Raw genomic sequence first — 922,746 nt, 5'->3', positions numbered from 1 at the left:
ACGCCGTCCTCACCCGGAAACAGCATACGTCCCAGGAAGCCACGCACATAAGTTGCGTCCTTGATCTCGGAATACTGTGTCAGCCAGTCCGCGATCGTCAGGTCATTGTCGAATTCAGCGGTATTGTCTTTTGGGAAATAGGACTGAGATGTGGTAACTCCCCATTTATAGGTACCCTCATCCGGTTCCAGTTCACCTGCAAGGATTCTGAAAAGCACGGTTTTCGCCTGCTCATTGCCGCCTACAAAGGCAACCTTGTCATCATGTCCAAGGGTAAAAGAAATGTTGTCCAATACTTTTACGCCGTCAATTGTCTTGGACAGACCCTCTACCATCAACACTTCGTTTCCAATGTCCCGGTTAGGACGGAAATCAATATAGGGGTATTTACGGCTGGAAGGACGCATTTCATCCAACTGGATCTTTTCCAGAGCACGTTTTCTGGAAGTGGCCTGTTTGGATTTGGAGGCGTTGGCAGAGAATCTTGAAATAAACTCCTGCAATTCTTTGATCTTCTCCTCTTTTTTCCGGTTGGCCTCTTTCATCTGTTTGATGAGAAGCTGGCTGGACTCGTACCAGAAGTCGTAGTTTCCGGCATAGAGCTGGATCTTGCCGTAGTCAATATCTGCGGTATGTGTACAGACCTTATTTAAGAAATAACGGTCATGGGACACAACAATAACGGTATTTTCAAAGTTGATCAGGAATTCCTCCAGCCATTCAATAGCATCCAGATCCAGGTGGTTGGTAGGCTCATCCAGAAGAAGAATATCAGGATTGCCAAACAGAGCCTGTGCAAGAAGAATTTTCACTTTCTGGCTTCCTGTCAGGTCACCCATGATGGAATAGTGCAGTTCTGTCTCGATGCCCAGACCGTTTAAGAGCTGCGCCGCATCGGATTCTGCTTCCCAGCCGTTCATCTCGGCAAACTCACCCTCCAGCTCACTGGCACGGATTCCGTCTTCGTCAGTAAAATCCTCTTTGGCGTAAATGGCTTCTTTTTCTTTCATAATATCATATAGACGTTTATTGCCCATGATAACGGTGTCAAACACCGAATAAGCATCATATTTGAAATGGTCCTGCTGAAGGAAGGAGAGACGCTGTCCGGGTGTGATAGTGATATCACCGCTGGTGGTCTCCAGCTGACCGGAAAGTATCTTTAAAAATGTAGATTTACCGGCGCCGTTAGCACCGATCAGACCATAACAGTTTCCTTCTGTAAACTTAATGTTGACATCTTCAAACAGTGCTTTTTTACCGATTCGTAAAGTAACATTATTTGCTGCGATCATGTTAATCCCTCACTTTATAAAAAACTTACAATTTTCTTTGCGTAATCTCTTCCTATTTTACAGTAAAATGTGGAATTTGCAAGCATTTCTTTTAAAATACTTGATAAATTAAGTATACAAAGGTATAATGGACAGCATTAAGGAAAAAAGAAGTGAGTGATCCCGGCATCTGCCGAGAGGATCCCACATAACATAGAGTACAGGAAAGGAGCACAGGAAAAATGCTGATTACAAGAGAATGCGACTATGCGGTGCGGATTGTCCGGGCCCTTGCCCAGGGAGAAAAACTCTGCGTGAACCAGATATGTGAGAAGGAGGAACTGACTCCTGCGTTTGTATATAAAATACTTAAAAAACTGGAAAAGAGTGAGCTGGTAAAAAGCTTCAGGGGAAGCAATGGAGGGTATGCTCTGAAAAAGGATATCGGCCAGATTACACTGCTGGATATCTACCTTGCAGTCGAGCCAGAATTTTACATGATCGAGTGTATGAATCCCGAAAAACCCTGTGTACGGAACCAGGATGAAGAGGGCTGCAAGGTCCATAAAGAGCTGTGTAGAATACAGAAAAACCTGCTGAAAGAGCTTGGCGCAAAGACAATCCGTGAAATAATGGAAGAAGAGTAGTGAGGGTTTGTTTTTTTGGAAAAACATTCGACTTATTTTCGTTAAAAAATGGACATGCTTCGCGAATCGTGATATAATTTTGTTAGACTTCGGGGAGCGAAGTGGAACATTGTTTATAACAATTTTCAAGGAGGAAAATAACAAATGGCTAGAAAGATGAAAACCATGGATGGTAATCATGCAGCAGCTCATGCGTCTTACGCATTTTCCGATGTTGCAGCGATTTACCCGATTACCCCGTCATCTGTAATGGCAGAGGCTACAGACGAATGGGCAACACAGGGAAGAAAGAACATTTTCGGACAAGAAGTACAGGTTACTGAGATGCAGTCTGAGGCAGGTGCAGCTGGTGCTGTGCATGGATCCCTGGCAGCAGGTGCCCTGACTACTACATATACCGCATCACAGGGTCTTCTGTTAATGATCCCTAATCTTTATAAAATCGCTGGTGAGCAGTTACCGGGTGTATTCAACGTATCTGCCCGTGCACTGGCAAGCCACGCACTGTCAATCTTCGGTGACCATTCCGACGTATACGCATGTCGTCAGACAGGATGCGCTATGCTCTGTGAATCTTCCGTACAGGAAGTTATGGACCTGACACCGGTTGCTCATATGGCATCTATCAAAGGCAAAGTTCCGTTTATCAACTTCTTTGACGGTTTCCGTACTTCTCATGAGATCCAGAAGATCGAGACATGGGATTACGAAGATTTAAAAGAGATGGTAGACATGGACGCTGTGGATGAATTCCGCGCTCGCGCACTGAATCCAAACCATCCGTGCCAGAGAGGTTCAGCTCAGAACCCTGACATCTTCTTCCAGGCAAGAGAAGCATGTAATCCGTACTACGATGCTTTACCGGCAATCGTTCAGGAATACATGGACAAAGTAAACGCTAAGATCGGTACAGATTACAAACTGTTCAACTATTACGGTGCAGCAGACGCTGAGCATGTGATCGTTTCTATGGGATCTGTAAATGATACAATTGAAGAGACTATCGATTATCTGATGGCAGCAGGCAAGAAGGTAGGCGTTGTAAAAGTTCGTCTGTACAGACCATTCTGCGCTGACGCACTGATCGAAGCGATTCCTGAGACTGTAAAACAGATCACTGTTTTAGACAGAACAAAAGAACCTGGTTCTCTGGGTGAGCCGTTATACTTAGATGTTGTGGCTGCATTAAAGGGAAGCAAGTTCGATGCAGTTCCGATCCTGACAGGACGTTACGGCTTAGGTTCCAAAGATACAACACCGGCTCAGATCGTTGCTGTATATGAGAACACAGAGAAGAAAAAATTCACAGTTGGTATCGTGGATGACGTTACAAATCTGTCTCTGGAAGTTGGTACTCCTATCGTTACAACACCGGAAGGAACCATCAACTGTAAATTCTGGGGTCTGGGCGCTGATGGTACTGTAGGTGCCAACAAGAACTCCATTAAGATCATCGGTGACAACACAGACATGTACGCACAGGCTTACTTTGACTATGATTCAAAGAAATCCGGCGGTGTTACAATGTCTCACCTGCGTTTTGGTAAAAAACCGATCAAATCCACATACCTGATCAAGAAAGCAAACTTCGTTGCATGCCATAATCCTTCCTATGTGAGAAAATACAACATGGTTCAGGAACTGGTAGACGGAGGTACATTCCTGCTGAACTGTCCTTGGGATATGGAAGGTCTGGAAAAACATTTACCGGGACAGGTAAAAGCATTCATCGCAGATCACAACATCAAATTCTATGTGATCGACGGCGTTAAGATCGGTATTGAGACAGGCATGGGCCCGACTCGTATCAACACGATCCTGCAGTCCGCATTCTTTAAACTGGCTGATATCATTCCGGAAGCTCAGGCTATCGATTTAATGAAAGCAGCAGCAAAAGCAACATACGGACGTAAAGGTGATGATGTAGTTGCTAAGAACTGGGCAGCTATCGATGAAGGTGCAAAACAGATCGTAGAAATACAGGTTCCGGAAAGCTGGAAAACAGCAGCAGACGAAGGTCTTGACCTGACTCATGCTGAGAACGGAAGAAAAGAAGTTGTAGACTTCGTAAATAACGTTCAGGCTAAAGTTACAGCTCAGGAAGGTAACTCCCTGCCGGTATCTGCATTTACAGAATATGTTGATGGTACAACTCCATCCGGAACATCTGCTTACGAGAAACGTGGTATTGCAGTAAATATCCCGGTATGGCAGCCGGAAAACTGTATCCAGTGTAACCGCTGTGCATACGTTTGTCCGCATGCGTCCATCCGTCCGGTTGCTATGACAGAGGCTGAGGCAGCAAATGCTCCGGCAGCTCTTGACATGACCGGCATGAAAGAATATAAATTTGCTATCACAGTATCCGCTCTTGACTGTACCGGATGTGGTTCCTGTGCAAATGTCTGCCCAGGCAAGAAAGGTGCAAAAGCCCTTGTTATGGAGAACATGGAAGCAAATGTAGAATCTCAGAAATTCTTTGATTACGCAGTATCTCTTCCGATCAAAGAAGATGTTGTTGCAAAATTCAAAGAGACAACTGTTAAAGGCTCTCAGTTCAAACAGCCTCTGCTTGAGTTCTCAGGAGCTTGTGCAGGTTGTGGTGAGACACCATATGCGAAGCTGATCACTCAGTTGTTCGGCGACAGAATGTACATTGCAAACGCAACAGGATGTTCCTCTATCTGGGGTAACTCCTCACCGTCTACACCGTACACTGTAAACGCAAAAGGACAGGGTCCTGCATGGGATAACTCTCTGTTCGAGGATAACGCAGAGTTCGGTTACGGTATGTTACTGGCTCAGAACGCGATCCGCGGCGGCTTAAAAGAGAAAGTGGAATCCGTAATGGCAAGCGCTGAAGCTTCTGAAGAAGTAAAAGCAGCATGCAAAGAATGGTTAGATACCTACAATTGCGGTGCTACCAACGGTGCAGCAACTGACAAACTGGTTGCAGCTCTGGAAGGAATCGAATGCGATACCTGCAAAGATATTGTTAAGAAAAAAGACTTCCTGGCTAAAAAATCCCAGTGGGTATTTGGTGGTGACGGATGGGCTTACGATATCGGATTCGGTGGTGTTGACCATGTATTAGCAAGTGGAAAAGATATCAACATTATGGTATTCGATACAGAGGTTTACTCCAACACAGGCGGACAGTCTTCAAAGGCTACTCCGACAGGTGCTATTGCGCAGTTCGCTGCAGGCGGTAAAGAAGTTAAGAAGAAAGACCTTGCTTCCATCGCTATGAGCTATGGTTATGTATATGTTGCACAGATTTCCATGGGTGCAGACTTTAACCAGACTGTAAAAGCAATTGCTGAGGCTGAGGCATATCCGGGACCGTCCCTGATCATCGCTTACGCTCCGTGTATCAATCACGGTATCAAGAAAGGTATGAGCAAAGCTCAGACAGAGGAAGAACTGGCTGTTAAATCCGGATATTGGCATAACTTCCGCTTCAATCCGGAAGCAGAAAGCAAATTTACTCTGGATTCCAAAGAGCCAACAGAAGATTATCAGGCATTCCTGGATGGAGAAGTTCGTTACAATTCTCTGAAACGTTCTAATCCTGAAAAAGCTGCTAAGCTTTTCGCTCTGAATGAGAAACAGGCTAAGGAAAGATATGAATATCTGAAGAAACTGGTTACTCTGTACGGAGATGCAGAAAACTAATTTAGTAACAGTTCAGCTTTCCACATTTACAGTTTCCCAGGTAAATAAACGGCAGGCATCACGATCGTGATGCCTGCTTTTTGTATACTTGCTATTCCTTTCTATTCATATTATACTGAGACGTATAGTAACTTTTCGGCAGATCTGCGCATTTACTGCGCTGACTGTAAGAAAAGCTTCTGAAACTGGGCAAAACCCATTGGTAAAGGCAATGTATATGGATTTTTCTTCGTAGCTGTGAGAGTCCTGATCAGTTACGGCGTATAAACAATAAGGAGGTTATAAAAATGAGTGATAATTTAATATGGGAAGACAGGAAGCATTTTATGTGGTTTCCTTGGTCATTTACGAAATATTATATAGAGAATGAGAGACTGATGATAGAAGCCGGACTTCTGAAAACAACCCTGGATGAGACTCTTTTATATAGGATCGTGGATGTGACTATGGTTCAGACTCTGGCCGGTAAAATCTTCGGCACCGGGGATTTGATCGTAAAGACAAAGGTGGACAGCAATCCGGAGATCACATTGAAAAATATTTCTGAGCCAAAGAAGGTCCGCGCTATGCTCTCAGAGATGGTGGAGGACTGCAGGCAGAGGAAAAACGTAGTGGGCAGAGAATTTTACGGGGAACATTCGCATACAGATGAGAATGAAGAAGATGAATATTAACTGCGGTGGTGAGGGCACAGGAGAGTTACATTAATTCTGAAATAAGGGGAAGACTATGAAAAAAATGAAGATCTGGGCTCACAGAGGTGCATCGGGGTATGCGCCGGAAAATACAATGGAGGCTTTTTCCGAAGCTGTGCGGCGTAAGGCAGATGGTATTGAACTGGATGTACAACTGACGAAAGACGGTGAAATCGTGGTGATCCATGACGAGAAGCTGAACCGGGTCAGCGATGGTTCGGGATGGGTGAAGGACCATACGCTGAAAGAACTGAGAAAATTGAATTTTAATAAAACTTTTCCGGAACAGGGAGCTGCCAGGATTCCTACACTGAAGGAAGTGTATGAGCTTATGAGAAAAGAAGATATGCTTGTGAACGTGGAGCTGAAAACCAGCATTGTATTTTATGAAGGTCTGGCGGATAAAGTGCTGGAGCTTACCGCGCGTATGGGCATGGAGGACAAGGTGCTGTACTCTTCTTTTAATCATTATACACTGATGGAGATAAAGCAGAAGGCGCCCGGGATGCCCACAGGTATGCTTTTTGAGGATGGGATCGTGGATGCGCCTGCCTATGGGAAACGTCTGGGTGTAGATGCGCTCCATCCGATTTATACACATTTACAGCATCCTGATTTTCTGAGACAGTGCAGGGAGGAGGGGCTTCCTCTGCATGTATGGACTGTAAATACAAAAGAAGGTTTCCGGAAGATGCAGAAGGCGGGCGCAGATGCAGTGATCACCAATTATCCGGATATACAATACTGGTGATCGTGTGATATGATAAATCTTCTCTTTTTTCCTTAAAAGGAGTATGGTATAATAAGCATATAAAAAAGTAATTGGGGATAAAAAAGAGGAGGTATGATTTATGGAAATGGAAGAAAGAATGTTTAAGGTATACGCATCCGGTGATGAGAAGATTCAGTTAAAGGTGATCCCGGGACACTTTGCAACGCCGCAGTCCCATATCAGTCATTATTTGGAAATGACCACCATGAAGACACGCTGTGCGGAGGCTTCCAGGATTGCAAGATATCTTTCTACCAAATATGAGACATCCACGCCTGTGGATTCCATTATCTGTCTGGATGGATTGGAGGTTGTGGGAGCGTTTCTGGCAGAGGAGCTGGCAAAGGCCGGTGTACTGTCTATGAATGCGCATAAGACCATTTACATTGTCACTCCAGAATTCAACGGCAATGGACAGCTCATGTTCAGGGACAACATTCAGCACATGGTCAGAAACAGAAATGTGGTCATTCTGATGGGATCGATCACAACCGGTGAGACACTTCGGAAATGTATGGAGAGCATTCTCTATTATGGTGGTACCATTCAGGGTGTATCTTCAATCTTCAGTGCTGTGAATAAAGTGGCAGGCCTGGATATCAATGCTGTGTTTTATAAAAAGGATGTACCGGATTACCAGACACACAAAGCCAGTGAATGCCCAATGTGCAGAAACGGCCAGAGACTGGATGCCATTGTAAATGGATATGGATATTCTAAATTGTAAAGGGGGAAGGATTTGAAAGGGAAAATCAGAAGACTATGTCTGACTTTACTGATACCGCTATTACTCCTGATGGGTTGTGGACAAGGCAGGGAGCAGGCAAAGGAACCGTCTGCGGAAGAACTGCTGAAAGAAGTGCTTTCCAACCAGAAACAGCTCAAATCAGGAAAAATGCAGATGACTATGAATTTCAAGGCTGCAATGCCTCTGGAAGAGGCACAGGATCTGCTGGGAGATGTCCAGGATTCTGCCATCCAAATGGATATGGATGCAGAGCTGCAGTTCCAGGAGGAACGGATGCGCATGGATGGAGAGCTGAATATGCAGATCATGTCAATGAAGATTCCGGTTCCCATTGAGAGTTATACAGTAAAGAGCAGCGATAAATATGTCACCTATACGAAAAACGGAGAGGAATGGCAGAAATCTGAGACAGACGTCTCCGGCGGCGATATGGGAGCTTTGGTATTTGCCGGACAGGAGCTTTATCAGGGAATTCAGGAAGAATCCCTGACCATGACTGAAGAGACCCTTGAACTGGATAATGAAACTTCCACAGAATGTTATGTGATCCACTCTTCTATAGGCGGAGAGGTATTGAACAGTTTGTTCAGTATGGCCGGTCAGGTTCCGGGACAGGAAAATGTTTTAGGCGATTTCCGTATAGAGGATGAAAAGGTGGATTTGGATCTGTATGTGGACAAGAAAGAAAAAGAGATAATCCGAACCAGAATTGATATGAGACAGCTTATGGAAAAGATGATGTCAGATCTTACTGCCCAGTCAGGAACGGATCAGACGATGAAGGTAGATAAATTCCAGATAGCTGTGACTATAAAAGAGCGCGGTGAGACAGTAGAAGTAGAAGTGCCTCAGGAAGCGCTGGATGCAGAAGAACTATGAAATAAGACAGAAGCTGCTGTCAGAATGCGGAGGCATAGACAGCGGCTTTTTTCTGTTTTGATTGAATTGGAAGAATCTTTGTCCTTTTTCCGTTTTATAATTCCATGAAATGTGGTAATATAAACAATAGAATATACACTGCCAAAAGACGGGCAGTAAATATGACCATCAAGGAGGTTGACCATGAAGAAAGAAAACGTGCCGGCATACGAACTGGTTTCCTGCCAGGATATACCGGATATTCACTCCAAAGGTTTTCTGTGGAGACATAAAAAAAGCGGTGCCAGAGTCATGGTGCTGGAAAATGATGATGAAAATAAGGTGTTCAATATAGCATTCCGCACACCGCCTGCAGACAGCACCGGCGTGGCCCATATTCTGGAACACAGTGTCTTGTGCGGCTCTCAGAAATTCCCATTAAAAGACCCGTTTGTGGAATTGGTGAAAGGCTCTCTGAACACTTTTTTAAATGCCATGACCTACCCGGACAAGACCATGTATCCGGTGGCGAGCTGCAATGATGCGGACTTTAAGAATCTGATGCATGTATATCTGGATGCTGTCTTTTTCCCTAACATCTATGAACGGGAGGAGATCTTCCGCCAGGAGGGATGGCATTATGAACTGGAGGACGTGAGCGGGCCGCTGAAATTAAACGGCGTTGTCTACAATGAAATGAAGGGGGCTTTCTCCTCACCTGAGGAAGTGCTGGACCGGGAGATTTTTAATTCCCTGTTTCCGGATACACCCTATGGGGTGGAGTCAGGCGGAGATCCTTCTGTGATCCCGGAACTGAAATACTCTGAATTCCTTTCTTTCCACAGCCGCTATTATCATCCTGCCAACAGCTATATTTATCTGTATGGAAATATGGATATGGAGGAGCGGATGAATTGGATGGACAGGGAATATCTGTCAAAATATGATGAGATCCCCGTTGATTCAGCCATTCCCAGACAGGAGCCGTTTGACAAGGTAAAAGAGATCATCATGGATTATCCCATCTCTGAAAATGAGCCTTTGGAGGAAAATTCCTATCTCTCATACAATGTGGTAGTGGGTGACAGCCTGGATGTGGAGCAGTGCACTGCCTTTGAAATTCTGGATTACACCCTGCTTTCCGCGCCGGGAGCACCGCTGAAACAGGCACTTTTGGATGCCGGTATGGGAAAGGATATCCTTGGCTCTTATGACGATGGTATTTTTCAGCCATTTTTCTCCATTGTAGCTAAGAATGCGAAGCAGGAGAATAAAGACGCCTTTGTGCGTCTGATCCAGGATACACTCAGTAAGATCGCAAAAGAGGGAATCGATAAGAAAGCCATAGCTGCGGGAATCAATTTTCTGGAGTTCCGTTTCAGAGAAGCAGACTTTTCATCCTTCCCCAAAGGACTTATGTATGGCATTGATGTGTTTGACAGCTGGTTGTATGATGACAGCAAGCCCTTTAACCACCTGAGAAAACTGGACATCTTTGAGAGTTTGAAGCAAAAGGCTAAAGAGGGATATTTTGAAAAGCTGATAGAACAATATCTGCTGAACAATTCTCACGCATCCGTCGTGGTAGTCAATCCAAAACGCGGCCTTGCTGCACAGAGAGACAAAGAACTGGAAGAAAAGCTTGCTGCCTATAAGGCATCTCTGCCTGCTGAGGCGGTAGAGAAGATAGCAGCAGACACAAAACATCTGAAAGAGTACCAGGATGAACCGGAGAGAGAGGAAGCTCTTCAGAGTATCCCTATGCTGAAACGCTCTGATATCGGAACAGAGACAGTTAAGATATACAATAAACCCGGATATATAGATGATACGCTGGTTCTGCATCATGATCTGTATACCAATGGGATCGGTTATCTGACGCTGCTCTTTGATGTGAAGAAGGTACCGGAGGAACTGATCCCCTACATGGGAATCTTAAAATCCGTACTGGGATATGTGGATACGGAGAAATACAGCTATGCAGATCTGTTCAATGAGATCAACGCCAACAGCGGTGGTATCTTATTTGGCCTTCAGGTATTCGGAGACTCTAAAGACAATCAGAATACCAGACAGATGCTGGGCATCAAAGCGAAGACGTTGTACAGCGGACTGCCGTTTGTATTTTCTATGATCAAAGAGATCCTCTGTACGTCTAAAATGGATGACACAAAACGTCTCTACGAGATCATTGCCAAGATGAAATCCAGACTTCAGATGAGTATGGCAAGCGCAGGTCACAGCACGGCAGTAATGCGGGCTACATCCTATTTCTCGGGAAATGCATATTTCCAGGAGAAGATTGCAGGGATTGAGTTTTACCAGTTCATTGACAGGATCGAAAGTCATTTTGAGGAGGAGAAGGGCAGGGTAATTGATAATCTGAAGCTTCTTATGAAGATGATCTTCCGTCCCGAGAATCTGACAGTCAGTTATACTGCGGACCAGGAAGGGTATAAAGGCCTGGAGTCAGAGGTGCGCAGTTTAAAAAGCGTACTTTGCACAGAGCAGGTCAGACAGGCTGAGGTAAAGCCGGACTATAAGGTGAAAAACGAAGGGTTTAAAACATCAGGACAGGTGCAGTATGTGGCAGCAGCAGGCAATTTCCGGGAGGGCGGCTTTGAATATACGGGCTGCCTGCGCATTTTAAAGGTGATCTTAAGCTATGAGTATCTCTGGATGAATGTGCGTGTAAAAGGCGGTGCCTATGGCTGTATGAGCAATTTCAAGAGAAGCGGTGACGGATACCTGGTTTCCTACAGGGACCCCAACCTTTCCAAAACGCTGGAAGTGTTCCGCAATACCCCGGAGTTTATCCGCAGTTTTGAAGCAGACGAGAGAGAGATGACAAAATATATTATCGGCACGATCAGTGAACTGGATACACCAATGACACCGTCCTCAAAAGGAATATTATCACTGGAGGCATGGTTCAGCCACATTACAGAGGAAGAGCTGAAAAAAGAGCGGATGCAGATTTTGAATGCCCAGCCTGAGGATATCCGGGCGCTGGGCGATGTGGTAGCGTGTATGCTGGACCAGAACCGTATCTGTGTCATCGGAAGTGAAGAGAAAATCGAGCAGGAAAAAGAACTGTTTCTGGAAGTGAAACACCTGCTGTAACAGAGGAGAATATATGAGAACAGACTACAAATCAGGATTTGCAGCAATTATCGGACGGCCAAACGTGGGAAAATCCACACTGATGAACCATTTGATCGGACAGAAGATCGCCATCACATCCAGGAAGCCACAGACAACCAGAAATAAGATCCAGACAGTCTATTCCTGCGAGGAGGGACAGATTGTATTTTTAGATACACCTGGTATCCACAAAGCCAAAAACAAGCTGGGAGAATATATGGTAAATGTGGCGGAGCGCACGTTCAAGGATGCGGATGTGATCCTCTGGCTGGTGGAGCCCACCACCTTTATCGGTGCCGGAGAACGCCACATTGCCGAACAGCTCAAATCTTGTGATCTGCCGGTGATCCTGGTCATCAATAAGGTGGACACAGTGAAAAAGGAAGAGGTGCTGAGTTTTATCGATGCGTACCGGAAGATCATGGATTTTGCTGAGATCATTCCCGCCTCTGCCCTGAAAGGACAGAATCTGGAGACAGTGATCTCCAGTATTTTCAAGTATCTGCCCTATGGACCGCAGTTCTATGATGAGGATACGGTAACCGACCAGCCGCAGCGCCAGATCGTAGCGGAGATGATCCGGGAGAAGGCACTCAGGACTCTGGAGGAGGAGATCCCACATGGGATAGCTGTGACCATTGATACCATGAAGGAACGTCCGGGAGGAAAGCTTGTGGATATTGAGGCCACGATCATCTGTGAGCGGGAATCCCACAAGGGGATTATCATCGGCAAGCAGGGGGTTATGCTGAAGAAGATCGGAAGTGCCGCCCGCTTTGAGATCGAACGGATGCTGGAGCAGAAAGTGAATCTGAAGCTCTGGGTGAAAGTAAAAAAAGACTGGAGAGACAGTGACTATCTGATTAAAAATTTCGGATATGACAGAAAAGAGATATGACAGATACAGTACAGATGACCGGCATGGTGTTATCCTCCATGCCGGTGGGGGATTTTGATAAGAGACTGGTGCTTCTCACAAGAGAGCGGGGGAAAATAACGGTATTTGCAAAGGGAGCGAGACGGCAGAACAGCTCCCTTCTTGCCGTGGCAAATCCCTTTGTGTTCGGCACGTTTTCCATCTATGAGGGAAGGACCAGCTATCAGATGAAATCAGCCTCTGTACTCAATTATTTTACGGAACTGGCTTCCAGGCAGCCGGGCGTCTACTATGGATTCTATTTTTTGGAATTTGCGGATTACTACTCCAGGGAGTACACGGATGAGAAGGAAATGCTGAACCTGCTCTATGTCACCTTAAAAGCGCTGGTCAGCGAGAAAGTTGATAATAAGCTGATACGCTGTATCTTTGAGCTGAAGGCAATGGTGATCAATGGGGAATACCCCAATCTGTTCGAGTGTATGAACTGTGGGAAGAAAGAGGAGCTTTACTGGTTTTCGGCAGAGAGATCAGGGGTCTTCTGTGAAGACTGTATAGACAAAAAGGACAGATATAAGAGCATCCGTCTGGACGCCTCCTCCCTGTATGCCCTTCAGTTTATTGCGGCATCTGAGATTTCCAGGCTATACACCTTTACCGTAAGGCCGGAGGTGCTGAAGACCATGCAGAAGGTCATGCGGGAATACACAGGAAAATACATAGACAAAAAGATGAAAAGTCTGCAGGTGCTGGAAATGATGGAGTAAACATGAGAAAAATCCTGTTTTTAGCATATTTTCAGGCAGATAGTGGTTGAAAAGAAGGAATATTACGGTTATAATGTTACTATTCGCAGGCTGTATCAGACAGTCTGCGGACTGTAATGCCATCATACAGTTTATATGACTGTGACAGGCAGCTTGCCTTGAAAAATAAAGAAATAGATGAAAGTCGAGGAGATAACACGATGGAAAAGACCATGGAAAAGATCGTAGCACTTGCCAAATCCAGAGGATTCGTATATCCGGGTTCAGAAATTTACGGAGGACTTGCCAACACCTGGGATTACGGCAACCTTGGCGTGGAGCTGAAAAACAATGTGAAAAAAGCCTGGTGGAAAAAATTCATCATGGAAAGCCCATACAATGTAGGGGTAGACTGTGCTATATTGATGAATCCGCAGACATGGGTGGCTTCCGGTCATCTGGGCGGTTTTTCTGACCCGCTGATGGACTGTAAAGAGTGCCATGAGCGTTTCCGCGCGGATAAGATCATTGAAGATTTCTGCGCAGAAAAAGGAATTGCCATTGAGGGCAGTGTGGATGCCTGGAGCCAGGAGAAGATGATGGAGTTTATTGAGGAACATCAGATCCCATGTCCCACCTGCGGCAAACACAACTTTACAGATATCCGTCAGTTCAACCTGATGTTCAAGACATTCCAGGGAGTTACAGAAGACGCAAAGAATACCGTTTATTTAAGACCTGAGACTGCTCAGGGTATTTTCGTAAACTTTAAGAATGTACAGAGGACATCCAGGAAGAAACTGCCTTTCGGTATCGGACAGGTGGGAAAATCCTTCCGTAATGAGATCACACCTGGTAACTTCACATTCCGTACCCGTGAGTTTGAGCAGATGGAGCTGGAATTCTTCTGCAAGCCCGACACAGATCTGGAGTGGTTTGCTTACTGGAAACAGTTCTGCCTTGACTGGCTGCACAGCCTGGGTCTGAAAGATGAGGAAGTTCGCTACCGTGACCACGATAAAGAGGAGCTGAGCTTCTACAGCAAAGCAACCACAGATGTGGAATTTTTATTCCCGTTCGGATGGGGCGAGCTTTGGGGTATCGCAGACAGAACCGACTATGACCTCACACAGCATCAGAATGTATCCGGACAGGATATGACATATTTTGATGATGAGACCAATGAAAAATATATTCCTTATGTCATCGAACCGTCACTGGGAGCTGATCGTATGGTACTGGCATTCTTGTGCAGTGCATATGACGAGGAAGTTCTGGACGCAGAGAGAAATGACGTGCGTACCGTGCTGCATTTCCATCCGGCTCTGGCACCTGTAAAGATCGGTATCCTGCCTCTGTCCAAAAAGCTGAACGAGGGCGCAGAAAAGATTTACCAGGAGCTTTCCAAGCTGTATAACTGTGAATATGATGACAGAGGAAATATCGGAAAACGTTACCGCCGTCAGGACGAGATCGGTACTCCGTTCTGTGTGACATATGATTTTGAATCTGAGACAGACGGAGCGGTTACTGTCCGTGACCGTGACACCATGGAGCAGGAGAGAGTTAAAATTGAAGACCTGAAGGCCTACTTTGAGGAAAAGATGGCTTTCTAGACAATTGCTGAGAGAATAGACATGCTGCTGTATCCCGCCGGAGACGGAGGGTACGGCAGCTTCTGTTATATGTATGGAAGAGGTGCAGTGGAATGGCCAGCATCAGAGATGTGGCAAAACAGGCCGGAGTGGGAGTGGGAACGGTTTCCCGGGCCTTAAATGGAACCGGTTACGTATCGCCGGATACAAAAAAGAAGATTGAAAAAGCGGCTGAGAAGCTGGGGTATACGCCAAACGAACTTGCGAGGAATCTATACAGGAACCGGACCGGTATCGTGGGAGTTATGGTTCCGGATCTGGATCATCCTTTTTTTTCCTGCCTGGCAAAGCATATAGAGATGGAGCTTTACCGTCAGGGATATAAAACCATGATCTGCAATACCATAGGGATCAGTGACAGGGAGAGGGATTATCTGGATATGCTGGATCGGAATATTGTGGATGGCATTATCACAGCGGCCCACTCCCTGGATGAGGAGGAATACCTGAAACAGAAAAAGCCCATTGTCTCCGTAGACAGGGAATTCGGTCCCGGAATCCCCCTCATAGGAAGTGACCATGCTATGGGAGGACGCATGGCTGCGGAGCTGCTTTTAAAGAATGGCTGTAAAAAGGTACTGCAGGTATCCGGTGTTGCCCCCGGTATTGCCGCCCAGGAGCGTCACAGTGTCTTTAAAGAAGTCATGCAGAGACAGGGGGTGGAGATACTGGACATGGTTATGGACTGGAACGTATTTGACTGGAATGCCCACTATGAGGGAATGGAAAGGTTTCTCTGCCAGCATCCGGATATAGATGGTGTGTTTGGAGGAGATATGGCTGCCATTGCCTGTATGAATGCTGTACTGCAGAAAGAGATACGCGTGCCGGAGGATGTGAAGATCATAGGATTTGACGGAATGGATGTGACACGTATGGTTTATCCCAGGCTGACTGCAGTTCGGCAGAATGTACAATTATTGGCAGAGCTTTGTGTAAACACCCTTCTGGATCTGGTGGAGGAGAGGAAAGGTGTGCCCCACAGACAGATTTTGGACGTGGAAATGCAGTTTGGCGGCACAACACTGTGAGAAATAAAAAGGGTAGTGTTGCGGATAACTTATAAAAATGAAGCAATGGTTTTGGCTAAAATTTATATGAAAAAGATCAAGAGACCTGTGTTTGTGCAAAGTGCACAAGAAAAACGCGGGTCTCTTTTGTGTCTTGGGAATTCATACGGAAAAGTGCTTGACAAACCCGTCAGAGAGTCCTATACTTACATACATGGAACGGGTTCCATAAAATAATCCGATATAACTTGTAAAAATGAAAACAAACCCATGTATTTAAAGGATAATAATTATAGAACCGGTTTTACAACGTGCGAAGCAGGAGGCGAAAATATGATACAAACAGGTGAGTACACATGTCTGGAGATACTGGCCAGATCAGTGGAAGGAAAAGAAGGATATGTGGTTTTGAAAAATGCAGAAGGCAGGGAGAGCACATATGCGGCGGGCCGGAAGTATTATAAGTGGCTGAAAATACCTGTGGACAGGCAGACCGGTTACGAGCTTGCCGTCCAAAATGCGGAAATATCACTGGCATATTTAAGCGGCTGTGAAAAGATTCTGGAGAGAGGGATCTGTTATATAGACCCTGAGGAAGGCGGTCAATGTCTGAGCGGCAGTGAAACGGCAGCATATTATGACACACCTTACAGAGAGCAATATCATTTTGCACCCTGGAAGAACTGGATGAACGACCCCAATGGCCTATGCTGGTATCAGGGATATTACCACATGTATTATCAGTATAACCCCCACGGCCAGGAATGGTCCAATATGTACTGGGGACATGCAGCCAGCCCGGATCTGGTACACTGGACCCATCTTCCCATTGTCCTTGAACCGCAGAAAGAGGTACTGGAACAGGCTGATGTACAAAAGGGAGGCGCATTTTCCGGAAGCGCAGTGGTGCTGGAAGATGAGGTGGTCTTTTATCTGACCAGACATCTGGGACCCATGGAAGACGGTGAGGAGACCGTACAGCAGCAATGGATGACCAGAAGCCGGGATATGCTGGAATTTGGACCGGAGAAGCTGGTGATAGGAGAAGGACCAAAGGGAGCGTCCTTTGATTTCAGGGACCCGAAAGTTTTGAAGATAGGGGATATGTGGTACATGGTCCTGGCAAGCGCCATGAACGGACAGGCAGCTATCCTGCTGTATAAATCCGGTGATATGGAGCATTGGAGCTATGTAAAACCTCTGCTCACAGAAAAAGAAGAGGGGATACGCTGCTTTGAATGTCCTGACTTTTTTTCTCTGGACGGCTGCTATGTGGCGTGGGGAGCGTTGATGTGCCACAAGGACCCGGGCGGAAGATTTCAGATGTCGCGCTATTACACAGGGGAATTCAAGGATGAAAATTTTTCCGTGGAAAGCACAGGCTGGTATGATTTTGGAAGCAACTGTTACGCTATGCAGAGCTTTGAACATGAGGGAAGGAGGATTGCCATTGGGTGGATCTCCGATTTTTACGGCGAACATATAAAGGCAGAGGACAGCGCTTACGGCAGCGCAACCATTCCCAGAGTTCTGCATGTGAAGGAACATAAGCTTTATATGACTCCTGTGGAGGAAATCTATACGCTGAAAGGTGAAAAACTCTACACGGGTGAAAAGGAAAACATCTGTCTGCAGCAGATAACGGGAAACAGTTTTTATGCAGGCATATCCTTTGCCGGAGATACAGACTTTAACCTTCTGCTGGGAAGAGACGGGAAGAAGGAGATACGTTTTGTAAAGGAGAACGGTTTTGCGGGTATTCGCACATCAGGTGTAAAAAGTGAAACAGTTAAGTTTCCAGCAGATGTGGATGGGATCAGGAATATGGAGATATTTGTGGACAGAAGAGTTGTGGAAATTTATCTGAACGGCGGAGAAGCCGCAGGTACCAAACTGTTCTATAATTCCAACACAGACGGCTGCTTTATTCTGGAGGCAGAAGAGCCGGAGAAGATAGAACGGGCAGAGGTTTCCATGATGAGGTCTGTCTGGCAGTAACAGCAGTGAGAAGGGAGAGAGGGAAATGAAAAAACGGGCAGTTGCCATACTTCTTGCGGCAGCGGTGGTGTCTTCCATGGCATCCGGCTGCGGAAGTGAGAAAGAACGGGTGAACAAAGACGGAGAGTCTGTCATAACAATCTGGAGTCCAAGCGATGAACCGGCCATTGAGGAGTGGTGGGAAGAAAAAATTGATGCTTTTAATGAGGAACACAGAGGAGAGATTCATCTCAAAAGAGAAGCCATCGTGCGTGCGGATTCTTATGCTTACGAGGACAAGGTAAACGCAGCCATCACTTCCAAGGATCTGCCGGATATCCTTTTTGTGGACGGACCTACGGTTTCCGTATATGCGGCAAATGACATTATCGTGCCTCTGGATGATATGTTCCCGGAGGAGGACTGGGAGGACTTTTTGGATTCCACCAAGAACCAGGGGACTTACGACGGAAAAATTTATGCCATCGGCGCTACAGAAAGTTCGGTTGCCCTTTATTACAACCGGGATATGCTGGATGCGGCAGGGATAAAAGCACCTGATAAGCTGGTGGATGCCTGGACCTGGTCTGAATTTGCAGATGTGGCAGAGAAACTGACAAAAGACGGCGTGATGGGAACCAACATCATCATGGATAAAGGGGAAGGACTTCCCTATGTTCTGGAGCAGTTCTGGATCTCCAACGGTACGGATTTTGTGAGTGAAGACGGCAGCAAAGCAGACGGATATATCAACAGTGAAGCCGGGGTGGAGGCAGCCACATTCCTGAATGGACTGATCCAAAACGGATATGCCAATCTGGACCCCATCCAGAAGGAATTCCATAACGAAAGGGCAGCTACAATGCTGGGAGGCTCCTGGGAGGTGGCTACACTGGAAAAGGATTATCCGGATCTGAACTGGGGTGTTACCTATTTTCCTGTTGCGGACAACGGACAAATCCCCACTTCCCCCACAGGAGACTGGGCAGCAGCCGTCACCAGGGATACACAGGATAAGGATGCTGTGAAAGAGGTGATGAACTATCTCTTTTCAAAGGATAATGTGACCACTTACGCTAAGGCAATTTCAAAGCCGCCCACAAGACAGTCCAGTTATGAGGTGCTCACAGAGTATAATGAGTATCCACGCTCCCTGTTCAAGGAACAGCTTATGGAGACAGGACATCCGAGACCGCGGACACCCTCCTACAGTGTGCTCTCCGCAGGTTTTTCAGAGGCTATGGTGAACATCTTCACAGGTGTGGATCCAAAAGAGGCACTTGACAAAGTGGCAGAAGACACGGACAAGGATTACAACAAGTATTACGCGGATGAAGATTGATTCCGGGGAGGAGGAGAAAGATGGAAAAAGCCATAAACAAACCAAGTGAAAAGAAAGCGGCATACCTGTTTGTCATACCGGCAGTGATCCTGCTGGCAGCATTTTTGATATATCCTGCGCTGCAGACCGTCAGATATGCATTTACCGATTACAATATCATGAGGCCGGACCGCATTAAGTTCTGCGGGTTCAACAATTTTGCGGAATTGTTCCGGGACGGGGATTTTTGGAAGGCAGTTGCCAATACACTTCATTTTACCGTGCTGGTGGTACCTTTTCAGACAGTTCTGGCATTGGCACTGGCAATGCTCATATCATCCAAGAGAAAAGGTGTCTCTATTTTCAGAGCGGCATATTTCAGCCCTCAGGTTACCTCCATGGTCGTAGTGGCGATCCTCTGGACTGTGCTCTACAATTCCAATCCGGACAGCGGGCTTTTAAATGCACTGCTGGTTAAAATGGGAATGGAACCCTGCGGATTCTTAAATGACCCGAAGACTTCTATGAACTCCATCATTTTCATGTCCGCATGGCAGGGGGCGGGCTACCAGATGATGATCTTTCTGGCAGGCCTTCAGGGGATTCCCAAGGAACAGTATGAAGCCGCGTCCATAGACGGTGCCGGAAAATTAAAAAGCTTTCTCTATGTCACTTTGCCGGGACTGAAAAATGTAATAAAATATGTGATCATGATCACGGTAATCCAGGCAATGAAACTTTTTACGCAGCCGTATGTCATGACAAAAGGCGGCCCTCAGAATTCCACCAGAACCATGGTGTACTATGTGTATGAACAGGGCTTCCAAAAACGGAATTTCGGATATGCCTGTGCAGTGGCTGCAGTCTTCTTCGTCATAGTGGTGATACTGTCCCTGGGGATGAAGAAACTGATCAAAGCGGATTAGAAAGGAGAGGAGAACTATGACACAGAAGCAGAGGACCCGTCTGGGAAATGCGGCATTTTACATAGGGAATACGCTGGTTGCGCTGATTTTCGTATCCCCTCTTATCTGGATGATATCCTCATCCCTGAAACCGGAGGCCGGTATTTTTAAAGGTTTGAATTCCCTGGGTACATTTATTCCAAAAGGGGCGTCCCTCAGTAATTATCTGGAAGTGTTCCAGAGGATTGACATGTGGAAATTTATCGGAAACAGTTTGTTTTACGTCTTTGTCATCGTGGTGCTGGATCTGTTTATCAACTCCATCTGCGGTTATGCGCTGGCAAAGTTTGAATTCAAAGGCAAAAATCTTCTTCTCACACTGGTTATCAGTCTTATGGTATTTCCCCCGGAAGCCATTATGCTTCCCATGTACAGGGAGATGGCTGATCTGGGGTGGATCAATCAGTGGGCAGCGCTTGTTGTGCCCTTTGTGGCGAAATGCTTCAGCATCTATATGTTCCGTCAGTTTTTCCTGGATGTGCCAAATGACCTTTTGGAGGCAGCGGCCATTGACGGGTGCGGTCCGGTGAAGACATTTTTCAGGATCGTCATGCCAATTTCGGGAACGGTATATGCCACTGTGCTGATCCTTGATTTTGTGGCTCACTGGAATGACTTTATGTGGCCTCTGCTGGTGGTGACAGGGGAGGAAAAGAGAACCATTCAGCTTGCCATACAGACATTCTTTGGTTCTAAACCCATCAATTACGGTCCTATCATGGCGTCACTGACGATCTCAGCTATCCCTATGCTGATCATGTTTATTGTACTGCAGAAATATTATGTGGAGGGAATTGCTTCCACTGGTATCAAAGGATAAGAGGAGGGGCAGAACATGGAGGGTATTTTTCGCTTTGACAGCAGGCTGTACAGAACAGTGGAAAAGCTGGTGAATCTGGTAAAACTGAATTTTTTGTGGATATTGTTCAGTCTTCCGGTTGTGACCGTGGGAGCTGCCAATTGTGCCCTCCATGAGACCGCAGACAGATTAGCGTCAGGTGTGGAGGGGTACATAACCAGTACCTTTTGGGAGGCTTTCCGTAAGAATTTGAAAAGAGCAGTGCTTCAGACACTGCCTATGCTGGCGGCTGGGATGGCCATATGCGCGGACTTTCTCTTCTGGAAACAGATGACAGGTACATTTGCTGAGGTGATGAAAGGGCTTGTGATAGCAGTTGGGGCTGTGTATCTCTTCTTGTCAGTATATTTTTATCCACTTCTGGACAGGATGGATACAGGATTTTTGGTGACACTCAGAAATGCCGGACTTTTGGCATTTAAGTATCTTCCCCGGACTCTTTACATGGTATTGTGGATCGGCATTGTCTGGATAGCGGGAAAGATATGGGCAGCCGGGCTTTTGCTGACACTGCTTCTGGGCGGTTCAGGACTTGCGTTTTTGCATTCCATGGTGCTTCGGAAAATTTTTGTCAAAGAGGGGATCTGTGAGGAGTAACGCAAGCCTTACGCATAGGTTTTTCAGACGGCAGTTTTATTTGCTATTTTTCTGTTGTCCGTATATAATATGGGAATAACTACACCCCGAACGGATAAGAGGAGGCAGAAATGGAATTCAATGAGAAACTGCAGCATCTCAGAAAAGAAAATAATATGACGCAGGAACAACTGGCTGAGAGACTATATGTGTCAAGGGCGGCTGTTTCTAAATGGGAGAGCGGAAAAGGGTATCCGAATATTGAATCCCTGAAAGCCATATCAAAATTATTTTCTGTTTCTATTGATGATCTGCTGTCCGGCGATGAATTATTAACCTTGGCGGAAACGGAAAACAGGACAAATATCAACACTATTTATGGGTTAATATTTGGTATATTAGATCTGAGCGCGGTGATTTTTTTCATCCTTCCCCTTTTCGGTGAGCGTGAAGAGGAATATATCCGTCTGGTGACACTGCTTTCCAATACCACGATTCCCACAGCCATCAGAACCGTTTATTATATTGTGCTCATATCTATGGCAGTGTTTGGTGTTTTCGAGATATGGATACAGCATTTTAAAGATGAGAGGAAAATGCATATCTGCAGTATCTGTTCCATTGGTCTTCACGCACTGACCATACCGGTGTTTGCTGCCTCACAGGAGCCGTATGTAACGGTACTCTTATTTATGCTGTTTATGGTAAAGGTTGTTTTGCTGATCAAAAAAAGTAGTATGAAATAGACTGTAATACAGAGAAAAAGCCCGTGATACGAAAAGTATCAAGGGCTTTTTCCCATTGTGACGACTGGTTTCTTGCCCTTTTCGATGAAAGCTGACAATAATACAACTGCAGTCTGCAAAAACAATACACAGAGAAAAGAGGATAAACCATGAGTACAAAAAGCAGAAAAAAATTTATTTTAACAGGAGCCTTATTCTTACTGTTTGCGGCTTTTACTGTTGTTGCTGCAAAAGTAGATGTAAAACCTATTGGGCCAAAGGGATCAGAAGTCGGTATGGCATCACTGAACCTGTTCATGTTCCGATTGTTTGGAGTAAACCTTTTTTGGTACCATATTACGGATTGGTTAGGTGTCATTGCCATATTATTTGCGGTTGGGTTTGCCCTTTTAGGGGGGTATCAATTTGTTAGAAGAAAGAGCCTGTTGAAGGTTGACTATTACATTTTGTTGTTGGGCGTTTATTATATTCTTGTGATGGCGGTTTATTTTTTGTTTGAATGTTTCATTATCAATTACAGACCGGTTATTCTCCATGAAAGCTTGGAGGCATCTTATCCCTCTTCACACACAATGATAGTGATCTGTATTATGGGAACAGCTATTCTGGTATTTCATCATCTGCTTGCCGGAAAGAAAAGGTGGATTCTGTTCACGGACAGTATTTCCGTATTACTGATAGGAGTGACTGTGGCTGGAAGAATGGTATCAGGGGTCCACTGGTTTACAGATATTATAGGAGGTGCCATACTTTCCGGCGCGTTGATCATGCTGTACTGTTCACTGGTCTCCTATGCGGGAGACACAATTCAGCCTTTTACTGTCCCGTGAGGCGGCGCCTTGCAAATGCAAGACAATCCCGAGGCAGCCGTGCGCCAGACTGCGGTTTTTGCAGTCTGTGTACATGCTTTTGCTGCTATGAAGCCGAGAGACTGAATAGTAATGATAATTTGGTGCTATATGCTGTAAAATATAGACAATTTCTGTCGAACACAGTATAATAAAGATATATTTTATTCCATGGAGTGAAATAGCCTGCCGAATACGGTATGGTATTTGCAGAAAAGCACGGTACCGGTTCCGGCAGAGAATAAGGGGAATCGAGGGGAGATACACATGGATGAATTGGAAGAAGCACGCAAAAAAGAGAGGGAAAAGGACAGGAAGCGGGAAGCGCTCAGACTGAAACGAGAGGAGGAACTGAAGAAAAAGTTTATACGCACAGGGATCATAGCTGCGGCTGTGCTCGTGTGTGTGGTCCTGGGAGTGGTATCTGCAGTCAGATATTCAAAGGCAAAAGAAGCCGCCGCCGCTGCGGAGAAAAAGAAGCAGCAGGAAGCAGCCCTGGCGAAAGAGCAGGAAGAAAATATCATTGATTTTCTGGCAGTTGGTGACAATATCGCCCATCTGGGCATGAGGGAATCCGGCATGAAGGAGTCGGGAGACTGGAACTATGATGCCATTTACCAGCCAGTGAAAGCAGATGTGGAGGCGGCAGACTTAGCGCTGGTGACACAGGAGACAGTATTTGTGGAGAACCGTGATGATATATCCGGCTACCCCTCCTTTGGAACGCCCCCGGAATTCGGTGACGCGCTGGTGGACACAGGATTTGATGTGGTGGCCCATGCTACCAATCATATTTTGGATAAGGGGACAGATTCCATCGAATATACCATGAAATGGTGGAAGGAGAAGCATCCGGAGATTCCTATACTGGGCATCCACCAGGATCAGGAGGACGCGGAGCATACTACGGTTGTGCAGTGCAAAGCCCTGAAGCTTGCCATGCTTGACTATACTTACGGGCTGAATGATATTCCTCTTGCCGAGGATAAGTCCTACATGGTGGATGTCTTTGATCAGGAAAAAGCCAGGGCGGATATAAGAAAAGCAAGAGAAGAGGCAGATGTGGTCATTGTGGTCATGCATGTGGGAGAGGAATATGTGCAGGATGTGGATGAGCAGACAAGGCAGTGGGTGGATCTGTTTTTGGAGGAGGATGTGGATATTGTCATCGGTTCCCATCCCCACGTGATCAGGACCATGGAAACCCTGACCGGGGAGGATGGGCACAAAATGCTTGTCTACTATTCCCTGGGGAATTTCACCTCCACCCAGAATGATCTGCCAAGCCTTTTGGGAGCCATGGCAAAGATCACCATCAAAAAAGATGTAAAAACCGGGGCCATACAGATTCCGGAACATGAATTTATTCCTCTGCTCATGCACTACAATCATGACAGCCGTACCTATGGCATTTATAAACTGAATGACTATACTCAGGAATTGGCGGATCAGCATACTGCCAATGAGCGTAACCCCGGTGAGTTTTCCATTTCGTACTATAAGGAGCTTTTTGAACAGATCAAAGTAAAAGGGAATGATGACGAAATTTAAGGAGTTGTGCAAAAAGTACAAAAAAACAAGAACATAATGTAAATTAATATGCAAAAAATCCAGAATGGCCTTGCCACTTCTGGATTTTTTTGCTATAATAGTCGTCAGTGGTAATGAAATACAAGGAGGACGAGGCAAAATGGCAAAAAAAAGAAATATCATTGTAGGACAATCAGGTGGACCCACATCCGTTATCAACTCCAGTCTTGCAGGCGTATATAAAAACGCAATTGAAAGAGGCTTCGACAAGGTATACGGTATGCTTCACGGAATTCAGGGACTTTTAGACGAGCAGTACGTAGACCTTTCCACACAGATCCATTCCGAGTTGGATATTGAGCTGTTGAAAAGAACGCCGTCCGCATTTTTAGGCTCCTGCCGTTTTAAAATGCCGGAGATACATGAAGATAAGGCAATTTATGAAAAAATATTCGGAATCCTCAACAAGCTGGATATTGATGCATTTATTTATATCGGCGGCAATGATTCCATGGATACGATCAAAAAATTATCTGATTACGCGATTTTAACGGGACAGTCCCAGAAGTTTTTAGGTGTGCCGAAGACCATTGATAATGATCTGGCACTGACAGACCATACACCTGGCTTCGGAAGTGCTGCCAAATATATCGGGGCCTCCACAAAAGAGGTGATCCGTGATGCACAGGGTCTGACCTATAAGAAAAATATGATCACCATTATGGAGATCATGGGACGTAATGCCGGATGGCTGACCGGTGCCACAGCTCTTGCCAAGACAGAAGACTGTGACGGTCCGGATTTGATCTATCTGCCGGAGGTTTCCTTTGATATTGAGAGATTTTTACATAAAGTAAAGGAACTGCTGAAGAAGAAATCTTCTATTGTCATCGCTGTCTCAGAGGGCATTAAGCTGGCTGACGGCCGCTATGTATGTGAGCTTGGCAGCGTGGGAGATTATGTGGATGCCTTTGGCCACAAACAGCTTCAGGGAACAGCCACCTATCTGGCCAATTTCCTGGCAGCAGAGTGTGGATGCAAGACAAGGGCCGTGGAACTCTCCACACTTCAGAGAAGTGCTTCCCATATGGCATCCCGTGTGGATATTGACGAGGCGTTTATGGTAGGCGGTGCTGCTGTCAAAGCGGCAGACGAAGGAGATACAGGCAAGATGGTTGTGATCGACCGTGTGTCTGATGACCCGTACATGAGTGCCACAGGAATCTATGACGTGCACAGGATCGCCAACGAGGAGAAGCTGGTTCCGAGAACCTGGATGAACAAAGACGCCACATATGTGACAAAAGATTTCGTGGACTATGTAAAACCGTTGATCCAGGGAGATTATCAGCCTATCATGGTAAACGGCCTGCCAAGACACCTGGTATTAAAAGTAAAACGGAAATAAACTGGCTGGCAATTGATTTTGGGGAAAAGAGAAGGTATATCAATATAGAAACCGGATGCATCAATGCTTGGGGAAGCGTTGATGCATCCGGTGTTTTATTCTGTATTTTTTTGATTTACACAGGGTATCACAGGTTTCTTCCCATAGGGAAGGGCAATGTCGATCAATGTACCCTGTCCGGGAAAGCTTTCAATGGTGAGTCCGTATTCCCTTCCGTAATAGCTTTGGATCCGCTGCTGTACGTTCCGTATGCCTATTGAATGATGTGAGGCAGTGTCAGCAGGAAAATCAATCTCTTTATTCAGAGAATCCACCAGTTCTGTCAGTTCCTTTTCTTCCATTCCCTGCCCATTGTCTGCAATGAGGAAATGCAGGGTGTTTCCTTCCAGGTTGGCGCTTATGCTGATATAACAGTTTTCTTCCTTTTCAGAAAAACCATGGCTGACAGCATTTTCCACGAAAGGCTGAAGAATAAATGCAGGGATCTCAAGCCCCAGAAATTCATCGGGAACGTCATAATCAAAAGAAAATTTCCCCGGAAACCGTATGTTTTAAATGGTCATATAGCGCTGGATCTGTAATAATTCCTCTTTTAACAGCACAATAGGGACCTTCTTCAGATTGTAGCGCAGCAGCTCAGACATACACATGGCAATGGTCTTGATCTCAGGCACGTTATGAATATCAGCCAGTGATTTTATAACATTCAGGGTATTATAGAGAAAGTGATGGTTGATCTGTGCCTGAAGAACCTGAATGTGCATCTGCTGTTCATTCAGACAGCTTTGATAATTCTGCTGTATGCTCTGGGTCAGACGGCTGTTCAAACGGTTAAAGCTGTGTACCACCTTCTGCAGTTCCTGATTGGAAATCCTCCCCTCCACAGTAATATCACTATAGTTGGTGGTATCCCTGGAATCAATCTTTTCACAGAGCTGCCGAATGGAGCGGGTCAGCCCCCTGGAGAGAAGTACAGCCAGTATCAGACCCAGGAAGATCGCCAGGAGAAAGATACCTGCATAGTGATATAAGTTATTCCGGTAAGCCTGAGTGATCAGGGAATTATTCATAAAATGTACGATATGCCAGCCGGTGGTCTTGTTATAGCAGCCGTTGATCAGATAGGAATCAGAGCCTACGGTTAATTTTTCTGTCCGCACAGAGCTTTCCTTAGTGATCCTTTGATTGAAATTTCGTATAGCTTTTTTCAGATCGCCAGAGGCATCCTTTGTTATAAAGTCCTCATCAGAAGAGTAGGCAAGTCCGCCGTCGGCGTTGTATATGAGCATAACATTGCTCTGTGTCTGTGCGGAATTGGCGATATTTTCCACTGCGGAAAAATTGATGCCCACATAACAGGAACCAATCTCTTTAAAGGTAAAGCTGTCATACAGGACCTTCACCATAGGGAGAATACTTTTTTTGACAGTGGAGGACTGCTGTACCGGAGCAAAATACGTGTAATAATCAGAATCCCTGGCAATCTCTGCCCACTCATCCATGTGATCCAGAATGGCATACTGGTCCTTCACATTGGGAATGTTGTATTCAAAGGTGTAGCCGTACCGGTTTTTGAACATACAGGTAGTCACATTGGAATTCAGCCGGTTGGCCTGTATTAGCTGAGAGGAAAAGAGATAACTGTTCTGGGAATAGCTGAGCAGATCATCCTTATAATTGGTGATCATTGCCTTTCGGATATCCTTATTCAAGATGTGCAGATCCGCAACCTTGGTGGCGTCCTGAAGGAGGGTGTCCAGTGTCAGGTTTGCCTGTGTGGTGATGGTGTCCATGGAGCGGCTGAAATCTTCCTGCACCTCATTGGAAGTCCTGTTAGCTGTGGCAATGCCCAGAATAATAGTCGGCAGGATGACCAGCAGCAGCGAGGAAAAGAATATCTGGGTTCTGTAAGAAAAATTTTGTAGTTTCATTCTGCATCTCCTGTGATTCAATCTGTTGAAATTATAGAATGAAAACCTCATAAATTCAAGAAGAGAGGAAGAAATAGATAAAAAACCTGCCAAAAACTAAAAATGATTATATATTTTATCTAAGAAAATTTCTATTTTACAGACTTTTACTTAGGTATAATGAGGGCATAAAATACAACAGGGGGAAATGAAAATGAACAAGGCACAGCGTGTAAAAGCAGTTATGAAACAGGAGGAAACAGACTTCGTACCAGCAGGTTTCTGGTTCCACTATAAACCTGACTTTTCAGTGGAGGAGATGATCCAGGAGCATTTAAAGCTCTATGAGGAAACCGATATGGATATCATAAAAATCATGCAGGACTATCCATATCCGGTTACAGGTGAAATACACTGCGCTGAGGACTGGTATCACATTGGCATCAGGGGAACAGACAGTGATGAACTGAAAAAGATGACAGATGTTATCCGGGGCATAAGACAGAGGGCAGGTGATGATGTACTGATCTTCCAGACAATGTTCGGGCCTTTCAAAGCGGCTTCCATCGCATTTGGAGATGAGGTTCTCATGAAGTACAGCAAGGAGGCACCGGAGGCAGTCAGGGCAGGTATTCAGAATCTGGCAGACTCTCTTGAGGCTTGGGCGGCAGCTTATCTGGAAGCCGGTGCGGACGGTATCTATTACTCTGCGCAGTTCGGAGAAGAAGGGAGATTTTCTAAAGAAGAGTGGGAATATCTGGTGCGCCCCTTTGATCTTCAGATTTTACAGGTAGCTGAGAACATAGAGGAAAAATATAATATCCTTCACATCTGCGGGGAACCTGAATATGCGTTCCGTACACATGTAGATTGGTTTTATGACTATCCCGCAGACCTGGCAAACTGGTCGGTCAAGGACAATGGCTATAGCCTGGAAAAGGGAAGAGAGCATTTTTCCTGCGCCATTCTCGGCGGTCTGAACAACAAGGGAAATATTCTGCATGGACCAAAAGAAGAGATACGAAAAGAGGTACACGAAGTGCTGGAATGTTTTGGTACCAGAGGGATCATGATCGGAGCAGACTGCACCATACAGGGTGAGGGAATCCGCCTTGATCACATCCGGGAGGCAGTTGAAGCAGCACATACATACAAAAAAGGAGAAGAATGATCATGAAGAAGAAATTAGCGGTTTTATTGTGCGCAGCCATGGCAGTTTCCAGTCTGGCAGGCTGCAGCAGCGGTGTGAAAGAGCCAAAGGATACTCAGGAAGAAAATAAAAAAGAAGATTCACAGGATAAGACAGAAGGGAAAGAGGACAGCGGAAAAGATGTTTTGACACTGGAGTTTTTCCAGCAGAAATCAGAGGAAGCTGCCCAGGTAGGCTACCAGAATATTATTGACAAATTCAATGAGCAGAATCCGGATATCAAGATCGAGATGAATACGGTGCCTGACGCCCCCACTGTCCTTACATCACGTGTGGCATCCGGTGATATACCGGTGGTCTTTACAGATTTTCCCACACAGCTCCAGTTCCATCAGAAGGTGGCAAACGGCTATGTGCAGGATCTGTCTGAGCAGGAATTTTTGGGAAATGTGGAGCAGTCAGCTCTTGATATGACAAAACAGGAAGACGGAAAATACTATGCGCTTCCTTTCAGCCGCAATTATATGGGTGTATGGTATAACATGAAAATTTTTGAGGAGAACAATCTGGAGGTGCCCAAGACCTGGGAAGAATTTACCGGTGTATGTGATGCCCTGAAGGAAAAAGGAGTCACTCCTCTTGGTCTTCACGGAAAGGATCCGGGCCGTGTAGGACATACCTTCCAGTGCTGTACGGTTGCCTTTGATCCAAAGGGTGTGGAGACTATTGAGAAGACCGTTGCAGGAGAAAGCAGCATTGAAGGAGACGAAGGCTTTAAGCTGGTTGCAGAGAAAATGCTTACCCTGCTGGACTACAGCAATGAGGATGCTCTTGCCCTTTCCGACATGCAGTGTTATGAAAATTTTGCCAATGGGCAGTACGCAATGTGCATAACAGGCTCCTATGCCCGCGGTACGATCATGATCGCAAATCCTGATTTGAAACTGGGAGTTTTCCCTCTACCCAATGACACAAGAGAGACAACCAACACCTTATCCGGTATTGATGCGGCTGTCTGCATTTCAGCTAAGGCATCTGAGGAGGAAAAAGCAGGCGCTTACAGGTTCCTGGAATTTTTGGCACAGCCGGAAAACGCACAGCTTTTCTGTGACGCAGAGGGCGCGCCCTCCTGTATCACAGGCGTGGTCCACAAAGATGAAGGGGTACAGCCAATGCTGGAGCTTATTTCCGACGGGCAGGTACATGACTGGATGGCTTCCACCATTGACAACAATGTGGTGACTGACCTCTATAATGTGACCCAGGGTTTCTGGAGTGAGAAAAATGTGGATAATTATCTGAAACAGATGGATGAATCCATCGCCATCACATCAGCGGAATAAGAAAGAACGTACAGAGAAACGGCAGTGCCGGCATCGGCCTGCCGTTTGTTACATAATAGAAAGGGGTTGGTCAAAATGAATACAGAATGGAAGAAAAAAGGCTCCGGAAAATGGATATATTTCAGCTTCACATTGATACCGGTGGTACTTTACAGCTTCTTTTATGTGTATTCTGTGGTAAATGGTATCCGCTACAGCTTCACAGACTGGGACGGCATGTCCACAACATTTAATCTTGTAGGTTTTAAAAACTATATATCCCTGTTTAAAAATCCGAACTTTTGGGGTTCTCTGAAAACTACCGTGTGCTACAGCATCCTTTTAGTGGCGGGGGTTGTGACACTGTCCCTGGCACTATCCCTGTCGCTGAATTCACTGAAAAGGTTTAAGACATTTACGAAATCTGTGTTTTTTGTTCCGGCAATGATCGGAGGAATCACCATTGCCCTTATCTGGGACCAGCTTTTTTACAGAGTGGTTCCTCTGGTGGGACAGGCTCTTGGCATTGGGTGGCTGTCACAGAGCCTTCTCATGACAGGAAAAACAGCTCTTCCCGCAGTGGTGTTTGTACATATCTGGCAGGCTGTGGCACTTCCAACGGTAATCTTTGTGGCTGGTCTGCAGCAGATCCCTGATGAGCAGTATGAGTCGGCTAAGATGGACGGCGCTACACCTTTTCAGCGATTCCGGTTCGTGACCTTCCCGTATCTGGTGCCGACACTGACTGTGAATCTGGTGCTTATGATCAAACAGGGATTTACGTCCTTTGATTTCCCATTTGCGCTGACAGGCGGAGGTCCTGTGCGGTCTACGGAAGTGATCGGAATCTTGATCTACAATGACGCGTTTAAGAACATGAGGTTTTCCATGGCCAATGCAGAGGCGTGTGTACTCTTTTTGGTTGTAGCGGTCTTTTCTCTGACCCAGTTAAAGCTTACCAGTAAAGGAGGGGTCCACGAATGAAAGCAAAAAAGGAAGGCATGGGATGGATCATTCTGAGAAATCTTTTGATCCTTATGGGACTTTTCCTGATTCTGTTTCCGCTGTATTTGGTTGTCATCAACTCTTTTAAAACATTGGAGGAAGCGGGAAAAGATTTTTTTGCCCTTCCCTCAGGGCTGAATCTGCACAATTTTAAGGAGCTGTTCCAGAATAATAATTACTGGATATTTGCTAAAAATTCCCTGATTATTTCAGCCGTATCCGTGGGGCTTATCCTGATGCTGGTTCCCTCGGTATCCTATGCCATAGCCAGAAATTTTAATAAAAAGTATTATAAAGGCGTGTATTATTATCTGCTTATGGGGCTTTTTATCCCATCCCAGGTGATCATGCTCCCGGTGACAAAACTAATGACAAATCTCAATATGCTGAACCGTCAGGGACTGATCTTGCTCTATGCGGCATACAGCCTGACTCAGGGAGTATTCCTTTTTGTAAATTATATCAGAGGGCTGCCGTTTGAGATTGAAGAGTCGGCTTATATGGATGGCTGTAATGTGTTCCAGACCTATCTTAAGATCGTACTTCCGCTTGTTAAGCCTATGCTGGCTACGCTGCTTATTATGGATCTTCTTTGGATCTGGAATGACTTTATGCTGCCGCTGCTTATTCTGAACCGTTCCAAAGATATCTGGACACTTCCCCTGTTCCAGTACAATTTTAAGACGGAATATTCCTTTAATTACACCATGGCATTTACGGCCTACCTTATGTCTATGCTGCCCATGCTCATTGTCTATTGTATGGGACAAAAACATATAATAAAAGGTTTGACAGCCGGCTCTGTCAAAGGGTAAACTTCTTTTAAACAGCCGCATTTAGGCGTACAGATCCGGCAGACCGGACTCTGAGTTTATGACAGCGGGAAGTTCGCCTTGCGCGCCTCCTGCCGCTGGAGAGAGGGTATACGCAGATGATGAAAATACTGATTGCAGAGGATGAAATTTATGCCAGGAAATCCATGAAAAAGCAGATTATGGAACTGGATTTCGGACGGGAATTCCATATCCTGGAGGCCCAGAACGGGGAGCAGGGACTTGCTCTTTTCAGACAGGAGGAGCCTGACCTGGTATTTACAGATATCCGTATGCCTAAAATGGACGGTCTGGAACTGCTCCGGGAGATCAAAAGGGAAGACCCGGAAGCAAAAGTTATCATGGTTAGCGCGTATGCTGATTTTGAGTACGCAAAATCAGCTATAAAATTCGGGGCAGAGGGATATCTCCTGAAGCCCATAGAGGATGCGGAACTGGAAGAATTTCTGATGAAATTCAGGCAGCAGAGCACCAGAAAAAAGGAACATGCCATGTTCTCGGGAAAGGATATTGTGACCAGATTTATCGCCCAGAGTGTACAGGAGGAGGATGCAGGAAAGGACTTGCTGGCAGAGCGCATGTTTGGCAAAGTTTTCTGGAAATACCAGGTGCTGGTGCTTTGGTTTGCGGGGAGAAAGTATCCGGACCGGGAGGAATTCATGCTGTGGCTGCACAATATATACGGGCAGGAGGTCTGGACTGCTTTTCGACTGATAGAGCTTGAGAAAGACATCTGGATGATGGTTATGGGGGCAGACGGACAGAGCCGTTTTCGGCAGAAGCGCATTGTCCAGAAGCTTCCCAAAGAGGGATATGAATGCTATCTGGGCATAAGCGCAGAATGTCAGGAGCCGGGAGAACTGAAGTCCGCTCTTGCCCAGGCAACTGCGGCGGCGGAGAACAGGATTTACAGTGATGAGCATCTGCTGGAATACCGTGAGCTTGCCAAAATAAAAGCAGTGAAATATGAAATGACAGAAGAACAGAAAAATTTCCTGCAGATAGCTCTGGAGAGAAAGAGCAGGGACAGGATACAGTCTGCATTTAGCGAGATTTTTCGTGATATGGGGGAAAAAGGAAGGATCCATGTGGACAGTTTGGAGATATTTCTGGCACAGGCCGCTCTGATGATCCATCAGGCAGCTGGCAGGCCCATACCCAGACTTCGTCTGATAGATTTTGCCAACATGGAGGAGATGAAATCAAGGCTTCTGGAGACTGCTTTGGAATACTGTGCCTGCGGTCCGGAAGTCCGGTCTTCTAAAGGGGAAGATATTATCCGGGGCATGAAGGAGTATGCACAGAAAAATTATCACATGGATATCTCGGTCAGAATGCTGGCGGAAAAAGTTTTTTTTATGAATGCGGCCTATCTGAGCCATCTCTTTACAGAGAAAACAGGTATCAGCTATTCCGCATATATCCGCCGTTTAAGGGTGGAAAAAGCGAGAGAACTACTGGAGAGGGACGCTTACTCCATCACGGATATTGCGTCTATGGTGGGGTATAACGATACCTCCCAGTTTATACGGATATTTAAACAGGAGACAGGGATGACACCCAGAAAATTCAGGTGTCAGAGCCTAAAGGAAAATTGAGAGAGGACAGAACATGGAGGAGAGCAGAAGGAGATTTTATCAGAGCCTGCTGCACAGGGAGATCGCTCCGGCGCTGGGATGTACAGAGCCTGCGGCGGCAGCGCTGACAGCAGCCTGTGCTGCAAAATGCCTGGGATGTATACCGGAGGAGATCCTTGTCAGGACAAGCCAGTATATTCTGAAAAATGCCATGAATGTGGGAATTCCGGGCATCGGTATGACGGGTCTTGATATTGCGGTGGCACTGGGCGCATTGTCTGCCAGCCCCGAGAAGGAATTGATGATACTAAGCGGTATCAGTCCTGAAAAAAAGAGACAGGCAAAGACAATGACAGAGGAGGGGAAAGTCAGGATAGAGCTGGCTTCCACAGAGGAAAAAATCTATATTGAGGTACAGGTGCGGGCAGGCGCTGAGACGGCAAAGGCAATCACGGCAGAGGCACATAAAAATATTACATATGTAGAAAAAAACGGCAGGGTCTGTTACCGGAAGGAGCGGAAAATAAGAAAAGCGGAAGAGACTGCAGAGGAACCATATACGGTTACTCTTGAAGAAATCCTGGATTTTTCAGAACACACGGCTCTAGAGAATCTGGGATTTTTAAGAGAGGTCATACAGATCAACAGAGAGATCGCTCTGGAAGGGATCAGCCACAAATATGGTCTGCAGGTGGGAAAGAATCTCATGGACGGTACAGAAAACGGGCTTGTGGGACAGGATGCCGCCAACTATGCGGCGGCCATGACAGCGGCTGCCGCAGATGCACGGATGGCGGGATGTGAAAAACCTGTGATGAGTGCAGCCGGAAGCGGGAATCAGGGCCTGACAGCCACAATTCCCATCGCGGCTGTTGGTGAGAAGCTGGAACTGGGGGAGGAGAAGATCCTGCGTGCTCTGGCTCTCAGCATTTTGCTCACGGTACATACTAAACACTATCTGGGCAGACTTTCCGTTCTCTGCGGCTGCTCCATTTCCTCTGCCATGGGTGTGGCCTGCGGGATCGTTTTTATGCTGGGCGGGACATACGCACAGATGACCTGGGCGATCAACAGTATGGTGGCGGATATTTCAGGGGTTGTCTGTGACGGGGCAAAGCCCGGATGTGCCCTGAAAATAGCCACTGCGGTCCAGTCTGCTGTCCGGGCAGCCAATATGGCGCTGAACGGAAGCGGAGCAGACAGCCATGACGGAATTGTGCATGTCAATGCGGAGAAGACACTGGAGAATCTGGGAATCCTGGGAAACTGGGGTATGATGGATACGAACAGGATCATTCTAGAACTGATGCTGGAGAAACAGAAGATATAAAGGGGGAATATTATGGAGACTTCGGCAGTGGACCGCGAACTGGATGTGTGGCTTTCAGAAAAAGAAAATGACATGGTGGAGGATATAGCCTCCCTGGTGGAGATACCCAGTATTTCCGGGGGACGAAAGGGCAGTGCGCCCTATGGGAAAGCGTGCCGGGAGGTCCTTTTAAAGATACTGGAAATAGGCCAAAGATATGGCTTTCCCTGTCGTTCTTTTCAGGATAAATGTGCGGTCATCCAGTATGGGACTGGCAGAAAAACCGTAGGGATCTGGGGACATCTGGATGTGGTGCCTGAGGGAAACGGCTGGCTGTATCCCCCCTTTGCCTGTACCAGAAAAGGTGATATACTGATAGGCAGAGGTGTACAGGATAACAAAGGGCCGGTGATAGCCTTCCTGTACGCCATGCGGTATTTGAAAGAAAAAGGTTTTGTCCCGGTTGTGACATTTCAGCAGATATTGGGATGCAGGGAAGAACTGGATATGGAAGATGTGACTTCATATTTAAAAGAAAACCCGGCCCCGGATCTCTCTTTTGTGACAGACTGCGCTTTTCCTGTATGTTATGGGGAAAAAGGCATCTGCAGGGTGGAATTAATATCTGAAAGACTTGACGGAAACATGATCCTTGCGGGAGGAAGCGCTTCAAACAGCATCCCGGCATATGCGTCTGCCGAGATCCGGCTTGCAGACGGGGGGCAAAAAACCATACAGACGAAGGGGATTTCCGGACATGCGGCATTTCCCCTGGGAGCGAAAAATGCTCTGGGAATACTGGCAGAGAAAATAGCGGATGAATGCACAGAGGCCTGCATTCTCTCCGAAAGAGAAAAGGCAGTGCTGGAGTTTTTGAAAAAGGCCTGTGGAGAAGGATTTGGCAGGGAACTTAACATAGACTGTGAGGATCATATTTCCGGTGTGCTCACCGCATCGGGCACGGTTGTGAAGGCGGAGGGGGAAAGGATTGTTCTTGGGATGGATATCCGATATCCGGTTACAGCAAAAGTAGGAGAGATCCTGGAGAAGCTGGGAAATGAAGCCGGAAAATACGGGTTTTCCATCCGCAGATATGAGGATGATCCACCTTCTTACGTGGATAAGGATACACCGCTTGTCACCTGTCTTACAGAGGCCTATGAGGAAGTGATGAAAGACGGGAAAAAACCGTATGTGATGGGCGGAGGGACATATGCCAGAAAGATTCCAAATGCGGTGGGTTTCGGCCCCGGACTGGATTTTAATAGGAAGGAGGCCGAACTGCCGAAAGGACACGGGGACTGCCACAGCGCGGATGAGGTACAGTCGGTGAGCAGTCTGAAAATGGCAGTGCGCATTTATGTGAAAGCCTTGCAAAAACTTGATAAGCTGTAAAAAAACGAGATGCCGGCACAGTTTTCCCGGCATAGATTGAGACAGAGAAAGGGGAACAGCAAAATGAAAAAAATTGAAATTGGAAAAGGGAAGATCAGTGGGTCAGAGATAGGACTGGGGTGTATGAGAATCACAGGCCTTCCATCTGTAAAGGAAGTCAGAAACCTGGTGGATACAGCTATGGATTGCGGGATTGATTTTTTTGACCATGCGGATATCTATGCAGGAGGCGAGGCAGAGCAGGTTTTCGGACAGGCCATAGACCCAGGCATCAGAGAAAAGATGATCATTCAGACTAAATGTGCCATTCGCCCGGGCATCTGTTATGATTTTTCTAAAAAGCATATTCTGGAGTCTGTGGACAAAAGTCTGGCACGCCTTCAGACAGATTATATTGATATCTTGCTGCTGCACCGGCCGGATACTCTGATGGAACCGGAAGAAGTGGCAGAGGCTTTTGAAGAATTGGAAAGATCAGGGAAGGTGCGCTGTTTTGGCGTCAGCAACCAGAATGCCATGCAGATGGAACTTCTGAACCAATACTGCGGCGGAAAGATACTGATAGACCAGCTTCAGTTCAGCATTGCCCACTGCGATATCATCGATTCCGGGATCAATGTGAATGTACACAATGACGCAGGTGCCAACAGGGACGGAAGCGTTCTGGAATACTGCCGGCTGAAAGGCATCACTATTCAGGCCTGGTCACCGTTCCAGTACGGGATGTTTGAGGGAGTATTCCTCAACTGCGATAAATTTCCGGAGCTGAACCGCCTGATAGATGAACTTGCGGAAAAATATCAGGTCACAAACAACGCAGTTGCAGTCGCCTGGATCCTCCGCCATCCTGCCAGGATACAGACCATCGTGGGCAGTACCAGTCAGGAAAGAATACGCGGGATCTGTCAGGCATCTGATGTAAAACTCACCAGAGAAGAGTGGTATGCTTTATACATGGCAGCAGGAAAACAGCTTCCGTAAGCACAGGCAGTCCGAAATGACGAATTTCGGACTGCTTTTTCTATAAAATCATGGGAAACCCCCAATTTTCATGATTTTTACCATTCTTACTTGACTAATATTCCCAAAATGATTAAAATAGGTTGTGTGCGGGCTTTGCCCGCCGGCGTGATACGGCAGAGGGGGATACGCTTCTCTGTACAAGTCATACAACTACTTTTAGGAGGAATGTTCAAAATGGCAAAATGGGTTTACTTATTTAGTGAAGGAAACGCCAACATGAGAAACCTGCTCGGTGGTAAGGGTGCCAACCTGGCAGAAATGACCAACTTAGGTATGCCGATTCCGCAGGGCTTCACTGTTACAACTGAAGCTTGTACAAACTATTACGACAATGGCAAAAAAATCTCTGAAGAAATCCAGGGTCAGATCTTCGAGGCTCTGACAGAACTGGAAAAGATTCAGGGAAAGAAATTTGGAGATAATGAAGATCCGTTACTGGTATCTGTTCGTTCTGGTGCGAGAGCATCCATGCCTGGTATGATGGATACTATCCTGAACCTGGGTCTGAACGACATTGCAGTGGAAGGTTTTGCTAAGAAAACCGGAAACGCTAGATTCGCATATGATTCCTACAGACGTTTCATCCAGATGTATTCTGACGTAGTTATGGAAGTGCCGAAGTCTTTCTTTGAAAAGATCATTGATGAAGTAAAAGAAGCAAAAGGCGTTCAGTACGATACAGAATTGACAGTTGACGATTTAAAAGAGCTGGTTCAGAGATTCAAAGCTATCTACTCTGAGGAGATGAATGGCGAAGAATTCCCGCAGGATCCCAAAGAGCAGTTACTGGGAGCAGTAAAAGCTGTATTCCGTTCCTGGGACAACCCGCGTGCTATTGTATACCGCCGTATGAACGACATCCCGGGAGACTGGGGAACAGCCGTTAACGTACAGGCAATGGTATTCGGCAACATGGGTGAGACATCCGGTACAGGTGTTGCATTTACACGTAACCCATCCACAGGTGAAAAAGGTATCTATGGTGAGTACCTGATCAACGCACAGGGTGAGGACGTTGTTGCCGGTGTTCGTACACCGCAGCCGATCAGCAAACTGGCAGAAGATCTGCCGAAATGCTACAGACAGTTCATGGAGCTGGCTATGAAACTGGAAAACCATTACCGCGATATGCAGGATATGGAATTCACCATTCAGGAAGGAAAACTGTACTTCCTGCAGACACGTAACGGTAAGAGAACTGCTCCGGCAGCTATCCAGATCGCCTGCGACCTGGTAGACGAAGGCATGATCACACCGGAAGAGGCAGTTTGCCGTATCGAAGCTAAATCCTTAGACCAGTTACTGCATCCTACCTTTAATGCAGAGGCGTTAAAAGCAGGCGAAGTAATCGGTTCCGCTCTGCCGGCATCTCCGGGTGCAGCAGCAGGTAAAGTTTACTTCACAGCTGACGAAGCAAAAGCTGCTCACGAAGCAGGCGAGAGAGTTATCCTGGTTCGTCTGGAGACATCTCCGGAAGATATCGAGGGTATGCACGCTGCTCAGGGTATCCTGACTGTTCGTGGCGGTATGACTTCTCATGCAGCCGTAGTTGCACGTGGTATGGGAACATGCTGTGTATCCGGATGCGGAGAGATCAAGATCAACGAAGAAGAGAAATGGTTCACATTAGGCGGATATACATTCAAAGAAGGCGATTACATCTCTCTGGATGGAACATCCGGTAAGATCTATAAAGGCGACATTCTGACAGAAGAAGCTTCTGTAGGCGGAAACTTCGGCCGTATCATGAGATGGGCTGACCAGTTCCGTAAACTGCAGGTTCGTACCAATGCGGATACACCGGTTGATACAGAAAACGCAGTAAAACTGGGTGCAGAAGGTATCGGTCTCTGCCGTACAGAGCATATGTTCTTTGAGCCGGAACGTATTCCGAAGATCCGTAAGATGATCCTGTCCGACAATGTAGAAGCAAGAGAAGCAGCACTGAATGAGCTGATCCCTTACCAGAAAGCAGACTTCAAGGCTATGTACAAAGCCCTGAGAGGACGCCCGATGACTGTTCGTTATTTAGATCCGCCGCTTCATGAGTTCGTTCCTACAGATCCGGAAGATATCAAGGCTCTGGCTGAAGATATGGGACTGACTGTAGAAGAAGTACAGGCGAAATGTGATGACCTGCACGAGTTCAACCCAATGATGGGACATCGTGGATGCCGTCTGGCAGTGACCTATCCGGAAATCGCTAAGATGCAGACAAGAGCCGTGATCGAAGCTGCGATCGAAGTAAAAGAAGAGATGGGATACGACATCGTTCCGGAGATCATGATCCCGTTAGTAGGCGAGAAGAAAGAGCTGAAATTCGTTAAAGATGTTGTTGTTGCAACAGCAGAGGAAGTTATGAAAGAGAAAGGCGAATACATCAACTACCATGTAGGAACCATGATCGAGATTCCTCGTGCGGCCCTGACAGCAGATGAGATCGCTGAAGAAGCAGAATTCTTCTCCTTCGGTACCAATGACTTAACTCAGATGACATTCGGCTTCTCCCGTGATGACGCTGGTAAGTTCTTAGGTTCCTACTACAGCAACAAGATTTATGAATCTGACCCATTTGCAAAACTGGATCAGACAGGCGTAGGCCAGTTAGTACAGATGGCTGCAGAAAAAGGACGTAAGACTAACCCGACTCTGAAAATGGGTATCTGCGGCGAGCACGGCGGAGATCCGTCTTCTGTAGAATTCTGCCACAAAGTTGGTCTGAACTACGTTTCCTGCTCACCGTTCCGTGTGCCGATCGCAAGACTTGCAGCAGCACAGGCAGCGCTGAATAATAAATAATCTATTTTGCCAATAGAATAAATGTACGCGAAAGCGTATTGTGTCCAAGCAGAGGCTCCCTCGTATGAAAATACGGGGGAGTTGTTTTTAAATACAGGCAGTAAGACTGCAGGAATCAGGAAAGGCAGGACCTAAAATGCGGCAGCCATTCTTTTTAGAACATATGGTAAATTTGATCCATGCGCCTTTTTATGTCTTTGACGACCGGAAACAAATGATACAAAAATTTGGCGGCAGAGAGATAGAAACAATTCTATTTGAAAAAAATCCGGAATTGCTGCAGAAAGCGTATTCCAAGAAAAACGAAGAACATCCTGTTATCTTTACAGACAAAGTTCTGGTATTCGCAGTGTTTGACAGGGGTCTGGCAGAGAAAAGCATAATGATCGCCGGGCCTGTCACCATAGGACGTCTGAGTCAGGAAACCCTGATACAGCTTCGCAGGGAATATAAACTGGGAAGGAAGAGTGGATATACCCCTCCTGTGTGTCCCCTGGATAAGTTTGTCTCAGGAGTCCTGTTGCTGCACTGGCATCTGACAGGACAGGAACTGACATCGGCTGAACTTTGGCAGAAGAATCAGCAATATTATACGGCGACCTTGAATATCCAGAACCGCATCTCCCAGGATATTTTTATGAGGCAGGAGAATGCAGGGCTTCACAATCCCTACGAACAGGAACTCAGAGAACTGGACAGTATTGAAAAGGGAGATACAGAGGCTTTGACCCGAAGTATCTCGGAGACATATGAGGGAGAGATCGGAATTCTTGCAAAGGATCCCCTCCGCTCCCATAAAAATGTAGCGGTGGGTAATATTACATTGGCCTCAAGGGCTGCCATCCGGGGAGGGATCAGTGTAGAGAAATCGTTTTCCATGGCTGACAGCTTTATACAGCAAGTGGAAGAAATTGATAATGTGCCGGAGGTGGAGGCATTTAAGAGGGAATCCCAGTATTTTTATGCCAGGCTTGTAAATGAGGAAAATACCCGGGGAGGAGAAAAGCAGAATGTCAGAGCCAATCCTCTGATCGGACAGGTTAAGGATTATATTTTCAACCATCTGCACGATACCATTCAGGTGTCGGATATTGCCGCGTACATACAGGTGAATCCGGATTATCTCTCCCATCTGTTCAGCTCCCAGGAAAAAATGACCATTACCAATTATATCCGTCAGGAGAAGGTGAGAAGAGGGGAGAATCTTTTGAAATATTCTGATTACAGGGTCCAGGAAATTGCGTTTTATCTGGGATTTTGTTCCCAGAGCCATTTTGCCAGAGTATTTCAGCAGATTGTGGGCATGAATCCGAATGAATACCGTAAGAAATTCGGAAATAGGAAAAAATGGAAAATGAAATAAGATTTGTGACTAACAGCTAAGATATGTGATATATCTTAGCTGTTTTTTTCTTTATAATCATAAAAGGTAAAGGCATGGCTGTGAGCAGGACATGCGTCCCAACAGTGATTGGGAAAGTACCGAAAAGGAGATTAGGAGGAAAGAAAATGAAAGGTTTTAAGAGAGGAATTGCTGCAGCGACTACGGCGGCACTCTGCCTGACATCCATACCGATGAATGGGCTTTGCCTGGTTTCTGCGGCAGAACCGGACAGGACAGTTAAGCTTCAGCCCGGTCTGGCATCCACCTTCCATGACACCAATGAAGACGGTCTCGGTGAATTTGAAGGATGGGGAACATCACTTTGCTGGTGGGCCAACCGCATTGGCTACAGTGACGCAATGACAGAAAAAGCGGCAGAGGTGTTCTTCAGCGATAAGGGGCTGGATATGAATATCGGCCGTTATAATGTGGGCGGCGGTGATCATGTGGGAGTACCTACAGAAGTGCCGGTTAATGAAAAGGCACTGTTTTACGATCTTGAAACAGAGGGGTATAAACCGCAGTATTCGGGATCTAAAATGGCAGTGAGTGAGAATTCTGCCATGAAGGACCTGCAGTATACAGTATCTGACGCTGATTTTGGCATCACAAAGGGAAATAAGGTTGGGACTTTTAAGTCGATTGGCTGGATCAATAAGTTGGGGGATACACCAGGTGACGGAGATAATCTTCGCTACACAGTCAATGCAAAAGAGGAAGGCAAATATACTGTAAAACTGTTATTGACCCTTACAGGCAGCAATAAAAGGGATGTGGCTGTCCGGGTGAATGACAGTGAGGATCATATTGTAGACGCAGACACCATCAACAAGAATCTGATCGCGTCAGGCAATAATAATCTGCTGTTTTTAGTAACAATTCCGGATGTGAATTTGAACGCCGGAGAGAACACGCTTAACATTGCAGGGAAAAATGACTGGACACTGGATTTTGTGAAGATGGCAGTCATCAAATCCGGTGAGGAAGGGACACTGCCGGAGGGTGAAGAATATCTTCACAGTCCCCATATTACACGTTCCGATTCCGCAGTTCCCGGATATGCAGTGGATGTTACCAAAATTGATACTAGTAAACATGAGTTGTCATGGTATGAGGATAATTTTGACAGAGCTGACGAGGAATGCGGATACGCATGGAATTATAACTGGGATGCAGATGTGAACCAGCTTAATATTTTAAAAGCGGCAGCAGAAGCCAGCGGCGAGGATTTCATAGCGGAGGCCTTCTCCAACTCTCCGCCGTACTTTATGACAAACAGCGGATGCAGTTCAGGAGCTGTAGATGCCAACAAGGACAATCTGCGGTCTGACTCCTATCATGCCTTTGCTGCGTATATGGCGGATGTGATCGAGCATTGGAATGATGAAGATGTCATCACATTCCAGAGTACCACCCCGATGAATGAGCCGTATACAAGTTATTGGGGCGCATACAGCAACAAGCAGGAGGGGTGCCATTTTGACCAGGGGGAATCCCAGTCAAAGATTATAGAGGCATTGAATGAAGAGCTGAAGAAAAAAGAGATTGACATTATAATCTCAGGAACAGATGAGACAAGCATTGATACAGCCATTACTTCCTACAATGCCCTCTCTGATGAAGCAAAGAATATTATCCAAAGAATCGATACCCATACATACGGCGGCTCCAAACGCTCCGAACTGAAAGCTCTGGCTGAAGACCAGGAGAAGAATCTGTGGATGTCAGAGGTGGACGGTGCCTACACAGCAGGGACCAATGCGGGAGAAATGAGCGCGGCTCTCGGCATGGCAAAAGCCATGATGCAGGATGTAAACGGACTGAACGCTAGTGCCTGGATCCTCTGGAATGCCATTGATATGCATGTGGATAAGGAGATTACAACCAGCAGTGACGCTGACTATGCAAGCCTGGATGAGCTGTACAGGAGAGTGGATATGAACAGTGGTTACTGGGGCATTGCCATAGGTGATCATGACAATGAAGACATCCTGCTTACAAAGAAATATTATGCGTACGGACAGCTTTCCAGATATATCCGTCCCGGCTATACGATCATCGGTTCCAGTGATGATACACTGGCAGCATATGACCCGGAAGGCGGAAAAGTTGTAGTCGCAGCAGTGAATACTTCAGGTGAGGACAAAACCTGGAAATTTGATCTATCCAGCTTCAGTACCATGGGTGACAACGTGACTGCCATTCGTACCAGCGGTTCTCTTAAAGATGGAGAAAACTGGGCAGATGTTTCCTCAGATGGTGATATTATTGCAGATACAGTTAAAAAAAGTATTACTGCCACACTGAAAGCAAATTCTATTACCACTTATACTGTGGATGGTGTTACTTATGACAGCACGGCAGAAGAGATTACTAAAATAGAGGATGTAAACGTATATACCATAGAAGACATTCCGGCTGTACTGCCCGAAACAGTGCAGACAGTTACCAATAAAAACAATACCATGGAAAAGAAAGTGACATGGAATCTTGAGGGAGTGGATCTGACCCAGAGCGGAGATGTCACAGGTAGCGTGGAAGGCACAACATTGACAGCTACAGCCAAAATACAGGTTGTGGCACCCAATATGATTTATTTTATTGACTGCAACAGCCCGGAATCACCTAAATACGCGGCTATGGATCAGTATGCGGACCTTCTTAATGAAAAGGCGGATCAGGCATATACAGAAGGTTCATGGGGCTATCTGGATGCTTACGGGAAGTATAATGGTGATGTAAAGGATGAATACGATACAGGCTGGTATGCGAATTCCGGCCAGACGATCAAGTATACAGTACCCCTTGATGTCGGAAAGTATAATGTCACCTTTGGTTTTAAAGAATGGTGGAGAGATAGCAATAAATCCCGTAAGATGACAATATCTGCAACACAAGAAAGCGGTACAAAGGAGCTTGGATCCTCCAATACATGGAACGGCGGTAATTGGTGGAATTCCGATACTTTTGAACTGGTTTGTGAGGAGACGGGAGATGTAACATTTAGTATTGAGAAGCAATCCGGACAGCCGGATCCGGTGCTTTCTTTTATCCAGATTCAAAAAGTTCTGGATTTAGATGAATTAAAAGCAGCTCTGAAAGCAGCTTCCGAAGTGGAAAGAGGCCTTTATCCGGCAGCGAAACTGGCAGTTCTGGATGCGGCAGTAGAAGCAGGTAAAGCTCTTGCTCTGAAAGCATCCACAACACAGGAAGAGCTTACAGATAGCGCCAAAGCCATCACAGATGCTATTGAAGCACTGGGCACAGGATACACGGAGGAGGAAATCGCAGCAAATGATCATGTTCTGTATCTGGTAAACTGCGGTACTTCTGATGCATCAGTGATTCCGGAAAATTATATTCTCGGCTTATATCAGTCTAATGTGGATCAGGAGTATGCAGCAGATGCAGACACCGGCTTAAGCTGGGGGTATGAGCCGAATGATGAGAATACAAAGATTGTAAACGGCGGCAAAAACGCAACGGATATAACGGAAAGTTATATTTATATGGCAGATACAGGTATCACATTTGTCAAAGATGTCAGCGGCTTCAAATATAAATTTGAACTTCCTGACAGAGCAAACAGCGATTATGCTGTGACATTAGGATTTAAAAATCCATGGGATACAAGAGATGTAGATATCAAACTGGAAGGGGAAACTGTTGAAAGTGATTTGACCCTGACAAAATCACAGTTGATCGAAAAGACTTATAAAACAGAGGTTACGGACGGAGAGCTGAACGTGATGGTCCACAGTCCGAAACGTACAAACCAGTACGGAGACCCTGTACTCAGCTATATTATTGTCAAGGCAGTTGCCGCATATACAACGGACAGGATCACAGAAGTGATCGCATCTTACCAGTCAGCCATGGAGGGGCACAGCTATTCCGAATCAACAAAAGGAGCTTTTGATGAAGCGGTACAGGAAGCTCAGGCATTGGTTGATAACGGATCCACCGATCAGAAGGCTATCAAAAATGCGCTGAATAAATTGGAAGAAACGTACAATGCTTTGAAAGAGATCTATACCTATTCTTCTATCACAGGCACAAACGGGGCACAGTTGTTTGATAACAACGGCAATAAGATCCAGGCGCACGGCGGACAGATCCAGCAGTTTACCATCGACGGGGAAACCAAATATTATTGGTATGGTGAAGATAAAACAAATGGTTACCGCCCGGTTGTAGGGGTTCATTTGTATACTTCTTCAGATTTATATAACTGGACAGATGAGGGTGTCGTGCTGAGAAGTATTCCGGTATCTGAGGAAGACTATGGAAAAGACCAGACAGATGGTTACAAAGCAGATCTTACTATCTTTGAAACAGATGAATATTTTAAAAATCTGTATGGCGAATATGCAGACCAGGACCCGGATGATACGGACAACTACAGCAGTAAGCTGGAAGAGGTTTACTGGAATCTGGCTGAGGACAGAACCGTTATTGAGCGGCCAAAAGTTTTATACAATGATGCAACCGGAAAATATGTAATGTGGTTCCACGCAGATGGGCGTACACCTACAAGCAGTGCTGATTATGGAAAAGCAAGAGCCGGAATTGCCATCAGTGACAGCCCAACCGGACCGTTTAAGCTGCTGGGAACTTATAAGCTTCATGACAGTAAAGATGCTAATCACAGTTGGGATAACGTTGGCGGGGCAGTACGTGATATGAACCTGTTTAAAGATGAGGACGGACAGGGATATGTCATCTATTCATCAGATGGAAACCTGACAACTTATATTGCAAAATTAAATGATTCTTATACAGGCCTGATCGCAGACCCGAAAGAGGCTGTGGAGGGTACAGGCAAAGATGCAGAAGAACTGAGAGAATCCGACTATACAAGAAACTTTATTGATGCGTCAAGAGAAGCACCGGCGATGTTTAAGTACAAAGGAAAATACTATATTGTCAACTCAGGATGTACGGGATGGGCACCAAATAAAGCCCAGTATGCCGTAGCAGACCATCCTTTGGGACCATGGACTGTGATGGGGGATCCCTGTGTAGGCGATTCGAAAGGGACAACCTTTGACACTCAGAGCACTTGTGTATTCCCTGTAGATGCGGAGAAGGGCAAATTTATTTACATGGGTGACCGCTGGTATGATCCGGACACAGGAGGAGATTTAAGTGATTCCAGATATGTATGGCTTCCAGTTGAATTCCTTCCAGGTGATCAGATCCAGTTAAAAGACTATGCGGATTGGACGCTGGAAGAACTGGAAAACAAAGCCAGCTTTGAAATTGTCAGCGGCCTTCCAACGGTTGTGAGTTCTGTATCTGAAATCCAAGAAGTTCTTCCGAGTACAGTTGTGGTTGATTTTGGAAGTACAACTGCTGAGATGGATGTGACATGGGATCTGGGTACTCTGGCTGAGGATAAGCTGGGTATTGCGGCAGTGACAGGAATCCTGACTGACGGAAACCGGAAATTTACACATAATATAAGCATTGTAAATCCAAAATTAATCTATTTCTTTGACAGCGGTGCAGATACTTCTGAGTATTATGATACAGTAAATGCAAATCTGTTAGGCAGATTAAGGAACGGGGCACCGGACGGAGCTTATACAGAGGAGAACGGCGCTGGATATACTGGTGTGACACAGTCCCAGGATAAGGATAACTATGATTTAGGACACCGTTCCGGTGATAATTACCTCTCAAATGGATGGTGGGCGGCATCCGGTAAGAACATTGAATATGCATTTGACCTGGAGCCAGGTACCTATACAGTGTCTGCAGGATTCCAGGAATGGTGGAATACCAGCAGGCCGTCAAAAATGACCATTAAATCAGGGGACAAGATCTTAAAAGAAAAAGCATTCACAGTTTATAACACAAGTACAGACCTCCAGGTAAATCAGACATTTGAAGTGACGGAGGAAAATGCTGGAAGGATTACCGTGACAATCAGTAAAACCGGAAATCCGGACCCTGTGCTTAGTTGGATTGCAGTGACACACGATGACGCTTCAGTAAACAAAGATAAACTGGAAACATTGATCACAGCGGCAGGCGCTTTAAAGAAAGAGAATTATTCAGAAGCAACCTGGGCAGTTCTTTCCTCAGCACTGGATGAAGCGATAAAAGCTGCTGAAAATGAAGAGGACCAGAAAGCAGTAGATGAGGTGGTCAGAGCACTGCTGGCAGCCATGGAAGGTTTGGAAAGCACTGCTGATAAAGATGAGCTTCAGAAATTAGTGGATGAAGTGAATGGATTTGATCATTCCATTTATACTGCTGCATCCTGGAGTGAATATGAGGCTGTTGTAGGACAGGCAAAAACAGATGCGCAGAGAGTTCTTGACGATCATACGGCAATAAAAGAAGATGTGGATGCAGCAATCAAAGCCCTGCATACAGCATTTGAAGACGGAAAAGAAAAATTAGTCACCATTCAGTCTGTACTGGAATCCGGAATTGCGGAAAACAGAATTTCGGAGAGCAGCAAGGACAGCTATACAGAAGAAAGCTGGGCAGATTATCAGACAGCATTAGAAGCTGCTGAAAAGTTAATGGGGTCTAATGATGAAGCTGCTGTAAATGCAGCCATTGAAATTCTTGCGGAGGCAAGAAAAGCACTGGTTCAAAAGCCGGAGCATGTGGTGGATAAGACAGAACTGATCGAGGCAATTGCTGAAGCACCCGCAGAGGAGGAGGCCGGTCTGTACACGGCAGCTTCCTGGACACCTTACGCAGCAGCACTTACAGAGGCTTTAAATGTGCGTGATAATGAACAGGCAGGGCAGCTTGATGTCGACAGTGCTTTGGCAGTATTGATACAGGCTCAGGAAAAGCTGGTGACATTAGAAGATAAACTGGCAGGCATCATTAAAAAATACAGTGCCGGTATTTCTTCTGAAGAAACCTACACAGCAGAAAGCTGGTCGGCATATGCAAAGGCGCTTGCAGCGGCAGCAGAGCTTCAGGGCAAGGACGGCCTCACAGAAGAGGAAATAGATACGGCAGAGGCAATACTGGCAGAGGCGTATCGTGGACTTGTTCCGGCAGAAATAATTACAGTACACAATGAAGCGTTAAAAGCAGTGATCGAGCAGACAGAACAGTTGAAAAAAGAGGATTACACAGAAGAGGCCTGGACTGTATTTACAGAAGCACTCAGCAAAGCCCAGGGTGTTTATGACAATGAAGAGTCATCTCAGGAGGAAGTAAATACAGCGGTTTCTGCACTTACGGATGCAATCGCGGAATTGAAAAAGCATCCGGCAGTAACAGAAGAAAAGACTGATAAATCTGCATTGCGTGCACTTTTAGAACAGGCTTCACAATTGAAAAAAGACGATTATACAGGGACAACCTGGGAGAAATTCCAGAAAGCCTTCGATGATGCGTCAAACATCAATGAAAGTGACAAGGCTACACAGGAGCAGATTGATACAGCCACAGCAGCTTTGAAAGCAGCAATGGATCAATTGGAAAAAGTTAACGCAGGACCAAATGAAAAGCCGAAAGCGCCGTCTGATAATAAAAATAACGGTACCGGCGGCAAAAAGACAAACACTCCAACCAGCGGAGGAAGCCAGAAAGGAACTTCTTCCGCAAAAACCGGAGATGAAACGCCTATCGGTATGTTTGCAGGCTTTGGAGCTGTGGCACTGATCGCTATCTTCGCTTGTACACTCAGCATTTTGAGGAAAAGAAAAAAATATAATTAATTTTAACAATTTACAGCAAATAGCTTCACTTATTATTTTACATACTCCCGGCAGAAGATTTTTTTCTGCCGGGAGTATGAGACAGAGATAAAAGACTCTGTTGAATTGGTAAATATTTTTGATATTTGGAATAAAAATATCAGCAAGCAAAAGAATACTCCGCACATTTGTGCAGGGTATTCTTTTTTTGCAGTGCGAATGTCAAGTGAACATGAAATACCAGGGGGATTCGCACCTATATTTTATTGGAAAAAATATGATATATGTGTTAGAATAAAAAATAGATATATAGAATATGTGATAAGTGTGCAAAATTCCTATGAGTAATATGGAACATTTGGGAGATTTTGCTGTCACTCTCTGCGAGGAGAGTGTGGATTGAAATGTTCCGCCGGTCGCTCATAATCAACTACGTAACCGTCACTCTCTGCGAGGAGAGTGTGGATTGAAATTTCTCTTTCTATAATGTATTTACAGCCACCGCCAGGTCACTCTCTGCGAGGAGAGTGTGGATTGAAATACTGCCGATAATGGAGAAACGCCAGGCAAATGGGTCACTCTCTGCGAGGAGAGTGTGGATTGAAATAGTGTCTCAAAAAATGGTGGAAAACAGCCCCTGGGTCACTCTCTGCGAGGAGAGTGTGGATTGAAATCCTAAAATCCTGGTCCTGGATGAGCCGACTTCCGGGTCACTCTCTGCGAGGAGAGTGTGGATTGAAATTTGTTTTACATTTATCGAACGGATCTGCAGCCGGTCACTCTCTGCGAGGAGAGTGTGGATTGAAATATATTATCCGTCTTTCTCCCGGCTTTCCCGGCCGGGTCACTCTCTGCGAGGAGAGTGTGGATTGAAATTTTGCGGCTTTCTGGTCTTTATCAAATTTTAGGCGGTCACTCTCTGCGAGGAGAGTGTGGATTGAAATCTCATATCATAGTCAACATTGGATTTGGCTCTCTGGTCACTCTCTGCGAGGAGAGTGTGGATTGAAATTGCAAGTACAGGTAAATTTAAATATTGTACTTATGTCACTCTCTGCGAGGAGAGTGTGGATTGAAATACATACTGACCTGCGTTGATATGATATCCTCTTTCGTCACTCTCTGCGAGGAGAGTGTGGATTGAAATCCCTCAGTGCGTCAGGGAGCACATCCGCCGTGGGTCACTCTCTGCGAGGAGAGTGTGGATTGAAATTGTTAAATACCAGTTTTTCTCATTTGTAGTAAGTGGTCACTCTCTGCGAGGAGAGTGTGGATTGAAATGTTGTATGTATCCCGGATTTTCTGGCATTTCTCAGTCACTCTCTGCGAGGAGAGTGTGGATTGAAATTAAAGCCGCATCGACCAATGGTTCGAGTGCATTTTGTCACTCTCTGCGAGGAGAGTGTGGATTGAAATAAAATCAGTGGACCTTCAGATGTCACCCTACAGGGTCACTCTCTGCGAGGAGAGTGTGGATTGAAATTCTTTTTAACTTATCATAATCAGACTCTATCTGAGTCACTCTCTGCGAGGAGAGTGTGGATTGAAATCATTTTCCGGTCACAGAACCAGATCGTGAAGGTGTGTCACTCTCTGCGAGGAGAGTGTGGATTGAAATTTTTTGAAGTGATCGGAATCTGAATTTTTGAACCGTCACTCTCTGCGAGGAGAGTGTGGATTGAAATTTACTTATTGGTGGTGGTCGGCGTGCTGGCCTTGTCACTCTCTGCGAGGAGAGTGTGGATTGAAATTTCCATGAAATTAAAGATCCCTTTTTCAGTTCTGTCACTCTCTGCGAGGAGAGTGTGGATTGAAATAAATTAGGTTATGTATGTCCGTCAGAAAATGGTTGTCACTCTCTGCGAGGAGAGTGTGGATTGAAATTGGAGGTTCCGGAAGGCGGAGAATTAAAGCATGGTCACTCTCTGCGAGGAGAGTGTGGATTGAAATAGTCCGGATACCCTCTTTACGAATCCGAAAAATCCGTCACTCTCTGCGAGGAGAGTGTGGATTGAAATTATCCCGTCTACTCGCTGCGCCTCACCCCCTGAGCGTCACTCTCTGCGAGGAGAGTGTGGATTGAAATGTCTGTTGATGAATTGAAAACATGGCTTGCAAACGTCACTCTCTGCGAGGAGAGTGTGGATTGAAATGAAACTTCTCATATTTATCCCCCTTATAATCGTATTGTCACTCTCTGCGAGGAGAGTGTGGATTGAAATGCAATGATAAGTTTCTTTCATATAATCAAAAAAGGTCACTCTCTGCGAGGAGAGTGTGGATTGAAATCCTACTGACAGAACACGTCTGGCAACAGCCTCCCGTCACTCTCTGCGAGGAGAGTGTGGATTGAAATTTTTGCAAAGTGCTAAACCTCACGGCAGACCGAAAGTCACTCTCTGCGAGGAGAGTGTGGATTGAAATCGGTCTGACCGTTTCATTTACAGAGATTGCTTTGGTCACTCTCTGCGAGGAGAGTATGGATTGAAATTTTAGACTGGTATGTCAAAACATACCCCGAGAGGTCACTCTCTGCGAGGAGAGTGTGGATTGAAATAAGGAAACAGAATGGTAAAAAGGTGGTGAAGGGGAAGTCACTCTCTGCGAGGAGAGTGTGGATTGAAATGGTGAATGGCTGTTTGCGGGACTACTCGAAGACAGTCACTCTCTGCGAGGAGAGTGTGGATTGAAATGGGTTGTAGCCTTTGAGCATAAGCAGGATCTCGAGTCACTCTCTGCGAGGAGAGTGTGGATTGAAATGACTGTATCTTAGGGAAGGTGTCGGCACAGATAGTCACTCTCTGCGAGGAGAGTGTGGATTGAAATCGGTGTTTAAGATGATAATAGAGCTCTTGGCTCCGTCACTCTCTGCGAGGAGAGTGTGGATTGAAATTCAAAAGGATGGTTGTCAGGTGGCAGAGATAAAAGTCACTCTCTGCGAGGAGAGTGTGGATCGAAATTCCCGAAGTGAGAGGATTTAAGCATAAGTTCCCAGACAATTCTCATATAGTCATATGCGCCAATCTTCACAATCAGGGGCAAAATGTATATATACTACTTCAGTCCATTCCTTTTAACATCAAGCAATATTTTCAACAATATTTTACACTCAAAATTTCTTATACTGAAAAATGCAAATTTACATATTGCTTTATAACAAATTCATTGACACAAATAGAAAATCTAACTATAATAATGGCACAGTAACCCAATAATTTATATACAGCGTTAGTCCATGGCTGACGCTGTTTTCTATACAGGTACCTTGTTAAGGATATGACCAGCTCTGCATCTGCTGCTGTTTTTTAGTCATAAACAGTCTCAGTTGAACTGCTGACATGCTGCGTGCTGCTGCATCAAACTGTGAAAAATAGTAAAATCAGCGCAGTATAGTTGAGCATTCCACATCGTACCTGACACAGGTTTTGCGTCTGGGCGCGGACAAATAAAACTGTTGGAGGATACATATGGCAACGATCAAGGAAATTGCAAAGGCATGTAATGTCTCAATCTCAACGGTTTCCAATATTCTGAACGGCAAGGAAAAGGCCAGGCAGGAGACAAAGGAATTAGTTCTGCAGAAGGCAAAAGAGATGAATTATGTGCCAAACTACATGGCAAAAAATTTAAAACAGAAAAATACCAAAACGATTGGAATCATAGCAGAAGATCTGACTATATTTCATACGCCCACTATTGTGGATGGGATCAGCGCCTGTCTGGAGAAAAAAGGATATACTCTGCTCATGGGCAACATGAGGATGTATCAGAAATATGGCAATGCATTTTATACATTTAAAGAGTACAGCGGTCTGGTCCAGGAAGAAATACAGGAGATGCTTGCAAAACGGGTGGAAGGCATCATTTATGTGGAGGGGCATTATCACGTGATGGACCATATCCCGGAATTATTTGCAGTTCCCACCGTCGCGGTATATGGAAAAGTGGACAGCCGGGAGGTGCCATCCGTTATATATGATGATGAACAGGGAGGGTATGAAGCTGCCAAAGCACTGATTTCTATGGGACATAGAAAAATAGGAGTCATTACTGGCAGCCGTCAAAGTTTCCATACCATAGAACGTATGCGGGGATTTATGAAAGCACTTTTTGATCATGAAATTCCTTTTAACCCCTGCTGGGAAATAAATGGAGAGTGGAACCGGGAAGATGGGTATGCGGGTGCGGAACAATTAGTGCGGCAGGGGGTCACTGCGATTTTTTCCATGAATGATATTATGGCAGGCGGCATTTACGACTATATAAATGAAAAAGGCATGAGGATAGGGAAAGATTTATCTGTGATTGGCTTTGATGACAGAGAAATCAGCGAAGCGTTTTACCCAACACTTTCCACAGTGGCCCTTCCACTGAATCATATGGGGAGTATCGCTGCAGAACTTTTAACTGAGCGTCTGGAAGGAAAGAAGGGCAGTGGGGAAAAGAAAGAATACAAGATTCCCTGTCAAGTCATTAACCGTAATTCAATTTGTAAAATCAAGTAAATGAAATATCTGTTTCATAGAAATGGAATATCTGCTTCATAAAATTCAGTAGAAGCAAAATATCATATCTTTCTCAGCATATCTCATACATCAGGATCGTTCAAACTGACATCAGCCGATACCTCTCACAGAAACAACAGGATTCAAAGGCGTTAGTGGTATGAACAGATGAGAAAGGTAAAACGTTACACTTAAAATACAAAATATTTTCTAGGTAAAATATGTTAATGCGATAGAATTGTTAGAAAATAAACCGTATAATAAAGAAGATATAAAGCAAAAGGGTACAAGTCCTCTGAAAATTGTAGACTTGTACCCTTTTTGCACTGCAAAATATTAAAGTAAAACGAATTAATTTGTAATTGTTGCACAAAAAATACTGTGCAAAATCTTGTATTTATTACAAAAAAACAGTGATAAATGAGAAAAATATTGTATATCACCTGATTGTAAAGTATAATTCTCCCATAGTTAGTAAAACGTTTTAAAAGAAGGGAGATCAAGATGAAAAAGAAACAGAATGCACTCTCAGGTCTATCTTTTGTCCTGACAGCAGCCATGGCTCTTGGAACCTGCCTGCCTTATCTGGGTTCTATAGAGATAAAAGCGGCAGCAAAAGAGTTCATTGCGGAGAAGACAGATAAGGGATATCATCTGCGCAATGAATATTTTGATGTAGAAACCGGCGAGTACGGGGAAATCACATCTCTGAAAATTGTAGGAGATGAATACGATACCAATTATGTTATGAATGTCAGTGATAATCCTAAACAGGACACATCTGCCCATGAATGGATGGGGGATTTGATGTTCAAAACGAAGAAGAGCGGAGAGGAAAACTGGACAGAAGCGCTGACCAATTCCTCCGATGCCGGAAGAAGTGTGGAACTCAAAGACAATAAGATCGTGGTGACATACGACAACACAAAAACAGAAGGGGAGAGAGCCATCAGAGACTTTAAGCTGGTGGAAACCTATTCCCTGACAGATGACCAGCTTCGGTGGGAGATCACTGTGGAAAATACCACAGATACAGATTTGATCTTTGGTGACTTCGGTGTTCCCCTTGCTTTTCATGAAATTTGGGTAAATCAGGGGGAAGCATATGAAGCCTGCACAGTGGACCACAGCTTTGTGGGGAAAGATTCCTCCTATGTGTATGCCACAAGACCAAGCGGGGACGGACATTTTCTGCTCATGACACCGGATACAGAGACTGGTGCAGGGTTTGAATATCAGGACCACTGGCAGATAGGACAGAGAAGAGCAGAGGAAAAAGAATGGTGCATGGATCAGGCAGACTGGGCAAACGGCCTGAATGTGTTTTATATCCATTCAGATGCCATAAGTGCTGATGAAAAGTCCGGAAACAAAGGATATATGGAAAGTTCCAGTATGACATTGGAGTCAGGAAAAAGCAAAACATACGCCTTTGAATTCACCGGTGTAGCAGATGAGGCAGAGATGAAGGATACTCTGTATGAAGAAGGTATTATGGATGCTGTGGCTGTTCCGGGAATGACATTTTCAAGAGATATGCCGGCGAAAATGTATCTGCATACCAAGGCTGCAGCAGAGGACATCTCTTTTGAATTCCGCTGTCCTCATACAAACAACCTTCATCAGGGCGCCAACACGGTTTCCAATAACCTGTCCTGCGAGAGAACAGAGGACAATACCTATGCTGAATTTGTAGAGACAAAGATCATAGATGGGGAACAGTACCACATTTACAACATTGCATTCGGGGATCTGGGACAGAATGACATTATTGTGAACTACAGACAGAATGGGGAAGATAAGACAACCATGCTGCAGTTTTACATGATGGATGATCTGCAGTCCGCTCTGGATCTGCATTCCGATTTTCTACTGAAAACCCAGTGAGATGCGCCGGGAGCTATCCAGGACAAAGTATTTGATGACTGGATGATGGACAGTAAGTCAAAAAGAGGTTCCTTTGATGGTTATTGGGGCTGGGGCGATGACTGGGGATATGTCCACGGAGAATATCTGGCGGAGATGAATTCTTATAATCCAGTGGAGGAGCAGGTACAGGCTCTGGACGAATATCTGGACACAGCCATCTGGCAGAATCTGATGCAGGAACATCAGGAGGATTTCCTGATCCACGACTTCCTGATGCCGGAGCCGAACAGCACTCCTACATACAGAGGATTTGCATATCCGCATATTTATAACACGTATTTTTCCATGTATAAGATTGCAGAGCAGTATCCTGATCTGATCGCGTATAAAGAGGATGCGGATACTTATCTGCTTCGATGCTATCATATTATGGATGCCCTTTACAATGAGGGAAGTGTAGGGTACAACTGGAATACAGGACTCATGGGAGAGTCCACCACACCCTCGATCATCCAGTCTCTGAAAGAGAGAGGATATGAGGAAGAAGCAGAAAATCTGGAATCCGTTATGGAGGAAAAATTCAATAATTTCGCAAATGACAAATATCCGTACATTTCAGAATATCCATATGACAACACCAGTGAGGAAGCTGTCTATACCATGGCAAAAATGTTCGGAAACGAAGAGGTCATGGCAAAGGTAAATGAAAAGACAAGGGCATGCCGCGGTGTACAGCCCATTTGGTATCATTACGGAAATCCAACTACCATCTGCGGTGAGAACTGGTTCAATTTCCAGTACACAGCATCCCTGGCGGGCTACTGCATGGATGACTGGCTGCGCAAACAGGACAATGGCATGTCCTCCGAGGAAGCGGGCCTTGCACAGAGGATCAATTATGCCGGAAAGCTTGCCAACTTTACGGTTATAAACTCCGGTCAAATAGATGCGGATCCTGAAAATGTGGGAACAGCAGCCTGGACATATCAGTCTGAAATGGGCAATGACGAGGCACTGGGAACCGGCGGAGGTAAACTCCACAATGGCTGGAGACAGATGTCGGGAGAGGCAGATCTGGCTTTGTTTGGTGCCATCAGAATAGCATCCGCAGACGTGGCCACAGATCCGGTATTCGGACTTTTTGGATATGGATGTGAGGTCTCTGAAAAAGGAAGCAGTTATGAAGTGACTCCACTGGACGGTGTATACCACAGACTGAACTTGATCAATGAACAGATTTCCCTGGAACTTTACAGAGACCAGTACAGCAGTGCAGTGGTTTCCAAAGACGGAAGCAGCATTTCCATGGACGTTGTCAATGTGACAGGACAGGAACACGAATCGAATCTGGATATTACAGGTATCCCTTCAGGGAATTATCAGGTTCTGGTAGACGGCCGGACAGCAGGAAGCTTTGAAGCTCAGGGTAAGACCACAACCGTGGCACTGCCTCTTCCGGAATGTGAGAGCGCACACATTGAGATCCGCCCCGGTGCGCTTCTGGACAACACAACACCTGTTGTGGACGCAGGCGAAGATGCGGAAGTTTCCATGGATGATGAGACTGTGCTGCACGGAACCGCAAGAGATGCCGCATGGCTGCACAGGATTCCTGATGTGAAATGGACAGCAGAGGAGTCACCGGCCGGAGCAAAAGTCACCTTTGCCAATGAGGAAGCAGTTTCCACAAAAGTGGAATTTGACAAAGCAGGGGAATATATCCTGAAGCTTACGGCAAAAGGAAGAAGCAGTACAGCCAGTGATACGGTGAAGATAACAGTGGAGGGAACACCGCAGCTTCCGGAAACCCTTGCCCTTTATGATTTTGAAGAAGAAAATGTAGATATAGAGAATAAGACGGTAAAAGATGTCAGCGGTTCCGGGATTGACGCAGAACTGAAATCCAATGCAGAGTTTTCAGAGGGAAAAGAAGGCAGAGGCATTTCTATGGATGGTGAGGTCGGCGGATATGTGAAGCTGAAAAACGGTCTTACAAAATACACCAAAGAAGCTACTATCTCAATGGATGTAAAATTAAACGGCAAACAGACAAATGGAACAAGACTGTTCGAGTTCGGTGATATGGATGAGAATCTTTTCTATGTTGCCTGTGAAAGCGCCAACGAGCTTTCCCTAAACATAACGAACCAGAAGACAAAAGAGACCGTGACAGCAAAATCCGGTGTACTTCTCAATCCGGATACATGGCAGAACGCAGAAGTTACCCTGAAGGATAATAAGGCAGTGCTGTATATCAACGGGGAAGCATATGCGGAGATAGAAAATGCGGAATTTGATTTCAGCAGACTTGGCACTACCCAGCGCAGCTTTCTGGGACGGTCTCACTCTGAGAGCACCCCATGGTTAAACGGCAGCTATGACAATTTCAAAATGCTGTCAAAGGCCATGACAGCAGAGGAGATCAGGGAAGCATACGGTTCTGATGAGGAGACTGCCGTAACGGGGGTTGTGGTATCACCTGTCATCACATCCGTAGGCGTGGCACCGGAAATGCCGAAAACAGCCAAAGTGGAATATTCCAGTGGTCTGTGTCAATATGAGACGGTAACATGGGATGAAATCGACAAATCTTCCTACGCAAAGAAGGGGGAATTTGAGGCGGTAGGAAAAATTGAGGCGCTGGAACTGGAAGTTTCCACAAAGGTTCAGGTTGTGGAAGGAAAAGAGCAGAATATCGCTCTGATCGCCACACCAACAGCGATTTTCAACAACCCGGAAGATTTGGGCGGTGTGGCCGGACTGAATGATGGATTTGACCCTGCAAACTCCAATGACAAGTCGCATGGTGTATGGCATAACTGGCAGGGAGACCAGAAAGGGGAAGCCTGGGTACAGTATACCTGGAACTCAGAGGTTACCATTACAGGCACGGACGCTTATTATTTTACAGACGGCAACTTTGCGCCGGCATCCGTCAATTTCCAATATCTTGACCGTGAAGGGAACTGGAGAGACGTAGAGAACGGAGATGGCTATGGCACAAAACTAAACCAGTACAATAAGACCAGCTTTTCACCTGTGATGACCACAGCATTCCGTATGATCATGAACCCGAAGACTTTGGGATGCGGCGTGATCGAATGGAAAGTATACGGCTATTCTGATGAATCTGCAGCAGATAAAAAACTTCTGCAGGCAGCTCTTGATAAGGCAAAAGTCCTGAATACGGATCTGTTTGAAGAAGGTGCAGAGGAAATCCTGAATGCGGCCATAACGGAGGCACAGGCAGTCTATGACAATACAGAGGCGGCACAGGATGAGGTGGATGCTGCTGCAGCCAGACTGGAGAGAGTCATGATCACCCTTCCTTCAAAGGACGGAAACCTGGCATACAGTGCAGCGCCGTCAACCAGCTATGTATCTGACTGGGAAAAGCTTTCCGCCGTAAATGACGCAGTGATACCTGATAACTCACAAAATCCGGACAAAACACTGTTCCCAAGATATGGCACATGGGGCAATACAAGCGAATACGAGACTGTGACTTACACCTGGAACACAGATGTGACATTAAAAGGAAGTGATATCTATTTCTGGTATGATGGAAGTGAGACGACAAACGGAGGCATCAATATTCCGAAATCATACCAATATGAATATCTGGACAGTGAAGGAAACTGGTGTGAAGTGACAAATCCGTCCGCCTATGAAACAGAAATTGACGGTTTTAATACCACAGAATTTGACGCTGTGACAACCACAGCCATCCGTGTGACTATGGCAAAACAGGCAAATGACAACAATGGCATTGGGCTGATGGAATGGAAAGTCTACGGTACTATGGCAAAAGCAGATAAAAATGCCCTCACAGAAGCGGTGGAAGAGGCCTCCGGCATTGATACGGAAATTTATACACAGGAGACAAGAACCGCATTTGAAAAGGCTCTGGCGGATGCAAAAGCTCTCCTTGCCGACCCCGACGTAAGCAGTGAAGAAGTGAAGATTGCCCTGTCCAGACTGGTAAAAGCACAGAATAACCTGGAGGAAAAAGGGGAAGAGGGTGTCCGTAACCTGGCCCTTGGAGCGAAAGCAGACGGACTTTGCAATTATGACGGACTGGATGGAAGGATCAATGACCTGGGCGGCCTTGCGGCCCTGAACGACGGAGTGCTTCCTGAAAATTCTGCAGATCAGAGCGGCCCGGTTTGGCACAACTGGCATGACCGCTACGGCAGTGAAAATGAGATTTTGAACGGCTGGGTTTCCTATGTCTGGGACGAGCCGGTAGTTCTTGACAGCACCAGTGTTTATTATTTCCAGAACGGAAATGGAGATTTCCTTCCGAAAGCGGCAGAGTTTGAATATCTGGATGAAGACGGCAATTGGAAACCGGTGACGGGCGCTGAAGGTCTTGGATGTGAGGCGGACCGGTTCAATACCACCAATTTTGACAGGATCACAACCACAGCCATCCGCATGACAATGGAACCTGCATGCAGAGAGGACAATCAGGAAGATCCATCCAGAGGAACCGGTGTTCTCGAGTGGCAGGTGATGGGGATTTATGCGAGCGAACTTCCAAGCAAAGATGTACTTGAAGCGGCTGTAAAGGCGGCAGAGGGAAAACAGGAGGCAGACTACACAGAAGATTCCTGGAAAGCATTTGCGCAGGCACTTGAAAAGGCAAAAAAAGTATTAGACGAAGCATATGCGGATCAGGAACAGATAAGCGCTGCCCTGGACAGCCTTATGGAGGCTATGGAAAATCTGACAGAGGCAGGAAGTGAAGCCGGAGTCAGGAATATGGCAGCTTATGCAGCGGCAGACGGACTTTGCAATTATGACGGACAGGACGGAAGGCCATATGATCTGGGAGGCCTTGCAGCTCTTAATGATGGTGTTGTCCCCGCAAATTCCGGGGATACATCAAACGGTGTATGGCATAACTGGTTAAACCGCTATGACGATAACGGCAGTATCTTGGACGGCTGGGTCTCCTATACTTGGGACAAACCGGTGGTGCTGGATGAGATCAGCGCCTACTTCTTCCAAAATGAAAGCGGAGATTTCCTTCCGTCTTCTGCAGAGATGGAATATCTCCAGGAGGACGGCACGTGGGTCCCTGTTTCTGAGAACGGGATCGGATGCAGCGCAGATACATTTAATACCATAACATTTGAAAAGATCACTACAACATCCATCCGCATGACCATGAAAGCGGCCCTGAGGGAAGGTAGCGAGGAAGACCCGTCCAGAGGAACCGGTGTCATCGAATGGCAGGCAATGGGTCAATACGCAGAGGAGATAAAGGATACTGCAGAGAAGACATTGCTGGGGGAAGCACTGACCGAAGCAGCAGAAAAGCAGGAGGAAGAGTACACAAAAACTAGCTGGGAAGACTTCCAGAAAGCATATAAAAAGGCAAAAGAGATTTATACGGATACCCGTGCAGACCAGTTACAGGTGGATGAGGCACTGGCAGAACTGAAGGAAGCCATGTCAAACCTGACTAAGAGAGCAGATTTGACACAGCTTAATAGTTTGATCGCGCAGGCAGAGAAAAAAGAGGAGTCAGCTTATACAGAAGAGTCCTGGAAACCATTTGCAGAGGCGCTGACCGCGGCAAGAGAAGCGGCGGAAAAGGATGATATCACGCAGGAAAGTGCTGACAGCGCAAAAAATGCCCTGGAGTCCGCTTTGAAAAATCTGGTGAGAAAAGACGCTGTTCAGGTCAAGAAAGAAGCACTGAAAGCTGCCATAGAGGAGGCAGAGAAGAGAGAAGAGTCAAAATATACAAAAGAGAGCTGGGAAGGATTTGCCCGTGCACTGAAAGCGGCAAGAGAAGTATTTGAAAATGAATCGGCAGCCGCTGAACAGGTGGAGGAGCAGACAGCCCTTCTGAATGCAGCTATGGCAGCTCTGGTACCTCGGGAAAAAGATCCGGAAAGCCCGGACAGCGAAGCAGATAAAGCGGCTCTTTCCAAACTTGTAGAGAAGGCAAATACCTTTACCAGAGCAGATTATACCCAGGATACATGGGCAGTTTTTGATCAGGCTTTGGTAAATGCCCAGAAAGTTCTTGCTGATGGTTCAGCAGACCAGGAAACCGTGGATACCGCCCAAAAAGATCTGCAGGCGGCAATGGAACAGCTTGTTAAAGTCAGCAGTGAGAACGGTTTGGATCTGGATAAGATCAAGACACTGATCGAAAAGGGGGAAAAACTTGAAAAAGGAGATTATACAGCAGCGAGCTGGAAGACCTTCAGCCAGGCTTTGAAAGAGGCAAAAGCAATCCTGGATGCAGAGGGTGCATCACAGAGTGATGTGGATAAAAAAGCCCAGGCTCTTGAAAAAGCCATGGAGAATCTGAAAAAGAAGTCAGGTTCCGGCAGTTCGGGAAAGACTTCAGGGGACGGAAGCTCAGGCAAGGGAGGCAGTTCAGGCTCCGGCAGCAGTGCAAAAAGTGTGAAGACAGGAGATGAGACACCGATTCTTCCCTTTGCCGGTATGGCTGTACTTTCCTTTGCGGGAATCGTGATCCTTCGGAAAAAAAGACGGATAGAATAAAAAATAACAAAAGAAAACAGAGGTTTTAAAGGAGCAGCTGCCGCGGATCAACCCGGTAGCTGCTCCTTTGTCCGTAACGGTATGATACAGTAAAATGCGTATTTACAGTGACAAGCCGGTAAAAAGAAACATTGTAGTTTGAAGGTGTCAAATTATCACAAATATTGTTATTAAGATAATTTTATTAGACTATTTGCAGAAATCTGTTATAATACAATTTAGATGTATTAAGGAGACAGACTATGCAGAACAAGCAAAAAAAGAATGCATGGATTCCCTCATATGCTGTATTTCCGCTGCTTTCCTGTGTGACGGTGAACTGTATTGTATATTTTGGGATTTCTAAGATTGCCAATGAATGGAAACATTACGACTTGACGCTGCCTTTTGACAGGGCAGTGCCTCTGATTCCCGGATTTGTATCCATCTATCTGGGATGTTATCTGTTCTGGATCATAAATTATATACTGATCGCAAGACAGGGAGAGGAACATTGTATCCGTTTCGCTGCGGCAGACATCATGTCAAGACTGGTCTGCTGTGCGTTTTTTTTATTGCTTCCGACTACCAATGTCAGACCCGTGCTGAGCGGGGATGGTATCTGGGTAACACTGCTCCAGGCTGTATATAAGGCAGATGCGCCGGTAAATCTTTTTCCGTCTATTCACTGCCTTGTGAGCTGGTTTTGCTTTATCGGCATTCGGGGAAGAAAGTCAGTTCCAAAAGCCTACCGGATCTTTTCCTGTCTGTTTGCCCTACTCGTATGCGTGTCCACGCAGGTGACAAAGCAGCATTACATTGTGGATGTATTCGGCGGTATTGCCATAGCGGAACTTACCTATTATATAGCTTTCCATACGAGTATATATAAGCTCTTTAAAAGGCTGTTTGACAGATTATATGAAATATTTTTTAGCAGGAGAAAAAGCACCTGCGGGAAAGAGAGTGAAGTTTGACAAGTAAAAAGAAAAAAATAGGAAATGGTATATTTCTCGCTGCTGTTTTCATTTTAACTATATACAGTGTCTTCCACGGGGAGGACCTGGGGGCTGTGCTGAAAGCCATCGTGAGGGTGAATCCCTGGTATCTTCTCCCGGCTGTGCTGGGGGTGATCATTTTTATCTGGGGAGAGTCCATCATTATCCATTACATGCTGGGTACTTTGAACATCAGGACTAAGAAGAGGACTTGTTTCCAGTATTCCTGCATCGGATTCTTTTTCAGCTGTATCACACCGTCCGCAAGCGGGGGGCAGCCCATGCAGATCTATTATATGAGAAAAAATAAAATATCAGTCCCGGTGGCTACACTGGTGCTGATGATCGTCACGATCACATACAAATCAGTGCTGGTGTTCATCGGCCTTTTCGTAGCATTTTTTCAGAGAGGATTTGTGCATAAATACCTGGAAGGTATTCTTCCGGTCTTTTATCTGGGTGTAGCTTTGAATGTATTCTGCTGCATTGCCATGTCTGTTCTGGTGCTGTGCCCATCCCTGGCAAAATTCATTATGATGAAGGGATTGTCAGTTCTGGAACATGTGCGTATCTTCAGAAAAAAAGAGGAGAGGACCAGAAAACTGGAAGAGTCCATGAATCACTATACAGCCACCTCTGATTATCTGAAAGGTCATGGGAAAGTCATTGTCAATGTGCTGCTGATCACATTTCTGCAGAGGTTTGCCCTGTTCTTTGTGACATGGTTTGTATACCGCGCATTTGGACTTCACGGAGCAAGTGTCTATGATGTGGTCATGCTTCAGGCTGTAGTATCAGTTTCTGTGGATATGCTGCCTCTTCCGGGAGGAATGGGGATCAGTGAAAACCTGTTTTTGATCATATTTAAGACTATTTTTGCAGGCAGCCTGCTGCTGCCGGCTATGGTTTTGAGCAGGGGGATAGCTTTTTACGTGCAGCTGCTTTTCAGTGCAGGCATGACTGCAGTCGCGCATTTTACCATTGGACGCAAAGCTCAGGACAGCACTGCATGAGTTCCTATAAACAGAGAACCGGCTGTACAAGAGAGGATAAAGAAAAGAGGAACAGAAAAAGATGATAGGATTTTATAATTACTCAGTGATATTGACTTATATAAGTCTGCTTTCTTCCGTATTCGGAATGACACAGGCAATACACGGCAGATTTAAAGCGGCAGTGTTCTGCCTGGCTTTGTCGGGGCTTTGCGATATGTTTGACGGAAAAATTGCCCGTTCTATGAAAAACAGGACAGAGGATGAGAAGTCTTTTGGAATTCAGATCGATTCTCTTTGCGATGTGGTATGTTTCGGAGTGTTTCCGGCTATGATATGTTATCTTTTGGGTGTGAGGGGGCCTCTGGGCCTTGCTGTCATTGCCCTGTATTGTGTAAACTCTGTCATACGGCTTGCTTACTTTAATGTGATGGAGATGAAAGGGGCATTGGTCAGTGAGGAGGGGGAGAAATATTACAAGGGGCTTCCCATTACCTCCATGGCGGTGGTATTGCCTTTGGTTTTTATGATTCAATTTTTCGTGTCGGATTTTGTGTTCGTCATATGTCTGCACCTGGCGCTGCTGGTGGTGGGAATTCTTTTTGTGGTGAACTTCCGGTTCAGGAAACCGAAGAATTCTACATTGGCAGTTCTTGTGGCAGTGGTGGCTGTGGCTCTTTGCATCATGCTTCTCAGAACAAGATACCGCATAGAATTCAGACATGGCTGGCCATGGCTCCCGTGGCTGCGGAAGCTGTAAGATACAGGAGGATAAGGGAATGAAATATATAGACAGAGAGGGAAATATAACAACAGAGGATTCAGGGCAGGACAGGTTCCTTCGATGGATGTATAACCACAGGACAGGCCGTATGGCTTTGAAAATACTGGTTCAGCCTGTGGTCTCCAAAGCAGGGGGATGGCTGCTGGACAGCAGATGCTCCAGAGTGCTCATAAAACCCTTTGTGAAGCGCCAGGGCATATCTCTTGACCTGTATGAGAGGAAGGAATACGCTTCCTACAATGATTTTTTTACAAGACAGATAAAGAAAGAATATCGGCCGGCAGAGGGGGATGCGGACACCCTGATCAGCCCCTGCGACGGGAAGCTGAGCGTCTATCCCATTGATGGGAAGAGGCGCTTTTCTATTAAGGGGACGGAGTATACCGTAGATTCCCTGCTGCGCTCCGGACATATGGCAAGGCGGTATCAGGGGGGATACGCTTGCATTTTCCGTCTGACCGTGGATGACTATCACCGTTACTGTTATGTGGACAACGGCAGAAAATCCATGAATATCAGAATACCCGGGGTTTTTCACACTGTGAATCCGGCAGCCAATGAAGTCTGCCCTATCTACAAGGAAAATACCAGAGAATTTTCCCTGCTGCAAAGTGAGCATTTTAAAGTGGTGCTCATGATGGAGGTGGGAGCGCTGTTAGTGGGTCGGATCACCAACTATCACGAAGAGGAGACTGTGAAAAAGGGGGAGGAAAAGGGACGCTTTGAATTCGGCGGTTCCACGGTCATTCTGCTGTTTCAGAAAGACGCGGTAAAATTTGACCAGCGGTTTTTGTACAACACGGAGAATGGATATGAGACTATTGTGAAAATGGGTGAAAGACTGGGGGAGGCAGCGGACGAGGAATGACAAAGAGAAAAATAGCAGACCTGGATCTGGGGCAGATCGCAGTGTCCGGACAATCTTTCCGAATGGTTCAGAAAAGGGAAAATGTGTATGCTCTTACGGCATTTGGAAAGTATCTGGAAATTGAGCAGAAGGGGGATGTATTTTCCTTTTCCTGCACAGAGAAAGAGTTTGGGGAAATCTGGGAGGATTATCTGGATCTGCACACAGACTATGGCGCCATCAAGAGATCAGTGGATGAAGAGGATGCTTATCTTACGGAGGCTGTACAGAAAGGATGGGGTATACGGATTCTGCGCCAGGATTTATGGGAAATGATCGTAACTTTTTTAGTATCCCAGAACAATAATATATCCCGGATCAGAAAAAGCATTGAACTGCTTTGCAGTACCATAGGAGAAGAAAAGCATACCGGTGAGGGCGTGAGGTATCATACATTTCCGGAACCGGAAGCGATTGTGAATGCGGGAATGGAGGTGCTTTCCGGTCTGGGACTTGGATACAGAGACAAGTACATATTCCGCACTGCCCAGTCTGTACTGGACGGCAGCCTGGATTTGAACATGCTGCGGGCAGCGGACTATGAGACGGCTCACAGGGAATTGGTCAGACAGTACGGAATCGGAAAAAAGGTGGCAGACTGTATCTGTCTCTTCGGACTTTACCATATAGATGCGTTTCCTGTGGATACACATGTGAAAAAGATCCTGGAGGCCCACTATCCGCAAGGATTTCCCTATGACAGATATAAGGGCTGTGCGGGAATCCTGCAGCAGTATATGTTTTATCACGATTTGAATGCTGCTGCATAGACATAATAGAATCCCCTTGTGGGCCAGCGGCTATAGATCAATGGAGGTGATCTTCGGATTTTTCCTGAGCAGGTCCAGAGTATGAAAGATGTCATAGCTGTCCGGAAATTTGACAAAGAGCTTCACTTCCACCTGATTATCTTTCAGGCGTTTTACCTTCATGCTGGTGATCTTGATCTCATCCAGATGAAAGGTGTTTTCAAGGATACTGCGCAGATCATCCTCCTGTTCCATGATAAGAGTTACCTGTTCAATACTGGAGGATTTCAGCCAGCGGAAATTCCGATGGAAGAAAAACTGCAGAAGCAGTATCAGAACCGTGGCGCTGATGCCGGGAACATACATGCCCGCACCCAGTGCCATGCCAACGCCGACGGTTGCCCACAGTCCCGCAGATGTGGTCAGGCCGCTGATATTCATCTTGTGGGTGAAGATAACTCCTGCCCCGAGAAAACCGATGGCAGTCACCACCCCTGCGGCTATACGGGACGGGTCCAGGTTTACATGGGATGACAGAACATCGAAAAATCCGTATTTTGATACGATCATCATAAGCGCGGAGGCAAGGGACACAATGGAGTGTGTGCGGATGCCGGCCATTTTCATCTGATTTTCCCGCTCATATCCAATGAGGGCGCCGCAGAAGATGGCACCCAGCATGCGCAGCGGATATTCCAAATAAAGAAAAACAAGATCCATAAAAATCCCTCCGTTTCTATTTTCCATCTATTATAGCAGAATATTATTTCAATAGCCAGTAAAGGCTGATTAAGAAAAAATAAGGTAATTTTATTAAATGCAGCTTTTAAATTTGCATAGGAACAGTAATATTAGGAGGTGTTTTCCATGGCAGTTATCAATCAGGAGATTTGTGTGGGATGCGGCGCATGTGTGAAGGATTGTCCGGGCAGCGCGATCCGTCAAAAAGAGGGGAAAGCGGAGGTTATCCGCTCCTGCATCCAATGTGGTCACTGCGTTGCAGTATGTCCGGTCAATGCGGCGTCCATACCGGAATTTGATATGGAGGATGTGGAAGAATACCGTGAGGAGGACTTTTCCGTCTCTCCGGAACATTTTCTGAGAGCCGTAAAATACAGAAGAAGTATCCGTGATTTTAAAGAGGAAATTCCCGGCAGGGAAGTGATAGAAAGAATCCTGGAGGCAGGGCGTTATACAGCTACAGCAAAAAATATGCAGGACTGCACCTTTGTGGTAGTCCGGGAGCGGCTTTCGGAGTTCAAAAATCTTGTCTGGCAGGAAATGCCTGATATCATCCGGTCTCTGAAAGAGACAGGACCGGACTACGCCGGGGCGTTTTCCTATTTTTATAAGCTGTGGCAGGGGGATAAGGAGAGAGATACCTTCTTTTTTAACACCCCTGTCTTTCTGGTCATTGCCTCAAACAATCAGTTGGACGGAGGACTGGCGGCAGCAAATATTGAAAATATGGCAGCAGCAGAAGGACTGGGGGCGCTCTACAGCGGCTATATGATGCGTGTCATCAGGGAAAGTCCAGTTCTGCATGAATGGCTGGGAATAGGAGAGAAGGCGGTATCCTGCTGTATGCTTCTGGGATATCCCAATGTGGTGTACAGGCGCACCGCGCCCAGGAAAAAGGCGGATGTTTTGTGGAAATAAATACGGGCGGTGAGGGAAAGAAATGAAGATAGACAGGCTGATTGGCATACTTTCTATTCTGCTTCAGCAGGATAAGGTGACAGCGCCCTATCTGGCAGAAAAATTTGAGGTTTCCAGGCGGACGATCAACCGGGATATAGAGGATATCTGTAAAGCGGGGATCCCTATTGTCACAACCCAGGGGCAGAATGGCGGCATTTCCATTATGGAGGGATACCGGCTGGATAAGACACTTCTCACCTCCAGGGATATGCATTCCATCCTTGCAGGACTTAGAAGCCTGGACAGTGTAGCGGGAACCAATAGGTATCAGCTTCTTATGGAGAAGCTGTCTGTGGGGAGTCAGGAGGTGCTCACCAGCAATGACCATATCAGGATCGATCTGTCCTCCTGGTATAAATCCGCCCTGGCACCTAAGATAGAACTGATACAAAATGCAATTGAGGACTGCAGATTGATAGCGTTCAGATATTATTCCCCAAAAGGGGAGGGTGAGCGGGAGATAGAGCCGTATCTTCTCGTGTTTCAGTGGGCCTCCTGGTATGTGTGGGGATACTGCAGAGAGAGGCAGGACTACCGAATGTTCAAATTAAACCGTATGGACAGCTTGAAGGATACAGGGGTTTTGTTTGAAAAGAGGCAGCTTCCGGACTGCGACTGTTCTCCAAGACGTATCTATCCCGCGTCTATCCATGTGAAAGTCCGGTGTGCTCCGCAGATGAAATGGCGTCTTATTGAAGAGTACGGAGTTGAATGCTTTGAGGAACAGGAAGACGGATATCTGTTGTTTGTCTCAGATTTTGCGGACAGGAACAGCCTGTTTGGATGGCTTCTGAGCTTTGGGGAACAGATGGAGCTTTTAGAGCCGGTCAAGCTGAGGGAGGAACTGTGGGAACTGCTGGGCAGGATGCAGAGATGTTATACAAAAGAAACAGACTTTCCCCGCAATGATGACAGGCAGTTGTCATGATTCATTTGATATAGTAGCCTTATTCCGCTGCCATGTGGTTTTGAGATAACTGCGTTGGTTTTGGAAAATAAGAAGAGATGAGGCTGTAACAAATGGAATATGAAATAGTGGAATTAAAGGAAAAAACTGTCTTCGGACTGAGTGCCCGTACCAATAATCAGGCGCCTGATATGGGAGCTGTGATCGGAGGCGTGTGGGAGCGGTTTTTTACCCAGGGGATTTACGAGGCTATACCGGATAAGTGCAGCGGGATGCCAATAGGGATTTACTCCGGATATGCGGGAGGGATTCTGGATGACTATGATTTTACGGCGGGATGCCAGACGTTGGCAGAAGGCAATGTACCGGAAGGCATGGCTGTGATTCGTATACCTGCCGGAAAATATGCAAGATTTGTGGTAAAAGGCCATATGCACCGTGCAGTGGCCAAATTCTGGCAGGAGCTGTGGAAGATGGATCTGGACAGAGCTTTCAAGGCGGATTTTGAAGAATACAGGAATCAGGATGTGGAAAACGCGGAAATACACATCTATGTGGGCCTGAAATAAAAATACCGGGACACAGCCTTTTTCCTGTACAGAAAATATGGTATACTGACAACGCGACCGGAGGGCATAGATCTGTCTTCCGGTCAGAAAAGAGAAGAACAGGAAGGGCATGAGATATGAAGAAATGGAATTGTTTATTTGCGGCAGTGATCTTGACGCTGTCTTTTTTGCTGACCGGCTGCGGAGGACAGGAGAAGGAACCGGTCCGTCAGGCATCCTCTGAGGAACTGCATCATGTGAAGATCAATGTGAAGGACTACGGGACTATTGCTGTGGAACTGGACAGTTCAGCGGCACCCATAACAGTGGAAAATTTTATCGGTCTTGCAAAGGAAGGGTTTTACGACGGGCTGACCTTTCACAGGATCATAAAAGGTTTCATGATCCAGGGCGGAGACCCCAAAGGAGACGGTACCGGAGGCGCTGATAAGACCATTAAAGGTGAGTTTTCCAAAAACGGGGTGGATAATCCCCTGAAACACACAAGAGGGACTATCTCCATGGCCCGCTCCAGTGACATGGACAGTGCCAGCTCACAATTTTTTATCGTGCAGGAGACCTCTTCTCATCTGGATAACGAATATGCTGCATTTGGTCATGTGACAGAGGGGATGGATATTGTAGATCAGATCTGCGACGATGTGAAAACAGAGGACAGTAACGGAAGTGTTGCGCCGGAAAACCAGCCGGTGATAGAAAGTGTGGAAGTAGTAGATTAAGAGGAATGATTATTATTTAAAGCTGCTGTACCGGCCGTCGGAAAAATATTTCCGGCAGAGCAGGTACAGCAGCTTTTTGATGTATTCCCGGGCTTACATTTACTGCAGGATATTGGAACGGAACAGATAGGTATCACCGCTTTGTTCCAGGGTCAGCGCGGTGCGCAGGGCGCCGTCATTGGACTGACAGTCAAGATAATACATACCGTCCTCAGTCCATCCGCTTGAACAGGTAAAGGACACCCGGTTGGTGTCTCCGTGTTCCCTGTAATAGCTGTCGAACTGTTCCAGATAGATCCAGTTGAAGCTGCTGACTTCGCCCAGGCTGATCCCCATTTTTCGCTGGAGAAAATCCTCGATCTGCTGTGAAGTCAAATGTGTCACATCTGTAAGGATAGGTTCCCCGCTTGCGGCCTGAAGAGCAGCGCTCTCCTCAAAGGTGAGCGGTTCTGAAGGCATGCCTGCACCGGTATATAATACCTGGTCCAAATCAACTTTCTGGGGAACGCTGTAGGAGGAGCGCAGAAAACCATAATTTTCAGAGTCACTCACAAAAGCTGAGAAATAGTCCAGTTCCTCAGTGGTCAGATCACGGCGTTCTTCCGTGCCTGTCAAAGGGTCCGGAATCTCGGAGGGGCTTGTCTGCGTACTGCCCTGAACTTCTGTTTCAGGTGTTCCGGAAGCGTCTGCTTCTTCCGAAGATGAAGATCCGGATAAGGGCGGCTGTTTGGATGGAGTACCCCCGTTATTCAGTGAAATGCCGTTCCCCTTCAGTATCTTTACCGTGCTTTTTTTTGTGTCGGAATTATCTTTCTTCGTATCCTCATCGGAGACGGAAGCTTTTTCGGAAGTTTTTTCGGAAGTGCTTTTTGTCTGACCGCTGCTGCAGCCGCTTACAGAAAATAGCGTGGCTGAGGTGAGAAGCGCCAAGAGTGTCAGAGTTACAATTCTTTTCTTCATTGGTATCCCCCTTCTGTACAGCACAAGAATGCTGTATTTCGGCAAAAAAATAATGTCTGTATCCTTTTGTTTGATCAGGATACAGACATTTTATCATACACACGAAGGATTGTACACCCTTAAGGGAGTCACGCAAACCATAGCAGGAGCTTTGAACTACCTCTGGTTGGCTGGTTCAATGGCTATGGTGTTTCCTTTTATTTTGGCAGTTTTCATGGCATTCAGCACATCTTTGGCGTATTCTCTGGGGACTTCCACAAAGGTGTATTTGTCAAACATGTCAATGCTTCCGATGAGCTTGCCCGGCATTCCACTTTCCCCTGCAATGGCACCCAGGATATCGCCGGGGCGGACACGCTGCTTTTTACCTATATTGATGAAGAGACGTACCATACCGGGTTCCTCTGCGCCGGTATCACCGAAATCAACGGCTTCTTCCTCCGGCTCCTCCTGTACCATGCCCATATACAGCTTCAGCAGAGCAGCAGCCAGGTCTAAGGTGGTGTAGTCAGAGTTGTTGACTTTCTCATCAATGGCGTCGATCATAAGGGAGAGATTTTCTCTTTCAATGACAGAATCCACATTTTCCAAAATGTTTTCCATCTTGGTGTTGGCCACGTCGTTTAAAGAGGGAACCTTCTGCGCGTAGATCTTAGTCTTGCAGTAGCGCTGGATCTCTTTTAATTTGTAAAGCTCTCTTCCGCTGGCAAATGTGAAGGCACGGCCGCCTCTTCCCGCACGTCCTGTACGCCCGATCCGGTGTACATAGTATTCGTCGTCCTGGGGAAGATCATAATTAAATACAGCTTCAATGTCATCCACATCAATACCGCGGGCAGCTACATCTGTGGCAACCAGAATGTCGGTTCTTCCTTTTCTGAAGCTCTGCATAACACGGTCACGCTGAGCCTGCTTCATATCCCCGTGCAGGCCTGCGGCAAAGTATCCTCTGCCGATCAGGGCATTGACTAAAAGGTCTACCTGTTTTTTGGTGTTGCAGAACACGACAGAGAGTCTTGGAGAGTAGAGGTCCAGAAGGCGGGAGAGCACTTCCTCTTTGTTTTTAGGCTTTACGTCATAGTAGAACTGTTCGATATTGGGGACAGTCAGCTCTTTTTTTGTCACCTTGATGACTTCGGCATCCTTCTGGAATTTTTTAGTGATCTCCAGGATCGGCTTTGGCATGGTGGCTGAAAAGAGAACGGTCTGGCGTTCTTCCGGAACACCGCTTAAGATCGTTTCAATGTCTTCGCGGAATCCCATGTTGAGCATTTCATCAGCCTCATCCAGAACAACTGTGTGCACATCATCCATTTTCAGGGTTTTTCTGCGCATGTGGTCCATGACACGGCCCGGAGTTCCGATGATAAGCTGTGTTCCATTTTTCAGGGAACGGATCTGCTTTACAATGTCCTGACCGCCGTAGATGGGGAGGACTTTGATGCCGTGCAGGTACTTTGCCAGGTTACGGATCTCGTCAGCTACCTGAATTGCAAGCTCTCTTGTGGGGCAGAGCACGATCGCCTGAAGTTTTTTGTTCTTAATATCTATCTTCTGCAAAAGAGGGATACCAAAGGCTGCGGTTTTTCCTGTTCCGGTCTGTGCCTGGCCGATAATATCACGGCCGCTTATCATAGCAGGAATTGCTTTGGCCTGAATAGGGGAGGCCTCCTCAAAACCCATGTATCTCACTGCTTTTTCAATTTCCGGGAATAAATCCAATTCTTCAAATTTCGTTGTTTCCATATAAAATAAATAGTCCTTTCTATCGGGGGATAGCCCCGAATCCTTTATGCTATAAAGGTCCGTTACATCAAAATGTGACCGCTGCATGAAAAACGGGTGTCGCATAAGCGTAGTAAATGCTTATCGCGGCACCCTCTTATACACAATCAGCAACTTACATCATACCAGAATCAGAAACTAATGTCAATTAGAAGATATGGACAGGATAAGCAGAAGAAAGTGACAATATTGCATAAAAATATCAGGTTTTCTTAAAAAACCTTTGCAGGTATTATACAAAACAATTACAATAAAGGAAAACAGAGGCAAAGCCCCGTAAGAAAAAAGGTATGCATAGGAGAGGAGCAGACATGAGTGGAGTAAATGAGAAGCTTAAAGTAAGGCCAATAGCCAGAAGAGAAAGTATGATCCAGGGGGAAAACTACAGGATCACAGTTCTGACAGAATCCCTTCTGCGTCTGGAATACAGCAGAGACGGAATTTTTGAGGACAGGGCGACCCAGACGGTTATCAACCGGGATTTTCCGGTACCTGTATTCAAGGTATCAGAGACCAAGGAGGAGCTGAAGATTTTTACCAGTGCCCTGGAGCTGACCTACAACAAAAAGGAATTCGCCCCAAACGGCCTTTTTATCAAGGTAACAGGCGGAAGATCCAATGAGACAAATTGGCATTACAAAGATCCGGTTAGGGATCTGGGAGGAACGGCCCGCACTCTGGATGAAGCGGACGGCGCGATTCCCCTGGAAAGCGGTGTGGTGTCAAGGAACGGATTTTCTATTGTGGATGACAGCCGCAGTATGGCAATCACGGAGGACGGATGGGTGGAAGTGCGTCCGAAGGACAGCATAGATTTCTATTTCTTCGGTTATGGGCACAGGTATCAGGAGGCAGTTAAGGATTTGTATTATCTCTGCGGCCAGACCCCCCTTCTGCCCCGCTGGGTGTTTGGAAACTGGTGGAGCCGTTATCATAAATATACGGAGCAGGAATACAAAGAGCTGATGGAACGCTTTGAGCGGGAGCAGATCCCTTTTTCTGTAGCTGTAATAGATATGGACTGGCATCTGGTGGATATTGATCCTAAGTATGGAAGCGGTTGGACCGGATATACCTGGAACCGGGAGTTTTTCCCGGATCCCAAGGAGTTTATGGACTGGCTTCACAAAAGAAATATGAAAATCACTTTGAATGTGCATCCTGCAGACGGTGTCCGTGCCTATGAGCAGGCCTACGAGAGAGTGGCAAAACGTATGGGCATAGACCCGGACAGCCAGGAACCGGTGCAGTTTGATGTGACAGACAGGCATTTTCTGGAGGTGTATTTTGAAGAGCTTCATCATCCCCTTGAGGAGGAGGGGGTGGATTTCTGGTGGCTGGACTGGCAGCAGGGAACGGTCACGAAGATACCGGGATTAGACCCGCTTTGGATGCTGAATCATTTTCACTATCTGGACAGTGCCAGGAGGGGAAAACGCCGTCTGACCTTTTCCAGGTATGCAGGAATCGGAAGTCACAGATATCCTATTGGATTTTCCGGTGACACGGTCATCTCCTGGGACAGCCTGAAATTCCAGCCCTATTTTACCGCGACTGCCAGCAATGCGGGATACGGGTGGTGGAGCCATGATATCGGAGGCCATATGCACGGAGTCCGTGATGATGAGTTGACTGCCAGATGGGTACAGTTAGGCGTATTTTCACCGTTGAATCGTCTGCACAGCACAGATAATCCTTTTAACGGCAAGGAGCCGTGGAAATATAATAAGATCACACAGAGCATCATGGAGGAATTCCTTCGCCTGCGTCATAAACTGGTGCCGTATCTGTACACCATGAACCGTTATGCCAGTAGGGACGGACAGCCGCTGGTGCGCCCTATGTACTGGATGGAGCCGGAGCGTGAGGAGACTTATGATGTGCCAAATGAATATTATTTTGGAACAGAGCTTATAGCAGCGCCTGTCACAGACCCGGCGGATGCCTGCATCTGTATGGGATGTGCAAAAGCATGGCTTCCCAAAGGCGTATGGTTTGATTTCTTTACAGGACGCAGATATGAAGGCGGACGTCTGTTTTCTGTATGGAGAAGTGTGGAGGAGATACCGGTATTTGCCCGTGCCGGCGGCATTGTCCCCATGCAGGAGCTGCCGGAGCAGATGAATGACCTGAGCAATCCTGAAAACATGGAGATCCTCATTTTCCCGGGAGCTGACAACTGCTTCCAGCTCTGGGAGGATGATGGGGATTCACCGGAAGATATGGATGAAAACTGGGTATGCACAGATCTGATTCAAAAAAACGGAGAAGGTTTTTCAATCTCAGCCGCAAGAGGAAATACTGCGGTCCTGCCAGAGAAAAGAACATGGACACTGCGTTTCAGAGGGGTGAGGGATACTGCGGCAGAGGTGACTGCAGATGGACAGACAATAAAAACAGAGCAGTCTTATGATGCCCGTACATGTACCCTCACAGTCAAAGCGGAAGAAATTTTGGTGACAAGTGAGATCAAAGTGAAGTTTGGGAACGGACTTTTCATTGCAGAAAAAGATATGACTGACAGCGTATATGAAATTCTGGAGCGGGCACAGATCTCCTATGATCTGAAGGAAGCTGTGTTGAAAACAGTGGAGGAACTTGGTGACAAGGCAGTTCCGGCACTTTTTGCCATGGAACTGGGAGATGCACTGTTGAGTGCTCTTACAGAAGTGTTGTCTGCCTGCTAAAAATCTGGTTAAAAAATCTCCCAGGAATAGATAAAGAGCTGCGGCACAGTAAAAGTTTACACTGTGCCGCAGCTCTGTTTTTAAATGATATATTTATCCAGGAATTGGTCAATGGTGCGAAAATACAGTTTTGGGTCAGTGGCACAGGAAAGTGCGTGGCCTGCGCCGTCAATGACCAGTTTTTCTTTTTCACATTTGGCTGCATGGTACAGCTTGTTCAGCATGTAGAAGGGAACAAACGCGTCCTTTGAGCCGTGAATGAAAAGAATAGGGCGGTTGCATTTTGCCACCTGCCGTATGGCGCTGGCTTCCTTGAAGGAAAAACCGTAACGGATCCTGGAAGCAAGGGAGGACAGGTACAGAAACGGGAAGGGCGGCAGATGGAAATAATTATGGATCTGCACGCTGAATTCTTCCCAGACGCTGGTATATCCGCAGTCCTCAATAATAGCCTTCACATTAGACGGAAGATTTTCGCCGGAAGCCATCATAACGGTAGCCGCACCCATGGAAATGCCCATCAGGACAATCTGGGATTTGGGGTCTTTCTGGCGGAGAAAATCAACCCATTCCAGTATATCTTTTCTCTCCTGCCATCCCATGCCGATGTATTTGCCTTCACTGTCCCCGTGTCCTCTGGCATCCGGCAGAAGGACAGAGTATCCCCTGTGCCAAAAATGTCTGGCATATACGCCCAGTTCGCAGCAGTTGTTGCGGTATCCGTGACAGAGGATCACATAGCGGGTGCTTCCCGCCTGTATGGATGGGAGAAACAGCCCGTTCAGCTTCATGCTGTCCCGGTTGATCAGTGTCACCGGGGAGGCTTCCTTTTTGATCCATTCCTTGCCGGGACGGAGAAAGTCGCCTAAGGGATCTGGCTTGTCTGTGCTTTTCCGCTCCGTCCGGTACATGGGAAATGTACGGGAGAGGGCAAATCGGCGCAGAAAGCTGGTGAGCACATAGGAGGCACCCACGCAGATACCTGCTCCTGCGATGGCAGCATGCTTTAAAGTTTTGGAAGATAATTTTTCCTTCATGTATCTATGCTCCTTTATACCTTTCCGGTGTGCAGCAGTTCTGTATTTTGCGGTCACTCCGGCGTTTACAGTATATGGAAATCAGGGGAACAATATACGAAAAATCAAAGATTCTCCATGGTTTCTTTTACACGTTCCAGATCATCCCGGATGGACATGGCCTGGGGACAGACTTCCTCGCATTTGCCGCATTTCTGGCAATGGTCAGCGCGGGCATCCTCTTCCAGATCATTAAAGTAGGCGCGTTTAGCCTGCTCTTTATTTTCATACATGGACAGATCGTTCCAGATGCGGAAATTCTGCGGTATGTTGACGCCGAAGGGACATGGCATACAGTACGCGCATCCGGTACAGCCGTTTTTCGTCCTCTGTTTGATGGCAGTGGCCACATCAGCTACGATTTCCTTCTCTTTCAGATTGAGAGGTGTAAAGTTTTCAAAGGTGTTCAGATTGTCTTCCACCTGCTCCATTGTAGTCATGCCGCTCAAAACCACTTTTACATTGGATTTGCTGGCCACCCAGCGAAGTGCCCAGGAGGAAATGCTGGAGTTTGGCTTGTAATCTTTGAAGGGTTCTGTCACTGCATCCGGCAGAGTGGCAAGAGAACCGCCTTTGACCGGCTCCATGATCACCAGCGGAATGCCCAGTTCCTTTGTCAGCTCATAGCCTTTATCTCCGGCCTGGATATCAGTGTCCACATAGTTGTACTGGATCTGACAGAAATCCCATTTGCGGTAAGTGGCAATGGTCTTAAAGGTTTCAAAATCATCGTGGAAGGAAAAGCCGAAGAATTTGATTTTTCCTTCTTTTTTCATTTCTTCCATATAAGGAATGATTCCCAGATCCAGAACCGTCTGCCATTTTTCTTTGTCCAGACAGTGAAGCAGATAGAAATCTACATAGTCAACTTCCAGGCGGTCAAGTTGTTCCTGGAAAATGCGCTTTGCGTCATCAATTGTTTTTACATTCCATACAGGCAGTTTGGTCGCCAGATAGAAACTGCTGCGGTCATATTTTTTCAGTACCTTTCCCACAAATGGTTCACTGTCTCCGTTGTGGTATGGATAGGCTGTATCTATGTATGTGACTCCCGCCTGAAGTGCGCGGTCCAGCATTCTCTCTGCTTCTGCCTCGTCAATATTTCCGTCTGGTGTCTGTGGAAGGCGCATACAGCCAAAGCCCAGAAGGGACGGTGATACGCCCAGATTTTCAAATTTACGGTATTCCATAGTGTAAAAACCTCCTCATTTCAGTCAAAATGGTTTTAATAGTAGCTGTTACGGTAACTATTCCAGCAGGCCTTTGCATTTGCTGCATTGGTCGTAAGCAAACATTCAGCAGCCGGATAAAAAGATATTGCCAGAGACGGTTCTGCATGGATTTTGCCCGTAACTGTGAAGAAACTGGACAAAGTTACCTGATATCTATTTTATCATTCTATGCAGGAGGATTACAAGGGATTTCCTGAATTATTAGGTTTTTTTTCATAGAAATCAATGAGAAAATAAAGTATACTGGATATAAAGGCTTAGTCATAAGCTGTCCGGTAGTGATGATTAACGTAACGATCCGGCAGCCGGACAAAAATCTCATGGATAAAGTCATTTGGCATGGATTTTTGTCTGTGGCTGCAAGGATACGGAGCGGCTGCAGGGCAGGCTGATATCCGTCTGTTATTGATGAAAAAAGGAGAGATATTATATGCAGGAATTTATTTATTACGCACCTACAGAAGTGGTATTCGGAAAAGACGCAGAGAAGAAAACAGCAGAGGAGGTTAAAAAGTGGGGCGGAAGCAGGGTGTTTCTTGTCTATGGTGGAGGCAGTGTAAAAAGAAGCGGACTGCTGGACAGGATCGAAGCAGAACTTGAAGACGCAGGGATCGTGTTCAAGGAATGGGGTGGAGTTAAGCCAAACCCGCTCCTCTCCTTTGCAGAAGCGGGCGTGAAAGCGGCTGCCTCTTTTGGGGCAGACTTTATCCTGGCTGTGGGCGGAGGAAGTTCTATTGATACGGCAAAAGGCATTGCCCATGGAACCGCAAACCCGGAAACTTCACTTTGGGATATTTGGACGCAGAAGGTGCCGCTTACTAAGAGTCTTCCGGTGGGCGTAGTCCTGACCATTGCGGCTGCAGGGAGTGAGATGAGCGATTCCGCGGTGTTGACGAATGAAGAGATTGGAAGAAAACAGGGACTGAGTACGGATCTAAACCGGGTGAAATTTGCCATTATGAATCCGGAGCTTACCTACACTCTGCCAAAATATCAGGTGACATGCGGAATTGTGGATATTATGATGCACACTTTGGACAGGTATTTTACCCATACAAAGGGGAATCAGATGACAGATGAAATTGCGGAGGCGCTTCTTAGAACCGTGATCGAAAACGGCAGAAAGGCCTTGGAGGATCATACGGATTATGAGGCCATGAGTGAGCTGATGTGGTGCAGCAGTCTTTCCCACAATGGAATTACAGGACTTGGGGCAGAGAAGGATTTTGCTCCTCATAAAATAGGACATGAGTTAAGCGCCAAATATGATGTGGCACACGGGGCCAGCCTGTCTGCTGTCTGGGAGGCCTGGGCTTTGTATGTATATATGGAGGAGTCGGCACGGTTTGCGCAGTACGGAAGAAAGGTGTGGGGTGTGCAGGCGGAGGATGATGTGACCGCTGCCAGAGAAGGAATCCGGAAAACAGTGGAATATTTCAGGAGCCTGGAGATGCCCGTTTGCCTGGGAGAACTGGAGGCCGGAGTGCTGACAGAGGAGGAATTAATGGATATGGCTGAGAGGGCTACGGGAAAGGATACGTTTTCGGTGGCGAATTTTAAGGTGCTGTGGCAGAAGGATGTGTATGAGATATTCAGAATGGCGAATCATAATTAAATGAATGAATAAATGAACGGGATGGGGAACGGGATGAGGTCCGCACCTAAGTTTTGGTAAGAGATGAAAAGCAGATTTATAATATAGTTGACATATGCTAACAATATGGTATAATGGGCATATGTCAATAAAGAACGCATGAGTAAGCGGCGTGCTGTTGGGAGGTGGAGGGATGTCAAGGCCCAATAAGGAGAAAAAGATTTGCAGACTGCCGGGATGCAGTTTTTTTGTGCCGGGTGAGGGCAGCGAGCCTACCCATCGGATCCGGATGACAGTTGAGGAGTATGAGACGATCCGGCTGATCGATTACATGGGCTATACCCAGGAAGAGTGCGCGGTGCAGATGGAAGTGGGAAGAGCTACTGTGCAGGCAGTCTATACAGAGGCCAGAAAGAAATTGGCCCGTTTTCTGGTGGAGGCATCATCTCTGGAGATCAGCGGCGGAAGCTACAGGCTCTGCGGACAGGAAGGACACCGGCGAAATGCGTGCGTTCAATCATTCAGGAGAGGAGATTCAAACATGAAAATTGCAGTGACATATGACAATGGAGAGGTATTTCAGCATTTTGGACACACAGAACAGTTCAAGGTATATGAGGTGGAGGACGGAAAGATCGTGTCCTCTGAGGTGATCGATACTAACGGCAGCGGACATGGTGCCCTGGCCGGATTCTTGAATCAGTGCGGAGCACAGGTGCTTATCTGCGGAGGGATCGGCGGCGGAGCGAGAAATGCTCTGGCAGAGGCTGGAATCCAGCTTTATCCCGGAGCATGCGGAGACGCGGATGCCCAGGTGGAGGCATTTTTGGCAGGAAGCCTGAATTACGATCCGGATACAGTTTGTGCGCATCATGAGCATGAGCACGGAAACGGCGGCTGTGGGGAACATACCCATGAATGCGGCCACCACTGTGGAAATTAAAATTTATATTTTCAATAGAAAAAGGCATTGGCAGGTGAAGAAGCATCTGCCAATGCCTTTATTCATGGAATGAAATGCTGTTCTTTAATCTTCCAGACTGCTTTTTATTTCCCCGCACGCGATCTTGCTGCCGGCATCCCCTGAAGGCTGTGTTTTGAAGTCATCAGGGTTTTCATGGATGATCACCGTCCGGCCTATGATTTCCTCCGGCACGAACCGGTTGGTATAGAACATAGAAAGGGCATAACCGTCATTTTCAAAGAGCGGAGGCAGATCCCCGGCGTGTTCCGGGTGCGGACAATCCTTAGGATTTAAATGGCTGCCGGTGAGGAGGAAATCCCCTTCTGCGTTTTCCTCACAAGAGGAGCCTTCATGGATATGAAAGGCGAAGATCTTTTCCTGACAGGCAGCTTTCGATGTGGGAAGTCCGGCAATGTCGGCAAGGACAACCGTACCGCCCCACAACGGGAAGAAGTATACGAATCCTTTGATATCGGGATATTTCTTTCCTCCGTATACAAAGGAGTAGGCTTCCGGTGCAGTGGCAATTACCTTTTGCATGGCTTCTAATAATTCCCGGCGCATGAATGTCATTTGCTGCAGCCCGGATCGCAGCTGCATTTGGCGGGCATGTCAAAGCTTGGGTTAAAGGCATAGAAGTTCTTGAAGTCCAGTTCTTCCTGTACGGAACGGAGTGTCTCTCCGAAACGCTGGAAATGCACAACTTCCCTTTCACGTAAGAAACGGATGGGGTCCACAATATCCGGGTCTTTGATAACGCGGAGAATGTTGTCATAGGTGGTACGCGCTTTCTGCTCTGGTGCGACCTCGTAAGAACAACATAGCTGGAAACCCTTGAAAATACGCCATTTTGCGTAGGACAAGCCTTTTCCTGCTACGATTGCATAAGAACAAAAACATAGAAAAATGAAGATGAAGCAAGCTATCCTACATAGTTCCAATGGTTTCAGCAACTAAGACGTTCAACAATGAGCGTCTATTTTTTTACCCAAAATGAAAGGAGAATCAAACATTATGAAAAAGATTATGAAGCGATTGCTTACAGGTGTACTTACCCTTGCAACCGTATTTACTGCATTACCTGTCACACAGGTTCATGCTGCGGATTCCGTCTATACTACTACGGACGGTAAAGCAGGAACAATCGTCAAGATTGACAATGGCGGTTCAGAGGTTTCCAGCTTTGAAGAAAGCATAATGAACGCTGACGGGCAGATTGCCTACTGTATTGATATAAACACAAATTTCCAATCGGGATATAAGAATCGTATCAATGCAACGGAGCGAATGAGCGACGACCAAATATCTGATGTGGCGTTGAATCTGGAATACGTCAAACAGTATGCAGAAAAGCACAGTCTTTCCAGCAAACAAGTCTATCTGTTGGAACAATGTGTTGTCTGGCGAAGATTGAGCGTTCACTTAGGCTGGGGGTACAACAATGTACGAGCTGCCTATGATGAAGTGTCAGAGAAAATCCAGTCAGAAGTCTATGAGAACGCAAAGGCTTTCGCTAAAGAAAATAAAGACCGTTACGATTGCGGTGGTTACATCTATGTTGGTGAAGGACAGGACTTAGGACAGTTCTGGGCGAAGTTAGCTGTCGGTGATGGCAAGATTCAGAAATCGTCCAGTAATACAGCGATTACAAAATCTAATGACTGCTATTCTTTATCTGGTGCGACTTATGGTGTCTATTCTGATAAAGGCTGCACGAAATCAGTTGCCACACTTATGACAGATGGCAACGGGAATACGGATACGGTGGAGTTGAGAGCTTCTACATACTATGTAAAAGAAATCGAAGCTCCAAAAGGATTCCAGTTAGATAACAACGTCTATACCCTTACGGTAAAGGCTGGTGAAACTTCCACATTGAAAGTCAGCGATACACCAAAAGTCACAGACACTTTGGTTGAGCTTTTCAAAATTGATATGGAAACAGGAAAAGCAACCGCACAGGGTAACGCTTCTTTAGAGGGTGCGGAGTTCGTCTGGAAGTATTATGACGGTTATTACACAAAAGATAATCTTCCATCAGAACCAACACGCACATGGACGACAAAGACAAAAGCGGAAAAAGGCAGCGATAACACTATCCACTATATCACAAGATTGGCAGATTCCTATAAGGTATCTGGTGACAGCTTCTATACACAAAACGGTACTATCTGTTTACCGCTTGGTACTATCACTGTAGAAGAAAAAGCTGCTCCAAACGGTTACTTGTTAGATGGTGCTTATATGCAAGCCGCTGGAAGTTCTGAACAGATAAAAGGCGTGTATGTGGCACAGATTACAGAAGATGGCGAACTTGCAGCATTAAGCGGCAGCAACCAGTATTCCGTATCGGACAATATTATCCGTGGAGGTGTGAGAATCCAAAAGCGTGACCTTGAAACAAAAGACACAAAACCACAAGGCGGTGCAACATTGAAAGATACTGCCTTTGAAATCATTTCCTTAAATGATAATGCGGTATTGGTAGATGGCAAATTATACAACAAAAATGAAACAGTCAAGACAATCCATACAGGCGTTGACGGTATCGCTACGACTGACGCTGATACACTTCCTTACGGTCACTATAAAATTTCAGAATCCAAAAGTCCGACAGGGTATTTGACAACTGGTGCGGTTGACCGTGAGTTTGACATTGTGAATGACGGTGAAATCGTGGATTTAACAGATGAAGCACATTCCATCTACAACCAGATTATCCGTGGGGATATTGAGGGTGTGAAAATTGGTGACGGTACTCACAAGCGACTTGCGAATGTTCCCTTTAGGATCACAAGTAAGACGACTGGTGAGAGCCATATTATTGTTACGGACGCAAACGGTCAATTCTCCACTTTCTCTGATTGGGTATCTCATAAACAAAATACCAACGCTGGAAAAAACAGTGAGGACGGTATCTGGTTCGGTACTTCCACAGCAGACGATAGCAAAGGTGCTTTGCTCTATGATACTTACATAATCGAAGAATTACGCTGCGATTCCAACAAGGGAATGACGTTGATTCCGGCGTTTGATGTCGTGGTATCAAGAAACAAAGTTGTTGTTGATTTAGGTACACTCACAGATGATTATGAGCCGGAAATCGCTATCCATACAACTGCTACCGACAAAGTGACAGGTGAAAAATCCATCGTTGCTGGTAAAAATGTAACTATCGTTGATACGGTCACTTTAGATGGTTTGAAGAAAGGCACAAAATATCAGCTAAAAGGCTGGCAGATGGTGAAGTCTGAAAATGCACAGCTTTTGATTGACGGTAAGCCTGTAGAAAGTGATTACACATTCACAGCGAAAAAATCAGAAATGGAAGTTGAGGTTTCCTATACATTCAACGCTTCTACTCTTGGCGGCAAAGAACTTGTGACCTTTGAAGAATTGTACGATTTATCCAATCCAGACGAGCCTATCAAGGTGGCAGAACACAAAGACATAGAGAACGAGGGGCAAACGGTGACGATTACGGAACGTATTATCACTATGCACACAACCGCCACAGACAAGGTAACAGGTGAAAAGACGATTAAAGCAGACAACAAAGTAACGATTGTCGATACGGTTACTTTAGACGGTTTGGAAAAAGGCGTGAAATATACTCTTAAAGGTTGGGAAATGGTGAAGTCTGAAAATGCAGAACTTCTGGTGAATGGTAAACGTGTGGAAAATGACCTTACTTTCACCGCCACAGACAGTCAGATGGAAGTTCAGATTGAATTTACGTTCAATGCTTCGGAACTTGGCAGTAAAGAGCTTGTGACGTTTGAAGAATTGTACGATACGTCCAATCCAGACGAGCCTACCAAGGTAGAAGAACATAAAGATATCAAGGACGAGGGGCAGACTGTGACGGTCAAAGAAAAACCAGAATTCCCTACGACACCAGAAGAACCTAGTACACCAACAAAAACAAGCAATTCACCAAAAACAGGTGACAATACGCCATTTGTCGCATTATTCGCTATGATGGGAGTTTCTGCTGCTGGTCTTATCTTTGCCGGATATAAGAGATTCCGCAGAGTAAAGAAATCTAACTGACACGGGAGGTAACAGCTTATGAAAGCAATGCCCCGTTCACCGCCTATCATGGAAACGTCAGTCTGTAGCTGACACTATATCTAACTTCTGCTTGATTAGGATTTATCTTTCTGAATGGGGATTGTCAAGGGTGCTTTCAGCACAACGCTTGCCCTTGATAATTCACAGGCAGACAGATATTATCCCGACAGCAGAATGACAAAATTAACACTAAAAATATAGAAAGAAAAGAGGTAAATAATTTATGGAATTAAAACACGTTATCCCGAATATGGAAAAGACGTTCGGAAATTTGGAATTTGCAGGTGAGAATAAGGTGGAACAGCGTAGGATCAACGGACGTATGACGGTAGTTTCCCGTAGCTTCAACCTTTATTCGGACGTACAGAGAGCAGATGATATTATCGTGTTGCTGCCTGCTTCTGCTGGTGAGAAGAACTTTGAATCAGAGGAAAAGGTAAAACTTATCAATCCCAAAATCACCGCAGAGGGTTACAAAATCGGCACTAGAGGATTCACAAACTATATCCTGTCAGCAGACGATATGGTGAAAGCGTAAGGAGGTAGAAACATTATGAGATTAGCAAATGGAATCATTATTGATAAGGAAAAAACATTCGGAGTATTGAAATTCTCGGCGTTGCGTCGCGAGATACATATGCAGAATGAGGACGGTACGGTTTCTGAAGAAATCAAGGAACGTACCTACGATTTGAAATGTAAAGAACAGGGGCGCATGATACAGGTAAGTATTCCGGCTTCTGTTCCGTTAAAGGAATTTGACTACAACGCAGAGGTGGAAATCATCAATCCTGTGGCTGATACGGTGGCAACTGCTACATTTCAAGGTGCAGACGTTGACTGGTATATCAAGGCAGATGATATTGTGTTAAAGGGTAAAATAAATCAAATGGCAACTAATAATATACTACCAAAAAATAAATAGTATAGATAAAAATTATCTGATATAATCATTTATAGAAAGTGGGTGATTGTATGAGTAAAAAAGCAAAAAGTTTTGAAGAATTTTATTCTAAAAATAAAGATGATATTTTGGATATTGATATTGTAGCTGATTATGCAGAGTCCCATGATGGGGATACTACACCATTTGATAAAGATATGTTTTGTCCAGAATGTAAACAAGCAGAATTGAGTTTTGTTCATAAAACTTCTAAACGTCGTGCTCATTTAAGAAGAATTAAAAGCTCAAATCATAAAGATGGCTGTTCATATAACTATGAATATGCTTCCAAAAAGACAGTCAAAAAATATGTAGATTCTTTAAATTATGAGGAAATACAAGATAAGTTAAATTCAATTATGAATATGTTATGCCGAAAACATAATACGAAAAAGACAACCAGTAATGATAATGAGGATTTAACGAAAAAAAGAAAGAATCCTATGCTTATCCCAGAACGAAAAGATTGCGAAACTGTTTTAAGAGCATTGCAACGAAAAAGACTTAATGGCTGGATTGACGAATCAGATGGTGAAGATTTTTGCGTATTCTATGGCAAAGTAAAATTAAAAGTTATAGAAAAAGAAAAAAATAGCGATGACCCAAAAAAGACTTATAAATATTACCTGCTACAAATATATACCCAAAATAAAAAAGGCGAATGGAAATTCAGAACAAGTTTATATCGAGGTAATATGCGAGATTTAGTAAATGAAGAAGTAATGTATAATATTGTAATGATTGGACACTTGGATTTTCAATTTAAGCCATTTACAATCAAATTAGCAAATAAAAACGCTATCAAATATCGTGAAGCATAGTTATAGAGCAGTAGATTCTACAGAATTTACTGCTTTTTCTATATCCAAAGGAATGTTTATGAATTTACTAAAATATAAAGGAAAACATATTCGAGTCAGTGACAAATCATTGGTTTTTCGTTTCTCGGCTGGTTCACTGTTCCTGCTGTTCCTTGCGGTGATTATGCTGCTGAACCTAAAGTCAATCCTCACTACGGACTGGAAATCGGTCAGCTTTCTACAAGATGGCAACGTCCATTTAGTAGTCACACCATATAGGATAGTGACTATTGTTGTGGCGGCTCTGGTCTGTGTGCTGGCTGCCCTTTTCTATCGCAGATTCCAGTATGACAGAGTGAAGCAGCTCTTTCACCGTCAAAAGCTGGCTCGTATGCTGCTGGAAAATGGCTGGTATGAATCAGAATCCACACAGGACAGCGGCTTTTTCAAGGATTTGCCAGCCACTACCAAAAAAGAGAAAATCACCTATTTTCCTAAAGTGTATTACCGTATGGAGCATGGACTTTTATATATCCGTACAGAAATCACATTGGGGAAATATCAAGAGCAGCTTTTACACTTGGAAAAGAAACTGGAAACAGGCTTGTACTGTGAGCTGGTTTCCAAAGAGCTGAAAGACAGCTATGTGGAATATGTGCTGCTCTATGATACGATTGCGAACAGAATCACTATCAATGAGGTACAGGCTGAACATGGCAGCTTGCGTCTAATGAAAAATGTCTGGTGGGAGTATGACAAGCTCCCCCATATGCTGATTGCTGGCGGCACTGGCGGCGGTAAAACTTACTTTATCCTTACTATCATTGAAGCTCTGCTCCGCAGCAATGCGGTCATGTATATTTTAGACCCAAAGAACGCCGACCTTGCGGATTTGTCCGTTGTCATGCCGGAAGTCTGGTACAAGAAAGAAGATATAACCGCCTGTATTGATAGATTTTATGATGGTATGATGGCAAGAAGTGAAGCTATGAAGCTCATGGAAAGCTACAGGACAGGTGAAAACTATGCCTATCTCGGTCTTGCTCCGTATTTTCTTATCTTTGATGAATATGTGGCGTTCATGGAAATGCTGACAACAAAGGAAAATGCCGCTGTGCTGAATAAGCTCAAACAGATAGTTATGCTTGGACGACAGGCAGGATATTTTCTGATTCTCGCCTGTCAGCGACCAGACGCAAAGTATCTCGGTGATGGAATCCGTGACCAGTTCAATTTCCGTGTGGCATTGGGGCGTATGTCGGAACTTGGTTACAGTATGATGTTCGGTGAAGTAGACAAGGACTTTTTTCTGAAACAGATCAAAGGGCGTGGCTACGTTGATACAGGAAACAGTGTCATATCTGAGTTTTACACTCCCCTTGTACCCAAAGGACACGACTTCCTAAAAGAGATAGGGAGATTATCACAAAACAGGCAGGACGGACAGGCGGCGTGCAGCGCGAAAGCCGCAGGTACGGACTAGCCTGTGTTGGGGTGGCGTGAGCCGCCCCAACCATCTGCCCCCGTTATCTAACAGGGGGGCACAAATTATCTGGAAACAGTCAATTACATATCGAAAAGTCCTTGAAAACAGAGGACTTTTCAAACATTCAAGGGAGTGTGACAAAATCGGTAACTGTCACATTCCTTTTTCGATTGGAGGGATTGAAACTGAATGATACCGACTGGATAAATGATTTTAAGGAAAAACGGACGGAGTACGGCGTTTCCCAGAATCGTCTTGCGGTCATGGCTGGTGTCAGTCGTGAGTATGTCAGCAGGATTGAATCTGGAAAAGTAGCCTTGACAGAAGAAATCAAGGGGAAATTCACGGACGCTCTGGAAAAGCTGAATCCAGAAAATCCGCTGGAAATGGTCTTCGATTACGTTAGAATCCGATTCCCCACACAGGACGTTCGGCACGTTGTTAAGGACATTCTTAGGCTTAAACTGGACGTAATGATACATGAGGACTACGGATTCTACTCTTATGCGGAACATTATGTCTTGGGTGATGTGTTCGTGCTGGCTTCACCCGATAAGGAAAAAGGCACATTGCTGGAGCTGAAAGGCAAAGGCTGTCGGCAGATGGAAAGCTATCTGCTGGCACAGCATAGGAGCTGGTATGACTTTCTCATGGATGCTCTGGTGGAGGGAGGTGTGATGAAACGTCTTGACCTTGCTATCAACGATATGGCAGGAATCTTGGATATTCCAGAGCTGACAGAGAAATGCAACCATGAAGAATGTGTTTCCGTATTCCGCAGCTTCAAGAGCTACCGCAGCGGTGAGCTGGTGAGAAGCAATGAGCAGGACAGATACGGAATGGGAAATACGCTTTATATCGGTTCGCTCAAATCAGAGGTTTATTTCTGTATCTATGAAAAGGACTATGAGCAGTATGTGAAATACGATATTCCGATTGAAGATACGAAAATCAAGAACCGTTTTGAAATCCGGCTGAAAAATGAGCGAGCCTATTATGCGGTGCGTGACCTGCTGACCTACCATGACGCAGAACGTACCGCTTTTGACATTATCAACCGTTATATGCGGTTCGCTGACAAGGAGGTGGAGAAAAGACGCAGCGAATGGCAGACCAATGAAAAATGGGCGTACTTTATCGGCTCTGATCGTGGGCGTTTGAAACTGACGACCAAACCAGAGCCTTATACGCTCACAAGGACGCTCAACTGGATAAGCAGACAGGTAGCTCCCACTTGGAAAGTCTTACAGAAGATTGACAGTACCAATGGCACGACTTATCTCAAAGACATTTTAGACCATGCGAAGCTCACGGAGCGTCACAAAAAGCTGATTGAACAGCAAACAACTTCCACAGAGGAAATGATTACAGAAACGGAGGAATGATAACATGAAGCATATCTTATTTGATTTATTCCTGTTCTCTCTTGGAGCAGGATTCGGCGTAATTATGATGTGTCTTATGCAGGCAGGAGCAGCCGCAGACAGAGAAATTGAAATGATGGAAAGGAGCAGGAAATAATGAATTTCGGACAGAACTTATACAACTGGTTTTTATCTAACGCACAGAGCCTTGTACTCATGGCAATCGTGGTTATCGGCGTGTATCTCGGATTCAAGCGTGAATTTTCCAAACTGATTGGATTCTTGGTGATTGCCTTAATTGCTGTCGGCTTGGTATTCAATGCCGCTGGTGTAAAAGATGTACTGTTGCAGCTATTCAATAAGATTATTGGAGCGTAAGTAAGATTGTTATATACTCCATAAAATGTTATAATTTATTATAATTTAGCAATTGTGGAGGATTAAATATGAGTGATACAATTATTGCTGCTATGATAGCTCTTGCAGGTGCAGGCGTTGGTTGTGTTTTCACTTTAGTAGCTGATTTTGTTAAAAACAAAAGCGAAAACAAACGATTAAAAATATCTTTAGAAGCAGCTCAGATAAGTAGTCAAAAGAATATGTCTGTTCAGTATATAACAAATAAAAGAGTTGATTGGATTTATGAAGTTAGAAATACATTGGCTGAATATATTGCTCTAGCTCAAGAATGTGCCAATAAAAAGGTTCTCGATAAAAGTATAACAATTCCAGAAAAAATTTATAGGGAACTAAATGTATATTTAGCAAAATTAAGATTACTATTTAATTTTGACGGGGATGATGATAAAAAAATATTGGATTTGTTAGATAATATTAAAAATAATATTTCTGCAGGAGAAGATTTTAACGCATTGAATTTTCAAAATGATATTATTTTACTGACAAAGTATTCTCAAGTATATTTAAAGTTAGAATGGGAACGTGTCAAATATGAAATTCGAGGTGAAAAAGACCTAACAGCGGAGCAAATGCAAGCAAATGAAATATCCCTATTAAAAGAAAAATATTATCATGAATATTTAAAACAAGAAAGGAATAATTAAAATGGATGATAGAAGTTTTAAAGTAACATTGATTAAAGCACTTGAGCATAGAGCTAATGCGGATTGGAAGTTTGGGACAGATAAAATGTGGGAAGTAATTATGACACTTCCACGTTGTAATGTTTATATTGAAGAAACGGGTTTATTTACAAGACGTGAGTGGAATACATATTGTTCAATTCTTCATATACAAGCACCAATAGATAAACAAGATTCTTTTATTGCAGAACGGGAAAACATTTTAGATATAGCAGAAAGTATTTATGGACGACAAGGTGACAATTACTTAACACATGTTGATATTGGTATTTTAGTTGAACATTATGAGGTTATAGACTTTTCTTCTATTTCATTAACAGAAGTAATTAGTAAAGCTATTGCTGATGCCGAATTACTAATGGAGCAAGGAAAATATGACTCTGCATTTGACCGAATACATACAGCTTTTCATGGGTATTTGAGAAAAGTATTGGATAACAAACAAGTTGGTTATGAAGAATCTGATACGTTGAGCCAGTTATATACTAAATTGCATACGGAAGTTAGTGCGAATATTGGTTCTACCGAAATTGCAGAGTTAGTAAGAAAATCGTTACGTAGTGCTTCTGGTGTAATTGCAGCAATCAATGAAATGCGAAATAGACATTCATTATCACATCCTAATGACGATTTATTGCAGAAAAGAGAAGCTGAATTTGCAATAAAACTTGTAAAGGATATGTCAGATTATATCAATAGCATTATTTAAAGTAATAAGCAGTAAATCTTAACAGTTTGCTGCTTTTTTCATGCAAATTTTTAAGATTGGAGGACAACATGAAAATAGATATATTTGAGGATGTGAAAGAGCGTGTCGGCTGTGACAACATTTCCGATTTGCCTTACCGTAAACGTGCGGTGTGGGAAGAAATTAAACAACTTCCACCGACAGCATATCCAAAAGAACAGTTAGAAAAGTTTTCCCATTATGTATTTGGCGTAGATTATGCTGTTATAATGGGAATACTGGAAATGAAGAAAGGAAGTGACACATCTTGCAGGAAATGCGAATCTACCTGTTAAACAATACAAAACCTTACCATGACGAGGACGACGGTTACTCTGGCGACTGGTTCAACTGCCCTGTGGATTTTGAAGAAGTCAGAGAAAAACTCGGCGTTGAGCATGAGGAACAGATTGAGATTGCAGACTATGAGTTGCCCTTTGACTTACACAGCGATATGCCGCTTTGGGAAATCAATGCCAACTGCCGCATGGTGCTTGAATTGGAGGGTACACCTATCGGCAATGAAATGAAAGCCATTCAGCAGAAATGGTTTTCCAGCTTTGATGAATTTATCGACCATAAGGACGAGATACGCTACTATGATGTGGGTGACGGTGCGGCACTGGCAGAATACCTTATCCGTGAGGAAAATGTGTTCGGTGAGATTCCCCACGAACTGTTGAAACATATCGACTATCACTCCTATGGTAGTGAGCTGGAAATGGACGACAGATACTTATTTACCACAAGCGGCGTATTCCGTTACCAGTAAAGGGGTGATGTGGTATCGAAGAAATGCGAATCTATATCGCCAATCTTGGGAAATACAACGAGGGTGAGCTTGTGGGTGCGTGGTTTACGCCGCCCGTTGATTATGATGAGATGGCAGAGCGTATCGGCTTGAATGAGCAATACGAAGAATACGCTATCCATGATTATGAGCTGCCCTTTGAGATTGACGAATACACGCCCATTGAGGAAGTCAACCGCCTGTGTGAAATGGTGGAGGACTTACCAGAGGACATACAGGACGAATTATCGGAGCTGCTAGGCTATTACAGCAGCTTGGAAGATTTGTGCGAACACGCAGACGATATTATCCATTATCCCGATTGTAGTGATATGACAGACGTTGCCTATTACTTCATAGATGAATGTCAAAGTCTGGGTGAGATACCAGACAGGATAAGAAGCTACATAGACTATGAAGCCTACGGGCGTGACCTTGACTTGGAGGGGCGTTTTGTCGTCACCAATCATGGGGTGTTTGAATGTCCATAACAACTGAATATTTTATCATCAGCCAGTGAAATGACACTGGTATTTTTTATGCAGCAGCTTGTGAAATACAGGCTGCTGTTTCCATTTTAGAAAAGAAAGGAGCTGTGAAAATTGAAGAAAATCAAAAGCTATACAAGCATATGGAGCGTGGAAAAAGTCATTTATGCAATCAACGACTTTCAGCTCCCGTTCCCTGTCACGTTCAGTCAGATGGCTTGGTTTGTGGTATCGCTGTTCGTGGTGATTCTCTTTGGGGAGCTGCCGCCCTTTAACATGATTGACGGGGCATTCCTCAAATACTTTGGAATCCCCGTCGCTTTTACTTGGTTCGTATCGCAAAAGACCTTTGACGGGAAAAAGCCATTTGGATTTTTAAAATCCTGTGTGAGTTTTTTACTCCGACCAAAAGTGACCTATGCAGGAAAAGCCATTAAGCTGAAACATGAAAAATTCAATCCCGTTATTACAGCAGTTAGGAGTGTGATGTATGTTCCCGATTAAATATATTGAAAACAATCTGGTGTTCAACCATGACGGTGAGTGTTTCGCTTACTATGAGCTGACACCTTACAATTATTCGTTCCTGTCACCAGATGAAAAGTACATGGTGCATGACAACTTCCGCCAGCTTATCGCCCAGAACCGTGACGGGAAAATCCATGCCTTACAGATTGCCACAGAGGACAGTTTACGTGCAGTACAGGAGCGTTCTAAAAAAGGAATCACAGGCAGATTGAAAGAAATAGCCTGTAAAAAGGTAGACGAACAGACAGAAGCGTTGGTTGAGATGATTGGGGAAAATCAGATTGACTACCGTTTTTTTCTTGGCTTCAAGCTGCTAGTGAATGAGGAAGAAATCAACCTAAAAAGTATGAAAAAGTCGGCAGCCATGACCTTTACGGATTTTATCTATGAAGTCAATCACAAGCTCATGGGTGACTTTGTTTCCATGAGCAATGATGAAGTGGGGCGTTTTATGAAGATGGAGAAATTACTGGAAAGTAAAATCTCACGCCGCTTTCAGTTCCGCAGGCTGGATAAGAATGATTTCGGTTATCTCTTGGAGCATATCTACGGGAATACGGGAGTTGCTTACAGTGATTACAGTTATGATTTGCCAGTAAAGAAGTTAAAGCGTGAAACGCTGGTGAAGCGATATGACCTTATCCGACCTACACGCTGCATGATAGAGGAAAACCAGCGATACCTAAAGATTGAGCGTGAAGATCAGACAACGTATGTTGCCTACTTCACGATTAACAATATCGTGGGTGAGCTTGATTTTCCGTCCAGTGAAATCTTCTACTATCAACAGCAGCAATTCACGTTCCCTGTTTCCACTTCTATGAATGTGGAAATCGTCACTAATAAAAAGGCTCTGACAACGGTTAGAAATAAAAAGAAAGAATTGAAAGACTTGGATAACCACGCTTGGGAAGCAGGCAACGAAACAGGAAATAACGTCATTGAAGCTCTGGATTCAGTCAATGAGCTGGAAACGAACTTAGACCAGTCCAAAGAATCCATGTATAAGCTGTCCTACGTTATCCGTGTGGCGGCTAATACTCTGGAAGAACTGAAACGCCGCTGTGATGAAGTCAAGGACTTCTACGACGATTTGAATGTGAAGCTGGTACGCCCATTCGGGGATATGTTGGGATTGCATGGTGAGTTTATCCCAGCAAGTAAAAGATATATCAACGATTATATCCAGTATGTCACTTCTGACTTTCTGGCTGGACTTGGATTCGGTGCGACACAGCAGCTTGGGGAAACGGACGGTATCTATATCGGCTATAACCTTGATACAGGAAAAAATGTATATCTGAAACCCAGCCTTGCGGCACAGGGCGTTAAGGGTTCCGTCACCAATGCGTTAGCTGCCGCTTTTCTTGGTTCTCTTGGCGGTGGCAAGTCATTTTGTAACAACCTTATCATCTATTATGCGGTGCTGTTTGGAGGAAAAGCGGTCATTGTAGACCCTAAATCAGAGCGTGGCAACTGGCAGGAAACACTACCCGATATTGCACATGAAATCAAAATCGTCAACCTTACCAGCGAGAATAAGAACAAAGGACTTCTTGACCCTTATGTGATTATGAAGCGTACAAAAGACGCTGAAAGCCTTGCGATTGATATTTTAACATTCCTTACAGGTATTTCTTCCCGTGACGGTGAGAAGTTCCCTGTATTAAGGCGTGCAATCCGTTCTGTTACCCAGAGCAAAAAAAGAGGACTGCTCCGTGTCATTGATGAACTCCGCAAAGATGGTTCACTCGTGGCAGAGAATATCGCAGACCATATTGAGAGCATGACGGACTATGATTTTGCACACCTGTTATTCTCGGACGGTGATGTGGAACAATCCATCAGTTTAGACCGACAGCTTAACATCATACAGGTGGCTGACCTTGTATTGCCAGACAAGGACACAAAATTTGAAGAATATACCACAATGGAGCTGCTTTCCGTGGCAATGCTTATCGTTATCAGTACCTTTGCCTTAGATTTTATCCATTCGGACAGGAGCATTTTCAAGATGGTGGATTTGGACGAAGCGTGGACGTTCTTGCAGGTAGCACAGGGAAAAGCACTCTCTAACAAGCTGATTCGTGCTGGTCGTTCCATGAATGCCGCTGTGTACTTTGTGACACAAAACTCTGGTGATGTGGACGACGAAAAGATGAAGAACAATATCGGCTTGAAGTTTGCCTTTCGTAGCACAGATATAAAAGAAATCAAAAATACCCTTGAATTTTTCGGTGTGGATAAGGAGGACGAGGGCAACCAGAAGCGATTAAGGGATTTGGAAAACGGGCAATGCCTGTTTCAAGATTTATACGGGCGTGTGGGCGTTATCCAGATTCACCCTGTATTCGCTGACCTGTTCCATGCCTTTGATACCAGACCGCCAGTGCAGACGGAAGAAATGAGGTGAAGCCTATGGACAAGAGAAAAATAGTCCGTTATCTGCTTATCACGCTTTCGGTGATTCTCGGTGTGCTGGTATTTTTATCTATCACGGGTACGGTAGCTCATGCGGCTGGTCTGGTAGACAATACGGTGAGTGACGATAACACCTATTCTAAATATCCGCTGGAAAACTACCAGCTTGATTTCTATGTGGATTCAAGTTGGGATTGGTTACCGTGGAACTGGCTTGACGGTATCGGCAAAAGTATTCAGTACGGACTATATGCCATCACAAACTTTGTCTGGACGGTGAGCTTATACATTTCCAATGCGACGGGATATGTGGTACAGGAAGCCTACAAGCTGGACTTTATCTCTGATACCGCAAGCTCTATCGGAAAGAACATTCAGACGTTGGCTGGTGTCACTTCCAGCGGTTTTTCCAGCGAGGGGTTCTATGTGGGATTCCTGCTTATCCTTATTCTGGTAATGGGTATCTATGTGGCATACACAGGACTTATCAAGAGGGAAACCACAAAAGCAGTTCATGCGGTGATTAACTTTCTTGTGGTATTCCTGTTATCCGCTTCTTTTATTGCCTATGCCCCAAATTATATCAGTAAAATCAATGACTTTTCCGCTGATATAAGCAGCTCGGCGTTATCGCTTGGCACAAAGATTGTGCTGCCCGATTCCAACAGTAAAGGAAAAGACAGTGTGGATTTGATAAGGGACAGTCTGTTTTCCATACAGGTGAAACAACCGTGGCTGCTCTTACAGTATGGGGAATCGGATATAGAAACACTCGGCTCTGACCGTGTGGAAAGCCTGTTATCGGCAAGTCCAGATACGGACGATAGAGAAGATATAGTGATTGAGGAAATCGAAAATAAGGACAATGACAATCTAAGTGTCACAAAGACCATGACACGTTTAGGTATGGTGGTGTTCCTGTTCATCTTCAATATCGGTATCTCAGTTTTTGTATTCCTGCTTACGGGCATGATGATTTTCTCGCAGGTGCTATTTATCATTTACGTTATGTTCCTGCCAATCAGTTTTATCCTGTCTATGATTCCGACCTATGAGGGCATGGCAAAAAAGGCTCTTACGAAGCTGTTCAATACCATTATGATGAGGGCAGGAATCACGCTGATTATTACGACAGCTTTCAGCATATCCACTATGTTTTATTCCATTTCTTCTGGCTATCCGTTCTTTATGATTGCTTTTTTACAGATAGTCACCTTTGCAGGAATCTACTTTAAACTGGGTGATTTGATGACAATGTTCAGTCTGCAATCTTCCGACACACAGCAGGTCAGCAGACGAATCATGCGACGACCTTATATGTTCCTTAACCGTAGGGCAAGACGCTTGGAGCGTAAAATCGGAAGGACGGTTGCGGCTGGTGCTGCTGGCGGTGTCGCTGGTGCGGCGGCTGCTTCTGCTTCTACGAAAAAAGCAGATAATACAAAATCAGCAGGCAGCGGTCATACCAGACCAAACAATACGCCATCTTCCCATAGTGGAGGTAACGGAAAGCCGCCAGCTCTGCCAATGAATCAGAAGCCGCTTGCATTACCCGATAAGCAGAACAACGATTCTTCGCAATCGACAGTACATAGCAGCTCTGCAAGCCAGACGCAGGAAACGAAGTCCGCTTCTAAGCGTGGTATCGTGGATAAAAAAGCGGTATCGAAACAACCGCAATCAGAAAAACAGAATCCGCAGCGTCCGATAGTGGATAAGACACAGAAGAAACAGGAAACACAGGATAAGGAGCGACAGGACAATGGATCAGCGACAAAAGCTGGTACAGCGAAAGGAACTGCCCCATTGCATGAGCGACCAGTGACAACGCCTGTATCTGCGAAAGCAGCTTCACAGTCGGCAGGTTCTAAAGAAGAACAGAATATCAAAGAACGCCCTACTACTGTTAAGAGGGAGCAATCACAATCTGCCAGAGCAAAAGAGCCTGTCACAAAGCAACAGGAAGTAAGGACGCAGGTTGCCAGAGAATCTTCTTCTCCAGCAGCTACACCAAAACATTCGGGAACTGTGACAGATATGCCCCGTCAGACAGTCAAACATCAAAAGCAGACAAAGACAGTTAAGAAAAAGACCACAAATCAATCAACCGTGAATAAAACGTCCAGCAGGAAAGGCGGCAAGAAATGAAGCTGAAACACTTCGCTGTGTTCGGTGGGATTTTTACGGTGATTATCTGTCTGCTTTTGTTTCTGTTTATCGTGACCGCAGATGATGAAGAAAGCGGCACTTCCCACTATGATTTTTCTGGACTGAATCTGTCGGAAGAAGTGCTGAAACATCAGTCAACGGTAGAAAAATATGCAAAGGAATACGGGGTTTCTGAATATGTGAATTATCTGCTTGCGATTATGCAGGTGGAATCTGGCGGTACTGGCACGACAGACGTTATGCAGGCAAGTGAATCTCTTGGTCTGCCGCTTAATTCCCTGTCTACGGAGGAATCCATCAGACAGGGGTGTAAATATTTTTCGGAACTGCTAAAATCCGCAGAATCAAAAGGCTGTGACATCAACACGGTGGTACAAGCCTATAACTATGGCGGTGGGTTCATAGATTACGTTGCCAGTCATGGAAAGAAATACACCTTTGAGCTGGCGGTCAGCTTTGCAAAGGAGAAATCTGGCGGTGTCAAAATCACTTATAAAAATGAGATTTCCATTAAAGAAAATGGCGGCTGGCGTTACAAGTACGGAAATATGTTCTATGTAAAACTGGTGGCTCAATATCTTGCAGTCGCCCACTTTGACGACGCTACGGTACAGGCAATCTTTAATGAAGCTCTGAAATATCAAGGATGGAAATATGTATATGGCGGCAGCAATCCCAACACTTCTTTTGACTGTTCGGGTCTGGTGCAGTGGTGCTATGGAAAGGCTGGTATCAGTCTGCCACGAACCGCACAGGCACAGTATGATGTTACCCAGCACATACCGCTTTCACAGGCAAAAGCTGGTGACTTGATATTTTTCCATTCGACCTATAACGCTGGAACGTATGTAACCCACGTCGGGATATACGCAGGAAACAACAGAATGTATCACGCTGGCGACCCTATCGGATATACCGATTTAACAAGTTCATACTGGCAGCAACATCTGATAGGTGCTGGACGAGTGAAAACCAACTAAGAAAGGAATGGTGCTATGCTATTTAAGAAAAAAGAGAAAGAATCGAAACCGAAGAAAGAAAAGAAAGTCCCTGTGATGAAAGTCGGCACGCATAAGAAAACCGTGATTGCCTTGTGGCTGCTTCTCATTGTAAGTGTCAGCTTTGGCGTATATAAGAATTTCACCGCCATTGATATGCACACCGTACATGAAAAGGAAGTCATTGAACAACGGATTGTTGATACCAACAAGATAGAGAATTTCGTCAAGGCATTTGCAAAGTGCTATTATTCATGGAGCAATTCACAGGAAGCCATTGACGCAAGGACAAATAAAATCAGTCAGTATCTTACCAAAGAATTACAGGATTTGAATGTAGATACGGTGCGTGCGGATATACCGACCAGCTCCACCGCTACAGATGTGAAGATATGGGATATTGAACAGATGAATGAGAACGACTTTACCGTTACCTACTCTGTAGATCAAACGGTAACGGAGGGCGAAAAGTCCACGCAATATACTTCTGCTTATACCGTTGTGGTCTATGTGGATGATAACGGGGATATGGTGATTACACAGAATCCGACCATCAGCAGTATACCTATAAAATCCAGCTACGAACCGACTATGAAGCAGTCTGACGGAACGGTGGACGCTGCCACAATATCGGAAGTGAACGAGTTCTTGGAAACATTCTTCAAGCTCTATCCAACTGCAACGGAAAAGGAACTGGCATACTATGTATCTGGAAATGTGCTTGAGCCAGTGAATCGAGAATACACATTTTCAGAACTGGTAAACCCTGTATTTACGTCAGACGGGGAACAGGTAAAGGTGTCGGTGGCTGTGAAATACCTCGACCAGAGAACAAAAGCCACACAAATTTCACAGTTTGATTTGGTACTGAAAAAGACAGGCGGTAACTGGAAGGTTGTGGGATAGCATGAAGAAAGGCTTACAAATCATACCGAGGTATGGTTTGTAAGCTGATTATTGGAGTTGTTACAATTAATTTAAGGGATTATAATAATTGCAGCAGGTAAAATGCGTTATTGTTTGAATGGATATATGGATATGAAAATGTAACATTGTAATTGATGTAAAAATGTCAAATTGATAGTCACACGCATGTAATAGATAGAAGTTGTTAAAAAATTGTTTTTTCCATGATAAGATATACTGACTAAGGAGGAACGAATTATGGCACAGAGTATTTTGATTGTAGACGACGAAAAAGATATTGTATCAATGTTAAATCAATATTTTTACAAGATTGGTTATGTAGTGTATACAGCAATTAACGGAAAAGAAGCACTAAATGCAATCACTAAAAACCCCGATATTATTCTGTTGGATATAAATATGCCAGATATGAATGGCTTTACAGTTTGTGAGGCGATTAGAAATTATGTTTCCTGTCCTATTATTTTTTTAACAGCTCGTGTTGAGGACTGTGATAAAATCAAGGGGTTTGCTATCGGTGCTGACGACTATGTTGTAAAGCCTTTCTCTATTGATGAATTAGAAGCTAGAGTTGCTGCCCATTTGCGGAGAGAGAAAAGGCATAGTTCGTCTGCAATAGTACAGTTCGATAAAAATATAGTAATTGATTATTCATCACGAACGGTTTTTTATAAAAATGCTGAAATAAACTTTACGAAGAAAGAATTTGATATAATTGAATTTCTTTCACAAAACAAAGGTATTGTTTTCGACCGTGAAACAATCTATGAAAAAGTATGGGGGCTAGATGGTTGCGGTGACAATTCTGTTGTTACGGAACATATACGACGGATAAGAACAAAATTTCTTTCTATGAGTGATAATCCTTATATAGAAACTGTTTGGGGGTGCGGATATAAGTGGAAAAAATAAGGGAAAAAAAATTAGTATACTATATTGAGAACAGGAGTATTAAAATTTCATTTATTCTTTACGCACTTATTTCTTTAGTAGTTGGTATTACTATAAGTGTTACTGCCATTGCTCTTGTTGATAATTATAGAATGAATCTTAACTATAAATATGAGGACATGACAACAAGATATGATATACCTGAAAATGGTTCATTTATAGCAAAATACAATAATGACCAGACAGAGTATACAATATATAATGCAAGCCAAAAGAAAGTATGTAGTTTTGTTGTAGACTATCAAAAAGAACGCCCGGTACAAGAATACGTTTATCCAAATCATGTTTCTTATATTGAGGTCTCACCAAACTTTACCAAACAAGATAGGATTGTAGATACTACTTTAGGAATGATAAATATTGCCACTATTCCTGTTGTTCTTTCATTCAGTATGATACTTTGCGTAACTATTTTTATAAAACGAAAATTGGCGAGACCGATAAAGTTACTAACTAATGCTTATAGCAAAATTGAAAACAACGAATTGGACTTTACTCTGTATTACCCCTATAAAGACGAAATGGGTAAGCTGTGTCTTGCATTTGAAAAAATGAAAAATTGTTTATATCAAAACAATCAAAAAATGATACGACAGTTTGCTGAACAAAGACGATTAAATGCTGCTTTTTCGCATGATTTGCGTACTCCCTTAACACTACTTAAAGGGCATACTACAATGTTGTTATCATTTATTCCAAAAGGATTAGTTTCCCAACAAGAGGTAATTGATGAATTATCAACAATGCGTAAGAATGTGGAACGACTTGAAAAACACGTTAATGCCATGACGAATCTATACCGATTAGAAGATATAGAAATCAAAAAAGAGACTATAAACTTTAACTTACTATTAAAATCTTTATCAGATACAACAGAACTGCTTTGTACGGACATAAAATACTCTATTAAGACAAGCTGTAATAATATCGAAAACCTATTTATCAATCTTGATATTGTTGTACAGATTTATGAAAATTTATTATCTAATAGTATTAGATATGCTAATTCAATGATAGATATTGACATTAGTATGAAAAAACAATATTTATTGATTTCCGTCTCTGATGATGGCTGCGGTTTTAAGGATAGTGATATAGAGCGTGTGACATTACCGTTTTACAAATCATCGCAAGACAATACGACTGAACATTTGGGTTTAGGATTAAATATTTGTAAAATATTGTGTGAAAGGCATGGAGGTACATTGAAAATTGCGAATAATGATAAGGGTGGAGCATGTGTTACAGCTTGGATAAAAATCATAGATGTTGATGAAAAATAGATATTTGCTCCATATAATTGGACTAAACATTTATCGAGGAGGTTTTAAAAATGAAAAAATGTATCTGCATAATTTTAGTAATAGCCGTAAGCATTTTATCTGGGTGCAATTCATCACAAAATGAGGAAAATGTATTCCCACAAAATTTTAAAGAATATTACGAGGTTTCGCCTTATGGAAATGAAGAAGAAATTAATTCTTTATCAGATGTTGAAATTACATTAGATAAAAAATGGGATTTTAACTTAGAGAATGCGACATTTTTTATCGAGAACAACTCTGATAAAGAATACCATTGTTCAGAATCTTATTTTGAAATCGAAGCAGAACAATCAGATGTATGGTATCAATTAACTCAACTTTCTGACCCGTCAAAAAACAATGAAGATGATGTTATTATAAAACCATCAGAAAGATTGAGGTTAGCATATGATATTTCTTCGTTTTATGGTGAACTCCCATCAGGGCATTATCGGATAATTATAAGTGTTTCTTATTTTGAATCCCCAAAAGATTGGGATTATGACACATATTATTTGGCATGTGAGTTTACAATAAAATAGCATATTAGAGAGAAAACGAATGATAACAAAAAAATGGATATACTGCCCTATATGCAGAAATAAAACACGCACAAAAATACGAAAGGATACAGAATTGATAAATTATCCTCTATTCTGCCCTAAATGTAAACAAGAAAGCCTAATCAATGTAAGGCAACAACAAATAACTGTTATAGAGCCAGACGCTAAGACGCAGAGCCGATAACACCGAGAATAAGTATTTCTTGGGTTATCGGCTTATTTTATTGGTAATCAAAAGTGGAGCGTTATTCTTCCGCCACTTCCTTAGACTTGATGATTCCGTTAGCGACGCTTTCCATGATAACTAAATCCTTATCGGAAAGGTTGTCAAGTTGCTTTTCCAACTGTCGTCTTCTGGTGCTTTTATCCAGATCAGACGCAGGCAGGAAAAATTCATCAACAGAAATATTGAGCAATGATACAAGGTCATAGAATACCTGTAAACTTGGGTGCTGTCCTTTATTTTCAATATTTGTTAGATAACGTGGGTCAATCTCAATCATTGTTCCCACTTGTTCACGGGTTAAACCCTGTTTCATACGAGCTTCTTTGATGGCAAGACCAAAAGCTCTGAAATCGTACTTATCTTCTTTTTTACGCATATGTAATCACCTCACTATATTCTACAGTTCCTGTTGATTTTCTAACAGGTATAGAAAAACGTATAGTAAGGTTTACTAGTTCCTATTATGCGTAAATCAATTAAAAAGTGCTGCATAGCGGCAAATAAAAAAAACCGCTATCAACAGTACCGTTTTTGCGTGTCACAAAATACCTTTTTCCAGATGGCGGTTGAAAAGCCGCCTTTTTCTTTTCCCATCAATAGAAAAACAACATAATGGTTTTGGGTTAGCGGCTTTGGGAGGTAGCCGCATTGAAAGACCTGTATAATCGACAATCTTCAATATATCCGTTATTGTCAAAAAAATCCTAGCTTTCACAGCGGCACAATATACCCTTGAATGTGGTTTTTCACGTTACATAACAGGAACAATTTTAAAAGCACAAGAACAGCATTTCTTATATGCCCTTGTGCTTTTTTGCTACTTTAAAAAATTTTTTGATTTTTTTCTGATTCGGGTTACAAATCGCCCCTCCGTGTTGAGTGTTAGTGCGGAAAGAGGTAAAAAGCCTTTTCGCTTTAGCAACTTCAACTTGAAAGGAGGTGAGATTATGAAACCTTCTTCATTTGAGAACGCTATAAGACTTCAATTTGACTGTCTGGCTCGTAAGGTGATTGGCAGAACTGTAAAGAACTACAACAAAGAACTTGCCAGACGTGCAAAGCATGAAATATCTTTCTGTGAAATACCAGAGCTGGAATTAAACCAGTTGAGTGTATCGGACGAATACCCGATTGAATTTACTTCCTTTGATGTGTTTGGTACAGAAGTTCGTGTCTATGATGAGAAATTATGTGAAGCAATCAAAAAATTAAGCGAAAGACGACGCAATGTTGTGTTGATGTTCTATTTTCTGGAATTACCAGACGCAGAAATCGCAGAGATTTTGGATATTTCCAGAAACTCTGTTTATAGAAACAGAATGTGTTCACTAAAGCTCATTAGAGATATGTATGAGGAGGAATTATAACATGATGAAGTCTACAAAAAAGTGTCCTCTATTCTCCACAATCAGTTTAGCTGCTGATGGCGACGAAGTGGCAATAGAGAAAATATTAAATCACTATGACGCTTACATATCAAAAGCAAGTTTACGCCCGTTCTATGATGAACACGGAAATATGTATATTGTGGTCGACATGGAACTGAAAGGCAGAATCAGAGCTGCTCTTATTAAAGCAATTCTAGGTTTTGAAGTCAGAGTGAAATAAGCGAATATATACGGAGTGTTCTATCACCTCATTCCAGCTCCGTTTTACAAGTGTTCTTTGAAAAATGAATAAAGTAATCAGATACGTTTGATATACGGTGAGCCGACGGACTGGAACGCCATGACCCACGAAAGGAGGGATAAAGAAGCGAGCGACCATGCCAGTGATCCGTAAGCGACTGTTGGAAAAGTTGCTGCCATGACCTGTATATCAGAATAATGATACACCCGTATGACACGGTTCACCCATCAGAATGGGAATGGTGAAATTCCAGTGGAGCTTTCCAAAGCCATCTGATTACTTCTTATTTATAGACAAATTCTTTCATAATGTACAAGCATTTTTGCATACTTTGTAAATATATTGTAGTGAGGTGGTTCAATGGCAAATGACGCAAAGGTAGTTTGCAAGAATGTTTTTAAAAATTGTGATAGAGCGGCGTTTACAAAAGCATTTACTCTAAAATGGATAGAGTTGATAAATCAATATGAAAAAAATAAAGGAAAGGCAACTCCTGCCAGATGATAGACAAACTATCCTACAAGATGTTATAATAACATTATGTAGAGATAGTTTGTTTCGTCTTCTCTAAAAGGAGAACGAAGCATGATAGAATCAAAATCAAGAGTTGCTATTTATTGCCGCTTATCAGAGGAAGATAGAAACAAACAATCAGAAACAGACGACAGTAACAGTATTCAGAATCAAAAGTCAATGTTACTTCAATACTCATTAGAGCATGGTTGGGAAGTCTACAACATATACAGTGATGATGATTACACTGGTTCTGACAGACGACGACCAGAATTTAACAGGTTGTTGGAGGACGCAAAGAATCGTAAATTTGATATTGTCCTTTGTAAGACACAATCCAGATTTACCAGAGAACTAGAATTAGTGGAAAAATATATCCACGGTCTTTTCCCTATTTGGGGTATTCGTTTCATCAGCATTGTTGATAATGCAGATACCGCTAATAAAGGAAATAAGAAATCAAGACAGATAAATGGTCTGGTGAATGAGTGGTACTTAGAGGATATGTCAGAGAACATTAAAAGCGTTCTCACTGACAGAAGAAAGAACGGATACCATATCGGTGCTTTTGCCCTGTATGGTTACAAAAAAGACCCTGACGTAAAAGGGCATTTGATTATTGATGAAGAAGCTGCGGAAGTTGTCAGAGAAGTTTTTACACTGTTTTCACAGGGATATGGAAAGACCGCCATTGCCCGTATGCTGAATGACAGAGGAATATCAAACCCTACGGAATACAAACGACTTCATGGTTTGCGTTACAAGCAGCCTAAAACGAAAAACAGTACCCTATGGAAATATTTTGCCATATCAGATATGTTGGTGAATGAAATCTATATCGGGAATATGGTTCAAGGGAAATATGGCAGCGTTTCTTATAAGACAAAGCAAAACAAACCCAGACCAAAAGACGAGTGGTACAGAGTTGAGGGTACACATGAGTCGATTATTGACCGTGAGTTATGGGATAGGGTTCAAGCATTGGTAGCTCAAAAGGCAAAACCTTTCACAGTTGGCACAATCGGCTTATTTGCCAGAAAAGCTCGCTGTATGAATTGTGGTTATACAATGCGTTCATCAAAGAATCGTGGTAAGCATTATTTACAATGTTCTAACCGCCATGTAGCAAAGGACGCTTGTATAGGTTCTTTCATTTCAGTAGACAAATTGGAAAAAGCTGTGATTGATGAACTTAATAAGTTATCCGCAGAATATCTGGATAAAGATGAGCTTGAACAAAATGTGCAATTCAATAATGACTTGCGAGGTCAAAAAGAAGCTTTGGAAACGGAGATTGCTGCTTATCAAAAAAAGATTGCGGAATACACAAAAGGAATCCGTGAACTATATTTAGATAAGGTAAAGGGTATTCTTTCCGAACTTGATTACTTGGATTTATCTAAAGACTTCTCAACACAAAAAGAAAGGCTCGAAAAACTGGTAATTGATACGCAGAAACAGCTTGATGTTATTGAAAGAAAAATGCTGATTGGCGATAACAGACGACAGTTAATCGAGCAATATACAAATCTTGAACACTTAGACAGGGAAACGGTTGAAAAGCTGATTGATTATGTATTGGTCGGTAAGAAAGACCCTGTAACTAAGGAAGTACCTATTGAGATACATTGGAATTTCTAAAGTTCTCATATCTGGCAGCTAGTATGCCAGATTATTGGGAACTATCTTTTAAAACCTCAATGTTGTCTTTACACAATCGTACCATCTGCTGCCATATCCTCAAATAAATCGGTGATAGGATCGCCTTTTGACTGGAACTCACAGGCATTGAAGGGGACACCTCCGGCAGCCTGAGGCCAGATGCCTACGGTATGGTCAATATAGTAGGGGCCGAGGCCTGATTTCTCAATTTCCTCCATGGACAGGTTGCGGGTGAGCTGGTGTACGATGGTGGCTACCATTTCCATGTGAGCCAGTTCGTCAGTACATAGAGGTTATCAATAAGCTTTTTATTGGATTTTGGGGTAAATGTCCAGAGTAAATGTGATCTCGTCACCGTGTTTAAAGCCGTTTTTGCTGTCTTTTGTGTAGTCGATTCTCTCGATCAGCTCTTTAAGCACGGAGTTCCGGGTCGGTATGTCCCAGTCCCAGTAATTGGATAAGAGATGTTCACATTTGGGGATGAAGTTGAATTTCTGTGCAAGGAGTTCCCGGTCGTGATCCAGCTCAGAAGAGATCCGCTCAATGGCTGCGGAACAATCACGGATCTGTTTTGCCGTGGCTCCGGATCGTTCCAGGAATATCTCCGTTGTGTATACCCCTTGTTCTAAGAGGTCATATTGTCTGGTTTTCTGTGCGGTAAGGTTATCCAGCTCTGCGCGTTTTTCTACAAGGATTTTTTCCTTTGCCGCTATGATATCCACTCCGTTGTTGTCATTGAGGGTGTCATTCACCTTATAGCTCTGTACCAGTTCTGCCAGGCCGGCAATGACTGCCTTTTCAACCAGGGACAGCCGGCTGCTCACATTGTCACAGGATGTATACGGGCACAAGAGAGTGTCTTCCTGTTTCCGGTTAGCGTAAGGCCGCCTTACCATGCTGTGGCCGCATTTCCCACAGTGGACAAGGCCGGAGAGCGGATTCTTTACCGCATTCATGACACCTATGGGCCTGGGAGGATTTTGTTGCCTATAACACTGGGCGAGGTCATAAAGCTCCTGGGAGATTATGGGTTCGTGTAAACCATCAGATATTATGTAATCATTACTCCGCGGACGTGTCTTTACGACAGCTCCGTCCTCAATCTTGTTTACCGCTTTTCTACGGTTCCAGCGTATCTTTCCGGTGTAAACAGGATTATCCAGTATGTTCACAACAGTGGCAGGAGACCAGGGTTTGCCCGATAACGTAGGGATCCCCATTTCATTTAACTTTCTGGCTATTTTCTGCATCCCCAGGCGTTCTCCACTAACGCCATATGCGTACCAGTTATACATCAACCGCACGATTTGGGCCTGGGCAGGGACCGGCCGGAGAGAGAACCCCTTCCCCTGCAGCTTCACACGCTCGTATCCGTATGGTGGTTTATTGCCACAGTATTTGCCTTCCTGCACAGATGAGAGACGTCCGGCGTTCAGTCGACGCTTTATGGTCTTGTACTCCCTTCTGGACATAAAGAGGCCAAACTCAAAATACTCCTCATCAAACTCATTGTTGGGATCATAAGTCTTTGCCGGGGTTATGATTTTTGTATCGGAATATTGAAAAGCACGGGCTACAACGCCCTGATCAATAGAATCACCGCGGGCAAGACGCTCCACCTCTACGACCAGAACGCCATCCCACATACCAGATTCCACTTCCTGCAGGAGGCGCTGCATCACAGGCCGGGCAGATATTGTTTCGCCGGATACTACTTCCCGGTAAATGGCTCCAATGTGGCAACCGCGGCGTTTGGCAAGGTCAAGCAGGATTCTTTCATGCCGGGCCAGGGTTTCCTCCTCTCCGCGTGCTTCGGCTTCCCGATCTGCACGGGACTTTCTTAAATAGATACAGTCTCTTTCAAGTGTGTTCATTGTATCACCTCTCTGTAAAATATGTAAAAATAGGTACAAAAATAACAGCCAGCGAACTTTTGTTCCGCTTGCATGGCTGCTCCGAAGATGATACAATGTATTTGCGATGTACGTATCTCTTCGGAGGTATAGGCCGTCCTGGTGCTGGTAACACTGGGGCGGTTTTTTATAGTTTAATTATTTGGGTTACGATTAAAACTGGTACTGTTCTGGATAGGCATAAACCTTATAATCTGCTATAGATGCCTTCGTTATATCATCCGGTAAATTCATGGGTTCTAATTCAAATCCTATTTCTTCATCGGGTTGAATAGGATTCATAAGTATGGTCCAAAGCTGCCCTATGGGCTGCCCGTTTCCATCAAAAAGAATAGCAACGACATTTATATTGCTTTGCTCCGCGCCTGTAGTATTTTTAATTTTTCCGTGTAGATCAATACTTCCCATTTCTTTATCATATATTTCGGTGGCACTTACCTCTAAACGGACAATTTGATTTTTTGAGGCTTGAGCACTGATATGCGGGGTAATAGATATCCCTTCAGTAGGAGTTCCAGCATCCATACTAGTTTCTTCATAGTAGTAGCCTTTTTCACCAGGTGATAATATTTGCGGATATGGAGTAAATGTATTACTTGTTGTGTGGATAATGGTTCCATCCTCAGACACAAGTTCGTAGGAGCTGCGGTCTAAGTATAAATCATTATTTCCGGTATTTGCCACCTCGACGATTGCCTGAGACCATATATTTCCAATAATATCCTGGTGGAATGAAATATTTTGATATGTAACTTCGTATGATGCTTCAGACTGTTGGCTTTGAGAGTCAGGTGCCTCATTACCGGCTGTTTCGGCCTGTGGTTCTTCTTCTGATACGGGATTTTCAGGAATATCTTTTGAGACTTGTGAAAGTTCCATTGTGCTGGTAGTCCCCATGACCGAAACTTCGTAGCTTATTTTCTTATCCTCATATGTAAAACTTTTCGTGTCATCCTGCGATGCTAATAACGCCGAATCTGTTTTTTCTTTATCTTTTTCAGATGTCCACGAATACTTATCTGTGGAATCAGCGGGTGCTTCATATGATCCAATCCAATAAATTGATTTTGTTTTACCCCCATCTGATACCCAGTTTATCTCAATAGTGTTTTCAGTGATTATAGCCTCCTGATAAGACCCATCATTTTCTTCTGAGACCCAAGTACCAGTCAGATCAGTAGGTTCTTTTACTTCCTCCTTTGCTGTCGTGTCATTAGCCTTTGGTTCGCTTGCATTATTTCCGCAGCTTGTAGCAAATGCGCATAAAACAGCTGTTAGAAATAGTGTTACAATCTTTTTCTTCATAAGAATCCTCCTCATAAATATATTTTATTAAAACGCCGAAGCGGATTAATCTACATCTACTCATCAGGTAATATGCTAAGTGTGCGGTCGTTCGATAAATATAAGACACCATTAACAGTGTAAGGGCCAGAGTCAATATCCTCTTTTGTCACTGAGATAGTGTTGTCAATAATTTCTGTAATGGCTGCAAGTATATCGTCGCTAACTAGCTCTATGGGGACAATAATGCAGGATACATTTTGTGAATCATCTGATAATACTTTTATAGTTCCGGATGAATTATCCGGTAGTATAATCGTTATAAAGGTAACAGAGTCCAAGTACTTTGTTTCGCCAGTGGATATGCCTACACTTTCAAGATTAGTTGTTAGATTTTTTATAAAATCTTGATATGAAAAGTCAAATACTGAGCACTCATCTTTGTCCTCTTCGGGGTTTAGTTTTTCATTCTCACTCCCTATTGAGTCAATATATTCGGCCTTTTCTTCGATGGATTTTCCAAGCTCATCAATGGAGGCTTGATTTTCTTTGATGGATTTATCTAATTCATCCATTCTTTTGTCAAAAGCCTCTTGTTCCTTGTCTTCGACAGTTGTATTAAAGCCACATCCTGACATGAGTGTTACGGATAAAATGCTGATCAAGACAGCAAATCTTATCTTCATAAAAACCCCTCCTTTTTATCTAATCCATGTCTCCAAAACTCAAATCCGCCATTGTATCCCGAAGTCCTTCCAGCACCTCATGCTGCTCTATGTACTCTATCCACTTATAAGGGATACCTGATTTTATTTCTCGTTTCAGATTGTCATAGAGTGGCTGCATGGCTTTGTTCCACATCTCACGGACCGCTTTCTCCACCTTAGCCTCTTTCCAACGGCTTTTAGCCGGTCTTTTCTGATTTTTTGTCTCCTGAAATTTCGTGGCCTTTTCCATAAATACCACGTATCCGTCAAAATTTTCTTCCAAGTATGTTAAAAATTCTTTATATGTCATATATTTGTCCTCCCTTTCAATTATTAACCAGATAATATATGTTATCAAATTTAACGGACGTTACAATACCATCCTCTCCAAAATGAATCCTCGAGGAATTTGGGTATAGGTAAGCCAAAAGCTTAGCCTCATACTTATCTGTGCTCCAGAAAGAGCGGTATTTTGTCCGCATCATTATATGGTTGGCAGCAGCTATTGAAATTCCAAAATAACTGCTGATAGACGGGGCACTGTGGAAATTTTTGTACTTTATCAGTGCCTCAGGTGCTAAAAGGTTGGCAGCAAAGGCGTCCGCTTCCGATTCATTTTCTCTGCTTTCCGTTTCATGGCCCAGTAAAAAGTGGCCTAATTCATGCATTAATGAAAAGCGGATACGTTGTATACAGAGTTTATCATTATAAAACACGACCTTTAAAATTTTATCCGAAAATGCATCATCTGACATATCCAGACATAGGGCATATAACTCAGGGCGCAGGTATCTTGCCTGCTCGTATGTAAATACTTTAAACCCATAATGTTTCAGGACAGCGATGCAATCAAATGGGAAGTCTTTAATTCCGCACTCTGTACAGACTTCCCAAACTTTTTGATGGAGTTTTTCAGAATTCATTTTGTCCTCCAGAATTATTCAATTATTTCGGACAAAAGCTGTATCAGGCGTAATTTCTGTTCTTTAGACATCTGTTTCCCATTTCTGGCAATGAGGCGTTCAACGTCATCATACGACGGCTCGTATTTTTGTTTTTCTCCGGTAGCCATCTCTTCGAGCTCTTCAACAGTGATGCCAAGATTCTGGCATATTTGTATAACGTTATCAACGCTTGCACGCCCAACACCTTTTTTCAAAATTCCGTACAATGTAGTATATGGCATTCCACATTTTTCAGCAAAAGCCTTTAAACTATACCCTTGTTCTTTAATTAAGTGTTCAAGTATTTTGGCTTTTTCCATGCATTTTCACCTCATTTCCGTATAACTACATTATATACGAAAAATGATATTTTGTAAATAACAAATATTCGTTAAACCGAATAAATTCGTAATTCAGTATATTTTGTGTTGACAAAATACCGAGTAAGGAATATAATCCAATTATGAAATTCGGAATTACGAATTACAAGGAGGTGAAAACATTGTACATTCATTTACTCGAATTAATGAAAGCTGAAAAAATTACTTTTGCACAGATGGGTGAATTGCTAGAATGCAGATACCAAACTGTTAGTGACATTGTCAACGGAGTTACTAAAAAAGGCTTTTATTTTGATGATGCGTGCAAAATCCATAAGGTATTTTTTCCGAAATACGATATGGAATATCTGTTTAAACGCCAGTAATACAAACTTATGTTCGATAAAGTAAATATACCATGAACATGTGTTTGTGTCAATGAGAAATGAGGAGGTGGAAAAGTGAAGGAAGAAATCAAATTACCATACCCGGGATTAAGGATTGATTATAGGCGTACGGAACTGGGTAACATGACCAGCATAGTGCTCAACGGGAAAGAGTTATACGGAGTCAAAAGCTTAAAGCTCGAGGTTCCGCCGTGCGATAACCCCCCGATGCTAACATTAGAAATTGATGTGAGTATCTTTGATATGACTGAGATACCGGATTACATGAAATGACCGCCATGAATCGGCGGCCATGTGAGATTAAATAATCCTTAGAGTAGGTTGGACATATGCATCTTTTGAAATGATACCAGACTGTACCAGTGTGTTTACCGCGAGTTGTAATTCCTCATCGGAGATATCTAACCGCATAGCGCAGTCCATTAGATGCGCGGAACCACCTTTTGATTTAAGAAAATCGTATAACTTTTGTTGGTTTTCGGTCATTGGTATTCTCCTTTCATTCGTACTCGGCGTGCCAGCGCCTGTACCTAGATTATAGGAGATATGAAAGAAATTGTAAACAATTGTGTCAATAAGAAATGAGGAGGTGAAATGAGTGTGGGCATTGTTATTTGCCATTACAACAGTGATATCCGCAGCCGGATGGTTGACAAGGTATATATCATGCACTGCGATAATTTATTACATCAAAAAAAAGGGGTACAGTCTTCCAAATGAGACAGAGATGAAAGAATGTACCACGTATGTAGTAAAACGTCTCTTTATGTAATTCCAAGATGAGATTTAATTATTGCAGAAATTATACCAGTCGCAATTTGGGAAAGTGAAGAAAGAGAGGAAGAACCGACTTTTTGACTAACTTCTTTCACGTCTTTCCAAACAGTGTCCGAACGAATATCTGCGAGAAATTTATGCCCATCAGGGGTTAAATCCGTAATGGTAATCCAATCACCGCCATCACAATATTCGACAGCCTCTAATAATCGGGATAGTTCACACTGTCGTATGTGATAAGCGATTTCTTCATGTGAGTAGCTGTTTAAGCGGTCAATAGAATCGCCCTTATGGAAGTCCCAGGGACTTAAAAAATCACAATTTTCTTCTGCTGTTAATAATATGTCTCTAACACAGTCGGGATTCAGCTTCATAATTGTAATCTCCTTTCTTATGTACTTAGCCTGGCGGGGCCTGTACTTACAGTATAGAAGACAAGGAAGAAAATGTAAACATTTGTGTCAATAGTAAATGAGGTGATATGAAGATGGGAGATGCTGTATTTGCTATTTTATGTATTGTGATTTCTTTGGCTTCCATCGGAAGTATTGTGACCGTAATACTTAATAAAATTGATGAAAAGAAATAGTTTAAATTCTGGAGGTAAGAGCGAAGGTGAAAAGAGTAACTATAGTTAGCATAAGTAGATCGCTGACACGGGATGAACGAAAAAATTATAAAAAGGAAAATCCAGATAAACGCCTTTGTTTTAGATTACGTTACCCGAATTTTCCGTTGTTCCTTAGCTTGATATCTTTAATTATAGCCATGCTTGGATTATTGGTGTGGTTATTGATATGAGCAGAGAGATAAGTGAAATTACAACGGGAATCCACCATTTGTAAAAAGTCGAACGAAAAGCGTATATTTGGGCTTCTCCTGTTTGATTTAGCCTTATTTGCGGCGGGAGATTTTTTATGGTTTGAATTTTGTTGAAATTTGCAACTGTTTGATGGCTTGCCAATAAACAATCTTTTGCTAATAAGTATTGGCAAATTGTAAGTTCATTATCAGAGAGAGAAGATTTCTCAATAGCCCCATATCTCTTGATTTTGCAGAGCATTTTATACTGCTTTTTGCTTAAGTCAATCATATAAATAATCCTTTCATTTGTACTCGGCATACCAGCGCCTGTAAGTACAGTATAAGACAAAAAGGGGCCAGGAACAAGTACAAGTAGCATTACATACTATACCATCAAGGAGGTGGTTGTGTGATCATAAAAACCATTAAATATGGTTCTGGAGTGATCCGGATACATGATGATTTTTCAAAAAACAAAACCGAAGAAGAGAAGCAAAAGGTCGTGGATGAAGTATCAAAACTCATCATCGGATTTTACAGAAGAGAAGCCGCCGGATAAGGCGGGAAAGGAGGGACAAGCCCATGCACTATAACACCATAAAAGACGCCGCAATCTGTACAGCGCTGGCAGCTATGACGGGATGGTGGCAGCCACGGGATGCACCGCAGGCAGTTATGTGTTACATATTTATATTTGTGCTGCTGATGGTTGGATTTGAAGTAGCACGAGACCAAGGAAATAAGAGGAGGAAAAATCATGTACAAGGAAGAATTACAGGAAATATTAAAAAAGCATAAGAAATGGTTAGCCGGAGAAGATGGCGGTGTAAGAGCCGACCTGAGAAGAGCCGACCTGAGTGAAGCCGACCTGAGAAGAGCCGACCTGAGCGGAGCCGACCTGAGTGAAGCCGACCTGAGCGGAGCCGACCTGAGAAGAGCCGACCTGGACTTTGCGTGCTGGCCATTGTGGTGCGGAAGTCTTGCGGTCAAGGTGTGCAAGCGTATTGCCGTGCAATTGGCATACCACTTTTGCAAGCTGGATTGTGATGACCCAGAGTATATAACAGCCCGAAATGCGATACTTGACTTTGCAAATCAGTTCCACCGCGTTAGTGAGTGCGGGAAATTGGAGAAAAGATAGCAAGGAGGAGAAAGCATGACAAAAGAAAAATGGATAGAAATATGCAAGGAAATGGCCCCGCATTTAAGAGTGTTGGAGCTGATTGCCAAAAACAATGCTCTTGACATTGTTACTATAGCATTGGGAACAAAGACAACTTGTCATGCCGTGTGGATTGAGGATGACACGGGTAGTCATTACAGATGTGTGAGCGATGGAGATAATGGCTTTAAGGCAGAAATCGGCAACATGAAGACCTATTCGGAATCCTGCCATCGTTTTACACTCACTGAAAAAGCCCCTGGCGCCGGGAAGCAATCAGGGACTCAATAAATTATCACACCCTCATTATAGGGTAGATACGGAGGAAAAGTCAAATGAAAGACGAAGATCTTATCTTAAACAATATAAAACTGGCCTACAGTGTGGCCTGGAGTATGAAAAGCACAGGGATAGAGATAGAGGATCTACAAGCTTTGGCATTACTGGGACTCGTGAAAGCAGCAAGAGATTATGACAAAGATCGTGGGTACAAATTTTCAAGTCTTGCGATCACGATTATGAGGAATGAGATCCTGCAGGAAGTGCGTCGACAGAGAAAACAGCAAAACCAGGTCTCACTTAATAGTCCGATCGCAGACGGTTTATGTACCCTGGCTGATGTGCTGGAGGATAAGAAAAATGGGTTTGCTGAGGCAGAAATACAGATGATGATCGAAGGACTGGAAGAAAATGAAAAGAAAGCTGTCTGGCTGGTATTCTTTCAGGGGTTGAAGCAGGCTGAAGCAGCGGACATCATAGGGGTGTCACAGAGTATGACAAGCCATTATTACCGTTCAGGACTTCAGAAGCTGAGACAGAGTATCTGACTGGGAGGAGCAGGATCATGTCAGAAGAACAGAAAATAGCAGATCATCTGCAGTCGGAACTTTTAAAATGTGGGTTCACAATCCAGCGATATGATGCTTATTCAACAAGCAGCATCTATTTAAAGCTAGATTATGGCGTGTGCAACAGCATCAGAATATCTAACCACCGTGGCAAGAGCTATCTGAAATACAGATATAACATCGGAAAACATATATCGGATCGGATACATTGTGTGGACAAGTTTGACCGATACTATTTTCCTGCAAAAGAAATGGACGAGCTGGTCAGAAAGATAGTGACCGACCGGGATGAAAAGATCAAAAAATTTGGGATAATTCGGTACGGAAAGTTCATGTCTAAGAATCGGTTAGAAAACCAGGACAATAAAGGTTTCTGGAGACAGGCCTATGTTGTAAATAAATAATAATATCATAAGGAGGACAACAAATGTTTGAAGTTACGATTAATATTCCGGGATTAAAAGAACTTGCGGAGGCAATCATGGGCATATCAGCCGGAAAGAACGGAGCGCCGATCCAGGGTGCTGCGCAACCGCAGCAGTTACCAGTGCAGCAGGCCATGCCGCCGATACAGCAGGTACCAGCACAGGTACAGCAGACTACACCACCGGTGCAGCAGGTTCCAGCACAACAGATTACGCCACCAGTACAGCAGACGCCAACGCAGCAGCCACCAGTTCAGCAGTCAGTACCAACGACCACACCAAGTTACACACTGGATGATCTGGCAAGGGCAGCTATGACATTAATGGATACCGGACGGCAGGCGGAACTGCAGGCGCTGTTAGTAGCTTTTGGCGTAAATTCTCTTCCGGAATTGCAGCCGGAGAAGTACGGCGCCTTTGCAACTGCATTGCGCGAGAAAGGGGCGCAGATCTAATGGGGCATAAAGAAAGAGAACATGCACTGCTGAGTGCATCGGGGGCGCACAGGTGGCTGGTGTGCACCCCCAGCGCAAGACTGGAGGAGCAGTTTCCGGATACCTCTTCTGAGGCGGCGGCTGAAGGTACTCTGGCCCATGAGCTGGCGGAAGCGAAAGTGCGGAATTATTTTTACCCTGCGGATCTTAGCAAACGGAAGCTGACAAGCTTTATCAAAAAGCAAAAAGAGAAGGAACTTTGGCGGGATGAAATGATGGGGTACACGGATGAATACCTGGACTACATAAAGAGTATTGCTTTGGCATTTATCACAGTGCCCTATGTGGCGATCGAGAAGCAGGTGGATTTCAGTGCTTATGTCACCGGGGGGTTTGGAACAGCCGATTGCATCCTGATTGGCGGGGGCACTATCCATGTTGTAGATTTTAAATACGGAAAGGGTGTTCCTGTAAGTGCGGAGGGAAATCCGCAGTTAGCATTATATGCACTGGGGGCCTATGAGGCTTATAAACTCCTTTATCCAATAGAACGCATCAGGATGTCCGTGGTGCAGCCACGTATTGATAACAATTCTGAGTGGGAGACTTCTCTAACGGAGCTGTTGGCGTTTGGGGAGTATGCAAAAAAGAAAGCTGCGCTTGCGTGGGATGGAAAAGGTGATTTTAAGCCTGGCACAGATATCTGTAAATTCTGTAGGGCAAAAGCGCAGTGCAGGGCGAGATCTGATCACAACGTCAAACAGGCATTTGAAATCGGGGAGCTTCCGCCACTCATCACTGCAGAAGAGGCAGGGAAGCGCCTGGAGGCACTGGAAGACGTGGTGAAGTACCAAAAGGATCTGCAGGAATGGGCGTTGTCAGAATGCCTGGCAGGCAAAGAAGTGCCCGGATGGAAAGCTGTTGAGGGTAGAGGTTCTAGGGACTGGACAGACATGGATACGGCTTTTGAGAGGCTTGTCAAGAGCGGGGTCACGGAAGAGGCCATGCTGTGGGAGAAGAAACCGCTGACATTAGCCCAGGTAGAGAAGTTGGTAGGAAAGAAAGATTTCACGGATTCTGTCGGGGACCTGGTGATCAAGAACCCCGGAAAGCCAACTTTGGTAAAGGGATCCGATAAAAGAGATGCGATCTCAAACAAAGTGACCGCCGCAGAGGCGTTTAAGGAGGGTACTCAGAGTGTATGAAAAGAACTTTGCGGATGGTGAGCTTAGAAGATTCGAGTTAAAGACAGATGACCCTGCGGAGCTCGCAGAACTGGACAGGGTCATCAAAGAGAAAGGGCTCTCTAGAAGGGACTTGGGTATTATACTTCTATATCTTGGCGTTCGACCTGGATTTGACAGGGCAGATTTTGGTATATGGATGCATAATAACCCAGAACGTCCTTAAGATTTTCAGTTGGGATGTTCTTATATATCGCGATCACTTCCTTGGGGACTAAAGTCCACACATACAGAGTGCTATATTTAAGACTTGTTCCGGAGACCTCGAATTCATAATTGGCAAATATGCGGTGTATGCAATCTTCGCCATCAAAATTCACGATATCATAGGGCTCTCCGAGATACCGTAAAAGATACTCAATGCGTTTCAATATATCTACCTCCTTATCTTCCGATTATAGTTCAAAAAGATAAGGAAAATCAATCTAAAAGAAGAGAGGAAAAATAATATGGAGAATTTATGTAATGTAACAACTGGAAAAGTAAGACTGAGCTATGTGCATGTGTTTAAACCCTACGCTTACCAGCCGGGACAGGAAGAAAAGTATCAGGTGACTGTCCTCGTACCAAAAACGGATGTAGATACCATGGGCCGTATCAATGCCGCCATTGAAGCGGCTAAGCAGAAGGGTATAAATGAGAAATGGAACGGGCAGTGCCCGCCTATCGTATCTACGCCCGTACACGATGGGGACGGAACCCGTCCGTCTGACGGCCTGCCTTTTGGGCCAGAGTGCAAAGGATGCTGGGTGTTCACAGCGAGCAGCAAGACAGACTATCCACCGGAGGTGGTGGATAAGATGGGAAATCCCATCATCAATCAGTCAGAAGTCTACAGCGGTATGTACGGCAGGGTAAATGTCAACTTCTTTCCTTATACCTTTGGCGGTAAAAAAGGCATCGGGTGCGGTCTGGGACCAGTCCAGAAACTGGAAGATGGAGAGGCACTCAGTGGCGGGTCCATAAGCGCTGCGCAGGCCTTTGGCGCTCCACAGCAGGCTGCGACTTCTGCAGCGGCACCTGCAACGGGATTCCCGGGATACGCACAGCCGTCTATGCAGGCAGGCTATAGTAACGCGCCGCAGGGCATGCCCCAGGCACAGCATGCTGGCGGCATTAACCCGATTACAGGTATGCCATATTAATTGAGAGGGGCTTAAAGCCCCTCATTTTATCAGGAGGGGCAGGGTTATGACAAGACACCATTTAAGTATTGATATAGAAACGAAATCCGGTGTGGATATCGGAAAGGCTGGGCTGTACAAGTACGCACAATCTGAAGATTTTGAAATTCTCCTCCTTGCTTACAAGTTAGATAGGGAAGAGACTAAAATAATTGATTTGACTGCAGGAGAACAGATACCAGAAACCATCCTTAACAAGCTGCGGAATCCGGATGTAATAAAGCACGCTTATAATGCAGCCTTTGAATGGTACTGTCTGAACCGGGTAGGGATTATAACACCATTGGAGCAGTGGAGATGTACTATGGCTCATGGGCTGTACTGCGGGTATACTGCCGGTCTGGATGCCACCGGAAAGGCCATCGGCCTGCCCCAGGACAAACAGAAAATGTCCGTAGGCAAGGCGCTTATCCGGTATTTCTGTGTACCGTGCAAGCCCACTAAAGCAAACGGAGGCCGTACTTGGAACCTTCCGAAACATGCGCCTGAGAAATGGGAGCTGTTCAAGGATTACTGTAAACAGGACGTGGTGACGGAGTATGAGATACTTCGCCGGCTGAAATTATTTCCGATGCCGGAGGATGAGATACGGCTTTGGCAGATGGATGTGAGGATGAACGTATTCGGCGTTCGGGTGGATACGGAACTAATTGAAGGTGCATTGGCAATAGACACGATATGCACAGACCGACTCACAGAAGAGGCGGTCAGGCTGACCCGGCTTGGCAATCCCAACAGTGCTACCCAGCTGTTGGACTGGCTGTCAAAGAGCGAGGCGGAACTGCCCAACTTGCAAAAGGCCACGGTGGAAGAAGCACTGCAGAGAGATGACATTCCCGGAACCGTCAGGAGGGTACTGGAAATCCGCCAACAGATGGGGAAAACGTCCATCAAAAAGTATGTGGCTATGGACACAGCAAAAGGAGCAGATGGCAGGGTGCGTGGGCTGACACAGTTTTATGGGGCTAACCGGACTGGGCGCTGGGCAGGGAGACTGGTGCAGTTGCAGAATCTTCCCCGGAACTATCTGAAGACCCTGGATATCGCCAGGAACCTGGTAAAGCAAAAGAATTATGAAGGGGTACGAATGGTCTACAACAATGTGCCAGATACCCTTTCCCAGCTTATCCGGACGGCTTTTATCCCCTCAGAGGGGCACAAATTTGTGGTGGCCGACTTCTCAGCTATCGAGGCACGCGTGATCGCGTGGCTGGCCGGGGAACAGTGGGTGAATGAGGTTTTTGCCACCCATGGGAAAATATATGAAGCCACGGCTTCACAGATGTTCCATGTACCGGTTGAAAAAATTGCAAAAGGAAATCCGGAATACAGCCTGCGGCAGAAAGGGAAAGTGGCTACACTGGCACTGGGCTACCAGGGTGGCGTAAACTCCCTGATCAGCATGGGTGCACTTAGCATGGGACTTGCAGAAGAGGAGCTGCCGGATATCGTACAGAGGTGGCGTTCCGCGAACCGGAGGATCTGTGACCTGTGGTATGCCGTGGAACAGGCGGCATTGACTGTTATGCAGACCGCCCAGCCACAGGGAATACACGGACTGATATTTGCCCTGGAGGGAGACATGGTCTACGGACAATGTTTTCTTACCGTGCAGCTCCCATCCGGCAGAAAACTTTATTACCCAAAACCTTTTCTGCAGGAAAACCGGTTTGGGAAGATGGCGATACATTATTATACGGTGGGACAGCAGACAAAGAAGTGGGAGGTCACATCCACTTACGGCGGAAAGATGACGGAGAACATCGTACAGGCTGTTGCCAGGGATTGCCTGGCGGAAACATTAAAAAGGATAGACGCAAAAGGCCTGCAGGTGGTCTTCCATGTGCACGACGAGGTCATCATTGACGCACCCATGGATACAACAGTGGATGAAGTATGCGGGCTCATGGCAGAGCCTATACCCTGGGCACCTGGGTTGATCTTAAAAGGCGCCGGATTTGAGAATGATTATTATATGAAAGATTAGGAGGAGGAGAATGCGATGCAGTATAACCGCAAATTGCTGATAAGTTCGGCAGGGAGCCGGAAGGCCACGGTCTGGCCGAAGAGCACCATCCTCTGGTCCGAATTTGCGGACAGGCTAAAAACACCGGTCCGTAGCAGCGAAACCTATGAGCAGTATCTTGCTATGACAAAAGCCCAGCAGGCAGAACTAAAGGATGCGGGCGGGTTTGTAGGCGGAACCTTCATGGGGGACCGCCGGAAACCGGAATACGCAGAAGGAAGGGACCTGCTGACATTAGATCTGGACTCTATACCCGCAGGGCAGACGGATGATATCCTTCGCCGTGTAGACGGCTTGGGGTGCGCTGCCGTTGTTTACAGTACAAGAAAACATGCAGACTATGCGCCAAGGCTCCGTGTGATCGTTCCCCTCGACCGGACAGCCACGGCGGATGAGTATGAACCAGCAGCACGTAAAGTGGGGGCACTTATCGGCATTGAGTTTTGCGACCCTACGACCTTCGAGGTCAATCGACTCATGTACTGGCCCAGTTGCAGCTCTGATGGGGTATATGTTTACAGGATGTTTGACAGACCATTCTGTAGCTTAGACGGCCTGTTAGGGATGTATGGAGACTGGCAGGACGTAGCCCAATGGCCCCAGGTCCCAGGAACCGACGCCATAGCCCGGAGACGCCTCGCGAAGCAGGAGGACCCTACAGTAAAAAAAGGCGTGGTGGGGGCATTCTGCCGTACATACACCATCATACAGGCCATGGATAAGTTCCTTCCTGGGCTATATGAGGAGACAACGGTTCCAGGGCGCTATACCTATACTGGGGGAGAGACGACAGGCGGCGCGATCATATATGATAATGATATGTTCCTGTACTCGCATCACTCCCATGACCCATGCTGTAACCAGTTGGTCAATGCTTTTGACCTGGTCCGCCTGCATAAGTTCGGCGACCAGGATACAGACGTGAAGGAGGGCACACCAACCAACCGTATGCCGTCTTTTACGGCTATGAGCCACTTAGCCACCAATGATGGGGCTGTATCCGATCTGATAGCGAAAGAACACTATGAGCGGGCGCAGGAAGTCTTCCAGATACCGGAGGCAGGGCCGGTGGGGGAGAAGGAGGAATATGACCTGAGCTGGCTCTCACGGCTCACGAAGGACGGGAACGGGCGCTATGAGAAGACGATAAACAATGCTGTCATCATTCTGGAGAATGATCCGCTTTTAAAGGGAAAAGTTGTCACGGATGAGTTTGCAAGCTGCGGTATGACCCTGGGGAAGCTGCCGTGGGATATGCGGGACGAGAAACGCCGCTGGACGGATACGGATGATGCTGGGTTTTACAGATACATGGAGACCTTTTACGGGATCACTGGAAGAGAGAAGCTGGATAACGCCCTGCTGATCGTCAGCAGCCAGAATAAGATAAATGATGTAAAAAAATATCTGCAGGGGCTTAAATGGGACGGAAGAAAGAGACTGGATACCTTACTAACGGATTATCTGGGCGCGGAGGACAGCCCCTATACACGGGCTGTCATCCGAAAGTCTTTATGCGCCGCCGTGGCGAGGGCGATAACCGGCGGGGTGAAGTATGATTGTATGCCTATATTTGCGGGACCGCAGGGCATCGGGAAGAGTACCTTTCTCGACATCCTGGGGAGGGAATGGTTCTCAGATTCCCTGACAACTTTTGAGGGAAAAGAGGCAGCGGAGCTCATACAGGGCACCTGGATCAACGAAGTCGGAGAGCTTACGGCCATGACAAAGCAGGAGACGAATGCAGTGAAACAGTTCCTGAGTAAACGTTATGATATCTACAGGGCCGCATACGGACGCAGAACAGAGAAATATCCACGCCGGTGTGTTTTCTTTGGAACCTGTAATGATGCTGAGTTTTTAAAAGACGCAACAGGAAACCGGAGGTTTTGGCCGGTGGATGTCGGCCAGATCCCCGCGAAAAGATCCGTGTGGCAGGGTCTACCACGGGAAGTTGACCAGATATGGGCGGAGGCCTATGCGTATTGGATGCTGGGTGAACCTTTGTATCTGTCGAAGGAGATCGAAGAGATGGCCGAAGAGATGCAGGAGAGCCACAGGGAGATGTCAGGAAAAGAAGGGATGATACGGGATTTCCTGGAAAGGGAGATCCCTGCGGACTGGGATGGTTACAACCTGCAGCAGCGGCGGCAGTATTGGAACGGAAACCTGCGGATACCGGATAACGTCGGGCTGGTGAAAAGGGATAAGGTGTGCGCGATGGAGATATGGACTGAATGTTTTAATGGAGATCCGAAGTTTTTAAAGAGGATAGACAGTGTGGAAATCAATAATATTTTGATGACGCTAAAAAGGTGGAGACGTAATAAATCTGTTAGAAGATACGGCCCGTACGGAACACAAAAGGGGTTCGAGAGGGTGTAAACTTTCTACCGTAAACCAACACAAACCAAAGTTTACGGGTAGTGTAAACCGTGTAAACCAAAAAATATAGAAAGTTTACGGCGATAGTTTACGGCTAAACCCGCATAAACACTACGTTTTTTACTAAACGTAAACCATGTAAACCAACTTCTATATAAATAAAAAAATAGAATAAATAGAGATATATGCGCGTACGCCTAACACGCCTAATGCGCCTACGTGAGGCGTATACGCGCGTAAGGGCGAGAAAGTTTACGCACGCATGGAGGTATGAAAATGCAGGAGAAAGAGATTGAAAAAATACTCGTGAAAGAGGTTAAGAAGCTGGGGGGCAGGGCCTATAAATGGTTAAGCCCTGGAAACGACGGTGTGCCCGACCGGGTCGTTATCCTTCCGGGTGAGATGCCGTACTTCGTAGAACTGAAATCTGAAACCGGAAGGCTGAGTGCTTTGCAGAAAGTGCAGATCGACCGTTTACTGGATCTGAAACAGCAGGTATTCGTCGTTAAAGGGATAGACGGGCTGAGCCAGTTCTTTCAGGATATCGGCCACGAAGAAGTGAGTAAAGCAATTGACTGCAGGTATGAGTTATAAAAAATATGAGGACGAGGAGGTGATGTCGTATGATATTCAGACCACATGCCTACCAGGAACACTGTATCAACAGAATCCTGGAGATAAAAAAATTAGGCTTATTTCTGGATATGGGTTAAGGCCTGGGAAAAACAGTTACCACCCTGACAGCCATCAGGGAACTGAAATATAACAGGTTCGCTGTCAGGAGAGTTTTGGTGATAGCACCCAAAAAGGTCGCGGAGGGTACCTGGACGAAGGAAAAGGAAAAATGGGACCACACAAAAATACTCAGAGTGTCTCCGGTACTTGGCAGCCAGGCGAAACGTATCCGGGCTTTAAATACGCCGGCGGACATCTATATCATCAACCGGGAGAATGTGTGCTGGCTGGTGGATCATTACCGGAACAGTTGGCCTTTCGACATGGTGGTGGTGGATGAGTCCAGCAGTTTTAAGAGCCACACGGCAAAAAGGTTCAAAGCCCTGGCGAGCATGGGGAACCATATCGACCGGTTAGTGGAACTGACTGGTACACCTTCACCGAACGGTCTTGCTGATCTGTGGGCGCAGGTATTCCTCCTGGATGAGGGAGAACGCCTGGGGAAAAGATATACCCAGTTTCGGGAGAGATATTTCCAGCCGGATAAGCGGGGCAGCGACGGGATGATATACAGCTACGCTGCAAAGCCGGGAACAGAGCAGAGCATCCTGGACCGGATATCTGACATCTGTATATCCATGAAAGCAGAGGACTACCTGCAGCTACCGGATGTCACCTACCACGAGGTGCCTGTAGAGCTTGATAGCAAGGCGCTAAAAGCATATGACGACCTGGAAAGAAAGATGGTGCTGGAACTTCCGGAAGATGGAGATGACATCAGTGTTGCCAGCGCAGCGGCTTTGTCCAACAAGCTCCTGCAGCTTGCGAACGGAGCTGTGTACGACGAAGATCACAGCGTCCACGAGGTGCATAACTGCAAAGTGGAGGCATTCTTGGAACTTATAGAATCCCTGCAGGGAAAGCCGGCGCTGGTGTTCTACAACTTCCAGCATGACCGGACCCGCATCCTGGAGGCGCTGCAGAAGTACAAGCTGCGTGTCCGGGAGCTGAAGACTACCCAGGATGAGGATGACTGGAACAACAGAGAGATCGATGTACTCCTTACGCACCCAGCCAGCAGCGCATACGGCCTGAACCTCCAGCGGGGAGGAAATCATGTGATATGGTTTGGCCTGACCTGGAATTATGAGCTTTATACACAGGCCAACAAAAGACTGCACAGGCAGGGACAGCAGGACAAGGTCATCATCCATCATCTGGTATGTACCGGGACCCGTGATGAAGATGTCATGAGGGCTCTGGAAAAAAAAGACGACGTGCAGAACTGGGTCATGGAGAGTTTGAAAGCAAGGATCAAGAAGATCAAGGAGGGAAAGTGACTATGGGTGTAAACATAGCGGCGAGGATAAGGTCGGCCGGAGAACCAATCGGCAGGACTACAAAGAAAGGTGCGGTAGAGTGCAAAGTAAAGTGCCAGGGATGCGGAGAGGATATAACATCTGACGGGGTCCTGGTAGGCGTGGAATATGTGAAGACAAAGCGCGGGTCTGAATGGTTCTTCCACACGGAGTGCATGGGGAAAATATGGGGGAGGAAGATAGTATGATCAACATTGAACGGATAGAGGAAGAGGTAAAAGCATCACCCTCCCAGGAGGAAAAACTGAGAATGATAGCCGACACCTATGGCTTGGAGCTGCAGATCTATAAGCTGATAGAGGAGTGTGGAGAACTGGTAACTGCAGCGGCGAAATATGACCCGCATGACTACAGAACGGGGTATCATTTGGCGGAGGAAATGGCGGATGTGAAAGTTATGCTGGAACAGGTAGAGTACCTCCTGAACATCCACGGTACTGTGGATGATTACATGAGTGAAAAGATAGACCGGCAGATAGGTCGGATGCGGAAGGCGGGGATGATATGAGCAGCCGGAATAAAGAGATGCAGGCCAGGACAGAGGGCATGGCCTATGCACTCCGGATCGCAAGAGAGAAAGGAATCGAGGAGCTGGAAAAGGAGATCAAGTTCAGGAACCTCACCGGGATCTCTCTGAATCTGTCACGGAAGGACCTGAACCAGGCAAGCGAGAAGATAAAAGAGATGACCATGGATACCTTCACGATCCTGACCGTGGCCGTCCTTCATGATGAGTTCGGATTTGGAGAAAAACGTTGTCAGCGGTTTATCGACCGTATGAACCAGAAAGCTGACTGCCTGATAGATGATTTCTGTACTTGGGATGATTACATAAGGACGATAAAGGATGAGTTGAATCTTAACCTGCAGATACGCTGGAATAGATAAGAGGATAGATGACGGTAGCAGGACTAAGGTTGCTGCTGGAACTGGTAAGCGGAGGTGGAAGAGATGAGTGACAGACGGCCGTATTTAGAGTTTGCAATAGCAGACTTTTCAAGGGTAAGAGAAAATGCCTCTGTATGTAAGAGTATGCTTGGCACGGAAATATGTGATGCAGTGATAAACGCTCTTAAAAAAGAAATTCCGGTCCCTGCATTAAAGGCATGGGACAAGTCGATTGGCGGAAATAATTATTACGGATAGGTGTGTCCAGAATGCGAAAATACATTAAGGCCGAGTGTAAAAGGCAAATATTGCCCTTATTGTGGGCAGAGGATAGAGCGGGAGGATGAACCATGCAAAACATTGAAGATTTTAACTGGGATAGTCTGTATCGTCAGACACAAGCTTGGATGGATCGTGAACGGATCCCTGGGAAAGTAGATACTGGATGCAGGTCAATCCGAAGTGGCTGCCCTGTAGTTGATATACGCGTACCGTGCAGAGGAAATAAAGCGATTATTGAAAGGGTGTGCAATTATCGCCATGTATACAGATTCGGTGGGTATATAGCTGGCGGAGTACGATACTATATACTAGGTATCCGATTCACAGAAAACGGAGAGATGGACAATGGATGAGAGACTAACTGCCATACTGGCCTTGCAGCGCCGCCTGGATGAGTGGCGCCGGGGCTGGCATAGGCAGCATAAGGCACAGGAGGCAAAAGTCAGGAAGAGGAGGAAAACAGGATGAGGATAAGAGTAACAACGGAAGGTAAAAGCGTGGCAATAGACATGGATCAGGCACTAGCCGAGAAAGTATTTAAGGCAATTGTGCTTCAGCTCCTGCAGGCGAGTGGACTGAAAGAAGACCAGTCAACTCCTGAAGAAAGTCTGCCTCCAGTAAAAATACAGCCGAAATCCAATGTTATGCGGGAGGACGTCACTGAGGAGAAAAGCTATGAGAAACTGGATGGGCTATATCAGTACAAAGGATTCCTCTATATGAAATGCCCGGAATGCAGTGACATCACAGGCTTTTGCAGCAAAAAAGAAGTTGAAGGATATCACTGCTTTGAATGTGGGGCAGATATACCCTTTACAGACAAGCTGGTGCCGCTGTATATAAATTGCCAATGTGGGCGTGGTTTTAAGTACATGACCAATATTACTGACAATATGTTTGATATTAACTGTATAGAGTGCGGATCACCAGTAGCCGTGCAATATAATGCCAAGAAAAAACTCTATGAAACAATTCGGGAGGAAATCGGATGAAAAACGGTGAAGGCTATCCGGACCCTGCATATGGCCAGGCTCTTCCGGCCATTCGGCGAGAGGAGAATACCAGGGCGCGGGAAAAGCGGTATGGAGTACGCCGTGGTGAGGTTATATATATCATCCTGGAGACAAAGGATGAAAGACATAGGACTGTAAAAGTCCGGCGGCGGATGCAGGTTGTAGATTTATGTGAGCACCACATTGTATTGCGGCATAAGACTGGAGCTTGTGAGAGTTATCCGTATCAAGAGTTTATGAAGATGTGGAGCGGGAGGTGATACCGGTGGACAAGAAAACCCTGAAACAATACAGAGCACTACTGAAAGAACAGATCCTGAATGACAAGGCCATAGACAAGCTGTATGACCGTGCTGTAGAGGTTCCTACTGTCATGGGCAAGGTAGTAGGCTCCAGCCATGACTTTCCCTATACTGAGGTAAGGACATCAGTCCAGATGGATGAACCGAAAGAGGCCGATGAGATTTCCCGGAGGCTACGAATCCGGAAGGAGAGACAGGAGCAGATCAGGGCGGCGGTGCTGGAGATTGAGCAGTTTATTGCCAGAATCCCGGATAGTGACGCACGACAAATTTTTGAAATGGCATATTTGGAAGGAAGAAAGCAGCACGAAATAGCCGATGAACTAGGGTATAGCAGAGGGAGGATTCCACAGATTATAAACCAGTATCTAAAAGATTAGCACAATTAGCAAAAATATGTGTTATTCTTACAATAGAGCCAGTGGGCGAGAGCAAACGGCTCCTTTGGATGTTGACTATCCTCCTCTTGTTGTTCGGCTGCTGGGTGTCATAGCCCAGTGGCTGATTTGCCGGTACCGCATAGGTATGTCAGGCACTGCGCAGTAAGGCGTATAGGCAGCATGGTTCCGTAATGGAGTAGATTGACGTCAAGCATTCCGAGGCTGCCGAGAGAAGACATAGCCTAAAGGGCATTTGGGTAGGGGCAATGAAAGGAACTTATGGTTGCCAGAGCAGTACGGGGTGGGTTGCGTGACTGCTATATCTTGTATAATTTTATGAGCGAGGTGATCCCGCCGCTGGGGGGAACCGATTAACTACAACCTCTCCGCTGATATGATGGCGTGATGTATAGGGCACGTAATATCAGTGATAAATATAAGCCGTGACAACCGGTAAAGAACATGGGAGACGTCCCTGGGTGGAGTTGCGAGGGGGTTCTGATACCAAAAGCGGAATTGCAAGTTTGCGGGAATGCACTTTAAACCGCATGTCCCAGGACTGGGATAACAGCACCGTATCGCATAGCGTTTTACGGTGCAATGTGTGGAGCATACCATCAATGGCAGATGGACAGGGTCGCTCCCTGGGTTCCGGTCCGATTCCGGATGTTCCGCTTCGCCGGAAGGCGATACTCCCCCAATACATTTTTTAAAACACCCTGTAGAAATACGGGGTGTTTTTGTTGATTATCACTAAAAAATAGAGTATAATTATAAAAAAATATACGGGGTGATAAAATGAAGCGAAATGTAGTAGCTTTTTTAAATATGAAAGGCGGAGTTTGTAAAACTTCTTTGTGCAAAGAAATAGCATTATATTTAGCAGAAGAATTTCAAAATAAAGTGTTAGTTATTGACGTAGATCCGCAATCGAACTGTACACAGTCTTTTTTTGAGAGATATAATGTATTAGGGAAGAATACGATAATTAAGGGGGATTTATGTCTACCTTCTATTCAGAAGGTATTTTCAACTAGTGTTGCCAAACTGGAGCACTCTGATTTAGAAGAAATAATTTTGAAATTAACTAATAAATTGCACATAGTACCTGGAGAGCTTCGTACTATCTTCATGGAGCGAGAAACCGCAACAGGAGCATCCGAACAAAGATTATTAAATTTTATAGAAGATAATAATTTGAAAAAAGACTATGATTATATTCTAATAGATTGTCCTCCAACATATTCTTTTTATACAATTGCTGCATTACTCGCAAGTGATTTGTACTTAATCCCGGTAACTCCTGATGCTTATTCATTGTTAGGAGTAAATTTGCTTGAACAAGTTGTAAATCATTTGAAAGGAAACTATCGAGCAAATTTTAGAACTCACCCACTAGATAATTTAGGAATAATTTTCACGAGAATACCTAAAATTCCTAAAGGTGGAATAAAGAATAATATGGACCAAATTAAAGAAGCGTTTGTAGATAGGAAAATGCCTTTTTTTGAGAATTCATATTTGAAAGCTAATAGAATTCCAACGTCAAAGTTATCTACGTTTATTCTCGATAGAAAAGATGAGGCATTGAGGGATAACATGAAATCTATTTGTCAAGAATTTGTCAATAAAGTGGGGGAATATAATAATGAATAGAAGCATTTGGTTGAAAAAAATCAAATATATTGAAGGACTAAAAGATGAAGAATTAGTACGTATGGAAAGTTATTCTGTTTTAGTTAGTTTTATTTTATCAAAAGAAGAATTTAAAATTAATGCAGAATTAAAAGAGTTTATGGAAGAATTAGGAATAGAGTGTAAATTGTACTTGCTTAAAAGTAGAACAGCCATGTTGGCAAGAGCTGTAAGAATCTTTCAAAAAGCAGATATAACAGATGTACGGAAGTTCATAGATAAAATAAAAAACAGAATCAAATCAGAAGAACATGAACAGTCGGATAATACAACAAAGAAATCGAAAGAGAATTATATGAAAAAAGTGCTAAATCTTTATGGAAGAGTTGATGAAAATGAATGAATACATAAAATTCCTTAAAAAATATTTTCCAGAGGCAGATATGGCCTCTTTTCAAAATGAAGTATTATTTAATTTGATTTGTGAAAGTAATATTATGTCTGATATATATATAAAGTATATGGATTTAAGTATATTAGGTGTAAACGTGGACCGGCTGATGTATTATATTCGTTTTCGTGATTGTGTGAATAAGCTATTGATATATCTTCCAATAAATGATGGCATTGGAATATACGCATGCATGAGATATTTTATAGAACAATTTTTGAAATATGTATACTCACTTTATAATAATAATGATGTTTCAAAAATCAATAAAACAAGTTATAGGCATATTAAAGAAGATATTAATAGTAACACAAATATAGATATAAATGTAAAGAAAGAAATAGAAAAAATATATTCTTATTATGCAAAATATTCTAACGATATACATGATAAGGCGGTTGTATATGATAAAGAATTGAATTTTCTTGGAGATATTCTAAAGAATAGAAATGATTTTATTTGTAGACTATCTGATGATTTGTCTAATTTTTTATTTATATCATACAACATTTTGAATAAAATATTTAATATAGATTTTAATAAATTGAATGCTTTTGAAAGAATGAGTATAGCTAAAATGTCTTCTAAGAAAAGAAAAAATAGAATATTAAATATGTTGAAGTACGAGAAGTAATTAGAGAGTCCACCTCCGGGTTGGCTCTTTTTGTATACATCAAAACGAAACGATTGAGAGGTGGTGAGGGTGCCGCGGAAATTGGATGAGCGAGCTGTGAAGGCAAAGGAGATGTACCTGAACGGAAAGAAATTAGTTGAGATTGCAAGTCAACTAAATTTGCCGGAAGGGACTGTTCGGCGTTGGAAGAGCACATATAAGTGGGGAAGCGAGCGCTCGTTAAATAAAAGCGAACGTTCGCAAAGGAGGAAGGGCGGGCAGCCTGGCAACAGAAATGCCGTAGGTCACGGTGGAACAGGTCCGCCGGGAAATAAGAATGCAGTGAAAACAGGAGAGTTTGAGACTCTCTTTTTTGATACCTTGGATCAGGAAGAGAAACGGTTACTGGAACTGGTGCAACCGGATAAAGAGCAGTTGCTGCTACAGGAGATACAGCTTTTAACAGTCCGGGAGCGCCGGATGCTGAAACGCATAGATAGCCTGCGCGAATTGGAAGAATGCGCACCAGAGGAAGAAGATGACGAGCCAGGCGCCATCTCAACAAAAGTTCCGCCGGGCATGACAGTGACAAAATACACTGCAGGATTTGAAAAAGGCAAGATCACAGACTTGCGAGAATTTACGGGTATCCTTGGGCAGATACAGGCAGTTGAGGAGGCTCTTACCAGGGTGCAGGCAAGGCGCCAGCGTGCCATAGAGGCATTGCATAAGTTTGGGTATGATGACGCACATCTGGAGCTTATAAAAGCCCAGGTGGATAAATTAAACCGAGAAGGGCAGGACGACGATGGAGAGGAAGGAGTGGAGATATACAATGATGCACCAAAAGAAGCAGATTAAGATATCTGATATAGTGATTCCAAAGTATCTCCCCCTGTTTAATGACCGGAAACATCGGCACATTATCCTTACATCAGGTCGTGCCGGCGCAAAGTCCAGTTATGTGAGCATTGCAACGGATTTCCGGATTATGGCTGAGAAAAATGCATCCTGTGTTGTCCTGCGTAAGCATCATAATAAGCTACGTAAGACGGTATATAAAGAGATGATACGTGGTATCAACCGTCTGGGAGTCAGCAAAAAACGGTTCAAAATCGGAAAATCTCCGATGGAGATAACATACAAAAAGAATGGAAACACCATTTATTTCTCCGGATCCGATGGCGTGGACGATACAAAGGGTATCATTGACGAGGATAAGCCTATCAAGCTGGTCGTACTGGACGAGCTGACAGAGTTCTTCGACGACGGCGAAGGAGAAGAGGAGCTGGCGAACATAGAAGCCACCTTTGTCAGGGGTAACCAGGGCGGGTTCCAGATGATCTATCTTTATAATCCGCCCAAAAACCCGAATGCCCCTATCAACGAATGGTGCCGTAAGATGGAGGAGCGACCAGACTGCATCCACATCCACACAAATTACAAGGATGTACCCGAGGACTGGCTGGGGCCGGATCTGATAGAATCGGCAGAAGTGATGGAGCAGGCAGATCCTAAGATGTATCGCTGGGTATGGCTTGGGGAGAGCACCGGCGTGGATGACCTGGTCTATTATATGGTCAGGTCAGAGCTGCATTATTATGACGGTCTGCCTGATGGGGATAAAAAGACTATCGGGGAGATCGGAGTGGGTGTTGACTACGGTCAGAAAAATCCGACGGTATTCGAGGCATTCGGTGTGGATTACAGCCGACAGGCATTGTGTGGTTTGGATGAGTGGTACCATTGCGGCAGAGATGAGGGGCAGAAATCCCCATCGGAATATGCAAAAGAACTGAAAGACTTTTGCGACCGACTGGAAAAGGAGTGTAACCGGGTGGTGAGCTGGGTATTTATCGACCCTTCCGCAGCCGGTCTCATCGAGGAGGTGCGGCGGATCATGCCGCACATAGAGGTTATACCGGCTTTCAATGACGTAAAATTGGGGATCAGCCGTGTGCAGAAATTCTTTTCTTTCCGGAGGATCCTTATAAACCGGGGTCAGAAACATTTGATCAGAGAATTGGGGTTATACCAATATGACCCCGAAAGCATCAAGAAGGGCAAAGAGGAAGTGCTGAAGGTCAACGACCACGCTGCGGATGCCACAAGGTATCTTGTATGCGGTATGTGGGGCCTGATAGCCGTATTCCTGCCTGTATCCGATAGAGAGTGAGGTGATAAGCATGATACAGTATGAGAGCATAAAAAAGGCCCTGGGCGTCGATATCGCGGTGTCACCAGAGATGGCAGACGCCATATACCGCTGGCAGCGTATGTACCGAAACAAACCGCCCTGGCTCAGTAAAGACGTCAAGGGATTAAACCTGCCGGCTGCTATCAGCTCTGAGTTTGCCCGGCTTGTTACAAACGAGGCAAAGATAGAGATCAGCGGCAGTCCCAGGGCGGAATTTATTGACGAGATACTGACAGGATTCCGGAGCAATCTTCGCAAATATGTAGAGTATGCCGGTGCTGCAGGCGGTATTTGTTTTAAACCATATCCCTCTGGTGATACAGTTGCAGTGGATGTGGTGAGGGCTGGCAACTGTTATCCGACGGAGTTTGATTCTTCTGGAGCGATGACCGGGGCAATATTCCCGGAATTTAGACGTAAGGGGAAGAAACTATACACGAGATTGGAACACCACAGCCTGCAGGATGGCAGATATACCGTTGAGAATCGGGCATTTGTGAGTACGAAGGCTATTGTAAAGACCGATGAGATCGTACAGCTTGGCATGGAGATAAAGCTTGAAACTGTTGATGAGTGGGCCGACATTTCTCCACATGAGGAATTTCAGAATGCGGACTGTACGCTCTTTTCATACCTAAAAATGCCGCTTGCAAATAACATAGACCCGGATTCTCCTCTGGGAGTGGCGGTCTATTCCAGGGCTGAGAAACAGATACAGGATGCGGATGAGATTTATGGGGCAACGCTCTGGGAATACAAATCGAAGGAAACGGCGATCCAGGCGTCGAATGAATTTTTCAAGAAAAATCGACAGGGTGAAGTACTCCTTCCAAAAGGGCAGGAGCGCTTGTATTATCCGATGGGAAACAGCATTGCTGACCCCACAACTGGAAAGCCCCTGTTCAACGTGTATTCACCCGACATCCGTGACCAGAGCTTTTTTAACGGATATAACCGTATCATACAAAAAGTGGAGTTTAACAGCGGTCTGGCATACGGCACACTGTCTGACCCGCAAAGTGTGGAGAAGACAGCGGAGGAGATCAAGACCAGTAAACAGCGGTCCTACTCTACAGTAAAGGACATCCAGAACAGTACAGAGGAGGCTATCCGCTCCCTTGTCAGGTCAATAGAGGTATGGGTGGAATTTGGTCACCTTGCCCCGCCTGGAAAGGTAGAGGTGTCATGTGACTGGGATGATTCCCTCATCGTGGATAAAAAGTACGAGCTGGAGCAGCTCAGAGCCGACCTGGCTGCCGGGATCATTGGCCCGGTGGAATTCAGGATGAAGCGTTACGGTGAGACGGAGGACCAGGCAGTCAAGGCACTTGCGAAGATACAGTTCCCGGATGACACACAGGAGTGATGTAGATGCGACCGGAAGAAATGGGGAGCCTGCCGCTGCAGGTTGAAAAACTGTTTTATGGGCTACAGGACAGGATCATGTCTGATGTGGTCAGGCGGATCAAGAAGACAGGGGAGATAACATCCACGGCAGACTACCAGCTCAACCGCGTCAAGATCCTGGGAAACTCAACCGAATTTATCGAGGATGAGCTAAAAGAGCTGCTGGATGCCGCATATCCTGAATTGTTTGCCTTGTACGACAAAGTGATAGACTGGGAGTATGTGCGTAACAAGAGCCTGTATGAGCAGGTAAATGGGCAGTTTGTCCCGCCCGAAGAAAATGACTGGTTGCAGGGGCTGTCATCTGCGATCGTCAGTCAGACAAAAGGCGAGATTAAAAATATATCGCAGTCATTGGGATTCTCATTGGACTACGGAAATGGGAAAAGGGTATTTACACCACTGTCTGAATACTATCAAAAGTATCTTGATCGGGCTTGTCTCGACATTGCGTCAGGCGCTTTTGACTACAACACGGCTTTACGCCGGGTGGTGCGTGAGATGACTTCATCGGGTATCCGTTCTGTTGATTACGCGAGCGGGTATAGCAACAGGGCACCTGTAGCGGCCAGAAGAGCCGTTATGACAGGCGTGCATAACCTCGGCAATAAAATCAACGAGCAACTTGCAAAAGAGCTGGAAACGGACGATTACGAGGTCACAGCGCATTATGGTGCACGGCCAACACATGCGGTATGGCAGGGCAGGGTGTACAGCCGCCGAGAACTGGAGTCTGTTTGCGGCCTTGGCAGTGTGACCGGTCTCTGCGGTGCAAACTGTACGCATTCATACCTGCCCTTTATCCGGGGGATATCAACCAGAACTTATACAGATGAGATGCTGGAGGATATCCGAGAGGATGACGCCAGGATCAGAAAATACCGGGGTAAGGAATATGATGGTTACACATGCCGGCGGAGACAACGCGAGATGGAGACAACCATGCGGGCGCAGCGGGAACGGATCAAATACCTGAAAGAGGGTGGTGATCACGATGCAGTGCTGGCAGCTCAAGCAAAGTATCTGCAGACGTTGCATGAATACAAAGGATTCTCGAAAATCATGGGCCTTCAGCCGCAGATGGAGCGTGTGTACATGGACGGTCTCGGGAGGATGTCAGGCGGGAGAATACCTGCAAAAGCTGTTGCAAAATTAGGAAGAAATGGTACAATAAAGTCGAATGTATAAGCGGTACAAGAGATACCACCCCAAATTGCTACGGTAAGGAGATGAGTGAGTGAAATACATGGTAAAATTAAAAAACATAAGTAAAAAAGGTGCCATTATAGAGTGTGAAATCTACCCAGAGGATGGTGAGACCCCAGGGCATGTATCGGTTAACTCTATGACCGAGGAGCTCGTAAGCTATCACCTGCCGCCTGGCTATGAATGGTGTAAAGGGCATGTGATGCATGCGCGTAATGCTCTTGTAGGAATATCAAAGGAAAAGGAAATTCCCAATGATAAATTGGTGATGTGGCATTAATATCACCGGTCAATATTGATTGCGCGGTATTTTGTGCCTTTTGGAGGTGATGTTACTTGATTGTAGTAACTATGGGGCGTACCGGAGTAGATATCAGCGGCCATGCAGGATATGACAAACAGGGTCGTGATATCGTATGTGCTGCGGTTTCTGTCCTTGCATATAACCTCGTGCTGTCCCTGGAGACCCTGACGCCTGATCAGGTGTTTGTGGAAGAGCGGCAGGGATATACAGAGATTATCTGGGATGACCTCTCAGAAAGAGGTAGAACATTGGTGGATTCCTTTTTCCTTGGCATATGTGCCATTGAGAGGGATTATCCAGGGGTACAAATCAAATATGGTAAATAAGCACGCGGGGACGCCCGGGTGTTTTTTTATGTCCAATACCGGTTAAGACGTTTAAAAGGTCTCGGAAACTGACCGGCAAGTCATATAAACTGTGCAGCCACCGGAAGACACCGGATATAAAAACGAAGGCGGAAAGGATGAATATGGATTTAAAAGAATTACTTGGGGATGAGCTTTACGCTCAGGTAGATGCAAAAATTGCAGAGGTAAATGGTGCTGATGAGCAGAAAGAGAACCCTGTAAAGTTTGTTGACCTGTCCGAGGGGGCGTATGTCAGCAAGGAGAAATATACCGGCCTGAAAACAGAAGCCGATGGGTATAAGAAGCAGCTCACGGAGGCAAACACCACTATTGAATCTTATAAGGAAATGGACATTGAAGGCATTAAAAAATCTGCGGATGAATGGAAACAAAAGTATGAGACTGACACAGCGGCGCTGAATCAGCAGATCGAGACCCAGAAGAGGACATTCGCGGCCGAGAAGTACCTCGATGGTCAGAAAATCAAGTCCCCTCTTGCAAGAAAAAGTATTCTCTCGGATTTCATGGCTCAGAATCTTGAATTTAAGGATGGCACTTTTGTAGGTGCGGAAGACTACATGAAAAAGATGAAGGAGCAGTATCCGGATGACTTTGAATCCGAACAGAAAGAGGAGCCACCCCAGAAAAAAACATGGGTGAGAGGAACCAGTGGTACCTATAAGCCCGGAGTTGTAGACTCTGAAGAATCCTATTTAAAACAGAAGTATGGTAACAACAAATATTACAGAGGTAAGTAAAGGAGATTGAACTATGGAATATGGTGGATATAACGTAACGGAAAAATACAGCAATATTGTAGAGCCGAATTTATACTATGACTCTATTTTTCAGCCGGGCATGACCTATACGGATAAATTCCAGGGTGATGCGGCATCTGGTCTGGTTAAGATCTTTAAGGTTGGAGCTGATGGTGTACAGGACCCGAAGACCCCGGCGGCTGATTTTAGCCATGAAAAGGTAACTAATGAGCTGATTGACATGAGGCTGAACAATATGCAGCAGAAATCTAAGAAAATCTATAACATTCAGGCCCAGGGTGTACCGTACAACATGGCGGAAGAGCATTTGTCCCAGGCCGTTATGGATTGTAAGGAAGGATGGCAGGCGTCCGGTCTTGCTTGCCTTGCAAATGAGGGCACAGCAATGAGTGACACAGAAGCACTCACCGCGGCAAACATCAAAAAGAAAATCATCGAGGCCCGTAAAGTAGTGCGTAAAGGAAAAGCCGTGGCGAACATCGTGCTTGCATCCGTTGATGCGTACTCCACTATGCTGGAAGCTGCCGGCGAGCAGTATACACCGGTCACAAATGACAGCATCATGCAGTCCGGACAGATTGGCAGATGGCTGGGCATGTTGTGGGTTGAAGCAAACATGCTGGATGTGCTGAGCGCTGCTAAGTATTACAACTATGCAGGTGACCTTAAGACAGTAGATCTGACCGGTATTGACTTTATCATGTACGACTGGAACGGATTCTCCATCGTGGACAACCTGGAGATGATCCGTCTGAAAGATTCCGAGAATTTCAACGGCACGCTTGCTCAGGTTGAGATCAATACCGGTTATCGCGTTCCGACAGCCGCAAAGGTAGTCGTAAAAAAACACGGAGCTTGACAAGTTTGACGGTTACCTCCGTAGCAGGTAGCACGAGCGGCTCTACTAAGATCACGGTAGAGCCGGCGCTGTCAAGCGGCAACAGCTACAAATACAAAGTGGCGGCAAACCCGACCATGCCGAATGCAGGACAGGAATGCAAGAGCGGATACACAGCATGGGACGGTACAGCAGATATTACAGCGGCAACAGGTCAGAAAATCGTTGTTGTTGAGGTAGATGCGGATAACCGCTGCTTTGGAGCCGGAATGGCCATAATAACCGCCGCAGAATAGAGGTGAGGATATGCCACGGGTAGAGGTAGATTATCAGTATTATGCTGATGTTTTTAAGGGAGATGCCCTTACAGAGGATGATTTAAAAAAGCACGGCAGGCGGGCGGAGTTCATAGTGAACTGGATGACATATGGTCGTATCCATGAATTTGAATTGCGGCCGGATGACCTGGAGGCTGTCAAAGCTGCCATATGTGCGGTATCTGAAATTTTGGCCGAGGATCACCGGCAGAAAGAAGCAACCGGCGGGAGATTGGTAAAGAGTGTCAATACCGACGGTGAATCCGTGACATATGCGGACATCCCCGACAATCGGCCACCAGAAGAGGCACTATACAGTAAATGCTATTCTGAAGCCCGTCTTTACCTGGAAGACACGACACTCTTACATCCGGGGGTGTACTATGATTATTAACGCAGAGATGACCATATATAACCGCAAGGTGAATCCGGATACGCGGAAAATAGAGTATTTCGGGCATATATCTCCCTGCCATTATTACTGCGAAAATAAGGTGATAACGGGCGATAAAGGAGAAGGTGGCCTAAAGCATGCTGATGTATTTAAAATCCGGATTCCGGCCGAATATCTTGACGGTTATGTGCCGCCGGATGAATATGCGAAGTTGCCATACAACCCTGAGATGGCGGCTTGGACTGTGGAAAAAGAAGACCTGTTTATCCTTGGGGCGTATGATCTGAGGATAAAAGGGGTTAGTGATCTGCAGAAGACGCACAGGCCATATGGCTGTATAGATAACTATGGGGATAACCGCAAAGGCGGAATCCCCCATATAAGATTTGGAGGTTGTAAGTAATGGGACAGTCTAAATTTGTACTTAGGATGGACCCTGCAGATAAGATTTTATTAAAACGTAAGATGGGCGACAACGGGCAGGCCCAGCTTTTTTTATCAAAGAATTTTGCAGATAAGTCACTTCCTTATGTCCCCCGGTTGACAGGGGCATTAAGGGACAGTGCCAGGGTTAACCCGAAAAGTGTTTCGTGGAATACGCCGTATGCAAGAAGACAGTTTTATGAGCACAAAAGTAAAAGTATGTGGCATATAAAAATGTGGCGTGACAGGGGAAAGGAAATCGTGGATAGCGTAGCACAGTTTTGCGATTGCAGGGTTAAGAGATGAGTATTATTGAGTCAATCAGAGATTTTATAGCAACCTGCCCGTTTATTGAGGAGCTGGATACCATGTTTCCGCCCGTAAATGTGGATAAGCTGGAGTCTGACCCGTCTTACAGCGTCGAAAGTGTTCCTTCCGACCCAATTGTGAAAAGGTGCATTAACGGGGACAGTATCCGCAGGGTGACTTTTTATCTGTGCTCCAGAAACCTTTATGGGGCAGAGGAGAACCTGGACACCAGTCAGTTTTATGAGAACTTTGCTGATTGGCTGGAGGATTGTACCAGGACAAAATGTCTTCCCGTATTAGGAGATGGGCAGACAGCGAGGGCAATAAAAGCAAATACGCACGGATACATCAATGATAGTGAGGCAACATATGCCCAGTATCAGATCCAGTGCGAATTACAATATTATCAAAAAAGAAAGGTAGGATAAGCATGAGAAGATTGGATTTACAGAGGTTTGCGGACACTGAAGCAGTGCAGCGGTATCAGGAGGCATTGTATATCAATGTCGGCGCTGCAGGCGCGGCCGCAACATACGAACTGTTCGGAACCGGTGTGACCAAAGCTGATGAGAGCTTTGACACGAAAACTAAAGAGAGCCGCTACATCAACCAGAAATCTACATCTCAGAGTATTACGGGATATGGGTATTCCATTGGCTATGAATATGAGAATATCCCGTCCGAAAAGGCCGTCAAGATGATTGATTCTGTGGCAAAAAAGGAGAAAGTAGGCTCTGAAGCGGAGACAGACCTTGTGGTCGTATCCCTGTACATGGAAAAAGAAGAAAGCAAGGGGTATCCGGCAAGAAAAAGGAGAGTGACCATCTCCCCGGATTCCAATTCCGATAACGACGGAACTATGGTAGGTTCCGGCAGCCTCCTGGGCAAAACAGACTGGGAGTATGGCTTCTTTGATGTGGAGAAAAAGGCGTTTACTGCAGACGCCACAGCTGCGGCAAAATTTGATGTGTCGGCGGGAAATTAGTTGGTGCTCCGGTAACAACGGCAGCCGAAGCACCGACTAAAGTGGCCGTAAATAAAGTAGCTATAGAGACCGCAAAAAGTGAGGCTGGGACTGAATAGTCCTGGCCTTTTATGGAGGTAGAGGAAATGCAGGTAAATTTTGACACGCTTAACTTTGATGCAACAGATGCGGACACCCTGCAAAAGTATCTTGATGCAATGCAGATCGTTTCAGAAAAGGCGAATAGGCTTGATAAAGACGCTCCGCAGCCAAAACAGTATCAGTATCTTTGCGAGGCTGTTAAAACATGTTTCGATGATATATTCGGGGCTGGCACTGGAGAAAAAATCTGTGGGGCCAACAACTCTCTTAGAGCCTGCACAAATGCGTTTAGAGAACTGGTAGAAGAATATAATCACCAGATGAGCGAACAGAAGAGAGCGAATGAAGCGCTCATTGCGGAAATGGAAACTGGGAAGGCTGTTGATACAGAGTGAGATTAACAGAACAGCTTCCAGTAACTGTAGAAATTGCGGGAGAAGCATATGCAATCAAAACGGATTTTAGGGATATCCTCCGTTACGATGAGATTATCAGAGGGCAGAGTGATGGAGAAGCGGTATTAAAGGCCATAAACATGCTTTTGGGAGAAGAGGTGCTACGCAAACCAAATATGAGAGCTGACGATATAGCAGAGGCGATCGGGTGGTTTGTTAAGTGCGGAGATATAGGAAAAAAGAGTTCACTCCCGCGTGCAGCACTGGGCCTTAATAATGCGGTACCTATGGATTTTGGCGCTGATTCCGCTTTGATTTATACTGCCTTCCTACAGACATACGGGCTTGATCTGTATGATATCCCATATCTGCACTGGTGGAAATTTAATTGGATGCTGGAGGACATTTCTCCTTCGTGCCGTCTGTCAAAGGTAATTGAATACCGGACGATAGACACGAAAAACAAAAATCTGTCCAAGGAACAGAAGAAAGCTTATGCGGCCTTACAGCGGTATTTCCGTGTCCAAGAAAAGAAATCTGAAGAGGACGAGGCTATTGTACAGGCACTCCTGGAAGGGAGGGACCCCTTTGGATAATAACAAAAAGCGCATAAAGATTGTGTGCCCTTATTGCGGATATAAAATGCCCATAGCTTATGACCCGGCAAGGGTTATTTGCCAGGGTGTATACATCCAATGCAAGGGCCGAAAGTGCAAAAAAGAATTTGAAATAAGGATTTAAGTGTCAAGTAGAGCCATTATGAGCCGATGACGCTTGCGAAAGGCAGGTGGGATTATTGGCTGATGGCAAAATTACGATTGAAACAAGTATAGATAATGCTGGGGCGCTAAAAGACCTTAAAAAGCTGACAAGTAACGTCAGCCAACAGGGTAATGCGGCAGCAGGGGCGGCGTCCAGTGCTTTTAGTAAGATTGGTTCCGCCGCAAAGCATTCGGCGGCAATCGCAGTAACGGCCCTTGCTGGTGTAGGGACGGCTGTCGCGGCGGCTGGTGGGCTAGCCGTAAAAGTTGGTTCTGATTTCGAGGCTGCCATGTCAAAAGTAGCCGCTGTTTCTGGTGCGACCGGGACAGACCTTAGCAAACTGACCGAAAAAGCTAAGGAGATGGGAGCGAAAACAAAATTCTCTGCTTCGGAAGCCGCTGAAGCCATGAATTATATGGCAATGGCCGGTTGGAAAACAGAGGAAATGCTGAATGGTGTAGAAGGTATCATGAATCTGGCGGCGGCGTCAGGAGAGGATTTGGCGTCTACATCTGATATTGTGACGGATGCATTGAGTTCGTTCGGATTACAGGCCAGTGACAGCGGGCATTTTGCTGATATCCTTGCAGCAGCGTCCAGTAATGCGAATACCAATGTTGCCATGATGGGCGAAACATTTAAGTATGCAGCGTCTGTTGCCGGTGCAATGGGGTATACTGCGGAAGATACAGCCCTTGCAATTGGGCTGATGGCAAATAGAGGTATAAAAGCAAGTCAAGCGGGTACTGCACTCCGGAGTATCATGACAAGACTTGCAAAGCCAACAAAAGAGACTCAGGGAGCCGTGAACAAGCTTGGTATCTCCCTGACGGATTCTGAGGGCAATATGAAGTCCCTGGATACTATCATGCAGGATCTGCGTGAGGGATTTTCTGGATTAAGTGAGGAAGAAAAAGCGGCTACTGCGGCAGCATTAGGCGGCCAGGAGGCAATGTCTGGTCTGCTGGCTATTGTAGGAGCCTCCCCAGAAGAATATGAAAAACTGCAAAGCGCCATTGCAAATTGTGACGGTACTGCTGAGAGAATGGCAGAAACCATGCTGGACAATCTTCAGGGAAGTCTAACCATTCTCAAATCCTCTCTGGAAGGTCTGGGAATCGAAGTATACGAGAGTATGCAGGAGCCTTTAAAGAATGCTGCAGATAACGGGATTGCGGACGTCAACAGACTCACAGAGGCTTTTAAGCAGGGCGGATTTGATGCTGCTGTCGAAGAGGCAGGAGACATACTGGCAGGACTTGCTACGAAGGTAGCACAATCAGCCCCAAAGATGATAGACGCCTCAGTTTCCGTAGTTAAATCCTTTGTAAAAGGTATTGGCAAAAACAAGATGCAGCTTAAAGTTGCTGCGGATGATATCGTCAAATCTCTGTGTAACGGATTGGTAAAGCTCCTTCCGAAGGAAATGCAGAAACCTGCAAAGAAAGCCCTGGATTCTCTCGTAAGGACATTCAAGTCGGGGACTAAAAACCTCTTGAGCGTTGCACAGTCAGTTTTAAACGCTGTAGGTGCAGTGTTTAAAAGGCTGGGTGGGAATATGGATGACATTATCCCTACTGTTGTCAGTATTGTGGCGGCCTTTAAAACTTTCAAAGCCGTTACCGGTCCGGTGTCATCCGTTGTAAGCGTTATCACCAAATTAACAGGAGCCGCAAAAGGAGCAGGTCTTGCTACCACTGCCCTGAATGCTATTATGGCTGCAAACCCTGCGACCCTGATTGCCGGTGCCATTGCCCTACTTGTAGGCGGATTGGCTGCGTATGCACTCACGGCAGGTCGTGCGGATGAACAGCAGAGTGCCTTTAATGAGCGAATGGATAAGCTTGGAGCATCCATAGAAAAGAACCAAAATGCAATAGATCAGCTCGGGGAATCAATGAAGGATACCAGTGCATCTATTGAAGCATCCGCAGCTCCTGTTGAGCGCCTGCGGGACAAAATGTCAGAGGCATTTGACGAAACCGGTCATGTGAAAGAAGGGTGCGAGGATCTTGCGACATCCATCCTTAATCAGCTTAACGACGCGATGGGCACGGAGTACAGCCTTACTGCTGATGGATTTATCCAGAATAGTGAGGGCGTAAAGCAGTCTATTGATGATGTTAACACCTCTATTGACGAGTATGTGCAGAATTTGAAAAATAAGGCTCTTCAGGAGGCTACAACAAGCCAATATACCGAAGCAATAAAAGAGCAAGCAGAAGCGCATAAAAATTTGGTAGAGGCACAAAAAGCGCATCGTGAAGCCATTGAAAAAGCAATAGATGTAGACGAGCAATGGCGCAATGGGCTGGCAGACCAGGAAGCGCTTGAAAAAGCCCAAAAAAATCTTGATGCAACGACTAAAAAGGTACAAGATGCGGGGCGGGCCGCTGTTGAAGCTGACGCACAAGTTAAAGGGCTTGAAGGGGTCATGGACGAACTGGGGAAAGGAACCCCGGAGAGTGTGCAGAAGGCAATAGATGCTTATGCACAGATTCCCATTGAATCAGAAGAGGCGGCAAAAGGAGTAGTTGCCAGTCAGGAAACTATACAGGACGCGCTTTCCTCTACGGACTACAGTAAAATGTCCGAAGGATTCCAATTGGCTATCCTGCAGATTGAAAAATCTGGCGGAGAAATTCCCAAAAGCCTACAGCAATCTATAGTTGAAGCACTGAAGAATTTTGATAAATTGGGTACAGAGGGTCAGGAATCTGTGGCAAGTGCAATGCGTCTAATGATGGATGCAATGAAGGATAAGATTCCTGAGTTTTCAAACATGGCCGGCGCTACATCCGATCAGGTTATACAGACATTTGGAAAATACCTGAAAGACAGCGGCGCTCTTGGCGATATTGGAACAGAAGCTCTGGACAAGATGATGAAAAGCATGGAATCTGCGGACGCCACATCTGTGCCGAATAAAAAGGGAAAAGAAGTCACTGAGACAGCCGCACAGTCTATGCGAGATGGTTACGAGGTCATTAATACTGCATCAAAGGGCGCAGGCGAACAGATAGGCCAAGGATTTTCTGCAGCGGATTATTCGCTTGCAATCACTGCCGCAGCAAAAGCTTGTGATATGACCGTAGAGGAGCTGATGGGTCACCAGGAGCAGATATACGCTGTTGCAGCACAGGTTGCACAATCTGGAGCAAATGGATTCACGGCGGCTGATTTGGTAGGCATATTTGGTTCCAATGCACAAGCGGCAGCAGATGCGGCAAATTTTACTCTCATGAATGGGGCAGCACAGGCAGGAGCAAGCGGTGCCAATTTTGGTAATTCCACGAATGCGGCTCTTATGGCGTCAAATATGCCAGGGGTATTTGCTGGTCAAGCAAATGGTGCGGCGTCAAATTTTGCATTTGGCATGTTATCCGGTGCAGGCCAGGGGGCAGCGGCAGCAAGTAGTGTAGGCAGTTCCGCAGGTATGGCCCTGCAGAACTCGGGCATTAGCAACATGTTCCAGGTGACTGGATCCAACGCAACGAATATCCTGAATAGTACCATTCAAGGGAGCCAGGGGGCTATATCATCGGCGTCTGCAAATCTCGGGCGCTCGTCCGCATCTGCTTTAAAGGGTGTGAATTTGGGCAGCAATTTCCAGTCTCAGGCACGTTCTGCCGTTAATATGTTTTGTGCGGGAATACGTGGTCTTACATCGTCAGGAGTGAGTGCTGCAAGAGCGTTGGGGACCAGCAGTATACGAGGGCTGAGTGAGTGTAATCTGTCCACTGCAGGAAAGACACAGGGTTCACAGTTTGCAAGTTCATTTTCTTCTGGTATCAATTCCGGTAGCAGTTCTGCATCTGCATCTGCCAGGGCGGTGGGAAGCAGTGCACTGAGCAGCCTGAGCGGCTATTCCGGCAGTGGATACGATATAGGTGTCCAGTTTTCCGCAGGCTTTGCGTCTGGTATCAGAGCCGGTGGTGGCGGGGTTGCCGCAGCGGCGGCAGACGTCGCAAGTCAAGCGGTGGCGGCTGCGCAAAGAAACCTTAAAGTAGCATCTCCGTCCAGAGTGATGCGGGCAATAGGCCGTTGGTACGATAAAGGCCTCGAAATTGGCATACAGGAGAATACAAAGGGTGTTGAGAGAGCCGTTGACCGGTTATCAGCCAAACTGACTTTTGATCCCAGTGCAATGTTGGCCAAGATGCGGGGTGACTTTGACAGCAACCTGAACAGGATTGCCGGAAACCACCTGGCGCAGAAATACATTACCTCTGTAACCACGCCTGAGCCGCGGGAGCCATCAAAAGTAGAACAGACAGTAAATATCTATCAGCCGGTTAAATCCCCCGTGGAGACGGCGAGAGAACTGCGGAAAGTAGGAAGGGAGCTGGCATTTGGATGACAAGAAAGATAATATTTACATTCCGTAAAGGGGAAGAGGAGCTTGTCTTAGACGACTCCTCTTTTTCTGTAACGGCATATGAGGGGCTGGAATCAACAGATTACGACCTGTTGACTGAAGAAAACGTTGGATATGCGGGTGAGCGTAAAAAACGGATGAAAATACTCAAGAGGCCGATAGCCATAGAATTCGATTATCTCGGATATGAAGACATCCCGGAAGTAAGGCAAAAGCTGATCGGATTTTTCTCCCCTTACAGCAGCGGAAACCTAACTGTTGATTTTATGGGAGCAGAGAGAGCTATAGAGTATGAAGTCCAAAAGCTGAAATTCAGCAGCCAGAATGTGTTTGAACCCATTTCCTGCTTACTGGAGCTTGTCTGCGTAGATCCAGATTTCCAGACCCCATATCACTTAATGGAGGCAATCAGCACGTGGGTGGATGGCTGGAAATGGAAATTCAAGCTCCCATTTCACATGAAACGACGCGGAGATCCCAGGGTGAATATTGTAAATGATGGACATGTAGAAACGCCCATAGAGGTAGAATTTCACGGTCCTGCAGAGAATCCCAGAGTGACAAACCTGACCACGGGAGAATATGTACAGGTAAACCGGACCCTTACCAGTGATGACGTACTGTTTATCAACACAGCATTCCGAAATAAGATTGTGGAGATTGAGAGAAACGGTATTCGGGAGGATGCGTTTGATTATATCGACCTGGGCTCGACCTTCTTTTCCCTGCGGCTGGGGGATAACCTGCTGGAATACAGCACCCAGAATGACTTGAATCCACAGAGCGTCATCATCCGGTATAAGAAAAGGTATCTGGGAGTATAGGAGGAATATACATGGAAAGCTATGGTTTTTTTAACGGAGATACTGAGTACGGACAAGATGAGTTCAACCGGTACTTTAAAAATATATATGAGGATGGCCTGAGTAGGGGGAGTAACGGTAGCCTTACTCTATCAGCCTCACTAAGCGGTGAATCGGTGGTTTTAACGCCAGGTTTTGCTATCATGCAGGGCTTTTTTTATTACAACGACAGCAACAAAACCATACCGATCACTCGTAATAGCACCTACAAAGTGATCTATCGTCTTGTGCTGCGCTTGGATTATGAAAGTAAAACAATACAGGCTGTGCTCAAAGCGGGAACTGCCGGTAGTACACCCACAGTGCCAGCCCTCACGAGAGATGCGTCACGATATGAGTTATCCCTGTATCGCATTGATGTGCCTGTGACCGGTCAGATATCCATAACGGACGAGAGGTTTAATACTGCGGTATGCGGCGAGATCCGGCCGAAAAATTTAACCGGATACAAAGAAATGGTGGAGGAATTTGACCGCCAATTTCAAGCATGGTTTAAAAATGTGCAGGGTACCGGCTGGCGTAATATTTTTGCACAGGCTACAGAGCCTGGAGGGGCGGTGACGGGTGCCATATGGATAAGCGGATAAATATTCGGTTTTTTGACCCTGATATCAATTTTATCGGGGAGATCACAGACTACACGGCCCTGATCCATGTCAGCAAATGGAAAAGTTATGGAGATTTTGAGATTCATTCCTCTGTTATGTATGACCGGTTATTCCATGATGGAAATATCATCATGCTGGACAATGACACCAGGAAAACAGGGATTATAAAGTATATCGGAGTGGACGATGAAGAGGGAGGAACTGTGGAACTCAAAGGTTTTTCTCTACTCCATATGCTCACACAGAGAATAACAGTCCCGCCAAAGGGGAAGGCACACCACGAATTTAACAAGGCCGCAGCAGAAGATATCATGACTGCTTTGGTTAACACAAATGCAGTTGCCCCTGCGGACAGTAAAAGAAAAATCCCTAAGCTTGTGATAAAACAAAGCGCCGGCAGGGGTGACCGGCTGACATACCAAACAAGGTATGACGTACTTACTGACTGCCTGGAGGAGTTGTGTGGCGCCTCTGGACTTGGCGTCTGTGTATCACTGGACCCGTGGAAGAAACAGTTTGTATTTGAAGTCTTGGAAGGTGTGGACCGGACAGTAAATCAGTCTGACCGGCCGCCCATGATCTTTAATGTCAACTATGACAACATTGAAAATCGTGAGTACATCCGGGATAGCAGCGAATACAAAAACTGTGCTTACACCGGAGGACAGGGAGACGGAGTAAACCGAGTCATTAAAATCATTGGAAACGAGAAAACGGGTCTTGACAGGTATGAGCTGTTTGTGGACGCCCGGGACGTGGAAGATGAGGCAAACCTGCCGGACAGAGCTAAAGTTAAACTTGCTGAGTGTGAGAAGATTTCCTCTTACACCTGCGAGGCTGATGCTGCTCTGTATCAAAAAAAGTGGAACCTTGGTGATGTGGTCACAACGAAGGACGCAGAATGGTCTCTTTTGCTGCATGAGCGAATCACTGAGGTCATGGAAACACTTGATTCGGATGGATATGTAGTTGAGCCAACCTTCGGCACCGCTACGAAATCCATCGTTGAGAAAGTCAATGCTGTCAGTGGAGATACTGCGAAAAATGAAAGCATACCAGGTCCTGAAGGAAAGCAGGGGCCACAAGGGTACAGCATACAGTACCGCTGGGACGGCACAAAACTTGGTGTAAAGCGTGAGGACGAGGGGACTTATAAATATACGAACCTGCAGGGACCTGCCGGTAAAGATGGGCAGGATGGTAAAGACGGCATGAGTGTCACATATACACATACGCAGATATCGGCTCAAGCCGTGTGGCAGATTGCACACAACCTTAATAAGTATCCCAGTGTTACCGTGGTAGACAGCGCCGGTTCCGTTGTCGTAGGCGATATCCGTTATATTGACCGTAACAACCTCACGGTAACATTTACCGCTGGTTTTGCGGGAAAAGCGTATCTCAATTAGGAGGAAAAATGGATTTATTAACTAATTTAAATTTGGGTAAGAATGAGCTGCAGAATGCGAGAATACAGAATCTTGCTACTGCGCCGGACAGCCCTGTAGAGGGTCAGATATACTGCAACACAACAGATCATGTGGTCTATGTGTATGTCAATGGTGCCTGGAAAAACATCATATATACATACACCGGTGAGACATTTACTTCAGTTCTCAAATCAAAGCTGGATGGAATCACCGCGGGGGCAACCAAGGCTGAAAAATCTACCACAAACGGAAATATAAAAATCAACGGATCTGAGACACAGGTGTATGTTCATCCTGGTAGTGGCACAAATCCACATGATACTACTAAAACGGACCTGGGACTTGGAAACGTCGAAAACAAATCGGCGGCAACAATCCTTAACGAGCTGACAAAGACTAAGATCGTGGAAAAGCTGGGGTTTACACCTACAAAGATAACAGTAGGCCTGGATGCAGATAAAGGGACGGCCACCGGTAGTAAAGCACTGTATATTGCGACAGATACAAAAAAAATCTGGCTGGACAATGCCGCCAATGCTTGGTTGCAGGTTGGCGGGCAGGATACGATCGCGTGGGCAAAAGTTACCGATAAACCTTCCACTTTTACGCCACCGGTAGCAAGTGCTACGGTATTAGGTGGTATTAAAGTGGGCACCAATCTGAGCATCACGGCGGATGGGACACTGAACGCGAATGATGACCCTACAAGTTATATTGTAAAACAGCAGCGTTTCACGGCCACAGCGGGACAGACAGCCTTTACATTGACCGGCGGGAAATACCGCCCGGGCATCGGAGCGCTGGCTGTCTTTTTAAATGGGGCAAAAGTGAGCAATGAGATCGTGACAGAGACGTCACAGACGGTATTTACACTCAAAACCGGTGTGAGTGCGGGCGATACGGTCCTTGCAGAATATGTGGAACTGATAAATGTAGAACCATATCCTGTGCATGTATCTGAGCACTTGCCGGGAGGAACGGACCCTTTGCCTGTCGCAACACAGTCGGCTGCAGGTTTAGAATCAGCAGCGGATAAAAAGAAATTAGATGGGATTGCAGAGGGAGCAAATAGATATGTCCATCCTGGCAGTGGGACAAACCCGCACGGGACTACAAAATCAGATGTTGGTCTGGGGAATGTGCCGAATGTTGCCACCAATGACCAAACACCAACGTTTACTGAGGCTACAGCCCTTGCAAAACTGACGTCTGGAGAAAAGCTGTCCATAGCACTTGGCAAGATATCTAAGGCAGTTACTGACCTGATTGCTCACATAGGGAATAAGTCAAACCCGCACGAAGTTACAAAGGCTCAAATTGGATTAGGGAGCGTGGACAATACATCCGATACAAATAAACCTGTATCCACGGCACAGCAGGCGGCCCTGAATTTAAAACTCAATGCCTCCCTGAAAGGGGCGGCTAACGGACTGGCGGAGCTGGATGGTTCAGGAAAAGTTCCGGCTGCTCAGTTGCCGTCATTTGTAGATGACGTCCTGGAAGGATATTACTACAACAGTAAGTTTTATAAAGAGGCAGCGCATACCACTGAAATCGCCGGGGAGACCGGAAAAATATATGTAGATATTCCCTCAAACAAGACATACAGGTGGTCAGGCACAGCATATGTGGTCATTTCTGATACGATAGCTCTTGGCGAAACTGCATCTACAGCATATCGAGGAGACAGGGGAAAAATTGCATATGATCACAGCCAGAGCACCCATGCCAGGACAGACGCCACTAAAACAGAGAAATCTACCACAAATGGAAATGTGAAGATCAATGGGTCTGAGTCAGTGGTATACACACACCCGTCTACTCATGCGGCCAGTATGATAACACAGGATACCACACATCGGTTCACAACTGATACCGAAAAAGCGGCTTGGAATGCCAAGCCGAAGAAGTACAGTGCGGATGTGCCGGCCAGCGCTTCAGCGGCTATCACACACAACCTGAACACCCAGGATGTGACTGTTACGGTACGTGAGAAAGCAAGTCCATATAATGTCGTATTATGCGACGTACAGGTGACAGGTGTTAATGTGGTGACACTACTGTTCGCGACAGCTCCTGCGGAAGGAAAGTACAGGGTTACGGTGACCGGATAGGAGGCAGCTATGAGGATATTTGGCAAGGAGTTCATCTACAATGGATACAAAGTTTACCATGCTGGTGATAAGCCGACCGCTGCAGATGTGGGGGCATATACAAAAGCACAGGTGGATCAGAAGATCACAGATGGTAATGGAACAAAGATAACCGCAGCAACTGCCGCACCGAGCAGCCCGGCCAAGGGCGAAGTGTGGATCAAAATCTGAAAGGAGTATATATTATGGCTACAACAAAAAAATCACAGTTTAAAATTAACAATGGGGCAGATTGGGACACGTATCATTTTGAGACTGACAGCGCACAGGTGAAGCATAAAAAAGGTGACGGTACAGAAACCACAGTGGAAGACGTACTAAACTCCGCTTTGGGAGGATTTCAAATTCTTACCGGAAGAGTGGATATTACGCCAAAAGCAAACACACCAACTGCAAAAGAAGTAGTGTTTAGCCGTGAGTTTGCGTCAGCACCGGTTGTCATTACTTGCCCTGCCAGTTCAGTACCTGGTACAGCCATAACCGGAACATCTGCGTCTGATGTAACAAAAAGTGGATGCAACATTTATCTTACACGTAGTGGAACTACAACCAGTACAGTAATGTGGGTAGCAATAGGACCAGCAAAATAGCCTATTTTACATTGGCCCTATTGCAACCCACACCATAATTGTCTCTGTATTATTTATCCTTGTAACATATGCTTCAAATCCATCTTTGGTATTATTACTTGTACCAATTCCCAAAACATTTGTGCCTGGTACGGATGATATAACTGTCATCACTACGCCGGGCTGACTTTTAAAGGGTTTCGGGAAAGTTACTTTTTTCATAGTGGGTTCATTTGGTTTCGGGGTTATAGTAACCCTGCCAGTTTGTATCGCCATCCCACCCAAAGCGGAGTTTTGCACACGAAAGGAGAAATCTATGGAAATAAGAGCCAGACCGGAAACGGTCTTATTTTATTTATATAAATTATGAAGGAGACAGCATACATGGAAACTATCATTTCAGCCTGCATCTCTGCAGGCGTTACTCTAATTGTCTGCCTAATAAGCAACAAAAGCCAGCAGGAAAAAACGCGGGCATTGATGGAATATAAGCTTGAAGAGCTTACAAAAAAGGTAGAGAAGCATAACTCAGTTGTGGAAAGAACCTACATTTTGGAAGAGAAAATGAAGGTTGCCAACCACAGGATTGAGGATTTGGAAAAGGAGAGATGAAAAATGAATAATGAAGAATTTTTAGCATTATGCAAGAAAACCGTTATGGATTATTTTAATGAGCACGCTGACAAAACGGATCGAAAACAGATCACCGAAGAGGATGTATTTATTGTGTGGAGCTGTAAAACGTTGCAGAACAATAAAGCCCTGGTAAGCACTACGGTGTCGGATGGCATGTATTACGAGATCACTCACAACGGGGATAAAAAAGAAACGTATGTAGATGCATATAAAAAATGGGAGAACTTTGTTGTACGATAGGAGGTATTAATCATGGATTTAAGCTTTTTGACAAACTATATCAACCCGGTGATTTTGGGAATCTGCCTGCTGGTAGGGTATGTGATCAAGACGGCGATACCGGCAATCAAAAACAGGTACATTCCGCTGGCGGCATTGGCAATGGGAACTATAATTGCGGTACTCATAAATATGGAAAGTGGAATTAATGCAGAGGTGATCCTGGGTGGAATGATATCCGGCCTGGCCAGTACAGGCTTATACGAGATGCTGCGGAATTTAATAAGTAAAGATGGCAAAAAGGAGTTAGAGGGCGAGTGATCGCTCTCTTTTTGCGCCGCCGCAACCAACATGAAGGGAATTATATGAAGATATTTATTTCGCAGCCCATGAGAGGGCGAAACGACGATGAAATCAAGGCAGAAAGAGCAGAATTGATGGCTGCTGTAAGAGAACAGTATGAACACACAGAGGAGCTAGATACATTTTTTGATAACCCGGAGTGGGGAGCACTTATGTGCTTGGCAAAGAGTATAGAAGCATTAAGCCAGGCTGATGCGGCGGTATTTGCACCAGGATGGGAAAATGCAAGGGGATGCAGGATAGAGCATCAGTGCTGTGTTGATTATGGAGTACCTATTTTATCAGATTAATTTGCGCCGGCGCAAATGTCCGGTGAAGGGAGAAATATATGGGTGTTTTGATAATGGGAAGGGCTACCGCATCGGCTGATCAGATGCGGAAGTATCTCAAAAGTAAGAATCCATTTGCGGCGCAGTCGGTGCTGGATATGATCCCCTTGTATTTGTCAGAGGGGGAAGTTGAGGGTGTCAAAGGCGATATCGCTTTTGCACAGTCCTGTCTGGAAACAGGGAATTTCACTTTCTCTGGTTCTGCTGTCAAACTGGATCAGAACAATTTCTGCGGAATGGGAGTAACAAAAAAGGGGGAGAAGGGAAACAATTTCCCTAGCCCTCAATTGGGAATACGTGCGCAGGTGCAGCACTTAAAGGCATATGCCTGCAACCAGCCGTTGAAGCAGGGATGTGTAGACCCCCGTTTTCAATTTGTAAAGCGCGGGATGGCAGAATACGTGGAATGGTTGGGAGTACAGGAGAATCCGCATCACACTGGATGGGCGGCGGGAAAAGGATACGGTGAGAAAATCCTGAAAATACATAAGGATATTTTGAATATGGAAAGTGAGGGAAAAGGAATGAGAATTAATGTACATGCAGGGCACAATTTTAAGGCTCCAGGAGCTTCAGGAGTATTCTCTGAAACAACCGAAGACAGGAAGGTAAAAGACTTGGTGATTAGTAAGCTCCGCGCGGTAGGGCATACAGTATATGATTGTACCGATGAGGATTCCGGCAGTGTAAGCGGAAACCTTGCAGCTATCGTGGCGAAATGCAATACCCATGCCGTAGATCTGGATGTGTCCGTCCATTTCAACTGCTATAATGGATCGGCGCACGGAACAGAGGTATTTATCTACAATTGGGGAACAGCCGCAGAACCCTATGCCCAAAGGATCGTGGACCGGATCGGAGAGCTTGGCTACACAAAAAGAGGCGTAAAGACGAACCCCAGTCTTTATGTGTTGCGGCATACGTCAAGTCCGGCACTCCTGGTAGAGTGCTGTTTTTGCGACAATGCAGGGGATGCAAGTAGATATACCGCAGAAAAGATGGCAAATGCTATTGTCGCCGGTGTTACTGGCGGTGCCATGTCTGGTAATGCACCGACAGCAAACAATAAAAATTGGCTGTCAAAAGGTGATACCGGAGTAGAGGTGACCGCATGGCAGAAAACATTAAACACATTCGGTAGCAATGTAAATGCAGACGGCGAATTTGGCCAAGATACAGAGGCACAGACTATCCGCGTACAGCGCCTTGTAGGTGCTGATCCAGATGGGTGTGTGGGAGAAAAGACAAAGGCCGCCGTAAACACGTACCTCAAAAAGAATAACTGGATACAGGTACGTGATGGACGCTGGTGGTATCGCCATTCAGACGGCGGCTATACCAAAAACGCCTGGGAGAAAATCGGCGGAGTATGGTTCCATTTTGACGGCAATGGATGGATGCAGACAGGCTGGCTGCAGGATAATGGGAAATGGTATTATCTCAAAGCCAACGGTGCTATGGTTGCGGATAATCTGGTGCGTACTGGCGGCAAGATCTACTACGTGGATAAGAACGGCAAAATGTGCTTTACGGACAGCTCTGGAGCACTTAAATAGTGATGTTGTGATCCGGCTCGACGTCGAGTCGCATAATAATAGCACCGGTGACGTACTGCCGGGGCAAAAAAAGGGGGCCAGCCGCAGCCGGTCCCCAGATTCGTGTTTTACACAGTTAATGTGTACGCAAGCATCGTATCATATAAAGTATTTGCTTACAAGCATAAATAATAAACCAATATAGTAGCGCTGATTTTTCAGCTCTATTCGGACGGTCCAATTTTGGACTGTACAAGTACAAGTTCAGCGGAATTTTCCGCTCTATTATATGAGACGGAATCATGATCTTAACATGCCAGCAGCCTGATACATGGACAAGTCCAGCAAGAAGTGTTATACTAATAAAACAGGAGCACTACTGTAACTATCAACGCACAGAGGGCAACTGTAAAACGCTGTAAGGCCCCGGTTCTTCGCCGGGGCCGTCAATAGTTTAAATCTTTTTATACTGCAATTTGATATGATGGGAATTGCCGTCATTGTCTATAACATCAAAGTAAGGATGTTCGTTACCAGTGAGGACTTCATTTGGTTCATAATTCCAACCCCACGGAGCCATGAGCATGATATCTCCTGCATTTGTCTCAAACATTTCCCAATTTTCAGGTATTTCTATTTCTACTTTGTCACTGCAAGTAGCAGTGGCATGGGGAGCGTTTGCCGTCCAAACCTGTTTTTTTTCTGCGGCGAGTACCCCGTAATTAATATATCCTGTAAATTTTTTCATTTTGTATCCCCCTTGTAATATATATTTATATTTGTTATAATTTACTTGCTGTGGGAGCGGTGGCAAGCCCGCCCTCCCTTGGTATTCTCTAAGTCCTATTCGGACTTATTTTTTTGCTCTTCCAGCAGTTTCTCCACTTTCTTTTTGGCTTCCTCGAGGTCCTTACAACCGTCAAGAATCATTCCGAACATTTCTAATATTGTCTTGAATTGTTTATCTGTCATGTTGTCCGCCATGCGTCCTCCTTTCCCCGCTTGCCCGGTCATTAAGTTAATCTCTTAACTTAATTATATTATAAACCATTTTTGGTTTAAAGTCAATATATATTTAAACTTATTTTGGTTTATTTTTGTTCTCTACATATTTAATGATATTCCCAGGCTGCATATCCAATAATTCACATAACTGTTCAAGTGTCTTAATTCCAATCATATCTCCTTTTCTTAACTTTTGCATTGCGGATTGGCTTAATATGTTTTCTTTCAGTATGCGTGTGCTGTTGTAGCCTGCTTCTTTTAATGTGTCTATGACATTGATTTTATAAACTAACATGTCGAATACCTCCTTTTATTTTATTGTAAAACTATCTTGTTTTAATGTCAACAAAATAATCCAAAAAAAGTTTAAAAACTCTTGATAATAAACTAAAAATGGTTTATAATGTAATCATAGAAAGGAGGTGAGAACAATGGGGAAGAAAAAGAAAAGCGGCAATGAGAAACGCCTCGCAAGCATCCTTCTCATTACCGCAACAATCCAACTAATCCAAGCCCTGATTGATTTAATCAATCATCTGCTAGATTAGGGGGCGGGGGCGAAAGCCCCTTCCCTTAAAATAAGGATATCGTTTTCTTTGCCCATTGTCAAGTATGGCTACCATAGAAATTATATTAGACGTCGTGCAGATCATTGTCAGCACAGGAATCATTGTAGTGTTACTCAAAGACCGGAAATGCAAATAGGAACCACCGGACCGGCGCCCGGTTATGCGCCGGGAAAGGAGTATTATGATTGGGACCAGAATAACAGCCTTGGAAAAATTTTTTAAGGTAAAGAAGCCTAAAAGTATGAATTATATAGAATGGATTGAAAAATTATATGAGATGGAAATGGAATGGGAAGAGGAGCATCAGCAACCTTTTCCAGTATAGTGTGCCATCCCGATTAGGAAATACCGGGTGAAGGGCCGGATAGCGTACCAGGGGTGCAGCTCCCCTGGCGGCCCATAGGCTTGAGCCAAAGTACCTGTAATGCTGCCGTACCTGCCTACGACATTGTTACAGGCCGGTCACCCACCAACCCGATTGCGCCCCGGTGCAGTTATCCGGCGCTGGCAACGTAACTGCCCGTATAAGCCTCTGCGGGGCAGGCCGTACGCTTATACGCAAAATGACCGGCACCATTACAGTACCGGCCATTCCGCTATCATATCTGATTTCATCTCTATGGATATATTACCACATCTAATCTATACGGGCAATAAAAGCCCGTAGACATTTTTCGACGAATCACAGACCATTGATAACCTCTATGTGCCTATTCCTCTGTACCTGTATTGTTATCGGTATGATACCTATTTCAATTTACCGTGCGGATGTTTTATTACACAGACAAAACCGGATCACCTATACGCAGGAAAACGCTTTTTGTTATATTTTTCAATTTCTTCACAGACAGCATCGTATACGCCTGGATAAGAACAGTCCGGTCCTCCCATACTTGTACAGGGAATAAAATATTTTGGAGGAATCTGGCTGCAGATTTTTTCTATCTCGGCTGCAATTTTTTCATGGCTCCAGTCAATGACATCCACAATGCTGCTGTCCAGGCCTCCCATGAAGGAAATCTGACCTCCGTATTTTTTTACAAGCTCAGGTACATTGTTTGTATGAATGGTGCCCTGGTGGATATCAATTCCCATCTTGATCAGAGAGGGCACCAGATTGGCAAGGTAGGTGTCAGAGTGGTGAACAATGATACATCCATTTTCTTTGAAATATCCATACACCTTCTGATAGGCGGGAACAATGAATTCCTCAAACATCTGAGGGGAGAGGAAAGATGAAGTCTGAGTGCCAAAGTCATCATGATGAAATACGAGGTCCGGATGAATGTATTTCATCAGCTCTTTGGCATAGGCCAGCTCCCAATCAGCCATAAAATCCAGCAATTCATGCATAGCTTCCGGCTCTTCATAGAAAGCCACCATTGTCTCCTCGATTCCCATTAAGTAATATACTTTTTCCAGTATTCCCGGTGCCATAAAAGCTGCTACAAACTGTTCACTGCGGTCTACGGCATCTGCCTGTGCTTTTATGTCTGCCCAGAATTCCGGAGGGTAAACCACTTGGGGGGCTTTCACCACATCTTTCCATTTTGTAATGTCCTTCAGCGCAGCACGTCCTTCACTGTGAACAGGAAGAGGGCCTGCACATCCTTCTGGGAATGTTACGGTAACTCCCCACTGATTGACGGTAGTTTCTCCAGGCTTCATGGTATAAGCGAAGCCGCCGATACTGGTGAGTACAGGGTCGATCATAAAGGCAAAGGCTTCATGGCAGTTTACATAGCGGTCCGGATTTCCGCCCCTGATCGTTTCCAGCAGATTCTGTCTTTTCGTTAACATAAGCAAATCCTCCTTTGATTTGTCGAACTGCATTGCTGTTTGTTTTTAGTATAGAGTGAAATGTGTTTTCCGTAAATTCTATAAATAAATTGACATTACTGTATAAATTTCCTATACTTTATACAAAACATATATTCGGGTAAGGGGGGATTTTATGCGGATCAGCATGCAGATCCTATATGAAAACCTGTCGGGATTTCAGCCGGTGAGGAAAAAGATAAGAGGGTGGGAGACTTTTAAATATTTAGGGTTTCTCACCCTTAATGAGAATCATGAGGGGATAACAGAGGACTATGTCATTTTAGGTCGGGCGGAAGAATTTAACAGATATAAAATTCCTGAAACATGCGGAGTGATATGCCTGGGAAGATATGAAGGGGAAAGAAAGAAAAACCAGGAGTGGATATTTCTTTCGGAGTCTACCGAATTGGAAGAGGTGCGGCACATACTTCAAAATACGTTCCGTAAATATCTTCTCTGGGAGGAGCGTCTATGCATGGCACTTCGGCGGAATGAGGATGTGGAAAGCTATTGCCGTGTAAGTATTCCTATTTTTAATAATCCCATTTTTGTACATGACGGCAACTTTGAGATCATTGCCAGTGTCAATGAAATGGAAGGGCAGGTATCCTGGAATTATGAAGAGGACAGTGGGAAAAAGACGGTGACCATGGAGACTATGAATGACATTAAGGTATCACCGGACTATCAGGAAAGCCTAAAGACCAGAGGTCCTCAAATATTTCCCAGCCAGCAGTTTGGGTACAGGGGACTTTATGTGAATTTTTGGGCAGAGCATATGTTTCTGGGGAGGATCTGTATCAATGAACTGGGCAGAAGTTTCAGGGAGAGTGATTATCCCCTTATAGAGTATCTGGCGGAATATGTATTGGCTGCTTTGGAGAGGGGATGCCTGATACAGTCAGGAGATTCCAGGGATCTGGAACATTCTTTCTGTGAGCTTCTGCAGCATGGAAATACAGAAGAGAGCCTTCTTGTGATGCGTCTAAAGTATCAAAACTGGGATCCTTCAGACAGATATCAGTGCGTTCGGCTTCAGATAAGCAGCCGGGATTTCTCTACGCATGCGGTGGCTTATACCTGCCGGCGTCTGGAGAGCATGTTTGCAGGACTTTATGCGTTTCCTTTTCAGGAGGGGATTGCCATAATCGTGAACCTCTCCCGGATAAATTGCGCTAAGGATGAATTTTTACAGAGGTTTGCGGTCTTTCTCAGGGAAGGAATCTTTAAAGCGGGACTCAGCGGGGACGGGACAGATTTTATGAATCTCAGGTATTACTATCAGCAGTGTACGGCTGCCCTGCTGATGGGGGAAAAAGAGGACCCTACGTTTTGGATGTATAAATTCCAGGACTATGCAGTTTCTTATCTGTTTTATCAGGGATGCTGTACACTGGCACCGGAAATGTACTGTGAACCGGGGCTTTTGCTGCTCATAAAATATGACCGTGATCATGGTACGGACTTTTATGATACGCTGCGCGTATTTCTGGAAAGTGACAGGAATATAGCTCATACTGCACAGAAACTTTTTGTCCATCGAAGCACACTGCTGTACCGCCTGGAGAAAATCAGCAGGATAAGCGGACTGAACCTGGATGATTACAGAGTCCGTTTTAAGGTAATGCTTTCTATTGAACTTTTAAAGTGATCGTTCAGTAACAGTTTGGTTTTATACTGTTATACGTTGCGCTGCTTTGTAAATGTAAGGTGAAACAGAGAGGAAATATGTGCAGGACTGCATTTTTGCAGTCTGTGTGCATGTATTTGTTGTTATGAAGACGGATGGCTGAATAGTAACATTGTAGTATGGCATATTCAGAGATATGGCATACTTTGCATGGAAGTGCTATACTGTAAGAAAAGCGGAAAAAAGGAGGAGCATCATATGTACAAGACAGAAACCTATACAGCCGTGGTACCGGTAGAGGACTACATAGAGGGCTATGTGGATGTGGACACATTTTTGGAGTGCTGCAGAGTATGTCCAAACTACGATAAGGTATGGTCCTGTCCATCCTATGATTTTGACGTTCTGTCGTATTGGAGGAAATACAAGACGCTGGAGCTGACAGCCGTTAAGATCATCTTTGATGAGGATCATGCGGGTAAGGCGTTTACAAAAGAGGAACAGGATAAGATTCTGGCACAGTCCCTCCGTGTGGAGAAGGAGAAGCTGTCGGAAATGCTCTGGGAGAAGGAAAAAGAATTTCCCGGAAGCATCAGTCTGTCGGCAGGTTCCTGTAATTTATGCCATGGAAACTGTACCAGACCGGACGAAAATGCGTGCCGTTTTCCGGAAAAGATGCGTTATTCCATTGAATCAATAGGAGGCAATGTGGGACTGACACTCAGTAAGCTTATGGGAATTGAACTGGAGTGGATGGAAGAGGGAAAACTGCCCCATTATTTTGTGCTGGTGTGTGGTTTGTTAAAGTGAATTTATAAGGATAAAAAAGGAAGTTGACAAAGAAGGGAATCTGTTATACACTTTTATCATAAACTTATAAAAGTATATGATAAAAGTGTAAAGGAGAATGCATATGGATACCCTGACTGCAAGGCCAAAACTATTAAAACAGGCAAATCTTTCCCTGATACGAAAAGTGCTGAAGGCAAAAGGGACTGCCACCAGAGCAGAGATTGCCCGTGAGACAAAGATCAGCTCCACCACAGTCCGTTCTCTGCTCACGGAAATGATGCAGAACGGAGAGATTGAGAGTGTCGGATATGACGAGTCCAGCGGCGGAAGGAAAGCGGAGCGGTACGGATTCAGGCCGAACCGGTACTATGGCGCGGCCTTCTGCATAACAGGAGACCAAATATACGGCCTGCTGATCAATGTGTGCGGAGAGATCGTGGAAACTGCAAAGCTTTCCGCTGATCAGGGGGACTTTGAGAGTGCGGTCATTTCTTATCTGGATCAACAGATGGGGAAAAAAGAGATCAAGTCCATAGGGATCGGTGTGCCCGGTGCAGTGGAAGGCAGCGGTTACTGGAGAAAAAAGGAGGAAGGGGGAGAATTATATAAGGTCAATATAGGGGATAACCTTGAGAAACGCTACAAGATTCCTGTTGTGATGGAAAATGACCTGAATGCTACAGCCATTGGATTCGGGCGTTGTTATGCCAGAGAATTTCCACGTGAGAATTCAGAGAAAACCAATATGGCATTTCTGTTTTTTGAAAAAGGCTGCGTCAGTGCGGGTTTTATATCAGGGGGCAGAATTGTACGGGGAAGCAATAATTTTGCAGGAGAGCTGGGTCTGCTGCCCATGGAAAACGGAAAAATGCTGGATGAATGTATGACCGAGCCAATGGAGGATACCAAGTATGTGAATCTTGTGATCCGCGTCATAAGCTGGATCTGTGGAATTCTGAACCCGCAGTATGTGGTACTTGGCGGACCGGATCTGAGGAAAGGGTGTATCGGACCCATCAGCGACGGACTATCTGCTTTTCTGCCGAAACATATGCTGGCTGAAATCCTCTATTCTGAGGATGTGTGGCATGATTATTTTGACGGGATGGCAAGTCTCACCGCGGGTAAGATGTTCGACGATGTGCAGTTTATAAAGGAGTAGCCATGTTTGCAAATAAAAAAGAGAGAATTCTTGACACTGGGCCGCGTATTTGCTTTTTTCTGCAGACTGCATTTGGAACTTCATTTGCTTATCTCACCAGCGGTGTGTTCCTGAGCGGGTTTGCGCTTTCCATAGGTGCAGGGGATGTGCTTGTCAGTTATCTGAGTGTGATCGTGAATATCTGTGGAGTGTTGATCCTGGCCTTTGTGGCATATCTGGAACGGTTTCAAAGCCGTAAGAAATTAACCGTTATATTAACGATACTGTCCAGGACAGCCACACTTTTTATCATTGTCATCCCTGTTGCAGTTCCAGGGCAGATGCGGATCGGGGTTTTTGTTTTCATGGTGGTTTTGGCATTTACCCTTCAAGCACAGACCACAGTGGTCCTGAATCAGTGGATGATGGGCTTTATGGATGAGAAGAAGAGCGGACGTTACATATCGCTGAGACAGACGCTGACCCTGGGAGTTACAGTTATTTTGTCTGTGGCAGGCGGTTTCTGGATGGATTTTATGAAGGGAGAGTATCTGGGATTTGCTGTTTTGTTCGCGGCAGCGGCAGTGATGAGTGTTTGTGAGATCATTCTGCTGCTGCGGACACCTGACAGTGCTCCATACCGGCCTTTAAAGAACGTGTGCAGACTGGGGGATGCCCTGAAAGTACCCCTTGGGGACCGGAGATTTATGGGGTTTGTAGTTTATATCCTGGCGTTCTATTTGCTGCTTAATATTTCGGACAGTTTTACTATGGTATATATGATGAAATACCTGGCGCTGCCCTACAAAACCGTGACGGCAATGTACATGATCATATCCCTGCCTCAGATCGTGCTTCTGGGCTTTTGGGGAAGAGTAAGCGATAAGCGGGGGCATGAGTTTGTTTTGAAGACTTCCATCTGGCTTTTTGCAGGGGAAACTCTGTTTATGTCCTTTGCAGGGCCGAAAAACTGCCTTTTGTTCATACCTATTGCATTTCTGACGTCTTCCGTTGGAAATTCGGGCTTTGTGGTAGCTGTGTTTAACAGAAGGTATGAATTGATGCCGAGGGACAACAGGATTATGTATGACAATTTTTATACGGCAGTTATCGGTGCCGGATTTATTTTGGGACCAATGATCGGAGGGGCTGTGAAAAGCTTTTTGGAGGCAGGTGCGGCAGTACAGTCTGCTGCTGCCATTCATGGGATACACTGTCTGTATCTCATATCCACTGCGGGAATCCTGCTCCTGCAGGTTATTTATTACCGTGTACAGGGGAAAAGGGAGGTGTGTGTCCATGTCAAAGGTTGATCTTCATATGCATTCGTCTTTCAGCAGTGACGGCGAGTTTTCTCCGGAGGAGATCGTCAGAATGTGTGAAGCGCGGGGGATGGAGTATATTGCAGTAACAGACCATAACTCTGTCCGCGGTGCAGAAAAGGCCTTAAAGGCTGCGGCTAAGGTCAGGGTGATATCCGGCGTTGAGCTGGATTGTGTGTACAGAGGATGTGACTTTCATCTTTTGGGGTACGGCATTGATGTGAAACGTCATGAATTTGAGGAAATAGAGAGTGATATTTTACGTCAGGAGAGAAATGCGGCAGAGGAAAAAATTGAACTTTTCCGGAGAGCTACAGGTGTCTCTATAGATACGAACAGGATTCTTGCAGAAGCAGATAAGGGTGTTGTGACCGGGGAGCAAATCGCTGAAAATGTACTGAACCGGGAGGATGCGGGCAGGTATGCGATACTGGCCCCATATCTTCCGGGCGGACCAAAAAGCGATATGCCAAATGTGAGATTTTACTGGGATTTCTTCTCAAAAGGAAAACCGGCCTATGTGGAGATCGCCTATCTGGCTCTTCCTGACGCTGCTTCGCTGATCCACAGTGCAGGCGGCGCGGCAGTTCTTGCGCATCCGGGACAGAATCTCGGCGGTGATGAGGAGCTGCTGGACAAAATAACAGAGGAGGAGATTGACGGGATAGAGGCATTTTCTTCATACCACAGCAGGGCAGAGGCACTGCATTATTTAGAAACCGCAGACAGGAAAGGCCTGTTTGTCACCTGCGGCAGTGATTTCCATGGCAGGCATAAGCCGAATATCACGCTGGGAGGCCATAATGCTTTGTGGGATGACAGAAAGCTTTTGCAGGAAATGAAAAAATGCCTCCTGTCGGAACCGCCTGTTTTATAAAAACAGGCAGTCCCACAGGAAGCATGGAGGGATTATAATACGTTCCCGGATTCACATCCGCATGCAAACGGTCCTGCAAGGGGCATGATATCACGTTTTTCTCCAAAGTAATCCTGGTCAAATACGATAGGAGTTCCGTCAGGAGATTCAAACTTCTGTTCCGGTTCAAAAGCCTCGCCAAGCATCTCTGTGCTTACGAACGGAGTCTCAAACTTTGACAGGAAATCATACAGATTGGTCTCCAGACGGTATTTTCCGTCTTCTTCTTTCAGTTTCAGTTCAATTTTGTTATCATTATCCACTTTATAGTTTTCCTCAGCATCACATGGCTGGGCACCGTTAAAGTATACGTTGCCTCCAGTATAGATGGGGAGATGGTCATAATAAATGTCTTTGTTGTCATGGTCCACAGCAGTCTCTGCGTTGAAGCGGCCAAAATACGTCTCTGCTGTAGGATATCCGTCGTATGGCTTTGTTCCGCAGATAAACTGGCATTTATCCATAGTTCCCATGCCTTCAGCCTGGGCGTAAGCGGTCAGATCCTGACGGATTTCTTTTTGTACAAATACATTGTTATAAAAACGTGCATCTCCGTGCAGGATTGTCATAAAGCCTGCAACCTCTGTGCGGTGCGGTACGTGATATGGTGTATACCGCGGCGTGGGCAGATGCTGACCGCCGTTATCTACCCCGGCACCCACCCAGGTAAAGGAACCTGCGATCAGGTTGTGCACAAGAGCGATACCCTGGGTACTGATGCGGCATGCGCAGTCGGACAGAAGCAGGTTGTTGTCGATCAGTGTAGGGCCGTGGGAAACCTCAACAAAGATATCCTCTGCGAGAGCCAGACCGTTGGTGATCTCTGTACCTTTTGGCGGAACATTGTCATGGAACAGGTTCTGTGTAACACGGGTTCCCTGTGCCTGCCAGTCAAGCCACAGACCACGGGTACAGTGATGGAAATGGTTGCGGCGGATGATCACATCAATGGCAGCATGCATTTTGATACCGCCGATCTCGGCGCCGGCCAAATCCTGTTTATTGTTGATATGGTGAATATGGTTGTCTTCAATGACAGAGAACACACCGCCTAAATGTCCTACGATACCGGTCTGTCCGCAGTCATGAATATTACAGCGGCGTACAGTGTGGGAGCCGATGTTCTCTTTTGTCCATCCCTCGATCTGTGCCTGGCAGATGGCGTCACGCTCTGTCTGGGTTCCATCTTTATAAAATTTGGTGGTCCACTTGTTTTCATTGTTGGGCTGCAGGTATTTTCCAAGGGAAATACCGGAGCATTTGGAGTCGGAGACTTCGCAGTCTTCAATGATCCAGCCTTTTGACCAGTGCGGGCCGATCATGCCTTCCTGGTAAGCAGTGGGCGGTGCCCAGGTAGTTGCTGCCTGTTTTACAGTGAATCCTGACAGGGTGATGTAATTTACACCTGTCTTATCGGGATAGAAGCAGTTCCGGCGTACATTGATCTCCACGTTCTCCTCATTGGGATTGGCGCCATGGAAATTGGCATAGATGACAGTAAAGTCACCGTCCTGCTGGGTATACCATTTATAGATGGTAAAATCCGGATCCCAGGAACCTTTGTATATGGCCGGGTCAATGACGTCTTCCAGTGAAAATGTCTCATACATGGATTTACCGTTTATGTATACTTCACCTGTGTGTACAGGTTCCATGGCACGGTACCAGTCACCTGCAATCACTGTGGTGTAGGGATTATAGCTGCCGAAAAGTCCATTGGGGATGCGGGCCATCCAAACATCACCCTGATACTGTGTCCAGTTTTTTACAGGCTCCGCACCGGTTATGACAGCGGCCAGCGGTTCTTCTGAGCGGTATATAATGCGGCTGTTTTCGTCGGTACCGCCGTTTTTGGGATTTACATATTCCCGGTATATACCCGGGGCTACCAGGACTTCATCCCCTGCGCAGGCGATGCCGGCGGCCTCGCTGATAGTCTGGAATGGTTTTTCCTTTGTACCGCATCCGTTTCTGGAAGCATTTGCGGCTACATAATAAATCATAGATGTTATCCTCCTTTAGCTGTGTGGATCATATTTTCTATTGACCTTTTCGGTCTTGTGATAATATAATTATACTGTGGATTTGAGGATATAAAAATAATCATACTGCCTAAAAATATAACAATCCCGCCATATGGAAAGGGCATGATGGGTTATAAGGGCATGATGGATAGTAAGCGCATGACGGGGTGTAAGTGTATAAATGAGGGAGGAGGCGCCTATGGTACAATTCAGAAAACTGGATATGGACGGAAGAAAAAAAGAAAAAATTGTTTTTCAGAATCAGATGCTCCACTATGGACTGTATGTGCCCAGGCCGGAGGCGTATTTCTTCGGAGATATTCCATGGCATTGGCATGATGAATTTGAGTTCGGACATATTTTAGGGGGAAGTATGCAGTATAAGACAAATCACCATGAGTTCATACTACATGAGGGGGACGGGATATTTGTCAATTCCGGAGTTCTGCACTATCTGCATCCCCTGGAACCTGTGGAGGATGTGAGGCTGCAGTCCCAGTTCTTTGACCGGTCTTTTCTGGCGGGGGCGTCGGGGAGCATATTGGATATTAAATATATTGCTCCTGTTTTGGAACAAAAACAATTGGACGCAGTGCCCCTCTACTGTTCCAATGCCGAAAGCGCGGAATTTCTTGAGAAAATGAGGGAAGGGGCAGAGCTGAGTATCAAAGGGGAACGTTTTTTTGAGCTGCGTCTGAGAAGCCTCTTTTCACAGTTATGGGAGATGGTTTATTCCTGGGCAATGGATGAGAAGAAAAATGAGACAGGATATAATGCCCTGGAGGATGAACGGATCAAACAGATGCTCTCCTATATACAGGAACATTACAGTGAGAAGATAACCGTGCAGGAAATTGCGTCCAGTATACATATCAGCGAGCGGGAGTGCTACCGTCTGTTCCAGACAAGCCTTGGTGAAACACCTGTGGAATTCATGGTTTCCCTGCGCCTGCAGAAGGCACAGGAACTTCTGCGTTATACGGATAAAAGTATCCTGGGGATAGCTGTGGAGACCGGATTCGGTACCAGCAGTTATTTTGGAAAGATATTCAAACAGTATCACCATATTACACCGAAACAGTATAAAAAGCTTAATTTTGACAGGAAAGAAAATAACGAATGAAATGCTTTCTTTGTGCGGCTGTCTGCGAAACTGCAGGCAGCCGTACACGATTCAGCAGGTATTACGCCGGAAGCGCCCCGTCCGCCGGCATCCGTTTTATTTCTTTCCGAACCAGAAGGACAGCCAGGATACCTGCAGCCGCATCCGCAATAGGACCGGCATACATGACCCCGTCGATTCCCATAAAGAGAGGGAAAATCAAGATCATTGGGATCAGGAAGAGGATCTGCCTTGTCATGGAAAGCACAATACCTCGGGTGGCTTTGCCGATGGAAGTGAAAAAGTTAGCTGTCACCGGCTGCAGTCCATTTAAGAAGGTACAGAACATGAAAATGCGAAAATACTTCTGGGCAAACTGATAGTAGAGTTTGTCACCGGAACCGAAAAGGCTGACGATCTGCCTGGGGAAAATCTGAAAACATATAAAGGCGGCCACTGCAAGTATGGTTGCGGTTCCGGCAGCACACAGATATGTCTTTTTCACCCGTGAGTAATTTTTAGCTCCGTAATTAAAACCAACGATCGGCTGAGAGCCCTGGGCGATTCCGATGACAATGGACAGAAATACCATATTCACCTTTGCCACGATACCCACCACAGCCAAAGGGATATCGCTTCCGTAGACGGAGTGGGAACCATAATGCCGCAGAACATTGTTCATGGTTATCTGTACCACTGTGAGGGCGAGCTGATTGAAGCAGGAGGCCATTCCAAGGGAGGCGATCGCTTTGATACACTGTATCCTGGGGATAAGGGTTTTCAGTTTCAAATGTACGGTTTTATACCGGGGAAGATAAAAGAGTACCATGCAGGCGGAAAATACCTGACCGATGACAGTTGCCCATGCAGCTCCGGCAATTCCCCAGCCGAAGGTAAAAATGAACAAGGGGTCCAGTACCGTATTGATCAGTGCACCGGAGACCATGGATATCATGGAATATGTAGGACTGCCGTCTGCCCGGATCAGATGATTGCCTCCTGTTGTCAGCATAAAAAACGGGATTCCCCAGGTAGTGATCCCCACATAAGTCATGGCATAGGGCAGTACCTTGGGGGTAGCGCCAAACGCCAGGATCAGCGGCTTCAGAAACAGGCGGATCAAAATGACCAGAGCCAGCCCGCACAGTATCAGGCTGCCGAATCCTGTGCCTGCAATATGCTTTGCCTTTTCTTCATGCTTGCGTCCAAGTTCCAGATTGAAGTTGGAGGCGCCTCCGATCCCTATGAGGAGAGCCATTGCTGTAGTGATGGTGGTAATGGGAAAAGCCACATTGGTGGCGGCATTTCCGTACATTCCCACGCCCTGCCCGATGAAAATCTGGTCCACGATATTATACAGCGCGTTTACCAGCATACTGATAATGGCGGGTACTGCGAATTTGGGCAGTAATTTACTGATTGGGCTAAAACCAAGCGGGTTTTCTTTTATCTGTTGTGTGTTCTCCATATGATTTCTCCATCCTTTCTTGTTTTATTTTAAGCTATTTTGAGGAGAAATCCAATATCTTATTTTAAAAGATGTTTTTCTCTGTGCGCATATAGAGATGGCAAATCCTTCAAACCAGCCAGGGCAGTAGATGTGCAGACTTGCCTGAAGGGTTACGTCAATTTCACTAAGTTGCTCAGGCTGTTTTTGGCGATTATTTACGAAATCCCTCCGTTATGGTAGAATTATTGCGTAATTGTATTGACAGAAAAAGAAAAAAGAATATAATGAACTTATCACTTGTCCTACAAGTTGAGGCGAAGGGAAGATTTATGAAAATAAAACGTGTCAATGTAACCAGCCAGGTAGTGGATTATCTGAAGAAGAATATTGAATCCGGAAACTGGACAGTTGGGGAGAAGATACCGTCTGAGAACCAGATGACAGAGGAACTGGGGGTGAGCCGTTCCAGTATCAGAACAGCACTGCAGTATTTGATCGGGCTTGGTGTCCTGGAAAGTGTACACGGCAAAGGGACTTATCTGATCAACAGCCGTGTGGAGAACTGGGATGAGACAGAGAACAAGATCACATCTGAGGACTGCAGGGATATTGAGAAAGTGCTGGAATTCAGAAAAATACTGGAACCGGATGCCTGCAGACTGGCAGTGGAAAAACGTACGCCTGAGATCATCACCGCTCTGGAGACATACCTGGAGCAGATGCAGATGTTCCAGGGAAACCGGGAAAAGTTTGTAAACGCGGACTTAAAGTTCCATGAAGTTATCTGCCGTTCCACGGGCAATACCCTGCTGGAAAAAAGCCTTCACAAGGTTTTTCAGGAGACCAGGCAGAACCATGAGCAGATGAATGAACTGTTTGGCTATGACTCAGGAATCCATTATCATGCACAGATTCTGAAGGCCTTTAAAAATGGCGATGCGGATGCAGCCCATGATATTATGTACGAACATCTGGATGCAGCCATGAAGAAGCTTTGAATCAGACAGTTTTTGAGACTGCCTTCTCACTCTGGTGAGACCAGGCAGTCCTATGGGAAAAGAGACAATGTTTTATATTCTAACTTGTATGATGAGTAACAAGTATAAGGAGGAGAGAGATGTCAGTAAAAATTCAGGACATACGGGTCATATGTACAGCACCGGAGGGTATTAACCTTGTTGTAGTCAGAGTGGAGACAAACCAGCCGGGACTTTATGGTTTGGGTTGCGCCACATTTGCATACCGCCATTTGACAGTAAAGCATCTTATTGAGGAATACTTAAAACCGCTTCTTTTGGGGCGGGATGCTGAGAATATTGAGGAGCTGTGGCAGCTCATGCATCAAAACGGTTACTGGAGAAATGGGCCAATTGAAAATAACGCCATTTCCGGCATTGATATGGCATTATGGGATATCAAAGGAAAGATGGCAAATATGCCGCTGTATCAGCTTTTCGGAGGGAAAGTACGGGAAGGGATTCCGGTATACCGCCATGTGGACGGAAAAGATATCGTGGAAATCTGTGAGAATATCCAGAGATTCCAGGAGATGGGAATCACACACCTGCGCTGCCAGTGCGGCGGATACGGCGGAGCACCTTACGGGCAGACCCCCGGGACGGCACCCAGAGGGGCACATGACGGCATGTATCTGGATTCCAGAAAATATATCCGTGACACTGTAAAGCTATTTGGGGAAATCCGTGACAGGATCGGTTATGACATGGAATTGGTACATGATGTACATGAGCGGGTCGCACCGGTGGAAGCTATCAAACTGGCAAAAGAGCTGGAGCCTTTTGATCTGTTTTTCCTGGAGGACCCGGTTCCCCTGGAGCAGACAAACTGGTTGAGAAATATGCGGGAACAGACCAGCATCCCCATCGCCCAGGGAGAGCTTTTCAACAACCCCAGGGAGTGGAAATCCCTCATAGCAGAACAGCTTATTGATTTTATTCGTGTACATATCAGTCAGATAGGAGGCATTACCCCTGCCAGAAAGCTACAGATTTTTGCGGAACAGTTTGGTGTGCGCACTGCATGGCATGGACCTGGCGATATGTCTCCTCTGGCTCATGCGGCAAACATCCATATTGATCTGGCAGCGCCTAATTTCGGAGTGCAGGAGTGGTCAGGTATTGAGCCTCCTAATTTTGTGATCCAAGATCTGAAAGGACCACATGGCGCTTTGCTGGAAGTATTCAAAGGGCTGCCTGAATTTGACAAAGGGTATGTATATGCCAACGATAAACCTGGGCTTGGTGTGGATATAGATGAGAAAGAAGCAGCAAAATATCCATGTGAGAAGACAATCACCACATGGACGCAGACAAGATTGAGAGACGGTTCTCTGCAGACACCGTAAAGGGAGGGTAACATGAAGGGAAAGAAACTGGCAGCATTGTCTATGGCTGGAGTGTTCATGGCAATGACTGTGGCAGGATGCGGCAAAGACAGCAATATTTATGATGAAGACGGAAATGTGAGTCTGAGAATGGCACAGACATCAGCAGCGGACGGAGCAATCGGTATTTCTATGGAGACTTTTGCCGAGAATGTTAAAGAAAAGTCAGAGGGCAGAATTGAAATATCTGTTTTCCACAATGGACAGCTTGGCTCAGAGAGAGATAATATCGAGGCGTGTGAGCTTGGAAATCTGGATATTGCGGTGGTAAATCAAAGCGTGTTGGCAAATTTTATTCCTGAGATTGCCGCTTTTGACCTGCCCTATGTGATTGAGGGGACGGAGCATGCGGACAAGGTATTCATGGGAGAGATAGGGCAGGATTTTCTTAAAAAACTGGAAAAGGTAGAGCTAAAGGGACTTGGGATCTGGGAATCCGGGTTCCGTAACCTGACAAATTCCAAGAGGGACATCAACAGCGCAGAAGATGTGAAGGGGCTGAGGATCCGTGTTATGGAAAATGAGATCCATCAGAAACTCTGGAAGGCATTGGGGGCGGATCCGGTGCCTATGGCTTGGAGTGAGGCTTACACTGCAATGCAGCAGGGGGCCATTGACGGCCAGGAAAATCCGGCGACGGTTATCGACAAGAATAACGTGGTGGAAGTGAATAAACATATGGCGATCACAGAGCATGTATATTCCACGGTGTACGTTCTGATGGCGCCCAAGACCTGGGAATCACTTACAGAGGAGGACCAAAAGCTGATCTCGGAGTGTATGGAGGAAGCCAATCTGGCAGAGCGTGAGCTGAGCCGGCAGATGGACAAAGAAGCCATTACCACACTGGAGGAACAGGGCATGTCCGTGACTTATCCGGATAAGACAGAGCTGATCAAAGAGACACAGAGTGTCAGAGATACTTACGGTGCGGATTACAAAGAGACCCTTGACAAAATAGCGGCAGCAAAATAGCGGAGGAGAAGGAATATGGAGAAAGCAAAGCAGGCTTTTGGCAGGCTGCAGAGTGCTGTGAATGCATTGACTGCGGTCATACTTGTGGCAATTATGGTGATCATTCTGGTGCAGACCTTTACCAGATATGTTATTTTTTACAGCATACCCTGGTCTGAGGAGGCATCCAGATATCTGTTCGTGGCAATGATTCTGCTGGGTATCAATATTGGTATTTCCCAGAATCTTATGGTCCGCATTGACATTATTGATAACTTTCTGCCATCCGGGGTGAAAAAGGCTTTTGAGATAGGAAGACAGGTTTTAGCATTGGCTATATCCGCTGTGTTTTTTTACAGCACGTTTGGCATGCTCCGCATTGGAGGATACCAGATGAGTCCGGCTATGAGGATTCCCATGAATGTTATGTACGGGATTTTGTGTCTTGGATTCGGACTTGCGGTGATCTCTGTAGTCTTTAAACTGCAAGAAACCATTAAAATAAAAACAACAGAAGAGAAAGGGGGAAATAACTGATGTCAGCTTCCGCGGTAGCTTTGATCGTTGTACTGATCGTTCTCATGCTTCTCGGCCTGCCGATTACCTGGGCCCTGGGGGGAGCATGTATCTGTGCCATATTTTTAGACCCGGCATTATCCTTTGCCATGATCACACAAAAGATTTTTACGGGGTGTGATAATTTTTCCATGCTGGCTCTGCCCGCGTTTTTCCTGGCAGGTGACATTATGTCAAAGGGAGGATTATCCAAAAGGCTGGTGGCCTTTGCGGATTCCTTTGTCGGATGGATCTCAGGAGGTATCTCCCTTGTATCCATAGTGGCATGTACTTTTTTTGCGGCAATTTCCGGCTCCTCTGTGGCGACAACAGCGGCCATCGGCGGACTGATGTATCCGGAAATGGTAAAACGGGGATATCCTAAAGATTATGCGGCAGCCGTACAGGCAATTGGCGGAACACTGGGAATTGTCATTCCGCCGTCCACAGTATTTGTTATTTATGGTAACATTACAGGTGTATCCGTGGCAAAACTGCTGATGGCAGGTGTCCTTCCGGGTATTCTGTGCGGAATCCTTCTCTGCGTATATGCCTTTTATAAAGCAAAAAAATGTGATTTCCCTAAAGAGACAGGATTTTCCTTTAAGAGATTCCTTCTCTCCTTCAAAGATGCAGTCTGGGCTTTGATCATGCCCATCGTGATCCTGGGCGGCATTTACGCAGGTATTTTTACCCCAACGGAATCCGCTGTGGTTGCAGTGTTCTACGGATTTCTGGTATGTATTGCGATTTACAGGGAGATCAGTGGTAAAGATGTCTGGGAGATTCTGAAAGGAACCGCTGTAAGTACCGCAAATCTTATGTTTCTGGTAGTTACGGCACAGATGTTTGGATATCTGATCACATATTATAAGATTCCGGTTGCGGTTACCAACGCATTTATGGCAGTGGCAAGCAATAAATATGTGTTCCTGGCATTGATCATTGTTCTGCTTCTTATCTGCGGTATGTTTCTGGAGGTGGGTGCCACCAATCTGATCCTGGGTCCGATCCTGGCACCCATCGCAGTGGCATTCGGCGTGGATCCAGTACATTTTGGTATGCTGTTCGTATTTTTGCTGGCACTTGGTCAGGCCACACCGCCTTTTGGTACTACCATGTTTGTGGCCTGCGGATTTTCAGAGCAGCCGGTCAGCAAGGTGGCGAAGAATCTGATTCCTTTTGTGGCTGTAGAAGTGGTATGCGCTGTTATTTTTGCCTATGTCCCGGCACTCTCCACATTGCTGCCGAATCTTGTATCCTGACAGATAGTTGATACTGGTGTTCCATCCTGCCGGAAGTCACACTTCCAGCACTGTCTATTTTGTCATCTTCTATGTTGCGGGCGGCCATGGGAGGAAACACTCGGCTTCCTTCCTCCGCCTTGCAGGATGACAAAATATTCAGCATTGGCAGTGTGATCTTAGACCGGATAGGTGATTAGATCATAAGAAGAATAAATGCGCCCGGAACTTTTCCGGGCAGGGGAAATGACCCGGAAAGGAAAGAAAATGAAGAATACGATGAAGGAAGTAGTGGTTGTAAAGCCTCATCATACAGAAGTGCGTGAAGTCCCTGTTCCCGTACCCGGTGATGATGAGGTTCTGATCCAGATGAAGGCAGCAGGTGTATGCGGAAGTGACCATCATATTTATCACGGCGCAAATCCCTGTTCTACATATCCCCGTATTCCCGGCCATGAAAATGCAGGAATTGTTGCGAAAGCAGGGAAAAATGTGACAAATGTAAAAGAGGGGGATCATGTGATCGTGGACCTGATCCACACCTGCGGGGAATGTTATCAGTGTAGGATCGGAAGAAAAAATGTGTGTGAAAAGGTAATGGTCAGAGGATCCGGGATGGACGGCGGCTGGAGGGAATATTTTACAGCGCCCGCTAAGGAAGTTTACAGGATCGACGACAGTGTGTCATGGGAGGATGCTGCACTTGTGGAACCCTATGCGATCGGTGCCCATTGTACTGCCAGAGGACGGGTAGTGTCGGAGGACATCGTTTTGATCCTGGGGGCAGGAACAATCGGGGCGATCATCCTGCAGACCTGTAAGGCAAAGGGATGTAAAACTGTTATCTGCTGTGATATCAGTGACAGCTCTCTGGAACGGGCAAAGGAATACGGTGCGGATCATGTGATCAATACAAAGAAAGAGAACCTGGCTGAAGCTGTACAGAAAATCACCGAAGGACATGGGGTGACCATTGCATTTGATTCGGCCTGCTTCCCCGGCTCTCTTACTATGATCATGCGGCCGGGAATTGTCTGTAATGCAGGACGTGTGGTACCTCTGGGCTTCTGTACGAAACCGGAAGAGATCACACAGGCCATGATCAATCAAAGGGAACTTGACATTATCGGAACAAGAATGTCCTGTTTTAAATTTGAACCAACCATTGAATGTATGGAAAATAAGAAGTTTAATACAGAGGGGATTGCCACTACATTTATAAGCTTCAGCCAGATTGATAAAGTATTTGAGTATATGGACAATCCGGACCCGTCAGTTAAGAAAATGGTGATCATGTTTTAGCTGCTGTATGTAAGTATGGCTTTTTGAAAGGAGGGCAGGATTTTCTATCCTGCGGCATAGATATGAAGGGAAATGAATTATTTAATATCGAAGGAAAAAAGGCGATCGTGACAGGCGGAACAAGAGGTTTGGGATATGGAATGGCAGAAGGCCTTATGGAGGCCGGCTGTGAGGTTGCCATAGTGGGGACATCTGATAAAGTCCATGAAACAGCGGAACAGTTTCGTGAAAGAGGATTTAAATGCCATGGCGTGAAAGCGAATCTGGCCATACGTGAGGAAGTGTACAGTTGTTTTAGGGAATGTGTGGAAAAGCTTGGAAAGGATTTGGATATTCTTGTGACAGCCCATGGCATTCAGAGACGGCACAGTGCAGAGGTCTTCCCAGTGGAAGAGTGGGATGAGGTTCTGAATGTGAATCTGAATTCCGTATTTATCCTGTGTCAGGAGGCAGCCAAAATCATGTTGGAAAAGGGATACGGGAAGATCATCAACATTGCTTCTATGGTATCCTGGTTTGGGGGACAGACTGTTCCTGCCTATACGGCGGCAAAGGGCGGAGTGACGCAGCTTACAAAGGAACTGAGCAACGACTGGATCGCCAGAGGTGTCAATGTAAATGCCATTGCTCCCGGATATATGGCAACAGAGATGAATGCTGCTCTTTTGGACCCGGAAAATCCCAGATATCAGCAGATCACAGACAGGATTCCCGCCAACCGATGGGGAACCTGGGATGATATGAAGGGCACTTGCATATTTCTGGCCTCCCATGCAAGCGATTATCTGGGCGGAGCTATAATACCTGTAGATGGGGGATATCTAGTAAAATAAAGAACAAAAGACTGTGCCTGATCGCGCGCGAGAATTTATGAAACCATGTAATGTGTATCTGGTGTGTTATTGTGTTCCTGTTTGCATGGCGGTTGTTTAACAATGTATTTTCATACAGAGTATATGAAAATCAGTATATGTGAAAGTCAGTATATGTGAAAATCAGAACGCATGAAAATTTCCGGGATTGCCAGCGCGATGCGCAGCAAACGTTCGAGTTAGCCGGCAGCAAAATGCAAACCGTTGTATTTAACATCTATAAAGGGAAGAACTACCATAAAGGGAAGAACCACTATAAAAGGCAGAACTACCATAAAAGGTAGAATAATCATAAAGAGTAGAATTACCATAAAGGACAGAAATGTGCATAGTGAAGTGTGCTGCTGATCAAAGCGTGAACAATAACAAACAGTCACGTTTTAGCAGCAATATATTGAAAAGCGGCTTGTTTTAATTGCGGATAAGAGATACAATATATTGTGATAAGCGATATATAATTCATTAGAATGTGTCTAAAAATTCATTCCTGTAGTCTGCACACTGCACTTGGCGGTATATTCTCCCTTCATTGGGGTGACGTGGCCCGCCGTGCCCCCTTTATGATAGAATGAATCTCCCGTAAACTGTGGCGAACATTTTGCAGAAAGTGACATACAACACATTCTAGCGCATCAGGAGGTGAAAGACATGGCAGTTTTAGATGGATGCGAAAGCAAATACAGAACCCCAATACCGGAGGACAGGACATGTCCGAAATGCGGTGAAGAAGTGGAAGTTTTTACGGTAAGAGGCAGAGTGATCGAGGAGACTGCTTGTTCCTGCGGATATGTATTTAAAGCGGAAGAAGTGGAACCTTTGAAAACAGAAAAGGAAGAAAAATAGTAAGAGATTTGTGCGAAGTACCTGGAAGCAGCAGATAGGATGTAGCTGCTGCTTCCAGGTATTTTATTGTTTTCAAAAGTAAATATTTTTACCGATAACTGTATAATGAATTCACAGTTATGAACAAATCTATGCAGATTCATTTTGGTGAAAGGATTCTTGCCTGACTGTAGGACATTTTTTCGGACAGCACAGTAAATGGGCTGACTTACTGGAGCGTTACTCTTAGCATTCATTTACAAGATTTTCGAGTGCATGTGTGGAGCATCTCGGTTATTGTTCTTGCGATAAGATGTTCCGATGGGATTATTGTTATGACGTAAGAATTGGAAATGTGACAATTTCAGGCCATTAGTAACTATGGCAAAATTACTTTTTCTGCATATTCTATTATAAGGGCATAAATAATAGGAGACATCTTGTGGAGGACAGCAAGGAAAAGAGTATTTTTCTAAAACAGGAAAATGGGCAGCGTATTGTGTTGACAGCGGAGCAGGAAAAAGATTTCAGCAGACAGTTAAAAAAGGGGATTTGCAGAGAACTTCATGCGGGAAGTCTGCTTACGGATGAGCAGCTTGGTGAGCTTCTGAATGAATTGGATTCATGAAGTATCCGTAAAGCATCTGCGAATCGTGCGTGTAGCATCCAGGATTATCTGTGCGTAATAGAGAGAGGACCGCGGCAGCTATGTATGGGCGTGGGCAGGCGAAAACTGGACTTATATAGGTTGGAGGCTTTTTAGGTGGGAAATAGAGTAAGGGCAGCTGCATATGGGAGAGTATCTACAGAGAAAGAAGACCAGGCAAACTCCCTTAACAGCCAGCGGAATTACTTTACCGAATACATCCATCAGCATGAAGGATGGGAATTGACGGGTATTTATTATGATGAGGGCATCAGCGGAACACAGACTGCAAACCGAAAAGGGTTCAATCGGATGATCCGGGATGCCATGGCAGGGAAAATAGATTTGATCCTCACAAAAGAAGTGTCTAGGTTTGCCAGAAACACTGTGGATACACTCTCTTATATAAGAAAACTGAAGGCAAAAGGCGTTCGGGTTATTTTTACTATAGACAATATTGATACAATGGACGGGGACGGCGAACTGCGTCTGTCCATTATGGCAACGCTTGCCCAGGATGAAAGCAGAAAGATTTCCGAACGTGTGAAATGGGGACAGAAACGCAGGATGGAGCAGGGAGTGGTATTCGGGAGAGACCTGCTTGGGTATACAGTGAAGGCCGGCAGACTATATGTAAATGAGGAGGAGGCAGAGGTGGTCAGGGCCATCTTTCATAAGTATACAAATGAGCAGAAGGGTACCTATGTTATTGCCAGGGAACTGATGGAGGAAGGGATACAGCCGAAACGGGGAGATACATGGTCTAATACCATGATCCTTAAGGTGCTGAAAAATGAGAAATATGCCGGCGATTTATGCCAGAAAAAAACAATCACTCCGGATTTCCTTTCCCACAGGAAAAAGAAAAATGAGGGTGAGGAAGAAATGGTATATTTGAAGGAACATCATATATCTATCATTGACAGAGAATTATGGGACAGAACACAGAGAGAGCTGAAAAGGAGATCATTATCTAAAAACAGCAAGTCATTACAAGGCACCCGCTATTGGTGCAGCGGAAAAGTCAAGTGTGGGGAATGCGGAGGAAGTTTTGTGGTCCGCTCAAAAAAACGTGGGGACGGGAGTAATTACAGAACGTGGAGATGCTATAATCACGCAAATCATGGAAAGGTAAAAAAAGAGGGAGAAGGTAACAGACCCTGCTGTGACAACACTGCAGTCAGTGACCTGGCACTGCGATCCTGTGTATGTTATGCTCTAAAACAGGTGAATTTTGACCGAGAAACTGTGATAACAGAAATTCTGCAAAGAATAAAAAGACTGGATCAAAAAGACATATATATGGAAGATATTTCTTTTATTGAAAGAAAAATAGAAGAAATAGAGGGAAAAAAGAAAAAATGTGTTGATCTGGTACTGGAGGGAATGTTAGATACCAAAGAATTGGCAGAACAGAAAAATTGGTATGACGGACAGAAGGAAAAGCTGGAAAAAAGGCTTTTAAAAGCGAAAAAGGAGAAAGCCGCAGAGGAGGAAAGGAAATCTTGTTTTGAGAACTATAAGGAGTCAGTTGATAGAATATTGAATTTTCATGGAGCAGAAGATGCTCTTTTCAGGGAATTAATCGATAAAATAGTGGTTTATCAGGGACAGATGGTATGTGTGTGGATAAAATATGTTCCGTTTGGAATAAAGATGCGGATTCACAGCAGTGGGAAACGGGATAATTATAATACAGAAATATTGGAAGCAGCTATTGTGGAAGACGGTCCGGAGGATATCTTAGAGATTCTTTAGTTGAGATGGAATAGCACTGCAAAAAGGGCAGTTCTGTGAACAGCAATACGCTTCGCCATGCATAGAGGCGGAGTATTCTGCTCCAAACTGCGCCGGCTGCCTCGGGATTTTCATGCGCAAGCATATAAAAAGCATAACAAATCTCGTGGAACAGTGGCTGTGAATAATAACAATAAGTTACTTCTTTCCATCAGAATGTGGTTACTATGTGGCATACTTAACCTGGCGTAGTACGATGGGGAGATATGGGGGCAATAGCAAGAACGATGTACCTATATCATTCAGGGTACCCATGGCGATGCGATTCGGCATGGCGAACCGCTGTGACAGATAACGCATAGAAGCGGCAATTTCTCCATCTGGTCCACCATACTGACTCATAATAAACAAAGCAGCCTTGGCATTCGGAGTCTTAATATTTATCGGATACTGTAATCTCTTCTCATAATTCCACATATTCTAGCACACTCCTCTCTATTCCCAAGGCCACGGCTGCATTACCCAATCCCATGAGTTGCTGCAGTCATCATCAGCAGTTGCAATGGTAAGCGGGCCATAGTACATGGCGTATTCTTTCAGCGCTTCTTCGCGGATGCGGATTTTATCGCACATAAATTCCATAGCGGACTTGTCATCCGGGTGAGTGTCAAGGTAGAGATTCATATCGTTGACGGCGAAGCTGACTTCATTGATCAGCTGCATTAACTGGGATTTGCTGCGTCTGCATTCCTTCATCGACATCCACCTCTCTTTCCACAGAATGGCTTGCAAAGTTCAGGGAAGATGGTTCCCATCTGCAGCGCTTTGCAAAGTTCAAAGGTAGTTTTGAATTTTTGCATGGGTACATATGCCATAGTAAGCGGCAGCTTGTCGGCATGTTCATAGATTGAGGTGTTGTCTACCATATCACAATTACAGTTACAGCCACAGGGTGTACGGCGGCAGTTATCGCGGGCCGGCATTTCTCTATTCGGCGGATAGTACGGACGGACGCCCTGATAATTCATTCGACATTTTTCCATATCTGTTTATCCTTTTAATTTACTTATACAGTAATATCTTATGAAGGACTGCATAAAATGTTAAATATTCTTTACGCTGAAGCGCTAAAATGATATAATAATAAAAACGGGCCGATGTGGGTCAGTACCCGGCGGCAGGCATGTCAGGACAAAAGTGATATATGGTCCGGGATGCCGTTTTAGAGTAAAATGGATGGAAAGGAATTTACAGCAATGGAGAATTATTATCAGCCGGAAGTCGAATGTGCCTCAAGAGAGCAGATTCGTGAATGGCAGGACGAACGTCTGACAAAACAGGTAAAGCACGTATATGACAACGTGCCCTATTACAGAGCAAAAATGGAGGAAGTGGGCCTTGTACCCGAGGATATCAAGTCTATGGATGACCTGCATAAGCTTCCATTCCTGACAAAAGAAGATCTGCGTGAAGCGTATCCCTATGGATTGCTGGCAGTCCCTCTTTCTGACTGTGTGCGTATCCAGTCAACCAGCGGCACGACGGGCAGAAGAGTGGTGGCATTCTATACTCAGCATGATATAGATTTGTGGGATGACTGTTGTGCCAGAGCAATCATGGCAGCAGGCGGAACAAAAGATGATGTAGTACATGTATGCTATGGTTATGGATTGTTTACAGGAGGGCCTGGTCTGAACGGCGGTTCCCATAAGGTAGGATCTCTGACACTTCCTATGTCCTCCGGTAATACGGACAGACAGATACAGTTCATGTGTGACCTTGGTTCCACGATCCTCTGCTGTACCCCATCTTATGCGGCTTATCTGGCGGAGACAATCTGTGAGAGAGGGCTTAGAGACAAGATCAAGCTGAAAGCAGGTATATTTGGAGCAGAGGCATGGAGTGAGGAAATGCGCCGTGATGTGGAGGACAAGCTTGGAATCCGTGCGTATGATATCTATGGACTCACTGAGATTTCCGGCCCGGGTGTATCCTTTGAATGCAGCGCACAGGGCGGGATGCATATTAATGAGGACCATTTTATTGCTGAGATCATTGATCCGGTCACAGGTGAAGTTCTTCCGGACGGAGAGAAGGGCGAGCTGGTATTTACCAGCATCACAAAAGAAGCATTCCCTCTTCTGCGTTACAGAACCAGGGATATCTGTGTACTGAACCGTGAAAAATGTTCCTGCGGAAGAACTCATGTGCGCATGTCGAAGCCCATGGGCAGAAGTGATGATATGCTCATCGTCAAAGGAGTCAATGTATTCCCGAGCCAGATTGAAACGGTACTCCTCAACAAGGGTTATCCGGCTAACTACCAGATCATCGTAAGCCGTGAAAAGAACAGCGACAAGCTGGAAGTTCAGGTGGAGATGACTCCGGAAATGTTCTCTGACTCTATCCGGGAGATTGAAGTAAGAGAGCGTGAGCTGATCGAGGCACTGAAGTCCATGCTGGGTATCTATGCAGTTGTAAAACTGGTTGCGCCTAAGACCATCGCCCGAAGCGAAGGCAAGGCGAAACGTGTAATTGATAACCGTAATCTTTACTAGAAAAAGGGGGGATTTTTATGACAGTAAAACAGATTTCTGTATTTGTGGAAAATAAACCGGGTATGCTGGCAGAGCTGGCGAATGCTCTGAATGAAAATAAAATAAATATGAGGGCATTGTCTCTGGCTGAGACAAAGGATTTTGGCATCATCCGCCTGATCTTGGATGACCCGTTCAATGCAGTCCGGGTTTTGAAAGACTGTGGCTACATATGTTCCATCACAAAGGTATTGGCGATTGCCATTTCTAATAAGCCTGGAAGTCTCGGAAAAGTTATGCAGATATTGGGTGACAACCAGATCAATGTGGAATACACCTATGCATTCACTGCAGGCGTGAAAGATAAGGCATGTATGATCTTAAGAGTGGGAGACAATGAAAAAGCAATTGAGGCCCTGACAAAGAACGGTGTTAAGCCCCTCTGCCAGGACGATTTAGATGAGCTGTACAAATAAGAACATTGTTACAAATAAAAAGGATGCGCTGTATCACTGAAATGTGATCAGCGGCATCCTTTATTCATGGCTGTCTTTTATACAGCATAAAATCCTGTTCCAACCCATATCCTGATTCCAGGTACACTCTAGTACATCGATTCGGTCAACGCAGCCCGCTGCGCCTCCCTTGTCGACTCAAAATTTCCCGTAAAATGTGACGCACAGCCTGCCGAAAGCATTTTTCAGACACGCTCCAGGCAAAACAGGAAATCTATACTTCCACAAGCATTCCCTGTATCTTGTCATACCTGCAGTATTTTCCGTTTTCAGATATGAACGGGAAATAGTCCCCTGTCCGGATATTCTTTATGTACACAATCTTGGTGGCCTTCATATAGACAAATGAAAACCTCTCGTTGGGTGAAGAAATCCATTCAAAAAGGTTTTGTTTGCCATCCTCAGCCAGAACAAGGGAGTAACCGCCCTCACAGGCATCCAGATGGAAATAGCTTCTCTTCTGCTCACTGTCCTCTGCGAATACATGGCCGTAAATATAGTCTGAAAATGTGTTTTCTACAAATTTTCGGAAACTTCTAAGATTTAAAACATCTCCTGAAGTCTCCAAAGTGATTCTGTCACCACGTTCCAGACGTGCTCTGAAGATCCCGAGGATTTCAACGGCCTGGTTTAAAAAAGAAATGCTGCTGTACTCCAGTGATTCCAATAAAGTGTCTGTTACCTCCCGCGACAGGACAGGAGATTCCTTAGCCTGCGTATACAATTCATCTGGTGTCATAACGTTACCCTCCACTACATGTTTTTAACTACCTAAATTTATTATAATATAGAGGGGGAGAAAGTCAAGGCATTGCAATAGGGATTTCTGGTATAAATTATTATTATTTTAAGAAGAATCATTTGTATACTTGTGTTCAGGGTATAATATTTGTTAGAATAGAAGAAACAGCCGCGAAGCATCTGCAGGCTGACAGAGACAGAGGCAGGAAGTGACAGGGCATGAAGCAGATTTTCAGAAGTATGTGGAGAGCAGTAAAAAAGAATATGATCAGTCTATTGCTTTTTGAGACAGGCTACAGAACGGCCTCTTTTCTATTGGTCATGCATGCTGTCTCCGCTGCGGTCAACTACTCTTTGAAAGCGCAGAATTTCAGTTATCTGACTGCTGAAAACTATTTAAAATTTCTTGCAAGTCCTCTGTCAGTTGTGCTGCTTTTGGGGATTTTAATACTTATCCTACTGCTGTTTCTGATAGAGATCTCAGCTCTTTTGTCTTGTTTCAGACATTCCTATCAGGGGCGGAAAATCTATACCAGTGATATGCTCATTGAAGGTGTGAAGCGGTCCTGGGATTTCCTTAAAAACAGTCATATATCCTGGTTTTGGTGCATTATTCTGGCAGCGCCTTTTTTGTCCATGTATTTTCTCATCCGGGAAATTTCCTATATCAGAGTATTGGAATTTACAGCCAGGCAGATTTATAAGGTTGTCAGTCCCCATTGGATTTTATATGGGCTTTTGGGAACCATACTGTTGGTTTCGTTTTTATTTATATTTTCCCTGCCCTATTGTCTTCTGGAGGAGCAGAAGAGCGTCAAGGGAATGAAAGACGGTCTCAGGCTGTTGAAAAAGCAGTGGAAAAAGACACTTCTCGGGTTTATTCTGCTCCATATAGGAATGCTGGTATTTATCGGTGTGGTATATGTGCTGGTGCTGGCAGGGATGACTGGGATTGCCATGTTTACAAAATCAGGTACCTCTGTGGTCAGCACAGTCCTTGTATACAGTAGTTGGATTGATATGGCACTGGGGATATTTGCCGGTGCAGTGCAGCTGATCTGCAGTCTGGCGTTTGTGTATGTGATATATGCCAGATTTCATGTGCAGCCCCAGACAGAGGCTGCCATGGAGGCGATCATTCGGAACCACATTTGGTTTTCAAGGGTGGGCAGACGGAAAATAGCGGCAGTCCTCACCTTGATACTGCTTATCGGAGAAGGGGCGTATCTTGTGGTCCTGGCCTCATCACACGACAGCGCGGTGAACAGCCTGCTGACTACCATGGGAGTCACAGCCCATCGGGGCGGTGCATTGATGGCGCCGGAAAATACCATAAGTTCTCTTGGATATACCATAGACAGTGGTGCGGATTTTGCGGAAATTGACGTACAGGAGACACAAGACGGGGAATTGGTGCTGCTTCATGACAATTCCCTGAAGCGGACAGCCGGTGTCAATAAAAATGTGTGGGAGATGAACTATGCGGAAATTGAAAAACTGGATGCCGGTTCTAGTTTCCACAAAAAGTTCAGAGGTGAAAAAATCCCCACTCTGGACGAGGTTTTAAAATTTTGTAAAGGAAGACTGGACTTAAATATAGAGATTAAGTATAATGGTAAAAATAAGGGCATTGTAAAAAAGGTGGTCAGAGTGATTGAGCAGAATGGATTTGAGGATCACTGTGTCATCACGTCCATGAATTATGGATTTCTTCAGCAGGTGAAAAAGGCAAATCCCAATATCAGAACCGGTTATATCATGACCATGACATACGGAAGCATCTCCAGGATCACAGCGGCAGATTTTTTCAGTGTAAAGTACACATATATTGATGAAGAATTTGTCAGGGAGGCCCATTCTTTAGGTAAAGAGGTCCATGCATGGACAGTCAATTACCGCGGTGATATCAAGCGCATGATGGATGTGGGTGTGGACAATATCATTACCGATAATCCAGTCCTGGTGCGTAAAGTAATGAACCGGGAAAGTGAGACGGAGACAGGTTTTTGGGAGCTTATGAAATATGCCCTTAGAATATAAGACAGCTTAAAATGTGCCTTACCGTAACTGTACCACTCTAGGGCTGGACAGTTGCTCTTTCTCATTTTAAAAGGTACGGCAGACGTGAATAAAGTGGAGGAAACAAATGGCAGTAAATGTGGCTAAAAAAGCCGGAACAGCAAAAAAGAGAAAAAGAGGCCAGCCTGTAGGCCGGTTCGCAAACAGAGTGCGCTACTATGATTTTAATCTGGTAGCTGTTGTGTTGCTTCTCACATGCTTTGGACTGGTAATGCTTTATAGTACCAGTTCCTATCTGGCACAGGTGAAGAGAGGCAGTGATATGGCTTACTTTGGAAAACAGGCGCTCATCAGCGCAGTCAGCATAGGATTTGCACTGTGGATTTCCAGATTTGACTATCATGTGCTGTTTCACCTGTCTCCGTTTATTTATGTGGTGTCCATGATCCTTATGTGTCTGGTGCCGACACCCTTAGGTGTCACGGTCAACGGCGCAAAGCGATGGCTGAAGTTCGGCCCTTCATGGACGCAGTTCCAGCCTTCTGAGATCGCAAAGATAGCTGTCATCACCTTCATCCCCTGTCTGATTATCAAGATTGGGCGGAAGATAAAGCAGTGGCAGTCCATGGTCCTGCTTCTGGCAGTGGGCGGTGTGCTTGCTCTGGGCGCTTTCCTCTTGACAGATAACCTAAGTACAGGTATTATAATCGGAGCCATCACTGTTTTACTGATCTTTATGGCCCATCCTAAAATGAAGCCGTTTCTGATCGGAGGAGCTATAGTGGGCGGTGTGCTGGTGGCTGTGATCATTATCCTGCATATGACGCTGGGAAGCGGAGCGGGCAGCATTGAGGACTTCCGTCTTCGCCGGATCATGGTATGGCTGCAGCCTGAGCAGTATTCCAAGGACGGCGGCTACCAGATCATGCAGGCGCTGTATGCTATCGGCTCCGGAGGATTTTTCGGAAAAGGGCTGGGCAACAGTGTACAGAAATTGGGACCTGTTCCTGAGGCACAGAATGATATGATTTTTTCTATCATCTGTGAAGAGCTTGGCGTGTTTGGCGGGATGATTGTACTGGCGCTGTTTGGATACCTTTTATACCGGTTGTTTTTCATCGCTCAGAATGCACCGGATCTGTACGGTTCCATGATCGTCAGCGGGATATTTTTCCATATCGCCCTTCAGGTTATCTTGAACATCTGTGTGGTCATCAACCTGATCCCTACCACCGGGATCACACTGCCGTTTGTAAGTTACGGAGGTACGTCGATCCTCTTTCTTATGATAGAAATGGGAATTGCCCTGAGCGTATCAAAACAGATAAAATTTGAAACCTAGTTCATCTAAATTAAATAACGGCACTAAGGGCAGCCACGCGCCAGACTGCGGTTTTTATAGTCTATGTGCATGTTTTTGTTGCCATGAAGCCGAAATGCTGAATCGTAACAGTTACTGAACAGTTGTACAGAGAAAAGGGTTGACAAATGGTGGTAAAGAAGATATACTTTGGTCATCAAAGTATTTCAAAAATCAAATCAGAAAAACAAATTCACAAGTTGGATTTGAATAAGATGTATTTTAAAGGAGAATAAGAAATCATGTTAGAAAAAATGAAGGAAATCATTGCAGAGCAGTTAAATTGTGAAGAAAGCGAAATCCATCCGGAAACAAATTTTAAGGATGATTTAGGAGCAGATTCTCTGGATTTATTCGAACTGGTTATGGCACTTGAGGATGAATATTCTGTAGAAATTCCTGCTGAGGAATTACAGGAACTGACAACTGTGGGCGCTGTTATGGATTACCTGAAAAATAAAGGCGTTGAAGAATAAATGGATAGAGAGCAAAATCCTATGGCCGAATGCGGTTTGAACGGATTTTTGCATGTTACTGTCAGAGACAGAAGGTAAACAGCTAAAAGCGACGGAACGGGAAGGACAGAACAGTAACGATCATAGTGCAGATGAGTGGAATCTGCCGCGGCAGTTTGTACTGCCATGGCAGGTTCTATTTTTAAAAACAATTACTTTGAAATACAAAATATTCTACAGCCAAAGGAGTTTGAACGATTATGGGCAAAACAGCATTTATATTTCCGGGCCAGGGAGCACAGTACGTGGGAATGGGTCAGGATTTTTACGATAAAATGCCTGTCTGCAGACAGGTGATAGATAAAGCCAGCCAGGTATCCGGTCTGGATATTCCAAAAATCTGTTTTACAGAGAATGAGGAGATCAATATTACAGAGTATACACAGATTGCCATGCTGAGTGTGGAAGCAACCATATTAAAAGCAATGGAGCAGGAAGGGCTTGTACCTGATGTGAGTGCAGGTCTCAGCCTTGGCGAGTACGGAGCTTGTATTGCGTCGGGAGTGCTCTCTTTGGAGGATGCATTCTCTGTAGTGCGCAAAAGAGGGATTTTCATGCAGGAAGCAGTGCCCACAGGAGGCGCTATGTCCGCGGTCATGGGAACAGATGCAGCAGTGATAGAAAATGCCTGCCGGGAGACAGAAGGGGTTGTTTCCATAGCAAATTATAATTGTCCCGGACAGATTGTGATCACAGGGGAAGAAGAGGCAGTGGCAAAGGCTTCTGAAAAACTGAAAGAACTGGGTGCCAGAAGGATCGTTCCTCTGAAAGTTTCAGGACCGTTTCATTCAGCTATGCTGACAGGTGCCGGAGAAAAACTTGCAGAGGTGTTGGAAGGGGTGAATGTCAGGGAACCAAAGATTCCCTATATCACCAATGTGACAGCAGAATATGTGACAGAGGCTTCCCAGGTCAAGGATTTACTGGTAAGACAGGTATCCTCCTCCGTGAAATGGCAGCAGTGTGTGGAGAAAATGATCACAGACGGAACAGATACTTTTGTGGAGATCGGACCCGGAAAAACTTTAAGCGGATTTATGCGGAAGATCAGCCGTGATGTGAAAATGCTGAACATCCAGACGGTAGAAGATTTTGGAAAGACAGCAGAAGCGCTGAAAAACCGGGCGTCGGAAGTAGAATAAAGACGAAACCAAAGCACCAATAGTATATAGAAACAAAAACCAAAGCACCTGAAGCATTAAAAAAACTCAGACATCAGAAGTGTGAAAGAGACATAAAGATCCAGAAAAAGTGAGGTATAGTGTTATGTTGGAAAATAAAGTAGCCTTAGTGACCGGGGCAAGCCGTGGTATCGGCAGAGCCATTGCTCTTACGCTTGCGGCACAGGGCGCGGCAGTAGCGGTAAATTATAATGGTTCCCGGGAACGGGCACAGGAAGTTGTAGACAGTATCAAAAGCAGAGGCGGCCAAGCATCCCTGTATCAGTGCAGTGTAGGAGATTTTCAGGCGTGTCAGGAGATGATCCAGAATGTGATCAAAGAGTACGGACATCTGGATATTCTTGTAAACAACGCGGGGATCACAAGAGACAGCCTGATCATGAAAATGAAGGAAGAGGATTTTGACGCAGTGATCGAAACGAATCTGAAAGGCGCCTTCAATACGATCCGCCATGTCTCCCGCCAGATGTTAAAGCAGAGAAGCGGCAAGATCATCAACATTTCATCTGTATCTGGAATTCTGGGAAATGCAGGACAGGCCAATTATGCGGCCAGCAAAGCCGGTGTCATCGGACTTACAAAGACCATGGCCAGAGAGCTGGCGAGCAGAGGGATCACAGTCAATGCCGTAGCTCCTGGATTTGTAGAGACAGAGATGACAGATGTGCTGAAAGAGGATATCAAAGAGGCAGCCTGCGCTCAGATACCCCTGGGTAAGTTTGGAAAACCGGAAGATATTGCCGAAATGGTGGCATTTCTGGCATCAGAGAAAGCAGATTACATTACCGGCCAGGTCATCAGTGTGGACGGCGGTATGAACATATAGGAGGATTTCATGAGAAGAGTAGTAGTGACGGGAATGGGTGCCATTACCCCGCTGGGATTAAATGTAGATGAATTTTGGAATGGAATAAAGGAAGGAAAGCATGGATTTGGGGAGATAACCAAATTTGATGCTTCTGAATATAAAGCGCACCTTGCAGGGGAAGTAAAAGGCTTCGTGGGCAAGGAATACATGGATGTAAAAGCGGCAAAACGTATGGAACTGTTCTGCCAGTACGCAGTGGCAGCGGCAAAAGAAGCTATTGAACAGTCAGGATACGCTCTGGAGGAGGAGGACCCATACAGAGTGGGATGCTCCATTGGCTCTGGTATCGGAAGTCTGCAGACCATCGAGAGAGAGCATAAAAAACTGTTGGAAAAGGGACCGAACCGTGTGAATCCTCTCATGGTACCTATGATGATCTCCAACATGGCAGCAGGAAATGTGTCCATTCAGTTTGGTCTGAAAGGAAAGAGCATCAATGTGGTGACTGCCTGTGCATCAGGTACCCATTGTATCGGTGAAGCCTACAGGACCATCCAGTTCGGGGATGCTGATATTATGGTGGCAGGAGGTGCGGAATCCTGCATTACTCCAGTTGGAGTCAGCGGATTTGCGGCTTTGACTGCTCTGTCAAAATCCACAGACCCGGACCGCTGTTCCATTCCTTTTGACAAAGAAAGAGATGGGTTTGTCATGGGAGAGGGCGCCGGTATTGTGGTCTTAGAGGAACTGGAGCATGCAAAGAAGCGCGGGGCCAAGATTCTGGCCGAGGTTGTGGGATACGGTGCCACTAGTGACGCTTACCATATTACTTCTCCGGCTGAGGATGGGGAAGGCGCTGCCAGAGCCATGAAGAACGCTGTGGATGAGGCAGAGGTATCCCTGGAGGATGTGACCTACATCAATGCCCATGGAACCAGCACCCACCACAATGATCTGTTTGAGACAAGAGCCATCAAAAAGCTGTTCGGAGAGCATGCATATAAAATGAAAGTCAATTCCACAAAATCCATGATCGGACATTTGCTGGGAGCCGCAGGGGCAGTGGAATTTATCGCCTGTATAAAAGAGATGGAAAATAATTTTGTACATGTAACCGCAGGATATCAGATGTCTGACGAGGAGTGTGACCTGGATTATGTGACAGGAAGCGGCGTGGAGATGGAAATTCCCTATGCGCTCACCAATTCCCTGGGCTTTGGCGGACACAACGCCAGCCTGCTGATCAAAAAGTACGAAGACTAGGAGGCCGGATATGGAATTTGATAAGATCATTCAGTTAATAAAAACAGTCAGTGACTCAAACCTGACCCAGTTTTCCATGGAGGAGGGCAATTTAAAAATCTCCATGAAGACCAACAAGCAGACAAAAATCATCGCAGCGCCTGTGATGGCGCCTGCACCCGGACAGGACCTGGGACCTGCAGCCGGCGGCCCTGTTATGCAGAACATCCAGGCACAGGCAGGACCATCCCAGACAGAAGTTTCCCTCCAGGATGGAGAAGAGACCATCCTTTCCGGAAATGTGGTGAAATCTCCGTTGGTAGGAACCTTTTATAACGCGCCGTCACCGGACGCGGAAGCATTTGTAAAAGTTGGGGATACTGTAAAAAAAGGCCAGGTTCTGGGAATTGTGGAGGCCATGAAGCTGATGAATGAAATAGAATCTGAATTTGACGGAACCGTGGAGCAGATCCTGGTGGAAAATGAAGATGTTGTAGAGTACGGACAGCCGCTGTTCGTGATCCGTTAGGAGGTATAGATATGAAACTTACCACAAAGGAAATTATGGAGATCATCCCTCACAGACAGCCGTTTCTGCTGATCGATACCATCGAGGAGCTGGAACCGGGTGTCCGCGGGGTGGGAAAGAAATGCGTGAGCTACAATGAGCCGTACTTTGCGGGACATTTCCCCCAGGAGCCGGTTATGCCCGGAGTGCTCCAACTGGAAGCGCTGGCCCAGGTGGGAGCCGTTGCAATTCTGAGCAAGCCGGAAAACAAAGGAAAAACAGCATATTTTGGTGCCATCAATTCGGCTAAATTTAAGACAAAAGTAGTTCCGGGAGATGTCCTGACCCTGGAACTGGAGATCATAAAGGAAAAAGGGCCTATCGGCGTGGGGAAAGCAGTTGCCAGAAACCAGGACGGCAAAATAACCACATCCGCTGAGATGACATTTGTGATCGGATAGGAGATAGGATATGTTTCAGAAGATATTAATCGCAAACAGAGGAGAAATCGCAGTACGCATTATCCGTGCCTGCAGAGAGATGGGGATCAAGACCGTGGCTGTCTATTCTGAGGCGGACAGGGATGCCCTCCACGCGCAGCTTGCGGATGAGGCAGTCTGCATCGGCCCCGCAGCAGCATCAGAGAGCTACCTGAACATGGAGAGGATACTGAGTGCCACCATCGCCACAAAAGCGGAAGCCATCCATCCGGGATTCGGCTTTTTATCAGAGAACAGCAAATTTGTGGAGATGTGTGAGAAGTGTAATGTGACATTTATTGGCCCGTCTGCAGCAGTCATCAACAAGATGGGAAATAAATCCGAGGCCAGAAGAACTATGATGGAAGCAGGTGTCCCTGTTGTGCCGGGAACAAAAGAACCGGTTTATACAGTGGAGGAAGCTTTGAAAGAGGCGGAAAAGATCGGTTTCCCCATTATGATAAAGGCATCTTCAGGCGGCGGTGGAAAAGGCATGCGTATATCTGAGAGCAGGGATGATTTTGAGGAAAATTTCAGCACTGCCCAGAGGGAGTCAGTAAATGCTTTTGCGGACAACACCATGTATCTGGAACGGTATGTGGGCAGACCGCGCCACATTGAGGTACAGATCATAGGAGACCGGTTCGGTCAGGTGGTGCAGTTGGGAGAGCGTGACTGCTCCATCCAGCGTCGTCACCAGAAAATGATCGAGGAATCCCCTTCCTGTGCCATTACAGAAAAGCTGCGCAGGGAAATGGGAGAGACTGCCGTGCGTGCCGCAAAAGCGGTGGGATACGAGAGTGCCGGAACCATAGAGTTCCTGCTGGATAAGAACGGTGAATTTTTCTTTATGGAAATGAATACAAGGATCCAGGTTGAACACCCGGTAACAGAATTTGTCTCAGGTGTGGACCTGGTCAAGGAACAGATCCGGGTGGCAGCAGGCCTTCCTCTTTCTGTGAAGCAGGAGGATATCTGTATGAGCGGCCATGCCATTGAGTGCAGGATCAATGCGGAGAATCCGGCAAAGAATTTCATGCCGTGTCCGGGTGTGATCGAGAATCTGCATGTTCCGGGCGGAAATGGTGTCCGTATTGATACGGCCGTATATAACGGTTATCAGATACCGCCCAACTATGATTCCATGATCATGAAGGTGATCGTCCACGACAAAGACAGAGCCGGTGCCATAGCAAAGATGCGCAGCACTCTGGGTGAGGTTATCATTGAAGGCGTGCAGACGAACCTGGATTTCCAGTATGATATATTGAACCAGAAGGATTTTCTGGATGGAAATGTGACGACACATTTTATAGAAGAGCATTACGAGTAAGGAGCAGGCAGATATGTCCAGATTAAAGGATTTATTCAAGAAGACTACCAATGTACAGGAGCCGGAGACAGAGGAGAGTAAAATATCCGGGGAAGAGATGCCGGCCAGTGAAAACGCACCTTCCGTTCCGGAAGGCTTATGGGTGAAATGTCCCAAGTGCGGAGAACTCCTCTACAAGGAAGACGTTGTAAAAAATGATTATGTATGTCCGAAATGCAAGGGATATTTCCGGATCAAGGCCAAGACCCGAATCCGTATGGTGGCAGATAAAGGTTCTTTCCAGGAATGGTGTACAGGGCTTCATACCTTTAATCCCCTGGACTATCCTGAGTATGAGGAGAAAATCGCGAAACAGCAGGAAAAGACACATTTGGAGGAGGCTATCCGTATCGGAGAGGCCAGGATCGACGGCACGAGAGTTGTGCTGGGTGTCTGCGATGCCCGTTTTCTCATGGGGAGCATGGGATATGTGGTGGGAGAGAAGATCACCCGTTCTTTTGAGCGGGCTGTAGAGGAAAAGCTGCCGGTGATCCTGTTCTGCTGTTCCGGCGGTGCCAGAATGCAGGAGGGGATGGTATCCCTGATGCAGATGGCTAAGACCTCGGCTGCCATTAAAAGGCACAGCGAGGCAGGCCTTCTCTATATACCTGTTCTCACAGATCCCACTACAGGCGGAGTGACAGCCAGCTTTGCTATGCTGGGAGATATTATCCTGGCAGAGCCGGGCGCACTGATTGGGTTTGCAGGCCCAAGGGTGATCGCGCAGACCATAGGGCAGAAGCTCCCGGAAGGCTTTCAAAAGGCGGAATTTTTAATGGAACATGGAATCATTGATGGGATCGTGACAAGGAATCTGCTCAAAAAAACCCTGTCAGGACTTGTAAAGCTCCATGAGAGAAAGAACGGCTACTGCCAGTTTACCAGAATTTCTCTGCCGGAAATGGCGGAGGAAGGGGAGAAAAAGCGCAGGCGCAGGAACCGGGATAAGAGTATGACTGCCTGGGAGCGTGTGGAGACAGCAAGGGATTCCAAACGTCCTACCAGCCTTGATTATATAGAGACTGTTTTTGAAGAATTTATGGAACTGCACGGGGACCGGGCATTTCGTGATGACGGTGCCATTGTGGGAGGCCTGGCAGTGCTGGACGGGCAGCCGGTAACTGTGATCGGCGTACAGAAGGGGAGAAATACCAAGGACAATATTCTGAGAAACTTTGGCATGCCCTCCCCGGAAGGGTACAGAAAAGCTCTGCGGCTTATGAAACAGGCAGAGAAGTTCAACCGCCCGATCATCAATTTCATTGACACCCCCGGCGCGTTCTGCGGAATTGAGGCAGAAGAGAGAGGACAGGGGGAGGCCATAGCCAGAAATCTCCTGGAGATGTCTGATCTGAAGGTGCCGGTGCTGAGTATTGTCATCGGTGAGGGCGGAAGCGGCGGCGCTCTGGCTCTGGGTGTGGGCAATGAAGTCTGGATGATGGAAAATGCCACATATTCCGTACTCTCACCGGAGGGATTCGCATCCATTCTCTGGAAAGACAGCAAGAGAGCCAAAGAAGCGGCAGAGGTAATGAAGATCACAGCCAGGGATTTGAAAGATTTGGGGATCATTGAGCATGTGATTGCGGAGGAGACTCCTGCCTGTGCGCAGAACCTGCATGAGATCGCAGAAGATATGAAGAATCGGATGCATCAGTTCCTTACAGAGATGGAAGAAAAGACGCCGGAAGAGCTGGCAGCCCTCCGGTACGAGCGATTCAGAAAAATGTGAGCCAGAAAGAGTTAGAATATGAGGAAACCATTAATTATAGGTGATTTAACAGCTAAAATTCCTGTGATACAGGGCGGTATGGGAGTGGGTATCAGCCTTTCCCGTCTGGCGGGCAGTGTGGCTGCCTGCGGAGGGGTAGGCGTCATATCCACCGCGCAGATCGGCTGGCGGGAGCCGGATTTCAGACAGCATCCCTTTGAGGCAAATTACAGAGCCATTGAAAAGGAGATCAGGAAAGCCAGAGAGATTGCAAAAGGCGGTATCATAGGTGTGAACATCATGGTGGCCACTCAGAGATACGAGGAATATGTAAAGACAGCGGTGAAGGCAGGCGTGGATCTGATCATATCGGGAGCCGGATTGCCCATAGATCTGCCGAAATATGTGGAGGGCACCAAAACAAAGATAGCTCCCATTGTATCCTCCTTAAAATCTCTGAATGTCATCTGCCGTATGTGGGAGAGAAAATATAAAAAGGCACCGGATCTGGTTGTCATTGAAGGACCAAAAGCCGGAGGCCATTTGGGATTTTCCCGGGAAGAGCTGGATACCTTTACGGATGAATCTTATGACGGAGTGATTCGATCCATCATAGAGAAAGTAAAGGAATATGGGGAGAAATTCAGCAAGAAGATCCCGGTGGTGGTAGCCGGCGGTATTTATGATAGAGCGGACATGGACCATGCGCTTTCACTTGGTGCGGACGGAGTACAGATGGGAACCCGTTTCGTGACCACAGAGGAGTGCGATGCAGCGCCGGAATACAAACAGGCATACCTTCAGGCGGAAAAAGAGGACATCTGCATCGTACAGAGTCCTGTGGGGATGCCGGGAAGAGCCATCAAAAATCCGTTTATGGACAGGGTAAAGACTGAAAAATGCAGGATTGAACACTGTTATCACTGCATCGTCACCTGCAGGCCGGCGGAGATACCTTACTGTATCACACAGGCGCTGGTGAATGCTGCGGAGGGACGGGTGGAGGACGCGCTGCTGTTCTGCGGCTCTAATGCTTACCGTTCCCATAAGATAGAGACAGTGGAAGATATCATGAATGAACTAAAATAAGGGATTGCGTAAAAAAATGAAAACTGCCGATCTGCGGGAAACTGTGGAAGCGGCAGTTTTTTGTATGTATCACCTGTTTCCGGAATTATAAGAAGATTTTATGAAGATTTTCATGAAGACTTTTGTGCTGAGAAGAGGCCCGGCCGAGGGATTCGGACCGGGCCTCTTAAAAAGAGGATTTATTTGATGAAGGCTTTACATATTGACCTTCATTTTATATTTTTTCTCTTGATATTGGCTTCCCTGTTCTCTGCCTTCGGCGTGCTCATTTGTCTCTGCTGTGTTTTTGACACTGTGAAAGTCGTTCAGATGGGCATTTCCGAATTCTTCTTCCATCCAGATGTGGCGGAAGTTCTTTTTCTGCTGAATGGCCTGACAGAACTTGCCAATCACAAAAATGGTTTTATCACGTAACCCCGTTTCTGTTGTGCGTCTGGAAGAACGAAGCCAGTATTCCATCAAAGTCCAGCAGACTAACAGGAATCCAGCGGCAAAAATTAAAGTGATTATCAATCTCTCCAACATTATGAACACCCCTTTCCACGTTTTATTTGTTATCTTTATATTAATTCTTTTAGAAAAAATAGTCAATGATTAAATGGAATAAAAATCATATTTTCTAAAAATTTTATAATATAATCTCTTTAAACAGTTTATATTACAGAGGCAGTCACCATCTCACGCCAGATATTATCACAGACCGGGGAGAGAGGCTGTCCGGTCTTATCTGCCAGAAGGGGCAGGCGGCGCTCCTCCAACTCCTCAATGCAGATGATCTTGCCTTCTGCATAATCCCTCATGCGGGCAGCGCAGCTTCTGAGCCGTTCTTTGAGACCACCCAGACGGATGTCCAGAACCTCATATCCGAAGCTTTTATTTTCACGGAACCACTGGTCCTGTAACGCATTCTTAAACTGGTCCACCAGTCCGGCGGTATTGATACAGGCATCAGCGGTCTCAAAAAGAGCTGCTCTGTCCTCTGCTTCATAAGCGGCTTTGGCTTTGATGCCCAGGACAGCCTTTGCTGCAAGCACTTCACTGAGACGCTGCAGGGTCCGGAAGATACAGGCGTATTCCCCGCCCTTTTCTGCAATGAGCCGGAACTCTTCGGCACAGCGGCGGTAATGCTTGGGGAAGGACTGTATATCCACATGGCAGTCATAGATGCCCATAAGAACATCCTGATACAGCAGATATTTGGCAGGGGCAGCACTTATTTTTCCCGGCAGCAGGTTTCCGGGTGTCAGATTAGGAAGGTCCAATTTCAGAAAATCCTGAAGCACAGCGCCGGTACATGCCAAAAGACGGGGTGCCAGGTCACAGTCGTTGACAGATCGTGTATAGTCATACTCTGCAAAAAGAGAGAGCACAGGCAGTACAGAGGACTGGGAAGCCTCACCGCCGTCATCGCCCCAGCCTGTCACCAGTACATTGGTGATCCCGTGCTTTTGACACTGTCTGAGGGCAAGCCGGGATACCTGCATGCTGTGGTTTAAAAGGGGCGCATATCCATTCCACTTCCAGGCTCCGCCGGCAAATCCCACATTTGGGGCCAGTTCTCTGTGGTATTTCATCATCTGCTCATAGGTTTCCTCGTCTCTGGAATAGTAATCCCAGTAGAGAAGCTCCACATTTGCGGGGATTTTCTTTTTGATCTCCTCTGTGATGTGGAATTCCTTCCCATAATATTCCCCTCCGGAGATCATTTTGAAGAACATATCGCTCCACATCATAGCGGTATATCCGTATTTTTCACAGATTTCCAGGACACGGTGCAGATGGCGCTCCATAATGTCAATGCGCTCCTCATAGCCGAATCGGTTCAGGTACGCGCCGCGGCCGATCATCTCCGCCTCATCCATTCCTATGTTGATGATGCGGCTTTGAAAGGTCTCTGACCAGGTGCGTATCATGGCTTCGATCAGTCTGTAGGTATCCTCGCTTTTGCACAGGAGAATGTCTCCCGTGTCATGGACCTGTTCAAAGGCAGGCCACCGGAAAATGGCGTTTAAGTGAGCCAGAGTCTGGATACAGGGTACCATCTCAATGCCCAGTGAAGAGGCAAAACGGTCCAGTTCCCGCAGCTCCTGTCTGCTGTATCTGCCGCGGAAATGCCCGAAATAGGGGTAACCCTCCACCTCATAAGTGTCCTCTGTGTACAGCATAAGACGGTCATATCCCATCAGGGAGAGCTTGACAAGTAGCTTTTTCAGAAAATCAGGGCTGCACACAGCGTTGCGGGAACAGTCCGCCATGTAGGTCAGATGCTCAAACGCAGGATGTTCTTCCTTGGCAGCGCTTTGGCGGTTTTCGTTTATCCATTCCTTTATGATACCCAGGCCCCGGAAAAATTCAGTGGTTCTGCTGTATGTAATGCGGGCTGTGTTCCCGTCCAGACGGAGGGACAGGCCGCTTGCGCCTTTTTCTGTGAGAATATCTACGCGGCGGTCTGTGACCATATCTTTTTCCAGATATTCCGCGGTCAGCATGGCTCCGGGTATCAGGGACGGATCTATATGTTCAAGGTTAAAAATTCCCATAAGCAATCTCCTTTTATTCATTTTACAATGTTCCTTTATTGTAAAGGAGTTTAAGGTAGGAGTCAACGAAAGAATCTGTGAAATCTGGTATGAAACAATAGTAACTAATAATGCACAAATATGAAAAGAAGATACTGGACAAAATATACAAAGATGACGTATATTATATGAGATATAAGTTAAAAAATGACAAAAACAGGGAGAGAAGATACATGGTATAAAAGCGGTGGGATTGTTATACTTTAACTATCAAATCCAAGGGAGGTATTCCTAAAATGAAAAAGAAATTGGCGGTATGTTTGTTATGCGGGGCTATGGCAGCGGCAATGATGACAGGATGCGGAGGAAGCGGTGGTTCCGACAGCAAAGAGACAGGAGCAGAAGCGGAGGGCGGCTCCGGTAAAAAATCAGACACCACACTCACCATCATGGCCAGCCAGGACTGGGTATATGACGCGGAGATGGAGCTGGGACAAAAATTTGAGGAGGAGACAGGGATCAAGGTGGACTATCAGATCGTTCCCTCAGACCAGTATTATAATCTGCTGATGACAAAGCTGAACAGCGGTGAGGGACCCGACATTTTCGGCGGTCAGTCAGGAAGCTATGACCTGGTATCCCAGTACAGTATAGAAAAAAATGCAGTGGAACTGTCAGGGGAACCGTGGGTTGCCGCATACAACGAGTTTGCCAAAGAGCAGACCAGTGTGAACGGAAAGCTCTACGGGGCAACATATTTTGATACCACTACAGATTTCTATGTTGTATACAACAAGAAGATGTTTGAGGAAAACGGTTTAAAAGAACCTAAGACTTTTGCGGAATTCGAGAGCGTCTGTCAGACACTTCTGGATAAAGGTGTCACTCCATTTTATGAGTGCGCAGGTGACGGATGGCACCATGTAATGTGGTTCTGTGAGATCGGAGGAAAATACGAGGATGTGCTTCCCGGTATTACGGACAAGCTGAACAACAATGAGACCAAATTTGCAGACGTGGAAGAATTTAAGACCGTTTTAGACCAGGTGAAGGAACTGGCTGACAAAGGCTATTTCGGAGATAACTATCTGTCTGATGAATATGCGGATCTGCCTGTGGCGCTGGGAACAGGAGAGTTTGCCATGAGTATGGCAAAACCGGGCACCATCGCGGAGATCGCCGCGGCATCTGATGGTACATATACAGAGGATGATTTCGGTATGTTTTTGATCCCCACACTGGACAATGACGTGCTGAACGTGCATCCCTGCGGACCGTCACGCTTTATTTATTCAGGTTCCAAACATGTAGACGAGGCGAAACAATATCTGGAATATATCACGAAAAAAGATAGCGTACAGCATATGATAGACAACGAGCCTAAAGTGGAAAACCTGCCCTATGATCTGGGACAGACACCGGCTTACAGCGCGTACACCCAGGAATTCCTGGATTCTTTTGAAAAACAGGGCGTGGTATTCCAGGATGTCATCAAATATCTGAACCCACAGTGGGGAGATATCGGACAGGATATGGTATCCATGTTTATTGATGAAATGACTTCTGAGGAGGTTCTCCAGGCAATCGATTCCAGACGGGAAACCCAGGCAAAAGCAGCCGGGGATGAGGCATGGAATTAAAAAACCGGTAAAGTAAATAAAAAGTGCACTGCCGTATGTGGGAAACCATTTGGGCAGTGCATTTTTTTGCTCCGGGGCGCAACAGTTAGGGAAGCTCCGGGCCGTTTTTTTTATTTTTCGTCGGACTGGCTGCGAAAGGCTGACGGGCTGGCTCCGGTTGTCTTTCGGAAAGTCTTGCTGAAATGGAACTGGTCAGGATATCCGACCCTTTCCCCTACCTCCCGGATGGTCAGGTCTGTGTTCAGCAGCAGATCCCTGGCCTGATGGATGCGTATATCCGTGAGATATTTCAGCGGGGTACAGCCCTTGTATTTGTTGAACAGCTTTGTAAGATAGGCAGAGCTGAAACCCAGTTTCTGCGAGAAGGCGCTGAAATCCACATCATCCATGTAGTGTTCCTTTAAATAAAGCGTTGCATATTCCACCACCTGGGCGGCATTCTGCCCTGTGAGGGAGGTGTCTTCCTCCAGTTCATAGGTCTTCTCCAGCTCCAGCTTTACTTTGCTCAGGGTATTTTCCAGTTGGTCAGCGGCAACGGGTTTCAGAAGATAATCAACAACCCCCTGGGAGAGCGCTTCCTTGGCGTATTCAAATTCTGCGTAGCCGGAAAGTATGACAGTCTTGATACTGGGATATTTCAGATGGATCTCCTTGGCAAGCTCCAGACCGTCCATGACCGGCATGCGGATATCAGTGATGACCAGATGGATGTTTTCCTTTTCCAGACGCTTTAGGGCATCCTGGCCGTTGGCAGTCTGGCAGACAACGCGGAACCCCATATCCAGCTCTTCGATATGACGAGCCAGACTCTGCATAAGCAGGATCTCATCCTCCACCAGTAAAATATTAAAATGAGAGATCTTAATCATTTATTTTTCCTCCTATGGTGACAATGGCACCGCCCTCCGGCAGATTGCCCAGATTGAAAATAAATACAGCGTGATAAGTGAGGTAAAAGCGGATGTAAATATTCATTAGCCCCATGCCGTCCAGCTCCAGGCTGGGAAGCAGGCCGCTTTTTCGTATTTCGTTGATCTTCTCCTGGAGTGAGTCGATGACTTCTCTGGAGAATCCTGTTCCATTGTCCTTAACGGACACACACCATTCTGTTCTGTCCATAAACCCCTCAATGGTGATATGCCATGGCGGGGGCGTACTCTGTGTGGTGAATTTTACAGCGTTTTCAACCAGTAACTGAATACAGAGCTTGGGCATGGTGATCTCCAGCATTTCATCCTCCACATCCACGTCAAAGGTCAGGGCATCGCCAAAGCGGAGCTTCAGGCAGTTTAAGTAGCGGATCGCATGTTCCAGCTCGTCCTCCAGGGTGGAGACGGTCTGCTTGTTGGAGGATATATAGCGTAAGATAGCGGTGATATCCATACACATCTGACTGATCTCACTGGTCATGCCCTCCTCGGCCATGGCACTCAATGTGGCCAGGGAGTTGTAGAGAAAGTGGGGGTTCATCTGGGACTGGAGAGCCAGCATCTGGGACTGCAGTTCCTGTTCCTTTAAAAGCATCATGGAGTGGACGGTATCTTTCTGCCGTTCCTGGAATTCATTTAAGGAGTCCCGCAGCTTGTCTATTTCCCTTACATGGGAATCCTCCACGGGAAGCCCCTTCCAGTGCTCCACAAAATCCACGTCAGACAGGTATTCATACATATGTATCAAAGGGCGTCCAAGCCGCTGGGACAGTTTGTAGGCAATGAAATAACAGAGGGCAGTCATTAGCGCCACTATGAGCAGGATAGGGGTCAGGTTTTTCAAAATGGGCGCAAACACCTGGGATTCCTCCACGGCAACTGCGGTGGTGAAGCCGCTCAGCTCCATATCGCTGTAGTACACATATTCTTTCCGGCCGCTGGCGGTATTTTTCAGAGTTTTTCTGGACGCGCCGTCACGGCTGCCAAAATAATCGAACAGATCCCCGGACTCCTCTGAAAGAGGGAACAGTACATTTCCCTCCGGGTCATACACGATTATTTTAATATTATAGCTGCTATCCGGATGGTAGGCTCTCTCAAAGGTGGTGTCATAGTATTGCATGACTTCCACAATACCGGCGGGCTTCCGGTAATTGTTGAAATAGAGGCGGTACAGGGACAGATAGTACCTGTCCTTATTGGTTCCGCTGCTGGTGGAGAGAAACTGATTGCGGGAGGGCGGAGCCACATAACGGTATCCGTCCCGCTTTATCGTAGGCTCATACCAGTCCTGCTCGGAGGCTGTGATATCCTGGTAGCCGATATAATTGCCGGAGCCAAGACAGCCCCGGTCCAGATTATATAGATTTATCTGCCGGACTGTACTGTTGGCCCCTCGGATGGAGGTCAGAAGTCCGGTGAGCATGGAGGCGGCCTGGTTTTTCATGTACTCCGTCAGCGAGCTGTCCGGATCCGAGTAATTTTCAAAGGTATCCTTGATCAGATGGGAGTACAGCACATTGATGCTCACAGTATCCATCTGGCTGATCTGCAGGTCCACATCCTTTGCCACAGAGGAACAGGTCTGCTGGATACTGCTGGTGATACTGGATTTCATGCTCTTATACTGGACAGCAACAAAAACGGCTGTGGCGGACAGCAGCACAAAAAGCATGGTAGCAAGAAAACTGTTTCTCAGGATTTTCTGAATACTCTTAGGTGGTAGGTTCTTCTTTTTCATATGCGCTCCCTTAAAAATAGTCACTGGAAGAAGTATGGCACATTTGCTGAAGGAATGTCAATATGCGGTTAAAAAAATACATAAATTGATTATTCCTGCCCATGTGAGTGAAATGGATAATGAGGTAAGATTACAGTATCAAAAGGAAAACAGGGAGGTATTTTAGTGAAAAAGTCAAAAATTTATCCATGGTATTTTGCCATTGGAGCCTTGATCATCTATTCGGCGCTTTATGTGCTGCCCGGTCTGGTTGGTATCGGATATTCCTTTACAGACTGGTCATCGTATTCCACGGAGGTGCATTTTGTGGGGCTGGAAAATTTCCGGCAGATCCTGGGAAGTAATGAAAGTTATATGAAGTACATAGGGAACACGCTTCTGTTCACGGTTGTGACCACAGTGATGAAGACCGGCCTGGCTCTTATCTTTGCCCTGGCGCTCTCAAAAGACATCAAACTGAAAAATTTTCACAGGGGTGTCATGTACATGCCTTCTGTACTTTCCATCCTGATCATCGGTCTTGTATTTACTTCTATCCTCAACCCGAAGACAGGACTTCTCAATGAATTTCTGAGAACCATCGGCATGGAGGGGTTGACACAGAAATGGCTGACAGACCCTAAGATCGCGTTTTTCTCCGTAATGGGCGTGGATGTCTGGAGAGGGACCGGTTATATCATGACCATCCTGATCGTGGGTATTTTATCCATATCCACCACCTACTACGAGGCTGCCGGGATCGACGGAGCGGGCGGATGGAAGAAGTTTACGAAGATAACCCTGCCGCTGCTGCGGCCAACACTGGCAGTCACTGTTGTTTTAAATGTGCTGTACGGCCTGAAGGTGTTCGATATGGTATACGCCCTGACCAACGGCGGACCCGGACACACCACAGAGGTTATGTATACGGCAGTGTTTAAACAGTTCTCCCAGGGAATGTACGCGGTGGGAACCACGATCAGCTCCATTATGTTTGTGTTTATGGTGATCATCGGATTCTTTATGATCCGGGTTCTCACCGGAAATGAGGTGAAAGAATGATGAACAGTAAGACCAAAAAAACTATTATAAATGTACTGAAAAATGTTTTGTCATGGATCATTTCGCTGATCATGCTCATCCCTCTTTTTCTGATCATCATTAATGCTTTTAAATCAGATGCAGAGGCCATGACCATGACTTTGAAGCTCCCCACAGAATGGGTATTTACCAATTTTGCAGTGGTGATCGAAAAAGGAAAGCTTCTGACCAGTTTCCTGAACAGCATGCTGTATGCGTGCAGTGCCACATTGATCACGGTTTTTCTGGCGGCTATGGCGGCTTATGTCTTCTCCAGAAGAAGCAGTAAGAGCAATCAGGCTCTTTACATGTACATGGTGCTGGGGATTGTGATTCCTATCAACTATGTGGCACTTATGAAGGTAATGCAGATAACCCACCTGAACAATACCAGCATCGGCATTATTCTGCTGTATGTGGCAGTGCAGCTTCCGTTTATGGTCTTTCTCATTTATGGTTTTGTGGGCAAGGTGCCTGTAGAGCTGGATGAGGCTGCGGTTATAGACGGCTGCGGGCCGGGAAGACTGTTTTTTGGAATCGTGCTTCCCATGCTGAAACCGGCAATGGTGACGGCCGGCGTACTGTGTTTCTTAAATGACTGGAATGAATTTGTAATGCCGCTGTATTTCCTGAACTCCTCCACAAAATGGCCTATGACATTGGCAGTGTATAACTTCTTCGGTCAGTTCCAGAAGAGTTGGAATCTGATCTGCGCCGACATTCTGCTGACCTGTGCTCCGGTCATCATCATGTATCTTGTTTGTCAGAAATATATAGTGGGCGGTCAGACCGCGGGAGCTGTCAAAGGGTGAGTCCGGCGGGAAAGGAGAAAAGATGAAAGTCACAGGTTATGAACAGACAGAGAAGGGAATTCTGGTATTTACTGAGAATGGACAGATTTTCCTTCAGGGATGCGGAGAAAAAATAATTCGCTGTGTCTTTACGAAAAAGGACAGGATCCTGGATGAGTCACCTCTTGATATCAGGCGTCCTCCCGATACGCCTCTGGAGGTTTGTCAGGAAGGGGATATGCTGAAGATCACCGCGCCTTATATGAGTCTGGAAATCTGCAGGAACACCGGGCAGATCACATATAAAAAGCCTGACGGTACGCTGCTTTTGAAGCAGATAGGACAGGAGCTTGTCGATACCCCGGTGGAGGTGTATTCCACAGGCGGGGAGAAGCCGGTCATTGAGCGTGTAAAGACCGTGGACGGCGAGAGGAGCTTTGTGAAAAACCTGGTGCCCCACACAGACCATATGGCGTACAGAGGAAAACTGTATTTTTCCTGGCAGGACGGGGAGCAGATTCATGGACTGGGACAGGGAGAGGAGGGCATTTACGACTACAGAGGAAATGTCCAGTATCTCTATCAGCACAACATGCGGATTCCCATACCATTTCTGGTATCAGACAGGGGTTACGGAATTCTGGCGGACTGCGGCTCTCTTATGACATTCGGGGATGACGCCAGAGGTTCCTATCTGTTTCTGGATACAGTGGAGCAGATGGATCATTACTTTATTGCCGGTGACACACTGGATGAAATTGTGTCGGGTTTTAGGACACTGACCGGCAGGGCAGTGATGCTTCCAAAATGGGCATTTGGATATGTGCAGTCAAAGGAGGCATACAAAAGCCAGCAGGAGCTTGTGGAGGTGGCAGCAGAGTACCGGAAACGGGGAGTGCCTCTTGACTGTATCGTGCAGGACTGGCTTACCTGGGAAGACGGCTGCTGGGGAAACAAGGTTGTGGATAAGACACGTTATCCTGATTTGACTGCAGCTATGGAAGAGCTTCATAACATGCATGTGCATACTATGGTATCTGTCTGGCCGAACATGAACGGCGGGACAGAGGATCACAGGGAATTTGAGGAGGCGGGATACCTGCTTCATGACCTGTCCACCTATGATGCGTTTCGTGAAGAAGCCAGAAAAATGTACTGGAGACAGGCGGAAAGAGATCTGTTTTCGGGCGGATTTGACGCCTGGTGGTGTGATTCCACAGAGCCGTTCAGCGGAGCGGACTGGAACGGAGGGGAATTGAGAGAGCCATGGGAACGGTATGCGCTGGTGGGAGGAGAGCATAAAAAATTCCTGGGTCCGGAAAGGGCGAACCTCTATGCAGTGGCCCATGCACAGGGAATTTATGAGAACCAGAGAAAAGCCGCACCGGATAAAAGAGTATTGAATCTAACCCGTTCCGGTTATGCATCTTCCCAGCGGTACGGCACGGTGTTATGGTCAGGGGATACGTGTGCCACCTGGAAGAATTTTAAAAAACAGATCACAGAGGGCCTGAACTTCTGTATGAGCGGAATGCCGTACTGGACACTGGATATCGGCGCGTTTTTTACAGTGAAGGATAAATGGCAGAACCGCGGATGTAACTGTAATACGGATCCGGCACCGAAATGGTTCTGGAAAGGTGATTACGAGGAAGGGGTTAGTGACCTGGGATACCGGGAGTTGTATGTGCGCTGGTTCCAGTACGGGGTGTTCCTGCCCATGTTCCGTTCCCATGGAACAGATACGCCAAGGGAGATCTGGAACTTCGGCAAGCCGGGAGAGATGTTCTATGATGCGCTTCAGGACGCAGTCTGTCTGCGCTACCGCCTGATGCCGTATATCTACTCTCTGGCAGGAAAAGTATACTGGGAGGATTACACTATGCTGCGAAGCCTTCTCTTTGATTTCCCGGAGGATAAGACAGCGGCGGGTATGGACAGCCAGTTCATGTTCGGCAGCAGCCTTCTTGTATGTCCGGTGACAGAACCTATGTACTACGAAAAGGAGAGCAGGCCGTTAGACAGAGAGAAGACCTGGAAGTGTTACCTGCCGGAAGGCCCGGGGTGGTATGATCTTCAGGACGGGACATATTATGAGGGCAGACAGTGGATCCAGAGGAAGACAGAGCTTTCCTCCATACCCGTGTTTGTGAAAGCAGGCAGTATTCTTCCCATGGAGCAGGGACTTACTTATGCCCAGGAGGAAAAGGACAGCGCTGTGGAGTTCCATATATATCCGGGCTGTGATGCACGCTTTACTCTTTACGAAGACGCAGGGGACGGATATGAGTACGAACAGGGCAGATGCAACAGGATTTCTCTGGTATGGAAGGACAGGGAAAGAGTTCTGGAAATAGGGGACGCAGCCTATGACTTCCCTCAAAGTATAAAACACAGAAAATGTATGGCTGTGTGCAGTGGAAAAACAAAAGAATTTATATATAAAGGGGAACCTGTAAAGGTTTGTCTGTAAAAACAGGATAATGGAGGAAAGAGCTATGATGTATAAGAAAAACTGGGAGCAGACACAGGAGAAATTTAAAAATTACTGGAAACAGCAGAACACGGGAAGGCCTCTCATGTGTGTGATCGCAAGAAAGCCGGAGATCGAACCGTACTCGGAGGGAAAACCGGTGGAGGGCGGATGCCGTGATGTGATCTGCCAGGGCAAATATTATAATCTTCCTGAAGAATTAAAGTGGAAGGATATGGATGACAAATATCTGGATGCGGACAGAGTGGTTGCCAGATACCGTCAGTTCTGTGAAACCCATGAATTTTTAGGGGAAAGCTTTCCGAATCTGGATGTGGATTTCGGCCCCGGTTCCCTGGCTGCCTATCTGGGTTCCGACATTGGATTTAAAGAGGATACCGTTTGGTTCAAGCCCTGTCTGGAGGACTGGGAGGAGGTTCCGGAATTCAGATTTGACCCGGACAGCAAATGGTTCCAGAAGCATCTGGAATTTGTAAAGCGGTGTAAAGAACTGGTTGGGGATGATTTTCTGATCGACATGCCGGATTTAATGGAAAACATAGATGTTCTGGCCTCTCTGCGGGGCGCACAGGATATCCTGTACGATATGATAGACGAACCGGAAATCATTGAGGAGAGAGTAAAGCAGATAGAGAAAATCTATTATGAATATTATGACAGATTTTATGATGTCATCAAAGATTCCCAGGGAGGCAATGCCTACACGGTATTCCAGATCTGGGGTCCGGGCCGGACAGTCAAGCTGCAATGTGATTTTTCAGCCATGATGTCTCCCACAAACTTCAGGGATTTCATTCTGGAACCTCTGAGAAGCCAGGCGGCAAAGGCTGATCAGGTCCTCTATCATCTGGATGGACCGGATGCCATCAAACATCTGGACGCCGTTTTAGAGGTGGAAGGAATCCGTGCACTTCAGTGGACCAGCGGGGATGCAGGCCCGGACGGAACCCTGGAGGACTGGGACGTGATTTATGATAAGGCCAGAGCAGCGGGAAAATCCTTGTGGATCAAGGTCTATTCCGGAGAGTTTGAGGACTGGATCAAAAATGTAGACAGGATCGTGCAGAAATACGGTTCCCACAGCCTTTTCCTCCTTTTCCCTGAAATGTCCATGGAACAGGCACATACATTGCTGGCTTACGCGGATGAGCACTGGAGCGATGTGGAAGGCACATTCGGCAAATAGCCTGACGCGGGATTTGAGAATCTTGGTTTCACGAATCTTTGTTTTACGAATATTGACTTTTCAATCTGTGTATACTATACTAATGATAGTAATTCGCTGTAGTAATACGGTGAAAAACAGGACTTATATATGTTCATAATGCGGGTTGAACGTTTCTACCAGCTACCGAAATAGCTGACTATAAGTCCCCTGATAATTGGGGGCTTTGCAGTCTGGTTTCGGTGGCTGGTTTTTTATTTTTAAAATAATTCTGTATAGAAGATAACAGGCGCCGGATTCAGCCGATCGCTCCTTGCATAGGAGGAAGAACATGAGAAAAGAAGAAAACAGGGCAGGTACCTTTATATTGAAGGGAAATATCTGCTATAGTGAGACCGCAGAGACGCTCAGAACCGTTCCGAATGCCTATCTGGTATGCAGAGACGGAATCTGCCAGGGGGTGTTTGAAAAACTGCCAGAGGAATTTAAAGATTATCCTCTGACAGACTACAAAGACGCTCTGATCCTGCCCGGTCTGGTGGATCTGCATCTGCATGCGCCCCAGTATGCGTTTACAGGCCTGGGCATGGATATGGAACTTCTGGAGTGGCTGGAGACCAGGACCTTTCCCGAGGAAGGGAAGTATGGGGATATGGAATATGCCGGGAAGGCATACCATATTTTTACAGAGGATCTGAAAAAAAGCGCAACGACCAGGGCGTGTATCTTCGCCACGCGTCATGTGCCGGCAACCGTTCTTTTGATGGATATGCTGGAGGAGACAGGTCTGAAAGCAATGGTGGGAAAAGTAAATATGGATCGGAACGCACCGGACTATCTCTGTGAGGAAAGCGCAGAACGCTCTGCAGAAGATACCCTTCTGTGGCTTAAGGAAGTGGGCGGAAGGTATAAAAATATCAGGCCGATCCTCACACCCCGGTTTATCCCAAGCTGTTCAGATCGTCTTATGGAAATGCTGAGCGGGATACGCAGGGAATATGACCTTCCCATTCAGTCACATCTCTCTGAAAATAAAGGGGAGATCGCATGGGTGAAGGAGCTTTGCCCCTGGTCAGCCTTTTACGGGGATGCCTATGAGCAGTTTGGTATGTTCGGGGGAACTTATCCGGCAGTCATGGCACACTGTGTACATCCCACAGAGGAGGAGATAGGCCTGATGAAGAAAAACGGAGTCTTCGCGGCACATTGTCCTCATTCCAATACGGACTTGTCTTCCGGTGTGGCACCGATTCGTAGGTATCTGGAAGAGGGGATCCATGTGGGTCTGGGAAGCGATATTGCCGGCGGTCATGTGCTCTCCCTGTTTCAGGTGATGGTGGGGGCAGTGCAGGCCTCTAAGCTCCGCTGGCGTCTGGAAGATGAAACGCAAAAACCGCTCACAGTGGATGAAGTGTTTTATATGGGAACCAAGGGCGGGGGAGCTTTCTTCGGACAGGTGGGAAGCTTTGAAAAAGGATATGAATTTGACGCGGTAGTTGTAGATGACACAAGATTGAAGACACCCAGGGAGCTGACCCTGAAGGAACGTCTGGAACGTGTGGTATATCTTTCAGATGACAGGGATATGACCGGAAAATATGTGGCAGGGAGAAGGATTTTCTAAATGCAATAAGCTGTATAGAACTTATTTTTCAGTTTACGCGGTATGGAACAGGCATTGCTGTTCACCGAAGGAAAAGAGGGATGATGTATGGGAGTTGGCAGTTCAATAAATCGTGTGGACGCCTGGGAAAAGGTCACAGGACAGGCGAAGTACACAGCGGATTTAATGCCGCAGAATTTGTATACAGCAAAAGTGGTGCACAGCACCATTGCGAACGGATGGGTGAAAAGCTTTGATTTGGAGGAAGCCTTAAAGGTTCCGGGAGTGGTGAAGATCGTCACCTGCTTCGATGTGCCGGATATCCAGTTTCCTACGCCGGGGCACCCCTGGTCAGTGGAAAAGGCACATCAGGATATTAAGGACAGAAAGCTTTTGAACCGGCGGGTCCGCATGTACGGGGATGATATCGCAGCTGTGATCGCGGAGGATGATATTGCCGCCAAGCGGGCTGCGGATAAGATCAAAGTGGAGTATGAAGAGTACCCGGTGATCCTGGATCCTCAGGAATCCATGAAAGAAGATGCGCCTCTTCTGCACGAGGAAAAACCGGGAAATGTGATCGCGCATACCGGCTTTGTGCTGGGAGAGGGAAGTTTTGAGGAGGCTGTAAAAGAAGAAGGGCTGACTGTCATTGAGAAGGAATACAGGACACAGCCGGTTCAGCACTGCCATATTGAGGTGCCTGTCTCCTATGCTTATATGGAGAAGGGGAGGATTGTCATTGTGACATCCACCCAGATCCCTCATATTGTGAGGCGGGTGGTCAGTCAGGCTCTTGGGATTCCCATTGGGCAGATCAGGGTTATCAAGCCATATATAGGAGGAGGCTTCGGAAACAAGCAGGATGTGCTGTATGAGCCTTTGAACGCATTTTTATGTACCCAGGCAGGCGGCCGCGGTGTCAGACTGGAGCTGTCCAGAGAAGAGACTCTTGGCTGTACCCGCGTACGCCATGCGTTTACCTGGAAGATCAAGGGGGCAGTCAGAAAAGACGGCACACTGGTGGCGAGAAAGTATGAGGCATACTCTAACCAGGGCGCTTACGCCTCCCATGCTCACGCCATTGCCGCCAATGCAGCCAATATTTTCAAGCAGCTTTATCAGGATGAGAAGGTTCTGGAATCTGACAGCTACACGGTTTACACCAATCTCATGACAGGCGGAGCCATGCGGGGATACGGAATCCCCCAGGGAGATTTTGTGACAGAGTGTGTGACGGATGATCTGGCCTGCGCTGTGGGCATGGATACTCTGGAATTCCGGCTGAAAAATTGTGTGAAGGAGGGTTATAAAGACCCTCATCTGGGCATCGCTTTCCATTCCTATGGGCTGAAGGCCTGTATAGAAAAGGGCAGGGAACACATCCGCTGGGAGGAAAAGAGAAAGGCATATGAGAACCAGTCCGGGCCTGTGAGAAGGGGCGTCGGCATGGCCATATTCAACTATAAAACAGGAGTTTACCCCATTTCCCTAGAGACCTCATCCTGCCGAATGGTATTGAACCAGGACGGCTCCATGCAGCTCTTTATGGGGGCAACAGAGATAGGTCAGGGAGCTGACACGGTGTTTACCCAGATGGCGGCAGAGATAACCGGCATAACTGAGGACCGGGTACATATTGAGACCGTACAGGATACGGATACCACACCTTTTGATACAGGAGCCTACGCGTCCCGGCAGACCTATGTGAGCGGAAAAGCCGTCAAGAAGACAGGGGAACTGTTCAAACAGAAAATTCTGGAATATGCGGCATTTAAGCTGAAGCTGTCAGAGGAAGAGATAACATCAAACAAAGCGGCAGATCCTGAAGCTCTGGAAGCATGTGGGCAGACTTCTGCATGGAAGAGACTGGATATCAAAGAAAACCAGATAATAGACAAAGCCTCCGGGGAGGTTTGGCTCTCACTTGCGGCCCTCGCGGAGGAGGCACTGTACAGTTTGGAGAAATCGGTGCATATCACGGCTGAGACTACCAGCCACTGCAAGGAAAATTCCTTTGCCTCAGGTGTTTGTTTTGTGGAGGTTGAGGTGGATATACCGGTTGGTAAGATCAGGATACTGGATATCATCAATGTACACGACAGCGGGAAACTGATGAATCCGGCCCTTGCCAGAGCGCAGGTACACGGGGGAATGAGTATGGGGATCGGCTATGCTCTGAGTGAGGAGCTGCTGGTGGATGAGAAGACAGGAAGGCCGCTGAATGCCAACCTTCTGGACTATAAGATACCCACAGCTATGGATACACCTAATCTGCATACGGATTTTGTGGAACTTGAGGATCCTACTGGTCCTTTCGGAAACAAAGCCCTCGGTGAGCCGCCGGCCATTCCTGTGGCCCCGGCTATCAGAAACGCTGTGCTCAACGCCACCGGGGTCGCTTTTGATTCCCTGCCTCTGTCACCTCAGAAGCTTGTGGAGCGCTTTATAAAAGAGGGATTGATCGGAAGAAAAAATGAGGATTTGGAAGGGGGCGGATCACATGTATGATATTGAGAAATATTATCAGGCCAGTGATGTACAGGATGCTGTGAGAGCGCTGGAGGCAGATAAGGACGCTGTTGTGATCTCAGGCGGAAGTGATGTGCTGATCAAAATAAGAGAGGGAAAACTTGCGGGCTGTTCTCTAGTGAGTATACATGGGATTCCTTCGCTTACAGGTGTCAGGATGGAATCGGACGGCACCATTGTGATAGGGCCTGCCACGACGTTTTCCCACATAACCTATGACCCTGTGATCCAAAGGCACATTCCGGCGCTTGGGTGGGCAGTGGACCAGGTAGGAGGCCCCCAGATACGGAATATAGGAACCATCGGAGGAAATGTCTGTAATGGTGTGACAAGCGCGGACAGCGCGGCTGCACTGTTTACTTTGAACGCGGTGCTGGAGTTGACAGGAAAAGAGGGCATTCGGGAAGTGCCCATAACAGAGTTTTACACAGGCCCGGGCCGGACCTGCAGGAAACACGCGGAAATCCTTACCGCCATAAAGATCACCAGGGACAATTATGAAGGATTTTACGGGCATTATACAAAATACGGAAAAAGAAATGCAATGGAGATCGCCACTCTTGGCTGCGCGGTACATGTAAAGCTGAGCCGGGATAAGAGAAAGATTGAGGAACTCCGGCTGGGATTCGGCGTAGCTGCGCCTACTCCTATACGCTGCTATCAGACGGAAAAAACGGCAGCAGGCATGGACATAACAGACCCTGGATTGTATGAAAGAATTCGTGAAGGGGCAGCCTCTGAAGTAACGCCGCGCTCAAGCTGGCGCGCATCCCGGGAATTCCGTCTTCAGCTTGTACGTGAGCTGTCCGTGCGGACCACAGAGGAAGCCATAAAAAAAGCAGAGGGAGGTGAGTCGGATGCTTAAGATCATAACCATGACAGTCAATGGCAAAGAGACAGAACTGGCAGTGGATGACAGGGAGGCCCTTTTGGATACCCTGAGAAACCGCCTGGGTCTTACCAGTGTGAAACGCGGCTGTGAGGTTGGGGAATGCGGTGCCTGCACCGTTTTGGTGGACGGAGAAGCCATCGATTCGTGTATTTATCTGACCATGTGGGCAGAGGGAAAACATATCATGACCGTGGAGGGATTAAAGGGCAAAAACGGAGAACTTTCTCCAATCCAGAAGGCCTTTGTGGAGGAGGCAGCAGTCCAGTGCGGTTTCTGCACACCGGGCCTGATCATGAGCGCTGTGGAAATCGTGGGAACAGGAAAGAGATACAGCAGGGAAGAGCTGAAAAAGCTGATCTCCGGGCATCTGTGCCGCTGTACGGGGTACGAGAATATTCTGAATGCAATGGAGAGGATCGTGGAGGAGACTTACCGGACGGTGAACCGGGAATAACAGAATAAGAACAGATCAGCGGGACACGTCTGCGCACCGGCAGCGTGTCCCGTTTTTTATGCTTTTTTATGCTTATATCCATCAGGTAAGATTGACTTTTTTCTGATGGAAAGCCTTTCTGTATTGGGTAGGTGTGATGCCTTCATAGCGCTTAAACAGTTTCATAAAATATTTTTCATCCGAAAATCCACACATATCTGCGATCCGGTAGATAGACAGTGTCCGGTTGGTGAGCAGGTTTTTGGCAACAGCGATCCGTGTCCGATTTACATAGGTGAGGATGGGATAACCGGTGTATTTCTTGAAAATATTGGTCAGATAGGTGGGATGATACCCAAACTGTTCTGCTATTGAAGCCACGCTGAGGGGCTGGTCATAGTGGGTGCGGATCCACTCCATTACATCCAGAACATGAATAGGAACAGTGGAATCCAGAAAACGGTTGATCTGAAATGACTCGTCGGTAACTTCCATGAGGAGCAGGTTCAGAGCATAATGGCATCTCCAGGTGGCCATATAATTTTCTCTTTTTGCAATATCAAGAAGCTGTACAAAAAGAAGCCTGGAACGCTTTTCTACAGATAACTCCCCGTATTCGGGAAGCAGAAAATTTTCCCGGGGGGGGGGGTAGAAGTAATGTTGGTAGAGGCTTTAAATATGGGGCGGTTTCTCAGGAGGCTTCCGCGATTGTAGATGGAATAATCGGGATCCCTCACATAGAAATGAACCCAATAATAGGAGAGTTCACCTTCTGTGGGACGATACCCGTAGTGGAGTGTATCAGGAAAGAGGAGGATAAATTCATTCTCTTTGACATCATAATTCGTCATATTTTGGGTTATGTGCAATGTTCCTTTTATCACAATGATCAGGACAAAAGAATCAATATTTCTTTTGGGATGTATAAAGCCATCTTTGCTGGCCAGGTTGCCGCAGGAGATATATTCTACAGGCTTGCTGGCATCGGATATGAAATATAGCATGGTATTCCCTCCTGTCTTGCTTTATAGTATCACAAAAAGACAGACTTCGGACAAGGAAAATAACAAATAATTGGAAATGACCACTTTTTCTTGTGTATTGTACGTTGTTTGGAAATTCTGATATGGTAACATAATGTCATCAAATAAAAAGTGCTTGCAAGCAGCGCGCAACTCATAATAAGGATGATAGATCAGGAGGGTTTATTAAATGAAAAAGAGACAGATCATGGCGTTTGTTCTCGCCGCAACAATGGCTGCAACTGCCGTAACAGGCTGTGGTGCGCCGTCCAGACCGGATGGTTCTGGTGATACAGGCAGTACCGATTCTTCTTCCGATTCCGGGGAAGAATCAAAAGACGGAGTCGTACAGCTTACCTTTATGGGATGGGAGGCATCCCCTCTGGAGACCCAGGCAGTGAAGGATGGTATTGCGGCATTTGAAAAAGAAAATCCAAATATAAAGGTGAATTATACACCTGGACTTGCCGGTTCTGAATACAATGCAAAGCTGCTTTCATCGGCGGCGGCGGGGTCTTTGCCGGATGTTATGTTTGTATCAGCGGAGAGTTACCGTGCCATTGTTTCCAAAGGGGCATTGTGGGATATTACAGATCAGTTTGACGAGAATTATCCTCTGGATGATTTCATAGATTCTTCCCGTCAGATCATGGAAGTGGATGGACATGTTTACGGTATCTCTTCTTGTACAGTATCTCCGATCGTTTATTATAATAAGGATGTATTTGACCAAAAAGGAATTGATTATCCGAGTGCAGATCCGGAGAACTGCTGGACTATTGATGAATTCAGGGATGTTGCGAAAAAGCTGACATCAGATGATATCTATGGTGTGTATGGACTGGAAACAGTGGCAGATACCTTGAATGCACAGCTTCTCTCAAACGGGGGAACCAGATATAACGAGGATTATACCAAGAGCACAATGAATTCCCCGGAGAACAAAGAAGTGTTTGAGATCATCAAAGCGATCCGTACCGAAGACGGCTCCGCTCCTGACGCTTCCACACTGGATGCGGTAGGAATGTCCGCAAAACAGATGCTCCAGACAGGTAAAGTGGCTATGCTGGTAGACGGTTCTTGGTCTCTTCAGGAATTGGCGGCTTCTGACATGAATATTGGCATGGCACCTCTTCCCTCTTACGGAAAAGTGCTTACCACAGGACAAGCTCATCTGCACTGTATCGCAGAAACCAGTAAACATAAGGATGAAGCTTGGCAGTTCCTTCAGTTCCTGTCAGGAATGGATTATCAGGGCGCGTTGGTTAAGAGCGGACTGTGGATGCCAAACAGGTATTCTATGTATGAAGATGACGCAGTGGCACAGTGGTATGATGAAAAAGTCCATGGGGACAGCTACAAAAAGATGCTTACATATTTCAGAGATGCCGCTGTTGATCCTACAGCGCTGCAGTTGACCTCACAGGCCAGAGATATCATTGCCGAAGAGACAGATATGTACTTTAAGCAGGATCAGGATATTGACACCACATTACAGAATATGGATACCAGGATCGATGAGGCAATTCAAGACGCATTACAGCAGTAAGTGGTAAAAACGATGCATCCTGCATTGCGTGAGCTGTGCAGGATGCATTTTTATGCAGGCAGGGGACAGCCTGGGACAGGAGGGTAAGATTGGGAAATACAAAGAAAATAAGTAAGTTAAAGGATGACAGTAAGTGGGCATGGTTCATGCTGGCTCCCAATATCATTGGATTTCTGTTATTCATGCTGATACCAGTAGTGGCAACTCTGGTTCTCAGCTTTACAAAATATGATATGCTGACAACTCCGAAATTTGTAGGTCTGCAGAACTACATAACCATGTTCAAAGACCCTATCATTTGGGAAGTTACAAAAAATACCATAATTTATACAGTCATTACAGTGCCGGTGGGGATGTGTTTTTCTCTGCTTCTGGCTGTTATGCTGGATCAGGAGATTGGTTTCAGAAGATTTTACAGGGCAGCGTTTTTTTTGCCGGCGATCACATCCATGGTTGTTGTGGCTATTGTATGGCAGTGGATCTATAACCCGGATTACGGTATTTTAAACTATGTTTTGTCTCTGTTTGGTATTCAGGGACCAAAATGGCTGTTGAATACCTCCACATCGTTGGTTTCACTGGCAATTGTAGGCATATGGAAAAATGCCGGTTACAATATGATCATTTTTCTGTCAGGACTTCAGGGGATTTCCACCAGCTATTACGAGGCATCAGAGCTTGACGGAGCAAATAAATGGCAGCAGTTCAGGTATATCACTGTGCCTATGCTGCGTCCCACAACATTTTTTATTTTCGTCATGTCCATCATCAGTTCTTTCCAGGTATTCGACCAGGTAATGCTGATGACAAAGGGCGGACCGGGACGTTCTTCTTCTGTTTTGGTGCATTATTTGTATCAGAACGCCTTCCAGTATTTTAAACTGGGTTATGCCTGTGCGATCGCGTACCTGCTGTTTTTCATAGTTATGATCATAACTGTGTTCAATATGCGCATGGAAAAGAACATGCGGGAAATTTATTAAGGGGGGAGTCAGACCATGAATAATAAGAAAAAAAAGCTGATTGGCAAAATAATAGCTCATCTGATTCTTATTTTAGGATCCGTGATCATGCTGGTTCCCTTTTTCTGGATGCTTTCATCATCCTTTAAAAGTCTGGGAGAGGTTTTTGTATTTCCGCCAACCTTGTTTGGAGAACGGCTGGTGTGGGAGAATTACACACAGATTTCCAGCAGATTTGATTACTTTGCGTATTTCCTGAACAGTGTGAAGGTTTCTGCCTGGGTTGTGTTCTTCCAGGTATTTACATCTGCCACAGCGGGTTATGTATTTGCTAAAATGAATTTTAAAGGCAGGGATAAGATATTTACCTTATATCTGGCAACCATGATGATTCCGTTCCATGTAACGGTCATCACAAACTTTTTACAGATGTCCATGTACGGACTGGTAAATACACTGTGGTCTTTAATGCTGCCGGCTTCTGTGTCTGCTTTCGGAACGTTCCTTATGAGGCAGTTTTTTATCACCGTTCCCAACGAATTGGTGGAGGCAGCAAAAATTGACGGGTGTAATCCGATCGTGACCTTTCTCAGGATCGCCTTCCCCATGGCAAAATCAACCATTGCCACACTGTGCATTTTCTGTTTTATGAATGTTTGGAATGACTATTTCACACCACTTATTTATATTAACGACGCCAGAAAATATACGCTTCCTCTGGGACTTGCCAGTATGAAGGGCATGTATTCCACAGACTGGCCGGTGCTGATGGCTTCTTCCGTGATCGCGGTGCTCCCGGTACTGATCGCATTTTTATGTGCCCAGGACGCTTTCGTAAAAGGTGTTATGATGTCAGGAATGAAAGACTGACGTGACTGTGAGGTGGCAAAACAGCCGTGGCTCACAGATATGGAAATGGAGATGATACTATGAGTTTTATGGAATATGATTCACCAATCATGGCAGGGATCGGTAAGGTGATCGATATCATATGGTTAAGCACACTGTGGTTTATCTGTTGTCTGCCCATTGTCACCATCGGTGCCTCAACTACTGCGCTTTATTATACTTCTGTAAAAGCCATCCGAAAAAACAGAGGATATGTGACAAAGACATTTTTCCACGCGTTTAAAATGAATTTTTTCCCCGCACTGGGGATATGGCTTCTCTATCTGTTGGGAATGCTGCTGTTCTATGTGAATTTTGTCTTTGCGGCAGCGATCAGAGATGACAGTTTCCGGTTCTTTACCACAACCGTTTACGGGTGTCTGGCATTTGTCGTGCTTTCTGTAGGATGCTATGCGTTTCCTGTTGTTTCCAGATGCAGTATGAAATGCTTTGAGGTCCTGCGGTTCTCGGTCGGGCTGATGGTGAAGCATTTTCCATATACGATCCTCATGGTTCTGACTGTGCTCCTGTGCGTGGCAGCCATGTGGTATATACCGCTGTTTGTATTCTGCCTTCCAGTGGCGGGAACCCTTCTTTTCTCCATCTTCATGGAAAAAGTTTTGATCCGCTATACCCCGGAAGCGGAAAAATGCGGATGGTATGCAGAGAAGTGAAAAAATAAGATGGGAGATGACGTATGGACAAGTTGACGATGGCAAAAGGCCGCCAGGTGACAATCCAGGATCAGGAGCTGGTGCGCCGCCGGGAGGAAAATAAAAAATATCTGTTGGAGCTTGACAATGAGAATCTGCTCCTTCCCTACACTCTGGAGGCAGGACTCTATAAGACATCAGAACTGCCGTCCGGCATCCATGGGGGATGGGAATCTCCCCTGTGTGAACTTCGCGGACATTTTCTGGGTCACTGGCTTTCAGCAGCGGCCATGCATTTTGAAGCCACAGGGGACCGGATGGTGAAGGCAAAAGCAGATGAGATCGTGGACATTCTGGAAAAATGCCAGAGGGAAAACGGCGGCAGATGGGCTGCCTCCATCCCGGAGAAATATTTTTACTGGATCGGGAACAAAAAACGTGTCTGGGCGCCTCAGTACACAGTACATAAGACTTTTATGGGACTTCTTGATATGTATGAGCTGGCCGGAAATGAAAAAGCCCTGGAGATTGCCGTACATTTTGGTGAATGGTTCTATGACTGGAGCGGACGCTATACAAAGGAGCAGTTCCAGGGGATCTTAGATGTGGAGACCGGCGGAATGCTGGAGATATGGGTTCTGCTGTATAAGATCACAAAGAAGAGTATGTTCAGGGAACTGATGGAGCGGTATTACCGCTGTGATCTGTTTGACGGCCTTCTGGAAGGAAAAGATGTGCTGACCAATATGCATGCCAACACTACGATTCCCGAGATCCTGGGGGCAGCGGCGGCCTATGAGGTGACAGGAGAAGAAAAATGGCTGGAAATTGTAAAAGCCTATTGGGAAATGGCAGTCACCCAGAGAGGAACCTATGCAACAGGTGGACAGACCTGCGGTGAGATATGGAGTCCGAAGATGCATTTGGCCTACAGACTGGGGGATAAGAACCAGGAGCACTGTACGGTATACAACATGATGCGGCTGGCAGATTTTCTGTTCCGCCATACAAAGGATGCCCTGTATATGGATTACTGGGAAAGAAATCTGTATAACGGCATTATGGCTCAGGGGTATTGGCAGGGAAGCTTTACTCATGGCAGAAAATCACAGTATCCGGAGGAAGGACTCCTCACTTACTTTCTTCCCCTGCGGGCAGGCGGACAGAAGGCGTGGAGCAGCAGGACACAGGATTTCTTCTGCTGTCACGGGTCTTTGGTCCAGGCAAACGCCGCACACAACAATGGAATGTATTATGTGGGATCAGACAGCCTGTATGTATGCCAGTATTTTGACACGGAATATGTGGGAACGGTTGGGAATACGACTGTTACTGTGCGGCAGAAGATCAATACTCTGAGCGGAAGTGAACATCTCTCCAGTGATTCTCCCGGGCGTCAGAAAATAACGTCAGCCGCGGCCCGTCAGCCGTTCCATCCGGATCGACTGGTCTTTGACCTAGAGATACGGGCAGAGCAGGAAAAGGAATTCTCCCTTTATATCAGAGTACCCTGGTGGGCACAGGGAGCACCGGTCTTCCTTGTAAACGGGGAAGTGATTGAGATCCGTGCTGAGAAGGGCAGTTTTGCTGAGATAAAGAGAGTCTGGAAACAGGACACGGTCCATGTTGAGATTCCCAAAGGGATCCATGTGGATCATCTGCCAGGCAGACCTGACATGGCGGCTTATCTGGACGGACCTGTGGTGCTTGCAGGGCTGTGCAGGGAAGAGCGGACGCTCTATACAGATTTGGATGCCCCAAAACAGGTGCTGGTTTCTGACAATGAAAGAGAGTGGGCATACTGGCAGAACACATATAAGACGGTGGGGCAGGACAGAGGCATCCGTTTTGTTCCGCTCTATCAGGTGGGATATGAGGAATATCAGGTTTATTTTCCGCTGAAGGGGAAAAATCATGATTCCCCACTTGAAAAGTAGAAAACCTTACGGTATAATTTCAATGATATGGGGTATTTGGCCAATGTCCATTTACCCCTTTTTAAAGTGTATATGAAATTTCATTTCAGAGTTCAGAAAAGCTTGCTGAACAGCCAGATGAATAATAACCCATAAGGAGATTGATGATAATGAGTACCGTAAGAACGAGATTTGCCCCCAGCCCCACAGGAAGAATGCATGTGGGAAATTTGAGAACTGCTTTATATGCCTATCTGATCGCAAAGCATGAGAACGGAAGTTTTATGCTGCGTATTGAGGATACAGACCAGGAACGCTTTGTGGACGGCGCACTGGAGATCATTTACCGCACACTGGCGAAGACAGGCCTGATCCATGACGAAGGCCCGGACAAGGACGGGGGCTATGGTCCCTATGTACAGAGTGAGAGAAATGCCCAGGGTATTTATCTGAAGTATGCCAGACAACTGATCGAACAGGGGGATGCTTACTACTGCTTCTGTACAAAAGAGCGTCTGGATTCCCTGAAATCAAGTGTGGGCGAGGACAGCAAAGAGATTGCAGTCTATGACAAACACTGCCTGCACCTTGATAAGGAAGAGGTGGAAGCAAAACTGGCAGCAGGAGAGCCTCATGTGATCCGCTTTAATATGCCCACAGAGGGGACCACAACCTTCCATGATGATATTTACGGAGACATTACCGTGCCCAACAATGAACTGGATGATCTGATCCTGATCAAATCCGACGGATATCCCACATACAACTTTGCAAATGTGATCGACGATCATCTCATGGGTATTACACATGTGGTTCGGGGGAATGAATACCTTTCTTCTTCACCGAAATATAACAGGATCTACGAGGCATTCGGCTGGGAGATTCCCACTTATGTGCACTGTCCATTGATCACCAACGAGGAACACAAAAAGCTGAGCAAACGTTCCGGCCACTCTTCCTATGAGGATTTGTTGGATCAGGGATTCCTCACAGAGGCCATTGTAAATTATGTGGCACTCCTTGGATGGTGCCCAGAGGACAACAGGGAAATTTTCAGTCTGGAAGAGCTGGTAAAAGAGTTTGACTATCATCACATGAGCAAATCCCCGGCTGTGTTTGATATGACAAAGCTGAAATGGATGAATGGTGAGTACATCAAAGCCATGGATTTTGACAAGTTCTGTGAGACGGCTGTTCCGTTCATAAAAGAGGCTGTAAAGAAGGATTTGGACCTGAAGAAAATTGCGCAGATGGTGAAAACAAGAATCGAAGTTTTCCCGGATATTCCGGCACTCATTGATTTCTTTGAGGAAGTACCCGAGTACGATGTGTCCATGTACACACATAAGAAAATGAAAACCAATCCTGAGATTTCCCTGGAGGTTCTGAATAAGATCATTCCTGTCCTGGAAGGATTTGAGGACTATACAAATGACGCGCTGTATAACCTGCTCTGCGGTTTTGCAAAGGAGAACGGTTATAAAAACGGACAGATCCTCTGGCCGATACGCACCGCCCTTTCCGGCAAACAGATGACACCTGCAGGTGCCACAGAAATCCTGGAGGTGCTGGGAAAAGAGGAATCCATGAAACGCCTGCACACTGCAGTGGAAAAACTGAGCCGGGCATAAACAAACGAAAATGGAGTAACCCATATATGCAGAAAAATTCCTCACAGGAACGGGCAGTTTCCCATGACCAGGGCCCTATGATGCTTCTTGCAGGCCCTGGTTCAGGGAAGACCACCACCATCACCAGGAGGGTGGCTAACTTAATAAAGGAATATCAGGTGACTCCTTCATCCATACTGGTGGTGACGTTTACAAAAGCGGCTGCCAGGGAGATGAAGGAGCGTTTTTTACGCCTGTGTGAAAAGGAAGGAATGACAGGACCGTACAGGGAAGTGACGTTTGGCACTTTTCACGGGATCTTTTACGGAATCCTGCGCCATGCCTATCGGCTGTCCGCAAAGAATATTCTGGGGGAGGAGAAAAAATACGATATTCTAAAGGAGATCGTATACCGCCAGAGAATGCGGATCGATGATGAAAAGGAATTTTTTGAAGGTCTGGTACAGGAAATCTCCATAGTGAAGAACGGCAGAATGCCTATAGAGCATTATTATTCTGCCAATTGTCCGGATGATACCTTCAGAAAGATCTACCACTCTTATGTGGAAGCCTGCAGACAGTCCAGACTTCTGGATTTTGATGATATGCTGCTGTATTGTTATGACCTTCTCACAAACAGAAAGGACATCCTGGCCGGATGGCAGAGCAAGTTTCGGTATGTACTTGTAGATGAATTCCAGGACATCAATCAGCTTCAGTATGACATTGTGAAGCTTCTGGCAGCGCCGCAGAATAACCTCTTTATCGTAGGGGATGATGACCAGTCCATTTACGCGTTCCGGGGGGCAAGGCCGGAGATCATGCTGCATTTTCCAAAGGATTTTCCCAATGCGGGGACAGAGCTTTTGGCATGTAATTACCGTTCCACAAAGGCCATCGTAGAGGCCTCAAAAAAAGTGATAGGGAAGAATAAGAACCGTTATCCGAAAGAGTTTTTTACGGATAATGAGGAGGGAAAACCGGTTGTTATACGCGAGTTTGAAGACGGCAAGGAAGAGGAGCTTTTTGTAAAAGAGTGTATCAAAAAGGCGCTGCAGGAGGGATGTCCCTATGAGGAGACTGCCATTCTCTACCGCACAAATCTGGGCGCCAGATTTCTTGTGGAGACGCTTATGGAGTATCAGATCCCCTTTCAGATGCGGGATGCCCTGCCAAACCTGTATGAACACTGGATCTCCAGAAACGTTATTTCCTATATAAAGCTGGCCCAGGGCGACAGAAGCCGCCGGGAGTTTCTGCAGGTCATGAACCGGCCGAACCGCTATATATCCAGAGAAGCGCTAGATGATGCCACTGTGTCCTTTGAAGGCCTTCGCTGGTTTTACGAGGGGAAGGACTGGATGTGTGACAGGATCGACAAGCTGGAGGAAGACCTGACAACGCTGAAGCGCATGACACCCTACGGGGCAATCAATTATATCCGGTATGGGATTGGGTATGAGGAATATCTGAAGGATTATGCCTCTTACCGGAAGATCAAAGTGGATGACCTGTATGAAGTCTTGGAGGAGCTGGCAGAGAGTGCCAAAGGATATAAGAACTTTGGAGAATGGTTTGCGCATATTTCAGATTACACGGAAAAGCTGAAGGAGCAGGCAAAGAAGCAGGATATTGAGAAAAAAGGCGTCACAGTTTCCACGCTGCACAGCATCAAAGGACTGGAATTTGACAGGGTGTTTCTCATGGATGTAAATGAAGGGACGATTCCCTATCATAAAGCAGTTTCAGACAGCAGCATAGAGGAGGAGCGGCGGCTTTTCTATGTGGGTATGACAAGGGCAAGGAAAGAGCTTTACATACTTTATGCAAAGAGCAGGCACGATAAGGAGCTGGAAGTGTCCAGATTTCTTACGGAGAGCGGCCTTGTGCCGGAAAAGAAGGAGTAGAGGTTTTGGAAAAGATTTGGGTTTTTTACGGGAAGACAGAAGCTCTGACAGGCAGAGTAGAAGAGAGAGGGGAAAAAGGAAGGACAGAGACCCGGGCCGGACGGATGCTTCTCAAACATGCCTTGAAACAACTGTATGGGTTTTCCTTTCCGGAAGGGGAGGAGGGACTTGCACAGTTGGAGGGCATGCTGACAAAGGAACAAAACGGCAAGCCCTATTTACATGGCTACCCTGAGATCCATTTCAATATCAGCCATTCCGGGGAATACGCGGTCTGTGCCGCCGCAGGCATTCCGGTAGGCATTGACATCCAGGTCCGTCAGCCAGTGAGAGGAAAAAGGCTCCTGGAACGAACCATGAATGCCGGGGAACAGGAAGCGGTCAGAGATGCCGAGGACTCGGAAATGGCATTTGCAGTTTTCTGGGCACAAAAGGAGAGCTACCTCAAATGGAGCGGGGAGGGCATTACAAGGAACCTCTCCGAGCTTTCCATGGAGAATGCAGTCATGGAGGAAATTCCCATTGAAAAAGACTATGTCTGTCAGGTCTGCGCAGCAGTTCCTTTTCAATGGGAGACCATAAAATTACCGGCGTAACATTTCCTTACCTCACAGGTATTAAACAGCTGCATAGACAGAGCGTCTACTCTTTTCGGCTGCTTACCGCTGCGTGGACAGAGCGTCAATTTTTTTCAGTTCCTCTTCCGTAAACGGAGCACTTTTTTGTACGTTCAAATTATCAAGTATCTGTTCTGCTTTGGATGCACCAACAAGTACACTGGTCACCACACCATCTTTTAATACCCATTTAAGCGCCATCTGCGCAAGACTCTCCCCGCGCTGTGCGGCAATTTCGTTCAGACCGCGGATGCAGTCCAGGCGGTCTTCTGTGAGCTGGCCTGCATTTAAGAAGCGTCCGTCCGTGACCACCCGGCTGTCCGAGGGGATTCCTTTTAAGTAGCGGTCAGTGAGCATGCCCTGTGCCAGGGGGCTGAAGGAGATGATTCCTTTTTTCTCCTCTTCACATGCCTTTTTTAAACCATTATTTTCTATGGTGCGGTTGAAAATGTTATAGGAATTCTGGTTGATCACAAAGGGGCATTTCAGGTCCGTTAAGATGGCTGCCGCCTTTTTCATGGTTTCGCCGTCATAGTTGGAGAGTCCCACATAAAGGGCTTTTCCGCTTCTCACTGTCTGATCCAGGGCACCCATGGTTTCCTCAAGCGGCGTCTCCGGGTCCATTCTGTGATGGTAGAAGATATCCACATAATCAAGGCCCATGCGCAAGAGACTCTGGTCCAGACTGGCAGTCAGATATTTTTTGCTGCCCCAGTCACCGTAGGGACCCGGCCACATATCATAGCCTGCCTTGGTGCTGATGATCATTTCATCTCTGTAAGAGGAAAGGTTTTCCTTTACGATCCTTCCGAAATTTTTTTCCGCGCTTCCCGGTTCAGGGCCGTAATTGTTAGCCAGGTCAAAGTGGGTGATGCCGTTGTCAAAAGCGGTAAAGCAAAGTTTTTTCATATTCTCATATACCGCAGTGTCTCCAAAATTATGCCACAATCCCAAAGAGACTGCCGGAAGCTTTAAGCCGCTGTGTCCGCAGCGGTTGTATGTCATGGTATCATATCGTTTGTCATTTGCTCTGTACATAAGTGATCTCCTTTTCTAAGTTTCTTTGTATCGTTGTCTCTTTACAAAGTCTAACACTTCAAGTATACTTGAAGTCAATAAAAATCTTAACTTTGTCACATTTGCCCCAACTTCAGACTTCCACTTGCCGAAAATGAGGAGATTATGATGAAAACATACACAATAAGACAAGTATCCCAGATGTTTGACCTCCCTGCGTCCACCCTGAGATATTATGAGGAGATCCGGCTTTTGCCTGCTGTGGAAAAGACAGAGGCAAAGCAGCGGATCTATACGGAGGAGCATATAAACCGCCTGGGAGCCATCTGCTGTTTTAAGGAGACAGGAATGTCTATGGCACAGCTTTTGGAATTTTTTGCATACGAAGAGGAGGAGCGTGAGCATATCAATGAAATCCTTGCGCTTTTAAAAGAGCAGGAAGAGCATGTGGCAAAGCAGATAGAAAAGCTGAAGTCTGCGCAGAAGCAGATAAGCCGTAAACTGAGCTATTACAGTGATATTAAGGCCTCCATGGACAGTGGGAGTGACTGCCCGGACTGGGCGGACTATTGACATGGAGGTGCCAGTCGGTGATACGGCACTATGGCCAGGCGGTTCAAAACATATAGTTAGAGTGTGTTGATCTTTTTCTGGTCAAAGGCTTTTCGGTATTGTGTGGGGGTCATGCCCTCAAACTGCCGGAACAGCTTCATGAAATGTTTTTCATCAGTGAATCCGCACATGGAAGAAATCTGCCGGATAGTCAGGGAATGGCTGTTCAGCAGATTTTTTGATACGCTGATGCGTGTGCGGTTGATGTAGGTGACAAGGGGATAACCGGTGTACTGTTTGATCAGGGCGGACAGATAGGTGGGATGGTATCCGAATTTTTCCGCCAGGCCCCGGACTGTCAAAGGCTGGTCAAAATGACTCTGTATCCATTCTGTAATATCCTGCACAGAAGTTGGCAGCAGCTCCTGTCCGAAATGCTCTGCCAGCAGGTATTCACGGCTTATCTCCAGAAGGAGCAGATTCAGCGCGTGGCAGCAGCTCCGGGTCATCTGATAGCTGCTGCGTTTTGCCAGATCCAGAAGCTGGAGAAACAATAGCTGGGAGCGCTTTTCCGGAAGGATCTTACCGTGCTCCGGGAGAAATATCATTTCAGCAGAGAAGGGATCAAAGAGGCAACCGTCTTCTGTACGGAAATGATCTTTGCCAAAAGGGGACAGATTTTTTATGGAATCCGCGGGGCTGTCCGGCAGTGTAAAGTGTGTCCAGCAGTAGGAGAGATATCCCCGGGTGGGTTTATATCCGTAATGGGTACTTCCGGGGAAGAGGACAAAGAATTCACCGGGGCTGATATCATAAGCTCTGCCGTCCTGACAGATGTGCAGAGTTCCCTCCTGCACTAAGATCAGAACAAAGAAATCCAGTGTTCTGTGAAGGTGCACAAATCCGTTTTCACTTACAAGATTGCCGCAGGTCAGATATTCTGCCGGTTTTGAGGCATCACAAATACAATATAACATCTGGGATATGACCACCTTTTCTTTTGATTTATAAGTTGTTTCAAAAACTGTAAATGGTACAATGATTCTATGAGATAAAACCTGATAAACAAGGGAAAAGTCAGGAATTGATATGCTGCCGCAAAAGAAATTCCCTTCTTTTATGGTAGCACGAAGAATCTTGGAATTCAACGTTAAATTTAGGAGGTACAGCATGTTAGAAAAGAAAGTGAAAATGATGCCGCTTGGCGATGTTTCCATCCAGGATGATTTTTGGAAAGAGTATATGGAATTGGTGAGAAATCATGTGATCCCTTACCAGTGGGAAGCATTGAATGACAGGATCGAAGGGGCAGAGCCAAGTTACTGTATGCAGAATTTCCGCGTAGCCGCCGGGATGCAAGAGGGCAGGTTCCAGGGAATGGTATTCCAGGACAGTGATGCCTATAAGTGGCTGGAAGCGGTGGCCTACAGTCTGATGTGGCACCCGGACGAAGCGCTGGAGGCAACGGCAGACCAGGCTATTGAGATCATCAGCGCGGCACAGCAGCCGGATGGATATCTGGACACTTATTACATTTTGAACGGTCTGGAAAAGCGCTTTACAAACCTTATGGACCACCACGAGCTTTACTGCCTGGGACACATGGTGGAAGGAGCTGTGGCTTATTACAAGGCAACAGGAAAGAGAAAATTTTTAGACACGGCTGTGGGCTATGTGAATTGTGTCTATGAAAATATAGGAAACGCGCCGGGAAAGAAACCGGGATACCCAGGTCATGAGGTGGCTGAAATGGCACTTGTGGCACTTTATGAGGTGACAAAAGATCCCAAGCATCTGGAACTTGCAAAATATTTTATTGACCAGAGAGGGCAGGCACCCCTGTACTTTGCCGAGGAAAGGGAAAAGAACAAAAATGATTTCTTCTGGAAGGACAGCTACTTCCAGGATCAATACTATCAGGCAGGCAAACCGGTCCGTCAGCAGGACAGAGCGGAAGGCCATGCAGTCCGTGCCGTATATCTCTATACCGGAATGGCTGAGGTGGCAAGTGCAGTAAAGGACCAGGAATTGTTTGAGGCATGTCAGAGGATCTGGGACAATATTGTGGAAAAACAGATGTATGTAACTGGTTCCATCGGCTCTTCCCAGTACGGGGAGGCATTTACCTTTGACTATGATCTGCCCAATGACACAGTTTATGCGGAGACCTGTGCCGCTATCGGATTGATTTTCTTTGCCAGAAGAATGTTTGAAATAACCAAGGACAGCAGATATGCGGATGTGATGGAACGCTGCCTCTATAATGGGGTCATCAGCGGTATGTCTCTGGACGGTAAAAAATTCTTCTATGTAAATCCCCTGGAGGCTGTGCCGGAGGCATCTGAGAAGGATTATTACAAAAAACATGTGAAAGTGGAACGCCAGAAATGGTTTGGCTGTGCCTGCTGCCCGCCCAATGTAGCACGCCTTCTCTCCTCCATTGGCGGATATGCCTATGAATATAATGAAAAGGAATTTTTCATGAATCTGTTTATCGGCGGCAGTATGCATGCGGTTCTGGACGGGAAAGAGAATCAATTTAAAGTGGAGACAGATTATCCATGGAACGGTGACGTGAAAATACAGATTGAAAATGAGGAAGACACAGCATTTACATATGCCATCCGTGTGCCGGGCTGGTGCCGCAGCTATACGCTCAAACTCAATGGGGAAGCCGTAAGCTGCCCTGTGGAGAACGGGTATCTCCTTTTGGAGCGCTGCTGGAAAAATCAAGATGAGATTGTATTTTCCATGGAAATGCCGGTGGAACTGGTTGCCGCAAACCCGAGAGTCAGGGAAGATATTGGAAAAGTGGCAGTTATGCGCGGGCCTGTTGTGTATTGCCTGGAGGAGGCAGACAATGGCGATCAGCTTCAGGAATTATATCTGAATGAAAATCCGGAGTTTGCAGTAAAATACGAAAAAGACCTGTTAAAGGGTGTTGTGACCCTGACCACAGAGGGAAAACGTCTCTCAGAGGAAGAGTGGGATGAAAAGACACTTTACAAAACATACGCAGGTAGAAAATTTGAACCTCAGACACTGAAATTCATTCCCTATTATGCCTGGACAAACAGGACAGTGGGAGAGATGCTTGTATGGGTCAGAATCTGATTGCGGAAGACAAAAGATAGAACTTGATATGCTGAATAAAAATGCCGGATTTTGAGAGGGGGTTTTCTCTCACGATCCGGCGTTTTTTATATGTACAGTTCTTTTACGGAATATGCCTCCTGGTTTCCTCATCCAGCGCACTTCGTATTTCTTCAAGCAGCGCATCCTCTGTAAAATACGGTTTTCCGTACTGCAGATTGAATGCATAGTCAAAATCCGGGGGATTTTTTCCTATATTATGCTGGATTATAGTTTCAGCCTTATCCAGTGCTTTTACCAGACGGGATTCCGGTGTCCGGCCATCCTCATATTCCTGCCAGAGATCCATAAAAGATTTCTTTTGTCTATCGGGCAGCAGAGAGAATACCCGTTCGGCAGCCCGATGTTCTCCTTGATATTTTTGGGAGCTGTCAGAAAGAAGCGCCGCGGAGATATCTCCGTCATATATTTCACCTATATCGTGGATGAGACACATGAGCAGGGTTTTCCCCGCATCCAGCTCAGGGTAGTGTTCCAGCATTATGCCGGCAAAGAGTGCCAGGTGCCAGGTGTGCTCTGCCGTACTTTCTAAACAATGTTTTAAAACAGCTATAGAAAAAATAAATTTGGACTTGCAAAGATAGTATCAGCATAAGATAAGAAGGAAAAAAGGTCAACAGGAAATGTCCGCTGGCAAGATTTCATTGCGTATATATCCGGCAGAGAGAGATTGTGCCCGAAAGGACAGAGCAGTGATATATTTTTCGTATGAAATAGGGATTGTCCTCATATATTGTTTTAAAGAGGTGAGACAATGAGAGAAAGGGATATTATACGTTTATTTCCCCAAAAGATCAGGGCAGCCCTGGAGCACGCGGAGTTTGATATGGAACATCTGTATGAGATCCGGCTGAGGGTGAATGCGCCGCTGATCTTAATATACAAAGGGAATGAGTATTTTCTGACAAAAGACGGAAAACTGACCAAACAGATGCAGGGCGTCTGCCAGATTGAGGCAAAGGACCTGCGGGAGACCATGGAGTATGTGAGCAATTATTCCATGTACGCATTTGAGGAAGAGATCCGGCAGGGATTCATTACCATTCAGGGAGGCCACCGTGTGGGAATTGCCGGTAAAACGGTACTGGACGGAGCGAAGATCAAAAGCCTGAAATACATATCATATATAAATCTGAGACTTTCACACCAGATAAAAGGATGTGCCAGTCAGATACTTCCCTATGTGATCAGCAAAGGAAATGTCTGCCACACGCTGATCATTTCCCCGCCTATGTGCGGGAAGACCACTCTGCTGCGCGATCTGATACGCCAGGTCAGTGACGGCAACTCCTATCTGCCGGGTAAATCCGTGGGGGTGGTGGATGAGCGCTCGGAGATCGCGGGTTCCTATCAGGGGATTCCCCAAAATGATCTGGGAATCAGAACGGATATTCTGGACTGCTGTCCAAAGGCGGAGGGTATGATGATGCTGATCCGCTCCATGTCACCTGAGGTGGTGGCTGTGGATGAGCTGGGGGACTATGAGGATATTCACGCCATAGAATCCGTGATCCACTGCGGCTGTAAACTTTTTGCCACGGTCCACGGAAGCTCTATTGAGGATATCAAGAGGAAACCTCTGATGCAGCGCCTGGTGCAGGAGAAAATATTTGAGAGATATATTATTCTCCATAGCAAGGACAAGGCAGGGAAGGTGAAGGCTGTATTTGATGAGAGAGGCACCTGTCTGTTTGATGAAAAAAGGAGGAGAGGAACCCTATGCTGAAAGTGCTGGGAGTCTGTCTCGTGGTATTCTCCTGTACGGCTCTGGGTTTCGAGAGAAGCCTGAGGTTTACGAAAAGACTGGCGGGACTCAGGGAACTTCAGCGGATGGTCCTGCTCATAAAGGGCGAGATCAGTTACCGAAAGGAAGCACTTCCGGAGGCTCTTTTGCGGGCTGCGGGAAGACTGACTCCGCCATTTTCAGATTTTTTGAAAAATGTTGCACAGCGGGCGGATGCCTACGATGGTATCTTATTTGCCGATATTTTTATGCAGGAGGCGGAAAACGCGTTCAGAGACAGTGCACTTACAAAAGAGGATAAAGAGGAGCTAAGACAGTTGGGGCAGTATCTGGGATATCTGGATATCACCCAGCAGGAAAATGCCATGGCTTTGTTTCAGCAGGAATTGGAGAGGAAAATTCAGGCGGTCCAGGCCGAAATTCCTGTAAAAAAAAGACTTTATCAGAGTCTGGGAGTGCTGGGTGGGATTTTTCTTGCCATAACGCTTATCTGAGGAAGGCAGGGCGCACGGGACATGAGATCCAGCAGGAAGGGAGGAAAAAGAGTGGAGGTAACAATTTTATTCAAAATCGGTGCAGTGGGGATCCTGGTCTCTGTGCTGTGCCAGATTTTAAAACACAGCCAGCGGGAAGAACTGGCTTTTTTGACAAGCCTTGCCGGACTTTTACTGGTATTGTTCTGGGTGCTGCCCTACATCAACGATTTATTCCAGACCATACAGGAGTTATTTGCGCTGTAGAAGGAAAGGAGGGCTTTGAATGGAAGTGGTGAAAATCGTCATGCTGGGCATGACAGGAGTGGTGCTGGCACTGTTTTTAAAAGAGACAAAGCCAGAATACTCTCTGTATCTGAGCCTGGCAGTGGGAATCTGCATCTTTACCTTCATGGCGCAGAAGCTCTCCTACCTGCTGGACTCCGTACTGAAGATTCAGGAGTATGTGCCTGTGGACACAAAATATCTGACCATACTGCTGAAAATGATCGGAGCTGCCTATATCGGCCAGTTCTCTGCCAGCATCTGCAAAGATGCGGGATATGGGGCGATCGGGAACCAGATTGAGATATTTGTCAAGCTTTACATCATGGTATTGTCCATGCCGGTGCTTCTGGCACTTATGGAGGCCATCTACGGGTTTTTGGTATGAAAGGGGGGATCGGAAAAAGAGTCAGGGCAGCAGGGTGTGTGCTGGCAGTGCTGTTTCTGGTATTGTCTGCTGCAGTGGAGGTGAAAGCCTCTTTTTTTTCGGCAAACGCAGGACAAGAAGTCCTGAAAAACCAGCCGCAGGGGACAGCCTCACAGGATGAACAGCCAAAAGAGGAAGAGGATGAAAATGCAGCAGACAAAGGAAATAGGGATGAGACGGATCATACAAAAACGGCGGAAAATGAAGCGACAGAAAATGAAGAGGAAGTCCGCCGGGACGCCCAGAGCGCCACAGAGGAGAAGCTCATGGATGACATGGAGCTGGAGCAGATGCAGGATGCCGTCAACGAACTTCTGGGAGAAGAGAGCTTCAGCCTGGAGGATGCCCTGCACAAGATCTTAAGCGGAGAGAAGCTGTTCTCAAAAGAATATTTTATCTCTCTTGCAAAGAATCTGCTGTACAGCAATCTGGCGGCTGAGAGGGATACCATGATCCATGTGGTGCTGCTGGTGCTGCTGGCAGCGCTTTTTTCCAACTTTTCCAATGTGTTTAACAACGGCCAGATGGGGGAGATCAGTTTTTATATTGTATACATGCTTCTTCTTGTATCTTTGGTGCATTCCTTCGGTACACTCAGCATAGAGATAAGTGAGGGGCTGACAGGCTTTGTCACTTTTATGAAGGCATTGATGCCCTCCTACTTCCTGGCAGTCACTGCGGCCACGGGGAGTGCCACAGCTATGGTATTCTATGAGATCGTCCTGGTGTTGGTCTATGTGGTACAGGTTGTCTTTTTAAAAGGTGTCCTGCCGGGTATCCATATATACGTACTGCTGCAGCTTGTGAATTATCTGCACAGTGAGGACTTTCTTTCAAAAATGGCGGAACTTGTGAGGACTGTGGTGGAATGGGCCATGCGGACCTGCATTGCTGTTGTGATCGGAATGCAGATCATCCAGAACATGATAGGCCCTGCCATAGACACTCTCAAGCGGGATGTGATCGGCAAGACGGCGGCGGCCATCCCCGGCATCGGAAATGCCATAAACGGCGTGACAGAGGTAGCCCTCGGAACCGCTGTTCTGGTGAGGAACGGGCTGGGGGTGATCGGGATCATAGTCATTCTGTGTGTGGGCCTTCCGCCTGTCATCCGGCTGGGCATGACAACCCTGCTCTACAAACTGCTGGCCGCTGTGGTACAGCCCATATCTGACAAAAGAATGGTGGGAGCCTTGGCTACCATCGGAGACGGGTGTATGCTCCTGTTAAAGGTACTGCTCACAATGGAACTGCTGTTTTTGATCACCATTGCAGTGCTCACCATTTCTTTTATCGGGCATTAGCCGGAACAAGCCGGGGAGGAGGCAGGTAATATGACAGAGACACTTTACGGCTGGATGCGGAACCTGGCGTGTTACTTCATATTTTTATCCGCGGTGATGCATTTTCTGCCGGACAACAATTATAAAAAGTACATTCAGTTTTATATGGGACTGCTTCTGATACTCCTTCTGCTCTCGCCTGTCCTGGATTTTCTTCACCTGGAAAATAAGATTGATGCAGGGGTGAACCGATATGTGGAAGAGGAGGAGCGGGACAGGGAGGAATGGGAAAACTACGCGCGGGAAATAGAGGAAGAATACGGATGGAACAAGAAAGGTGAGAACACCGGGGAGACGGAGCAGCAGGAGGAAGACACCCTGCAGGAAGGAGCGGTGGAACCATGAAGCTAATTCCGGAAATGCTGAAAAAAGAGCAGATCGTGGTAGTGCTGCTGGCAGGCATCCTGCTGCTTATCATTGCCATGCCTGTGAAGAAAAAAGACACTGAGGAACAGACCGTGCAGAGCGCCCCGGCAAGTGAGACCAGTCAGAAGACCAATTATGAGGACCGGCTCCAGCAGCGGCTGAAAGAGGTGCTGGCTGAGGTGAAGGGAATCGGGAAGACGGATGTTTTCGTCACATTTGAGGATACAGGGGAGAGGGTGGTGGAAAAAGACGGCACGGACACGGTATATTCCAAGGATTCCAAAGGCAACCAGGAGCCATATTTGTCAAATGAGCGCTATCCCAAAATCAGCGGCGTTGTGGTTGTGGCGGAGGGAGGAGAAGATCCCCACGTAATTCAGAATATTCAGGAGGCAGTGCAGGCATTATTTCAGGTGGAAGCCCATAAAATTAAAGTAATGAAGATGGTGACTGGCCGCTGACGCCCAAAAACGGTCAGGCCGGACAGTTGCTAAAATGAATTAAAGGAGTAGCTCGCATGAAAAAAATCTTTAAGAAGAATCAGGTCATTATCACCGCGCTGGCAATCATGATTGCGGTTGCCGGGTACATCAATTATTCAGATAACCATCTGGGAATTGACAAGACACTGAAGAAAGCCAGCACAAGTACAGCGGATGATAAGAGCAAAGAGACAGCGGACGCAGACGGGATCGTGGAGGATATCGACAGCCTGGATTATGACTTAACAGACGAGTCCGCTTTACTTGAAGAGAATGCAGCGGCTGAAAACGGAGACACAAATACGCAGGACCAGAACGCGGCCCAGGATCAGAGTTCCTCATCCACAGACGGCACCACTACAGGGGAGGACGGAAACACTACGGACAACAATGCAGACAGCAAAGACGCATCCGCTGAGACACCGGGTGAGGCAGTGCTGACAGGGGCATCCAACTTTGTGGCACAGGCAAAGGTGAGCAGAGAACAGGTGCGTTCTGCCAACAAAGAGACCCTTCTTGAGATCATCAACAATGAAAATATCGGAGACGAGCAGAAACAGGAAGCCATTGCCTCCATGGTGAGGATGACAGACTTAGCAGAGCAGGAGGAAGCTGCGGAACTGCTTCTGGACGCAAAAGGATTTGAGAACGTGGTGGTGAATCTGACAAACGATTCCGCCGATGTGATCGTTCCCCAGGAGTACATGGCAGATGACAAGCGTGCCCAGATCGAGGACATCGTGAAACGGAAAACAAGCGTTCCGGTAGAGAATATTGTGATCACGCCAATGGATGACGGCTCCTCTGACGGGGAATGAGGAAGTCAGGAGAAAGTTTAAGAAGTCCTTGACACCATATTCCCGGTATACTAAAATGTTTTAAGCGTGTTAAAAGAATAAGGAGGTCCCTCAAGTGGCTGACTATACGAAAGAAATTACGAAAAGACGTACATTTGCGATCATATCCCATCCCGATGCCGGTAAAACGACCCTGACGGAAAAGTTCCTTCTATACGGAGGCGCCATCAATCTGGCGGGAAGTGTCAAGGGCAAGGCGACATCACGCCATGCGGTTTCCGACTGGATGGAAATTGAAAAAGAGAGAGGTATTTCTGTTACTTCCTCTGTGCTGCAGTTTAACTATGATGGTTATTGCATTAACATATTGGATACTCCGGGACATCAGGATTTCTCGGAAGACACATATCGTACCCTGATGGCAGCAGATTCTGCGGTCATGGTCATTGATGCCTCAAAAGGTGTGGAGGCACAGACCAGAAAGCTTTTTAAAGTCTGTGCCATGCGCCATATTCCTATTTTTACCTTTATCAACAAGCTGGATCGGGATGCCAACGATACCTTTGATCTGCTGGACGACATTGAGAAGGAACTGGGGATACCAACCTGCCCCATCAACTGGCCCATTGGTTCCGGCAAGAAGTTCAGAGGTGTGTATGACAGAGATACCAGGAAGGTGCTCACCTTCTCTGATACCATGAAAGGCACAAAAGAAGGTGCCCAGGAAGAAATCGGTGTGGACGAACCACGGCTTGACGAGGTGGTGGATGCGGAACAGAAGGAACAGCTTCTGGAAGAAATCGAACTGCTGGATGGTGCAAGTGCGGAATTTGACCAGGAGCTGGTCAACCAGGGAAGATTATCTCCCGTATTTTTCGGCTCCGCCCTCACCAACTTTGGTGTAGAGACATTTCTGGAGCATTTCCTGAAAATGACATCCTCACCTCTTCCAAGGACTGCGGATATTGGTGTCATTGACCCCATGAAGGAAGACTTCTCTGCCTTTGTTTTTAAGATCCAGGCAAATATGAACAAAAACCACAGGGACAGAATTGCGTTTATGCGTATCTGTTCCGGAAAATTTGACGCTTCCCAGGAAGTATTCCATGTCCAGGGAAATAAAAAGATGCGTCTGTCCCAGCCCCAGCAGATGATGGCATCAGACCGGCATGTGGTGGAGGAAGCCTACGCAGGTGACATTATCGGCGTCTTTGATCCGGGGATTTTTGCCATTGGCGATACTGTTTGCTCGCCGGGAAAAAAATATGCCTATGAGGGTATCCCCACCTTTGCGCCGGAGCATTTTGCAAGAGTTCGTCTTATGGACAGCATGAAGAGAAAACAGTTTGTCAAGGGCGTGAACCAGATCGCCCAGGAAGGTGCGATCCAGATTTTCCAGGAATTTATGGGAGGTATGGAGGAGATTATTGTGGGAGTTGTAGGTGTCCTGCAGTTTGATGTGCTGAAATACAGGCTGGAAAATGAGTATAATGTGGAGATACGCCTGGAGAGCCTGCCGTACGAACATATCCGCTGGATCGCCAACAAGGAATCGGTGGATATAGAAAAGCTGACAGGAACCTCAGACATGAAGAAAGTAAAAGATATGAGAGGAAATCCGTTGCTTCTGTTTGTCAATGCCTGGAGTGTTGGCATGACACTGGACAGAAACGAAGGTCTGGAGCTTGCGGAATTCAGCAGAAACTGATCATAAAGTTTGTATTGAAAAAAGAGTCCGGCGGGACTCTTTTTTAATTGCCTGTTTTCAAAGGTGTAAAAATACAGTATAATAATAAGGCAGCAGATCTGCTGTCGCTATTATATTTCGCCGGGAGTTTAATACCGGTGTGATATAAAAAGAACAGCAGGGTTTCGTCAAACAGGGAGGGGAGTGCACAAAGCGGGGAGTTATAAAATGGAATACCAAATAATTTACGGTAAAAGAACCACACTGGGGATCCAGATCACACCGGAAGGGAATGTGGTGGTCAGGGCACCGGAGCATTATCCCAAGCGGAAGATCAAGCAGTTTGTACGAATGAAAAAAGAATGGATACATAAAAAAGCAGAGGGCAGGAAGACAGATGCATGGTATATCAATGCCCTGCCATATCAGAAAGAGGAAAAGGCACAGTACCTGGATTCTGCTCTGGAAATCTTCGCCGTGAAGGCAGATTACTATGCGGCACTCATGGGGATTCCCTATGAACAGATCCAGGTCATGGAAAAATACGGACAGTGGGGAAGATGTACAAAAGACGGCAGGCTCTTTTTTAACTGGAGACTGATACTGGCACCGGAGGAGGTGCTGGATTATGTGGTCATCTCCACACTGGCCCGCGTGAAAAACTATCCTTTTTTGTCCGGCAGACTGGTGGAACAGGTTATGCCGGACTACCAGGTTTGGAAGCAATGGCTGAAGGAGCGCTCCATTTTGTTATGGAGCCGTGAGTGAGCCGTATATCCATGAGATCAAACCCTGCACATATCTTAGTAATTATTATCTTAATAGTTATCTGCTGAAAAGTGGAGGCAAAGCTGTCATAGAGCTTTGCCTCCACTGCTGTTTTACGGAGAACTTCTATTTTTTCTGTCTGGCGTGGAGGGAATGGATATCTATCCATTAAATTGCATGAAAATACATTTTATTGACGTTACGAAAATAATATTTTGAAATACAAACTAATAAATGCAGAATTAACAGAAAAATATAATGAAAATAAGCAAATTGCATTGACTATATTTAGCGGAATCTCTATAATAAAAGTGACAGTGCAGCGTGATAACAGGAGGTGAGAAGGCGTATGGGAGAAGCAAAGATCATTGCCGTAGCAGGAAAAGGAGGTGTGGGAAAGACATCGGTTTCCGCCATGATCGTCCGTATTCTGACACGGAAGTATCCGGATGCCAGGATACTGGCCATTGACGCGGACCCGGCTGTAGGACTTGCCACAGCACTGGGGGTTACTGTGGAGAGAACCATGGATGATATACGAAAGGCAATTGTTGAAAATGTACAGAAAGGTCAGAAAAAGGAGGCTGTGGAATGTCTGGGAGAGGCCAGAAATTTAATGTTTGATGCTCTGGAGGAGCAGGAGGGCTTTGCATTTCTGGCCATCGGTCGACCGGAGGCCGCAGGGTGCTACTGTGCGGTAAATGCGTATCTGAAAGAAGTCATCACCACAATGGCAGAGCAGTTTGACTTTGTGGTGATCGACGGTGAGGCGGGCATTGAACAGATCAACCGCCGTGTCATGGAGCGTGTGACCCATCTGATCCTGATCACAGACCCAAGCCAGAAAGGGCTGCAGGTGGTGAAAACCATAAAGAAGGTGGCAGATGAACTGGTTATGTATGAAGCCTGCGGTGTGCTGGTAAACCGTCTGCCGGATGTGAAAATGCTTAAGTTCCTGGATCTTGAGGAGATACCGTTTCTGGGAGCCGTGGGACAGGACAGCAGCCTTACGGAGTTTGATTTAAAGGGGGAGAATATTTTAAACCTGCCTGACAGTTCCCTGCTGGCAGCAGGTGTGAAGGAGGCACTTGAAAAACTGCATATTGTATGAGGAGGTGTGAACCGGGTGAAAGATTTAAAGCATTTGTTTTACTTTGAAAATCTGCTCCAGGAGGCAAACAATGAACTGGTGCAGCAGGCAAAAAAGGAGGGCAGACTGGCCATCGGATATACCTGTTTCCATATGCCGGAGGTTCTGTTAAATGTGGACCGCTGTTTTTCTCTCAGGATGAGAGCGCCCAGGACAGGTTCCCTGGAGATTGCCACATATTACATGTCAAACTACACCTGTGAGTATTGCCGTGCCCTTTTGGAGCGGGCAGTGGAGGGCGGATACAATTTCCTGGACGGCATCGCGGCGGTGGACGCCTGCGCTCAGATGAACCGTTCCATGGAGAATATTCTGGTGCAGAAGCTGATACCGGGTGACAAATTCTTTATGTCCCATGTGGATGTGCCCTATAAGGTGACAGAACACGGAGTGGAGCACCAGGCAGAACAGATCCGGACAAAAGTGTTCCGAAAGCTGGAGGAAAATTATGGAGTGGATACCTCGGATGAATCCATAAAAAAAGCCGTGGAAGAGCACAATGAGATCTGCCGTATCATTACAGAGATCGGGGAATACCGCAAGAGGGAAAATCCGCCAGTCACTGGTTACGAGTTCCATATCCTGAACCTGATCACATATGTCTGTCCGAAATATCTGATCCTGGACAGACTCCGTGAGACCCTGGAGGAGATACGGACCAGGGAACCGGATGAAAAAAAGAACTACAGGGCCAGAGTTGTCATTGCCGGAAGTGAGATTGACGATCCTGAATTTACAAAGCTGGTGGAGGAGGCAGGTGCCCTTGTGGTGGCAGACCGCTTCTGTTTCGGCTCCTTTCCGGGAAGACAGGAGATTCAGCTTGGGGAGGAAAAAGATGTATTAAAGGCTGTGTGCCGCAGATATATGGAGGACAGCCAGTGTGCCCGCTATATGAGCCATGAGAAGATCCAGGAAAGGCGGGATTTTGTGAGAAAGCTCTATGAGGATTACCATGCGGACGGCATCATCTATGAACAGTTAAAATTCTGCGACTACTGGGGCTATGAGAGGGCTTTGGTCAGCCATATCATGCAGGAGGAATATAAACTTCCGGTGCTGTCTGTGGACAGGCCTTACAGGGCAGGTTCCTCCGGACAGATGCGTACCAGGATACAGGCTTTTGTGGAACGGATGGAGATCAAGAAGATCCAGAACCGGAGAGGAGGCAGCCTCCATGGATAGAAAAATCGAAGAACTGCTGAAAAAAGGAAAAGAAATGAAAACGCAGGGACAGAAGGTCCTGAAAAAAGAGAAGAAAACCATCACCAGAGCCATTCATGCCTGGAAGGATATGGACCATCACAAGGGTGACGTCCATACCGGTGAGCTGACCACAGCATTCAGGGAGTGGAGAGGGGTAAAGGACACTGCCTACGACTTTGCAAAATGGCTGCAGGTGTGGGGGGATATGAGCCTCATGATCATGAAAAATCCAGTAGGCTCTGTAAAAGGGCTGTGGAAATACAGATGGTTCAGTTCCTATCTGCAGACGCCCATGTTTATTGATGCCCAGCTCGTAGGGCTTAGGGGGCCGCAGCTTCGCATCGCCAGGGAGCATATGAGGATGATCGTCCAGTTCTGTACCCGCCTGCTGGAAAATACCTTCAAGGCAGACGAGAATCTGAACGGGCCAAATGCCCTGAGTGACAAGATTGTACTTTTTGATGAGATGATGCCCATACATATCATGGCGGGCTTCCCCAATCTCATTGGCATGCCCTCCCAGATGGCACCTGTATACATCACTTCCCTTCTGGACCAGCAGATGCAGGTTCATTATCTGGATGAGACGGAAAACTACGGGCTTCCGGCAGATATCTGCCCTCTTCCCTCAGCGGAGGCCGGGTGCGGGATCGCGGGGGATTACCCCATATTTGGCAAATGCTATATAACCAGCAGTATGCCCTGCGACGGAAGTGTTATGACAAATATATTCCAGGACAGATATTTTAAGCTTCCCACTTATCCCCTGACGCTTCCGGTGCGTTACCTGGATGAACAGGCAGTGGACTACGCGGTGGAAGAGATCAAGGGAATGATCCATTTTATCGAGGAAAACACAGGGGAGACATTTGACTGGGATGCTTATTTTGAGGCCATGGAAAGGTACAATAAGGAGACAGAATATGAGCAGGAGAAGTGGGATGTGAATCAGACGGAATATCCTCAGATCACAGGTTCTATCCTGGCTGTTTACCGGGAACTCAGCTACATGGCAGACGCGGGCCGGGATCCCAGATTCCTGAAAACAGATGAGAGAGTGAACAAGATCATGATGAAGGCCTACAGGGAGAAGAGACCCTGTGCAAAAGAGATGCGGCACCGGGCTGTGGTATGGTCTTGTCCTGCTCACTATTATGCCAACTTCGGCAATTGGGCACAGCAGTGCTGGGGCATTAACGTGCTCATTGATATGGAGAGCATGATGTCCATGAAGTTTATTGATACAGAGGACAAAGAGGAGTCCTTAAAGGATATTGCGTGGACGTATGAGCGCATGGCCATGAGGAAGCATACCAACGGCGGCTATGCCAATGTGCTGGATGAGCTTTGGAAGGTCTGCGAGGAATTCCACGCGGATATGGTCCTTATGTACAGCCACATTTCCTGCAAGACCATGGCAGGGCTTCAGGGATTGTTTGACGACCAGGCAAGGGAACGGGGAATCCGTTTTATCTGGGTGGAACACGATCTGATGGACCCCAGAACGGTCTCTAGGCGCCATATGAGAGAATCTGTGAACCGTTATATGCGCACAGTCATGCATGAGGAACCCGTGGACCCGTCACTGGAAGATTTTGATGATGAGAAGGAATGGTAGATACCCGGGAAAAGGAGGTTGCAGGCAATGAAAAAATATTATGGAGGATGTGACGTTGGCTCCACCTATACCAAGTGTGTGATCCTGGATGAAGATGGAAACATAGCTGCCCACACAACGATAAAAAGTAAGATCAATCCATCGGAAAGCTCTGTGATCGCTATGGATGAAACCGTGAAACAGGTAGAAGAGCTGGACAGTCCCAAGGATCTGGCTTATCTGATCGGAACCGGCTACGGCAGAAATAAAGTGCCTTTTGCAGATGAAAACATTTCAGAGATAAGCTGTCATGCCATGGGGGTCCATGTGACGAACCCGAAGGTGAGCGCCATCATTGATATCGGCGGACAGGATGTGAAGGGCATCGCCATAGACACAGACGGAACGGTGAAAAACTTTGCCATGAATGACAAGTGTGCTGCCGGTACGGGAAGATTTTTTGAGACCATGGCAAATGCCTTTGAAATGTCACTGGAGGATTTTTCAAACCTGTCTTTAAGCGCCAAAAATGTCATTCCCATCACTGCCCAGTGCACAGTATTTGCGGAGAGTGAAGTGATCACACTGGTGGGTGAGGGAAAGGCCAGGGATGAGATTGCTGCGGGGATTGAGCTGGCCGTGGCTAAGAGATGCTTTGTCATGGCAAAGAAGGCCGGGGTCACGGACAGGATCACCCTGACCGGGGGCTGTGCCAAGAATGCAGGGCTTAAAAAGGCCATTGAGCATGTCCTGAAGGTGAAAGTCATAGATCTGGATGTGGATCCGCAGCTAATGGGCGCTCTGGGGGCAGCGGAATATGCCCGTCAGAAGGGAAGAAGATAAAGGAGGGATCTCTATGAAGAAAGAGAAGCACGGATGCATCCTGAAAAAGATACTGGCAGTAAGCGGAATCGCAGCCGTTTTGTTATTCATCATTTATATCTTTAATCTGGATGTGAAGCTTATTGGATTTGTCTACAAGCTGCTGGGAAAACATTATGATGATATGGACAGGGAGAGAAAACTTTAATGAACATACAGGACCAGATCATACGGGATACCCGTTCTCTGATTAAGAATATCCCGCCGGTCTGTTTTCCCTATGACTCCCAAAACTGCGCGCCAGCCCGGAAGGACAGCCAGGTGCTGCTTTTGAAAGAGACGGCATTTGAGCTTGGAGGCAGAGAGAGAAAAAGTGCGGCGTACACCTGCGTCTCCTCAGCTCCGGGTATCGTGGGGGAGAATGCCACTCTGCTTTACGGGCCGGATCTGGGGCAGATCAAAGGCCCTCTCTCCTATGCCAGGATCACATTTGCAGAGACAGAAGACATTGGGGAAGACGACAGGGCATATCACATCTGCAAGGATATAGACCTGATAAAATACAGCGTCTTCCCGGAAGGATTTATGGTGAGGGCTTCCTCCATGGAAGCGCGGGAGCAGGTGCGGGTAGGAAAAAAGGCTGTGAAGGATGGACTGTCCTTTGCGCAGATAGGAAATCTGTTTATCAGGAAATATTTGGAATATCCTAAAGTGAGAGCTGTGCAGGTTCTTTTCATAACCGGGGAGACTGCAGATTTCAAAGGGCTTGGCCGGCTGGCAGAGAAAAATAAAATGATAACAAAGGCACTGAATAAAATCATGGAAAAGGCAGACAAGGAGTGCAGCACCTGTGGATTAAAGGAAATCTGTGATGAGGTGGAAGGACTTCGGAAGATGCATTTTCAGAACAGAAAGAGGTGACACGTTTGAAAACAGATAAGATCGTTCAGAAGCTGGTAGACAGCTACGGGAGCTGGGTGCAGGAGGAAAAAGAAAACTGTCCCGGTCATTGTGCTGTCATGAGTAAAGAGCTTTACCCCTATGACGCAATTTTTTCACCTATTCGGGTCAACCGCATCACACTGAAAAACAGGGTGGTCATGGCACCTATGGGAAACCTGAACATGTGTGAGGAGAACGGGCGGCCCAGTGACAAGATGCTCCAGTATTTCTTTGCCAGGGCAAAAGGCGGCACCGGTCTTCTCACAACAGGACTGATCCCCATCAGCCACGGTATTGACAATACAGTGACAGAGCCGGGGAAGTTGAGTTTTTTCCCGAGGATCGACAGAAGCCGGACTGTTTTTTCGGGATGGAGGGATCTGGCACAGGGTGTCCATGCGTACGGAAGCCGCATTTTCATCCAGCTCACCCCGGGACTCGGAAGAGTGGGACCGCCTCAGTGTGTCATCAATGAGATGAAGCTCCCCTGTTCGGCATCCCTGAATCCCAACTTTTACATCCCGGAGCTTCCCTGTCTGCCGCTTACGGATCTGGCCCTTCACAAGATCATAAAAAATGGTGGACAGGCGGCATCCGACGCAAAGACGGCAGGCCTTGATGGTGTCTATCTGCACGGGCATGAGGGATATCTGCTGGACCAGCTCACGAACCCGGCCTTCAACAGAAGAAAAGCGGGAAGATACGCCTACTGGCAAAACTTTGGCCTGGACTTGGTACGGGAGATCAGAAAGCGGGTGGGGGACAGCTATCCCATCATGTACAGGATCGATCTGTCCCTGGCTCTCAATGAGACCTACAAAGAGCGGATGGAGAGTGTGAGATCCCTGAAGAAATTTACAAACGGCAGAACCATCTATGACACCCTGCGCTATATGGAAAACCTGGTAAAAGCAGGCGTAGATATGTTTGATGTGGATCTGGGCTGCTATGATAACTGGTGGCTGCCTCATCCCCCGGCAGGTATGCCGGCAGGCTGCTTCCTGGATATTTCCAGGATCGCAAAGAAATATTTCAAGACCAGGGAAGTAAAGACCAATGCCGGTCTGGAAGTGCCTGTTGTGGCGGTGGGCAAACTGGGATATCCGGATTTGGCGGAGAAGGCCATAAGAGACGGTATGTGTGATCTTGTCATGCTGGGCCGGCCCCTTCTGGCTGACCCGGACTGGTGCAGAAAGGCATATGCCGGAGAGGTGGAGAGAATCCGTCCCTGCATCGGATGCCAGGAGGGCTGTATCAACGAGTTTGTGGAGGGCGGCCATCCTCAATGCGCAGTGAACCCCAGAACCGGGTTTGAGGATGTGATCCCCGAGACACTGCCGAGAGCGGAGAACACAAAGAAGATCGCAGTTGTGGGAGCTGGTCCCTCAGGCATGCAGTTTGCCCTGACCGCTTCTGCCCGGGGACATCAGGTGACACTGATTGAGCGGGAAAAAATACTCGGCGGCAAGGTGGTACCCGGCAGCAGACCAAAGATCAAATTTGATTTTAAGAATTATCTGGAGTACCTCATAAGAGAGGTACATCTGGCAGAGGAAAAAGGCGGTCTTACCGTGTGCACCGGTGTAGAGGCAGACACCCAATGGCTGAAAGAGCAAAACTTTGATGCCATTGTCTATAATATCGGAACCACCAGTGTAGTACCCAAAATCCCAGGTGTGGACCAGGCAGACTGGGTACAGGCCACAGACCTTCTCTGCGAGCCGGAGAAACTGGGAAAAGCAAAGAAAACCGTAGTCATCGGCGGCGGCGTTGTAGGATGCGAGACAGCATACTGGCTCAAATACGAAAAAGGATGCGACGTGACAGTGGTGGAGATGTTGCCCTACATTATGAGCGGCGCCTGCACAGCCAACCGATACCATTTGATCCACTACATGGAAAAAGCCGGTGTACAGCTTCTAAACTGCGCAAAAGTGACAGGCTTTACAAAAGGCAGTGTCCAGATCGAAAAAAACATTTCAAAAGGCGTACCGGACCCCTACAACACCTGGCAGCCCCAACTGCCTGAGAACATAGCCAACCCCCTGGCCAAAAAGATCGGACCCGAGACAGAAAACCAGGAACTTCCCGCCGATCTGGTAATATTCGCCATGGGCGGAAGACCGGATGAAAGCCTATACCTGGAAGGCCTAAGACTACATGCAGCCAAAGAACTCTACAACATCGGTGACAGCTTCTCTGGCGGAAGAGTACTTGAAGCATCCCGCGCTGCATACCGTTTGGCAAGGGGAATTTAAGCGGTAATATTTTGGCAGGAGGGACGGGATGGCGGGGGAGGCTGGTGTCCTCTTATGGCAGCCAGCTTCGTTCCCCTTCAACTAATCACTAACTTCGACTAAGACGCTCAGTAAAGACTTCGCGCCAAGTCTCCGTAAGTGATGGATTTTCAGGCTCACTGACGCAATGTCTGCCATAAGAGGACACCAGCCTTCCCCGCCATCCCTGGTTTTCCTTGCCGAAAGGTGATGAAAGAACAAGAAAGCCAGACAGTTGTGAACAGCCAAATATCCCACAAACTGTGACGCACAGCTTGCCAAAAGTAATTTCCATCCTCTTCCGTCCGCCTTCATCCACCCTCCGTCCGCCCTCACCAAAAAAAAATCTCTTTTAATTTCCGCAGGAATTTGGTATAATAACAACCAGGAGATTTTCCTATAGGAGGTTGAAACTATGGCGGAAGACAGAAATACGTATAAGATACATGATAACGGTTCCCTGGGTGAAGTGCAGATTGCTGACGAAGTAGTCGCCATCATTGCGGGACTGGCTGCTACAGAGGTTGACGGTGTCGGCTCCATGGCAGGGAATATCACCAATGAACTGGTAGGCAAACTGGGCATGAAGAATCTTTCCAAGGGCGTCAAAGTGGACGTGCTTGAGGATGTTGTATGTGTAGATTTGGCTCTGAATATTGAGTATGGTTTCAATATCCTGGAAACCAGCAAAAAAGTGCAGGAGCGTGTAAAGTCTGCAATTGAAAATATGACAGGTCTGAACGTTTCCGATGTAAATGTGCGGATTGCCAGTGTGGAGATGGAAAAGACCAAATAAGGTGAAAGCCGTTAAGTACCCTGACAAGTGAAGCACAGCATTTTAGAAAAGAAAAATGAAAAGGTGTCTTTTACAAAAAGGGCACCTTTTCTTTATAGAGGCCCCGTAACTGTTTCATACCTTTACAGTTATGAGGAACTGCATCAATTACGAGGATTGCATCAATTACAAACACAAACGGAGGATTACCATGGGTAGAAGAGAAATGAGGGAGCATATTTTCAAGCTCCTGTTTTTGAGAGAATTTAATCAGTCGGAGGAGATGCCTGAGCAGATTCGGATGTATTTTGAATCACTGGAGGAACTGGCCCCCATGAATGAGGCCTATATGCAGAACAAATACGAAAAGATTCTGGAGCGTCTTGCCGAGATTGACGGTATTTTGAATCAGTCATCCTCCGGATGGAAAGTGAGCCGTATGAGTAAGGTAGATGTAAATATTCTGCGACTTGCTGTTTATGAGATGAAATATGATGAGGACGTGCCTGTAAAGGTGGCGATCAATGAGGCGGTGGAGCTGGCCAAAAAATTCGGCGGTGATGATTCCTCTTCATTTGTCAATGGTATTTTAGGAAAGATCGCCAAGGAGCTGTCATGAACAGTGTCTACTCTGTAGGACAGGTGAACACCTACATTAAAAATATGTTCACACAGGATTTCCTTTTAAATAAGATCTATATAAAAGGGGAAGTATCCAATTGTAAATACCACACCTCCGGTCATATATACTTTTCCCTGAAGGATGAGACAGGAGCCATGGCCTGCGTGATGTTTGCAGGGTCCAGAAAAGGCCTGGCGTTTCAGATGAAAAACGGGGACAAGGTGATCGTGGGCGGCAGTGTGAATGTATACGAAAGAGACGGAAAATATCAGCTCTACGCAAAAGAGATCACCCTGGAAGGGGCAGGACTTTTATACGAGCGCTACCTGGCTCTGAAGCGTGAACTGGAAGAGATGGGCATGTTTGTCCAGGATTATAAGCAGCCCATACCAAAGCACATCCGAACTCTGGGGGTGGTCACAGCGCCCACAGGAGCAGCTGTGCAGGATATCAGGAATGTGGCCGGCAGAAGAAATCCATACGTGCAGATCATCCTCTACCCTGCCCTTGTACAGGGGGAAGGCGCAAAGGAGAGCATTGTAAAGGGAATCCAAATGCTGGATGACTACGGGGTGGATGTGATGATCGTGGGAAGAGGCGGAGGCTCCATTGAGGACTTGTGGGCCTTTAACGAGGAGGAAGTGGCGAGGGCCATTTTCAACTGTAAGACGCCAGTGATCTCAGCCGTGGGACATGAGACGGACACCACCATCGCAGATCTTGTGGCGGATCTGCGGGCACCTACGCCATCTGCGGCGGCAGAGCTGGCAGTGGGCGATGTGCGTATGCTTTTTAAGACATTTGAAGACTACAGGGCAAAGCTTTCAAGGAGTGTGGAGAACAGAGTTCTGCTTCTTGGCCAGCATCTTCGTCTGTATCAGAATAAGCTCCGGTTCTTAAGTCCGGAGAATCAGATACGGGAAAAACGCCGGTATCTGATGGATTTGGAGGACAAGATGGAGGCAGCCATGAAGAATCAGATTTATATGGCGAGAAGAAGCCTGGACATCTACATTGAGAGGATGAAAGGACTGTCACCTCTTGAAAAGCTGAATCAGGGATTTTCCTATGTGGAGAATACAGAACACCACGCAGTGACCAGCATAGAGCAGGTAAAGGCCGACGATACTCTGTATATCCAGGTAAGCGACGGCTGTATCGCCGCGGATGTTTCCTATACGCAGGCTTTAGGCAGAGGCAGACAAACCGGTTTTGAGGAGGTGTGATATTTGGCGGCAAAAAAAGAAGCAGAAGAAAAGACCATAGAAGAATCCCTAAAAGAACTGGATAGCATTGTGGAGAAACTGGAGAGCAGGGAGATTTCCCTGGAAGACTCCTTTACCATGTACCAGCAGGGCATGGAGCTTTTGAAGCAGTGCAGCAATAAAATCGATACTGTGGAAAAAAAGATGCTCAAGATGAATGAGAATGGTGAGTTAAGTGAATTTTAAAGAAGAGTTACAGAAGAGAACAGATTTGGCGGAAAAGGTCATCAGAAAATATCTGCCCCAGGAGTCAGGATTTTCAAAAAATATGGCAGAGGCTGTGAACTACAGTATGCTGGCAGGGGGAAAGCGTCTGCGCCCCGTTTTTATGTATGAGACGTACCGTATGCTGGGAGGCAGTAAAGAACTGGTGGAGCCGTTTATGGCAGCCATGGAGATGGTGCATACACACTCCCTGATCCACGATGACCTTCCGGCTCTTGACAATGACCAGTACCGCAGGGGAAGGAAGACAACACATGTGGTCTACGGGGAATCGGCGGCCATACTGGCAGGGGATGCCCTGCTGAATTATGCCTATGAGACAGCGTTTACCGCTTTTGATATGGATTGTGCATGGGAAGAGTCCATGCAGATGAGGATTGCCAAGGCCCTTAAGATCCTGGGCAGGAAAACCGGCATTCACGGAATGCTGGGAGGCCAGGGCGTGGACGTGGAAAACGACGGAAAACCCCTCTCCAGGGAAATGCTCGACTATATTTATGAGAATAAGACATCGGCCCTCATCGAATGCGCCATGATGATTGGCGCTGTGCTGGCAGGGGCATCGAAAGAGGAGACAGGAAAAATTGAACAGGCGGCAAGCCGTATCGGTATTGCTTTCCAGATCCAGGACGATATCCTGGATGTGACAGGCAGCACCAAGGAGCTTGGAAAAGCCGTGGGCAGCGACGAGAAAAACCATAAAACCACATATGTGACCCTGGAAGGAATTGAAAAAGCGGGAGAGAAGGTCAGGATTCTGACAGATGAAGCCATTGGGCTTTTGCAGGAGCTTCCCGGAGAAAAAGAGTTTCTCACAGAATTGCTGATCTCACTTTGCACCCGCAGAAAATAGAGGTGCAGTAAGAAATGCTGTTAGAGCAGATAAAAAAAGAAAACGATATCAAGAAGATTCCACCTGAGAATTTCCCGCAGCTTGCACAGGAGATCAGGGAATTTCTGCTGGAACATTTAAGCAGAACAGGAGGACATCTGGCTTCCAATCTGGGGGCTGTGGAGCTGACAATGGCTCTGCACTATGTCTTTGATCTGCCGAAGGACAAGATCATCTGGGATGTGGGACACCAGTCCTATACCCATAAGATCCTGACCGGGCGGAAGGAAGGCTTTGATGAACTTAGAAAATTTGGCGGACTCAGCGGTTTTCCCAAGCGGTCGGAAAGCTCATGTGACGCTTACGATACAGGACACAGTTCCACATCCATTTCAGCAGGGGTGGGCTATGTCAGTGCCCGGGATTTAAAACATGAGGATTACCGGGTGGTGTCTGTGATCGGGGACGGCGCCCTGACAGGGGGTCTGGCTTATGAAGCCCTCAACAACGCGGCACAGTTAAAAAAGAATTTTATTATTGTCCTCAATGATAATGAAATGTCCATTTCTGAGAATGTGGGCGGCATCTCCCAGTACCTGAGCAACCTGCGCACTGCAGATTACTACACAGGACTGAAGACGGAGGTGAAACGTACTCTGAACAAGGTGCCGGGGATCGGGCCTGCCATGGTACAGAGGATACACAAGACAAAGGACAGTATCAAACAGCTCATCATTCCTGGCATGTTCTTTGAGGATATGGGAATCAAATACCTGGGACCCATCAGCGGCCATGACTGCGGCCGTATGATCCAGGTGTTCAATGAGGCCAGGAAAGTGGAAGGTCCTGTACTGGTCCACGTTCTGACAGAGAAAGGCAGAGGGTATGAACCTGCCATGCGCCATCCGGCCAGGTTCCACGGCACAGCGGCCTTTGATCTGGAACACGGTATTCCCCTGGCAAACAGCGGGAAGGCCAATTACACAGATATATTTTCTACGGTCATGAGAAAATTCGGCGACAGGGAGGAGCGTGTGGTAGCTGTCACAGCGGCCATGCCGGACGGCACAGGGCTGAAACGCTTCCGCAATATGTTCCCGGAGCGCTTTTTTGATGTGGGGATTGCAGAGGAACACGCTGTGACGTTTGCGGCAGGCCTTGCTCTTGGGGGAATGATCCCTGTGGTAGCGGTCTATTCCTCTTTTCTTCAAAGAGCAATGGACCAGGTCATCGAAGACGTATGTCTCCAGAATCTGCACGTGGTATTTGCTGTGGACCGGGCAGGCATTGTGGGAAGTGACGGGGAGACGCATCAGGGATGTTTTGACTTATCCTATCTCTCTATGATCCCCAATATGACAGTGATGGCTCCGAAAAATAAATGGGAGCTTTCCGATATGATGAAATTCGCAGTGCGCCACAATGGTCCCATTGCAGTCCGTTATCCCCGGGGAACAGCCTACGACGGTCTGGAGGAGTACAGGGAACCCATGGTGTACGGTAAAAGTGAGATGATCTTTCAGGGCCGGGACATTGCCCTGCTTCCCCTTGGCAGTATGGTCAGGACAGCAGAGGAAGTATACAGAATGCTGAAAGAGGATGGGAAGACACCCACCCTGGTAAATGCCAGATTTGTGAAGCCTCTTGATACCGGGATGTTGGACAGCCTGGCAGAGGAACACAAAGTGATCGTGACCATGGAGGAAAACGTAAGATCAGGAGGTTTCGGCAGCGCTGTGCTCTCCTATATGCATGAGAATCATCCCGGAGTGAAAGTGGAGATCGTGGCTGTTCCGGATGTGTTTATCTCCCACGGCAATCCGGAGGTACTGAAAAAAGAAGTGGGCATCGATGCTCTGTCTATATACAAGAAGATCAAGGAGGCATACGAAGGATGAAAGAGCGTCTGGATGTAATGCTGGTAAAACAGGGGCTTGCACCTTCCAGAGAGAAGGCAAAAGCCATTATTATGTCAGGAAATGTCTATGTGGATAACCAGAAAGAGGACAAGGCAGGCTCTATGTTTGCCGATACAGTGAAGATAGAAGTCAGGGGCAGTACGCTGAAATATGTGAGCAGAGGAGGCCTGAAGCTTGAAAAAGCCATGGACCGCTTCGGCGTCACGTTGGAAGGAAAAGTGTGCATGGATGTAGGCTCCTCCACAGGTGGGTTTACAGACTGCATGCTTCAAAACGGCGCTGTGAAAGTCTATGCTATTGATGTGGGGCACGGACAGCTTGACTGGAAACTGAGAAATGATGAGCGGGTGGTCTGCATGGAGCGGACCAATATCCGGTATGTAGTGCCTGAGGATTTGGAAGAGAGAGCCGGATTTTCGTCTATAGACGTATCCTTTATCTCACTGACAAAGGTGCTCCTGCCTGTCCGGGAGCTGCTCCTGGAAGGCGGCGAGATCGTCTGCCTGATCAAACCCCAGTTTGAGGCTGGAAGAGAAAAGGTGGGCAAAAAAGGCGTGGTCAGAAATCCGCAGGTGCACGAAGAGGTCATAGAAAAAGTGATGGAGTATGCGAAAAGTATTGGATTTGCTGCCCTGCACCTGGAGTTTTCACCGATCAAAGGCCCGGAAGGCAATATTGAGTACCTTTTGCACTTAAAGAAAAAAGATGGAGAAGAGCCAGCAGAAGATGCCGCTCTGGACGTTCATACAGTGGTAAGCGAGGCGCACAGAGAGCTGGACAAATAGACAAATGGAAAATTTTTTTATCATTGCCAACTGTGAAAAAGACGAAGGACTGAAAATTTCCAGAAAGGCGGAGGCATATCTCAAAAGCAAGGGAAAAATGTGCACCATCGGGGCAGAGAAATCCTGTGAGAGAGATGCCGACAATCATTATACAGATGCGTCTACCATTCCGGAAGGGGTGGAATGTGTTATTGTCCTGGGCGGGGACGGCACGCTTCTCCATGCGGCCAGGGATGTGGTGGACCGTCAGATCCCTCTTCTGGGCATTAATCTGGGAACCTTGGGTTATCTGGCGGAGATTGACCATTCCAGTATCGAGTCGGCCCTGAATCACCTCATGCTTGACGAGTATACCATCGAAAAGCGGATGATGTTAAGCGGAAGGGTCTATCATCAGGGAGAGCTTATGGCTGAGGATGTGGCACTCAATGATATTGTGATCGGAAGGGAAGGACCTCTTCGGGTGACACGTTTTCATAATTTTGTAAACGGGGAGTTCCTGAATTCCTATACAGCAGACGGGATCATTATTTCCACGGCAACGGGTTCCACGGGTTACAGCCTTTCCGCAGGAGGACCTATTGTATCACCGGAGACGAATATTCTGATCATGACACCGGTGGCACCCCATACCCTGAACACGAGAAGTGTGATCTTTCCGGCGGATGATGAGATCACCGTGGAGATCGGCGAGGGAAGGCAGAAAGGCATGGCGCGGGCGGTTGCCTCCTTTGACGGGGATACCAATGTGATCATGACAACAGGCGACAGGATCGTGATCAGGCGTTCCGTCAGGGATACCCAGATCGTGAAGATCAGCAATATCAGTTTTCTGGAAGTGCTGCGGCGGAAAATGAAAAATTGACAGCGGATTTACAGTTGCGGGCAAAAATCCATACAAGGAGGGAATCATGAAAATTGCCAGACATTCTAAAATCATAGATTTGATCAATCAGTATGACATCGAGACACAGGAAGAACTGGCTGCGAAACTGCAGGAGGCCGGCTTTGCGGTGACGCAGGCCACTGTTTCACGGGATATCCGGGAGCTGAAGCTGATGAAGATCGCCAGGCCGGACGGCGGCTCCAGATATACGGTCATGGGACAGAGGGACAGCCAGAACAGTGAAAAGTACATAAGGGTTCTCAAGGATGCCTTTCTATCCATGGAGATGGCGCAGAATATTCTGGTGATCAAAACGGTTTCCGGTATGGCAAATGCAGCAGGTGCGGCTCTTGACAATATGAATTACAGTGAAGTGGTGGGCTGTATTGCAGGAGATGATACCATTGCCTGCATCAACAGAAGTACAGACGATACGATCATTTTAATGGATAAAATAAAAAAAATCATCAATGCTTATGAAGAGAGTACAAGGTAGAGAGTATGCTGGTACATTTACATGTAAAAAATCTGGCGCTGATCGATGAAATAGAAGTGGATTTTGCGGAAGGCCTGAACATTCTCACAGGTGAGACAGGTGCAGGTAAATCCGTACTCATCGGCTCGGTCAATCTGGCACTGGGACAGAAAGCTTCCAGGGAAATGATACGGGAAGGCGCCGAATTTGCTTTTGTGGAGCTGGTTTTTGAAGTGAATGAAAAAACAGCGTCACATTTAAAGGCTATGGATATTTTTCCTGAGGATGGGCAGATTATAATCAGCAGGAAAATTACCGGGAGCAGAAGTATATGCAAGATCAATGGTGAAACCTGTACGGTATCCGCGGTAAAAGAAGCCGCGTCCTATCTGCTTGATATTCACGGTCAGCACGAACATCAATCCCTATTATATCCGGAAAAACAAATGGATATTCTGGATGCGTACGGCAGAGAGGATATTTTGTCCGGCAGGGAGATTGTGGGCAGGCTTTACAGGGAATATGCGGATCTGAAAAAAGAGTTGTCCACCTACCAGCTTGACCGGGAACAGCGGAAGCGGGAGATGGATTTTCTTGCATTTGAGATTGGTGAGATAGAGGATGCCCGGCTGACGGAAGGCGAGGATGAAACGCTGGAGACAGAATACCGCCGCCTGATCAACGGCAAAAAAATCACAGAGGCACTGAACGAGATATATGAGCAGACCGGATATGAAAGGGATGGAAGCGCGGACAGGATCGGAAGAGCTGTGCGCCGTCTGGCCCAGGTGACAGAGTTTGATGAGAACTTGTCCGGACTGTATGCGTCCCTGAATGATGTGGATGCACTTTTAAGCGATTTTAACAGGGAGTTGTCCTCCTATTTAAACGACTTTTCCTTTTCTCAGGAAGAATTTCTGCAGCTTGAGGAGAGGCTGAATCTTGTGAATCATCTCAAGGCAAAATACGGAAAAACTATTTCTGAGATCTTTTCTTATAAAGAAGAGAAGGAGAAGGAGCTGGAACGTCTCCGGAATTTTGAGCTTTACAGGGAACGTCTAAAAAAAGAGCTGTCTGAAAAAGCAGAAGAGCTTACGCAGAAGAGCAATGACTTAACAAAGGCCAGGAAAACCTGGGCGGAAAAGCTGGAATGCGAGATCACCCAGGCACTGAAGGATCTGAACTTCCTTGAAGTGGAATTCAGGATAGACTTTATAAGACGTGAGTCCTTCGGAGAAAATGGTGTAGACCGTATCTGCTTTATGATCTCCACCAATCCCGGTGAGCCGGTAAAAGATCTGACAAAAGTGGTGTCAGGCGGTGAGCTTTCCAGGATCATGCTTGCCATTAAGACCATATTGGCTGACAGGGACGAGAAGGAAACCCTGATCTTCGATGAAATTGACACGGGGATCAGCGGCAGAACTGCTTGGAAAGTGTCAGAAAAGATGGCGGTCATCGGAAGACAGCATCAGGTGCTGTGCATCACCCATCTGCCCCAGATCGCGGCCCAGGCGGATTTCCATTTCCTTATTGAAAAAAAAGTGGAAAACCAGGGGACACGGACCATCATTAAAAAGCTGGGAGAACAGGATTCTGTGAGGGAACTTGCAAGGATGCTGGGCGGTGACAGGATAACAGATGCCGTATTATCCAATGCTTCTGAAATGAAAGATTTGGCACGTCAACAAAAAAATACAAGATTGAAATAGATGAATCATCACATACTAAAAAGGGTACACAAGAGTGTATCCTTTTTTCTTTTAAAAAAAATTATGAAAGGATGTGATTTTTTGTCGAAAAAGCGTAATTATCGGCGCCTTCTTTTCGTATTCTTAATAGCAGATATTATTGCAGCCGGCACAATGGGATATAAGGAGGTTAAAAACTCCATACCGGATACACTGTATGTCCGCTCAGGAAATGAGGATGGTATCAGCAAAATGCTGGATAATCCCCTGGTCACTTACCCGGAGACCCTGAACGTGGCAGACAGCGGCACCTACCGGATACCATGCAGCCTGCTGGGAGTAGTTCCGCTGAAGGATGTGAAAGTTGAGACTGTAGAGGACAAATGGGTATCTGTGTGCGGCATGCCCATAGGCCTTTATATGGACACAGAAGGAGTTTTGATCGTTGATACAGGGGAAATCATAGGAAGCGATGGAATTCCCTGTGAGCCGGCCGCTAACATTGCCAAATCAGGGGATTACATCCTGCAGGTTGACGGGGAAGCTGTGACTTCCAAAAAAGATCTGATCTCCAGGATCCACGACTGTGACGGAAAGCCTGTCACCCTTCTTGTAAAACGCGGGGAAGAGGAAGTGCCTATCTCCATTGATCCCGTTTTAGGTGAAGACCAGAAATATAAGTTGGGAATCTGGGTCAGGGACAACACCCAGGGTATCGGTACGCTGACCTATGTGGAGGAGGACGGAAGCTATGGGGCACTGGGTCATGGGATCAGTGACACAGACACAGGGGAACTTCTGGATATCTCCGGCGGAGAATTGTATCAGGCACAGATCGTATCCGTACTAAAAGGCACAAAAGGCAATCCGGGGGAACTTTCAGGCTATATTGATTACGATGACAGCAAAAAGATAGGGACAATTGATGTCAACACAGAAAAAGGAATCTTCGGTTCCGTCAATGATGGATGCATGTATAAGCTCCCCCTGACCTCCATGGAAGTGGGCTACAAACAGGAGGTAGAGACCGGGGAGGCCCAGATCCTGGCGGATTTGGAAGGTGAAGTGAAAGCCTATCAAGTAAATATCACAGATATTTACAGAGACCAGGCGGATACAAACAAAGCTTTTGCCATACAGGTGACCGATCCCGAGCTTCTTGCGGCAACCGGAGGAATTGTTCAGGGTATGAGCGGAAGCCCGATTGTACAGAACGGAAAATTGATTGGCGCCGTGACACATGTTTTTGTACAGGATTCTACCAAAGGTTACGGCATTTTTATTGAAAAGATGCTGGAAGATTAGGCAAAAAAATATCTGCAAAATCAGGTTAGATGTCGAATAAATGATGAATGTGACAGAATACGGTGAAAGTTGTAAGATGATTTAGCTTGATTATGAAAACAACTGATAATATAATACAAGTAGTCTTCAGAAATGACGATTCAACAGGGCGCCCGTCATTTACTGAAGAAAAAGAGCAACATGACATGGAGGACGAGTTATGGAAAAGTTAAATGTCGCTATAGCAGATGATAATGAGAAAATGTTGGATTTACTGGGGAATCTCATCAATGAAGATAAAGAGCTGGAATTGGTAGGTCATGCCAACAATGGCGCCGATATATACGATATAATCAGAGAAAAAGAACCGGACGTTGTACTTTTAGATATCATAATGCCGAAAGTGGACGGATTAAGCGTGATGGAGCGTGTCGGAAGGGACGGCAACTTGAAAAAACATCCCGCTTTTATCGTGGTATCCGCTGTCGGACAGGAACAGATTACAGAAGACGCCTTTAATCTGGGTGCGAATTACTATATTATGAAACCGTTTGACAATAAGATGCTTCTGTCCCGCATCAAGCATATCAAGCAGTCCAGGGACACGAGAGTGAAGGAACTGCGCAAAGTGAATGCCTATGAGGATAAAAGTACCTATTTTGAGAGAAATCTGGAAGCAGATGTGACCAACATCATCCATGAGATCGGCGTGCCGGCACATATCAAAGGATATCAGTATCTGAGAGATGCCATCATCCTTTCTGTGAATGACATGGAAATGCTGAATTCCATTACGAAAATCTTATATCCGACCATAGCGAAAAAGCATCAGACCACACCCAGCCGCGTAGAGCGGGCAATTCGTCACGCCATTGAGGTGGCCTGGAGCAGAGGAAAGATGGATACCATTGATGAGCTGTTTGGCTATACTGTGAGCACAGGAAAAGGCAAACCCACCAATTCGGAATTTATTGCTTTGATCGCAGATAAAATCAGATTAGAATACAAGAAATAAAAAGAAGGGCCGAAAAAAGCACTTTTCATTGCACTGAAAATAGGGTATAATCATTATAATAGGCAGGTTGAGATACTGTCTAAAAAATGCAGGCATGGCAGACTTGGGAGGTTTGTGAGGAGGTGCCTGACTGAAGGAGGGTATTTCAGTGAAGAAGATATTGTTTGTGGCTTCAGAGGCCGTACCGTTTATTAAAACAGGAGGGCTGGCAGACGTTGTCGGCGCGCTGCCCAAGTGCTTTGATAAAAATTTATTTGATGTGCGGGTGATTATCCCCAAATACATGTGCATGAAGGAAGAGTTTAAGAACCAGCTTCAGTATGTTACACATTTTTATATGGACATAGGCTACCGCAGAGAATACGTGGGTATTATGCAGATGGAATATGACGGTATTAAGTTCTATTTCATTGACAACGAATACTATTTTGCAGGATACCAGCCTTATGGTGATATCCGTTTCGACATTGAGAAGTTTGCATTTTTCTCAAAAGCCGCATTATCCATCCTGCCGGTAATTGATTTCAGGCCTGATGTGATCCACTGCCACGACTGGCAGACAGGACTGGTACCGGTTTATTTAAAGGACAGGTTCCAGGAAGGTGCCTTTTATCAGGGAATTAAGACAATCATGACCATACATAACCTGAAATTCCAGGGTACCTGGGATATTAAGACGATCCGAGAGCTGACCGGACTTCCGGCATATTATTTTACCCCTGACAAGCTGGAGGCGTTTAAGGACGGCAACCTCTTAAAAGGCGGACTGGTGTATGCTGATGCCATAACAACTGTGAGTAATACCTATGCAGAAGAGATCAAGACAGAATTTTACGGAGAAAAACTGGACGGACTGCTTCGCGCCCGCGCCCATGACCTGCGCGGTATCGTAAATGGAATCGACTATGATGAATATAACCCCGAAACTGACCGTATGATAGCGAAGAACTACAATGCGAAGACATTCCGCAAAGAAAAAATAAAGAACAAGACAGCTCTGCAAAGCGAACTGGGACTGAACCAGGATCCAAAGGCTATGATGATCGGTATTGTGTCACGTCTGACAGACCAAAAGGGTCTGGATCTGATCGCTTATGTAATGGATGAGCTGTGCCAGGATGCAATCCAGCTTGTAGTGCTGGGCACTGGTGAAGAACGATACGAGAATATGTTCCGCCATTTCGCATGGAAATATCAAGGCAAGGTGTCCGCCAATATTTTCTATGACAATGCGTTATCTCACCGAATCTATGCATCATGTGATGCGTTCCTGATGCCATCTCTGTTCGAGCCATGCGGCCTGAGCCAGTTGATGAGCCTTCGTTACGGAACGATTCCCATCGTGCGTGAGACCGGCGGTTTGAAAGACACTGTAGAACCATACAATGAATTTGAAAGTACAGGAACAGGCTTCAGCTTTACGAATTACAATGCCCATGAGATGCTGAGTACAATTCGCTATGCAGAGTCTGTATACTACGATAGGAAGCGCGAGTGGAATAAACTGATCGACCGCGCAATGGCTAAGGATTTTTCCTGGTCCAATTCTGCGAACCAGTATGAGGAAATGTACAACTGGCTGATTGGATAGTGACAGAGAGTGATCCTGACATGTAAGTGTGAGTGAACCGGATGCGGCAGAGGCTGCGTCCGGTTTTCTGATAATATAGACCAGAAAATGCAGAAAGTAGGGATATAAATGAAAGTTCTTTTAACGGAAGATGACGACAAACTGCGCACAGAACTGGCACGGTTCTTTCAAATGCACGGTTATGAGACAAGGGAGATCACAGATTACAAAAATGCAGTGGAAAAAATCTGCTGTGCGGGAGGTGATATTCTGCTTCTGGACCTCTCTCTGCCGGATGCAGACGGAAAATATATCTGCAGGGAGCTGAGAAAGCGTTCTGATCTGCCGGTGCTCATCATTACCAGTCAGGATACGGAGATGAATGAGCTTTTGTGCCTCAATTACGGAGCGGATGATTTTATAGCAAAACCTTTTAATCCTCAGATCCTGCTGGCCCATGTGGAGGCGGTGCTGAAGAGAAGTCATGCAGGCTCTCAAGATACAGATGAGATCTCCTGCGGTGATTTTATTCTGGATATTTCCCGGGGTGTGGCGAAAGCGGGAGAGCAGGAGACAGATCTGACGAAAAATGAGAGCAGAATCCTGTATTGTCTTGCAAAAAACAGGGGAAAGATCGTGTCCAGGGATGTGATGATCAATGACTTGTGGGACAGTGAATTGTTTGTTGATGACAATACCCTGACCGTGAATATCACAAGGCTTCGGGCAAAATTAGAATCTATTGGGCAGAAGGGTGTGATCCACACTAAGAGAGGACAGGGGTATCTGCTGGAATGAGTCTGAGATTATATATAAGAGAACGCTGGCTGCAGTTTATCCTGCTGCTGGCAGTCCTGATCGTGGTGATCTCCTTTGGGGTACTTGTCATGATCCCCGGCTTTTATCTGCTTTTGGTGGGAATCTCTTTTGTGGGGATCTGGTTTGTTGTATGGTGTACCGATTATTTGAGAAAACGCCGCTTTTACAAAACAGTGGAGAGTCATCTGTCTCATCTTGATCAGAAGTACCTTCTTCCGGAACTGCTTGAGTGTCCCGGTTTTCTGGAGGGTAAATTCCTGTATGATACGGTACAGGAAATGATGGAATCTATGAACTGGCGCGTGGGAGAATATAAGCGCAAGAGTGACGAGTACAAGGAATACATTGAGCTGTGGGTCCATGAAGTGAAGCTGCCAATTGCCACGGGAAAGATGATCCTGGAAAATAACAAAGACAGCTATAGCGAAAGCCTTGCGGAGGAGCTTGACAAAATAGACAACTTCACGGAACAGGCTCTTTTTTATGCCAGGAGCAATTACGTTGAAAAAGATTATATTTTGAAAAAGCTGAATCTGGAGGAAGTGGTCCGGGAGGTCATCCGCAAAAACAAAAAAGCGCTCATAAGCGGCAGATTTTCCATTGATCTTCATGATCTGGATGTATCGGTATACTCTGACAGCAAGTGGCTGGCTTTTATTTTAAATCAGATACTGGCAAATAGTATCAAATACCGGAAAGAGGACAGTGCGGGGATCGAGTGGTACGCAGTCAAAGAAAAGGAAAAGGTTATCCTCTGTCTGAAAGACAGAGGGATCGGTATACCAGTTATGGATGCAGGCCGCGTTTTTGAAAAAGGTTTTACAGGTTCCAATGGCCGCTCTGGCAAAAAATCCACCGGCATAGGTCTCTATCTGAGTAAAAAGCTCTGTGAAAAAATGGGACACAAAATCTGCCTGACCTCCAAGGAAGGGGAGGGCTGTGAAGTGCTCATCACATTTCCAAAGGGAAGTATGACCGGATTTCTGGAATAACTATTTTGACAATGTGACTCCGTTACGGAAATTTTATCTGAAACTGTGTATGATAAGCGCAATGAGAAGCAGCTATTCAACATCATAAAAAGGAGTGTTTCAGATATGTCAAAAAAGACAGTGATCATCGGAGGCGTTGCAGGAGGCGCCACAGCAGCGGCCAGACTGCGCAGAAGAGACGAGAAGATGGAAATCGTAGTTCTGGAAAAAGGAGACTATATTTCCTTTGCCAACTGCGGGCTTCCTTACTATATCGGGGATGTGATCAAGAGCAGGGATGCTCTTCTTCTTCAGACACCGGAGGCCATGAAGAAAAAGTTTAATATTGAGGTCCGCACAAGAGCAGAGGCTGTTGCCGTTCACCCAAAAGAGCACAAAGTCTCGGTCTGTGATCTGTCCACAGGTGCAAAATATGAGGAGTCCTATGACAATCTTATCCTTGCAACTGGATCTTCGCCTATAAAACCCCCTATCCCCGGAATTGACGGCCAGGGCATTTTCACCCTTTGGAACATTCCGGACACAGATAAGATAAAGAATTACATGGAGCAGCATCGTCCGGGCCGTGCGGCTGTCATCGGCGGAGGATTTATCGGTCTGGAGATGGCAGAAAACCTGCATGGAGCAGGTTTGGACGTGACCATCATCGAGATGCAGAATCAGGTCATGGCGCCTCTTGACTATGAGATGGCACAGATCCTCCATGAAAATATCCGCATGAATAACACCGAATTGATCCTAGAGGATGGTGTGGACCATTTTGAGACACAAAACGGCAGCACAAGAATCCATTTAAAAAGCGGCAGAACTGTGGAGGCTGAGATGGTGCTCCTCTCTATTGGTGTAAAACCAAACAGTTCACTGGCAAAAGCAGCAGGCCTGTCCCTGAATGCCCGGGGAGGCGTTCAGGTGGATGAATATTTAAGAACCTCTGAGCCGGACATCTACGCAGTAGGTGATGTTATTGAAGTAAACCATCTGGTGACCGGTGAGAAGACCATGATCCCCCTTGCAGGCCCTGCCAACAAGCAGGCCAGGATCTGCGCGGACAACATCACCGGAAGCCAAAAGACATACCAAGGCTCTATGGGAACCTCTGTTGCCCAGGTCTTTGATCTGACTGCAGCCGCAGTGGGACTGAATGAAAAAGCCCTTCTGGCATCCGGAAGAAAAAAGGGAACTGACTACGAGACTGTTGTGATCAACCAGAAATCCCACGCGGGCTATTATCCCCAGGCCACTCCCATCACCCTGAAGCTTCTCTTTGAAAAAGAAGGGAAGATTCTGGGTGCCCAGGCTGTAGGCCAGGATAAAGTGGATAAGAGGATTGATACTATAGCCACTGTCATGAGCATGGGCGGAACCACAGAAAATCTTGCAAAACTGGAGCTGGCTTACGCTCCGCCGTTTTCCTCCGCCAAAGATCCTGTCAATATGCTTGGCTTTGTGGCGGAGAACATCCTGAACAAAATGGTGTCCTTTGTTACCCCCGCAGAACTGGATTTGCTTTTGGGCACAGAGGAGGGCAGAATAATCGTTTTGGATGTCACGGAGGATGCAGAGCGCATGGTATTTTCCATCCCCGGATCGGTGCACATTCCTCTGGGAATGCTAAGGGACCGCCTGGGTAAACTGAACCCGGATAAAAAGATCATCACCTACTGTTCCATTGGCGTGCGTTCCTATAACGCGGCCCGCATCCTTGCGCAAAACGGCTTTCGGAATGTAAGCGTCCTGGCAGGCGGTACGTCCTTCTACAAAACGTATCATCATACCGTTTCCGGTCAGATGCCCCCGGCTTTTTCCAAGACAAAAGAAAAAAGCCCTGCGCCTGAAAAGAAAGCAGATAAGACACCTCAGAAAATCCAGATTCTGGACTGCAGCGGTCTTCAGTGTCCCGGCCCCATCATGAAGGTGAATGAAACCCTGAAACAGATGCAGGAGGGAGCCAGACTTCAGGTGTCCGCCACAGATATGGGCTTCGCCCGGGATATTGATGCATGGTGTCAGAGAACCGGCAACACGCTCCTGTCCACAGAGCGTCAGGGAAAAGAAAATATTGTAACCATACAAAAAGGCTCTGTTGCTGCAGACAGTGATTTTTCTGAGTCCTCCCCTTCAGTAAGTGCTGCCTCCTGTTTTTCCGCAGGTCAGGGGAATCAGGGCAAAACAATTATCGTATTTGACGGAGATTTAGACAAGGTCCTGGCTTCCTTCATCATAGCCAACGGTGCAGCAGCCATGGGCCGTCCGGTTACCATGTTCTTTACCTTCTGGGGTCTGAATGCCCTCAGAAAGCCCCGGAAAGTCAGGGTCAAAAAGCCTTTTGTGGAAAAAATGTTCGGCTTCATGATGCCCCGGGGTACCACAAAGCTGAAGCTCTCTAAAATGAATATGCTGGGCATGGGCACGAAAATGATGAAAAAAGTCATGAAATCCAAAAATGTCTCCTCTCTGGAAGAGCTTATCGAGCAGGCGCTTGCAAATGGAGTAAAGCTGGTAGCCTGCACCATGTCCATGGACGTAATGGGCATCACTCCTGAGGAACTCATAGACGGAGTGGAGCTGGCCGGGGTAGCTTCCTACCTGGGGGATGCTGAACAATCCAATGTAAACCTGTTTGTCTGATCCTTTTATCATACGAAATAAAGATGGGGCTGTAAAATAAGTCCTTAATTAAAAATCGCCAGTTCCAGCCAATTGCTGGTTCCGGCGATTTTTTGGTTTTATATCTATTATTTGAAGTAGACTGCAAAATCCGCAGTCTGGCGCGTAGCTGCTGTATTGGGACTGTCCTGCATTTGCAGGGCAGGTGCAGTTATCTTAAAGGAACAGAGGTGTAAATACCACTGCAACAATGGTCATCAGCTTGATCAGAATATTGATGGAAGGCCCTGAAGTGTCCTTAAAGGGATCGCCCACCGTATCTCCCACAACCGCTGCTTTATGGGCATCACTGCCCTTACCGCCGTGTGCACCTTCCTCAATGAACTTCTTTGCGTTATCCCAGGCGCCCCCTGAATTTGCCATGAAAACAGCCATCAGTACACCTGTGACCAGTGCGCCTGCCAATAACCCGCCAAGCGCTGCCGGTCCAAGGACCAGCCCTACCAAAAGTGGTGCCGCCACGGCCATAATGCCGGGAACCATCATTTCTCTCAGAGCTGCCTGTGTAGAAATCTGTACGCAGGAAGAATAATCAGGCTTTCCTGTCCCTTCCATAATACCGGGAATGGTCTTGAACTGCCTCCTGACTTCCTCGATCATTTTGTTTGCGGCTTTGGAGACAGAATCCATAGTCAGTGCCGAGAACAAAAACGGCAGCATACCCCCGATAAACAATCCCACAATAACCTGTGGATTCAGTATATCTATGGTATCCAGATCTACCGCTTCCGCGTAAGAGACAAACAGGGCCAGAGCCGTCAAAGCCGCAGAGCCGATGGCAAATCCCTTGCCCATGGCAGCCGTGGTATTGCCCACAGAATCCAGTTTATCTGTAATATTCCGCACGGATTCATCCAGCCCGGCCATCTCCGCGATCCCCCCTGCATTATCTGCAATAGGTCCGTAAGCGTCAATGGCGATCGTAATGCCGGCTGTGGAAAGCATGCCTACAGCCGATAGCGCAATGCCGTACAGTCCGCTGAAATGATACGCTGCCAGGATGCCAACCGCAATAAAAAGGATTGGAAGCATGGTAGAGCGCATTCCCACAGACAGTCCGCTGATAATGGTAGTAGCCGCTCCTGTCCCGGACTGGTCTGCAATCTTCTGGACAGGCTTGTAATCCCCTGAGGTATAATATTCTGTTGTAATACCGATCAGTAGTCCGACGATCAGGCCGCTGATAATAGCGATGGCTGCCTTAAAATCACCAAAGAATACATGGCTCAGCACAAGCGAGAGTACCAATACAACTATACTGGAACCATAGGTTCCTATTTTTAGTGCTTTTCCGGGGTCATTGCTGCTGCTGGCTTTTACCAAAAATGTGCCTGCCATGGAGGCCAGGATCCCCACACCAGCCAGTACCAGTGGAAATACCGCGCCGGAGCCTTTGAAATAAATAAGGCCGAGGGTGATGGCAGATACCAGAGAACCTACATAAGATTCAAACAGATCGGCTCCCATACCTGCCACATCGCCCACATTGTCACCTACGTTATCGGCAATAACAGCCGGATTTCTGGGGTCATCCTCAGGGATCCCGGCCTCTACTTTTCCTACAAGGTCAGCTCCCACATCGGCGGCTTTTGTATAGATACCGCCACCCACACGGGCAAAAAGTGCGATGGAAGAAGCGCCCAGACCAAAGCCGGAGATAATACCTGCGTCCTTTGTCACGAGATATACCAGGCTGATACCCAGAAGCCCAAGGCCGGTCACACACATTCCCATAACAGAGCCGCCTGAAAAAGCGATGGAGAGTGCCTGTTTCATGCCGGAATCCTTTGCTGCACCGGCTGTGCGCACATTGGCCTTTGTGGCTACCTGCATGCCGCAGTAACCCGATACGGAGGAGAAAAGTGCCCCCATAAGAAAAGCGGCTGCTGTCATCCAGCTTTTCAGTGCGATTCCCAGGATCAGGAAAAACACCACAACAAAAATGACCAGTATCCGGTACTCAGCCATCAAAAAAGCCTGTGCTCCCTCGTGAATATAGGAAGCGATCTCCTTCATCCTGTCATTCCCGGCCTGCTGTTTTTTTATGGTGCAGGTCAGAAAGAAGGCGAAGAGAAGTCCCAGTATCCCTATGACAGGGACAAGATAAAGCAGTTGTTCCATAATATAATTCCCTTCCTTTCCCTGTGCGGACATTTGACTGTGCAGGGGGGCGGAGGAGTTTCACCCGGCGCGGACGTGTGTCCTGTCACAAATAAGTTTTTATGATTCCATTATATAACAAATATGTCTAAAATACATAAAAAAACTTAAAAAAACATAGTATTTTTCAGTAAAACGCTTATTTTGTGAAATGTATCATGGAAAACCTTACAAATATGCAAGATAAATGTAAGTAAAATCGATGGGATAGATTTTTAAACAGTTGTATGATAGAATCATCAATCAAGGAAGGAGTTACCATTATGAATACAGTATTAGAAGTAGCAAATGTGGAAAAATATTATGGAAATAAAAGTAACCTGACAAAGGCCCTGGACGGGATCAGCTTTTCTGTGGAGGAAGGGGAATTTGTGGGGATCATGGGGGCCTCGGGAAGCGGAAAGACGACGCTCCTCAACTGCGTCTCCACTATAGACCATGTGACAAGCGGAAAAATCATTGTCAATGATATTGATGTGACAAAGCTCAGGGGAAATCATCTCAACCGGTTCAGAAGGGAGGAGCTTGGCTTTATCTTTCAGGATTTTAATCTTCTGGATACCCTGACTGCCTATGAAAATATTTCTCTGGCACTTACCATCCAGCGTGTCAGTCCGGCAAAGATTCACAAGTCGGTAAAGGAAATTGCTGAAAAACTGGGAATTGAGGATGTTTTGGAAAAATACCCCTACCAAATGTCAGGAGGACAGAAACAGCGTGTGGCCTGTGCAAGAGCCATGATCACAAATCCCCAGATCGTTATGGCGGATGAGCCTACCGGTGCGCTGGATTCCAAATCTGCCAGAATGCTGCTGGAGAGCTTCCAGTACCTGAATCAGCAGATGGCAGCTACCATTCTCATGGTCACACATGACGCATTTACAGCCAGCTATGCCAATCGGATCCTTTTTATCAAGGATGGAAAGCTGTTCAATGAGCTGGTAAAGGGAAGAGATACGAGAAAAGAGTTTTTCAACCGTATCATTGAGGTGGTTACTCTCCTGGGAGGTGAGCTGAACGATGTTATTTAAGCTTTCGGTCAAGAATATTAGAAAAAGTCTGAAGGATTATGCGATCTATTTTATGACACTGATACTGGGTGTTGCTATTTTCTATATATTTAACTCCCTGGACTCCCAGCAGGCCATGACGGATTTGACATCCTCCACAAAAGAAATCATAAAACTGATGATCACTATGTTGAGCGGCATCTCAGTGTTTGTCTCCTGTATCCTGGCTTTTTTGATCGTTTATGCCAATAATTTTTTGATCAAGAGAAGAAAAAAGGAATTTGGGGTGTATATGACACTGGGAATGGGAAAGGGACAGATTTCCAGGATCCTTGTGGGAGAAACTTTTCTCATCGGTCTGCTGTCTCTGGCTGTGGGACTTTTTATCGGCGTGCTGGGCGCGCAGTTTATGTCTGTGCTGGTGGTAAAAATGTTTGAGGTGGATATGGAGTCTTATGTCTTTGTATTCTCCAAAACGGCTTTTTTCAAGACGATTCTATATTTTGGGATCATGTACCTGGCAGTGTTGGTATTCAATACAGTCACCATCTCAAAATGCAGCCTGATAGATCTGTTATCCGCCGGAAAAAAGACAGAGCAGGTGAAAATGAAAAAGCCCGCGGCCTGCATAGCATTGTTTCTGTTTTCCGCCGCCATTTTGGGAGTTCTTTACTACCTGGTGTCTGTTGTTCCGAATAAACTGGATACCAGGTCCTGCGGTATCGTGATCGCCCTGGGATGTCTGGCCACTTTCCTGTTTTTCTGGTCCCTGTCAGGATTCCTTCTGCAGATGATGAAGAGAAACAGAAAATATTATCTGAAGGATCTAAATGCCTTTGTTCTCAGGCAGATCAACAGCAAGGTCAATACCACGGTATTTGCCATGACCATCATCTGTATCATGCTTTTTATGACCATCACGGTCCTCTCCAGCGGTCTGGGAATGAATCATTCTTTCAGAGAGTCTTTAAAAGAAATGACACCGGTGGATGTGAACACGGAATACCTGCCGCCGGAAGGGGAAAGTGCCGGGATTTCTGTTTCAGATAAGCTGCGGGAGGAAGGTTTTGATCTGACTGCTTTTAGAGATGACTATGTGGATATGGGAATCTACGCCACAGATCAGCTTACCATGGGGCTTACCATTGGCGATAACATGGAAACAGTGACAAAAAACTTTATGTTTTTGAGCGCGGATCAGCTGGAGGATATAGTCAGGCTTTCGGATTACAACCGTCTTGCAAAGCTTTACGGCAGTACGCAGTATGATCTGAGGGATGACGAATATCTGGTGCTCTGCAATATGGACGAGGTGAAGCTGCAGAGAGACAAAATGCTGAAAAAAGGAGAAAAGATCCTGTTGGACGGTATATCCTACTCACCCAAATATGACCAGTGCCAGGATGGCTTTTTACGGATGATGACAAACCGTATTAACCCGGGGGTTTATATCCTTCCCGACCATGCCGTGAAAGATGAGTGGAGGATTGGCGGTTTTTTGGCCGCTGATTATGCCAAACAGGATAAAAAAAGTGTGGAGGAGACAGACATAAAACTCAATGATCTGCGAAGGGAGAGCGGTGTTTACAGCAATACCAGGACTGATATTGTGTCTGCCAGCATGGGCCTGTCTACGATCATTACATTTGTTGCCATCTATCTTGGGATAATATTCCTTATTTCCGGAGCCGCCATACTGGCTTTGAAGGAACTCTCTGAAAGCTCTGATAACCGTGACAGATATGAGGTGCTGCGGAAGATTGGTGCGGATGAGCGCATGATAAACCGCTCTTTGTTTAAACAAATTGGAATATTCTTCCTTATGCCTCTGAGTCTGGCAGTGGTACATTCCGTTTTTGGCCTGCAGTTTGTGAGAAAAATGATGATAACCATGGGAGAAGTGAACCGCTTTGGATCGATCATCACTACAGCGGCTATTCTGCTGGTTATTTACGGCGGCTATTTTATCACCACGTATCTGGGCAGTAAACGAATTATTCAGGGAAAATGAGAATAAGAAAAACCCTGTCCTGCCATACTATTTCTGTAGACAAAACCATGTCAGAACCACCAAAAAAACAGAAATAGGAGGAAAATGTCATGACAGAACTTTCAGTACTTGACTTACAGAATCTGCGCCATCTGATCGGCGGATTGGAAACCAACCACTGCAAAATGCAGGATTATGCCCATGAGGCTCAGGATCCTCAGGTGAAACAGTTTTTCCAGAAGTCCGCACAGTCCGCAATGGAAAGCAAACAGCAGCTTATGCAGTTTTTACAGTAGGAGGTAAGAAGAGATGACAGATAAGACAATGGTAGCAGATACTCTGGTTGGTATCAATGGAGATTTGGCACACTTTGGACAAATGATCCCCCAGACAGAAAATGCTCAGTTAAAACAGACTTTAAAACAGATGAGAAACCAGAGCGAAATGTCACAGGAAGAGATCTATCAGATCGCAAGAGCAAAAAGCTATTATGTTCCTGCGGCAAAAGCAACACCGGAAGAAGTATCTCATGTAAAGAATGTACTGACACAGTTATCTGCTCAGTAACAGTACAGAGAAACTGAGATGTCACACAGAAGGGACATCGGAGAGTAACAGTTCAGATTTCCACTGTCCCGCGAGGTGTTGCCTTGCATTTGCAAGGCAATCCCGAGGCAGCCATGCGCCAGACTGCAGTTTTTGCAGTCTGTGTGCATGCTTTTGTTGCTATGAAGCCGAAAGGCTGAATAGTAACCATCGGAGAGGATCCGGTGTCCTTTTTTCTTGACAAATTCTGTCTGATGCTACATACTTAACACATACCGTCAAAGGCAGTTCTGCCTTTTTTATTCATTCAAGCAGCATTCCGCTGCGCCGGTATTCCCATTGTAAAAAGAACGCGCAGAAAGGATGTGATGCGTATTGCAGGCAGGAAAATAACAGTTGACAAGGAACAAAAAGTGTACTATTATGATAAAAGGAATACGAACATAAGTTCGTAGAAGCGTTTTCCCACAGTCAGCACAGGATATGCACAGACTTGTGGAATGGTTACTTAAGAAGGAGCAAATAAAGGAGATTATAAATGGTCAAAGAAGATAAATTGAAAGCCCTGGACGCGGCTCTGGGACAGATCGAGAAGCAGTTTGGAAAAGGTTCTGTTATGAAACTGGGCGATTCATCCGTACATATGAATGTGGAGACTGTGCCGACAGGTTCTCTGAGTCTTGATATAGCGTTAGGCCTGGGCGGAATTCCCAAGGGAAGGATCGTAGAGGTTTATGGACCGGAATCCAGTGGTAAGACCACCGTGGCACTGCACATGGTGGCTGAAGTACAGAAGAGAGGTGGAATTGCCGGTTTTATTGATGCAGAGCATGCCCTGGATCCTGCGTATGCCAGAAATATCGGCGTGGATGTAGACAACCTCTATATTTCACAGCCGGATAATGGAGAACAGGCCCTGGAGATCACAGAGACGATGGTGCGTTCCGGTGCCGTGGACATTGTGATTGTGGACTCTGTTGCTGCTCTGGTACCAAGAGCTGAGATAGAGGGGGATATGGGCGATGCCCATGTAGGCCTGCAGGCACGTCTTATGTCCCAGGCGCTCCGTAAGCTGACGGCTGTTATCAGTAAATCCAACTGTATTGTTATCTTTATCAATCAGCTCCGTGAGAAAGTCGGCGTAATGTTCGGTAATCCGGAGACCACTACAGGCGGACGTGCCCTGAAATTCTATTCCTCCATCCGTTTGGATGTCAGAAGGATCGAGGCTCTGAAGCAGGGCGGTGAGATCGTGGGCAACCGTACCAGGATCAAAGTGGTTAAGAATAAGATCGCACCTCCTTTTAAGGAGGCTGAATTTGATATTATGTTCGGTCAGGGAATCTCAAAAGCAGGAGATATTCTGGATCTGGCTGCCAGTCTGGGAATCATAAATAAGAGCGGTGCCTGGTATGCCTATAAGGATGGAAAGATTGGCCAGGGACGTGAGAATGCAAAGCAGTATTTAAATGAAAACCCGGAAATAGCAGATGAAGTGGAAGCAAAAGTCCGGGAACATTACGGACTTCTGGAGGGAAAGACGGAAGAAGAGAGCAGTAAAGATATAAAAGAAAAAAAAGCTGATGACAAAGCCGCTGCAGCAAAAGCTTCTGATGCGAAAGCCCAGGATATGAAAGCACCGGAAATGAAGGCAGCAGAGATACCTGGCGCCCAGCGTGCAAAAAAAGAAAATGAGGAAGTATAATGCTTGTCACTAAAATACAGGCTGTAACAAAACAAAAATACAGAATTGAACTTGACGGACAGCCCGCCTTTGTTGTGTACAAAGGCGAGCTGTCTCGCTATGGAATAAAAGAAGGTCATGAACTCTCAGGGACGGTTTATGAGGAGCTTGTGGGACAGGTGCTCACAAAACGAGCCAAGCTGCGGGCCATGCATCTTTTGGAGAGTATGGACCGGACCAGGGCAGAACTGGAGAAAAAGCTTCAGTCAAGTGAGTATCCAAGAGAGGCTGTTGACGCGGCGCTGGAGTATGTAACGTCCTTTGGGTATCTGGATGACAAAAGATATGCCCGGCACTATGTGGAATATAAAAAGCAGGGCAGAGGAAAAGCAAGACTGAAGATGGAACTGGCTCAAAAAGGTGTGGACAGAAGCATTATAGAGGAAGTTCTGGAGGAAGCCGATCTGGACGACTGCAGGGATACGATCCGGGAATTGGTGAGGAAAAAAAGAAGGGGTGACGGCCCCATGGATGACAAGGAACGGCAGAGGATTTACGGCTTCTTAATGAGAAAAGGTTTTTCCTCCTCTGATATTTTGTCCGTATTAAAAGAAAAAGAGGATTTTTGCTGAAAAATCTTGGACAGATTACACATACTTGTCTTTTAGAAAAATAGGTTTTATGTTGACTTTTCAGTAAAAACAGTATAAAATTAAACTGTTGTATTTGTACAATGAAAACTAAATAAGGAGGTGCTCCTGTGGCAATCTATGTAATAGTTGCAATTGTTGCTGTGGTAATCACGCTGCTGATTGCGGTTCCTGTTACAGCCAACATTTCAGTTAAGAAAAAAACTGAAAAAGACGCTGAAACTATCGGAACAGCAGAAGTAAAAGCAAGAAGCATTATAGATGAAGCATTGAAAACTGCGGAAACGAAGAAGCGAGAAGCTCTCTTAGAAGCAAAAGAAGAAAATCTCCGTACGAAAAACGAGTTGGAGAAAGAGACAAAAGAGAGACGTGCAGAACTTCAGAAGTATGAGAAGCGTGTTTTATCCAGAGAAGAAGCAGTGGACAAGAAGGCCGATGCCCTGGAAAAACGAGAAGCAGATTATACAGCAAAAGAAACTGAGCTTAAAAAGAAAGAAAAGAAAGTCGATGAATTACATGACCAGAGAGTACAAGAGCTGGAAAGAATTTCCGGTCTTACCTCCGAACAAGCAAAAGATTATTTGTTAAAAACTGTTGAGGACGAAGTAAAAATTGACACTGCGAAGCTCTACAAGGAATTGGAGAGCAAAGCAAAAGAGGAAGCCGATAAGAAGGCCAAGGAATATGTGGTGACAGCCATTCAGAAATGTGCGGCAGACCATGTATCGGAAGCTACAATTTCCGTTGTACAGCTTCCAAGCGATGAAATGAAAGGCCGTATTATCGGTAGGGAAGGACGCAATATCCGAACTTTGGAAACACTTACGGGTGTGGATCTCATTATTGATGATACCCCGGAAGCAGTCGTATTGTCCGGTTTCGATCCGATCCGGCGTGAAGTAGCACGTATAGCGCTGGAAAAACTGATTGTGGACGGAAGAATTCATCCGGCCAGAATCGAAGAGATGGTGGAAAAGGCACAAAAAGAAGTAGAGACCATGATGAGAGAAGAAGGTGAATCCGCTGCCCTGGAAGTTGGCGTACACGGTATTCATCCGGAATTGATCCGTCTGCTGGGACGTATGAAATTCCGCTCCAGCTACGGCCAGAATGCATTAAAGCATTCTATTGAGGTGGCACAGCTTGCCGGCCTTTTGGCGGGTGAAGTTGGGACAGACATTCGCATGGCAAAACGTGCAGGTCTGTTACATGACATCGGAAAATCCATCGATCATGAAGTGGAAGGTTCCCATATTCAGATTGGTGCTGACTTATGTAGAAAATATAAAGAGTCCCAGGTGGTTATCAACGCCGTGGAATCCCATCATGGGGACACGGAACCCACATCACTGGTGGCTTGTATTGTACAGGCTGCTGATGCGATCAGCGCAGCGAGACCTGGTGCTAGAAGAGAAACTTTAGAAACATATACCAACAGATTAAAACAATTAGAAGACATAACAAACTCTTTCAAAGGAGTGGACAAATCTTTTGCTATTCAGGCAGGTAGGGAGATTCGAGTGATGGTAGTGCCGGAACATGTAACGGATTCCGATATGGTGCTGCTGGCACGGAATATTTCAAAACAGATTGAAGCTGAACTGGAGTATCCGGGACAGATTAAGGTTAATGTAATTCGGGAGAGCCGTGTTGTAGATTACGCAAAATAGGCTGGACTGACAGATATGCAGAATGCTGCAATGATTTTATTTATATCATTGCGGGGTTCTGCATTTTTTGTTGTACGGATGACGAGTGAAGCAGCATAGCAGGGGAGCAGCATTTGCGGTGACGGAACCGGCGGCCTTGGGAGAGACGTACTAATTGTATGGGGCGGGGCATAGAATATATAGGGTGAGATCATGAAAAAATATTTGAATGTGTTTTTCCTTCTGTATTTGGGAGGATTTTTAGCGGGGGTGCTGTGTAGTAATTTTTTGCGGAATTATGCAGGGTATCAGACCAGTTTGCTTGGGGTTTATCTGGCAGACAGGGCGGCGGGCAGTATTTCGGGCAGCGGGATTTTTTTGCGGCTGTTTGAAAAAAGAGGAGTTTGGTTTCTGCTGTATATGGTAAGCGGGGTTACACCTTTCGGTATTCCTTTGGTGCTGGGGGGACTGCTGTGGCTGGGCTTTTTGGGCGGAAATCTTATGACAGTTTTTTTGATGGAGTATGGGATTCGGGGGATTGGCGCGGCGCTCGCCTGCTTTTTTCCACAGGGGCTTTTTTATGTGCCCTCTGTACTGTTGTTTTTTTTCTTTATTGTGCAGATGAGCCAGAAGTATTGGGGGAAGGGAATCCGGGTGAAAGCAGATTACAGAGCATATCTGTTTTTTATGACGGGAATTGGTATATTATTCCTGCTTGCCCTTTTTATGGAAAGTTATGTCAACCAAAATGTGCTGAGCTTTGTGATTGAGAGGTTTTTATGAAAAATTAACAAAATATTAACAATTACAAATTCACCACATCTGGTAGACATAAATAGAGCTTTTTCGATATGTTGTGTAAATGTAAAAAAAGCCTGAAAAACAAGAAAAACTTTGGAAAAATCCGTTTGCTTTTTCTATGGAAGTTGATATATAATTTCATTATGATTTGGAAAGGTATGGCCTTTTACATTTAGCAGCAGTCTCACTGCTGTATTGTTCTGAGCGTTTTTTTGGACTTGGAATGCGGAATGAAATAACATAACGAGGGATAATCATACATGAAGTGCGAGATTGAAGAGTTTATAGCCTATTTACATAACACCAAAGGCACTTCCAAAAATACAGAAGTATCCTATGAGCGGGATTTGCGAAAGATGGAACAGTTTCTGCGGAGTGAAGGAGTGGACAGAGTTCAGGATGTGACTGCCACGACTCTGAATTCTTATGAGATGTATCTGGAGCGGGAGCGATTTGCTGCCTCCACCATTTCCAGGAGTATTGCGTCTATGCGTGCTTTTTTTCAATATTGCTGTCAGCATGGGCTGCTTTCGGAGAACCCGGCAGACATATTGAAGGCGCCTAAGATCGAGAAAAAGATGCCTGGGATTCTTACTGTAGAAGAAGTCGATTTGCTGTTGAACCAGCCTAAAGAAAATACAGCCAAGGGGGTCCGGGATAAAGCCATGTTGGAGCTTTTATATGCAACAGGTATCCGGGTGAGTGAGCTTATTGGATTGAAACTGGAAAATATTAATTTAAAATTGGGATATATCACCTGTGAAGCCAGCGAAAAGGAAAGGGTAATACCTTTTGGGAGCGCGGCGAAAAAGGCGGTGAGAGAGTATCTGGAGCAGGCAAGGGAGGAGCTTTTAAACCATAAAGAAAGCGACTGCCTGTTTGTTAATTGTTCCGGAAAACCTATGAGCCGACAGGGTTTTTGGAAGGTTTTGAAGACCTATGCCGCATCTGCCGGAATCCAGCAGGACATAACACCGCATACGCTGCGGCATTCTTTTGCGGCCCATCTGGTACAGAACGGTGCGGATCTGAAGAGTGTACAAGAGATGCTGGGACATTCCGATATCTCTACAACCCAGATTTATTTGAATATGAATGTGAATAAGATCAGAGATGTGTATTTGAAAGCGCATCCAAGAAAATAGAGGACCTGAAAAGAGATGAGTTTTCGGGTCCTTTCTTTTTGGGATCCTTTTCACAAAAAAGGCATTTGCCTCCGAAAATGAAATTCGGGGACAAATGCCTTTTTGCTTAACACAGTTCTGCAATGGTGTAGAGGAGCTTCTCAGTCTCTTCCCAGCCAAGACATGGGTCTGTGATGGATTTTCCGTAGATATGGTCTGGACCGATTTTCTGGCAGCCGGAGACCAGATAGCTTTCGATCATGACACCTTTCACCAGGTGGCGGATATCACGGGAGACCAGACGGCTGTGCAGCACCTCTTTTACGATTCTGACCTGCTGCTCATATTTTTTGCCGGAGTTTGCATGATTGGCATCAATGATAACAGCCGGGTTTTCCAGATCCCGGTCATTGTACATTTCCAGGAGAAGCTGCAGATCTTCGTAATGGTAGTTGGGCAGTGTGTTGCCGTGCTTGTTTACCGCACCGCGCAGGATAGTGTGGGTAAGAGGATTCCCCTCTGTTTTGACCTCCCATCCTCTGGAGATGAAATCGTGTCCCTGCTGGGCTGCTACTACGGAGTTGAGCATAACGGAAAAATCACCGCTGGTGGGATTTTTCATGCCAACGGGAACATCCAGTCCGCTTACCATGAGGCGGTGTTCCTGATTTTCCACGGAGCGGGCGCCGATGGCCACGTAGGAGAGCAGATCGGACAGGTAGTGATAATTATCCGGGTAGAGCATCTCGTCCGCGGAACTAAGGCCCGTCTCCTGCAGAGAACGGATATGCATATGGCGGATCGCCAGAATACCTGCCAGTACATCTGGTTTTGCCTCCGGGTCAGGCTGATGGAGCATGCCTTTGTAACCCTCACCGGTGGTACGCGGTTTGTTGGTATAGATACGGGGAACCAGCACCAGGCGGTCCTCCACTTTGTCCTGAAGTTGGGCAAGGCGGTTGGTGTAATCACATACAGAATCTTCATTGTCTGCGGAACAGGGGCCGACGATGACAAGAAACTTGTCAGAAGCACCGGTGATGACATCGCAGATCATTTTATCTCTTTTAGCTTTTATCTGTTTCAACTCTTCGGACACAGGTGCCTGCGCTTTGATCTCGTCCGGAGAGGGAAGCTGTTTTACGAATTTGAAGCTCATAGTTATCTCCTTTGTTTGACTTTCTAGTTGACTATTATAATACAAAACCTTCCAGTTGTCGACAGTTTTGAGTAATTTTTTGCTTTAAAGCGTTTATGCGTTTAAGTGATAAAGGATAAACGGCGTCGGGTCTATTCACCCGGCGCTGCTTTCATGTAGTCTTTTAAGAAAAACAGAGTGAGAAGGGTAATTGCCAGCTCACTGATCAGCAGACCCCACAGATATCCCAGAATTCCGAAACGCGGGATCACAAAGAAGACAAATAGCAGACGTATAGAAAGCCCCAGTAGATTCTGGGCAAAATATTTCCCTGTTTCCCCTAAGCCGTTCAGGATACCGCTGAGTGTGCTGGAGAGATACAGACAGGGGCAGATAAAGGACAGTGTTTTGATAAAAGTTCCCGCAAATTCATTTTTAAATAAAAACAGCCCCATAAAATCCCCGGTAAAATAAAAGATGGCTGTGGAGAGAAATCCCAGCAGCAGGCAGTAGCGGGTTGTGGTGAAAATAAGATTCCGTATTTTTTTGTAATTTCCCACTGCCTGATTTTCCGCCACGGAGGGCAGGAGCATGGCTGAGACTGCATTGGTGATGGCAGAGGGAAAGAGTATGAGCGGCAGCGCCATACCGTTCAGCACACCATAGACAGAGAGGGCAGAAGCGCTGTCCATTCCGAATAGCCGCAGATGGCCCGGTATCAGAACGGACTCCATGCTGTGCAGGATATTGATAAAAAGCCGGTTTCCGGTGAGCGGCAGGGAAAGGGAGACTATGTCTTTTAAATCCTTTCCGGGCGCATGGATATTGCTGATCTGGTAATGATACTTTCTGTAATCCCACAAAATGAAAAGCAGGGAGAACAGCATGGATACCAACTCGCCGGCGAAAAGTCCCACCACCGCCAGCATAGGTGTGAGCGGGTGGCCTTCCCCGGTCCATACAAGATACAGAAGATAGGTGGCACTCATGCGGGCTGTCTGTTCCACAAGCTGAGACCAGGCCGGAATTCCTGTTTTTTTCCTGGCGATATAGTAGCCATAGGCACAGGAATGAAAGGTACCCATGGGAATTGACAGGGAGGAGACGCGAAGCAGGTCTGTGCACTCCTCCTCCAACAGGATATGTACAGCAAACCAGGAGGCATGGCGGTACAGTAAAAAGGTGACAGCAAAGGATATGACCATGGACAGGGAAGTGGCGATCAAAAAAATGTCGCGGGCGCCCTGTTCATCCTTCAGGGCTACCCGTGCAGCCACGAATCGGGATATGGCTGTCTGGATCCCTCCCACTGTCAGTGCAAAACAGAGGGTGTGGATAGGGAAGATTAGCTGATAGATTCCCATCCCCTGTGCACCAATTGTCTGCGACAGGAATATTCTATAGAGAAACCCAAGGATTTTTGTCAGGAAGCCGGCCAGGGTCAGGATGAGTGTTCCTTTCAGTAAAATATGTTTGTTATCCATAAGAAGTCCTTTATAAGTGACTATACACAGAGAGTGCCATAGTAACTCTTATAGTCTTTTTCACAATATATTCCAAAAAGCATCTTGACAGAACAGGATAAGAATGATATTCTACAATTAAATCCGAGTAAAACAGTCGGAATTTAAAAAGGATGGTGATGATTTGAAATTATCAACCAAAGGAAGGTACGGCTTGAGAGCCTTGATCGATCTGGCTTTATACAGTGAATCTGAGGCTGTTTCCATACAGAGCATTGCGACACGGCAGAATATTTCGGACAGTTATCTGGAACAGCTGGTGCGCAAATTAAAGAGTGCCGGGTTGGTTGTGAGCGTCCGCGGCGCACAGGGCGGATATAAGCTTGCCAGACCTGCCGGAGAGATATCCGTAGGAGACGTTCTTCGGGCACTGGAGGGAAGCCTGGATGCCGTTACCTGTAATGGAGGAGAAAAACATAGCTGTCAGGGTGCAGATTTATGCGTTACCCGTTATGTATGGCAGCGTATCAATAGTAGTATAAAAGAAACTGTAGATTCCATCATGCTGGACCAGCTCGTTGAGGAAAGCCGCAAAATGCGGGATAAAGGGCAGATTCAGGTGCAAAAATGTGACAATTAGGAGAGAGAAAATATGAAGACAACAATATATCTGGATAATGCAGCAACAACAAAAACAGCGCAGGAGGTTGTAGATGCCATGCTTCCGTACTTCACGGAAAGCTACGGAAACCCATCCAGCATCTATGAGATTGGTCAGAGAAGCAAAGAAGCCATCAACAAGGCAAGGGGACAGATCGCAGAGGTTCTGGGTGCCAAGTCAGAGGAGATTTATTTTACCGCAGGCGGCAGTGAGGCCGATAACTGGGCACTGAAAGCAGCATTTGAGGCATATAAAAGTAAAGGAAACCATATCATCACCACGAAAATTGAGCATCATGCAATTCTGCACACCTGTGAATATCTGGAAAAGCGCGGCGCAAAGGTGACATATCTGGATGTGGATGAAAACGGTATTGTTAAAATAGATGATCTGTTAAAAGCAATCACTCCGGAGACTATTTTGATTTCCGTTATGTTTGCCAACAACGAGATCGGTGCTATACAGCCCATCAAAGAGATCGGAATGATCGCCAAGGAACACGGCATTTTATTCCACACAGATGCGGTACAGGCATTCGGACAGGTTCCCATCGATGTGGATGAGATGAACATCGACATGTTAAGCTCCAGCGGCCATAAGATCAACGGACCAAAGGGAATCGGCTTCTTATATATCCGTAAAGGTGTAAAAATCCGCAGCTTTGTTCACGGCGGCGCCCAGGAGAGAAAGAGAAGAGCAGGCACGGAGAATGTACCCGCTATTGTGGGATATGGTGTGGCAGCAGAGCGCGCAGCCAGAACTATGGAGGAGCGCACAAGGAAAGAGATAGAACTCAGGGATTACTTTATCGGCAGGATTTTAAAGGAAATCCCCTATGTACGTCTGAACGGCGATGCAAAGAGACGTCTGCCAAACAACATTAACGTGAGCTTCCAGTTCATAGAGGGTGAGTCTCTTCTTATCATGCTGGATATGAAGGGAATCGCAGCATCAAGCGGTTCGGCATGTACCTCAGGTTCTCTGGATCCGTCCCATGTACTGCTGGCTATCGGCCTGCCTCATGAGATCGCCCACGGTTCTCTCAGAATGACCATCAGCGAGGAAACCACAAAAGAGGACCTGGATTATACACTGGATCAGATCAAGGAGATTGTGAACCGTCTGCGTGAACTCTCCCCATTATATGAAGATTTCGTTAAAAAACAGAAACAGAACAGAGCGTAATACAATATAAGGCGGCAGGAAATGTATCACGGATGCCGCATGAGAACCCTGAATAGTTAGAAAATGACAAATTATGGAGGAAATATATTATGTACAGTGAAAAAGTTATGGACCATTTTCAGAACCCAAGAAACGTAGGAGAGATTGAGGGCGCCAGCGGTGTCGGAACCGTAGGCAATGCAAAATGCGGGGACATCATGAGAATGTATCTGGATATTGACGACAACGGTATTATTCATGACTGTAAATTCAAAACCTTCGGCTGCGGCGCTGCAGTGGCAACCAGCAGTATGGCTACAGAGCTTGTAAAGGGAAAAACGATCCAGGAAGCTCTGCAGGTGACAAATAAAGCAGTTATGGAAGCTCTTGACGGACTTCCCCCTGTAAAAGTACACTGTTCTCTGCTTGCGGAGGAGGCTATTCACGCAGCACTCTGGGACTATGCTGAAAAGCACGGGATCAAGATCGAGGGCCTGGATAAGCCGAAGAGCGATATCTCCGAAGAGGAAGAAGAGGAAGACTATTAATGGAAAAAAAGAAGGTAGTTGTGGGGATGTCCGGTGGTGTGGACTCCTCTGTGGCGGCCTATCTGCTGAAGGAACAGGGATATGATGTCATTGGAGTCACCATGCAGATTTGGCAGGATGAGGACAATGCAGCACAGGAAGAAAACGGAGGCTGCTGCGGTTTGAGTGCAGTAGACGATGCCAGAAGAGTGGCAAACATGCTGGAGATTCCCTATTACGTGATGAATTTCAAAAATGAATTCAAGGAAAATGTCATCGACTATTTCATCGGGGAATATCTGGATGGCCGCACTCCAAATCCATGTATTGCCTGCAACCGTTATGTGAAATGGGAATCTCTCTTAAAGAGGAGTATAGAAATCGGCGCGGACTATATTGCGACAGGCCACTACGCCAAGATTGTCCGGACAGAGAGCGGAAGATACTCTCTAAAAATGTCAGATGCCACTGGGAAAGACCAGACATATGCGTTGTACAATCTGACCCAGCACCAGCTCTCCCATACACTGATGCCTGTGGGAGTCTATGAAAAAGATGAAATTAGAAAAATTGCAGAACAGATCGGTCTTCCTGTAGCCAAAAAAAAGGACAGCCAGGAAATTTGCTTTGTACCGGATAAGGATTATGCCGGATTTATAGAAGAGAATACAGAACATAAAATTAAAGAGGGAAACTATGTGCTGGAGGACGGGACAGTCATTGGCCGCCATAAAGGGATCACCCACTATACCATTGGTCAGAGAAAAGGCCTCAATCTGGCAATGGGACATCCGGTCTTCGTGACAGAGATCCGCCCCGAGAGCAATGAGGTGGTGATCGGGGAAAATGAGGACCTGTTCAAAAGGGAGCTGGTCTGTGACAGGATCAATTTTATGTCCATTCCCGACCTGAAAGAAGATATGCGTGTCATGGCGAAAATCAGATATAATCACAGAGGCGCGTCTGCTGTTATCCACAGGGAGGACGAGGATAGGATCCGTGTCATATTTGATGAACCGCAAAGAGCCATTACACCCGGACAGGCAGTTGTCTTTTATGACGGAGAATATGTAGCCGGGGGCGGTATTATATTATAGCGGCGAATATGCAGCCGAGGCAGTAATTAATATTATAATGGCTCCAGAGATGGATATGCCTGGTAAACAGACTGTTATGCGGCCTGTTTCCCGGGCATTTTTTACATTCCTGTGCAGAAAATGTTTTTTGAAATATAGAGTATACGGCAGACAACAGGGCGGTCTAAAATCATGATATGTACTGCAGAGAACAGGATGTCTGAATACCGGTATACCGCTAAGAAAAAGGATGAGCCGAATGGGAGGTATGGTCAAATATGAAGGTAAGAGCAGAACGACTGGATGAGGAGAGCATCCGATATGTATATAAAACCTATATGAAGATAGATTTTCCAAGGTCAGAACTCAAACCTCTGAAGAGTATTCTGAGCCTGATCCAACAGAAGAGAGGGGAGGGATACGGATTTTATGATAAAGATGAACTGACAGGATATGCCTTTTTGATAAAGGCTCCTTCAGGCAGGGCATATCTGATCGATTACCTGGCTGTGCTGCCATCCCTGAGAGACAGGGGGTATGGAAGCGCGTGTCTCTCAGCCCTTCAAAATATACTTGAGGAGAAAAATACCCTGCACTCCAAACTACTGGGTACAGGGGAAAACATGGAATCTACGGCGAATGAGCGGGAATATACGATAATGGTAGAATCTGAGGACCCATCCTTTGCGGCAGATGAGACGGAAAAGCAGGTTCGCAGAAGAAGAATCCGTTTTTATGAAAAGAATGGATTTTTTGATTCCAAAAATGTCTGCCGCCTCTTCGGAGTGGAGTACAGAATATTAGGAAAGACCTCCTGCATGACGCAGGAAGAACCAAGAAACATGCGCTGCAGGGAAGAATTGGACAGCATTTACCGTACCATTATTCCAAAGCTTGTATATCACAGCCAGGTGAAATGGATGTAAAGAAAGGCAGGGGGAGAGGCAGCTCCACACCACACGGCAGCAGCAATCCCCCGATTCCTTTTAAAGCCGGAAGTCTTCTCACAGAGGAAGAAATTCCGGCTTTCTGTTCTTAAAAACAGTATAGTATTGAAAGCCGCATTCCTTTAAAAGTGTTCCTGCCCGTTCAAAATCGTAGGCGATATGTTCTGGCGCATGGGCGTCAGAGCCAAGCGTCAGGATTTCACCTCCCAGTTCCCTATATCGAATCAGAATTTTTTCTGTGGGATTGGGATGGCCGAGACCATATTTAAAGCCTGCTGTGTTGCACTCCAGGCCGATACCTTTTTGTACCAGGACGTGAAGGATCTCATCCAGGATATCCCTGTATTTTTCATAGGAGTAGTACAGATTGCGGTTGGGACCGTAGCGCACCACATAGTCAATATGGCCGCATACGTCGTAGCAGGAGAGAACCTTCAGGTTTTCCAAAAGGCAGGTAAAATAACTGCGGTAGGCCTCCTCCTCGCTGCGGTTATCAAAAAATATCCGGTCATAGGGGTCACACCCGTCTGCCACATGTACGGAGCCGATGACAAAGTCAAAGGGATAACTGGCTGCAAAGGACGGCAGTTTTCCTGTCAAATGGGGCTGAAGTCCAAGCTCAATGCCGAAATTTATCTCTATTTTATCCTTATACTTCTCCCGGAGTTCCATAAGCTTCTGCTGATAGGACGGCATATCCACGAAAAAGTCAAATTCCCCCGGAGGAAAATCAAAATCCATATGTTCGGTAAAACAAATCCCCGGCACATTTTTGTGAATGGCACTGAGGATCATGTGTTCCATTGGGGCTTCGCTGTCGCTGGAAAATGATGTGTGCATGTGAAAATCTGCGTACATAGATGACATCTCCTTTTCTTTTGCTGCCCTAATTATATAGGAAAGAAGCGGAAATGTACATAAAGAGAATGTAAAACTGGTACGATTTTTCATTTTATGCTTGAATTTTTGTCCCAGATTAGGTACAATATCAAATAGGTTGATGTTTCTTTAACAATCTTAATAGAAACCTCACGGAATACAAACACTTTTAGGAGGAATGAATAACATGGCAGTAAAAGTAGCAATCAATGGATTTGGACGTATTGGACGTCTTGCTTTCAGACAGATGTTTGGAGCAGAAGGATTTGAAATCGTAGCGATCAATGATTTAACATCTCCGACAATGTTAGCTCACTTACTGAAATATGACTCTACACAGGGAAGATATGCACTTGGCGATACAGTAACAGCAGGTGAAGATTCCATCACTGTTGATGGAAAAGAGATCAAAATCTACGCAAAAGCAAAAGCTGAAGAACTTCCTTGGGGAGAAATCGGTGTAGATGTTGTTCTGGAATGTACAGGTTTCTATACATCCAAAGACAAAGCAGAAGCTCATATCAAAGCAGGCGCTAAGAAAGTTGTTATCTCCGCTCCGGCTGGCAACGACCTTCCTACCATCGTTTACAATGTAAACCATGAGACCCTGACAAAAGATGACAATATCATCTCCGCAGCTTCTTGTACAACAAACTGCCTGGCTCCGATGGCAAAAGCATTAAACGACCTGGCTCCGATCAAATCCGGTATTATGTGCACAATCCACGCTTACACAGGCGATCAGATGACACTGGACGGACCGCAGAGAAAAGGTGATTTAAGAAGATCCCGCGCAGCTGCAGTTAATATCGTTCCTAACAGCACAGGTGCTGCAAAAGCAATCGGCCTGGTTATTCCGGAACTGAACGGCAAACTGATCGGATCTGCTCAGCGTGTTCCGACCCCGACAGGTTCTACTACAATTCTGACAGCAGTTGTTGACGGAACTGTAACAGTAGATCAGGTTAACGCAATCATGAAAGAGCAGGCTACAGAGTCCTTCGGATACAATACAGATGAGATCGTATCCAGCGACATCATCGGTATGAAATACGGTTCTCTGTTCGATGCAACTCAGACAATGGTTCTGCCGTTAGACAATGGCACAACAGAAGTACAGGTTATTTCCTGGTATGACAATGAGAATTCTTACACAAGCCAGATGGTAAGAACAATCAAATACTTCGGAAAATTATTAGAGAAATAATTATTGAGAATAAAGACTCATTAAAGGGTCCGGTCTGTTTTGGACCGGACTCCTTTCGTCTAATCATGACAATAATTGGGAAGTATTATTTAATAAGAACAAAGGTAACTGTAAGGGTACCGAACAGTTACAGAACAAATATTAAAGGAGGCATCATCCAATGCTCAACAAGAAATCAGTTGATGACATCAACGTAAAAGGAAAAAAAGTTTTAGTCCGCTGTGATTTCAACGTTCCCCTTCAGGACGGTAAGATCACAGATGAAAACCGTCTGGTGGCAGCCCTTCCTACGATCAAGAAGCTGATCGCTGACGGCGGAAAAGTAATCCTGTGCTCTCACCTGGGCAAACCTAAGGGAGAAGCAAAACCGGAATTGTCTCTGGCACCTGTTGCCGAGAGAATGACAGAACTGCTGGGACAGGAAGTGAAATTTGCGGCTGATCCGGAAGTTGTGGGACCAAATGCAAAAGCAGCTGTTGAGGCAATGAAAGACGGAGATGTTGTTTTACTGGAGAATACACGTTACCGTGCAGAAGAGACAAAGAACGGAGAGGCATTCAGCAAAGAGCTGGCATCTCTGTGCGATGTATTTGTAAATGACGCATTTGGTACTGCCCACAGAGCACATTGTTCCAATGTTGGTGTGACACAGTTTGTAGATACCGCAGTTGTCGGCTATCTGATGCAGAAAGAAATTGATTTCCTGGGAAATGCAGTGGACAATCCTAAGAGACCTTTTGTTGCAATTCTGGGCGGAGCTAAAGTTTCCAGCAAAATTTCTGTTATCAACAATCTGCTGGATAAGGTGGATACCCTGATCATTGGTGGCGGAATGTCCTACACCTTCTCAAAAGCAATGGGCGGACACATCGGAACTTCTCTCTGTGAGGATGATTATCTGCAGTATGCACTGGATATGATGAAAAAGGCAGAGGAAAAAGGCGTGAAGCTTTTACTGCCGGTGGACAACCGTATTGGTGATGATTTCTCCAATGACTGTAATATCCAGGTCGCAAAACGCGGTGAGATCCCGGATGGCTGGGAAGGCATGGACATTGGACCTGAGACAGAGAAAATTTTCTGCGAGGCTGTTAAAGATGCCAAGACTGTTGTATGGAACGGACCTATGGGATGTTTCGAGATGCCGAATTTTGCTCATGGTACAGAAGCAGTTGCAAAAGCACTGGCGGACACAGACGCTACCACCATTATCGGCGGCGGTGACTCTGCAGCAGCCGTTAATATCCTGGGATATGGCGACAAGATGACCCACATTTCCACAGGAGGCGGAGCTTCCCTGGAATTCTTAGAGGGTAAAGAACTGCCGGGTGTGGCAGCAGCTAACGATAAATAAGATTCCCGGCTTTGGCTCATGGCCCGCGGGAGGAGAGAATGGGACGCAAAAACCTGTTCTTATGAATAATAGAAAGAAGGAAATCCAAACATGGCAAGAAGAAAAATTGTTGCTGGTAACTGGAAGATGAACATGACTCCCAGTGAAGCAGTTGAATTAGTGAACACATTAAAACCTCTGGTAGCAAACGAAGAAGTGGACGTAGTATTCTGTGTACCGGCTATTGATATCATTCCGGTAGTTGAGGCCTGCAAAGGCACAAATATCCAGGTTGGCGCTGAGAATATGTACTATGAGGAGAAAGGTGCCTACACAGGCGAGATCGCTCCGGGCATGCTCACAGATGCAGGTGTTAAATATGTTGTTTTAGGCCATTCTGAGAGAAGAGAATACTTCGCAGAGACCAGTGAGACAGTAAACAAAAAAATGCTGAAAGCATTTGAGCATGGAATCACTCCAATCATGTGCTGCGGTGAGACTCTGGAGCAGAGAGAACAGGGTGTGACCATGGACTTTATCCGTCAGCAGGTTAAAGTAGGCTTCCAGGGCGTGACAGCAGACCAGGCTAAGACAGCAGTTATCGCATATGAGCCTATCTGGGCTATTGGAACAGGTAAGACAGCTACCACGGAGCAGGCACAGGAAGTTTGTGCAGGAATCCGTGCGTGCATCGCTGAAGTATATGATGAAGCTACTGCAGAAGCCATCCGTATCCAGTACGGCGGATCTGTAAATGCCAAGACAGCTCCGGAACTGTTCGTTCAGAACGATATTGACGGCGGCTTAGTAGGCGGTGCTTCTCTGAAAGCGGAATTTGGCCAGATCGTAAATTATAAATAGTTTTGAAGCAGCAGCTTCGGCTAAAAATATCATGTAACAGCAAAGCAGAAAGCCTTCTCGGAGGAAAATCCGGGAAGGCTTTTTTTACTACTTTTATATTCCATCTAAGTCAAAAGGAGGGGTATATTCCTCTTTGGCGCTGCTTTTTTCCTGCATATATCCGTCTGTGAGACCCAGGCGAATGGCCTCATTCAGTACACTTTCGTATTCATAGGTGGTGATCCTGCGGTTGATCTCAGGATGCTCACAGCTTTTATAGAAAGGAGTGAACTGACTCAGCAGGCTTATGAGATAATGGTTGTCAGTAAGGTTCGCCTTTATCCAGTGAAGCAGCCGGATCGAGTCTTTTCGGCAGCCGGGAAGAACCATATGGCGAATGATGACACCTTTTTTTAAAAGTCCCTTATCATCAAATTCCGGGGCACCTTTTTGTTTGATCATGTACTGTATGGCTTTGGAGGCCACGGAAAAATAATCGGATGCCATTGAGTAACGCATGGACAGGGCTGGATCGTAATATTTTAAATCAGGCAGATAAATGTCCACATAGCCGCTGAGGCGTGCAAGTGTTTCCTGCTTTTCGTATCCTCCGCAGTTGTAGACAATGGGAATATGCAGACGGCTCTTTACTCTGTCAAGTGCCGGCAGGATGGAGGGAAGATACTGGGTGGCTGTCACCAGATTGATATTGTGCGCGCCTGCGTCCTGCAGTTCCAGAAAAATTTCAGACAGTCTCTGATCTGTGATCTCTTTTCCGAATCCCTGGCTGCTTATGGAATAATTCTGGCAGAAGCAGCAGCGGAGTGTGCAGCCTGTAAAGAATATGGTGCCGCTGCCATTGGTGCCGCTGATACATGGTTCCTCCCAGTGGTGCAGTGCAGCTCTTGCGGCTGTCAGTTTATGGCTACATTGACAGTAACCTTTGCGCAAATGACGGTCTGCATGGCAGTCCCTTGGGCAGAGTGAACAATTTTTATATTCGTCAGGCTGGTTCATCAGCGATTTTCCTCCAAACATTTCAATTCTCTTCCAAAACTGTTTCGTTTTATTAACATCATAATGAAAATTTCCTAAAATTTCAAGTGTGTGCCGGAAACCCCTTCCTTTTTGTCGTATTTTGCGTTAAAATAATCCATGTGAAACTTTTTAGGGGAGAAATGCGTCTAATAATTAAGGGTGTGAAAATGAGTAAAAAAACGAATGAAAAAAAGAAAACAGAAAAAAAGAATAAGGGAAAAAGTAAGGTTGTCAAAAGGATACTGATCGCTCTTCTGATCATACTGCTGCTGGCAGTGGTGGGGATTTATTTTGCGGTGGGCTACTACTATCAGGATAAGTTCTACAGCAGAACCACCATCAATGGCTATGACTGTAGTGAAAAGTCTGTGGATTATATCAAGGAGATCATTAAAAAGGAAGCTGAGACATATTCACTGACAATTAAAGAGAGAGATAACAAGCAGGATGTCATACAGGCCGCTGATATAAAACTTACTTATAAGGATGACGGAGAACTGGAAAAGCTTCTGAAGGATCAGAACTCCTGGCTGTGGATCTTCAGCCTGGCTAAAGATAAGAACTATGAGGTGAGTCTGGATAATTCTTATGATGAGGCAAGTCTTGACACGTTTATAACCAGTCTGCCATGTCTTGTTCCTGAGAATATGACAGCGCCGCAGGATGCGTATCTGGAAGATACAGGAGAAGCATATCAGATCGTTCCTGAGGTGGAAGGAAATACACTGGATCAGGAGAAGACAGTAAAAGCCATCAAAGATGCCGTGAACGGCAGGAAGGCAGAGGTCTCTCTGGAAGAGGCCCAGTGTTACCAGGCACCTGCGGTCCGGCAGGATGATGCGGCATTGACACAGGAAAGAGATAAGTTAAACGCATTGACCACTATGCAGATCGTTCTGGATTTCGGACATGGACAGGAAACTATCTCCAGAGATCTTCTAAAATCCTGGCTGAAGCAGGATGAAGCGGGCAGCTATTACTTTGATGAACCTACCGTTAAGCAGTACATCATTGATCTTTCCACGGTATACAACACAAAAGGGAAGGCCAGAGACTTTGTCACCACAGGCGGAAGCACGGTACATCTTACCGGCGGCGACTACGGATGGCAGTTGTGGCAGGACAAAACCACAGAATCTCTGATGGAAGTCTTAAATGCGGGGCAGAGTACGACCATGGAAGTGACATGGCTGTACAAAGCACAAAAGCATGACGGCAACGAGATTGACGGAACTTATGTGGAGATATCCATTTCTCAGCAGCACATGTGGTTCTACAAAAACGGAAGTCTGGTCGTGGATACTCCGGTAGTGACCGGTAATCCAAACACAGGCCATGCAACACCAGCAGGCGGTGTATGGAATCTGAAAGATAAGAGAAGTCCCTTTACTCTTGTGGGCAAGAAGCCCGACGGAAGCATTGACTATGAAGAGCCGGTTACCTATTGGCTGCCGTTCAATGGGGGCGTGGGAATCCATGACCTTGTGAAGAGGGATGCCTTTGGCGGTGATATATATCTGAGTAATGGTTCTCACGGATGTGTCAATACACCGATTGATGCGGTGCAGATGATCTATGATAATATTGAGATCAATACACCAATTGTAGTGTATTAAAGGGAAAGAGCCGGAGCGTTTTTGCTCCGGCTTTAAATATATTTCCTGATCGCACAGCCATACTTATTGCCGAAAGCGATTTTCAAACACACTCTGCAGGGTTTTTGGTGTTTTTCTGTTGAAATTTGCGTGCAAAGCTGATATAATGCTAATCAGTTGAATAAAAATACATAATATACATTAAAAATGCATAAAAATGAATGCATAAGGAGAGAGGAATATGAAAAAATTAGCAGCAGCAGCTTTAGCGGCAGCCATGGTACTGTCTTTGGCAGGATGCGGCAGCAGCACAAAGAAAATTGAGTCAAAAGCAGATTTAAAGGATGCCGTTATCGGTGTACAGCTTGGGACCACAGGTGATACTACGGTATCAGAACCGGAGATCGGGGCTAAAGAGGTAAAGCGTTACAACAAAGGCGCTCAGGCGATACAGGCGCTGAAAAAGGGACAGATTGACTGTGTGGTAATTGATACGGAGCCGGCCAAGAAGTTCGTAGAGCTGAATGATGATCTGAAAATGATCGAGGATCAGTTTGATGATGAACAGTACGCCATCAGCATGAAAAAGGGAAACACAGAGCTGAAAGACCAGTTCAACAAAGCTCTTGGGGAACTGGAAGAGGAAGGTGTTCTTTCTGATATTGTGAATAACTACATTGGCGATGAAGCTGGCAAGAATCCCTATGAGTCACCTGCAGATGCTGACCGCTCCAAGGGAAAACTTGTGATGGCTACCAATGCGGAATTTGAACCGTGGGAGTATCATGACGGTGAGGCCATTGTGGGTATCGACGTGGATATCGCACAGGCTATCTGTGATAAACTGGGTTATGAGCTGGAAGTAGCTGATATGGAATTTGATGCGATCCTTCCTGCTGTACAGTCCGGAAAAGCAGATTTTGGCGCAGCCGGCATGACTGTAAATGAGGAACGTCTGGAGAGTGTTGATTTTACAGATACCTATGCAAATGCAAGCCAGGTAATTATCGTAAAGAAGTAAGTTGACCCATAAAAAGAAAAGCTGCTGACAATCCTGCCGGCAGCTTTACTTACGGGAGAAAGTAAGACAGGTGGAAAAATGTGTGTATTAGGGATTTCACAACAGCTTTATAACAACTTTATAAAAGATGACCGGTATAAGTGGCTGCTGGAAGGTTTGGGGAATACACTGCTGATCACACTTCTGGCAGTGGTCATCGGTATTATCATAGGATTTCTGGTGGCTATTGTGCGTTCCAGCCATGACAAAAACGGTTCTTTTAAGGTACTGAACGGAGTAGTTAAGGTTTATCTGACGGTTATCCGTGGAACGCCTACCATGATTCAGCTTTTGATCATGAATTTTGTCATTTTCGGCAGTGTATCTCTCAATCCGGTTCTGGTGGGAGGTCTGGCATTTGGTATCAACTCAGGTGCCTATGTGGCAGAGATCGTCCGTTCCGGTATTATGTCCGTAGACCAGGGGCAGTTTGAAGCCGGACGTTCTCTGGGGCTTAATTATTCCCAGACTATGAAGTCTATTATTATGCCTCAGGCGTTTAAAAATGTACTTCCGGCACTGGTAAACGAGATGATCGTGCTTTTAAAAGAGACTTCTATTGTGGGCTATATCGGAATGATGGATCTGACAAAAGGCGCTATGCTGATCCAGAGCCGTACTTATAATGCATTCCTGCCTCTGCTGGCGGCTGCACTGATCTATCTGATACTGGTTATGATTTTAACAGCGTGCATGAATAAGCTGGAAAGGAAGTTGAGGACCAATGAGCGATAACAACATTTTATTGGAAGTGCAGGGACTTAAAAAGGCTTTTGGAGATAATAAAGTGCTGGACGGTATCACCACAGATATCCGACAGGGTGAAGTGGTCGCAGTCATTGGACCTTCCGGTTCCGGTAAATCTACATTTCTTCGTTCCCTGAACCTGCTGGAAGTGCCTACAGGGGGCAGGATCCTTTTTGAGGGAACAGATATTACAGACCCGAAAGTGGACATCAACCGTCACCGCCAAAAAATTGGCATGGTATTCCAGCAGTTTAATCTGTTTCCAAACATGACGGTAAAGGAAAATATCATGTTGGCGCCTGTCAAGTTAAAGCTTATGTCACAGAGTGAGGCGTCAAAGAAAGCGGACGAGCTTCTGACCAGGGTAGGACTGCCGGAGAAGGCTGACACATATCCCGATATGCTCTCAGGCGGCCAGAAACAGAGGATTGCTATTGCAAGAGCTTTGGCAATGAACCCGGATGTTATGCTGTTTGATGAGCCGACTTCTGCCCTTGACCCTGAGATGGTAGGGGAGGTGCTGGAGTTGATGAAAGAACTGGCACAGTCAGGTATGACCATGGTGGTGGTGACCCACGAGATGGGATTCGCAAAAGAAGTGGCTTCCAGGGTCATTTTTATCGATGAGGGGAAAATTCAGGAGGAAAACAGTCCAAAAGAATTTTTTGAAAACCCCAAAAACCAGAGATTAAGAGATTTTTTATCAAAAGTATTATAACCCTTCAGACAGGACAGGAGAGATGGACATGGAATCTCCCTGTCCTGTCATATTTTTAACAAAATCCATCCAAATATTGCAATAGAGGATTGAAAAATTTTGAATTTCTGTTAAAATGAAAAAGGTACGCAGACATTTTGAACTGTTATGGAATTTGACATAGAAAGATAAAGGAGAGAAAATATGAGTAAAAAACCAACCGTATTAATGATTCTCGATGGATATGGCCTGAATGATAACTGTGAGGCGAACGCTGTATGCGAAGCCAAGACCCCTATTATGGACCAGTTGAAATCCCAGTGCCCCTTTGTAAAAGGCAACGCCAGCGGAATGGCAGTAGGTCTTCCAGAAGGACAGATGGGAAATTCTGAGGTGGGACATCTGAACATGGGCGCAGGCCGTATTGTTTACCAGGAACTGACGAGGATCACAAAAGAGATTGAAGACGGAGATTTCTTTCAGAATGAAGCGTTGCTGAAAGCAGTACGCAATGCCAAGGAAAATAATTCTGCACTGCATTTATTCGGACTTCTTTCTGACGGAGGTGTGCACAGCCACAATACTCATGTGTATGGAATTCTGGAGCTGGCTAAAAGAGAAGGACTTTCCAAAGTATTTGTACACTGCTTCCTGGATGGACGTGACACTCCGACCACAGCAGGTAAAGAATATATCAAAGAACTGAATGATAAGATGAAAGAACTGGGTGTAGGCCAGGTGGCATCTGTAATGGGACGTTATTATGCCATGGACCGTGACAACCGCTGGGACCGTGTAGAGAGAGCCTACAATGTTATGACAAAAGGAGAGGGCAATCATGCAGAATGCCCAGTATGCGCAGTTAAGGATTCTTATGCTGCAGAGAAGACAGATGAATTTGTAGAACCCACAGCTATTGTAAAAGATGGTCAGCCTGTTGGACTTATTGAGGATAAAGATTCTGTGATCTTCTTTAACTTCCGCCCTGACAGAGCACGTGAGATCACAAGAGCTTTCTGTGACAACGAATTTACAGGATTTGCAAGAGAGAAGAGACTGGATCTGACCTATGTATGCTTTACGGAATATGATCCTACTATCCCAAATAAAGATGTGGCCTTCCACAAAGTGGCCATAGACAATACCTTCGGACAGTTTCTGGCTGCCCATGGCATGACACAGGCACGCATCGCAGAGACAGAGAAGTATGCACACGTTACATTCTTCTTTAACGGCGGTGTGGAAGAACCAAATGAAGGGGAAGACAGGATCCTGGTAAAATCCCCTAAAGTTGCCACTTATGATATGAAACCGGAGATGAGCGCTTATGAAGTCTGCGACAAGCTGACAGAGGCCATCCGTTCCGGCAAATATGATGTGATCATCATCAACTTTGCAAATCCGGATATGGTAGGCCATACAGGTGTGGAAGAAGCTGCTATCAAAGCCGTGGAAGCTGTAGATGAATGTGTCGGCAAGGCAGTGGATGCCGTGAAGGAAGTGGGAGGACAGATGTTCATCTGTGCAGACCATGGCAATGCAGAACAGCTGAAAGATTATGTGACTGGCGAAACCTTTACTGCCCACACAACAAATCCAGTGCCTTTTATCCTGGTGAATGCAGATCCGGGGTATGGTCTGAGAGAGGGCGGATGCCTTGCGGATATTGCGCCTACATTGATCGAGCTGATGGGAATGGAACAGCCGAAAGAGATGACCGGAAAATCTCTACTCATCAGGAAATAATTTTATAAGTATAACAGGGTTTTAAAGAGCACTGTTTCCATAGACGGTTTGTGACCGAGTGGGAACAGTGCTCTTTTTGCATGGATGGCTGCAGGCAGCCGTTTATTGACGCACAGGACGGATCAGGGAGATTTCTCAAAACCGGAAGGGTCGAAAAACTTGCGGTAGACAGCAGGGGTGAAATCCAGGTCTTTTTTGAAAGCGCGGATAAAGTGGGAGGTGCTGGAAAAGCCGCATTCTGCAGCGATGGTGTCTATGGACAGGGTGGTTTCCATGACCAGTTCTCTGGCACGCCGAAGGCGGAGAGTAGACAGATACTCATGGGGAGAAGAACCGGTCTCAGCTTTGAAGACCCGTGAAAAGTGATATTTGCTCAACGCGGTCTGGCGGGCAGAGTCTTCTACCGTCACAGGCTCCTGGAAGTGTGTTTCCAGATAGCGGCAGGCCTTTTGGATAGAAGGACTTAGGGGCTTTTGGATTTTGGCCGCGAGAGAGCCAAACAAGGCGTGGACCAGGGAGGAGAGGCGGTGGTCGTCAGGCTGCGGAAGCCTAAGCTGGTCCAATAGCTGTTGGAACGTCAGTGCAGCCTCTGATTTATTCCGGAATAAAGCCCCGTTTTTCTGATAGAGATATTCACAGTAGTCAGGGGTGATATTGCCGTCAAAGTGAAAGAACTGGAACCTTACCTGCTTTGGCGTGTAGTAGTAGTGGGGATACATACAGTCTAAAAGGACAATATCTCCCGTTGAGGCCATAAAAGTCTGTTCTCTGTATGTAAAACGCAGTTCTCCTGATAATATGCAGAAGAAAAGATAGGAGTGCAGACCGCTTCTGCGTACCTGATAGGGCGGCACGCAGAGATATTCAGCACCCCAGTATACACAGAAGAGATGTTCTTTTGCGAATACTGAAGGGGAATGGAAGTAAATGCCTTTTTTGTTCATGATTCCCCGTTCTCCCGGAATCATACCTTCTTCATGAATTTTTTCTAACATCACAGATAGCCTCCTGACAGCATAAAATGTATATTAATGAGCATGAATGAGTAGTGAAATAACCTTAAGAATAGTATATATTATGAATTAGAAGCAAGCAAGATGGAAATGCAGAGACATGGGAATAACTAGTTTTCTCAGCGCACGTTTTGTTTATTTGTGGCTAAGTGCGCGCATTTTCTGTGGTGCGGGAAGGAGAGATATTTATGACATCCAGAGAAAGAGTTCGTGCGGCGTTTGAACACAGACAGCCGGATAAGGTGCCGGTGGATTTTGGGGGTATGTGCTGCTCTATGATCAATGCCATAGTGCTGAAAGATTTGCGGGCGTATTATGGGTTGGAGTACCGTCCGCCGAAGATCAATGACATGTCAACCATGACAGCTTTTGTGGAGCCGGATCTGGCTGACTGTCTGGGATGCGATGTGCAACAGCTTTATAATTACGGGGATACTTACGGACATTTGAATACAGACTGGAAAGAGTGGAGATACCGCGGGGAGACAGTGCTGATCCCCTCCAATGCGGTGGTGAAGGATGATGGAAAAGGCGGATATTTTGTCTATCCGGAGGGGGATGATTCCCTGCCTCCGTCCGGCCATATGCCGGCTAATGGATTTTATTTTGACAATCTTACGCGTACACCGGAATTTGACGAGGATGAGGCTGATCCGAATGATAATGTGGAGGATTATACCCGCGTAACGGATGAACAGATCGCATACCACAAAAAAGTTCTGGCGGAGGTAAAAGGCTCACAGAGAGCCATACAGGTAGGCCCAGGCTATTTTGGGCTGGGTGACGCAAATAATATCCCGGGACCGAACCTGAGAGATCCCAAGGGCATCAGAAGCATTCAGGAGTGGTATATGGCGCCTCTTCTCTATCCCGATTATGTGGAGGAGGTTTTTGAGAAGGGAACGGATATTGCCATTGAAAGCTTTAGAAAATACTGGGATGCCTTTGGCTCGGATATTGATATTCTGTTTATCTGCGGCACAGATTTCGGAACCCAGAGAGGTCCTTTCATGAGTCCGGAAGTATTCCGTGACCTGTATATGCCGTATTATAAAAAGATGAATGACTGGGTGCACGAGCATACAACGTGGAAGACCCTGAAACATTGCTGTGGGGGGATTTTCCCGATCCTGCCCTACATGATCGAAGGCGGGTTCGATGCCATCAATCCGGTGCAGTGTTCCGCGGAGGGAATGGATCCCAGGACGCTGAAAGATACATACGGAAAAGATATTGTATTCTGGGGCGGCGGTGTGGATACACAGCAGGTACTGCCCTTTGGCAGACCCGAGGAGGTGCGCAGACAGGTTCTGGAGAGACTGGAAATATTTTCAAAGGACGGCGGTTACGTGTTCAACACCATACACAACATACAGGCAAATACACCTATTGAAAATATAGCTGCCATGATAGAGGCAGTGAAAGAGTTTAATGGAGACAAGTAAAAATATTTAGACAAAAATGCAGGGTGAAACAAGGCGGGAATTTGTGAAAGTTTCCGTCTTGTTTTTGTGAAATCCATATGCTATGATTTATCTACATTTCAAATCTCGGAGCTATTCCGAAAATCAAAATAGGCCATTCGGCCGAAATTTCCAAATGTAAAGAAAAAGCAGAAGGGGTAAAAGGCCTTTACAGGAGACTTTGCGCCCTGATGCGGAAAGGGGCATTAATTTCATGAAAAAATGGAGGAAGATTCTGGCAGCAGGGCTTCTTGCAGTCCTTTTTTCTCATGCTGTCTGTGAGCAGGCCGTTTCCGCCGGAAGCGGTAAGGAAACCGTGTATGCAGAGGCACGCGGTTTGACCCGGGAGACAGCATGGGAGGGCAAAGGTCCTCCGTCCCGAGAATCAAAGAAACAGGGAAATAGTCCACAGATCATGAAAAAGGAGGCAGGGACAGTTAAAAAGGAGGCTGCAGTTAGAAAGGAGGCAGCGGATAAAGCTGAGAAAGAAAAATGTCTGGCCGATATGGAAGAAACGGACAGGCAGAAAAATCCGACGGATACAGAAGAAACGAGCAGACAAAGAAATCTGGCTGATCCGGAGGAGGCAGACAGGCAAAGAAATCCGGCTGATCCGGAAGAGGCAGACAGGCAAAGAAATCCGGCTGATCCGGAGGAGGCAGACAGACAAAAAAATCCGGACGATTCAGAAGATAAAGAGGAACCTGTGACCATGGGTCCGGAAGAAGATATGCCTGATTCCGGCCATATGCTGCCAAAGGACAGCAGTATGTCCTCCGAAAAGAGCGATGCGGAGCAGGACCAGGAAAAGGAACAAAAAGAAGAGGGACAGGATACATCTGAGCCGGTATTGGAAGTGCAGGTACCGGGACAATATACAAGAATCTCTGACATGTATCAAAGAAGTGCGTCCACCAGTACCTTACAGGTGGGGTGGCAGGAATCTCTGGGATCTATTGACCCCGGTCTTCTGAGTCTGGACGATCCCTATAATGTTTCCATTAAGTATGTGGATTCCAGTGACACCAACAATCCAGATATGCGCGGAAAATGGCGTCTTCTCTACTGTGTGCAGTATCAGCACAACGCGCCGGAAGGACAGATCACCTGGGACGGGGCAGGGCGTGTCTCACCCTCTATTGCATATCTCATGTACTGGGGCTGCCGTTACTGGGGTAAAGAGAGCCTGTGGCCAAATTACAGGACAGGATACGGCTGGAAATATGATGCCCTGGCTACCCAGTACGCGGTTCACATAGTCAACGGGGAGTTCTCCCTGAACACATTATATGCTCATCTCAAAGGATCTAAAAAAGAACAATTCTACAGCATCATCAACAAAATGGTTAATGATGCAAAATATTCCCCCTATTACACTCCCTTTACCGATGGATGGAGAACCTTTGAATACACCTTGTCCGAGACAAGCGTCACCTGGACAGCCCAGGCCTACAACGGCAAGGAGGGATTTACAACAAAATGGATCAGCCAGAATCTGTCGGACGGCCTGACAGACTGCAGCGAGTATATTACATCCAAAAAAGGAACAGCAGACAACGGTGCCACAGTTATCTGGAAGGACAGCGGCGATGCTTCTGCATTCAGAATCTGGATTCCCAAAACACAATACCTGCTGCTACAGGAAAAAGGTGCCAAAGTCACGGCTGAAATTTCAGGAAATCATTCCCTGTATCTGGCGGGCTGGGTCTATAAAAGCAATGATTCAAAATATCAGATGGTGACCATGCTGGAAGGCGGCGGCGGTTCTGCATCTCACAAGAAAACAGTCACGGCCCAGATTCCCAAAAAGGCAGTAAGCTGTTACATAGACCTTCAAAAGGCGGATAAGGATACCGGTGAGACAACCCCCCAGGGCAATGCTGAGTTTTCCGGTGCAGTATATGAAGTAAAGAATAAGAATGGCACTGTGGTAGATAAAATGACCACAAATTCATCGGGAAAAGCCACCAGCGTACCGCTCTCCACCGGAACCTATACAGTCAGAGAAGTTTCTGCCCCCAAAGGTTATGAACTGGATAAAAATACATACACGGTGACCTTTACCAATACAGACTTAAATCAGACGGTATACCGTAAAAGCGTACGCTCGGAAGAACCGGTAAAAAAGGGAAGTGTAACTTTGAAAAAGCTGTCCTCAGGGTCAGGCAAGGCTTTAAAGGGCGCAGTTTTTTATCTCTATACAAGCAAAAACCAGAAAGTAGGCGAGTATACCACAGATGATAAGGGATGTATCACGGTTGATAATTTACCCTGGAACAGTTATTTTTTCATCGAACAGACAGCACCGGAGGGCTATGAGCTGTCCGATGAAAAGATAGGATTTTCTATAAATGAGGAAACATCAGGAGGGATAGTGGAGGTCACTGCAGTGAATAAACAGAAAACAGTAAAGATAGTTCTGGAGAAAGAGATAGATGCCCATGAGATCAATTTTGCCAACGGTAATCCTATTTTCCTTTTTGAAGTGAAGGGTGAGGATTTGGAAGGGAAGACACATATCCTGCACGGGATTTTGGAATTTACCAAAGAGTATGTAGAGCAGAGGAAAGATGAGAGCGGTAAGGTGCGCAAAACAGTCACATTTCAGGAACTGCCTGCCGGCATTTATACGGCAAATGAGATGAAAGTAATGCGGTATTCACTGAAAGATATTACGGAAATATCAGGAGGCAGGAGAGAAAAAGACACCGTTGTATTTGATCTGGTCCAAAATGATGAGGGTCATGCAGTTTTTATCAACCAAAAGGATGAATGGCAGGATTGGTCAGACACATCTGTCTGCGAAAATATTATTTTGAAGAGGGAAAAGAAAGAAAATGAGTGAAGTCAGAAAAAGAGAAATGCTGAGAGATGGCGGGGCATTGCTGCTGTTGATCCTTCTGCTGACAGTGTCTGGCCTGGCTGTGGGCGTGGGGAGTGCCTATTTCAGTGACCAGGACGCACGCAGCAACAAGATCAGGCCGGGTGACAGTAATCTGGAAATAACAGAGGAATTTCATCCGCCGGATGAACTGAAACCCGGAGAGGTGATTGCCAAAAGTGTACAGGTCATCAATAAGGGAAGATCAAACTGCTTTATACGGTGCAGGCTTCTCATGGATGATGAGGAGATTCTGCCATATCTGACCCTGGAAACAGATACGGACAATTGGGAAAAGTCTGAGGATGGATATTATTATTACAAAAGTGCGCTGGAGATAGGAGAGATCACAACAGAACTGATGAAAGAGATCGTTGTATCAGAAGATGTGCCGGAAGAACTGCTGAAACGGGGATTTGCCCTGAGTGTCTATGCGGAATCTTATCAGCAGGGCCAGTTTTTAAAAGATGCCTGGCAGGAAGCCTGGAGACATTTTGAAAAAAATCAAAAATCAGGGAACGAGGAGAGGGATGTATGAGAAGTAAGAGATATTTTCCGCTGCTGTGCATTTGTTTCCTGCTGGCAGGAGCAAGCCTGCCCATCCCTGTTTTTGCAGGGCAGACGGGAGGCCTGGAGAAGGCAAAGGGGAAAGTGGATATCAGACTGGAAGAATTTACGCTGGATAAAAACGGAAGAGAGATACCCTGGAAGAACATGGAGGCTGTAATGCCAGGACAAGAAATAGTAAAGATCCCCAGAGTCACCAACCTGCAGAATGAATGCGAAATCAGGGCTAAGATTGAGCTGGTCATGGGCAGGGAGGTGGAGATGCCTATAACGGAGGACATGATAAAAGGGATGCCGAAAGGATGGAAAAAGCGGGAAGACGGCTGGTATTACTATGAGAAAAAATTAAAGAAAGGAGAGAATATCCACATCTTCCGCTCTTTTACCATTCCTTCAGAATGGGATACAAAATATGACGAGAAAGGAAATATCAGAAAATATTATACAGAGAACAGTCTTGATATTATTGTGACAGTGGAAGCAGTGGGGGATGGAGACTGGACAAGTGAAAAAAAGACGGTACATTCTCCAAAAACAGGGGATGACGCAGCAGTGATCCTTACGGCTGTTCTGTGTTTGGGATCTATAGCAGCATTTATTGCGGCGTGGAAATGGAGAAGACAATGAGAAGAGCATGTTATCTGACAGGAGAACTACTGTACTGGATCCTTTGTCTGACCCTGATACTCAATATTATTTTATGTATATTCGGTATTCGCCCTTTTATCGTAGTCAGCGGCTCTATGGAACCTGCTATTAAAACTGGAAGTATATCCTGGGTAAACTGCCGCGCAGATGCCAGACACATGGAGCGGGGGGATATACTGGCTTTTGAAAGAAATGACGGGGAACTGGTCCTGCATAGAATTGTCCGCAGGACAGAGGCGGGAATGGTGACAAAGGGGGATGCCAATAAAGTGCCGGATGCGGCTTTGGTGAGGGCACATCAAATAAAGGGCAAGGTTCTGTTTACGGTTCCGTATGTGGGAAAAGCGTTTATGAAGAGCACAAAAGAGTTTGCCGCGTTTTTTATAACAGGCAGTTTAATTCTATTTATCACATTAAAAACAGTGAAAATTTCAGGAGGAACATATCATGAGAAAAATAACGTTAAAAAGTAAAAAACAAGCATTTATTTTAGGCCTGGCATTAGGGACAGTGCTTCTGATCGGAAGTGCCGCAGCCTATTTTACGGATACAGAACAGGTGAAAAATCATCTGACCATCGGAAAAGTAGATATTACACTGACAGAACCAAAATGGGATGCGGTACCGGAAAAAGAAAAACAGGATATAACGCCTAATAAAAAATTGATCAAGGACCCTAAAGTGACCAATGTGGGAATAAATGATGCATTTGTCTTTGTCACAGTGCAGGTGCCTGTTGCCAACGTCATTACCGCAAATCAGGATGGAAGCAGAAATCCTAAGGCACTCACAGAGCTTTATTCCTGGACAGTCAACAGCGGCTGGACAAAAATGGGAAATGCGGCTGATATCAAAAATGAGAGTAATATAGTAGTGGCCCATGAATATAAGTATGTATACGGAACAGAATCTGCCTGTACTGCGCTGGCAAAAGGCATCACAACACCGGAGTTGTTCAGCTCTGTAACCTTTGCCAATGTGATCGAAGGAGAGAAGATGCCTGATGGAACTTCCATGGAGGAGGCAGAGACAGATATTGATCTGAAGGCTTTTGCCATTCAGACCACAGACCTCACAGAGAAGGATGTGACAGACCCGGCAAATGTTTGGAAAATTTTTGAAACGCAGAACAAATCATGACGGAGTAAAATAATTTGTCAAGGCATATTTTTAACGGAGCCAGACAATACTAGTTTTGTATGAAGAAATTGCAGGAGGTAATGCCATGAATCGTTATTTACCAATACGAAAGGTATACGCCAGAGAAGTATTAGACTCCAGAGGAAATCCGACAGTGGAAGTAGAAGTGACAGTCGGTGAAGGAATAGTGGGAAAAGACGGGGTGACGGGAAGGGCCATTGTACCCTCCGGTGCATCTACGGGCAGGTTTGAGGCAGTTGAACTGAGAGACGGAGAAAAAAGGTACAGAGGCCTGGGTGTCCAGAAGGCTGTGAACAATGTCAACGTTAAGCTGGCAGATGCTGTGCTTGGAGAAAACGCACTGAGACAAAGCTATATTGACAGTCTTCTTCTTGAAGCAGACGGAACAGACAACAAAGAGCATATAGGTGCCAACGCAGTTCTGGGAGTATCCCTGGCTGTGGCAAAGGCGGCTGCCAAAGCACTGAAACTTCCTCTTTATCAGTATCTTGGCGGATGTCATGCAAAGAGAATGCCGGTTCCCATGATGAATATTCTAAATGGAGGAAAACATGCAGACAATACTGTGGATTTTCAGGAATTTATGATCATGCCCGTGGGAACAGAGAGTTTTCATGAAGGGCTGCGCATGTGTACAGAAATCTATCAGGCTCTGAAAAAAATCCTGAAAGATAAAGATTTATCTACAGGCGTAGGTGATGAAGGTGGTTTTGCGCCGAATTTAAGCAGCGCCCGGGATGTTTTTGAAATTTTGAATCAGGCTGTGGAAAAGTGCGGCTATGCACCGGGGGAACAGATCTGCTATGCTATGGATGCTGCGGCAAGCGAACTGTATGACCAGGAAAAAGACTGTTACTATTTTCCGGGGGAATCTCAGATGAACGGCAGTGAGGTACAGAGAAGTTCCAGAGAGATGGTAGAATACTACAGGGATTTGCTCGATAAGTTTCCTATTGTTTCTATTGAAGATGGCTTACATGAAGATGACTGGGATGGATGGCAGCTCATGACTCAGGAACTGGGAGAAACGGTACAGCTTGTGGGAGACGACCTGTTTGTGACAAACGTAAAGAGGATCAAATGCGGGATCAAATTAAACGCGGGTAATGCGGTACTCGTAAAGGTAAACCAGATCGGTACTCTTACTGAGGCCATGGATGCTGTGGAAATGGCGCAGAAAGCCGGATACAGAGCCGTGATCTCTCACCGCTCTGGCGAGAGTGAGGACACTTTTATTGCGGACCTGGCTGTTGCGGTGAATGCGGGACAGATCAAGACCGGAGCGCCATGCCGCTCAGAGCGTACAGCAAAATATAACAGACTTCTCAGGATTGAAGACGCTCTTGGCGCACAGGCATGTTATGAAACACCATTCGAGAGATAACAGAGACAGCATAGATAGCATAGATAGCAGAGTGCAGCGGTTTCCGGCCCGGTTATAGAGAAGGCCATTGTTACAGAACAGGAAACTTCACTTTCCGTATACTGCGAACATCTGCTATTATTTCCAGAAACAGGTTAGAATCATTGAAAAACAGTTGAAATCTCGGAAATACTGTGATACACTAATTTTGTTTGACGATTAGGAGGTGTGATCATGGAAATTTTGAGAATTGTACTGACGATTTTATTCGTTATTGATTGTATTGGGTTGACCGTTATTATTCTGATGCAGGAAGGAAAATCTCAGGGACTTGGCACGATCGCCGGTATGGCTGATACCTATTGGGGTAAGAACAAAGGCCGTTCAATGGAAGGGGCACTGGTTAAAGCCACAAAAATCATGGGGATTTTATTCTTTGTTCTGGCACTGGTTTTGAATCTGAAATTTTAAGAGATGGCACTCTTGCAGTCACGCAAGGGTGTCATATTTTTATAGGCGAAAGACGCCTTTAGTTAGGAGTAAATATTTGAAAAAAAATGCACAGGTAAAAAAACGCAAGAAGATGCTGTATGAAATCATGTGCTGCAAGGAGTATACACCCATGAGGGCAAAAGACCTGGCAGTGCTTCTGCAGATTCCGGCCGGCAAAAGGGATGAGCTTCATAAAATCCTGGACATGCTGCTGGAAGAGGGAAAGATCAGCATCAACAAGCGGGGCCGCTATGAAGCGGTGAGAAAAGAAAATGGGAAGAAGCAAAAAGAACCTTCCCGTGAACAGGAGAAGAAGAGCAAAGGAAAACGGGAATTCTATCTGACAGGAACCTTTGTGGGCAATGCCAAAGGCTTCGGCTTTGTGGAAGTGGAAGGTGAGGAGGAGGATATTTTTATCTCCGAGGAACACACAGGAGATGCTCTTCACAAAGATACCGTTCAGATACGGATCATAAAAGAGGAAAGAGACGGACGCCGGAGAGAAGGCGCGGTAGTTAAAGTTCTGGAGCGGGGAATGAAAGAGGTTGTGGGCACATATGAAAAAAGTGACAGCTTCGGTTTCCTGGTTCCTGACAACAGAAAGTTTTCCAAAGATATCTTTATTCCCATGGAACACTCCATGGGAGCTGTCAGCGGTGATAAAGTGGTGGCAGCGATCCGTAATTACGGCAGCAGAAGCAGAAATCCGGAGGGAAAAGTAAAAGAAATTCTGGGACATAAGGGTGAAAAGGGCGTGGACGTTATGTCAGTGGCCAGAAGCTATGACCTGCCTATGGAATTTCCGGAAAAGGTACTGAACCAGGCAGATAGAATCAAGGAAAGCCTCAATGAAGGGGATTATTACGGCCGTATGGACTTACGGGACTGGACAATGGTCACCATTGACGGCGAGGACGCAAAGGACCTGGATGATGCGGTATCCATTACCAAAGAAGGGGAATTTTACCGTCTGGGTGTGCACATTGCCGATGTGAGCAATTATGTACAGTACAACAGCGCACTTGACAGAGAGGCTTTAAAAAGAGGTACCAGTGTCTATCTGGTTGACCGGGTGATCCCCATGCTTCCCAAAAAGCTGTCCAATGGTATCTGCTCTCTGAATGCAGGGGAAGACCGCCTGGCACTCAGCTGTCTGATGGATATCGACAAAAAGGGAAATGTGATCGGCCATAAGATAGCCGAGACCGTCATACATGTGGACCGGCGTATGACATATACAAATGTGAAAAAAATCCTGCTTCATGAGGATGAAGAAGTTACCATGGAATATGCGGAACTGGCGCCCATGTTTTTTCTTATGCAGGAGCTGTCAGGAATCCTGAGAAAGAAAAGAGGAAAAAGAGGAGCCATTGATTTTGATTTTCCGGAAAGTAAGATAAAATTGGATGAGAATGGCAGACCCACAGAGATATATCCTTATGAGCAGAATGTGGCAACAGAGATCATAGAAGATTTTATGCTTCTGGCAAATGAGACAGTTGCGGAGGAGTATTATTTCAGAGACATTCCTTTCGTATACAGAACACATGATGATCCGGACCCGGAAAAGATGGAGGCAGTCCTGACTATGATACGCGGAACCGGAATCCGGGTAAAAAAGGCAAAGCAGGAGATCCATCCCAAAGAGGTGCAGCGCATTTTAGATGAGATTGAGGGTATGGACTGTGAGCCGTTCTTTTCCAGACTCCTGCTGCGCTCCATGAAGCAGGCAAAATACACCATAGACTGCAGCGGCCACTTTGGACTGGCGGCCAGATATTACTGCCATTTTACTTCCCCGATCAGGCGGTATCCTGATCTGCAGATACACAGGATCATCAAAGAGACTATTCACGGAAGAATGACCCAGGAAAAGAAAAAGCACTACGCTGATCTCCTGGACGCAGTGGCAAACCAGTCCAGCACCCTGGAGCGCAGGGCAGAGGAAGTGGAACGGGAAACAGTTAAAATGAAGAAGGCGGAATATATGGAATCCCATATAGGTGAAGTCTTTGAAGGCACCATATCCGGAGTTATGGAATGGGGTCTCTATGTAGAACTGCCAAATACCATCGAAGGGCTGGTTCATGTAAATACTCTCACAGATGACTATTATATCTTTGACAGGGAACATTACAGCCTGACGGGTGAAAGCAAAAAAAGACAATATATTATGGGCCAAAAAATAAAGGTTCGGGTGGAAAATGCAGATATCGTAACAAAAACAGTGGATTTTTCACCCGTAACAGAGGAAAGCCAGGAAATGGCGGGAGGAAAGGAATAAAATTATGGGAAAAGAATCAGGGATTCGTCTGATCGCAAACAATAAAAAAGCCTATCATGATTACTTTATAGAAGATACCTATGAAGCAGGGATCGAGCTTGCAGGAACTGAGGTCAAATCCATGCGAATGGGAAAATGCAGCATCAAGGAATCCTTTATCCAGATCGACAGAGGAGAGGTTTTCGTCTGGGGCATGCATATCAGTCCTTATGAAAAAGGGAATATTTTTAATAAAGATCCGCTGAGGACCAGAAAACTTTTGCTCCATCAGTATGAGATCCGCAAAATCGCGGCTAAAATAGCAGAGAAAGGTTATACTCTGGTACCGCTTAAGGTTTACTTTAAAGGAAGTCTTGTAAAAGTGGAAATCGGGATCGCAAAAGGTAAGAAACTGTATGATAAGAGACAGGACATTGCCAAGAAGGATCAGAAAAGAGAAGCTGAGCGGGAATTCAAAGTAAAGAACCTGTAAGTGCTGCGCAGAAACAAATCCAGTGAAAAGCGAGGAGACCAACATGAAATTTTGTGACATGCCATATGAGAGAATTGACTTTGAGAAGGTAAAAGAGGAACTGTTGGAACTGATGGAGGCTTTCAAATCAGCCGGAAGTGCTCAAAAACAGTTTGAAATCCACAAAAAATACTATGCACTTTCAGATAAAGTTTCCACACAGGTCACCCTGGCATCTATCCGGCACAGTATGGATACCACAGATGTGTTTTATGAAAAGGAAAAGGCTTATTACGATGAACAGGTGCCTGCCTACAGCAATTTGACAGTAGAGTATTTGAAACTTCTGTATCATTCCCGGTTCAGGGAAGAGTTGGAGCAGATCATCGGGGCTGTGGCATTTAAGAACATGGAACTATCCTTCCGCTCTGTGAGTGAAGCTGTAATTCCGCTTATGCAGGAAGAAAATGCGCTGGTCACCGAATATGAAAAACTGCTGGCCAGTGCAAAAATAGACTGGGACGGGGAAGTCTTAAATCTTTCTCTTTTAGGTCCTTATCTCAAGCATAAAGACCCGGAAGTCCGCAAAAGAGCATATGAAAAACAAAATGCGTTCTTTCTGAGCATTTCAGATAAACTGGATGAGCTGTATGATAAACTTGTAAAAAACAGGACGCTTCAGGCAAAAGAACTGGGGTTTGAAAGCTATACGGAATTGGGATATCTGCGTATGCAGCGGAACAGTTACCAAAGAGAACAGGTGGAGAATTTAAGGCGTCAGGTGAAAGAGGTCTTTGTACCGTTTGCAGAGAGTCTGTATGAACACAGGAGAGAGCGCCTGGGTCTGTCAAAAATGTATTTTTCGGATGAACAGGTATATGGCAGAGAGGGAAATCCCCAGCCTTTCGGAACACCGGAAGAAATTCTGAAAGCCGGACAGAGAATGTATGGGGAGCTTTCAAAGGAGACCAGGGAATTCTTTGATTTTATGATGGAAAATGAACTTCTGGATGTGTTTGGAAGAAAAACAAAGGCAGTTGGCGGATATATGACATATATTCCGGATTATAAATCTCCATTTATTTTTGCTAACTTTAACGGGACCAGCGACGATGTGAATGTCATCACCCATGAGTGCGGTCATGCCTTTCAGGGATATCTGGCTTCCGAGGATCCTATTCGTGAACATGCGGATATCGGCATGGAGACCGCTGAGATCCATTCCATGTCAATGGAATTTTTCTCAGAACCTTGGTATGCCCTGTTTTTTGCAGGTGACAAGGCAAAGGCGTATCAGGAAATGCATCTGGAAGATGCGGTTTTATTCATTCCTTACGGCTGTATGGTGGATGAATTCCAGCACAGGATATACGATGAGCCTGACATGACTCCGAAAGAAAGAAAACTGGTCTGGAAGGAGCTGGAGCGTGTCTATAAGCCGCATTTGGATTACGGAAGCCTGCAGTTTTTTGCCGAGGGCGGTTACTGGCAGCGGCAGCATCACATTTACAGTTTTCCTCTGTACTATATTGATTATGTGATCGCGCAGCTCTGTGCTTTTGAATATAAAAACAAAATGCAGGAAAATTATGAGGAGGCATGGAGGAGCTACTTACAGCTCTGCAGACTGTCTGCATCTGACTTTTTTGAGAATCTACTGCAAAAAGCCGGCCTGCGTTCTCCGTTTGAGGATGGATGCATTCGTGAGATCGTGGACAAATTACAAAAGGATATCCACAGCTAAAGGGCGGCGGCCGGGACAGCATCCCGGCCGCTGTAGGTGCCCTTAAGCCTGTCATTGAGTCTGCTCTGCGTGGGAGCTTCTGCGGCGGTATATGAGAAGGTATACGGCCATCCAGAGCATGCAGTGCAGCAAAAGTACAAAGATATATTCCCCTATCTGTCTGCCATCTCCGGTTATCAGGTCCAGGATCCCGTAAAATGCGGCACTGGCCGGGAGCAGATATGTTGCGGTGTGAAGAATACTGTCTTTTGAAATGGTCAGATAGAACAGCACCGGGGGAGCCAGAAACAGTATCATTACCATTTTGATACAGATAATGCCCGACATAAGCCCGTCTGAAAAGTGTCCGATGAACAGTCCTGCAAGTGCGGCAAGAAAAGCGGACAATAAAATGATCAAAAACAGGGGAAAAACCATGCTCCATGTTGTGCGTATACAGATGAGTGCAGTAAAAGCAGCAGACAGCACGGCGCCTATATATCCAAGAGAAATTTTCTGTATCATATAGTCCATCTCAGTCATGGGTATCACTTCATTTACATATCCGATCCCTTCTTCTTTTTCACTGATTATATTCATTGCATTGAAGGTGCATCCCATGAACATTGCAGTTACCATGGTGATAGCTGTAAGTAAAGGCTTTAAGACGTCATGGTCATTGCTTTTTCCCGGTATAAGATTCACTTCACAGGAGGAAAGATTTGCTCTTTCTTCATAGAGCTGGGGAAGGATACCCCCAATTACAGTATTCACTTCCAATTCATCACCGGACAGAACAGAGGCGATCCTTTTTTCCTTTTGTATAACACCGATAAGCTGTGTGGCAGGCTCATTGATGGCGTTTTCAAACTCCTGCATATTATCCAAAATCTCTACCCGGCCTATGCTTTTTAGCCAAATTATCGTATCGGAGGTAAGATTCCCCTTTACAGCAGCGAAGGCTGTTTCACTGACAGAGGAAAAACTTATGCCTGACAGGAGGTTAAGGGCCAATCCTGCAAGGATAGGCAGGAGAAAGGTCAGAATACACATTTTATCACGTCTTATATTTTTTAACTGATATTTTATACCTGTCATATTACCCCTCCTTTGCCATTTCCCGTACAAGTGCCCTGCGGACCATAAGAAACAGAGAGAAAACAGCAGTCACACATGCAGCATAGTAGAGGATTCCCGCCGGCTTTATGCCAAAATATGCGTTTTTCACAGCCATGAACAAGTGATACATAGGATGGAATGAGATCCAATCCCATGCTATGCCGGTCTGCCCCGCAAGAAATACAGGGGTTGTGATAAATACGGCCAATATCAGATAAAAAAGTGAAAACTGCCGGAATCCCTGTAGCAATATGGCACATAAGAAACCTGTAAGTGCCATGATAAGGGACAGGATACCTGCCTGGACCAAAACTGCAGGCAATACGGAAAGTCCCTCAGAAAGCCCCAAATTCATCAAAGTCAGTAAAAGGGTGAATACTAAATCTGCCAGCAGAAAGAGCAGCAGTTTTGATAATAGGAAGAAGGTCTCCCTGACAGGCAGCGTACTGTGCACCCGGATCACACCCATCTGTTTTTCCTTAAATAGTGTGGAAGCCAGACCGAGAAAACCTACGGCTGACAGTTCAAAAAAGAGAAATTCACAGGTGATCTCCCGACGGCTTTTCATTTCTTTGTCATTGCTTCCTATGATCTCGGTTTTGGAGGCAGATCCAGTGGAGAGCCGCGACAGGGCGTAGGCTGTCCGAAGATTGTCAGTGCTCTCAATACCGGAGGAGACCATATAGATTTCCGGGACTTTGCTCGAGGCATCAATTCCCACGGAATAGCCGTCCAAACAGGCTTGATGCAGTTGATCCAGGCTCTCTGTTTTTACAGTATCAGGAGATACGGTATTATAGATGCCATGAGGATCATAGAGATACACAGGATAGATCTGTTGGTCTAAACGAACATAGACCAGGTTAATATAGCAGGAATAGAGAATAAGAGAACCGAGTGTCAGCAGAAAAAACTTTGATGCCAGCATCAGACGGAAATCCTTTTTGACCAGAGAAACGATAACATACCTCATTATATCAGCCCCTTTCCTGTATATTGGATGAAAATATCTTCTAATGTAGGTTCTTTAGAGTGGATACTGATGATTTTTTCGTATGGGAAGGGAAATGCCTGACTCATCCGGGTCAATTCAAGACTGGATGTGCATCTTTTCTGCTCATAAAGATATGCGATTTCCACTGTATGACTTCTCTTTTGTTCTTTTAATCTTTGGGGCGTGTCCAGTGCTTTGATCTCTCCGTCTGCGATAAAAGCAACCCGGTCGCAAAGCAGGTCAGCATCCATCATATTATGGGTTGTGAGAAAGACAGTGGTGCCTTTTCTGCGCTCCTCCTCAATGATCCTTCGGAACAGCACGGCCCCTGCGGGGTCAAGTCCGCTGGTCGGCTCGTCCAGAAACAGCAGCCGGGGATTATTTATCAGTGCCCTGGCCATGCTGACACGCTGTCTCATGCCTTTTGAGTAAGAGGAGACAGGCTTTTTCAGGAAATCTTTTTTAAATTCCAGCATGTCCAAAAGCTCTTCGGCGTCTCTTCGTCTGTCAGCCGGATAGAAAGAGGCGAAATAATCCAGATTGTCAAGAGCACTTAGATTCGTATAAAGATAGGGAAATTCAAAAAGGACACCGATCTGGCTGCGGAAATCCATTTTGTTATCCATGGGCATCCGGTTAAAAAGACGAAGCTCTCCCAGATAACCGCCCAGTATCCCAGTCAATATCTTTTGGGTTGTGGATTTGCCGGATCCGTTGGGTCCCAGAAAACCGAAAATTTCCCCGTCATCCACAGAAAAGCTCAGTCCGTGCAGGATTTCCTGGCCTTTCTTATAAGAAAAACGCAGATTTTTAACATCAATCATGATCCATCCCCCCATTTATCTTTTTTTCCATTTTCTTTTTCGCGCAGCCGTCTGTTCCACCATTTCACAAATTTAACTTTAAGGGGTATGGAGAGCACTAAGACTACAGCCAGTATAAGCCACCAATACCATTCAAGTCCTAAAAACATAAATTCACCTCCCTTATATAGGAGAGCCTATACAAAGGAGGTGAATTCAGTATGGGACTGGTGTGAAGTTTATGTGAAGAAATACTATGGATCATGTACTGATAGGAAAAGAGAAATAGAATTCTACTCCAGTATCCAAATTCCGGACACCATATGGAACCTGATAGACAGAGAGCACCTGGGCTACAATAGCCAGGCCCAATCCGGAACCGCTGCCTGCAGTATTTTCTCCGCGGTAGAATTTGGTCCAGATTTTTGAAAGTTCCTGTTCCGGTATAGGGCTGCACTGGTTAAACAGGGAAAAGGAGAGTTCCTTTTGGGTACAGCTTATGGCGAGGTGGATATCACCGCCCTTTTCTACATTCTTTTTTGCGTTTTCTATGAGATTGTCCAGTACCTGTTCCATGCGCTTGGGGTCAGCATAGATCAGAATGGGATCATCTGGGAGTTGATAAGTAAAACGGTAATCTGTGTGGGGAGTGTCAAGAAGCAGACGGCCTGCAGAGGTCTCTGCCATTTCAAGAAAATCAAAGGTTTTGTTTGAAAGTTCTGCAAATCCCCCCTCCAGTGCTGACAGGTCCAAGAGTGATACCAGCATGTGATTTATCCGATCCCCGGCAGATAATATGGCGTCCGTATACTGCTGCTTTTTGGTTTCGTCCACTTCGTCTTTTAATCCCTCGGTATAGGCACGTATAAGCCCAAGAGGTGTTTTCATCTGATGTGACAGATTGTCCGTAAGCTCTTTTCTCTGAACCTGAAGGAGACGTTCCCTGCGCACTTCTTTTTCAAGCTGCGTATTTGCATGTTCCAGTTTTTGCAGAGCGTCCTGTAAATTGGCGGACATAGTATTTAAGCTTTGGGAGAGTCTGCCGAATTCATCATTGGAATCTATCCGGCACCGGGCCGTAAAGTCCAGAGAGGCCATTCGCTCTGCCTCCTGATTGATTTCATTGAGAGGTTTTGAAATCAGGCGCCCAAGCAGATGATCCACCAGAAGGACCATGGATGCCATAAGGAGGAACCATATCAGAAAAGCAAAACTGCGGTTTGTGGGCAGCTCCGAAGTAAACAGATAGAACAGAACAATGATGCCTCCCACTAATTTTGAGAGCAGGAGAGTTTTTTTGCGGACCGTGGTCAGTCCAAACGCGGACAATATTTTTTTCATGATCATACCTCGAACTTATAGCCGGAACGGATCAGGGTGACAATATGTTGTCCTTCGGATCCAAGCTTCTGGCGCAGAGTCTTGATGTGGGTATCTACGGTTCTGGTGTTTCCCTCAAAATCATATCCCCAGATGCGGTTGAGCAGTTGGTCACGGGAAAAAACCTGGTTTTTATTCAGCATAAAAAGGCGCAGCAGTTCAAATTCTTTATGAGTCAGCGAAAGATCCATGCCGCATACCGTGACTGTGCGGGAGGACAACTGCAGTACAATTTCACCTGCGGTTATCATATCCTGAGGGTTTGCGGATGCGGCACGGCGCAAAAGCGCATTGATCTTGGCAAGAAGTATTTTGGGACTGAACGGTTTTGTGATATAGTCGTCAGCACCGTATTCATAGCCCTTTAATTTGTCAGTCTCGCTGTCTTTTGCTGTGAGAAATATAATAGGAATGCTGCACATTTCCCTGGCAATACGGCATACGGAAAAGCCGTCCAGATGGGGCATCATAATATCCAGGACCGCCAGATCAACAGGATTATTTTTCAGTATTGTCACAGCGTCTATGCCATCGTCTGCTGTGATACAGGTATGTCCCCCATGGCGCATATAGTCAGTCAAAATATCCTGCATGCCTTTTTCGTCCTCAGCAATTAATATTAGTGCCATCGCTGCTGCCTCCTGTTCCCTTTGATCTTCCGGTAAAAAGTTATATTTGCTGTATCAAAATATTCTATGTCAGAAGTTTCTATGTCAAAAGTCATATTTTATTATATTACGTTACAAAAGGGAATGCAAACAGAAAGAAAAGAGCTGTTCCGGTAATAATTCAGCATTCTACTGTCCCGCGAGGTGTTGCCTTGCATTTGCAAGGCAATCCCGAGACAGCCACGCGCCAGACTGCAGTTTTGCAGTCTGAGTGCATGCCCCTTACAGCTATGAGACCGGATAGCTGAATCGAAAACTGACCCATACAGACAGCTTTTTAGGAAATGAAATTAAGACCATGATCAGTCATGAAAGAGGCCGCGGCGTTTTGCCTCAGAGATTATTTTGTCAAGCACCTCCTGTTCACTCTTGGTACTTTTGAAAGTACCTTCCAACCTGGAATCACACTTAGTTTCAAGCTTATCATCCAACCTGGAATCGCACTTAGTTTCAAGCTTATCATCCAACCTGGAATCGCACTTAGTTTCAAGCTTATCATCTAGCCTGGATTCACACTTAATTTCAAGTTTATCTTCCAACTTGACTTCACATTTAGATTCTTCGCCGGTCTGCTTTTTTGTTTGGATTTCTGCCTTTTTCTCAGAGCTTTTCAATTGCTCACCCCTGATACCATTATAAAACTGTGAAATGTGTAGGTGAACTGGTAAATAATGGAAATAGAGCTGCCTATCTTAAGAGACTTATGTATTCCGGTATACTGTGTAGGCAATAATATCAATAAACTCACTGTTTGAAGGACATCTGGAAAGTTTACAGCCGGATAGTTCCTGCAGATAAGCTTTATTATTGTCCCAGCACTTTTCAATAACGGTCCGGATGTCCCGTTCCACACTGACTTTGGTAACACCATATTTATGAGCGATGACAGGATAGATATCTTTTGTCACTTTGAGACATTCATCGTAATTCTCGGCGGCAATGTGAATGGCGTCGAGCAGATAGCGGTATCCCTTGTATTTCGATGTAATGCCAAATTGTCTTATGATTTTATCCTTTGTATGCATATTTAATTACCCTCCTCATGTTTTCTATAATATTATAGAGGAGAATGGCAGACAGGAAGGAAAGTTCGACATTATAATACAAAAAAAGACCTGAGAATCATAGTGGGGAGTACAATATGATTCAAGGGGAGTACAATGGAATTCAGTATTTTTGGATGATTTAAGAACAAAAAAAGACCCGGATGCCGGTAAAACCGGGCATTCCGGGTAAATGAAAAGTGGACCTGGCGGGAATCGAACCCGCGTCCGAAAGTCTATCCCTTGAGGCATCTCCCATCACAGTCATTCTTTTAACATTCCCTTATACAACCGCCGGATGACAGGCTGATGTACTCAGTAGCTTCATGAATCTTTTACTTTCTCAAAGCTTTGAAAGTAAAGGGCCCTGCAAAGTCGATGCCGGATTCCCAGGCAGCAGGTGACCTGGGGCCGACAAGCTGCAATTAGGCAGCTAACGCTAAATTATTATTGTCTGCGTTTATATTTAAGTTCCAGGTTGTTGCGCAGTCCCGGAGTCTGCGGATGGCTTCCCCAACTTCAAAACCCCCGTCGAAACCAGTACAAGCCCATTACTGGACTTCACTGTGGAAGTATACTATAGAATAGCGTTTTTTTTGTGTTTTGTCAAGGGAAAATGATAAAAAAATTCCGGGGCGGTCAGCGCCGTTCAGAGCAGAAGACTTGTATTATTGCATGGTGAAGCACAGAAAAATCCCGAATCTGCCGGCCTCAAAATGCGGACACCGGGATAAAGAGACCAGGCTTGACAGATAAATCTGTCTGGGATAGACTTATTTTAGATTCAGATGAAGAATAAGGGGAAAGCAGAGAATAGGGCTGTTATGGACCGTTTCTTTGCAGACAGGGGAAATATGAAGCTTTTTCATAAAAAAAGAAGATTCCGGTATGGTTTTTTGATGCTCTTTATACTCCTTACCGCGCTTGCAGTGCCTGTGTGGGGACGGGCCGGCGGTGGTGGAAGTTCAGGAGGCGGCGGAGGATCAGGCGGAGGAGGCGGATACAGCGGCGGTTCCGGCGGTAACAGCTACCACAGTGGCCGTTCCTCATCCCGCAGCAATTTAGTGGGAAACATTGTGTTCGGGGTTAATGCTGTTCTGATCACCTGCGGCGGCGCCATTGTATTTACCGTAAAATCTAAAAAAGCAGCCATGAAAAGTAAAAATCTCATGCGTCAGTACGAAAAAATCGGGGGAAACTGGGATTACAGGGAAGTACAGCGTCAGGTGGAGGAGGCCTACTTTGAAATACAGGAGTGCTGGAGACGGATGGATGCCAGCTATGCCGCAGCTTATCTAAGCACAGAACTGCTGGAGGATTTTAACATGAAGATCCAGTGGATGGAAGTGAGAGAGGAAGCAGTGGTACAGAAGCATGTAAAGCTGTTGAGCGCAGTGCCTGTCTGTGCCAGTGATGAACCGGGGGAGGAGAATGACAGTATCTGGTATCTGATACACGGCAGTATGGTGGGATACTATATTAACAGGAACACAGGAATCTGTGTGCGCGGCAATACGAAAAAAGAGAGCTTTTACGAATACTGGAGATTTGTTTACCGCAATAAGCGCTGGGTCCTCCAGGAAATCAGGCAGCAGGACGAAATTGATATCAATCAGTTTATATAATAGTGTTTGTTCACAGATTCAACAAATATTTTTGTTATATTTATCAATAGACGGCAGGAGCCATCTGATCTCTTCCTGTGAGGGGATAAGCAGCAGAGATAACGTGACTATTTTGCCCTCAGTTTCAGGAATATGGCTGCGATACGGACATAGAGCGGAAAAGGTACATAGAAAAAACGGACAGAAGGAGTCTGTGAGAATAGAAAGAGGTAAGCTATATGGAGAAATGTAAGATATTGGTAGTGGATGATGAGAGCAGGATGCGCAAATTGGTGCGGGACTTCCTGGTAAAGAAAGACTTTGAGGTGCTGGAGGCCGGTGACGGTGAGGAGGCACTGGACATTTTTTATGCCACAAAGGATATTGCCCTTTTGATCCTTGATGTCATGATGCCGAAGATGGATGGCTGGGAGGTATGCAGGGAAATTCGCAGGGACTCCAAGGTGCCCATTATTATGCTGACAGCCAGAGGAGACGAAAGGGATGAGCTTCTGGGATTTGAACTGGGTGTGGATGAGTATATTGCAAAGCCTTTCAGCCCCAAGATACTGGTAGCAAGAGTGGAAGCTATCCTGAGAAGAGCCAATATCTGCGGAAGCAGTGATGTTCTCTCTGCCGGCGGCATTGAGGTGAATAAAGCTTCCCATATTGCCACTATTGACGGGGAGCCTATGGAACTGAGTTATAAGGAATTTGAGCTGTTGACATATTTCCTTGAAAATCAGGGGATTGCACTTTCCAGAGAGAAAATATTGAATTCTGTATGGAATTATGATTATTTTGGCGATGCCCGCACCATTGATACCCATGTGAAGAAACTTCGCAGCAAGCTGGGAGATAAGGGTGAATACATCAAAACAATCTGGGGTATGGGATACAAGTTCGAGGTATAAGATATGAGAAGATCAATTAAGGTGCGTCTGGCGGTTTCTTTTATTGGAATCATGCTATTGTCGCTTTTGTCCATCACGGCAGTGAACCGACTGTTTCTGGAGAAATACTATATCTCTAGAAAGGCAGATTCCCTGGAAACCGTTTATAAGGCATTGAATGAGCAGGCTTACAACGATCCGGAGGGAAGGACGCACCTGCAGGGACTCTGTATTGAAAAAAACATTTCCTGGGTTCTTGTGGATGTGAGTACCCAGGACTGGACCATCATAGCCAACGATGGGCGGAATCCGGACTTGCTGGCGACCAGGCTTCTCTTTGGATATATATGGGGTATGATGCCGGAAAACAGAGAGGTTATTTCAAATAATGATTCCTATACATTGGAGCAGAATACAGACGACAAAGAAAATGTGGTATATCTGGATATGTGGGGGATAATGGAGAACCGAAGCTGTGCATTCCTGATCCGTATGCCCATGGCGAGCATCAGGGACAGTGTGGAAATCTCCAATATGTTTTACATTTATATCGGACTTCTTGTGATCATGATAAGCAGCGGGGCAATCTGGTTTATGAGCAAGAGAATAACAAAGCCCCTGCTGGAACTGACGGAAATCTCCAGACGCATGAGCAACCTGGACTTTGAAGCAAGATATGAAGGCGGAGGGGAGGATGAGATCGGTACCTTGGGTGAGAATTTCAACAAAATGTCTGAGGAACTGGAGCATACCATATCTGAGCTGAAAACCGCCAACAATGAGCTGCAGGAGGATATTGAGCAGAAGAAACAGATTGATGAGATGCGCAAGGAATTCCTCTCCAATGTTTCTCATGAGCTGAAGACTCCCATTGCACTGATCCAGGGCTACGCGGAGGGATTGAAAGAATGTATCAATGACGATGCGGAGAGCAGGGAGTTTTACTGTGAAGTCATCATGGACGAGTCTGCCAAGATGAACAATATGGTGAAAAAGCTGCTGACTTTAAACCAGCTTGAGTTCGGCAATGACCAGACAGCTATGGAACGGTTTGATCTGACAGATCTTGTAAGAGGCGTAGTGCAGGCAGCACAGCTTCTGGCAGACCAGAAAGAGGCGCAGATCGCTTTCCCGCAGGTGGAGCCTGTATATGTGTGGGGCGATGAGTTTAAAGTGGAGGAAGTGGTGACAAACTATGTGTCCAACGCTTTGAATCATGTGGACGGGGATAAGAAGATTGAGGTCAAGATCATGAGAAAGGACAATCATGTGCGCCTCTCTGTCTTTAACACAGGTAAACCTATCCCTGAGGAGGATCTGGATAAAATCTGGATAAAGTTCTACAAAGTTGACAAAGCCCGGACACGGGAGTATGGCGGAAGCGGTATTGGTCTGTCTATTGTAAAGGCGATCATGGAGAGTATGCACCAGAAGTTCGGAGTTGTCAATTATGACAACGGTGTGGAATTCTGGTTTGAACTAGAAGAGAAATGATGGCAGGTAACAGTTCAGCTTTCCACTGTCCCGCGAGGTGCTGCCTTGCATTTGCAAGGCAATCCCGAGGCAGCCACGCGCCAGCCTGCAGTTTTTGCAGTCTGTGTGCATGCTTTTGTTGCTATGAGGCCGAAAGGTTGAATAGTAATGATGACAGAGCCGGTTCTGCGACACCTCCTTGCATTTTTCGATGGATTCTGCTAAACTAGAGAACATGATAAAAATGCAGGAGGGATGATTTATGCCGCCTTTACAGGGAGAATGGCTGGAGGCTTTAAAGCCGGAATTCGGAAAACAATATTATAAACAATTGTTCGCAAAGGTGGGGCAGGAGTACCAGACGAGAAAGGTATTCCCCGCACCGGACGATATTTTCAATGCATTTCATTTTACCCCCTTAGACCAGGTAAAAGTGGTCATTTTGGGACAGGATCCTTATCACAATGACGGACAGGCTCACGGCCTGTGTTTTTCTGTGAAGCCGGATGTGGAAATCCCTCCTTCCCTGGTGAATATTTACCAGGAACTGCAGGAGGACTGCGGCTGCTATATACCCAACAACGGCTATCTGGAAAAATGGGCAAAGCAGGGTGTTCTGCTTTTGAATACAGTGTTGACAGTGCGCGCCCATCAGGCTAATTCCCACAGGGGAATTGGCTGGGAGGAGTTTACGGATGCGGCTATCCGCATTCTGGATGAACAGGACCGGCCTATGGTGTTCCTTTTATGGGGGAGACCGGCACAGATGAAAAAGAGTATGCTCCACAATCCGAATCACCTGATCCTGGAAGCCCCCCATCCCAGTCCGCTGTCTGCTTTCCGCGGATTTTTTGGATGCCGCCATTTCAGCAAGGCAAATGCCTTTTTACAGGAGCATGGCCTGGAGCCGATTGACTGGCAGATAGAAAACAGATAGAGGAATTTGGACAAATGGGTAAAAAGAATAGTAATACATTAGTGAAAAATGCGTCTTTTTTAATGGTTGCGGCGCTGATATCCAAGATCATCGGAATGATATACAAAAGCCCCCTGTCTTCGCTTCTGGGAAGAGAGAGCTTTGCCTGCTTTCAGTTTGCACAGAATGTATATTTTATTCTGTTGATGATCGCATCCTTCAGCATTCCCCAGGCTGTATCTAAGATCATGTCAGAGCGGATCGCATTCAAAAGGTATAGAGACGCGCAGAGGGTGTTTAAAGGCGCTCTTTTATACGCAGTCATAGCGGGAGGTATTGTGGCGCTCATATGTGTGTTCGGTGCATCTATCTTAGTGCCGGACAGTGTGGCAAATGCCAGACTGGCCCTTCAGATGCTGGCTCCCACTATTTTTATATCCGGGATACTGGGTGTGTTTCGTGGATATTTTCAGGCATACAGAAATATGATGCCCACGTCCATCTCGCAGATCGTGGAGCAGATAGCAGTTGCGGTTGTGGCGCTTTTGATGGCTAACTTTATGGTAAATCATTTTGCAGGCGCCGGAGAAGATACACTGCAGAGATGGAGTGCAGCCGGAGCAACTATCGGTACAGGAGCGGGAGTCACGGCAGCGCTTCTTTTTATGCTGTTTGTATACAGTGTGAACAGGAAGACCATCAACCGGCGGATCGCCAGGGACAAAGTGTCTGTGGATGAGAGCTATCAGCAGGTAATGAGAAATATTGTGCTGATCGTGGCGCCTATTATCCTCAGTGCGTTTATTTATAATGTGAACGGTTATATCAATGGTGTGATGTACACCAGTATTTCTGATTTCAGAGGCATGGACAACAGTCAGGTAAAGGTGCTATATGCGGAATTTGGCTTTTTCATGACTCTGATCAATATACCTTTGACGCTTGCAAGTACGGCACCTACCTCCATGATCCCTGAGGTCTCCGCCCATTATGCTACTGGGGATGTAAAGGGTGCTATTGAGAAGATCAACAATGCCACATGGATCAGTATGCTGATTTCCATGCCTGCCTCCGTTGGTCTGGCGGTACTGGCTAAACCTGTCACTTCCCTGCTTTTTCCCTCCACAGAGGGTGTGGCAGGACAATTGATGGTGCTGGGTGTTATCACGGTTATCCTGAACAGTACATCCAATATCTCCAATGGTGTTCTGCAGGGTATTGGAAGGGCAAACGTTCCCATGATCAATGCGGCTATATCCCTGGCTGTGGATGTAGTCTTTCTTGCGGTTCTCCTGTTCTTCACCAATACGGGAATCTACGCTGTGGTTATCGCTATGATCGTTTATGCCGTAGTTATGTGTGTTCTCAATGACAGAGCACTGAAGAAATACCTGGGATATCAGAATCCGTGGAAATACGCGTATCTGCCTCCGCTTTTGGCTACCATTCCTATGGGCGCCGTGGCATTTGCAGTGTACAAGGGAGTGAGATTTCTGGCAAAATCTCTGCCCCATTCCAATCTGCTGGCTTTGATCCCTTCTATCGCTCTGGCCGCGGCCGTGTACTTTGTGGCGTACCTCTTTATTGCAAAACCGTCCAGACAGGAACTTCTGTCTCTCCCGGGAGGAACAAAACTGGCTGTGCTGGCACAAAAATTGAAAATAATCTGAAAAATTCATATGTACAATGAATATGGAAAATAGACAAACTGAGAAGTAAAAAGAGAAAAACGGAGAAACGATCAGAGAGATTACCGGAGGAAGAAACAGAGAACGAATGGAGAAACAAACAGAAAAAGGCCAGCAGGCTGCGCTCAGAATGAGCGGTCCGCTGGTCTTTTTCTGTTTATCTTTCTATGCGATATCTCTTACGATCACTGCATTTTACTGCATTTTTTTAAATGCGGTAGAGAGCATCAGCTTAATACGGTTCAGTTGGTTTACTTCACTGGCACCCGGGTCATAATCTATGGCCACAATATTAGAGTCGGGATAATCCTTGCGGATGGCTTTGATGACACCTTTGCCTACAATATGATTGGGCAGACAGCCAAAGGGCTGTGTACACACAATATTCGGCGCTCCGCTGTGGATCAGCTCCATCATCTCTCCGGTCAGGAACCAGCCCTCTCCGGTCTGGTTGCCGATGGATACAATAGGGGCGGCCATTTTAGCCAGGTCTGCGATGTTGGCAGATGGGGTAAAATGTCTGCTCTTGGCAAACTCTTTATTGGCGGCACCTCTGATAAACTCAATGGCTTTAATCCCCAGATTGGCTGTTTTTGCTGAGTTTTTCTTGAAGCCCAGATATTTTGCCTTGAAGTTCTGGTTATAAAAACAGTAACATAAAAAGTCGATCAGATCAGGGCATACAGGCTCTGCGCCTTCTTTTTCCAACAGCTCCGCCAGATGATTGTTGGCAGCAGGCAGGAATTTTACCAGGATCTCGCCGACAATACCGACTCTCGGCTTTTTCTCGTTGGTGATAGGCAGTGTATCAAATTCCCTTATCATCTGTCGGCAGATGCGGTTAAACTGGCCGAAGGTGATGTGTTTTGCGCTTATGAAGCGGATACAGCGTTTCTCCCATTTGCGGTGCAGGGCATTGGCGGAACCTTTGACTGCCTCATAGGGACGCATACGGTAAATACATTTCATCAGGATATCACCAAACACAGCGGCGAAAGCCAATCTGCAGGCTAATTTTGCTGTGATCTTAAATCCGGGATTCTCTTCCAGTCCGCTTAAATTGATGGAAATGACCGGTATGTAGGACATATTTGCCTTGGCAAGTGCCCTTCGGATAAATCCGATATAGTTGGAGGCACGGCATCCCCCTCCTGTCTGTGACATGATGATGGCTACTTTATGCAGATCGTATTTGCCTGAGAGGAGGGCCTGCATGATCTGGCCAACCACCATAAGGGAAGGATAGCAGGCATCATTGTTTACGTATTTAAGGCCTACATCCACGGCTTCCTTGTTGTCATTAGGGAGTACCTCCAGATTGTATCCGCTGGCGTTGAAGGCTGCCTGCAGGATAGAAAAGTGGAAAGGTGACATCTGAGGGCAGAGGATAGTATAGTTTTTCCTCATTTCAGGTGTAAATACTACCTTTTTGATGGATGACGGCGATATTTTCCGCTTGATATGCTGCTCTTCCTTGACACGGAGGGCAGCGATCAGGGAGCGGACACGGATGCGGGCAGCACCCAGGTTGTTCACCTCATCAATTTTCAGGCAGGTATAAATTTTGCCGCTGTCTGAAAGGATTTCATTTACCTGGTCTGTGGTCACAGCGTCCAGTCCGCAGCCAAAGGAATTTAACTGGATCAGATCCAGATTATCCTTTTCCTTCACAAAGTTGGCAGCCGCATAGAGCCTGGTGTGATACATCCATTGGTCATTGACGCGCAGAGGCCGTTCAATAGGAGCCAGATGAGAGACGGAATCCTCAGTCAGCACGGCAATGCCGTAGGAATTGATCAAATCCGGAATACCGTGATGAATTTCCGGATCAATGTGGTAAGGTCTTCCTGCCAGCACAATACCCCGCCGTCCTGTTTTATCCAGATAGCGCAGGGTTTCCTCGCCTTTTCTGCGGATATCCTCCCGGCATTTGGCCATTTCTTTCCAGGCAGCATGGGCAGCATCAGAGATTTCCGTGGAGGGGATATCCTTAAATTCTTCCAACAGACGCTCTGTGATGGTCTCTTCATTGGTCATGGCTAAAAATGGGTTGTGGAATCTGATCTCCGGGTCATTCAGCTCATCAATGTTGTTCTTTATGTTCTCCGCATAGGAGGTGACAATTGGGCAGTTGTAGTGGTTGACAGAGTCCGCAAACTCTTCCCGCTCGTAGGGGATGCAGGGATAGAAGATATATTTGACACCCTGTTTGATCAGCCATGAAACGTGTCCGTGGGCCAGTTTGGCCGGATAGCACTCCGATTCACTGGGAATGGATTCAATGCCCAGTTCATAAATCTTTCTTGTGGAGGTGGGAGAGAGCACCACCTCATACCCCAGCCGGGTAAAGAAGGTATACCAGAAGGGATAATTCTCAAACATGTTCAGAACCCTGGGTATTCCCACCTTTCCTCTGGGGGCTTTATCCTCTGTCAGCGGTTCGTAGGAGAACAGCATTTTGTATTTATAATCAAACAGATTCGGGATATGGTCCTTATTTTTCTCCTTGCCGATGCCGCGCTCACAGCGGTTGCCGGAGATGTACTGGCGGCCTCCTGAAAATTTGTTGATGGTCAGCCGGCAGTTGTTGGTACAGCCCCTGCAGTTAGCCATGGTGGTTTTATACTGAAGGCTGTTGATCTTCTCAATGGGCAGCATGGTGGTTTCCTGTCCCGCTGTATAGCGCTCCCTGGCGATCAGGGCAGCACCGAAAGCACCCATGATCCCGGCAATGTCGGGTCTTATGGCCTCACAGTTGGCAATGCGCTCAAAGCTTCTTAAAACCGCATCGTTGTAGAAGGTTCCCCCCTGTACCACGATATGTTTTCCCAGCTCCGAGGCATCGGATACCTTGATTACCTTATACAGAGCGTTTTTAATAACAGAGTAGGCCAGACCTGCGGAGATATCCGATACCTCAGCGCCTTCTTTCTGGGCCTGTTTCACTTTGGAGTTCATGAATACTGTACATCTGGTTCCGAGGTCAATGGGATTCTTGGCAAAAAGTGCGGCTTTTGCAAAATCCTGTACGCTGTAGTTCAGGGAATTTGCAAATGTTTCGATAAAAGAACCGCAGCCGGATGAGCAGGCTTCATTGAGCTGTACGCTGTCTACTGTATGGTTTTTTATTTTTATGCATTTCATATCCTGACCGCCGATATCCAGGATACAGTCTACCTCAGGATCAAAGAAGGCCGCTGCGTAGTAGTGGGATACTGTCTCCACCTCCCCTTCATCCAGAAGGAGAGCAGCTTTTATCAGTGCCTCCCCGTATCCGGTGGAGCAGGAGTACGCAATTTTCGCCTCACGGGGCAGATGGCTGTAGATTTCCTGAATGGCGCGGATGCTGGTAGCCAGGGGATTGCCGTTATTGTTGCTGTAAAAGGAATAGAGCAGGGAGCCGTCTTCCCCCACCAGTGCGGCTTTTGTTGTTGTGGAGCCGGCGTCAATGCCCAGATAGCAGTTTCCGCTGTAACTGGAAATGTCACCGGTTACTACATTGTAATGGCTCTGCCGCTCATTGAATTTATCATAATCTTCCTTAGTGGCGAACAGAGGCTCCATACGGTTTACTTCAAATTCCATATGTATGTTGGCTGACAGCCTGTCACGCATGGCAGTGACGCTGACAGGAGGTGTGTCCTTTTTCGCGTTCAGCGCAGAGCCGATGGCGGCGAACAGGTGGGAATTGTCAGGAACAATGGTGTGTTCCTCATCCAGCTTCAGTGTGCGGATGAACGCCGTCTTGAGTTCGGATAAAAAGTGAAGCGGACCTCCTAGAAATGCCACATGTCCGCGGATGGGTTTTCCGCAGGCAAGACCGCTGATGGTTTGGTTTACAACAGCCTGGAATATGGAGGCTGAAAGGTCTTCTTTTGTAGCGCCCTCATTGATCAGCGGCTGAATATCTGTCTTGGCAAATACACCGCACCTGGCAGCAATGGGATAGAGTGCTTTGTAATCTTTGGCGTAATCATTCAGCCCGGCGGCATCTGTCTGCAGCAGGGAGGCCATCTGGTCGATAAAAGAGCCGGTTCCTCCGGCACAGATACCGTTCATACGCTGTTCAATATTTCCGCCCTCAAAATAAATGATCTTTGCATCCTCACCGCCCAGTTCAATGGCCACATCGGTTTTGGGTGCCAGTTCCTGTAAGGAGGAGGATACAGCAATAACCTCCTGTACAAAGGGAACCTCCAGATGCTTTGCGAGTGTCAGTCCGCCTGAACCGGTGATCACCGGGAGGACGGAAAATTCCCCCAATTGCTTGTATGCCTTGTCAAGCAGTCCGGCCAGCGTATTCTGGATGTCTGCAAAGTGGCGTTCATAATCGGAGAAAAGAATTTCGTTTTCTTCATTTAAAACTGCAATTTTTACCGTGGTGGAGCCAATATCAATGCCAAGACGGTATACGACTGCAGTATTTTTATTATCTGCTGACATAGTCAGGAGACCTCCTTCATAAAAAATGGACGGTTTTTCGCCGTCATATATGCATTTCTTCTTATTTATATAGTGCGATTAAAAATCATTTAACATTATACGACAATATTTCTAAAAATACAATTGCTAATTTGAAATTGGATTATTTTAGTTATATATCCTCAGAAAAAGAAAATATTTCAGCCGGTTGCGTTTACATTTCCCATATGGTAGAATAAGCCAGACACAAGTGCCGGAAACAGCCGGTAAAAGAATTACATTTAGAAAGAGGAAACGGTTATATGTATAAGATATTAAAACAGGAAGGTATGGCAAAGCGCGCCCATTTTGAAACTGTGCACGGAGCGGTGGAGACACCTGTCTTTATGAACGTGGGCACAGTGGCAGCCATCAAAGGGGCCGTAGCCACAACAGACCTGCATGAAATAGGCACCCAGATAGAATTGTCAAACACGTATCATCTTCATGTGCGTCCTGGCGACCAGGTGATCAAAAAACTGGGAGGCCTCCATAAGTTTATGAACTGGGACAGACCCATTCTCACAGATTCCGGCGGATTCCAGGTGTTTTCCCTGTCAAAGCTCAGGAAGATCAAAGAGGAAGGTGTGTACTTCAATTCCCATATTGACGGGCATAAAATTTTTATGGGACCGGAGGAAAGTATGCAGATACAGTCCAATCTGGCTTCCACCATTGCCATGGCTTTTGACGAGTGTCCCTCCTCAGTGGCAGACAGGAAATACGTTCAGGATTCTGTGGACAGAACGACAAGATGGCTTGCAAGATGTAAGGAAGAGATGGCAAGACTGAACGCAAAGGAGGACACCATCAATCCTCAGCAGATGTTGTTTGGAATCAATCAGGGCGCAGTATATGATGATATCAGGATCGCCCACGCAAAAGAGATTGCCAAAATGGACCTTGACGGCTATGCGGTGGGCGGACTTGCAGTGGGAGAAAGCCATGAGGAGATGTACCGGATCTTGGACAGTGTTGTTCCTTATCTTCCGGCAGACAAGCCAACGTATCTGATGGGAGTGGGCACACCGGCCAATATTCTGGAGGGAGTGTCCAGAGGCGTGGATTTCTTTGACTGTGTATATCCAAGCAGGAACGGCCGTCACGGACATGTGTATACAAACTTCGGAAAACTGAATCTGTTCAATGCCAAATATGAGCTGGACTCACGCCCCATTGAGGAAGGGTGTCAGTGTCCGGCCTGCAGAAGCTACAGCAGGGCGTATATTCGCCATCTTCTGAAGGCAAAGGAAATGCTGGGCATGCGTCTTTGCGTGCTTCACAATCTGTATTTTTACAACACCATGATGACGGAAATCCGCCAGGCACTGGATGAAGGCCGCTATGAAGACTATAAACAGCAGAAACTGGAGCGCATGGCAGCAGGCCCCAAGGCATAAAAACAGGAAAAACGTGTAAAATATATAAAAAAACCTGAAAAACACTTGAAGAAATAAGAAAAATTGTGTATTATTGTAATAACGTCAAAATAGTATAATTTGCAGGAGGAACCCAAATGTTTTTAGGACAGGCAAGCGCAGGCGGTGCTGGCGCATGGGCAACCATGTTGCTGCCGTTGGTTGTATTTTTTCTTTTAATGTATTTCATGATCATGAGACCGCAGAAAAAGGAACAGCAGAGAGTGAAATCCATGTTATCTTCTATGGAAGTGGGAGACAGTGTGGTAACCACAAGCGGTTTTTACGGAATCTTAATTGATATTACAGATGAGGATGTCATCGTAGAATTCGGTAACAACAGAAACTGCAGAATTCCCATGAGAAAAGCGGCTATCGCGGAAGTTGAGAAAGCTGGCGACGGAATCGCAGAAAAAGATTGATCAGAAGATTGAAAAGCCAAACAGGTGTTGCAGGAAAAATAGTTCTGCGGCGCCTGTTTTTTCGTCTTCAACCATGCTGATTCAGAAAATAGAGAGGTGAGAATATGGCATTTATCAGTTTGTTCGATGTGATCGGCCCCAATATGGTGGGTCCTTCCAGCTCCCACACGGCCGGCGCCGCATCCATGGCCCTTCTTGCCCGGAGACTTTTTCCGGGGAAAATAAAAAAAGTGCGTTTTACCCTGTATGGCTCCTTTGCCCAGACATACCGGGGGCACGGCACAGACCGGGCGCTTCTGGGCGGGATCATGGGATTTCAGACAGATGATCTGCGTATCAGGGATTCCCTGACACTAGCCCGTGAACAGGGGATGGAGTATGAATTTATTCTCAGTGACAAGCTTGGTGACGAGCATCCAAACACTGCGGATATGGATATAGAGGGCACCTGCGGCGAACATCTTTTTGTGCGCGGCGTATCTCTTGGCGGTGGCAAGGTAAAGATTGTCCGTCTGAACCAGATAGAAGTGGATTTCACAGGTGAGTACAGCACTCTGGTGGTGAGCCAGACGGACAAGCCGGGAGTGGTGGCACATGTTACAAAGGTTCTCAGCGAAAAGAATGTGAATATTGCATTTATGCGCCTCTATCGGGAGGAGAGAGGTGCCAGGGCATATACCATTGTGGAGTCTGATGAGAAAATACCGGAAGATGTGACAGAGAAAATAAGGGAAAATCCCTTTGTCTCCAATGTGATTCTGGTGCAGATATAGGAGGGTAGGATGGAATTTAATCAGGGCAGTGAATTGTTGGAAATATGCAGGGCACAGAATATGCCCATTTCCAGGGTTATGAAGCTTCGGGAGACAGAATTTTCGCAGATTTCCGAGGCGGAAGTTGAGAAGAAAATGAAAAAATCCCTGGATATCATGCGCCGTTCGGCAAAGGAGCCTCTGACAGATCCCAAGCCGTCTGTGGGCGGTTTGATCGGCGGTGAGTCTGGGAAACTTTACCGGCATGCGCAGGCAGGAAAATCTGTCTGCGGAACTGTGCTTCAGCGCGCGGTTACGTATGCCATGGCGGTTTTGGAAGTCAATGCCTCCATGGGAGTGATCGTGGCTGCACCTACTGCCGGTTCTTCGGGGGTGGTGCCCGGGGTGCTTCTTTCCCTGCAGGAGGAGTATGATCTGCCGGAAGAAGTGGTATTAAACGGTCTCTATACCGCGGGAGCCGTGGGGTATCTCCTCATGCGGAATGCATCTGTGGCAGGCGCAGAAGCGGGGTGTCAGGCAGAGGTAGGCGCTGCGTCAGCCATGGCAGCAGCCGCGGCCGCAGAGATGATGGGAGGCACGCCCGGGCAGTGTCTGGATGCGGCTTCTGTGGCAATGTCAAATCTGCTTGGATTAGTTTGTGATCCCATAGCCGGCCTTGTGGAATACCCATGCCAGAACAGAAACAGTGTCGGGGCAGCTAATGCGCTGATCTGCGCAGAACAGACACTGGCAGGGATACCGGCTCTCATCCCCTTCGATGAGATGGCACAGGCTATGTATCATGTGGGAAGAAGCCTGCCTTTTGAGCTGCGGGAGAGCGCACTGGGAGGCTGTGCGGCAACCCCTTCTGCCTGCAGGCGTACCTGCGAGATTTTTGGAAGCTGAGAGTTGGCAGATACATTTTGGATGCCGTTATTTTCCGTAGAAGATTTATCGGGCAGATTGGTCCCGGTTGACTTATAATATGGGTAAGGCAGGTGAGAATATGGATTGGATGCAGCGCATCAACCGAGTGATGGACTATGTGGAGGAGCATCTCAGGGATGAGATGGATGAGGAAGAGATCAGCAGGATCATAGCGTGCCCGTATCAGAATTTTCAGAGTCTGTTCGGCCAGGTGACAAATATCAGTTTTTCCGAGTATATCAGAAGACGCAAGCTTACCATGGCAGCCTATGATCTGCAGAATTCTGATGAAAAGGTAATGGATATTGCACTGAAGTATGGGTATCAGTCAGGAGATGCTTTCCGTGTGGCATTCCGCAAAATGCACGGTGTCAACCCAACAGAAGTGAGACAAAATGCTGTTCCGCTGATGTTTTACTGCCGGCTGGAGTTTCAAGTGACAGTGAAGGGAGTGGAATCTATGAAGTATACGATTGAAGAAAAAGAAGCTTTTAAGGTATTGGGAACAAGAATGACTACACCGTATGGGGGCGGAACCTGGGCAGTGGTCAAGAGTGACGGCACCAATGAAAAGATGAGAGAGATCAGCGGGGACTTTTTTGACCTGGGACTATGTTTCGGGTTTCAGGAGGACGGCAGCAACGATTATATGTGTGCAGTCCTCTGGGACGGTCCGGAGACAGAAGGGTTTGTGACATATGAATACCCTCCGGCAACATGGCTGATCTTTCGGACAAAAGGAAAGATTTCAGATAATGTACTGGGAAATCTATGGCGGCAGATCAATCAGGAATTTCTTCCTCAAAGCCAGTATGCGAAATGCGGGCTGCCCACCATTGAGAAGTATATTTTCTGGAATGAAGCTGAGGATTTAGGGGAAGTGGAGGTCTGGATACCTGTAAAGTAATCCTATGCAGTTGTTTTGCGGGCAGGTTCTGACTTGTAAATGAGGCTGCTGTACGATATAAAGAACTGTTTTTTGCCAAAAAGCAGAGAACAGTTTATATCGTGCGGCAGCCTTGTTTTTGTATAAAAAGTTTGCGGGGCAACAGTTTTTTGTTTAAACATTGATAAAAAATAATCAAATAGTATTGACGATTTTGATGGGAAATGGTAATTTTAAGATATAACTATATCTGAGTGATCGGATAAAACATCAGCGTAACTGCCATATCATTCTGAGATAAAATGCGACGATTCAGCAGGTCTGCGTATTCACTGCGCTGACCGCAAGAAAACCCAGAATGTATATTGAAACAATTGGAGGTAGATATGAGCAGATTAAGTATCATTACGCAAAACAGTGCACAGCGGACAGTGGAGGAACTCTATAAGGATCTGGAACGGCGTATCGTTGCCAGCCCGCCTGGGTTATGTCCGGTGGACATGGCGGCATCATTTTTAAAAATGTGCCATGCCCAGTCCTGCGGAAAGTGTGTTCCCTGCCGTGTAGGGCTGGGACAACTGGAAAAGCTCTTTGATGATGTGCTGGATGGGGATGCCACTCTGGAGACTATTGAGGTCATTGAGAGGACGGCAAGGAGCATTTTCTATTCGGCAGACTGTGCCATCGGCTATGAAGCGGCCAAGATGGTGCTGAAGGGAATCAGGGGGTTCAGGGAGGATTTTGAAGAGCACATTGTAAGGGGCAGGTGTTCCTGCAATCTGAATCAGCCGGTACCATGTGTATCCCAGTGCCCGGCCGGGGTGGATATCCCCGGATACATTGCCCTTATCCGGGAGGGAAGACCTGCGGATGCAGTGCGCCTGATCCGCAAGGACAATCCCATGCCTGCAGTCTGCGGCCTTATATGCGAGCATCCCTGTGAGGTGCGGTGCCGGAGAACCATGCTGGATGATCCCATTAATATCAGGGGGCTGAAGCGCTTTGCAGTGGAACATGCAGGGGAAGTGCCTGTGCCGAATGCGGCTCCGGCTACGGGCAAGAAGATCGCGGTGATCGGAGGAGGTCCGGGAGGGATCAGTGCCGCCTATTACCTGGCTTTAATGGGGCATAAGGTGACTATTTATGAGAAGGAAAAGCAGCTTGGAGGCATGTTGAGGTACGGTATCCCTAGCTACAGGCTTCCGAGAGAAATACTGGATGAGGAGATCCACCAGCTCCTGAGTGTGGGTATTGATGTTATCACCGGAGCAGTTGTAGGAGAAAAGCCGTATCTGATACAGGATATCAGACCTCAGTATGATGCCGTTTACATAGCTATTGGTGCCCATACGGACAGAAAGATAGGAATGGAGGGCGAGGACGCCGAAGGTGTAATGTCAGCGGTGGAGATGCTCCGCAGTATCGGTGACGGGGACATGCCGGACTTTAAGGACAGAGATATCATTGTGATCGGCGGCGGCAATGTGGCTATGGATGTGGCCCGTTCCGCAGTTCGTCTGGGAGCAAAACGTGTGCGTATTGCTTACAGGAGAAGAAAAGTGGATATGACAGCCCTGCCGGAGGAAGTGGAAGGGGCTATTGCAGAGGGATGTGAGGTATTGGACCTTCATGCGCCGCTGTCTATTGAGAAGGACGATCAGGGCAAGGTTTCTGCGCTCTGGGTGCAGCCTCAGCTCATCGGCAGAATGAAAAACGGAAGACCCACACCGGGAGATGCGGATGTGCCAAAACTCCGCCTGCCATGTGACCAGATTCTGGTGGCCATCGGACAGGGGATCGATTCCCAGCACTTTGGTGAGTCAGGTATTCCCATTACAAGAGGTGCCGCTATTGATGCCTTTGACTGGAGCGGCGTGAAGGATGCTGCCGGTGTCTTTGCCGGAGGTGACTGCGTGACCGGACCGGCAACTGTGATCCGTGCCATTGCGGCAGGGAAAGTGGCAGCAGCCAATATTGATGAATTTTTGGGATACAACCATACAATAACAAGCGGGGTGGAGATTCCGCGGGTTCGTCTCCATGACCGCCCCACCTGCGGCCGCGTGAATATGAAAGAACGCGAGGCGTCCGTAAGAGTGAAGGATATGGAACTGATTGAATGCGGTATGACTTCTGAGGAGGCATCCCAGGAGGCAAGACGCTGTCTGCGCTGTGACCACTTCGGTTTCGGTGTGTTTAAGGGAGGCAGGGTGGAAAAATGGTAAATACAGAGAGAGTGAAACTTACGATCGACGGCATACAGATAGAGGCCGACAGGCACAGCACCATCCTTCAGGCTGCCGCTCTTGCAGGAATCAGGATTCCCACTCTGTGCTATTTGAAGGATATCAATGAGATTGGTGCATGCCGTGTCTGTGTCGTAGAGGTGGAGGGATATGCAAAGCTGGTTACCGCCTGTAATAACAGGGTAAAAGAGGGGATGGTGGTCCATACCAACAGCCCAAAGGCCCGGAAAACCAGAAGGACAAACGTACAGCTTATCTTATCCCAGCACAATAGCAATTGTGCATACTGCGTCAGAAGCGGAAACTGTTCCCTGCAGAGTGTGGCCAATGATCTGAATATCATGGATGTTCCCTTTGTCAGGGAACTGCCAAAGAACTCCTGGGATATGGATTTCCCGTTGATCAGGGATTATACAAAGTGTATCAAATGCATGCGCTGCGTGCAGATCTGTGATAAGATCCAGTCTGTCAATGTCTGGGATGTAGTGAACACAGGTTCCAGAACAACTGTGGATGTATCGGGCAACAGAAAGATAGACGAATCAGACTGTGCAGTCTGCGGCCAGTGTATCACACACTGTCCGGTTGGGGCACTCAGAGAGCGGGATGACACGGAGCGTGTGCTGGATGCCATTGCCGACAAGGATAAGATCACAGTGGTTCAGATCGCACCTGCTGTGCGCGCGGCCTGGGGAGAATCCATTGGCCTGTCACCGGAATTTGCTACGGTAAAGCGGCTGGCCTCTGCTCTGCGTAAGATGGGATTTGACTATATTTTCGATACGGATTTCAGTGCGGATCTGACTATTATGGAAGAGGGCAGTGAGTTCCTGGAGAAACTGAAAAACAAAGAGAATGAGAAGTTCCCCATGTTTACGTCCTGCTGTCCGGGCTGGGTGCGCTTTATGAAATCCCAGTATCCGGATATGGTGGATCAGCTTTCCACGGCAAAATCACCGCAGCAGATGTTCGGCGCTGTAGCGAAGACCTATTATGCGAAACTACTGGATGTGGACCCGGAGAGGATTTTCTGTCTGTCTGTTATGCCGTGTGTGGCAAAGAAGCAGGAGTGTGCCCTTCCGACCATGAGGGACGCAGGGGCAGGGCAGGATGTGGATGCCTCCTTGACTACCAGGGAGATCGACCGTTTGATCCGTATGTTCAATATACTTCCTGAGACGCTCAAAGAGGAAGAATTGGATATGCCTCTGGGGGTTGGTTCCGGTGCAGGTGTTATTTTTGGCGCCACAGGAGGCGTTATGGAGGCTGCACTGCGCAGCGCCTATTATCTGGTGACCAGTAAAAATCCGGAACCGGACGCATTTCGGGCAGTCCGGGGTATGGATGGCTGGAAGGAGGCAGAATTCAATCTGGCAGGCACCATTCTCAAGGTGGCGGTTGCCAGCGGACTGGGCAATACCAGAAAACTGATGAAAGCACTCAGGAAAGGAAAAGTTTCCTACGACTTTGTGGAGATCATGGCCTGTCCCGGCGGATGTGCAGGCGGAGGCGGCCAGCCAATCCACGACGGACAGGAGCTTGCCGGGGACAGGGGACAGATCCTGTATGGCTTGGATAAGGTCAGCAATATCCGGTTCTCCCATGAAAATCCTTCTGTCATAAAATGTTATGAAGATTTTCTGGAAAAGCCTTTGTCACACAAGGCCCACGAGCTGCTGCATACGGATCATCACGGATGGAAGATGCCGGGAGAAGGATAAATTCGAGAAAACAGAAAAAATACATAAATCCATAGCCTTTGGGAAACACTCTGATACCGAGGTGAATGAAATGGATAAAAAACAGCAGGAAGCTTTAAACAGAAAGAAGTCAAATGAAACCTTCAACAGCATTACCCAGAAGGTAAAGCCGGAAAATCAGAATCAGCAGCACAATGCCAGGTCTGAGGCTGTGGAACCGAAAATCAGGCAGGTATAGAGAGAAATTCGGTATCTTATGGCTGAACAGGCGTCTTGATCCTTAGCAGGGAGCAGGATGCCTGTTTTTATGTGTACTAGGCAGGGTTGTAAAAGGTAAATACAAAAAGGTCGACTTGGTAAAATTACTATCCTGAGGAGAATGATATATTTTACCAACAGTGAATAGACAGAAAGCCGATATAATAAATATTTTTCATATAGGTTTTTTAGAAAACTATAAATGTGAAAACGATTAAAAAGCAATAAAAGATATGGATTCTTTGCTTTTGCTGTGCTATATTTACAATATATAATAGTGCAAAATACAATATAAGATGGTAAACGCGTGAAAATCCTATATTTTAAAGAAGTGGCAGACATTAGGAGAAAATTATACGAAAAGACCAGCACATCTTTAGGGTTGGGAGAGACGAAGCACAACCACTTTTCTTGTTTAAAATGGAGGAGGGGCAGTTATGTTCAAAAACGGGAAAAATATTTTATATTTATGTGTCTTTTCTTCGTTTCTGTCCGGATGTGTCGGTAATGCGGAATCTTCAAAAACAGAAAAAACAGACATAGAAACATCTGTAGCTGAATTTTACAAGACAGATTATGATTTTGAAGAAAGTTATATAAGATATGATGAACAGGGAAATGAATATGCACAAATGTATGTAAAAGGAACCGTTATCCGCAATCCTTTTCAGATACATATGAAATACTTAAATCCTAATTCTAAAATATTAGAAATGTATATGTATGGAGATGAAGCACATCCTGATAGGATTGCGCTCACGAATGATAGTGATGAATGGAAGAAAATAAATAGCGGTGTATACGCTCATGAATATGGTTACAGCCGTGTATTAAAATTTGAAAAGGACAGAGAAGAATCTATAAATGATAAAAAAACGCTTGTCTATACCACAAGCTACGTTGAAGACATGGGTAAAACATACCGCATGGATCAGGAAATCCCCTATACTATTTATCAGGAATATTATATGGATAAAGAAACTTTGCAGCTAGTCCGTATCATCACAGATACTACGGATGCACGTATCAAAAAAGAGATTGCGCAGATGTCTCAGATGGATAGTATTTCTGTTGAAGAGGCCGCTGAAAAGGTTGCAAATGATAAAAATATTAAAAATGCATCGTATAATAAAGAAATTTTGGATATCTATAATTATGGCAATGCAGCGAATCTATCTATACCAAATGTTCAATAAAAGTTATATAAAATGAAGGCTATCACATGAGGCCTCAAATTTTTAACTCTCATACATTGAATAAAATGTCAAAAGGAAGTGAGCTGATTAAATGTTCAGGGACAAAAAATCTTTAATATGCCGAATAATGTATGATATTTTTTTCTTGATCCCTGCATTTGTGGGAATTATAGTAATATATAATAAAAAATATGAGTATAGTGCTATTTGCTATCAGATTGCTATAACTATTTACGGTGTATTAGCAGTTTATCATACATTTAAAAGTATTTATTTGCTGTCAAGGAATGAGAAAACAGAAAAATTTCATAGTTCACTTATACGGCTTGGTTTCTGTCTTGTTTTTTTCGTTGATGCAGTCTTACATATATTGCTTCAGTATTAATAAGGTATACATATGAATAGAAAAAGAATGAAAAGGTTGCTGACAAATTTGCCGGCAGCCTTTTGCTGTGCCTATAGAAGAACTTTTTATGGTAATAGAAGAGTAATCAAAAACACGGGATAAAAAAGAAAATGCAGCAAAAAGCCTTTAAAATCAAAGAAAATTAGGCTTTTTGCTGCAAAAACTCTAAGCAGATAACGGGAATCGAACCCGCCTCTCCAGCTTGGGAAGCTAGCGTTCTACCGATGAACTATATCTGCATACATGTATTATATAACTGAGGAAATTAAAATATCCCAAACGTGCACCAGCCTGCGCGTGTTCCTCCGGGATATTCATATGTGTGAACCGAGACACCGCAGATACGGGTGTAACCGCACTCCTCCCGGAACTGATGCGTTGAAGATATTATAATCCAAAATATTTTTATTTGCAAGAGGATTTTTGAACTGTTATGGCTTATATAACGAAAAAGCATAGCAGAGAGCCTTATTATGCCTTGAAATATAAGCGAAAAAGGATTATCATAATTAAAATACTATAATGCGATAACATACGACAACTGTACGACAGGAGGAGAATCTCATGAACTATAAAATTGCATTGATCCCGGGTGACGGAATTGGACCGGAAATTGTGGCAGAGGCTAAAAAAGTGCTGGATAAGGTCTGTGAAGTATATGGACACAGTTTTTCCTATGAGGAGGTACTGCTTGGGGGAGCTTCCATTGATGTGCACGGTGTGCCGCTGACTGAGGAAGCGATTAAGTCTGCCAAAGCTTCCGACGCGGTGCTGATGGGGTCCATCGGAGGGGATGCCAAGACATCACCCTGGTATCAGCTGGAGCCGTCAAAACGTCCCGAAGCAGGACTCTTAGCTATCAGAAAAGCGCTGAATCTGTTTGCAAACCTGCGCCCTGCTTATCTGTACGAGGAACTGAAAGGTGCCTGCCCCCTGAAAGAGGAAGTGATCGGTGATGGATTTGACATGATCATTGTCAGGGAGCTGACCGGCGGCCTGTATTTCGGTGAGAGGAAGACAGTAGAGGAAAACGGTGTGACAACAGCCGTAGACACTCTTACATATAATGAAAATGAGATCCGCAGGATTGCTGTCAAAGCATTTGATATTGCCATGAAGAGAAACAAAAAAGTCACAAGTGTGGACAAAGCCAATGTACTGGATTCCTCCAGACTCTGGAGAAAAGTGGTGGAAGAGGTGGCAAAGGATTATCCTGAGGTGACACTGGAACATATGCTTGTGGATAATTGTGCCATGCAGCTTGTGCATAATCCGGGTCAGTTCGATGTTATCCTCACAGAGAACATGTTCGGCGATATTTTGTCTGATGAGGCAAGCATGGTGACAGGCTCCATCGGAATGCTTTCATCTGCCAGCTTAAATGAGACAAAATTCGGTCTTTACGAGCCGAGCCACGGTTCTGCACCTGACATTGCAGGAAAAGGGATCGCCAATCCTCTGGCGACCATACTGTCTGCAGCCATGATGCTGCGCTACTCCCTGGATCTGGACAAAGAGGCGGATGCTGTGGAGGCAGCCGTGCAGAAGGTCCTTACAGAGGGATTCCGCACAGTGGACATCATGGCGGATGGTATGAAACAGGTGGGGACGATCGAGATGGGAGATCTGATCGCAGAGCGGATCTGAGAGCTGAACGAGAGTAACAGTTAAGCATCCGCTTATAATGGTGAAAATACAGAACAGTTACAAATAAGATCAAAAACGGACAATGGAATTCAGACAATAGAAAACAGACAACAGAAAGGATTGTGAAAGATATGAGAAGTGATGCAGTAAAAACAGGTATGCAGCAGGCACCGCACCGTTCCCTGTTCAATGCTTTGGGAATGACAAAAGAGGAACTGGAAAGGCCGCTGGTAGGTATTGTCAGCTCCTATAATGAGATTGTGCCGGGCCACATGAACCTGGATAAGATCGTGGATGCTGTAAAATTAGGTGTTGCCATGGCCGGCGGAACACCGATCATGTTCCCGGCTATTGCTGTCTGCGACGGTATTGCCATGGGACATACAGGAATGAAATATTCCCTGGTGACAAGAGATCTGATCGCGGATTCCACAGAGGCTATGGCTATGGCCCATCAGTTTGACGCTCTGGTCATGGTACCGAACTGTGACAAGAACGTACCGGGACTCCTTATGGCAGCAGCCAGGATCAATGTCCCCACCGTATTTGTAAGCGGCGGTCCTATGCTGGCAGGCCGTGTACATGGCCAGAAGAGAAGCCTTTCTTCCATGTTTGAGGCTGTAGGTTCCTATAGTGCCGGAACCATGACCGCAGAGGAAGTGGAAGAATTTGAAAATAAAGTCTGCCCAACCTGCGGCTCCTGCTCCGGTATGTACACTGCCAACAGCATGAACTGTCTTACAGAAGTGCTGGGTATGGGATTAAAAGGAAATGGAACCATCCCTGCTGTTTATTCCGAGAGGATCAAACTGGCAAAACACGCAGGTATGCAGGTAATGGAGATGTACAGACAGAATATCCGTCCGAGGGACATCATGACAAAAGACGCGATCATGAATGCCCTGACGGTTGATATGGCACTTGGATGTTCTACCAACAGTATGCTGCATCTGCCGGCAATTGCCCATGAAATCGGATGGGACTTTGACATTACCTTTGCAAATGAAGTGAGCGCAAAGACACCGAATCTCTGCCATCTGGCACCGGCAGGTCCGACTTACATTGAAGATTTGAATGAGGCCGGCGGTGTGTACGCAGTGATGAATGAGCTTACCAAAAAAGATTTGCTGAATCTGGACTGTATGACAGTGACAGGAAAGACTGTGGGCGAAAATATTAAAAACTGTGAGAACAGGAATTCAGAGGTTATCCGCCCGGTTGAAAATCCTTACAGCCAGACCGGAGGCCTTGCGGTACTCACCGGCAATCTGGCACCGGACGGCGGTGTGGTAAAACGTTCCGCAGTCTGTGAGGAGATGATGGTGCATGAAGGCCCTGCAAAGGTGTTTGAGTGTGAGGAAGATGCCATTGACGCCATCAAAGGCGGTAAGATCGTGTCAGGAGATGTAGTGGTGATCCGTTATGAGGGACCAAAAGGCGGTCCGGGAATGAGAGAGATGCTGAATCCAACCTCTGCAATTGCAGGTATGGGGCTTGGTTCCAGCGTGGCTCTGATCACAGACGGACGTTTCTCCGGCGCATCCCGCGGAGCTTCCATTGGACATATTTCTCCGGAGGCAGCCGTAGGCGGTCCCATCGCCCTTGTGGAGGAGGGAGATATCATCCGCATCAATATTCCGGAAAACAAGCTGGAGCTGGCTGTTTCAGAAGAGGAAATGGCAAGGAGAAAGGCTGCATGGCAGCCAAGAGAGCCTAAAGTAAATACGGGATATCTGGCACGCTATGCGGCTATGGTGACCAGCGGAAACAGAGGAGCTGTTCTGGAAATCCAGAAATAAAAATAAAAAAGAAAAGATAACGGTTGGGAGGATTTCAATATGCAGTTGACAGGAGCAGAAATAGTAATCGAATGTTTAAAAGAGCAGGGTGTAGATACCGTATTTGGTTATCCGGGCGGAACCATTCTGAACATTTATGACGAGTTATATAAACACAGTGATGAGATCCATCACGTACTGACTTCCCATGAGCAGGGCGCAGCCCACGCAGCGGACGGCTATGCCCGTTCTACAGGAAAAGTGGGGGTATGCTTTGCGACCAGCGGCCCTGGCGCCACTAATCTGGTGACAGGTATTGCCACAGCCCATATGGACTCTGTTCCTGTGGTTGCCATTACCTGTAATGTCGGCGTTCCCCTTCTGGGAAAAGACAGCTTCCAGGAGGTAGATATAGCCGGTGTTGTTATGCCTATCACAAAACACAGCTTTATCGTAAAAGATGTGAAGAAGCTTGCAAAAACCATCCGCCGTGCCTTTGTCATTGCAAAGAGCGGCCGGCCCGGTCCGGTCCTTGTGGATATCACAAAGGATGTGACTGCAGCCAAGACAGACTTTGAAAATGCAGTGCCAAAGCCTGTGAAACCCTCCGTAAGTGAGATTGAAGAGGCAGATCTGGCTAAGGCGGCAGAGATGATCCGGGAGGCAAAGCGTCCGTTCATCTTTGTGGGAGGCGGAGCCATTGCAGCTAATGCATGGGAGGAACTGCGCACTCTGGCACATAAGATCCAGGCACCTGTAACGGATTCCCTTATGGGAAAAGGCGCGTTCTCCGGAGAAGATGAATTGTATACCGGTATGCTGGGTATGCACGGAACCAAGGCTTCCAATCTGGGAGTGACAAAATGTGACCTGCTGATCACAATAGGCGCCAGATTCAGCGACCGTGTGACCGGCAATACAAGAAATTTTGCAAGAAATGCAAAGGTAATCCAGATTGATGTGGATGCAGCGGAAATCAATAAAAACGTGCTGGTTGACTGCAGCGTAGTAGGTGATGCCAAAGAAGTGCTGAAACGCCTGATCGATATGGTGGAGCAGGAAGAGCATAAAGAGTGGTTGGAATATGTAGAGGAGCTGAAAGCGAAATATCCTCTGCGCTACAACCAGGAAGGCTTGAGCGGCCCTGCCATCATTGAAGAAATCTATCGTCAGACAAAAGGTGATGCCATTATCGTCACAGAGGTAGGACAGCATCAGATGTGGGCAGCCCAGTATTATAAATACAAAGCACCCCGCACATTCCTCTCCTCCGGCGGACTGGGTACCATGGGCTATGGTCTGGGGGCGGCTATCGGCGCAAAGATGGGCAATCCCGATAAGGTGGTCATCAATGTGGCAGGAGACGGCTGTTTCCGTATGAACATGAATGAGATCGCAACAGCCACCAGAAATGATATCCCGCTTATCCAGGTGGTCATCAACAACCAGGTTCTCGGTATGGTGCGCCAGTGGCAGACTCTGTTCTATGAAGGCAGATATTCTAATACAGTATTAAAAGATAAAGTTGATTTTGTGAAACTGGCTGAAGCCATGGGTGCAGTGGGTATCCGTGTGACGAAAAAAGAAGAACTGCAGGAGGCTCTTGCAAAAGCGATTGAATTAAACACTACCGTTGTTTTGGACTGCATGATCGACAGCGATGACAAAGTATTCCCGATGGTACCGGCAGGCGCCAATATTGAGGATGCCTTTGACGAGGATGATCTGAAAGCGAAACAGAAATAATGTGTCTTTTTCAGAAAGACAAATGTTTTTATTGACAATAATATAACAAAGAGGTAGAATACTTCTTGTCAAGCAATTTATGCCACGTGTCCCTAAAAGGGGCATGTGGCGTGTTGTTGTTCAGCCGTTTGGCTTTTCAGCAGCAAATGCAGATAACCAGACTGTATTATAAGAGTAAAACAATAGAGGAGGAAACAACAAGTGAGCAGAGTTTATAACTTTTCGGCAGGACCGGCAGTGCTGCCGGAGGAAGTGCTGAAGGAGGCAGCAGCAGAGATGCTGGATTATAAGGGAACGGGCATGTCTGTTATGGAGATGAGCCACCGCTCCAAAGCTTTTGAGGATATTATACATACTGCAGAGGCAGATTTAAGAGAACTGCTGCATATTCCGGATAACTATAAAGTATTATTCCTGCAGGGCGGTGCCCATCAGCAGTTTGCCATGATCCCTATGAACCTGATGAAGAATAAAGTGGCTGATTACATTGTGACAGGCCAGTGGGCAAAGAAAGCATGGCAGGAGGCACAGAAGTACGGAACAGCCAACAAAGTCGCTTCCTCTGAAGATAAGACATTTTCTTACATTCCGGACTGTTCAGACCTTCCCATAAGCCCGGACGCGGATTATGTATATATCTGCGAGAATAACACCATCTACGGTACAAAATTTAAAACACTGCCCAATACAAAAGGCAAAACTCTGGTTGCGGACGTTTCCTCATGTTTCCTCTCCGAACCTATGGAGGTGGAGAAATACGGCCTTATTTACGGCGGTGCACAGAAAAATATAGGGCCTGCCGGTGTAGTGATCGCCATCATCCGCGAAGACCTGATCACAGAGGAGGTTCTTCCGGGAACACCGACGATGCTTACCTACAAGACACACGCAGATGCGGAGTCCTTATATAATACCCCCAACTGCTACGGCATCTATATGTGCGGCAAGGTATTCCAGTGGCTGAAGAGACAGGGCGGCCTGGAGGCCATGAAGAAGCATAATGAGAAAAAGGCCAAAATCCTTTATGATTTCCTGGATGCCAGCACAATGTTCAAAGGTACAGTGGAACCGGATTCCCGTTCCCTTATGAATGTGCCGTTTGTCACAGGTGATAAAGATTTGGACGCGAAATTTATCAAAGAAGCCACAGCCGCAGGCTTCGTGAATCTGAAAGGACACAGGAGTGTAGGCGGCATGCGTGCCAGCATCTACAATGCCATGCCTATAGAAGGTGTGGAGGCCCTGACTGCTTTCATGGAAAAATTTGAAAAGGAGAATGCTTGATCATGTACAGATATCACTGCTTAAATCCAATTTCCAGCGTAGGACTGGAGCACTTCCCCGCCAAGTATGAGAGCACAGACAATATGTCTGATGCAGATGCCGTGCTGGTGAGAAGTGCAAATATGCATGAGATGGAGCTGCCAAAGAATGTGGTTGCCATAGCCAGAGCCGGCGCAGGTGTCAACAATATTCCGTTGGAGGAGTGCGCAAAGGACGGTGTGGTGGTCTTCAACACACCGGGAGCAAATGCCAATGGTGTAAAGGAAATGGTCATTGCCGGAATGCTGCTGGCCTCCAGGGATATTGTGGGAGGCATTGAATGGCTGGAGCACCAGGATGCCACAGAGGACATTGGAAAACTGGCTGAGAAGAAGAAAAAGCAGTTTGCCGGCTGCGAGATCAGCGGAAGGAAGCTGGGAATCATAGGCCTTGGCGCTATCGGTGTAAAGGTGGCCAATGCTGCGGTACATCTGGGAATGGAAGTATACGGATATGATCCGTTTATCTCCGTGGACGCAGCGTGGAACCTTTCCAGAAGCATTCACCACATCAATGATCTGAACGTGATCTACAAAGAGTGTGATTATATCACCATCCATGTGCCGCTGATGGAATCCACAAGGAAAATGATCAGCGCTGATGAGATCGCCCAGATGAAAGAGGGCGTTGTCCTTCTGAATTTTGCAAGGGATCTGCTGGTGGATGAGGAAGCTCTGGCAGAGGCTCTGAGAGAGGGAAAAGTCAAAAAGTATGTGACAGACTTTGCAAACCCTCTAGTGACCAGCACACCAAACACTCTGGTAACACCCCATCTGGGAGCATCCACAGAGGAGTCAGAAGACAACTGTGCTGTGATGGCCGTAAGGCAGCTTATGGATTATCTTGAAAGTGGAAATATCAAGAATTCTGTGAATTATCCGGACTGTGATACAGGGGCTTGTATAGATGTGGGAAGGGTGACCATTAATCACAAAAATATTCCCAACATGATCAGCCAGTTCACAAAGGTTCTGGGTGACGCAGGAGTGAATATCTCCAATATGACCAACAAGAGTAAAGGCGATTTTGCTTACACCATGATTGATGTGTCCACACCAATTTCCGGCGAAGTTGCAAAAGAGCTGAAAAATATCCACGGCGTTTACCGCGTGCGAATTGTAAAATAAAAGAAACGTGAAAAGCTGTTCTTCGATCCTCTTCACATAAAAAAGTGGAGGGGACGAAGATAAGTGCGGACCATATCTCTAATGGCTCGGTGTTATCTTGAATACGTTCCGTGACTGCTTCCTGTGGAAGATTACGTGTAGGCAGTTCTGTCTCGTCTGAGTCTAGTACATTCAAAATCAATATATGTTCTTTCATTTCATAAAACCCCCAAATTACAACAATTAATTTTTCTGCTGAAAGTTCCTGACTGCTAAGAGCATAAATAGTCATACCTATGATCCAGGTTTATTTTATATTAAACCACACCTTTTATTGTATAAGAGTGGTGCGGTTTAGTATTATTGATTTATTCTTTGTCATCGGATATAATATACTAAACCACACCGTGATTAATAAATTTTAGTGTGCTTTGATAGAGGTGAAATAATGTTTGAACAAAAAGATATTAGAGTCATTAGGGATATATTCTCAAGGTACAATTATGTTATGACAACAGCTGAACTAAAGTCAGCAAAACTATATTATGCAGATATTCAGCGGCTTATGGAAGAAGGCCTGATAGAAAAAGTTAAATGGGGTTACTATCATTGGATTGAAGCATTTGGCGGCAGTGAGGTCATAATCATAAACAAACTTTTTCCCGATGCAGTTCTTTGTATGGAAACAGCTTTGTTCTATTACGAATACAGCGATAGAAATCCTACTGAATGGAATCTTGCAATTGACAAAAATGCTTCCAGACAGCGTGTAAAAATAGATTATCCTTTTGTCAAGGCATATCGTACTGAAAATGTACTACTTCCGATTGGCGAGACAAGAGGAGAGATAGATTCTATTGAAGTTCGCATCTATGACCGTGACCGTACAATCTGTGATGTATTACGAAACATGAATAGAATGGACAAAGAAATTTTTAACAAAGCAATCCAGGGTTATGTAAAAGATTCCAAAAAAAACATACCGAATCTTATGCAGTATGCAAAAGCCCTGCGAGTACAAAAACGAGTAAAAGATTTGATTGGAGTGTGGTTATGATGGCTGACAAGGCGGCATCCGTTCTTGCGAAACTTAAAAATAAAGCAAAAACTTCTGGTATCAGTTATCAGCAATGCCTGCAGCTTTTTGTGCAGGAGGAATTTTTGAGGAAACTTTCAAAGTCGGAGTATGAGGAAAATCTTATCCTCAAAGGTGGACTGTTCATTTATACACTTACTAATTTTGAAAGCCGACCTACAATAGATGTGGATTTTCTTCTTCGGGCAGCATCTAATTCCATTGAAGATGTCAAAGATATGATCGACAAGATAATCAATACGCCGACAGGTAATGAATACATTTCTATGATTGCCAAAGGATTTGAGGAAATTTCACCACAGAGGAAATACCATGGTATCAGCGCACAGATTATCGCTCAGATAAAAAATGTGCGAGTCCCCTTCAATGTTGATATAGGTTTGGGTGATATTATTGTGCCAAAGGCAGAACAGCGTAAAATCAATACACAGCTTCCAGATTTTGAAGAACCTCTTATCCAGACTTATTCCCTTGAAAGCACCATTGCAGAAAAGTTTGACGCAATTCTTCAGCGGTTTGAATTAACGGGGCGGATGAAAGATTTCTATGACATATTCTATCTGGCAGGAACTTTTGATTTTGACGGAGCGAAGTTGCAAGCCGCTATTTATGAAACCTTACAACGGCGTGGCACGCCATATGATAAAGACAGCTTTAAACATGTTGCTGCACTTGCCCATGTTGAGGATATGCAGAAGCGGTGGAAATATTTTTTGAAGAATATCAAAGAGGATACACTTGAGTTTTCGGCAGTCATTAATGTAATACAAAATTTTCTTGAACCTGTATTGGATACAATTATGAATGAGGAAGATTGGCAGCAAGAATGGAGAAGTAATATGAGCAGATGGTCAAATATGAAGGGGGCTATGGAACACGACAAAAGCAACTGATTTTTAATAATGCCATAAGGGGAAATCCCTTATGTGAAGTTCCCCTTGATTCGTTTTTTTGTTGCAATTCAGCCTTTCGGCTTCATAGCAGCAAAAGCGTGCATACGGACTGCAAAAAACCGCAGTCCGGCGCGTGGCTGCCTCGGGATTGCCTTGCAAGTGCAAGGTACCACCTCGTGGGACAGTGGAAGGCTGAACTGTTACGTATTTTTCTATTATTGTGTCTATTTCATTGTATTTTTAGACTATATACGGTATAATTTTACTATGGCGTTATAAAATGGCATGAATGTGTAACAGTTCAGACAGGTTTGTGCGCTTACTGCGTTGACCATATGAACAGGTAGTGCCAACAGTCATCCAGTCTATCGTGAAGTGATTTTAATGACCGGATGTGCAGCAGTCCGGCTTGTCCGAACTACTGCATCAATATATTTGGGGTGTGAAAATGAGCAGAAAAATGAAAAAACCGGAAACATTCATACAGAAGAGAGTACGCGGTGCAAAACGGGTAAAATCTTTCTGCGGTGCACTTAGAAGAAACCGCAGACGGCTGGGAAAGGTATTCAATGGTGTCTGCGAGATCGCTGCCCGTGTTATGGAGAAAAAATTATAAAGGAGAGCTGATAATGGCGGTAATAAAACCATTTTGTGCAGTGCGCCCTCAGGAAAACCTGGCTTCAAAGGTGGCCGCACTGCCTTATGATGTATATAACAGAAAAGAGGCGAAAGAGGAGACAGAGAAAAATCCATATTCCTTCCTGAAAATCGACCGGCCGGAAACACAGTTTCCGGATGATACGGATATGTACGCGCCGGAAGTGTACAAAAAGGCAAGAAAGATATTCTGGAAAATGATGGAAGATGGGGAGTTCCTGCAGGATGTGGACCCGAACTTTTATCTCTATGAGCTTACCAGAAACGGACATGTACAGACCGGGATCGTGGCATGCGCATCTATTGATGATTATCTGAATGGGGTGATCAAAAAGCATGAGAATACCAGGGTTGAGAAGGAACAGGACCGCATTCGTCATGTAGATGTATTGGAAGCGCAGACAGGTCCCATCTTTTTGGCTTACCGCGCAAATGCGGATTTCAGACATTTGATGGAGGTTAAGAAAAAAGATTTCCCCATATTTGACTTTGTGTCAGAAGACGGGATCCGTCACAGAGGCTGGATGATCTATGAGTCAGCCATGACCCACAAAATAGAAAAAACATTTCAGTCCATGGACAGCATATATATTGCGGACGGTCATCACAGGGCGGCTTCGGCTATCAAGGCAGGGCTAAAGCGGCGGCGGGAGAATCCCAATTACACAGGCAGGGAGCCTTTTAATTATTTCCTGTGCACCCTGTTTGCCGATGAGGAACTGGAAATTCTGGATTATAACCGTGTAGTAAAAGATCTGAACGGCAATTCAAAGGAGGAGTTCCTGGAGAAAATAAAGGAGCGCTTCCAGGTGTCAGAACCGGGAACAGAGGCGGTTTCTCCCCGGGAAAAGGGAGAATTCGGCATGTATCTGGAGGACAGATGGTATAAGCTGAACATTAAGGATACATACCGCTCGGAGGATGTGGTGGATGGGCTTGATGTGGCCCTCCTTCAGAATAATCTGCTGGAACCTGTGCTGGGGATTCGGGAGCCTGCAAAAGATCCGCGCATTGACTTTATAGGAGGGATACGGGGACTGGATGAGCTGGAAAAGCGTGTACACACGGACTGTAAGGCAGCGTTTTCCATGTATCCGACTTCCATGAAGGAGCTTTTTGCCGTGGCGGATGCAGGCAGGCTCATGCCGCCAAAATCTACTTGGTTTGAGCCAAAACTCAGAAGCGGATTGTTTATTCACAGGATATAAATTATGAAAGAGCATTTATTTGACAGTATTGACTGTCTGGAAGCAGGAGAATCCCTTGACAGGCAAACCCTCACAGCGCTGATCGAGGGGCGGGATGAGAAGCTTGCCGGATATCTGTTCGGCAAAGCAGCGAGGATGCGGGAAAAATATTACGGAAACCGCATTTACATCAGAGGACTGATCGAGTTTACCAATTACTGCAAAAACGACTGCTACTACTGCGGGATCCGAAAAGGAAACCGCAGGGCGGAACGTTACCGTCTGGGCAGGGAAGAAATTATGGAGTGCTGCCGGAAAGGTTATGCCCTTGGGTTCAGGACCTTTGTGCTCCAGGGGGGCGAGGACCCCTGGTATACGGATGACAGGATCACAGAGCTGGTCATGTCCATAAAAAAGGAATACAGTGACTGTGCGGTGACACTCTCTGTGGGGGAAAAGGAGAGGGAGAGTTACCAGAGATTTTTTGATGCAGGGGCAGACAGATATCTGCTCAGGCACGAGACTGTGTGCGAGGAGCACTACGGCACGCTGCATCCGCCCTCCATGTCCTATGCCCACAGGCAGGAATGCCTGAGGAGTCTAAAGGACATTGGATTTCAGACAGGATGCGGCTTTATGGTGGGAACTCCCGGACAGACACCGGAGAATCTGGCAGATGAGCTGATATTTTTAAAGGATTTTCAGCCTGCAATGGTGGGGATCGGGCCTTTCATTCCCCACAGGGATACTCCTTTTGGGAATAAGGCTCCGGGGAGCGCAGAGCTTACTCTGTACCTGCTGGGACTGATTCGGCTGCTGCTTCCCAAAGTCCTGCTTCCCGCCACAACTGCTCTGGGCACCATTGCCGGCGACGGACGGGAGCGGGGGATACTGGCAGGGGCCAATGTGGTCATGCCGAATTTATCGGCTTCCCTGGTACAGGGAAAATACGAACTGTACGACCATAAAATCTATACAGGCGCAGAAAATGCCGCCGAACTGGAACTTCTTCGCAGCCGTATGGAGAAAATCGGCTGTGAAGTGACTGTAGACCGGGGGGACACCAAAATGGAAACCCGGTAAAGAGAAAAGGAGAGGGTAAAATGAGTTACGATCCGAAATCACTGAAAGCAGAGGAATTTATTTCCCATGAAGAAATCCAGGAGACACTTGCCTACGCTGAGGCAAATAAGCACAATGAGGCGCTTATTGACCAGATCCTGGAAAAGGCAAAGCTTCGCAAAGGACTGACCCACAGGGAAGCTTCTGTACTGCTGGACTGCGACATCGAGGAGAAAAACCAGGAGATCTACAAACTGGCTGAACAGATTAAAAAGGATTTCTACGGGAACCGGATTGTTATGTTTGCGCCCCTTTATCTGTCCAATTACTGTATCAACGGCTGTGTATACTGTCCTTATCACAGGAAAAACAAGCATATAGCCAGGAAGAAACTGACCCAGGAGGAGATCATAAAAGAGGTAACAGCGTTGCAGGATATGGGGCACAAGCGCCTTGCTCTGGAGGCAGGTGAGGATCCTCTCAATAACCCCATTGAATATATCCTGGAGAGCATTAAGACTATTTACAGTATCAAGCATAAAAACGGCGCTATCCGCCGCGTCAACGTAAATATAGCGGCTACCACAGTGGAGGATTACAGGAAATTAAAAGAAGCCGGTATCGGCACCTATATTCTTTTCCAGGAAACCTATCATAAAGAGAGCTATAAAAAGCTTCATCCCACAGGGCCGAAGAGCAATTATGATTATCACACAGAGGCCATGGACAGAGCCATGGAAGGCGGCATTGACGATGTAGGTCTGGGCGTACTGTTCGGACTGGAGTTGTACCGCTATGAATTTGCAGGTCTTCTCATGCATGCGGAACATTTAGAGGCGGTCCACGGTGTCGGGCCTCATACCATCAGCGTTCCGAGAGTAAAGCACGCGGACGATATTGATCCCTCTGCCTTTGATAACGGCATTGACGATGATATATTCGCAAAACTGGTTGCCTGTATCCGTATCGCAGTGCCTTATACAGGTATGATCATCTCCACGAGAGAGAGCAAAGAATGTAGGGAAAGGGTACTTCACCTGGGTATTTCCCAGATAAGCGGTGCATCCAGGACAAGTGTGGGCGGTTACAGTGAACCGGAACCAGAGGATGAGAATTCCGAGCAGTTTGACGTGTCGGATAAGAGAACCCTGGATGAGGTGGTGCACTGGCTGATGGATATGAAATACATCCCCAGCTTCTGTACGGCGTGCTACAGGGAAGGAAGGACTGGAGACAGGTTTATGAGTCTCTGTAAGACAGGACAGATCCAGAACTGCTGCCATCCCAATGCACTGATGACGCTGAAGGAGTTTCTTATGGACTATGCAAGCCCTGAGACAAGAAAGATTGGGGAGGAACTGATCCAGTCAGAGCTTGTGAACATCCCAAGAGAGAGAACAAGGGAGATTGTTGTGGAGCGCCTGGCAAAGATTGAGAATGGAGAGAGGGATTTCCGTTTCTGAGAGGAGGATACACATGAGTCTCAATGCATCACCCTCTGCAAACCGGGTACATATCAGCTTTTTCGGACGCCGCAACACCGGAAAGTCCAGTCTGTTAAATGCGGTCACAGGACAAGATATGGCAGTGGTATCATATGTGAAGGGCACCACTACCGATCCGGTCCAAAAAGCTATGGAGCTTCTTCCCATAGGCCCTGTTCTGCTCATTGACACGCCGGGGATGGATGACGACCAGGAAGGCCTTGGGGCGCTTCGGGTAAAAAAGGCGGAGCAGGTACTTCACAAAACAGATGTTGCAGTCCTGGTTGTGGAGGCAGGGAAAGAGTTGGTTCCTATGGAACAGCAGCTCATAGAGCTTTTTGAAAAGAGAGAGCTGCCGTATCTTGTGGTCTTCAACAAAGTAGATCTGCTGGCAGAGGAAAGAAAACCAAAGACAGACCATGAAATCTATGTAAGTGCCCGGAAAGGCATTCATATCTTTGAGCTGAAAGAGAAACTGGGGAGCCTTGCAAAAGAAGGACAGGAGCGTCCCCTGGTAAAAGATCTGGTATCACCGGGAGACTTTGTACTCCTGGTGATACCCATTGACAAAGCGGCTCCAAAGGGAAGGCTTATACTGCCCCAGCAGCAGGTGATCAGAGAACTGTTAGACACAGGGGCGGTTCCCCTGGCAGTACAGGATGACAGAGTAGGGGAGGTGCTTGGACGCCTTGGGGAAAAGCCGCGGCTTGTCATTACGGACAGTCAGGTGTTCGGGAAGGTGGACAAAGCGGTCCCGGCTGAGATACCTCTTACCTCTTTTTCCATTCTCTTTGCCCGGTATAAGGGAATCTTGTCCGGGGCGCTGGAGGGCGCTTATGCACTTGACAGCCTGAAGGACGGGGAGAAAGTATTGATCAGTGAAGGCTGTACGCATCATCGGCAGTGTAACGATATCGGCACTGTGAAGATGCCGGGCTGGATTGAAAAACATACGGGAAAAAAGCCGGAGTATGTATTTACATCGGGAACCGGATTTCCGGAAGATCTGACTCCGTACCGGCTGGTAATACACTGCGGCGGCTGCATGCTGAATGAGCGTGAAATGCAGTGGCGCAGAAATCAGGCCGGCTCCCAGGGAGTGCCCATGACAAACTACGGCATAGCTATTGCGCATATGAACGGTATTTTGCAGCGGAGCCTGGAAATATTCCGGTGATCAGTATATATGCGGGAGGGCAGCCGAATGGAATTCGTTTCGATCGATGAGACAAACCGGGAATGCGTCAATGAATTTATAGAGAGCCAATGGCCCACAACAGAGATGGTCATTCGCGGAAAAATTGTGGATATGACCCGGACAGAGGGTATTGTTGTCCGGGAAAAAGGAAATATTGTAGGACTTCTGACGTATCTGATCAGAGACGGAATCTGTGAGATCATATCCCTGGACAGCCGTCAGGAGGGACGTGGGATCGGGAGAACACTGATCGGGAAGGCAAAGGAGACAGCAGTCAAGAGAAAATGCAGAAGGCTGACGGTTATCACAACAAATGATAACATCCAGGCAATCCGCTTCTATCAGCGCTGTGGATTTGATATGTCCCATCTGTATCACAACGCGCTGAACTATTCAAGAAAGCTGAAACCGGAGATTCCTCTGATCGGGGCAAATGGAATCCCTCTGATGCACGAGATAGAATTTGTGATGGATTTGCAGCCTTAATGTTACTTCGGAGAGCGGAGGAGAAGGGTATGACAGAACAGGAAATGATAGTGCCGCTCATTGTGGTAGAAAAACCATGATTTTTAGACAGAACAGAAAAAGGACATTCCGGCAGCCGAAAACGGTTATCGGAATGTCCTTTTCCATTGGCTGCTGTAAAGCATTTTCATGCCTTACAGCAGTAAGTTTTTATACAGCAGTATTGACTATGATCTACAGCTCCGCAAATAAGCCAAGTTCAGTTCTGTGAAAGCTCAGTTCTGTGAGCAGTGATCCATAGCAGTAATTAATAGCTGTCATTGTGCAGAAGTTCGTGTTCTTTTCCTTTTAATAAGGTATCATACAGTGACATGACAAGGGGGTTCTCGTCGGCCTTTCGGATACTGGTAACATTGTCTGCTTTGTAGAGTCCGTCTTTTCTGGCGGCTTTCGTGCGATCACCGGCTCTCGGCGGCTGGCCGCCTCCCATGATACATCCACGGCGGCATGCCATGATCTCAACAATGTGATAGTGAGCTTCGCCGCTCTTGATCCTCTCCATGACAGTCTGGGCATTTGCCAGTCCGCTGGCTACACAGACATTCAGCGGGATGCCTTTGTAGGTGACGGAGAATTCCTTGATTCCCTCCTCACCGCGGGCACCTGTCTCGGCTACGGTATCCATAGTTGCTTTGTCGTGTTTGTCCGCAAAACGGCGGAGCATAGCTTCTGTCACACCACCGGTTACGCCGAAGATAACGCCGGCGCCGGATCCGAAACCGAAAGGCATATCACAGGCTTCCGGGATCAGAGTCGGGAATTCAATACCGGAGTTCTTGATCATACGGATCAATTCTGTAGTCGTGATGACAATATCCGTGTTCTGCTCTCCATGGGTAAAGCTGTTGGGACGGATGGCCTCCATCTTCTTTGCTGTACACGGCATGATGGACACAACAACCGTCTTTTTGCCCTGGTTTTTCTCATATCCTCTGTAGTATTCTTTGATGACTGCAGAGAACATTTCCTGAGGTGAACGGCAGGTGGAGAGATTATCCTTATATTCCGGATACTGGTCACAGAGGAATTTTACCCATGCAGGGCAGCAGGAGGTGAACAGGGGCAGTTTTGAACTGTCACCCAGGCGCTCCAGAAATTCCTTGGATTCCTCCATGATCGTCAAGTCAGCGCTGAACGCTGTATCGTAAACCTCATCAAATCCCATGCGGTGCAGAACAGCCACCAGTTTGCCCATGACACTGTTTCCTTTGTCCAGGCCAAAGGCATCCCCAACTGCCACACGTACAGCCGGCGCTACCTGGGCCACGACTCTGGTACCCGGGTCGGCAATGGCATCCCATACTTCATCCATATGAGTCTTGATGCTGATGGCACCTGTGGGACAGTAGATACGGCACTGGCCGCAGCTTACGCAGTCTGTCTCGGCCAAAGTTTTATTGAAGGCAGGCATAGCCATGGCATCTGTTCCGCGGAAGGCGAAGCCCAGTACGCCCAGCCCTTGGATCTCTGAACAGGCACGTACACAGTCGCCGCAGAGAATACATTTGTTAGGGTCCCTGACAATAGAGGGAGAGCTGGTATCTAAGGGACGGATTTCCCTTGTATTCTGGAAACGCACATCCGTGATATTCATTCTGTGGGCTAAGTCCTGCAGTACACATTCGCCGCTCTTTACACAGGTGGTACAGTCACGGCAGTGGGCGGAGAGAAGAAGCTCCACGATCAGTTTTCTGTATTTTTTAATTCTTCCGGAATTGGTATAGATGACCATTCCATCTCTGGGAACCTCTGAGCAGGAGGCAAAAGTACGTCCCCTGTCATCCTCCACAGTACAGAGCCGGCAGGCGCCGAAGGTGGAAACCTCAGAGTGATAGCAGAGTGTCGGAAGATTGATTCCGGCTTTCCGGATGACGGAAAGCACATTCTTTTCATCGGTAAATTCAACTTTTCTACCGTCAATCGTCATAAATCCCATATTAAAACCCTCCTATGCTTCCACGTAAATGGCATCAAAGGCGCAGTTGTCTTTGCAGGCACCGCACTTGATACACAGTTCGTTGTCAATATGATAAGCTTGCTTGCGCACGCCGGTGATCGCTCCAACTGGACAGTTCTTTGCACATTTGCCGCAGCCTTTGCAGAACTCAGGATTAATAAGGAAACGGCGCATAGCAGTACAGCATTTGGCGGCACACTTGTGTTCTAGAATGTGCTCCTCGTACTCATTGCGGAAGGTTTTTAAAGTGCTGATAACAGGAAGGGGGGCGCTCTTGCCCAGACCGCACAGAGCCATATTCTTAACCATGGCAGCCAGCTCTTCCAGGGTGTCAAGATCCTCGATCTTTCCTTTATCGTCTACGATGCGTTCCAGGATCTCCAGCATACGTTTGGTTCCCTCACGGCAGGGAACACATTTTCCGCAGGATTCCCTCTGGGTAAAGCTCATGAAGAAACGGGCAACCTCCACCATACAGGTATTCTCGTCCATGACAACCAGTCCGCCGGAACCCATGATGGCATCGTATTTTTTAACACTGTCAAAATCCAGGCCTACATCCAGGTGTTCAGCCGTGAGACATCCGCCGGAAGGACCGCCGATCTGTACGGCTTTGAATTCTCCGCCGCCTTTGATGCCGCCGCCGATATCATAGATCATCTCACGCAGTGAGGTTCCCATGGGAACTTCGATCAGACCGGTGTTCTCAATAGAACCGGTGATGGAGAAGGTCTTCGTTCCGGGGCTGCCCTCTGTTCCGATGGTGCGGAACCAGTCAGCGCCTTTCATGACAATACCGGGAACATTGGCAAAGGTTTCTACATTGTTCAGAACCGTAGGTTTGGCCCAAAGTCCCTGGTCAACAGTTCTGGGCGGTTTTACACGGGGCATGCCTCTGTCGCCTTCAATGGAGGCAGTCAGAGCAGAGCCCTCGCCGCAGACAAAGGCTCCGGCGCCGCGGTTGATATGCATATGGAACGAGAAATCAGTTCCCAGGATATTGTCTCCCAGCAGGCCTTTTTCCTCGGCCTGTGCTATGGCGTGTGTGAGCCGTTCCACAGAGAGCGGATACTCCGCACGCACATAAATATAACCGTCCTGTGCATTGACTGCATAGGCGGCAATGGTCATTCCTTCGATGAGACGGTAGGGATCCCCTTCCATAACGCTTCCATCCATGAATGCGCCCGGGTCACCCTCGTCGCCGTTACAGACAACATAGTGTTCTTTTACGTCTGTGTGGGCGGCCACCTGTTTCCATTTTTTGCCGGTGGGGAATCCGCCGCCGCCTCTTCCGCGCAGACCGGATTTGTCTACCTCGTCAATGACGTCTTTTGGAGACATATCAAAAAGGGCCTTTGACAGAGCGCTGTAACCGCCGGAAGCTATGTATTCATCCAGAGATTCCGCGTCAAAGCGTCCGCAGTTTTCCAAAGTGATCCTGGTCTGCTTGGCAATGAATGGGATATCATCCGGTGTGGGGAAGGATTCCTCGCCCTTTTTGTAGAACAGGCGTTCCACAGGTTCTTTGTTCAGGACGGTGCGTTTAAAGATTTCCTCACAGTCGTCCATCTGTACCTTTACATATTGATAATGCAGGGGTTCGATCCGCATCAGGGGTCCAAGTTCACAGATACCCTGGCAGCCGGTCTTCACAACTCCGATGTGAGGAACATGGCCTTCAAATTCTACGGAAACACCGGGCATGTCCTTACAGAGTTCCTGCATTCTTTCGTAAATTTTCTGTGAGCCGGTAGCAACACAGCCGGTTCCGGCGCAGATCAGGATACGGCATTCAAAAGAATCAATCTGTTTCCGGGCGGCCTCCTGCTCTTTTTTCAGAGACTCTCTGTTTTCGATAATCATACGCTATCACCTCTCAATTCTGTGAGTAATTCCAATGCTTTTTCCGGCGTCATGGTCGGGTGTACTTCATTGTTCACGGTGAGTGTAGGAGCCAGCCCGCAGGCACCCAGGCAGGAAACGGTTTCCACAGTGAAAAGCATATCATCTGTGGTGTGTTTTTTCTTGCTCAGGCCCAGCTCTTTTTGAAGGGCTTCCAGAATGGGCATGGATTTGCGGACATGGCAGGCAGTTCCGTCACAGACTTTGATAATGTACTTTCCTTTTGGTTCAAAGGAAAAGTTTTCATAAAATGTGGCAACACTGTAGGCTTTGGCCTCTTTTACCCCTATTTCTTTTGCCACGTAGGTCAGTAGTTCGCCCGGCAGATAACGATATTCTGCCTGAATGTCCTGCATGATGGGAATCAGTGCACTTGGCCTGCGGCCGTAATGGCTGATGATTTCGTCCGTCTTCTGGTAGTAGCTCTTGTCAAGCATTCAGATACCTCCTTTAGATTTGATCATTCATGACAACAGAAAGTTCACAATAGGTGCTTTCTGTTGTTTACAGTACACTTCCGCATGTGCATTTGGGTATTATTGCACATATACCTGTCCTCTAATTATATAATGATAAGAGGAAATACACAATAAAATTTTTGAAAAAAACACAAAAATATACAAATTAGTTAATGGTTTGCCGCAGTTCACAATCGTTGTTCTGTGATGTGTTTTTCTGCGCCTGCCCACGAAAATCCTAGTAACTACAGCGAACAGGTGCGGAAAGGGGACGGAAAAAGCAGTGGTCTTTGGGGAGACTGGCATTTGGTTCTGCGAGGCTAAGCGGAAGGTTCTACGAAATCCACGATTTACGCAGACTTAGGCGAGAACGTAAGTGAGCGCCTTAGTCGTAGTTAATCGTTAGTTCGGAGGTTCTGGAGTCTCGAGCAGAACCAAATGCCAGTCTCCCCAAAGACCGCTGCTTTTTCCTGGTTTTCGCGAACGGAAGGTGAGTGATTAACGGGGCGGCTTTCATTGCATATAGCTTATCATATGGCGTTCGCTGTAGTAATAGAGTATGTTTGAAAATTCATTTCGATAATCTGCACACTTTAATGCAGGTGGATTTATTTATTTTACGCTTGACTTAAACTAACAGTTGTTAGTATAATGAGGACTAACAACTGTTAGTAAAATTGCCAAAACAGGAGAAAGCTATGAAAACAAGAGAAAAGATATTGAAGGAAGCTCTTATCCTTTTTTCGGAACGGGGATTTCACGCGGTTTCCGTGCGGGATATAGCCAAAGCTGTAGGGATAAAAGAGAGTTCCCTTTACAACCATTTTAAAAATAAGCAGGATATCTTTGACAGTATTGTGGATATTCAGTGGGAGAACGCAAAGGCATATTTCCGGGAGAAGGAGCTGCCCTTTGCGCCAGAGGAGAAAAAAGACGTTTTTATTGAGTGGGATTTTGACAGGCTGTCAGAGAAAGTATTGTCGGTCTTTTCCTTTTTCTTTGAAAATGAGGAAAACGTAAGGTATCGGAGACTTTTGATCTTAAGCCAGTATGAATACCCCAGGGCAAAAGAAATTTATATACAATTATATAGGAATTATATGCTGGAATTTCAGAGCAGCCTGTTTTTGTCTCTTATGGAGGCAGGCGTGCTGGAAAAAAGAGATCCAGATAAACTTGCCCTGGAATTCTACGGTCCTGTTTTTTTGCTGCTACACACCTGTACAGGGCTTGAGGAGGCAAAACCTAAATTTGTGGAACATTTGAGACAATTTGTGGAAGTATATGGAAAGAAAGAGGAGAGCAGATGAATATTTTGGTGGTATACAGTTCAAAGACCGGATTTACAAAGAGATACGCCCAGTGGATCCAAGAAGTGGTCCCCTGTACCTGTGTGGAGGCGAAAGAGGCGGAGAAGCTTGAAATTGGGAACTATGATGTGATTTTGTATGGAGGCGGTTTCTATGCGGGAAAGATTCATGGCGTGGAATGGTTGAAAAGCAGACTGCCAATACTGGAGGGAAAGCGGACGGCAGTTTTTGCCACAGGCGCAACACCTCCCGAGGCCCCGGAAGTGGAAAAGGCCATAGCACAGAATTTCACAGAGGAAGAATTAGGGAAAATTTCCTGTTTTTATCTGCGAAGCGGTATTAATTATGAAAATATGGATTGGAAAAGCCGGATGATGATGAAGGTTTTTGCGAAAATGATGGAAAAGAAAAAAGACAAAACAGAGCAGGAAAAGGAGATGGCATCCCATCTTGGAAGCTCTTTTGACGCTGCGGACAGAACATATCTGGAACCGCTGCTTGGATGGATCCAGAAGAGATAGAGGGAGAGGACACCGGACGGAGAAAAGAGTGTGTCTGTTTTCATTGACAAAGAAGAACTGCCTGTGCTAGTATCAAACATAACCAGTTACCTTTTTAGAGAGGAGTGGACCCATGCTTTTTCCGATTGACAGAATTCCGGCCAAGCCCTATGTATACGGAACCATATTCTCCCTGGCCAACAGGATGCAGTGTGTGGGGGACAGGCGGGACAGCGAAGTGACAACCATGCAGTGCTTTATGATGGCCAACCTCACCCTTTTTGAAGACTACCGTTTAAATCTGGGGGAGATGGCGCAGCTTCTTGGTACATCCAGGCAGAATGCTAGGAAGATGGCAGATCTGCTGAAAAGGAAGGGCTTTGTGGATCTGAAGAGAGACGGAAGAAATATACGGATCGCACTGACTGAAAAGGGGAAAACATATTATACTGCCAGGGAAAAGCAGGAATCCGCGTATTTGGAGGAACTGTTTGACGGAATGGATGAACAGCTGGTGGAGCATATGAAAGCAGGACTTACGGACTTACTTGAAAATGTAGCGAGATACGAAAAGAAGCTGGAAAATCAGCAGTCAGAAAAGGAGAATTGACATGGCATTTTATTATGAGGAGCCGTCCAGAACATTTAGTGAATACCTATTGATTCCGGGTTATTCGTCCACCCATTGTATACCGTCCCAGGTGAACCTGAAAACCCCTCTGGTCAAATACAGAAAAGGGGAAGAGCCGGCACTGTCCATCAACGTTCCAATGGTGTCTGCCATCATGCAGTCTGTATCGGATGATAATCTGGCGGTGGCCCTTGCGCAGGAAGGCGGCCTTTCCTTTATCTATGGCTCCCAGCCGGTGGAAAAGCAGGCGGAGATGGTAAAAAAGGTAAAGAACTACCGGGCCGGATTCGTAGTGAGTGATTCCAATGTTTCACCGGAGATGACACTTCAGGATGTTTTGAGACTGACAGAGCAGACTGGGCATTCAACCATAGCGGTTACAGAGGACGGCGGACCGGGCGGCAGACTTCTGGGGATCGTTACCAACAAAGATTACCGAGTGAGCCGTATGAACCTTGACTTAAAGGTAAAGGAATTTATGACCAAGCTGGATGACCTTGTATATGCAGAGGAGGAGACGACTCTGAAAGAGGCCAATGATATTATCTGGGAACATAAGATCAACTGCCTGCCTCTGGTGAATAAAAAACAGGAACTGGTGTATCTGGTTTTCAGGAAAGATTATGACACACATAAGAAGAATGAAAATGAGCTGATAGACAGTAACAAACGCTATATGGTAGGTGCGGGGATCAATACCAGGGATTATGAGACACGTGTTCCTGCGCTGGTGCAGGCAGGTGCTGATGTTCTCTGTATAGACAGTTCCGAGGGCTTTTCCGAATGGCAAAAGATCACCATTGATTATATCAGGAAAAACTATGGAAATGATGTAAAAGTAGGAGCCGGGAATGTGGTGGATGCGGAAGGGTTCCGTTTTCTGGCTGATGCTGGTGCTGACTTTGTAAAGGTGGGGATCGGCGGCGGCGCCATCTGTATCACCCGTGAACAGAAAGGGATCGGCAGAGGACAGGCAACCGCGGTAATAGAAGTTGCAAAGGCCAGGGATGAATATTTTAAAGAGACAGGGATTTATATTCCTATCTGTTCAGATGGCGGCATTGTGCATGACTACCATATCACCCTGGCACTGGCAATGGGAGCTGATTTTATCATGCTGGGAAGATATTTTGCCAGATTTGATGAAAGCCCTACAAAAAAGGTTAATATCAACGGAAGCTACATGAAGGAATACTGGGGAGAAGGCAGTGCCAGAGCCAGAAACTGGCAGCGGTATGACATGGGCGGCGAGAAGAAGCTTTCTTTTGAGGAAGGCGTGGATTCCCTGGTACCTTATGCGGGAAGCCTGAAGGATAATGTCAGCTTGACCCTGAGTAAAGTCCGTTCTACCATGTGCAACTGCGGAGCGCTCACCATTCCGGAGCTGCAGGAAAAAGCAAAAATAACATTGGTTTCCTCTACCAGTATTGTAGAGGGCGGCGCGCATGATGTCATGCTGCGGGACCAGAGATAAAATATAGATACCATAGAGTCAGAACAGATTCTGTAAAAGGGGCAGTTTGAGTCGGAAAGCCCGCTTTTGCGGAATCTGTTCTTTTATATGCCTGTCCCATTTTGTTCCTTCCCGGGGACGTTACTATTCAGCCTTTCGGCTTCATAGCAACAAAAGCATGCACACAGTCTGCACAAACCACAGTCTGACCCGTGGCTGACTCGGGATTGCCCTGCATCTGCCAGGCAATCCCTGGCGGGATAGTGGAAGGCTGAACTGTTACCCGGGGGCCTGCCTGTTTTCATCCAAGGTTTACTTTTTAACGCTTTAATGATAAAATGTAACAAAAGGAGGGTGTTTTATGTCTGACAAATTATATGAATTGATGGATTGGCCGGAAATAGAGACGATTGTATATTCCGAGGAAAGCGAACCGCGCCGTATTCTGGGACCGCGTGTGACAGAGGACGGTATTTTGATCCAGTGCTTTTTGCCCGGTGCTGTGCAGGCAAGGATCCTGCTCACGAAAGAAAAACAGACTTATGATATGGTGATGGAAGATGAGGCAGGATTTTTCGCTGTCTTGATACCTGGAAATAAAATTCCGAAGTATAAAGTGGAAACAGAGGATGAGGAAGGTAAGAAAAAGCAGTTCTATGATCCTTATTCCTTTGAACCCAAGATCAGCCTTGACGAGGAACAGCAGTTCTGCGCAGGCATCTGCTATGAGATTTACGAAAAACTGGGTGCCCATACCATGACGATCAATGGTGTATCCGGTGTATATTTTGCCGTTTGGGCACCAAATGCGCTCAGAGTCTCTGTGGTTGGTGATTTTAACCACTGGGATGGAAGGGTTCATCAGATGAACCGTCTGGCCGTATCAGGGATCTTTGAGATATTCATACCGGGGATCAAACCGGGCGCTCTGTATAAATACGAGATCAAGGCAAAGGGTTCTCTTGTATATCTAAAAGCAGATCCTTATGGAAATCAGGTGGAGCTGCGTCCGAAAACAGCTTCTATAGTGGCGGATCTGAATCACTACCGGTGGCAGGATGACCAGTGGATGAAAGACAGAAAGCGTATCAATGATGAAAAGAAACCTATGCTGGTCTACGAGATGCATCTGGGTTCCTGGATAAAACCGGAGGAAGAGGGAAAACTGTTCTGTAATTATCGTGACATTGCCCCGAAGCTTGCAGAATATTTAAAAGATATGGGTTATACACATGTAGAGCTTATGCCGGTTATGGAACATCCTTATGATGCCTCATGGGGGTATCAGGTGACCGGATATTATGCGCCTACCAGCAGATATGGCACCTGTGAGGACTTTATGTATTTCATGGATTATCTGCATCAGCAGGGAATCGGCGTGATCCTGGACTGGGTGCCGGCACATTTCCCAAAAGATACACAGGGACTGCCCAATTTTGACGGCACATGTCTGTACGAGCATTTGGACCCCAGGCAGGGGATGCATCCGCATTGGGGAACGCTGATCTATAATTACGGAAGGCCGCAGGTGAGAAACTTCCTTATTTCCAACGCGCTTTTCTGGATAGAGAAGTTCCATGCAGACGGTATCCGTATGGATGCGGTGGCGTCCATGCTGTATCTGGACTACGGAAAGAATGACAGGGAGTGGGTTCCAAATATCTATGGTTCCAATGAGAACCTGGAAGCGATCGAATTTCTGAAACACCTGAATTCCATCTTTAAGAAAAGGCATCCCGACGCGCTTTTGATCGCGGAGGAGTCTACGGCATGGCCTAAGATCACGGGCAGTATAGAGGATGATGGCCTGGGCTTTGACATGAAATGGAATATGGGCTGGATGAATGACTTTATTGACTATATGAAAAAAGACCCGCTGTTCAGAGGCGGCGCTCATGATGAGCTGACATTCAGCATGGTATATGCATATAGTGAAAAATTTCTCTTAAGCTTGTCCCACGATGAGGTGGTCCATTTAAAAGGTTCTCTTCTCACCAAAATGCCGGGGGATAAGGAACAGAAATTTGCAAACCTCCGCGCCGCATATGGGTTTATGGCTGTGCATCCAGGAAAGAAGCTGCTGTTTATGGGACAGGAATTTGCCCAGGAGAGAGAGTGGTCTGAGGAGAGAAGCCTTGACTGGGAGCTTCTGGAACAGCCGGAACACCAGCAGTTTAAAAATTATGTGAAAGCTCTCTGGAATTTCTATAAAGAACAACCGGCATTGTTTGAACTAGATTATGACCCGGATGGGTTCGAGTGGATCAACCACATGGAATCTGAGAAAAACATGCTGACGTTTATCAGGAAGACAAAAAAGAGAGAGGAGCTTTTGGTGATCGTATGTAACTTCTCACCTCTTGCATATGAAAAATATCAGATGGGAGTGCCGTATCCGGGCAAATACAAAGAAATCTTCAATAGTGATGCAGCAGAGTTCGGCGGAACCGGTGTAAGAAATGCCAGGGTAAAATCCTCCAAACGGGCAGAGCATGATGAGAGAAAGAACTCCATAGTCATTGATGTGGCACCTCTGTCAGTTCAGATCTTCTCTTTCACAAAAGAGGAGAAAAAGACAACTGCAAAGGCAGGGACAAAAAAGGCCGTGAAGGAAACTACAGGTGTTAAGAATGCCGCAAAAGGAAAGAGCAGGGCGTCCGGGACAGGAAACACTGCTGAGAGTAAGACAAACCCTGCGGTTTCAAAAGTCCGGGCAGAGCTGGAAAAGAAGATCGAGGATGAGCGCAAAAAAGAACTGGAGCGGCAGGCGCTGAACCTATCCGCAGCGGCGGAGGCTGTCAAGGCGGAGGCCGGGAAAGAAACAGCCAAAGCGGAAACAGAGAAGACAACCGCAGGAACAAAGGCAAAAAAGACAGTAGCCAAAGCGAAAAGTAAAAAGACAACATCCAAAACGGAAGCGGAGAAGACAGAGGCAAAGCCAGAGGCTAAGAAGATAGCATCCAAACCGGAGGCTAAAAAAATAGCAGCAAAACCGGAAGCTGAGAAAATAGAGGCAAAGCCGGAGGCGAAAAAAATAGCGTCTAAACCGGAGGCCGAGAAAATAGAGGCAAAGCCGGAGGCGAAAAAAATACCAGCGAAACCGGAAGCTGAGAAAATAGAGGCAAAGCCGGAGGCTAAGAAGATAGCATCAAAACCGGAAGCTGAGAAAATAGAGGCAAAGCCGGAGGCGAAAAAAATAGCGTCTAAACCGGAAGCCGAGAAAATAGAGGCAAAGCCGGAAGCTAAGAAGATAGCATCCAAACCGGAAGCTGAGAAGATAGAGGCAAAGCCGGAGGCGAAAAAAATAGCGTCTAAACCGGAAGCCGAGAAAATAGAGGCAAAGCCGGAAACCGAAAAATTAGCAGTGAAACAGGAAACGGTGAAAACAGAGACAAAATCAGAGACAAAATCAGAGCAGACACCTGTTGCTGACCAGGTGGCGAAAGCAGATGAGACAGAAAATGCAAAGCCGGAAACCGGCAGGACAGCTCCGGGTAAGAGAACAACGAGAAAGACGACAAAGAAGAAATAAGGATGAACTAAATGACAGGATTTTTGGCAAAAAGTATTAATATAGAAAAAATCTGGAACCGTATCAGTGCCCAGATTCCCGCCGTGGAAGCCTTTGCGTGGAAAGTAATACTGGCAATCGTTATCTATTTTATAGCCAGTAAAGTGATCATCAAGATATGCGCCCTGATCCGGGCGGCCATGAACAGAGCAGGCGCGGATACCGGTGTGATCCAGTTTTTGACTTCCTTTGTAAAAACAGCCCTTTACTTTCTGCTGATCGTAAGTATTGCAGTCCGTTTTGGAATCAAGGAATCCTCCATTGCGGCATTGCTGGCATCCGGTGGTGTGGCAATCGGCCTGGCACTGCAGGGCGGTCTGTCAAATCTGGCAGGCGGAGTGATCATCATGCTCCTGAGACCTTTCACAGTGGGAGACTACATTATAGAAAACACCAACAAACAGGAGGGCACAGTGGTGAAGATCGATCTGTTTTACACCACCCTCTCCACTGTGGACAACAGACGGATCACCATACCCAACGGAAATATCACCAATTCCAGTATTGTCAATGTGACATCCCAGGATAAGCGGAAGCTGGAGATCAAGGTCATGATCGGCTACCAGTCGGATCTGAAAAAAGCAAAAGGAATTCTGGAAACTCTGCTCCACGAGGATCCTGCAATCATGTCCGAGCAGGAGATGCTGGTGTTCGTGGACGAATTGGCGGATGACGGCGTGATCCTGGGATTAAGGGCATGGGTGAAGACAGAGGATTACTGGCCTGCTAAATGGAGACTGAATGAGGAAATCAAACTGACATTTGACGAGGAAAACATTGATATTCCATATCCGCAGCTTGATGTGCATATCAAGTCCGGATTGCCGGAGGCTTTCGGCAGAGAGGAGCGCAACCTATGAAACACAGAAATTTATGTCTTGCTGTCCTGCTTAGCGCCGCAATGATATTTGGCACTGCAGGATGCAGCAATGCCCAGGATACAGATGCGAAAACCCAGACAGAGTCGAAAGAGAGTCAGAAGGATACTGAACAGGATAAGAAGGACACCTCAGATCAGAAAGCAGAGAAAGAGACAGAAAAAGAAGATACTCAGGCAGATAAAAAGGATAATGCAGAGTCGAAAGATGAGACTGCAGAGAAGGACACAGAGAAAAACGCAGAAACCGGCAATGCCGGCACAGAGAACTCCCAGGAGGAGAGCGCACCGGTACAGTCGGGTCAGGCGTTTATCTATGTTCCCGACGACAATGCTGAGGGATGGGATATCAAACAAGTGGAAATTGCCCAGGTAACAGCCGATGCTCTGATCGGTCAGCTTGTGGGTGCAGGGGTTCTGACAGACAGTATAACAGTTCAGAATTTTGAGGAGACAGAGGAGGAGGGACAGTATGTCCTGAAACTGGATTTGTCCTCTAATTTTAAGGACAGTGTCCGCTCCATGGGTACGGCGGGAGAAATCCTTACCATAGGGGCTGTTGTCAACTCATTTTTGGATACCTATCAGGCAGAAGCTATCCAGATCACAGTGGACGGCAGCACACTGGAGACAGGCCATGAGATATACGAAGGATACATGACACATATGGATTATCAGTAACTACAGGTGCAGCGCCGGAAGGATTCCGGCAGCTGCATTTTCAGATTGGACGGGAGTGGCTGACTATGAAAAAATTATTTGAACCATTACAAATTAAGAATGTGAAGATCAAAAACAGAGTTTGTTTTCCCCCTGTGGTATGTTATGCGTGGGGGACAGAGGACGGCTACGTGACACAGGAGAATGTGGAACATTACAGAAAGGTGGCAAAAGGACAGGCAGGACTTATCATACAGGAAGCTACCTGTGTAGATAAGAACGGTAAGCTTGTGGAAAACCAGCTTGGTATCTGGGAGGATGGGCAGATCCAGGGGCTGTCTGAAATTGTGGATGCGGTACACAAAGAAGGATGTCCCATTTTTATCCAGATCCATCATGCCGGTGTCTCGGGACTGGACGGAGAGCTTGCCTGTCCCAGTGATTACAGTTTTTCTAAAAATGGAGTGAAAAAAACAGGCAAAGAGCTGACAGAGGAAGAAATACATAGGATCCAACAGGAATTTACAGATGCCGCGGTCCGAGCCTGGAAAGCAGGATATGACGGTGTAGAGCTTCATGGATGTCATCAATACCTCATGTGCGAATTCTTTAACCGCTGGGTAAACCGCAGACAGGATGCGTACGGGGAACATAGGGAATTGTTTGCAGTGGAAATCCTGCGGGCCATAAAGGAAAAGGTGCCTGAGGATTTCGTGGTGGGAATCCGTCTGGGAGGATTTGAACCAAGACTGGAGGATGGGATCAGACATGCGGTGATACTGGAAAAAGAGGGCATAGATTTTATTGATGTGTCCTATGGATTTTCCGGGGAGGATGATCCGAAAGCGCCTGTGGACTTTCCCTATGAGAAATGTATCTATGCAGCGGAGGAGATCAAACGCAGCGTATCGGTGCCTGTTTTTGCGGTAAACGGGATCACAAGTCCTAATATGGCACAGGAGATTCTGGAGCGCACCAATGTGGATATGATCGACATTGCCAGGGGGATCATTGTGAACTATAATTGGGCAAAAGATGCCATGGAGGGCAGGGATACCGGAAAATGTCTGCACTGTAAGCGCTGTCTGTGGTGCGAAGATCCGGATACCTGTGCGGGCAGAAAAGTTCTAAAGAAGAATCTGCGGGGGAAAAAGGAATTTATAGACAATTTATAATTTTTAAGAGTCAGGAAATATCTATTTGTCTGCCATCGTGCTATTATTATTATATCGTAAAAATGAGAGAGGATGATACCACATGAAGACGCAGGTATTGTATAAAAGCAGAACGGGCAATACGGAAAAGCTGGCAAAGGCCATATTTGCAGCAATACCGGGCTCGGATAAGGACATTGCCCGGCTGGACGGGCAGACAGACTATGATATGGCGGACATTTATTTTATCGGATTCTGGACGGACAGAGGGAGTGCCAGTGTAGAAGTGCTGGATTACCTGGGGGCCCTCCAGGGGAAGAAGATTGCATTGTTCGGCACCTGCGGAATGGGTGAGAGCCAGGAATATTTTAAAAAGATAGAAGAGAATATCCGGGTTTTCATAGAGGATGACAACGAATATCTGGGTGCTTTTATGTGCCAGGGCAAGATGCCTATCCAGGTCAGGGAAAAGTATAACCGTATGCGAAACGGTGACAACGGCAGGCAGGTTGACGCTATGATACGGAATTTTGACATGGCTATGCTGCATCCCGACATGGATGACCTGGAGCATGCCCGTGAGTTTGTAGGCAGAATATATGAAACATTAGAGAAGGATGGGATTTGACGATCATGAAAGAAAAATTTGCAAAGTTTATGGCAGGGCGTTACGGCACAGACAGACTGAACCAGTTTATGCTCATTGTGCTTCTTGTCTGTGCTGTCATCAATCTGTTTATCAGAAATGGATATGTTTCCATACTGCTGACTTCCTGGGAGGTTCTTCTGATCGTTTTCATATATATCAGAATGTTTTCAAGGAAGCTCACAAAGCGCTATGCAGAGAACCAGAAGTACCTGGCTGTGGAAAACAAGGTACGCCATTTCTTTGGCCAGAAAAAATATATTCAGCAGCAGAGAAAGGACTATCACATTTATTCCTGTCCAAGCTGCAAGCAGAAGATCCGTATTCCCAAGGGAAAAGGCAAGGTAAGCGTGCGCTGTCCAAAGTGTGGAACGGAATTTGTGAAAAATAGCTGATGCAGACAGCAAAGACCAGATAATGACCAGAGTGTGCCGGAAGGAATTTTCAGGCACACTCTGAGCTGTACAGTATGATACGGACGGAATCATACTGCTGGAACCAGTAAAGCGTAAAAAAGCGTAAAGCCCCGTAAAAGGCTTTACGCTTTTTATGTAAAAGCTGGAAATGAGACTCGAACTCACGACCCCTTCATTACGAGTGAAGTGCTCTACCGACTGAGCTATTCCAGCTTGTGTTACACACAAATGATATTATACACGATTTTGAGAAAAATTCAACTGTTTTTTACAAATTCTGTCTTATGTTTTGTAACAGTTCAGTTAGGTCTGCGCATTTACTGCGCTGACCGTATGAACAGGTAGTGCCAGCAGGCATATTTAGAGTGTGTCGGAAGGGATTTTCAGATACACTCTGGTCAAGAATACCGGAATGGATTATTTGAGAATAAAATGGATGAATTCCCTCTAAATTATTTGTCGGGAATTGACAACGCCGAACATTTGTGCCATTATATACCAGAGATAGTTTAATAAGAGGCGGCTGTGAGGGGACTGAACAGCTGCGATAAGATAAAGAAGGATACGACATGAGTGAGATACGACACCCTCAGGGAAATCCCTCAGATTCTGTTTCGGCAGAGGCGGGGAAAGATAAGTTACTGGAATTAAAGGGGATCAGCAAGAGCTTCGGCACAACAGACGTGCTCAGAGACATTGATCTTTCCATAGAAAGAGGAGAGTTCATCACATTCTTAGGTGCCTCCGGCTGCGGAAAGACCACAACGCTGCGCATTATCGCCGGATTGGAAATGCCTGATAAAGGTCAGGTGATCTTGGAGGGCCGGGATGTGACTGCGCTGGAACCTCATCAGAGAGATGTGAACACAGTGTTTCAGAACTATGCCCTGTTTCCCCATATGAATGTGGAGGCAAACATTGGCTATGGTCTGAGGATACGTAAGGTTCCTAAAAATGAAATTAAGAAAAATGTAAAGAAAATGCTGGATCTTGTTCAGCTCTCAGGCTATGAAAAGCGTATGCCCTCAGAGCTGTCAGGGGGACAGAAGCAGAGAGTTGCTATTGCACGCTCCCTGATCAACAGTCCAAAGTTACTGCTGCTGGACGAGCCTTTAGGCGCACTTGACCTGAAGCTGCGCAGGGCCATGCAGACAGAGCTGAAGCGGCTCCAGAAGAAGCTGGGCATTACCTTCCTGTACATAACCCATGACCAGGAGGAGGCCATCAACATGTCTGACCGCATTGTGGTCATGCGTGACGGACAGTTTGAACAGATCGGTACCCCGGATGAGATCTACAACCGTCCAAAAACCAGCTATGTAGCTGATTTTGTGGGCAATGCCAATATTATCTCCGGTATTGTGGAGAATATAGGTGAGGAACTGACAGATATCCGTGTGAACGACTGTCTCATTTCAGCCGGAACTGTGGATGGACTGAAAAAAGGCAGCAGAGCAGTGGTAGCTGTGAGAAGGGAGAATATCAAAGTTTGCCGTGAGTGCAAAAAAGGGCTTCCGGCAGTGATAACAGATAAATCCTTTAACGCGGGACAGCTCCACATGGCTTTCAGACTGGAGGACGGCAGAGAAGTGGTTGCCAGCCATTATGGCATAGACACAGATCTGACTGTGGATCAGAAGGTCTGTGTGGGATGGGAGCCGGAGCACGCCGTCTTTGTGGATATGGATGAAGGCACACAGGGGGCGTGAGATGGAGAAAAAGAAAAAATCGGGACTGTTTCTGACGGTTGCACCCCTCTATATCTTTACCCTTGTCTTTGTGGCCGGACCACTGGTCTATATGATAGCGCTGAGTTTTGCCACAAACAGCGACGGGTGGGGTACCGTGTGGAAATTTACCCTGGAAAATTATAAGAAGATAGCAGACCCTGTCTATCTAAAAAGCTTTAGCCAATCCTTCCAATTGGCCTTTACCAGTACCATCTGTATTACGCTGCTGGGATATCCCTTCGGATATTTTATGGCAAAGCAGTCAGATAAATGGAAAAAGAGGATCATGCTGCTGGTCATGGTGCCCTTCTGGACCAGCTCTCTGATCCGCATGTATGGGTGGATCATTCTGCTCCAGGCAAAAGGTGTGTTCAACACTCTTTTAATGAAGCTGGGCATTATTCAGGAGCCTCTGAAAATTCTCTATTCCTATCCGGCAGTTGTCATCGGTATGGTGTATGCACTGCTGCCGTTTATGGTGCTCTCCGTGTATTCCAGCGTGGAAAAGATGGACTGGTCATTAGTGGAGGCCGCAAGGGATCTGGGTGCCAGCCGCCCAATGGCATTTTTGACGGTAACCCTGAAGCTGACGCTGCCGGGACTTCTGACCGGTGTGATCCTTTCCTTTGTGCCGTCTATGGGCCTGTTCTTTATCGCGGACATTCTGGGCGGTAATAAAATTGTTCTGGTGGGAAGCGTGATCCAGGATCAGCTCACAAGAGGAAGCAATTGGCCATTTGCAGCAGCCCTCGCAGTGGTGCTCATGGCTCTTACTTCCATTATGATTTATCTGTACAGGAAAATCACCCACGTGAAAGATTTGGAGGGATTCTTTTGAGAAAAAAACATAAGCTGTCAGGCATTTATCTGGCTGTTCTGCTGCTCATTATGTATCTCCCCATTGTGATGGTGGTGATATTTTCTTTTAATGAGTCCAAGCTGACAGCCAGCTTTACAGGATTTTCTTTGAAATGGTATGAAACACTCTGGCACGACAGAGATATAAAGGAGGCGCTGTTCAACAGCATACTTCTGGGTGTCATAAGCTGCGCCATCTCTGCGGTCATCGGAACTTTAGGTGCCGTTGGTATGGCACGGGCGGATTATAAGACGAAAGGCATGATGGAATATCTTTCCACAGTCCCTATCATGATACCGGAGATCATTCTCGGTATGGTATTTCTTGCCTTTTTCTCCTTATTAAACCTGCCTTTTGGTATGACAACCTTGGTAATTGCGCATACTACCTTTTGTATTCCCTATATATTTATGATGGTGAAGGCAAGGCTTGTGGGAATTGACAGGTCGTTAGAGGAGGCGGCCCGGGATCTGGGAGCATCTCAGATACGGACGTTCTTTGATATCACACTCCCGTTGATCATGCCTGCGGTTCTGTCGGGAAGCCTGCTTGCCTTTGCCATGTCTTTTGATGATGTGGTCATCAGTATTTTTGTAAACGGTCCAAGGCTCAATACACTTCCGGTAAAGGTCTATACCCAGTTAAAGACAGGGGTTACCCCGGAGATCAATGCGCTTTGTACCATAATCCTAGTGGCTATCGTTCTGGTTCTTGGCATCTCTTCTTTGGTACAGAAGAGGCAGGAACACAGGCGGGGAGAACTTTCAGAAAGATGAGGTAAAAATATGAAGAGAAGATTAGCAGCTCTTACACTGTGTTTTGCGATGGCGGCTTCCATGCTTGCCGGATGCGGCGAAAAAGAGGAAGACGACAACAAAGAACTGGTACTCTACACCTGGGAGGGTCTGTTCCCCCAGGAAGTCCTGGATGGTTTTGAGAAAGAGACAGGGATCAAGATCATCAGCTCCAACTTTGACACGAATGAAACCATGCTGGAAAAGATCCAGCAGACAGACGGAAAAGACTATGATATTGTTGTGGGCGATGACTATATCATTGAACAGATCGTAAAGAACGGCCTTGCAAAAAAACTGGACAAAACACAGATCGGCAATTTTAACAACATCAATCCACTGTATCAGAGCCAGTTTTATGATCCGGACAATGAATATACAGTTCCCCACGGAGCTGGTATCCCCCTGATCGTATATGATCCGGAGCAGGTTGATTTTGAGATCAAGGGCTACGAGGATCTGTGGAATCCAAAGCTTGAGGACAAGATCGCTATGATCGGCAGTTACCGTGCCGTCAACGGATTTGTACTTCAGACCATGGGGAAATCCATGAATGAGGAAGATGTATCTGTCATTGAGCAGGCCGGTGAGAAATTAAAAGAACTGGCACCAAACATCCGTATGATCCAGGACAGTGATACACAGAATGCACTGCTGAACGGCGAGGCAAGTGTTGCTTATCTCTATACATCCCAGGTGACAGCAGCCCTTGCGGAAAATCCGGACCTGAAGGTGGTCTATCCTGAAGAGGGGCTGGGATTCGGCATCATGAATCTGTTTATTCCCAAAAACGCGCCGGATGAGCTGAACGCGTATAAATTCCTGGACTACATTTTAGAGCCGGAGACAGCGGCAAAATGTTTTGATGCTCTTGGCTATTACTGTACCACAAAGGCTGCTGACGACCTGGTAAATCCGAACCTGGTAGTGCCTGATTCTGTGACAAAGGGTGAGATCGTACAGAATGTGAGCGCAGAGGCCAATGAGGCGTATGAGAAAAACTGGACAGAATTCAAAGCGGCATGTGACTAAGAAGGGAGGAGGTACATACAATGCAGACAAAAGTGACAAGAGAAGAAGCGTTAAAGCTTCTGAAAAAATACAACAAAGAGGAATTCCATATCCTGCATGCGCTGACTGTGGAAGGCGTTATGCGTTGGTATGCCGAAGAGGTGGGGTATGGCCATGAGGCGGAGTTCTGGGCATTGGTGGGCCTGCTTCACGATGTAGATTTTGAACAGTATCCCGAGGAGCACTGCAAAAAAGCACCGGAGCTTCTGGCGGAGATTGATGCCAAGGAGGAGCTTGTACACGCGGTTGTGAGCCATGGATACGGACTTTGTTCTGACGTGAAGCCGGAACATCTTATGGAGAAGATCCTGTTTGCCTCCGATGAGCTTACAGGACTTATCTGGGCGGCAGCAAAAATGCGTCCTTCCAAGAGCGTTATGGATATGGAAGTGTCCAGTGTAAAGAAAAAATTCAAGGATAAGAGATTCGCAGCCGGCTGTTCCAGGGATGTGATAAAGGACGGTGCCGAGATGCTGGGATGGGAGCTGACTGAATTATTTGACAAGACGATCCAGGCCATGCGTTCCTGTGAGGCTTCTGTGGCCCGGGAGTGCGAAGCGCTGGCAGTACAGTGATATGAAGGATAAATATGTTGTGAATGAGGGCAAAAGGGATGCGGGAGCATCCTTTTTGCCTGCTTACTATTATTCCCCGTGGAAAGAGGGGAGGACAAAAGAGGAACAGGAAACCCTGCTTCATGCCGAAGAGATGGAGATCGCCGATGGTGTGGAGGAGATCGGAAACTATACCTTTTACGGCTGTGGAAATTTAAGAACCCTGTCCTTCACGGATTCCCTGAAGCGCATCGGCGGCGGTTCCTTCACAGGATGCTCCGCGCTCAGGAAACTGTATGTGCGGATGGGTGAAGGGGCCAAGAGCTGTCTGGCGGATGTGGTGGCTGAAACCTTTCACGAAGTGTTTGTGACGATCACGTTTAGGGAGACTGAACACTGCGCGAAACTGGTATTTCCGGAGTATTATGAGGAAGGTGTGGAGAACACGCCGGCCAGGATACTGGAGACACATTTTCACGGTTCAGGCTATCGTTACCGCCAGTGTTTTACAGAAAAACGTGTAGATTATCACCGCTATGACAATTTATTTGAAGTGGCAAAGGTGTATGAGAAGCCGGAGATCCTGATTCCCATGGCCATGGGGCGCCTTATGCATCCCTGGGAATTGGGGGAAGCTGCAAAAAAAGAGTATGCCGCATATGTGGAAGAACACTTGGCAGAGACAGGGGACTATTTTCTTGGGCGTAAGGACTGGCACAGTGCTCTGTGTTATCTGGCAGAACAGATGGTGCAGAGCGCTGAGGAGATGGAACTGCTCTTAAGCCAAGCGTCAAAAAGAGGACAGACAGAGGCGGTGAGTGTATTGATGGAGATGAAGAGGAAACGGTTTGGCAGGGCTGTAAAGTCCTTTGAATTTTAAAAATGGAGTAAAAAGATGGCACAGGAAATGGAAAAACGAATCAATGAAGTGTGTGTCAGAATACTGGCCGCTTCCAGAAGTGAGCTATATCTGCACATGCGCTTTTTGGATGTGGCACTTTCTGCGTTTTCATATGTGCAGAACCCGGAGATGGAGGCCCTGGGAACAGACGGTGTGGGGTTTTATTATAACCCTGCCTATCTGGGCGGCCTGTACCGGGAGGGTCGTGTATGGGTGAACCGGGCATATCTTCATATGGTGTTCCACTGCATTTTTGCCCATCCGTGGAAGGATACGCGTCTCAGAAAAAAGAGAGCATCCAGGCTGGTTGAGGAAAACCTGGCAGATCTTTTGTGGGATGTCTCCTGCGATATTGCCAGCGAAGCCATGATCGACAGCATTCCTCTGCACTGTGTGCGCCGTCCGGCGTCTGCTTTCAGAAGAGAGACTTACGCGGAGCTTGGGAAAAAGCGCCGTGTTCTGAATGCAGAGGGGGTTTTTACGGCACTTTTGGAGGTGAGGCCCAGCCAGGAACAGCTTCGCAGATTGAGCCAGGAATTCTATGTGGATGACCACCGGTTCTGGAGCGGGGGAAAAAGAAAAACACCCAACCAGAGACCAAAGGAGAATTGGGATGACATCCGCAATAAGATGGAGACAGAACTGCAGAGCTTTGGACAGGATTCGGCCACTGGAGCTTCGGAGGGAATACTGGAGCAGATCAAGGTGGAGAACAGGGATTCCTATGATTACCGCAGGTTTCTGCAGAAATTTGCGGTGCTGAAAGAGGAGCAGAAGATAGACCCGGATTCTTTTGACTATGGGTTTTACAGCTATGGACTTTCCCTGTACGGCAATATGCCGTTGATCGAACCACAGGAGAGCCGGGAGGTGAAAAAGGTGGAGGAATTTGTCATAGCCATTGACACCTCCATGTCCTGTTCCGGTGAGCTGGTGAAGGCTTTTTTGAAAGAGACGTATTCCATCCTTCGGGAGACGGAGAGTTTCTTTCGGAAGATCAAGATCCACATCATCCAGTGTGATGAGATGGTGAGAAAGGACGACAGGATCACTTCCCAGGAGGAACTGGAGGCATATATGGAACATCTGGAACTGCTGGGGCAGGGAGGTACGGATTTCAGGCCGGTTTTTACCTATGTGGAGGAACTGATGGCAAAAAGAGAATTTACAAACCTGAGAGGACTTTTGTATTTTACTGACGGCAAAGGGATATTTCCCCGGAAAATGCCCCGGTATGAGACGGCGTTTGTGCTGATGCAGAAAGAATATGAAGAGGTTGATGTACCCGCCTGGGCTATAAAAATATATCTGGACCAGGAGGAAATGGAAGCATATAAAGAGGGAATTACTGATGAACATTAAACGAGCAAAACAGGAGATCAAGGACGCTATAGAGGCATATCTGATCAAAGATGAATATGGGGAATACTGTATTCCCTCCATCCGGCAGCGCCCCATTCTGCTTATGGGACCTCCGGGAATCGGCAAGACACAGATTATGGAACAGATCGCCAGGGAATGTGAGATCAACCTGGTATCCTATACCATCACCCACCACACCAGGCAGAGCGCTGTGGGACTTCCCTTTATCAGGGAGAAGGAGTACGGCGGGGAATCCCACTCTGTGACGGAATACACCATGAGTGAGATCATTGCCTCTGTGTACGACAAAATGGAGGAGACAAAGATTCCGGAGGGAATCCTCTTCATTGATGAGATTAACTGCGTGTCCGAGACGCTTGCTCCAACCATGCTGCAGTTTCTGCAGTGCAAGACCTTCGGAAACCAGTCTGTGCCAAAGGGGTGGATCATTGTGGCGGCGGGGAATCCTCCGGAGTACAATAAATCCGTCCGGGAATTTGACGTGGTGACCCTTGACAGGATACGCAGGATCGATGTGGAGGAAGACTTTGGCGTATGGAAAGAGTATGCCTATGGTGCCGGCATACATCCGGCTGTGATCTCTTATCTGGATATCCACAAAGATAATTTTTACCGCATGGAGACCAGTGCGGACGGTCGTATGTTCGCCACTGCCAGAGGATGGGAGGATCTGTCCCAGTTCCTCTATGCCTATGAAAAGCTGGGAAAAAGGGCGGACAGGGAAGTCGTGGGGCAGTACATCCAGCACGGCAAAGCTGCCAGGGATTTTGCCAATTATCTGGAGCTGTTTGAGAAATACAAGACTGATTATCAGATCGATCAGGTACTGGCAGGCCACTTTGAAAACTTTGCGGTGGATAAGCTGAAACTGGCATCTTTCGATGAGAAATTCAGTGTGGTGGGTCTTCTTGTGGGCCGCCTTGGGACCGGATTCTATGCATATTATGAGATGGATCTTTATGTTACAGCCCTTTATGACAAACTAAAAGTCTGGAAGCGGGAGATGGGAGAGGGAAAAGCCCCATCCGGTTCCCTTGGGGATATCCTGAGATGGGAGCAGGCGGAATATGAGAGAAAGGAAAATGCAGGCCAGTTCACCGCGCCGGCGCGCCATGCGGCTGTTAAGATCATGGAGTTTTTAAAGGCACGGCTTTTGGAGTCAGAAATCTGTGAAAAGGACGGCTTGTCACCAGAGGAGATCTTTGCCGGGGCCGCGAAGCATTTCAGACAGGAATCCGAGGAGCGGGAGCGCGTGATCTTAGAGACCGGCAGAGCTTTGCAGAATGCCTTTGATTTTCTGGAAAGCGCTTTTGGCGACAGCCAGGAGATGATCATATTTGTCACTGAGTTGAATACGAATCCGTACAGTATCCAGTTTATCAGTGAAAATGGATGTGACAGTTATTATAAATATAATAAAAAGCTGCTCTTTGAAGAGGAGCAGATGAGTATCTTAAAAGAGCTGGAGGAAATTGAGACGGACTTGTAACTACTTGTGTGCCTTTTTCCATACTTTATGCAGGAGATATTGAGCAGGAGAGAGAGCCGGGATATAATAAGACAAAGCGGATAAAGACGACAGGAGGAGAAAGATGCGTATAGCAGTGTGTGACGACGACGAGACTGCAGTATCTTTTTTAAGAGAGCTGATAGAGAGTTACCCAAAGCAGAAACTAAACGCGGATGGATACAGCAGCGGGGAGGACCTGCTCAGGACCGGGAATATCTATGATCTGATCTTCCTGGACATTGATATGAAGGGCATAGACGGGATCGAGACTGCCAGGAGGATTCGCATTCATGACAGGAAAGTGAAGATCGTATATGTCACCTCTTACAAGGAATATGCAGGAAAGGCTTTTTCTGTCCATGCATTTGGATATCTTCTGAAGCCTGTAAAGCAGGAGAAGATCTGGAAGCAGATCGAGGATGCCTTGCTCTGGCAGGAGGAAGAGGCGCCGGAGGTAAAGCAGGTGGAGTTCACTGCCGTAGAAGGGCTTGTGAGGCTTCCTGTGGATATGATCTATTATTTTGAATATCAGAACCGGCGGATCTATATGAAGGCAAAAGATACCACCTATGAGATGCGGGGGAGGATATCGGATATTGCCGGCAGGATGGAGGAGTATGGATTTTCCGTGCCCCATAAAAGCTTTGTGGTGAATCTGTATCACGTAAAAAATATCAAGGGGTATGAAATCCTCATGATGAACGGAGAGTGGATCCCTTTGTCGCAGAAACAGGCAGTGCAGTTCAAAGAGAAGCTGAGTCTTTATCTGGCGGATAAGATGGGGTAGGAAGAAGGTGGCAGCAGGGTGTTTCAATATATTGTGACAGCGGCGGATTTATTTGTACTGGGATTTCTGTTTTACTGGTTCATGAACAGGATCGGGGAACGGCGTCTGAATAAGGTATGGATCTATCCGGCAGCTTATGGGGCTTTTTCAGCATTTTGTCTGCTGACCCAGTTTTCACGGAGTAACTGGATCATCACGATTTCAATCGTACTGGCAGTGCTGTTTTTGGAGACAGTGCTGTTTAAGCCCACCGGGGCGGCATATTTTTACTGTGTGGTATATTGTTTCGGATTTTTCCTCTGTCAGATCACAAGTATCTATGCTGTGCAGTGGACTTATATGAATATGACTACATGGAATCTCCTGCGGATAGGACTGGAGAAGATAGACAACATGCGGATCGTCCTTCTCCTGATAAAATGGTTTGCGGAATTTTTCTGGACCTTTTTTATTCTCATGATTATAAAAAAAGATGAGGAGAAGGAAAACCGATTCTTTCTCTATAAGCGCCAGTATTTTTTCTTTATGCTGCTTCCCATTTTTTCTGTTGTCTTCATGCTGTCTATTATCTGGATGAGCGCGGATTTTTTTGTTCTCAGGTACGGGTACGGTCTGGTGATACTTAACATCCTTTTGATCTTTGCCATAAATCTGCTGCTTTTGTACCTTTTCAAAGAGACCGGGAAGGGCAGCCGGGCACTCAGGGAGGAAAAGCTTTACAAGCAGGAGTCAGAGCTGCTCTATCAGCATTATAAAACCCTAGAGGAGAGTTACCAGAATTCCAGAAAAGTCATACATGACGCCAGGAATCACATGCAGGCCGTGGCACGTCTCTACGAGAGCGGAGAGACAGACAGGGCAAAGGCCTACGCCGAGGATGTTTTCCATCTGCTGAACCAGACAGGACATACCTGGTATACGAACAACAGGATGCTGAATATCATATTAAATGAGAAGCTGGGACAGGCGTCCATGCAGGATACAAGGCTGGAATTGGATATCTGTGACGGCTGCCTTGACAGGATACGTGAGATTGATATCACCACGATCTTTGCAAATCTTCTGGACAATGCGGTGGAGGCCATAGGGGAGGGGGAGGAGAAACGCCTTTCCCTGCAGATACAAAACATACACTCCTTTCTTGTGATCAAAATGGTGAACTCAAAGGGGAAAAAGAAGGAGAGAGCAGGACAGAAGCATCAGCAGCTGGGGCTGCAGAATGTAAAAAGTGCCTTGGGTAAGTATGATGGGACCATGAAAATTTCCCAGACGGATACAGAGTTTCAGGTAAGCATCATGATACCGGATGAACAAAAAGAAACGTAAAGAGGAGGGGATGACCATGAAGAAAATCCGAAAGAGAGGTCTTCTGTTCTGCGTGATCTGCCTGATCGGGGTACTGACAGCGGGATGCGGAAATAAGCTTTCTGACAAATTTGATGAGGACGAAGTGAAAAAGGCTGCCGAAAATATGGTAGATCAGGTAAATGCCGGAGAATTGGAGGATATATATGAGAACACCTTTGCTCCTGTCATGCGGCAGGCGATCGCTTATGAACAGCTCCAGGAAAATCTGGATTATGTTTTTGACAAGCTGGGAGAGTTTGAATCCTTTGAGAAGATAAGCGTGGCGGGAGGCCAGGATAAGGATACGGAGACACCTTATGCAGTGGTGGTTCTTCTGGCAAAATATAAGGATGGAAAAGCCCAGTATACCATCACTTTTGATACGGGTATGAAATGCATTGGATTTTACGTGAAATAAGAACAACAGCAGTGAAGAATATGAAAAGAGTCCGGTTCGCGCCGGACTCTTTTTAAAGTCTGTCTGTTATTTGAAGAATTGATCTCCGTAGCCGTAATGTTCTACCACATAGTCGATATCTTTGTCACCGCGTCCGCTTAAATTCACAAGAATAGAGCCCTGCTTCATTTCTTTTGCCTTACGCATAGCATAGGCAACCGCATGGGCGCTCTCAATGGCCGGGATTATGCCCTCTGTGCGGGACAGTTTGAAGAATGCGTCCATGGCCTCCTCATCGCTGACGGTATCGTACTGCACTCTGCCCAGGTCACGGAGGAATGCGTGCTCCGGTCCAACAGAAGGATAATCAAGTCCGCTTGCTATGGAATATACAGGAGCCGGTTCGCCCTTGTCGTCCTTTAACATGATACTCTCGAAACCGTGCATAACGCCCTTTTCGCCATACTGCATAGAGGCTGCGTGGTCGCCCATCTTGGTGCCTCTTCCCAGAGGCTCCACGCCTACAATGTCCACAGGCTCATCCACGAAAGGCACGAACATGCCGATGGAATTGCTTCCGCCGCCTACGCTTGCGCATACCACGTCGGGCAGCAGGCCTGTCATTTCCTTAAACTGGTCTTTGGCTTCCTCGCCCACTATGTACTGGAAGTCCCTGACCATGAGGGGGAAGGGATGGGGGCCAACTGCGGAACCGATACAGTAAATAGAATCCTTGTAATTCTTAGCATAAGACTCAAAGGCAGAGTCAACCGCCTCTTTCAGTGTCTTGTTGCCGTGTGTGACAGGCACCACCTTGGCGCCCAGGATCTTCATACGTGTCACGTTTGGAGCCTGCTTGGCAATATCCACTTCACCCATGTGCACTTCACACTCTAATCCAAAGAACGCTGCCGCTGTAGCGATAGCCACGCCGTGCTGACCGGCTCCGGTCTCCGCGATCAGACGCTTTTTGCCGATGAATTTGGCCAACAGCCCCTCGCCCATGCAATGATTCAGCTTATGGGCGCCTGTGTGGTTCAAATCTTCTCGTTTCAGATAAATCTGACAGTTGCCGATAGTTCTTGAAAGGCGCTCGCAGTGATAGACCGGTGTGGGTCTTCCCTGGAACTCCTTGCGGATGCGGCGCAGCTCACTGATGAACTGGGAGGAGTGGCAGATGGTCTGGTATGCGTCTGCGATCTCCTCAAAGGCGGGAACCAGCTCCTCTGTCAGGTAAGCACCGCCGTAAGGACCAAAGCGTCCGTTTCTGTCAGGGTAATGTCTCAGGTATGTTCTGTAATCTACTTCCATTCTTTTTCTCCTTTATGTGAATTCAATATTTTATTCCTGTTCGCCGTGCAGGGCGTCTTTTGCCAGCTTGAAGCCGTTCTGAGCGGCTTTTGTCAGCCAGAGGTCTGCCTTATCTTCATCCTTTTCAACACCTTCTCCGTAGCGGTAGAGGATTGAGAGGTTATACTGTGCGGCAGGTATATTGGCGTTGGCTGCCTTTTCAAAGAGCTGGAATGCCCGCTCCGTGTTGGGAGGGACTGCCTGGCCGCTTAAAAAGTAACCGCCCATGCAGCACATGGCTCGGTAATCCCCCTGCTGCCCTGCTTTTTTATACCAGCCAAAGGCTTTTGAGTGATCTTGTTTTGTACCGATCCCTTCCTCATAACACCTGGCCAGGTTGTACTGGGCATTTTTATTGCCGGTTTCAGCGGCGCGTCTGATATAGGTAAACGCTTTTTTTTCGTCTTTGTCCACGCCTTTTCCTTGGGCATAGAGAAATCCTAGGTGCAGCAGGGCATCCACATGGTCTTTTTTCGCTGCTTTTTCATACCACTGGGCTGCCTGTCCGAAATCTGTCAGGGTGTGTATTCCGTTTTCATAGTAATAGCCCACGGCATACTCCAGATCCTTCTGACCGTTTTCTGCCAGGATTTTCAGTTCTTCCAGAGTAAAATCCATATTTTTTGCGTCCATTGAAAATATCTCCATTTTTCTTTTGACAAATTTTGTAATATAGTGTACTGTTTTTGTAGGAATTAAATCCACGGTTGGAGCCTGTATGATCCGGCCCATTGCTGATATTATAACATAGGAATCGGGATTTATAAACATAAAAAGATGAAGATGACATCGGAGGGATTGAAAAATGCTGGAGCTTAGGGATGTCTCCTTCAAAGTAGAAGAGGAGACAAAGGAGAAAGGGATTCTGGAGCATGTAAGCTTTACTCTGGAGGACAACAGATTTATAGCCATCACAGGGCCAAACGGCGGAGGAAAATCAACGCTGGCAAAAATCATCGCGGGTATTGAGAAGCCCACAGAGGGAAGACTTTATCTGGACGGTGAGGACATCACGGACCTGAACATCACGGAGAGGGCAAAGAGGGGCATCAGCTATGCCTTTCAGCAGCCGGTACGTTTTAAAGGCGTCACCGTGCTTGATTTGATCCGGCTGGCATCCGGGGAAAATATTACAGTCACCGGAGCCTGTCAGTACCTCTCTGAGGTAGGGCTGTGCGCAAAGGACTATATTAACAGAGAGGTCAATGCAAGTCTTTCCGGCGGAGAAATGAAGAGGATTGAAATCGCTACCGTCATGGCAAGAGGCACCAGGATGTCCGTATTTGATGAACCTGAAGCGGGGATCGATCTGTGGAGCTTCCAGAATCTGATTCATGTGTTTGAAAATATGCACAGGGAGATCCACGGCTCTATTCTGATCATCTCACATCAGGAGCGTATCCTGAATATTGCGGATGAAATTCTAGTGATCGCAGACGGAAAACTGGTGAGCCGGGGAAGCAAAGAGGAAGTGCTTCCCGCATTGCTGGAAGGCGTAGATGACTATTCCGGCTGTAAAATCTGGAAGGACGGGGGAGTAAAATAATGGACACGATTCAGAAACAGTTATTAGAGGCAGTTGCCGGGCTGCATGAAATCCCGGTGGGTGCGTACAACATCCGGGCAAACGGAAAGAGCGAGGGCAGGAACAGCACAGAGCATATAGAGATCACCACAAGAGAAGAGGGCGACGGGATCATTATCCGCATCAAGGACGGCACCAAAAAAGAGAGTGTCCACATTCCGGTCATTATGAGCCAGGCCGGGCTTGAAGAGGTGGTCTATAATGATTTTTATGTGGGGGATGACTGCGATGTGACCATCATCGCGGGCTGCGGCATTCACAACGGCGGAGACGCCTCCAGCCGTCATGACGGGATCCACAGCTTTTTCATCGGCAAAAATTCCAGAGTGAAATACGTGGAAAAGCATTACGGCAGCGGAGATGGAAAGGGACAGCGCATTATGAATCCTGAGACCATCATTGAAGTCGGGGAGAACAGTGTCATGGAGATGGATACTGTGCAGATCAAAGGCGTGGACTCCACAAAGCGTATGACCAGGGCAAAATTAATGGATGGCGCCAGTCTGAAAGTTATGGAACGTCTTATGACCCACGGGACCCAGGACGCGGAGAGCCGTTTTATCGTGGATATGGACGGAGAAGATTCAGGTGCCAACATTGTGTCCCGCTCCGTGGCAAAGGATGATTCCCATCAGCTTTTCCAGTCCGTGCTCAACGGAAACGCGGCGTGCAGCGGACATACGGAATGTGATGCCATCATTGTGGGCAATGCCAAGATCAGCTCTATCCCGGAGATCACTGCAAACAGTTCCGACGCAGCGCTCATCCACGAGGCTGCCATCGGCAAGATCGCAGGAGAGCAGATCATAAAGCTTATGACACTGGGGCTTACAGAGGAAGAGGCGGAGGCCCAGATCATCAATGGTTTCCTGAAGTAAAACAGTAATACGACACAACGTCAGCCGGGCAGGTATGCGGGACAAAACCGTATACAACTGCCCGGTTTTGTGCTATAGTTGAAATAGAAACGGCACATTGCCATTGGGGAACAAAAAACATATTTATAGGGAGAGGTTTTTATGATTTACAACAATGTACGCCATGAGTGTAATCTGTATAATTTTTTCTTTGCACCAAGAGGAAACCGAAGGATGATGGAGCTGGGAAGGAAAATTTCCCAGATGTATCTGAACCCCTTTGACCGTATCATCGGTATCATAGGAGCCAAGGATTCCGGAAAAAGTATGATGATCAAAGGTATGTTTCCGGGAATCCAGGTGGTGGACGCAGATGATGAATATGACATCACCAATATGCCCCTGCTGAACGCGGAGGATGTGGGATTCTATACCCCGCGTACTTTCCACGTAGACGCCAGGGCGGCAAGGAAGTATGTGGATCTGGAGACCATCGCTGAGGCTGTGATCAGGGTGACTTCCCAGCACAAGAGGGTGATCGTGGAGCATTTTGAGATCCTGTACCCTGTTCTGAAAAGGAATGCGGATCTGATGATAGGGATTGGCGAGGAGGTCATTGTGACAAGGCCGTCTCTGTTCGGCCCGCTGCCCCAGAATATTGCTGATATTGTGTTTAAATCTCTGATCTACAGAAAGATGGCACACAGTGCAGAGGATCTATTCGGGTATGTGGTCAGGGATATTGAGCGTCCAAGCTATGTCCGGGCAGATATACGCCATGGATTTATGCTGGATTATTCTGAGAAGCCGGTGAATTTTGATCTGGTGGAGATCGAGAAGAAGATGAAAGAGCTGATCGCCCAGGATCTGCCTATTACATATTATGATGAGGAGCACGTGAAGATCGGAGATGATATTATCTCCTGTACCGGACCGTTGATGCATGTGAGCAGTACGGGAAAGATCGCGGGATTTTCTTTGGTGAAAGAGTTTTTCTATGATTCCAAGTTTGGCTACTACATTGTGGCAGGTACTGTGGGACATAAGGAAGAGGAGGACAGTGATAAGCTGAATACCATTGATATACAGGCTGAAGTATAGAGAATAACTGAAAGGCCATTCGGAACCGGAAGACGGGTACGGATGGTCTTTTCTATTGACATATATAAGATTAAGGTGTATTATAATGATATCAAAAAGATATCAAAAAAATACTGCCGGAGGCAGCCTTTCAAAGAGGAGGAAAAATCATGGAAGAAAAAGATGGAACCAGCCCAATGAATAAGAACGTGGAGGAGAGGATCCTGCATCCCAAGTCAGGTATGGCAATGCTGTTTCTGCTGATCGCGGCCATTGTGGGCAGTATTGTGCTGATGATATTTTCAGGGGCAGTTATCTCTCGGAACAGCAGTGCCCTGGCCGGTATCTGTGTGACGGCCGCCATCCTGATCCTGTGTGCAGCTTGTGTGGCACTGGCAGGTCTGAAGGTGATCAACCCCAACGAAGCACTTGTTCTGGCTTTGTTCGGAAAGTATTACGGAACCCTCAATGAGAACGGATTTTACTGGGTAAATCCTTTTGTGACAGGGATCAATCCCACAGTGAGAGCAGTCGGCAGCGGAAGCTCTACTGTGCTGAAAGGCATGGGGATCGAGGCAGAACAGAAGAACACGGAGACAAAAGCGAATAAAAAAGTTTCACTGAAGACCATGACGCTGGACAATAAAAAACAGAAGGTAAACGATGAACTGGGAAATCCCATCGAGATCGGAACGGTTGTCATATGGAAGGTGGAAAATGCCACAAAAGCTGTATTCAACGTGGAGAATTATAAGGATTATCTGTCAATCCAGTGTGATGCATTACGAGAAACGCAGCCAGAAGATATCCCTATGACACAAGTGAGGGCGGTGATGAGCGCTCCCTTCGGGGAAGCAGCCAGGAGGTCGCCAGCATCATGCAGGAGGAACTGCAGGAGAAGGTGGTGGAGGCAGGGATCAAGATCCTGGAAATGCGCATCACCCATCTGGCATACGCGCCGGAGATCGCGTCAGCTATGCTGCAGAGACAGCAGGCGGCAGCAATCATAGATGCCCGTCAGAAGATTGTGGAAGGTGCTGTGAGCATGGTGGAGATGGCCCTCCAGAAATTAAACGACAAAGATATCGTAACGCTGGATGAGGAGCGCAAAGCGGCCATGGTCAGCAACCTGCTGGTTGTCCTCTGCGGTAATAAGGATGCCCAGCCCATTGTCAACAGCGGTTCCCTGTATTAGAGTGGAGTGAAGCCTTCATGGAGAATAAATCGAAGGAAAAACAAAAAAAGCAGGTCCCTCTTCGGCTCTCCGCGTCTCTTTACAATGACCTGGCACAGTGGGCGGAAGATGATTTCCGCTCCGTCAACGGTCAGATTGAATATCTGCTGACAGAATGTGTAAAGCACCGGAAAAAGAGCAGGAAGGGTTCCCCTTTGGAATCTGAAACAGAATAAAAGAAAATCCAGGCAGCGGCCAACAGTTGTGCCGCATTCGCCTGGATTTTTTTGCTTTGTCAGAAATGTTTTCTGTATTTTTTCTCTGCCACATTGATCAGACTGTATAAAACGGCTGCAATGATACATAGAATAACAATGCTCATGATCATGGTATCCAGCTTGAATACCTGGCTGGAATAGATGATCAGATACCCCAGACCCCGTTTGCTCCCGATCATCTCTCCGATGACAACGCCGATCAGACAGAGACCGATGTTGACCTTCATAATGCTTAGGATGAGCGGTACAGAGGAGGGGAGGACCACTTTAAAAAGGGCATCTTTTTTCGTGCCCCTCAGTGTGGAAATCAGTTTTAATTTATCCGGGTCTGTGCCGCAGAAGCCTGTGTACAGGTTCAGGATCGCCCCGAAAATAGCTACAGACAGACCGGCAACGATGATGGTCTTAATATTGCTGCCCAGCCACACGATCAAAAGCGGTGCCAGGGCTGATTTTGGCAGGCTGTTCAGGACTACCAGATACGGTTCCAAAATGGATGAGAGCTTCGGGAAACACCACAAAAGCACTGCGATGGCAATGCCGAATACTGTCACCAGGGCGAAGCTGGCAATGGTTTCCCAGAGCGTGACACCTGTGTGTACGGCAAGGGTTCCGTCCAATATCATGTGATACATGGCCATAACCACCTGGGAAGGGCTTGAAAAGATAAAGGAATCAATAAGACCCAGCCTTGCGCTGCCCTCCCAAAGCGCCAGAAAAGCCAGAAATATGAGGATGCGGATGATCCGCACGATCTGGGAATCACGCCTTAATTTCCGCAGATAGTTCCTCTGTCCTCTGGACATAGAAGTCATTTCAGCCATTGTGGTTTAGCTCCTTCCATATTTCATTAAAATAATTTTTGAATTCCGGAGCGCTGCGGGAAGTAAAAGGCGTGCGGTTGTCAATGGTGAGCACAATGGAGATGATCTTTGTAATAGAGGCTGGACGCTTGCCAAGCACGATAACGCGGTCAGCCATGCTTATAGCCTCCGATATATCATGGGTCACAAGAAGCGCGGTTTTTTCCTCCCGCTTTATGATCTTTCCGATATCATCGCCTACGGAGAGGCGTGTCTGATAATCCAAAGCGGAAAACGGTTCATCCAGCAGCAGCAGATCAGGTTCAAGAGCCAGTGTGCGGATAAGTGCGGCGCGCTGCCGCATGCCGCCGGAAAGCTGTGAGGGGCGTGATTCTTTGAATTTATCCAGGCCGTAATCAGCCAGCAGATGATTGACTTTTTCTTTGGTGTTGGGAGAAACCTTTTTTTGGATCTCCAATCCTAACAGTACATTGCTGTATATGGTGCGCCATTCAAAGAGATGGTCCTTCTGCAGCATGTATCCGATGTTGGTCACCGATTCGCTGAGGGGTTTCCCGTTTAAAAGGATTTCCCCCTCCTCCGGGGTAAGCAGGCCGCAGAGCATATCCAGCAGCGTGGATTTTCCGCATCCCGAGGGACCTACGATGGCCAGAAATTCTCCTTTTTTCACAGAAAAAGATATATGGGACAAAGCGGGTGTTTCACCGGATTTTGTGTGATAGGCATAACTGACATCTTTTACTTCTAAAAGAGGTGTATCCATAAGTTGTCATTCCTTTCTTTTTTCCATCGGCAGGCAGGTGTGAGACTGTCTGTTTTTGGGGTCGGTATACAGTATCATATGATGAAGTGCCGGGGGTTGACATATGGGAAATGGAGGCACTTGTGTTTTTCTTTGATTATTGATAAAATAAGTACGGATTGGGAAACCTATCCGGTAACGGAAACTTTGTTTGACAAGAACAGGAGGCAAAACTATGAGAATTTTATTTTTTGACACCAAAAGCTACGACAGGGCATCCTTTGATAAACAACTGGAACATTATCCGGGAATAGAGATTGATTATCTGAAAACAGATCTGGCACCGAAAACAGCGCCTTTGGCAAAAGGCTTTGACGCTGTGTGTGCTTTTGTAAGCTCCGATGTGGGGGCTGAGACTATGACGGCTCTCCATGAGGCAGGGGTGAAGCTGGTACTCATGCGCTGCGCTGGCTTCAACAATGTGGATCTGGAAAAAGCGGCAGAGTATGGCATCCGGGTTATGCGCGTGCCGGGGTATTCTCCGGAGGCAGTGGCAGAGCATGCCATGGCCCTGGCGCTTACGGCAAACCGCAGGATCCATAAAGCTTATGTAAAAGTGCGGGAGAATGATTTCAGCCTCAGCGGGCTGATGGGATTTAACTTTTACCAGAAGACGGCAGGTATTGTGGGAACCGGAAAGATCGGCGCTGCCATGGCAAAGATCTGCCGTGGTTTTGGTATGAAGGTCATTGCCTATGATGTGTACCAGAATCCCGATCTGGATTTTGCAGAATATGTCTCTCTGGATGAACTGCTTGAGAGAAGTGACCTGATCTCCCTGCACTGCCCTCTGATGGACAGCACCTACCATTTGATAAACCGGGAGACGATTGCCAAAATGAAAGACGGTGTGGTCCTGGTGAACACATCCAGAGGAGGTCTTGTAAAGACAGAGGATCTTATCGAAGGGATCCGTGCCCGCAAGTTCTTCGGCGTAGGCCTGGATGTATACGAGGAGGAGACAAAGAACGTGTTTGAGGACCGTTCCGATGAAATCCTGGAACACTCCACAACGGCAAGGCTTCTGTCCTTCCCCAATGTGATGATCACCTCCCATCAGGGATTCTTTACCCAGGAGGCTCTTGCCGCTATTTCCCAGACCACTCTGGACAATGCTGTGGCCTTTGAAAAGGGTGAGACAAACAGCAATGAAGTTCTGAAAAGGGAATCATAAAATGGAACAGAAAAGAAATTACCAAAGAGAACTGGAAAAAATCCTGGAACAGATAAAAGAAGAGGGGAAAGTACCCACTTTGTTCCTGCATAGCTGCTGCGCACCCTGCAGCAGCTATGTGCTGGAATATCTGTCACAGTATTTTGAGATAACGGATTTTTTCTACAATCCCAATATATCTCCGAAAGAGGAATATGAGAAACGGGAGGAAGAGCTGGAGCGGCTTATAGGATCCATGCCTTTTGTACATAAGCCAAAACTGTTAAAGGGTGAGTATTGTCCCGAGAAATTTTATGAGATGGCAAGAGGCATGGAGGATATTCCGGAGGGCCATGAGCGCTGTTTTGCCTGCTATCAGATGCGCATGGAGGAGGCGGCAAGGCTGGCGGCAGAAGGCGGATACGATTATTTCACCACAACCCTGTCCATCAGTCCTTTAAAAAACGCGGCAAAGATCAATGAGATCGGAGAAAGCCTGGCTAAGAAGTACCATGTCCGGCACCTGCCCTCGGATTTTAAGAAAAAGAACGGATATAAGCGCTCCACAGAGCTTTCAGGGGAATATGGCCTTTACCGTCAGGATTTCTGCGGCTGTGTGTTCTCAAAAAGAGAACGTGACAGGAGAGAGGCGCAAAAGTCATAGACGTGGGGGACAGGGAAAATTTTCTTGCATGGGTCTGCAGATAATGATAAACTGTTACCCATAAGCCGTATATTTAAAGAAAATCAATTATAAAAAAGTGAGGTACAGAAGATGGCTCAGTTATGGGGAGGACGTTTCACCAAGGAGACGGACCAACTGGTATATAATTTTAACGCGTCATTGAGTTTTGACAATAAGCTCTACAAACAGGATATTACAGGAAGTATGGCCCATGCTGCAATGCTGGCAAAGCAGGGCATTATCACAGAGGAAGAGAGAGAGGCGATCCTGGAAGGCCTGAAAGGGATCCTGGGGGATATTGAAAGCGGGAAGCTTGCCTTTTCCCCGGAGTATGAAGACATCCACAGCTTTGTGGAGGCGAACCTGATCGACCGCTGCGGGGATGTGGGCAAAAAGCTGCACACAGGCAGGAGCCGCAACGACCAGGTGGCTCTTGATATGAAGATGTATGTGAGGGACGAGATCGGAGAGATCGACATCCTTTTAAAAGAATTACTGGAGTCTGTCTATAAGGTCATGGATGAGAATGTACATACCTACATGCCGGGATTTACCCATCTGCAGAAAGCGCAGCCTGTGACACTGGCACACCATTTCGGCGCGTATTTCGAGATGTTCAAACGCGACAGGAGTCGTATGGCAGATGCGAAAAAACGACTGAACCTATGTCCTCTCGGAAGCGGTGCCCTGGCGGGAACCACGTATCCTCTTGACAGGGAGTTTACGGCAGAGGCACTGGGATTTGACGGACCCACCTTAAACAGTATGGATTCCGTAGCTGACAGGGATTACCTGATCGAGCTTTTGTCAGGCCTGTCCACCATTATGATGCACCTGAGCCGTTTCTGTGAAGAGATCATCCTCTGGAATTCCAATGAATACCGTTTTGTGGAGATCGACGACGGCTACAGCACGGGCAGCAGTATCATGCCCCAGAAGAAAAATCCGGATATTGCCGAATTGGTACGTGGAAAGACAGGCCGTGTCTATGGCGCGCTGATGTCTATCCTGACTACCATGAAAGGCATTCCTCTGGCGTATAATAAAGATATGCAGGAAGACAAGGAATTCACCTTTGATGCTATTGATACGGTAAAAGGCTGTATTGCCCTGTTTAACGGCATGATCGCCACCATGTCCTTCTGTAAAGATAATATGGAAAAGAGCGCCAAGAATGGTTTTACCAATGCAACAGACGCGGCAGACTACCTGGTGAACAATGGTGTGCCCTTCAGGGATGCGCACGGCATTGTGGGACGTCTGGTGCTTGCCTGCATTGAGAAAAATATCTCCCTGGATGAGATGAGCCTGGAAGAGTATCAGGAGATCAGCCCGGTATTCAAAGAGGATATCTATGAGGCTATCAGTATGAAAAACTGTGTGGAAAAGAGAAATACCATTGGTGCTCCGGGTGAGGCTGCCATGAAGCAGGTTCTGGCACTGCACAAAAAATATCTGGAAGAAAACTAAAAAATGCTTGCTTTTTTCCTGGATTTGTTATAGTATTGTTTAGGAAAAACAAATGTGCGCACAGGGAGAACAAACCTTCCGCACAGAATACATAGACGAGGAGAATTGCCGTATGAGTGAGAAATTAAGAGTTGGTATATTAGGTGCAACAGGAATGGTGGGACAGAGATTTATCTCTCTGCTTGAAAATCATCCATGGTTCGAGGTGGTAACTGTGGCAGCCAGTGCGAGAAGCGCAGGCAAAACATATGAGGAAGCCGTAGGCGGACGCTGGAAAATGGATACTCCCATGCCGGAAGCTGTGAAAAAGCTGGAAGTCATGAATGTATCCGAGGTGGAGAAAGTGGCATCCACAGTTGATTTTGTATTCTCTGCTGTTGATATGAGCAAAGAGGAGATCAAAGCCATTGAGGAAGCTTACGCAAAGACAGAGACACCGGTTGTGTCCAACAACAGCGCACACCGCTGGACACCGGATGTTCCTATGGTAGTGCCGGAGATCAACCCGGAGCACTTTGATGTCATTGAATTCCAGAAAAAACGTCTGGGAACCACAAGAGGCTTCATTGCCGTAAAACCCAACTGTTCCATTCAGAGTTATGCGCCGGTACTCACAGCATGGAGAGAATTTGAGCCATACGAAGTAGTGGCAACCACTTACCAGGCAATCTCCGGAGCAGGCAAGACCTTCAAAGACTGGCCGGAAATGGAAGGAAATGTGATCCCCTTCATCGGCGGTGAGGAAGAGAAAAGCGAGCAGGAACCTCTTCGCCTCTGGGGCGAGATCAAAGACGGCGTGATCGAGAAGGCGGCAGAGCCTGTCATCACTACACAGTGTGTGCGTGTTCCGGTACTGAACGGACATACAGCAGCCGTATTTGTAAAATTCAGAAAGAATCCGACAAAAGAGCAGTTGATCGAAAAAATGGTGAATTTCAAGGGTGCTCCCCAGGAATTAGACCTGCCAAGCGCTCCGAAGCAGTTTATCCGTTATATGGAAGAAGACAACCGTCCCCAGGTTACCCTGGATGTTGATTATGAGAACGGAATGGGTGTGACAGTGGGGCGTCTGAGAGAGGACAGTGTATATGACTACAAGTTCATCGGCCTTTCTCACAACACCGTGCGCGGCGCTGCCGGCGGTGCTGTCCTTTGTGCAGAGACACTGAAAGCCAAAGGCTTTATCACAAAAAAATAAAACTTAAAGTCAGACCGGGGAGCTCCCTCCGGTCTGATTGCATGGAAGAGGAGCTTTTATGAGTAAATCTTTATTTATCGCAGAAAAGCCCAGTGTGGCACAGGAGTTTGCCAAAGCTCTCAAGGTCCAGGCCTCCCGTCATGACGGATATCTGGAATCAGAGAATACCATTGTCACCTGGTGTGTAGGCCATCTGGTCACCATGAGCTACCCGGAAAAATACGACGTGAAATATAAAAAGTGGAGTCTGGAGACCCTGCCTTTTCTGCCTGAAGAATTTAAATACGAAGTCATACCGTCCGTATCCAAACAGTTTCAGATCGTGAGCGGACTTTTAAACCGGGAGGATGTATCCACCATTTATGTCTGTACCGACTCCGGACGGGAGGGAGAGTATATCTACCGCCTGGTTGCCATGATGGCAGAGGTAAAAGACAAGGAACAGAAGAGGGTGTGGATCGATTCCCAGACAGAGGAAGAGATACTCCGGGGAATCCGGGAGGCAAAAGATATCACGGCCTATGATAACCTGTCCGCGTCCGCTTATCTGCGGGCCAAGGAAGACTATCTGATGGGCATTAATTTTTCCCGGCTTCTCTCGTTAAAATACGGAAATGCCATATCCAATTATCTGGGCAGCAAGTACCAGGCCATATCCGTAGGCCGTGTCATGACCTGTGTTCTGGGCATGGTGGTGCGCAGAGAACGGGAAATCCGGGAATTTGTAAAGACTCCGTTTTACCGTGTGCTGGGCAGTTTCTTGGCAGGCGGACACCCCTTTGACGAGGAGTGGCGTGCCGTGGAGGGCAGCCGGTATTTTCAGTCTCCTTATCTCTATAAGGAAAATGGATTTAAAGAGAAAAAACACGCGGAGGAGCTGAAAGCCATCCTGTCCGCTCATCCCCCATACAAGGCTGTGGTGGAGAAGATAGAGAAGAAAAAGGAGAATAAAAACCCGCCTCTTCTCTTTAACCTGGCAGAGCTTCAGAACGAATGTTCCCGTATGTTCAAGATCAGTCCGGATGAGACTCTGAAGATCGTACAGGAACTGTATGAGAAAAAATTGGTCACCTATCCCAGAACGGATGCCCGTGTGTTGTCCACAGCAGTGGCAAAAGAAATACATAAAAATATCGGAGGCCTGCGGGGGTATGTGCATGGGAAGGGTTTTGCCGAAGAAATCCTGGCAGAAGGCAGTTATAAGAATCTGGCAAAGACAAGATATGTGAATGACAAGCAGATCACAGACCATTATGCCATTATTCCCACAGGACAGGGAATGGGAGCTTTGGGCAGTCTGCATCCTTCTGCGGCAAAGGTCTATGAGACAGTGGTGCGCAGATTTTTAAGCATCTTTTATCCGCCTGCTGTGTATCAGAAGGTGAGTATTGTATCTGTCATTGAGAAGGAGAGACTGTTTTCTTCCTTTAAGATCCTGGTTTCAGAGGGATATCTGAAGGTGGTACAGAATTCTTTTGCAAAAAAGAAGGAAGAGAGTGCCCAGGAGGAAGGGGAACAGACAGAGGATACCAGTTTTCTTGAGATACTCCAGACCATCAAAAAAGGCAGTGAGCTGGATATCACAGATTTCCAGATAAAAGAGGGGGAGACATCCCCGCCCAAGCGTTATACCTCAGGTTCCATGATCCTGGCCATGGAGAATGCGGGACAGCTTATAGAGGATGAGGAACTGAGGGCACAGATAAAGGGAAGCGGCATCGGCACCAGTGCCACCAGGGCAGAAATCCTGAAAAAGCTCATGACCATCAAATATCTGGCGCTGAATAAGAAAACGCAGGTTGTCACACCCACTCTGCTTGGAGAGATGATATTTGACGTGGTCAATGCCTCCATACGCTCTTTACTGAACCCGGAGCTTACCGCAAGCTGGGAAAAAGGCCTGACTTATGTGGCTGAGGGGGAAATAACCCCGGACGAATACATGGAAAAGCTGGAGAACTTTGTAAGAAGCAGAACCCAGGGCGTATTAGGACTCAGGAATCAACTGGCCCTGAAACAATTTTTTGACGCAGCGGCCGTATACTATAAAAAAGCCGGAAAATCCGGCGGAAAGAGGTAAAGTAAATGGAACAGCTTAAGATCAGTGAATTATACAGCGATTTGAATCAGACAATGGCGAAAGAACTTCTGGAAAGCAAGACTTATCCCTGGGAGGTGCTTCCTCTCATCAGTGAATTTATTCTGAAATTGGGCAATACGCTTTGTGAGGAAGAGTACGAGAAAAGAGGGAAGAATGTGTGGATCGCCAAGTCCGCAAAGGTTGCCCCCACAGCATTCATCAACGGCCCCGCTATTATCGGCAAAGACGCGGAAGTCCGCCACTGTGCCTTTATCCGCGGCAATGCACTGGTTGGAGAAGGGGCTGTTGTGGGAAATTCCACTGAGCTGAAAAATGTGATCCTGTTTAACAAAGTGCAGGTTCCGCACTACAATTATGTGGGTGATTCCATTCTTGGATTTAAGTCTCATATGGGAGCAGGTTCCATCACATCCAATGTAAAATCCGATAAAAAGCTGGTGGTTGTGAAGGGTGCTGCAAAGAAGATCGAGACAGGTCTGAAAAAATTCGGCGCCATGCTGGGTGATGAAGTGGAAGTGGGATGCGGCTCTGTGCTGAATCCGGGAACTGTGATTGGAAGCCACAGCAACATTTATCCCCTGTCCTCAGTGAGGGGGGTGGTTCCGGCAGACAGTATTTATAAGAATAAGAATGAAGTGGTTGAAAAAATAGAAGGATAGATTATAAGAGAATTTTTTTGACACTCATACTCCATGGGGGTATATAAATAGTACCCTTTCCATAAAGCTTACTATTAGAAAGAAATCCCGAGGCAGCTAGCGCGATATAGAGCAGAATGCTCTGTAACTGTGCATCGCCAAGTGTGTTGCTGTTCACAGAACTGCGTTTTTTGCAGAGCAGTGAATAGCAACAACATAATAGGTATGAAATTATTGAATAAGAACGAATTTCTTTAGGCAGAGTCATAAGCTGATGGAGGTAATAAAAGTGATAAGAGAGGCAGGCATAGATGATTTAAAAGCATTGTTAAAGCTTTATACGCAGTTACATAATAATTCGTTTTCAGAAGATAGTTGTGAGTTAAAGCAATTATGGAAACAGGTTACGGAAGATAAAAATCATCATATTATAGTGGCAGAGGAAGATAATGAAATTGTTTCATCGTGCGTATGCGTTATCATTCCCAATCTTACACATAACCAACAGCCCTACGCTTTTATAGAAAATGTAATAACAGACGAGAAAAATAGGAATAGGGGATTGGCAACCCAATGCCTAGACTATGCGAAGCGTATTGCAGCAGAAAATAATTGTTATAAAATAATGCTTATGACCAGTTCAAAAAAAGAAAGTACACTAAATTTTTATAGAAGAGCAGGGTATAACAGCGAAGATAAAACGGCTTTTATACAATGGCTATAATATTATCATTTGATATTTTTTTGTGGCCCATGCTTACAAAATTTATAAGGGGTTTGCAGTACCTCGATAAAGCTTATAAAAAGTTATAAGGTGATATATTTCATAAATAAGAAGAGCTGTTCATTTGAGAAAAATGGTCAGCTCTTCTTGAACACAGGCAAATGCTGTTTCTTAAACAAAATACATGGAATATAAAAGAAGCAGCACCATGACAGAGAGAACCGCCAGACCTGCGTAAAACAAAGCTCTGCTCACCAATCCGCTGGCATGGCACAAGTCCAGGCTGATGCCGAATTTGAGGGGGTATAAAATACGCACATTCTTATAGTTGAGCATATCGATCATCATGTGGGAGAGCATGGCAGTAAAAAAATAAGGGGTGAGATCAGGGAAGATTCCATATACAATACCGTTTAGGATCACCAGCGCAGGCAGAGAATGCATGAAGGATCTGTGAGGCTGGTTCTTACCAAAGGTACACACACCAAGGAATATTATAAAACTTACGGCAAGTCTGTATAGATTACTCTCTTTTTGAAAACGGTACCGGATTCCCACATTCCATTTCCACTCTGCAAAGAGCAGAGCCGCTATGACCAGTACGGTGAGTATGGAGATTTTATTTAACTGTTCCCTGGATTCTGAGGTGGTTACGTCAATATCGCTGATCACAGAGCCGATGGCGGCTGTGCCCAGACATAATAATAAACTGCTGAGGGTTTGAGGCTGGGTCACGCAGACGGCAGCCGCAGTGCCCACAGATAGATGTGTTTTTCCTGTCATATGTACTCCAATTCTTAATTTCTGTTATTTAAGTCGTGTATGAATGCCCTCTCCACAGCCCGAAGGGCCTTTTAGGGACTGTGGAAAGAAAAGGATATCAGTATTTCAATAGGGCATAGCGTATGAGGAAGAGCAGCATCAAATGTACCGGGTAAAAGAGATAGAAAAAGTATTTGATCTTTCGGCCTCTCTGTCCGTTATACATATTGATGGGGATAAAAGCCAGGCAGGCGGGAGCCTCCCACAGCAGAGAGAGACAGCCGGCAATGGTCCTTTCCAGGGGATAACTCTGGAACAGGTACAGTACGATAATGAGAATGACACCCTTATAACTGTAATCTGTTTTTAAAAGGTATCCAAGCAGAAGACCGGCTCCGGCAGCCACAAGTGCCAGTGCGGGCATCCTTTTGCGTGCTTCATCCATGGCCATGAGTGTAAGGAAACCGATCAGCAGGGTGACCATTACATTTTGATAAGAAAATTCAAGGGCACTGCCGTTAAAGCATAAATCAAAGGGGATTTCCGAGAGAAGGGCAAACAGGGCCAGCCGCAGTGCGTACTTCTTTCTGTTTGAGGTGTGGATAAACCCTTCAACAAGCAGAAAACAGAAGATGGGAAAGGCGATGCGGCCTGTTTTTCTGAGTACCCAGTCAACTTTCCATATGAGAAGCGTGTTCTCATAGGATAGGGCCTGAGGCAGATTCAACTGGTAGGCCTGTATATATCCGTATTCCAGGATGACGGCACCAATATGGTCGATCAGCATGGTGATTATGGCAATGATCTTCAGCGTGGACCCTGAAAAAATAGGGGGCAGAAGCTGCCAGCGGGATGGTCGGAATGATTTTTGGGGCATATAGTGTCTCCTTTATGTAGTATTTCCTATCTATCATATAACTGAATCGGGTATTTTGGCAAGATATGTTTCACAATTTATAGATACACAGCTCTGAATCTTTATGGGTAATGTATTTCAGTGTTACTGTACAAAAACTACACTTTTAGCATACTATGAACAGTAACATTTCGGCGATGTCTGATGACATTTTTTTTATTTTTCTACTTCCATTTTTAATAACTATATGCTATAATAACATCGTTGTAAATCTTAAGGGGCATTAGCGCAGCTGGGAGCGCGCCACAATGGCATTGTGGAGGTCACGGGTTCGAATCCCGTATGCTCCATATCTGATCTGTAACCCGCTGTATAGCGGGACTTTTTTTGTTCAGAAATAAAAATACCCCCTAAGCAGATATTGGTTATTTTCCCTGTCTGCTTAGGAAGCAGCATATCAGTCAAAAGTAAGATGCTGACATGTTGACCGGCTTCGGGCTGCTGCCAGGAGCCGGTATTATTATTTCATAGATTAGTAATTACTGAAGCGTTAAAATCATAGTGTCCTTTTGGCCGCTAAAAGAAAATGCTTCTGATACATCAAGTGTAACATCTGATAAATCGCTGATTTCAAATGCCAGGGCGATGTTCAGAGTAGTTCCGGGCTGAATATTTTTATCATAATTTGATACGGATTCGTTCTCGCTTGAGTCATAATATGCGGAATTACATTCTACCCCATTTTGGTAAGCTGTGATACCGGTTGTGACTAAAGCACTTGTATTATCTGATGAATTATTTGTAAAGTCAAAATAGACCAGTAAGCATTGATTTCCCTCATAGTCATAGGACAGTTCATGATTCGTATATTTTATTGAAAAATCATCACAGGTAAAATCAATGGTTCCGTCGTCAGGAGAAAACTGGACATTGGATTCCTCTGCCGGCTGACCATTTTCATCGGAAAAAGAATTTGCCATATCTTCGCTTACTTTGTTAAAATTTGAAGTTACTACGTTGAGAAAATTATCATCCAGATCAGATATAACCCATTTATCATCTTCCTTCACACATTTTAAATCTATTGAAATTTCATCATATGTATCTTCCAAATCCTGGGTCTTTTCAGAAAACATATCACCTAACATTTTGGTTGCTTCTTCGTCAGACATTTCTTGTCCGCTTAATGCGATCCCCATAGCTTTTGAAAAATATTCCCCCATGATCTGTGATATTAAATCTGTCCCGTCATAGTATTTAATATCAACAGGTACGGTTGCATTGTCACCGTCGATTTTACTTTCCCCCACTGTGTAGGTCATTTTCTCAAGAGTATTGGTAAAGAAATCCTGCATGGATTCTTCGCCCATCAGGTCCTCATCCTCACCTTTCCAGTCAGAGTCTTTGACGTAACCGGCCATGGCCTGCCAGTCAACTTTTTTTAATGATTCCATGAAAGATGCTTTATGCAGGAACACAATCAATTCTTACAACTTTCTTTAGAAAATTTTTAAAAATCCGCCGACCATTTCTTTAAGTCTAACAGTTAAGATAAGATCAACCTAAGGCAAAGAGAAAACAAAGGGGGACTTTTGATGAAGATATTAATTACTACGGACTGGTACGAACCTATTGTCAACGGAGTAGTCACCTCTGTTCTCAATCTGAAAAGAGAATTAGAAGCGCGCGGGCATGAGGTGAGAGTTCTGACACTTTCCGAGACCGGAGCTTCTTATAAATATAATGAAGTATACTATGTGAAATCTATGGATCTGGGATACATTTATCCCAATGCAAGAGCAGTTCTTCCCTACAGGAATCCCTATGTTGGGGAGCTGATCGACTGGGAGCCGGATGTGGTCCATTCCCAGTGTGAATTTATGACATTTCAGTATGCAGTTAAGATCAGCAAAAAATGCGGATGCCCGCTTCTTCACACATATCACACCATTTATGAGGATTATATGCATTATCTTCCGGGGATGTTGGGCAGATATACGGCAGGCCGGAAAGCAGGGAAAAAAGCAGTGGCCGAATTTTCCAGAACGGTTCTAAACAAAACAGACCGTGTGATCGCGCCTACAGGAAAAGTGAAGGACATCCTTTCCACCTATGAGGTAAAGCCTAAGGTGGATGTGATCCCAAGCGGCATTGACCTGAGTAAGTTCAAAAGAACGCTGACGCAGGAAGAAAAGAACCTGAGAAAAGAAGCTTTAGGCATTCCAGAGCAGAACAGGGTTCTTGTCAGTGTGGGAAGACTGGCTAAGGAGAAGAATCTGGAGGAAATTCTGGAATACTTCGCCAGACTTCTGGAGGAAGGAGCAGAAAACATGACTCTTTTGATCGCAGGGGACGGACCAAACAGAGAAGATTTGCAAAATTTGTCAATAAGTCTGGGGATTGAAGATCATGTCCGTTTTACAGGAATGATCGCTCCGGATGAAGTGTGGGCTTACTATCAGTTAGGCGATGTTTTTGTATGCGCGTCCAACAGCGAGACACAGGGCATTACCTATATTGAGGCTCTTGCAAGCGGTGTTCCTGCGCTTTGCAGAAAGGACGAATGCCTGGAAGGTGTCATAACGGATGGCTGCAATGGTTTCCAGTATGAGACGTATGAGTATTTTCACATGCATCTTTCCTATCTTCTGGAGAATGACACAAGAAGACAGGAGATGGGGGTAATGGCAAGAGAAATGGCTGAGGAATTTTCAACCTGGAATTTCTGTACTATGGTGGAGCGTGCCTACAGAGCGGCCTGCCGGGAAAAAGAGCAGATTCCCGTATATGGAAGCGCAGAACGCACTGCCTGGGGACGTACCATGATGAAACGTATGATGAGGAGGGCTTCTTAATATGATGAAAATTAATATGATGTCAAAGGCAGATATGGTAAAGGGACAAGGTGTTCTTTCCGCACATGATGAGCAGGTGGCTCTGGCAGGGCAGGTTTTGAAAGGGCAGTTTGAAGTGCTGAACAACGCGAAGGGATCCTGTGAGATCACGCACTATCATTCCATCAATCCGGAATTTTATCTGGGTATAGGCCGCAGAAAACGGCAGGGAAAAACAGTAGGTTATGTGCATTTTCTTCCGGAGACAGTGGAAAACAGCATTCATCTTCCACGGTTTATGAAAAAAATCTTCTACCGCTATATGCTCTCCTTCTATAAGAGGATGGACAAATTGGTGACGGTCAATCCCTATTTTATTGAACGCCTGGCTCATTACGGAATTCCAAAAGAGCGGGTGACCTATATACCGAATGTAGTGTCTGAGGAGGAATTTTATCCCCTTCCCCGTGAGGAGAGAGCACGTATCCGCAGGGAATACCGCATCAGCAAAGACGCTTTTACGGTACTTTGTGTAGGCCAGCTCCAGAAACGAAAAGGTGTGGTTGATTTTATAGAGGCAGCAAAAAAGATGCCGGATTGTATGTTTATCTGGGCAGGAGGATTTTCTTTCGGAAGGATTTCAGACGGCTATGAGGAGATTAAGAAAATGATGAAGCATCTTCCCTCCAATGTGCGTTTCCTGGGAATCGTGGACAGGGAGAAGATGAATGAGATTTACAATATGGCGGATGTGATGTTCCTTCCGTCCTACGAGGAATTATTCCCTATGACGATATTGGAATCCATGAACTGTGCAGTTCCGGTTCTGGTGCGGAACCTTCCTATATATGACCCGATCCTCTTTGACTATGCACTCAGGGGAGACGGTATGGATGCTTTTGTCAGCACCCTGAAGCAGCTCAGGGAAGATCCTGATTTTTATCAGAGAAGCGCTCATGCATCCTTTGCAGGTCATGAATTTTACAGCAGGGAGCATGTGGGGCAGATGTGGAAAGAATTTTATGAAAAAACGGCAGCGGAGGTAAAGCATTCAGCTCCTGCGCACTGGAAAGGAGGAAGAGTATGGAGACAAAAAGAACAGCAGTTCTCATGAATATATGCACCATTGCAGGTTTGATAGGAATGGGGATTTTCATTTTTTATGGGATACAAAGCGGGATTTTTGTATCTAAAGAGGCCCTGGAACTCTTCCTCAATAACTGTGGTGTGTGGGCGCCGGTCCTGTTTGTTTTGATCCAGATCGTGCAGGTGGTGATTCCTATACTTCCGGGTGCCATAGGGTGTCTGGGCGGAGTGCTGATCTTCGGGCCTGTGTGGGGATTTGTGTATAATTATGTTGGTATCAGCATTGGTTCTATACTGGCTTTCATGCTCTCCAAACGGTATGGCAGACCATTTGTGCGGAATATGATAGGGGAGAAAAATTATGACAAATACATTGGATGGCTGAGTAAGGGAAACGGGTTTGACAAGGCCTTTGCAGTAGCAATTTTTCTCCCGGTGGCACCGGATGACCTGCTCTGCTATATTGCAGGCCTGACCAGGATGACACTGAAGAAATTTACAGCGATCATCCTTTTGGGAAAGCCCGGCTCCATTCTCTTATACAGTCTGGGACTGACCGGTATCATGGAAGTATTAAAAGCAGTCTTTTGACAGGGCTGACGTCCTTTCTGCAAAGCATTGAAACGCGGCAGAAAGGGCGTTTTTTCTATGTATATTATGTAGAATCAGAGCAGTTACAAAGATACAGTGTGCAGGGGTGTGGAGCAGTTATTGTAGGAAAATTACAAATAAAAAGAAAAATTGAGGAATGAATATTGTATAAATCCAATGATTCATGTATAATGAAATAGATAATTCTAAGTAATATTGACGAATCTGCACGATGCTGTGCGGAATGACGGAAAAGGAAACTATGTGGATTCTCAAATTTAAACCGGTAGACTGTAAAAATTGTTATAAATGTGTCCGCCATTGTCCTGTGAAGGCGATCCGGATCAAGGACCATCAGGCGCAGATCATGCAGGATGACTGCATTCTGTGTGAGAAGTGTACGATCATTTGTCCCCAGCATGCAAAGGCAGAGAAGAATGATGTGCCCAGCCTGAAAAGGATGATCGCCGAGGGATGTCAGCTTGTGGCAAGTGTAAATCCCACCTATGCGGCAAAATACGGACCAGGCAGTTTTCCGGCACTTCACGAAGCATTTCTGAAATTGGGATTTACAGATGCCAGAGAAGCGGCGGAGGGCACTTATCTGGTGAGAAGGGAATATGAGCGGATACTTGGGGAAGGGCAGATGGATGTGATGATCACTTCCGTATGTCCCGCGGTTGTGCGTCTTGTGCGGAGCAAATATCCGGAGCTTGCCAAATATTTACTTCCGGTATTATCACCCATGCAGACACACGCAAAGTATCTGAAAGAGAAGAACAGAGACTGCATTCCCGTATACATAAGCCCGTGTATATCTCCGGTTGCGGAGATTTCTGAGAAAAACAATTATTCTGCCTATGTCATATCCTTTGAAGAGCTGGACGCCTGGCTGGAGGAAAACAAAATCCAGGTAGAACCAAAGCAGGAGGTATCAGATCCAAGGCTTTCCAGGATGCGCGCCATGAGCGGCGGCATTACAAGAATTATCAGAAAAAATGAAGATTATACCTATCTTAGCATAGATGGTGTGGAAAACTGTATGCAGGTCCTGGAGGAACTGCGGGAGGGGAAGATACATAAGTGTTTCCTGGAGCTTAATATCTGTGAAGGAGGCTGTATCGGAGGCCCATCCTTCCAGAAAGACAAGAGCCGCAGAATGAAAGCTTCCATGGATGTGATGAAAGCTTCCATGAAAGACCCGTTTCGTCCGGACGATGAAGCCGATTTTAATCTGCCCGTGGGTATGAACCTGGAGCGGGAGTTTATTGAAAAAGAAGTCATCCATCCCAATCCCACAGAGGAAGAACTTCAGGTGATCTTAAAAAAGATGGGAAAGGCTACCCACCAAAAGGAATTAAACTGCGGTGCCTGCGGATACAACACCTGCAGGGAGAAGGCCGTAGCTATTTTTCAAAACAAGGCAGAAATCTCCATGTGCATTCCCTATATGAGGGAGCGTGAGGCCAGTTATGCCAACAAGATCATCAATTCCATGCCGGGAATGCTGGTGACGGTCAATACAGATCTGGAAGTGGTGCAGCTTAACAAAGCGGCCATGGATTTATTCGATATCCGAAGGAAAAAGGCTATTATAGGGCAGCCGGTGTCAAAGCTTATGGATGATTACGCCTTTGTGAATATGCTGGCATTCGGAAAAGGATTTACCCAGGATAAGATTTTTGTGGAGGAATACAAGGTCTATCTGGAACGGGTCCTTACGTATGATAGGAGTAACGGGCTGATCATCTGCATCATGAAAAATGTCACAAAAGAGGTGGCACAGCAGCAGGAGGTGCACCGCACCAGGATCATGGCGGCCCAGATGGCGGATAAGCTGGCGGATGAACAGCTCCGCATTGTCCATCAGATCGCGGAGCTTTTAGGGGAGACAGCAGCCGACACCAAGGTGGCTGTGGAGAAGCTAAAGGAGACGATCCTCACAGAACAGGAAAAGTCCGGGACTGATCATCCGGAGGAATGGTTATGAAGATACATTTTGACAACCTTTTTGCGGATTTTGGACATGTGAGCCTGAATAAAAAGAAAGAATCCCTTTGTGGAGATTTTTACATTACCGAAGAAAAGGGGTCGGATACGGTCCTGGTCCTTTCAGACGGCCTGGGCAGCGGGGTGAAGGCCAATATACTGGCAACACTCACGGCAAAAATGCTCTGTACCATGATGATAAAGAAACTGGCGCTGGATGATGCGGTGGAGGCCATTGCCAAAACACTTCCGGTGTGTCATGTGCGGAACATGGCGTACTCAACCTTTACTGCCCTGAAGATCAGCGGCAGACAGGCTTATCTGGCTCAGTATGACAATCCCGGTGCCATTCTTTTAAGGGATGGAAAGTCTGTGGGATATTCGGAAACCTCACACTATATCGGGGAAAAAGAGATCCGGGAGGCAGAGCTTACTCTTCAGAGAGACGATGTGCTCATCCTCATGTCAGACGGCGTGACCAATGCCGGAATGGGAAAGACGACAGACGGAGGATGGGGGCGGGAGGATGTAGTCCGTTTCTGCGAACAAAAATATAAAAAAGAAATGTCAGCTCAGGAGCTGGCAGCCCATATCGCCAGTGCTTGTGTAGACCTGAATTTAGATGAGACAGATGATGATATCACGGTTCTGGTGATTAAATTATGTGAGAGGGCAGTTACGAATCTGATGATAGGGCCGCCCAGTCAAATGGAAAAAGATGAGGCGTTTTTAAGACTGTTTTTTGAGTCACCCGGAAAGCACATTGTGTGCGGAGGGACCACAGCAGGATTTGTGGCGGATCATCTGGGGGAAAATCTAGTTTCGCTTGAAGACACCAGATGTGATGATGTTCCGGCCATGTCCGCCTTAAAAGGCGTGGATCTGGTCACAGAGGGACTTCTGACCATCCGGCGTTTGAATATATATGCCAACCGTTATTTAAAAGACGGGCTGGCAGTGCTCGGTTTCGGCCGGAAAAAGGATGCGGCCGCAAGGCTTCTGGTGGAGCTTTTTGAAAATTCCACAGACATCCGCATTTTTTTCGGGAACGCCAGGAACCCGGCAAACACAGAACTTCACATAGACGCAGGGGAAAAACTGCGTCTGACCTACCATTTAAAGGATTGTCTGGAGAAGGCGGGGAAAAAAGTGAAGATGAAAATATGGTAGTCATTTGATACTTTGTAAGGCCGTACCATCATGGGAAATCTGCATCTGAACAAAATGTGCAGACAGGCCTGCAGGGCGTCAGAGGTAATATATTATATATAGGAGGGTAATATATGTTAGACCAATCTTACTACGAAAAGGCAGATGAGATCATTGGGCGGTACGGAAAGAAACCGTCATCCCTGATTCCGATCATGCAGGACATTCAGGGTGAATACCGCTATCTGCCGGGAGAACTGCTCACTTACACTGCACAGCAGATCGGGGTGACAGAGGCAAAGGCTTACAGTGTTGCAACTTTTTATGAGAATTTCTCTTTTGAGCCAAAGGGAAAATATGTCATTAAAGTATGCGACGGTACGGCATGTCATGTTAGAAAATCCATGCCGATCCTGGAGGCACTCTACAAAGAACTGGGACTGAGCAAAAAGAAACACACTACAGAGGATATGATCTTTACTGTGGAAACAGTATCCTGTCTGGGTGCGTGCGGGCTGGCTCCCACACTTATGGTCAATGAGGAAGTGCATCCCAAGATGTCACCGGAAAAAGTAGTTGCGTTAGTGCAGGAATTGAGAGGTGAAGGCGCATGATGATTTCAAACAAAGCAGAACTTGACAAGTGCAGGGAAGCAGCAGAACAGGAACTGCAGTCATATGGATGCAGGATTCTTGTCTGTTCCGGTACAGGATGTATTGCAACGGGTTCCGAGAAGATCTATCAGAAAATGATGGAGATTGTTGGGAATACCCCGGATGTCACCATTGAATTTGCCCCTCATGATGAGAAAGAGCATGTGGGTGTCAAGAGGACAGGCTGCCAGGGCTTCTGTGAATTCGGTCCTCTGGTGCGTATCCAGAAAGGTGAAAAAGTGGTGCAGTACATAAAGGTTCAGCCGGAGGACTGCCAGGAAATCTTTGATAATACAGTCATGGGTGACGCCCTTGTGGACAGACTGCTTTATAAGAAAGCGGAGCAGACCTATGTACAGCCGGATGAAATTCCTTTTATTGCAAAACAGACACGTGTGGTTCTGGAAAACTGTGGAAGATTTGACGCAGAGTCTATTGATGAATATATTGGTGCCGGCGGATTTAAAGCGCTGGAAAAAGTGCTGTTTGATATGAAACCTGAGGATGTCGTGGAGGAAGTGGACCAGTCCGGCCTGCGCGGCAGAGGCGGCGGCGGATTCCCGACCGGAAGGAAATGGAAACAGGTGGCTGCCCAGGAAGAAAAAGAGCGCTATGTAGTCTGCAACGGTGATGAGGGAGATCCGGGAGCATTCATGGACGGCTCCGTTATGGAAGGCGATCCTTTCAAACTCATTGAAGGTATGATGATCGCAGGATACGCAGTTGGTTCCTCTGAGGGATATATCTACGTGCGTGCCGAATACCCCAACTCTGTGGCGAGACTGAAACACGCCATTGCAGTCATGGAGGAGAGAAATCTTCTTGGAGACAATATTCTGGGAACGGATTTTGCTTTCCATATGCATATCAACCGTGGTGCCGGTGCCTTTGTCTGCGGTGAGGGTTCCGCGCTGACAGCTTCTATTGAGGGCAACAGGGGATTCCCGCGTACCAAACCGCCGAGAACCGTTGACCATGGTCTGTGGGCAAAACCAACCGTTCTGAATAATGTGGAGACCTATGCCAATGTCCCGAAGATCATCCTGAAGGGCCATGAGTGGTTCCGCACCATCGGAACAGAGGGAAGTCCGGGTACCAAGACCTTCTCCCTGACAGGTTCCATTGAGAATACAGGTCTGATCGAAGTGCCCATGGGGACAACTCTGCGGGAGATCATCTATGAAATCGGCGGCGGCCTGCAGGAAGGCTCTGAATTCAAGGCTGTACAGATCGGCGGACCATCCGGTGGATGTCTGACTACACAGCATCTGGATGAGCCTCTTGATTTCGACTCCGTTAAAAAGTTCGGTGCCATTGTGGGTTCCGGCGGACTTGTTGTTATGAATACAGACACCTGTATGGTGGAAGTGGCAAGATTTTTCATGAGCTTTACCCAGAGAGAGTCCTGCGGAAAATGCGTTCCCTGCCGTATCGGCACCAAGAGAATGCTGGAAATCCTTGAGAAGATCGTAGCAGGCAAAGGGGAAGTGGAGGATCTTGACAAATTGGAAGAGATCGCCAAGAGCGTAAAAGACCTGTCTCTGTGCGGCCTCGGCAAGAGCGCACCGCTTCCTGTACTGAGTACCATCCGTATGTTCCGGGATGAGTATATGGAGCATATTGTGGATAAGAAATGTGCTTCCCATACCTGTACAGCGCTTCGGAATTATTATATCAATCCGGAAAAATGTAAGGGATGTACCAAGTGTGCGAGAAATTGCCCGGTTGGTGCCATCACCGGCGAGAAGAAAGAGCCGCATACCATCGATACCGCAAAATGTATCAAGTGCGGAGCATGTATAGAGAACTGCAGTTTCGATGCGATCGAGGTAAGATAGGAGGAGAGAGAATGATTCATGTTACGATAGACGGAATTCCTGTAGAAGTTGAGAAGGGTACTACCATCTTACAGGCTGCAGAGAAAGCCGGTGTGAAGATCCCTACATTATGTTATATCAAAGACCTGCTTCCTGACGGTTCCTGCCGTATGTGTATGGTGGAGATCGAGAATAGAGGAAGAAAGAAAATGGATAGCGCATGTTCCTGTCATGTCAGCGAAGGCGATGTGATCGAGACCATGAGTGAGAAAGTAGTGGAGTCCAGAAAAACCATTTTGAATCTGCTGTTGTCCAACCACAAGACGGACTGTTTCTCCTGTGCCCAGAACGGCAGATGTAAGCTTCAGGATTACTGTGTGGAATACGGCGTGGAAAGAACCACTTACGAGGGCGAGATGACAGAGTTTCCGGTGGATGACTCCAACCCGTTCTTTACTTATGACCCTAATCTGTGTATTCTCTGCCACAGATGCGTGAATACCTGTAATCAAGTGGTGGGCCGCGGTGCTATTGACACCATGGAGAGAGGTTTTGAGTCCTCTGTGGGAACACCGTTCGGTGTGCCGATCAGAAAGAGTACCTGTGAGTCCTGTGGAAACTGTGTGGAGGCATGTCCTACCGGAGCACTTTCCTCCAAGAGAAGAAAATCCTTCCGCCCGTGGCAGATTGACAAAAAAGTCCTGACCACCTGCCCACACTGCGGTACCGGATGCCAGTTCTATCTGGTGGTAAAAGACAACAAGATCGTGGACGTGGAGCCGGCCAACGGACCGTCCAATAAAAACCTTCTCTGTGTCAAGGGACGCAGCGGTTCCTTTGACTTTGTCCATTCAGCGGACAGAGTGAAATATCCGCTCATCAAGAACAAAGAGACCGGAGAATTCGAGCGTGCAAGCTGGGATGAGGCACTGGATCTGGTGGCCTCCAAATTCATGGAGATCAAGAAACAGTACGGTTCTGAATCCCTGGCAGGTTTTGCGTGTTCCCGTTCCCCGAATGAGGACATTTACATGGTTCAGAAGATGGTGAGGACCTGCTTTGGAACCAACAATACAGATAACTGCGCGCGTGTATGTCATTCCGCATCTGTCGCGGGTCTCGCTATGACCCTCGGCTCAGGAGCAATGACTAATCCGGTTGCGGATATCACTCAGAAGCCGGACCTGATCATGATGGTAGGTTCCAACCCGGAGGAGGCACATCCTGTTATTGGTATGCAGATCCGTCAGGCTGTAAAGCGGGGCTGCAAACTGATCGTGGTTGATCCCCGTGACATTGATCTGTCCAAGAAAGCAGATATCCATCTGAAATTAAGACCGGGCACCAATGTTGCCTTTGCCAATGGCATTATGCACGTGATCATCGAAGAAGGCCTTCAGGATATGAAGTTCATTGAAGAGAGAACGGAAGGCTATGAAAAGATCAAGGAGATCGTAAAAGATTACACCCCGGAAAAAGTCGGGGAAATCTGCCATATAGACCCGGATGACCTGAGAAGGGCTGCCATCATGTATGCAAAAGCAGATAAGGCTCCGATCATCTACTGTCTGGGTGTAACCGAGCATTCCACCGGTACAGAGGGCGTTATGTCTATGTCCAATATGGCTCTGCTGGTAGGTAAGCTGGGCCGCGAGGGCTGCGGCGTCAACCCGATCCGCGGACAGAACAACGTACAGGGCGCCTGCGATATGGGAGCCGGACCGAAGGATTACCCGGGATATCAGAAGGTGGAAAATCCTGAAGTACGTGAAAAATTTGAAAAAGCCTGGGGCGTGAAGCTGAATCCAAACAATGGTCTGCACTCCACAGAAGTGTTCCCTGCAGCCATTGAAGGCAAGGTAAAAGGTCTTTACATTTATGGTGAGGATCCTATTGTTACAGACCCGGATACCCACCATATTATTAAAGCGCTGGAAAATCTTGATTTCTTTGTCATCCAGGAGCTGTTCATGACAGAAACGGCACAGTATGCGGACGTTATCCTTCCCGGTGTCAGCTATGCGGAAAAAGAAGGTACCTTTACCAATACAGAGCGCCGCGTGCAGAGAGTACGCCCAGCAGTGAAGCTGGACGGCGATATGAGACTGGATACAGATATCATCATTGACCTGATGAACCGTATGGGTTATCCGCAGCCGCATCTGAACTCTGCTGAGATCATGGATGAGATCGCATCTGTGACGCCAAGCTACGGCGGAATCAGCCATGCAAGGCTGGATGCAGGTGAGACACTTCAGTGGCCATGTCCTACCAAAGACCATCCGGGAACCCCCATCCTGCATGTGGGCAAATTCTCAAGAGGCCTGGGTATGTTCTACCCGGCAGAGTATGTACCGTCTGCAGAGCTTCCGGATGAGGAATATCCGATCATTATGATGACAGGCCGTATGCTGTATCACTATACCACAAGGGCCATGACCGGAAGAACACCGGGACTCATGGAGATCCAGGGTACCTCCTATATTGAGATGAACTATAAGGATGCAGACGCACTGGGGATCAAAAATGGCGACAGGGTAAAAGTATCCTCCAGACGTGGTCAGATCGAATCCACCGCAAGAGTGGGACGCAAGGTTTCCCAGGGTGAATCCTGGATGCCATTCCACTTCCCGGATGGAAACGCAAACTGGCTGACCAACGCAGCACTGGATAAATATGCAAGAATACCGGAATACAAGGTATGTGCGATCAAGATTGAAAAAGCATAAGTAACTATACTTACAAGCATAACGGAGACAACAGATATGGCACAGAACTATCCAAAGAGAATTGAAATGAAGGAAGGCATAGACCTGCTTCTCTCTCACGCAGAGAGGATGGGGACGGAAAAGGTGGAGATCAATGAGGCTTACGGCAGGATTTTAGCCTGCCGGGTACGGGCGAAAGAGAACATTCCGCCCTTTGACCGCTCACCCTATGACGGCTATGCCATCCGCTCTGCGGATGTTGCAGGTGCAGGACATGATTCGCCGGTGACTCTGAGAATAATCGAAGAGGTACCGGCGGGGCATGCCCCCGAAAAAGTGATAGGGCCTATGGAGGCGGTAAAAATACTGACCGGAGCGCCTATCCCTCAGGGAGCCGATGCTGTGGAAAAATATGAAGACACTTCCTTTACTGAAAAGGAAGTGTGTTTCTTTTCTCCCATTGCTTCGGGGAGCAACATCGTAAAAGCAGGAGAAGATGTAAAAAAAGGCGAGATCGTCATGGAAGAAGGCGAATATTTAAGCCCGGCATCCGTGGGACTTCTTGCGGGCCTTGGGTATGGAGAGGTGGAAGTCTTCAAAAAACCCAGAGTCAGGATCATCAGTACAGGGGACGAGCTTCTGCAGGTATCTGAGGAGCTGAAACCGGGAAAAATAAGGAACAGTAGTGCTTACATGCTGCAGGGTTTTCTGCGGCAGTGGGGTGTAGATGCAGATATCTACGGAATTGTAAAGGATGATGAAGAGTCCATCAAAGAGGCGCTGAAGGACTGTCTGGCAGAGGCTGACTGTGTGATAACCACAGGAGGCGCATCTGTGGGAGATTATGACCTGGCGCTTTCTTCTATGGAAGGGATCGGGGCAGAGGTATTGTTCTGGCAGGTAAGGATGAAGCCGGGAATGGCAACTCTGGCAGCGGTAAAGGACGGCAGGCTTTTATTAGGACTTTCCGGCAATCCCAGCGCGGCGGCAGCGGCTTTGTTTTTGCTTGGGCTTCCTGCATTCCGCAAGATGTGCGGCAAAAGGGAATACAAAGTGCCCTGCATACCCGTGTGTCTGCCGGATGGGTTTCCAAAGAAAAGCCCGGGAGGAAGGATCGTTCCCGGAATTCTGGAATTCGACCAGGGCAGAGTCTGCTTAAATACCAGGAAGAATCAGGCGAACGGCATGGTCAGCCCATGGGGCGGCTGTAATCTGATCGGAATGATCCCAAAAGGTTCCGGTGCACTTTTGCCCGGAAGTATCATCGAAGCTTTGTATCTGGGTGAGAATTAAATTTGCAGGAATTAGATCTGAGTGAGGTTTAGGGTATGACAAAAATAGCAGCAGGAATCCTGGCGGGAGGAAAGAGCAGCAGAATGGGGAGCGATAAAGCCTCCCTGACATGGAACGGAAATACATTTCTGCACACGCTTTTGGATGTCTGCCGGGATTTCCCTGAAATTTATGTCTCAGTGGATGACAGGGAAAAGTACCGGGATTTTATTGAAATTTATGTCTCAGAGAACGACAGGAAAGAATACCGGGATCTGCATTGTACATTTGTGGAGGATGAGGAAAAGGGATACGGACCGCTGGAAGGTATCTATCAGATATTAAAACAGATGGATGCGCAGTACGCCGTGATGCTTGCCACTGACATGCCTATGATAAGCCGAGAATTCCTGAAGGAACTGGTGTCCCATGTTACCGGCGAGGAAGACTGTCTGGTTCTCAGAAAAGAGGGGAGGCCTCAGCCTCTGTGCAGTGTGTACGGAAAAAAAGTGCTTCCCATTGTGGATAAGATGCGCAGAAATAAGGAGCACAGACCCAGACTTCTGTTTCAGCGGGCGAATACGCGATATCTGGATATTGAAGAGTTGGGATTTGGAGAGGCAGTTATCGCAAATGTGAACACACCCGAAGAATATGAACAGCTCTGTTTTCAATACGGCAGAAAGCTCCAGGAATTTGCCCCCTGTGTCAGGGAGAAGTTAAGGCATGGAAGGGTACTTGTCTGTTATCTGGACGGGCTGGGATACCGCATGTATAAAAATGCCGCGGACAATGGTTTCATACCCTTTATAAGCCGGAATTTTTCTGTGATCCCTGTGAGAACAGTGGAGCCTCCAGTGACAAATCCGGCTATGGCTACCATGATAACAGGGGAACTGCCCGGTGTACACGGTGTATATTCCAGAAAAGACAGGGAAGTGCTGGTCCCCACTCTGTTTGCCGGCAGGAGCGCGGAAAACACTGCTTTTTTGGAGGGCGATACCAGGATTTTAAAGACGGAACTTTCGCCCAGGCTTCATGCTGCGGCAAAGGGAAAAGGCTGCGATCATTGGATCTGCCGGGATGCATGCAGAGCGGTTTTGGAGGGAAAAGAATTTATTTTTGCGCATTTTCATGAGATTGACGATGCGGCTCATGCAGAGGGACCGGTAGGCCTGGCATGTATGGAAAAATTAAGAGAGACAGATGCATATATAGAAGAGCTTTCCGGGATTTTTTCAGGAGAGATCCTGCTGATCAGTGATCATGGAATACATGAGACAGAGGACGGCGGTGATCATGGGGAGAATCCGTGTTGCGATGCCGCAAATCCTTATGATATGGAGGATATGCTGGCAGTCTGGGGGGAGCATATATGAAGGTAGAAGAAGGTTTGTTTGAAGGCATGATCCCTGTGAAACTGGAAGGGAAGCATGCAGATGGAGCAGAATATTCCTATCAGGCCTTTTCGGTGAGTGAGGTGCTGGGCAGCGTGTCTGCGGACAGCCTTGTGGAATTTATAAGCGGGGATGGCAGGGATGTGGCCGTGTCCGGCGAGGAGATCCTTGCAGGGGATGTATATCTGGTGCTGGACGGGGGAGCATACCGCCTTGTCATTCCAAAGGATACACACCGAAGGCGCTGGTGTAAATATATAACAGAAATACAGAGTGATCAAGGAGGGTGACAGTTGAAAATCTGTACGATCGTAGGTGTGAGAAAATCCGGCAAGACTACAACGGTCACCGGACTTATTAAAGAATTAAAAAAACGGGGATACCGGACAGGAACAGTAAAAAGTGTGTTCTGTCCAGAATTTTCCCTGGACACTTCTGACAGCAATACATGGAGACACAGGGAGGCCGGTGCTGATCTTGTCTGCATAAAGGGAAAAAAGGAGACAGACATTCTGCTTCCGGCGGACAAGAGCGGGGATTTCTATGAAAAACTGCCTGTGGATTTTCTCATACTGGAAGGGGAATATGAACTCTGCGTGCCCAGGATCATCTGTGCACATAAAGACGCAGAGGTGCAGGAGCGGCTGACAGAGGAGACCATAGCCATAGCAGGCAGATTGGCCGGGGAAAAGAAAACCTGGGAAGGCTTCAGGGTCTATCACTCTGTGCATGAGATCTGTGAGCTGGCAGATTTATTGGAATCACTGCCGGATGCGGAATTTCCGCTGAAAAAACGTCCCATGCTCCAAAAGGCGGCGGCTTTTTGTCAATGTGGATGTCATAAGGCAGAAAAAAAGCTGGCCGGTAAGAAAAAGCTCACGGCCCATCCCTCAGGCGCTGAGCGGAAACATATTTTCCTGACCGGGGAAAAGGGGATCGGCAAGAGTACACTTTTGAACCGTATTGTGGAAGAATTGGGAACAGAGCCTGTGGGTTACCAAACCCTGCCTTATGAGATCGGTGGTGTTCAAAAAGGATTTTACCTGCACAGCCTGGTACCCATGGGGGAGTTTGAAAATGACAGCCCGATCCTCATACGGACCGGCAGAGGAAAGAAGATATCCATACCGGAAACCTTTGAGACTCTGGGCACTGCGGTGATGAAAAAGGTGAAGGACATGCCTGAAAAAACAGTTGTGATAGATGAGCTGGGAAAAGCGGAGGCAGATGCCCCGGGTTTCCAGGAGGCACTGTTCTCCTGCCTGGATACCCAGAGCCTTGTCATCGGTGTCCTGCAGAAAAATACAGGTGCGTTTACACAGGCCGTTGCAGAGAGACCCGACGTAAAAGTTTTTGAGGTTACAGAAAAAAACAGGGACAGCCTCCTGGAAGTTATCTGTAAAAATATCAAAAAAATGAAATAAAAAGCTTGACTAAAATAGTCAAAATAGGTATTCTTATATTAGAATATGTCTGATGAATGAGACAGTGTCTAATGACAGACATTATAAAAAAATAAAGGGGCAAAACTGTCGTAAGGCAGTGACGCAAAGCCACGGGTCCCAAGGGAGGGATAGCCGGGCTGCAGACAGTGATGGACAGGTATACCCTGTCTGTCTGTTGTCTTTGTGAAAAAACGGTATCCCTGGATACCGTTTTTTTTGGCCCTGTAAGGGGAAGGAGAATAGAAATTGAAAATGAAAAAGTTATGCGCTTGGCTGCTCATATCCGGTATGATCTTGCAGACACCGGGAACTACCGCATTTGCCGCTGTACAGGAGCAAAATACAGAATCTTATAAAGCCGGCGGACAGGTTCAGAGCAAAGAGGCAGACAGCGGTCAGCAGGAATCTTCCAAACAGGAAGGGATAACAGGAGAACAGCAGGAGGTGTCCAAGCAGGAAGAGGCTACAGGAGAACAGCAGGAGGTGCCCAAGCGGGAAGAGCCTGCAGGAGAACAGCAGGAGGTGCCTAAGCGGGAAGAGGCTTCGGGTGGACAGCCAGAAGCCTCTACGCAGGAAGGTACAACAGGAGAACAAGCAGGAGAGGCCAAGCAGGAAGAAACACCGGGAGAACAGACCGGTGCGAAGGCGGGACAGAGCAATAGCCAAGAGTCACTAAAAAGTCCAGAAGCACAGAAGGAAGACGGAACACTGCCGGCGGATGGGAGCATAGTACAGAAAGGCCGGCTCCATCTGAGTCTGATCTACAGCCTTCCCTACAGCGCCCCGGAGACGCTGAACAGTGGGTTGCAGGCAGTCCTCACAAGAGAAGGGCAGCAGTTGGAAGCCTCTTTTTCCATGTTGGAAGGGGAGAGTGTGTCAAAAAAAGCAGAGGCCTCTTTTGTGGATCTGGAACCGGGACAATATCATCTTCGTATAAGCGGAAGCCATTTTGCCGTATATGACCAGGATGTGGAGATCCAGGCAATGGATCAGAAGATGCAGTTTATGGATGTCTACACCGGCATGGATTTTTCTGACATGGAGAGACATCCCGGTGTTATCGGATATGGGGATGTAAATCGTGACGGTGTTATTGATGAGAATGACAAAACAGAGCTGATCCGGGCCATTCATCTGGAGAGCACAGACAGCGTGTTTGATCTGGATCAGGATCAAAAGGTGGATCTTGTGGATCTGCAGTGGCTTTCTTACAGCTATGGATTCGAGAAAATGGAATCCTATGTGACAAGAAGTTATATTCTGGAAGAGATATCAGCAAATGTGGGCGAGACAACCCAGGTTGCAGAGGGAAGTGTTGAGAGTATCCTGGAAGACGGCGGCAGTGTTTCCCTGAAACCTGCGAATGACGGGGAAATCTCGCCGGAAAATCCGGTGGAACTGCAGCTTGATCTGGAAAAACGTACCGATATCCAGGCAGGGGCATTGGTTTTGTCGCCTCCGAGGGACTCCGGTAATATCATTCAGGCAGGGTCAGTGACCGTGGATTATGTGGATGAAGTGGGACAGAGCCAGACCATAGAAGTTCCCATAAGCAGCGTATCCATGTTCGCCCTCACTGCGGCGCAGGCAGTCATTGAGCCGGACGGAACCATAATCATCAACTTGGGAAAACAGGTAGCCATTAAAAAGGTAACCATCAAGGTGACAGATACGGGAGGAAGCAAGCTGGCGGATATCTCCAAGGTGGAATTCCTCAATGGAATGGAGGACAGGATCCCTGCACCGGTCATGAATATTCCTGACCAGGTAAAAGCAGAGCCGGGAGATAAGAAATTTACCGTGACCTGGAACGCCCAGACAAATGTAGCGGGATATGAAGTCATGGTGAAAAAAGACGGAAAAAGCAAAGTCTATCCAACAGCAGAGAACAGTATCCTCGTAACAAGCTTTGGGACTGAGAAAATAAAAAATAATGAGGAGTACACAGTACAGGTCAGGTCCGTGAACGGAGACTGGAGCAGTGCTTATTCGGAAACGGTGTCTGTGATCCCGAAGCCGTCAAAAGCGCCTGATGCGCCGGAGAATGTGAGCATTTCCGGGGGATACAGAAAACTGGATATTACCTGGAAGAAGATGGAAGACACGGATTCCTATACACTCTATTACAGAGAACAGGGAACCGAAGAGTTTGAAAAGAGAGAAGACATCCAGCAGAATAAATATCAGCTCACAGACTTAAAAGACAGCACAACCTATGAAATCTGCCTTACAGGAACAAATGAAATGGGAACCAGTGGAAAGTCAAAGCTTTATGCGGGAGAGACAACAGATATTGATCCTGCAGTCACATCCAATTATAAGCTGATCAACACGCCTCAGAAAGGGGGAGGACTGACCGCCCACATTACATCCATTGAATATCCGTCATCAGGACCGGAGATAAATGAAGCGGTGGCAGATAATGATTACACCACTTCCTGGAGTCTGCCGTCCTGGGATGCAGGCGGCTATAATTCGGGCAAGCCATCACCTATCATTACCTTTGACCAGAGCTATGAGATGGACAGGCTGGTGGTAGTCCCTGATGAAAAACAACAGTATGCATATGGCTATGCAAAAACAAGATACTGGGATGAAGAGGGAAAAATATCTACAATAGATGGTCAATTTACGCAGAAGAAGAGTGTAAACGGTAAGGCATATTACGAATTTAATTATTCCCAGCCTTTTAAGGCAAAACGGATACAGATAAACTTTGCCATGGCATGGGTTCCTGTGAATGGGAGAATCTCTATAGCGGAGATGAAATTTTACTATTATGACAGCCTGGAAAAGGATGTTGATGCACTGTTTGCGGATGCTATGCATGTGGAACTGCAGGAAGATGTAACTGCAGAGACGATAGAGGCGCTGGAGAACAGAGCTAACACTCCGGATGAAGTTACCGGGGATTTCCATCCGAAAAGAGAGCTGCTGCTTTCTGATCTGGCCTATGCAAAAGATCTTCTCAATGACAAGAATGCCGGCAGGATCATGAAGGTTGATACAACAGTGACCAAGAAAAAAGACGGCGCTCTGGGCTTCTCGGGAGGTCTGAATGCATGGCAGCCTCTTGGCATTAGTGCCCATGCAGGGGAAGAACTGGTTGTATATGTAGGCAGAGATGACGCGGAATTGGGAGCCAATACCAACCTGAACCTGATCGCAACACAGTATCACGCGGAATCAGGAAGCTGGAGCAGGGTTGTGGTGCAGAATCTGAAGAATGGCAAAAATGAGGTAACCATTCCCCAGATCAGCAGTCTGAGCACAGAACACGGCGGCAGTCTCTATGTGGAGTTTACAGGAAATAATGATACACTGAACATGAGTGTTCGTGTCAGCGGAGGACAGGAGATACCCAAGCTTGATATCTCCAATGCAGCGGATGAGACTGAAGCCAGGGAAGCTGTCAGGGCATATGTGGAGAAACTCAATGCATATGTTCCACAGATTTCTGAACTTCATAAAAAACTGCATGAAGGCAATAAAGAAAGCAGTTGTGATTACAGCTATGACAAGCAGAACTGCATTTTGGGAGCAACGGACATTGTGCTGGATCAGATGATGTATTCGGTATCGGCAGAACAGATCCTGAACGGCATCAACAATAAGCTGAAAAACCAGGGGAAAGAAAAGAATCTGGATAATCAGACAGAGGTACTATATGAGTCCTGTCAAGCTATGGAACAGATGGTGACACTGTTTTACCAGCACAAAGGACTGGGTGATTATAATGGAGACAAGGCACTGACTGCCCAGTATGGCAGCAAAAATAATCTGCCGTCCAGCCGTCTGAACATACGTTACATGAGAATGTTTTCCGGAGCCTTTATGTATGCCGGCGGGCTTCATGTGGGTATCGAATGGGGCAGCGTGAGCGGCCTTGCAGGCGGTGTACCGGTTGAAAGTGATAATGGAAAATATGTGAGCGGACAGCTTTTTGGCTGGGGAATTGCCCATGAGATAGGCCATATCATCAATCAGCCGTCCTATGCCATCGCCGAGATAACCAACAATTATTATTCCATTCTGGCACAGGCAAAGGAGACAAATGATTCTGTACGCTATAAATATGAGGATGTGTATAAGAAGGTCACTTCTGGTACAAAAGGCCGTGCGGAAAATGTGTTTACAAGTCTTGCCATGTACTGGCAGCTCCATCTGGCCTATGATGACGGATATAATTATAAGACTTATGAAACTTATGAGGAGCAGTTTAACAATCTGTTTTTTGCAAGAGTGGACGCGTACGCAAGGAATACGGCCATTGCACCTGCTCCGGAGGGAATCGCACTGACGATTCCAAAAGATGTGGACAATACCCTGATGCGGCTGTCATGTGCGGCTGCCGGGAAGAACTTACTGGAATTCTTTGAACAGTGGGGAATGACACCGGACGAGGATACCATTGCATATGCGTCACAGTTTGAAGCAGAGACGAGAAGGATCAGCTATATTACAGATGAGGCAAGGGTATACCGCATAGAAGGCGGAGAAAGTACAGCCGGACAGACTGCAGTAAGTGCAGCGCTTACATATGTTCCTAATTCTGCTCAGGTGACCCTCACACTTTCCAATGACGCGGCTGACCAGAACTCCATGCTGGGATATGAAATATACAGAAATGGCAAGGTGATCGGATTTGCAGAGGCTAAGGACGGCTCTGTGACATATACAGATACCATTGCATCTATGAACAACAGAGTGTTTACTTATGAAGTGGTGGGATATGACAAACTGTTGCAGCAGACAGAGAAAGTTACAGCGGACACCGTGAAGATTTCCAATGACGGAAGTGTGGCAAAGGATGGATGGAATATAACAACGAATATGACCTCCTCCAGTGACAGACAGGAAAACGGCAGTGAGGAAAATCCGGAGGGAACCGTTGTTTCGGGAATCAGCAGCATATATAACAATGATTATACAGATGTATATACCGGAGAAGCAAAATCTCCGGAAATCATTATCAGTTTTGGCAGAACCCTTCAGGCGGCCGCGTTCAAGATCACAGCCACTGATGAAAAAACAGCAGTTAAGAATTTTGATGCCTATGTGAGTCAGGACGGAAACCAGTGGACGCTTGTGAAATCAGGAAGTCTGTCTTACTCGGAGAATACGGCTGTTTCCTATTTCAACAAAGAAGGTGATTCCTGGCTGTACACCTATGATGCTGCTTATCTGAAGCTGAAGATCAAAGGGCAGAGTACAGTGTCTCTGTCTGAGATAGATATTTTAGGCCCCACAGGAGACAATGTTGAGTTTTTGGAAAACGGTATCGGTATTCTGGATAAAAATTACAGCTATGATGAAAACGGAGGTGAGATACCTGTCGGTTCCCTGATCTTCACAGGCGAATATAAAGGAAATCCTTCCTATAATGTGGTAAAATTGTATGACCAGAATGGAAATATCCTGGATGGTTCCCAGTTGATCTTTGCGGAGGTTCCGGCTGAGGGAGAACTGGGAGAAGTTTCATCCGGTACATGGATCTATTATATGGAACCGGATCAGATCCCATCCGGTGTGACCAGTGTCAGGGCGGAATTATACCGAGTGGATGATGCGCATACAAATGAAGGTGAACGTCTTGTAAGTGATACAATGCCCATGGCTGTGCCGAATCCGCTGCCGCCGATTCAATTGACGGATAAACATGAGGAGGGGAACTGATGAAGAGAATAAAGAGCTTATGTATTGTTTTAGTTCTGGCGCTGTTTGCGGCTTATGTCCCTGTACAGGCTGCCAAACAGGATGATACGATGATCAAAATGCAGCAAAAGGATGCGGGCCAGGTGGAACTGGCCCTCTACCCCAATGGGGATATGATAAAAAACCATGCTACAACATACCGGATCCAAATGAAGATAACAGAGATTGAAAGCGGAAGTATCGGTGATATTACCTTTACTTTCTCAGAAGAGATACAGAACAAATGCAGGATCCGGGAATATATTTATGAAAATGGTGTCCTGGATATCTATTTTTCATCATCGGATACGGTTTTTGATCAGGCCCGGGATGTGTCGGTCGGTACCATATCAGGCACTCCGAAAAGTGAAATGTTTCAGGCATCCATCGTGCCAAAAAGTGTTGTGTTTGTTGACCAGAGTCATCAAATGAATACTGTGGATGAAGGGGTACTGCAGGGCATATCTTATGACTGGGCAGTAGGAGAAAAAGTTCCGGATCCGGACAATCCAGGGAATCCGGATAATCCGGACAATCCAGGGAATCCGGATAACCCGGATAATCCGGACAATCCAGACAACCCGGGGAATCCGGATAACCCGGATGATCCGGACAATCCAGATAATCCGGACAACCCAGATGATCCGAACAATCCAGATAATCCGGACAACCCAGATGATCCGAACAATCCAGATGATCCGAACAACCCAGATGATCCAAATAACCCGGGGAATCCAGGCAGCCCGGATGTTCCTGTCTATCCGAACGGAGTATGCACAGCCACTACATATGAAGATTTAGAGAAGGGGCTGGCGGATTCCAGCGTGACCAGTCTGATATTTAAAAGCAAAGATGGTAATGGTTTGACAGAAGAACAGCAAAAGGCATTGTTCAAGAGCCTGAAAGGAACAGAGAGAACATTGACCATCATGGCAGAAGACAACGGAGTGCTTCAGTATTCATGGAAGTTTACCGGAACAGAAATAACAAACGCAGATGCTGCCATGGATTTTGGAATTGTACAAAAGAAAGAGAATAAGGATGCCGGCAGCCTTATGGCGAAAGATTCAGAGAACCTGTATCTTGAATTCGACTATGAGGGAGAGCTCCCGGGATTGGCGGAAGTTGAAATCTATGCAGGCAGCAGCTTTAAAGACGGACAGAACCTTTATCTGTATTATTACAACGCAAATAAGAAAGCTGCCGAGCCTGTACAGAAGAATATCAAGGTAGTGAACGGATATGTGACCATCCAGATTGAACATTGCTCCACATATGTTCTCACTACAAAGCAGGTGCGTAAGAACGAGCAGTTCCCGGCAGTGTCTGTGAACAAACCGGATGATAAGAAAAAAGCACCGGTAAAACCGGCTGCAAAGACTGCGGCTAAGACTGCAAAAACGGGAGATGATACACCGGTGGAAGGACTGATCCTGTTGGCAGGGCTTTCAGCAGCAGCTATGGTTTTCATGTGGAGAAGCAGAAGAAGGCATATTTAAGCAGCAGAAAGAATATTTCATAAGAAAGAGTATTTCATAAGACAGCATCGGGCATATCAAACAGATATGTCCGGTGCTGTTTTTCATCTCCATCATGCGTGCGGGAATACGGCAGATCAGATTTTTTAACGAAGACAGAGTATACAGCAAAATCAAATCTATCTGTATTGTATGGCCATATGTATCCGTAACTTTCCATCACCCCGAAAACCGTGGCGCTTTTTAAATAGCTGTTGACAAATATGTATCTAATGTATATAATGAGTATATACAATAAATAATGTATATACACGCGTGCACAGAAAGTTGAGAAGTAAAGATGAATATTATAATCAGCAATACAAGCGGCAAGCCCATATACGAACAAATTACAGAGCAAATGAAGCAGGCAATTATGGGAGGCCAGCTAAAATCAGGGGAGTCACTTCCCTCCATGCGCCTTTTGGCAAAAGAACTTCGTATCAGTGTGATCACCACAAAGAGAGCCTACGAAGAATTAGAGAGAGACGGATTTATTTGTTCTCAGGTTGGCAAGGGCAGTTTTGTAGCCGATACAAACCATGAGCTTGTGAGAGAGGAGCAGTTAAAGGAAATAGAAGGTTTACTTGAAAAAGCTGTTGAAAAAAGTAAAATCAGCGGAGTAGAATTGGATGAATTGACGGAAATGCTTAAAATGCTCTATGAGGAGGAATAAAAATGGAAGCAGCTATCAGAATTGAGGGGCTGGTGAAGAGCTATGAGAAGTTTTCACTGGATCATATCACTATGGAAATCCCAGCGGGCAGTATTGTAGGACTGGTTGGAGCCAACGGAGCCGGGAAGACTACTCTGATCAAGTGTATTCTTGGAATTATAAAGAAGGATGCCGGTGAGATTTATGTGGACGGGGAGAAACTGGAGGAAAAGGATGACGACTGGAAAAATCAGGTGGGCATGGTACTGGCGGAATCCAACTTTCATGAAACTATGAACGCATTCCAGATAGGCAGGATCATGGAAAATATTTTCAGTCAATGGGATAGGGGGCTGTACGAAAAATATCTGGGTGATTTTAAACTGGAACCTAAAAAGTTGATCAAGGATTACTCCAGAGGAATGAAAATGAAACTGCAGATCGCAGTGGCGCTCTCGCACAGAGCGAAGATACTTATCTTTGACGAAGCCACCAGCGGCCTTGACCCTCTGGTGAGGGATGATCTGCTGGATATTCTGCTGGAATATATTCAGGACGAGGAAAATACAGTGCTTTTATCCTCACATATTATCAGCGATCTGGAGAAGGTATCTGATTATATAGCATTTATCCAGAACGGGCATCTGCTGTTTATGGAAAATAAAGATGAACTTCTCTATCACTACGGTGTGGGAAAATGTTCAAAAGAAGATTACAGTGCACTGGATAAAAAGGGAATCATGAGGCTGAAAAGAGGAGCTTTGGGATATGAATTTTTGGTGAGGGACAGGCAGGAATTCTTAAGCAGGTATCCTGATATGATAATGGACGCACCGGATATCGAAGAAGTTCTGCTGCTTTTGGAGAAAGGTGAGGTGATATCATGAAAGGGTTGATATTAAAGGATATATACGGCATCAGAATTACTCAAAAAACGTATATCTTGTTATTCTTGTTTTTGTGTATATTTGGTTATATCATGAAAAGCCCGGGGTATGTGGGGGTCATGTGTATTGTGGTATTTGCGACATCAATTCTCAGTCTGTTTAATGCTGACCAGTATTACCATTGGGACACATATGCGGCTTCCCTTCCTCTGGGAAAAAAGACAGTTGTGCGTGCAAGATATCTGTTAGTCATTGTTATGTCAGTAGGGATTGCCCTATTTACAGCGGTAATCACAGGGATAACAGCTGCGCTTTTGAATGCGGATGTGGCTAAGGAGATATTCAGTTCCGTTTCTGCCTGCATAATCATCCCCATTTATTCGGCAATTATTATTCCTGTCATATATAAGCTGGGCGTTGAAAAAGGAAGGGTAGTTTTTGTGATGCTTTTTTTGGCTCCAACTATAGTGATGTTGCTTATAAAAGATATAATACAGGGGACGAGAATGGAATCTGCGCTGATCGATCTTCTGCAGAATCCAAATGGAAAGATGATAATTGTGGGAGTGGCTTTGGCAGTAAGTATTCTGGTTTTAGCAGTCTCTTATGTGATATCGGTCAGGATTTACAGCAGTAAGGAATTCTGATTCAGAAAAGAACTCTGTTTGCTCTGCATTGTCGTACAGATGCGATAATTGTTTTCTTGACTTTAAAATTGTACAGTGATACATTATTCTTGATAGAATAATTGAATCAACAAAGTACGGAGGAGTTGGGATAATGTCACAGGAAGAGAAGCTGCTGCGGGCAAAAGAGATCATTGAAAACAGCAGATATCTGGTATGTCTGTTGGGAATGCGGGTGAGCAGCCAGTGCGGATGCACAAATTGGAGGTCTGATCAGGACGCGTATGACATTGAAACCAGATACGGATGTTCCCCTGAGGAAATGTTCAGTGCTGAGTTCTATAATACGAGAGTGACCCAGTTTTACGACTTTTACAAACGAGAAATCCTCAGCAAAAGAGGAAGGATCAATGAGGGCATGAAGACTCTGAAGCGTTTGGAAGACAGAGGAATCCTGCAGGCTGTCATAACCCGTGATATCTATTCTCTGCCAAAGAGGGCAGGATGTAAGAAAGTATTGGAAATCCACGGAAGTATTTATCGGAATGTATGCCCAAAATGCAGGGCGAAATATCCCATGAAAGCAGTGGCAGAGTGTGCAGGGACTCCTAAGTGTACGAAATGCGGCACAACCATCCGACCGGAGGTTTGCCTTCGGGGAGAAATGGTGAACAATTCACTTTTGACACGTGCTGTGGATGAGGTGGGAATGGCAGACACCCTGCTTCTTCTGGGATGCAGTATGCATTCCCAGTTGGCGAAAACATATGTGAAATATTTTGACGGGGATAAGATCATCCTCATCAATGACCAGGATCATTATGCGGATAATACAGCGAATCTGGTTATTGACGGAAAGGCTATGGACGTAATGAGTAAATTGGGTCTGTAGTATGGGAAAAGTAAAAAGGGGTATGGTGGAAAGACTTGCTTAGGCAGGTCTTTCTTTATGTATGATATTGTATTATAATATTTAATTTTATATTTATAGTGATGAAATATATAGGAATTTTGTCTACTTTTCATTCTATAATTCCATATATAAATTTATAATTTCTGCGTCTCTGTATATTTTTACTCAAGTTGCATAAGAATGCCTTGATATATCAGTATTCCTAAAGCTTCTTACGTTTACAAGGTGACTCAAATACCGCAATGCAGAGTGTAAAACAGGTGTCCGAGCCGTCACCCTGGTTATGAGCAGGCGGGTAGAGAGAAGTTAGGGTTCAGTTCTTGTGGGCTGATGATTCTGGTAGATACGGGAGGCTTGCTGATATAGATGGATAGGACACATGGGCCATGTAGAATGGAAACCAAGACTTGACTAAATCGGCAGGAATAAAAAACAGCAATTATTAAGAAAACTATTGATTATATGGCATATATGCCATATAATATTAATAGAAAAACTAAGGGGATATACAATGGATAAATTCAATATTGAATTTTATACTAAAGATAATGGAGATAAACCGGCAAAAGATTTTTTATTATCTCTTGATACAAAAATGAGGGCTAAACTGATGGGGATTATTGGAATTTTGGAAGAAAAGGAGAATCAGCTAAGAGAACCATATAGTAAGCATTTATCGGATGGAATTTTTGAAATACGCGGCAAAGTTGGTTCGGATATTACTAGAATATTATATTTCTTTTATTATGAGGGAAGAATCGTATTAACAAATGGCTTTGTGAAAAAGTCGCAGGAAACGCCGAAACAAGAGATTGATCTTGCAAAAAAGTATAGAAATGATTTTATAGAAAGGGTGAAAAATAATGAGTGAATTCAAAGAATTTTTGAACGAACAATTACAAGATCCAGAGTTTAGAGAAGAATACGAAAATCTTCAGCCTGAATTTGACGTTATTCGGGCAATGGTTGATGCTAGAATTTCTCAGAACCTTACACAAAAAGAACTTGCTGACAAAACAGGGATTGATCAGGCTGATATTAGCAAATTGGAGAACGGCACTAGAAATCCATCTTTAAAACTTTTGAAAAGGTTGGCTGATGGAATGGGAATGGATTTGAAAATTGATTTTATACCCAAAAAGACGGCAAACTTTAAAGCGTGAAAAGACATAATGTAATGGCAGCTCATCCGTTTACTATCTTAATGCGGAAGAGGACTAAAAAGGAATCATTGTGATTATTTTCCACATCGTAAAAGAAAAAAAGTTGTTCTCTATATTAATAAGTGGCTATCTGTTATCAGGTAGTCACTTTTTATGCGAAATAAAGTAGAGTGGCTATGGATAGGGTAACAGTGATTTTTATTTAATCACATTGAATATCATATAAATAGTGACAAGAAGATTATTTTAGGAGATAGAGAAAATATGATGGATTATGGAACAATAGATGTAAAGTTGAATGAAATGCTCGAAAAATGCTGCTTAAGCAAAAATAAATTGTGTTTTATGGCCCAATTGGAACGGAAACAATTGAATAAACTTTGTAATAACGATGCTGTCAGGATTGATTTTGGCGTACTCAGCCGGATATGTTATGCTTTAGATTGTGATATATCAGATATATTGATATATAAGAAACCTAAAAAGATATAGAAACGTATAGAAAAGAATATCTGGTTGATAATACCAGATATTCTTTTTTATACATCAAAAGGTATATATTCTGCTATATCTTCAATTCTACAGTTTAATATTGTACATAAATCATCGATAGTTGTAGTATTAATAGGTTTGTTATGTCGTAATTTATGCAGGGTAGCACTTGAAATTCCATAAGAATTAATTAAAGTATATGTGCTCTCACCAGATTTTTCAAGGGTCTTCCAAAACGGCATATATGTTATCATATCTTTATCAACCTTTCTTTAATTATAATAATATATAGTTTTGTTCTTGACTATAGTCATTATATTGACTATAATTACTATATTAAATTTTAGAAAGAAGGTTATTGCTTGGAAAAAGCCAAAGAGAAAGGAATTTTACAACTAACAAATATGGAAGCAGAAATCCTCAAACATAGAGAAGATATTTTAGAAAAAATAATACTTGCTATTATATTTAAAAAGAAAAATGACGATGCAACTCTAAAAGATAAAGACCACTAATAGGGACTTTTTAATTTGGATATTTCTATGGAAAAAATTATAGAAACAAAATATTAGACATTTTAGGAGAAATCCTGAAGGAACAGATGAGACTATGAATAATTGCCGCTATGACAAATTCGGGAAATACTAACCTGTATACATAACAAAACCCCGGCTTTTATGCCGGGGTAAGTGTAGGAATGTAGGTGCACGAGTAATGTATGAATAGTCTATGAATTACCTACATAAACCCAATTTGTATTACTTTTCATTAACCTGTAAATCCTTGATTTTGTAGTCTTTCTTAGAATTTACCTTCTTTAGCCGCTTCCTCAACAGCAACAGCAACAGCAACAGTCATACCAACCATTGGGTTGTTACCTGCGCCGATCAGACCCATCATCTCAACGTGAGCCGGAACAGAAGAGGAACCAGCGAACTGTGCATCAGAGTGCATACGTCCTAAGGTATCAGTCATACCGTAGGAAGCAGGGCCTGCTGCCATGTTGTCTGGATGCAGAGTACGTCCTGTACCACCGCCGGAAGCAACGGAGAAGTATTTTCTACCGGCTTCGATACGCTCTTTTTTGTAGGTACCTGCAACCGGGTGCTGGAATCTGGTCGGGTTGGTGGAGTTACCTGTGATGGAAACGTCAACGTCTTCCTTCCACATGATAGCAACACCTTCACGTACATCGTTAGCGCCGTAGCAGTTAACTTTTGCACGAAGTCCCTCAGAGTAAGCTTTTCTGAATACTTCTTTTAACTCGCCTGTTGTGTAGTCATACTCTGTCTCTACATATGTAAATCCGTTGATACGCGCGATGATCTGGGCGGCGTCTTTTCCGAGACCGTTCAGGATTACGCGCAGAGGCTCTTTGCGGACCTTGTTTGCTTTCTCAGCGATACCGATAGCACCCTCAGCAGCAGCGAAGGACTCGTGTCCTGCCAGGAATGCGAAGCACTGGGTATCTTCTTCCAGAAGCATTTTGCCTAAGTTTCCGTGTCCAAGACCTACTTTACGCTGATCAGCAACGGAACCCGGGATACAGAATGCCTGAAGTCCTTCACCGATAGCGGCAGCAGCATCAGCAGCTTTTCTACAGCCTTTTTTGATGGCAATGGCAGCACCTACAGTGTAAGCCCATTTTGCATTCTCAAAGCAGATTGGCTGGATGCCTTCTACCATTTTGTAAACATCGAGACCGGCAGCTTTTGTAACTTCAGCAGCTTCTTCGATGGTGTTAATGCCGTATTCATTGAGAGCGGCAAGAATTTGTTTTTCTCTTCTTTCATATGATTCAAATAAAGCCATTAATTTATCCTCCTATTCTTTCTATGACAGATCTTACAGCGTATGTATAATTATTCTTTTCTCGGGTCAATGATCTTCACTGCATCGTCAACGCGGCCGTACTGTCCCTGAGCTTTTTCAAATGCTGTGTTGGCGTCATCGCCTGCTTTGATGAAGTCCATCATTTTTCCGAAGCTTATGAATTTGTAGCCGATGATTTCATCATCTTCGTTTAAAGCGATGCCAGTAACGTAACCGTCTGTCATTTCCAGATAACGAGGTCCTTTTTTCAGTGTACCGTACATAGTACCAACCTGAGAACGAAGGCCCTTTCCTAAATCTTCCAGACCTGCACCGATAGGAAGTCCGTCTTCAGAGAATGCACTCTGGGTTCTTCCGTATACGATCTGTAAGAATAATTCTCTCATAGCAGTATTGATAGCATCACATACAAGGTCAGTGTTCAGAGCTTCCAAAATGGTTCTTCCTGGTAAAATCTCAGATGCCATAGCAGCAGAGTGAGTCATACCGGAACATCCGATCGTCTCCACCAGTGCCTCCTGGATTACACCATCCTTTACATTCAATGTTAATTTACAGGTACCCTGCTGTGGTGCGCACCAGCCCACACCGTGTGTTAAACCGGAGATATCCTTTATTTCTTTTGCCTGTACCCATTTTGCTTCTTCCGGGATTGGAGCTGCGCCGTGGTTTACACCCTGATGTACCTGACACATTGTTTCTACTTCGTGTGAATAAATCATTTTAAAACTCCTTTCAAGAATATATTTACTTCAAGTGCGTTAGAAATTTAACGTCCTATTCCAATTCATTTTCTCACAAAGTGACAAAAAAATCCAGACTTATTTTTTAAAAAAACAAAATTAAGAGCTGTCTGTCCCTGTAAATGGAAGAATGTGGTGAGACACAGATTTTTCACATATCAAAAACCTGTTCTTTTAGGTTCATTTAAGGTTGATTTTTTATACTGAAATCCAAAACAGACGACAGAAGGGAATGAATAAAAACGAAAAAACAACTAAATATTAAAGGAAAATGGAAACAATTACCGAAAAAGAAAAAAATAGCAGCAGGGGCGGTCACTGTGGTGGTGATCGTGGGCATATCCGGGTCAGTGATCCTACGGAACCATAATGAGAGCGGTGTACCGATTATGGGAAGCCAGGCAGTAAAAGAGGCGTCCGCAGAGAAGGGGAGCATTTCTAAAACCATAGTGGGAACCGGCAACCTGGAGGCGGACACACCGGTAAATGTGACTGTGCCCTCCGGTGTGGTCATTGATGAGGTGAAGGTGGAGAGCGGTGACCATGTTTCGGCAGGGGATGTGCTGGCAACTGTGGACAACGCCTCTGTGCTCAGCGCCATGAGAGATGTCCAGGAGAAAATTGAAAATCTGGATGGAGAGATCAATGAGACAAAAGATGAGACAGAGGCCGGAGAACTTACAGCCAGTGTGGACGGCAGAGTGAAGCGGATCTATGTGTCCCAGGGCAGCAGCATTGCGGACAGTATGTTGGAAAACGGGGCGGTCATGCTTCTTTCCATTGATGGGAAGATGGCTGTAAAGCTGGAATTGACCGGTGCTGCCGCTGAAGGTGACAGTGTCACAGTGCTCCTTTTGGACGGAAGTGAAAAAACAGGAACCATAGAGAGTATTGACGGCAGCACCTGTGTGATCACCTTTTCAGACAGCGGTGTGGGTATAGGGGAAAATGTATCTGTTACGGACGCAGAGGGAACAATCCTTGGCAGCGGAGAAGCGTACATACACCAGCAGTTAGCTGTGACAGCTACGGGAGGCACGGTGGAGGAAATTAAAGTGTCAGAGGATGAATCTGTCAGTGCTGGCACCACGCTTCTGACACTGACAGAGACTACGCAGTCTGTAAAATATTTGGAGGCTCTGGCAGAGCGGGAGGCTTATGCAGAGACTCTGCAGAAGTTAATAGAGCTTTCCGGGAGCGGTTCTGTCAAGGCGGAGATGGATGGTACCATTCAGAGTGTCAATGTATCAGCCGGCAGTTCAGATAGCAGTCAGAGCAGCAGTGTCTCTCAGGCATCTGTATCAGGAAGTTCATCAGGCAGGGTGAGCAATATGTCATATCAGGCATCAGATATGAGGGGCTATTCCTACGAGGTAATCACCCTGGCAGATACCGGGGGAAAAATGGAGGAGAGCAGCTTTTTGACAGAGAGCAGTACGGAAGCGGAAACACGTTTGGCTGCGGCGGAACAGGAAACAAAAATACAGTTGGAGGTAGCTGGTGAAAGAGAGAGTACATCTGCTCTTTTAGCCCTGGCAGAACCCAGAGCCGGAGAAAAGCCGCAGTCAGATATTGCCGCTGCAGATGGCAGTTATACGGGAACTGTGACATATCAGCCGGGGGATGATCCCTTTGCCGCTGATACGGTCTATCAGGCACAGGTACAGCTTACGGCCAATGAGGGATGGTATTTTCAGGTAGACAGCATTTTCCGTATTGAGAGCGGTGCGGTATCAGGAATAACAGTGTCATCTGATAACAAGATACTTTCCTTTACCATCACCTATCCTGCCACAGAAAAGAACAGCGGTAATGACTCCGGAACAGGCACAACAGACCAGAACGGAGACGACAGCGGAACAGGAAGCAGCGGAACAGGTATCGACGGAACAGGGAGCAGCAGTACAGGAAACAGCGGAGCAGGTACTGGCAGCACAGGAAACAGTGGAACAGGAAACAGCGGAGCAGGTACTGGCAGCACAGGAAGCAGCGGAACAGGAATCAGCAGCACCGGAAATAACGGCGGAATCAGTAACTCTGGCGGAAATGACGGTAGTACCAGCGGTACTGACAACAGTACCGGAAACGGTACAGGTACGTTAGGACTTGGGGAGACAGGGGCAGGAAGTTCTGGCGCAGGAACCAGTGGTTCGGGGACATCAACTGCTGCATTGAGCAGCAGCGGCTCATCAAGCGGCAGCTCAGACAGCACAGACACAGCACAGGCATCCCAGTACAGTACAGATGTGGCGGCATTTACTATTTCATCGGATGACAATATGGTTTTATCCGTAAATGTAGATGAACTGGACATTAACTCTGTGTCAAAAGGCCAGACAGCCGCACTGACTTTTGATGCCATCGAGGATAAGGAATTTGAAGGAGAAGTTACGAAAGTGGGCAGCAGCGCAAGTGCCAGCGGCGGTGTGGCAAAATACAGCGTGAATATTACAGTGGCCCGGGATTCCCGGATGAAGACAGGCATGAATGCGTCCGCCACTATCACAGTGGAGAGCAGGGAGGATGTCATCACCATTCCGGTAGATGCCATTCAGGAGAAAGGAAACAGGACATTTGTCTATACCGGCAGGGACGCAGAGGGAAATCCAAGCGATGAGACAGAAGTGACAACAGGCCTCTCTGACGGCAGTACAGTGGAAATCACAGAGGGACTGGCAGAAGGAGACACGGTATATTATCAGAGAATCTCCTCTGACAACAGTTCCGGCGGCGAGAGCGGCGGTATGTTCGGTGATTTCGGCGGTATGGGCGGCGGCGTGATGGAAGACAGGGGCAGCGGTTCCGGGGGAAAGGGAAACATGCCGGATTTCGGCGGACAGGGACAGATGCAGTCTCCGCCGTCTATGAACTAAGGCGGTGATGAAATGATTATATTAAAAGATGTATCTAAGATTTACCGTATGGGAACCAGTGAGGTCCGTGCTCTTGACCATGCTACCATGGAGATTGAGAAGGGAGAATTTGTCAGCATTGTAGGCCCGTCAGGGTCCGGAAAGTCCACGGTTATGAATATTATCGGATGCCTGGATACCGCGGATGAGGGAGCATATATCCTGGACGGCACCGCCATAGAGCAGTATTCGGAGACGGAACTTGCCAGGATAAGAAATAAAAAGATCGGGTTCATTTTCCAGAATTTCAACCTTCTTCCCCGGCTGAGCGCGGAAGAAAATGTGGAACTCCCCATGATCTACCAGAAAGTAAAGGCTGCGGACAGGAAGAGAAAGGTGAGAGAGGCCCTGGAGCGAGTAGAACTGACACACAGAATGCACCACCGCCCTACGGAACTGTCCGGCGGGCAGCAGCAGCGGGTGGCGATCGCCAGAGCCTTGGTGACAGAACCTTCCCTGTTTCTGGCAGATGAACCCACAGGCAATCTGGATTCCCGCACAGGCGAGGAGATTATGGATCTGTTCCATGAACTTCATCAGGCAGGGAACACCATTGTCCTAATTACACACGATGATCAGGTGGCAGATGAGGCAGAGCGGAAAATCTGCATCAGAGACGGCAAAGTGAGCGAGGTGAGGATATGATGATACAGTCATTGAAAATGGCCTGGAACGCGGTCTGCTCCAATAAGATGCGGACATTTCTCACCATGCTTGGCATCATCATCGGTGTGATCGCCCTGGTGGTGTTGGTGTCCATTGCGGATGGGGCCACCTCTTCAGTCACGGATCAGATATCCGGTATGGGCTCCAACTACCTGACCGTGACCATAACAGATGACAAGGAGAATCCCCTGCGCCTTTTAGAACTTTCTGATTTTACGGAAAATGAAAATATTGAGGAGACTGCTCCGTTTTCCAGGACCAGCGTCACAGCCAAAAGCGGATATGTGGACGGAACCATGACACTGATAGGAACCACGGGCAGTTACCTGGATATTCAGAATCTGGAACTAGCATACGGGCGGAACATCAAGAATACAGATGTGGAGAACAATTCCTATGTGGTGATCCTCACAAAAGATTCCGCCAAAGAGCTTTTCGGCTATGCGGATGCAGTAGGCGAGACAGTAGCGCTGGACGGAAGGAGCTTTCTCGTGATCGGAATCCTGGATGAGGAGGAATCAGCTTCCGCTGCACAGATGTCGGCCGGTTCTGAGGAGGAGAGCAGCAGCGTCATGCTGGAGGGATATATTCCCTACTCCACCATGACCCGGATCGCTGACAATATTCTGTATGTGACACAGTTTTATGCCTCTGCATCCAGTGAAGACACCATGGATTTTGCGGAGCTTTCCATGGAACAGATGATGCTGGAACGGTTCGGCGGTGATGAGGATGCCTTTTCCATTGTCAGCCAGTCTGAGCTGATGGAAACCATGGAGAGTGTGACCAATACCCTGTCGCTTATGCTGGGCGGTATCGCTGCTATTTCCCTGTTGGTGGGAGGCGTAGGCATTATGAATATTATGCTGGTGTCCGTGACAGAGAGGACCAGGGAGATCGGCATCCGCAAAGCCATCGGAGCAGGCCGCGGGAGTATCATGATGCAGTTTCTAATAGAAGCGCTGCTGGTAAGTCTTATGGGCTGTCTCATAGGGATCGGTACATCCTGGGGAATATTGAGGCTGATCGGAAAAGTGAGTCAGGACGCGATGAACTTTTCCATGGCTCCGGAGGTAGTATGGGCAGCAGTGGCATTTTCAGGAGTGATCGGCGTGCTCTTTGGATTGTACCCGGCCAATAAGGCGGCAAAAAAGCGTCCCATAGATGCATTGCGTTATTCGGGATGAGTGGGAAAGCGGTTAAGATTTGAGTTGACAAAACCATTTGCTCCTGTTAATATGGTTAAGTAAATTTAATTAAATTTGCAAAACTAATATACAAGGAGGACGCAGATGGATATAGTAAAAGGTGTTAACGATTTCTACTATCACATGTCACTCTATGAGCTGCAGGTGATGAATGGAAACGATTATTATAACGGACTTTCTTACAACAGCATTCTATATATCAACGTAATGGAACAGATGAAGGAGTGTACAGTCAGCAAGATCGCAGATGCCCTGAAGATCACAAAGTCCGCTGTGACCCTGAAGATCAATGAACTGGTAAAGCAGGGTGTGGTAATAAAAAAACAGAGCGAAAAAGACAAGCGGGTTTATTATCTGGAGTTAAGCCCTCACATGGAGCAGGTTTTAGGGATATACGACCAGGTATTTTACAAAATAGAGAGGGAACTGAAAGAAAAATATTCGCAAGAGCAGCTTGATACGTTTGGGGAAGTGCTGAAGACCATATGCGGATATGAATGGAGGAACATGCAGGATGATTGATCAGGGACTTGAAAGAAAAATAACAATTCCCTCTATCCTGAAATTCGCTCTTCCCTCCATGGTCATGATGGTTGTCATGTCCCTGTATACAGTGGTGGACGGTATGTTTGTGTCAAGGCTTGTGGGCACGGACGCCTTCTCCGCCGTCAACATTGTTTACCCCTTACTCAGCTTTGTCATTGCTTTGGGTACCATGTTCGGAACCGGCATCACAGCCATTGTTTCAAGAAAGCTGGGTGAGGGAAAGCAGCAGGAAGCCAATGAAAATGTGACCTTTATCACTTTATTTGCCGTAGGGCTTGGCATTGTGATCACGATCCTCTCCTTTGTCTTTCTGGAAAAGATCATTTATATGCTGGGAGCAAATGAGGATATTTACGCATACTGTTACGCCTATGCCTTTCCTCTGCTCATCTTCCAGCCGGCCAATATTCTGCAGTTGGAATTCCAAAGCCTCTTTGTGGCGAACGGAAAGCCCCACATTGGCCTTACCGTCACAGTGGCAGGAGGGCTGGCCAATGTGATACTGGATTATGTATTCATCGGTGTATTCCATATGGGGATTGCCGGTGCAGCAGTGGCTACAGGTATCGGCTACTGCATTCCCGCATTTTTCAGCATTTTTTACTTTACCTTTAACCGAAAGGCACAGCTTCATTTTGTAAAGCCTAAGATGGATTGGAGGGTACTGCTCAATTCCATGACAAATGGTTCCTCAGAGATGGTGAGCAATCTGTCGGGAAGTATCACCACATTTTTATTTAATATTATTATGATGCGTTTGGTGGGGAATGAAGGTGTTGCAGCAATTTCCATTCTCCTGTATCTGGACTTTGTGCTGATCGCCATAAGCCTTGGTTATTCCATGGGAGTGGCGCCGTTGTTCAGCTATAATTACGGAGGCGGTCATGTACAGAAACTGCGGAAACTCTATAAGATCAGCGTCGGGTTCTGCATGGGGGTAGGTGTGGTGATGACCGTGGGAACCCTGCTTTTTTCCGGGACACTGGCATCTGTTTTTGCTGAGAGGGGAAGCCGGGTATATGAGCTTGCCACTGCCGGACTTATGGTTTACGCTTTCGGATATCTGTTCAAGGGCTACAATATTTTCAGCTCGGCCATGTTTACTGCTTTTGGAGACGGTAAGGTTTCCGCAATCCTGTCTTTTATGCGTACCCTGGTATTTCTGGTCGCTTTTTTGATCGGTTTCTCTGTTTTATTTGGTGTAAACGGTGTCTGGAGCGCGTCTCTGGCAGCAGAATTTATGGCATTTGCCCTGGCAGTATTCTATACCATTAAGAAAAAATCAGCCTATCACTACCTTCCCTGAGAGGGAATCGTGGACGTGGATGTAGGAATATAGTATACTATGAGTATGTAAATTCTGAAGTCGTAAAGGAACTGGGGGAGGCGGTGTGTGCTTGAGAGGATGGGATATGCTTCTGCTGCCGGCGACGGCAGCTCTTATGGTTTTTCTGGGAACTGCGTATGTGAGAAAAAAGCATGAAACAGGCAGAAAGGAAATCGGTTACAAAGTCTCCGCAACGCTGATGGCGGTGATACCGGCTCTTTGTCTTGCGGTTCGGGAACAGAACAGAGTTTCCTGGCTCATAGCAGCGAGAACTGTCTGTTGTATGGCTGCCGATGGATTTTTGGAGGTGTGTTTTGTGGCAGGGGCTGCTGTGTTTGCTGCGGCTCATCTGTGCTTTATCGGGGGAATGCTGTGTCTGGCATCACCGGATCGGTTTACGCTGCTCTTATTTGTCTGTGTATATGCAGTGCTCTTTGCCATACTCAGGTCCTATATCAGAGAGCTCGGTAAGCTGGCAGCCTTAGGTGCGCTGTATGTGGCATTTCTCTGCGCTATGTTCTCCATGGCAGGGACTGTGTTTTTTGAAAATCCGGGACTGGCCGGCGCAGCAGCGGCTCTTGGTGGGGCGGCGTTTGTGGCGTCGGATACGATACTGGCGGTGAACCTATTGGGTGAAAAAAACAGCAGGAGATTAGATAAAATACTTCTGGTCCTGTACTACGGGGCAGTTTACCTGCTGGCTGTGTGCAGATATCTGCCGGGATGAGGTTAAAAAGGAGGAAAGCTGTCCGCACAGCTTTCCTCCTTTTTAACTGTAACTGTGATCTACCTGGATAACTGCATAGTAACTGCCCTGTAGTCCCCGGATCTGTTCCTTGACCCGGTTTACCACGTCCACCTCTGTCATGGAGAAATCGTGGGGAATGACCAGATCGAAGATGAGATTGGAATGTGTGGGGCCTTCCACCACACGGAAATCATGCATAGTAAGCCGGGGTGAGATTTGGCCGATGATACGGCTCACCTCAGCTTTCAGATGATTGATATGGACATTGTCTGTGACGACCGGGTCCATATGTATGGTGGCGGAACAGTTTAGTTTTTCCTGAAGTTCTTTCTCGATATTATCTATTTCATCATGGATCTGCAGGATATTGCCGTTTGCAGGCACCTCTGCGTGCAGGGAGATCATCAGTCTGCCGGGACCATAGTCGTGGACGATCAGGTCGTGAATGCCTTTGACCATGGGATGGGCGGTGACGAGTGATTCGATGTTCTTTACAAACTCCTCCTTGGGCGGCTGTCCGAGAAGGGGATTCATAGTTTCCCTCAAAGCCTGAATACCGGTATAAAAGATAAAAAGTCCAACCAGAATACCACACCATCCGTCAATGAGGACCCCTGTCAAACGCCCAACCAAAGTGGCAGCCAGTACAACGGCTGTGGATACGGTATCACTGAGGGAATCGGCAGCGGTGGCGGACATGGCGGCGCTGTCCAGCTTCCGGCTCAGGGATTTGTTATAGTATGCCATATACATTTTGACCAGAATAGAGACACAGAGGATGGCAATGACCAGAGGACTGCTGTTCACCGGTTCGGGGCTGCGCAGCTTTCCAATGGATGATTTCACAAGCTCAAAGGCCATGATCAGTACAGCCACGGACACGAAAAGACCGGATATATATTCAATCCTTCCGTGACCAAAGGGGTGTTCCGGGTCCGGCTTCTGGCCTGACATTTTAAAACCGATGAGGGTGATGACAGAGGAACCGGCATCTGAGAGGTTGTTGAAGGCGTCAGCCGTGATGGCAATGGAACCGCTCAGCATTCCTGCGGCAAGCTTGCCGGCGAACAATATAATATTGAGAAAAATCCCCACCGCACCGCTTAGAATGCCGTATGCCTGGCGCACTCCGGGTAATGCGGTATTTTTATGATCTTTGATAAAAAGACGTGACAGTAATTGGATCATATCTATTCCTCCAAATATAGTTTTGTGAAATACTCTGTTTATTTTATACGAAAGTTTGGAAAGACGCAAGAAAGCAGGAAAAAGATTTACATTCCCGGGTGTGAATGATATGATAAAAGGAATAATAGTAACTGTGAGAGGACTGATCAGTTACCAATCATATTACAATATCTGAGGGAGAAATACATATGAAAAAGAGAATGAAATATATTTGCTGTCTGCTGCTGGCAGCTTCACTGACCGCAGGCCTCATGGCAGGATGCGGTAATGAGAACGCCGGAACACAGGAAAAGAATCAGGATCAGCAGGAGGAAAAAGGAGAAGGTGAAAAAGGCAGTACCCAGGACGCGGTCAAGCTGAATCCGGACAAACCAATCTCCATTACAATATGGCATTATTACAACGGTGCCCAGCAGGTGGCTTTTGATGAGCTTGTCAATGAGTTCAATGAGTCGGTGGGAAAAGAAAAAGGCATCTTTGTAAAAGGCTACAGCCAGGGAAACGTAAATGATCTGGAAGATGCGGTGATGGCATCCCTGAATGAGGAGGTTGGTGCCCAGGAGATGCCCAATGTCTTTTCTGCCTATGCAGATGCCGCCTATACTGTGGACAGCAGGGGAAAGCTGGCGGATATTTCTGCTTATATGACCAAAGAGGAGCTGGATGAATATGTGGATTCCTATATTGAGGAAGGCAGGATCGGTGAGGGCAATACGCTGCGTATTTTCCCAACGGCTAAATCCAGTGAGATCTTTATGATGAATAAGACAGACTGGGATAAATTTGCGGAGGCAACAGGTGCCGAGCTGGATGATCTGGCCACCCTGGAAGGGGTGACGGAAACGGCACAGAAATATTACGAGTGGACAGATTCCCTGACTCCGGATGTGCCGGAGGACGGAAAAGCTTTTTATGGCAGGGACTCAGTTGCCAATCTCTTTGTTATCGGCTCCAAGCAGTTGGGAAAGGAAATCTTCCAGGTGGAAAACGGCAGGATGTCCGTCGTGGCAGATAAGGATATCATGAAGAAAATCTGGGATAATTTTTATGTACCGCTTGTAAAGGGATACTTTACGGCGTACGGAAAATTCCGCTCAGATGATGTGAAGATAGGAGAAATCCTGGCATTTACAGGTTCCTCTACAGCATCCATGTATTTCCCGGATGAGGTGGAACAGGAGGACGAAGTTTACCCCATTGACTATGTGGTCCTGCCTGCGCCTTCTTTTGCGGAGGGAGAGGACTATATTGTACAGCAGGGAGCAGGAATGGTGGTTACAGAGGGAACTAAAGAGGAGGAATATGCCTCAGTACTGTTCCTGAAATGGTTCACAGAATCAGAGAATAATATCCGTTTCAGCTGCGCATCGGGATATCTTCCGGTGAAGAAAGAGGCAAACAGCCTGGCTGCGGTTGACAAGGTAGTGGAGGAACAGGGACTGGAGATCCCGGATAAGACCTACGATGTCTTAGACAGCCTGTTTGGCACCCTTGAGAAGGCTGTACCTTATACGACAAAGGCGTTTGAGAGAGGAACAGAGGCGCGGAAGATCCTGGAGTATAATCTGGCTGACAAGGCCGCTGAGGACAGAAAGGCTGTACAGGAGCTGATCGCCCAGGGGCAGACTCTTGAAGAGGCATGTGCCGATTATGTGTCTGAGGAATCTTTTACGAACTGGTATGATGCCTTTGTGGCAGCTTTGCAGAATACGGCGAATAAAGCAGAATGAGGCGGAATAGAAAATGAGGAAAAGAAAGTGGACTATATTGGCTTTGTTTTGTATCCCTCTGATCGCGGTACTTGTGATACAAAGCATTCTTTCATACGGAACAGTCCTGATCGGCGGTACCATGCGGCTGCTGGACTCCTATGCTGTGGGAATGATGGAACAGACAGTGGAGAACAGGAAAATCACGTTGGAAAATAATATGGTCCAGCACTGGATGGAAGTCAGTGAAAATGAAGATAAAATTAGCAGGGAGCTGGACAGCCTGCTGACATCCAACAGGATTTCAGTGGAAGACTTTATGGATAACAGTGAGCTTCAGAAACAGCTTCTGCAGAATACTGCCATGTCCAGCCTCTACCAGCTCAGAAAAAATGAAGTGACGGGAACCTTTCTAGTCTTAGCCAATAAGGCCGGAGAAAATGAAAATAGCAGCATGACCTGCAAGGGATATTATTTCAGGGACACGGATCCGTCTGCAAATTCGCCGGATTACTCTGATGTGCTCATAGAGCGCGGAGGCAGGGATATCGTCCATCAGACAGGGGTTGCCCTGGACAGCTACTGGACTACAGATTTTACTTTTCAACCTTCGGGGCAGAATCCCAGGGATGACTTCTTTTATAAACCCTATGAAGCGGCCAAGGAAAATCCGAAGGCCAGTTATGCAAATCTTGGATACTGGAGCGATCCGTTTTCATTGAACGAGGGAAAGAGCGGCGGTGAGTACCCGGCTATCACCTATTCTGTGCCTTTGATGAAAGACGGTGTGGTGTATGGTGTCATGGGCGTGGAGGTGTCCGGCAGTCATATTCAGGATATGCTTCCGTCCAGCGAGCTGAATAAAAATGAACAAAGCGGCTATATGCTGGTGAAGAGTACAGAGAAGAACCGGTGGAGGCCTCTGGTAGCCTCCGGAATCCTGGGAGAACGGCTCAAGGCATTAGGCACGGTCCTGAATGTGGAGGACAGCAAATTTGACCAGGTCTACATTCTGAATGAGGATAAGGCAGACGGAGAACTCTATGCATCAGCAAAAAAGCTGCATCTTTATAATACCAACACACCTTTTGAGGAGGAAGAATGGTTCCTTGTAGGTATACAGAAAAATGAAGCTATTTTTGGAATCGGCCGGCAGATCCTGTGGAAAGTGCTGGCAGCTATCCTGGTAGCCCTTGTATTCGGAATTATCTGCACCTATCTGGTGGCTAATCACGTGACAGACCCGATCCGGCGTCTGGCAGAGTGCATACGAAGCAGCGCCGGAAAAAGCCTGGAACAGTTTAAGGCGTCAGGTGTGTCAGAGGTGGATGAGCTTTACGACGTTGTGAGAAATCTGACCAGCCGTCAGGAACAGGCAGAGAGAGGCCTGACAGAGGAGAAGGAGCGTTACAGAATCGCGCTGCAGAGCAGCGACGATATTTTCTTTACCTATGATCTGGGAAGAGAAGAAATCGAACTGTTCAACTATCCGGATCGTGGCGGTCAGGCTGTCAGATATAAGATAACAGAGGATATGGAACTGCTTAAGGAACATATATTTGGTGAAGATTACCATAAGCTTAAAAAAGCGTTTGCTGTCAGAGGAGACGAGATCTATGCGGAGTTCCGCGGAAAAAAGGAGTCCACTGAAGAGTACCGCTGGAGGCTGCTGAAAGGTGAAGTGATACAGGATGAAAATGGCAGAAAGAGCAAGATCATCGGCAGCGTACGTGATATCCATGAGCAGAAGATGCAGGAGCTGAGAGAAATCGAATCGGCAAAGCGGGACCCTATAACAAAGCTGCGTACACAGCGGGAGGGGCGCCGTTATCTGACGGAAGTGCTGGCCAGAGGCGGAAGCGGAAGCATGGTGCTTCTGGATTTGGATGAATTCCGGATCCTTAATGAAACTTACGGACTTATCTTCGGGGATGTGATCCTGGAAGAGATCGGCAGCCTGCTTCTGGCAAAAAAGGAGCAGGTGGAGCAGACAGAGAAAAAGGAAATCATACTGGTGCGGCAGGGTGGTGATGAGATCCTCATCTGGCTCTCAGAATTCACCAGGGAGCAGACAGAGGTGTTTTTAGATGAAGTGCGAAGAGCAATCGCGCAGCTTTATCAGGAGGCCGATTTCAGCATTCACGTGTCTGCAGGTGCCTGTATGAGAAACAATTCCAATCTGGGATATGTCCAGCTTCTGCGCAGGGTGCGGTGTGCCCTGACCTTTGCAAAGCAGAAAAAGGACGGCAGGGTGTATTTCTATCGGGAAATCCCGAGCCAGACCAAAGAGAATATGCTGACAGAGATCAACGATATAGCCAGCATAACCAGCGGTCCCCAGCTCAATATGGTATCCCTTACTCTGAATTTCTTTGACAAAGGCGGAGATATGGATTCCATTTTGGCAGTGCTCTTTGTGAAGATGGGGCATTACTACGGGGCCACGGATATTCTGATGACCTCCGTGGACCGGGATTTCCATACGGCCTATATTTCCCATCAGTGGCATAAAAACGCAGCAGATCATCAGGAAAAGGATATGAAGCGTTTTACTGCAGAGGAGTTCAAGGCACTGACAGAGCAGTACGGTACGGAAGTCTCCATAGTCAACGGGCAGACCATGACAAAAGAACAGCGGAAATTTCTCATGATACCGGAGACAAAACAGGGCTTCAGTGTTCCCATGACTGACGGCGGAAAATACATAGGTTCCATTACACTGATGGCAGAGGCAGGTGCGGTTCTGTGGGATAAAAAAGAGCAGAGCAACATTCAGGAGTCTGCCAAGATTATAGAGAACAATCTGAATAAAGTACATTATGACCAGGCCAGCAGGGCAAAAAGCGAATTCCTCTCCAGAATGTCCCATGAGATCCGTACTCCTATGAATGCGATCATTGGGATGACGGAAATAGCCATGCAGGATGAAAATGTACCCCGCAAGGTACAGACATATCTGGAAAAAATCAGCACCTCTTCGGACTATCTTCTTTCGCTGATTAATGATATACTGGATATGTCCAAAATTGAAAGCGGTAAAATGAAACTGGAAATGCTGGATTTTGATCTGGAGCAGTGGGTGAGGAATATTGATGATCTGATCGCTCCTCAGGCTGCCCAGAAGGGGATCCTCTACACCACAGAGACTCATTTTGAACAGAAATGGGTGGTAGGAGATGCCATGCATCTGAAACAGGTGCTGATCAATCTTCTGGGAAATGCCCTGAAATTCACGGGAAAAGACGGACATATCCTGTTTGCGGTGAAGCAGCGCCGGACAGCACCGGATAAGACGGAGATTTCCTTTTCCGTGGAGGATACCGGAATCGGGATCGATGCGGAGGATCAGAAGAGGATTTTTCATTCCTTTGAACAGGCAGGCGAGAGTACAGCGCGCAGATTCGGCGGAACCGGCCTGGGTCTCGCCATCAGCAGTCAACTGGTGCAGATGATGGACGGTGAGATCAGTCTGGAGAGCCAGCCCGGCAAAGGCAGCAAATTCTCCTTTGCGGTTGTTCTAAGCGATGGTACAAAGCAGGAAGAGGAAGAGGCAGCTCCAAAGGATATGGATATTCTCCGGGACAGAAGGGTTCTGGTGGTGGAGGACAACGAACTGAACGCAGAGATCGCCGGCTCGATCCTGAACCTTCATGGTATCCGTTCGGAGCGGGCGGACAACGGGCTTTTGGGCGTGAAGGCGTTTTCTGAGAAGGAGCCGGGATATTACGATGCGATCCTCATGGATATCCGTATGCCCGTCATGGACGGCCTGGAGGCCACAAAAGAGATCCGGAAGCTGCCAAGGGAAGATGCCAGGACCATACCCATTATTGCCATGACAGCCAACGCTTTTGATGAGGACATGAAAAAGTCTATAGAGAGCGGCATGAACGGTCATCTGGCAAAGCCCATAGACTTTAAGGAACTGCTGAATATGCTGATTAAGGTCATAGGCAGCAGAAAACAATGATTTATTTTGGTAACTCTTATCTGCCATGCAGATGATAGTTAATAGAATTCACAGGAGGTATTGATTAATGAGAGCAGAATTTGATGAGACACTGGTAACCGGCAATGACATGATTGATTCCCAGCACAAGGAGCTGATCGGTAAGATCAACCAGCTTCTGGAGAGCTGTGAGGACGGACAGGGTAAGGTAAAGGCAGTCAAAATGCTGGATTATCTGCTGGACTACACAGAATTTCATTTCAGTGCAGAAGAAAAGCTCCAGGAGGAAATCGCATATCCGGGGCTGGAAAAGCACAGGGAAAAACATAATGAATTCCGCCAGGCAGTGAAAGAGCTTCAGGAGATGCTGGAGGAAGAGGAAGGACCCACCGAGAACTTTGTAAAACAGGTGGAGAAAAATGTGGTGGATTGGTTATATGACCATATTAAAGGGTTTGACCGTTCCGTTGCTGAATACAAGTTTATGCGCTCCAATCCGGAGAGACTGTAAGAGGATAAGGGGGGCGGGAGGCGGCAGGCATCCCGCTCCCTTTTCTTAAGCTTTGTAGAAAGGATCAGAAGAATGAGCGAAGAAAAATATTGGGAAGGGAAGCAGTATGCATTTTTCAGCCATAAGGACTGTGAATACTTTCCCTGCCATAAAACAAATGACCCCGAAAATTTTAACTGCCTTTTCTGCTACTGCCCTTTGTATGCCCTGGGTGACCAGTGCGGAGGTAATTTTCATTACACAAAAGAGGGCATTAAGGACTGCAGCAAATGCGGCCTTCCCCACAAGAGGGATAATTTTGGCTATATTACAGGCAAATACAACGAAATCATGGAGATTGCAAAGAAGAACCGCAGGAATCCAGATAAGGGATAACCTGGGATAAATCTTCACATATGATATCACAGAACGGACGGATGCCGTCATCTGCAGGTGTCAGATCCGGTACCATACAGGATAAGGCGCCTGCGGCTTTGGCGGCGCGGATGCCGTTCAAGCTGTCCTCCAGGACCAGACACTGCGCCGGCGGTGTCTTTAATTTTTTTGCGGCGGTCAGAAAGATTTCCGGATCCGGCTTTCCTTTTGTTACCTCGTCTCCGCATACAGAGGCGGTGAGGTAGGGGGTAACCCCTGCCATATCCCAGTAACGGGAGGCTTCCTTTCTGGCAGTGGAGGTGGCCACGGCAGCCGGAATCCTCCGCTCCTTCAGGTATGTGAGAAGTTCCATCAGGCCTTTTTTCACAGGCACACCGTATTTTTCTATATGATCTCTCTGATATCTTGTCCGGATAGCACGGCCCTGGTCGTAATCCACAGTTCCGTGGAACCACTCCTCAAAAAGCCGGCTGCTCCGCTCCCTTGTTCCCCCGCGCATCTGGCTCAGATGGTATTCTGTCAGGGTAAATCCCATTTCACGGCAGGCTTCCTCCCATCCGGCCTTCATCAGGCGTTCAGTATCAAACATCAGCCCGTCCATATCAAAGATCAATGCGTTTATCATCATTTCTATCATCTCCTGTAAATATTTCTCAGACAAAAAAAGCAAATACATTATAGCACAAAAACAAAGAATATGCTAAACTTTTCGCAGGAAGAGAAAAGCAGCTGTAACAGTTCAGCATTCCACTGTCCCGCGAACTGTGGAATACTGAACGGCTGCAGAGAAAGGACTGCATATGAAGATAATTATTTCCCCGGCAAAAAAGATGAATATTAATACAGATGAACCCTTTGAGACCACCGTGCCTGTCTTTATAAAGGAGGCAGATACCTTACGGAACAGGCTGAAGGAACTGGACTATGGGGAACTGAAAAAGCTGTGGAAGTGCAGCGATAAGATCGCCGAAGAAAATTTTCTGAAACTGAAGGAACTGGACCTTTACAGCAATGTGACTCCGGCTGTTCTGTCCTATGAGGGAATCCAGTATCAGTATATGGCGCCTCAGGTATTTTCCGCGGAGCAGTGGGATTATGTGAGAGAGCACCTGAGGATCCTGTCAGGGCTTTACGGGGTGCTGAGACCCATGGACGGGGTGATACCATACCGCCTGGAAATGCAGGCAAAATTAAAGATGGGCAGTACACAGGATCTATATGCCTTCTGGGGAGACAGGATTTACAGGGAGTTGGCAGAGGGGGAGGATTTCTTACTGAATCTGGCTTCAATAGAATACAGCAGGGCAGCAGAAAAATACATAGACCGGAAAACGCGTTTTGTCACCTGCGTTTTCGGAGAGCTTTCAGATGGAAAAGTAAAGGTAAAGGGGACTATGGCAAAGATGGCCAGAGGAGAGATGGTGCGCTGGCTCTCTGAAAAGAATATCACGGAACCGGATGAGATGAAAGAGTTTACGGGCCTGGGTTATGGATTTGATGCTGCCCGGTCCACTGACAAGGAACTGGTTTTTCTGAAATAGGCCCCAGGCGCCGCTCCCCGGCAGGAGAATCCTGCAGGCAGGACTCTCTTTTTGCGATACACAGGAGGCGGCTGTTTGGGGAAGAACAATGTATCAGAAATCCCTGGTGATATTCTGAAGCCATTTATAGCTTTTATAGTGCTTGTAGATAAAAGGCATTTTGACAAATTCATCCAGGCAGATGAGAAAATATACCCACATAGGCGGGAGCTTCAGCAAAAAGGCGCTGATAAAGCCCAGAGGGACGGCGAACAGCCACATATCAATAAAATCACATAGAAATCCCCACCGGGAATCCCCGCCGGAGCGGAAGATACCGCAGATCACTGTGGTGTTCATGGCCTGTCCGAGTACATAGTACATGTTGATATAGAGCATGGTGCTCAAATAGGACTGGGCAGTTGGAGTCAGGTCAGCCATGTTCATAAACAGGGGACGCAGAAGGAAAATTATGATCCCGCCCGCAATTCCGCTTAAAAATGTGATCTTGCAGAACCGTGTGGAATCCTCCTTTACCGTGTCCATGAATCCGGCCCCTATGGATTTGCCGAGAAGGATAGCGCCTGCATTGGCAAGCCCAAAGCATACCACTGTGCCCAGGTTTCTGGCTACAATGACCACTGCATTGGCGGCAACCATGTCGCTTCCCAGGTGCCCCATGATGACTGAGTACATGGAGAAGGCCACACCCCAGGAAACTTCATTTCCGAAGGCCGGCATAGAGTAGCGGATAAAATCCTGAAAGAGCAGTTTATGGCGTTCTATAATGGTCTTCGGCCGGAAACGTATGGTTTTAAAACGACATGCATCCAGCAGGCAGATGGCCAGTTCCACACCTCTTGCTATGGTGGTTGCCATGGCTACCCCTACGATTCCCATTTGGGGAAGTCCGAACAGGCCGAAAATAAAGACGGCGTTCAATAAAATATTCAGTCCCAAGGCAGACGCGTTGGTGGCTGTGGCAAAGATGACCCTCTCAATGGAGCGCATGGTGCACAGGTAAACCTGTGAAATGCTCATGAACAGATAAGAGATACCCACGATCCTGAGATATGGAATACCTGCGGTTATAAGCTCCTGGTCGGAAGTGAAGATCAGCATGAGCAGTCTGGGAAAGAAACAAGCCAGCACGAAAAACAGGGAGGATATGAGGATAGACAAACGCATGCCGATTCCCATGATGCGCTCGATGGTCTCGGTATCCTGCTTGCCCCAATACTGTGCAGCCAGCATGATAACCCCGGATGCTATGCCGGAGTAGACCAGATTCAGGATAAACATGATCTGACTTGCCAGAGAACCGGCTGACAGGGCAGTCTGGCTGACCCAACCCAGCATGATCACATCGGCGGAGCTGACTGCTGTGGTGATCAGGTTCTGGATGACAATAGGCAGTGCCAGCCGGAACATGTCTTTATAGAAAGTAGATTGTCTTGATGCTGCGATTTCCATTATGTAAAACCTCTCTTGATCCATTTGATATTTTTTTATGTTACCTTCCAGTATAAAGGCTTTTCCTGAAAATGTCATACAATAATTGGTGAAAAAGCTATAATATTTTGACCTGTTCTTGTTTTTGCGGGGGTTTTTGTCTATAATGGAAAAATAAAGCTGTTGTTCACGGCATTGAATCAGATAACCGTGTTCAGCAGCAAATGACTGCTAAGGGAGAGAATAACATGTATCAAGTATTGCTGTTTGACCTGGACGGTACGCTTACTGCATCCGGGGAGGGAATCACAAAATCAGTCCAGTACGCTCTGCGTAAGCTTGGAAGAGAGGCAGATGATCTAAAGGCTCTGGAGGTATTTGTAGGTCCGCCGCTTCTGGAACAATTCATGCGCTACTGCGGAATGTCTGAGGAGGAGGCGGTACAGGGCGTCCATTACTACCGGGAGCGGTATAATGTGACCGGTCTTTTTGAAAATCATCCCTATGAGGATATCGAAGAGATGCTGGAAGCACTGCGGGAGAAAGGATACACCCTGGGGGTTGCATCCTCAAAACCGGATGGCATGGTAAAAAAGATCCTTGAACATTTCGGATTGGAAAAATATTTCTGTCAAATTGTGGGCAGTGATCCAAATAAGATGAAAATGTCCAAGGCAGATGTCATTGAGATCATCCTTGAAAGGCTGGGATACCGGGATAGAAGAGCAGAAGCCGTCATGATCGGTGACAGGAATCAGGACGTATACGGAGCACAACAGGCAGGGATTTCCTGTATTGGAGTCACATACGGATATGGCAGTTATGAGGAGCTTTCAGAAGCGGGAGCGGACAAGATCGTGAAGAGTGTAAAAGAATTGGAAGAATATCTGCTTCTGAACGGAACAGACCACAGGGAAAAGAGGGAGAATATATGACAGTAAAGAAAATGTATGATATAGGAAAAGAGCTTTTTTCGACTCCATCGTATCCGGGTGACCCGGTACCGGGAAAAACGCCCTATTATCAAATAGAAAAGGGCGATGCCTGTAATCTGACAGTGCTCACCATGGGAAGCCATAGCGGGACACATCTGGATGCCCCAAAGCACTTTTGTCAGGGAACGCATGGAGTGGACAGGATCCCTCTGGAAAAATGTATGGGAATGTGCAAGGTCGTGAGTATCACAGGCACTGTGCAGGCAGAGGACATGGAACGGCTCCTCGCTGACGGGACAAAAAAGCTGCTTCTGAAAGGAGACATCCTGCTGACACCGGGTGCTGCAGATGTGTGTGCCGAGGCAGAGCTGGATCTTATGGGAGTGGAGGACCAGACTGTGGGAAACCCGGATACCCAGAAGGAGATACACAGGATACTGCTGGGAGCGGAGATTGTGATCTTAGAGGGGCTTGTACTTGGAGCAGTGCCGGAAGGGACATATTTTTTGGCTGCCCAGCCCATGAAAATGGCAGATTTGGATGGTTCACCGGTGCGGCCGGTGCTTCTGGATGTGTAAATAGGATTTTTGTCTGTGACTGTGAAGATATGGAACGGTTATCGGACTTATGAACAATACATGTTAATAAAAGATGTCGGCTGGATGCGAGGGCACTGAAAAACCATGATTTTTCAGTGCCCTCCTGGATGCCGGCATCTTTTTTGTAAGAATAATAATATTGTATCTTTTCTGATTTATCTGCCAGGTTCAGCGCACCGTTTCCCCTTCCAGAGTGCCTGCTGCTGTCCCCTGCTTTTTAGGGCTGACCTGCGCCAGAATGATGGCAGCGAACATGAGCACACAGCCGGTGATCTCCTTTGCCGACAGGTTCTGGTGAAGGATCACCCATCCTGCCAGAACAGAGACCACGGATTCCAGACTCAGGATCAGGGAGGCGATTGTGGGGTCACAGCCTTTCTGACCGATGATCTGGAAGGTGTAGGCCACCCCGCAGGACAGTATCCCTGCATAGAGAATAGGGAGCCATGCCTGTAAAATATTGCTCATACGCGGCGTTTCCAACAGAAACATGGGAATCGCAGACAGTACGGCAGTTACGAAGAACTGGATACAGGAGAGCTTGGTTCCGCTGACCTTCTCTGAAAAGTGGTCTACAACCATTATATGGATAGAAAAACAAAAGGAGCAGATCAAAATGAGAAAGTCACCTTTGCTCAGGGAAAGGCTTCCTGTCATACACAGAAGATACAGACCTGCCAGTGCGATTACCACGCTGATCCAGATACGCAGTCCCGGCTTTTTCTTCAGGAAGATTCCCAGTATAGGCACAATGATGATATACAAAGCTGTGATAAATCCCGCCTTGCCCACGGTAGTATACTGAATACCCACTTGCTGAAGGGAGGTGGAAATAAAAAGCATGATACCGCACAGGCCGCCGCCGATCATCAGATCACGGGGACGGTCCAGCGCTTTTGACGGCTGATCCTTTTTGCCGTCCTTCCGGGCATTTTTTCTGCCCAGAAGGAAAATACAGGGGATGAGGACCAGCCCGCCCAGCAGTGTCCTTACCATATTGAAGGTATAAGGACCTACATAGTCCATGCCTACGCTCTGTGCCACAAAGGCAACACCCCAGATGACCGCAGCGGTGAACAGGAGCAGAAAATTCTTGGATTGTTTCGCTGTCATGTAGGAAGCTCCTTTTTACTGTTCCAGACTCTTATGATATTCCTGAAGGGATTTCAGGGAGCCGTTTTCCTTACGGATCACAGCGGCAATACCTTTGGCGCTTGCCAGAGCTGCGGACATAGTGGTAAGGTAAGGTATTTTCTTGTTGATGGCTGTTTTTCTCAGGTAAGAGTCATCGTATTTGCTCTGCTTTCCGGCAGGGGAGTTTACGATTAGATCCACTTCGCCGTTTACCATGGCATCATAGATGTTGGGGCGGCCCTCCTGCAGTTTCTTGAGGATCTTACAGGGCACACCGTTTTCGGTGAAGTATTGGCCGCAGCCTTCGGTGGAAACAATGGTAAAGCCCAGCTCGTGAAGCTGTCTTGCAACTTCCAGTGCCTGAACCCTGTCGCCTTTGTTGACGCTTACCAATGCATTGCCGGAGAGCGGAAGCTTGGCGCCTGCTGCCTCCTGGGCTTTGTAGTAAGCCAGGCCAAAGGATTCACTCAGTCCCAGAACTTCGCCTGTGGAACGCATTTCCGGTCCCAGCAGAGGGTCAACCTCAGGGAACATATTGAACGGGAACACGGCTTCTTTCACACCGTAGTAGGGATGTGCCTTTTCCGAGAAAGAGGTTACATCCGGGCGTTCTCCTGTCAGTTCATATGTCATAAGCTTTGTGGCAATATTGGCCATGTTGATGTTGCATACCTTGGATACCAGCGGAACCGTACGGGATGCACGGGGATTGGCCTCCAGAACGTAAACCTTGTCCTCACAGATGGCGTACTGCATGTTCATCAGGCCTACAACACCCATCTCACAGGCAATAGCTGTGGTGTATTCACGGATGAGCTTTTTGTTCTCCTCTGAGATTTCCACGGAGGGGATCACACAGGCAGAATCTCCGGAGTGTACGCCGGCCTGCTCAATGTGCTGCATAACAGTGGGGACAAATGCGTTGGAGCCGTCAGAGATAGCGTCTGTCTCACATTCCAGGGCATTCTGCAGGAATCTGTCCATGAGGATAGGACGCTCCGGTGTCACATCAATGGCTGCCGCCATATAGTCACGGAGCATGTTGTCATCATATACCACTTCCATTCCGCGGCCGCCCAGTACATAGGAAGGACGTACCATCATAGGATAGCCGATGCGGTGAGCGATTTCCAGCGCCTCATCCACATTGACAGCCATTCCTGATTCCGGCATGGGAATATTCAGCTTCTGCATCATGGCATTGAACAGATCACGGTCTTCAGCCATATCAATGACAGCCGGAGAAGTACCCAGGATATGAGCGCCGCGTTTTTCCAGTTCCGCTGCAATGTTGAGCGGTGTCTGGCCGCCGAACTGTACAATAACACCCAGTGGCTTTTCTTTATTATAGATAGACATGACATCTTCCACGGTAAGAGGCTCGAAGTACAGCTTGTCGGAGGTGTCGTAGTCTGTGGATACGGTTTCAGGGTTGCAGTTTACCATGATGGTCTCAAATCCCAGATCTCTCAGAGTAAAGGCAGCGTGAACACAGCAGTAGTCAAATTCAATACCCTGTCCGATCCTGTTAGGACCGCCGCCCAGGACCATGACTTTTCGTCCGCCGGATACAGGGGCTTTATCCTCCCCGTTGTAGGTGGAGTAATAGTATGCGGCAGGTTCTTTTACACCGCTTACCGGAACTGCATCCCAGCGCTCGTTCATGCCCAGGGATTCTCTTCTCTTGAACAGCTCCCATTCGTCAACATCCAGAAGCTCTGCCAGATATTTGTCTGAGAAGCCGTCCTTCTTGGCCTGAACCAGAAGCTCATCAGAGAGATGACCGCCGCGGCAGGCCAGGATTTTTTCCTCCAGGTCAACCAGTTCCTTCATCTGCTCCAGGAACCACATTTTGATATGGGTCATCTCATGAAGCTTGGAAAGAGGAGCGCCTTTTCGGATGGCTTCGTACAGAATAAACTGTCTCTCACTGGTAGGCTCTCCCAGCTTTAAGTACAGTTCATCCAGAGAAAGCTCATGAAAATCTTTGGCAAATCCCAGACCGTAGCGGCCTTTTTCCAGGGAACGGATGGCTTTTTGAAGGGCTTCCTTATAATTCTTGCCGATGGACATCACTTCACCTACAGCTTTCATCTGTGTGCCCAGTTTATCCTCCGCTTTTTTGAATTTCTCAAATGCCCAGCGCGCGAATTTGACCACAATATAGTCACCGGTGGGTTTGTAGTCTGCCAGGGAACCTCCCTTATAATAAGGAATCTCTGAGAGTGTGAGTCCTGCTGCCAGCAGTGCGGACACATAGGCAATGGGGAAACCGGTAGCCTTGGATGCCAGCGCGGAGGAGCGGGAGGTTCTGGGGTTGATCTCAATGATGATGATCCTGTCTGATTTGGGGTCGTGGGCAAACTGCACATTGGTTCCACCGATGACGCCGATGGATTCCACAATGGCGTGTGCCTGTTTTTCCAGACGGTCCTGTACTTCCTGGGATACAGTCAGCATAGGGGCAGAACAGAAGGAATCACCTGTATGTACGCCCATGGGGTCAATATTTTCTATGAAACAAATGGAGATTTTCTTGCCTGTTGCATCGCGGACAACTTCCACTTCCAACTCTTCCCATCCGATGACAGACTCCTCAATGAGGATCTGGTTTACCATGGATGCTGCAATACCGCGGGCTGCCACTTTGCGGAGTTCTTCCTCATTATATACAATACCGCCGCCGGTACCGCCCATGGTATAGGCAGGACGGATCACGCAGGGATATCCCAGTTCAGAGGCGATCTTCACTGCCTCCTCAACGGTATAAGCCGGTGCGCTCTTTGCCATCTCAATGCCCAGCTCGTTCATGGCCTGTTTGAATGCGATGCGGTCTTCGCCGCGGTTGATGGCGTCAACCTGAACACCGATGACTTCTACCTTATATTTTTCTAAAACGCCTGCGTTGTACAGCTCTTCACAGAGATTGAGTCCTGACTGTCCGCCCAGGTTAGGGAGCAGGGCATCCGGTCTTTCTTTTTCGATGATCTCTGTAAGCCGGTCTACATTCAGCGGTTCGATGTAAGTGACGTCAGCTGTTGCCGGGTCTGTCATAATGGTTGCCGGGTTGGAATTGACCAGTACAATTTCGTAACCAAGGCTCTTTAATGCTTTGCATGCCTGTGTTCCGGAATAATCAAATTCGCATGCCTGTCCGATGATGATAGGGCCGGAACCGATAATCAGAATTTTGTGAATGTCATTTCTCTTTGGCATAGCTATCCTCCATTTTTCTTTGTGCTTAATCCTCCGCCATGTTAATTTGGCGGAACATGATAATAGAAGGCCTGTGTATCACGCCTTCAGTCAGGGACAATTATAGCATAGTCATATATTTTGCCGCAAGTATAAATAGCTCGAAAAAAGTAGATAAAATTTGCAGATTGCGGTATACTCTACAGGAAACCTGTATCAAAAAGCCTGTGAGGACTGACTGATACAGCAGGAGAACATAAGAACAGGAGTGAAGACACATGATAGCAGATAAGGAAGAGATCCATATCGGACAGGTGATCGTACATATTTTGGATTCCACAGTGGGTATGCCGGTGCTGTCCGACAAGGTGCTTGACTATGGTTCTGATTTTGCGGACTTTCTGAAAGCCCATATTTTCAGGATCGATACCAGTGATGAGATACGAAGCTGCAGCTTTTCTGAGGAGGAGTCCAGTATTTATAAGTATATAGAGGAGTATGACACGGAGAATTTTGTGGAGATTTCCAAGAAGATCGCCCAGGAGCTCTTCACCATCATGAACCAGAACATTGAGATCCCGCCGGCAGACCTTCTGACAGCGGAATATCAGGTGGACAGACATAAATACCTGGCTCTTTTGAAGATGAACTACCGTACATCCTACACCCATCTGACAAATGCGGACCCCTGGGGCAATAACAACGATATCATAATGCAGAAAGCCATTCTGCCGGGGGAGACCCAAAAGCTTTCCGAGGCGGCTCTGCTTGATCTGGGGGCGCCTAAGTATGTGCGTCTTGTGGAGAAGAAGTATGATGTAAACGGTATCAAGACCAATTATTTCTCAAAGCTGTTTTTAAAGTGCCAAGGCTCTCTTTCCGCCAAGACACGGCTTTCCATTGTGAATAAAGCGGTGACGGATGTGCAGAAAAAATACTACAATGAATCTGAACAGTTTGAGGTGCAGATGGAGACCAAGAGCATCATCAATCAGGAGCTTTCCAGTGAGGGAGCCTTGGATGTGCCTGTGGTCATAGAAAAGATATTTAAGGAGCATCCCCAGATGCGGGAGGAGGTGCAGGAGAAGCTGGAAAAATACAACCTGGCAGAGACAAGAGTGGAGCCTCAGAATCCCACCACCACCAAAAAGTTTACGAAACAGCACCTGCTCACCGATACGGGAATTGAATTAAAAATCCCCATGGAGGAGTACAATAACAAGGATAAGGTGGAATTTATCACCAATCCTGACGGGACGATCTCTGTTCTCATAAAAAATATCGGAAGTATTGAGAGTCGTTAATAAAATTGTGGCGTTTTATCAGACATTGTGATACAATACTTCAGCCGGAAGAGGAAACTTCCGGGATAAAAAATAATGAGGTTGAGGAAATATGGAAAGAGAAAAATTTTCTTCCAGACTGGGTTTTATCCTGATATCCGCAGGATGTGCCATCGGTCTCGGAAATGTATGGCGTTTTCCCTATATAACGGGAAAGTACGGCGGTGCGGCGTTTGTGCTGATATACCTGTTTTTTCTGTTTATTCTTGGCCTGCCTATCATGGTCATGGAATTTGCAGTGGGCAGAGCCAGCCAGAAAAGTATTGCCGTGTCCTTCAATGTGCTTGAGAAGAAGGGAAGCAAATGGCATATTTACAGATATTTCGGCATGGCGGGAAACTACCTGCTGATGATGTTCTACACAACCATCGGCGGCTGGATGCTGGCTTATTTTGTGAAGATGGTGAAAGGTGATTTTGTGGGACTTGACACAGAAGGTGTGGGTGCGGCATTTGGAAGCCTTTCCACGGATATGCCCCAGATGATCTTCTGGATGGTTCTGATCGTGGTCATCGGTTTTGCAGTTTGTTCCATGGGACTGCAGAAGGGTGTGGAGAAGATCACCAAGATCATGATGGTGGTGCTTCTGGCGCTGATGGTACTTCTGGCTGTGCGTTCCTGTACACTGGAAGGCGCGTCTGAGGGGCTGAAATTCTATCTGCTGCCTGATTTCGGAAAATTGTCTGAGTACGGCATTCAGGATGTTATCTTCGCGGCCATGGGACAGGCTTTCTTTACCCTGAGTCTGGGGATCGGGGCACTGGCTATTTTCGGAAGCTACATAGGCAAGGAACGCAAACTCACCGGTGAGGCTGTCAGTATTACGATCCTGGATACCATGGTGGCTTTGATCGCCGGGCTTATTATCTTTCCTGCCTGCTCTGCGTTCCAGGTGAATCCGGGGGAAGGTCCGGGCCTTGTGTTTGTCACCCTGCCCAATGTGTTTAATGCCATGAAAGGGGGAAGGTTCTGGGGGGCTTTGTTCTTCCTTTTCATGTCCTTTGCAGCACTTTCCACCATTATAGCTGTGTTCCAGAACATCATATCCTTTGCCCAGGATCTGTGGAACTGGAATGTGAAAAAAGCGGCGCTCATAAATGGGATTGCGATCTTCCTCTTGTCCCTGCCCTGCATTTTCGGCATGACTGTCTGGAGCGATTTTACGATCCTCGGCAAGGATATTATGGGATTTGAGGACTTCCTGGTGAGCAATAACCTGCTCCCTCTTGGCTCCCTTGTATATCTGCTGTTCTGCGTGACCAGATACGGATGGGGATGGAAGAACTTCCTGAAAGAGGCCAACACGGGAGACGGAATCTCATTTCCCGGAAAAATAAAGGTTTATCTCACATTTATCCTGCCGGTTATCGTCCTTTATATATTTGTGCAGGGATATTGGAGTTTGTTTCAGAGTTTATAGAAAATTCCCTTGAAATCAGTAAATTTTACAGGTATACTAGGGATAGAATAAAAATCCGGGTTACTGCTCTTGGTTTAGAAGGAGCAGTGACAAATCCGAAAGACAGGTAAATGCCGCAGCAGCAGATGCTGTACCGGGAGAATATATTTTCCGGTATATAATAGGAGAATGTATATGGAACATGTAATGTTGACCAAACTGCGTGAAGCGGGATGTGACATGGACGGCACACTGGAGCGTTTCATGAACAACGAAGCGCTGTGCATGAAGTTTTTAAAAAAGTTCCCCCAGGATGTAACCTTTGGAGCAATGAAAAAAGCCTTTGCACAGGGCGATGCAGATGAATTTTTTAAAGCAGCCCATACCATGAAAGGTGTGTCCGGCAATCTGGGACTCAGCAGTCTTTACGATAAGATGCAGCCGGCAGTGGAAAAAGGCAGGAGAGGCGAACTTCCTTCCTGTGAGGATATGGACGAAATTGAAAAGCAGTACAATGAGATAATAAAGATCATCACAGAAAATCAATAGTGAAGAGGAAAGACAGATGAAGAGAATTTTACTGAAACTGAGCGGAGAAGCGCTGGCGGGTTCCAAGAAGACCGGATTTGATGAGGCGACAGTTATGGAGGTTGCCCGTCAGGTTAAAGTTCTGGTGGATGAGGGGATTCAGGTGGGTATTGTGATCGGCGGCGGCAACTTCTGGAGAGGCCGCACCAGTGAGAACATGGACAGAACAAAAGCAGACCAGATCGGAATGCTTGCCACAGTCATGAACTGTATCTATGTATCTGAGATCTTCCGCACAGCAGGCATGAGGACCAGTGTCCTGACTCCCTTTGAATGCGGCTCTTTTACGAAATTATTTTCAAAAGACCGTGTCAATAAATATTTTGACCGCGGCATGGTAGTCTTTATGGCAGGCGGCACAGGCCATCCCTATTTCTCAACAGACACAGCCACTGTACTGCGTGCGGTTGAGATTGAGGCTGACATGATTTTCCTGGCAAAAGCAGTGGACGGTGTGTATGACAGCGATCCCAAGAGCAATCCTGACGCCAGGAAGTATGATGAGGTGAGTATTCAGGAGGTCATAGACAAGAAGCTGGCAGTTGTGGATATGACCGCATCCATTCTCTGTATGGAGAACAAGATGCCCATGCTTGTGTTTGGACTGAATGAAAAAGACAGTATTGTGAACACCGCTCACGGTAAATTTACAGGAACAAAAGTATTAGTATAATTTGGGAGGAAATGAATATGGCAACTGATGAGAGAATCGCAAAATATGAAGACAAAATGAACAAGACAATGGATGCCCTGGTAAAAGAACTGGGAACCATCCGTGCCGGACGTGCAAATCCGCATATTCTGGATAAAATCACCGTAGACTATTATGGGACCCCTACACCACTGCAGCAGGTGGCAAATGTAACTGTGCCGGAACCCAGAATGATCCAGATCCAGCCATGGGAGTCTTCCCTGATCAAGGATATCCAGAAAGCCATCCTGACATCTGATCTGGGGATCAACCCCAATAATGACGGCAAGTCTATCCGTCTGGTACTGCCTGAGCTTACCGAGGAGCGCAGAAAAGAGCTGGTGAAAGACGTGAAGAAGAAAGGGGAAGCTGCCAAGGTAGCTGTCCGCAATATCCGCCGTGACGCCAACGAGGCATTTAAAAAGCTGGCAAAACAGGATGTTTCTGAGGATGAGATCAAAGAACTTGAGGACGTGATCCAGAAACTGACAGATAAGTTCGGAAAGAACATCGATAAGACAGTGGAAGAGAAATCAAAAGAAATCTTAACAGTATAATTTGAATCAAGAGGGGCACATACAAGAAAAAAGTATTGTGCCTCTTTTATGCGTAGGAGGAGAAAAACATGGTGATTCCAAATCATGTGGCGATCATCCTGGACGGCAACGGCCGCTGGGCTAAGGCCAAAGGGATGCCAAGGACATACGGGCATGTGAAAGGCTGCGAGAATCTGGAAAAAATATGCTCCATAGCTAAGGAACTGGGTGTGAAGTATCTCACAGTCTATGCCTTTTCCACTGAGAACTGGAAGCGTTCCAAAGATGAAGTTGACGGCCTGATGAAGCTGTTCCGCAATTATATGAAAAAGTGCCTGAAAATAGCCAGGGATAATAAGATGCGTGTCCGCGTGATCGGGGAGCCTTCTGTCTTTGATGAGGATCTGCAGGCAAGGATCAGGGAGCTGGAGGAGTATTCCAGCCAGTTTGACGAGCTGCATTTTCAGATCGCGCTGAATTACGGCAGCAGAGATGAGATCAAGAGGGCTGTGCAGGAGCTGGCCAGGGACGTGAAAAGGGGCGCACTGGACCCGGAGTTGATCACAGAGGAGACCATATCCGGTTATCTGGATACAAAGGGTCTGCCGGACCCGGATCTGTTGATCCGCACCAGCGGGGAGGAACGCCTTTCCAACTTTCTCATGTGGCAGCTTGCCTACACGGAGTTTTATTTTACCGATGTGGCATGGCCTGATTTTAACAAGGCAGAATTTGAAAAAGCCATTCAGAAATTCAATCAGAGAGACCGCAGATACGGCGGCGTGAAGGAGGTATAACCATGTTCAAGACAAGGCTGTTAAGCGGAATTGTGCTGGTCATCATTGCCCTTGCCACCATTATACCGGGAGGGATCGTGCTCTTTGTCACTCTGGCGGCTATCTCCCTGATCGGCATGCAGGAACTGTACAAAGCCATGAAGGTACAGGAAAAGGGTGTGGGCGGTCTGGAACTGGCGGGATACGCAGGGGCAGTGATCTATTATCTGACCCTTCTGCTGGATAAGGAAGAGTTCTCACTCATTGCCATTTTATTTGCGTTGGTCCTCATCATGTCTGTGTATGTATTTACATACCCCAAATACCATGCGGATCAGATCATGGCTGCCATGTTCGGCGTCATTTACGTGACAGTCATGCTTTCTTATATCTACAAGACCAGGAATCTGGAGAGCGGTGCCTGGCTTGTGGGGCTTATCTTTATAAGCTCCTGGGGCAGCGACACCTGTGCTTACTGTGTGGGAATGCTGATCGGAAAGCACAAAATGGCTCCTGTTTTAAGCCCGAAGAAATCTGTGGAGGGCGGTATAGGCGGTGTTGCGGGTGCAGCGCTTCTGGGTGCCCTTTACGCGGTGGTCATTGTAAAATGGAACCCGGCTTCCGGCCACACAGCGCTTATGTATGCCCTGATCTGTGCAGTGGGCGCCCTGATCTCCATGGTTGGTGATCTGGCGGCATCGGCGATCAAGAGAAACAAAGAGATAAAGGATTACGGCAGGCTGATCCCGGGACACGGCGGCATTCTGGACCGTTTTGACAGTGTTATATTCACGGCACCGTTCATCTATTTCCTGGCAAATGTGCTGCTGTAAATGAGGTTGTGATAACATGAAAAAAATTGCGATATTAGGTTCCACGGGATCCATCGGCACGCAGACCCTGGATGTGGTGGAGAGCAATGAGGACCTGCAGGTGGTTGGAATCGCTGCGGGCAGCAATATTGATATGCTGGAGGAACAGATCCGGCGCTTTCATCCGAAGCTGGCGGCAGTGGGGGATGAAAAAAAAGCGGCTGAACTGAAAAGCAGAGTCGCGGATACAGACTGTACCGTGACAGGGGGCATGGAAGGCCTTCTGATGTTGGCAGCCATGCCGGAATCGGATATACTGGTCACAGCCATTGTGGGTATGATCGGTATCCGGCCTACCGTGGAGGGTATCCGTGCCGGCAAGGATATTGCCCTTGCCAATAAGGAGACACTGGTGACCGCAGGGCATATTATCATGCCCCTTGCAAAAGAGTACGGTGTACGGATCCTGCCGGTTGACAGTGAGCACAGTGCCATATTCCAGGCTCTTAACGGGGAGGACCCTGCCAGGATCCACAAGCTGCTGATCACCGCCTCAGGCGGACCGTTCCGGGGGAAAAAGCGGGAGGAGCTTCTCAACATCCAAGTGGAGGATGCGCTGAAACATCCAAACTGGGCCATGGGACAGAAGATCACCATTGATTCCGCCACCCTGGTGAATAAAGGGCTGGAGGTCATGGAGGCCAAATGGCTGTTCCACATGGATCTGGAGCAGATACAGGTTGTGGTGCAGCCCCAGAGTGTGATCCACTCCATGGTGGAGTTTGTGGACGGGGGCATCATTGCACAGCTGGGAACTCCGGATATGCGGCTGCCCATCCAGTATGCGCTGTACGGAGGTGAGAGGCGTTACCTTCCCGGTGAGCGCCTGGATTTTGCAAAGCTTGGCTCCATTACCTTTGAGGAGCCGGATATGGATACATTTAAAGGACTGCCTCTGGCTATGGAGGCTTCTAAAAAGGGAGGTTCCATGCCAACTGTATTCAACGCGGCCAATGAGAAGGCAGTAGGTATGTTTTTAAACAGAAAAATCGGTTTCCTGGATATTTATTCAATAATTGAAGAAGCTATGGTAAGACATAAAGTGATCAAGAATCCTGATGTAGATGTGATCACAGACATTGAACAGGAGACTTACAGATGGATTGAAGGCAGGTGGTAGATTGAGTTTTTCTGGAATTGTAAATATTTTGATCGCGGTCATTATCTTTTCCCTGATCGTCATTTTTCATGAGCTGGGGCATTTTCTGCTGGCTAAGAGAAACGGCATTGCAGTGACAGAGTTTTCCCTAGGTATGGGTCCGAGGCTGATCTCTACAGTGAAAGGAGGCACCAGGTATTCCCTGAAGCTGTTTCCGATCGGCGGTTCCTGCATGATGGTGGGGGAGGATGATGATGACAACAGTGCAGGTTCCTTTAACAACGCCTCTGTGTGGGCCAGAATCTCTGTGGTGGCGGCAGGTCCTATATTCAACTTTATCATGGCATTTGTATGCGCCATGATCATTACCAGTGTGGTAGGGTATGACCCGGCCAGTGTTACAGCGGTGCAGGAGGGTTCAGCAGCGGAAGCGGCAGGACTGCGGGAAGGTGATGTGATCACGGAATTCAATGGAAAGCATATTTCCATAGGCAGGGATCTGAGCCTTTACCAGACACTGCACGGGTATCAGGATAAGGCCATTGATATGAAGGTAAAGCGGGATGGAAAGATCATTGATATTTCTTTTACCGCTGACAGCGTAGAGAAGAAGATGCTGGGCTTCACCTACAGCAGTGAAGGGCCGGCCCAGATCATGGAGATCTACATTGACAGCCCTATGATGAAGGCAGGTCTCCAGGCCGGTGATGTCATAACAGGCATCGCGGGAACAAAGATATCGGATGGTCAGGAACTTCAGACTTATATGGAGGAGCATCCGCTGACAGGTGAGGAGATAACTCTGACTGTGGAGCGCAACGGCAAGGAGCGGGAGGTTACGGCTAAGCCCCAGATGCGTACCGTTGTCAGCAGCGGATTTGCCTATAACCTATACAGAGAGAAGACAGGATTCTTAGGTGTGCTCAAATACAGTGCTGTGGAGGTCCGCTACTGGATTTCCAGTACGGTCCAGAGCCTGGGTCTTCTCATAAAAGGCACATTTTCCGTAAATGACTTATCCGGTCCTGTGGGGATCGTGGATGCGATCGGAGATTCTGTCCAGGAGGCAAAATCGGAGGGGTCTGTCATTTTGGGAATGCAAATGCTGTACTGGGTGATCCTTCTGTCTGCCAATCTGGGCGTCATGAACCTGCTGCCGATCCCGGCACTGGACGGAGGGCGTCTGGTATTCCTCATTATAGAAGCCATACGGGGCAAAGAGGTGAACAGAAATGTGGAAGGCATGATCCATTTTGCGGGATTCGTTCTGCTGATGCTGCTCATGGTGTTTGTCCTGTTTAATGATATTAAAAGGATCTAGCACATCGTTCATTACTGCAAAAAGAAATCCGGAAGGGTTGGGTACAAAGAATCTGTACCCGGCCTTTCCGGATCTTTTTGTTATACCAGTTCCGCGATCCTGGTGACGCCCACGTAAATCTCCTGGATCTTATACCAGGTGGGATAATCCACGATGCCGGTAACGGGCAGGCTGAAAATTCGCTGAAAATCCCGTACAGCCCGCTGTGTGCCCTCGCCGTATATGCCGTCCACAGTTACGGCAGGCAGTGCGGGATAGCCCTGGCGGATGGCATTTAACTGTTCCTGGAGCTGTTCCACCTTGTCGCCTGAGCTGCCGATATCCAAATTGCTTCCCGGCCAGGAGATGGGAATGCCTGCAATCTCCTCAGCAGTGTTGATGTACATGTTGCTGCCGTAGAAATTCCTGAGGATTTCAATGGCGGTGTAGCCCTGGTCGCCCAGATATTTGGAGCCCCATTGTGTCATCCAAATTGCGATAGCCCCTAAATAACTTAAATTTACCTATGAATAGTAATACTGTATATCTAGGCTGTCATTGTCTCTATTATATACTATTTTTGATATGATTGATTGTAAAGATGTACTTTTTTGCTCTATGGTAAAATTAGGAGATGTGACGATATCATATGTCGTTTTTATACGTTCTTTCATTAATGGAGTGTAGTCTTCGGATTCCGGTTGATCAAGCTCGGCTATTTTTTGCGCAATACTCTCCCGCTCTTTTTGAAGCAGTAGCTTGTTTTCGCGGTATTCTTCTAAACTATCAATGCCATTTTGATAGGCTGTTTTGATTCGCTTTTCTTTCATATCTACTTTATCATACAGCTTTTTTAAAATATCTACTTCACTGTGATTTTGGTTCGATTTTCTTATGATTTCAAAATTTAAATTTTTACTACGTGTTGCATCTTTGAGTGCCTCGAAGAAGACAGGTTCTATTTTGTGGGTGCTCAAAGTAAGGCTTGATAGACATTTTCCTTTTGAATATCCATAGCAGGAATAGTAAAAAGTATCAACCGTTCCATTCTTTTTGTAGTGATTTTTACAAACCATAGTTCGGCCACAGACGGGGCATTTTAATAGCCCACTTAACCAATGGCGGTAACTGGATGTCGGTCTTTTTCCCTTGGGCTTATAGGTGGTGTTATATCGTTCTTGAGCTTTATTGAATAATTCTTCGCTAATTATAGCCTCGTGATATCCTTTAGTAATAACCCACTCTTCTTTTGGCCGAATTTCATTAGTTTCATTTACTGTGCGATTCCAACGGATCATACCGCAATAAGTAGGATTTTGTAAAATGTATTCTATACTGCGTCGCTCAAAAGGTTTATTATGACTTGTTTTATAACCTAATGCGTTTAGGGCACGAGCAATCTCGAATAATCCCATTCCTGCATTAACATATTTGTTAAAAATCATTTTAACAACTTCAGCCTCTTCAGGAACTATAACAGGAGGCTCTCCTTTTCTATCTATTTTATATCCGAGAGGAGGTCGAGCTTGGTATCCTCCTCGAAGCGCTTTTTCCATCATTCCACGTGAAACTTCCCCGGAAAGGCGAATAGAATAATATTCGTCCATCCATTCTATAATTCTTTCAATCAGGCTACCAAAAGGGCCTTCTATAATAGGTTCTGAAACACTAATAACTTCTATATTGCACTGTTTTCTAAGTAAAGATTTATAAAGTATAGACTCTTCCTGGTTTCGGGCAAATCGAGAAAATTTCCATACATATATCACTTTGAAAGGTGCAGGCTTTTGCTTAGCCAAAGAAATCATTCGTAAAAATTCCGGCCGTTTATCTGCCTTTTTTCCAGAGATTCCTTTCTCAACGAATACATAGTCATTTGAAATTATAACACCATCTGTTTTTGCATGATCCATAATTAGTCTTTTTTGCGCGTCCGGAGACAGCTCATCCTGCATATGGGTTGATACTCTTATATATGCAGCTCCAAATTTTGCCTGGCTTATCTTTTTATCATTCATTTCTTTCAAATTTAATCACCCTCAATGTTTTATGTAAAACGCCCCGAACTTTATACTGTTCGGGGCAGAGTATTATTTATCGCCGTAGTGAGTGCGGCATTGAAGCGTCTCAATCCAATTTTATTTTAAAAGTTCATCAATTATAATCTTTAAATCTTTGTAAATACCTGCCTGAATTTCTTGGTTAAAAGGAATGATTGTGGGGGCAGCATCCACCTCATATTGGTATATGGTCGTACGTTGTTTTGCAGGGTCAACGATCCAATATTCCCGGACACCAGACTCGAAATACAGAGTATTTTTGGTGGAGTAGTCCATCTTACGGCTGGAAGGGGAGACTATTTCAATAATGAAATCAGGTGCTCCGCTGCAGCCCTTTTCTGTGAGTTTGTTTTTGTCACAGATAATGCTGATATCCGGCTCAACGTAAGTTTTATCATCTGCAGTCAAATTGACTGCAAATGGGGCAGGATATACCTCACCGGAGCCGTTGTGTGACTTGACATACTGTCCCAGGAGCTGTGTGAATTCAGAAACCAACTTCTGGTGTATACGTCCAGGGGGAGTCATGTTATAGAGCTGACCATCTATTAACTCAGCTCGTTGACCGTCAGGAAGATTGTAAATATCTTCTATAGTATAACTCTTTTCTTTAAATAATGGCATAGCGATAGCTCCTTTCATTTTAATGTATATCAGGAGATATTATTATTTATTACCCATATTTATATCATATCTTGATAAAAAATCAAGGTTACGAGTAATAATAATGGATACCGGATTATTATTTTCTTTGTCAATAATGATCTTTGATATTATCAAAGCTTTCACCTTCTTTTGCTAGAAGCATTTTATTTTCTTTATATTTTCTAAATTGCTGGAATAAAAGTAAATAATGGAAAATAATACAAATTATCTTATAATATTCAAGCGCCCAACCTGTAGAAAGGTGAGTGTATGAAGAAAAAATATATAAATTATGAGAATAAAATGGTTTATGCAATTTATTATCAGTCTGACAATATAATTTACATCAATGTTGACTTCATAGGCACTACACAAATATATTTATTTTTTTAACCTAACAAAAGCAGTATAAATAATCTTAAGGCTGAGGTTGGGTGCTCTAAGCATCTTTCAAATCTATATTATCTAAAGGTGGATATCGCCTTTCAAGTTCTTCAGCTGTTTTTGGACATTTTTCATGTAGTTCACCACCAATTGCTGTCTGATCTACCGGCTTTATAGTAGGGGGTTGCTGTGCTTGGAGTGCTTTAGCAGTATCCAGAATATAATCAGCAAATATTTTTCTTAATTCAGGTTTCAAAAATATAAATTTTTCAATTAAAATGCGGTCAGAATCAGTAAGTGAATTTTGTTGAACAAGAGCATCTATGGCATTATGGGAAATCGGTTTGAACATTTCACCTATACCAAATCGAAGCCATTCTTCGTTAACATTAAATTCTCTGCAGATAGATAGTATTGCCTGATCAGAAATATTTCTTTTACCACTTTCAATAAGTGCTATGGAGTTTTGCTTCAATCCTATTCGTTCTGCGAAAATGGTTTGAGTTAAATCAAGTGTTTTCCTTAGTTTTCTAATACGTTCATTCATGCTTTTTATACCTTCCTATTCTGTCAAGCCTAAATTTATTGATTTTACAGGCTTTGACGATTTTTTTATACCTCTAAAACAGAGCCGATAGTGATGGATATCGTAGTATCATGTACCGAACAGATGAGAAAAGGGTATCGTTTTAAAAGCCTCCTCTTTGTTTGCTTTATAAAGGCTATTTTCCCTCTGATCAACTATGATGATGAATCTTCCGTGTCTATGGGGATCGTGTCCCAACTTCCTTCGTACCATCTACCATACACTGAGTGCTAGCCAAGCTCCTAGACGGGGTCGTGCCCCACGGTAAAAACCGATGCCAGCTACAGCTCTTATTTTTAGTTTGATTGTTACTGACCTTCTTTCACCTATTGTGTGGTACTGATTTAATCAGTGGACGCTATACCACCCAGTCTCCGATATCCTTTCAGTGGCTCGGCAAGGTCCTGGAATGTATTGCTTGTATTCAGTTTTATGCAACTTCCTATGCTGGTACATTTGATGGATGCTTGATATCGTTCAACAGTTTTTGTGGATTATATGTTGTCCCTGTCTTTAAAATACTATAAATCACCCTCAGTATCTTGCACGCTATTACAATCAGTGACTGCATCTTTTTCAGTGGATTTTTGTCGCGTGTCGTATAATACACATGCAGTTGTCTGAACTCATCTGCATGCGCAACTGCAGACTTTGCAGCCTGAAACAGCCAGTATCTCAGCCTTTTGCGTCCTCTATGACTAATTTTAGTCTGCCCTTTCTGTTTACCCGAACTACAGGATACAAGTCCTATTCCACTTAATTTCTGTATTTCTTTCACATCATCAAATCTGCTGATATCCCCCATCTCTGCGAGAATTCCTGCCAGAATATTTTCACCTACGCCATTCTTACTTGCTTTTTTGTCTTTCTTACTTTAGATTTCATCTTAGATACCTCTCGTGTTTTTAGATTTTTACCAACTGTCCTGTCAGTAATAATCTAAATTTACTTGAGGTATTTTTTTGGTCAATTCCCTTTACTCTTTAAAGTATACAGGAAGCTCCTAGAAACAATTATATATTATCAGTATCACTAAGTCAACATAATATTGCATAGTCAATAAAAGGTATTGATAATATTGACCTGAAAATATATAATTATTTCATAATCAATAAATATGATATAGGAGGAGGGATTATATGGAACGAGAAAAAAGTTATACACCGGAACAACTATCAGATGCTGAAAGACTTATAAAAATTTTAAATAGCATCCCGAAAGAAAAGAAGGGGTTGGTTGTCATGATGGCTAATGCTTTTATAAGTGGAATGGAAACACAAGAAGAATTTGATAAGGATACTAAAACAGCATAATGTATAACGGTACGCAAGTTGTACAACCCATAGGTCATACATTGAATAAAGGAAATAGGGGAGTGTTGATTATGACATATAGAAATATTGTAATAATTAACGACAAAGAAGTAGATATAAAAGAACTTACGGAAGAAGAGAGGAAACGCCTTGCAGAATTTTGGAACAGGAGAGCGGCAAATGCAATAGGATATCAGGAAGTTAAATCACCAAAGAAGATTTGCTAAGAGCCATTTGTAAAAGGGTGCCATTACTGGCACCTTTTTACCAGAGGGTGTTACATATTGTTACTAAGAATTATAAAGTCCAAGTGTATAAAGGGGACAGGCTCTTAAAAATCGTCATATAGGAGGATACTAAATGGGAAGTAAAGATCAACAGGATTTGGATACACGGAAGAAAAGAGAGGATTTGTTACCTGAATTGACAGAGAAGCAATACAGCGATCTTACCCTGATGGGATTGCGTGCTGGATTACATAATGCGAAGGAACTGATTCAGTCCATTATAGGTGATCTGACTGGCTGGCAGGGAAATGGCAGTGATGAAGAGTATTTTGCTTCTCTCTGGTATGAAAGAACGTATGCGGTAACATTGGATTCTTTTATGCCGTGGCGTTATCACGTATATAACTATGATTATGATATCCAGGAATTATCGGAGAATGCGGAGACATTGGAGGAGGTCTGCAGGCAATATGGCGAAGAATGCAGATGTCATGGTGTGGATCCAGAGAGCTGGGAGGAGATTTTAAAGGTTAATCAGGAACTTTTGCAAGAGCAGGAAGCTGGTTTAGAGGTGCTTGAACAAAAAAGACATACTATGAATATGGGAAGTATAAAAAATGGACCCAACAGATAAACACTTCCAGGCCCATACATCCACAACATCATTTTAATTGATGGTAAGCGTTTGTTCAAGGATTATCGTTATTATATTAAATATTTATTGAGGAGCATACCGATGGAGAAAAGCAAAAAAGAATGCGTATTGTCAAAGATATATGGTTTTAAACCGGAAGAGATATTAACGGGAAATAATGGGTACTGGGATATAGAGCAGTACATGGACGATGAAATGGTCTATCAGGCACGGATACTGCCAGATCAGGATACTTACATATCAGTCTTTACAAGGGATAAGTTTCCGAAAATGGTCGCTGAATATAAATATGAAACTGAACCTAGAAAGAAACTGGCAGAAAAGAATGAGGAGCATCTCAGGAGAGATGTAAGAAAAGGACATTAGAAAAAATGAGGTGTTTTTATTATAGGAAAGATAAGTGTACAAAATTTGGAAAAAAAGATATATGTCGATTTGATTGGGGAGCTCCTCATTGTGCTTTGGCTCCAATCTTTTCTAATAGTCGCCCTCCAGTTCAATGGAGCCATTGATCCCAATCCCCATTATGCAGTATCTTGGCTTTAAATGCAGAGCATACACATAAACCGCTTGTATTTAACTCTCAGCAATGGGTAATAGGATATCCAATAAACAGAAAATCCGGCTTCTGGTTCGTAAAAATAAGAGAATGGTCCTTAATGTCATATTCTTTTCTTCTACTGTCCGCTGCCGCAATTTAGAAAAATATTCTAATGTGGCATATCCCTCCTTTGGTGAAATCATGCGCCATTGCACAGGCCGCTGATACTGCAGCTGGCTCACAGCTGTAGTATCAGCGGCCTGTGATTATATTTTTTAAAATTATAAAAATCCATACTGTTTCCGATATGGAACATGCGCTCAAAAATAGCACAATATACTTATTATTCTACAATAGACGCAGTTTCTGATAAATACTTTCTTAATAAGTTTTTTCCGATTTCCTGGCTTTTAAATAAATGACTGCCCAACTTTTTTACAGGCATAATACCCAACAGAGAATTTGTCAAAAACATCTCATCATAATCTGGTATCATATCAGGAGTTAAAATCCGTTCCTTAATTTTGCAGGAATCATATACATATCTTCGTATAATTCCCGGCAGCATGCCGCAGGACATCGGTGGTGCGATAATGTCCTTGTCCTTTACAAAAAATATATTGGTGGTAGCGCCTTCTGAAAGTTCTCCTTTTGTATTCAAAAATATTGGTTCCTGAATTCCCCTTTTCCTGAAGCTTCTTTTTTCCATTACGCAATCTCCATAATTCAAAGTTTTGTGATAGGTCAGAGGAGAGGTTTCATTACGCCGAACAGCAGAATACTCTGTATTAAATCCTTTTTCATAATCTTTTTTATGGTATGTATTTGGCCTGGTGGAAATAAGGACATTTTCTTTTGAAACTGTAATTTTTAATACTTTACTTCCCTTTTGCATATCTTGCTTTTTTAAGGTATTTTTTACTTCCCTCCTTATTTCATCCATAGATATATTCGTAAGATTTAAAAATTTTAGAGTATTTAAAAGCCGATCATAGTGATGCGACAGAAGTATAGGAACGCCATCTTTAACTGCAATTGTTTCAAAAGCACCAATTCCAAAAAAAAATCCGTCATCTGCTATTATCATTTTTATATCCATTCCTTTCGCCTCGCTCAGGCACAAAACGTCATGAAAACACTTTCCATGCCGAGCATTTTGTGTTATAGTAAATTCAATAATTAGGCATTCCGGTATCAATGGCTGATGCACCCAGCCGTTATGTATTGATATGCAGGTGGCCTTTTTCCAAAGGTGGGAATACCGTATAAAAACTTTTGTCATTATTCATCACCAATAGCTTCCAAAATAGCCTTTGCTTTCTGCAGGGTTTCTTCATATTCAAATTCTGGATCAGATTCACAAGTAATCCCTCCTCCAACGCCTATATAATAGGTATCATTTTGATAAACAGCGGTACGTATAACAATATTAAAATCACAATCTCCATTAAAAGAAAAGTACCCGATAGAGCCGGTATATAAATTTCTTCTATCATGTTCCAGTTCATCGATAATTTCCATAGCACGTATTTTGGGAGCACCAGTAATAGAGCCGCCTGGAAAAGTAGCTTTTATTAAATCAATAGCCTTAAGTGTTTTCTTCATTTTACCGATAATAGTAGTAACTAAATGAAACACTGTAGCATAAGTTTCTACTGCAAAATGCTCCGTTACTATCACGCTTCCTGGTTCACAAACATGATTTAAGTCATTCCTTTCTAAATCTACAATCATCAGTAACTCACTACGGTCTTTGGAAGATTGTTGTAATTCTAATTTTAACTGTAAATCTTCTTTTTTTGTTTCTCCGCGCTTTCTGGTCCCTTTGATTGGTCTTGTTTCTATATTCCCATTTTTCACCTGCAAAAAACGTTCTGGTGAAGCACAGGCAATTTGATAATCTCCTCCTTGAAAAAAGGCACCAAAAGGAGCTGGATTATATACACGCAAATAACGATAGACATCATAAGGCCTTTTCTGACTGTATATTTTTAATTGTTGTGTCATATTTGCAATGTAAATATCCCCCTCTATGATATATGAAATCATTTTTTCAATGGCCTTTTTGTACTCTTTCTTTGTAAAATTTGGAGAAAATAACGCAAGTTGTTTGTTTTTACCAGGATTTAGAGAAGGATTACAAGATTTAATTTCTTTTTCCAATTCTGCAATTGCTTTTTTCGCATCTTTAGTTTCTCCTTTTGCAGTGATATAAAGTGCTTTTTCTTTTTTATCATCAATAATTAAGAAATCATAAAATGCAAACATAGCTTCCGGCATATGGATTTCTTTTTGATGACGGGTAGAAATATGTTCAAACTTTCTTCCATAGTCATACGAAAAGTAACCAATTGCACCGGAAACCAATGGTAATCTCGTCGGATTTTTTTCTTGATATTTTTGCAAGGCATTTTTCATTCCATATTCAAAAGTTTCAAACTGCGGTTCATCATTTTTATAAAAAACCCCATCCTCTTCTTTTAATATCAAATAAGGCTCTAAGCCGATAATCGAAAATTGCCCCAGTTGATTTTCAAGAGAAGAATCTAAGAAAACAGCCATTTTTCTATTTTTAAATTGCTCAAAAATATCTTCTGATTTCACATAAAAATTCAATTTATGAATTTTGGTTCTCATTTATCTTCCACCATCCTTTGCATAATTCAATATAATTTTGAAGTATTTCGTGACCATATTCAGTTAACACAGCTTCTGGATGAAACTGCACACCAAAAATAGGGAATTCTTTGTGATGGATACCCATAATTATTCCGTCTTCTGAGCTTGCATCTATCTCCAATTCATCAGGAAAACTTTCTTTACTGATAATTAAAGAGTGATAACGGGTTACATTGTAATGTGATGGAAGTCCTGCAAACAATTCTTTTTGATTTGTCACTATTTTAGATACTTTACCATGCATCGGTTTTATTCCCTTTTGAACGATAGCCCCAAACACATGACCTATAATTTGATGTCCCAGGCAAACACCTAAGATTGGAATTCTGCCCGCCATTTTATTAACAATTTCTTTGCAGTTCCCACAGTCATCAGGGTTTTTAGGTCCCGGTGATATAATCAATCCTTCAATTTTCTTAAGGGATAATAAATCTTCAATTTCTCCTACAGAAATTTTATCATTACGCACTAACGCTACTTTTTCCCCTAATTCTTCCATATAACATACAATATTGTACACAAATGAGTCATAATTATCTATCATCAAATACATTTATTTTTCCTCCAAAAAAACTGCCAAAAAAGTCCTTTCAAGGAATTTTTTTGGCAGTCTTCCAATTTTCTGGGCACACCGATTATTGAGATAATTTATTATATCAGATTTATACTAACTTGTCTATTCTTTCTCATGTACAGATTTTGCCAGCGCCTTAATTTTCTATTAGGACGCCAGATCCGAATACAGGCCTGTCTTGTATGGGTTGCGTTTTGTCTTTCTTATATGCTGAATCATATAGATAAATTAGCAAGAAGTGCAAGAAAGCTTACCACAACCGTTGTGTTGAAGGCTGTCATTCTGGAAAGCCAACACGGTCTGGGCAAACATGTATCACAGCACCAGTGTATGGGCCCTGTGCTGCAGGCGTTGAAGACCCTGGCGCAGTCCCGGCACTTTACAATGCCAGGCACTACGCATACCTCAAGATATCTGGACACAACACCGGAAAGCTATCCCACATCCCAAGTTATCCGTTCAACCTCTTCGGCCCCTTTTATTAGAATCTGGTGTATGTTTCATAATTTCTGTAATATCACTTTCCCCCCGATTTAACAGCTTATAAAGTGTTGAAGTGTAAACGATTTTGTTTTGTCATAATCGGGTTGATTGTCCTCTACTTAAATGATATTCACTAATCGCCGCATTTGGGTCATTCCAAAATAAAATATTCTTCTCAGATGGAGATTTTCTTTCCTATGATGAAGAAATACGAAGAGAAGCATTGATACATATGACAAACCAGTTCATAAGAAACTTTTAAACAATATAGTGATTGAAATTGATAATTGCTTTCCTCTTGAAATTTTAATGCTTCAGAATAACTTGATGCAGAGCGAAATCCATAAGCTGTATGAAAAACTGGAAGAATACGGGAATCGTCTGATGGAATATAAAGAGTGCTTTGAGATCATGGGGAAAGACCGCAACAGTTATTCCAAGATGGAGGTGGAACCCTAAAAACCGGGATTAACCGACAGCCCCTATACCATTATTATATAGGGAGCCGTCTATCCAATTAGCACTAAAGTTAAGGTGTACCTTCCTCCGGATTAATCATGAAGAGATTGTTACCCGAGGACACTTATCACGTGACCGTAGGATTTGTCCTTTCAAAAGCAACCATCCTGTCAGCATATTTTTGCAAATCCATTCATCTTATAAAAAAATGTCCGTGACAAAAAAGAAAATTGTTGTGCAAGATGCACAAAAGACTGAATCATAATTTGTAAAAAAGTAAGAAAAGCCTTATTATTTATAAAAACACAAGAAAAACCTTTGACATTTAGATGTGAAAGGAGTATATTTAATGCATTAAAGCAAAAACGTTTTTGAAAGCTATAATTGTAGGTGATCATATGGCAGTTTCTATTAAAGATGTGGCTAAAAATGCCGGTGTATCTGTAAGTACAGTTTCAAGAGCCTTGAATGGTTATACGGATGTAAATGAAAAAACGAGAAAAAAGGTTCAAAAGACAGTACGCGAATTAGGATATGTGCCAAATCAAAGTGCTAAGAATCTATCCTCTAAGTCAAAGAGAAATATGGCATTGATTATATCTGATTTGTATAAAAATGATAGAATGGATGAATTTACCGGCAATATACTCAGGGGAATTTATGAGTATGTGAATGAAAGAGGAACCACTGTAGCAACTTATGGAATCAGCACGAAAATGCAGAAAGAAAAACTTTTGGAAGATATGTGCAGTGAATATAGTCTTTCGGGTGTTATTATTATGGGTATGAAAATACAGGATGAATATTTAATAGAAGCCGGTAGACTTGATATTCCCTGTGTTGCGATTGATACAGCGCTTCAAGGGGAAAATATTGCTACTGTGATGACGAATGATGAAGCAGCTTTTGAAGAGATCACAGATTATGTGTTGGATCAGGGACATAGAGAGGTGGTTTTGATAAAAGGTAAAGAAGATGCGGAAGTAACACATAAACGTTACCTGGGATTCAAAAGAGCCGTTGAAAAGCATAGAATAGATATAAATGACATAGGAATATTTGACTGCCATTTTAATGAGGCAAAGGCGTTTGAAAACACAAAAGCATACATAGAAAAATATCAAAAAACAAGAGCTACCGCATTTATCTGTATGAGTGATCTGATGGCTCTTGGTGTCTGCCGAGCAGTAAGTGAGTGTGGATACTCTGTACCAGAAGATTTTTCTGTAACGGGATTTGATGGACTTTATACCCTGGACTATATAAAACCGGGAATTACCACCATAAACCAGAATATCAGGGAAAAAGGATATGTGGGGATAAAAGTTTTAAATGATATGTTGAATGGCGAAGTGGTTTCTGACAGGATATTTGTTCCTCACAAACTTATTGTCAGAGATTCAGTAAAGAGATTAGATATTTAAAAAGCAGCAGAGCCTGCTTTTTAAAATATAATTTTCCAAAAACGTTTTTGGAAATAGAAAATCAAAAAAGTAACAGCATTGGTATTGGCGTCTGTTATGGTGCTTAGTCTGACGGCATGCGGCGGCAACAAAAATGAAACGTCAGAAGGTGGAGAGGCAAAAGAAAGCAAAGGAGTTATCGAATTAAAGTTCCCAACATATCTTGCTGGTGAAAATGTGGGAGCAACTTTCTTTCTTCCTGAAATAGAGCGTTTCAATGAAAAGTATGAAGGAAAGTATAAAATTACAGTTGAAGAAGTTCCTCAGGCCTCTTATGCAGATAAAATCAAACAGCTTGCCCAGCAGAATAAGCTTCCTGTTCTGGTGCATGCTCCAGGTTCAGGCGGTATTGATACGCAGTGGTTCAAACAGGTTGTACTGGCCAATGACATGGCATACGACTTGACAGAATTTGCAGAGGAAAACTCAGATATAGCAGCAAACTGGGTTCCCGAATCAAGGGAATTTTGTACAGTAGATGGTAAATTAATTTGTAAACCAACGAGCGTGCTCAAACCTGTAGGCCTTTATTATAACAGTTCCATGTACACCCCGGAAAAGGATATCAGGGATATGACGGTTGATGAATTTGTGGACAGCTTGGGAGACAACAAGATGGCATTCATGACGGCAGAAAACGGCTGGACGACAGCCTTAATGCTGACAGCTCTGATCGCAAACGAGGAGGGCGGTGTTGAACTGCTGAACAGTAGTGTGAATGATAAACTATGGGATTACTCTGCTCCTGCTTTTGTAAACGGAGTTGCAAAATTGCAGACAATACTTCAGAATAATGCGTCATCGAATACTGTGGGTGCAGCATATGCCGACGCAGCAAATGCATTTATGAGCAAAAATGCGGCAGTCATTTGTAATGGTTCCTGGATGGCACCTGAATTTGAAGAAGGCTCAGCAGATAAATGGAGCAATGGTTTTAATGGTGAAGATGTAAAAGCAACCATTTATCCCGGAAATATTGCATTCGCAAACTCCAGCTCATACGGGGAATTCTGGATAGCCAATACAGCAACTGATGAAGAGAAAGAAGCGGCAGAGGCATTTCTTGCATTTCGTGATTCCCAGGAGGAAATCGAGAAATTGGTATTGACAGAAGGCGGAATTGCTCCTCAGCTTACCTATTCGGACAACTTTTTGGCAGAGCTGAAAAAAACTACTTTGTTATATGAATTATCTGAAAGTATGAATGATGAAACAACCTATTGCGCAAGTCTTGGGGATGTATTCCCTGCATCTGTAGCTGATACAGAATTTGGCAAGCTGCTTCCAAAACTCATTGACAACACACTGACACCGGAAGAGTTCTGTGATGAACTTACAAAGAAGGCAGAGGAAGCAAAACAGTAAAATTTTGAAAGAGGGCAATAGGAAAAGAGTAATATTTTAGATTGCTGCCTGTAAGGAAACAAGCTGTCCCAAGGGATTTTACGTTTGAGACAGCTTGTTTTAGAAGAAAGGAGAGAAAATTTTCGGTGAAAAAACAAAAAGTTAAAATCAGTAAGCTGGAAAGAAGAAATTATAAATGCATATATCTTTTTCTGCTTCCATCCCTTCTGATTTTTCTGATATTTTACCTACAACCCATTATTACCGTATTTTATACATCACTGACAAAGTGGGACGGATTTAATGCACCGGTTTTTGTTGGTTTAAAAAATTACATAGATATGTTTACAAATGATGCATTCCGTATCTCTCTGAAAAATATACTTTTGTGGTCCCTGATCGCAGGAACGCTTCATGTGGGATTCGGCGTTTTGGTCGCGTTCATCCTGTATCACAAACCAAAGGGATGGAAATTCACTCGTGCAGTATTTATGGTGCCTAACGTTATCTCTGCGGCGGCGTGGGCCATGATATACAGATTTATTTTCAATGATGACATGGGTATTTTGAACAACATTATCCGAAAGATCAATCCGGATTTCCACATACAGTGGTTTTATGAATCGCCGTATGCATTCTGGGCGGTTACATTTACCTGGTTATTCTATGCGGTTATTGTCACGCTGATCGTACTGAATGACCTGATGGCTATTCCTGAAGAATTGACAGAAGCGGCAAAGGTGGATGGTGCAACGGGCTGGCAGATTACACGTATGATCCATCTTCCACTCTGCCGGAATGCTATTGGTACAGGTGTGATATGCTCCATTACTTCCCGTGTAGCCATGTATGAACAGATCGCGCTCACCACGGCCGGAGGCCCCGGAGATGATACCATGAACCTTCCAATCATTTTGGTAAAATCTATTCAAGATCTGAAATACGGCTACGCCAACGCCAATGGTGTGATCATGTTTATTCTTGGACTGGTTATCTTGGCCATGGTGAACAGGGTGTTTAAAATGAACGAAAGTGTTTATTAAGGAAGGAGTATCATCATGGAAAAAATAAAAGAGAAGATCATTAAAATTTTTATGTATACAGTAATGATATTCACAGTTATCGTATCTGTTTTTCCTATTATCTGGGTTATCATGTCTGCCTTTAAAACAAATGCTCAGATTTTATCAAGTCCCTTTTCACTGCCTACTAGTATCAAGTTTGATGCTTTTGTGTATATTTTTGAAAAGTATAATTTTGTCCAATACTTTATTAATTCTGCACTGATCTGTGTGGTATCAACAGCTGCTTCCCTTGTGGTTTTTGCGATGGGCGGTTATGTAATAGCAAAATTCAGATTTCCTGGAAAAAGTCTCATCTTTGCACTGTTTACCATCACTCTTCTAGTTCCGGCACAGTCTAAGGCCCAGCCGTTGTTTTCGCTGGTCATGAAGTTAAATCTGTATGATAATATCTGGGGAGTTACGCTGGTATACCTGTCCATGGGGCTTGCCATGTCTATGTTTATTTTGAAATCAACCTTTATGGCTATTCCAAAGTCACTGGATGAGGCGGCAACTTTGGATGGTGCGGGATTTTTCACTATATTCTGGAAGATAAATTTTCCACTGGCAAAAAGCGGTCTTGCCACCGCAGGGATTCTGATGTTCCTGAATAACTGGAATGAATATTTCTATGCATCCCTGCTTACTTCTTCTGACAAGAACAGAACACTGCCACTGGCACTGCAGTTTTTTACGGAATCATTCTCTTATGACTATACAAAATTATTTGCTGCCCTGACAATTGTCGTACTTCCTGGCATTCTTCTATATGTATGTGCACAGGAGCAGGTACAGGCATCTGTGGCGGCTTCAGGGGTAAAAGGCTAATATAGAAAGAGGGTAAAGTCGATTTATGAATATGATGAAATACGATGCAGGAACCGGTGAACTGAAAAACTGGCTGATTCAGGAAAACACTTTTGATGAGAGATATCTGGGAAAATGTGAAGCGATTTTTGCCCAGGGAAATGGTTATCTCGGTGTCCGCAACGCTTTGGAGGAGGCTTATACAGGAGAAGTAAGAAATACATTTATTACAGGAACGTTTAATAAAGCTTCCAGGGAAGAAGTGACAGAGCTGCCAAATGCTGCGGATATGACTGGTATGACAATTATGATAGATGGCCATGAAATTAATCTGTCTCAGGGAGAATTGAATGCATATAAAAGAACTATGAACCTGAAAAATGGGGAGGTTATCCGTGAATTTACATGGACAAGTCCATCCGGTGTGACTATAAATGCCCGGTTTCAGAGAATTGTATCGCTGGCGGATGAACATCTGATTGCAGCAGCCCTATGTTTCTCAGTGGATAAAGACGCAGCAGTGAGCATTGAAACGGGAATAGACGGCAGTGTGACAAACAGCGGTTCTCAGCATTTCAAAGACCTGAAAAGAAGAATTTATGAAGCAAGGGACATGCAGTATCTGGCAAGGACCACAGAATCCGGAGTTTGGTTTGCACAGCACGCAGCATGTGGCTTGGATACGGATGCAGAGGTAATTCCTATTATGGGAAGAAGAACCCTGATGAATAAATTTAGTTTCAAGGTGCCGGCCGGGAAATGGATTCATTTTGAGAAGATTTCGGTTCTTCATACCTCCCGTGACAAGGTATATGAAGGCACGGATGCGGTAAATATTACGAAAATGCTGAAAAAGGATGGCATGACAGCTTTGAAAGCCGCATTTGCCAAAGGCTATGAAGTGCTGAAGCAGGAAAGTGAAGACAAATGGAAAGAATACTGGAAGAAAAGTGATATTCTCATTGAAGGAGATGCGGATTTTGATCAGTTGGCAGTTCGTTTCGCGTTGTATCACTTAAATATTATGGTAAAGCATGATGATAATCGTGTGGGAATCGGAGCAAAAGCCCTTACGGGAGAAGGGTATAAGGGTCATTCCTTCTGGGATACAGAGATGTTTATTCTTCCTTATTTTACCTTTACAAGGCCACAGACAGCAAGAACACTGCTGGAATATAGATATAGAAATCTGTTTGGAGCTCACCTAAAAGCCAGAGAATACGGGTATGAAGGTGCCATGTACCCTTGGGAATGTGCATGGATTGACGATGGTGAGGTGACTCCATTATATATCGGAGCAGATGTTGTTACAGGAAAGCTGACCAAATGCTGGACAGGGATTATTGAACATCATATTACCGCAGATATCGCTTATGCAGTGGAACAATATTACCTGGTTACAGGTGATAAAGAATTTATGGAAGATTACGGCTATGAAATTATTCTGGAAACGGCACTGTTTTGGACAAGTCGGTTACAGTACAATGCAGAAAAGGCTAGGTATGAGATCCTTGATGTTATCGGGCCGGATGAATATAAAGAACATGTGGACAATAATGCATATACAAACTATATGGCTGCAAACAATATGAGCCAGGCTCTTAAAATTATTGCTCAGCTTTCGGAGGAGGATTCGGAATCATATCGAAAGCTGGATGAAAAATTGAATCTTTCTTATATCAAAGAAAAGATTGAAGCATGTATTGATAAGATTTACCTTCCAATCCCCAATGAGGATGGGATCATCCCTCAGTCTGATCAGTTTCTGAGTTTAAAAAAGCTGGATCTTACGAAGTATAAGAACTCCGATGAGGTGCTGACCATTTACAAGGATTTCAATACGGAACAACTGAATCAGTATATGGTTTCTAAACAGGCAGATACTGTTATGCTGCTGTTTCTTCTGGATTCTTTATTTGATCAGGAAATAAAACGTAAGAATTTTATTTTTTATGAAGATAAGACTCTTCATGATTCCTCTTTGAGTAAATCTACACATGCAATCCTGGCAAGTGATTTCGGTCTGGAAAAAATGGCATATGACTTGTATGAGGGAGCATTGGCCATTGATTTGGGAACACAGATGAAATCTTCCAACGAAGGAATCCATAGTGCATCCGCAGGCGGCATATGGGAGAGTACGGTAATGGGATTCGGTGGTGTGAGAATGGAGGGTGAACATATGCACATTGCTCCAAAACTGCCGAAAAAATGGAATAGGCTTGTATTTCCGTTATGCTTTAAGGGAAATTCTTTAATAGTCAAAGCGGGTCATAAATCAGTGACGGTAGAAAACAATGGGAAAAAGGATGTTGTGATCCTTCTTGGAAAAGAAATGGTGACAATAGCAGCAGGGCAGAAGGTTAAAAGAAATCTATAGGGAGAGGCATAACTATGAAATATCAAGGCATCATTTTTGATCTGGACGGTGTAATCTGTCATACGGATGATTATCATTACCAAGCATGGAAAATGCTGGCAGATAAACTTGGAATTTACTTTGATGAAACCATTAACAACAGACTAAGAGGGATAAGCCGTATGGAGAGTCTGGACATTGTTTTAGAAAAATACCATAAGACTCTCACCTGGGAAGAAAAAGTGAAGTATGCGGAAGAAAAAAATACCTTCTACAAGAATCTCCTTAGAAAGATGTCACCTGCTGATTTAAGCCTGGAAGTAAAGGAAACCTTGGATCAGCTTAAAGGAAAAGGTTTAAAACTGGCTATAGGCTCATCCAGTAAAAATGCGGGGTTTATTCTGGAAAGAATCGGGCTGGCCAAATATTTCGATGCAGTTTCTGATGGGAACAATATATCTAATTCAAAACCGGATGCGGAGGTATTCCTCAAAGCAGTTCAGTTTATGAAACTGGAACCAAAAGACTGTCTGGTTGTGGAAGATTCAGTAGCAGGACTACAGGCGGCAGTAAACGGAAACATGGATTGCGCAGCAATGGGTGATGCTGTGAAATCAGAATTGGCCACCTACCAACTTCAGTATTTTAAAGATTTATTGACGGCAGTGGAGGATGGCTTTCAATGAAATGATGAATAGAAATGTATCTGGTTTTGTCAGAGCGTTTATTTGGAGGAGGACTTTGTATTATGGAAAAAGCATGGTGGAAAGAAGCAGTAGTATACCAGATTTACCCTCGTAGTTTTATGGATTCCAACGGAGACGGAATCGGAGATCTGCAGGGTGTTATCAGTAAGCTGGATTATCTAAAGGAGCTGGGGATTGACGTTGTGTGGATGTCGCCCTGCTATAAATCCCCAAATGAAGATAATGGATATGATATCTCTGATTACAGGGATATCATGGATGAGTTTGGAACAATGGAAGACTTCAGGGCGCTGCTGACGGGAATTCATGAAAGAGGAATGAAATTGATTATGGACCTGGTGGTAAATCATACTTCAGATGAACATCCATGGTTTATAGAATCCAGGAAATCTAAAGACAATCCTTACCGGGATTATTATATCTGGAGGGATGCGAAAGACGGAAAAGAGCCAAACAACTGGACCTCATATTTCTCAGGTCCTGCATGGGAATTTGATAAGACAACAGGGCAGTATTATCTCCATCTATTTACAAAAAAGCAGCCGGATTTGAATTGGGAGAACGTAAAAGTACGCTATGAAGTCTACGATATGATGAAATTCTGGCTGGATATGGGATGCGACGGATTCCGCATGGATGTTGCAAACCTGTATTCTAAAGTACCGGGGCTGCCGGACGGGGAGCCGCGCCAAGGAAGGATTGGGGCTGAGAATTATCAGAACGGTCCCCGCATTCACGAATTTTTTCATGAGATGAACAGGGAAGTGCTGTCTAAATACGACATCATGACCGTAGGAGAAATGTCAGATGTCTCTCTTGAAGAGGCATTGAAATATGCAGGTAATGATAAAAATGAACTGAATATGGTATTCCAGTTTGAGCATGACGATCTGGATACCCTGGATGGGGAACGTTGGGCTTATAGAGAGGTTCCTCTTTCCGAATTAAAAAGAGTTTTTAGTAAATGGCAGACTGCAATGGACGGTAGAGGATGGAACAGCCTGTACTGGACAAACCACGATCAGCCCAGAACCGTCTCAAGAAGAGGAAATGATAAAGAGTTCCGAAAAGAGAGCCAGAAAATGCTGTATACCATGTTGATGACCATGCAGGGAACGCCCTATATCTATCAGGGAGAAGAAATCGGAATGACAAATGTTTCTTTCGACATTGAGGACTACAATGACGTGGAAATCCGTAACTGCTGGAGCGAGAGGGTGGTAAACGGAAATGCTGATCCCGAAAAACTGTTTGATGGCATTCGTTACCGTGCGAGGGATAATGCAAGAACACCTATGCAGTGGGATGATACAGAAAATGCAGGCTTTACCACAGGAAAACCGTGGCTTAAGGTGAATCCCAACTACAAGGAGATTAACGTAAAAGAAGCGCTTGCGGATACAGATTCCGTTTTCTATTATATGCAGAGGCTTATCCGTATGAGAAAAGAAAATGAAGCTGCCGTCTACGGGGATTTCAAAGAGTATGAACCGGAAAACGAACAGCTTTATATTTATGAAAGAAACTTTGAAGGGGAAAAGCTGTTTGTAATTCTGAATTTTTCAGGGGAAAAAGCTAAGTTCCATATACCAGAGGAATGGAAAAATCAGAATACGGAGCTTTTGATCAGCAACTATGAAGGGGAAGCGTTAAAAGATAGAGAAATGCGTCCATACGAAGCGGCTGTTTATCTGAAAATTAGATAAGCTTCCTTTTGCTTGCAGCCTCTTTTGATACAATCTGGAAATATATTGACATTTGGAGGAAACAGTATGAGAGACATAAATGCCAAAAACGAGGCAGTGATACAAGGTGAATATTACCGTTTTACGGTGCTGACCCCCTGTCTGATAAGAATGGAATACAGTGAAAGCGGAAAGTTTGTGGATCAGGCCACCCAGACAGTGGTAAATCGTACCTTCCCGGTTCCGCAGTTCCGATTGGAGGAAACAGATTGTGAACTGAAGATTGTTACTTCTAAGTTGAGGTTGACATACAATAAAAAGCCCTTTTCCTCAGTGGGACTGAAGATTAACATCAGCGGAAATTTTCCGGGGATCCTGCCGGTATGGCATTATGGTGATGCAGTTTGTGATTTAAAGGGAACGGCCAGGACGCTGGATGGGGCTGATGGTGCGATACCTTTAGAAACGGGAATTTTATCTGCACAGGGCTTTAGCCTGCTGGATGATGGGGGAACCATGCTTCTGGATGAAAATGGATGGATTGCCAGTAGAGAGGACCCTGATGGGAAGGATTTATATTTCTTTGGTTATGGAAGAGACTATATCACATGTTTGAAGGATTTCCATATTCTCACCGGGGAAGTTCCGCTGCTACCTAAGTATGCACTTGGAAACTGGTGGAGCAGATATTACAAATATACGGAAAAAAGTTATCTGAAACTGATGGATCGGTTTGCTCAGGAGGAAATTCCTTTTACCGTGTCTGTATTAGATATGGATTGGCACATTACAGATGTGGATCCTAAATACGGAACCGGTTGGACCGGATATACCTGGAACTCAGACATGTTTCCTGATCCAAAGCGTTTCATGGATAAATTGCATGAAAAAGGGCTAAAGGTCACGCTGAATGTGCATCCGGCAGACGGTATAAGAGCCTTTGAAGACTGCTACAAACCTTTTGCGGATTATATGGGGGTTTTGGCAGAGCAGGAAGATCCGATTCCCTTCCATCCAGGAGACGAGAAGTTTATGAAGGGATATTTTGAGTACGTGCATCATCCTATGGAAAAGCAGGGGGTGGATTTTTGGTGGATAGACTGGCAGCAGGGAAATAATTCAGGAATCGAAGGATTAGATCCCCTGTGGATGCTGAATCATTACCACTATGAGGATAGCAGGAGAGGTGGAAAACGTGGGCTGATTTTTTCAAGATATGCAGGACCGGGAAGCCACCGCTACCCTGTGGGATTTTCAGGCGACAGTGTGATCACCTGGGAAAGTCTTGATTTTCAACCTTATTTTACCGCAACTGCATCCAATATAGGATATGGCTGGTGGAGCCACGATATCGGCGGTCATATGCAGGGGATAAAAAATGACGAACTTGCAGTGCGCTGGCTGCAGTTTGGAGTGTTTTCTCCTATTATGCGCCTGCACAGCACCTGCAATGAATTTAATGGAAAAGAGCCCTGGAGATACAATCCTATTGCGGAAAATATAATGAAAAAATATCTGCGTCTGCGCCATAAACTGATTCCCTATCTGTACACCATGAATCTGCGGGCTAATCAGGAAAGTATGCCTTTGATACAGCCCATGTACTATCATAATCCATTACAGGAGGAGGCTTATTATGTGCCGAACGAATATTATTTTGGTTCAGAACTCATAGTCTGCCCTATCACTTCACCAGTGGATAAGCGTACAGGTATGGCAAAATTTGCCGCATGGCTGCCGGATGGGATATGGGTTGACTTCTTTACAGGCGTTACTTATGAAGGTGGCAGAAACGTGGACTTTTACCGTGGAATTGATAAGATTCCTCTGTTGGCAAGAAGAGGTAGCATCGTACCTCTGGACGGCAGGGAAACGGGCAATGAATTGACCAATACAGATATCCTGGAACTTCATGTTTTCGCAGGAGACTCCGGAGAATTTTGTCTGTGGGAAGATGATTCCGATGCTGCAGAATTTGACCAAAATAGCTGGGCAAAAACCAAAATACAGTACCATTGGGGTGAAAATGCCCGGCTGACGATTCACAGAGCGCAGGGAAATCTGCAGGTCCTTCCTTCAAAGCGGGCATATAGAATTTGCCTTGTGGGCATGAAAGACGGCTGTGCCCCTAAAGTCCTCGCTGGAGGAAGAAAACTAAAGGGCATCAGCAGTAAATACTGTGCCGAAACAGGTTTTACTTGGATAGAAATTCCGGAGGTAGATGTCACGGAGGATGTTATTTTAGAAATGAACCAAGCTGCGGAAGGGGAAAATCAGATTGTACAGAGAATTTTTGACTTTCTGAATCAAGCTGAAATTGAGTTTGATCTAAAAACACGCATAATATCTGTTGTGCGCCAGCTGGAAACAGGAAAGAAACCTGTATATGTGCTTGGACAGTTACAGGCAATGGACCAGCTGGAAGAACTTATGGGGCCGCTGTGGGAGATTATTACGGCATTTGAAGAGTAAATGAAATTCACTGTCCGCTCACACTGCTTGTGAGCGGCAGCTTGGTCAGCGGTTAACACGATTGAAACTACCCGCTACAGTTTCAAGGTTTTATCGCCGTAAAAGCCTGTTTGATTGCCTCTGGCAAATCCTTAGCAGTATGGACTTTCATTTTTTGATGCTTCATTACAAATCTTTCACAAGATGAATCCCACTAGAAAAAATTTAAAATGTGACTATTTGGATTTAACTGTAGCACAAGAAGAAATAAAGAAGTATATTTATCAGTTGAATTATACAATGGCAATTTATGTATGCGGTACTTACTAAAATGAAAACATGATATATCTCCACCTGATGTTGAAGCATTGATATAAAAGAATTTTCTTCCTATAAGGACTGGACGCCGAGACCCTTACAAAGTCAGTTGTTGGTTTTCAACGGATTTAGACTGATTTAAACCAAATACCCCTAAATACATTTGTTATAATATACTTAGAAAAGTCGGGAAACCGGCTTTTTTATAATTTATTTCTGGAAGGAGCTTCCTGTATAATTGAGGGCTGATGATCCTGGTAGACACGGGAGGTTCGCTGCCGTAGATGGAAGGGTATACACAAGGCCATGTAGAACCAAAAGAAAGACGTTTTACTTCGTGTACCCAAAACCAGCTATTTTCGTACCAGATACAGGAAATGTCCAAACCTATGGCTCTTTCTTCTGAGATATTTATTGATGATATATTGAAAAAATCCTTTATTTTGAAGGAAAAAAGACTTGACTTAATAGGGAGGATTATATGAAGGTGATTTCTTTTCTCAGCAACAAAGGCGGCGTTGGAAAGAAATCTACTCAGAACTGCGAAAAAAGGGCATAGAATGTATCTCTTTAGGAAAAAATGACAAAGGAGAAGAAATCAAGCAAAAAAGACCAGGGAATTAATATCTGAGCAGCTTGGCATAAGTAATGGCCAGATTGCTAAGTATGAAAAAGTCGAAAAAAATGGAAGCTCTGAATTAAAAGAAAAATTTGGAGAAAATGAAAATTCAGTTGCAGTCGCAGAAATAGTAGCAAGCCTTCCGGCTAGAGAACAGAAGGACTTCCATTATTTGGAGTGGATGGAAAAAGAAGTGACTGAGGATCCAGAACGAGTGGGAACACGGATTTATTTGCTTACGCCAAAATATAAATATCTCTATAATTGCAGATTAAATGGAACTGCCGAGATGAAGCATCTGCAGCAATCAAAAACGTAATGACTATTATGCAAATGGTATTGTTATAAAGAAATATATTTGATATGATACGATTATATAGGGAGGAAAGCAAGATGAACTTAATCGATAAGATAAAACATAATAAAGATAAATTTATGGAGATACAGGAACAATTAGAACCCATGTATTTAGAAAATTACGAAGAAGCGTTTCGTATTTCGTATACACACAATTCGACTGCTATAGAGGGTAACTCACTTACCCTCATAGATACTAAGCTGGTGCTTAGTGATAAAGTATCCGTAGGCGGCAAAGATCTACGTGAGATTTATGAGGTGATAAATCATGACAAAGCATATCATTACATAAAGCAATGCATCAAGGATAAAAAGGCTCTGTCAGAGACAATCGTGAAACAGATACACAAGATTTTAGTAGAGAATATATTTCCGGGTGGAAATTATCGTATTGGAGATGTATTTATAGGAGGAAGCCAGCATGAGCCGCCGTCTCCTCAAGATATGATATTTCAAATGAAAGATTTCTATAGAGATCTGGAATATAAATGTGTGCTAGAAACTACAGAGCTTGCGGCCTGGACACATGCTGAATTTGTCAGAATCCACCCGTTTATAGATGGAAACGGGCGTACCGCACGACTCCTTATGAATTATCAGCTGATGGATGGCGGGCTACTGCCAATCAATATTCTAAATGAGAACAGGCAGGAGTATTATAAATGTTTGGAAGAGCATCATTTACATGGAAATCTGGAGTCTTTTCATGAAATGGTGATGAAGCTGGAGGAGATGGAGTTAAAAAAATACCTTCATCTGGCGGCGCAGCAAGGACTGGTAACAGAAAATGAAATTTTATGAATATCCGGGGTCTTTCAAGCAGTAGATAAAAGCCAACAGAAGGAAACTATAAAAACTACCAAAAAAGTCTAAAATTTAATATAAAAGAAGGGTGATGAAAAGTGAAAGAAAATGGCGGTTGGGGAAAATCTGTTGGAAGTGCATAAAATTGAATAAATACATCAAATATTGGATTTTGTTCACGAAAAGCCTACAGTACAACTTGATAAAAAATCAAGAATATATAATGGGGAGTGTAGAGTATGTTAATGAATAATGACGGATTTTTAAAAAAAATAGAATATGAACTGCCAGATATGACAGAAACAGTAAAAAATGAAATGATAATAAGTCCTTTTTATGAGGACTTTACCCGAAGGTTTTGTTGGAATTCAAATAGCATAGAAGGGAATACACTTTCGCTTGATGAGACAATCAGTTTATTAGATTATGATGAAGTGAGAAGCGGGCATACCTATACGGAATATTCAGAGGCCAAGCAATTATTTCAGGCAATTAAAAAAATGCTGAAATTTAATAGGCAGAACATAGATGAGACATGGATCCAGGAAGCGAATGGATTAATACTGGGAAGAGAAGGGGGGTACAGAAAGACAAATCTGTATGTGGGCACGCTAGTAGAAGCTGTTTATTATCCGCCAAAGCATGAAGAAGTCCCAAGACATATGACGAAATATGTAGAGAAGCTCAATCAATACTTTAGTCAGGTAAAGGAAGTGGCAGAAAACATAGCCAGGGAGCATTTAGAATTTGAACGTATTCATCCCTTCCCCGATGGAAATGGCCGTTGTGGACGGCTAATCATGAATCAACGCCTGATAAATAATGGATGGCTTCCGATTACTATTGAGGATCAATCAAAATATAGACAGGCCTTTCGTAGATATGACAGGTCACAGGATACCTCTTTACTTGTTTATGTGATATGTAAGGGTGAACTTGCATCCATTGAGCGTGTAAAAGAATTAGAACGAAAGCTGGAGAGAACTATGGCTGAGACAAGGAGTCATTAATGACCCCTTGTCTCACGTAGTTGTAATATCCTACTTGGAAGTAGGCAGTAGTGAACAGAGCCTATGCTGCGTTTTTCAGTGAGAAGTTTTTATGTGTGCCGGACATGACGTAATATCAGTGGTTGAAATTTGCCCGGAAGAGCAAATAATTAGAGACACGAAGCTTTAGGTCAGAAAGTAGATGATAGTATGTATGGCATTAGTGAAAAGGAGCGGTACATATTAGCTTTTTATAGATAGACATAAAATTATTTATATATGTTTCTGTATGTCATCTTGCATTACGATTTTTTATGAATTGATTGTATGATAATATTTCAAGGTAATAAAGAAAAAACATGGAGCAGAAATTCCTACTGAGACAAGAGGCAAAAGTCCAGTAAGAGGAGCTAACAGCATATTCAGATGTCATTCTTCTGTGAGGTTCCAAAGAAACTACCCTGAAAGGCGGTTCCATGTCGGCAAAGATTGGTCAGTTATATTTGATAGACCTGTTATGCTAGAAACTTTAAAACATCCAGAAACAATAATTAGATGAAATCCAAAGCTGTTGTGGAGAAATTATATTAGAGAACATACTCTGGCAGGGTTATAAATGTGGCAGTGTCATTCATTGGAGGATGATAAACGAATGAAAAATATAAGTGTAATGATCAAACCAGCATCCGGAATGTGCAATATGACATGTGATTATTGCTTTTACTGTGATGAGGCCAAAAAAAGAGAGAAGAAATCTTATGGACTTATGAGAGAAGAAACATTGAAAAATATAATCAGAAAGACGATGCTTCAGGCAGAAGGAGTTGTCAGTTATACATGGCAGGGAGGAGAACCTTCTCTGCGTGGATTGGATTTCTTTCAGAAAGCAGTCTGGTACCAGCAGAAGTATAATCGCAGCCATGTACGTATCATCAATGCTTTTCAGACAAATGGATATGCTACTACAGATGAATGGTGCCAGTATTTTAGAGACAATCATTTTCTGGTTGGATTATCAGTAGACGGTACACGGGAAATTCATGATTCCATGCGTCATGATAAGAAGGGGAATGCAACATTTCTGAAAGTAGAAGAGACTGCAAGACGGCTGGATAAGTATGGTGTGGATTATAATATTCTTACCGTAGTGACTCCGAAAGTTGCAGATTGCATATACAATATCTATCAGACGTACAAGAAACGAGGCTGGAATTATCAGCAATATATAGCCTGTTTGGATCCATATGGAGAAGGACATGGAAAAACACCATATTCAATCTCGCCGGAACAATATGGAAAGTTCCTTTCAGGTTTGTTCGGATTGTGGTATCAGGATCTAAAAAATGGATGCCATCCATATATTCGACAGTTTGAAAATTATGTGGGACTGGCGGCAGGTTATATGGCTGAATCCTGTGAGCAGCGAGGAAGTTGTGGCGTGCAGTATGTGGTAGAGGCAGATGGAAGTGTATATCCGTGCGATTTTTATGTAATGGATGATTTTTATCTTGGCAACCTAAATACAGATATTCTTTCGCAGATTGATGAAAAACGAGAACAGATTGGATTTGTAGACCGTTCGCTTAAACTGGATGAAGAGTGCAGGAAGTGTAAATATTTTAGGTTATGCCGTGGAGGCTGCATGCGGAATCGGGAACTGCATGAAAATGAAGAAATATATCGAAATAACTTCTGCAAAGGATATCAAATATTTTTTGACCAGTGGTATGAGTTGATCATGCAGCTGGGAGCTATGGTAAAAAAATAATAAAATTGGTTTGATTATTTATCAGGCCACCATTCGGGAGTATTTGAAGTTAGCAAAGACTGCTGGAATTCTGTTGGAGGAATTCCAGTGGTCTTTTTAAATACCCGGCTGAAATAAAGGGGGTCGGAGAAACCTACCATAGGTGCAATGTCTGACAGGTACATTGTATTTGTTGCAATTAGATCTTTGGCTTTTTCAACTCGAAGTTCAGTAAGATAACGCATTGGAGCAACGCCCATCCGTTTTTTGAATATGTGAGAAAAATAGCCGACACTTAATTTACAATATTTTGCCATTGATTCAACACTCCAGTTATCTTTATAGCGTTGGTGAAGCTGCATAACAAGTCGGTCAATAGAAAAGTCGTTTTCTAAAGGAGAGAGAATCTTTTGATGGGAGCGGGCGATGATGGCTAATACCTGAAGTAAATTACTTAAGACAACATCTTCAAAAAATGCTTTTTTTAATTGCAATTCAATAATGGTTTCCTGGAAAAGAGTTTTTAACTGTATATGCTCTCCGATATAGCAGTTTTGTAGCTGGTATTTATTGATTATATTTGTACAGTTACTACCAGTAAAATGAATCCAATAAACTTCGGGATATTCCTTTGCATAATAGGAATAGGTTTGAGGCTCCTGCGGTTGGAAAAAAAGGATATTTCCAGCACCTAAAGCCTGCCATTCCTTATTTATATAGTAGTGTCCGGCACCTTTATAAATATAAATAAGCTGATAATCGACTCTACCTGCAGAACGATTCTGAGAGTAATCCTTTGTTTTGAAAACCTGCATACCACAACAGTTGACTGATAATGGACTTGAATCATCTGCAAATCCAGTTGCACGTCTTTCATTTCTTAAATGCCCCGAAACATTAATCATAAAAATCCTCCTTCCTTTTGAAAAATGCCCTTCTGTTAAGATAAATATAGCATAGAAAAGCAGAATTGTCCATGCAAAACACAAAATTAGACATGGAAATGCAGGTATATAAGCAATATATTAAAATCAAGGGATGAGCAGAATAAGCCATAACACCTTAAACTGAAGGAGGATATGATATGAAGAAACAACTGATATTCCTGATGACGGATACAACCAGAAAAGATATGGTCGGATGCTATGGCAATCCAAGGATAAAGACACCAAATCTGGATCGCCTGGCTGAGGAAGGAATCCGTTATGAGAATGCATATACCTGCCAGCCAGTCTGTGGGCCAGCCAGAAGTGCAATCTTCACTGGTACGTTTCCACATACCAACGGCATGGTAACAAACAGCATTGCTATGGGGGATAATGTGAAGACGGTAGGTCAGAGACTGTGCGACAATGGCATTAATTGTGGCTACATTGGTAAATGGCACCTGGATGGTTCGGATTATTTTGGAAACGGACGATGTCCGGAAGGTTGGAATCCAGATTACTGGTATGATATGAAAACTTATCTGAATGAATTAAGCGATGAGGATAAAATGAGATCCAGAGATCCAAAAGAAGCATATAAAGAAGGTTTTTCGGAAGAATTTACTTATGCACACCGCTGTTCAAATCGTGCGACTAAATATCTGGAAGAGCATAAAGATGAGGACTTCTTCTTAAGTGTATCTTATGATGAGCCTCATGGACCTTCTCTCTGCCCAGAACCGTTTAATCACATGTATGATGGTTTTAAGTTTGACAGTTGTCCGAATTTCCAGGATGATCTATCTAAGAAACCATTAATGCAGCAGCTTTGGTCTGGCAAGAATTTACATGCGGCAGAAGATGAAATTAATCAGCCTTCTGATGGATTATCCTTATTCCTTGGATGTAATTCTTTTGTAGATTATGAGATTGGACGAGTATTGGATAAGATTAAAGAAGTAGTACCGGATGCGATGGTGATATTCACGTCTGATCATGGAGATATGTTAGGAGCACACAGGCTGTTCTCAAAGAACGCAGCGGCATACAAAGAAGTGGCAAATATCCCATTGATCATCAAAGGCGGAGTAAAGGGATGCGTAGTAGAAACGATGGCATCCCATATTGATATTGTTCCGACGATCATGGATTACTTTGCACTTCCAATTCCGAAATTACTGGAAGGAAAGAGCATGCTTCCGCAGATTTATGATCCATCCAAAGAAATCAATGATGTAGTATACACAGAATTTACTAGATATGAAATTGATCATGATGGATTTGGTGGTTTGCAGATTATGAGAGCAGTGATATCCAAACGTTATAAACTGGTCATTCATCTGTTGGACAGTGATGAATTCTATGATCTGGAGAAAGATCCATATGAGATGAATAACCTGATAAACGATGAAAATTATACAGAAGTCAGGAATGCAATGCATGATAAGCTGATTGCACATATGAACAACACAAGAGACCTGTACAGGGGGTATCAGTGGAGTATGCGGCCATGGCGAAAAGATTTTGTACCGAATTGGGAGAATGAAGGTTATACAAGACAGAGAGAGAATGAAGAGTATGAACCAAGACAGCTGGATTATGATACAGGACATCCAATGAAATCAGCAGTCAGAAAGAAATGTTAGAGGGAGAGGATACGATGGAGGAAAAGAAATATTTAAAATGGTATAACAAAGTGGGCTATGGTTCTGGAGATATTGCAGGTAATGTAGTGTTTGCATTCCTGTCATCATTTATCATGATTTATCTGACCAATACAGTAGGACTAAATGCTGGTGTGATCGGTTCGCTGATTGCTGCATCAAAAGTATTGGACGGTATTTCAGATGTTATTTTTGGTTCTATGATTGATAAAACACATACGAAAATGGGTAAGGCAAGACCTTGGATGCTCGGGGCATATTTGGGATGTGCAATCACGTTAGTCGCAGCATTTTCTGTACCCACTACCATGGGTAAAACATCACAGTATGTCTGGTTTTTTATTACATACTTACTGCTAAATGCAGGATTCTACACAGCAAATAATATTGCATATTCTACATTGACAGCCCTGATTACAAAGAATGGAAAAGAACGTGTACAGATGGGATCTATCCGTTTCATGTTCGCATTTGGTACAAGTTTTATCATTCAGACAGTTACCGTGGGTCTCGTTGAAAAACTTGGCGGCGGAGCTTATGGTTGGAGAACTATCGCAATCATCTATGCTATCATCGGTCTGATTTCCAATACAATTACTGTATTTTCTGTAAAAGAACTTCCAGAAGAAAAACGCAGTAATGGAGATACAGAAACAGTAGAAGAAAAATACAGCCTGATCGAATCTATCAAAATGTTGATTCACAATAAATATTACCTGGTAATTCTTGTAGTAGATATTCTTCGTCAGACTTATTCAGCAATCATTAACATGGGAATCTATTACATGACATATGTACTTGGAAAAGCAGAACTTTTGGGGACATTCTCTGGTGCCATTAACTTGGCATTGATCATTGGTCTTGCATTCCTGCCGGCTTTGGTTGCAAAATTCAAAGGATATTATAAACTAAACTTCTCTGGATATCTCATAGCAGCTGCAGGACGTGGAATTGTAATTGTTGCTGGTTATATGGGAAATGTTCCGCTTATGTTAGCAGGTACTGCAATCGGAGCAATTGGCATGGCTCCCTGGCAGGGCAACTTAAATGCATTAGTTGCTGAATGCTCTGAGCATACATTCCTGCAGTACGGTAAGAGAATCGATGGAACTATGTTTTCCTGCACATCTATGGGATTAAAAATTGGTAGTGGATTTGGAACAGCAATCGTTGGATGGCTTTTGGACTTCGGTGGATTTAATGGAAAACTGGCAGTTCAGTCACAGTCTTGCATCAATATGCTTCATTTTATGTATCTGTGGCTGCCAATGTTGATCAATATCCTGGTTGCTCTTCTATTAACACAGTTAAATGTAGAAAAGGCAAACGAAAAATTGAGATTGCAGAAGGCGATTGAGACAAAGTAAAAAAGGAAGAGGCGGTTCTTTAGAGACCGTTTCAAGTTTAAATGAAACTGAAAAAACATTTTTTGAGTTGTCCTTGCTTGTATTATAATGCAGTTTCCGGACATGTCAAGCAGGGCTGGTCAGACCAGCCCTGTCAGCCCGGCCGCTGCTTATAATCCTGCCAGCCTTTCTTCAAAAAATATCTCCAGCTGCGAATGGATCTGTCCCCAATCCTGACGATGGCCTCTCCATTTTTTCGTGATATCTATCATGACCAGATACAGCATTTTTAGCAGGCTTTCGTCGGAAGGAAATACGGTTTTGGATTTTGTGACCTTCCGGAGCTGGCGGTTAAATCCCTCGATAGCATTCGTAGTATAGATCAGACGATGGACCGCTTCCGGATATTTGAAATAGGTTGATAGATTCGCCCAGTTGTCTTTCCAGGATTTCGCTATTTTCGGATATTTTCCGCTCCATTTTTCATCAAAGCTGTCCAACTCCGCCAGTGCGATCTCTTCTGTTGGAGCTGCATATACACGTTTCAGATCAGCCATCAGAGGCTTGAGTTCTTTGTAGGAAACAAACTTTGTTGTATTCCGGATCTGATGGATGATGCACTGCTGAATCTCTGTCTCTGGAAATACCGCCTCAATTGCCTGAGGAAAGCCTGTCAGACCATCTACGCATGCAATCAGGATATCTTCTACACCACGTTTCTTTAGACCGTTCAAAATAGAAAGCCAGAATTTCGCACTTTTGTTTTGCCCAACATACATGCCGAGTACATCTTTATGTCCTTCCATATCGATCCCGATAGCGATATAAACCGCACGTTTTACAATCCGGCCTTCGTTGCGTACGTGGTAATGGATGGCATCCATGAAAACTACCGCGTAGATTTCTTCCAACGGTCTTTCCTGCCATTCTTTCACAAGGGGAAGGGTCTTATCAGTGATCCGGCTAATCGTACTGTCAGAAATTTCGATGTCATTCGTGGTCATTCCTTTGGCATACATGGAGATGATCTTTTCTTCCATGTCCTGAGTGACTGTATTCTGGTATTTTTTGACGATCTGTGGTTCAAATTCACCTTTCCGATCCCTGGGGATACCAATCTCCATATCGCCATAACTGGTATGCATGGTTTTCTGGGAGTGACCATTTCTGGAATTATCCGTATCTTTGTTCCGATAATCATACTTGGAATAGCCGAGTTCTTCGTCCATCTCCTGATCGAGAGCGCCCTCCAGGATGATAGACATCATATCCCGCATGATGGAATTAACGTCTGTTCCATCTTTGACCGTTACATTGTTCTCTTTCAGATAATTGCCCATCATTTCCCGAAGGGCTGCTTTTTGTGTAAGCGCCAAATATTCCTGCGGATTTTCTATTTTCCTGGTTTCCTCTATAATTGTAGATGAAAGATATTTAGACTATTTCACTACAATTACGGAGGATAGGTTATGACAACTACTCGCAAAGCCCGTGTTCCGATGGCGGAACAGATCCGGCTTATCAATGAATGCCGCCAAAGCGGCATGACAGATGCTGACTGGTGTCGTGAAAACGATATCGCAGTAAGCACTTTTTATAACTGGGTCAGCCGCTGCAGAAAAGCAGCAGCGGATCAGATCCCGGCACCGAATTATGGTCATTGTGGGATCGCGCATTCAAAACAGGATGTGGTTCCCATTGACATTGTTTCGGATCACCTTCCAGAACAGCATATAGCATCGCAGATGCACCAAACGAACCTTGACAATTCACATACGATTGAAGTGTCCATGAATAATGTAACAATCCGCATCAGCAATGATGCCGATCCTGCCCTGCTCACCAGGACACTCCGCCTGATCCGGGAGACCTCATGTTAGGTGATATCTCCGGCCTCGAAAAAATCTACATTGTCTGCGGCTATACCGATATGCGCAAATCGATCGATGGTCTCTGTGCCATTATCGAAGACCAGCTTAAGATGGATCCGACATCCAGTGCGCTCTTCCTGTTCTGTGGAAGAAGACGGGACAGGATCAAAGCTCTGTTCCATGAACCGGATGGTTTTGTCCTGGTCTATAAACGGTTGTCTATCCGGGGCGGGTATCAATGGCCAAGGAAGCAGTCGGAAGTCCGGAATCTTTCCTGGAGGGAGTTCGACTGGCTAATGTCAGGAATTGATATCGACCAGCCAAAAGCACTCAAAGCAGAGTAAAAAAGCATCTGGATCCTGGTAAAAATCCTGCACAGAAAAATGTCAGGTTTCCTTATAAATTCAGCGTTTTTCAGTACTTGTTTTCCTTTAGGAATGGCTGTGTTTCTGGTATAATAAAGGTGTTAAATTCAAGGAGAAAACGATGGCTTCCAGTGCAAAAGACATCCAGCTGCGAGAGCTGAAGGATACCATAACACAACTGAAAACAATGATCTCTGAGCAGACGGAATTGATCAGATCTCTCCGTCTTGTTATTGATGAAAAAACCAGCCATGAAAAAGCCCTTCAGGAACAGGTGGACTATCTTACCAAAAAGCTTTTCGGTTCTTCCAGCGAAAGAAGGACCGATGACATTCCGGGACAACAGCACCTTTTTGATGAAGCGGAAGTGGAACAAGATCTTTCCCTGTTGGAAGAAGAGACTGTGATCCGGGAGCATACCCGCAAGAAGAAATCAACCCATGAGGATCTTTTTAAAGGCCTGAAGGTTGAAAAAGTAGTCATTCCTCTTCCGGAAGAAGATCAGGTCTGCCCGGTCTGTGGTACGCAGATGGTTCTGATCGGTGAAGAGTATGTCCGCCGTGAGCTGGAATTCATTCCGGCAACATGTAAAGTGATCGAATACTACAGCCAGAGTTATGGATGTCCGTGCTGTAAGGAAGGATTGGGAGACACAGAAAAACCTGTGATCGTAAAGTCTCAGGTTCCGCAGGCCCTGGTAGGAAAAGGCCCAGCGACCGCATCCACCGTTGCATGGACGATGTATCAGAAATACGCCAATGGACTTCCCCTTTACCGTCAGGAGAAAGACTGGAGACAGTATGGTGCCCAGTTCAGCAGGACGACACTGGCCAACTGGATTATCTATTGCTCCAGGAATTACTTTCAGCCAATGTATGATTACTTCCACAGGGAACTGCTGAAGCGCAGTTTTGCAATGGCAGATGAGACTAGAGTCCAGGTATTGAAGGAAGAAGATCGCCGGGCACAGACGCAATCCTTCATGTGGCTGTTCCGCAGCGGCGAAGATGGTCTTTCCGCCATTATCTTATATGGCTATTCTCCAACCAGGAGTGGCAGCTATGCAAAGGAGTTTCTGGAAGGCTATCACGGATATCTGGAAACGGATGGTTACCAGGGCTACAACAGCCTGCCGGATATCAAACGATGTTCCTGTTGGGCACACATCCGCCGGTACTTTATCGACGCCGTTCCCAAAGGGAAACAGTATGATTACAGCCAGCCAGCAGTACAGGGAGTCCAGTACTGTAACCGCCTGTTTGCCATAGAAGATTCCATTAACAAAAAATATCCCGGTGATTATGAAAAACGTAAGCAGCTGCGTCTCGAGAAGGAAAAACCTGTTCTGGAGGCTTTCTGGTCGTGGATTGAGCAGCAAAAGCCAGTCCGAAATACCCGCATGGATAAAGCGGTGAATTATGTCCTTAACCGGCGGGAAACAGCGGAGACCTATCTGGAGGATGGTCGCTGTAGTTTCACAAACAATCTCAGCGAGAACGCGATCCGTCCGTTTGCAGTTGGCCGTAAAAACTGGCTGTTCAGTGATTCTGTAGAAGGAGCCAATGCCAGTGCTGTAGTCTATACAATGGTTGAAATGGCAAAGGCACACGCCCTGAACATTTACGAATATCTGAAATTTCTACTGGATCATCGTCCAACGAAGGAGATGACTGATGCTCAGCTCGCAGAGCTTGCACCCTGGAGTGAAAAACTCCAATCTATCAAAAATCGCATGTGAATTATAGTGAATTACTCCAACTCGCAAAGGGCTGGGGTAATTTTATATCTGACCGCATTATTATTTGGCGGTTACCTTTTTGTGGGGAATCTTTTTTCCTTGCCATAAAATAAACCTCCAAACTGGTAAATTTATCTTACATCAGTTTGAAGGTTTACACAAACTTTAGGATACTCCCGGACTTTATGCCCTTTTACACTCCCCAAATGTATCTAAATACAATAAAAGACCATCGACTATGCCGATGGTCTTATAAAAGGGCTTTTTCACAGCCCCTTTCATCATTGCTTTAATTGTAGACCCAGAAGATCCTTTAGTGCGTTCTGGATGTCTTCAGCAGTCTGGATATCATACTCCTCCAACAGCTGGTATTCCATACTCTGATTTAATTGCTCCATTCATTTCATTCCCATTTTTTTCTAAAAATAATTCCACTTTTCGTAATTTTGAAATGGTCAATCATAAAGAAAAATTTCGTAGAGCTCAATACTCCATGTTTATAGAATAACTCAAAAAATCATGATTTTCAAGGTATAATTTTCATTTTTGAGAGTTTTTTTCGGAAACAAGCCATTTTTTATGCCTTCAGAAAGGCGTTTTCGCTTTATTTCCTCCAAATAACCAGTACAGGAGAGTTTTAACGCCGTCAAAACTGCCGTCAAACTTGACAATCTGCAGAGAATTTTTATGTTAGACAGTGACAGGAACGTATTTCAAAGGAGGTTTTTTTCATGAGTAGAAAAGGAGAGAACATTTACAAAAGAAAAGATGGGAGGTGGGAAGCACGGTATTTGAAGAAGGATACTCTGGATGGCAGGCCCCATTACGGATATTGTTACGGAAAGTCTTACAGTGAAGCAAAAGAAAAAGTCACCAAAGCCAAGATGGGAGTTATTGAACGCAGGCCCGCAGTGGAAAAAGACGGGAAAAAAGTCTTTTCATACTATTGCGATGAATGGCTTTTATTAAAACGGAGCAAAGTAAAAAAATCTACTTTAGTAAAATATGAAAATATGCTGGAAAATCATATCAAGCCACAACTGGGGAGACAGTTGGCAGAAACTTTTTCAGAAGTCAAGATAGAAAGGTTCAGCCATGAATTGTTCCGCAAAAAGAAACTTGCTCCCAAAACAGTAAAAGATATCCTGGTGGTCCTCCATTCTGTGTTAGATTATGCTCAAAAACAGGATAGCTCCATCAAATCCCCAGACATCGTATATCCGAAGGAAAACATAAAAGAAATGCGGGTCTTGTCTTGTGAAGAACAGCAGCGCTTTAAAAACTATTTGCTGAATGATATGGATACCTGTAAATTTGGCGTGTTTTTGGCATTATATACCGGACTAAGGATTGGAGAGCTTTGCGCTCTGACCTGGCAGGATCTTTCACTCAAGGAACATACGCTCCGGGTAAGCAGGACGATGCAGCGTTTAAAACGGCTGGAAGATACACAGGGCAGAAAAACAGCGGTTGTGGTCGACCGTCCGAAAAGCGGAGCATCTGTACGGATCATCCCATTAAATCAGGATCTTGTAGCTCTTTGTAAAATATGGGAGACGCAAAATCCGGCGGCTTATATCCTGACCGGGGAGAAAGGTCGTTATATAGAGCCCCGGACTCTGCAATACCGTATGGCGCATTATACAAGAGAATGCGACCTCAGTGGAGTACATTTTCATACGCTGCGCCACAGCTTTGCGACACGCTGTGTAGAGGTTGGTTTTGAACTAAAAAGTCTGTCCGAGATCCTTGGCCATTCCAACCCACGAATCACGCTGGAGCGTTATGTCCATTCTTCTTTGAGACTCAAACGTGAAAATATGGAAAAGCTGAATGGGATATAAATCCATACGCCGTCAAAAAGAGCCGTCAAAGGATAGAAAAAGATAAGAAAATCCTGCAAAACAGTGTGTTTCTCGCAGAATATTGAGCTCTGTGAAAGAGTACAGGGAGATATATTAATATTATGATTCCCCAAAAAGTTAAAAAAATACTGACACAAAGGCTGTAAATAAAAGTGTGCGTCGTGTCGGGCTTTTTAGGTTCCCATAAGCGTATACAGGTAGGGAGGTTTAAGTATGAATCATCATAATCCATTGAGAAAACGAAGCGTTTTAAAAAGTTTTCTTTCAATTTGTATGACTGTGCTCATGCTCTGCAGTTTTCCTTCTTCTGCTTTTGCGGAGAGTGCGGATAATGGCGCAGCAGCTGCGGTGGGACAACAGCCTGTACCATCCGCCGCCTATAATCTTTATCCGGAGGAAGCGTTGTACAGCAGCCCGCCAAAAGCAGAGCAGACGGTGGAGCCGGCAACGGCACCGGAAGCAGAACCGCCGGTGGAGTCGGCACCGGAAACAGACAGTTTCGCCGGAACAGAGGAGTCTGAAGGTACGGAAGCAGCCGCTGAAGAGATGCCGGCTGAGGGAGAGGAACCTGACAACTCTGATGGGGCGGATGAAACGGGGATTTCTTCAAGAGCGATCAGCGGTCCGCAAGAAGTCCGGGTTGGAGAGACCATTTCATTAACAGGTTCGCGAGGCAACTTTCATCGGTGGTCTGCAGTTGGTGAAGGACAAGTCACCTTTTCCGCTACGAACAACCAGAGGGTCCAGATTACAGGTGCTGCTGCCGGAACGGTCACCATCAAGCATACCTATGGATCCAATACTGAAATTTATACAATACAGGTGACTGCGAATGATGGTAAGTATGCCTTGTATATGTATACTCTGATCCCGGGCAGGCAGGAAGGTTCTGATCCAGATCTGGATAAGGTCTGGAACGGAATGGGAGTCGGCAGTGTGAGAAATCTGAATCCACCGTCCTCTTATCAGATAGGAACGATCGTAGATGACGGATATGGAGGACAAGGCGCTGTCATTGAATATAACAGTGAGCAGTTTCCTTTTATCACGGTGGATGGAAAACCTTATTACTATGCACAGACAGCGGATCAGAAGTACCAGGAAGGTTATTATACGGTCAACTGGATGCGGGTGATCGTATCTGACGGCGCAAATGCCGGAGGGAATGATAAGAATCCGGTTATCAACAGCGGGATTACAACGTTCCATCTGGATGGCGTGGTAACCTTAAATGAAAAAGACCGCTATACAGTGAATTTTGCCCTGAAGGATGCAGGCGCGGCTGATTTTACGCTGGTAGATCCGGAAACCTACAGTAAACGTGTGGATGCCGGATTTGATGCAAAAAATCTTCAGCGTCCGGATGTGCGCGAGCCAGACACCTATCCGCAGACGAAATTGGTGGGTGGCGTAACGTACAGACTGGACTGCTGGTATAAAGATGAAGCCTGTACGCAGAAAGTAAGCTGGGATATAGAAACGATTGATCAGAATACTACATATTATGGAAAGTATGTACCTGCCGGCAAGAGCATTACCGTGGAAAAAGATGTTACCGGAGGCCTTGGGGACAGGGATAAAGCATTCGCATTTACTTATAGCTATACGGATGCAGGCGGAGACATACAGTTGGGCAGTTTCCAGTTAAAGGATGAGGCGGTCCATACCCTTGAAAACATCCCGATTGGCGTGGAATTGACACTGCAGGAGACAAATGCCGGAGGTTATACCACGACTGCAGAGTATGGGACTCAGACAGTCAATGCACCGGAAGGGAAAACAGAGGAAGTCAAGACCATAAAGGTCACGATCGATGGAAACACAGACTTGATTCTGGTGACCAACCATAAAGATGCAGAACCGGATATGGGGATATACCTGGGTTCCTCGCCGTTTCTTTTACTGTTTGCCGCTGTGATGGCCGTAGCAGTCGTGCTGGTCATCCGTAAATGCAGAAGGCGGTATCTTTAGATGACGGAGGACAGTGGCTGAAGTGAGAAAGAAGAAAGTGCAGAAAGATAATCCCAGGGCAGTAAGACAGGCAATGATGCCGGAGGGCAGGCAGGGAGCAGAGCCGCAGCCCGTGAATCTGGAGCATGAACGGCTGATGGAATGGCTACAGACCGTAAAGTTCAAAAAAACGGTGGTCGGCGGGATTGATGAAGTGCAGATGTGGAAGAAGTTAGAAGAGCTGGACCAGCTTTACGATGCCGCCATCCGTGCGGAACGCGCGAGGTATAATGCCCTGCTTGATACCTATAAAAAAACTTCTAACACTTTACTCCGCAAATATAAGCAGCAATTGGCAGAACTCATTTCCGAGAAGAATAAACAGAAGGCTGTGCCAGGAGGAAAGGAGCAGGGTGATGCATACCGAACTGACATCTGAATGCTCGCAGGTCATCCGGAAACGGCGGGAGCAGGCAGAAATAAGGAAAGGCTATGCCAGACTGGCAGGACAGGTTCTGGCAATAGCAGTGATCGGCTTTTTGCTGTTTACGCAGGTGTTTCTGGCCACCCAGGCTTCGGGGAATGATATGTTTCCGGCAGTGAAGGACGGAGACCTTCTGATTGGATTCCGTTTACAAAAAGAATTATCAAAAAATGATATCGTTATCTATGAGGCAGAAGGGCGGCAGAGAGTCGCCCGGATCCTTGGTAAAGAAAACGATGTGATCACATTAGATGACACAGGCTCGCTGCTTGTGAATGGGACTGTCCAGGGCAATGAGATCCTTTTCCCAACCTATGCAAAGGAGGGGATGGAGTATCCCTATACGGTTCCCAAGGGCTGCGTTTTTGTTTTAGGAGACTACCGGACGCAGGCTGAAGACAGCCGTGATCATGGCTGTGTGAAACTGGGGGATGTGAAAGCGAAAGTGATTACAATCCTCCGCAGACGGGCGCTATAAGCCTAAAGTGGTATATAGGCGGAAAACGCTTATATAGATTAAAAATTTTATATGGAGGTACTTTTTTATGAAAAGGACAAAAAAATTTTTTGCAGTTCTTCTTGCAACAGTGACAATGCTCTGTATGGGCACGACTGCTTTTGCAGCAGAAAGAGATGGTGAAAACACAGAACCAGCATACACAGATGCAGAAACTGTAACGATCACGAAAAAATACGTGGCTCTCAATGCGGAGACAAAATCACCAACAGAAACCTTCACATTGACCCAGCAGGGCGATGGTTTAGTAACAGATGGGGATGCCGAAAACGCTCCGGAACTTGGAACCATCACAGGAGCATTTTTTGCGGAAGGTGGTGCAACAACAGGTGGTGCAACCGCAGAAATCACTGTGAATCTTCCGGTGTATGAAAGAGTCGGTGTCTATACCTACACACTGAAAGAAACAGATAATAAGACTGCTGGTGTTACATACTACAGCAAAGATATCAAACTGGTTGTAACCGTTATCCAGGGAGAGGACGGAAAATTAAGGGTCGCCGGCGTACATACAGAAGATGAGGGCCAGGTGAAATCTGACGAGATTACCAACATTTATTCTGCTGGTACCTTAAAAGTGAGCAAAACAGTGACCGGTAACTTAGGTGATCGGGATAAATACTTTACCTTCCAGGTTGCCTTAACAGGCGAACAGGATAAAAATTATGCAGATTCTTATGCAGTTACAGGCGGTTCTTACAAAGAAAATCCGAAAACGGTAAAAGTTGGAAAACCTGCTGTTTTCCATCTGAAACATGGAGATACCATCAGTATTTCAAATCTGCCTTATGGAGTAACTTATACAGTGACAGAGACAGCAGCAGAAGGCTACACAACTGAAAAGACTGGTGATAGTGGAAGCATCAATAGTGCAGAAGCAACAGCAGCATTTACGAACACAAAAGAAGGCGATATCGATACCGGAATCAAACTGGACAGCCTTCCTTACATTTTAGTATTTGCCGGAGCACTGGCACTGGCAGTTATCATGGTGATCAGAAAGCGCAGGATCAGTGATTAATGAAAGCATGGTAAAGGCAGGGAGGGCTGCATGAAAGCCTCAAAAGTATTTTTGAAAACGGCAGATGTCATGATCCGTGCAGCGGTGATTTTTTTCCTGGTTATTGCGGGACTTTATTCCGGATATGCATTATGGGATAATGCGCAGATATATGCCGCCGTGGATGACGTACAGTCTGAACTGCTAAAGCTGAAACCAGATACTGCGGAAGATGGGGGTGCTTCTTTTGAGGAACTGCGTGCGGTCAATCCGGATGTGTGTGCATGGCTGACACTGGATCATACAAACATCGATCAACCGATCCTTCAGGGGAAAGATAATCTCAGCTATATTAATACGGATGTGTATGGGAACTTTGCAATGGCGGGGAGCATTTTCCTGGATTCCGGATGTGACAATGGGTTCCGGGAACCGTATGCCCTGCTGTACGGGCATCATATGGCGGACCATAAGATGTTTGGCGATCTGGATCTGTATGAAGACCGGGTGTTTTTTGACCAGAATACCACAGGGGAGCTTATCCTCCCGGACCGTACATACAAGCTGAAGATATTTGCCTGCCTGCGTGTGAAAGCATCGGAGGAAGCTATCTTTACGCCGCAGCGGTGGAAGACGGATAACAGTGGGCTGATCGAGTTTGTGGAAAAGAATGCCATGCATGTCCATACGGATACTATGGAACAGATCGGCTCCACAAAAGAGTTCTCACAGATCCTGGCGATGTCAACCTGCTCTTCGGAGTTTACCGAAGCGAGGACCGTCCTTTTGGCGGTTATGGCACCATATGGACCAGAAGTGTAAGGAGGAGATGAAAACGATGATCAGAAGATTTCCTGCGGTACTCATGCTTATAGTTCTGTGTCTGACAGTTTTTCCGGTTTCAGCTTTTGGAGCCGGAAATGCAGAAGTAAAGATACCTGTCAGTGTGGAACTGTCTGGTGAGATACCTGCGCAGGATGAAACCTATACGGTGAAACTATCGGCATTGGACCAGGCTCCTGTGCCAAAGGATGATACATTAAAGATTACGGGGGAGGGGGCATCCGCCTTTCCTGCTATTTCTTACAGCAGCCCAGGCATATATGGGTATAAGATCAGCCAGCAGGCCGGCAGCCATGGACGGGGACATTACGATGAAACCGTTTATTATGTAAGAGTGACTGTGACAAACGCGGAAGACGGCGGATTGGAAGCGGCAGTGGCAGCACATACGGATGCCGGGATGACAGGAGAAAAACGGGATATCGTATTTCAGAATACGTATGATGCGGTCCCCAAGCTGCCCAAACAGGATCCCCCCCGGAAACCAGCGGTGAAGCAGCCTGTAGATGCAGTCAGGACAGGAGACACCACGCACCTGTTCTTATTTGGCAGTCTGCTGGGGATCTCATGTTTGGGCATTTGTCTGGCAGCCGGTATAGATCACAGGAAACGGCGGAAAGAAAGGTTATAACTGGCGTAAACAAAAGGATATTTATGTTTGACCAGAAGCAGTGCTTTTAGGAGTGCTGCTTCTGGTCTTTCTAACAGAAAAAAGTACTTGGAGGTGGAAAGAAAGATGGATATTTTTTCCCTGAGAATAGACGAATATAAGAATGGCCAGCTGCGTGGAGAGGTCCAGCATTTTCCTTCGCAGAAAAAGATCGCGTATAACGGCCTGGTGGATGCGGTCTTAAAAATGGACCGTATACTGGATGGGAGCAGCTTTCTGTGGGTAGGACCTGAACCGCTGCGGCATTTCCAAAAGGAAAACAGAAAAAGTGTTTCGGCAGAGGCGGGGAACACAAAAACCAGGAGAACAGCTGGAAGATCCAGCAGTGAAAAATCCAGCTATTTGATCCACATTTATTATCGTAGAAACAGCAGCTGGCAGGGAGAAATCATTTGGTACAATGAGAAAAGGAAAGAAGATAAACAATATTTCCGCAGTGTTTTAGAGCTGCTGCACTTGATATGTTCCTCTTTTACAATAGAACAGTAAGAATGCCTACCAATTTGTCATAACGCGTGGCTCATTGAGTTATTCCGGAAATTCATTTGTGTTTGCAATACGCTTATCCACAATGCCCTGTTTCGTACCGGAATTACATGTGGATTATATTTCTCGGACTGGTCCGGTGTTACTGTGCTTTGTAGATATCTCCCTGGAGGATTGCCAACCCCTTTTGTAGGGATTCCATAAGAATACTTTTAAATTTAGGATAGCGGTATAGCATGACAGTGTTATACCGCTTTTTCCATATATATTGACTTCTTCGTGCATCAAATTCATTCTGACGAATCTGTGACTCTGTAAATGCATCTATGTATTTTTTATCTGTTATCATAACACCTTTTGAAGACGCAACCCAATTATGAATGATAGAACCCCTTTCTTTTCATGCAGCAGCTTAGAGTACGGTAGCTAAAGTTACAGGAAAAGGCTTTTGTGAATATGTATCTGGAAGGCAGGATTAGCAATGAGGCAAAACGTATCTGTGATGCCACTCCACGAACTGAATAGTCAGCCGGGTTTGGAAAGAAGACAAATCCATTTTAAAAATCCGAATATTAGGAAACCTATCCGGCATGGAGAAATGTTTGTGGCGGGGAACGGTACGGAAACAACCTCAACCGACGTAGCCACCGCTACGCCTCATTCGGACGCCTTGCACTCGAATATACACCCTGCGTTGATATAGCAGTAATTTATTATTCGTTGTACTAGGACACTATGATATGGATATTGTTTAGTTCATACTGTTTTACCTGATATTAATAATTTTCTAACAAATATATGCTAGATTGCCGAGCAGTACGGGAGTTATTATAGTTTACGGATATCCCAAGGAGCTGCTCTGTTACGTGAGTTCAAAGGCCGCCCAAATGAACTGAGGGAGTTTTTGGATTTACCTGTTTTAAAAACTTCAGGAAACACAGACCAGAAAAGAGTTATTCAATTCAGGCCTGTGCAGGAGGAGAAAGTTTATGTTCAAAATGTTGAATCCACGGCGGTTTTATCATGCGGTGGGAAGACGCAGATTTCTGGAATTTGTCCTGCTTGCGGTATTTGTCCTGTTTTTTTACGGTCCGCTGCTCAACATGCTGATGTTGGCTTTTGCCAATGAGTACAATGTGCCGCATGTCCTGCCAGAACAGTGGGGGACTGAATGGTGGGGGTATGTTTTTGGACAGGAGAGCCTGGTATCTTCTATGATTCAATCCTTTATTGTCGCCATTTCCACAACAATTATTTCTATGGTTTTCTGTATTCCGGCTGCATATTCCATTGCTAGGTTTAAGTATCGGGGACGGAAAATTTTTATGTTGTCATTCCTTTTGACCAATGCATTTCCGAAACTGGGAATCTATACTTCCATCGCAGTTTTGTTTTATAAATATGGTCTGATGGGTACGTATCCGGGCGTTATCATTATCCATATGATTAACTCCATGATGTTTATGGTATGGCTGCCTTCCAACGCGTTCCGCAACGTACACCGGCAGCAGGAAGAGGCTGCCCGTGATGTGGGAGCAGGCCCGATTCGTACTTTTTTTAAAGTAACCTTCCCCATGGCCATGCCGGGAATCGCAGTGGCGACGCTGTACACCTTCCTGGGGTCCATGGAAGAGGCACAGGGAACTATGTTGGTGGGGCTTGCCCGAATTCAGACCATGCCCGTGGCAATGTATGGAATTGTGCTTGACAGTTCCGCTGTTCAGATTGGTGCGGTGTTTGCAATTTTGCTGATTATCCCCTCTGCGGTGATGATTTTCCTCATGAGAAAATTCATTGGACCAGAGGCCATTGCAGGCGGATTTAAGATGAAATAAGAAAAGTTTTGGGAGGAAAGATATTCATGAGCAATATGATGACAGGCAGCAAAAAGGCCGCAGCGGCTGGTACTGCTGCAGAGAAGCGGAAAGTAAAATTGGAAATTAAAGATATGACCAAGCATTATGATAACGGAGACGGCGTTGAAAATATCAACTTGAAGATTTATGAGGGCGAGATCGTGACCTTTTTGGGTCCCTCCGGTTGTGGAAAGTCCACAATCCTCCGGACCATTGGGGGATTTCTGGATGTGACTTCCGGCGATATTCTCATTGATGGACAGTCCATCGTGAATCTGCCCCCAGAAAACCGTCCTACTGCCATGGTTTTCCAGAGCTATAACCTGTGGCCTCATATGACTGTTTACGAGAATCTGGCATTCGGTCTGAAGCTTCGCAAGATTCCGAAAAAAACTATGGACGAGGATATTAGAAAAATCCTGGCGCTGGTTTCTATGAGCGGAACCGAGAAAAAATATCCCGGACAGTTGTCTGGTGGTCAGCAGCAGCGTATTGCCATTGCTAGATCCCTGCTTCTGAAACCGGCCCTTTTGCTTCTGGACGAACCTTTCTCCGCACTTGATGCCAAAATCCGTCAGCAGATGCGCGAAGAACTGAAAAGAATCCAGAGTAGCCTGGGAATCACTGTAATCTTCGTAACTCACGACCAGGAAGAGGCAATGGCCATTTCTCACCGAATTGTAGTTATGAATAAAGGGAAGTTCGATCAGGTGGGAACACCGGATGAGATTTATGATCAGCCGGCAACTCTCCATGTGGCATCCTTTATCGGAGAGATGAACTTTATCAAGAAAGACAATTACACCATCGCGGTACGGCCGGAGGATCTGCTGGTGGATAACGAAAAGGGTGAAATTGAGGGAACAGTAAGTACTATTATGCTGATGGGCCATTATGTACTGATTATGGTTCAGGTGGGCAGTAATATAGTCAAATGCTATGTAAATCGTGAGATTGGTGATCAGCAGAAGGAAGGTAAGAAAGTGAAATTGACCGTCAGTAAGTCTACGCATTTTCCATTAAGCGCCTGATTTGCATAATATTTGAGTGGTACGGGAAACGGTATTTTTCCTCTGCGGAAGACTTATATCTATATATAAAAGAAAGGATGAAAGAGATGAAAAGACTGAAAGTAAAATCATTGCTGGCACTGACAATGGCCGGTGTGCTGGCAGCATGTATGGCAGGCTGCGGGGAATCCAGAAAATCAGGAGAGATTTCTGAGGCTTCTGCCGCCGGAGAGAAATCCACTGTAACTATCTGGGCAACGGGTTCTGATAATGTACGTCAGGTATACGAGGCGCTGATTGAGGATTTCAACAATAACTCCGATTATGCGGATCAGTATACTGCCAAATTGCAGTTTATGCTGAGCGGTACGGGGACTCAGTCTATGACCGATATGCTGGCTGCCGCTTATCAGGCAAAGCAGACAAATACGGATTATGACCTGGTAGATTTGGGAGGTGATGATCTTTCTGCTGTAATTGCCAGGATGGGAGAGGAAGCATTTGTAAAGCTGGATGATTCCAAGATTCCCAATGCGGAGAGAGTATCCGGAAAGAGCAGTGTAGCTACTGATTACGTACAGCCCTACAGAGGAACCACTGTAGTCCTGGCATATGATTCGGAGGTGGTGGAAACTCCGCCGGCAACCATGGATGAGCTGGTTAATTGGATGAAGGAAAATCCAGGCCGTTTCGCTTACAATGCACCTGGAACCGGTGGAGCAGGAGATTCTTTTGCACGTACCGTTGTATACAACTTATTGCCTGAAGAGGCTATAACTTCTGATGATCCCAGCTGGAAAGAACAGTGGGACAAGGGATTTCAGCTCCTGACAGACATGCATCCGTATATGTATACTTCAGGTGGGAGTATTGTATACCCTAACAAGAACCAGGGAGCATTGGATCTGCTGAATCAGGGTGAAATCGATATTTGTCCTATGTGGGCCGACATGGTGTTGTCCCAGAGAACAGAGGGAACTTTGAAAGACACTATCAAGATTTCTCAGATTGATCCTTCATTTACCGGTTCGCTCCAGTCTCTGGCAATACCTACGTTTGGATCCAATGAGGAAGGAGCTTATGTGTTCATAAATTATATGCTGACAGACGCTGCCCAGGAGATTTTGGTAAAAAAGATGGCGGCTATTCCTCTGGTAGATACAAGCAATCTGGATATGACCGGATTTGAGGATGTTATGAATCTGGATGTAAGCAGCTTCCGCATCATGTCCATCGGAGATTTGGGAACTGATTTCAATGCCCGCTGGGACAGCGAGATTGGAACACTGGGATAAGTCAGGAAAGGATTGAAACATGAGTAAAGATCTAAAAAAAAATTTGATGGCTTATGTGATGGTGCTTCCGGCATTCCTGGTGGTGATACTGACGGTGGCCTACCCGATTGTGACGGCCGTGAATCAAAGCTTTCACAACAGTGAGACAGGAGATTTTACCTTGGCCAATTACACCTATTTCTTTACGGACAAGGCTCAGAGAAATAACTTGCTGTATACCCTTTATATTGTGGCAGTGACAGTGGTGATTGCTATTGCGGTAGCTTATCTGCTGGCATTGTATCTGAGATTCATAAAATCAAGAATTTCCAAAACCATCGGTATGCTGTACCTTCTGCCACGCTTTGTGCCGTCCATGTGTGCTGTGTACGCCATGATTACTATTATCCGTGACAGTGGCCTGATTAACCGGATTGGACAGCTTCTCGGTGTGGATATCAATATGGGAATGATGTATCACGCTAGCGGAATTATCACCATGAATCTGTGGTTCAATATTCCATTTGCTGCTATGATGATCGCAGCGGGCCTTAGCGGAATCCCCGATTCCATTATCGAGGCAGCCAGCGATGTGGGTGCTGGCAAACTGAGAATTTTTTGGAACATGATCCTGCCCTTGTCTTTAAAGGATGTGGTGGTAGCAGCTACTTTTGTGTTCATGTCCAACGTGAGTTCCTTTACCACCCCTTACCTGATGGGAGGGAACGCACCGAAGATGCTGGGCATCTCCTTGTATGATCAGTTTAACAGATACATGGACTATAACCGGTCTGCGGCGTTGTCTGTGATCATGTTCCTAATCTGTTCAGTATCTGCTGCTGTATATATCTACTCAAATCTGAAAGAAAACGATTGGGAGAAGTAAATAAAGTGAAGAATGGAATAACATTGATTACAGCACATTCCGGTGCAGACGGAACCTGTGAAAACAGTATGGAATTTGTTTATTATGCACTGACCACCTCTGCGGATGTCCTGGAATTGGATGTGCGTAGGGACAAGGACCATAACCTGGTTATTGCTCATGATGAGACTGACGGCGGGGCAGTCAGTCTCCGGGATGTTTTTATGGTTATGAGAAAGCATACCGAAATGCGTATGAACTGCGATTTAAAAGAATATGGACTAGAACTGCCGGTATTGAGACTGGCAGAAGAGTGCGGGCTGTCCCCGGAACAGATACTGTATTCCGGAAGTGTTAGACCTCTGCGGATGGCGGAACCCTGCCCCTGGAGGGAGGTAGAGGTCTACTGGAATGTGGAAGAATGTATTCCGGACTTTTGCGGGGATACTGGTCCGGATCATCCGAAAGATATCAGCACGGAGAGTACAGCCGAAAAACTGGTAGCCGCCTGCCGGGTTTGCGGAATCAGCACTGTAAATATCTGCGAAAAATTTCTCAATGAAAGCTTTCTTTCCGTAATGGAGAAAAATGGGATCGGGATTTCCACTTGGACGGTCAATGAACCTGTCCGAATCCGCCAGCTGCTGGGAATAGGAATACGCAACATCACTACCCGAAATCTGAAAGAGGCCCTCATGCTGCGCCGGGAAGGAAAAGTGTTATGATTCTTCTCAGAGAGTGTTACCGGTGGAAACCGGAAGATTCAAAAACCAATGTGAGGTTTTCTTTTGAGTGTCCCGAGGAGGTTATATGCATTCGTATTCTTTTCAGTTTTGAACCAGACGCACTGACGGTACCGGAGGCCTGCCTCCCCATGATAGACAGGGCTGTCCGCCGATATTATGATGGAAGAGGTTTGGAGTATGATCAGATTTCTCCGGAAAGTATCGGCTCTCTGAAAAACTTAATTACGATTTCTCTGTCAAAAGACGGAAGTTATCTGGGAAATGCTCACCGCTGGCAGAAAAATCAAGTACATGAGATTACCAAGACGAAAGCTGCCCCCGGGTTTGTATGCCCACCCAGGGTGGCAGGAGAATGGGAGGGCATGATTCACCTGCATGCAGTTTGCACGTTGAAATGTGAAGGCAGACTGATTATAGAAGGGAGGGTGTCCGATGCGTTGGTATCCGGTTGAGCTTCACACGCATACCTGTCACAGCGACGGAACTTTTACCGTGGAGGAACTGGTGCAGGCTGCAAAGATGAAAGGCTACCGGGCGCTGGCCCTCACAGATCACAACACGGCCTCCGGTACACCCGAACTGATTGAAGTGGCCAGAGAGCAGGGAATCCTTCCGGTTCGCGGACTGGAGTGGACGACTTATTACGGCCATATGGTGGTACTGGAGGAGAACGGCTATACGGACTGGAGAGACGTAAAGCCGAATGAAATAGACGAGGCCATCCAATCGATTCATAAAAACGGCGGAATTGTGGGCATTGCCCATCCTTTTTCCTTGTCCGATCCGATTAATACCGGATATCACTGGGCATTTCAGATAAAGGATTGGTCTCTGCCCGATTATATAGAGGTATGGAGCCGGAATTATGCGCCCCGCCGTCTGCAGAGTCTGCGAGCTTTTGAACTCTGGGATAAGCTTCTGTCAGAAGGCTATCGAATCACTGCCATGACTGGACGGGACTGGCATAAAGATGACTGCTTTCCCTGCTGCTATACCTGGGTGGGAACGGAAGAAGAGTTGACGGTGAAAGCAGTTATGGATGCCGTCAGAGGTGGAAACATCTGCCTAACTGCAGGCCCTCTTCTGACTATGGAAGCGGTTACGGGAGGAAGAACGATCCCCTGCGGGGGAATTATTCCGGCGGGTGAAAAAGAACTGGAGCTGTATTTACAGATTCAGTCGGATGTATTACCTGGTGTCTGGGAAAAGAAGCAGGTTCGCGCCGGGGAGATTCGCCTGATTGCCGACGGAAATGAAGTGGATCGATTTCCGGCAGGTGTTTCCTGTATTCGTAGGGTAAGAGTACCGGAAAAATGGCTGCGTGCGGATTTATTCGGAAGCTATTACGGATTGGAAGACTGTAGGATTGCACTGACGAATCCCGTATATGTGGAGTAATGCAGCAAGCCAATAGAATAAATCCAAACGCGGTTCCATCCGATAAAGAAAAAACAGGGGACAGAAATACCTACTGAGACAAGATGTCATTAATGATACCTTGTCTCATACTTTCTATAAGTACTGTTAAATTCGGTTTAGGTGTTATTACAATTTGGCCATCCAGTTCGGACAAGTCACACGCTGTCCGTCGCAGTATTGAGTGAGAATAGGCTGTCTTACGCCCGGTCTTGAGAGATAGTCAGCGAACAATTCATCCACAACCTGGGAGATGCTGTCAAAGATATTCCTGCCGTTCATCCACTTGTGGTCAAAAGCAGTGGAGGAGGTGATAGTAAAATCATAGCCCTTGTTGCGGTACCATTCGGTATAGACACGGTTCAGGGTAAAGGACATGATCGCCAGCACATTGGCCCGGATGGTCTCCGTGGGCCATGTGGCGTAAATCTCACTGGAAGCCACGTTTTTGATGTAATCCCGGTAACGCACATAATAATTCTGGGCAGTGGGGTCTGTGGGGGCGCCGTCATGCACCACTATGAACTCCGGTATGACCACCCGGCTCAGAACGATCTCTCCGGATTCATCCATGGGTTTGATCTCATCCTCGGGTATCTTTTCCGGATATGTGCCGAACAGGGTATGTGCCGGAATGACAATACTCTGAAAGGTGTTTTCCGGCGTCTGAGCCTGAAGCCTTGCTGTCTGCAGCGCGGTGACTTCGGGCAGTATTTCCGCGCCGGAGATATCCACAGGTTCAAACCCCTCCGCTTCGATGTGGAAGGTGTATTCTGCGTAGGGCTGGTACTCAGAAGGCTCCATGCTGTACTCCAGGGGCGGTGCGGGAAGGAGGATTTTTTCTGTCAGCCCGTTGGCATCCGTTTTCAGCTCATCAATGACAGAAGAAGGGTCTCCTGTATAGGAGATATCTATTGTGGCGTTTTCAATAGGAGTATTCCTGATGGCGGAGAGCACGGAAATCCTCAGCCCCCCTTCATCCGGGTGGTCCGTCTGCATGGCTCTAATGGGAAAATAATTCATAGGTAAAACCTCATGGCAGTTCGTTGGTTTAGGATATGCAGGCAAATGAAAAATGTGACAGAATGATTGACAGAAACCTTTCTTTGTGCTAGAGTGTGATTCGATATAAAGATTTACGGACTGGAGGGCAGATCATCATGAAAAAGATGCAGAGTGTTTGTTATATGGTTGCATTCTTTCTTTGTGTTCTGTGCCTCTTTTTTGTTTTCTCACAGAGACAGGACAGCAGAGGCGCGGAGGGCGGACCTAGAGACATCACCGGTCAGACAGCCATCACCCGGGCCGGTCATGGGGAATACCCGGACTGCTTTCAAAAAGAAGAAACGTTTTCACGCCCCAATCTCGGAGAGAATAAGGGAGAAGAGGATCATTTCCTCAGGCTTCTTCCTTTGTTTTTGGTACTATTTTCCTGTGCCCTTGTTTTTCTGTTTTCCGGAGAGACAAAGGCTTCTCTTTATGCCTTTTTCAGGCTCAGCTTTCTGCTGAACGATCCCCCTTTAAAACGGATATTTATTGTCCAGTACAAGGACGGAAAGAAGAGACTTCCCCTTTTTATCTGATTTATAAAAAATGAAAAGTAGCGTTTCAGCGGCTCTATGGGTACGGAAGCGTTACGATCAGAACAGAAAGCAGGGAAATCATGAAAAATAAAAAAACACATATTTGGATAGCACTGGGAATCATTGCTGTCTTTCTTTTCATTGCCTTTTTTGGCTGTGGAAGTGATATAAAAGGAATCCGGGATATGCGGTTCGGCATTGACATCAAGGGCGGCGTGGAGGCTGTTTTTGAGCCGGTGGGAATCACAAAAAAGCCCACACCCCAGGAACTGGAAGCTGCCAGAAATATCATGGAAGGACGGCTGGATGCCAAAAATATCCTGGACCGGGAAGTGACTGTGGAGAAGCAGGAGGGCAGGATACTTGTCAGGTTCCCCTGGAAATCCGATGAAAAAGACTTTGATCCCCAGCAGGCCATAGCGGAACTGGGAGAGACGGCAAAACTGACCTTCCGGGATGAAAACAACAAGGTGCTGGTGGAAGGACAGGATGTTTCCAGCAGCTCTGTGGTACAGAGCAGGGATACAAGGGCATATGAGGTAGAGCTTCATTTTAACAAAAACGGCACGGAGAAGTTCGCCAAAGCTACGCAGGATAATCTTGGAAAGAATATAGGGATCTATATGGATGACACTCTGATCTCAAATCCTGTGGTACAGCAGAAAATAGAAGGGGGAGAGGCAGTCATAAACGGCATGGCATCCAGGGATGAGGCACAGGCGCTCTCTGATAAGATCAATGCAGGCGCCCTTCCGTTTTCCATGAAGACCAGCAATTACAATACCATCAGCCCCACACTGGGAGGCCGGGCCTTAACATCCATGGTGGCTGCCGCGGTGACGGCTATGGTTTTGGTGTGCCTGTTTATGAGCTTTTACTATAGACTGCCCGGGATACTGAGCTGCATCACGCTGCTGTTTCAGATGTCCTTGCAGGTGCTGGCCATATCGGTTCCTCAGTATACCATTACACTGCCGGGAATCGCGGGGCTGATTCTCTCAGCAGGTATGGCGGTAGATGCCAATATCATCATAAGTGAGCGTATCAGTGAGGAGCTGATGCATGGCTTATCGGTAAAGGCAGCAGTCAAAAAGGGATATCAGCGGGCTTTCTCCTCTGTGCTGGACGGCAATCTCACCACAGCGGCTGTGGCTGTTATACTTATGATATTCGGTTCGGGAACGATGCTGAGCTTTGGCTATACCCTGCTTACCGGAGTTGTGATCAACCTGTTTGCGGGCGTATGGATGTCCAGGACTATGCTCACCTCTGTGGTGCAGTATGAATTTTTTAAACGTCCATCCATGTTCCGCAGGAAAAAGGAGAAAAAGATCCTGGATTTTTCAGGAAAGCGGAAATGGATCTTTTTATTTACAGCCTGTGTGCTCCTTACAGGAACCATACTTAGCTCGGTAAACGGTATGAAGCTGGATACACAGTTCACAGGAGGTGTGATCCTGAAATATACGTGTTCGGGGAAGGCCGATACAGAAAAGCTGAGAGAGGATGTGGAGGCAGTGCTGGACCGGCCTGCCAATATCCAGATCACAGAGGACCCGGCAAGCAGGCAGCAGAAACTGGCGGTGACTTTGGCCGGCAACAAGGGGATTTCACCAGAGGAGCAGCAGGAAGTGACAAAAGCACTGAACGGGGAGGAGGGACAGGAATACAAGCTGTCGGAGACTTACGCGGTGGAGCCTTATATTGGGGCAAAGGCATTGAAAAATTCCATCATTGCCATTGTACTTTCCGCCCTGTTTATTGTCATATATATAAGGATACGGTTTTCCGCTATGTCCGGGCTTGCAGCGGGTATCACAGCAGTTGCGGCACTTCTGCACGACATTCTCATTGTGGTGTTTGTGTTCGGCGTGTGCAGGATTCCGGTGAACGATGCCTTTGTGGCAGTGACGCTGACCATTATCGGCTATTCCATCAATGACACCATCGTTTTGTACGACAGGATCAGGGAGAACCGGAAGAACAGTAAAAAAGGAGAGACGCTGGCAAAGCTGGTGGACAGAAGCATCACAGAAACTCTGGGGCGTTCTGTCAATACGGCATTTACGGTTGTGGCGTGCGTGTTCATTATTTTTCTGTTCTCCGTATTTTACCATATAGAATCCATTCAGGTATTTTCCCTTCCGCTTTTGGCGGGGATGATCAGCGGATGCTACTCCTCTGTATGCATTGCAGGCCCTCTCTGGGTGTGCTGGGAAGAGCATAAGCAGAAAAAGAAGAAATAAAGGAAAAGGGTGTTTGAGATGAAGGAAACACAGAGAGAGACAGGAATACCTTTCAGTGCAGGTGCGGTCCTGATTTCTGTGGGAGTGGTTTACGGGGATATCGGAACCTCTCCCATGTATGTTATGAAATCCATTATAGCAGGAAACGGGGGAATGGCCGGGATGGGAGAGAACGTCATATACGGAGCGCTCTCCCTGGTCATATGGACCATTATCCTGCTGACAACAGTCAAATACGTACTGATCGCCATGCAGGCGGATAACCATAATGAGGGCGGCATTTTTGCCCTGTTCAGTCTGGTGAAAAAATGTGGAAAATGGCTGGTCTTTCCCGCTATGATAGGAGGAGCCGCGCTGCTGGCGGACGGTATTTTAACACCGGCGGTGACAGTCACAACAGCCATTGAAGGCCTCAGGAGCATTCCGTGGGTCTACGCAGTGCTGGGAAAGGATCAGGATAAGATCGTGGTCATAACCCTGGTGATCATCGCTGTGCTTTTTTTGGTGCAGAAAGCGGGAACCAGCTCCATTGGAAAAGCGTTTGGGCCGGTCATGACCCTGTGGTTTCTGTTCCTGGCAGCAGCCGGGTGCTTTCATATCATGGGAAATCCGGGGATCATCCGGGCGCTGAATCCATTGTGGGCCTTGAAGATCCTGGTAAGCCCTGATAACCGTATGGGATTCATGATCCTTGGAAGCGTGTTTTTAGCCACCACAGGGGCAGAGGCACTGTATTCGGATATGGGGCATGTGGGCAGGCAGAACATCTATGCCAGCTGGCCTTTTGTGAAGGTGTGCCTGATCCTGAACTATCTTGGACAGGGAGCCTGGATGCTCTCAAACCGCACTGGTGAAAGCCTGGAGGCAATACCGGATATGAATCCGTTTTTTGAAATGCTGCCTGAGGAGATACGGCCTGTGGGGGTGATGCTGGGAACGGCTGCTGCGATCATCGCGTCCCAGGCTCTGGTCACAGGTTCCTTCACTCTTGTTTCTGAGGCCAGCAGGCTGGATCTGATGCCTCATATGCAAATCGTGTACCCATCCATGATCAAGGGGCAGATATTTATCCCATTGGTGAATCTGGTACTGTGGGTCTCCTGTTCTCTGCTGGTGCTCTATTTCAGGACCAGTGCCCATATGGAAGCAGCATACGGTCTTGCGATCACACTTACCATGCTGATGACCACCCTGTTATTGTTTGTTTACCTGAACAGGATCAGGAAAAAGTCTTGGTCTTCCTGGCTGTTTCTGCTGTTTTTCGGAGGACTGGAGGGAACCTTTTTCCTTTCCAGCCTGAGCAAATTTCAAAGGGGCGGCTATGTGGCCTTGTTTATCGCTGCTGTGCTCTTTGGAATTATGGTAGTGTGGTACAGAGGAACCGCCATAGAGAATTCTCAGGCGGTTTATCTGAAAGTCCGGGATTTTGTGGGACAGTTGGGCAGGCTGAAAGAGGATACCAGTATACCGATCCAGACGGATAATCTGGTTTATATCACAAAAGAAACACGGGTTGAGGAATTGGACCGGGATATTCTGTATTCTGTTCTGGACCGTCCAAAGCGCGCCAAAGCTTACTGGTTCATCAATATACAGGTCACAGACCAGCCCTATACCAGAGAGTATACGGTGGAGAATTTCGGAACGGATCATATATTCAAAATCCAGCTCCGTCTGGGGTTTAAAGTGGACCAGAGGATCAATGTGTATTTGAGGCAGATCGTGGAGGAGTTGATCGACAGCAATGAACTTCCCTCCCAGGAACCGAAATATTCCATCTATAAGGACGGTGAGGTGGGCAGCTTCCAGTTCTGCCTGATCCGGAAACTGCTCATACCGGAAAGTGATATCTCTCCTGCAGGGCGCGCTGCTGTCTCATTGAAATATGCCATACGCCGAGTGGCCGGCTCCTCTGCCAGATGGTATGGCCTGGAAAATTCTGCCTTGATCCTGGAATATGTTCCGCTTTTCATTAAGATGAAAAATCTGCGTCCCCTCAGGCGGATCTGATTGTTAAAATATGAATAAGTAAATGCAAAATAAAAGTTTATATTAAAACTATAAAAATAGTCATAAATAAGATATGGATACGCACTGACATTTCCTGCAAAATAGTAAAAAAGACTAACTATTAAAGAAAGTCAATAAATAGTTTCAAAAACAGAGATGTTTTGAGTATAGTGGCGATGACTTATTCATCGCAATCAGTACCTTGAAAATTGCATGACAAATAGAGCATCGAGTATGATGCTCTGACAAGAAGATATGATGTTGGAAGAATTAGATTGCTTTTTGGTATTGCTGTCCAGTGCGTTCGAGATGATAAATTAGCCGAACTAGTTTCTTGGTCGCGTGAGACATTGCAACATAGTAATGCTTGCCTTCAGCTCGTTTCTTGGCAAGATAAGCCTTGTAGGTTGGATCCCATAGACAAACATATGCGGTTGCATTAAACAGAGCATATCTAAGGTATCTAGAACCACGTTTTTCCATTCTGGCATAACAGTTATCTAACTGGCCGGATTGATAGGTAGAAGGCGACATTCCTGCATAAGCAAGGATCTTATCTGGAGAGTCGAATTGGCTAAAGTCACCTATTTCAGCAATAATCATGGCACCCATTCGATAGCTGATTCCAGGAATGCTAAGGATTGGAGAATTGATTTCATCCATGATGACTTTAATCTCGTTTTCAATCTCTTCGATTTCAGAATCTAGCTCTCTAATGAGCTTAATGGTGTGCTTTAATTCAAGCGATTTAGCTGGCATATTTGAACCGATAGAGGTTCTTGCAGCCTCTCTAAAAGCGATAGAGGTTTCTTTTGTGTAGTGGCCTTTAGATGCGGTTTCAAGAAGATTTGAAAGTCTTGTGAGATGTGCATTAGCTACCTGTTTTGCACCAGGAAATTCGTAGAGTAACTCATAAACAGAATTCTGATGAAGTGTTGGAACAAGCTTTTCTAACTCAGGGAAAAGGATACATACAAGACGGGATATAGATGTTTTAAGCTTCGCGCGTTCTTTAACTTTATCAAAACGATAGCGAGTAAGTGACTTAAGCTCTTCGTTGTGATACGATGTGTCTGAGTAGGACTTTAAGTTCACGTCAGACATTAGCATAGAAGCAATTGTATGGGCATCAACTTTATCCGTTTTCGTCTGTCTAAGGCTTAGACTTTTTCTGTACAGATTAGTATGTAACGGGTTGATAACAAAGGTGGCCAGACCTTTATCAAGCAGATATCCGAGAAGATTGTAACTATAGTGTCCAGTGGCTTCTAGGCCTACTTTTACTTTAGAAGCATCTTCCATAACGGATTCTATTTTCTGATAAAGCTCGTCGAACCCATCGAGATTGTTTTTGATGGTAAAAGCCTTGAAAAGGACTTCGCCATCAGAGTTTGTGATAAAGCAATCATGCTTATCTTTTGCGACATCAATTCCTACGTAAATCATATAGGACCTCCTGATATAAAGTATTGATACTGTCTTAAGATCCACAGGGCTCCTTGCAATCGTAACCTACTTCTTGATAAACCGTCATGCGGTAACTAACTGATTAACAAATAAACAAAGAGACTGTGGTTGGAGCCTTTTTTAAACCATCAAGTGGTAGGAGGTGATAACCAATCCACAGTATCTTAAAATAGCATAGTCAAACCTGTAGAAAAGGTAAAGAAAGACTATGACTTTATATAATAGTAGGAGGAAATGACATGAGCGAAAATATCAATGCACAATTAATGGAGCTGGGGCTTAACATAGCCTATTACAGAAAACTGAAAGGGATGACACAGGCACAGCTCGCGCAGGAAGTTGGTATCAGCAGGACACATATCAGCAATATTGAAGCACCTAAGATGGCCACACAAATTTCAGTGGAAACACTGCTGAAAGTGGCTGATGTACTGGACATTAAGACATGGAAACTGTTCGCATTCCGCAGCGATATCAATATATTATAAAGGGATGAGAAAAATACTGATATTTGTTGTTGAAAAATACCATTGGAAGCGCTAAAATAGGAATCAGATAAGAGACAGAAAGGACAAAGAATTTATGAAACGTTCAGAAATCAATGCAGCGCTGAAAGAGATGGAGGAGATGGTCAACAAGTGCTGTTTCAAGCTTCCGCCATTCTGCAATTTTACACCACAAGACTGGAAGGAAAAAGGCGGCGAGTACGACGAGATCCGTGATAATATGCTGGGCTGGGACATCACAGATTACGGCCTGGGCAGGTTTGATGAGGTGGGATTTTCCCTCATTACCCTTAGAAACGGCAACCTGAAAATGGACAAGTATACAAAGACCTATGCAGAAAAGCTGCTGTACATAAAAGAGGGACAGATGGCCCCTATGCACTTCCACTGGAACAAGATGGAAGATATTATCAACAGAGGAGGCGGCAATGTTCTGATCCGTGTATATAACTCCACAGAGGACGGCCAGTTTGCTGACACGGATGTGACGGTAAACTGTGACGGCAGGGAATTCACAGTACCTGCGGGAACCCAGGTTAAGCTGCAGCCCGGTGAGAGTATTACGGTCTATCCGTACATGTACCATGATTTTGAACTGGAGCCAGGCACAGGCCCGGTACTTTTAGGTGAAGTTTCTATGTGCAATGACGATGAAAATGATAACCGTTTTTATGAGCCTATCGGAAGATTTCCTGAGATAGAGGAAGACGAGGCACCATACCGTCTGCTCTGTACAGAATATCCGAAGGCAGAATAAAGCTCGAGGAGAATTGAGACAAAGAGCTGTCAGGCCGGAGAGAGGAATTCTTTCCGGCTGGACAGCTTTTGTTTGTGAAACCTTTACTATGTTACTGCCGGCGCCCGGGGAAGTGCCGGTGAGAAAAAACGGAGGATTTTTACATATGGCAAAATACATAATGGCCTTGGACGCAGGAACAACAAGCAACCGATGTATTCTTTTTAACGAGAAGGGCGAGATGGTGAGTGTGGCCCAGAAGGAATTTACACAGTATTTTCCCAAGCCGGGATGGGTGGAGCACGATGCCAGTGAAATCTGGTCCACACAGCTTGGCGTGGCTGTGGAGGCTATGCAGAAGGTAGGCGTGGAGGCAAAGGATATTGCGGGGATCGGCATCACGAACCAGAGGGAGACAGCCATCGTCTGGGATAAAAATACAGGGGAGCCGGTATATCATGCCATTGTGTGGCAGTGCAGGCGGACCTCAGAGTATTGTGACTCCCTGAAAGAGAAGGGGCTTACTGAGGTGTTCAGAGCCAAGACAGGGCTGATCATCGACGCCTATTTTTCAGGTACCAAGGTGAAGTGGATCCTGGATCATGTGGAAGGGGCCAGAGAGCGCGCCGAGAGAGGAGAACTGCTTTTCGGAACCGTGGAGACCTGGCTTATATGGAAGATGACCAAAGGTGCGGTCCATGTGACGGATTATTCCAACGCATCCAGAACACTTCTCTATAATATAAACAAGCTGGAGTGGGATGAGGAGATATTAAAAGAGCTGGGGATCCCCAGATGCATGCTGCCTGAGGTGAAGCCTTCAAGCTGCGTCTACGGCATGGCAGACGCAAGCTTTTTCGGCGGAGAGATTCCCATTGCAGGGGCTGCCGGGGATCAGCAGTCCGCTCTGTTCGGACAGACCTGTTTTTCAGAGGGAGAGGCAAAAAATACATATGGCACAGGCTGTTTTCTGCTTATGAATACAGGGGAGAAGCCTGTATTTTCAAAAAACGGGCTTGTGACCACCATAGCCTGGGGACTGGACGGCAAGGTGAACTATGCGCTGGAGGGTTCCGTGTTCGTGGCGGGAGCAGCGATCCAGTGGCTTCGGGATGAACTTCGCATAATCGACAGCGCGGAGGATTCCGAATATATGGCAAAAAAGGTGAAGGACACTCACGGCTGTTATGTGGTGCCTGCGTTTACAGGACTGGGGGCACCCTATTGGGATCAGTATGCAAGAGGGATCATTGTGGGACTTACAAGAGGGGTGAACAAATATCATATCATCCGTGCTACCCTGGAATCTCTGGCCTATCAGGTGCATGATGTGGTGAGGGCTATGGAGGCAGATTCCGGGATACCTCTTGCTTCCCTGAAGGTGGACGGCGGTGCCAGTGCCAATAATTTCCTTATGCAGACACAGGCTGATATGGTGCAGGTTCCGGTAAAGAGGCCGCAGTGTGTGGAGACCACTGCCATGGGCGCTGCGTATTTGGCAGGGCTGGCTGTGGGTTATTGGAAGGACAAGAATGAGATCGTGAAAAACTGGGAGATCGAGAGAACCTTCCATCCGGTTATCTCTATGGAAGAACGGGATAAGAAAATGAAGGGCTGGGAGCGAGCCGTGAAATGTTCTTATGGATGGGCAAAAGAAGAAGAGTAATTTAGTTGGCAGTGCCGGCAGAGTAAACAGGCAGAAGTCCCCGGATAACGGGGATTTTTGCTGTGAATGAAAATGGAAAGGAAATGTGGTATGAATAGAGAAATGATGAGGAAAACAGGCAGTATGCAGCAGATGGCATATGTGAGAAAGGTGACCTTTGAAGAAGGGGCAGCAGCGGGGCTTAGGGCTTATGAGGTGAAGGCAGGGGAACTGGCTTTTACGGTGGCTGCTGACAAATGCCTGGATATTGTGGAAATGTCATATAAGGGGATAAACCTGAATTTTCTCAGTAAACCGGGTCTTATGAACGGGCAGCGGTTTGACAGCAGCGGGTTTGAGGCTCAGAAGAGTATTATGGGAGGTATGTTTTTTACCTGCGGTACCAGCAATGTAGGCAGGCCGGATCTGACACCGGACGCACCTCTTCCCATGCATGGATATCTGCGGTCAACGCCGGCGCAGCATGTGTGTGCGGATGCTTTTTGGGATGGGGATGTGTACCACATAGTGATCTCCGGGGAAATGCGTCAGGCGGCCTTGTTTGGAGAGAATATTGTGCTGAGAAGGACTATTTCGGCAGAGCTTGGAAGCAGTGAGGTTAAAATACATGATGAGTTTGTAAATGAGGGATTCGGGGAGGAACCCTTTATGCTGCTCTACCACTGCAATGTGGGATATCCTCTGCTGGATGAGGGAAGTGTGATCGAAGTACCGGCACTGGAAACTGTGCTGAAAGGGGAGAGAGAAAAGACAAGGCTTCCCTGGAACTGTGTGGAAGCGCCGGAGGATCTGGTCCCGGAACAGGTGTTTTACCACAAAATACGGTTTGACGAGAACGGCAGGGCATGTGTTAAAGTGAAAAATCCAAAACTGGGAATGGGAATCTGTGTGGAATTTCCAGAGGAAGAGCTGCCGAATTTTACACAGTGGAAGTCCATGGCTTCAGGGGATTATGTTATAGGGCTTGAACCCTGCAACTGCCATGTGGACGGACAGAAATGGGAAGAGGAGAACGGGACCCTTCGCAGAATCAGAGCGGGGGAGAAAAAGACCGTGGAGCTGGTGATCCGGGTGGAGTGAATCAGGTGAAAAAGGAGGATATTTGTGTCATGATAAATGGGGATGAGAAGGAAGCCGGGGAGCGTCAAGTATTAAAGGAGAAGGGGAGTATAGCTGAAAGGGACAGGATGTTTGGAGAATGCCATGCACATATTTTTATGGATGGAGTGAATTACAGACATGCTGTAGAGCGGCATTTGAACGGCGTGGATGATCGCGTGATCCGGTGTCACTTTAAGAGGTATCAGGAGAAGGGCATCACCTTTGTAAGAGACGGGGGAGATGCTCTGGGAGTCTCCAAGAGGGCCAAGGAGATTGCCGGGGAGTATGGAATTGATTACAGGACGCCGATTTTCGCAATTCACCGAAAGGGGTGTTATGGGGGGATCGTGGGGATGGCGTATGAAAATTTAAAGGAATACGCAGATCTGGTAAAAGAAGTGAAAGCCCATAAGGGAGACTTTATTAAGATCATGACAACAGGTATCATGGATTTTGATACAGATGGAAGGATCACAGGGGAACCGCTGCCGTATGGGGAAGTAAAAGAGATGGTGCATATTGCACATGAAGAGGGATTTGCTGTCATGTGCCATACCAATGGTGCCGGTCCTGTGGCGGACTTGGTGAGAGCGGGAGCAGACAGTGTGGAGCATGGGAATTATGTGACAGAGGAGACACTTCAGATGATGGCGGAATCTGATATTGTCTGGGTACCCACCATCACTGTGGTGCCGAATATGTTTGGCTGCGGCAGATTTTCAGATGAACTGCTGCATGAGATTTATGAGAAGGGGAAGAGGAACATCAGGAGGGCATTAGAGCTTGGAGTGCACATGGCTTTGGGCAGTGACGCGGGAGCTTATCTGGTTCCCCATGGCCAGGGACTGCTGGATGAATGGAGATGTTTTCAGGAATGTGCGGAGGATGAAACTGTCTTAAAAGCACGTATTTTTGAGGGAGAGGAAAAAATTAGAAAAAAATTCAGATTTTTTTAGGAAAAGGTATTGACGAATACAAAATTTGGTGATATACTTTCACTTGTCGTTCGGAAGTGATAACAAAGAGCGACAGAGAAAAGCGGGAGTGCTGGAACTGGCAGACAGGCTAGACTAAGGATCTAGTGGTCGCAAGATCGTGTGGGTTCAAGTCCCATCTCCCGCATTAGAGACGCCCTGTATCTGAGAAGATACAGGGCTTTTTTCTGCCCTGAAATAAAAGGCTGTTAATGTGGAAGACTGCGGTATTCGGAAGGGGTATACCCTTTATGCTTCTTGAAGGTAATGCAGAAGCTGTTTTCACTTTGAAACCCACAGGCAAAGCCGATGTCTTTTACAGTGCGGTCTGTGGTCTTTAGATAATAGACTGCCTGTTGGAGACGTATGGAGATCAGATAGCTGTGCGGCGTCATACCTGTTTCTTTTTTAAAGCACCGGATGAAGTAAGACAGGTTCAGGGACACATGATCCGCAAGCTCTTCCATGGTCAGGTTGGAGGAGAACCTTTGCTGCATATAGGATATGGCACGTTCACTCACTGTACTGGCATGCTCACTCACCGCATTGTCTGATGAGGTGAAAAGAGTATAGTCCGGCATTTCAAGGAGAAAAGAGAGCAGGTCCGTGATATATTTGGAGAGCCAGATTTCATTATAGGGGACATGCATGGCAAAAATGTCCAGCATGTGCTGCAGAGGTCTCAGAGCCTGCATGGTCTGGCTTTTGGGGAGCTGAAAGACATATCCGTTCTGCTTTATGATCCATTGGTAATAGCTTCCTGCGGAAATGCCGTCAAAATGGATCCACTGGATCTCCCAGGAGGAATCTGTCCCATAGGTATGGGGCTGATAACAGTCGATACAGCAGAACTCATCTTCATTCAGATGAAAATGCTTTCCGGCATAAGTCAGATAACCGGAACCGGACCGGACATAGAGCAGCAGAAAGCTGTCATAGCTGGAACGCTCTACGTGGTAGGTGCGGTCACAAAAAAAATGTCCCAGACAGATAGGATATAAGAATTCCCGGCGGATCAACGCTGTTGGGGTACAGAAATAGATCTGTGATCCTGGTAAAGGGGTTGAAGCAGATGTTTCCATAGGTTTAGCCTCCTGACTCTTTTTACACCTTCTAAGATATAGATTTTTTTTTCAGGAGTCAATGGGAATCGGCAGTATATAGTCAATTTTTTTATATATAATGTCAATTCACTGTAATGAAAAACCTTTTAGTATGGGTTATGATATAGAAAATTGACAAGTGTTCTAAAGTCAATAACAGAGTGTAAAAGAGAGAACAGGGAGTAAAGGAGAATACTTATGGAATACGGTATAAGCAGCGCGGATAAGCAGATATTACGTGAGGTGGCTAAAAAACATAAGGAACTTGCAGCGCAGGAGAGAAATGCAGTCCTGAAAGAAAGGTGGTACAGACACAATGCCCTTCAGGGGGAAATTCCCATGGTGGTGCTGGAGTCATGGGGATTCAACAATGAGGTCATCACCCCCAGACTGAAATGCACCGGGGATTTTGCGAGAAAAGTGGAGTTTGATCTGTATCAGGATTTTGTGGGTCAGGAACTTTTTGATGATGACAGAGTGACGCCGGACTGCTTTGAGATGAATTATGATACTGAGTTCAAGTTGTACGGATTGGACATGAAGAAAGAGTTTGCCACAGGAAAAGAGGAGGAGGATAGTGCAGGCATCAGTGTACGTTTTCTGCCGGTGATCGAGGATCTGGAGGATGATTTTGAGAAAATAGGGGCAAGTGTGTTTTCTGTGGATCTGGACAGCAGCAGGAAGAAGCTGGAGGCTGTGACAGATGCTGTCGGTGATATTCTGCCGGTCAGAAGAAAAATGGACTGTCTCTACAGCGTACCCACCCAGATGCTGATCCACTTGATGGGAATGGAGAATATGATGCTGAACATTGCCCAGTATCCGGAGCTTTTTAAAAGGATTATGGACCAGGCTGCGGATGATACACTGGCCTATTATGATCTGCTGGAGGAAAAGGGCTTGATCCTTCCAACTACGGAATACGAAAGTGTGGGCCAGGGAACTTTTGCTTTTAACACAGAGCTGCCAGGTCAGGAGACCTTAAAGGAGAGAAAGCTGACCCGCAGGGATGTATGGGGATATATGGATTCCCAGGAGACACTGAGTATCTCCCCGACGATGTTTGAAGAGATCATTTTCCCCTGTTATGAGAAGATTGGTTCCCAGTTTGGCCTGCTTTCTTATGGGTGCTGCGAGCCGGTTGACAAGGTGTGGGACCGCTGCATCAGCAAGTTTAAAAATCTGAGGAAGGTCTCCATCTCTCCCTGGTGCGACGAAGAATTTATGGGAGAACGGCTGCGCGGCAGCAAGGTGATCTACCACAGAAAACCGGCAGCCACCTTCCTGGGTATCAGCGGTAAAGAGCTTGATGAGGAGGCATTCCGGTCCTATATAAGAAAAAGCCTGCATGCGGCCAGAGGATGTAAGATGGAGATCACTCAGAGGGATGTCTATACCATTGACAGGAATGTGGAGAAAGCACGGCGCTACATACAGGTCATCAGGGAAGAGATTGAGGACCATTGGAAATAGACCGGGAAATAGAAAATATCATTTGAAATGAAGACAGAGAAGAGCGTCTGCGCAGATACTATGCGCAGGCGCTTCTCTTTTTCCCCAAAAGTGTATCGCTCTCATACAGTGATTTTCAGATATGTTCTGGAGAGTTGTGGAAATGAGCGGATATTATACAAATGAGCCGGATATTGGATAGGATGGAAATGGGTTTTTTGTTATGATAGTTCTATCAAGAGAGAAAGGCAAAGGAGGAACGTGGAGATGAAAAATTTAAAAAAGATTTTAAGCCTGGCGCTGGTGGGAACCATGGCTGTGTCTGTATTGGCCGGATGCGGGGAGGCGCCGGATGACGGCAGCGGCAAAAAGGAAGAACAGGGAACTGTAGAGAACAGCGGGGACGGCGGCAAAGTTGTTTTGTCTTATTGGGGATGGGACTCCAACTTCTATAAGCCTATGATGGAAGCTTTTCAGAAAAAATACCCGGATGTGGAATTTGAGATCACAGAGGTAGCTTCCGCTGATTATGTGACAAAAGTACAGCAGTGTATCGCGTCCGGAATGGAGCTGCCGGATATCTTAGTGTCAGAGGCTAATTACAGAGGACAGATGCTGAGTATTGATATGTGGGAGGATTTGACCAAGGAACCTTATAATCTGAAAGATGATATGTTTTTTGACAGCTACCTGAATCAGATGAAAAATGCGGAAGGAAAGATTTTGTGTGTGGATCAGACGGTGTGTCCGTCAGCATTTGCGTATAAAAGAGATTTGGCTAAAGAGTATCTCGGCACAGATGATCCGGATGAACTGGCTGCCATGCTGCCGGATATACAGGGGTTCTGCGATGCGGCCCAAAAGGTGCAGAAGGAATCAGGAGGCACAGTGAAATTGTTTTCAACGATCGGAGCAGTGGCAGAATGGCTGCGGGGAAAAGAAGCAACATCACTGGTGAATGAAAGTGGTGAAGTAGATTTTACAGGAAAGTATAAACAGACCATTGCGGATGCCTGCCAGCTTCGCGATGCGGGGGCTATTGATGTGATCGAGCAGTGGTCCGCTCAGGACAATGCCGCTTATGCAGAGTCAAACCATATTTTCTTTCCGGCAGCTAACTGGTCCCTGGAGTTTTCCATCAAACCCAATGATCCGGAGGGAAGCGGAAATTGGGGAATGTTCATCCCAGAAGGAAACAGCTTTTCCTGGGGAGGAACTGCAATGGGAATATCCAAAGAGAGTAAGAACAAAGAAATGGCATGGAACTTCATAAAATTCTGTACTATGGAAGACGAAGGGATTCAGGAAATGAAAGAGAAGGTGGATTATTATACACCTTACAAAGCCCCATATGAGAATCCGGAATATACTTCAAAAGTAGATGCGTATTTTGGAGGCCAGGATGTGGGAAAACTGCTCTATCAGGATATTATGCCCAAAATGAAAATTGCTCAGAGAACAGAATACGATGGTGTGGCCAGTGAGGTGATGACCCTTGTATTGAATAATATTATTGCGGATGAAGGCGTGACGGCGGATCAGGCATTGGCACAGGCTTTGGAGGAAATGCAGAATCGTTTGCCGGACGTGGCTGTGAAATAAAAGATGACGGCAGAGGCTGCTGCACAAAAATCAGGATTGATTCTTTGCTGCAGCAGCCTTTTTATGACAACGAAAAAATCTCAGGGCATCTTTTTTGTTGTCTATATGATTGGTAAAGGAGAATGTTTATGAATAAACTGCAGGCAGGTTCAAAAGGGCTGAGAAAGTATACACTTTATTGGCCGCTGTTTTTTCTTGGTCCGTTTATTATCTGTTTTTTGGCATTTAATCTGTTTCCTATTCTGTTTACTCTGCGGACCAGTTTTTTTGAATGGGACGGTATGGCAGATAAGGTATTTGTGGGATTGGCTAATTACAAAAGAGTTCTATTGGAAGACGCTAATTTTAGAAAGTCTATTGTATATACGCTGAGGATCATGCTGCTTTCGTATCCCATATCCATTTTTCTGGGGCTGTTGATGGCGGCGTGTCTGAGTAATCTGAAGAGAGGGAGACATGTGGCTCAGACCGTGAATTTTCTGCCTTATATTACAACCCCGGTAGCCATAGGTCTGATATTTTCCTTTCTGTTTGACTGGTCAACCGGTATTGTGAATAAGATTCTCATGGGGCTGGGGCTGATCGACAAAGGGATGAACTGGCTGGGGGATCCAAAGTTGGCATACTTTGTAGTAGCCTTTATGATCATCTGGAAGAGTACCGGTTATTATATGGCAATATACCTTGCAGGAATCACGTCCATTTCGGAAGATGTGTTTGAGGCAGCCAGAGCGGACGGAGCCAGCGCCTGGAAAATATTCTGGAGAATCACCATTCCCATGCTGAAGCCCATCACGGTTTTTGTTGTGGTTACCAGTATCATAAGCGGGCTTCAGATGTTCGATGAACCAAACCTTCTTTTTAACGGCAGCGGTATGGGATCAGCTTCTGTGGGAGGGCCAAACCGCTCCTGTCTGACTATTGTCTGGAATTTTTATGATGTTTCATTTAAAACTACCAGCAGGCTGGGATACGGCTCTGCGGTTGCTATTGTGTTGTTTGCTTTAATTGTGCTCTGTGCTGTTATCGGCATGAAACTGATGAACCGGAAGGAGGAAGGATAAATGAAAAAAAGAGTTGCCAAGATATTCGCAGCAGCAGCATTGCTTCTGGTCTCTATCATATCTCTGTACCCGTTTTTTACCATGATACTCATGTCAACTTATAAGACGGAAGAGATATTTAAAGGGATTCCATTTCTTCCCTCTGATTATTTTATGAAAAATGTGAGCATTGTCATGGAATCGGGGTTTGTAAGAACGTACATAAACAGTCTGATTATCTCTGTTTCAGCCACCATAGGCTGTATACTGATAAGCGCTATGGCAGGATACGCTCTGAGTGTATATCCTTTTAAGTGGAAAAAGGCTCTTTTTAGTTTTGTTATGATGACAATGATGGTTCCGTCACAGATTGGAATCATCGGCTATATGATTGAAATGAAGACGCTGCGTCTTGCAGGTACCTTATGGCCTATGATTTTGCTCTGGCTGGCTTGTGGTTTTGGCGCCTTTTGGATGACACAGTTTATTCAGGGAGCATTGCCCATAGAGATCGTGGAATGTGCGAGGATAGACGGGTGCGGGGAGCTGAAAATTTTTTTCCGCATTGCTCTCCCATGTATGGTATCCGGTATTACCACACTGGCCCTTTTGATCTTTCTATGGTCCTGGAACAGTTATCTTGTCCCATTGGTGTTTGTCAATAGTCCAAAGCTTTATACCATACCTGTCTACATCAGGAGTCTTGGTAATGCCTATCGGACAGATTATGCGGCACAGATCACAGGACTGCTGCTTGCCACAATTCCCCTGATCTTAATGTTCATCCTTGGTTCCAAGAGTTTTATAAAGGGTTTGACTGCAGGAGCAGTCAAGGGGTGATGAGACTCGGTAAATAATACCTGAAATTGTATTGGGGAAGGCAGGGTGGTATGATGAAGGAAAGGAAAGTTACCATGACAGGATAAGAGGTGTTTTAATCTATGGAGCAAATCAGGATTTTTCTTGTGGATGATGAACCTATGGCGATCCGCCATATAAAAAGGGTACTGGGTGAAGAGCAGGAAACTTATCAGATTGTAGGGACGGCAGAAAACGGCAGACAGGTTCTCGAGAAACTGGAAGCCTGCCGCCCGGATATGATCTTGGCAGATGTGTGTATGCCGGTTATGGATGGGCTTGAACTTGCAGGGGCAGTGAAAGAGCATTATCCGGAAATCAAAGTGATCCTCCTGACCTCCTACAAGGATTTTTCTTTTGTGCAGCAGGGGCTTGCCCTGGGGATCGCCGGTTATATGATCAAAAATGAGATCACAAAAGAACAGGTGGATTCGGAAATAAAAAGGCTCTTTCTCCAATCAAAAATGGAGAAGGAGAAAAACAGAACGTATTTTGAAAAAAACTTACTCAATTTTTTAAACTATGGGGAAAAGAGTATTGTCACATTTACCGCGCCGGAGGGCTGTGCAATCAGTTATGCGGTAATATCCATTTTTCGGAAGACACCTATCCGTCTCTCAGAAATGGAAGAGAAAGAATTCAGACTGGATGAAAATCAGATAGAGACCATTGTCCACTCAGAGAATATGAAGTGCAGAGCTGCAGTCAAAGTGTCATCCGTCTCTTACTGTCTTATTTTTTATGTGAGAAATCTGCCAAGCGAAAGGCAGCAGCAGGAACAACTGTGTGCCGTGGCCGGCCAGATAGAAGGATTTCTAAAAGAACAAAAGGAGGAATACGTGCTGCTTGTTTCTCCTGCCAATTTAACATTTGATGAAATACCGTCTTGTTTTCAGAGGCAGAGAGTCTGGGAGAGATATACACATACGCTGAATAAGGGGCACGTGTGGTATTCCTGGGAATATGAGAAGGAAAAAAACATGGGGCAGCAGGTGGATATCTGGAAATGGATGGAGGAAATTGTGGACCCTGTCAACAGGGAGTGGAAACTGGACACAGCCGTGGAAAAACTCCGCAGATACAGAGATACTATGCCTGCGGAAACATTTCTCCATATCGCAAAGCTTTTGTACCAGGAGCTTTTGGCAAAAAGGAAAAAATCCTGTCTCTCCACTAATGAGCTGGAAAAGAGGATAAAATACGATTTTCAGAATGCCGAAGGACTGGAAAACTGGCTGTCCGAAGAAATCAAAAAGACAAACCGTGAAAGTGAGACAGAAGGTGCACAGTCCTATTCTGAGTATATAAAAGGCGCACTGGACTATATTCACGAAAATTATGAAAAACAGATCTCACTGGAGGATATCAGCAGATATATAGGAATCAGTGAGAGCCATCTCAGAAGGAGCTTTCGCAGGGAAACCGGTATGACGGTGGTGGACTATATTACCAGATATCGGATTGAAAAAGCAAAAAGACTTCTGGAGACAGGACAGTATGTTATCGGCGAGATCTATGAAAAAGTGGGGTTTTCAACCAGTCAGTATTTCAGTATAGTGTTCAAGCGATATGAAAAAATAAGTCCGGGACAATATCAGAAAAAGTGGAGCAGTCAGCGGGAATGAAGAGAAAAGGTATTAAATCCAAAATATTAAACCATATACTGTCCCTGATCCTTTTGTCCTTTCTGGTAATTGGGGCTGTCTGTTTCTACTCGGCACATATTATATTAAAAGAACAGGCTGTCAGCGGTGAAAAGCAGAAATTGGAGCAGTATGTACAGCATGTGGGATATATCCAGGAAACCACGGAAAACCTGGCACGTTTAGTAGCCCTTGATAAGACCGTGCAGGGATTGTTTGGCAAGAACACGGAGGATTCCTTCAGCCGTCTGCGTTACAAAGATGATCTGGAGAGGAAATTAACGGAATACATGCTTTCCCAGATAGATTGTGTCTGCATTTCCATTCTGGGAGACAGTATGTGTTACTCAAAGGAAAGAACCAGCTATGATTTTGAAAATGCTGTATGGTATCAGAAATTTAAGGAGTCAGGCAGCAGGACAGGCTTTGCACCTCCGGGAAACATAGCTGTCATAAAAGCACGTTATAAAGTTGATGTGCTGCCGTACATTTTGACCTGCTATGATGCTACGGGAAAAAGCAGTGAGCCTGTTGACATTGTGGTGGAGATACGGAAGGAGCAGTTTGCACAGGAGACAACCATTGACGATGGTCTGGTCCAGGCTTTTTTATTGTATGACGGGTACGGAAACCTGCTTTCAGAAAAAGGAAAAAGTACAGTTGCCTATAAGGAACTTCCGGAACTGAAAGAGAATGGGAATACAGTCGTAACAGAACTTGACAATGGGAATATTCTTCTGGTCAACGGCAGTATGAAAGGGGAATGGAGATGCGTGGCGGAAATATCCGTACAGTCCATGAACAGAAAGATTGGAGATTCCTTAAAGTTTATCCCTATCTGCATGGGAATTACAGGACTGCTGCTTTTGATCATCCTGTATCAGGATGTGGACAGGATCACACGTCCCCTGCATAAACTGTCTGCTGCAAGTAAGTGTATAGGAGAGGGAAATCTTGACACAAGAGTAGAAATCAATACCACAGATGAAATTCAGGAATTGGGGGATACCATCAATACTATGGCAGAAAACCTGCAGCGGTACATAAAGAAATCCATTGCGTATGAAAAGGATATGGTCAATATGGAAATTGACCGGCTGATGCTGCAGATAAATCCGCACTTTATTTATAATACGCTGAGTACGATCTCTTATATGGCGGAGGAGGAGGGAAATGACAGGATTGCCCGATTTTCCAATGCGTTTATTGTCCTTTTGCAGGATACGCTGAGAGCAGACACAGACAATTATTTTACTACACTGCAGCAGGAGATTAAAAACGTGGATAATTACGTTACTCTCCAGAAATTTAAATATGAGGACAAGGTGGAAGTGTTTTATGAAATTCCCCATGAACTGTTGGAATGCAGAGTTCCCAATATCTTACTGCAGCCCATTGTGGAAAATGCGTTATTTCATGGAATCGTTCCCAAGACAGGGCCAGGCATGATCATCATTCTTGCATACCATGACAAGGGCAGACTTTGCATCTGTGTTCAGGATAATGGAGTGGGAATGGAGGAGGAAAACCTGCAGGCAGTTTTGCAGGACAAAAAGCTGACCACAGGAACACAGCGTAAGATCGGTGTGGGAAATGTAAGAAACAGAATCCAGTATATTTACGGAGAAGAATACGGATTGGAGATAAAGAGTATATTGGATGTGGGGACAAGTGTTATCCTCCGTCTTCCGTGTGAATATGAGGAGAAAAAGGAAAACATGTAAAGGAAATTTCAGAAAGGCTGTTTTTTAAATCGTATTTCGTGTATAATATCCTGGATAGTCATAAGAAGGAACCGTCAGGAGGAAAAAATTATGCTTACGATCGGATGTCATTTATCCTCAGCCAAAGGATACGAGGCTATGGGGAGAGAAGCGGTTAAAATACAGGCGAATACCTTTCAGTTTTTTACCAGGAACCCCAGGGGCGGCAAGGCAAAAGAGATTAGCCCGGAGGATGTGGAAAGATTTTTAAAGCTTTCTGAAGACCAGGGATTTCCCTGTATTCTTGCCCACGCGCCCTATACATTAAACGGCTGTTCCGCGGATGAGGGGATCAGGGAATTTGCCAGGAATACCATGGCGGATGATTTGAAACGGATGGAGTATACACCGGGAAACTGTTATAATTTTCATCCGGGCAGTCATGTAAAGCAGGGAGTGGAAGCGGGGATTTCCTATATCGCGGATATGCTGAATGAGATCCTGACAGCCAAACAGAGGACCACAGTGCTTTTAGAGACCATGGCAGGGAAGGGCAGTGAGGTGGGCAGAACCTTTGAAGAGTTAAGAGAGATCCTGGACAGGGTGGAACTGTCAGAGAAAATGGGGGTCTGCCTGGATACCTGCCATGTGTATGACGGCGGATATGATATTGTCAATGACCTGGACGGGGTTCTGACAGAATTTGACCGGGTCATTGGACTTGACAGGCTGAAAGCCGTGCATTTAAACGACAGCATGTTCGGACTCGGGAGCCACAAGGACAGACATGCGAAGATTGGGGAGGGGAAGATTGGATTCGAGGCTGTGAAGCGGATTATCAACCATCCCAAACTCAGGAAACTACCCTTCTATCTGGAGACTCCCAATGATCTGGAGGGATATGCAGGGGAGATCGCCATGCTGAAAGAGGCCTATATAGAGTAAAATTACGGGAAGTATGAGTGAATTTCCCGGCAGAGGAAAAAGTTTGACTTCTCTGCCGGGAATTTTTTGCTGTTTATGAGGTAATGTGCGGGGAAAGAAAAAAAATGCGATTTTTTTGCCGGAGAAAAAGGAAATCCCTGTTTTATGCGTAATAATGTATATGAGAAAGTTTTTTTACTGGCTTTGCTTTTGAAGAGAGAAGGTGAGCTGCCGAATGAATATCCGTGAGGAAATGGAACAGCGGGAGATGGAACTTTTAAGTCCTTACGCTGCCCACAGCAGGGACAGCAGGGGCAGGGACCGTTATGAGGAGGAGTGTGATATCAGGACGGTCTATCAGCGGGACCGGGACAGGATCCTGCACTGTAAGTCATTTAGGAGGCTGAAGGATAAGACACAGGTGTTCCTGGCACCTCAGGGGGATCATTACAGGAACCGTCTGACCCACACCCTGGAGGTCTCCCAGACAGCCAGAACCATTGCAAAGGCTCTGAGGCTGAATGATGACCTGGTGGAGGCCATTGCCCTTGGACATGATCTGGGCCATACGCCCTTTGGACATGCGGGGGAGAGGGCACTTGACAGGGTATGTCCCCTTGGATTTGCCCATTACCGGCAGAGTATCCGGGTGGTGGAGCGCCTGGAGAAAAACGGCGCGGGGCTTAATCTTACCTGGGAGGTGAGGGATGGGATCCTGAATCACAGAACCAGCGGTTCTCCTCATACCTTGGAGGGACAGATCGTACGGCTCTGCGACAAAATTTCCTACATTCATCACGATATGGATGACGCTCAGAGGGCAGGGGTTATCACAGAGGATGATATTCCCATTACCCTGCGGCTTTTGCTGGGTGAGAATACAAAAGAACGGCTCAACACCTTCATTCATGATATTGTGGACAACAGCAGAGGGAAGGATGCCATAAGCATGTCCCCTGAGATCGAGGAGGGACTGCGGGACCTTCGGAACATTATGTTCCAGAATGTCTATCTGAATCCCATTGCTAAAGAGGAAGAGGAAAAGGCAGAGAACCTGGTGGAAGCCCTCTACGGCTATTACAGTACCAGACCGGACAAAATGTCCGAAGAGTACAAACGGCTGTTGGAGGACGGTGAGGAGATGAACCGGGTTGTCTGTGACTATATTTCCGGTATGACGGATCAGTATTCCATGGAGAAATTCAGGGATATTTTTGTTCCGAAAGGATGGAGTGTTTACTAGATGTATTATTCCGATGACGTAATTGAAGAAGTCCGCATGAAAAATGACATTGTGGATGTCATTTCCGGTTATGTGCGGCTGCAGAAAAAGGGCAGCTCCTACTTTGGCCTGTGCCCTTTCCACAATGAAAAATCACCCTCCTTTTCCGTAAGTCCGGGTAAGCAGATGTATTACTGCTTTGGATGCGGGGCAGGAGGAAATGTGTTCACCTTTGTAATGGAGTATGAGAATTTTACCTTTATTGAAGCCGTGAAATATCTGGCAGAGCGGGCCGGCGTGAAGCTTCCGGAAGGGGAATACTCAAAAGAGCAGAGGGCTGCCTCGGATCTGAAGACAGTTCTTCTGGAAGTGAACAAAAAGGCTGCCTCCTACTACTATTATCAATTGAAGCAGGAGGGCGGCAGGCAGGCTTATGAATATCTGAAAAACAGGGAATTGTCAGATGAGACCATAAAAAATTTTGGACTCGGCTATTCCAGCAAATACTCGGGCAGCCTGTACCGGTATCTGAAAGGAAAAGGCTATTCTGATACTATTTTAAAAGAATCCGGTCTTTTCTCCGCTGATGAGAGATATGGAATGCACGACAAGTTCTGGAACCGTGTCATGTTTCCCATTATGGATGTGAATAACCGGGTGATCGGCTTCGGAGGCCGTGTTATGGGCGATGCGAAGCCCAAGTACCTGAATTCTCCGGAGACGAAGATCTTTGATAAGAGCCGCAACCTGTACGGGCTTAATATTGCCAGAAGATCGAGAAAAAACTATCTGATCATCTGTGAGGGGTATATGGATGTGATCTCCATGCACCAGGCGGGCTTCACCAATGCGGTGGCTTCCCTGGGAACTGCCCTTACAAGCGGGCATGCCAGTCTCATGAGCCGTTACACAAAGGAAGTGCTTCTGACCTATGACAGCGATGAGGCCGGGCAGAAGGCGGCACTCAGGGGAATTCCTATTCTCAGGGAGGCGGGCATCAAGCCCAGAGTGGTGAATCTGGCTCCTTATAAGGACCCCGATGAATTTATCAAGGCTCAGGGACAGGAGGCTTTTGAAAAGCGGCTTACTGAGGCCATGAATTATTTTCTGTTCGAGGTCCAGGTCATGGAACGGCAATATGATCTGGCGGACCCGGAGGACAAAACAGAATTTTACAGAGCCATTGCAAAAAAACTGCTGGAATTTCCGGAGGAACTTGAGCGTAACAATTACATGGAGAGTATTTCCCGGAAATACCAGATTCGTTATGAAGACCTGCGGCGCATGGTGAATAACCTGGCGCTTTCGGGCACGGCGATCTCGGCTAAGCCCAAGACACCGGTAAAAGAGCGGAGACGGGAGAAGAAGGAGGACAGCAGAGATGCTTCCCAGAAGCTGATGCTGACCTGGCTTACTTCCTATCCGAAGATGTTTGATACCATAGAGGGGTATATAGGCCCTGAGGATTTTACTACGCCCCTGTTTCATCAGGTGGCAGAGCTTTTATTTGAACAGCACGAACAAGGGGACGTCAATCCGGCAAAGCTTTTGAACCGGTTCACTGACAGCGAAGAACAAAAGGAAGTTACATCCTTATTTCACGCAACCCTGCATCTGGAAAATGACCAGGAGCGCATGCGCGCTCTTCGGGAAACCGTCTGCAGGATGAAACGGGACAGCATAGCGCACCAGAGCCAGACTCTGGCGCCGACGGACATTGCAGGCCTGCAGAGACTTGTAGAGGCAAAAAAACATCTGGAAGAAATTGAAAGTGGAAAGGTAACACTGCATATTTCTTTTGATTGAGGCAAAGATATAATTAAGTAATGAGAGGATGGAACATTTTATGGAAATGAACATGGCGAAATTCAGCGAGAAACTGCAGGAACTGGTGGAGCTGGGAAAGAAAAAGAAAAATGTCCTGGAATATCAGGAGATCAATGACCATTTTAAGGAAATGCCCCTGGACCCCGACGCCCTGGACAAAGTATTTGACTATCTGGAGTCCTGCGGTATTGACGTGCTGCGTATTCCGGATAGTGATGAGGATGTTTTTATCATCAGTGATGATGACGGTATCAACCTGGACGAGGAAGAAGAGGTTGATGTAGAGAATATTGATCTTTCTGTCCCGGAAGGCGTCAGCATCGAAGACCCTGTCCGTATGTATTTAAAGGAGATCGGCAAGGTGCCTCTTCTGTCCGCGGAGGAGGAGATCGAGCTGGCAAAGCGCATGGAAGAGGGTGACGAGGCAGCCAAAAAACGTCTGGCAGAGGCCAACCTGAGACTGGTTGTCAGCATTGCAAAACGTTATGTGGGACGCGGTATGCTGTTCCTGGATCTGATCCAGGAGGGGAATCTGGGTCTTATCAAGGCAGTGGAAAAGTTTGACTACAGAAAAGGATACAAGTTCTCCACATATGCTACCTGGTGGATTCGTCAGGCGATCACAAGGGCCATTGCAGACCAGGCACGTACCATCCGTATTCCTGTGCATATGGTGGAGACCATCAATAAACTGATCCGTGTGTCACGTCAGCTTCTTCAGGAACTGGGCAGAGAGCCGCAGCCGGAAGAGATCGCTGAGAAGATGGATATGTCTGTGGACAGAGTCCGTGAAATCCTGAAAATTTCCCAGGAACCGGTATCTCTGGAGACACCGATCGGTGAGGAGGAAGACAGCCATCTGGGAGATTTTATCCAGGATGACAATGTGCCGGTGCCGGCAGATGCCGCTGCCTTCACACTTTTAAAAGAGCAGCTTGTGGAGGTGCTGAACACTCTTACAGACAGAGAGCAGAAGGTTCTCCGCCTGCGTTTTGGCTTAGATGACGGAAGGGCCAGAACCCTGGAGGAAGTGGGCAAGGAATTCAATGTGACCAGGGAGCGTATCCGCCAGATCGAAGCAAAAGCACTCCGCAAACTGCGTCATCCCAGCCGCAGCCGCAAGTTAAAGGATTACCTGGATTAAGGATGGGCAGTATGAAGAATGTGCAGCTTTCGGACAGGCTTCGCGCTGTGGCATCCCTGGCGGCACCCGGCAGCAGGATTGCGGATGTGGGGTGTGACCACGGCTATATTCCTATTTATCTGTATCTGGAAGGAAGGATACCGGGAGCCATTGCCATGGATGTGAACCGGGGTCCTCTTCTTCGGGCAGAGCAGCATATCAGGGAATACGGTCTGGGAAAATACATAGAAACCCGCCTCTCTGATGGTGTCAAGGCTCTTGCACCGGGTGAGGCGGATACGGTCATCATAGCCGGCATGGGCGGTCCCCTCATGGAGAAGATCCTGACAGAGGGCAGAAGTGTCCTGGAAAGTGTATCGGAACTGATCCTCCAGCCCCAGTCTGAGATCGGCGCGTTCCGGCATTATCTGCTGGAGCATGGCTACAGGATCACAGCCGAGGATATGGTTTTTGAAGAGGGAAAATATTATCCCATGATGAAAGTCCTTCACGGGGAACAGAGCTATGGGGATGAGACGGAATATCTCTTTGGCCGAGGCCTTCTTGACAGTAGGAATCCGGTTCTTGAACAATTTCTGCTAAAGGAGCAGTCATCTGTGGAAAAGATCATGGGGCATCTGAAAAAGACAGACACCAAAGCAGGCAGGGAGCGGCTTTCGGAACTGGAACAGGAGCTGTGCTATATCAAAAAAGCACTTGCGCGCTTTTAAGAGCAGGAATCACAGTTTACAGAGGAATCACAATTAACAGAGGGATCAGACGGAGGATAGAATATCCGGTGTCTGTCATTGACATGTGAGGCGGCAAAAATGAAATGTAAAGATATCATAGAAATTCTGGAAAGAGAATATAACCCGTCCTTTGCGGAGAGCTGGGACAATGTAGGCCTTCTGGCAGGGGACAGGGAGAGAGAAGTTAAAAGGGTTTTTCTGGCGCTTGATGTGACGGATGAAACCCTGAAAGCGGCCATTGATTTTAAGGCGGACATGATGATCACCCACCACCCCCTTATCTTTTCCGGTATGAAGCGTGTTGTGGCGGAGGATTTTATCGGCCGCAGGATCATTGGTCTGATCAGCAGCCATATCAGTTATTATGCCATGCATACGAACTTTGATATTCTGGGCATGGCGGATTTGAGCGGGGATTTTCTCAGGCTTTCAGATCGTGAAGTGCTGGAAGTGACCTTTGAGGAGGGGGATCGGAGAGAGGGGATCGGAAGGATCGGCTCTCTGCCAAAAGAAATGACACTGAGGGAATGTGCGCTCTTTGTAAAAGAACAGTTTCAGCTTCCCCATGTAATCGTTTACGGAAATCCGGATACCCGTGTGGAACGGGCGGCTGTCTGTACAGGCTCGGGAAAGAGTCTGATGGGAGATGTCATTGGCAAAAAAGCACAGGTTTATATTACCGGTGATGTGGATTACCACACGGCCATTGATGCTGTGGCACAGGGAGTGTGCGTCATTGATGCGGGACATTATGGAACCGAGTATATATTTATGGAATATATGAGACGGGAGCTTGCCGAAAAGCTGCCGGAACTGGAAGTGGGCAAGATGGAAGTCCTGCATCCCTGTACGGTTCTCTAAAGGCCGTCAGGATGCAGCCGCGCAGTTTGTCTGAATTGTCAGACCTGATACACCCGGCAGGCAGGGACAGAATAACTGACATGTAAAGTGCATAGACTGATATAACTGGTTTGATCTGTAATGCACCATAACAGTTCAGCCTGTCTGAACTGTTACGATGCACAGGCGAAACAGAGGAGGTATACATGAGCGACAGAAATATAGCGGTGAAGATTCTGGGAAAGACAAAAGAATATCCGTACGGTACTCCATACGCAAAGATCGTGGAGGAATATGAGGGGACAACCCGATACCCCATTGTGCTGGTGATGAAAAACGGCAAGCTCTGTGAGCTGCATAAAAAGCTGAAAAAACCGGGTACTCTGGAGTTTGTGACCACTGCAGATGAGATCGGGCATAAGACATACAAGAGAAGTGCCTCTCTGCTGGTTCTGAAGGCTGTCTATCATGTGGCAGGCCATGAGAATATAAAGAAGGCTGTTCTTCATTATTCTGTCAGCTCAGGATATTATTTTACCATTGACGGAAATGTAACGGTAGATGAGGAATTTTTGGCTGAGGTCAAGAGATACATGCTGCAGCTTGTGGAGGAAAAGATACCGATCCTGAAGCGGAGCGTAAGCACGGACGAGGCGATTGAGATATTCCACAACCATGGTATGTATGACAAGGAGAAGCTGTTCCGCTACCGCAGGGTATCCAGGGTGAATATTTACAGCCTGGATGATTTTGAGGATTATTTTTACGGCTTTATGGTAAATCACACAGGATATCTCAAATATTTTGACCTGTATCCCTATGACGAGGGTTTTGTACTTCAGCTCCCGGAACAGAAAGATCCGGAGAGCGTGCCGCCGTTTTGTCCGCAGCCGAAAATATTCCAAGTACAGAAGGAATCCGGTCGCTGGGGAGAAATGATGCAGACGGACACGGTAGGCGACTTGAACGGTCAGGTGACACAGCAGGGGGCCAATGAACTGATCCTCATTGCCGAGGCGCTGCAGGAGGGCAAGATATCCAAGATAGCAGACCAGATCGTGGCGGCAGGTGATAAGAAATTTATTATGATAGCAGGGCCGTCCTCCTCGGGGAAGACCACATTTTCCCACAGGCTCTCCATTCAGCTCTCAGCACACGGACTTCATCCCCATCCCATCGCTGTGGACAATTATTTCCTGAACAGGGAGCAGACACCTTTAGACGAACACGGGAATTATAATTTTGAATGCCTGGAGGCTATTGATATCAGGCAGTTTAATGAGGATATGAACGCCCTTCTGCGCGGGGAACGGGTGGAACTGCCGTCCTTTAATTTTAAAATCGGCCAGAGGGAATATAAGGGGGATCATCTGCAATTGGGAGCAGAGGATATCCTGGTGATCGAGGGTATCCATGGGCTGAACGACAGACTCAGCGAGAACCTGCCAAAGGAGAGTAAGTTCAAAATCTATGTGAGCGCCCTGACGCAGATCAATATTGATGAGCACAACAGGATTCCCACCACAGACGGCAGGCTCATCAGACGGATCGTCAGAGATGCCAGGACCAGGGGAACCTCAGCAAAGCACACCATTGCCATGTGGAACTCGGTGAGAAGAGGGGAGGAGCAGTACATCTTTCCCAATCAGGAGTCAGCGGATGTGATGTTCAACTCAGCTCTGATCTATGAGCTGGCCGTGCTGAAAATGTATGCAGAGCCTCTGCTCTTTGGGATCACGCCGGAGGAGCCGGAGTACAATGAGGCAAAGCGTATCCTGAAATTCCTGGATTACTTTGTGGGAATGCCCGCTGATGCTGTTCCCCATAATTCCATACTTCGGGAATTCATCGGCGGAGGATGTTTTGATGTCTGATTTTTGCTGTTTACAAATTTGCGTCACTGTGTTAAAATGACGTTTGTGTCAAGTAGAATGAATAATCGCGGCTGGCAGGACCGAAAGGGGCCAGGTGAGGAAAGTCCGGGCTTCGCAGGGCAGGATGCCGGATAACGTCCGGTGGAGGTGACTCCAAGGATAGTGCAACAGAAATGTACCGCCAGTGGTTCACTGGTAAGGGTGGAAGGGCAGTGTAAGAGACTACCGCCTCGCTGGTAACAGGGAGGGCATATGTAAACCCCATCCGAAGCAAGACCGAATGAAAAGCAATGTGGCTGCCCGTCACGCTTTTAGGTGGGTCGCTTGAGTCTGCTGGTGACAGCAGAACTAGATAGATGATTATTCACGACATAACCCGGCTTACAGTTCTGCTTGGGATATGATAACGGATGTAGAAAAACGGCGGGGATCCGGATCAAATCTGGTCAGATCAATATGTCAGTTTTATATGCAGCCGTGATCCATAAAACGCCTGGTATGTATGGCTGATCTGGACTTTAACAGGTTCACATCAGATATGCATACCAGGCGTTTTGCGTTTTATGGTTCTTACTGCTGTCCTAAAAGGTAGTCGATAAACTGCTGGGCGGTGCGGCCGGAGAAGCCTCCGTGCTGGAGTTCCCAGGCATTGGCTTTTAAGAGAAGCTCGTCCCGGTCCATGGTGATGCCGCTGCGGGCAGCCAGAGAGGTGACGATTTCCTGGAATTCCTTTTTATCCGGTGAGCCGAAATAGATGGTGACACCAAAGCGGGAGACCAGGGAAAGCTTTTCCTGAACCGTGTCGTTTGTGTGCAGGTCATCGTTTCTGTCCTCTTTGTCACTGAAACGTTCACGGACCAGATGGCGGCGGTTGGAGGTGGCATAGATCAGGATATTGTCCGGTTTTTTCTCCAGACCGCCTTCGATCACGGCTTTCAGGTATTTATATTCAATTTCAAAATCTTCAAAGGATAAGTCATCCATATATATAATAAACTTGTAGTTTCGGTTTTTGATCTGGGCGATCACATCATTTAAATCCTGGAACTGGTGTTTATAGACTTCAATAATGCGGAGACCCTGGCTGTAATACTGGTTCAGGATGGCTTTGATGCTGGAAGATTTTCCTGTACCCGCGTCGCCGAAGAGCAGGCAGTTGTTTGCCCGTTTTCCCTGGATAAAAGCCTCTGTATTGTCTATGAGCTTTTTCTTTGCGATTTCATAGCCTACCAGGTCATCCAGTTGTACATGGGCTATTTTGGTGATGGGGACAATGCGGACATTGGCTTCTGTCTGCAGATGTTCCAGGCGGAAGGCTTTGTGCAGACCCAGCTTGCCCACACCGAAATCCTTATAAAATGCCACCATGTCATCCATGAATTCTTCCACGTCGTCCGCCTGGCCAAGCCGTCTGCTGAGGGTACAGATGCGGTCACGGATGCGCTTGTTGAACAGCTTGCTGTTCTCGTCCACATTGGTGTAGTCGCAGATAAGGGAACAGCAGGAGGTGCCAAGGACATTGTCAAGGACGGTCAGGTCAAAGTCGAACAGCTCCTTAAATATGGAGAAATCGTGTCTTGCAAAGTCATTGATGCTGCCTTTTACAGGGCCTACGATCTCACAGGCGGTGCTGAAGGCATTTTCGTGGTTGACAAGGAGAAAAGTCAGATAGTTGTGCCAGAGATTACCGGCAAAGCCAAAGGAGCCTGCCATCTCTACCAGCTGGCCTGCGCATTGGCAGAACAGCTCTTTTTGTTCCTTTAAGGACGGGTCTTTTGCTTCACAGGCGGAGAGGATGGAGAACATACTCTCCAGTGTCTCTGCCCGGTCAAAATTGCGGTATATGATGCATTCGTTGATGTTTTTCATGGTTCTTCCTTCTTTTGTTTTAATAGTTTCCGTGTACACGAAGATTTTGGGCCTCGGACTTCAGTCCCCGCAGGGCATTTTTAACGGTGCTGTCGCTTAAATTCCCCTCAAAATCCACGAAGAAGCGATATTCCCAGTTGCGCTCCATGATGGGGCGGGATTCAATCTTTGTCATATTCAGTCCATTGTAGATAAAATGGGAGAGACTGTTGTACAGACTTCCGCTCTCATGGGGAAGTTCATAGCTGACGCTGATCTTGCGGGCATCCCGGCAGTATATTTTCTTTTTCGTTACGATAATAAAGCGTGTGGAGTTATTTACATTGGAGTAAATGCCTTCCTGAAGGACAGCCAGGCCAAAATGATCGGCGGCGTAACGGCTTGCAATGGCTGCCTGGGACGGGTCCTTGTCGCCGGCTACTTTTTTGGCGGCGGCAGCGGTATTATTCCACTCCATCTGCTGCCAGTCCCTGTGCTCCTCCAAAAACTCTCTGCACTGCATAAGGGCCTGGGGATGGGAGTAGACGGTGCGGATATCAAAGAGAGATGTGCCTGGAAGTCCCATAAGTACATGCTCGCAGGGAATGATCTGTTCCCCCACGATCACATGGTCATACTCTGTGAGCAGATCATAGATATCCTGGACAATGCCTGCTGTGGAATTCTCAATGGGGAGTACGGCAAAGTCAGCCTTTCCTTTTTTGATCTCTTCCATGGCATCCTTCCAGGTGTCCACATGAAAGCTTTTGATCTGATCGCCAAAGAACGTGTGCATGGCAGCAAAGCTGTAGGCACCCTCCACACCCTGGAATACAACCGTGGCGTTTTCCTTTTTCAGGTCCTCTATTTTTACAAAATCTGATTTTTCCTCGATGCCGTTTTCCTGCAGCAGTTGATACTGACGCTTGCGGCTGATGGACATGATCTGTTCAAACAGTTCCTGCACACCGCATCGGTTAAAATCATTGTGCGCTTTGCTGCCAAGGGCCTCCAGCTTTTCCTGTTCTCTGTTTTTATCAAAGACAGGTTTTCCTGTCTCAATCTTAAACTGCGCCACATCCTCACAAATTTTCATCCGCTCCTCAAAGAGCTTTACAATCTGGGTGTCGATCACGTCGATGTCCTTACGCATTTTTTGTAAATCCAACATACTTTTGTAACCTCTCCATTTCTGAAATTAAATCCGCCCTGTTTTTTCAAGAGAAAAGAAAGTACGGCAGGCGGACTTTCTTTTCTTTATCATACACCGGCACTTTACAGTACGCAAGTCTTTTATATAATTTCGTAACTGTTGCCAAATGAATCTTACAGCAACTGTAAGTGTATTTTTTTATAAAGCTGTGCTATGATCTGAGCAGAAAGCACAGGAGGTAACCTTATCTTATGGAACCCATTTTAAATATTGAAAACCTGACAAAAACATATGGTACTTTGCCGAACCAAACCAAGGCCCTGGATGGGATCACCTTTCAGGTGATGCCCGGAGAATTTCTGGGGATCATGGGAAGCAGCGGCTCCGGAAAGTCTACGCTGCTCAACTGTATTGCGACGGTGATCAAACCCACCGGCGGCAGTATCGTGATGGATGGCAGGAATCTGCAGTCCATAGGCGGCAAGGCATTGGCGGAATACCGGGGAAAAACCGTGGGCTACCTGTTTCAGAACTTTGAACTGCTGGACAATCTCACCGGCCGGGAAAATATTCTGCTGCCTGCTTCGCTCCACAATGTAACAGAAAAAGAGAGTCATATGCGTCTTATGCAGTTGGCAAAATATCTGGAAATTACGGATGTACTTGACAAATTTCCCATGCAGATGTCCGGCGGTCAGCAGCAGCGTGTGGCAGCAGCCAGAGCTATGATCCTCCTTCCTAAGCTGATCCTTGCTGATGAACCTACAGGCGCATTGGATAGTAAAAGCGCGAAAAATATCATGGAAAAGCTTTCCGGTCTCAATAGGGATGAACAGGCCACTATTTTGATGGTGACCCATGATACCAACGCGGCCAGCTTTTGCAGACGAATTCTGTTCATCCAAGATGGAGTGATATTTCATGAGCTTCGCCGCGGCGATGAAAGCCAGCAGGATTTCTACCGGCGTATCCTGAAAGTTATGGCTCAGTTGGGAGGTGGCAGTTGCAATGTTCTCTGATCTGATACTTAGAAACAGCAGACGCAGCCGCAAAGAAAACGGGCTGTTTTTCGGTTCTTTAGTCATTTCCATTGTGGCTTTTTATATAATCCTCTCCATATCCAAGCAGGATGTGATGATTTTTCTTGCGAAAATGGAAAGTGATGCAGTAAATCGTCTGCTGCTGATGATACCCGTTTTCTACGTGATAACATTGGGAATCTTGTTTTTCTTGATCTATTTTGCCTGTAAATATCAGATGGAGCGCCGCAGAAAAGAGTTCGGCGTCTATCTGATGATGGGGATGCGCAGAAACAAGCTCTTTATCATGCTTCTTGTGGAGGATATTTTGAGCAGTAGTTTGGCCCTGGTCATGGGACTTCCGCTTGCGGTGCTGCTCTCCGAACTCATCAGTCTTGTCACAGCCAAGCTTGTGGGCATGGGGATCATCGGACATCAGTTTACCTTTTCTCTGTCTGCTGTATGTTTTACCATTGCGGGATTTCTCGCTATTAAGCTGACAGCGTTTTTGATCCTCAGCGGTAAGGTCAGCCGTCAGGAGATTGGCGCTCTTTTGGCTCATTCTTCCGGTAATGAAGAAAAACAAAAGCCGGCATTTGTCTACGGGATTTGCGCAGTTTTAGGCATCATTATGCTGGCAGCTGCCTATACTATGGCTATTCGGGGGATTGCTTGGTACGCGGCAAAAATGATGCTCCTTACCCTGTTTTTGGGGCTGTTGGGAACAATTCTTCTGTTTTATGGGATGCGGGCGGTGATCGCCTTACTGGTAAAAGCGGGAAAAGCAAATCGAAGGCTTCATGTCTTTTCATTCCGTCAGATCCAGGAAACTGTCATCCGCCAGTCTACGTCTATGGCCATCAGCTCTCTGTTGATCTTGGCAGCGCTGTGCTGCTTTGGCGCCGGTATCGGAATCGCAGGTACCAGACAACTGGCAGGGGATCATGTGCTGGATTATACTTTTTACGATTATAACACAGAGGATCCGCAGGATATCCTTCCCCATATACAAACAGTGCTGAAGGAAAACAAGCTTGAAAGTAAATTTTCCCAGCTCTTTGAAATGCGCATAGGGTACGTCCAAACCACAAAGGATTACAGCGATGTGTTTCAGATGGATCCAGTTATGGAGTCCCTTAACAGCCTTCCGCAGTCGGAGGATCGGGATGTTCTTTTAAATAATCTGAGCTATGATAATAATCCGCGTCTTATCTGTCTGTCAGATTATAACTGTCTGCTGAGGGCCGCTGGTAAGCCTGTACTGACACTGGCAGAGAATGAGGCTGCCGTCTATCGGGATTCCGGATTCACAAATGTGTCCAGAACAGCCATGCTCAATAAGATCCTTTTGGGCCATCCCCAGGCCGTACTGAATGGAAATCCCGTGTATCTGACCGGGGAGATCCAGTCTGTGGATCTGGTGACAGACCAATCTATCACCTTGTCTTTTGCACTGATCCTGCCTGACGAGCAGTTTTTACAATATACAAATGGAGACTATGAGGTTTATATCAACGGCATCATGAATAGGGACGCTGCCGGGGCCGGCAGCCTGATGACCGCAATCTCTGACATGAACACCCGGCTGGATGGGATCTGCCTTTCGGACATGGGAATTGAATATGAAAGCTATCTGCAAAATATGGGGCGGCAGTTATTCTACATGGTGGCAGCCAGCTACATTACCATCTATTTGGCCATTATCTTTCTGGTGGCAGCCAACACCATCATGGGCGTTCAGTTCCTGATGGATCAACAGAAGACAGGCCGCAGATATCAGACACTGGTACATCTTGGCGCTGCCTACAAGGATATTTGCGCATCTGCCCGGAAACAGATCAACTGGTTTATGGGGCTGCCTGTCTTTGTTGCGGCAGTCAGCAGTATCTTTGGAGTCAAGGCATTGTTTGCAGGTGTGCTTCCCTCCCTGATACAGGGAGCACAGGGAAAAATGCTGGTGGTGTCTGCCGCTATGATTTTTCTGCTGTGTGTGGTAGAATATATATACATGGCTGTTATCAAGCGTTCCAGCGACCGGTATTTGCTGACGCTGATGCAGCCGCAAAGAGAAGAGTGACGAAGGAGGGCTGTCATGAAGAGAATTGCAGTTGTGGAGGATGAAGTCTATATGCGGGAAGAACTCTGCAGTATGCTGAAGAAGGCAGGGTACTCCGTTTTGGAAATAACTGCATTTGAAGATGCCGGGGAGCAGTTGACAGTCATCAATCCTGATCTTGTGATCCTGGATCTCAATCTGCCGGAAATCAGTGGTTTTCAGATTTGCCGGGATCTCAAGCAGAAAACCTCCATTCCTGTTCTGGTCTTGACTTCCAGAGACCAGATGGCCGACGAATTACATGCCCTCCGGCTTGGAGCGGACGAATACCTGACAAAGCCCTGCCGTAAAGAGCGGCTGCTGGCCAGGATCACCAACATTCTCAAGAGATACGAAGGCCGCCATAATCTTCTGGAAGGGCAAGGGTTCCTGCTGGACCGCGGGACGTATACTTTGTATATAAACAACACTTCCGTGGTGCTTCCAAAAAATCAGGGAAAGCTTCTGGAAGCATTACTTTTTGGGGGAGAGGAGCTGGTAACTTCTGAGCAGCTATGCAGGGCACTCTGGGATACCACGGAGTTCATAGACGAAAACGCGCTGCAGGTTAATTTGACCCGTCTAAAGAAAACCATGGTGAATTTAGGCATGAAGCAGAAAGTGGTGGCTGTCCGTGGGCTGGGCTATAGACTGGAAATGGAGGGCAAGCCATGAAACAGTTCTGGAAAATCTTAAAAAGATATGCTCCGTGGCTTCTTCTGCTGCTGCTCATAGACGGCTTTTCCACATTGCTGCTCTGGCTTTGCGACGCCCAGGCATTTCAATTTCTTATGGGACTCATTGTGTTGGCAAGCCTTGTGCTTTTTTCAGCAACCGTGCTGTTTTTTTACATCAAGGAGCGGCAGAAGCAGGCATTTTTTCGGGATTTTTTAACGGAGCCGGATGCGGTGAGCACGGAAAGGCTGCTGGGTGCGGTGAGTCAGCAGGAGCAGGAACAGCTTCATCTTCTGGCGTCTGTGCTGCAGGAAAAGCAGAGCAGGGTTCAGGAGATGGAGAAATCTCTTCGGGATTATGAGGACTATGTGGAGGGATGGGCACATGAGATCAAAACTCCGCTGTCTCTGCTGACCATGATCCTGGATAATCGGGGTGACGAGCTTTCTCCTTCTTTGCAGGCAAAATTAGACTATGTGCGAAGCCAGCTTCAGGAGGACATTACCCAAATGCTTTACTACGCCCGGTTGGGGAGCAGTACAAAAGATTACCGGTTTGAGGCGGTTGATCTTCAAAGTGCCTTGGAAGAAATCATGGATGATCATGCACCTCTTCTGGAAGAAAAGCAGTTTGTTGTTGAAAACCGGCTGCAGTCTGAAACCGTCTATACAGATCGCCGGGGCCTTCAGTTCATGTTGGGACAGATCATCAGTAACGCTATCAAATACAGCGGTGATGCCCCTCGCCTTACCATATCCGTGCAGCTCGCCGCGGCGGCGGAAATTCTGACCATTGCAGATAACGGTATGGGAGTCAGAAGTTACGACCTGCCCTATATTTTTCAAAAGGGTTTTACCGGCGACTCCAGCGACGGCCGGAAGAAGGCCACCGGCATGGGATTGTATCTCACAAAAAAGATGGCAGGTGATCTTAATCTGCAGTTGGAAGCAGAATCCCAATGGGGAGAGGGATTTTCAATTTCTATTATTTTTCCCAGAGTTCAAATTAACTGAATAGTTACCTGAAAGGTTACATAATTTCAGCTTTTAGAATCCATAATAATAAGAAAAAACAGGAGATAAAAGCATGAAAAAGCATACCTTTCTGCTCTGCGGCACTGCCGGCTGGTGTATGGAGATTTTATGGACCGGGGTCCATGCTATTCAGAAAAAGGACTTCCGGCTGATCGGACAATCCTCTATCTGGATGTTTCCCATTTACGGAATGGCCGCCTGTATCAGGCCGGTATCAAAAAGCCTGAAAGGGTGTTCCACCTTTCTGCGGGGCAGTATTTACATGACCGGAATTTTTGCGGCGGAGCTGACCAGCGGCGCCCTGCTCAAGCGTTTTCATATGTGTCCCTGGGACTACAGCAAGGCAAAGCTGAATTACAAAGGGCTGATCCGTTTAGACTACGCACCGGTGTGGTTTGTCACAGGGCTTTTTTTTGAGAAAATACTGTCCGATAATTCTTGAAATTACCCCTGAACTGGTATATGATAGTACATGGTAATCACGCAGGAAGAACGTTTTTGTGTGACTGCAACATGAAAATCATATACACAGAGTTACGATCCGCAGGACTGCCAAAGCAGCTCTGGGGATAGAGTAATTACACAGGAGGTAATCTATGAGACACTTGATGAGTCCGCTGGATTTTTCCGTGGAAGAGCTGGATAAAGTCTTAAATCTGGCCAATGATATTGAAAAGAATCCGGAAAAGTACGCTCATGCCTGCGACGGCAAGATCATGGCGACTTTGTTTTATGAACCGAGTACAAGAACACGTTTGAGCTTTGAATCCGCTATGCTTCGTCTGGGCGGCAAGGTTCTGGGATTTTCCAGTGCAGATTCCAGTTCCGCGGCAAAAGGTGAGAGCGTTGCCGATACCATCCGCGTAGTTTCCTGCTATGCAGATATCTGTGCCATGCGTCATCCGAAAGAGGGTGCACCGCTTGTGGCATCCATGGCATCTGAGATCCCTGTCATCAACGCCGGAGACGGCGGCCACCAGCACCCGACACAGACCCTGACCGATCTGCTCACGATCCGTTCTTTAAAAGGACGCCTGGACAACATCACCATCGGTTTGTGCGGAGACCTGAAATTCGGCCGTACCGTTCACTCCCTGATCGAGGCTCTGGTCCGCTACACAGGTGTAAAATTTGTCCTTATCTCTCCGGAAGAGCTTCGTGTCCCGGATTACATTAAAGAGGATGTGTTAAAGGCCAGCGGCCATGAATATGAAGAAGTGGAGCGTCTGGAGGAAGTCCTTCCCAAGCTTGACCTTCTCTACATGACAAGAGTGCAGAAGGAGCGTTTCTTCAACGAAGAAGATTACGTCCGCATGAAAGATTTCTACATTTTGGACAAAGCCAAAATGGATCAGGCAGGACCGGACATGCTGGTACTGCATCCCCTTCCAAGGGTAAATGAAATTTCCACAGAGGTGGACAGTGACCCGAGAGCCGCCTATTTCAAACAGGCGCAGTACGGAGTCTATGTCAGAATGGCATTGATCCTCACACTACTGAAGGAGGTGGACTTATGTTAAATGTTGGCCGTTTAAACGAAGGTGTGGTACTTGACCACATCAAAGCCGGAAAATGCATGACCATTTACAAAGACTTGAAGCTGGACAAGCTGGACTGCTGTGTAGCCCTCATCAAGAATGCCAGAAGCAAAAAAATGGGCAGAAAAGACATCATCAAAGTAGAATGCCCCATTGACACCCTGAACCTGGACATCTTAGGATTCATTGACCACACCATCACCGTAAATATTATAAAAGACGGGGAAATCGTCCAGAAAAAAGAGCTTCAGCTTCCAAAACAGATCACAAATGTGATCCAGTGCCGCAACCCCCGCTGCATCACCTCCATCGAGCAGGAATTAGACCACGTCTTCATCCTGGCCGACCCGGAGAAAGAAGTCTACCGCTGTAAATACTGCGAAGAAAAATACCGCGGCAACCGCAATAAGTAATCCGATTTTTTTTATTATAACAACAAAAAAGACCTCCCCCTGTTATAAATTGTGATCCTTCTCATATTTCGTACAAAATTTATACGATATGAGGCATCATCAATCCAAAACAAGGTGCAGGTCTTTTTTCTTTTTCTTTTCACACATAGTGCTTTAAAAAACCAGGAGGAGCCGCGCCGGAGGGTGCCGGGGGCTGGGGTCTGTTGGCGAGGCTAAGCGGAGCCTCGAGCCAACAGACCCCAGCCCCCGGCACCCTCCGGCGCGGCTCCTCCGTCCCCCCTTTTTAAATCACCCCTTCATTCTTCTCTTCCAACACCCGGATCCCATGATAAAAAAACTCATTCAAAGGCGTCTCCACCCCCACTTCCTTCCCCATGCGGATCACGGCCCCGGCAAAAATATCCACTTCCGTCTTCCTCCCCGCCTCAATATCCTGCAGAGTAGAAGGTTTATTTTCATAAGGGATTTTCGGAAACAATTTCCTCTGGGCAATGATGTCATCCTCAGACAATGCAATCCCCTTTTTATTGGCAATTGCCACCACCTCTCTCATGGCTGCCTCCCGGATCGCGTTGGCATGTTCACTGACAACCCATGCCCCGAAGGGGATTCCGAGGATAGCCGCGCTCTGGTTTTCACTCACATTGCACATAAACTTATGCCACATATCATAGACCATGTCCTTTGGCACAATACATTTTATCTTTGCCCGGTCAAACAAATCTTTGACTGCCTGTACCTGGGGAGAGATGACTGTATTGTCCTTTTCGCCGATTTCAAAACGTGCCGATTCCTGCCGGAAGCTGACTTCATTTCCCTTCATTACCACACTGACCCGGGCAATGGAGTAGAGCAGATGTTCCCATCCGTAAGTCTTGGCCACCACCTCTTCGCTCTCCACACCGTTTAAGGGACACATTAAGATCGTGTCAGGCCCCACCTGGTTTTTTACATCCTGTACGGCCTGTTCAAGACCGCCCATTTTTGTGATCAGAATCACCAGATCGGCAGGCTCCATTTCCTCCTCCGGGGATACCACATGGAAATAAAGAGGTTCCCCATTGACGATAATACCGTTTTTCTCCAGCCGTTTTTTGCGCTCGCCTCCCGCGATGATACGCAGATCACTGTATTCCAGCGCGTATTTAAAATGGGATGCCAGAAAGCTTCCTATGGCTCCCAGTCCGATGAGTGCAACTGTTTTGATTTCTCTCATATGTCTGTCCTCCAAAACAAAATATTAGATTCTTTTTTATTTTATCCTTAATTGACCGGTTCTGCAAGAAGTATCCGAATAACAGCAGAACTCTGCTGTGAAGCCGGATGGCTGAATCGCATCATATCCAAAATAGAACTGAATTATGGATATGGAAAAAGAGATACGGATGTGTTAATATGTATTACAGTTGGCTTTAAACTGTAAGGGTTGGGACTCTTGCAGTTACAGGCTGCTTTTTATGTCTGGAAGCCATGCGCACAGCATGTCCCGGACAGAATGAAATTACTAAAGTAAGGATGGCGCAGAGATGAAACAGAAAAAAGAGACAGATTTGGGCAGGGAACCTATAGGACGGCTGTTATTTCGGCTGTCAGTCCCTGCCATTACAGCGCAGGTGGTCAATGTGCTCTATAACATGGTTGACCGAGTGTATATCGGACATATCCCCGGCTACGGAGCACAGGCGCTGACCGGTGTGGGTGTTACGTTTCCCCTTATCATGCTGATTTCTGCATTTGCGGCACTGGTGAGTATGGGAGGCGCGCCCCGTTCTTCTATCATGATGGGAAAGGGAAAGAAGGATGAGGCGGAGGAGATCATGGGAAACTGTGCTATGGGGCTTCTCATAGCGGGAATCCTGCTGACCTTGTTTTTCTTGATATTTTCCAAGGATCTGCTGCTTTTGTTCGGGGCAAGTGAGAACACGATCTCATATGCCACCGCGTATATGCAGATTTATGCAGTGGGCACTTTGTTTGTGCAGGCGGCACTGGGTATGAACGCATTTATTACAGCCCAGGGATTTGCCACAGTCAGTATGCTGAGTGTGGTCATCGGGGCTGTGTGCAATATTGTCCTTGACCCTATTTTTATTTTTGCAATGCATATGGGTGTGCGGGGCGCCGCGCTGGCCACGATCATTTCCCAGGGTGTGTCTGCTGTGTGGGTGATCCGGTTTTTATGTGGAAAGAAGACCACCCTCAGACTTAAAAAGAAATATTTAAGGATCTCACCCAGGGTGTTTTTTCCGTGTATGGCACTGGGGCTGTCACCATTTATCATGCAGTCCACGGAGAGCATACTGAATATATGTTTTAATTCTTCTCTGCTGAAATACGGAGGGGATATGGCAGTAGGTGCCATGACCATCCTGTCCAGTGTGATGCAGTTTTCCATGCTGCCCCTTCAGGGGCTGACACAGGGATCCCAGCCTATTGTGAGTTATAATTTCGGGGCAGGGAATCCGGACCGGGTGAAAAGGGCTTTTTTCCTGCTGCTGCGTGCCTGCGTTCTGTATTCGGCAGCGATTTGGGCAGTGGCAATGTTTGCACCGGGAGTGTTTGCGGCTGTCTTCACAAGTGATCCGGAGCTGACACGGACTACAATATGGGCCATTCGGATCTACATGGCAGTATCCTGTATATTCGGGATCCAGATCGCCTGCCAGCAGACGTTTATCGCGCTGGGAAAGGCAAAAGAATCCATTTTCCTGGCCCTGCTCAGAAAGGTGATCCTTCTGATCCCTCTGATCTATATACTGCCGCTATTTTTTGCGGATAAGACAATGGCGGTATTTTTGGCGGAGCCGGTGGCGGATACCCTGGCAGTGACAACGACTGCGATCCTGTTTGGAGTGCAGTTTAGGAAGGTGCTCAGAGAGATGAGAACAAGAAAGGCCCGGTAGGGCGAAGATGCAGATAACGGGAAGGGAATGTCCTCAAGGGCGATCCCTTCCCGTTTGAGCGTTTTGGGGAAACAAGGCAGGGATGAAGAGAATACAGTATTGACAGAGGGACCCGATGTGAGTATAATGAACATTGTTCAGTTTGAGGCGGAAGCAGTTTGGCATAGATTTTTGCCCGTGACTGTGAGGGGGTCAAATTGCTGTGACGTATATACAAAGAACAGGAGGGTACAGGCTTGAATACAGTTGTGACGTCCCGGGAGGAGATATTGAAGACTGCCGGGGATATGGTGAAGGAGGGGAAGACGGAGAAGATCAGCATGAGGGGACTCGCCAAGGCATGCGGGATCTCGGTGGGGTCTATCTACAACTATTTTCCCACGAAGAATGACCTGATGATCGCTGTGGTTGTGGAGCTGTGGAAGGAGATTTTTTGTGTACCTCTGAGTAATATAGAGGGGGAGAGCTTTTTGGGAGTTGTGGAGTCCATTGCAGAGAGGATCAGGAAGAATAAGGGGGGAAATCAGGGGTTTTGGGCAGAGCATTCATTCGCCGTGGGAGATAAAGAGAAGGGACATTTGGTGATGGAGGAGTATCTGGGACATATGAGAGGTGAGCTTCTCGACGTGCTTGTGGAGGATAAAGCTGCCCGGAGGGACGTCTGGTGTGAGGGGTTCTCGGCAAAGGCGTTTGTGGAGTTTGTGGTGGATTTTCTGGTGGAGGATCTGATGAGAGGCAGAGAGAGATCTGTATTTTTAAAAGAACTGATCCTGCGTGTGGTCTATGGAAAAAATCAGGAGGGCTTGTTATGAAAGTGAGAAAAAATTATCTGCTGCTTATTGCGGCGCTTGTCTGGGCAGTGGCCGGGGGAAATATCCTTAGGATCGGTGTGGAGGCTTACGGGGCGTATGTGGGAGTGCTGAATGTCCTGTTATCGGCTGCGGTTTATCTGGTGTTCCAGGTTTTTGTATTTGGTAAGATGGTTCGGAAACATACGGTGAGGATCGTGGGATATGAAGAAGAAATGCAGTTTTTTCTCAAGTTTTTTGATAAAAAGGCATTTTGTATCATGGCGTTTATGATGACATTCGGGATTGGCCTAAGGGTGTCAGGATGGTGCCCGGAGGTGTTCATAGCTGTGTTTTATACAGGACTGGGGGCTTCGCTTTTGACTGCAGGTGTTTTGTTCCTGGTGAATTTTACCGGTGTTATGAGAAAGAGTGTCCGGGAAGCGTAAAACGGAGGAAAATAAATTTCAGATAGGCATTGAAAATTGAAAACACTGGTGCTATACTTGCTTTCAAACACGCTCTAGGCTGATATGCCGGTTCGGTTTGAAACAGGCGGCTTTATGAATAAGTGTTCCGGCTTGTCCGGAGCACTTTTCTATGCACGGGATTCTTTTTACAGGCCTGCGGACATCGGGCACTCTCCAGCCGGAAAAATCACATCATAAAAAGGAGACTATGGCAGTTATGGAAAAAGATATGACAAAGGGCAGCCCCTTTCGGCTGATCCTGGCTTTTACGGTTCCCCTGATCATCGGAAATGTATTTCAGCAGCTCTATAATATGGTGGATGCCATTATTGTGGGACGTACGGTGGGGGTCAACGCGCTGGCGGCGGTGGGCATGTCCGGCAGTGTTGTGTTTCTGATCTTGGGATTTTTGAATGGACTGACAACAGGATTTACGGTGCTCACCTCAAGGACTTTTGGAGCGGGGAATATAGACGGAATGAAGAAATCTGTGTATTCGTCCTCTGTGCTGGCTGTTGTGGTTACCGTGGTCCTGACTGTGATCAGTGTGGCCGGGCTGAAAGGCCTGCTGCATTTGATGAATACACCGGAAGAAATCTATCAGGATGCCTATCAGTATCTGTTTGTAGTGTTTCTGGGTATCTGGACCCAGGTCCTTTATAATCTGCTGGCAAGCTTTTTAAGGGCACTTGGGAACAGTAAGATACCTCTGTATTTTCTGATTTTGGCTGCAGTGCTGAATATTTTCCTGGACCTGTTTTTTATCTTAGTTATGAAGATGGGAACAAGAGGCGCAGCCGTGGCCACTGTGATCTCACAGGGGATTTCCGGTATCTTATGTCTGGTGTACATAGTGAAAAAGGTACCGCTTCTGCATATGAAGAGGGAACACAGAGTTCTGGAGAAAAATTCTGTCCGCTTTCAGATCAAGGTGGGCATTCCCATGGGACTTCAGTTTTCCATCACCGCTCTGGGCATCATGATCCTGCAGAGCGCGCTCAATGGATTCGGAGCCAGGGCAGTGGCGGGATTCACTGCCTCCACAAAAGTCATGCAGTTGATCAATCAGGCCATGATCTCTATCGGCGTCACCATGGCGACCTATTCCTCACAGAATATCGGGGCGGGAAGGTTCGACCGGATCAGAAAAGGGGCCAGGGTTTCCACTGGGATGTCTGCTGCCTATGCAGTGCTGGTTACGGTGATTCTGCATTTCTTTGGCAAATATATGGTGCGCATGTTTATTGATGGAGGCCAGACAGATGTGCTTGGATACTGCGAGATGTATTTTTCCATCATCGCGCCGTTTATGCTGATTTTGGGAACTATTTTTATATACAGGAACATTCTGCAGGGAATGGGATTCGGTTTTGTGCCTATGATGGCAGGGGCGGCTGAACTGGCGGCAAGGACAGCCGCAGCCTTTACCGCACGTCATTTTGGCTCCTTTGAGGGAATCTGCTGGGCGGACCCGCTGGCATGGGTGGCAGCGGCAGCGCCTCTTGTGATCACGTACCTGTGGAGAATGAAGAAATTGGAGAGGGAAGCATATGAGAGAAAATAAAAAGACAGCGGGACATCTGATGGCTTTGTTTACCGTAGTGGTGTGGGGAACTACTTTTATCTCCACAAAGGTACTGCTTCGGGAGTTTACTCCTATTGAAATTCTGCTCTTTCGGTTTCTCATCGGTTTTGCGGCACTCTGCCTGGTGGATCACAAGAGACTGAAGACAAAAAAGAAGAGCCATGAGCTTTTGTTTGTGGCTGCGGGGATCAGCGGTGTCACCCTGTATTTCCTGCTGGAGAATATTGCGCTGACTTTTACCTATGCCTCTAATGTGGGCGTGATCGTGGCAGCAGCGCCTTTCTGCACGGCTATTCTTGGATTTGTTTTCCTGAGGGATGAGAAGCTGAAGGTTGGTTTTTTAGTGGGATTTGTGATCAGCATAGGGGGGATCATCCTGCTCAGCTTCAACGGACAGAAGTCCTTTCACCTGAATCCCAAAGGGGATGTGCTGGCGCTTCTGGCTGCGGTGGTGTGGGCCTGTTATTCGGTGCTCATAAAGAAGATCAGCGGCTATGGGTATCAGACCATTCAGATAACCAGGCATGTGTTTTTCTATGGTATCCTCTTTATGCTGCCGGCTTTGTGTTTTATGGATTTTCACTGGCAGTTTTCCAGGTTCAAAAATCCAGTGCTGCTGGCCAATATCCTGTTCCTGGGACTGTGTGCCTCTGCCCTGTGTTTTGTGACCTGGAATCTGGCTGTGAAGATCGTGGGGGCTGTGAAGACAAGCGTATACCTGTATCTGGTTCCGGTGGTCACCATTGCGGCGTCAGTCCTGGTCCTCCATGAGAAAATTTCCGCAGTGTCTGTTCTTGGCACTGCAATGGTGCTGACAGGACTTGTATTGTCAGACAGAGGCCGGGCCGCGGCGAAAAATAATTAGAAAATGTTGGCAAAACAACTTTTTTAATTGAGTGAAAAGTGTATAATGATAAAAAAAATAAAAACCGTTTTTCGGGCTGTCCGAAAGACGGTTTTACAATATTGGGAAAAGCGGGGATAAGCAGAAATGAGAGAGATAGAGACAACAAAAGCGGCAGGACATATTCTCTGCCATGATATCACACAGATCATAAAAGGAGAAAAAAAAGGACCTGTGTTCCGGAAAGGCCATGTGGTCAGGGAGGAGGACATTCCTGTCCTTTTATCAGTGGGCAAAGAGCATCTGTATGTATGGGAAAAGACAGAGGGGATCCTCCATGAAAATGAGGGGGCCCAGATCCTCCGGGATATCTGTAAGAATGAATACATGAGCGAGTCAGAAATAAAAGAAGGTAAAATAGAGCTGACGGCCCAGACAGACGGGCTTTTCAAAATAGACAGAAAGAAGCTGCTGGCAGTGAACTCCCTGGGAGAAATGATGATCGCTTCCCGCCATGGGGATTTTCCGGTTAAAAAAGGAGACAAGCTGGCAGGGATGCGCATCATTCCTCTGGTGATCGAGGAAGAGAAGATGGAGCGGGCAAAAGAGGCAGCAAAAGGGGCGCCTGTTTTTCAGATCCTGCCCTACAGGGAGAAAAAGGCAGGCATTGTGACTACGGGCAGTGAGATTTCCAAGGGCCTGATCCAGGATACCTTCGGACCTGTGATCGAGAAAAAGCTGGGCGAGTTTCCAGTGGAAATCATGGGACAGGTGTATCCGGGCGATGACAAAGAGAAGATCACAGAGGAAATCCTTGGGTTTATTGAGCAGGGCGCAGATCTGGTGGTCTGTACAGGGGGAATGAGTGTAGACCCCGATGACCGCACACCCGGAGCGATCAAGGATACAGGCGCTGAGATCATTTCCTATGGGGCACCGGTACTGCCGGGAGCCATGCTCTTAGTAGCCTATTACAAAAAAGACGGGAAAAACATTCCTATCGTAGGGCTTCCGGGGTGCGTGATGTACGCCAAGAGAACGGTATTCGACTTGGTACTGCCCAGGATCATGGCAGATGACCCTATTGAAAGAGAAGAACTGGCAGCTCTTGGAGAGGGCGGACTGTGTCTGAACTGCGATGTCTGTACCTTCCCCAACTGCGGATTTGGAAAAGGAAGATGATATATGGCTGACAGAGAAATGTATCTGCAAATCGCTGGACTGTTTGCCGGGCGGGATGAGATTACCATTGAGACCACCCTTTCAGGCGGACATGCAGGAGAGAAAAGAATTCTGACCGGGGAGGAGCGGATGCTTCCTCCGGGAGAACATGTATACAGGGAGACCCTTTATGGGAGAAGCCGGGCGGTCGTCTGCGGCGGAGGCCACGTCTCCCAGGTACTTGTACAGTTTTTAAAAATGCTGGACTTCTATGTGACTGTGATCGACGAAAGGGAGGAGTTCGCCAACAAAGAACGGTTTCCCCATGCGGATGAGATCCTGTGCATGGATTTTGATGAGGGACTGGAAATCGGAAGCTTTGGAGAACATGCCTATTACATTATTGTGACCAGAGGGCACAAAGATGATTACCGCTGTCTATGTTCTATTTTGAAAAAGAAAAGAGATTATGTGGGCATGATCGGCAGCAGAGGAAAGGTTGCCCTGTCTTTTGAAAAATTGCGCCGGGATGGTTTTGAGGAGGAAGAGATCAGGAAGATCCACGCTCCTATCGGCCTCGCCATCGGTGCGCAGACGCCTGCGGAGATCGGCGTGAGCATCTGCGCGGAGATGATCCAGGAGAAAAATAAATACCCCCGCAAGACTCTGGAGGAAGATGTTCTTAAAGGGATCAGGGATGAAAATGCAGTGACTATGGTAACTGTGGTGGAAAAATCAGGTTCTTCCCCCAGGGGAGAGGGGACCAGGATGGTGGTGTGCAGGGACGGAAGCATATACGGAACCATCGGCGGCGGTCCCATTGAATTTGCCGCTGTGAAAGAAGCCCGGGATTTTTCTGATCCAGGGGGCTTTTCCATCCGGGAATATGACCTCTCCAATTCCAAAGCGGCTACTCTGGGAATGGTCTGCGGCGGAAGAGTCAAAGTGTTGTTTGAAAAGCTTTGAAAGCAGGCTGATCGTTTTATGTCCGCCGGGCGGGATGTGCACAAGAGATTTGACGGACAGAAAAACAGCGGCCGGCTTTGGCTGAGCTGGGAATAACACGGAGATTGACAAGAGTCAGGGAGGATGTATTTATGAAAAAAAGAACAGCAGGTCTTTTGGGTATTTTTTTGGCGGCAGCCATGATGACTGCAGGATGCGGCAGTGACAGCGGCCAGGATACAGCAAAAGATACAGAGCAGAAAACAGAGGCAAAGGACAGTGCCGAATCGAAGGACACTGCAAAGGAAGATGTCAGTGCAGCCGATGAGAAGGCGGATGATACGGACAAAGCGGACACGGAGGAGCCTGTCACCATTTTGATGGCAGCAGCAGCCAGTCTGGAATATTCCATGAAGGATGAGCTGATTCCCATGTTCCAGGAGCAGCATCCGAATATCACGGTGGAAGGGACCTATGACAGTTCAGGAAAGCTTCAGACACAGATAGAATCAGGAATTGACGCTGATCTATTCTTCTCTGCGGCGGAAAAGCAGATGACAGCCCTGAAAGATGAAAACCTGATCGACGGGGATTCCATACAGAATCTGCTGGAGAACAAGATCGTGCTTGTGGTTCCTTCCGATAAAAAGGACGCGTACACGAAATTTGAGGATGTGGTGAACGCAGAGACCATCGCAGTGGGAGACCCTGAGAGCGTGCCTGTGGGACAGTATTCCCAGGAGGCACTCACAAGCCTGGGACTCTGGGATCAGGTATCAGCAAAAGCCAGCCTGGGAACCAATGTGACAGAAGTGCTGAACTGGGTATCTGAGGGAAGCGCTGATGCCGGTATTGTTTACGCCACAGATGCGGCTACCAAGAAGGACAGTCTGGCTGTGGTTGCGGAAGCGCCTGAGGGAAGCCTTGCGCAGAAGGTGCTTTACCCCGCAGGTATTGTGTCGAGTTCCACAAAAAAGGATGCAGCACAGTTATTCCTGGACTTTTTAGCTTCTGACCAGGCATCTAAAGTGTTTGAGGAGTATGGATTTACACCAGTGAAATAGAAATCTGGTGTGCTCCTTCACAGGGATCAAAATTATGACGAACAGGCATGGCCGGTATGCATGAACCGGCTGTGTCATTATTCTACAGGGGGATAGGCAGATATGGATTACTCACCGATATGGATATCAGTTAAGACGGCAGCACTTACGATTGTCATCGTTTTCTTCATTGGCTTGGCGGCAGCCAAGCTGGTGGCGGGGCTCAAAAACGAGAAGGCAAAGATGGTGCTGGACGGTATTTTCACCCTGCCTTTGGTTCTCCCACCGACTGTGGCCGGATTCTTCCTCCTATATTTATTTGGGATCCGGCGCCCCATCGGGGCTTTTTTTGTTGAGTATTTCGGAGTCAAGATCGCATTTTCCTGGGGGGCAACCGTGCTGGCGGCAGTGGTGATCGCATTTCCGCTCATGTACCGTTCTGCCAGGGGCGCCCTGGAACAGGTAGATGAGAATCTGATATTTGCAGCCAGGACCCTGGGATTTTCCGAGTGGAGGATTTTCTGGAAGATCATGTTTCCCGCAGCGCTGCCGGGAATCGCAGGCGGCGGCATTCTGGCATTTGCCAGAGGACTGGGTGAGTTCGGGGCCACGGCTATGATCGCTGGAAATATTGCCGGCAAGACGCGGACACTGCCTCTGGCTGTCTATTCCGCAGTGGCGGCAGGGGATATGGAGACTGCTAACAAATATGTGGCCATCATTCTGCTGGTCTCTTTTTTGGTGGTGGTCCTTATGAATTATTTTACGGCAAAAGAGAGAACATACGGAAAGCGGGGAAAGAAAGCATGAGTCTGCAGGTGGATATCAAAAAAAGCTGGAAGGGTTTCTCCCTGCAGGTACGGTTTGAGACAGGGGAAGGACTTCTGGGTATACTGGGGGCTTCCGGCTGCGGTAAGAGTATGACCTTAAAGTGCATTGCGGGGATTGTGACACCTGATGAGGGGAGAATTTTATTAAACGGCAGGACGCTTTTTGACTCGGAGAAAAAAATAAATCTGAAGCCAAGAGACAGGAAAGTGGGATATCTTTTTCAGGATTACGCCCTCTTTCCCAATATGACGGTGAGGCAGAATATAAGCTGTGCTGTCAGGGGAAAGGAAAAGGAGAAACTGGCACAGGAGCAGATACATAACTTCCAGTTGGAGGGATTGGAGGACCAGTATCCACATCAGCTTTCCGGCGGACAGAAGCAGAGGACTGCCCTGGCCCGTATGATGGCCAATGAGCCGGAAGCCCTTCTTCTGGATGAACCGTTCTCTGCCCTGGACTATTATCTGAAGGAACAGCTTCAGGTGCAGATGCTGGATTTTTTGAAGGGATGCAGGAAAGATATGATACTTGTCACCCACAACAGGGACGAAGTGTACCGCCTGTGCGGGAATTTGATGATCATGGACAGTGGGGAGAAGATCAGTATGGGACCCACAAAAGAAATCTTTCGCTATCCCGGCTGTGTGGCTGCCGCGCGGCTGACAGGCTGTAAAAATTTTTCCAGAGCCAGAAAGCTGGATGACACCCATGTTGAGGCCATAGACTGGGGTTTTGTGCTGAGTGCAGAGAAGCTGGTCCCGGATGCCGTTTCTTTTGTGGGGATCCGGGCACATTACTTTACAGCATCCAAAGACGGGAGCCGGGAAAATACCTTTCCCGCGGAACTGGTGGAGACTGTGGAATCACCCTTTGAGATGAATGTGGTCATCCGGAAAAAAGGTATGACGGGGAAAGAGAGAAGCGAACAGATCTGGTGGAAGATGGCAAAAGAAAAGTGGGCAGATATGGAAGGAAGGATTCCAAAATTCCTCCATGTTTCTCCGGAGGATGTACTGCTTCTCACAAACCACTGATCATAGACGGCTGCCCCGGAGGCGCTTTTGCCCGGCAGGAATTCCAACAGGCATGGGGCCAGGGGGTTAAAGATATTTGACAACAGACTGATTACGGCGTAAACTAATAAAAACATTTATGCCGAATCCATACAGACCTGCGCGGCAGAATGTCCGGGCAGGCTTTTTATGTTTTGGTGCACATAAAACAGGCGGAAAATAAGAACGCCTTGTGGGACAGGAGAGGATTATATGGAACAGGATTTGAGAAGACAGGTTTTAAACATTCTGGAAAAAAACAGCAGGCTTTCCGCAGCAGAGATCGCAGTCATGACAGGTACAGATGAGCAGACAGTGGCAGATCTGATCTCCACACTGGAAAAAGAGGGGATCATCTGCGGATATCACACGCTCATCAACTGGGATAAGGAAAATGATGATTCCGTGACAGCCCTCATTGAGCTGAAGGTGACACCCCAGGGAGGCGACGGATACAACAAGATCGCAGAGCAGATATACCAGTATCCCCAGGTGGAGACACTGTATCTCATGTCAGGCGCCTATGATTTTCTGGTGCTGCTGAGGGGAAAGAGCATTAAGGACATTTCACTTTTCGTCTCAGAAAATCTGGCATCTATTGAGGAGGTGCAGAGTACAGCCACATATTTCACCCTTACAAAATATAAGGAGCAGGGAGTCAACCTTGCAAGGAAAAAACAGGACGGAAGAATGGTGATCACTTTATGAGAGAATTTGTCACAGAAAAAGTAAAACAGATCAAGCCATCCGGTATCCGGAAGTTTTTCGACATTGTCAGTGAAATGCCGGATGCCATCTCTTTGGGGGTGGGAGAACCGGATTTTGACACGCCCTGGCATATCCGTGAGGAGGGAATCCGTTCCCTGAAGGCCGGGAGAACATTTTATACCTCCAATGCAGGATTGATGCCTCTAAGACAGGAGATCAGCCGATACATAAAAGACAGACTACAGCTTGACTATGATCCTGAATCAGAGGTCATGGTCACAGTGGGGGGAAGCGAAGCCATTGACATTGCCTTCCGTACAGTTCTGGAACCTGGGGATGAGGTGGTCATCCCGGAACCTGCCTTCGTGTCCTATGTGCCCTGTGTGCAGCTTGCAGGGGGTGTGCCGGTGACTATTCCCTTAAAGGCTGAGAATGAATTCCGTCTGAAGCCATGGGAACTGGAAGCCGCCATAACACCTAAGACAAAGGCGCTGCTTTTATCCTATCCGAACAATCCTACCGGTGCTATTATGACAAGGGAGGACCTGCAGGCACTTCTGGACATCATTGAAAAGCACGATCTTCTGGTGATCTCCGATGAGATATACAGCGAGCTGACTTATAATTCCAAACATGTGAGCATTGCGTCCCTTCCGGGAATGCAGAGAAGATGCGTGGTCATCAACGGATTTTCAAAGTCCTATGCCATGACAGGCTGGAGACTGGGGTATGCCCTGGCGCCCCGGGAGATCATGGAGCAAATGGTGAAGCTTCATCAGTTTGCCATCATGTCGTCCCCAACCACAAGCCAGTATGCTGCCATAAGCGCCTTGAAAAACGGGAATTCCGACGTGATGGAAATGCGTCTTGCCTATGATCAGAGAAGGCGTTTCCTCCTTCACGAGATGGAAAGGCTGGGGATTCCATGCTTTGAGCCAAGAGGGGCTTTTTACATATTTCCAGATATTACAAAATTCGGCATGAGTTCTGAGGAATTTGCCACAGAGCTTCTCAGGGAGGAGAAGGTGGCAGTGGTTCCGGGCAGCGCCTTCGGTGAGTGTGGAGAGGGATTCATTCGGATATCCTACGCTTATTCCATAGAAGAACTGAAGGCCGCCCTGGCCCGGATCGAGGCTTTTTTGAAAAAAATACGTCAAAATAAGTAGAAAATACTGGACAATTGGCGGATCAGATTATATTATAAGTTTTATACTTTAACCTGCAAAAGAGGCCGTGGGCCGGCCTCTTGGTCATTCTGTTCCGGTACATAAGACCAGAATGCGGATTGGAGAATAAGGAGGATATGAAAGTAATGAGAAAAGTAGTAAAATTCGGCGGCAGCTCCCTTGCCAGCGCAGAACAGTTTCGGAAAGTCGGCGATATCATCCGCGCTGACGAGAGCAGAAGATATGTGGTGCCCTCTGCACCGGGAAAGCGTTTTTCCGCAGACACGAAAGTCACCGATTTATTATATCAGTGCTACCAGGCGGCAGAGAAGGGCGGAGCGGAGTTTAACGCTGTTCTTTCCGAGATCAAGAGCCGTTATCAGGAGATCATAGACGGCCTGGAGCTTTCCATTTCCCTGGAAGAGGATTTCGGCATTATAGAAGAAAATTTTAAAAAACAGATCGGGGAGGAGTACGCAGCCTCCCGGGGTGAGTTCTTAAACGGCAAGGTTATGGCGGATTACCTGGGCTTTGAGTTTGTGGACGCTGCCCGTATCATCCGTTTTGACGGGGAGGGGCAGTTTGACGCGGAGATGACCAACCGGCTTACCAGAGAGTGCCTGAAAAATATGGAGTATGTGGTAGTACCCGGCTTTTACGGCGCCATGGAGGACGGTACGGTTAAGACCTTCTCAAGAGGCGGTTCCGATATCACAGGATCTATCGTCTCCGGCGCGCTGGATGTGGACTTATACGAGAACTGGACAGATGTATCAGGCTTTCTGGTGACAGACCCCAGGATCATCAAGGAACCAAAAGTTATTGACACCATTACTTATCGTGAGCTGCGTGAGCTGTCCTATATGGGGGCCACAGTGCTCCACGAGGAAGCAATCTTCCCAGTAAGAAAAGCGGGGATCCCCATCAATATCAGGAACACCAACGCGCCTGATGACGCGGGAACCATGATCGTGGAGGATACCTGCAAAAAACCAGCCTATACCATCACCGGTATTGCGGGCAAAAAAGGGTTCTGTTCCCTCTTTATTGAAAAATCTCTGATGAACTCAGAGATCGGCTTCGGCAGAAAGGTGCTGCAGGTTCTGGAGGAGCAGGGTATCTCTTTTGAACACGTGCCCTCAGGCATTGACACCATGACGGTATTTATCCATCAGGATGAGTTTGCGGAGAAGGAACAGCAGGTGATCGCAGGGATTCACCGCATGGTAAACCCTGATTATATGGAGCTGGAATCAGATTTGGCACTGATCGCAGTGGTTGGCCGCGGCATGCGTTCCAACAGAGGAACCGCAGCCAGGATCTTCGCAGCACTTGCCCATGCCAACATCAATGTCAAGATGATCGACCAGGGCTCCAGTGAGCTGAATGTCATCATCGGCGTGAAGAACGAAGATTTTGAAGGGGCAGTCAAAGCCATCTACGACATTTTCGTGACAACACAGCTTTAAGAAAAGAGGATATAAAAACAGCATGAAACTGGTTATCATAGAGCCGCTTGGGGTGGAAAAGGAAAAACTTCTGGCAATAGCCCGGGAATATGTATCTGCCCAGGTGGAAATTATATATTATGACACAAAAGTCACGGACACAGCATCCCTCATTGAGAGGGGAAAAGATGCGGATATCATTGTTGTATCTAATCTTCCCATGAATGGGGAGGTGATCCGCGGATGTGAAAAGCTAAAGCTTCTCTCTGTGGCATTTACCGGCGTGGACCATATTGATCTGCAGGCGTGCAGGAAAAAGGGTACTGTGGTGTGCAACTGCGCCGGATATTCCACGGCTGCGGTTGCAGATCTGGTGTTTGGCATGCTGATCGCCCTGTACAGGAATCTGATCCCCTGTAATGAGGTGGTGAGACATGAGGGAACCAAGGACGGCCTTGTGGGTATGGAGCTGGAAGGGAAAAAATTCGGAGTGATAGGCACCGGAGCCATCGGTATGCGCACAGCAAGGATCGCCCAGGCTTTTGGCTGTGAAGTCTTAGCCTGGAGCAGAACCAAAAAAGATATGCCGCAGGTGGCCTATATGCCGCTGGAGGAGCTGCTGGCAGCCTGTGATATCATCTCTCTCCATGTGCCGCTGACAGAGGAGACACGCGGGCTCATCGGAGAGAAGGAACTGGCTCTTATGAAGGAGAGCGCAGTGCTCATCAATACAGCTAGAGGCCCGGTGGTGGACAGTAATGCCCTTGCAGAGGCACTTCAGTCAGGAAAGATCGCGGGTGCCGCTGTGGATGTGTTCGAGACAGAGCCCCCTGTTGCGTCCGACCATCCGCTTTTGCAGGCTAAGAATCTGATCGCCACTCCTCATGTGGCGTTTGCCACAAAAGAGGCGATGGTGAAACGCGCGCATACGGTCTTTGAAAACGTAAAAGCCTGGGAGACGGGAAAAGCGCAGAATGTAATATAGAGCTGACAGCAGGAGGAAGCAAAATGAACAAATATATGAATATGAACAACAAAAACATGAGCAGAAAAAACGGAACCCTGAAGTGGGTGGGGCTTGTGGAGCTGATCATGGGTGCTTTGAACTTGTCAAACGGTCTGTTGTCCATGTATGTCCTGTTCTCACAGGGCCAGGCAGTGCTGGATGAGATACAGAAGAATAATAATATTACAGTGACCATGTCGGAGATGACCATTTCTGTTTTGGTGACAGTGGTGCTGGGAGCCGCTATGCTGGCTGCAGGTCTGATCGCCATGATGTTTAACGGCATCAAAGGAAAAGAGAAGCTGCCGTTTGTCATGGGAATCATTCTTTTGGTATGCATCCTGGCATCCAATATCATCAATATTGTCATGCTGAGAAGCACTTTCAGTCTCTCCTTTATCCTGTGGGTAGTGATCCACGGCCTGTATCTGTATGGCGCTTACCGTAACAAGCAGAATATAGAGACTGAGAATCTGTAGAAGAGAGTGGATAAAATGGAAGTTTACAGACATAAGACCCAGTATTATGAGACGGACCAGATGGGCATTATCCATCACTCCAACTACATCCGCTGGTTTGAAGAGGCCAGGACAGACTTTCTTGAGAAGCTGGGGATGGGATATGACAAGATGGAGGCAGAGGGGATCATAAGCCCTGTGCTCTCCGCGTCCTGTGAGTACAGGACCATGACCCATTTCGGGGAGACTGTGGCTGTTGCCGTTGCCCTCACAAAGTATAACGGCGTCAGGCTGGAACTGGAATACACGGTCACCAATGCCGACAGCGGGGAAGTGCGGGCAGTGGGAACCTCAGAGCATTGTTTTTTGGACAGGGAGGGCAATATCCTTTTTCTGAAGCGGAGCAGTCCTGAGTATCATAAAATGCTGGAAGCATATGCGAAAAGATAAAAAAATTTCCGGATCCTCTTGACAGGAGACCGGAATTTTTTTATACTGTAAGTGTACTAAGACACATAGTACACTGGATACACACAAACAGGAACAAGAAGAAAAGAGGAAACTCTATGATTGTGATTGATTACCAGAACCGAAAACCGATTTACGAACAAATTGTAGAGCGTTTTCAGATGCTGATCGTAAGAGGCGTGCTGGAACCGGATTCTCAGATGCCGTCTGTCCGTTCTCTGGCAACGGAGCTGTCCATCAACCCCAATACGATTCAGAAAGCATACACCATTCTGGAGCAGCAGGGATACATTTACCCCGTTAAGGGAAGAGGGAATTTTGTGTCCGGCGGCAGGAATCTTGTGGAACAGAAGAAGGAAAACTTCTTTCAGAAGCTGAGGATCGTTATCAGAGAAGGGATTGAACTCGGTGTAACAAAAGAGGAGTGTGTGGGCCGGACTGCGGCGCTGTACGAGGAGGTTAGCCATGATTAGAGCAGAACATTTGTCAAAAGCCTTTGGGGAGATAAAGGCTGTGGACAACATTGACATTGAGATTCCGGATAACAGCATATTTGGCCTGGCGGGAACAAACGGTGCAGGAAAGAGTACCTTTCTGCGTCTTTTATCCGGTGTTTTGAAACCGGATCAGGGGAGTATTATGATAGACGAAAAGCCTGTCTACGAGCAGGAGGAGATAAAGCGGGAGATTTTCTTTCTGCCTGACAGCGCATATTTCATTCCCAATGCCACAGGACGGTCCATGGCGGACTGGTACGCAGTCTATTATCCCAAATTTGACAGGAAACGGTTTGACGAGCTGGCGAAAAAGCTGGATTTAGATACCGGAAGAAAGATACATACCCTTTCAAAAGGAATGAAGCGTCAGGTATCCATGCTCCTGGGCGTCTGCGCGGGCACAAAGTATCTCTTTTGTGATGAGACCTTTGACGGTCTTGACCCGGTAATGCGGCAGGCAGCCAAAAGTATTCTGGCCTATGAAGTCACAGAGCGGGAGTTTACCCCTGTGATCGCCTCCCATAACTTAAGGGAGCTGGAGGACATCTGTGACCATGTGGGGCTTCTGCACAAGGGCGGTGTTCTTCTGTCAAGGGAAGTGGAGGATATGAAGCTTCACATCCACAAGATCCAGTGTGTGATCCAGAATCCCGTGCTGGAAGAGGAGCTGTTAAGGGAACTGGAAGTGATACAGCACGAGAAACGTCTGTCCCTGATGACTCTGATCGTCAGAGGGGAAAAAGACAGGATCATGGAGATCGTGGAGAGTAAGTTCCCGGTATTTGCGGAAATGATTCCGCTGACCCTGGAAGAAATCTTTATCAGTGAAACGGAGGTAGCGGGATATGACATCAAAGATCTCTTTTACTAAGATGGTGCTGCAGAATGTGAAGGAAAGAGGTGCATGGCTTCTTGTCTCATTTCTGGCAATGCTGATGGCGCTTCCGGTCCAGACTATGATGCGGCTGGACAATGTGGCTGCTTACGGCCTGAAACCAAAGGAGCTGGAAAAGGAAGCAGCCAATGTGTTTTTGAATGTCACTGGATTTGACAACATTTTTCTGCTGCTTTTGGTGGTAGTCTCTGCCTTCTGCCTGGGAATGACCGGTTATATGTACCTGTATTCCAAGGAGAAGACCGATTTTTATCACAGTCTGCCCTTGAAGAGAGAGCGGATGTATTTTGTGCCTTATGTGAGCGGGATACTGATCTTTGTCCTGCCTTATCTTTTGAACCTGCTGCTGGCACTGCTTGCGGGAGCAGTCAAGGGAACGTTTCCCGAGGGCGCGGTTTCCATGGCCTTTGGCGCGTTTTTGAACCATATGGTGTTCTTTCTGGTATTTTATCATGTGGCTATACTGGCTGTGATGCTCACCGGGAATCTGTTCACCGGCGCAATGGCATATGCTGCTTTTCTGAGCTATGGATTTATCATAAAAGAGGTTTTTATAGGAATGGCGGAACGGTTTTTCCAAACCGTGGTGCCTTCCATGCTGCAGGGCGGGTCTGTCAGTATCTTCAGATTATCCTTCCACACAGGCGGATGGACGTTTTCCCCGCTGTATGCCTATTACCGGTCAATTTCGGATGCGGTAGGCATATCGGGCAGAAATATCCCATGGCTGTATATGGGGATTGGAGCCGCATCCGCTATTGTGGTTTTGGCTCTCTGCATTCTGGTATTCCGTCTGCGTCCGTCAGAAAGTTATCACAAGGCAATTGCTTTTAAAAAGCTGGAGCCGTTTATAAAGACGGCAGTGGTATTTCCCTTTTCTGTTTTGTTTGCTCTGGGCATCAGTTCAGGGATCGGAAAACACGTATTCGGTTGGTTTGTGGTGATCCTTGTGTTCACTGCCTGGGTATTATCCACTGCCATGGACTTTTTGTACCGTATGGATATCCGGGAAAGTCTGCGGCCCCGCATCTCAACAGGTGTAGTCCTGGGAATGCTGGCGGTCACCACGATCATTTACCGCTTCGATGTTCTGAAAGCAGATACCTATCTCCCGAAAGAGGACAAGATAGAATCTATGTCTGTCTATATTGAAAAGATGAACGGTCTCTACAGTTATCCGTATGATTCTGCCTATAACAGAGGAAGCAGCCAGATGAAAGCGTATCTGGACAACACCAAATTTGAAAAATTCCAGGATATTTACAGCCTTGCAAAAATGGGTGTGGAGGTCCAGAAGGATAACGACGGTTTCCTGAAACTGAAGGATGAAGAGTCAGTTCTCTATTACTGTGTGAGATATCATTTGAAGTCAGGAAGAGATGTGTACCGGTACTATGAGATCAAGCAGGATGATGCGGCAGTTTCCCTGATGGGAAAGATTTATGACAGTTGGGAATATAAGGAGCAGACTCTTCCTGTGGAATTTATAGATGAGGAGAAGATCACAGAGATTTCTCTTAAAGATATCCACACTACCAATAAACAGGTTACAACCTCAGAAGAAATGATGAGGAAAATATTCAAGACCTACAAAAATGAATGGGAGAGCCTGAGCTTTGAGGAGAGTACAAGCCAGCAGGTTGTGGGATTTTTGTATGTGGACAGTCTTACGGGGGATAAGAACCTGAAAGATTCGGATTCCTCTGTGGACTATGGAAGTGTACAGACACAGTCACTCCCTCTGTATGAAGGATTTGTGAACACCAGAAAGCTTTTGGAGGAGGCAGGATGCCCTGTCTATACTGCAGAAGATGTGGACAAGATAGAAAAAGTGGTGCTGACTTCAGCAGATGAGGTTGGAAATGAGGAGGACTTTACCTTCACAGAACCGAAGGATATAAAGGAAATACTGGAAAACTCCATGTTTGACCAGTACAGCAATCCCGCCACGGACAGCTATCCTAATTATTCAAAGAGTGTCCGTATTTACTGGAAGGATGATACAGGTGAGTCAAAAGACAGAGTTTATCTTGGCAAAGACCTGCCCTCCTGTGTAAAAAAGGTACTGAAAACCGAAGATTGACGAACCGTCTGATATAGATAAAAACAGGGGCTGCCGCAGGAATATGCGGCGGCCCTTTGTCGTGGTTGACAAGGCGGGAACAAAGAGGGTAAAATATAAATATCAATGATTCCGGCCCCAGTGATATCCGGCGGAAGGAAGAGGAAAACAACATGAAGAGACAATTATCCTTTGAGAATGAAAAGGAACTGATACTGGTGGGAAAGGCACTCTCCTCGGAGATCCGGATCCGGATCCTGAAGCTTCTGGACGAAAATCCCCTGTGTGTCAATGAGATCGCAGAGATCCTGCAGATCCCGCCCTCCTCAGCAGCTTTAAATGTGCGGGTGCTGGAGGAAGCAGGGCTGATCCGGACTGAACTGAAACCGGGAGTGCGCGGCTCTATGAAGCTCTGTATTCGACAGAACGAGGAACTGGTGATCCATCTGCAGCAGTTGAGAGGCAAAAAGCATGAGGAGATCATCTCCATGCCTGTAGGTAATTATGTGGACTATAAGATCACGCCCACCTGTGGTATGGTCAATGACGAGGAGTATATTGACGGAGAGGACGAGCCAAGGTGTTTTTATGACCCCAGGCGGACCACGGCAAAGCTGGTCTGGTTTTCTTCCGGTTATCTGGAATACCGGTTTCCAAATGCGGGGATCCAGGGGAGCCGGGTGAAGCGTCTGGAAATTTCCGCGGAGCTGTGCTCTGAGACAGCGGATTATGATCTGGACTGTCCCTCAGACATTACGCTTTGGGTCAACGGTGTGGACGCGGGAACCTGGACCTGTCCAAGTGATTTCGGAGGCAGAAGGGGGAAACTCAATCCTGACTGGTGGGAGGATAAGAATTCCCAGTATGGTAATCTGAAAAAATGGGTCATGGACCAGAACGGAACCTATCTGGATGGAGAGAAGGTGAGCAGTGTGCCCGTATCCGGGTATGACCTGGTGGAAGGCCCTTACATTTCCGTGCGTATCGGTATTAAGGAGGACGCGGCCCATATCGGCGGTGTAAATATCTTCGGCAGCAGTTTTGGGGACTTCCCACAGGATATCCTTATGCGGATTGAATATTGAAAAAAATATTTCCTGTGCTATAATAAAAGAACAGGAAAAATGTTTTAAAACAAAATTATTATAACGAATGCCCTGACAGACGGCACTCGTTGTATAGGAACATAGGAGGTAGGGAGGATGAAGCGAAAACTGCAAAACCGGTTTTGCGAGCTGTTTGGCGCTGACGGCGACATCCGTTTCTATTTTTCACCCGGCCGTGTGAACCTGATTGGGGAGCACACAGACTACAATGGAGGACATGTATTGCCATGTGCCCTCACGAATGGTACATATGGAGCGGCAAGGGTCCGGAAGGACCGGAAGCTGCGCCTTTACTCTGAAAATTTCAGCAACGCGGGGGTTTTTGAGACCAGCCTGGATGACCTGGCATATCATGACAGGGCGGGATGGACCAACTACCTGAAGGGGGTCATCTGGACATTCTGCACCAAGGGCTATCCTGTGGAGAAGGGTCTTGACTTGGTGATCGGGGGCAATATCCCCAATGGCTCAGGGCTTTCCTCCTCCGCCTCCATAGAGCTTCTTATGGCTATGGTTTTAAAAGATTTGTATGGCTTTTCTGATCTGACAAAAACAGATATGGCACTCTTTGGACAGTATGCGGAGAACAAGTTCTGCGGTATGAACTGCGGGATCATGGACCAGTTTACTGTTGCAATGGGGAAGAAAGGCCATGCCATTTTCCTGGATACCAGCAATCTGAATTATGAATATGTGCCCGTCAAACTGGGGAATGCGTCCCTTATCATTTCTGTCAGCAATAAGAAAAGAAGGCTGACGGATTCCAAGTATAATGAGAGGCGAAGGGAATGCGAGGCAGCGCTCAAAGAGCTTCAGTCAGCAGTAAATATCCGTTCTCTGGGAGAGTTGACGGGGGAGGCCTTTGAGGAGGTCAGGGAGATCATCAAAGACCCGGTGCATTTAAAGCGGGCACGTCATGCAGTCTATGAGAATCAGCGGACCATACAGGCGGAAAAAGCGCTCAAAGAGCGTGACCTGAAGCTGTTCGGCAGGCTTATGAATGAGTCACACATCTCGCTGAGAGATGACTACGAAGTTACAGGAAGGGAACTGGACACTCTGGCAGAAGCAGCCTGGAACCAGCCCGGTGTACTGGGATCCCGTATGACAGGGGCAGGCTTTGGCGGCTGCACGGTCAGTATTGTGGAGAATGGCTTTGTAGACGCGTTTATACGGAATGTTGGCTCTTTTTATAAGAAAAAAATCGGTTACAGTGCGGATTTTTACAAGGTGGAGATCGGTGCGGGTGCCGGAAGAATCGGATAACAGGAAGGGGAAATACTATGTTGAACAACAGTATTAAAAAACTTGTGCAGTACGGATTGGAGACAGGCCTGGTGCCTGCGTGTGAGAGAAATTATACCATCAACCTGCTTCTGGACCTGTTCCGTCAGGACGACTACGAGGAGCCTGAGGAGGAGTACAGAGATGTGGATCTGGAGGAAACCCTGGACGAGCTGCTTTGCGAGGCTGTAAAACGCGGCCTGATCGAGGACAGCATCGGTTACCGCGATTTGTTTGACACAAAGATCATGAACTGTCTCATGCCGCGTCCGGCACAGGTGCAGGATAAATTCTGGAAGGAATATGAGAAATCCCCGGAGACAGCTACAGATTTCTTCTACAAGCTGAGCCAGGACAGCGATTATATCCGCCGCTACCGTATTAAAAAGGATAGAAAATGGACAGTGGACAGCCCTTACGGCACCATTGACATCACTATCAATCTTTCAAAACCGGAAAAAGACCCAAAAGCCATTGCAGCGGCTAAAAACGCAAAACAGAGCAGCTATCCCAAATGCCTTCTCTGCATGGAGAACGAGGGATACGCAGGCCGCCTGAACCATCCGGCCAGAGAAAACCACAGGATCATACCGATCACCATCAATGAGAGTGGGTGGGGATTCCAGTATTCCCCTTATGTATATTACAATGAACACTGCATCGTGTTTAACGGACAGCATGTCCCTATGAAAATCGAGAGGAACGCTTTTGTAAAGCTCTTTGACTTTGTAAAACTGTTTCCTCACTATTTCCTGGGGTCCAATGCGGATCTGCCTATAGTGGGCGGCTCTATCTTAAGCCATGATCACTTCCAGGGCGGACATTATACCTTTGCCATGGCGAAAGCACCCATGGAGGAGAGTGTTGTCATACCCGGGTATGAGGACGTGGAGGCAGGCATTGTACACTGGCCCCTGTCTGTGCTTCGTATCCGTCATAAGGACGAGAAGCGCCTCATAGATCTGGCAGCGCATGTACTTGAGAACTGGAGAGGCTATACAGACGAGGAGGCCTTCATCTTTGCTGAGACGGACGGGGAGCCTCACAATACCATCACCCCCATTGCCAGAAAAGTGGGAGATACCTTTGAACTGGATCTGACACTCAGAAACAATATCACCACAGAGGAGCACCCCCTGGGTGTCTATCATCCTCATGCGGAGTACCATCATATCAAAAAAGAGAACATCGGTCTCATTGAGGTTATGGGGCTGGCGGTACTTCCCGCAAGGCTGAAAGACGAGCTGGAACTGCTGGCATCCTACATTCTGGAGGGCAGAGATCCGGCAGAAAATGAGATGCTGGAAAAGCATGCCGACTGGGTAAAAGAATTCCTGCCAAAATACGGGGATATCAATGAGAACAATGTGATGGATATTCTCCAGGAGGAGGTAGGACAGGTCTTTGTCAAGGTGCTGGAGGATGCAGGCGTGTACAAATGCACTCCTGAGGGAAGGGCTGCGTTCAAAAAATTCCTTGCTACATTATAGATTATTGGTTATAATAAGATACAAAAAAGACAGGTCGAGCGCCTGTCTTTTTTGTTAAAGATATGCTATACTAAACTATATTGCTGACAGAAGAGAGTGTGAATACAGAATATGAAGGAAAAAAGAGTGGCAGATTCCCAGACGGAGCAGACGTATCTCATGCGTCCCAAGTATCTGAATGGCTACGGCAAGCTTTTCGGCGGGCAGCTCATGGGCTGGATCGACGAGATCGCCAGTATTGTAGCCATGCGGCACAGCGAATCTGAGATCACGACTGCTGCCATAGATAATTTGAATTTTAAGGAGAGTGCCTCTGTGGACGATGTGATCGTCCTGAGAGGAAAGATCACCCATGTGGGGCGTACTTCCATGGAAGTACGGGTGGATACCTATGTGGAGAGCCGCCAGGGGACCAGAAAAATCATTAACCGGGCCTATGTAGTCATGGTGGCAGTAGATGACTGCCAGCATCCCATACCGGTGCCGGGACTTCTGGTAGAGACTGAGGCGGAGAGAGCCGAATGGGAGGGCGGAGAGAAGCGCTATGCCCTCCGCAAACAGCGGCGGATAGAAGGATATTGACCAAGAAGGAGATTAAAATGAGCGAAAAAATCCTGCTGATAGACGGACATAGTATACTGAACAGAGCTTATTACGGCCTGCCTGAACTTACCAACGCAGAGGGGCTTCACACCAATGCCATATATGGTTTTTTAAACATTCTGTTTAAGACCATAGAGGAGGAGAAACCGGATTATCTGACGGTGGCTTTTGATCTGCACGCGCCTACTTTCAGGCATGAGATGTACGATGCTTACAAAGGCACCAGAAAGCCAATGCCCCAGGAGTTAAGGGAGCAGGTACCGGTGATGAAGGACGTGCTGGCCGCCATGGGTGTCTGCATGATCTCCATGGAGGGGTATGAGGCAGATGACCTCCTTGGAACCCTTGCAAAGAAAAGTGAGGCAAAGGGCATGGAAGTGACCGTCCTCTCCGGGGACAGGGATCTTCTGCAGCTTGCCAGCAGCCATATCTGCATCAGGATCCCCAAGACCAGGTTTGGCAAGACCACAGTGGAGGATTATTTCGCAGATGATGTAAAGGAAAAATATCAGTTAAGCCCGGAGCAGATCATTGAGCTGAAAGCACTCATGGGCGATGCGTCTGACAATATCCCGGGGCTTCCGGGAGTGGGAGAGAAGACGGCAACGAAAATCCTGCTGGAATACGGAAGTGTGGAAAATGCCCACGCCCATGCAGAGGACATTAAGCCTAACAAGGCAAAAAATGCTTTTTTGGAGCATTATGATCTGGCTGTTTTAAGTAAAAAGCTGGCTACCATCAACACGGACAGCCCTGTGGAGTACGACTGGGAAAATGCGCGGATCAGGGATTTTTATACCCAGGAAGCCTATGAGTTTTTCAAAGAACTGGAATTCAAAAACTTCCTTTCCCGTTTTGAGGATACCAGTGCCCCGGCAGAGGCTCAGAAAAGCTTTTCCACTGTGACAGAGCTTGATAAAGCAGAGGAAATCTTTGCAAAAGCCAAGAAAAAACCGGAGCTGGGACTTCATATTTTGAAGGAAAACGGGGCGTTTCTGGGACTGGGTCTTGCCTGGCAGGAGGAGGACAGTGTTGTGTCATACTGCTTCCTGCCCCAGGGATTTCTGACGGAGCCTTATCTGCTTGAACAGGCACAGATGCTTTGCCGGGAGGCTGCCATGGTCTCCTCCCTTGATGTAAAGTCCATGCTGCGCCAGATGGATCTGGAGAACCATACAAAGATGTTTGATGCGGGGATCGCAGCGTATCTGTTAAACCCGCTGAAATCTTCCTACACTTACGACGACATTGCCAAGGAGTACCTGGGAGAAATGCTTCCCGCCAAGGAAGATCTGCTGGGAAAACTGAATTATACAAAGGGAATGAAAGAACAGGAGGAACAGGCTGCCTTATCTGTCTGCTACATGGCATATGTGGCCCTGAAAAGCAGGGAACCCCTTAAAAAGGCCCTGGAGGAGACCAAGATGCTGCACCTGTTCACTGATATAGAGATGCCGCTTCTCTTTACCCTCTCCGATATGGAGAAGGAGGGAATCCGTGTAAATGCCCAGGCCTTAAAAGAGTATGGGGACCAGCTCTATGTGAGGATCCAGGAGCTGGAAAAAGAAATCTACAGGGAGGCAGGGGAGGAATTCAATATCAATTCTCCAAAACAGCTTGGAGTCATTTTATTTGAGAAGCTGCAGCTGCCCGGCGGCAAGAAGACAAAGACAGGATATTCCACAGCAGCGGATGTGCTGGAGAAACTGGCACCTGATCATAAGCTGGTGGCCGATATCCTGGAATACAGACAGCTTGCAAAGCTGAAATCCACCTATGCGGACGGTCTTGCAGTCTATATCGGGGAGGATGAGAGAATCCATTCCACCTTTAACCAGACCATCACCGCCACGGGGCGTATCAGCAGCACAGAGCCGAACCTGCAGAATATCCCCATTCGTATGGAACTCGGAAGGTTGATCCGGAAGGTGTTTATCCCAAAAGACGGATATGTGTTTACCGATGCGGATTATTCCCAGATCGAGCTTCGTGTGCTGGCCCATATGTCAGGGGATGAAAAGCTGATCCAGGCCTATCAGGAGGCTCAGGATATCCATCGTATGACTGCGTCCCAGGTATTCCACGTGCCTTTTGATGAGGTGACGGATCTGCAGAGGCGCAATGCCAAGGCTGTCAACTTTGGGATCGTCTATGGGATCAGTTCCTTTGGCCTTTCCCAGGATCTGAGCATCACCAGGAAAGAGGCGGCCCAGTATATAGAAAAATATTTTGAGACATACCCGAAAATCAAAGGATTTCTGGACGGGCTGGTGGCAGAGGCAAAAGAGAAGGGATATGTGACCACCATGTTCGGCAGAAGACGTCCTGTTCCTGAGTTAAAATCCAGCAATTTTATGCAGCGATCCTTCGGCGAGCGTGTAGCCATGAATTCGCCGATCCAGGGGACCGCGGCTGATATTATCAAGATCGCCATGATACGGGTATGGAAAGCGTTGAAAGAACAGAATCTGAGATCACGTCTGCTTCTGCAGGTGCACGATGAACTTCTGGTGGAGACAGCAGAGGAGGAAAAGGAGCAGGTATCCGCGATCCTGGAAAAAGAGATGAAAAATGCCGCCAGTCTGGCTGTATCACTGGAGATTGATATGCATATAGGCAGCAACTGGTACGAGGCAAAATAAATACGCAGATCAGAGCAGACACGGCAGCTCAGATACCTGAACTGTTATAAGGGGAGTACAACGGATAAAGGAGGAATTGTTATGAGAGTCATAGGTGTGACCGGAGGGGTAGGCTCCGGGAAAAGCTTTGTACTAAATTATATTGAAGAGCATTTTGACGCGCGGGTGGTAAAGGCAGATGACGTGGGGCATCTGCTGATGATGCCCGGACAGGCGTGCTATGAGCCGGTTGTCCGGCTTTTTGGAGACTGGATCGTGAATGAGGACGGGTCTCTCAACAGAGAAACCATCGCGCAGATCGTATTTGAAAAGAAGGATATGCTGGAAAAACTGAATAAGATCATTCACCCGGCAGTGAAGAAATATATTGTCAAAGAGATCGAACGCTCCAAAAAAGAGGAGACAGAATTCTTCTTTATTGAGGCAGCTTTATTATTAGAAGATAATTATGATGAAATTTATGATGAAATGTGGTATATTTATTGCGAAAAAGAAGTGCGCATGGAGAGACTTCGCCGGGACAGGGGTTATTCTGAGGAAAAAGCCCAAAGAGTGATGGAAAATCAGATGTCTGAGGATGAGTTTGAAGCCAGGTGTGACTTTTTACTATATAACGACGAAGATGTGGCGCATACCTATCTTCAGATTGAGCGAAGGATGAGAACATATTATGAATCTATGTAGTATTGCCAGCGGAAGCAGCGGTAATTGTATTTATGTGGGCAGCGACAAGGCGGGCATTCTGGTGGATGTGGGGATCAGCGGCAAGAAGATCGAAGAGGGACTCAACACCATTGACCGTACCACTAAGGACTGTGACGGTATCCTGATCACCCATGAGCACTCTGACCACATCAAGGGTTTGGGCGTTATCTCCAGAAAGTATAAGATCCCTATTTACTGTACCCAGGGAACCATGGAGGAGATGCAGCGAATGTCCACTCTCGGCAAGATGCCGGAAGGTCTGTACCGGGTTATACGGGCAGATGAACCCTTTTCCATAGGGGATTTGGACATACATCCCTTTGACATCTCCCACGACGCGGCAGAGCCGGTGGGCTACAGGGTGAACCATGGAGGCAAGTCAGTGGGGATCGCCACGGATCTTGGCAAGTATAATGATTACATAGTGGAACAGCTACAGGGACTGGATGCCCTTTTGCTGGAGGCAAACCACGACGTGAATATGCTGCAGGTGGGAAGTTATCCCTATTACTTAAAACAGAGGATCTTAGGAGAAAGAGGCCATCTGTCCAATGAGTCCGCGGGCAGGCTTTTGTGCCGTCTGCTCCATGACAAGATGAAACAGATCATGCTGGGTCATCTGAGCCGGGAGAACAACTACGAGGCACTGGCTTATGAGACTGTATGCTCAGAGGTGACCATGGGGGAAAATCCATGGTGTTCCTCAGATTTTAAGATTTCCGTGGCGCACAGAGACTGTGCATCGGAGCTGATCTCCGTATAAAAGATTGCCGTAACGGTTCAATATACACTCGGTTACGGTCAAAATTCACCATACAAATAAGAATACATCTGCGAGGAGAAAAAAATGAAGAAGACAATTATCAGTGTAGTAGGACAGGATACCGTAGGGATCATTGCCAGAGTGTGTACATATTTGGCAGAGAACAATATTAACATCCTGGACATTTCCCAGACCATCATTGACGGTTATTTTAACATGATGATGATCACAGACACCAGCAGATCAGAGAAGAAGCTGGACCGGATTTCAGAGGAGTTATCCAAACTGGGTGAGGAGATCGGAGTTATGATCCACGCACAGCATGAGGATATCTTTACGAAAATGCACAGAATCTAAGCTGGAGAACCCGGGAAAGGACAAGAGAAAAATATGATTAACATTTTTGAAGTAAATGAGACCAATAAGATGATAGAGCAGGAAAATCTGGATGTGCGTACTATTACCATGGGTATCAGCCTTCTGGATTGTATTGATTCCGACCTGCAGCAGGTAAACAGAAAAATCTACAATAAGATCACCACCCTGGCAAGGAACCTGGTGGAGACCGGCGATGAGATTTCCGGAGAGTACGGGATCCCTGTTGTGAACAAGAGAATATCCGTAACCCCCATTGCACTGGTAGGCGGTGCGGCCTGCAAAGCGCCGGAGGATTTCGTGACGCTGGCAGAGACTCTGGACCGGGCAGCAAAAGAGGTAGGGGTAAACTTTATCGGCGGTTATTCCGCTCTGGTCTCAAAAGGCATGACAAAGGCGGATGAAATGCTGATCCGTTCCATTCCGGAAGCCCTGGCAGCCACAGAGCGGGTATGCAGTTCTATCAATCTCGGCTCCTCCAAGACAGGCATCAACATGGATGCCGTGAAGCTCATGGGAGAGATCGTACTGGCCACTGCCCAGGCCACAAGGGAGCAGGATTCCCTGGGATGTGCAAAGCTGGTGGTGTTCTGCAACGCCCCGGATGACAATCCTTTTATGGCAGGTGCTTTCCACGGAGTGACAGAGGCAGATGCCATTATCAACGTAGGTGTATCAGGACCGGGTGTAGTGAAGACGGCTCTGGAAAAAGTGCGCGGAAAAGATTTTGAGGTTTTGTGTGAGACCATCAAGAAGACAGCCTTCAAAGTGACACGTGTAGGCCAGCTGGTAGCCCAGGAGGCGTCAAAGCGTCTCGGAATCCCCTTTGGCATTGTGGATCTGTCCCTGGCACCTACGCCGGCCATCGGAGACAGTGTGGCGGATATTCTCCATGAGATCGGTGTGGAATATGCAGGCGCGCCCGGTACAACAGCAGCCCTTGCGCTTCTCAACGACCAGGTGAAGAAGGGCGGCGTTATGGCCTCCTCCTATGTGGGCGGCTTAAGCGGTGCGTTCATTCCGGTCAGCGAGGACCAGGGTATGATCGATGCGGTTAATGCCAATGCCCTGACCATAGAGAAGCTGGAAGCCATGACCTGCGTCTGCTCTGTGGGCCTGGACATGATCGCCATACCGGGTGACACCAAAGCAAGCACGATCTCCGGCATTATTGCAGATGAATGCGCCATCGGTATGGTGAACCAGAAGACAACGGCTGTTCGTCTGATCCCCGTTATCGGAAAAGGTGTGGGGGAGACTGTGGAATTCGGAGGGCTTTTGGGCTATGCGCCGATCATGCCTGTGAACCAATACTCCTGTGAAGCATTTGTAAACAGAGGCGGAAGAATACCAGCTCCTATCCACAGCTTTAAGAATTAAAAACAGAGTGATAATACAGGGACCGGGTTCCGTTGATGGACCGAGGTCCCTGTATTTTTTTAACTCATGGAAATTTTCACCAGAAAAAGTGAAAAAGTTGTTGACAAATTATGTTAGCGTGTGCTAACTTATAAGCAGTTAGAAAAACCTAACTTCGATGACGATGGATAATGAAGGAGTGATGAATATGCCTTTGACTATGGCTTCAACAGGAGAGACAAAGCAGATCAAAAAAGTAGGCGGCAGAGAAGAGATAAGACGTCACCTGGAGAATCTGGGCTTTGTGACAGGTACTGACGTGACCGTTGTTTCCCAGTTAGGCGGAAACGTGATCGTCAGCGTGAAGGATTCCAGGATCGCCATCAGCAGTGAGATGGCCAACCGGATCATGGTTTGACACAGGTTCCGGTTCTGAGATAGATTTGGGCCGCGCCTGATCAAAGGCGGGGTTGTATAGGAAGAGGAGGATATGCAGACATGGAGACACTGCGGAATGTAAAATGCGGACAGAGCGTCAAAGTGGTTAAACTACACGGAGAAGGCGCTGTGAAACGCCGCATCATGGATATGGGGATCACAAAGGGAACGGATGTCTATGTGAGAAAAGTAGCGCCCTTTGGTGACCCAGTAGAGGTTACGGTGAGAGGCTATGAGCTTTCCCTTCGGAAGGCAGACGCGGAGATGATCGAGATTCAGTAGATATGCTGCTGGCTTAAGAGCTGCGGCATTTTTTCAGGGCTTATGGTTAGAATACTCTAACCATATTTTTTGAAAAATAGGTTAGCGAAAGCTAATCCGGAAATACATAAAGGGGTGATAAGCCCGCCTTATGCACAAGGATCCAAAACATTTATGCAGAGGGAGAGAGATAGAGGAGGAAGAGAAGATGTCAGTTAAAATTGCGCTTGCCGGCAACCCGAACTGTGGTAAGACTACGCTGTTCAATGCCCTTACAGGGTCCAACCAGTTCGTGGGAAACTGGCCCGGTGTTACAGTAGAAAAAAAGGAAGGAAAGCTGAAAGGAAACAAGGATGTGATCATCATGGACCTTCCGGGGATTTATTCCCTGTCTCCTTATACACTGGAGGAAGTGGTGGCCAGAAACTATCTGATCGCAGAGCGCCCTGACGCCATACTGAATATTGTAGATGGCACGAACCTGGAGAGGAATCTGTATCTGTCCACCCAGCTTATGGAGCTTGGCATTCCCGTGATCATGGCAGTGAACATGATGGATGTGGTGGAAAAAAACGGAGATATCATAAAGATTGGAGAATTATCCAGACAGCTTGGATGTGAAGTGGTTGAAATCTCCGCTTTGAAGGGAACCGGGATCAAAGAGGCGGCTGACAAAGCGGTGCGTATAGCCGGAAAGAAAAGTGCAGGCGCGCCGGTCCACAGATTCCAGAAACGTGTGGAGGAAGCGCTGGATGAGATCGAATCTTTGCTGGACAGCAAGATTCCGGAAGGTCAGAGACGCTTTTACGCAGTAAAGCTGTTTGAGAGAGATAATAAAATCGGTGAGACCACAACAGGACTGCCGGATGTGGAGGCGATCATCGCTGCTGTGGAAAAAGATTTGGATGATGACTCCGAAAGTATAATCACCAATGAGAGATATACATATATAGGAACAGTTATAAAAAAAGCATACACGAAAAAAAGCAGAGGGAAGATGACCACCTCAGATAAGATTGACGGGATCGTCACAAACCGTTTCCTTGGCCTTCCTATCTTCTTTGCTGTGATGGCACTGGTATATTATGTGTCTGTCAGTACCGTAGGCGGATGGGCCACAGACTGGGTGAATGATGGCGTGTTTGCAGACGGATGGAATTTCCTGGGTATCTCTTCCCTGCACGTCCCTGCCATACCTGAACTGCTGAACAACGGATTGGAAGCTGTCAACTGCGCAGCATGGCTTCAGAGCCTGATCGTGGACGGCATCGTTGCCGGCGTTGGCGCTGTACTTGGATTTGTGCCGCAGATGCTGGTACTGTTTCTCTTTTTAGCCTTCCTGGAGGGATGCGGATACATGGCCCGTGTTGCCTTTATTATGGACCGTATCTTCCGTAAATTCGGCCTTTCGGGAAAATCCTTCATACCGATGCTGATCGGGACAGGATGCGGTGTTCCGGGGATCATGGCCTCAAGGACCATAGAGAACGACAGAGACCGCAAGATGACCATTATGACCACCACATTCATTCCGTGCAGCGCAAAACTGCCGATCATCGCCCTTATTGCAGGTGCCCTGTTCGGCGGCGCATGGTGGGTGGCACCCAGTGCCTACATTGTGGGTGTTCTGGCTATCATCTGCTCCGGTATCATTTTAAAAAAGACCAGGAAATTCTCCGGGGACCCGGCACCTTTCGTTATGGAACTGCCGGCATACCATATGCCTACCGTGGGAAATGTTCTGCGCAGCATGTGGGAGAGAGGCTGGTCCTTTATCAAAAAAGCCGGTACGGTGATCCTTCTTTCCACTATATTTATCTGGTTTACTCAAGGATTTGGATTCGAGAACGGCTCCTTCGGCATGGTGGATGATATGGATCATTCCCTGCTGGCAGCCATCGGAAAAGGCATTTCCTGGCTGTTCATCCCTCTTGGATGGGGAGACTGGAAAGCGGCTGTGGCAGCAGTTTCCGGACTGGTTGCAAAAGAAAATGTGGTCGGTACCTTTGGTATCCTTTACGGATTCTCAGAAGTGGCAGAAAACGGTGCGGAAATCTGGGGAACTCTTGCGGGCAGCTTTACAGCAGCAGCAGCTTACTCCTTCCTGGTGTTCAACCTTTTGTGCGCGCCCTGCTTTGCGGCAATGGGAGCGATCAAACGTGAAATGAACAATGCAGGCTGGTTCTGGTTTGCTATTGGATACCAGACACTGCTGGCTTACTGCTCAGCTCTTGTGATCTACCAGATGGGACATCTGCTGGAAGGCGGAGCGTTTGGAATAGGAACGGTAGCGGCAGTCATTATCATAGCAGTATTTCTGTATTTGCTGTTCAGACCCTATAAAGAAAAAAATACTTTGGATATAAAAATGAAAACAGGAAAAGCCGCGAAGGCGTAAATGCCTTCCGGCCTGTCCGGAAAGGTGATATCGTATGAATGCTGGAACTATGATCGTGCTTCTGATCCTGCTCTGTGTTGTGGGCCTGGTGGTAAGGAAAATGGTAAAGGACAAAAAGGCAGGCAGGACATGCGGAAGCTGCGGCGGAAACTGCAGCTGCTGTCATGGAACAGAAAAACAAAAGTAAATACACACGCTATAGGATAACGGGAGGTTTTTGTATGTCATTTACAAAAACTGTCCCGTTTTTTTGTGTGCGTACAGTCTCGTACAGGTTGGAAGCAAACAAGTCCTGTTCAAATTTTCTCTGAGCCGAATCAGACAGAAGCTTCCGGTGATCCGCTGCTTTGGTGATAAGGGGAATCCTTGTGTTTGCCTTGATCTCACGAAGGAGGCCGCTGCCTGCTCTGCTGAAACCTAAAATCCGGGCGTAAGGGACTGGGGAAAGCGGAGACATATCCTCCTTTATGTTGAGAAGTACATGCAGAAGCGCGCGGCTGATCCGTGTATAGGTCAGCTCCCTAGTCTTTAACAGTGATAAAAACTGGGAGAAGCTTCGGAAGTCATTCAGACGGGCATGGATACGCCTGGCTAATTCCGGAGATAGATCCGCGTATGTGCCAAGTTCCTCTGGTGATTGCAGCATCAGTCTGTAACGGAGCAGCAGGGAAAAATCATCCTCCCAGACCGGAGATTCGCAGGAAAGCCTGCGGGCTGCCAGCAAAGCGGCTGACTCCGGCATGGTTTTTGTGAGGATTTCTTCGTAATTGACCAGTGATCTTCCATTTTCAATAGAATTTTCCCTTAAATGCTTGCGGATCGCAGTGGCGCTTGAAAGAGAACCGGACAGGTGGCCGTCATGGTATCCGGCACCGGCACGTTTCAGGGCAGTTGGCTGTATGTGGCTGTTTGACCGCAAAAGAGCCTTTATATATTCCAAACCGAGGATATTGTTGGGGGGATCTAAAAGCTCCGTGAAACATTCCGGATGATGCAGTGCGGCAAAGGCACTTTTCCGGGCAGCGGGAAAGGAATATCCTTTTTTTAAGAGAGAACGAAGCTGCTGCTGATAAGCTGTATCCTCCTCTAAAAGGACTTTTGCACACGCAGTCAATGCCCTGACATCCCCGGATTCACTTCCGAAGCAGAGGGCGTTTACACAGCCAAGCTGATCCAGCACAGAGACTGCGCCGGAGGCAAAATACTCCGCGCTTGCACATGCGATGGAAACAGGAAGTTCCAATACCAGATCCGCGCCTTCCAAAAGAGCCATACGGGTGCGGAGATACTTATCAAACAGTGCAGGGGCACCTCTCTGTACGAAATCACCGCTCATGACGACGATAAGGTGATCCGCGCAGGTCAGTTCTCTGGCCTTCTCAAGATGGTATGCGTGTCCCTTATGAAAAGGATTGTATTCGGCAATGATTCCGGTGATTCTGCTCATATGATCTGTATTCCCTTCTGCGTTCTCTTTTAATCTTATGATTAAATATAACAAATTTTCTGTCTGCGGACAACTGTTCCGTATCCTCACATTACCATTTTATATTATTTATATCCATGTTCCCAAAAGAATACAAAATTTCCCCGTAAATTTAAACGGTGCCCTTGTACCATTTTTTGAAAAGATGTATAATGATACCAAACGCGGCTGTTTCAGCCGTGAAGATGTATGATAACGGAGGAAAAAACATGAACGTATTAGTAGTAAACTGCGGAAGTTCATCCCTGAAATTCCAGTTGATCAATTCTGACACAGAAGAAGTAGCCGCAAAAGGATTATGCGAGCGTATCGGTATTGACGGAAGACTGGTATATCAGCCTGCAGGCGGTGAGAAAGAGACAACAGAAGCAGCAATGCCCACACATACAGAGGCCATCAAAATGGTTCTGGACGCATTGGTAAATCCGAACACAGGTGTATTAAAGAGCCTGGACGAAGTAGAAGCCATCGGTCACCGTGTGCTGCACGGCGGTGCCAAAATCTCTGACTCCTGTGTGATCGATGACGAGGTTATCTCTGTTATTGAAGAGTGCTGCGATCTGGGACCTCTGCACAACCCTGCAAACTTAATGGGTATCCGTGCGTGTATGGAACTGATGCCCGGCAAGCCCAACGTAGCTGTATTTGACACAGCATTCCATCAGACCATGCCGGAGAAAGCATACATGTATGCGATCCCTTACAAATATTATGAGAAATACAAGGTCCGCAAATACGGTTTCCACGGAACTTCCCATCGTTTCGTATCCAAAGAGACTATTAAATTCCTGGGACTTGACCCGGACAACTCCAAAGTGATCGTAGCTCATCTGGGCAACGGTTCCTCCATCAGTGCGGTTGTGAACGGTAAATGTGTGGATACCAGCATGGGCTTGACTCCTCTGGAAGGCCTTGTAATGGGAACACGTTCCGGTGATCTGGACCCGGCTGTCCTGGAGTTTATCTGCGGAAAAGAGAACATCGATGTAAAAGAGATGGTACGCATCCTGAACAAAGAATCCGGTCTGTTAGGACTGTCAAAAGGCCTGTCCAGCGATTTCCGTGACTTGAACGAAGCGAGAGAGCAGGGCAATCCGGATGCCAAGAGAGCTGTTGACTGCCTGTGCTACCGCATTGTAAAATACATCGGTTCCTATGCGGCAGCTATGAACGGCGTGGATGCCATCGCTTTTACAGGCGGTATCGGTGAGAATGCCATTCCGGTCCGTGAGACAGTGGTTAAGAGCCTTTCCTATCTGGGTATCACTCTGGACGAGGAAGCAAACCAGAAGCGCGGAGAGAACGTGATCATCTCCACAGCAGATTCCAAAGTGAAAGTTGCCGTAGTTCCCACCAACGAAGAGCTTGCAATCTGTCAGGAAACAGCAGAATTAGTCAAGAATCAGAAATAATAGTTGACAAATAGAAAATCCCTATGTATAATTTACTAGGTGTGATTAGGAGACTATTATGCTAATTGATTTATCAGAAATTTTATCCCTGGAAGGAAAGACACAGGTCATAGAAGCGCCTGTTTCCATGGATTCCTTTCAATCGAAACTGGGCAGCTTTCCTGTGAAGGATAAAGAGCCTGTGATTCTTACTATTACGAATACTGGCAAAAAGGTTCTGCGTCTGGAAGCAAGAGGCAGTGTTACTCTGTCCATTCCCTGCGACCGCTGTTTAAAAGAGGTCCCGGTGGATTTTCCATTTACACTGGAAAGAGATATGGATATGAAGGTTTCGGAGGAAGACAGGATAAAAGACTTAGATGAAATGAATTATGTCACAGGTTGTAGCCTGGATGTTGAGCAGTTAGTGCATAATGAGATTTTAATCCGTTGGCCTTTACGGGTCCTGTGTAAAGAGGACTGCAAGGGAATCTGCAGCCATTGCGGCAAAGATTTAAATGACGGCCCCTGTTCCTGTGAGCAGGAAAGCCTCGATCCGAGAATGGCAGCAATCCGTGATATATTTAGCAAATTTAAGGAGGTGTAACTATGTCCATCTGTCCAAAAAATAAAACTTCTAAAGCAAGAAGAGATAAAAGAAGAGCAAACTGGAAAATGAGCGCTCCGAACTTAGTAAAATGCAGCAAATGTGGAGCTTTAATGATGCCACACAGAGTATGCAAAGCTTGCGGAAGTTACAACAAAAAAGAAATCATCAAAATGGGTGAAGAATAATCAGAACTATTCGGCTGACCGAATAGCTGCGGATCCTTCATGCATGAGAAAGGCCTTCTGGACAACCAGGAGGCCTTTTTGTAATATTTTTGTAATAAAATCATAAAAAACCTTGCGATTTATGTGAAAACAAGTTAATATATAACTGACATTACGCAGAATAGTTATTGCTTTTCTATTAAAAGGAGGAAGACGAATGAATAAATGGTTGAAGAAAGGGATTCTGCTTCTTGCAGTCGGATGCCTTACTTTTGCCGTGACGGGCTGCAGCGGGGAAAAGGTGATGGACAAGGTGCTGGAGAAGACAGACCCCAAGCCGGATAATACAGAGAAAAATAGTGATAAGGAAGAGGAGAATAAGACTCAGGAACCGGAAGTTGAAGTTGCAAAACCGGAATTTACCGCGAATCTGAGTGGCTCCGTTACGTATAAGACAGGAGACAAAGCTGAGGCTCTGAAGGTGGAGGCAAAGACATCAGATAAAGGTGTCATCACATACCAGTGGTATCAGAGCCAGACCAACACTAACGGAGGTGGAACTCCGGTGGAAGGTGAGACAAAGAATACATTCACACCGCCCACAGGTGAGGCAAAGACTATGTATTATTACGTGGTGGCAACCAGCACCATCGGTTCTTCCACCAATGGAATAACCAGCGATACGGCAGAGGTTATCGTATCCGACGATGCGGAAAGCAAAGATGCCGAGAAGAAGAAGGCAGAGGATAAGAAGAAAGAGAAGAAGGAGGAGAAAAAGACCTCCGGAACCTGGACAGAATCAGATAAAGGCTGGTGGTATGATTACGGAGACGGCACATTCCCAAAGAGCCAGTGGCTGGAGATCGACGGCAAATGGTATGCCTTTGATGATCATGGCTATATGAGAAAAGGCTGGTATCAGGAAGGCAGCACCTGGTATTATCTGAAGGATGACGGTTCCATGGCAGTAGATACCGACGTGGAAGGCTATCATCTGGGCAGTGACGGGAAGATGCAGTAAATACGCAGATCTGCGAAATAGTTAAAAATCGTGAACAGTAATGGCGGCTGCTGTAAAAGATACTTCTTTTACAGCAGCCCTCTTGCGGTTTTATGGGATGTCTGGTAAAATTATTTGCAGAATACAGGAGGCATAATATGGAGAATATGACAATTGTGGCAGTGGATGCCATGGGAGGCGACAATGCACCGGCGGAGATTGTCAAAGGTGCAGTGGACGCAGTGAAAGAAAAAGCAAACCTGAAGGTACTTCTGGTAGGCCAGGAAGAGGCCGTAAAAAAAGAACTGGAGGCCTGCGGCAATCCGGGGGAGAGGATTGAGATCGTCCCTGCGTCCCAGGTGATCGAGACAGGAGAACCGCCGGTAGCCGCGATCCGGGGCAAAAAGGATTCCTCCATTGTAGTGGGAATGAAGCTGGTAAAGAAAGGGGAAGCAGACGCTTTCGTATCCGCAGGAAGCTCCGGAGCCATCCTGGTGGGAGGGACAACCATTGTGGGCAGGATCAAAGGTGTAGAGAGAGCACCTCTGGCTCCGCTGATCCCCACAAGAGACGGTGTGTCTCTCTTGATAGACTGCGGTGCCAACGTGGATGCCCGCTCTTCTCATCTGGTACAGTTTGCCCGCATGGGTTCCATTTACATGGAACATGTTATGGGTGTCAAAAAGCCCCGGGTGGGAATCGTGAACATAGGCGTTGAGGAAGAAAAGGGAAACGCCCTGGTAAAAGAGACCTATCCGCTGCTGAAAGAATGTGAGGACATTAATTTTATCGGAAGTATTGAGGCCAGAGAGATCCCAAACGGCGCGGCGGATGTCATTGTTACGGAGGCCTTTGTGGGCAACGTGATCCTGAAGCTATACGAGGGTGTGGGAGCCACTTTGATCTCAAAGGTAAAGCAGGGTATGATGACGACTCTGCGCAGCAAAATAGGTGCCCTTCTTGTAAAAACGGCACTCAAATCCACATTAAAAAGCTTTGATGCCAGCGAGTACGGCGGAGCGCCGCTTTTAGGACTCAAGGGGCTTGTGGTGAAATGCCACGGAAGTTCAAAGTCCATGGAGGTAAAAAACTCCATCATACAGTGTATCTCGTTCAAGGAACAAAATATCAGTGAGCGGATCGGAAAGAATATCATTTCATCAATATAAAGGGTGGCCGCATTCCGTGAAAGTACCGGAAGCAGACGGAAACAGATAAAAAGAAAGAAACATAAGGAGGAAAAGAGATGGAACTGGAAAAATTACAGAAGATTATTGCAGAGGTTTTAAATGTGGACACACAGGAGGTTACCATGGAGACCACATTTGTAGAAGACCTGGGAGCCGATTCTCTGGATATTTTTCAAATCGTCATGGGTATTGAGGAGGAGTTTGATATTGAGATCCCCACTGAGCAGGTGGAGAAGATCGTATCTGTGGGCGATGCGGTGGAAGAGATTAAAAACCTGATTGGTTAATGACATATCGGATGCCCTAAATCCGGCTGCCAGATTCAATCTGAATCTTCCAGGGGTTTGGCGGCATCCTCTTTTGCTTATAATATTAGAAGTGCGGGACAGATCCCGGAAAGGAAAGCTATGAAAAACTTGAAAAAACTCATTGAACTGGAGGCAAAAACAGGATATAAATTCCAGAATTTTGATCTGCTCATAAATGCCATGACCCACAGCTCTTATGCAAACGAGCACAGGATCTCCTATGTGGGCAATAATGAACGACTGGAGTTTTTAGGGGATGCAGTGCTGGAACTGACATCCAGTGAATTTTTGTTTGAAAAATATTCCCAGATGCCTGAGGGTGAGCTGACAAAGAAGCGCGCCAGCATTGTCTGTGAGCCTACACTGGCCCTCTGCGCCAGAGAATTGTCACTTGGGGAATATCTACTTCTGGGTAAAGGCGAGGAGGCCACAGGAGGCCGCAGGAGAGATTCCATTGTGTCTGACGCCATGGAAGCGCTGATCGGTGCTGTTTACCTGGATGGCGGTTTTGCTAATGCAAAAGAGTTCGTTCAGAAATTTATCCTGAATGATATTGAGAATAAACAGCTCTTTTATGATAGCAAGACTACACTTCAGGAGATCGTACAGGGCAGGTATGAGGAGGATGTGCGTTATGTGCTTCTCAAGGAAGAGGGGCCTGACCACAACAAATCCTTTTACATGCAGGCACTTCTGGGAGAAAAGGTGCTGGGAGAAGGCTGCGGCCACACAAAGAAGGCGGCTGAACAGCAGGCAGCTTACTGCGCCATTAAAAAACTGAAAAATGACAAAGGTGATTTATGTATCTAAAGAGCATTGAAGTGCAGGGATTTAAATCCTTTGCCAATAAGATAACATTTGAATTTCATAACGGCATCACCGGCATTGTAGGGCCAAACGGCAGCGGTAAGAGCAACGTAGGCGACGCGGTCCGCTGGGTACTGGGTGAGCAGAGCGCGAAACAGCTCCGAGGAGGCAATATGCAGGATGTTATCTTCTCCGGTACGGAGACGAGAAAACCTCTGGGATTTGCCTATGTTGCCATTACCCTTGACAACAGCGACCACCAGCTCCCTATTGACTATGAGGAAGTCACCATAGCCAGAAGGCTGTACCGTTCCGGGGAGAGTGAATACCTTATGAATGGTACCTCCTGCCGGTTAAAGGATGTCAATGAGCTGTTCTATGACACCGGTATTGGAAAAGAGGGGTATTCCATCATCGGACAGGGCCAGATCGACAAGATCCTAAGCGGCAAGCCGGAGGAGAGAAGAGAGCTTTTCGACGAGGCAGCCGGGATCGTGAAGTTCAAGCGGAGAAAAGCCTCTGCCCTGAAAAAGCTGGAGGAGGAACAGCAGAACCTGACCCGTGTCAGCGACATTTTATCGGAGCTTACAAGACAGTTAGCGCCGCTGGAACGCCAGTCTGAGACTGCAAGGGTGTATCTGAAGAAAAGAGAGGAATTAAAAAGTCTGGATACCCAGATGTTCCTCTCCGAGATGGAGCGGATCAAAGGGCAGCTTCGTGAGGTGGACGGCAAGTATACAATTGCCCAAAATGACCTGGTGGAGACCACAAAAAGCTTTGAAACCACCAAGACAGAGTATGAACAGTTGGAAAAAGAGCTGGAAGACCTGGAGGAGAAGATACAGCAGTTTCGGGAGGAGTCAACCCAAAAAGCTCTTCTCAAGCAGCAGTTGGAAGGTCAGATCAATGTCCTGAACGAGCAGATCCTCTCAGCCAGACAAAGCGGTGAGCAGTACCGGGAACGGGTAAAGCACCTGGAAGGGGAAATCGCCAGACGCCGGGAGGATGCGGAGAAATATACCAGGGAAAAAAAGGAACTGGATGCGGGTCTTGCCCAAGCGGAGGCAGCACAGGAAACGGCAAAAAAAGAATTCCGGGATCTGGCCATAGAAATACATAAGTTGGAGGAAAAAATTGAGGAGGACAAGAATGAGATCATAGAAATCCTCAATATGCGTGCCTCTACCAAAGGAAAGATGCAGCGTTATGACGCCATGATGGAGCAGATTTCCCTTAGAAAGACAGAGTTAAACCAAAAGCTCCTGCGCCTGAAGAGCGAGGCAAGCCAGCAAAAGGATGCCAAAGAGCGCTATGAGACGGAACAGCAGGAGATAGAGGAGAACATAGAAAAGCTCACCAGACAGAGTAATAACAGTGAGGATGAGATCAAACGCTGCCAGGCACAGATCTCCAAGGCCGGCAGGGAGCTGGACATTGGACAGACAGCCTATCACAGAGAGGCATCCCGTCTGGAATCCCTGCAGAACATCACAGAGCGCTACGACGGTTACGGCAACAGTATCCGCCGTGTTATGGAGCAGAAGAAACATGTTCCGGGCATCCGGGGTGTTGTGGCGGATCTGATCAAAGTCCAGAAGAATTATGAGACAGCCATTGAGACGGCTCTGGGAGGCAGTATTCAGAACATAGTTACAGACAATGAGGGAACCGCCAAGGAACTGATCACCTTCCTGAAACGCAATAAGTACGGCCGCGCCACCTTCCTGCCTCTTACCAGTATGAAAAATAAAAAGCCCTTTGCCAATGCCGCGGCTTTAAAAGAGCCTGGGGTCATTGGGGTGGCAAGTGAACTGGTGACTGTGGACAAGGAATATGAGGGACTGACCAATTATCTGCTGGGCAGAACTCTGGTGGTGGATCACATTGACCACGGGATCGCCATTGCCAGAAAGTACCAGTATACCATTCGGATGGTGACTATAGAGGGTGAGTCCCTGAACCCGGGCGGATCCCTGACCGGTGGTGCGTTCAAGAATAACAGCAATCTTCTGGGGCGCCGAAGAGAGATCGATGAGCTGCAGAACAGCGTGGAGATGCTGAAAAAAGATTTAGAGGAAAAGCAGGCAGAGCTGGATGGTTACCGGGAAAAGAGAAATTATTTCCGGGACGAGGTGGCACGCCTGGGAGAGCTTCTGCAGGAACAGTATCTGCGTGACAACACCGTGCGCATGAATCTGCAGTCCATGTCTGCCAAAAAGCAGGAGATTGCAGACAGCTATGAAAGCCTGAAAAGGGAGAATGCGGAGCTGGAGAAGCAGGTGGCGGAGATCTCAGAGAACAGTGATTCCATCCGTCTGGAGCTGGAGACGAGCGCTGCCCAGGAAAAGGCTCTGGAGGATGCCATCACCGGGAATCAGGAAATCCTGGATGAGAAGAAAAAGCTGGAGTCAGAGCGCTCCAAAAGTCTGGAACAGGCACATCTTGAGACTGCAAACCTCACGTCAAAGCGGGGATTTTTGGAGGAAAACCTGTCAAGGCTGAAAGAGGAGACGGATGATCTACAGTCCCAGATGGAATCTCTGCAGGGCAGCCTGGAAAACGGCAGGGCTGATATGGAGAAAAAGGTCAGGGACATTGAAGAGATACGGCAGACCATTGCAGAGGCAGAGAAGGAGGCCATGGAGGACGAGGCAAAAATGCAGGAATACCTCCAGCGCAGAGATGAGATGAACCGTTCCCACAAATCTTTCTTTGACAAGCGCGACGAGCTGTCGGCCAGAATGAATCTTCTGGACAAAGAGTGTTACCGCCTGACAAGCCAAAAGGAAAAACTGGAGGAAAACCAGGAGAATCAGGTCAACTATATGTGGGAAGAATACGAGATGACCTATGGCCAGGCACTTGGCCAGGCTCCGGGGGAACTTCTGGAACGCTCAGAGATCAAAAAGGCTCTGGGAGTTGTGAGAGATGAGATCAAAAAGTTGGGCAATGTGAATGTGAATGCCATTGAGGAGTACAAGGAGCTGTCTGAGCGCCACACCTTCCTGAGCACCCAGCACGGGGATCTGGTGCAGGCGGAGCAGACACTTCTGGGGATCATAGATGAACTGGATACGGGAATGCGGAACCAGTTCGAGGAGAAATTTTCACAGATACGTGTTGAGTTTGACAAGGCGTTCAAAGAGCTGTTCGGCGGAGGAAAGGGTACGCTGGAGCTGGATGAGGATGCGGATATTCTGGAGGCAGGCATCCGCATCATATCCCAGCCTCCGGGGAAGAAGCTGCAGAACATGATGCAGCTCTCCGGCGGTGAGAAAGCGCTGACGGCCATTGCCCTGCTGTTCGCCATCCAGAATCTGAAGCCGTCCCCCTTCTGTCTGCTGGATGAGATCGAGGCGGCCCTGGACGATTCCAATGTTACCCGTTACGCAAAATATCTCCACAAGTTGACAAAAAATACACAATTTATTATTATTACACATAGAAGAGGTACCATGACGGCTGCTGACCGTCTGTACGGTATCACTATGCAGGAAAAAGGTGTGTCCACACTTGTTTCCGTCAATCTGATAGAAAATGATTTGGACAAATAGGAGGGCATATGGCAGAGGAGAAAGAAAAAAAAGGCTTTTTTCAGCGCCTGGTGGCGGGACTTTCCAAGACCAGGGCGAATATTGTATCCGGTATAGATTCTATTTTCAGCGGATATTCCAGTATTGATGATGATTTTTATGAAGAGATAGAAGAAATCCTTGTTATGGGGGATTTGGGGATCAACGCAACCACCCGTATTGTGGAGGACTTAAAAGCCCAGGTGGCTGAGAAGAAGATCAAGGACCCGCAGGAGTGCAAGCAGCTTCTCATGGACAGCATCAAATCCCAGATGGCTGTGGGGGAGACTGCCTATGAGTTTGAACACCGCAAGTCTGTGATCCTTGTTATCGGCGTCAATGGGGTGGGCAAGACCACATCTGTGGGCAAGCTGGCAGGCAAGCTGAAGGACCAGGGGAAAAAGGTCATTTTAGCGGCGGCAGATACCTTCCGCGCGGCAGCGGGGGAGCAGCTCACCCAGTGGGCAAACCGGGCCGGTGTGGAGCTTATCGGAGGACAGTCAGGTGCTGACCCTGCAAGCGTGGTCTATGACGCCATTGCGGCGGCAAAAGCAAGGGACGCGGATGTGCTTCTGTGTGACACAGCAGGACGCCTTCACAATAAGAAGAACCTTATGGAGGAGCTGAGAAAGATTTACCGCATCATTGAGCGGGAATATCCGGAAGCTTATCTGGAGACCCTGGTTGTTCTGGACGGCACCACAGGGCAGAATGCGCTTTTACAGGCCAGACAGTTTAATGAGGTGGCCAATGTGACAGGTATTATTTTAACGAAACTGGACGGAACGGCAAAAGGCGGAATTGCAGTTGCAATCGAATCTGAGCTTGACATTCCGGTGAAATATATAGGAGTAGGAGAGAGCATTGACGATTTACAGAAATTTAATTCCGATGAATTCGTAAACGCGCTTTTCGACATCAAGGAATAAAGGAGAAAAATTATGCTGACTCTGGAGAAATTTGAAGAAGCGTCTGAAACAGTAAAAAAAGTGACGCAGGACACCAAGCTGGTCTACAGCGATTATTTCAGCGCGCAGACCGGCAACAAAGTTTACCTGAAACCGGAAAATATGCAGGTGACAGGAGCTTACAAGCTCCGCGGCGCCTACTATAAGATCAGTACACTGTCTGAGGAGGAGAGGGCCAAGGGCCTGATCACCGCCTCCGCAGGCAATCATGCCCAGGGAGTTGCCTACGCCGCAAAAGCTTTCGGTGCAAAAGCTGTCATTGTCATGCCAACCACCACTCCGCTGATCAAAGTGGAGCGCACCAAGAGCTACGGTGCGGAGGTAGTCCTCTACGGAAACGTTTACGATGAGGCCTGTGAGTATGCCTACAAGATGGCAGAGGAGCACGGATATACGTTCATCCATCCCTTTGATGACCCGGCAGTGGCAACCGGACAGGGAACCATCGCTATGGAGATCATCAAGGAACTGCCTCTGGTTGACTATATTTTGGTACCTATCGGCGGCGGCGGTCTGGCCACAGGGGTTTCCACCCTTGTAAAACTGTTAAACCCCAATATCAAGGTTATCGGCGTAGAGCCTGCAGGGGCTAACTGTATGCAGATGTCCTTAAAAGAGGGAGAAGTGGTGACACTGGACGGTGTCAACACCATTGCGGACGGCACAGCGGTAAAACGCCCCGGCGACCATATCTTTCCGTATATCCAGAAGAATGTGGATGAGATCATCACAGTGGAGGATTCAGAACTGATCGTGGCATTTTTGGATATGGTTGAGAATCACAAAATGATCGTGGAGAACTCCGGTCTTCTAACAGTAGCTGCCCTGAAGCATCTGAAATTTACAGGTAAAAAAGTGGTGTCTATTTTAAGCGGCGGTAATATGGATGTGATCACCATGGCCTCAGTCGTTCAGCTTGGACTGATCGCCCGTGACAGGATCTTTACAGTTTCTGTTCTTCTGCCTGACAAGCCGGGTGAACTGGTGCGCGTGGCTACTGTCATTGCACAGCAGCAGGGCAATGTGGTTAAACTGGACCACAACCAGTTTATCAGTGCCAACCGTTCCGCCGCTGTGGAACTTAAAATTACGATCGAGGCATTTGGTACGGACCACAAGAACCAGATCATCAAAGCTTTGGAGGATGAAGGATACCGTCCAAAACAGATCACAGCAAACCTTTAATTACTATGAAGGGGTACATAAATAAAATTGCTCCCGCTAGTTTGCTATTGGCATTGGCTCTGCTCCTGAGTGGATGTAAAAATACAGAGGATGTGGGTGTGTACGTCCAGGCATGTCTCGACTACCGGTACCAGAAAAGCGCAGAAAAGTATTGCGAACTGACGGGTATTTCCCTCTCGGAGGCGGAGGAGGATTCAGCAGAGCTTTTGGAGAAAAGTGCCTCCAGGGCAAGAGAACTGAATTTTTCCTCTGATGAGAAATACACAGGTTTTGCAGATGCATGCAGGAAGATACTGAAAAAGGCTGATTATCAGGTGGGTGAGACGCAGAAAAAGAAGACAGAAAAAAGCAGCTACCTGGTAAATGTCACTTATCATCCTTTGAATGTGGAGGAAACCATAGGTATGGAATACGATTCCGCTCTGGAGACGGAGAGTATACCGTCAGACGGAGAAACGCTGTATCTGGGGGATGTGATGACAGAGGTTCTTGACAACACGCTGGAGACTATGGAGTACGGGGAAGCGGAGTCCATGGAGATATGTGTGAAGGAACAGAACGGCAGACTGGCCATTGAAGAGGATGAACTGGGCAGGCTGGATGCGGCATTGTTCGGAATCACCGAAGTGCAGGATGCAGACTGAATAATCTTTAAAAGCAAAAAAAGACGAGAACTGCCGGAAATGAAACCGGACAGCAATCGTCTTTTTTATTTTTATTCTTTGCGGTCACGCAGATATGAAAGCAGAACTCTTATTTTACAGTGATCAATTCATATTCTTTCTGTCCGAGTCCAATCTTCACTGCGTGTTCAATGGATGACTCCCAGTTGGTCTCAGGGAAAATGGTGTGGAAATGGTCATGGTGATGACCTTCCTCAGATAACTCTCCCAGAACACTGTTCTTGATCTCCGGCTGTGCGTTGACTGCGTCAGCGCAGGCAAGATCCAGGGCTACCGGGTCAAAGGACGCAAACATACCGATATTTGGCACGATCGCCGCATCGTTTTCCGCGTGGCAGTCACAGTATGGGGATACATCGATCACAAGACTGATGTGGAAGCTTGGACGGCCATCCACAACGGCTTTTGTGTACTCTGCGATCTTGCAGTTTAAGATGTCATTGGACTCATCGGAAGCCGGCTGTACGGCATCCTTGGGACAGACACCGATACATCTGCCGCAGCCTACACATTTGTTGTGGTCAATATAAGCTTTTTTGTTCTCAAACTGCGGAGCATCATGTGCGCAGACTTTTGCACACTGCTTGCATCCGATACAGAGATCCTGGTCCACATGTGGCTTTCCGGCACTGTGCATTTCCATTTTGCCTGCACGAGAACCGCAGCCCATACCAATGTTTTTCAGGGTACCGCCGAATCCGGTGGCTTCATGACCCTTAAAATGGGTCAGTGAAATAAATACATCTGCATCCATTACGGCACGGCCGATTTTTGCTTCTTTTACATACTGGCCGCCCTCTACTGGTACCAGAGATTCATCCGTTCCCTTCAGGCCGTCTGCGATCAGGACCTGGCAGCCAGTTGAAATGGGGTTAAATCCGTTCAGATTAGCGCTGTCCAGATGGTCAAGTGCGTTTTTTCTGCCGCCCACATATAAAGTGTTGCAGTCTGTGAGGAATGGCTTTCCTCCCAGTTCTTTTACCACGTCTGCAACAGCCTTTGCATAGTTCGGGCGAAGGAAAGCCAGGTTTCCAGGCTCTCCGAAATGCATTTTGATCGCAGCGTATTTGTCCTCAAAATCAATTTCACCGATGCCGGCTGTTTTAATCAAACGCTGAAGCTTTGTCAGCAGGTTGTCACCATTTTTTACACGAAGGTCTGAGTAGTATACTTTAGATGCTGTCATTTGTTTCTCCTCCAATCTATGTATTCTGGAAATAATTTTAGCATTTAACATTATAAGATACAAGACAAATTATAAAAAACCGCAATATTTGAACAGTATCCGGCACAAATGTCAATTTCTGACGTTTTCAGTCCACTAAAAATGTGATAGAATAAGTATCAGTGTGAAAAACAAAAAACATGTCATACGTTTGAGGAACAGAGAATTGCAGTTGTGATGCAGCTTGTGATAGACTGAGTTGTAGTATAAAAGAATACCGGTTTTTTGAAGATGAGTAAATTTGTTTTTAAAGAAAAGATAAGTAAATTGGTTAAAAAAGATAAATAAACCGGATTTTGAAATACATGGGATCGGTTTCCTAAAATACACAAAGACAGGAGAAGAAATATGAGCAGAAAATTATATTTGGAATGTTATTCAGGAATCAGCGGGGATATGACAGTCGCCGCCCTTACTGATTTGGGAGTGGAAGAGTCCTATTTAAAACAGGAACTTGAAAAGCTGCATCTGGACGGATATGAGATCAGAATTTCCCGGACAAAGAAAAATCAGATTACAGCGGCAGATTTTGATGTGCTGCTAGCAGAAGATGGAGAAACGCACAGCCATGACGAGGCCCATGCGCATCACCATCATCATCACCATCATTCCCACAACAGCGGCTCTGCTCCTGCCGATGTGAAGGAGCAGGAGCATGGTCATGAGCACGGGCACAGTCACAGTCATTCCCACAACAGCTACAGGGAGATTTGTGAACTTATCAGCCAGTCGGAATTGAATTCTAATGTGAAGGATATGAGCCTGAAAATTTTCCGTGTCATTGCGGAAGCGGAGGCCAAGGTCCACGGAATGCCTGTGGACCAGGTGCATTTTCATGAGGTGGGGGCTGTGGATTCTATTGTAGATATCACGGCAGCGGCTATCTGTATGGATAAGCTGGGATTTGACAGCATCATAACCTCTGAACTCTGGGAAGGAAAAGGGACTACCTGGTGTCAGCACGGCAGAATTCCCGTACCGGCGCCTGCAGTGTTGGAGATGATGGCAGAGCATAGGGTTCCGGTCAAGTTCGCTCCAGTGGAAGGGGAAATGATCACCCCAACAGGTGCGGGGATCGTGGCGGCACTCTCTGAAAAAGGAAAGCTTCCCGATGGCTTTGTCATTGAAAAGGTGGGTGTGGGCGCAGGAAAGAAGGATTTCCCACATGCCAATATTCTGCGTGCCATGATCCTGAACACAGATGCAGATGCGGCCTGGAATAAGAAGAAGGAAACAGAACCCGCAGAAAAGCAGAAGGATGATGCAGATGATAAAAAGCCCGTTCAGGTGACAGGGAAAAGCGGACCGAACGGACAAAATACAGTTTCTGTGCTGGAGACAAATGTGGACGACTGCTCCGGTGAGCAGTTGGGGTATGCCATGGAATGCCTGCTTGAGGCAGGCGCCCTTGACACCTCCTGTATACCTGTATATATGAAAAAAAACCGTCCTGCCTACATGCTTCAGGTTATCTGCAGACCAGAGGATGAAGAGAAAATGGAGACAGTTATTTTCCGGGAGACTACCAGTATCGGACTCAGGAAGTACAGGGAGGAGCGCAGTATCCTTCCAAGAGAAATGATCACAGTTACTCTTCCGGGAGGGCATGAAGTCAGAGTTAAAAAATGCAGCCACCACGGACAGGAATTTTACTATCCTGAGTATGAAGATGTGAGGGCTGTCTGTAAGGAGACAAATCACAGCTTTTCGGGGATTTGCAGAGAGGCTGCGGAGTCGGCGGATAAAAAGAAAATGGGGTGCTGATGATGAAGCGTGACTTTACAGAGAAAGAAGAAAAATTGTTTTCCATTATGAAACAATACACCAGCCGGGATGCCTGTATTGCTTTTTCCGGCGGTACGGACAGCAGTCTCCTTTTGAAACTGGCTGTGGAATGTGCAAAAGAAGATATTAAGATATATGCCGTAACTTTTGATACGGTACTGCATCCATCCTGCGACCTGGAGATCGCAAAAAGGGTGGCAAAGGAGATGGGAGCCATACACAAAGTAATATTTATCAATGAACTGGAGGATTCAGGCATCAGGCATAATCCGGTGGACAGGTGCTATCGGTGCAAGAAGCTGCTGTTTGAAAAGCTCATGGATTTTGCCGGGGAGATTTGTGCGGGTGAGGTTCTGGAGGGAACCAATGAGGATGACCTGCATGTATATCGTCCGGGGCTTAGGGCTGTGCGGGAGATGGGGGTGAAAAGTCCTCTTGCCGAAGCCGGCCTTACAAAACAGGAGGTGAGAAGCCTGGCAGAAAAGCTGGGAATCTCTGTGGCGAACCGCCCGGCAGCGCCCTGCCTTGCCACACGTCTTCCCTATGGAGCAGACTTACAGACAGATATTCTCAGAAAGATCGAGGCCGGAGAAACATATTTAAAACAGGCCGGATTTCCGGTGGTAAGACTGCGTCTTCATGAAAACATTGCAAGAATTGAGATTCCAGTATCTGACTTTTCCTCTTTTATAGAAAAAAGGCAGGAGATAACAGAGCGTCTGAAACAGACAGGATTTTCTTATATTACTTTGGATATGGAAGGTTTCCGGAGCGGAAGCATGGATGAAACACTGCCGGAGGCAGGAACGGAAAAATAATGCATGTTTCTTCAGCTAAAGCATGGATGAAATGCGGCAGGAGGGTTACTGTTCAAAAACTACACTTTCAGTATACTGTGAAAAGCAGCGCCGGAGACAGGAAATGGAAAATATTATACGTTTTTGCTTGCAGGCAGGAGAAAAATGGTATATCATATAGGCAATGGAAAAGAAAATATAAAATATCTCAAAAACGAGGGCACTGTGAAGCTATTAGGCTGCACAGTACCCTCGTTGTACTTCCGGCAAACGTTTATCTATGTAATAGGATATTTCCACTTTTTAGGAAAGCCTTTACTCACTTTTCAGGAAAATCTTTGTCAGGGAAGCATAAGAATATGGGTATAGTCAAGTCGTGTAAACACGTCATTGGCTTTTTTTTGATTCTGCAAAATGATTGCAGGGCTTAATCCCGCAATCCGGACAGCGATGGTGGGAAGCAGGTCCAGCAGCCTTTGGAAATCACTGCTGTTTATATCCACATCTTTGTTCTGCAGTATTAATTCACGTCTGGCACCGTACTCTGCGGCTGCGCACCAATAGTAGGATTCGGGTGTAATATCCACATGAAAATATTTCAATATTTCCACCTGCTTTTTCCTGACCACCTGATGGAATTCAGGGGGGACCAGATTGCTCTCGTTGACTTCCAGGTGAAAGGAAAGTATACGGGAATCGCGGAAAATCTGTGTCATCATAATATTGGACTGGAGCATGTGGGCCTGAAGCTCATTTTCAAGAAGCCCCTGGGCCTGTACTGCAAGAAAGTCCTTGATCTGATAGAGATAATCCATATATATTTTGTTCAGAAGTTCCTGCTTTTTAAAATGATAATTCACCAGGCCCACCGGGACATCTGCTTTTTGGGCAATCATCTGGTACGTGGTTTTTTTATATCCGTTTTCGTACATCAGACGGCGTGCAGTCTGATAAATCAATTCCTTTGTCAAAATTCCGTTGGCATACTGCATGTAATCCCCCCTTATTTTTCTGCGTAACTGTTACTTTTCTGCATCCATTTTTTACATAATATCACAGATTACGTGGACATGACAATGGAAACCTGATATAATGAATATTATATAAAATTTAATTTATTCAAAATTGAAAGGAGGAAAAACAGGCAGAGCCGCTGTTCCTTTTGCGTTTGGCGGTGTGCTTTGCCATGCGCAGGATAAGGCTGTATAGGACAACTACAAACGAACAGCAGCCGTGTAACTTTCAACGGTTGGGAGAAGGAGGATAAAGTGGGAGAGCGAAAAGAAAAACTGGGAGGATACCTGAAAGTATCCTATGGTCTAGCGGATTTAGGATTTATCTTTATGGTTACCATGTCGAATACTTATCTGCTCATGTTTTATACAGATGTGGCAGGCATTACGGCAGCGGCGGCGGGTACTCTGATGATGGTGGGAAGGATCATTGACAGCTGCAGTCCGCCGGTCATCGGCGCAGTAATTGAAAAGAGTCATATGAAATGGGGGAAATACAGGTCCTGGCTGATGATCGGTGCACCTCTTATTTTTATTACCAATGCGCTTATGTTTTTGAATAACAGCATATCCATGCCGGCAAAGGCGGTTCTGGCCTGTATTGTCTATGCGGTATTCTGTATTTCCACTAATATAGCCTATACAGGATATACCTCCATGAATTCATCGCTTACCAATGACCAGAAGGAAAGGGTTCAGCTCTCTACCTTCCGGGGTCAGGGAAATGCCCTTGGAAAATGTCTGGCCGGTTTTCTGTTGATTCCGATGATCACCATATTGGGCGGTGAAAAAGAGATGAATGCCCGGGGATTTTTCCTGGCCTCGCTTGCGGCCGGACTCATGTGTGTGCTTTTGTACGGAAACTTAGCCTGGGCTTCCAAGGGAAAGGATATCCAGAGTATACCGGGGAATACAGGGGCAAAAGACAGCCTGAAAGTGGGAGAAATGCTGGGACTTGTTTTTAAGAACAAGAATCTGATGCTGCTGTTTTTGACAGATGTGGCCCGTATTCTCAGCATGTTGGTCATGTATGCTATGTTTCCCTATTTTTTCAAATATGTGGTGCATGATATCAACGGTGCGGCCCCGTTTTTCGGGATCGTCAATATTCTGGCTTTTGTGGGGGCCACCAGTGTACCCCTCGTGACCAGATATTTATCCAAACGGAACGCCTACATAACAGGTAATCTGATACTTGCGGCGGGGATGATCTTGGCTGTTTTATTCAGCAGCAGCGTCACGGCTATCATTGCCCTTATCTCTATCGGATATATCGGTTATTCCTGGGGAAATGTGGTGAACACATCTATGTATGCCGATACTGTGGATTACGGAGAGTGGAAGACCGGAAAAAATGCCAGAGGTTTGTACTTTTCCATGTTCCAGCTCTCCATCAAGATAGCAGCAGTGTTCAGCACCGCCATTGCCGGTTTTGGGTTGTCCATGGTTGGATATGTGGCGAACACAGAGCCGACGCAGCAGGTCGTCCACGGAATCCGTGTCATTTCCATGGGGCTTCCTGCAGGACTTCTGATCTTGGGGGCAGTGCTTCTTATGTTTTATGATCTGAGTCAGAAGAAGATGGACAAGATCCGGGAGGAACTGGAAGAGAGAAAAAGCGGAAAATAACCATTCAAAGATAGAAAATGGACAGAAACAGGCAGAAAGCAGTCCGTCGCTGCTAATGCCTGTTTTCTGCATGATGCAAATTTATAATAGATAAAAGCAATATAGGAGGTATTATATGTATCAGAACTTTTCTGAAAAAGATAGACAAAAGGTGGAAGCTGCTGAAATATTGTCATCCCAGAGCCGTAAATTAGGAATCGAATATTGTACAACTGCCGATGATAAATATCCCGTCAATCTGAAAAAAATAAAAAGCCCGCCGCCGGTCTTATATTATAAAGGAAATATAGAGGTTCTTAACAGAAGAAAAAGTATAGCTGTAATTGGGACAAGAGATATCTCGGCGGCTGGTACAGAATTGGCCAGGGAAGCAGGAAAGATAATCGGAAACCGGGGATTTAACCTTGTAAACGGTTTAGCTCTTGGATGTGACAGGGAAGCATTTGTGGGATGCCTGGACGCAGGAGGATGCTGTGTGGCTGTCCTTCCCTGTGGTCTTGATGAGGTGGTTCCAAAGACAAATAAAAAACTGGCAGAAAGAATCCTGCAGAGCGGAGGATGTCTGGTAAGTGAATATCCGATCAGCAGTCAGCCTAAAAAGTACACATATGTAGAGAGGGACCGCATACAGAGTGGAATCAGTAATGCAGTGATTATGGTGGAGGCAGATTTGAAAAGCGGCACCATGCATACCATTGACTTTGCCAGAAGCCAGTCGAAAAGACTTGCGTGTTATTACCATGAATTGTTAAGACATAGAACAGGGAATGAATTCCTTTTAAAAAATGATCTGGCGGAAAAAATTTCGGACCGTGAGCAGCTGTCTTCATTTTTAGAAGAGGTAAACTGCGAGAAGGAGTTTACACAGCTTACACTGTGGTAAGAAAAGCGCCGCTTTTGCAAATATATGACAGATAAAAAATTTTTGATTCTGTCAAGAAAAAATACTTGACACCGATAAAAAGATGTTGTATGATACACAAGGTGATGATGAGTGGAAAAAATTGTAGAACAGACTTTATTATACGATTTCTACGGTGAGCTTTTAACAGAGCATCAGCGCAGAATATATGAGGATGTAGTGCTCAATGACTATTCTTTGAGTGAGGTGGCCGAAGTTTTGGGAATCAGCCGGCAGGGTGTTCACGACAATGTGAAACGCTGCAGCAAAATCCTGCAGGATTACGAGGACAAACTGCATCTGGTGGAGAAGTTTGTGAGCATTAAAGAAAAGATCCACCGCATCCGGGAATTGACCGGACACTGTGAAGCCATGAGTAAACAGGAACTGGTCACAGAAGTGGAACACATTTCCCAGGAAATATTAGAGGAGTTATAGCAGATGGCATTTGAGAGCTTAACAGATAAACTTCAGAATGTATTTAAAAACTTGAGAAAAAAAGGCCGTCTGACCGAAGCCGATGTAAAAGCAGCGCTGAAAGAAGTAAAAATGGCACTTCTTGAAGCTGATGTAAGCTTCAAGGTGGTAAAACAATTTATGAAATCCGTTCAGGAGCGGGCAGTAGGTGCTGATGTCATGTCAGGACTGAATCCGGGCCAGATGGTGATCAAGATTGTAAACGAAGAGCTGGTCAATCTGATGGGCAGCGAAACTGCAGAACTGGCGTTAAAGCCGGGAAGTGAGATAACGGTTATCATGATGGCCGGTCTCCAGGGTGCAGGTAAGACTACCACAACAGCAAAGCTGGCCGGCAAGCTGAAGTCAAAAGGACGCAAACCTCTCCTCGCAGCATGTGATATATACCGTCCGGCAGCTATCACCCAGTTACAGGTGAACGGGGAAAAACAGGGCGTGGAGGTTTTCTCCATGGGCGATAAGCAGAGACCTGTGGATATTGCGAAAGCGGCGTATGAGCATGCAAAAAAAGAAAAATTCAATGTTTTGATCCTGGATACCGCAGGCCGTCTTCATATAGATGAAGACATGATGAAGGAGCTTGCAGACATTAAGGAAACCATTGAAGTGGACCAGACCGTTTTGGTAGTAGATGCCATGACAGGTCAGGACGCGGTAAATGTGGCAGAGACCTTTGGAGATAAAGTAGGCATTGACGGTGTAATCCTCACCAAACTGGACGGCGACGCCAGAGGCGGTGCGGCATTATCCATCAGGGCGATCACAGGCAAACCTATTCTCTTTGTGGGTATGGGTGAAAAGCTTTCGGATCTGGAACAGTTCTATCCGGACCGTATGGCATCCCGTATTCTGGGAATGGGCGATGTTATGAGTCTGATCGAGAAAGCCCAGGCTAATCTGGATGAAGAGAAAGCCAAGGAGATGGAGCAGAAGTTCCGTAAGAATTCCTTCGGTTTTGACGACTATCTGGAGAGTATGAACCAGATGAAGAATATGGGCGGTTTATCCAGTGTCTTGAACATGATACCGGGTATGGGCAGTCAGATAAAAGATATAGACAGCATGGTGGATGAAAAAGATATGGCGAGAAAAGAAGCCATGATCCTGTCCATGACACCAAGAGAACGCTCTCATCCGGAAATCCTGAACCCATCCAGAAAAGCGAGAATCGCAAAAGGTGCAGGAGTGGATATGGCGGAAGTCAACCGTCTGGTCAAACAGTTTGAACAGGCCAAGAAAATGATGAAACAGATGCCGGGACTTATGGGCGGAAAAGGTGGTAAAAGAGGAAAATTCAAACTTCCCTTTTAACATATAGAAGAAAATAAACCAGGAGGTGAATGAGATGGCAGTAAAAATCAGATTAAGAAGAATGGGACAGAAAAAGGCTCCTTTCTATAGAATCATCGTTGCAGATTCCAGATCCCCGAGAGATGGTAAATTCATCGAAGAGATTGGAACATACGATCCGAACCAGGATCCCAGCGTTTACAAAGTAGACGAGGAGGCAGCAAAAAAATGGCTTGCTAATGGTGCACAGCCTACAGAAGTTGTTTCTAAAATCTTTAAAGCAGCTGGTATCGAAAAATAGGATTCCGGGAGGTAGCTTGTAATGAAAGAATTAGTAGAAGTAATTGCAAAGTCTCTTGTAGATTATCCGGATGAAGTTGCGGTAACGGAAACAGAAGAGGACAATGCCGTTCTGGTAGAGCTGAAAGTGGCTCCGGCAGACATGGGCAAAGTCATCGGACGTCAGGGAAGAATTGCCAAGGCAATCCGTACCGTAGTGAAAGCTGCATCTTCCAAAAGCGACAAAAAAGTAGTCGTAGATATTTTACAATAACTGTACCGACTGCCTTCCTAGAGTGTGTTTGTCAACACACTCTAGGCATATTTTCGGTACAGGCGAGGAATACGGCGGATGATATCCGTCTTGTGTAAGCGGGAGCTGTCGCGGTAAATTTACTGCACCAGCCCCCTTTTTTCATTACAGAGGAATACGGCTGTAACTGGCCGTGCCCGGTGCGAAATTCTGGCTGTCAGTACCCTTTATTCTGATAGCGTGATGTATTTATAATAGGAAGGAATTCGATTATGGAAGATTTGTTACAGGCAGGTGTGATCACCACCACCCACGGAATCCGCGGCGAGGTAAAGGTGTTTCCCACCACTGATGATGTGCATAGATTTGAAGACCTGGACAGTGTACTGCTGGATACAGGCAGGGATTATATGAAACTGGAGATTGAGAATGTCAAATATTTCAAACAGTATGCCATACTGAAATTCAAAGGAATTGACAACATCAACGATATAGAAAAATATAAGGGCAGAAGCCTCTATGTGACCAGAGACCAGGCCATTCCTTTGGAAGAGGATGAGTATTATATTGCGGACCTCATCGGACTTGACGTATATCTGGAAAGCGGAGAGAAGTTTGGTGTCCTGAAAGATGTGATGGAGACCGGAGCCAATGACGTTTACATTGTGGAGACAGAGGAAGGGAAAGAAGTGCTAATCCCTGCGATCCATGAATGTGTATTGGATATTGATGTTGAGGAGAACCGGATGGAAATACATCTGATGGACGGGCTTCTGGATTAGACTGCCCATTGATTATGCGGCGGGCAGAACAGCAGGTTGAGAATATCTGCGTTGATATATTGGTTACTATTTGTGCTGTCAATCGGCAGCGGAACGGAGAATACTATGAATTTTCATGTGTTGACCCTATTTCCGGATATGGTACGGCAGGGGCTGGATACCAGCATAATCGGCCGAGCCATGAAAGAAAAACATATTTCGCTGGAAACTGTCAATATCCGGGATTTTTCCGATAATAAACATAACAGAGTTGATGACTATCCATATGGCGGAGGAGCCGGCATGGTTATGCAGGCGGAGCCTGTCTACAGGGCTTATTGTTCCGTTGCTGAAAAATCCCTGGCAGCGGGCAAGAGCAGAAAGCCCCGGTGTATTTATCTGACTCCCCAGGGGAAGGTATTTAACCAGACTATGGTGGAGGATTTTGCCCAGGAGGAGGAGCTTATTTTTCTCTGCGGACATTATGAAGGGATAGATGAGCGGGTTTTAGAAGAAATCGTGACGGATTATGTCTCCATTGGAGATTATGTGCTCACAGGCGGAGAACTGGCATCTATGGTCATGATAGATGCCATCTCACGTTTTGTACCGGGTGTTTTGAGCAATGAGGAATCCGCCCAATTTGAATCCATGCAGGATAACCTGCTGGAATATCCTCATTTTACGCGGCCTGAGACCTGGCACAATAAGAGCGTGCCGAGGGTTCTTCTGACCGGTGACCATAATAAAATTGAAGCCTGGAGATGGGAACAGTCTCTGAGGCGTACAAAGGAGAGGAGACCGGATCTTATGGAGAAAAACAAAACTTTGACAGTGGCTTATTTCAGTCCCACAGAAGGGACAAAACGTGCAGCAGAAATTCTGGCGGGCATGTTGTCACAGAATCCGCAGTATTTGGATCTGACCAGGAGAAAATTGAGAAAACAAAAACAGAGTTTTACAGAGAAGGATCTGCTGCTTGCCGCGGCCCCTGTTTACGGCGGACAACTGCCCAGAATGAGAGAAGCGTTATTTGTAAATCTGCATGGAGAGAATACGCCCTGTATTCTCATGTCAGCGTACGGAAACCGGCATTATGACAATACTCTGGCTCAGATGCAGAAGATCCTTGAGGACAGAGGGTTTTACTGTATCGGGGCAATTGCACCGGTTATTCCGCATATATATTCTGAAAAATTGGGAAATGGGCGCCCGGATGAATTGGACATACAGGAAATCCGTAAGTTTGCGGTGACAGTGAAGAAACGTCTGGAAGAGAAGTTTCATGGACCCATAGAGCTTCCGGGAGTAGCAGAGCCGGAACCAAAGCAAATGAAGCCTGTGGCAAAGTTCTGGGATTCCGAAAAGTGTAATGGATGTCAGGCCTGCGTTCAGAAATGTCCCGCTGCGGCTATTGACAAAGAAACGTACACAGTGGATGAGAGCTTGTGTATCAACTGTATGAGATGCGCAAAAATCTGCCCCTCAAAGGCCAGAAGTTATGACTGTGGGGATGTTCAGAAATATCTGGAGTCTAATTTTACGGCGAGACGGGAAGTTGAGTGGTTTTAAATCGGTGAAATCACTGGAAGCATAGTATTTTAACTTTGCTTTCAGTGATTTTTTATGGAGCCGTGTATTTAGGAAAACAGAAAGAAGCTTGTCTGCTGTTTTCATTTGTATCACGTATTGGAGTCGGAACAGTCATCCGGAAAGCTGCTTCCAGGTTCCGGGTCTCCGTGCAGCCGGTTGATTTGAACCAGACACATTAACAGAATTCCAAACATGGAGCCGACCAGGAATGATATAGCGATAAAAACAATCATAGGATAAACCCAGCCCTTCTTATCATAATATTTGTGAATAAGTTGTTCTAATATATATTATATTGCAAATACGGGATGTTTATTCAGTAATAGGAATATTAGAAGGATAATCTGACAGATTTATATTTACAATAAGTTTTCTGGAACCAGTGAGAGGAGAAGTTCTTTATCTGTGTCTGTTTAAGGAATATGGTATTTAGTTTACTGCTTTTAAATATGAAGTGATAATGTCGATCAAATAGGTTAATTTATCCGATGGACAGGTTTCAATCAATGTTTTGACAGAATCGGAATCATTAAATGATTTCTGTTCACCGAACAGCAGATAATCCGTGTTTATATGCAGAGCAGATTTAAGCTTGCACAAGGTGTCCAGGGACATGCCTTTTTGCCCTAATTCTAAATCATAACAGAACCGAGGCGTGATATCCGCCATTTCAGCCAGTTCTTCCCGGGTATATCCCATCAGTTCCCGTTGCTGCTGAATCCTTTTTCCTATACTAAGTTTATCTAGTGTTCCCATTTTTTATCCTCCGTATATTTTTTTAGTGGAAAAATATCCCTTTGACTACGATACCAGAAATTAAATGGTTAAAAATGAACTGCAAGGAGATAAAAAATGTGCTCAAGGTTCGTTTTCATTACCGCTGTAAAAAGATAAAATCAAAGTTGCAATAAAATGTAATTTTTTGACAGGCACTTCTAACTGTTTTATATATTATGATGCTGAAAGCGCTGTTTTTTATGCAAATGGATTATCGAAAAATAAACATTTATAAAGGACTGTATCGTTTGTGAAGAGAATGCAGGAATGTGCCTCATAAGTTGATTATGGGGAATGAATTCCCTTGTATTCAAAAGAAAGATAGCGGAAAGCTCAGTTTCCTTAATTTGACGAACGGAGGGTGAATGTTTATGGATTACATTTTAGATGGCCGGAAACCATAAAGAGACAAGATGGTTTTTATGTTTTTTGAAGAAAAAGAGGAACCTGCAGAGAGTATTTTACAGTGGTCCGAAAATAGATGTACAGCAAAAGATGCATCCCGTTGCTTGACATAATATGTCAAACGCGATAGAATGTACAGGAACAAAGGAAAAAATAAGTGATTATTGGCTGGCGCTCCGTGTGAAAACAGCCCTAGGTTACAGGGTGGGGTGGTCAGCTTTTCCTATACGGCTGGGTTAAATGTACAAGATTATCGGATAATTGTATAAGACGATTCTGCCAAATGCTGTTAGGTTACAGCAAAATCATTGAGGGATTTGGGAGTCAGTTATGTATCAGAAAAATGGAAGTAGTTGGTTAAAGCATTTGGATTTCATCGTACTGGATTTAATCTGTATGGAAGTTTCATTTCTGCTGAGCTATGTCTTTAGAAACGGGAAAATGTTCCGATTATCCGATGACAATTATCGTGATGTAGAGATCATCCTGTTCTTTATCTTTTTTGTCGTTGTGTTTTTTAATGAGAGCTATAGTGGCATTTTGAGGAGAGGTTATTTCAAAGAGTTCGTAGCTGTATTTAAACACGTGACTTATATTATTGCCACCATGCTGGTATATCTGTTTTTTATACAACAGTCTTCTACATATTCCCGTGTTATTTTTATCAGTATGTGGGGCATTTATGTTGTGTTGTCCTATGTAACAAGACTGGCATGGAAAGAAAATATTAAGAGAAGAGTAGATAAGCAGGAAGGTAAGCGTTCCCTGCTGCTAGTGACATCTGCGGATGTGGCATCTGAAGTTGTGAAGACAATTCTGAGAAATAATTTTGAGAACTTATATCTGGATGGGATTGCCATTATTGATGTGGATATGACAGGTAAGAAGATTCTGGGTGTACCTGTTGTAGCGGATAAGGACAACATGGTTTCTTATATCCAGAAGAACTGGGTGGATGAGGTGTTTTTTAATCCATCAGAAAAGACAGTTATTTCTAATGAAATGATCAAAAGCTGCGCAAGTATGGGCGTAACGATACATATGAAGCTGGCTAAGCTGGAAGTTCTGGGCAATAACCAGATTGTGGAGAAAATGGCTGGTTATACTGTGCTCTCAAGCAGTATTAAGATGGCTTCACCGAGAGATATGTTTTTGAAAAGAACAATGGATATTGTTGGAGGTTTTGTTGGTGTTTTGATGACCGGAATACTGACTTTATTTATTGCACCTATTATTAAGATAAAATCACCGGGGCCTGTATTCTTCTCACAGATTCGAGTTGGAAAGAATGGTAAGAAGTTCAAGATTTATAAATTCCGTTCCATGTATATGGATGCTGAGGCGCGGAAAAAAGAGCTGATGGAAAAGAATAAGATTCAGGATGGTCTGATGTTTAAGATGGATAATGATCCCAGGATCATTAAAGGGATTGGGAATTTTATTCGGAAGACTTCACTGGATGAGTTTCCTCAGTTCTGGAATGTGTTGAAAGGGGATATGAGTCTTGTTGGGACAAGACCGCCGACAGTGGATGAATGGGAGAAGTATGAGGCACATCATAGGAAGAGACTGGCCATTAAACCGGGTATTACCGGGATGTGGCAGGTTAGTGGGAGAAGTGAGATTACAGATTTTGAGAGGGTTGTGGAGTTGGATACGGAGTATATAACTAGTTGGAGTTTGGGGTTGGATTTGAAATTGTTGTGGAGGACTGTTGTGGTTGTTTTTAGAGGGGAGGGGTCGATGTAGTGAGAGGAATATAATAGATAAGTAATAAATAACATAAAATTATATGTTTGGAGTAATCGTTATGCAACATAATGAACAACATGTTTTCCTCGTGGGTGCCAAGTCACTTGGTGCCTATGGTGGATATGAAACATTTATAAATAAGCTAACAGAATATCATCAGTATGATAAGAGAATAAAGTATCATGTAGCATGTAAAGCAAACGGTGACGGTTACATGGATGAGACAAAAATCGATGGTGTGAATGATATAATTGAAAAAGATGGTGAGACTATTGAGTTTATCTATCACAATGCTCGCTGCTTTAAGATTCTGATTCCAGAGAAACTTGGGCCAGCTCAAGCTATTTATTATGATGTAAAGTCTCTAGAAGAGTGTTGCAAGTACATCAAAGAAAACCATATTCTGCATCCCATAGTATATATAATGGCGTGCCGCATTGGTCCATTCATGAAAAAGTTTTATAAAGAAATCCACAAACTGGGTGGCAAAGTCTACCTGAATCCGGATGGTCATGAGTGGATGAGAGCCAAGTGGAGCGCACCGATTCGGATATATTGGAAGTTCTCTGAGCAGATGATGGTTAAGTGGTCAGACTTGAAAATCTGTGACAGTATCAATATCGAGAAGTATATCCATGAGTGCTATGATGGCAAAGGGATAAAAGGCTGTAACCCTAAAACCACCTTTATTGCCTATGGTGCAGAGACAAGAGTTAGTAGGCTGGCAGATGACGATGAGAAGTTGATTAGCTGGTATCAGAGCAAAAACTTGAAGCCTTTTGAATATTTTCTCGTGGTTGGACGTTTCGTGCCAGAAAATAACTACGAAATAATGATTAGAGAATATATGAATTGCGACAGCAATAAAGATTTTGCAATTATCACAAATGTGAATGATAAGTTCTTAGATGAACTGGAAGTTAAGCTACATTACAAAAATGATAAGCGAATCAAGTTTGTTGGTACCGTGTACAATCAGGAACTTCTGATGAAGATTCGAGAAAACGCTTGGGGTTATTTCCATGGTCATGAGGTTGGTGGAACAAATCCTTCTCTGCTTGAGGCGCTCGGCAGTACAGAACTAAATCTGCTTTTGGATGTCGGTTTTAATCGGGAAGTTGCTGAAGAGGCCGCATTTTATTGGACAAAAGAACATGGAAATCTGGCAAAGCTTATAAACAGTGTTGATAAGATGAGTTTTGACGAGAGAGTTGAGTATGGCAGAATGGCTAAGAAAAGAATCAAGGATACATACAGCTGGCAGTATATATGTGATCGGTATGCAGAAGCGTTTTTGAAGGGGAAAGTGTGATGAATTATATACAAGCCAAAAAAACAAATCGACAATTTGAATATATAAGGGCCTTTTCCATCATTGCAGTTATAACTATCCATACAATGTATTCTGCGTTGATACAGTTTGGGAATAGTGCGACAACTTTAAGTATCTTGATCTATCATATAGTTGTAAATTTGATGTGGTGGGCTGTTCCTTGCTTTTTAATGATGACGGGATCATTATTATTGGATGGTAAAAAGGATATAACCATGAAAAAATTATATGGTAAATATATTTTGCGTATGATTATTGTTCTATTTAGTTTTGGTTTGGCTTTTTCCTGGATGGAATTGGTTTTTGAGAAAAAAACAATATCCCTGACTCAGATACCAGAAGCATTCTTAGATGTGCTTACGGGAAATACGTGGGCGCATATGTGGTATATTTATTGCCTTCTTGGATTATATATTCTACTTCCGATGTATAGACTAATTGCTGATTATGCTTCAGATACAAAACTTAAATATATTCTGTTTGTTTTGTTTGTATTTGAGTCAGTACTTCGTGTGACAAAAATTTTCGGAGTAGAATTGGGATTTTATTGTCATATTAATACAATTTATCCGTTTTGGTTTCTTATGGGAGCAGCCTGGAATCGTGGGATGCTTAAAAAAATTATTAAAGTTGATATCTGCTTACTAGTGATGTCTTCTTCATTATTAGTTATCGCGTCTGTTCTAGGGGTGCTTTTGAAACTGCAATTAGGTTCTTTGTTTGGTTATGACTCAGTTTTTGTAGTGATACAATCGTTTGCGTTGTTTTCTGTCTTTAATTCGATGAAAATTAAAAATAAATGGGACAGAATTTTGTGCAAGATAGGAGATAAATCATTTGGGATATATTTAATACATATGTTTTTTATCAATGTATTCTACAAACTTTTGAAATGCAACCCATTCAATGTTTTATTTGGTGTAGGGGGGGCAGTATTTGTTATTATCAACATTGTGCTTTCTTATATTGCGGTCAGCATATTGAAAAGTTTACCGGGATTTAAAAGAATATTGTAGGGAGAATAATATAATGAATAAGTTAATAAGCATTATAATTCCTGTGTATAATGTGGAATGTTATTTAGGCGCTTGTATGGAAAGTGTACTAAATCAGACATACAAAAAAATTGAGGTTATATTGGTAGATGATGGAGCAACCGATAATAGTGGTCAGATGTGTGATCATTATGCAGAAGAAGATATGCGAGTAAGAGTTATTCATAAAAAAAACGGTGGTTTGGCAGATGCTAGAAATAAGGGGATAACACATGCCAATGGCGATTACATCATGTTTATCGATAGTGATGATGTGGTTAGTCAAAATTTTGTTGAATATTTATATAGTTTGATTATTGAAAATTCCTCTGATATAGGAATATGTAATCCGATTCATTGTTATCCTGGAAGAAAAATTAAGTTTGAACCAGAGAATATGAAGAAAATATTCAAACCTGAAGATGCAATTGTTGAAATGCTATACCAAAAGTCATTCTTGGTAGCAGCTTGGGGAAAAATATTTAAAAAGGAATATTTTGATGATATTTTATTTCCCTATGGAATGCTGTTTGAGGATAGTGCCATAATGTATAAAATTTTCGATAAGGCAGAAAAGATTGTATATAGTGATGCAAAATTGTATGGATATATGCATCGGAATGGCAGTATAACAACAAATGATTTTTCAAAGCGAGATTGTGACATATTGACTATTTGTTCACAAATAACGGATTATATGGAAAATAAAAATGAAAGACTGTGGAAGGCTGCAATGTCATATCAAACCGCAGCAGCTTTTAGAATATATATGAATGCACCACGAAATGGAGAGTTTGATTTGGAATTAAGAGATTGTAAAATGTTTCTTAAAGAGAATTGGAAGCTTGTTTTGCAAGATCCAAATATTAGATATAAAATGAAAATCGCTTTGCTAATGTTCAAGTATGCTAGGCCAATAATGCCTATTATCTATAAAAAAACAAATCGATGGAAATAAGAGAGGAATAATAAAATGAAAGTTATCGCCTTTTACTTGCCTCAGTTTCATAATATCTCAGAAAATGATGAATGGTGGGGGGATGGATTTACTGAATGGGTTAATGTAAAGAAATCGAAACCTCTTTATGAAGGGCATGATCAGCCACGTGTGCCACTAAATAGCAATTATTATAATTTGCTTGATGATAACGTTAAGAAATGGCAGGTGGACTTAGCAAGAAAGTATGGAATATACGGTTTCTGCTATTACCACTATTGGTTTAGTGGACACATGCTTTTGGAAAAACCGATGGAACAAATGCTTGCCAATAAAGAGATTAATTTGCCATTCTGTATTTCTTGGGCAAATGAACCATGGACAAAGGCATGGGTTGGAGATGCGAAAAAGGTATTGATTCCACAAAACTATGGAGAGGAAAAAGAATGGAAGGAACACTTTGACTATCTGTTACCGTTCTTCAAAGATGATAGATATATTAAAGTAGATGGAAAACCTCTTTTTGTAATGTATCGTCCAGAAATTGTTGGATGTTTGAATCAAATGCTGGATTATTGGAACAAGCTGGCTAAAGGAAGCGGATTTGAAAACGGTTTCTACTTTGCTTATCAAAACATTGATTTTGATTTGAAAAAGGATAAAGATGACAGTCGCTTTAATATGAATATTGAATTTGAGCCACTTTATGCCTATCATGATATGTTTGCAAACCAACATAAATATTTAAAAGCTATCAGAAGAAATATATCAAACTGGGTTGGAAAATATTTTGGTTTCGATTTACTGCATTATGGGGAAAATTTTTTTAATAAGAACAAACCATTGAGTTACGATAAGGCATGGGAGGCAACACTTAAAAGAAAGCCTGCAAGCGATAAAAATGTGCCAGGTGCTTTTGTTGGATTTGACAATTCACCTAGACGCGGAAAAGAAGCAAAGATTTATGACGGTGCTACACCAGAAAAGTTTGAAAAATATATGACTAAACAAGTAAAACGGGCAAGGGATGTATATCATTCAGATATGCTTTTTATTACAGCATGGAACGAGTGGGCAGAGAGCGGCTATTTAGAGCCTGATGAAAAATTTAAATATGGCTATTTGGAAGCTATAAAAAAAGCTCTTGATGCAAATGGAGAGTTTCCAGAATATCCTGTGATACAATAAGAGGAAGGTAATTGATTCATGAAAATAAAATTCAATTATGTATTACTTGCCTTTATATTCTTATACCCTATAACACCGTGGTATATTGCTTTTGGACCATTAAATCTCGTAAACATAGTAGCATTGATATTTGTTGTTTTATGGGCTTTTGGGACCAAAATACAACTTGTAAGTTTATCAAAAACTAGTGCTTTTTTTTGGATATATCTTGTTGTTTATTCAATGCAGGCCGTCTTTGATACTTCAATTACTAATGCATTCGCATATATTATTGCCCAATTGGTAGTGTGCTTGATATTTTATTCAGAAGTAAGAAAGAGAAATTTACTGAAAGAATCTCTACAGACATTGGCATATGCAGGAGGTTTTCTAGCTATAACAGGATTAGTGGAAGAAATTACAAGAGTGAATATATTTCATATTATCTCTAGGCTTCCAGAAAATAATTTTTACAAGGAAATAAGGTTAGGTATATATAGAATAGAAACATCTTTTTCTCATCCAATTGTATATTGTGCTTATTTGTGCTTTATTGCAGGTATTTTGGTTTATTTAATAGAACATGAAGAGAGCTTTAAAAAGAAAAGATTATTTAAAGTGATTTACATTATAGTATTAGTAAATGCTGTCTTAACAATGTCGCGTTCTACATTGCTTATTTTAATTTTTGAGCAATTCATATTAGGATATTATACAGGATTTATTCGATTTAGTAAAAAAATTATTATAGGTATTGTGCTATTAATAGTTTTTGTTGTGGTATCTTTGGCAGTAAATCTATCATTTATTTCTCGGTTGAGGGATGTTTGGTATATGATACTTGCTATTTTTGACGACAGTTATTCTTCCTTGTACACCGCATCATTTGGAATGAATCAAAGCGGTGTAGGTAATAGGCTGGATTTGTTTAACTGGGTTGCTGAATCGGTAAAAGGACATGAGTTATTTGGAATGGGTACGTCTTCAAAGTTTGCTTATTCGGTACATGCGATAGAGTCAACATGGAATTATGCCTACACTTGGACAAAAACATCAATTGAAAATGAGTATCTTTATAATTATTATATACATGGAGCAGTTGGGTTATTAGCATTTACTTCTAACATAATAAGTACAATACTGTATTCAGTAAAAACAAATAGTAAAAGGAAAAATGTGTATTTTGAATCGAAAAAACATGAAATTTCTTTTCCAAAGCTGATGACCATTCTATTGTTGGGCTACGCTATAATGTTATTTTCTGTCCGTGCTTCTGATAATGTTAGAATATTTAATTTGCTAATTTGTATGCTATTTGCCTATAGATATAATCTGAAAGAATGGAGTAGTAAGGAATGAAAAATGAGGTAAATGTCGGACTATACGATATGGATTTCTTTGATTTAAATTTTGGGGTTAATGCATTAGGTATTTGTCATATTCTCATGCTAGACCGAATTAGTCAAAAAACAGGAGTTCATATTAAATATACAATTTTTACTCCAGAGTCATCTTTAAGGGTTGTTTCTCTATTCAAAAAAATCTGTGGTAAAAAATTAGATGTTGTTACAGTGCGCCCCATAAGTATTAGGCATCAAGATATCTTTTGGAATTTTTATCGAGAGGTTAAGAAGTGTGATTTCGTCATTGACGCAACAGGTGGTGATAGTTTTGCTGATATATATGGAAATAAACGATATATTAGAGGTACGCTTTGCAAACATGTTGTGGAAAAACAGAGTAAGCTAATTCTTGCACCACAGACTATTGGGCCATTTTATAGTATATTTAATGAGTTGTTTGCTATATCGGCAATTAATAGAGCAGTTAGTGTGTTTGTACGAGATCAGTTATCATTTGACTATGTTAAAAAGATTGCACCTAAGTCGAACCTTTTGTTAGCAAGTGATATAGCCATGGGGTTACCTTTTGATAAAGAAGCTGTATCTTGTAAGGTGGATAATAAGATAAACCTAGGAATAAATATTTCAGGGCTATTATGGAAGGGTGGCTATACCGGAGATAATCAGTTTAAACTAACATTAGATTATGTTCAGCTTATGACAAATATAATAGAACGATATTCTGTGAACTCTTCATATCAAATCCATCTGATCGCACATGTTATTGAAGATGGTGCGTATGAGGATGATTATGTGGTTTGTAAGGAGCTTTTTGAAAAATATAAAGGTACAATTTTGGCACCCAAATTTACAAATCCTATTGAGGCTAAAAATTATATATGCCATATGGATTTATTTATAGGGGCTCGAATGCATGCCACAATAGGCTCGTTTTCGAGTGGAGTTCCAACAATACCAATTGCATATAGTAGAAAGTTTGAGGGAGTCTTTGGCAGTATAGGTTACAATATAAATATAGATTGTCAAGCTTTGAAGACTCAAGAAGCAATTCATAAAGTAGACGACATGATAATAAATTATGAAAATATAACACAGGAAATGAAATTACCATTATCAAAAGCGAGGAAGAGAATTTCAAATTATGAGAGTTGCCTTACTGAAATGATAGAGTCAATTTAAAATTAAGAGGGGGATTAAATATGTATAGCGTACATCAGAATGTTCAGATTTTGATTGCATTATTAAAAAAATATGAAATTCGTGATTTAGTAATTTCGGCGGGGACAAGGCATATACCACTTATCTTTTCTGTGGAAGAAGATAAGTTCTTCAATTGTTATTCCATTGTCGATGAAAGAAGTGCTAGCTTCTTTGCATTAGGATTGATAGAAAAACTAAAACGTCCAGTTGCAATTATTTGTACGTCTGGAACAGCAACGGCGAACTATGTTTCAGCAGTGAACGAAGCATTTTATCAGCATCTTCCATTAGTTGTATTAACATCTGATAGACATCCGTATTATTTAAATCAACAGGAGAACCAGATGATTCCTCAGGTGGGGTTGTATAAAGATGTCTGTAAGAAGGCTGTTAATTTACCAATCGTGAGGGATAGCAAGGATTTTTGGTATTGTTCTAAATTAGTAAATGAGGCACTTTTGGAGCTGAATCATAGACAAGCTGGGCCAGTACATATAAATTTCCCTATTGATGATAATTATCCTGTCGAACAGGGAACCTTTAAATTTGAGATTTCAGAGCTCCCTGATGTGGTAAAGATTGATAGACTTATGTTAGAGGATTCCGTTGCAAAATGGAAGCAAAAATCCGAGGAACTTAAGCAAGCAAAAATACTTATAATTTATGGACAACATGGAAAACTAAGTCCTGATATAAAAGCTGCCTTTGATAGCTTTTGTGAAAAATACAATTGCATGGTATCTGTTGATCATTTGTCGAATTTGAAGGGAAAATACTGTCTAGATACATATGTATTAGGATCGTTGCTTTCCAGCAATGAATTAAAGAACATTTGTCCAGATATAGTAATAACAATGAATGGAAATTCTATAACGCCTTTGAAAGCAAAGTTGTTAGGCATAAGTGGCGCTTTTAAGCATTGGCATGTATCTAAAGAAGGTTTTGTATCAGATGTATTTAGATGTCAGACGGATATTATAGAATGTAAACCATCAACTTTTTTTTCCAAATTTTCTTGCCTTGCAAATTCCACATCGAGTCATAGCTATTTCCAAAAATGGACAAGTCTACAGAATTTGAAAATAGACCTTTCTAATCAACCTTGTAAAATTGAATATTCAAGTGTTTATTCAGTTCAACAAATGCTTGCCAATATTCCTAAAGATAGTTTGCTGCATATTTCAAATAGTAATAACATTCGTATTGCAAGTTATTTTTCAATTGATGAGAGCATAGAAGTGTTCTGTAATCGCGGTACATGCGGAATAGACGGATCCATGTCTTCTTTCATTGGACAAGCATCTCTGAATGAAGGGCTTGCTTTTCTTATGATTGGAGATCTGAGCTTTTTCTATGATATGAATGCACTTTGGAATGGGTATATTAGTAAAAATGTTAGAATATTAGTAAACAATAATTCTGGGGGCGCATTATTCCATTCTTCTTATTATAAACAAGTGAAAACTTTTCCGAATATTGATAGGCATATTGCAGCTGCACATAAGACAAGTGTTCGTGGATGGGCTGAGAGCAGAGGCTTTAGATATTTTGCGGCTTCAAGTAAGGAAGCATTCGATATCGCAATGAAGGAATTTATAAAGACAGATTCTATGCAACCTATTATCATTGAAGCGTTTACAGACAAAGAGGTTGATACAAAACAGATGAATGTGGTGTTAAATTCCTTTAGACCTGCAACAGAAAAGAATTTAACCGCTGTTGCGTCAAAATTACCGCAGCCGATGAAAAGACAAATTAAGAAGATTTTGGGAAGAAATTAAAAAGGAGTGGAAAAGATGGAACTGAAAGATGTTGCAAAGAAACTGATTCCCAAAAGAGTCAAGGAATTACTTAAAAAAGAAATAGGGTTGAGTACATCATATGTGCTAGAAATTACGGATGTAAAAAAACTTGATGGTAGAATAGCTATTGTTACAGGCGGTTCTGGAGCAATTGGAAGCGCAATTTGCTTCAGATTGGCAATGGAAGGTGCTATTGTTGGTGTTTGTGCACGTAGCAAAAGTAAAGCTGAGGTGGTCATCAATAATATTAAAAAAAACGGGGGATTAGCATTTCCAATTATTATGGATGTTACAGATGATAGTAGCATTATAAAAGCATTTGAAGAAATTAAAAATGAATATGAGGCAATTGACATTTTAATAAATAATGCTGGAGGAAGTGCACGCGAGTTATCAAAGCGATTTGAGGACCAGGATTTTTCTATTGTTAATATGATACTAAACACGAACCTTCGAGGAACCATGTTCTGTACTCATGAAGCACTGAAGTATATGAAGCGGACAGATACTTCTCGTATTATTAACATAGCTTCGATAGTTGGGCTGCAAGGAAAATGTGGCATGACTGATTATGCAGCATCTAAGGCAGGGATACTGGGCTTTACGAGATCACTGGCAATTGAACTTGGTAAAGCAGGAATTACAATAAATAGTATTTCACCTGGTTGGGTCAGTCAAGCAGTATTTGATCATGGCATGAAAATACAACGGGGGAATATTAATTGCATGGGGCATAGTGGACAAACTGATGATATTGCAGGTGCAGTAGCGTATTTAGTATCAGATGATGCAAAATTTGTTACCGGTCAAAATATAATAGTTGATGGCGGCAGAAGTCTTGGATTATGGGGAGATAATTAAATTGATAGGAGACAAATTGGATGAATTCGGATAATTATAAAAGAGCAAGTACATATTATTTAATAGGAAATTTTTTCAATAAAGGAATTGCCTTTTTAACGGTTCCGATTTTTACTCGAATTTTGTCTACAACAGATTATGGAATTGTTACTACTTATAATTCATGGATTGGGATTCTGGCTATGATAATGGGGTTTGCGCTTCATATGGGTGTACGAATGGCGTTTGTAGATTATAAAGGAGAAATTGATGACTTCATGTCATCAATTGTTTTGTTTACACTTGCTTGTTCAATTGGAATGACATTTATTGTATCAGCGTGTGCAATATTACTTAAAATTAATATAAGTATTCTGCTGATTGCTCTTTGTATGATTCAGGCATTTTCTACGGCAATAATACAGGATTATTCACACTATTTGATGATGCAGTATCGATACAAATTCCGGACGATGTTGATGATACTACCAAATCTTATTTCAGTGCTAGTTTCAATAATCGCAATTTTATTTGTTTTCAAAACGAATTTATATTTAGGAAGAATTATTCCGACTGCATTGATAAATTTATTTTTTGGTTTAATCGTCGTTGTATTGGTTATGAGAAAAGGTAAAGTTGCTGTTGATTTCAGATATATCAAATACGGTTTGGCTATTTCTGCTCCGTTAATTGTTCACGGAATAGCTTTAAATGTCCTTTCACAGTCAGATAGAACAATGATTACAATGTTAGCAGATGCTTCACAAACAGGTATTTATAGTCTGATTTACAACTTTAGTATGATTGCTACGGTGATAACAACTGCATTAGAGGGGGTATGGATTCCTTGGTTTACAGAAAGGGTGACAACAAAGAAGTATATTTCGGATATTAATAAGCTGTCAATTGATTATGTGAATTTAATGACATATGCAATGGTATGTTTAATACTAGTGGCACCTGAAGTGGTAAAAATACTTGCAAGCAATAAATATTGGGAGGGTATAGTTATAATCCCTCCTATTGTGTTGGCAAATTATATTATATTTATGTATACACTCTATGTAAATATAGAACATTTTTATAAGAAGACACTGTTTATTACTGTAAATACTTTTGTTGCGGCAACAGTAAATATTATTTTGAATTTTATTTTTATTCCTCAATATGGATATGTTGCAGCTGCATTTACTACTGTAACTGCATATATTGTATCATTGATTATGCATGCTTCATATGCAAAAAAATTGGAACCCCAATTATATCCATTAAAGATGTTTGGTCGACCGCTAACTCATGTTATTATTTCGGCTGTGATTTTTTATATTTTATTGGAACATCCGATTTTTCGATGGGTTTTAATGTATATATATATAAGTGCAATGATAATTAAAGAGCATAAAAGAATATATGAGCTATTTCCGGAAATAGAAGCAAAGATAAAGAAAAAATGATTAAAGATTGCCATGCATCCTTTCATATAAAGTATGAGAAGTAAGAAATTTTGTGAGCAAAATCTAAATCATTTTAAGCTAATTATAGAAATTGTTCTTTTAGCATATAGCGCTAATTATGAATTGTTATGGTATTTACACTGTTTGTAAATTTGGAATATATAATAAACGAGTATTATATATGCTGAAAATAATGATGGATATGCTTAGAAACAGTTTCGCAGTGATTTTTGGAAAACCCTTTATTATTATTTATAATCATGATTTATGTTTCAATAATTATAGGGCAGAGTATGGCACTGTTATGGATTTATTTTAACAAGAGAGTAGCTCTAGTGTACTGACATATTGATAATTGAACTATAGTTCATTTTGATATACTTGTTATCGATGATAAAATGTATTTATGGAGGATATCGCAATGGCACGCCCTAAGAAAAGTACAGTTCAACTATCTGATATTGATGTAAAGAAACTTAAAGGTATTTTACAAAAAGCAGATACATGCCAGACGATTGTTAATCGTTGTAGGATCCTTCTGACTTTAGATGAAAATCATCCGCCCATACGGACTTATGACCAGTGTATTGCTCTATTTTGCGTCAGCCGTGCTACCTATTAAATGTTGCCAAAACTTATGCTCAGGATGGATTGGATGATGTCCTTAAAATCAAACAGAGTATCAACTCCAGTAATGCCCGTCGTAAAGTAAGTGGACGTATGGAAGCAAAAATTGTTGAGATAGCCTGCGGCCCCGCCCCGGAAGGGCATTCCTGATAGACAATTCGACTTTTCGAAGACCAGGCAAAAATCAAATTTGACGAGCCGATCAGCCATGAGACCATTCGGAGAACGTTAAAAAAATCGGCTTAGATCTCACCGCAGACAATACTGGTGTCTGCCAAACAAATCCGATGCGGAATTCGTAGCATGCATGGAAGATGTCTTTGACGTTTACGAGATGCCTTATAATCCTGTGGTTCCAGTTGTGTGTATGAATGAAAAACCATATCAGTTACTGGGTGAAGTGCGAGATTCATGGGCCATGCGTCCGGGAGATGGCAAAAAGATAGATTCTGAATATGCCCGTAATGGAACCTGCAGTATCTTCGCTTTCTATAGAAACACTTGGAGGAACACACCATGCGAGCATACGGGAACACCATACAGCCGAGGATTCGGTGGAAGAAATCAAATATCTGTCAGATGTCATGTATCCCGTTGCTGAAAAGATTATTCTCGTAATGGACAATCTGAACACACATAAGCCATCCTATCTGTATAAAGTATTCCCACTGGAAGAGGCCCGTCGGATTATTAAACGACTTGAAATACATTATAGCCCAAAGCATGGCAGTTGGCATAATATAGCGGAAATCGGATTAAATGTAATGACACGCCAGTATCTTACCAGACGAATGGGTTTGGTTGAACAGTTTCGGAAAGAATTGTCCGTTTGGGAAAACGAACGCAACTATGGGCAGGCTGTTGTAAACTGACAATTCAAGACAAATGATGCCCGTACAAAACTCACATCCCTGTATCCGGATATGTAATTTGGAATACAGAGGATGATTTAAATATCAATGTGTCAGCTCACTAGTACACAAAGTACAAATGATCAATGGAAAACGAAACATTATCTACCAGCTCTTGGAAGAATATGATATCCAGAGTGCAGAAGACATTCAGGATGCCCTCAAAGATCTGCTTGGTGGAACCCTCAAAGAAATGATGGAAGCGGAAATGGATGACCACCTGGGCTATGGGAAGTCAGAACGTTCCAACAGCGATAACTATCGTAATGGTTACAAATCAAAACGTGTTAACAGCAGTTATGGGTGCATGGACATTGATACCTCTCAAGATCGGAAGTCTACTTTTGAACCTAAGAGTTGTAAAGAAATGCCAGAAGGATATTTCGGATATTGATCAGAAGATTATTTCCATGTATGCAAAAGGCATGACCACCCGTCAAATATCTGAGACAATGGAGGATATCTACGGATTCAAGGCATCAGAAGGCTTTATTTCCGATGTCTCAGATAAGATCTTACCTCAGATTGAGGATTGGCAGAATTATCCACTGGATGAAGTATATCCGATCCTCTACATTGATGCCATTCATTATTCCGTGTGGGATAATGGTGGCATACGAAAGCTGGTTGTATATGTCATCCTTGGGATTAATACAGAGGGTAAAAAGGTGGTTCTAGCGATCCATGTCGGTGACAATGAGAGTTCAGAATACTGGTTCTCTGTGCAGAATGAACTGAAAAATCGCAGGGTAAAGGATATCCTCATCATCTGTACGGATGGTCTAAGCGTGATTAAGAAGGCGATTGCGGCCGCATTTCCTAAAACAGAATATTAGCGCTACATCGTTCACCAGGTACGAAACACACCGAAATATGTTCCGGATAAAGACAGGAAAGCCTTTGCCACAGATTTGAAGAACATCTATCATGCGCCAGATGAAAAGAAAGCCCTTGAAGCACTGAGGGATGTCACAGAAAATTGGACCCCAAAATATCCGAACGCTATGAAGCGTTGGGAAGATAACTGGGATGCCATCTCGCCTATCTCCAAGTTTTCCTCACAGGTCAGAAATGTCATTTATACGACAGATGCCATTGAGAGCCTGAATGCCGTCTATCGCAAACGGAACCGTCAAAGAAGTGTATTTCCAAGCGATACGGTACTGTTCAAGGCCCTGTATCTTTCAACATTTGAGGCAACGAAGAAATGGACGATGACCATTCAGAACTGGGGACAGGTCTATGGAGAACTAAGTATCATGTATCCAGATCGGCTGCCGGAATAAAAAATACTGTCTATTGAGAGGCGGGAATATCTCGCCTCCTATTGGGGAGTGTGAAACTTTTTCTGTAAATATGTGATTGAAGGGTTCTTCTATGATAAAATCAAAATAATCATAGGAGGGCCTTTTATTATGGCAAGAGAGAAGAAACCTGTACATCGGGTACAAATGACAGAAGGAAAGTAACCGCCAAATAATAATGCGGTCAGATATAAAATTACCCCAGCCCTTTGCGAGTTGGAGTAATTCACTATAATTCACATGCGATTTTTGATAGATTGGAGTTTTTCACTCCAGGGTGCAAGCTCTGCGAGCTGAGCATCAGTCATCTCCTTCGTTGGACGATGATCCAGTAGAAATTTCAGATATTCGTAAATGTTCAGGGCGTGTGCCTTTGCCATTTCAACCATTGTATAGACTACAGCACTGGCATTGGCTCCTTCTACAGAATCACTGAACAGCCAGTTTTTACGGCCAACTGCAAACGGACGGATCGCGTTCTCGCTGAGATTGTTTGTGAAACTACAGCGACCATCCTCCAGATAGGTCTCCGCTGTTTCCCGCCGGTTAAGGACATAATTCACCGCTTTATCCATGCGGGTATTTCGGACTGGCTTTTGCTGCTCAATCCACGACCAGAAAGCCTCCAGAACAGGTTTTTCCTTCTCGAGACGCAGCTGCTTACGTTTTTCATAATCACCGGGATATTTTTTGTTAATGGAATCTTCTATGGCAAACAGGCGGTTACAGTACTGGACTCCCTGTACTGCTGGCTGGCTGTAATCATACTGTTTCCCTTTGGGAACGGCGTCGATAAAGTACCGGCGGATGTGTGCCCAACAGGAACATCGTTTGATATCCGGCAGGCTGTTGTAGCCCTGGTAACCATCCGTTTCCAGATATCCGTGATAGCCTTCCAGAAACTCCTTTGCATAGCTGCCACTCCTGGTTGGAGAATAGCCATATAAGATAATGGCGGAAAGACCATCTTCGCCGCTGCGGAACAGCCACATGAAGGATTGCGTCTGTGCCCGGCGATCTTCTTCCTTCAATACCTGGACTCTAGTCTCATCTGCCATTGCAAAACTGCGCTTCAGCAGTTCCCTGTGGAAGTAATCATACATTGGCTGAAAGTAATTCCTGGAGCAATAGATAATCCAGTTGGCCAGTGTCGTCCTGCTGAACTGGGCACCATACTGTCTCCAGTCTTTCTCCTGACGGTAAAGGGGAAGTCCATTGGCGTATTTCTGATACATCGTCCATGCAACGGTGGATGCGGTCGCTGGGCCTTTTCCTACCAGGGCCTGCGGAACCTGAGACTTTACGATCACAGGTTTTTCTGTGTCTCCCAATCCTTCCTTACAGCACGGACATCCATAACTCTGGCTGTAGTATTCGATCACTTTACATGTTGCCGGAATGAATTCCAGCTCACGGCGGACATACTCTTCACCGATCAGAACCATCTGCGTACCACAGACCGGGCAGACCTGATCTTCTTCCGGAAGAGGAATGACTACTTTTTCAACCTTCAGGCCTTTAAAAAGATCCTCATGGGTTGATTTCTTCTTGCGGGTATGCTCCCGGATCACAGTCTCTTCTTCCAACAGGGAAAGATCTTGTTCCACTTCCGCTTCATCAAAAAGGTGCTGTTGTCCCGGAATGTCATCGGTCCTTCTTTCGCTGGAAGAACCGAAAAGCTTTTTGGTAAGATAGTCCACCTGTTCCTGAAGGGCTTTTTCATGGCTGGTTTTTTCATCAATAACAAGACGGAGAGATCTGATCAATTCCGTCTGCTCAGAGATCATTGTTTTCAGTTGTGTTATGGTATCCTTCAGCTCTCGCAGCTGGATGTCTTTTGCACTGGAAGCCATCGTTTTCTCCTTGAATTTAACACCTTTATTATACCAGAAACACAGCCATTCCTAAAGGAAAACAAGTACTGAAAAACGCTGAATTTATAAGGAAACCTGACATTTTTCTGTGCAGGATTTTTACCAGGATCCAGATGCTTTTTTACTCTGCTTTGAGTGCTTTTGGCTGGTCGATATCAATTCCTGACATTAGCCAGTCGAACTCCCTCCAGGAAAGATTCCGGACTTCCGACTGCTTCCTTGGCCATTGATACCCGCCCCGGATAGACAACCGTTTATAGACCAGGACAAAACCATCCGGTTCATGGAACAGAGCTTTGATCCTGTCCCGTCTTCTTCCACAGAACAGGAAGAGCGCACTGGATGTCGGATCCATCTTAAGCTGGTCTTCGATAATGGCACAGAGACCATCGATCGATTTGCGCATATCGGTATAGCCGCAGACAATGTAGATTTTTTCGAGGCCGGAGATATCACCTAACATGAGGTCTCCCGGATCAGGCGGAGTGTCCTGGTGAGCAGGGCAGGATCGGCATCATTGCTGATGCGGATTGTTACATTATTCATGGACACTTCAATCGTATGTGAATTGTCAAGGTTCGTTTGGTGCATCTGCGATGCTATATGCTGTTCTGGAAGGTGATCCGAAACAATGTCAATGGGAACCACATCCTGTTTTGAATGCGCGATCCCACAATGACCATAATTCGGTGCCGGGATCTGATCCGCTGCTGCTTTTCTGCAGCGGCTGACCCAGTTATAAAAAGTGCTTACTGCGATATCGTTTTCACGACACCAGTCAGCATCTGTCATGCCGCTTTGGCGGCATTCATTGATAAGCCGGATCTGTTCCGCCATCGGAACACGGGCTTTGCGAGTAGTTGTCATAACCTATCCTCCGTAATTGTAGTGAAATAGTCTAAATATCTTTCATCTACAATTATAGAGGAAACCAGGAAAATAGAAAATCCGCAGGAATATTTGGCGCTTACGAAGGAAAACGTAACATTATCCATCAGCTCCTGGAAGAATACGATATTCAGACAGCTGAAGATATTCAGGATGCTCTGAAAGATCTTCTGGGTGGAACAATCAAAGAAATGTTGGAAGCAGAAATGGAGGATCATCTGGGATATGAAAAATCTGAACGCTCTGATAACGAGGATTACCGAAATGGCTACAAACGCAAACGCGTAAACAGCAGTTATGGTACCATGGAGATTGAGGTCCCTCAGGATCGCAAATCCACTTTTCAGCCTCAGGTCGTAAAAAAACGCCAGAAAGATATTTCAGATATTGATCAGAAGATCATTTCTATGTACGCCAAAGGGATGACCACCCGACAGATTTCTGAAACGATCGAAGATATTTACGGCTTTGAAACTTCGGAAGGATTTATTTCTGATGTAACAGATAAGATCCTTCCTCAGATCGAAGACTGGCAGAACCGTCCCTTAGATGAAGTATATCCGATCCTTTTTATCGATGCGATCCACTATTCTGTCCGGGATAACGGGGTGATCCGCAAACTAGCGGCATATGTGATCCTGGGGATCAATACGGAAGGAAAAAAGGAAGTCCTTACCATTCAGGTTGGAGATAATGAAAGCTCTAAATATTGGCTTTCTGTTCTGAATGAATTAAAAAACCGGGGTGTAAAAGACATCCTGATCCTTTGTGCCGACGGTCTGGCCGGGATCAAAGAAGCCATCGCGGCTGCCTTCCCCAAAACAGAATATCAACGCTGTATTGTCCATCAAGTAAGAAATACCCTGAAATATGTTCCGGATAAAGACAGGAAGGCTTTTGCAACGGATCTGAAGACAATCTATCAGGCGCCAGACGAAAAGAAAGCTCTGGCAGCCCTTGAGAGGGTAACAGAGAAATGGACACCAAAATATCCGAATTCCATGAAACGCTGGAAGGATAACTGGGATTCTATTTCTCCGATCTTCAAGTTTTCAGCAGATGTCCGGAAGGTCATATACACGACCAATGCCATAGAATCCCTGAATTCCACGTATCGGAAATTAAACCAGCAGAGAAGTGTATTTCCGAGCGATACAGCGCTGCTGAAAGCCCTGTATCTAGCCACTTTTGAAGCAACAAAAAGGTGGACTACCACCATCCGGAACTGGGGCCAGGTCTACGGTGAACTGAGTATTATGTATGAGGGACGGCTTCCAGAATAAAAAACAGTTTGGTTAAAACAGGCGGAAAAGCCGCCTGCTATTGACATGCCATCCTCTGGATGGTATATATAAAACAAAGGTGGAATACCTAATTTCTAAGCATTCCACCAAGTCTTATCATAGAAGAATCCTATTTACAGACTTTTCTTCATACCCTCTCCTATTGACATACAACCATACTTGAAGTATATATAAAATAAGAGCTGGAAACTAGTTCATAGCTTACCAGCTCCACACTTATCATAGAAGATCTGTATTTACAGACTTTTCTTCACACATTTGAAAAATGTCCGCACCCCACTAAATAAATTCTAATTAAGAAAGGATTCACTCATGAGCAGCTCAACGGAAACAGCGACCCTTGATAATCTATGGAAGATAATCACATCCCACCAAGGAGAAACCTTCTACACAAAGAAATTACTCCCCTTTACCTACACCATCAAAGGCGGCGAAATGTTCACCGACCGCAGGGAACGCTCGATCACCAGAAGTACCTTTGAAAACGCATATAAAAAAATAAAAAGCAACCCCGATAAAATCACCGGCCCTAAGGCGCTGAACATGTACGGTGCGCCATATGTATGGGCAGTGCTGGCAAAAGTAACAGATATCTGCAGATCATAACAGATAAAACCTTCTGCCGTAAAATTTATTTCAAATGAAAACAACAAGTCAATAAGCTTATAAGTGAGGTAATAAAACCCATGCCCGGCTACATCATCCACCTAACCGCAGCGAATTTCTTCCTGAATTCGCTGCCATTTTCCCACCCCCTAAACCAACCAAAAGCCAAAAACGCCTTCCTGGTCGGTAATTTACTTCCCGACACTGTAAAAGACAAATTCCATTCTCATTTCCGAAGTCCTGACACACTACAGGAAATTGTTCAATATCCCATACTGCAAAAGTTTCTCGATAAATATCAGGGACTTCTATCAGACCCTAGTGTCCAGGGCTATCTCTTTCATCTATACACAGACTACCGTTTTTTCACCGAATATATGCCCCGTATCGTCCGCTATACGGACAGCAGTGGAAGAGAAACCTCCAAGAAAGATAATATTGTCTGGGCAGAGATCCAAAAGACAAAGAAAAAAATAAAAGTAACGGACTTTTTTTCTGAAGACTATTACTATGGCGACTACACCCGCATGAATACCTGGCTGGTGGTCCATTACAGGCTGCCTGTTCAGTTGGATACGAATGTACAGAATCCCGGTATTGAAGAGGTATGTTATTCAGATATATCAGAAATCCTTGAGGAATTAAAGTCTTACCTCCTTATGCCTCCGGAGGCGGCAGATCATCTTGCTGTTTTTAATAGGAAGGAACTTCTTGATTATATTCATTTCATTGCCAATCCTAAAGAATTAAAAAAAGTAATTGATTAATGATTTGTGTAATGTTAATATAATAATGTTGTTTGAAATGGGAAAGAATAGAAATTATGGTATCACTGCTCAGTGGATCCACACAATTATTCGCTGACAACAAGCATTGAGCAGCAGACAAAAATTCTATTTCCAAAAGTGATTTTGTACGGATTTTTGTCCGTAGCTGTGAAAATATTGAACAGCTGCATGACAGCAACACTTTCTTATTTTAAATATATACGAGAGGAATGGAAAGAAGATGAAAAAAGGATTAATTGCTGCAGCAATTATAGTATGCATCGGAATTACGGCAGGTACCGTATTTCTGGTACTTGATCGGGACAAGACAGCACCGGAGATAAAAGTTCCCGCAGAGAATACGCTGACCTATGTGGCGGGACAGGATAAAAAGCTGCTCCTGGAAGGTGTGACTGCGGTTGATGACAAGGATGGAGATGTTTCAGATACACTTATGGTGGAATCGGTTAAACCAACTTCTGATGGAACCCAGGCTGAAGTGACTTATACGGCCATGGATAACAGCCGCAATGTTGCAAAAAAGAAAATTCTGGTAAATTATCAGGCGTCCGGTGAGCCGGCTCCGGCAGAGGATGGTCAGACACCAGAAGGTACAGACGCAAATCCTGAAAACGGAGAAGCAGGGGCAGAAGCCCCGGCTCCGGAAGGTGAGGGTGAGGCGCCTGCGGATGTTCCGGCAGATGCGCCTGTTGACCCGGCCGCTGCAGAGCAGCCTGCACAGGACACAACAGGGGGTGCAGAAGCAACGGAAGCGGCAATTGCACAGCTTCCGCCAGGAAGCCCCCAGTTCAGGCTGAACCAATATGAGGTGACTCTGCCTGTGGGAAGCAAGTTTGATTACAGTACATATATTCAGGATATCACCGATGATAAAGACGACAGAAGCACTCTTTTCAGACAGATACAACTGCAGAATTCTGTGGATACAAATACACCCGGAAGTTATGAAGTTGTCTATTATGTTATTGACAGCGATGGAAATCAGTCAAATACTGCCACTTTAAAGGTAAATATCCAGTAGACAAACAGAGCACTTTCCTTTATAATGGTGGGTGAATTTATGGTAAAGGTGGGTAAGATTATTGATAATAGACACACACTGCCACATTTTGCCCGGTGTAGATGACGGAGCAAAGAATGCGGATGAGACACGCAAGATGCTGCGAATGGCATTTAAAGACGGTATCGATGAGATCATTGCCACGCCTCATTTTAACTGTGACATGGATGCATCCGTTCTGGAGAAAAGGATGGGAGCTTATCTGCGTACCTGCAAATATGCCAAGGAAATGAATCCAAAGTCCAGGATATATCTGGGAAATGAATTGTTTTACAGTGAAGATGTGGTGGATGCCCTTGACAGGGGCGATGCACTGACTCTGAATGAAACAAAATATGTTTTGGTGGAATTTCCCGTTTACGCGGAATTTCGTTATATACGGCACGCTGTGCAGCACCTGCAGTATGCCGGCTATATGCCTGTGATTGCTCATATAGAGCGGTATCAGGGGATGAAGAAGGAAGATCAGGTTGCAGAGCTGGTTGGAATGGGTGCCTGCATGCAGGTCAATGTTTCCAGTGTCATGGGCAAAGCAGGCTGGAGCACAAGATGGTATTTATTGAAATTAATGAGGCACGGACTCGTTCACGTACTGGGCACAGATGCCCATGGAGCGGCACACAGACGTCCGGAGATGAGAGACTGCCTTTCTTATATAGATAAGAAAATCGGTAAGACATATCGGGAAGAAATCAGCACAATAAATCCGTCAAGAATTATCAGAGGAGAATACATAAGTGGATAAGTTAGAGATCAAAGGAGAAATTTCATTATCAAGCCGGGAACGAGAAGTTTACCGTACCTTGAGAACCAACCTGGAATTTACAGGTGTGGAGAACCGGGTTATTGCGGTCACAAGCTGTACGCCCAACGATGGAAAAAGTACAGTTGCCTATAATCTGGCTCTGGCTTTGGCAGAAAGCGGCAGAAACACGCTGCTTATTGACGCGGATATGAGAAAATCCGTACTGGTTCACCGTTTGAGAGTTGAGGGAGCCCTTAAAGGACTCAGCCATTACCTTTCCGGTCAGAATGAATTAGGGGATGTGGTATACGGAACGAATAAGAGAAATCTTTTTCTGCTTCCAACCGGAATTTTCCCCAGCAATCCAACAGAGCTTCTTGGAAATGAGAGACTTCAGAAACTGCTCACAGGTCTGAAGAATACATTTGACTATATCATAATTGATACACCGCCTCTTGGAAGCGTGATCGACGCTGCGGTAATTGCCCAGGTATGTGATGGATCTATTCTCGTACTGGCGGCAGATAATTCATCAAGAGCAGAGGCAAAGGGTGTAGTTGGACAGCTTAAGGCAGCCAACAGCAATCTCCTTGGTGTTGTTCTCAACAAAGTGGATGTACATACAGGAAGCTACTACGGCAAGAAGTATGGCGGGTATTATGGAAATAAATACGGCGGATACTATTAAGATCAACAAGACACCGTAAGAAAAATTTTGCAATGAAAGAGGAACAAAATGAATAATAAAGAATACGATGACGAAATTGAGATTGATTTAGGTGCCCTATTCCATGTACTGCTGCGCAAATGGTGGCTAATCGGCATTTGTGCAATTATGGGCGGAGTGATCGCGTTAGGCGGTACAGCGCTTCTCATCACGCCTAAGTATGAATCAAAGGCTCAGCTTTATATTTTGAATAAGACAACAAGCGTTACATCCCTGGCAGATATTCAGATCGGCAGTGAGTTGACGGCCGACTTTGAGGTGATCGCCACCAGTAAGCCTGTTATTGATGCCGCTATAGAGCGTATACAGGAGGAAGAGGATAAAACATTTTCCAGAAAAGAAATCCTGGATGTTCTCACGGTGGTGAATAAATCCGGTACACGAATCCTGGAAGTGAAAGCCATAGATGAGAATCCGGCAGATGCCTGCATCATTGCCAATGCAGTCGCTGAGGAGACTGCAGACAGAATGGCATCCATTATGAAATCTGACCCGCCGACAACTGTAGAGAGCGCGGAAGTTGCAGAAAAGCCGGTCAGCCCCAGCCTTCTGAAAAATACCGCGATCGGTATTTTACTGGGTATCCTGCTTGTATGCGGAGTGCTTACCGTGAGGTTTATCATCAACGACAATATCAAGACAGAAGAAGATGTTGAGAAATATCTTGGTCTTTCCACACTGGCTATTGTTCCTTACGTGAAAGGTAAAGATAAGAAGAAAGATGAGCTTCGCAAACTGAAAGAGGCAGACAATGGAAAAGAAAAGAAGAAGTAAATGGTTCTGGGTTTTTTTGATCATATTCCTGGCAGCAGCGGCTTTTGCTGTATATTACTACGTAAGCCAGCAAAAGAAAGAAGAGGTTTACGATAAGCTGAAAGAAAACAATAAGACAGAAGAGCCGGAAGTTAAAGAGGAACCAAAGCAAGAACCGGTGCAGGCAGTACCAGAAGAGCCTGAAGCAGAACCTGTGGATATTCCCATTGACTTTGCCGGACTGCAGGAAATGAACCCTGAAATTTATGCGTGGATAAGGATTCCGGGTACAGAGGTAGATTACCCCATCGTGCAGCGTCCTGAAGATGATGCTTATTATCTGGATCACACCATAGAAGGGGCTGAGGGACTGCCGGGATCTATTTATACAGAATCCCTCAATAAAAAGGATTTTACAGACAAAAATACAGTGATTTATGGACATAATATGAAGGACAATACCATGTTTGGCAGTCTGAAGGATTATAAGGACAGCGCTTATATGGATGAGCATTCCGAGGTGTATATTTATACACCGGAACATATTTTTACCTATAAGATCTTTGCAGCAGTTACTTATGACAGCAGACATATTATGGTGGCCTTTGATTTTGCCCAGGATGAGCAGTATCAGGCATATCTTGATTCCCTCAGCCAGGTGAGAAATATGGCGTCTTATATCAACACCGATATACCGGTCACAACAGCTGACAGGATTATCACAATGTCAACCTGCAACGGAAATAATGACCAGCGGTTTCTTGTAGAGGCGGTATTGATTGATGAAAAGTAAAGAAAAAAAGAGACTGGTTGTGATTCTGGCGGTTGTTATCCTTTTGCTTTTGATCGCGGCGGTTGCCTTATATGTTGTAAAGAATAACAGCAGGGCCAAGGCAGTTACCGAGAATATGAAGAAAAGTACAGCGGCGTCGGTTTCTCAGGCCGGTGACGATACCATTACTTACGATGGTCAAAAATATGTGTATAATAAAAAACTTACCAATATTTTGTTCATGGGTGTGGATAAAAAAGAGACAGTCACTTTAAAGGATACTCCGGGAGTGGCAGGTCAGGCAGACTGTATTATGATCATATCTCTTGATAAGGAATCACAGACAGCGCGTATTTTGCAGGTTTCCAGGGATTCTATGACAGATATTGATATATATGATGCAAACGGTAATTATTATACCTCCGTCAATGCACAGCTTGCCACCCAGTATGCCTACGGAAATGCGGAGCAGAGCAGCTGCTGGGCTATGAAAAAGACTGTTTCAGAACTGCTTTTTGATCTTCCTATTGACGGATATGTATCTTTGAATATTGATGCCATAAGTACCATGAACGATGCTGTCGGTGGAGTCGAAATCACCATACCGGAGGATTATACGGTTATTGATCCTGCATTCGTAAAAGGCGAGACCGTGAAATTGACCGGAGCACAGGCAGAAAAGTATGTACGCTACAGGGATATTGACCAGCAGGGCAGTAATAATGGCCGTATGCAGAGACAGGTACAATATATTCCGGCTTTAATATCAGCTCTTCGGAATAAAGTCGGTGCGGCCGGTGATTATTATGAGGCGTTTTATCCTGTGATCAAGCCCTATCTTGTGACCGATTTGAGCGCAGATCAGATCAATAATTTAGCGCGTTATCAGCTTGATGACAGCGGGACAGAGTATGTTCCCGGGGAAGCTGTGGCAGGGGAAGAGCATGAGGAATTTCATGTGGATGATGAAAAATTGCAAAAAATATTGATAGAAATGTTTTATAAACTGCGAAAGTAGTGTTGTAACCTGATTTTCGCAGGAAGAACAAGTGTACAAACCCGTGATCCCGGTAATAAAAAGGGATTGCGGGTTTATTTTTGTCCTTGTCGTTAAAAGTAAGCTATCCTTGACTAAGTGCGCAAATCTTCACGTTTATCAGCGGACAGACATACTGAAAACATATTTTGAAGAAATAAGAACATCCCTCTTATTCAAAATATTCTACAGTTGTCACAGACGGCTTTTCGGAAAACAGGAGAGGTCAGTCTTGAATAAACCGGTGTTATGATAAAGGTGTTTATATGAGTCTGTTTTTGATTTTATTCAGACAGCTTGTTTGCTATAGTCCATTATAAATAGGGTGAAAAATAGGAAAATTTATCCTGAACATGCACATATGGTAGTGCGGAACTGCTGGAACACAATATATCCCCTTGGAGGCGGTTGTGGGGGAAGAGCAGGAAGAATTTGATGCAAATGGTGAAAAATTACAAAAATTATTGATAGAAATGTTTTACAAATTACGAAAGTAGTGTTATAATAACTTCAAGCTTGTTAAATGTAATAAAGCAAGAAGAAACAAAAGGAGGATTTTATCATGAAGAAACTCATTGCTTTAGTGTGCGCAGCTGTTATGACTGTTAGTTCAGCCGTTGCAGTATTCGCACAGCCAAGTGTACAGGTTACAGGTGTTGTAACCAAAGCTCAGGCCGCTACAGATGCTAACGGTAACGCTGTTACTGTTGAATTCAAAGCGATCTCTGAAGAGCACAAAGCAGCAGTTGAGAACATTAAGAAAGAGGAAACTCTGAAAGAGGTTCTCGGCGCAGACTTCAAAGAAGGTATGCAGGTTGTAGATGTTAAAGAAATTTCTGTTCCGGACGGAACAACTTTCCCTGTAACCATCACATTTGAAGTTCCTGGTGTTGTAGAAGGTTCTTCTGTTGCAGTTCTGCACTACAACGGAAGCGCTTGGGAGAAAGTAGAAGCGAAAGCTGGTGCTGGTACAATTACTGCTACCTTCACATCTCTGTCTCCTGTAGCATTTGTTGTTGACAAAGATGCAGCAGCAAAAGCATCCACATCTCCTAAAACAGGTGAAACAAACGTTATGATGTGGACAGGTATCGTAGCTGTTATTGCAGTAGCTGGAATGGCTGTTACATACAAAAAAAGAAGAGAAGCATAATTTATAATGCTTAAGAACCCGGGCGAAAGCTTGGGTTCTTTTTTTGTTTTGGCTCTATGTCAATAGTTGGGGTGGGATTCTTTGAATCCCGCTCCTTTACTACATTTAGGGCCATTTTAATGTTTGGGTCTATAATTCATGTTTTTGGGCATGCCAAATAAGCCTCTTGCCAGTCGTCCGTTTTTTAGATAGAGCAGTGTATAATTCTTGTACGGAATCTATTAAAGTTACGTATTCCGAAAGATAGTCTTTTTAGCACCTTGATTTTATTATTGTAACCTTCAGTAGGACCATTTGTATATTTGTATTTAAAAGCATTTAAAATACCTTCTGACCAGTTTCTATAAGTTTTTGCACAGTTCTCAAACTCGGGTATTCCTGATTTCTCTGCAGACTTAACCCACTCCCAGAAAGCTGTTCGCTGATAGGAGTACTTCTCGCTCTGGCATATCTCATAAAACCATTCCTTAAGAGTATGAGCCAATCTCAAGTCATCGTTATAAAGTAGCATAAGATCGCACGCTTTCTTGTTTTCATCCTTAAGCTTAGCATATCGAGTAAGAATTAACTTTCGGCTGCGTTTATAGTATCTTCTGAGGTTTACAGGCATTGTTTTCTGGAGCCTTTTCCTCACATTTTCAATTGCCCAAGTTACATACCGGATGAAATGATATTTGTCTATAATGATTGTGGCATTAGGGAAGTAAGCTCTTGCTAAGTCTACGTAGGGCTGCCACATATCACAGACAAAGAACTTCACACGGTGGCGCTCAGCTCGGTTTGTTTCTCTGAAATAGGAAATCAAATGGCTCTGCGTTCTGTCCGGTAGGATATCAAGAATACGGTGTTTCTTGGCATCTAAAAGAATACATTGGTACTTTCCGGCGTCTGTATTACCCTTAAATTCATCAATTGATATACACTCTGGAAGAGAGGGTGTAGAATAATTAATGGTGTCCAAAAGTCGGGTAACGGTGTTAACTGAAACATTTGTTGTATCTGCAACGGACTTTATACTCACAAGATTTCTAAGTAGGTCAATTATCTTGTAGGATAAACGTAAAGTCTGCCGTTGATAGGAAGGTAGAAAATGATATTTCTCCATAAATCGTTTACCGCATTTACAGACATATCGCCTTTTCTTAAGTATTAAATATGTATGTTTCATTTGGAACGGTAGATCCTTAATCTTTTGATACCGATAATCATGAATGCGTTTGGTTTGGTTGCCGCACTCAGGACAAGTCTGTAAGGAAGGATCTGTTTGAATAAAAATCTTTACATAATGATCCGCATGCACAACTTTTTTTATTATAACCCCTTCTAAATCTAAGAGATTTTTGGTACAATTAGAGTGCATTTTTGAAACCTCCTTTAAAATGTTAGTTTTGGATGACCGGCATTTTGGGGAGGCTTCTTTTATTTTATAACAAAAAATGAATGTTGAAAATACGTTATTCACATACCCCAACATTCATTATAGAACCTTTGTTTTTAACAAAATGTAAAAAAATCCTTGACAGTGACCTTACGTCACCCTTTATAGTAACCTTATCAGAGAAAAAGTAAAGGAGAATACTATATGAAAGTATTAGTAACAGGCGGTGCCGGTTTTATCGGAGGAAACTTTGTACATCATATGGTGAATAAATACCCGGATTATGAGATTGTGAATTTGGATCTGCTCACCTATGCCGGCAATCTGGAGACTTTGAAACCAGTAGAAGATAAACCAAATTATAAATTTGTCAAAGGTGATATTGCGGATGAACCGTTTATTATGGATCTTTTTGAGAAAGAGAAATTTGACATTGTAGTGAACTTTGCGGCGGAGAGCCATGTGGACCGTTCTATAGAAGACCCGGGAATTTTCGTTCAGACAAACGTTATGGGAACGAGAGTGCTTCTGGATGCTTCCAAAAAATATGGTGTAAAGCGTTACCATCAGGTTTCCACAGATGAGGTTTATGGAGATCTGCCTCTTGACAGACCGGATCTGTTCTTTACAGAGGAGACACCTATACACACTTCAAGCCCGTATTCATCCTCAAAGGCCAGCGCGGACCTCTTTGTACTTGCCTATTACAGAACTTTTGGTTTGCCGGTGACCATATCCAGATGCTCCAACAACTATGGACCATATCATTTTCCGGAAAAACTGATTCCGCTGATGATCAGCCGTGCGCTGGCAGATGAAGAGCTGCCGGTATACGGAAACGGTGAAAATGTGAGAGACTGGCTGCATGTATCAGATCACTGTGAGGCCATTGACCTGATCATCCATAAGGGCAGAGTCGGTGAGGTTTATAATGTGGGCGGCCACAATGAGCGGACCAATCTTCAGGTGGTACAGACCATCCTCAAAGCCCTGAACAAACCGGAAAGTCTGATCAAATATGTAAAAGACCGTCCGGGACATGACATGAGATATGCCATTGATCCCACTAAACTGGAAACAGAGCTTGGATGGAAACCGCAGTATAATTTCGATACAGGAATCGCCCAGACCATCCAGTGGTATCTGGATAATGAAGACTGGTGGAAACACATATTAAGCGGCGAGTATTCCAATTATTTTGACAGTATGTACGGAGAACGTCTGGCATAAGAAGGGATATCTGTGGTCACCGAGCGGACCGCAGTCTGTAAGCAGAGGCAGAATGGAGGGATTCTATGGCGCATTATTATACCACCGGAGAATTTGCCCGTATGGCACATGTGACGATCAGGACGATCCGATATTATGATAATAAAGGGCTTTTAAAACCCAGCTTTGTCAATGAATCGGGATACCGTATGTATTCTGATGAGGATTTTCTAAAACTGCAGAAAATTCTCTCCCTGAAGTATCTGGGATTTTCTTTAAAAGAAATCTCCAATATGACCATCCATGACACCAGTTCCGACATTCTGCAATCTTTGAAAATGCAGATCGATCTGGTGCAGAAGAAAATGGAGAATATGAACCAGATGGAGCATGCACTCCAGAATACCATGCAGATTGTCCAGCAGACAAATCAGATCGACTGGAATGAAATCCTGAATCTGATCCATCTCACAGATATGGAGAAAACGCTGGTGGAGCAGTATAAAAACGGAGCCAACCTGAATATCCGTATCGCCCTCCATGAGCAGTATTCTACTAACCCAAAAGGATGGTTTCCCTGGCTGTATGAACAGATTGATTTTACCGGAGTGCAGAATCTTTTAGAAGTGGGATGCGGCAATGGAGAACTTTGGAAACAGGTTCCCGACAATATACTCCAGGGGAAATATATCTGCTTATCCGATGCGTCGGGAGGAATGGTACATGACGCGGCGGTGAATATTGGCAGAGAAAGAAAAAAGTTTTTTGATTTCAGAGTCCTGGATTGTCAGGAGCTGCCTTTTCCTGATGGTCACTTTCAGCGGGTGGCAGCCAATCATGTGCTATTCTATGTGCAGAATATGGCAAAAGCGCTGGAAGAGATTAGCCGTGTTTTAAGCGGAGACGGAGAGTTTTACTGCAGCACATACGGAACAGGCCATATGCATGAGATTACTGAGCTGGTGCAGGAGTTTGACCCAAGGATTTCTCTGTCGGAAGTGGCTCTGTATAAGCTGTTCGGTCTGGAAAACGGGCAGAAACTGTTGGAGCCGTATTTCTCCTCAGTGGAGAAACGCATGTATGAAGACAGTCTGCGGGTGGACAAGCCGGAGCCGCTGCTCGACTATATTTTATCCTGTCATGGGAATCAGAGTGAGCTTCTGTATCCCAGGCAGAGAGAGTTTAAAAAGTTTTTGGAAGAAAAGATCCGGAGAGATGGAGGCATTTCCATCACAAAGGAAGCGGGGATTTTTATTTGCAGGAAATAGATTTTATCCGCAATTGCCAGGATACCAGACAATTGCGGGAAGAGAAAGGATGAAGGTTATGAGAGTTTTAGTGACAGGTGTAAAAGGACAGTTGGGACACGACGTAATGAATGAATTGGCTAAGAGAGGCCACGTGGGCGTTGGTGTTGATGTAGAGGAGATGGATATTACAGATCCCCAGGCATGCAGAAAAGTGATTGGGGAGGCAGATGTGGAAGCTGTTGTCCACTGTGCCGCTTATACTGCGGTCGATGCCGCCGAGGATAACATAGAGGTCTGCCGGAAAGTGAATGCATACGGCACAGAGAACATTGCGAAGGTTTGCCGGGAACTTGGACTGAAAATGATGTATATCAGCACAGACTATGTGTTTGACGGCGAGGGAACAAGACCCTGGGAACCGGATGATGAGAGAGAGCCTTTAAATGTATATGGACAGACCAAATATGAGGGCGAAGTGGCAGTTACAGACAATGTGGAAAAATTCTTTATTGTGAGGATTGCCTGGGTATTTGGCGTGAACGGTAAGAACTTTATTAAGACTATGCTGAATCTGGGCAAGAACCATACGGATATCAATGTGGTGGAAGACCAGATCGGATCTCCCACTTATACCTATGATTTAGCTGTTCTTCTTGTGGATATGATAGAAACTGAAAAGTACGGCTTCTATCATGCAACCAATGAAGGCCTCTGCAGTTGGTTTGATTTTGCCTCTGAAATATTCCGTCAGGCAGGAATGAATGTAAAGGTACATCCTGTAAGTTCTGAGGAATTTCCGGCAAAGGCAAAAAGGCCTCATAACAGCCGGATGAGCAAAGATAAGCTGGAGGCCAATGGCTTTAACCGCCTTCCCGCATGGCAGGATGCACTGGCCCGTTACCTGCAGACAGAAGAACTGCAGAAGCTGCTTCATGATAATTAATAATATAAGGTAACTATTGGTCTGCCCATTTACTGCGCCGGCCGTAAGAAAACCTTCAGCAGTCAGGCAAAAATCCTATAGACGGCGGTTCTGTGTGGATTTTTGCTTGTAACTGTGAAGGCGCAGTTAAATATGCAGCAAAAGAGGAGGAATACTGACACTGGAAATAAAAAACGGTATTCACGCATCTTTTAACGGAAAATTTAAAATACAGGAAGAAACAGAGGTACAGAGTATGAAGGGAATTATTTTAGCAGGCGGATCAGGAACAAGACTGTATCCACTGACCAAGGTGACATCAAAACAGCTTTTACCTATATATGACAAACCCATGATCTATTATCCGCTGTCCGTACTTATGGAAGCGGGGATCCGTGAGATCCTGATCATATCTACGCCGGAGGATACTCCCAGATTTGAGGCTCTTTTAGGCGATGGACATCAGTTCGGTATTGAGCTGTCTTACGCAGTACAGCCAAGTCCGGACGGACTGGCGCAGGCATTTGTCATCGGTGAGGACTTTATCGGAAATGACGGGGTTGCTATGATCCTGGGCGATAACATTTTCTACGGACATGGTCTGAAAAAGAGGCTGTGTGCTGCCGCTTCCCGCACAGAAGGCGCTACGGTGTTCGGCTATTATGTGGACGATCCGGAGCGGTTCGGAATTGTGGAATTTGACAATGACGGAAAGGCAGTTTCCATTGAAGAAAAACCGGCGCAGCCAAAATCCAATTACTGTGTGACAGGTCTGTATTTCTATGACAACAAAGTGGTAGAATATGCCAAGAATTTGAAGCCTTCTGCAAGGGGAGAGCTGGAGATCACAGACTTGAACAGGATCTATCTGGAGCAGAATGCATTAAATGTGGAACTTCTGGGACAGGGATTCACCTGGCTGGATACAGGGACACATGAGTCACTGGTGGAGGCGACTAACTTTGTAAAGACTATGGAAGACCACCAGCACAGAAAAATCGCCTGCCTGGAGGAGATCGCTTACCATAACAAATGGATCTCCCGTGAAAAGGTTCTGGAAGCATATGAAATTTTGAAAAAGAATGAGTACGGTGCTTATCTGAAAGATGTACTGGATGGAAAATACCTGGTATAGCGGAAGGGAAACACATTCTGAAAACTGCAGAAAAAGGACGCTTTGGTGAGACACTGACAGAATAGGAGTACCTAAAATTGGGACAGTATGCAGAACAGTTGATTCGCTGTGTGATACAGGATGTGGCAGATGTGGGGAAATATTTTTTTGCCGGGCTTGCTGCATTTCTGGCGGTTGGGATTTTTTCTGCTTTGGCAGTAAAAGTACGGGGAGAGAATGGAAAGCGGATCAAAGGCTGCCTGGGAACCGCTGCCATGGCAGGTTACCTTAGTATGCTGCTGTTTATTACCTTCTTGTCAAGAGAGCCGGGAAGCAGGGGTGGAATTGACTGGATTCCCCTTAGTACACTGGGCAGCGGCCCACGGGGGGATGCGTTTGTCCTTGAAAATGTTCTGCTGTTTATACCGTTTGGAGTGTTGCTGCCGGCAGTGTCTGTGAAAATGAGGCGATTTGGGCGCACTTTCGGAGCGGGCTGTATACTCAGCCTCTTCATTGAGTGTATCCAGTTTATCACAAAAAGGGGATATGCCCAGACAGATGATGTGATCACGAATGCGTTGGGAACAGCTTTGGGATATCTCTGCTTCAGCATTTTCTTTCACTTTTTTACTAAAAAAGCTGTGGAAAACGGAAGGTAAGAGGAAATTACAGGCAGGCATAAAGACACCCGGCAGGACGGCGGCTGTCTCGGTAATTTCATGCGCAGGTCTATAAAAACACCTCCCGGGACAGTGACTGTGAAGAGTAACGAACTGTTATCGATTACAGAATATAATAGAAAAAACTGCTTGCAATCTCCAGCCGTTCATAGTATAATTATACTCGTTGTAAAAAAGAGATGGTCCTCTGTTGCTTACTGCATTAAGAACATCCAGAGTATAAGGAGAAAAATCATGAACGAAATTATTAAAAACATCGAAGCTGCTCAGATGAAAGCAGAAGTTCCGCAGTTCAATGTGGGAGATACCGTAAGAGTACACGGTAAGATCAAAGAGGGTAACCGCGAGAGAATCCAGATTTTTGAAGGCGTTGTGCTGAAAAAACAGGGCGGAAGTAATCGCGAGACCTTCACTGTAAGAAAGAATTCCAACGGAATCGGCGTTGAGAAGACATGGCCTCTGCATTCCCCGAATGTAGAAAGAGTGGAAGTTATCAGACGCGGTAAAGTAAGACGTGCGAAACTGAACTACTTAAGACAGCGCGTTGGTAAAGCAGCTAAGGTAAAAGAATTAGTAAAATAATTAATAATGTATAGAAACAGGGACACATACTTATGTATATGTCCCTGTTTCTAAATGGATAAGAGGATGCTGCCATGAAGAAAAAAGAAAGTAAAGGACCGGAGTTTTCCAAAGACGGCAGGATGCGTCCGCTGCTTTTATGGGCATTCGAGATAGCAGTTGTCCTTGTATTGGCTGCAGTGGTGTCCATTTTCTTCTGCCAGACCATTGTCATGCAGGAGGGCGGTATGGAGCCTACTCTGGCTACAGGGGACAAGGTATTGATCAATAAAGTGTCGTACAAGCTGGGAGAACCCAAGAGAGGTGATATCATCGCCTTTAAGAAGGATGCCAAGGAGCACTCCAGTATGCATGTAAAGCGGGTCATCGGCCTGCCGGGGGAAACGGTGCAGATCAAAGACGGGCTGATCCTGATCAATGGGGAGACCTATATGGAAAAGAAAGATTTCCCCAAGATCAGTAATCCGGGTTTGGCAGAGACGCAGATCACACTGGGGAAAAATGAATATTTTGTACTTGGCGACAACCGGAACAACAGCGAAGACAGCCGTTTTGCAGAGGTGGAAAATGTAAAACAGAAATATATAGTGGGCAAAATATGGCTGCGTGTTTTCCCCTTTGGAAAATTTGGTTTTATCAAGAGCTGACAGACAGAGAGGAACAAATATGAATTATCAATGGTATCCTGGACATATGACGAAAGCAAAACGTATGATGCAGGAGAATATAAAGCTGATCGATCTGATCATTGAGGTGGTGGATGCCAGAATCCCTGTCTCCAGCAGAAATCCTGACATTGATGAGCTGGGCAAAAACAAAGCCCGGCTGATCCTGCTGAATAAATCGGATCTGGCGGATGAGAGGCAGAATGAAAAGTGGACACAGTATTTTATGGACAAAGGATTCTGTGTGGTAAAGGCAAATTCCAAGAGCGGAGCAGGCATCCGCCAGGTACTTCCTGTTATCATGGAAGCCTGTAAGGAAAAAATCGAGAGAGACAAGCGAAGAGGAATTAAAAACCGTCCCATCAGAGCCATGGTGGTGGGTATCCCCAATGTGGGAAAATCCACATTTATCAACTCTTTTGCAGGAAAAGCCTGTACCAAAACGGGAAATAAGCCGGGTGTGACAAAAGGAAAACAGTGGATCCGCATCAACAAAAATGTGGAGCTTCTCGACACACCGGGGATTCTCTGGCCAAAATTTGAGGACCAGAGCGTAGGCGCGAAGCTAGCCATGGTTGGCTCTATAAAGGATGAGATCCTGAACCTGGAGGAACTCTCCCTGGAGCTGTTGGGATATCTCCATAAATATTATGAAGGTATCTTAAAGGAGCGCTATGATGTGGAGGAATCCGATGACCGTGTAAAAATGCTGGAGGCTATTGCTGTAAACAGAAATTGTCTGCAGAAGGGCAGCGAACTTGACTATGGAAAGGCGTCCAATATTCTGCTGGAGGAGTTCCGAAACGGAAAAATCGGCAGAATTACGCTGGAACAGGTTTGAAACCCGCAGTAGAATATACTGCACGGCAGTTCAGCACTTCTTGTGATGTGAGAGGCATCTGTGAGATGCTGAACGGTAAGTGTGAAGCAAAGGATGAGACAAAAGATGAAAAGTATTCAGGAAATCCGTGCAGAGTTTCAGAATGCGGCAGAGACAGAGCTGGATGCTCTTTGCCGTGTTTATCTGGAAGATGAGCGGAAAGGCGTACGGGCTCTGATCGAAAAGGTCGAAAAGCGCCGGGAAAGGCTGGAGACGGAGCGGGCACGTATAGAGAAGATGAAAGCCTATGAGTATCAGTATGAGCATTTGGGCTATGTCTGCGGAATTGATGAAGCCGGGAGAGGCCCTCTTGCCGGCCCCGTGGTTGCGGGAGCCGTAATCCTTCCAAAGGACTGCAGTCTCCTCTATTTAAATGATTCCAAGCAGCTCTCAGAGAAAAAGCGGGAAGAGCTGTATGAAGTGATCATGGAAAACGCAGTCAGCGTGGGTGTGGGCTATGCAGGACCTGCCAGAATTGATGAGATCAATATTCTGCAGGCTACATATGAAGCTATGCGGGAGGCGGTTTCCAAACTCACGGTCCGCCCTCAGATCCTTTTGAACGACGCGGTGACCATACCCCGGATGGATATTCCCCAGGTTCCTATTATAAAGGGGGATGCCAAGAGCATTTCTATTGCGGCTGCCAGCATTGTAGCCAAGGTGACCAGGGACAGGCTCATGAAAGAGTATGATAAAGTGATGCCGGAATACGGGTTTGCCTCCCACAAGGGATATGGGGCTGCGTCTCATATAGAAGCCATTAGGAAATACGGCCCGTCTCCCATCCACCGAGCTACTTTTATCAAGAATTTCGTAGACTGAGGATGACAGCATATGAAAAATTCCACAAGAGAAACCGGGACCCGGTATGAAGAGAAGGCGGCTTTGTTTCTGGAGCAGCAGGGATACCGGATCCTGGAGAAAAATTTTCGATGCCGGAAAGGGGAGATAGATCTGATCGCTATGGATCAGGAGTACCTTTGTTTTGTTGAAGTGAAATTCAGGGAAAATTCTGACTGCGGCGGTCCGTTTCTTGCAGTGGATAACAGAAAACAGCGCCGGATATGTCAGACGGCGCTGTTTTATCTTATGAAAAGAGGAATGTCAGAGGATACGCCCTGCAGATTTGATGTGGTGGGGATCACACCGGATGACACGGCACTTATCAAGGACGCGTTTTCTTATCATACATAGAACATATATATTAAAGAAGGGAGAGAGGGGAAATGAAAACGGATACAGGCGAAAATATAGAGATCAAATGGAAGACCGGTACAAAAAGCCGCATGAATGTCCGCGAAGCCAGCGGTGTCCCTTACCTGACGTACCCGGTTTTTGAACAGATCCCAGGTATCATACACGGATTTTCCACCAGACTTGGCGGAGTGAGCCGGGGGGACTGCATGTCCATGAATCTGAGCTTTTCCAGAGGTGATCTTGAGGAGAATGTGAGGGAAAACTACAGAAGGTTTGCCGGGGCTGTGGGCTTTTTTCCGGAACAGATCGTCTGTTCTGACCAGACACATACCACAAACGTGCGTGTAGTCACTGAGACTGACCGTGGAAAAGGAATTGTAGTCCCAAGGGATTATACAGACGTTGACGGACTTGTGACCGATGTGCCGGGCCTGGTGCTGGCCACATTTTATGCGGACTGCGTTCCCTTATATTTTGTGGACCCTGAAAAGCGGGTCATCGGCCTGTCTCATTCCGGTTGGAAAGGAACTGTGGGCAGGATAGGAAAGGTTACTGTAGAGACAATGCAGAGGGAATACGGATGCAGACCAAAGGATATTCTGGCGGCCATAGGGCCTTCTATCTGCCAGGAATGCTATGAGGTCAGCGAGGACGTGGCAGAACAGTTTATGAGGGCATTTCCGGCTTCAGAGCATGGGAAAATCCTGAAAGAGAAAGGCCATGGCAAGTATCTTCTGGATCTCTGGGCAGCCAATGCACTGATATTTGCGGAGGCAGGCATCCTTGCTGAGCATATTTCATATCCGGGAATCTGTACCTGCTGTAATCCTCAGTTTTTGTTCTCCCACAGGGCCAGTAAGGGAAAAAGGGGAAACCTGGGAGCTTTCCTCGGATTACGCGAATTCAATTGACTTAATGCATAAAATTCATGGTAGTTTTTTTGTGAATATTACATAGTTGTTACAAAAAATGTAAAAAAGCTTTGCATTTAGTAATCGATGTGTTATAATTAGGCTCGTAATAAAAAAGGAGCTTAGAATATGAGAAATAAAAAATGTACAAGCTTATTTTTGACATTCCTGATTGCAAGTCTTACCATAACTCCGGTATACGCTTCTGCAACGCAGAAAAAGATCACAGAAGCGGAACAGCAGAAAACTGAGACACAGAGTAATTTGAACGCCTCACAGGATAAGATCAGCTCTCTGGAAGCCAAAAAAGGTGATCTGGAGGCATATCTTACGGAGTTAAACCAGCAGCTTACGGACCTGAGTAAGAACCTCTCAGATTTACAGGAAAAGTCAGATGCTAAGCAGGCAGAGTTACAACAGATCGAAGAGGAACTGAATGATGCCAAGGCCCGCAGGGAAGAGCAGTATGAGAGCATGAAGCTTCGTATTCAGTACATGTATGAGAACGGCAATGATTCATACATGACTATGCTGACAGAGGCAAAGGACTTTACTGATTTTCTGAACAAGGCAGAGAACATTATGCAGCTCACAAAGTACGACCGGAAGATGCTGGATCTCTACAAAGAGACGCAGCAGGAGATTGAAGAAAAAGAAGCCGGTGTTAAAAAAGAGCAGGAAGCGCTTGAAGAACTGAAGCAGGAAAGTATGGACAAGCAGGTGGAGGTTTCCGACCTGGTGAGAAATACAACCAAGCAGATCGATACATATAGTTCACAGATTGACAGTGAGCAGAGCGCGGCAAAGGAGCTGCTTGAGAAAGTTAATTCTCAGGAAGCCGTGATCGACAGTTTGATGAAACAGCAGAAGGATGAAGAAGCGGCAGCAGCGCTGGCAGCGCAGAAAGCCCAGGAGGAAGCAGCAAGAAAGGCAGAGCAGGAAGCCGCAGCACAGCAGGCGGCCGCACAGCAGAGTGCCTCACAGGAATCCTCCCAGAGCTATGATGAAGTACAGGAAGAGACTTCCTCCAATACAGAGGGGTCACAGGAAAGTACAGAGCAGGAAAATACCTCCTCAGATAATTCCCAGGGTTCCTATCTGGGCAGATTCAGGCTGACCGGGTATTGCAACTGTGCCCTCTGCCATGGACAGGGATACACAGCCAGCGGTACGGTTCCCCAGGCGGGAAGAACCGTGGCTATGAACGGTATTCCCTTTGGAACAAAGCTTCTGATCAACGGAAGCGTCTATGTGGTAGAAGACAGAGGTGTACCTTACGGTAATGTAGATATCTATCATGACACACATGACCAGGCACTTTCATTTGGTGTGGGATATGCAGACGTATATCGGCTGAATTAAAAGAATACCTCCGTACAGGCGTTTTGATGCGTTGTGTGCGGAGGATTTTTTGTTACAGATAAAAATAGCTGTGCAAAACCCTTTGGCGGATTTTGCACAGCTTTTTCTTTCTCAAAAGAGGAAGCGGAATACGGATTTAAGAAAAACGATTCAGAAGCTTATTGATCTTCTTAGTTGTTGAGCGTACCTTTTCTACGGAAAGGTCATGATTCAGGATGTCCATGATACTCGCCAGATATTTGCTCATATCTGCTTCCAGATAATACGGACGGTTCAAAAGGTCAGGATTCCTGTAGTTCAGGTTCGTGGTGATGACCCGGTAGATATACTCTTTTTCATAGTATTCATCAAATTTTTCCAGACCGTCAGTAAAGAGTCCGAAAGTGGTGCAGACAATGACGCGTCTGGCCTTACGGTCCTTTAACTGTTTCGCCACATCCAGCATACTTTCCCCTGAGGAGATCATGTCATCTATGACGATCACGTCTTTTCCTTCCACGGAATCCCCTAAGAATTCATGGGCAACAATGGGATTTTTGCCGTTTATGATGGTGGAGTAGTCGCGGCGTTTGTAGAACATTCCCATATCTACACCCAGAATATTGGAAAAATATACAGCGCGCTGCATAGCGCCTTCATCCGGGCTGATGATCATCAGGTGTTCATTGTCGATTCTGAAGTCCTCAATGGATGCGCACAGTGTCTTTAAGAACTGATAAGTGGGCATAAAATTGTCAAACCCGGAAAGAGGGATGGAATTCTGTACCCGGGGATCATGGGCGTCAAAGGTGATGATATTGGACACACCCATCTGCACCAGTTCCTGCAGAGCCAGAGCACAGTCCAGAGATTCTCTTTTGCTTCTCTTGTGCTGGCGGCTTTCGTAGAGAAAAGGCATGATAACATTGATCCTATGTGCTTTTCCGGTAGCAGTGGCAATGATCCTTTTCAAATCCTGGTAGTGGTCATCCGGGGACATGTGGTTCACATGTCCGCTGACTTTATAGGTCAGGCTGTGATTGCATACATCCACCATGATAAAGAGGTCCGTGCCGCGCACGGATTCATTGATGATGCCCTTCGCTTCACCTGAGCCGAAGCGCGGGCAATTGCAGTCAAGTAAAAAAGTATCTGCTGTATAACCGCGGAAATTAAGTCCGGACTGATTGTGAGAATCTAATTCCTTTCTGAATTGTACCAGATGGGAATCCACCTGCTGGGCCAGCTCGTTGCAGCTGTCCAGGGCTGCTATTTTAATAGGAGCCACCGGAATGGACTTCTCCAGTAAACTGATATTGACCATAATGACCTCCGTTAGAGTTTTTTTGACATATAATTACACATTAAGTTATAACATCTGAAAGTGAGCAGCGTCAAGGAAATTATTGCTTTTTTTATGCTTTATTGGTATGATAATAAATAGCGGGCATAAAAAGACCCGTTTAGAAATGAGGAGAAATTGTGAAAAAATGCAGACATATCATCCGGGAAGTGGAAGCCGGGAGTATTGCCGAGGAGCTGGAGCTGGCTGCAGGGGATGAGCTTCTGTCTGTCAATGGACAGGAGATCGAGGATGTCTTTGACTACCACTATTTGGTGAATGATGAGTATATAGAGGTTCTTGTACGAAAAGCAAATGGAGAGGAATGGGAGCTGGAGGTTGAAAAGGATTACCAGGAGGACCTGGGGATCGTATTTGAGAACAGTCTCATGGATGAATACCGTTCCTGCAGCAATAAGTGCGTTTTTTGTTTCGTTGACCAGATGCCTCCGGGTATGAGGGAAACCCTCTATTTTAAAGATGATGATTCCCGTCTTTCTTTTCTTCAGGGGAATTATGTGACACTTACCAATATGAGTGACCATGATATTGACAGGATCATTCATTATCATCTGGAGCCTATCAATATTTCATTCCACACTACCAATCCGGAGCTTCGCTGCAGAATGCTGCACAACCGTTTTGCCGGGGATATATTTTCAAAGGTGCAGAGACTGTACGAGGCAGGAATCGAGATGAACGGCCAGATCGTGCTCTGCAAAGGGCTGAATGACGGCAGAGAGCTTGAGAGGAGTATTGAGGAGCTGGCAAAATACCTGCCCCATTTGAAAAGTGTTTCTGTAGTACCTGTGGGACTTAGTAAGTACAGGGACGGATTGTATCCTTTGGAGTCATTTGGAAAAGAAGATGCCGAAAATGTGATTTCCATGATTGAAACATGGCAGAAACGGTTATATGAAGAATATGGCTTACATTTTATCCATGCAAGTGATGAGTGGTATCTGACGGCAGAACAGGAGCTGCCCCCTGAGGAGAGTTATGACGGCTACCTGCAGCTTGAAAATGGCGTGGGAATGCTGCGGCTGCTGGAGGGTGAAGTGCAGGAGGCCATGGCCCGGCTTTTGGGAGATGGAAGGAAGCTGGAGGTATCTTTTGCCACCGGTTGTCTGGCGTATCCGTTCATCCGCAGATATGCGGACTGGATCGAAGGACTCTATCCCAATGTGAAGATCCATGGATATTGTGTGGAAAATCATTTCTTCGGAGAGAAGATCACAGTGTCCGGACTTTTGACCGGACAGGATATTATGGCACAGCTCCATGGGAAACCGCTTGGAGAATACCTGCTTCTGCCCTGTAATCTTTTGAGGAGCGGAGAGAATGTATTTCTTGATGATGTAACCGTAGAGCAGGTGGAAGAACAGTTAAATACTCCCGTCAAAATCGTGGAAGAGGACGGCGCCTCCCTGGTGTCAGCTTTTCTGGAAAAAGAGGCGGGAAAAGCACATAGAAGGAGACAGATGTATGAGCAAACCGATAGTAGCAATTGTTGGACGACCTAATGTGGGAAAGTCCACACTTTTTAACGCCCTGGCAGGAGAGAAGATCTCTATTGTAAAGGATACGCCGGGTGTGACCAGGGACCGTATTTATGCGGATGTGAGCTGGCTGGATAAATCCTTTACCCTAATCGATACCGGTGGTATTGAGCCGGACAGCAGGGACATTATCCTGTCACAGATGCGGGAACAGGCACAGATTGCCATAGATACCGCGGATGTGATCATTTTTATCACCGATGTGCGCCAGGGTCTTGTGGATTCAGATGCCAAGGTGGCAGACATGCTCAGAAGAAGCGGCAAACCTGTTGTCCTGGTGGTTAATAAGGTGGACAATTTTGACAAGTTTATCATGGATACCTATGAGTTTTACAATCTGGGGATCGGAGAGCCGGTACCGGTTTCTGCTACTGGAAAGCTGGGCATTGGCGATATGCTTGAAAAAGTGGTGGAATATTTTGATGAAGACGCGGACGACGTCGAGGAGGAAGAAATCCCTAAAATCGCAGTGGTGGGGAAACCCAACGTGGGAAAATCTTCTTTGATCAATAAGCTGATCGGGGAATCCCGTGTCATTGTATCTGATATTGCAGGAACAACCAGAGATGCCATTGATACAAAGGTGGAGTGGAAGGATAAGGAATACATTTTTATCGACACGGCAGGACTGAGAAGAAAAAGTAAGATCAAAGAGGAGCTGGAGCGATACAGCATCATCCGTACAGTGACGGCTGTGGAGCGGGCGGATGTGGTGGTCATGATGATCGATGCCACAGAGGGCGTGACAGAGCAGGATGCGAAGATCGCGGGAATTGCCCATGAGAGAGGCAAGGGTGTCATCATTGCAGTGAATAAATGGGATGCCATTGAGAAAAATGACAAGACGATCTACAAGTTTACAAATAAAGTGAGAGATGTCTTATCCTACATGCCGTATGCGGAGATCATTTTTATTTCCGCGGAGACAGGGCAAAGAATACCGAAGCTTTTTGAGACCATTGATATGGTGTTGGAGAATCAGACGCTCAGAGTACAGACAGGTGTGCTCAATGAAATCATGACAGAGGCCGTTGCCATGCAGCAGCCGCCTTCTGACAAGGGAAAACGCCTGAAACTGTTTTATATTACCCAGGTGGCGGTCAAGCCGCCCACATTTGTTATTTTTGTCAATGACAAGGAACTGATGCATTTCTCCTACACCAGATATCTGGAGAATAAGATCAGGGATACCTTTGGATTTAAGGGAACTTCCCTGAAATTCATTGTCAGGGAACGCAAAGAAAAGGAGTAGGATGACAAATGCTGGTACGAATTGTAAGTCTGCTGATTGGTTATGCGTTTGGTCTGTTCCAGACCTCTTATATTTACGGCAGAAAAAACGGAATTGATATCCGGGAACACGGAAGCGGAAATGCGGGGACCACAAATGCGCTCCGCACGCTGGGCAAGAAGGCAGGGGCTGTTACCCTTCTGGGTGACTGCCTGAAATGCGCCCTGGCGATCCTGGCAGTCTATCTGCTCTTCGGCAAAAGCCATCCGCAGCTGGTAAGGCTGCTGGAGCTGTATGCCGGTGCTGGATGTATACTGGGTCATAACTTCCCTTTCTATCTGCATTTTAAAGGAGGAAAAGGGATCGCAGCCTCTGTAGGTCTGGTGGCAGCTTTTGACTGGCGTCTTTTTTTGATCTGTGCCGTGGTATTTTTTACAGCTTTTTTCCTGAGTCACTACGTGTCTCTGGGATCTCTGCTGGGATATTTCTTTTTTGCGGTAGGCGTGATCGTCTCAGGGCAGATAGGCAGATATGATGTAGACCCGGGCGTTTTGCACGAGATGTACATACTGGCACTGTTTCTGATGGCATTGGCCTTCTGGCGGCACAGGCAGAACATTGTGCGTTTGATCCGCGGCAATGAAAATAAAATTTATCTGGGGAAACATTAAACAGTTTTGATGGAGGGATAGCATGGCAAAAGTAAGTGTGATTGGTGCAGGAAGCTGGGGAACCGCCCTGGCTATGCTGCTTTGCGGCAATGGACATGACACGGTTTTGTGGTCCCACAGGGAGGAACAGGCAGAAGAGCTTCGCAGGACAAGGGAACATAAGGCGAAACTGCCGGGTGTCAGACTGCCGGAGGGTATCACGATCACCAGCAGTCTGGAGGAGGCCCTGGAGGGAAAAGATGTGATCGTCCTGGCAGTGCCTTCCGTGGCGGTCCGCTCTACTGCCAGGAAGATGAACCCCTATATCCGTTATGGCCAGCTCATTGTAAATGTGGCAAAGGGAATCGAGGAGCATACGCTCACAACGCTAACGGATATGATAGAGGAAGAGATACCGAATTCCCAGGCATGCGTTCTCTCGGGACCAAGCCATGCGGAAGAAGTCAGTAGGAATCTGCCTACTACCTGTGTGGTGGGGGCAAAAAGAAAAGAAACTGCGGAATATCTGCAGAATATTTTTATGAGTCCTTCGTTCCGTGTGTATATTAGTCCCGATATGCTGGGAATTGAATTGGGCGGCGCTCTGAAAAACGTTATTGCCCTGGCAGCAGGAACAGCGGACGGACTTGGATACGGGGATAATACAAAAGCGGCACTGATTACCCGTGGTATGGCAGAAATCGCAAGACTGGGAATTGCCATGGGAGCAAGTCCTGATACTTTTTACGGACTTTCTGGAATCGGCGATCTGATCGTTACCTGTGCCAGTGTCCACAGCCGTAACCGAAAAGCGGGATTCCTCATGGGACAGGGACGTACCATGCAGGAGGCTATGGATGAGGTAAATATGGTGGTGGAGGGTGTTTTCTCTGCAAAGGCCGGAAGAGAACTGGCAGAAAAATACCAAGTGGAGATGCCCATCATTGAACAGGTGAACCGGGTGCTCTTTGAGGGGAAAAGTCCGGCGGAGGCAGTTTCGGACCTGATGGTAAGAGATAAGAAAATTGAATCCTGGGACGGCAGTTGGAAATGAGGGCGTGGTATGCCCTCATTTCTTTTCTAAAGAATTCTTTAGATAACGTTTAGAAAAGTTTTCGGATTTCCAAATTGACAACTTAAGAATTGTGATGTATTGTTGTACTAATGATGTAGTACAATGATAAAAATTGCACTGCATCGGAAGATGCAGGGGAGGATGTGTGTATGGAAAATAATACAGAAGTGAAAAGAGAAAATACAGTGCAGAATCTGATACAGCTCTCCGGAATCTGCAAAATATACAATCCGGGTGAGAATGAAGTGCGGGCGCTGGACCATGTGGATCTGCAGATCGACGAGGGAGAATTTGTTGCGATCATTGGGCAGTCCGGTTCAGGGAAATCCACACTTATGAATATGCTGGGATGCCTGGATGTGCCCACAGAGGGATCGTACTGTCTGCACGGGCAGGATGTTTCCCACCTGAAAGATAATCAGCTTTCAGAGATCCGCAACAGAGAGATTGGATTTATCTTTCAGGGTTTTAATCTGATAGCAAATCTGAATGCCCTGGAGAATGTTGAACTTCCTCTGATCTACAGAGGACTTGGCAGACAGGAGAGAAGACAGCTTTCCCGGGAAGCCCTGAAAATGGTAGGTCTGGAGCACCGTATGGACCACAAGCCTTCTGAGATGTCCGGCGGGCAGCAGCAGAGGGTTGCCATAGCAAGGGCCATAGCAGCCAGACCCCCCGTGATCCTGGCAGATGAGCCTACGGGTAATCTGGACTCTGCATCCAGCAAAGAGATACTGCAGATTCTCAGGGGGCTTCACAATGAGGGCAGGACAGTGATCCTGATCACCCACGATGACGGCATTGCGGAACAGGCACGCCGTATTATCCGCATTATGGACGGAAAAATCGAATCAGACAGATTAAATGACCAATACGAGGAAGGAGCACATCATGTTGAGAAAGAATAAGGAGAATCTTCCCGACACTGTGAATACAGGAAAGAAAAAGAAAAAAGTGCCGCTGATCATCGGCGGTGTTGTGGTTGCTATTATTGTTGTGAGCTTTGCAGCGTCAAAATTGACCCCAAAGGCTCTGCCCCAGGTACCCGTAAGTGCTGTGACGAAAGAGGATCTGACGGCAAATGTGGATACCAGCGGTACTGTGGAGAGTCTCAAGACCAAGACGTACTTCTCCCCTGTGAACGCTACCATATCCCAGTACCCCTTCAAGGTAGGAGAAGTGGTAAAGCCCGGGGATTCCCTGGTTGCATTTGATGTATCCACGCTGGAGCAGGATAACCAGAAGGCACAGCTGAATGTAAGCGCTACGGTTAACGGCGCAAAGGACAGTGTGGCAAAAGCAGCAGAGACACAGCAGAAAGCCAATGAAGCTGCCGGTAAAGTTCCCACACTTCAGGCTAATGTGGACAGCTACCAGGATTATGTGGCATCATTAAAGACAGCCATTGCGGACAGGACAAGGGAATTGTCGGAATGGGCAAAACAGGAATCTACAGATGCCAGCGTGGCGCTGACTCAGGCGCAGGCAGATTTGACTAAACTGCAGCAGGACTTAGAGAGCCAGAAAGCAAAGCAGCAGCAGTTAAATGCTCAGGCAGAGGAACTGAAGGCCGCGATTGCAGAGGCTGAGAAAAATAATCAGGATACCGCTGAGTTAGAGAGACAATTAAAGGATTTAAATGCTCAGGCAGAAAATATGAATCCTGCCATTGATGACCTGACCTCACAGGTGAATGACAAGAGCGATGAAGTGACGCAGCTTCAGATCAACCAGATAGAGAGCCAGTCTGCCTCAGACCCCACAAACGACGCACAGATCGTAGCGTGGCAGAATGAGTTGGACAGTGCCACTACAGAACTTTCAGATATGCAGTCAGAGCTTGCGGAGCAGAAAAGTCTGGCAAAAAGTGCGGACGGCGTACAGGTAACGGATGCGGCCAAAGCGCAGATGCAGGCTACCAATAATATAGCGGAACTGGAAGCGGCATCCTTAGAAGAACTGCTTGAAAAAGGAAAACAGGGACTTCAGGCAGAGTTTTCCGGGATCATATCCAAGGCGGATGTATCACAAGGCTCTGCGGCCTCACAGGGTATGGAACTGATCACTGTTGCCAGCAATGAAGAGGTGGCTGTCAATGTAACCGTGTCCAAATATGATTATGACAAGCTGAAAGAAGGACAGAAGGCAGCCGTCACCATAGCGGATCATACATACAAGGGAACTGTCTCACGCATCAGCAAGATGGCTACCACCAATGAAAAAGGCGCACCGGTGATCTGGGCAGAGGTTAAGATCGACAACCCGGATGACAATATCTTCCTGGGTGTGGAGGCAAAGGTTTCTATTGAGACAGGCAGCGCAAAAGGTGTTGTGAGTGTACCGGCCAATGCAGTGAATACAGGCAAAGACAGCACTTTTTGTTATGTGGTCAGGGATGGTGTGATTGCAAGACAGGATGTGGAGACTGGAATTTCTTCCTCCGAGTATACAGAGATCAAAAGCGGTCTGAAGCTTGGCGATTCCGTGATCTCTGAGCTTCCGGATGGATTTACGGAGGGCATGAAGGTGGATGAGAAGGCTGAAGGCAGCACGTCCGGCGCGCAGACTGCAGATGCGGTAAAGGAGTAGCCTATGGCACAGTTAGCAGAATACTTGAAGATGGCCCTGCAGAACATCAGGGCAAACAAAGGCCGCTCCCTTCTGACCATGCTGGGAATTATCATAGGTATTTCATCTGTCATCACCATTATGTCTGTGGGCTCCGGATTTCAGGGCGAGATGAACAGGCAGCTTAATTCCATTGCAGGTGGGCAGATATGTATTTATTCTAATGATGAGGGAAGCAAAAGAGAAGAATACATGAATGCGGAGGATTTTGCCGCCATTGAACAGAAGATTCCGGGAGTGACAGGAACTTCCCCGGTATTTTCAGATACAGGAACCACCCAGTCCGGAAAAGGACAGTTTGATTTGGCTGTAACGGGCGGAGGTACGGCACAGCAGGAGATTTCCAAGTGGAAAGTTGTAAGCGGCCGTTATTTTAATCAGAGTGATATTGATACAGGAAATAAAGTTTGTGTTATCACGAAAAAAGACGCGGTTTCCCTTTTTGGCACAGACGATGTTCTGGGAATGAATCTGGAATTCAGCCTTTACCAGAATACGGTTGATTTTACCATCATCGGAATCGTGGAGCAGGAGAATCTGGGAAATATGGTCTCCATGGATTATGGCGACACAAAAAGGATTTCTGCAGACATCCCTTATACGGCTATGGAAAATTTCGGTTATGACACTTCTGATACCAGCTATCTGTACATTACAACAGACGGAAGTGTGGATACAGGTAAAGTGGCTAACGAAGCGATCGCGCTTTTGAACCAGCGCCACTACAGTCAGGGAAAGTCATACTTTGACGTGCAGGATTTCAATGACCAGATGCAGCAGATTGATTCCATGCTGAATATGATCACGGGATTCATCGCTTTAGTGGCAGGGATATCTCTGCTGGTAGGTGGAATTGGCGTTATGAACATTATGCTTGTGTCCGTGACAGAGAGAACAAGGGAGATAGGCATCAGAAAATCCCTGGGAGCCAGAACCTCCTCTGTCATGGTCCAGTTCCTTGCGGAATCGGCTATTATTGCCTGTATCGGCGGTGTGATCGGTATCCTGATCGGTGTGCTGCTGGCCTATGCGGTCTGCTCCATACCTGCGCTGGGATTTGCGCCCGGGATCAAGGTGTCTACCATTCTGGTGGCCACACTGTTTTCCTCCGGAATCGGCATCCTGTTCGGCGTATACCCTGCCCGAAAAGCGGCTATGCTGAGTCCCATTGAAGCACTTAGGAGAAATTAAATAATATCAGAGATGAGAATAAAAAGTACCGCATAGAGTAAAATACTCCTGCGGTACTTTTTATGTGGGAAAATTCCATTATGTACAATGTATCGGGATATCAGTCCTTATAGTAGGGAATCATATCCTCAGGAATGCCTGCGGTGCGTTGATGGGCATCCATAGCAGTTATGGCTTCCATCTCTTCCGTGGTCAGTGAGAAATCGAAGATTCCTGCATTTTCCTGTATGCGTTCCTTGTGTACGGACTTGGGAATGACAGATATCCCCTGCTGGACTGCCCATCTGAGTCCTATCTGAGCAGTGGTTTTCTGGTACTTTCTTCCGATCTCCAACAGTAGCTGGCTGTGCAGATAAGCACCCCGGGCAAGAGGCGCATAGGCCTGTACTGCAATTTTATTGTCTCTGCAGTAGGACAGCAGCTCCGGCTGATTGAACAGCGGATGGAATTCAACCTGGTTGACAGCGGGAACTACATCGGAAATCTTTTTCAGTATTTCCAGGTCGTGAATATGAAAATTAGACACGCCGATGGATTTTACACGGCCTTGGGATTGAAGCTTTTCCAGAGCTTTCCAGGTGTCTGCATAACATCCCGGTACAGGCCAGTGGATCAGATATAAATCCACATAATCAAGTCCCAGGCGTTCCAGGCTTCTGTTGAAGCTGTCCTCCACATCGCCGATCCTCTGTGCGGTATTCCATATTTTCGTGGTAACGAATAATTCATCTCTTGGTATGGTAAGTGCCTTGATCCCGCGTCCGACACCGTCTTCATTTTTGTAAACAGAAGCGGTATCAATGAGACGATAGCCGGCATCTGCAGCATCAGCGATCGCCTGTTCCACTTCGTTTTCACCGACGGCTTTGTAGACTCCCAGACCCAAAAGCGGCATCTGACGGCCATCGTTCAGCATGATTTTTTCGTTGAAAGACATAACAGCCCCTCCTTTAAATATTACCTTAAACACTTAGACAGTTTACCATAGAAATGTGAAATATTTACTCCGAATTTATTAACTTTTTAATAAATCCGTGCTACTATTATAAGAAGTGCAAGCTAAAATGCAACGAAATGCCAAAATATGGCAATGGAGGACAAAGAATGAAATTTTTTCATATGGCGGACCTGCATCTGGGGAGAAAGCTTTTAGGAGAGCCGCTGTGGAAAGAACAGCAATATATACTCAGTCAGGTTTTGAACATGGCGGATGAAGAAAAGCCTGAGGCTCTTCTTCTGTGCGGGGATATTTATGATAAGTCCATACCCTCTTCAGAGGCTGTGGGGCTGCTGGACTGGTTTTTGGAAGAATTGTCCGCCCGTGGGATACAGGTGTTTATGATCAGCGGCAATCACGACGGGGCACAGAGGCTCCAGTTTGCCGGAGGGATACTGAAAAAAGAGGGGATACACATTGCAGGTACTTTTAAGGGGCGCGCAGAGCACACGGTACTGTCTGACAGATTCGGGCCGGTACATATCTGGATGCTCCCTTTTCTGCGTCCGGGCATGCTGCGTCCTTTTACAGAGGAAGTTCCGGAAAATTATCATGAGGCCGTGAAAACCGCGCTGCAGAGTGTAGAGCTGGATGAAAGTGAGAGGAATTTGCTGCTGGCGCATCAGTTTGTGACTGCCGGCGGGGAAGGTCCGGATATTTCTGATTCGGAACAGCTCTCCCTTGGGGGGATTGACCAGGTGGATGTCTCTGCTTTTAAAGGGTTTGATTATGTGGCCCTCGGACATATCCACAGGCCGCAGAAAATCGGTGATGTAAAGATACGGTATGCAGGATCTCCCCTGAAATATTCTTTTTCCGAATGCAGTCATACAAAGTCCGTGACAGTGGCAGAGCTGAAGGAGAAGGGCAGCCTGTCCATAAGGAAGCTTCCCCTTACAGCCAAAACCGAAATGGCTGTTTTAAAAGATACCATGGAGGAACTGGTCTCAGATAAATACGGGAAATACAGAGAAGGGTATTATCTCTCTGTTGTGGTGACTGACGAGGAGAGTCTGGAACACCCCATGGAGCGTCTGAGAAAAATATTTCCCGGCATGTTGGAATTTGCCGTCGAAAACCGCCGGAGCAGATCAGGAGGGATCTCAGGCAGTGCAGAGCTTCAGTGTCTGAAAAGAACACCGCTGGATCTGTTTGGGGAATTTTATGAAAAGCAGAATGGAAGTCCCATGTCAGAGACGGAACAAGAGCTGTTGAAAAATGTGATAGAAACCATGGAAGGGGTGGAAACATGAGACCGGTAGAACTGGAGATGGAAGCCTTTGGCCCCTATGCTGACAAAACCTGCATTTCTTTTGAAAACTGTGAAAAGGCAGGCTTGTTTCTGATCTGCGGGGATACGGGATCCGGAAAAACCACCATTTTCGACGGCATTGCCTTTGCCTTGTATGATGCGGCAAGCACGGAGGTGAGAAAACCGGAGAACCTCCACAGCGATTATGTGGAGGAGAAATCCATGAGCAAAGTGCGCCTGCTTTTTTCACACAAAGGGGAGCGGTATCAGGTCACCAGAACATTTAACCTGAACAGAAAGCATGAGGCGCTTCTGGAGTGCCCGGATAAAAGTGTGCTGACGGGAAGGAAAGCAGTGAACCAGAGGCTGCAGGACATTCTGGGACTTGATTACCGCCAGTTTAAACAGGTTTCCATGATCGCCCAAGGGGAATTCATGAACCTTCTGCTTGCAAAAAGTGATATGCGCAGCGAGATATTCAGGAAAGTTTTTGACACGGAATTCTACAAACTGATTTCCGACCGTCTCAAAAGCATGAGCATTCGGGAGCGGGAGGAAGAAAAGCTAAGGGAGGAGCGCCGCAGACAGGTTCTGGAGTCCTGGGATTCCCTGCACCCTGACTGTTCCCTGGCGGACAGGGAAAAGGAAGAGATTTTTGAGGTGCTGGACAGCCGGGTCCGTTCGCTGCAGGAGAATGAGAGGAGCGGCAGAAAGGAAGAACTGCGCCTGGAAAAAGAAAAGGACAGGGCTTTAAAAAATCTGGAGCGCATCCAGAAGGACAATGAAGAACTGAAAACCCTCAATGCCCTGAGACAGGAGCTGGAAGGGACGAAAGTGCGGGCCGGTGAAATCAGGGAGATGGAGAGAAGACTGTCAGAAGGAAAGAGGGCAAATGCCTATATAAAGCCTTTGGCAGAGGACTGTGCGCTGAAAAAGAAAATACTGGCTGATGAGGAAATCCACGTAAGGGAGATAAAAATCCAGGATAAGGAGCTGGAGCAGGAGAAAAAGACTCTGGCTACCCAGATGGCCGCGGCGGAAAGGGAAGTTAAGCTTGGCGCGGAGATACAGAGACTGACAGAGCAGCTTCTGGTCTATGAAAAATGGCAGAAGGATGCAGAGGTCCTTTTGGAGCTGGAGGCGCAGAGGGAAGAGCTGCTTAAGAGGGCAGAGGACCAGATCACTGTGCAGACGCAGCAGGGAATTGCCTATGAAACTTACAGAGAGGAATTTTTCAGAAGTCAGGCAGGCCTGCTCGCCAGGAATCTGGTGGATGGAAAACCTTGCCCCGTATGCGGCTCCACGGTACATCCCGAGAAGGCGTCCTGTGCAAAAAAAGAGCTGAGCGAATCTGTGCTGAAAGAGCTGGAGGATCTGAAGGAAAAAACTTCCGCAGAACTGCAGAGGACTATGACGGTCCTGGCGGAAAATAAGAAAGAATGGCAGACCAGAATGGAACATCTGCGCAGGGAGGAAGGGCTTGCAGGCAAAAAAAACGGAGATGCTGTGCGTAAGAAAGCAGCTTCGCTGATCCGAGAAACCGGCATGCGGCTGGAGAAGAAGAGGGCAAAAAGCTGCCCGGGTCTTCCGGCATTGGAGATTGTCAGAAAAAGGACAGATGAAAATGCGCAGCGCCGGGCAGCCGCCGCCAGAGAGATCCAAATCTGCGAGAAACACGTGGCAGAGATGACAAAAGAGAGGAAAGAGGCGGAAGAGAAGCTGCTCCTGGAAGTGAAACGGCAGAAATTTAAGAGCAGGGCAAAGGCCATGGAAGCGTGTCTGGAACAAGAAGAGATGGAACGGATGGAAAAAGAGACACAGGCCTATGAGGATCATGTGAGAGATCTGCAGATAAGGATCAGGAGTCTGGCGCCTGCCCTGCGCGGAAAGAAGCTATGCTCTGAGGAGGGTGTGAGGGAACAGATGCAGCGCGCGGAACATCAGTTGAAAACTGTGCGCATGCAGCTTCGGGAAGATTACAGTGCCCTGGAAAGGGCAAAAGAAGTTCGCAGACAGCTTCAGGCATTGTTTGAGGACAGCAGCAGGACAGAGAAGATTCGTCTGTCTCTTCAGAATCTTTCCGACACAGCCTGCGGAAATCTGAAGGGAAAGCCGAAAATATCCCTTGAGCGCTACGTGCAGTCCGCTTACTTCCGCATGATCACAAAGGAGGCAAACAGGCGGCTGGAGCATATGTCCTCCGGCAGATATGAGCTGCTTGTCCGGGAGGAAAAAGAAAATCTCCAGTCCAGATCCGGACTGGATCTGGATGTCTATGATTATCATACCGGAAAGGTGAGGAGTATCCGTTCCCTTTCGGGAGGAGAGAGTTTTCAGGCGGCCCTGAGTCTGGCGCTGGGGGTTTCCGGAGTTATCGGACAGTTCGCGGGCGGAATCCGGGTAGAAACGGTTTTCATTGACGAGGGCTTCGGCAGTCTGGATGAGCAGTCTCTGGAGACTGCTGTGGAGACCTTATCCGCTCTTTCCAGAGAGGATTGTCTGGTGGGGATCATTTCTCATGTTCCGGAGCTGAAAGAGCGCATAGAATGCCGGATCGAAGTGGAAAAAAACAGAGGCGGAAGCTCTGTGTTTTTCACCTCTTGAACCTCTAAAAAAACATAAGAATAACTTGATAAAACAACCGAAAGCATGTATAATGAATTTATTGATAAATTATTGTCATTTACTGCGCCCAAAGCGGGAAAAAGCAGTAGGGAAAGGATGGAAAAATGCATTTAATCAACGACGAAAATGGCAACATGGTTCCTCACGGACATGACCATGAGCATGACCATGTTCACAGCCACGAACACAGCCACGGCTGCAGCAGCTGTTCAGAAGGCGAATGTGGCGGAAATTGTACAGAGGAAGTGGTAGCGCTTTTGAACTATATGCTTTCCCACAATGAGCATCATGCACAGGAGCTTGACCAGATGGCAGATAATCTGTCAAAGCTTGGAATGGAAGATGCGGCCAAGACTATCAAGGAAGGCGTTGCTGATTTCCAGAAAGGAAATATGCGTCTGGGCCTGGCACTGACACTGGTAAAAGAACATTTGAAGGAGGCGTAGGCTATGTGTCTTGCAACTGTACAGAGAAGCGATGACAACACTGTCATCTGCAAAAATGTAAGCAGAATTGACGTAGATGGCGAAAAGGTTATCTTACGTGACATTATGGGCGAGGAGAGAACTATTATTGGCAGAATTCTGATGGTAGACCTTGCTAACAGCCTTGTTAAGCTGGACTGCCAGTAATGCAGCAGAAAAGTATGGAGGACTTTCTGTTGTGCCAACAAACGATTTTAGGGCTTAGGCCTTAAAAATAAATAAACAAAGCGGAGGTAGTAACTATGAAATTATCTGAAGCAATGAAGAACAAAATGCTCCTTTCTTTTGAGCTGTTCCCACCGAAGACAGACAAGGGTATGGAAAATCTTCCGGGAACCATCGAGCATCTTTGTAAGTACCAGCCGGAGTACATTTCCTGTACATACGGTGCGGGCGGAACTAATGTGGGCAAGAACATGGATGTGTGTAAAATGATTCAGGATGCAGGAACGATCCCGGTGACACATTTTACATGTATCGGTAATACCGCAGAAGGAATCAAGGAACAGCTTCAGAATTACCTGGACAACGGCGTAGATCATATGCTGGCACTTCGCGGTGACCTTCCATTCGGATGGACAGGAACCGGCGGAGATTTTGCTTATGCTACTGATCTTGTGGCTTATGTCCGCAAAGAATTCGGCGATAAAATTGAAATTGCTGTAGCGGGTTCTCCGGAAGGTCATATCGCATGCCGCAGCCTTGAGTCTGATATCGCTGTCCTGAAACAGAAACAGGATAACGGCGCTGACTACATCATGACTCAGCTTTGCTGGGATATGGAACAGTTCAAACGCTGGATGGATGCTATCCGTACTGCAGGCATCACAATGCCGGTCGATGTGGGTATCATGCCGATCCTGGATCAGGCTGCTACGATCAATATGGCGCTGTCACGCAACGGCTGTGTAATGCCGCGTAAGCTTTGCGAGATCATCTCCAAAAACTGGATCTTCCCAAATCCGTTCGACAAAGATCCATTCGACGCTGCTGTTGATGAAAAGAAAGCAGCATTCAAAGAGGCAGGTATCGAATACACTATCAGACAGATTGATGAATACCGCGCACTGGGCGTTAACGGCATCCATCTGTATGCTCTGAACAAATGGAAAGACGTATCTGAGATCATTGACAGATGCGGTCTTCGCACACTTGTTTAAAACGTATTAAAATCATATTTTAGGAGGTGCCCTTTTCATGGCACATGTAATTGCAATTGCCGGCAAAGGCGGCGTGGGCAAGACGACCCTGACAGGACTTATCATCCAGTATCTGGCTGAAAAAGGCAGGGGACCGATTCTTGCAGTAGATGCAGACGCGAATTCAAACTTAAATGAAGTTCTCGGCATGGAGCTTGAGGCGACTCTGGGTGATATCCGTGAGGAAGTGGCTCGTGCAGAGATGTCAAAAGAAAATCCTATTCCGGCTGGAATGACAAAAGCCGATTATATGGAATTCAAGTTTGATGATGCGTTGATTGAAAATGATGATTATGACCTGCTTGTCATGGGACGTACCCAGGGAAAAGGTTGCTACTGCTTCGTGAATGGACTTCTGCAGGCTCAGCTTGCAAAGCTGCAAAAAAATTATCCATATATCATCGTGGACAATGAAGCCGGTATGGAGCATATCAGCAGAGGCGTTCTTCCGAACATGCAGACAGCGATTCTGGTCAGTGACTGTTCCAGAAGAGGTGTTCAGGCGGTTGGCAGGATCGCGGAACTGATAAAAGAGTGTGACATGCACCCGAAGCAGGTTGGTCTGATCATCAACCGGGCACCGGGCGGGGTACTCAATGCGGGCACAAAAGAGGAGATAGAGAAACAGGGCCTCACCCTTTTGGGAATCGTACCGCAGGATGAAACTGTATATGACTTCGACTGCGACGGTACACCGATCGTGAAGCTTCCGGAAGATTCACCGGTGAGAACAGCGATCCGGGATATCGTAGACAGGCTGGAGTTATAAAACCGGGGAAGCGGACCCGGATAAAAAAGCAAAAAGAGGCGAAAAACAAGGAGGATATTCATGAGTGAATTCAAATTAACCACAGTAGAAGAATTTGAAGCTGCTACTGCACGTCTCCTGGAAACAGGTGCAAAAGTCGGCGCTGACGCTTGGCAGTTCCGCGTAAAAAATCAGACACCCCATTGTAAATTTGGCGAAGAAGGCGTTTGCTGCCGTATCTGTACAATGGGACCATGCCGTATTACAAAAAAAGCTCCGAGAGGAATCTGCGGATGTGATGTACATGGTATTGTAGGACGTAACTACCTGAAATTTACAGCAGGCGGATCTGCAACACACTCTGACCATGGCCGTGAAATCTGCCATACCTTATATGAATCAGCAGCTGATGGCTGTTATAAGGTAAAAGATCCGGATAAATTGATCCGTATCGCAAAAGAGTGGGGAATCGAGACCGAAGGAAAAGACATCTATGATCTGGCACATGAAGTTGCTGAGACAGGTCTGATGGAATATGGTAAACCTTTCGGAACTCAGAGATTCTTAAAGAGAGCACCGGAATCACAGCAGGAACTGTGGGAAAAGAATGAACTTGCACCAAGAGCAATTGACCGCGAGGTTTCCTGTTCCTTACATATGAGCCATATGGGATGTTCTTCCAAACCGGAAGCGCTGGTAAAACAGGCTATCCGTGCAGGCTTAAGTGATGGATGGGGCGGTTCCATGATGGGAACAGAGTTCTCTGACGTACTGTTCGGAACTCCGAAGCCGATCGAGACAGAAGCAAACTTGGGCGTTATGGTTGAGGATAATGTCAATATCGTTGTTCATGGACATGATCCGAGTCTTTCAGAGATGATCTGTGAATTCGCAGATGATCCGGAAATGATCGCATATGCAAAAGAGCAGGGTGCAAAAGGCATTACTGTATCTGGTGTATGCTGTACTTCAAATGAAGTTGCAATGCGCCGTGGTATTCCTATGGCCGGTAACTTCCTGCAGCAGGAAAACGTTGTTCTGACAGGTGCATGTGAAGCTATCGTTGTAGACGTACAGTGTATCTTCCCGGCACTTGGTCCTTTAAGCAAATGTTTCCACACAAAATTCATCACAACTTCTCCGATTGCTCAGATGCCGGATTCTGAATTTATCAGATTCGATGCACATACAGCAGGCGAGAAGGCAAAACTGATCGTTAGAACAGCTATCGAGAACTTTAAAAACAGAAAACCGGAACTGGTACATATTCCGCAGATGAAACAGAAAGCAACTGTAGGATATTCCACAGAAGCGATCGTAAAAGTTCTGGACGGTGTTACCAACTCACAGGTAGATGAGCTGGGAACCACAAAACCGTTATTAGAGTGTATCACCTCTGGTGTTCTCCGCGGTGCTGTTGCAATGGTTGGATGTAATAACCCGAGAGTTCGTCCTGACTTAGCTCATATTGAACTTATGAAAAAACTGGTTGCCAACGATATCATCATCATCGCATCCGGATGTTCTGCACAGGCAGCTGCAAAAGCTGGTCTGATGGACAAGAGAGCCAAGGATGTATGCGGCGCCGGCCTTAAGAGAGTTTGTGAACTGGCTGACATTCCGCCGGTACTGCACATGGGATCCTGTGTTGATATCAGCCGTATGCTGGTTCTTGCAGCTACCCTGGCAAAAGACGCAGGTCTGCATATCTCCCAGCTTCCGGTTGTTGGCTGTGCTCCTGAATGGATGTCTGAAAAAGCAGTTTCTATCGGTAACTATGTAATCGGTTCCGGTCTTGATACCTTCTTAGGTGTTGACCCATATGCCTGCGGTTCCAGCGAAATGGTTGAAATCCTGACCAACGGAACAAGAGAATGGGTAGAGGCTGCGTTTACAGTTGAAAAAGATATTGAAAAATTAGGCGATGCTATGATCGCAAGAATCGAAGAGAAGAGAGCTGCTCTTGGAATCTAATCTTTATCAGGAAAGGTGAATGACATGAAAATTGCAGTGACAGGAAAAGGCGGCGTTGGAAAGACTACTTTTGCTGCGACGCTGGCGCGCTTATATGCGGATGAGGGAAGAAAGGTGCTTGCCGCGGATGTGGACCCGGATGCGAATCTGGGACTGGCACTTGGGTTTGATGATGAAACCCTGGATTCTATTATTCCTATTACAAAGATGCGGAAGCTGGTGGAAGAACGTACCGGGGCCAATGAGGAAAATCAGTTCTACCGGATCAATCCCAAGGTAGATGATATCCCGGATACATATTCCAAAGAAGTAAACGGAGTCAAGCTGCTTGTGCTTGGTACTGTGGAAACCGGCGGCGGCGGTTGTGTATGCCCCGAACACGTCATGCTTCGCAGAATCATCAACAATTTGGTGCTTCACAGGGATGATGTGGTGATCATGGATATGGAGGCTGGATTGGAGCACCTCGGCCGGGGTACGACAGAATCCATGGACCAGTTTATCGTGGTCATTGAACCGGGTGCCAGAAGCGTACAGACCTATAAGAATGTAAAAAGGCTGGCAAAGGACCTGGGCGTAAAACAGGTTCGTGTTGTGGCTAATAAGGTTCGGAATGAAGAGGATGAAGCTTTTGTAAAGGCACATATACCGCAGGAGGATCTGCTGGGATTCATTCACTATAATACCGAAGTGATGGATGCGGACCGTCAGGGCAAGTCTCCATACGACTTCAGCAATACTGTAAAAGAGGAAATTACAAACATTAAAAACATAATCGATCAGGGATTATGAGAAGGTCAGGAGGAAGAAAACATTGACATTATTTGAAACCGTATTTAGTGGAAATGACGCTGTCTATGGATTAACAGAAGGCGCTATCAATGCTGCCATTGAACAGCACGGTGCTGACAAGGCTGTCAGCTTCCCGAACACTGCTTACTGCTTACCATGCTACTACGCAGTGACAGGTGTGAAGGTTAAAACTTTAGGAGAATTAAAAGAAGCTTTAGGTGTAGTAAAAACTCTGATGACAAGAGAGATGAGATTGAATGACGTATTTATGTCAGGTGTTGCAACTGCTCTCTGTGCAGAGTTCATCGAAGTTCTGAAATATATTGACGGTGCAGAACCGTATGCAGAGCCTTGCTACGGACATCTGGCAGATGCTGTGATCCGTGAGCTGGGTGTACCCCTTGTAACAGGTGATATCCCTGGTGTTGCTGTTATTCTCGGAAGTGCTCCGACAAAAGAAGAAGCAGTCGCTCTTGTTAAGAGCTACCAGGCACAGGGTATCCTGGTAACACTGGTTGGCGGCGTGATCGACCAGGTTGCAGAAGCTGGTATGAAGACAGGTGCAAACTTACGTGTTATCCCGCTGGGAAAAGACGTGACAAGCGTTATCCATGTAGTATCCGTTGCTTTAAGAGCAGCACTTATCTTTGGTAATGTAACACCTGGTGATGCAGCGAATCTGATGAAATACACCTTTGAGCGTGTACCGGCATTCGTAAACGCATTTGCTCCTCTGGACGATGTGATCGTTGCCTGCGGTGCAGGTGCTATCGCACTGGGATTCCCGGTTATCACAAACCAGGAAGGCGTATCTACAGTACCGAAGAGCCTGATCTTACAGAAAGATGTTGCTAAATTCAATGCTACATCTCTGGAAGCACGCGATATCAAGATCAAGATCACCAATATCGATATCCCGGTTGCATTCGCATCCGCATTCGAGGGTGAGATCATCCGCCGCGGCGATATGCAGGTTGAGTTCGACGGTTCCCGTGTAGACTGTGCAGAGCTGGTACAGTCAGCAGAGGCTACAGAGATTGAAGATCACAAGATCACTGTGATCGGACCGGAAGCAGACGAAATGGAGCTTGGCAGCAAGAACAGCATCGCTTATGTTGTAAAAGTTGCAGGCAAGAACATGCAGTCAGACTTTGAGCCGGTTATCGAGCGTAAATTCCATAACTATATCAACTGCATCGAAGGTGTATACCATACAGGACAGCGTGATATGCAGCGTATCCGTATCAGCAAGGATGCATTCAACGCAGGATTCCGCCTGAAACATATCGGTGAAGTTCTGTACGCTTCTGTTAAGAACGAATTTGATGCTGTTGTTGACAAATGTGAGGTTGTTATCTATACCGATCCTGCAGAGTGTAAGAGAATCCGTCACGAAGTGGCTATTCCTACATTCAACAAACGTGATGACCGTCTGAAATCCCTGACAGATGAGTCTGTAGATGTATACTACAGCTGTATCCTGTGCCAGGCATTCTCCCCGTCACACGTATGTGTGGTAACACCGGAACGTCTGGGCCTGTGCGGTGCCGTTTCATGGCTGGATGCAAAGGCTACCAACGAGCTGGATCCCAACGGACCTTGCCAGGTTATCACAAAAGAGAAATGTATTGATGAGAGAATCGGTGAGTACGAGGACGTTAACGAAGCCGTTCGTAAATTCTCCCAGGGTGCTCTGGAAGAGGTATCTCTGTACTCCATCATGGAAAAACCAATGACAAGCTGCGGATGTTTCGAGTGTATCTGTGGTATCGAGCCATTCTCCAACGGTGTAGTTATCACAAACCGTGAGTATGCAGGTATGACACCACTTGGAATGACATTCCCGGAATTGGCTTCCATGACAGGCGGCGGTGTTCAGACACCAGGCTTTATGGGACATGGTAAACATTTCATCGGTTCCAAGAAGTTTATGAAGGCAGAGGGCGGTATCGAGAGAATCGTATGGATGCCTAAGGAACTGAAAGAATTTGTTGCCGAGAGACTGAACCAGACAGCAAAAGAATTATACGGTATCGATAACTTCACAGACATGGTTGGTGATGAGACCATCGCAACAGATCCGGAAGAATTAGTTGCATTCTTAACAGAAAAAGGACATCCGGCTCTGGGTCTGGATCCGATGATGTAAGATTTTGGAAGACAAAATCGCTTAATTGTAGTATCATGTAAACGGTGAATGCGCGTTTTACCGTGTTCACCGTTTATAAAAAATATATTAAGGAGGCTAATGAGAAATGCCGTTTAATCAAAAACCACAGAAATTCAATGCAAACATAAACACAGTTGAAATTGGCTGCGGGGACAAAGCAATCAAATTAGGAGGGGAATGTACATTTCCTTTTTACACATTTGATGCTCCCACGGAGAATGCACCAAAAGTAGGTGTGGAAATTTCCGATATGGGGCTTTCCAATGTACCGGGAATCCAGGAATATTATGCAGGTGCTACCACAATGGCCGAGATCGCAAAAAAAGCGGAAGCAATGGAAGGTGCGGACTTCGTTTGCTTACGTCTGGAAGGCGGGGATCCAAACGGCTCAGACAAATCCATTGATGAACTGATCGCAGTTGTCAAGGAAGTCGGAGAAGCTGTTTCCTGTCCTTTAGTTGTTGAAGGTTGCAAGAATGTGGAAAAAGATTCTGAATTACTGCCAAAAGTAGCAGAAGCACTTCAGGGCAAAAACGTTTTAGTCCTTTCTGCAAGAGAAGAAGATTACAAAGCAGTTGGTGCAGCAGCAGGCCTTGCATACAACCAGAAGGTTGGAGCAGAATCCGCAGTTGATATCAACCTGGCAAAACAGCTTAACGTTGTTACAACCCAGTTAGGCGTAAAAGCTCAGGATATCGTAATGAACGTTGGTTCTGCAGCAGTAGGTTATGGTTTTGAGTACGTGGTATCCACAATGGACCGTATTAAAGGTGCAGCTCTTTCCCAGAATGATAACATGTTACAGATGCCTATCATCACTCCGGTTGCCGATGAGACATGGGGAGTAAAAGAGGCTATGGCTTCTGAGGAAGATATGCCAGAATGGGGACCGCTGGAAGAGAGAGGTATCAGTATGGAAGTACAGACAGCAGCAGCAGTTTTAGCTTCCGGTTCTGACGCTGTCATTCTGAGACATCCCAAATCTGTTGCAACAATCTCAAAAATGATTAAAGAATTAGTGTAATCGTAGAACAGGAGGATAAAAACAAATGGGATTATCAGGTATTCAAATTTTTAAACTGACACCAAAAAAGAACTGTAAAGAGTGCGGCTGCCCAACATGTATGGCTTTCTCCATGAAAGTAGCTCAGGGTGCTCTGGAAATTTCAAAATGCCCGCATATGTCTGAGGATGCTCTGGCTCAGTTATCTGAGGCAACAGCTCCGCCGATGAAGACCATCAAAGTCGGAAGCGGTGATAACGAATTTACTTTAGGCGGCGAGACTGTTTTATTCAGACATGAAAAAACATTCGTTAGCAAAACAAGATATGCGGTTGCACTGTGCACATGCATGGATGATGCAGCAATCGATGCCAAACTGGCAGCAATTCCGAAGGTAGACTACGAGCGTATCAGCGAGAGAATGTTCGTTGAAATGATTTACGTGAACTACGAAGACGGCGCTGACAAAGACAGATACGTTGAAATCGTAAAGAAAGCAGCAGCTCTTGGCAGAACTCTGGTTCTGGGCTGTAAAGATGTTGAAGCAGCAAAAGCAGCATTAGCTGTATGCAAAGACGGCAAACCTGTATTAAACGGTGCAGATGCTTCTAACTACGCAGAGATGAGTGCAGTTGCAACAGAGGCTGGCGTTGTACTTGGCGTTACAGGTGCTGACTTAAATGAATTATATGATACAGTTGCAGCTCTGGAAAAAGCAGGAAATAAGAACCTGATTCTGGATGTTGGAACAAAATCTATAAAAGAAGCTTACGGCAATGCAGTTCAGATCCGCCGTGCAGCTTTAAAAGATCAGGACAGAATTTTCGGTTACCCGACTCTGGTAAACCTGGCAGTTCTGGCACATGGCGACAGAAATATGCAGCAGGCACTGGCTTCCCTGTTCACAATGAAATATGGTTCCATTGTGGTTATGGAGCAGCTTGATTATGCAGAAGCTCTGCCGTTATTTGGTCTGAGACAGAATGTATATACAGACCCGCAGAAGCCAATGAAGGTAGAACCGGGTATTTATGCGTTAAATGGTGCAGACGAGAATTCTCTCTGTCTGACAACCGTAGACTTTGCTCTTACATACTTCGTGGTATCCGGAGAGCTGGAGCGTTCCGGAGTACCATGTAACCTGATCATCAGTGATGCAGGCGGACTTTCCGTACTGACTGCATGGGCAGCAGGTAAATTATCTTCTACTTCCGTAGCCAAATATATTCAGGAAAATGTTGAAGATAAAGTAAAATGTAGAAAACTGATCATTCCGGGTAAAGTTGCTGTATTAAAGGGTGATATCGAAGCAAAACTTCCGGGCTGGGAAGTGATCGTTGCCCCATTGGAAGCAGTTCAGTTAGTAAAATTCTTAAAGGATATGACTGCATAAAGACTGCATAAAAGAGCAAATACAGGCTGGCAGGGAGAATGCTTATACTGCGTTTTTCCTGTCCGGCCAGAATGAATAATTTAAAAGGAGAACTATTATGGCAAAGTTTGTTACAATTGGTGAGAGAATTCACTGTATTTCCCCGTCTATCCGCAAAGCGATGGCAGAGCGTGATCCGGAACCAATCTTAAAACGTGCAAAAGAGCAGCTGGAAGCAGGTGCAACTTATCTGGACGTTAATATCGGACCGGCTGAGAATGATGGAGAAGATTTAATGAAATGGGCTGTTCAGCTGATCCAGTCCAACTTCGACAACGTTCCTCTGGCACTGGATACTGCCAACAAAAAAGCGATCGAGGCAGGTATCTCCGTATACAACAGAAGCAAAGGAAAACCGATTGTAAACTCTGCTGATGCAGGCGGAAGAATTGAGAATATCGACCTGGCTGCAGCAAATGATGCTATCGTAATCGCTCTTTGTTCTGCAGAAGGTATTGCAGCAGACAATGACGAGCGTATGATGCACTGCCAGAACATGCTGGAAAGAGGTATGATGCTGGGTATGGAGCCTACAGATCTTTGGTTTGACCCGTTATTCCTGGTTGTTAAAGGAATGCAGGACAAACAGATGGAAGTTCTGGAAGCTATCAAAATGTTCAGCGATATGGGCCTGAATTCCACAGGCGGTCTGTCCAATAACTCTAATGGTATGCCGAAACATATTCGTCCGATCATGGATTCCGCAATGGTAGCAATGTGCATGATGCAGGGCTTAACTTCCGCTATCGTAAATCCATGTGATTTAAGACTGATGGAAACCATTAAATCCTGTGATGTATTCAAGAACAACACATTATACGCTGACTCTTACCTGGAAATCTAATAACAGAATAGGTAGAATCGTGTAATAAAAAGCGCCGGGGATATTTTTATCGCCGGCGCAGATAAAAATATACAGAAAGGCTAAATTCCTATGTTCAAAGTGACTTTTAAGTTTGAAAACGGCGAAGACGTCACAACTTTCGCCCAGGAAGGAGAAATCCTTTTAGAAGTAGCGAGAAAAACGAATGTGGCTATCGATGCCCCCTGTTCCGGAAATGCTTCCTGTGGTAAATGCAAGGTAAAGCTGGTGGCAGGTGAAATGAATTCTCCAAAGACACGCCATATCTCTGATGATGAATATGCGGAAGGTTGGAGGCTGGCATGTGTGAGCAAGCTGACTGGTGATGTGGAGGTACAGGTACCTGATATTGCATCCGCTTACAGAAGCCGGATGAAAGTCGCGGATTTGAGTTCCAGAGAGGAGATCGCTATATTTGAACAGGCGAAATCTGATGTGGAAGCAGCAGGAATAACCTTGAAGAACAGTCTGGATATTATCCATGTGACAATGGATGAGCCTACTTTGGATGACACTATGCCGGATAATGAACGTCTTATACGGGCCATCAAGAGGGACACCGGTGTACAGAGAGTACGTCTGCCTTACTCTGCCTTGCGGAAAATTTCCGTTGTTTTCCGTGAGAATCATTTTGATGTTCAGTGTATTGTGCGCAGAACAGCAGATGATATTTTTGTGTATGATGTTTACGGCAGGAATGAAAAAGTAGTGATAGGCGGTTTGGCTATTGATATTGGAACTACCACTGTGTCTGCTTTGCTTATCAATATGCAGACAGGCGAGATCCTTGGAAAGGCATCAGCCGGGAACGGTCAGATTCGTTATGGTGCGGATGTTATCAACCGTATTATTGAATCCATGAAGCCGGGAGGAAGTGAAAAGCTGCAAAATGCAGTGGTTGACGAGACTATCAATCCTATGATCGAGCAGATGTGTCGTTCCTGCGGATTTAGTCCTCTGCATATATATCGTATGTGCATTGCATCCAATACGACGATGAACCATCTGCTTACCGGAATGAACGGTGATCCTATCCGTATGGAGCCGTATATTCCGACCTTTTATAAAACTAATTCACTGTTTGCCTCTGATATTGGGATCAGGGTGAATCCGGATGCTCATATAATACTGGCGCCGAACATAGGCAGTTATGTGGGCGGAGATATCACAGCGGGTACTCTGGTGAGTATGCTGTGGAATCGGCCTGAATTTTCCCTGTTTATCGATTTAGGTACGAACGGCGAGCTTGTATTCGGCAATTCTGATTTTATGATGAGTTGTGCCTGCTCTGCAGGTCCTGCTTTTGAAGGCGGGGATATTAGCTGCGGTATGCGCGCGACGGACGGCGCTATCGAAGCCTGTACCATTGATACAGAAACAATGGAGCCAAGTTACTCTGTTATCGGAGATGAAGGCGAGAAACCCATTGGTCTCTGTGGTTCCGGTATTATTGATGTGATCAGCGAATTATTCCGTACCGGTATTATCAATCCGAAAGGAAAGTTTATCCGGGAAGGAAAGCGTGTCCGCCATGATGAATATGGTATGGGCAGCTATGTGCTCGCCTTCGAGGAGGAATCGGGCAGTGTCAAGGAAGTGGAGATCAATGAGGTGGATATTGACAACTTTATACGGGCAAAAGGAGCTATTTTCTCAGCTATCCGTACAATGCTTGTATCCCTGGATTTTGATATTTCCATGATTGATGATGTTTATGTAGCCGGTGGAATCGGCAGCGGTATCAATATGAGAAATGCCGTACGGATTGGTATGTTCCCGGATATTCCTCTGGAGAAATTCCATTACATTGGAAACTCTTCACTGTCCGGTGCATATACAATGCTTCTTTCAAAAGAGGCAGAGCAGAAATGCTATGAAATCGCGTCCAATATGACTTATCTGGAACTTTCCGCTGTACCAAGTTATATGGATGAGTTTGTAGCCTGCTGTTTTATACCACATACGGATACGTCTTTGTTTCCGTCTGTAACAGAGCAGTAGCGGGAGCGTATTGCGGACTTACTATTGTTACGAATAAATAGACTGACTGAGGTGAAAAGATGGATTTTGAATACGCAAAGGACAGTAAAGAGCAGCGTCCTTATGAACATTATCTGAACGCATACAGAGAGATGGACCCGAAAGAAATCAGCGGGCGAACCGGTATTCCTTATGATGAGGAAAAAGGGCTTTTTACCGTGAAACTGATGGGAAGTACATACCAGGTATCTTTTCCGGATTATGAAATTCATCACGTGGAGGATTCCATTGGAGTATATCCACTGGAGGAGGCCATGAATGCTAAGATTCTTATTGTCCGTTTTTTGACAGAGAGAAGCGCAGCACCTGCGTCAGGGAAATTCCTGACTTATCATGATGTTCCCTGGGGTGAGGTTTACTTCAGGCAGTTCCAGGGCAGATGCCTGTTTCGTCTGGCATTCGGCTATGGAAATAAGCTGTCTGTGTTTCAAAAGATCATGGAACACCTGGGAGCAAAAAAATGTTCAGAGGGAGACTGTTCCTATGAACTGGAATTTATGGACAATCTGTATGTGAAGTTTATCTTGTGGGAAGGGGATGACGAGTTTCAGCCTTCCGCACAGATATTGTTTTCTGATAATTTTGCCGTCACATTTGCCGCGGAGGATTTGGCGGTTGTGGGCGATATCAGTATTAACATGATGAAAGCATTAGAAAAAAAGTTGTAAGAAGTTGTCTTAAAAAGACTGTTATAGTAGAGTAGGTATTACGCGTTAAGTGTCATGGGATGGGAAGTTGTCCATGAACGAAGGCAGCCGTTAGGCTCCACGATGTAATATTGCGTCCGCTACTACATTAAAGACAGATATGAATTCTTCTCTTTGGTGTAGTAAACTACTATGCCATAAGTACAATACGAGAAGGGACAGTTATGCTGTTCCTTGAAGACAACAGAAGAAGGAGGATTTATATCTGATGAAAAAAGTGAATAATGTAAAAGTTTTGGCATTTACGGGTGTTCTGGTGGCAATGAGCATTATCCTGACCAGGGTAGTTGCGATACCCATTGGTACCAGTATTCGGCTTACCGTAGGTCAGACTCCGGTATACCTTTGTGGTTTTTGGTTTGGCCCTTTGGTAGGGGGGATTTGCGGGTTTTTGTCTGATTTCCTTGGGGCGATCCTTCAGGGTTATGCGCCAAATCCCATGATTTCTGTCACTGCTGTTCTGGCTGGTGTGCTGCCTGGATTGTTTCGGCATTTCTATGCTAAGAAACTGGAGATTTGGCATGTACTTGCAGTGATCGTTGTTCATGGAATCGTAGGTTCTCTTGGATTTACATGTCTTGGACTTCATATGTACTACGGAACACCGTGGGTAGTTTTGTATGCCCAGAGATTGGTTCAGACACCGCTCTTGGCAGCTCTGAATACTCTACTGGTATTTTTCCTCTACAAGAGTCCCTTGACTGCTATGGTAAATAAGAGCACTATGCTGAAAAATGGGCCTGTAAATGTATCTGATCATGCAAAATAATTCCCTCAGGGAATTTTATATAAAACCGAAGTGATTCGGTAATTAAAGAAAGAGAGGTATGTGAGAGATGGGATTTTCAACTGTACCATGTAATGAATTTGTGGAAGTATTGGCATCAAAAGCACCAGTTCCGGGCGGCGGTGGAGCATCAGCTCTGGTTGGCGCAGTGGGAACGGCCCTGGGCAATATGGTGGGCAGTCTGACTGTAGGTAAGAAAAAGTACGCAGAGGTAGAAGACGAGATGTGGGAGCTGAAAAAGAAATGTGATGCCCTGCAGGCGGATTTTTTACGTCTGATAGAGAGAGATGCGGAGGTGTTTGAGCCGCTTTCAAAAGCATATGGAATGCCTCGTGCAACAGAGGAAGAAAAAGCTGAAAAAGCAAGAGTAATGGAAATCGTTCTGAAGGACGCATGCTCCGTACCTATGGAAATTATGGAAAAGTGCTGTGAGGCCATTGAAGTGATCGTGGAATTTGCAGCAAAAGGTTCCACATTGGCGATCAGTGACGCAGGCGTAGGCGCAGCCTTCTGCAAAGCCGCTTTAAAGGGTGCCAGCCTGAATGTGTATATTAATACAAAGTCTATGGCTGACAGAGCTTATGCGGAAGAGCTGAATAAAAAAGCAGATGCAATGCTGGAGAAATATACGAAAATCGCTGACGATACCTTTGACAGCGTACTTTCCAGACTGAAATAAGAGGGCACTGAACAATTACGATAATTGTATGATGCCTTATGTGACATGTGCTGCAGCGTAAGCTGCAGAGTGTCTAAGAGGCCAGGATAAAAAGATGCAGGAGGATTCATAGAGAAATGGCAAAGAGATTACTTGGTAAAGAGGTAACAGCAGCATTAAACGAAAGAATTAAAGCGGATGTGGCAGCACTGGAGGAAAAAGGGGTAAAACCTACCCTGTGTATTATCCGTGTGGGTGAAAACGAAAGTGATATTTCCTACGAGAGAGGCGCAACAAAACGCTGTGAAACACTGGGTGTTGCATGCGAAAAGATTCTACTTCCGGCAGATGTAAGCCAGGAAGAGTTACTGGCAACGATTGATAAGGTGAATAAAGATGACAAGATTCACGGCGTTCTGTTATTCCGTCCGCTGCCAAAACACCTGAATCAGTCTGTTATTGAAAATGCACTGGATCCGGCAAAAGACGTTGACTGTATGACAGATGGTTCCATGTCAGGTGTATTTACAGGCAAGAATGTAGGTTTCCCGCCCTGTACACCGCAGGCTTGTATGGAGATTCTCGACTTTTACGGAATCGACTGTACAGGTAAAAAGGCAGTTGTTGTAGGCCGTAGTCTGGTTGTAGGAAAACCGGCAGCTATGATGCTGATCAAGAAAAATGCAACTGTTACAATCTGCCACACCAGAACTGTGGATATGCCTTCTGTAGTAAGAGAGGCAGACATTGTTATTGTCGCTGCAGGTCGTGCTGGTGTTATTGACGATACCTATTTAAGCGCAGGACAGACAGTTATTGATGTTGGTATCAATGTGAACGCAGAAGGAAAGCTTTGCGGTGATGTTGATTTTGAGAAGGCTGAGCCAGTTGTAGATGCCATTACTCCTGTTCCGGGTGGTGTTGGAAGTGTTACGACTTCTGTACTGGTTGGACATGTGGTAGAAGCTGCGAAACGTAAATTTGCTTAATTAAAGAACAGAGTATATCGGAATATAGTTTGACTGCCCCTGGAAATTCATGTATGTGGATTTCCGGGGGTTTTATATTTTTTTCAGAAATATTCATAGTATTATTCTTGACAATTTTCATGGAAAGCAGTATGGTGCCCTATGATAACTTTAGAGGTTATCTTTACAAAATAACAAAGGGTGAAAGAAATGAAAAAGTTTAAACTTCGATGGTTGCTGTTTGTATTGTTGTTTTTTCTTGTCTATCTTATAGCGGGAGCTGTAGGTCCATTCATACATTACACAAAGGTGTCAAAGGAGACAAAAAAGAATTTTGCTGTGTCAGATTGTTACAGAGACAGCATAGGAGTAGACAGAGCAATGCTGCTTGAGACAAATAAGAGCGCATGGGATGAAAGAATTCGGCTTTTCAATCAGGCTAAAGAACGGATCATACTTTCTACATTTGATATGAGAGACGGAAAGAGTACACGGGATCTCCTTGCAGTCTTGTATCACAGGGCCGAGGAGGGTATTAAAATAAAAATTTTGGTTGACGGGGTAAGCGGTAAAATCCGCATGGAAGGGAATGAACTATTTTATGCCCTGTCTTCGCATCCAAATGTGGAAATAAAAGTTTATAATGAATTAAATCTGGCTATGCCCTGGAAGACCCAGGGAAGAATGCACGATAAATATGTCATTGTAGATGAATTGGCTTATATTCTTGGCGGAAGAAATACATTTGATTATTTTATCGGAGATTATCCAAACAAGAATATGAGTTATGACAGAGAGGTATTGATCTATAATACGGATCCGAAACTGGACGGTGGGGATAAAAGTTCTTTGTATCAGGTGGAAGAGTATTTTGAACGTATGTGGAAGAAAAAGGAATGCAGGCTGTTTCACGACCAGGAAAGTCTGAGGGAGGACGATAAAACAAAGAGTATGATCCGCATGCTGACCAGAAGATACGAGAAGCTGAAAAAAGAGAACGCGGATTTATTCAAGGACTGTGATTACGGTGAAATAACCTGCGAGACGAATAAAGTGACACTTCTTTCAAACCCAACAGGGGTATATGGGAAAGAGCCTGTACTGTTTTATGAGCTGTCCCAGCTTATGAAGCAGGCAAAGGATAGGGTTATTATCCATACCCCCTATGTAGTCCTGAATGGATATATGAAGAGAGAACTGACAGATATTGCAAGGAAGGTGCAGAACAGCAGAATGGTGATCAATTCTGTGGAAAACGGTGACAACTTTATGGCATCCAGTGATTATCTGTATAGGAAAAAGGGTGTATATGATACCGGGATTTCGATGCTGGAGTATGATGGAGGAGTATCTTATCACGGAAAATCTATAGTGATCGATGAGGATATGTCAATTATTGGTTCTTATAATATGGATCTGCGCAGCACATATGTGGATACTGAACTGATGCTGGCAGTACGGAGCAGGAAACTGACAGAGGAATTGACCGGATACATGGATGAGATGGAAAAGGACTGCAGAGTAGTGACCGGACCGGATACCTATGAAGTGCCGGAGCATATACAGGTAGAAGAGATTCCTTTTTGGAAAAAGACAGCTATGCGTGCAGTTGGATTGATTATGCAGCCTTTTCGCTGTATGGTGTAAAGAAAACATTTTCCAGCACTACCGAAGCAGTTGTGGTTAATCATCTATGAAAGATGGAGATGCAGCTATATCTATGGTTTTCATAACAGTCTCTCGGATGTATAATTAAAATAGGAACAGGAAAACGTGCAGAGGATTACCGGGAAGGGAGTTGGTATTATGTCGATACGTGGTGCTGTAATGGTACCTCATCCGCCGCTTATAATTCCGGAGGTGGGAAGAGGACAGGAGGTGGGAATTTCGGCTACAATAGCGGCTTATGAAAAAGCCGCACAACATGTGGCGAAGCTATGTCCGGATACTGTTGTGGTGACGACACCCCATTCTGTCATGTATGCGGATTATTTTCATATCTCGCCGGGAAGAGAGGCAGAGGGAGATTTTGGAAAGTTTGGTGCAAAAGAAGTACGGATCAAGGCGAAATACGATATAGAATTGCGAAGTCAGCTCTGCAGCCTTCTGGACAGGGATGGCTTTATGGCCGGAACCAGAGGAGAGCGGGACAGCCGGCTGGATCATGCCACTATGATACCATTGTACTTTCTGGAAAAGCAGCAGGTCAGATACAGGATACTTAGGATTGGATTATCAGGGCAGACACTGGAGGCACATTATCGACTGGGGGAGTATATCAGCAAGGCCGCTGATATACTGGGCAGGAATGTTGTCATGATCGCCAGTGGGGATTTATCGCATAAACTTTTGGAAGCTGGTCCTTATGGTTATCAGAAGGAAGGGCCTGAATATGATAAAAGAGTCATGCAGGCCATGGGAACCGGAAATTTTGGTGATTTATTGGACTTTCCGGATGATTTTTGTGAGAAAGCAGCAGAGTGCGGCCACAGGTCTTTTGTGATCATGGCTGGAGCTTTCGATGGAACTTCTGTGAATTCAAAGCGATTGTCTTATGAAGGCCCTTTTGGAGTAGGGTATGGGATTTGTACATATGAGACTGTTGGAAAGGATAATACAAGAAGATTTCTCAATCAGTATGAAGAAATGCAGAGACAAAATCTGGAACACAAAAAAGCCTCTGAAGATGCCTATGTCAGGCTGGCAAGAAAAGCTTTGGAGACTTATGTGAGAACAGGAAAAATGCTGGTGATTCCGGATGATCTTCCGGAAGAACTACGCTCTAAACGTGCAGGCGTGTTTGTCTCTCTGAAGATGCATGGAAGGCTGCGCGGATGTATTGGAACAATTTTGCCGGTGACAGATTCGGTGGCAGAGGAGATAGCAGACAACGCTGTAAGTGCCGGATGCCGTGATCCCAGATTTACACCTGTTAAGGAAGAAGAGCTTGATCAGCTTGTCTACAGTGTAGACGTTTTGGGGGAAACTGAAGAAATTGCTTCGCTGGAGGAACTGGATGTAAAGGAGTACGGTGTGATCGTATCCAAGGGGAGAAAGAAAGGTCTGCTGCTGCCCAATCTGGAGGGTGTGGATACGGTGGAAGAACAGATATCCATTGCCATGCAGAAAGCCGGTATTGATGAAACAGAGACTGGAGTTAAGCTGGAACGGTTTCGGGTGATCAGACACAAATGATAAGGCGAAACCAATGAAAACGGGGTGTCTTATGAAAAAAGAATGCGGAGTTTGTATGCATCACTGCAGACTGGAAGAAGGGCAGACAGGGCGATGCAGGGCCAGGAAAAATGTTGAGGGCAGAATAGAATCTGTCAACTATGGAAGATGTACGGCACTGGCGTTGGATCCCATAGAAAAGAAGCCGCTGCGTAGGTTTTATCCGGGAAAAAAGTTGCTCTCAGTGGGCAGTTTTGGCTGTAATCTGTCCTGTCCGTTTTGTCAGAATCATGAAATCTCCATGGCTGGTGAAAATGGGGCGGACTATATATATTTGAGTCCAAAAGAGTTGGCATCACAGGCAGAAGCGCTTAGAGAGCGGGGAAATATTGGAGCTGCATTTACATATAATGAGCCTCTTGTGGGATACGAATATGTGCGGGATGCAGCCATGGAAGTAAGAAAAAGAGGAATGAAGAATATCCTTGTCACGAATGGAGCGTTTACGGAGGAAACAGAGGAGGCTGTGCTGCCCTATATAGATGCCATGAATATTGATTTAAAAGGTTTTACAGAAGACTATTACGAAAAATTGGGAGGAGACTTGGAAACAGTAAAGGCATTTATAAAAAAGGCGGTGAGAGCATGCCACGTGGAGATAACTACGCTGGTGGTGCCGGGAGAAAACAATTCTGTGGATGAGATGCGGAAATTGGCTGAATGGGTGGCTGCTCTCGATTGTGAGATACCTCTGCACGTGACCAGGTTTTTCCCCAGATGGAAGATGAGGGACCGGGAGGCAGCGGATGTGGGGAATGTATACCAATTAGCAGAGGAGGCAGGAAAGTACCTGAAGTATGTGTATACAGGTAACTGCTGATTTGTGTCCCGGCAGAGCGTAGTATCTTAGTAGAGTGCCTTACTGGAATTCGGGCATGTGTTTTCGATACCATAGGGGCAGCATATTGCGCTGGCAGCGGGGATTTTTGCGCTGTTCAATGCCAATAGTCTGAAAGAAAGATTTCCAGAGACCCACATATGGGTCAAAGCGATCCTTTGAAGCCTCCATGTAGGAGAGTTCTTCCGCTGTTATAGGCGTCAAAAAATAGTCGCTGTCAGCAGGATGTACGACAGAAATCATACGCGTTTTATCTATGATCATCCAGTGCTCCGAGGGCATACGGTCCTCAAAATTAGGTGCAAGTATGGTAAGGACATTGCACTTTGGTTCAATGATTGAGAGCAGAACCTGGTTTTTCAGTCTGGAGAAACGGACAAATTCCCGAAAGAGATGGGCCTCATTGGCAACCTTGCGGTTCAGTTCAAAGACGGCGGATACGGCGGGGTTACCCAGCATCTGGGATGTCCTTTCTCCATAGACAAAACCGAGGATCATGTATCGGTAGATGATATCAAGCTTATCGGTACTGTCGGACATGGCAGCACGGTAGATGTCATGGTATGACTTTTCAGAGATTTTCTCCCGTATGGAGCGTATCACTTTTTGGACTTTTTCTTCATCAGGGTCCACGTGTCGGTATTCGCAGAAGAGTTCCGGGGACCAGATGGGTTCTGTCTGGAGTTTTATGTTGCTGTGGCCCAGACGGGCGGACCAGGCCACGTAGATACAGGTCATCATGGATTCAAAAGTGTCTTGGCAGGTGAATATTACCATGTGTGGACTCCTTTCAATGGATTATAAGGGACGGGAATTCACAGGGGGCCGGGGGCGTTGTGTCTGCAGCCTCTTCCCTGTGAGTTTCCCTGGATATTGACGGCAGTCTGCTGCCGGTTTTAAATAAAATCATAATTGACCGCTGAGGGTTTTCAGGGGATCCTCCGGGGCAGGGGTGGTCAGGTTCAGGTCATCGAAGAGGGAGAGCTGACGGTAGGTCTGAGGGTGGTCCAGAGACCAGGTGGTTTTTTGGTCCGTGGAAGTGAGCTGGCGGGTGATAAAATCTTCTTCGATAGGGGTTCGGTAGAGCATTTTGCCGCTGCAGGTGATAAAGTATTGGGCGCGTTTCAGGACGACGCCCAATTTTTTTAGGGCTGGGAAATCCAGACGAGTGGTCCTGCGGGCCTGGACGATCCGATAGGCGGATTTGTTGCCCAGGCCGGGGACTTTCAGCAAATCTTCGTAGGAAGCGGTCTGAATCTCTATGGGAAACAGCTCCAGGTGGCGCAGCGCCCAGTCGCATTTGGGGTCCAGAAGGATGTTGAAGTTTGGACGGCCGGGATCCAGAAGATCCTCAGCGTGGAAACCGTAAAAGCGCAAAAGCCAGTCCGCCTGATACAGGCGGTGCTCTCTCAAGAGAGGAGGCGCTGTGTCCAGGGAGGGAAGGTCAGAATCTTCGTTCAATGGAACATAGGCGGAGAAGAAGACTCGTTTTAAATCAAACTGCTGATACAGGGATTGTGTTACCTGTAAAAGCTGGTAGTCGTTTTCCGGGGTTGCACCGATGATCATCTGTGTGCTCTGGCCTGCGGGGACAAAGGAACGGCTTTGGGAAGCAGGCAGGGAAGGAGCGTCCTGGCGGAAATAATAGGACGGACTTCCCACAAAGGAAGAGGGTGTGGTTACAGGCCGGGTCATGGAGGCAGAAGGGCGGATGACGGCGGAGGTAGCTGTCTCTGCTTTTTTTGTAAGAGAATGAGGACGAGGCCCGGCAGCGGTTTGAGAATCTGTCAGTGATCTGGAACCGAAAGTGCCGGTGATGGTGTCCTGTTTTTCCTTTTTATCTTTGAAGATGGAATTGGAGAGATAGCGGTTGGCGCTGCTCCGTTCCATCTGGGCAGACTTACCTATGGAAAGCCGGTAATCTGTGATCCCGTGCTGTATCTGCTGAATGGGTTTTAAGATATTCTCATGGCTTTTGCCGGGAGCCAGGGCGTGAAGGGACTCTCTGGTGGGAAGTTCCATGTTGACGCTCATGCGGTCAGCAAGGTAACCAATCTGTTCGATGATTTCCGGGGCGGCTCCGGGGACGGCCTTGGCATGGATATAACCGCGGAAATGGTATTGGGTGCGCAGCAGATAGAGGCTTCTGTACATGAGTTCCATAGTGTAGGTTGGATTTTTTACTACACCGGAGCTTAGAAAGAGTCCTTCTATATAATTTCTCTTATAAAATTCTATGGTAAGACTGCAGATTTCTTCCGGAGTGAAGGTGGTGCGTACCTTATCGTTGGAACGGCGGTTCAGACAGTATTTGCAGTCATAGATGCACTCATTGGATAATAAGATTTTTAAAAGGGAGATACAGCGGCCGTCAGAGGCAAAGCTGTGGCAGATGCCGGCTGCTACGGAATTGCCCAGACTCCCCTTTTCCCCACGGCGGTCAGAGCCGCTGGAGGTACATGCCACATCGTACTTGGCCGCATCTGATAAAATTTTCAATTTTTCTTCCAGGGTTAGGGATGATGATAGGTACATATTGCTCAAATCCTTCCGAATGTATGTTCTGTTTACAGGATATCACAGGGAGAGAATGATGTCAAGAACAAATGTTCGATAATGGGCGCTTTTAATTACTATCCACAGCTACTGTCCTGCCAGGTGCTTTTATGCCCCATCGCATGAAAATTCCGAGACAGCCGGCGCGATATAGAGCAGAATACGCCATATCTGTACATCATCTGCACAATGCGGGTTGTGCCGCCGGGAATGGAGTGAAAGGTAACAGGAAAAGGAATATTTGAAGGGTTGGCAGCATATAATTTAGCAGTACGATAAGGGGGTATTTTAATGGATACATATAACATTTATAAAGACATACAAGCCCGCACCAGAGGAGAAATTTACATAGGGGTAGTGGGGCCGGTACGGACAGGAAAATCCACGTTCGTCCGCCGCTTTATGGAGCTGGCAGCACTGCCGAACATGGAAGAGACAGCACAGAAAGAGGTAAGGGATCAGCTTCCTCTGAGCGGCTCCGGAAAATTGATCACAACAGTGGAGCCGAAGTTTATTCCGAAAGAAGCTGCCAAAATTAAGATTGGCGAGGACGTAACAGCAAAAATCCGCCTGATAGACTGTGTGGGGTATATGGTGCCTGATGCGGCCGGAAATATGGAAGACGGCAAGGAACGAATGGTGAAGACCCCCTGGTTTGGATATGAAATACCTTTCCATCAGGCAGCGGAGACAGGCACAAAAAAAGTCATTGAAGAACACTCTAATATCGGCCTTGTCATCACATGTGACGGTTCTTTTGGAGAGATTCCCAGGAATAATTACATAGAGAGTGAGGAGAAAACCGTTGCCGAGCTTAAAAAGGCGGGAAAACCGTTTTTGATCCTGGTAAATTCCCAGAAGCCATACAAGGAGGAGACACTTGCCCTGTGTGAGGAGCTGAAACAAAAGTATCAGGCAGGTGTTCTGAGTGTAAACTGTGAACAGCTCCGCAGGGATGATGTGACAAGGATCATGGAGAAAATACTGTATGAATTTCCTATTGTGCAGATGGAATTTTTCATACCGAAATGGGTGGAAATTCTTCCCACAGACCATTATCTGAAGGCAGAACTGCTTGACTGCATCCGTGAATTAATGGGGAAGATGAGATATGTGAAGGATGCTGCCAGAGATAAAATGGTTCTGAAGTCCAAGTTTGTGCGAAATCTGGTACCGGAAGCTCTGGACCTGTCCACCGGAAAGGTGAGGATCCGGGTGGATATGGATGAGAACTGGTACTATGCTGTTTTAAGCGAGATGACAGGGGTATCTATTTCAGATGAATACGAACTGATCCATACCATGCAGGAGCTGGCTAAGATGAAGGAAGAGTATGTGAAGGTGCGTGAAGCAATCTCTTCCGTGAGAGGAAAGGGATACGGCGTGGTGACACCGGATAAATCGGAGATCAAGCTGGAAGAGCCTATGGTCATTAAACAGGGCAGCAAATACGGTGTGAAGATCAAATCAGTCAGCCCGTCTATTCATATGATCCGGGCTAATATTGAGACAGAGATCGCACCGATCGTGGGAAGTGAAGAGCAGGCAAAAGACCTGATCGAATATATCAAGACCAGTGATGAGCGGCAGGAGAGTATATGGCAGACAAATATTTTCGGCAAATCCATTGGTCAGCTGGTTGAGGATGGTATTCACACAAAACTTGTCCAGATCAGCGATGAAAGCCAGGTGAAACTCCAGGATACCATGCAGAAAATTGTAAATGACAGCAAAGGCGGGCTGGTATGCATTATCATCTGATGATAAAGTGTTGTCGTTTCTGTTTAAAGAACTGGGTTGGGGCAGAGTGTTGAGTGTGAAACAGCCTGCAACAGTTGTTGTTACTGTTCACATATATTATCCCGCGAGGCGTTTTGCGTAGCAAAATCCCGAGTTAGCCAGCGCCAAAATGCAATTCATTGCATTTTGTGTGCAGCGCGAAGCGTGTTACTGTACAAAAACTACACTTTTAGCATACTATGAACAGTAACCAGTTGTTTTGTATAATATGTCGGAAGTTTTCTTTTACATTGACTTTTCCTGGGGAAAATTATATAATTACAACAGTGATTATATTGCCCGGAAACGTTACGGAAGCAGGTGAAATTCCTGTGCAAGTCCGTTACTGTACAGCCAGATACGTGCGGAGCCGGAGAGGGGGACGTCTGCGGCAACCGGACAGTTCAAAACAACAGGATAAGTGTGTTATTTTTCTATTCTGCTGTTACCCATAAGAAAAAGAATCCGTTGTCAGTTTTCTGGCAGCGGTTTTTAATTTGGAAAAAAGATGCGGCTTATTGTAGCCGATTCGGAGAAATGAACATATGACACATAAGACTGGTCTGGAAGACTATTATATCATCAGGAATAATAAGAAAATGCGTTTCGGCTATACCACCGGAACATGCGCAGCCGCGGCTTCAAAGGCTGCCGCGCAGATGCTGTTGTCAGGAGAGGAGATCCGGGAGATTCCCTTTCTGACGCCAAAAGGAATTTTGCTGAATCTGGAAATTCTGCATATAGAAAAGGGAGAGGATTTTGTATCCTGTGCTGTGCGCAAGGATGCGGGAGATGACCCGGATATGACAGATGGACTGGAAATATTTTCCATCGTAAAGAAGATCAGGGACTCCAAAATTGTGCTGGACGGCGGCCCCGGTGTGGGGCGTGTTACAAAAAAAGGCCTGGAACAGCCGGTGGGAAATGCGGCGATCAACAAAGTGCCCCGCAGTATGATCTTAAAAGCAGTGGAGGATGTCTGTTCTGAATATGATTATGAAGGCGGCCTGGAAATCATTATAAGCGTTCCAAAAGGGGAAGAGGCAGCCAGGAAGACTTTTAATCCGAGGCTTGGCATTCAGGGCGGTATCTCTATTCTGGGTACTTCCGGTATTGTGGAACCCATGAGTGAGAGCGCACTGATAAAAACCATAGAAGTGGAAATGCGGCAGAGGATAGAAAACGGCAGCCGCTTTCTTCTGGTGACTCCCGGTAATTACGGCTCTGCATATCTGAAGGAGCATATGGACCTTCCCCTTGAGGAAGCCATGAAATGCAGCAACTACGTAGGTGAGACCATCGACATGGCAGTTTCTATGGGCGTGGAAGGCATTCTTTTTGTTTCCCATATTGGAAAATTCATAAAAGTGGCAGCAGGTATCATGAACACCCATTCCCGCTGTGCAGATGCCCGGGCAGAGGTTTTAGCTGCCAATGCCATGCGGGCAGGAATATCTGCAAAAACCGCACTGGATATTTTGAACACAGTCACAACGGATGAAGCATTAGTTCTCATTGAAAGAGAGGGAAAGCTGCAGGATACCATAAAGGAGGTAACAGACAGGATTTCCTATTATCTGCATCACCGTGCGTATGACAGGATGAAGCTGGGCGCTGTGATCTTTTCAAATGAATTCGGTTATCTGGGAGAAACTAAAAAGGCCGGGGAACTGATGGCGCTCATAAGAGAACAGAATACAAAAGAAGAGTAGGCTTCCAAAAGTGAAGAGAGGGCAATAAGAAAACAGGCTTCAAAAAAGACGAGACAGCAAAGACAAAGCAGACTTTAAAAGGAGACAGAGCTGCAAAAGCAGACTTTAAAGAGAAAACAAGACACAAATAGATAAAGGAGAAAGACAAAGATGAAAGGTAAATTATTTGGATTAGGGGTGGGACCGGGAGATCCGGAACTGCTGACACTCAAGGCACTTCGTCTGATCAGGGAGAGCGAAGTGATCGCTGTACCGGGCAATGACGTAAAGGAGAGTGTGGCCTACAAGATAGTAAAGGGCGCTTATGAAGATCTGGACAAAAAAGAACTGATCCCCATTGCCATGCCTATGACAAAAGACCCGAAGGTTTTGGAGGCAAATCACGACAAGGCTGCGGATGATGTGGAGAACTGGCTGAAAGAAGGAAAAAATGTAGCCTTTTTGACCCTGGGAGATCCCACTGTGTATTCCACTTATCTCTATGTACATAAAAGAATCGTGGAGCGGGGATATGAGGCAGAGATTGTTAGCGGCATTACCTCCTTCTGCGCAGTGGCAGCCAGACTGAATATGGGGCTTGTGGAAATGGCAGAGCCGCTTCATGTGATCCCTGCCACATATAACGCGGATACCATGGATGACATCTTAAAGCTTCCGGGAACAAAAGTGCTGATGAAGACAGGTAAGAAACTGAAACAGGTGCGTGAAAGCATACTGGAAAGCGGACAGGCAGCAGTTATGATCGAAGACTGCGGCATGCCCACAGAAAAAATATACACAAGTGCAGAGGAAATACCGGAACAGTCCGGATACTATTCCCTGATCATTGCAAAGGAGAAGAAGACATTATGATACATTTTGTTGGTGCGGGCAGTGGTGCCCCTGATTTGATCACTTTGAGAGGAAAGAAATTTCTGGAGGAAGCGGATATCATCATCTATGCGGGTTCCCTGGTGAACCCCCAGCTTCTTGAATATGCAGGAGAGGGCTGTGAGATATATAACAGCGCAAAAATGACCCTGGAGGAAGTTCTGGATGTTATGCGCAGGGCTGAGAAAGAGAATAAAATGACAGTGCGCCTCCACACAGGAGATCCCTGTCTGTACGGTGCCATCAGAGAGCAGATGGATGTGCTGGACGAAGAGAAGATTGCCTATGATTACTGCCCTGGGGTAAGTTCTTTCTGCGGAGCGGCTGCAGCTCTAGATCTGGAGTATACTCTGCCGAATGTATCACAGAGTGTGGTCATAACAAGAATGGCAGGCAGAACACCGGTGCCGGAGAAAGAGAGCATAGAGTCCTTTGCGGCACATCATGCAACCATGGTGGTATTTCTGAGCACTGGTCTTTTGGAGGAACTTTCCAAGCGCTTGATCGCAGGGGGATATACTGCAGATACACCGGCGGCGATCGTGTACAAAGCCACCTGGGAGGATGAGAAATCCTTTGTATGTACAGTGGGCACCCTGGCCGAGACTGCCAGAAAGAACAATATCACCAAGACGGCTCTTATGATCATCGGTGATGTAGTGGCACACAACGGATATGACCGTTCCAAATTATATGATCCCGGTTTTACAACAGAATTCAGAAAGGGTACGGATTCCATATGAAAGTTTCCATTATCAGCTTCAGCCGCGCAGGATACCGCCTGAGCGAAATGCTCTACTGGGTGATGAAGGAGCGCGGATATGAGGTGGAGTCATATACAAAGAGCAAATATACAAAAAAAGTCATGGACGAGTCACAGCTTGAGGTGGACGACAGAGCTTTCCGCAATGTAAAGCAGTTTGCCAAACCTGTGGACGCCTCCATTAAAGAATGGGCCGGTATGCGGTTCCAGGATTCGGATGCTATTGTGTTTGTGGGAGCCTGCGGGATCGCTGTGCGCAGTATAGCCCCCTTTGTGACCAGCAAGAAAATAGACCCGGCAGTTATTGTAGTGGACGAACAGGGAGGCTTTGCCATTTCCCTACTGTCCGGACATATTGGCGGAGCAAACGAACTCACAGAGGAAATTGCTGATATCATTCACGCCACACCGGTTATCACCACGGCGACGGATATCAATAAAAAATTTGCAGTGGATGTGTTTGCCAGAAAAAACGGGTGCTATATTTCTGATATGGATTTGGCAAAAGAAATCTCTGCAGCGCTTGTAGACGGGAAGGAAGTTGGTTTTGCCAGTGATTTCCCGTGGATAGGAGATATCCCTTCGGAACTTATCCTGCTGGATGAGGAGAAAGAAAAGCCGGAAATCGGTATCTATGTGACTGACAACTACCAGAAGCATCCCTTTGTCCATACCCTTTATCTGGTGCCTAGAGTGGTGACCGTGGGAGTGGGATGTAAAAAAGATACTCCTAAGGAAACAGTGGAGCGGGTCATCCGCAGAGCCTGCGATGAACTGCTGCTGCCCTCTGTGTCCATGGAGCGGGTGGCAAGTATAGATCTGAAAAAAGAGGAGGCAGGCATCATAGGATACTGCCAGGACAGGAATCTGCCGTTTGTCACTTTTACAAAGGAGGAACTGGCATTGGTGGAAGGTACCTTTGCAGAGTCAAAATTTGTGGAAGAGGTGACAGGTGTTGACAATGTCTGCGAGCGAAGCGCGGTTCTCGGCAGCAGCCAGGACGGTGTGAAGAGTATGCTGATTTTAAGAAAATACGCGGAGGACGGGGTGACCGTTGCTCTTGCCAGAAGGAAATGGAGTGTGCATTTTGAATAAATTATACGTGGTGGGCATCGGTCCGGGTGCCTATGAGAAGATGACGATCGAGGCAGCAGATGCCCTGAAAAACAGTGATGTGATCATTGGATATACCGTTTATGTGGACCTGGTAAAAGATCATTTTCCGGGTAAAGAGTTTTTAACAACACCTATGAAGAAGGAAGTGGAGCGCTGTGTCATGGCTTTTGAGGAGGCCATGAAAGGAAAGACAGTTTCTATGATCTGCAGCGGGGATGCCGGTGTATACGGCATGGCCGGCCTGATGTATGAGGTAGGTACAGGATATCCGGGTGTGGAGCTGATCATCATTCCCGGTGTCACCGCAGCAACCGGAGGAGCGGCAGTTCTGGGTGCGCCTTTGATCCATGACTTCTGTCTGATAAGTCTCAGCGATCTGCTGACGCCCTGGGAGAAGATCGAGACGAGACTGACGGATGCCGCACATGGGGATTTTGTTGTCTGCCTGTACAATCCGTCCAGTAAAAAGCGACATGATTACCTGATGAAAGCCTGTGACCTGATGATGAAATATAAATCAGAAGATACAGTGTGCGGAATCGTGGGCAATATCGGAAGAGAAGGGGAAGAGATGAAGGTCATGACCCTGAAAGAGTTAAGGGAGACAAAAGTGGATATGTTTACCACGGTCTTCATCGGCAATTCCCAGACAAAGGAGATCGGCGGCAGAATGGTGACACCGAGAGGCTATAAAAATGTGTAAAGTTCTGGTGTTTGCAGGTACCACGGAAGGGCGTAAGATCGCAGAATTTCTGGACAGCCAGTCCGTACCGTCCCACATCTGTGTAGCGACAGAGTATGGGGAGGAACTGCTGCCAAAGAGCGGGCATATGACAGTCTCCCATACCCGCCTGACCGAAGAGGATATGGAGGCGCTCATGCGGGAGATACAGGCGGACCCGGTCATTGACGCAACCCATCCCTATGCGGCTGAGGTGACGAAAAATATCCGTTCTGCCTGTGAGAAAGCCGGATGCAGGTATGTAAGACTTCTGCGCGGCGGCAGAGAAGGTGATACGAAAAAGGACAGGGCAGTTTACGTCTCCAGTGTGGATGAGGCGGCTGAGTTCTTAAAAGGCACCAAGGGGAATGTGCTGGTCACAACCGGAAGCAAGGAGATCGCCAAATATACGGTGATCCCGGGATACAGAGAAAGAGTATATGCCAGGGTTCTCTCTCTGGCAGACGTGGCAGCCCAGTGTGCCGCGCATGGATTTGAAGGAAAGAATTTGATCTGCATGCAGGGGCCTTTTTCAAAAGAGATGAACAGAGCCATGATAGAGCAGCTTGACTGTAAATATCTGATCACAAAAATGTCGGGTGCCACCGGCGGATATCAGGAAAAACTGGATGCTGCCTGGGAGACGGGGTGTATTCCCGTAGTGGTTGGAAGGCCTCTTTTGGAGGAGGGGATTACCCTTTCCCAGTGCAGAGGAATGCTCTGTAGTCAGTTCTCTCTGCATCCGTCCCAGGAGATTTCCCTTGTGGGGATAGGCGTGGGCAGCGAAGATCTCATGACTTCGGAGGCTCGAAAGGTGCTGAAAGAGGCGGAACTGGTCATCGGCGCCAGGCGGATGGTGGAAGCCGCGGCCTTTGAGGGGCAGGATACCTGTATGGAGTATGACAGTGATAAGATCAGCAGGTACATAGAGACACATCCCGAATACGAGAAGATCGCTGTGGTATTGTCCGGGGATGTGGGCTTTTACAGCGGGGCAAGGAAACTGCTGGAGAAGCTTTCCGGGCATAACGTGAGGATCGTATGCGGAATCTCCTCCCTGGTTTATTTCATGGGGAAGATCGGCAGATCCTGGGATGATGCGTTTATCACCAGCGCCCATGGAAGAAATGCCAATCTCACGGCAGCGGTCCGTACCCATGAGAAGGTTTTCGCTATTCTGGGCAGCAGAGACGGCGTGTCTCTTCTGGCAAAAAAACTGCTGGATTACGGAATGGAGCAGGTGCGCCTGTTTGTAGGGGAACAGCTCTCCTATGAGCAGGAGAAGATCATTGCCGGTTATCCAAAAGATTTTGTCTCTTATACAGGAGATCCCCTGAGTGTGGTGTATGCGGAGAACAAAGCCTTTGTGCCGGATCCTGCCACTCATGGCATCCGGGACGAGGAATTTATAAGGGATAAAGTACCCATGACAAAAGAGGAGGTGCGCACCGTATCTCTTGCAAAACTGGGACTTTTCAAAGATTCCGTCTGCTGGGATGTAGGAGCCGGAACTGGGTCTGTCTCTGTGGAGATGGCCCTTCGGGCCTGTGAGGGAAGGGTCTACGCCATTGAGAAAAAATCTATGGCCGCGGAACTTCTTCAGAAAAATAAGGTGAAATTCGCTGCAGACAACCTGATCGTTGTGGAAGGGGAGGCACCCGAGGCGCTGGAGCAGTTGGAAGCGCCTACCCATGCGTTCATCGGAGGTTCCTCCGGGAATATGAAGTCCATTATGGAACTTCTGCTTCGCAAAAATCCCCGTGTGAGGATTGTGATAAACTGCATTGCCATGGAGAGCGTGGCGGAAGCGCTTCGCTGTTTAAAGGAGCTGCCGGTCACAGATACGGATGTGGTGCAGCTCAGTGTGGGAAGGGCAAAAAAGGCAGGCCCATACCATATGATGATGGGAGAAAATCCAATCACCATCATTTCCTGTACAGGTGAGATCAGATAGGAGAGATGCTTTATGAAAATACCCCGCGTACTTCTTTGTGCCGGTGCCAGCGGCAGCGGCAAAACCTTGATCACCTGCGGAATTCTGCAGGTTTTGAAAAACCGCGGGCTGAAGGTGGCCTCCTTTAAGTGCGGGCCTGATTATATTGACCCTATGTTCCATTCAAAAGTCATTGGGACCAAGTCCAGAAACCTGGACACCTTCTTTGCAGACAGGGATGTGGTGCGGTATCTGCTGGCAGAAAACAGCCGTGACATGGACCTTGCGCTTATGGAGGGCGTCATGGGATATTACGACGGAGTGGGAGGGACCACCAGCAGGGCAAGCGCCTATGAACTGGCAAATGTGACAAAGACACCTGCAGTTTTGATCGTGAACTGCAGGGGCATGAGTGTGTCCGTACTCCCTTATATCAAGGGGTTCATGGAATACAGAAAAGACAGCCGGATCGCAGGTGTGATCCTGAATCAGATGACAGCCATGCTGTATCCCAGGGTCAGGAAAATGATAGAGGAGGAACTCTCGGTACCTGTTCTGGGATATGTGCCTAAGGTGGAGGAGTGTGTTCTTGAAAGCCGCCATCTGGGTCTTGTGATGCCTGAGGAGGTGGAAGGGTTCCGGGAAAAGCTCATGAAACTGGCAGAAATACTGGAGCAGACACTCTGCATAGACAGGATTTTAGAGATTGCAGGGGGTGCACCCGAAATTTCAGAGGATAAGCCATGGAAAGAGGACAGTGCTTATGAGTTCTGCCTTCCTGAACGGATAAGGATCGGTGTTGCCAGGGATGAGGCGTTTTGTTTTGTTTATGAGGACAATCTGAAACTGCTGGAGCAGATGGGCGCGGAAATTGTTTATTTTTCGCCGGTCCATGACAAAAGGCTTCCGGAAGGATTAAATGGTTTGATCTTTTACGGAGGGTATCCGGAGCTTCTGGGAAAAGAACTGGAAGATAATTACACGGTCCGCCGGGCAATCCTGACAGAATATCAGAGGGGAATCCCAATCATGGCAGAGTGCGGCGGTTTTATGTACCTGCATGAGTCCATGGAGGATATGGATAAAAATCCATGTGACGGTGTGGGAATCATACCGGGACATGCTTACAGGACAGAAAAACTGGGACGGTTTGGATATGTGACACTGACCCAAAGAGAGGGAACTGTATTCGGAAAAAATATTGGGAAGAGTCCCGCCCACGAGTTTCATTATTTTGATTCCACATCCTGTGGGGAGGATTTTCTGGCAGAGAAACCAATGAGCAGCAGGTCCTGGAACTGCCTGCATGGGTCTGAGCATCTGCTGGCAGGATTTCCGCATTTTTATTACTACGGTAATCCCAGGCTGCCGCAGGCGTTTCTGGAGAAATGTCTGGAATACAGGAAAATGGGGAAATAAAGGGCAGAGTTTCGGTGAACAGCAAAATGCTTGGCAGAAGTATAATACTGAGCAGCAGCAAAACACTGGGCAGCAAAAATACATACAGAGGAAGAGAGGAAAGGAATATGAAACTGGAAGAGGCTTTAAAAATGATCGAACCGGTCAACGAGGAAGTGATGGAGGAGTGTAAAAAACGCTGGGACAGTATTGCGCATCCCCTTCACAGTTTGGGCAAGCTGGAGGATCTTTTGGTACAGATCACAGGTATCACAGGATGCCTGGATATTCATCTGGAAAAGAAAGCGCTGGTTCCCATGTGTGCGGACAACGGCGTAGTTGAGGAAGGCGTGACTCAGACCGGACAGGAGATCACGGCACTGGTGGCAGAAAATTTCCTGCAGACAAAAGCAGTTTCCAGTATCATGTGTAAAACCGTCGGAGCAGAAATCTTCCCTGTAGATGTGGGCGTGGCAAAAGATGTAAGTATTTTAAACCGCAAGATTGCCTATGGGACAAAAAACATGACAAAAGAACCGGCCATGACAAGAGAGCAGGCGGTCCAGGCCATCGAGACGGGAATCGAGATGGTAGAAATGCTGAAAGAAAAAGGCTACGGAATCATTGCCACCGGAGAGATGGGAATCGGTAATACTACCACCAGCAGTGCTGTGGCTTCCGTGCTCTTGGACATGCCTGTGGAAAATATGACAGGGCGCGGCGCAGGTCTTTCAAGTGAGGGTCTGAACCGTAAGATCAATGCCATCAAAAAGGCGGTTGCTGTGAATAAACCGGATAGAAAGGATGCAGTTGATGTGGTGGCAAAGGTGGGAGGATTTGACATTGCTGCCATTGCGGGACTGTTTTTAGGCGGCGCGGCTCTTAAGATCCCTGTTGTGATCGACGGTGTGATCTCCGCCACAGGAGCCTTGGTCGCGGCCGGGATCTGTCCAACCGCAAAGCAATATATGATTGCCAGCCATGTATCAAAAGAGCCTGCGGGACATCTGCTTCTGGAAGCCCTGGGAAAGGAAGCCTGCCTGCACTGTGACATGTGCCTGGGAGAGGGAACCGGAGCCGTGGCGTTCTTCCCGCTTCTGGACATTGCCGCGGCTGTATTTTATGGAATGAGCGACTTCGGCGGCATCGGCATGGATGCCTATGTGCCATTAGACTAAAGGACAGCGGGGCAAAATATGATAACTTTGGTGACAGGGGGAAGCGGAAGCGGAAAATCTGCCTATGCAGAGGATGTACTGACAGGCTTTGGTGACTGTGAGAGAATCTATATCGCTACCATGTACCCCTTTGATGAGGAGAGTAAAAAGCGTGTGGAACGCCACAGGCGTATGCGGGCTGAAAAGAAATTTACAACCATAGAGTGTTATACAGGTCTGAAGCATGTGCAGGTGCCGAAAGGCGCCTGTGTGCTTCTGGAGTGTCTGTCCAACCTGACGGCCAATGAGATGTTTCAGGAAGACGGCGCTAAGGAGAGGACTGTGGAGGCGGTTCTGGAGGGAATCGCCTCCCTGGAAGCCCAGGCAGCAGAGCTGGTGATCGTGACAAATGAAATTTTTTCAGACGGTATCGAGTATGATGAGGAGACCAGGCGGTACCAGAGTTACCTGGGGGAGATCAACCGGGAGACTGCACGCCGGGCCTGTCAGGTGACAGAGGTGGTGTATGGCATTCCCCTCATATACAAGAGTAGAACAGATAAGGAAGACAGGATGGGGGAAACAGACCATGAGACAGAGTAAGGCGGGACAGTTTTGGAACAGTTTTAAGATAGCTTTTTCTATGTATTCTAAGATTCCTATGCCCCAGAGTGAGTGGACAAAGGAAAATATGCGGTATGTCATGTGCTTTTTTCCGTTGATCGGTGTTGTGATCGGCGGACTTTCCTGGCTTTGGGGGACCTATGCCTGGAATTTTCTGGACAGCCGTGTCTTTATCACCATTGTGCTGCTCCTGATCCCGGTTCTTGTCAGCGGAGGAATCCATTTAGATGGCCTTTTGGACACCTCAGATGCCCTGAATTCCTATCAGCCCAGGGAGAAGAAACTGGAAATCTTAAAAGATTCCAATGCAGGTGCCTTTGCCATTATTGTGGGAATCTGCTATTTCCTCCTGTATTTTGGCGTTTACAGTGAACTGACCGCAGCAGGGCTTCCGGTTGTGTGTATGGGATTCGTACTCTCCAGAGGGATGGGGGCGTTTTCTATAGCATCCTTTCCCATGGCGAAGAATACGGGACTGGCAGCCACTTTTTCAGACGGCGCCCAGAAAAACGCGGTCAGAGTGGTCTCTGTTGTGTTTGCCCTGGTATCGGCAGTGATGATGGTTCTGTATCAGCCGGTGATCGGAGGCTTTGCCGTATTGGGCGCTGCACTGGAATATCTGTACTATTACCGCATGTCCATGAAACAGTTTGGAGGGATCACAGGCGATCTGGCTGGTTTCCACATGCAGATCTGTGAACTTGTCATAGCCCTGTTCACAGTGATCGGTGAGGTGGTTGTGCGCTGTCTGTAAAATCGTATTTGAGTTGTTTGGTAAATGCCCGGCAGGCCGGCGGGAATTTTCGGATATGTTTTGGAAAAAGAATGGAGGAAAGACATATGCAGTTGATCATAGGCGGAGCGTTCCAGGGAAAGAAGGAATATGCAAAGGTTCAGGGCATTGGGGAAAAGGATATGAAGGACGGAGCCAATGCTTCCTATGAGGATATCTTCACCTGTAGATGCCTGTATCATTTTCATGAATGGATCCGTGCAAGACTGCAGGAAGACAGGGATATGTCCCATTTGGAGGAGGAGCTGCTTCGGGTAAATCCTGACATTGTGCTCATAAGCAATGAATTGGGATATGGTGTGGTGCCTGTGGATGCCTTTGACAGGAAATACAGGGAGGCTGTGGGCAGGATCTGCACCAGGATGGCAGCCGCGGCAAAATGTGTTGTCCGCGTGACCTGTGGGATCGGGACGGTGATAAAAAATGGTTAAGATCCTATTGATCCGCCATTCCATGACGGCGGGGAACAAGCTGGGACGTTATATCGGCGCCCGCACAGACGAGCCTCTCTGCGAAGAGGGAATCCGATTGCTTGAAAACTTTTCTTACCCGCCTGTACAGCGGGTTTTTGTAAGCCCCATGCGGCGGTGCAGGGAGACCGCGGAAATTTTGTTTCCGGGAGCTAAAAAAGAGACAGAAGAACATTTAAAAGAATGTGATTTTGGGATTTTTGAGAATAAGAATTATCAGGAGCTGTCAGGGGAACCCCGATACCAGGCATGGATCGACAGCAACGGAACCCTGCCCTTTCCGGAAGGGGAAAGCCAGAAGATGTTTCAAAAGCGGTGCGTGGAAGGTTTTGCCCGGTGTGTGGAGCAGTGTCTGAAGGAGAAACTGCACACAGCAGCTTTTGTGGTGCACGGGGGAACCATTATGAGTATTTTAAGCGCATGCGCGGATCCGGGCAGGAGTTACTTTGAATGGCAGGTAAAGAACGCACAGGGTTACGAAGTATGGGCTGAAGAAACAAAATGGAGAGACAGCCAAAAGATAGAGGTGACCGGCAAATATACACAGGAAGGATTTGACAAGATATGGTGAAATGGACAGCACTGGCCCTGATACTGGGCTTTTTGATAGATTTGCTTTTGGGAGATCCCAGATGGCTGTATCATCCTGTTCGCATCATTGGAAACGGGATATCGCTGCTTGAAAAATTACTGAGATCTGCTTTTCCTAAAACCGCAAAGGGGGAAAGGACGGCTGGGTTTTTCCTGGTGCTGTTGATCTGTATTGGAAGCGGAGGGATCACATTTCTGCTATTGTATCTGGCATACCATATCCACACAGTTCTGGGAATCGTGGTGGAGACGTTTTTGTGTTATCAGATGCTGGCAGTAAAGTCGCTGAAGGATGAGAGTATGCGGGTGTATGAGGAACTGAAAAAGCAGGACCTGCCCGGGGCAAGAAATGCGGTTTCCATGATCGTTGGGAGAGATACCAAAAGTCTGTCTGCAGCCGGTGTGACAAAAGCGGCAGTAGAGACTATTGCGGAAAACACATCCGATGGGATCATAGCGCCCCTTTTTTACATGGCTATAGGGGGGCCTGCCCTGATGTTTCTGTATAAGGGAATTAATACCATGGATTCCATGGTGGGGTATAAAAATGACAAATACCTGAATTTTGGCCGGTACGCTGCCAAACTGGATGATATCGCCAATTATATACCGGCCAGGATCAGCGCCTGGCTGATGATACTTGCCTCAATGTGTGCCGGCTTTGACTGGAAAAATGCGAAGAAGATATTTTTGAGAGACCGATATAATCATGCAAGCCCCAACTCTGCCCAGACAGAGGCAGTCATGGCAGGCGCGCTGGATATCCAGCTTGCGGGAAATGCTTTTTATTTCGGAAAATTATATGAAAAACCCACCATCGGTGATGCCCTCAGGGAAGTGGAGATAGAGGACATTCCAAGGGCAAACCGCCTTCTGTATGTAAGCGCTGCCCTGGGGACTGCGTTTTTTGCACTGATCCGTATGGGGATTTTTATGTTACTGTAAGGAGAAAACAGATGATAAGTTACCATGCACATGGCGGTGATGTCTACCGCCATCAGAATGTGACGGATTTTTCCGCAAACTGCAATCCCTTCGGCACGCCCGAGTCTGTAAAACAAGCTGTGGCCCGGGCTATGGAGCAGGTCTGCCATTATCCGGATGTAAAATGTGAGCGGCTCAGAGAAGCCATCAGCCATTATGAAGGGGTTCCGGCAGAGCAGATCATCTGCGGAAACGGTGCGGCTGATCTGATCTTTGCCCTGGTGCTGGCATTAAAGCCGAAAAAGGCTCTGCTTCCTGCGCCGACATTTGCGGAATATGAGCAGGCTCTTGCCACAGTGGACTGTGAAATGAAGCGCTATGTACTGAAAGAGGATACCGGATTTTTTGTGGGAAGGGATTTTTTGGAGTGTATCACAGAGGAATTGGATATGGTTTTTCTTTGTAATCCCAATAATCCCACCGGTGTGCTCATGGAGCAGGATTTTTTAGAGGAAGTGCTGCTTCGCTGTCAGAAATGCGGCTGTATCCTTATGCTGGATGAGTGTTTTGTAGATTTTGTGGAATATCCCCAAGAGCATACCATGAAACCGTTTTTAGAACAAAATCCAGACCTTTTTTTGCTCAAGGCTTTTACAAAGCGCTATGCCATGGCAGGTGTGAGACTGGGATACGCCCTGTGCGGGAACGGGCTGCTGCTTGAAAAAATGCAGTTGGTGACCCAGCCCTGGAATGTGTCCGTTTTGGCTCAGGAAGCGGGAATCGCGGCTCTTTCGGAGAAGGAATACGTGGAAAGATCCATGGAGGCTATACACAGGGAGCGCACCCGGCTTTTGGAAAGCATGGGACATCTGGGATATCAGACCTTTGCCTCCAGTGCCAATTACATATTTTTCAAAGGACCGGAGAATCTTTATGAGCAATGTCTTGAAAGAGGCATTTTGATCCGGGACTGCAGCAACTATTACGGACTGTCCAAAGGGTATTACAGGATCGCTGTAAGGCTAAGGGAAGAAAATAACAGGCTCCTGCAGGTGCTTGAAGAGATACAGGCCCCGGACAGTCGGAAGGAATGATGAACAGATACGCCAAGAAAAATGAACAGATACGCCAAGAAAAGTGAACAGATACGCTAAAAGAAATGAATAGATACGCCAAGAGAAAGGTAGGTAGCAGATAATGGCAAAAGCAATTATGGTGCAGGGGACCATGTCCAATGCGGGAAAGAGTCTTCTGACGGCTGGACTGTGCCGTATTTTTAAACAGGACGGATATAAAGTGGCGCCTTTTAAATCACAGAACATGGCACTCAATTCCTTTATCACGGAGGAGGGCTTGGAGATGGGACGCGCGCAGGTGATGCAGGCTGAGGCGGCGGGGATCACTCCTTCTGTGTATATGAACCCGATTTTATTAAAGCCCACCAATGAGACGGGCAGCCAGGTGATCGTAAACGGAGAGGTTCTGGGGACCATGAGTGCAAGGGAATATTTTGCCTATAAAAAGAACCTGATACCGGAAGTTAAGAAAGCTTATGATAAATTGGCGTCCGAGTATGATATTGTAGTGATCGAAGGTGCGGGCAGTCCGGCGGAGATCAATCTGAAGCGGGAAGACATTGTCAATATGGGAATGGCTAAAACGGCAAAGGCACCGGTGCTTCTGGTGGGAGATATTGACCGGGGCGGCGTATTTGCGCAGTTGATCGGTACGGTGATGCTTCTTGAGGAGGACGAAAGAGAAATCGTCAAGGGTATGATCATCAATAAATTCCGTGGAGATAAAACCATTTTGGACCCCGGTATTGAAATGCTGGAGAAAAAAAGCGGCATTCCCGTGGTAGGAGTGGCCCCTTATCTAAATATTGAGGTGGAGGATGAGGACAGCCTGACAGAGCGTTTTGACGGGAAACAGGAAGTGGATCTGATCGACATTGCCGTGATCCGCATTCCGCGTATTTCCAATTTTACGGATTTTAACGCGCTGGAGGTGATTCCCGGGGTATCGGTGCGTTATGTGAAAACTGTCCGGGAACTGAAAAATCCTGACATGATCGTGCTTCCGGGATCCAAGAACACCATGGAAGACCTTCTTTGGATGCGGCAGAACGGATTGGAAGCAGCAATCTTGAAAAAAGCCGCAGAAGGCAAGATCATATTTGGTGTGTGCGGAGGCTATCAGATGCTGGGAGAGACCCTGTCTGATCCTGACAATGTGGAAGCAGGCGGTCAGATAAAAGGCATGGGACTTCTTCCTATGGATACGGTATTTCAGGGGGCTAAGACAAGAACCAGAGTGGAAGGAAGCTTCCCAAATGTGCAGGGCGCCTTAAAAGGACTCACAGGGGTGAAACTGGAGGGATATGAGATCCATATGGGTGTGTCTACCCTGAGAGAAGGAGCCAGGCCTCTTGTGAACATTATGGATACGGTAAAGGGTACGTCAAAAGAGGATGGAGCTTATAAAGGAAATGTATACGGCTCTTACGTGCATGGTATTTTTGACAAGGAAGAAGTGGCAAAGAAGATAGTGGAGGCCATTGGAGATTTGAAAGGCCTGGATGTAAGTCAGATGACAGGTGTGGATTTTGCGGAATTTAAGGAAACACAGTATGATATCCTGGCAAGTGAGCTGAGGAAACATCTGGATATGAAAAAGATATACGAGATCCTGGAAGCCGGCATTTAGAAAGGGCGGATGAGATGAAAACAGAATTAGAGAATGTAAAACCAAAAGAGATTGAAACCAGAAGCTTTGAGATCATCACAGAGGAGCTGGGGGACAAAAAACTGGTTCCCGGTACAGAGCTGATCGTAAAGCGCTGTATCCATACAAGCGCTGATTTTGAATATGCAGATAATCTCTGCTTTTCTGAACATGCAGTGGAGAAAGCAATTGATGCCATTAAAAAGGGTGCGTGTATTGTGACAGACACACAGATGGCAAAGGCAGGCATTAATAAGAAAGCGCTGGCAAAGTTCGGCGGGGATGTTTTCTGTTTTATGTCTGATGAGGATGTGGCTTTTTCCGCAAAGAGTCAGGGGACAACGCGGGCGGTGGCAAGTATGGATAAAGCTGCGTCTATGGGAAAGCCTCTTATATTCGCCATTGGAAATGCGCCCACGGCTTTGGTACGCCTGCATGAATTGATACAGGAGGGGAAAATTTCGCCATATCTTATAATAGGGGTTCCCGTAGGCTTTGTAAATGTGGTACAATCTAAGGAAATGATCATGGAGACAGACGTACCTTACATTGTGGCAAGGGGAAGAAAGGGCGGCAGTAATATCGCTGCGTGTATCTGCAATGCGCTTCTCTATATGATCGATAATGAGAGGGATTACTGGAAATAATAAGGGATAAGACCTTCAAATGCGGAGGCTGCTGTTCACAGAACTGTGCTCTTGGCAGAGCTTTGAACAGCAGCATGCGAAGTGAAATTGCAGGAAGGGGAAGTATAATATGAAGTGTGAAAGATGCGGCCATGAACTGGACAACGACGATTTATTCTGCTCAAAATGCGGAAAAGCGGTGTTCGAGGAATATATGGATGAGGACGACATCTGGGAGTTTTATAAAAGTGATGAAGAACTGAAGGCCATGAAAAAAGAGGCTGCTGCAGCAAAAGACAGCGGTTCAGAAAAAGAGCCGCCGGAGGCGGAAAAGAAAACAGTTTCGGAACATAAAGGGGATGTGCCAAATACCGGGGAGGATGAGCCGTTCAATGCAGAACATAGGGCTAATGGCAGCAGCAGCGCAGAGTCAGCAACAGACGGCTATAAGACTGCCGATGATAGTGGTGCAGAGCCGGTAATAGCAGGCCAGAGGGGTGAGGACAGCAGTGATGCAGAGCCTGTAAGTGCAGGCCGCAGGACTGAGGACAACAGCGGTACAGAGTCAGTAAGTACAGACCACAGAGCTGCTGATAACAAGAATAAATCTGTAAGTCCGGGATATGAAGCAGAAGATCATCAGGCCGAAGATTTTGTGAAAGCGGATCATGAAGATGTGGATCCTGCAGACACGGATGAGCTGCCGTTTGAAGATATTTTAACCCAGGCTTCAAAAGCAACTGCCGATAAAACAAAAAAAGAAAAATACCGGGGAGAGCCGGAGAAGAAAAATCCTATATGGCTCATATCCGGATGTATCTTACTTGTCTGTCTTTTGATCGGGATCCTGTGGGGTGTGCGTACCATGCAGCAGATGGATGAGGAAAAAAAGGCATATTACGCCAAGACGGAACAGCAGGATAAGACGGCTGGTGCCCAGGCGCAGAATACAGAGAATAAACAGGATTCAACGGATAAAGAGACGGACAGCGGCAAGGAAACAGATGCCGGTAAGAAAGACGCCAGCAGTGGAGAAGCCGCTGCGGAAGAAAAAGACAAAGCATCTGAAAAAGAAACGGATAAGGAAGAAAAGCCGAAAGAGGAAAAAAAGGAAGAGAAGAAAGAAGAGAAGGAAAAGAAACAGGATTATTTCAAACAGGTGGATGCAGACAGTATTGATTTTTCTAAATTTAAGAAAGTTTCCATAGCCTCTGCAGACCAGAATTCCCAGCAGTCCTCTGAAAAGTATGATTACAGCGCGGCGAGTGCTGTGGATGGAGACATTGCTTCCTCCTGGCAGGAGGGAGAAGACGGACTGGGAGAGGGTACCGGCATCCGGTTGGATTTTGACAAGGCTCACAAGGTGCGGTATATTGTACTCTATCTTGGAAACTGGAGAAGTGAAAATATGTGGGAGGCAAATGCAAGACCAGCGTCTTTGACTGTCAGTGTGGGAGACTCCCAGAAAAAGGATGTGGAGTTTTCCAATGAGATGAAAGCCTTTTGTCTATCCTTTGATGAGCCTGTGGAGGCGTCTTATGTATCCCTTTACATCAAGAACGGATATGAGGGCGACAGATGGAATGACAACTGTATTTCCGAAGTTGAGATATATGAATAAAAGATATATAAATAGAAGATGAAAAAAGTAAGGGGCTGTCGGGAAATAGATAGCCTAAAACAGGGGAGGATTTGACCATCATCGGTCACATCCTCCCCTTGAACTATATCCTAAAACAGAAAAAAAGATGGCTAACGACAACCATCTTTTCCTCCGTTCCATGTTATAATAGAACTATGCTTAAACAAGATTATTATAACGAATTTTTTGATTTAGGGCAACAGAAAATTAACTTCAGTTTCTTCGAATTGCATTTACCCGATGACGATCCAGTCTATACCCTAAAAAAAGTGATGGAGGAATTAGATTTTTCAGGCCTGCTTGCCTGTTGTTCAGATAAGGGAAGAACCGGGTACAATCCAATCATGATGTATGCTGTCGTTACCTACGCAAACATGCGCGGAGTGCGTTCTGTTGACCGTATTGTTGAATCATGCGAAAGGGACCTTGCTTTTATCTGGCTGACCAAAGGGCAGAAACCGAAGCGGGATGCTTTCTATGAATTCAAGAATAAAAAACTGACGGGTGATCTTCTGGATGAGCTGAATTACCAATTCATGCGCCAATTGAAAAAAGAGGGCCTGATCACGCTCAAAGAACTCTTTATTGATGGTACGAAGCTGGAAGCCAATGCAAACCGCTATACTTTTGTCTGGAGAGGGAGCATCAATTACCATCTTGCAGGTCTTTTGGATAAGATAGATGCACTTTATGAAAAGTACAATACACTTCTGCATGAAAATGGGTATGCAGCGAAATACGACCTTGGGGATGCAAAGATGTTCATCATCGAAGGCATGGAAAAAGTCAGGCGTGTGATTGATGAAAACCGGAAACGAAAACTGACAAAGCATAAGAAGCTCTCAAACAATACAATCATCGAAATAGATAACTGCTCCCCTCTTGAGATTTTGAAGCTTCAGAAGAATCTGATGCAGATTACAGAAGGTGAGGGGATATCATTCGTCCACAGTAAGGGAAAAACGAAGTCCGAGCTTCAAAAACTGTATGAGGAACTGGAGGAATGCGGAAACCGCCTGATGGGATATAAAGAATGCTTTGAAATCATGGGGAAAGACCGCAACAGTTATTCCAAAACGGATCTGGAAGCAACGTTTATGCGGATGAAGGAAGACCACATGCTCAACGGTCAGTTAAAACCAGCTTACAACGTTCAGATCGCGGTGGAGAACTATTTCATCGTTCACGGATACGTGAGCAATGACCGTACAGATTATAACACCCTGATCCCGGTTTTGGAGAAGCATCAGAAAGCCTTTGGTAAAGTATTGGATGAAGTGACAGCAGACAGCGGATACTGCAGCGAGAAAAACCTCTTGTATCTGAAACACAATGGGATTGCCAGTTATATCAAACTCCAGGATCACGAAAAACGGAAAACCCGTGCCTATAAAGAAGATATCAGCAAATATTACAACATGACAACCCATATCTTTGAAGATGAGCGCTACTATATCTGTCATGACGGAAGAGAGCTTCGTCATATCCGGACAGAAAGTAAGGAGCAGGACGGGTATAGCCAGACATGGGAAGTCTATGGATGTGCAGATTGCAGCGGCTGTGAACATAAATCCCGTTGTCTGTATAAGTACAATGCGGAAAAAAACAGTGACCGAAATAAAGTCATGAAGATCAATGAGCAGTGGGAGGAACTGAAAGAAGCATCCAATGCCAACATCCAGAGTGAGAAGGGGATCCTGAAGCGCCAGATCCGTTCCATCCAGACCGAAGGGCACTTCGGGGACATCAAGGAAAACGAAAACTTCCGTCGGTTCAATTACCGCAATTCAGAAAAAGTGTATAAAGAATTCATGCTGTATGCAATTGGCCGGAATATAAATAAATATCATCGGTTTCTTTACCATGAGATCGAGAAATACGCAGGAAAATCTGATCAAAAGACAGCTTAGCTGCCAGAGCGGAGCTGCAAATATGTAAAAAGGGGATTTTGCGCCCTAAAATAGGAGAAGTAAAGAAAAACAAGCATATCCCGCAGAACGTCCTTTGCTGAAAAGCAAGGAAATCTGCGGGATATGCTTGTTTTGGTGTAGGGGCTTTAAAAATCAGTATTAACCGACAGCCCCTTACTTTTGCAGTGACTGCTTATCCTCTAAAGTGTGTTTGAAAAACAGTGCGATTTATTTGTCGATGGCGCGGATGTGGTCAATAAAGAGGCGGCGAATGCCTTTATATTCACCGAGGCCTTTTAAAACAGCTTTCACTTCATATCCCTCGTCTTTAAACTGGCTGTACCAGGATTCGGGGTCATCCCCTGCCATATCATTTTTCGCATGGTCTCCGGCCACGATCATAAAGGGAGCAAGGACCACTTCCTCCGGCTGATAGGCTTTTACCATTTTTTTCAGACTTTCCATGGAAGGATAGGCCTCCACTGTACCCAGGAAGAAATTGTGATATCCCTTATCCTTGAAGGTATAATCCAGGGCAGCATAGATAGAATTGGCAAAGTGTGTGGTGCCGTGTCCCATGAATACCAGTGCCTGCTTTTTTGTGATATTTGAGAATTCTTCAGCGATGGCGGCGATGACTTTATGACTGTCCTCCTCTGTGGTGAGCAGCGGATCTCCGAAAGAAATCGAATGGAAGGAATCCCGGTAGGAGAGAGCGTCCTCCTTCATCAGGTCATTTTCAATGCCGTTGATCACATGGGTAGGCTGTACCAGTACATCTGTGATGCCGTCTGATATCATCTGTTCCATGGCTTCTCTCACTGTGGGGACAATGATGTTGTCACGGTTTTTCAGCTTTCGTATGATCATTTTACTGGTCCATGCGCGATACACGGGATAGTCCGGGAATGCATCTCTCATGGAATCCTCAATGGCGTCAATTGTGACTTTTCTGGTGTCCTCATGGCTGGTGCCGAAGCTGACTGCCAGGATCGCTTTCTTTGTCTGGGTGTTCACTGGTGATATTCCTCCGTAATGTGTAGTATTGATATTGACATCTGCTATGTATTTTTCAAGAGCCTTTAGATTTTTAGGGACAGTCAGAGTGGGCTTTAAAATACCCTTCATGCACAGGCTGTCAAATAACTCCAGCACAGCAGGCGGTTCCAGGTTGGTCTGTGCCAGAACTGCTTTGTTGCTGAAAACATCAGCGGGAGTGCCGTGCATGAGAACCTTTCCCTCGTGAAACAGCATGATCTCGTCTGCCCATTCATAGGCATAATTCACATCATGGGTTGCCATGAGGACCGTGATCCCTGACTCTGTAAGGCGGTTCACGATCTGGTTGACCATGGTGGTATGCTTGGGATCCAGGGCGGCTGCTGGTTCGTCTAAAATGATAATGTCAGGATGCATAACAAGAATGTCAGCGATTGAAACCTGTTTTTTCTGGCCGCCGCTTAAGGAGTGGGTGGGTTTATGGCGGAAGGGGGTGATCTCCAGATAATCAATGACCTCCTCCACCTCTTTTTTTGCCTCCTCTTCAGACACGCCCAGATTCAGGATACCAAAAGAAATCTCCTGATATACACTGGCTGAAAAAAGCTGGTTGTCAGGGTCCTGGAATACGATACCTACTTTGCTGCGAAGCTTTAAAAGTCCCTTCTTGTCATATGTGACCGGTTCTCCGTTAAAATACAAGGTGCCTGAGGAGGGGCGGTGGATGCCGTTGCAGCACAGAAAGAAGGTGGATTTTCCGGACCCATTGGAGCCCATAAAGGCAACCTTCTGTCCTCGTTTGATCTCCAGGCTGAGACCGTTTAGGGAATGGGAATTCTCATCGTCGTAAGAAAAATATAAATCCTCTGCTTTTAATATGATGTCCTTGTTCATGCGAAGAACCTCCTCCAGATCATTATGGAAAATAAAAAGATTTCAAATAAAACAATCCACACGATAACTTTTTTCTTGGGAGGATAAGTTTCATTCAAAACATGGATGGTGCCGTCATAGCAGCGGGCTTCCATGGCGCTGTAGAGGGCATTGGAGCGCTTGACCGCCCGGATCATCAAAACAGAACCAAGAGCACCGAAGGAATTTAAGCTTGTTCTGTAATCCCTGTTTCCCAGACGGCTGTTCTGTGATGTGGAAATATAATACGCAGTGTCCAGCAGCACAAAGATAAAACGGTAGATGAGCAGCATAAGCTCGATCATCAGCTTGGGACAGTGCAGCTTTCCCAGTACATTTAAGATGTCCGGCATGGGTGTTGTCATGGAGAGAAAATACAGGCAGGAGACTGCTGACAGGGCTGTCAGGATTAGCTGCAGGGCATAGAGCAGTGCATCCACGCTTCCTGTGAGATACCAGCTGCCTATGGGGATGGCAAACAGATCCAGGGGTTCATGCTTTAAATTCAGAACAATGGCAATGGTGCTCAGAATTAGGAAAGCCAGCGGAACAGTCAAAAAGTGTATATAGCGGGAAAAAGGGATTCCCCCCTTATAAACGGTGAGAATCCCTGTGACTGCTAAAACGATGCATGCGACCACGATGGAACGACTCATTACACAGAACAGAAGTGTAATCATCGCGAACGCAAACTTTTCACCGGCATTTTCATATCTAAGCTTGGAATTGTAACAAAGCTTGTCAATGGTTATCATAAGTTACTCCTTTCGCCGGATACAAAGTATCATTCGCCTTTTCCCAGCTTCTTTCTTTCTACAAATCTTCCCATAAAGAAGGCCAGGATGCCCACTCCGATGGAAGCCTGTACACAGAACAAAAGACTTTCCACTTCGCCGGGAAGCTCGCGGCCCAGTATTTTTTCAAGGATCGGTTCCGCGATGGGCTGGAAACTGGAGTCCACTTCCTCCACGACCTGGCTGCCGGCATCGTCAGAGCCGCCGAATTCCGCGTCCTTTAAAGCGAAGAGCGGAACAAATGCGATCAAGAGAATCACGACTAATAATGCGATCACTGTTTTCTTCATATTATTTTGCCTCCTTTAAAAAACCGATGGTGCGCAGTTCCGGTTTTGCATAGGTTTCAAGACCCATAATGATAAGAACTGTAATGACGCCTTCGATAATTGCCAGAGGTAACTGTGTGGGTGCAAACACCAGCATGAATTTTCCCATAGCGCCCATGATAGTGGTATCTGCATGGTGAGCCAGTGCCATCTGGACAGCAGTTACACAGTATGTAAATAAATCCCCGAGAGTTGCTGCAAGGAAAATGGATACATAATGGTTCGCTTTGAATTTCTTACAAATAAAGAAAATTCCGTAGGATACAAAGGGGCCGGCGATCGCCATGGAAAAAGTGTTTGCGCCCAGTGTGGTGAGTCCGCCGTGTGCCAGCAGGATCGCCTGAAAGAGCAGCACGATGATGCCCAAGATGGAAACTGCGCTGGGGCCGAAAAGGATGGCGCCAAGACCGGTTCCTGTCATATGGGAACAGCTTCCCGTCACGGACGGAATCTTTAAAGATGAGATAACGAACACGAAAGCACCTGACATTGCCAGAAGGGTGATCAGATTTCTGTGTTCATTCAGGGTTTTTTTGATGGACATGAATCCTGCGATCAGGAATGGTACGCAGATAACACCCCACGCGATGCAGAATCCTCCGGGAAGATAACCTTCCATGATGTGCATGGCGCTTACATTCGGCACAATTCCAAAGGTCAGTGCGAACATACTTGCCAATGCAATGATTTTTTTCTGTTTCTTACTCATTTTGTCTTTTCCTCCTTCTGATTTGAGTAATAAATACCTAGCATATCATTCGGAACCGTGTCCGAATGGGCATAAAAAAACCCGGCGGTAAAAATACCGACAGGCCATCAGAAGAACAAACGCGGTCAGCAGACTTTATAAATAATATAATAAGTACCGTTTCCGCCTGTTCTTACACAAGGCCATCGTTCGTAACCATTGTGTAAATCGCTTGTGACAGGCAGGTCTTCTGACTCGGGCGTCATCACTGCATTTTGCCTTCCCAGTTTCCCAGTGACATCATAAAATGCAGCTCCTCCCTCACAGCGGCGCGACCGTGTGAGCTTTTAACTCAACTTTCCTATTATTCCGCCAAAGCGGACACCTGTACACACTCAATTCTGTAATTATTGTATCTCCCCGGAAGTTTTTTGTCAATTGAATTCGACAAGAAAAATCATGATAATCTCTGGCGGCCGGCTCATACCCCGGGAACAAGATGTTGCACCGGGTTTCATTCTGTGATAATATGAAAAAACAGCAGGTGACGTATAAAACAATAGAGTTTTTTGAATACGGCATCGAAAAAACGGAAACGAAAGATATGGAGTGTAGGAACTATGAGTATTTCCATGATTGGAATCGACCACAGCAGAGCATCCGTAGATATCCGGGCCAGATTTTCTTTCACCAAAAAAAACGCGGTGAGCGCTATGGGGCGTTTGAAAGAAGACAAGGATATCTTAGGGTGTATTATTTTGTCAACCTGCAATCGGATGGAAATCTGGGCCAGTGTGCAGGAAGATTGGGAGGGGTCACTTTTAAGTTTTTTATGCAGTGAGAAGGAAGTTTTGGAGGAGGATTGCCGGGAGTATTTCATCACAAGGGAGGGGAAGGACGCGGTGGAGCATCTGTTTTACCTGACCAGCGGCCTGAAATCCCAGATCCTGGCGGAGGATCAGATCATTACCCAGGTAAAGGACGCACTGACGCTTTCCAGGGACGCTTACTGTACGGACGGCGTGCTGGAGGTGCTTTTTCGGATGGCGGTGACGGCAGCGAAAAAAGTAAAGACTGAGGTGGCTTTTTCAAGAGCCAATACCTCTGTCATCCACCAGGCCATTGACCGTCTGGAAAACCAGGGATTTTCCATTCAGGGCAAAACCTGTATGGTCATCGGAAACGGTGAGATGGGAAAAGTGACGGCACTGGCTCTGAAAGAGGCAGGGGCGGATGTGACCGTTACAGTCCGCCAGTATCGAAGCGGTATGGTGACCATTCCCCAGGGATGTGAGCGTATCAATTACGGGGACAGGATGGAACTGCTGCCGCAGTGTGATCTGGTGGTGTCAGCCACAGCCAGCCCGAACTGCACCATAACAAAAGAGCTTTTTGAAAACGCAGAGGTTCCTCATCATGTGATACTGATCGATCTGGCTGTGCCCAGAGACATTGACCCGGAGGTGGGGGAACTGCAGAATGTGACCCTGTATGATATTGACAGCTTTAAGATCGACGCCGCATCTCCAAGGCTTCAGGCCAGTATGGAGAAGGCGGGAGCTATTTTGGATGAACAGATGTCGGAATTTTACGACTGGTTTTCCGGGCGGGATGTATTTCCCAGGATCCAGGATATCAAGACTGAGGCAGTGGAGGATTTGAATGCCCGGATCTTGAAAATCCTGAAAAAGACACCCATGGAGGAGAAGGACAGAGAAAGACTTTTGAAAGCCATTGATACGGCGGCAGGAAAAGTGGTCAACAAGATGATCTTCGGACTGAGGGATTCCCTGGAGCAGGATGCGTTTATGGAGTGTGTGGCCGGATTGGAGAAGGTGTATGAAGACTGAGAAAAAACTGTTTCCCCTGTACACTGACCTGACGCAGAAGAAAGCTGTGGTCATAGGCGGAGGAAAGATCGCTGCAAGAAGGATCAAAAGCCTTTTGGGATTTATAGGTGAGCTGGTGGTGATCGCACCGGATGTACAGCCGGAGATCAGAGAGCTTGCAAAAAGCGGAGAGCTGGTGTGGAAACAGAAGCGATATGAGAGGGAAGATTTGTATGACGCTGATCTGGCCTTGGCCGCCACAGATGACAGAGCTGTAAATGAAGATATCTACAGCGCCTGTAAATGCCTGGGGATACTGGTAAATACAGCCAGTGACCAGAATAAATGTGATTTTCATTTTCCAGGTATTATCTGTCACGAGGGTGTAGTCATAGGATTTAACGCAGCGGGAAGAGACCACAAAAAGACGAGACAGATGCGGGAAAAGGTGGAAGAATTTTTGAATACGCCGGGAGGTATGGAATGAGCAGCACAACAGTAGTGATCGGAAGCCGGGAGAGCCGGCTTGCTGTAATACAGAGCGAAATGGTGAGAGACTACATAGAGAAGAACAATGACGGGCTGAAGGCAGAGCTTCTCACTATGAAGACAACAGGAGACATCATTTTAGACAGAACCCTGGACAAAGTGGGGGGGAAGGGACTGTTTGTAAAAGAACTGGACCGGGCCCTTCTGGACGGAAGAAGTGAGCTTTCCGTTCACAGTCTGAAGGATATGCCCATGGAAGTGCCCGAGGAACTGCCTCTTCTGGCTTTTTCAAAAAGAGAGGACCCCAGAGACGCACTGGTGCTTCCCCAGGGAGTGACAGAGCTTGACAAGACAAAACCGATCGGCTGTTCAAGCCTCAGGCGCACGCTTCAGCTTGCTGAACTGTTTCCTGACATGGAGTGTAAAAGTGTCAGAGGAAATGTGCAGACAAGACTGAAAAAGCTGGACAGTGGAGAGTACAGTGCGCTGGTCCTGGCAGCAGCAGGACTTAAAAGACTGGGACTCACCCACAGGATATCCAGATATTTTGAGCCGGAGGAAATGCTTCCGGCAGCCGGACAGGGCATTTTGACGGTCCAGGGCAGAAAAGGGAACGATTACTCCTATCTGGAGGGTTACGGAGATGCGGACAGCACCTGCGCGGCTCTGGCGGAACGGTCTTTTGTGAGGTTTTTAGACGGCGGATGTTCTTCACCGATTGCAGCACACGCGGTTGTGGATCAGGAGAAGATCATGCTTACCGGACTCTATTACGAGGAGGAGACCGGTGCTTATAAAAAAGGCAGCCTGGAAGGAACCAGGGAGGAAGCGGAGGAGCTGGGTGTGCGCCTTGCCAAAAAACTGAGAGAGGAGTGCCGAAAAGAGCATATGACAGCGAAGGAAAAGGAACAGGAAACAGATAAAAAGCCCTGCGCAGGAAAGGTCTGGCTTGTGGGCGCAGGCCCGGGGGACATCGGACTTTTCACCTTAAAAGGCATGGAGACTTTGAAAAATGCACAGGTGGTGGTGTATGACAGCTTAGTGGGGCAGGGGGTATTATCCCAGATCCCGGCCGGCGTGCGTCTCATCAATGTGGGAAAACGCGCATCCCACCATATCATGCCTCAGGAGCAGATCAACCAGGTCCTTGTGGATGAGGCAAAGAAAGGATACCGGGTCGTGCGCTTAAAAGGCGGGGATCCCTTCCTCTTCGGAAGAGGCGGAGAGGAGCTGGAGCTTCTTACAAAAGAGGGAATCCTTTACGAAGTGGTGCCCGGAGTGACATCTCCTCTGGCAGTTCCTGCTTACAACGGCATTCCGGTGACCCACAGGAATTTCTGTTCCTCTCTGCACATTATCACAGGACATAAAAAGCAGGGAGAGGCCTATGATATTGATTTTGATGCACTGGTGCGCACAAAGGGGACACTGGTGTTTTTAATGGGAGTGACGGCGCTTCCTGATATCTGCAGTTCCCTGCTTCGGGCAGGTATGCCGGGGGAGATGCCGGCGGCTGTCTTACAGAAAGGGACCACTGCAGGACAGAAACGGATCGTGGCTACGGTTTCTACTCTGGAGAAGGAAGTAAAGCGTCAGGGAATCGAGACACCGGCTATCATTGTGGTAGGTGAGGTGTGTTCTCTTGCGGATACCTTTGGATGGTATGAAAAGCTGCCTCTTGCCGGGTATAAGGTGCTGGTCACAAGGCCAAGAGAGACAGTTTCCACCATGTCTAAAAAACTGCGTCTGATGGGAGCCGAGGTGCTGGAGCTTCCGGCTATCCGCACAGCTCCTCTCGCAGATCAGAGTGCGCTTCTGAACGCATTTGAGCAGCTCCAAACCTATGACTGGCTGGCATTTACAAGCCCGATCGGTGTGAACGTGTTCTTTGAAGAGATGAAAAAGGCAGGGGCAGATGTCCGCAGACTTGGCAGAGCCAAGATAGCTGCCATTGGAAAGGGCACCAAAAAGGCACTGGAGGAGAGAGGCCTTTTTGTGGATCTCATGCCGGAAGTGTTTGACGGGCAATCCCTGGGAAAAGCATTGTGCGAAGCCTGCAGCGGCAATGAGAAGATACTTCTTCCGAGGGCTAAGATCGGCGGAAAAGAGATCATCCAGGAGCTGGAGAAAAAGCCGGGACTTTTCATCTGTGATGTGCCCACCTATGACACCTTCTATGAAAAACAGGAAATGATCGATGAGAAAAAAGCCTTTGAGAGCGGAGAGATCAACTGTGCGGTCTTCACAAGCGCGTCCACAGTAAAAGGATTTGCGGAGGCGGTAAAAGGGATTGACTTTACAAAAGTCACGGCTGCCTGCATCGGTAAACAGACAAAAGCCGCAGCAGACGCATACGGTATGAAGACATTTATGGCAAAACAGGCCACCATTGACAGTGTGGTGGATTTGGTTGTAGACTTGAAGAATAACAGGTAGCTGTAAAGGCACGGAACAGTTACAATAACAGAGGAATAAAGGAGTGTAGCAGCATGGAAATGACAGTCAGACCGAGAAGGCTTCGGAAAAATGATACCCTGCGCAGGATGGTGCGCGAGACCAGGATGGACAAAAGTTCCCTGATCTACCCTATATTTGTCCGCGAGGGAGAGAATATGGAGGAAGAAATACCCTCCATGGAAGGACAGTTCCGATACAGCATTGACAGACTGCCCTATGCCCTGGAAGGGCTTATGAATGCAGGCGTGGATAAAGTGATGTTTTTCGGCATTCCGGACGAAAAGGATGAGGTGGGAAGTCAGGCGTATGCGGAGAACGGAATTGTGCAGAGAGCGCTTCGGGAGGCCAGAAAACAGTTCCCGGAAATGTATCTGATCACAGATGTCTGCATGTGCGAGTACACATCCCACGGCCACTGCGGCGTGCTGTGCGGACATGATGTGGAAAATGATGCAACGCTGGAGCTTCTGGCAAAGACAGCCCTGTCCCACGTGGAGGCAGGGGCTGATATGGTGGCACCTTCAGATATGATGGACGGCAGAGTGGGGGCGATCCGTGAAATCCTGGATACCCATCAGCACAAGGATATACCGATCATGTCCTATGCGGTAAAATATGCCTCTGCTTTTTACGGCCCCTTCAGGGAGGCAGCAGGTTCTGCTCCCTCTTTCGGAGACAGAAAGAGCTATCAGATGGATTACCACAATAAAAGGGAAGGCCTGAAAGAAGCGCTTCTTGACGTGCAGGAGGGCGCTGATATCATTATGGTGAAACCGGCTCTATCCTACCTGGATGTGATCAGTGAAGTGAAACAGAGTATCCATCTGCCGGTAGCAGCTTATTCTGTCAGCGGTGAGTACGCCATGGTGAAGGCAGGGGCAAAGCTTGGATATATTGACGAGGAGAAGATCATCTGTGAGATGGCAGTGAGCACATACCGGGCCGGAGCAGATATTTACCTGACTTATTTTGCAAAAGAGCTGGCCGGATTTATGGACGAAGGGAGAATCGGGTAATGACAAGATCAGAGGAATTATTTGAGCGCGCTGTAAAACGGATTCCCGGAGGTGTGAACAGCCCTGTGCGGGCTTACGGCGCCATTGGAGAGACGCCGCGCTTTATTCAGGGTGCAGTGGGAAGCAAAATATTTGATGTGGACGGTAATGCCTACACGGACTATATTGGGTCCTGGGGACCTATGATCCTGGGGCATAATCATCCCGCCATCCGCGAGGCTGTGATCAAGGCCAGTGAAAACGGCTTGAGCTTTGGCTGTGCAACAGCAAAAGAGGTGGAGATGGCAGAATTCATCTGTGAAAGGATCCCTCATGTAGAGATGATCCGCATGGTTAATTCCGGCACAGAAGCAGTCATGAGCGCCATCCGTGTTGCCAGAGGTTTTACGGGAAAAGATAAGATCATCAAGTTTGCGGGATGCTACCATGGACATACAGATGCCATGCTGGTGAGCGCGGGAAGCGGTGTCATGACCAGCGGTGTGCCGGACAGTGCCGGTGTGCCAAAAGGCTGTACACAGGACACGATGATCGCTGTGTACAACGATCTTACCAGTGTGGAAGAGCTTTTGACCAAGAGTAAAGACCAGACGGCCGCTGTGATCGTGGAGCCTGTGGGCGCCAATATGGGCGTGGTCCCTCCCGCGGACGGTTTTCTTGAAGGACTCCGTTCCCTCTGTGACAAGCATGGAGCACTGCTGATCTTTGATGAAGTGATCACCGGATTCCGCCTTAAATTTGACGGAGCCGCAGGATTTTACGGTGTCAGGCCTGACCTTGTCACCTATGGAAAGATCATCGGTGCGGGAATGCCAGTGGGTGCCTATGGCGGAAGAAAAGAGATCATGGAAAAGGTTTCCCCGGCAGGACCGGTGTACCAGGCGGGAACGCTCAGTGGCAATCCCATTGCCATGGCAGCAGGGCTTGCCCAGCTTAAAATCCTCTATGAAGATCCGGAAATCTATACAAGGCTGTATCAGAAAGGGGAGATGATGTTCGAGGGGATCCGCAGGATCTTCACGGAGAACAATATTTCTTACCAGGTGAACAGCGTGGCATCTCTGGGATGCATCTTCTTTACAGAGGAGAAGGTGACAGATTATGCATCTGCCAAGACTTCAGATACAAACGCATTTGCCGCATATTTCAAATATATGCTGAATCATGGGGTGCATCTGGCACCATCACAGTTTGAAGCCATGTTCCTGTCAGATGCCCATACAGAAGAGGATATTGAAGCGGCACTGAAGCTGATAAAGGATTATTTCTGCGCATAACCGGCAAAAGGAAAACGGAGGACAGCTATGAGTGAGACAACCTTGTGGACAGGGCTGATTGTCATTTTTGTGGCAGTCGTATTTGTGACCATGTTTCAGGAAAACAAGAGAAGACAGAGAGAGTTTTTTCAGAAGATAAAAAAGGGCTGGGGCCAGATTCCGGACCGGGAATACACATGGGATAAGCTGGAGCAGATCGCGCAGTATTACCGGGAGAGAAAAGACGATCGGTTTGTCATAGACGATATCACCTGGAATGATCTGGATATGGACAGAGTGTTCATGCTTCTGAATCAGACCGTATCCTCCCCGGGTGAGGATTATCTGTATTATATGCTCCGTACTCCTGAATTCCAGGAGGAAAAGCTGGCCGAGAAGGAGCAACTGTACAGCTTTTTCCGGGAACACGAGAAGGAACGCCGGAAGGTCCAGGAAATCCTGGCACATATCAGAAAACCACCCACAGCGTCTGTCTATCAGGCCATTCATGTGACAAAAGAGTATGATGCGGGAAAGACATGGAAGCAGATCCTCATGTGTCTGGCTTTTGTGCTCTCCATAGCGGCGTTCATTGCTGTTCCGAGATACGGCGTTTTTGTGTTTCTGTTTGTGACCTGTATCAATATGGGGACATATTTGAAGGACAAGGAAGTCATCAATATATACCTGACCGGATTTAGATGTATGCTGCAGCTTTTAAACGGCGCAAATTCCCTGAGTAAGCTGAAGATGGGGGAGCTTCACAGGTATACGGAACGGCTGAACGCCTGTGAAAAGGAATTTTCCGGTTTTCGCAAGGGGGCCAGTCTTGTTTTGGACCGGGATGGTTTTGCCAGCGGCCCGGAATCCTTTATCCTGGATTATATCCGAATGATGACCCACATAGATCTGATCAAGTTTAATTCCATGATGAAGGCTATGAAGGAGCACAGGGCGGAAGCTGAGGAGATGCTGGAGATATACGGACTTCTGGATGCCTGCATTTCCATTGCTTCCTTCAGAGAAGCGATGCCTTACTACTGCGTGCCAGAGTTTACAGGGTATAAAAGGGGAAGTGACGTGAGGATGAAGGTGGAAAACCTGTACCATCCGCTGATCCATGAACCTGTGGCGAACAGTATTGAGGCCTCCGGGGGCATTCTGGTAACCGGATCCAATGCTTCCGGAAAATCCACGTTCCTAAAAAACGTGGCGCTGAATGCCATTCTTGCCCAGACGGTGAACACTTGTACAGCAACAAAATACGCTGCGCCGTTTTTTAAGATACAGACTTCTATGGCACTCAGGGATGATCTGGAGAGCAGTGAGAGCTATTACATTGTGGAGATCAAGTCTCTGAAGAGAATACTGGAGGAGTCCCGGGACGAGACACCTCTTCTGTGTATCATCGACGAAGTGCTCAGGGGAACCAACACCATAGAGAGGATCGCAGCATCCTCCAACATTCTGGCTCATTTGAGAAAGCCCCATGTGCTGCCGTTTGCGGCAACTCATGATATTGAGCTGTCCTATATGCTGGAGGGGGCTTATACCAACTATCACTTTGAGGAGGAAGTCAAGGAGGATGACGTGGAGTTCAACTATCTGCTGAAAAAGGGCAGGGTTACCACAAGAAACGCCATTCGTCTGCTCTCTATGGTGGGATACGACAGAGTGATCGTAAAAGAATCAGAAGCTGCGGTGGCAGATTTTGAATCCACCGGAATCTGGAAAAAGGTAGGAAATTAATATGCTTGTAAAAATATATACAGACGGTTCTGCCAGGGGAAATCCGGATGGACCGGGAGGATACGGCTGTGTCCTCCACTACACAGATGCAAAAGGAACGCTGCATGAGCGTGAATTTTCCCAGGGATATGTGCGTACCACCAACAACCGCATGGAGCTGATGGCAGCCATTGTGGGTCTGGAAGCGCTGACAAAACCGTGTGAGGTGGAACTGTACTCAGATTCCAAGTATCTGGTGGACGCCTTTAACCAGCACTGGATCGACAGTTGGCTGAAAAAGGGCTGGAAACGGGGGAAAAACGAACCGGTTAAGAATGTGGATCTGTGGAAACGGCTTTTGAAGGCAAAAGAGCCTCACCGTGTGGTTTTTATCTGGGTGAAAGGACATGACGGACACGAGATGAATGAGCGCTGTGACTATCTGGCTACCAGCGCGGCAGATGGAGATGATCTGCTGGTTGATCCTGGTGTGTAAAAACTATAATATTGTAAAAGATATAGGTGACAACATTTTATACTTTACAGTAAATTTATCTAATGTTATAATTCATGTAAAGAAAGGAGGATTATCATGAACTATGCTTGTGTTTCAAAACAGCCTTTTATTACAAAAAAAGATTTATCTGTGAAAAAACCTTTGCTGGCTGAAGCAAAGTCACGGAGAGAGTTTATTCGTTCTCATGATTTTACAGTCAATGTTGATCCTTCTACAAAAATAGCGGAGATAAAAGTTACGAAGAGGTAATATGGAGAAAGCGCTAAATGTTGTTAAGTATGATGCCAGTTTGCAAAAGCTGGCATCTTCTTTCCATTCAGGAAATAATTATCTGGATAAATTTTTAAGAGAGTCTGTTTCGTTGGATGATGGTTTTGGCAAAACATACGTATTTTTGTCAGAAGACAATCAAAATATTATAGGTTATTACAATTTGGGATTAGGTTACATAGAACAGTACGACAATAAGATCACAAAAAAGATAGGTGGTGCTATTCATATAAATTGTTTTGCGCTGGATGAACAATTCCATGGACTTTTGCAGATGTATACAGATGACGGGATCAAAATAAATCTATCAGATGTTTTATTAAATGATTGTTTGGAAAAAATAGAGTATATTCGACGGGAATATGTGGGTTTTTCTTTTGTGAAACTAAGTTCAACAAAAGAAGGGTATGGCTTGTATTGCAGAAATGGATTTGAGGATTTGGAAGAGGATATGGGGTTTTCAGCGGAAGATTCAGATATTGAATGTACTCCAATGTATTTACCTCTTGATATTTAAGCGGATTAGAAAATATCAAATTTATAAAGGCATGGCTGTGCAGGTGTTTCCAGTGCACGGTCATGCCTTTATTTTATCTTTTGTTTGGTTATCTGTTTTGTTTTCTCTTTTCGATTTCAGCGGAATACTTTTCGATATCCTTGCTTGACAGCTTATAACCGAATATGAGGATCAATGCTCCGAGCCCTACTGCGATAGCCGGAATGATAGTGAATCCCATGCTGATCCCACGTGCTAGTTTTACTGTAACTTCATTGGACTGCACCACTGCAAGGGAGAACCCTGCCATGGCCAGGCAGGCATTGATCAGGATACCTCTGCTAACAACACCGATCTTCAGTGGGATATTGCTCAATCCCATGATCATGCCGGTGGCATTTGTGCCTGTTTTATACTCACTGTAAATTGCACAGTCTGCGTAGAGCGCCGGTCCGCAGGCATTGGTCATGGTACAGAAGAACTGCGCGATACTTACCATAATAAGAACCATCCAGGTGCTGTTGTAGAATATGAAACCGAGTACCAGCACAACTACCATGCACAGATAAGAAATGATAACCGTGTTTCTGGCAGAAAATTTACCGGCGGCTCTTTTGGAAAGATAAGATGCAGCAACTCCCAAAAGATTGGAAATGAGGATAAAGGTGGCTGTCAGTCCTGCATTGCCTGCAACATAGGTAAAATAGTAGACGGCAATACCGCTTGCCACAAACATGTAGACGTATTTTGCCAAATCCGCAACGATCAGTCCCAGAAGATAGGGATTTGCTGCCAGGGATTTCAGCATTCCATGTCCCTTTGCTGTGTGCTGATCCTGTTTTGCTTTTTTCTCTCTCTGAAGCCTGGCAAATTCTTCCGCACCGCTTTCTTCATATCCTTCAAACATTTTAAAGTGTGCAAAATATCCTGCTGCCATCACAGCACCAAAGACAAACGCAGCCGCACCGTATGAATTTTTGGCTCCCACAACAGCGGCCAGAATGGATACAACCCCCGGTCCTACATAAGAATAGAGAACCATACCAAGTGCGCCCCATAAAGCCCTTGTCGATGAGAGTGCCATTCTGTCCTCCGGTGTTTTGGAGGCAATGTTGATCATTGAAATATTTGCCACAAAAGGAATGTTCCAGGCAATATGGCTGGTGATCGTGGCCACAATGATAATGACAATACCTGCCACTCCATCATTCAGCTTGATGAACTGAAACGCATAGAGAAACGGCACCAGCCACGGGTCACCACCAGCCAGGAGCGGTAACGCCCCCATTTCATGGGTTTCATGGTGTTGAGCAAAACACCGTATACCCAGGACAGTGCCGCATCTACCAGACTTGTGAGCGTAGCTATGAGGGTTACGATAGGTATTGTGAACTTCGCAATATCTGTCAGGAAAAATTGGAAATAATAAGTTTCAATATTGGTCATAAAATTGAAACCAAAATCTCCCACGCCAAAAAAGCGTTTTAATGATTTGCTGATTTCTTTGTGTTCATTGCTGTTCTGCTCATGATTACAGTGCTCTTCCATAATCCTTCCTCCTATGCTGTCTGTATAAAGAACAGACTTTGTTATAAGTTACATGGTCACGTTCCCTCCTATTCTTTTTTATTTTATGTATTCCGTACATAATTTTCAGGTGATCAGTAAGAAGTATAGTTCACAGTTTTATTTAAGGCTTTCATATTTCTTTTGTGCAAATAGTAGTCAGTTATTTGTTTTTTCTTCTGTTAATTATACAGCGTATATAATGAATATACAATATTTTGTTGGGATTTTAGATATTTTTGTGAAATTTTTCAGTTTTTATCATGGGCAAAAATATAAGAGAAAATAACAGGGGCTGTATCTGATGTTTTTTGAAATTTCCGCATACATAGATGGAACCGGAGCAGGCAGGCTCCGGTTCCACTGCAGACAAGGCAACAATTCATAAATTATATATATTTAATACCTGTATTTTGTGGAATAGACCATCAGTTGTAAATGGCTGCTGTTGGCAGGTTTTCCGGAGAAATCGGAGAAAGCCTGTTCTATTTTCATTCCTCTCTGTGCCAGGATATTTTGAAGTTCTGTTAAGGAATAAAGCCTTATGGGATCCCCTTCCTGAATGACAGGTGGTTTTGCAGGCGCCCCGTAGGGAAGTTCGGTTCCGCCGAACAACATAGTCCGTTTAGTAGGATCCCACTCAAATTCGGACAGAGAAAGCGCATTTCTGCCGGCATCCCACCCGCGCATAGGAAAATGAAGCTCTGCGAATTCCGCGTTACAGATATCCATAAAATGTTTGCCGCCAGGCTTTAGAGCTTTGGAAATAACATCAAATATTTTCAGATTCTCTTCCTCTGTCTCCAAATATCCAACCGCACCGTCTGCAAGGTTCAGAACCACGTCATACTCACCGGGGAAATCTATACTGCGGATATCCGTATGTATAAAGGATATATTCTTCAGATTCCTTTTTTCAGCGTTTATTCTGGCATCAAGGATATAATCTTCGGTAAGGTCAATTCCGGTAACTGAATATCCTTTTTCTGCAAACCGCAGAGCATGGCGTCCGTAACCGCATGCCAGGTCCAGGATTCTTTCGCTGCCGTTTAAGTGTAAAGTTTTAATGATGAAATCTACCTGGCGGTTGGTATCTTCTGCCCAGGACTGTTTTTTTATTTCCAGTGACCAGTTATTTTTATACCAATCCCATGATTTTGCTCTCATATATTATTCTCCTTGTTTTTTATTGCCGGCAAGATCATCATAACAGAACAGGAGAAAATTACTAGACTTGTATTGAGCGGTATGCTATAGTGTTGTAATAGATGCGGATATTTTTAGGGGCTGCTGCACGATCATTTCGTGCAGCAGCCCTTTAATCTTTATCGCTGTTTATAAGACTGCGTCGGAAGGCGGAAGGTGTAATGCCTCTTACATTTTTAAAGGTCTCGGCATAGTAACTGGAACCGGAGAAGCCGTGCTTTAATGCGATTTCTGTGATGGAGAGATCTTTTTTCAGCAGGTCGGGAATGCTCTGTTCCACACGATAGGCGTTCAGATACTCAAAAGGCGTCTGATGCAGAATGCGCTTACAGATACGTCCGCATTCCCCCGTGCTCAGTGCTGCGGCATCCGCGATATCTGCTAGAGAAATTTTCTGCGTATAATGACTCTGGATGAATTCCAGGATGGATTTGGCTTTTCCCGTGGATTCCCTGCTCCGTGCTGTTATCTTTCGTTTGGTTCCTTTTTCTGTGAACACGGCAAACAGAGCACCCCAGCAGGAGAGAAGACTGGCTTTCACGTGCAGTTCCCAGGCAAGGGGTTTTTCTTCATACAGATGCAGGCATCGAAGCAGAAGACCGGGTATGACATGGCTTTCATCTGTATTTTCAGAGCTCAAAGAGTATGCGGGAAAGGCGGCTGAGTCCAGGATCGGGGAGATATACTTTTCACGGATCAGACTGTCTTCGTATCCATACAAAAAACGGGGATGAAAAATGACGGATAAAGTGGAGGCCTCTCCGCTGATTATCGTACCCATATGCAGACAGTTGGAATTGATAAAAAGACCTTCCCCCTCCTTCATATCATAAATTGTCTCATTGACCTGATACCGCATAGCGCCGGAGAGGACAAGCATCAGTTCTGATTCGGGATGCCAATGACAGACAAAGTAAGAAGGTGCGGCGTTTCCCTCCGCTTGAAAATCTATACAGCGCACATCCACGGGAAATGCATAATTTCCGTGTGATATTTGTTCCTTTAAATTTTTATCCACTGATACAACAGATGATTTCATAGAAAACACCCCCTGAACTAAAATATGATGATATTGTTATAAAATCTGCTGAAATTCTGATAGAAAATACTGCTTTATGTCATTATACTAGAGTCCGGAAACAAGTACAAGAGAAATCAAAAGGCCCGCATTGTGCGCGCTCTGTAAAGGTTCAGGAGGGAATAAGAATGGAAAGAAAAAGTAAAAGAGGGATCATGGCATTTATTGGAATTGTTATGACAGCAGTCAGCGTGGCTTTTTTCCGCTACGCCAATTTTGGTGTTGACCCATACAGTGTACTGCTGACCGGAATAGCGCAGACTTTTCATACCAGTTTTGCTGTGGTGGCCAATGTTATGTGTGCCGTGCTTCTTGTGTTTGCATGGAAGCTGAAAAAAAGTCTGGTAGGTTTGTCTACACTTATGAATCTGCTTCTGTATGGCGCAATGACAGATGCGGTGTTATCAGCACTTAGAAGCATTTGTGAAGCGCCTTCGCTGGGTGTCAGGATCATATGTCTTGTAGGCGCAATCTTCCTGATGTCATTTTCAGGAGCCATGTACTACACTGCAGACCTGGGAGTATCTACTTATGACGCCATTGCCCTGATCATGGATGACAGAAAGATTGGAAAATTCAAATACTGCAGGATCGCTGTTGACCTCACCTGCCTGATCGCAGGAACCCTGGCGGGAGGAGAGCTTGGAATCGCAACAGTTATCATTGCCCTTACGACGGGACCGCTTATCCAGTATTTCCGCACCAATTTGACAGAACCAATCCTGGAAGGCCGCAAAATTCCCGCTTTTCTTTCTTGAAACCTGACAATTCCTGTGCTATTATTAAAACCAGTGATTTATGATAGTTACAATCAGGAGGTATGAACCGTGCAGAAATACGGAGTGAACGAACTTCGGAAAATGTTTTTGGAGTTCTTTGAAGGAAAAGGCCATCTGGCTATGAAGAGTTTTTCTCTTGTTCCCCATAATGATAAGAGTTTATTGTTGATCAATTCCGGTATGGCGCCGCTGAAGCCATACTTTACAGGCGCTGAGGTGCCGCCCAGAAAAAGGGTGACCACCTGTCAGAAATGTATCCGTACCGGTGATATTGAAAATGTAGGCAAGACTGCCCGCCACGGCACATTTTTTGAGATGCTGGGCAATTTCTCCTTTGGAGATTATTTTAAGAAGGAGGCGATCCGCTGGTCCTGGGAATTTTTGACCGAGGTGGTAGGCCTTGACGCGGACCGTCTGTATCCTTCCGTCTATCTTGACGATGACGAGGCCTTTGATATCTGGAATAAAGAGATCGGAATTCCGGCAGAGCGTATTTTCCGTTTTGGAAAAGAGGACAACTTCTGGGAGCACGGCGCAGGGCCCTGCGGACCATGTTCCGAGATTTACTACGACAGAGGCGAGCGCTATGGATGCGGGGAACCCGGCTGTACTGTGGGCTGTGAGTGTGACCGCTACATGGAAGTGTGGAACAACGTATTCACCCAGTTTGAAAATGACGGGGAAGGCCACTACGAAGAACTGCAGCAGAAGAACATTGACACAGGAATGGGCCTGGAGCGTCTGGCTGTTGCCGTGCAGGATGTGGACTCTATCTTTGATATTGACACCATCTGCGCCCTCAGAAACAAAGTCTGTGAGCTGACCGGCACAGAGTATAAAAAGGACGAAAATGTGGATGTTTCCATCCGTCTGATCACAGACCACATCCGTTCCGCTACCTTTATGATCTCCGACGGCATTATGCCCACCAACGAAGGCAGGGGATATGTGCTGCGCCGTCTGATCCGCCGCGCTGCCCGCCACGGACGTCTTCTGGGTGTAAAAGGCAATTTCCTGGCTGCGCTGAGCAGTACAGTCATTGAAGGATCCAAGGACGGTTATCCGGAGCTGGATGAGAAGAAGGACTTCATCTTTAATGTTCTGACTAAAGAAGAGGAACAGTTCAGCAAAACCATTGACCAGGGTCTGCATATTCTGGAAGAGATGGAAGCAGAGATGAAAGCAGCGGGAAGTACACAGCTTTCCGGTGAGAACGCGTTTAAGTTATATGATACCTATGGATTCCCTCTGGATCTGACAAAGGAGATCCTGGAAGAAAAAGGGATCACTATTGATGAGGCCGGTTTCAAAACAGCCATGGAAGAACAGAGGGAAAAGGCCAGAAAGGCCCGCGAAGTGACCAATTATATGGGAGCTGATGCTACCGTATATGATGAAATAGACCCGAAAGTCACAACTGAGTTTGTGGGATATGACAATCTGTCCCATCAGTCCAAGATCACAGTTCTCACCACAGATACAGAGATCGTGGAGGCACTGACAGAGGACGAGAAGGGAACCGTATTTGTGGAGGAGACTCCGTTCTACGCTACCATGGGCGGACAGGAAGGCGATAAAGGCGTGATCGAGCTGGGAGATGCCCGGTTCGTTGTAGAGGACACCATTAAGCTGCGCGGCGGCAAGGTGGGCCATGTGGGAAGACTGACAAAAGGTATGTTAAAGACAGGCGATGTGGTGACTTTAAAGGTCAGCGCAAAAGACCGTGCGGATACCTGTAAGAACCACAGTGCCACCCATCTTCTGCAGAAAGCCCTGAAAACGGTTCTGGGTTCCCATGTAGAGCAGAAGGGTTCTCTTGTGACACCGGACAGGCTGCGCTTTGACTTTGCCCATTTCCAGGCTATGACCCAGGAGGAATTGGCTCAGGTGGAGGCAATGGTCAATGAGGAGATCCAGGCAGCACTTCCCGTTGTGACAGAGGTTATGAGCATTGAAGACGCCAAGAAAACAGGGGCCATGGCTCTTTTTGGGGAAAAGTACGGAGATAGTGTGCGCGTGGTTTCCATGGGAGATTTCTCCAAGGAACTGTGCGGCGGTACCCATGTATCCAATACAGGTGTGATCACAACCTTTAAGATCGTTTCTGAGGCGGGCATCGCAGCCGGTGTGCGCCGTATCGAGGCACTGACCGGTGACGGTGTGTTCGATTACTATAAAGAAATGGAACAGAAACTGGCTCAGATCGCAGCACTTTTGAAAACCACCCCGGCGGAGGCAGTGGACAAGATCGCTCATCTGCAGGCAGAGGTGAAGGAACTCCACGGTGAAAATGAGTCCTTGAAAGCAAAACTGGCACAGGAGGCAGTGGGCGATGTGATGAACCAGGTAAAAGAGGTGAAAGGCACAAAGCTGCTGGCTGTATCCGTGGCAGATGTGGATATGAACGGACTGCGTGATCTGGGTGACCAGTTAAAAGAAAAATTGGGTGAAGGCGTGGTTGTCCTGGCCAGTGTAAACGGCGGTAAAGTAAATCTGCTGGCAATGGTGACAGACAGTGCTATGAAAGCCGGTGCACATGCAGGCAACCTGGTAAAAGGTATGGCTGCGGTTGTAGGCGGAGGCGGCGGCGGACGTCCAAATATGGCTCAGGCCGGCGGGAAGAATCCGGAAAAAGTGCCAGAAGCCCTGGAAAAAGCAGCAGAACTGCTGGAAGGCCAGTTAAAATAATTGATGTGTTTAAAAATCTATTATAATTTTATTTTGAGCAGTTAAGAAATACGAAAGCGTCAGAATTCTTTGGAAAATAAAGAGTTCTGGCGCTTTTTTTGATTTTGCTCAAATGTTTTGGTAAGGTGCAGGTCTTTTAGCGGAAGGCAGAGAGAACCCATTCAGGAAAAGAGTCTGTCGAATAAATTATCCTGCTCGGGCAGATGTATGGAAAATCCCACAGCTATTTTGCTATCTGTGGCCTTAATGACTTTTTGGGCACCGTCCGCGCCGAAAGCGCCGCACAGTTCCAGGCATTTATAGCCGCGTAACTTCAGCTCCACAGCCAATTTGCAGGCTTCCTCAAGACTTGACACTCCGAAGAATGAAGTATCATTATGGGGATTTTGAAAGAAAGCTTTTTCGCTTTCAGGGGTGTATCCTTCACCCATTACGATAGATGCAAACTTTACAATTTTCATAATTATTATACCTCCTCTAATTAGTATATACGTATATACGAAAAATGCAATGGCAAATAGTGATAAATTTGTATATACGAATTTATGCAGAATCACAGTTTCAAAAAAGTAAGGAAAAATCTATTTACAAGATGCTTGTCGTCGAATATAATGCTCATATAGACATATATACGTATATACAAATATGTGAGGTGAGGATTTATTGTGGAAAAGGTATTGGGGTGGAAATATAGATATTTTGGAAAAGGGGACTGGGAAGCATTTTTCGGATTGTTTGGGGATGTGTTCTCAAAAATAGCAGCAATAGTTGGTGTGCTTTATCTTACTGAGGGATTTCCTGCTGAGATCGTGATGGGGAAGATTTTGCCTGGAATCGCAGTTGGGTCCATTTCGGGGTGTTTGATCTATTTTGGGGAAGCATATTTTCTGGGGAAAAAAGAAGGGCGCACAGATGTGACGGCACTGCCGTTTGGAGTAAGCTCCACACAGGTATTTGCCTGGCTGTTCCTTATTTTGGTTCCCATATACAGGAAAACAGGGGATGCTGTTATGGCATGGCAGATTGCACTGGCGGCGTGTTTCTTAGGAGGTATCATTGAGGTACTGGGAGGATTTGTGAGCCGTTATCTGGTGAGATACATACCGAACTCCGCGCTGATGGGGAATATGGCAGCCGGAGCACTTGTATGGCTTTCCTTCAATGGATTCGTCACTGTATTCCAGGCGCCTGTTATCAGTGTGCTGCCGCTGTTCCTGCTGATTTTGGCATTCAGGGTAAAACGTCCTTTTGTAAAAGGAATCCCGAATACACTTGTGATCCTGGTATTGGGAGGGGTGCTGGCCTGGATAACCGGTTACTGCAGTACACAGAGTTTTCGGGAATCGCTGGATTTTGTGGGATTTTATCCGCCAAGTCTGACGGTTACGGATGTGTTTGAGGGGTTTGGGAAGATTGGACCGTATCTCTCCATCATCGTACCGCTTCAGATTGCCAATTTTATCTCCACCATGCAGGCAGTACAAAGCGCTGCCATGTCAGGAGACAGATATCCTGTGAAACGCAGCATGATACTGGATGGGATGACGACAATAGTTTCCTCTTTCACAGGAAGCCCTTTTCCAACATCCGTCTATTACGGACATCCGGGATGGAAGAAGATTGGGACCAGGAGCGGATATACGCTCTGTATGGCAGTGATGTATCTCACTTGCTTTTTCGGGATACCGCTCATGATATTGGAAATCGTACCCTATGAAGTGATCATCATACTTCTTGTATTCGTAGGTCTCACCGTGGCATCAGAGGTTGTGGACAACTTGGAGAAGGAGTACAGCAGTGTGATATTTGTATCGCTGTTTCCTATACTAGCCCAGTATATCTGCAATCTTATCAATGATGTCCTGTCTGTGGCAGGCACCAGTGTGGCCGAGATTGGACTTGAAAAGTTCGGTGATGCCGGAGTCGCTGTCTATGCATTTCAGGTGTTGTCTTACGGCGCATTTGCTTCCAGCCTGCTCTATGCGGCCTGGATGGCATATATTTACCGGAGAAGATTCAAGGCGGCAGGGTTCACGGCAATTCTGCTGGCAGTTCTGTCAGCGATGGGCTTTATACACTGTGAACAGATGAGCTGGCTGCCGCGTACAGGGGTCATGTTCTCTGTGATTTATCTTGCGGTGGGAGCCGGGTGCTTTTTTGCAGAGCACAGGGAGAAGAAAAAATTGTTTGAAAAGATTCAAATTTAAATGGAATGTAACCGGCCTTTTGCAAGGGGACGCCCGGATAAAGGCTGTTGCAGATAAAGGCAGGAACCGGAAGGTTCTTGTGATAATATAAAAGAATGTACAAGGAAAAGGAGAAGGTACTATGGCAATACCACAGATTCAATTTGATGAAAAACCCATTGAATTAAAAAAGATTTATGACAATACGGAAAAAATGGGGTATGTAAAAGAAGGTCTTCCCTGCAAGAAGACGGACAGAGTGTACGGAAAGCTGATGTTTGGGGAGACACCAAAAGAGAGGCCGCTTACTTACGCATCTTATGTTATGTCCGTGGACGGGAAGATTGCCTTTGAAGACAATGAAGTGGGACCCATGATTGCAAAGACCAATATGCTGGATAAAGACGGCGCAACTGCTGATTTCTGGGTCCTCAATCTTCTGAGAGCCAACTGTGACGGAATCATTATCGGCAGCGGCACACTGATCAAAGAGCCGGAATATTCGGGCAGTGCCTATGACCCGGATCTGCTGCAGGCCAGAACTGAAAATGGAAGGCCCCTGGCCCCCTGGACGGTTATTGTGACTACATCCGGCAGGAAAATACCCTTTGGAAATCCTGTTTTTGGACAGGAAGAGGTTCCGGTGGTGATCGCAACTTCCCCCAATGGGTTCGAGAACCTGAAAAAGGAGATCAACAAACCTTATTATAAGCTTCCAACAGCAGACAGTGAGGCTGACAGAAAAGAAATCCGCTGTTTGACAGAAGAAAATCTGGGTAAGATTGCAGTTTTGGTGACAGGAGAAGGTTCTGACACAGATACTACAGAGATCATGAAAGTGCTGAGAGCCATGGGAATGGAAAAGGTATTGGTGGAATCTCCAACATACTGTCACCACATGATGCGTGAAGGGGTTCTGGATGAAATATTTATCAATACTTCCTGTGTGTTTGTAGGCGGACAGGCTACAGGAATCGGCACATCCAGCCAGTCCTTCCCGTCTACCAGCCACCCACACAGTGAAATTGTGACTATGCATATACACAGTCCCCATTTCTTCTATACAAGATACAGGATGATTTACCCTGCAACAGAAAAATAAAAACACCCGAATGGGAAATACAGAAAGGATACGATAGTATGAATTTGAAAACAAGAAGAATGAGCCACATATTTAAAGAGGATGGAAAAGCGCTGATCGTTGCCATGGACCACGGTACTTTTAACGGTGCATCAGCCGGTTTGGAACATCCCGGTGAGACTTTGAGCCAGATTGCAGAGGGTGGGGCAGACGCGGTGTTGTGCAACTTTGGAGTTGCCAGAAAGTTTGCGAAAGAGCTGGCACCGCTGGGATATATAGCCAGACTGGACCTGCCTCCCACTTATATGGGACAGGGGCATGACAGCCGACTTGTATTTGATGCGGAATATGCCCTGCGTATGGGAGCAGACGCGGTTATGGTAAATGTGGGACAGGGTATAGGTGTGGAGGAACCGACATATCCGCATCTGGCCGAGGCTATTGCTTACTGTGACAGCATAGGAATGCCGGTATGTTCTGAGCCGGTACCGGGCGGATTCGATGCAGGAAAAGAGTTCAAGACTCTGGATAATATTGCGAGAGGCGCAAGGATCGCCTGCGAGATAGGATGCGACTTCATGAAAGTGGGATATGCACCGGGATTTGAAAGAGTCGTGGATGAGACATTCGTGCCTCTGGTTGTTCTGGGCGGCGCGAAGACAGATGACGAAAAAGAGTTCCTGGCATCCATAAAGGCAGCTATGGATGCAGGTGCAAGCGGTGTGGCGATTGGAAGGAATGTCTGGGGCGGAGGCAATACGGTGCGCATGACCAGAGCACTTTCTGCCATTATCCACAGAAATGTGTCAGTAGAGGAAGCTTATGAAATTTTAAGAGGATAAAAAGCAGGAGGAGAAGAATATGAGAGCAGCAATTATGCCGGAACCTGGCAAAATAGAGATGATAGATGTGACACTGCCCGAAATGCAGGAGGATGAGGTGCTTATAGACGTCAAGGCAGTGGGCATCTGTACCTTTGAACAGGGATATTATTATGGCAAATCCCAGGGATTTCCCTTTGCAGGCGGCCATGAAATCTGCGGCGTTGTGGAAAAAGCAGGGAGCAAAGTAGCGCAGAAGCTGAAACCCGGTGACAAAGTGATCGTCCTCAGTCTGACGCGCTGCGGTGAGTGCTATTACTGCAGAAAGGGATATGACAACCAGTGTGAAAATGCAAAAGATGTACAGAAAATTCCTGGCGTGGACGGACCCGGCGGATTTGCGGACAAATTCATTGCCAAGGGATATGAAGTGTTTAAAATCGACGAGAGCGTACCATTTGAGCGGGGAATTCTGGCAGAACCTCTGGCCTGTGTGACACACAGCATGAATATGTCTGGAATCGGAAGCGGAGATTATGCGCTGATCTGCGGCGCCGGTGCCATGGGGGTGATCCATATCCTTCTGGCAAAGCTCAGGGGTGCAAAGGTGATCGTAAGCGAACCGTCTGAGGAGAGAAGAAAGAAAGCTCTGGAGTTTGGTGCCGATCATGTGGTCAATCCTCTGGAACAAGATCTTCAAAAAACAGTTGAGGAGATCACAGACGGCAGAGGTGTGGAGAAGGCTTTTTTCACGGCAGGGGGAAAAGCGGCAATCGAGGGAGCTATCCAGGCACTGGCCATCCGCGGCACTCTGGTCATCTACGGAGGTACAGGCCCCAACGATTCCTTTACCGTTAATCCGAAATGGTTCCATTATAAGGAGATTACGATCACAGGTGTGACCAAGCATACAAAAGAGACTATCCGTGTTGCCGCAGAGCTTTTGAGCTTAAAAGAACTGCCTCTGGACCGCCTGATTACATCCAGATTCCCCTTTGAAAAGATTGAGGACGCCCTCATTGAGGCGAGACAGGTTTCGTCTTACCGTCCCGTTGTGCTCATGGACTGAGAGGCTCCGTCAGGACCGTATAGATCAGGATGAATGTTTCAGGAAAGGAAAATGTAGTATGGAAGGGTATTTAATAGGGTTTGATATCGGGACACTGAGCTCCAAGGCAGTGCTCACAGACCTTCAGGGAAATGTAGTAGAGAAATTTCAGAGAGAACATGATATCCAGGTGAAATATCCCGGCTGGCAGGAAGAGAGCATGGAAATGTGGTGGGAGGAATTCTGCCAGGCGGTATCCTGTTTTCTTGAAAAAGAGAATGTGTCCGCAGAGCAGATCCGGGCTGTGGGAGTCACCGGACTGATCCCTGCATTGTGTGCTGTGGACAGGGAGGGGAATGCTGTCCGCAGTGCCATGCTGCACACAGATGTCAGGGCAGAGCATGAGCTCCAGGAGATACAGGAGAAGCTGAGCCCTGCAGTCACACACGGGCACATGCTGCCCAAGATCCTTTGGGTAAAAGCACATGAGCCGGAGAATTTCAAAAAGATCAGCAAAGTATTTGTGCCCCATGGATATATCGGATACAGACTCACCGGAGACAGTACCATGGATTATGATGCAGCTTCCATGGTGGGGGGAATGTTCGATGAGGAGAAGCTGGCGTGGAATGAGGAGGCGGCCCGGGTATTCGGTCTTCCGGCAGATATCTTTCCGCAGTTAAAGCCGGCAAACGCTGTGATCGGCTGTGTGTCCCAGTCTGCGGCAGAGGAGACAGGACTTTCCGTCAATACACAGGTCATTGCCGGAGTAGGGGATACCTTTGCCTCTATGCTGGGGGGCGGAGCCTACAATGCGGGACATTTTATGATATATCTGGGAACCTCAGGGACTTCCATGTATGCAGAGAACTCTCCGGAAGAATATGTAGATGTTCCTCATTATGGAGAGAAGAAAGGGCATTTTGCAGGACGGATTTTTTCCTTTGGGGAGAGTATCCTGCATCTGAGAAAGAATCTGAGATATGAGGACTGGGAGGAACTGAATTCCCATTTGGATGAGATTGAGCCGGGAACGGACGGGCTTTGGTATTTCCCACATTACAAACTGCAGACAGAGGCATCCTTTTTCGGACCGGATGCAGAGTTCATGCTGGGATACCGGGGATGCCATACACAGTATCATCTGTATCACGCCATGCTGGAGGGAATCGCCTATAATGCCTGTTCCAATATCAGGAATTTTAACCTGCCCGTAAAACAGATCAATATTTTCGGAGGCGGGGCAAATTCCAGAGAAATCTGTCAGATGTTTGCAGATGTCATCGGAAGAGAACTGCACTATAATCCAAAGAGTTCCACCGCTTTAGGCGCCGCATTTTTGGCAGGATACGGAAGCGGGGCAGTGAAGAGTTACAGCGAACTGACAGAGACATGGTTCGGCGACAGCCAGGTGATAAAACCAGATGAGGAGAGAACCAGAAGATACCGGAAATTATATGAAAAATATCAGGAGCTTCGGGAAACCCTGGTGAAGCTGGATGCCGAAACAGAGGCACTTTAAAACCACAGACAGGAGGAGTAAGAGAATGAGTTTGGATAAGATTCCGTTTCAGGCGGAAGAGATTCAGATCAGACAGATTTTCAGGAGCGGGGAACTGGACAGCTATTCGCATACCCCAGTGCCTTCAGAGAAGATTAGAACTGTGTATGGCAGTGAACTGACATTCCCGGAACCGCTTGAGGACAGACCGTATATTTTTTCTTCATTCGTCACATCCATTGACGGGAAACTGGCATATGCGGATAAGCCCAGTGCATTCTATGTTGCGGGAAAAAATATGATGGCCGGGGGCGGAAAGGATACGGATTTCTGGATATTGAATGCCCTGAGAGGCACCTGCGATGCAGCCATTATCGGGGGCAATTCTATGAAGACGGACGCGGATTATGCCATGTACTGCATGGATGATGAGATTGAGAGTGCCAGGAGTGCGGCAGGGCTGCCAAAGATACCTCTGAATATTGTCATGACTTTGGATGCGCGTGATGTGCCCCTGGACCATGCCCTGCTAAAAAGCAGAGAGATTCCTTGTATGATGGTGACCTCACCAAACGGGCTGGCCTATATAAAAGAGAATTTTAAGGGAGAATATCTGGTGGCAGTACAGGAAGACGGAGAGAAAGTTCTGAAGGAAAAAATGTCAAAAGCGGGCAGCGGAGTGCTTCCCATCCTTGTGACAGGGGAAGGCAGTTTTCCGGATTCTCCGGTAACGATGCAGATATTAAAGAGAATCGGGATCGACAGGCTGCTGATTGAATCCCCGGGGTACGGCCATTTTCTTGTGAAAAAGAGGCTGATGGACGAATTTTTCCTGAATCTTTCCGCGGTCTATATCGGCGGCGGGGATACTATGACTCTGGGAAAGGCAGATAAAGGATTTTCAGCGGAATCACATCCGCATGCAAAGATACTGTCCATCCATATGTATAATGAATATTTTGCGTACTTCCGTTACCGCTTCCATTATGATTTTATGGATTGAGAACAGTGGGACAGCTAAATTAGCCTGCAAATAAAAAGTCAAGGCTAAATTGAAGAACATTGAAAATTTTATACAGGTTGAAAATTAGGTATCAAAATAAGACCACCACACCAGTGCTGGTCTGAGAATTATAATGATGATTAGGATTCTGGAAGAGATGAAAGATATTCTTTCACTCGTCCGTAATAGATTCTTAGAAACTTGTTGGCACCTGCAGTCATATAGACATAATAAGGCTTGCCTTGTGCCCGTTTCTTATCTATGAACTGATACACAGGATCATCCTGTGGGTGTGTTTTTATTAAGACATCCATTACCTGAAATAAAGTCTTTCTAAGATCAGATGAGCCTCGTTTTGAAGTTGGAACACTTTTTTGTTCATAACTTCCCGATTCATTAACACCGGGATCTACACCGGCAAAAGCAGTAATAGCACCTTTATGGGTAAAACGGGAAACATCACCAATCTCAGCCATCAATTGAGGACCAAGCGAAGCACCAACCCCTTTCATCGCCATAACAATAGGATACTCTGGGAGTTTGGATGCAGTTTCATTCATAAGTGTGCGTAGTGATTCAACGGTTGTAGAAGCACTGTTAAGCTGGTTTACAGCCTGCTTGATAATAAGCTTTGTAATGTCATCCTTAGGAAGTACAGGAACAAGTTCCTTTGCTTTTCCATAGATTTCCTCAGCTTTGGATTGGCTGAAGTTGTACTTCTTACGTTTGCACCAGTTTTGATAATGGTCGATAAAGGCATTCAGAGACATTTTACGGACACAGTCCACATGCCAGTATGTAGATGCAAAATCAACCCATTTCTGGCTGCCGTCACTGCGTGCAGGACTGTCAAAGTAAGTATTAACACCAGGATAGGTTTGGTCAAGGATGCCGATAAGATTATTTTTCATAGCCGTCTTGTGCTTCATGTAAAAGCCGAACTGACGGTTCATGGTTTTGAGCTGATTGCGTAATTCATCCATAACATTATACTGTTTAAGATTTTGCCATTTGTCAAGAGCATATCGGGCAATCTTAACAGCATCCGCTTTATCAGATTTCACTTTACGAAGAGAATCATTATCAAAGTCTTTGATAAGTTTTGGGTTAATGGCACTGACGAAAAGATTTGCCTTTGAAAGCTGATGGGCGAGGACTTCATAATAACGTCCTGTGTGCTCCATCACGATTCGGGACTCCCCTTCAACAGAGTTGATGAGTTCTACAAGTGAATGGATATCACTGGCTGTGTGTTTGATTTCGAAAGGTGCGGAAACAATTTCACCGAAAGGTCGCATGATAGCAACCATACTCTTACCTTTTGAAACATCGATACCTACTGCGTTCATAAATTGTCACTCCTTAAGATTATTGCAATGGATAAATACCAGTTTTACTCATTGCCTATTCAATCTACTGTGGTGTGACGCGAATGCACCTATGGCGATTCAACCTGCATAAAACGAACGCTGCGAATGAGGAGCTGGTTATCAGTCTAATTTACGGACGCGAAGTCCAAGATTGGAAGACGATATACCGATTGCTCCATCATTATACAGCTTAAGCAACAAGATGGATAATTCCTTACTGGCTGTAAGGGATATTAACCATAAACATATTGTAGTAGAATAGGAGAAGGAGAACAAGATGTCTGGGGAAAACAAAGGAGTGAAGATTCCATGGTTTAAGAGCGGTGATATTGATGCCACCATCGGAGTTTTCTTTGACGGATTTACAAAAATACTGGTGGGTGTCAGTATCCTGAGCGGTGTTATGGCAATGCCGAACGATATTATTTTTGGGAAAATTGTATCTTCTATTGGATTTACCGCATTTTTGCTTCTGGCTTTTAACACATTTTACGCCAGATACCTGGGGAAAAAGACGGGAAATCAGAACATTACCGCACTTCCGGGAGGAATCAGTGCAGGAACATTTTTTGTGTGGCTGTATGCGATCATCATGCCCACTTATTTTGCCACCGGGGATGCGATCTATGCCTGGAAGGTGGCGGTCAATGTCAATGTGATTTACTCGCTGGTCATTCTGGCATTTGCTTTTATTATCAAGTTTGTTATGAAACATGTACCAAGCCAGGCCATGCTGGGCGGCCTGGTGGGAGGGTCTATGGCCTTCCTGCTGATGGCATCCATGGGCGACGGATTTGCCCATCCGATAGTCATTATTCCAACCTTATTTATTCTTCTGTTTTTTAACTTTGGAAAGATCAAACCTAAAATGTTCTCACCGGCATTCATTGCGGTGGGGATCGGAACCCTTATCGCCTGGGCGACAGGTGTCATGAACCCAGCTGAATTCACGGGGGCATTTAAGACAGTGGGATTCTATGTGCCGTTGCCGCAGATCGGTCTTTTGGGCGGGGAAGCTTTCCAGGGGGCATTGGGATTTCTTCCGCTGGTACTGGCATTTGCATTTTCCGATGTGACGGCACTGCTTCAGGCCATTGAACAGGCGGAGCAGAGCGATGAGCATTATGACAAAAAAATCTGTCTGCTGGGAACAGGGTGCAGCAACCTGATCGGCTCCCTTTTTGGAAATCCATTTCCTATGAACTGTTACTGGGGACATCCGGCCTGGAAAAAGGCAAAAGCGGGAACTTCCTTTGCAATTTTCACAGGAGGCATTTATCTGATCCTTTGCCTGACAGGGCTGGTAGCCATCGCCACATCTGTCATACCTGCCAGTGCAACGCTGGTATTGCTGATCTTTGTGGCTATGACCACAGGTGCGCAGGCCTTTGAGGTGGTGGATAAGAAATATTATCCTGCTATGATATTGGCAACAGCCATTCCTATCTTCGAGCTTTTGTACGGCAAGATTGAGAATGGAGTCTCCGCGGCGACGAATGCCATCGGCGAGGCGCTGAGCGCGGGGGGGATCGGCTTTGATGTCAGTACAGTGACAGTGGACGCAGGGCATCTTGCAGGTGCCGGGGTGGCCGGCGGATTCTATGATCTGTCAAAAGGTTCCATGCTCATTGCTATCATTTTTTCCAGTATCCTGATCTTTATCATAGACCATAAGTGGAAAAATGCAGCGGTGGCCTTTGTGATAGCGGCAGCATGCGCATTTATCGGATTGATTCATGCGCCAAGTGTTGAATTTGCCGCTTCACCGGTGTATGCTGGAACATATCTCTTATTTGCAGTGATATTTGCAGTTATTGCAATGGCTGGAAGGAATAAGGAAAGCCTTCAGCCCTGTGCAGAAGAAAAGGAGGAATCGTGATGAAGACATTGGTACTGTACGGCTCACCAAAGAGTGACAGCCACACAAAACATCTTCTGGATGTGATGCTTATGGAACTGGAAGGGGAAGTGAAGGTGGTAGACTGCTATCACGCCAATATTTCACCCTGCAGGGATTGTAAATATTGTTTTAAGAAAAAGGGATGTTCTATCAAGGATGATATGACAAAACTGTATGACTATATTGACATCTGTGATGCCGTGGTCATCGCTACGCCTATGCACTTTGGAATCATTTCAGCGCCTATGTATACTCTATTTACAAGACTGCAGTCCTACTGGTCAAATCGCCATATTAGAAAGAATGACGGCGATAAACCAAAAGATAAGTATGGTGCCCTTTTGGTGACCACAGGCGGAAAATGGGTCAACATGGAACTGTTGATGGACGGTGTCGTGGACTTTGCTTTTGACCATATGGAGGCAGAGTGTATCGGTACTGTTTATGCGAAACAGACAGACCAGTATCCAGTCCGTGAAAACGAGAAGGCAAAAGAGAAGGCACGTTATCTGGCAAGACGATTAAATGAACTCTGTAGGTAATAGTAACTCAAAAAAACGAGGCCCATTATGGGCCTTGTTATATTTGTGCAAAAATACACTTTGGGATGAGCACAAAATCCAATGAATTGCATATTAATGCCGGTTAACGTGAGGTAATAGTCGGTGAATGACAGCTTTTTGAGAGGTGCTTTATAAAATAATACATATGATTGTCTATACATATTTAGAAATTTTATGTTATACTACTTATAAAACACAGTAGAATTAATTTAACAGGGATTGTTTTTTAGCGGAGGTAGGAATGATGAATCAAGATGAATTTAAGAGGGCACCGGCATATCTTCAGATCAGGGAGTCCATTTATAATAAAATAATAAGCGGAGAGTATAAGGCAGGGCAGAAGCTTCCGGCGGAGGATAAAATGGCAGAGCAGTTTGGGGTCAGCCGTATGACTGTAAATAAAGCTCTTATGGAACTGGTAAACCGGGAATATCTCACCAGGATACAGGGAAGTGGCACATTTGTCAGCAAGATGCGCAAGGAGGGCAGTAAGTCAGCAAAAATGAGTTTTAATGATTCGCTGACCCAGAAAGGCTTCCAGGTGGAGACTATAGTTTTGGAGAAAAAAATGATTCCCGCGGGCCGGGAGGCAGCCGAGTCACTCAATATTCCTCTCACTTCCAGCATCATGTATTTAAAAAGACTGCGCAAAGTACATAATGAACCAATTGTGCTTCAAGAGGCATATCTGACCAGTTCTGTGAGCGGGATACTGATGGATATAGATTTTACCACACAGTCTCTCTATGCCAGCTTGAAAAAATACTGTGATACGGATATCGTGCGTGCAAAGGATATGGTAGAGGCAAAGGGAGCGGGGAAGGAAATCTGTGAACTTTTGGAGGTAGAGGAGAATTATCCTGTTCTTTGTACCAGAAGAATTGCCTATGCGGCAGGAGATATGCCAGTTGAACTATCTTTCAGCGTCTACCGCAGTGACCAGTATGTGCTGGAGGTAGAGTACAGATAGAAAGCGTTGTAGAGGCGTGCCATAGATGGTAAAGAAAAAAATAAGAGCAGCTAAACTTCTGCTAGCCAGTTAAAATAAAATTTAAATAAAATATTTTAAAGAAAATAAGCCAAAATAGTTGACGTACGGCAAAAATCTGCTATAATATTTGATGTGCAGTAAAAATACCCAGACAGTTGTATTATGCACAATCTACAACTGGAGGGAGGTTAGGTGTGAGACTATGTCAAATGTAATCGTAAAAGAAAACGAAACTTTGGATAGCGCTTTACGTCGTTTCAAGCGTAGCTGTGCAAAAGCAGGCATTCAGCAGGAAATCCGTAAAAGAGAGCATTACGAGAAACCAAGCGTTCGTCGTAAGAAAAAATCTGAAGCAGCTAGAAAACGTAAATATAATTAATGTGCAGTAAAAGCCTCTGGACAATGCCAGGGGCTTTTTTACGACTCTGCAGAAAATGAAACGCAAAGAGAGGATGGTGAGAAGATGAAAAAGATCATTGACCTGGTGTCCAGCCGGATCTTTGTATTTGCCCTGGCTGTGCTGCTGCAGCTTGTATGGCTGGTGGCATTGGCGTGGGGAATGAGGAATATCTCCGCTACTGTGGGATGGATCATGAATATCCTGAGTCTGTTCCTGGTGCTGTGGCTGGTCAATAAGAAGATCAACCCTTCTTACAAGCTTGCCTGGACCATTCTGATCCTTGTCATTCCCGTCTTTGGCGCTATTGTGTACCTGCTGTTTGGTGAATCCCGCGTTGCTAAGAAAATGACAAGGGAATCTGAGGCTGTACTCAATGAGATCGGCAATTATTTCAAGGAAGATCCCGGAACAAGGGCAGAGCTTCAGGATATGGACCTGGGAGTTTCTATCCAGTCAGCCTATATCAGGGATTATGCAGGTTTTCCTCTTCATAAGAATACGACCACCAAGTATTACCCGGTGGGGGATACCATGTTTGTGGATATGCTGGAGGAGATCAAGAAAGCGGAGCATTTTATTTTCCTGGAATATTTTATTATACACGACGGAAGAATGTGGCGGGAAATCCTTCAGGTGTTGGAGGAAAAGGTAAAGGAAGGCGTGGATGTGCGCCTGATCTATGATGATATGGGGTGTGTGACCACCCTGCCGCACAGATATTATAAAGAACTGCAGAAAAAGGGCATCAAGTGCGCGGCTTTTAATCCGGTGCGGCCTGTGCTGAACATCATACTCAATAACCGGGACCACAGAAAGATTCTGGTGATCGACGGGCATACAGGGTTCACAGGGGGCATTAATCTGGCAGACGAATACATCAATGAGGATGTACGGTTTGGACACTGGAAGGATACCGGGGTTATGCTGCACGGTGAGGGCGTGTGGAATCTCACTGTGATGTTTCTGCAGATGTGGGCAGTTATCACACGCACAAGAAGCCACTTGCCGGCGTACGGACCCTATATCTATCATCCGGAGGAATTTGAGAATGACGGATTTGTACAGCCCTACGGGGACAGCCCTCTGGACAATGAGATCGTAGGTGAGAATGTTTACCTGAATATCATCAACCAGGCGAAACGATATGTATATATCTGCACACCGTATCTGATCATTGACAATGAGATGATGACAGCCCTGTGCCTTGCGTCTAAAAAGGGCGTGGATGTGCGCATTGTGACGCCGGGAATACCGGACAAGAAGATGGTGTTTCTTCTCACACAGTCTTACTATGAACAGCTTCTGGAGGCAGGAGTCAGGATCTTTCAGTATACGCCGGGATTTATTCATTCCAAATCTTTTGTCTGTGATGACGAGATCGCTTCTGTGGGGACTATTAATCTGGACTACAGGAGTCTGTATTTGCATTTTGAGTGTGCAGTTTGGATGTACCGGAGCAGAGCTGTTATGCAGGTGAAGGATGATATGGAGGACACTTTCCCGAAATGCAGGGAAATCTCTATGAAATTCTGCCGCAGCCGGAATATTTTTGTGCGCATGGCACAGAGTATCCTGAGACTCTTTGCCCCCATGCTTTAGGAAGGAAAGTATTTTTTCTTTACAAGCTGGGGGCTCCCATGATAGAATGGGCACATAAAACCGGAGTGGGTCTGAAAATTGATATCAGTAAGCTGTGCATCACAATGAATTTTCAGCTCCACTTTAGTAATGTAGACACATGTTACGAGATGCGCCAATGATATAAGGGGAGATGAAGTATGATTTGGACAAAGAGTATGTTGGGAATAGATCTCTACCATATCACCCAGTGGTTTTTAGCCTACAGTATTTTGGGATGGGTGGTGGAATCTATCTACATGTCAATCTGTAACAGGCGGCTTACCAACAGGGGTTTTGTGAGAGGGCCTTTCTGCCCTATTTACGGAGTGGGAGCCTTGTCTGTGTTTTTTCTGCTGAGGCCGTTTTGCCATAACCTTCTGCTGTTATATGTGCTGGGCTGTGTGTTTCCCACACTGCTGGAGTATGTGACAGCCAGGATCATGCAGGCATTGTTCGGTGAAGTGTGGTGGGATTATTCGGAGAAGCCTTTTAATTACAAAGGAATTCTCTGCCTGGAGAGCACTATTGCCTGGGGATTCTACACATTGGGCTTGTTTCTGTTTCTGCACGAAGGTGTGGAGCGCTTTGTGGACAGTTACCCGTTCAGCGTGGGATACCGGGCTGGATCACTGATGATCGCGCTGTTTACAGCAGATTTTTTACATACCTTATACGAAAAGAAAAAAGACAGTCTGCCTGCCTCTTTGGGAGAGGTGAGAGAGGGGATACGCGCCCTGATCTATGGCAGATCTTAATGATGAGGGACGCCTGGAGGGCGTTCCTTTTTAGATTTTGCGGAGCATACTCCCAATCAGCCAGCGTGGTAAGGCTCATATGTTATCATAAGACAAGAAATTAAATGCAGCAGAAACAGGATATTGTGCAACAAAAGGGGCTTTTTTTGACACAGCTCTATATAAAAAATAATATTTTGCTGTTAAGGAAAGGGGAATCGTAAAATGAGAATTAGTCAAACAGGAAAAAGAGCTGCTGTATTAGGAATCCTGGTATTCTTATGTACCTTGATCTTATCTGCCTGCGGTCAAAACCAGAACGGGTATGTGCCGGCAGGAGAAGAGAAGGAAGGGGAAGAGAATACTATTACCGGAAAGATCATAGAAGTCCATGATCCGTCACTTCTTATGCTGCGTGAAGAAGATGCCAATGAAGGACTTATGGATACAGGGATGGATGGTGTCAAAATATATGATCAGGATAGACAGGAGGTAAAAGGGGACGCGTTGAAACCCGGAATGCGCATTCGATTATTGCTTCAGGAAGACAGTACGATCATGGAGCGTTATCCCCTGGGAATCACCGGTGTGCAGGAAATCCACATTCTGGGACAGGAGAATGATTATGTCGGTTTGTACCTGGATATCATAAAGGGAATTTACGGAAATGACACCGGACTAAACGACAATATGCGTATTATGGCCCTGGATCTGACGCAGGTTAAAAATCTTTCCGACAGTGAAAAAGAGGCAGTCAGATATCTGCTGGGGCCGCTTCTGGAAAACTGGCAGAAAGACAGTATCGGCAGTCCGGGTTCCGTAAAGTATCCAAACCCGGAGGTGATCCTTGCCACACAGGAAGACTTGAAGGAACAAGGGCTGTTGAGTGAAGACGGTTCCTATTTTACGGAGGGGATACTGATCAAAATAAGAACCGTAAAAGAGCGGAAAAACAGCTTTACTTTTTCGGCCAAAAAATGGCGTTCCGGCCTTGGAGCCAACGGATATGATAACTGCAAAGCCTCCTTTAAGGATGGAGTGGGAACATACGAGTTGAATTTCACCTGGATTTCATGACTGTATTCTATTTTTAACATTGGTGTAATACAATTCTATAAGAGTATTACTACGGGAGAGCGGTATGTTTCGGAAAGCATCTGTTTTTCTGGTCTTATTTTCCCTTATCATCAATATAGCCCTGCCGGTTACCGTGCATGCGGAAGGGGAGGATTTGATTACAGCACCTCATGGGGTTCTCATGGAGGCATCCACAGGAACCATAATCTACGAGAAGGACAAAGATACCAAGGTCTATCCGGCCAGTATTACGAAAATCATGACACTGGTGCTGATCTTTGATGAGATCGCAAAGGGCACCCTACATATGGAGGATGAAGTGACCACAAGTGCCTACGCTAAGTCCATGGGCGGTTCCCAGGTCTATCTGGAGGAAGGCGAGAAGCAGACAGTGGAGACCATGATTAAATGTATTGTCATTGCCTCCGGAAATGATGCCAGTGTGGCCATGGCGGAACACATAGCCGGAAGTGAGGCGGAGTTTGTCAAACGCATGAACGAGAGGGCAGCAGGGCTTAACATGACCGGCACCCACTTTGAGGATTGCTGCGGGCTGACAGAGTCCACCAACCACTACACAACGGCATATGATGTGGCACTCATGTCCAGGGAGCTGGTTACAAAATACCCCAAGGTTCTGGATTTCTCCTCTATCTGGATGGAGAATATTACCCACAACACAGCAAAGGGAAGCAGTGAATTTGGCCTAACCAACACAAACAAGCTTCTCCGCAGCTATGACGGCTGTGTGGGATTAAAAACCGGGAGCACCAGCCTGGCAAAATACTGTGTCTCTGAAGTGGCAAAGAGAAATGGGATCACACTGATCAGCGTGGTCATGACAGCGCCTGACTATAAGGTACGGTTCAAGGATGCGGCAGCTATGCTGAATCTGGGCTTTGGGGCCTGTAATCTTTATGTGGATGAAAACAAAGACAGCCTGCCAAAGGTTCCTGTGAAGGGGGCTGTTCAGGAAGATACCTCAGTGTCCTATGAGGGAGATTTTCGCTATCTGGATACAAAAGGAGAGGCTCTTGACAAGGTACAGAAGAAGATCAATCTGAAGAAAAGCGCACAGGCCCCTGTAAAGAAAGGGGGAAAAGCGGGGACGGCAGACTATTATCTCAACGGGAAAAAGATAGGCAGCGTGAACCTTTTATTTGACGAAAAAGTTGAGAAGGCCGTCTATATGGATTATGTAAAAAAGGTATTCAAAACTTTTTTCTAAAAAATAGAATTAGGGTATTGCAGGATAGAATTGTTTGCATTATAATAGCCCGGTAACAAAAAGACGGAGGGTGCCCGCTGGCACCTTCCTTTTTCGTGAAAATGACTTGATGGCGGAGAAGAGACGGTGCGGCGCTTTTCTGTCTGCCGGCGGACACATTGTTTACAGGGAGAATGAGGAGAGACATGCAGAAAGATATGACAGCCGGCAGCCCGGCAAAAGCGATCGTAGGTTTTACAATTCCGGTACTCATCGGAAATATTTTTCAGCAGTTTTACAGCATGGTGGACACTATCATCGTAGGAAAATTCGTTGGTACCAAAGCACTGGCAGCGGTGGGAAGTGTGGGTACTATTAACTTTTTGATCATAGGATTTATGCTGGGACTGACGGCAGGCTTTACTGTGCTGACTGCCCAGAGATACGGCGCGGGAGATATGAAGAATATGAGGCGGACCGTGGGGTCCGCGGCAGTGCTGTCCCTGATGGTCACCGTTGTCATGACCATGATCAGTATGCTGGGCATGCACGGGCTGTTAAAATTCATGCACACCCCGGAGGATATCTTTGCTGACGCGTATCAGTATATTATGATCATCTGCGGAGGTATTTTTGCCACAGTGCTGTACAATCTGCTTGCCAGCGTTCTGAGAGCACTGGGGAACAGCCAGGTGCCGCTTTATTTTCTGATCCTGTCAGCGCTTTTGAATGTACTGCTGGATCTGTTATTTATCATTGTGTTTCAATGGGGAGCAGCAGGCGCGGCTTATGCCACTGTGATCTCCCAGGGTGTTTCGGGCGTTCTCTGTCTGGTGTATATTGCAAAAAAAATGCCGGAACTGCGCCTTCAGAAGGATGATTTCCGCCTGTCTGCCCATATTGTGAAGATGCAGGTAGGGATCGGCATTCCTATGGCGCTCCAATACTCTATCACGGCGATCGGCACCATGATGGTACAGTCCGCGCTGAATATGCTGGGGTCCATGGCAGTAGCGGCATTTACGGCAGCCAGCAAGGTGGAGCAGATCGCCACACAGGCGTATGTGGCGCTGGGAACCACCATGGCAACTTACTGTGCCCAGAATATGGGAGCGGGAAAGATAGACCGGATACGAAAGGGATTCAGGACGTCCACCTGGATCGGTGTGGTCTATTCTTTGATATTCGGCCTTTTGACAGCTTTCTTCGGAAAGTATCTGACATATCTCTTTGTGTCAAGCGATGTGCAGACACTGATGGGCCAGGTGGATATTTACCTGAAGTGCGCATCCCTGTTCTTTATTGCCCTGACCATTGTGAACGTATACCGAAACGGCATTCAGGGTATGGGATATGGTGTTCTTCCTATGATGGCAGGCGTGGCAGAGCTTTTAGGCCGGGGTATTGTGGCTCTGGCTGCGGGGATGAACAAAAGCTACCTTCTGGCATGTTTGGCCAGCCCTGTGGCCTGGGTGTTTGCCGGCGTGTTGCTGTTTTTTATGTATCGCATTGTTATGAAGCAGCAGGAAAAAATTTTTGTGAACAGTAATGTTTAGGAAAAAAGAGAGTCCCATCTTTTCTTTTTCGGCTTTATAGGGTAAAATAGAGAGAAAAGGTAACTGTACTGAACAGTTACGAGAAAAGAAAGAAAAGCAGGGAATATTCGTGAAGAAATTTGTGACCACAACTTATAGGATTACAACAGATAAGATCAAAAGACATCCGCTGAAATTCGTGATGATAAGTGACCTCCACAATGTGGTGTTCGGGGAAAAAAATGAGCCGGTCTTTGACAGGATAAAGGCTCTCGGCCCGGATGCCGTACTGATAGCCGGAGATCTGGTGCTTGGGAAAACAGATGCATCCCTGAAACCGGCTGCGGCATTTCTCGGTGAGGCTGCAAAGCTGGCGCCTGTATTGTATGCGCCGGGCAATCACGAGCAGCGGATGAAATTGTTTACAGAGGAATATGGCGGAAGGTTCTCTGCCTTTGAGAAAAAAATAAAGCAGATGGGAGTTTCTTATCTGGAAAACCAGCGTACCGTTCTGCAGATAAAAGGGGAGACCGTGGCGGTTACCGGACTGGACCTGCCTTATAAGTATTACAGCAGAGGACTGCAGAGGGGACCCGGAAGGGCAGAGCTTGAACATCTCATCGGCAGGCCGGATAAGGATGTATATGAGATCCTTCTGGCCCACACACCCAGGTACGGGGATGAATATTTTGCGTGGGGGGCGGATCTGATCCTGTCGGGTCACTATCACGGAGGCGTGATGAGGCTGCCGTTTTTTGGCAGTGTTATCAGCCCTGATTTTAGGCTGTTTCCCCGCTATGGATACGGGGAATACAGAAAAGGTCCAAAGACTTCGGCAAAAAAAGCCCGCCCGGGACAGAAAATAACAGGCAGTGAACAGATTATGATCACAGGCGCAGGACTGGGAGAGCACACCATGCCTTTGAGGATCAATGATCCGAGAGAGCTGGTGGTGCTGGAATGTCTGCCGAAAGAGGTGTGAGATGGAAGAGAAAAATTGTATAGTAAAAATACGTGAAAATATCGGGAAGGTGATTGTGGGAAAGGAAAAGGTACTGGACCTTCTTCTGACAGCCCTGACCGCCGGAGGCCATGTTCTTCTGGAGGATGTTCCGGGGACAGGCAAGACCATGATGGCAAAATCCCTGGCGCGCTCTATGGACGGAAAGTTTTCCCGGATCCAGTTTACACCGGATCTGCTGCCCTCAGATGTGACAGGATTGAACTATTATAACCAGAAGGCAGGGGAATTTCTTTTTAAAGAGGGACCTGCGTTCTGCAATATCCTTCTGGCTGATGAGATCAACCGGGCCACGCCCAGGACCCAGTCAAGCCTTTTAGAGTGCATGGAGGAGCATCAGATCACTATTGACGGGGAAACCAGAAAGTTAGAAGAACCCTTCTTTGTGATCGCCACCCAGAATCCAGTGGAGACTACAGGTACCTTTCCTCTTCCGGAAGCCCAGATGGACCGTTTTTTTATGCGCCTTTCCATGGGACTGCCGGACAAGGAGGAGGAACTGGCGATCCTGGAACGCTTTGAGGACAGACAGCCACTCACGGAGCTTCCCTGTGTGTGCACAAGGGAGGAACTGTTAAATGCCAGGGCAGAGTATAAAAAAGTATATGTACACCCGGATCTGAAGTCCTATCTGGTGGAGGTGGTACAGGCCACCAGAACGGCGGGGGATGTGATAGCAGGTGTAAGCCCCAGAGGAACACTGGCCTTGTTTAACGGTGTAAAAGCCTATGCCTATGTAAAAGGCAGGGATCATGTGGTGCCGGAGGATATAAAAGATGTGGCGGTTCCCATACTGGCGCACAGGATGGTCATGACCTCCGGGTACGGGCAGGAGGAGAGCGGCAGCCAGGCAATGAAACGGATCTTGGACCAGGTTCCTGTACCCACAGAGGAGTGGAAGAGAAAACCATGACAATTTTTTTACTTTTGCTGGGGGCTGTCCTGCTCCAGTTTTTGGCAGAGGGGTTTTACCGAAAGAATTGGGACAGACACCTTGAACTGGATGTAAAGTTCCAGGAGCAGCCCGTTCATGAGGGGGAGAGAGCATATCTGACGGAGACCATTGAAAACAGAAAATGGCTGCTTCTCCCCATGTTGCAGGCAGCGTTCAGAGTACATAGAAATCTTTTTTTTGAGGAGGAGGAAAATACCAGTATCTCCGACTATACATATAAAAGAGATATCTTTTCTGTGCTTTTTTATCAGAAGATCCAGCGGGAAATCCCGTTTTTAGCAGGAAAACGGGGATACTATGAGATTGAGCAGGCAGAAGTTTTGACAAGAGGTCTCCTTATGAACCGTGAAATGTACCTGACGGTTCCTGTTTCCACCCATCTGTATGTGTATCCCAGAACCATTCCCTTTTCAGGCATGGAGATTCCCTTTAAAAAGCTGATGGGACAGGTTCTTGTGCGGCAGCGGATGTACGAGGATCCCTTTTCCTTCCGCGGTCTGCGGGAATACCGGCCCGGAGACCCCATGAATAAGATCAACTGGAAAGCCTCCGCAAAAGAAGCAGGCCTTATGGTAAATCTTCTGGATTCCACCTCCAGTGCCCAGGTCCTTATCTACCTGGATGTGGAGGATGAGACCATATGGAAATACGGGGAGATCCACGAGGCAGGCATTTCTCTGGCAGTCTCTCTGGCAGAGCAGCTTCTGCAGAGAGGAATTGCTACAGGCCTTGTCACCAATGGAAGGGACCATATCACAGAGACCCCCATCGCCGTACTGCCGGGCACGGGAAGAGGCCAGCTTGTAAAGCTGTATCAGAATCTGGCAAGGCTGGATCTGGAGCTTCCTGTGGGTAAATTTCCTGAGCTTCTAAGCAGGCAGCGCCGTCTTTTATCAGAGGGTCAGGGCATTCCTGTGCTCATATCCAAAAACCAGGGCAGGTCTCTTTTTACAGAGATGGAAGCCCTTGCAAAAATTGGCGGCAGTGCCATGTGGATCTCCACGCTGTATAAGGATATGGAATGGAAACTGCCCTCTTCCTCCTGTATGGAGATCCTGCGCTGGGAGGTGCCGAGATGAAAATAGATCTTCTGGTTTTATACCGTTTTTTTCACACGTTTCTTCTGGCAGACAGTCTGGCTTTGATGATCCTGTCTTTTGGGGGAGATATCACACCGCTCCAGTCTGCAAAGAGCCTGATATTGTTTGTCCCCATATTTCTTTTATACTGGACAGTGCGTCGTTTTAAAAGTCTGTTTCTTTTTGCGGCATCAGGCGCGGCGAGTCTGGCAGTTTTGTATTTTGTGTCTTCAACCATATGGGAGCGGGGAGCGTTTACTTTATGCGGAGTCCTTCTTATCCTTCTATACTTTTTTGAGCGGGCCGGAAGCGGAGAGAGTATGCTGGTGCGGCCTTCCTACGCGGGTCTTCTGATCTTTGCAGGTGTTTATATCTATGCACTGGCATACCACAGGAGTATGCTGGGAAGGCTGATCTGTCTCTGCACGGGAGCTTACTGGCTGCTCACCATTCTTTCGGAGAACCGCCGTTCCCTTCTCAAACTGTATGAACAGAATGAGAAGCTTCACAGATTCCCAAGAAACAGGATCGCGGAGGGAAACAGGATTGCCATTGGAGGTTTCTGCGCTCTCATTACTGCAGGAATGGTGCTGCTGCCTGTGTCCGGGTTTGACAGGTTTCTGAAAAGGCTTGGGCATTTGCTCTTAAATGTTCTGAGAAAGATTTTTTCCGGCCTGGGCGGGGCGGAGGAACTCATTGAGGAGGAGCCGGAGATGGCAGGGCAGATGCCTTTTCTTCCGGGAGAGTTCCGGGAGGCCTCCCCTTTCTGGCAGACACTTTTTCAGATACTGGAAAAAGTGTTTATCCTGCTGTTTCTGGCGGCAGCAGTCTATGTGATCTGCCGTATTCTCTACAATATATATAAAAAGTATCACGAAACCGTTCTTTCGGACGGGGACCGTGTGGAATTTCTCTCACCTGCAAAAGGTGATAAAAAAGAGTCCCTGGGAAAGGAAAGGCGAAAAAGCGGATTTTTCGCTCCCCGCTCCGTAAATGAGACCATCCGCAGATATTATAAAAAGAAAATAGAGCGGACAGCCGTAAAAAAAGTGCCGGAGTCTTCCACGCCCCAAGAGATTGAAAAAGCAGCGGGGCTGTGGGAAAAGGAAGAGATCCGGGAGTTTCATGAGATTTATGAGAAAGCAAGATATGGGAAGGAAAGATGCGGGCAGGAGGAGTGCAGCCGAATGAAGGAGCTGGGAAAAAGGATGTAACGCCGTGCTATTGTTGGCAGTATGCCATGAGGAATATTCTGGACTTTTTATAGAAAATAGTGTAAAATGCTGTAAGTGGTATGCCCATGCACCGGCAGCGGCGTATGGCGTATAGATTTTTGGTGACTGTAATGGTATGTAACAGTTACAAAAACAGTTGGTCACATGAACAGTCATATTGGCAGGAAAAGGATGATAACAAATGGGAATCCCGGTAAAGCTTCCGGTGTTTGAAGGTCCTCTGGATCTGCTTCTGCACCTGATCGAGAAAAATAAAGTAAATATTTACGACATTCCCATTGTGGAGATAACGGACCAGTACATGGAATACATTCACCAGATGGAGAGAGAAGACTTAAATATCATGAGTGAATTCATGGTTATGGCGGCAACCCTCATCTCCATCAAGTGCAGAATGCTCCTTCCAAAAGAAGTCAATGAGGACGGTGAGGAGGAGGACCCCAGAGATGAACTGGTGCGTCAGCTTCTGGAGTACAAGATGTATAAATATATGTCTTACGAACTCAGGGACCGGATGTCAGAAGCGGCAAAAAGCATTTACAAGCTTCCAAGTCTTCCAAAAGAAGTGGAGGACTACAGAGAGCCTGTGGACACCGGCGAGCTTCTGGACGGTCTGACACTTGGACGTCTGCACAAGATCTTCCAGGACGTACTGAAACGGCAGGAAGATAAAAAAGACCCCATCCGAAGCAAGTTCGGTAAGATTGAACAGGAGGAAGTCAGCCTGCCTGAGAAAATGACGGATGTGGAGGAATATGCCAGAAGGCACCGGCGGTTCAGTTTTCGGGATCTTCTTGGAAAACAGGCCAGCAAATTCCAGGTGGTCGTCACATTTCTGGCGATCCTGGAGCTGATGAAGACAGGAAAAATTTTCATCAGACAGGAACATATCTTCGATGATATTCAGATTGAGAGCAGGGAGGAAGGGTACCCGTATGGAAATTGAACATCTGGAGGGCGCTGTGGAGGCGCTTCTGTTTGCTATGGGAGAATCTGTTGAAGTTTCTGCCATTGCTAAGGCTATAGGACATGATACGGAAACCACCAGAAAGATCATTCGGAATATGATGCTGAAATATAATGCCAAAGACAGGGGCATTAAGATCATAGAGCTGGAAAATGCATATCAGATGTGCACAAAGGAAGAGTATTATGACTATCTGGTCAAGCTTGCCCTGCAGCCTAAAAAGGCAGTGCTGACAGACGTTATGCTGGAGACACTCTCCATAATTGCCTACAAACAGCCAGTCACTAAGCTGGAAATTGAGAAGATCCGCGGCGTCAAGTCTGACCACGCGGTGAACAAGCTGATGGAGTATAATCTGGTCCAGGAGGTAGGACGCCTGGATGCGCCGGGGAGACCCCTGCTCTTTGGAACTACGGAGGAATTTTTGAGGAATTTCGGGGTTCAGGGACTGGACGAGCTGCCGGAGCTGGATCCGGTGCAGATAGAAGATTTCAAGGCAGAGGCAGAAGAAGAAATTCAGTTAAAACTGGATGTATAAACGGGGGAAAGAGACATGCCAACAACTTATACGCATGATATTTTCGGCAAAGAGGTATATAAAAGACTTCCTTCCGAGATAAAAGAGGCAATCGGAGAATCAAAAAGTATGTATTTGATCGGTCTGCACGGACCAGATATTTTATTTTATTATCAGCCCCTGGTGAAGAACAAGGTCAGCGGACTGGGACATCAGGTGCATGTAAGGGATGCGGCAGAGTTTTTCTGCCAGGCTGTTGTGAAGTACCAGGAGGAGCCAACCGCGCAGATGCTCTCGTATCTTCTGGGATTTGGCTGCCATTATATCCTGGACAGCACCTGCCACCCCTATGTGCGGCGGTTTGAAAAGGAGACGGGAGCCTCCCACTCAGAGATTGAGTCTGAGCTTGACCGGTATTATATGTTGCGTGAGGGAAAAGATCCCTTCACTTACAGGCCTGCGGTAAATATCTGTCCCACCTTGGAGGGCTGCCGGACCATAAGCCGGGCTTTTGGAAAAATATCGGTGAAGCAGGCGGCAAAGGCCCTAAGGGGCATGAAATTCTATACAGACGCTCTTGTCTGCGGCTGCAGCCTGAAAAGAGAAGGGCTGATGGGAATCATGAAGCTGTTCGGATGCCGCGATACTCTGGGAGGCCATATCATACCGGCCGAACCGGACAGGAGATGTGATATGGCAACAGATGTGCTGCGTCATCTGTATGATGAGGCATTGGAGGAGGCAGCAGAGGCACTCACCAATCTGTACGGCTGCATGGTAAGGGAAGAGCGGCTGTCACAGCGTTTCAGCGGTAATTTCGGCTGAGAAAATCAGGAGGAGTATGAAGGGATTAAGCAGACTTGAAAAACAGTGGGTGCTGTATGATGTGGGAAATTCGGCATTTGTCATGCTGTGTACCACCATTATCCCCATATATTTTAAAAATATTGCTACAGGAGAGGGGATTTCCCTGGCGGATTCCACAGCGTATTTAAGCTACGCCCTGTCCGTCTGTACGATCCTGGTAGCGCTTATGGGACCGGTATTCGGAACCCTGGCAGACACAAAAGGATATAAAAAGCCTATGTTTGCCTCATTTTTTGTGATTGGCGTGGTCGGATGTCTTTCTCTTGCCATACCAAAGCAGTGGCTGGCATTTTTAGTGGTGCTGGTGATCGCCAAGACCACATACAGCATGAGCCTTATTTTTTATGATTCCATGCTGGCAGATGTGACGGTGGACGAGAGGATGGATATGGTATCCTCCCATGGATATGCATGGGGGTATATTGGGAGCTGCATTCCCTTTACAGCCTGCCTGCTCCTCATACTTTTTGCTGAGAAGCTGGGCATATCAGGGGTCACTGCCACCATGATCTCTTTTGGGATCACAGGGATCTGGTGGTTTGCAGTCACAATTCCTCTTTTGAAAAATTATGAGCAGAATCACTGGGTGGAAGTAAAAGACAGCCCCGTGAGGGAAAGTTTTTACAGACTTAAAAAAGTCATCCTTAAGATCAACAAGGATAAAAAGGTACTTTATTTTCTGGGGGCTTTTTTCTTCTATATTGACGGGGTTTACACCATCATTGATCTGGCTACCTCCTACGGAAAAGATGTGGGGATCGATGACACGCATCTTCTTCTGGCGCTTTTGCTGACGCAGATCGTGGCATTTCCCTGTTCTTTGCTGTTTGGAAAGTTTTCGGCAAAGTTTAAGAGCGAGAAGCTGATAAAAGTCTGTATTCTGGGATATTTCGGAATCGCGCTGTTTGCTCTCCAGCTTGACAGAGCGTGGGAATTCTGGTTTCTGGCTGTCTGTGTGGCTGTATTCCAGGGGGCGATCCAGGCGCTGTCCCGGTCTTACTTTGCCAAGATCATCCCAAAGGAAAATTCCAGTGAGTATTTTGGATTTTACGATATTTTCGGCAAGGGAGCGGCGTTCATGGGAACCATGCTCATGGGTATCTCCACACAGTTAAGCGGCAGTTCAAGGACTGGAGTGGGTATGCTGGCTGTCATGTTTCTCATGGGATTTTTCCTGTTCGGGAAAACAGAGAAGATAAACCGCAGTGCTGCATAATAAAAAGAAGCTGTACCAAATCGGGAGTGAGCCGGTTGGGTACAGCTTCTTTTTGTTATATTCTGCCAGGGACAGGCATATAATGTATAAGAAATTTTGTGTGCAGGGATGGAAGCATGAAAAAAATTATAAGCTGGATTTTGGTATGCGCAGTGATAACGGGATGCTTCGTGGTACATAGAGATACCGTCTGGGCAGGGGAAAATGGACAGGATGTAGGAAGCCTGTATGCCACCTCAGCGGTACTTATGGATGCGGACTCAGGAAGGATACTATATGAAAAAAATGGGTTTGAGAAAAGGCCCATGGCCAGTACGACGAAGATCATGACCTGTATACTGGCTCTTGAGAATGGCAATGCGGAGGATATAGTGACTGCCTCCGCCTATGCCGCCTCCAGGCCCAAGGTGCATCTGGGAGTGACGGAAGGGGAAACCTTCCGCTTTGGAGATCTGCTCTATTCCCTGATGCTGGAGAGCCACAATGATGCGGCTGTGATGATCGCGGAGCATTTAGGGGGAAGCGTAGAGGGATTTGCAGACATGATGAATGCCAAGGCCAGGGAGCTGGGATGCGAAGATACCTATTTTATCACGCCCAATGGGCTGGACGCTTCTGTTACGGTGGGGGAGGAGCAGAAGGTGCACTCTACCACAGCGGCAGATCTGGCACGTATTATGAAGTATTGCATCAAGGAATCCCCATGCAGGGAAGATTTCCTGAACGTGACCAGAACTGCATCCTACAGCTTTTACGATGCGGACAAAAAGCGCAGCTTTTCCTGCAACAACCACAATGCCTTTCTCAATATGATGGAGGGTGCGCTTACCGGAAAGACAGGTTTCACAGCCAATGCGGGGTACTGTTATGTAGGGGCGCTTACCAGAGACGGCAAAACCTTTATCGTGGCCCTTCTGGCATGTGGATGGCCGAATAATAAAACCTATAAGTGGAAGGATACAGTAAAACTCATGAATTACGGGCTGGAAAATTACAGCTACCGCTCCTTTTTTGACGCGGAACTTCCGCAGATACCGGCAGCCATACAGGTAAAGAACGGACAGAGCGAACACCTGGGAGATACAGCCCTTACCCAGGTAGAAGTGGAGACCGCAAAAGATTTCGGCATGCTGATGCGTCAGGATGAGGAGATTGAAGTGAGCTATGAGGGGAAAGAATCTCTGAAAGCTCCTGTAAAGGCGGGAACCCAAGTGGGAACTATTACCTACCGGGTGGGAGGACAGACATTTCTCACCTGTCCCGTAAAGATCAAGCAGTCTGTAAAAAAGATAGATTTTCCCTGGTGCCTGGAAAAAACCATGGATAAGTGGGCTTTCGGCGCGGCAGGCTGAGGGCGGTATACTTTACAATTCCTGATGTTGTGATAAAATATAAGAGAAAACGCTGGACAGACGGGCAGACAAAATTGTGCAGACCGTCTGAATGTTATAAGGAGGAATCAGAACATGAATACAGTAATGGAAAATATTTTGACGAGAAGAAGTATCCGGGCCTTTCAGAATAAAGAAATTCCCCGGGAAGAGCTGGAACAGATCGTGCAGGCAGGACTTTATGCCCCCAGCGGCCAGAATCGCCAGACCTGGAAATTCACTGTGGTGACAGACAGGGAAAAGATCCGGAAGCTGGCGGAAGTGATAGGGCGGAAGCTGGGAAGAGACGGCTATGATATGTACAGTCCACAGGTTCTGATCATCCCTTCCAATGAAAAAGAGAACCAGCATTCCATGGAAGACAACGCCTGTGCCATGGAAAATATGTTTCTGGCGGCTCATTCCCTTGGTATTGGCTCTGTGTGGATCAATCAGCTTCGTGATATCTGCGGTGATCCTGAGGTGCGGGAGATCTTAAGAGGCTGGGAAATTCCGGAGTCACACTGCGTATTCGGCATGGCAGCTCTTGGATATGCCGCGGGATCTGAGAAAAAAGAAGTGAGAAAAACAGGAGAGGTACATTTTGTAGAATAGGGCATTTAAAATGGGACATATAACATCAAAAGACGCATACAAAAATTTGGAAGACAGGATCAACTGGTTTACTCAGGGGGCACCGCCGTCAGACACCTTCTATAAGATCCTGCAGGTGCTCTACACAGAAAAGGAGGCGAAATGGGTGGCGCTTCTGCCGGTCCGCCCCTTTACCTTGAAAAAGGCGGCCCGGATCTGGGGAACCACGGAGGCAAAGGCAGAAAAAGTTTTAGACCATCTGTGTGAGAAGGCACTGCTGGTGGATTCCACTTACAGGGGAGTCCGCCGCTTTGTTATGCCGCCGCCTATGGCCGGTTTTATAGAATTTGCCCTCATGAGGACCAGAGGGGATATTGACCAGAAGTATCTGAGCGAGCTGTACTATCAATATATGAATGTGGAGGAGGATTTTGTAAAAGACCTTTTCTATGCCACAGAGACAAAGCTGGGCCGGGTCTATGTACAGGAACCGGTGCTCACCACGGAGAATACCCTGCATATCCTGGATCATGAGCGGGCCAGTCATATTGTGGAGGAGGCGGAGTACATCGGGCTAGGTACCTGCTACTGCAGGCATAAGGCTTATCATGCGGGACATCCCTGCGAGATAGATGCCCCCTGGGATGTATGTCTGACCTTCGGCAATGTGGCCCGCTCCCTGGCGGAGCACGGCGGACATGCACGGCTTATCTCAAAAGAGGAGGCAATGGATGCTTTGGAGCGCTCCTATGATGCAGGACTTGTGCAGATCGGGGAGAATGTCAGAGAGGATCCGGCCTTTATCTGCAACTGCTGTGGATGCTGCTGTGAGGCACTGCAGGCGGCCAGAAAGTTTTCACCCATGCAGCCCGTAGCAACGACTAATTACATCCCATCCGTGGAGGAAAATACTTGTATCGGCTGCGGAAAGTGTGAAAAGGCGTGTCCTATCTTTGCTGTTTCTATGGTGGAAGTCCAGGATGGCCAAAAAAAGAAAAAACGTCCTGTGGTAGATACGGAGATCTGTCTCGGCTGCGGTGTATGTGCGTCCAGATGCCCCAATGGTTCCCTGAAGCTTGAGCGGCGCCCGGTACAGGTCATAACACCGGTGAACAGTACGCACAGATTTGTGCTGCAGGCCATTGAAAAGGGAACACTCCAGAATCTCATATTTGACAATCAGGCATTTGCCAACCACAGGGCAATGGCGGCGGTGTTTGGTGTGATCTTAAATCTTCCTCCGCTGAAGCAGGCACTTGCCAGCAAACAGTTTAAGTCTGTGTATCTGGACAAACTTCTGTCCAGTGCTGTAAATAAAAGCAGGAAAAAGAAATAATATAAGTCAGATTCCTTTATATATATCAAACAGTAATGAAAAAATGTGAAAAAAGTGTGAAATTAGCACTCGGTGGTTGACAGTGCTAATAATGCATGCTATATTACAGATAGAACAAGAGAAAAGATAATTTCCCTTGCGAGATGTAACAATTCGTTGATTGATATATATGAAAGGAGAATGACTTATGAGAATGATGCCCAGTATTTTTGGAGAAGATTTATTTGATGAATGGATGGATTTTCCTTTTGAGAAGGAGTTCTTCGGAAGAAAGAATCCACTGTACGGAAAGAACGAGAAGAATCTTATGAAGACCGACGTAAAAGAGACAGATGAATCCTTTGAAGTGGATATTGACCTACCCGGCTTCAAGAAAGAGAACGTATCTGCCAGACTGGAGAACGGATACCTGACGATCCAGGCAGTAAAAGGCCTTGACAAGGATGAAGAGGACAAGGAAGGCAAATATATCCGCAGAGAGCGCTACACCGGAAGCTGTTCCAGAAGCTTCTACGTTGGCGAGGGTGTTACTCAGGATGAGATCCGTGCAAGGTTTGAGGACGGAATCCTTCGTCTCACCGTTCCGAAAAAAGAAAAAAAGCAGGTAGAAGAGAACAAATATATCTCCATTGAAGGATAAGTTTTTTCTGCCCCTCCTTTGAGGACCGCCGCTTACAAAAAAGCGGCGGTCTTTTTGCGTATTCGGCCCAGTTGTCAGGACACCGGTTCCTGCAGTTTACAAATTCTGCCGGTCTGTGCTATGGTTAAAGAAAAAACAGAAGGAACGATCCGGCAGTTCTGCGCGTTTTTTGCGCTTACCGTAATTGTGAGGAGACGGAATCGTTCAGACAGGAGATATCAGAATATGAAAACGATCATCATGAATTTTTCCGGTGTTTACCCGGAGGAGGACTTCTATAGACAGGATTCCTATGAAATGGTGGACTTTACCCGTGCGGAAGGTGTCAATTGCTACTGCACCTGTGAGTCGGAACAGGATATCAAGGAGAAGATCAGGGAATACGGTCCCTTCGGCATTCATTTTCTGGATTCCGGCAATTATCATTATTTGAGCAAGCTTTGGATGGAGATGATAGACGTTCCTTTTTCCCTTCTTCTTTTTGACAACCACACAGATATGCAGGAGTCTGCCTTTTTCGGACTTTTGTCCTGCGGAAGCTGGGTGAGAGAAGCTCTGAGTAGCAATCCTATGCTGAAAAGTGTGTGTGTTGTGGGTCCAAAAGAAGTGGATCTCCGAAAGGATATGCCAACAGAGAAGGTGACATGGATATCTGGGGAGGAATTGCGGGAAGGGAGAATGGAGAAATTCGGGGAATTTCTTAAAAAAGACTCCTGTCCCCTATATCTTTCTGTGGACAAGGATATCCTTTGCCGCAGGGATGCAGTTACCAACTGGGACCAGGGAGAGGTGAGACTGGACAGTCTCATTAGCTGGATCGAGGAAGCGGCAGAAGCAAGAAAATGTATCGGAGCAGATATCTGCGGGGAAAATCCTCCGGAAGGCGGTTTCTGTGAAAATAGGGAATTACACATAAACAGTCAGACAAATAAAAGGTTAAAACAGGTAATGGCTAAAGTGTTGGTAAATTTTACTAATAATAGTAATTCTTATCAGAATGATTGACACGAGGAATTGTAAGCCTGTATAATAAAAATCAAATTGTAAATGTCGAAATATGTCAGTTCAGCAGTGCAGAAAAAGAAAGGCTAAGTTCGATCATGTATACGGAGGAAAAAGAGGAAAGAATGGAAGAGAGAGCACAAGAGACAAAAGACATCAGGGAATTTCTGCCATTGTCAAACAGCCAGCAGAATATATGGAATCTGGAGATGGCCCACCCGGGTACGCCTATCAATACCATATGTACCGTACTGCGCATTGACGGTAATTTTCATGTGGAGTATCTGCAGGAATGTATCAGGCTTTGTTATGAGGATTATCCGGTTCTGCGCACCAGGATCACCCTCAGGGATGGTGAAGTCTGCCAGTACATAGATTCACATATTCCAAGGAGTGTTCCGTTTCTGGACTTCTCCAGGACGAACAAAAAGGGGGCCGATATCTGGGACGTCTCTGTGGCCCGGGAGCACATCACGCTTCTGGATTCTCCCCTTTGCCAGATGATACTATTTAAGAGAGCGGAAAATACAGGGGGAATCCTGACAAAGGTGCATCATATCATTGCAGATGCCTGGTCCCAGACCGTTGTGACCAACAGGATCATCCACAACTATTTTCACATGCTGAAAGGCGAGGCACCCAAGAAAGAGCCAATGCCGGACTATGCACTGCATATTGAACTTGAGAACAAATACCTTGTCTCAAAGAGCTTTGAGCGTGACACAGTATATTGGCAGGCCATGCTGAAAGATATCAATCCCGCGGCGGCAAAAGAACACCCCTATGCACAGGTAAGTCCTGTTGGGATCCGCAGATCTTTTACGGTTTCCAACAGGATGAACCGTATGATCGCAGGGTTCTGCAGAGAAAAAAAGGTATCACCCTTTGCTGTGTTTTATATGGCTCTGGCTGTCTATCTGCGAAGGATCAAAGGACAGGAGAAATTCTGTATCGGTGTTCCTACGATCAACCGTCTGAATTTTAAAGAGAAACAGATGGCAGGTATGTTTGTCAATACCCTGCCTTTTGTGAATGAGCTGGATGCCGCCATCTCCTTTCAGGAGTTTAATGAGAAACTGCAGACGGACTGGTTTCAGCTTCTCTATCACCAGAGAATGCCGTTTTCAGAGATAAAGAAGCTGGCAGCTCAAAATCACGAGGGAGCAGCGCCGGACCAGCTTTTCGGGATCGTTCTCTCCTATCAGAACGGACAGATCCATCATCTACAGGGCGCACAGGTGACCTTGGAAGGCCGCTGGCTTTACAGCGGCTATCAGGCAGAGCCTCTTTGCATCCATTTGAGCAGCAGGGATGAGGACAACCGGTTTCAGGTGGATTACGATTATCAGACGCAGCTTTTTTCCGAGCGTGAGATCACCACGCTGCATCAGCACCTGATGGACATTCTGCACAGCGCCCTGCTGTATCCGAAAACTCCCATAAAAGAGCTGTCCGTCATCAGTGAGGAGGAAGAGGAACGCCTTATTTTTGACTTCAATCAGACAGATACCTGGTATCCCAGAAAGCAGAATATAGCGGATCATCTGCGGGAACAGGCTGTTATGAATCCTGGAAGGGCAGCCGTGATATTCAGGGATAAGCGGATGACCTATGAAAAACTGGTGCGGGATGCAGACACACTGGCAGAGAAGATTGCCTGTTTTTGCCCTGAGGGAGGAAAAAATATAGCCGTCCTCATGGAACGCAGTGACAGGCTTCTTGTTGTAATGGCGGCTGTGGCATTTTCGGGAAATGCATGGCTGCTCATGGACTGCCGGCAGCCTGCAGCACGTATCAGGGAACTGCTGGAGGACAGCGGGGCAGCTCTTGTTATCTCAGACGGGACAGCCGAAACCGCTGATTTTCCCATACCGGTTTTCACGGAAGAAGAGCTGCAAAAAGGAGACGGGGCTGCCTGTGCCTGTGCGGGGCCGGATGATTTGGCGTATCTGGTCTATACATCCGGCAGCACCGGAAAGCCGAAAGCTGTGGAGGTGGAGCAGCACAGTGTACTGAATCTGGCAGCCGCCATGACCCCGCTTTACCCAAAAGGTGCGGTTCTGTCTATCTGTAACGTAGGGTTTGATGCCTTTTTGCTGGAGAGCATCAGCGCGCTGCTCAACGGCAGGACTATTGTGATGGCTGAGGAGGCAGTGTGCAATATGCCCTCAGCCCTTGCTGAACTGATCTGCGGATATGACACAGGATTTATGGCTTTGACACCCTCCAGGCTGTTGGAATATTTAAAGGACGCGGCATTTGGAAAGGCCATGTCTCATATAGAATGTATCGTGTGCGGAGGGGAGAGTATGCCTCCGGAGCTTTATCATGCGCTTCGTTTCTGCTCTTCCGTACAGCTATATAACCAGTATGGTCCATCTGAGGCCACTGTGGCTGTGAGTCACAGCGCGGTGACCGGGAATGAGATGATCTCCATCGGAAAACCGCTTGGGAACTGCCGGATCTATATCCTGGATGAATCCATGCGGCCTCTGCCAGTGGGGGCAGTGGGTGAGCTTTATATTGGTGGAGACTGCCTGGCCCGTGGCTATCACGGGGATGAGGAACTGACAAAGAAGAAATTTGTGGAGGACCCGTATATTCCGGGCGAGCGTCTGTACCGTACAGGCGATATGGGATACTGGACCCAGGATGGAGAGATCATATTCACAGGCAGAAAAGACGGACAGTTAAAAATTCTGGGACACAGAATGGAGCCTGCGGAGATAGAGGAAAAACTGGTTTCACATCCAAAAGTCAATATGGCTGCTGTGAAGGCCTTTGATAATCTTCTGGTTGCCTATTATACTTCTGAAGAGCAATTAAAGGGGGATGAGCTTCTGGCTTATGCGGCGTTCTACCTTCCCAGATATCAGGTCCCTGCAATGGCTGTGCAGTTGCAGGAGATGCCGGTGACGGCCAATGGAAAAGTGGATCACAAAAAGCTGCCAAAACCGGTCATGCCTGATATCCAGGAGGCTCCGGCTGATGAACTGGAGGAAAAGCTGTTGGAGATCTGGAAGAAATCTCTGCAGCAGCCGAACCTGAGTATCCATTCCGATTACTTTTTAAACGGCGGGGATTCCCTGAATGCAGTTGCCATGCTCACAGAAGTGGAACGGGAATTCTCTATCCTTCCTGAGCTGACCGGGCTGTATGCCTGCCGTACGGTACGTCGCTTTGCGAATCTGCTGCGGGGCAGAGAGGCAGATGCCTCCGCTTTCCACACGGAGATCCCCAAAGCTCCGAAGGACCAAACATACCCGCTGACAGCCGCCCAGAGAAGCTTTTATGTACTGGAACAGACAGATGTGACCAAGACGGGGTATCACATGCCCGGGATTTTTCTTGTTGAGGGAAACCTGGACAGGGTAACACTTACCTGTGCGTTTCGCAGGATCATCCGTGAGGATGAAACCTTCCGCACCGGATTTGAGATCACTGGCTCTAATGTACAGGCCCGCGTCCACGAACAGGTGGATTTTGAGCTGGAGGAGGTGACGGGAGAGAACATAAAAGAAGCGGCAGACAGATTTATCCGGCCTTTTCAGTTGGACAGACCGCCGCTTATGAGAGCAGGGATGTTTACAGACGGGGAGAAGCAGTATCTGCTTTTGGACATCCATCATATCATATCTGATGGTATGAGCAGCCAGCTTGTCTTTGAACGGCTTCATAAAGCGTGTCTCCAGGAGGAGACAGGCATGCCGGATACCACTTACAGGGATTACGCCTGGTGGGTGGAAAAAAGACCGGCCGAGCTGCAGAAACGGCAGGAAGGGTACTGGAGGACAAAGCTCTCTGAAAACCGGGAGGAACTGCGGCTTCCCACAGACAGGATACGCCCCGGTGTGTTTGACGGACGCGGCGGCAGGTATTACTTCCATATGCCCAAGGAGATGGAGGAGGCAGGAAGAAAATTCTGTGCCCAGCAGCAGGTCACACCATATATGATGCTCTTATCCGCATTTGGCATACTGCTTTTTGGTGTGTGCGGACAGGAGAAGATCGTGGTGGGAACCCCTGTCTCCGGCAGACGCCACGGGGATCTGAGCGGGGTAACCGGTGTGTTTGTGAATACACTTCCCGTCTTTTTAGAACCGGAGAGGAAAAAAAATTATCTGGAGTATCTGCATCAGGTGAGAGAGCGGGTGCTGGAGATGCTGGACAACCAGGATACACCCCTTGAAGATATTGTTGCTATGTCAAATGCGGAGCGTAACAGGGACAGAAATCCCCTGTATCAGGTGCTCTTTTCCTTGACGGCCGCCCAGACAAAAAATCTGCCTCTTGGTGAAGCAAAACTCACCATGCTGCAGATGGAAGAGGTATCTGTAAAAATGGATCTTCATCTTGAAGTGATCCAGAACGGGGAGGAAAGCAGGTTTTGTTTTGAGTACGCGAAATCCCTGTTTGACAGCGTGACCATTGAGTTTTACAGCCGCTGTTACCTGGAAATCCTCAGACAGATCCTGGAACTTCCCCATCAGGAGATCGGCAGCATCAATCTTCTGGAGCCTTGTGACAGCATCCGTCTTTTGGAGGAACCCAATTATCTGAGGATGCCTTATGACGGCACCTTTATTGACCGTATGATCGACCGGCAGGCCTGCCTTTACCCGACCCGCACAGCCGTATGCTGGGGTAATGGAAAGTCATATACTTTCGGGGAATTAAAGGACAGGTCAGACGATCTGGCAGCTTATCTGATAAGCAAGGGTATCCGGCGTGAGGACCGTGTGGCATTTCTTCTGAAACGTGACGGGGATATGCTGGCTGCCATGCTGGGGATTTTAAAGGCCGGAGCTGCTTATCTTCCGGTGGACCCGGCGCTTCCCAAGGAGCGGATCTGCTACATGCTGGAAAATGCCGGAGCCAAGCTGCTTTTGCGAAGCGAAGAGATAAAACTGCAGGGGGAGGTACCATGTCCGGTGCTCCTGCCTGTCTTCGGCGGAGATAAGACGAAGCTCCCTGTAAAGGGGCGCACGGGAGAGGATGTACTGAATGTGATCTATACATCAGGAACAACCGGGCAGCCCAAAGGAGTCATGATGGTACACAAGGCAGTCTCCAATCTGGCGGCACATGTGGATACCATTCTGGGAAATGAAAATAGCTGTGTGCTCTGTGCGTCCAATTGTGTTTTTGATGTATTTACCATCGAAACACTGCTGGCTCTTGCCCGGGGCAGACATATCAGTGTGGCAGATGAGGAAGAAATGCTGCTTCCCTGGAAAATGGCGGAGAGGATGAAGCGGGACGGGGCCACCGTGCTGCAGCTCACACCTTCCAGGATGCAGATGTGCCTGCATGAGGCTTCTTTTGCAGAGGTTCTGGCACGGACAGAAGTTCTGATCCTTATGGGAGAGCCTTGGACACTGGCACTGAAGGAGCGGATCAGGGGTCTGACAAATGCCAGGATATTTAATATCTATGGTCCCACAGAGACATCCGTTTACAATTGCCAGGGTGACATTACAGAGGACAATGCCATCCATATAGGAAAACCCATCGGCAACTGCCGTTATTATCTTCTGGATCAGGAGATGCGCCAGGTCATGCCAACAGGTATGGGTGAGATTTACATTGCCGGGGAATGTCTTGCGAAGGGATATATCAACCGGGATGATTTGACAGAACAGGCATTTTTGCCGGATCCTTTCTTTCCGGGAGAGAGAATGTATAAAACCGGTGATCTGGGACGGCTGCGGGCCGATGGTAACTGGCAGTGCCTGGGAAGAGCGGATGCCCAGATAAAGCTCAATGGACACCGGATCGAGCCGGAAGAGATAGAAGCCCAGATTCTGCAGTCCGGTTTTGCAAAAGAAGCGGCAGTGGTACCGGTCAGAAGGGAGGAAACGGTATTCTCCCTCTGTGCGTTCCTGGTGCCTAAGGGGGACTTTTCAGAAGATTCCGTGAGAACCTGTCTGGCTAAGAAGCTTCCAGATTATATGGTGCCTGGTCAGGTGAAGTCCATTGACCGGCTGCCCCGTACATCCAGTGGAAAAGTGGACAGGAAGGAACTGGAGCGGAATGTGCTGCTTTTAGGCGGTGATGAAGAAACCGTGCAGGAGAAAGAGGACAGGAGGCAGGAGGAGGTGATTTCCGAGAAGCCGCAGGAAGGTTCCGAGGCAGACAAAACGCCGCTGGATATCTGGCGGGAAGTTCTGGGGAAAGAGCCGGAGGCGGATAAGAGCTTTTTTATGCAGGGAGGAACTTCTCTGACTGCCATTGTAGTTCTGAGCCATTATTACAGCCGGCACTGGGATTTTTCACTCAATGATTTTTACCGGCATCCTACCCTGCGGGAGCAGATGCAGATGATCGGAGAGATCAAAGAGGATACTTCTGCCCAGAGCCAACAGCCGCCGAAGGCAGATCGTGAAAAGGTACAGTCTGATGTCACGGAAGAACAGGAAGAACGTCTTCCAAGATATGTATGCAGCCTTTCCGAAAAAGTGGAAGTGGGTGAAAATCTGCTTTTGACAGGAGCTACCGGTTATCTGGGTGCACATCTTCTGCGGGAGCTGGCAGCAGACGGGGAGAAAACCATATACTGTCTGTTGAGAAAGAATGGAGAGGCCAGACTTGACAAGGTACTTTCTTTCTATTTCGGGAAAAACGGTGCGGACAGGATAAAGAGACAGATCAGGATACTGGAAGGTGATATCACGCTTCCGGAGCTGGGAATCAGTGAGACATTATACCACGAATTGAGCAGTACCATAGATACCGTAGTCCACGCAGCGGCGGATGTGCGTCATTATGCGCCCATGGAGGAACTGCTTTTGACAAATGTGGAGGGAACGAAAAATGTGCTTTCCTTTGCAGAGAAGGGGCAGGCGCTGTTTATCCATATCTCTACTGTAAGTGTTGCGGGGGAATTTTTAAAGGATGCGCCAGGGCTTTCGGCGGTATTTTCCGAGAGAGACCTGGATATGGGACAGAACTGGGAGGAAAACCCCTATGTAAAAAGCAAGATCCTGGCAGAGACGCTGGTCTGCCGGGCCATGGACAGGGGATTGAAAGCCGGTATCTTCCGGGTAGGACGTCTCATCGGCAGAAAAAGTGACGGGGTATTCCAGATAAATCCTGAGACCAACGCATTTTACCGACTGGTGAGAGGTGTTCTGGAACTTGATCAGATGCCGAAAAGGTTTGATCAAATGCTTCTTGAGATCACACCGGTGGACCAGTGTGCCCGGGCAGTCTGCAGGCTGATGGGACAGCCGGGAGGTGCCTGGCATATAGCAAATCCTGACGAGGTGACTTTAGCGGATCTTCTGGAAGAGTGCAAAAAGGTGGAGTGTGTCCCGGACCAGGTGTTTGAGGAAAGTCTCAGGAAGAAGGCGGCTGAAGATATATCTCCATATATACAGGCAGCCGCGGAGACGTATTTTTCGGGAAGAGCACAGAAAACCACCATATACGTGGATGCAAGAAGGACTGTATGTGAACTGAAGCGTGCGCAGTTTGACTGGGAAAATACAGATTTATACCAGGCAGTACGTTGTTTTAAAAGCTGAGAGGAAAGCAGGGATATTTTATGGAACGTATCATGACACATATGGTGGATATAGCCATCACCATTCTGATCTTCTTTCTTTACAGCTGTCTGAGAAAAGGCAGACTGCCGCTTCTGCAGCGGCTTTACGTGGTGGCATCCGCCTTTCTGCTCATCTGGCTTCTGGCGATCGCCGGAATTCTGGGAGGCGCGGACGGCAGTATTCAGGTGCTGACGGTGCTGGATGCCATTACCTGCTCTGCCTGTGCGCTGATGGTGGTCAGCGTACTGCTTCTGACCATTGCGTTTATCTATAATTATGAGAGTCTGCCGAGAATATTTTATTTCCTTTATATTCTTCCGATCGTGACATCTTTGATCGTATTTACGAATCCGTGGCATCATCTGTTTTATAAACAGTTTTCTATTTATGCCTCAGAGGTGAAGTTCGGACCGCTTTTTATCTTGTCGGGGAGCCAGTATTATATTTATTGTATCATATCCATTGTGCTGGCTCTGAGAAACGGTATTAGGAAAAGGAATAAGAGCGCGGTGTGGCAGTCTGTGTTGTTCGCCTGGGGGCTGATCGTGCCGGTAAGCGTCAACCTTCTGGCTACGCTGAAGATCGTGAATTTGTCCATTGCGGCGACACCCATTGCTTTTATGTTCACCATTATCTGCCATGGGATAGCAATTTATTATCTTAATTTTCTGAATATCAAGCCCATTGCGCTGCAGAATATTATAGATAATATTTCGGACGGCTATGTGATCATATCTTCAGACAGTCAGATCATCAATATGAACGATGCTTTCCAGGAGGCCTTTGGAGAGAGCTACGGCATGAAAAATAACGTGTATCTGGACCGGCAGGTGGAAGTTCTGGATGAGCAGAAAAAGGATGTCATCTATGATCTGCTGAGCTTTTTTGATATCTGCAGGCAGACGGTGAGCGTTATCACGTATGAGCAGGCAGTGATCAAAGAGGACAGGAAAATCTACTACTCCGTGGAACTGACACCTGTATTCGGAAAACGAAGAATGATGGGCGTAGTGGCGCTTTTTAAGGATGTGACGCGGGTGAAAGAAGAGATCAGACAGCAGCAGCAGAAATTGAGTCAGGAGATGGAACGGGAGCGTCTGGCCTCCTTAGGGCAGATGATCGGAGGGATTTCCCACAATCTGAAGACACCTATCATGTCTGTCTCCGGCAGTGTGGAATCCCTGGAAAATCTGGTGGATGAGTATACAGAGAGCCTGGGGGATGAGGAAGTCACGATTGAGGATCATCGAGAGATTGCGGGGGATATGAGAGAGTGGCTTGGAAAGATAAAGGAGAGCTGTGCCTACATGTCTGATATCATCACCACGGTAAAAGGGCTGGCTACAAATATGAATACCAACAACATTGTGGAATTTACGGTGGATGAAGTGTTCAGAAGAGTGTTTCTGCTGATGAAGCACAGCCTGGCAAAGCATAGCTGCATTTTGTCCATGGAAAATGAACTGCCCGGAGATGCTGTTTTAAAGGGGGATATCAATAATCTGGTGCAGGTGGTCAACAATCTGGTGGACAACGCAATGGATGCCATGAAGGAAGAGGGCGGGAAGATCACCCTTTATGCAGGAAAACAGGGTGGGAATATTCTGATTGCAGTGAAAGACAGCGGACCGGGAATTGCACCGGAGGTTATGGACCGGCTGTTTCACTCCATGGTGACCACAAAAGGGGCAATGGGAACCGGCCTGGGACTTTACAGTTCCGCAGGCTTGATCAGGGGCAAGTTCAGCGGCAGAATGTGGGCTGAGAATCTGCCGGAGGGCGGAGCAGCCTTTTATGTGGAGCTGCCCCTGCAAAGTTAGAAGAAAAAGATTATTTGAGGTGAAGAAGGTATGCGAAAAAACAAGGCAGGACAGCAGAAAAATGGTTTCACCATGCTGGTTCTGGATGACGACAAGAATATTACGGACGCGCTGTATTCCTATTTTGAATCCTCCGGCTACACTGTGGACACAGAAAATGACCCGCTTGCTGCACTGGAGATGATGAAAAATAAATCTTATGATATTCTTTTGCTGGATTTTATTATGTATCCCATCTGCGGAGATGAGGTAGTGGCACGCCTGAGAGCATTTGACACGAGGATATTTGTGATCATGCTCACCGGGCACAGAGAGGTTGCGCCGCCTTTGAATACTGTCCGGGAGCTGGATATCCAGGGGTATTTTGAGAAGAGTGACCGCTTTGACCAACTGGAGCTTTTGGTGGAAAGCTGTGTCAAATCCATCAGGCAGATGCGGACCGTTTACCGTTATCAGGACGGGCTTGGTTCCATTTTAGGCTCCATTCCCAGTATACACCAGCTTTTGTCTCTGGAGGTGGTGTTGGGCAGGATCCTGGAGCAGATGCTGAATTTGGGGGATGATAAAAATGGATTTGCCTGGATCAAGCCAAAGAAGATCATATCTTCCATGTCTGTGGAAACTCTGCCGGATGAGATTTTTCAGGGGAATGGAAGATATGAGAAGGAATTGGAGCAATTTTTGAGTGAGGATTATCCGCATCTGAAACAGGCAGTGCAGAAGGCCGGCAGTGATGGAGAGATTTTGGAGTTTGAGGGGCTGTTTCTGGTGCCGCTCAAGGCAAATCATGATATTTTTCTGGGGATCCTCGGGATCGGAAAGGATTCTTCCTATCCTGATGTACAGCGGCGCCTGCTGGCTGTCTATGGGGAACAGGTCACCACGGCGCTGCACAACACCATTCTTCACATGCTTTTGAACATAAACAACAGAAAACTGAGTCTGACCTATGACCGGATGAAAGAGAGTTATATGCAGACCGTGGAGGCTCTCCGTCTGTTGGTGGATGCCAAGGATGACTATACCCGCGGACATTCAGACCGGGTCTCCATGTATGCGGAAAAGATAGCGGAAAAAATGGGAATGGAAGAATCCCAGACGGAATGTGTCAGGTGTGCCGGTCTGCTTCATGATATTGGCAAGGTGGGTGTCTCTGATGCTATTTTGTGCAAAGATGACAAGCTTACAGAGGAAGAATTTGCGGTGATACGAAGACATCCGGAGATTGGAGAGAAGATTCTTTCCTGTATTGATATGTTTCACAATCTGGGAGAGATCGTGCGGGCGCACCACGAGCGGATGGATGGGGGCGGTTACCCTGACGGGCTTTCAGGAGAACAGATCCCCCTGGAGGCTCGGATGATATCCATTGCAGACGCCTTTGACGCCATGATGTCAGACCGCCATTACAGAAAGCGCCTGTCTCTGGAAAAGGCTAAGGAAGAGCTTGCATTGGGAAAGGGAACACAATTTGACGGAAGACTGGTAGAGGTTTTTCTGGGACTGATAGAGAATGGTGAACTGGGAGAACTGGAGGAGACATGAGATTTGATTATCCTTTAAACAATGTGAATACATATGAGACAGTGGGAGAATTTCTGCAAAAGGCAGAGGCTAGGTTTGGAGACAGACCGGCAGTCACCGTCTATGACGGGGAGGGAAAGGAGCACTGTCACACTTACCGGACGCTTATAAGGGATGTGAAGGCTCTTGCGCTCATGCTCTTGGATATGGGGATCGCGGGGAAACATCTGGCCATCGTGGGAGAGAACAGCTATGAGTGGCTTGTACTGTTTTTGGCCTGCTGTTCAATTGGCGGTGTGGCAATGCCTGTGGATGTGGAGCAGCAGGACGAGAAGATCCTGCATTGCATCACTTACGGGGATGCCTGTATGACTGCCGTTTCCCGGGAGTATGAATTTCTGTTTCATGGCTCCTGCGGCTGCCCTGTGATCTATCTGTGGGATCATCATGACGAACGAAGCTTTTCCTCTCTTCTTTCCCGGGGATATAAGGTATTGAAGAGCAGGGAGGCGGAGCTGGATCGAGTGATGGATAACGTGCGGGGGGAAGAGACGGCTGCTATTATCTATACATCCGGAACCATAAGCGCGCCCAAACCGGTCATGCTCAGCCACGGCAATATTATGTATAATGCCTGCCATGCCCAGGCACTGGTGGAAGCTGGGACCAAGGCCTATACCTGTCTGCCTCTGTATCATGCCTATTCCCTTGTGTGCGGTGCGCTGAATGTACTGACACAGGGGCAGCACCTGGGACTGAATGGAAGCGTTAAAAACTGGATGCGTGATCTCCGCCTGTTTTGTCCTGAGATGATCTTACTTGTACCTATGATGATGGAGTCTCTGATCCGCAGCATCCGGCTGGAACAGAATCGGGACGGCACCCGGGAGGAGGCGAAAAAGGCGCTGCAAAGATACCAGAGCCGGAAAAAGTATCATCTGTCCTCCAGTCCCTTTTTACACCAGGCGGTAACCCGGGTACTTGGAGATTCGGTTTTTCTTATCATATGCGGAGGTGCCCAGCAGAATGAACGGCTGGCCCAGGAATTTGGGTGTTATGGGATCAAAGTTCTGCAGGGATACGGTGTCACGGAGTGCGGTCCTCTTGTTTCTGTAAACAGAAACCGCAGACACAGGGAAAACTCTGTGGGCGTTCTGCTTCCGGGGACCAGCGTGAAGATCCAGGACGGAGAGATACTGGTAAAAGGCCCTTCTGTTTTCAAAGGATATTATAAATCTGACGAGGAGACAAAAAAGGCGTTTTCGGACGGCTGGTTCTGTACAGGTGATTTGGGATACATGGACAAGAAGGGATTTCTCTACATTACCGGAAGAAAAAAGAATCTGGTGGTTTTCAGCAATGGGAAGAAAGTGATGCCCGAGGAGCTGGAGGAGCTTATATGTGAGATACCTCTTGTCAGAGAAGTGATGGTGTATGGTGCCAGCAACGGGCAGACTGCCGATGATGTGAAGCTTTCCGCCGTCATATACGCGGACCCGCAAAAGACCAGGGATATGACTTCCTATGAGGTTCTGGAGCGGATCCAGGAGGAAATCTATGAGTTGAATAAAAAACTGCCTTTTCACAAAAGAATACAGCTCATCCGTATGACAGAGGCAGAATTTAAGAAAACATCAATCCACAAAATAAGAAGGGGGCGTTTTTAATGCGCAAGGAAGATTACCTGTCTGTGATCGAAGAACTTGTATATCAGGTGACCGGAATCAGCGAACTTACCCCCGATACGGATTTTATCAGGGACCTGGCGCTGAATTCCCTGGATGTGGCAAATCTTGTCTGTGCCTTTGAGGACAGGTTTCAGGTGGAAATCCCGGTGCGGGATGTGTGGAAGCTGTCTCAGGTGCGGGATGTGATAGATTATATGCAGAAAAAGGAAATGCGTGCGCAGGGACTGTAAAAAACAGGTGTAAAATCTTCGGAATTATGGTAAACTGTTAGAAGCGAAATCGAGAAGAGGTGTAAGGTTATGAAAAAAATAGGTTTTATCGGTGTGGGAGTGATGGGAAAATCCATGGTCCGCAACCTGATGAAAGCCGGGTACGAACTGTCCATTTATACCAGAACAAAAGATAAGGTGCAGGATATCATAGAAGAAGGTGCCGTATGGCGTGACACTGTGGCAGAGTGCGTCAGAGACAGGGAGGCTGTCATCACCATGGTGGGTTATCCCGAGGATGTTTGGGAGGTTTATTTTGGTGAGACGGGCATCATAGCCAATGCCAGGCCGGGAACCTATGTCATTGATATGACAACAACCAGTCCGAAGCTTTCCATGGAGATTTATGAGAGAGCCAGGGAGGCGGGGATTTACGCAGTGGATGCCCCTGTTTCCGGCGGAGATGTAGGTGCAAGGCACGGTACATTATCTATTATGGCCGGTGGTGACGAGGAAGCCTTTGAAGCCTGTCTGGAGTTGTTTAAGTCCATGGGCAAGACTATCATCTATGAGGGAAAAGCCGGGAACGGACAGCATACAAAGGCAGCCAACCAGATCGCTCTGGGCGGAGTGATCGCAGGCGTGTGTGAGGCCATTACCTATGCCCGTGCGGCAGGACTTGACGTGCAGACCATGCTGGACAGCATCAGCCAGGGCGCTGCGGGAAGCTGGCAGATGAATAACATGGCACCCCGCATGATAAAAGAGGATTACGAACCGGGATTTTTTATCAAGCATTACATCAAGGATATGAAGATTGCCCTGGAAGAATCAGATGCCAGAAAGCTGACCCTGCCTATCCTCACGGAAGTGCTGGATATGTACAGAAAGCTGGATGAAGAGGGGATGGGCGATCTCGGCACACAGGCACTGATCAAATATTATGAAGAGCAGTAGCAGAGAACTGGATGATAAATTTCTGTCAAGCGGACAGGAGAACATCCGTCTAGCCATTGCGCTGGAGCGTTTTTTTGAACTGTGTCCCCAGGACGGTGCCCTGTACGGACGGTACAGGGATTATCTGAAAAAACGCTTCCGCCCTGCCATGGAAAAACTGATCCGGGCAAGAGAGACGGAGAACGTAAAAGTTCTTTTTGGTCTGGCAGAGGTAACCTCTGTGCAGATGGATGAGCTTCTGGCGCTGGCACAGAAGTATGGAAACACAGAATGTGTATTATGGCTTCTGTCAAAAAAAGAAGAGCAGTTCGGATTTGGCGGAAAGGATATGGAATTATGAGACAGGCAGAGGAAATTGCGCAGGAGATCTGGGCATTGGCCGATCAGGAAATTTCCTGCGCCTGTCCTTTTTTTGCGCTGGCATGCAGCTTTCTAAAAACTGCCGCAGATGATACATGTGTCTGTACCTGTACAGACGGCAGGGCTGTTTACTATTCTCCCAAGGCGGTTCTGGCTGATTTTCAGGAAAAGGGAAGAAAATATATCAACAGGATTTACCTGCACAGCCTTTTCCACTGTCTCTACCTGCATCCTGCAGACCGAATGGATCGGGATGAAAAATTGTGGGATCTGGCCTGTGACATAGTGGCAGAGTATACAGTGGACTGTCTTGGACTTCCCTATCTTACAGGGAAGGCCGGGAAGGAAAAAGACCAGGTTTACCGTCTGTTCTGGAAGGAAAACAGTTCCAGGACCGCAGCACAGATTTATGAAATGCTGCTGGAGGGAAAGTTTGAAAAGAGGTGCATAGATACCTGGAAGAGCTTGTTTTTTACGGATGAGCACAGACTGTGGCGGGAGATTTCAGGCGGGGAGCTTGAAGGGATCCGCAGGATATGGGAAAAAGCCGCGGCATATGCAAGCCGTGATACAGGGAATGCCGGCAAGAGGGCAGGAAGTGAAAAAGGGAATCCAGAGGAATGGTATGAGCTGCAGCAAAAAAGAAGGTATGATTACCGGAGATTTCTGCGGCGTTTTGCTGTGCAGAGAGAGGAAGTACAGCTCGATATGGAAAGTTTTGATTATATTTCCTATTGCCTTGGACTGTCCATGTATGGTAACATGCCACTGGTGGAGCCTCTGGAATACACAGAGGCATACAAACTTGAGGAGATTGTCATAGCTATTGACACATCCAGCTCCTGTTCCCGGGAAATGGTGCAGCGTTTTTTGGAAGAGACCTATTCCATGCTCAGTGAAAGGGAGAATTTTTTCAAAAAGATGAATGTCCATATCATACAGTGTGACTGTTACATCCAGGATGATGTGACACTCGGCTGTGAGGAGGACTGGCGGGCCTATATGAAACAGATCCGTATACAGGGAAGGGGCGGTACAGACTTTCGTCCCGTATTTACTTATGTGGACAGGCTGATCAAGGAGAAAAAGATCAGAGATCTGAAAGGACTGTTGTATTTTACAGACGGAGACGGCATCTATCCCACTGAGAAGCCAGATTATGAGGCGGCATTTATTTTTATTAAGGAACCGCCCGGAAATGTAAAAATACCTCCATGGGCCATTCGGCTGTATCTGGATGAGAGAAAGGCAGGGTCATAAGTATGAATATCAGGCAGGCGAAACAGGAAATTGAAAATACTGTGCGGGCCTACACAAAAAAGAAGAAAGACGGAAGCTATGCCATACCGGCAGTTCATCAAAGGCCGGTGCTTCTGATCGGTCCTCCAGGAATCGGCAAGACCGCAATTATGGAACAGATCGCGGATGATCTGCAGGTCGGACTTGTGGCTTACACTATCACCCACCATACGAGGCAGAGTGCAGTGGGACTGCCGGTCATTGAAAAGAGGCAGTTTGACGGGAAAGAATATACCGTGACAGAATATACCATGAGTGAGATCGTGGCATCGGTCTATCAGTGCATGGAGCAGACAGGGTGCAGCGAGGGGATCCTTTTTATAGATGAGATCAACTGTGTCTCGGAGACGCTGGCCCCTACTATGCTGCAGTTTCTCCAGTGTAAGACTTTCGGAAGCCATAAGATACCAAAGGGCTGGGTCATCGTGGCGGCAGGGAATCCGCCGCAGTACAATAAATCCGTGAGGGAATTTGACATGGTCACCTTAGACAGAGTCAAAAGGATCCAGGTGGCTGAGGATTACGGCGTGTGGAAATGTTATGCAAGGGAGCATGAGGTACATCCATCCATTCCTGCGTATTTAGATGTGCGGAGGGAGAATTTCTATCGCACTGAGGCAAATGCGGAGGGACAGTATTTTGTCACTGCCAGGGGATGGGAGGACTTGTCACGGATGATGTATGTGTATGAGGAGCTGGAGCTTCCCGTCACGGACGAATTTGTGTTCCAGTATATCCAGCATCCTGATGTGGCAAAGGATTTTGCGGGTTTCTACGGGCTTTGCAGAAAATACCAGGAGGACTATAGGTTTTCTGAACTTTTAGACGGGACTATGGATGCTGCTTCCATAGAGGAAAAGGAGGAGCGGCTGCAAAAAGCAGGGTATGACGAACGAACCGCGGTGATCAGTCTTCTCTTAGGAGCGGTACATACAGCGCTTGTTCAGTATGCCGCCTGGGAAAGGCAGACAAAGTTACTCTATGAGGAGGTCCGCAGGCTGAAAAGCAGTCTGGAGGCTCCGGATGCGGAAGAGGCGGATACCATTCTGGATCATGAGATCGCAAAACGGCAGCAGGCATGGGAAGTGAAAAAGAAGGCGGGGCTTTACAGGGAGAATGAAGCCAGCCTTGCCCTGTATGTGACAGACTGGGTGAGGAGATTCCTTTATGAGTGGAAAAAGGTAAAAAACCGGAATGTATGTTCCGCGTCCGTGCTGCTGAAGGAAATGTTCGGCCTGGAGAAGAAAAAGCTGGATGATTCCGGAAAGGATATGCAGCAGCTTTTGGAACGGGCGTTTGCATTTGCCGGAAAGGCGTTTGTGGGCGGACAGGAGTTGGCTGTGTTCACAGAAGGGATCACCAGGGACGAGACAGTCATGAGATTCATTATGGAAAACGGCTGTAAGGCATACCAAACAGCAGGGGAGATCCTGCAGACAGAGAAGAGGGAGAGTGAGCTGAAGGAGGAGATCCGGCAATTGTCCGATTTCCTTCAGACAGGTGAAAAAATTTTATAATTATTAAAAAAAAGAAGATACTAAGTAACAGTTCAGACAGGTCTGCGCGTTGGCTGCTATCTGAAAAGTTACGATACGAAACCGTAAAGACGGACGGGCAAAGAACTGGAAAGGACAAAACAAATGCTGAATAATATTTTGACTAGTGTGAATGATTTTATGTACACCTACCCGTTATTGATACTGCTGGTGGGGGCCGGCGTATATTTTACTGTGCGGACCCGCTTTGTACAGGGGCGCCTGCTAGGCGAAGCTTTTCGTGTACTGCTTGAAAGAGCAGAGGTGAAGGACGGCAAGAAGCAGGTATCCTCTTTTCAGGCACTGATGATATCAACCGCTTCCAGAGTGGGAACCGGCAATATTGCCGGAATCGCCACTGCCATTGCTGCCGGGGGTCCGGGAGCTGTGTTCTGGATGTGGGTGATGGCTGTGATCGGCAGTGCATCCGCCTTTATTGAAAGTACCCTGGCACAGGTGTACAAGGTAAAAGATGGGAAAGACTTCAGAGGGGGACCTTCCTATTACATGGAAAAAGCCCTTGGGAAGCGGTATCTCGGGATTATTTTTTCGATACTTTTAATCATATGTTTTGCCTATGGATTTAACGGACTGCAGTCCTTTAATATGTCTTCTTCCCTGGAATATTATATTCCGGGGTATGCGGACAGTATATATCCGGCTGTCATAGGCGCTGTGCTTGCGGCGGCCACAGCTTTTGTCATTTTTGGAGGTGTCCACAGGATCGGGTTTATAACATCTGTGATCGTGCCGGTGATGGCCGGGGGATATCTGATCATGGGGCTTGCCACCATGGTGATGAATGCGGAAAGGATCCCTGAGGTGTTTGCGCTGATCTTCCGGGAGGCTTTTGACGGCCGGGCAATTTTCGGAGGATTTGCCGGAAGTGCCGTGGTGATCGGGATCAAGAGAGGACTTTTTTCCAATGAGGCAGGTATGGGAAGTGCGCCCAACGCTTCCGCCAGCGCAGCGGTGAGCCATCCCGCAAAACAGGGACTGGTTCAGGTGCTCTCTGTGTTTATTGATACACTTTTGATCTGTTCTGCCACTGCTATGATGCTGCTCCTCTCCGGTGTGGAGGGAAAATCAGGCGTGCTGGACGGGATTCCATTTGTGCAGCAGGCGATTTCCGCCAATGTGGGAACATGGGGGATCCATTTCATAACATTTTCTATTTTTACGTTTGCGTTTTCCAGTTTGGTGGGGAATTATTATTATGCGGAGTCTAATATCAAGTTTATTAAGGATGACAAGAGACTTTTGTTTGTGTTTCGGGTGAGCTGCCTGCTGGCAGTGTTTTTTGGGGCGCAGGCGGATTTCTCAGTGATATGGAATGTGGCGGATATTACTATGGGAGGAATGGCGGTGCTTAACATTTTGGTGATCCTGGTACTTGGGGGGACGGCTGTTAAAGTGCTCAGGGATTATGAAGAGCAGAAAAAGAAGGGGGTTGAACCGGTGTTTCGGGCTGAAAAATTGGGGATAAGGAATACGGAATGTTGGGATGATTCACGAAGTTTAAAATAAGTGGGGATGCCATACCGGAAGTGGCTAATGCCGGACGCCGGACCTGGCCGCAGGTTTCCCTGTACGGACGAGAGCAGAGGACTTTCAAGCTAACACGTAAGCCGCACTAAGTTCATCGCCTTAGGGCTCTTCACTAAGTGCTTGCTAACGTGTGGATCTTGAAAGATCCTCTACCGCTCTTAGATGTCCGTACAGGGAAACCTGCGGCCAGGTCCGGCTGTTTTTTTAGATCGGGATGGATATAGAATGAAAAACTGATCCCCCAGGTATGCTGGGGAGAATGGAATAGTTGGGAACGGTGAGGTTTTGAATGAAAAACTTTTATGTTATGTTGAGAATGGTGTCGCAGGCCAAACTTAAACCATACTAAAACATAGGAGATGGTCTATATGAACAATAGAAGGACATCACATGCTAAATGGAGATGCCAATGTTATATTGTTTTTATTCCAAAGTATTGTAGGATAAGGTTCAAGAAGATGTCAGAGAAATAATAAACACATTATCGTAGAGATAAAAATGTTGATATTATAGCAGATGCAGTTTGCATAGACCATGTGCATTTAAGTGTAAGAAAATAAGTGTTTCAGATTTTATAGGTTATTTAAAAGGCTAAGGTACCTTGATGGTTTATGGTGGGCATCCAGGATTTATTACAGATGAAGTATATCAAAAAATATATAAAAGAGTAAGCAGAAGAAACAAGAAAAGAAGATTCAAGAAGTCTATAAAAAGATAAAGAAAAATTTTTTACGGTTATACTTGACTAATTTTATCTAGATTGTTATAATATTAACAGTCAAGGAAATATTTAGGTAAATAATAAAATTTTAATATTTTTTAGGAGGATATCAAAGATGAATCAGTGTTTTGGATGTAACACATGTGCAAGTGCGGATAAGAAACTGGAGGGGTATATCCGGGAGCTGCCTATGGAGACTTCACATCACAGGGTGGAAGGACAGAGTACAAAGTGCGGGTTTGGTCTGCAGGGTGTCTGTTGCAGGCTTTGTGCAAACGGACCGTGCAGGATCACACCTAAGGCGCCGAGAGGAATCTGTGGTGCTACGGCAGATGTGATCGTTGCTCGTAATTTCCTGAGAGCTGTGGCAAGCGGGTCAGGATGTTATATACATATTGTGGAGAATACAGCGCTGAATGTGAAAAAGACAGCTATGGCAAAAGGCGAGATCAAAGGAGAAAAATCTCTCCAGAGATTAGCTGAGATTTTCGGCGTGGAAGGAAAAGATAAGTGGGAGACCGCCCAGATCGTTGCCCAGAAGGTACTGGATGATTTATATAAACCGGAATATGAAAAGATGGAACTGGTGGAGAAGATGGCTTATGCTCCCAGATTCAAAAAGTGGCAGGAGCTTGACATTTTGCCGGGCGGCGCTAAAGGTGAGGTGTTCCATGGGGTTGTGAAATGTTCCACAAACCTGAATTCAGATCCTGTGGATATGCTGACAGACTGTCTGAAGCTTGGAATTTCTACTGGTATTTACGGACTGACACTGACAAATCTTTTGAATGACGTTCTGCTTGGTGAGCCGGAGCTGAGACTGGCGCCTGTGGGACTCAGAGTGATCGATCCAGATTATATAAACATCATGATCACAGGACATCAGCACACTATTTTTGTGGATCTGCAGGAGAGACTGACTTCAAAAGAAGCTGTAGAGAAAGCAAAGGCAGCAGGGGCAAAAGGATTTAAGCTGGTTGGATGTACCTGCGTGGGACAGGATCTGCAGCTCCGCGGAGCACATTACACAGAAGTGTTTGACGGTCATGCCGGAAACAACTACAGCAGTGAGGCTGTGCTGGCAACAGGTGGTATTGATGCAGTGCTCTCTGAGTTTAACTGTACACTTCCGGGTATTGAGCCGATCTGCGAAGAGCTGAAGATCAAACAGATCTGTCTGGATGATGTGGCAAAGAAGGCCAATGCAGAGCTGAAACCTTATGTATTTGAAGAGAGAGAAAAACAGAGTGAAGAGATCATAGATGAGATCATTGCCGCTTATAAGGAGAGAAGAGGCAGTGTGCCGCTGAATCTTATGCCAGAACACGGAAATGACAATACGCTTACAGGCGTGAGCGAAGGCTCCTTAAAAGAATTCCTGGGCGGAAACTGGAAACCACTCATCGATTTGATCGTCTCAGGGGATATCAAAGGTATTGCCGGTGTGGTTGGCTGTTCCAACCTGACAGCAGGCGGACATGATGTTCTGACTGTGGAAATGACAAAAGAACTGATTGCAAAAGATATTCTGGTGCTGACAGCGGGCTGTTCTTCAGGAGGTATTGAGAACTGCGGACTGATGACACCGGAAGCAGCCAAGTATGCAGGACCGAAGCTTCGTGCTGTCTGCGAAAAACTGAACATCCCGCCGGTTCTGAATTTTGGACCTTGTCTTGCTATTGGCCGTCTGGAGATCGTTGCAACAGAGCTTGCAGAGGCAATTGGTGTGGATATCCCTCAGCTTCCGCTGGTACTGTCTGCTGCCCAGTGGCTTGAAGAACAGGCTCTGGCTGACGGATGCTTTGGTCTGGCTTTAGGACTGCCGCTGCACCTGGGACTGCCGCCGTTTGTGACAGGAAGCAAGCTGGTGACAAAGGTGCTGACAGAGGATATGAAATCCCTCACAGGCGGGCAGGTTATCATCAATGGTGACGCAAAAGAGAGCGCTGATATTCTGGATAAGATCATCGAGGAAAAACGTGCAGGCTTAAATATCTGATACAGGGGGATGCGGTTATGAAGAGAATAATGGTAGATGCCAGTAAATGTGACGGCTGTAAAAGCTGCTCCCTGGCCTGCATGCAGGCGCACCGGGAAACTCCGGGGACAATTTATGACCTGGACGTGACAGACATTTCCAATGAAACCAGAAATTATATTTATAAAAATCCGCAGGGCGGCTATACACCTATTTTCTGCCGCCACTGCGACCAGCCGGAGTGTGTGATGTCCTGCATGAGCGGGGCACTCACAAAGGATGAGAAGACCGGCCACGTGCAGTATAACGAGAAAAAATGCGGTTCCTGCTTCATGTGTGTCATGAACTGTCCATATGGAGTTTTGAAACCGGATGAAAAGACTCACTTAAAAGTGATCAAATGTGATTTCTGCATTGACAAAGGCGAGGAACCCAGTTGTGTAAAAGCCTGTCCAAAAGAGGCGATCTGGATAGAGGAGGTGTAGCATGGGATATGTGATTTTAGGCGTGGGCGCTGCCGGCATTACTGCAGCGAAGACCATCCGGAAAGCAGATAAAGAGACAGAGATCACTATGATCTCCACAGACGAACAGGTACATTCCCGTTGTATGCTGCACAAGTATTTAAGCCATGAGCGGACAGCAGAAGAACTGAATTTTGTACCGGAAGATTTTTTTGAGGCGAATCATATCAACTGGATAAAAGGGAAAACCGTGTCAGGCCTTGATACGGCAGAGAAGAAAGTCAAACTGACAGACGGCGGGGAAGTGTCTTACGATAAACTGCTGATCGCCACAGGCGCTGAGAGTTTTATACCTCCTGTGGGAAATCTGCGGGAAGCCGGAAATGTGTTTGGACTGCGTCATCTGCGGGATGCGGCTGCCATTGACAAGATGGCGGAAAATGCGGATAAGATCGTCATCATCGGTTCCGGTCTGGTGGGCCTGGATGCGGCCTATGGCCTGATGGAAATAGGGAAAAAGGTGTCCATTGTGGAGATGGCGGATCAGATCCTGCCCATTCAGCTTGACAAAACAGGTGCCTTGGAATATCAGAAACGTTTTGAATCGGCAGGTGCTTCTTTTTATCTGGGAAGAAAAGCTGCTGAAACAAAAATGAATAAAGAAGGCAGGATCACCCAAGTCATCCTGGACAACGGCGAAGCTCTGTCCTGTGATATGGTGATCGTGGCAGCAGGCGTGAGAAGCGCGACTGCAGGTTTGGAAGGCGAGGGTATAGTCGTTGACCGGGGAATGAAAGTAAACGATCATCTGCAGACCGGTGCAGCAGACGTCTATGCGGCCGGGGATGTGACGGGACTTTCCGGTATCTGGCCCAATGCCCAGAAACAGGGAGAAACGGCTGCCCTGAATATGATGGGCGGAAATGTGGAATACACAGACCGCTATGCAGTCAAAAACACCATTAACTTCTTCGGCTTGGTTTCCCTCTGCGTAGGCGTGATCGTGCCGGAGGAGACAGATGTGGTGATTGTCAGAGAAGACGCGAGCAACTATAAACGTGTGATAATCCGTGGCGGAAAAGTAGTCGGCGTGCTTCTTCAGGGAGATATCTCCCATGCCGGTATCTGGCAGTATCTCATCAAAAACGAGATTTCCATTTCAGGCATTGAAAAGGATATATTTGATCTGAATTTCGGAGATTTTTACGGTATCAAGGAGAATGGAGAATATACCTGGCGCACCGCGGGCTGAGTGTTAAAAAATCCTAAAAAGGGCTTGACAAAGTAAAGTTTTAACGGGTATACTTGATTGCATATACAGAAATGCTGTGATGGGAACAAGTAATCCCCGTGGATTCTACAGAAAGCTGCCGGTTGATGAGAGGCGCAGAAGGAAGCGGACGATGAATACCTCCCTGAGCTTCACACCGAACAGTGCTTTTGCTGCAGACAGCAGCGGCGGGCTAAGTAGGCTGTGACGGAATGGCACACGTTATCGTGCAGATGAGTATCGTCTTGTGATAAGGCCGTACTTACTGAGGCAGACGGTGTGAACCGGCTGCGAAAAAAGGTGGTAACACGGAAGCGGATACAGCTCCCGTCCTTTATGAAGAGGATGGGAGCTTTTTTAGTGGTCAAAAGGTCCTTGGAGCTGGATGGCACCAAGCACAGATACGGCTTTCGTCCGATCACAATTTACAGATAAGTAAAGGAGAAAACAGTATGAAAATCTATGAAGAACTGACAGCCAGAGGCCTGATCGCGCAGGTGACGGATGAGGAAGAAATCCGTGATCTGGTAAACAATGGAAAAGCAACCTTTTACATCGGTTTTGACCCTACAGCCGACAGTCTGCATGTGGGACATTTTATGGCACTGTGCCTGATGAAACGTCTGCAGATGGCAGGCAACAAGCCAATCGCCTTACTGGGCGGCGGCACAGGCATGATCGGAGATCCTTCAGGGAGAACGGATATGCGCCAGATGATGACAGAGGAGACCATTCAGTATAACTGTGACTGTTTCAGAAAACAGATGAGCCGTTTTATTGACTTCTCTGAGGGCAAAGCCCTTATGGTAAATAATGCGGACTGGCTTCTGGGTCTCAACTATGTGGAGATGTTAAGGGAAGTTGGCGCCCATTTTTCTGTAAACAATATGCTGCGCGCAGAGTGTTACAAACAGCGTATGGAAAAAGGACTGAGTTTCTTTGAATTTAATTACATGATCATGCAGAGCTATGACTTTTACATGCTGTACAAGAATTACGGCTGTAATATGCAGTTCGGCGGAGACGACCAGTGGAGCAATATGCTGGGCGGAACAGAGCTGATCCGCCGTAAGCTGGGAAAAGATGCGTATGCCATGACCATCACTCTGCTTCTGAATTCAGAGGGCAAGAAGATGGGCAAAACTCAGTCAGGCGCTGTCTGGCTGGATCCAAATAAGACAACACCTTTTGACTTCTATCAGTATTGGAGAAATGTCAGCGACGCAGATGTGCTGAAATGTCTTCGCATGCTTACCTTCCTGCCTTTGGAGCAGATTGATGAGATGGATAAATGGGAGGGCAGCCAGCTCAACACAGCAAAAGAGATCCTGGCTTACGAACTGACTGATCTGGTACATGGCGAGGAAGAGGCTAAAAAGTCCCAGGAAGCAGCAAGGGCTTTATTTACCAGCGGTAATGCAGCGGATATGCCATCAGCTTTCATCGAGCAGTCAGACTTACAGGGAGGAAATATTGACCTCATCACACTTCTGCACAAGAGCGGTTTGGTAGGCAGCCGTTCCGAGGGAAGAAGAGCCATTGAGCAGGGCGGTGTGGCAATTGACGGTGAGAAGATCACAGATGTCAAATATGTGATCCCGGGAGAAAAGTTGGACGGAGACGGAATCGTGCTGAAACGCGGTAAGAAAAACTTCCGTAAAGTGACAATAAAATAATATAATACAAGAGATGCCGGGGGCTGACAGAGCTTCCCGGCATCCGTTACATTTTGTGCAAAATCATCAAAATGGATTTTCTCTGTTAATGCCATTGCATTTTACCTTTGGATATGGTAATCTGGATTCACGAAAAGGTCAGCGCTGTACGATCGAAAACGCGCAGAAAACAATTCTAAAGCAACACCCTATATCCACATTTCAAAATTCTATGGAATTCCCGTATATTTTCCATTTATCAGCATTTAGAGTCAAAGGAATACTAATATTGTTTGGAGCTGTACTACATTCTTACAGTTACAATTGTTTTTCTGATCGTGACGCGCCTGCCGGAACAGAGAGGTTATGAGGAATGAACAAAAAAGGAATGATATTTGAAGGGCTGAAAGTGCGCAATGAGATCAAAAAAGCACTGCAGCAGGAGGAAGGACTGCCCAATTGTATTCAGGAGGAGAACGGATATCTGTCAGCAGAACCGGGAGAGCATGCAGGAAAAAATGTACTCAAAGGCGAGAGAGAGCTGAAACGTGTATTGGAAAAGCTGCTGGAGGAGGATGGAGAGGAGATCTGTCTGGATGTAACTTATTTTCTCGTTTTTGCAGCAGCGCAGAATCCTGTCTGCAGGGAAGAGTTAAAAAGGCTGGCACCGGAGCAGATCATTGGATATCAGCAGATGTTTTTGAATAACGGGTATCACGGTGATTACTTTTTGTCCTGCCTGGGCTATGAGGAACATTATTTTGCACAGGTGCTCATTGGTATGCTTGAAAAGATACGGGAGGGCAGCGAAGAGAGGGCGGAGGAAGCTTATCATCAGTTTATGGGCTGCATCCGCAAAGGATGGCGCAGTGCCAGACGGGAGCTTTTTACAGAAGAGACTCTGGACTTTGAACGGATACAGGAGTGGGCCGGGCCTTACACAGAACAGCCGGCCATGGGTATGAGCCAGATCTGTATGATCTGCCTGTTGGCTGAGACCTGCCATGTAGAGATTAAAAAGAATGTAAATTTCTATCTCATTCTGGAGTGTATGATTGACAGAAATACGATCTGGGACAGTAAAAAAGAGGAAATTTTAGAATACGAGGTCTGGGGAAGAGCGGGCTGCGCGGACAGTTGTTTTTACCGGAGACTGGAAGAAACAGTGAGGAATCCGTTCCAGGCAGCCTTGGGATTTAGGGTGGAGGGATATGAAGAGTTTGACTGTTATCTGCAAAATCTTTTCCATCTGGGGGGCATAGACAGGAATGTGCTGTGCGGAGAAGAACTGGACGAGAGATCACGGCGGCTCTTACTGGAACTGGGTGAGTTTGAGAAATATTCGGGTATGGAGAAGTATGTCTATTCTCTTTATATTGTTTTACTGTCCGGATATGTGAAAAAATGTCTGGATAAGATCCGGGAAAATGATCCGGTCAGATGGCAGCAGAAATTAGATGAGCAGGAAAGAGAAAAGGAGGAATTAAAAAAGCAGCTTACAGAATCGGAGGAGCGTTTCCGCAGTATGAAAAGGAAAAACAGTGAGCTGGAAGAAAAACTGGAGCTGGCAGAACGGACTGTGCGCCGCAAAGAGAACCAGCTCCTGCGCGCGGCCAAGCAGCACCAGTCCGAAAAACAGGAGCTTGTCAGGCTGAGAGAAAGTCTATATAATTCAGGCAGAGCCGGATGATGCCATGCTTGGCCGAAGAAAATTTCAAATCATCTATTGACAAATACCCCATACGGCATTATAATTGAAAAAAAGTTGAATTGATTAACACTTTAAACCGATGAACAAGAAGAGTAAGTAAAAATATTTATTCCCAGAGAGCCGTTGTTGGTGGAAATACGGCAGTAAGAGTTTTTACCGAATGGCCTTGTGAGGGCAGCTTGAAACCTTCCTGGAGGGGAGTAGACGCTGACGGGGAGCTTATCCGTTATCAAAGAGCAGTGTATGATAGTACATGAAAGAGCGGTTCATATTACGTAAAGGATATGAGCAATATGGGTGGTACCGCAGGAGTTTAGAATTTACAGCTCTTGTCCCATTGGAGAAATCTGATGGGGCAGGAGCTTTTTTATTGCCGCTCTTTGGAAAGGGAGGAAAAAACATGACGATCACACCGGACTGCAACACAATTTTGAAACTGGCGGAGGAATATTCCATTGTCCCTGTATGCAGGGAAATCTATGCGGATGTTACAACACCGATCACTCTGCTGCGCAAGCTCACAGGGCTTTCTAAGAGATATTATCTTCTGGAGAGTATAGAGGGCGGAGAGACATGGGGAAGATATTCTTTTCTGGGATATGACCCGGTCATGCGGGTGACCTGCAGGGACAGTAAAGTATATATAGAAAAACAGGGAAAGACAGAGATTGTGGAGACAGAAAAGCCCTTGAATGTATTGAGAGAGATCATGAAAGACTACAAGTCTCCCAGACTTTCCGGCATGCCTCCGTTTACCGGCGGCTTTGTAGGGTATTTTGCATATTCTATGATCGGTTACGCGGAACCGGTGCTCCATATAAAAAAGGGCACATTTCCCGATTACGATGTTATGCTTTTTGACAAAGTCATCGCCTATGACCATCTGAAGCAGAAGATATGTATCATTGTGAATATGCGGACGGATAAAGTGATGGAGAATTATGGCGAGGCTACAGCGGAGATCGCAAGGATCGCCGGGCTGATCAAAAGCGCACCGGTACCTGCGGCTGAAGCGGAGCCAGAGCAGATTGATTTCACCTGTAATGTGAGCAGGGAGGAATACTGCAGCATTGTAGAGAAGACGAAAGAATATATAAGAGATGGGGATATCTTCCAGGCTGTTATTTCCAGGCAGTTTTGCAGTCCTATGAGAGGAAGCCTTTTAAACGCTTACAGAGTTCTTCGGACAACAAATCCTTCCCCGTATATGGTTTACCTGCATTTTGATGAGGAAGAACTGATGAGCACTTCACCGGAGACTCTGGTCCGCCTTCAGGATGGCCGGCTGACTACCTTCCCGGTAGCAGGCTCCAGGCCAAGGGGGGCGGATGCAGAGGAGGATGAAGCTTTGGAAAAAGATCTTCTGCAGGATGAAAAGGAACTGTCAGAACACAATATGCTGGTAGACCTGGGGAGAAATGATCTGGGACGCATCAGTCAGTTTGGTTCTGTGGAAGTGACGAAATATATGATGATCCACCGTTATTCTAAGATCATGCACATTTGTTCACAGGTGGAGGGAACCATCCGGGACGACAAGGATGCATTGGATGCAGTTGAAGCTGTACTTCCTGCGGGAACTCTTTCCGGCGCGCCCAAAATCAGAGCATGCGAGATCATCGAGGAGCTGGAGAGTATGGAGAGAGGTGTCTACGGAGGTGCCATCGGCTATCTGGATTTTGCCGGCAATTTGGATACCTGTATTGCTATCCGCATGGCAGTCAAAAAAGACGGTAAAGTCTACGTACAGGCAGGCGGCGGAATTGTGGCAGACAGTGTTCCGGAGCTGGAATACGAAGAATCGGCAAATAAAGCGGCAGCAGTGATGCAGGCCATTAAAAATGCCGGGGAGGTGGAAGAGTTATGATATTGCTGATTGATAATTACGACAGTTTTACATACAACCTGGTACAGATGATAGGCACCATTAACCCGGACATCCGGGTGATAAGAAATGATGAGATGACAGTGGAGGAGATAGAGGCATTACATCCTTCCCACATTATCCTGTCACCGGGACCGGGATATCCGAAGGACGCAGGAATCTGTGAAGCGGTTATTCAGAGACTGCAGGGCAGGGTGCCTATCCTGGGTGTCTGCCTGGGACATCAGGCTGTCTGTGAAGTGTACGGCGCCAGGATCAGCCATGCCAGACATTTGATGCACGGAAAAAGAAGCCGGGTATTTCTTCAGACAGAGAGTCCCATTTTCGCAGGCATGGAGGAAGAAATAGACGCGGCCAGATACCACTCCCTTATAGCGGAGGAGGGAACCATTCCCCAATGTCTTCAGGTCTTGTCCACGGATGTGGAAAATGGGGAAATCATGGCAGTAGGGCACAGAGAGTATCCGGTATATGGACTTCAGTTTCATCCGGAATCCATTCTCACACCCCAGGGAAAGAATATACTTGAAAATTTTTTAAATATAAAAGCTGTAAGAGGAGATAAGATCATGATCAAAGAGGCAATTCATACACTGATGGACGGCAAGGATTTAAATTATGAGATGGCAAAGGCAGTCATGCATGAAATGATGGATGGCATTGCCACACAGGCACAGATGGGAGCTTTTCTGGCGGCGCTTCGCATGCAGGGAGAGAGTATAGATGAAATCACAGCTTTTGCTGAGGTCATGAGGGAAAAAGGGATCAAGATCAAACCCGAGAGAGAAGTCATAGATATTGTGGGAACGGGAGGAGACGAGGCAGGAACCTTTAATATTTCCACCACAGCGGCGTTTGTGGTCGCAGCGGGCGGAATGCCTGTGGCAAAACACGGAAACCGCAGCGTATCCAGTAAGAGCGGTGCGGCAGATGTCCTGGAAAATCTGGGTGCCAATGTGGCTCTTGACGCAAAACAGAATGAGAACATTCTCAACAAGACTGGGATGTGCTTTATGTTTGCGCCGGTTTATCACTCTTCTATGAAATACGCGGCTCCGGTGAGAAAAGAGATGGGGGTGCGCACCGTGTTCAATATTTTAGGCCCCCTCTCCAACCCGGCAGCAGCTACCATGCAGCTTCTTGGCGTATACGACAAAAATCTGGTGGAACCGCTGGCAAAGGTGCTGGGCAACTTAGGTGTGACCAGAGGAGTCGCTGTGTGCGGTGAGGACGGCCTGGATGAGATCACCTTGACAGGGGAGACCACAGTCTGCGAAATACGTTTTGGAGAGACTTCCTGCTACACCATATCACCGGAGCAGTTTGGAATGAAACGCTGTGAACTTTCTGAACTGGTGGGCGGCTCTCCTGCTGATAACGCACAGATCACCAGGGATATTCTCTCCGGGCGTGAGACAGGACCAAAACGCGATGTGGTGCTTTTAAATGCGGGTATGAGTCTCTATCTGGGGATTGACGGCATCACATTGCAGGAGGGCATTGATATGGCCCGGGATCTGATAGAGAGCAAAAAGGCACAGGCAAAATTTGATGAATTTGTAAAGGCCACAAGAGAACAGTAAAGGAGGAGACTGAAAAATGATACTGGAACAGATAGCGAGAGACACAGAGATCCGGGTGACCCAGCAGAAAAAGAAAGTCCCTCTCGGAACCCTGAAAAAAGCGGCATACCAAATGGAGACAGATACAGGATTCCCCTTTGAAAAAGCCCTGGCAAAGGAGGGACTCAGCTTCATATGTGAGGTAAAAAAAGCCTCCCCTTCAAAAGGGATCATCGCAGAAGATTTTCCGTATCTGGATATCGCAAAGGAATACGAAGCGGCGGGGGCAGATGCTGTCTCCTGTCTGACTGAGCCGAAATATTTTCTGGGAGCTGACAGCTATCTGAAGGAGATTGCGGAAAATGTGAAGATTCCGGTTCTCAGGAAAGATTTTGTGGTGGAAGAGTATCAGATATATGAGGCAAAGGCTCTGGGTGCCAGCGCTGTGCTGCTGATCTGTGCGCTCATCGAGCCGGTGCTTCTGAAACGATATATTCAGGTGTGCGACACTTTGGGCATTTCCGCTTTGGTGGAAGCCCATGACGAGAAAGAAATTTCACATGCCGTGTGGGCGGGAGCCAGAGTCATCGGCGTGAATAACCGCAATCTGAAGGATTTCAGCGTGGATGTGGGAAATAGCACAAGGCTTCGCGCTCTGGCGCCGAAAGAGATCCTGTTCGTGGCAGAGAGCGGTATAAAAGGTCCCGAGGACATTGCGCGCTTAAAGGAAAATGAAGTGAATGCTGTGCTGATCGGTGAGACACTGATGAAGAGCAGGGATAAGAAAAAAATGCTTTCTTACCTAAAAGGAGAGGATACATCCAATGAGCAGTAAAGTAAAGATCTGCGGCCTTAGGCGTCCTGAGGACATAGAGACAGCCAACCTGTACCGTCCGGATTTTATCGGGTTTGTCTTTGCGAACAGCAGCCGGCGGATCACGGAAGAACAGGCAGAGTGCTTAAGGGCAGGACTGGCGGATGGAATCCTGGCGGCAGGCGTATTTGTAAACGCTCCGGTCCGGGAGGCAGCACGGATCGCTGAAAAGGGGATCATAGATATCATTCAGCTTCACGGAGATGAGGATGAAGCCTATATCCGCAGTCTGAAGACATTTACTAAGAAACCGGTGATAAAAGCAGTCCGCGTACAGAGCCGGGAGCAGATCCTGGAAGCGGAGAAGTTGCCCTGCGAGTATCTGCTCCTTGACACCTATACAAAGGGACAGTACGGAGGAAGCGGAAAAGGATTTGACCTGTCGCTCATTCCAAGGCTTGCCAGACCATTTTTTCTGGCCGGAGGCCTGAGTGCCGAAAATGTGCAGAGTGCTCTTGAAAGTAGCGGTGCATTTGCAGCAGATGTCAGCAGCGCAGTGGAGACAGAGGGATATAAAGACAGGGACAAGGTCAGGGAATTTATCCGGGCGGTCCGGGAACAGGATTCGGACACGAAAAACCATTGATTATAAAGAAGAGGATGAAAATATGAGCAAAGGAAGATTTGGCAATTACGGAGGACAGTACATTCCGGAGACACTGATGAACGCAGTGCAGGAGCTGGAGGAAGCCTATGAGAAATACAGCAGGGACCCGGAATTTAACAGGGAGCTGGACGATTTGCTGAAAAATTATGCGGGCCGCCCTTCTCTGCTGTACTATGCCGAGAAGATGACAAAGGATCTGGGAGGCGCGAAGATCTACCTGAAGAGAGAGGATTTGAACCATACCGGTTCCCATAAGATCAACAATGTTCTGGGACAGGTGCTCCTTGCGAAGAAGATGGGCAAGACGAGAGTTATCGCTGAGACGGGAGCGGGACAGCACGGTGTGGCCACAGCTACGGCAGCAGCCCTTATGGGGATGGAATGTGAAGTCTTCATGGGACGTGAGGACACAGACCGCCAGGCACTGAACGTATACCGCATGGAACTGCTGGGGGCAAAGGTTCACCCTGTGGACAGCGGAACAGCCACTTTGAAGGATGCTGTAAATGAGACCATGAGAGAGTGGACCAGAAGGATGGACGATACCCTTTATGTGTTGGGTTCTGTCATGGGTCCCCACCCCTTCCCTATGATCGTTCGTGATTTCCAGAAGATCATCGGAAAGGAGATCAAAGAACAGCTTCAGGAAAGAGAAGGCAGACTTCCGGATGCTGTGATCGCCTGTGTAGGCGGCGGCAGCAACGCCATGGGAGCGTTTTATGAATTCATCAAGGATGAGCAGGTGCAGCTCATCGGATGTGAAGCGGCAGGGCTTGGTGTGGATACGGAAAAACATGCGGCAACCATCGCAAAAGGAACAGAGGGAGTTTTCCATGGTATGAAATCCCTGTTCTGCCAGGATGAGTACGGACAGATCGCTCCAGTATACTCCATTTCCGCAGGACTGGATTACCCGGGTATCGGGCCGGAACATGCCAATCTGAACAAGACGGGAAGGGCCAAATATGTGCCGATCACAGACGCCGAAGCGGTGGAGGCATTTGAATACCTCTCCAAGACAGAGGGAATCATACCGGCTATCGAAAGCGCCCACGCAGTGGCATATGCCAGGAAACTGGCTCCGACCATGGATAAGGATAAGATCATAGTGGTAAATATTTCCGGCAGAGGCGACAAGGACGTGGCTGCCATTGCACGATACAGAGGAGTGGAAATTTATGAGTAAAATATATCAGGCATTTGAAAACAAAAAGGCATTTATTCCGTTTATCACAGGCGGTGACCCTACGCTTGATGTGACAGAGCAGCTTTTGTACGCCATGGAGGAGGCAGGAGCTGATCTGATAGAGATCGGCATCCCTTTTTCTGACCCTACAGCAGAAGGACCGGTGATCCAGGAGGCAAATGAGAGAGCCTTAAAAGCGGGATGCACCACTGACAAATTGTTTGACATGATAAAAAGGGCGAGACAGAAGGTCACAGTGCCGATCGTGTTTCTTACCTATGTGAATCCTATTTTTACATATGGCAAGGAGCGCTTCATGAAAAAATGTGTGGAGTGCGGCGTGGACGGTATCATCGTTCCGGATATGCCCTATGAAGAAAAACAGGAGCTGGCGCCTGCGTGTGATGCCTATGGCATTGACATCATTCCTCTTATAGCACCCACTTCAAATGCCCGCATCACCATGATCGCAAAGGAGGCAAAGGGATATATCTACTGTGTCTCTTCTCTGGGAGTGACCGGTGTGAGAAGTGAGATCAAGACGGACATCGGCGCCATGGTAGAGCTGGTGCGCCGGGCCACAGATGTGCCCTGCGCCGTGGGCTTCGGCATTTCCACACCGGAACAGGCATACGCCATGGCAAAGGTTTCAGACGGAGCCATTGTAGGCTCTGCAATTGTTAAAATTGTGGCAAAATATGGAAAGGACTGTGTGCCCTATGTGGCGGAGTATGTAAAAGAAATGAAAGCTGCCGTGGACCGGGCAAACAACTGAGAACAGCGGAGGATGGAAAATTCCATCCTCCTTTTTTGCGTAAAGCCCCGCATTTCCAGACCCTGCCTGCGTAACCATGCAGATCAGCGCGGTAAATACACGGATATGGGGGATCAGATCTGTATGGCGCCGGCTGCTTTGGGATTTTGCCGGGTATGGTGCAGTATCTCCCCGGGGAAAACGCCTTGCGGGATAATGCCCCGTAAATAGTAACAAAAATATTCATAATAATTAAATATTTCACAAATTTTTGTTGAAAAATCCCCGGAAACAAGGTACAATTAAAATCGGCAGAAATTGGTTTTGTCTTTTAATTCAACAAAGTAAAACCAGGAGGCGATTTCTGCATGAAAACCGGATTATCACGCAGATTTTTCGTGCAGAATCCAGGTAAATAATAAAAAATGGAGGGCTGATAAATGAGTAATACAGCACAAAGCTTGGCAAGTAAAAGAATTGCTTCTTTACTTGATGAGAACAGTTTTGTTGAGATCGGCAGCTGTGTCACAGCAAGAAACACAGATTTCAACTTATCTGAAAAGGAAACACCGTCAGACGGTGTCATCACCGGTTATGGTGTCATCGACGGCAGCCTGGTGTATGTGTACAGCCAGGACGCTTCCGTTCTGAACGGAACCATTGGTGAAATGCATGCCAAAAAGATTGTCAGACTTTACGATCTGGCAATGAAGACAGGCGCTCCGGTTATCGGACTTGTGGACTGCGCAGGCTTAAGACTGCAGGAAGCCACAGATGCGCTGAACGCTTTTGGCGAGATTTATACCAAACAGGTTATGGCATCAGGTGTGATCCCGCAGATCACAGGTATTTTTGGAACCTGCGGCGGCGGCCTTGCAATTGTTCCGGCTCTTACCGATTTCACCTTCATGGAAGAGAAGAGCGGTAAACTGTTTGTAAACTCCCCCAACGCTTTAGAGGGAAATGAAATTTCCAAATGTGATACTTCCAGTGCAAAATACCAGAGTGAAGAGGCTGGTCTGGTAGATGTTCTGGGAAGTGAAGATGAAATCCTTGCGCAGATGAGACAGCTGGTATCCATGCTGCCTTCCAACTACGAAGATAATTCTTCCTACGAAGACTGCGCAGATGACTTAAACCGTGTTTGCCCGGAACTGGAAAATTGTGTGGGTGATACCGCCATTGCACTTTCCCAGATCGCGGACAACAATGAGTTCTTTGAAGTGAAAGCTGCATACGCAAAAGATATGGTGACCGGATTCATCCGTCTGAACGGTGCTGTTGTGGGCTGTGTTGCCAACAGAAGCGAAGTTTACAACGATGAAGGGGAGAAGACAGAGTCCTTTGACAATGTACTCTCTGCAAGAGGATGTAAAAAAGCAGCGGATTTCGTGAAATTCTGTGATGCTTTTGAAATCCCGGTTCTGTCTCTGACAAATGTAAAAGGCTATAAAGCAACAAAATGCTCTGAAGCCAACATTGCCAAGGCAGCCGCACAGCTTACTTACGCATTTACAAATGCAACCGTACCGAAGGTGAACATCGTGATCGGTGAGGCATTCGGCAGTGCATATCTGGCAATGAACAGCAAATCCACAGGAGCAGACATGGTATTCGCATGGCCGGGTGCTCAGATCGGTATGATGGACGCACGTCTTGCTGCGAAGATCATGTATGCAGACAGCGATGCTGCAACGATCAATGAAAAAGCTGCTGAATATGCTGACTTACAGTCAAGTGCCCTGTCTGCTGCCAAGAGAGGCTATGTGGATTCCATCATTGAGGCAGAAGATACAAGAAAATATGTGATTGGTGCTTTTGAAATGTTATTCACAAAGAGAGAAGATCGTCCAAGCAAGAAACACGGCACGGTTTAGGTGAGGTGAATCATATGAAGCAGACATGGAAAAAATTAATTGGTTTAATCCTGATCGGAGTATGCGCTCTGGCTATGACAGCCTGCGGCAGCAGCAAAGACTCCACAGGCGGTTTAAAAAAGCTGGATGATGCAACCGTTGACTCTCTTGTGGAGAGCTTTGGCGGCGTTGTCGGCAACATTGCTGATCTGAACGAGGAGTCTATTGCGGGTCTCATGGAAGGCGATGACGCATTCAGTGCTTCCGCTGCAATTGCGTGGGACGGTGCCAGCGAAGATCTGGGCGCATATGTGGAGACATCCAAAGGCGATGTGGAGATCAAAGACGGAAATTATATCCTGACACTGGCATGTAAGTTTGAGAACCGTGACGCAGACTGCGTCTTTACATTGGATAAAAACGGCAATCCTCTCAATGTGACCATTGACCCCAAATATTCAATGGGTGAAAAAATGGCACAGGCAGGACAGAATACACTTCTGGGTATAGGAACTGTTTTTGTTATGCTGGTCTTCCTGTGTTTTGTTATTTCCTTAATGAAATACATTCCGGGATTTGTAGCGTCCTTTGACAAGAAGAAAACTGCTCCGGAAGAAATTCAAGTTCCGGCTGCTCCTGCTGCTAAAGCTATACCGGAGGCAGCAGAGGAAGAGGTTGTGGATGACGGCGAGCTGATAGCAGTCATTGCGGCAGCAATCGCAGCATCTGAAAATACATCTACAGACAGTTTTGTAGTTCGTTCCATCAGAAAATCAACAAAAAGAAATTGGCAGAGAGCCTAATCACAGGAGGAAATGGTTATGAAATCTTATACAATTACAGTTAATGGCGTTGCATATGATGTAACAGTAGAAGAGGGCGCAGGAAACGCAGCAGCTCCTGCGGCAGCACCGAAAGCTGCTCCTAAGGCAGCACCAAAAGCCGCTCCGGCAGCAAAACCTGCAGCATCCGCAGCAGGCGCAGTGGCAGTTACCGCATCTGTTCCGGGTAAAGTGTTCAAAGTGGAAGCTAATGTTGGACAGGCAGTAAAAGCCGGCGATAACATCATCATTCTGGAAGCCATGAAAATGGAAATTCCGGTTGTTGCTCCGCAGGACGGTACCATTGCAAGTATTGACGTGGCAGTTGGTGATTCCGTAGAAAACGGTGATACACTGGCATCCATGAACTAGAATTTACAAACAATTGTAAATTCCCGACAGCTAAGAGATAAATCTTGCTGATACAATAGAAAGCACAAATCGAAAACTTTCTATTGTCACGAATACGAACAATGGGAGGTAATATAATGTCTAACGTTACAGATACACTGTCTAACCTGCTCCACCAGACAGCGTTTTTCAATCTGACATGGGGAAATTACCTTATGATTTTAGTTGCCTTTGGTTTTCTTTTCCTGGCAATTAAAAAAGGATTTGAACCGCTTCTTCTGGTGCCGATTGCCTTCGGTATGCTGTTGGTTAATATCTATCCGGATATTATGGCACTGCCATACACGGACGCAGCAGGAATTGAGCATGCAGGTGGACTTCTTCACTATTTTTATCTGATGGATGAATGGAGTATTCTTCCGTCCCTGATCTTCATGGGCGTAGGTGCCATGACGGACTTCGGTCCTCTGATCGCCAATCCCAAGAGCTTTCTTTTGGGTGCTGCGGCACAGCTTGGTATCTACATGGCATACTTCCTGGCAATCTTTATGGGATTCAATGGAAAAGCAGCAGCAGCCATCTCTATCATCGGTGGTGCTGACGGCCCGACTTCCATCTTCCTGGCAGGTAAGCTTGGACAGACAGTCCTTATGGGACCGATTGCGGTGGCGGCATATTCCTATATGTCCCTGGTTCCCATCATCCAGCCGCCGATCATGAAACTTCTCACTACAGAGAAAGAACGTAAGATCAAAATGGAACAGCTTCGCCCGGTTTCCAAACTGGAAAAAATCCTGTTCCCGATCATCATCACCGTTGTTGTTTGTCTGATTCTTCCTACAACAGCTCCGCTGGTTGGTATGCTGATGCTTGGTAACCTGTTCCGCGAATCAGGTGTTGTAAAACAGTTAAGTGAGACAGCATCCAATGCTCTTATGTATATTGTAGTTATCTTACTGGGAACTTCCGTAGGTGCTTCTACAAGCGCAGAGGCATTTTTGAAACTGGATACCCTGAAAATCGTCGTTTTAGGTCTGGTTGCATTTGCGATCGGTACGGCAGGCGGTGTACTTCTTGGTAAACTGATGTGTAAACTGTCCGGCGGTAAGATCAACCCGCTGATCGGTTCAGCCGGAGTATCTGCCGTTCCTATGGCAGCCCGTGTATCCCAGAAGGTTGGTGCTGAGGCAGACCCGACTAACTTCCTGCTGATGCACGCAATGGGCCCGAATGTTGCAGGCGTTATCGGTACTGCAGTAGCAGCGGGTACCTTCATGGCAATCTTCGGTGTTTAATATTTAAGAAAATCCATATAACGATTCTAAATTTATTTAGGATTTTCTTATTGTCATGATTTCAAAATTTTAGGAGGAAATTAAGATGGCAGAGGTAGTAAAAAAACCTATTAAGATTACTGAAACAATCTTACGTGATGCACATCAGTCCCTGATTGCGACCAGAATGTCCACAGAGCAGATGCTGCCGATCGTAGATAAACTGGATAAAGTCGGTTATCATTCCGTAGAGTGCTGGGGCGGTGCAACCTTTGATGCATCCCTTCGTTTCTTAAAAGAAGATCCATGGGAGAGACTGCGTAAGTTCCGTGACGGATTTAAGAATACGAAACTGCAGATGCTGTTCCGTGGTCAGAACATTCTGGGATACCGTCCTTATGGGGATGACGTGGTAGAGTATTTCGTACAGAAATCCATTGCCAACGGTATTGACATTATCCGTATTTTTGACTGTCTGAATGACTTGAGAAACCTGCAGACAGCAGTAAAAGCTTCCAACAAGGAAAAAGGACATGCACAGGTGGCTCTGTCCTACACCTTGGGCGATGCTTACACTATGGATTACTGGGTAGACATGGCAAAAAGAGTAGAGGATATGGGTGCAAATTCTATCTGTATCAAGGATATGGCCGGTCTGTTGGTTCCGTATGAGGCAACAAATCTGGTAACTGCTCTGAAAGCTGCTGTGGATATTCCGATCCAGCTCCACACACACTATACCTCAGGTGTTGCTTCCATGACTTACTTAAAAGCTGTAGAGGCAGGCGTAGACGTGATCGATACTGCTATGTCTCCTTTCGCTCTGGGAACATCCCAGCCGGCTACAGAGGTTATGGTTGAGACATTCAAGGGAACACCTTATGACACAGGATTTGACCAGAATCTTCTGGCAGAGATCGCTGATTATTTCCGCCCGATCCGTGATGAGGCGCTGGAAAGCGGTCTGCTGAATCCTAAGAACCTGGGTGTTAATATTAAGACTCTGCTGTATCAGGTGCCGGGCGGTATGCTCTCCAACCTGACCAGCCAGTTAAAGGAACAGCACGCAGAAGACAAGTTCTACGAGGTTCTGGAGGAAGTGCCGAGAGTGCGTAAAGACCTGGGCGAGCCGCCTCTGGTAACTCCGTCCTCACAGATCGTTGGTACACAGGCTGTATTCAACGTAATTATGGGCGAGCGCTACAAAATGGTTACAAAAGAGACAAAAGACGTTCTCAGCGGAAAATACGGTGCTACGGTTAAACCGTTTGATCCTGAAGTACAGAAGAAGTGTATCGGTGATACAGAGCCGATCACCTGCCGTCCGGCTGATTTGATCCCGGATGAACTGGATACTTTAAGAAATGAAATGGCACAGTGGTCCGAACAGGAAGAGGACGTATTGTCTTATGCGTTATTCCCGCAGGTGGCAACCGAGTTCTTCAAGTATAGAGAAGCACAGAAGACTAAGGTGGATCCTAAGGCTGCGGATACGGAGAATGGGGCTTATCCTGTTTAATGTTTAGCATAGAAGGGCGAGGGTGCCGTGGTGACGGTGCCTTTGGCCTTCTTTTTTTATTAAGGGGGACGGAAGCGGAGATGAGAGGGCCGGGGACGCAGGAGGCCGGGGAACGAAGCGTTCCGCTGCCGTGGAGCTAACCTGCTCCCAGTTACTAAATTCATCGGCATTGGCCTCTTCATTAAGTAACTGGGGCAGGTGGATCTCCACAGCGCTCCACTGGAACATCGTTCCCCGGCCTCCTGCGTCCCCGGCCCTCTCATCTCCGCTTCCTGGTATTGGCTGCGTATGTGTAGCGGCATGGGGAGGAGCGTTGGAGCGGCAAGGAAGAATCGTTGGAGCGGCAAGGAAGAATCGTTGGAGCGGCAAGGAAGAATCGTTGGAGCGGCAAGGAAGAATCGTTGGAGCGGCAAGGAAGAATCGTTGGAGCGGTAAGGAAGAATCGTTGGAGTGGCGGAGAAGGAGCGTTGGAGCGGCGTAGAAGGAGGGGGTGGAGTGGCGGAGAGAAATCTTTGGAGTGAGAAGAATCGAAATTTTTTAGTGAAAAAAATTTGGATTTGTGGTATTATAACCCATGTGTGGGCAGAATTTGCTCGTATGTTACGAAAGGCTGCTGTTTATGAGCGGGTTTGGGGCTTGTGAATGGTTGCTGTAAAATACCTTTAGGTAAGGTTTGAAGAGGGGACAGACATGGGTAATGCGGAAAATTTACTCAGTAAGATGAATAAGCAGTATCAGAACTTCAGCAAGGGGCAGAAGAAATTAGCTACCTATATTAATGACAATTATGACAAGGCTGCTTTTCTTACGGCTGCCAAGTTGGGGGAGACCGTTGGTGTCAGTGAGTCTACTGTGGTGCGGTTTGCCATCCATCTGGGGTATAAAGGGTATCCGGAGTTTCAGAAGGCTTTGGAGGAGCTGGTTAGGAATAAGCTGAATTCTATACAGCGTATGGAAGTGACCTATGGCAGGGTTCCCCAGTCAGAGATCCTGGATACGGTGCTGCATTCGGATATTGATAAGATCAAGCTGACCATGGAGCATATTGACCACGGCGCTTTTGAACTGGCTGTGGAAACGATTCTGAGAGCCAAGAGTATCTATATTGTCGGGATACGAAGCTGCGCTCCTCTGGCAAGCTTTTTGGGATTTTATTTTAATCTTTTGTTTGATCACGTACATCTGATGCATACCAACAGTTCCAGTGAACTGTTTGAACAGATGATCCATATAAGTGGAGATGATGTTATTATTGGGATCAGTTTTCCAAGGTATTCCATGCGGACACTGAAAGCGCTGGAATTTGCCAATAACAGAAGTGCCAAGGTAATAACCCTGACAGACAGCATACATTCTCCGATGAACCTGTATTCCTCCTGTAATCTGATCGCCAGAAGCGACATGGCTTCTATTGTGGATTCCCTGGTGGCGCCGCTGAGCGTGATCAATGCGCTGGTGGTGGCGCTGTGCATGCGCAAACAGAAAGAAGTGGTGGCGACTTTAGAGGATTTGGAAAAAATATGGGATGAATATCAGGTTTATAATAATGATGAGATCAATATGGCTGACGGACAGGATATAGAGCTGAAGAATCCGGACGGCCTGGAGGATTAGATCACGCGAATAAAGGAGCCTGCAATGGCAAAAATAATTATTATCGGCGGCGGGGCTGCCGGCATGTTCGCATCTGTATTTCTGGCTGAGAAGGGTCATCAGGTGCATGTGTTTGAAAAAAATGAAAAATTAGGAAAAAAGCTTTTTATTACAGGAAAAGGGCGCTGTAATGTGACAAATGACTGTGACCCGGAGACTTTTTTTGAATCGGTGGTTTCCAATCCCAAATTTCTGTACAGTGCCTATTACGGGTACACCAGCCAGGATGTGATGGACTTTTTTACCTCTCTGGGCGTTAAGCTGAAGACGGAGAGGGGGAACCGGGTATTTCCGGTATCTGATCACTCCTCGGATATTATCAGGGCACTGGAACAGCGGATGCAGGCCGCAGGCGTAAAAGTGCACCTGCACGCTGAGGCGGAAAATCTGCTTTTGGAAGACGGACGCGCTGTGGGGATCCGGCTTGCGGACGGTGCCGAGATCACCGGGGATAAGGTGATCGTGGCCTGCGGAGGGTATTCTTATCAGGCTACCGGCTCCACCGGGGACGGCTATCGCTTTGCAAAAGAGTCCGGTCATACCGTGACAGAGCTTTTCCCGGCTCTGGTGCCTCTGGAGGTCAGTGAGACGTATGTGAGCCGGATGCAGGGACTGGCATTGAAAAATGTGCGTTTCACGGTGAAGGATGGAAAAAAGGTGCTCTATGATGAGTTTGGAGAACTTCTTTTTACACATTTCGGCATATCCGGCCCGTTGGTGCTGACGGCCAGTTCAAAGATTGCCAAAAGGCTGAAAAAGAAGGAATTGCAGGGGTATATTGATGTAAAAGCAGCACTTTCAGAGGAGCAGCTTGATGCCAGGATCCTTCGGGATTTTGAGGAGAACAAAAACCGGCAGTTTAAAAATTCCGTGGGAAGTCTGTTCCCGGCTAAGATGGAGCCTGTTATGCTGGAACTCTCTGGGATTCCTCCGGAGAAAAAGGTCAATGAGATCACCAGGGAGGAGAGGCGGCATTTTGTCTCTCTGATCAAAGCGTTTCCTCTGACCATTACCGGGCTTCGGGATTTCAAGGAGGCCATCATTACCCAGGGGGGTGTGAAGACCGGCGAGATCCAGCCGGGGAGCATGGAGTCGAAAAGAATACAGGGCCTCTATTTTATCGGAGAGGTTCTGGATCTGGATGCGCTGACCGGCGGGTTTAATCTGCAGATTGCCTGGTCTACGGCTTTCGCGGCTGCCTCATCCATAAATGAAAGTATATAATAAGAGTCACAAAGGAGATGTAAAACAAAATGGCATTTAATATTGCGATCGATGGTCCAGCAGGTGCAGGCAAGAGCACCATAGCCAGGGCGCTTGCGAAAAGGCTTTCCTACATTTATGTGGATACAGGAGCCATGTACCGCGCTATGGCCCTCTATCTGCTGAGGGAAAATATAAGCGCAGATGACAGCGGCAGGATAGAAAAAGCCTGTGAAAGTGTGGATATCTCTATTATACATGAGGACGGTGTCCAGAAGGTGCTTCTGAACGGCGAGGATGTAAGCAGTCTTATACGGAGCGAGGAGGTGGGCAATATGGCCTCCGCAAGCGCGCAAAACGGCAGGATCCGGGAAAAACTGGTGGAGCTTCAGAGACAGCTTGCGGCTAAGACGGATGTGGTCATGGACGGAAGGGATATCGGTACCTGTGTACTGCCGGATGCAGACGTTAAAATATATCTGACAGCCAGTGTCCATACAAGAGCCGTGAGACGCTTTAAAGAATATCTGGAAAAGGGTATGGAGGCAGATCTGGCACAAATAGAGGCGGATATTGAGAAACGGGATCATCAGGACATGAGCCGGGAAATCTCGCCGCTTAAAAAGGCAGAGGATGCGGTTCTTCTGGATTCCTCCGATATGACCATTGAGGAGGTTCTGGATGCCATGACCGCTGTCTGCGGCAAGAAAAAAAGCTGAAGGAGTTGCTATGGAAGTAAAGACAGCCAAGAGCGCCGGCTTTTGCTTCGGTGTGAAACGGGCAGTGGAAAAAGTATACGAGGTTGCAGGAGAGAAGGAATCTCCTGTTTATACTTACGGGCCTATCATTCACAACGAGGAGGTTGTGGAAGATCTGGAAAAACGAGGTGTGTCGGTTCTGAACAGCGAGGAGGAGCTTCTGGCCCTCACAGAGGGAACTGTCATCATCCGTTCCCACGGGGTGCCTAAAAAGATTTACCAGCTTCTCAGGGAAAAGGGACTGGATTATGTGGATGTGACCTGCCCCTTTGTGCTGAAGATACACAGGATCGTGGAGCGTGAAAGCCGTGCGGGACGTCATATCGTCATAATCGGGAACAGAGACCACCCGGAAGTGGAGGGAATCCGCGGCTGGTGTGATGGACCCTCCACTGTGATAAAAACCAGGGAAGAAGCTGAAAATTTCCTCCGGGAAGGCCACGAAAATGTATGTATTGTATCGCAGACGACATTTAATTACAAGAATTTTCAAGAACTAGTTGAAATTTTAGCCAAAAAGAGGTATGATAGACTTGTTTTAAATACGATTTGCAATGCAACCAATGAGCGACAGGCAGAAGCGGCAGAGATTGCAAAGACAGTAGACGCCATGATTGTCATAGGAGGCAAACATAGTTCGAACACCCAAAAGCTGTTCGAGATATGTAAAGGCGTATGTAAAAACACATACTTTATACAGACACTTGCTGACTTGGATTCTGATAGTTTTCGATCCATTCAATGTGTAGGTATTACAGCAGGGGCTTCAACCCCAAATAAAATAATTGAGGAGGTTTCAAAACATGTCAGAATTAAGTTTTGAACAGATGTTAGACGAATCATTTAAGACAATCAGAAATGGGGAGGTAGTCGAAGGTACTATCATCGGTGTTAAAGAAGATGAGATTATCCTGAACATTGGCTATAAAGCAGATGGTATCATCACAAGAAACGAATATTCCAACGATTCTAATCTTGACCTGACTACTGTAGTTTCCGTAGGAGACACCATGGAGGCAAAGGTTCTGAAAGTCAACGACGGCGAAGGACAGGTTCTCTTAACTTATAAGAGACTGGCTGCTGAGAAAGGCAATAAGAGACTGGAGGAAGCTTTTGAAAATAAAGAAGTCCTGACAGCAAAAGTTACACAGGTTCTGGATGGCGGATTAAGTGTTGTCTTAGATGAGGCAAGAGTGTTCATTCCGGCAAGTCTGGTATCCGATTCTTATGAAAAAGACCTGACAAAATATCAGGATCAGGAAATTGAATTTGTGATCACAGAGTTCAACCCGAGAAGACGCCGTATCATTGGTGACCGCAAACAGCTTCTGATGGCTAAAAAAGCTGAAATGCAGAAAGAGCTGTTCGAGAGGATCCATCCGGGTGATGTGGTTGAGGGTACGATCAAAAATGTAACAGATTTTGGTGCTTTCATTGATTTAGGCGGAGCTGACGGACTGCTTCACATCTCTGAGATGTCCTGGGGCAGAGTGGAGAACCCGAAAAAGGTATTCAAAGCCGGCGAGTCTATCAAAGTGCTGATCAAAGATATCAACGGCGACAAGATCGCTCTGAGTCTGAAATTCGAGGATCAGAATCCATGGCTGGATGCAGCAGAGAAATACGCTGCAGGCAACATTGTAGAAGGCAGAATCGCACGTATGACAGATTTCGGTGCATTCATCGAGCTGGAGCCGGGTGTAGATGCTTTACTGCATGTATCCCAGATTTCCAGAGCACATGTGGACAAACCGTCTGATGTATTATCTGTGGGACAGATCGTTACCGCTAAAGTTGTGGATTTCAATGGCGAAGAGAAGAAGATCAGCCTGAGCATGAAAGCTCTGGAGCCTGCTTCCGAAGACAGAGAAGAAGACGCTTACGATACAGAAGAATAAGATATATGAATTCTAAAGGCAGAATTGCTGTGTGCATTTTTGCCCCGGAACATAAAAGACCGGCAGCGGAGTCAATTCGCTGCCGGTCTTATTTCCGATTTATCAGATGTGCACCTGGCTTTTCAGATATTCAAGCAGATAGGATTTCTGCATCTCCTGATTTTGAAGAAAACTGTCTGTCCACTGGATGTAAGAGTCGCCGGATTCATAAGACTCCTTGAGCACAGGCATACAGGGCGTGCCGAAAGCGCGGAGAAAATAGCCGCTCACCCTTTTACAGCAGTTGGAAGCTTTGGCCTTTTCCCGGCAGGAAGGGTCCACATATACCCCCACACTTTTGTGCACAGCCTCATCCTCCAGAGGAAGATAGTAATAATTTTTATAGTCAGCATAATAATATTTTAAAGTGCCTTCTAAAAGGGGCATTTTCATTTTGCAGCAGTCCTTTTCCAGAGTAACGTAAGCACAGGGCAGAGAAAAAGAGAGCGGGACTGGAAATGAGAGGGGGAGCTTTACTGTGAAGAGGACTTCCTGGAGGAGACTTCCATCCATAGCTTTATCTGTTACTGCCAGAACAGAATGCACCCGGAATTCACCTCTGAAAAGAGCCAGAATAGCCCCGAAAGCCAGTAGACGGCCCATGCCCTCCACATCATCGTGGTTGTGAAGAAACAGGAGCTTTAAAAGGGATTCCTGGCCTGTTTTGGCATAGGTCCGGTAGACTTTTATCAGTTCTTTGCCGTCCATGGTATCCTGTCTTTTGTATCCTGCCAGAGGCTCCAAGGATTTCTGGCGGAAATTGGGGGTCTGCAAAAGCGGGCGGAATGGCCGAAGTATCCGGTACAGGTCAATGGAGACAGCGTCTGTGAAGGGCGCTGTAAGCCGGCAGCTTTGATATTTGTGCTGCAGGTAGGGAATGTCAAAGGTGCTGCCGTTAAAGTGCACGAAACAGCGTTTCTGGGCGCACAGGGACTGAAAGGCTTCCAGTACAGCGCGTTCTTCCTCCTCACTTTCCTCCTGGGCGAGAAACTGGATCATTTCCCACTTCCCCTCTGCGCACAGAGCTGCCCCGATCAGATATACACGGCTGTTTCTGTGGCTCAGTCCTGTTGTTTCAATGTCAAAAAATAAAATGTCTTCTTCCTGAATATCTGCGGGAAGAAAGAGTTTAGCATATTCTGGCATGAATTGATAATTAAATATCTTGTTTGTTAGCATTTTAACAATAACCTTTCTGATTGTATAAAAAATAATACGAAAAATAGCCAAATCATTGTAGCAGTTTTTTGAAAATAATGTTATATTATATAAAGACGTAGTAAATACCCAATGGGGCATCCTTTGACTTTATACACAGCAAATATATAACAGCCCGGATATCTGAGCTGTTATGGGCATCCACCCCTGCGAGATACTTGGCCGGGGCGGGATATCTGCAGTCACTACATATCCATATGGTCTGTACAGGAAACCGGCAGACCGGGCTGAATTGTTACGCAGGTATGCCTCAGAAGGGACATAAAAAGGAGGCGTCTATGGATTTTAAAGTTGCAGGAATCTCTCTGTATTATATCATAAGCTGGTTTTTTATCTATAGTTTTTTAGGATGGGTGTGGGAATCCTGCTACGTTTCCGTCAAATCAAGAAAACCTGTGAACAGAGGATTTATCAATGGTCCGTTCTGTACCATTTACGGCTTCGGTGCTGTCAGTGTCTATCTGATCCTGAAAAATTTCGATCAGGATCTTCTGGTGCTCTATATAGGAGGCGTGGTGGTTCCCACTGTACTGGAATTTATAACCGGATGGCTGATGGAGACGATCTTTCATACCAGATGGTGGGATTACAGCCGGAAAAAATTCAACCTGTACGGGTATATCTGTCTCGGTTCTTCCCTTGCCTGGGGTATCTTCACGATTTTGCTGTTCAAGGTGTTGCAGCCTTTTGTGGAATGGCTGACCGGCCTTTACCCTGTTTCCGTTGGAAAGATTGCAGTAAGTGCTGCGGCGATTTTGTATGGCGTGGATTTTGTCACCTCGGCAGTGGCGGCGTTCGGTATCAGCAAGAGACTAGCAAGGCTGGAAGACATGCTGGAGGATTTAACCGCATATCTGCAGACTACAAGATTATATGAGACAAAAGAAGAAATACGGGATAAACTGGAGGAGATCAGAGCATTTAATCTGGCCGATGCTGCGGAGAAGATCGGCATAAAGAAAGTAGAGTTTTCAAAATTACTGGAGGAACGCTTTTCTCTTTCTGAGAATTATATGGAAAAGAAGGCGGAACTGGAGAGGCGCATGGATGAATTCTCAGAGAAATATTTATCTGCAAGGAAGAAATCCAACATTGTGGGAAAGCGTATGATCCATGCTTATCCCGGACTGCGCGCAGAGTTCAGGCGCTATAAAGAAAGAAAAGCCAAAAAACATTAACTGGCTTCTTATATTATTCAATTAAAGGAGGGACTACACATGGCGTTTTTAACCTTTAAGGGCGGCATACACCCTTATGATGGAAAAGAACTGTCAAAAGACAAGCCTATAACGGATTACCTGCCGAAACAAGAGCTGGTCTATCCGTTATCACAGCACATAGGCGCACCTGCAAAGTCCATTGTGGAAAAGGGTGACCATGTACTGGCCGGGCAGAAAATTGCTGAGACGGGAGGTTTTGTTTCCTCACCCATTCACGCATCCGTTTCCGGTACCGTAACCGCGGTAGGCAAGGTTCGGAATAACATGGGTAATATGGTGGATGCCATTACCGTGGAGAATGATGGGAAATACGAGAGCATTGAAATGCAGAAAGTGGACTCTCTGGATTCTCTTTCCAAAGAGGAGATCATCAAAAGGATCCAGGACGGCGGTGTTGTCGGTATGGGCGGCGCAGGTTTTCCCACTCATGTGAAACTGTCTCCGAAGGAGCCGGACAAAATTGAGTATGTCCTGGTAAACGGAGCCGAGTGTGAACCATATCTGACATCAGATTACCGGCGGATGATGGAACAGCCTGATCTGGTGGTAGGCGGGCTGAAGTGCATGCTGAAGCTTTTTGACAACGCAAAGGGATGTATCTGCATTGAGGACAACAAACCGGACTGTATTGCAAAGATGACAGAGTTTGTGAAGGATGAGCCGCGTATAGAGGTGAAGACCCTCAAAACGAAATACCCTCAGGGCGCTGAGCGCTGTCTGATCAATGCTGTTACAGACAGAGAACTGAATTCCTCTATGCTTCCTGCGGATGTGGGATGCGTTGTGGATAACGTAGATACGGTTTGTGCTATCTGCAGGGCTGTTTTGGAGGGACGCCCTGTAATTGAGAAAATAGTCACTGTGACAGGGGACGGCATAGCTAATCCCCAGAACTTCCGTGTAAAGACCGGCACCAGTTTTGCGGAACTGATCGAGGCTGCCGGGGGCTTTAAAGGCACTGTGGAGAAAGTTGTTTCCGGCGGCCCTATGATGGGTTTTGCCATGTTTGATTATCATGTGCCCATTGTGAAAACTTCATCTGCCATTCTGTGTCTGTCAAAAGACGTGGTGGCGGCCAATGAAGAGTCGGCCTGTATCAACTGCGGACGCTGTGTCAGCGGATGTCCCGCAAGGCTTGTTCCCTCCCGTCTGGCAACTTATGCAGAAGAGGGACAGGAAGAACTGTTTGTGAAATTCAATGGTATGGAATGTGTGGAGTGCGGCTGCTGCAGCTTCGTCTGTCCGGCCAAAAGGCCTCTGACCCAGTCCGTCCGGTCCATGAGAAAAATGGTTCTTGCCAACAGGAAAAAGCCAAAGTAGGAGGAGAATAACATGAGTGACTTATTACATATTTCATCTTCGCCTCATGTGCGGTCGAAGGTGAGTACCAGCGGCATTATGGGCACGGTACTGCTCGCGCTGCTGCCGGCAGCTTTATTTGGTATCTATAATTTTGGGCCTCACGCGCTTTTGCTGATCCTCATATCTATGGCAACCTGCGTGGCTACTGAGGCTGTTTATGAACATTTTATGCATAAAAAGCTGACCATCAAAGATTACAGCGCTGCTGTGACAGGTCTTCTTCTGGCTCTGAACCTGCCGCCGTCCGCACCCTGGTGGATACCGGTCATCGGCGGGATATTCGCGATCCTGGTGGTAAAACAGCTTTTCGGCGGACTGGGACAGAACTTTATGAACCCGGCGCTTGCAGCCAGATGCTTTCTTTTGATCTCTTTCACAGGCAGGATGACAAATTTTGCCGTTCCCGAAAATGCCTGGGGCAAAGTGGTGGACACCGTATCAGGTGCTACCCCTCTGGCTGCCTTAAAAGCTGGAGAGAGTGTTGATGTTATGAGCCTGTTTCTGGGCAATGTACAGGGAACCATTGGTGAGACCTCTGCACTGGCTATTCTGATCGGCGCGGCTGTTCTGTTGGGAACAAAGGTCATTGACTGCAGGATCCCGCTTACCTATATCGGTACCTTTGCCGTGTTTGTACTGCTTTTCGGCGGACATGGTTTTGATATGAGCTATCTCGCAGCACATCTCTTCGGCGGCGGCCTGATGCTAGGTGCGTGGTTTATGGCGACCGATTATGTGACCACTCCGATCACGAAGAAAGGACAGCTGGTCTATGGTGTCTGTCTTGGTGTGTTTACCGGGCTTTTCCGTATTTTCGGCGGTTCAGCGGAAGGCGTTTCCTATGCCATCATTTTCTGTAATCTGCTGGTGCCTCTCATTGAGCGTGTCACCATGCCGGTTGCATTCGGAAAAGGAGGTAAGAAAGCATGAAAAAGAGCACGATTTTAAAAGATACGCTGATTCTTACCGCGATCACTTTGATTTCAGGCCTGCTTTTGGGTCTGGTTTATCAGATAACAAAAGATCCGATTGCCCAGCAGAAAGAGACGAAAAAGCAGGAAGCTTATATGGCTGTTTTCTCAGACGCGGATTCTTTTGAACCGTATATTGAGGCTGACGATGCCGATCTGTCCGCATATCTGGCGGAGAACGGCTATACTGCCCAGACAGTCAATGAAGTCATGAAAGCTGTTGACGCCCAGGGCGAAGTGCTGGGATATGCCATCAACATGACGACTTCCGAAGGTTACGGCGGAGATATTACATTTTCAATGGGAATAAAGAATGACGGTACCATGAACGGAATTGAAATCCTGGAAATCGGTGAGACTGCCGGCCTTGGCATGAATGCCCAAAAGGATGATTTCAAAAATCAGTTTAAAGATAAAAAAGTTGACAAATTTGAAGTGACCAAGACCGGGGCACAGACAGACAGCCAGATTGACGCCTTGAGCGGTGCAACTATCACGTCCAAGGCCATGACAGGCGGTGTCAATGCAGGTCTGTGTGCATTCCAGTATTGTGTAGAGGAGGCTGAATAGGATGAGAGAAAATTCACCTGCGGAGCGTCTGTATAACGGTATCATCAAGGAAAATCCTACCTTTGTTCTGGTACTGGGTATGTGTCCGACTCTGGCAGTTACAACAGCAGCCATCAACGGCATTGGCATGGGACTTACTACTACAGCGGTGCTCATGATGTCCAATCTGTTTATTTCCCTTCTCCGGAATATCATACCGGATAAGGTGCGTATGCCTGCGTATATTGTTATCGTGGCATCCTTTGTTACTGTGGTTGAGCTTTTGCTGGAAGGATTTATTCCTTCGCTTTATGATTCACTGGGAATCTATATTCCTCTTATTGTGGTAAACTGTATTATTCTGGGAAGAGCAGAATCCTTTGCATCTAAGAATACTCCGGTTGCTTCTATTTTCGACGGTATCGGTATGGGGCTTGGATTTACTGTCTCCATTACCATTCTGGCGGCATTCCGTGAGCTGATCGGTGCGGGAACCATATTTGGAAAGCAGATCATGCCGGGTGCTTATGAGCCGGCAACCATCTTCATCCTGGCACCGGGTGCCTTCTTCGTATTGGCATTTCTGGCGGCTCTGCGTGCCAGATCCCAGGATAGGAAGCCAAAAGAAGAGCAGCATCCAGTACACTGTATGGAAGGCGGCTGCGCAACCTGCGGCAACAAATCCTGCAGCGGCAAATTTTACGACAACACGGAGAAGAAATAGGAGGATAGGAGCATGAAAGAATTATTGATTATTGCGGTCGGCGCGGCGGTAGTAAACAACGTTGTGCTGAGCCAGTTCCTGGGATTGTGTCCGTTCTTCGGCGTTTCCAAGAAAATTGAGACGGCAGCCGGTATGGGCGGGGCAGTTGTCTTTGTTATCACCCTGTCCTCCCTGGTAACCAGTCTGATCTATAAGTATCTGCTGGCAAATCCCCATGTGAACATGCAGTTTCTGCAGACCATTGTATTCATTCTGGTCATTGCTGCCCTGGTACAGTTCGTGGAGATGTTCCTGAAAAAGTCTATGCCGGCGCTGTATCAGAGTCTGGGTGTTTATCTGCCTTTGATCACTACCAACTGTGCCGTTTTGGGTGTTGCGGTCATCAATGTGCAGAAGGAGTACAATGTGCTTCAGAGCACGGTAAATGGTTTTGCCACAGCCGTTGGCTTTACCATCTCCATTGTACTCATGGCAGGTCTTCGTGAGAAGATGGAATACAATGATATTCCGAAATATTTCCAGGGATTTCCCATGGTACTGTTGACAGCCGGTCTGATGGCCATTGCTTTCTTTGGCTTTTCCGGCATAATCTGAGGAGGCGCAAAATATGGTTACAGGAATTGTAATTGCGGCGGTTTTGGTAGGCGGCGTAGGCCTCTTTATCGGAGTCTTCCTGGGAGTAGCAGGAAAGAAATTTGCCGTAGAAGTAGATGAAAAAGAAATTTTAGTCAGGGAGGAGCTTCCGGGCAACAACTGCGGAGGCTGCGGATATCCGGGCTGTGACGGCCTTGCGGCAGCCATCGCAAAAGGAGAGGCACCTGTAAATGCCTGTCCCGTGGGCGGTGCACCCGTGGCAGCCAAGATTGGAGCTGTTATGGGCGAGGAAGTGGGAGACACAGTACGCATGACCGCATTTGTAAAATGTGCCGGTGACTGTGAAAAAACCACGGAATTATATGAATATACAGGTGTTTCGGACTGTAAGATGATTTCCCAGATGCAGAACGGCGGAGCAAAATCCTGCAGCTTTGGCTGTCTGGGCTCCGGCAGCTGCGTTAAGGTTTGTCCTTTTGACGCGGTACATATTGTGAACGGCATTGCCCAGGTGGACAAGGAAAAATGTAAGGCCTGCGGTAAATGTGTGGCCGTTTGCCCGAGACATTTGATCGAGCTGATCCCTTATGAGCAGCAGCACGCAGTGGCATGCAACTCCAGAGAAAAAGGAAAGGCTGTTATGAATGCCTGCAAGGTTGGCTGCATTGCCTGCAAAAAATGTGAGCGTGAGTGTCCGGCACAGGCGATTGCTATTGAGGACAATCTGGCACATATTGATCCAGAAAAGTGTACCAATTGCGGCAAGTGTCAGGAGACCTGCCCGAGGAAGATCATTTGCTGATGAATAAGAAACAAATCTATATTTTAATATGTCTGACAGCCGTCTGTCTCCTTATGGGCGGCTGCGGACAGAAGAAAAAAGACATGGTGTCAAAAAAGGGATTCTTTTTTGACACCATGATTTCTGTCTCCATCTATTGTGAAAGTAAAGAACAGGGAGAAAAGCTGCTGGATGAAGTGTTTGCCATGTGCGGCGGATATGAGAATACCTTCAGCAGAACAAAAGAGGAAAGTGAGCTTTACCGCCTGAACCACAGGACAGAAAATGAAGTGGCCGTGTCAGATGATCTGTACGCTCTGCTTGCCTGCGCGAAGGAGTATTATGATAAGACAGACGGAAGATTTGATATCTCTGTGGCCCCGCTGTCTGATATATGGGACTTTAAAAGCGAAAATCCGAAAGTCCCGGATGCGGGGCAGATCAAAAAGGTACTTGAAAAGGTGGATTATTCCCTGGTACATCTGGAACCGGATAATACAGTGCGGTTTGATGAGCAGGATACCATGCTGGATTTAGGCGCGCTGGCCAAGGGGTATATAGCGGACCGGCTTAAGGAATATCTGGTTTCCCAAGGTATTGAAAGGGGTTTTATCAATCTTGGAGGAAACGTGCTTACTATCGGGGAGAAGGAAGATGGAAGTCCCTGGGAGATTGGGATCCAGAAGCCTTTTGCTGAGAGAAATGAGATCGTGTCCTATGTGGACTCGGTGGGGACTTCTGTGGTGTCCTCAGGGATATATGAGAGGTATTTTGAAGTTGACGGGGAATTATACTATCATGTGCTGGACCCAAAGACAGGATATCCGGTGGAGACAGATCTGGCGCAGGTGACTGTTTTATCAGACAGTTCTCTGGAAGGGGATGCGCTCAGTACCAGTTGTTTGATATTGGGGTATGAAAAGGGGAGGAAGATGATTGAGGATAGTTCTGGGGTGGAGGCTGTGTTTGTGATGAAAGATGGGACGGTGGAGAAGACGGGTGGGGTGGAATTGAAAGAATAAGAGGGGGACGGAAAGTGCTTGCAGCGTGTTGGGGGGGGGGGGGCGGCGGGTGTGTATCCTTGGGCTCGAGATTCCAGAACCTCCGAGCTAACTGCATACAATAGAAAGTACGCTGTGCGAACTTCCTATTGTCGAGAACTGCGACTAAGACGTTCGCCAATGGGCTTGCGCCTAAGTCTTAGTAAGCAGTGGATCTCGTAGGACGTTGCTATTCAGCCTTTCGGCTTCATAGCAACAAAAGCATGCACACAGACTGCAAAAAACGCAGTCTGGCGCGTGGTTGCCTCGGGATTGCCTTGCAAATGCAAGGCAACACCTCGCGGGACAGAGGAAGGTTGAACTGTTACCGTAGAACCTTCCACTTAACCTCGCCCAAGGATACCTACCCTCCCGCCCCCAACACGCTGCAAGCACTTTCCTGGTATTGGCAGACCGCAGGGCTTTGGCAGCTCTTGTCCGGTCTTTTTTTCTGCCTATTATATCGACTGCGAACGTACATTTGCATTTTGCCCCTTCTTATGTTAGAATGTAAAAATGAAAATAAAAAAAAGAGATATGGAACTGATTGGCATAGTGTTGCTGATCGCTTTTTTATGCTGGTTTATTCCCTATATACGAGGCCAGTTTACATACGAAAAAGCACAGCTTCGTATCACTGTGGACGGAGAAGAATACGGGATTTATTCATTGGAGGAAGACCAGGTGATCCATATTGGTGATACAAATGTGTGTGTGATCAAAGATGGCTCTGTGACTATGACAGAGGCGGACTGTCCGGATCATCTCTGTATGAAGCAGAAGAAGATATCAAAAAAAGGCGGTACTATTGTCTGTCTGCCAAACAGGGTCGTGCTAGAGATCATAGACGGGAAGCCTTCTGATGGCCCTGATGCGGTCGCATCATAAAGGAATAGGTACATGGATTGCAGAAGTGTAAGGACATATAAGTGCGTGGAATGCATAAGTGCAAAGACACAGAATTGCATGGGACACAGAGGCGGTGGGACAGCATGGATGGTGTTATTGGACCGTGAGACTGTAAGGGAGAGAGAGTTATGAGGAAGACAGCGTATATGGGGCTGTTTGCGGCACTTGCCATTATATTTGGATATGTGGAAACTCTGCTCCCGGTTTTTGCGGGGATACCGGGAATTAAGCTGGGACTTGCGAATCTGGTGACCGTGATCCTTTTGTACCTTTTTGGCTGGAGAGAGGCAGCAGCAGTCTCTTTTATAAGAATACTGGTGATCGGATTTTTGTTCGGAAATCTGTTTTCCATATTGTTCAGTCTGTCTGGGGCAGCGCTTAGTCTGCTGGTCATGGTGCTGCTGAAAAAAAACGACAGTTTTTCTGTGGCCGGAGTGAGCATTGCCGGCGGTGTGACACATAATATCGGACAGATCCTCATTGCGGTCTGTGTGGTGGAGAATGTGAATCTTTTTTATTACCTTCCCGTGCTTCTGATAGCAGGGCTGCTGACCGGACTGCTGATCGGTATTCTGTCCGGTGAGATTATGAAACGAATACCTGGAAAGGACTTGACATGATTGCATACTTAAAAGGCGAAGTAGTTGAAATAGAAGAGGAAAAACTGATCCTGGAATGCGGTGACATAGGATATAATATATCCATGCCCGCCTCTGCCCTGGATGGCACCCTGCGTCCGGGACAGGAGGTGAAAATACATACACATCTCCATGTGCGGGAGGATGCCATGCAGTTGTATGGCTTTCTCACACGGGATGATCTGAAAATGTTTAGGATGCTCTTGGGAGTCAGCGGGATCGGACCGAAGGCGGCCCTTGGGATCCTTTCCGGTCTGTCTGCCGATGAATTGCGGTTTGCAGTGCTCTCTGATGATATTAAGACCATTTCCCGAGCGCCCGGTGTGGGAAAGAAGACGGCACAGAAGATGATACTGGAGCTGAAGGACAAGCTGGATTTGCAGGAGGCATTTGATACAAAGACCATGCATGTGCAGGAAGCCTCCCAGGCGGAGACAGGTGATCTTGTGGATGCCAAAAAGGAAGCTGTGCAGGCGCTCACCGCGCTTGGTTATTCCGGCAGCGAGGCTTTGCGGGCTGTGAAGCAGGTGGATGTGTCTCCTGATATGAACGTGGAGGAGATACTGAAACAGGCATTGAAGAAAATGAATTTTTAGTGGGATGAGAGCATGGATAAAAAAAGAGTGATTAGCACAGACGTAATAGAAGAAGACCTGAAAATAGAAGGTAATCTGCGCCCTCAATATCTGGACGACTATATCGGCCAGGAAAAGGCAAAGAATAACCTGAAGGTATATATAGAAGCTGCAAAACAGAGAAATGATGCGCTGGACCATGTACTGTTTTACGGGCCTCCCGGACTGGGCAAGACTACGCTGGCAGGCATTATAGCCAATGAGCTGGGAGTACATATGAAAGTGACCAGTGGTCCGGCCATTGAAAAGCCGGGGGAGATGGCAGCCATCCTTAACAATCTGCAGGAGCATGATGTGCTCTTTGTGGATGAGATACACAGGCTGAACCGACAGGTGGAGGAAGTGCTCTATCCGGCAATGGAGGATTATGCCATTGATATCATGATAGGAAAGGGTACTGCTGCCCGTTCTATCCGGCTTGATCTTCCAAAATTTACTCTGGTGGGAGCCACTACCAGGGCAGGCCTTCTGACGGCACCTCTTCGGGACAGATTCGGAGTTGTGCATCATCTGGAATTTTATACGGAAGAGGAATTGAAGATCATTATACTGCATTCCGCAAAAGTATTGGGCGTGGAGATCGACGAGGAAGGCGCCTGGGAGATGGCAAAACGTTCCCGAGGTACCCCCAGACTTGCAAACAGGCTTTTAAAGAGAGTCAGGGATTTTGCCCAGGTGCGGTATGACGGGAAGATCACAAAAGAGGTTGCCGATTTTGCCATGGACCTTCTGGAGGTGGACAGGTATGGACTTGACCAGACAGACCGGCTGCTGCTCACCACTGTGATCCAGCGTTTTTCCGGCGGGCCTGTGGGTCTGGATACCCTTGCCGCGGCAATTGGAGAGGATTCCGGTACCATTGAGGATGTCTACGAACCTTATCTGATCAAGAATGGATTCCTTCTCCGAACCCCCAGGGGAAGAGTGGCAAGTGAACTGGCATATCACCATTTGGGACTGGATCAGACAGGGGAATGAGAAAAAGGTTGTTTTTCTGCATATTTCGATTATAATAGACAGTGGAAATAAAATGCAGACAATGGAAAGCACGCTCCGTGAACTTTCTGTTGTCATGAATGAGAATCGGGAGGAGCCCTTGAATGGCAGTAAAGAATACTACACAGGTTTTAATCGGAGGCAAGATTATTACCCTGAGCGGATATGAAAGTGAAGAATACCTGCAGAAGGTTGCATCTTATATGAACAATAAAATGACGGAACTGGGACAGCTCCCAGGTTACAGCCGTCAGTCCGTGGAGACAAAACATACGCTTTTGAGCCTGAATGTGGCAGATGATTATTTTAAAGCAAAGCGTCAGGCGGAAATTTTTGAGGAGGACCTGGAAGCCAAGGACAGGGAAATGTATGATCTGAAACACGACCTGATCACCAGCCAGGTACAGCTTGAAAATGCCAGAAAAGATGTGGCACTTAAAAATGAACAGTTAGATAAGCTGCAGAACAGAATAGAGGAACTGGAAAAGGAACTGGAAGAACTTTTAAAATAAAACTTCCGGAACACAGAATCATAGGGGGCGCGCTTCGGACAGAAGCAACACGCCCTTTTTCTATCAACAGTATTTTTGAAGGAGACAGATTATGAGAGCAGAACTGCTGGCGCCTGCCGGCTCATATGAGGGGCTGCGGGCCGCTGTGACAGCGGGGGCGGATGCGGTCTATATTGGCGGTAAGATGTTTGGGGCCAGGGCATATGCCAAAAACCCGGACGCGGATGAGCTGCTTGAGGCCATAGATTTCACTCACCTGCACGGAAAGAAAATTTATATGACAGTGAATACCCTGCTGAAAAACAGGGAGCTGGAGGAGCAGTTATATACCTACCTGGCTCCTTACTATGAGCGGGGCGTGGACGGTGTGATCGTGCAGGACTATGGGGTTCTCTCTTTTATCAGGAGGGAATTTCCGGAACTGCCTATCCATGTGAGTACCCAGATGGCCGTGACGGGAGCAAATGGGGCACAGCTTTTAAAAGAAGCAGGAGCATCCAGGATCGTGACAGCCCGTGAGCTGTCTCTGGAGGAAATTCATAGGATTTATCAGGAGACAGGCATGGAGATTGAGAGCTTTATCCACGGTGCACTCTGCTACTGCTATTCCGGTATGTGTCTGTTTTCCAGTATGCTGGGAGGTAGAAGCGGCAACAGGGGAAGATGTGCCCAGCCCTGTCGGCTTCCCTATGAAGTATATGACGGAGAGAAAAAGCTTGGCGGCAGGAAAGAGGAATATCCCCTGAGTCCCAAAGATATGTGTACCATTGATATCCTTCCTGAGATTTTGAAGGCAGGTGTCTATTCCCTGAAAATCGAGGGGCGGATGAAAAAGCCGGAATATGCGGCGGGTGTTACGCGGATCTACAGAAAATATCTGGACTTATATGAAAAGGATCCAAAGAACTATCGTGTCCTGGAGTGTGACAGGCAGGAGCTTTTGAAATTATACCAAAGAGACGGATTTAATGAGGGATATTATAAACAGCACAACGGCAGGAATATGATAGCTGTGCAGAATCTGAAAGCCCGGGATAACAGAGAAAACGGGCCGGGAAGACGTGACGAGGAATTATTTTCGCAATTGAAAGTTCAATATGTTGACAAGAAATTGCAAGAAAAAATTTACGGAAATGTAATCCTATTCTGTGGAAGCCCTGCTATACTGGACTTGGAATACGGAAATATCCATATACAGGTACAGGGAGAAGCGGTACAGCCGGCCCAGAACCAACCGCTGAGCGCAGAGCGGGTGAAAAAGCAGATGGAGAAGACAGGGAGCACCCCGTTTGTATTTGAACGCCTGGATGTGCAGACAGATGAACAGGGATTTCTGCCTATGCAGAGTCTGAATGAACTGCGAAGAAAAGGTTTGGAAGAGCTGGCGAAGGAATGCCTTATGCCGTACAGGCGTGCCTTGTGCGGGCAGAGCATGAATGCCGCCGGGATGAATAAGAATGTGAAAATGGAGAAGGAAAAAGCTTCCAAAGATTTTTATGTATCGGTAGAGACCTGGGAACAGATGGAGGAGGCCCTTGGACGGGCAGAGGTGGATGGGATTTACTGCAGTATATCCATGTTCTGGGGAGAGAGCTTTGAGGAGAAGACCAGATACGCTGTTGAATATATAAAAGAGTTTGGCAAGGAGTGTTATCTGGCATTTCCTTATATCCAGAGAGAGGGCATATTGGAGCGCAAAGAGGCAGAGCTTGTGAATCTGGCAGGGTGCCTGGACGGTTTTCTCGTGCGGAACTTAGAAGAGCTGGGATATTTAAAGAGGCTGGGGCTTGCAGACAAGGCGGTATGCGATCACTCTTTGTATGCCTTTAACGATGAGTCTAAGGCATTTCTGGAAGAACAGGGGGTACTGCGCACCACAGTTCCGCTGGAGCAAAACGGCGGTGAGATACGCCGCAGAGACAATGAAAACAGTGAGTGGATCATCTATGGGAACTATCCGATGATGATTTCAGCCCAATGTCTGAAAAAGACATATAACGTCTGTGACAAAAAAGGCGGATTTACCAGACTGAAGGACAGGTATGGGAATTTCTTTGCAGCCCAGTGTGAGTGCAATTTCTGTTATAATGTGATCTACAACAGTGTTCCCACCGGACTTTTAAGAGAAGCAGAGCAGATAAAAGCCGCATCGGTTTCGGCTGTCCGTATGAACTTTACCATAGAAGGGAAAGCTGAAACTGGAAGACTGCTCGATCTGTTTCTGGATGTTTACAAGAAAAATAAAGATGTACCCGGCCAGGTGCCTGAATTTACAAAGGGGCATTTTAAACGGGGCGTGGAGTAGGTGAAGATTTGATTAATTTAATTGTAGAACTTTCCAAATATCTGCTGCTGATACTGGCAGCCCTCTATACGCTGGAGAGTTTCAGTGTATTTAAATACAAGGCTGAGGATGATAAGCGGTACATTTTAAGAAAACAGCTTATCGTGATCTTCTTTATGGATTTTGTGGCGTTTCTTGTGATCTTTCTCAAGACGGAAAAGATGGAAGTCATTTATTTTTTCGGAGCACAGCTTTTGTATTTTATAGCGGTTCAGGTACTATATAGGATTTTTTACAAAAAGGCATCCCTGCTTTTGCTGAACCATATGTGTATGCTGCTCTCCGTGGGATTTATCATGCTGGCCAGACTGGACACGGAATCCGCGGTACGGCAGTTTCAGATCGTGGTGATCGCCACAGTCATTGCTATGGTTATCCCGGTAATGATAAGAAAGCTGCGTTTTTTGAACAAGTGGACCTGGTTTTATGCTGCGGCAGGCATGCTTCTGCTCCTGGTGGTGCTTGTTCTGGGTAAGAATGTCAATGGAGCCAAGATCAATATTTCCATCGGCGGATTTGCGTTTCAGCCCTCAGAGTTTGTCAAGATTATCTTTGTATTTTTTGCGGCCTGCAGGTTATACAGGAAAAAGGCCGATTTTCGGGATCATGTGATCACAACGGCAGTTGCCGCTGCCTATGTGCTGGTTCTGGTCATATCCAGAGACCTGGGAAGTGCCCTGGTGTTTTTCATCACATATGTGGTCATGCTCTATGTGGCTACCAAGAAGCCGTTGTACCTGCTGGCAGGACTTGGCTCAGGGTGTGTGGCGGCTGTGGGCGCTTATTTCCTCTTCGGCCATGTGCGCCAGAGGGTAGTCGCCTGGAAAAATCCCTTCTCCGTCTATGAGGGGGCAGGGTATCAGATCGTGCAGGGGCTTTTTGCCATCGGCACAGGCGGCCTGTTCGGTATGGGGCTTTGTCAGGGGTCACCGAAAATGATCCCCTTTGTGAAGCAGGACTATATGTTTGCTGCGATCTGTGAAGAGCTGGGCGGACTTTTTGCCATGTGCCTGATCCTGATCTGTATGAGCATGTTTTTGCTGGTAGTCAATATTTCACTGCAGATCAAGAAACCATTTTATAAGCTGATCGCGCTGGGATTGGGAACGGAATATGCGTTTCAGGTGTTTCTCACCATCGGCGGCGTGACAAAATTTATACCCATGACGGGAATTACCCTTCCCCTTGTCAGCTACGGCGGAAGCTCTGTACTGAGCACCATCATTATGCTGGCTATTATCCAGGGGTTATATATTTTGAGAGAAGACGAGGATGAAGAACTTGAAAAGCAAAAAGAAAAAAGAAGAGAAGCGTCTCTTAAAGGAAGAGAAGGCGTTAGAGAAAAAAGAATTAAAGGCTAAGAGAGCCCGGAACCGGGAATATGCCATAGTCAGTTATTTTTTCGTGGGTATCTTTATTTCTTTGATTGGATATATGGTTTATTTCCAGGCGGTGAAGCGGGAGGGTGTGATAAGCAGCCCTTACAACACCAGACAGGATCAGTTCGAGGACCGGGTGGTCCGCGGCAGTATTCTGTCTTCTGACGGACAGACTCTGGCCTATACACAGGTAAATGACGACGGTTCAGAAACCAGAGTGTACCCTTACAGCAATGTGTTTGCCCATGTGGTGGGATATGATGCCAACGGAAAGAACGGCCTGGAATCCCTGGCGAATTTCCAGCTCATGACTTCCCACGACGGCTATCTCTCGCAGGCAGCCAATGAGCTGAAAAGCGAAAAGAACAAGGGGGACAATGTGGTCAGCACACTGGACACTTCCCTGCAGCAGACAGCCTATAATGCCCTGGGGGACAACCGGGGAGCTGTTGTGGTCATAGAGCCAAAGACCGGGGCAGTCCTGGCCTCTGTGAGCAAGCCAGATTTCAATCCCAATACTGTGGCCCAGGACTGGGAGTATCTGATCAGCGACAGCTCAAACAGCAGTCTTTTAAACCGGGCAACACAAGGGGCTTATCCCCCTGGTTCCACCTTTAAGATCGTGACAGCCCTGTCATATCTGAAGGCCCACGGCAGCATAGACGGATACGACTACAACTGTGAAGGCAGCATTACCATGGACGGCCATACCATCACCTGCTATGACGGAGAAGTACATGGGGAGGAGGATTTCACCACAGCGTTTGCCAAATCCTGCAACAGCGCCTTTGCAAGCATTGGAGTGGACTTAGGAAAATCAAAACTGACCCAGACGGCAGAGAGCCTTCTGTTTAACAGCAAGCTTCCGATTCCCATTGAGTATAACAAAAGCAAATTTGACCTGGGCGAGCATCCGGGCAAACCGCTCCTTATGCAGACCTCCATCGGACAGGGAAATACCCTGGTCTCACCTATGCACATGGCCATGATCGTCAGTGCCATCGCCAACGACGGTGTGCTGATGAAGCCATACTATGTGGATCACGTGGAGAATGTGAACGGCGACGTGGTAAAAACAACCAAACCCGCAGAATATAAGCGTATCCTGGAGAGCAGCGAAGCCACTGTGATGCAGAACCTCATGGAAGCCGTAGTAAACCAGGGAACCGCGTCCTCATTAAGCGGAGAGAACTACAGCGCAGCCGGCAAGACAGGTTCGGCAGAATACTACGGCTCTGACGGAGATATCAGAACCCATTCCTGGTTTGTAGGATATTCCACCATGGGAGACTCCCAGATCGCCATCGCCGTCATAGCCGAAGGCGCCGGAACCGGCAGCTCCGTAGCAGTCCCCATCGCCCACGAAGTTTTCAACGAATTTTATTACTAAAAATATCACTATTTGTGACACCAAGAGTATCACAAATAATATCACCCGTCCCACATAATTGTTTTTTTTCTCTCCCACATAGAAAACTGTGCGGGCTCTAGAAAACCAGGAAGAGGAAGGGAGCGGCCGGGAGGCAGCCAGGTGTGTGAGCGATGTTCCAGTGGAGCGTCAGGGAGATCCACCTGCCCCAGATACTTAATGAAGAGGCCATTGCCGATGAATTTAGTATCTGGGAGCAGGTTAGCTCCCTGGCAGCGGAACGCTTCGCTCGCACACCTGGCTGCCTCCCGGCCGCTCCCTTCCTCTTCCGTCCGCATTCATCCCCCCGTCGCCCCAGTTTCCATTTTATCCCTTGCACAGGTATCCAAAAAGAGTTATACTAATACCAACGAAACACAACGCTGACCCGGAAAAGGGTTTTACAGGAGGACTTGCACTATGATTGAAGCAACGAGCTGTGGCGGGGTGGTAATATATCGGGGAAAGATACTGACCCTGTACAAATCCTATAAGCACAAATATGAGGGCTGGGTTTTGCCGAAGGGTACAGTAGAAGAAGGCGAAGACTATAAGGACACGGCACTGCGTGAAGTGAATGAGGAGGCAGGTGTAGTCGCGAATATCATCAAATATGTAGGAAAAAGCCAGTATAGTTTTTGTGTGCCGGAAGATACTGTGGAAAAGGATGTCTATTGGTATCTCATGGCTGCCAACAGTTATTACAGCCGGCCGCAGAGAGATGAATACTTTGTAGACTCCGGTTTTTACAAGTTCCATGAAGCTTACCATCTATTACGGTTTTCCAATGAAAAGCAGATTCTGGAAAAGGCTTATAATGAATACCTGGATTTGAAAAAGTCAAATCTGTGGGGAAACAAAAAGTATTTTTAGTTATTCAGCTGATGAGAAGGGACTGGTTTTTCCAGCCCCTTTTTGTACTTTTGCAGGGATAGAGTCAGACAACAGAGCTTTTATAAAAAATGGAGGAGGTAGCCATATGTTAGAGCAGATTGATTTGACAAAAGAGATGGGGAAAGAGGAGTACAAAGAAAAGATGGAGGTTCTGGAGGGAACCCTCTCCCGCCTGCAGAGAGAATGCAGGGATTTGGGGATTCCGGTCATGATCCTCTTTGAAGGGTTCGGAGCAGCCGGAAAGGGTGTGCAGATCAATAAGCTGATACATCCGCTGGACCCCAGGGGATTTAAAGTTTTTGCCATCAAACAGGAATCAAAAGAAGAGCGTATGTATCCGTTTTTATGGCGCTTCTGGACTAAGACACCGGAGAAGGGCAGGATTGCCATTTTTGATACAAGCTGGTACAGAAGAGTGTCTGTGGACAGGTTTGAGGAGAAAATCTCACCGGAGGAACTGATGTATGCTTACCAGGAGATCAACACGTTTGAGAAGACTCTCACAGATGACGGCGCTGTATTGATAAAATTCTTTATGTATATCAGCAGAAAAGAGCAGAAGAAGCGCTTCGACAATCTTCTGGACAATAAGGAAACGGCCTGGAGAGTCAGCAAGGCAGATTTAAAGCGCAACGAGGAATACGGCACTTACAAGGCCATGCTGGAGGAAATGCTGGAAAAGACAGAGACAGAGTGTGCACCATGGACCATTATCGAGGCCATGGACCGGCGTTTTGCCACAGTAAAAATACTCTCCTCAGTCATTGACAGCCTGACGGAGAAAATAGAGAAGGTTAAGGCACAAAAGCAGACAGAGGAAGAGACAAAGAAAGTGGAGGCCGGGGCAGAAGCGGATCTGGGAGAATATGAACCACTGTCCAAAAAAATTCTGGAATCCTCAACTCTCAGCAAAGCGGATCTGACATTGTCCTATACAAAGGAAGAGTATAAGAAGAGATTAAAAGACCTGCAGGACCGCATGGCGATCCTTCACAGCGAGCTGTACAGCCGCAGGATCTCTGTGGTGCTTGGATTTGAAGGATGGGATGCAGGGGGAAAGGGCGGCGCGATCAAGCGCCTCACAGAGGCCATGGACCCCAGAGGATATGTGGTGAATCCCACGGCGGCACCTTCCGCTGTGGAGAAGAACCATCATTATCTGTGGCGCTTCTGGAAGGATATGCCCAAGGCGGGCCATGTGGCCATATTTGATCGTACCTGGTACGGAAGAGTGATGGTGGAGCGTATTGAGGGATTCTGCACCAAGGAAGAATGGCAGCGGGCCTATAAGGAAATCAATGATATGGAAGCCCATCTGGCTCATTCGGGTGCCATTGTGCTGAAGTTCTGGATGCACATTGACAAGGATGAGCAGGAGCGCCGGTTCAAGGAGCGCATGGAAAATCCGGAGAAGCAGTGGAAAATTACGGATGAGGACTGGCGAAACCGGGAAAAGTGGGATCAGTACGAGGAGGCAGTCAATGAGATGGTCATTCGGACCTCCACCTCCTATGCACCGTGGATCATTGTGGAGGGCAATGACAAATATTATGCCCGCGTCAAGGTGCTGGAATCTGTTGTAACTGCAATTGAGAGAAGGCTGAAAGAATAGGAATCCAATTAAGGATGGAAATTTATGTTAAACTGGTATAAGAATCTGTATGTTGGCGATAATGCAAAAAAGAAACAAAAAAAGCTGATACGGAAGATCAATCAGGGTGCAGGGGTCATTGATGTCTATCTGGTGACCCTTGCTGTCAATCCGGCCAATTCCCTGGAAATCATTTCCGCCAATTACCTGCTGCAGAAGCCGGTCAGGAGGAACTGTCCCATGATCGTAGGGCTGTGCTCGGGATATTATGAGGCTGTGGACCTGGTGGAACAGATCGCAAAAGAAGTCTATGAGGATACAGGTGCCATGGATATCCGCGGCTGGCTCCTTCAAAAGACAACCCAGGAGAAAAAAAGAGACTGACAGGTGGGAAGATGATGCTGATACATATAATTTTGGGTATACTAAAAATAATCGGAATTCTGCTGCTGACAATTTTGTGTCTGCTTCTTCTCCTTCTGCTGTCACTGGTCTTTGTACCGGTGCGCTACTACGGAAGCGCTTTCCGGGAAGAGGGGAAGTACGAGGGAAAAGTGAAGATCTCCTGGCTGTTTCATCTGATATTTGTCACAGGCAGATATGGTTCCGAGACGGACGGGATACATCTTTCCATCCGTTTTTTGGGAATCCCCGTGGATGTGGTGCTGAAAAAAATCACTGCCTGGAGACAGAAACGGCAGAAGAAGAAACGCCGGAAGAAGAAACCGGAGCTTACGGCTGCGGAAGAGAACACACACACAGCGCCGGTCCGCAGTGCAGAACAGGCACTTTTGGAGGTTGAGGACAAAAGTGACGGGAACGCCGTAAAGGAAAGGGAAGAGCCAAAGGAAGAGCCAAAGCCTCCGGTCTTAGAAAACAGTGCCGGCGGTGATGGAAAAGAAAAAACAAAGAGGCATTCTTCGCATAAAAAAAATCCTGTAGACAAGATACGAAGTATTTTTGTTAAAATTGCAGAGACTATAAAAAAAATCCTTGCGCTTCCCGGGAAAATAAAAGCGGCTTTTGTAAATTTCAGGCGGACAGCTAAGGAGATTTATGGTAAAATAAAACAAATCAGAGAACTGTTGTCCTCAGAGTCCTTTCTGGGAGCAAAGACTCTGGTATTTGGAGAGCTGGGAAGCATTATAGGACATGTAAGGCCCAGGAAAATAAAGGGTGACATTTATTTTGGATTTGATGACCCGGCGCTTACAGGGCAGGTGCTTGCCGCAGCCAGTATCTTCTATCCCCTTTACGGAAGAGGCTTTTCCCTTCACCCCTATTTTGACAGAGTCATTTTAGAAGGCCGGGCACAGGTCTGGGGAAGGATGTACGGGTTTGTATTTTTGCGTACTGTCTGGAAACTGTTCAGAGACTCCAATGTGAAGGAGCTTAGAAAAAAATTCAAAAAAGACAGGTAACAGACGGAAATAAACATTAAGGAGGAAATAACCATGGCTTCAGATAATAGTTTTAAGACAACAGTGGACTCTCTTTTCAAGGGAATGGATAGCTTTATCACAACAAAAACGGTGGTGGGGGAGGCGATCACTGTGGGGGATACCATTATCCTTCCGCTGATCGACGTATCCTTCGGTGTGGCCGCAGGCGCATTTGCCGATGACAAGAAGAACAACGGCGGCGGCGGTATGGGAGGTAAGGTTTCACCGAGTGCAGTATTAGTGATATCCAAAGGCGGCACAAAACTGGTCAATGTGAAGAACCAGGACGGTCTTACCAAGATTTTGGATATGGTGCCTGATTTTGTAAATAAATTCACTGACGGCAAAAAAGAGGAGGCGGCTGCCGCGGCAGAACCTGCAAAGAAAACGGAGTCTGTGAAACAGGAAGCAGAGGAAGAGAAAACAGAGGAGTAAAGAGATTTTCATACACACTCTGAGAACAAAAAGCCGCCAGGATGTCATTCATGGCGGCTTTTTGCATATATTAAAGTAAACAGGCAAAAGGAGAAACAGAGAGACTGTGCAGAGACTCATTGGATTTTTACTGTTTTGGATTGGAGTAGGGCTGTTTCTTGCCTTGATATTTCCAAAGAGCTTCCTTATGGTATTACTTGCGGCACTCTGTATGCTGGTAGGGTATAATCTGTTCTGCTGCTGAATGAATAGAAGATAGAAGAGGACAAAAAAAGACCTTGTCTCATCGGACAAGGCCTTTCCTCTTTCTTTACGCTCTCTCCACTTTACCGCTTCTTAAGCAGGAAGTACAAACATACATTTTCTTTGCAGCACCGTTTGCTGTTTTTACTTTAACAGATTTGATGTTGGATTTCCACATCTTGTTTGATCTTCTATGGGAATGGCTCACGTTGTTCCCGAAATGAGCACCTTTTTCACAAATTGCACACTTTGCCATGGTAGCACCTCCTTAACATAGAATAAGTCCGTGTATACAAACTCACAACAATAGTTATTTTAACAGAAGATTACAGGATTTGCAAGTGAAAATATAAAAATTTTAAATTAATATTTCGTTTTTGGGAAAGATATGTTAGAATGGTTCTATGAAAAAGCGGCTGCCCGGGGTATGTAAGGAGCAGCGGCCAAGAAAAAAGCTATGGAGGTGTCCGTGCATGGATGGACTTGTTGATACAGGATTAGGAAAAATAATGATCGATACGGATGTCATCGCTACTTATGCAGGAAGCGTGGCAGTCGAATGTTTTGGAATCGTAGGCATGGCGGCAGTCAGCATGAAGGACGGGCTGGTTAAGCTCCTGAAGAAAGACAGCCTGAAGCATGGAATCAATGTCATCATCACCGATAATAAGATCACCCTGGAATTTCACGTGATCGTTGCATACGGCGTGAGTATCTCTGCCGTATCAGACAATCTCATCAGCAATGTGAAATACCGCGTGGAGGATTTTACCGGTTTGACTATAGAGAAGATCAATATCCTTGTAGAAGGCGTAAGAGTAATCGATTAATTAAGGAGGAAACTTGTTTTGAATACCAATACCGTTGACGCGAATATGCTTGGCAGGATGTTTCTGGCTGGTGCCAAAAATCTGGAAGCTAAGAAAGAATGGATTAATGAACTGAATGTATTCCCTGTACCGGATGGTGACACGGGAACGAATATGACACTGACGATTCTGTCTGCCGCTTCTGAAGTGAGTGCGCTTGAGAATCCGACTATGAAGACACTGGCAAAAGCCATTTCTTCCGGTTCCCTGCGCGGGGCAAGAGGAAACTCAGGTGTTATCCTTTCTCAGCTTCTGAGAGGTTTTACAAAGACCATTGAGCATTACGACACCGTGGATGCACCTGCCTTTGCAAAAGCGTTTGAGAAAGGTGTGGAGACTGCCTATAAAGCTGTTATGAAGCCAAAAGAAGGAACGATCCTGACAGTGGCCAAAGGAGCAGCGGACAAGGCGCTGGAGATCGCAGAGGACTGCGGGGATCTTGGCTGTTTCTTTGCGGATGTGATCGCTCATGCGGAGCACGTACTTTCCAGAACACCGGATATGCTCCCTGTTCTGAAAGAGGCAGGTGTTGTGGATTCCGGCGGCCAGGGACTTTTGGAGGTCCTCAAAGGCGCTTATGACGGTTATCTGGGCAAAGAGATTGACATGAATTTTGAAAAGCCCCAATCCTCAGGCATGACCAGACCGGTATCTGCAGAGGAGAGCAACATCAAATTCGGCTACTGCACAGAATTTATCATAATGCTGGAAAAGGAGTTTCCGGAAAAAGAGGAACAGGCCTTCAAGGAATATCTCATGTCTATTGGTGATTCCCTGGTAGTTGTGGCGGATGATGAAATTGTAAAGGTGCATGTACATACCAATGATCCTGGTATGGCAATCCAGAAGGCTCTGACTTACGGCCAGCTCTCCAATATGAAAATCGACAATATGCGCCTGGAGCACCATGAAAAGGTGATCAAAGAGGCTGAGAAGCTGGCAGCACAGCAAAGAGAAGCCGTGCCGGAAAAAGAAGTGGGATTTATATCGGTATCCGTAGGAAACGGTATGGGAGACATTTTCCGTGATCTGGGAGCTGATTATCTGATCGAAGGCGGCCAGACCATGAATCCAAGTACAGAGGATGTGTTGAAAGCCATTGAACAGGTACATGCCAAGAACATTTTTGTATTCCCCAACAATAAGAATATTATTCTGGCAGCCAATCAGGCCAGGGATCTGACAGAGAATAAAAATATCATTGTCATTCCCACCAAGACCATACCCCAGGGTATAACGGCTCTGATCAATTATGTTCCTGAGAAGTCCGTAGAGCAGAACACAGAGGAGATGCTGAACTGCATCGGCAATGTGAAGACAGGTCAGGTTACTTATGCGGTGAGAGACACAAAAATTGATGACAAAGAAATCCGCCAGGGCAATATTATGGGAATCGGTGACCACGGCATTTTAGCTGTAGGGGAAGGCGTGGAAGGGATTACCATGGAAACTATCGACGCTATGGTGGATGAGGATACAGAGATCATCAGCGTATATTACGGTTCTGAGGTAAGTTCTGAGGATGCACAGCGTCTGGGTGAGAAGCTGGAGGAGCGTTACCCGGATTTTGATGTGGAAGTAAACGACGGCGGTCAGCCGATTTATTATTATGTGGTATCCGTGGAATAACCTGCGGGATTGAAAGGATAAGAGGTGTGGACGCGGCTTTTCTCTGCTGCGGAAACACCTCTTCTTTACTCGATAAAGAGAGACAGAAGCAACAGGCAGGGATGGAGTTACTAAGATGAGAGAAGCAGATGCAATACGTTCTATCAAGGGGATTGGAGAGAAAACAGAAAAATTATTTGGTAAGCTGGGGATACAAAGCGTGGGCGACCTGCTCAGGTATTATCCCAGGGATTATGATGAATACGGACAGCCGGTGGGCATCGGAGAACTGAAACCGGGGAAAAAGGCAGCAGTAGCCGGTAGGATCGCGGGTAAGGTAGGTGTGCGCAGTACAGGTAGACTGACAGTGGTGACGGCTGCCCTGAAAGAGGAGGGGAAAAGCCTTTCCTTAACCTGGTATAATATGCCTTTTTTGAGAAATACCATTGCTTCGGGAAGCTGTTACATATTCCGCGGAATGGTCACGGAGAAAAAGGGGCATCTTACCATGGAGCATCCGGAGATATTCACACCTGAAAAGTACGGGGAGATGCTGCATACCCTGTATCCTGTTTACGGGCTTACAAAGGGGCTTACCAATAAGCTGGTGGTCAAGACCATGCATCAGGCATTGGAGGAAAAGGAAGTGGTGCAGGAGTATCTGCCGGAGGACTTCCGCAGTCACTATCACCTGGCGGAATATAATTTTGCCGTTTCCGAGATCCATTTTCCAAGAGATAAAAAGAATATGCTTCTCGGCAGAAGAAGGCTGGTGTTTGATGAATTCCTGTTTTTCATCCTGGCTGTGCGCATGATGAAAGAAAAGACCCAGGATACTGCCAGCCATTTTACCATTAAGCCTGTCTGGGAGACTGAAAATGTCATAGAGAATCTGCCCTATCCCCTGACTAATGCCCAGCGGCGGGTATGGGGAGAGATCGAGCGAGATATGACAAGCCATACCCTCATGTCCAGACTGGTGCAGGGAGATGTGGGAAGCGGCAAGACCATCATTGCTTTTTTAGCTATGATACTGGCAGCGGCCAATGGATATCAGTCTGCCCTTATGGTTCCCACAGAGGTTCTAGCCGCCCAGCATTTTAAAGCTCTGAAGGAACTGTTAGAGGAACAGGGGCTTAACTACGAGCCGGTGCTGCTGACCGGTTCCTGTACCGCCAAAGAAAAGCGGATCATCTATGAGCAGATATCATCCGGCCAGGTGAAGATGGTGGTGGGGACGCATGCCCTGATCCAGGAAAAGGTAGTGTATGAGAACCTGGCCCTGGTGGTGACGGATGAACAGCACCGCTTTGGCGTAAACCAGAGGGATGATCTCTCAAAAAAGGGAGAGAAGCCTCATGTCCTGGTCATGAGCGCAACTCCCATTCCCAGAACCCTGGCGATCATCCTGTATGGAGATCTGGATATCTCTGTCATTGACGAACTTCCGGCAAGAAGGCTGCCGATCAAAAACTGTGTGGTGGATATATCTTACCGGCCAAAAGCATATGCTTTTATGGAGCGGGAAATCCAGGCCGGAAGACAGGTCTATGTCATCTGTCCCATGGTGGAGGAGAGTGAGGGGCTGGAAGCGGAAAATGTTCTGGATTATGCAGAGCGCCTGCGAAACATTATGCCTCCGGCTATAAGAATAGAGCCGCTTCACGGCAGGATGAAGCCCGCCCAGAAAAACAAGATCATGAGTGCTTTCGCATCAGGGGAAATACAGATCCTGGTATCCACAACAGTGGTGGAAGTCGGTGTGAATGTTCCCAATGCCACAGTCATGATGGTAGAGAATGCAGAGCGGTTCGGCCTGGCCCAGCTTCATCAGCTCAGGGGAAGGGTGGGACGGGGGGAATACCAGTCTTATTGTATCTTTATGCAGGGACAGGATGCCCAGGAGACAAAAGAGCGTCTGGAAATACTGGTAAAATCCAATGACGGTTTTGAGATCGCGGGAGAGGACCTGAAGCTGCGGGGGCCTGGAGATCTGTTCGGAATCCGTCAGAGCGGTGACATGGAATTCGCTCTGGCTGATATTTACCAGGATGCCCAGGTTTTAAAGGAAGCCAGTGAAGCGGGAGGCGCGATCCTTACATTGGACCCGGATCTATCGCTGGAACAGCACAGAAGGCTCAGAGAACGCCTTCTGGATTACGCGAAGGAACGGCTGGAGTTGCCGGGACTGTAGAGAAAAGGTGTGAAGGCATGAAGAAAAACGCATTAGCAAAAGATTTTTTTATGGAGATAAAAAAGACCAGGAACCGGTTTCTGTCCATCACGCTCATTGCGGCGCTTGGGGTAGCTTTTTTTGCCGGTGTGCGGGCAGCGGCGCCGGATATGAATATGTCAGCAGATCTTCTGTATGACAATAGTAATTTCATGGATATCCGTGTACTGGGCGATCTGGGTCTTACGGACAAGGATATAGATGCGATCCGGGATGTAAAAGGCGTAGAATCTGTACAGGGCGGCTACAGCGTGGATGTGCTCTGCAGCACGGAAGACGCGCAGCTTGTGGTGCGTATGATGTCTGACTATGACCAGATCAATAAAATAATGGTAAAGCAGGGCCGCATGCCCCAAAAACCAGATGAGTGCCTGGCAGACGAACGGTTTTTAAGCCTGTCAGGATATAAGGTGGGAGACACCATCTCTGTAAAATCCGGCACGGATGAGGATATTGCAGACACGCTTGCTGTCACGGAATACAAAATTGTGGGCAGCGGCACCACTGCCTATTATCTCAGTCTGGACAGGGGAACCAGTAAAATAGGAAACGGTGAGCTGAGCAGTTTTCTGGTCATCCCAGCCGAAAGTTTTTCTCTGGACGTATATACAGAGGCTGTGGTACGCGTATCGGGAGCAAAAGAACTCTTATCAGGCTCTGAAAAGTATGAGGACACAGTGAAAAATGTGGAGGACCGGCTGGATGCCATTGCAGGCGGCCGCTGTGATATCCGCTTTGAGTCCGTCCGCCGGGAAGGACAGGAAGAGCTGGATGACGCGTCCGCTGAGATCGAGGAGAACCAGCAGAAGCTGGCAGATGCCAAAAAGGAGCTGGATGATGGTGAAAAAGAACTTGCAGAAGGAGAACAGAAGCTGGATGACGCCAGAAAAGAACTGAAAACTGCCAGGGATAAACTGACAGACGGGGAAAATCAGCTTGCAGAGGGCGAAGCCCAGGCAGCAGACGGTGAGAACCAGATCGCAGACGGCTGGAATTCTTATTATGAGAATGCCTCCACCCTGGAAGAAAAGAAGAAGGAACTGGAGGATGCAAAAGCCCAGACTGCGGACGGCGAAGACCAGATCGCAGAGGCATGGCAGGAGATTGACGAGCAGAAGGCAGCACTTGCGGATGGACGCAGCCAGTTAGAGGAGGGAAAAGCCCAGATCGACCAGGGCAGACAGCAGCTAAATGACGGGATCGCTCAGACAGAAGCGGGAATTGCCCAGGTAGAGCAGAAAATCCAGGAGATAGAGGCTGGTCTTCCAACTGTTTTGGACGGTATAAAAGCGGTCACGGACGGGATCAGTAAGGCGGAATCAACCATCGAAGGCCTGAAACAAAACCAGGCGGATATCCGGGACGGGATCACTAAGTTGGAGGAACAGCTTGATGCTTTGCCCCCTGAGGCTGAGGATATCCGGCAGCAGTTGGAAGAACAGATAAAAACTGCGAAAGAGCAGGAAGCGCAGATAGAGGCAGGCATCACTGCGGCCCAAGAACAGCTTGCAAGCCTTCAGGAGACTTTACAGCAGCTTCAGGGGCAGAAGGCCCAGATGGAGGATGCCCTTCCACAGTTGAAAGCTCAGCAGCAGGCCCTGCCGGCGACTTTGGCGGGACTGAAAGAGCAGCTTGCCAAGGTAGATGCCCAGGCGGAGACCCTTGCAGAAAAGGAAGCAGAGCTTGCGGATGGTGAGAGTCAGATCGCTCAGGCAGAATCTCAGCTTAGGTCAAAGGAACAGGAACTGGAAGCGGGAAAGACCCAGGTCGAGGAGGGGGCTGCACAACTTGCAGATGGTGAGAACCAGCTTGGTGAAGCCAGAGAACTTTTAGAATCCAAAGAACAGGAGCTTGCAGCGGCCAAGGATCAGATAGAACAGTCCAGAAAAGAACTGGAGGATGGGAAAGCCAAGCTTTTTGACGGAGAGAAGGAGATAGCGGACGGAGAGGCCGAGATAGAAGAGAACAGACAGAAGCTTTTGGACGGCCGCAGGGAATATGAGGAAAAAAAGGCAGATGCTGATGAAAAGATAGCGGATGCCCGGAAAAAGGTAGCAGACGGGCAAAAAGAGCTGGATGATCTGAAGGTTCCAAAATGGCACATCCTCAACCGTGATTACATACAGACGTATGTGGAGTACGAGCAGGATGCCGACAGGATAAAGGCCATTGGGGATGTTTTTCCGGCCATTTTTTTCCTGGTCGCGGCGCTCATCTGTCTCACAACCATGACTAGGATGGTGGAGGAGGAGAGAACTCAGATAGGAACCCTGAAAGCGCTGGGGTACAGCAAGCTGTCCATAGCGGCAAAATACCTGTGCTATGCCCTTCTGGCATCTCTCATAGGCAGTCTTGCAGGCCTGGTGGCGGGACAGAAGATACTCCCCCCTGTCATCATCAACGCCTACGGTATTCTCTACAATAACCTTCCGGAGGTGGTGGCACCGCTGCATGCGGGATACTCCATATCCTCCACACTTCTGGCTATTGCCTGTACAACAGCGGCTGCCGGGATCGCCTGCTATAAAGAGCTTATGTCCACTCCTGCAGCTCTGATGCGGCCTGCATCTCCAAAATCAGGAAAACGGGTGCTGTTGGAACGTGTGGGATTCATCTGGAATCATTTAAGCTTTACGAACAAATCCACAGTGCGCAATCTGTTCCGGTATAAAAAGCGGTTTTTCATGACAGTGCTGGGTATCGGCGGCTGTATGGGACTTCTGCTTGTAGGATTCGGACTTAAGGATTCTGTCCGTTCCATCGGAACCATTCAGTACAATGACCTGTTGTCTTACCATGCAGAGATCGTACTGGAGGATAAGGCCACAACAGAAGAAAAAGAGGAAGTGGTGAATGCCATGGAGAAGGATAAGAATATCAAATCTTTCATGGCAGTTTATAAGACCTCTATGGATATAGAAAATGAGAAAGAGAACGTGACGAAAAGTGCCTATGTGATGGTGCCTGAGAATACCAAGGCATTTAAAGAATACGCGGATCTGCGCAGCCGTAAGACGAAAGAACATTATGAGCTGTCCGATGACGGAATCATCCTATCGGAAAAGCTGGCTAAACTTCTGGATGTGAGTGAGGGCGATACTGTTGTTTTGAAGGATGAGGAGACCGATCATTATGAAGTGAAGGTTTCCCACATTACAGAGAATTATTTTCTTCATTACATATATATATCGCCGGAGCTGTACCGCAAAGTATTCGGTGAAACACCGGAATTTGTGGACTATCTCACCATCAATACATCCACGGAAAGTTCCTTTGAGAACAGGATGCAGGAAAAATATATGGAGTATGACCAGGTATCAGAGGTTTCTTTTATCACGAAGACAGCGGACAGGATCGCAAATATGCTGAAGAGTCTTGATACCGTTATCTATGTATTAGTCATCGCTGCGGGTCTTTTGGCTTTTGTTGTCTTGTACAATCTGAACAACATCAATATCAGCGAGCGCATCAGGGAGCTGGCAACTTTGAAGGTCCTTGGTTTTTATGATATGGAGGTGTCCAGATATGTGCTCAGGGAGAATGTCTGTCTGACGCTCATTGGCTGTGTTCTGGGAATCTTCTTCGGGAAAATCCTGCACATGTTCGTTATTTTGACTGCGGAGACAGACATTATGATGTTCGGAAGAGACATAGAAATCATCAGTTTTGTGTATAGTATCCTGATCACTTTATTCTTTTCAGCAGTGGTAAATTTCTTTATGCATTTCCGTCTGAAAAAGGTGGATATGGTGGAGTCCATGAAAAGTGTAGAGTAAAAAACTTGAAATTTTTCCGGAAAAGGTATATGATTAACGGGAAAATCGAAATTTCAAAGGGTATGTAAAAGGAGGAGATTTATTATGCCTATTAAGAAATCAACGACAAAAGCAGCTGCGACAGAGGCTGTGAAGACAACGACCGAAGAGAAGAAGACAGAAGCAGTGAAAGCTGTTGAACCAGCAAAAACCGCAAAAACAACCGAGAAAAAACAGCCTGTAAGACGTGCCGCTGCCAAGAAAGCTGTAGCTGAGAAAAAAGCCGCTGAAAAACCTGCTGCAAAAGCCGCAGAGGCAAAGAAATTTGTCTATGTTCAGTGCATGGGCAATGAATACAAGGTTGAAGATATTGAGAATCGTGTAAAAAAAGCATGGATGGACGAGACCGGAAAAAAAGAGAGCGACATCAAAGAAATGCAGATTTACATCAAACCGGAAGAGAACGCTGCTTACTATGTGATCAACAATGAATACAAAGAAGGCGGCAGCAAAGTAGATTTATAAGAACTTTTCAGTTGGTTTTATGTAAAAGGAAAAGAGGGAGCTCCTTCATCTGGAAGAAGCGCCCTCTTTTTTTGAATGAAGGCTCATTCAATTTTTGCTGAACAGATCAATGTTCAGAACTTTTTAGCTTTTGATTAAAGCTGGGTAGAACCGTTAGACATCGGAGTAGATCCTCCGCTTGACATCTGTCTTTCCTGTGCTTCGATCATTTTCTTAACCATATAACCACCAACGGAACCGTTCTGTTTGGAAGTCAGGTTTCCGTTGTAACCGTCTGTAAGCGGTACACCTAACTCGTTGGCTACCTCATATTTGAAACGGTTTAATGCACTCTTTGCTTCGGGTACTGCTGCGCTGTTAGAAGAATTTGTGTTAGACATGTTTTTCTTCCTCCTTAAATGTTTTGTTTTTTTGTTACAATGGTAGTATGTGATTTATTGATATTTTTACACCTAGAAGTTCTTTCAAGTTTTGACAAATTTTGTGAATTGTATTACAATAGTGATTCGGTGAATAAAACAATTAATTTGCGCAAGGGGATTTGTATAATTCTGTAAAATATGTATAAAATTTAAAATAATAATTGCAGTTAGTTGTTATATTTGCTATAATTGTTCTGATAAAAGAAAATGAGGATGATAGAATATGAATGTTGGTATTATAGCGCACAACAGCAAAAAGCCTCTGATTGAAGATTTTTGTATTGCTTATAAGAATATTCTGGCAAAACACCAGGTCTATGCCACCGGAACCACAGGCAGAAGGATTGAGGAAGTGACCAATCTGCATGTCCACAAGTTCCTTCCGGGAAGCATGGGCGGAGATAAGCAGTTTACAGAGATGATAGAGCGGGGAGATATAGATATGGTGATCTTCTTCTATAACCCGGCTATGATCGATCAGAAAGAACCGGATGTCTACCAGATATCCCGGTGCTGTGACCAGTACAATATCCCGATCGCTACGAATATCGCCACAGCAGAATCCCTGATACTGGGACTTGACCACGGGGATTTGGACTGGCGGCTGAATAAGTAGAGAAAAGGAATTACAACAAGATGAGAGTGATTGCAGGAAGTGCAAAGAGTATGCCCCTCAAGACAATCCCCGGTACGGACACCCGGCCGACCACCGACAGAATCAAGGAGACGCTGTTTAATATATTGCAGCCATACCTGTGCGACTGCCGGTTCCTGGATATTTTTTCAGGCAGCGGTGCCATCGGAATTGAAGCATTGAGCAGAGGGGCATATTCGTGTGTCTTTATAGAAAAAAATAGAAAAGCGGCAGAGTGTATCCGGGAAAATCTAAAATTTACCCGGCTTGCTGACAATGCAGAACTTTACTGCCAGGACGTATTTTCCGCCCTGAGCGTTCTGGAGGGCAGTGAGCCCTTCAGCTGTATTTTCATGGACCCTCCCTATAACAGGGAACTGGAAAAACAGGTGCTTTCGGTGCTTTCCAAAGCCTCCTATGTGGATGAGGACACCCTGATCGTGGTGGAAGCTTCCTTAGAGACACCCTTTGATTATCTGGATGAGTACGGCTTCACAACGGTAAAAGACAAGAGATACAAGACGAACCGGCACATTTTCCTGAGAAAGGCATGAGATACGAGCGATGGTGAGAGCAATTTATCCGGGCAGCTTTGACCCGGCAACCTTTGGACATCTAGACGTGATAAAGAGAGCGGCGGAGCTTTTTGATGAGGTAATTGTTGGAGTTTTGATGAATTCTGAAAAAAGTCCGTTGTTTTCTGTGGAAGAACGTGTTAATATATTAAAGAAAGTGACGGCGGATATCCCGAACCTGAAGGTGACATCCTTTTCAGGTCTGTCGGTGAATTTTGCCAGAAGCTGTGATGCCAAGGTGATTATCCGCGGTCTGCGGGCAATTACCGATTTTGAATATGAACTGCAGATGGCGCAGACCAACCGGGTGCTGGCTAAGGACGTGGATACCATGTTTCTGACTACCAGCCTGGAGTACGCTTACCTGAGTTCCACCACTGTAAAAGAAGCCGCTTATTTCGGTGCGGATATTTCCCAGTTTGTTCCGGAATATGTCGTTGAAAAAGTGAAAGAGAAATACGCACAAAAGGAAAAAAAGTAAGAATACAATAAGGAGAATGATTATGAGTAGCAGAATTGAACAGATTATCGAAGAAATTGAAGAATATGTAGAGAGCTGCAAATATCAGCCATTGTCCACTACCAAGATCGTAGTGAATAAGGAAGAATTAGAAGAACTGCTTCGTGAACTGCGTATGAAGACTCCGGATGAAATCAAGAGATACCAGAAGATCATCAGCAATAAGGATGCGATCCTGGCTGATGCGCAGGCGAAAGCAGATGCGATCATCGCTGAGACGAAAGTCCAGGTACAGGAGATGGTAAAGGAGTCTGAGGTAATGCAGCAGGCATACGCTCAGGCTAACGAGACAGTGAATACGGCCAACCGCCAGGCACAGGAGATTATTGATGCAGCGACAAACGATGCCAACAATCTGCGTCTCAGTGCGATTTCCTATACAGACGAAATGATGGCTAATATGGGTCAGATCATGGCTAACACTCTTGAGGATGCCGGTTCCAAATATAATGAGTTTGTCCGTTCTCTGCAGGCATCTCTGGATGTGATCAACAGGAACAGAAGCGAGCTGCAGCCTCAGCTTGGAGGAGCAGCACCGGTACAGGAAGCTGCACCGGAGGCCGAAGGTGTATCCTTGAATGACGATGATTTAGATGATTTTGATGAATAAGAACGCCAGAAGGCCTGTGAGCATAAAGTTTAAAAGCTTTGCCCATATGTAAGGCCCGAAGGACAGGTCTGTTTCCGCAAGCATGGATTTTGTCTGAGCTGCAATACAGATACCGCCGAAGGCAGTGATCCCCAGCAGCATGGGATAGAGAAGTGTAAGGCTCCAGCCGGTGCCTGCAAGGGCAGTGATCCCTGTGGTCATTTCCGTGATGCCGCACATGAGATACATAACCGGCCCAAAAGGTGCCAATACTTTTTTAATGACACCCTGGAAGACAGAAAAGAGGATGATATATCCTCCCAGCTTTGTAATGGACTCAAATCCGTTCATAATAGAGGTATCCAGAATTTCTCCCAGAGGGGATTGGACGGATATCTCTTTTTCATTGCCTTCAGGGCGGTCAAGATCAGAGGCAACAGCCTGGCGGTCGGCCTTTTTCCGGAAGAAAAGGCAGCACAGGTAGTTGGCAAGATAAATGATACAATACGTGGGAAGGATCAAAGCCTTTTGCCCCAGTGTCTGGAGACAGACATAGGAGGAGAGAAAGGATGGACCGGGGTGATTGGCAAAAGTGAGCAGATATTCCGCCTCTCTTTTGGAAATCCGTTTTTCGCGATAGAGGTCAGCGGTCACCTTGGCGCCCATGGGGTAGCCGCAGACAAGGCCCAGGATCAAAGCATAAGCCCCGTCACAGGAGAGGGCGAAAAAATGGTGCCACAGTCCGGCAGGAACACGGATCCAGTTTTTCAATAGGTCGGTTTTGATCAACAGGTTAGAGATGATCATGAAAGGCAGCAGGGATGGCAGCAGGGTTTCAAACCAAAGCATCAGCCCGGAAGCCGCGCAGGTAAAGGAGGTATCCGGAAATACCAGAAGGAATGCCAGCATGATCAGGAAGGGGAGGAGGAAGAGGAAGCGTTTCATGGGGGCCTCTTGGATGTTTTTTTTAAGTATATGCGGTTGTTGGGGGAAATATAGTATTCATTTATAAGGGGGATGGGGGAGTGAAGGCGGACGGAAGCGTATGGGAGGAGGCTGGGGGAGTGAAGGCAGACGGAAGCGTATGGGAGGAGGCTGGGGGAGAGGAAGGCCGGGGAGCGAAGCGTTCCGCTGCCACGGAACTAACCTGCTCCCATTTACTAAATTCATCGGCAATGGCCTCTTCATTAAGTAACTGGGGCAGGTGGATTTCCGCGGCCGCTCCACTAAAACATCGCTCCCCGGCCTTCCTCTCCCCCAGCCTCCTCCCATACGCTTCCTGGTTTTCACTGAACCCGGAGATGTTGTGATGCGGGGGTGTATTGTTTTGGTAGGTGTGGAGAGTGATTCGCTGCGATAACGGATGTTCTTGGTCTTTTAGGTTGCATGATATTACTTTATATTACTTGATGTCACTTGATACTGCTTAAAAAATAAAGTGTAATTTAGGTTATTGATTTTTTTAAATGTGCAGAGCATGTTTTGTTTTTTTATTTTCCAAAAAACTATTGCTTGATATATCGTTCTGGGGAGGAGAACAGGGGCAGTGGGGGAAGGGGGCTGTGTCAGGGAGGTTAAGTGGAGGAGCCTGTGAGATCCACCGATTACGCAGACTTAGGCGCGAACCCACTGGTGAGCGTCTTAGTCGGAGTTATCGGTTAGCTCACTGGTTCCGGAACCTCGAGCGGACACAGCCCCCTTCCCCCGCTGCCCCGTCCGTGAGCCACCCCAACGAATCAAATAAAAACCAACCCTTAAGCCTTGCCAAGTGGAAGAGAATGTGACAAAATAGAAAACAGCAGAGGAATAAAATTACAGGAGGAATTGATATGTCAGTATTAGAGAATCTGAAACCGGAAAGAGTGTTTCATTATTTTGAGGAGATTACAAAAATCCCCCATGGTTCCGGCAATACGCAACAGATCAGCGATTATCTTGTGGCTTTTGCAAAGGAACACGGCCTACGCCATGTTCAGGATGAAAGCGGCAATGTGATCATATTTAAGGAGGCAGCCCCTGGGTATGAGAATGCCCCGGCAGTGATCCTGCAGGGCCATGTGGATATGGTTTGTGAAAAGCTTCCGGAGAGTACACATGATTTTAAGAAGGATCCTCTCACACTTTTTGTGGAGGGGGATATCATACATGCGGACGGCACCACTCTGGGCGGAGATGACGGCATCGCCGTGGCTTATGAGCTGGCTATCCTGGAGGATGAGAAACTGCAGCATCCGGCCATTGAAGCTGTGTTCACAGTGGATGAGGAGATTGGTCTTCTGGGCGCGTCTGCACTGGACACCGCTCCCTTAAAGGGAAAATACCTTATCAATCTGGATTCCGAGGAGGAAGGAATCCTCTGGGCAGGCTGTGCCGGAGGTATGACAAGTATCAGTGAACTGCCGGTAAATTATCAGGAGAGGACAGGTATCCGCTATGATATTAAGGTAGACGGGCTTCTGGGCGGTCATTCCGGTGCAGAGATTGATAAGATCCGGGCAAACGCCACACTGCTTATGGCAAGATTCCTCCATGAGTTCAGAGAATTTGGTGAATTTGGACTGATCTCCTTAAGCGGCGGTCAAAAAGACAATGCAATTCCGCGTCAGGCAGAGGCGTCTGTTTTGACAGGACAGGAGGACGGAGAGAGACTGGTAAGCTATGCAGCAGAATTTACACAGATGCTCAGAAAAGAATACACAGGTACGGATGAAGGAATCACAGTGACGGCTGTGTGCCAGGGGGAGAAGACCGAACAGGTACTTCATCCCGTAAGCCAGGAAAAAGTCATCTTCTTCCTTATGAACTATCCCAATGGAATCCAGAAAATGTGCGGTTTTATTGAAGGTCTTGTGGAGACATCCTGCAATGTGGGTGTTACAAGGCTGGATGAGGAGTGTCTGACCTGTTCCACAAGTGTGAGAAGCTCCGCGGGTTCTGCCAAGAAAGCACTGGCCGGGAAAATCCAGTATCTGACTGAATTTTTGGGCGGTGAATATCATGTGGAGGGAGATTATCCGTCATGGGAGTACCGTCAGGATTCTGCCCTGCGTCCGCTGATGGTTCAGGTTTATAAAGAAATGTACCAAAAGGAGCCGGCTGTCCAGGTCATCCATGCAGGTCTGGAGTGCGGATTGTTCTACGAAAAAATTCCGGGACTTGACTGCATTTCCATTGGGCCGGATATGAAAGATATCCATACTTCTGAGGAGACACTTTCCATCTCCTCCACAGCCAGGGTCTATGAATATCTGCTGGAAGTATTAAAAAGATTGAAGTAAATTGAAATAATTGGAATATTTTCCCCGGTCTGTTCATAAAATGATATGTACGGGTAAGAGCAGGATTTTATATGCTCTGGTACAGGCACAGCCGAATTTTATGTCAGATGGGGGAATTTTTGTGCGGAAATGGATACTGTTATTTCTGATCTTAGTGTTTGCGGATGTTTTTGCCATCAGTTCCCTGAAAGAACATGTTTCTCTGGAAGACCTGCGAAAAGCCGGCATTCCTGTGGGTGAAATGGAAAAGGCCGGTATATCTTTGGAGGAGATGCAGCTATATCTGCCCTTCTGGCAGGACATGGAGTTTTTTCCCCTTGCGGTCTGCCCCTCAGAGAGAAAAAATCCCTTTTCCTTTGCGGATACCTGGATGGAGGCGCGGAACTATGGCGGAAAGCGGAAACATGAAGGATGCGATATTTTCGGCAAGGAAATGCTTTCCGGATATTACCCCGTCATAAGCATCACGGACGGAACTGTGGAAAAAGTGGGGTGGCTCCCTTTGGGCGGCTGGAGGATTGGAATCCGGAGTCCGGGAGGAGGCTATTTTTATTATGCCCATTTAAGCGGCTACGGCAGGAAGTTTCAGGAGGGAGAAGCTGTGAGAGCAGGTGAGCTTCTGGGATTTCTGGGTGACAGCGGATACGGGGAAGAGGGGACCTGCGGAAAGTTTGCGCCCCATTTACATATGGGGGTATACGTGAGATACAAGGGGGATGAGGAATATGCCCTGAATCCGTATCCTGTGCTTGTATACCTGAAGGATTATACAAAGGAGATAAGTTACTGAATTTCTATGGTGAGAGCTATAGAAATATGCTATACTTAAAATACCTTACGCGAAAACCAGGCCGTTATAGGGAAAACAAAGCGCGCGGCTCTGGATACCCATTCGGGCACCCGCAAATTGTGCCGCATTCTATGCGGCTATGATAAGGGATAGAAAAACAGGCGCACTGGTAAGGAGTAATGTCTTATGGAGATACATTTATGGCGTGAACTGCTGATTCCGTATGAACTTGCTGTCAAAGAGCTGGTTATAAAATTCAACCATCTGAAGAAGGAGCACAAAGAAAAGGACCTGTACTCCCCCATTGAACAAGTCAGCGGAAGAGTAAAAACAATTAACAGTATATTGGAAAAAATGCAGAGAAAAAATATATCCTGGGCAGACCTGGAGGAGAAGGTGGAAGATATTGCCGGCATCCGGGTCATCTGTCAGTTTTATGAAGATATTGATAAAGTAGCTGAGATCATTAGAAAGCGCCAGGATATGCAGGTGGTGGAGGAGAAGGACTATCTCACGCACATGAAGGAGAGCGGTTACAGAAGCTACCATATGATCGTTCTGTATCATGTGGAGACCTTAGACGGCCCAAAAAATGTCAGGGCTGAGATCCAGATTCGGACACTTGCTATGAATTTCTGGGCTACCATTGAACATTCTCTGCAGTACAAGTACAAGGGGAATATGCCTCCACATTTAAAGGAGAGGCTGAATCATGCCGCTCAGTCCATACTGCTTCTGGATGAAGAGATGTCATCTGTCCGGAACGAGGTTATGGATGCCCAGAATTCCATGCTGCATCAGTCTAATCTGGTGTCTGGAATCCTGAATAATATTGAGAATCTATACCACTATTCCAACAAGAGGGAAGTGGCAAAAATACAGGATGAATTTTACAGGATTTACGAGACAAAGGATTTGTCCAGACTGGAACGGTTCTACCGGGAACTGGACATTATTGCTGAGGGCTATCGTGCCCAGGCAGTAGCTACAGAAGAAATTATGTAAAGGACGAGACAATGAATCTGCCGAGAGCTTATGAACAAGAGATGAAAGAATTACTGGGCACAGAGCTGGAGGCCTACAAAAAAAGCCTTGATCTGCCGGTCATGCAGGGACTGCGTGTCAATACATCAAAGATCACCTGCAAAGAATTTGAGGTTGTCAGCCCTTTTTCCCTGGAGAAGATCCCGTGGATACCCAATGGTTATTTTATAAAGGAAGAGGAGCGGGCGTCCAGGCATCCGTTTTATTATGCAGGCTTATACTATCTGCAGGAGCCCAGTGCCATGACGCCGGCCAGCCGTCTGCCTGTGGAACCGGGAGACTATGTGCTGGATCTGTGCGCAGCTCCGGGCGGAAAGGCCACGGAGCTGGGCAGCCGGCTTTGCAGAAGCGGGATGCTGTTTGCCAATGACATCAGCAGCAGCAGGGCGAAAGCTCTGCTGAAGAATCTTGAGATGGCAGGGATTCCCAATGTCTATGTGACCAGCGAAGACCCGGAGGTGCTTAAGAATAATTTTGCCGGCTTTTTTGACAAGGTGCTCATAGATGCCCCTTGTTCCGGTGAGGGGATGTTTCACCGGGAGCCGGGGATGATGGAATACTGGAAGGAAAGAGGCCCCATGGCCTATGTGCCCATACAGAAAAAACTCATTCTCCAGGGTGCCCGTATGCTGCGGGAGGGAGGAATGCTTTTGTATTCCACCTGTACATTTTCAAAAAGAGAGGACGAGGAAGTGATCGAATATCTGCTGCAGGAAATGCCGGATATGTGTCTGAAGGAGATCCTTCCTTACGAAGGATTCACAGAAGGCATGGGACTTAAAAAATGTGTCAGGATCTTCCCGCACAGAATGCCTGGAGAGGGGCATTTTCTGGCTCTTCTTAAAAAGGGAGGAGATGATCTTAATTCCCGCGGAACCTGCCTGAAGCCGGGAAAACTGCAGGCAGGAAAAGGAAACCCGCAGAAGATGCCGGACTGCGTGGAAGAGTTCCTGTCCCTTTTGTCATATCCTATAGACAGAAAGGATCTGAAACTGGACCGTGACAGGCTCTATCTTTTGCCGAACGGAGAGAGAATGCCTAAATTTCGGTATCTCCGTACAGGACTTTATCTGGGAGATGTGAAGAAAAACAGGTTTGAGCCTTCCCAGGCCCTGGCGATGGCTTTAAAGCCTGAGGAATTCATCTCCTGTATCCGGCTGGAGCCTGAGGATGTGCGGACAGTCAAATACCTGAAAGGGGAAACCCTGGATGTGTCTGATCTGCCGGTCAGGGAGAAGAAGGGCTGGCAGCTTGTATGTGTAAAAGATTATCCTCTGGGATTCGGCAAACTGGCAGGAGGAGTTCTTAAAAATAAATACTATGCCGGATGGAGATGGCAGTAATGGGAAAGATACGATTGGATAAATACCTGGCCGATATGGGGCTGGGTACCAGAAGCGAAGTGAAAAAGCTTCTGAAGACAAAACAGGTGACTGTGAACGGGGAGACTGTCACAAAGCCGGAGTTGAAAGTTGACCCGGACACAGATGAGATTTTATCCTCCGGGGAGAAAGTGGCATATGAAGATTTTGAGTATTATATGCTCAATAAACCTCAGGGCGTAGTCTCTGCCACAGAGGACAACAGGGATAAAACCGTGCTGGACTGTATACCTTCCAGGAAAAGAAAAGATCTGTTCCCGGTAGGACGGCTTGACAAGGACACAGAAGGGCTGCTTCTCATCACCAATGACGGTGACCTGGCCCATAGGCTTCTCTCTCCCAAAAAACATGTGGACAAGACATATTTTGTAAGGCTTAGGGATGAATTGACAGAAGAGGATTGTAAAAAGCTGTGTGAAGGTGTAGATATCGGTGAAAAAAATCCCACTCTGCCTGCCGTTGTCACCAAGACCAAGGAGGAGAGCAGGCAATGCTGCATCACCATCAGGGAAGGAAAGTTCCACCAGGTGAAGCGTATGTTTGCGGCTGTGGACAATGAAGTGGTATACTTGAAAAGGCTTTCCATGGGAAGCCTTATTTTGGATAAAACGCTGGAGCCGGGACAGTACCGGAAACTTTCCGGGGAAGAGATAGAAAGGTTAAAGAACAATGCTTGAAAATATCAATGCAGTATTATTTGATTTGGATGGAACCCTGGTGGATTCCATGTGGATGTGGAAGGCAGTGGATGAGGAATTTTTGGCTATGAAAGGGCTGGATATGCCGGAGAACCTGGAAGAGTTCCAGCAGGAGCTGGAGGGAATGGGATTTACGGAAACTGCGGCGTACTTTAAAGAACGTTTTGCGCTCCCGGATTCTCTGGAAACCATTAAAAGCACCTGGGTGGCTATGGCAGAGCACAAATACTGTCATGAGATTCCCCTGAAAAAAGGAGTGCGGGAGTTTTTAGGCTATTTAAAGGAGAAAAAAATTCCGGCGGCTATCTGTTCCAGCAACAGCATTGAGCTGATCCGGATGGTGCTGAAGGCTCATTCTATAGAAGAGTATTTTTCCGGCATCACCACCTGCTGCGATGTGCCTGCAGGTAAGCCGGCACCGGATGTATATCTGAAAACAGCAGCGGGCTTACATAAAAGGCCTGAGGAGTGTCTGGTATTTGAGGATGTTCCCATGGGTATCCTGGCAGGGAAAAATGCCGGTATGAAGGTCTGTGCCGTGGAGGATGCCTTCAGTGCACCGCAGGCGGACAAGAAGAAAAACCTGGCGGATTATTATATTGATGACTATTTCCAGGTGATGGATCACACATATGAGGTGCTGCTATGACAACAGGATTTTTGCCGGTGACAAGGCAGGAGATGGAACAAAGGGGAATCACGCAGCCGGATTTTGTCTATGTGAGCGGGGATGCCTATGTGGACCATCCTTCTTTTGGAACAGCTATCATTACCAGACTTCTGGAAGCTTACGGTTACAGTGTGGGGATCATTGCCCAGCCTGACTGGAGAGATGAGAAAAGTATCTCTGTGTTCGGGGAGCCGCGTCTGGCTTTTCTGGTGTCAGCGGGCAACATGGATTCCATGGTGAACCACTATACAGTTTCCAAAAAACATCGCGGCACAGATGCCTATTCTTCCGGCGGTCAAATGGGGCTTCGCCCTGACCGGGCAGTTATTGTATACGGCAATCTGATCCGCAGGATATATAAGCATACACCTGTGATCATCGGCGGTATTGAGGCATCCCTGAGAAGATTTGCCCACTATGATTACTGGTCTGACTCCCTGAAGCGCTCTGTGCTTCTGGACAGCGGGGCAGATATGATCTCTTACGGCATGGGAGAAAAAAGTATCCTTGCCATTGCAAAAGCTTTGAATGAAGGGATTCCCATAAGTGAGATCCATGATATACGTGGTACGGTATACCGTACAAAAGAACTGCCGAAAGGTGTTCTCCTGCCGTCCTATGAGGAGCTGTGCAGGGATAAAAAAGCTTATGCCGAGAGCTTCCGCATACAGTATGAAAATATGGACCCTTTTACAGGAAAAGCCTTGGCGGAGCCTTATGATAAGCAGGGATATCTGGTGCAGAACCCGCCGTCTAAGCCCCTCACACAACAGGAGATGGACGAAGTTTATGATCTGCCCTATACCCGCACGTATCACCCCATGTATGAAAAGATGGGGAAAATCCCTGCTATCGAAGAAATCAAGTTCAGTCTTACCAGCAACCGGGGATGTTTTGGAGGCTGCAATTTTTGTGCCCTTGCCTTTCATCAGGGGCGGATCGTACAGACAAGAAGCCATGAGTCCATTGTGGAGGAGGCTGTTCTGTGCACGGAGGAAAAGGATTTTAAGGGATATATCCACGATGTTGGGGGCCCCACAGCAGATTTCCGCCATCCCGCCTGCAAAAAACAGATGACAAAAGGTGTCTGCAAAAACCGGCAGTGCCTGTTTCCAAAACCCTGCAAAAACCTGGAGGCAGATCACCAGGATTATCTGGAGCTACTGGGAAAACTGCGGGAGATACCAAAGGTTAAGAAAGTGTTTATACGCTCCGGAATCCGTTTTGACTATGTGGAAGCAGACCGGGACGGGAAATTTTTGGAGGAGCTTGCCCAGTATCATGTAAGCGGACAACTGCGGGTGGCACCGGAACACGTTTCCGACAAGGTGCTTTCCTATATGGGCAAGCCGGAACATGCTGTGTATGAGAAGTTTCTGAAGGATTTTGAACAGGCCAATGCGCGCACAGGCAGGAAACAGTACGCAGTGCCCTACTTTATGTCCTCCCATCCGGGATGTACCATGAAGGAGGCTGTCAAGCTGGCGGAATATGTGCGGGACATGGGATTCATGCCGGAACAGGTGCAGGATTTTTATCCCACACCCTCCACCATGTCCACCTGTATGTATTATACCGGTCTGGACCCAAGGACCATGGAGCCGGTATACATACCGAAAAATCCTCATGAAAAGGCTATGCAGCGCGCACTGATCCAGTATAAAAATCCCGCCAACCGGGAACTTGTAAAAGAGGCTCTTATAGCAGCGGGAAGGACCGATCTGATAGGGACAGACAAAAAATGTCTCATCCGCACAGGAAAAGGTGCTGATACAAAGGACAGGGAATCCCGGAGCAGAGAAGGAACAAAGGATCAAAGAAATACCCGGAAAAAGAAAACCATAAGAAATATCCACAAAAAGAAGAGTAGGTGATAGTTTGAAGATAGCAGTCATAACCGGAGCATCCTCGGGTATGGGGAAGGAGTTTGTGCGTCAGCTTGCCTATCATTACGGCTGGCTGGACGAAATCTGGGCCATTGCCAGAAGAGGAGAAGTTCTGGAAGAGCTGAAGAAGGAAATCTGTATAAAAGTCCGTGTGATCCCCATGGATATTACAGACAAAAATAGTATAGGAAAATTAAAAGGAATGCTCAGGGAATACAAGCCCTATGTAAAATATCTGGTAAATGCGGCAGGCTTTGGGGTGCACAGAAGTGTGGAGGTGACACCTGTGGAAGACTGTGCAGAGATGGTGGATTTAAACTGCAGGGCATTGACAGAGATAACAAGGATTTTTCTGCCATATATGAGACAGAAAAGCCATATTGTTATGGCTGCTTCCGCGGCTGCCTTTATCCCTCAGCCGCAATTTGCGGTTTACGCTGCCACCAAAGCTTATGTGCTCAGTTTCTCACGGGCCCTTGCCAGAGAACTCAGAGACTATATTGCAGTGACCATTGTCTGCCCGGGACCGGTTGATACGGAATTTTTGGAAAATATAGGTGGAAAGAGCCGTATGCCGTCCTATAAGCGCAGATTTATTGCAAGTCCTCAGGCTGTGGTGAACCAGGCTATTATAGACGCGGCCAGGAAAAAAGAGATTTCCATTTATGGATTTTCTATGAAATGTTTTTTTATCCTTTGCAAAATTGTCCCACATAGGGTATTATTAAAGATTGTAGAACTTATTTACTAAAAGACACATATGAGGAGACAGATTTTCAATGGAAAAAAAGAAGAAGATCAGAAAAGGTGATTTCGGATATATTTCTTCCCAGAAGAAAAAGAGGATCTTATACACCGTTCTGGCTTTTATAGCCCCTCTTACCGTTTTTTTTACAGGTCTTTTGATCAAGGGGAACAGAAATACAGTCTTTACAGTAGTGGCAGTGGTGGCCTGTCTGCCCGGCTGTAAATTCGCGGTGAGTATGATCATGATGTTTATGCAGAAACCAATGTCCGAGAAGGATTTCCGGCAGATCGAAAAACATAAAAACGGTCTGATCCTGGGCTATGAGCTGGTCATATCCGCATATGAAAAACAGACCTTTTTGGATTCTGTTGCCGTATGCGGCAACACAGTGGTGGGATATACCAGCCGTGAAAAATCTGATATACCTTTTGTAGAGAAGCATATCCAGTCGATTCTCAGACAGAATGGATACTATGTGAATGTAAAGATTTTCCGGAAACTGCCGGATTATCTGAACCGTCTGGACTCTCTGTGGGAGCACAGGGAATCTCTGGAAAAGGACATCCGCTTTACACCGGATGAGACATATCCGGATCTGACCAGAAACGAACTGATTCTGCATACGATCTATGCAATTTCCCTCTAGGAGGAGTACATGAGAGAACTGACAGTCAAAGCAGGGGAGAGTGGGCAGCGTCTTGACAAATATCTTGCAAAATATTTAAAGGAGGCACCAAAAAGCTTCCTCTATAAAATGCTCAGGAAGAAGAATATCACACTGAACGGAAAAAAAGCGGATGGCAGTGAGAAGCTTCAGGCGGAGGACAGTATCCGCCTTTTTCTTGCGGAGGAGACGCTGGAAAAATTTATGGGCGCTGAGACGGAAGCCCATACCTGCCGCCTGGATGTTATCTATGAGGATGACCATGTGCTGTTTATCAATAAGCCTGTGGGAATGCTTTCCCAGAAGGCGGATAAGAAGGACATTTCATTGGTAGAATATTTGACCGGATATCTTCTGGAAAAAGGAGCACTGACCAGAGAAGATCTGAAGACTTTTCATCCGGCAGTCTGCAACCGCCTGGACCGCAATACAAGCGGCATTGTGGCAGCAGGCAAAACCATAGCCGGCCTGCAGATACTTTCCGGGGCTTTTAAGGATAGAAGCCTGCATAAATATTATCTTGCACTTGTGGCAGGACGTGTGGCGCATCCATCCTATATAAAAGGATACCTGTGGAAGAATGAGCGGACCAATAAGGTCACTGTGACAAGAGAGCAAAAGAAAGACGCGCTCCCCATAGAGACCCGTCTTCGGCCTCTTTCTTATTCTGAAGAGGGGGACTGCACTCTTCTGGAAGTGGAACTTTTGACAGGGCGCACCCACCAGATCAGAAGCCATCTGGCCAGCATCGGGCATCCCATCATTGGAGACATGAAATACGGCAGCAGACAGATCAACGAAGTATACAGAAAAAAATATCAGGTGTCCTCCCAGCTCTTACATGCCTGGAGGATTGAGATGCCGTCTGTTCTGGGGGAACTTCATTACCTGTCCGGACTTAAGCTGACGGCAGAACTGCCTGCATTATTTAAAAAAGTCATCAAAGGGGAGAAACTGAAATGAGCAGACAATACAATGGGCCTTCCATTATGGAGGAACTCTGGGAATATATAAAAATGATCATATTTGTGGTAGTTGTGGTTTTTATAGTCAACAATGTGCTGTTGATAAATGCCAAGATACCATCAGAATCTATGGAAGACACCATCATGACAGGGGACCGTATCTTCGGTAACCGCCTGGCATACATAAATAAAGACCCGCAGCGTTTTGATATCGTGATCTTCAAGTATCCCGATGATGAGACACAGCTTTTTATCAAGCGTGTCATAGGACTGCCCGGGGAGACAGTGGAGATCAGGGATGGAAAGGTGTATATTGACGGTTCCGAGACACCTTTGGATGACAGCTTTACACCGGAACCGCCGCAGGGAGACTGGGGACCGGAGGTAGTTCCGGAGGGGAGTTATTTTATGCTGGGCGACAACAGGAACCGCTCCAAGGATTCCCGCTTCTGGACCAATACCTTTGTAAAAAAGGAAAAAATCCTGGGCAAAGCTGTTCTCAGGTACTTCCCGTCACCGAAGCTGATAAAATAGTCAGGCGGAGGTGAAAAATCTTTACGGATATGATAGAAACTGAGGAGGAATGGAGATGGCGACCTGGAATTCCAGAGGCCTGCGCGGTTCGGCGCTGGAGGAGTTTATCAATGAGACCTGTGCGCGCTACAGGGAGAAGAATCTTGCCCTGATACAGAAGGTCCCCACCCCCATTACACCTGTACGCATAGATAAAGAGGGCAGGCATATAACGCTGGCTTATTTTGAGAAGAAAAGTACAGTGGATTATATCGGTGTGGTACAGGGGATTCCGGTCTGTTTTGACGCAAAGGAGTGCAATACGGACAATTTTCCCCTGCAGAATATCCATGCCCATCAGGTTGAATTTATGGGGGATTTTGAGAGGCAGCAGGGAATTGCGTTTTTGATACTCTTTTTCACCCACAGAGATGAGCTTTATTACATGCCATATCGGGAAATGTACCGTTTTTGGATGCGGGGGCAGGAGGGTGGAAGAAAGCATTTTAAGTACGAAGAGCTGAACCCGGACTGCTTTTTAAAGAGAAATAAAAATTTCCTGGTGCCTTTTCTGGAGGGGGTTGCCTGGGACCTGGAAGGCAGGGAAATATAAAAGAGTTGTATTTTTTAACTGAATGGTGTATACTGAATGAAAAGTATGTGTCCGTGAAGAAAGAAATGAAGTATACAGGTAGAACAGCCGTATCCGTCTTTAATTGGCAGATTAGGCTGTTTTTTTCTATGGATTGCCGGCAGGACCGGCTCTTTATTCTGGCTCTATGTCAATAGTTGGGGTGGGATTCTTTGAATCCCGCTCCTTTACTACATTTAGGGCCATTTTAATGTTTGGGTCTATAATTCATGTTTTTGGGCATGCCAAATAAGCCTCTTGCCAGTCGTCCGTTTTTTAGATAGAGCAGTGTATAATTCTTGTACGGAATCTATTAAAGTTACGTATTCCGAAAGATAGTCTTTTTAGCACCTTGATTTTATTATTGTAACCTTCAGTAGGACCATTTGTATATTTGTATTTAAAAGCATTTAAAATACCTTCTGACCAGTTTCTATAAGTTTTTGCACAGTTCTCAAACTCGGGTATTCCTGATTTCTCTGCAGACTTAACCCACTCCCAGAAAGCTGTTCGCTGATAGGAGTACTTCTCGCTCTGGCATATCTCATAAAACCATTCCTTAAGAGTATGAGCCAATCTCAAGTCATCGTTATAAAGTAGCATAAGATCGCACGCTTTCTTGTTTTCATCCTTAAGCTTAGCATATCGAGTAAGAATTAACTTTCGGCTGCGTTTATAGTATCTTCTGAGGTTTACAGGCATTGTTTTCTGGAGCCTTTTCCTCACATTTTCAATTGCCCAAGTTACATACCGGATGAAATGATATTTGTCTATAATGATTGTGGCATTAGGGAAGTAAGCTCTTGCTAAGTCTACGTAGGGCTGCCACATATCACAGACAAAGAACTTCACACGGTGGCGCTCAGCTCGGTTTGTTTCTCTGAAATAGGAAATCAAATGGCTCTGCGTTCTGTCCGGTAGGATATCAAGAATACGGTGTTTCTTGGCATCTAAAAGAATACATTGGTACTTTCCGGCGTCTGTATTACCCTTAAATTCATCAATTGATATACACTCTGGAAGAGAGGGTGTAGAATAATTAATGGTGTCCAAAAGTCGGGTAACGGTGTTAACTGAAACATTTGTTGTATCTGCAACGGACTTTATACTCACAAGATTTCTAAGTAGGTCAATTATCTTGTAGGATAAACGTAAAGTCTGCCGTTGATAGGAAGGTAGAAAATGATATTTCTCCATAAATCGTTTACCGCATTTACAGACATATCGCCTTTTCTTAAGTATTAAATATGTATGTTTCATTTGGAACGGTAGATCCTTAATCTTTTGATACCGATAATCATGAATGCGTTTGGTTTGGTTGCCGCACTCAGGACAAGTCTGTAAGGAAGGATCTGTTTGAATAAAAATCTTTACATAATGATCCGCATGCACAACTTTTTTTATTATAACCCCTTCTAAATCTAAGAGATTTTTGGTACAATTAGAGTGCATTTTTGAAACCTCCTTTAAAATGTTAGTTTTGGATGACCGGCATTTTGGGGAGGCTTCTTTTATTTTATAACAAAAAATGAATGTTGAAAATACGTTATTCACATACCCCAACATTCATTATAGAACCTTTATTCTATTAAAAATATTTAGGACTACATGAAGAAAGAGGTATTATTTGAATAAAACAACAAAAAAACAAAAGGGCGGGGTGAAGATCATTCCCCTTGGGGGACTTGATAAGATCGGCATGAATATTACTGCTGTGGAGTATAACGATACCATTATCGTCATCGACTGCGGAATATCTTTTCCGGATGATGATATGCTGGGAATTGATAAAGTGATCCCGGATGTGACCTATCTGATCGAAAATAAGGAGAAGGTGAAAGGATTTGTGATCACACATGGCCACGAGGACCATATCGGCGCACTGCCTTATATCCTTCCCCAGATCAATGTGCCGGTCTATGCCACGATGCTTACCATGGGGCTTATTGAACATAAGCTGGAGGAAGCAAAGCTGATGAAAAAGACAAAACGCAGAGTGGTGAAACAGGGCGGTCAGATCAACCTCGGAGAGATGCGCATAGAATTTATCAAGACCAACCACAGCATCGCAGGCGCTTCTGCTCTGGCGATTTATACACCGGCGGGAATCGTTTTCCATACAGGTGATTTTAAAGTGGATTACACTCCTCTGTTCGGGGAATCTATTGATCTGCAGCGGATGGGTGTTTTGGGAAAGAAAGGGGTGCTGGCAGTCATGTGTGACAGCACCAATGCCACACGTCCTGGATTCACCCCTTCGGAGACCAAGGTGGCAAGGACATTTGATACTCTCTTTGCGGAAAACAAGCAGAACAGGATCATTGTGGCTACCTTTGCCTCCAATGTAGACCGTGTCCAGCAGATCATGGATACTGCGTATAAATATGGAAGAAAAGTTATTCTGCAGGGCAGGAGTATGGAGACTGTGATCAAGATAGCGGAGGAACTGGGCTATGTGACAGTTCCTGAAAAGACGCTGATCTCCATTAATGAGATGAACCGCTACCCGGATGAAAAACTGGTGTTCATCACCACGGGAAGTCAGGGAGAGGCCATGGCAGCGCTGTCAAGAATGGCGGATTCCACCCATAAAAAAGTTGTCATCAAGCCGAACGACGCCATTATATTCAGCTCCACACCTATTCCCGGTAACGAGAAGGCGGTTTCAAGGATCGTCAATGAACTGACCAGAAAAGGCGCAAATGTTATCTTTCAGGACACCCATGTGTCGGGTCATGCCTGCCAGGAGGAGATCAAGCTGATCTATTCTCTTCTCAGACCAAAGTATGCCATCCCGGTGCATGGAGAGTACCGCCATCTTATTGCGGGAGGAAATCTTGCAAAAGACCTTGGAATAGAGGATGACCATGTATTTATCCTGGAGGCCGGGGACGTATTGGAGCTTTCTGAAGAAAAGGGAAGGGTAGTGTCAAAGGTCGCTGCAAGAGGTGTCTATGTGGACGGTCTTGGCGTTGGTGATGTGGGCAATATTGTGCTCAGAGACAGACAAAGCCTATCAGAGAACGGAGTGATCATCGTATCACTGGCCTTAGAGCGGAAAACAGGAAAACTTCTGTCAGGTCCGGATATTATTTCCAGGGGCTTTGTCTATGTGAGAGAATCTGAGGACCTTATGCGAGAAATGAGGAAAGTAGCGGCAAAGGCCATCGAAAAATGCGAGATGAAGAACCAAAGAGAATGGGGCCAGATAAAGACAGAGATAAGGGACAGCCTTGATGATTACTTATGGAAAAAGATCAAGAGAAGTCCTGTTATCCTGCCGGTTATTATAGAATTATAGGAATTGTGGGTTTTGTAATCCATGGAGATTAGGTAAAAAAGGTACTAAAGACCGCATTGGAGCTGCTGCACGTAAAAAGTGTATCGGCTCCTTTTTATATAACAGCCAGACAGAGGATATGTTATAATATAAAAAAGAGACAGAGAATTTCTGACGGAAAATGTATGGATATGGACAGGAGAGAGAGGGGGGAAGCCATATGTGGAAAAGAGCAGAACTGAAAAGGCGGGGAAGAGAAAATTTTCGGAAGAATTACTGGCCTGCGGCAGCGGTTTCGCTGGTACTTGCGGTTATGATGACAAATATCGGAGGGCCGTATCTGATCCGCGGGGAAAAATATAACCTGGTGTCAATCCTGTGGACAGACCTTCTGATTCCCTGGAAGTTTCAGACAGGCATCGGGATCGTATTGATCCGGGATATCCTGTATATATTTATCTTTGCCGTAATTGAAGTGGGAGGCGCTGCGTTTTATATCAGGAACAGGGAAGAGCAGGCAAAAGCGGGCCTGGTATTCTCCGGATTTTTTGACGGCAGATATAAGAAGTATATGAAGGGCATGTTCATGATGCATCTGGAACTGATTTTCTGGTATCTGATGCTGCTGGTTCCGGGAATCATAAAATCTTATGCCTTCCGCATGGTGCCTTATCTGCTGGCAGAAGATCCGGATCTTACGTTCGCAGAGATGCTGCATATCAGCGAGGAGATGATGCGCGGACAGAAATGGAAAGCATTTCTTCTGGATGTATCCTTCCTGGGATGGAGGGTGCTTACCACATTGACTCTGGGAATAGCCGGAATCTTTTTTACAGGCCCATACATAGATGCAGTGAATGCGGAGCTGTACGCAGTGCTCAGGGAAGAGCGGAGGGTACAATACGACGCGGACAGCGCAGTTATTGGGGTTCATCCCGCCCATCGTGAATAAGAAAGCTTTCCAGACCGGCTTTGATAAAGGAATCAATCGTCTTTTGGATCTGCCGCCAGTCATTACACTGGTTGCGGAGCGTCAGTTTATTGATGGTCAGACAGCCGTTCATCTGAAAATAAAAAACCGCCTCAGCCTGTTCAAAGGTGAGCAGGCTGTGCGACATCAGCCAGGTCACATAGCCTTCCTTGTACACATCCGCTATTTTGTCAATGATCCTGGAGGAAACAATGTCATCCAGAAAAAGCACCTGGTACTTAGGGGTGCTGTGTACTTTGCGGCAGAAAGGAAATGTGCAGTTGGAAGCTGTGCGGTTGGGGCACAAAAGATGTTCTTCCAGGCTTTTTGTATCCTTCAGCATTTCTGTGAGAATGTCATCCAGCACATCGTCCATATCGTAATAGTGCAGATAAAAAGTGCCCCTGTTGATCTCCGCCAGCTTACAAATTTCCGTGACCGTAATCTTGGAAAAGGATTTTTTCTCCAGCAGTGCCAGAAAAGTGTCCTTGATCGCCTGACGGGTGTATTTTGTGCGGCGGTCTTCTTTTCTTACTTTTGTTTCCATTTCTTACCTCCAAACTATTTTCACAGACTTATGAAATATCTGTCAGAAATGAACAATTCTTCTGATCTGTTGATAAAATGAACAGATTGCAGAGATTGATGATTGTAATTTTTATAATTACAATTATAATCAATTATAGAAAGAAATCAACAGGTTGTTCAGAAATTTGGAGGTAAATATATGGGACATGTTATAGCAGTTGCCGGAAAAGGCGGCGTGGGCAAGACAACTTTATGCGGTCTGCTGATCCAGTACCTATGCGAGAGCGGGAAAAAACCGGTTTTGGCAGTGGATGCAGATGCAAATTCAAATCTAAATGAAGTTCTCGGAGTTAAGACAGAGATCACATTGGGTGAGCTGCGTGAGGAAATAGAGCGGGCAGGGGTTGACAGCAGGTATCAGATCCCCGCGGGTATAACAAAACAGGATTACCTGGAAATGAGGCTGGCAGATGCCATTACGGAGGAGGACGATTACGATCTGATGGTGATGGGCCGTACTCAGGGTCAGGGATGTTATTGTTTTGTGAATGGTTTGGTCCAGACACAGATACAGAGACTCCAGAGCCACTATCCCTATATCGTAGTGGACAATGAGGCAGGTATGGAACACATCAGCAGGGGGATACTGCCCACAATGCAGACCGCGATCCTGGTCAGCGACTGTTCCAGAAGAGGTGTACAGGCAGCGGGGAGAATCGCCCGTCTGGTGGAAGAACTGAACTTTAAGCCCCAGAAAATGGGTCTCATCGTAAACCGCGCACCCGAGGGCAGACTGGATGCGGGAACTATGGAAGAAATACAAAAGCAGAACCTGGAGCTTCTGGGAGTGATTCCCCATGATGACATGGTTTACCGTTTTGATTGTGACGGCAGACCCACCATACAGCTTCCGGCAGATTCCCCGGTACGGGCAGCGCTGAAAGAAATTGTGGAGAAATTAGATTTCAGATAAAATAAGGGGGGAATAACAGGCCTTGACATTTATGGGAGAGTATAATACAATGAGTTTAAACATTTGAACGCGAGGAGGAGCAGGATGAGTAAGCGAACATTGAGTATTTTATCAGAATGCATTCCGATCTTTACAATGCTGCAGGATGAAAACAGGCAGCAGATTCTTATGCTCTTATTTGATAAAAAAGAAATGTCGGTTACAGAGCTTACACAGCAGCTTTCCCTGTCAAGGCCTGCAGTTTCCCATCATTTGAAATTACTCCTTGACAGTAAGCTGGTTGAAGTGACAAAAAATGGTAAAGAGAGGATTTACCGTTTGAACATGGATACCGCTGTCAGACAATTAAAATCTTTGCTGGCTTCTCTGGAAGAAGACATCAATATGACACCTGAATAAAAGGTGTTATATTTTTAGAAAATACGTTTAAATGATTAAACCTATAAACATATAAAATATAAATATATAAGTATACAGGAGGATTTTCTTATGAGCAAAAAAACGATCGCAATCGTGACAGGGGCAAATGGCGGACTCGGAAAAGAATTTGTCAAGCTTCTTTTAAAAGAAGAGAACGTATCAGAGATATGGGCGATTGCCCGTAACGAGGAAAAATTGAAACAGCTTTTGAAGGAATCAGGAGATGGGAACATACGAACATTTTCTATGGATCTATCAGACAGAGCCAGCATTGCTGAAATTGAAAAAGAGCTTCATAACAGCGCTGTGACTGTTAAATATCTTGTGAACAATGCTGGCTTTGCAAAGTTCTGTTCCTATGGCGATATCAGTATTGAGGAGTCACTGAATATGATTGATTTAAATATAAGCGCAGTTGTAGCCCTGGGATTGGTCTGTATCCCTTATATGGAGAAAGGAAGTCATATCATCAACATTGCTTCTCAGGCTTCTTTCTTTCCTCTTCCCTATCAGAACATTTACAGCTCAACAAAAGCTTTTGTACGCAATTACACCAGGGCCTTGAATGTGGAATTAAAGAGCAGGGGGATATACGCCACTGCCGTTTGCCCTGGCTGGATGAAGACAGGGCTGTTTGACAGAGGGTTGATCGGTGCAAAAAATGGCACAAATAAGTTCTCAGGCATGGTTACACCCGATGTTGTTGCCGCCAAAGCATTTGTGGACGCTAAAAAAGGAAAAGACATTTCTGTATATGGATGGTATGTAAAAGCCACACATCTGCTCTCTAAGGTGATGCCCCAGAAAATAATGATGAAGGTATGGGTGAGACAGCAGAATATCAAGACTCCTCTGTCTTAAATATCCGGTTCAACATCACAACAGACGCGATGGACAGCACGAATTCAGCAGCAAACTGTGCGTATGGCAGTCCATACAGAGGAAACAGGTAATTCAACACATACAGTGCCGGGATCTCCAGAAGGATCTTCCGCAGAATGGCAAAAGCAAGGGCTGAACGGCCATGCCCCACTGCCTGGAACACGCCCACCGCGATAAAGTCCAGGCAGAGGAAAGGCAGGCAAAGACAGGCACCCCGAAGGAACCTGGTACCGTAAGCAATAATACTTTCATTGTTCATAAAAGCACGGATGATGGGACCTGCTCCAACGCTGAACAGGATCAGTACCACAACCATCAGAGGAACAACGGTCCGGATCGTAAACATGATACATTCTTTCATTCTCTTCTTGTTCCTGCTGGCATAATTATAGCCGATCAGCGGCATGACCCCCTGAGAAAATCCAAAGGCCACCTGCAGCGGCACCATATTCACCTTCTGGGCAATCCCCATTGCCGCCACTGCATGAGCGCCAAAGGGGGAGGTAAAGTTATTTAAGATGGTCATGCCGGTTACATTGAGCAGGTTCTGAATTGATGCGGGTACCCCTACGCCGCATATCCCCAATACAATTTCCTTCTGAAAACTGAATTTCTTCGGAGAAATACATACCACGGTACTTTTTCTGCGCACATACAGCAGCACGAAGAAATAGCAGCAGGCCACACAGTTTGAGAGAAAAGTGGCGAGACCCGCACCTGCCGCTCCCATATTTAGTCCCCATGGGAGAATAAAGATGGGGTCCAGTATAATATTTAAAAGACATCCGCTCATAGTGCCTATGCTGGCATGCAGGGAAGCCCCCTCCGCACGCACCATATAAGCCATTACCACATTCAGGATCGCCGGAGTTGCACCGCACATCACCGTCCAGCGCAGATAACCCAAAGTGGCCTCCGATGTATTGGCCTGGGCTCCAAGTACGGTCAGCAGCGGACTTTGGAAGGAAAAACACAAAAGGGAGAACAGCAGACCGGAAATCAGGGAGCAGTAAAAACCAAACGCAGAGCTTCTCCTTACTTTATCATAATTCCTTTGGCCAAGAGCACGGCTCATCATACTGGAACTCCCGACGCCGAACAGGTTGTTCACTGCATTGAATGCCAAGAGACCCGGCGCTGCCAAAGTCACCGCAGCATTCTGCGCCGGGTCATTCAGCATTCCCACAAAATAAGTATCTGCCAGGTTGTAGATAACCATGACAAGTGAGCTTAGGACCGTTGGGATCGACAACTGCATGACAGCTTTGGGGATTGGTGTTTTTTCAAATAAAAGTATTTTCTGGTCATCTGCCATTTTTTTATTTCCTCCTTTATGAAAAGTACGGCGCTCGCTGGGATTTCCGCACATAACTCTTTTTCCAACGGGATACTTCCGTCAGCAAAACATTTAAATAAATTATATCATGTATAAATGCGAAAGAACAGCATGGAAAACGGATTCGCCGTTCATGCAGCTTTCTAACATTTCTGTAAGGTTACTGGAAATACTGGGAAGGAGGTGAAAAATAAGTTATAATCATACAGAGGAATAATGGGTGAAGACAGGAAAAGGAGCAGAACAATATGAAGATCATGATAGTGGAAGATGATTTGTCCCTTGCCAGAGAAATTTGTCTCCTATGCAGAAAATGGGAGTTTGATTCAACATATCTCAGAAACTTTGAACAGGTAGATGAAGCGTTTATGCGTTTGAAGCCGGATTTTGTTCTTCTTGATATTAATCTCCCCCATCACGACGGGTTCTACTGGTGTGAAAAGATCAGGAACCTATCCAATGTTCCCATCTTGTTTCTGTCCAGCCGTGAGCTGAATGCAGACAAGATCATGGCTATGGCATCCGGCGGGGATGATTACATGGAAAAGCCCTTTGACTCGGAACTGCTCCTGGTCAAGATACGCTCCATGTTAAGACGTGCCTATGAGTATCAGAAAAATGACAGAGAGTATCTGGCAGACGGAGCATATTACGACAGTGCGGAGGGGATTTTTACATATGGAGACCGAACTGCGGAACTGACAAAGTCGGAGAATAAGATCATGAATGCCCTGTTGGAGCACAGGGGAAAAGTGGTGGAGAGGGAAAAACTAATGCAGCAGCTCTGGAATACGGATGAATTTGTAACAGACGCCTCTCTGACTGTGCTGGTATCGAGACTCAGAAGTAAGCTTCGTGACATATCCGGCGGGAAAGAGATCATCGGAACTAAAAAGGGAAGGGGATATTACATTTTATGAAGAAATATCTGGCTGACAGAGGCTCTGCCATACTGCTTTTTTTGGCCTCTTTCCTGTTCGTCAATCTGTATTTTGGATTTATATGCGGTACCAGGGTGAAGATGGGGGATCTGGTCTATCTCGATGTGATAGGAGGGGTGCTGGCTGTGACCGTCCTGGCAGCGGATCACAGAAAACAGAGCAGGATCTGCAGGATTCTCACAGAGAGCCATGACCTTCCAAAAGAAGAGATGAAAAAGCTTTTGGGACACCAGAGGTATGAGATATGGTTCCGGGAGAAGGCAGCAGATGAGGAAAAGATACAAAGTCTGTACCATGAAATCCTGGAGCTGAGTGATTATATCACACTCTGGGCACATGAAGTGAAGCTTCCCCTGTCCGCCCTGCGGCTTATGAATGAGAGAAATAAAGACAGAATGCTGCGGGAGGAGATGCAGGAGCCTCTCGAACGGATACAGCAGTATCTGAACACCATGATGATGAGCAGCAAGCTGAAAAAACCAGAGAATGATGTGAAGCTTGAAAAAGTCAGTCTCAGGGAGGCAGCAGCGGAGGCTGTGAAAAACCACTCCTATTTTCTCATAAGAGATGATTTTAATATAGAATTGCACGTAAAAGACATTACTGTTTACAGCGACCGCAGATGGCTGGTCTATATGCTGGATCAGATGATCGGTAACGCGGTCAAATATCGGGGAAAAGCTCCAAAGCTTACTTTCGGGGCTGAGACTTTATCTGATCACAGGACAGTCTTTTGGATACAGGACAATGGAACCGGCACTTCTCCGGAGGAACTTCCCTATATTTTTGACAAAGGTTTTGTTGGGAGCAGCGGGAGAAACGGCGGTTATCGTTCCACGGGAATGGGCCTGTACTTTGTAAGGCAGACCGCAGACAGGCTAGGTATCGAGATTAGGGCATCCTCAGGGGAAAAAGGTACCAGATTTACCTTTACCTTTCAGGATCACGCGGAACATTTCTTTCTGAAATGAAACACGGAACCTTGCAGAAGTGTTAGAAACGGGGAAAAGGTGTTAGACGGATGTAAGGATTTTTTGCTCCTGTTTTGCTACACTCAGACTGTAAAGAAAAACAGTTGGAAATGCGCAGATCTGCGCAGCAGTTACTGCGGATTTTTGTAAAAGGAGCCGAGAACATGAAAAAAATACTGGAGATCAAAAACCTGACAAAAACATTTGGCCGCAAAGGATATGAGTCAGTGGTTCTAAAAGATGTTGCCATGGATATCTATGAACACGATTTTATCGCGATCATGGGGCCAAGCGGAGCGGGAAAATCTACCCTTTTGAATCTGCTGTCCACCCTGGACAAACCCTCCCGCGGGCAGATCATACTGGACGGAGTGGATGTGACAAGGGTGGGAAACAGGCAGCTCTCTGTGATCCGCAGAGATAAGATCGGATTTATATTCCAGGAATATAATCTGCTGGACAATATGACACTGCAGGACAACATTGCGCTTCCCCTCTCCTTGAATGGCAAAAAGAGCCGGGAAATCCTGGAGAAGGTGGATAAGATGGCGGATATGTTCGGGCTTTCCGCGCATCTGAACAAATACCCTTACCAGCTCTCCGGGGGACAGAAGCAGCGTGGAGCCAGTGCACGGGCACTGATCACAGAGCCTCGTATCCTCTTTGCAGACGAACCCACAGGCGCTTTGGATTCCCGCTCCAGCCGTGACTTGCTGTCCAGCCTGAAAGCCGCCAATGAGACGGGAAAAGCCACAATTCTTATGGTGACGCACGACGCCTACACTGCCAGTTATGCGAAACAGGTGTACTTTTTAAGCGATGGGCAGATTCAGTGTAGGCTGAATCAAAAGGAGGACAGGAAGCTTTTCTATGATGAGATCCTGGGACTTCTGGCATCTATGGGAGGTGAGAGAGAATGAGTCTGATCCGCCTTACCGTGTCTAATTTCAGACGGAATTTAAGGAATTACATGTCACTGGTCCTGGCACTGGCATTCTCTGTATTTATATTTTTTAATTTCCAGTGCGTCCTGTATTCTGATTCTATGGATGTGCTGAACAATTACAACAAAGACTATATAGATTTGATCGTGAGGGCATTGTCTGTAGTATTTGGCGTGTTTTTATTCTTCTTTATCTGGTATGCCACTAATGTGTTTTTGAATCAGCGGAAAAAAGAGATCGGTATCTATATTTTTATGGGACTGGACAACAAAAGGATTGGGAAGATGTACGCTTTGGAGGCCTTGTTTTCAGGCTTGTTTTCCCTGACTATGGGTCTTGGGGCCGGTGTCGTTTTTTCTAAGCTGTTCCAGATGCTTCTTTTGCGCATTTCAGAGATCAGTGTGGATATAAAATTCTCCTTTTCCCTGAAGCCGATCCTGGTGACAGCAGCGGTTTTCATGATGATCTATGGACTTATGGTGGTGAAAGGGTATGTATCCCTTGTCAGGAGTAGTGTGCTGGATATGCTCTCCGGAGCCAGACAAAAGGAGATGAAAATAGAGCCGGCTCTCCTGACAGCCGTCAAAGTGATCCTCGGTGTTGGGGTTCTGGGAGCGGGGTATTACTGTGCTGTAAAAACTGGTGATATAGACAGCCTCACGTATGCCCTGGCCGCGGTTATCCTGGTCATTGTTGGTACTTACTTTCTCTACGGAGGCCTGATCCCATGGCTGGTCAGGAAACTTACGGAAAATAAAACGTATCTCTATCAGAAGCAGAGAAATCTGTGGGTGAACAACCTGGCCTTCCGCCTGAAACAAAATTACAGGACCTATGCCATCGTGACAGTGCTCATGATCTGTTCTGTGACAGTGCTGGGGACCTCCATGGCCCTGAAACAGAGGTATGAAAGGTCAGAACACTTCAGGACCACATACACCTGCCAGGTGGTAGCAAAAAAGGAAGTGGACCCGGACGAGATACAAAAGGGTATTGAGGAACAAAACCAGGTGAAATACAGGAGCAGTATTCCCATTCTAGCTCTGGACCCGGAAAAAATCCGATCAAAATATGTGAGTGCCAATTACGGCATCACTTCAGAATCGGCCATAAAAAGTGCCGCGGAGGAAGCCGGACTGACCTATGGTTATACAAAACTAAGGGACGATGAGTGTATACATCTGACCCACATTATGCTGTTGAGTTTTATGCCGGAAAAAAATGAGAATGTTATGATCGGTGACCAGGAGTTTAAACAGATCGCAGAGAGTAACGTCCCATATCTGGGAGATCTGCAGAATGGTCTGAGCGTATATGTGGTGAGTGATGCACAGTATGAAAATCTTCGGTCCCTTGGGGCAGTCATGTATCTATATAACTTTAAATTTGAAGACCCTGATAATCTGGACGCCTCGGCTCCTTTTCTGAAATCTCTGGTAAAAAAGGATAAGGACCGCTATGTGGGAGTCAATATGATCCGGAGCGAGGATAAAGAAGGAGCATGGGTGCGTGTTATGTACTCCCTCTGTGTCTTCATGTTTGCGACACTTATACTGGCCTGCGGAAGTATTATCTTTATCAAGCTGAACAATGAGGCGGCAGAGGATATGGAACGTTACAGGATACTGCAGAAATTAGGCATTCAGAGGAATACCCTCTGCAGATCCATGAAAAATGAGATCCGTTTTACTTATTATTGTCCTTTTGTTCTTATGGTCCTGACTTCTTATTTTTCCATTCATGCAGTGGGCACTGTTATGAAGGAGGATCTGATCCGGATCAATCTGTTGAGCGCAGCGGCTATATTGGTTTTATTCAGCATGATATACCTCATATCCGTCCGCACATTTAGAAAAAAGGTACTGGATGAATGACAGGAAAAACGCGGCATTCCCAATGCGTATCACCGGGAATGCCGCGTTTTTTAGTATTTTCCGTACAGGTCAACAGATTCCAGGAGAGCCTCCATATTCTCCTGGGGACAGTCCTCCAGAGAATATCCGGTTGTGAAGAGATATCCACCGCCGGGTGCCATGATCTCCAGATGCTTTTTGACCTCCTCTCTGATGCGTTCAGGCGTGCCGTACCGCACAGTATATACCGGGAAGCCGCCCATGAGACAGGCCATATCTCCCAGTTCTTTTTTCGCAAGCTTTAAATCTACATTTTCAAAATGGTAGACCACTTTGTTTTTCGGAACCTCTTTCAGGTATTTCAGTCTTGTATTATAGGAACCTTCCGTGTATACAACAGGAGTGATGTTGTGGTCGATCAGTGCAAGGATCCATTTCTGCAGATAAGGCCAGTACAGTTCTCTGTAATCCTCATCGCTGATGAAATTGTCAAAGCCCTTGTGCAGCATGACCCAGGCATATCTGCTTCCAGTTGCCTGACAAAATCCAAGACTTTGTTTTATATGCAGATCTGCGAAAATATCCAGCGCGCGTCTTACATTCTCCCGTTCTTCGATGAGATCCGGCATCATGCCAAAGGTTCCCCGAAGCGTATCTCCCAGCATATCAAAGGCCGTTGCAGAGCCGCCTCCCATAATAGAATAATAACCAAGAGCACGGAGCTTTTTGTCATATTCTCCGATCACAGCATTCATTTTCTGGGATTCCTCCGCGGCTGCCAGAAGACGCTTGTAGACGGAAACAGCCTGAGGTGAGGTCAGAACCTGCTGTGCGCCTCCTACGATCAGATCATAGTAATCAAGGTCAGCTAGAGGTTCAAAAATCTCCATGGTGCGGGGCAGATGTTTGGTGAGCCAGAAGCCCGCGGGATCACGGAAAAATTCCTCGTATTCTCCGTCCTCCAGTGTGGGAAATTCCACAAACTGATAAGTATTGTTTTCATCCAGACCTTTGGGGTCTCCGGGCCAGCGGGCGTTTTTCATGCCCAGATTTTCCAGGACTTTTGCTGCAGGAGTGAAATTGCTGATGCTTCCCGTATCGGTGTAAGAGTATTTTTCATAAAAAGCCAGCATGGCGCGGCAGGCTTTTTCATGGTCCACCATACTCTCTGCCATAGTGATGCCGGCTTTGTGAAGAGGATAGGTACCGACTAAAAGTGTATTTGGCACCCGGTCCGGTTCCTGGTTGGAGACAGCGGTTTCCACCCGGTTTTTTCTTTCTTCGTAAAGTTTTTCATAATCTGTCATAGGATAATTCCTCCTTTCCCATAGGGAGCAGACACTGTAAAAGTGAATGGCGAGGTAGTTTTATTGCTGCCTGCTGTATCATGATACAAAAAGTATACTACGGTACCGCAGCGTCTTCTACAGCCCGGTATCACAAGTCTTGTTTTTTTGTGTTCGGTTTTTTTGTATGAAACGTACATGCAGACCCACGTTTTTGCATAACAGCGGAAAATCTGCAAAAAATGTAAATATAGATCCCATCGCCAAAGGCGATTTTAAAAGAATGGAGTATACCATGGACAGAATGGACAGAGAAGAAAGTATCAGTGAAATCCTTTCCTATTACGCCGGCAGGGAAGATAAAAAAGAGCAGGAGACAATTGCCTCTATGTTGAGGGAACTGCAGGAGGTCTGCGGCGGGATCAGTCCCGGGCTCCAGGAAAGAGCCGCGTCTGCCGCAGGTGTAAAGGTTTCTGTAATCCGGTATCTGGTCCGCATGTACTCCGGGTTAAAGGAAACACCTTATGAGCACACAGTCACTGTCTGCACAGGAGAAAGGTGTAGAAATAAGGGAGGAGCGGCTGTTCTTCAGGCAGTGAGAAAGGAACTTGGCATCAAAAAAGACGGCATATCCCAGGATGGGAAGGTATTTCTGAAAACACGGGGCTGCCTCAGAAACTGCGGGTCATCCCCCAATATTATCATTGACGGAGAACTGTACCCCGGAGTTAAACCGGAAAAAGTGCCTGAAATACTGAAAAAAATGGACGGATAAACCTTTCATTTTTAATCTGATGTGTTTTTTGTATAATATGGGCTGATTTCACAAAAGATAGCTAAATGAGGAATGAAATTGAAAGGATGGTAACGATCCCGCAGATTTGTATAAAAGTGCAGGACAGTTACCAGGGATGAGAGATTATGGAAGAGTTCGGAATAAAAACATCCATCCATTTTGGCAAAAATGCATTGGAGTATTTAAAAAAATTACAGGGCACCAGGATATTCATTGTCACAGACCCATTTATGGTGGAATCAGGGCTTGTGGAAAACATTACCAGATATCTGGAGAAAGACCGCTGCACCATCTTCAGCAATGTGGTTCCCGATCCGCCCCTTGAGCTGGTGACAGAAGGTGTCAGGGAGGTGATAAAAAACAAACCGGACACACTGATCGCGCTGGGAGGTGGATCTGCCATTGATGAGGCCAAGGCGATCATGCATTTTTCCAGACAGATCGGGAATCTGCCCCATATGGAATTTATCGCGGTTCCCACTACCAGCGGAACCGGCTCGGAGGTCACATCCTTTGCAGTGATCACTGACCGGGAAAAGGGGATCAAATACCCTCTGGTGGACCAGTCACTTCTTCCGGATACGGCGATCCTGGATGCCAGCCTTGTAAAAAGTGTTCCAAAATCCGTGGTGGCAGATACCGGTATGGATGTGTTGACCCACGCACTGGAGGCTTACGTCTCCACAAAAGCCAATGCGTTTACCGATGCACTAGCGGAGAAGGCAGCAGTGACAGTTCTGCGCTATCTAATACACTCGTATTCAAACCAGGAGGATTCCCGGGCTAGAGAGGAAATGCACAATGCTTCCTGTATGGCAGGACTGGCCTTTGACAGAACATCCCTGGGCGTGAATCACGCCATTGCCCATAATATCGGAGGAAAATTCAAGGTACCCCACGGCAGGACGAATGCGGTCCTGCTCCCCTATGTGATAGAATTCAATGCCGATATGAGGGAATTTAATCCTCGAAAGTACACAAGGGCAGCCGAGAAGTACGCGGCGGTGGCACAGCTTGCGGGAATCGGCGGCGGCAATGTGCGGGCAGGGGTGAAGAACCTGATCCGGGAGATCCGAAAAATGCAGGAGCAGATGAACATGCCCACAGGATTTAAAGCCTGCGGCATTTGGCCGGAGGAATACCAAAAGCAGAAGGAGGCCGTGGCGCAGGGGGCACTGTCAGACGCCTGCATCAAAACAAATCCCAGAAATGTTTCCCGGGAGGATATTCTGGAGCTATTAAAACAGTCTTATCAGGGAATCCGCGGATAGAGTCAGGACAAGGAGTGGTGCAGGTATGGAAGTGAAAGAGAAACAGAGGATCATACAGGAATTTGTTCCGGGAAAACAGATCACACTGGCCCATGTGATCGCCGGACCTGACCCGGCGATCTATGTGAAGCTGGGACTGGAACCGGAACAGATGGACGCCATTGGTATCCTGACCATAACACCCAGTGAGGGGGCGATCATAGCTGCCGATATAGCCACAAAAGCCTCTGACATTGTTCTGGGTTTTATTGACAGGTTCAGCGGCGCGCTGGTATTTACTGGGGATATCAGCTCTGTGGAAGCGGCAGTGAAGGAGATCCTTGAAACTATGGAAGAACAGCTTGGATTTGCAAAGGCTCCGGTGACAAGAACATGAAAAAAGTAATATTTATCGGGCAGAGCGGCTGCGGCAAGACAACACTGTGCCAGAAACTAAATGAGGAAGAGATCCGTTATAAAAAAACACAGGCTGTAGAACGGTATCAGGATTCCATTGATACCCCGGGAGAATATCTGGAGAACCGTCACTTTTACAACGCCCTGATCATGACTGCTGTGGATGCGGGCATGATCGCTCTGGTGGCTGACCCTACATCAGAATATCGGGCCATTCCACCCGGGTTTGCCGGCATTTTCGGAAAAAAAGTGATCGGGATCGTAACGAAAATACATCAGGCGGGACAGGAGCAGGTGGAAAAGGCAAGAAGGCAGTTAAAAGAGGCGGGTGTTAGCCGGATATTTCTGGTAGATACACCTGAGGGTACAGGCATTGAGGAACTGTCAGAATTTCTGAACCGGGAAGGGGGAGCTAAATGAAAGAAGAACTTTTGAGCGTGGGTATTGACCTTGGCACCAGTACAACCCAGCTTATTTTTTCCAGACTGACGGTGGAGAATATGGCAACCAGCTACACGGTTCCCCGGATGGTGATCACCAAAAAAGAGATCCAGTACAAAAGTGATATTTACTTTACACCGCTGCTTGACCAAACCAGGATTGATTTCGGGAAAGTCCGGGAGATCATAGAGAGAGAGTATGAGAGGGCGGGCATCAGAAAAGAGGAGATTGACACCGGCGCGGTGATCATCACAGGTGAGACTGCCCGAAAAGAAAATGCCCGGGAGGTGATCCATGCGCTCAGCGGTTTTGCCGGAGATTTTGTGGTGGCCACAGCCGGGCCGGATCTGGAGAGTGTCATCTCCGGGAAAGGTGCGGGAACGGATGTCTATTCAAAAGAACACCACCTGACTGCCGTCAATATAGATATCGGCGGCGGAACCAGTAATCTGGCAGTATTTCAGCGTGGAGACACTGTGGACACCGGCTGCCTGGATGTGGGGGGAAGGCTTATCAGGCTTGACAAAGATACACGCCGGATCACCTATATTGCGCCTAAGATACAGAGGATCATTGAGGACAAAGGATGGGATATCCATATAGGAACCACGGCAGATGAAGCCCTTTTAAAACCGCTGCTTGTGCAGATGACAGAAGTTCTAGAAGAGAGTGTGGGTCTTTGCAGAAACAATCCCTATTACGAAATGATGATCACGAATCAGGGAATTGATCTGTCTCGGGAGATCGCCTGCATCAGTTTTTCCGGCGGAGTGGCTGACGCGGTCTATCATCCTGAAAAATTCAGGGATCCTTTTTTGTTCGGTGATATAGGCGTGCTTTTGGGGCGTTCCATTCGGGAGTCAAAATTATTTCGGGATCTGCAGGTGATCGAGAGTGCGGAGACGATCCGTGCCACAGTGGTGGGAGCGGGAAGTCATACCACAGAGATAAGCGGCAGCACCATCACTTACACAAAAGAATTGTTTCCCGTGAAGAATCTTCCCGTTCTGAAATTAAGCGAAGAGGAAAGCCGGCCAAAAGCCATGGGAAGTGCCATCAGGAAAAAGCTGGAGTGGTTTATGGTGGAGGGCAGTATACAGCAGGCAGCCATTGCCTTCACCGGAGAGGATAACCCCAGTTTTTCCAGGGTACAGGAATACGCAAAGTCCCTTCTGGAAGGCATGGAACCTCTTTTACATGCCAATCTGCCCCTGATCGTTGTAGTGGAAAATGATATGGCCAAGGTTCTGGGACAGACCATGTATCACCTTCTGGAATGGAAAAAAGAGGTGATCTGTCTGGACGGCGTCCATCTGGCAGAAGGAGAGTATATTGACATCGGAAAACCCATCGCCGGGGGATGTGTACTGCCGGTGGTAGTCAAAACCCTGGTTTTTAATAAATAAATCCCAAAGGAAAGGAAAAAGCCATGATTTTAAAAACAAAATTATTTGGACATGTGTACGCTTTTCAATCATTAAAAGAAGTGATGGCAAAGGCAAATGAGGAAAAATCCGGAGATAAGCTGGCCGGACTTGCGGCAGAGTCGGCGGAGGAGCGGGTAGCTGCCAAAATTGTATTATCCCAGATCACCTTGGAGGACCTTCGGAACAATCCGGCTGTGCCCTACGAGACAGATGAAGTTACCAGGATCATCCAGGATGATATAAACGAACCTATTTACAGTGAGATCAAGCGTATGACAGTCTCTGAACTCCGGGAATGGATCCTGGATGAAGAGACTACAGGAGAGATGATCCGCCGGATATCCCGGGGTCTTACCTCAGAGATGGTGGCAGCGGTGGCAAAGATCATGTCAAATCTGGATCTGGTGTACGGAGCCAGAAAAATCCGTGTCACAGCCCACTGCAACACCACGATCGGGGAGGAGGGGACTCTGTCCTCACGTCTTCAGCCAAACCATCCCACAGATGATCCGGATGGTATTATGGCCTCCCTTCTGGAGGGGCTTACCTACGGAGCCGGGGATGCGCTGCTGGGACTGAATCCGGTAGACGATTCCGCAGAGAGTGTTGCCAGGGTGCTGCACCGGTTTGAGGAGGTGAAGCAGAAGCACCAGATCCCAACCCAGACCTGTGTTCTGGCACATGTGACAACCCAGATGGAGGCTATCAGAAAAGGCGCTCCGGCAGATCTTATCTTCCAGTCTATTGCAGGATCGGAGATGGGGAATACAGCGTTTGGCTTCAATGCGGCAACCATTGAGGAGGCCCGCCATCTTGCACTGACAAAGGGAACTGCACAGGGACCAAACGTTATGTACTTTGAGACAGGACAGGGTTCAGAGCTGTCTTCCGAGGCCCACCATGACACGGACCAGGTGACCATGGAGGCCAGATGCTATGGATTTGCCCGCCATTTTTCCCCGTTTTTGGTCAATACCGTTGTGGGATTTATCGGTCCGGAATACCTGTACGATGGACGGCAGGTCAACCGGGCCGGGCTGGAGGACCATTTCATGGGAAAACTCTCAGGAATTCCCATGGGATGTGATGCCTGCTATACCAACCATATGAAAGCAGACCAGAATACCATAGAGGATTTATCTGTACTGCTGACAGCCGCCGGCTGTAATTATTTTATGGGAATTCCCCACGGAGATGATGTCATGCTGAACTATCAGACAACCGGCTTTCATGAGACAGCGGCACTTCGTGAGATCTTCGGCCTGACAGCCATCAAACCATTCCACAAGTGGCTGATGAAAATGGGATATGTGGATGATCTGGGACATCTGACCGCCAGGGCAGGAGATGCCTCCACCCTGTTTTAACGGATATAGAACTTGTCTGTGCTGCTGCAGGGAAAAGACAGCAGATATGAATAAGAAGGAGGACCTATCAAGTGAAAGATGATGAAATTAGATCCATGGTGGAAAAAATCCTGGATCAGATGTTAAAGACTTCGGAAGCCCCTGAACACAAGCGTTTGGAGGCGGTACAAACACCCGCAGTTTCCGGGGAATGCCTGGAGGATATCACAAAAACAGACCTGCGGCGGCAGCTTCTCGTAACAGACCCCGCGGACGCAGAGGGGTATCTGGACATGAAGGCAAAGACACCTGCCAGACTGGGTATCGGCAAAGCAGGAGCCAGATACCGGACAGCTACTATGCTGCGCGTCCGGGCTGACCATGCGGCTGCACAGGACGCGGTATTCAGTGACGTGAGCGAGGAATTTATAAAAAAATGCGGTTTTGTCTTTGTAAAGACACTTTGTAAGGATAAAGATGAGTATTTGACCCGTCCGGACCTGGGAAGACGCTTTTCGGCGGAGGAGCTTGAAGTGATCCGAAAGACCTGTGGCAGCCATCCAAAAGTCCTTGTGATCGTGGGAGACGGCCTGTCCTCCTCCGCAATTGAGGCCAATGTAGAGGATATGATACCCGCCATCCGCCAAGGCCTTGAGATGCACCAGATCACCCTTCCTCCGGTCCTTTTTATCAAATACGCCAGAGTGGGAGCCATGGATGCAGTGGGAGAAGTGACGGACGCTGATGTGATCTGTATGCTGGTAGGTGAACGTCCCGGACTTGTGACAGCGGAATCCATGTCAGCCTATATTGCATATAAACCAAAGCATGGACTTGCCGAGGCAAAGCGTACGGTTATCAGCAATATCCACAAAGGGGGAACCACTGCTGTGGAGGCCGGTGCTCATGCGGCGGAACTGATTGTTAGGATGCTGGAGAAAAAGGCATCGGGAATTGACCTGAAATAAAGCAGGAAGTATTGGAGGAAAACTATGAAGCATGATGAACTGCGTCCCGCGATACTGGGGATCCGTATGATCTCCAATGTCAGTGAGGACCTGGCAAAAGCGCTGGATCTGGGGCCAAGACAGAAAAGCCTTGGCATTGTAACGGCGGATACGGACGATGTTCTCTACACCGCCCTTGATGAGGCCACAAAAGACGCGGATGTGGAGGTGGTCTATGCAAAGTCCATGTATGCCGGCGCGGCAAATGCGTCCACTAAGCTGGCAGGTGAGGTCATTGGCATCATAGGCGGCCCAAGCCCTGCGGAGATACGCAGCGGATTGAATTCCATCCGGAATTTTATGGAGAGCGGCCCCTGTTTTGTCAGTGCCAATGAAGATGATTCTATTGTCTACTATGCCCACACAGTATCCCGGACAGGTTCCTATCTGTCAAAGACAGCGGGGATTCCTGAGGGGGAGGCTCTGGCTTATCTGATCGCGCCGCCTTTGGAGGCAGTCTATGGTCTGGATGCTGCCATGAAAGCCGCCGATGTGACAATGGTGGCCTTTTATGGTCCTCCGTCAGAGACAAATTTCGGCGGAGGCCTTCTCACAGGAAGCCAGTCTGCATGTAAAGCCGCCTGCTCCGCATTTGCACAGGCAGTGCAGACAGTGGCAGACTATCCAAAAGACTTTGAATAAGGGAAAAGGAGAGTGAAAAATGGAATTAAAGGATAAAGATCTGATCTCCGTACAAGAGACAAGGAATCTGCTTTTAGAAGCAGAAAAGGCACAGCGGGAACTGGCGCGTATGGACCAGGGGCAGATCGACCGGATCGTAAAAGCCATCAGTGATGCCGGAGCTGCCCATGCGGTACAGCTTGCGAAATCTGCCCAGCAGGAGACCGGTTTTGGTAAGTGGCAGGATAAAGTGATCAAAAATATGTTTGCGGCCAAGGTGGTTTATGACGCTGTAAAAAATGAAAAAACCGTGGGGATCCTCCATGAGGACAAGGTAAGAAAGGTCTGGGATATCGGTACGCCGGTAGGCGTGATCGCCGGAATCGTCCCCTCCACAAATCCCACATCCACAGTTATTTACAAGGCTATGATCGCTTTAAAGGGAGGAAACGCCATTGTATTTTCCCCTCATCCGGGAGCAAAAAAATGTATATTGGAAACTGTGGAGATCATATCAAGAGCGGCATGTGAGGCCGGCTGTCCAAAGGGGGCCGTCTCAGCCATCAGCGTTCCTACCATGGAGGCAACCCAGGCGCTGATGAAAAGTGAGCATACAGCCCTTATCCTGGCAACAGGCGGCGGTGCTATGGTAAAATCAGCCTATTCATCGGGAACACCGGCCATTGGTGTGGGTGCGGGCAACGGCCCTGCGTTTATTGACAAAAGTGCAGATATAAAGAAGGCAGTGAAGCAGATCCTGGATTCAAAAACCTTTGACAACGGTACCATCTGCGCTTCGGAACAGTCCATTATTGTAGAGCGTTGCATGGAAGCAAAAGTGGTAGAGGAGCTGAAAAGCCAGGGCGCCTTTGTGCTGACCCAGGAACAGTCAAGACAGCTTGGAAAATTCATTTTGCGGGCCAACGGCACCATGAACCCTATGATCGTTGGAAAGACCTGTGCCCAGATCGCAGAGTATGCGGGACTCTGCGGTGTCCCGTCATCAGCCAGAGTTCTGGTGGGAAGAGAGACAAAGGTAGGTGCGGACGCGCCCTATTCCAGGGAAAAATTGGCACCTATCCTGGGACTTTTTGTGGAAGAAAATACCGACAGGGTGCTGGAGAGAAGTATTGAAATTCTTCACATGGAAGGCGCCGGACACACCTTTTCCATGCACGCAGAGGATGAAGGGCTGGTGAGAAAATTCGCGCTGCAGATCCCCGCGTCACGTTTCCTGGTCAATACGCCGGGAGCACTGGGCGGTATCGGTGCCACCACAGGCCTGTTCCCGGCCCTGACACTGGGCTGCGGTGCGGTGGGAGGAAGTTCCTCCTCCAACAACATCGGACCTCTGGATCTGATCAATATAAAGCGTGTGGCATTCGGCACAAAAGAGCTGGAAGAAATCCGCAGGGAGAGCGAGACGGTACAGAACGGCACATCAGCATCCGGCAGCGGTCAGATAAGCCATGAGCTTATAAATGCCATTGTGGATAAAATCGTAAAAGAATTCATCTGAATGAATTCAGCTAAATGTAGAATACTAAGAGAGAAAGAACAGTATAGGAAAATGGAAAAGATTTGGAGGTAATCATTATGGCAAATACAAATGCATTAGGTATGATTGAAACAAAAGGACTTGTGGGTGCGATCGAAGCTGCGGATGCCATGGTCAAAGCAGCCAATGTGGCTCTAGTTGGCAAGGAGAGCATCGGTGCCGGCTTAGTTACAGTCATGGTGCGGGGAGATGTGGGTGCAGTTAAGGCAGCTACCGATGCAGGCGCATCAGCGGCAGAGCGTGTGGGAGAACTGGTGTCCGTACACGTGATCCCCCGTCCTCACACAGAAGTGGATGTGATCCTGCCTCATCAGATAGAAAAGGCAGCAGGAACCTCCTATACAGAAGAGTCATCTCCCGTATAAAGGAGCAGATAAATGGAAGAACAGGAAAAAATCCGCCGGATCGTGGCGGAGGCGATCCAGGAAACCCTGGAGAAAAAAACAAAAAAACAGGAAAAACCGGAACACATGACCCATTTGCGGGGTGACCATCTGGTATATAAGGACCATCCAAGAATAGCCTTCCGGGGAGCCATTGACTCCCTGGAGGCGGAGATCATAGTTCTGCAGACCATCACGGAAAAGCAGCACCTTCATACGCTCACGGAGGACCTGGAGGAGATCATCAAAACCATCCGCTGGCTTCTGCGCTGCGAGGTATCCGGGGAGGCTGTGGGTGAGGTCATGCTGCAGGGTCTGGATACAGATGATATGCGGGCACATTCCCACCATCCCAGCCGCTATTACGGCATGAAACATTTCCTGCCCACTTACTGTCACAGTGAAATTGTTGCGTATTTGAACAGACTGAGGACAAAAGCCAGAGAGACAGAACTTACTGCCTACCGCGCATTTAAAACAGAGACCGGCGATGTGGAGCGGGAAGACATCATATGTGTTTTAAACCGGCTGTCCTCCTTATTCTGGATCATGATGTTTAAGTTTTTGACTGGAAAATATGGAGGAACTTATGAATGTTGAGGTAGAGGCAGTTGTAGAGGCAGTTGTCAGGGAACTAAAGGATAAGATGATGGTGGAGGTGGAAGCCTCCGGCAGACATGTGCATCTGTGCAGGGAGGATGTGGAGCGTTTGTTCGGCAGTGGATATAAGCTCACAAAAGTACGGGATCTATCCCAGCCAGGCCAGTATGTGTGTAAAGAGAGGGTATCCCTTATCGGGCCAAAAGGGACCATTCACAATGTGGTCATCCTGGGTCCTGAGAGAAAGGAAACCCAGGCAGAGGTCTCTATGACAGATACCCTTGTGCTGGGCATCCGCCCGCCCGTGCGTCTGAGCGGAGATATTGCAGATACACCCGGGATCACCATCTCAAACGGCAGCAGACAGATCGTCACAGATAAGGGCGTGATCATAGCAAAACGCCATATGCACATTACGCCTGAGGATGCCGCAAGGCTGCATGTAAAGGACAGGGAAGTTTTGAAGATCAAGGTCTACGGAAGCCGGCCGGTCATTTTCGAGGATACCATTGCCCGTGTGAGCAGCGAATTTAGGACCTATGTTCATATCGACTATGACGAGGCAAACGCCTGCGGATTTGAAAAAGGCACCTTTTGCCGCATTGTACGGTAAAAGGCGGCAGTTTGGAGATCTGAACTGCTATGGTAAAGGAGGATGTTCTGGTGAATACATGGAAGACAGACGTGACGGATGGTCTGATCGATGATATCATAGAGGAAGTAAAAGCCCGCATGGATAAGATCCAGGGCCAGTCCTGCGGATGCCGGCGCAAACCAAAAGTCCTGGTACTTGGAGCATTGGAACAGGCGGAAGAAAATATACTGAAGTCCTTTGCAGAAATCTGTACTTCTTTGGAGGAAGGAACCTGTGATTTTGTTGTGGCAGCGCAGGTTTCCGCTGGTCTTCTGGCTTTTACAGCCCTGGGAATCCCCGGACAGCCGGAGGCACAGCGAATCCTTGAGGCCATGCTGAACGGCAAAAAGGTATATTTCCTGGAAAAAGGCCTGGAATACAGGAGATACCGAGAGTCTTCCTACAAGGCGTTATTCCAGAAATACCAGGAGTATGAGGAGGAGATCAGGCGCTTCGGCGGAGAGATCGTCTCCAGTATACAGGAGGCAGCAGAACTTGAAATGCGGACCCGGAAAGAGGAATGCGCGCCCAAAGAGGACAGCGCGGCCTTTGATATGACCGGATTAAAACTGTTGGGAGAATCCGACCTGGGAAAAATACGGGGAACCGGTTACAGAACCGTATTGATCGGCAGAAAAACCATCATTACGCCACTGGCCAAGGACTATATTTCCAATCATAATCTGACAGTCAGAAGACAGCAGTGAGGTGCACAGATGGAAATTGGAACAGTAATCGGAAGCGTATGGGCCACAAAAAAAGACGAGGCGATCAGCGGACAGAAACTGCTGGTGATAGATGTGATGAAACGGTACAGGCAGGAAAATGGCTCCCTGCTGGTTGCCGCGGATGTCATCGGCGCCGGTGTGGGGGATAAGGTTTTGATCTGCCGGGGAAATTCCGCAAGAATGGTTGTGGGAAATGGAAAAACACCGGTGGATGCAGCTATTGTGGGAATTATAGATACACTGGATGTAACCTTTCAGTAGACCTGCAGGCAATATATACACAAGGAGGGATGACGGTTGAGCATCAATGAAATAATTATATATATTATGGTAATATTTGCGGCTCTGGGAGCATTGGACAGAATATTCGGCAGCCGTTTCGGATTAGGGGAAAAGTTTGAAGAGGGGATCATGGCAATCGGCGCCCTCGCTGTCTCCATGGTGGGAATCATCGCCCTTGCACCTGTGATCGCCAATCTTTTAAAGCCGGTCATTGTACCTGTGTTTGGCCTTTTGGGAGCTGACCCGGCCATGTTTGCAGGTTCTATTCTGGCCAATGATATGGGCGGTGCGCCTCTGGCACAGGCGCTGGCGCTGAACGAGGATGCGGGCAATTTCGGCGGTCTGATCGTAGGAGCTATGTTGGGGCCTACCATTGTATTTACCATCCCGGTGGCTCTTGGGATCATCAGGGAAGAGGACAGGAAATATCTGGCCACCGGTGTTCTTGCAGGTGTGATCACCATTCCCATCGGCTCCCTTGCAGGCGGACTCGCTGCAGGATATTCCATTGTCATGGTGTTAAGGAATCTGATACCCATCATCATTTTTGCTGTCCTGATCGCCCTTGGTCTTTGGAAGTTTGAAAATGCCATGGTAAAAGGATTTACGTATTTTGGTAAGTTCGTGGTGGCAGTTATCACCCTGGGACTTGGTGTGGGGATCATAGAACAGCTCACAGGGATCGTCCTGATCCCCGGCATGAACCCTATCCGTGAGGGATTTGAGGTAGTGGCAGACATTGCCATTGTTCTGGCCGGTGCATTCCCGCTGGTATATGTGATCACTAAGGTGTTCAAAAAACCGCTCATGGGACTGGGAAAAGTTCTGGGAATGAATGAGGTGGCGGCAGCAGGTCTGGTAGCCAGCCTTGCAAACAGTATCCCCATGTTCGGAATGATGAAGGACATGGATGACAGAGGAAAAGTGCTGAACGTAGCCTTTGCCGTGTCAGCGGCCTTTGTGTTCGGAGATCATCTGGGATTTACGGCAGGATTTAACCAGGATATGATCTTTCCTATGATCGTGGGAAAGCTGGTAGGCGGTATCACGGCAGTATTTGCCGCGCTGCTCCTTGTACGGAATAAAAGTGTATCAAAAGAAGCGTAGTTGAAAGGCTATGCATAAGATAGTGGAAGACAGGTGAAGATATGGAAATAAGCAGAGAAGTGATTGAACAGATCATAACACAGATACTGACAGAGAAAATGGGGACTTCGGGTTATCCGAGGAATGATGTACACAGGCAGGAGATCGCAGGTGTCATCAAGATGGAGGTCCCCAAGATCCATGTGACAGAGACAGACAGACTGGATACCGGAGACAAAAATGACAGGGTATATACACACGATTTGTTTACCCTTTCCGAAAGTCCCAGGCTTGGCTGCGGTATCATGGAAATGGAAAAGACTACCTTTGACTGGACTCTGGACTATGATGAGATTGATTATGTAATAGAAGGCTCGCTCACTATCATAAAGGATAACATGCACGTGACAGCAGGGCCGGGGGAGATCATTCTTATTCCAAAAGGTTCCTCAATACAGTTTTCTGTCCCCCAAAGAGCCCGATTCCTCTATGTGACATATCCCGCAGACTGGGCAAAATGATATTATGCCTTCAAAAAGCCTTTTATGATGGTTTCCTCTGCCTCCTCCTTTGTGAGTCCTAAAGTGCGAAGCTTTATGACCTGCTCACCGGCGATTTTACCAATGGCAGCTTCATGGATCAGTACAGCGTCAATACTGCCCGCGAAGAGTTCTGGGGATGCGTTTACTGTGCCTTGATCAGCCAGGATAGCGTCACACTCGGAGTGTCCGCTGCAGCGGCAGTTTCCCATGATCCGGGAGTGGTAATTCTGGCGGGAGGTACCTTTTGCGACAGAGCGTGAGATCAGGTCTACGGCGGAGTCCTCCCCGTCCATGGAGACGGTAAAGTCCGTCTTCGCTGTTTCATTTTTTTCTGTCAGGATACTTTCATGAATGGTCAGCCTGGCTCCAGCAGCCAGTCTGGCCGTTGTCTTTCTCACCGTACTGTCAATGCCTCCTATCTGTACGGTATCCATTTCCAGAATAGAATTTTCCATAAGAACTATATCTGTAACCGGATCTATGCGTTTTTGACCGGTCCCTGTCCCTGTGCCCACGTGTTTTTCTTTGTAAAGAACATGGGCGCCTGATTCCAGGAAAAATCTGTGAATGCCATTATGTCGTGCCGTATCCCCGCTGTCTGTGTGGACACCGCATCCGGCAATAATGGTGACATCTGCACCGGTCCCTACATAAAAATCGTTATATACAAGATCGTCGATAGCTCCGTGGGTTACGCAGGCAGGAATATAAACAATCTCCTTTGCCGTCTCAGGGCTTATATGTATGATAAGCCCGGGGGCATCCTTTTTTGCTTCAATGCGGATATTAGGAGTGGACCGGCGGCCCACACATTCTCCGTTTTCCCGGATATTGAACGCGCCCCGGAACTCTCCGGCAAAGTCGGAAATCATCTTTAAGAGTTTTTCAGAGATTCGATTCATAATACAGACTCCTTAACAGCCGGCGTATAGGCTTTTATTTTAACATATGAATTTTATTTTATATTTAATACGGAATTCTGCACCCAACGTTACGATTCATCCATTCGGCTTCATAGCAGCAAAAGCATGCACACAGACTGCGGTTTTGCAAAGATTGACAACAGAATCCCTCCTCATCTATAATACTTGTAAACAATAAACTGCCGTCTCATCTTATATCTGCAAAGCGGCTGTCATTGCTGAGAGATATTTTTGGGGAGGATGGGAAAGGGAGGTAGCTAAGTGGTACATACATTTTGGAATGTAGCAGGGTTAAATCTGCTCTTAGTGGAAATTCAGTTCCTGCTACAGGTATTAAAAGAACTTAAAAAATGATTGACACAGCTATGTGACTGTTCTATAATGACAGATAATTTAAAAGAATCCGTGAAACTCTTAACGTTATGACAAGAGCATATGTTTGTATGTGATACCTTTACAGGTGGCTTGCTGTTTAACTTCTGTTCCTTTGTTGGGGCAGGAGTTTTTTTGTAACTAGACAGAGAATCGCTGGACTGATAGATAAAAGGAGAAACTATGAATGAAAAATTCCAATCCCTGTCACAGGAGAAACAACAGGCAGTCATAAATGCCGCTATGGAGGTTTTCGGGAAAAATGAGTATAAAAGAGCATCCACAGACTTGATCGCGGCAAAGGCAGGCATATCAAAAGGGTTATTATTTTACTATTTTCGTAATAAAAAGGAATTATACCTGTACATATATAACTGTCTGATCGAAACTATGCAGGAACAGATCCTCGATGAAAAATTTAAAGAGATAACTGATTTTTTTGATCTTCTGCGTTATGCGACAACCCTTAAAGTACAGATCCTGGAAAGGTATCCTTTTATTTTGGACTTTGCTATGCGTGCTTTTTATTCCGAAAGGGAAGATGTATCAGATGAACTTAAAAATGTAAACACCATGCAGGAGGATGTTTTATTTCAGCTATGTTTTGGGCATATAGATACCTCGAAATTTAAAGAGGAGGTCGAGCCGTTTAAAGTCTATAAAATGCTGCGCTGGATGGGTGACGGTTATATACATGATGTTCAGATGTCAGGTGCAGAGTTTCAGCTTGATAAAATGATGAAAGAATTTGAGGAATGGATGGATATGTTCCAAATGCTTGTCTATAAGGATGAGTTCCGGAAAAAATAAGCACAGGGTATCTATTTCCTTTCTCGCGGCCATCAGCCATGAAGCGGAAAATAGATACCCTGTTTTCAATCATTATTATGGCATTGCTACATATCCCGTGTAAGTTTATCAAAGGCCTGGTTTATTGGCAGCAGCCCTTTAAAAAACAGATCAGGCTCCGTACCGCTCATGACACGGAATCCCATAAATACATAACTTCCGTAAGGTGAATAGGAATCAATACAGCGTTTTACTTCCTCCTCGATCACAGCGTCCGGTGCGTCTTCCCTTCCGGCGGGGCCGTTGGAATCATAGCCCCCGATCACTGCAATCTGCTTTCCGTATTTCTGTAAGATTCCGGCAATATCATTGACAGGCTGAGCTGAGGACCAGGCAACAGCTCCCTCGTCGATGAAGTCCGGAATCAGCGGCTCACAATGGCCGCAGGTGTGCATAATAGGCATCATGCCGTAAGCCTTTACCGCGTCATTTAAGCGTTTGTGGGAAGGCTTTATCAGATCTCTGTATGTCTGTGGGCTTAAAAACAAGCTCTGTTGTGTGGCCACATCATCGTAGCTGGTAAAAAAGTCCGGTTTAAAATAATGAGCAACTCTCTCCGCCAGACGGATTTTGTAATCCGTGATGGCTTCAATCAGACTGCGGCAGGCTTCCGGTTCCTCCGCGAACGCACACAGCCCGTCCATAAATCCCATCAGATGTGTCACCCGTAAGAACTGGGCGTTCCATGCACCATATTCTATGAGCTGACGGTCACGGTCTGCGCCGGATAACTGTATTTCGGCCTGACCCTTCCAATCATATGCATCCAAATCCGGGAACTTTACCACATCCTCCCAGTCAGTGATATCATCCAGTACGATATGTCCCGGAGCCGGTACGGCCTGCCCTCCGGCGGAACGGGAGGCTTCCCAGACAACACCAAACCCATCGGGACCGCCCCCGAAAGGCCCGTTTTCAAAAGTCTCCAAAGAACCTCCTGCCATTACGACCATTCCGCTCATTGCACTTGGCAGATGCTGCGGTTTTTCATGTCCTACAACAGCAGCCAGATAATCTTCCTTTGTAAACATAAAAAATCCTCCTTTCTAAACTACATTTTGTAGTCAATACGTGTCTTTTATTTTATAATAACATGTATGATATCAGGAAAAACAGACTCCAATCGTAGAAAAAGAGGAAGCATTTAGACTACAAATTGTATGCCAAGGAGAAGAATATGGATTTACAATATTTACAGTACCAATTATGGTATCATGGAATGAAGAATAGTAAGCTGCAGTACCGGAAAAAGCAGGAGTTTGACAGATACGGGTTTTATGAGAAGGGGATGCCGGCAGAACCCCGGATGCTGTATGTTCTCAATGGGCAGGAGCTAGAGCAGTATGCAGGAGATTTGGAAGGATGTACAGTGTTGGCAGCAGGAGACTGTAGTTGGTCGGCTGATTATGCATGCAGTGCCCTTCTTTTGGAAAGTGAACAGAAAAACAGAGTGTGTAATCTCTTGTCTGAGATATTCCCGGCTTATGAGAAATGGAAATTTGCCGTGAATAACGCGGAACTTCTGCTGCCGGAAACGATTCTGGAGGTGACCAGCCCTATCCTCCACACTGGCATGACGGTCATAAACAACAGTTATTGTTATATTGCGCGCAATGAGATGTACCGGGAAGTGATGCGGCAGGATTTTTTTACAGACGAGGAGATCGCAAATCTGGTGTGGGATGAAGATTTTTATCTCTGTCAGGACAGAACTGATGTATATGAATACAGGATGAAAACGGATGATATGAGGATGCTTTGTTATAATATCCTGTATGAAAAAAGTTACTATGCCAGATTTATTTCTGAACTTCCTGAGACAGACTATCCTGAAATATTCCTAAAATATTTTACCATAACAGCAGAAGCACTGCAGGCACATTTTAATGAACAGGGGATCGCCAGCCATACAGGTGTGAAAAGCGGGGATTTTTGCGAACAGGTGCAGAATCTGCTGAAAGGCAGAATGCCAGCCCACAGGTATGTGATCCGACAGTATGATTGGGAGGAAAACCATACCTACCAGGTGATCTTATTCCAGTTTTCTGAGAAGTATCCGGTGAGCACAGGAAAAGAGTATCTGAGACAGAAAATAGAGACTCTGTTTAAGGACTGTTGTGTCATCATTCAGGATACGGATTATATCTGTGTCCGTAATTTATCGCGGAGCAAAGAAGAGGATCTGCATGGGGAGCTGGCTTTATTTCTAAGGGAAAATGTTGCAAAAGCCGGGATCAGCAATACGTATACAGGATTTCAGGACTGGGATATGTATGAAAAGCAGGCATATGAGGCCATGGAAATCGGGAGAGAGACAGATGCGCATTTCTGGTATTATTATTTTAAAGATTATGCCTTTGCCGCCATGCTTAGAGCGTGTACTCAAAAGTATCCAGCTAAAGAGCTTATATCCCCAGTTCTTAAAATCCTGAAAAACTATGACAAGGAACACAGAACAGACCTGTGTCAAACCCTGGATGTGTACCTGAAACAAAACTGCAGTGCTACACACACTGCAAAAGTGTTGTTTATCCAGCGATCGTCTGTTTTAAAGAGAATAGAAAAAATAAAGAAAATAACAGGAGTTCATCTGGATTCCTGTGAAGAAAAAATTTATATCATGGTCTCTTATCACATTTTGGAACAGATGGAAAAAATGAAGAGGAAGATATAAAAGAAAAATATTTCGCACATGTCAGCAAGTATACCCGTTTATTAGTCAGGAGTACAGTTTTCTGCAGTATGTGCGGATTCTTTTTGGCAGTAGTGACTGCAAGTTTGATACTCTTAGGCTGTATTTTTTCCATAAGATCTGCAATTTTTTCTGTTAATTCATTGGCCGGGCTGGTCTCATAAAAGCCGATCAATATGCGATGTTTCTGACATGGTTTGTAAAGCGATTTGTATAGTGCTTTCGTTGACTTTAGTGCACTGGGGTAATATAATGCTGTTTATAGACTGTTTCAGGATAATGTACATAAAGAGAGGTGAAGCTTAGATGGAAACACAATTGGTGACGGACATACAAAAGTATTCCATACATGACGGGGAAGGAATTCGCACCACCATATTTTTTAAGGGGTGTCCGCTGTCCTGTATCTGGTGCCACAATCCGGAGACACAGGATTACCGTAAACAGTTCATGTGGAACAGAGAAAAATGCACGGGATGCGGGGAATGTGCAGGTGCATGTCCCTCCGGAGCTGTTTCCATGGACGGGCAAAAACCGGTTACAGATGCAGAAAAGTGCAGCATCTGTCATACCTGTGAGGAATACTGTCTGCCAAATGCCAGGGAGTTTGCCGGCAGGGAATATACAGTTGAGGATTTGGTGAAAGAGGCAGTAAAAGACCAGCCTTTTTACGAGCAGTCCCACGGCGGTGTCACTCTTTCAGGAGGAGAGGTACTGGCCCGGGATATGGATTTTGTGGAGCGGCTGATGGGGGAACTGGCAGAACGGGGAATACGGGTGAATGTGGATACCTGCGGATATGTTCCATGGGAGAATATACAGAGGGTGCTTCCCTACACGGACACGTTTTTATATGATATAAAAGTTATGGATTCGGATCTGCACCGGGAAATGACCGGAGCGGGAAATGAAGAAATCCTGGATAATCTCATAAAACTTTCCGAAAGCGGAGCCGCAGTCTGGATCCGTATTCCGGTTGTGGGCGGTGTAAATGATACGGACAGGAATATGAAAGAGACACTGGAGTTTCTCAGTGCCCATTCCATTATGCCCGTATGGATCCATCTGCTACCCTACCACAATACAGGAAGCGGAAAATACCCAAGGCTGGGACAGGAATATCAGGGCAGAGGTTTTACCACTCCCTCTAAAGAGCGCATGCGGGAACTGGCGGACATGTGCAAAAAACAGGGATTTCAGACCGAAATAGGAGGTTGATCTAGATGGAACATGGATTAAATGACAGAATTTCCAGGCTTCGCAGGGAGAGCCTGGAAACAGAAGCCCATATAGATATGGAGCGGGCAAAAATAGAAACAGAGGTATACCGAAGATACGAAGGCACGGTATCTGTTCCGGAACTGCGGGCACTGGTCTTAAAGCATTATTTTGCCGAAAAAACACTGTACATCGGTGAAGGTGAACTGTTGGTGGGAGAAAAGGGGAACGGGCCTCAGGCTGCGCCCACCTTTCCGGAGCTGTGCTGCCATACAGTGCAGGACCTCCATGTGATGAATGACAGGGAATTGATCAGCTTTAAGGTGCGAAAGGAGGACTATGCTTTTCAGGAAAAAGAAATGATACCGTTTTGGGAGAGACGTTCTATCCGGCATCGAATACTGGATAAAATGACTCCTGAATGGAAGAAAGCCTATCAATGCGGCATATTTACGGAATTCATGGAACAGAGAGGCCCGGGCCACACGGTGGGTTCTGAGAATATTTATAAGAACGGTTTCCTTGACTATAAGGACAAGATACAGGAGGCCATGAGGAATCTGGACTACAGCCGGGATCCGGAGGCGCTGGATAAAGAAAATGAGCTTCGCGCTATGGACATTGCCTGTGATGCAGTGATCCTCCTGGGCAGTCGGTATCATGCGTATGCTCTGCAGTTGGCAGAAAAAGAAGAGGATATGGTCCGCAAAGAGGAGCTTCTGCAGATCGCCCATAACTGCAGTGTTGTGCCGGCACATAAACCGGAGACTTACTGGCAGGCGCTTCAGATGTATTGGTTTGTGCATCTGGCTGTGACCAGTGAACTGAATCCGTGGGATGCCTATAGTCCCGGAAGATTAGACCAGCATCTGATCTCTTTCTACCGAAACGATATCAGTAAGGGCAGTTTGGACAGAGAACGTGCAAAAGAACTGCTGGAATGCCTGTGGGTGAAGTTTAACAATCAGCCGGCTCCTCCGAAAGTGGGGATCACACTGAAAGAGAGCGGCACCTATACAGACTTTGCCAATATCAATACCGGCGGAGTGACACCGGAAGGGCAGGACGGTGTCAATGAGGTGAGCTATCTGATCCTGGAATGCATGGATGAAATGAAATTACTGCAGCCCAGCTCAAATGTACAGATCAGCAGGAAGACCCCTCTGGAGTTCTTATTAAAAGCATGTGAAATTTCAAGAAAAGGGTGGGGACAGCCTGCGTTTTACAACACAGAGAGTATTATACAGGAGCTGTTAAATGCAGGAAAATCTATTGAAGACGCAAGAAAGGGAGGCACAAGCGGATGCGTGGAGACAGGGGCTTTTGGAAATGAAGCATATATACTGACCGGATATTTTAATCTGCCGAAAATTCTTGAGATCACCCTCTGCAATGGATATGATCCCGTTGCCGGGGAAACCCTTGGTCTGCCTCTTGGCAAAGCGGAAGATTTTAAATCCTATGAGGAGCTTTTCCAGGCATACAAAAAACAGATCCTGTATTTCCTGGACATCAAGATGCGGGGCAATCATGTGATCGAGGGAATATACGCCCGCTATATGCCGGTTCCGTTCCTGTCTGTGATTACCAATGACTGTATTGTAAAAGGGAAAGATTATAATGCCGGGGGTGCCAGATACAACACCAACTATCTGCAGGGCGTAGGCATCGGCACGATTACAGACAGCCTTGCTGCCATAAAATACAATGTGTTTGACAAGAAAAAATTTACAATGTCGGAACTTATGCAGGCGCTTAGGGATGATTTTGAAGGGCATGGACGTATCCGGAATCTTGTGAGCAATAAGACACCAAAATATGGAAACGATGATGATTATGCGGATGATATCATGAGAGATGTTTTTCAGTTCTATTATGAAAGCGTGACCGGGCGGCCAAATATGAAAGGCGGAACGTACCGCATTAATATGCTGCCGACTACCTGCCATGTCTATTTTGGGGAAGTGATGATGGCAAGTCCAAACGGACGTATGGCCCATAAGCCAGTTTCTGAAGGCATTTCTCCGGAAAAAGGAGCAGATGTCCACGGCCCTACAGCGGTAGTGAAATCCTGTTCCAAGATGGACCATGTGAACACAGGCGGAACACTGTTGAACCAGAAATTTACACCTCAGGTGGTGTCCGGTGAGAACGGACTCATACAGATGGCAAACCTGGTGCGGACGTATTTTAACCTGGACGGGCATCACATACAGTTTAATGTGATAGACCGCCAGACCCTTCTGGATGCACAGGAACGTCCGGATGAATACAAGGATTTGATTGTTCGTGTGGCAGGGTACAGTGACCATTTCCGCAACCTGAGCAAAGCCCTGCAGGATGAGATCATTGACAGAACAGAGCAGTCCTTTGGATGATTTTACTGCCCGAAGAGGGATGGCAAGTGCGGCTTTCCTGACTGAATATTACAATTTACAGCCTGAACGTAACGATTTACAGCCCTGCAAAAATGCAGTTCTGTGAATCGTTACGTCTGCATTTTTCGGGGCGGATTTGCTTTGCTGATCATAGGAGCAGATAGGACAGCAGGCAGCAAAGCGGCGGTTCGAGTATGAAAAATAAAACTTTTATAAAGTCATTGCATCTGAAGGAAAAAAAGAATATAATAAGCCTACATTTTAAAAAGAATTTGTAATACATTTCTGAATTGAAAAGTTCTATTTATCAATGGCGTATCAGCCAAAAGTTCAGCGTGAAAACATTTGGAAGGCAGACAATATAAATACGATTGAAAAATGCAGACAATATAAATATGATTGAAATGCAAAGGCATATATTGTATAATAAAATAAAAATAATGCAAATCTTCTTTCTGTCATATGATATCAGTATGTGATCTGTCTGCTTTCCTGAAGGAGGCCATATGGGGAGAAAAAGGTTAGCGGCATCATCCGTGAAAGCAAAGGATGAAGATATCTATAACTGTCTGTCAGAGAATGAAGTATTTGCGGACCTGTTTAACGGTGCAGTCTTTCAGGGAATCCAGGTAATAAAACCTGAGTATCTGGAGGAGATGAATGAGAAAAAACAATTAAAAGTACCGGGCAGAGACGGACGGCCAGCAGTGATCAAAAAGCTGCGTGATGTACAGAAAGGGAGTGGATTGGGAGAGGGGATTCTGAGTTTAGAGCTTGCGGCTGAAGGGCAGCGGAAGGTCCATTATGGGATGCCGGTAAGACACATGCTCTATGATGCGGTTGATTACACAAAACAAATACAGAACCTGGAGAAAAAACATAAAAGCAGCAGAGATTTCTCTTCTGGCGCGGAGTTCCTTTCAGGAATGAAAAGGGAAGACAGGCTGAGGCCGATCATAACACTGGCATTTTTTTACCGGGAAGACCAGCTGTGGGATGGCCCTATGTGTCTTCATGATATGCTGGAGTTTCCAAAAGTATTGGAGCCTTGGAAGAGTTATATTCCCAACTATCCGCTGAATCTGGTGTACAGCGGAAATGTCAATCCCGAGAATTTCCAGACGGGACTGCGGGAAGTGTTCGAGCTTTTGAAGGTGGCAAAAGATCAGGCTGCCATGGAGAAATTCCTTGATAAAAACCGGGCGCGCTACAGTGATCTGGAATGGAAAAGAGGTAAGCTGATCGGAGATTTTCTGGATATTCCGTTGATCAAAAGAAATGCAGATATTATCAGAACAGAAGGAGGAGGTATGAATATGTGTACAGCGTTTCAGCAAATGTGCATGAAAGGAGAGCAGAGGGGCAGAAAGTTAGGCGAAGAAAGATTGTCCAAGCTGATACAGTTCCTTTTCCATGACAACAGGATTGAAGATTTACAGAGAGCCTCTTTGGACGCAGAATACAGGGAAATTTTATATAAAGAGTATGGACTGGGCTTGGAAAACGGTAACAGTTCAGATTTGTCAGATTAAGCTTTAAGATAAAGTGTACAAACATTCCTTGATGAGTTATGATATAAAAGTTAAGACTAAATGAGAAAAGGAATATGAAGTAACAATGAAGAGGGATTTGACAACAGGAAACATCATTAAAACCATGCTCATATTTGCAGGCCCAATGATTCTTGGAAATCTCCTGCAGCAGTTTTACAATATAGCGGATACGCTGATTGTGGGAAGGTTTGTAGGAGCGGATGCCATGGCATCTGTGGGAGCCGCGTATACGCTTATGACTTTTTTGACCTCCATACTGATCGGATTGTGTATGGGAAGCTGCTCTCTGGTTTCTTTTTACTTTGGTAAGCAGGATAAGGAAAAGATGGAGGTATGTGTACAGGGTTCGTTTCTTTTGATAGGCGGAGTTACGGTAGGTATAAATGTGCTGGTGTTTGTATTTATTGACCAGATTTTGCGGTTACTGCGGATACCGTCGGAAATATTATCCATGTCCCATGACTATGTGAGTATTATATTTTCCGGGATATTTTTTGTGTTTTTATATAATTATTATGCATACCTTCTGCGAGCTATAGGCAATTCTGTGGTCCCCCTTGTCTTTTTGGGGACTACATCGATCCTGAATGTTGTCCTTGATATTATATTTGTGGTGACTTTTGGCTGGGGGATTGCCGGTGCAGCACAGGCGACTGTAATATCCCAGGCCATATCCGGGATCGGTATTTCTATATATGTATGGGTCAAAGAACCGGTATACAGACTTCGTCTGTTTGGTAAAGCGCGTGTTTATATAACAGGGGAATCCATGCGGGAGATCACTAGATTTTCATTTGCAGCCTCCATCCAGCAATCGGTGATGAATCTGGGAATCCTGATGATACAGGGGCTGGTAAACAGTTTTGGCGTTGCTGTTATGGCTGCCTTTACAGCGGCAGTTAAGATAGATTCTTTTGCCTATATGCCTGCACAGGAATTCGGGAATGCCTTTTCCCTGTTTATCTCCCAGAATCACGGTGCCGGAAAAGAAAGCAGGATCCGAAAAGGGACAAAACAGGCTTTTGTGGTTTCCGCCTTGTTCTGTGGAGTGACTTCTGTGCTGGTATTTCTTCTGGCAAAGAACTTTATGTTGTTTTTTGTATCACCATCTGATACGGAAATTATAAAAATAGGTGTGGGATACCTGCGGATTGAAGGCGCATTTTACATAGGAATCGGAATTTTATTTTTACTGTATGGATATTACAGAGGAATCAATTTTCCTGAGATGTCATTGGTATTGACCATTATATCATTGGGTACCAGGGTGATCCTTGCCTATATACTGGCTCCAATAGAGGCAGTGGGCGTTGTTGGTATCTGGTGGGCAATACCCGTTGGATGGTTCTTAGCTGATGTAACAGGAATTATATATATGCGGCACAGAGAGCGTAAAAATTCTGAATAGATGAGAGAAATCCTGGGATTATTTCCCGGGATTTTTCATGTTCATCTTCCAAAGAAAAGCGGCATGCAGGTCAACAGCTTAAATAGAATTGAAAAATTGAATATTTATCCAAATACACAAAAATACTGTTTTTGTGAGAAAAAATCTGATTTATGCAATAATTCAGTAGACATCAAAAAAAATATAATGTTATAATAAATATAGGAAAATGAATGAAAATGCATGGCGTATTCAGAAATGGGGTGTGATTGGAATATGGCAGGATATGAGAATAAGATAATGAAAAGTAATGATTTTATTTGCCGCTATAAATCTGATGACTTTGCATACTGGAATTGCAATTACATCTGCAGGGAAGCATTCCTTTCAAGACAGCAGGCCCGGCTTCTTACGTATCTCCAGGAGAGAAAGTGGCTGCCTGTATTTCGCCTTATCGTTTTATACGAGACAAGCCATATTCATGTGCAGGAGTATAAAAAGATTTTTTATATATGTAGTGAGATGGATTCCGAGGAAGAAATCAGGGAGTCAGAAGAAAATCTGAAATACTTATTCCAACTGGGACTTTTAAAGGTTCATTTTTCGATTAAGAACCGGCTGTATATGTATCATTTCCTGGAACAGGGTGATGTTTTTCAAACATTTTATTCAAAATATAAAGGCATTCCGGATACACGTCCTGTTGTGGAAAGAGGTGCGGTTATGCTTTCAGAAGTGGGAAAGACGGCAATACTGATCGATGTAGAATAGGTGCAGAACTTTAGACTTAAAGAAAGAGGTCTTATAAGAGAACATTTAAAAAAGGGTATTTATAAAAATCCGATATCGGGTCTGACTGCCGATATCGGATTTTGTCTGTAATACTGGGTCCGTTATTTTTCAGTAAATTCTTTTAACGCTCTGCCTATACGCATGATCCCGTCTGATATTTTCTCTTCCGGCATATTAGAGAAATTAAGACGAAGTGTATTGCGTTTTTTTGTGTTTGGGAAAAAAGAGTTACCGGGAACAAAGGCAACATTGTGTTCAAGACACTTTTCAAGCAGTTTCACGGTATCTATTTTTTCGTCCAGTTCAATCCAGAGAAAAAGCCCGCCCTCAGGTTTTATGAAACTGATATTGGAAGGAAAGGACTGTCTGATGGCTTCTATGGCTGTATCACGCCGTTTTCGGTATACCTCACGTATTTTATCAATGTGGACATCAATATCATATTGTTCCAGATAAGCAGAAATGACCATCTGGGCTATGGTATTGCACTGCAGATCCACGCCCTGTTTTACAAGAACGTATTTACGGATCACCTCTTTCTCCCCGGCGATCCAACCAATCCTGTAACCGGGACAGAAGATTTTAGAGAAGGTTCCTGTGCACAGAACATTGCCTGCCCGGTCAAAGGATTTTATGGATGGAAGGAAGCTGCCCTCATATCTAAGCTCTCCGTATGGATTATCCTCCACAACCGCAACACGGTATCTGGCAGAAATCTCTGCGAGCTGCTGTCTGCGCTCCAGGCTCCAGGTTCTTCCGGTGGGATTTTGGAAGTCCGGGACTACATAGATCAGTTTTGCCGTTGGATATTGCGTAAGAGCCTTTTCCAGTTCAGAGATGATCATCCCATTCTCATCTGTACGGACCTCCGCAAATTTACAGCCATATGCCTTAAAAGCACTGATGGCAGCAAGGTATGTAGGACTTTCACACAGCACCACATCCTCTTCATCTAAGAAAACTTTTCCGGAGAGGTCAAGGGCCTGCTGGGAGCCATGTGTGATTAAAATATTTTCATGGCTAAAGGAAGTGCCAAGCTGGGTATTCATCCTCTTTGCAATCCATTCCCTGAGGGGCTGGTATCCCTCCGTGGTGGTATACTGCAAGGCATGTTCTCCATTGTGGTCCAGAACATAATCATTGACAGCTTTGATCTCCTCAATGGGAAAAAGTTCAGGAGCCGGAAGACCGCCGGCAAATGAAATGACCTCCGGCTGTTCTGTGAGTTTTAAAAGTTCTCTGATCTCTGAAGCAGTTACGGATGACATTCTTCTTGCATATTTATATTCCATGGGTATACTCCTTTTACATATCATTATAAGATAGGGTTTATTTCGTTGTCAGTCAGCGGTTCCTCCTGTTGGTGAGCCAGAATTAGCTTTCTGATCACATCACATAAAATTTTAATGCCGCAGGTGATCCGGTCTCTGGGAGGGAAGGTATAGTTTAACCGGATATAACATTCACCCTTTTGTTTTGACAGGTAGGCCGGCATGCCCGGCAGAATGGCAACCCCGTTTTTAGCTGCCTGTAAAGCCAGTAAATCCGCTGATAAGCCATCCGGAAGTCTGCACCACAGATAGTATCCGCCCTCCGGTATATTCCAGGAAAGGCCCTTGGGTGCATAACGCTTTAGGGCGTCAGCCATCATATCCCTTCTTTCCCGGTATTCTCTGCGTATGGATTCTACATATTTTTCCATCTCCCCATTGACAATAAAACGCTCCACGATCTGCTGGGAAATGCAGCAGGAATGTAGATCTACAAGCTGCCGGATGCTGGAAAAATGATGGATCAGTTTTTTATCCGCACAGATCCAGCCCAGGCGCAGTCCGGGATAAATGGTTTTGGAAAAAGAACTGAGGTATATGACATTTCCGTTTTTATCCATTGTTTTCAGAGGAGCAGCGGCCTGTCCTCGGAACCCCAGTTCACTGTATGGGTCATCCTCTAAAATGGGGACAGAATACCTGGCGGCTAATTCCAGAAGACGGACTTTTTTTGCAGTGCTCATGGAGACGCTGCAGGGATTGTGATAGGTGGGCATTGTGTAGATCAATTTCGGATGATAACGGATCAGGAGCTGTTCCAGCATTTTCACATCCATCCCGTCACTCTCCATGGGAACTGCCATAAGCCTGGCACCCATAGCACGGAAGCTCTGTATAGCGGGAAAAAAGGAAGGCTCTTCGATCAGCACAATGTCTCCGGGATTCAGAAAGGCGCGGGCTGTAAGATCAATACCTTCCTGCGCACCGGAAGTGATCATGATCTCTGAGGGCTGGCAGAAGCAGGAGCGCTTTTGCATATACGATGCCATGACTTTGCGGAAAGAAGAAAAACCTGCCACAGGAGAGACAAGCATTCCTTTCGGGTTGGATAATAACTCGTTCTCGATTCCTTTAAAGGCCTGAACAGGGGGATTCTCAAAGGAGGCGATTCCGGCGGCGAAGGATATTACATCCTTCTGGTTTGCCATTTCCAGATATTTATTTACATCAAAGGTATCACGGTTCTTCAGATAATCGCTGAACAGATACTCCCACATGGGTTCTTTGCGGTAATCCGTTCTGCGCTCCTGATGTTCTTCCTCCCTGACGGCAACGGTGCCTCTTCCCACATGGGATGCCAGCAGACCGTCAGCCTTTAATTCTTTATATGCGTTCAGCACGGTTGTCCGGTTAATTCCCAGGGTATCCGCTAATTGGCGTTCAGATGGAAATTGAAAACCATCGGGAATCTCCCCGGAAATGATCTGAGCCTGGATCTGTTCCGCTATCTGTCTATATAAGGGTGTCTTTTTTGATTTGTCTATTAGAATTTTCATTGGTTCCTCCAATTGGTTCGATCCAATGTGTATTATAAATGAGAATTGGCGGAACATCAACAGCCAATCACGATTAATTTTTTACAGCCAATTTTGTGCGTATACTTCTTCCCTGAAAACTTTGTTATCCTGATAAATCCAGAAAGGGAGTTGTGGAGGCTGACTTAGAGATATGAATCAGACATTTGTTTTATATAGATTTCTGTACTCAGGATTATTTCATTTTACAGCTTCTGTGAGCGTCCGGTATAAAGTGGCATCCATTTGCAGCTTTTGTTTGATCTCTTTTCTGATACTGGCCAAATCCTGGGATATATGGTTTGTATCTGTCTCGGGAACAGCGGTGATTTTTATAAAGACCAGTTTATTCCCCGGTCCGTAATCATGGAGAGAAATGTCTTCCACTGACCAGGCAGGTATATATACTGTGACAATTTTCATGATTTCTTCCTTTACAGCAGGATCAGCGCCCTCTCCTAGAAGAAGGACCATATTCTCTTTAAAGGAGGTAAATCCTGATTTGAGAATGACTATGCACACAAGAATTCCTAAAATGCCATCGGTGGGAATGTTTACATAGGGAACTGCAAGGATTCCCATAAAGGTGACTGCAGTGACAAGGGAATCGGAAATATTGTCATCCTGTATAGCCTTCAGGGCAGGGGAGGAAACTTTTCGGTTCAAATGATTTATATACCATGCCATGCAGATCTTGCCCAGGATACTGACACATAAAACAGCCAGTGTCAGACCTGTCACCGTAATATGTCTGGGCTTCAGCAGTTGTCGGAAAGCATCAATTCCTACTGAAATACCTGTAAACAGAATCAAGATAGAAATGACAAAACCACATATATACTCCATTCGTCCATGCCCATAGGGGTGCTTTGAATCTTTGGCCCTGGCTGCAAATATGAAACCAAGGAATGTCAAAACAGATGATGCGCAGTCTGTCAGATTATTCAGAGCATCTGCGGTAATGGCAACGCTGCCGCTTAACAGCCCGGCAGTTCCTTTTATTATGACTAATATCAAATTTCCAAATAATCCGGCAATTCCGGACTGTCTGCCTATTGCATTCCGGTTTTCTGTATAAAAAATATTTTCCATTGGTATCCCTCCTTTTTCCTGTAAATTTTAAATGAACTTATAAAAATTGCTGAAATAATGTACAGCATTTGCTGAACGCTATAACAACTGCGAAAGTGAATGCTGTTATCTGCGTGAATCGTCTGCTCTGCCGGGGCGGCGCCTGCGCAGCGGGCGTTCATCCCCTTCCTGGCGGGTCCGGTCATTTCCAGATCTTGAGAAGGTTCTGCTTCGCATTGCCATTAGATGCTCAAAAGAATCTTCACCCATTCGTGAACGTGCCTGCTCCATCCATTGCTCCATATCTTCCCTGTCATCTGTATCAAGCAGTGTCTCCAGATTGGCAATGATTCGGCTGAGGTAATCACTGAATACAGCCTGTTCTTCTTCTGAGAGACAGTCAAAAAAATCAGGCGGCTCCGGCCGCTCCTGCTGCGCATCCCTGCCTTTTTCCGTAAGTTTCACGATCATAACACGCCTGTCAGATTCCTTTGGGGTTCTGGTAATATAACCGGTCTTTTCCAGTTTGTTAAGCAGTTCGCTCAGAGACTGCTGACGAATATCCAGCAGATAGGACAAATCTTTTGTGCTGATCTCCGGCTGCAATTTTAAGATTGCCAATACCCGTCCCTGACCTCTTGTGGGATCTGCAAAAGGACCGCGTGCAGAATGGAGCTGTTGGTGGTGACGATGGAGCAGCCATTGCAGGCGTTCCAGTTTTTTAAATAATTCCTTTTTGTTATTTATCTCAGACATAGTTAAAAAATCTCCTTTCTAAAGTTTAACAGGTACCTGATAAAAATATTGTACAGGTACCTGTTGTAAATGTCAAGCATTTTTTAAGGTACCTGTACAAAACGGATTGTATTGGGAGCAGCCTTGTTTTTAACGAGTTGTGTCAATTGCAGACAGAGATCCTATGTGTTAAACTATACAATATCATATCAAAAGGGCAGAAAGTAACCGTGATAAACAGAAGGTTACAATGAAAACAACAGGATATTGTGGAAAAAAGATCATTTGGGAGGTAGACTTGAAATGTCGGAAAAACAATTGAAGTTCAGATATGCTAAGAGAAATGATGCGGCTCTTGTTTTAAAGTTTATTAGGGAACTTGCCGCATATGAAAATATGGAACGCGAGGTGACAGCCACAACAGCAGATCTGGAAGAGTGGATATTTGATAAAAAGAAAGCAGAAGTGATTTTTGCTGTAATAGATTCTGAGGAAATAGGCTTTGCGTTGTTTTTTCACAATTTTTCCACCTTTTTAGGGCGTGCAGGGCTATATCTGGAGGATTTGTATGTCAAGCCCCAGTACAGGGGGAATGGTTATGGAAAGAGCATTCTGAAAAAACTGGCTCAAATTGCAGTTGAGAGGGGCTGCGGACGCCTGGAATGGTGGTGCCTGGATTGGAACAAGCCAAGCATTGACTTTTATTTATCATTGGGGGCCAAGGCTATGGAAGACTGGACCGTTTACCGCATTGCCGGTGAGACACTGAAACAATTATCTGCTGAATAAAGAATTATCTATCTATATAAATCCATATAAAAAATCTCCGTTTTATTTCACATGGAAATGAGCGGGGATTTTATTCTCTCCAAAGGACTGCCGAAGCTGCGGCAGTCCTTTTTACTCTAGAATGTGCAGAAAAGGTATCTCTCACGATGTTTTCGACACTTTATTTGCGGCAATTTCGTATAAAAGCTCCCACAAATCATAACTGCGTCGAAAAAATGTCGAAAAATACGCGAAAAGTGATTGACAATGGTGAATACAAGAAATATAATAACTGTATACAGGTGATATGCGGGAGGAGGAATATTATGGAGTTAACGCAGGAACAACAGAATATGCTGGATGGAAAGTATGGGGAAGGCACAGCATATGCAATGAAGATCCAGGTGGCGATCGGGGAATCCTTTGATGCACCTCGGATGGTGCCCATAACAAGGGCACATGTAGCTTTGTCCAATCAGGACGCGGATTTGTGGTTTGCAGAGAAATTGCTGAATGCAGGAGCATACTGCAGAGTCTCTCCCACTGTGAATCCGGGATTCTGTATTTCGTTCTTTAAGGAGCGGGATATGGTGTCAGAGGAGGACGCGGATTTTATGCAGAGGACGCATAATGCGTATAAAGGCTTAGGTGCGACTCTGACTTATAACTGTACCCCATACGTTGCCACGAACGTCCCTAATTTTGGTGAAATTGTGGCTTTTTCGGAATCAAGCGCGACCCCTTATGTGAATTCAGTCTGGGGAGCCAGAAGTAACCGGGAGGGAGCCAACAGTGCGTTATGTGCAGCTATCACAGGCTATGTACCTGAGTATGGACTGCTTCTTGATGAGAACAGAAAGGGAAATATTCTGGTGGAAGTAAAAGCAGATATGAAATCTGATTTTGAGTATCATCTCCTGGGATACTGCGGTCGGAAGATCGGAAGCGGGATTCCCGTATTTACCGGGCTTCCAAAGCACATAGGCAAGGAGGCACTGACAAATCTGGGCGCGCAGCTCAATACATCCGGTGCATACGGAATGTACCATATTGTGGGATGTACACCGGAAGCGCAGACTTTGGAACAGGCGTTTGGGGGAAAGGAACCGGAACGAACAGTAACCATTACCAATGAGGACTTGGAGGAAATACTGGAAGAGATTTCAGCAGAGGGAAACAGGGCAATTGATTTTGCTATGTTTGGATGTCCGCATTTTACCTTGGAACAGGCACAGCATATTGCCAGAAGATTACAGGGAAAGAAATTGAAAAAAGAGATGTGGATCCTCACTTCCTATCATGTAAAGGCCTTAGCCGACAGAATGGGCATAACAGAGGTGATTGAGGCGGCCGGCGGGAATATTGTACCGGATACCTGCCCGGATCAGCCCTGCTGGAGACATTTGCAGGGGAAAACAGGAGTCACGGAATCACCCAAATGTGCGTATTACCCCAAGCGCAGAGGTATTAATTTTGTTATACGTGATCTGGATACATGCATTGACGCAGCACTGAACGGGGAGGTGGTCTGATGGAAAAGAAATTTAGATGTCATAAGATCTCAGAGGGGATCGTAGAAGGGGAAGCATTGGTATCAGGCGATAACATTATGTTTTATCTGATCGAGCCGGATACGGGGAAAGTCATTGAACCGGCTCACGCACTGGAAGGGCAGAGCATTGCGAATAAAATACTCATATTCCCCAGTGGAAAGGGGAGTTCCGTAGTGCAGGCAGACGGTCTTTTTCAGCTCAACAAAAAGGACAATGCACCGAAAGGTATGATCATCCGGTATCCGGAAACAGTCCTTGTTTCCAGTGCCATAATCATGGATATTCCCATGGTGGATAAGGTGGATGAAGCATTTTATGAAACAGTAAGATCAGGGGACCATATTCGGATCAATGCAGATGCGGGTGTAATAGAAATTTTAGACTAATGTTTCCGCGCGGGATGCGCAAGGAGGAATCAGGATGAAAAGATTAGCGGTTTTATTAGCTTGTGCACTTTGTGTTACTTCTCTTTACGGATGCGGCGGCTCCGGCGGCGATAAAGGCGGAGATAAAAAGGAAGGGACATCTGATACAAAGCAGGAAGAAAAAGATGACGGTACACAGGAGAACAGCCAGGAGGCGAATGCCGAACTTGACGGGCTGGATCCCATTACCTTAAAGTTTGCCAGTATAGGGCCGGAGAGCGGTACTACCCAGGCGGACGGGGAAGCCAAATTTATTGAATATGTGGAGGAAGCGTCAGGAGGAAAGATAAAGGTAGACCATTATCCCAATGGAGCACTGGGAGGGGATACTGAGATGCTGGAAGGCTGCGCCATGAATACGATCCAGATCTGTAATCCGGCTATCTCTGTGCTGACTACCTATGATGAGAAATTTGGTATTCTGGATATGCCGTTTCTATTTGATGATTATGAGTCGGAATTAAAGGCGGTAAATGAAGGCAAGCTGGGTGATGAATTTGACAAGATGCTGGAGGGTACGGGAATCCGTATCGGTGACACCTATTATTTTGGCGGCTACAGAGGACTGAGCAACAGTGTGCGGCCGGTAGAGTCACCGGAGGACATGAAAGGTCTTAAAATCCGTGTTATGGAAAGCCCGGTGTACATTACAGCCTTTACTCTTATGGGGGCAAATCCCACGCCTATGAGCTTCTCAGAATTATTCACAGCACTTCAAAACAAGACTGTAGACGGACAGGACAATGACCCGTCACTGACTTATACCTCTCAATATTATGAGGTGCAGAAATATTACAGCAATCTGGAGCATACCATATCCATCGGTTGTCTTGCTATGAGTGATGAGTGGTACAGCGGTCTGCCGGATGCGTATAAGAAGATCATTGATGAGGGTATTAAACAGCAGTCAGAGCTGGTCACAAAAAAGAGTCTCGAAATGTATGAATCTTATTTAAAACAGCTTGAGGATGCAGGCATGGAAGTGACAAAGATCACGGATGAGAACCGTACAAAGTTCAAAGAAGCGGTAGAGCCCATGTACGATGAATACAAGGAGAAACTCGGAAACGAGATTTTTGATATGGCACAGGAATTTAATAAGTAGCATATGCGGCAGCAAAAGGGGGAAGTTTTTTGAAGAAGGCTAAAATTCTTGTTACTATATGGAATAAAGCGGAGGAATACTTTCTTGTTTATTCCTTGATCCTGATGGTGGCTCTTGTTTTTATCCAGGTTATCATGAGGTACATATTTAATAATTCCCTGAGCTGGAGCGAGGAGCTGGTGCGCTATATATTTATATGGCAGATTTGGCTTGGGGCCAGTGTCGGGGCGAAAAACAATGACCACATCAGGATTGAAATATTCAGCAATAAATTAAAACAGAAACCAAGAGAAGCGCTGGAAATAGTGATCAACCTTATGATTTTTGTATTTTATTTATTCCTCATATGGCAGGGGATCCTGTATCTGAAGACTGTGATCGCTACAAGTATGACTTCCACGGGTCTTCAGATCCCATTATGGATCGTATACATTTCCCTGCCAATCGGTTCGGCGGCTGTGGCTGCCCGCCTTGCCTGCAGGGTCGTCTATGAGATCACGCATTTCGGACATCTTCCCGTGCAGGATACATCACAGGCAAAGGGGGTGGAGTAGAGGATGGAAATAGCAGTTTTATTCGGCAGTTTCTTTATCCTGCTGCTTTTAAGTGTTCCGGTGGGACACGCCATCGGAATTTCAGGTTTACTGAGCTTTCTTATATGTACAGATTATTCACCCATGGTATTTATTAAAAGTTCCTTATCCGGGACAGATTCCTTTACGCTTTTGGCAGTGCCGTTTTTCATGCTGGCCGGAAATCTGATGGCAACGGGAGGAATTGCAAAGCGGATCGTAAACTTTGCGGACAGTCTTCTTGGATGGATGACAGGGGGCCTTTCCATTGTGACAACCATTGCCTGTATGTTTTTTGGGGCAGTTTCAGGTTCCGCCGTTGCCACAACCTCAGCAATCGGTTCTTTTATGATACCGGAGATGGAGAAAAAGGGATATGACAAGGATTTTTCAGCGGCATTAGCAGCAGCAGCCGGGTCCGTGGGGGTTATTATTCCGCCCTCCGTACCACTTGTCATCTATGGTGTGGCTGTAAACGCATCTGTAAAGGATTTGTTTACCGCAGGAATATTACCGGGCATCATGATGGGCATTGCCATGATCATCGTGTGCGTCATCACCTCCAGAAAGCATGGTTGGAAAGGCGATGCAAAGCGTCCGGAGCCAAAAAAAGTATGGAAGGCATTCAAAGAAGGTTTCTGGGCACTGCTTATGCCGGTTATTATCCTGGGAGGAATTTATAAAGGTATCTTTACCCCCACGGAGGCCTCTGTTGTGTCTGTGGTATACTGTATCTTTGTCAGTATGTTTGTGTACAAAGAGATGGATCTGAAAGGGCTGTATAAAGGATTTCTGGGAATCGTGAACCTTTGCGGCATTACCCTGTTCATGATGGGATTTGCCAATGCGTTTTCCTATTTCCTTACCATTGAACAGATTCCCAACAGATTAACAGAATTGTTTTTAGGCATCAGTCACAATAAATTTGTGATCCTGCTCATGATCAATATCCTTCTTCTGATCGTGGGATGTGTGATCGATAATATTCCGGCTACCATAATTCTTGCGCCCATATTGCTGCCGGTAGTAAAGGCGATCGGTATGAGCCCTATCACATTTGGCGTGATGCTCACTATGAACCTGGCGATTGGGTTTATCACTCCGCCCTATGGCATCAATCTGTTTATGGCAACCGCTGTCTCGGGGGTGCCCATGGATGCTATGATGAAGAGGATAGGCGGTCTTTTGGTATCACTTCTGGTTGTACTGATGCTGATCACTTATGTGCCGTGGTTTACACTGGGATTCCTGGGATAGGGGAAGCCTGAGGGAAAGTGAGGTTGGAAATGCCGCTATTATTGCCTGAAGATTACAATACATTGATCCCCCCTCTTTATAAAGTCCGCCAGGTGTTCGGCAGAGAAGTTCTGCCGGACATTCCGGCGGCTATACAAAAAGAGTTTCAAAGAAAAGAGATAAGTGGTAAAATAAAACCAGGAATGCGGGCAGCAGTTGCAGTGGGAAGCCGCGGCATCCGCAATTTACCGCTGATCGTAAAAACAATCCTGGAAGAGTTGAAAAAGCTTGGCGCAGAGCCTTATATTGTCTCGGCAATGGGCAGCCACGGCGGAGGAACCGAAGAAGGACAGCGTGAGGTTCTGTACGGCTATGGGATTACGGAGGAAGCCATGGGTGTCCCCATTGTCACGACCACAGAAGTGGTATGTCTGGGAGCGATATCAGGCGGCAGGAAGGTATATTTTGATAAGTCCGCTATGGAGGCGGATGTGATCATTCCGGTCAACCGAGTGAAGCTGCATACGGATTTTGTATCTGACATACAGAGCGGCCTCTGTAAAATGCTTGTCATTGGACTGGGAAACCACAGAGGATGTACGGCAGTCCACGAGGCTGATTTTTCTGTCTTTGGAGAAGTGATAAAAGAAGCAGCGGCCTGGATACTGAATAAAGCACCGGTAGCTTTTGGTGTTGCCGTTTTGGAAAACGCTTATGATGAAACCAGCCATATTGAGGCTGTTCCGGCTGAGATCCTGATCGAACGGGAAAAGGAACTGGTAAAAACAGCGAGAAGCAATATGCCGGTTTTGATGATCCCCGAGATTGATATTCTCATTGTAGAAGAAATTGGAAAAGATATATCCGGGGCAGGATTTGACCCCAATATTCTGGGGAAAAGTTATATCCTCAAAGAATTCGTCCTGCCGGTTCCCAAAATAGATAAGATGGTCCTGCTGGACGTCTCTTTGGCCTCTCATGGAAACGGGATCGGGCTGGGGATATTTGATATCATTACAAAGAAAGTTTTTGAACAGCTTGATCGTGAGGCCATGTACGCAAATGCTATCGCGGTAAAATGCGTGGAGGACTGCAAAATCCCGCTGATAGCCGAAAATGAGGAGGAGGCAGTTAAGATAGCCATCAAAATCCTCAGAAATGCAGATAAAGACAACTTAAGGATCGTGAAGATCAAAAATACCATGGAGCTGGGAGAAATCATGGTATCCCATGCACTGCTTAAAGAAGTAGAGAAAAATCCACACCTGGTTTTGGAAAATAAAATGTGATATGAGGAGGCCGAGATGAAGGTCAAGGAAAATTTATGGGAAACGATCCGATATGGCAGGCCGGACGCTCTGATCAATGAGTGGGAGGCATTTTCTTTTATATCGGACCCTATTACAGCATATATGTCTGTGGCTGAAAGGGGAAAAACAAAAGTAAACCCATGGGGAGTGACGGTATACTGGGGAGAAGATGAACCGGGGTCTATGCCCCTGATCAATGATGAGACTAAAGTATGTAAAGATATCTGCAGGTGGAAGGAATATGTGAAGGTACCGGATATCTGTAAAGTACCTATGGACTGGAAGAAAGCAGAGGAAGATACCAGAAGGATACATGAAGAAGGAAAGCTGACAATGGCTATGATGGCCTCCGGTTTGTTTGAACAGTCCCATGCGCTCATGGGATTTGAGGATGTATTTATTGCCATGCTGGAGGAACCGGAGGCCATGCACCAGCTTCTCGACCGCATTATGGAGTTTAAGCTGACCTGGTGCCGTATGCTGGTGGAAAACTGTAAGCCGGATGCCGTTCTTTTTCACGATGACTGGGGATCCAAGAAAAGCCTCTTTGTCAGCAGAGATACATGGGTTGAGTTTTTCAAGGAGAGATACCGGAAAATTTATGGTTATCTGAGAGAGAACGGGGTACTTGTGGTGCATCACGCAGACTGTTACTGCGAAACCATAGCAGAAGATATGGCGGAGATCGGTGTTGACGTGTGGCAGGGTGTAACCCCTGAAAATAATATTCCCATGATGCAGAAGCACCTCAGAGGGAAAATGGCATTCATGGGGGGATTGGATGCGGCGGTGATCGATGTGCCGGACTTTAAGGAGGACATTATAAGGGGGGAGGTAAGAAGGGCCTGTGAGGAATATGTGCCTGGAGGAGGATTTATTCCCTGTCTGACATACGGCGGTGATGACGGCAGCATTTATCCCGCTGTGGATGAGATCGTCAAAGATGAGATTGCAAAGTGGAGCCGGGCATATTTCCACAAATAATGACAGGGATTCAAATAATGTGTCAGGAATGCGGCTTGACGAAGCAGCATAAATGGTGCTAAACTAATCCTAGTCTAAAAGCAGGTGGAAGAATATGGAAGTCAGTAATTTTGTAAAGAAGGGAAGTACCAGGAATCGTACAGAGATTGCCTATGATAAGATAAAGGATTCAATATGCAGCGGTGCGATCAGGCCGGGGGATATTCTCAGCGAATCCCAGATCGCAGCGGAACTGGAGATGAGCCGGACTCCCGTCCGGGAAGCTCTGCGGATACTTGCCAGCGAGGATTTGGTAGTGATCAAGAATGGTATCGGAGCTTATGTGACAGAGATATCAGAGAAGGGGACCAAAGATTTGTTCGCAGTCCGAAAGCCTCTTGAAATATTGGCATCCAAGTCAGCCATTCACAATATATCAAAAGAGGAAATCCGGCAAATGGAAGAGATTTTCCAGAAGCTAAGGGTATTGGATGAATCGGGAGCACGGGTCGATAAAAAGATGTTTACGGATATGGACTGGGCACTGCATGACTTGATCATTGAAAAATGTGATAACCAGTATGTGAAGAATATTATGGCAAATATCAATGCCAATATTAAAAGGCTCCAGATATCCTCCTTTTACGCATTAAATGATATGCAGGAAAGTACGGCCCAGCATCTCAGAATTTTACGTCTTCTTGAGAAAAAAGAAGAAGATGCTCTGGAGAAGGCATTGGCAGACCATGTGGAATGGTCCATGCGCGCACTGCTCAGAACCTGAGAATAAGAACTTTATAAGAACTGCTGTAAATAAGGCTTTCTATGATATATAATAAATCATAGAAAGCCTTAACATATGCACTGACGTCTGCCGTAACGTTTGATCTAAAGCATATCTGTATCAAAAATCGGGACAATATATTTTTGGATCAAATCGATCCTGTCTTTTGCCCTCGGTGTAAAAAGGGCGGCAATGGAAACCACCATATTTTTGTCTCTATTCACATAAATCGTATTGCCCCCGTCACCCATGGCGGCAAATTCATTTCCCTTATTCCCGCAGAGCCACCATAAGTACCCATAGGGCAGATTTTGTTTTTCCCAGCGGCTGTGTTCTTTTGTGCTCTCATCTATCCAGCTTTTTGAAACGATCACCTGTCCATTCCACATGCCGCCGTTTAAGTATAATTGACCTATTTTGGCCATATCAGCGGGTGAAAGGGTAAGGCCCCATCCGCCTGCGTTAATGCCGGATCCATCAGAGGCCCAGCCGCTGATATCTGTGGAATTGTTGAAAGCCATCTGTTCTTCCTTGCTCTGAAAAACGATATTTTTTTCAACTGTGATACCCAGGGGGGCAAATAAGTTTTCGGACGCAAAGTCCAGGACAGAGCGGCCGACGGCCTTTGCAAGGATACCGGATAAGATATCAGGTCCGATGAGAGGGGCATAACGGAATTTGCCGATCCTGCCTTTGCCGCCCAACAGATCAAGGGTAAATCCTACCCAGTCGTCACTGGTAAAATATTTTATATAGGGGGCAAATTTATATTTGTAGGGAGCCGTCATTGTCAGCATGTTTTCAAGGGTAATGTTTTGTATTGTGTTCTCGCCCCTTTTCACAGAGTATCCCGGGAAGAAGTCCAATACCTTCTGATGAACGCTTTTTATATACCCCTGATCCAGCGCAATACCCATCAATATGGAGAGAATGCTTTTCGTCACCGAGTAGACATGAACACGGCAGTCTCTTGTGCATGCATGATAGTAATTTTCATATAGTGTCCTGCCGTTTTTCAGAACAAGGATGCCTGTTGTATTGTTGTAGTCCCTGCAAATGATATTTTCCAGTTCTGAAATCTTTTCCTGATTCATATCTCGTTCTCCTTTGCGTTTGATCTGGATGCCGTCTGTGTTTTTGTTGTCTTTTTCTTGACAGGATAATAAATTTCCGTGATGAGTTCATCTTCTGATGATACCTGGGAGGGATCCGTGATGTACACTTCGCAGAGCGCGCCGTTTCCCTCGTAGCCCTCCTTTTCTGCCCATCTCCGCTGTTTTGCGTATACAGAGGGCAGCGCGGAGTAGGAACCATGCAGGACGGTTTTCAGGCACAGTCCGGGACAGTGGTCCCTTGTCCCTGTGGCATATTCCTTTACCGGGATGGCAAATTCTGTATCCAGCCCAAGGGAAGTGAATTCTTCACTGTGGAACAGCACCATGGGCGGGGCGGCGGCCGTCAGCTTATCCTCCAGCATTTTTTTGAATAATTTTCCGTAGCATTTTTCATATTCCTCAGGAAAATCATTTTCCTGCACCATTTTCCTGACAGACAAAAGATACATTTGTGGCAGCTCTGCGAGCTGGATTTCAATCGTATCCAGATAGGACATGATGGATCTTCCCTGTTTTAGGTTAGCGATATCTTGGTTCATCTGTTCCAGCGTTTTTTGGTATTCCAGGATCTGTTTTTCCATCTCCCTCTCTTTTCTTATGAGTGCAGGATAAAGGATTTCCTCTGTCAGCTCCTCCGAATGAAGAATAGATTTGATCTCATCTAAGGAAAAGCTGTAAGATTTCAGCCGGTTGATGAATAACATGGTTTCCAACTGACGGATGGAATAATATCGATATCCGCTTTCTGGATTGATCTCTTCCGGATGGATCAATCCTATTTCCGCGTAATAGCGGAGCGTCTTGGCAGACACCTTACATATAGCTGAAAATTCACCAATTGATAACAAAGCATATCCTCCTTATGGCATGTTTGAGATTATCTTTATGTTACACCCTGCCCTAAGGGGAAAGTCAATATGTTTATCCCTGGGATTACCATCCGGCAATGTTTGTTCATACACAGGCATTTGATCAGCGTTCCAGAGATTTTCTCAGATATCTGGCTGTGATCGTATCGGCGGTTTCTGCCATTTCCCGGGGGGTTCCGGTAAATACAACCTGACCGCCGTCAGTGCCTCCGTCAGGCCCTATGTCAATGATATGATCTGCCTGTTTCATTACATCCAGGTTGTGTTCGATCACAATGACAGTGCTGCCGCGCCTGACAAATCCATCTAGAAGTCTCATGATGTTTTTCACGTCAGAGGCGTGCAGGCCCGTGGTGGGTTCATCCAGCAGATAGATATTTCCCTTTTTGTCCAGGTACTTTGCCAGCTTCACTCTCTGGCGTTCTCCTCCGGAGAGGGTGGAAAGCGGCTGCCCCAGGGTCAGATAGGAGAGGCCTGTTTCTATCATTGCCCGGAGCTGCTTGTGGATCTTTTTGTGGTCCTGAAAGAATTCTGCAGCCTCCTCGGCTGTCATGTTCAGAATATCCAGTATATTCTTGCCTTTGAACCGGTAGGATAAAGCCTCATCACTGTATCGGCTGCCTTCACAGACTTCGCATACAGTGGTTACAGGATCCATGAAAACCAGTTCCGTTACAACCACACCCTTACCCTTGCAGACGGGACAGGCACCTTTGCTGTTAAATGAAAAGAGAGAGGCATCCACTCCGTTTTCAGAAGCCAGTAATTTCCGGATATCGTCGAAGAACCCTAAAAATGTGGCGGGCGTAGACCGGCCTGTGGCTGTGATAGGAGACTGATCCACCAGTACCACCCGGTCCTTATACTGCTGTGCAAACACATCCCGGATAAGACTGGATTTGCCGGAGCCGGCTACGCCGGTCACAACGGTCAGTACATTGATGGGAATATCAACAGATATATGTTTCAGGTTGTGAATATGGGCGTCTCTCACAGGCAGGAACTGACTGGCTTTTCTTGGGTTAGGATTGACAGGGATATATTCCAGCATGGCATTTCCCGTCAGGGTTCCCGACTGGAGCAGTCCCTCATAGCTTCCCTGATACAATATCTCTCCGCCGTTTCTCCCTGCCAGCGGTCCTACGTCGATCACCTGGTCGGCAATAGAGATCACATCCTTGTCGTGTTCTACCACAAGGACGGTATTGCCTTTGTTTCGCAGATTCTGCAGCAGTTTTGTCATGCGGTGGACATCCCGGGGATGCATTCCAGTGCTTGGCTCATCAAAAATGTAAGTCATGCCGGTGAGGGAGCTGCCCATATAGCGGACGAGTTTCAGGCGCTGTGCTTCACCTCCTGACAGGGTAGTAGATTCCCGGTTCATGCTCAGATAGGGAAGTCCGATCTCAATCATGCGTGTCAGGGAGGCGGTCAGGGTATTGACAATAGTCTCACCTCTGGGATCAGTGATCTCCTGCAGGACAGTTCGCAGCCTGGTGAATTCCATCTCACACATTTCGTCAATGCTGTATCCGTTGATTCGGCAGGAAAGTGCCGCGGGATTCAGGCGTTTTCCGCGGCAGACAGGGCATTCCCGCTCTTTGATGAGCTTTTTCAGACGGAGAAGGGAGCGGTCGCTGGAGGCCGACGGGTCCCGTTTGATGAGCAGCCGGTTCATATGGTTATAAATCCCCTCTACCTTTTTATTGACCGGCTTTTTGCCCCGTTCATATGCTCCATACAGCAGCAGGTTTCTTTCTTTTTCAGAATAGTCCTTCCACTTTTTATCCAGATCAAACAGGCCGCTCTGGGTATACTGTTTCCAATACCAGTTGCCAAAGTGGAATGCAGGCAGTTCAACCATACTCTCATTCCAGCTCTTATCCGGAGTAAGCACCTGGTCCATATCCAGATCCAGGATTTTTCCGATACCGGAGCATTCCGGACACATTCCGTTGGGGTCGTTGAAGGAAAAGTAAGAGGCTGTTCCCACATAAGGTGTTCCGATGCGTGAGAAGAGCAGACGCAGGGCAGAATACATGTCACTGATGGTCCCAACAGTGGAGCGCGCATTTCCACCCAGTCTGGCCTGGTCAATAATGACGGATGCGGTGAGATTGTCTATAAGATCCACTCTCGGTTTTTTATATTTGGGAAGTCTGCCCCGAATAAATGCTGTGTAGGTCTCATTCATCTGCCGCTGACTTTCCGCGGCTATGGTGTCGAATACTATGCTGGATTTACCTGAGCCGGAAACCCCTGTAAAGACAATAATCTTTTCTTTGGGTATTTCCAAAGAGACATTTTTTAAGTTGTTTTGTTTTAATCCCCGGATGATGATTTTATCCTTATGAGACATACTATTCCTCACTTTCTTTTTGACGTATGACCCATTATAACAGCATAAGAAATAAAAGTCCTGACTTTTTTTGCTGCGTTTTGTCAGGGAGAGCACAGTACACTAGTTGAGTTTCCGGAAACCAAGAGGGGTGATACCTGTTATTTTTTTGAAAATGGAGATAAAGTGGCTTGCGTCTGTAAATCCCACCTTATGCGCAATGTCCTGAACTTCCAGGCGGGGATTCATGAGAAGATATTCCTTTGCCTTGTTGATCCTGTAAATGGTCAGGTATTCATAAGCAGAACACCCAAGGAAACGGTTGAACAGCCGTGACAGATACTGAGGGGAGATATAAACCCGGCGGCCAAGCTCCTGCACGGTGAGTTCTGAATTATAATTTGTTTCGATTTCCTGTATTACAGGAGCTACGTATCTCTGATACAGGGAATCGTCCATCAGACTGCGTGTATAGATGCCGTCCGCAAAAAACATCAGAAGCCGGTAGCAGTCCGTGGACAAAGCTTTGGCGTCCATAGGCGGGTTTTCATATTTTTTCATGATAAGGGAAACAAGAGAGGCTATCTCTGCTCCCTGTTCTTTTTCTATGAAGAGGAAGGGCCTGTTTCCGAGAAGCCGGGGAATACTGCTCTCAATGGTGCCTGTAAAGGTGGCAAACAAGGTGAGCCATTCCTCTGTCTCCTTTGCGTAGGAATGCTGGATAAACGGCGCGATTAGTACACCCTGCCCTTCCTGCAGGATGTGCACTTTTCCCTGGATCGTGATTCGTCCGTTTCCTTTTTCGGACTGAAGGTAGTGGTACAGCGGATATCCTTTGGGACGGGACGTGTTTTCCTGCACCCAGTGGTTTCCTATGGAATCAAAGGTAAAAGGTTCGCTGACCGGTGTGTTCCTAAAATGGATGGGCATAGATATCACCTGTTTCAAAATATTATATTATTTAGCTTAACATATTACACAATCCCCTGTCTATCTGTAATATAATCAAATCAGCAGGTAACAGGTAAAGAGAGTGGTGAGCTTTCGGAAAATCATATAAAAAAGTAAGGAGACAAATGATCATGGAAGGTAAATTTAAAAGGATCCTATACGGCGGAGATTATAACCCGAACCAATGGCCAAAGGACATCTGGCAGGAAGATATGAGGATTTTCAAAGACGCCCATATCAACAGTGCCACCATTAATGTATTTTCATGGGCTAAGATCCAGCCCTCAGAAGAAGTCTATGATTTTAGTGAGCTGGATGAAATCGTTGAGATGCTCAGCAGGGAAAATTATGATATTGTGCTTGCCACATCCACAGCGGCGCTGCCAGCATGGATGGTTAAGCGGTATCCCGAGACTGCAAGGACAGATTATGAAGGAAGACACCACAAATTCGGACAGCGGCATAATGCCTGTCCAAATTCACCGGTTTATCAGAAGTATGCGAAGGACCTTGCAAAAGAGCTGGCAAAGAGATACGGAAGCAACAGCCATATTGCATGCTGGCATATTAACAATGAGTATGGCGGGGACTGTTACTGTGAAAACTGTGAAAAGGCATTTCGTGTCTGGCTTAGGAAAAAGTATGGGACACTGGAAGCACTGAACAAAGCATGGAATCTGGAATTCTGGGGACATACCATTTACGATTGGGATGAGATCGTGCTGCCAAATGCGCTGAGTGAAGGGCTTGAGAATGACAAGACGGCATTCGCGGGGATTTCTGTGGATTACCGCAGGTTTATGTCGGACAGCCTTCTCGGCAACTACGTTATGGAGCGGGATGCAGTCCGCTGTTATGACAAGGAGACTCCCATTACAACGAATCTCATGGGCACCTATAAAGGACTGGATTATTTTAAATGGGCAAAAGAGATGGATGTGGTGTCATGGGACAACTATCCCTGTTACGATACTCCATGGAGTCAGACCGCCATGTGTCATGACCTGATGCGGGGGCTGAAGGATGAACCATTTATGCTGATGGAGCAGACTCCAAGCCAGCAGAATTGGCAGCCATATAATTCCCTGAAAAGACCGGGACAGATGCGGGCACAGAGCTATCAGACTATTGCCCATGGGGCGGATACCATCCAGTTTTTCCAGCTTCGCCGGAGCGTGGGCGGATGTGAAAAGTTCCACGGGGCAGTCATTGCTCATGTGGGCACAGAGGATACAAGGGTGTTCCGGGAGGTACAGCAGCTTGGACAGGAACTGGAACAGCTAAGAGATATGACACTGGACTCTGTGAATGAAGCGGAGGTGGGAATTGTATTTGATTGGGATAATTATTGGGCACTGGAATATACCAGCGGACCTAACGTGGATCTGAAATATGTGGACCAGATCCATCAGTATTACAGGTATTTTTATGACCGTAATATTCCAGTGAATATGATACCGTTTGACGCGGATTTCAGCAGATATAAAATGGTTGTGGCCCCTGTACTCTATATGGTGAAAGCAGGCATGCAGGAAGCCCTGGAGGAGTTTGTCAAGAACGGCGGGGTTTTGGTCACCACATATATGAGCGGGATCGTAGACCAGTCGGATAATGTGTATCTGGGCGGATACCCGGGAGTATTGAGTAAAATGGCCGGAGTGTGGGTGGAAGAGATAGATGCACTGGCACCGGAACAGGAAAACACGGTGATCTTTGAGGACGGTGACAGCGCGCCAGGCAGGCTGGTCTGTGATATCATACACTTAAGAGGTGCCAAATGCATCGGAAGATACGGACAGGATTTTTACGAAGAGAGTCCGGCTGTGACAAAAAATAGGTTTGGGAATGGATCTGTATATTACATGGGAACCCAAATGGACAAAGAGGGTATTGCAAAGGTTCTTGACATGGCTGCAGAAGATGTAAGCGTAAAACCGGTAATAGAAGAGAAAACCGGGCTTGAGATCACCTGTCGGAAAAAAGACGGATACCGGTACTATTTTGTCATGAACTTTAAAGACGAAGATTTGGAGATTCCCTCCTGCTTTGCGGGAAATACAGATCTGTTGACCGGGGAATCTGTAAAAAGCGGAGAAATGCTTTCTAAATTTGATGTGAAAATCATCCGCACAGAAGAATAGGTTCTTTTACAAATTTTATAAGATTTACGGAAAATGAGGGCTGTCGCACTGAATAATGCGTGTACAGCCCCCTTTTTTCGTGCGGGAATGGACGAATGTAAAATAAGGAGGGACATTTCTGCAGTGAATCGTATTTTGCACATTTTACCGCAATATGATAATCTGTATATGGACAGCCCGGTATCTTATATTTACAGCCCCGCGGGAATGATAAGACTATTTATATTAAAGTGACGGGACCGGCCAAAAGAAAAAATAAAGCAGAATATTGCGGATATGGAGTGACAATGGTAAAAGAGATAAATAACAGATTGCTTGATAATCTGGAGAAACTGCATACAACAGAATTAGGTGTTGTACGCATTAAGAGAAACCTTTCCCTTGATACGGATCAGGTGGTTGCATGGTGCCAGGAAAAAATAAAATCACCAGATGCCGTTTTTGAAAGGAAAGGGAAGAACTGGTATATCACTTTAGATGACTGTGTGATCACAGTGAATGCCAACAGTTGGACTATTATAACAGCACACAGGAAAAAATCAAAAAGGTAGCCTACCGGACAGGATTGGTTTTTTGTTTTCAAAAATATCGACAGGAAAGGCAATGGCGGCTGCACTGCTGTTTTCTTATGCCATTGAGTTCTCACAATTATATCAGGCGGAGTGGATCAATGCGCTGCGTCATACTGCTTTGGGAGGTCTGGTATTGGGGTTTGGCTTTTTGTGGAGTGATCTTGTCTGCTATACCGTGGGGGTTCTGGCGGGCGGGTTGATCGAAAAATTCACAAGATGAGAAGCCTGTAACAGCTTATACTATTACACTTTAACCCTCCACTATAACACCAGACTTTTTGTCCGTGTTAATATAGTCTTTACAAGGAGGCATAAAAGAATGAACAGATATAGGACTTCAGAAATTGCCAAGATCATCGGTATCCATCCGAATACAGTTCGCCTATATGAAGAGTTGGAGCTGATTCCGAAACCTGACCGCATGCCAAATGGCTACAGGGTATTTACGGATCTTCACATAGAACAGTTTCGCCTTGCCCGTCTTGCATTTCAAGTTGAAGTGCTGCAGAACGGGCTGCGGAAAAAGATTGTACAGATGATAAAAGTATCCGCTGCAGGTGATTATGACAAAGCACTGGAACTCACAGAGGGGTATCGGATGCAGCTTCGGCAGGAAATTGCCAACGCGGAGGAGGCCATTGATATTGTAAAGCGGATTTTAGACGGCAGACAAGAAGAGAATGTACACACCATGAAAAGGAAAGAAGTGTCCGAATACCTGAATATTTCCATGGATACCTTGAGAAATTGGGAAATGAATGGTCTGCTCACTGTCAGGCGCAGGCAGAATGGGTATCGTGTCTATACAGATGATGATATCCGTCGTCTGAAGATCATTCGTTCCCTGCGGTGTGCCAATTATTCTCTGGAAGCCATTTTGACCATGCTTGGACAGGTATCAAAATACCCCGGGATAGATATAAAAAGGGCGCTGGATACTCCGAAAGAGGACACTGAGATCATCGCAGTGTGTGATAAACTGGTGACATCTCTCACAAAAGCGGAGTCCAACGCAGAGAAAATGTTGGATAAGCTCAAAGAAATGAAAAGTAAATTCTAACTATTCTTAAACCCTCCATTTAACCACCAATGTTCTTTCCTGTGATATTCTTTTTCTTGAAAAAACAAGGAGGAAAATAATATGCAGGAAGTAATTAAAGTCGAACAGTTGGCAAAATCCTACGGGAAACTGCGCGCAGTGGAACATATAAGCCTGGCGGTTGACCGGGGTATGGTTTTTGGCCTGCTTGGAGCCAATGGCGCGGGAAAATCCACAACAATTGAATGCATCTTGGGAACAAAGAGAGCCGACACAGGTACTGTCCGTATTTTGGGAGCAGACCCTGTGCAAAACCGAAAAGAACTTTTTGAAAAAGTAGGCGTGCAGTTCCAGGAAAGCAGTTATCAGGAGCAGATCACAGTGGCGGAGCTTTGCCGGGTGACTGCCTCATTGTACAAAAAATCTGCGGATCCCTTTGCTTTGCTTGCCCAATTTGGAATTGCAGATAAGAAGAAAAATCTTGTCAAAGACTTATCTGGAGGGCAGAGACAGCGTCTGTTCATTGTTCTTGCGCTGATACCCGGTCCGGAAGTTGTTTTTTTGGATGAACTGACTACCGGATTGGATGCGAAAGCGCGCAGGGAGGTATGGAAAATACTCTCGGACTTAAAAAGAAAAGGTCTGACAATTTTTCTGACCTCACATTTTATGGATGAAGTGGAGGTATTATGTGATCGTATCTGCATTTTAAGAAAAGGAAAAATTGTTTTTTGCGGTACCGTTTCAGAGGCTATAGAAAAAAGTCCTTATGAAAAATTTGAGGATGCTTATCTTTGGTATACAGACGAGGAGGATAAAGCCAATGAAAACATTTAGAACCATGTTGAAAACAGAACTGAAGCTTTCACTGCGGGGAATGGATATGTTCATATTCGCTCTCTGTGTTCCCGTGGTGGTATTAGTTATTATGGGAATCATCTACGGAGGGAAGCCGGCCTATGAAGGGGCGGAATATACTTTTCTGGAACAGGCTTTTGGTGCAGTCACCACAATATCTATTTGTGCCGGCGGGGTCATGGGACTGCCTCTTGTCGTCTCTGATTACCGCAGTAAAAAGATATTGAAGCGCTACAAAGTCACCCCGGTCAGTCCGGTAATGATATTATTTGTGCAGGTGGTCATCTATACCTTATATGCAGCCGTATCCTTTTTACTTCTGTATCTTACAGCGGCACTTTTCTTCGGCTATCAGTTCCACGGATCAGCGTTTGATTTTCTGGCAGGTTATCTTCTGGTGCTGGTATCCATGTTCAGTATAGGCATGATGGTGGGAGGCATAGCGCCCAACACAAAAACAGCGGGTGTGATCGCAAGTATCCTGTATTTCCCCATGCTGATCTTTTCCGGTGCGACACTTCCCTACGAGATCATGCCTGCGGCCATGCAGAGGGCGGCAAATATTCTGCCTCTGACACAGGGGATAAAATTACTGAAAGCTGCTTCCCTGGGGCAAAGTACGGAAAATGTGATGGTTTCTGTCATCATTATGATCGTGATCGCCGTACTCTGTACAGGGATAGCTTTTCGATACTTTAAATGGGAATAATGTGGTCCTGCATCACCAAGTGTTAATAGATTTTGCCCGTTGACTGTGATACAATAAAAGATATCAGAAATGCAGCGTATACAGGAAAAACGGAATGCCGTCTGACGGCAGGATGTTACAATACTACAAAACAGGAGGCAGTATGGTGGGAGAACCTTTGCACTTTGAGACACGTGATGCGTTCAGAGACTGGCTGAAAAACAATTCTGTGACCAGCGATGGGGTCTGGCTGTTATTTGGAAAGACAAAAGAATTAGTGACTGTAAAAGCTGGAGAAGCGCTGGAAGAGGCCCTCTGCTTTGGCTGGATCGATGGTCTGATGAAACGCATAGACGATAAATCCTATATGAAATATTTTTCCGCGCGCAGAAGTAACAGCAAGTGGTCAGAGAAAAATAAGGCATTGGCAGAGCGCCTGGAAAAATGCGGTCTGATGACAGATCTCGGCAGAGAGAAGATTGAGGAGGCGAAGAAAAACGGGCAGTGGGACAGTTCAGGGGGAAAAACGGTTGTGACAGAAGAGCAGATAGAATACGTGGCGGATTTGCTGAAAGATAATGAACTGGCGTATGCGAATTTCCTTAAGATGTCTCCGTCTGTCAAAAGAACCTACACCAGGGCATATTTGGATGCAAAGACTGACGCCGGGCGTACAAAGCGTTTGGCATGGATGACTGAGCGGTTGGAAAAAAAATTAAAACCTATGTAAATCTGCCGCGGCACTTATTTATTCACAACCGGTCAGAAGACAGAATTTAATGAACTGTAAGTTGAAATTAAAGAGGATTCTGTTGTTTTTAAAGATTTAAAACTTGACATAGAATAGAGGTGCTCAAAATGGAATTCAGAAAGATATTTGATACCATACCGGAACAGTTTGACCAGTACAGGCCTCGTTACAGCACAGAGCTGTTTTCCGAATTGATTGAATATGCTCATATAGGTCCAAATAAGTCGGTTTTGGAAATAGGGCCAGGTACGGGACAGGCCACTTCCCCTATACTACAGACAGGATGCGATTACCACGCGATTGAACTCGGTGAGCATTTAACTCAAATGATGAAGCAGAAATACGGTCATTATTCCAATTTTGAAATTATCAATGATGACTTTGTCACCTATGATTTTGCAGAACAAAAATTCGATATGATCTATTCCGCTGCGGCGATCCAATGGATTCCTGAAGAAACCGCGTTCTCTAAAACGCTAAAGCTGCTGAACCCGGGAGGAATCTTAGCCATGATGTTTACTGAGGGAGATTATAAAGCTCCCAATGAAGCCCTGTATAACAGAATTCAGAAAGTGTATGACGAACATTTCAAACCGGATATCAAATATGAGCAGGGCGGGTTTCAATATGAAAATGCAATAAAATACGGATATGTGGACTGGAAAAGACGTGAATATTATGGAAAGAGGGAACTTACTGCCGAAGAATATGTCGGTCTTTGCGGAACCCATTGTGATCACATTGTTATTCCCAATCCACATAAGACTGAGTTTTTTAACGGCCTTTATTGTGCTGTTAAGGAAGCCGGGAACAAGATCATTTTCAATGATACCTATGTGCTGATAACCGTCAAAAAGCCGGAATAGAATGGCTGGATTTACCCATCTATAAAGGGGTTCCGGTATAACAGGTCATGTGCCGGGAGACTGCAGGATAGGGCAGGAATCATGTGAGGAGAATACGAAAGATTGGAGGAAGCGTGTATGATATACACCTTGGAGTACATTTCGCCGGTTGGGCGGATCATGATAGGGGCGAAAGAGGACGCTTTGGCCGGACTTTGGATCGAGAATCAAAAATATTATCTTGGCTCAGTGAAAGAGGAAATGGAAAAATGTCAGGATTTGCCGGTTCTGATACAGGCAAAAAAATGGCTGGACCGTTATTTCGCCGGGGAAAGGCCAAAAATCAGAGAATTGAAGCTGGCTCCTTCGGGCAGTGAATTTCAAAAGAAGGTATGGAAACTACTGATGGAGATTCCATATGGTCAGGTCACTACCTACGGAGAGTTATCCCGTAGAATAGCCCGGGAACAAGGCATTGAGAGAATGTCAGCGCAGGCTGTGGGGGGAGCTGTAGGGCACAATCCCATCTCCATAATCATCCCCTGCCATCGTGTAGTGGGATCAAACGGCAGTCTGACAGGATATGCCGGCGGTATTGAGAAAAAAATAGCATTACTGGAACATGAGGGCGTTTCCATGGAAAAATTCTTTGTGCCAAAGAAGGGAACTGCTCTCTAAAAAGGGAAGGGAGGAAAAGGTATGTCGATAGCGATCGTATGGTCAAGTGCCAATGAAGATGGATTGACGGCGTCAGCTAAGGGGGCTATAGCTGAAGGAATACGGGAAAACGGTGCTGATGTGGAAGAGATTTATCTGAATCATCTGAATCTGGAACACTGCCGTGCGTGTGGAAACGGCTGGGGTGCCTGTCGTTCCAAAGGGGTGTGTGTTATTGAAGATGATTTTGAGAAGACTTATGGGAAGCTGGCAGATGCAGAGGGAATTGTATGGATCACTGCTGTCTACTGGCATGATACCACAGAGGCCATGAAAGCATTTACCGACCGGCTTAGAAGATGCGAGACAGGGCATAATGGTTATTTGAACCAGAAAAGATGCTTTCTGATCGCTTGTGCAGGAGGAACCGGGCTGGGGGCTGTGGAATGTCTTCATAATATGGAGGAAGCGCTGAAGCATATGGGTATGCGGGCTTATGACCGTGTTCCGGTGATTCGTTTTAACAAAGACTATATGCTGCCTGCACTGCGGGAGGCAGGAAGATTATACAGCAGGCGGCTTGTGGATGGGTTTGATATGAAATATTAGTGAGGACAGAACTGCCGGAACCAGGAGGACAAGCCTGTAGGTTCCGGCAGTTATTTTATTGATCAAATATTTGTTTTAAGAATCCGTAACCTTCTGTATCAAGAAGATCATCGGGAATGAAACGTACGGAGGCGCTGTTGATGCAGTAGCGCAGTCCTCCAAGTTCAGCCGGCCCGTCGGGAAAGACGTGGCCGAGATGCGAATCACCTGCCCGGCTTCTTACTTCTGTGCGTTTCATATTAAAAGTGGAGTCTGTTTTTTCAGTCACAACCTCTGGTATGATCGTCTTTGAAAAGCTTGGCCACCCACATCCGGAATCAAATTTATCTTCTGAGCTGAACAGCGGTTCTCCTGTGACTACATCCACATAGATCCCTTTTTCAAAATTATCTGCGTATTCATTGCTGTAAGGGCGTTCTGTATCACTGTTCTGTGTCACCTGGTACTGGATATCAGTGAGCCTTTCCTCTAATTCTTTCTCATCCGGCATCAGGTAATTCTCCGGCTTGATCTGATCAGAGAGTGTGTTCGTGCCAAGTCCTTCCTCCTCAATAAAATCATCGGCTTCTTTTAGATTGATGTGGCAGTAGCCATCGGAATTTTTATCCAGGTAGTCCTGATGATAATCTTCGGCCAGATAGAAATGATCCAAAGGCAGAACTTCCGTTACAATCTCTTCTTTAAATTTTTCTTTCTGTTCCTGAACTGCTGTTTCCGCAGCCGTCTTATCCTTTTCATCGACATAGTAAATTCCGGAGCGGTACTGGCTGCCGCTGTCACTTCCCTGTCTGTTGAAGCTTGTGGGGTCAACCACCTTAAAGAACCCGTCTAATATCTGTTTGGTCGTGATTTGAGAAGTGTCATACACAACCTTAACAGTCTCCGCATGTCCGGTGTTTTCATTACATACCTGCTCGTAGGTGGGATTTTCTGTATTTCCGTTTGCATAGCCCACATCCGTGTCATATACTCCGGGAAGCTTCTTCATGTAAGCTTCCAATCCCCAGAAACAACCTCCGGCCAGATAAATCGTATGTGCGTTTTCCTTGTTCCTCATAGTTTCCTCCTTTTTTCGGATAGACTGCCTGCGCCTATGGACTTCAGCCAATATTTTTTCATAGGATCCTCTTCTTTCTTTTCAGCACGACCGGGAACAGGTTTACAGGTGGGTTTCTTAATATTTAATATAAACCTTTTCTACGGAAAAAACCATAGTATCGCATATTTTACTTTTGCTGTTCGCTGTCAGGTGCACTGTCAAGTCTCTTTTTACAATGGGGACAGTAGTTTGAAAACCAGATGCGCATCCCATAACGCTTTCCGCACTTTGGACAGCACCATAAATTACTGTTCGTATAGGCCGGCATCAGAAAGTATCCGATCAATAAGAATAATAATGACAGTACGGCATCCTTTTGCAGATAGAAGAGCACGGCCGTTATTGCCGCATAAAAAAGGATAAAAACACGGAACATCTTTAATTTCCGCAAAGTCATTGTAAGATGTGCTCTTTTCTTCTCCTGCAGCAGTCCGAACGCAAAGATACCATCAAATAAAAGTGTCAGAACAATATAGTGCTTGATTGTAATGACAGGGCTATAGATGGATGGCTCCCGGATCACTGCTATAAGAAGCCAGATAAAAAACTGAAATAAGGTAAAGTAAAGGGTTTTCCGAAGTATTTCCAGCATTTTTTCTTCCTTTCTTTTTTACGCAGTATATCAGATGTACATCAAGTCCATATGAAAGGAGGAGAAAATTTTTGTTAAATGGTATTTTTACCTGCCGTAACGTGCTGCTGAGTACGGAGTGAGCAGCATCTGGAGATCAGTGTTTAGCCGTTAAATTCCTGTTTCCTGTTGCAAAAGAGGGGGACATCCTTTATTATACTGCCCTTCATTTTGGGAATACTTTGCACCATACTGATGCACGACGAAAACAGATATGATATGATGAAACAACTCTGGATTGTGCCTGTCAGTAAAATGGGATACTTTTTCAGCAAATTCGTTATTGTTTTGGTTTACGCCATTTGCTTTATGCTGATCACGGCTGTCGCATCTGTTTTGTTCAGCGTACTTTCCGGATATGTGATATTTGACTGGGAAAGCGTTTCTTTCTTACTGGAAAGATGCTTAGAGACAGCTCTTTTGGCGGCGCTTGCGATCCTGCCGATCTTGGCGGCTGCTGCATCGCAAAAGGGATATATCTTGCCTGTTTGTACTTTATTGGTCTATATATTTTTTGGCTTTTTTATCATGTCAGTCAATATGTATCTACATCCCTTATCCGGTATAGCTGTGATCATAGCAAGGGATGGGGAAATACCGGGGCTTGCATTGATGCAGGCGGCTCACGTTCCCTTGGCACTTCTTTGTTTTTGTGTTTGGGATGTTGCTGCGGTAATACTTGCAAAGATTACATTAAGAAGAAAGTGAGGCAGAAGGATGAAAATACTAATATGGGCGGAATGTAAAAAGCTTCGCCGCTCCAACATTGTTTTCCTCACCGTATTTGCGGTGGTCATGATAGCCGTCATACTTTTTATAGGCGGAAAAAGTATTGACAGTGGTTTTCAGGGCATGGATAACCCAGGCTGGTATATGATCATGGCTCAGCCATGGGCAACCTTGTTTGTCCTTCCAGCAGTCATTGCTCTTTTGGGAAGTTATATGATATGCAGGGAGGAACAGGAAGATACCGTAAATCTGCTCAGGCTTATTCCTGTCAGTGAAACAAAATTAGCGGTTGCAAAAATGATCGTTACTTTTGTTTTCAGCATACTTATTTACCTGCTGCTTTTTGCTTTGACATTTTTAACAGAAGCAGTCCTGCATGTTCATGAGCTGACGGTGGAAATGGTATTAGGTTTTCTAAAATCATATTTTTTAGAGGGAGTGTGCGTTTTTTTAGCCATTTCCCCCATCATTGCGCTGGTTTCGTATAAGAAAAAGAACTATTGGCTGGCGTTGGTATTAGCGGAAATGTACTCTTTTGCCGGCATGTTTATGAGTATGTCAAATGCGCTGAGAACATTTTATCCTATTTCAGCAGTGCTGGGGGTTTCCGGATACTATGAAACGACTGCCGGAAATAGGCTGGAAAGTATGATGGTCCTGCTGTTCTGTGGCTGTCTTTCCGCCTTTATATTGAAAAGGCTGAAATATAACGAAAAATAAGAAGATTCCCAAAGTATACTGACCTGATCTGTCACGTTCTTTTTTGTTATCTTTATGAAATCTTTAGAAAAATATAGAAATATATATAATTGACTCATAGATAGGCAAATATTATAATGAGACATACAAATTACCTGCATAAGACAGATCAGGAAAGGATTTACTAAAATGGACAGAAGAAAAGCATTAGTTCTGGGGCGAAGCTGCCTTGCAATCTTGAAAGTGGAATTGTTTTTTAAACTTGTCTCTGTTTTGATATTGAGGCCGTTTCTAAACTGGGTTTTTACTACCTGGGTTCTGGGGGATACGCCTGCATTTAACGAAGTCATGTTTCTCAGTGTACTGTCACCTGTCAGGCTGATACTTACGGTGGTGCTTTTTCTGGCAGCCGCGCTGTGGTGCTGCTATGAGATTAGCTGTCTTCTCCACGCAGTATACCGGTGCCAAAAGGGAGAATGGCCCCGCCTGGAGGAGATTTTATGCAGCTCGGCAGAGGGACTGAAAGGTATGAAGCATATTTCCGTCCTTTTGGCGGCAGTCTATTTTGTACTGTTTCTTCCTTTGGTACATGCGGGATACTTAAATTCCCTTGTTTCCCGTGTTGAGATTCCCAGATTTGTGCTGGGCGAACTGCAGAAGACCAATCTGGGGACACTGGGCGTTCTGGCTGTTCGGACCGGATACACAGTCCTCTTTCTGGCTTTGGCGCTGGTGCCCATCGCTATGTTTTTTAAAAACATGAATTTCACTAGGGCAGTAAAACAAAATTTTTACTGGTTCCGTCAGATCCACCGGAAGGATAAAATGAAAATTTGGGGGGCTTTTCTTCTGTGGATTGCGGCAGAGGGCAGTTTTGTGTACCTTTTTCAGGCAAAACTGATCCAGAGTCAGGATTTTAATATTTCGGTGCTGAAATACTTTGTCCGTTCCCAGTCATTTCGTGTGGGATTTCTGTATTGGATAGTACTCACTCTGCTTGAGTGTGTGGCAATGGCACTTGTCTATCTGCTGATGTTTCAAATCCTGGACAAATACCAGGAACTGCCCGTTCCTTCGGAGATAAAAAATATCAAGGCTTTAAAGCGAACCACCGAGATGGTTGCGGGCGGGGGAAGAGTTCTCGCCAGGAGAGGGAAAAGGTTCTGGATTTCCAGAAAGCATAAAAAACTCTGGGCAGGGCTTGTCATTTTGCTGATCGCAGTGGCAGCAGACGGATATTTTAGTGAAACACCACTGGTTCATCAGCCATGGGCCATCGGGCACAGGGGATGCCTCTATGAGCCGGAGAACACCATTGCAGCAGT

834 protein-coding genes, 4 tRNA genes, 2 other RNA genes, 12 pseudogenes, 1 CRISPR repeat array, 4 riboswitches and 1 other annotated feature (2 of these 858 cut by a window edge) are annotated in these 922,746 nt (G+C 46.2%); of the genes and pseudogenes, 717 read left to right on the top strand and 135 right to left on the bottom strand.

All coding sequences use genetic code 11. The annotated features are described in order from the left end of the window. On the bottom strand, positions 1–1,295 hold the 5' portion of the coding sequence (locus BLCOC_RS19635) for an ABC-F family ATP-binding cassette domain-containing protein (RefSeq protein ID WP_018598329.1). Its footprint begins 337 nt before the window's first position; 1,295 of the gene's 1,632 nt are visible here — the first part of the coding sequence; the start codon lies at positions 1,293–1,295; the stop codon falls past the left edge of the window. A gap of 221 nt (positions 1,296–1,516) precedes the next feature. Between BLCOC_RS19635 and BLCOC_RS19630 the strand changes: the two genes are divergently transcribed. The 20 genes from BLCOC_RS19630 to BLCOC_RS19535 all read left to right on the top strand — a co-directional run bounded on the left by BLCOC_RS19630 (position 1,517) and on the right by BLCOC_RS19535 (position 26,331). Then, positions 1,517–1,921: an RrF2 family transcriptional regulator gene (locus BLCOC_RS19630; RefSeq protein ID WP_018598328.1), complete on the top strand. Its 405-nt coding sequence runs from the start codon at positions 1,517–1,519 to the stop codon at positions 1,919–1,921. A 144-nt stretch (positions 1,922–2,065) separates the two neighbouring features. Next, the gene (gene nifJ, locus BLCOC_RS19625) at positions 2,066–5,596 is read left to right on the top strand and encodes a pyruvate:ferredoxin (flavodoxin) oxidoreductase (RefSeq protein ID WP_115623133.1); all 3,531 of its coding nucleotides are present in this window, start codon (positions 2,066–2,068) and stop codon (positions 5,594–5,596) included. Positions 5,597–5,883: 287 nt separating this feature from the next. After that, entirely contained in the window at positions 5,884–6,270 is a 387-nt protein-coding gene (locus tag BLCOC_RS19620; RefSeq protein ID WP_018598326.1) for a PH domain-containing protein, read from the top strand. A 55-nt stretch (positions 6,271–6,325) separates the two neighbouring features. After that, entirely contained in the window at positions 6,326–7,042 is a 717-nt protein-coding gene (locus BLCOC_RS19615) for a glycerophosphodiester phosphodiesterase (protein ID WP_029468367.1), read from the top strand. 106 nt (positions 7,043–7,148) lie between these two features. Next, positions 7,149–7,790, top strand: coding sequence for a phosphoribosyltransferase (locus BLCOC_RS19610; RefSeq protein ID WP_029468368.1), 642 nt, complete (start codon positions 7,149–7,151; stop codon positions 7,788–7,790). Positions 7,791–7,802: 12 nt separating this feature from the next. After that, on the top strand, positions 7,803–8,690 hold the full coding sequence (locus BLCOC_RS19605; RefSeq protein WP_115623132.1) for a DUF6612 family protein: 888 nt from the start codon (positions 7,803–7,805) through the stop codon (positions 8,688–8,690). A 183-nt stretch (positions 8,691–8,873) separates the two neighbouring features. After that, positions 8,874–11,792 (top strand): insulinase family protein, encoded by a 2,919-nt coding sequence (locus tag BLCOC_RS19600; protein WP_115623131.1) that lies wholly within the window; start codon positions 8,874–8,876, stop codon positions 11,790–11,792. A 13-nt stretch (positions 11,793–11,805) separates the two neighbouring features. Next, the gene (gene era, locus BLCOC_RS19595; protein WP_029468371.1) at positions 11,806–12,711 is read left to right on the top strand and encodes a GTPase Era; all 906 of its coding nucleotides are present in this window, start codon (positions 11,806–11,808) and stop codon (positions 12,709–12,711) included. Then, the gene (recO, locus tag BLCOC_RS19590; protein ID WP_029468372.1) at positions 12,708–13,457 is read left to right on the top strand and encodes a DNA repair protein RecO; all 750 of its coding nucleotides are present in this window, start codon (positions 12,708–12,710) and stop codon (positions 13,455–13,457) included. Before era ends, recO begins: the two co-directional genes overlap by 4 nt. A 200-nt stretch (positions 13,458–13,657) precedes the next feature. Continuing rightward, positions 13,658–15,052: a glycine--tRNA ligase gene (locus BLCOC_RS19585; protein WP_018598319.1), complete on the top strand. Its 1,395-nt coding sequence runs from the start codon at positions 13,658–13,660 to the stop codon at positions 15,050–15,052. Between the two features lie 92 nt (positions 15,053–15,144). Beyond that, positions 15,145–16,122: a LacI family DNA-binding transcriptional regulator gene (locus BLCOC_RS19580; protein ID WP_115623130.1), complete on the top strand. Its 978-nt coding sequence runs from the start codon at positions 15,145–15,147 to the stop codon at positions 16,120–16,122. A 312-nt stretch (positions 16,123–16,434) separates the two neighbouring features. Further along, a complete protein-coding gene (locus BLCOC_RS19575) occupies positions 16,435–18,099 on the top strand; it encodes a glycoside hydrolase family 32 protein (RefSeq protein WP_115623128.1) in 1,665 nt (554 codons plus the stop codon). 25 nt (positions 18,100–18,124) lie between these two features. After that, positions 18,125–19,420, top strand: coding sequence for an ABC transporter substrate-binding protein (locus BLCOC_RS19570; RefSeq protein ID WP_115623127.1), 1,296 nt, complete (start codon positions 18,125–18,127; stop codon positions 19,418–19,420). Between the two features lie 20 nt (positions 19,421–19,440). Then, on the top strand, positions 19,441–20,325 hold the full coding sequence (locus tag BLCOC_RS19565; RefSeq protein ID WP_018598315.1) for a carbohydrate ABC transporter permease: 885 nt from the start codon (positions 19,441–19,443) through the stop codon (positions 20,323–20,325). A 16-nt stretch (positions 20,326–20,341) separates the two neighbouring features. Next, a complete protein-coding gene (locus tag BLCOC_RS19560; protein WP_018598314.1) occupies positions 20,342–21,184 on the top strand; it encodes a carbohydrate ABC transporter permease in 843 nt (280 codons plus the stop codon). A 15-nt stretch (positions 21,185–21,199) separates the two neighbouring features. Next, complete coding sequence (locus BLCOC_RS19555) at positions 21,200–21,820, top strand: YesL family protein (protein WP_115623126.1); 621 nt, start codon at positions 21,200–21,202, stop codon at positions 21,818–21,820. 110 nt (positions 21,821–21,930) lie between these two features. Next, positions 21,931–22,545 carry a helix-turn-helix domain-containing protein gene (locus BLCOC_RS19550; protein ID WP_018598312.1) on the top strand — a complete coding sequence of 205 codons (615 nt, stop codon included), beginning with the start codon at positions 21,931–21,933 and terminating at the stop codon, positions 22,543–22,545. A gap of 149 nt (positions 22,546–22,694) precedes the next feature. Further along, positions 22,695–23,375, top strand: a complete 681-nt coding sequence (locus BLCOC_RS19545) for a phosphatase PAP2 family protein (protein WP_115623125.1) — start codon at positions 22,695–22,697, stop codon at positions 23,373–23,375. Positions 23,376–23,660: 285 nt separating this feature from the next. After that, the gene (locus BLCOC_RS19540; RefSeq protein ID WP_115623124.1) at positions 23,661–24,944 is read left to right on the top strand and encodes a CapA family protein; all 1,284 of its coding nucleotides are present in this window, start codon (positions 23,661–23,663) and stop codon (positions 24,942–24,944) included. Between the two features lie 139 nt (positions 24,945–25,083). After that, complete coding sequence (locus BLCOC_RS19535) at positions 25,084–26,331, top strand: 6-phosphofructokinase (protein WP_018598308.1); 1,248 nt, start codon at positions 25,084–25,086, stop codon at positions 26,329–26,331. Positions 26,332–26,426: 95 nt separating this feature from the next. Here the strand turns inward: BLCOC_RS19535 and BLCOC_RS19530 are convergent, their stop codons facing one another. Next, positions 26,427–26,789: a sensor histidine kinase gene (locus BLCOC_RS19530; protein WP_242998977.1), complete on the bottom strand. Its 363-nt coding sequence runs from the start codon at positions 26,787–26,789 to the stop codon at positions 26,427–26,429. A 93-nt stretch (positions 26,790–26,882) separates the two neighbouring features. Then, on the bottom strand, positions 26,883–28,262 hold the full coding sequence (locus BLCOC_RS19525) for a sensor histidine kinase (RefSeq protein WP_242998976.1): 1,380 nt from the start codon (positions 28,260–28,262) through the stop codon (positions 26,883–26,885). Between the two features lie 193 nt (positions 28,263–28,455). On the opposite strand from BLCOC_RS19525, the gene BLCOC_RS19520 reads away from it, so the two are divergent. The 19 genes from BLCOC_RS19520 (at position 28,456) to BLCOC_RS19430 (ending at position 67,046) form a co-directional block, all read left to right on the top strand. After that, on the top strand, positions 28,456–29,412 hold the full coding sequence (locus BLCOC_RS19520) for a uroporphyrinogen decarboxylase family protein (protein ID WP_115623123.1): 957 nt from the start codon (positions 28,456–28,458) through the stop codon (positions 29,410–29,412). Between the two features lie 2 nt (positions 29,413–29,414). Continuing rightward, the gene (locus BLCOC_RS19515) at positions 29,415–30,734 is read left to right on the top strand and encodes an ABC transporter substrate-binding protein (protein ID WP_242998975.1); all 1,320 of its coding nucleotides are present in this window, start codon (positions 29,415–29,417) and stop codon (positions 30,732–30,734) included. Positions 30,735–30,809: 75 nt separating this feature from the next. After that, positions 30,810–31,697 carry a carbohydrate ABC transporter permease gene (locus BLCOC_RS19510; protein ID WP_018598304.1) on the top strand — a complete coding sequence of 296 codons (888 nt, stop codon included), beginning with the start codon at positions 30,810–30,812 and terminating at the stop codon, positions 31,695–31,697. After that, complete coding sequence (locus BLCOC_RS19505; RefSeq protein WP_115623121.1) at positions 31,694–32,533, top strand: carbohydrate ABC transporter permease; 840 nt, start codon at positions 31,694–31,696, stop codon at positions 32,531–32,533. Before BLCOC_RS19510 ends, BLCOC_RS19505 begins: the two co-directional genes overlap by 4 nt. A gap of 116 nt (positions 32,534–32,649) precedes the next feature. Next, positions 32,650–34,149 (top strand): response regulator transcription factor, encoded by a 1,500-nt coding sequence (locus BLCOC_RS19500; protein WP_115623120.1) that lies wholly within the window; start codon positions 32,650–32,652, stop codon positions 34,147–34,149. 13 nt (positions 34,150–34,162) lie between these two features. Then, positions 34,163–35,458 carry an L-cysteine desulfidase family protein gene (locus tag BLCOC_RS19495; protein WP_115623119.1) on the top strand — a complete coding sequence of 432 codons (1,296 nt, stop codon included), beginning with the start codon at positions 34,163–34,165 and terminating at the stop codon, positions 35,456–35,458. Positions 35,459–35,470: 12 nt separating this feature from the next. Continuing rightward, a complete protein-coding gene (locus tag BLCOC_RS19490; RefSeq protein WP_115623118.1) occupies positions 35,471–36,832 on the top strand; it encodes a M20/M25/M40 family metallo-hydrolase in 1,362 nt (453 codons plus the stop codon). Between the two features lie 63 nt (positions 36,833–36,895). Then, positions 36,896–37,813 carry an aldo/keto reductase gene (locus tag BLCOC_RS19485; RefSeq protein WP_018598299.1) on the top strand — a complete coding sequence of 306 codons (918 nt, stop codon included), beginning with the start codon at positions 36,896–36,898 and terminating at the stop codon, positions 37,811–37,813. A gap of 216 nt (positions 37,814–38,029) precedes the next feature. Continuing rightward, a complete protein-coding gene (gene ppdK / locus BLCOC_RS19480; protein WP_018598298.1) occupies positions 38,030–40,654 on the top strand; it encodes a pyruvate, phosphate dikinase in 2,625 nt (874 codons plus the stop codon). Between the two features lie 136 nt (positions 40,655–40,790). Further along, positions 40,791–42,017, top strand: coding sequence for a helix-turn-helix domain-containing protein (locus BLCOC_RS19475; protein ID WP_029468386.1), 1,227 nt, complete (start codon positions 40,791–40,793; stop codon positions 42,015–42,017). Between the two features lie 146 nt (positions 42,018–42,163). Beyond that, entirely contained in the window at positions 42,164–49,735 is a 7,572-nt protein-coding gene (locus BLCOC_RS19470) for an FIVAR domain-containing protein (RefSeq protein ID WP_115623117.1), read from the top strand. A 352-nt stretch (positions 49,736–50,087) separates the two neighbouring features. After that, a CRISPR array of direct repeats spans positions 50,088–52,674; the repeat unit is 33 nt; unit sequence GTCACTCTCTGCGAGGAGAGTGTGGATTGAAAT. Positions 52,675–53,181: 507 nt separating this feature from the next. Then, positions 53,182–54,219, top strand: coding sequence for a LacI family DNA-binding transcriptional regulator (locus BLCOC_RS19465; protein WP_029468388.1), 1,038 nt, complete (start codon positions 53,182–53,184; stop codon positions 54,217–54,219). A 504-nt stretch (positions 54,220–54,723) separates the two neighbouring features. Next, the gene (locus tag BLCOC_RS19460) at positions 54,724–56,106 is read left to right on the top strand and encodes a DUF5695 domain-containing protein (RefSeq protein ID WP_115623116.1); all 1,383 of its coding nucleotides are present in this window, start codon (positions 54,724–54,726) and stop codon (positions 56,104–56,106) included. Positions 56,107–56,148: 42 nt separating this feature from the next. Beyond that, positions 56,149–62,616, top strand: coding sequence for a DUF5695 domain-containing protein (locus BLCOC_RS19455; RefSeq protein WP_115623115.1), 6,468 nt, complete (start codon positions 56,149–56,151; stop codon positions 62,614–62,616). Positions 62,617–62,858: 242 nt separating this feature from the next. Beyond that, positions 62,859–63,572, top strand: coding sequence for a phosphatase PAP2 family protein (locus BLCOC_RS19450; RefSeq protein WP_029468390.1), 714 nt, complete (start codon positions 62,859–62,861; stop codon positions 63,570–63,572). Beyond that, positions 63,569–64,606, top strand: coding sequence for a lysylphosphatidylglycerol synthase transmembrane domain-containing protein (locus BLCOC_RS19445; protein ID WP_029468391.1), 1,038 nt, complete (start codon positions 63,569–63,571; stop codon positions 64,604–64,606). Before BLCOC_RS19450 ends, BLCOC_RS19445 begins: the two co-directional genes overlap by 4 nt. Positions 64,607–64,667: 61 nt before the next feature. Further along, positions 64,668–65,345, top strand: a complete 678-nt coding sequence (locus tag BLCOC_RS19440; RefSeq protein WP_029468392.1) for a CDP-alcohol phosphatidyltransferase family protein — start codon at positions 64,668–64,670, stop codon at positions 65,343–65,345. Positions 65,346–65,364: 19 nt separating this feature from the next. Further along, positions 65,365–66,237, top strand: coding sequence for a phosphatidylserine decarboxylase (locus tag BLCOC_RS19435; RefSeq protein ID WP_029468393.1), 873 nt, complete (start codon positions 65,365–65,367; stop codon positions 66,235–66,237). After that, positions 66,234–67,046, top strand: a complete 813-nt coding sequence (locus BLCOC_RS19430) for a DNA-3-methyladenine glycosylase family protein (RefSeq protein ID WP_115623114.1) — start codon at positions 66,234–66,236, stop codon at positions 67,044–67,046. Before BLCOC_RS19435 ends, BLCOC_RS19430 begins: the two co-directional genes overlap by 4 nt. A 30-nt stretch (positions 67,047–67,076) precedes the next feature. Here the strand turns inward: BLCOC_RS19430 and BLCOC_RS19425 are convergent, their stop codons facing one another. After that, positions 67,077–67,745: an MgtC/SapB family protein gene (locus BLCOC_RS19425; protein WP_029468395.1), complete on the bottom strand. Its 669-nt coding sequence runs from the start codon at positions 67,743–67,745 to the stop codon at positions 67,077–67,079. A 147-nt stretch (positions 67,746–67,892) separates the two neighbouring features. Between BLCOC_RS19425 and BLCOC_RS19420 the strand changes: the two genes are divergently transcribed. From BLCOC_RS19420 to BLCOC_RS19405, 4 genes are all read left to right on the top strand, one after another. Beyond that, positions 67,893–68,684, top strand: a complete 792-nt coding sequence (locus tag BLCOC_RS19420) for a nitroreductase family protein (protein ID WP_115623113.1) — start codon at positions 67,893–67,895, stop codon at positions 68,682–68,684. Positions 68,685–68,706: 22 nt separating this feature from the next. Continuing rightward, on the top strand, positions 68,707–69,654 hold the full coding sequence (locus BLCOC_RS19415) for a helix-turn-helix transcriptional regulator (RefSeq protein ID WP_115623112.1): 948 nt from the start codon (positions 68,707–68,709) through the stop codon (positions 69,652–69,654). A gap of 92 nt (positions 69,655–69,746) precedes the next feature. Continuing rightward, on the top strand, positions 69,747–70,202 hold the full coding sequence (locus tag BLCOC_RS19410; protein WP_115623111.1) for a GyrI-like domain-containing protein: 456 nt from the start codon (positions 69,747–69,749) through the stop codon (positions 70,200–70,202). Between the two features lie 116 nt (positions 70,203–70,318). Then, entirely contained in the window at positions 70,319–70,921 is a 603-nt protein-coding gene (locus tag BLCOC_RS19405) for a peptidylprolyl isomerase (RefSeq protein ID WP_115623110.1), read from the top strand. 99 nt (positions 70,922–71,020) lie between these two features. On the opposite strand, the gene BLCOC_RS19400 is transcribed toward BLCOC_RS19405, so the two are convergent. Both BLCOC_RS19400 and BLCOC_RS19395 read right to left on the bottom strand, forming a co-directional pair. Next, a complete protein-coding gene (locus BLCOC_RS19400) occupies positions 71,021–71,881 on the bottom strand; it encodes a hypothetical protein (RefSeq protein ID WP_115623109.1) in 861 nt (286 codons plus the stop codon). Positions 71,882–72,037: 156 nt separating this feature from the next. Next, positions 72,038–73,627 (bottom strand): DEAD/DEAH box helicase, encoded by a 1,590-nt coding sequence (locus BLCOC_RS19395; RefSeq protein ID WP_026255758.1) that lies wholly within the window; start codon positions 73,625–73,627, stop codon positions 72,038–72,040. Between the two features lie 350 nt (positions 73,628–73,977). Between BLCOC_RS19395 and BLCOC_RS19390 the strand changes: the two genes are divergently transcribed. Continuing rightward, on the top strand, positions 73,978–76,353 hold the full coding sequence (locus BLCOC_RS19390) for a glycoside hydrolase family 31 protein (RefSeq protein ID WP_115623108.1): 2,376 nt from the start codon (positions 73,978–73,980) through the stop codon (positions 76,351–76,353). Between the two features lie 80 nt (positions 76,354–76,433). On the opposite strand, the gene BLCOC_RS19385 is transcribed toward BLCOC_RS19390, so the two are convergent. Both BLCOC_RS19385 and BLCOC_RS19380 read right to left on the bottom strand, forming a co-directional pair. Continuing rightward, the gene (locus BLCOC_RS19385) at positions 76,434–77,390 is read right to left on the bottom strand and encodes an alpha/beta hydrolase (protein ID WP_115623107.1); all 957 of its coding nucleotides are present in this window, start codon (positions 77,388–77,390) and stop codon (positions 76,434–76,436) included. Positions 77,391–77,494: 104 nt separating this feature from the next. Further along, the gene (locus BLCOC_RS19380; RefSeq protein WP_029468402.1) at positions 77,495–78,619 is read right to left on the bottom strand and encodes an aldo/keto reductase; all 1,125 of its coding nucleotides are present in this window, start codon (positions 78,617–78,619) and stop codon (positions 77,495–77,497) included. 472 nt (positions 78,620–79,091) lie between these two features. On the opposite strand from BLCOC_RS19380, the gene BLCOC_RS19375 reads away from it, so the two are divergent. Both BLCOC_RS19375 and BLCOC_RS19370 read left to right on the top strand, forming a co-directional pair. Further along, positions 79,092–80,276, top strand: a complete 1,185-nt coding sequence (locus tag BLCOC_RS19375; protein ID WP_115623106.1) for an iron-containing alcohol dehydrogenase — start codon at positions 79,092–79,094, stop codon at positions 80,274–80,276. A 172-nt stretch (positions 80,277–80,448) separates the two neighbouring features. Beyond that, a complete protein-coding gene (locus tag BLCOC_RS19370) occupies positions 80,449–81,198 on the top strand; it encodes a NifB/NifX family molybdenum-iron cluster-binding protein (protein ID WP_115623105.1) in 750 nt (249 codons plus the stop codon). An 84-nt stretch (positions 81,199–81,282) separates the two neighbouring features. Here BLCOC_RS19370 and BLCOC_RS19365 read toward each other — a convergent pair whose 3' ends face one another. Then, positions 81,283–81,792: a superoxide dismutase family protein gene (locus tag BLCOC_RS19365; protein WP_115623104.1), complete on the bottom strand. Its 510-nt coding sequence runs from the start codon at positions 81,790–81,792 to the stop codon at positions 81,283–81,285. Then, a pseudogene (locus tag BLCOC_RS19360) lies at positions 81,789–82,028 on the bottom strand (manganese catalase family protein); the annotation flags it as partial. The gene BLCOC_RS19365 and the pseudogene BLCOC_RS19360, both read right to left, overlap by 4 nt. A gap of 205 nt (positions 82,029–82,233) precedes the next feature. Here BLCOC_RS19360 and BLCOC_RS19355 point away from each other — a divergent pair. From BLCOC_RS19355 to BLCOC_RS19250, 22 genes are all read left to right on the top strand, one after another. After that, positions 82,234–85,272, top strand: coding sequence for a VaFE repeat-containing surface-anchored protein (locus BLCOC_RS19355; protein WP_115623103.1), 3,039 nt, complete (start codon positions 82,234–82,236; stop codon positions 85,270–85,272). A 244-nt stretch (positions 85,273–85,516) separates the two neighbouring features. Next, on the top strand, positions 85,517–85,831 hold the full coding sequence (locus BLCOC_RS19350) for a YdcP family protein (protein WP_115623102.1): 315 nt from the start codon (positions 85,517–85,519) through the stop codon (positions 85,829–85,831). A gap of 15 nt (positions 85,832–85,846) precedes the next feature. Further along, complete coding sequence (locus tag BLCOC_RS19345; RefSeq protein ID WP_022317866.1) at positions 85,847–86,218, top strand: YdcP family protein; 372 nt, start codon at positions 85,847–85,849, stop codon at positions 86,216–86,218. A 50-nt stretch (positions 86,219–86,268) separates the two neighbouring features. After that, positions 86,269–87,057 (top strand): hypothetical protein, encoded by a 789-nt coding sequence (locus tag BLCOC_RS19340; RefSeq protein ID WP_015541083.1) that lies wholly within the window; start codon positions 86,269–86,271, stop codon positions 87,055–87,057. Positions 87,058–87,115: 58 nt separating this feature from the next. Continuing rightward, entirely contained in the window at positions 87,116–88,519 is a 1,404-nt protein-coding gene (locus BLCOC_RS19335) for an FtsK/SpoIIIE domain-containing protein (protein ID WP_115623101.1), read from the top strand. Between the two features lie 137 nt (positions 88,520–88,656). Next, positions 88,657–89,907, top strand: coding sequence for a MobT family relaxase (gene mobT, locus BLCOC_RS19330; RefSeq protein WP_115625447.1), 1,251 nt, complete (start codon positions 88,657–88,659; stop codon positions 89,905–89,907). A gap of 4 nt (positions 89,908–89,911) precedes the next feature. Next, positions 89,912–90,043 (top strand): DUF3789 domain-containing protein, encoded by a 132-nt coding sequence (locus BLCOC_RS19325; protein WP_115623100.1) that lies wholly within the window; start codon positions 89,912–89,914, stop codon positions 90,041–90,043. Continuing rightward, positions 90,043–90,264, top strand: a complete 222-nt coding sequence (locus tag BLCOC_RS19320; protein ID WP_115623099.1) for a hypothetical protein — start codon at positions 90,043–90,045, stop codon at positions 90,262–90,264. Before BLCOC_RS19325 ends, BLCOC_RS19320 begins: the two co-directional genes overlap by 1 nt. Positions 90,265–90,332: 68 nt before the next feature. After that, positions 90,333–90,950 (top strand): hypothetical protein, encoded by a 618-nt coding sequence (locus tag BLCOC_RS19315; RefSeq protein ID WP_115623098.1) that lies wholly within the window; start codon positions 90,333–90,335, stop codon positions 90,948–90,950. 1 nt (position 90,951) lies between these two features. Continuing rightward, the gene (locus BLCOC_RS19310; RefSeq protein WP_115623097.1) at positions 90,952–91,698 is read left to right on the top strand and encodes an abortive infection family protein; all 747 of its coding nucleotides are present in this window, start codon (positions 90,952–90,954) and stop codon (positions 91,696–91,698) included. 68 nt (positions 91,699–91,766) lie between these two features. Then, positions 91,767–92,012, top strand: a complete 246-nt coding sequence (locus BLCOC_RS19305) for a hypothetical protein (protein WP_115623096.1) — start codon at positions 91,767–91,769, stop codon at positions 92,010–92,012. Continuing rightward, complete coding sequence (locus BLCOC_RS19300) at positions 91,994–92,488, top strand: antirestriction protein ArdA (RefSeq protein WP_115623095.1); 495 nt, start codon at positions 91,994–91,996, stop codon at positions 92,486–92,488. The genes BLCOC_RS19305 and BLCOC_RS19300 overlap by 19 nt, the downstream gene beginning before the upstream one ends. 23 nt (positions 92,489–92,511) lie before the next feature. After that, positions 92,512–92,997 (top strand): antirestriction protein ArdA, encoded by a 486-nt coding sequence (locus tag BLCOC_RS19295; RefSeq protein WP_115623094.1) that lies wholly within the window; start codon positions 92,512–92,514, stop codon positions 92,995–92,997. 111 nt (positions 92,998–93,108) lie between these two features. Then, positions 93,109–93,498, top strand: coding sequence for a conjugal transfer protein (locus BLCOC_RS19290; protein WP_016440021.1), 390 nt, complete (start codon positions 93,109–93,111; stop codon positions 93,496–93,498). Further along, positions 93,485–95,935 (top strand): conjugal transfer ATPase TcpF, encoded by a 2,451-nt coding sequence (tcpF, locus tag BLCOC_RS19285; protein ID WP_016440022.1) that lies wholly within the window; start codon positions 93,485–93,487, stop codon positions 95,933–95,935. Before BLCOC_RS19290 ends, tcpF begins: the two co-directional genes overlap by 14 nt. A 5-nt stretch (positions 95,936–95,940) precedes the next feature. After that, positions 95,941–98,091: a CD3337/EF1877 family mobilome membrane protein gene (locus tag BLCOC_RS19280; RefSeq protein ID WP_115623093.1), complete on the top strand. Its 2,151-nt coding sequence runs from the start codon at positions 95,941–95,943 to the stop codon at positions 98,089–98,091. Continuing rightward, a complete protein-coding gene (locus BLCOC_RS19275) occupies positions 98,088–99,092 on the top strand; it encodes a bifunctional lytic transglycosylase/C40 family peptidase (RefSeq protein WP_115623092.1) in 1,005 nt (334 codons plus the stop codon). The genes BLCOC_RS19280 and BLCOC_RS19275 overlap by 4 nt, the downstream gene beginning before the upstream one ends. 15 nt (positions 99,093–99,107) lie before the next feature. After that, positions 99,108–100,016 carry a conjugal transfer protein gene (locus tag BLCOC_RS19270; RefSeq protein ID WP_115623091.1) on the top strand — a complete coding sequence of 303 codons (909 nt, stop codon included), beginning with the start codon at positions 99,108–99,110 and terminating at the stop codon, positions 100,014–100,016. 258 nt (positions 100,017–100,274) lie between these two features. Next, positions 100,275–100,949, top strand: a complete 675-nt coding sequence (locus tag BLCOC_RS19265; RefSeq protein ID WP_015541093.1) for a response regulator transcription factor — start codon at positions 100,275–100,277, stop codon at positions 100,947–100,949. After that, positions 100,937–102,271 (top strand): HAMP domain-containing sensor histidine kinase, encoded by a 1,335-nt coding sequence (locus tag BLCOC_RS19260; RefSeq protein WP_115623090.1) that lies wholly within the window; start codon positions 100,937–100,939, stop codon positions 102,269–102,271. The genes BLCOC_RS19265 and BLCOC_RS19260 overlap by 13 nt, the downstream gene beginning before the upstream one ends. Before the next feature lie 50 nt (positions 102,272–102,321). Then, positions 102,322–102,834: an immunoglobulin-like domain-containing protein gene (locus tag BLCOC_RS19255; protein ID WP_115623089.1), complete on the top strand. Its 513-nt coding sequence runs from the start codon at positions 102,322–102,324 to the stop codon at positions 102,832–102,834. A 19-nt stretch (positions 102,835–102,853) separates the two neighbouring features. Continuing rightward, positions 102,854–103,039, top strand: a complete 186-nt coding sequence (locus BLCOC_RS19250) for a cysteine-rich KTR domain-containing protein (RefSeq protein ID WP_101884086.1) — start codon at positions 102,854–102,856, stop codon at positions 103,037–103,039. A 61-nt stretch (positions 103,040–103,100) separates the two neighbouring features. On the opposite strand, the gene BLCOC_RS19245 is transcribed toward BLCOC_RS19250, so the two are convergent. Next, a complete protein-coding gene (locus tag BLCOC_RS19245) occupies positions 103,101–103,457 on the bottom strand; it encodes a helix-turn-helix domain-containing protein (protein ID WP_015541095.1) in 357 nt (118 codons plus the stop codon). A gap of 571 nt (positions 103,458–104,028) precedes the next feature. Between BLCOC_RS19245 and BLCOC_RS19240 the strand changes: the two genes are divergently transcribed. From BLCOC_RS19240 to BLCOC_RS19225, 4 genes are all read left to right on the top strand, one after another. Next, positions 104,029–104,448: an RNA polymerase sigma factor gene (locus BLCOC_RS19240; RefSeq protein WP_115623088.1), complete on the top strand. Its 420-nt coding sequence runs from the start codon at positions 104,029–104,031 to the stop codon at positions 104,446–104,448. Between the two features lies 1 nt (position 104,449). After that, complete coding sequence (locus BLCOC_RS19235; RefSeq protein WP_006857574.1) at positions 104,450–104,689, top strand: helix-turn-helix domain-containing protein; 240 nt, start codon at positions 104,450–104,452, stop codon at positions 104,687–104,689. A gap of 381 nt (positions 104,690–105,070) precedes the next feature. Beyond that, a complete protein-coding gene (locus BLCOC_RS19230; protein ID WP_016440029.1) occupies positions 105,071–105,214 on the top strand; it encodes a hypothetical protein in 144 nt (47 codons plus the stop codon). Positions 105,215–105,295: 81 nt separating this feature from the next. Then, on the top strand, positions 105,296–106,864 hold the full coding sequence (locus tag BLCOC_RS19225; protein WP_115623087.1) for a recombinase family protein: 1,569 nt from the start codon (positions 105,296–105,298) through the stop codon (positions 106,862–106,864). 83 nt (positions 106,865–106,947) lie between these two features. On the opposite strand, the pseudogene BLCOC_RS19220 reads toward BLCOC_RS19225, so the two are convergent. The 7 genes and pseudogenes from BLCOC_RS19220 to BLCOC_RS19190 form a co-directional block, all read right to left on the bottom strand. Further along, positions 106,948–107,169: pseudogene (locus tag BLCOC_RS19220) on the bottom strand (manganese catalase family protein); the annotation flags it as partial. A 24-nt stretch (positions 107,170–107,193) separates the two neighbouring features. Further along, positions 107,194–108,759 (bottom strand): recombinase family protein, encoded by a 1,566-nt coding sequence (locus BLCOC_RS19215; protein ID WP_165907140.1) that lies wholly within the window; start codon positions 108,757–108,759, stop codon positions 107,194–107,196. 192 nt (positions 108,760–108,951) lie between these two features. After that, positions 108,952–110,103, bottom strand: coding sequence for an FxLYD domain-containing protein (locus tag BLCOC_RS19210; RefSeq protein WP_018598272.1), 1,152 nt, complete (start codon positions 110,101–110,103; stop codon positions 108,952–108,954). Positions 110,104–110,159: 56 nt separating this feature from the next. Beyond that, positions 110,160–110,768 carry a hypothetical protein gene (locus BLCOC_RS19205; RefSeq protein ID WP_018598271.1) on the bottom strand — a complete coding sequence of 203 codons (609 nt, stop codon included), beginning with the start codon at positions 110,766–110,768 and terminating at the stop codon, positions 110,160–110,162. Positions 110,769–110,787: 19 nt separating this feature from the next. Then, complete coding sequence (locus tag BLCOC_RS19200) at positions 110,788–111,099, bottom strand: hypothetical protein (protein WP_018598270.1); 312 nt, start codon at positions 111,097–111,099, stop codon at positions 110,788–110,790. Between the two features lie 16 nt (positions 111,100–111,115). Next, complete coding sequence (locus BLCOC_RS19195; RefSeq protein WP_018598269.1) at positions 111,116–111,712, bottom strand: ImmA/IrrE family metallo-endopeptidase; 597 nt, start codon at positions 111,710–111,712, stop codon at positions 111,116–111,118. A gap of 14 nt (positions 111,713–111,726) precedes the next feature. Then, entirely contained in the window at positions 111,727–112,053 is a 327-nt protein-coding gene (locus BLCOC_RS19190) for a helix-turn-helix domain-containing protein (RefSeq protein WP_018598268.1), read from the bottom strand. A 461-nt stretch (positions 112,054–112,514) separates the two neighbouring features. On the opposite strand from BLCOC_RS19190, the gene BLCOC_RS19185 reads away from it, so the two are divergent. Next, on the top strand, positions 112,515–112,733 hold the full coding sequence (locus BLCOC_RS19185; protein WP_018598266.1) for a hypothetical protein: 219 nt from the start codon (positions 112,515–112,517) through the stop codon (positions 112,731–112,733). A gap of 491 nt (positions 112,734–113,224) precedes the next feature. On the opposite strand, the gene BLCOC_RS19180 is transcribed toward BLCOC_RS19185, so the two are convergent. Together BLCOC_RS19180 and BLCOC_RS19175 are read right to left on the bottom strand one after the other, a co-directional pair. Further along, entirely contained in the window at positions 113,225–113,611 is a 387-nt protein-coding gene (locus BLCOC_RS19180; RefSeq protein WP_018598263.1) for a DUF2513 domain-containing protein, read from the bottom strand. A gap of 386 nt (positions 113,612–113,997) precedes the next feature. Further along, positions 113,998–114,330, bottom strand: a complete 333-nt coding sequence (locus tag BLCOC_RS19175; protein WP_131918246.1) for a hypothetical protein — start codon at positions 114,328–114,330, stop codon at positions 113,998–114,000. A 120-nt stretch (positions 114,331–114,450) separates the two neighbouring features. On the opposite strand from BLCOC_RS19175, the gene BLCOC_RS19170 reads away from it, so the two are divergent. The 48 genes from BLCOC_RS19170 to BLCOC_RS18935 all read left to right on the top strand — a co-directional run bounded on the left by BLCOC_RS19170 (position 114,451) and on the right by BLCOC_RS18935 (position 152,133). Then, positions 114,451–114,600 carry a hypothetical protein gene (locus BLCOC_RS19170; protein ID WP_018598260.1) on the top strand — a complete coding sequence of 50 codons (150 nt, stop codon included), beginning with the start codon at positions 114,451–114,453 and terminating at the stop codon, positions 114,598–114,600. 23 nt (positions 114,601–114,623) lie between these two features. Then, positions 114,624–114,839: a hypothetical protein gene (locus BLCOC_RS19165; protein WP_018595191.1), complete on the top strand. Its 216-nt coding sequence runs from the start codon at positions 114,624–114,626 to the stop codon at positions 114,837–114,839. Then, the gene (locus BLCOC_RS19160; RefSeq protein WP_115623084.1) at positions 114,799–115,182 is read left to right on the top strand and encodes a pentapeptide repeat-containing protein; all 384 of its coding nucleotides are present in this window, start codon (positions 114,799–114,801) and stop codon (positions 115,180–115,182) included. The genes BLCOC_RS19165 and BLCOC_RS19160 overlap by 41 nt, the downstream gene beginning before the upstream one ends. A 15-nt stretch (positions 115,183–115,197) precedes the next feature. After that, on the top strand, positions 115,198–115,494 hold the full coding sequence (locus BLCOC_RS19155) for a hypothetical protein (protein WP_174717620.1): 297 nt from the start codon (positions 115,198–115,200) through the stop codon (positions 115,492–115,494). Positions 115,495–115,538: 44 nt separating this feature from the next. Beyond that, complete coding sequence (locus BLCOC_RS19150) at positions 115,539–116,030, top strand: sigma-70 family RNA polymerase sigma factor (protein ID WP_115623083.1); 492 nt, start codon at positions 115,539–115,541, stop codon at positions 116,028–116,030. A 17-nt stretch (positions 116,031–116,047) separates the two neighbouring features. Continuing rightward, on the top strand, positions 116,048–116,455 hold the full coding sequence (locus BLCOC_RS19145) for a hypothetical protein (protein WP_018598257.1): 408 nt from the start codon (positions 116,048–116,050) through the stop codon (positions 116,453–116,455). 23 nt (positions 116,456–116,478) lie between these two features. Next, complete coding sequence (locus BLCOC_RS19140; protein ID WP_018598256.1) at positions 116,479–116,931, top strand: hypothetical protein; 453 nt, start codon at positions 116,479–116,481, stop codon at positions 116,929–116,931. After that, positions 116,931–118,115, top strand: coding sequence for a DUF2800 domain-containing protein (locus BLCOC_RS19135; RefSeq protein ID WP_018598255.1), 1,185 nt, complete (start codon positions 116,931–116,933; stop codon positions 118,113–118,115). The genes BLCOC_RS19140 and BLCOC_RS19135 overlap by 1 nt, the downstream gene beginning before the upstream one ends. Continuing rightward, complete coding sequence (locus BLCOC_RS19130) at positions 118,108–118,320, top strand: hypothetical protein (protein ID WP_018598254.1); 213 nt, start codon at positions 118,108–118,110, stop codon at positions 118,318–118,320. Before BLCOC_RS19135 ends, BLCOC_RS19130 begins: the two co-directional genes overlap by 8 nt. Before the next feature lie 283 nt (positions 118,321–118,603). Continuing rightward, a complete protein-coding gene (locus BLCOC_RS19125; protein WP_115623082.1) occupies positions 118,604–119,299 on the top strand; it encodes a DUF2815 family protein in 696 nt (231 codons plus the stop codon). Between the two features lie 46 nt (positions 119,300–119,345). Then, the gene (locus BLCOC_RS19120; protein WP_115623081.1) at positions 119,346–121,325 is read left to right on the top strand and encodes a DNA polymerase; all 1,980 of its coding nucleotides are present in this window, start codon (positions 119,346–119,348) and stop codon (positions 121,323–121,325) included. A gap of 15 nt (positions 121,326–121,340) precedes the next feature. Further along, on the top strand, positions 121,341–123,749 hold the full coding sequence (locus BLCOC_RS19115; protein WP_115623080.1) for a virulence-associated E family protein: 2,409 nt from the start codon (positions 121,341–121,343) through the stop codon (positions 123,747–123,749). Positions 123,750–124,025: 276 nt separating this feature from the next. Further along, positions 124,026–124,343, top strand: coding sequence for a VRR-NUC domain-containing protein (locus tag BLCOC_RS19110; protein ID WP_115623079.1), 318 nt, complete (start codon positions 124,026–124,028; stop codon positions 124,341–124,343). Positions 124,344–124,465: 122 nt separating this feature from the next. Continuing rightward, positions 124,466–125,764: a DEAD/DEAH box helicase gene (locus BLCOC_RS19105; RefSeq protein ID WP_026255753.1), complete on the top strand. Its 1,299-nt coding sequence runs from the start codon at positions 124,466–124,468 to the stop codon at positions 125,762–125,764. Positions 125,765–125,766: 2 nt separating this feature from the next. Next, a complete protein-coding gene (locus tag BLCOC_RS19100; protein WP_018598249.1) occupies positions 125,767–125,991 on the top strand; it encodes a hypothetical protein in 225 nt (74 codons plus the stop codon). Then, positions 125,988–126,311 carry a nucleoside triphosphate pyrophosphohydrolase family protein gene (locus BLCOC_RS19095; protein ID WP_115623078.1) on the top strand — a complete coding sequence of 108 codons (324 nt, stop codon included), beginning with the start codon at positions 125,988–125,990 and terminating at the stop codon, positions 126,309–126,311. The genes BLCOC_RS19100 and BLCOC_RS19095 overlap by 4 nt, the downstream gene beginning before the upstream one ends. Further along, positions 126,308–126,691, top strand: coding sequence for a hypothetical protein (locus BLCOC_RS19090; RefSeq protein ID WP_115623077.1), 384 nt, complete (start codon positions 126,308–126,310; stop codon positions 126,689–126,691). The genes BLCOC_RS19095 and BLCOC_RS19090 overlap by 4 nt, the downstream gene beginning before the upstream one ends. A gap of 63 nt (positions 126,692–126,754) precedes the next feature. Next, positions 126,755–126,949 (top strand): hypothetical protein, encoded by a 195-nt coding sequence (locus BLCOC_RS19085; protein ID WP_115623076.1) that lies wholly within the window; start codon positions 126,755–126,757, stop codon positions 126,947–126,949. Positions 126,950–127,318: 369 nt separating this feature from the next. Beyond that, on the top strand, positions 127,319–127,441 hold the full coding sequence (locus tag BLCOC_RS19080; protein WP_272868253.1) for a hypothetical protein: 123 nt from the start codon (positions 127,319–127,321) through the stop codon (positions 127,439–127,441). Then, positions 127,438–127,965 carry a hypothetical protein gene (locus BLCOC_RS19075; RefSeq protein ID WP_115623074.1) on the top strand — a complete coding sequence of 176 codons (528 nt, stop codon included), beginning with the start codon at positions 127,438–127,440 and terminating at the stop codon, positions 127,963–127,965. Before BLCOC_RS19080 ends, BLCOC_RS19075 begins: the two co-directional genes overlap by 4 nt. Beyond that, positions 127,962–128,246, top strand: coding sequence for a hypothetical protein (locus BLCOC_RS19070; protein ID WP_115623073.1), 285 nt, complete (start codon positions 127,962–127,964; stop codon positions 128,244–128,246). Before BLCOC_RS19075 ends, BLCOC_RS19070 begins: the two co-directional genes overlap by 4 nt. A 5-nt stretch (positions 128,247–128,251) precedes the next feature. Further along, positions 128,252–128,668 (top strand): sigma factor-like helix-turn-helix DNA-binding protein, encoded by a 417-nt coding sequence (locus tag BLCOC_RS19065; RefSeq protein ID WP_115623072.1) that lies wholly within the window; start codon positions 128,252–128,254, stop codon positions 128,666–128,668. A 798-nt stretch (positions 128,669–129,466) separates the two neighbouring features. Next, a complete protein-coding gene (locus tag BLCOC_RS19060) occupies positions 129,467–130,324 on the top strand; it encodes a ParA family protein (RefSeq protein WP_018598243.1) in 858 nt (285 codons plus the stop codon). Then, the gene (locus tag BLCOC_RS19055; protein ID WP_018598242.1) at positions 130,317–130,706 is read left to right on the top strand and encodes a hypothetical protein; all 390 of its coding nucleotides are present in this window, start codon (positions 130,317–130,319) and stop codon (positions 130,704–130,706) included. Before BLCOC_RS19060 ends, BLCOC_RS19055 begins: the two co-directional genes overlap by 8 nt. After that, on the top strand, positions 130,699–131,388 hold the full coding sequence (locus BLCOC_RS19050) for a hypothetical protein (protein ID WP_147298903.1): 690 nt from the start codon (positions 130,699–130,701) through the stop codon (positions 131,386–131,388). The genes BLCOC_RS19055 and BLCOC_RS19050 overlap by 8 nt, the downstream gene beginning before the upstream one ends. 69 nt (positions 131,389–131,457) lie before the next feature. After that, entirely contained in the window at positions 131,458–132,228 is a 771-nt protein-coding gene (gene terS, locus BLCOC_RS19045) for a phage terminase small subunit (protein WP_115623070.1), read from the top strand. Then, positions 132,203–133,543, top strand: coding sequence for a PBSX family phage terminase large subunit (locus tag BLCOC_RS19040; protein WP_115623069.1), 1,341 nt, complete (start codon positions 132,203–132,205; stop codon positions 133,541–133,543). The genes terS and BLCOC_RS19040 overlap by 26 nt, the downstream gene beginning before the upstream one ends. A 10-nt stretch (positions 133,544–133,553) precedes the next feature. Then, entirely contained in the window at positions 133,554–134,930 is a 1,377-nt protein-coding gene (locus BLCOC_RS19035; protein ID WP_115623068.1) for a phage portal protein, read from the top strand. A 5-nt stretch (positions 134,931–134,935) separates the two neighbouring features. Then, on the top strand, positions 134,936–136,159 hold the full coding sequence (locus tag BLCOC_RS19030) for a phage minor capsid protein (RefSeq protein WP_115623067.1): 1,224 nt from the start codon (positions 134,936–134,938) through the stop codon (positions 136,157–136,159). A gap of 58 nt (positions 136,160–136,217) precedes the next feature. Continuing rightward, the gene (locus BLCOC_RS19025; protein ID WP_165907154.1) at positions 136,218–136,457 is read left to right on the top strand and encodes a hypothetical protein; all 240 of its coding nucleotides are present in this window, start codon (positions 136,218–136,220) and stop codon (positions 136,455–136,457) included. Positions 136,458–136,513: 56 nt separating this feature from the next. Next, positions 136,514–136,807, top strand: a complete 294-nt coding sequence (locus BLCOC_RS19020) for a ribosomal-processing cysteine protease Prp (RefSeq protein ID WP_242998974.1) — start codon at positions 136,514–136,516, stop codon at positions 136,805–136,807. 137 nt (positions 136,808–136,944) lie between these two features. After that, complete coding sequence (locus BLCOC_RS19015; RefSeq protein WP_115623064.1) at positions 136,945–137,586, top strand: phage scaffolding protein; 642 nt, start codon at positions 136,945–136,947, stop codon at positions 137,584–137,586. 13 nt (positions 137,587–137,599) lie between these two features. Beyond that, entirely contained in the window at positions 137,600–138,466 is an 867-nt protein-coding gene (locus BLCOC_RS19010; RefSeq protein ID WP_115623063.1) for a hypothetical protein, read from the top strand. Continuing rightward, the gene (locus tag BLCOC_RS19005; RefSeq protein WP_131918248.1) at positions 138,463–138,741 is read left to right on the top strand and encodes a hypothetical protein; all 279 of its coding nucleotides are present in this window, start codon (positions 138,463–138,465) and stop codon (positions 138,739–138,741) included. Before BLCOC_RS19010 ends, BLCOC_RS19005 begins: the two co-directional genes overlap by 4 nt. A gap of 10 nt (positions 138,742–138,751) precedes the next feature. Beyond that, a complete protein-coding gene (locus tag BLCOC_RS19000; RefSeq protein ID WP_115623061.1) occupies positions 138,752–139,156 on the top strand; it encodes a head-tail connector protein in 405 nt (134 codons plus the stop codon). Further along, complete coding sequence (locus tag BLCOC_RS18995) at positions 139,146–139,559, top strand: DUF6751 family protein (RefSeq protein ID WP_115623060.1); 414 nt, start codon at positions 139,146–139,148, stop codon at positions 139,557–139,559. Before BLCOC_RS19000 ends, BLCOC_RS18995 begins: the two co-directional genes overlap by 11 nt. After that, positions 139,559–139,885 (top strand): minor capsid protein, encoded by a 327-nt coding sequence (locus BLCOC_RS18990; RefSeq protein WP_018598228.1) that lies wholly within the window; start codon positions 139,559–139,561, stop codon positions 139,883–139,885. Before BLCOC_RS18995 ends, BLCOC_RS18990 begins: the two co-directional genes overlap by 1 nt. Then, positions 139,882–140,316, top strand: coding sequence for a hypothetical protein (locus tag BLCOC_RS18985; protein WP_018598227.1), 435 nt, complete (start codon positions 139,882–139,884; stop codon positions 140,314–140,316). Before BLCOC_RS18990 ends, BLCOC_RS18985 begins: the two co-directional genes overlap by 4 nt. 2 nt (positions 140,317–140,318) lie before the next feature. Continuing rightward, complete coding sequence (locus BLCOC_RS18980) at positions 140,319–140,873, top strand: hypothetical protein (RefSeq protein WP_018598226.1); 555 nt, start codon at positions 140,319–140,321, stop codon at positions 140,871–140,873. A gap of 125 nt (positions 140,874–140,998) precedes the next feature. Continuing rightward, positions 140,999–141,349: a DUF6673 family protein gene (locus tag BLCOC_RS18975; RefSeq protein WP_115623059.1), complete on the top strand. Its 351-nt coding sequence runs from the start codon at positions 140,999–141,001 to the stop codon at positions 141,347–141,349. Further along, positions 141,346–141,945 carry a Gp15 family bacteriophage protein gene (locus BLCOC_RS18970; RefSeq protein ID WP_115623058.1) on the top strand — a complete coding sequence of 200 codons (600 nt, stop codon included), beginning with the start codon at positions 141,346–141,348 and terminating at the stop codon, positions 141,943–141,945. Before BLCOC_RS18975 ends, BLCOC_RS18970 begins: the two co-directional genes overlap by 4 nt. A gap of 200 nt (positions 141,946–142,145) precedes the next feature. Beyond that, positions 142,146–146,471, top strand: a complete 4,326-nt coding sequence (locus BLCOC_RS18965) for a phage tail tape measure protein (protein WP_242998973.1) — start codon at positions 142,146–142,148, stop codon at positions 146,469–146,471. After that, complete coding sequence (locus tag BLCOC_RS18960) at positions 146,468–147,313, top strand: phage distal tail protein (protein WP_115623056.1); 846 nt, start codon at positions 146,468–146,470, stop codon at positions 147,311–147,313. Before BLCOC_RS18965 ends, BLCOC_RS18960 begins: the two co-directional genes overlap by 4 nt. An 11-nt stretch (positions 147,314–147,324) precedes the next feature. Beyond that, positions 147,325–147,939, top strand: a complete 615-nt coding sequence (locus tag BLCOC_RS18955; protein ID WP_115623055.1) for a hypothetical protein — start codon at positions 147,325–147,327, stop codon at positions 147,937–147,939. Next, a complete protein-coding gene (locus tag BLCOC_RS18950) occupies positions 147,924–149,369 on the top strand; it encodes a siphovirus ReqiPepy6 Gp37-like family protein (RefSeq protein ID WP_115623054.1) in 1,446 nt (481 codons plus the stop codon). The genes BLCOC_RS18955 and BLCOC_RS18950 overlap by 16 nt, the downstream gene beginning before the upstream one ends. Positions 149,370–149,377: 8 nt before the next feature. Further along, on the top strand, positions 149,378–151,504 hold the full coding sequence (locus BLCOC_RS18945; protein ID WP_115623053.1) for a hypothetical protein: 2,127 nt from the start codon (positions 149,378–149,380) through the stop codon (positions 151,502–151,504). Between the two features lie 9 nt (positions 151,505–151,513). Then, on the top strand, positions 151,514–151,714 hold the full coding sequence (locus BLCOC_RS18940; protein WP_115623052.1) for a hypothetical protein: 201 nt from the start codon (positions 151,514–151,516) through the stop codon (positions 151,712–151,714). A 14-nt stretch (positions 151,715–151,728) separates the two neighbouring features. Continuing rightward, the gene (locus tag BLCOC_RS18935; protein WP_242998972.1) at positions 151,729–152,133 is read left to right on the top strand and encodes a hypothetical protein; all 405 of its coding nucleotides are present in this window, start codon (positions 151,729–151,731) and stop codon (positions 152,131–152,133) included. A 6-nt stretch (positions 152,134–152,139) separates the two neighbouring features. Here the strand turns inward: BLCOC_RS18935 and BLCOC_RS27895 are convergent, their stop codons facing one another. Continuing rightward, a complete protein-coding gene (locus BLCOC_RS27895; RefSeq protein WP_115623051.1) occupies positions 152,140–152,388 on the bottom strand; it encodes a gp53-like domain-containing protein in 249 nt (82 codons plus the stop codon). Between the two features lie 108 nt (positions 152,389–152,496). On the opposite strand from BLCOC_RS27895, the gene BLCOC_RS18930 reads away from it, so the two are divergent. From BLCOC_RS18930 to BLCOC_RS18910, 5 genes are read left to right on the top strand one after another with little or no spacing between them, the layout of a single operon-like run. Continuing rightward, entirely contained in the window at positions 152,497–152,724 is a 228-nt protein-coding gene (locus BLCOC_RS18930) for a hypothetical protein (protein WP_115623050.1), read from the top strand. Positions 152,725–152,727: 3 nt separating this feature from the next. Further along, positions 152,728–152,988, top strand: a complete 261-nt coding sequence (locus tag BLCOC_RS18925) for a DUF6275 family protein (protein WP_115623049.1) — start codon at positions 152,728–152,730, stop codon at positions 152,986–152,988. A 12-nt stretch (positions 152,989–153,000) separates the two neighbouring features. After that, entirely contained in the window at positions 153,001–153,288 is a 288-nt protein-coding gene (locus tag BLCOC_RS18920) for a phage holin family protein (RefSeq protein WP_115623048.1), read from the top strand. Positions 153,289–153,332: 44 nt separating this feature from the next. Next, positions 153,333–153,620, top strand: a complete 288-nt coding sequence (locus BLCOC_RS18915; protein WP_115625445.1) for a DUF4406 domain-containing protein — start codon at positions 153,333–153,335, stop codon at positions 153,618–153,620. A 38-nt stretch (positions 153,621–153,658) separates the two neighbouring features. Further along, positions 153,659–155,215, top strand: coding sequence for an N-acetylmuramoyl-L-alanine amidase (locus BLCOC_RS18910; RefSeq protein WP_115623047.1), 1,557 nt, complete (start codon positions 153,659–153,661; stop codon positions 155,213–155,215). 433 nt (positions 155,216–155,648) lie between these two features. On the opposite strand, the gene BLCOC_RS18905 is transcribed toward BLCOC_RS18910, so the two are convergent. The 3 genes from BLCOC_RS18905 to BLCOC_RS18895 all read right to left on the bottom strand — a co-directional run bounded on the left by BLCOC_RS18905 (position 155,649) and on the right by BLCOC_RS18895 (position 156,494). Then, positions 155,649–155,942, bottom strand: coding sequence for a hypothetical protein (locus tag BLCOC_RS18905; RefSeq protein ID WP_131918253.1), 294 nt, complete (start codon positions 155,940–155,942; stop codon positions 155,649–155,651). Between the two features lie 95 nt (positions 155,943–156,037). Then, on the bottom strand, positions 156,038–156,178 hold the full coding sequence (locus BLCOC_RS18900) for a hypothetical protein (RefSeq protein WP_165907141.1): 141 nt from the start codon (positions 156,176–156,178) through the stop codon (positions 156,038–156,040). Between the two features lie 97 nt (positions 156,179–156,275). Further along, complete coding sequence (locus BLCOC_RS18895) at positions 156,276–156,494, bottom strand: helix-turn-helix domain-containing protein (protein ID WP_115623045.1); 219 nt, start codon at positions 156,492–156,494, stop codon at positions 156,276–156,278. A 455-nt stretch (positions 156,495–156,949) separates the two neighbouring features. On the opposite strand from BLCOC_RS18895, the gene BLCOC_RS18890 reads away from it, so the two are divergent. Then, positions 156,950–157,093: a hypothetical protein gene (locus tag BLCOC_RS18890; protein ID WP_165907142.1), complete on the top strand. Its 144-nt coding sequence runs from the start codon at positions 156,950–156,952 to the stop codon at positions 157,091–157,093. 470 nt (positions 157,094–157,563) lie between these two features. Here BLCOC_RS18890 and BLCOC_RS18885 read toward each other — a convergent pair whose 3' ends face one another. Further along, on the bottom strand, positions 157,564–158,568 hold the full coding sequence (locus tag BLCOC_RS18885; protein ID WP_115623044.1) for a uroporphyrinogen decarboxylase family protein: 1,005 nt from the start codon (positions 158,566–158,568) through the stop codon (positions 157,564–157,566). A gap of 154 nt (positions 158,569–158,722) precedes the next feature. Between BLCOC_RS18885 and BLCOC_RS18880 the strand changes: the two genes are divergently transcribed. The 5 genes from BLCOC_RS18880 to BLCOC_RS18860 all read left to right on the top strand — a co-directional run bounded on the left by BLCOC_RS18880 (position 158,723) and on the right by BLCOC_RS18860 (position 164,351). Next, positions 158,723–160,240 (top strand): PucR family transcriptional regulator, encoded by a 1,518-nt coding sequence (locus BLCOC_RS18880; protein ID WP_115623043.1) that lies wholly within the window; start codon positions 158,723–158,725, stop codon positions 160,238–160,240. 237 nt (positions 160,241–160,477) lie between these two features. Then, a complete protein-coding gene (locus BLCOC_RS18875) occupies positions 160,478–161,029 on the top strand; it encodes a DUF2284 domain-containing protein (RefSeq protein ID WP_115623042.1) in 552 nt (183 codons plus the stop codon). Positions 161,030–161,132: 103 nt separating this feature from the next. Next, complete coding sequence (locus tag BLCOC_RS18870) at positions 161,133–162,173, top strand: ROK family transcriptional regulator (RefSeq protein WP_115623041.1); 1,041 nt, start codon at positions 161,133–161,135, stop codon at positions 162,171–162,173. Between the two features lie 2 nt (positions 162,174–162,175). Further along, positions 162,176–163,465, top strand: coding sequence for an MFS transporter (locus BLCOC_RS18865; RefSeq protein WP_115623040.1), 1,290 nt, complete (start codon positions 162,176–162,178; stop codon positions 163,463–163,465). After that, positions 163,452–164,351: a PHP domain-containing protein gene (locus BLCOC_RS18860; protein WP_115623039.1), complete on the top strand. Its 900-nt coding sequence runs from the start codon at positions 163,452–163,454 to the stop codon at positions 164,349–164,351. Before BLCOC_RS18865 ends, BLCOC_RS18860 begins: the two co-directional genes overlap by 14 nt. Before the next feature lie 32 nt (positions 164,352–164,383). Here the strand turns inward: BLCOC_RS18860 and BLCOC_RS18855 are convergent, their stop codons facing one another. Next, complete coding sequence (locus BLCOC_RS18855; RefSeq protein ID WP_115623038.1) at positions 164,384–166,393, bottom strand: right-handed parallel beta-helix repeat-containing protein; 2,010 nt, start codon at positions 166,391–166,393, stop codon at positions 164,384–164,386. A 220-nt stretch (positions 166,394–166,613) separates the two neighbouring features. Here BLCOC_RS18855 and BLCOC_RS18850 point away from each other — a divergent pair, with 220 nt between their 5' ends. Next, on the top strand, positions 166,614–167,537 hold the full coding sequence (locus BLCOC_RS18850) for an AraC family transcriptional regulator (RefSeq protein ID WP_115623037.1): 924 nt from the start codon (positions 166,614–166,616) through the stop codon (positions 167,535–167,537). Positions 167,538–167,598: 61 nt separating this feature from the next. Here the strand turns inward: BLCOC_RS18850 and BLCOC_RS18845 are convergent, their stop codons facing one another. Next, complete coding sequence (locus BLCOC_RS18845) at positions 167,599–168,984, bottom strand: MATE family efflux transporter (RefSeq protein WP_029468413.1); 1,386 nt, start codon at positions 168,982–168,984, stop codon at positions 167,599–167,601. A gap of 311 nt (positions 168,985–169,295) precedes the next feature. On the opposite strand from BLCOC_RS18845, the gene BLCOC_RS18840 reads away from it, so the two are divergent. From BLCOC_RS18840 to BLCOC_RS18795, 10 genes are all read left to right on the top strand, one after another. Further along, positions 169,296–169,964, top strand: a complete 669-nt coding sequence (locus BLCOC_RS18840) for a FadR/GntR family transcriptional regulator (RefSeq protein WP_018596589.1) — start codon at positions 169,296–169,298, stop codon at positions 169,962–169,964. A 119-nt stretch (positions 169,965–170,083) separates the two neighbouring features. After that, positions 170,084–171,331: an enolase C-terminal domain-like protein gene (locus tag BLCOC_RS18835; RefSeq protein WP_115623036.1), complete on the top strand. Its 1,248-nt coding sequence runs from the start codon at positions 170,084–170,086 to the stop codon at positions 171,329–171,331. Between the two features lie 12 nt (positions 171,332–171,343). After that, positions 171,344–172,345 carry a TRAP transporter substrate-binding protein gene (locus BLCOC_RS18830; RefSeq protein ID WP_115623035.1) on the top strand — a complete coding sequence of 334 codons (1,002 nt, stop codon included), beginning with the start codon at positions 171,344–171,346 and terminating at the stop codon, positions 172,343–172,345. Between the two features lie 15 nt (positions 172,346–172,360). Beyond that, on the top strand, positions 172,361–172,861 hold the full coding sequence (locus BLCOC_RS18825) for a TRAP transporter small permease (protein WP_018596586.1): 501 nt from the start codon (positions 172,361–172,363) through the stop codon (positions 172,859–172,861). Continuing rightward, a complete protein-coding gene (locus tag BLCOC_RS18820) occupies positions 172,861–174,144 on the top strand; it encodes a TRAP transporter large permease (RefSeq protein WP_115623034.1) in 1,284 nt (427 codons plus the stop codon). Before BLCOC_RS18825 ends, BLCOC_RS18820 begins: the two co-directional genes overlap by 1 nt. A gap of 246 nt (positions 174,145–174,390) precedes the next feature. Then, entirely contained in the window at positions 174,391–175,425 is a 1,035-nt protein-coding gene (locus BLCOC_RS18815; RefSeq protein ID WP_115625444.1) for an alcohol dehydrogenase catalytic domain-containing protein, read from the top strand. Between the two features lie 62 nt (positions 175,426–175,487). Then, positions 175,488–176,258 (top strand): SDR family oxidoreductase, encoded by a 771-nt coding sequence (locus BLCOC_RS18810; RefSeq protein WP_115623033.1) that lies wholly within the window; start codon positions 175,488–175,490, stop codon positions 176,256–176,258. A 687-nt stretch (positions 176,259–176,945) separates the two neighbouring features. Further along, positions 176,946–177,140, top strand: coding sequence for a hypothetical protein (locus tag BLCOC_RS18805; protein ID WP_018596582.1), 195 nt, complete (start codon positions 176,946–176,948; stop codon positions 177,138–177,140). Positions 177,141–177,561: 421 nt separating this feature from the next. After that, positions 177,562–177,747, top strand: coding sequence for a hypothetical protein (locus BLCOC_RS18800; protein ID WP_018596581.1), 186 nt, complete (start codon positions 177,562–177,564; stop codon positions 177,745–177,747). 135 nt (positions 177,748–177,882) lie between these two features. Beyond that, on the top strand, positions 177,883–179,523 hold the full coding sequence (locus BLCOC_RS18795) for a recombinase family protein (protein ID WP_115623032.1): 1,641 nt from the start codon (positions 177,883–177,885) through the stop codon (positions 179,521–179,523). A gap of 204 nt (positions 179,524–179,727) precedes the next feature. Here BLCOC_RS18795 and BLCOC_RS18790 read toward each other — a convergent pair whose 3' ends face one another. Genes BLCOC_RS18790 through BLCOC_RS18780 form a run of 3 tightly spaced genes read right to left on the bottom strand, consistent with a single transcriptional unit; the run spans position 179,728 to position 180,545 of the window. After that, positions 179,728–179,979 (bottom strand): manganese catalase family protein, encoded by a 252-nt coding sequence (locus BLCOC_RS18790; RefSeq protein WP_018596579.1) that lies wholly within the window; start codon positions 179,977–179,979, stop codon positions 179,728–179,730. Positions 179,980–179,997: 18 nt separating this feature from the next. Next, positions 179,998–180,258, bottom strand: coding sequence for a spore coat protein CotJB (locus BLCOC_RS18785; RefSeq protein ID WP_018596578.1), 261 nt, complete (start codon positions 180,256–180,258; stop codon positions 179,998–180,000). Further along, the gene (locus BLCOC_RS18780) at positions 180,255–180,545 is read right to left on the bottom strand and encodes a spore coat associated protein CotJA (RefSeq protein ID WP_085967096.1); all 291 of its coding nucleotides are present in this window, start codon (positions 180,543–180,545) and stop codon (positions 180,255–180,257) included. The genes BLCOC_RS18785 and BLCOC_RS18780 overlap by 4 nt, the downstream gene beginning before the upstream one ends. A 213-nt stretch (positions 180,546–180,758) precedes the next feature. Here BLCOC_RS18780 and BLCOC_RS18775 point away from each other — a divergent pair, with 213 nt between their 5' ends. The 3 genes from BLCOC_RS18775 to BLCOC_RS27815 all read left to right on the top strand — a co-directional run bounded on the left by BLCOC_RS18775 (position 180,759) and on the right by BLCOC_RS27815 (position 182,833). Continuing rightward, positions 180,759–182,060, top strand: a complete 1,302-nt coding sequence (locus BLCOC_RS18775) for a phenylacetate--CoA ligase family protein (RefSeq protein ID WP_026255602.1) — start codon at positions 180,759–180,761, stop codon at positions 182,058–182,060. Positions 182,061–182,077: 17 nt separating this feature from the next. Then, positions 182,078–182,515 carry an ACT domain-containing protein gene (locus tag BLCOC_RS18770; protein WP_018596575.1) on the top strand — a complete coding sequence of 146 codons (438 nt, stop codon included), beginning with the start codon at positions 182,078–182,080 and terminating at the stop codon, positions 182,513–182,515. Between the two features lie 135 nt (positions 182,516–182,650). After that, on the top strand, positions 182,651–182,833 hold the full coding sequence (locus tag BLCOC_RS27815) for a DUF6783 domain-containing protein (protein ID WP_320960823.1): 183 nt from the start codon (positions 182,651–182,653) through the stop codon (positions 182,831–182,833). On the opposite strand, the gene BLCOC_RS18760 is transcribed toward BLCOC_RS27815, so the two are convergent. Next, positions 182,769–183,293, bottom strand: coding sequence for a hypothetical protein (locus BLCOC_RS18760; protein ID WP_018596574.1), 525 nt, complete (start codon positions 183,291–183,293; stop codon positions 182,769–182,771). The two genes, BLCOC_RS27815 and BLCOC_RS18760, sit on opposite strands and share 65 nt — an antisense overlap. Positions 183,294–183,514: 221 nt before the next feature. Here BLCOC_RS18760 and BLCOC_RS18755 point away from each other — a divergent pair, with 221 nt between their 5' ends. The 11 genes from BLCOC_RS18755 (at position 183,515) to BLCOC_RS18705 (ending at position 195,579) form a co-directional block, all read left to right on the top strand. Continuing rightward, complete coding sequence (locus BLCOC_RS18755) at positions 183,515–185,335, top strand: glycerophosphodiester phosphodiesterase (protein WP_018596573.1); 1,821 nt, start codon at positions 183,515–183,517, stop codon at positions 185,333–185,335. Between the two features lie 106 nt (positions 185,336–185,441). Continuing rightward, entirely contained in the window at positions 185,442–186,656 is a 1,215-nt protein-coding gene (locus tag BLCOC_RS18750; protein WP_018596572.1) for an FtsW/RodA/SpoVE family cell cycle protein, read from the top strand. 260 nt (positions 186,657–186,916) lie between these two features. After that, entirely contained in the window at positions 186,917–187,150 is a 234-nt protein-coding gene (acpP, locus tag BLCOC_RS18745) for an acyl carrier protein (protein WP_018596570.1), read from the top strand. 239 nt (positions 187,151–187,389) lie between these two features. Further along, positions 187,390–188,331, top strand: coding sequence for an ACP S-malonyltransferase (gene fabD, locus BLCOC_RS18740; RefSeq protein WP_018596569.1), 942 nt, complete (start codon positions 187,390–187,392; stop codon positions 188,329–188,331). A gap of 124 nt (positions 188,332–188,455) precedes the next feature. Further along, positions 188,456–189,196 carry a 3-oxoacyl-[acyl-carrier-protein] reductase gene (gene fabG / locus BLCOC_RS18735; protein WP_018596568.1) on the top strand — a complete coding sequence of 247 codons (741 nt, stop codon included), beginning with the start codon at positions 188,456–188,458 and terminating at the stop codon, positions 189,194–189,196. A 9-nt stretch (positions 189,197–189,205) separates the two neighbouring features. Beyond that, positions 189,206–190,441 (top strand): beta-ketoacyl-ACP synthase II, encoded by a 1,236-nt coding sequence (gene fabF / locus BLCOC_RS18730; RefSeq protein WP_029468460.1) that lies wholly within the window; start codon positions 189,206–189,208, stop codon positions 190,439–190,441. Positions 190,442–190,451: 10 nt separating this feature from the next. Beyond that, the gene (gene accB, locus BLCOC_RS18725; RefSeq protein ID WP_029468461.1) at positions 190,452–190,949 is read left to right on the top strand and encodes an acetyl-CoA carboxylase biotin carboxyl carrier protein; all 498 of its coding nucleotides are present in this window, start codon (positions 190,452–190,454) and stop codon (positions 190,947–190,949) included. An 11-nt stretch (positions 190,950–190,960) separates the two neighbouring features. After that, entirely contained in the window at positions 190,961–191,389 is a 429-nt protein-coding gene (gene fabZ / locus BLCOC_RS18720) for a 3-hydroxyacyl-ACP dehydratase FabZ (RefSeq protein ID WP_018596565.1), read from the top strand. A gap of 10 nt (positions 191,390–191,399) precedes the next feature. Beyond that, the gene (locus tag BLCOC_RS18715) at positions 191,400–192,740 is read left to right on the top strand and encodes an acetyl-CoA carboxylase biotin carboxylase subunit (RefSeq protein ID WP_029468462.1); all 1,341 of its coding nucleotides are present in this window, start codon (positions 191,400–191,402) and stop codon (positions 192,738–192,740) included. 13 nt (positions 192,741–192,753) lie between these two features. After that, positions 192,754–194,511 carry an acetyl-CoA carboxylase carboxyl transferase subunit gene (locus BLCOC_RS18710; protein WP_018596563.1) on the top strand — a complete coding sequence of 586 codons (1,758 nt, stop codon included), beginning with the start codon at positions 192,754–192,756 and terminating at the stop codon, positions 194,509–194,511. Between the two features lie 18 nt (positions 194,512–194,529). Then, positions 194,530–195,579, top strand: a complete 1,050-nt coding sequence (locus tag BLCOC_RS18705) for an NAD(P)H-dependent flavin oxidoreductase (RefSeq protein WP_029468463.1) — start codon at positions 194,530–194,532, stop codon at positions 195,577–195,579. A 195-nt stretch (positions 195,580–195,774) separates the two neighbouring features. Here the strand turns inward: BLCOC_RS18705 and BLCOC_RS18700 are convergent, their stop codons facing one another. Both BLCOC_RS18700 and BLCOC_RS18695 read right to left on the bottom strand, forming a co-directional pair. Beyond that, the gene (locus tag BLCOC_RS18700) at positions 195,775–196,104 is read right to left on the bottom strand and encodes a hypothetical protein (RefSeq protein ID WP_115623031.1); all 330 of its coding nucleotides are present in this window, start codon (positions 196,102–196,104) and stop codon (positions 195,775–195,777) included. Positions 196,105–196,232: 128 nt separating this feature from the next. Next, entirely contained in the window at positions 196,233–198,119 is a 1,887-nt protein-coding gene (locus BLCOC_RS18695) for a beta-N-acetylhexosaminidase (RefSeq protein ID WP_165907143.1), read from the bottom strand. Positions 198,120–198,394: 275 nt separating this feature from the next. Between BLCOC_RS18695 and BLCOC_RS18690 the strand changes: the two genes are divergently transcribed. Then, positions 198,395–199,738: an ABC transporter substrate-binding protein gene (locus BLCOC_RS18690; RefSeq protein ID WP_115623029.1), complete on the top strand. Its 1,344-nt coding sequence runs from the start codon at positions 198,395–198,397 to the stop codon at positions 199,736–199,738. Positions 199,739–199,848: 110 nt separating this feature from the next. Here BLCOC_RS18690 and BLCOC_RS18685 read toward each other — a convergent pair whose 3' ends face one another. Then, complete coding sequence (locus BLCOC_RS18685; RefSeq protein ID WP_029468467.1) at positions 199,849–200,607, bottom strand: response regulator transcription factor; 759 nt, start codon at positions 200,605–200,607, stop codon at positions 199,849–199,851. Next, positions 200,600–202,408, bottom strand: a complete 1,809-nt coding sequence (locus tag BLCOC_RS18680; protein WP_029468468.1) for a sensor histidine kinase — start codon at positions 202,406–202,408, stop codon at positions 200,600–200,602. The genes BLCOC_RS18685 and BLCOC_RS18680 overlap by 8 nt, the downstream gene beginning before the upstream one ends. Before the next feature lie 165 nt (positions 202,409–202,573). On the opposite strand from BLCOC_RS18680, the gene BLCOC_RS18675 reads away from it, so the two are divergent. From BLCOC_RS18675 to xdhC, 8 genes are all read left to right on the top strand, one after another. Continuing rightward, positions 202,574–203,449: a carbohydrate ABC transporter permease gene (locus BLCOC_RS18675; RefSeq protein WP_018596554.1), complete on the top strand. Its 876-nt coding sequence runs from the start codon at positions 202,574–202,576 to the stop codon at positions 203,447–203,449. Next, complete coding sequence (locus BLCOC_RS18670) at positions 203,446–204,279, top strand: carbohydrate ABC transporter permease (protein WP_018596553.1); 834 nt, start codon at positions 203,446–203,448, stop codon at positions 204,277–204,279. The genes BLCOC_RS18675 and BLCOC_RS18670 overlap by 4 nt, the downstream gene beginning before the upstream one ends. 22 nt (positions 204,280–204,301) lie before the next feature. Further along, positions 204,302–206,731 (top strand): glycoside hydrolase family 31 protein, encoded by a 2,430-nt coding sequence (locus BLCOC_RS18665; RefSeq protein ID WP_115623028.1) that lies wholly within the window; start codon positions 204,302–204,304, stop codon positions 206,729–206,731. 25 nt (positions 206,732–206,756) lie between these two features. Continuing rightward, positions 206,757–207,938: a trimethylamine corrinoid protein 2 gene (locus BLCOC_RS18660; RefSeq protein WP_115623027.1), complete on the top strand. Its 1,182-nt coding sequence runs from the start codon at positions 206,757–206,759 to the stop codon at positions 207,936–207,938. Between the two features lie 103 nt (positions 207,939–208,041). Then, a riboswitch (purine riboswitch) is annotated at positions 208,042–208,139 on the top strand. A gap of 109 nt (positions 208,140–208,248) precedes the next feature. After that, complete coding sequence (locus BLCOC_RS18655) at positions 208,249–209,541, top strand: amidohydrolase family protein (protein ID WP_115623026.1); 1,293 nt, start codon at positions 208,249–208,251, stop codon at positions 209,539–209,541. 87 nt (positions 209,542–209,628) lie between these two features. Beyond that, positions 209,629–212,031 (top strand): xanthine dehydrogenase subunit XdhA, encoded by a 2,403-nt coding sequence (xdhA, locus tag BLCOC_RS18650; protein ID WP_115623025.1) that lies wholly within the window; start codon positions 209,629–209,631, stop codon positions 212,029–212,031. Continuing rightward, on the top strand, positions 212,024–212,917 hold the full coding sequence (xdhB, locus tag BLCOC_RS18645) for a xanthine dehydrogenase subunit XdhB (RefSeq protein ID WP_115623024.1): 894 nt from the start codon (positions 212,024–212,026) through the stop codon (positions 212,915–212,917). The genes xdhA and xdhB overlap by 8 nt, the downstream gene beginning before the upstream one ends. After that, a complete protein-coding gene (gene xdhC / locus BLCOC_RS18640) occupies positions 212,910–213,398 on the top strand; it encodes a xanthine dehydrogenase subunit XdhC (RefSeq protein ID WP_115623023.1) in 489 nt (162 codons plus the stop codon). Before xdhB ends, xdhC begins: the two co-directional genes overlap by 8 nt. A gap of 81 nt (positions 213,399–213,479) precedes the next feature. On the opposite strand, the gene BLCOC_RS18635 is transcribed toward xdhC, so the two are convergent. Together BLCOC_RS18635 and BLCOC_RS18630 are read right to left on the bottom strand one after the other, a co-directional pair. After that, positions 213,480–213,914: an AraC family transcriptional regulator gene (locus BLCOC_RS18635; RefSeq protein WP_026255599.1), complete on the bottom strand. Its 435-nt coding sequence runs from the start codon at positions 213,912–213,914 to the stop codon at positions 213,480–213,482. A gap of 59 nt (positions 213,915–213,973) precedes the next feature. Continuing rightward, on the bottom strand, positions 213,974–214,381 hold the full coding sequence (locus BLCOC_RS18630) for an AraC family ligand binding domain-containing protein (RefSeq protein WP_131918255.1): 408 nt from the start codon (positions 214,379–214,381) through the stop codon (positions 213,974–213,976). A gap of 208 nt (positions 214,382–214,589) precedes the next feature. On the opposite strand from BLCOC_RS18630, the gene BLCOC_RS18625 reads away from it, so the two are divergent. From BLCOC_RS18625 to BLCOC_RS18590, 8 genes are all read left to right on the top strand, one after another. Beyond that, positions 214,590–215,948: an ABC transporter substrate-binding protein gene (locus BLCOC_RS18625; RefSeq protein WP_018596546.1), complete on the top strand. Its 1,359-nt coding sequence runs from the start codon at positions 214,590–214,592 to the stop codon at positions 215,946–215,948. Positions 215,949–216,037: 89 nt separating this feature from the next. Beyond that, positions 216,038–216,931 (top strand): carbohydrate ABC transporter permease, encoded by an 894-nt coding sequence (locus BLCOC_RS18620; RefSeq protein ID WP_115623021.1) that lies wholly within the window; start codon positions 216,038–216,040, stop codon positions 216,929–216,931. A 15-nt stretch (positions 216,932–216,946) separates the two neighbouring features. Beyond that, positions 216,947–217,780, top strand: coding sequence for a carbohydrate ABC transporter permease (locus BLCOC_RS18615; protein WP_018596544.1), 834 nt, complete (start codon positions 216,947–216,949; stop codon positions 217,778–217,780). A 59-nt stretch (positions 217,781–217,839) separates the two neighbouring features. Then, positions 217,840–218,472 (top strand): YesL family protein, encoded by a 633-nt coding sequence (locus tag BLCOC_RS18610; RefSeq protein ID WP_018596543.1) that lies wholly within the window; start codon positions 217,840–217,842, stop codon positions 218,470–218,472. 23 nt (positions 218,473–218,495) lie between these two features. Beyond that, positions 218,496–220,388 carry a beta-L-arabinofuranosidase domain-containing protein gene (locus tag BLCOC_RS18605; protein WP_115623020.1) on the top strand — a complete coding sequence of 631 codons (1,893 nt, stop codon included), beginning with the start codon at positions 218,496–218,498 and terminating at the stop codon, positions 220,386–220,388. A gap of 149 nt (positions 220,389–220,537) precedes the next feature. Then, the gene (gene gltX, locus BLCOC_RS18600; RefSeq protein WP_115623019.1) at positions 220,538–221,998 is read left to right on the top strand and encodes a glutamate--tRNA ligase; all 1,461 of its coding nucleotides are present in this window, start codon (positions 220,538–220,540) and stop codon (positions 221,996–221,998) included. A 26-nt stretch (positions 221,999–222,024) separates the two neighbouring features. Further along, positions 222,025–223,884: an ATP-dependent helicase gene (locus BLCOC_RS18595; RefSeq protein WP_115623018.1), complete on the top strand. Its 1,860-nt coding sequence runs from the start codon at positions 222,025–222,027 to the stop codon at positions 223,882–223,884. Between the two features lie 5 nt (positions 223,885–223,889). Further along, positions 223,890–224,480: a 4'-phosphopantetheinyl transferase family protein gene (locus BLCOC_RS18590; RefSeq protein ID WP_115623017.1), complete on the top strand. Its 591-nt coding sequence runs from the start codon at positions 223,890–223,892 to the stop codon at positions 224,478–224,480. A gap of 63 nt (positions 224,481–224,543) precedes the next feature. On the opposite strand, the gene BLCOC_RS18585 is transcribed toward BLCOC_RS18590, so the two are convergent. Continuing rightward, a complete protein-coding gene (locus tag BLCOC_RS18585; RefSeq protein WP_115623016.1) occupies positions 224,544–225,539 on the bottom strand; it encodes an aldo/keto reductase in 996 nt (331 codons plus the stop codon). Positions 225,540–225,683: 144 nt separating this feature from the next. Between BLCOC_RS18585 and BLCOC_RS18580 the strand changes: the two genes are divergently transcribed. Then, positions 225,684–226,091 carry a MerR family transcriptional regulator gene (locus BLCOC_RS18580; protein WP_044953605.1) on the top strand — a complete coding sequence of 136 codons (408 nt, stop codon included), beginning with the start codon at positions 225,684–225,686 and terminating at the stop codon, positions 226,089–226,091. Positions 226,092–226,147: 56 nt separating this feature from the next. Here BLCOC_RS18580 and BLCOC_RS18575 read toward each other — a convergent pair whose 3' ends face one another. Further along, positions 226,148–227,047 carry a helix-turn-helix domain-containing protein gene (locus BLCOC_RS18575; RefSeq protein ID WP_165907144.1) on the bottom strand — a complete coding sequence of 300 codons (900 nt, stop codon included), beginning with the start codon at positions 227,045–227,047 and terminating at the stop codon, positions 226,148–226,150. A 193-nt stretch (positions 227,048–227,240) separates the two neighbouring features. Between BLCOC_RS18575 and BLCOC_RS18570 the strand changes: the two genes are divergently transcribed. Further along, positions 227,241–229,184, top strand: a complete 1,944-nt coding sequence (locus tag BLCOC_RS18570) for a glycoside hydrolase family 127 protein (protein ID WP_115623015.1) — start codon at positions 227,241–227,243, stop codon at positions 229,182–229,184. Positions 229,185–229,287: 103 nt separating this feature from the next. Here the strand turns inward: BLCOC_RS18570 and BLCOC_RS18565 are convergent. Further along, positions 229,288–229,752: pseudogene (locus tag BLCOC_RS18565) on the bottom strand (HD domain-containing protein); the annotation flags it as partial. Between the two features lie 225 nt (positions 229,753–229,977). On the opposite strand from BLCOC_RS18565, the gene spoIIIAA reads away from it, so the two are divergent. The 17 genes from spoIIIAA to BLCOC_RS18480 all read left to right on the top strand — a co-directional run bounded on the left by spoIIIAA (position 229,978) and on the right by BLCOC_RS18480 (position 245,567). Continuing rightward, entirely contained in the window at positions 229,978–230,949 is a 972-nt protein-coding gene (gene spoIIIAA / locus BLCOC_RS18560; protein ID WP_029468483.1) for a stage III sporulation protein AA, read from the top strand. Further along, the gene (locus BLCOC_RS18555) at positions 230,943–231,461 is read left to right on the top strand and encodes a stage III sporulation protein AB (protein WP_018596531.1); all 519 of its coding nucleotides are present in this window, start codon (positions 230,943–230,945) and stop codon (positions 231,459–231,461) included. The genes spoIIIAA and BLCOC_RS18555 overlap by 7 nt, the downstream gene beginning before the upstream one ends. A gap of 51 nt (positions 231,462–231,512) precedes the next feature. Beyond that, positions 231,513–231,707: a stage III sporulation protein AC gene (gene spoIIIAC, locus BLCOC_RS18550; protein ID WP_026255597.1), complete on the top strand. Its 195-nt coding sequence runs from the start codon at positions 231,513–231,515 to the stop codon at positions 231,705–231,707. Between the two features lie 19 nt (positions 231,708–231,726). Then, the gene (locus tag BLCOC_RS18545; protein ID WP_018596529.1) at positions 231,727–232,113 is read left to right on the top strand and encodes a stage III sporulation AC/AD family protein; all 387 of its coding nucleotides are present in this window, start codon (positions 231,727–231,729) and stop codon (positions 232,111–232,113) included. Beyond that, positions 232,110–233,456 (top strand): stage III sporulation protein AE, encoded by a 1,347-nt coding sequence (locus BLCOC_RS18540; protein ID WP_115623013.1) that lies wholly within the window; start codon positions 232,110–232,112, stop codon positions 233,454–233,456. The genes BLCOC_RS18545 and BLCOC_RS18540 overlap by 4 nt, the downstream gene beginning before the upstream one ends. Before the next feature lie 30 nt (positions 233,457–233,486). Next, entirely contained in the window at positions 233,487–233,840 is a 354-nt protein-coding gene (locus BLCOC_RS18535; protein WP_115623012.1) for a stage III sporulation protein AF, read from the top strand. Beyond that, positions 233,837–234,322 carry a hypothetical protein gene (locus tag BLCOC_RS18530; RefSeq protein WP_018596526.1) on the top strand — a complete coding sequence of 162 codons (486 nt, stop codon included), beginning with the start codon at positions 233,837–233,839 and terminating at the stop codon, positions 234,320–234,322. The genes BLCOC_RS18535 and BLCOC_RS18530 overlap by 4 nt, the downstream gene beginning before the upstream one ends. Before the next feature lie 56 nt (positions 234,323–234,378). Next, positions 234,379–235,161 carry a SpoIIIAH-like family protein gene (locus BLCOC_RS18525; protein WP_029468487.1) on the top strand — a complete coding sequence of 261 codons (783 nt, stop codon included), beginning with the start codon at positions 234,379–234,381 and terminating at the stop codon, positions 235,159–235,161. A gap of 94 nt (positions 235,162–235,255) precedes the next feature. Further along, positions 235,256–236,848: a peptide chain release factor 3 gene (locus tag BLCOC_RS18520; RefSeq protein ID WP_029468488.1), complete on the top strand. Its 1,593-nt coding sequence runs from the start codon at positions 235,256–235,258 to the stop codon at positions 236,846–236,848. 207 nt (positions 236,849–237,055) lie between these two features. After that, complete coding sequence (locus tag BLCOC_RS18515; protein ID WP_018596523.1) at positions 237,056–237,595, top strand: M48 family metallopeptidase; 540 nt, start codon at positions 237,056–237,058, stop codon at positions 237,593–237,595. 349 nt (positions 237,596–237,944) lie between these two features. Next, positions 237,945–238,706 (top strand): ATP-binding protein, encoded by a 762-nt coding sequence (locus BLCOC_RS18510; protein WP_029468490.1) that lies wholly within the window; start codon positions 237,945–237,947, stop codon positions 238,704–238,706. Positions 238,707–238,721: 15 nt separating this feature from the next. Then, positions 238,722–239,927: a 2-hydroxyacyl-CoA dehydratase family protein gene (locus BLCOC_RS18505; protein ID WP_115623011.1), complete on the top strand. Its 1,206-nt coding sequence runs from the start codon at positions 238,722–238,724 to the stop codon at positions 239,925–239,927. Further along, entirely contained in the window at positions 239,920–241,566 is a 1,647-nt protein-coding gene (locus tag BLCOC_RS18500; RefSeq protein WP_115623010.1) for a 2-hydroxyacyl-CoA dehydratase family protein, read from the top strand. Before BLCOC_RS18505 ends, BLCOC_RS18500 begins: the two co-directional genes overlap by 8 nt. A gap of 27 nt (positions 241,567–241,593) precedes the next feature. After that, positions 241,594–242,388 (top strand): acyl-CoA dehydratase activase, encoded by a 795-nt coding sequence (locus BLCOC_RS18495; protein ID WP_115623009.1) that lies wholly within the window; start codon positions 241,594–241,596, stop codon positions 242,386–242,388. Positions 242,389–242,401: 13 nt separating this feature from the next. After that, positions 242,402–242,575, top strand: coding sequence for a hypothetical protein (locus BLCOC_RS18490; protein ID WP_155857203.1), 174 nt, complete (start codon positions 242,402–242,404; stop codon positions 242,573–242,575). Beyond that, positions 242,575–243,288, top strand: coding sequence for a hypothetical protein (locus BLCOC_RS18485; protein WP_115623008.1), 714 nt, complete (start codon positions 242,575–242,577; stop codon positions 243,286–243,288). Before BLCOC_RS18490 ends, BLCOC_RS18485 begins: the two co-directional genes overlap by 1 nt. Before the next feature lie 5 nt (positions 243,289–243,293). Then, entirely contained in the window at positions 243,294–245,567 is a 2,274-nt protein-coding gene (locus BLCOC_RS18480; protein WP_029468495.1) for an oxidoreductase, read from the top strand. An 81-nt stretch (positions 245,568–245,648) separates the two neighbouring features. On the opposite strand, the gene BLCOC_RS18475 is transcribed toward BLCOC_RS18480, so the two are convergent. After that, complete coding sequence (locus BLCOC_RS18475) at positions 245,649–245,900, bottom strand: hypothetical protein (protein WP_131918259.1); 252 nt, start codon at positions 245,898–245,900, stop codon at positions 245,649–245,651. On the opposite strand from BLCOC_RS18475, the pseudogene BLCOC_RS27810 reads away from it, so the two are divergent. The 17 genes and pseudogenes from BLCOC_RS27810 to BLCOC_RS18395 form a co-directional block, all read left to right on the top strand. Then, positions 245,851–245,988 (top strand): annotated as a pseudogene (locus BLCOC_RS27810) (hypothetical protein); the annotation flags it as partial. The gene BLCOC_RS18475 and the pseudogene BLCOC_RS27810 sit on opposite strands and share 50 nt — an antisense overlap. Before the next feature lie 12 nt (positions 245,989–246,000). Continuing rightward, positions 246,001–246,381 (top strand): Asp23/Gls24 family envelope stress response protein, encoded by a 381-nt coding sequence (locus BLCOC_RS18470; protein ID WP_018596515.1) that lies wholly within the window; start codon positions 246,001–246,003, stop codon positions 246,379–246,381. 190 nt (positions 246,382–246,571) lie between these two features. Then, positions 246,572–246,979 (top strand): transcription antitermination factor NusB, encoded by a 408-nt coding sequence (gene nusB / locus BLCOC_RS18465; protein ID WP_029468496.1) that lies wholly within the window; start codon positions 246,572–246,574, stop codon positions 246,977–246,979. Beyond that, positions 246,976–248,208 (top strand): exodeoxyribonuclease VII large subunit, encoded by a 1,233-nt coding sequence (gene xseA / locus BLCOC_RS18460; RefSeq protein WP_115623006.1) that lies wholly within the window; start codon positions 246,976–246,978, stop codon positions 248,206–248,208. The genes nusB and xseA overlap by 4 nt, the downstream gene beginning before the upstream one ends. 3 nt (positions 248,209–248,211) lie before the next feature. Further along, positions 248,212–248,433 carry an exodeoxyribonuclease VII small subunit gene (xseB, locus tag BLCOC_RS18455; RefSeq protein ID WP_115623005.1) on the top strand — a complete coding sequence of 74 codons (222 nt, stop codon included), beginning with the start codon at positions 248,212–248,214 and terminating at the stop codon, positions 248,431–248,433. Then, complete coding sequence (locus BLCOC_RS18450) at positions 248,423–249,325, top strand: polyprenyl synthetase family protein (RefSeq protein WP_115623004.1); 903 nt, start codon at positions 248,423–248,425, stop codon at positions 249,323–249,325. Before xseB ends, BLCOC_RS18450 begins: the two co-directional genes overlap by 11 nt. Before the next feature lie 14 nt (positions 249,326–249,339). Then, positions 249,340–251,202, top strand: a complete 1,863-nt coding sequence (dxs, locus tag BLCOC_RS18445; RefSeq protein ID WP_115623003.1) for a 1-deoxy-D-xylulose-5-phosphate synthase — start codon at positions 249,340–249,342, stop codon at positions 251,200–251,202. After that, the gene (locus tag BLCOC_RS18440; RefSeq protein WP_115623002.1) at positions 251,199–252,008 is read left to right on the top strand and encodes a TlyA family RNA methyltransferase; all 810 of its coding nucleotides are present in this window, start codon (positions 251,199–251,201) and stop codon (positions 252,006–252,008) included. The genes dxs and BLCOC_RS18440 overlap by 4 nt, the downstream gene beginning before the upstream one ends. A gap of 4 nt (positions 252,009–252,012) precedes the next feature. Then, positions 252,013–252,873: an NAD(+)/NADH kinase gene (locus BLCOC_RS18435; RefSeq protein WP_018596508.1), complete on the top strand. Its 861-nt coding sequence runs from the start codon at positions 252,013–252,015 to the stop codon at positions 252,871–252,873. A 46-nt stretch (positions 252,874–252,919) separates the two neighbouring features. After that, on the top strand, positions 252,920–253,390 hold the full coding sequence (gene argR / locus BLCOC_RS18430) for an arginine repressor (RefSeq protein WP_018596507.1): 471 nt from the start codon (positions 252,920–252,922) through the stop codon (positions 253,388–253,390). 5 nt (positions 253,391–253,395) lie between these two features. Beyond that, a complete protein-coding gene (gene recN / locus BLCOC_RS18425; protein ID WP_115623001.1) occupies positions 253,396–255,081 on the top strand; it encodes a DNA repair protein RecN in 1,686 nt (561 codons plus the stop codon). 81 nt (positions 255,082–255,162) lie between these two features. After that, on the top strand, positions 255,163–256,365 hold the full coding sequence (gene spoIVB / locus BLCOC_RS18420) for a SpoIVB peptidase (protein WP_226828079.1): 1,203 nt from the start codon (positions 255,163–255,165) through the stop codon (positions 256,363–256,365). Between the two features lie 199 nt (positions 256,366–256,564). Continuing rightward, positions 256,565–257,359: a sporulation transcription factor Spo0A gene (gene spo0A / locus BLCOC_RS18415; protein WP_115622999.1), complete on the top strand. Its 795-nt coding sequence runs from the start codon at positions 256,565–256,567 to the stop codon at positions 257,357–257,359. Positions 257,360–257,507: 148 nt separating this feature from the next. Beyond that, on the top strand, positions 257,508–258,950 hold the full coding sequence (gene glgA, locus BLCOC_RS18410; protein ID WP_018596503.1) for a glycogen synthase GlgA: 1,443 nt from the start codon (positions 257,508–257,510) through the stop codon (positions 258,948–258,950). 108 nt (positions 258,951–259,058) lie between these two features. Beyond that, the gene (locus BLCOC_RS18405; protein WP_115622998.1) at positions 259,059–259,727 is read left to right on the top strand and encodes a response regulator transcription factor; all 669 of its coding nucleotides are present in this window, start codon (positions 259,059–259,061) and stop codon (positions 259,725–259,727) included. Beyond that, positions 259,724–260,740, top strand: a complete 1,017-nt coding sequence (locus tag BLCOC_RS18400) for a sensor histidine kinase (RefSeq protein ID WP_029468507.1) — start codon at positions 259,724–259,726, stop codon at positions 260,738–260,740. Before BLCOC_RS18405 ends, BLCOC_RS18400 begins: the two co-directional genes overlap by 4 nt. A gap of 105 nt (positions 260,741–260,845) precedes the next feature. After that, the gene (locus BLCOC_RS18395) at positions 260,846–263,368 is read left to right on the top strand and encodes a DsrE/DsrF/DrsH-like family protein (RefSeq protein ID WP_115622997.1); all 2,523 of its coding nucleotides are present in this window, start codon (positions 260,846–260,848) and stop codon (positions 263,366–263,368) included. Positions 263,369–263,563: 195 nt separating this feature from the next. Here BLCOC_RS18395 and BLCOC_RS18390 read toward each other — a convergent pair whose 3' ends face one another. Beyond that, positions 263,564–265,528: a sodium-translocating pyrophosphatase gene (locus BLCOC_RS18390; RefSeq protein WP_115625441.1), complete on the bottom strand. Its 1,965-nt coding sequence runs from the start codon at positions 265,526–265,528 to the stop codon at positions 263,564–263,566. Positions 265,529–265,830: 302 nt separating this feature from the next. Between BLCOC_RS18390 and BLCOC_RS18385 the strand changes: the two genes are divergently transcribed. From BLCOC_RS18385 to xerD, 9 genes are all read left to right on the top strand, one after another. Continuing rightward, positions 265,831–266,598, top strand: coding sequence for an ABC transporter ATP-binding protein (locus BLCOC_RS18385; RefSeq protein ID WP_029468509.1), 768 nt, complete (start codon positions 265,831–265,833; stop codon positions 266,596–266,598). Further along, the gene (locus tag BLCOC_RS18380) at positions 266,588–268,588 is read left to right on the top strand and encodes an ABC transporter permease (protein ID WP_115622996.1); all 2,001 of its coding nucleotides are present in this window, start codon (positions 266,588–266,590) and stop codon (positions 268,586–268,588) included. The genes BLCOC_RS18385 and BLCOC_RS18380 overlap by 11 nt, the downstream gene beginning before the upstream one ends. 89 nt (positions 268,589–268,677) lie before the next feature. Beyond that, entirely contained in the window at positions 268,678–268,863 is a 186-nt protein-coding gene (locus tag BLCOC_RS18375) for a hypothetical protein (RefSeq protein WP_018596496.1), read from the top strand. Positions 268,864–268,876: 13 nt separating this feature from the next. Continuing rightward, positions 268,877–269,134, top strand: coding sequence for a spore coat protein (locus BLCOC_RS18370; RefSeq protein WP_018596495.1), 258 nt, complete (start codon positions 268,877–268,879; stop codon positions 269,132–269,134). A gap of 517 nt (positions 269,135–269,651) precedes the next feature. Further along, a complete protein-coding gene (gene recA, locus BLCOC_RS18365; protein ID WP_115622994.1) occupies positions 269,652–270,818 on the top strand; it encodes a recombinase RecA in 1,167 nt (388 codons plus the stop codon). Continuing rightward, entirely contained in the window at positions 270,818–271,429 is a 612-nt protein-coding gene (locus BLCOC_RS18360) for a regulatory protein RecX (RefSeq protein WP_115622993.1), read from the top strand. Before recA ends, BLCOC_RS18360 begins: the two co-directional genes overlap by 1 nt. A 128-nt stretch (positions 271,430–271,557) precedes the next feature. Further along, positions 271,558–273,117 carry a ribonuclease Y gene (gene rny, locus BLCOC_RS18355; protein WP_044953616.1) on the top strand — a complete coding sequence of 520 codons (1,560 nt, stop codon included), beginning with the start codon at positions 271,558–271,560 and terminating at the stop codon, positions 273,115–273,117. 192 nt (positions 273,118–273,309) lie between these two features. Further along, entirely contained in the window at positions 273,310–273,879 is a 570-nt protein-coding gene (locus BLCOC_RS18350; RefSeq protein ID WP_018596491.1) for a stage II sporulation protein M, read from the top strand. A gap of 278 nt (positions 273,880–274,157) precedes the next feature. Continuing rightward, a complete protein-coding gene (gene xerD / locus BLCOC_RS18345; protein ID WP_018596490.1) occupies positions 274,158–275,042 on the top strand; it encodes a site-specific tyrosine recombinase XerD in 885 nt (294 codons plus the stop codon). A 106-nt stretch (positions 275,043–275,148) separates the two neighbouring features. Here the strand turns inward: xerD and BLCOC_RS18340 are convergent, their stop codons facing one another. Together BLCOC_RS18340 and BLCOC_RS18335 are read right to left on the bottom strand one after the other, a co-directional pair. Beyond that, the gene (locus BLCOC_RS18340; RefSeq protein ID WP_018596489.1) at positions 275,149–276,180 is read right to left on the bottom strand and encodes a 3-deoxy-7-phosphoheptulonate synthase; all 1,032 of its coding nucleotides are present in this window, start codon (positions 276,178–276,180) and stop codon (positions 275,149–275,151) included. A 131-nt stretch (positions 276,181–276,311) separates the two neighbouring features. Continuing rightward, positions 276,312–277,643: a polysaccharide biosynthesis protein gene (locus tag BLCOC_RS18335; RefSeq protein ID WP_115622992.1), complete on the bottom strand. Its 1,332-nt coding sequence runs from the start codon at positions 277,641–277,643 to the stop codon at positions 276,312–276,314. A gap of 163 nt (positions 277,644–277,806) precedes the next feature. Here BLCOC_RS18335 and BLCOC_RS18330 point away from each other — a divergent pair, with 163 nt between their 5' ends. The 5 genes from BLCOC_RS18330 to BLCOC_RS18310 all read left to right on the top strand — a co-directional run bounded on the left by BLCOC_RS18330 (position 277,807) and on the right by BLCOC_RS18310 (position 281,976). Then, a complete protein-coding gene (locus BLCOC_RS18330; RefSeq protein ID WP_026255594.1) occupies positions 277,807–278,262 on the top strand; it encodes an RrF2 family transcriptional regulator in 456 nt (151 codons plus the stop codon). A 12-nt stretch (positions 278,263–278,274) separates the two neighbouring features. Then, on the top strand, positions 278,275–279,468 hold the full coding sequence (gene nifS, locus BLCOC_RS18325; RefSeq protein WP_018596486.1) for a cysteine desulfurase NifS: 1,194 nt from the start codon (positions 278,275–278,277) through the stop codon (positions 279,466–279,468). Positions 279,469–279,557: 89 nt separating this feature from the next. After that, positions 279,558–279,995, top strand: a complete 438-nt coding sequence (gene nifU, locus BLCOC_RS18320; RefSeq protein WP_026255593.1) for a Fe-S cluster assembly scaffold protein NifU — start codon at positions 279,558–279,560, stop codon at positions 279,993–279,995. After that, positions 279,995–281,071, top strand: a complete 1,077-nt coding sequence (gene mnmA / locus BLCOC_RS18315; protein ID WP_029468520.1) for a tRNA 2-thiouridine(34) synthase MnmA — start codon at positions 279,995–279,997, stop codon at positions 281,069–281,071. Before nifU ends, mnmA begins: the two co-directional genes overlap by 1 nt. Before the next feature lie 257 nt (positions 281,072–281,328). Beyond that, entirely contained in the window at positions 281,329–281,976 is a 648-nt protein-coding gene (locus BLCOC_RS18310; RefSeq protein ID WP_115622991.1) for a GNAT family N-acetyltransferase, read from the top strand. A 78-nt stretch (positions 281,977–282,054) separates the two neighbouring features. Here BLCOC_RS18310 and BLCOC_RS18305 read toward each other — a convergent pair whose 3' ends face one another. Further along, positions 282,055–282,855, bottom strand: a complete 801-nt coding sequence (locus BLCOC_RS18305) for a histidinol-phosphatase HisJ family protein (RefSeq protein WP_115622990.1) — start codon at positions 282,853–282,855, stop codon at positions 282,055–282,057. A 208-nt stretch (positions 282,856–283,063) separates the two neighbouring features. Here BLCOC_RS18305 and gap point away from each other — a divergent pair, with 208 nt between their 5' ends. From gap to tpiA, 3 genes are all read left to right on the top strand, one after another. Then, positions 283,064–284,083: a type I glyceraldehyde-3-phosphate dehydrogenase gene (gene gap / locus BLCOC_RS18300; protein ID WP_018596482.1), complete on the top strand. Its 1,020-nt coding sequence runs from the start codon at positions 283,064–283,066 to the stop codon at positions 284,081–284,083. A gap of 160 nt (positions 284,084–284,243) precedes the next feature. Then, entirely contained in the window at positions 284,244–285,437 is a 1,194-nt protein-coding gene (locus BLCOC_RS18295) for a phosphoglycerate kinase (protein WP_018596481.1), read from the top strand. 90 nt (positions 285,438–285,527) lie between these two features. Then, positions 285,528–286,277, top strand: a complete 750-nt coding sequence (gene tpiA, locus BLCOC_RS18290) for a triose-phosphate isomerase (RefSeq protein WP_018596480.1) — start codon at positions 285,528–285,530, stop codon at positions 286,275–286,277. A 93-nt stretch (positions 286,278–286,370) separates the two neighbouring features. On the opposite strand, the gene BLCOC_RS18285 is transcribed toward tpiA, so the two are convergent. After that, positions 286,371–287,273 carry a radical SAM protein gene (locus BLCOC_RS18285; protein WP_029468522.1) on the bottom strand — a complete coding sequence of 301 codons (903 nt, stop codon included), beginning with the start codon at positions 287,271–287,273 and terminating at the stop codon, positions 286,371–286,373. 188 nt (positions 287,274–287,461) lie between these two features. Here BLCOC_RS18285 and BLCOC_RS18280 point away from each other — a divergent pair, with 188 nt between their 5' ends. From BLCOC_RS18280 to gpmI, 5 genes are all read left to right on the top strand, one after another. Further along, the gene (locus BLCOC_RS18280) at positions 287,462–288,910 is read left to right on the top strand and encodes a L,D-transpeptidase family protein (RefSeq protein ID WP_115622988.1); all 1,449 of its coding nucleotides are present in this window, start codon (positions 287,462–287,464) and stop codon (positions 288,908–288,910) included. A 220-nt stretch (positions 288,911–289,130) separates the two neighbouring features. After that, positions 289,131–289,910 carry a transporter substrate-binding domain-containing protein gene (locus BLCOC_RS18275; RefSeq protein WP_131918261.1) on the top strand — a complete coding sequence of 260 codons (780 nt, stop codon included), beginning with the start codon at positions 289,131–289,133 and terminating at the stop codon, positions 289,908–289,910. Between the two features lie 78 nt (positions 289,911–289,988). After that, positions 289,989–290,684 (top strand): amino acid ABC transporter permease, encoded by a 696-nt coding sequence (locus BLCOC_RS18270; protein ID WP_018596476.1) that lies wholly within the window; start codon positions 289,989–289,991, stop codon positions 290,682–290,684. Beyond that, positions 290,674–291,414, top strand: a complete 741-nt coding sequence (locus BLCOC_RS18265; RefSeq protein WP_018596475.1) for an amino acid ABC transporter ATP-binding protein — start codon at positions 290,674–290,676, stop codon at positions 291,412–291,414. Before BLCOC_RS18270 ends, BLCOC_RS18265 begins: the two co-directional genes overlap by 11 nt. Before the next feature lie 183 nt (positions 291,415–291,597). Next, positions 291,598–293,139, top strand: a complete 1,542-nt coding sequence (gene gpmI, locus BLCOC_RS18260) for a 2,3-bisphosphoglycerate-independent phosphoglycerate mutase (RefSeq protein WP_029468526.1) — start codon at positions 291,598–291,600, stop codon at positions 293,137–293,139. Between the two features lie 122 nt (positions 293,140–293,261). Here the strand turns inward: gpmI and BLCOC_RS18255 are convergent, their stop codons facing one another. Next, entirely contained in the window at positions 293,262–294,134 is an 873-nt protein-coding gene (locus BLCOC_RS18255; protein WP_115622987.1) for a helix-turn-helix domain-containing protein, read from the bottom strand. A 206-nt stretch (positions 294,135–294,340) separates the two neighbouring features. Here BLCOC_RS18255 and BLCOC_RS18250 point away from each other — a divergent pair, with 206 nt between their 5' ends. From BLCOC_RS18250 to BLCOC_RS18200, 11 genes are all read left to right on the top strand, one after another. Further along, positions 294,341–295,597 carry a uroporphyrinogen decarboxylase family protein gene (locus BLCOC_RS18250; protein ID WP_018596472.1) on the top strand — a complete coding sequence of 419 codons (1,257 nt, stop codon included), beginning with the start codon at positions 294,341–294,343 and terminating at the stop codon, positions 295,595–295,597. A gap of 232 nt (positions 295,598–295,829) precedes the next feature. Next, entirely contained in the window at positions 295,830–298,460 is a 2,631-nt protein-coding gene (locus BLCOC_RS18245; protein ID WP_131918263.1) for an MSCRAMM family protein, read from the top strand. Beyond that, a complete protein-coding gene (locus BLCOC_RS18240) occupies positions 298,453–299,034 on the top strand; it encodes a hypothetical protein (RefSeq protein WP_115622985.1) in 582 nt (193 codons plus the stop codon). The genes BLCOC_RS18245 and BLCOC_RS18240 overlap by 8 nt, the downstream gene beginning before the upstream one ends. After that, positions 299,031–299,690 carry a hypothetical protein gene (locus BLCOC_RS18235; RefSeq protein WP_115622984.1) on the top strand — a complete coding sequence of 220 codons (660 nt, stop codon included), beginning with the start codon at positions 299,031–299,033 and terminating at the stop codon, positions 299,688–299,690. The genes BLCOC_RS18240 and BLCOC_RS18235 overlap by 4 nt, the downstream gene beginning before the upstream one ends. Continuing rightward, positions 299,687–300,184, top strand: coding sequence for a signal peptidase I (locus BLCOC_RS18230; protein WP_029468532.1), 498 nt, complete (start codon positions 299,687–299,689; stop codon positions 300,182–300,184). The genes BLCOC_RS18235 and BLCOC_RS18230 overlap by 4 nt, the downstream gene beginning before the upstream one ends. Further along, positions 300,159–300,851, top strand: coding sequence for a TasA family protein (locus tag BLCOC_RS18225; protein WP_018596467.1), 693 nt, complete (start codon positions 300,159–300,161; stop codon positions 300,849–300,851). Before BLCOC_RS18230 ends, BLCOC_RS18225 begins: the two co-directional genes overlap by 26 nt. An 85-nt stretch (positions 300,852–300,936) precedes the next feature. Further along, entirely contained in the window at positions 300,937–302,256 is a 1,320-nt protein-coding gene (gene eno / locus BLCOC_RS18220) for a phosphopyruvate hydratase (protein WP_115622983.1), read from the top strand. Between the two features lie 213 nt (positions 302,257–302,469). Continuing rightward, complete coding sequence (gene secG / locus BLCOC_RS18215) at positions 302,470–302,706, top strand: preprotein translocase subunit SecG (protein ID WP_018596465.1); 237 nt, start codon at positions 302,470–302,472, stop codon at positions 302,704–302,706. 76 nt (positions 302,707–302,782) lie between these two features. Beyond that, positions 302,783–305,011: a ribonuclease R gene (gene rnr / locus BLCOC_RS18210; RefSeq protein ID WP_330412067.1), complete on the top strand. Its 2,229-nt coding sequence runs from the start codon at positions 302,783–302,785 to the stop codon at positions 305,009–305,011. Positions 305,012–305,015: 4 nt separating this feature from the next. Further along, positions 305,016–305,483 carry an SsrA-binding protein SmpB gene (smpB, locus tag BLCOC_RS18205; protein ID WP_018596463.1) on the top strand — a complete coding sequence of 156 codons (468 nt, stop codon included), beginning with the start codon at positions 305,016–305,018 and terminating at the stop codon, positions 305,481–305,483. 43 nt (positions 305,484–305,526) lie between these two features. Beyond that, a complete protein-coding gene (locus BLCOC_RS18200) occupies positions 305,527–307,206 on the top strand; it encodes a M3 family oligoendopeptidase (protein ID WP_115622982.1) in 1,680 nt (559 codons plus the stop codon). Between the two features lie 51 nt (positions 307,207–307,257). Here BLCOC_RS18200 and BLCOC_RS18195 read toward each other — a convergent pair whose 3' ends face one another. The 9 genes from BLCOC_RS18195 to ssrA form a co-directional block, all read right to left on the bottom strand. Beyond that, positions 307,258–308,283: an ABC transporter permease gene (locus BLCOC_RS18195; protein WP_115622981.1), complete on the bottom strand. Its 1,026-nt coding sequence runs from the start codon at positions 308,281–308,283 to the stop codon at positions 307,258–307,260. Between the two features lies 1 nt (position 308,284). Beyond that, the gene (locus BLCOC_RS18190; RefSeq protein WP_115622980.1) at positions 308,285–309,277 is read right to left on the bottom strand and encodes an ABC transporter permease; all 993 of its coding nucleotides are present in this window, start codon (positions 309,275–309,277) and stop codon (positions 308,285–308,287) included. Continuing rightward, positions 309,277–310,122, bottom strand: coding sequence for an ABC transporter ATP-binding protein (locus BLCOC_RS18185; RefSeq protein ID WP_115622979.1), 846 nt, complete (start codon positions 310,120–310,122; stop codon positions 309,277–309,279). Before BLCOC_RS18185 ends, BLCOC_RS18190 begins: the two co-directional genes overlap by 1 nt. After that, positions 310,119–310,271 (bottom strand): hypothetical protein, encoded by a 153-nt coding sequence (locus BLCOC_RS18180; protein WP_165907146.1) that lies wholly within the window; start codon positions 310,269–310,271, stop codon positions 310,119–310,121. Before BLCOC_RS18180 ends, BLCOC_RS18185 begins: the two co-directional genes overlap by 4 nt. A gap of 91 nt (positions 310,272–310,362) precedes the next feature. Further along, positions 310,363–311,442 (bottom strand): sensor histidine kinase, encoded by a 1,080-nt coding sequence (locus tag BLCOC_RS18175; RefSeq protein ID WP_322255203.1) that lies wholly within the window; start codon positions 311,440–311,442, stop codon positions 310,363–310,365. Positions 311,443–311,444: 2 nt separating this feature from the next. Next, positions 311,445–312,110, bottom strand: coding sequence for a response regulator transcription factor (locus tag BLCOC_RS18170; RefSeq protein WP_115622977.1), 666 nt, complete (start codon positions 312,108–312,110; stop codon positions 311,445–311,447). A 341-nt stretch (positions 312,111–312,451) separates the two neighbouring features. After that, positions 312,452–312,763 carry a hypothetical protein gene (locus BLCOC_RS18165; protein WP_165907147.1) on the bottom strand — a complete coding sequence of 104 codons (312 nt, stop codon included), beginning with the start codon at positions 312,761–312,763 and terminating at the stop codon, positions 312,452–312,454. Between the two features lie 87 nt (positions 312,764–312,850). Further along, a complete protein-coding gene (locus tag BLCOC_RS18160) occupies positions 312,851–313,174 on the bottom strand; it encodes a sporulation initiation factor Spo0A C-terminal domain-containing protein (RefSeq protein ID WP_029468541.1) in 324 nt (107 codons plus the stop codon). 216 nt (positions 313,175–313,390) lie between these two features. Then, positions 313,391–313,742: a transfer-messenger RNA gene (gene ssrA, locus BLCOC_RS18155) on the bottom strand. A gap of 304 nt (positions 313,743–314,046) precedes the next feature. Here ssrA and BLCOC_RS18150 point away from each other — a divergent pair. From BLCOC_RS18150 to BLCOC_RS18130, 5 genes are all read left to right on the top strand, one after another. Continuing rightward, entirely contained in the window at positions 314,047–314,817 is a 771-nt protein-coding gene (locus tag BLCOC_RS18150; RefSeq protein WP_115625439.1) for a Tim44 domain-containing protein, read from the top strand. A 218-nt stretch (positions 314,818–315,035) separates the two neighbouring features. Next, the gene (locus BLCOC_RS18145) at positions 315,036–315,710 is read left to right on the top strand and encodes a response regulator transcription factor (protein ID WP_018596451.1); all 675 of its coding nucleotides are present in this window, start codon (positions 315,036–315,038) and stop codon (positions 315,708–315,710) included. Between the two features lie 3 nt (positions 315,711–315,713). Then, positions 315,714–317,183 carry a sensor histidine kinase gene (locus tag BLCOC_RS18140; protein ID WP_026255588.1) on the top strand — a complete coding sequence of 490 codons (1,470 nt, stop codon included), beginning with the start codon at positions 315,714–315,716 and terminating at the stop codon, positions 317,181–317,183. Between the two features lie 241 nt (positions 317,184–317,424). Then, the gene (gene ung, locus BLCOC_RS18135) at positions 317,425–318,099 is read left to right on the top strand and encodes a uracil-DNA glycosylase (protein WP_115622975.1); all 675 of its coding nucleotides are present in this window, start codon (positions 317,425–317,427) and stop codon (positions 318,097–318,099) included. 14 nt (positions 318,100–318,113) lie between these two features. Further along, positions 318,114–319,748 carry a putative polysaccharide biosynthesis protein gene (locus BLCOC_RS18130; RefSeq protein WP_115622974.1) on the top strand — a complete coding sequence of 545 codons (1,635 nt, stop codon included), beginning with the start codon at positions 318,114–318,116 and terminating at the stop codon, positions 319,746–319,748. A 213-nt stretch (positions 319,749–319,961) separates the two neighbouring features. On the opposite strand, the gene BLCOC_RS18125 is transcribed toward BLCOC_RS18130, so the two are convergent. After that, positions 319,962–324,209 carry a 2-hydroxyacyl-CoA dehydratase gene (locus BLCOC_RS18125; protein WP_115622973.1) on the bottom strand — a complete coding sequence of 1,416 codons (4,248 nt, stop codon included), beginning with the start codon at positions 324,207–324,209 and terminating at the stop codon, positions 319,962–319,964. A gap of 281 nt (positions 324,210–324,490) precedes the next feature. On the opposite strand from BLCOC_RS18125, the gene tgt reads away from it, so the two are divergent. The 9 genes from tgt to BLCOC_RS18080 all read left to right on the top strand — a co-directional run bounded on the left by tgt (position 324,491) and on the right by BLCOC_RS18080 (position 334,032). Next, a complete protein-coding gene (tgt, locus tag BLCOC_RS18120; RefSeq protein ID WP_029468546.1) occupies positions 324,491–325,627 on the top strand; it encodes a tRNA guanosine(34) transglycosylase Tgt in 1,137 nt (378 codons plus the stop codon). 116 nt (positions 325,628–325,743) lie between these two features. Then, a complete protein-coding gene (gene yajC / locus BLCOC_RS18115) occupies positions 325,744–326,067 on the top strand; it encodes a preprotein translocase subunit YajC (RefSeq protein WP_018596445.1) in 324 nt (107 codons plus the stop codon). A 104-nt stretch (positions 326,068–326,171) separates the two neighbouring features. After that, on the top strand, positions 326,172–326,840 hold the full coding sequence (gene sdaAB / locus BLCOC_RS18110; protein WP_115622972.1) for an L-serine ammonia-lyase, iron-sulfur-dependent subunit beta: 669 nt from the start codon (positions 326,172–326,174) through the stop codon (positions 326,838–326,840). Positions 326,841–326,849: 9 nt separating this feature from the next. After that, the gene (gene sdaAA / locus BLCOC_RS18105; protein WP_018596443.1) at positions 326,850–327,725 is read left to right on the top strand and encodes an L-serine ammonia-lyase, iron-sulfur-dependent, subunit alpha; all 876 of its coding nucleotides are present in this window, start codon (positions 326,850–326,852) and stop codon (positions 327,723–327,725) included. Between the two features lie 100 nt (positions 327,726–327,825). Then, complete coding sequence (locus BLCOC_RS18100) at positions 327,826–328,653, top strand: AraC family transcriptional regulator (protein ID WP_115622971.1); 828 nt, start codon at positions 327,826–327,828, stop codon at positions 328,651–328,653. Between the two features lie 365 nt (positions 328,654–329,018). Further along, positions 329,019–330,857: an NAD(P)-binding protein gene (locus BLCOC_RS18095; RefSeq protein WP_115622970.1), complete on the top strand. Its 1,839-nt coding sequence runs from the start codon at positions 329,019–329,021 to the stop codon at positions 330,855–330,857. Continuing rightward, on the top strand, positions 330,851–332,599 hold the full coding sequence (locus BLCOC_RS18090) for an NADH-dependent [FeFe] hydrogenase, group A6 (protein ID WP_115622969.1): 1,749 nt from the start codon (positions 330,851–330,853) through the stop codon (positions 332,597–332,599). Before BLCOC_RS18095 ends, BLCOC_RS18090 begins: the two co-directional genes overlap by 7 nt. 70 nt (positions 332,600–332,669) lie before the next feature. Continuing rightward, positions 332,670–332,816: a hypothetical protein gene (locus BLCOC_RS18085; RefSeq protein WP_018596440.1), complete on the top strand. Its 147-nt coding sequence runs from the start codon at positions 332,670–332,672 to the stop codon at positions 332,814–332,816. A gap of 457 nt (positions 332,817–333,273) precedes the next feature. Next, positions 333,274–334,032, top strand: coding sequence for a hypothetical protein (locus BLCOC_RS18080; protein WP_115622968.1), 759 nt, complete (start codon positions 333,274–333,276; stop codon positions 334,030–334,032). A gap of 574 nt (positions 334,033–334,606) precedes the next feature. Here BLCOC_RS18080 and BLCOC_RS18075 read toward each other — a convergent pair. Beyond that, positions 334,607–334,677 (bottom strand) — tRNA-Gly (locus BLCOC_RS18075). Positions 334,678–335,002: 325 nt separating this feature from the next. On the opposite strand from BLCOC_RS18075, the gene leuB reads away from it, so the two are divergent. From leuB to BLCOC_RS18010, 13 genes are all read left to right on the top strand, one after another. Further along, complete coding sequence (gene leuB, locus BLCOC_RS18070) at positions 335,003–336,085, top strand: 3-isopropylmalate dehydrogenase (protein ID WP_018596439.1); 1,083 nt, start codon at positions 335,003–335,005, stop codon at positions 336,083–336,085. Between the two features lie 131 nt (positions 336,086–336,216). Next, positions 336,217–337,884, top strand: coding sequence for a dihydroxy-acid dehydratase (gene ilvD / locus BLCOC_RS18065; protein WP_115625438.1), 1,668 nt, complete (start codon positions 336,217–336,219; stop codon positions 337,882–337,884). A 39-nt stretch (positions 337,885–337,923) separates the two neighbouring features. Beyond that, positions 337,924–339,609, top strand: coding sequence for a biosynthetic-type acetolactate synthase large subunit (ilvB, locus tag BLCOC_RS18060; protein ID WP_115622966.1), 1,686 nt, complete (start codon positions 337,924–337,926; stop codon positions 339,607–339,609). Positions 339,610–339,810: 201 nt separating this feature from the next. Continuing rightward, on the top strand, positions 339,811–340,893 hold the full coding sequence (gene serC, locus BLCOC_RS18055) for a 3-phosphoserine/phosphohydroxythreonine transaminase (protein ID WP_115622965.1): 1,083 nt from the start codon (positions 339,811–339,813) through the stop codon (positions 340,891–340,893). Positions 340,894–340,895: 2 nt separating this feature from the next. After that, a complete protein-coding gene (locus BLCOC_RS18050) occupies positions 340,896–342,059 on the top strand; it encodes a phosphoglycerate dehydrogenase (protein WP_018596435.1) in 1,164 nt (387 codons plus the stop codon). Between the two features lie 427 nt (positions 342,060–342,486). Then, positions 342,487–343,095: a type IV toxin-antitoxin system AbiEi family antitoxin domain-containing protein gene (locus BLCOC_RS18045; RefSeq protein WP_115622964.1), complete on the top strand. Its 609-nt coding sequence runs from the start codon at positions 342,487–342,489 to the stop codon at positions 343,093–343,095. After that, on the top strand, positions 343,095–344,027 hold the full coding sequence (locus BLCOC_RS18040) for a nucleotidyl transferase AbiEii/AbiGii toxin family protein (protein ID WP_115625437.1): 933 nt from the start codon (positions 343,095–343,097) through the stop codon (positions 344,025–344,027). The genes BLCOC_RS18045 and BLCOC_RS18040 overlap by 1 nt, the downstream gene beginning before the upstream one ends. Before the next feature lie 448 nt (positions 344,028–344,475). Beyond that, complete coding sequence (locus tag BLCOC_RS18035; RefSeq protein ID WP_018596434.1) at positions 344,476–344,643, top strand: hypothetical protein; 168 nt, start codon at positions 344,476–344,478, stop codon at positions 344,641–344,643. Positions 344,644–344,656: 13 nt separating this feature from the next. Beyond that, a complete protein-coding gene (locus BLCOC_RS18030) occupies positions 344,657–345,892 on the top strand; it encodes a DUF1015 domain-containing protein (protein WP_115622963.1) in 1,236 nt (411 codons plus the stop codon). A gap of 3 nt (positions 345,893–345,895) precedes the next feature. After that, positions 345,896–346,954 carry a [FeFe] hydrogenase H-cluster radical SAM maturase HydE gene (gene hydE, locus BLCOC_RS18025; RefSeq protein ID WP_115622962.1) on the top strand — a complete coding sequence of 353 codons (1,059 nt, stop codon included), beginning with the start codon at positions 345,896–345,898 and terminating at the stop codon, positions 346,952–346,954. Between the two features lie 20 nt (positions 346,955–346,974). After that, on the top strand, positions 346,975–348,396 hold the full coding sequence (gene hydG / locus BLCOC_RS18020; RefSeq protein ID WP_018596431.1) for a [FeFe] hydrogenase H-cluster radical SAM maturase HydG: 1,422 nt from the start codon (positions 346,975–346,977) through the stop codon (positions 348,394–348,396). A gap of 13 nt (positions 348,397–348,409) precedes the next feature. Further along, complete coding sequence (gene hydF / locus BLCOC_RS18015; RefSeq protein WP_115622961.1) at positions 348,410–349,594, top strand: [FeFe] hydrogenase H-cluster maturation GTPase HydF; 1,185 nt, start codon at positions 348,410–348,412, stop codon at positions 349,592–349,594. 27 nt (positions 349,595–349,621) lie between these two features. Next, positions 349,622–350,101, top strand: a complete 480-nt coding sequence (locus BLCOC_RS18010) for a GNAT family N-acetyltransferase (protein WP_115622960.1) — start codon at positions 349,622–349,624, stop codon at positions 350,099–350,101. Positions 350,102–350,387: 286 nt separating this feature from the next. On the opposite strand, the gene BLCOC_RS18005 is transcribed toward BLCOC_RS18010, so the two are convergent. From BLCOC_RS18005 to BLCOC_RS17995, 3 genes are read right to left on the bottom strand one after another with little or no spacing between them, the layout of a single operon-like run. After that, positions 350,388–352,076, bottom strand: coding sequence for a [FeFe] hydrogenase, group A (locus BLCOC_RS18005; protein ID WP_115622959.1), 1,689 nt, complete (start codon positions 352,074–352,076; stop codon positions 350,388–350,390). A gap of 12 nt (positions 352,077–352,088) precedes the next feature. Beyond that, on the bottom strand, positions 352,089–353,963 hold the full coding sequence (locus BLCOC_RS18000) for an NADH-ubiquinone oxidoreductase-F iron-sulfur binding region domain-containing protein (RefSeq protein WP_115622958.1): 1,875 nt from the start codon (positions 353,961–353,963) through the stop codon (positions 352,089–352,091). Then, positions 353,960–354,439: an NADH-quinone oxidoreductase subunit NuoE family protein gene (locus BLCOC_RS17995; protein WP_018596425.1), complete on the bottom strand. Its 480-nt coding sequence runs from the start codon at positions 354,437–354,439 to the stop codon at positions 353,960–353,962. Before BLCOC_RS17995 ends, BLCOC_RS18000 begins: the two co-directional genes overlap by 4 nt. A gap of 719 nt (positions 354,440–355,158) precedes the next feature. Here BLCOC_RS17995 and BLCOC_RS17990 point away from each other — a divergent pair. The 10 genes from BLCOC_RS17990 to BLCOC_RS17945 all read left to right on the top strand — a co-directional run bounded on the left by BLCOC_RS17990 (position 355,159) and on the right by BLCOC_RS17945 (position 365,657). Beyond that, positions 355,159–355,770 carry a TetR/AcrR family transcriptional regulator gene (locus BLCOC_RS17990; protein WP_115622957.1) on the top strand — a complete coding sequence of 204 codons (612 nt, stop codon included), beginning with the start codon at positions 355,159–355,161 and terminating at the stop codon, positions 355,768–355,770. Then, complete coding sequence (locus BLCOC_RS17985; RefSeq protein WP_115622956.1) at positions 355,767–356,291, top strand: flavodoxin domain-containing protein; 525 nt, start codon at positions 355,767–355,769, stop codon at positions 356,289–356,291. Before BLCOC_RS17990 ends, BLCOC_RS17985 begins: the two co-directional genes overlap by 4 nt. A 112-nt stretch (positions 356,292–356,403) precedes the next feature. Continuing rightward, entirely contained in the window at positions 356,404–356,880 is a 477-nt protein-coding gene (locus BLCOC_RS17980) for a MarR family winged helix-turn-helix transcriptional regulator (protein ID WP_029468557.1), read from the top strand. 1 nt (position 356,881) lies between these two features. Continuing rightward, positions 356,882–358,375 carry an IMP dehydrogenase gene (locus BLCOC_RS17975; protein WP_115622955.1) on the top strand — a complete coding sequence of 498 codons (1,494 nt, stop codon included), beginning with the start codon at positions 356,882–356,884 and terminating at the stop codon, positions 358,373–358,375. Positions 358,376–358,715: 340 nt separating this feature from the next. Beyond that, positions 358,716–361,886, top strand: a complete 3,171-nt coding sequence (glgB, locus tag BLCOC_RS17970) for a 1,4-alpha-glucan branching protein GlgB (RefSeq protein WP_115622954.1) — start codon at positions 358,716–358,718, stop codon at positions 361,884–361,886. An 11-nt stretch (positions 361,887–361,897) separates the two neighbouring features. Then, a complete protein-coding gene (locus tag BLCOC_RS17965; RefSeq protein WP_115622953.1) occupies positions 361,898–362,785 on the top strand; it encodes a mechanosensitive ion channel family protein in 888 nt (295 codons plus the stop codon). After that, positions 362,782–363,483: a GerMN domain-containing protein gene (locus BLCOC_RS17960; protein WP_115622952.1), complete on the top strand. Its 702-nt coding sequence runs from the start codon at positions 362,782–362,784 to the stop codon at positions 363,481–363,483. The genes BLCOC_RS17965 and BLCOC_RS17960 overlap by 4 nt, the downstream gene beginning before the upstream one ends. A 65-nt stretch (positions 363,484–363,548) precedes the next feature. Next, complete coding sequence (locus BLCOC_RS17955; protein ID WP_115622951.1) at positions 363,549–364,637, top strand: oxidoreductase; 1,089 nt, start codon at positions 363,549–363,551, stop codon at positions 364,635–364,637. An 82-nt stretch (positions 364,638–364,719) separates the two neighbouring features. Beyond that, entirely contained in the window at positions 364,720–365,244 is a 525-nt protein-coding gene (bilS, locus tag BLCOC_RS17950) for a flavodoxin family protein BilS (RefSeq protein ID WP_029468563.1), read from the top strand. A gap of 5 nt (positions 365,245–365,249) precedes the next feature. Continuing rightward, entirely contained in the window at positions 365,250–365,657 is a 408-nt protein-coding gene (locus BLCOC_RS17945) for a zinc ribbon domain-containing protein (protein ID WP_026255586.1), read from the top strand. A gap of 161 nt (positions 365,658–365,818) precedes the next feature. Here BLCOC_RS17945 and BLCOC_RS17940 read toward each other — a convergent pair. Further along, positions 365,819–365,891 (bottom strand) — tRNA-Thr (locus tag BLCOC_RS17940). Between the two features lie 356 nt (positions 365,892–366,247). On the opposite strand from BLCOC_RS17940, the gene BLCOC_RS17935 reads away from it, so the two are divergent. The 11 genes from BLCOC_RS17935 (at position 366,248) to BLCOC_RS17885 (ending at position 377,032) form a co-directional block, all read left to right on the top strand. Next, positions 366,248–367,387, top strand: a complete 1,140-nt coding sequence (locus tag BLCOC_RS17935) for an ABC transporter ATP-binding protein (protein ID WP_226826773.1) — start codon at positions 366,248–366,250, stop codon at positions 367,385–367,387. 1 nt (position 367,388) lies between these two features. Next, positions 367,389–368,246, top strand: a complete 858-nt coding sequence (locus tag BLCOC_RS17930) for an ABC transporter permease (protein WP_029468565.1) — start codon at positions 367,389–367,391, stop codon at positions 368,244–368,246. After that, positions 368,243–369,043, top strand: a complete 801-nt coding sequence (locus BLCOC_RS17925; RefSeq protein ID WP_018596412.1) for an ABC transporter permease — start codon at positions 368,243–368,245, stop codon at positions 369,041–369,043. The genes BLCOC_RS17930 and BLCOC_RS17925 overlap by 4 nt, the downstream gene beginning before the upstream one ends. Positions 369,044–369,052: 9 nt before the next feature. Beyond that, entirely contained in the window at positions 369,053–370,093 is a 1,041-nt protein-coding gene (locus BLCOC_RS17920) for a polyamine ABC transporter substrate-binding protein (protein WP_029468566.1), read from the top strand. 20 nt (positions 370,094–370,113) lie between these two features. After that, on the top strand, positions 370,114–370,707 hold the full coding sequence (locus tag BLCOC_RS17915) for a hydrolase (RefSeq protein ID WP_115622950.1): 594 nt from the start codon (positions 370,114–370,116) through the stop codon (positions 370,705–370,707). Position 370,708: 1 nt separating this feature from the next. Next, positions 370,709–371,566, top strand: coding sequence for a leucine-rich repeat protein (locus BLCOC_RS17910; RefSeq protein WP_115622949.1), 858 nt, complete (start codon positions 370,709–370,711; stop codon positions 371,564–371,566). Positions 371,567–371,581: 15 nt separating this feature from the next. Next, positions 371,582–372,949 (top strand): vWA domain-containing protein, encoded by a 1,368-nt coding sequence (locus BLCOC_RS17905; RefSeq protein ID WP_115622948.1) that lies wholly within the window; start codon positions 371,582–371,584, stop codon positions 372,947–372,949. Continuing rightward, a complete protein-coding gene (locus BLCOC_RS17900; RefSeq protein ID WP_115622947.1) occupies positions 372,939–374,459 on the top strand; it encodes an AAA family ATPase in 1,521 nt (506 codons plus the stop codon). The genes BLCOC_RS17905 and BLCOC_RS17900 overlap by 11 nt, the downstream gene beginning before the upstream one ends. A gap of 103 nt (positions 374,460–374,562) precedes the next feature. Then, the gene (locus BLCOC_RS17895; RefSeq protein ID WP_115622946.1) at positions 374,563–375,267 is read left to right on the top strand and encodes a LytR/AlgR family response regulator transcription factor; all 705 of its coding nucleotides are present in this window, start codon (positions 374,563–374,565) and stop codon (positions 375,265–375,267) included. 18 nt (positions 375,268–375,285) lie between these two features. Beyond that, positions 375,286–376,593: a sensor histidine kinase gene (locus tag BLCOC_RS17890; RefSeq protein WP_029468572.1), complete on the top strand. Its 1,308-nt coding sequence runs from the start codon at positions 375,286–375,288 to the stop codon at positions 376,591–376,593. Positions 376,594–376,609: 16 nt separating this feature from the next. After that, the gene (locus BLCOC_RS17885; RefSeq protein ID WP_029468573.1) at positions 376,610–377,032 is read left to right on the top strand and encodes a DUF3887 domain-containing protein; all 423 of its coding nucleotides are present in this window, start codon (positions 376,610–376,612) and stop codon (positions 377,030–377,032) included. A gap of 66 nt (positions 377,033–377,098) precedes the next feature. Here BLCOC_RS17885 and trpB (BLCOC_RS17880) read toward each other — a convergent pair whose 3' ends face one another. Together trpB (BLCOC_RS17880) and BLCOC_RS17875 are read right to left on the bottom strand one after the other, a co-directional pair. Next, positions 377,099–378,322: a tryptophan synthase subunit beta gene (trpB, locus tag BLCOC_RS17880; protein WP_018596402.1), complete on the bottom strand. Its 1,224-nt coding sequence runs from the start codon at positions 378,320–378,322 to the stop codon at positions 377,099–377,101. A gap of 30 nt (positions 378,323–378,352) precedes the next feature. Continuing rightward, positions 378,353–378,994 (bottom strand): tetratricopeptide repeat protein, encoded by a 642-nt coding sequence (locus BLCOC_RS17875; RefSeq protein ID WP_018596401.1) that lies wholly within the window; start codon positions 378,992–378,994, stop codon positions 378,353–378,355. Positions 378,995–379,166: 172 nt separating this feature from the next. Between BLCOC_RS17875 and BLCOC_RS17870 the strand changes: the two genes are divergently transcribed. The 5 genes and pseudogenes from BLCOC_RS17870 to BLCOC_RS17850 all read left to right on the top strand — a co-directional run bounded on the left by BLCOC_RS17870 (position 379,167) and on the right by BLCOC_RS17850 (position 383,293). Then, the gene (locus BLCOC_RS17870) at positions 379,167–379,907 is read left to right on the top strand and encodes an ABC transporter ATP-binding protein (RefSeq protein ID WP_115622945.1); all 741 of its coding nucleotides are present in this window, start codon (positions 379,167–379,169) and stop codon (positions 379,905–379,907) included. Continuing rightward, a complete protein-coding gene (locus BLCOC_RS17865; RefSeq protein ID WP_029468575.1) occupies positions 379,907–380,824 on the top strand; it encodes a SufB/SufD family protein in 918 nt (305 codons plus the stop codon). Before BLCOC_RS17870 ends, BLCOC_RS17865 begins: the two co-directional genes overlap by 1 nt. A 141-nt stretch (positions 380,825–380,965) precedes the next feature. After that, positions 380,966–381,904, top strand: coding sequence for a hypothetical protein (locus tag BLCOC_RS17860; protein WP_029468576.1), 939 nt, complete (start codon positions 380,966–380,968; stop codon positions 381,902–381,904). A gap of 188 nt (positions 381,905–382,092) precedes the next feature. After that, positions 382,093–383,078: pseudogene (locus BLCOC_RS17855) on the top strand (SPFH domain-containing protein). Positions 383,079–383,095: 17 nt separating this feature from the next. Further along, positions 383,096–383,293, top strand: a complete 198-nt coding sequence (locus BLCOC_RS17850; protein WP_018596396.1) for a type II toxin-antitoxin system antitoxin — start codon at positions 383,096–383,098, stop codon at positions 383,291–383,293. A gap of 59 nt (positions 383,294–383,352) precedes the next feature. Here the strand turns inward: BLCOC_RS17850 and BLCOC_RS17845 are convergent, their stop codons facing one another. Both BLCOC_RS17845 and BLCOC_RS17840 read right to left on the bottom strand, forming a co-directional pair. Beyond that, positions 383,353–384,150, bottom strand: coding sequence for an ABC transporter permease (locus BLCOC_RS17845; RefSeq protein WP_026255581.1), 798 nt, complete (start codon positions 384,148–384,150; stop codon positions 383,353–383,355). 1 nt (position 384,151) lies between these two features. Then, positions 384,152–384,922 (bottom strand): ABC transporter ATP-binding protein, encoded by a 771-nt coding sequence (locus BLCOC_RS17840; RefSeq protein ID WP_115622944.1) that lies wholly within the window; start codon positions 384,920–384,922, stop codon positions 384,152–384,154. A 214-nt stretch (positions 384,923–385,136) separates the two neighbouring features. Here BLCOC_RS17840 and BLCOC_RS17835 point away from each other — a divergent pair, with 214 nt between their 5' ends. The 7 genes from BLCOC_RS17835 (at position 385,137) to BLCOC_RS17805 (ending at position 392,930) form a co-directional block, all read left to right on the top strand. Beyond that, positions 385,137–386,135 carry a 2-hydroxyacid dehydrogenase gene (locus tag BLCOC_RS17835; RefSeq protein ID WP_115622943.1) on the top strand — a complete coding sequence of 333 codons (999 nt, stop codon included), beginning with the start codon at positions 385,137–385,139 and terminating at the stop codon, positions 386,133–386,135. 1 nt (position 386,136) lies between these two features. Further along, positions 386,137–386,778, top strand: coding sequence for an epoxyqueuosine reductase QueH (locus BLCOC_RS17830; protein WP_018596392.1), 642 nt, complete (start codon positions 386,137–386,139; stop codon positions 386,776–386,778). Positions 386,779–386,889: 111 nt separating this feature from the next. Continuing rightward, positions 386,890–388,269, top strand: coding sequence for an argininosuccinate lyase (gene argH / locus BLCOC_RS17825; RefSeq protein ID WP_029468580.1), 1,380 nt, complete (start codon positions 386,890–386,892; stop codon positions 388,267–388,269). A 112-nt stretch (positions 388,270–388,381) separates the two neighbouring features. Then, on the top strand, positions 388,382–389,467 hold the full coding sequence (asd, locus tag BLCOC_RS17820) for an aspartate-semialdehyde dehydrogenase (RefSeq protein ID WP_018596390.1): 1,086 nt from the start codon (positions 388,382–388,384) through the stop codon (positions 389,465–389,467). A gap of 58 nt (positions 389,468–389,525) precedes the next feature. Then, positions 389,526–391,547 carry a DNA topoisomerase gene (locus BLCOC_RS17815; protein ID WP_115622942.1) on the top strand — a complete coding sequence of 674 codons (2,022 nt, stop codon included), beginning with the start codon at positions 389,526–389,528 and terminating at the stop codon, positions 391,545–391,547. Positions 391,548–391,552: 5 nt separating this feature from the next. Next, complete coding sequence (locus BLCOC_RS17810; RefSeq protein ID WP_115622941.1) at positions 391,553–392,227, top strand: acyltransferase; 675 nt, start codon at positions 391,553–391,555, stop codon at positions 392,225–392,227. A gap of 268 nt (positions 392,228–392,495) precedes the next feature. Further along, positions 392,496–392,930: a GNAT family N-acetyltransferase gene (locus BLCOC_RS17805; RefSeq protein ID WP_115622940.1), complete on the top strand. Its 435-nt coding sequence runs from the start codon at positions 392,496–392,498 to the stop codon at positions 392,928–392,930. A 171-nt stretch (positions 392,931–393,101) separates the two neighbouring features. Here the strand turns inward: BLCOC_RS17805 and BLCOC_RS17800 are convergent, their stop codons facing one another. Both BLCOC_RS17800 and BLCOC_RS17795 read right to left on the bottom strand, forming a co-directional pair. Further along, positions 393,102–393,713 carry a metal-dependent hydrolase gene (locus BLCOC_RS17800; RefSeq protein ID WP_115622939.1) on the bottom strand — a complete coding sequence of 204 codons (612 nt, stop codon included), beginning with the start codon at positions 393,711–393,713 and terminating at the stop codon, positions 393,102–393,104. A gap of 97 nt (positions 393,714–393,810) precedes the next feature. Beyond that, the gene (locus tag BLCOC_RS17795) at positions 393,811–394,569 is read right to left on the bottom strand and encodes a TraX family protein (protein ID WP_115622938.1); all 759 of its coding nucleotides are present in this window, start codon (positions 394,567–394,569) and stop codon (positions 393,811–393,813) included. A 256-nt stretch (positions 394,570–394,825) separates the two neighbouring features. Between BLCOC_RS17795 and BLCOC_RS17790 the strand changes: the two genes are divergently transcribed. Further along, positions 394,826–394,898 (top strand) — tRNA-Ala (locus BLCOC_RS17790). A gap of 189 nt (positions 394,899–395,087) precedes the next feature. Here the strand turns inward: BLCOC_RS17790 and BLCOC_RS17785 are convergent. Further along, positions 395,088–396,002: a DUF5067 domain-containing protein gene (locus BLCOC_RS17785; protein ID WP_131918268.1), complete on the bottom strand. Its 915-nt coding sequence runs from the start codon at positions 396,000–396,002 to the stop codon at positions 395,088–395,090. Positions 396,003–396,143: 141 nt separating this feature from the next. On the opposite strand from BLCOC_RS17785, the gene BLCOC_RS17780 reads away from it, so the two are divergent. The 21 genes from BLCOC_RS17780 to BLCOC_RS27645 all read left to right on the top strand — a co-directional run bounded on the left by BLCOC_RS17780 (position 396,144) and on the right by BLCOC_RS27645 (position 423,436). Further along, positions 396,144–397,403 (top strand): glycosyltransferase family 4 protein, encoded by a 1,260-nt coding sequence (locus BLCOC_RS17780; RefSeq protein ID WP_115622936.1) that lies wholly within the window; start codon positions 396,144–396,146, stop codon positions 397,401–397,403. Position 397,404: 1 nt separating this feature from the next. After that, positions 397,405–398,496 (top strand): glycosyltransferase family 4 protein, encoded by a 1,092-nt coding sequence (locus BLCOC_RS17775; RefSeq protein ID WP_115622935.1) that lies wholly within the window; start codon positions 397,405–397,407, stop codon positions 398,494–398,496. Continuing rightward, on the top strand, positions 398,466–399,059 hold the full coding sequence (locus BLCOC_RS17770; protein WP_029468589.1) for a TVP38/TMEM64 family protein: 594 nt from the start codon (positions 398,466–398,468) through the stop codon (positions 399,057–399,059). Before BLCOC_RS17775 ends, BLCOC_RS17770 begins: the two co-directional genes overlap by 31 nt. 262 nt (positions 399,060–399,321) lie before the next feature. Then, a complete protein-coding gene (locus BLCOC_RS17765; RefSeq protein WP_165907148.1) occupies positions 399,322–401,049 on the top strand; it encodes a [Fe-Fe] hydrogenase large subunit C-terminal domain-containing protein in 1,728 nt (575 codons plus the stop codon). Beyond that, a complete protein-coding gene (locus tag BLCOC_RS17760; protein WP_115622933.1) occupies positions 401,046–402,218 on the top strand; it encodes a SpoIIE family protein phosphatase in 1,173 nt (390 codons plus the stop codon). Before BLCOC_RS17765 ends, BLCOC_RS17760 begins: the two co-directional genes overlap by 4 nt. A 113-nt stretch (positions 402,219–402,331) precedes the next feature. After that, positions 402,332–402,811 carry a complex I 24 kDa subunit family protein gene (locus tag BLCOC_RS17755; protein ID WP_018596376.1) on the top strand — a complete coding sequence of 160 codons (480 nt, stop codon included), beginning with the start codon at positions 402,332–402,334 and terminating at the stop codon, positions 402,809–402,811. Continuing rightward, a complete protein-coding gene (locus BLCOC_RS17750) occupies positions 402,808–404,688 on the top strand; it encodes an NADH-ubiquinone oxidoreductase-F iron-sulfur binding region domain-containing protein (protein WP_018596375.1) in 1,881 nt (626 codons plus the stop codon). Before BLCOC_RS17755 ends, BLCOC_RS17750 begins: the two co-directional genes overlap by 4 nt. Before the next feature lie 11 nt (positions 404,689–404,699). Continuing rightward, a complete protein-coding gene (gene fdhF, locus BLCOC_RS17745) occupies positions 404,700–407,396 on the top strand; it encodes a formate dehydrogenase subunit alpha (RefSeq protein ID WP_115622932.1) in 2,697 nt (898 codons plus the stop codon). Positions 407,397–407,432: 36 nt separating this feature from the next. Next, positions 407,433–408,668 carry a molybdopterin molybdotransferase MoeA gene (locus BLCOC_RS17740; protein ID WP_018596373.1) on the top strand — a complete coding sequence of 412 codons (1,236 nt, stop codon included), beginning with the start codon at positions 407,433–407,435 and terminating at the stop codon, positions 408,666–408,668. A gap of 35 nt (positions 408,669–408,703) precedes the next feature. Beyond that, positions 408,704–410,026 (top strand): NTP transferase domain-containing protein, encoded by a 1,323-nt coding sequence (locus BLCOC_RS17735; protein WP_115622931.1) that lies wholly within the window; start codon positions 408,704–408,706, stop codon positions 410,024–410,026. Then, complete coding sequence (locus BLCOC_RS17730; RefSeq protein WP_115622930.1) at positions 410,023–410,334, top strand: hypothetical protein; 312 nt, start codon at positions 410,023–410,025, stop codon at positions 410,332–410,334. Before BLCOC_RS17735 ends, BLCOC_RS17730 begins: the two co-directional genes overlap by 4 nt. 3 nt (positions 410,335–410,337) lie before the next feature. Next, entirely contained in the window at positions 410,338–411,468 is a 1,131-nt protein-coding gene (locus tag BLCOC_RS17725) for a molybdopterin-guanine dinucleotide biosynthesis protein MobB (protein WP_115622929.1), read from the top strand. An 88-nt stretch (positions 411,469–411,556) separates the two neighbouring features. Continuing rightward, positions 411,557–411,634, top strand: a riboswitch (cyclic di-GMP riboswitch). A 107-nt stretch (positions 411,635–411,741) separates the two neighbouring features. Then, complete coding sequence (locus tag BLCOC_RS17720; RefSeq protein ID WP_242999095.1) at positions 411,742–417,165, top strand: fibronectin type III domain-containing protein; 5,424 nt, start codon at positions 411,742–411,744, stop codon at positions 417,163–417,165. Further along, positions 417,165–418,682 carry a hypothetical protein gene (locus BLCOC_RS17715; protein WP_242998968.1) on the top strand — a complete coding sequence of 506 codons (1,518 nt, stop codon included), beginning with the start codon at positions 417,165–417,167 and terminating at the stop codon, positions 418,680–418,682. Before BLCOC_RS17720 ends, BLCOC_RS17715 begins: the two co-directional genes overlap by 1 nt. A 319-nt stretch (positions 418,683–419,001) precedes the next feature. After that, positions 419,002–419,376, top strand: a complete 375-nt coding sequence (locus tag BLCOC_RS17710) for a GntR family transcriptional regulator (protein ID WP_115622927.1) — start codon at positions 419,002–419,004, stop codon at positions 419,374–419,376. 2 nt (positions 419,377–419,378) lie between these two features. Then, positions 419,379–420,242 (top strand): ABC transporter ATP-binding protein, encoded by an 864-nt coding sequence (locus BLCOC_RS17705; RefSeq protein ID WP_115622926.1) that lies wholly within the window; start codon positions 419,379–419,381, stop codon positions 420,240–420,242. After that, entirely contained in the window at positions 420,239–420,889 is a 651-nt protein-coding gene (locus tag BLCOC_RS17700; RefSeq protein ID WP_115622925.1) for an ABC-2 transporter permease, read from the top strand. Before BLCOC_RS17705 ends, BLCOC_RS17700 begins: the two co-directional genes overlap by 4 nt. Positions 420,890–421,022: 133 nt before the next feature. Next, the gene (locus BLCOC_RS17695) at positions 421,023–421,760 is read left to right on the top strand and encodes an SIR2 family NAD-dependent protein deacylase (protein ID WP_115622924.1); all 738 of its coding nucleotides are present in this window, start codon (positions 421,023–421,025) and stop codon (positions 421,758–421,760) included. Positions 421,761–422,292: 532 nt separating this feature from the next. Beyond that, positions 422,293–422,652, top strand: coding sequence for a type II toxin-antitoxin system RelE/ParE family toxin (locus BLCOC_RS17690; RefSeq protein ID WP_115622923.1), 360 nt, complete (start codon positions 422,293–422,295; stop codon positions 422,650–422,652). Continuing rightward, complete coding sequence (locus tag BLCOC_RS17685; protein ID WP_115622922.1) at positions 422,645–422,944, top strand: helix-turn-helix domain-containing protein; 300 nt, start codon at positions 422,645–422,647, stop codon at positions 422,942–422,944. The genes BLCOC_RS17690 and BLCOC_RS17685 overlap by 8 nt, the downstream gene beginning before the upstream one ends. A 264-nt stretch (positions 422,945–423,208) precedes the next feature. Beyond that, a complete protein-coding gene (locus BLCOC_RS27645; RefSeq protein ID WP_322255201.1) occupies positions 423,209–423,436 on the top strand; it encodes a helix-turn-helix domain-containing protein in 228 nt (75 codons plus the stop codon). 47 nt (positions 423,437–423,483) lie between these two features. Here the strand turns inward: BLCOC_RS27645 and BLCOC_RS27640 are convergent, their stop codons facing one another. Next, positions 423,484–423,678, bottom strand: coding sequence for a helix-turn-helix domain-containing protein (locus BLCOC_RS27640; RefSeq protein ID WP_369845299.1), 195 nt, complete (start codon positions 423,676–423,678; stop codon positions 423,484–423,486). 120 nt (positions 423,679–423,798) lie between these two features. On the opposite strand from BLCOC_RS27640, the gene BLCOC_RS17670 reads away from it, so the two are divergent. Next, complete coding sequence (locus BLCOC_RS17670) at positions 423,799–423,951, top strand: hypothetical protein (protein WP_165907151.1); 153 nt, start codon at positions 423,799–423,801, stop codon at positions 423,949–423,951. Between the two features lie 286 nt (positions 423,952–424,237). On the opposite strand, the gene BLCOC_RS17665 is transcribed toward BLCOC_RS17670, so the two are convergent. Together BLCOC_RS17665 and BLCOC_RS17660 are read right to left on the bottom strand one after the other, a co-directional pair. After that, positions 424,238–425,248 carry a GGGtGRT protein gene (locus tag BLCOC_RS17665; RefSeq protein WP_115622920.1) on the bottom strand — a complete coding sequence of 337 codons (1,011 nt, stop codon included), beginning with the start codon at positions 425,246–425,248 and terminating at the stop codon, positions 424,238–424,240. 50 nt (positions 425,249–425,298) lie between these two features. Next, a complete protein-coding gene (locus BLCOC_RS17660; protein ID WP_018596358.1) occupies positions 425,299–425,991 on the bottom strand; it encodes an iron-sulfur cluster assembly scaffold protein in 693 nt (230 codons plus the stop codon). Between the two features lie 341 nt (positions 425,992–426,332). Here BLCOC_RS17660 and BLCOC_RS17655 point away from each other — a divergent pair, with 341 nt between their 5' ends. From BLCOC_RS17655 to BLCOC_RS17630, 6 genes are all read left to right on the top strand, one after another. Continuing rightward, positions 426,333–428,885, top strand: a complete 2,553-nt coding sequence (locus tag BLCOC_RS17655) for a permuted SH3 domain-containing protein (RefSeq protein ID WP_115622919.1) — start codon at positions 426,333–426,335, stop codon at positions 428,883–428,885. 12 nt (positions 428,886–428,897) lie between these two features. After that, positions 428,898–429,569 (top strand): ABC transporter ATP-binding protein, encoded by a 672-nt coding sequence (locus tag BLCOC_RS17650; RefSeq protein ID WP_115622918.1) that lies wholly within the window; start codon positions 428,898–428,900, stop codon positions 429,567–429,569. Beyond that, positions 429,566–430,777 (top strand): ABC transporter permease, encoded by a 1,212-nt coding sequence (locus tag BLCOC_RS17645; protein ID WP_242998967.1) that lies wholly within the window; start codon positions 429,566–429,568, stop codon positions 430,775–430,777. The genes BLCOC_RS17650 and BLCOC_RS17645 overlap by 4 nt, the downstream gene beginning before the upstream one ends. Positions 430,778–430,882: 105 nt before the next feature. Continuing rightward, on the top strand, positions 430,883–431,320 hold the full coding sequence (locus BLCOC_RS17640) for a MarR family winged helix-turn-helix transcriptional regulator (RefSeq protein WP_029468602.1): 438 nt from the start codon (positions 430,883–430,885) through the stop codon (positions 431,318–431,320). After that, the gene (locus BLCOC_RS17635; RefSeq protein WP_155857209.1) at positions 431,313–432,650 is read left to right on the top strand and encodes an MATE family efflux transporter; all 1,338 of its coding nucleotides are present in this window, start codon (positions 431,313–431,315) and stop codon (positions 432,648–432,650) included. Before BLCOC_RS17640 ends, BLCOC_RS17635 begins: the two co-directional genes overlap by 8 nt. A 91-nt stretch (positions 432,651–432,741) precedes the next feature. Next, on the top strand, positions 432,742–433,398 hold the full coding sequence (locus BLCOC_RS17630) for a lysoplasmalogenase family protein (protein WP_131918270.1): 657 nt from the start codon (positions 432,742–432,744) through the stop codon (positions 433,396–433,398). A gap of 42 nt (positions 433,399–433,440) precedes the next feature. Here BLCOC_RS17630 and BLCOC_RS17625 read toward each other — a convergent pair whose 3' ends face one another. Next, on the bottom strand, positions 433,441–434,607 hold the full coding sequence (locus tag BLCOC_RS17625; protein WP_029468605.1) for a cation diffusion facilitator family transporter: 1,167 nt from the start codon (positions 434,605–434,607) through the stop codon (positions 433,441–433,443). A 188-nt stretch (positions 434,608–434,795) separates the two neighbouring features. Between BLCOC_RS17625 and BLCOC_RS17620 the strand changes: the two genes are divergently transcribed. The 4 genes from BLCOC_RS17620 (at position 434,796) to BLCOC_RS17605 (ending at position 441,151) form a co-directional block, all read left to right on the top strand. Continuing rightward, the gene (locus BLCOC_RS17620) at positions 434,796–436,337 is read left to right on the top strand and encodes an extracellular solute-binding protein (protein ID WP_029468606.1); all 1,542 of its coding nucleotides are present in this window, start codon (positions 434,796–434,798) and stop codon (positions 436,335–436,337) included. Between the two features lie 13 nt (positions 436,338–436,350). Next, on the top strand, positions 436,351–440,286 hold the full coding sequence (locus tag BLCOC_RS17615) for an ATP-binding protein (protein ID WP_115622915.1): 3,936 nt from the start codon (positions 436,351–436,353) through the stop codon (positions 440,284–440,286). A 67-nt stretch (positions 440,287–440,353) separates the two neighbouring features. After that, the gene (locus BLCOC_RS17610) at positions 440,354–440,776 is read left to right on the top strand and encodes a bacteriohemerythrin (protein ID WP_018596348.1); all 423 of its coding nucleotides are present in this window, start codon (positions 440,354–440,356) and stop codon (positions 440,774–440,776) included. A 72-nt stretch (positions 440,777–440,848) separates the two neighbouring features. Beyond that, the gene (locus tag BLCOC_RS17605; RefSeq protein WP_018596347.1) at positions 440,849–441,151 is read left to right on the top strand and encodes a cysteine-rich small domain-containing protein; all 303 of its coding nucleotides are present in this window, start codon (positions 440,849–440,851) and stop codon (positions 441,149–441,151) included. On the opposite strand, the gene BLCOC_RS17600 is transcribed toward BLCOC_RS17605, so the two are convergent. Next, a complete protein-coding gene (locus BLCOC_RS17600; protein ID WP_018596346.1) occupies positions 441,105–441,779 on the bottom strand; it encodes an HAD family hydrolase in 675 nt (224 codons plus the stop codon). The genes BLCOC_RS17605 and BLCOC_RS17600 overlap by 47 nt on opposite strands. A 172-nt stretch (positions 441,780–441,951) precedes the next feature. Here BLCOC_RS17600 and yaaA point away from each other — a divergent pair, with 172 nt between their 5' ends. Then, on the top strand, positions 441,952–442,692 hold the full coding sequence (yaaA, locus tag BLCOC_RS17595) for a peroxide stress protein YaaA (RefSeq protein WP_018596345.1): 741 nt from the start codon (positions 441,952–441,954) through the stop codon (positions 442,690–442,692). A 93-nt stretch (positions 442,693–442,785) separates the two neighbouring features. On the opposite strand, the gene BLCOC_RS17590 is transcribed toward yaaA, so the two are convergent. Next, positions 442,786–444,144: an MATE family efflux transporter gene (locus BLCOC_RS17590; RefSeq protein WP_026255578.1), complete on the bottom strand. Its 1,359-nt coding sequence runs from the start codon at positions 444,142–444,144 to the stop codon at positions 442,786–442,788. Positions 444,145–444,371: 227 nt separating this feature from the next. Here BLCOC_RS17590 and BLCOC_RS17585 point away from each other — a divergent pair, with 227 nt between their 5' ends. Then, positions 444,372–445,058, top strand: a complete 687-nt coding sequence (locus BLCOC_RS17585) for an HAD-IA family hydrolase (protein WP_115622914.1) — start codon at positions 444,372–444,374, stop codon at positions 445,056–445,058. Further along, positions 445,055–445,636, top strand: a complete 582-nt coding sequence (locus BLCOC_RS17580; protein WP_115622913.1) for a cyclase family protein — start codon at positions 445,055–445,057, stop codon at positions 445,634–445,636. Before BLCOC_RS17585 ends, BLCOC_RS17580 begins: the two co-directional genes overlap by 4 nt. Before the next feature lie 189 nt (positions 445,637–445,825). Here the strand turns inward: BLCOC_RS17580 and BLCOC_RS17575 are convergent, their stop codons facing one another. Beyond that, complete coding sequence (locus BLCOC_RS17575) at positions 445,826–446,770, bottom strand: DMT family transporter (RefSeq protein ID WP_018596341.1); 945 nt, start codon at positions 446,768–446,770, stop codon at positions 445,826–445,828. Positions 446,771–446,785: 15 nt separating this feature from the next. Continuing rightward, positions 446,786–450,007 carry a carbamoyl-phosphate synthase large subunit gene (gene carB / locus BLCOC_RS17570; RefSeq protein ID WP_115622912.1) on the bottom strand — a complete coding sequence of 1,074 codons (3,222 nt, stop codon included), beginning with the start codon at positions 450,005–450,007 and terminating at the stop codon, positions 446,786–446,788. A 257-nt stretch (positions 450,008–450,264) separates the two neighbouring features. Here carB and BLCOC_RS17565 point away from each other — a divergent pair, with 257 nt between their 5' ends. From BLCOC_RS17565 to rseP, 9 genes are all read left to right on the top strand, one after another. After that, positions 450,265–451,290, top strand: a complete 1,026-nt coding sequence (locus tag BLCOC_RS17565; RefSeq protein WP_115622911.1) for a nucleoid-associated protein — start codon at positions 450,265–450,267, stop codon at positions 451,288–451,290. A 91-nt stretch (positions 451,291–451,381) separates the two neighbouring features. Then, positions 451,382–452,749 carry a sodium-dependent transporter gene (locus tag BLCOC_RS17560; protein WP_115622910.1) on the top strand — a complete coding sequence of 456 codons (1,368 nt, stop codon included), beginning with the start codon at positions 451,382–451,384 and terminating at the stop codon, positions 452,747–452,749. 174 nt (positions 452,750–452,923) lie between these two features. After that, positions 452,924–453,277, top strand: a complete 354-nt coding sequence (locus tag BLCOC_RS17555; RefSeq protein WP_165907152.1) for an Hpt domain-containing protein — start codon at positions 452,924–452,926, stop codon at positions 453,275–453,277. 16 nt (positions 453,278–453,293) lie between these two features. Continuing rightward, complete coding sequence (gene pyrH, locus BLCOC_RS17550) at positions 453,294–453,989, top strand: UMP kinase (RefSeq protein ID WP_018596336.1); 696 nt, start codon at positions 453,294–453,296, stop codon at positions 453,987–453,989. 17 nt (positions 453,990–454,006) lie between these two features. Beyond that, entirely contained in the window at positions 454,007–454,564 is a 558-nt protein-coding gene (frr, locus tag BLCOC_RS17545) for a ribosome recycling factor (RefSeq protein WP_018596335.1), read from the top strand. Positions 454,565–454,632: 68 nt separating this feature from the next. Next, positions 454,633–455,340, top strand: a complete 708-nt coding sequence (locus BLCOC_RS17540) for an isoprenyl transferase (protein ID WP_115622908.1) — start codon at positions 454,633–454,635, stop codon at positions 455,338–455,340. Between the two features lie 2 nt (positions 455,341–455,342). Beyond that, complete coding sequence (locus BLCOC_RS17535) at positions 455,343–456,152, top strand: phosphatidate cytidylyltransferase (RefSeq protein WP_018596333.1); 810 nt, start codon at positions 455,343–455,345, stop codon at positions 456,150–456,152. Between the two features lie 16 nt (positions 456,153–456,168). After that, a complete protein-coding gene (gene dxr / locus BLCOC_RS17530) occupies positions 456,169–457,311 on the top strand; it encodes a 1-deoxy-D-xylulose-5-phosphate reductoisomerase (protein WP_018596332.1) in 1,143 nt (380 codons plus the stop codon). 1 nt (position 457,312) lies between these two features. Continuing rightward, positions 457,313–458,611, top strand: coding sequence for an RIP metalloprotease RseP (gene rseP, locus BLCOC_RS17525; protein ID WP_018596331.1), 1,299 nt, complete (start codon positions 457,313–457,315; stop codon positions 458,609–458,611). Between the two features lie 80 nt (positions 458,612–458,691). Here rseP and BLCOC_RS17520 read toward each other — a convergent pair. The 5 genes and pseudogenes from BLCOC_RS17520 to BLCOC_RS17500 form a co-directional block, all read right to left on the bottom strand. After that, a pseudogene (locus BLCOC_RS17520) lies at positions 458,692–459,081 on the bottom strand (peptidoglycan-binding domain-containing protein); the annotation flags it as partial. 33 nt (positions 459,082–459,114) lie between these two features. Continuing rightward, complete coding sequence (locus BLCOC_RS17515; protein ID WP_115625434.1) at positions 459,115–460,608, bottom strand: recombinase family protein; 1,494 nt, start codon at positions 460,606–460,608, stop codon at positions 459,115–459,117. A gap of 120 nt (positions 460,609–460,728) precedes the next feature. Further along, positions 460,729–461,274: a Uma2 family endonuclease gene (locus BLCOC_RS17510; protein WP_115622906.1), complete on the bottom strand. Its 546-nt coding sequence runs from the start codon at positions 461,272–461,274 to the stop codon at positions 460,729–460,731. A 460-nt stretch (positions 461,275–461,734) separates the two neighbouring features. Next, complete coding sequence (locus tag BLCOC_RS17505; RefSeq protein ID WP_018596326.1) at positions 461,735–462,226, bottom strand: helix-turn-helix domain-containing protein; 492 nt, start codon at positions 462,224–462,226, stop codon at positions 461,735–461,737. Between the two features lie 481 nt (positions 462,227–462,707). After that, a complete protein-coding gene (locus BLCOC_RS17500; protein ID WP_018596325.1) occupies positions 462,708–463,070 on the bottom strand; it encodes a transposase in 363 nt (120 codons plus the stop codon). 334 nt (positions 463,071–463,404) lie between these two features. Here BLCOC_RS17500 and BLCOC_RS17495 point away from each other — a divergent pair, with 334 nt between their 5' ends. The 4 genes from BLCOC_RS17495 (at position 463,405) to BLCOC_RS17480 (ending at position 464,826) form a co-directional block, all read left to right on the top strand. Next, the gene (locus tag BLCOC_RS17495) at positions 463,405–463,578 is read left to right on the top strand and encodes a hypothetical protein (protein WP_018596324.1); all 174 of its coding nucleotides are present in this window, start codon (positions 463,405–463,407) and stop codon (positions 463,576–463,578) included. A 71-nt stretch (positions 463,579–463,649) separates the two neighbouring features. Continuing rightward, entirely contained in the window at positions 463,650–463,805 is a 156-nt protein-coding gene (locus tag BLCOC_RS17490) for a hypothetical protein (protein WP_154659386.1), read from the top strand. A 133-nt stretch (positions 463,806–463,938) separates the two neighbouring features. Next, entirely contained in the window at positions 463,939–464,439 is a 501-nt protein-coding gene (locus BLCOC_RS17485; protein WP_115622905.1) for a hypothetical protein, read from the top strand. A gap of 102 nt (positions 464,440–464,541) precedes the next feature. Beyond that, on the top strand, positions 464,542–464,826 hold the full coding sequence (locus tag BLCOC_RS17480; protein WP_018596320.1) for a hypothetical protein: 285 nt from the start codon (positions 464,542–464,544) through the stop codon (positions 464,824–464,826). 518 nt (positions 464,827–465,344) lie between these two features. Here the strand turns inward: BLCOC_RS17480 and BLCOC_RS17475 are convergent. The 3 genes from BLCOC_RS17475 to BLCOC_RS17465 form a co-directional block, all read right to left on the bottom strand. Further along, positions 465,345–466,100: an aminotransferase class IV gene (locus tag BLCOC_RS17475; RefSeq protein WP_018597352.1), complete on the bottom strand. Its 756-nt coding sequence runs from the start codon at positions 466,098–466,100 to the stop codon at positions 465,345–465,347. Between the two features lie 182 nt (positions 466,101–466,282). Then, positions 466,283–467,638, bottom strand: coding sequence for an aminodeoxychorismate synthase component I (gene pabB / locus BLCOC_RS17470; protein ID WP_018597353.1), 1,356 nt, complete (start codon positions 467,636–467,638; stop codon positions 466,283–466,285). Further along, the gene (locus tag BLCOC_RS17465; protein ID WP_115622904.1) at positions 467,619–468,233 is read right to left on the bottom strand and encodes an anthranilate synthase component II; all 615 of its coding nucleotides are present in this window, start codon (positions 468,231–468,233) and stop codon (positions 467,619–467,621) included. The genes pabB and BLCOC_RS17465 overlap by 20 nt, the downstream gene beginning before the upstream one ends. 750 nt (positions 468,234–468,983) lie before the next feature. Between BLCOC_RS17465 and BLCOC_RS27635 the strand changes: the two are divergent. The 12 genes and pseudogenes from BLCOC_RS27635 to BLCOC_RS17405 form a co-directional block, all read left to right on the top strand. After that, a pseudogene (locus BLCOC_RS27635) lies at positions 468,984–469,190 on the top strand (IS1182 family transposase); the annotation flags it as partial. Positions 469,191–469,594: 404 nt separating this feature from the next. Further along, the gene (locus BLCOC_RS17455; protein ID WP_115622903.1) at positions 469,595–470,620 is read left to right on the top strand and encodes a LacI family DNA-binding transcriptional regulator; all 1,026 of its coding nucleotides are present in this window, start codon (positions 469,595–469,597) and stop codon (positions 470,618–470,620) included. Between the two features lie 96 nt (positions 470,621–470,716). Next, complete coding sequence (locus BLCOC_RS17450; RefSeq protein WP_115622902.1) at positions 470,717–472,024, top strand: ABC transporter substrate-binding protein; 1,308 nt, start codon at positions 470,717–470,719, stop codon at positions 472,022–472,024. Between the two features lie 125 nt (positions 472,025–472,149). Continuing rightward, the gene (locus tag BLCOC_RS17445; RefSeq protein WP_115622901.1) at positions 472,150–473,046 is read left to right on the top strand and encodes a carbohydrate ABC transporter permease; all 897 of its coding nucleotides are present in this window, start codon (positions 472,150–472,152) and stop codon (positions 473,044–473,046) included. Positions 473,047–473,061: 15 nt separating this feature from the next. Next, positions 473,062–473,895: a carbohydrate ABC transporter permease gene (locus BLCOC_RS17440; protein WP_115622900.1), complete on the top strand. Its 834-nt coding sequence runs from the start codon at positions 473,062–473,064 to the stop codon at positions 473,893–473,895. A 25-nt stretch (positions 473,896–473,920) separates the two neighbouring features. Beyond that, the gene (locus BLCOC_RS17435; protein WP_115622899.1) at positions 473,921–476,254 is read left to right on the top strand and encodes a glycoside hydrolase family 65 protein; all 2,334 of its coding nucleotides are present in this window, start codon (positions 473,921–473,923) and stop codon (positions 476,252–476,254) included. A 14-nt stretch (positions 476,255–476,268) separates the two neighbouring features. Then, positions 476,269–476,919 (top strand): beta-phosphoglucomutase, encoded by a 651-nt coding sequence (gene pgmB / locus BLCOC_RS17430; protein WP_115622898.1) that lies wholly within the window; start codon positions 476,269–476,271, stop codon positions 476,917–476,919. A gap of 62 nt (positions 476,920–476,981) precedes the next feature. Next, entirely contained in the window at positions 476,982–478,646 is a 1,665-nt protein-coding gene (locus BLCOC_RS17425; protein ID WP_115622897.1) for a glycoside hydrolase family 13 protein, read from the top strand. A 66-nt stretch (positions 478,647–478,712) separates the two neighbouring features. After that, positions 478,713–481,097 carry a glycoside hydrolase family 31 protein gene (locus BLCOC_RS17420; RefSeq protein WP_018597364.1) on the top strand — a complete coding sequence of 795 codons (2,385 nt, stop codon included), beginning with the start codon at positions 478,713–478,715 and terminating at the stop codon, positions 481,095–481,097. Between the two features lie 1,309 nt (positions 481,098–482,406). Continuing rightward, complete coding sequence (locus tag BLCOC_RS17415) at positions 482,407–483,171, top strand: Fic family protein (protein WP_018597366.1); 765 nt, start codon at positions 482,407–482,409, stop codon at positions 483,169–483,171. Positions 483,172–483,413: 242 nt separating this feature from the next. Then, entirely contained in the window at positions 483,414–484,184 is a 771-nt protein-coding gene (locus BLCOC_RS17410) for a Fic family protein (protein ID WP_018597367.1), read from the top strand. 631 nt (positions 484,185–484,815) lie between these two features. After that, complete coding sequence (locus tag BLCOC_RS17405) at positions 484,816–485,931, top strand: anaerobic sulfatase maturase (RefSeq protein ID WP_115622896.1); 1,116 nt, start codon at positions 484,816–484,818, stop codon at positions 485,929–485,931. A gap of 14 nt (positions 485,932–485,945) precedes the next feature. On the opposite strand, the gene BLCOC_RS17400 is transcribed toward BLCOC_RS17405, so the two are convergent. After that, positions 485,946–486,815, bottom strand: a complete 870-nt coding sequence (locus BLCOC_RS17400; RefSeq protein ID WP_115622895.1) for an AraC family transcriptional regulator — start codon at positions 486,813–486,815, stop codon at positions 485,946–485,948. Positions 486,816–486,994: 179 nt separating this feature from the next. On the opposite strand from BLCOC_RS17400, the gene BLCOC_RS17395 reads away from it, so the two are divergent. Continuing rightward, a complete protein-coding gene (locus tag BLCOC_RS17395) occupies positions 486,995–488,482 on the top strand; it encodes a sulfatase-like hydrolase/transferase (RefSeq protein WP_115622894.1) in 1,488 nt (495 codons plus the stop codon). A 14-nt stretch (positions 488,483–488,496) separates the two neighbouring features. Then, on the top strand, positions 488,497–489,867 hold the full coding sequence (locus BLCOC_RS17390) for an MFS transporter (RefSeq protein WP_018597371.1): 1,371 nt from the start codon (positions 488,497–488,499) through the stop codon (positions 489,865–489,867). Between the two features lie 149 nt (positions 489,868–490,016). Here BLCOC_RS17390 and BLCOC_RS17385 read toward each other — a convergent pair whose 3' ends face one another. After that, positions 490,017–491,189: an IS256 family transposase gene (locus tag BLCOC_RS17385; RefSeq protein WP_115622893.1), complete on the bottom strand. Its 1,173-nt coding sequence runs from the start codon at positions 491,187–491,189 to the stop codon at positions 490,017–490,019. Positions 491,190–491,315: 126 nt separating this feature from the next. Between BLCOC_RS17385 and tnpA (BLCOC_RS17380) the strand changes: the two genes are divergently transcribed. The 18 genes from tnpA (BLCOC_RS17380) to BLCOC_RS17295 all read left to right on the top strand — a co-directional run bounded on the left by tnpA (BLCOC_RS17380) (position 491,316) and on the right by BLCOC_RS17295 (position 508,784). After that, positions 491,316–491,726, top strand: coding sequence for an IS66 family insertion sequence element accessory protein TnpA (gene tnpA / locus BLCOC_RS17380; RefSeq protein WP_227225493.1), 411 nt, complete (start codon positions 491,316–491,318; stop codon positions 491,724–491,726). Next, positions 491,720–492,061 (top strand): IS66 family insertion sequence element accessory protein TnpB, encoded by a 342-nt coding sequence (tnpB, locus tag BLCOC_RS17375; protein ID WP_115622597.1) that lies wholly within the window; start codon positions 491,720–491,722, stop codon positions 492,059–492,061. The genes tnpA (BLCOC_RS17380) and tnpB (BLCOC_RS17375) overlap by 7 nt, the downstream gene beginning before the upstream one ends. Positions 492,062–492,203: 142 nt before the next feature. Next, positions 492,204–493,820, top strand: coding sequence for an IS66 family transposase (gene tnpC, locus BLCOC_RS17370; protein WP_115622596.1), 1,617 nt, complete (start codon positions 492,204–492,206; stop codon positions 493,818–493,820). 731 nt (positions 493,821–494,551) lie between these two features. Then, positions 494,552–495,664 carry a tyrosine-type recombinase/integrase gene (locus BLCOC_RS17365; protein WP_115622892.1) on the top strand — a complete coding sequence of 371 codons (1,113 nt, stop codon included), beginning with the start codon at positions 494,552–494,554 and terminating at the stop codon, positions 495,662–495,664. A gap of 234 nt (positions 495,665–495,898) precedes the next feature. After that, complete coding sequence (locus BLCOC_RS17360; RefSeq protein ID WP_115622891.1) at positions 495,899–497,656, top strand: DUF5979 domain-containing protein; 1,758 nt, start codon at positions 495,899–495,901, stop codon at positions 497,654–497,656. Positions 497,657–497,678: 22 nt separating this feature from the next. Then, positions 497,679–498,074 (top strand): hypothetical protein, encoded by a 396-nt coding sequence (locus BLCOC_RS17355; RefSeq protein ID WP_131918430.1) that lies wholly within the window; start codon positions 497,679–497,681, stop codon positions 498,072–498,074. Then, on the top strand, positions 498,052–498,597 hold the full coding sequence (gene lepB / locus BLCOC_RS17350; RefSeq protein WP_115622890.1) for a signal peptidase I: 546 nt from the start codon (positions 498,052–498,054) through the stop codon (positions 498,595–498,597). Before BLCOC_RS17355 ends, lepB (BLCOC_RS17350) begins: the two co-directional genes overlap by 23 nt. A 67-nt stretch (positions 498,598–498,664) precedes the next feature. Beyond that, on the top strand, positions 498,665–499,657 hold the full coding sequence (locus BLCOC_RS17345) for a DUF7601 domain-containing protein (RefSeq protein ID WP_115622889.1): 993 nt from the start codon (positions 498,665–498,667) through the stop codon (positions 499,655–499,657). Between the two features lie 30 nt (positions 499,658–499,687). Beyond that, complete coding sequence (srtB, locus tag BLCOC_RS17340) at positions 499,688–500,458, top strand: class B sortase (protein ID WP_018597379.1); 771 nt, start codon at positions 499,688–499,690, stop codon at positions 500,456–500,458. 16 nt (positions 500,459–500,474) lie between these two features. Beyond that, complete coding sequence (locus BLCOC_RS17335) at positions 500,475–501,110, top strand: Spy0128 family protein (protein WP_165907335.1); 636 nt, start codon at positions 500,475–500,477, stop codon at positions 501,108–501,110. Positions 501,111–501,215: 105 nt separating this feature from the next. After that, positions 501,216–501,638: a hypothetical protein gene (locus BLCOC_RS17330; protein WP_131918431.1), complete on the top strand. Its 423-nt coding sequence runs from the start codon at positions 501,216–501,218 to the stop codon at positions 501,636–501,638. Positions 501,639–502,624: 986 nt separating this feature from the next. After that, positions 502,625–503,470 (top strand): ABC transporter permease, encoded by an 846-nt coding sequence (locus tag BLCOC_RS17325; protein WP_115622885.1) that lies wholly within the window; start codon positions 502,625–502,627, stop codon positions 503,468–503,470. Between the two features lie 26 nt (positions 503,471–503,496). Further along, complete coding sequence (locus tag BLCOC_RS17320) at positions 503,497–504,522, top strand: ABC transporter ATP-binding protein (protein ID WP_207660197.1); 1,026 nt, start codon at positions 503,497–503,499, stop codon at positions 504,520–504,522. 86 nt (positions 504,523–504,608) lie between these two features. Then, complete coding sequence (locus tag BLCOC_RS17315) at positions 504,609–505,796, top strand: extracellular solute-binding protein (RefSeq protein ID WP_115622884.1); 1,188 nt, start codon at positions 504,609–504,611, stop codon at positions 505,794–505,796. A gap of 19 nt (positions 505,797–505,815) precedes the next feature. Next, complete coding sequence (locus BLCOC_RS17310; RefSeq protein WP_018597387.1) at positions 505,816–506,661, top strand: ABC transporter permease; 846 nt, start codon at positions 505,816–505,818, stop codon at positions 506,659–506,661. 5 nt (positions 506,662–506,666) lie between these two features. Beyond that, positions 506,667–507,365: a glycerophosphodiester phosphodiesterase gene (locus BLCOC_RS17305; protein ID WP_115622883.1), complete on the top strand. Its 699-nt coding sequence runs from the start codon at positions 506,667–506,669 to the stop codon at positions 507,363–507,365. Beyond that, on the top strand, positions 507,362–507,838 hold the full coding sequence (locus BLCOC_RS17300) for a hypothetical protein (protein ID WP_115622882.1): 477 nt from the start codon (positions 507,362–507,364) through the stop codon (positions 507,836–507,838). The genes BLCOC_RS17305 and BLCOC_RS17300 overlap by 4 nt, the downstream gene beginning before the upstream one ends. Then, positions 507,819–508,784: a CehA/McbA family metallohydrolase gene (locus BLCOC_RS17295; RefSeq protein ID WP_115622881.1), complete on the top strand. Its 966-nt coding sequence runs from the start codon at positions 507,819–507,821 to the stop codon at positions 508,782–508,784. Before BLCOC_RS17300 ends, BLCOC_RS17295 begins: the two co-directional genes overlap by 20 nt. 147 nt (positions 508,785–508,931) lie before the next feature. Here the strand turns inward: BLCOC_RS17295 and BLCOC_RS17290 are convergent, their stop codons facing one another. After that, positions 508,932–509,825, bottom strand: a complete 894-nt coding sequence (locus tag BLCOC_RS17290) for a SpoIID/LytB domain-containing protein (RefSeq protein WP_115622880.1) — start codon at positions 509,823–509,825, stop codon at positions 508,932–508,934. Between the two features lie 137 nt (positions 509,826–509,962). On the opposite strand from BLCOC_RS17290, the gene BLCOC_RS17285 reads away from it, so the two are divergent. The 3 genes from BLCOC_RS17285 (at position 509,963) to BLCOC_RS17275 (ending at position 514,641) form a co-directional block, all read left to right on the top strand. Continuing rightward, entirely contained in the window at positions 509,963–510,385 is a 423-nt protein-coding gene (locus tag BLCOC_RS17285) for a hypothetical protein (RefSeq protein ID WP_018597392.1), read from the top strand. An 80-nt stretch (positions 510,386–510,465) separates the two neighbouring features. Further along, complete coding sequence (secF, locus tag BLCOC_RS17280) at positions 510,466–512,631, top strand: protein translocase subunit SecF (protein WP_115622879.1); 2,166 nt, start codon at positions 510,466–510,468, stop codon at positions 512,629–512,631. 18 nt (positions 512,632–512,649) lie between these two features. Further along, positions 512,650–514,641, top strand: coding sequence for a KUP/HAK/KT family potassium transporter (locus BLCOC_RS17275; RefSeq protein WP_115622878.1), 1,992 nt, complete (start codon positions 512,650–512,652; stop codon positions 514,639–514,641). Between the two features lie 270 nt (positions 514,642–514,911). Here BLCOC_RS17275 and BLCOC_RS17270 read toward each other — a convergent pair whose 3' ends face one another. After that, complete coding sequence (locus BLCOC_RS17270) at positions 514,912–516,087, bottom strand: IS110 family RNA-guided transposase (RefSeq protein WP_115622538.1); 1,176 nt, start codon at positions 516,085–516,087, stop codon at positions 514,912–514,914. 260 nt (positions 516,088–516,347) lie between these two features. On the opposite strand from BLCOC_RS17270, the gene BLCOC_RS17265 reads away from it, so the two are divergent. The 6 genes from BLCOC_RS17265 (at position 516,348) to BLCOC_RS17240 (ending at position 521,239) form a co-directional block, all read left to right on the top strand. Next, the gene (locus BLCOC_RS17265) at positions 516,348–516,596 is read left to right on the top strand and encodes a helix-turn-helix domain-containing protein (RefSeq protein WP_115622877.1); all 249 of its coding nucleotides are present in this window, start codon (positions 516,348–516,350) and stop codon (positions 516,594–516,596) included. Between the two features lie 94 nt (positions 516,597–516,690). Further along, positions 516,691–517,371, top strand: coding sequence for a D-lyxose/D-mannose family sugar isomerase (locus BLCOC_RS17260; protein WP_115622876.1), 681 nt, complete (start codon positions 516,691–516,693; stop codon positions 517,369–517,371). Positions 517,372–517,516: 145 nt separating this feature from the next. After that, positions 517,517–519,016: a glycerol kinase GlpK gene (gene glpK / locus BLCOC_RS17255; RefSeq protein WP_029468633.1), complete on the top strand. Its 1,500-nt coding sequence runs from the start codon at positions 517,517–517,519 to the stop codon at positions 519,014–519,016. A gap of 90 nt (positions 519,017–519,106) precedes the next feature. Next, a complete protein-coding gene (locus BLCOC_RS17250; protein WP_018597398.1) occupies positions 519,107–520,096 on the top strand; it encodes an aldose 1-epimerase family protein in 990 nt (329 codons plus the stop codon). A 107-nt stretch (positions 520,097–520,203) separates the two neighbouring features. Further along, the gene (locus BLCOC_RS17245) at positions 520,204–521,073 is read left to right on the top strand and encodes an amidohydrolase family protein (protein WP_115625431.1); all 870 of its coding nucleotides are present in this window, start codon (positions 520,204–520,206) and stop codon (positions 521,071–521,073) included. Positions 521,074–521,155: 82 nt separating this feature from the next. Continuing rightward, positions 521,156–521,239 (top strand) — tRNA-Leu (locus BLCOC_RS17240). A 61-nt stretch (positions 521,240–521,300) separates the two neighbouring features. Here BLCOC_RS17240 and BLCOC_RS17235 read toward each other — a convergent pair. After that, a complete protein-coding gene (locus BLCOC_RS17235) occupies positions 521,301–522,173 on the bottom strand; it encodes an AraC family transcriptional regulator (protein WP_115622874.1) in 873 nt (290 codons plus the stop codon). A 219-nt stretch (positions 522,174–522,392) separates the two neighbouring features. Between BLCOC_RS17235 and BLCOC_RS17230 the strand changes: the two genes are divergently transcribed. The 14 genes from BLCOC_RS17230 to rnpB all read left to right on the top strand — a co-directional run bounded on the left by BLCOC_RS17230 (position 522,393) and on the right by rnpB (position 539,457). After that, positions 522,393–523,667: a uroporphyrinogen decarboxylase/cobalamine-independent methonine synthase family protein gene (locus tag BLCOC_RS17230; protein ID WP_115622873.1), complete on the top strand. Its 1,275-nt coding sequence runs from the start codon at positions 522,393–522,395 to the stop codon at positions 523,665–523,667. Between the two features lie 246 nt (positions 523,668–523,913). After that, positions 523,914–525,248: an ABC transporter substrate-binding protein gene (locus BLCOC_RS17225; RefSeq protein ID WP_018597402.1), complete on the top strand. Its 1,335-nt coding sequence runs from the start codon at positions 523,914–523,916 to the stop codon at positions 525,246–525,248. Between the two features lie 128 nt (positions 525,249–525,376). After that, positions 525,377–526,312 (top strand): carbohydrate ABC transporter permease, encoded by a 936-nt coding sequence (locus BLCOC_RS17220; RefSeq protein ID WP_018597404.1) that lies wholly within the window; start codon positions 525,377–525,379, stop codon positions 526,310–526,312. Then, a complete protein-coding gene (locus tag BLCOC_RS17215; RefSeq protein ID WP_018597405.1) occupies positions 526,313–527,131 on the top strand; it encodes a carbohydrate ABC transporter permease in 819 nt (272 codons plus the stop codon). A 101-nt stretch (positions 527,132–527,232) separates the two neighbouring features. After that, complete coding sequence (locus tag BLCOC_RS17210; protein WP_115622872.1) at positions 527,233–528,774, top strand: response regulator transcription factor; 1,542 nt, start codon at positions 527,233–527,235, stop codon at positions 528,772–528,774. Further along, positions 528,771–530,516, top strand: coding sequence for a sensor histidine kinase (locus BLCOC_RS17205; RefSeq protein ID WP_018597407.1), 1,746 nt, complete (start codon positions 528,771–528,773; stop codon positions 530,514–530,516). Before BLCOC_RS17210 ends, BLCOC_RS17205 begins: the two co-directional genes overlap by 4 nt. A gap of 90 nt (positions 530,517–530,606) precedes the next feature. After that, positions 530,607–531,440 carry a deoxyribonuclease IV gene (locus tag BLCOC_RS17200; RefSeq protein WP_115622871.1) on the top strand — a complete coding sequence of 278 codons (834 nt, stop codon included), beginning with the start codon at positions 530,607–530,609 and terminating at the stop codon, positions 531,438–531,440. 214 nt (positions 531,441–531,654) lie between these two features. Then, on the top strand, positions 531,655–532,662 hold the full coding sequence (locus tag BLCOC_RS17195) for a deoxyguanosinetriphosphate triphosphohydrolase (RefSeq protein ID WP_115622870.1): 1,008 nt from the start codon (positions 531,655–531,657) through the stop codon (positions 532,660–532,662). Continuing rightward, on the top strand, positions 532,663–534,447 hold the full coding sequence (dnaG, locus tag BLCOC_RS17190; protein ID WP_115622869.1) for a DNA primase: 1,785 nt from the start codon (positions 532,663–532,665) through the stop codon (positions 534,445–534,447). It abuts the gene before it with no gap. A gap of 40 nt (positions 534,448–534,487) precedes the next feature. Continuing rightward, positions 534,488–535,612 (top strand): RNA polymerase sigma factor RpoD, encoded by a 1,125-nt coding sequence (gene rpoD / locus BLCOC_RS17185; RefSeq protein ID WP_018597411.1) that lies wholly within the window; start codon positions 534,488–534,490, stop codon positions 535,610–535,612. 11 nt (positions 535,613–535,623) lie between these two features. Further along, the gene (locus BLCOC_RS17180; RefSeq protein WP_018597412.1) at positions 535,624–536,322 is read left to right on the top strand and encodes a tRNA (adenine(22)-N(1))-methyltransferase; all 699 of its coding nucleotides are present in this window, start codon (positions 535,624–535,626) and stop codon (positions 536,320–536,322) included. Between the two features lie 99 nt (positions 536,323–536,421). After that, entirely contained in the window at positions 536,422–537,204 is a 783-nt protein-coding gene (locus BLCOC_RS17175; protein ID WP_115622868.1) for a Nif3-like dinuclear metal center hexameric protein, read from the top strand. 185 nt (positions 537,205–537,389) lie between these two features. Continuing rightward, the gene (locus BLCOC_RS17170) at positions 537,390–539,057 is read left to right on the top strand and encodes a nucleoside kinase (RefSeq protein ID WP_018597414.1); all 1,668 of its coding nucleotides are present in this window, start codon (positions 537,390–537,392) and stop codon (positions 539,055–539,057) included. A 49-nt stretch (positions 539,058–539,106) separates the two neighbouring features. Then, positions 539,107–539,457, top strand: an RNA gene (gene rnpB, locus BLCOC_RS17165) — RNase P RNA component class A. Positions 539,458–539,627: 170 nt separating this feature from the next. Here rnpB and BLCOC_RS17160 read toward each other — a convergent pair. Both BLCOC_RS17160 and pheA read right to left on the bottom strand, forming a co-directional pair. Continuing rightward, positions 539,628–540,926, bottom strand: coding sequence for an ATP-binding protein (locus tag BLCOC_RS17160; protein ID WP_018597415.1), 1,299 nt, complete (start codon positions 540,924–540,926; stop codon positions 539,628–539,630). A gap of 19 nt (positions 540,927–540,945) precedes the next feature. After that, positions 540,946–542,076 carry a prephenate dehydratase gene (pheA, locus tag BLCOC_RS17155; RefSeq protein WP_018597416.1) on the bottom strand — a complete coding sequence of 377 codons (1,131 nt, stop codon included), beginning with the start codon at positions 542,074–542,076 and terminating at the stop codon, positions 540,946–540,948. A gap of 233 nt (positions 542,077–542,309) precedes the next feature. Here pheA and BLCOC_RS17150 point away from each other — a divergent pair, with 233 nt between their 5' ends. The 7 genes from BLCOC_RS17150 to BLCOC_RS17120 all read left to right on the top strand — a co-directional run bounded on the left by BLCOC_RS17150 (position 542,310) and on the right by BLCOC_RS17120 (position 548,832). Next, positions 542,310–543,077, top strand: a complete 768-nt coding sequence (locus BLCOC_RS17150; protein WP_115622867.1) for an ABC transporter ATP-binding protein — start codon at positions 542,310–542,312, stop codon at positions 543,075–543,077. Then, on the top strand, positions 543,067–545,154 hold the full coding sequence (locus BLCOC_RS17145; protein WP_115622866.1) for an ABC transporter permease: 2,088 nt from the start codon (positions 543,067–543,069) through the stop codon (positions 545,152–545,154). The genes BLCOC_RS17150 and BLCOC_RS17145 overlap by 11 nt, the downstream gene beginning before the upstream one ends. A 15-nt stretch (positions 545,155–545,169) precedes the next feature. Further along, positions 545,170–545,847, top strand: coding sequence for a response regulator transcription factor (locus BLCOC_RS17140; protein ID WP_115622865.1), 678 nt, complete (start codon positions 545,170–545,172; stop codon positions 545,845–545,847). Next, complete coding sequence (locus BLCOC_RS17135; protein WP_115622864.1) at positions 545,844–546,860, top strand: sensor histidine kinase; 1,017 nt, start codon at positions 545,844–545,846, stop codon at positions 546,858–546,860. Before BLCOC_RS17140 ends, BLCOC_RS17135 begins: the two co-directional genes overlap by 4 nt. A gap of 73 nt (positions 546,861–546,933) precedes the next feature. Continuing rightward, positions 546,934–547,323, top strand: a complete 390-nt coding sequence (locus BLCOC_RS17130; RefSeq protein ID WP_018597421.1) for a putative ABC transporter permease — start codon at positions 546,934–546,936, stop codon at positions 547,321–547,323. Positions 547,324–547,477: 154 nt separating this feature from the next. Continuing rightward, complete coding sequence (pyrB, locus tag BLCOC_RS17125; RefSeq protein ID WP_018597422.1) at positions 547,478–548,401, top strand: aspartate carbamoyltransferase; 924 nt, start codon at positions 547,478–547,480, stop codon at positions 548,399–548,401. Beyond that, positions 548,395–548,832 carry an aspartate carbamoyltransferase regulatory subunit gene (locus BLCOC_RS17120; protein ID WP_029468638.1) on the top strand — a complete coding sequence of 146 codons (438 nt, stop codon included), beginning with the start codon at positions 548,395–548,397 and terminating at the stop codon, positions 548,830–548,832. The genes pyrB and BLCOC_RS17120 overlap by 7 nt, the downstream gene beginning before the upstream one ends. A 283-nt stretch (positions 548,833–549,115) precedes the next feature. Here BLCOC_RS17120 and BLCOC_RS17115 read toward each other — a convergent pair whose 3' ends face one another. Next, positions 549,116–550,048: a ketopantoate reductase family protein gene (locus BLCOC_RS17115; RefSeq protein ID WP_029468639.1), complete on the bottom strand. Its 933-nt coding sequence runs from the start codon at positions 550,046–550,048 to the stop codon at positions 549,116–549,118. 310 nt (positions 550,049–550,358) lie between these two features. Here BLCOC_RS17115 and BLCOC_RS17110 point away from each other — a divergent pair, with 310 nt between their 5' ends. The 32 genes from BLCOC_RS17110 to BLCOC_RS16955 all read left to right on the top strand — a co-directional run bounded on the left by BLCOC_RS17110 (position 550,359) and on the right by BLCOC_RS16955 (position 582,773). After that, positions 550,359–551,735 carry an MATE family efflux transporter gene (locus BLCOC_RS17110; RefSeq protein WP_115622863.1) on the top strand — a complete coding sequence of 459 codons (1,377 nt, stop codon included), beginning with the start codon at positions 550,359–550,361 and terminating at the stop codon, positions 551,733–551,735. Between the two features lie 236 nt (positions 551,736–551,971). Further along, a complete protein-coding gene (locus BLCOC_RS17105; RefSeq protein ID WP_115622862.1) occupies positions 551,972–552,547 on the top strand; it encodes a TetR/AcrR family transcriptional regulator in 576 nt (191 codons plus the stop codon). Continuing rightward, positions 552,544–552,972: a hypothetical protein gene (locus BLCOC_RS17100; RefSeq protein ID WP_115622861.1), complete on the top strand. Its 429-nt coding sequence runs from the start codon at positions 552,544–552,546 to the stop codon at positions 552,970–552,972. Before BLCOC_RS17105 ends, BLCOC_RS17100 begins: the two co-directional genes overlap by 4 nt. Before the next feature lie 151 nt (positions 552,973–553,123). Next, positions 553,124–554,557 (top strand): MATE family efflux transporter, encoded by a 1,434-nt coding sequence (locus tag BLCOC_RS17095; protein ID WP_242998966.1) that lies wholly within the window; start codon positions 553,124–553,126, stop codon positions 554,555–554,557. Next, positions 554,544–555,443: a DMT family transporter gene (locus BLCOC_RS17090; RefSeq protein WP_115622860.1), complete on the top strand. Its 900-nt coding sequence runs from the start codon at positions 554,544–554,546 to the stop codon at positions 555,441–555,443. The genes BLCOC_RS17095 and BLCOC_RS17090 overlap by 14 nt, the downstream gene beginning before the upstream one ends. A 126-nt stretch (positions 555,444–555,569) precedes the next feature. Beyond that, on the top strand, positions 555,570–556,604 hold the full coding sequence (locus tag BLCOC_RS17085; protein WP_029468645.1) for a molybdopterin-binding protein: 1,035 nt from the start codon (positions 555,570–555,572) through the stop codon (positions 556,602–556,604). A 3-nt stretch (positions 556,605–556,607) separates the two neighbouring features. Continuing rightward, positions 556,608–557,549 carry an XdhC family protein gene (locus BLCOC_RS17080; RefSeq protein ID WP_018597431.1) on the top strand — a complete coding sequence of 314 codons (942 nt, stop codon included), beginning with the start codon at positions 556,608–556,610 and terminating at the stop codon, positions 557,547–557,549. 131 nt (positions 557,550–557,680) lie between these two features. After that, positions 557,681–558,592, top strand: coding sequence for a molybdate ABC transporter substrate-binding protein (modA, locus tag BLCOC_RS17075; protein ID WP_115622859.1), 912 nt, complete (start codon positions 557,681–557,683; stop codon positions 558,590–558,592). A gap of 102 nt (positions 558,593–558,694) precedes the next feature. After that, on the top strand, positions 558,695–559,381 hold the full coding sequence (gene modB, locus BLCOC_RS17070) for a molybdate ABC transporter permease subunit (protein ID WP_115622858.1): 687 nt from the start codon (positions 558,695–558,697) through the stop codon (positions 559,379–559,381). Beyond that, positions 559,378–560,436: a sulfate/molybdate ABC transporter ATP-binding protein gene (locus tag BLCOC_RS17065; protein WP_115622857.1), complete on the top strand. Its 1,059-nt coding sequence runs from the start codon at positions 559,378–559,380 to the stop codon at positions 560,434–560,436. Before modB ends, BLCOC_RS17065 begins: the two co-directional genes overlap by 4 nt. Positions 560,437–560,667: 231 nt before the next feature. Continuing rightward, on the top strand, positions 560,668–561,162 hold the full coding sequence (locus BLCOC_RS17060) for an Lrp/AsnC family transcriptional regulator (RefSeq protein ID WP_115622856.1): 495 nt from the start codon (positions 560,668–560,670) through the stop codon (positions 561,160–561,162). Next, positions 561,159–562,328 (top strand): pyridoxal phosphate-dependent aminotransferase, encoded by a 1,170-nt coding sequence (locus BLCOC_RS17055; RefSeq protein ID WP_115622855.1) that lies wholly within the window; start codon positions 561,159–561,161, stop codon positions 562,326–562,328. The genes BLCOC_RS17060 and BLCOC_RS17055 overlap by 4 nt, the downstream gene beginning before the upstream one ends. 146 nt (positions 562,329–562,474) lie before the next feature. After that, complete coding sequence (locus BLCOC_RS17050; protein ID WP_029468649.1) at positions 562,475–563,797, top strand: aspartate kinase; 1,323 nt, start codon at positions 562,475–562,477, stop codon at positions 563,795–563,797. A 22-nt stretch (positions 563,798–563,819) separates the two neighbouring features. Continuing rightward, positions 563,820–564,761, top strand: coding sequence for a 2-hydroxyacid dehydrogenase (locus tag BLCOC_RS17045; RefSeq protein WP_018597438.1), 942 nt, complete (start codon positions 563,820–563,822; stop codon positions 564,759–564,761). A gap of 23 nt (positions 564,762–564,784) precedes the next feature. Continuing rightward, a complete protein-coding gene (locus BLCOC_RS17040) occupies positions 564,785–565,261 on the top strand; it encodes a hypothetical protein (protein ID WP_115622854.1) in 477 nt (158 codons plus the stop codon). 15 nt (positions 565,262–565,276) lie between these two features. Continuing rightward, positions 565,277–565,690: an acyl-CoA thioesterase gene (locus BLCOC_RS17035; protein ID WP_115622853.1), complete on the top strand. Its 414-nt coding sequence runs from the start codon at positions 565,277–565,279 to the stop codon at positions 565,688–565,690. A gap of 116 nt (positions 565,691–565,806) precedes the next feature. After that, entirely contained in the window at positions 565,807–566,181 is a 375-nt protein-coding gene (locus tag BLCOC_RS17030) for a GntR family transcriptional regulator (protein WP_018597441.1), read from the top strand. After that, positions 566,174–567,076, top strand: coding sequence for an ABC transporter ATP-binding protein (locus tag BLCOC_RS17025; protein ID WP_115622852.1), 903 nt, complete (start codon positions 566,174–566,176; stop codon positions 567,074–567,076). Before BLCOC_RS17030 ends, BLCOC_RS17025 begins: the two co-directional genes overlap by 8 nt. Continuing rightward, positions 567,051–569,183: a DUF6449 domain-containing protein gene (locus tag BLCOC_RS17020; RefSeq protein WP_115622851.1), complete on the top strand. Its 2,133-nt coding sequence runs from the start codon at positions 567,051–567,053 to the stop codon at positions 569,181–569,183. Before BLCOC_RS17025 ends, BLCOC_RS17020 begins: the two co-directional genes overlap by 26 nt. A 152-nt stretch (positions 569,184–569,335) precedes the next feature. After that, the gene (locus BLCOC_RS17015) at positions 569,336–570,247 is read left to right on the top strand and encodes an ArsR/SmtB family transcription factor (protein ID WP_018597444.1); all 912 of its coding nucleotides are present in this window, start codon (positions 569,336–569,338) and stop codon (positions 570,245–570,247) included. A 117-nt stretch (positions 570,248–570,364) separates the two neighbouring features. Continuing rightward, on the top strand, positions 570,365–571,534 hold the full coding sequence (locus tag BLCOC_RS17010) for a galactokinase (RefSeq protein ID WP_018597445.1): 1,170 nt from the start codon (positions 570,365–570,367) through the stop codon (positions 571,532–571,534). Between the two features lie 17 nt (positions 571,535–571,551). Beyond that, the gene (gene galT / locus BLCOC_RS17005) at positions 571,552–573,042 is read left to right on the top strand and encodes a UDP-glucose--hexose-1-phosphate uridylyltransferase (RefSeq protein ID WP_115622850.1); all 1,491 of its coding nucleotides are present in this window, start codon (positions 571,552–571,554) and stop codon (positions 573,040–573,042) included. A gap of 111 nt (positions 573,043–573,153) precedes the next feature. Next, complete coding sequence (locus BLCOC_RS17000) at positions 573,154–573,624, top strand: acyl-CoA thioesterase (protein WP_018597447.1); 471 nt, start codon at positions 573,154–573,156, stop codon at positions 573,622–573,624. A 17-nt stretch (positions 573,625–573,641) separates the two neighbouring features. Then, positions 573,642–576,287 carry a DNA polymerase I gene (gene polA / locus BLCOC_RS16995; RefSeq protein WP_115622849.1) on the top strand — a complete coding sequence of 882 codons (2,646 nt, stop codon included), beginning with the start codon at positions 573,642–573,644 and terminating at the stop codon, positions 576,285–576,287. A gap of 81 nt (positions 576,288–576,368) precedes the next feature. Continuing rightward, entirely contained in the window at positions 576,369–576,971 is a 603-nt protein-coding gene (gene coaE, locus BLCOC_RS16990; protein WP_115622848.1) for a dephospho-CoA kinase, read from the top strand. Further along, a complete protein-coding gene (locus tag BLCOC_RS16985; RefSeq protein WP_115622847.1) occupies positions 576,958–577,755 on the top strand; it encodes an MBL fold metallo-hydrolase in 798 nt (265 codons plus the stop codon). The genes coaE and BLCOC_RS16985 overlap by 14 nt, the downstream gene beginning before the upstream one ends. 84 nt (positions 577,756–577,839) lie before the next feature. Beyond that, positions 577,840–578,112 (top strand): ACT domain-containing protein, encoded by a 273-nt coding sequence (locus BLCOC_RS16980; protein ID WP_018597451.1) that lies wholly within the window; start codon positions 577,840–577,842, stop codon positions 578,110–578,112. A 33-nt stretch (positions 578,113–578,145) separates the two neighbouring features. Further along, on the top strand, positions 578,146–579,510 hold the full coding sequence (locus BLCOC_RS16975; RefSeq protein ID WP_018597452.1) for a PFL family protein: 1,365 nt from the start codon (positions 578,146–578,148) through the stop codon (positions 579,508–579,510). A gap of 187 nt (positions 579,511–579,697) precedes the next feature. After that, the gene (locus tag BLCOC_RS16970) at positions 579,698–579,907 is read left to right on the top strand and encodes a FeoA family protein (RefSeq protein ID WP_018597453.1); all 210 of its coding nucleotides are present in this window, start codon (positions 579,698–579,700) and stop codon (positions 579,905–579,907) included. An 80-nt stretch (positions 579,908–579,987) separates the two neighbouring features. Beyond that, complete coding sequence (locus BLCOC_RS16965) at positions 579,988–580,209, top strand: FeoA family protein (protein WP_018597454.1); 222 nt, start codon at positions 579,988–579,990, stop codon at positions 580,207–580,209. Positions 580,210–580,396: 187 nt separating this feature from the next. Beyond that, positions 580,397–582,586, top strand: coding sequence for a ferrous iron transport protein B (gene feoB / locus BLCOC_RS16960; RefSeq protein ID WP_115622846.1), 2,190 nt, complete (start codon positions 580,397–580,399; stop codon positions 582,584–582,586). 34 nt (positions 582,587–582,620) lie between these two features. Further along, positions 582,621–582,773 carry a FeoB-associated Cys-rich membrane protein gene (locus BLCOC_RS16955; RefSeq protein WP_018597456.1) on the top strand — a complete coding sequence of 51 codons (153 nt, stop codon included), beginning with the start codon at positions 582,621–582,623 and terminating at the stop codon, positions 582,771–582,773. 9 nt (positions 582,774–582,782) lie between these two features. Here BLCOC_RS16955 and BLCOC_RS16950 read toward each other — a convergent pair whose 3' ends face one another. Continuing rightward, entirely contained in the window at positions 582,783–584,033 is a 1,251-nt protein-coding gene (locus BLCOC_RS16950) for a nucleotidyltransferase (protein ID WP_115625430.1), read from the bottom strand. A 248-nt stretch (positions 584,034–584,281) separates the two neighbouring features. Between BLCOC_RS16950 and BLCOC_RS16945 the strand changes: the two genes are divergently transcribed. The 11 genes from BLCOC_RS16945 (at position 584,282) to BLCOC_RS16895 (ending at position 595,911) form a co-directional block, all read left to right on the top strand. Further along, on the top strand, positions 584,282–585,484 hold the full coding sequence (locus BLCOC_RS16945; RefSeq protein ID WP_026255683.1) for an acetate/propionate family kinase: 1,203 nt from the start codon (positions 584,282–584,284) through the stop codon (positions 585,482–585,484). Positions 585,485–585,542: 58 nt separating this feature from the next. Beyond that, entirely contained in the window at positions 585,543–586,070 is a 528-nt protein-coding gene (locus BLCOC_RS16940; RefSeq protein ID WP_029468658.1) for a YceD family protein, read from the top strand. Between the two features lie 2 nt (positions 586,071–586,072). Next, the gene (gene rpmF / locus BLCOC_RS16935; protein WP_018597460.1) at positions 586,073–586,258 is read left to right on the top strand and encodes a 50S ribosomal protein L32; all 186 of its coding nucleotides are present in this window, start codon (positions 586,073–586,075) and stop codon (positions 586,256–586,258) included. 196 nt (positions 586,259–586,454) lie between these two features. Continuing rightward, entirely contained in the window at positions 586,455–587,258 is an 804-nt protein-coding gene (locus BLCOC_RS16930) for a hypothetical protein (RefSeq protein WP_226826847.1), read from the top strand. A 137-nt stretch (positions 587,259–587,395) separates the two neighbouring features. Beyond that, positions 587,396–588,406, top strand: a complete 1,011-nt coding sequence (gene plsX, locus BLCOC_RS16925; RefSeq protein ID WP_115622845.1) for a phosphate acyltransferase PlsX — start codon at positions 587,396–587,398, stop codon at positions 588,404–588,406. Positions 588,407–588,483: 77 nt separating this feature from the next. Further along, on the top strand, positions 588,484–588,714 hold the full coding sequence (gene acpP, locus BLCOC_RS16920; protein ID WP_018597463.1) for an acyl carrier protein: 231 nt from the start codon (positions 588,484–588,486) through the stop codon (positions 588,712–588,714). 120 nt (positions 588,715–588,834) lie between these two features. Beyond that, complete coding sequence (gene rnc, locus BLCOC_RS16915) at positions 588,835–589,545, top strand: ribonuclease III (protein WP_115622844.1); 711 nt, start codon at positions 588,835–588,837, stop codon at positions 589,543–589,545. Next, a complete protein-coding gene (smc, locus tag BLCOC_RS16910; RefSeq protein ID WP_115622843.1) occupies positions 589,536–593,096 on the top strand; it encodes a chromosome segregation protein SMC in 3,561 nt (1,186 codons plus the stop codon). The genes rnc and smc overlap by 10 nt, the downstream gene beginning before the upstream one ends. Positions 593,097–593,104: 8 nt before the next feature. Then, complete coding sequence (gene ftsY / locus BLCOC_RS16905; protein ID WP_018597466.1) at positions 593,105–594,043, top strand: signal recognition particle-docking protein FtsY; 939 nt, start codon at positions 593,105–593,107, stop codon at positions 594,041–594,043. Between the two features lie 12 nt (positions 594,044–594,055). Further along, the gene (gene ilvA, locus BLCOC_RS16900) at positions 594,056–595,267 is read left to right on the top strand and encodes a threonine ammonia-lyase (protein WP_018597467.1); all 1,212 of its coding nucleotides are present in this window, start codon (positions 594,056–594,058) and stop codon (positions 595,265–595,267) included. A gap of 5 nt (positions 595,268–595,272) precedes the next feature. Beyond that, on the top strand, positions 595,273–595,911 hold the full coding sequence (locus BLCOC_RS16895) for a hypothetical protein (protein ID WP_131918374.1): 639 nt from the start codon (positions 595,273–595,275) through the stop codon (positions 595,909–595,911). Between the two features lie 109 nt (positions 595,912–596,020). Here the strand turns inward: BLCOC_RS16895 and BLCOC_RS16890 are convergent, their stop codons facing one another. Further along, the gene (locus BLCOC_RS16890) at positions 596,021–597,136 is read right to left on the bottom strand and encodes a DUF362 domain-containing protein (RefSeq protein WP_029468664.1); all 1,116 of its coding nucleotides are present in this window, start codon (positions 597,134–597,136) and stop codon (positions 596,021–596,023) included. Between the two features lie 387 nt (positions 597,137–597,523). Between BLCOC_RS16890 and larC the strand changes: the two genes are divergently transcribed. Together larC and larE are read left to right on the top strand one after the other, a co-directional pair. Continuing rightward, the gene (gene larC / locus BLCOC_RS16885; protein WP_115622841.1) at positions 597,524–598,939 is read left to right on the top strand and encodes a nickel pincer cofactor biosynthesis protein LarC; all 1,416 of its coding nucleotides are present in this window, start codon (positions 597,524–597,526) and stop codon (positions 598,937–598,939) included. Positions 598,940–598,941: 2 nt separating this feature from the next. Then, the gene (larE, locus tag BLCOC_RS16880; protein ID WP_115622840.1) at positions 598,942–599,778 is read left to right on the top strand and encodes an ATP-dependent sacrificial sulfur transferase LarE; all 837 of its coding nucleotides are present in this window, start codon (positions 598,942–598,944) and stop codon (positions 599,776–599,778) included. Between the two features lie 320 nt (positions 599,779–600,098). Here the strand turns inward: larE and BLCOC_RS16875 are convergent, their stop codons facing one another. Next, entirely contained in the window at positions 600,099–600,749 is a 651-nt protein-coding gene (locus BLCOC_RS16875) for a TetR/AcrR family transcriptional regulator (protein WP_115622839.1), read from the bottom strand. A gap of 276 nt (positions 600,750–601,025) precedes the next feature. Between BLCOC_RS16875 and BLCOC_RS16870 the strand changes: the two genes are divergently transcribed. From BLCOC_RS16870 to BLCOC_RS27800, 9 genes and pseudogenes are all read left to right on the top strand, one after another. Beyond that, a complete protein-coding gene (locus BLCOC_RS16870) occupies positions 601,026–602,399 on the top strand; it encodes an MFS transporter (protein WP_029468666.1) in 1,374 nt (457 codons plus the stop codon). Between the two features lie 115 nt (positions 602,400–602,514). Then, complete coding sequence (locus BLCOC_RS16865) at positions 602,515–603,282, top strand: DNA-processing protein DprA (RefSeq protein ID WP_115622838.1); 768 nt, start codon at positions 602,515–602,517, stop codon at positions 603,280–603,282. A 111-nt stretch (positions 603,283–603,393) separates the two neighbouring features. Beyond that, on the top strand, positions 603,394–603,738 hold the full coding sequence (gene ylxM, locus BLCOC_RS16860; RefSeq protein WP_018597478.1) for a YlxM family DNA-binding protein: 345 nt from the start codon (positions 603,394–603,396) through the stop codon (positions 603,736–603,738). 3 nt (positions 603,739–603,741) lie between these two features. After that, a complete protein-coding gene (ffh, locus tag BLCOC_RS16855; RefSeq protein ID WP_115622837.1) occupies positions 603,742–605,088 on the top strand; it encodes a signal recognition particle protein in 1,347 nt (448 codons plus the stop codon). A 34-nt stretch (positions 605,089–605,122) separates the two neighbouring features. Continuing rightward, positions 605,123–605,368 carry a 30S ribosomal protein S16 gene (rpsP, locus tag BLCOC_RS16850; protein WP_018597480.1) on the top strand — a complete coding sequence of 82 codons (246 nt, stop codon included), beginning with the start codon at positions 605,123–605,125 and terminating at the stop codon, positions 605,366–605,368. Between the two features lie 21 nt (positions 605,369–605,389). Continuing rightward, entirely contained in the window at positions 605,390–605,620 is a 231-nt protein-coding gene (locus tag BLCOC_RS16845; RefSeq protein ID WP_018597481.1) for a KH domain-containing protein, read from the top strand. Positions 605,621–605,871: 251 nt separating this feature from the next. After that, on the top strand, positions 605,872–606,381 hold the full coding sequence (rimM, locus tag BLCOC_RS16840; protein ID WP_029468669.1) for a ribosome maturation factor RimM: 510 nt from the start codon (positions 605,872–605,874) through the stop codon (positions 606,379–606,381). Positions 606,382–606,486: 105 nt separating this feature from the next. Further along, a pseudogene (gene trmD / locus BLCOC_RS27805) lies at positions 606,487–607,179 on the top strand (tRNA (guanosine(37)-N1)-methyltransferase TrmD); the annotation flags it as partial. Beyond that, entirely contained in the window at positions 607,171–607,932 is a 762-nt protein-coding gene (locus tag BLCOC_RS27800) for a 4Fe-4S binding protein (RefSeq protein ID WP_369871140.1), read from the top strand. The pseudogene trmD and the gene BLCOC_RS27800, both read left to right, overlap by 9 nt. Before the next feature lie 450 nt (positions 607,933–608,382). Here BLCOC_RS27800 and BLCOC_RS16830 read toward each other — a convergent pair whose 3' ends face one another. Further along, a complete protein-coding gene (locus tag BLCOC_RS16830) occupies positions 608,383–608,709 on the bottom strand; it encodes a helix-turn-helix domain-containing protein (protein ID WP_029468671.1) in 327 nt (108 codons plus the stop codon). Between the two features lie 756 nt (positions 608,710–609,465). On the opposite strand from BLCOC_RS16830, the gene BLCOC_RS16825 reads away from it, so the two are divergent. The 12 genes and pseudogenes from BLCOC_RS16825 to BLCOC_RS16770 all read left to right on the top strand — a co-directional run bounded on the left by BLCOC_RS16825 (position 609,466) and on the right by BLCOC_RS16770 (position 624,842). After that, the gene (locus BLCOC_RS16825) at positions 609,466–610,884 is read left to right on the top strand and encodes a sugar transferase (protein WP_029468672.1); all 1,419 of its coding nucleotides are present in this window, start codon (positions 609,466–609,468) and stop codon (positions 610,882–610,884) included. A 61-nt stretch (positions 610,885–610,945) separates the two neighbouring features. Beyond that, on the top strand, positions 610,946–612,199 hold the full coding sequence (cps2T, locus tag BLCOC_RS16820) for a beta 1-4 rhamnosyltransferase Cps2T (RefSeq protein ID WP_115622835.1): 1,254 nt from the start codon (positions 610,946–610,948) through the stop codon (positions 612,197–612,199). Next, positions 612,199–613,236 (top strand): acyltransferase, encoded by a 1,038-nt coding sequence (locus tag BLCOC_RS16815; RefSeq protein ID WP_115622834.1) that lies wholly within the window; start codon positions 612,199–612,201, stop codon positions 613,234–613,236. The genes cps2T and BLCOC_RS16815 overlap by 1 nt, the downstream gene beginning before the upstream one ends. A 13-nt stretch (positions 613,237–613,249) precedes the next feature. Then, positions 613,250–614,212: a glycosyltransferase family 2 protein gene (locus tag BLCOC_RS16810; protein ID WP_115622833.1), complete on the top strand. Its 963-nt coding sequence runs from the start codon at positions 613,250–613,252 to the stop codon at positions 614,210–614,212. Positions 614,213–614,227: 15 nt separating this feature from the next. Then, complete coding sequence (locus BLCOC_RS16805) at positions 614,228–615,379, top strand: glycosyltransferase WbsX family protein (RefSeq protein ID WP_115622832.1); 1,152 nt, start codon at positions 614,228–614,230, stop codon at positions 615,377–615,379. 18 nt (positions 615,380–615,397) lie between these two features. Further along, positions 615,398–616,717 carry an O-antigen ligase family protein gene (locus BLCOC_RS16800; RefSeq protein ID WP_115622831.1) on the top strand — a complete coding sequence of 440 codons (1,320 nt, stop codon included), beginning with the start codon at positions 615,398–615,400 and terminating at the stop codon, positions 616,715–616,717. Beyond that, on the top strand, positions 616,714–617,901 hold the full coding sequence (locus tag BLCOC_RS16795; protein WP_115622830.1) for a polysaccharide pyruvyl transferase family protein: 1,188 nt from the start codon (positions 616,714–616,716) through the stop codon (positions 617,899–617,901). The genes BLCOC_RS16800 and BLCOC_RS16795 overlap by 4 nt, the downstream gene beginning before the upstream one ends. Before the next feature lie 20 nt (positions 617,902–617,921). After that, complete coding sequence (gene menD, locus BLCOC_RS16790) at positions 617,922–619,703, top strand: 2-succinyl-5-enolpyruvyl-6-hydroxy-3-cyclohexene-1-carboxylic-acid synthase (RefSeq protein WP_115622829.1); 1,782 nt, start codon at positions 617,922–617,924, stop codon at positions 619,701–619,703. A gap of 15 nt (positions 619,704–619,718) precedes the next feature. Then, positions 619,719–620,585 carry an SDR family NAD(P)-dependent oxidoreductase gene (locus BLCOC_RS16785; RefSeq protein WP_115622828.1) on the top strand — a complete coding sequence of 289 codons (867 nt, stop codon included), beginning with the start codon at positions 619,719–619,721 and terminating at the stop codon, positions 620,583–620,585. Between the two features lie 20 nt (positions 620,586–620,605). Further along, positions 620,606–622,018, top strand: a complete 1,413-nt coding sequence (locus BLCOC_RS16780) for a lipopolysaccharide biosynthesis protein (protein WP_115622827.1) — start codon at positions 620,606–620,608, stop codon at positions 622,016–622,018. Between the two features lie 1,082 nt (positions 622,019–623,100). Then, the gene (locus tag BLCOC_RS16775) at positions 623,101–623,517 is read left to right on the top strand and encodes a transposase (protein WP_115622825.1); all 417 of its coding nucleotides are present in this window, start codon (positions 623,101–623,103) and stop codon (positions 623,515–623,517) included. Between the two features lie 118 nt (positions 623,518–623,635). Beyond that, a pseudogene (locus tag BLCOC_RS16770) lies at positions 623,636–624,842 on the top strand (IS256 family transposase). A 254-nt stretch (positions 624,843–625,096) separates the two neighbouring features. Here BLCOC_RS16770 and tnpC (BLCOC_RS16765) read toward each other — a convergent pair. The 3 genes from tnpC (BLCOC_RS16765) to tnpA (BLCOC_RS16755) all read right to left on the bottom strand — a co-directional run bounded on the left by tnpC (BLCOC_RS16765) (position 625,097) and on the right by tnpA (BLCOC_RS16755) (position 627,601). After that, positions 625,097–626,713, bottom strand: a complete 1,617-nt coding sequence (gene tnpC / locus BLCOC_RS16765; RefSeq protein WP_115622596.1) for an IS66 family transposase — start codon at positions 626,711–626,713, stop codon at positions 625,097–625,099. A 142-nt stretch (positions 626,714–626,855) separates the two neighbouring features. Further along, on the bottom strand, positions 626,856–627,197 hold the full coding sequence (gene tnpB / locus BLCOC_RS16760; protein WP_115622597.1) for an IS66 family insertion sequence element accessory protein TnpB: 342 nt from the start codon (positions 627,195–627,197) through the stop codon (positions 626,856–626,858). Beyond that, positions 627,191–627,601, bottom strand: coding sequence for an IS66 family insertion sequence element accessory protein TnpA (tnpA, locus tag BLCOC_RS16755; RefSeq protein WP_227225493.1), 411 nt, complete (start codon positions 627,599–627,601; stop codon positions 627,191–627,193). The genes tnpB (BLCOC_RS16760) and tnpA (BLCOC_RS16755) overlap by 7 nt, the downstream gene beginning before the upstream one ends. An 89-nt stretch (positions 627,602–627,690) precedes the next feature. Between tnpA (BLCOC_RS16755) and BLCOC_RS16750 the strand changes: the two genes are divergently transcribed. The 10 genes from BLCOC_RS16750 to BLCOC_RS16705 all read left to right on the top strand — a co-directional run bounded on the left by BLCOC_RS16750 (position 627,691) and on the right by BLCOC_RS16705 (position 636,566). Further along, on the top strand, positions 627,691–628,905 hold the full coding sequence (locus BLCOC_RS16750; protein WP_115622824.1) for an IS256 family transposase: 1,215 nt from the start codon (positions 627,691–627,693) through the stop codon (positions 628,903–628,905). Between the two features lie 333 nt (positions 628,906–629,238). Further along, a complete protein-coding gene (locus BLCOC_RS16745) occupies positions 629,239–629,532 on the top strand; it encodes a hypothetical protein (RefSeq protein ID WP_115622823.1) in 294 nt (97 codons plus the stop codon). 80 nt (positions 629,533–629,612) lie between these two features. Continuing rightward, entirely contained in the window at positions 629,613–630,299 is a 687-nt protein-coding gene (locus BLCOC_RS16740) for a hypothetical protein (protein WP_115622822.1), read from the top strand. 241 nt (positions 630,300–630,540) lie between these two features. Further along, entirely contained in the window at positions 630,541–631,341 is an 801-nt protein-coding gene (locus BLCOC_RS16735; protein WP_029468680.1) for an immunoglobulin-like domain-containing protein, read from the top strand. Between the two features lie 61 nt (positions 631,342–631,402). Next, the gene (locus BLCOC_RS16730) at positions 631,403–632,125 is read left to right on the top strand and encodes a CpsB/CapC family capsule biosynthesis tyrosine phosphatase (RefSeq protein WP_029468681.1); all 723 of its coding nucleotides are present in this window, start codon (positions 631,403–631,405) and stop codon (positions 632,123–632,125) included. Beyond that, positions 632,118–632,813, top strand: coding sequence for a CpsD/CapB family tyrosine-protein kinase (locus BLCOC_RS16725; RefSeq protein WP_029468682.1), 696 nt, complete (start codon positions 632,118–632,120; stop codon positions 632,811–632,813). The genes BLCOC_RS16730 and BLCOC_RS16725 overlap by 8 nt, the downstream gene beginning before the upstream one ends. Positions 632,814–632,861: 48 nt before the next feature. Further along, the gene (locus BLCOC_RS16720; RefSeq protein WP_029468683.1) at positions 632,862–633,626 is read left to right on the top strand and encodes a YveK family protein; all 765 of its coding nucleotides are present in this window, start codon (positions 632,862–632,864) and stop codon (positions 633,624–633,626) included. Then, positions 633,604–634,398, top strand: a complete 795-nt coding sequence (gene srtB, locus BLCOC_RS16715; protein ID WP_115622821.1) for a class B sortase — start codon at positions 633,604–633,606, stop codon at positions 634,396–634,398. The genes BLCOC_RS16720 and srtB (BLCOC_RS16715) overlap by 23 nt, the downstream gene beginning before the upstream one ends. Further along, positions 634,388–635,395 (top strand): LCP family protein, encoded by a 1,008-nt coding sequence (locus BLCOC_RS16710; RefSeq protein WP_115622820.1) that lies wholly within the window; start codon positions 634,388–634,390, stop codon positions 635,393–635,395. The genes srtB (BLCOC_RS16715) and BLCOC_RS16710 overlap by 11 nt, the downstream gene beginning before the upstream one ends. Positions 635,396–635,975: 580 nt before the next feature. Continuing rightward, positions 635,976–636,566, top strand: coding sequence for an LPXTG cell wall anchor domain-containing protein (locus BLCOC_RS16705; protein WP_226826896.1), 591 nt, complete (start codon positions 635,976–635,978; stop codon positions 636,564–636,566). 184 nt (positions 636,567–636,750) lie between these two features. Here BLCOC_RS16705 and BLCOC_RS16700 read toward each other — a convergent pair whose 3' ends face one another. Beyond that, positions 636,751–637,926 carry an ISL3 family transposase gene (locus BLCOC_RS16700; RefSeq protein WP_115622724.1) on the bottom strand — a complete coding sequence of 392 codons (1,176 nt, stop codon included), beginning with the start codon at positions 637,924–637,926 and terminating at the stop codon, positions 636,751–636,753. Between the two features lie 222 nt (positions 637,927–638,148). Here BLCOC_RS16700 and rfbB point away from each other — a divergent pair, with 222 nt between their 5' ends. The 12 genes from rfbB to BLCOC_RS16640 all read left to right on the top strand — a co-directional run bounded on the left by rfbB (position 638,149) and on the right by BLCOC_RS16640 (position 648,719). Next, positions 638,149–639,174, top strand: coding sequence for a dTDP-glucose 4,6-dehydratase (gene rfbB / locus BLCOC_RS16695; protein WP_029468688.1), 1,026 nt, complete (start codon positions 638,149–638,151; stop codon positions 639,172–639,174). A gap of 65 nt (positions 639,175–639,239) precedes the next feature. After that, on the top strand, positions 639,240–640,421 hold the full coding sequence (locus tag BLCOC_RS16690; RefSeq protein ID WP_115622818.1) for a MerR family transcriptional regulator: 1,182 nt from the start codon (positions 639,240–639,242) through the stop codon (positions 640,419–640,421). Positions 640,422–640,479: 58 nt separating this feature from the next. Continuing rightward, complete coding sequence (gene rfbD, locus BLCOC_RS16685; protein ID WP_044911739.1) at positions 640,480–641,346, top strand: dTDP-4-dehydrorhamnose reductase; 867 nt, start codon at positions 640,480–640,482, stop codon at positions 641,344–641,346. Between the two features lie 235 nt (positions 641,347–641,581). Then, complete coding sequence (gene rfbA, locus BLCOC_RS16680; RefSeq protein ID WP_029468691.1) at positions 641,582–642,460, top strand: glucose-1-phosphate thymidylyltransferase RfbA; 879 nt, start codon at positions 641,582–641,584, stop codon at positions 642,458–642,460. 77 nt (positions 642,461–642,537) lie between these two features. Then, positions 642,538–643,098 (top strand): VanZ family protein, encoded by a 561-nt coding sequence (locus BLCOC_RS16675; protein WP_115622817.1) that lies wholly within the window; start codon positions 642,538–642,540, stop codon positions 643,096–643,098. A gap of 255 nt (positions 643,099–643,353) precedes the next feature. Beyond that, entirely contained in the window at positions 643,354–643,701 is a 348-nt protein-coding gene (gene rplS, locus BLCOC_RS16670) for a 50S ribosomal protein L19 (protein WP_018597527.1), read from the top strand. 74 nt (positions 643,702–643,775) lie between these two features. Continuing rightward, positions 643,776–644,348, top strand: a complete 573-nt coding sequence (lepB, locus tag BLCOC_RS16665) for a signal peptidase I (protein ID WP_029468693.1) — start codon at positions 643,776–643,778, stop codon at positions 644,346–644,348. Positions 644,349–644,367: 19 nt separating this feature from the next. After that, on the top strand, positions 644,368–645,207 hold the full coding sequence (gene ylqF / locus BLCOC_RS16660) for a ribosome biogenesis GTPase YlqF (RefSeq protein ID WP_018597529.1): 840 nt from the start codon (positions 644,368–644,370) through the stop codon (positions 645,205–645,207). Positions 645,208–645,312: 105 nt separating this feature from the next. Then, entirely contained in the window at positions 645,313–646,071 is a 759-nt protein-coding gene (locus tag BLCOC_RS16655) for a ribonuclease HII (protein ID WP_115622816.1), read from the top strand. A gap of 12 nt (positions 646,072–646,083) precedes the next feature. Beyond that, on the top strand, positions 646,084–646,443 hold the full coding sequence (locus tag BLCOC_RS16650; RefSeq protein WP_115622815.1) for a YraN family protein: 360 nt from the start codon (positions 646,084–646,086) through the stop codon (positions 646,441–646,443). A gap of 32 nt (positions 646,444–646,475) precedes the next feature. After that, positions 646,476–647,357: a peptidoglycan editing factor PgeF gene (gene pgeF, locus BLCOC_RS16645; RefSeq protein ID WP_115622814.1), complete on the top strand. Its 882-nt coding sequence runs from the start codon at positions 646,476–646,478 to the stop codon at positions 647,355–647,357. 129 nt (positions 647,358–647,486) lie between these two features. Then, the gene (locus tag BLCOC_RS16640; protein WP_029468697.1) at positions 647,487–648,719 is read left to right on the top strand and encodes a PcsB-like coiled-coil domain-containing protein; all 1,233 of its coding nucleotides are present in this window, start codon (positions 647,487–647,489) and stop codon (positions 648,717–648,719) included. Positions 648,720–648,855: 136 nt separating this feature from the next. On the opposite strand, the gene BLCOC_RS16635 is transcribed toward BLCOC_RS16640, so the two are convergent. Continuing rightward, the gene (locus tag BLCOC_RS16635) at positions 648,856–650,022 is read right to left on the bottom strand and encodes a ribose-phosphate pyrophosphokinase (RefSeq protein ID WP_029468698.1); all 1,167 of its coding nucleotides are present in this window, start codon (positions 650,020–650,022) and stop codon (positions 648,856–648,858) included. Between the two features lie 158 nt (positions 650,023–650,180). Between BLCOC_RS16635 and BLCOC_RS16630 the strand changes: the two genes are divergently transcribed. From BLCOC_RS16630 to BLCOC_RS16600, 7 genes are all read left to right on the top strand, one after another. Then, positions 650,181–651,563 (top strand): DUF512 domain-containing protein, encoded by a 1,383-nt coding sequence (locus tag BLCOC_RS16630; protein WP_115622813.1) that lies wholly within the window; start codon positions 650,181–650,183, stop codon positions 651,561–651,563. Continuing rightward, complete coding sequence (gene der, locus BLCOC_RS16625) at positions 651,526–652,851, top strand: ribosome biogenesis GTPase Der (protein ID WP_029468700.1); 1,326 nt, start codon at positions 651,526–651,528, stop codon at positions 652,849–652,851. Before BLCOC_RS16630 ends, der begins: the two co-directional genes overlap by 38 nt. Positions 652,852–652,859: 8 nt before the next feature. Next, the gene (gene plsY, locus BLCOC_RS16620; RefSeq protein WP_018597537.1) at positions 652,860–653,501 is read left to right on the top strand and encodes a glycerol-3-phosphate 1-O-acyltransferase PlsY; all 642 of its coding nucleotides are present in this window, start codon (positions 652,860–652,862) and stop codon (positions 653,499–653,501) included. A 22-nt stretch (positions 653,502–653,523) separates the two neighbouring features. Continuing rightward, the gene (locus BLCOC_RS16615; protein ID WP_029468701.1) at positions 653,524–654,534 is read left to right on the top strand and encodes an NAD(P)H-dependent glycerol-3-phosphate dehydrogenase; all 1,011 of its coding nucleotides are present in this window, start codon (positions 653,524–653,526) and stop codon (positions 654,532–654,534) included. Between the two features lie 170 nt (positions 654,535–654,704). Beyond that, on the top strand, positions 654,705–655,463 hold the full coding sequence (locus BLCOC_RS16610; protein ID WP_272868252.1) for an ABC transporter ATP-binding protein: 759 nt from the start codon (positions 654,705–654,707) through the stop codon (positions 655,461–655,463). Continuing rightward, positions 655,447–657,144 carry an efflux RND transporter periplasmic adaptor subunit gene (locus BLCOC_RS16605; RefSeq protein WP_165907297.1) on the top strand — a complete coding sequence of 566 codons (1,698 nt, stop codon included), beginning with the start codon at positions 655,447–655,449 and terminating at the stop codon, positions 657,142–657,144. The genes BLCOC_RS16610 and BLCOC_RS16605 overlap by 17 nt, the downstream gene beginning before the upstream one ends. Positions 657,145–657,147: 3 nt before the next feature. Then, positions 657,148–658,374, top strand: a complete 1,227-nt coding sequence (locus tag BLCOC_RS16600) for an ABC transporter permease (RefSeq protein WP_029468704.1) — start codon at positions 657,148–657,150, stop codon at positions 658,372–658,374. A 100-nt stretch (positions 658,375–658,474) separates the two neighbouring features. Here BLCOC_RS16600 and BLCOC_RS16595 read toward each other — a convergent pair whose 3' ends face one another. Beyond that, positions 658,475–659,311 carry an aldo/keto reductase gene (locus BLCOC_RS16595; protein WP_115622811.1) on the bottom strand — a complete coding sequence of 279 codons (837 nt, stop codon included), beginning with the start codon at positions 659,309–659,311 and terminating at the stop codon, positions 658,475–658,477. Positions 659,312–659,478: 167 nt separating this feature from the next. Between BLCOC_RS16595 and BLCOC_RS16590 the strand changes: the two genes are divergently transcribed. From BLCOC_RS16590 to amrS, 20 genes are all read left to right on the top strand, one after another. Next, positions 659,479–660,624: an exonuclease SbcCD subunit D gene (locus BLCOC_RS16590; protein ID WP_165907296.1), complete on the top strand. Its 1,146-nt coding sequence runs from the start codon at positions 659,479–659,481 to the stop codon at positions 660,622–660,624. Continuing rightward, positions 660,621–663,227 carry an AAA family ATPase gene (locus BLCOC_RS16585; RefSeq protein ID WP_115622809.1) on the top strand — a complete coding sequence of 869 codons (2,607 nt, stop codon included), beginning with the start codon at positions 660,621–660,623 and terminating at the stop codon, positions 663,225–663,227. The genes BLCOC_RS16590 and BLCOC_RS16585 overlap by 4 nt, the downstream gene beginning before the upstream one ends. A gap of 125 nt (positions 663,228–663,352) precedes the next feature. Then, the gene (locus BLCOC_RS16580) at positions 663,353–663,694 is read left to right on the top strand and encodes a DUF8180 domain-containing protein (protein WP_018597545.1); all 342 of its coding nucleotides are present in this window, start codon (positions 663,353–663,355) and stop codon (positions 663,692–663,694) included. A 3-nt stretch (positions 663,695–663,697) separates the two neighbouring features. After that, a complete protein-coding gene (locus BLCOC_RS16575; RefSeq protein ID WP_018597546.1) occupies positions 663,698–663,880 on the top strand; it encodes a CooT family nickel-binding protein in 183 nt (60 codons plus the stop codon). Positions 663,881–663,975: 95 nt separating this feature from the next. After that, complete coding sequence (locus BLCOC_RS16570) at positions 663,976–664,893, top strand: methylenetetrahydrofolate reductase (protein ID WP_029468708.1); 918 nt, start codon at positions 663,976–663,978, stop codon at positions 664,891–664,893. A 37-nt stretch (positions 664,894–664,930) separates the two neighbouring features. Beyond that, positions 664,931–665,701: an ATP-binding protein gene (locus tag BLCOC_RS16565; protein WP_029468709.1), complete on the top strand. Its 771-nt coding sequence runs from the start codon at positions 664,931–664,933 to the stop codon at positions 665,699–665,701. Positions 665,702–665,761: 60 nt separating this feature from the next. Beyond that, a complete protein-coding gene (gene cooS, locus BLCOC_RS16560; RefSeq protein WP_029468710.1) occupies positions 665,762–667,654 on the top strand; it encodes an anaerobic carbon-monoxide dehydrogenase catalytic subunit in 1,893 nt (630 codons plus the stop codon). 24 nt (positions 667,655–667,678) lie between these two features. Then, entirely contained in the window at positions 667,679–668,446 is a 768-nt protein-coding gene (locus BLCOC_RS16555; protein WP_018597550.1) for an ATP-binding protein, read from the top strand. Positions 668,447–668,468: 22 nt separating this feature from the next. Beyond that, complete coding sequence (gene acsB / locus BLCOC_RS16550) at positions 668,469–670,595, top strand: acetyl-CoA decarbonylase/synthase complex subunit alpha/beta (protein WP_029468711.1); 2,127 nt, start codon at positions 668,469–668,471, stop codon at positions 670,593–670,595. A gap of 106 nt (positions 670,596–670,701) precedes the next feature. Beyond that, on the top strand, positions 670,702–671,640 hold the full coding sequence (gene acsD / locus BLCOC_RS16545; RefSeq protein ID WP_018597552.1) for an acetyl-CoA decarbonylase/synthase complex subunit delta: 939 nt from the start codon (positions 670,702–670,704) through the stop codon (positions 671,638–671,640). A gap of 25 nt (positions 671,641–671,665) precedes the next feature. Then, positions 671,666–673,012: an acetyl-CoA decarbonylase/synthase complex subunit gamma gene (gene acsC / locus BLCOC_RS16540; protein WP_115622808.1), complete on the top strand. Its 1,347-nt coding sequence runs from the start codon at positions 671,666–671,668 to the stop codon at positions 673,010–673,012. Positions 673,013–673,109: 97 nt separating this feature from the next. Further along, complete coding sequence (acsE, locus tag BLCOC_RS16535) at positions 673,110–673,895, top strand: carbon monoxide dehydrogenase/acetyl-CoA synthase methytransferase subunit (RefSeq protein WP_018597554.1); 786 nt, start codon at positions 673,110–673,112, stop codon at positions 673,893–673,895. Between the two features lie 90 nt (positions 673,896–673,985). Further along, positions 673,986–675,914: a corrinoid activation/regeneration protein AcsV gene (gene acsV / locus BLCOC_RS16530; protein ID WP_115622807.1), complete on the top strand. Its 1,929-nt coding sequence runs from the start codon at positions 673,986–673,988 to the stop codon at positions 675,912–675,914. Between the two features lie 59 nt (positions 675,915–675,973). Then, a complete protein-coding gene (locus BLCOC_RS16525; protein WP_029468713.1) occupies positions 675,974–676,621 on the top strand; it encodes a DUF3786 domain-containing protein in 648 nt (215 codons plus the stop codon). 25 nt (positions 676,622–676,646) lie between these two features. Beyond that, positions 676,647–676,745, top strand: a riboswitch (THF riboswitch). Positions 676,746–676,868: 123 nt separating this feature from the next. Continuing rightward, positions 676,869–677,429 carry a folate family ECF transporter S component gene (locus BLCOC_RS16520; RefSeq protein WP_115622806.1) on the top strand — a complete coding sequence of 187 codons (561 nt, stop codon included), beginning with the start codon at positions 676,869–676,871 and terminating at the stop codon, positions 677,427–677,429. A gap of 67 nt (positions 677,430–677,496) precedes the next feature. Beyond that, the gene (locus BLCOC_RS16515) at positions 677,497–678,126 is read left to right on the top strand and encodes a cyclodeaminase/cyclohydrolase family protein (protein ID WP_115622805.1); all 630 of its coding nucleotides are present in this window, start codon (positions 677,497–677,499) and stop codon (positions 678,124–678,126) included. 116 nt (positions 678,127–678,242) lie between these two features. Continuing rightward, positions 678,243–679,094 carry a bifunctional 5,10-methylenetetrahydrofolate dehydrogenase/5,10-methenyltetrahydrofolate cyclohydrolase gene (locus BLCOC_RS16510; RefSeq protein WP_029468715.1) on the top strand — a complete coding sequence of 284 codons (852 nt, stop codon included), beginning with the start codon at positions 678,243–678,245 and terminating at the stop codon, positions 679,092–679,094. Positions 679,095–679,283: 189 nt separating this feature from the next. Continuing rightward, a complete protein-coding gene (locus tag BLCOC_RS16505; RefSeq protein WP_115622804.1) occupies positions 679,284–680,720 on the top strand; it encodes a phospholipase D family protein in 1,437 nt (478 codons plus the stop codon). 159 nt (positions 680,721–680,879) lie between these two features. Next, positions 680,880–682,268: an AmmeMemoRadiSam system protein A gene (gene amrA, locus BLCOC_RS16500; RefSeq protein WP_115622803.1), complete on the top strand. Its 1,389-nt coding sequence runs from the start codon at positions 680,880–680,882 to the stop codon at positions 682,266–682,268. 31 nt (positions 682,269–682,299) lie between these two features. Continuing rightward, a complete protein-coding gene (amrS, locus tag BLCOC_RS16495) occupies positions 682,300–683,127 on the top strand; it encodes an AmmeMemoRadiSam system radical SAM enzyme (protein ID WP_115625427.1) in 828 nt (275 codons plus the stop codon). A gap of 39 nt (positions 683,128–683,166) precedes the next feature. Here amrS and BLCOC_RS16490 read toward each other — a convergent pair whose 3' ends face one another. Both BLCOC_RS16490 and BLCOC_RS16485 read right to left on the bottom strand, forming a co-directional pair. Beyond that, positions 683,167–683,922 (bottom strand): TIGR03915 family putative DNA repair protein, encoded by a 756-nt coding sequence (locus tag BLCOC_RS16490; protein WP_115622802.1) that lies wholly within the window; start codon positions 683,920–683,922, stop codon positions 683,167–683,169. 129 nt (positions 683,923–684,051) lie between these two features. Further along, the gene (locus BLCOC_RS16485) at positions 684,052–685,680 is read right to left on the bottom strand and encodes a putative DNA modification/repair radical SAM protein (protein WP_115622801.1); all 1,629 of its coding nucleotides are present in this window, start codon (positions 685,678–685,680) and stop codon (positions 684,052–684,054) included. Positions 685,681–685,992: 312 nt separating this feature from the next. Here BLCOC_RS16485 and spoIVA point away from each other — a divergent pair, with 312 nt between their 5' ends. From spoIVA to BLCOC_RS16390, 19 genes are all read left to right on the top strand, one after another. Next, positions 685,993–687,462 (top strand): stage IV sporulation protein A, encoded by a 1,470-nt coding sequence (spoIVA, locus tag BLCOC_RS16480; protein WP_115622800.1) that lies wholly within the window; start codon positions 685,993–685,995, stop codon positions 687,460–687,462. Between the two features lie 563 nt (positions 687,463–688,025). Then, a complete protein-coding gene (gene cbiD / locus BLCOC_RS16475) occupies positions 688,026–689,192 on the top strand; it encodes a cobalt-precorrin-5B (C(1))-methyltransferase CbiD (protein ID WP_029468720.1) in 1,167 nt (388 codons plus the stop codon). Positions 689,193–689,342: 150 nt separating this feature from the next. Further along, entirely contained in the window at positions 689,343–690,044 is a 702-nt protein-coding gene (gene cobI / locus BLCOC_RS16470; RefSeq protein WP_029468721.1) for a precorrin-2 C(20)-methyltransferase, read from the top strand. Continuing rightward, a complete protein-coding gene (gene cobM / locus BLCOC_RS16465; RefSeq protein ID WP_029468722.1) occupies positions 690,041–690,805 on the top strand; it encodes a precorrin-4 C(11)-methyltransferase in 765 nt (254 codons plus the stop codon). The genes cobI and cobM overlap by 4 nt, the downstream gene beginning before the upstream one ends. Further along, positions 690,802–691,920, top strand: coding sequence for a cobalt-precorrin 5A hydrolase (locus BLCOC_RS16460; protein WP_018597569.1), 1,119 nt, complete (start codon positions 690,802–690,804; stop codon positions 691,918–691,920). The genes cobM and BLCOC_RS16460 overlap by 4 nt, the downstream gene beginning before the upstream one ends. Continuing rightward, positions 691,913–692,644: a precorrin-3B C(17)-methyltransferase gene (cobJ, locus tag BLCOC_RS16455; protein ID WP_026255693.1), complete on the top strand. Its 732-nt coding sequence runs from the start codon at positions 691,913–691,915 to the stop codon at positions 692,642–692,644. The genes BLCOC_RS16460 and cobJ overlap by 8 nt, the downstream gene beginning before the upstream one ends. Continuing rightward, a complete protein-coding gene (cobK, locus tag BLCOC_RS16450) occupies positions 692,637–694,616 on the top strand; it encodes a precorrin-6A reductase (RefSeq protein ID WP_115622799.1) in 1,980 nt (659 codons plus the stop codon). The genes cobJ and cobK overlap by 8 nt, the downstream gene beginning before the upstream one ends. Positions 694,617–694,628: 12 nt before the next feature. Beyond that, positions 694,629–696,014 carry a cobyrinate a,c-diamide synthase gene (locus BLCOC_RS16445; RefSeq protein WP_115622798.1) on the top strand — a complete coding sequence of 462 codons (1,386 nt, stop codon included), beginning with the start codon at positions 694,629–694,631 and terminating at the stop codon, positions 696,012–696,014. A 107-nt stretch (positions 696,015–696,121) separates the two neighbouring features. Further along, positions 696,122–697,171: a nicotinate-nucleotide--dimethylbenzimidazole phosphoribosyltransferase gene (gene cobT, locus BLCOC_RS16440; RefSeq protein ID WP_115625426.1), complete on the top strand. Its 1,050-nt coding sequence runs from the start codon at positions 696,122–696,124 to the stop codon at positions 697,169–697,171. A gap of 18 nt (positions 697,172–697,189) precedes the next feature. After that, positions 697,190–697,753 carry a bifunctional adenosylcobinamide kinase/adenosylcobinamide-phosphate guanylyltransferase gene (locus tag BLCOC_RS16435; protein WP_029468726.1) on the top strand — a complete coding sequence of 188 codons (564 nt, stop codon included), beginning with the start codon at positions 697,190–697,192 and terminating at the stop codon, positions 697,751–697,753. Then, a complete protein-coding gene (gene cobS / locus BLCOC_RS16430; protein ID WP_115622797.1) occupies positions 697,740–698,528 on the top strand; it encodes an adenosylcobinamide-GDP ribazoletransferase in 789 nt (262 codons plus the stop codon). The genes BLCOC_RS16435 and cobS overlap by 14 nt, the downstream gene beginning before the upstream one ends. Positions 698,529–698,614: 86 nt before the next feature. After that, a complete protein-coding gene (locus BLCOC_RS16425; RefSeq protein WP_115625425.1) occupies positions 698,615–698,998 on the top strand; it encodes a bifunctional adenosylcobinamide kinase/adenosylcobinamide-phosphate guanylyltransferase in 384 nt (127 codons plus the stop codon). Beyond that, positions 698,991–699,608 carry a histidine phosphatase family protein gene (locus BLCOC_RS16420; RefSeq protein WP_029468728.1) on the top strand — a complete coding sequence of 206 codons (618 nt, stop codon included), beginning with the start codon at positions 698,991–698,993 and terminating at the stop codon, positions 699,606–699,608. Before BLCOC_RS16425 ends, BLCOC_RS16420 begins: the two co-directional genes overlap by 8 nt. Then, positions 699,602–700,573 (top strand): adenosylcobinamide-phosphate synthase CbiB, encoded by a 972-nt coding sequence (gene cbiB, locus BLCOC_RS16415; protein WP_115622796.1) that lies wholly within the window; start codon positions 699,602–699,604, stop codon positions 700,571–700,573. The genes BLCOC_RS16420 and cbiB overlap by 7 nt, the downstream gene beginning before the upstream one ends. Positions 700,574–700,584: 11 nt before the next feature. Next, the gene (locus tag BLCOC_RS16410) at positions 700,585–701,646 is read left to right on the top strand and encodes a pyridoxal phosphate-dependent aminotransferase (RefSeq protein WP_115622795.1); all 1,062 of its coding nucleotides are present in this window, start codon (positions 700,585–700,587) and stop codon (positions 701,644–701,646) included. 103 nt (positions 701,647–701,749) lie between these two features. Continuing rightward, the gene (locus tag BLCOC_RS16405; protein ID WP_029468731.1) at positions 701,750–703,258 is read left to right on the top strand and encodes a cobyric acid synthase; all 1,509 of its coding nucleotides are present in this window, start codon (positions 701,750–701,752) and stop codon (positions 703,256–703,258) included. Between the two features lie 14 nt (positions 703,259–703,272). Next, a complete protein-coding gene (locus tag BLCOC_RS16400; RefSeq protein WP_115622794.1) occupies positions 703,273–703,923 on the top strand; it encodes a precorrin-8X methylmutase in 651 nt (216 codons plus the stop codon). A gap of 109 nt (positions 703,924–704,032) precedes the next feature. Beyond that, positions 704,033–705,523 (top strand): NADase-type glycan-binding domain-containing protein, encoded by a 1,491-nt coding sequence (locus BLCOC_RS16395; protein WP_176582791.1) that lies wholly within the window; start codon positions 704,033–704,035, stop codon positions 705,521–705,523. 176 nt (positions 705,524–705,699) lie between these two features. Beyond that, positions 705,700–707,454: an IS1182 family transposase gene (locus BLCOC_RS16390; RefSeq protein ID WP_115625424.1), complete on the top strand. Its 1,755-nt coding sequence runs from the start codon at positions 705,700–705,702 to the stop codon at positions 707,452–707,454. Positions 707,455–707,682: 228 nt separating this feature from the next. On the opposite strand, the gene BLCOC_RS27630 is transcribed toward BLCOC_RS16390, so the two are convergent. The 5 genes and pseudogenes from BLCOC_RS27630 to BLCOC_RS16365 all read right to left on the bottom strand — a co-directional run bounded on the left by BLCOC_RS27630 (position 707,683) and on the right by BLCOC_RS16365 (position 711,197). Next, the gene (locus BLCOC_RS27630; RefSeq protein WP_242999092.1) at positions 707,683–708,471 is read right to left on the bottom strand and encodes a sirohydrochlorin cobaltochelatase; all 789 of its coding nucleotides are present in this window, start codon (positions 708,469–708,471) and stop codon (positions 707,683–707,685) included. A 273-nt stretch (positions 708,472–708,744) separates the two neighbouring features. Further along, positions 708,745–709,347 (bottom strand): annotated as a pseudogene (locus tag BLCOC_RS27625) (energy-coupling factor ABC transporter ATP-binding protein); the annotation flags it as partial. After that, positions 709,344–710,120 (bottom strand): cobalt ECF transporter T component CbiQ, encoded by a 777-nt coding sequence (gene cbiQ, locus BLCOC_RS16375; RefSeq protein WP_029468735.1) that lies wholly within the window; start codon positions 710,118–710,120, stop codon positions 709,344–709,346. The gene cbiQ and the pseudogene BLCOC_RS27625, both read right to left, overlap by 4 nt. Before the next feature lie 29 nt (positions 710,121–710,149). Further along, positions 710,150–710,449 carry an energy-coupling factor ABC transporter substrate-binding protein gene (locus BLCOC_RS16370; RefSeq protein WP_018597585.1) on the bottom strand — a complete coding sequence of 100 codons (300 nt, stop codon included), beginning with the start codon at positions 710,447–710,449 and terminating at the stop codon, positions 710,150–710,152. Position 710,450: 1 nt separating this feature from the next. Continuing rightward, complete coding sequence (locus BLCOC_RS16365; protein WP_029468736.1) at positions 710,451–711,197, bottom strand: energy-coupling factor ABC transporter permease; 747 nt, start codon at positions 711,195–711,197, stop codon at positions 710,451–710,453. Between the two features lie 202 nt (positions 711,198–711,399). Next, positions 711,400–711,580: riboswitch (cobalamin riboswitch) on the bottom strand. Between the two features lie 216 nt (positions 711,581–711,796). Here BLCOC_RS16365 and hemA point away from each other — a divergent pair. From hemA to BLCOC_RS16315, 10 genes and pseudogenes are all read left to right on the top strand, one after another. Continuing rightward, complete coding sequence (hemA, locus tag BLCOC_RS16360) at positions 711,797–713,026, top strand: glutamyl-tRNA reductase (RefSeq protein WP_029468737.1); 1,230 nt, start codon at positions 711,797–711,799, stop codon at positions 713,024–713,026. Next, positions 713,016–713,492: a precorrin-2 dehydrogenase/sirohydrochlorin ferrochelatase family protein gene (locus BLCOC_RS16355; RefSeq protein ID WP_029468738.1), complete on the top strand. Its 477-nt coding sequence runs from the start codon at positions 713,016–713,018 to the stop codon at positions 713,490–713,492. Before hemA ends, BLCOC_RS16355 begins: the two co-directional genes overlap by 11 nt. Further along, a pseudogene (gene hemC, locus BLCOC_RS27620) lies at positions 713,489–714,304 on the top strand (hydroxymethylbilane synthase); the annotation flags it as partial. The gene BLCOC_RS16355 and the pseudogene hemC, both read left to right, overlap by 4 nt. A 78-nt stretch (positions 714,305–714,382) precedes the next feature. Then, positions 714,383–715,930, top strand: coding sequence for a uroporphyrinogen-III C-methyltransferase (cobA, locus tag BLCOC_RS27615; protein WP_242999090.1), 1,548 nt, complete (start codon positions 714,383–714,385; stop codon positions 715,928–715,930). 53 nt (positions 715,931–715,983) lie between these two features. Continuing rightward, complete coding sequence (hemB, locus tag BLCOC_RS16340) at positions 715,984–716,967, top strand: porphobilinogen synthase (protein ID WP_115622791.1); 984 nt, start codon at positions 715,984–715,986, stop codon at positions 716,965–716,967. Next, positions 716,967–718,244: a glutamate-1-semialdehyde 2,1-aminomutase gene (hemL, locus tag BLCOC_RS16335; protein WP_115622790.1), complete on the top strand. Its 1,278-nt coding sequence runs from the start codon at positions 716,967–716,969 to the stop codon at positions 718,242–718,244. Before hemB ends, hemL begins: the two co-directional genes overlap by 1 nt. Positions 718,245–718,271: 27 nt before the next feature. Beyond that, positions 718,272–719,972 (top strand): MutS-related protein, encoded by a 1,701-nt coding sequence (locus BLCOC_RS16330; protein ID WP_115622789.1) that lies wholly within the window; start codon positions 718,272–718,274, stop codon positions 719,970–719,972. 1 nt (position 719,973) lies between these two features. Continuing rightward, complete coding sequence (gene rnhA, locus BLCOC_RS16325; RefSeq protein WP_115622788.1) at positions 719,974–720,447, top strand: ribonuclease HI; 474 nt, start codon at positions 719,974–719,976, stop codon at positions 720,445–720,447. 96 nt (positions 720,448–720,543) lie between these two features. Further along, a complete protein-coding gene (locus BLCOC_RS16320) occupies positions 720,544–720,717 on the top strand; it encodes a hypothetical protein (protein ID WP_018597594.1) in 174 nt (57 codons plus the stop codon). Between the two features lies 1 nt (position 720,718). Continuing rightward, the gene (locus BLCOC_RS16315) at positions 720,719–721,255 is read left to right on the top strand and encodes an N-acetyltransferase (RefSeq protein ID WP_115622787.1); all 537 of its coding nucleotides are present in this window, start codon (positions 720,719–720,721) and stop codon (positions 721,253–721,255) included. An 88-nt stretch (positions 721,256–721,343) separates the two neighbouring features. On the opposite strand, the pseudogene BLCOC_RS16310 reads toward BLCOC_RS16315, so the two are convergent. From BLCOC_RS16310 to BLCOC_RS16295, 3 genes and pseudogenes are all read right to left on the bottom strand, one after another. Beyond that, positions 721,344–722,680: pseudogene (locus BLCOC_RS16310) on the bottom strand (MFS transporter). Positions 722,681–723,199: 519 nt separating this feature from the next. Further along, on the bottom strand, positions 723,200–723,967 hold the full coding sequence (locus tag BLCOC_RS16300; RefSeq protein ID WP_115622786.1) for a class I SAM-dependent methyltransferase: 768 nt from the start codon (positions 723,965–723,967) through the stop codon (positions 723,200–723,202). A gap of 151 nt (positions 723,968–724,118) precedes the next feature. Then, positions 724,119–725,045, bottom strand: a complete 927-nt coding sequence (locus BLCOC_RS16295; protein ID WP_115622785.1) for an AraC family transcriptional regulator — start codon at positions 725,043–725,045, stop codon at positions 724,119–724,121. Between the two features lie 167 nt (positions 725,046–725,212). Here BLCOC_RS16295 and BLCOC_RS16290 point away from each other — a divergent pair, with 167 nt between their 5' ends. Together BLCOC_RS16290 and alaS are read left to right on the top strand one after the other, a co-directional pair. Next, positions 725,213–725,842 carry a YczE/YyaS/YitT family protein gene (locus BLCOC_RS16290; protein WP_029468747.1) on the top strand — a complete coding sequence of 210 codons (630 nt, stop codon included), beginning with the start codon at positions 725,213–725,215 and terminating at the stop codon, positions 725,840–725,842. Between the two features lie 69 nt (positions 725,843–725,911). Beyond that, positions 725,912–728,551: an alanine--tRNA ligase gene (alaS, locus tag BLCOC_RS16285; protein WP_029468748.1), complete on the top strand. Its 2,640-nt coding sequence runs from the start codon at positions 725,912–725,914 to the stop codon at positions 728,549–728,551. 161 nt (positions 728,552–728,712) lie between these two features. On the opposite strand, the gene BLCOC_RS16280 is transcribed toward alaS, so the two are convergent. Next, positions 728,713–729,012: a DUF6506 family protein gene (locus BLCOC_RS16280; RefSeq protein WP_207660195.1), complete on the bottom strand. Its 300-nt coding sequence runs from the start codon at positions 729,010–729,012 to the stop codon at positions 728,713–728,715. Positions 729,013–729,216: 204 nt separating this feature from the next. Here BLCOC_RS16280 and BLCOC_RS16275 point away from each other — a divergent pair, with 204 nt between their 5' ends. The 6 genes from BLCOC_RS16275 to BLCOC_RS16250 all read left to right on the top strand — a co-directional run bounded on the left by BLCOC_RS16275 (position 729,217) and on the right by BLCOC_RS16250 (position 736,191). Then, positions 729,217–730,758 (top strand): uracil permease, encoded by a 1,542-nt coding sequence (locus BLCOC_RS16275; RefSeq protein ID WP_207660194.1) that lies wholly within the window; start codon positions 729,217–729,219, stop codon positions 730,756–730,758. A gap of 121 nt (positions 730,759–730,879) precedes the next feature. Beyond that, complete coding sequence (locus tag BLCOC_RS16270) at positions 730,880–731,839, top strand: RibD family protein (RefSeq protein WP_115622783.1); 960 nt, start codon at positions 730,880–730,882, stop codon at positions 731,837–731,839. A gap of 38 nt (positions 731,840–731,877) precedes the next feature. Then, a complete protein-coding gene (locus BLCOC_RS16265) occupies positions 731,878–732,660 on the top strand; it encodes a class I fructose-bisphosphate aldolase (protein WP_115622782.1) in 783 nt (260 codons plus the stop codon). Positions 732,661–732,679: 19 nt separating this feature from the next. Next, positions 732,680–733,708: a zinc-dependent alcohol dehydrogenase gene (locus BLCOC_RS16260; protein WP_115622781.1), complete on the top strand. Its 1,029-nt coding sequence runs from the start codon at positions 732,680–732,682 to the stop codon at positions 733,706–733,708. Between the two features lie 58 nt (positions 733,709–733,766). After that, positions 733,767–735,209: a xylulokinase gene (locus BLCOC_RS16255; RefSeq protein ID WP_115622780.1), complete on the top strand. Its 1,443-nt coding sequence runs from the start codon at positions 733,767–733,769 to the stop codon at positions 735,207–735,209. A 25-nt stretch (positions 735,210–735,234) separates the two neighbouring features. Then, positions 735,235–736,191: a dihydrofolate reductase family protein gene (locus BLCOC_RS16250; protein WP_165907330.1), complete on the top strand. Its 957-nt coding sequence runs from the start codon at positions 735,235–735,237 to the stop codon at positions 736,189–736,191. 140 nt (positions 736,192–736,331) lie between these two features. On the opposite strand, the gene BLCOC_RS16245 is transcribed toward BLCOC_RS16250, so the two are convergent. Next, positions 736,332–737,540, bottom strand: a complete 1,209-nt coding sequence (locus BLCOC_RS16245) for an IS110 family RNA-guided transposase (protein ID WP_115622407.1) — start codon at positions 737,538–737,540, stop codon at positions 736,332–736,334. 298 nt (positions 737,541–737,838) lie between these two features. On the opposite strand from BLCOC_RS16245, the gene BLCOC_RS16240 reads away from it, so the two are divergent. From BLCOC_RS16240 to rpsA, 54 genes are all read left to right on the top strand, one after another. Beyond that, entirely contained in the window at positions 737,839–739,440 is a 1,602-nt protein-coding gene (locus tag BLCOC_RS16240; protein ID WP_115622778.1) for a hypothetical protein, read from the top strand. Continuing rightward, complete coding sequence (locus BLCOC_RS16235) at positions 739,440–740,003, top strand: flavodoxin family protein (protein WP_115622777.1); 564 nt, start codon at positions 739,440–739,442, stop codon at positions 740,001–740,003. Before BLCOC_RS16240 ends, BLCOC_RS16235 begins: the two co-directional genes overlap by 1 nt. 262 nt (positions 740,004–740,265) lie before the next feature. Further along, a complete protein-coding gene (locus BLCOC_RS16230) occupies positions 740,266–740,994 on the top strand; it encodes a GntR family transcriptional regulator (RefSeq protein ID WP_115622776.1) in 729 nt (242 codons plus the stop codon). A gap of 223 nt (positions 740,995–741,217) precedes the next feature. Continuing rightward, positions 741,218–741,394 carry a 30S ribosomal protein S21 gene (rpsU, locus tag BLCOC_RS16225; RefSeq protein WP_004222305.1) on the top strand — a complete coding sequence of 59 codons (177 nt, stop codon included), beginning with the start codon at positions 741,218–741,220 and terminating at the stop codon, positions 741,392–741,394. Between the two features lie 84 nt (positions 741,395–741,478). Continuing rightward, positions 741,479–743,014, top strand: coding sequence for a cardiolipin synthase (gene cls, locus BLCOC_RS16220; RefSeq protein WP_018597602.1), 1,536 nt, complete (start codon positions 741,479–741,481; stop codon positions 743,012–743,014). A 179-nt stretch (positions 743,015–743,193) separates the two neighbouring features. Next, the gene (locus tag BLCOC_RS16215; protein ID WP_018597603.1) at positions 743,194–743,790 is read left to right on the top strand and encodes a putative ABC transporter permease; all 597 of its coding nucleotides are present in this window, start codon (positions 743,194–743,196) and stop codon (positions 743,788–743,790) included. Between the two features lie 204 nt (positions 743,791–743,994). Continuing rightward, positions 743,995–744,846 (top strand): hypothetical protein, encoded by an 852-nt coding sequence (locus BLCOC_RS16210; RefSeq protein ID WP_115622775.1) that lies wholly within the window; start codon positions 743,995–743,997, stop codon positions 744,844–744,846. Positions 744,847–744,910: 64 nt separating this feature from the next. Then, entirely contained in the window at positions 744,911–746,074 is a 1,164-nt protein-coding gene (locus BLCOC_RS16205; protein WP_018597606.1) for a D-alanyl-D-alanine carboxypeptidase family protein, read from the top strand. Positions 746,075–746,259: 185 nt separating this feature from the next. Beyond that, a complete protein-coding gene (locus BLCOC_RS16200) occupies positions 746,260–747,609 on the top strand; it encodes an MATE family efflux transporter (protein ID WP_115622774.1) in 1,350 nt (449 codons plus the stop codon). A 109-nt stretch (positions 747,610–747,718) separates the two neighbouring features. Then, the gene (locus BLCOC_RS16195; RefSeq protein WP_029468751.1) at positions 747,719–748,570 is read left to right on the top strand and encodes a metallophosphoesterase; all 852 of its coding nucleotides are present in this window, start codon (positions 747,719–747,721) and stop codon (positions 748,568–748,570) included. Position 748,571: 1 nt separating this feature from the next. Next, positions 748,572–749,522 (top strand): AAA family ATPase, encoded by a 951-nt coding sequence (locus BLCOC_RS16190; protein WP_115622773.1) that lies wholly within the window; start codon positions 748,572–748,574, stop codon positions 749,520–749,522. Further along, on the top strand, positions 749,519–750,643 hold the full coding sequence (locus BLCOC_RS16185; protein ID WP_115622772.1) for a DUF58 domain-containing protein: 1,125 nt from the start codon (positions 749,519–749,521) through the stop codon (positions 750,641–750,643). The genes BLCOC_RS16190 and BLCOC_RS16185 overlap by 4 nt, the downstream gene beginning before the upstream one ends. Next, on the top strand, positions 750,640–751,857 hold the full coding sequence (locus tag BLCOC_RS16180) for a hypothetical protein (protein WP_115622771.1): 1,218 nt from the start codon (positions 750,640–750,642) through the stop codon (positions 751,855–751,857). The genes BLCOC_RS16185 and BLCOC_RS16180 overlap by 4 nt, the downstream gene beginning before the upstream one ends. A 202-nt stretch (positions 751,858–752,059) precedes the next feature. After that, the gene (locus tag BLCOC_RS16175; RefSeq protein WP_029468754.1) at positions 752,060–752,824 is read left to right on the top strand and encodes a segregation and condensation protein A; all 765 of its coding nucleotides are present in this window, start codon (positions 752,060–752,062) and stop codon (positions 752,822–752,824) included. After that, positions 752,814–753,383, top strand: coding sequence for an SMC-Scp complex subunit ScpB (gene scpB, locus BLCOC_RS16170; RefSeq protein ID WP_018597613.1), 570 nt, complete (start codon positions 752,814–752,816; stop codon positions 753,381–753,383). Before BLCOC_RS16175 ends, scpB begins: the two co-directional genes overlap by 11 nt. Positions 753,384–753,398: 15 nt before the next feature. Next, positions 753,399–754,187, top strand: coding sequence for a zinc dependent phospholipase C family protein (locus tag BLCOC_RS16165; protein WP_115622770.1), 789 nt, complete (start codon positions 753,399–753,401; stop codon positions 754,185–754,187). Between the two features lie 16 nt (positions 754,188–754,203). Beyond that, on the top strand, positions 754,204–755,445 hold the full coding sequence (locus BLCOC_RS16160) for an MFS transporter (protein WP_018597615.1): 1,242 nt from the start codon (positions 754,204–754,206) through the stop codon (positions 755,443–755,445). 116 nt (positions 755,446–755,561) lie between these two features. Continuing rightward, positions 755,562–756,797, top strand: coding sequence for a D-alanyl-D-alanine carboxypeptidase family protein (locus BLCOC_RS16155; protein WP_242998963.1), 1,236 nt, complete (start codon positions 755,562–755,564; stop codon positions 756,795–756,797). Positions 756,798–756,911: 114 nt separating this feature from the next. Further along, a complete protein-coding gene (locus tag BLCOC_RS16150; RefSeq protein WP_115622769.1) occupies positions 756,912–757,430 on the top strand; it encodes a nitroreductase family protein in 519 nt (172 codons plus the stop codon). Positions 757,431–757,440: 10 nt separating this feature from the next. Beyond that, positions 757,441–758,745 carry a 4Fe-4S dicluster domain-containing protein gene (locus BLCOC_RS16145; RefSeq protein ID WP_018597619.1) on the top strand — a complete coding sequence of 435 codons (1,305 nt, stop codon included), beginning with the start codon at positions 757,441–757,443 and terminating at the stop codon, positions 758,743–758,745. Positions 758,746–758,932: 187 nt separating this feature from the next. Then, positions 758,933–759,385, top strand: coding sequence for an Hsp20/alpha crystallin family protein (locus tag BLCOC_RS16140; RefSeq protein WP_029468758.1), 453 nt, complete (start codon positions 758,933–758,935; stop codon positions 759,383–759,385). A gap of 225 nt (positions 759,386–759,610) precedes the next feature. Continuing rightward, on the top strand, positions 759,611–760,390 hold the full coding sequence (locus BLCOC_RS16135) for an arginase family protein (RefSeq protein WP_165907272.1): 780 nt from the start codon (positions 759,611–759,613) through the stop codon (positions 760,388–760,390). Positions 760,391–760,512: 122 nt separating this feature from the next. Beyond that, positions 760,513–767,913, top strand: coding sequence for a non-ribosomal peptide synthetase (locus BLCOC_RS16130; protein ID WP_242998962.1), 7,401 nt, complete (start codon positions 760,513–760,515; stop codon positions 767,911–767,913). A 20-nt stretch (positions 767,914–767,933) separates the two neighbouring features. Further along, positions 767,934–769,754 (top strand): histidine kinase N-terminal 7TM domain-containing protein, encoded by a 1,821-nt coding sequence (locus BLCOC_RS16125; protein WP_018597949.1) that lies wholly within the window; start codon positions 767,934–767,936, stop codon positions 769,752–769,754. Between the two features lie 30 nt (positions 769,755–769,784). Further along, a complete protein-coding gene (locus tag BLCOC_RS16120) occupies positions 769,785–771,299 on the top strand; it encodes an HD domain-containing response regulator (RefSeq protein WP_115622766.1) in 1,515 nt (504 codons plus the stop codon). Continuing rightward, entirely contained in the window at positions 771,296–772,945 is a 1,650-nt protein-coding gene (locus BLCOC_RS16115) for an AMP-binding protein (RefSeq protein WP_115622765.1), read from the top strand. The genes BLCOC_RS16120 and BLCOC_RS16115 overlap by 4 nt, the downstream gene beginning before the upstream one ends. Next, positions 772,945–773,196 carry an acyl carrier protein gene (locus BLCOC_RS16110; protein WP_044953714.1) on the top strand — a complete coding sequence of 84 codons (252 nt, stop codon included), beginning with the start codon at positions 772,945–772,947 and terminating at the stop codon, positions 773,194–773,196. The genes BLCOC_RS16115 and BLCOC_RS16110 overlap by 1 nt, the downstream gene beginning before the upstream one ends. 69 nt (positions 773,197–773,265) lie before the next feature. Then, on the top strand, positions 773,266–774,132 hold the full coding sequence (locus BLCOC_RS16105; RefSeq protein ID WP_018597953.1) for an NAD(P)-dependent oxidoreductase: 867 nt from the start codon (positions 773,266–773,268) through the stop codon (positions 774,130–774,132). Then, complete coding sequence (locus BLCOC_RS16100) at positions 774,119–774,472, top strand: hypothetical protein (protein ID WP_115622764.1); 354 nt, start codon at positions 774,119–774,121, stop codon at positions 774,470–774,472. The genes BLCOC_RS16105 and BLCOC_RS16100 overlap by 14 nt, the downstream gene beginning before the upstream one ends. Further along, positions 774,469–775,752, top strand: a complete 1,284-nt coding sequence (locus BLCOC_RS16095; RefSeq protein ID WP_115622763.1) for a vWA domain-containing protein — start codon at positions 774,469–774,471, stop codon at positions 775,750–775,752. Before BLCOC_RS16100 ends, BLCOC_RS16095 begins: the two co-directional genes overlap by 4 nt. Positions 775,753–775,754: 2 nt before the next feature. After that, a complete protein-coding gene (locus BLCOC_RS16090; protein ID WP_115622762.1) occupies positions 775,755–777,308 on the top strand; it encodes an ATP-binding protein in 1,554 nt (517 codons plus the stop codon). A gap of 123 nt (positions 777,309–777,431) precedes the next feature. Then, positions 777,432–778,853, top strand: coding sequence for an alanine/glycine:cation symporter family protein (locus BLCOC_RS16085; protein ID WP_029468768.1), 1,422 nt, complete (start codon positions 777,432–777,434; stop codon positions 778,851–778,853). An 857-nt stretch (positions 778,854–779,710) separates the two neighbouring features. Further along, entirely contained in the window at positions 779,711–781,594 is a 1,884-nt protein-coding gene (cooS, locus tag BLCOC_RS16080) for an anaerobic carbon-monoxide dehydrogenase catalytic subunit (protein WP_018597958.1), read from the top strand. A gap of 17 nt (positions 781,595–781,611) precedes the next feature. Then, positions 781,612–782,058: a 4Fe-4S dicluster domain-containing protein gene (locus tag BLCOC_RS16075; RefSeq protein WP_115622761.1), complete on the top strand. Its 447-nt coding sequence runs from the start codon at positions 781,612–781,614 to the stop codon at positions 782,056–782,058. Between the two features lies 1 nt (position 782,059). Then, the gene (locus BLCOC_RS16070; RefSeq protein ID WP_115622760.1) at positions 782,060–783,289 is read left to right on the top strand and encodes an NAD(P)/FAD-dependent oxidoreductase; all 1,230 of its coding nucleotides are present in this window, start codon (positions 782,060–782,062) and stop codon (positions 783,287–783,289) included. Between the two features lie 470 nt (positions 783,290–783,759). Continuing rightward, the gene (gene tyrS, locus BLCOC_RS16065) at positions 783,760–784,983 is read left to right on the top strand and encodes a tyrosine--tRNA ligase (RefSeq protein WP_029468773.1); all 1,224 of its coding nucleotides are present in this window, start codon (positions 783,760–783,762) and stop codon (positions 784,981–784,983) included. A 352-nt stretch (positions 784,984–785,335) separates the two neighbouring features. Continuing rightward, complete coding sequence (locus tag BLCOC_RS16060) at positions 785,336–786,652, top strand: hypothetical protein (protein WP_115622759.1); 1,317 nt, start codon at positions 785,336–785,338, stop codon at positions 786,650–786,652. A gap of 91 nt (positions 786,653–786,743) precedes the next feature. Beyond that, positions 786,744–787,013 (top strand) — a binding site (T-box leader). A 60-nt stretch (positions 787,014–787,073) separates the two neighbouring features. Further along, positions 787,074–788,540 (top strand): anthranilate synthase component I, encoded by a 1,467-nt coding sequence (trpE, locus tag BLCOC_RS16055; protein ID WP_115625421.1) that lies wholly within the window; start codon positions 787,074–787,076, stop codon positions 788,538–788,540. Further along, positions 788,537–790,141, top strand: coding sequence for a bifunctional anthranilate synthase component II/anthranilate phosphoribosyltransferase (locus BLCOC_RS16050; RefSeq protein WP_115622758.1), 1,605 nt, complete (start codon positions 788,537–788,539; stop codon positions 790,139–790,141). Before trpE ends, BLCOC_RS16050 begins: the two co-directional genes overlap by 4 nt. A 16-nt stretch (positions 790,142–790,157) precedes the next feature. Next, entirely contained in the window at positions 790,158–790,955 is a 798-nt protein-coding gene (gene trpC / locus BLCOC_RS16045) for an indole-3-glycerol phosphate synthase TrpC (RefSeq protein WP_115622757.1), read from the top strand. Then, positions 790,945–791,580, top strand: a complete 636-nt coding sequence (locus BLCOC_RS16040; protein WP_115622756.1) for a phosphoribosylanthranilate isomerase — start codon at positions 790,945–790,947, stop codon at positions 791,578–791,580. The genes trpC and BLCOC_RS16040 overlap by 11 nt, the downstream gene beginning before the upstream one ends. A 22-nt stretch (positions 791,581–791,602) precedes the next feature. Continuing rightward, a complete protein-coding gene (gene trpB / locus BLCOC_RS16035; RefSeq protein WP_029468778.1) occupies positions 791,603–792,787 on the top strand; it encodes a tryptophan synthase subunit beta in 1,185 nt (394 codons plus the stop codon). After that, positions 792,780–793,562 (top strand): tryptophan synthase subunit alpha, encoded by a 783-nt coding sequence (gene trpA, locus BLCOC_RS16030; protein ID WP_029468779.1) that lies wholly within the window; start codon positions 792,780–792,782, stop codon positions 793,560–793,562. Before trpB (BLCOC_RS16035) ends, trpA begins: the two co-directional genes overlap by 8 nt. 419 nt (positions 793,563–793,981) lie before the next feature. Beyond that, positions 793,982–795,418: an acyl-CoA carboxylase subunit beta gene (locus BLCOC_RS16025; protein ID WP_018597970.1), complete on the top strand. Its 1,437-nt coding sequence runs from the start codon at positions 793,982–793,984 to the stop codon at positions 795,416–795,418. Between the two features lie 14 nt (positions 795,419–795,432). Next, a complete protein-coding gene (locus tag BLCOC_RS16020) occupies positions 795,433–796,200 on the top strand; it encodes an OadG family transporter subunit (protein ID WP_115622754.1) in 768 nt (255 codons plus the stop codon). A gap of 18 nt (positions 796,201–796,218) precedes the next feature. Beyond that, a complete protein-coding gene (locus tag BLCOC_RS16015) occupies positions 796,219–796,590 on the top strand; it encodes a biotin/lipoyl-binding carrier protein (RefSeq protein WP_018597972.1) in 372 nt (123 codons plus the stop codon). A 116-nt stretch (positions 796,591–796,706) separates the two neighbouring features. Then, a complete protein-coding gene (locus BLCOC_RS16010; protein WP_029468781.1) occupies positions 796,707–797,864 on the top strand; it encodes a sodium ion-translocating decarboxylase subunit beta in 1,158 nt (385 codons plus the stop codon). A gap of 85 nt (positions 797,865–797,949) precedes the next feature. Beyond that, a complete protein-coding gene (locus tag BLCOC_RS16005) occupies positions 797,950–799,362 on the top strand; it encodes an oxaloacetate decarboxylase subunit alpha (protein WP_115622753.1) in 1,413 nt (470 codons plus the stop codon). A gap of 495 nt (positions 799,363–799,857) precedes the next feature. After that, a complete protein-coding gene (locus tag BLCOC_RS16000) occupies positions 799,858–800,004 on the top strand; it encodes a hypothetical protein (RefSeq protein ID WP_165907271.1) in 147 nt (48 codons plus the stop codon). A gap of 48 nt (positions 800,005–800,052) precedes the next feature. Next, on the top strand, positions 800,053–800,976 hold the full coding sequence (locus BLCOC_RS15995) for a MurR/RpiR family transcriptional regulator (RefSeq protein WP_115622751.1): 924 nt from the start codon (positions 800,053–800,055) through the stop codon (positions 800,974–800,976). 24 nt (positions 800,977–801,000) lie between these two features. Further along, positions 801,001–802,239: a BaiN/RdsA family NAD(P)/FAD-dependent oxidoreductase gene (locus BLCOC_RS15990; protein WP_115622750.1), complete on the top strand. Its 1,239-nt coding sequence runs from the start codon at positions 801,001–801,003 to the stop codon at positions 802,237–802,239. Between the two features lie 29 nt (positions 802,240–802,268). Further along, complete coding sequence (cmk, locus tag BLCOC_RS15985; RefSeq protein ID WP_115622749.1) at positions 802,269–802,937, top strand: (d)CMP kinase; 669 nt, start codon at positions 802,269–802,271, stop codon at positions 802,935–802,937. Between the two features lie 10 nt (positions 802,938–802,947). Continuing rightward, positions 802,948–803,799: a 4-hydroxy-3-methylbut-2-enyl diphosphate reductase gene (gene ispH, locus BLCOC_RS15980; RefSeq protein ID WP_115622748.1), complete on the top strand. Its 852-nt coding sequence runs from the start codon at positions 802,948–802,950 to the stop codon at positions 803,797–803,799. After that, positions 803,780–804,874 carry a 30S ribosomal protein S1 gene (gene rpsA / locus BLCOC_RS15975; protein WP_018597981.1) on the top strand — a complete coding sequence of 365 codons (1,095 nt, stop codon included), beginning with the start codon at positions 803,780–803,782 and terminating at the stop codon, positions 804,872–804,874. Before ispH ends, rpsA begins: the two co-directional genes overlap by 20 nt. 102 nt (positions 804,875–804,976) lie before the next feature. Here the strand turns inward: rpsA and BLCOC_RS15970 are convergent, their stop codons facing one another. Next, positions 804,977–806,092: a ribonuclease H-like domain-containing protein gene (locus tag BLCOC_RS15970; protein WP_165907270.1), complete on the bottom strand. Its 1,116-nt coding sequence runs from the start codon at positions 806,090–806,092 to the stop codon at positions 804,977–804,979. A 317-nt stretch (positions 806,093–806,409) separates the two neighbouring features. Between BLCOC_RS15970 and BLCOC_RS15965 the strand changes: the two genes are divergently transcribed. From BLCOC_RS15965 to BLCOC_RS15865, 21 genes are all read left to right on the top strand, one after another. Beyond that, on the top strand, positions 806,410–807,309 hold the full coding sequence (locus tag BLCOC_RS15965) for a putative ABC transporter permease (protein WP_115625420.1): 900 nt from the start codon (positions 806,410–806,412) through the stop codon (positions 807,307–807,309). Between the two features lie 39 nt (positions 807,310–807,348). Next, positions 807,349–808,671, top strand: coding sequence for an electron transport complex subunit RsxC (rsxC, locus tag BLCOC_RS15960; RefSeq protein ID WP_115622746.1), 1,323 nt, complete (start codon positions 807,349–807,351; stop codon positions 808,669–808,671). Positions 808,672–808,683: 12 nt separating this feature from the next. Next, positions 808,684–809,643 (top strand): RnfABCDGE type electron transport complex subunit D, encoded by a 960-nt coding sequence (locus BLCOC_RS15955; RefSeq protein WP_029468791.1) that lies wholly within the window; start codon positions 808,684–808,686, stop codon positions 809,641–809,643. Next, positions 809,640–810,254: an RnfABCDGE type electron transport complex subunit G gene (locus BLCOC_RS15950; protein WP_018597986.1), complete on the top strand. Its 615-nt coding sequence runs from the start codon at positions 809,640–809,642 to the stop codon at positions 810,252–810,254. Before BLCOC_RS15955 ends, BLCOC_RS15950 begins: the two co-directional genes overlap by 4 nt. Position 810,255: 1 nt before the next feature. Then, positions 810,256–810,957, top strand: coding sequence for an electron transport complex subunit RsxE (rsxE, locus tag BLCOC_RS15945; protein ID WP_029468792.1), 702 nt, complete (start codon positions 810,256–810,258; stop codon positions 810,955–810,957). Between the two features lie 12 nt (positions 810,958–810,969). Next, a complete protein-coding gene (locus BLCOC_RS15940) occupies positions 810,970–811,551 on the top strand; it encodes an electron transport complex protein RnfA (protein ID WP_018597988.1) in 582 nt (193 codons plus the stop codon). A gap of 13 nt (positions 811,552–811,564) precedes the next feature. Further along, positions 811,565–812,353, top strand: a complete 789-nt coding sequence (locus tag BLCOC_RS15935) for an RnfABCDGE type electron transport complex subunit B (protein ID WP_029468793.1) — start codon at positions 811,565–811,567, stop codon at positions 812,351–812,353. After that, complete coding sequence (locus BLCOC_RS15930) at positions 812,353–813,354, top strand: FAD:protein FMN transferase (protein WP_115622745.1); 1,002 nt, start codon at positions 812,353–812,355, stop codon at positions 813,352–813,354. Before BLCOC_RS15935 ends, BLCOC_RS15930 begins: the two co-directional genes overlap by 1 nt. Before the next feature lie 534 nt (positions 813,355–813,888). Further along, the gene (locus BLCOC_RS15925) at positions 813,889–814,260 is read left to right on the top strand and encodes a NusG domain II-containing protein (protein ID WP_115622744.1); all 372 of its coding nucleotides are present in this window, start codon (positions 813,889–813,891) and stop codon (positions 814,258–814,260) included. A gap of 149 nt (positions 814,261–814,409) precedes the next feature. Further along, positions 814,410–814,901 (top strand): Gx transporter family protein, encoded by a 492-nt coding sequence (locus BLCOC_RS15920; protein ID WP_029468796.1) that lies wholly within the window; start codon positions 814,410–814,412, stop codon positions 814,899–814,901. Further along, on the top strand, positions 814,898–815,515 hold the full coding sequence (gene ruvA, locus BLCOC_RS15915) for a Holliday junction branch migration protein RuvA (RefSeq protein ID WP_018597994.1): 618 nt from the start codon (positions 814,898–814,900) through the stop codon (positions 815,513–815,515). Before BLCOC_RS15920 ends, ruvA begins: the two co-directional genes overlap by 4 nt. 12 nt (positions 815,516–815,527) lie before the next feature. Then, positions 815,528–816,532, top strand: coding sequence for a Holliday junction branch migration DNA helicase RuvB (ruvB, locus tag BLCOC_RS15910; RefSeq protein ID WP_018597995.1), 1,005 nt, complete (start codon positions 815,528–815,530; stop codon positions 816,530–816,532). 122 nt (positions 816,533–816,654) lie between these two features. After that, positions 816,655–817,062 carry a cell division protein ZapA gene (locus tag BLCOC_RS15905; protein ID WP_018597996.1) on the top strand — a complete coding sequence of 136 codons (408 nt, stop codon included), beginning with the start codon at positions 816,655–816,657 and terminating at the stop codon, positions 817,060–817,062. Positions 817,063–817,153: 91 nt separating this feature from the next. After that, positions 817,154–819,367: a U32 family peptidase gene (locus BLCOC_RS15900; protein WP_115622743.1), complete on the top strand. Its 2,214-nt coding sequence runs from the start codon at positions 817,154–817,156 to the stop codon at positions 819,365–819,367. 8 nt (positions 819,368–819,375) lie between these two features. Then, the gene (locus tag BLCOC_RS15895) at positions 819,376–820,767 is read left to right on the top strand and encodes an FtsW/RodA/SpoVE family cell cycle protein (protein WP_018597998.1); all 1,392 of its coding nucleotides are present in this window, start codon (positions 819,376–819,378) and stop codon (positions 820,765–820,767) included. Next, a complete protein-coding gene (locus BLCOC_RS15890) occupies positions 820,679–822,175 on the top strand; it encodes a peptidoglycan D,D-transpeptidase FtsI family protein (RefSeq protein ID WP_115622742.1) in 1,497 nt (498 codons plus the stop codon). Before BLCOC_RS15895 ends, BLCOC_RS15890 begins: the two co-directional genes overlap by 89 nt. A gap of 438 nt (positions 822,176–822,613) precedes the next feature. Further along, positions 822,614–823,066 (top strand): NUDIX hydrolase, encoded by a 453-nt coding sequence (locus BLCOC_RS15885; RefSeq protein ID WP_018598001.1) that lies wholly within the window; start codon positions 822,614–822,616, stop codon positions 823,064–823,066. A 106-nt stretch (positions 823,067–823,172) separates the two neighbouring features. Then, on the top strand, positions 823,173–824,699 hold the full coding sequence (gene pap / locus BLCOC_RS15880; protein ID WP_115622741.1) for a polyphosphate:AMP phosphotransferase: 1,527 nt from the start codon (positions 823,173–823,175) through the stop codon (positions 824,697–824,699). A gap of 24 nt (positions 824,700–824,723) precedes the next feature. Continuing rightward, entirely contained in the window at positions 824,724–825,062 is a 339-nt protein-coding gene (locus tag BLCOC_RS15875) for a hypothetical protein (protein WP_018598003.1), read from the top strand. 11 nt (positions 825,063–825,073) lie between these two features. Further along, on the top strand, positions 825,074–826,099 hold the full coding sequence (locus BLCOC_RS15870; protein WP_115622740.1) for a hypothetical protein: 1,026 nt from the start codon (positions 825,074–825,076) through the stop codon (positions 826,097–826,099). Between the two features lie 33 nt (positions 826,100–826,132). After that, a complete protein-coding gene (locus BLCOC_RS15865) occupies positions 826,133–826,555 on the top strand; it encodes a GerW family sporulation protein (RefSeq protein WP_029468801.1) in 423 nt (140 codons plus the stop codon). 310 nt (positions 826,556–826,865) lie between these two features. Here BLCOC_RS15865 and rpmB read toward each other — a convergent pair whose 3' ends face one another. Beyond that, entirely contained in the window at positions 826,866–827,054 is a 189-nt protein-coding gene (gene rpmB, locus BLCOC_RS15860; protein ID WP_018598007.1) for a 50S ribosomal protein L28, read from the bottom strand. Between the two features lie 217 nt (positions 827,055–827,271). Between rpmB and BLCOC_RS15855 the strand changes: the two genes are divergently transcribed. From BLCOC_RS15855 to BLCOC_RS15835, 5 genes are all read left to right on the top strand, one after another. Next, the gene (locus tag BLCOC_RS15855) at positions 827,272–827,628 is read left to right on the top strand and encodes an Asp23/Gls24 family envelope stress response protein (protein WP_018598008.1); all 357 of its coding nucleotides are present in this window, start codon (positions 827,272–827,274) and stop codon (positions 827,626–827,628) included. An 18-nt stretch (positions 827,629–827,646) separates the two neighbouring features. Beyond that, a complete protein-coding gene (locus BLCOC_RS15850; protein ID WP_115622739.1) occupies positions 827,647–829,296 on the top strand; it encodes a DAK2 domain-containing protein in 1,650 nt (549 codons plus the stop codon). Positions 829,297–829,411: 115 nt separating this feature from the next. After that, positions 829,412–831,469, top strand: a complete 2,058-nt coding sequence (gene recG, locus BLCOC_RS15845) for an ATP-dependent DNA helicase RecG (RefSeq protein ID WP_115622738.1) — start codon at positions 829,412–829,414, stop codon at positions 831,467–831,469. A 17-nt stretch (positions 831,470–831,486) separates the two neighbouring features. Further along, positions 831,487–835,284 (top strand): FtsX-like permease family protein, encoded by a 3,798-nt coding sequence (locus tag BLCOC_RS15840; RefSeq protein WP_115622737.1) that lies wholly within the window; start codon positions 831,487–831,489, stop codon positions 835,282–835,284. An 84-nt stretch (positions 835,285–835,368) separates the two neighbouring features. Continuing rightward, positions 835,369–835,788: a DUF6465 family protein gene (locus BLCOC_RS15835; protein WP_029468805.1), complete on the top strand. Its 420-nt coding sequence runs from the start codon at positions 835,369–835,371 to the stop codon at positions 835,786–835,788. Positions 835,789–835,922: 134 nt separating this feature from the next. On the opposite strand, the gene BLCOC_RS15830 is transcribed toward BLCOC_RS15835, so the two are convergent. Continuing rightward, positions 835,923–836,168 carry an alpha/beta-type small acid-soluble spore protein gene (locus BLCOC_RS15830; RefSeq protein ID WP_018598013.1) on the bottom strand — a complete coding sequence of 82 codons (246 nt, stop codon included), beginning with the start codon at positions 836,166–836,168 and terminating at the stop codon, positions 835,923–835,925. 265 nt (positions 836,169–836,433) lie between these two features. Here BLCOC_RS15830 and BLCOC_RS15825 point away from each other — a divergent pair, with 265 nt between their 5' ends. Genes BLCOC_RS15825 through BLCOC_RS15810 form a run of 4 tightly spaced genes read left to right on the top strand, consistent with a single transcriptional unit; the run spans position 836,434 to position 838,549 of the window. Further along, positions 836,434–836,826: a methylglyoxal synthase gene (locus tag BLCOC_RS15825; RefSeq protein WP_018598014.1), complete on the top strand. Its 393-nt coding sequence runs from the start codon at positions 836,434–836,436 to the stop codon at positions 836,824–836,826. A 20-nt stretch (positions 836,827–836,846) separates the two neighbouring features. After that, on the top strand, positions 836,847–837,398 hold the full coding sequence (gene rsmD / locus BLCOC_RS15820) for a 16S rRNA (guanine(966)-N(2))-methyltransferase RsmD (RefSeq protein WP_115622736.1): 552 nt from the start codon (positions 836,847–836,849) through the stop codon (positions 837,396–837,398). Between the two features lie 10 nt (positions 837,399–837,408). After that, on the top strand, positions 837,409–837,900 hold the full coding sequence (gene coaD / locus BLCOC_RS15815; RefSeq protein ID WP_018598016.1) for a pantetheine-phosphate adenylyltransferase: 492 nt from the start codon (positions 837,409–837,411) through the stop codon (positions 837,898–837,900). Positions 837,901–837,922: 22 nt separating this feature from the next. Continuing rightward, positions 837,923–838,549 (top strand): hypothetical protein, encoded by a 627-nt coding sequence (locus BLCOC_RS15810; RefSeq protein WP_018598017.1) that lies wholly within the window; start codon positions 837,923–837,925, stop codon positions 838,547–838,549. On the opposite strand, the gene BLCOC_RS15805 is transcribed toward BLCOC_RS15810, so the two are convergent. Beyond that, a complete protein-coding gene (locus BLCOC_RS15805) occupies positions 838,529–839,473 on the bottom strand; it encodes a sporulation protein (protein ID WP_115622735.1) in 945 nt (314 codons plus the stop codon). The genes BLCOC_RS15810 and BLCOC_RS15805 overlap by 21 nt on opposite strands. Positions 839,474–839,553: 80 nt before the next feature. Between BLCOC_RS15805 and BLCOC_RS15800 the strand changes: the two genes are divergently transcribed. The 13 genes from BLCOC_RS15800 (at position 839,554) to BLCOC_RS15740 (ending at position 851,779) form a co-directional block, all read left to right on the top strand. After that, the gene (locus tag BLCOC_RS15800; protein ID WP_165907269.1) at positions 839,554–839,838 is read left to right on the top strand and encodes a hypothetical protein; all 285 of its coding nucleotides are present in this window, start codon (positions 839,554–839,556) and stop codon (positions 839,836–839,838) included. Positions 839,839–840,357: 519 nt separating this feature from the next. After that, positions 840,358–841,806, top strand: coding sequence for an aminoacyl-histidine dipeptidase (locus BLCOC_RS15795; protein ID WP_115622733.1), 1,449 nt, complete (start codon positions 840,358–840,360; stop codon positions 841,804–841,806). Positions 841,807–841,927: 121 nt separating this feature from the next. After that, positions 841,928–842,596: a M23 family metallopeptidase gene (locus BLCOC_RS15790; RefSeq protein WP_242998961.1), complete on the top strand. Its 669-nt coding sequence runs from the start codon at positions 841,928–841,930 to the stop codon at positions 842,594–842,596. A 186-nt stretch (positions 842,597–842,782) separates the two neighbouring features. Further along, positions 842,783–843,601, top strand: coding sequence for a GTP pyrophosphokinase (locus BLCOC_RS15785; protein ID WP_115622731.1), 819 nt, complete (start codon positions 842,783–842,785; stop codon positions 843,599–843,601). 11 nt (positions 843,602–843,612) lie between these two features. After that, positions 843,613–844,983 carry an RsmF rRNA methyltransferase first C-terminal domain-containing protein gene (locus BLCOC_RS15780; RefSeq protein WP_115622730.1) on the top strand — a complete coding sequence of 457 codons (1,371 nt, stop codon included), beginning with the start codon at positions 843,613–843,615 and terminating at the stop codon, positions 844,981–844,983. Then, a complete protein-coding gene (locus tag BLCOC_RS15775) occupies positions 844,983–845,699 on the top strand; it encodes a pseudouridine synthase (RefSeq protein ID WP_115625419.1) in 717 nt (238 codons plus the stop codon). The genes BLCOC_RS15780 and BLCOC_RS15775 overlap by 1 nt, the downstream gene beginning before the upstream one ends. Further along, positions 845,692–846,369, top strand: coding sequence for an HAD family hydrolase (locus tag BLCOC_RS15770; protein WP_115622729.1), 678 nt, complete (start codon positions 845,692–845,694; stop codon positions 846,367–846,369). The genes BLCOC_RS15775 and BLCOC_RS15770 overlap by 8 nt, the downstream gene beginning before the upstream one ends. After that, positions 846,366–848,264: a YgiQ family radical SAM protein gene (locus BLCOC_RS15765; RefSeq protein WP_115622728.1), complete on the top strand. Its 1,899-nt coding sequence runs from the start codon at positions 846,366–846,368 to the stop codon at positions 848,262–848,264. The genes BLCOC_RS15770 and BLCOC_RS15765 overlap by 4 nt, the downstream gene beginning before the upstream one ends. Before the next feature lie 4 nt (positions 848,265–848,268). Then, positions 848,269–849,027, top strand: a complete 759-nt coding sequence (locus BLCOC_RS15760) for an SDR family NAD(P)-dependent oxidoreductase (RefSeq protein ID WP_026255730.1) — start codon at positions 848,269–848,271, stop codon at positions 849,025–849,027. A 28-nt stretch (positions 849,028–849,055) separates the two neighbouring features. Next, entirely contained in the window at positions 849,056–849,670 is a 615-nt protein-coding gene (locus BLCOC_RS15755) for a hypothetical protein (protein ID WP_115622727.1), read from the top strand. A gap of 9 nt (positions 849,671–849,679) precedes the next feature. Continuing rightward, positions 849,680–850,651, top strand: a complete 972-nt coding sequence (locus BLCOC_RS15750) for an RluA family pseudouridine synthase (protein ID WP_115622726.1) — start codon at positions 849,680–849,682, stop codon at positions 850,649–850,651. Then, complete coding sequence (gene lepB / locus BLCOC_RS15745; protein ID WP_018598029.1) at positions 850,648–851,187, top strand: signal peptidase I; 540 nt, start codon at positions 850,648–850,650, stop codon at positions 851,185–851,187. Before BLCOC_RS15750 ends, lepB (BLCOC_RS15745) begins: the two co-directional genes overlap by 4 nt. Positions 851,188–851,242: 55 nt before the next feature. Next, positions 851,243–851,779, top strand: a complete 537-nt coding sequence (locus BLCOC_RS15740; RefSeq protein ID WP_115622725.1) for a Holliday junction resolvase RecU — start codon at positions 851,243–851,245, stop codon at positions 851,777–851,779. Between the two features lie 294 nt (positions 851,780–852,073). On the opposite strand, the gene BLCOC_RS15735 is transcribed toward BLCOC_RS15740, so the two are convergent. After that, positions 852,074–853,249 carry an ISL3 family transposase gene (locus tag BLCOC_RS15735; RefSeq protein ID WP_115622724.1) on the bottom strand — a complete coding sequence of 392 codons (1,176 nt, stop codon included), beginning with the start codon at positions 853,247–853,249 and terminating at the stop codon, positions 852,074–852,076. A gap of 175 nt (positions 853,250–853,424) precedes the next feature. On the opposite strand from BLCOC_RS15735, the gene BLCOC_RS15730 reads away from it, so the two are divergent. Together BLCOC_RS15730 and BLCOC_RS15725 are read left to right on the top strand one after the other, a co-directional pair. Further along, positions 853,425–855,098: a ribonuclease J gene (locus tag BLCOC_RS15730; protein WP_029468815.1), complete on the top strand. Its 1,674-nt coding sequence runs from the start codon at positions 853,425–853,427 to the stop codon at positions 855,096–855,098. 199 nt (positions 855,099–855,297) lie between these two features. After that, on the top strand, positions 855,298–856,029 hold the full coding sequence (locus tag BLCOC_RS15725) for a DUF975 family protein (RefSeq protein ID WP_165907274.1): 732 nt from the start codon (positions 855,298–855,300) through the stop codon (positions 856,027–856,029). Here the strand turns inward: BLCOC_RS15725 and BLCOC_RS15720 are convergent. Then, positions 855,998–856,594, bottom strand: coding sequence for a TetR/AcrR family transcriptional regulator (locus tag BLCOC_RS15720; RefSeq protein WP_018598033.1), 597 nt, complete (start codon positions 856,592–856,594; stop codon positions 855,998–856,000). The two genes, BLCOC_RS15725 and BLCOC_RS15720, sit on opposite strands and share 32 nt — an antisense overlap. A gap of 180 nt (positions 856,595–856,774) precedes the next feature. Here BLCOC_RS15720 and BLCOC_RS15715 point away from each other — a divergent pair, with 180 nt between their 5' ends. From BLCOC_RS15715 to BLCOC_RS15705, 3 genes are all read left to right on the top strand, one after another. Next, positions 856,775–857,548, top strand: coding sequence for an ATP-binding protein (locus BLCOC_RS15715; protein WP_018598034.1), 774 nt, complete (start codon positions 856,775–856,777; stop codon positions 857,546–857,548). Positions 857,549–857,632: 84 nt separating this feature from the next. Then, complete coding sequence (locus BLCOC_RS15710) at positions 857,633–857,947, top strand: ArsR/SmtB family transcription factor (RefSeq protein ID WP_018598035.1); 315 nt, start codon at positions 857,633–857,635, stop codon at positions 857,945–857,947. A gap of 90 nt (positions 857,948–858,037) precedes the next feature. Next, on the top strand, positions 858,038–858,829 hold the full coding sequence (locus tag BLCOC_RS15705; protein WP_115622722.1) for an SDR family NAD(P)-dependent oxidoreductase: 792 nt from the start codon (positions 858,038–858,040) through the stop codon (positions 858,827–858,829). On the opposite strand, the gene BLCOC_RS15700 is transcribed toward BLCOC_RS15705, so the two are convergent. Next, positions 858,810–860,165: an MATE family efflux transporter gene (locus BLCOC_RS15700; RefSeq protein ID WP_115625418.1), complete on the bottom strand. Its 1,356-nt coding sequence runs from the start codon at positions 860,163–860,165 to the stop codon at positions 858,810–858,812. The two genes, BLCOC_RS15705 and BLCOC_RS15700, sit on opposite strands and share 20 nt — an antisense overlap. Before the next feature lie 269 nt (positions 860,166–860,434). Here BLCOC_RS15700 and BLCOC_RS15695 point away from each other — a divergent pair, with 269 nt between their 5' ends. The 4 genes from BLCOC_RS15695 (at position 860,435) to BLCOC_RS15680 (ending at position 864,916) form a co-directional block, all read left to right on the top strand. Then, a complete protein-coding gene (locus BLCOC_RS15695) occupies positions 860,435–861,106 on the top strand; it encodes a response regulator transcription factor (protein ID WP_029468819.1) in 672 nt (223 codons plus the stop codon). Next, the gene (locus BLCOC_RS15690; RefSeq protein WP_115622721.1) at positions 861,103–862,098 is read left to right on the top strand and encodes a sensor histidine kinase; all 996 of its coding nucleotides are present in this window, start codon (positions 861,103–861,105) and stop codon (positions 862,096–862,098) included. Before BLCOC_RS15695 ends, BLCOC_RS15690 begins: the two co-directional genes overlap by 4 nt. Before the next feature lie 164 nt (positions 862,099–862,262). Then, positions 862,263–863,018 (top strand): ABC transporter ATP-binding protein, encoded by a 756-nt coding sequence (locus BLCOC_RS15685; protein ID WP_029468821.1) that lies wholly within the window; start codon positions 862,263–862,265, stop codon positions 863,016–863,018. Then, positions 863,015–864,916, top strand: coding sequence for an FtsX-like permease family protein (locus BLCOC_RS15680; protein WP_115622720.1), 1,902 nt, complete (start codon positions 863,015–863,017; stop codon positions 864,914–864,916). The genes BLCOC_RS15685 and BLCOC_RS15680 overlap by 4 nt, the downstream gene beginning before the upstream one ends. A gap of 50 nt (positions 864,917–864,966) precedes the next feature. On the opposite strand, the gene BLCOC_RS15675 is transcribed toward BLCOC_RS15680, so the two are convergent. Further along, the gene (locus tag BLCOC_RS15675; RefSeq protein ID WP_115622719.1) at positions 864,967–866,202 is read right to left on the bottom strand and encodes a uroporphyrinogen decarboxylase family protein; all 1,236 of its coding nucleotides are present in this window, start codon (positions 866,200–866,202) and stop codon (positions 864,967–864,969) included. 274 nt (positions 866,203–866,476) lie between these two features. Here BLCOC_RS15675 and BLCOC_RS15670 point away from each other — a divergent pair, with 274 nt between their 5' ends. The 16 genes from BLCOC_RS15670 to BLCOC_RS15595 all read left to right on the top strand — a co-directional run bounded on the left by BLCOC_RS15670 (position 866,477) and on the right by BLCOC_RS15595 (position 879,278). Continuing rightward, the gene (locus BLCOC_RS15670) at positions 866,477–866,956 is read left to right on the top strand and encodes an NADH-quinone oxidoreductase subunit NuoE family protein (protein WP_029468824.1); all 480 of its coding nucleotides are present in this window, start codon (positions 866,477–866,479) and stop codon (positions 866,954–866,956) included. Positions 866,957–867,102: 146 nt separating this feature from the next. Further along, positions 867,103–868,248, top strand: coding sequence for a 1-propanol dehydrogenase PduQ (locus BLCOC_RS15665; protein ID WP_115622718.1), 1,146 nt, complete (start codon positions 867,103–867,105; stop codon positions 868,246–868,248). Positions 868,249–868,273: 25 nt separating this feature from the next. Continuing rightward, positions 868,274–868,624 (top strand): BMC domain-containing protein, encoded by a 351-nt coding sequence (locus tag BLCOC_RS15660; RefSeq protein WP_018598045.1) that lies wholly within the window; start codon positions 868,274–868,276, stop codon positions 868,622–868,624. Next, positions 868,621–869,064 carry a EutP/PduV family microcompartment system protein gene (locus BLCOC_RS15655; protein ID WP_115622717.1) on the top strand — a complete coding sequence of 148 codons (444 nt, stop codon included), beginning with the start codon at positions 868,621–868,623 and terminating at the stop codon, positions 869,062–869,064. Before BLCOC_RS15660 ends, BLCOC_RS15655 begins: the two co-directional genes overlap by 4 nt. Continuing rightward, positions 869,061–870,491: an ethanolamine ammonia-lyase reactivating factor EutA gene (eutA, locus tag BLCOC_RS15650; RefSeq protein ID WP_115622716.1), complete on the top strand. Its 1,431-nt coding sequence runs from the start codon at positions 869,061–869,063 to the stop codon at positions 870,489–870,491. Before BLCOC_RS15655 ends, eutA begins: the two co-directional genes overlap by 4 nt. A 23-nt stretch (positions 870,492–870,514) precedes the next feature. Beyond that, a complete protein-coding gene (locus tag BLCOC_RS15645; RefSeq protein ID WP_115622715.1) occupies positions 870,515–871,879 on the top strand; it encodes an ethanolamine ammonia-lyase subunit EutB in 1,365 nt (454 codons plus the stop codon). A 71-nt stretch (positions 871,880–871,950) separates the two neighbouring features. After that, positions 871,951–872,826 carry an ethanolamine ammonia-lyase subunit EutC gene (gene eutC / locus BLCOC_RS15640; protein ID WP_018598049.1) on the top strand — a complete coding sequence of 292 codons (876 nt, stop codon included), beginning with the start codon at positions 871,951–871,953 and terminating at the stop codon, positions 872,824–872,826. Between the two features lie 24 nt (positions 872,827–872,850). Then, positions 872,851–873,507, top strand: a complete 657-nt coding sequence (gene eutL, locus BLCOC_RS15635) for an ethanolamine utilization microcompartment protein EutL (RefSeq protein WP_115622714.1) — start codon at positions 872,851–872,853, stop codon at positions 873,505–873,507. A gap of 19 nt (positions 873,508–873,526) precedes the next feature. Then, positions 873,527–875,005: an acetaldehyde dehydrogenase (acetylating) gene (locus tag BLCOC_RS15630; RefSeq protein ID WP_029468831.1), complete on the top strand. Its 1,479-nt coding sequence runs from the start codon at positions 873,527–873,529 to the stop codon at positions 875,003–875,005. Positions 875,006–875,082: 77 nt separating this feature from the next. Next, entirely contained in the window at positions 875,083–875,409 is a 327-nt protein-coding gene (locus BLCOC_RS15625) for a BMC domain-containing protein (RefSeq protein WP_018598052.1), read from the top strand. Between the two features lie 12 nt (positions 875,410–875,421). After that, a complete protein-coding gene (locus tag BLCOC_RS15620; protein ID WP_115622713.1) occupies positions 875,422–876,027 on the top strand; it encodes a cobalamin adenosyltransferase in 606 nt (201 codons plus the stop codon). Beyond that, the gene (gene eutD, locus BLCOC_RS15615; protein ID WP_029468832.1) at positions 876,017–876,640 is read left to right on the top strand and encodes an ethanolamine utilization phosphate acetyltransferase EutD; all 624 of its coding nucleotides are present in this window, start codon (positions 876,017–876,019) and stop codon (positions 876,638–876,640) included. Before BLCOC_RS15620 ends, eutD begins: the two co-directional genes overlap by 11 nt. 50 nt (positions 876,641–876,690) lie before the next feature. Continuing rightward, positions 876,691–877,368: a hypothetical protein gene (locus BLCOC_RS15610; protein ID WP_131918371.1), complete on the top strand. Its 678-nt coding sequence runs from the start codon at positions 876,691–876,693 to the stop codon at positions 877,366–877,368. Between the two features lie 9 nt (positions 877,369–877,377). Beyond that, positions 877,378–877,650: a EutN/CcmL family microcompartment protein gene (locus tag BLCOC_RS15605; protein WP_018598056.1), complete on the top strand. Its 273-nt coding sequence runs from the start codon at positions 877,378–877,380 to the stop codon at positions 877,648–877,650. A 36-nt stretch (positions 877,651–877,686) separates the two neighbouring features. Continuing rightward, positions 877,687–878,778: an ethanolamine utilization protein EutH gene (gene eutH / locus BLCOC_RS15600; protein ID WP_018598057.1), complete on the top strand. Its 1,092-nt coding sequence runs from the start codon at positions 877,687–877,689 to the stop codon at positions 878,776–878,778. A gap of 41 nt (positions 878,779–878,819) precedes the next feature. After that, entirely contained in the window at positions 878,820–879,278 is a 459-nt protein-coding gene (locus BLCOC_RS15595; protein ID WP_115622712.1) for a cupin domain-containing protein, read from the top strand. 2 nt (positions 879,279–879,280) lie between these two features. Here the strand turns inward: BLCOC_RS15595 and BLCOC_RS15590 are convergent, their stop codons facing one another. After that, positions 879,281–880,201, bottom strand: a complete 921-nt coding sequence (locus BLCOC_RS15590) for a SufB/SufD family protein (protein WP_115622711.1) — start codon at positions 880,199–880,201, stop codon at positions 879,281–879,283. 576 nt (positions 880,202–880,777) lie between these two features. On the opposite strand from BLCOC_RS15590, the gene BLCOC_RS15585 reads away from it, so the two are divergent. Further along, positions 880,778–881,404: a TetR/AcrR family transcriptional regulator gene (locus tag BLCOC_RS15585; RefSeq protein WP_115622710.1), complete on the top strand. Its 627-nt coding sequence runs from the start codon at positions 880,778–880,780 to the stop codon at positions 881,402–881,404. An 86-nt stretch (positions 881,405–881,490) separates the two neighbouring features. Here BLCOC_RS15585 and BLCOC_RS15580 read toward each other — a convergent pair whose 3' ends face one another. Further along, positions 881,491–882,474 (bottom strand): uroporphyrinogen decarboxylase family protein, encoded by a 984-nt coding sequence (locus BLCOC_RS15580; protein WP_115622709.1) that lies wholly within the window; start codon positions 882,472–882,474, stop codon positions 881,491–881,493. A 146-nt stretch (positions 882,475–882,620) separates the two neighbouring features. Here BLCOC_RS15580 and BLCOC_RS15575 point away from each other — a divergent pair, with 146 nt between their 5' ends. From BLCOC_RS15575 to BLCOC_RS15550, 6 genes are all read left to right on the top strand, one after another. Further along, on the top strand, positions 882,621–884,117 hold the full coding sequence (locus tag BLCOC_RS15575) for a PucR family transcriptional regulator (RefSeq protein WP_115622708.1): 1,497 nt from the start codon (positions 882,621–882,623) through the stop codon (positions 884,115–884,117). 324 nt (positions 884,118–884,441) lie between these two features. After that, the gene (locus BLCOC_RS15570) at positions 884,442–885,353 is read left to right on the top strand and encodes a glycyl-radical enzyme activating protein (protein ID WP_115622707.1); all 912 of its coding nucleotides are present in this window, start codon (positions 884,442–884,444) and stop codon (positions 885,351–885,353) included. A gap of 5 nt (positions 885,354–885,358) precedes the next feature. Further along, positions 885,359–887,731 (top strand): trans-4-hydroxy-L-proline dehydratase, encoded by a 2,373-nt coding sequence (gene hypD / locus BLCOC_RS15565; protein WP_115622706.1) that lies wholly within the window; start codon positions 885,359–885,361, stop codon positions 887,729–887,731. Positions 887,732–888,237: 506 nt separating this feature from the next. Beyond that, positions 888,238–889,263, top strand: coding sequence for a hypothetical protein (locus BLCOC_RS15560; protein WP_115622705.1), 1,026 nt, complete (start codon positions 888,238–888,240; stop codon positions 889,261–889,263). An 85-nt stretch (positions 889,264–889,348) separates the two neighbouring features. Further along, positions 889,349–890,692 carry an MATE family efflux transporter gene (locus tag BLCOC_RS15555; RefSeq protein WP_115622704.1) on the top strand — a complete coding sequence of 448 codons (1,344 nt, stop codon included), beginning with the start codon at positions 889,349–889,351 and terminating at the stop codon, positions 890,690–890,692. Positions 890,693–890,971: 279 nt separating this feature from the next. Continuing rightward, positions 890,972–891,442 (top strand): hypothetical protein, encoded by a 471-nt coding sequence (locus tag BLCOC_RS15550; protein ID WP_131918370.1) that lies wholly within the window; start codon positions 890,972–890,974, stop codon positions 891,440–891,442. A gap of 122 nt (positions 891,443–891,564) precedes the next feature. On the opposite strand, the gene BLCOC_RS15545 is transcribed toward BLCOC_RS15550, so the two are convergent. The 4 genes from BLCOC_RS15545 to BLCOC_RS15530 all read right to left on the bottom strand — a co-directional run bounded on the left by BLCOC_RS15545 (position 891,565) and on the right by BLCOC_RS15530 (position 896,135). Next, positions 891,565–892,755 (bottom strand): aminotransferase-like domain-containing protein, encoded by a 1,191-nt coding sequence (locus tag BLCOC_RS15545; RefSeq protein WP_115622701.1) that lies wholly within the window; start codon positions 892,753–892,755, stop codon positions 891,565–891,567. Between the two features lie 23 nt (positions 892,756–892,778). Further along, complete coding sequence (gene pdxR, locus BLCOC_RS15540; RefSeq protein WP_115622700.1) at positions 892,779–894,290, bottom strand: MocR-like pyridoxine biosynthesis transcription factor PdxR; 1,512 nt, start codon at positions 894,288–894,290, stop codon at positions 892,779–892,781. A gap of 219 nt (positions 894,291–894,509) precedes the next feature. Continuing rightward, positions 894,510–895,400: a cation diffusion facilitator family transporter gene (locus BLCOC_RS15535; protein ID WP_115622699.1), complete on the bottom strand. Its 891-nt coding sequence runs from the start codon at positions 895,398–895,400 to the stop codon at positions 894,510–894,512. A gap of 105 nt (positions 895,401–895,505) precedes the next feature. After that, positions 895,506–896,135 carry a MarR family winged helix-turn-helix transcriptional regulator gene (locus BLCOC_RS15530; RefSeq protein WP_115622698.1) on the bottom strand — a complete coding sequence of 210 codons (630 nt, stop codon included), beginning with the start codon at positions 896,133–896,135 and terminating at the stop codon, positions 895,506–895,508. Positions 896,136–896,417: 282 nt separating this feature from the next. Here BLCOC_RS15530 and BLCOC_RS15525 point away from each other — a divergent pair, with 282 nt between their 5' ends. The 9 genes from BLCOC_RS15525 (at position 896,418) to BLCOC_RS15485 (ending at position 904,830) form a co-directional block, all read left to right on the top strand. Continuing rightward, positions 896,418–896,903, top strand: coding sequence for a GNAT family N-acetyltransferase (locus BLCOC_RS15525; protein ID WP_174717617.1), 486 nt, complete (start codon positions 896,418–896,420; stop codon positions 896,901–896,903). Positions 896,904–897,208: 305 nt separating this feature from the next. Beyond that, positions 897,209–898,414: an aconitase X catalytic domain-containing protein gene (locus tag BLCOC_RS15520; protein WP_018598075.1), complete on the top strand. Its 1,206-nt coding sequence runs from the start codon at positions 897,209–897,211 to the stop codon at positions 898,412–898,414. Further along, positions 898,414–898,821, top strand: coding sequence for an aconitase X swivel domain-containing protein (locus BLCOC_RS15515; protein WP_018598076.1), 408 nt, complete (start codon positions 898,414–898,416; stop codon positions 898,819–898,821). The genes BLCOC_RS15520 and BLCOC_RS15515 overlap by 1 nt, the downstream gene beginning before the upstream one ends. A gap of 34 nt (positions 898,822–898,855) precedes the next feature. After that, positions 898,856–899,965 (top strand): TRAP transporter substrate-binding protein, encoded by a 1,110-nt coding sequence (locus BLCOC_RS15510; protein WP_115622697.1) that lies wholly within the window; start codon positions 898,856–898,858, stop codon positions 899,963–899,965. A 29-nt stretch (positions 899,966–899,994) separates the two neighbouring features. After that, a complete protein-coding gene (locus tag BLCOC_RS15505; RefSeq protein WP_018598078.1) occupies positions 899,995–900,519 on the top strand; it encodes a TRAP transporter small permease in 525 nt (174 codons plus the stop codon). A gap of 3 nt (positions 900,520–900,522) precedes the next feature. Further along, complete coding sequence (locus BLCOC_RS15500) at positions 900,523–901,794, top strand: TRAP transporter large permease (protein WP_018598079.1); 1,272 nt, start codon at positions 900,523–900,525, stop codon at positions 901,792–901,794. A gap of 29 nt (positions 901,795–901,823) precedes the next feature. After that, positions 901,824–903,062, top strand: a complete 1,239-nt coding sequence (locus tag BLCOC_RS15495; RefSeq protein WP_115622696.1) for a nickel pincer cofactor-dependent isomerase, group 22 — start codon at positions 901,824–901,826, stop codon at positions 903,060–903,062. Positions 903,063–903,077: 15 nt separating this feature from the next. Then, positions 903,078–904,067, top strand: a complete 990-nt coding sequence (locus BLCOC_RS15490) for a uroporphyrinogen decarboxylase family protein (protein WP_226827043.1) — start codon at positions 903,078–903,080, stop codon at positions 904,065–904,067. 94 nt (positions 904,068–904,161) lie between these two features. After that, positions 904,162–904,830, top strand: coding sequence for a GntR family transcriptional regulator (locus BLCOC_RS15485; RefSeq protein WP_018598082.1), 669 nt, complete (start codon positions 904,162–904,164; stop codon positions 904,828–904,830). A gap of 104 nt (positions 904,831–904,934) precedes the next feature. Here the strand turns inward: BLCOC_RS15485 and BLCOC_RS15480 are convergent, their stop codons facing one another. The 4 genes from BLCOC_RS15480 to BLCOC_RS15465 all read right to left on the bottom strand — a co-directional run bounded on the left by BLCOC_RS15480 (position 904,935) and on the right by BLCOC_RS15465 (position 910,082). Continuing rightward, on the bottom strand, positions 904,935–905,924 hold the full coding sequence (locus tag BLCOC_RS15480; RefSeq protein ID WP_115622695.1) for a serine hydrolase domain-containing protein: 990 nt from the start codon (positions 905,922–905,924) through the stop codon (positions 904,935–904,937). Beyond that, positions 905,921–906,793, bottom strand: a complete 873-nt coding sequence (locus BLCOC_RS15475; protein ID WP_115622694.1) for a MerR family transcriptional regulator — start codon at positions 906,791–906,793, stop codon at positions 905,921–905,923. Before BLCOC_RS15475 ends, BLCOC_RS15480 begins: the two co-directional genes overlap by 4 nt. Before the next feature lie 124 nt (positions 906,794–906,917). Then, on the bottom strand, positions 906,918–909,173 hold the full coding sequence (locus tag BLCOC_RS15470; RefSeq protein ID WP_115622693.1) for an ATP-binding cassette domain-containing protein: 2,256 nt from the start codon (positions 909,171–909,173) through the stop codon (positions 906,918–906,920). Positions 909,174–909,275: 102 nt separating this feature from the next. Beyond that, a complete protein-coding gene (locus tag BLCOC_RS15465) occupies positions 909,276–910,082 on the bottom strand; it encodes an AraC family transcriptional regulator (protein WP_115622692.1) in 807 nt (268 codons plus the stop codon). Between the two features lie 152 nt (positions 910,083–910,234). Between BLCOC_RS15465 and BLCOC_RS15460 the strand changes: the two genes are divergently transcribed. From BLCOC_RS15460 to BLCOC_RS15415, 10 genes are all read left to right on the top strand, one after another. Further along, complete coding sequence (locus BLCOC_RS15460; protein WP_115622691.1) at positions 910,235–912,244, top strand: beta-galactosidase; 2,010 nt, start codon at positions 910,235–910,237, stop codon at positions 912,242–912,244. 287 nt (positions 912,245–912,531) lie between these two features. Continuing rightward, positions 912,532–912,795, top strand: a complete 264-nt coding sequence (locus BLCOC_RS15455) for a DUF3781 domain-containing protein (protein ID WP_115625414.1) — start codon at positions 912,532–912,534, stop codon at positions 912,793–912,795. 22 nt (positions 912,796–912,817) lie between these two features. Then, the gene (locus BLCOC_RS15450) at positions 912,818–913,036 is read left to right on the top strand and encodes a ribosomal maturation YjgA family protein (RefSeq protein WP_330412039.1); all 219 of its coding nucleotides are present in this window, start codon (positions 912,818–912,820) and stop codon (positions 913,034–913,036) included. A 99-nt stretch (positions 913,037–913,135) separates the two neighbouring features. Further along, complete coding sequence (locus BLCOC_RS15445) at positions 913,136–913,876, top strand: MerR family transcriptional regulator (RefSeq protein WP_029468857.1); 741 nt, start codon at positions 913,136–913,138, stop codon at positions 913,874–913,876. A gap of 81 nt (positions 913,877–913,957) precedes the next feature. After that, the gene (locus BLCOC_RS15440) at positions 913,958–914,692 is read left to right on the top strand and encodes an ABC transporter ATP-binding protein (protein ID WP_029468858.1); all 735 of its coding nucleotides are present in this window, start codon (positions 913,958–913,960) and stop codon (positions 914,690–914,692) included. Beyond that, positions 914,679–915,422 (top strand): ABC transporter permease, encoded by a 744-nt coding sequence (locus tag BLCOC_RS15435; RefSeq protein ID WP_115622689.1) that lies wholly within the window; start codon positions 914,679–914,681, stop codon positions 915,420–915,422. The genes BLCOC_RS15440 and BLCOC_RS15435 overlap by 14 nt, the downstream gene beginning before the upstream one ends. A 145-nt stretch (positions 915,423–915,567) precedes the next feature. Continuing rightward, positions 915,568–916,131, top strand: a complete 564-nt coding sequence (locus BLCOC_RS15430) for a YdeI/OmpD-associated family protein (protein WP_115625413.1) — start codon at positions 915,568–915,570, stop codon at positions 916,129–916,131. 128 nt (positions 916,132–916,259) lie between these two features. After that, positions 916,260–917,018 (top strand): class I SAM-dependent methyltransferase, encoded by a 759-nt coding sequence (locus BLCOC_RS15425; protein WP_115622688.1) that lies wholly within the window; start codon positions 916,260–916,262, stop codon positions 917,016–917,018. A gap of 117 nt (positions 917,019–917,135) precedes the next feature. Continuing rightward, on the top strand, positions 917,136–917,675 hold the full coding sequence (locus BLCOC_RS15420; protein WP_115622687.1) for a methylated-DNA--[protein]-cysteine S-methyltransferase: 540 nt from the start codon (positions 917,136–917,138) through the stop codon (positions 917,673–917,675). A gap of 21 nt (positions 917,676–917,696) precedes the next feature. Then, positions 917,697–918,263 carry a flavodoxin family protein gene (locus tag BLCOC_RS15415; protein WP_029468862.1) on the top strand — a complete coding sequence of 189 codons (567 nt, stop codon included), beginning with the start codon at positions 917,697–917,699 and terminating at the stop codon, positions 918,261–918,263. A 55-nt stretch (positions 918,264–918,318) separates the two neighbouring features. Here BLCOC_RS15415 and msrB read toward each other — a convergent pair whose 3' ends face one another. Both msrB and BLCOC_RS15405 read right to left on the bottom strand, forming a co-directional pair. After that, complete coding sequence (gene msrB / locus BLCOC_RS15410; protein WP_115622686.1) at positions 918,319–919,320, bottom strand: peptide-methionine (R)-S-oxide reductase MsrB; 1,002 nt, start codon at positions 919,318–919,320, stop codon at positions 918,319–918,321. Positions 919,321–919,489: 169 nt separating this feature from the next. Further along, the gene (locus tag BLCOC_RS15405; RefSeq protein ID WP_115622685.1) at positions 919,490–919,954 is read right to left on the bottom strand and encodes a hypothetical protein; all 465 of its coding nucleotides are present in this window, start codon (positions 919,952–919,954) and stop codon (positions 919,490–919,492) included. Positions 919,955–920,188: 234 nt separating this feature from the next. Here BLCOC_RS15405 and BLCOC_RS15400 point away from each other — a divergent pair, with 234 nt between their 5' ends. The 3 genes from BLCOC_RS15400 to BLCOC_RS15390 form a co-directional block, all read left to right on the top strand. Continuing rightward, positions 920,189–920,701 (top strand): ABC transporter permease, encoded by a 513-nt coding sequence (locus tag BLCOC_RS15400; protein ID WP_331678488.1) that lies wholly within the window; start codon positions 920,189–920,191, stop codon positions 920,699–920,701. 9 nt (positions 920,702–920,710) lie between these two features. Next, the gene (locus tag BLCOC_RS15395; protein ID WP_115622684.1) at positions 920,711–921,442 is read left to right on the top strand and encodes an ABC transporter permease; all 732 of its coding nucleotides are present in this window, start codon (positions 920,711–920,713) and stop codon (positions 921,440–921,442) included. A gap of 168 nt (positions 921,443–921,610) precedes the next feature. Next, positions 921,611–922,746, top strand: the 5' portion of a protein-coding gene (locus BLCOC_RS15390) for a glycerophosphodiester phosphodiesterase family protein (protein ID WP_115622683.1). It continues 709 nt past the right edge of the window; only the first 1,136 of its 1,845 coding nucleotides appear in the window; the start codon lies at positions 921,611–921,613; its stop codon lies off the right edge, out of view.

It is taken from the genome of Blautia coccoides (assembly GCF_034355335.1).
GTDB classification, from domain to species: domain Bacteria; phylum Bacillota; class Clostridia; order Lachnospirales; family Lachnospiraceae; genus Blautia; species Blautia producta.
This window is presented reverse-complemented; position numbering and strand designations above follow the sequence as displayed.

Bases quoted from the DNA above. Each gene is read 5' to 3' on its own strand.
- BLCOC_RS17885 (WP_029468573.1), top strand. From the start codon at position 376,610: ATGAAGAAAATCCGAAAGAGAGGTCTTCTGTTCTGCGTGATCTGCCTG.
- BLCOC_RS18180 (WP_165907146.1), bottom strand. From the start codon at position 310,271: ATGTTTTTAGGACTTGAATGGTATTGGTGGCTTATACTGGCTGTAGTC.
- BLCOC_RS16580 (WP_018597545.1), top strand. From the start codon at position 663,353: ATGCATTTAATCAACGACGAAAATGGCAACATGGTTCCTCACGGACAT.
- BLCOC_RS19180 (WP_018598263.1), bottom strand. From the start codon at position 113,611: ATGAAGCTGAATCCCGACTGTGTTAGAGACATATTATTAACAGCAGAA.
- BLCOC_RS17180 (WP_018597412.1), top strand. From the start codon at position 535,624: ATGAAGAATGTGCAGCTTTCGGACAGGCTTCGCGCTGTGGCATCCCTG.
- BLCOC_RS15905 (WP_018597996.1), top strand. From the start codon at position 816,655: ATGGCAGTAAAGAATACTACACAGGTTTTAATCGGAGGCAAGATTATT.
- BLCOC_RS15870 (WP_115622740.1), top strand. From the start codon at position 825,074: ATGATGCTGATACATATAATTTTGGGTATACTAAAAATAATCGGAATT.
- BLCOC_RS18915 (WP_115625445.1), top strand. From the start codon at position 153,333: ATGAAGATATTTATTTCGCAGCCCATGAGAGGGCGAAACGACGATGAA.
- BLCOC_RS18700 (WP_115623031.1), bottom strand. From the start codon at position 196,104: ATGTTGGAGAGATTGATAATCACTTTAATTTTTGCCGCTGGATTCCTG.
- dnaG (WP_115622869.1), top strand. From the start codon at position 532,663: ATGTATTATTCCGATGACGTAATTGAAGAAGTCCGCATGAAAAATGAC.
- BLCOC_RS16230 (WP_115622776.1), top strand. From the start codon at position 740,266: ATGATGAATCAAGATGAATTTAAGAGGGCACCGGCATATCTTCAGATC.
- BLCOC_RS17665 (WP_115622920.1), bottom strand. From the start codon at position 425,248: ATGGCTTTATTTGAATCATATGAAAGAAGAGAAAAACAAATTCTTGCC.
- BLCOC_RS18615 (WP_018596544.1), top strand. From the start codon at position 216,947: ATGAATAATAAGAAAAAAAAGCTGATTGGCAAAATAATAGCTCATCTG.
- BLCOC_RS18175 (WP_322255203.1), bottom strand. From the start codon at position 311,442: ATGAAAAAAATATTGTCCGCGTTTGGACTGACCACGGTCCGCAAAAAA.
- tnpA (WP_227225493.1), top strand. From the start codon at position 491,316: ATGACAACTACTCGCAAAGCCCGTGTTCCGATGGCGGAACAGATCCGG.
- BLCOC_RS17365 (WP_115622892.1), top strand. From the start codon at position 494,552: ATGAGTAGAAAAGGAGAGAACATTTACAAAAGAAAAGATGGGAGGTGG.
- BLCOC_RS17050 (WP_029468649.1), top strand. From the start codon at position 562,475: ATGAGAAAAGTAGTAAAATTCGGCGGCAGCTCCCTTGCCAGCGCAGAA.
- BLCOC_RS19580 (WP_115623130.1), top strand. From the start codon at position 15,145: ATGGCCAGCATCAGAGATGTGGCAAAACAGGCCGGAGTGGGAGTGGGA.
- msrB (WP_115622686.1), bottom strand. From the start codon at position 919,320: ATGAGGAACAAGGAAAACGCACATACGATTTATCTGGCCGGAGGTTGT.
- tnpA (WP_227225493.1), bottom strand. From the start codon at position 627,601: ATGACAACTACTCGCAAAGCCCGTGTTCCGATGGCGGAACAGATCCGG.
- BLCOC_RS15720 (WP_018598033.1), bottom strand. From the start codon at position 856,594: ATGGAAACAAAAGTAAGAAAAGAAGACCGCCGCACAAAATACACCCGT.
- BLCOC_RS16710 (WP_115622820.1), top strand. From the start codon at position 634,388: ATGAAAAGTAAAGAAAAAAAGAGACTGGTTGTGATTCTGGCGGTTGTT.
- mnmA (WP_029468520.1), top strand. From the start codon at position 279,995: ATGGAAAAAAAGAAGGTAGTTGTGGGGATGTCCGGTGGTGTGGACTCC.
- BLCOC_RS17990 (WP_115622957.1), top strand. From the start codon at position 355,159: ATGAAAACAAGAGAAAAGATATTGAAGGAAGCTCTTATCCTTTTTTCG.
- BLCOC_RS18195 (WP_115622981.1), bottom strand. From the start codon at position 308,283: ATGACAGGTATAAAATATCAGTTAAAAAATATAAGACGTGATAAAATG.
- BLCOC_RS18095 (WP_115622970.1), top strand. From the start codon at position 329,019: ATGAGCAGATTAAGTATCATTACGCAAAACAGTGCACAGCGGACAGTG.
- BLCOC_RS18925 (WP_115623049.1), top strand. From the start codon at position 152,728: ATGAATAATGAAGAATTTTTAGCATTATGCAAGAAAACCGTTATGGAT.
- BLCOC_RS17195 (WP_115622870.1), top strand. From the start codon at position 531,655: ATGAATATCCGTGAGGAAATGGAACAGCGGGAGATGGAACTTTTAAGT.
- BLCOC_RS15495 (WP_115622696.1), top strand. From the start codon at position 901,824: ATGCCGCTATTATTGCCTGAAGATTACAATACATTGATCCCCCCTCTT.
- BLCOC_RS18850 (WP_115623037.1), top strand. From the start codon at position 166,614: ATGGTACAATTCAGAAAACTGGATATGGACGGAAGAAAAAAAGAAAAA.
- BLCOC_RS15420 (WP_115622687.1), top strand. From the start codon at position 917,136: ATGATATACACCTTGGAGTACATTTCGCCGGTTGGGCGGATCATGATA.
- rfbA (WP_029468691.1), top strand. From the start codon at position 641,582: ATGAAGGGAATTATTTTAGCAGGCGGATCAGGAACAAGACTGTATCCA.
- BLCOC_RS15645 (WP_115622715.1), top strand. From the start codon at position 870,515: ATGATTTTAAAAACAAAATTATTTGGACATGTGTACGCTTTTCAATCA.
- BLCOC_RS18360 (WP_115622993.1), top strand. From the start codon at position 270,818: ATGCTTGTCACTAAAATACAGGCTGTAACAAAACAAAAATACAGAATT.
- BLCOC_RS19120 (WP_115623081.1), top strand. From the start codon at position 119,346: ATGACAAGACACCATTTAAGTATTGATATAGAAACGAAATCCGGTGTG.
- BLCOC_RS17540 (WP_115622908.1), top strand. From the start codon at position 454,633: ATGGTGATTCCAAATCATGTGGCGATCATCCTGGACGGCAACGGCCGC.
- acsV (WP_115622807.1), top strand. From the start codon at position 673,986: ATGTTCAAAGTGACTTTTAAGTTTGAAAACGGCGAAGACGTCACAACT.
- BLCOC_RS18050 (WP_018596435.1), top strand. From the start codon at position 340,896: ATGTACAGATATCACTGCTTAAATCCAATTTCCAGCGTAGGACTGGAG.
- BLCOC_RS15705 (WP_115622722.1), top strand. From the start codon at position 858,038: ATGAGCAAAAAAACGATCGCAATCGTGACAGGGGCAAATGGCGGACTC.
- BLCOC_RS19175 (WP_131918246.1), bottom strand. From the start codon at position 114,330: ATGATTGACTTAAGCAAAAAGCAGTATAAAATGCTCTGCAAAATCAAG.
- cbiB (WP_115622796.1), top strand. From the start codon at position 699,602: ATGGTGAAATGGACAGCACTGGCCCTGATACTGGGCTTTTTGATAGAT.
- BLCOC_RS17690 (WP_115622923.1), top strand. From the start codon at position 422,293: ATGGATAAATTCAATATTGAATTTTATACTAAAGATAATGGAGATAAA.
- BLCOC_RS18865 (WP_115623040.1), top strand. From the start codon at position 162,176: ATGTTTGCAAATAAAAAAGAGAGAATTCTTGACACTGGGCCGCGTATT.
- BLCOC_RS16145 (WP_018597619.1), top strand. From the start codon at position 757,441: ATGGGACATATAACATCAAAAGACGCATACAAAAATTTGGAAGACAGG.
- BLCOC_RS17150 (WP_115622867.1), top strand. From the start codon at position 542,310: ATGGAACCCATTTTAAATATTGAAAACCTGACAAAAACATATGGTACT.
- BLCOC_RS16155 (WP_242998963.1), top strand. From the start codon at position 755,562: ATGAAAAAAATTATAAGCTGGATTTTGGTATGCGCAGTGATAACGGGA.
- BLCOC_RS18785 (WP_018596578.1), bottom strand. From the start codon at position 180,258: ATGAAGGAATGCAGACGCAGCAAATCCCAGTTAATGCAGCTGATCAAT.
- BLCOC_RS15575 (WP_115622708.1), top strand. From the start codon at position 882,621: ATGGATTTACAATATTTACAGTACCAATTATGGTATCATGGAATGAAG.
- BLCOC_RS15955 (WP_029468791.1), top strand. From the start codon at position 808,684: ATGAGTGACTTATTACATATTTCATCTTCGCCTCATGTGCGGTCGAAG.
- BLCOC_RS15685 (WP_029468821.1), top strand. From the start codon at position 862,263: ATGAAAAAAATACTGGAGATCAAAAACCTGACAAAAACATTTGGCCGC.
- BLCOC_RS15440 (WP_029468858.1), top strand. From the start codon at position 913,958: ATGCAGGAAGTAATTAAAGTCGAACAGTTGGCAAAATCCTACGGGAAA.
- BLCOC_RS17080 (WP_018597431.1), top strand. From the start codon at position 556,608: ATGGCTGACAGAGAAATGTATCTGCAAATCGCTGGACTGTTTGCCGGG.
- BLCOC_RS17480 (WP_018596320.1), top strand. From the start codon at position 464,542: ATGGAGAAAAGCAAAAAAGAATGCGTATTGTCAAAGATATATGGTTTT.
- BLCOC_RS15755 (WP_115622727.1), top strand. From the start codon at position 849,056: ATGGAAAAAAAGAAGAAGATCAGAAAAGGTGATTTCGGATATATTTCT.
- srtB (WP_115622821.1), top strand. From the start codon at position 633,604: ATGGAAAAGAAAAGAAGAAGTAAATGGTTCTGGGTTTTTTTGATCATA.
- BLCOC_RS17325 (WP_115622885.1), top strand. From the start codon at position 502,625: ATGTTCAAAATGTTGAATCCACGGCGGTTTTATCATGCGGTGGGAAGA.
- BLCOC_RS15700 (WP_115625418.1), bottom strand. From the start codon at position 860,165: ATGGCAGATGACCAGAAAATACTTTTATTTGAAAAAACACCAATCCCC.
- BLCOC_RS19235 (WP_006857574.1), top strand. From the start codon at position 104,450: ATGATGAAGTCTACAAAAAAGTGTCCTCTATTCTCCACAATCAGTTTA.
- cmk (WP_115622749.1), top strand. From the start codon at position 802,269: ATGGCATTTAATATTGCGATCGATGGTCCAGCAGGTGCAGGCAAGAGC.
- BLCOC_RS17435 (WP_115622899.1), top strand. From the start codon at position 473,921: ATGAATATGATGAAATACGATGCAGGAACCGGTGAACTGAAAAACTGG.
- BLCOC_RS19385 (WP_115623107.1), bottom strand. From the start codon at position 77,390: ATGAAGGAAAAATTATCTTCCAAAACTTTAAAGCATGCTGCCATCGCA.
- BLCOC_RS18510 (WP_029468490.1), top strand. From the start codon at position 237,945: ATGGGAGAAGCAAAGATCATTGCCGTAGCAGGAAAAGGAGGTGTGGGA.
- ilvD (WP_115625438.1), top strand. From the start codon at position 336,217: ATGAGAAGTGATGCAGTAAAAACAGGTATGCAGCAGGCACCGCACCGT.
- BLCOC_RS17140 (WP_115622865.1), top strand. From the start codon at position 545,170: ATGAAGAGAATTGCAGTTGTGGAGGATGAAGTCTATATGCGGGAAGAA.
- BLCOC_RS15785 (WP_115622731.1), top strand. From the start codon at position 842,783: ATGGAGATACATTTATGGCGTGAACTGCTGATTCCGTATGAACTTGCT.
- rpsP (WP_018597480.1), top strand. From the start codon at position 605,123: ATGGCAGTAAAAATCAGATTAAGAAGAATGGGACAGAAAAAGGCTCCT.
- xdhC (WP_115623023.1), top strand. From the start codon at position 212,910: ATGCTTAAGATCATAACCATGACAGTCAATGGCAAAGAGACAGAACTG.
- BLCOC_RS15810 (WP_018598017.1), top strand. From the start codon at position 837,923: ATGAGTAGCAGAATTGAACAGATTATCGAAGAAATTGAAGAATATGTA.
- BLCOC_RS17495 (WP_018596324.1), top strand. From the start codon at position 463,405: ATGGAACGAGAAAAAAGTTATACACCGGAACAACTATCAGATGCTGAA.
- BLCOC_RS19575 (WP_115623128.1), top strand. From the start codon at position 16,435: ATGATACAAACAGGTGAGTACACATGTCTGGAGATACTGGCCAGATCA.
- BLCOC_RS15480 (WP_115622695.1), bottom strand. From the start codon at position 905,924: ATGAATCAGGAAAAGATTTCAGAACTGGAAAATATCATTTGCAGGGAC.
- hemL (WP_115622790.1), top strand. From the start codon at position 716,967: ATGACAAGATCAGAGGAATTATTTGAGCGCGCTGTAAAACGGATTCCC.
- BLCOC_RS16140 (WP_029468758.1), top strand. From the start codon at position 758,933: ATGAGAATGATGCCCAGTATTTTTGGAGAAGATTTATTTGATGAATGG.
- BLCOC_RS16050 (WP_115622758.1), top strand. From the start codon at position 788,537: ATGATATTGCTGATTGATAATTACGACAGTTTTACATACAACCTGGTA.
- BLCOC_RS16485 (WP_115622801.1), bottom strand. From the start codon at position 685,680: ATGTACCTATCATCATCCCTAACCCTGGAAGAAAAATTGAAAATTTTA.
- BLCOC_RS19340 (WP_015541083.1), top strand. From the start codon at position 86,269: ATGAGTAAAAAAGCAAAAAGTTTTGAAGAATTTTATTCTAAAAATAAA.
- BLCOC_RS18265 (WP_018596475.1), top strand. From the start codon at position 290,674: ATGAGCGATAACAACATTTTATTGGAAGTGCAGGGACTTAAAAAGGCT.
- asd (WP_018596390.1), top strand. From the start codon at position 388,382: ATGAGTGAGAAATTAAGAGTTGGTATATTAGGTGCAACAGGAATGGTG.
- BLCOC_RS16095 (WP_115622763.1), top strand. From the start codon at position 774,469: ATGAGACAGGCAGAGGAAATTGCGCAGGAGATCTGGGCATTGGCCGAT.
- BLCOC_RS15840 (WP_115622737.1), top strand. From the start codon at position 831,487: ATGAAGAAAAACGCATTAGCAAAAGATTTTTTTATGGAGATAAAAAAG.
- BLCOC_RS16075 (WP_115622761.1), top strand. From the start codon at position 781,612: ATGAAGAGAATAATGGTAGATGCCAGTAAATGTGACGGCTGTAAAAGC.
- BLCOC_RS19225 (WP_115623087.1), top strand. From the start codon at position 105,296: ATGATAGAATCAAAATCAAGAGTTGCTATTTATTGCCGCTTATCAGAG.
- modB (WP_115622858.1), top strand. From the start codon at position 558,695: ATGGATTACTCACCGATATGGATATCAGTTAAGACGGCAGCACTTACG.
- ilvB (WP_115622966.1), top strand. From the start codon at position 337,924: ATGCAGTTGACAGGAGCAGAAATAGTAATCGAATGTTTAAAAGAGCAG.
- BLCOC_RS15510 (WP_115622697.1), top strand. From the start codon at position 898,856: ATGAAAAGATTAGCGGTTTTATTAGCTTGTGCACTTTGTGTTACTTCT.
- BLCOC_RS19355 (WP_115623103.1), top strand. From the start codon at position 82,234: ATGAAAAAGATTATGAAGCGATTGCTTACAGGTGTACTTACCCTTGCA.
- fabF (WP_029468460.1), top strand. From the start codon at position 189,206: ATGAGAAGAGTAGTAGTGACGGGAATGGGTGCCATTACCCCGCTGGGA.
- BLCOC_RS18030 (WP_115622963.1), top strand. From the start codon at position 344,657: ATGGCGGTAATAAAACCATTTTGTGCAGTGCGCCCTCAGGAAAACCTG.
- BLCOC_RS17245 (WP_115625431.1), top strand. From the start codon at position 520,204: ATGTTTGGAGAATGCCATGCACATATTTTTATGGATGGAGTGAATTAC.
- BLCOC_RS18305 (WP_115622990.1), bottom strand. From the start codon at position 282,855: ATGTACGCAGATTTTCACATGCACACATCATTTTCCAGCGACAGCGAA.
- BLCOC_RS18555 (WP_018596531.1), top strand. From the start codon at position 230,943: ATGCTGAAAGTGCTGGGAGTCTGTCTCGTGGTATTCTCCTGTACGGCT.
- BLCOC_RS18005 (WP_115622959.1), bottom strand. From the start codon at position 352,076: ATGGGATTTATGACGATTGACGGTAGAAAAGTTGAATTTACCGATGAA.
- BLCOC_RS19050 (WP_147298903.1), top strand. From the start codon at position 130,699: ATGAATGAATACATAAAATTCCTTAAAAAATATTTTCCAGAGGCAGAT.
- BLCOC_RS18880 (WP_115623043.1), top strand. From the start codon at position 158,723: ATGCGGATCAGCATGCAGATCCTATATGAAAACCTGTCGGGATTTCAG.
- recA (WP_115622994.1), top strand. From the start codon at position 269,652: ATGGTCAAAGAAGATAAATTGAAAGCCCTGGACGCGGCTCTGGGACAG.
- BLCOC_RS18085 (WP_018596440.1), top strand. From the start codon at position 332,670: ATGGATAAAAAACAGCAGGAAGCTTTAAACAGAAAGAAGTCAAATGAA.
- BLCOC_RS19630 (WP_018598328.1), top strand. From the start codon at position 1,517: ATGCTGATTACAAGAGAATGCGACTATGCGGTGCGGATTGTCCGGGCC.
- BLCOC_RS15670 (WP_029468824.1), top strand. From the start codon at position 866,477: ATGGACAGAATGGACAGAGAAGAAAGTATCAGTGAAATCCTTTCCTAT.
- BLCOC_RS19410 (WP_115623111.1), top strand. From the start codon at position 69,747: ATGGAATATGAAATAGTGGAATTAAAGGAAAAAACTGTCTTCGGACTG.
- BLCOC_RS19490 (WP_115623118.1), top strand. From the start codon at position 35,471: ATGGAGACTTCGGCAGTGGACCGCGAACTGGATGTGTGGCTTTCAGAA.
- BLCOC_RS18585 (WP_115623016.1), bottom strand. From the start codon at position 225,539: ATGTACAGAGCAAATGACAAACGATATGATACCATGACATACAACCGC.
- BLCOC_RS17015 (WP_018597444.1), top strand. From the start codon at position 569,336: ATGAAGAGACAATTATCCTTTGAGAATGAAAAGGAACTGATACTGGTG.
- BLCOC_RS17575 (WP_018596341.1), bottom strand. From the start codon at position 446,770: ATGACAGCGAAACAATCCAAGAATTTTCTGCTCCTGTTCACCGCTGCG.
- BLCOC_RS17115 (WP_029468639.1), bottom strand. From the start codon at position 550,048: ATGAGAGAAATCAAAACAGTTGCACTCATCGGACTGGGAGCCATAGGA.
- BLCOC_RS15710 (WP_018598035.1), top strand. From the start codon at position 857,633: ATGAGTAAGCGAACATTGAGTATTTTATCAGAATGCATTCCGATCTTT.
- BLCOC_RS19520 (WP_115623123.1), top strand. From the start codon at position 28,456: ATGAACAAGGCACAGCGTGTAAAAGCAGTTATGAAACAGGAGGAAACA.
- BLCOC_RS15535 (WP_115622699.1), bottom strand. From the start codon at position 895,400: ATGGAAAATATTTTTTATACAGAAAACCGGAATGCAATAGGCAGACAG.
- BLCOC_RS17960 (WP_115622952.1), top strand. From the start codon at position 362,782: ATGAAACACAGAAATTTATGTCTTGCTGTCCTGCTTAGCGCCGCAATG.
- accB (WP_029468461.1), top strand. From the start codon at position 190,452: ATGGAATTTGATAAGATCATTCAGTTAATAAAAACAGTCAGTGACTCA.
- gltX (WP_115623019.1), top strand. From the start codon at position 220,538: ATGAGTACCGTAAGAACGAGATTTGCCCCCAGCCCCACAGGAAGAATG.
- BLCOC_RS15620 (WP_115622713.1), top strand. From the start codon at position 875,422: ATGGAAGAACAGGAAAAAATCCGCCGGATCGTGGCGGAGGCGATCCAG.
- BLCOC_RS18580 (WP_044953605.1), top strand. From the start codon at position 225,684: ATGATGAAAACATACACAATAAGACAAGTATCCCAGATGTTTGACCTC.
- larE (WP_115622840.1), top strand. From the start codon at position 598,942: ATGAAGCGTGACTTTACAGAGAAAGAAGAAAAATTGTTTTCCATTATG.
- BLCOC_RS18370 (WP_018596495.1), top strand. From the start codon at position 268,877: ATGACAGATAAGACAATGGTAGCAGATACTCTGGTTGGTATCAATGGA.
- BLCOC_RS18235 (WP_115622984.1), top strand. From the start codon at position 299,031: ATGAGAAGTAAGAGATATTTTCCGCTGCTGTGCATTTGTTTCCTGCTG.
- glpK (WP_029468633.1), top strand. From the start codon at position 517,517: ATGGCAAAATACATAATGGCCTTGGACGCAGGAACAACAAGCAACCGA.
- BLCOC_RS16635 (WP_029468698.1), bottom strand. From the start codon at position 650,022: ATGGTCAATATCAGTTTACTGGAGAAGTCCATTCCGGTGGCTCCTATT.
- yajC (WP_018596445.1), top strand. From the start codon at position 325,744: ATGTTTTTAGGACAGGCAAGCGCAGGCGGTGCTGGCGCATGGGCAACC.
- xdhB (WP_115623024.1), top strand. From the start codon at position 212,024: ATGTATGATATTGAGAAATATTATCAGGCCAGTGATGTACAGGATGCT.
- BLCOC_RS18835 (WP_115623036.1), top strand. From the start codon at position 170,084: ATGTCAGTAAAAATTCAGGACATACGGGTCATATGTACAGCACCGGAG.
- BLCOC_RS15885 (WP_018598001.1), top strand. From the start codon at position 822,614: ATGATTGAAGCAACGAGCTGTGGCGGGGTGGTAATATATCGGGGAAAG.
- BLCOC_RS16215 (WP_018597603.1), top strand. From the start codon at position 743,194: ATGATTTGGACAAAGAGTATGTTGGGAATAGATCTCTACCATATCACC.
- rpsU (WP_004222305.1), top strand. From the start codon at position 741,218: ATGTCAAATGTAATCGTAAAAGAAAACGAAACTTTGGATAGCGCTTTA.
- BLCOC_RS17870 (WP_115622945.1), top strand. From the start codon at position 379,167: ATGCTGGAGCTTAGGGATGTCTCCTTCAAAGTAGAAGAGGAGACAAAG.
- BLCOC_RS16120 (WP_115622766.1), top strand. From the start codon at position 769,785: ATGCGAAAAAACAAGGCAGGACAGCAGAAAAATGGTTTCACCATGCTG.
- BLCOC_RS19215 (WP_165907140.1), bottom strand. From the start codon at position 108,759: ATGAACACACTTGAAAGAGACTGTATCTATTTAAGAAAGTCCCGTGCA.
- BLCOC_RS19425 (WP_029468395.1), bottom strand. From the start codon at position 67,745: ATGGATCTTGTTTTTCTTTATTTGGAATATCCGCTGCGCATGCTGGGT.
- BLCOC_RS18810 (WP_115623033.1), top strand. From the start codon at position 175,488: ATGAAGGGAAATGAATTATTTAATATCGAAGGAAAAAAGGCGATCGTG.
- BLCOC_RS17270 (WP_115622538.1), bottom strand. From the start codon at position 516,087: ATGATTTACGTAGGAATTGATGTCGCAAAAGATAAGCATGATTGCTTT.
- BLCOC_RS18130 (WP_115622974.1), top strand. From the start codon at position 318,114: ATGGGTAAAAAGAATAGTAATACATTAGTGAAAAATGCGTCTTTTTTA.
- BLCOC_RS16595 (WP_115622811.1), bottom strand. From the start codon at position 659,311: ATGTCTTTCAACGAAAAAATCATGCTGAACGATGGCCGTCAGATGCCG.
- BLCOC_RS16520 (WP_115622806.1), top strand. From the start codon at position 676,869: ATGAAAAAAGTGAATAATGTAAAAGTTTTGGCATTTACGGGTGTTCTG.
- BLCOC_RS17085 (WP_029468645.1), top strand. From the start codon at position 555,570: ATGAGAGAGATAGAGACAACAAAAGCGGCAGGACATATTCTCTGCCAT.
- BLCOC_RS19620 (WP_018598326.1), top strand. From the start codon at position 5,884: ATGAGTGATAATTTAATATGGGAAGACAGGAAGCATTTTATGTGGTTT.
- BLCOC_RS17795 (WP_115622938.1), bottom strand. From the start codon at position 394,569: ATGCCCCAAAAATCATTCCGACCATCCCGCTGGCAGCTTCTGCCCCCT.
- BLCOC_RS17535 (WP_018596333.1), top strand. From the start codon at position 455,343: ATGTTCAAGACAAGGCTGTTAAGCGGAATTGTGCTGGTCATCATTGCC.
- BLCOC_RS17850 (WP_018596396.1), top strand. From the start codon at position 383,096: ATGGAGAATAAATCGAAGGAAAAACAAAAAAAGCAGGTCCCTCTTCGG.
- ruvB (WP_018597995.1), top strand. From the start codon at position 815,528: ATGGATAAAAAAAGAGTGATTAGCACAGACGTAATAGAAGAAGACCTG.
- BLCOC_RS16130 (WP_242998962.1), top strand. From the start codon at position 760,513: ATGGAAGAGAGAGCACAAGAGACAAAAGACATCAGGGAATTTCTGCCA.
- BLCOC_RS18500 (WP_115623010.1), top strand. From the start codon at position 239,920: ATGGATAGAAAAATCGAAGAACTGCTGAAAAAAGGAAAAGAAATGAAA.
- BLCOC_RS17135 (WP_115622864.1), top strand. From the start codon at position 545,844: ATGAAACAGTTCTGGAAAATCTTAAAAAGATATGCTCCGTGGCTTCTT.
- BLCOC_RS17225 (WP_018597402.1), top strand. From the start codon at position 523,914: ATGAAAAATTTAAAAAAGATTTTAAGCCTGGCGCTGGTGGGAACCATG.
- BLCOC_RS18845 (WP_029468413.1), bottom strand. From the start codon at position 168,984: ATGGAGAACACACAACAGATAAAAGAAAACCCGCTTGGTTTTAGCCCA.
- BLCOC_RS18160 (WP_029468541.1), bottom strand. From the start codon at position 313,174: ATGCATACAAAGGATAAAATCATAAGACAATTTGGCATTACATCGAAA.
- acpP (WP_018597463.1), top strand. From the start codon at position 588,484: ATGGAACTGGAAAAATTACAGAAGATTATTGCAGAGGTTTTAAATGTG.
- BLCOC_RS17465 (WP_115622904.1), bottom strand. From the start codon at position 468,233: ATGTATTTGATGATAGATAATTATGACTCATTTGTGTACAATATTGTA.
- larC (WP_115622841.1), top strand. From the start codon at position 597,524: ATGAGCAGAAAATTATATTTGGAATGTTATTCAGGAATCAGCGGGGAT.
- BLCOC_RS19200 (WP_018598270.1), bottom strand. From the start codon at position 111,099: ATGACATATAAAGAATTTTTAACATACTTGGAAGAAAATTTTGACGGA.
- BLCOC_RS17930 (WP_029468565.1), top strand. From the start codon at position 367,389: ATGGAGAAAAAGAAAAAATCGGGACTGTTTCTGACGGTTGCACCCCTC.
- scpB (WP_018597613.1), top strand. From the start codon at position 752,814: ATGGAAATTGAACATCTGGAGGGCGCTGTGGAGGCGCTTCTGTTTGCT.
- BLCOC_RS15550 (WP_131918370.1), top strand. From the start codon at position 890,972: ATGAAAAGTAATGATTTTATTTGCCGCTATAAATCTGATGACTTTGCA.
- pabB (WP_018597353.1), bottom strand. From the start codon at position 467,638: ATGAGAACCAAAATTCATAAATTGAATTTTTATGTGAAATCAGAAGAT.
- BLCOC_RS17800 (WP_115622939.1), bottom strand. From the start codon at position 393,713: ATGACAGGAAAAACACATCTATCTGTGGGCACTGCGGCTGCCGTCTGC.
- BLCOC_RS19325 (WP_115623100.1), top strand. From the start codon at position 89,912: ATGAAGCATATCTTATTTGATTTATTCCTGTTCTCTCTTGGAGCAGGA.
- cbiD (WP_029468720.1), top strand. From the start codon at position 688,026: ATGACACATAAGACTGGTCTGGAAGACTATTATATCATCAGGAATAAT.
- BLCOC_RS19115 (WP_115623080.1), top strand. From the start codon at position 121,341: ATGCAGTATAACCGCAAATTGCTGATAAGTTCGGCAGGGAGCCGGAAG.
- BLCOC_RS18245 (WP_131918263.1), top strand. From the start codon at position 295,830: ATGAAAAAATGGAGGAAGATTCTGGCAGCAGGGCTTCTTGCAGTCCTT.
- BLCOC_RS17110 (WP_115622863.1), top strand. From the start codon at position 550,359: ATGAAACAGAAAAAAGAGACAGATTTGGGCAGGGAACCTATAGGACGG.
- BLCOC_RS17980 (WP_029468557.1), top strand. From the start codon at position 356,404: ATGCTTTTTCCGATTGACAGAATTCCGGCCAAGCCCTATGTATACGGA.
- BLCOC_RS17410 (WP_018597367.1), top strand. From the start codon at position 483,414: ATGTTAATGAATAATGACGGATTTTTAAAAAAAATAGAATATGAACTG.
- ffh (WP_115622837.1), top strand. From the start codon at position 603,742: ATGGCATTTGAGAGCTTAACAGATAAACTTCAGAATGTATTTAAAAAC.
- BLCOC_RS17175 (WP_115622868.1), top strand. From the start codon at position 536,422: ATGAAATGTAAAGATATCATAGAAATTCTGGAAAGAGAATATAACCCG.
- BLCOC_RS17785 (WP_131918268.1), bottom strand. From the start codon at position 396,002: ATGGAATCATTAAAAAAAGTTGACTGGCAGGCCATGGCCGGTTACGTC.
- cobA (WP_242999090.1), top strand. From the start codon at position 714,383: ATGACAGCGAAGGAAAAGGAACAGGAAACAGATAAAAAGCCCTGCGCA.
- BLCOC_RS18440 (WP_115623002.1), top strand. From the start codon at position 251,199: ATGAAAGAGCGTCTGGATGTAATGCTGGTAAAACAGGGGCTTGCACCT.
- BLCOC_RS17250 (WP_018597398.1), top strand. From the start codon at position 519,107: ATGAATAGAGAAATGATGAGGAAAACAGGCAGTATGCAGCAGATGGCA.
- lepB (WP_115622890.1), top strand. From the start codon at position 498,052: ATGCATACCGAACTGACATCTGAATGCTCGCAGGTCATCCGGAAACGG.
- BLCOC_RS27800 (WP_369871140.1), top strand. From the start codon at position 607,171: ATGGAGAAAAACAAAACTTTGACAGTGGCTTATTTCAGTCCCACAGAA.
- BLCOC_RS18860 (WP_115623039.1), top strand. From the start codon at position 163,452: ATGTCAAAGGTTGATCTTCATATGCATTCGTCTTTCAGCAGTGACGGC.
- eno (WP_115622983.1), top strand. From the start codon at position 300,937: ATGAATCGTTATTTACCAATACGAAAGGTATACGCCAGAGAAGTATTA.
- BLCOC_RS15805 (WP_115622735.1), bottom strand. From the start codon at position 839,473: ATGAAACGCTTCCTCTTCCTCCTCCCCTTCCTGATCATGCTGGCATTC.
- BLCOC_RS16015 (WP_018597972.1), top strand. From the start codon at position 796,219: ATGAAATCTTATACAATTACAGTTAATGGCGTTGCATATGATGTAACA.
- BLCOC_RS15715 (WP_018598034.1), top strand. From the start codon at position 856,775: ATGGGACATGTTATAGCAGTTGCCGGAAAAGGCGGCGTGGGCAAGACA.
- BLCOC_RS17645 (WP_242998967.1), top strand. From the start codon at position 429,566: ATGATGATACAGTCATTGAAAATGGCCTGGAACGCGGTCTGCTCCAAT.
- BLCOC_RS18995 (WP_115623060.1), top strand. From the start codon at position 139,146: ATGATTATTAACGCAGAGATGACCATATATAACCGCAAGGTGAATCCG.
- BLCOC_RS16315 (WP_115622787.1), top strand. From the start codon at position 720,719: ATGGAGAAAGCGCTAAATGTTGTTAAGTATGATGCCAGTTTGCAAAAG.
- BLCOC_RS16370 (WP_018597585.1), bottom strand. From the start codon at position 710,449: ATGAAGAAAACAGTGATCGCATTATTAGTCGTGATTCTCTTGATCGCA.
- BLCOC_RS18340 (WP_018596489.1), bottom strand. From the start codon at position 276,180: ATGAGCTTCAAATTCGTAAAACAGCTTCCCTCTCCGGACGAGATCAAA.
- hydE (WP_115622962.1), top strand. From the start codon at position 345,896: ATGAAAGAGCATTTATTTGACAGTATTGACTGTCTGGAAGCAGGAGAA.
- BLCOC_RS19125 (WP_115623082.1), top strand. From the start codon at position 118,604: ATGGAGAATTTATGTAATGTAACAACTGGAAAAGTAAGACTGAGCTAT.
- BLCOC_RS16175 (WP_029468754.1), top strand. From the start codon at position 752,060: ATGGGAATCCCGGTAAAGCTTCCGGTGTTTGAAGGTCCTCTGGATCTG.
- BLCOC_RS17395 (WP_115622894.1), top strand. From the start codon at position 486,995: ATGAAGAAACAACTGATATTCCTGATGACGGATACAACCAGAAAAGAT.
- smpB (WP_018596463.1), top strand. From the start codon at position 305,016: ATGGGAAAAGAATCAGGGATTCGTCTGATCGCAAACAATAAAAAAGCC.
- BLCOC_RS19320 (WP_115623099.1), top strand. From the start codon at position 90,043: ATGAATTTCGGACAGAACTTATACAACTGGTTTTTATCTAACGCACAG.
- BLCOC_RS16945 (WP_026255683.1), top strand. From the start codon at position 584,282: ATGAACGTATTAGTAGTAAACTGCGGAAGTTCATCCCTGAAATTCCAG.
- BLCOC_RS19535 (WP_018598308.1), top strand. From the start codon at position 25,084: ATGGCAAAAAAAAGAAATATCATTGTAGGACAATCAGGTGGACCCACA.
- BLCOC_RS17615 (WP_115622915.1), top strand. From the start codon at position 436,351: ATGAGGAAAAGAAAGTGGACTATATTGGCTTTGTTTTGTATCCCTCTG.
- BLCOC_RS16270 (WP_115622783.1), top strand. From the start codon at position 730,880: ATGGCAATACCACAGATTCAATTTGATGAAAAACCCATTGAATTAAAA.
- coaE (WP_115622848.1), top strand. From the start codon at position 576,369: ATGAGAGTCATAGGTGTGACCGGAGGGGTAGGCTCCGGGAAAAGCTTT.
- BLCOC_RS18185 (WP_115622979.1), bottom strand. From the start codon at position 310,122: ATGATTGATGTTAAAAATCTGCGTTTTTCTTATAAGAAAGGCCAGGAA.
- pgmB (WP_115622898.1), top strand. From the start codon at position 476,269: ATGAAATATCAAGGCATCATTTTTGATCTGGACGGTGTAATCTGTCAT.
- BLCOC_RS18280 (WP_115622988.1), top strand. From the start codon at position 287,462: ATGAGTAAAAAAACGAATGAAAAAAAGAAAACAGAAAAAAAGAATAAG.
- trpC (WP_115622757.1), top strand. From the start codon at position 790,158: ATGATACTGGAACAGATAGCGAGAGACACAGAGATCCGGGTGACCCAG.
- BLCOC_RS19375 (WP_115623106.1), top strand. From the start codon at position 79,092: ATGCAGGAATTTATTTATTACGCACCTACAGAAGTGGTATTCGGAAAA.
- BLCOC_RS16160 (WP_018597615.1), top strand. From the start codon at position 754,204: ATGAAGGGATTAAGCAGACTTGAAAAACAGTGGGTGCTGTATGATGTG.
- BLCOC_RS16890 (WP_029468664.1), bottom strand. From the start codon at position 597,136: ATGACAGCATCTAAAGTATACTACTCAGACCTTCGTGTAAAAAATGGT.
- BLCOC_RS17515 (WP_115625434.1), bottom strand. From the start codon at position 460,608: ATGAATGATAAAAAGATAAGCCAGGCAAAATTTGGAGCTGCATATATA.
- BLCOC_RS17845 (WP_026255581.1), bottom strand. From the start codon at position 384,150: ATGACTTCTATGTCCAGAGGACAGAGGAACTATCTGCGGAAATTAAGG.
- BLCOC_RS15970 (WP_165907270.1), bottom strand. From the start codon at position 806,092: ATGCTAACAAACAAGATATTTAATTATCAATTCATGCCAGAATATGCT.
- BLCOC_RS18045 (WP_115622964.1), top strand. From the start codon at position 342,487: ATGTTTGAACAAAAAGATATTAGAGTCATTAGGGATATATTCTCAAGG.
- rsxC (WP_115622746.1), top strand. From the start codon at position 807,349: ATGGCGTTTTTAACCTTTAAGGGCGGCATACACCCTTATGATGGAAAA.
- BLCOC_RS16185 (WP_115622772.1), top strand. From the start codon at position 749,519: ATGACAATTTTTTTACTTTTGCTGGGGGCTGTCCTGCTCCAGTTTTTG.
- BLCOC_RS18945 (WP_115623053.1), top strand. From the start codon at position 149,378: ATGGATTTATTAACTAATTTAAATTTGGGTAAGAATGAGCTGCAGAAT.
- BLCOC_RS16090 (WP_115622762.1), top strand. From the start codon at position 775,755: ATGAATATCAGGCAGGCGAAACAGGAAATTGAAAATACTGTGCGGGCC.
- BLCOC_RS16575 (WP_018597546.1), top strand. From the start codon at position 663,698: ATGTGTCTTGCAACTGTACAGAGAAGCGATGACAACACTGTCATCTGC.
- BLCOC_RS17565 (WP_115622911.1), top strand. From the start codon at position 450,265: ATGATAGCAGATAAGGAAGAGATCCATATCGGACAGGTGATCGTACAT.
- BLCOC_RS16060 (WP_115622759.1), top strand. From the start codon at position 785,336: ATGAACAAAAAAGGAATGATATTTGAAGGGCTGAAAGTGCGCAATGAG.
- BLCOC_RS19190 (WP_018598268.1), bottom strand. From the start codon at position 112,053: ATGGAAAAAGCCAAAATACTTGAACACTTAATTAAAGAACAAGGGTAT.
- BLCOC_RS16600 (WP_029468704.1), top strand. From the start codon at position 657,148: ATGGCACAGTTAGCAGAATACTTGAAGATGGCCCTGCAGAACATCAGG.
- nifS (WP_018596486.1), top strand. From the start codon at position 278,275: ATGAAGACAACAATATATCTGGATAATGCAGCAACAACAAAAACAGCG.
- BLCOC_RS15770 (WP_115622729.1), top strand. From the start codon at position 845,692: ATGCTTGAAAATATCAATGCAGTATTATTTGATTTGGATGGAACCCTG.
- BLCOC_RS18570 (WP_115623015.1), top strand. From the start codon at position 227,241: ATGTTAGAAAAGAAAGTGAAAATGATGCCGCTTGGCGATGTTTCCATC.
- BLCOC_RS18470 (WP_018596515.1), top strand. From the start codon at position 246,001: ATGGCGGAAGACAGAAATACGTATAAGATACATGATAACGGTTCCCTG.
- BLCOC_RS16800 (WP_115622831.1), top strand. From the start codon at position 615,398: ATGAAAATAAAATTCAATTATGTATTACTTGCCTTTATATTCTTATAC.
- srtB (WP_018597379.1), top strand. From the start codon at position 499,688: ATGAAAGCCTCAAAAGTATTTTTGAAAACGGCAGATGTCATGATCCGT.
- BLCOC_RS15465 (WP_115622692.1), bottom strand. From the start codon at position 910,082: ATGCCCATCCATTTTAGGAACACACCGGTCAGCGAACCTTTTACCTTT.
- BLCOC_RS17360 (WP_115622891.1), top strand. From the start codon at position 495,899: ATGAATCATCATAATCCATTGAGAAAACGAAGCGTTTTAAAAAGTTTT.
- BLCOC_RS17010 (WP_018597445.1), top strand. From the start codon at position 570,365: ATGAAGCGAAAACTGCAAAACCGGTTTTGCGAGCTGTTTGGCGCTGAC.
- BLCOC_RS19035 (WP_115623068.1), top strand. From the start codon at position 133,554: ATGATACAGTATGAGAGCATAAAAAAGGCCCTGGGCGTCGATATCGCG.
- ftsY (WP_018597466.1), top strand. From the start codon at position 593,105: ATGGCAGAGGAGAAAGAAAAAAAAGGCTTTTTTCAGCGCCTGGTGGCG.
- BLCOC_RS16570 (WP_029468708.1), top strand. From the start codon at position 663,976: ATGAAATTATCTGAAGCAATGAAGAACAAAATGCTCCTTTCTTTTGAG.
- BLCOC_RS19010 (WP_115623063.1), top strand. From the start codon at position 137,600: ATGGAATATGGTGGATATAACGTAACGGAAAAATACAGCAATATTGTA.
- BLCOC_RS15485 (WP_018598082.1), top strand. From the start codon at position 904,162: ATGGAAGTCAGTAATTTTGTAAAGAAGGGAAGTACCAGGAATCGTACA.
- BLCOC_RS19040 (WP_115623069.1), top strand. From the start codon at position 132,203: ATGATGCACCAAAAGAAGCAGATTAAGATATCTGATATAGTGATTCCA.
- BLCOC_RS16705 (WP_226826896.1), top strand. From the start codon at position 635,976: ATGAAGAAACTCATTGCTTTAGTGTGCGCAGCTGTTATGACTGTTAGT.
- BLCOC_RS15950 (WP_018597986.1), top strand. From the start codon at position 809,640: ATGAAAAAGAGCACGATTTTAAAAGATACGCTGATTCTTACCGCGATC.
- BLCOC_RS17290 (WP_115622880.1), bottom strand. From the start codon at position 509,825: ATGAATTATTTTCCCATTAGAGCCATGCAGACGGACCACCCGGATGAA.
- BLCOC_RS15415 (WP_029468862.1), top strand. From the start codon at position 917,697: ATGTCGATAGCGATCGTATGGTCAAGTGCCAATGAAGATGGATTGACG.
- BLCOC_RS16400 (WP_115622794.1), top strand. From the start codon at position 703,273: ATGAAAACAGAATTAGAGAATGTAAAACCAAAAGAGATTGAAACCAGA.
- BLCOC_RS16515 (WP_115622805.1), top strand. From the start codon at position 677,497: ATGGGATTTTCAACTGTACCATGTAATGAATTTGTGGAAGTATTGGCA.
- recO (WP_029468372.1), top strand. From the start codon at position 12,708: ATGACAGATACAGTACAGATGACCGGCATGGTGTTATCCTCCATGCCG.
- cobM (WP_029468722.1), top strand. From the start codon at position 690,041: ATGATACATTTTGTTGGTGCGGGCAGTGGTGCCCCTGATTTGATCACT.
- gpmI (WP_029468526.1), top strand. From the start codon at position 291,598: ATGAGTAAAAAACCAACCGTATTAATGATTCTCGATGGATATGGCCTG.
- BLCOC_RS17450 (WP_115622902.1), top strand. From the start codon at position 470,717: ATGGTGCTTAGTCTGACGGCATGCGGCGGCAACAAAAATGAAACGTCA.
- spoIVA (WP_115622800.1), top strand. From the start codon at position 685,993: ATGGATACATATAACATTTATAAAGACATACAAGCCCGCACCAGAGGA.
- BLCOC_RS16965 (WP_018597454.1), top strand. From the start codon at position 579,988: ATGGAGACACTGCGGAATGTAAAATGCGGACAGAGCGTCAAAGTGGTT.
- BLCOC_RS16980 (WP_018597451.1), top strand. From the start codon at position 577,840: ATGAAGAAGACAATTATCAGTGTAGTAGGACAGGATACCGTAGGGATC.
- BLCOC_RS17035 (WP_115622853.1), top strand. From the start codon at position 565,277: ATGGAAGTTTACAGACATAAGACCCAGTATTATGAGACGGACCAGATG.
- BLCOC_RS18885 (WP_115623044.1), bottom strand. From the start codon at position 158,568: ATGTTAACGAAAAGACAGAATCTGCTGGAAACGATCAGGGGCGGAAAT.
- BLCOC_RS18815 (WP_115625444.1), top strand. From the start codon at position 174,391: ATGAAGAATACGATGAAGGAAGTAGTGGTTGTAAAGCCTCATCATACA.
- tnpB (WP_115622597.1), top strand. From the start codon at position 491,720: ATGTTAGGTGATATCTCCGGCCTCGAAAAAATCTACATTGTCTGCGGC.
- leuB (WP_018596439.1), top strand. From the start codon at position 335,003: ATGAACTATAAAATTGCATTGATCCCGGGTGACGGAATTGGACCGGAA.
- BLCOC_RS16700 (WP_115622724.1), bottom strand. From the start codon at position 637,926: ATGCACTCTAATTGTACCAAAAATCTCTTAGATTTAGAAGGGGTTATA.
- BLCOC_RS17660 (WP_018596358.1), bottom strand. From the start codon at position 425,991: ATGATTTATTCACACGAAGTAGAAACAATGTGTCAGGTACATCAGGGT.
- BLCOC_RS16505 (WP_115622804.1), top strand. From the start codon at position 679,284: ATGAAAAAGTTTAAACTTCGATGGTTGCTGTTTGTATTGTTGTTTTTT.
- BLCOC_RS16815 (WP_115622834.1), top strand. From the start codon at position 612,199: ATGAATTATATACAAGCCAAAAAAACAAATCGACAATTTGAATATATA.
- BLCOC_RS16875 (WP_115622839.1), bottom strand. From the start codon at position 600,749: ATGCAGTATGCCAACGGAATTTTGACAAAGGAATTGATTTATCAGACT.
- BLCOC_RS18630 (WP_131918255.1), bottom strand. From the start codon at position 214,381: ATGCTATATTTCATATCCGATGCCAGCAAGCCTGTAGAATATATCTCC.
- BLCOC_RS17500 (WP_018596325.1), bottom strand. From the start codon at position 463,070: ATGGGGGATATCAGCAGATTTGATGATGTGAAAGAAATACAGAAATTA.
- BLCOC_RS16240 (WP_115622778.1), top strand. From the start codon at position 737,839: ATGTCTGGGGAAAACAAAGGAGTGAAGATTCCATGGTTTAAGAGCGGT.
- BLCOC_RS16085 (WP_029468768.1), top strand. From the start codon at position 777,432: ATGCTGAATAATATTTTGACTAGTGTGAATGATTTTATGTACACCTAC.
- recN (WP_115623001.1), top strand. From the start codon at position 253,396: ATGCTGGTACATTTACATGTAAAAAATCTGGCGCTGATCGATGAAATA.
- BLCOC_RS19240 (WP_115623088.1), top strand. From the start codon at position 104,029: ATGAAACCTTCTTCATTTGAGAACGCTATAAGACTTCAATTTGACTGT.
- BLCOC_RS17975 (WP_115622955.1), top strand. From the start codon at position 356,882: ATGGCATTTTATTATGAGGAGCCGTCCAGAACATTTAGTGAATACCTA.
- BLCOC_RS19150 (WP_115623083.1), top strand. From the start codon at position 115,539: ATGAAAGACGAAGATCTTATCTTAAACAATATAAAACTGGCCTACAGT.
- BLCOC_RS18975 (WP_115623059.1), top strand. From the start codon at position 140,999: ATGCAGGTAAATTTTGACACGCTTAACTTTGATGCAACAGATGCGGAC.
- BLCOC_RS19440 (WP_029468392.1), top strand. From the start codon at position 64,668: ATGATAGGATTTTATAATTACTCAGTGATATTGACTTATATAAGTCTG.
- BLCOC_RS19435 (WP_029468393.1), top strand. From the start codon at position 65,365: ATGAAATATATAGACAGAGAGGGAAATATAACAACAGAGGATTCAGGG.
- BLCOC_RS19615 (WP_029468367.1), top strand. From the start codon at position 6,326: ATGAAAAAAATGAAGATCTGGGCTCACAGAGGTGCATCGGGGTATGCG.
- BLCOC_RS16115 (WP_115622765.1), top strand. From the start codon at position 771,296: ATGAGATTTGATTATCCTTTAAACAATGTGAATACATATGAGACAGTG.
- BLCOC_RS17055 (WP_115622855.1), top strand. From the start codon at position 561,159: ATGAGAGAATTTGTCACAGAAAAAGTAAAACAGATCAAGCCATCCGGT.
- coaD (WP_018598016.1), top strand. From the start codon at position 837,409: ATGGTGAGAGCAATTTATCCGGGCAGCTTTGACCCGGCAACCTTTGGA.
- BLCOC_RS19460 (WP_115623116.1), top strand. From the start codon at position 54,724: ATGAAAAAGAAACAGAATGCACTCTCAGGTCTATCTTTTGTCCTGACA.
- BLCOC_RS16105 (WP_018597953.1), top strand. From the start codon at position 773,266: ATGAAAAAAATAGGTTTTATCGGTGTGGGAGTGATGGGAAAATCCATG.
- BLCOC_RS17840 (WP_115622944.1), bottom strand. From the start codon at position 384,922: ATGGATACACCTCTTTTAGAAGTAAAAGATGTCAGTTATGCCTATCAC.
- BLCOC_RS19165 (WP_018595191.1), top strand. From the start codon at position 114,624: ATGCACTATAACACCATAAAAGACGCCGCAATCTGTACAGCGCTGGCA.
- BLCOC_RS19380 (WP_029468402.1), bottom strand. From the start codon at position 78,619: ATGGAATACCGTAAATTTGAAAATCTGGGCGTATCACCGTCCCTTCTG.
- BLCOC_RS18145 (WP_018596451.1), top strand. From the start codon at position 315,036: ATGGAGAAATGTAAGATATTGGTAGTGGATGATGAGAGCAGGATGCGC.
- BLCOC_RS19210 (WP_018598272.1), bottom strand. From the start codon at position 110,103: ATGAAGAAAAAGATTGTAACACTATTTCTAACAGCTGTTTTATGCGCA.
- hydF (WP_115622961.1), top strand. From the start codon at position 348,410: ATGAGTCTCAATGCATCACCCTCTGCAAACCGGGTACATATCAGCTTT.
- BLCOC_RS18275 (WP_131918261.1), top strand. From the start codon at position 289,131: ATGAAAAAATTAGCAGCAGCAGCTTTAGCGGCAGCCATGGTACTGTCT.
- lepB (WP_029468693.1), top strand. From the start codon at position 643,776: ATGAAGAAAAAAGAAAGTAAAGGACCGGAGTTTTCCAAAGACGGCAGG.
- BLCOC_RS16590 (WP_165907296.1), top strand. From the start codon at position 659,479: ATGAAATTTTTTCATATGGCGGACCTGCATCTGGGGAGAAAGCTTTTA.
- BLCOC_RS16320 (WP_018597594.1), top strand. From the start codon at position 720,544: ATGAACTATGCTTGTGTTTCAAAACAGCCTTTTATTACAAAAAAAGAT.
- pap (WP_115622741.1), top strand. From the start codon at position 823,173: ATGTTAGAGCAGATTGATTTGACAAAAGAGATGGGGAAAGAGGAGTAC.
- BLCOC_RS17260 (WP_115622876.1), top strand. From the start codon at position 516,691: ATGAAACGTTCAGAAATCAATGCAGCGCTGAAAGAGATGGAGGAGATG.
- BLCOC_RS18820 (WP_115623034.1), top strand. From the start codon at position 172,861: ATGTCAGCTTCCGCGGTAGCTTTGATCGTTGTACTGATCGTTCTCATG.
- BLCOC_RS15595 (WP_115622712.1), top strand. From the start codon at position 878,820: ATGGAAATAAGCAGAGAAGTGATTGAACAGATCATAACACAGATACTG.
- BLCOC_RS18655 (WP_115623026.1), top strand. From the start codon at position 208,249: ATGAGAAAAGAAGAAAACAGGGCAGGTACCTTTATATTGAAGGGAAAT.
- BLCOC_RS19405 (WP_115623110.1), top strand. From the start codon at position 70,319: ATGAAGAAATGGAATTGTTTATTTGCGGCAGTGATCTTGACGCTGTCT.
- BLCOC_RS15900 (WP_115622743.1), top strand. From the start codon at position 817,154: ATGAGAGCAGAACTGCTGGCGCCTGCCGGCTCATATGAGGGGCTGCGG.
- BLCOC_RS18515 (WP_018596523.1), top strand. From the start codon at position 237,056: ATGGAATACCAAATAATTTACGGTAAAAGAACCACACTGGGGATCCAG.
- BLCOC_RS17275 (WP_115622878.1), top strand. From the start codon at position 512,650: ATGAAGGAAACACAGAGAGAGACAGGAATACCTTTCAGTGCAGGTGCG.
- BLCOC_RS19055 (WP_018598242.1), top strand. From the start codon at position 130,317: ATGAATAGAAGCATTTGGTTGAAAAAAATCAAATATATTGAAGGACTA.
- BLCOC_RS15555 (WP_115622704.1), top strand. From the start codon at position 889,349: ATGAAGAGGGATTTGACAACAGGAAACATCATTAAAACCATGCTCATA.
- BLCOC_RS18635 (WP_026255599.1), bottom strand. From the start codon at position 213,914: ATGGCCACCTGGAGATGCCATTATGCTCTGAACCTGCTCCTCATGGAA.
- BLCOC_RS18680 (WP_029468468.1), bottom strand. From the start codon at position 202,408: ATGAAAAAGAAGAACCTACCACCTAAGAGTATTCAGAAAATCCTGAGA.
- BLCOC_RS17600 (WP_018596346.1), bottom strand. From the start codon at position 441,779: ATGATGATAAACGCATTGATCTTTGATATGGACGGGCTGATGTTTGAT.
- BLCOC_RS15545 (WP_115622701.1), bottom strand. From the start codon at position 892,755: ATGGAATATAAATATGCAAGAAGAATGTCATCCGTAACTGCTTCAGAG.
- galT (WP_115622850.1), top strand. From the start codon at position 571,552: ATGTTGAACAACAGTATTAAAAAACTTGTGCAGTACGGATTGGAGACA.
- BLCOC_RS18530 (WP_018596526.1), top strand. From the start codon at position 233,837: ATGAAGCTAATTCCGGAAATGCTGAAAAAAGAGCAGATCGTGGTAGTG.
- BLCOC_RS16690 (WP_115622818.1), top strand. From the start codon at position 639,240: ATGGCGCATTATTATACCACCGGAGAATTTGCCCGTATGGCACATGTG.
- BLCOC_RS17320 (WP_207660197.1), top strand. From the start codon at position 503,497: ATGAGCAATATGATGACAGGCAGCAAAAAGGCCGCAGCGGCTGGTACT.
- BLCOC_RS17335 (WP_165907335.1), top strand. From the start codon at position 500,475: ATGATCAGAAGATTTCCTGCGGTACTCATGCTTATAGTTCTGTGTCTG.
- acsE (WP_018597554.1), top strand. From the start codon at position 673,110: ATGGCAAAGTTTGTTACAATTGGTGAGAGAATTCACTGTATTTCCCCG.
- BLCOC_RS17995 (WP_018596425.1), bottom strand. From the start codon at position 354,439: ATGCTTGACAAGAGCTACTACCAGAAGACGGACGAAATCATCAGCCAT.
- rpmF (WP_018597460.1), top strand. From the start codon at position 586,073: ATGTCCATCTGTCCAAAAAATAAAACTTCTAAAGCAAGAAGAGATAAA.
- BLCOC_RS17030 (WP_018597441.1), top strand. From the start codon at position 565,807: ATGATTGTGATTGATTACCAGAACCGAAAACCGATTTACGAACAAATT.
- BLCOC_RS15675 (WP_115622719.1), bottom strand. From the start codon at position 866,202: ATGACAGATTATGAAAAACTTTACGAAGAAAGAAAAAACCGGGTGGAA.
- BLCOC_RS16490 (WP_115622802.1), bottom strand. From the start codon at position 683,922: ATGGTAATATTCACCTGCCAAGACACTTTTGAATCCATGATGACCTGT.
- BLCOC_RS19350 (WP_115623102.1), top strand. From the start codon at position 85,517: ATGGAATTAAAACACGTTATCCCGAATATGGAAAAGACGTTCGGAAAT.
- BLCOC_RS15490 (WP_226827043.1), top strand. From the start codon at position 903,078: ATGAAGGTCAAGGAAAATTTATGGGAAACGATCCGATATGGCAGGCCG.
- BLCOC_RS18920 (WP_115623048.1), top strand. From the start codon at position 153,001: ATGGATTTAAGCTTTTTGACAAACTATATCAACCCGGTGATTTTGGGA.
- BLCOC_RS19030 (WP_115623067.1), top strand. From the start codon at position 134,936: ATGCGACCGGAAGAAATGGGGAGCCTGCCGCTGCAGGTTGAAAAACTG.
- BLCOC_RS19160 (WP_115623084.1), top strand. From the start codon at position 114,799: ATGTACAAGGAAGAATTACAGGAAATATTAAAAAAGCATAAGAAATGG.
- BLCOC_RS16780 (WP_115622827.1), top strand. From the start codon at position 620,606: ATGAATTCGGATAATTATAAAAGAGCAAGTACATATTATTTAATAGGA.
- BLCOC_RS19500 (WP_115623120.1), top strand. From the start codon at position 32,650: ATGATGAAAATACTGATTGCAGAGGATGAAATTTATGCCAGGAAATCC.
- acpP (WP_018596570.1), top strand. From the start codon at position 186,917: ATGTTAGAAAAAATGAAGGAAATCATTGCAGAGCAGTTAAATTGTGAA.
- ppdK (WP_018598298.1), top strand. From the start codon at position 38,030: ATGGCAAAATGGGTTTACTTATTTAGTGAAGGAAACGCCAACATGAGA.
- nifJ (WP_115623133.1), top strand. From the start codon at position 2,066: ATGGCTAGAAAGATGAAAACCATGGATGGTAATCATGCAGCAGCTCAT.
- cbiQ (WP_029468735.1), bottom strand. From the start codon at position 710,120: ATGATAACCATTGACAAGCTTTGTTACAATTCCAAGCTTAGATATGAA.
- BLCOC_RS15825 (WP_018598014.1), top strand. From the start codon at position 836,434: ATGAATGTTGGTATTATAGCGCACAACAGCAAAAAGCCTCTGATTGAA.
- BLCOC_RS18090 (WP_115622969.1), top strand. From the start codon at position 330,851: ATGGTAAATACAGAGAGAGTGAAACTTACGATCGACGGCATACAGATA.
- BLCOC_RS15835 (WP_029468805.1), top strand. From the start codon at position 835,369: ATGCCTATTAAGAAATCAACGACAAAAGCAGCTGCGACAGAGGCTGTG.
- BLCOC_RS16260 (WP_115622781.1), top strand. From the start codon at position 732,680: ATGAGAGCAGCAATTATGCCGGAACCTGGCAAAATAGAGATGATAGAT.
- BLCOC_RS17590 (WP_026255578.1), bottom strand. From the start codon at position 444,144: ATGGAAATCGCAGCATCAAGACAATCTACTTTCTATAAAGACATGTTC.
- BLCOC_RS15525 (WP_174717617.1), top strand. From the start codon at position 896,418: ATGTCGGAAAAACAATTGAAGTTCAGATATGCTAAGAGAAATGATGCG.
- BLCOC_RS17095 (WP_242998966.1), top strand. From the start codon at position 553,124: ATGCACGGGATTCTTTTTACAGGCCTGCGGACATCGGGCACTCTCCAG.
- rsmD (WP_115622736.1), top strand. From the start codon at position 836,847: ATGAGAGTGATTGCAGGAAGTGCAAAGAGTATGCCCCTCAAGACAATC.
- hemB (WP_115622791.1), top strand. From the start codon at position 715,984: ATGGAAATGACAGTCAGACCGAGAAGGCTTCGGAAAAATGATACCCTG.
- BLCOC_RS17400 (WP_115622895.1), bottom strand. From the start codon at position 486,815: ATGATTAATGTTTCGGGGCATTTAAGAAATGAAAGACGTGCAACTGGA.
- BLCOC_RS16125 (WP_018597949.1), top strand. From the start codon at position 767,934: ATGGAACGTATCATGACACATATGGTGGATATAGCCATCACCATTCTG.
- BLCOC_RS17345 (WP_115622889.1), top strand. From the start codon at position 498,665: ATGAAAAGGACAAAAAAATTTTTTGCAGTTCTTCTTGCAACAGTGACA.
- BLCOC_RS17775 (WP_115622935.1), top strand. From the start codon at position 397,405: ATGATGAAAATTAATATGATGTCAAAGGCAGATATGGTAAAGGGACAA.
- BLCOC_RS17705 (WP_115622926.1), top strand. From the start codon at position 419,379: ATGGAAGCAGCTATCAGAATTGAGGGGCTGGTGAAGAGCTATGAGAAG.
- BLCOC_RS17385 (WP_115622893.1), bottom strand. From the start codon at position 491,189: ATGATGGGCAATTATCTGAAAGAGAACAATGTAACGGTCAAAGATGGA.
- BLCOC_RS16425 (WP_115625425.1), top strand. From the start codon at position 698,615: ATGCAGTTGATCATAGGCGGAGCGTTCCAGGGAAAGAAGGAATATGCA.
- BLCOC_RS18140 (WP_026255588.1), top strand. From the start codon at position 315,714: ATGAGAAGATCAATTAAGGTGCGTCTGGCGGTTTCTTTTATTGGAATC.
- BLCOC_RS15750 (WP_115622726.1), top strand. From the start codon at position 849,680: ATGAGAGAACTGACAGTCAAAGCAGGGGAGAGTGGGCAGCGTCTTGAC.
- BLCOC_RS18715 (WP_029468462.1), top strand. From the start codon at position 191,400: ATGTTTCAGAAGATATTAATCGCAAACAGAGGAGAAATCGCAGTACGC.
- BLCOC_RS16245 (WP_115622407.1), bottom strand. From the start codon at position 737,540: ATGAACGCAGTAGGTATCGATGTTTCAAAAGGTAAGAGTATGGTTGCT.
- BLCOC_RS17120 (WP_029468638.1), top strand. From the start codon at position 548,395: ATGTTAAATGTTGGCCGTTTAAACGAAGGTGTGGTACTTGACCACATC.
- BLCOC_RS19415 (WP_115623112.1), top strand. From the start codon at position 68,707: ATGAAGATAGACAGGCTGATTGGCATACTTTCTATTCTGCTTCAGCAG.
- glgB (WP_115622954.1), top strand. From the start codon at position 358,716: ATGTCTGACAAATTATATGAATTGATGGATTGGCCGGAAATAGAGACG.
- BLCOC_RS15795 (WP_115622733.1), top strand. From the start codon at position 840,358: ATGTCAGTATTAGAGAATCTGAAACCGGAAAGAGTGTTTCATTATTTT.
- BLCOC_RS17230 (WP_115622873.1), top strand. From the start codon at position 522,393: ATGGAATACGGTATAAGCAGCGCGGATAAGCAGATATTACGTGAGGTG.
- BLCOC_RS17905 (WP_115622948.1), top strand. From the start codon at position 371,582: ATGGCACAGGAAATGGAAAAACGAATCAATGAAGTGTGTGTCAGAATA.
- BLCOC_RS18870 (WP_115623041.1), top strand. From the start codon at position 161,133: ATGGATACCCTGACTGCAAGGCCAAAACTATTAAAACAGGCAAATCTT.
- BLCOC_RS19475 (WP_029468386.1), top strand. From the start codon at position 40,791: ATGCGGCAGCCATTCTTTTTAGAACATATGGTAAATTTGATCCATGCG.
- BLCOC_RS18310 (WP_115622991.1), top strand. From the start codon at position 281,329: ATGAAGGTAAGAGCAGAACGACTGGATGAGGAGAGCATCCGATATGTA.
- BLCOC_RS18940 (WP_115623052.1), top strand. From the start codon at position 151,514: ATGAGGATATTTGGCAAGGAGTTCATCTACAATGGATACAAAGTTTAC.
- BLCOC_RS19600 (WP_115623131.1), top strand. From the start codon at position 8,874: ATGAAGAAAGAAAACGTGCCGGCATACGAACTGGTTTCCTGCCAGGAT.
- recG (WP_115622738.1), top strand. From the start codon at position 829,412: ATGAGAGAAGCAGATGCAATACGTTCTATCAAGGGGATTGGAGAGAAA.
- BLCOC_RS17200 (WP_115622871.1), top strand. From the start codon at position 530,607: ATGCTTACGATCGGATGTCATTTATCCTCAGCCAAAGGATACGAGGCT.
- BLCOC_RS15940 (WP_018597988.1), top strand. From the start codon at position 810,970: ATGAAAGAATTATTGATTATTGCGGTCGGCGCGGCGGTAGTAAACAAC.
- BLCOC_RS16420 (WP_029468728.1), top strand. From the start codon at position 698,991: ATGGTTAAGATCCTATTGATCCGCCATTCCATGACGGCGGGGAACAAG.
- BLCOC_RS16845 (WP_018597481.1), top strand. From the start codon at position 605,390: ATGAAAGAATTAGTAGAAGTAATTGCAAAGTCTCTTGTAGATTATCCG.
- BLCOC_RS19345 (WP_022317866.1), top strand. From the start codon at position 85,847: ATGAGATTAGCAAATGGAATCATTATTGATAAGGAAAAAACATTCGGA.
- BLCOC_RS16795 (WP_115622830.1), top strand. From the start codon at position 616,714: ATGAAAAATGAGGTAAATGTCGGACTATACGATATGGATTTCTTTGAT.
- BLCOC_RS18240 (WP_115622985.1), top strand. From the start codon at position 298,453: ATGAGTGAAGTCAGAAAAAGAGAAATGCTGAGAGATGGCGGGGCATTG.
- modA (WP_115622859.1), top strand. From the start codon at position 557,681: ATGAAAAAAAGAACAGCAGGTCTTTTGGGTATTTTTTTGGCGGCAGCC.
- BLCOC_RS18605 (WP_115623020.1), top strand. From the start codon at position 218,496: ATGGACAAGTTGACGATGGCAAAAGGCCGCCAGGTGACAATCCAGGAT.
- BLCOC_RS15580 (WP_115622709.1), bottom strand. From the start codon at position 882,474: ATGTTTACAAAGGAAGATTATCTGGCTGCTGTTGTAGGACATGAAAAA.
- polA (WP_115622849.1), top strand. From the start codon at position 573,642: ATGAGCGAAAAAATCCTGCTGATAGACGGACATAGTATACTGAACAGA.
- BLCOC_RS17920 (WP_029468566.1), top strand. From the start codon at position 369,053: ATGAAGAGAAGATTAGCAGCTCTTACACTGTGTTTTGCGATGGCGGCT.
- BLCOC_RS16775 (WP_115622825.1), top strand. From the start codon at position 623,101: ATGCCCGTAATGGAACCTGCAGTATCTTCGCTTTCTATAGAAACACTT.
- BLCOC_RS16395 (WP_176582791.1), top strand. From the start codon at position 704,033: ATGAAGTGTGAAAGATGCGGCCATGAACTGGACAACGACGATTTATTC.
- BLCOC_RS17265 (WP_115622877.1), top strand. From the start codon at position 516,348: ATGAGCGAAAATATCAATGCACAATTAATGGAGCTGGGGCTTAACATA.
- BLCOC_RS15765 (WP_115622728.1), top strand. From the start codon at position 846,366: ATGACAACAGGATTTTTGCCGGTGACAAGGCAGGAGATGGAACAAAGG.
- BLCOC_RS18170 (WP_115622977.1), bottom strand. From the start codon at position 312,110: ATGGCACTAATATTAATTGCTGAGGACGAAAAAGGCATGCAGGATATT.
- BLCOC_RS17415 (WP_018597366.1), top strand. From the start codon at position 482,407: ATGAACTTAATCGATAAGATAAAACATAATAAAGATAAATTTATGGAG.
- tnpC (WP_115622596.1), bottom strand. From the start codon at position 626,713: ATGGCTTCCAGTGCAAAAGACATCCAGCTGCGAGAGCTGAAGGATACC.
- BLCOC_RS16405 (WP_029468731.1), top strand. From the start codon at position 701,750: ATGGCAAAAGCAATTATGGTGCAGGGGACCATGTCCAATGCGGGAAAG.
- BLCOC_RS17815 (WP_115622942.1), top strand. From the start codon at position 389,526: ATGAGTAAATCTTTATTTATCGCAGAAAAGCCCAGTGTGGCACAGGAG.
- BLCOC_RS16525 (WP_029468713.1), top strand. From the start codon at position 675,974: ATGGATTTTGAATACGCAAAGGACAGTAAAGAGCAGCGTCCTTATGAA.
- BLCOC_RS17025 (WP_115622852.1), top strand. From the start codon at position 566,174: ATGATTAGAGCAGAACATTTGTCAAAAGCCTTTGGGGAGATAAAGGCT.
- BLCOC_RS16460 (WP_018597569.1), top strand. From the start codon at position 690,802: ATGAAAGTTTCCATTATCAGCTTCAGCCGCGCAGGATACCGCCTGAGC.
- BLCOC_RS17915 (WP_115622950.1), top strand. From the start codon at position 370,114: ATGCAGACAAAAGTGACAAGAGAAGAAGCGTTAAAGCTTCTGAAAAAA.
- BLCOC_RS16150 (WP_115622769.1), top strand. From the start codon at position 756,912: ATGAATACAGTAATGGAAAATATTTTGACGAGAAGAAGTATCCGGGCC.
- tpiA (WP_018596480.1), top strand. From the start codon at position 285,528: ATGGCAAGAAGAAAAATTGTTGCTGGTAACTGGAAGATGAACATGACT.
- BLCOC_RS17130 (WP_018597421.1), top strand. From the start codon at position 546,934: ATGAAAAAGCATACCTTTCTGCTCTGCGGCACTGCCGGCTGGTGTATG.
- BLCOC_RS16605 (WP_165907297.1), top strand. From the start codon at position 655,447: ATGTTGAGAAAGAATAAGGAGAATCTTCCCGACACTGTGAATACAGGA.
- BLCOC_RS19505 (WP_115623121.1), top strand. From the start codon at position 31,694: ATGAAAGCAAAAAAGGAAGGCATGGGATGGATCATTCTGAGAAATCTT.
- BLCOC_RS15425 (WP_115622688.1), top strand. From the start codon at position 916,260: ATGGAATTCAGAAAGATATTTGATACCATACCGGAACAGTTTGACCAG.
- BLCOC_RS18395 (WP_115622997.1), top strand. From the start codon at position 260,846: ATGTCAAAAAAGACAGTGATCATCGGAGGCGTTGCAGGAGGCGCCACA.
- BLCOC_RS19335 (WP_115623101.1), top strand. From the start codon at position 87,116: ATGAATTTACTAAAATATAAAGGAAAACATATTCGAGTCAGTGACAAA.
- BLCOC_RS19400 (WP_115623109.1), bottom strand. From the start codon at position 71,881: ATGAAGAAAAGAATTGTAACTCTGACACTCTTGGCGCTTCTCACCTCA.
- BLCOC_RS18545 (WP_018596529.1), top strand. From the start codon at position 231,727: ATGGAAGTGGTGAAAATCGTCATGCTGGGCATGACAGGAGTGGTGCTG.
- BLCOC_RS16205 (WP_018597606.1), top strand. From the start codon at position 744,911: ATGTTTCGGAAAGCATCTGTTTTTCTGGTCTTATTTTCCCTTATCATC.
- BLCOC_RS16250 (WP_165907330.1), top strand. From the start codon at position 735,235: ATGAGTTTGGATAAGATTCCGTTTCAGGCGGAAGAGATTCAGATCAGA.
- BLCOC_RS16825 (WP_029468672.1), top strand. From the start codon at position 609,466: ATGTATCAGAAAAATGGAAGTAGTTGGTTAAAGCATTTGGATTTCATC.
- eutL (WP_115622714.1), top strand. From the start codon at position 872,851: ATGAAGCATGATGAACTGCGTCCCGCGATACTGGGGATCCGTATGATC.
- BLCOC_RS19070 (WP_115623073.1), top strand. From the start codon at position 127,962: ATGAAAAACGGTGAAGGCTATCCGGACCCTGCATATGGCCAGGCTCTT.
- BLCOC_RS19565 (WP_018598315.1), top strand. From the start codon at position 19,441: ATGGAAAAAGCCATAAACAAACCAAGTGAAAAGAAAGCGGCATACCTG.
- BLCOC_RS18710 (WP_018596563.1), top strand. From the start codon at position 192,754: ATGTCCAGATTAAAGGATTTATTCAAGAAGACTACCAATGTACAGGAG.
- BLCOC_RS16565 (WP_029468709.1), top strand. From the start codon at position 664,931: ATGGCACATGTAATTGCAATTGCCGGCAAAGGCGGCGTGGGCAAGACG.
- BLCOC_RS19270 (WP_115623091.1), top strand. From the start codon at position 99,108: ATGCTATTTAAGAAAAAAGAGAAAGAATCGAAACCGAAGAAAGAAAAG.
- BLCOC_RS15865 (WP_029468801.1), top strand. From the start codon at position 826,133: ATGGCTTCAGATAATAGTTTTAAGACAACAGTGGACTCTCTTTTCAAG.
- BLCOC_RS15990 (WP_115622750.1), top strand. From the start codon at position 801,001: ATGGCAAAAATAATTATTATCGGCGGCGGGGCTGCCGGCATGTTCGCA.
- BLCOC_RS17625 (WP_029468605.1), bottom strand. From the start codon at position 434,607: ATGATCCAATTACTGTCACGTCTTTTTATCAAAGATCATAAAAATACC.
- menD (WP_115622829.1), top strand. From the start codon at position 617,922: ATGTATAGCGTACATCAGAATGTTCAGATTTTGATTGCATTATTAAAA.
- pdxR (WP_115622700.1), bottom strand. From the start codon at position 894,290: ATGAAAATTCTAATAGACAAATCAAAAAAGACACCCTTATATAGACAG.
- BLCOC_RS17605 (WP_018596347.1), top strand. From the start codon at position 440,849: ATGAGCGAAGAAAAATATTGGGAAGGGAAGCAGTATGCATTTTTCAGC.
- BLCOC_RS19470 (WP_115623117.1), top strand. From the start codon at position 42,164: ATGAAAGGTTTTAAGAGAGGAATTGCTGCAGCGACTACGGCGGCACTC.
- BLCOC_RS17310 (WP_018597387.1), top strand. From the start codon at position 505,816: ATGAGTAAAGATCTAAAAAAAAATTTGATGGCTTATGTGATGGTGCTT.
- BLCOC_RS16390 (WP_115625424.1), top strand. From the start codon at position 705,700: ATGCTTAAACAAGATTATTATAACGAATTTTTTGATTTAGGGCAACAG.
- ispH (WP_115622748.1), top strand. From the start codon at position 802,948: ATGGAAGTAAAGACAGCCAAGAGCGCCGGCTTTTGCTTCGGTGTGAAA.
- BLCOC_RS18490 (WP_155857203.1), top strand. From the start codon at position 242,402: ATGAAGAAAGAGAAGCACGGATGCATCCTGAAAAAGATACTGGCAGTA.
- BLCOC_RS15605 (WP_018598056.1), top strand. From the start codon at position 877,378: ATGGAAATTGGAACAGTAATCGGAAGCGTATGGGCCACAAAAAAAGAC.
- BLCOC_RS18670 (WP_018596553.1), top strand. From the start codon at position 203,446: ATGATGAACAGTAAGACCAAAAAAACTATTATAAATGTACTGAAAAAT.
- BLCOC_RS17330 (WP_131918431.1), top strand. From the start codon at position 501,216: ATGGATATTTTTTCCCTGAGAATAGACGAATATAAGAATGGCCAGCTG.
- BLCOC_RS27640 (WP_369845299.1), bottom strand. From the start codon at position 423,678: ATGCCGTTTTGGAAGACCCTTGAAAAATCTGGTGAGAGCACATATACT.
- BLCOC_RS18225 (WP_018596467.1), top strand. From the start codon at position 300,159: ATGAGAAAAATAACGTTAAAAAGTAAAAAACAAGCATTTATTTTAGGC.
- BLCOC_RS19315 (WP_115623098.1), top strand. From the start codon at position 90,333: ATGAGTGATACAATTATTGCTGCTATGATAGCTCTTGCAGGTGCAGGC.
- rsxE (WP_029468792.1), top strand. From the start codon at position 810,256: ATGAGAGAAAATTCACCTGCGGAGCGTCTGTATAACGGTATCATCAAG.
- BLCOC_RS18080 (WP_115622968.1), top strand. From the start codon at position 333,274: ATGTTCAAAAACGGGAAAAATATTTTATATTTATGTGTCTTTTCTTCG.
- smc (WP_115622843.1), top strand. From the start codon at position 589,536: ATGTATCTAAAGAGCATTGAAGTGCAGGGATTTAAATCCTTTGCCAAT.
- BLCOC_RS16190 (WP_115622773.1), top strand. From the start codon at position 748,572: ATGGAAGAGAAAAATTGTATAGTAAAAATACGTGAAAATATCGGGAAG.
- BLCOC_RS17205 (WP_018597407.1), top strand. From the start codon at position 528,771: ATGAAGAGAAAAGGTATTAAATCCAAAATATTAAACCATATACTGTCC.
- BLCOC_RS17425 (WP_115622897.1), top strand. From the start codon at position 476,982: ATGGAAAAAGCATGGTGGAAAGAAGCAGTAGTATACCAGATTTACCCT.
- BLCOC_RS17040 (WP_115622854.1), top strand. From the start codon at position 564,785: ATGAACAAATATATGAATATGAACAACAAAAACATGAGCAGAAAAAAC.
- cobK (WP_115622799.1), top strand. From the start codon at position 692,637: ATGTGTAAAGTTCTGGTGTTTGCAGGTACCACGGAAGGGCGTAAGATC.
- nifU (WP_026255593.1), top strand. From the start codon at position 279,558: ATGTACAGTGAAAAAGTTATGGACCATTTTCAGAACCCAAGAAACGTA.
- BLCOC_RS18380 (WP_115622996.1), top strand. From the start codon at position 266,588: ATGTTATTTAAGCTTTCGGTCAAGAATATTAGAAAAAGTCTGAAGGAT.
- BLCOC_RS17045 (WP_018597438.1), top strand. From the start codon at position 563,820: ATGAAACTGGTTATCATAGAGCCGCTTGGGGTGGAAAAGGAAAAACTT.
- xseA (WP_115623006.1), top strand. From the start codon at position 246,976: ATGAACAGTGTCTACTCTGTAGGACAGGTGAACACCTACATTAAAAAT.
- BLCOC_RS17835 (WP_115622943.1), top strand. From the start codon at position 385,137: ATGAGAATTTTATTTTTTGACACCAAAAGCTACGACAGGGCATCCTTT.
- BLCOC_RS18230 (WP_029468532.1), top strand. From the start codon at position 299,687: ATGAGAAGAGCATGTTATCTGACAGGAGAACTACTGTACTGGATCCTT.
- acsC (WP_115622808.1), top strand. From the start codon at position 671,666: ATGGGATTATCAGGTATTCAAATTTTTAAACTGACACCAAAAAAGAAC.
- BLCOC_RS19295 (WP_115623094.1), top strand. From the start codon at position 92,512: ATGCGAATCTATATCGCCAATCTTGGGAAATACAACGAGGGTGAGCTT.
- BLCOC_RS19395 (WP_026255758.1), bottom strand. From the start codon at position 73,627: ATGGAAACAACGAAATTTGAAGAATTGGATTTATTCCCGGAAATTGAA.
- BLCOC_RS19015 (WP_115623064.1), top strand. From the start codon at position 136,945: ATGAATATGGATTTAAAAGAATTACTTGGGGATGAGCTTTACGCTCAG.
- BLCOC_RS17000 (WP_018597447.1), top strand. From the start codon at position 573,154: ATGAAGGAAAAAAGAGTGGCAGATTCCCAGACGGAGCAGACGTATCTC.
- BLCOC_RS27895 (WP_115623051.1), bottom strand. From the start codon at position 152,388: ATGGCGATACAAACTGGCAGGGTTACTATAACCCCGAAACCAAATGAA.
- BLCOC_RS19420 (WP_115623113.1), top strand. From the start codon at position 67,893: ATGGCAGTTATCAATCAGGAGATTTGTGTGGGATGCGGCGCATGTGTG.
- BLCOC_RS16330 (WP_115622789.1), top strand. From the start codon at position 718,272: ATGAGTGAGACAACCTTGTGGACAGGGCTGATTGTCATTTTTGTGGCA.
- BLCOC_RS18980 (WP_018598226.1), top strand. From the start codon at position 140,319: ATGAGAAGATTGGATTTACAGAGGTTTGCGGACACTGAAGCAGTGCAG.
- BLCOC_RS19255 (WP_115623089.1), top strand. From the start codon at position 102,322: ATGAAAAAATGTATCTGCATAATTTTAGTAATAGCCGTAAGCATTTTA.
- BLCOC_RS16785 (WP_115622828.1), top strand. From the start codon at position 619,719: ATGGAACTGAAAGATGTTGCAAAGAAACTGATTCCCAAAAGAGTCAAG.
- BLCOC_RS16610 (WP_272868252.1), top strand. From the start codon at position 654,705: ATGGAAAATAATACAGAAGTGAAAAGAGAAAATACAGTGCAGAATCTG.
- ylqF (WP_018597529.1), top strand. From the start codon at position 644,368: ATGAATTATCAATGGTATCCTGGACATATGACGAAAGCAAAACGTATG.
- BLCOC_RS17735 (WP_115622931.1), top strand. From the start codon at position 408,704: ATGACAAAAATAGCAGCAGGAATCCTGGCGGGAGGAAAGAGCAGCAGA.
- BLCOC_RS17730 (WP_115622930.1), top strand. From the start codon at position 410,023: ATGAAGGTAGAAGAAGGTTTGTTTGAAGGCATGATCCCTGTGAAACTG.
- BLCOC_RS16020 (WP_115622754.1), top strand. From the start codon at position 795,433: ATGAAGCAGACATGGAAAAAATTAATTGGTTTAATCCTGATCGGAGTA.
- trpE (WP_115625421.1), top strand. From the start codon at position 787,074: ATGACGATCACACCGGACTGCAACACAATTTTGAAACTGGCGGAGGAA.
- xdhA (WP_115623025.1), top strand. From the start codon at position 209,629: ATGGGAGTTGGCAGTTCAATAAATCGTGTGGACGCCTGGGAAAAGGTC.
- BLCOC_RS17510 (WP_115622906.1), bottom strand. From the start codon at position 461,274: ATGCCATTATTTAAAGAAAAGAGTTATACTATAGAAGATATTTACAAT.
- BLCOC_RS17585 (WP_115622914.1), top strand. From the start codon at position 444,372: ATGTATCAAGTATTGCTGTTTGACCTGGACGGTACGCTTACTGCATCC.
- BLCOC_RS18625 (WP_018596546.1), top strand. From the start codon at position 214,590: ATGAAAAAGAGACAGATCATGGCGTTTGTTCTCGCCGCAACAATGGCT.
- BLCOC_RS19515 (WP_242998975.1), top strand. From the start codon at position 29,415: ATGAAGAAGAAATTAGCGGTTTTATTGTGCGCAGCCATGGCAGTTTCC.
- BLCOC_RS17780 (WP_115622936.1), top strand. From the start codon at position 396,144: ATGAAGATATTAATTACTACGGACTGGTACGAACCTATTGTCAACGGA.
- BLCOC_RS15695 (WP_029468819.1), top strand. From the start codon at position 860,435: ATGAAGATCATGATAGTGGAAGATGATTTGTCCCTTGCCAGAGAAATT.
- BLCOC_RS18660 (WP_115623027.1), top strand. From the start codon at position 206,757: ATGATGTATAAGAAAAACTGGGAGCAGACACAGGAGAAATTTAAAAAT.
- BLCOC_RS15470 (WP_115622693.1), bottom strand. From the start codon at position 909,173: ATGTCTCATAAGGATAAAATCATCATCCGGGGATTAAAACAAAACAAC.
- BLCOC_RS17830 (WP_018596392.1), top strand. From the start codon at position 386,137: ATGGAACAGAAAAGAAATTACCAAAGAGAACTGGAAAAAATCCTGGAA.
- BLCOC_RS16720 (WP_029468683.1), top strand. From the start codon at position 632,862: ATGAATAATAAAGAATACGATGACGAAATTGAGATTGATTTAGGTGCC.
- BLCOC_RS19495 (WP_115623119.1), top strand. From the start codon at position 34,163: ATGGAGGAGAGCAGAAGGAGATTTTATCAGAGCCTGCTGCACAGGGAG.
- BLCOC_RS18375 (WP_018596496.1), top strand. From the start codon at position 268,678: ATGACAGAACTTTCAGTACTTGACTTACAGAATCTGCGCCATCTGATC.
- BLCOC_RS18335 (WP_115622992.1), bottom strand. From the start codon at position 277,643: ATGGATAACAAACATATTTTACTGAAAGGAACACTCATCCTGACCCTG.
- BLCOC_RS19525 (WP_242998976.1), bottom strand. From the start codon at position 28,262: ATGAAACTACAAAATTTTTCTTACAGAACCCAGATATTCTTTTCCTCG.
- tnpB (WP_115622597.1), bottom strand. From the start codon at position 627,197: ATGTTAGGTGATATCTCCGGCCTCGAAAAAATCTACATTGTCTGCGGC.
- BLCOC_RS19370 (WP_115623105.1), top strand. From the start codon at position 80,449: ATGTCAAGGCCCAATAAGGAGAAAAAGATTTGCAGACTGCCGGGATGC.
- BLCOC_RS18405 (WP_115622998.1), top strand. From the start codon at position 259,059: ATGAAAGTTCTTTTAACGGAAGATGACGACAAACTGCGCACAGAACTG.
- gap (WP_018596482.1), top strand. From the start codon at position 283,064: ATGGCAGTAAAAGTAGCAATCAATGGATTTGGACGTATTGGACGTCTT.
- BLCOC_RS16135 (WP_165907272.1), top strand. From the start codon at position 759,611: ATGAAAACGATCATCATGAATTTTTCCGGTGTTTACCCGGAGGAGGAC.
- BLCOC_RS17810 (WP_115622941.1), top strand. From the start codon at position 391,553: ATGGAACAGCTTAAGATCAGTGAATTATACAGCGATTTGAATCAGACA.
- BLCOC_RS19560 (WP_018598314.1), top strand. From the start codon at position 20,342: ATGACACAGAAGCAGAGGACCCGTCTGGGAAATGCGGCATTTTACATA.
- fabD (WP_018596569.1), top strand. From the start codon at position 187,390: ATGGGCAAAACAGCATTTATATTTCCGGGCCAGGGAGCACAGTACGTG.
- BLCOC_RS16010 (WP_029468781.1), top strand. From the start codon at position 796,707: ATGTCTAACGTTACAGATACACTGTCTAACCTGCTCCACCAGACAGCG.
- BLCOC_RS18935 (WP_242998972.1), top strand. From the start codon at position 151,729: ATGGCTACAACAAAAAAATCACAGTTTAAAATTAACAATGGGGCAGAT.
- BLCOC_RS17090 (WP_115622860.1), top strand. From the start codon at position 554,544: ATGAGAGAAAATAAAAAGACAGCGGGACATCTGATGGCTTTGTTTACC.
- BLCOC_RS17235 (WP_115622874.1), bottom strand. From the start codon at position 522,173: ATGGAAACATCTGCTTCAACCCCTTTACCAGGATCACAGATCTATTTC.
- BLCOC_RS16640 (WP_029468697.1), top strand. From the start codon at position 647,487: ATGAGAAATAAAAAATGTACAAGCTTATTTTTGACATTCCTGATTGCA.
- BLCOC_RS16365 (WP_029468736.1), bottom strand. From the start codon at position 711,197: ATGAGTAAGAAACAGAAAAAAATCATTGCATTGGCAAGTATGTTCGCA.
- spo0A (WP_115622999.1), top strand. From the start codon at position 256,565: ATGGAAAAGTTAAATGTCGCTATAGCAGATGATAATGAGAAAATGTTG.
- pgeF (WP_115622814.1), top strand. From the start codon at position 646,476: ATGAAAACGGATACAGGCGAAAATATAGAGATCAAATGGAAGACCGGT.
- BLCOC_RS16235 (WP_115622777.1), top strand. From the start codon at position 739,440: ATGAAGACATTGGTACTGTACGGCTCACCAAAGAGTGACAGCCACACA.
- BLCOC_RS17160 (WP_018597415.1), bottom strand. From the start codon at position 540,926: ATGAAAAACATCAACGAATGCATCATATACCGCAATTTTGACCGGGCA.
- BLCOC_RS18780 (WP_085967096.1), bottom strand. From the start codon at position 180,545: ATGGAAAAATGTCGAATGAATTATCAGGGCGTCCGTCCGTACTATCCG.
- BLCOC_RS17295 (WP_115622881.1), top strand. From the start codon at position 507,819: ATGCGTTGGTATCCGGTTGAGCTTCACACGCATACCTGTCACAGCGAC.
- BLCOC_RS19025 (WP_165907154.1), top strand. From the start codon at position 136,218: ATGGTAAAATTAAAAAACATAAGTAAAAAAGGTGCCATTATAGAGTGT.
- BLCOC_RS19545 (WP_115623125.1), top strand. From the start codon at position 22,695: ATGAGTACAAAAAGCAGAAAAAAATTTATTTTAACAGGAGCCTTATTC.
- BLCOC_RS27645 (WP_322255201.1), top strand. From the start codon at position 423,209: ATGATGGATTATGGAACAATAGATGTAAAGTTGAATGAAATGCTCGAA.
- BLCOC_RS16040 (WP_115622756.1), top strand. From the start codon at position 790,945: ATGAGCAGTAAAGTAAAGATCTGCGGCCTTAGGCGTCCTGAGGACATA.
- BLCOC_RS17900 (WP_115622947.1), top strand. From the start codon at position 372,939: ATGAACATTAAACGAGCAAAACAGGAGATCAAGGACGCTATAGAGGCA.
- BLCOC_RS16830 (WP_029468671.1), bottom strand. From the start codon at position 608,709: ATGGGAACACTAGATAAACTTAGTATAGGAAAAAGGATTCAGCAGCAA.
- spoIIIAA (WP_029468483.1), top strand. From the start codon at position 229,978: ATGAGAGAAAGGGATATTATACGTTTATTTCCCCAAAAGATCAGGGCA.
- bilS (WP_029468563.1), top strand. From the start codon at position 364,720: ATGAAGACGCAGGTATTGTATAAAAGCAGAACGGGCAATACGGAAAAG.
- rfbD (WP_044911739.1), top strand. From the start codon at position 640,480: ATGAGAGTTTTAGTGACAGGTGTAAAAGGACAGTTGGGACACGACGTA.
- BLCOC_RS16745 (WP_115622823.1), top strand. From the start codon at position 629,239: ATGAGCAGCTCAACGGAAACAGCGACCCTTGATAATCTATGGAAGATA.
- BLCOC_RS18000 (WP_115622958.1), bottom strand. From the start codon at position 353,963: ATGATTATCGAAAACAGAGAGTCTCTGAAAAAAGAGCAGGAGGCCGCC.
- BLCOC_RS17865 (WP_029468575.1), top strand. From the start codon at position 379,907: ATGGACACGATTCAGAAACAGTTATTAGAGGCAGTTGCCGGGCTGCAT.
- BLCOC_RS16740 (WP_115622822.1), top strand. From the start codon at position 629,613: ATGCCCGGCTACATCATCCACCTAACCGCAGCGAATTTCTTCCTGAAT.
- BLCOC_RS16435 (WP_029468726.1), top strand. From the start codon at position 697,190: ATGATAACTTTGGTGACAGGGGGAAGCGGAAGCGGAAAATCTGCCTAT.
- BLCOC_RS19465 (WP_029468388.1), top strand. From the start codon at position 53,182: ATGGCAACGATCAAGGAAATTGCAAAGGCATGTAATGTCTCAATCTCA.
- BLCOC_RS18910 (WP_115623047.1), top strand. From the start codon at position 153,659: ATGGGTGTTTTGATAATGGGAAGGGCTACCGCATCGGCTGATCAGATG.
- BLCOC_RS15515 (WP_018598076.1), top strand. From the start codon at position 898,414: ATGGAAAAGAAATTTAGATGTCATAAGATCTCAGAGGGGATCGTAGAA.
- era (WP_029468371.1), top strand. From the start codon at position 11,806: ATGAGAACAGACTACAAATCAGGATTTGCAGCAATTATCGGACGGCCA.
- BLCOC_RS17700 (WP_115622925.1), top strand. From the start codon at position 420,239: ATGAAAGGGTTGATATTAAAGGATATATACGGCATCAGAATTACTCAA.
- BLCOC_RS16300 (WP_115622786.1), bottom strand. From the start codon at position 723,967: ATGAGAGCAAAATCATGGGATTGGTATAAAAATAACTGGTCACTGGAA.
- BLCOC_RS18035 (WP_018596434.1), top strand. From the start codon at position 344,476: ATGAGCAGAAAAATGAAAAAACCGGAAACATTCATACAGAAGAGAGTA.
- BLCOC_RS16805 (WP_115622832.1), top strand. From the start codon at position 614,228: ATGAAAGTTATCGCCTTTTACTTGCCTCAGTTTCATAATATCTCAGAA.
- BLCOC_RS18955 (WP_115623055.1), top strand. From the start codon at position 147,325: ATGGAAAGCTATGGTTTTTTTAACGGAGATACTGAGTACGGACAAGAT.
- BLCOC_RS15435 (WP_115622689.1), top strand. From the start codon at position 914,679: ATGAAAACATTTAGAACCATGTTGAAAACAGAACTGAAGCTTTCACTG.
- BLCOC_RS19510 (WP_018598304.1), top strand. From the start codon at position 30,810: ATGAATACAGAATGGAAGAAAAAAGGCTCCGGAAAATGGATATATTTC.
- BLCOC_RS19205 (WP_018598271.1), bottom strand. From the start codon at position 110,768: ATGAAGATAAGATTTGCTGTCTTGATCAGCATTTTATCCGTAACACTC.
- BLCOC_RS19265 (WP_015541093.1), top strand. From the start codon at position 100,275: ATGGCACAGAGTATTTTGATTGTAGACGACGAAAAAGATATTGTATCA.
- BLCOC_RS18385 (WP_029468509.1), top strand. From the start codon at position 265,831: ATGAATACAGTATTAGAAGTAGCAAATGTGGAAAAATATTATGGAAAT.
- BLCOC_RS17620 (WP_029468606.1), top strand. From the start codon at position 434,796: ATGAAAAAGAGAATGAAATATATTTGCTGTCTGCTGCTGGCAGCTTCA.
- BLCOC_RS18985 (WP_018598227.1), top strand. From the start codon at position 139,882: ATGAGTATTATTGAGTCAATCAGAGATTTTATAGCAACCTGCCCGTTT.
- BLCOC_RS17490 (WP_154659386.1), top strand. From the start codon at position 463,650: ATGACATATAGAAATATTGTAATAATTAACGACAAAGAAGTAGATATA.
- BLCOC_RS15395 (WP_115622684.1), top strand. From the start codon at position 920,711: ATGAAAATACTAATATGGGCGGAATGTAAAAAGCTTCGCCGCTCCAAC.
- BLCOC_RS19100 (WP_018598249.1), top strand. From the start codon at position 125,767: ATGGGTGTAAACATAGCGGCGAGGATAAGGTCGGCCGGAGAACCAATC.
- BLCOC_RS18805 (WP_018596582.1), top strand. From the start codon at position 176,946: ATGGCAGTTTTAGATGGATGCGAAAGCAAATACAGAACCCCAATACCG.
- BLCOC_RS18905 (WP_131918253.1), bottom strand. From the start codon at position 155,942: ATGAAAAAATTTACAGGATATATTAATTACGGGGTACTCGCCGCAGAA.
- BLCOC_RS15690 (WP_115622721.1), top strand. From the start codon at position 861,103: ATGAAGAAATATCTGGCTGACAGAGGCTCTGCCATACTGCTTTTTTTG.
- BLCOC_RS19075 (WP_115623074.1), top strand. From the start codon at position 127,438: ATGAGGATAAGAGTAACAACGGAAGGTAAAAGCGTGGCAATAGACATG.
- BLCOC_RS17965 (WP_115622953.1), top strand. From the start codon at position 361,898: ATGACAGGATTTTTGGCAAAAAGTATTAATATAGAAAAAATCTGGAAC.
- BLCOC_RS17285 (WP_018597392.1), top strand. From the start codon at position 509,963: ATGAAAAAGATGCAGAGTGTTTGTTATATGGTTGCATTCTTTCTTTGT.
- BLCOC_RS18770 (WP_018596575.1), top strand. From the start codon at position 182,078: ATGACAGTAAAACAGATTTCTGTATTTGTGGAAAATAAACCGGGTATG.
- BLCOC_RS15520 (WP_018598075.1), top strand. From the start codon at position 897,209: ATGGAGTTAACGCAGGAACAACAGAATATGCTGGATGGAAAGTATGGG.
- BLCOC_RS17760 (WP_115622933.1), top strand. From the start codon at position 401,046: ATGAAGATACATTTTGACAACCTTTTTGCGGATTTTGGACATGTGAGC.
- plsY (WP_018597537.1), top strand. From the start codon at position 652,860: ATGCTGGTACGAATTGTAAGTCTGCTGATTGGTTATGCGTTTGGTCTG.
- BLCOC_RS18475 (WP_131918259.1), bottom strand. From the start codon at position 245,900: ATGAAGGCGGACGGAAGAGGATGGAAATTACTTTTGGCAAGCTGTGCG.
- amrA (WP_115622803.1), top strand. From the start codon at position 680,880: ATGTCGATACGTGGTGCTGTAATGGTACCTCATCCGCCGCTTATAATT.
- cobT (WP_115625426.1), top strand. From the start codon at position 696,122: ATGAAACTGGAAGAGGCTTTAAAAATGATCGAACCGGTCAACGAGGAA.
- yaaA (WP_018596345.1), top strand. From the start codon at position 441,952: ATGAAGATAATTATTTCCCCGGCAAAAAAGATGAATATTAATACAGAT.
- BLCOC_RS16070 (WP_115622760.1), top strand. From the start codon at position 782,060: ATGGGATATGTGATTTTAGGCGTGGGCGCTGCCGGCATTACTGCAGCG.
- rpoD (WP_018597411.1), top strand. From the start codon at position 534,488: ATGGAAATGAACATGGCGAAATTCAGCGAGAAACTGCAGGAACTGGTG.
- BLCOC_RS18200 (WP_115622982.1), top strand. From the start codon at position 305,527: ATGAAATTTTGTGACATGCCATATGAGAGAATTGACTTTGAGAAGGTA.
- BLCOC_RS17765 (WP_165907148.1), top strand. From the start codon at position 399,322: ATGTGGATTCTCAAATTTAAACCGGTAGACTGTAAAAATTGTTATAAA.
- BLCOC_RS18760 (WP_018596574.1), bottom strand. From the start codon at position 183,293: ATGACACCAGATGAATTGTATACGCAGGCTAAGGAATCTCCTGTCCTG.
- sdaAA (WP_018596443.1), top strand. From the start codon at position 326,850: ATGGAATTTAATCAGGGCAGTGAATTGTTGGAAATATGCAGGGCACAG.
- BLCOC_RS17315 (WP_115622884.1), top strand. From the start codon at position 504,609: ATGAAAAGACTGAAAGTAAAATCATTGCTGGCACTGACAATGGCCGGT.
- BLCOC_RS15455 (WP_115625414.1), top strand. From the start codon at position 912,532: ATGGTAAAAGAGATAAATAACAGATTGCTTGATAATCTGGAGAAACTG.
- BLCOC_RS19250 (WP_101884086.1), top strand. From the start codon at position 102,854: ATGATAACAAAAAAATGGATATACTGCCCTATATGCAGAAATAAAACA.
- BLCOC_RS16985 (WP_115622847.1), top strand. From the start codon at position 576,958: ATGAATCTATGTAGTATTGCCAGCGGAAGCAGCGGTAATTGTATTTAT.
- BLCOC_RS18775 (WP_026255602.1), top strand. From the start codon at position 180,759: ATGGAGAATTATTATCAGCCGGAAGTCGAATGTGCCTCAAGAGAGCAG.
- rnhA (WP_115622788.1), top strand. From the start codon at position 719,974: ATGCTTGTAAAAATATATACAGACGGTTCTGCCAGGGGAAATCCGGAT.
- BLCOC_RS19430 (WP_115623114.1), top strand. From the start codon at position 66,234: ATGACAAAGAGAAAAATAGCAGACCTGGATCTGGGGCAGATCGCAGTG.
- BLCOC_RS17860 (WP_029468576.1), top strand. From the start codon at position 380,966: ATGATTTACAACAATGTACGCCATGAGTGTAATCTGTATAATTTTTTC.
- BLCOC_RS17640 (WP_029468602.1), top strand. From the start codon at position 430,883: ATGGATATAGTAAAAGGTGTTAACGATTTCTACTATCACATGTCACTC.
- BLCOC_RS17420 (WP_018597364.1), top strand. From the start codon at position 478,713: ATGAGAGACATAAATGCCAAAAACGAGGCAGTGATACAAGGTGAATAT.
- BLCOC_RS18285 (WP_029468522.1), bottom strand. From the start codon at position 287,273: ATGAACCAGCCTGACGAATATAAAAATTGTTCACTCTGCCCAAGGGAC.
- BLCOC_RS17710 (WP_115622927.1), top strand. From the start codon at position 419,002: ATGAATATTATAATCAGCAATACAAGCGGCAAGCCCATATACGAACAA.
- BLCOC_RS15445 (WP_029468857.1), top strand. From the start codon at position 913,136: ATGAACAGATATAGGACTTCAGAAATTGCCAAGATCATCGGTATCCAT.
- trpB (WP_018596402.1), bottom strand. From the start codon at position 378,322: ATGGAAGTAGATTACAGAACATACCTGAGACATTACCCTGACAGAAAC.
- BLCOC_RS16735 (WP_029468680.1), top strand. From the start codon at position 630,541: ATGAAAAAAGGATTAATTGCTGCAGCAATTATAGTATGCATCGGAATT.
- tyrS (WP_029468773.1), top strand. From the start codon at position 783,760: ATGAAAATCTATGAAGAACTGACAGCCAGAGGCCTGATCGCGCAGGTG.
- BLCOC_RS15400 (WP_331678488.1), top strand. From the start codon at position 920,189: ATGCACGACGAAAACAGATATGATATGATGAAACAACTCTGGATTGTG.
- BLCOC_RS18250 (WP_018596472.1), top strand. From the start codon at position 294,341: ATGACATCCAGAGAAAGAGTTCGTGCGGCGTTTGAACACAGACAGCCG.
- fabZ (WP_018596565.1), top strand. From the start codon at position 190,961: ATGAAACTTACCACAAAGGAAATTATGGAGATCATCCCTCACAGACAG.
- cls (WP_018597602.1), top strand. From the start codon at position 741,479: ATGAAAAAGATCATTGACCTGGTGTCCAGCCGGATCTTTGTATTTGCC.
- BLCOC_RS15405 (WP_115622685.1), bottom strand. From the start codon at position 919,954: ATGCTGGAAATACTTCGGAAAACCCTTTACTTTACCTTATTTCAGTTT.
- rimM (WP_029468669.1), top strand. From the start codon at position 605,872: ATGGAAGATTTGTTACAGGCAGGTGTGATCACCACCACCCACGGAATC.
- BLCOC_RS19540 (WP_115623124.1), top strand. From the start codon at position 23,661: ATGGATGAATTGGAAGAAGCACGCAAAAAAGAGAGGGAAAAGGACAGG.
- secG (WP_018596465.1), top strand. From the start codon at position 302,470: ATGGAAATTTTGAGAATTGTACTGACGATTTTATTCGTTATTGATTGT.
- plsX (WP_115622845.1), top strand. From the start codon at position 587,396: ATGGAGAATATGACAATTGTGGCAGTGGATGCCATGGGAGGCGACAAT.
- BLCOC_RS17695 (WP_115622924.1), top strand. From the start codon at position 421,023: ATGTCACAGGAAGAGAAGCTGCTGCGGGCAAAAGAGATCATTGAAAAC.
- BLCOC_RS17935 (WP_226826773.1), top strand. From the start codon at position 366,248: ATGAGTGAGATACGACACCCTCAGGGAAATCCCTCAGATTCTGTTTCG.
- BLCOC_RS15965 (WP_115625420.1), top strand. From the start codon at position 806,410: ATGGATTTTAAAGTTGCAGGAATCTCTCTGTATTATATCATAAGCTGG.
- BLCOC_RS17485 (WP_115622905.1), top strand. From the start codon at position 463,939: ATGGGAAGTAAAGATCAACAGGATTTGGATACACGGAAGAAAAGAGAG.
- BLCOC_RS19485 (WP_018598299.1), top strand. From the start codon at position 36,896: ATGAAAAAAATTGAAATTGGAAAAGGGAAGATCAGTGGGTCAGAGATA.
- BLCOC_RS15830 (WP_018598013.1), bottom strand. From the start codon at position 836,168: ATGTCTAACACAAATTCTTCTAACAGCGCAGCAGTACCCGAAGCAAAG.
- BLCOC_RS18400 (WP_029468507.1), top strand. From the start codon at position 259,724: ATGAGTCTGAGATTATATATAAGAGAACGCTGGCTGCAGTTTATCCTG.
- BLCOC_RS19085 (WP_115623076.1), top strand. From the start codon at position 126,755: ATGAGTGACAGACGGCCGTATTTAGAGTTTGCAATAGCAGACTTTTCA.
- BLCOC_RS16165 (WP_115622770.1), top strand. From the start codon at position 753,399: ATGCCAACAACTTATACGCATGATATTTTCGGCAAAGAGGTATATAAA.
- BLCOC_RS15890 (WP_115622742.1), top strand. From the start codon at position 820,679: ATGAAGAACTTGAAAAGCAAAAAGAAAAAAGAAGAGAAGCGTCTCTTA.
- pyrB (WP_018597422.1), top strand. From the start codon at position 547,478: ATGAGACACTTGATGAGTCCGCTGGATTTTTCCGTGGAAGAGCTGGAT.
- BLCOC_RS18525 (WP_029468487.1), top strand. From the start codon at position 234,379: ATGAAAAAAATCTTTAAGAAGAATCAGGTCATTATCACCGCGCTGGCA.
- BLCOC_RS16895 (WP_131918374.1), top strand. From the start codon at position 595,273: ATGAAGGGGTACATAAATAAAATTGCTCCCGCTAGTTTGCTATTGGCA.
- BLCOC_RS16930 (WP_226826847.1), top strand. From the start codon at position 586,455: ATGAATAAATGGTTGAAGAAAGGGATTCTGCTTCTTGCAGTCGGATGC.
- BLCOC_RS15775 (WP_115625419.1), top strand. From the start codon at position 844,983: ATGGGAAAGATACGATTGGATAAATACCTGGCCGATATGGGGCTGGGT.
- fdhF (WP_115622932.1), top strand. From the start codon at position 404,700: ATGATTCATGTTACGATAGACGGAATTCCTGTAGAAGTTGAGAAGGGT.
- frr (WP_018596335.1), top strand. From the start codon at position 454,007: ATGGCAACTGATGAGAGAATCGCAAAATATGAAGACAAAATGAACAAG.
- BLCOC_RS17220 (WP_018597404.1), top strand. From the start codon at position 525,377: ATGAATAAACTGCAGGCAGGTTCAAAAGGGCTGAGAAAGTATACACTT.
- eutA (WP_115622716.1), top strand. From the start codon at position 869,061: ATGAAAGAAGAACTTTTGAGCGTGGGTATTGACCTTGGCACCAGTACA.
- BLCOC_RS16290 (WP_029468747.1), top strand. From the start codon at position 725,213: ATGGAAAGAAAAAGTAAAAGAGGGATCATGGCATTTATTGGAATTGTT.
- rpsA (WP_018597981.1), top strand. From the start codon at position 803,780: ATGTCAGAATTAAGTTTTGAACAGATGTTAGACGAATCATTTAAGACA.
- eutD (WP_029468832.1), top strand. From the start codon at position 876,017: ATGAATGTTGAGGTAGAGGCAGTTGTAGAGGCAGTTGTCAGGGAACTA.
- BLCOC_RS17475 (WP_018597352.1), bottom strand. From the start codon at position 466,100: ATGGATATAAAAATGATAATAGCAGATGACGGATTTTTTTTTGGAATT.
- BLCOC_RS16865 (WP_115622838.1), top strand. From the start codon at position 602,515: ATGTATCAGAACTTTTCTGAAAAAGATAGACAAAAGGTGGAAGCTGCT.
- BLCOC_RS18485 (WP_115623008.1), top strand. From the start codon at position 242,575: ATGAACATACAGGACCAGATCATACGGGATACCCGTTCTCTGATTAAG.
- BLCOC_RS18830 (WP_115623035.1), top strand. From the start codon at position 171,344: ATGAAGGGAAAGAAACTGGCAGCATTGTCTATGGCTGGAGTGTTCATG.
- BLCOC_RS16005 (WP_115622753.1), top strand. From the start codon at position 797,950: ATGGCAGAGGTAGTAAAAAAACCTATTAAGATTACTGAAACAATCTTA.
- cooS (WP_029468710.1), top strand. From the start codon at position 665,762: ATGAGTGAATTCAAATTAACCACAGTAGAAGAATTTGAAGCTGCTACT.
- BLCOC_RS18495 (WP_115623009.1), top strand. From the start codon at position 241,594: ATGAAAAAATATTATGGAGGATGTGACGTTGGCTCCACCTATACCAAG.
- BLCOC_RS18125 (WP_115622973.1), bottom strand. From the start codon at position 324,209: ATGTCAGCAGATAATAAAAATACTGCAGTCGTATACCGTCTTGGCATT.
- BLCOC_RS16355 (WP_029468738.1), top strand. From the start codon at position 713,016: ATGAAGACTGAGAAAAAACTGTTTCCCCTGTACACTGACCTGACGCAG.
- BLCOC_RS19135 (WP_018598255.1), top strand. From the start codon at position 116,931: ATGGGGCATAAAGAAAGAGAACATGCACTGCTGAGTGCATCGGGGGCG.
- BLCOC_RS16100 (WP_115622764.1), top strand. From the start codon at position 774,119: ATGAAGAGCAGTAGCAGAGAACTGGATGATAAATTTCTGTCAAGCGGA.
- BLCOC_RS18790 (WP_018596579.1), bottom strand. From the start codon at position 179,979: ATGTGGAATTATGAGAAGAGATTACAGTATCCGATAAATATTAAGACT.
- BLCOC_RS15920 (WP_029468796.1), top strand. From the start codon at position 814,410: ATGAGGAAGACAGCGTATATGGGGCTGTTTGCGGCACTTGCCATTATA.
- rfbB (WP_029468688.1), top strand. From the start codon at position 638,149: ATGAAAGTATTAGTAACAGGCGGTGCCGGTTTTATCGGAGGAAACTTT.
- BLCOC_RS17215 (WP_018597405.1), top strand. From the start codon at position 526,313: ATGAAAAAAAGAGTTGCCAAGATATTCGCAGCAGCAGCATTGCTTCTG.
- BLCOC_RS18010 (WP_115622960.1), top strand. From the start codon at position 349,622: ATGGAATTCGTTTCGATCGATGAGACAAACCGGGAATGCGTCAATGAA.
- BLCOC_RS19230 (WP_016440029.1), top strand. From the start codon at position 105,071: ATGGCAAATGACGCAAAGGTAGTTTGCAAGAATGTTTTTAAAAATTGT.
- BLCOC_RS17505 (WP_018596326.1), bottom strand. From the start codon at position 462,226: ATGAATGAACGTATTAGAAAACTAAGGAAAACACTTGATTTAACTCAA.
- BLCOC_RS16200 (WP_115622774.1), top strand. From the start codon at position 746,260: ATGCAGAAAGATATGACAGCCGGCAGCCCGGCAAAAGCGATCGTAGGT.
- BLCOC_RS19095 (WP_115623078.1), top strand. From the start codon at position 125,988: ATGATCAACATTGAACGGATAGAGGAAGAGGTAAAAGCATCACCCTCC.
- BLCOC_RS18575 (WP_165907144.1), bottom strand. From the start codon at position 227,047: ATGTTATATTGTATTTGTGATGCCTCAAAACCGGCAGAATATCTGACC.
- trpB (WP_029468778.1), top strand. From the start codon at position 791,603: ATGAGCAAAGGAAGATTTGGCAATTACGGAGGACAGTACATTCCGGAG.
- BLCOC_RS15725 (WP_165907274.1), top strand. From the start codon at position 855,298: ATGTGGAAAAGAGCAGAACTGAAAAGGCGGGGAAGAGAAAATTTTCGG.
- BLCOC_RS18270 (WP_018596476.1), top strand. From the start codon at position 289,989: ATGTGTGTATTAGGGATTTCACAACAGCTTTATAACAACTTTATAAAA.
- BLCOC_RS16940 (WP_029468658.1), top strand. From the start codon at position 585,543: ATGCTAATTGATTTATCAGAAATTTTATCCCTGGAAGGAAAGACACAG.
- BLCOC_RS16255 (WP_115622780.1), top strand. From the start codon at position 733,767: ATGGAAGGGTATTTAATAGGGTTTGATATCGGGACACTGAGCTCCAAG.
- BLCOC_RS15530 (WP_115622698.1), bottom strand. From the start codon at position 896,135: ATGTCTGAGATAAATAACAAAAAGGAATTATTTAAAAAACTGGAACGC.
- BLCOC_RS16655 (WP_115622816.1), top strand. From the start codon at position 645,313: ATGAAAAGTATTCAGGAAATCCGTGCAGAGTTTCAGAATGCGGCAGAG.
- hemA (WP_029468737.1), top strand. From the start codon at position 711,797: ATGAGTATTTCCATGATTGGAATCGACCACAGCAGAGCATCCGTAGAT.
- BLCOC_RS19155 (WP_174717620.1), top strand. From the start codon at position 115,198: ATGACAAAAGAAAAATGGATAGAAATATGCAAGGAAATGGCCCCGCAT.
- cooS (WP_018597958.1), top strand. From the start codon at position 779,711: ATGAATCAGTGTTTTGGATGTAACACATGTGCAAGTGCGGATAAGAAA.
- BLCOC_RS15665 (WP_115622718.1), top strand. From the start codon at position 867,103: ATGGAAGAGTTCGGAATAAAAACATCCATCCATTTTGGCAAAAATGCA.
- feoB (WP_115622846.1), top strand. From the start codon at position 580,397: ATGTCAGTTAAAATTGCGCTTGCCGGCAACCCGAACTGTGGTAAGACT.
- BLCOC_RS15740 (WP_115622725.1), top strand. From the start codon at position 851,243: ATGGCGACCTGGAATTCCAGAGGCCTGCGCGGTTCGGCGCTGGAGGAG.
- BLCOC_RS18960 (WP_115623056.1), top strand. From the start codon at position 146,468: ATGACAAGAAAGATAATATTTACATTCCGTAAAGGGGAAGAGGAGCTT.
- BLCOC_RS15500 (WP_018598079.1), top strand. From the start codon at position 900,523: ATGGAAATAGCAGTTTTATTCGGCAGTTTCTTTATCCTGCTGCTTTTA.
- BLCOC_RS15590 (WP_115622711.1), bottom strand. From the start codon at position 880,201: ATGAATCGAATCTCTGAAAAACTCTTAAAGATGATTTCCGACTTTGCC.
- BLCOC_RS18610 (WP_018596543.1), top strand. From the start codon at position 217,840: ATGAGTTTTATGGAATATGATTCACCAATCATGGCAGGGATCGGTAAG.
- BLCOC_RS17955 (WP_115622951.1), top strand. From the start codon at position 363,549: ATGAAAAAATTATTTGAACCATTACAAATTAAGAATGTGAAGATCAAA.
- BLCOC_RS15660 (WP_018598045.1), top strand. From the start codon at position 868,274: ATGGAAGTGAAAGAGAAACAGAGGATCATACAGGAATTTGTTCCGGGA.
- tgt (WP_029468546.1), top strand. From the start codon at position 324,491: ATGTATAAGATATTAAAACAGGAAGGTATGGCAAAGCGCGCCCATTTT.
- hypD (WP_115622706.1), top strand. From the start codon at position 885,359: ATGGAACATGGATTAAATGACAGAATTTCCAGGCTTCGCAGGGAGAGC.
- BLCOC_RS18895 (WP_115623045.1), bottom strand. From the start codon at position 156,494: ATGTTAGTTTATAAAATCAATGTCATAGACACATTAAAAGAAGCAGGC.
- BLCOC_RS16585 (WP_115622809.1), top strand. From the start codon at position 660,621: ATGAGACCGGTAGAACTGGAGATGGAAGCCTTTGGCCCCTATGCTGAC.
- BLCOC_RS15735 (WP_115622724.1), bottom strand. From the start codon at position 853,249: ATGCACTCTAATTGTACCAAAAATCTCTTAGATTTAGAAGGGGTTATA.
- BLCOC_RS19000 (WP_115623061.1), top strand. From the start codon at position 138,752: ATGCCACGGGTAGAGGTAGATTATCAGTATTATGCTGATGTTTTTAAG.
- BLCOC_RS15855 (WP_018598008.1), top strand. From the start codon at position 827,272: ATGGATGGACTTGTTGATACAGGATTAGGAAAAATAATGATCGATACG.
- BLCOC_RS16410 (WP_115622795.1), top strand. From the start codon at position 700,585: ATGATAAGTTACCATGCACATGGCGGTGATGTCTACCGCCATCAGAAT.
- BLCOC_RS15935 (WP_029468793.1), top strand. From the start codon at position 811,565: ATGGTTACAGGAATTGTAATTGCGGCGGTTTTGGTAGGCGGCGTAGGC.
- BLCOC_RS18295 (WP_018596481.1), top strand. From the start codon at position 284,244: ATGCTCAACAAGAAATCAGTTGATGACATCAACGTAAAAGGAAAAAAA.
- BLCOC_RS17895 (WP_115622946.1), top strand. From the start codon at position 374,563: ATGCGTATAGCAGTGTGTGACGACGACGAGACTGCAGTATCTTTTTTA.
- BLCOC_RS15995 (WP_115622751.1), top strand. From the start codon at position 800,053: ATGGGTAATGCGGAAAATTTACTCAGTAAGATGAATAAGCAGTATCAG.
- BLCOC_RS16280 (WP_207660195.1), bottom strand. From the start codon at position 729,012: ATGAAAATTGTAAAGTTTGCATCTATCGTAATGGGTGAAGGATACACC.
- BLCOC_RS16950 (WP_115625430.1), bottom strand. From the start codon at position 584,033: ATGAGCAGAATCACCGGAATCATTGCCGAATACAATCCTTTTCATAAG.
- BLCOC_RS17750 (WP_018596375.1), top strand. From the start codon at position 402,808: ATGATGATTTCAAACAAAGCAGAACTTGACAAGTGCAGGGAAGCAGCA.
- BLCOC_RS18840 (WP_018596589.1), top strand. From the start codon at position 169,296: ATGAAAATAAAACGTGTCAATGTAACCAGCCAGGTAGTGGATTATCTG.
- BLCOC_RS16955 (WP_018597456.1), top strand. From the start codon at position 582,621: ATGAATGCTGGAACTATGATCGTGCTTCTGATCCTGCTCTGTGTTGTG.
- argR (WP_018596507.1), top strand. From the start codon at position 252,920: ATGAAAATTGCCAGACATTCTAAAATCATAGATTTGATCAATCAGTAT.
- BLCOC_RS19610 (WP_029468368.1), top strand. From the start codon at position 7,149: ATGGAAGAAAGAATGTTTAAGGTATACGCATCCGGTGATGAGAAGATT.
- nusB (WP_029468496.1), top strand. From the start codon at position 246,572: ATGGGTAGAAGAGAAATGAGGGAGCATATTTTCAAGCTCCTGTTTTTG.
- BLCOC_RS18950 (WP_115623054.1), top strand. From the start codon at position 147,924: ATGGATAAGCGGATAAATATTCGGTTTTTTGACCCTGATATCAATTTT.
- BLCOC_RS17610 (WP_018596348.1), top strand. From the start codon at position 440,354: ATGAGAGCAGAATTTGATGAGACACTGGTAACCGGCAATGACATGATT.
- BLCOC_RS17100 (WP_115622861.1), top strand. From the start codon at position 552,544: ATGAAAGTGAGAAAAAATTATCTGCTGCTTATTGCGGCGCTTGTCTGG.
- cps2T (WP_115622835.1), top strand. From the start codon at position 610,946: ATGCAACATAATGAACAACATGTTTTCCTCGTGGGTGCCAAGTCACTT.
- BLCOC_RS18595 (WP_115623018.1), top strand. From the start codon at position 222,025: ATGCAGAAAAATTCCTCACAGGAACGGGCAGTTTCCCATGACCAGGGC.
- BLCOC_RS18755 (WP_018596573.1), top strand. From the start codon at position 183,515: ATGAAGCAGATTTTCAGAAGTATGTGGAGAGCAGTAAAAAAGAATATG.
- BLCOC_RS16970 (WP_018597453.1), top strand. From the start codon at position 579,698: ATGCCTTTGACTATGGCTTCAACAGGAGAGACAAAGCAGATCAAAAAA.
- BLCOC_RS18930 (WP_115623050.1), top strand. From the start codon at position 152,497: ATGGAAACTATCATTTCAGCCTGCATCTCTGCAGGCGTTACTCTAATT.
- tnpC (WP_115622596.1), top strand. From the start codon at position 492,204: ATGGCTTCCAGTGCAAAAGACATCCAGCTGCGAGAGCTGAAGGATACC.
- tcpF (WP_016440022.1), top strand. From the start codon at position 93,485: ATGTTCCCGATTAAATATATTGAAAACAATCTGGTGTTCAACCATGAC.
- BLCOC_RS15925 (WP_115622744.1), top strand. From the start codon at position 813,889: ATGAAAATAAAAAAAAGAGATATGGAACTGATTGGCATAGTGTTGCTG.
- BLCOC_RS18350 (WP_018596491.1), top strand. From the start codon at position 273,310: ATGAAAAAATATTTGAATGTGTTTTTCCTTCTGTATTTGGGAGGATTT.
- BLCOC_RS17020 (WP_115622851.1), top strand. From the start codon at position 567,051: ATGACATCAAAGATCTCTTTTACTAAGATGGTGCTGCAGAATGTGAAG.
- BLCOC_RS19145 (WP_018598257.1), top strand. From the start codon at position 116,048: ATGTCAGAAGAACAGAAAATAGCAGATCATCTGCAGTCGGAACTTTTA.
- BLCOC_RS17770 (WP_029468589.1), top strand. From the start codon at position 398,466: ATGGAGACAAAAAGAACAGCAGTTCTCATGAATATATGCACCATTGCA.
- BLCOC_RS18435 (WP_018596508.1), top strand. From the start codon at position 252,013: ATGGAAAATTTTTTTATCATTGCCAACTGTGAAAAAGACGAAGGACTG.
- BLCOC_RS15630 (WP_029468831.1), top strand. From the start codon at position 873,527: ATGGAATTAAAGGATAAAGATCTGATCTCCGTACAAGAGACAAGGAAT.
- BLCOC_RS19555 (WP_115623126.1), top strand. From the start codon at position 21,200: ATGGAGGGTATTTTTCGCTTTGACAGCAGGCTGTACAGAACAGTGGAA.
- BLCOC_RS18855 (WP_115623038.1), bottom strand. From the start codon at position 166,393: ATGATTTATTATGTAGCCGCAAATGCTTCCAGAAACGGATGCGGTACA.
- BLCOC_RS17720 (WP_242999095.1), top strand. From the start codon at position 411,742: ATGAAAAAGTTATGCGCTTGGCTGCTCATATCCGGTATGATCTTGCAG.
- BLCOC_RS19140 (WP_018598256.1), top strand. From the start codon at position 116,479: ATGTTTGAAGTTACGATTAATATTCCGGGATTAAAAGAACTTGCGGAG.
- BLCOC_RS18535 (WP_115623012.1), top strand. From the start codon at position 233,487: ATGACAGAGACACTTTACGGCTGGATGCGGAACCTGGCGTGTTACTTC.
- der (WP_029468700.1), top strand. From the start codon at position 651,526: ATGAGCAAACCGATAGTAGCAATTGTTGGACGACCTAATGTGGGAAAG.
- BLCOC_RS17945 (WP_026255586.1), top strand. From the start codon at position 365,250: ATGAAAGAAAAATTTGCAAAGTTTATGGCAGGGCGTTACGGCACAGAC.
- secF (WP_115622879.1), top strand. From the start codon at position 510,466: ATGAAAAATAAAAAAACACATATTTGGATAGCACTGGGAATCATTGCT.
- BLCOC_RS16445 (WP_115622798.1), top strand. From the start codon at position 694,629: ATGAAAATACCCCGCGTACTTCTTTGTGCCGGTGCCAGCGGCAGCGGC.
- BLCOC_RS17455 (WP_115622903.1), top strand. From the start codon at position 469,595: ATGGCAGTTTCTATTAAAGATGTGGCTAAAAATGCCGGTGTATCTGTA.
- pheA (WP_018597416.1), bottom strand. From the start codon at position 542,076: ATGTTGGATTTACAAAAAATGCGTAAGGACATCGACGTGATCGACACC.
- BLCOC_RS15655 (WP_115622717.1), top strand. From the start codon at position 868,621: ATGAAAAAAGTAATATTTATCGGGCAGAGCGGCTGCGGCAAGACAACA.
- rpmB (WP_018598007.1), bottom strand. From the start codon at position 827,054: ATGGCAAAGTGTGCAATTTGTGAAAAAGGTGCTCATTTCGGGAACAAC.
- BLCOC_RS17580 (WP_115622913.1), top strand. From the start codon at position 445,055: ATGACAGTAAAGAAAATGTATGATATAGGAAAAGAGCTTTTTTCGACT.
- BLCOC_RS18100 (WP_115622971.1), top strand. From the start codon at position 327,826: ATGGATTGGATGCAGCGCATCAACCGAGTGATGGACTATGTGGAGGAG.
- BLCOC_RS15875 (WP_018598003.1), top strand. From the start codon at position 824,724: ATGTTAAACTGGTATAAGAATCTGTATGTTGGCGATAATGCAAAAAAG.
- BLCOC_RS16210 (WP_115622775.1), top strand. From the start codon at position 743,995: ATGAGAATTAGTCAAACAGGAAAAAGAGCTGCTGTATTAGGAATCCTG.
- BLCOC_RS18825 (WP_018596586.1), top strand. From the start codon at position 172,361: ATGGAGAAAGCAAAGCAGGCTTTTGGCAGGCTGCAGAGTGCTGTGAAT.
- BLCOC_RS16295 (WP_115622785.1), bottom strand. From the start codon at position 725,045: ATGAAATCATCTGTTGTATCAGTGGATAAAAATTTAAAGGAACAAATA.
- BLCOC_RS17170 (WP_018597414.1), top strand. From the start codon at position 537,390: ATGAGCGACAGAAATATAGCGGTGAAGATTCTGGGAAAGACAAAAGAA.
- BLCOC_RS16650 (WP_115622815.1), top strand. From the start codon at position 646,084: ATGAAAAATTCCACAAGAGAAACCGGGACCCGGTATGAAGAGAAGGCG.
- ung (WP_115622975.1), top strand. From the start codon at position 317,425: ATGCCGCCTTTACAGGGAGAATGGCTGGAGGCTTTAAAGCCGGAATTC.
- BLCOC_RS16110 (WP_044953714.1), top strand. From the start codon at position 772,945: ATGCGCAAGGAAGATTACCTGTCTGTGATCGAAGAACTTGTATATCAG.
- amrS (WP_115625427.1), top strand. From the start codon at position 682,300: ATGAAAAAAGAATGCGGAGTTTGTATGCATCACTGCAGACTGGAAGAA.
- dxs (WP_115623003.1), top strand. From the start codon at position 249,340: ATGCTGTTAGAGCAGATAAAAAAAGAAAACGATATCAAGAAGATTCCA.
- BLCOC_RS15585 (WP_115622710.1), top strand. From the start codon at position 880,778: ATGAATGAAAAATTCCAATCCCTGTCACAGGAGAAACAACAGGCAGTC.
- rplS (WP_018597527.1), top strand. From the start codon at position 643,354: ATGAACGAAATTATTAAAAACATCGAAGCTGCTCAGATGAAAGCAGAA.
- BLCOC_RS18685 (WP_029468467.1), bottom strand. From the start codon at position 200,607: ATGATTAAGATCTCTCATTTTAATATTTTACTGGTGGAGGATGAGATC.
- BLCOC_RS18695 (WP_165907143.1), bottom strand. From the start codon at position 198,119: ATGGGAATTTTTAACCTTGAACATATAGATCCGTCCCTGATACCCGGA.
- BLCOC_RS18890 (WP_165907142.1), top strand. From the start codon at position 156,950: ATGATTGGGACCAGAATAACAGCCTTGGAAAAATTTTTTAAGGTAAAG.
- BLCOC_RS15560 (WP_115622705.1), top strand. From the start codon at position 888,238: ATGGGGAGAAAAAGGTTAGCGGCATCATCCGTGAAAGCAAAGGATGAA.
- BLCOC_RS19570 (WP_115623127.1), top strand. From the start codon at position 18,125: ATGAAAAAACGGGCAGTTGCCATACTTCTTGCGGCAGCGGTGGTGTCT.
- BLCOC_RS19300 (WP_115623095.1), top strand. From the start codon at position 91,994: ATGCGAATCTACCTGTTAAACAATACAAAACCTTACCATGACGAGGAC.
- BLCOC_RS16555 (WP_018597550.1), top strand. From the start codon at position 667,679: ATGAAAATTGCAGTGACAGGAAAAGGCGGCGTTGGAAAGACTACTTTT.
- BLCOC_RS17210 (WP_115622872.1), top strand. From the start codon at position 527,233: ATGGAGCAAATCAGGATTTTTCTTGTGGATGATGAACCTATGGCGATC.
- pyrH (WP_018596336.1), top strand. From the start codon at position 453,294: ATGAAGAGAATTTTACTGAAACTGAGCGGAGAAGCGCTGGCGGGTTCC.
- BLCOC_RS17555 (WP_165907152.1), top strand. From the start codon at position 452,924: ATGGAACATGTAATGTTGACCAAACTGCGTGAAGCGGGATGTGACATG.
- xerD (WP_018596490.1), top strand. From the start codon at position 274,158: ATGAAGTGCGAGATTGAAGAGTTTATAGCCTATTTACATAACACCAAA.
- BLCOC_RS17650 (WP_115622918.1), top strand. From the start codon at position 428,898: ATGATTATATTAAAAGATGTATCTAAGATTTACCGTATGGGAACCAGT.
- BLCOC_RS18190 (WP_115622980.1), bottom strand. From the start codon at position 309,277: ATGAGGTATGTTATCGTTTCTCTGGTCAAAAAGGATTTCCGTCTGATG.
- BLCOC_RS19195 (WP_018598269.1), bottom strand. From the start codon at position 111,712: ATGAATTCTGAAAAACTCCATCAAAAAGTTTGGGAAGTCTGTACAGAG.
- BLCOC_RS16510 (WP_029468715.1), top strand. From the start codon at position 678,243: ATGGCAAAGAGATTACTTGGTAAAGAGGTAACAGCAGCATTAAACGAA.
- sdaAB (WP_115622972.1), top strand. From the start codon at position 326,172: ATGGCATTTATCAGTTTGTTCGATGTGATCGGCCCCAATATGGTGGGT.
- BLCOC_RS17060 (WP_115622856.1), top strand. From the start codon at position 560,668: ATGGAACAGGATTTGAGAAGACAGGTTTTAAACATTCTGGAAAAAAAC.
- BLCOC_RS16180 (WP_115622771.1), top strand. From the start codon at position 750,640: ATGAAAATAGATCTTCTGGTTTTATACCGTTTTTTTCACACGTTTCTT.
- BLCOC_RS18900 (WP_165907141.1), bottom strand. From the start codon at position 156,178: ATGGCGGACAACATGACAGATAAACAATTCAAGACAATATTAGAAATG.
- BLCOC_RS17740 (WP_018596373.1), top strand. From the start codon at position 407,433: ATGGCACAGAACTATCCAAAGAGAATTGAAATGAAGGAAGGCATAGAC.
- BLCOC_RS18990 (WP_018598228.1), top strand. From the start codon at position 139,559: ATGGGACAGTCTAAATTTGTACTTAGGATGGACCCTGCAGATAAGATT.
- BLCOC_RS17875 (WP_018596401.1), bottom strand. From the start codon at position 378,994: ATGGACGCAAAAAATATGGATTTTACTCTGGAAGAACTGAAAATCCTG.
- BLCOC_RS17755 (WP_018596376.1), top strand. From the start codon at position 402,332: ATGTTAGACCAATCTTACTACGAAAAGGCAGATGAGATCATTGGGCGG.
- BLCOC_RS17440 (WP_115622900.1), top strand. From the start codon at position 473,062: ATGGAAAAAATAAAAGAGAAGATCATTAAAATTTTTATGTATACAGTA.
- BLCOC_RS17715 (WP_242998968.1), top strand. From the start codon at position 417,165: ATGAAGAGAATAAAGAGCTTATGTATTGTTTTAGTTCTGGCGCTGTTT.
- BLCOC_RS15930 (WP_115622745.1), top strand. From the start codon at position 812,353: ATGAATAAGAAACAAATCTATATTTTAATATGTCTGACAGCCGTCTGT.
- BLCOC_RS17635 (WP_155857209.1), top strand. From the start codon at position 431,313: ATGATTGATCAGGGACTTGAAAGAAAAATAACAATTCCCTCTATCCTG.
- BLCOC_RS17145 (WP_115622866.1), top strand. From the start codon at position 543,067: ATGTTCTCTGATCTGATACTTAGAAACAGCAGACGCAGCCGCAAAGAA.
- BLCOC_RS18690 (WP_115623029.1), top strand. From the start codon at position 198,395: ATGAAAAAGAAATTGGCGGTATGTTTGTTATGCGGGGCTATGGCAGCG.
- BLCOC_RS19305 (WP_115623096.1), top strand. From the start codon at position 91,767: ATGAAAATAGATATATTTGAGGATGTGAAAGAGCGTGTCGGCTGTGAC.
- hydG (WP_018596431.1), top strand. From the start codon at position 346,975: ATGAGTTACGATCCGAAATCACTGAAAGCAGAGGAATTTATTTCCCAT.
- BLCOC_RS19275 (WP_115623092.1), top strand. From the start codon at position 98,088: ATGAAGCTGAAACACTTCGCTGTGTTCGGTGGGATTTTTACGGTGATT.
- cobS (WP_115622797.1), top strand. From the start codon at position 697,740: ATGAGACAGAGTAAGGCGGGACAGTTTTGGAACAGTTTTAAGATAGCT.
- BLCOC_RS17910 (WP_115622949.1), top strand. From the start codon at position 370,709: ATGAAGGATAAATATGTTGTGAATGAGGGCAAAAGGGATGCGGGAGCA.
- BLCOC_RS17560 (WP_115622910.1), top strand. From the start codon at position 451,382: ATGGAAAGAGAAAAATTTTCTTCCAGACTGGGTTTTATCCTGATATCC.
- BLCOC_RS19365 (WP_115623104.1), bottom strand. From the start codon at position 81,792: ATGACATTCATGCGCCGGGAATTATTAGAAGCCATGCAAAAGGTAATT.
- BLCOC_RS16615 (WP_029468701.1), top strand. From the start codon at position 653,524: ATGGCAAAAGTAAGTGTGATTGGTGCAGGAAGCTGGGGAACCGCCCTG.
- BLCOC_RS18540 (WP_115623013.1), top strand. From the start codon at position 232,110: ATGAAAGGGGGGATCGGAAAAAGAGTCAGGGCAGCAGGGTGTGTGCTG.
- BLCOC_RS19585 (WP_018598319.1), top strand. From the start codon at position 13,658: ATGGAAAAGACCATGGAAAAGATCGTAGCACTTGCCAAATCCAGAGGA.
- argH (WP_029468580.1), top strand. From the start codon at position 386,890: ATGGCTCAGTTATGGGGAGGACGTTTCACCAAGGAGACGGACCAACTG.
- BLCOC_RS16810 (WP_115622833.1), top strand. From the start codon at position 613,250: ATGAATAAGTTAATAAGCATTATAATTCCTGTGTATAATGTGGAATGT.
- BLCOC_RS17685 (WP_115622922.1), top strand. From the start codon at position 422,645: ATGAGTGAATTCAAAGAATTTTTGAACGAACAATTACAAGATCCAGAG.
- BLCOC_RS18040 (WP_115625437.1), top strand. From the start codon at position 343,095: ATGGCTGACAAGGCGGCATCCGTTCTTGCGAAACTTAAAAATAAAGCA.
- dxr (WP_018596332.1), top strand. From the start codon at position 456,169: ATGAAAAAAATTGCGATATTAGGTTCCACGGGATCCATCGGCACGCAG.
- BLCOC_RS15780 (WP_115622730.1), top strand. From the start codon at position 843,613: ATGAATCTGCCGAGAGCTTATGAACAAGAGATGAAAGAATTACTGGGC.
- BLCOC_RS15570 (WP_115622707.1), top strand. From the start codon at position 884,442: ATGGAAACACAATTGGTGACGGACATACAAAAGTATTCCATACATGAC.
- BLCOC_RS18255 (WP_115622987.1), bottom strand. From the start codon at position 294,134: ATGTTAGAAAAAATTCATGAAGAAGGTATGATTCCGGGAGAACGGGGA.
- ruvA (WP_018597994.1), top strand. From the start codon at position 814,898: ATGATTGCATACTTAAAAGGCGAAGTAGTTGAAATAGAAGAGGAAAAA.
- fabG (WP_018596568.1), top strand. From the start codon at position 188,456: ATGTTGGAAAATAAAGTAGCCTTAGTGACCGGGGCAAGCCGTGGTATC.
- carB (WP_115622912.1), bottom strand. From the start codon at position 450,007: ATGCCAAAGAGAAATGACATTCACAAAATTCTGATTATCGGTTCCGGC.
- BLCOC_RS19110 (WP_115623079.1), top strand. From the start codon at position 124,026: ATGCAGGAGAAAGAGATTGAAAAAATACTCGTGAAAGAGGTTAAGAAG.
- BLCOC_RS19245 (WP_015541095.1), bottom strand. From the start codon at position 103,457: ATGCGTAAAAAAGAAGATAAGTACGATTTCAGAGCTTTTGGTCTTGCC.
- acsD (WP_018597552.1), top strand. From the start codon at position 670,702: ATGCCGTTTAATCAAAAACCACAGAAATTCAATGCAAACATAAACACA.
- ilvA (WP_018597467.1), top strand. From the start codon at position 594,056: ATGCTGACTCTGGAGAAATTTGAAGAAGCGTCTGAAACAGTAAAAAAA.
- BLCOC_RS16265 (WP_115622782.1), top strand. From the start codon at position 731,878: ATGAATTTGAAAACAAGAAGAATGAGCCACATATTTAAAGAGGATGGA.
- BLCOC_RS19390 (WP_115623108.1), top strand. From the start codon at position 73,978: ATGAGTGGAGTAAATGAGAAGCTTAAAGTAAGGCCAATAGCCAGAAGA.
- BLCOC_RS18390 (WP_115625441.1), bottom strand. From the start codon at position 265,528: ATGGAACAACTGCTTTATCTTGTCCCTGTCATAGGGATACTGGGACTT.
- BLCOC_RS19060 (WP_018598243.1), top strand. From the start codon at position 129,467: ATGAAGCGAAATGTAGTAGCTTTTTTAAATATGAAAGGCGGAGTTTGT.
- BLCOC_RS17390 (WP_018597371.1), top strand. From the start codon at position 488,497: ATGGAGGAAAAGAAATATTTAAAATGGTATAACAAAGTGGGCTATGGT.
- trpA (WP_029468779.1), top strand. From the start codon at position 792,780: ATGAGTAAAATATATCAGGCATTTGAAAACAAAAAGGCATTTATTCCG.
- BLCOC_RS18750 (WP_018596572.1), top strand. From the start codon at position 185,442: ATGGCAGTAAATGTGGCTAAAAAAGCCGGAACAGCAAAAAAGAGAAAA.
- BLCOC_RS16025 (WP_018597970.1), top strand. From the start codon at position 793,982: ATGAGTAATACAGCACAAAGCTTGGCAAGTAAAAGAATTGCTTCTTTA.
- BLCOC_RS19080 (WP_272868253.1), top strand. From the start codon at position 127,319: ATGGATGAGAGACTAACTGCCATACTGGCCTTGCAGCGCCGCCTGGAT.
- BLCOC_RS15680 (WP_115622720.1), top strand. From the start codon at position 863,015: ATGAGTCTGATCCGCCTTACCGTGTCTAATTTCAGACGGAATTTAAGG.
- BLCOC_RS18875 (WP_115623042.1), top strand. From the start codon at position 160,478: ATGTACAAGACAGAAACCTATACAGCCGTGGTACCGGTAGAGGACTAC.
- BLCOC_RS17300 (WP_115622882.1), top strand. From the start codon at position 507,362: ATGATTCTTCTCAGAGAGTGTTACCGGTGGAAACCGGAAGATTCAAAA.
- BLCOC_RS18705 (WP_029468463.1), top strand. From the start codon at position 194,530: ATGAGGAAACCATTAATTATAGGTGATTTAACAGCTAAAATTCCTGTG.
- BLCOC_RS16975 (WP_018597452.1), top strand. From the start codon at position 578,146: ATGATTAACATTTTTGAAGTAAATGAGACCAATAAGATGATAGAGCAG.
- BLCOC_RS19550 (WP_018598312.1), top strand. From the start codon at position 21,931: ATGGAATTCAATGAGAAACTGCAGCATCTCAGAAAAGAAAATAATATG.
- BLCOC_RS17405 (WP_115622896.1), top strand. From the start codon at position 484,816: ATGAAAAATATAAGTGTAATGATCAAACCAGCATCCGGAATGTGCAAT.
- BLCOC_RS19455 (WP_115623115.1), top strand. From the start codon at position 56,149: ATGATGGACAGTAAGTCAAAAAGAGGTTCCTTTGATGGTTATTGGGGC.
- BLCOC_RS19310 (WP_115623097.1), top strand. From the start codon at position 90,952: ATGGATGATAGAAGTTTTAAAGTAACATTGATTAAAGCACTTGAGCAT.
- BLCOC_RS19280 (WP_115623093.1), top strand. From the start codon at position 95,941: ATGGACAAGAGAAAAATAGTCCGTTATCTGCTTATCACGCTTTCGGTG.
- BLCOC_RS19450 (WP_029468390.1), top strand. From the start codon at position 62,859: ATGCAGAACAAGCAAAAAAAGAATGCATGGATTCCCTCATATGCTGTA.
- BLCOC_RS17985 (WP_115622956.1), top strand. From the start codon at position 355,767: ATGAATATTTTGGTGGTATACAGTTCAAAGACCGGATTTACAAAGAGA.
- cobI (WP_029468721.1), top strand. From the start codon at position 689,343: ATGAAAGGTAAATTATTTGGATTAGGGGTGGGACCGGGAGATCCGGAA.
- lepB (WP_018598029.1), top strand. From the start codon at position 850,648: ATGAGCAGACAATACAATGGGCCTTCCATTATGGAGGAACTCTGGGAA.
- BLCOC_RS18150 (WP_115625439.1), top strand. From the start codon at position 314,047: ATGAAGCTTTTTCATAAAAAAAGAAGATTCCGGTATGGTTTTTTGATG.
- BLCOC_RS15460 (WP_115622691.1), top strand. From the start codon at position 910,235: ATGGAAGGTAAATTTAAAAGGATCCTATACGGCGGAGATTATAACCCG.
- BLCOC_RS17065 (WP_115622857.1), top strand. From the start codon at position 559,378: ATGAGTCTGCAGGTGGATATCAAAAAAAGCTGGAAGGGTTTCTCCCTG.
- rnc (WP_115622844.1), top strand. From the start codon at position 588,835: ATGAAAAACTTGAAAAAACTCATTGAACTGGAGGCAAAAACAGGATAT.
- BLCOC_RS19090 (WP_115623077.1), top strand. From the start codon at position 126,308: ATGAGCAGCCGGAATAAAGAGATGCAGGCCAGGACAGAGGGCATGGCC.
- BLCOC_RS15625 (WP_018598052.1), top strand. From the start codon at position 875,083: ATGGCAAATACAAATGCATTAGGTATGATTGAAACAAAAGGACTTGTG.
- BLCOC_RS18665 (WP_115623028.1), top strand. From the start codon at position 204,302: ATGAAAGTCACAGGTTATGAACAGACAGAGAAGGGAATTCTGGTATTT.